The following is an 898,199-nucleotide window of genomic DNA, read 5'->3' as shown; positions in this document are numbered from 1 at the left end:
ACGATCGACGGCGATACCTTTCTCGCTCGCGTGCACCAGCGCGACGGACGCGTTCTCGTTGCGCGCGTTCGCCTGCGCGGTATCGATGCGCCGGAGATGAAAGCATCCTGCCAGGATGAATTGGACAAGGCTCAAGCGGCGACCGGCGCGCTGCGCGATCTGCTCGGCCAGGGCGGCGTGACGATCGCCAATCTCGGCCCCGACAAATACGGCCGTGTTCTCGCCAACGTTGCAACAAGGCGAACTGCGGACGTATCTGCCGCGTTGCTCGCCGGCGGTTACGCGCGGAGCTACAACGGCGGCCATCGCGACGGCTGGTGCGCGCGCGGCTGGCGCTTCTGGTAACAAAAAGCCGCGTCGAAAGACGCGGCTCTTGCTTGCCTGATCCCGGCGATCAGCGCGTCACGACCACCGTCGTGCCGACCGAGACGCGGCCGTAGAGATCGGTGATGTCGTCGTTGAGCATGCGGATGCAGCCATAGGAGACGAAGCCGCCGACCGAGCCCGGCACGTTGGTGCCGTGGATGGCGTATTCGCCGCCGGCCAGCGTCATCGCCGCAACGCCCATCGGGTTGCGCGGCGAGCCGCCCGGAATGACGTCCGGGATGCTGGGCTTGTCGCGCTTCACTTCCGCAGGCGGCGACCAAGCCGGGTTGATATATTTGCCGTCGATGCGGGTGGTGCCGGCCCATTGCTTGCCGGACTTGCCGACACCGACCGGATAGCGCACGGCGTGGCCGTTATCGAGGATGAGATAGAGCCGCCGCTCGTTGGTTTTGACCACGATGGTGCCCGGCGAATAGTCGGCCAGGTGCGTCCCCACCATTTCCGGCCGCGCCTCTGCGGCCGTCGACGTCAAGACCCCTGCCCCGATGGTGGCGGCGAGCGCCACAGCAATCCTTACCGACATCAATTTTTCCTCTGCCCCGAACGGATCGTCCAAAACTACGCAGCACCGGCAATTGCCCGCTTGCCCGGATATTCTTAACCGCGCCTGTTAACCGGATGGTTTCCACGCGCGGCCGCCAAGGGCCCGCCAGCACGCGGAACAAAGAAAATGTTCGAAATAAAGTAAATGACAAGAAAACAACACTTGGCTGGAAAGACGCGGGCGCGCCGCCGCGGGCCCTGACAAGTGCGTGAGGGTGTGAACGGCTGTTATTTCGGGGGGCTCTGTGTCCCGGACGCGCTGCAGCGCCTTGGCGCTGCTGCGCAGAGCCGGGACCCGGGAGGCCACACGCTCTGCCATTGGATCGGCCCCGGCTCTGCAGCGCACCGCTGAAGAAGCGCTGCGCCGCGTCCGGGGCACGAGAGCGTGCCTTACGCCGACTTCTTGTTCTGCCGGTTCTTCACGAGGTCGTCGACCACCGCCGGATCGGCGAGCGTCGAGGTATCGCCGAGGCTGCCCGGCTCGTCCTCGGCGATCTTGCGCAGGATGCGGCGCATGATCTTGCCCGAGCGGGTCTTGGGCAGACCGGGCGAGAACTGGATCTGGTCGGGCGCGGCGATCGGGCCGATCTCCTTGCGCACCCAGGTGACGAGTTCCTTGCGCAATTCTTCGCTCGGCTCGACGCCGGCCATCAGCGTCACATAAGCATAGATGCCCTGGCCCTTGATGTCGTGCGGGTAACCGACCACGGCGGCCTCCGACACCTTCTCATGCGCGACCAGCGCGCTCTCGACTTCCGCGGTGCCCATGCGGTGGCCGGAGACGTTGATGACGTCGTCGACGCGGCCGGTGATCCAGTAATAGCCGTCGGCATCGCGCCGGCAGCCGTCGCCGGTGAAGTACTTGCCCTTGTAGGTCGAGAAATAGGTCTGCTCGAAGCGGGCGTGATCGCCATAGACCGTGCGCATCTGGCCCGGCCATGACCGCGTCAGGCAGAGATTGCCTGATGTCTCGCCGTCCAGCACCTTGCCGTCGGCATCGACGATCTCAGGCACGACGCCGAAGAACGGCTGCGTCGCCGAGCCCGGCTTCAGCTTGGTCGCGCCCGGCAGCGGCGTGATCAGGATGCCGCCGGTCTCGGTCTGCCACCAGGTGTCGACGATCGGGCAGCGGTCGTCGCCGACGACGCGGTGATACCACTCCCAGGCTTCGGGATTGATCGGCTCGCCGACCGAGCCAAGCAGCCGGAGGCTTGCACGCGACGTCTTCTTCACGGGCTCGTCGCCGCTCTGCATCAGTGCGCGGATCGCGGTCGGCGCGGTGTAGAAGATGTTGACCTTGTGCTTGTCGATGACGTTCCAGAAACGGGAATTGTCCGGATAATTCGGCACGCCTTCGAACATCAGCGTGGTCGCGCCGTTCGCCAGCGGCCCATAAAGGATGTAGCTGTGTCCGGTGACCCAGCCGACGTCGGCGGTGCACCAGTAGATGTCGCCGTCGTGATAGTCGAAGACGTATTGATGCGTCATCGCGGCGAACACGAGATAGCCGCCGGAGGTGTGCAGCACGCCCTTGGGCTGGCCGGTCGAGCCCGACGTATAGAGGATGAACAGCGGATCCTCGGCGTGCATGTGCTCGGCCCGGCATTCCGTCGTCACCATCTTGGCGGCGTCGTGATACCAGAGATCGCGCGACGGATTCATCTCGACCGTGCCGCCGGTGCGCTTGACAACGACGACCCAGTCGACGCCGTCGGCCTTGGCGAGCGCCGCGTCGACATTGGCCTTCAGCGGCACCTTCTTGCCGCCGCGCAGGCCCTCGTCCGCGGTGATGATCACCTTGGATTGGCAGTCGTTGATGCGCTGGGCGAGGCTGTCGGGCGAGAAGCCGGCGAACACCACGGAGTGGATCGCGCCGATCCGCGCGCAGGCCAGCATCGCGTAGGCCGCTTCCGGAATCATCGGCAGGTAGATGGTGACGCGGTCGCCCTTCTTGACGTTGCGGGTGCGCAGGATGTTGGCCATCCGGCAGACCTCGTCGTGCAGCTCCTTGTAGGTGATGTGTCTGGATTGCGAGGGATCGTCACCTTCCCAGATGATCGCGGTCTGGTTGGCGCGCGTGTGAAGATGCCGGTCGATGCAGTTCCAGGCGACGTTGAGGATTCCGTCCTCGAACCATTTGATCGAGATGTTGCCGGGTGCGAAGGAAACGTTCTCGATCTTCGTCGGCGCGTGCATCCAGTCGATACGCTTGGCCTGCTCGGCCCAGAACGCGTTCGGGTCGGAGATCGAGCGGGCGTACATGTCCTTGTACTTGGCTTGGTCGATCCAGGCACGCTTGGCCCATTCCGCGGGGACGTCGTAGGTCTTCTCGGACATGCTTCCCTCCAGATACGGCAAGCCGAGCCCAGGCGACTGGCGAGCCGACGTCATCGTTGAACCGATTATGCGTCCGCCTAACCGGACCCGACAAGGAGCACAAGCTGGACCTTCGGCGAGCGGCCAGCCATGCGGAAGATCAACGCCGCCTGGCGCGACTGTCGCAGATCTGAAACAGGCCGGCGCTGCTTTCCAGGCCTTTACCAAGACGCCGGAATAGGCCTGTGCAGGGCGCCCATGCGCCGCAGGAGGTATTTAGAAACCGTCTGTCACTGATTCGGGACTCGCAATGCGGTTCGGAACACCCTAAATGGCCAACCCGGGTCCAACGAGACCGTCCAAGAGACCCTTGGAACAAAAATCAGAACAGCGGCATTGACCGATAACAGACAGGGCTAAGGCTTAAGACTATGATGGATCAGCAGAATCTCGGGACGATGCGGCTCGCTTCGGCCGATCCTGCTGCTGTCGCGCTGGCCAAAGCCCTCGGACAATGGCGGAAACCGGCCGGTTCCGCCCGTCTCAGCCCGAAAAAGGTCTTCGACACCGCGCCTGCGACCTCGGTTGAGGCGATCGCCAAGGAGCTGGGCCTGCGGCTCGGCGACCAGAACGAGCTGACCATCCGGCGCATCAAGCGCGGCAAGGGCTATTCCTTCGTTCGTCCCAACGGCGCGCATATCCGCGACGCCCGCACTATCCGCCGGCTGCACGCCATGGCGGTGCCGCCGGCCTATCGCCAGGTGCGCTACTCGGCCGATCCGAGCTCGCATCTCCAGGCGGTGGGACGCGATGCCGCGGGCCGGCTGCAGTACCGCTACCACGCCGATTGGGAAAAGGTCCGCGAGCACCGCAAGGCGCACCGGCTGGAAAAGCTCGTCGGCGCGCTGCCAAAGATCCGGCGCAAGGTCTCCGCGTTCCTGTCGGGTGACGAGCCGACGCGTGAATTCGCACTCTCGGCCGTGATCGAGCTGATCGCGCGCACCGCGATCCGTCCCGGCAACGAATCCTATGCCCGCCTCAACGGCACCCGCGGTGCCACCACGATGCTGAAGTCGAACGTTACGCTCGAGGACGATTCCTTCGTGCTGACCTTCAAGGCGAAGGGCGGCAAGGCGGTGCGCAAGGAGTGCGACGCGGCCAAGCTGGTGCGCGCCATCGGCATCCTGAACGGCGTTCCCGGCAAGCGCATGTTCCAGTATCGCGACGCCTACGGCATCGTGCGCGCGGTCAGCACCACGCAGGTGAACGCGTTTCTGCGCGAGATCGCCGGCATCAAGATTTCGCTGAAGGATTTTCGCACCCTGATGGCGTCCGCAGTCGTGGTGGAATCGCTGTCGCGGATCACGCCGGCGACCAGCCAGCGCGGCCGCAAGAAGCAGGTGCTGGACGCCATCCGCGCCGCAGCCGACAAGCTCTCCAACACGCCGGCGATCTGCCGCAAGAGCTACGTCCACGACACCATCGTCACCGCCTTCGAGGACGGTATCCTCGAACGCTTCGCTGCGACCATGAAGGGCCAGCGTTCGCAGGCCAGGCGCGAGCAACTTTTGCAGCAGGTGGTTGCGACCGCGGCGGTCTGATCCGCCCGACGTCGCTACATTTTATCGGATACACCCTTATCCGGACCGGGATCGCTGCCCGCGGCTGCGCTCGTGAGCCGGCCCAGATAATGCGCCCATCCTTTCGCGTGCGCGGCGGCCTGTTCCTCGGTCGGGAGCCCGCTATGGGTCATGCGCAGCAGCGTGCCGCCGTCGCGCTCGATCAGGTCGATCTCGATCAGGCTCGAGCCGGGCGGCACTTCCTGACCGCCCTCCCAGCCGAATGTGTAGGCCATACGATGCACCGGCACGACCTCGCGGAAGGTGCCGCGGCCGACGCCGCCACGCGGTCCGATGCCCTTGAGGAGAAAGAGCCCGCCGGGGTGCGGCTCCGTGGTCGCGTCGGAGCCCATCCAGCTCAGGATTTTCTCTGGATCGGTCAAATAGGCGAAGACGGTGGCGCGGGGGGCCGCGATCTGGGTTTCCCGTCGCACTACGAACGGCTCGGTCATCGGCGATCATCCCTGGGCTGACACTGGCCACATGGCGGCGGTGGAGCGGTGCGTCAAGGATTGCCCGTGACAAAGATGGCCGACCTTCGCCATCATCGGGCCATGCAACTCTCCCGGACCCTCGCCTGGCTCGTCGATGCCGCCTCGGATTGCCCCGGGGCCGACCGTCTGCTCGCGGAACTCGGCGCTCATCTGGTCGCCGACGGTGTCCCGCTTGCGGCAGGCAGCCTGACGTTGGAGGTGCCGCATCCGCTGATCGCGAAGCGGACCTGGCTGTGGCGCGCGGAGAACGGCCGGGTCATCGAGGCGCTCGGCTTCGCACCAAGCGGGCTGGCGCCCGACCCGCCCAATGATGCCGGTCGCCGCTGGCTGCGCGACATCGCGCGCGGCGAGGTGCACGAAGAGGTGGTCGGACGACAAGATGGGCCGCAGCTCGGCTGGATCGGGCCGCGTCCGTTCACCGCAGACGAGATCGAGCAATTGCGCCAGGCTGCGCGCTTCGCCGCGACGCCGCTGGCCGTGCTCGCTGCGCGCGCCACGTTGCGCGCGACGCTCGATGCCTATCTCGGCAAGCGCAGCGCGGAGCGCGTGCTGGCGGCGCCGCTGCGGCGTGATCTCGGCGAGACCATTCAAGCCGCGCTGCTCTATGCGGATCTGCGCAACTTCACGACCTTGTCGGAGACCACACCGCCGGCCGACGTCATCGCAGCGCTCGACGCCTGGTTCGATCGCATCGCCGGTGCTGTTCATGCCTTCGGCGGCGAGGTGCTGAAATTCATCGGCGACGGCGTGCTCGCGATCTTCCCGGTGGTCGAGGCCTCACCGCGCCGCGCCTGCGACGCCGCGCTGCGTGCCGCAGGCGCAGCCGAAGCCGGCATGGCGTATCTCAACGGGGAGCGCGGCGCTCAAGGACTGCCGCCGCTTGCGTTCGGCGCGGCCCTTCATCTCGGCGAAATACTCTGGGGCAATATCGGCGCCGCCAACAGGCTCGATTTCACGGCGATCGGTCCCGCCGTGAATCTCGCCAGCCGGCTCGAGGGATTGTGCAAGCCCCTGGAACGGACCGTGCTGGTATCGGGGGCGCTGGCCGCGGAGACGGACACGCCTCTCGTCGCGCTCGGATCGCATCCGCTGCGCGGCATCGCTTCGCCATGCGAGGTGTTTACGCTGCCGGAGACGCAAGCCCGGATATCGTAGCCCCGACGGAGCGAAGCGCAGTGCGCTCTTGCGCGCCGTGCCCACCATTTAACGGCAAGCTCCGGTCTCGATTGGTGGGCACGCTACGCTTTGCCCACCCTGCCGTTCACGTCGATTACATCCCGCCCATCTTGCAGACGAGCTTCCACTCTTCCGCCGTCACCGGCTGCACCGACAGGCGCGAATATTTCACCAGCGCCATGTCGGCGAGTTTCTTCTCGGCCTTGATCGCGGCCATCGTGACCGGCGTCTTCAAGGGCTTGTCGGCTTTGATATCGACGCAGACGAATTTCTCGGTCTTGTCGGTCGGGTCGGGGTAGGCCTCCTTGATGATCTCGGCGATGCCGACGATCTCCTTGCCCTCGTTGGAATGATAGAAGAACGCCTTGTCGCCCTTCTTCATGTTCACGAGGTTTATGCGCGCGGTGTAATTGCGCACGCCGGTCCAGGCCTCGCCCTTGGCGCCTTTCGCCACCTGCTGGTCCCAGGACCATACCGACGGTTCGGATTTCACCAGCCAGTAGTTCATCGCGCGTCCTATCCGTTCGTCATGGCCGGGCTTGTCCCGGCCATCCACGTCTCTGCCACCAATTCAATATCAAGACGTGGATGCCCGCGACAAGCGCGGGCATGACGAGAAAGACGTCATTCCTCTGCCTTGAAGGGGCGCGTCAACAGCCCCGAGATCGCAGCGTCGATCGTGCTCCGGCCGCTCAGGATCGAAGCGACCGCTTCTGACACCGGCATCTCGATGTTGTGCGAAGCTGCGAGTTCGATCAACACAGGTGCGGTGAACTCGCCTTCGGCAAGCTTGCCCGCGGGCGGCTGCTCGCCGCGGCCCAGCGCAAGGCCGTGCGCGAGATTGCGCGATTGCGGGCTCGAGCAGGTCAGGATCAGATCGCCGAGGCCGGACAGGCCCGTGAGCGTCTCGCCGCGCGCGCCGAGGGCACGGCCGAGGCGCGTGAGCTCGGCAAAGCCGCGGGTCGTCAGCGCAGCCTGGGCGGAGGCGCCGAGCTTGCGCCCGACCGCGATGCCAACCGCGATCGCCAGCACGTTCTTGGCCGCACCGCCGATCTCGACGCCGCGGACATCTGTCGTGTGATAGGGCCGGAAGGTCGCCGAGCCCAGCGCCTGCACCAGCGCGCTCGCCAGCGCTTCATCCTTCGCCGCCAGCGTCACCGCGGTCGGCAAGCCGCGCGCGACGTCGTCGGCAAAGCTCGGGCCCGACAGGATCGCCGGCTGCGCGTGAGGTGCGGCTTCCGCGATGACGTCGGTCATGAATTTATGGGTGCCGTGCTCGATGCCTTTGGCGCAGGCGACGATCGGCACCGGCCTTGCCAGATGCGAGGCCAGCATGTTGACCGCGCCGCGCAAATGCTGCGCGGGCGTCGCGATCAGCACCATGTCCGCGCGCGCGGCCTCCGCAAGCTCGTGCGTCACGACGATCTCCGGCGCCAGCCGCACGCCGGGCAGCCGCGGATTGTCGCGGGTCGAGGCGATTCGTGCGGCATGTTCGCTGTTGCGCGCCCAGAGCGTCACGTTCCGTCCGGCGCGCGCCGCGACCGTCGCCAGTGCCGTGCCCCATGCGCCCGCACCAATCACCGCGACGGACCGGAACGCCGTCATAGCTAGAATCCCGCCCGCGTGTTGCCGTAACCGGCCGGCGCCGTGGCGTTGGCATCGAGCAGCCAGCGTGCGCGGGGTTGGGCTTCCATCGTGTCGATCATGCCGAGCGCCAGGCGCTCGGCGCCGGCCCAGGCGATCATCGCGCCGTTGTCGGTGCAGAGCGCGGGCGGCGGCATGATCAGTTGCGTCCCGGCCTGCCGCGCGACGTCATGCAGGGCGCCGCGGATCGCCTGATTGGCCGCGACGCCGCCGGCGGCGACGAGGGCATGCGGCGCGCCGAACTGCTCGCGGAAAAGCCTCAGGCCGACGCTCAGCCGGTCGGCCGTCGAGTCGAGCACGGCGGCTTGAAAACTCGCGCAGAGATCGCTGATATCCTGCGGCGCGATTTCGGTTAACCGGCTCGCCTCGTTGCGCACCGCCGTCTTCAATCCCGAGAGCGAGAAATTGGCATCGGGCCGTCCCTGCATCGGGCGCGGGAAGGCGAAGCGCGTGGCATCGCCGGTTGCCGCGGCGCGTTCGACCTGCGGCCCGCCCGGATAGGGCAGGCCCAGCATCTTCGCGACCTTGTCGAAGGCTTCGCCCATCGCGTCGTCGACGGTGGTGCCGAGCCGCACATATTGGCCGACACCGGTGACGGCGACGATCTGGGTATGCCCGCCCGAGGCGAGGAACAGGCAGTAGGGAAATTCAATTCCGTCGGTGAGGCGCGGCGTCAGTGCATGCGCCTCGAGGTGGTTGACCGCGACCAGCGGCGTGTCGTGCACCATCGCGATCGCCTTGGCGGTGGTGAGGCCGACGATGACGCCGCCGATCAGCCCCGGCCCCGCCGCGGCTGCGACACCGTTGAGCTGCGCATAGTCGATGCCGGCCTCGTGCATGGCCCGGTCGATGATGCCGTCGAGGACGTCGACATGCGCGCGCGCGGCGATCTCCGGCACCACGCCGCCGAAGCGGGCATGCTCCTCGATCTGGGACCGCACGATGTTGGACAGGATCTTGCCGCTGCCGTCGGGCGCGCGCTCGATCACGGCCGCGGCGGTCTCGTCGCAGGTGGTTTCGATGCCCAGTACCAGCATTGGCGAATTGTTATCCAATTTGCGCCCTTGCGCTCATCCGTAAAGCAGAGTTCTGGTACGTCCGGTAGCATTCCGGGGTCCACTTGCGCAATCGTCACGCGCAGCCGCCTTCGTGAATGCGTCACCGCCACGTGGTTCGGGAACACAAGCGATGTCCATTCTTGTCACACGGCCGCATCCCGACAATGAGGCGACGGCGGAAAATTTGCGGGTGCGGGGTCATGTGGTGCTGCTCGCCCCGATGCTCAAGTTCGAGCCGGTCGCCTTCCATGACGAGAGTGAGGCCGACTACGGCGCCATCATCGTCACGTCGGCCAATGCGATCCGCGCCGTCGCGCCGCAATTGCAAGATCTTGGCTTAAAGAATCTTGGCCTCCTGGAGCTGCCGCTGTTTGCGGTCGGGGAGCACACGGCTGCCGCGGCGCGCGACGCCGGCTTCGCCGAGGTGATCGTCGCCGGCGGCGATGCCGCGGCCTTGCGCGACAAGGTGATGCAGAGCGCGCGCGACAAACTGCTGAAGAAGAAAAGCACGCTGCTCTATCTCGCGGGCGCGGATCTGTCGCGCGATCTCGGCGGCGAGCTCGGCGCAGAGGGCTTCAGCGTGGTGACGCAGACCACCTATCGTATGACTCCTGTCAAGATCCTGCCGCGCGATGTCTGCGATGGCTTTGCCGCGCATGGGATCGAGGCGGTGCTGCACTACTCCCGTCGCAGCGCGCGGGCCTTCCTGGATGCGGCACGGGACGAAGGCGTCGAAATCTCGGCGCTGGCGATCCCGCAATGCTGCCTGTCCGAGACGGTCGCCAGCGTGCTGCGCGATGCCGGCGCGTCGCAGGTTCTGGGGGCCGCGACGCCGGACGAAAATGCCCTATTTGATACCTTGGAGCGTGCTTTGCGGACCCGTTTGGCGTAAGAGGTCGGGCCGAATCCGACGCGATCGGGTCCGTTCAGGGCATTTGAGTGTGAGGAACCGTCACGATGGCCGACGACAAGCCTGAAGACGCAGGATTGGCTCCCGAGTCAGGCCGTGCCAAGCGCACCCCGCCCACCATCGACCTTGAGGCAACCGAAGTTTCGACCCAGCCGCAGCCAACGGCGGCCGCCGAGCCGGAGGTTCAGCCGGCGCCGGAGCAGGCCACGCCAGAGCAGGCCACGGTCGAAGAGTCCAAATCCGAAGAGGCCAGGCCTGACCCGGAGCCCGCGCACGCGGAGGCCGCGGTTGCTTCCGCTCCCGCGTCGGCGCCGGTTTCGCCCTGGGTCATTGCACCGTTCTCCGGCGCGGTCGCAGCCGCAATCGTGATTGCCGTCGGCTGGATGCTGGGCTGGCCCGCCGTGGAGGCGCCGCCGGCCGCGCCGCAGGTCACGAGCGCGACGGTCGACGCGCTCAGCGGACGTGTCGCCGCGGTCGAAGCCAAGGCGGGCAATCCCGCTGCCGATCCGGCCGTGGTGGCGCGGATCGATGCACTGGAGAAATCTGCAAGTGCCTTGCGCAGTGACATCGCCAATCTGCGCGCACAGTCCGACAAGACCGCCAACGACGTGAAATCGGCACCGCGCGCTGCAGCGCCTGATCTTGCCGCTCTCAGCGACCGCATTGCGCAGCTGGAGCGTGCCAGCAAGACGGAGCGCGCCGAGCTCGCACAGCAGAGCGAGAAGATTGCCGACAACAAGGCGACGAATGACAAGCCGCTGCGCCATGTCGTGGCGGCGGCTCTGCTCGACGTCGCGGTTCGGCATGGCGATCCTTACGAATCGCAATTGGCCACGGCGCGGTCGCTCGCGGCCAAGCCCGATATGCTGAAGCCGCTCGACACCTTTGCGTCGTCAGGCATTCCGACGCCGGTCGCGCTGAGCCGCGAATTGCTCAACATCGTGCCCAAGCTCTCGCCGCCGGCGGAAGCCCCGGCCGCCGGTGCCGGCATCGTCGAGCGCCTCCAGGCGGGGGCCTCGAAACTCGTTCGTATCGAGCGCACCGACGGCGTCGGCAATGATCGCGGCGCCATCGTCGCACGGGTGACGGCGGCGGCGCTCCGCAACGATTTCGTCGAGGCGCGGCGCGAGCTGAAGACGCTGCCCGAGGCCGATCGTGCACCGGCGCAGGCCTGGCTCGACAAGGCCGATGCGCGCGACGCCGCGCTCGGTGCCTCCCGCAAATTCGCCGACGATGCCATGGCGGATCTCGCCAAGCCCGATCTGGTCAAGCCTGCTCAGTAAAGGTTCGCGCAATAATCAGCGCGTAATAGGGATCGCCATGCTCCGCATCGTCCTCTTCCTCGTCCTGATCGCGCTGGCGGCGGCCGGCGCGGCTTGGGTTGCCGATCAGCCCGGCGATCTCGTCCTGACCGCGGGCAGTTTCCGCGCGTCAACGACGCTTCCGAGGTTCGTGTTTCTGCTCGGCGTCTTTGCAGCGGCGGTCGTGCTGGTCTGGAGCATCGTGACGATGATCTGGCGCGCGCCGGGACGCCTGCGCCGCCGCCGTCATGAGAAACGCCATGCGCGCGGCCGCCATGCCATCACCCACGGCCTGCTCGCGATCGGTCATGGCGATACCGCCCTCGCCCGCCGTCACGCCGATACGGCGCGGCGGCTGGCCGCGAACGATCCGCTCGCACTGCTGCTGCACGCGCAGTCGGCCCAGCTCGAAGGCAATCGCGACGAGGCCCAGCGCGTCTTCCGCGTCATGGCCGAGCGCGAGGATACCCGGCTGCTCGGCCTGCGCGGCCTGTTCATCGAGGCGCAGCGCGCCGACGATGCGGTCGGCGCCGTGATGATCGCGGAGGAAGCGATCAAGCTGTCGCCGTCCTCGACCTGGGCCTCGCACGCGGTGCTCGGCTTCCGCTGCGCGCGCGGCGACTGGAGCGGCGCGCTCGCGATCCTGGATTCGAATCTGTCCGCGGGTCTGATCGACAAGGCGGCCTATCGCCGCCAGCGCGGCGTGCTGCTCACGGCCCGCGCGCTGGAATTGGAAACCATGGACCGCGACGTGGCGCGCGAGAGCGTGATGGAGGCCATCAAGCTCGCGCCGACGCTGGTGCCGGCCGCGGTGCTTGCGGCCAAGTTCGAGAGCGAAGCGCATCAGGTGCGCCGCTCCATGAAGCTGGTCGAGGCCGCGTGGCTCGCCAATCCGCATCCGGATCTCGCCGACGCCTATGCGCACGTGAAGCTCGGCGATTCAGCGCGGCAGCGCTTGCAGCGGGTCGAGACGCTCGCAGCCAAGACGCCCGCCGACAAGGCGGGCCATGTCGAGGGCCAGCTTGCGATCGCGCGCGCGGCGATCGATGCCTCCGAGTTCGCGCGTGCGCGCGCGGTGCTGGCGCCTTACGTCAATGATCCGACCCAGCGCGTCGCGCTGCTGATGGCCGAGCTCGAGCGTACCGAGCACGGCGACGGCGGCCGTGCCCGCGCCTGGACCTTGCGCGCGGTCCGCGCCCGCCACGATCCGGCCTGGACCGCGGACGGCTATGTCAGCGACCGCTGGCGTCCGGTCTCGCCGGTCACCGGCCGTCTCGATGCCTTCCAGTGGCAAACGCCGGTCGCGAGCCTGCCCTCCGACAAGGGCGCCACGATCGAATCCTCAGCCTTCGAGGAAGCCATGCTGGCCGCCCCGCCGCCGAAGCGGGTGACGGCAGCCCCAAGCGAAGCCCCGGTGGAACCGCCCGTGGCTGCACCGGATCCGGTCCCCGCCGCACAGGACAATTCGCCCCCAGAGGCCAAGGAGACGGCTGGGGAAGCCGCCAAGGAAGAGCCTGCGGTCACGCCGGCCGCCGAGTCGGTCAATCCCGCTCCTGAGGCGGCCGAATCATCGCCGGAGGCGGCAACGCCGGTGTTCCGGACCCGCGCCGACCTCGGCAGGCCTGCGCCGGCCCCGATCCAGGCCGTCATCCCGATCGTCCGCGCCCCCGATGATCCCGGGATCGATGACGAGGGTCCGAGCGATGAATTTGCGGAACAAATCGGCACGCCCAGAACCCATGCAAAGGCCCAGGCCGGCGGCTGGCGCGGATTCTGGTCCCGCTGGGGCGCGTGAGGCACATTTCGAAGCCCGCTCCACCTTGCCAATTCGGGCCATGCCCGATATCAGGAGCGCGCGTATCCGGACCTGCATTGCGCGGGTTCCGGTAGGGTTCGCCGCAATAGCTCAGTTGGTAGAGCACGTCATTCGTAATGACGGGGTCGGGGGTTCGAATCCCTCTTGCGGCACCAGCTTTCTTGCAAAAAATGTGGGCGAGGCTCCTTCGGGGTAACACCAGGGAAGCGCGCGCCTACTGTGTGAGGTCCCTCGTAGAAGTCGTCCGCCGGTCGGGGGCCAAATCAGGCGTTGACGATACGGCGTCGGTTCGGCCTGGGAGCAGCAGCGCGCCCGGCACGGATCCGGTCGAGCAGAGCGCTGGCCGGCTCGTCATTCGGATCTTGCGCTACCAGCTCACCGCGAAATGCCTTAGCGAGGATGGCGGACTCGAGTCGGTCAACTAGCGCGCGTGCGCGTGCTGTTTCTGTTTCGAGACGATCGGCGCGTGCGAAAGCCTTACTTAAGCGCGCAAGCAATTCGCTTTGTTGGCTCTCGGGCGGCTCGGGAACGATGAACTTTACGAGTCCTGCCTTGCCTATATGAATGATGTTTACGCCTTTGGTATTCGCAACAAACTGCCCGCTAAGCGCTAGGTATAGGAGGCAATACCGCAACAGATCCGGATTGTATTTTTTAGGTCTGATGCGGAGCAGCGTGTTCTGGAAGCAAGCGTTGGCGATTTCACCTCGCCACACGGCCGGTTTGCCCACTTCCTTGGCGCTTCCCGATCCTTCATTGAGAAGAACGTCGCCCGGTCTTAATCGGAAAGTTTGAAATTCCGCTGGCGAAAAGTTCATCTCCTTCACGTCGGACAAGTCCCAACCATTCCAAGTAATATTCGCGGCTCTGAGATAGGGCCTCATATTGGGGCCGGAGTGATCCTTGGGCGATCGCTGGCGACCGAGCTGTACATCCGCAATTTGATCAATTCGTTTTTGAGACCAACCTGCAGGCATGGTTTTCGCATCAAACTGGAAGACAGAGCGAAGTGCGCTCAAGCGGATGTCAGCAGCAAGGCTGTTTGCCCGACTTATTTCCGCTCGCGCTCGAACGATGCGCGCGGTCAGGGCGTCTAGTTTCTCGACGATGCGGCGTTGCTCGGCAAGTGGTGGTAGGGCGATTTCTAGGCGCCTGACATCAGCAATATTGAGTCTCGGAACGGCAGTTCCAAGACGCTTCGCTCCGAATTGGTTCGTTGCTGCTTTGGACCTTAGAAAATACTGAACGAATCTGAATTGAAACAATGAAGTATCCACTCGGATTCGACATGATGATTGCGTGATGTTTCCGCCTTCAAGTTCAGGCGGGGTAGCGGCTACCTTCCCGATCGTGCCAACGATCGACAGGATCAAATCATTCACCCTCAGGATGGATCGCGTGTATTGCTTATTTATTTGGGGGGATGTCCGGCGCACCTCGGCGAGTTGAATCTTGCCATCGGAAATCTCCGTTGGCCGGACATACAGAACGCCGCCCTCATACTGAGGGCCTGGTTGCAGGATTCCGTAAATGATCGGTGCTTCAGGGGGCGTGATTTCCTGAAATTGAAGCCTGACCCATCCCGTTGGCAAGCTCACTCGGCAGCCTCCCCCAACGCTGAATCGGATGCTTCGCTTCCAAGTTCTTCCGTAAGAGATCGAATCTCATCCAGCGCGGCCCCTAGATGTATTTCAATTGCAGAAGCGATATCTTCTGGCGTCTCCAGTCCGTCCTCGGCGTGATCACTTTCGGCTTTCAGCCAGGTGATATCGAGATTATCGCCCCGGGCCGCGATCTCTGCGCGAGCAAAGCGACGGAAGCGCCCAGCCTCGCCTTGATCTTTCCGCTTCGCCTTGCCGAGCGGATCAGCGCCGAATGCGTGCACAAAATCGTCGAAATCAGCAGGTTTGAGCGTATTGGTCTTGCCATAGGCCGGCGCGCCCGACCGCATGTCGTAGATCCAAACCGCCTCAGTCGCATCTTTCGTCGGTGCTTCTTCGTCAGCGCGCGTAAAGAACAACACGTTGGTCTTGACACCCTGTGCATAGAAGATCCCCGTCGGCAGTCGCAGGATGGTGTGCAGGTCGCACCAGCTCATCAGCCGCTGCCGCAGCAACTTGCCGCGGCCATCGTCGAACAGCACGTTGTCGGGCACCACCACAGCGGCGCGGCCGCCGAGCTTGAGCGCACGAACGCAGTGCTCGACGAACGGCAGTTGATACGACGAAACGCGATCAGTGATGGTTAGGTCGTCGCGCGTCGGCGGCCCGCCAGCGGGGCCAAATGGCGGGTTGGTCAGGATCAAGTCAGCATTTTTGAATTTGGTCTGTGCGCCCGCTGGCGAAAGACTGTCGTTGAGATCGAGATTGTCAGGATCGATCTTGTGCAGATGCAGGTTCATCAACAGCAGCCGGAACGTATCCTGAACGTTTTCGAGGCCGCGTAGTGCCGATTGAAGTTGAAAGGTCTGCCGCTTTGGTGACAAGGCGAAGTAGTCGTCTGATTCGGCGCGCATAAACCGGTCAGCCGCAATCAGGAAACCACCGGTACCGGCGGCCGGATCCTGGATCACTTCTCCCGGCTGGGGGTGCATGAGCCGCACCATCACGTCGATCAGCACGCGCGGCGTGAAATATTGCCCCGCGCCGCGCTTGGTCTCCTCGGCCATCTTTTGCAGAAGACCTTCATAGGTGTCGCCGAAAGCGTCGCGCTCCTCGCTGAACCAGTGTAAGCCATCGATAGTGTCGATCAATTTGCGGAGGTTTGCCGGCTCGCGGACAATCGTCGCTGCATTCTGAAAAATAGCAACGATCGACCGATCCGCAACCTTTGTGCCGTCACCAAGATCGATCAGCGCCTGTCGATAGCGTTGTAAAACATCGGTCTCGCTCGCGGCTTTGAGCGCACCCCAGCGGTATTTTTCAGGAATGCGGCTCTCGTCCTTCTGCTCCGAGGCCATCTTGAGGAACAACAGATAGGTCAGCTCGGTGACGTATTGCTGATAGGTAACGCCATCCTTGCGCAGCAGCGCACACAGCCGCCACAGGCGATTCACGAGATCGGAAGACGGGTTCATGGTGGCCTTCGGTTCAGGCGACATGGCTATCCCATATCGCGACATTCATGTCCTTGAGGACGTCACTTAGCCCATGATCGAACTCCCGGTCGACCGTGTCGAAGCCGCCCGCCTGTGCAAAAAGCGGATCGGCCAGCAGTTCGGGATCGCCAACTGGCTGTTCCTTCAAGGCGCGGCCGATGCGAACGATCCACTGTCGCTGTTTCGCGGTCCAGTCGCGACTGGCAATGATTCTCTGAACCCCGTTCTCGACACGCGTCTCATAGGGAACCAGCGGGTCGCCGATCGCGGCCTGCCGGACGAAGCCAATAATGTGGGCGGCGATGTCGGCGTTTCTGGCCCGACCATAGGCCTGGCGCAAATTGGCTTCGGAGAAGCCATTCTCATCCAGAAGGATGGCCAGAGCCTTGAGTTCTTTCCGAGTCAATTCGCGGGGCCGCTGCGTCGCAGCGATAAGTGCGGGCAAAGCATTCATGTTAGCTCTAACAAACGTCTCGAAGCTCTCGATATAGTCGCCGGGACTGGCCCTGTCGCCGAAATCGTCCTCGACGGAGACAAGTTCATCCTCGTGTTCGGAGATATAAATGCCGTCGCGCTTCAGAGCTGGATTCGCGGTATCGAGGATCTTGGCAAGCAACGGGTGCTGCTGAAAGAGAGTCAGCGTCTCAACTGCGGGCGCAGCCTTCAGCCGCTCAACAAGGTCATTCAGCGGTCCAAGAATGGTTTCAAGTGCCTCGCGGCGATCATCAGCGATGTGTTTGATGCGTTGTCTCAGCTTCACGACGATCTGATCACGCACATAGAGCCGATCTTCGTCTGATTCGGCACGGGCGAGATCGCTAATAAGCGTTGAGAACGAAAGTGATGGGTCAACCACCACCGGCCGCATATCCGTGACGTCCTGTAGATTGGCGTAAATATCGACCGCATCGAAGATGCGGAAATATTCTTTCCCGATCTCGTCACAGCGCCGAGTCGCGCGGCCGATCATCTGGTCGTAAAGGATGCGGCTGTTGACCCGCCGCACAAAAACAAGGTTGGTGATCGCCGGCACGTCGATGCCGGTGCTAAGCAGGTCAACCGTAACCACATATTTAGGACGAGGATCGTTCTTGAACGCCTTGATCCGATCTAGAGGCTTGTCGACAGAGCCTGTGATCTTCTCGACAATGTCGTGCGGCTGCGGGCCATATTCCTCAATGAGAGCCTCGCGAAGCTGTTGTACCAGAATATCAGCATGATCATCGCGGGCCGCGAACAGAAGAGTTTTGCCCGGTGCCAAGGGCGGACACTCACGTGCAATTGCCTCGGCTACGGCACGATTGAAGGGCCGCGTGTAAACCTTTTTGTTGAACTCGGCGACCTCAAAATTGACCTGATCATCCAGGCTGAACAGATCGACCTGACCGGTGCGAGGATCGACAATGTTGACCTCCTCGCCCTGATCAAAGCTTATTCCTGTCTGGCTCAGCGCCGTGGTAATACGGCGCGGTGGGCGATGGTCGATCAGATAGCCGTCGATCACAGCCTTTCGATAGCCATAGTGAAATACAGCTGGGCCGAAGATCTCTCGTGTGTGTAGTGCCGGCGTTGCGGTCAGCGCAATCTGCGTAGCATCGAAATAATCGAGAACGCGACGATAGGCCGACAGGTAGTCGTCCAGATTACGAAAGCCGAGATCCTCTTCTCGAAGCTCGGCGTCGAGCGTATAGCCCCGATGGGCTTCGTCCACAATGACCAGGTCGTAAGTGCCGGGCGTCGGGCGCGTACCCTCGGGGTCGTCGAATACCCGCCGGATCATGGCCTGGACCGTCGCAACCTGCACGCGGTCCGTTGCCTCTGGAAACTTGCGTGCGAGATCCGCGATAGGAAAGACCTGATCGAATTTCAAGAATCCGCTGGTATCGGTCGTGCTCATGGCGTCGAGTGTCTGACGGCCCAGCGCATTGCGGTCGACCAGGAAAAGGATGCGTCTGAAGCGCTTGCGGCGGAGCAGCTCGTACATCAGCGCGATAGCCAAACGGGTCTTTCCGGTACCCGTCGCCATGGCCAACAGGATGTGGCGCTGCCCCGCAGTAATAGCAGCTTCGACAGCGGCGATGGCCTCGTCCTGATAGGGACGCAGGCCAGTTACGCCGATCTCCCGTTCGGCAAGCTCGGTGAGATCGTCTGTGACCTGCTCCAGACGCTCCGTTAGGTCGCGCGGTGCGAACCATTCAGGCAACGCCCTAGGTTCTCCGCCAGAGGGACGGGCATCCCAGAACCAGATCCCTGACTTTGTCGCGAGCTGCTTCACAAAAGGTCGCCCGTTTGTCACGAACAGGAATGGTGCTCGGAACTGTTCGGGTCCGTGAGACCAAGGGCTTCCAAAGTTGGCTTGATCCGGCGTGAGTTGGATGTCGCGAGCGTAACGCTTGGCCTGACCCAACCGGCCCGGCACGTCCTTGAAGCCACGTTTGGCCTCGATGACTCCAACGCAGCGCCCCTCGATGAAGAGTGCATAATCCACCGGGCCGCTGTCCGTCGGCCACTCGGAGATGGCAATCGATTCACCCGGCTGGGGGCGGACGTCCGCAGAATATCGCAACAAGACGCTATCGACCGTCCAGCCCGCAGCCCGGAGCTGGTCATCGATCAGGACCCGCGTCGTAGCCTCATCAAGATCGACCTTCTCGGCTTGCTTGCTAGCCAGCTGAGCCAGACGATCGAGCTGTGCCGGAGGAGCTACTTCGGCCGCAGCCTGCGCTGCCTTGAGGGCAACTTCGGTCTCCCGCAGACCTGCTTCGGTTTCCGCTGCGTATTTTTCCCAGAACTCACGCTCGGTTTGCTGTGTCTGAGCTGCCTTCACAGCTTCAAGTCTGGCTGCTTGGGCCTCCTGAAGGGCCAGGCGCGCCTTGGCTTGATCGTCCGAGCTGCGGCGAATGCGCTCGCGTGCCTCCTCCAGCTCGGCTTTCAGCGTAGCCGTTGCGTCGGTTGGCGCTGTTGGCGGGATAAATGGTCCGGCCTTGAAAGAAGGTGCTCCACCATAGCTCTGATGAAACCAGATGGCCGCCGCACGAGCGACCTTCAATGCCGAAAGAGCCTGCGCGGTCGTGCCGACGTTCTCGTGCACCGCAACATTTCCAACCTGCTTCAGGTGGAAGAACAGCTCCGCGATCTCTCGTGGCAGGACCGATTGGATTCTTAGCGAGCGCAAGACTTCGTCGAACGTCGCGGATTGCTTTGGGAGAAGGCTATGTCGCGCAGCGACTTCTTTGGCTAGGAACTCAGCAAGCTGGCGGAGCTTGATCAGCGTCGATGGCGCGTCGTCAAAGAAATAGCGCTCCGCCAACGCACCCAATCGCGCGAAGCGCTCATCCTCGCTTGCTAAGAAATCGAAGTTACTGGATACCCCCATCGCCCTAAATTAAATAATTCCCGAACAAACTCAAGTAGTGGTTGCAGCCCTCAAAATTTCTCCACCACGTCTTCCAAGCTTTGGAGCCATGTCACAATGTCCTGAGCTTCAGGAGGCAGGCGCTTATAGTTATGAGCAACGTCGTTTCTCACGGTGTAATTCTCGTCAAGCTTGCTTCTAAGTTTGGGGTCAGAGTGGAAGATAATGTCTAACTGCGCGCGAAGGCTCACGCCGTTTATATTTTGTTTCAGATGTCGCCAAGCGTGCCCATCTGCAGTTCTCAATGCGGCGTGCTCACTCACTACTTCCTTAGATTTCGACTTCACCAAAAATTCAAACTGCGCGAAACCCAATAAATAGAACGCGGCTTGCAGCGTTTCGCGAAAACGGGCGAGTTCTTTGGCTTGATTGCCACCTTTGCGTATTTCTTGGTTCAGAAGCTCTTCAACCAGTGCGAATGCGCGACGCGTTTCGATCAATTTGCTCATGCGTCACCAAGGATTTCTAAGAACCCTTTGTGATCGAAACGAGTTGTTTTGCGCCTGTCTTCGACCCCAGCCAGCTGCCAGTCGGTCTGTTCTCTGCCGAGGTTTATGAGCGCTCGCGTTCCGCGCCGAGTAATGATGTCTACCCATCCGTGCGCACCTAGTAACCAGAGTCCACGAGGTACGAAGCTAGCGATCGGCTCTGCTCCACGTACAATGTCTAGGACGGCCAGCTCTCGATCGGCTACCGAAAACTTCTGCATCAACTCTTCAGACATCTCGACGCTTCGAGTTCGAGATATCACAGCGCCCTCGATATCCTTTGTCCATTCGCTGATCTGAGAGTAAAGCTCATCAAGGCGCTTTACCCAAACCTCAACTTCAGTAACGACACGCTTTCGCTCAAATGCGCTCCCATCTCCTCCATATTCCCATACGTTGACAGGCGCGAACTCGACATGCTGTGGAAATTTGTCATCGCGGTAGTAAGTGTGGAGCTTGAGGCGTTCTATATTAAACACCCAGATCTCCCGAGGTAGTTCGTCATCTCGAGGAAACGTCCCAAGCCGCTTGAAGATTGCGTCATAGTCCTTTCTGTTAGGCTCATGCTCCAGCACTTTGATTTCGACAAGAATTTCGCGGCCGTTGTTGGTGCGGATTTTCAAGTCAAAGCCTGAGTTTTCTTCGCCTCGTATTACTTCGGCGTCGCTCACCTTCAATGTCTCGTATATCCGGCGTTCTGCTACGTCGCTCTCGTCAGCAACCCGCTTTAGCGAAGCCCCATCAGTCGGCGTAAACTTCGGGTCACCTGGTAACGTGAGATTTGTGGCCAATACGGCCCAGCGATTGCCCAAATTAACGAGTATCTGTCGCTGCGTTAGTTCGTTCATAGAATTGACCATATTGGCTTTCCAAAGCGTGGCGCCTACTAACTTCCGCTACACGTAAATAAGCGATGTATAGATATCATTATTAGGGTCAATCGTCGATCAACCAACGGCCTGCTCGAATAACACACTCACATCGGCGTCGCTGACCGGCGGCGCCAGCATGTTGCGCGACAGCGCTCGCTTGTTGTTGAGAAGCTTGTCGAGATTGATGTCGAACGATCGATCGCCAAGAGCGGCGTGCACTGCCATTGGGACATGGACCGTCACCGGCTTGGTCTGTCCAATTCGATACACGCGATCGTTGCATTGATCCTCGACGGCTGGATTCCACCAACGGCTGAGATGAATCACATGGTTCGCCGCAGTGATGGTCAGACCCACACCAGCTGCCTTGGGCGACAGAATCAAAACGTCGAAGCCTTTCGGCCCGCTTTGGAAGCGGTCGACAATATCTTGCCGCTTCGACCCCGGCGTGGTTCCGTTGATGATTGCAGGCTGCTTTCGCAATCCAAGTAGCGAGGTTGCCGCCGCCGCGAACGTCGCCTGCACGTCACGATGCTCTACAAAAACCAGAGCTTTCTCTCCGGTCTTCTCTAAGCTGTTCAAGATCGAGAAGACCTGTTTCATGCGAGCAGACTGCTCGATCCAGTTCATCGCAGTCTTATGATCATAAGCGTCGATCTTGGCCCCGCCATCAGGGTGCAGCGAGATGGATCTAAGTGCGTGAATGACGGCCAGCATCGCGCCCGGCGTTCGCTCACCTGATTGAGCCGCCCTGACGGCCTTTGCATAGGCCTCACTCTGAACCGGCGGCATATCGACGCGATAAGGCTCGATCGTCTTTTTAGGCAGCCCGATAAGGATCTGCTCTTTCATTCGGCGCAGCATAACCGCAGGTCGCTGACCTTGCGGCTCATCGAGCTTTGCCTTGAGTTGCGTTAGAGCCTCGGGCGAATCTTCGGTATGGGTAGCCGAAAATGTCTTCAAGTCCCCGAGATATCCCGGTGCAACGCGATCCATGATGCACCAAAGATCCTCAAGGCGATTCTCGATGGGCGTCCCTGTCAAGCCGAGGACAAAGTCAGCATTCATGGCTTTGGCGGCATGCGTATTGATCGTTCCCGGAGACTTCACTTTCTGCATTTCGTCAAATACGGCCAAGGAACAGGGCACTCTTGCGAAAGCGCGATGATTGTCTGCGAGTGTCTCGTAGGTTGTCAGGATCCAGTCGGCTTGCCTCAGCTGCTCGACATCGATCGAATCTTCCGGCGTCCAATCCTGTCCTTTGGCTCTTTTGATGCGCTTCAAATTGGGGCCAAACGCATCCAAGCGGTCACCTAGCGCGCCGGGCGCAAGGTGCACAGCCTCCGCAATCCAGTTGCGCAAGAGAGCGGTTGGAGCGACGATAAGGATCGGGCCGCCTGCTGGTGCCTGTTTGCCAAGCGGCGACTTTCCGTTCTTGTTCGCACGTATCCAGGCCATGAAAGCGAGGGTCTGGAATGTTTTGCCAAGACCCATATCGTCGGCAAGCAGAACGCCGGGCCAACCGGCCTCCCATGCATCGACGAGCCATTTGAAGCCATCGGCTTGATGAGGCTTGGGGCGAGACTGCGATAAGAGCTGCTCTGGCATCGCTCGGCTGACTCGCGGCGGCCGCCGTGGATGGCTGAGCTGATGCTCGACGCCATCAATGTTTTGTTTAATCAGAAGAACATTATCATCTTGAACCAAAGTATCTTCGGGTTGCTGTGACGGCTGATCGTGGTCGCCGTCTTGCTCGCGAGCTCCCGTCTGGAGGCCTGAGATTGCCGCCTCAACTTCCGAAATTGGATACTCGTCGCGCTCGACTTGAATATGGTCGCGGCCATCGCGCCTGGCAGTCGCCAGCTGTTCGACCACTGCGGTGATTTGGTCGGGGGTAAATTCGAACGTTTCCCCGCGCAGGACCACCGGAAATGTCTCCGGTGCCCACTGCTCGCTCTTTCTCTTGATCCAAGGCAGTTTCGGCGGGTCCCAGATCCCCAAGCCGAGCACTCGGTCGGAGTACTGCTTGGTTTCGACGAACAGGCTGACCGCCGCGGCATCCGCATCGTCTCGTCCAAGCGCTTCGGCGATTATAGGCCTCGGATTGCGGATAAATGAACGGCGAGCCTCAATCGGGGCGCGACGCATCCGTCTCACCACGTCAAGCCCAACCTTCAGATCTGGATCAAGAACTACGTATGTGTTGCGGCCGAGAACATAAGCGTCGCGAGTATTGGCTGAGGTAGAAAATCGCTCATCGGCGAAGAGCTTCTGGAGTTCGGGTGGAAGCAAAGCATCTGCTTCTCCGTCACGAAGGTTGCTGGGTCCGACGTTGCCGCCGTCATCATCGTCCTCAGCTGGGGCATTGTCGTCCAGCGACGCTCCCTTATGCCGACTCATGAGAATTGGGACAAAATCCGGCCCGCTGACAGTCTCCCGCGTATCAAGCGCGAAACTACCGGCTTGATAGATCGTCAACGAACCGAGAAATCCGTCGGTCTTGACCTGGGAGCCGGTAACATCGCTCAGCGCATCTTGAACGGGCTGCCACTTGGAAATCCTCTGTTCCACAGGAAGACCGGCGCTCTCATTGAACACATCGACCGCTTCTAGAAGACGTAAGAAGGGAAATGTCAGTCGAGATGTCTCATCAGCGGCGGTAATGAAAGCGCCGGTTCTCGTAATGACAACCGATCGTGTCCGCTCATCATACCAGCGGGCGCGGATCGAACCGTCTGGGGTATCGATCCTCCCCTCAAACGTTAAGGTAACAGACAGCCGCGAGAGCGGCGGCAGATTGATCTTTTCTGCAATTGATCCGGGAAGACGAGCGACGGTTCCATGATCGATAAATACGGAGTAGTCGTCAGTGCGGGCGCCGTCGCTGAGCAAAACGCGGATCACGGCGTGATCCCTCGCAGCATTGCGCATCCAGTCCTCGACGGGCAGAGTAACGGTACTGATCAAGCTGCGACGTCGCGCTTGAATGCGAACGCCATCGGCTAGCACGTAACACGAAAATTTCATGGCTACGAGATCACCTGATACTGACTTTGATTAATGCGCACACCGGTCATTTGGTGCAGCTTCTGGGCGACTCTCGTCTGCCAGTGGTAGTTTTCAGGGTTGCTATGCGTAATCGCAAATACCGCGCTGTCTAAGTCTGGCGAAGCATCGCTGGGGGCGCGTAGAGACGCCGGGCGATAGTTGCGCGCATGAAGCCTCGGAGCTCCTTGTGCATCGGCATCATGCCAAATGATGCATCGACCCGAATGGCTCCATTCAGCAACGAGCCCCCTGCCTACGCGTAGTAGCAAAACGGCATGGCCTTGGTCGCCACTGCTGCCGTCGAATGTCGCAAACGAAATCTCTTTACCGAATGCCCGGCGTGCCGCTTCTGCACCTTGCTGACCAAAAACTACCCAAGCATCGGAAATCAATTCCCGATCATACACTGCACCCCAGAACGCCCGTCTGTGCTTCCACATCCGATCGACGGCCGTTTGATCGACCACTTCCAGGAACTGACGGAGCGACTGCTTCGTCAACCATCTCCTGACGATTGCCGCAGCCCTTTGCATTCGTACCCATCGCCCGGGGTACAGTCGTGGATCGCCGAACAGGCGCAGCAATAGATCTAAGAACTTGTCCGAAATGGCTTCGGGGGGAGTGACCTCGCCGAATGGCAAGAGTAGCGCATCGGCAACTAGCGGACCTTGCTCCTCGAACAGCAAATCACGCTCATTCCGCAGTGCGAACGACTTAACCCAATCAAGCCGATCTTCATGGTCTAGCGACCTGTGGTCGCGCATTTGCTGAAGCGCATCGGCGATACAGTATTTGACCAGCCCAGACTGTGAGTTGAGAGCACCAAGGCCGTAGGAGTGGAGAACCTGAGTCGGAGAAGCTCCGCGCTCGACAGCAGCGCTGGCGAGGACACTGGGACCCCTGGCCGGGTGGAATAGGTTCAGTTCTTCCTGCAATTCCTTCCACGGATTGCCCATACGTCCCGCCAGCTGCATCAGCAACAGTCCTATCTGATCAATGCCGCTTCGGTCAGGCGCATAGCTGGCGAGGTACGACGAAGCCAGAGCCCGGAATGGCTGCATTCTCTGGGATTCTTCTGCGGCCCGAATGACAGCGGTCATGACCGGACCGTGCGACGACAATGCTGGCGAGGTCTCCCACAAGCACCACGCAGCATCCCTCGCTTCTCTCCGGCTTAGTTCACCGGTTCTGGTCGCCCGATCCAGAATGGTAGCGGCAACGAGGTTGTAGTTCTTGGTAGGTTTAGGAGACTCGGACCCGGATACAGAATTGCTGAATTTTTCGGCCAAACGAGCAATTCGGGGAGCGCTCGGAATCCGAAGTGGTGGATTTCGTCGCCTTCGTAGAGCTTGAAGCGATGGTCTTAGGCCTGTCACCGGCGGCTCCCGCTGGCGGTGACGAGACGATCGATCTCGAACTTCATCGCGTCTGTGAGGTTCATAATTTGTTTCAGTCGCTGCCGCGAATCGACCTCCATCACGAAGCGCAAATCGATCCGGCGGTTCTTGGCCCAGGCCTCACGATTCTCGTTTGCATCGATAGGTCGTGTCGATGCGTAGCCAGAGACCGAGATGATCTCTTCGTTTCGCGTATTGCGTAGGGAGCGAAGACTAGGCGCGGCTGTCACCATCTCACGATACGTATTCACCGACCTTTCCACCGAAAGCTGCCAGTTGTACCGGTCATCCGAGCCCCGAGCGCCTGTCGAGTCAGTGTGCCCTTCAATAAAGATAGTCTCGATATTCGAGTCCTGTTGTTTCCGACAACCATTCTGTTGAGCAACTGTCCGACAGGCGACATATGCAGGAATAACGCGATTCAGCACCAAGGCAATTTTGTCGACATTGAGCCGGGCTCGCTCAAGGAGAACGGACTGACCAACGTCAAACCGGACCGCATCCTCGGTAAGTCGCAAGACGCCGTTCGCCTCGTCAATCTTTACATCCATGCCGTCTGCCTCAAGCTCCGTCTTTAACGTTGCAAGCAGCTTGCGGCGTGTCTGCTGGCTCCGATCCATAGACGAAATTTCGGCCTGTACATCTCTTTGCAGGTCTTCGAGTTTGCGAGCAACTTCGCGTGCAACGTCGATTGCGTTGTCCTGGACGTCCGTTTTGGTTCGGAAATCCAGCGCGAAAACCATGAGCATTATTATGAATACGAAGAGCACGCCTACCATCATGTCCGTCATAGACACAAAGTAGTTGTCCCCCTCATCGGCCGTGGCCGCGCCTTCATCCGCGATCATTGGTCAACCTCATTCGGCTGCCTGCGGCAGGAGCACAATCTTTAATTCAGAGACGGCGTCGCCTAGATCATCCGTGTTGCTTTTCAAATCCTCAAGGAATGGATTGAGATTTGAAATTGCCCTGGCGAAGCCTTCATCGACTTGGGATGCAAAACTGGCGAGCTGCTGCCCTTGTGTAGTTACGGCCTCTCCAAGATGTTCAATCGCCGCGCCGAGGTCTTCGTCCACGCGCTCAAATTTCTCGGAATAAGTCGCCCAAATTGTTGCAAGCTGGTCGATATGACCTCGGATCGAGGCAACTATCTCGGCTGCGGCCTGCTGTCCGCCTTCGAAGCTAACCATAGATCTGGAGACCGACTCTGCGAGTCGCGCGTTAGAATCGACGATGGAGCTCGAAATGCGCTCCGACGCATTGGTGACGGCTGAACTCATCCCAAGCGTCGCGTTCGCAATCTTCTCTCCGGAATGCAACAGAGGAGCTGTTGCAGATCGCACATCCTGCGCGGTTCCACCGAAGGCATCTGCCGCGCGACGCGTTTGGTCGGTGGCGTCCCTGAGTGCGCCGACCTGCGCGGAGATGGCAATCTCGACGTTGCGAATGGCATCCGCAAACCCGTCGAAATCAGCGCGCATGGAATGCATCGCGCCTGCGAGCCCCGTTCGCAGGGCGTTCGCGGCTTCGGTAGATGCTGTGGTAACGGCATCGATTGCGACTTTATGCGCTAGCGAAACCTGAGAGTTGGTTTCGGTGAGTTGGCGCGTCATCCCCTCATGGAATGACCCTAAACCATCGCGGAACTGTCCGACCTGGGCTTCTAGCTTTGCCATGACGCGCGACATGGCCTCCTCGATCTTGCCGGACGCACCCATCGCCGATTCGTTGAGTTGTCGTTCGATCCCCTGATTTGCCCGCTCGAAAGTTTCCCGCAGCGCGCTGACGACCTCCGTGAGACCGTTCCGACTTAGCTCCGAGCTTTCGTCCATACGGCGCCCCGCTTCGGAAACCATTCGATTCAGATTCTCGGCGGCCTCGGACATGCGACGACCGAAATCTTCTCCGGTTCTACCAATTCCGCCCTGTGTCTCCGCGAGGGCGTCTCGCATGCCCTGGAGTGTGATTGTCAGCTCGCGCAATTCGGCGCCAGCACCCACATGAAGATTTTCTGTAAACTGGTTGACGAGGTCTTCGACGCCTGTCTGGCTCGATTGGGCAAGACGCGATACCGCTTCATCGATACTCCTCGTGACCGGAGCCATAGCGCTCGTGAATGCCGTTTGGATCTGCGGGGATATCTTTTCGCCCATTCGCGCGAAGAAGTCGGAACTATTGATCTGCTTAAGCTCCGTGAGTTGGGCTGCGAGGGATTCGTGCATGTTCCAGGCGATCGACTGGGATGACACGAACCGCAGACGATCTTCTAGTGCGTGATTGAATCGATCGAATGCTGACTCAATCCAAACGGTGTAAATTCGGAAGAAGATTGACAGCACAATCGACGATCCAAGTCCTGCTATCGATGTCGCAAATTTGAATGTCGCAACCTTCAGAAGTTGTCTGGTAGCAGCTTGCATTCCTTCAGCATCGCTACTGCCTACGGCAGCTGATGCTTGCTGGAGCGCGAGCACGAGACCGATGAATGTAAGAAAGAGTCCAACGCCGACAAAATAGCCCGGAACGCTTCCCATCATCTTGAGGCCGGTCAGGCGCTCTCGCGCATTGCCAATGTTGATCAAGGTGCCGGGACGAACCGTCGTCTGGATCTGCTCCGAGTCGGTTTTACGGAATGTCGTTTGGTCGAAAGCGCGCCAAGCCCGGCCGATCAGCGGGTGGCGCGACAGACGCTTATCAACGGTATCGAAGCGTTCAGCGAACTCGACGCCCGTTCGTTGTCGAGTGATCTGCCTGCGCGCGTCGGCGATCGCCAGCCAGACGAGTACGACATGCATCAGAAAATAGGTAACGACAAAGCCGAGTGCCGTCGTCGCAATGAGGGTAGCAAGCGCGAATGCGAATGCCTGGGAACTCAAGCCTTCGAGTTGCCCCTTGGCCGCAAGGTCGATAGTTTGAACGATAAGGGCGAAGTTCAAAAACGGCAGCGCCAGCGAAGCAGCATAGACCACTCCGGAAAGCATAAGCCAAAAGACAAACAAGCGAACTATGCCGTTCCAAAGAACGCGCGATGAAAAGAGCCCCATTAGATTGCCCCAGTAATATAACGCTCAGCCGGAACAATTTGTAGTTTCTAGCGCTACTGTTCGCAATAGTGGTGGGCTGACCTGACCGAGATTGGTCAATAGCTTACGGCGGTCGCCCTACGCGTTAAACTCGCTCAGATTCTGTCCAACGGCTCAATTTGTGAAGGGGTCGACATCACCTTCACGGACTCGCGCGTTCCTGCTGTTGCAACTGGGAGACAATAGGCACCAATTGGGCGGTCATACCTTAGTCGTAGCGGGCCCCGACCTTGCGGAGGTCTGCTCTCTCTCCTTTGATCGACGTTGCTTCATGCTGAGGGTCATCAAACGCATCATGGAAGGCGGAGAAGCGGCGTTCAATCTTAGGCGGGAGAAGTACGGTTTCTAACGGCCGTCAACCGGCTCAACGTATTGTTGGTTTCAAAGCTGCTGGACACGGCCGGGCGCAAAGAGCCCGGGACGTGCCGGCTAGGTGCCGTTTAGGGATCTTGAGAGGCGAAGCCTGTCGCTGCGTTGGCAGTGCGCGCCATTCTAGGTTTTCACTATGGGGCTTGCGGGGTAGCGGTGAACCATAGACCTGCTGCGCTAGTCGAAATTTGGTAGCGGACGCCATCCGCCGTGGCTTCACTTTCGGACTTTTCCTTCAAGCCCACGAATATCTGCGACACGAACCCGTTGTCTTTCTGACGCTTGATTGATGGCGACAGCATCCTGGCAACAACCATGAATGACGACAAAGCTTTGGTCACCTCGGTCGGATCGCCATTAGGGACAAGTATTATCGTTACGCCTGTGGCGCGCGGATTGTCGTTGTCTGAGCCGACGATGACGCCAGTGCGCTCGTTGATCTTAAACTGACACACAGTCCGCACGGCGGAACTGCAGCCGTTTTGTGAGGCACGCAGATCGAATCCCATCGAAGCGGATACATCGTTAAACTCGCGGCTAAAGTCCGTAGCAATCAGACCTAGAGTCGGGGTTGCTTCCATCTTTGCTGCCCGTTGAGCAGACGTTGCAGTTGCGTCCCCCGATTGAGATTTCCCCTCCTTCTGCTCGACTGATTCACTCTTCCGACGTATGTCTGCCAAGCGCTGCTCCGCTGCTGCACGAGCTTGCTTTGCTACTTCAGCCTCTTTTGCGATTTCGGCGGTTTTCCGTTCTTCTGCCTCAACCTGCTTCAACAAATCTTCGGTGGCGCGTCGGTCTTGCTCGGCTTGCTCTCGCAGTCGCTGCCTTGCGCGCTCTGCTCGCTCGGCGGAGCGTCGCGAAGCCTCTTCGGCATTTCCGCGTTCTTCCTGAGCTACCTTTTCCCGTTGCTGTTCCTCGCGGGCTTCCTTTTCTTCAGCCAGCTGGCGCGTTGCTGCGGCTTTAACTGCCTGCGCATGGGCATCGCCTCGTGCAGGTTCTATGATGTTGTGGAGCAACTGCGAAACGACTTTCTCGACGTGTGCATCCATCTGCGCTGGGGATGCGTTAAGCGATACATTAACTGCTGGGTACCGTTTTGTGCACGCGGAATAGACTCGTCGAAACTCGTCGATATCCCCGTCCGTCCAATCTTCCGCTTTCTTTTCTAGGAACTGTGCCCGCCCGCGCAGCGGGTTGTTCATGAGCATCAGTGGGCCGGGACTGCAGCCACCTCTGGAGTCTAGCCACGATTGTACATGCCCCGCGTTGGCGGCACCGGGGATCAAAATGAAAGTCAAGGCGGTAGCCCACAGATTTAACGAAGCGCGAATGGTCAATTTATTTCCCCAGCTGGAATCAGCGCAGCAAGTAAAGCGGGTTCTTGCAGAATGTCACTTAAGAGGCAGTGAACCCGCTTAAAGCGTCAGAAGAAGAGAAGGTGGTTGCGTCGTGTCTACCGACGGGTATTGCTCCATTCAACATGGAATCTTCCGCTCAACGGCAACGAAACACCAAGACTACATTCTATCCAAAGCCGCATCGCAAAGAGAGAAGGGTCTGAGGGATAATTCTTGCCTGTCGCCAGCGCGCTACGCGTCGGACGGTTCAAGGTGGCGAATCACACGGTGCCGTGCACCGAAAACACTTTGGAGAGCGACAAGATCAGGCGTTCGGGACTGGCGCTGTTTGAAGTTCACGGTGACATCGAATGATGTCACCGAAAGCCTGTCACGCCGAGCCCCGTCCATCTCGACGGGGAACTCTCCAGCGCGATTTCTGCAGACACACGCATATTACACTCGCGGCCAGATGCAGTCCTCTCCGGAGAACGCAGGCGGCAGCCGCACCGATGACAGCGGTGCCTCGCTCAGGCCGGGTCGGGACGACGTGCGTTCGACGACGATTTCACGGGTTTCCAACTTGGGCTGGATAACAAGCTCGCGGCCATAATAGTCGTGCCGAGCCGGGAGGGCAGGAATCGGCTTGCCGTCGTCGCCAATGGTCGCAGGGCGCACTTCCTCCTGGGGCTCTTCATGTAAGTATTTCGCCTTGTCCGTGTCGCGCGGCGAGCCGGGATAACGGTAAACCCAGCACAATCGAGGCTCGGTGACTGCCGACGCGGGGCGATCAGGACTCTTTCGATGGATTGCGGCGTATCCGGTGACAGGTTCGGCAACGGGATTCGTGCGCAAGGCGGCGTTCACGGCCGTCGTTTCGATGTCGAGCGCTTCGAGCTTCGCGATTACTTCGGCAACCCGAGCAGCGTGGACGGCGTAGTCCGCGAGCAGCTTTGCGGCTTCCTTGGTGTTCGCCTTCCGCGCGGCTTCTGCACGCTGGCGCAATGCGTCGTCGGCGGCAACGTTCGCGGCGGCTTCTTCGGCGGCGATCACGTTCGGAAGCTCGGCGGTCAGATGATTGGCTCGCGCTTCAAGTCGCATGATTGCACGCTTGATCGCTGTGGCGTCGGCCTCAGCTTGCGCGTGCTGGCTATCATTCATGACAGCAATGCCGGCAAGCATGCCCTCAAGTTGGGCGCTGTGTGCAGTGATTTCAGATTCGGCCCGTTCGATTTCGTCGCGGATCGTTGCGGAAGTGATAGCAGTCTTGGGGGCGAAGAACTTGGAGATCATATTCATTGGATTAGCCTCGATAATTCTGAAGAGCGTCGCTCGCGCGGAGCCATTCCGAGTAGGCGCGCGCCTCAAGATTGCAGGTGCCAAAGACATCGGCGCCCGTGCCGAGCGCGGCCATCTTGCGCGCGTAGGTATGACGCTCCTTTGCGGCGGCGTAGGTCGCCGTGGCGTCTTGCACGGCGCGCATAAGTTCCTCGCGACGGGTCATGCGGCATCTCCACCGCTTGCGAGCCAGACTTGAAGCTGATCGGCCGGATAAGCAGGCCGGTCACCGATCAACAGAAACGGGGGGCCGTCGCCACGCTTGGCCAGGTTGCGGAGGGTCTTCGCGCATCGGCCAATCTGCTTTGCGGCCTGGGTGCGCGAGAGATAAACGCTAGACATGGGCATCCATTTAAAAAATGGCCGGTGCATCTGGCAACCAAACGCACCGGCCAAGGCTGACGACCGGCGTTACTTGGTGTGGAGGAGAACCAAGCAACGGGCGCAGTATGGGAAAATCATAGGTGACTGTCGGGACTGTTTCGGTATCCCTTAAGCCGCTTTGGGGAGGCGTTTCCGATTGTCATTGGCGGGGATGCCAGCGAGGCGCGATGCATGCTCTGCCAAAATGGCGGCGCGCTCGTCTGCTCGCATGCGGAGAAGCTTCTGCTCAACGCAGATGTCGATCAGAGCAGCCCAGGTCTGCGGGATACTCATTCGCATCTTGAGGGCAAGCGCGGTGAGTTCGCCCGCGAGTTTAAAGTCCAGCACCTCAAGTGCGGCGACGGGGACAAGGCCGAATCCGAGCGTTGCAAGGGCCGCCTCAATGCTCTCCAGGCCGGGGCGATTCTTCTTTCTCCACGCTTTCAGCGTAGCCCTGCGCACGCCGCTACGCTCTTCCAGCGAATCGTAAGTCACTCGCTGGCGGGCCATCTCGGCGAAGACAAGTCTCACGAACGGGCCGACACGCTCGGGCATCGAGACGGTGCGCGGATTTTTGCGTCGCTTCCGGGCGCGCGATGAAAGTGGCGCAGCACGGAAATCAGGCGGATACAGCGGAGAAGTATCGGGCATCGAGTCATCCTGAAGACGATTGAACAGCCTTCAGGTTCGGACAATGGGCTATTCAGATACAGCCCAATTCAGTAGCCGCTGTGCATGCCCTTAGTTCGAGAGGCAGAATCACATCCAAAAACAACAAGTGAGTTTTGAAATTTTATATCTAGCGGAATTGAGCGATCGCGCGTCACCCGCGTGGGGGAGGGCCTGGAAGGACCCATTTTGACCTCGACCTGAAGGCATTCGTCGTATCGTCGTAGCTTGCTCGAGCTAGCGCGCGAGGGCAAAAATCAGAGAAGCTGGTGAGGATTTGACGACGAATACGACGATATCGGTCTGTTTAGATAAGTCATTGCAATCATTTATCAATTTCGATCTCGCGATCGTCGTGCGCCGATTGATGGTTTGGGCGACGCTACGACGAACTACAGTGTAGGACAGGCCTCGGCTACGACGATACGATGTTCAAAGATCATGAGAACGACGGAAATCACCCAGCAAATACCCAGCGGCTGATGAGACCCTTCTTGGTCTGCACAGGCTTGAAGACAATCCGTCCGCTTGCTTGCAAATCATCCAAGATTTCGAGGCGCCGACGCTTGTCAATCGAGCGCGTCCGGTCGGGGATAGCGCTCGGTTTCAGGCCGTTCTCGCCTGCCTGCTTGATCAGCTTGAGCACGCGATTGTAGTCGGCTTCGCGCTGATTATCGGTGACCCTGTCACGCGTTTCGGCGATCAGCGTGCAGGTAGAGTACCAAGCCAATTCACACGCCCAGTCCATAATTTCCCGAGTGATGACGGGATTCTCTGCGCTCACCCCGACCGCTACCACCACAGCCATCTTTACGGCGTGTTCGATCGCACGGTTTACAATCACCCGCGCGGTCGCGTCGACCTGCGCCTCAACACGAAAAGTCCGCTCGCGGAAATTTCCAAGCACAGACGTTGCGCCGTCGCCATATACCACGACGTCTGCGTTACGCGGCGTGTTGCCGTCCAGCTCGATATTACCCTTGACGATGCTCTTACATGCCGCGATCAAATCGGAAGGGACTTCCCTCAGCGAAGCCTCCGGGACGCGAAACTGGGGCTTCGGGCCTTCAATGTTGAGAAGGATCACGCGCGGCAGGAAGCCACTAGTGATGCTCTGCGAGCCAGCAGAGGCCCAGAATGCGTCTGGAGTGGTCGTTCCATAGATACACAAGTTCGGATTCTGAATGTCCGCGGCCTTAGTTGCCGCGTACTCGGCGCCAGCAAAATACGTGTTTGCGCTTGCAAAAAGCTCCAATAGGTCACCCGCGAGAAGTTGCGAAAAGGAACTGCGTCGATCCGTGATCATTGCCATCGTCGTGTGGAACTCGTCGATCATCATAAGCTGCGCCGGCTGACTCATGACCGAGTTGCGGAGCGCGGTCGTAGACATAACGCGCCCGGCGCCGAGAAACCTCTTCAAGTCCGATGCAATCGCCAAGCGCTTGACCGCCTGGCGCGCATGATCCTTTCCAAAACCAGATTCTGCCAAGAGAAGGATGTACAGATTAGTGCGCAAATCGGTAGGACTAGCGAATCGACGTCCGGCAAGGGCAGCCACGAATCCGAGAGCTGCGCCAAGAGCCGCGGGCCGAGACGGCCGCTCCGAGGTCTTTTCGCACCAATCAATGATCGAGCCCACGAGGCCCGGGGGATAGGTAAGCTCTTCGAGCTTGCGCGCAGCCAGTTGCGACTTGATGCATTGCTCCTCCAGATCCTCATGGAGCGGAGAGCTGGGAACGAATTGCTGGCGGGTGATGAGCGCATCTGCGCGATCAGGCAAAATCATTCTAAGCCACCGCAATCAATACGTCGTTGCCATCGCCCTCGATGATCGGCAACACGGTGTTCACTTCATTTCCGGCTGCAAGCCAACGATCGCAACAAGCCGCCATCGCGTTTGCGCTCGCCTCATCGGTCTCCATAAGAATCGTCAGCGAACCGATTCCGGCCAAAGCGGGAAAACGGTCGATTGCGCCAGCGCTGCCGAGCGCCCAGACCGGCTCAAAGCCCAAGCGCATCCACGACATGCAAGTTTCGATACCTTCACCAATGTGCAGCCCGCTGGTGACATGCTCATCCGCACTAAGCTTCATCGCGGCGTCCTTGGCGCGGCCGAGCATCTTCTTGTCGAGCTTTGCACCGTCAGACGTGAGGAAAGTTCGATGGATCCCGCACGGTTCATTGTTGCGAAGATCGCGCATCAGGGCGACCATACCGGGCACCATGCATCCTTCGCGCTGTAACGCTCCGTGGAAGCGAAGCACAGAACCGGCGATATTTCCGGGGATCGGCAACTTGCGGCTAGCGAGATAGGTCTCGACTACCGTGCCGCGAGGATCGGAGGCCTCGCACCAGATCCTCTCAGCAAATTCCTTCCGGTTGTCATTGGCCGCCACGAGCATCGTTGCGGGCTGAACCACGGCGGTAGACCCAACAGTGCCAAGAACGAAGCGACCCGCCCAGTCCTTTGCCTGAGGAAAGCTCAGGCCAAGACGCAAAGAGATCAGATCGAATGCATCGCCCCCCCTGCCTGCCTCATGATCGAACCAGATACCCGCCTTGGGACCTGCGATGACGATCGACAGGCTACCGTGCGAGCCGAACCGCCACTCAAGGCGACTCGACATGCGCCGATTAGGATCACCGCAGAGCAAGCGGGACCAAGCCTGCACCGTCTTACGCAGAGCGGACCGGATGGCATCGGTTTCCGTCTTGGGATTGGGCATAGTTTCGGTCAGAGTTTGCAAATTCAACTTCGCCATTTCGTCACCTGCACGTAGTTAAGAGTGGCGAAAAGTGACGAAAGAAGAGGCGTGCGGGCCATATTCCGACGTCGACTGACGGCGGCGACCGTCCAGCCAGGAGTTGAGATCGGCCAGATCATAGGCGACGCGCCGCCCGAGCTTATAGAAGCGAGGACCGCCCCCATAAACGCGCAGCTTGTTCAGCGTAGATGCGGAAAGCGCAATGTGCTTGGCGGCACCGTGAGTATCGACAAGGTTCTTGAGGTGGTTCGTGGTCATCTTCTGTCTTGCTCCAACACTGCGAAATGCAGTGAACGAGCAGAAAGGTGCCGGACTCTGCCGGCAATGAAGAGACCAGTTCGATCGCCTTAAGACGCGCAACGCCGCGCTCTGACACATCGCGACCACCCGCGCACATCGCCCGCGCATGCACAGAATACTGCCGGAAAGTAGCGGCAAACCGGGGGGGCTTCTCGGTTCCACCCCCGCCCGCGCCACGCCCGCGGTGTTGTCAGAGCAGCATCTTAAGGGGCCCCGATCTCACGCTTTCGCTTCGAGTTCAGAGCCGCATTAATGCTCTGACCAATCTGCTGGGTCGCCCGACGTACCGGGTCATTGTCCAGATGGGCGTATCGCGATGTCGTTGCGGCTTGTTTATGTCCCAATAGCCGCCCGACGATTGGAAGACCCAGGCCGATGCCTGCTCCGATGCTCGCAAACGTGTGTCGAAGATCATGAATCCTCACACTATCCAAACCAGCCCGAGACGAAACCGCCGCCCATAGCCGCTTAAGATCGTGGCGAGGCCGCGCCACATCCTCTCCGGGAACAACGTAGGTGCCGCTTTTTGGGAGGCCGGCAAGTACGCTCAACGCAGCTTCGTTGAGAATGACAGCTTTTTTCCCTGTCTTTGAATCCGGAAGGAAGAGCATTCCTCGCTCAAAATCGACGTGCTCCCATTGCAGATGCAAGATCTCGCGCAGCCGGCAACCCGTAAGCAGAAGCAGCCGTAGTGCCGCCACCGCCAACGGGTCGAATTTTGTCTTCTGATTTTCGGGGCGCGCCAAGTGTTTCGAGACAGGCTTTGAAGCATCGATATCCCACGGCAATCCGTCTGTTTCGGCCTCAAGAAGCGCGTCGCCGAGGCTGCTCAATTCCTTGGCCGTCAGAAACCTCTCCCGTTGTACTTCAGGATATTTCTCAATCTTTGTCGCAGGGTTGAACCCATCGGGGACAAGACCGTGGCGCTGAGCGAAGCCATACATGCTGCTTATGACCGCAAGCATCTTGTTTGCGACTGCTGGACTCCCTTTCAATCGGAGATGGATCGTAGAGACGGCGGTGCGAGTCAGCCGATTTGCTTTTGCGGAGCCCAGCTCAGGCAACACATGCAAACGTAGGATCCGTTCATAGTCGGAGGCTGTACTATTCTTCCGCTTCGTCTTCGTATGCTGTTCGATGAATGTTTCGGCTAGCTCCTTCAATGTCAGCGCGGCGCGTTCCTCGGCCTTCTTTCCGGCGGGATCCAATCCTTGAGCGGCGGCACTAAGGGACTGCCTGGCGAGCGCGCGCGCTTCCTCCGGGGTGAATCTGGAAACCTCTCCCAACGTATGCCTGCGAACGGGGGCTTTGCGGCCGTGCCCCGCTCTAAAGACAAAAACGTAGGATCTTGCGCCGCTCGGGCGAACGCGCACGCCGAAGCCCGGAATGTCCGTGTCCCACACGGTGAACTCTTTTCCTGTCGGCTCGATCGAGTCGACAACACGCTTTGAAATGCGCAGGTGAGACATGATTGCTCTTGGATTTAGGGAAACCCGGGGGAAGCACGTGCCGGGAAACACGAGGATTGCCGAGAAATCTATGTCTACGAAATCTTGTTGAAATGCAATAGCATGTGACAGGTCAGGCATTTCAGGGAAACACCCGATAATCCAGATCCCCTCATTCGTAATGACGGGGTCGGGGGTTCGAATCCCTCTTGCGGCACCATTTATCGCTCTGATTTTTCGTTGTTTTCCGCGCCGTTGTTTCATCCTCCGATGCAGCCTCGCCGCGAGACGGCATGCCATCGCCTCAGACTTTGCGCAGGCTTTCGATTTCCCACAGCGCCAGTTGCCGCCGGTCGAACGGTGGGACGTAATCGTCCAGCACCTTGATCGGCGGGGGGAAGTTGTAGGGCGGAGCACTCAGATCGATGGAGAAGAAGTCACCCGTGCGGATCGCACGATTTCGGCCAGCCGGGTAAGTGGTCGTCAGGAGATACTTGATGTTGGATCGACGAATGTTGTTGATTGCTTGAAAAATCATCTCTTCGGAAAGATGAATGAAGCAATCGCGGCAGAGCAGCAGGTCAGCTTCCGGGAGCGGATCGTTGCAGAGATCGATCCGGAGGAACGTGCGATCTGGGCGACTGTATTGGTCACCCGTTCGCGCAATCAGTTCCGGAACGATGTCTCCTCCAATGTAGCGAGAAATTGGAAGTTCGATCTTCGACAGCCAATGAAAATCACCACAGGGCAAATCGAGCAGGGTACGGATCTCGAGGTCGCCAACCAGACCAGGAAGGCTTTCCCGCACCCTTTGGGTATTGTGCAGCGTGGATCCGCCGCCGGAAGCGGTTTCCTTGTAACCCCAGACGTTGCGACGATAGATCTCGCCGAACACTTCGCCAGGCGTTCCACGGAGATTGCGCACCATCTGCGTACGCAACCAGATCAGCGCGGGCTCTGGTAACGTCTGGCGCGCGATGTCGATAGCGGTCGAGAAAAAGGCCGTCTGACGTAACCAGTCTGCAAACTTGTCGAACACATCGCCCCCATATTGTCGCAAGCTAGACGCGCGCGAACCTGAATTGTTGCGTGCCGCGCTCGGTGGGATCCGGGCTCCGCTCAGTGATGCGAAATCCCTCGTGAGCCTGGATGAATGCTTGCTCGGAGATCCAATTGCGCTCGTATCTGACGAGCTTCTCCCTGGAGGCGAGCAACGACCCTGGACCGTTGTCGCTCAGGTACGAGGTCTGCACCTCTCGCCGGGTCTCTTCGCTGATCGGAACGCGGTACCATGCCAACGTTGCCGGCCGAACCGAGCACAGCGTTCTGACGGTCTCCAATGCATCCGGGACGTACTGTATGGCCCCATTCGAGTGGAGGAGATCGACACTGCCGAGCCAGTCGGCGGCCTGGTCGATGCGTTCGAAAAACATCAGCCTATCGGTGCCAAGCTGCTTGGCGCGCCGCACCATTGCAGGCGTCTCAACCACCGCCCATCGAATGTCCGGGCATTGCCGGCGCGCCACCTTGTAATGCAGGCCAGCGCCTCCGCCGAAATCCAGAACCGTGTTCATGCCCGCGACCAGCGGCCAGTCGCTGTCCGGGTTGTAGTTGATTGTCTTTAGGAAAATCGTTTCGACCAGTTCCGGATTCTCGTACCCCTGAACAACCTCTCGCGGCGGCAGCAGCTTACGCTTCACTCGCTTGATGAAGGTCATAACGGGCGGACTCGGCACGCCTTGTGATACGTGTCGAGCGTCTACCACAATCAGAAACATTTGGAAACAATCGCGAAACGCGACATGACGTTGCGGGTCGATCGCCGCGAATGCTGATCGCGGGTTCAAGACCGAGCGCGCAGTCAACGTGATGACAGTCACATAATGCAGATCCCATCTCCCCTAGTCTCCTGGTCACGCAAACACGGGGAGATTTCACATGCGCAAGATCATTCTCGTCGCCGCCATGGTCCTGGCTTCTGCATCTGCCCATGCTGGCGACCGCAGCCTGTCGCTGGCCATGGCGACGGCCGCTCCGCAAGCCACCACGACCACCGCTCCGACGACGCAAGTCAGCGAAGTCGCGCCAGCCGCGGAAGCGCCGAAATACGTCGATCGTCCGCCGGCAGTCTCGGCCCCTGCTCCCGCCGTGGCGACGGCTCCTGCCGTGGCCGCGACAACGACGACCTCAGCGCCAGCGGAGACGAGCAAGCCCGCCACGAAGACCGCAAAGGCGGGCAAGCCGAAGCACAAGCGCAGCTGGACCGAAGGCCGCATCATCAGCGAGCTGCACCGCCACGGCATCTACTGGTAAGGCTGCTGCTCCCACCAAAAGCAAATGGCCGGGCAAGAGCCCGGCCATGCGCGTATTGAGGAAGCGGTTCGGGCTTACTGCGACACCGTCTGCACCACGCTCGTTATCGGACGCGCGCTCGAGGTCGGCACCTTCAGGTCCTTCAGCAGCGCCTCGTCATATTCCGGCAGCGTCTGGAGCGTTGCCTTGGCCTTCATCTGCACGACCTTGTAGCCGCCAGCCTTCAGCCGCGCGAGCAGCGCCGGCATCGCTTCGCCGGTGTGCTTCTGGAAGTCGTGCATCAGGATGATGCCCTTGCCGAGCTTGTCGAGCTTGGTCATCACGTTGTCGACGATCTTCTCCGGCGTGGCACCCTTCCTGAAGTCGAAGGAGTCGATGTCGGTCGAGAACATCGCGACATTGCGGGTGCCGAAATAGCTCACCATCGCCGGATTGTGCTGAAGCTGCGGGAAGCGGAAGAACGGTGCCGGGTTGGTGCCGAGCGCGAACTTCACCGCGCTGAAGCCCTTCTCGACCTCGTCCTTGACCTGTTGCTCCGTCATCTTCTTGCTGTTCAGGTTGACGTGCGACCAGGTGTGCGTGCCGACCGTGTGACCCTGGGCCAGCACCTGGCGCAGGATTTCCGGATGATAGGTCGCGTGCTTGCCGACCGAGAAGAACAAGCCCTTGGTGCATTCATCCGCAAGCGCCTTCAGCACCGCGGGCGTGTTGACCGGCCACGGACCGTCGTCGAAGGTCAGCACGACCTCCTTGTCGGTGAGGAAGTCGAACTGCTTGAAATGCTCGAAGCCGAAGCCGGGTCCGCCGGTGGTGTCGATCTCGACCACGCGGGCAACGCCCAGCGCGTTCGGATTGGCGCAGGCCTGCTTCGGCTGCACCGGCATGGCTGGAGCGGGCGCAGGCGCCGCTGCCTGAGCAACTGCCGTCGGCCTGGCCGCGATCGCCGCGGTGGTCTCGACGTCATCCTTGGCGGCGAGCTTCGCCTGTGCCGGCAATTGATCGGCGGCACGGGCGGCCGTTGTTTTGGGGGCGCCCTGATCGGCGCGCGCGGAATAATAAAACCAACCGCCGACGGCGATCACGACCGCCGCAACTACACTGGCCAGCATCAGGCCCAACGCATTACGCATCGCTATTCTTTCCAATTACGCAACCAACCCTGCGGAATCTCCCGCGCGACGAGCCATTAATGCGAAGGAACAGTTAACGTGACACCAACACGACGGCGTTTGCGCCGGATTTTCAGCGAGGTGCGCCATGTGACGGAGGTCACAGATGGGCGGCCACCCGTGACCGTCATCACAGTGGAAACTGTTTTGCCGGAGCATCGTAGTTCCCACCAACAACGGGCCCCGCTTCCAGCGGCGCCCATGGGAGCTTCAAATGACCAAGTCTTTTTCTGCCAAATCGCTGACGAGTAGGATCCGCGACACCAGCCTGGCTCTGGGCTTTGCCGCCATCGTCTCGATCGTCGCGACGACCTCGAGCTTCGCCTTCTCGGCCGAGGCGCAGCAGCAGTGCACCGGCGATGCCTTCCGTCTGTGCTCCTCGGAAATCCCCAACATCCCGAAGATCACGGCGTGCATGATGAAGCATCGTTCCGACCTGAGCGCCGGCTGCCGCGCGGTGATGGACAAGGACCCCGCAAAGGGCGCCTCACGCAAGGTCGCTGACGCCCAGGACAAGCAGTAGGAAAACGCGCAACGGCGATCGTTGTTGGCTCCCCTCGCGATGTGCTCCCGGCGTCAGGCCGGGGCCACGCGCGCCAGTCCCGCTCGGTAATAAAGCCGTTGCGGCCTCGGGATCGTCGCACTAGCTTCGCCCGCACTTCCTTGGGGTAAGAGGCATTACGCGATGACCAGATTTCTTTTCATTGTTTCTTTGATTCTGTGCGCATCGAGCGCCTCAGCGCAACAGCAGCCCGGCCACGATGCCTGCGCGCGCGATGTGACGCGCTTCTGCCGTGCCGTGATGAACAATGGCGATGGCGCCGTGCTCGCTTGCCTCAAGCAGAACCGCACCCGCCTCAGCAAAGCCTGCGACAAGGTGCTGACGGATCACGGGCAGTAAGAAGTGCCGTCGCAGCCCGGATGAGCGAAATCCGGGGTCTGCCCGCGCGGTGAGATCGTCCCGGATTGCGCTTCGCGCCATCCGGGCTACAGGCCAAAACCTACGTGCTGCTTCCCGCCGCGCTCGCGACCACCGGCAGCACCTCGGCGCCGGCACGATCCGGCGTCTCTTCCTTCCAGCGCACCGAGCCGAACGGACGCTCCAGCATGCGGCGGATCCGCACCGGATCGGGGCCGATGTGGAAATCGATCGCCTGCTGATGCAACGCGCGCTCGGACTGCGTCGAGCGGTTGCGCTGGCGCAAGTAATCGAGCCAGGTCGGACAGTGGTAGCGCTCGGTCCACAATTCGGGATCGGCTATGTCGCGCGCGATCGACCAGCCATAGGCGCCGTTGCGCTGCCGGGAGAGCTGCACGTCCTGCATCACATTGTGGAAGGCGCGCGCGTTCTCCTGAGACACCCTGTATTCGATCTCGACCACTAGCGGCCCGCTGCGCGCCGTGAGCGACAGTTTGACTTCGGGATCGGCGAGCACGTCCGCGTCCTCGTTGCGAGCGCCGACGCGCGGCATCGCCAGCCAAATGCCCAGCACCGGCGAGATCAGCATCAGGCTGGCGGCCGTCAGCAGCGCGACCTCGACGCCGGCATAATCGGTGAGATGGCCCCAGCCCCAGGCGCCGATCGCGATGCCGCCGGATATCGAGGCCTGGAACGCCGCGAGCGAACGGCCCGCGACCCAGCGCGGCGCCGAGAGCTGCACGCCGATGTTGAACAGCGCGACGGCCGCCATCCAGACCGCACCGGCGAGCACAAGCGCCGCCGCCGTCAGCACCGGCTCCGTGCTCACGGCAAGCGCGGCCATCGCAAATGCCATCGAGATGGTGCAGGCGCGGATCGCGGCCTCGCCGCTCATGCGCTTGCGCAATTCATGGATGTTGAGCGCACCGACGACGGCGCCCATGCCGAAGGCACCCAGCATGATGCCGTAGGTCTGCGCGCCGCCATGCAGCAGGTCGCGCGCGATCAGCGGCATCAGGGCCATGATGGCGCCGCCAATCAGGCCCATCACCAATGTGCGCAACAGCACGATCTTGATCGGCGGCGAATTGGTGATGTAGCGGAAGCCCGAGACCATCGCGCGGTTGAGCTTCTCCCGCGGCAGGCGCGAGGGCTCGGTGTTGCGCCGCCAGAGCAGCAGCACCACCAGCAGCGGCAGATAGAGGATCGCGTTGCAGGCAAACGCGGCCACCGCGCCGAGCGAGGCGACGATGACGCCGCCGACCGCGGGACCGAAGCTGCGTGCAATATTGTAGCTGATGCCGTTCAGTGCGACGGCTGACGGCAGTGATTCGGGCGGGACCTGCTCGCTGACCGAGGATTGCCACGCCGGCCCGAACAGCGCATTGCCGCTGCCCACCACGAAGCAGAACACGAGCAGCGTTTCCGGGGTGATCAGCTTGAGCCAGGCCAGCACCGTCAGCGCAGTCGCGCCGATCAGCGCGATCGCGAGCGAAATCAAGGTCACGATGCGGCGGTCATACATGTCGGCGATGGCGCCGGCCGGCATCGAGATCAGCATGATCGGCAGCATCAGCGCGGTCTGCACCAGCGCCACCTTGTCGGCTGATGCCGCCATCTGCGTCATCGCCCAGGCCGCGCCCACGCCCTGGATCAAGAGGCCAAGATTGGAGAGCAGGCTGGCGAGCCAGATGCGCCGGAACACGGTGTACCGCAGGGGTGCGGCGATGCCGTCGCCGGCGAATTTCTGACGGTTCGGCTGCTCGGTCATATCCCCTTCCATATGGGCTGGCAGAAGTGGTCTTGGAATGGTCTTTGGGTGATTCCGGCAGGTTCAGTGATGCCTGCGAAAGTCCTTCGCTGTCCAGTGGTTAGGCCGCTATAAGCGGCACAAAGACATGGTTTTTCCGGAGAAACATATGAAGCTGTCGCGACGGTCGATCCTGCTGGGGGCAGGCAGCTTGCCTTTCGCGGTTGCGAGCTTGCGGACAGGCGCGCTGGCCCAGACCGCGCCCACGGCTCAGAATGCCGAGGTGCCGCCGATCCTGTTCGTCCACGGCAATGGCGAGTACGACGCGCTCTGGATGACGACCTTGTGGCGAATGGAATCCAACGGCGTCGCGCGCGATCGCATGATGGCGATCAACTTCACCGATCCCAATGCGCGGAGCGACGACAAGGTCGAGCAAGCGGGGCGCTCCTCGACCGAGGACCAGCGCCGCGAACTCGCGGCGGCCATCGCGGAATTGAAGCGCCGCGCCGGCGCGGCCCGCGTGGCGCTGGTCGGCAGCTCGCGCGGTGGCTATGCGATTCGCAACGTCATCAGGAACGGCGGTGCCGGCGATGTCAGCCATGCTGTGCTGTGCGGCACACCCAATCACGGCGTGTTCGCGACCGATGACCAGCCGAACAACGAGTTCAACGGCCGCGGCACATTTCTGCGCGGTCTCAACGAGGGCGAGAGCGAGGTGACGCCGGGTGTTGCCTTCCTTACGCTGCGCAGCGACGGCATGGACAAATACGCCCAGGCGGATGGCCGCTTCATCGGCAAGCCCGGCACGCCGACCGGTGTTACCGTCGAAGGGCCGGAGTTGAAGGGCGCCACCAATCTCGTGCTCGGCGCGCTCGACCATCGCGAAGTGGCGTTTCACCCGCGCGCCTTCCGCGAGATCTACAAATTCATTGCCGGCCGCGAGCCCGCGCGCATCGCGATTGTGCCGGAGCAGAGCGTCAGTTTGAGCGGCCTTGTGACCGGTACGCCAGGCGGCGTGTCGACCAATCGCCCGGTGGCAGGTGCAACCGTCGATGTCTTCCGCGTCGATCCTGATACCGGCGAGCGCAAAGGCGGCGCGGTGCACAGCGCGAAGACCGGCGCCGACGGCCGCTGGGGTCCGGCGCAGGTCGAGCCTTCCTGGTTCCTCGAATTCGTCCTGACATCGCCGGACGCGCCGACGACGCATATCTACCGCACGCCCTTCCCGCGCTCGTCCGATGTCGTGCATCTGCGTGCCGCGCGCCCGCTCGGGCCGGCGGACAAGGATGCCGGCGCCGTCGTGATCATGTCGCGACCGCGCGGCTATCTCGGCCTGCCGCGGGACGTGGTGCTGCTCGACGGCAAGGAGCCGGCCGACGTCAAGCCGGGTGTGCCCACGGATTCGGCAGCAACCTTGCGGCTCCCGGCCGCGGAGGCCGGGCGTAACATCGTGGCCCAGTTCGCCGAAGAACGAATTGTGGCGCGCGCCTGGCCCGCCTCCGAGAACAGGATTGCGATTGCCGAGCTGACTTACTAGCTATTGGCCTGGGTTATATCTGCGGGAGAGAGCCATGAACATCGCCAGTGTGCGTCGGCCCATCATCCCTCCGACCCCGCCGCGTGCGCCCGACGACATGTCGTTTTTCGGCCGGGTCGCGGTCCTCAAGCAGAACATGATCGCGACCTGGGGCCAGCGTGCCTACGAAGAAGAGGTCATCAAGGGCCGCTTTTTCCTCCACAACAGCTTCATTCTGAATCAGCCGAATGCAATTCGGCATGTCCTGCTCAGCAATTATGAAAACTACACGCGCACGCCGGCGGGGATCCGCATGCTGCGTCCGGTGCTCGGCGAAGGAGTTCTGATCGCGGAAGGCCACGCCTGGGCGCATCAGCGCCGTACGCTCGCGCCGGCCTTCACGCCGCGTGCGACCGCAAATCTCGTCCCGCATATGACCGCGGTGCTCGACGAGACCATCACAAAGCTCGATGCGCGAACAAGCGAGCCGGTCGATCTGCGCGAGACGATGCAGCGTATGACGCTGGAGATCGCCGGGCGCACGATGTTCTCGTTCGGCATGGACCGTCACGGCCCGACCTTGCGCAACTTCGTCATGGAATACGGCGCGCGGCTGGGACGGCCCTATTTCCTCGACATGCTGCTGCCGGTGTCCTGGCCGACCCCGATGGATTTTGCCCGCGCCCGCTTCCGCAAGCGCTGGACCGAATTCGTCGCGATGCTGATCGCCGAGCGGCGCACGATGGGCAAGAAGGACGGCGCGCCGCCGCGCGACCTGTTCGATCTCATGGACGCGGCGCGCGATCCTGAGACCGGCAAGGGCTTTTCGGATGCGCAACTCGTCGACGAGGTCGCGACCATGATCCTGGCGGGTCACGAGACCACGGCGACGGCGCTGTTCTGGGCGCTCTATCTGCTCGCGCTCGATCCGGAGACGCAGGAGGAAGTTGCCTCCGAGACCCACGGCGAGCATCTCGACAGCATGGCCGACATCGATCGCCAGAAGTTCACCCGCGCGGTGATCGAGGAGACCATGCGGCTCTATCCGCCGGCCTTCCTGGTCGCGCGTGCCGCGCGCGAGAAGGACAATGCGGCCGGCGTCGAGATCGGCAAGGGCGACATCATCATGATCGCGCCCTGGCTGCTGCACCGGCATGAGAAGCTGTGGGATCAGCCGAACGCCTTCATCCCAAAACGCTTCATGTCGAACGAGGCGCCCGACCGTTTCGCTTACCTGCCGTTCGGCGCGGGTCCGCGCGTCTGCATCGGCGCGCCGTTCGCGCAAGCCGAATCCGTGCTGGCGCTGGCCCGGTTGATCGGCGCGTTCCGTATCGAGCTTGCCGACAGGGTTCCGGTGATCCCGCTCGGCGTCGTGACGACCCAGCCGGACCACTCACCTTTGTTCCGCATCACGCGTCGGTGACAGACATTCGTCTGCCCGATGGCGCGATCCACCCCAGATAGAGCCTCCGCCATGAGCGACATCCAGGCCCAGTTTTCCGTTCTGAAGCAGACCGCCGATGCCAAGGTGGTCGACGCGATCGCGCACCTGATCGAGAACGGCGAGGATCACGAGCTCAACCGCGTCAATGTCCTCGATTTCTCCAGGCAGCATGGCCTCGACGAAGAGCACACGATCTCCACCTTCCTGCATTCGGCGCGGCTCGGACTGTTCGATCTCGGCTGGAACGTGCTCTGTCCGGGCTGCGGCGGCGTGCTGGGCGCCCATTCGACGCTGAAGGCGCTCAAGCCGGACGATTATCACTGCGCGCTCTGCGCCTGCGGCTACAAGGCGTCGGTCGACGATCAGGTCGAGGTCTCCTTCACCGTCAATCCGCGCGTGCGGCGCATCGCAGCGCACGATCCCGATACGCTTCCGGTGTGGGAATATTTCAAGCAGGTATTCTGGAGTTCCGGCGTCGACTTCAACAAGGAATCCTTCGCGACGCTCGCCAACGAGGTGACGCTCGATACACTCGAGCTTCCGGCGGGCGAGAAAGCGACCATGTCGCTGCAACTGCCGGGCGACTTCATCATCATCTTCGAGCCGGTGACGCACGCCGCCCATTTCATCGACGTCCAGGGCGAGCCGACCAAGGAGCGTCAGCAGTTCGCGATCATGTACAACAAGGTGCAGGCTCCGACGGGAACGACGACCATGCGGCCGGGGCCGCTGCGGCTGTCGCTGGAGAACCAGGCCGGCGTGCGCGTGTTGCCGTCGGTGTTCATCGCGGCCGAGGCGCTCCATCATCTCATCGGCAAGCGCAAGCCGTTCCTCACCGCCAAGCGCATGCTGTCGAACCAGACGTTTCGCGATGTCTTCAAGGCGGACAATCTCAGCCTCGACCAGCGGCTCCAGATCACGTCGCTGACATTCCTGTTCACCGATTTGAAGGGCTCGACCGCGCTCTACGAGCGCGTCGGCGATCTCGCCGCCTTCGATCTCGTGCGCGCGCATTTCCATGCGCTGCTCGAGATCATCTCCTCCGAGAAGGGCGCGGTGGTGAAGACGATCGGCGACGCCGTGATGGCGACCTTCGTCCGCCCCGAGCACGCCATCGTCGCGGGCCTGCGGATGCGGGCCGCGATGGACGAGCTCAACAGGCAGCGCGGCACCGACGATCTCATCGTCAAGATCGGCATCCATGAAGGCCCGTGTCTTGCGGTGATGCTCAACGAACGCCAGGATTATTTCGGCCAGACCGTCAACATCGCCGCTCGCGTCCAGAGCCTGTCGACGGCGCGGGAGATCCACATCACGGGCCCCGTGCTCGATGCGCCCGCAGTCGCCGAGGTGCTCGAGCAGCGCGCGATCAAGCCGATCCAGAAGCAGGCGGCCCTGCGCGGCATCGCCGACAAGATGGTGGTGTACGAGATACCGTGACAGATTGCAGAAAGGTAATGCCCGCGCGGAGCTGACGCACGTTGCGGCGGTTGAGTTTCCTGCTCATATAATGCTGGTGGCGGCCGCACCCCCGCGGCTTCATCGTTTTCGGTAGGATCCTATGCTCGACGGCCTGCGCCAATTCATCGCCGACATTGTGGCCCCTCATGCCGGGGATCGCGCATTCGGCGATGGCGATTACCGGCTTGCGGCCACCGCGCTGCTGGTTCACGTGGTCTCGCTGGACGGTCAGCCGACGGCGACCGAGCAGCGCAAGCTGCACAGCGTGATCGAAAACCATTTCGGGCTGGATCGCGGTACCGCCGACCGCCTGATCGCGGACGCCACCCAGGTCGAGGGCGAGGCCGTCGACCTCTATCACTTCACCAGCGTCATCATGCGCTCGCTCGACGAAGAGGGCCGCAAGCGCATTGTCCAGATGATGTGGGAGCTGGTCTATGCCGATGGCCAGGTGTCCGAGTTCGAGGATAACGTCGTTTGGCGCGCGTCCGACCTGCTCGGGATCGCCCAGCGCGACCGGATCGACCTCAAGCATGCGGTCGCAAATCGCGCCGGTGGTCAGGTCAAGGACGGCGCCGTCGGGGGTTGAGCCGTCTCGACGCGGTATTATCGGCGGTTGTGCTGACCACATGACGAAACTTTAATATACCCCCGTCGGCCAGCCCGGCCCCGGATTTCCCCGTAAAATCCGTGGTTTTCCTGCTTCCCTGTTGCCCGCTCAAGCAGCCATGCTGCCGGTGACGCTTGCCTGTCGCGCTCGGCCTATGCTCTCGTTCCGCCATTGCGGGGCCAAAAAACTTCAATTCAAGAGACTTCGATCGTGACTGAGCGGGTAACATTGATCACCGGTGCCTCGGCGGGCATCGGCACGGAGCTGGCGCGTGTGTTCGCCGCCAACGGGCATCGCCTCGCGCTGACGGCGCGACGCGCGGACCGGCTGGAGGCGCTTGCGAACGAGCTCGCCGCCAAGGGTGGCAAGAAGCCGATCGTGATCGCCTGCGACCTGCAGGAGGCGGATGCGGGTGACAAGATCGCCGCCGCGCTTGCCGCCGAAGGCGTCGAGCTCGACCATCTCGTCAACAATGCCGGCTTCGGCGTGTTCGGCGATGCGATCGAGCGCGACCGCGTCGAACAGGTCGGCATCGTCGATGTCAACGTCCGGGCTCTGACGGATCTGTCGCTGCGCTTTGCCGATCAGCTGATCAGGAACAAGGGCGGTCTTCTCAATGTCGGATCGGTCGCGGGCTTTCTGCCCGGCCCCGGCATGGCCGTGTACTACGCGTCCAAGGCCTATGTGATTTCCCTCACCGAGGCCCTGCGGGCGGAGCTCGCGCCGCGCGGCGTTCGCGTCACCGTACTTTGCCCGGGTCCGGTGCCCACCGAATTCCAGGCGCGCGCCGGCGTCGGGTCCGGGCATGACACAACTCTTCTCAACGTGTCTGCCGCCGATGTCGCGCAGCAAGCCTATCGTGGCCTGATGGCCAACAAACGGGCAGTGCTGCCTGGTCTCGGCATCAAGATCGTGCCGTTCGCGCTGCGTTTCTTCCCGCGCGGCTTCATCCTGTCCGCCACCAGCCGGTTCCAGAGGCAGCGGCACTGATTTCTTGTTTTGACGCGTTTTCTTTACGCGAACCGGTATCCACTTCGCTCGAAAACGCTTTGAAGAAAGCTCAAAGCTCCGTAGTGGCCCGGAGCTTGCTTCAATATCGGGACGCGTGTGCGCGAACTCACACGATGTTAACTACCGCTTAGCTATGCTAGCGGTCTGAACCGATAGCACTCGCAGAGGCCATGTCGTTCCGGACGGACAGGTTTGGTGGCGCAGAATTGGTGCCCTTCCCCAGAAGGACGCCGAGCGCCGCCGCCTCCGAAGCCCGGTTGCCGGTTCTGATCATCCTGCATCAGGAATCCTCGACACCCGGCCGCGTCGGCAATGCGCTGCGCGCGCTCGGCCATCGCCTCGACATTCGCCGTCCCCGCTTCGGCGATCCCCTGCCCGATACGCTCGATCAGCATGCCGGCGCTGTTTTTTTCGGCGGTCCGATGAGCGCCAACGATCCCGACGACTACATCCGTCGCGAGATCGACTGGATCGAAATTCCGCTCCGCGAACAGCGACCGTTCCTCGGCATCTGCCTCGGCGCGCAGATGCTGGCGATGCAGTTGGGGGCCCGCGTCGCGCCGCATGCGGAGGCGCTGACCCAGATCGGCTACTATCCGATCCGCCCGACCGCCGCGGGCCACGCGCTCTGCCCGAATTGGCCGGCGCAGGTCTATCACTGGCATCGCGAAGGATTTGAACTGCCCGTCGGCGCTGAGCTGCTTGCGGAAGGCGATGATTTTCCGATCCAGGCGTTCCGCACCGGCAATGCTTTCGGGGTGCAGTTTCATCCTGACGTGACCTGCGCGATGATGCATTGCTGGACCACGCGCGGCTATGACGGCCTCAGCGCGCCTGGCGCGCGCGAGCGGCATCATCATTTCGCGGACCGTGCCGTCTACGACGTTGCGGAGCGGGCTTGGCTCGATCATTTCATCGACGGCTGGCTGGCGCGCCGGCGGGTGCTGGCGCAAGCCGCCGAGTGATCGCGCCTCTGCGCAAGGCCTTCGCGCAAGGCCTTGGCGCAAGCTCTTGCCTCACCGTTGGATATGCTAGGCTCGTTCCTAACGAGCGCGCGCGAACGCGTGCCGGCAGACACAGGGAGAGCGTCATGGCCTATGAACACATTTTGTATGAGGTGAGCGACAAGGTCGCGACCATCACGCTCAATCGCCCTGATCGCATGAATGCGTGGACGCCGACGATGGAGCGCGACGTGCGCCATGCGATGGAAGCATCGAGCGCCGATGACAATGTCCGCGTCATCGTGCTCACCGGCGCGGGCCGCGCCTTCTGCGCCGGCGCCGACATGGATGCGCTGAAGGGGCTCGACCCCAACGACGTCAGGCGTGCCTCGAACCTGCCGCCCTTCGACATGAACCGCCGGCCGGACTGGCAGACGCGCTATGGCTTCTATCCGTCGATCGGAAAGCCCGTCATCGCCATGCTCAACGGCGCGACCGCCGGCATCGGCCTCGTCCACGCGCTTTATTGCGACCTCCGCTTTGCCGCCGACAATACCGTCTTCACCACGGCCTTCGCGCGGCGTGGCCTGATCGCGGAGCACGGCATCAGCTGGATGCTGCCGCGCATCGTCGGCCACGCCAATGCGATGGATCTCCTGCTCTCGGCCCGGCGCGTGTCGAGCGAGGAGGCGTTGCGGATCGGCTTGGTGAACCGGCTCTGCTCACCCGAGAAGCTGCGCGAGGAGACCTATGCCTATGCGCGCGACCTCGCCGACATGGTTTCCCCGAGCGCGATGGCCGTGATCAAGCGCCAGCTCTACGAGGTTCCGTTCCAGACGCTGGCGGAGGCCACGATCGAGGCCAACCGCGAGATGATGGTCGCGCTGAACGGCAGCGATTTCCGGGAGGGGGTCGCGAGCTTCATGGAGAAGCGGCCGCCGAGGTTTACGGGGAAGTAGGGGGAGAGATTTTCGGATGAAGCCCGCCGTCGCCCTGCGGGCTATGGCGTGGCAGCCTTCGCTACGAGAGGGCTTGCCGAGCCGAAGCAGGCGCAGCCTGCGAAGGCTGGTGGAGCCAGGCGGGATCGAACCGCCGACCTCGTCATTGCGAACGACGCGCTCTCCCAGCTGAGCTATGGCCCCGTTTGGCGGCCGCTCTGGTGAATGCGGCCGACAACCGGGCGCCATTTAAGTCCCCGCCAAGGTCAAGTCAAGGACGGGTGTGACCCGGTTTTAACCATCCCCGGCACCGACTTCCCTTGTTTGGGCCGGGGGGAACCGATATCTAGCAAAAAGCGTCAATCCCGACCGAAAGCCAGAGTCTTCAATGCGTGCCGTTCTCGACATCGTCATCATCGTGCTCGACCTCTACGTCTGGCTGCTGATCGCCTCCGCGATCCTGTCCTGGCTGATCGCTTTCAACGTCGTGAACACCCGCAACCAGTTCGTATCGGCGGTGGCGGAGTTCCTGTACCGGATCACCGAGCCGGTGCTGGCGCCGATTCGCAATTTCCTGCCCAGCCTCGGCGGCCTCGATATCTCGCCGATCATCCTGATCCTGCTCATCATGTTCATCGAGCGGGTGATCCTGTATTACATCTACCCGAACGTGATCTAAGCAGGCGGGAGCGCCTTGGTTGCGAAACAGGCCTTCAAGGAACCCTGGCGCTATTCGGCCGCAGGAATCAGCATCGCGCTGCGGGTGACGCCGCGCGGCGGCCGCGACGACATCGACGGGATCGAGCAATTGGCCGATGGCCGCAGCGTGCTCAAGGTGCGGGTGCGCGCGATCGCCGATGGCGGCGAGGCCAACAAGGCCGTTCTGGTGCTATTGGCGAAATCGCTCGGCGTCCCCAAGGCCAGTGTAAAGCTGCTATCCGGTGCCACCTCGCGGCTGAAGCAGATCGCGGTCGACGGCGATCCGACGCGGCTCGGCGAAGCCCTCCGCAAGCTCGCCCAAGCCAGATCGGCAGACGCCAAACCGACAGACCAGGGGAACTGACATGACGGCCAAGATCATCGATGGAAAAGTCATCGCTGCGGAACTCCGCGCGCGCGTCGCTGACGAGGTTGCCCGCGTCAAGCGCGAGCACAATCTGGTGCCGGGCCTCGCGGTGGTTCTGGTCGGCAACGACCCCGCCAGCGAGGTCTATGTCCGCTCCAAGCACACCCAGACCCAGGCGGCCGGAATGGCCTCGTTCGAGCACAAGCTGCCGGCCGACGTGTCGCAGGCCGATCTGCTGGCCGTCGTCGCAAAACTCAACCGCGATCCGGCCGTGCACGGCATTCTGGTGCAGCTGCCGCTGCCGAAGGGCCTGAACACCGAGGCCGTCATCAACGCCATCGATCCCCGCAAGGATGTCGACGGCCTGCATCCGAACAATGCCGGCCGGCTCGCCGGCGGCTTTGAAGCGCTGTCGCCTTGCACGCCGCTCGGCTCGATCATCCTGACCAAGAGCGTCCACGCCTCGCTCGAAGGCATGAATGCCATCGTGATCGGGCGCTCCAATCTGGTCGGCCGTCCGCTGGTGCAATTGCTGCTCAACGAGAATGCCACGGTGACCATCGCGCATTCGCGCTCGCGCGATCTGCCCGGGCTCGTGAAGCGCGCCGACCTCGTCTATGCCGCGGTCGGCAAGCCCGAGATGGTGCGCGGCGACTGGTTGAAGCCGGGCGCGACCGTGATCGACATCGGCATCAACCGCATCCCCAAGGACGAAGGCAAGACGCGCCTCGTCGGCGATGTCGCCTATCAGGAAGCACTCGCCGTTGCCGGCGCGATCACGCCGGTCCCGGGCGGCGTTGGCCAGATGACGGTCGCCTGCCTGCTGGTGAATACGCTGCGCGCGGCGTGCGCGATCGCAGGGCTGCCGAAGCCGGCGGTTTAACTCCAGGTCTCGCGCCCCGGACGCTGCGCGGCGCATCACTTCGTGATGCACCGCGTCCGGGACACGCAATCTTACGCCTTTTTCTTCTTCTCGCGCTCGATGCCTTCGAGGATCAGCTTCTGCGCGTCTTCCGGGCCGCCCCACCGCAAAATCTTCACCCACTTGCCCTTCTCGAGATCCTTGTAGTGCTCGAAGAAGTGCTGGATCTGCTGCAGCGTGATGTCGGGCAGGTCGGAGTACGACTTCACCTTGTCGTAGCGCTGCGTCAGCTTCGACGACGGCACCGCGAGAATCTTCTCGTCGCCGCCGGCTTCGTCTTCCATGAACAGCACGCCGACCGGGCGCACGCTCATGACGGCGCCGGGGATGATGGCGCGGGTGTTGATGATCAGCACGTCGCAGGGATCGCCGTCATCGGACAGCGTGTGCGGGATGAAGCCGTAGTTACCGGGGTAACGCATCGGCGTGTAGAGGAAGCGGTCGACAACGAGCGTGCCGGCTTCCTTGTCCATCTCGTATTTGATCGGTTCGCCGCCCACGGGGACTTCGATGATGACGTTGACGTCGTGGGGTACGTTTTTTCCGATCGAGACCGCATCGATACGCATTCAAGGCTCCGTTGTTGCCGAGGTTAAATCGCGCCCGGCAGCGATTTTGGCGCTGTCATACGCGGGCTTGGCGCGCCAATCCATCGTGTTTTTGTGAAATAATGAATCCAGCGACTACCGGCTCAAAAGGCAACGGTATCGACGGATGGGAAGCGCTGCCGGCTAGACTTTCAGCAGCTCAATTGGTCCAAGCGAAGGCAACCTTGTCGAGCGACTTCGGCCCGAAACGCTCGGAGGAGCGCGCCACCATGCGGCCGCCCAAGGCGCGGTAGAACTCGGTCGCCGGATCGTTGTCCGAGAGCGCCCACACGACCATGCTCTTCAGGCCGCTCTGCATCAGGTCGCGGCGGGCTGCGGTGAACAGGCGGCGGCCGAAGCCGAGACCCTGGAATTCCGGACGCAGATAGAGCTCGTAGATCTCGCCGTCGAAGTGCAGGCTGCGGGCGCGGTTGCGGCCGTAATTGGCATAGCCGGCGATCTTGTCGCCGAACACGAGCACGCTGACGCGGCTGCCTTTGCGAATCGCACTGTCCCACCACTGCGGACCGCGGCGGTTGATCAGCTTTTCCAGTTCGCCGCCGGGAATGATGCCCTGATAGGCGGAGCGCCAGGCTTCGTCATGGGTGGACGCCACCGCAGTTGCATCTGCAGCTTTGGCCGGCCGGACCTCGATCAGGGTTGTGCTCATGGACACGATCAAACCAAGTCGCCGCGCCGGCGGCAAGACCTATCGTTAATTATCGGTTAACGTGTGGATTTTGTGCATCAGTATTTTAACCATGTTGTACCGAAAGAAGACAAGACGCCATTTCGAACGGCACCGGCCTGCCATTGCCGGTGCAAAACTGCCCTGCGGTAACCAATGAACCGCGATGGCAACGCAAAAAGCCCGCCGAAAATGATTCGTTCCTGCAGATCCGTCGCTGTCCGTGTTCGCCTGCGGCGATTCATGCGCCTCTTCAACATCTTCGCCGTCCTGCCTCTGCTGCCCTTGCTGCTGGCGTCGCCTCTGTGCGCACAGGTCACGTTTGGGTCATCGGGTGAGGAGGGCGAGCCGTTTCGCCGGCAACAATGGCGCGTGCCATCGCCGGATACCGACATTGCCGCGCATGCGCTGCTGTTTCGCCCCGTCGGCGCCGGTCCGTTCCGGCTTGCGGTGATCGCACATGCCTCGACGCAGAATGTGCTGCGCCGGGCGCAAATGCCGCAGCCTGAATACCGCGCGCTGGTCGCGTTTCTCGTCGCGCACGGCTTCGCCGTGCTGGTGCCGGAGCGGCTCGGCCATGGTGCGACCGGCGGCCGCTATGTCGAGGACCAGGGCGGCTGCGACGAGGCGGATTACGCGCGTTCCGGTCGCGCGACGGCCGCCGAAATTTCGCTCGCGCTGGATTTTTTGCGAAAGCAGGATTTCGTTCGCCAAGACTCGGCGGTCGTGCTCGGCCATTCCGCCGGCGGTTGGGGGGCGTTGGCGCTCGCGAATGCCGATCCGAACGCGATCTCCGCGATCATCGCGCTTGCGCCGGGGCGCGGTGGCCACGCCAATGACGAACCGAACCGGATCTGCGCGCCGCAGACGCTTCTCGCCGCGGCGGCCGGGTTCGGCAAGGCGGCGCGTATTCCCGTGACATGGCTCGTGGCGACCAATGACAGCTACTTCGCGCCGGCGTTCTCGCGGCAGTTGGCCGATGCGTTTCGCGGTGGAGGCGGCAAGGTGGACTTCCGCACATTGCCGGCCGTCGGCAGCGAGGGGCATTGGATGATCGAGAGCGAAGCCGGCGTCAAAGCCGCCAGCCGCGAGCTCGGGCTTGCGCTGAACCAGTCCAAACCGGCGGCGGCCAAGAAGCCATGACGCTGTATCTCCTGGTCAAATACCTCCATGTGCTGGGCGCCATCGTCATTCTCGGCACCGGCACCGGCATCGCCTTCTTCATGCTGATGGCGCATCGCACGAACGACGCCGAATTCATCGCGCGCACCGCTTCGGTGGTGGTGATTGCGGACGCGATCTTCACGCTGTCGGCCGTGATCCTCCAGCCGGTGACGGGCGGCGTGCTGATGATGCTTTCGGCCATGCCGATCACGGAACGCTGGCTGCTGGCCTCGCTTGGGCTCTACGTCTTTGCGGGCCTGTTCTGGGTCCCCGTCGTCTTCATGCAGATCGAGATGCGAGATCTCGCGCGCAAGGCGGCCGAGCAGCGCAGCGCGCTCCCGGAGCGCTACTTCTTGCTCTACCGCCGCTGGTTCGCGTTCGGTTTCCCCGGCTTCGGCGCGACGATGTTGATCCTGTGGCTGATGATCGCGAAACCGTTTTGAGAGATGCGATGACCCAGCAAACCGTTTTGGTGCTCGGCGCCTCCGGCCTGATCGGGCGCTTCGTCACCGACGATCTGCGTGTGCGGGGATTTCGCGTGGTCGGCGTCGCACGCAGCCTGTCGCCCGCGCAGAAGATGAGCGCGCTGGACATCGAGCGGCCGATCCTGTCGCTCGATGTAGCCGCGCTGATGCGCCTCTTCCGCGAGCACGCCGTCGACGTCGTCGTGAACTGTCTCGGCGTGCTCCAGGATGGTCCCGGCAGCGACACCGGTGCGGTGCATCGCGATTTCGTCGCGCGCCTGCTTCAGGCGATCGCCGACAGCGGCTGCGCGATCCGGCTGGTGCACATCTCGATCCCCGGGACCGCGGAGGCGGATCGTACCGCCTTCGCGACGACCAAGCGCGAGGCCGAACGCCTGATTGCAGCCTCCGGCAATCCCCACGCGATCCTGCGGCCAGGCTTCGTCGTCGCGCCATCAGCCTATGGCGGCAGCGCCATGCTGCGTGCGCTCGCCGCCTTCCCGCTCGACCTGCCGCAGAAGGCGATGTCGACGCCATTCCAGTCCGTCGCAGTCGAGGACATTTCGGCCACCATCGCCTGGCTCGCCGCGCGCGATATCGACGACGCCTCAGTCAAAGCCGTGACGTGGGACCTGATGCAGGCCGAGCCGCTCAGCATGGCCGGCGTGATCAAACAGTTCCGCCACGCCTTCGGTACGGCCAGCTGGCCGCGCCTCGTGGTGCCATCCTTCATGCTCGATCTCGGCGCGAAGATCGGCGATCTCGCCAATTATCTCGGCTGGATGCCGCCGATGCGCTCCACCGCCATCGCCGAGCTGCGCCGCGGCGTGACCGGCGATCCCTCCGCCTGGATCGCCGCCACGGGCATCGTGCCGAAGACGTTGACTGATACGATCGGGCGCCATCCCGCCACCATCCAGGACAAATGGTTCGCGCGACTATTCCTGATCAAGGCGCTGATCTTCGCCGGCCTCATTGCGTTCTGGCTCGTCTCCGGCTTCATCGCGCTGTTCGTCTCCTACCGCGCCGCCGCCGGCATCCTGACCGCGCACAATTTTTCGCCCGCGCTGGTCGATCCCATCACCATCGGCACCAGCCTGATGGACATGAGCATCGGCATGCTGATCGCCTTCCGCCGCACCGCGGCGATCGGTTTGATCGCAGGCATCGTCGCTTCGCTCGGCTATATGGTCGGCGCGGCGGTCCTCACGCCCGACCTCTGGGTCGAGCCGCTCGGCGCGCTGGTGAAGACAGGGCCGGCCATCGTGCTGATGCTGGTCGCGCTGCTGATGCTGGATAATCGATAGCGTTTTCGAGCGAAGTGGATCCCGGTTCGCGTGAAGAAAACGCGTAAGATAGAGAGACTGATGCCCAAATGGCCCGACGACGACGTGATCCTGTTCGACGGCGTCTGCATCTTCTGCTCGCGCTGGGTCCGCTTCGTCGCCAAGCGCGACACGGCGAGGCGGTTTCGCTTCACGCCGATCCAGTCGGATTATGGGGCGCGGCTTGCACGTACGTTTGGCATCGATCCTGACGATCCCGACACCAATGCCGTGGTTCACGGCGGAGTGGTCTTTATGAAGTCCGACGCCGCGCTGACCGTGCTGTCGCATCTGCCGGGATGGCGTTGGGTGCGGATGTTGTTCGCCGTGCCAAAACTGCTGCGAGGCCCCGTGTACAGCCTCATCGCGCGCAACCGCTACCGCATCTTCGGGAAGTATGATGCGTGCTTCGTTCCCGATGCGGATTTGCGGGCGCGGGTGATTGAGTGACGTAGCCGGCGCTTACGGCTTGCCTGAAGCCGCCAGCACTTCCTTCGCCGCGCGCTCTCCGCTGTCCCTGGCCCCGTGCGCCGTCGTGAAGAAGCTTGGCGACGTCGCTTCCCCCGCGAAGAACAGCCGCCCATCCACTGGCGCAGCCAGCACGGCCCGGTCACCAGCGTGCCCCGGCAGGGCATGCGAGTAGGAGCCTCTTGCGAAGGGATCGTGGGCCCAGCGCGACTCGTAGAGCGGCTTGAGCTTTCGCCTGATGTCGTTGCCGAGGAAGCCTGCGATCTCGTCGATGCTGTGCGCGGCGATGGCGCCGTCGCCGGCGTCTTCCAGCTCGCGGGCGAAGCTGCCGCCGAAAAAGCCCTCGATGCAGGGCTGGCCGAACGGGCGGATGTGGTAGGTGCCCATCTCGGTGCGCATGGTGGCACCCCGCAGATTGCCCTCTTTCGGGAAGGCTTCTGCATCGTCGAGCGCCAGCGTCACCTTGTCGTCGACGCCGAGCGGCAGGCCGGCTGCGGCGCTCACCTTGGCCGGGAGCGGCGGAGAGAAGCGGATGGCTTCGTCCGCGATCAGATTGGTCGGCACGGTGACGATCACCTTGTCGGCGGTCAGCGTGCCCTGCGACGTCTCGATGCGGAGGCGCTGGCCGGAATGATCGATCAGCGTGACATTGCAGCCCAGGGCCACCGGGCAGGGGGCGCCATAGGCCGCGACCAGCGCGCCATAGCCACGGCGGACGCGCCAGTTGAGGTCGCTGTCCTCGTAGGCGTCCCAGTCCAGTGTCGACATATCCTTCAGTTCGCAGCCATTGATGTAGGTCGAGACCGCATCGATCATGGGATTCCAGCGATTGCCCGGATCGAGGCTCAGGCTCGCGGGCTCGTCCTTGCCCTTTTGCGCGGCCTGCCACAGCCGCTCGTAGAATGCGTCCATCGCGCGCATGAAATCGTCGCGCTCGGCCTGTGGAAACGCGTTGCCGAAGGCGCGCTCGCGCCAGGGCGGCAGGTCCTTGTTGACCTCGAAGCCGAGCTGCTTGGCGATTCCGACGAAGGAGTTCTTGTCGGCCGAGTGCAGCCAGCCGCAGCCGACGTCGAAGGTGACCTCAGGCGAGGCCTGCACGGTCCAGGCACGTCCGCCAATCCGGTCGCGCGCCTCCAGCACGATCACGGAGAGGCCGGAGCCATGCAGCGCATGCGCCGCGCCGAGGCCGGCTGCGCCGGCGCCGATGATCACGACGTTGACGGAGGAGGGCAGGGAGGTCATGGGCGGGCTCTAGCACGTTCGCTGGGTGTGCTGAAGTCGCCACGCGCACAGCTGTCATCACCCGCGGAAGCGGGTGATCCAGTATTCCAGAGACATTTGTGGTTGAACCGATAAGCCGCGGCGTACTGGATGCCCCGGTCAAGCCGGGGCATGACAGCGTTGAGAACGGCGGCCTTACGCCACCGCTTCCTTGGACTTTTCCGCGCGCTTGCGCTCGTTCGGGTCGAGGTGCTTCTTGCGCAGGCGGATCGACTTCGGGGTGACCTCGACGAGCTCGTCGTCCTCGATATAGGCGAGCGCCTTTTCCAACGTCATGCGGATCGGCGGGGTCAGGCGCACCGCTTCGTCCTTGGACGTGGTGCGGATGTTGGTGAGCTGCTTGCCCTTGAGCACGTTGATCTCGAGATCGTTGTCGCGGGTGTGCTCGCCGACGATCATGCCCTTGTAGACCTTCCAGCCCGGCTCGATCATCATCGGGCCGCGGTCTTCCAGCTTGAACATGGCGTAGGCCACCGCTTCGCCCTGGTCGTTGGAGATCAGCACGCCGTTGCGGCGGCCCTGAATCTCGCCCTTGTACGGGGCGTAGCCGTGGAACAGGCGGTTCATGATCGCGGTGCCGCGGGTGTCGGTGAGCAGTTCGCCCTGATAGCCGATCAGGCCGCGGGTCGGCGCGTAGAACACCAGGCGCAGGCGGTTGCCGCCGGACGGCTTCATCTCGACCAGCTCGGACTTGCGCTCGCTCATCTTCTGCACGACGACGCCCGAATGCTCCTCGTCGACGTCGATCACGACTTCCTCGATCGGCTCCATGGTGGCGCCGGTCGCTTCGTCCTTCTGGTATACGACGCGTGGGCGCGACACCGAGAGCTCAAACCCTTCGCGGCGCATGGTCTCGATCAGGATCGCGAGCTGCAATTCGCCGCGGCCGGACACTTCCATCGCATCCTTGTCGGTGGCCTCGACAACGCGCAACGCGACGTTACCCTCGGCTTCGCGCAGCAGACGGTCGCGGATCATGCGGCTCGTCACCTTGTCGCCTTCAGTGCCGGCGAGCGGGGAGTTGTTGACGATGAACGACATCGACACGGTCGGCGGGTCGATCGGCTGCGCCGGCAGCGGCACCTCGACGGTCGGATCGCAGAAGGTGTCGGCGACGGTGCCCTTGGTCAGGCCGGCAATGGCGACGATGTCGCCGGCTTCGGCTTCATCGAGCGGCGTGCGCTCGAGACCGCGGAATGCCAGGATCTTGGTGATGCGCCCGGACTCGACCAGCTTGCCATCAGCATGCAGCACCTTGACCTGCTGGTTCGGCTTGAGCACGCCGGACGAGATGCGGCCGGTGATGATGCGGCCGAGATAGGGGTTGGCCTCCAGGATGGTACCGATCATCCTGAACGGGCCTTCCTCGACCGTCGGCGGCGCGACGTGGCGCAGGATCAGGTCGAACAGCGGCTCCATGCCCTTGTCCTGCGGACCCTCGGGGCTTTCGGCCATCCAACCCTGCTTAGCCGACCCGTACAGGATCGGGAAGTCGAGCTGCTCCTCGCTGGCGTCGAGCGCCGCGAACAGGTCGAACACCTCGTTGATGACTTCGGTCGGGCGCGCGTCGGGGCGGTCGACCTTGTTGATGACGACGATCGGCTTCAGGCCGACCTTGAGCGCCTTGGAGACCACGAACTTCGTCTGCGGCAGCGGGCCTTCGGCGGCGTCGACCAGCACCAGGGCGCCGTCCACCATGTTCAGGATGCGCTCGACCTCACCGCCGAAATCGGCGTGGCCGGGGGTGTCGACGATGTTGACGCGGGTGTCCTTCCACTGCACCGAGGCCGCCTTGGCCAAGATGGTGATGCCGCGCTCACGCTCCAGATCGTTGGAGTCCATGGCGCGATCCGTCACCTTCTGGTTCTCGCGGAACGTACCGGATTGCTGGAGGAGTTTGTCGACCAGGGTCGTCTTGCCGTGGTCGACGTGGGCGATGATGGCGACGTTACGGAGGTTCATGAGTGAGCTTCTTTGCGGTCGGACAATGGGTTAAGCGCGATCTCGCCGGTCGGACCGGGACCTCTTCTCGAAACAACGCTGGAAGACTGGAAACGGGCGCTTTCCGCCCAAAAAGGGCCGCCCGGCCATCTCGACCAGGCACCCTACGCGTTGCGGCGCAATATATGCAAAAACCGCCAAAAAACAATGTGTTCTTTGCTGGTTGGTTGACTGAATTTTGTCCGGGAATCTCCGGGGGTTAGGGTAAATCCAGCACCAAACCGGCCTTTGCTCGGGGACGGGGCCTCGATCAGCCCTGCGCCGAGCCGGGGCTGGTCTCCTCAGTCGGATAGACCCCGCGCAGCACCTCCTCGAAGTGCATCTTCACCGCGTCGTTGCACAGGCAGGCGCGCAGGCGCAAGCCGTCGAGATTGCGGACCAGGATCGCGCCGCGTCTTGTATCGAGCACGCCCTCGGCCTTGAACGACTGGAGCACGCGGCTCGCATAGCTGCGGCCGACCCCGAGCAGCGTCGCGAGCTGCTCATGCGTCAGCGGCACGCTGCTCTCGTCGCCGGTCCGCTCCATCGCCGCAATGATCCACTTCGCCGTACGCTGCTCGATGGAGTGGATGGCGTTGCAGGCGGTGGACTGGAACATCTGCGCCAGCATGCAGTCGGCATAGCGGGCGAAGATGTTGCGCAGCGAGGCCGAGCGCATCTTGGCAGCGTCCAGCTTGGCGACGTGAATGCGCGCGAATGGTCCGCCGAATTTCACGCAGATGCGGGTATAGGCCGGCAAAAATCCCTCGCTGACGATGCCGCCCACTGCGCCTTCGCGGCCGACCAGGATGGTCTCGACGTCGCGGCCGTCCTCATTGGGAACGAGAAATGTCGCGAGCGACGGCCCGCAGGGAAAGTGCACGACCTGGACATCGTCGCCGGGACTGTAGAGCAGCTCGTTGGGCCCGGCGGTGTCCAGGGTGACGTGCGGTGCCAGCAGCGCGTAGTCAGCCGGACTCAAGCGCCGCAGCAGATTGTTGGCCGGCCGGCTACCGACTTCGGTTGTCTTGCTGATACGCGCGTCCATCGTAAATCCCCTGCTCTCCTTTCAACACTAGCGAGGTCCGATCATGGGCTGTGTGCACAAGTGGACAGACGTGAAAACTGTTCTGTGGTGAGTTTCGTTCCGGGAACCCTCCGATGCGCTGGGCGCAGGCGTCGGGATGAGGCTGTCCTCGATCGGTAAGAACATGCAGCCCTCGATATCCACCATCATGATACCTGCTCCCCCGGACGGCTCGACCGGCATGCCCGCCGATGTTCTGATCGTTGAGGACGATCCGATCATTGCGATCGATTTCGAGGATCGCCTGCTCGGATTTGGCGTGAGGAGCGTGCGCACCGTGGGGTCGGTGGCGCAGGCGCTGGCGGCGATCGCAGCGCGCGCGCCGGATTTCGCGCTACTCGACGTCGAGCTCGGCCGCGAGAAAAGCTTTGCCGTCGCCGACCGGCTGGCGGCTGCGCAGATTCCCTTCGTCTTCGTGACGGGCTACGGCGCCGAGGATCGGATCGCTCCCGAATTCAAGACGCGGCCGCGGTTGCAAAAGCCGTGCTCGAGCGAAGCGCTGGAGGCCGCGCTGCGCTCGCGCGGCGCCTGAACGCCCGTCGGCGTTCTCCCGGCTTCAGGCAAATTTCGGATCGAGCGTGGTCGACCACAGCGCGACGTCGGCGCGGTCGCGCAAGGTCACCGTCATCTGGCCGGATGCGCCGTCGATCTTGACGTGACCGAAGAACTGCATGCCCGCAGACGGCGGCAGGTTCTGGTTGTCCTTGCCCGGCGCTTTGACGAAGCGCACCTCGGGCCCAAAGGTGTTGTCGAGGGCGTTCGGACCGAAGGTGCCCGCATGTAGCGGGCCGGAGACGAATTCCCAGAACGGCTCGAACTCCTGGAATTGCGCCTTGTTCGGATCGTAATAATGCGCGGCGGCGTAGTGCACGTCCGCGGTCAGCCATACCGTGTTGCTGATCGGCGCCATCTTGATGAAGCGCAGGATGTCGGCGATCTCGAACTCGCGGCCGCGTACCGGGCCGTCGCCCTGCGCAATGGCTTCAGATCCGCCCTTCGGCGTGTCCGATACGACGAGACTGATAGGCATGTCGGAGGCGATCACCTTCCAAGTCGCACGCGAATTCAGAAGGCCGCGCTTGAGCCAGGCGATCTGGTCCGGGCCGAGGAAATAGCTGGCGGGCCCGTAAGCGGTTTCGAGATTGGCGCCGTTCGGGCCGCGATAGCTGCGCTCGTCGAGCATGAACACGTCGAGATGCGGGCCGTACGAGATCTGGCGATAGACGCGGCCCGGCTCAACGATGCTCTCCCGCATCGGATACATCTCGTGAAAGGCGCGGCCGGCGCGGGCTGCCAGCAGAGAGATGTCGCGCACCTTGTAGGACGCCGGCAACTCCTTCGACAGCGACCAGTTGTTGGTCACTTCATGGTCGTCCCACTGCACGAAGATCGGCACTTCGGCATTGAAGGCGCGGACGTTGTCGTCGGTGAGATTGTATTTGTGCGCGGCGCGGTACTCGTCCAGCGTCTCCGCGACCTTGGCCTTCTCGGGGATGGTGACGTTCTTCCAGGTCTTGCCGTCGGCGAGCTTCACCTCGGATTCGATCGGACCGTCGGCATAGATCGTGTCGCCGGAATGCAGGAAGAAATCCGGACGATGCTTGCGCATCGCGGAGAAGGTGAACATGCCGCCATCATCGGGATTGATGCCCCAGCCTTGCCCTGCGACGTCGCCGCCCCAGACGAAGCTGACGTCGCGACGGTCGGCCGGCGCGGTGCGGAAGCGGCCGATCACCGGCTCGCCCTCGATCGCGGGATGCGAGAGATCGCGAAAGCGGACGCGATAGAAGATGTCCTGTCCGCCCGGCAGGTTCTCGATCAGCATCTTCGCGGTGAAGTCGCTCTCCGGCAGCGCCGCGATCGGCGGCAGCACGCGGGCATCCCTGAAGGACTCGGTCGTGGCCACCTCGACCAGCATCTGCGATGGCCGGTCAGTGCGCGCCCAGACCACGCCACCGTCGACCGTGACGTCGCCGGACTGCACACCATGCGTAACCGCCGGCCGGTCGGCCGCGCGCGAGAGATGGGGCATCGCGATCGCGCCGAGTGCGCCGGCGCTGGTGGTGAGGAAGCGGCGGCGGGAGAATTTGATGTTCATGGCGGCTTCGCTTTTTGTCTCGTACGCATCTCGCGCCGTCATTCCGGGACGGTCCGAACGACCGGACCCGGAATCTCGAGATTCCGGACTCGCGCTGCGCGCGCTCCGGAATGACAGCGAAAGCTATACTGAGACAGTATGACGCAGCAATAACGCGGCAAGCGTTTACGCGTTGCCGGCGGCCCTGAATTGCGCGCCTGCGCGCTGCAGGCTTTGCGGCATGGCAAACAGCACGGCCTTGCGGTCGGCGACGGCGGCGTGGAACTGATCGAGCACGATGTTGATGGCGGTGAGCCCGCCCTCTTCGATCGCGCCGTGATCGAAGCAGCGCAGCGTGTCGCGCAGGATTTCGTCAGCCTCGGTTTGCATCTGGTCGAGCTCGTCGGTCGTCTCGCTCTTGCGCGCCGCCGCGATCAGGTCGAACAGGCGGTCGCGCAAATGGCTGTTGTTGTCGCGCTCGTCCTTCTTGAGGTAGCCCGCGAACCAGGCGCCGATCGAGCCCATCGCCGAGAGCGCCATCAGGGTCCACCAGATGTAATCGCTGTATTTGTCGAGGAAGGTCTTTTCCTCGCCGTCGACGAAGGCGGCGGCGCCCGGATGCACGGGGATCACCGCATCCTTGTCGGTGTCGGGCGTCTCGATCTTCGCCGCCATCGGGAATTCCGCCACCAGTTGCTGGCGCACGGCGAAGAGCTGGCGCGTGAACGCCGCGATGGTGGTATCGGACACACCTTTGCGCGCCACGATGTGGTGCGAGAAGCTGATGGTCTTGACCTCGTCATCGGGGCGATCGGGCGAGCCGCCATAGGTGCCGGCGGGAATCTCCGATGCTTCGTAGACGGGATGGTTTTGCGCGATCGCGTCCGCGGAATCGATCGCGAGGAACGTCGGCGTGCCGCTGTCCTTGGCGGAAGCCGCGATCGCATCCGACGTGATCTTGCTGTTGACGGGGCCGGCTGCGAGATAGGCATCGGCCTTCTGGGCCTTGATCGCCTCGGCGGCTTCATTGGCCGGGAATTGTATGACCTCGACCTTGGCGGGATCGACGCCGTATTGCTGGAGGATCACCTTGAGCAAATTGACGTTGGCCTGGGTTCGGCCGATCACCCCGACGCGATGGCCGGCGAGCTGCGCGATCTTGGTGATCTTCGCGCCCTTCTTCTTGCCCTTGCCGGGCACGGACCACAGCACCACGACGTTCTTGCGCAGGGTCGCGACGGCTTGCGCGTTCTTCGGCACGTCGACGTCGCCGCGCACGATGGCGAGATCGACCTTGTTTTCCGCGAGCGCATCGGCGCTGGCGGTGGCGCCGTCGGTCTGGATCGGGCGTAGCCGCACAAAGCTCTTGTGCTGCGCGAAAGCCTGCGTCAGCGCCTGCACCACCTTGAGGTCGTCGCTATTGGCCGGACCGACCGCGATCTTCAACGTCACCGGCCGCATCGCGAAGTAGTATCCGCCGACGAGCGCGCCGATGATCGCAAGCACCAGCGCCAGAGACACGAGCGCCGTCTTCCGCGCCGCTGATCGCGGCGAAGGCGGGGTGGGCGCTTCGGCCAGGTCCAATCCCCCGGTCATCGATCTCCCAAACAGGCGCTTGAGGCTCAGTTTCATCTTGGCCGGCGATTTACACCTGTAATCATAGCAAATTTCTTGTCCCGCGGGGTTACATCTCCGTCATGGTTAGCGGATGGACGAAATCCGGTCTGAACCAGGGCCATATGCACGGTGTTAGGGTAAAGTTCCCCTGAAAATGGAGGCGATCATGGCAGAGCGGCTGACGCCGGAAGCACGCAAGCAGGCACTGGGCGCCATACCGGGCTGGACCGAGGTTCAGGGCCGCGACGCCATCGGGAAGACCTTTGTCTTCAAGGATTTCAACGAGGCGTTCGGGTTCATGACCCGCGCGGCACTGGTTGCCGAGAAAATGGATCACCACCCCGAATGGCGCAACGTCTACAAGACGGTGGAGGTGGTGCTGTCGACCCATGACGCCGGCGGCGTCACCAAGCTCGACATCGAGCTCGCCAGGACGATGAACACGATCGCCAAGCTGACAGCTACCTGACACCTTGCGAGGATCGGCTGCATCCCCATGTTGTGATCAGCAGGAGATGCGGCCATCTGCCGCCCCTGGCTGAACGGGGAGTTTGTCGAACATGGCTGCCGAACACAGCGTCGGCTTCGAGCCGGCCGATCGGCTCGCGGAGGATCATGAGAGCGTGCGCCGCCGTTTCTGGCGCAAGCTGAAGCGTGTCGCCGTGCAATTGCCGTTCGCGGAAGACCTGCTCGCGGCTTATTACTGTGCGTTTGACCGGCAGACGCCGCGCCATGTCCAGGCGTCGCTGCTCGGAGCGATCGCCTATTTCATCCTGCCGTTCGATTTCGTCCCCGACGTGATGCCGATCCTCGGCTTCACCGATGACGCCGCCGTGCTCGCCACCGCCATCCGCGTGGTCGCCAGCCACATCACGACGGAGCACCGCGAAGCCGCCCGCGCCGTGCTGAAGCGCGGGGTGGATGGTGCGGAGGCGGCGCAGTAGGCGTTGTTGGCGACACGCCGTGGCCACGTCCACCGCTGTCATTCCCCGCGACCCGGCTACGCCAAGGCTTCGCCGGGGTTGCGGTCCAGGGCAGCCGAAGCTTTAGCGTAGGCGGCAGGCGGGGAATCCAGTACGCCGCGGCCTCTCGATTCAATCACTGACGTCACGGAGTACTGGATCGCCCGGTCAAGCCGGGCGATGACAGCGAGTGTGTGAGTGCCGCTTGCGACACCATCGGCCGCAATGCCGCTCGTTACTTCTTCTCCGCCCGCGCGTTCCCCGCGTCCCACGCCTGGAATTGCTTGAACAGCGCTTCCCTGTCTGCGTCGGACACCTTCTGGGCCGCGGGGTTCTGCTTGAGGAACGCCTCGAAGCGCTCCCGGGTCACCGGTTCGACGCCGTGCTTGTCGAGCCATTGCTGCGCCACCGGCAATCTGTTCCAGCCCGTCAGAGGTGCCGGGAGCGAGACTTCCTTCCACTTGGGATGGAAAGGCGGGTTCTGCAGGGTCGGGAATTTCGTGAAGAACGCATCCACGAACAGCGCAAGCTTACGGTAACGGTCGGTGTTGGGCGCCCAGTTGTAGGCCGCGAGCACCGCCGGCACCGCGATGGTGTCCACGCTCTCGCCTTCCTTGATCAGGTTCGGATAGTCTTTGGCGGTCAGCGTCGCCGGCAGATAGTCGCTCTGGAGCGGCTTTGCATAGTCGACCCCCGCGAGGTGGAAGCGGCCGTCATTGCTGAAGGTCGACACTGACTTGTACGGCTTGCCGCCGACCACGATGACGGCGTCGATCTCGCCGGCTTTCAGCTTCTCCATCGCGATGCGCTGCTCGACATAGACGAAGTTCGCCTTGATCCCGAGCCGTTCGAACACCGTCAGCGCGGTGACGAAGGTCCCGCCATTGGGCAGATCGACGCTGACCTTCTTGCCCTCGAGATCCTTCAGCGTCGCGACCGATTTCGGCGCGATCACCTGCATCTCTTCATTGTAGAGCTTGGTCACATAGGTGAACTGCTTCTTGATGTCCTTGGCAAAGCCCTTGCGCTCGAGATAGTCGAGCGTGTCCGCCCGCACGATGCCGAGATCGACGCCTTGCAGGAACAGAATGTCGGCGACGCTCTGCACCGAGCCGCGGCCGACGATCGGTAGCACGCGGATCTTGTTGCCGTCGTCGAGCACGGAGGCGAGGTCGGCGCCGAACTGCACGTAGGTGCCGCCGATCGTGCCGGTGATCAGCGTGACCGTATTGGCGTTCAGCGACTGCTTGGTCGAGGTCGAGCCGAACTGGAAGATGGCCTTCAGGCCGTCCGAGACCTTGGCCGGATCGTACTCGGTCTGCTCGGCGCGTGCCGCGAAGGCGCAAATCGTCATGATGGCGGCAACCGCCATTCCCAAAGCGTTACGCATGATACCCTCTGAAAAGTTCTAGTTCTGAAGCTGAGCGAGGCGCTGCCGCGCCTCCGCCGATCCGAGTGCCGCGGCCTTCTGGTACCAGTCACGCGCGACGGTCGCGTCGCCGGCGATGCTCCGCGCGTCGCTGGTGCCCAGCACGGCCGGGTCATAGGTCTGCGCCAGCAGAAACGCGGCCGTTGCATCCTGTGCATTGGCCGCGCGCTCGAGCAGCAGGCGGGCTGCAACAATATCGCCGATCCTCAACAAGCTCTTCGCGCGTGTCATCAGCCCGGCCAGCGTGTCGGCATCGAGCGTCTTGGCTAGCGTCTTGGCGGGCGGAGTGGGCGCCGGCGGCGCCGTGACGGGTGCGGGCGCAGGTATGGGTGCCTGGGCTTGCAGCGCCGTCTGATAGGCGGTCGCGATCGCTTCGCGGCTCGGCGTTGACGGTGCAGGGAGAACCTGCGTGTCGGCGCTCGCCAGCGTCGTGTTGGTCGCGCGGTCCGAATCCTTCAGCGAGCTCTGCGTCATGGCCGGCGTGTTGGCCGACGCCATGGCTTGCTCCGGCGCGATGCCCATCCAGCTAACGGCATTGGCGGGGAAGAGGCCGCGAAAGTCGGACTGATACAGTGTGACCAGAATTGCCAGGGTGGATGCCGTCAGAACGGCCGCGAGAACGCGCGGGACAATTCTGGAGCGCACCTCAATGGGCGCATATTCGCCTGGGTCCGGCGCACCGAGCGGATCGGACAGGAAGAGTGGAATTGGATCGTCCTGCGAAAGATCGGCCCGCGCGGCGCGCGCACGGATAAAGGACGCGGTCGGCGGATGTGATGTGGCTCGATCGGAGTCGAACGCCTTCGACTCCTTCGACGGGCGATGTGCCGTCGTCTCCATGGTCATGCTCCCCATTACCAACGCAACGCAGGGGCAATTCGGCTTAAGTCTTCTTGCTTTTGTCCAAAGTGTCCCGCAAATGGAACCGGTAAAACGCAGTTGGAATCAGCCCAAAAAACGACGACGGTTTGCGCGAATTAGGAAATATTTGGGTTTGATTGAGGCGGAGCGGAGGAATGCACCACGATTTTGGCGGTGATGGTTGAGGAAGGTTTTCCTAGACTCCGCTGACTTTGACCCCGGGGCATCCAGTGGGCCGCGGCGTCTCGGCTGAAATCTCTGGCGTCTCTGAAATCTGGACCGCCCGCCTCAGTACGCAATTGCGCAGAAGGCGGGCGACGACGGTCGCATATGTGGCGAGTGCGTGTGGCAGGCAAGCGCTGCGGCTCACACCATCACGGATGCAGGATCACCTTGCCCATGGCCTGGCGTCCCGCCAGAACCTTCAGTGCGTCGGCGGTTTGTGCCAGCGGGAAGGTGCGGTCGACATGCGAGGAAATCTTTCCTTCCGCGGTCCACTTCACGAGCTTCTCGAGATTGGCGCGGTTCTTGGCCGGGTTGAGCCGGGTCCATGCACCCCAGAACACGCCGCGGATGTCGCAGCCCTTCAGTAGCGCGAGGTTCAGCGGCATCTTCGGAATGTCGCCGGCGGCAAAACCGATCACCAGGAAGCGGCCTTCCCAGGCGATCGAGCGCAGTGCCTGCTCGGCATAGGCGCCACCAACCGGATCGAAGATGATGTCGACGCCCTTGCCGCCGGTGAGTTTTCGCAGGCCTTCTTTCAGATCTTCCTTGCCGTAGTTGAGCGTCAGCTCGGCGCCATGCGCTTTCGCGAATTCGAGCTTCTCGTCCGACGAGGCGCAGGCGATCACCTTCAGGCCCATCAGCTTGCCGAGCTCGCAGGCAGCCAAGCCGGTGCCGCCGGCTGCGCCCAGCACCGCGAGCGTCTCGCCCGGCTTCGGGCTCGCGCGGTCTTCCAGCGCATGCAGCGCGGTGCCGTAGATGATGATGATGCCGGCCGCGCGGTCATAGTCGAGATTGTCGGGAATCTTCACGATCGATGCCGCCGGCAGCGCGATCTTTTCGCGCGCGCCGTTGTGGCCGCAAGACGCAACGACGCGATCGCCGACCTTCAGATCAGTCACGCCGGGACCGATGCTCTCGATCACGCCGGCGACTTCGGCGGCGGGCGAGAACGGGAACGGCGGCTTGATCTGGTACTTGCCCTGAATCATCAGGATGTCGAAAAAGTTCAGCGCCGCCGCCTTGATCGCGATCACCGCTTCGCCGGGACCTGCCACCGGATCCGGCACGTCGGCAAGCACGAGATCATCGGGCTGGCAATATTGCGAGCAGAGGATGGCTTTCATGGCGGCACCTTCTTGAGAATACTGGGCGTTTCGAGACGGAATTATAGTTGGTCCGTTTCTGCCGGATTTAGTACGGTCCGACAATCCGGTTTCTTTGCGCAAGAGCATGCGCAGGCCTATCCTCGCGTCATTGCGTGCGCAGCGAAGCAATCCAGAATCCGTCCTGCGGAAATAGTCTGGATTGCTTCGCTGCGCTCGCGATGACGAAACAAGAAGAAAAAGAGGATTCAAACGATGTTTGAAACAGGTCTGCTCAGGGACAAGCGCATCCTCGTCACCGGCGGCGGCTCCGGCCTCGGCGCCGCGATGGGACACCGCTTTCTCGCGCTCGGCGCCGAGCTGGTGATCTGTGGTCGCAAGCTCGACCGGCTGGAAGCAACGGCGAGCGAGATGCGCGCGCAGACCGGCGGCAAGGTCACTACGATCGCCTGCGATATCCGTGACGGTGGCGCCGTCGACGATATGATGGACGCGATCTGGCGCGAGGCGCCGCTCGATATTCTCGTCAACAACGCTGCCGCAACCTTCATCGCGCAGAGCGAGCATCTGTCGTTTCGCGCCGCGGACGCGATCCTCGCGCCGACGCTGCATGGTGCGATGTATTGCACGCTCGCCGCCGGCAAGCGCTGGATCGACGGCAAGCATGGCGGTGTCGTGCTCTCGATCCTTTCGACCTCGACCATCACCGGCCGCGCCTTCACGGTTCCCTCGGCGATGGCGAAGTCGGCGGTGCTGGCGATGACCAGGAGTCTCGCGGTCGAGTGGGGCCCGAAGGGCGTCCGCACCGTCGCGATCGCCCCGGGCCCGTTCCCGACCGCGGGCGCCTCGGGGCAGCTCCGTCCTGAGGGCCGCGACGAAGGCTGGACCGCCCGGAACCCGGTGGGGCGTACCGGCGAGCATAGCGAGCTTGCCGACCTCGCCAGCTTCCTGGTCTCGGACCGTGCCGGCTACATCAATGGCGAGATGGTCGTGATCGACGGTGGCGCGCATTTGCGCAGCTCCGGCGCCGAGGATTTGTTGCGCTGGACCGACGCGCAATGGGCCGAGCAGCGAGCTGCGCGATCCAAAGGCTAAGCCGCTAACTGCCTTCCCAAATTGGACTTTCCCGGTTATCCCTGCCGGGGGACAAAGCGCGGCCGGGCCATCTTCCAGTCACAATATTGAGGGAACCACTCCAGCATGTGGCGGGTGCTGATTTTAGCCTTGATGACGGGCGTTATGGCCGTGGGAATCACCGATTCCGCGCGGGCGCAGACGGCGCAACCGGCGCCCAAAGCCGCGCCAAAGGCGGCTGCACCGGCGGCCAATCCGGCTGCAAAGACAGTAGCAAAGCCCGAGAGCAAGCCGGTGGCTCCAGCCACCGCAGTTGCGGGCGGCGCGGAGCCGACCCTGATCGGCCAGTTCGGCACTTGGGGCGCCTATTCGGCCACACCGAACGGCAAGAAGGTCTGCTTCGCGCTGGCCAAGCCGTCGTCGTCGAAGACCAACCCGCCGAACCGCCCGCGCGATCCCGCCTATGCCTTCGTTTCGACCCGGCCGGCGGAAAAGGTGAACAACGAAGTCTCGGTCATGATCGGCTATGCGCTGAAGCCGGGCTCGGAATCCTCGGTCGAGGTCGGCGGCGCCGCTTTCGCGATGTACACGCAGGGCGACGGCCTCTGGATCAAGAACGCGGCCGAGGAAGAGCGGATGGTCGAGGCCATGCGCAAATCCGCCGATCTCGTGGTCAAGGGCGTCTCGGCCAAGGGAACGGAGACAACCGATACCTTCTCGTTGAAGGGCCTCGCCCAGGCGCTGGACCGGATTTCCCAGGATTGCAGGCGGTAAACCAGCCGCGTTAAGGCTGCGGTCGGTATCACGGTCGCAATCGGCGGTTCCGGTTGCTATATTGGGGTATCCCAAAGGTGCAGCCGTCATGGCCGGGCTAAAGCGCGAAGCGCGTCTTCGCACCAGATGTCCCGGCCATCCACGCGCTAGCAACGGGCGGAACAGAACGTGGATGCCCGGGACAAGCCCGGGCATGACGAGAGATATCAGGCAACCAATGCAACCGACGACCGAGCCGCACAACGCAATACTGGTGGAGAAGACTCCGCTCGAAACCTATGTGCCGCCGGCCAGGCCCTCGCTGATCGGCCTGTCGCGCAGCGAGCTTGCCGACCGCCTCGGCGAGATCGGCGTCGCGCCCGCGCAGCGCAAGATGCGCGTCCAGCAGCTGTGGCACTGGCTCTATTTCCGCGGCGCCCAAAGCTTCGACGATATGACGTCGATCTCGAAGGGCATTCGCGCCGAGCTCGCGCAGCATTTTACGGTCGACCGTCCCGAAGTCGTGGCCGAGCAGATCTCCAACGACGGCACCCGCAAATGGCTGCTGCGGCTGCCGAGCGGCGACAACGTCGAGCGCGCGCACGAAGTCGAGTGCGTCTACATCCCCGAGACCGATCGCGGCACGCTTTGCGTCTCCTCCCAGGTCGGCTGCACGCTGAACTGCTCCTTCTGTCACACCGGCACGCAGCGGCTGGTGCGCAATCTCACCGCCGGCGAGATCGTCGGACAGGTGATGGTTGCGCGCGACCGCCTCAATGACTGGGCCGATCGCGAGGACGGCACGCGCCGCGTCACCAACATCGTGATGATGGGCATGGGCGAGCCGCTCTACAATTTCGACGCGGTGCGCGACGCGCTGCTCATCGTCGGCGACAATGAAGGCATCGGCATCTCCCGTCGCCGCATCACGCTGTCGACCTCGGGCGTCGTGCCGAACATCGTGCGCGCGGGCGACGAGATCGGCGTGATGCTCGCGATCTCGCTGCATGCGGTGCGCGACGAGCTGCGCAACGAGCTCGTGCCGCTCAACCGCAAATATCCGATCAGGGAGCTGCTGCAGGCCTGCCGCGACTATCCCGGCGCCTCGAATGCACGCCGCATCACCTTCGAATATGTGATGCTCAAGGGCGTCAACGATTCGCTCGACGATGCCAAGCTGCTGGTAAAGATGCTCAAGGGCATTCACGCCAAGATCAACCTGATTCCGTTCAATCCCTGGCCCGGCACCGCCTATGAATGTTCGGACTGGGACCAGATTGAAAAATTCTCCGAATACATCTTCAACGCCGGCTATTCCTCGCCGGTACGCACCCCGCGCGGCCGCGACATCCTCGCCGCCTGCGGCCAGCTCAAGTCAGAGACCGAGAAGCTCTCGGCTCGCGAACGTCAGGCGCTGCGCGCCATGGCGATGACGGATTGAGGATGCGTGCCCGCGCTCTCGCATCCCCGTCATTGCGAGCGCAGCGAAGCAATCCAGATTCCCTCCGCGGAGACAGTCTGGATTGCTCCGTCGTGGAGCCTGTCATCCGGCCCGCCGAAGGCGGGACCGGGTGGCTCCTCGCAATGACGGCGAGGTGAGCTTTCCCGTCATGTCCCTGATCGGCCGCCTCATCGTCATCTTCATCGGCTTCCTCGCCGCCTGCTTCGTCGGCGGCATGATCGTCGTCGTCGCGCTGCTGTTTCCGGAGTTTGCCGATCTCGGCGCCGGTCCGGTCGACCAGGGCGCGATCGACATCCTGCTCGGCTTCGGCTTCATCTTCGTCTCGGGCTTTGCGCTGGTTCCAGCGGCGGTGATCGTCGCGATCACCGAAGCGCTCTATATCCGCAGCGCGCTCGCTTATGCCGTGGGTGGCGGCGTAGTTGGCCTAGCCTGCTATCTCGGCCTCATCCCCTTCCACTCCGATACACTCCAGTTCGAAGGCATCGTGCGGCGGCATCTGGAGATCATGACGGGCGCGGGCATCGTCTCCGGCGTGGTCTACTGGCTGATTGCCGGCCGCAATGCCGGCGCCTGGCGCAATCCGCCGCCCCCGCACAAGCCGCCTCCGCCGCTGCCGTCGAATTCGCGGCCGGATGCGCGATGAGTCGCGCCGCTTCCGGGGTTTTCATCTCCTCCCCACTCCGCTAAACCGCGCGCCATGAACCGGACTGGACTCTTCATCGCCCTGGCGCTGTGGCTTGTGATCGGCGTCGTTTTCGGCCTCTATCCCGAGCTCGATCTCAAGCTCGCCGCACTGTTCTTCGACCCCGAGACGAAGACGTTTCCGCTCAAGCTGAATGAGTGGGCGGGCGTCGCGCGCGACGCCGCCATGTGGGTCGCCTGGGCATTCGTGCTGCCACCGCTGGTCGCGCTTGTGGTCAAGATGATCCGACCCGACCGGCCGCTGATGGTATCGGGGCGCGCGATCGTATTCCTGCTGGTCACCATCATCATGTCGGCAGGCATCCTCACCAATCTCACCTTCAAGACCTATTGGGGCCGGCCGCGTCCGGTGGTGGTGACTGAGTTTGCCGGCGACCAGCAATTCGTGCCGTGGTGGGATCCGCGCGGCGATTGCGCGCGCAACTGCTCGTTCTTCTCGGGCGAGGGCGCGACCGCGTTCTGGACGCTGGCGCCGGCTGCGCTGGCGCCGCCGGCATGGCGGCCGCTCGCCTATGCCGGTGCAGTTGTGTTTGGCATGGTCACCAGCGGGCTGCGGATGGCCTTCGGCGGCCACTTCTTCACCGATGTCTCGATCGCCGGCCTCGTCACCTTCGTCGTGATCTGGTTCGCCTACGCGCTGATTTACCGCTGGCCGCGGACCCGGTTCTCGGACGAGGCGGTCGATGCCGCCCTGACCCGGCTGAACATGCCCGCCTACCGGCTCCGCCAGCGCCTGTTCGGCCGCAAGACAGGCCCCGAGCCGTCGATTTGAGCCATTAAAAGCGTGCCGAGGCGTGCGAAATTTGATATTCGCGCGGTCAACCCACAAACGCCATCAGCCCCTTGAGACCCGATTGGAAGCCCCATGACCACGATCCTGAAAAGCCTGCCCAAGGGTGAGAAAGTCGGCATCGCGTTTTCAGGCGGTCTCGACACCAGCGCGGCGCTGCTCTGGATGAAGCAGAAGGGCGCGCGCTGCTACGCCTACACGGCCAATCTCGGCCAGCCCGATGAAGCCGACTACAACGAGATCCCGCGCAAGGCGGAAGCGTTCGGCGCCGAGAAGGCCGTGCTCGTCGACTGCCGCACGCAGCTGGTCCACGAAGGCATCGCCGCGATCCAGTCGGGCGCCTTCCACATCTCGACCGGCGGCATCACCTATTTCAACACCACGCCGCTCGGGCGCGCCGTCACCGGCACGATGCTGGTCGCGGCGATGAAGGAGGACGGCGTCAACATCTGGGGCGACGGCTCGACCTTCAAGGGCAACGACATCGAGCGCTTCTACCGCTACGGCCTGCTGACCAATCCATCCTTGCGCATCTACAAGCCCTGGCTCGACCAGCAGTTCATCGACGAGCTCGGCGGCCGCGCCGAAATGTCGGCGTTCATGACCGCGCAGGGCTTTGCCTACAAGATGAGCGCCGAGAAGGCGTACTCGACCGACAGCAACCTGCTCGGTGCCACGCACGAAGCGAAGGATCTCGAGAGCCTCGACAGCGGCATCAAGATCGTCAACCCGATCATGGGCGTGCCGTTCTGGCGCGACGATTGCGCCGTGAAGGCCGAGAAGGTCGTGGTGCGTTTCGAGGAAGGCCAGCCCACGGCGCTGAATGGCCAGACCTTCAGCGATCCTGTCGCGTTGTTCCTCGAAGCCAATGCGATCGGCGGCCGTCACGGCCTCGGCATGAGCGATCAGATCGAGAACCGCATCATCGAGGCGAAGAGCCGCGGCATCTACGAGGCGCCCGGCATGGCGCTGCTGCACATCGCCTATGAGCGCCTCGTCACCGGCATCCACAACGAGGACACCATCGAGCAGTACCGCATCAGCGGCATGCGCTTGGGACGCCTGCTGTATCAGGGGCGCTGGTTCGATTCGCAGGCCCTGATGCTGCGCGAGACCGCGCAGCGCTGGGTCGCACGCGCCGTCACCGGCGAGGTGACGCTGGAGCTGCGCCGCGGCAACGATTATTCGATCCTCAACACCGAGAGCCCCAACCTGACCTATGCGCCGGAACGGCTCAGCATGGAGAAGGTGGAAGACGCCGCATTCACGCCGGCCGACCGTATCGGCCAGCTCACCATGCGCAACCTGGACATCGCCGACACCCGCACCAAGCTGAAACTCTACACCGACACCGGCCTGTTGTCGGGCAGCGAAGGATCGCAGATCTTCCGGCTCGAGAGCGACAAGGGCTGAGGCCTTTTGCCGCCCGACCGGGCGACGCGCGATTTAATGACGGTGTCATTCTCGATCGCTACGCTAGCCGTTTCTGTCGGAAACGGGATTGCGGAGCATCGAGCATGGTCAAGGGATCGGCACTCGCCTCACTCATCGTCCTCTGTTGGACAACGTCGCTGTCGGCGCAGACGATCTATCCGATCGATCGTGCCGAGATCCTGGCCGGCGCCCAGTTCGACTTCAAGGTCGAGTTTGCCGGGCCGGTCGATCCGGCCAGGCTGAAGGTGACCGTGAACGGCGCGGACTATGCTGCCGCGTTCGGACGTAGCGGGACCTTCATCGATCGCGAGGACGGCAAGGACCAGTCGGCGCTGATTTTGCGCGACGTCACGCTGGCCAAGCCCGGCACCGTCACGGTGGATGTCAGCGATGGCACGCAGCAGCGCAGCATCGCATGGACGGTCTACGACACGGGGCCACGCAAGGCGAAGAACGTCATCCTGTTCATCGGCGACGGCATGTCGCCGGCGCATCGGGTCGCGGCGCGAATCCTGTCGAAGGGGATTGCGGAAGGCAAGAGCCGCGGCAAGCTCGCGATCGACGACATGCCCCACATGGCGCTGGTGGCGACCGCGGGCTCGGACTCGATCATTACGGACTCCGCGAACTCGGCGAGCGCCTATGCGACCGGCCACAAGAGCGCCGTCAACGCCCTGGGTGTTTACGCGGACCGTACCGCGAGTCCGTTCGACGATCCCCGGGTCGAAACCATCACCAGCCTTGTCAGGCGGCGGCACGGCATGGCGATCGGCATCGTCACCAACACCGAGATCGAAGACGCCACGCCCGCCGCGATGGTCGCGCACACGCGCCGTCGCGCCGCCTATGACGAGATCGTCGAGCAGTTTCTCGCGGCGAAGCCGGATGTGCTGATGGGCGGCGGCAGCGCGAATTTCCTGCCGAAGTCCGCGACCGGCTCCAAACGCAAGGACGAGACCGACTACATCGCGAAGTTCCGCGACGCAGGCTATCAGGTTGCGACGACTGCGAGCGAGCTCGGAGCCTCGGCCGCAAAGCCGGAGACAAGCAAGCTGCTCGGCCTGTTTGCGACCGGCAACATGGATGGCGTGCTCGACCGCAAATTCCTCAAGGGCGGCGGCGTCAAGAAATTCCCTGAACAGCCTGATCTGACCGATCAGGTGCAGGCAGCGCTGAACATCCTCTCCAAGAACGAGACCGGCTTCTTCCTGATGGTCGAATCCGGACTGATCGACAAGTATGCGCATGTCCTCGACATGGAGCGCGCCGTCTACGATACGATCATGCTCGACAACGCAGTGCGCCAGACGCGCGAATGGGCACGGGCGCGCGGCGACGACACCCTCATCCTGGTCTTGGCGGACCACAATCATCCCAACAGCCTTGTCGGCACGGTGAACGACGACATGGGCACCACGCCCAACGTGCCGCTGCGCGAGCGCGTCGGCGTCTACGAGCAGGCCGGATTTCCCAATTATCCGGCGCCGGATGCCGAGGGCTATCCGTCACGCATCGATGTGAGCCGCCGGCTCGCCATCTTCTCGGCCAGCCTGCCCGATCACTACGAGACGTTCCGGCCGAAGCTCGACAATCCCAACGAGCCGACCGTCAAAGCGGGCGACGACGGGACCTTCAAGGCCAACGACAAATACAAGGACGTCCCCGGCGCGGTGCTGCGCCCGGGCAATCTGTCGGCGATGATCGGTGCCAGCGTGCATTCGGGCGAGGACGTCATCCTGACGGCCACTGGCCCGGGCAGCGAGCGCGTGCACGGCTCGATGGACAACACCGAGGTGTTTCGCGTGATGGTCGATGCACTTGGACTCGCCGCAGCGCAGTAGGAGCAGTCGCGTGCCGCGCGACATTATGCGGCACCACCTCGCATGAGACCGGAAGGAGGTTGAAACGACCGAATGAGTGGGGCCTCGCAGCGACGGAGCGACCAATGGCGAAGTACAGAGACAATCTGCCTCAGCGCCACGGCGGCATCTTCCTGACCGACGGCGGCATGGAGACCACCCTGATCTTTCACAAAGGTCTGGAACTTCCTCACTTCGCTGCCTTCGTGTTGCTCGAGAGCGAGGCCGGCCGCTCGCATCTGAGGCAGTATTACGAAGCTTATCTTGCGATCGCGCGTCAGCATGGGCTCGGCTTCGTGCTCGACAGCCCGACCTGGCGCGCCAATCCTGATTGGGGTGCCAAGCTCGGCTACGATGCGGACGCGCTCAAGGCCATCAACATGCGCGCAGTTCGCTTTCTCGAGGAATTGCGCGGCACATGGGAGACCTCCGGCCTGCCCTGCGTGATCAACGGTGCGATCGGTCCGCGGGGCGACGGCTACAAGGCCGGCAACATGGATGCGATGGAGGCGATGGACTATCATTCGTCCCAGATCGCCTCCTTCGCCGAGGCAGGCGCCGACATGGTCACCGCGTTCACGCTGAACAGCGTCAATGAAGCCATCGGCGTGGTGCGTGCTGCAAAGATGCACGCGATCCCGGTTGCCATCTCCTTCACGGTCGAAACTGACGGTTGCCTGGTCAGGGGAGAGACCCTGCGGGAAGCGATCGAAATCGTCGATCGTGCAACGGAACGTGCTTGCGAATATTTCCTGATCAACTGCGCTCATCCGACCCATTTCGAGAGTGCCCTCCAAGCCGGCGAGCCATGGGTCGAACGCATTCATGGCGTGAGGGCCAATGCGTCGGCCAAGAGTCATGCCGAGCTCGATGAGTCCGAGGTGCTCGACAGCGGCGATCCCGCCGATCTTGGCCGCCGTTATGTGGCGCTCAGGCGGGCATTCCCGCGCATGCAACTGCTCGGCGGCTGCTGCGGCACCGATCACAGGCATGCCGCAGCCATCTGCGCTGCCTGCGTGCCGCTTCAGGCAGCGGGCGCCTGATCCAAACAAAAATGGCCGGGATTGCTCCCGGCCATTTTGCATTTGTGCTTCGCCTCAGCGCGGCGGCGCGGTGCCGGGCGGGGGCGGCGGCAGCGAGGCCTGGCCACCGTTGAGCAGCGGCGTGATGTTGCGGACGGTGACGCGCCGGTTGATCAGGCTCGGTCCTTGCGTCTGCTCCTTCAGATACTGCTCGCCATAGCCCTGCGAGGTCAGGTTCTCGGCGGGCACCCCGAACTGCTGGGTCAGCAATTCGGCCGCGGACTGCGCACGGCGATCCGACAATGACAGATTGTCGACCTCGTTGCCGACCGCGTCGGTGTGTCCCTCGATCAGGAACACCGCACGCGGGTTGCGCTGGATCGCACGGTTGAGACCGTCGGCGATCCCCTGCAGCCGGGCCGCCTGGTCCGGCGGGATGGTCCACGAGCCCGTCTCGAAGGTGATCGTGTTGACGTCGATGCTCGGCATCTGCATGCGAACATTGGGGCTGTAGCGGATCTCGTCGAGCGTGTAACGCCGATCGATCCGCTGTACCGGCGGTGCCTCCATGGTCTGGTAGATCAGGTCCGGCGATGCTTCCTCGGCGTCGACGATGTAGCGATCGTAGGGAATGTTCACGACCGGCGGCGGCGCATCGACATAGAAGCCGCCGACCGACCGCGGATCGCGGTAGCTGTTGTCGATGATGATGATCTCGCGCCCGCCGGGGTCCCTGCGGATTCGCCGCAGCAACGAACCGTCGGGACCGACCACGGTGATGACCTCGCTGCCATCAGGACGGATCACGACCGTGCGGGTTTCGCCGCCGACGGTGTCGGTGCGGATGTCGCGGGCGCCATAGCGGAAGCGATAGAGGTCGTTGCCGCGGACGTAGGCCTGCCCGCCCGGATCGCGGATGATGATGCGATCCGGTTCGGTGTAGACGGTGCGGCCGCCTTCGATGGCCTCGCGTCGCTGGTTGTGCAGGTCGGCAATGGTGGCTCCGATCACGGCACCGGCCACCACGCCCGCACCGATCGCGAGCGGTGTCAGGTCACGCTGCGGCGGGCGCGGCGGAGGTGGCAGCGGTGCGACGACTGTCGGCCTTGCCTGGAAGGCAGGCGTAACCGTCGGCGGAGCGAATTGCGCCCGGTTGGGCGGCGGCGTTGCGGCCGCCGAGCCCGGGACTGTGCTCGGAGCTGCGGCACCGGCGGGCGCCGCGGGCCGCGGCGGGAGGCCGCCGGCCTGGGGCGGCGCAGCCGGAGTTCCGGCTGCGGGCGCGCCCGCGGGAGGCGTTCCACCCTGTTGACCAGGGGTCGGCGTCGCTGCCGGGGCTGCGCCGGGGGCGGGCGTCGGTCCTGCGCCGGGACGGCCGGGCAGCGGCGTCGGAGCGCCACCGGGGGCCGGCGTGGCCGTTGGAGTGGGCGCGGCACCGGGGGCCGGTGTCGGTGATCCTGCAGCCGGAGGCGTGCCGGGACGTCCGCCGGGCGGCGGGGTGCCCGGGCGTCCAGTCGGCGGTGCGCCGGGCGTGGCGCCCGGTGCCGGCGTTGCTGTCGGCGCAGGTGTTGCCGTCGGAGTAGGCGTGGCGGTCGGTGCAGCCGCGCCAGGGCGGGCGGCAGGCGCGGCCGGTGAAGGCGACGGCGTAGCCGCAGGTGCCGGTGCCGGACGTGCGGGAGCTGCTGCGGGCGGCGTTGCTGCTGCCGGCGGAGTCGGAGCGGGACGCGCGGCAGGCGGAGCTGCGGCGGGAGGCGGCGTCGGCGTGTGCGGCTGCGCGGCCGGGGGCGGCGGAGTTGGCGCAGGCGCATGCTGCTGGGGTGCCGCAGCCGGAGGCGGCGACGGCTGCTTGGGACCTGCCGGCGGTGGGGGTGGCGGCGGAGGCGGAGGTGCCGGACGTGCCGCAGGCGGAGGAGGCGGTGGTGGAGTCGGGCGCGACGGCGCGGCGGCCGGCGGCGGCGGAGCGGGAGGATGCGGAGGTGCAGCCGCGGGCGGCGGCGCCGTGGGGCGCGCAGGAGCTGCGGGCGGTGCCGCGGCCGGAGGAGGTGGTGCTGCAGGACGTGCGCCAGGCGGCGGTCCCTTCGGTGCTTCCTTCGGAGGCTGCTTCGATTTGTCGGTCTCTGGTGGTGGTGTCTGCGCCTGCGCGACCACGAGCGGTGGCGCGCTTTGCGCATGCGATGCGGAGCTTGCGAATTGCATCGCGGTCAGAGCCGTCGTTGCAAGCAGCACGAAACGAAGGTTGGTCATGATGGTGAACTTCCCCGGAAGGTTCTTTGACGAAGTGTCGGGATGAACGGCTACGCGTTAGGCCGGAATGTGGCGGGCGAAGAGGTCGCGGCCCGATTTATTTCTGCACGCAAATCACCTCACTATGGTGACGTTCATTGCGCATTCAGACGCAGGTTGCAATTGCCTCATATGTGATGCTTCGCCTCACATATGATCGCGCAGCGAACTTGCATCCGTCGCGGGATTCGGCGTCAGCGGTCCGTTCTGTCCGCGCGATGGAATCTCTTCCGGCACGTGGCCCGGCAATTCGTCGGGCCGCGGTGATTCGCCGGGCTCGCGCACGGGCGGCGCGATTTCAGGCTGCGGATTGCCCGGCGGAATTCCAGGCGGCGGCTCGGTGGGAGTGCCGGGCGTCGACGGTGGAATCTCGGGCGGTTCGATCGGCATCGGCATCATCGAGGTCAGTTGTCTGGAGAATGACAACGATGATGCCGCGCCGATGTTCCTTGTCGTGTCGTGCCTGAACGCGCGCTATTCCGGCGCGTGGCAGACGGCCTCGATGTTGTGTCCGTCAGGGTCGAGCACGAACGCGCCGTAGTAGTTCGCATGATAATGCGGGCGGATGCCGGGCGCGCCGTTGTCGCGGCCGCCGGCGGCAATCGCTGCCTTGTAGAAGGCATCGACCGTGGCGCGATCCTTGGCGAGAATCGCGATATGCACCGGCTTATTCATCGCGCCTTCCGCACCGAACCAGAGGTCCGGCTTGCCGTTGGCGCCGAAGCCGGCGGCTGCGGCGTGGCCGGTCTGCTCCGCCGTTACCTCCATGATCAGGCTGTAATCGAGCGGTGCCAGCGCCTTGGCGTAGAACGCTTTCGCGCGCTCATAGTCGGAGACCGAAAAACCCAAATGGTCGATCATCGCAAATCTCCCTTGCTCACGGTTAGCGCGACAGGAACGTATTGCTCCGTGTCTTGCGCGCGATCGCAAAGCCGCGCGCGACCATGTCAGCGATACAATCCTGCTGCCATTCGTTTTGTGACAGATGCTCGATCACCACCGCGCGCGGCCACAGCGATTGCGGCGCGTCGCGGAAGAAGCCGATCAGCACGCGGTCCTCGAAGCCCTCGACGTCGATCTTGAGCGAATCGACTTGGCCGACGCCGGCCTCGTCCAGAATGCGCGTCAGCCGCAGCGACGGCACCTTGATGGCCTCCGCGCTGGCCGTGCCGGTGACGACGTGCGTGGCGCCGAGATTGCCGCCGCCGCTCTCGATCATGAGCTCGCCGTCGCTGTCACCGGCGGCAGCCTGCACCAGGCGCACCTGCGTCGTCTTCGACGCGGCGTGGTTGAACGAGAGCCGTCCAAACGTCATCGGATGCGGTTCGATCGCGACCACCTTGCCATTGGCGCCGACCTGCTGCGCCATCACCAGGGCAAAGGTGCCGACATTGGCGCCGACGTCGACGAACACGCCGCCTGCCGGGGTGTGTCGGCGCAGGAAGTCGAGCTCGTCGAGATTGTAGTCGGGATTGAACAGCGCGCCGCGCTCGGTCGCGCTGCCCTGGTGATAGAAGCGGAACGAGGCGCCCTGGTACTGCACATCGATCGGCCCGCCGCGCATCAGGTTGACCAGCCGCGACATCCACGGGCGGAACGCACCGCGCTTCAGCCCCGACTGTTGCGCAAGGCGGATGATCGCAGCCTGCGCCGCGTTCGGCGCAAACGCGCCGAACGGCGCGGATGAAGGGGCGTTGTCGGGCGTCAAGCAGGCGATCCTCGTTGCAAGCGGCGCATGCATAGCCGGTTTTGCGGGGGACTCCAACGCTCCATCACAGGTGTCGTCCCGGGGCGCGAAGCGAGCCCGGGACCCATAACCCCAGGGAAGAGTTGTGACATGGGACTGGCAACTACGGGGCCTCGCCAAACTCAATCCTGTGGCTATGGGTCCCGGGCTCGCGCTTCGCGCGCCCCGGGACGACAGAGCCTCTTACGCCGCCTTTTTCGGCGCCGCCTTGCGCTGCCTCAGGAATCGCCCAAGCAGCTTGCGCTTGCCCTTGCGCGGGATCAGGTCGATATCGCTGACGAGTTTTGCGCCGCCCTTGCGGCGTTCCAGCACGATCTTGCGGCTGTGGAAGGCTTCCAGCTCGACGCGATGGGCGACGCTGACGATGGTCGCCTTCGGCAGCTCGTCGGTGACCATCTGCATCATCTTGTCCTGGCTCTTCTCGTCGAGCGCGGAGGTCGCTTCATCGAGCACGACGATGTCGGGATTGTGCAGCAGCAGCCGCGCGAAGGCGAGGCGCTGCTTCTCGCCGCCTGACAGCGTCTGGTCCCACGGTCCCTCTTCCTCGATCCTCTCCTTGAGGTGGTCGAGGCCGACCTTGTGCAGGGCCTCGCCGATCTCCTCAACGCTCCAGTCGTCCTCGGCGCCGGGATAGGCGACGGCGCGGCGCAGGCTGCCGGACGGCACGTAAGGCCGCTGCGGCAGCATGAACAGGCGCCGGTCGGGATGGAAATTGACGCTGCCGCCGCCCCATGGCCAGAGCCCCGCGATGGCGCGCACCAGCGTGCTCTTGCCGGTGCCGGATTCACCGGCGACGAGCAGCCGCTCACCCGGCTCGATCACCACCTCGGTTTCGCCGACGACGGCGGTGCCGTCATCTAACGTGACGGAGAGATCCTTCATCTCCAGCATGGCGTCGTTGCCGGTCTCGCCGCGCTTGATGCGGCCGAGGCCGTCGCCCTGCTCGGCGCGCTCCAGGCCGTCGAGCGACATCATCAGCGAGGCGATGCGGCGCGCGCAGGCGTTCCAGTCGGCGAGCCTGGGATAATTGTCGACCAGCCAGCCGAACGCGCTCTGCACGATGGTGAAGGCGGAGGCCGCCTGCATCACCTGTCCGAGCGTCATGCTGCCGTCGAGGAATTTTGGCGCGCAGAGCAGGAGAGGGACCACGGGAGCGACAAGGCTCGAGCCTTGGGAGACCAGCGTTGTGCGCATGTGCTGGCCGGCCAAACGCGCCCACTGCCGCAGCACGTTGGTGAAATTGCGGTCGATGCCGCCGCGCTCCTCCTCCTCGCCGCCGAGCAGAGCAATGCTCTCGCCGTTCTCGCGCACGCGCGTCAGCGTGTAGCGGAAATCCGCCTCGGCTTGGTTCTTGTCCTCGGAGACCTGCACGAAGCGCCGGCCGATCACCAGGATCGAACCGGAGGCGATCGCGGCGTAAAGGATCGCGGCGATGACGAGGAAGCCGGGGATGGTGATGGCAGAGCCGCCGAGCGTGACCGTGAGCGCGCCGCCGATGGTCCAGAGCACGATGATGAAGGTCGCAGCCGACAACAGCGCCGACGTGACGCCGGCGAGGAAATCGACCGGCGAATCGGTCGCGATGCGCAGATCCTCGGCGATCCGGTATTCCGGGTTCTTGTGGTCGCCGCCGACCAGGTTGAGCTGATAATAGCGCCCATTGGCCAGCCAGCGCGTCAACACGCTTGCCGTGAGCCAGGCGCGCCAGCGGCGCTGAATTCCCATGCGCGCGAACACCTGCGCGACGCCAAGCACGATGCTGCCGATCGCGAGCGGGAAGAACACCGCCGTGAGATGGAAGACGGTGGCCGCCTCGCGCTTCTCGATGGCGTCGAAGATCGCGCGATTCCAGACATTGATGCCGTATTGAAAGCCGACGGTGAGGACGATCAGCACGACGAGGCCGATCGAGTAGAGCCACGCCAGCCGGTCGCCGTTGCGGCCCCAGAAGCCGCGGGCGCTGATCCAGAAGCGCGTCAGCAGATAGTCCTTGCGAACCTGCTCGGCCTCCTCGGGCGAGAGTGCAGGATCGGGCTCAATAACCTCCGGCGGCGGCGGCGTGACCTCGTCGCCGTTCTCGCCCTTGATCTCGACAATGGGGGGCTTCCTGCCCTGTTCGCGCTTTGCGGCCGGCTTGTGCATGAGCGGATAACGCGAACCAAATCAATCGGTTCCCGTTGGTTCCGCGCCAGCCTCACTCGGCTGCGCCGTCGCGGACCGGCCGGAGCCGCGCGGCCCGATGGAGAACGCGCGACAATTCCTCGATCGAATAGGGCTTTTGCACGAGATCGAAGCCGGCGGCGCCATCTTGTGAGAGGGCCTGACTGTAGCCGGTGGTCAGCACGATCGGCACGCGAATGCCGCGGTCGCGGATCGCCTGCGCCAGATCGAGCCCGGTCATCCCGGGCATCACCACGTCGGAGAACACGACGTCGAAGCGCTCTGCGTCCACGGTGAGCTCGGCGAGCGCGTCGGTGGCGTTGTCCACCAAAGTGATGCTGTAACCGAGCTCGGTGAGGCCGTCGGCCGCGAAATTGGCGAGCTCGATATTGTCCTCGACCAACAGCACCGACATGCCACTGCCGGCCACCGCCGGTGCGGTGTTGGGCGCCTGCCGCTGCGGCAGCAGGTCTGCCGGCACGCGCGGCAGATAGAGTGAGAAGGTGCTGCCCTGGCCGACCTCGCTCTCGACGGTCACCTCGCCGCCGGATTGCCGGGCGAAGCCGAACACCTGCGACAGGCCGAGACCGGTGCCCTGGCCGACCTGCTTGGTGGTGAAGAACGGCTCGAAGATGCGCTCCAATCGTGCGGCGGGAATGCCGATGCCGGTGTCGCTGACGGCGACACTGACGAAGCCATCGCTGCCTGCAAGATCATGGCTGCCCGAGGCGTGCACCAATGTATCGGGTACGGTCGCCGCCGCCTGCACGGCGAAGGTGATCCTGCCTTTGCCCTGCATGGCGTCGCGCGCATTAGTCGCCATGTTGATCAGAGCCGTCTCGAACTGGCCGGCATCGGCCTTGACGAGACAGGGCTCGGTCGGCAGCCGGATTCCGATCTCGATCGCCGGCCCGAGTAGCGTGGCGAGCATGTCGTGCAGCGACTGCATCCGCTCCCCGACGTCGAACACTTCCGGTTTCAGGGTCTGGCGCCGCGCGAACGCCAGCAGCTGCGAGGTCAGTTTGGCGGCGCGCGCGACCGCGTCCGCGATGGCATTGATGTAGCGCTGCCGCCGCTCCTCGCTCAGCTGCGGCCGGTTCAACAGGTCGACCGAGGCGCGGATCACGGTGAGGAGATTGTTGAAGTCGTGCGCGACACCGCCGGTGAGCTGGCCGAGCGCTTCCAGCCGCTGGCTGTGCTTGAGCGCCTCCTCGGCCTCGCGTCGCGCCGTGGCCTCGGCGTGGAGATGCTGGGTGCGCCGGAACGCGAGCGCAAGCAGCAGAAACAGCAGCGCCGTGGCGGGAATGCCGAACACCAGATGCTGGCCCATGGTGGCGAGCCAGCGCGCGCGGATCGCCGAGGTCTCGAGCCCGGCGCTGACATAGATCGGATATTCGGCGACGCGTCTGTAGCCGACGCGCCGCTCGATTCCGTCCGACGGCCAGGCGATGGTGATGAGGCCGTGCTCGGGGTGAGCGGCGATCTGCTGCCCGACCGGCCCAGTCGGATCGAGCCGGAAGTCGCGGTCGAGCCGGGGAAAATGGGTGAGCACCACGCCGTCCGTGCGTCCCATGGCGAAGAAGCTGCCGCGATCAGAGCCGATCCTGGCATAAAAGCTCTCGAAATATTCCGGCAGGACGGAGGCCTGGATGACGCCGATGAAGCTGCCATCGTCGGCTTCGCGGCGCCGGCTCATGCCGAAGAAGCGTGCTCCCTGATAGGGCGGACGCGGCGTCAGGGCCGCGCCGACGAACGTGCCAATGTTCTGGTCGACGTGGGCGTAGAAGTAATCGCGGTCCGCAAAACTCAGATCCTGCGGTGGCGAGGCGAGGCTGTTGACCAGCGATTTCCCGTTCGCGTCGAAGATCCAGGCCGATTTGAGCTGCGGCAGCGCATCGGTCAGCCGTTTCAGGCGCCGGTGCAGCGCCGGTTCACGCGAGCGGATGACCTCGTCGGGGAGGCTGCGCACGACCTCGTTGAGCTCGGCAAGGCTGCGGTCGATGGTCTCGAACACCTTGAGCGCGTGCTCATGGGCGACATCGAGCGTGCGCTCGATCTCGCGGTCGGCGATGTCCTTTGTCGACGTGTAGGAGATCGTGGAAGTGAAGACGAACAGTGCAATCGGCAGCGCCAGGGATGCCGCCATCATCCACTGCAGCAGTCTCAGCGAGTTGCGTTGCGCGCCCTGCACAGTCGCTCCGGTCCGTGACCGGAGAGCTTACTTGAAATTCCCGCTGGGAAGGAAGCGGCTTGTCGATGGAACCGGAGGTTGCAATCCGGAAGTTCGCGCGTGGCGCGGGCCGGGAGAACAATCTCCTTGAATTCGCGGCGGCCGTAGAATCCCCCGGCCGTCCCGGCCGGGGGATCAAGGCGACAAAGGCGGGCTAAATCTGGCGCTCGACCATCTTGAGCTTGAGCTCGGCGATGGCTTCGGCCGGGTTGAGACCCTTCGGGCAGGCCTTGGCGCAGTTCATGATGGTATGGCAGCGGTAGAGGCGGAACGGGTCCTCGAGATTGTCGAGCCGCTCGCCGGTCGCCTCGTCGCGGGAGTCGGACACCCAGCGGTTGGCCTGGAGCAGGGCGGCGGGGCCGAGATAGCGGTCGCTGTTCCACCAATAGCTCGGGCACGAGGTCGAGCAGCAGGCGCAGAGGATGCACTCGTAGAGACCGTCGAGCTTCTCGCGATCCTCGTGGCTCTGGCGCCACTCCTTCTGCGGCGTCGGCGAGGTCGTCTTCAGCCACGGCTCGACGGAGGCATACTGCGCATAGAAATTGGTGAGGTCGGGAACGAGGTCCTTCACGACCGGCTGGTGCGGCAGCGGATTGATCTTGACCGCGCCGTCCTTGACGTCGTGCATCGAGCGGGTGCAGGCCAGCGTGTTCTGGCCGTCGATGTTCATCGCGCAGGAGCCGCAGACGCCTTCACGGCAGGAGCGGCGGAAGGTCAGCGACGGGTCGATGTTGTTCTTGATCCAGATCAGGCCGTCCAACACCATCGGACCGCAATCATGGGTGTCGACGTAATAAGTGTCGACGCTCGGATTCTTGCCGTCGTCCGGATTCCAGCGATAGACGCGGAATTCGCGAACGTCTGTCGCGCCCGCCGGCTTCGGCCAGGTCTTGCCGCCGGTGATCTTGGAGTTCTTCGGAAGTGCGAATTCAACCATTTCGATAAAGCTTTCGCTGTTCGTTCAGTACACGCGCGACGTTTAGTAAACGCGAGCTTTGGGCGGAATGTACTGCACGTCGTTGGTCATGGTGTAGTCGTGAACGGGGCGGTACTCGATCTTGACCTTGCCGGCATCGTCGAGCCAGGCCAGCGTGTGCTTCATCCAGTTCTTGTCGTCGCGCGCGGAGAAGTCCTCGCGGGCGTGGGCGCCGCGGCTCTCGGTGCGGTTGGCGGCGGAGTCCATCGTCACCACCGCCTGCGAGATCAAATTGTCGAACTCGAGCGTCTCGATCAGGTCGGAATTCCACACCAGCGAGCGGTCGGACACGGCGATGTCGGTGATGCCGCTGTGGACCTTCTCGATCAGGTTCTGGCCTTCGCTCAGGATGTCGCCGGTGCGGAACACCGCGCAATTGTTCTGCATCACGTGCTGCATGCCCTCGCGCAGCTTCGCGGTCGGCGTGCCGCCGGAGGCGTAGCGGTAATGGTCGAGGCGGCCGAGGGCGAGATCGGACGAGTTCGCCGGCAGCTCCGGCTGCTTGGCGTTGGGCGTGAGCTTTTCGGCAAGACGCAAAGCGGCGGCGCGGCCGAACACGACGAGGTCGATCAGCGAGTTGGAGCCGAGGCGGTTGGCGCCGTGCACGGAGACGCAGGCGGCTTCGCCGATGGCCATCAGGCCGGGGATGATGGCGTTGTCGTCGCCATCCCGCTTGGTCAGCACTTCGCCATGATAGTTCGTGGGGATGCCGCCCATGTTGTAGTGGACGGTCGGCACGATCGGGATCGGCTCGCGCGTCACGTCGACATTGGCGAAGATTTTTGCGGATTCGGAGATGCCCGGCAGGCGCTCGGCCAGTACCGCGGGATCGAGATGGTCGAGATGCAGGAAGATGTGGTCCTTCTTCTTGCCGACGCCGCGGCCTTCGCGGATCTCGATGGTCATCGCGCGCGAAACGACGTCGCGCGAGGCGAGGTCCTTCGCGGACGGCGCATAGCGCTCCATGAAGCGCTCGCCCTCGGAATTGACGAGATAGCCGCCTTCGCCGCGCGCGCCTTCGGTGACGAGACAGCCCGAGCCGTAAATGCCGGTCGGGTGGAACTGCACGAACTCCATGTCCTGCATCGGCAGGCCGGCGCGCAGCACCATGCCGCCGCCGTCGCCGGTGCACGTGTGTGCCGAGGTGCAGGACGCGTAGGCGCGGCCGTAGCCGCCGGTGGCCAGGATCACGGTCTGGGCGCGGAAGCGGTGCAGCGTGCCGTCATCCAACTTGAGCGCGATGACGCCGCGGCAGGTGCCCTGGTCGTCCATGATCAGGTCGATGGCGAAGAACTCGATGAAGAACTCGGCCGCGTGGCGCAGCGACTGACCGTACATCGTGTGCAACATGGCGTGGCCGGTGCGGTCGGCGGCGGCGCAGGTGCGCTGCGCCTGGCCCTTGCCGTAGTCCATAGTCATGCCGCCGAACGGGCGCTGGTAAATCTTGCCGTCCTCGGTGCGCGAGAACGGCACGCCCCAATGTTCGAGCTCGTAGACGGCCTCGGGCGCGTTGCGCACCATGTACTCGATCGCGTCCTGGTCACCCAGCCAGTCCGACCCCTTCACGGTGTCGTACATGTGCCAGCGCCAATCGTCCTTGTGCATGTTGCCGAGTGAGGCCGAGATGCCGCCCTGCGCCGCAACCGTGTGCGAGCGGGTCGGAAACACCTTGGTGATGCAGGCGGTGCGCAGACCAGCTTCACTGCAGCCGACCACGGCGCGCAGGCCCGCGCCGCCGGCGCCGACCACGACGGCGTCATAGGTGTGGTCTTCGATCGGATAGGCTTTGCCGTTGGTGGCGGGAGCGCCGTTGCCCTTGCCATTCGTCGCTGTGGCCATGGGTTACACTCCGGATGAAAGCTTGAGGATCGCGTAGGTCGAGGCGAGCGCGACGGCGATCGAGAAGAAATTGTTGAGCATGATCGAGATGAGCTTCAGCTTCTCGTTATGGACGTAGTCCTCGATCACGACCTGCATGCCGATCTTCATGTGCCAGGCGCTGGCGGCGATGAAGAGCAGCAGGATCACCGCGATCGGCAGCGAGCCGAGGATCTGCGCGGCGCCGGCCTGATTGCGGCCGAGCAGCATCATGATGATCACGAGCACCGGAATCATCAGCAGCGTCATGGCGACGGCGGTGATGCGCTGGCGCCAGAAATCGGACGTACCCGAATGCGCCGCGCCGAGATTGCGGACGCGGCCGAGCGGGGTGCGCATGCTGCGCTTGGGCGTATCGGTCGCGCTCATCGTCCGCCTCCGATCGCATAGGCGATGATCCAGATCAGGACCGTGAGCACGATGCCGCCGATCAGCGCGCCCCAGGTCAGGGCCTCGCGCTCATTGGGCTTGAAGCCGTAGCCGAGGTCCCACACGAAGTGCCGGATACCGCTCAGCATATGGTGCATCAGCGCCCAAGTGTAGCCGAACACGATCAGCCGGCCGATGATGCTGCCGGTGAAGGCCTGGACGTGGGAATAGGCGGCGGGGCCGGAAGCCGCCGCGATCAGCCACCAGGCCAGCAGCAGGGTTCCGACGTAGAGCGCGATACCGGTGGCGCGATGGACGATGGACAGCGCCATCGTTAGCGTCCAGCGGTAGACTTGCATGTGGGGGGAAAGCGGTCGTTCGATCCGTGCGGTCATGGGCTTTTGATGTTTATTGCGGCCCAGCAGGGGGCACGCGGGGATCGCGAAAGGTCGGCTCTATTTACGGAGTCGATTTCGCCTGCGCAATCACCAAATCGCCATAAATCGAACCGCGGTTCAGCTCTAGAGCGTTGATGATGCAAGGCCAATCAGTGGCTTGGTATACCAGCACTTCTGTCCGCCAACGAAAAAAAGAATATATATTCATTTGTTCTGAAGGGACCGATGCGCGTTGAAATTGCTATTGGAACGCCTCTAAACGGACCATGCCGTCCAAACCTGCCCGGCGCCGGTCTTTTGGGCCGCTAACGCCATTCGGACGGCACCAAACAGCTCCCACTCCGGCCCGGTTTGACCCCTGTCCGGATATGCGCACCTTGCATTCCACCCCAGCCGCAAGACGTGGCGTGTCGACCGCGAGAATCAGATCGCCTAAAGCTCCGCACGCAACTTTCCGAACCCATGTTCCGGAGAAGTTGCGACCAGTCGCCGGGGCAGGTCAGGGGTGATTGCAGGTCTTGATACCAAGGAGATCGTCGAGCTCGCGCTGTTGCTGATCGCAACCGGCGCGCTCTCGGGATTCTTGGCCGGCGTGTTCGGCATTGGCGGCGGCGCGATTCTCGTGCCGGTGTTCTACGAATGCTTCCGCATCGCCGGCGTGCCGCTCGAAGTGCGCATGCCGCTCTGCATCGGCACCTCGCTCGCCGTGATCATCCCGACCTCGATCCGCTCGTTCCAGGCGCACTACAAGCGCGGCGCCGTCGACATGACGATCCTGCGCGTGTGGTGGCTGCCGATCGTGATCGGCGTCGTCGCCGGCAGCGTCATCGCGCGTTACGCGCCGGAGCGGCTGTTCAAGGTCGTGTTCGTCTGCGTCGCCTATTCCGCGTCGGCGCGTCTCATCTTCGCGCGCGAGGGTTGGAAGTTCGGCGACGATCTGCCTAAAGGCCCGCTGATGCGCGTCTACGGCTTCTGCGTCGGTATCCTCTCGACGCTGATGGGCATCGGCGGCGGCCTGTTCTCGAACCTGCTGATGACGTTTTACGGCCGGCCCATCCACCAGGCAGTGGCGACCTCGTCGGCACTCGCGGTCCTCATCTCGATCCCCGGCGCGCTCGGTTACATCTATGCCGGCTGGCCGGCGGCTGCGACCTATCCGGCCGTCGCAGCGCTGCAAATCCCGTTCGCGCTGGGTTACGTCTCGCTGATCGGCGCCGTGCTGGTGATGCCGATGAGCCTTGTGACAGCGCCACTCGGTGTGAGGGCCGCGCATGCGATGTCGAAGCGAACGCTGGAGGTGGCGTTCGGGTGCTATCTGTTTATCGTCGGCAGCCGGTTCGTGATGAGCTTGGTGGGCGGGCAGTGAACGGCTTCGGCTGAACTCCGCGCCACATCCTCCGCTGTCATCGCCCGCGAAGGCGGGCGATCCAGTATTCCACCAGCGCCGGTGATTGATCCCAGAGGCCGCGGCGTACTGGATGCCCCGCCTTCGCGGGGCATGACAGCGTACCGGGTAGAGGCTCCTCGCAAGGACGGCGAGAGAGCAGAGCTCCCCCACTCACTTCTTCGCGTAAATATCCTTGTACGTATCGCGCAGCACGTTCTTCTGTACCTTGCCCATGGTGTTGCGCGGCAGCTCGTCCACGACGAAGACGCGCTTGGGCATCTTGAACTTTGCCAGCCTTCCGTCGAGTGCCTTCAGCACCGCGGCTTCGGTGACGTCGGCGCCCTTGTTGCAGACCAGAACCGCCGTGACCCCTTCGCCGAAATCGGCATGCGGCACGCCGATCACGGCGGACTCGACCACGCCGGGCATGGCGTCGAGCTCACTCTCGATTTCCTTGGGGTAGACGTTGAAGCCGCCGGAGATCACGAGATCCTTGCCGCGGCCGAGAATGTGGACGTAGCCCTTGTCGTCGATCTTGCCGAGGTCGCCGGTGATGAAGAAGCCGTCGGGCCGGAATTCCGACTTGGTCTTCTCCGGCATGCGCCAATAACCCCTAAAGACATTCGGGCCCTTCACCTCGATCATGCCGATTTCGTCGCGCGGCAGCTCCTTGCCGGTCTCGGGCTCGGTCACGCGCACGGAGACGCCGGGGAGAGGAAAGCCGACCGCGCCGGGCACGCGCTCGCCGTCATACGGGTTCGACGTGTTCATATTGGTCTCGGTCATGCCGTAGCGCTCGAGCACCGCGTGTCCCGTGCGCGCCGACCATTCGCGATGGGTTTCGGCGAGCAGCGGCGCGGAGCCCGAGATGAACAGTCGCATGTGCCTTGTGGTGTCGCGCGACAGCGCGGAGCTCTGGAGCAGCCGCGTGTAGAAGGTCGGCACGCCCATCAGCACCGTGGCGCGCGCCATCAGCTTGATGATGAGATCAGGGTCGAGCTTCGGCAGGAAGATCATCGACGCCCGCGAAAACAGCGTCACGTTGGTCGCCACGAACAAGCCGTGCGTATGGTAGATCGGCAGCGCGTGGATCAGCACGTCCTTGTCGGTGAAGCGCCAGTAGCCGACGAGCGAGAGCGAGTTCGACGCGAGATTGTCGTGCGTCAGCATCGCGCCCTTGGAGCGGCCGGTGGTGCCCGACGTGTAGAGGATCGCGGCGAGATCGTCGTTTGCCCGTGAGACGGTTACGAATTCGCTGCTGGCCTTGTCGGCTGCTTCCGTCAGCGAGCCCTTGCCGTCGGGCCCGAGCGTCTCGACCTTGGCCTTCACCTTGGCGGCGATCGGGGCGAGGCCTTCCGCCTTGGAGGGATCGCAGACCACCAGCGACGGCTCGGCATCGCCGATGAAGTAATCGAGCTCGTTCAGCGTATAGGCCGTGTTCAGCGGCAAATAGACCGCGCCGGCCCGCACGGTGGCGAGATACAGCACGATATTGGCGACCGATTTCTCCACCTGCACCGCGACGCGGTCGCCGGGCTTCACGCCGCGCGCGACCAGCACGTTCGCCATCTGCCCGGCCCGCGCGATCAGATCGCCATAGCTGATACGGCCGCCGTCCTGCGTCTCGACCGCGAGGCGTTTGGGATCGTCCAGACCGTCGAACAGGCGGGAAAACAGGTTGGCGTTGGCAGCTTGGTTCATGCAAGATTTCCTCGACCGCAAGGCAAACAAGGCCGGTCAAAACCGAGGGCTGGATTAGCAAAAACCGCCCCAATGAAGCAACGGAGACAGTTTGCATGACCAAAAACGGGAAACGCGTGGCCTGGGTGACGGGCGGCGGCAGCGGGATCGGGGAGGCCGGCGCCGAGGCGCTCGCGGCCGACGGCTGGATAGTCGTGGTCTCGGGCCGCCGCAAGGACGCCCTGGATACCGTGGTTGCCAGGATTGCCAAGGCAGGCGGGGCGGCCGAGGCCATTGCGCTCGATGTGTCCAACGCCGCCGAAGCCCAGAAGGCGGCCGATCAAATCGTCGCGAAGCACGGCCGCATCGACCTGCTCGTGAACAACGCCGGTATCAATGTCCCCAAGCGGAGCTGGAAGGACATGGAACTGGAGGGCTGGGACAAGCTCGTCCAGGTCAACCTCAACGGCGTGCTGTATTGCATGCGCGCAGTGTTGCCCACGATGCGCAAGCAGCAGGATGGCTCGATCATCAACGTCTCGTCCTGGGCCGGCCGCCACGTCTCGAAGATGCCGGGCCCGGCCTACACCACCACCAAGCATGCGGTGCTGGCGCTGACTCATTCCTTCAACATGGACGAATGCGTTAACGGCCTGCGCGCCTGCTGCCTGATGCCGGGCGAGGTGGCTACTCCCATCCTGAAACTGCGCCCGGTGGTGCCGAGCGAGGAGGAGCAGGCCAAGATGCTGCAATCGGAAGATCTGGGGCGCACCATCGCGTTCATCGCATCGATGCCGCCGCGCGTCTGCATCAACGAGCTCCTGATCAGCCCGACGCATAATCGCGGATTCATTCAGACGCCGAACAACAGGGATTGAAACGGGCGCACTGCCGTAGGGTGGGCAAAGGCGCGAAGCGCCGTGCCCACCATCTACCCTCGATCGCGAATGAAGTTGGTGGGCACGCTTCCGCCTTCGCTCTTCGAGCTATGGCGGACAAGTCGCTTTGCCCACCCTACGGCACCGGGTGCTGAGCCCGGGCTCATACACGGATGCGCCGCTACATAGTTTCACGCATCACAATAAATTATTTCCCGAAACCCCATCGCGAACCCTCCCGTAGTTCGGTCCAACGACGGCACTGCTGCTTCACGCCAAAAGGTCACAGGCGCCGTTGTTGCCCCAACGCAAACGCCGGCCATTGCCGGTCACAATTCAATCGGGAGACCCTCCATGTCGAAGCGTATTGCCTATCTCGCTGCCGCCGCCTTCAGCGCTCTGGCCATCACCGCGACCGTCGTCGCGCCTGTCCGCGCCGAGGAGAAGACCGTCATGGTCGGTGGCGCCGCGATGTTCCCGTCCAAGAACATCGTCCAGAACGCCGTCAACTCGAAGGATCACACCACGCTGGTGGCGGCGGTGAAGGCGGCCGGCCTGGTGCCGACGCTGGAAAGCAAGGGCCCGTTCACGGTGTTCGCGCCCACCAACGCCGCCTTCGGCAAGCTGCCGGCCGGCACCGTCGACAATCTGGTCAAGCCCGAGAACAAGGCGACCTTGACCAAGATCCTCACCTACCATGTCGTGCCCGGCAAGCTCGAGGCCTCCGACCTCACCGACGGCAAGAAGATGAAGACCGCCGAAGGCGAGGAACTGACCGTGAAGAAGCAGGACGGCAAGGTCTGGATCGTCGATGCCAAGGGCGGCACCTCGATGGTGACGATCTCCAACGTCAACCAGTCGAACGGCGTGATCCATGTGGTCGATACCGTGCTGATGCCGGCGACGTAACACCGCCCACCCCTGTTTCATCCCCCGAACAGGATGCTTTGAGACGGCGAGCCGGGGGCACCCGGCTCGCTTTATTGTGACCACGGTCGCCCGCAGACTCGATTCGCCGTCGTGCGGGGGCGTAACGAAAGCGGAAGTATCGGCGTATATTCGGTGTCAGACGACCTTCAGGACGGAACCATCATGTCGAGCCTCACAGTCAGCGACGAGCAGGTCAGCGCCACCCCCGCCAAAGTGATCCAGCCGGCCTGGGTCCGCGTCATGCACTGGACCAACGCGGTCGCCATGATCCTGATGATCCTGTCGGGCTGGCAGATCTACAACGCCTCGCCGCTGTTCGGCTTCAGTTTTCCGCGCGAATATACGCTTGGCGGCTGGCTCGGCGGCGGCCTGCTCTGGCACTTTGCGGCGATGTGGCTGCTGATGGTCAACGGCCTCGCCTATCTCGTCACTGGCTTCGCCACCGGCCGATTCCGCAAGAAACTGCTGCCGATCACGCCATCCGGCGTGCTCCACGACGTCAGGGCTGCCCTGACCTTCAAGCTCGGCCATGACGATCTCACCGTCTACAATTACGTGCAGCGCCTGCTCTATGCCGGCATCATCGTGGTCGGCGTGCTGATCGTGCTGTCGGGCCTGTCGATGTGGAAACCGGTGCAGCTCTATTATCTCGTGATGCTGTTCGGCGACTATCCGACCGCGCGCTACGTCCATTTCTTCTGCATGGCCGCGATCTGCGCCTTCCTCGTCATTCACGTCTTGCTCGCGCTGCTGGTGCCGAAGAGCCTGCGCGCGATGATCATTGGCCGCTGATTAGGAGACCCGTTATGGCCAAGCGCTCATTCCTCATCCCCGGCGTCGACAAGCGGCTGCTGATCAAGGACTCCATCAAGTCCATGCCGGACTTCACCCGCCGCCGCTTCATCGCCGGCGGCGCCAGCCTCGGCGCGCTGACGCTGCTCACCGGCTGCGACGTCGTCGATTCCTCGTCGGCCGACACCCTGCTGGCGAAGGTCTCGAAATTCAACGACGCCGTGCAGGCCTGGATGTTCAATCCGGATGCGCTGGCGCCGACCTTCCCCGAGAGCGCGATTACAAAGCCGTTCCCGTTCAACGCCTATTACGATCTCGACGATGCGCCTGATGTCGACGGCGCCGACTGGAAGCTCGAGGTGCGCGGTCTCGTCGACAACAAGAAGTCCTGGACGCTGGACGAGCTCTACAAGCTGCCGCAGGTCACGCAGATCACCCGCCACATCTGTGTCGAGGGCTGGAGCGCGATCGGAAGCTGGACCGGCACGCCGCTCCGCGATTTCCTCAAGCTGATCGGCGCCGACACGCGCGCAAAGTATGTCTGGTTCCAGTGCGCCGACAAGGACGGCTACAACTCGCCCCTGGACATGCGCAGTGCGCTGCATCCGCAAACCCAGATGTCGTTCAAATACGCGAACGAGATTTTGCCGCGGGCCTACGGCTTCCCGATGAAGATCCGCGTGCCGACGAAACTCGGATTCAAGAACCCGAAATACGTGGTCTCGATGGAAGTCACCAACGACTACAAGGGCGGCTATTGGGAAGACCAGGGGTACAATTCGTTCAGCGGGAGCTAGCTCCGCTGCAGTAGGGTGGGCAAAGCGACTTGTCCGCCATAGCTCGAAGAGCGAAGGCGGAAGCGTGCCCACCGATGCTGTATCCGCGACAACGGTCATGGTGGGCACGGCGCTTTGCGCCTTTGCCCACCCTACGGCACCGGTTCTCTGGCCGGCCCCACCTTGCGCTGGCACAACGCGGCCACCGCCCCCAATGCCAGCAGCGCCGCCGACACATTCATCGCGTAACTCAGACTCCCCAGCGCATCCGTGATCGCGCCGACCACGATCGGGCCGAGCGTCTGCCCGACGCCGAACGAGATCGTCATCGCCGCGATCGCGGTGGGCCACGCCTGGGGCGGGTAGTTGAAGCGGACGAAGGCCGTGGTCGAGCCGACCACGGCGAAGAAGGCCACGCCGAACACGACCGCCGAAACCGCGAGCCACGCCGGCGAATGCCCGAGCATCGGCAACGCCGCGCCGAGCGCGTTGGTGCCGAGGATGATGGCGGTGGCAAGTCCACCGCGGTCGAGCGCCAGCACGCCGCGCCAGACCCAGGGCGTGACGAAGGCGCTGAGGCCGATCAGGCTCCAGAACGCGGCCTGCGCAGCGGCGCCGCCGCCGCCGTCGCGCACATACGCGATCATGAAGGTCATGTAGGCGATGTAGCCGGCGCCAAACAGGAAGTAGCCGGCGAGATAGATCAGCACGGGCAGAATCGCGAAGGCGGCGTGGCTGCCTTCCGAGAAGCGCACCCCACTCTCGATGCGGATCAGGAACAGCGGCACGGTCATCACGACGGACAGCAGCGTCAGCGCCCACCACACCAGCCACCACGAGCCCGGCCCGAAATATTGCAGCGTGAACGGGGCGATCAACCCCGAGGCGAGAATCCCGATGCCGGGCCCGGCATAGAACAGGCTGAGCAGGAAATTGGCCCGTTCCGGGCGCGACTGCGCGATGGCCGCGGCCAGCGCACCGCCGGCGACGAAGCCGGCCGCGGCCCCTAAGCCCAGCACGAGGCGTGCGAGGCTCAGCGCAACGAAATTGCCTGTCAGCGCGCAGGTGGCGAGCGCGGCGACGCAGGCGAGGGTTCCGCCGCGGATCGCCGCCGACCAGCCGACGCGCTGGATCAGCCGGGACGCGACAAGCGCGCCCACGAGGTAGCCGACGGCGTTGATGGTGTTCATGAAACCGGCCGCCGAGTAGGACCAGCCGAGGTCCTCCCGCATATCGGGCAGCACCAGCGCATAAGCAAAGCGGCCGATGCCGAGCCCGACCGTCGCCGCCAGCGACAGGGTCAGGATCAGCCGCGCGGGATGTGCGTCGGGCGGGGGACGATCAGGGGCGCGCAAGGGATACTCCGGCGCGCCCAGTGTGGCAGGCCCTGCGGGCCTTGCACAGCCGCGAGGCGGCAATGGTGTCTTGCCAAGCGCGCAACGCCGCTCTAGCACTCCGGCCGAATTCGATCTCAGAGGAAACGACCATGGCGACCCACAAATTGCTGCTGCTCCCCGGCGACGGTATCGGCCCCGAGGTGATGGGCGAGGTGAAGCGGCTGATCGACTGGCTCAATTCGGCAGGGATCGCCAAATTCGAGACCGATACCGGCCTGGTCGGCGGCTCCGCCTACGACGCCCACAAGGTGTCGATCTCCGAGGGCGACATGGCCAAGGCGCTGGCCGCCGACGCCATCATCTTCGGCGCGGTCGGCGGCCCGAAGTGGGATGCCGTTCCTTACGAGGTGCGCCCCGAAGCCGGCCTGCTCCGCCTGCGCAAGGATCTCGCCCTGTTCGCCAACCTCCGCCCCGCCGTCTGCTATCCGGCGCTCGCCGATGCCTCGAGCCTGAAGCGTGAGGCGGTCGAGGGCCTCGACATCGTCATCGTGCGCGAGCTCACCGGCGGCGTCTATTTCGGCGAGCCCAAGACCATCACCGATCTCGGCAACGGCCAGAAGCGCGCCGTCGATACCCAGGTCTACGACACCTATGAGATCGAGCGTATCGGCCGCGTCGCCTTCGAGCTTGCGAGGAAGCGCAAGAACAAGGTGACGTCGATGGAGAAGCGCAACGTCATGAAGTCGGGCGTGCTCTGGAACGAGGTCATGACGGCGGTCCACAAGCGCGAATATCCTGACGTGACGCTCGAGCATCAGCTCGCCGATTCCGGCGGCATGATGCTGGTGAAGGCGCCGAAGCAGTTCGACGTCATCGTCACCGACAATCTGTTCGGCGACATGCTCTCCGACATCGCGGCAATGCTCACCGGCTCGCTCGGCATGCTGCCCTCGGCCTCGCTCGGCGAAGTCGATGGAAAGAGCAAGAAGCGCAAGGCGCTGTACGAGCCCGTGCACGGTTCGGCGCCCGACATCGCAGGCCAAGGCCTCGCGAATCCCATCGCGATGATCTCGTCCTTCGGCATGGCGCTGCGCTATTCCTTCGACATGGGCGATCTCGCCGACAAGGTCGATGCCGCGATCGCCGCGGTGCTGGCGAGCGGCCTGCGCACCGCCGACATCAAGTCGGAAGGCACCACGGCCGCCTCGACCACGCAGATGGGCGAAGCGATCCTGAAGGAATTGCAGAAGCTGCACGCGTAGCCACAAACACCGCAATCGTAGGGTGGGCAAAGCGATCGCGTGCCCACCATTTCGATCGCGATTGCCGCGAGATGGTGGGCACGACGCTTCGCGCCTTTGCCCACCCTTACGGCTCTGCCGACGACCTCAGGGAAGCCACCTCATGGATGCCTCGCCCCGCCCCAAGATCGCGGAAACCATCATCCATGAAACGGTCCGCCAGCGCGAAGCGCAGATCGGTCGCCGCTGCGAAATCCTCGCCGACACCCGCATCGAATATGCCTCGCTCGGCGACTACTCCTATCTCGGCGAGAACTGCGAGGTCGCCGACGCGGTGATCGGAAAATTCACCGCCATCGCCAATTCGGTGCGCATCGGCGCGCCCAACCATCCGATGGGCCGTCCGTCCCAGCATCGCTTCACCTATGTCCCGGAATATTACGAGGCGAGTGCGACGCGTGACCGCGACTTCTTTGCGGATCGTCGCGGAGATCGCGTCATCGTCGGCAACGATGTCTGGATCGGGCACGCCGCCATCCTGCTGCCGGGCGTCACGGTCGGCGACGGGGCGGTGATTGCCGCGGGCGCGGTCGTTAGCCGCGATGTCGAGCCCTACACGATCGCCGGTGGCGTTCCCGCGCGTGCCATCCGCAAACGCTTTGACGATTCGGTCGCGGCAAGCCTGCGCCGCATCGCCTGGTGGGATTGGCCGGACGAACTCATCTTCGAGCGCCTGGGCGATTTCCGCTCCGAGGCGATCGAAGAATTTTGCAGGCGCTACGACCCGGCAGCCGACGCCTGAAGCGGACGCATCTCTCACAAACAAAAATGGCCGGGCGCGAGCCCGGCCATTTTGATTCGGTCGATCATTCCGCTCAGTACAGCGGGAAATTCCGCGGATAACCGCCGACGTCGGCCGGCGTGCTCAGCGGCTGGCGATCGATCGGGCGGTTGTTGTTCTCGCGGGCGAAGGTCGGATAGCCGATCGCCGGCGGGAAAGCGTAGTCGGAGAACTTGCGGTCGCCAGGATTGACCTCAGTGCCGCCGTCAAGCCAGGAGCGCTTGCTCACATAGAGGCGGGTGCGGCCCTGCTGATAGACAGCGTTGGGGCCACTCGGACCGTAATAGGGCCGGCTGTTGTCGTAACGTTGCTTCTTGGTGTCGGCCGAGGCGGGTGTCGCGAGGGCTGAGGACATGACAACCGCGGCGCCGGCCGCAAGCCACATCGCCAGTTTGTTCGCGGCGGAGAAATTCGAGCTCATCACGTCCCCTTCAGGCGGCAAGCCGCCAATCGATTTCATCCCCATACTAGCCCGGCAAGGGTGGCCGCAACTAGGTCTATTGGGTCACACCAGCTCGGAATAATCGTGCGCGCTGGCAAAAGTTGCATCAATACCAGCCACTTGAGCTTGATGCGGATCAAAGCGCCCCGCGCAATTGCGCGTTCGCCGCGCCCAGCAGCCAGTCCGACGAACCCTGGGGAGCGCAGGAGCGGCGCTTCAGCTCCGCATGGGCAAACAATTCCGCCAACTTCGGCTCGTTACCCGAGGTCAGGAGCGTGAGCCGATTCAGCGTGCAGGCGATCGCCGCGCGTCGGGCGGGGAGGGTGTCGCCCTGGCAGGAGAAGCCGGAGATCTGGAGCGCCGGCTCCTCGCTGCGCTTGAGGTAGCCGAGGCACGCCCGCGCGGCCTCCGCCGCGCCGGTGGGCCGGAACAGGGCGACGGGACCGAATTTCGTGTCGATCAGGCCGGCCTGCTCGAGCGGAGTTGCTTCACCCAGGCCCATGTGGACCGCCAGGTCCGCTGTCGCCGGGCGGGCCACGTCGAATTCGCCGCCTTCGCAGTAGATCTCGAGCTCCGCCACGGGCTTGTCCGCCTCGCCGGTCCAGCGCATCACGTCCCTGCGGCCGCCTTCGGGATGCCTGAGAATGACGTAAGAGGCTGTTTTTTCTGATGAATCGAGCCGGCTGAGGGCGAAGGCCGGTTGCGAGCGGTCGGCCACGCTCCACCCCGGCTTCTCGGCGGGCTCATCGTCGCGCAGGCTGGGCAGCTGGTCGAACGCCGCCAGCGCGAGGATGGCAAACAGGACCAGCGTCCCCACATAGGCGAACAGGCGCGCCAGCGTGCCGACGATTTCGTCGGCGAGGGCTGCGAGCGCCAGATGGATCTGGGTAGGGGTTGCGGCCGTGCTGGCCTCTGGCGACTGCATCCACGGCCTTCAGGCATGGTCCAACGTTGTCTTGAGGCGGGTTCTCGCATAGAAGCGCTGCTCTTCCTGTTTAAGCGTCAGCTTCAGGAACGGGCTTTTTCATCGGAGAGTGAACGATGGGTTACAAAGTCGCAGTCGTCGGCGCGACCGGCAATGTCGGACGGGAAATGCTCAACATCCTCGATGAGCGCAAATTCCCCGCGGACGAGGTCGTGGCCCTGGCGTCACGCCGCAGCGTCGGCGTCGAGGTCTCCTATGGCGACCGCACCCTGAAGGTCAAAGCGCTCGAGCACTACGACTTCTCCGATGTCGATATCTGCCTGATGTCGGCGGGCGGCTCGGTGTCGAAGGAATGGTCGCCGAAGATCGGCGCCGCCGGCACGGTCGTGATCGACAACTCGTCCGCCTGGCGCATGGATCCGGACGTGCCGCTGATCGTGCCCGAGGTGAACGCGGATGCGACGGCCGGCTTCAAGAAGAAGAACATCATCGCCAACCCGAACTGCTCGACCGCGCAGCTCGTGGTCGCGCTGAAGCCGCTGCACGACAAGGCGACGATCAAGCGCGTCGTTGTCTCGACCTATCAATCGGTCTCGGGCGCCGGCAAGGATGCGATGGACGAATTGTTCTCGCAGACCAAGGCCGTCTACACCAACAGCGAGCTGATCGCGAAGAAATTCCCCAAGCGCATCGCCTTCAACGTCATCCCCCAGATCGACGTCTTCATGGAGGACGGCTACACCAAGGAAGAGTGGAAGATGATGGCGGAGACCAAGAAGATCCTTGATCCCAAGATCAAGCTCTCCGCGACCTGCGTGCGCGTGCCGGTGTTCGTCGGCCACTCCGAGGCCGTCAACATCGAGTTCGAGAATCCGATCACGGCGGACGAGGCACGCGACATCCTGCGCAAGGCGCCGGGCTGCCTCGTCATCGACAAGCAGGAGCCCGGCGGCTACGCCACGCCGTATGAAGCCGCCGGCGAGGACGCCACCTATATCAGCCGCATCCGCGAGGACGCGACGGTGGAGAACGGCCTCGTGCTGTGGTGCGTGTCCGACAATCTGCGCAAGGGCGCGGCGCTCAACGCCATCCAGATCGCGGAAGTGCTGATCAACCGCAAGCTGATCAGCGCGAAGAAGAAGGCGGCGTAACGAGCGGAATCTCGTAGGGTGGGCAAAGCGAAGCGTGCCCACCAAGGTCTCAATCGGGAAAGATGGTGGGCACGGCGCGTTGCGCCTTTGCCCACCCTACGAATTCAAGCCGCGTTACGCACGCTCCTGAATTCCTTCGCGACCTTGTCCAGCACGAACAGCGACCCCTCTGCCACGCCGAAATAGGCGCCATGGGTCTGCATCTGGCCTGAGTCCACCGCCTTCTGCACGAACGGAAACGTCATCAGGTTTTCCAGGCTGCGGAACACCGCGGCCTTCTCGATGCGCTCGACGAACTGTGCCATGGTCTCGTGGTCGCGCTGCTCGACCACTTCGCCCGGCTTGATGAACATCTGCATCCATTTGCCGATGAAGTCGCCCGGCGTGAGCGGCTCGATCTTGTCGACGAAGGCGCGGATGCCGCCGCACTGCGCGTGCCCGAGCACGACGATGTGCTTCACCTTCAGGACCGTCACGGCATATTCCAGCGCTGCGGAGACGCCGTGCGCATTGCCGTCGGGCTGATACACCGGCACCAGATTGGCGATGTTGCGGACGACGAACAGTTCACCCGGGCCGACGTCGAAGATCACCTCGGGCGAGACGCGGCTGTCGCAGCAGCCGATCACCATCACTTCCGGGAACTGCCCCTTCACCGACAGCTCGCGATAGCGGCTCTGCTCGGTCGGCAGCCGCTGGGTGGCGAAGGCCTTGTAGCCTTCCAGCAAATGCTTCGGGAATGTGATCATGGCCTATGCCTAACCATAGACCAGAGGGGCGAACAAGCCTTTCGAATAGGCAGGCCAGATGCTATCGGCTTGGCTTGTTGTTCGAGCATGATCCTTTCGGAAAACCGCCGCACACTTTTCCGGGATCATGCTTCAGAATAGACCTGAGGAAACTGGAAGGAATGCTCGCATGACCCGCCCGCGCCGCAGCCATCTGTTCATGCCCGGCTCCAACCCCCGCGCGCTGGAAAAAGCGCGAAATCTCGCCGCTGACGGCTTGATCCTCGATCTGGAAGATTCCGTCGCCCCCGACCTCAAGGGGGTGGCGCGTGACGGCATAGCCGCTGCGATCGCGGACAAGGGGTTCGGCAAGCGCGAGATTTTGATCCGGACCAACGGCCTCGACACGCCCTGGTGGGCCGATGACGTCGCGATGGCCGCCAAGGCCTCGCCTGATGGCATTCTGGTTCCAAAAGTTTCAAGCATCGAGGATCTCCAGGCGATCGGCGCTCGCCTTGCCGAGCTCGGCGCCGCGCCGACGGTGAAGGTCTGGGCGATGATCGAGACCGCGCGCGCCGTGCTTCATGCCGAGGAGCTGGCCGCCGCGGGCCGCGATCCCAAGACGCGCCTCTCCGGTTTCGTGTTCGGCCCGAACGACATCTCGCGCGAGACGCGCATCAAGATGCTGCCGGGCCGCGCGGCGATGATCCCGATGATCACCCATTGCATCCTGGCGACGCGTGCCCATGGCCTCGAGATCCTCGACGGCCCCTATAGCGACATTGCCAATTCCGACGGTTTTGCCACCGAATGCGCACAGGGCCGCGACCTCGGCTTCGACGGCAAGACGCTGATCCATCCGTCGCAGATCGAGGCTTGCAACGCGATCTTCACGCCGCCCGAAGAGGAAGTCGCGCGCGCGCGAAAGATCATCGCGGCATTCGAGCTGCCCGAGAACGTCTCGCGCGGCGCGATCCGGCTCGATGGCGCAATGGTGGAGCGTCTGCACGCCGACATGGCGCGGCGTACGATCGAGATCGCGGACGCGATCGCAGCGATGAGCAAGGGCTGAGGCGTCAACTCGAAGAAGCGATGTCCGCTTTTCCCCGCCAGGCGGACATCTTCTCGACGTCAAGAGGACTGCCGCTTGTGACCCATGCGGTCATCGCGGCGGTCAGTCCCAATCGCCTATTTTCCCGCCCGCGAAGCGGCTCTGGATTCGTCACCCGCGACGATGGCGCTTTCGCGGGACGGTGCATCGACAGGCTGCGGCGCCGCCAATTCCTGGCAATACATCTGATCGATCTTGCGCTGCATGAGCGCATAGCAATCGCATGCGACCTTCTCGAGCCGCGCCCGATGGATCTCGACAAACCCGCGCCGGTCGGACGGGACGGCGCCGGCTTCGCGCAGCTTGCTCATCGTCAGGGTCACTGTCGTCCGTCGCACCCCAAGCAATTGCGCAAGCGCCTCGTGCGTCACCGGAAGCCGGTCATCGGGAACGCGGTCGTGAAGCTGCAGGAGCCATCGCGCCATGCGGCCATCCACCCGGTGCAGCGCGTTGCAGGCGGCGACGTGCTGGAGCTGCAACAACAACGCGCGGGCGTGGACTTGCACGACGTTCCTGATGGCGGCGCTTTGCGCAAAGGCCGCGCGAAACTTGGCGGCGGAAATCAGCGATGCTGTGCCGGCGATCCGAGCAATCGCGGTCACGGATGACAGCGACGGGCCGAGCACGGAGAACGAGGCCAAGGCGCCTTCCCGTCCCATCAAGGTGGTTGCGACCGTTTGCCCGTCCGGCATATCGATCATGAAGGCGATGGCGCCGCTATGGGGAAAATAAACCGGGTCGAGCTCATCGCCCGACCGCACCAGGATGGCATCGGGTTCGAACGAGACCTTCTGGAAGTAGGGCGTGAGCAAACCGAGATCCGCCGGCGGCAACGCCGCCAATAGTCGATTCCCGATGCCCGTGCGGTGGACAGTCATGGCGCTTTCCTGTGAACGAGCACCCAACGAACGACGGTAACCATCTATTTCGTTTGCCATGATTATCCGGAATACGAATTGCCGAAGGGGAACCATCCAAACAGAGCCATTCGTCGAGATCAAGCACGGACAATTGCGGAGACCTTGCCGGCATCCTCGCCGCGCAAACAGGGCCTTGCATACATCATACTATTGACGCTCTTTGCCACTCGGTGAGGTGACACATGTGCTGATTGACCAGTGATGGTTGTGGCAGCGCGGGAGTCTGCCCCTGGCCCGGGCGCCTCCGCGCCGATGCCGAACTGTACCAGCATCTTCGGCCGCTCGTCGTCGGCGCGTCCCGACAACGGCCGTTTCGCCGAAGTCCACGATCTCGGCTTTTCCCGTTGCGGTTGTGAACAGGGGTGCTACCCTCGAAGCCATTGGTGGGTTCGGGCAATCTATTGATGCGTTTTTTTGGGGCAGCTGTCTTTCTCGTCACATCGCTTTTGTCTGCTCAGCCCGCCCTTGCGCAGGCGCGGGTTGCGCTTGTCATCGGCAATGGCGCCTACGAGAAGGTGCCCGAGCTGCCGAACCCGACTCGCGATGCGGCCGACATCGGCCGCGCGCTGGAGCGGCTGGATTTCAAGGTCACTCAAGTCAGGAACGCCGCCGCGCAAGAGATGAGGAAGGCCGTCGTTGAGTTCGGCCGATCCGCCGAAATGTCCGACATCGCCGTCGTGTTCTACGCCGGGCACGGCATGGAAGTCGGCGGCGAGAATTGGCTGATCCCAATCAGTGCCGAGCTGCGCAGCGATACCGACGCCGAAAGCGAGGCGATCAGCCTGCGTTCGGTGAGCCTTCAGGTTTCGAAGGCACGGAAGTTGGGCCTCGTGATCCTTGACGCGTGCCGCAACAACCCTTTTGCCGCGAAGATGAAGCGCTCGTTCAGCACCCGGGCCGTGGCTCGCGGGCTCGCGCCGACGGAGCCGTCCGACAACGTCCTGATCGCGTATGCCGCCCGGGACGGCACCACGGCAAGCGACGGCGATGGCCGGAATAGCCCCTTCACGACGTCGCTGCTTCGCCACATCGAAACACCCGGCCTGGAGATATCGTTTCTGTTTCGCCGGGTTCGTGACGACGTGATGGCGGCAACCAGGCGCGAACAGCAGCCTTTCGTGTATGGCTCCTTGTCGAAGGAAGAGATTTACCTCAAGGCCCCTGCCGTCGCCGCTCAGGCGCCAGCTGCATCAACTCCGGCGCCTGCTGCTCCTGCGGAAGACGAGAAATTCTGGCAGGCTGTCCGGACGTCGACGGTGGCAGCTCTCTTTGAGCAATTTCTCGCCAGATACCCCCGCAGCGACCACGCCGTCGAGGCCCGCCAGCGAATCAAGGATCTCAAGGCCAGCGAGGTTGCGGCGCTATCATCTCCGGCTGCTGCTCCGAAATCCGATGCGAGCGGACGCCAGGAGGCTGATGCCAAGCGCGTCGTGCGAAATCCATTTACGCCCGACGACAACAAAAAAATCTCTGTCATCGCGGCAGCTCAGCACCTCGAATTGCCGAGCTTCGCCATCTCGTCCGATCAGAACGATCCACTCAACGCCAATTCCAGGTTTGTCGGCGTGTGGTCCAACAAGCGCGGGTGGACCAATGGCAAGGGACGCTACGCCATGCTGATCATCACGGAGGTCTCCGCGACGGGCTTGGCCAAAGGATACTACCTCTGGGGGCCGCCCACGAAACAATCATGGGCGAAGGATGTGGCGGGATACAAATCGTTCGCCGAGTTCATTTCGAACGATAAATTCTCCATCAATGGAACGCCTGTCACGGTCAAGCTGGACAAGAACGTCCTTGCCCTGACTTCCATCAATAAGGAGAATCCGTCGGAGACCGCGACTATCGAGCTTCGTCCAGTCTGGCAGCTTGTGCCGGTGCCCGAGGATGCCGAACCTCCGACCAAACGCGATAAAACGTCGCGAGCTCATGCAGTCAAGAAAGAGAGCGCGGCCGAACCTGGCCCTCCGGGTCATGCCGGCGGAGCGAGTATGGAAGAGCGCTATCGAGCGTGCAGAAAGCTCGTGAAAGGATTTGCCCAGCGCGACGCATGCGCGCGTAACGGCACGATCTGATCTTTTCGATCCCGACGACGCGTCAGCGCGGGGCGACGTCGGCCCGATCGAGCGACTCCAGCGTCGATGCATTGCCACAATAGCCGTGGTAGTTCTCCGCGGCGGTGCCCTCGGCGAGATCGCGGTCGCATCGTCCCTTCTGATTGCAGAGCGAGCAGACGCGCTCCATGTCGCGGAGCAGCAGCGGCTGCGCACGACCGAGCCTGTCTGCGCTGATGCCGAGCTGCTCGAGCATTTTCGGCAGCTCGTCGGCAGCGTGCTTGCCGTGACGGACCAGCTCCTCCAGATCGTCAGGCGCGATCCTGAGATCTTGCGCGATCCGGTCGAAATCGGCGCGATCGAGCTGCCGCATCTCGTTCATCTCGCGGCGATGCTTCAGCCAGGCGGCAAAGGACTCGATGAGGTCCTGAACGATGGGATAAGGCCTGCTTGCGGTGCTCATGGAAAGCTCCATTCGGGCGGCGGAATTGGAGCGAGATTAGGCACAATGGTGCAGAGGCGCGTTGCGCTGGATCAAATTTGGAAGCGTTGGAGTGTGGCGCGTTGGTGGTTGGTTTCGTGTTCCGGACGCGGTGCGGCGCGAAGTGCCGCTCCGCAGAGCCGGGACCCATCTCGCCGCATCTCTGGGCCCCGGCTCAGCAGCGCATCACCATAGCGCGTCGAAGACGCGCGTGAACGCGCTTATGGTGCTGCGCTACGTCCGGGGCAGGAGAGCGCCGCGTAGCGGACTGAGTTACGCGAACCGCTCCGTCGCCCACGCATACAGGCTGCCCGGGATCGGCTTTTCGCCGCCGCGGCCCTTGGGGGAGATGTGCAGGCCGATGATCTCGGGGTCGGTGACGAGGCCGAGATAGCTTGAGGGATCGAAGAACAGCTTTGGCTCGGCATGCACGGCGTAGAACGATTGCTTCGGCAGTGCGTTCTGTATTTCACCGGTGCGGCGCGCGAGCGCGGTGAGCGCCGCCGGTCCGAAGATTGCGACGCGAATGTCCGAGAGACGGTTCGAGCCCCCGCGCAGGCGACGCATCATGAAGGTGATGCGATGGCGCACCGACAGCCAGTTCGGCGTCAGCTCCTCCTGCTCCATCAGCTCCTCGAAGGCGGAAACGATGCCGTGCTCCGCCGGCAGATAGATCACGGAATTGCCGAGCTGGCGCGGCCGTTCCCAGGCGAAGTAGGGTTTTGCCGGATCGATCTCGACGGGTTTCAGCAGCAGCACGTCGGCATCGAGCCAGAGGCCGAGGTTCTTCGCCATCAGCTTCATGCGGAAGAAGTCGCTGAACTGCAGCGTGGTCCAGTCGCGCCAGCTTCCGTCCGGCTGCGGCGGTCGCAATCGTTCGGAGAACGCGTGCGGCAGGATCGCCTCGGCGTCCGCGTTCCCGATGCCCGCGGGCAGGCCGGGAATGGTGTCAAAACTGTAGACCGTGACCTTGTGGCCGGCCGCGAGCTGCGAGCGCAGACAGGTCTGGCGCAGTGCGTCCATCGGGCCGTGCCAGAAGGTGACGATGTCGGGCAGCATGCGCGTCAGTCTAGGGGTTAATCAGGACAAAGAAAAAGCCCCGGCGCTCGTCGCACCGGGGCTCGAACTGGAGCTCGATCTCAGGCCCAGGCGCGTTCGCGCTTGAGCTTTTCCTCGTAGGTGTCGATCGAGGCCTTCTTCTCCATCGTCAGGCCGATGTCGTCGAGGCCGTTGATCAGGCAGTGCTTGCGGAACGGGTCGATCTCGAACTTGACCTTGCCGCCGTCGGGGCCGCGGATCTCCTGATTCGGCAGGTCGATCGTCAGCGTCGCATTGGCGCCGCGCTCGGCGTCGTCGAACAGCTTGTCGAGGTCTTCCTGCGAGACGCGGATCGGCAGAATGCCGTTCTTGAAGCAGTTGTTGTAGAAGATGTCGCCGAACGAGGTCGAGATCACGCAGCGGATGCCGAAGTCGAGCAGCGCCCAGGGCGCGTGCTCGCGGCTCGAGCCGCAGCCGAAATTGTCGCCGGCGACCAGCACCTTCGAATTGCGATAAGCGGGCTGGTTGAGGACGAAATCCGGATTCTCGCTGCCATCGTCCTTGTAGCGCTGCTCGGAGAAGAGCCCCTTGCCGAGGCCGGTGCGCTTGATGGTCTTGAGGTACTGCTTCGGAATGATCATGTCGGTGTCGACATTGATGATCTTCAGCGGCGCCGCGACGCCTTCCAGCGTGGTGAACTTGTCCATTTCAGGCTTCCCGGTTTGAAGTCAGGGGAGGGCTATTTAGCCCGGTTGGCACACAAATCCTAGGCCGGATTCGGCAGGCCTAAGGGGCGTAAATCGAGGTTCGTCTTCAGCCTGGCGGAGCCATGCTGTCAGGGGCAAAGCCGGTTGGCAGGCCGTCGATGCTCTTCATGTTCTTCAGACCCCAGTATTTTCGCAAATTGTTGACACCCTGCGCCGTCCAGTAGCGCACGAGGCTGCCGCGTTCTTGTCTGTAGTCGAACAGCGGCACGCCCATACCGCATGACGTCTGCACGAGGTCGACCGAGAGGCGCACGATTTGGCGGGCGCCTGCCATGTCCTCGAAGTCAGGAACGAGATCGGAATATTCCGGCGTGCCGCGCATGAGCGATCGAGCGTGGCCATAGAGCCGCAGGATCATCGGGGCGCCGTCGAAGGCGCAAAACATGATGGTCAGCCGCTTGTCGTCGGAGGCGGTCAGATGCGCACGGGTCTCGCTGCCGCTGCCGGTGCAATCGAGGTAGGCGACGTCGCTCTCTCCCAGCACCCGGAATGACGACAGGCCCTTGGGAGACACGTTGATGCGTCCCTTCGGCGGGGCGCTCGCGACGAAGAAGATCTTCTGCCGTTCGATGAAAGCCCGGTGCTCGGGTTCGATCCTTGCGAATTGCCTGCCCATACCCGCTCGTCCTTTCCGCAGCGACGCTGCAGCGGCAAAGAATTAGCATGCCGATTATACCCGTTTAAGAATGTTCTTTATGCTGGTATAAAAACCACCATGAAGGGACCAGACTCGATCGCTCCAGCTCTCTCGCTCAGCGCGTTCCTGCGCGCGCTCCGGGAGCGCCAGTCTCCGGCAGAATTCGGCCTCGCCGCCGGAGCACGGCGGCGCACGCCCGGCCTCCGGCGCGAGGAGGTCGCTCAGCTCTGCGGATTGAGCGTCACCTGGTACACGTGGATCGAGCAGGGTCGCGATGTCTCCGTCTCGGCTTCGACACTTGCGCGCCTCGCACGCGGATTGCGCCTGTCACGAGCGGAGCGCAGCTATCTGTTCGAAGTTGGGGGCAAGCGCGATCCCGAGCGTCCCGGCCACAGCGATGATCCGCCTGAGGAGGTGCTGGCCTGCGTCGATGCGATCGATGGGCCGGCCTACATTCTCGATCGCACATGGGGCGCGCGTCGTTGGAATGCGAAAGCGTCCCGGTTGTTTGCCGGATGGCTCGATGCTGACGGCGAAAAAAATCTTCTGCGCTACATCTTCCTCAGGCCCGAGGCGCGAACACTGATCCTCGACTGGACCTCACGCGCGCAACGCGTCGTCGCAGAATTCCGCGCCGCTGTTACAGCCTATTCCGACGATCCGGACATTCGCCGGCTCGTCGAGGAACTGAGAGTTGGAAGCCCCGACTTCGAACGCTGCTGGGAGACGCAGGGGGTTCTGGCACGCGAAGGCGGCGAGCGTGCGTTCGATCATCCGACCATGGGACTGCTGCACTATCAGCAGGTGTCGCTGTCTCTCGCGGGCTGGTCCGACTATCGACTGACGATGCTTCTCGCTGCGCCAACCATACGCAACCGATGACGTCCTACTCCGCCTGAGCCTCAATCGCCGCCATATCGTCGTCCGAGAGGCCGAAATGGTGGCCGATCTCGTGGATCAGGACGTGGCGGACGATGTGGCCGAGGCTCTCGTCGTGCTCGGCCCAGTAATCCAGGATCGGCCGGCGGTAGAGCCAGACCATGTTGGGCAGCCGCGCCACATCGCCCAGGCTCTGCTGGGGCAGGCCGACGCCCTGGAACAGGCCGAGCAGGTCGAACTCGCTCTCGCATTCCATCTCGTCCATCACTTCCTCGGTCGGGAAGTCGTCGACACGGAGGATCACGCCCTCACAGAGGCCGCGAAATTCCGCCGGCAGGCGCTCGAAGATGTCGTGCGCCGTCGCTTCCATCTCAGCCAGCGAGGGTGCTTTCAATTCCGTCCACATGGGCTTTTCTTAGCGCGGGTTCCGTGGCGATGCATCCGGCTTTATAGAAGGCTACGAAGAGTTGACGCCGCGCGCGAAAACGGGGAGCGTACGGCGCCTCAAGGGGATAGCTCAGGTGGGTGGTGGTGCGATGCGGGCGGGAACAGCAATACTGGTTCTACTTTGCATGGGGTTGTTTTCGCAATTTTGCGTCGGTGCGGAAGCCCAGACGGCCGGCGCCGGTGTCAGGCTGGCCCAGGCGGCCTCGCCAGACGACGTTCCTCCGCCGCGCAGGCGCCCGCCCGCCCGGCTGCGCGTCACGCCCTACTACGCTCCGGACGGCGTCTATCCGCGCTACTATCCGGGTCCCGATGCGGTCCGCGAGTGCAACGCCACCTATGTGCAGGAATATCGGCCGAGCGGCACGGTGATCGTGCCGCATATGAGCTGCTACTGGCGGCGGGGCTGACGCGCCTCAACGGCCGCGTGATGCCCGCATCTTGAGGGCGGAGTTCGTCATGACGAGATGGATTGCATTGGCCGTAGTCGCCGGGCTCGCAGCGGGTCTGCCTCGCGCTTCAACCGCGCAGAGTGTGACGAAGTCGGATGCCTCGGCCGGGACAGCGATTTTCGATGCGAGACGGCACGCAAGACACCATGACGTTGGGCGGCGCTCCGCGCCCCATGATCCGCATTATTATGCGCGGCCCATCTACTATCGTCCCTATCCCTACGGCGTGCCGGCACCCTTCGTGTTCGGCTACGGGCCGTGGTGGTGACGCGCCGCGTTAGCCCGCCGGCGCAAATCCCCTGACCAGCAGCACGGTTGCCTGCGCGCCCGCCTTGCGATCGCGCGAGATCTCTTCGTAGTCCGGCGAATTCGAGAAGGCGAGGAACGCCGCCTCGTCGGGAAATGACATCATGACGAGCTTGTCGAACGGCCACGGGCCCTCAAGCACGCGCGGCTGCTCGTCGGCGGCGAGCAGCCGTCCATTGTACTTTCTGAACACGTCGAAGAACCGCGCCTGATAGCGGTCATTGGCCGCGCGGTCCGTCATCTTCAATTGCGCGATCGCGTAGACGGTCATCTTTCGAATTCCTTTTGTCGTGGCACGGCGCCTCGGCAGGAAGCTTGTTCATTCACAAGGCGTTCACGTCGCTGTCCCTAATTTAATCTTGGGAGCGACTGCAATTGAACAGCGATGCGAGCGACGCTGCGCCGCAATGCTGCCGTTCAGATTCAGGGAGAATTCCATGCTGAGGGTCTTGGATGCTCGGACAAGCTCGATACGCTTGCTCGGGCTTGCGGCCGTTGCCACGCTGATGCTGTCGGCCGGGACTGCACAACGTGCCGAAGCGATGACTCCGATCAATCCGACGCCGTTGCCGGCGGCGAAGGCTGCAAGCGACGACATGATCACCCAGGTTCGCCACGGTGGCGGCGGTGGTGGACATGGTGGCGGCTTCCACGGCGGCGGCGGTTTTCGTGGCGGTGGTTTCCACGGCGGCGGAGGACATATCGGCGGTTTCCGCGGCGGTGGCTTTCGGGGCGGCCATATCGGCGGCTTCCGCGCCGCACCGGCCTTTCATGGTGGCGGCTATCGCTACGGCGGATTTCGCCACTATGGCGGTTTTCATCGCTACGGGATCTATCGCCCGCATTACGGCTATCGTCACTTCCACCGGCGCTATTATTACGGCGGCTACTATCCCTACTACCACTATCCGCGCCGCTGTCGGGTGATCTGGACCTATTACGGTCCGCGCCGCGTCTGCCGGTGGCATCGCTGGCACTATCCGTACCGCTATTGGTAATCGCGATCGAAATGAAAAGGGCGCCGCGACGGCGCCCCTTGTTCGTGTGGCCTAGAGCCAATCCTTCAGCTTCCACGACGCCGGCTTCCACCGCGTCAGGTTCTCGAGCTTCCACTGCTTGATCATCGCCGGCGGCCAGCGGCTGAGCTTCGAGGTCTCCTCGACCTCGGGCCTGGCGACGATGGGCAAGGGCGTTGCGCGTCGCCGGTGCTGGCGCGTCGCCTCGCCGATCAGATCGACATATTCAGGCTTGTTGGCCATGCGCTGTGTCCTCGCGAAACCGTCGCGAGGACACAGTGTCGGCGATGCCGATTAACGGCCGTTTGCCGCTTTAGCTCAAATTGCAGGGAGCGGCTTACCGCCACTCCCTGACGTCGACGAAGTGACCCGCGATCGCGGCGGCTGCCGCCATCGCCGGCGACACCAGATGCGTGCGGCCCTTGAAACCCTGGCGGCCCTCGAAGTTGCGGTTCGAGGTTGAGGCGCAGCGCTCTTCCGGGGCCAGCTTGTCCGGGTTCATCGCGAGGCACATCGAGCAACCGGGCTCGCGCCATTCGAAGCCGGCCTTGATGAAGATCTTGTCCAGACCCTCAGCCTCGGCCTGCTCCTTCACGAGGCCCGAGCCCGGCACGACCATGGCGTTGACATGCGCTGAAACGGTCTTGCCTTCGGCAATCTTCGCCGCCGCGCGCAGATCCTCGATGCGGCCGTTGGTGCAGGAGCCGATGAAGATGCGGTCGAGCTTGATGTCGGTGATCTTCGTGCCCGCCGTCAGGCCCATGTATTTCAGCGCGCGGTGCTTGGAGAGACGCTTGGCCTCGTCCGCGATCTGATCCGGATCGGGCACGATGCCGGTCACCGAGATGACGTCCTCGGGCGAGGTGCCCCAGGTCACGATCGGCGGCAGCTTGGCAGCGTCGAGGCGCAGCTCGTGGTCGAAATGCGCGCCGTCGTCGGAGCGCAGCTTCTCCCAGTAGCGCATCGCCGCGTCCCAGTCCGCGCCCTTCGGCGCCTTCGGGCGGCCGCGCAGGAAATCGAACGCCTTCTGGTCGGGCGCAACCAGGCCGGCGCGCGCGCCGCCCTCGATCGACATGTTGCAGACCGTCATGCGGCCTTCCATCGACAACGCGCGGATCGCATCGCCGGCGTATTCCAGCACGTAGCCGGTGCCGCCGGCAGTGCCGATCTCGCCGATGATGGCGAGGATGATGTCCTTGCCCGTCACGCCTTCAGGCAATTTGCCGTCGACGGTCACGCGCATGTTCTTCGCCTTCTTCTGGATCAGCGTCTGCGTCGCCAGCACGTGCTCGACCTCGGAGGTGCCGATGCCGTGTGCGAGCGCGCCGAACGCGCCATGCGTCGAGGTGTGGCTGTCACCGCAGACGATGGTGGTGCCGGGCAGGGTAAAGCCCTGCTCGGGCCCGATGACGTGGACGACGCCCTGGCGCTTGTCGAACTCGTCGTAATATTCGATGCCGAATTGCTTGGCGTTCTCGGCCAGCGCCTTGATCTGCTCGATACTCTCCGGATCGGGATTCGGCTTGGTGCGATCGGTGGTCGGCACGTTGTGGTCGACGACGGCGAGCGTCTTTTCCGGCGAGTGCACCTTGCGGCCGGTGGCGCGCAGACCCTCGAACGCCTGCGGCGAGGTCACTTCGTGCACCAGATGGCGGTCGATATAGAGCAGGCAGGTGCCGTCGTCGGCTTCGTGCACCAGATGGTCGTTCCAGATCTTGTCGTACAATGTGGTCGGCTTGGACATGAGCTTCAGCTCCAGGAATGTTGTGGTGCGGATATGCGCGGTCACGCGCGGGCAACAAAATCGTCAGCGCAGCTTTTAGGCTGCGCGCGTAAGCTCTGACGTTGCCGAGGTCGCGAAGCGTCCGAAGAACCGGCCAGGCAGCCGCGAGCGATCGTCGATGACGATGCGCGTGACGGGGGCGAGGCTGGTCTGATCTGGAAACATTCCAAGAATATATAGCAGGCCGATTTGGAAGCGCGAGTGCTTTGACGCGCACGGCTGACGCAACAAAAAAGCGCGGGGTTTTGCCCCGCGCTCTCTAGAACTCGTCTGTAAACGGAGCTTACTCGTTGACGGCCTTGGCGTGCTCAGTCTTCTCGACGATGCGGGCCGACTTGCCGCGAAGGTTGCGGAGGTAATAGAGCTTGGCACGACGCACCTTGCCGCGGCGCACCACCTTGATCGAGTCGATCATCGGGGAGAGCAGCGGGAACACGCGCTCGACACCCTCGCCATAGGAGATCTTGCGGACGGTGAAGCTCTCGTTGAGGCCGCCGCCGGAACGGCCGATGCAGACGCCTTCATAGGCCTGCACGCGGGTACGGTCGCCTTCGACGACCTTCACGTTGACGATCACGGTGTCACCGGGACCGAATTCCGGAATCTCCTTGCTGGCGGAGAGCTTGTCGAATTGCTCTTTTTCGAGCTGTTGGATCAGGTTCATGGGTATCTCCATCGGCGCGCCCAGCCGCAGGACGGGGGCTGCGCGAAATTCGTTGATCCAGCTATTGCGGATGTGGCCGCTCCTATAAGGCAAGCCGGAGCGTTTGTCACCCGTCTGTCTTGTTTTTTGGCGTTTTTTGGCGTCTGGCTCGATTCGGGGCTTTAGCCGGGATTTTGGCCCACAAATCAGGCCGCCGGGCCGCGGTCAGGGCCTCGGATTGTGCCCGCCGCCAGGCTGCAACCTTGGCGTGGTCGCCGGAGGTCAGGGTCTCCGGGATCGGAGCCCCCTCGAACAGCTGCGGGCGGGTGTATTGGGGGTACTCGAGGAGGCCCTCCGAGAAGCTTTCCTCGGTTCCCGAGGCCTCCTTGCCCATCACGCCGGGCAACAGCCGGACGCAGGCGTCGATCAGGGCTAGAGCGGCGATTTCGCCCCCGGACAGCACGTAGTCGCCGATCGAGACCTCCTCCAGGCCCCGTCCGTCGATCACCCGCTGGTCCACGCCCTCGAACCGTCCGCAAACGATCAGGGGACCCGGACCCTCGGCCAGTTCCATCACCCGGGCCTGGGTCAATGGCCGACCCCTCGGGCTCATCAGCAGTTTCGGCCGGTCCGGGCTGATCTCGACGGCATCGATCGCTGCCGCCAGAACATCGGCCCGCAGCACCATGCCGGGTCCGCCGCCGGCCGGGGTGTCATCGACGCTCCGATGCCGGTCGGTGGCCGAGGCCCGGATGTCCCGCGCCTCGAGCTCCCAGAGCCCGCCAGCCAGCGCCCGGCCGGCCAGGCTCACGCCGAGCGGCCCCGGAAACATCTCCGGAAACAGCGTCAGCACCGTCGCGCGCCAGGGTGAGGAGGTCGTCATTGCTTCCCGATCTCGTCGTCCCGGGGCGCGCGGAGCGCGAGCCCGGGACCCATAACCATCGCACTTCGTTTTGCGATGATCGAGGCTACCAGCTTAGCCAAAAAACCACGGCCTGCGATTATGGGTCCCCGCCTTCGCGGGGACGGCCCGTGGATAGGGCTTCGTCCTTGTCCTCACCCTCGATCTCCTGCGGCAGCGCGATCACGACGCGTCCGCCTGTGAGATCGACTTCCGGCACCACCGCGTTTGTAAACGGCAGCAGCATCGTCGTGCCCTTTGCAGATCCTTTGGGGGGAGCGATCTCGATGATGTCGCCGGCGCCGAAATTGTGGATCGCGAGCACGCGGCCGAGCGCGTCGCCGTCGGTGGTGACGGCGGCGAGCCCGATCAGGTCGGTGTGGTAATATTCGTCCGCATCGGTCGCGGGCAGCTTTTCGCGCGCGACGTAGAGCTCGATGCCGTTGAGGCGCTCGGCCTCATCGCGGGTCGTGACGCCCTTGAACGTCGCGACCAGATGATCCCTGGCCTCGCGCGCCTGCGCGACCTCGAACTGGCGCTTGCCGTCCTTGGCGAGAAGCGGACCGTAGCGTTTGATGGCAAAGGGATCTTCCGTGAAGGTCCACAGCTTGACCGCACCGCGCACACCATGGGCGGCGCCGATCCGCGCGACGCAGACCAGCGCCGACATGATCTGACCTTAACCCTTCGCGGCGGCTTCGGCCTGCGCCTTGCGCTCCTTGCGCGGCACGGCCTTCTCAGGGTTGTTGCGCGCTTCGCGCTTCTTGACGCCGGCGGCGTCGAGGAAACGCGCCACGCGGTCCGACGGCTGCGCACCCTTGGCGACCCAGGCCTTCACCTTGTCCATGTCGAGCTTGAGGCGGGCCTCGTTGTCCTTCGGCAGCAGCGGGTTGAAATAACCGAGACGCTCGATGAAGCGGCCATCGCGGGGAAAGCGCGAATCGGCGACGACGACGTGATAGACGGGGCGCTTCTTGGTGCCTGCACGAGCGAGGCGGATAACGACGGACATCTGGTTCTCCTTCAAAGTACAGTTTGTTCGGTTGATTGGTATTCCGCGTCGCGCGAGATGCTTAGGATCCCTCGCGACGAATTCCTCATTTCTTCTTGCCCGGAAATCCGCCGAGGCCCGGCAGCGTCGGCTTGCCGCTCAGCCCGGTCAGTCCGGGAACGTTGGGCAGGCCGGTGCGCAGACCAGCGGGCAAATCCTTCGGCAGGCTGGGCAGACCTTGTCCGCCGCCTTGCATCTTCTCCTGCAACGCCTTCATCTCTTCCGGTGAGGGCGGCTTCATGCCGCCGCCAAAGCCCATCGCCTGCGCAATGCCGGCGAGCGGGCCACGCTTGCCCGAGCCCATGGCCTTCATCACGTCGGCCATGTTCCGGTGCATCTTGAGCAGCTTGTTGACCTGCTCGACGCTCTGGCCGCTTCCTGCGGCGATGCGCTTCTTGCGGCTGGCCTTGAGCAGGTCGGGATGACGGCGCTCGTCGCGCGTCATGGAATCGATCACCGCGACCTGGCGCTTCAGGATCTTGTCGTCGATGCCGGCGGCCGCGATCTGGTTCTTCATCTTGGCGATGCCGGGCATCATGCCCATCAGCCCGCTGATGCCGCCCATGTTCGCCATCTGCAGCAGCTGCTCGCGCATGTCGTTGAGGTCGAACTGACCCTTGCGCATGCGCTCGGCGGTGCGCACGGCCTTTTCGGCGTCGATGTTGGCGGCAGCACGTTCGACCAGCGAGACCACGTCGCCCATGCCGAGGATGCGGCCGGCGATACGGTCGGGATGGAAATCTTCCAGCGCATCGGTCTTTTCACCGGTGCCGATCAGCTTGATCGGCTTGCCGGTGACGGCGCGCATCGACAGCGCGGCGCCGCCGCGGCCGTCGCCGTCGACGCGTGTTAGCACGATGCCGGTGAGGCCGACGCGCTGGTCGAACGCGCGCGCAAGATTCACGGCGTCCTGGCCGGTGAGGCTGTCGGCGACCAGCAGCACTTCATGCGGATTGGCGGCGGCTTTGATCGCCGCTGCTTCCGCCATCATGTCTTCGTCGAGCGTGGTGCGGCCGGCGGTATCGAGCAGCACGACATCGTAGCCGCCAAGCTTGCCGGCCTCCAGCGCGCGCTTCGCGATCTGAGCCGGCTGCTGACCGGCGACGATCGGCAGCGTCGGAATGTCGAGATCGCGCCCGAGCACGGCCAGCTGCTCCATCGCCGCCGGGCGATAGATGTCGAGCGAAGCCATCAGCACCTTGCGCTTGTCGCGCTGGACCATGCGGCGGGCGAGCTTGGCGGTGGTGGTGGTCTTACCGGAGCCTTGCAGGCCGACCATCATGATCGGAACCGGCGGCACGGAATTGATGTCGATGGTCTGGCTTTCGGCGCCGAGCGTGTTGATCAGCTCGTCATGGACGATCTTGACCACCATCTGGCCGGGCGTGACCGACTTGACGACGGTGGCGCCGATCGCCTGCTCGCGGACGCGCTCGGTGAAGCTGCGGACCACTTCGAGCGCGACGTCGGCCTCCAGCAGCGCGCGGCGCACCTCGCGCATCGCGGCGTCGACGTCCTTTTCGGTCAGCGCACCGCGCCCCGTCAGACGATCGAGAATGCCACCAAGCCGTTCCGACAGATTGTCGAACAATGCCGTTGTCCCTTGTCCTGCTCGCGCAGGGTTGCCGCGTTCACCACTGTCATGCCCCGGCTTGACCGGGGCACCTAGTACGCCGCGGCACCTCGGTTCAGCCGAGCTGCCTCTGGGATACTGGATCGCCCGATCAAGTCGGGCGATGACCACTTCCTAAGCAAGCGATCTTCCAAACACCTTTGCGCCCGAGGGCGCACAGCGCTGTCGGGCGTTGGCCTCTGGCCTCCAGGGCCAGTGGGCGGGTCGAAAAGAAAGCCTTTCCGAGAAAGTGGCGGGGTTAAACGCCGCTCCCGCCCAAAAGTCAAGGAAAGTTAGGGGGCCGGGGTGCCTTTGCCAGGGCAAGGCCCTGAGAATACGGAACTTTTGGCGGCCGGTTCCTTTTGCCTGGGCTCCGCCCATATAGAAGATGATGACTTACCTCCGTTACCATCCCTGAAGCCCGCTTGTGCCGATCACCCGCCGCCGCGTTTTCGGACTGCTCGCCGGTGGCGCCGCGCTGGTCGGTGTTCCGCCCCTCTGGATGTCCCGCATGAAAACCTATGACGGCCCGGTCTCCGACCATTTTGACGGCCTGACCTTCTTCGATCCCGACGGGGCGCCGCCGAGATCGCTCGGCGAGGTGCTGCGGTGGCAATTAGGTGGCCGGGGGCAGCGCGCGGACTGGCCCGACTGGGTGCCCAACCCCCATGCCGACACGCCGCCGCAGCGCGTCGAGGGCGACAAGGTGCGGCTCTCCTTCGTCGGCCACGTCAGCTGGCTGGTCCAGGCCGGCGGCCTCAACATCCTCGTCGATCCCGTCTGGTCCTCGCGGGTCTCGCCCGTCAGCTTTGCCGGACCGAAGCGGCACAACGACCCCGGCATTGCGTTCGAGAAGCTCCCGAAGATCGACGTCGTGTTGGTCTCGCACGGTCATTACGATCATCTGGATATTGCGACGCTGTCGCGGCTCGCGAAGAATTTTGCGCCGCGCGTGGTGACGCCACTCGGCAATGACGTGACGATGCGCAGCGCCGACTCGTCGATCAAGGCGGAGGCGTTCGATTGGCACGACCGCGTCGAGCTCGGCGGCGGCATCGCCGTGACGCTGGTGCCGACCCGGCACTGGTCGGCGCGCGGCATGTTCGATCGCAACAAGGCGCTGTGGGCGAGTTTCGTGCTGGAGACGCCTGCGGGAAAAATCTACGTCGTCTGCGATTCCGGCTATGGCGACGGCGGGCATTTCCGCCGCGTCGCGGAGAAGCACGGGCCGCTGCGTCTGGCGATCCTCCCGATCGGCGCCTACGAACCGCGCTGGTTCATGCGCGACCAGCACATGAATCCGGAAGACGCCGTGAAAGCGCTGGCCGATTGCGGCGCGCAAGCCGCGCTCGGGCATCATCACGGCACGTTCCAGCTGACCGATGAAGCGATCGACGCGCCGGCCAAGGCGCTGGTCGAAGCGTTGGATGCCGCGAAGCTTCCGCAGGAGCAGTTTGTGGCGATGCAGCCGGGGCAGGTGGTGGAGATCTGACTCCATCCACGTACACAACTGTGCCCCGGACGCAGCGCAGCGTCTCTTCGACGGTGCGCTGCAGAGCCGGGGCCCATGCAGCAGCACGTGCCGTTGGCTTTCTGGGTCCCGGCTCTGCGCAGCAGCGTTTCACGCTGCAGCGCGTCCGGGACACGAGACTTACTTGCCCTCAGGGCGAATAATCGCCCAGCTCACATTCACCGTCACCGACAGCGTTTCCTCGCCCGGCGCGACTGCCGCGGGCGCCGCCATCGGCGCTGTTGCCATTCTTGCCTTGAACAGCGGCACCGGAGCGCCGCCCTCGGATACGCTGAGTGGCGAGCCGAGCGTGACGCCGGTGGCCTTGGCGTAGATCTCGGCCTTGCGGCGGGCGTCCACGACCGCCTGTTCGCGGGCGTCGTCGAGCAGCTTTGAGGCCTGCGTCACCTCGAAGGAGATGTTGCCGATGTCGTTGGCGCCGGCGCCGACCAGCGTGTCGATGATGCCAGCGACCTTGGTCACGTCGCGGATCTTCACGGTAACGCGGTTAGAGGCGCGGAACCCGACCACGGGCGAAGCGCCGGTGGATTTGTTCTGGCAGTATTGCGGCTGCAAGGACAGGCGCGAGGTCTGATAGTCCTTCTCGGCGATGCCAGCGCCCTTCAGCGCCAGCAGTACCTTGCCCATCGCGGCGTTGTTGGCGTCGGAGGCTTCCTTCGCCGACTTGGCGTCGTTGGCGACGCCGGCGTCGATCTGCGCGAGATCGGGCGCCGCGGAGATCGTGGCTTCGCCGCTCACCGAGATCGCGGAGGGAAAATCGTCCGCGCGTGCGGGCGTCGCCAGCAGCGTGGCGGCGAAAGCGGCGGCAAGGGACGTAAAAAGGACGGCAGGCTTCTTCATCTCTCTCACTTCAATGGCACGAACACGTTGATCACGAGCTTGTCCTCCGCCGTCTTCAGGGGATCGGTGAGGTACTCCTCGATAAAGGTGTCCTTGGCTTCCAGCTTCTTGTCGTCGAGGTGATTGGTGATCGCCTCATAGGTGTTGTCCATGTTGTCGTAGGAGCCGCGATGGACGAATTTCAACGCCTTGCCTTCCGGCGATTTGCCGATGCTCATGTCCTTGGGCAGGTTCTTCGGGTCCTGCTCGACCGGGATCTCGGCCAGGAAGGTGAAGCCGGTGTCGTCGGTCGAGGTGTAGACGATCATCGAATTGCCGGCGGGCTTGATGCCCTGCTTGTCCAGCAGCGTGTTCAGCGCCTTGAAAGCGTCGATCAGCGTGTCGAAGGCCGAATCCCAATTGGCAGTGCCCTTGACCATCACGACCTTCTTCGGCTCGAGCGTGGTCTCCAGGCCAAAGGGATCGGCGGTCTGCACCGGGGCGGGCGTCGCGGCCGCAGCGGGCGGCGGGGCCGCCGGAGCGGGTGAGGGCGAAGCGCTGGCCGCAGGCGATGGCGCCGCCGCGGGCGCAGGCGCGGCACTTGCGGCCGGGGAGGGCGAGGCCGACGGAGCCGGCGAGGGGCTGGCCGACGCGGCGGGCGCCGGGCTCGGGGTCTGCGCCAGAGCGCCGGGCACGCCAAACGACATGGTCGCTGCCGGGATCAGCGCGAGCAGTGCGAGGCGACAAAAACGATTCATTCTATTCTCCCCAAGGGCTTATGCGCCAAGGCCTTACGTCCCCAAGGCCTTGAGCCGGCCGCGCGTCCCGGATTGCGCGAACCGTGCCGTTCTAACACGCGAGTGCCGAATTCGTCCCATGACAGATGCGTCATGGCTATGGCGGCAAATCACTGGCCAAGCCGCCAAGGATCGCCATATAAGGCAGGCGAAATTCGGGACATTTCATGAGCGCTCTGGCCAACCACGCATTTGCCAAGATGAACGGCATCGGCAACGAGATCGTCGTTGTCGACATGCGTGATTCCGCCGCGCCGGTGACGCCGGACGACGCCCGCGCGGTCGCGTCCGCGCCGGGCGGCGTGCCCTACGACCAGCTCATGGTGCTCCGGAAGCCGCGGTTTGACGGGACCGAGGCCTTCATCAGCATCTACAACAATGACGGCTCCGAGGCCGGCGCCTGCGGCAACGGCATGCGCTGCGTGGTGCGGCGCATCTTCGAGAAGACCGGGCAGACCACGGCAACGTTCGAGACCGCCGCGGGCCTGCTCAATTGCTGGCAGGGCCCGGCACCCGATCTCTACACCGTCGATATGGGCGCGCCAAAATTCGGCTGGCAGGACATTCCGCTGGCGGAAGAGTTTCGCGACACCCGCTACATCGAATTGCAGATCGGGCCGATCGACAATCCGATCCTGCATTCGCCCTCGGTGGTGAGCATGGGCAATCCGCATGCGATCTTCTGGGTCGAGGACGTCAACGCCTACGATCTCGAGCGTTTTGGTCCGCTGCTGGAAAATCATCCGATCTTCCCCGAACGTGCCAACATCACGCTCGCCCATATCGTCGATCCCCAGCACATCACGATCCGCACCTGGGAGCGTGGCGCGGGCCTGACCAGAGCTTGCGGTTCGGCGGCCTGCGCGACCGCGGTCGCTGCCGCGCGGCTGAAGCGCACCGAGCGCAATGTCGAGATCACGCTGCCCGGCGGCAAGCTCGGGATCGAATGGCGTGAAAACGACGACCACGTGCTGATGACGGGCCCCGCGACCTTCGAATATGAGGGCTCCTTCGATCCGGCGCTGTTCGCGCCGGTCGGCTGATGGCCGTCGACGTCGTCACCTTCGGCTGCCGCCTCAACGCCTTCGAGGCCGAATTGATCCGCCGCGAGGCCGAGGGCGCGGGCCTTTCCGATACCATCGTCATCAACAGCTGCGCCGTCACCAACGAAGCGGTGGCGCAGGCGCGCCAGTCGATCCGTAAATTGAAGCGCGAACGGCCGGGCGCGCGCATCGTCGTCACCGGCTGTGCGGCGCAGACGCAGAGCCAGATGTTCGCAGACATGGCCGAGGTCGATCGCGTCCTCGGCAATGACGACAAGATGCGCGCTTCCTCGTGGCAGGAGACGCGCAACGCTTTCGATATTGGCGCCAGCGAAAAGATCGCCGTCAGCGACATCATGGCGGTGAAGGAGATGGCGCCGCATCTGATCGACGGCTTTGCGAGCGGCCTGCCGCGCGTGTTCGTGCAGGTGCAGAACGGCTGCGACCATCGCTGCACGTTCTGCATCATCCCCTACGGCCGCGGCAATTCACGCTCGGTGCCAATGGGCGCGGTGGTCGATCAGGTGCGGGCGCTGGTTGCGCGCGGCCATGCCGAGATCGTGCTGACCGGTGTGGATCTCACCAGCTATGGCGCCGACCTGCCGGGTGCACCGAGACTCGGCATGCTGACCAAGCAGATCTTGCGGCATGTGCCGGAGCTGAAGCGCCTGCGCATCTCCTCGATCGATTCGATCGAGGCCGATGCCGATCTGCTGGATGCCATCGGCGACGATGCGCGCCTGATGCCGCATCTGCACCTGTCGCTGCAATCCGGCGACGACATGATTTTGAAGCGCATGAAACGGCGGCATTCGCGCAACGACGCGATCGCGTTCTGCGATCAGGTCCGCCGTCTGCGCCCGGACATCGCCTTCGGCGCCGACATCATTGCGGGCTTTCCGACCGAGACCGAGGAGATGTTTTCGCGCTCGCTAGATATCGTGGAGGAGTGCGGCCTGACGTTCCTGCACGTCTTCCCGTATTCGCCACGCCCCGGCACGCCGGCCGCGCGGATGCCGCAGGTCGCGGGCGGTGCGATCAAGGAGCGTGCGAAGCGGCTGCGTGCGGCGGGCGAAGTGGCATTACGACGGCGGCTGCAAGAGGAAGTGGGTACGACGCGCGATGTGCTGATCGAGAGCGACAGCCAGGGCCGCACGGAGCATTATCTGCCGGTGGCGATCGCGGGTGAACGTATTGGCCGTGTGGTGCCGCTGCTGATTGCCGGCAGCGATGGCGAGCGGTTGACCACGTAAGCAGTGCTTGCTTCCTTCTCCCCTTGTGGGAGAAGGTGGCGCGAAGCGCCGGATGAGGGGTTGCGTCCGCAAGCGCGGAGTTGAGTTTGCGGAGAGAGACCCCTCACCCGCCTCGCTTCGCGATGCACCCTCTCCCACAAGGGGAGAGGGGAAGAGCCTACAACGCCCGCACCTGCCAGAATCGCAGCGTCCGCCGCGCGTTCTCCGACGTCATTCGCGCGTAATTGCTTTTCGCCCTCGCGATATCAGCGGGTTTCATCGCGCCGGTGGCAAAGCGACTCTCGAGCACGGCGGCTGTGGTTTCCCAGCTGAGCTGGGCCGCCTTGCACGGCACCAGCAGGCCGTCCTCGCGCAGGCTCTGCATCAGCGGGCGAATCACCTCAATGGTCGATCCGGACAGGGCCGCCAGGGCAGCCACGGCTTCCTCGTAGCGCCGCTGTGTGGCGAAGCCGAGCAGCGTCGCTTCGGTCAGCTGGCCCGTCGCCTTGAGATTTGCGATGGCCCGCTTGGCGCCTTCGAAATCGCGCACGACCGACATCTCGCGCTCGACACCGACGGTCACGGCGGCGATCGCGCCCTGGATCTCCTCGAACAGATGCGGCGGTGCGCGCGACAGCAGCCGGGTGCGCACGGCATCCGTCGCAGAACGCAGCAACCGGCGGCGCAAATCGGACGGCAGGTCGACGCGGACGCCGACGCTCACGGCGAGCTCGGGATCGGCCTCCGCCTGCCCGACGATGACGGCAAATCCGTTTCCGGAAACGCGCGCGCCGGGATTGGCGGCAAGCCGCCGGCTGACGCTGGGATAGCGCCGCGCCAGCAGCGCGTCGGTGACGATCTCCTTGAGCCACCAGCGACCGGCGACCGCGAGCAGATGCGATTCGCCCTTGCTGGAGGCGATCTTCACCAGCTCGCCATCGTCGAGGCGCGCGGATTCCTGGAGCACGGGGCCGGCGATGCGAATTTCGTCATTATTGGCGAGGCGGCGGATCACGGAGGGCGGCGCCTGCGCGATCGGCGCAAGCTGCGCGCTGATCTCGGCCAGCGCAACGCGTGCGCCCATGTCGGCGATGGCGCGCAGCTCGATGGTGCCGATCAGGCGCTCGAGCACGTCGTCGAACAGCGCGATCTGCTCGTTGCCAAAACTTCCGGCGGAGGAGAGGAACAGGTCGGTGACGCGGCGGGCCGTTTCCAGGCCCTTTTCCGCCGAGCCGAGCCGAATCGCGGATTCGACTTCATCGATGATCGAAAACTCGGCCGTGGACATGACGCGTTGCTCGTCCTGAGCGAATGACGGAAGCTTGTTCTAAGCAATCGCTATCAATAGAGACGAGCACTGAACGTTTCGTAAACCACGGCCCATGACCCTCATCCTGAGGAGCCCGCGAAGCGGGCGTCTCGAAGGATCGAGGCCCGGCTGCAACCAGCGGGCCTTTCATGGTTCGAGACGGCCGCTATGCGGCCTCCTCACCATGAGGGTCTGGCAACGTTATTCCCCGTTCCACCCGCAGGCGCGGAGCTTCTCGTGCATGTGGGGCGGGGCCGGCGCGACCACGCGGATCGGCTCCTTGTTCCGGGAGATCGGCACCACGATCTCGCGGGAATGCAGGTGCAGCCGCGGCTCGCCGAAGCGCGGGCCGTTGCCGTAAATGTTATCGCCGAAGATCGGCCAGCCGGTCGACGCCGAATGCACCCGCAATTGATGGGTTCGGCCGGTCACCGGTTCCATGGCGAGCCAGGTCAGCCCGTCGCCCCGGCCCATCACCTTCCAGTTGGTGATCGCCTTCTGGCCCTCGGGATCGGGTTTCTGCCACCAGCCGCGCTCGGCATTGAGCCGGCCGAGTGGCATGTCGATGGTGCCTTCGTCCTCGGCAGGGCCGCCCTCGGCCACGGTCCAGTAGGTCTTGCCGATCTTGCCGTGCTTGAAGAGGAGGCCGAGCGAGGCCGTCGCCTTGCGATGGCGGCCGAGCACGAGGCACCCGGAGGTGTCCTTGTCCAGCCGGTGGGCCAGCACCGGCGGCCGCGGCAGGCCGAAACGAAGCGCGTCGAACGACGTTTCCAGATTGGCCCCGCCCTTGGGGCCGCGATGCACCGGCAGGCCGGCGGGCTTGTCGATGACCAGCATCAGCCCGTCGCGATGGAGCACGCGCGCCAGGATCTCGTCGGCGGTCAATTCGGGAACATCGAGCAATTGCAAGACTTTCGGTCAACACTTTCGTTTGGGAGCCGGAACGGCTAACACACCGCCACCATGAACGATACCACGTCAGATCCCCCCAAGCTGAGCTGGTGGCGCCGCCTGTCCAACGGGCTGAAGCGCACCTCGTCCTCGCTCGGGACCGCGGTCGCCGACCTCGTCACCAAGCGCAAGCTCGACCGCGCCATGCTCGACGACATCGAGGACGTGCTGCTGCGCGCCGACCTCGGCACGTCGGTCGCGGTGCGGATCGCGGACGCCGTCGGCACGGGGCGCTATGACAAGGCGATCTCGGCGGACGAGGTCAAGGACGTCGTCGCCACCGAGGTCGAGAAGGTGCTGGCGCCGGTGGCGAAGCCGCTCGAGATCGACGCGGGCAGGAAGCCGTTCGTCATCCTCGTCGTCGGCGTCAACGGCTCCGGCAAGACCACAACCATCGGAAAGCTCTCGCAGAAATTCGCATCCGAAGGCCGCAAGGTGATGCTGGCCGCCGGCGATACGTTTCGCGCGGCAGCGATCGAGCAGCTCAAGGTCTGGGGCGAGCGCACCAGGACGCCGGTCATCGCCGGCACGCAGGGCTCGGATTCGGCAAGCCTAGCCTTCAACGCGCTGACGGCAGCGAAGGAGCAGGCCATCGACGTGCTCCTGATCGACACCGCCGGCCGCCTGCAGAACAAGGCCGAGCTGATGAACGAGCTCGAAAAGGTCGTGCGCGTGATCCGCAAGGTGGACGACACTGCGCCGCATGCCGTCTTGCTGGTGCTTGATGCTACGGTCGGCCAGAACGCGCTGTCGCAGGTCGAGGCCTTCCATCGCACGGCGGGGGTCACCGGCCTCGTGATGACGAAGCTCGACGGCACCGCGCGCGGCGGCATTCTGGTGGCGCTCGCGGAGAAATTCAAACTGCCGGTGCACTTCATCGGCGTCGGCGAAGGCGTCGACGATCTCGCGCCGTTCACCGCGCGCGATTTCGCCCGTGCGATCGCCGGAATCGAATAGCGTCATCCTTCGAGACGCCGCTTGCGCGGCTCCTCAGGATGAGGTCGTGCCACACATGAGGTCCTCATCCTGAGGAGACCGCGAAGCGGTCGTCTCGAAGGGTGGGAGAGACGGAAGAGAGAATGGACAAGACCCAGCCGCATCCGCTGTTCAAGCTCGCGACCGAGCTCGGTCCGCTGCTCGTGTTCTTCTTCGTGAATGCGAAGTTCAATCTGTTCGCCGCGACCGGCGCCTTCATGGTCGCGATCGTGGCGGCGATGATCGCGTCCTATGTGGTGACGCGCCATATCCCGATCATGGCGATCGTGACAGGCGTGATCGTGCTGGTGTTCGGCACGCTGACGCTGGTGCTGCACGACGAGACCTTCATCAAGGTCAAGCCGACCATCATCTACGGCCTGTTCGCGGCGATCCTCGGCGGCGGGCTGTTGTTCGGCCGCTCCTTCATCGCCGTGATGTTCGACCAGATGTTCAACCTGACCCCGCAGGGCTGGCGCATCCTCACGCTGCGCTGGGCGCTGTTCTTCGCCGGCATGGCCATCCTGAACGAGATCGTCTGGCGCACCCAGAGCACGGATTTCTGGGTGAACTTCAAGGTGTTCGGCGTCACGCCGATCACGATGATCTTCGCCATCGCCCAGATGCCGCTGACCAAGCGCTACGGGATCGAGCCGGCGTCGCTGGAGGCGAGCGAGGCCGACGCGGGGGATGTGCGGAAGGGGTAGCGTCAGCGCTTGCCGCGCGCCTTTCGTCCCGAAGATGTCTTGCGTCCCGAAGACGTCTTGCGCGCCACCTTCGGAAGATCCTTGTCCGGGCTCACACCTTCCAGCCGGTGATCGGCAGAGAGTTGAACGGACAGCGCCGGTTGCGTGCCGGCAATGACGGTTCCGAGTGCAGTGATCGAAGGGACGAAGAAGTAGCCTCCGCCGGACGCCGTCACGAATTCTCCGTCGGCCTCGACCCGCGCCTGCTGCAATCCCTTGCCGAAAATGCCGCACCTGCGCACGCCGTCCGCCGCCGCCGCGTTTTGCCCGACGATCATGTCATGGCCGCTCGGTGCCTTGGGTCGCGATTCGTCGTTGATCCATCGCGCCTGGAGGAATTCGAATTGCTCCTCGATCGAGCTTTGAATGCTCAGGAACAACAATCCGCGCTCCGGTTCGCCCTCCACCTTCCTGGCGTAGCGATTTTTGAGTGACGGGCCGAAGGGGACGCCGACGCGCAGGAGTCTCCGCTCGTAGGTGGAGCTGCGTCCGCCCATATCCGAGGGCGCATCTCGCGTGTTCACCTTGCGGATGTGTGCGGCAAGCGGGCACGTCCGTCCGACCGGATCCGCCTCGGCCTGCGGAAACGGGTCCTTGCCGCCGATGAGCTTCAAGGCATGCGTGTTGGAATCAAAGCGGAAGTGATTGTTGGCGAACGAGTTCTCACCCAGGTCCTCGTCGTCGCCCTCGGGCACCCGGTTGACGGGCGCTCCGCTCGGCCAACGTCCGACCAGCCGGGACGCAAGCGTTTTCTCGTCCATCTTGTCGAAGCCGGGAAGGGTAGAGAGACGCTCCGCTTCATCGCGCATCGTTCGCCAGAACAGGCCGACATCCTGCAACAGGCGGCGATAGACCAGATAGGACCCGTTTCGCATCCACCACGGTGATGGTTCGAGGACAGGGCCCGGTATCAGCGGGTCCGGGCCTGTTTGCGGATAACCGATGACGAATTCACCCGGCCAAACCAGGTCTTGTCCCGGATAGCCATAGAGCGCGGCCGCCGGAAATTGTGAGCGGTCCACATATCTGTCGGTGATGAAGTCGTCATCTGCGCCGGACGCTCGTCCGCGGACGCCAGGTTGCGACACACCATCGTCGAAGCCGAAGTGCTCGTGACCGACCTGGCCCTCGACGTCGTCCCGGACATTGCCGACCTGCTCGTTGACCTTGGCGCCGGTGGCCACGAAGGCCTTCACGATCTCGTCCGCCCGCAGCCGGACAGATTTCCGGTCGTCGCCGGCGACGACCACGAGAATGTCGAGTTCCTCACTGGGCTTGCCGACGCTCCATGTCGTCGGATTGCCGGGCGTGCCCGGCGTCGTCGAGTCACCCAGCAAGGCGGAGCGCGCGACCATCCCGTTCTTGTACGCTACGCTCGGGATCAGCGCGGCGCCGACCGCGAGATCGAACAGTCCCTGGTAGCCGAAGCCGATCGCCACCAGGGGCGGGAACACCGTCTTCTGCTTCTGGTCGGAGGACTTGGAGCTGGGCGATTTGGCCAACTGCCGGTGTTCGCGGCGATCGCGCAAGGTGTCGGCCGCGGTCGAGATATCGGGCGTCAGCTTCGCCAGAAGCGTTCTGAGGCTCGCCATGTCGGCCTCTTTGCGCTGATAGCGAATGCCCAGCAGAATTTGATGCGGCTTCAGGAAGCCGGGCACCGCGATCCCCTGGATGTCGTCCATGTCGAGGACAGGCTCGAGCGGCCAAGGCATGTTACCGGCGCTGCTCATCGGACCCCCCTGACGGGCCGCGCGCTTGCAAGTGCTGCGCGGGTCACCCGCTGCTCCAGTTCTCCGCTTTCATGGACGAAGGCCGGGATAGTCCCGTTGGGCACCCCCATTCGCGAGCGCACGAAAACTTCGCGGGCGCCGACGGGATCGACATTTCCGACGGTCGGCATCGGCAGCGACGGATTGTTCGTCGAGCCAAGCGCCCCCGCCGCGCCGACGAGCTTGACCGTGATGCATTCGGCGATGTGCCCGCCGAACGCGATGGGAACGCCGCCGATCGTGATGTCGGACACCGTGAACTCGCCGCCGGGCACTTCCACGACCAAGCGCTCGATGAGATGAGGCTGCCCGCGCACGACATGGACGCAATCGTTCCTGCTCATGCCGCCGGGAAACTCCCAGCCTGCGAGGTCGATGTGATCCATGTAGAGCCCGACGGGGTTTGCCAGCGTGACCATGGCCCCCGCTCTGGCGAGCGCGTTCACGGTAGCGGCTATCGTCGGATCGCTGTTGCGGTTCGGCCCGCCCATGCCCGTGCCCGCGATGAATGCGTCGGGATCGACCACCGGATTGCCATGCGCATTATGATAGAGCTGGGTGGCGTCGGCGCCGAGCTGGATCTCGGCGGTCAGCGCGTTGGGCGGTGCGGTCAGGTGCACGATGCCGTGCGTCGTATTCCACTTGTTGTGGGGGTTGTAGTCGCCGGGATTCAAATTGCCGAAGGGCGAATTGATCGGCGTCTGCGCCTGGAGGTCCTTCATCTCGACCTTGGGGCTGACGAGCTTGCGATAGAGCTCCAGCACCAGATCCTTGGACCCCGGGAAGGGGACACTCGATCCAGGCACCGTGCCGCCATACATCGCGAACCAATATTCCGGTGGCTCGGACGTGAAGCACACGCGGCGGATTCGGCCCGAATCCGGATCGCGGTCGACGTGCCATTCACAATATTCGACCAAAGGCCGGTAGAAGATGTCGTCGGGAAAGTCGACGCCCGGCGCGCCGGCGCCGGTACGCGCCGGTACGTCCGGGTTGTAGCGCCAATCATATCGATATGCCGACATCGGCCACAGCTGGTCGGCCTCGATCAGCGCGCGCCTCCGGCCGAAACGACGCAGCAACTCCTTGGGAAACGCATTCCAGAGAACCGCCTGCTCGATCGTCGGGCCGGGGTCGAACCGTACGGCGGAGAAGAAAGCGGAGCGCGCCGTCGCACCCTTTGCAACTTTCTGCAAGGCAGCTTCTTCTACGCCGATCGAGGAATCAAAAGCCTCGAGAACAAACTTGTGCCAGGCCTCGCGCTGTCCCTCGATGAGGTCGAAATCCGTCATCCGCGCGGGAGGGTCGTAGGCTTCGAGCAGCGCCATGCGCAATTCCTCGCTCACAAGCAATCGTCATAAAAATTCAAAAATGAAATCGATGACTGGAATGGCCGGTCACTGGTGGCGAGCCTAGCTCTCACCCTTTGGTTGTCAAGCAGGGTTGGTGAGAATTTCGCGAAGCAATGAGGGATGCCGGCAGGCCTCCACGTCTCTACTTCAACGCCTTCTCCATCTGCGGCAACAACACGGTCCGCAGATTGTCCGGCGTGATCGGTCCCACCAGCTTGTAGACGATGGTGCCTTCGCGCCCGACCACGAACGTCTCCGGCACGCCATAGACGCCCCATTCGATCGAGGCGCGGCCGTTGGCGTCCACACCGACGCGGCCGAACGGGTTGCCGTAGCGGCCGAGGAAACGGCGCGCGTTGTCGGCCGCGTCCTTGTAGTTGATGCCGACGAGCTGGAAGCGTTTGTCCTTGGCGAGCTCGGTCAGGAGCGGCGCTTCGTCATGGCAGGGCACGCACCAGGACGCCCAGACATTGACGAGGCTGACCTTCCCTTTGAACGCGGCGGGATCGAGGCCCGGCACCTGCGAATTGTCGGCCTGCAATCCCTCGAGCGCCGGCAGCGCGGTCTGCGGCGCCGGCCGGCCGATCAGCGCGGACGGAATCCGCGAGGGATCGCCGCTGCCGAGCCGGAACCAGAACAGCAGCGCCAGGGCGATGAAGGCGATCAGCGGCAGCACCATCAGGAAGGTGCGGCGCTGCGGCGGAGCGGAAGTCGGTTGATCGCTCATGATTGATCGCTCATGGCGTGTCCGTTGCGCTGCGTCCGGAGCGACGGGTGACGCCGCTGCGGTCGAGCTCGCGCAGGCGCTCCGTCTGGCTGCGATAGTCGAGCACGATCCAGCCGATCAGGATCACGACCACGAGCGCCGCCGCGGCATAGGACGTCACGATGAAGGACGCGTAGGGACCAAGTGACATCGTCATGCGGCCTTCTGGCTCGCTTGCATCATCTGCAAGGAGCGGACGCGGCGGCGCAGGATCTCGTTGCGCATCGCCGCCAGGTGCAACGTGACGAACAGCAGCGTGAACGCGATGGCCATCAGCAGCAGCGGGATCAGGAACGATTTGTCGAGCGTCGAGCCGCCCATGCGCATCACCGACGCCGGCTGGTGCAGCGTGTTCCACCAGTCGACCGAGAACTTGATGATCGGCAGGTTGATCGCGCCGACCAGCGTCAGCACCGCGGCGGCGCGCGCCGCGCGCGAGGGATCCTCGACCGCGCGCCACAGCGCCATCAGGCCGAGATACATCAGGAAGAGGATCAGCACCGAGGTCAGCCGCGCATCCCATTCCCAATAGGTGCCCCACATCGGCCGGCCCCACAGCGATCCCGTGAGCAGCGCGAGGAAGGTGAAGGCGGCGCCGATCGGCGCGGCGGCTTTGGCGGCGACGTCGGCGAGCGGATGCCGCCACACCAGCGTGCCCAATGAGGCGATGCTCATCACGCCCCAGACGAACATCGACAGCCAGGCGTTGGGCACGTGGATGAACATGATCTTCACCGTCGCGCCCTGCTGGTAGTCGTCGGGCGCGAGAGCGGACTGGTAGAGGCCGATGGTGAGCAGGAAGACGGTCGCGGCCGCAAGCCACGGCAGCACCCGCGCCGTCAGCGCGAGGAACCGTGTCGGATTGGCGAGATCGATCAGCGTCATGGTATTCTGATAATCACAGGTCAGCACTCACGCAATCAGCATAAAAGCGCGCAGCGAAAGTTGATCGGGGTCAAGGGCAATCCGGCCCATTTCAATCGAGACCATGGCGCAGGCTCGCCGCCGCCGCGAAAGGGCCGATGACGAGGCTGACCAGCGACAGCGCGCACAGGATCGAGAACGGTGCGCCGAACGTCATCGGACCGACGATCACGGCCTGCGAGGCCGCGACGCCGAAAATCAGCACCGGGATCGACAGCGGCAGCACCAGCACGGCCATCAGCAGTCCGCCCCGGTGCAGCGTCACCGCCAGCGCCGCGCCGATCATGCCGGTGAAGGTCAGCGCCGGCGTACCGGCCAGGAGCGTCAGCGCCACCGCCCCGGTCGCGACCATGTCGAGGTTGAGCAGCAGGCCGAGCACCGGGGTTGCGACAATCAGTGGCAGGCCCGCGGCCAGCCAATGCGCCAGCGCCTTGGCGGCGCAGGCGAGTTCCAGCGGCGTCCGGCTCATCGTGATCAGGTCGAGCGAGCCGTCCTCGTGGTCGGCCATGAACAGCCGGTCCAGGGTGAGCAGGCTTGCCAGCAGCGCGCCGAGCCACAGGATCGCCGGCCCCAGCCGCGACAGCAGCGCCAGATCCGGCCCCACCGCGAACGGCATCAGCACGACGACGGTCAGGAAGAACAGCACCCCGATCAATGCCCCGCCGCCGACACGGAGCGCGATCCGGATGTCCCGGCGGATGAGGGCGGACAGGGCGGTCATGGGGTGGCCTCGATGGGCACGGCTGCACTCCCTCCCCCCTTGCGGGGGAGGGTCGGGGAGGGGGGTAGCCCCGGGAGAGATGTCTGTTTCGGGCAGATTGTCCGCAACAGAGCAGCCGCTTCCCAACTGCTTGAGCCGATAGAGCGCGCCGTGTGGCACCCCTCTCCCTGACCCTCCCCCGCATCCGCCTTCGCCAAGGCTTCGGCGGACAGGAGGGGGGAGGGAACGGAGAGGGCGGAGCCCAGCCGCTTAGAAAGCTGAGGGTCCGTCGGAATCATGTCATTTCCCCAATCCTCAGCTCCCGCGAATCGATGCCGAGCGGCGCATGGGTCGCAGCGATGATCAGGCCGCCGCGGCCGAGATGCTCCCGCATCAGGCCCTCGAACATGCCCTGGCCGGCCACGTCCAGCGCCGTGGTCGGCTCGTCCAGCAGCCAGACCGGGCGGCGCACCGTCAGCAGCCGGGCCAGCGACAGGCGGCGGCGCTGGCCGGCGGACAGGAAGGCCGCGGGCAGGTGAGTGGCGTGATCGAGCCCGACGATGGCGAGGCTCTTGGCCGCATCACTGCGCTCGCCGCCCAGAAAATCAGCCCAGAATGACAGGTTTTCCGCCACGCTCAGTGCCGGCTTCAGGGCGTCGCGATGGCCGAGATAGTGGCACTGCTCCGGCAGCGTCAGCTCGGCATCGCCGCCATCGAGCGCGATTGTCCCGCCGGCCGGAATCAGCAGGCCCGCGATCAGCCGCAGCAGCGAGGTCTTGCCCGAGCCGTTCCGGCCCACGACCGCCACGGCTTCGCCCGAGACCGCCTCGAAATCGAGCCCGGAAAACACCTCGCGCCCGCCGCGCACGCAAACGACCCCGCGTCCGGACAGCTGCATCTTGCCTTGGTTCAATCCGCTCAAAGCCTGGCCTCAGGAAATCTTGGGGTAGCGCATGGGAATTTTTGGCTCGCGGATTGCTGCGGCACGTTTGTGGCTGTGGCGGCGCGGTTAGAAAGCTTCTATAAGCCCGGAACTACTTGATGCAGCAACTCAACCTGCCCCTGCAAGCGACCCAGCCGGACTCGCTGACGGTGTTAAAATACCCCTTGCCGGGTATAACTAACAATTGGGATTTCCTACATGACCTCGCTCGACAGCTTCAAATGCAAAAAGACCCTCAAGGTCGGCGCCAAGACCTATGTCTATTACAGCCTGCCCACGGCCGAGAAGAATGGTCTGAAGGGAATTTCGAAACTCCCCTATTCGATGAAGGTTCTGCTCGAGAACCTCCTGCGCAACGAGGACGGCCGCACGGTCAAGAAGGAAGACATCGTGGCGGTGTCGAAGTGGCTGCGCAAGAAGTCGCTGGAGCATGAGATCGCATTCCGCCCGGCCCGCGTGCTGATGCAGGATTTCACCGGCGTGCCGGCCGTGGTCGATCTCGCCGCGATGCGCAACGCGATGCAGAAGCTCGGCGGCGATGCCGAGAAGATCAACCCGCTGGTTCCGGTCGACCTCGTCATCGACCACTCCGTGATCGTGAACTTCTTCGGCGACAACAAGGCCTTCGGCAAGAACGTCACCGAGGAATACAAGCAGAACCAGGAGCGCTACGAGTTCCTGAAGTGGGGCCAGAAGGCGTTCTCGAACTTCTCGGTCGTGCCGCCCGGCACCGGCATCTGCCATCAGGTCAATCTCGAATATCTCTCCCAGACGGTCTGGACCAAGAAGGAGAAGATGACGGTCGGCAAGAAGACCGGCACCTTCGAGGTCGCCTATCCCGACTCGCTGGTCGGCACCGACTCCCACACCACCATGGTCAACGGTCTCGCCGTGCTCGGCTGGGGCGTCGGCGGCATCGAGGCGGAAGCCTGCATGCTCGGCCAGCCGCTGTCGATGCTGCTGCCTACCGTCGTCGGCTTCAAGCTGAAGGGCGCGATGAAGGAAGGCGTCACCGCGACCGACCTCGTGCTGACCGTGACGCAGATGCTGCGCAAGCTCGGCGTGGTCGGCAAGTTCGTCGAGTTCTTCGGTCCCGGCCTTGATCACCTGTCCGTCGCCGACAAGGCGACCATCGCCAACATGGCGCCGGAATATGGCGCGACCTGCGGCTTCTTCCCGGTCGACGCTGCTGCGCTCGATTACCTCAAGACCTCCGGCCGCGCTCCGGCGCGCGTCGCGCTGGTGCAGGCCTATGCCAAGGCGCAGGGCCTGTTCCGCACCGCCAAGTCGGCCGATCCGGTGTTCACGGAAACGCTGACCCTCGACCTCGGCGACGTCGTTCCCTCGATGGCCGGTCCGAAGCGTCCCGAAGGCCGCATCGCGCTGCCGTCGGTCGCCGAAGGCTTTTCGCTCGCGCTCGGCACCGAGTACAAGAAGACCGACGAGCCCGGGAAGCGCTTTGCCGTCGACGGCAAGAACTTCGAGATCGGTCATGGCGACGTCGTGATCGCCGCCATCACCTCCTGCACCAACACCTCGAATCCGAGCGTCTTGATCGGCGCCGGCCTGCTTGCGCGCAACGCTGCCGCCAAGGGCCTCAAGGCAAAACCGTGGGTGAAGACGTCACTCGCGCCGGGCAGCCAGGTGGTCGCGGCCTATCTCGCCGATTCCGGTCTGCAGGCTGATCTCGACAAGGTCGGCTTCAACCTGGTCGGCTTCGGCTGCACCACCTGCATCGGGAATTCCGGTCCGCTGCCCGAGGAGATCTCGAAGTCGATCAACGACAACGGCATCGTCGCGGCCGCCGTGCTCTCCGGCAACCGCAACTTCGAAGGCCGCGTCTCGCCGGACGTGCAGGCGAATTATCTCGCTTCGCCGCCGCTGGTCGTCGCCCACGCGCTCGCGGGCAGCGTCACCAAGAACCTCGCCGTCGAGCCGCTCGGTGAAGGCAAGGACGGCAAGCCGGTGTACCTCAAGGACATCTGGCCGACGACGAAGGAGATCAACGCCTTCATGAAGAAGTTCGTGACCGCGTCGATCTTCAAGAAGAAGTATGCCGACGTGTTCAAGGGCGACACCAACTGGCGCAAGATCAAGACGGTCGAGAGCGAGACCTATCGCTGGAACATGAGCTCGACCTATGTGCAGAACCCGCCCTATTTCGACGGCATGAAGAAGGAGCCGGAGCCGGTCACCGACATCATCGAGGCGCGCATCCTCGCCATGTTCGGCGACAAGATCACCACCGACCACATCTCGCCGGCCGGTTCGATCAAGCTCACCTCGCCCGCCGGCAAATATCTCAGCGAACACCAGGTGCGTCCGGCCGACTTCAACCAGTACGGCACGCGTCGCGGCAACCATGAAGTGATGATGCGCGGCACCTTCGCCAACATCCGCATCAAGAACTTCATGCTGAAGGGCGCTGACGGAAATATCCCGGAAGGCGGTCTCACCAAGCACTGGCCCGACGGCGAGCAGATGTCGATCTACGACGCCGCGATGAAGTACCAGCAGGAGCAGGTGCCGCTGGTGGTGTTCGCCGGCGCCGAATACGGCAACGGTTCCTCGCGCGACTGGGCTGCGAAGGGCACGCGCCTGCTCGGCGTCCGCGCCGTGATCTGCCAGAGCTTCGAGCGCATCCACCGCTCCAACCTGGTCGGCATGGGCGTGCTGCCGCTGACCTTCGAAGAGGGCACCTCCTGGTCGTCGCTCGGCCTGAAGGGCGACGAGAAGGTCACGCTGCGCGGCCTGGTCGGCGACCTGAAGCCGCGTCAGAAGCTGACCGCGGAGATCGTCTCCGGCGACGGTTCGTTGCAGCGGGTTTCGCTGCTTTGCCGCATCGATACGCTGGATGAGCTCGATTACTACCGGAACGGCGGCATTCTGCACTACGTGCTGCGCAAGCTCGCGGCCTAAGCGCGAATTTGTGAACGGTGGCTCACCGCGACGTGAGTAGAAGGTTAAACGAGGGCGGCCTATCACAAGGCCGCCTTCGTGCGTTAGAACACGCGTCCGATGGTCCCGCCCGGCGGAAAACCTCGCCCCGGACGGTTGAATGTACGATGCCCGTAAGACTACGGTGACCATCAGGCGATAGGATCTTCCCCCACGCGTGCGAGGTGTGACGTTCAAAATGACTGCAATGATGGCTTCTAATCTGGTTTCGCGCTGGTCCGGTGCACTCTGGTCGGGAGCACTTGGTATCTGCGCCATCGTCGCCGTCATCCGTCCCGCCGAGGCTGATCCTCGCGCCGTAGTCGAGCTCTTCACATCGCAGGGCTGCTCCTCCTGCCCGCCCGCCGACCAGGTCATCGGCGATCTCTCCAACGACCCGTCGATCATCGCGCTGAGCATGCCGATCGACTATTGGGATTATCTCGGCTGGAAGGACACGCTTGCGGATTCGCGCTTCTCGGCGCGGCAGCGCGCCTATTCGCGCATGCGCGGCGACCGCGAGGTCTATACGCCGCAAGTCGTGGTCAACGGTTCGACGCATGTCATCGGCAGCGATCGCGCCGGCATCGAGAGCGCGATCGGCAAGACCGACAACGGCGCAGGCGTAATGAGCGTGCCGGTGACGATGTCGCTTGCAGGCAAGCAGATCAACGTGTCGGTGGCGGCGAGCAAGGAGTCGGCGGTCTCGCACGGTGAGGTCTGGATCTGCTCGATCACGAAATCGGTGCCGATCGCAATCAGCCGCGGCGAAAATCGCGGACAGCAGATCACCTATCACAACGTCGTGCGCAACCTGCTCAAGGTCGGCGACTGGAACGGGCGTCCGGAAAGCTGGACGGTGCCGTTGGAAAATCTCACGCGCGACGGCGTCGACGGCGCTGTGGTCTATGTCCAGGACGGCAGCCGTGAGAAGCCGGGTGCGATGCTCGGCGCAGCTTACACGTCGCTGCACTAGATCAGATTTCTCTCGCCAGCGTCGTACTCGCTCTCACGCCTCATGGTGAGGAGCGCCCTTGCGCGCGAGGCGGACGATGCTACGCGTCGCCGCGAGAACTATGCAGGCGCGGCTGATGCAGCGGCCTTCCATCCTGCGAGACGCCGCCTCGCGGCTCCCCAGGATGAGGGGAGAGAGTCGTCTTCGCGTCAATCAGAGGGAAGTTGGTCGTGCCGGAAACATCTCGGCACAAACCAAAAAGGACCAACTTGCGTTGGCCCTCCTTGTCGCGCGTACAGACCCGATCCTGACGGCCCCGGGGGGCTGGGGGCTGAGGAATCCGGAACCGAAAGGACCGGGTCAACGCACACAGGTCTTTTCGCAATGCAGGGCGGCAGGCGCTTGGCGGAAAAGCGGCGATATCAAGATTCCTTCTAACGATCCCGTGACGGTTTGCCGCGATAGAATTCCACTCCTGCGTGTGCTCCGATTCGCCCCCGATTCAATCAGTTGAGTGAAGAGCCCCTTGCGGCGGGGAACAGTTGGCGCGATCATGCAACTGTCATGATCCGCGGTTCCGGGGACGGTCCTTCGCGGATGCGATCATGCCGCGAGATGAGGAGGCGCTCGATGAGTCTGACGCCGGAGGATGCCGATCCGAGCGAGCAGCGCGCAGTGGCGCGCCCCACCGCTGCGAATGCCCAACCCAACCGGGTGACATTCAACCGGCTGGAACTGAACCGCATCCTCAACCTCTACGGCCGCATGGTCGCCGACGGCGAGTGGCGCGACTATGCCATCGACTTCCTGAAGGACCGCGCGGTGTTCTCGGTCTTCCGCCGCGCCTCGGAAGTGCCGATCTATCGCATCGAGAAGGACCCGCGGCTGGCGCGCAAGCAGGGCATGTACAGTGTGATTACGGCGACCGGCCTGATCCTGCGCCGCGGCCACGAGCTCGAGCGCGTGCTGCTGGTGATCGATCGCAAGCTGGCGGTGGTTTAGCCTTACGGACGGTGCCGTAGTGTGGGCAAAGGCGCACCGCGCCGTGCCCACCATCTTTCCTCAATCGCCGGGCATCTGGGCACGCTTCCGCCTTACGCTCTCCGAGCTACGGCGGACAAGTCGCTTTGCCCACCCTACGAGACCGAGGTTATTTCGGCACCGTGCTCGCGCCCTCGCCCAGATCCCGCTGCATCATCACCGTGTCGAGCCAGCGGCCGAATTTCAGGCCAACATTGGGATGCGTGCCGATCATCTTGAAACCGCCGCGCGTGTGCACGCCGATCGAGCCGGCATTGGCGGAATCGCCGATCACCGCGATCATCTGGCGGAAGCCGCGCGCCTCGCATTCGGCGATCAGCCGGTCCAGCAGCAACGAGCCGATGCCGCGGCGGTGGAACGTGGGATCGAGATAGATCGAGTTCTCGACCGTGAAGCGGTAGGCCGGCCGCGGCCGGTAGGCGCCGGCATAGGCATAGCCGGCGACGCTACGATCGAGGATGGCGACGAAATAGGGGTAGCCGCCGTCGATCAGCGCGCGGTAGCGGCGCGTCATCTCGGCCAGATCCGGCGGCGCCAGCTCGAATGTCGCGGTGCCCTCGCGGACGGCCTGCTTGTAGATGGCGGTGATGGCGGGAAGGTCGGCCTCAATGGCGGGCCTGATCTCAGGTGCGGACATGGCGGCGAGATTAGAGCCTTCCCGCGGTCACTGGAAGGGGCAACACCGCTTCCCCATGCTCCGTCATCGCCAGCGCAGCAGCCCTCCAATCTTCTCCGCTGTCATACCCCGCGCAGGCGGGGCATCCAGTACTCCGAGACAGCGCGGCTAGAACCGAGCCGCTGCGGCGTACTGGATCGCCCGCCCCAGTGCGCAATTGCGCACAAGGCGGGCGATGACAGCGGGGGGGCGTCGCGCATCCCGGCCCAAACAAAAACCCCGGCCTCTCGGCCGGGGTTCGTATCCGTTCCCTCGTCGAAGCGCTTAGTCGCGCTGGCCGAGGAGCTGCAGGAGCAGCGTGAACAGGTTGATGAAGTTCAGGTACAGCGACAGCGCGCCGGTGATGGCCGCACGCTCTGCGATGTCACCGCCGGCCGAGGCGTAGCCGTAGATGTAGTCGTTCTTCAGCCGCTGGGTATCCCAGGCGGTGAGGCCCGCGAACACCAGCACGCCCACCACCGAGACGATGAACTGCAGCATCGTGCTCGCCAGGAACAGGTTGACCAGGCTCGCGATGATGATGCCGATCAGGCCCATGAACAGGAACGAGCCCATCCCGGTCAGATCACGCTTGGTGGTGTAGCCGTAGAGGCTCAGTGCGCCAAACGTGGCCGCGGTGATAAAGAACACCCGCACGATCGAGGTGTGCGTGAACACCAGGAAGATCGAGGACAGCGAGATGCCCATCAGCGCCGCGAACACCCAGAACAGGATCTGCGCGGTCGAGGGGGCGAGACGGTTGATGCCCGCCGAGATCACGAACACCATCGCGAGCGGCGCGAGCATGAACAGCCACTTCAGGGGGCTGACGAACATCGCGTAGCCGAACGGCGTCAGGAACAGCTTGCCGACGCGGACGGCTTCCGGGGTCGGAACGTCGGTCACGGCGGCCATATAGACGCCGAGCGCGGCCAGGCCGGTGATGGCGAGGCCGATGCTCATGTAATTGTAGATGCGCAGCATATAGGCGCGCAGGCCGGCATCGACCGTCGCGGCGTCAACACGCCCGGCGGCCCTGCCGAAAGGAGAAGCGTAGTTACGGTCTAGGTCCGACATGGTCGAATTCCCGTTGGTTAGCCCGGTCCGGCATGAGGGTCGCCATGCCGCCGGTTCGTCAAATTCTATCTCGGATACCGATCTGTGCCGACTAAATTCTGGCTCATAATCGGGGGTCCGAACCCATTGGATATGTGGGAAACTAACACATTCGCTGCAACCGTCCACGCGCGGCTGAATGTCGCCCTCGCCCGCAATCCTGGCGAGCAGACGTGGTTAATCGCTGGAATCGTGCGATTCCGACATCGCGGGGTCGCCCGCTACCATTTGTCACAAATTCCGCAACACCGTGGCGGGCTTTTTGTTCAATGCCAGCAGCGTCCCGGCGAGCCCAAGTCCGACCGTGACGACCAGGGCCGCCGCGACCACGCCGGCCGCGCTGCCGGCCTGCCAGACGAAACTCAGCGTCATCAGCCGCGTCACGATCATCCAGGCCGCGACGCTGCCGGCGATCACGCCGAACACCGCGGTGGCAAGTCCGATCAGCAGGTATTCGAGGGCATAGGCGCCGAGCAGCCGCAGCCGGGTCGCGCCGAGGGTCTTGAGGATCACCGCATCATAGACCCGGTGGCGGTGGCCGGCGGCGAGCGCGCCGCCCAGCACCAGGATCGCCGAGATCAGGGTCACCGCGCTGGCGCCGCGGATCGCGAGCGCCAGATTGGTCACGACCGAGCCGACCGTCTCCATCACCTCGCGCACGCGCACGCTCGTCACCATCGGATAGGTGTCGGCGACTTGCCTGATGATCTTGCCGTCGCCGGCCGCAGTGCCGCCGGCCTCGGTGAGCGTCGCGATATGGGTATGCGGCGCACCCTTGAAGGCGTTGGGCGAGAACACCAGCACGAAATTGATGCCCATGCCCTGCCAGTCGATGGTGCGCAGATTGCCGATTTTGGCCGGGATGTCGCGGCCGAGCACGTTGACCACGATCTCGTCGCCGAGCTTGAGGCCGAGCCCGTCGGCGATCTTCTTCTCCATCGAGACCAGCAGCGGGCCGGAATAGTCGGCGCTCCACCATTCGCCCTCGACCACCTTGGAACCCTTTGGCAATTCGGCGGTATAGGTCAGGCCGCGGTCGCTTTGCAGCACCCATTCGGAATCGGTGGTGGGCTTGAGGTCCTCGGCACGGACCCCGCGCGCGGCAACGATGCGCCCGCGCAGCATCGGCACGTCCTCGACCTTTGCGCCCGGCGCGATCCCGCGCAGATAGCCGTCGAACTGCTCGGCCTGCGTGCTCGGGATGTCGATGAAGAAGAACGACGGCGCGTGCTCGGGGAGGGCCGCAAGGAACTGCCGGCGCAGATTGCCGTCGATCTGGGTGATGGTGACGAGCACGGCGAGCCCGAGCCCGAGCGACAGCACGACGGAGGGCGTCAGCGCGCCGGGCCGGTGGATGTTGGCGATCGCCAGCCGCAGCATCGGCAGGCGCGTGCGCGGCAGCCGGCGCGCGATCGTCATCAGCAGGGCGGCGATGCCGCGGAGCAGGGCGAACACGACGACGGAGGAGGCCACGAACACCGCGGCGATGCGCTTGTCGAAGGACAATCCAATCACGACCGCGATCAGCAGCGCGATCACGACGGCCATGAACACGACATAACTCCAGCGCGGCCGGTGCCATTCGGAGCTGATGGTGTCGCGGAACAGCGCGGCGACCGGCACGTCGTGCACGCGCCCGAGCGGCCACAGGCCGAAGGCGAGCGCCGTGAGCAGGCCATAGACGAAGGACAGCGCGAGCTCGTCGGCATGCACGGCCGGCACCACCGGCAGCGGCAGCAGTTTTCCGAACAGGCCGACGATGGCGAACGGCATGGCGGCGCCGAGCGCAAGGCCGATCACCGAGCCAATTCCCGCCAGCAGGAGGACCTGCGCCAGATAGATACCGAACACGTCGCGGCCGGTGGCGCCGACCGCCTTGAAGGCCGCGATGACCTCGAGCCGGCGGTCGATATGGCTCTTGACGGCATTGGCGACGCCGACGCCGCCGACCAGGAGCGCGGCGAGGCCGACCAGCGTCAAGAATTGCGTGAAGCGGTTGATGTTGCGCTCGAGCTGCGGCGAGGCATTGGAGCGGCTGCGGATCTCCCAGCCGGCCTGCGGCGCAGCGTTGCGCGCGTCCGCGATGAAGGTGTCGGTGGCGCGCTCGCTGTTGCCGGTATCATGCAGCTTCACCCGGTAGACCCAGCGCACCAGGCTGCCGGGCTGGATCAGGCCGGTGGCGCGCAGGCCCGCCTCGCTGATCAGGAAGCGCGGCCCGAAACCGATGCCGCCGGCGAGCTTGTCGGGCTCGGCTTCGACGGTGCTGCGGATCTGGAACGTTGCGCTCCCGATGGTGACGCGGTCGCCGGTTTTCAGCGACAGCCGCGCCAGCAGCGTCGGATCGGCGGCGGCACCGAACGCGCCGTCGCGCTCCGCGAGCAGGTCGGACATCGGCAGCGGCGGCGCCAGCGTCAGCTGACCCAGCATCGGATAGGTGTCGTCGACCGCCTTCATCTCGACCAGCGCGAGCTGGCCGTCGGCGGAGCGCGCCATGCCGCGCAAGGTGGCGGCGCTGGACACGGTGCCGCGCGAGCGCAGGAAGGAGACTTCCTCGGGCTTCGCCTCGCGCTGGAACAGCACGAAGGAGACGTCGCCGCCGAGCAGCGTGCGGCCCTCGCGCGCGAGACCGTCGCTCAGGCTCGCCGAGACCGAGCCGACGCCCGCGATGGCCATCACGCCGAGCGCGATGCAGGCGATGAAGACATAGAAGCCGCGCAGGCCTCCGCGCAATTCGCGCAGCGCGTAGCGCAGCGACAGCGCGACGCCGTTGGGTTTCGCGAACGGTTCGGCCGCGATGCTCATGCTGGTGCAGACTGGGTGTCGATGCGGCCGGAGCGCAGCCGGATCACGCGATCGCAGCGCTGCGCGAGCGAGGAATCGTGCGTGACCAGCACCAGCGTCATGCCGCGCTCGGCATGTTTGTTGAACAGAAGATCGACGATCTGCTTTCCCGTCGCCTCGTCGAGATTGCCGGTCGGCTCGTCCGCGACGAGGATGGCGGGATCGGGCGCCAGCGCGCGGGCGAGCGCGACGCGCTGCTGCTCGCCGCCGGACAGCTGCGTCGGATAGTGATGCAGGCGATCGCCGAGCCCGACCGATTGCAGCTCCTGCGCCGCGCGTCTTGCAGCGTCAGGGTTGCCGGCGAGTTCGAGCGGCACGGCGACGTTCTCGAGCGCCGTCATGGTCGGGATCAGATGGAAGGACTGGAAGACGATGCCGACCTGGCGGCCGCGGAAGCGGGCGAGCGCGTCCTCGTCGAGGGCATTGAAAGGCGTGCCTGACACCACCACCTCTCCGCTATCAGGACGCTCCAGCCCCGCCATCACCATCAGCAGCGTGGATTTGCCCGAGCCTGACGGGCCGATCAGGCCGATCGTCTCGCCCGAGGCGACCCGCAGGCTGATATCCTTGAGGATGTGAACGCGTGCCGCGCCCGTACCCAATGAAAGATTGACGTTGGAGATGGCGATGGTGTCCGGCGCGGTGCCGGCGAGCGAAGAGGTTTCGATGCGACTATCCATGGTCCGGTCATATGGCAACTCCGCATACGCGGTCGAGAGGCGTTACGGATTCTTCATGCACATAGCCGTGTTGATGATCGCTTTGATGACGGCGGTTGATCCGGCATGGGCCGAAGCGGCAAAACCGGTCAAGCTGGTCGTTCTCGGCGATTCCCTGAGCGCCGGCCTCGGCCTCCCGGCCCAGGACGCATTCCCCACAAGACTTCAAAAAGCCTTGCAGGCCAAAGGCATAGCGGTCGAGATGACCAATGCCGGCGTGTCCGGCGACACCTCGTCCGGCGGCCGTGAGCGGCTCGACTGGTCGGTCCCGGACGGAACCGACGGCGTGATCGTCGAGCTCGGCGCCAACGACGCGCTGCGCGGCATCGACCCCGATTTGACGCGTACCGCGTTGACCGACATTGTCCAGCGATTGAAGGCACGCAAGATCGCGGTGATGCTGTGCGGCATGCTGGCGCCGCCGAATTACGGCGCGGAATACGCCGCGCGCTTCAATTCGATTTATCCGGATCTTGCGAAAAAATTCGACGTGCCGCTCTATCCGTTCTTCCTCGACGGCGTCGCGGCCGACGCCAAGCTCAACCAGGCCGACGGCATTCATCCGACCGCGGCCGGCGTCGACATCATCGTTAACAACATCATGCCCAGCGTGGAGGCATTTTTGCGCAACATAAGCGAGCAGCGCCGCTGAAAAGCGGGCAGCGCTAACCGTAATTCCCAGGGTTTTACCGGGGTGAGGCGCGCGATGCTTCGCAGAGTCACACAACTGCGATAGGAATCAGGGTACCGGTGATTCGTCGCCGGCTCTACAATTTGGATATGATCCTTCCCAGGGATCATGCCCAAGCATCGGGAGTGCGAAACGATGCCGCGTTTGTTCACTGGTCTGGAAATTCCGGCCGAGATCGGCCAGACGCTTTCCAATTTACGGGGCGGCCTTCCCGGCGCCCGCTGGGTCGATCCCGAAAATTATCATGTTACCCTGCGCTTCATCGGCGATATCGACGGCATGTCCGCCAACGAGATCGCATCGATGCTGTTTCGCGTTGATCGCAAGCCCTTCGAGGTGAAGGTGCAGGGGCTCACGAGCTTCGGCGGCCGCAAGCCGCGCGCGGTGGTCGCGACCATCGCGCCGAGCAAGCCGCTGATGGAATTGCAGGCCGAGCTCGAACGCATGATGCAGCGGATCGGCCTCGATCCCGAAGGCCGCAAGTTCACCCCGCATGTCACGCTGGCCCGGCTGCACGACGCGTCCGACCGCGACGTCGCCGACTATCTCTCGCTGCGCGGTTACTTCCCGAGCAAGGCGTTCATGGCCGAACGTTTTGTCTTGTTCTCGTCCCGCGCATCGACCGGCGGCGGCCCCTATGTGGTCGAGGACGCCTACGAGCTGTGTGAGTGAGCTAGCTCTCGTGCCCCGGACGCGGCGCAGCGCCATCAGCGCGTTTACGCGCGTCTTCGACACGCTAGGGCGGTGCGCTGCTGAGCCGGGGCCCATCGCTCCACGATGGATGTACGAAATAGTGGGTCCCCGCTCTGCGCAGCGTCACTGCTTCCCGTAGCGCGTCCGGGACGCGGAACGCATACCCCGCCCACCAATTCACGGCTTGCAATTTCCGCGCATCTCTGGCGGTAAAGAGCCATGCTCTCCACCCCCAGTTCCTCATTCCGCGAGGCATACCAGGCCCAGATCGCGTCCGGCGCGATCGAGCCCGATGCTGCGCAGGCCGAAATCGCCGAAGCCTATGCGGCGCTCGACCAGCGGCTCGCGAACTACAAGCCGCAGCGCAAGCAGGGCCTGCTCAGTCGTCTGTTCAGCGGCGACAAGGACGAGGCGCCGCACGGGCTCTACGTCCATGGCGAGGTCGGCCGCGGCAAGACCATGCTGATGGACCTGTTCTTCCAGCACAGCACCGTCGAGCACAAGCGCCGCGCGCATTTCCACGAGTTCATGGCGGAAGCGCATGAGCGCATCTACGATTATCGCCAGGGCATCTCGCGCGGCGAGATCGCCGATGGCGACGTCATCGCGCTGACTGCGAACGCGATCTTCGAGGAGAGCTGGCTGCTCTGCTTCGACGAATTCCACGTCACCGACATCGCGGACGCAATGATCCTCGGCCGCCTGTTCGCAAAGCTGTTCGAGCTCGGCACCGTGGTGGTCGCGACCTCCAACGTCGCGCCCGACGATCTCTACAAGGGCGGCCTGAACCGTTCGCTGTTCCTGCCCTTCATCAAGCAGATCACCGACCACATGGACGTGTTGCGGCTCGATGCGCGCACGGATTTCCGCCTGGAAAAGCTTCAGGGCGTGCCAATGTGGCTGACGCCGGCCGACGGCGACGCCGGCGCGGCCCTCGACCGCGCCTGGTCGAAGATGACTGGCGGCGCCAAATGCAAGTCGCGCGATATTTCGTTCAAGGGCCGCATCCTGCACGTGCCGTGCTCGGCCCATGGCGTGGCGCGGTTCGGATTTGCGGATCTCTGCGAAAAACCGCTCGGCGCGTCCGACTACCTCCGCCTCGCGCACGACTATCACACCATCCTGGTCGACCATATTCCAGTGATGGATTTTTCCCAGCGCAACGCCGCCAAGCGTTTCATCACGCTGATCGATACGCTCTATGACAATGCCGTGAAGCTGATGGCCTCGGCCGATGCCAATCCGATCTCGCTCTACCTCGCCCACGAGGGCAACGAGGCCATGGAGTTCAAGCGGACGGCGTCGCGCCTGATCGAGATGAGCTCGGAATCCTATCTGGCGCTGCCTCACGGCCGCAAGGATTCCACCGCCAGCGGCTCCACCAAGGGTCTGGTAGAGACTTAAGTCCTATTTGCCAGCGCTGTCATTCCGGGGCGTCGCGAAGCGACGAGCCCGGAATCCAGACTCCCGCTGGTGGTTATGGATTCTCAGATGCGCAATTGCGCATCGTAGCTCGCGACTTTCGTCGCGCCCCGGAATGACAGGGATGCGCTTCAATGTTCGCCAAGCCCGACAATTGGGCATCCACCGACTTGAACGGGGGGAGCGAAAGGGATAACCACCCGTCTCAGTTTTCCCCTCCTTAACGTGTCTAAAGGACAGGTTCACATGGCGCGCGACAAGATTGCTTTGATTGGCTCCGGTCAGATCGGCGGAACGCTGGCTCATCTCATCGGCCTGAAAGAACTGGGCGACGTGGTGATGTTCGACATCGCCGAGGGCGTGCCGCAGGGCAAGGCGCTCGACATCGCCCAGTCCTCGCCGGTCGACGGTTTTGACGCGCACTACACCGGCGCCAATTCGTACGAAGCCCTCGACAACGCCAAAGTCTGCATCGTCACCGCCGGCGTGCCGCGCAAGCCCGGCATGAGCCGCGACGATCTCCTCTCCATCAACCTGAAGGTCATGGAGCAGGTCGGCGCCGGCATCAAGAAATACGCCCCCGACGCCTTCGTCATCTGCATCACCAACCCGCTCGACGCGATGGTGTGGGCGCTGCAGAAGGCTTCGGGCCTGCCGCACAAGAAGGTCGTCGGCATGGCCGGCGTGCTGGATTCCTCGCGCTTCCGTTACTTCCTGGCCGACGAGTTCAACGTCTCGGTCGAGGACGTCACCGCCTTCGTGCTCGGCGGTCATGGCGACACCATGGTGCCGCTGGTGAAGTACTCCACCGTCGCCGGCATTCCGCTGCCCGACCTCGTCAAGATGGGCTGGACCTCGCAGGCGCGCCTCGACGAGATCGTCGACCGCACCCGCAACGGCGGCGCCGAGATCGTCAATCTGCTCAAGACCGGCTCGGCCTTCTACGCGCCCGCCGCTTCCGCGATCGCGATGGCCGAGAGCTATCTGCGTGACAAGAAGCGCGTGCTGGCCAGCGCCGCCTACCTCAACGGCGAATACGGCGTGAAGGACATGTATGTCGGCGTGCCCGTCGTGATCGGCGCCAAGGGCGTCGAGCGCGTCGTCGAGATCGAGCTCACCGGCAAGGACCGCGAGGCGTTCGACAAGTCGGTCGGCGCCGTACAGGGCCTGGTCGATGCCTGCAAGAAGATCGCACCCGATCTTCTCGGCCGCTAAGCGAGAGCAATCCCCGCCGAAGATCGAAAAACCGGTCTTCGGCGGTTTCATTTCCGGGCCCCGCGTCGGGCGGGTTCCGGGTCCGCAGTCCAGAGATCTCGATGTCAAAGAATCCGGGTTGCAGTTCCTGTGGTATATGGTATGCCAGCCACAAGACTGAGGTGGGCCCTAGAGGTCACCGCCCGCGGGTTCAGGGAGCGACCATATGAATATCCATGAATATCAGGCCAAAGCGCTGCTGAACGAGTTCGGCGTCGCGATCTCAAAGGGCGTCCCCGTCCTGAAGCCCGCGGACGCGGAAGCCGCCGCCAAGGCCCTCCCGGGCCCGGTCTGGGTGGTGAAGAGCCAGATCCACGCCGGCGGCCGCGGCAAGGGCAAGTTCAAGGAAGCCTCGGCCGGCGACAAGGGCGGCGTCCGCATCGCCAAGTCGGCCGCGGAGGTCACCGAATTTGCCAAGCAGATGCTGGGCGCGACCCTCGTGACGATCCAGACCGGCCCCGCTGGCAAGCAGGTCAACCGCCTCTACATCGAGGACGGCTCGGACATCGACAAGGAGTTCTACCTCTCGCTCCTGGTCGACCGCGAAACCTCGCGCGTCTCCTTCGTCGTCTCGACCGAAGGCGGCGTCAACATCGAGGACGTCGCGCACAACACCCCTGAGAAGATCGTCACCTTCTCGGTCGATCCCGCGACCGGCATCATGGGCCATCACGGCCGCACCGTCGCCAACGCGCTGAAGCTCTCCGGCGATCTCGCCAAGCAGGCCGAGAAGCTCACCGCGCAGCTCTACACCGCCTTCGTCGCCAAGGACATGTCGATGCTGGAGATCAACCCGCTGGTCGTGACCAAGCAGGGCCAGCTCCGCGTGCTCGACGCCAAGGTGTCGTTCGACGACAATGCGCTGTTCCGTCACCCCGAGGTGCTCGCGCTGCGCGACGAGACCGAGGAAGACGCCAAGGAAATCGAGGCGTCGAAATACGACCTCAACTACGTCACCCTCGACGGCAATATCGGCTGCATGGTCAACGGCGCCGGCCTCGCCATGGCGACGATGGACATCATCAAGCTCTACGGCATGGCGCCGGCGAACTTCCTCGACGTCGGCGGCAGCGCCAGCAAGGAGAAGGTCGCGGCCGCATTCAAGATCATCACCGCCGATCCCAACGTGAAGGGCATCCTGGTCAACATCTTCGGTGGCATCATGAAGTGCGACGTGATCGCCGAAGGCGTCACGGCCGCCGTGCGCGAGGTCGGCCTCAGCGTGCCGCTGGTGGTTCGCCTCGAAGGCACCAATGTCGAGCTCGGCAAGAAGATCATCCGTGAATCCGGCCTGAACGTGGTGCCGGCCGACAATCTCGACGACGCCGCGCAGAAGATCGTGAAGGCCGTCAAGGGAGGCTGAGGCCATGACCCAGGACCATCTCGCCGCATCATCTCCGCTTGCAGAGCACACGCGCCTCGCCGCGTTCGCCGGCGAATGGAATGGCGAAGAGGTGGTCTTCCCGTCGCGCTGGACGGAGGGTGGGCCGGCAACTTCGCATGTCGTCGCACGCATGGACCTGAACGGATTTTACCTGATCCAGGATGCTGTCCAGATCCGCGACGGCAAGCAGGTCTTCGCCACCCACGGCCTCTTCACCTACGATCGTGAGGACCGGACCTACAAATTGTTCTGGTACGACTCGCTCGGCTACACGCCGCCCTCGCCCGCCTCCGGCGGCTGGGTCGGCAAGACCCTGACGCTGGTGCGCGGCTCGCTCCGCGGCAATGCGCGCCACGTCTACGAAATCATCGACGACAATTCCTACTCGTTGAAGATCCAGTTCTCGCCGGACGCGGAAGGCTGGGCCGACGTGCTCACCGGCATCTACCGCCGCATCCACTGACCTCTCACTCGTTAGTTCGCGAAAGCAGACCTCATGTCCATCCTGATCGACAAGAACACCAAGGTCATCTGCCAGGGCTTCACCGGCAAGAACGGAACCTTCCACTCGGAGGCCGCGCTCGCCTACGGCACCAAGATGGTCGGCGGCACCTCGCCGGGCAAAGGCGGCGCCACCCATCTGGGCCTGCCGGTGTTCGACACGGTGCGCGAGGCGCGTGAGAAGACCGGTGCCGATGCGTCGGTGATCTACGTGCCGCCGCCGGGCGCGGCCGATGCGATCTGCGAAGCCATCGACGCGGAGATCCCGCTGATCGTCTGCATCACGGAAGGCATTCCTGTTATCGACATGGTGCGCGTGAAGCGCTCGCTGGCCGGTTCCAAGTCGCGCCTGATCGGGCCGAACTGCCCGGGCGTCATGACTGCCGGCGAGTGCAAGATCGGCATTATGCCCGCCAACATCTTCAAGACCGGTAGCGTCGGCATCGTCTCCCGCTCCGGCACGCTGACCTATGAAGCCGTGTTCCAGACCTCGCAGGAAGGCCTCGGCCAGACCACCGCGGTCGGCATCGGCGGCGACCCGGTCAAGGGCACCGAGTTCATCGACGTGCTGGAAATGCTGCTCGCGGACCCCAAGACCGAATCGATCATCATGATCGGCGAGATCGGCGGTTCCGCCGAGGAGGACGCCGCCCAGTTCCTCAAGGACGAGGCCAAGCGCGGCCGCACGAAGCCGATGGTCGGTTTCATTGCCGGCGTCACCGCGCCTCCCGGCCGCCGCATGGGCCATGCCGGCGCGATCATCTCCGGCGGCAAGGGCGACGCCGGTTCCAAGACCGATGCGATGAAATCGGCTGGGATTACAGTGTCTCCGTCTCCCGCCCGCCTCGGCCACACGCTTGCCGAAAAGTTGAAAGGCTAATTCACTTCTTCGTACTTTTCCGGGCGAAGTTTCGTAGCAAATAGGATAAATGGTGCCTGTCGCGCTGGGCCTCTGCCGGGGAGCTCAGCGCCAGCGCCGTTTGTTATGCGCGAACCGAAATCGCCAGGAACTCAAGCATGTCTCGCCAGGACGCGAACGCAGCCTTTGCCCTCTCTTCCTTTTTGCAGGGCACCAACGCCACCTACATCGACGAAATCTACGCCCGCTACGAGAAGGACCCGTCCTCGGTCGACGCCGAGTGGCAGGAGTTCTTCAAGAGCCTCAACGACCAGCCCGGCGATATCAGCAAGAACGCCGAAGGCCCGTCCTGGGAGCGCGCCAACTGGCCGCTGACCCCGCAGGACGACCTCACCTCCGCCCTCGACGGCAACTGGGCCCAGGTCGAGAAGGCGGTCGGTGGCAAGATCGCCGCCAAGGCGCAGGCCCAGGCAGGCAACAAGGGCGCTGATTTCTCGTCCGCCGACGTGCTCCAGGCCACGCGCGACTCGGTCCGCGCGCTGATGCTGATCCGCTCCTACCGCATGCGCGGCCACTTCCACGCCAAGCTCGATCCGCTCGGCATCGAAGCCCCGCGCAACCGCGAAGAGCTCGACCCGCGCACCTACGGCTTCAGCGAAGCCGATTTCGACCGCAAGATCTTCCTCGATCACGTGCTCGGTCTCGAATACGCCACGCTGCGCGAGATCACCGCGATCTGCGAGCGCACCTACTGCCAGACGCTCGGCGTCGAGTTCATGCACATCAGCAACGCCGCGCAGAAGGCGTGGATCCAGGAGCGCATCGAGGGCCCGGACAAGGAAATCTCGTTCACCCGCGAAGGCCGGCGCGCCATCCTGACGAAGCTGGTCGAAGCCGAGGGCTTCGAGAAGTTCTGCGACACCAAGTTCACCGGCACCAAGCGCTTCGGCCTCGACGGCGGTGAATCGCTGATTCCCGCGCTCGAGCAGATCATCAAGCGCGGCGGCAATCTCGGCGTAAAGGAAGTCGTGCTCGGCATGCCGCATCGCGGCCGCCTCAACGTGCTGACCCAGGTGATGGGCAAGGCGCACCGCGCCCTGTTCCATGAATTCAAGGGCGGCTCGGCCAACCCCGATGCGGTCGAAGGCTCCGGCGACGTCAAATATCACCTCGGCGCCTCCTCGGACCGCGAGTTCGACGGTAACCGCATCCATCTGTCGCTGACCGCCAACCCCTCGCATCTCGAGATCGTCGATCCTGTGGTGCTCGGCAAGGTTCGCGCCAAGCAGGACCAGCACGGCGATCCGCCGGACCAGCGCATCTCGGTGATGCCGCTCCTGATGCATGGCGACGCCGCGTTCGCCGGCCAGGGCGTGGTCGCGGAATGCTTCGGCCTGTCTGACCTGAAGGGCTACCGCACCGGCGGCTCCGTGCACTTCATCGTCAACAACCAGATCGGCTTCACCACCTATCCGCGCTACTCGCGCTCCTCGCCCTATCCGTCTGACGTGGCGAAGATGATCGACGCGCCGATCTTCCATGTGAACGGTGACGATCCGGAAGCAGTGGTTTTCGCGGCCAAGGTCGCGACCGAGTTCCGGCAGAAATTCCACAAGCCCGTCGTCATCGACATGTTCTGCTACCGCAGGCATGGCCATAACGAGGGCGACGAGCCGGCGTTCACCCAGCCGGTGATGTACAAGAGGATCGCGGCCCATCCGTCGACGCTCGAGCTCTACGCCCGCCGCCTGATCAGCGAAGGCGTGATGACCGAGGGCGAGGTCGACAAGGCCAAGGCCGACTGGCGCGCACGGCTCGATGCCGAGTTCGAGGCCGGCACCTCCTACAAGCCGAACAAGGCCGACTGGCTCGACGGCAAGTGGTCCGGCTTCAAGATCGCCGATCAGGAAGAGGATGCGCGCCGCGGCGTCACTGGCGTCGACACCGCCGAGCTGAAGGAAATCGGCCGCAAGATCACCAAGGTGCCGGATGGCTTCCGCGTCCACCGCACCATCCAGCGCTTCCTCGACAACCGCGCCAAGGCAATCGACACCGGCGCCGGCATCGATTGGGCGACCGGCGAGGCACTGGCGTTCTGCACGCTGCTCAACGAGAACCACCATGTCCGCCTGTCGGGCCAGGATTCCGAGCGCGGCACCTTCTCGCAGCGCCATTCGGTCCTGATCGACCAGGAAGACGAGAGCCGCTACACGCCGTTCAACCATCTCGGCCACGAGCAGGGCCATTACGAGGTCATCAACTCGCTGCTGTCGGAAGAAGCCGTGCTCGGCTTCGAATACGGCTATTCGCTCGCCGAGCCGAACACGCTGACCCTGTGGGAAGCCCAGTTCGGCGACTTCGCCAACGGTGCGCAGGTCGTGTTCGACCAGTTCATCTCCTCGGGCGAGCGCAAATGGCTGCGTATGTCCGGCCTCGTCTGCCTCTTGCCGCACGGCTATGAGGGCCAGGGGCCGGAGCACTCCTCGGCGCGTCTGGAGCGTTATCTGCAGATGTGCGCCGAAGACAACATGCAGGTGGTCTACCCGACCACGCCGGCGAACTACTTCCACGTGCTGCGCCGCCAGCTTCATCGCGAGATCCGCAAGCCGCTGATCCTGATGACGCCGAAGTCGCTGCTGCGTCACAAGCGGGCGGTGTCGCGTCTCGAGGAGCTCGCGAAGGGAACGACCTTCCACCGCATCCTCTATGATGACGCCCAGATGCTGCCGAACGAGGCGATCAAGCTCGTCCCCGACGAGAAGGTCCGCCGCATCGTGCTCTGCTCCGGCAAGGTCTATTACGACCTCTACGAGGAGCGCGAGAAGCGCGGCATCGACGACATCTACCTGATGCGCGTCGAGCAACTTTATCCGGTGCCGCTGAAGGCGCTGGTGGCCGAGCTGTCGCGCTTCAAGAAGGCTGAAGTGGTGTGGTGCCAGGAAGAGCCCCGCAACATGGGTGCCTGGCACTTCATCGAGCCCTATCTGGAATGGGTGCTGAACCAGGTGCACGGTGTGAGCCGGCGTCCGCGTTATGTCGGCCGCGCCGCTTCCGCCGCGACCGCCACTGGTCTGATGTCCAAGCATCAGGCGCAGTTGAAGGCGTTCCTGGACGAAGCACTGAGCTGATCTTTCTGAACTGCGTCATGCCCCGCCTCGTGCGCAATCGCGCACTGGAGCGGGGCACCAGTACGCCGCGACGTCCGTGCAGAATACGAACGTCCGGCTTGCTGGATGGCTTGCCTTTCGCGGGCCGATGACGACCGAATTTTTGACCGCACCGGCGATCCCTTAAGGAAAAGACCATGACTGAAATTCGTGTGCCGACGCTCGGCGAATCCGTCACCGAGGCCACCATCGGCCGCTGGTTCAAGAAGGCCGGCGATCCCGTCGCCGTCGACGAGCCCTTGGTGGAGCTCGAGACCGACAAGGTCACCATCGAGGTCCCGGCGCCCTCCGCCGGCACGCTGAGCGAGATCGTCGCTGCCGATGGCGCAACCGTTGCGGTCGGTGCGCTGCTCGGCCAGATCACCGACGGTGCCGGCGCTGCGAAGCCCGCCGCCGCTCCCGCGAAGCCCGCCGCCGCTGCTGCTCCGGCCGCCGTGGCTGCTGCGCCGGCTCCGGCCGCGAAGGCGCCGCCGGCCGATGCGCCGCTCGCCCCGTCCGTCCGCAAGCTCTCCGCCGAGACCGGCATCGACGCCTCGACCGTTCCGGGCTCCGGCAAGGACGGCCGCGTCACCAAGGGCGACATGCTCGCTGCGATCGAGCGCGCGGCCTCGGCGCCGACCCCGGTCAACCAGCCCGCCGCCGCCGTCCAGGTCCGTGCGCCGTCGCCGGCCGATGACGCCGCCCGCGAAGAGCGCGTCAAGATGACCCGACTGCGCCAGACCATCGCGCGCCGTCTCAAGGACGTGCAGAACACCGCGGCCATGCTGACGACCTTCAACGAGGTCGACATGACCAACGTGATGGCGCTGCGCGCCCACTACAAGGATGCGTTCGAGAAGAAGCACGGCTCGAAGCTCGGCTTCATGGGCTTCTTCACCAAGGCCGTCGTGCAGGCGCTGAAGGACATCCCGGCCGTCAACGCCGAGATCGACGGCACCGATCTGATCTACAAGAACTATTACCACATCGGCGTCGCCGTCGGCACCGACAAGGGTCTGGTCGTGCCCGTGGTGCGCGACTGCGACAACAAGTCGATCGCCGACATCGAGAAGGGTATCGCCGATTTCGGTCGCCGCGCCCGTGACGGCCAGCTCAAGATCGACGAGATGCAGGGCGGCACCTTCACCATCACCAATGGCGGCATCTACGGCTCGCTGATGTCGACCCCGATCCTGAACGCGCCGCAGTCCGGCATCCTCGGCATGCACAAGATCCAGGAGCGGCCGATGGTCGTCGCCGGCAAGATCGAGGTCCGCCCGATGATGTACCTGGCACTGTCCTACGATCACCGCGTCATCGACGGCAAGGAAGCCGTCACCTTCCTGGTCCGCGTCAAGGAGAGCCTGGAAGATCCGGCGCGCCTGGTGCTCGATCTCTGATCCCTGAAGCTCTGCGAGCGCCGTCGCCTTGTCATGCGACGGCGCGGGTCGAACCATGGAGGCGCGCGTGACGGATAAGGTCGTTGTCATCACCGGCGGCAGCCGCGGCATCGGGCGGGCGACCGCGATTGCGGCGGCCGCGCGCGGCTTCCGTGTCGTCGTCGGCTACGCCAGCAACAAAACGGCTGCTGACGAGGTCGTCGCCCAGATCGCGGCCAGCAACGGCAAGGCCATCGCGGTGAAATGCGATGTCGCCGAGGAAAGCGACATCATTGAGCTGTTCAAGGCTGCCGACAAGTTCGGCACGCTCGGTGCACTCGTCAACAATGGCGGCATCGTCGGCCAGAGCGGCGTGCGCGTCGACGAGATGTCGGCGGAGCGCATCCGGCGCGTGATGGCGGTCAACGTCACCGGCTCGATCCTCTGCGCGCGCGAAGCGGTGAAGCGGATGTCGACCAAGCACGGCGGCCAGGGCGGCGTCATCGTCAATCTGTCATCGGTCGCTGCCAGACTTGGTGCGCCGAATACCTATGTCGACTATGCCGCGTCCAAGGGCGCGATCGATTCCTTCACCGTCGGTCTCGGCTATGAGGTCGCAGGCGAAGGCATTCGTGTCGCAGGCATCCGCCCCGGCCTGATCGACACCGAAATCCACGCCGCCGGCGGCGAGCCCGACCGCGCCCATCGTCTGGCCCATATGGTGCCGATGAAGCGCGTCGGTACCGCCGACGAAATCGCCAACGCCATCGTCTGGCTGATGTCGGACGAAGCCTCCTACGTCACCTCGGCCATTCTCGATGTGTCCGGCGGACGCTGACACATCCTCATCACGCTAAACTCACGGGACTTTCTCTCATGGCTACCTACGATCTCGTCGTCATCGGCACCGGACCGGGCGGTTATGTCTGCGCGGTGCGCGCAGCCCAGCTCGGCATGAAAGTCGCCGTGGTCGAAAAGGACGCCACGCTCGGCGGCACCTGCCTGAACGTCGGCTGCATGCCGTCGAAGGCGCTGCTGCACGCGTCCGAAATGTTCGAGGAAGCCGCGCACTCCTTCGCCAAGATGGGCGTTTCCGTTTCCGCGCCGAAGCTCGAGCTTCCGGCGATGATGAACTTCAAGCAGCAGGGCATCGACGGCAACGTCAAGGGCGTCGAGTTCCTGATGAAGAAGAACAAGATCGACGTGCTCAAGGGCACCGGCAAGATCCTGGGCACCGGCAAGGTGGAAGTGTCCGCCGATGGCAAGTCGCAAGTGGTCGAGACCAAGAACATCGTCATCGCGACCGGCTCCGACATCGCGCGCCTCAAGGGCATCGAGATCGACGAGAAGCGCATCGTGTCGTCCACCGGCGCGCTGTCGCTGGACAAGGTCCCCGGCAAGCTCTTGATCGTCGGCGCCGGCGTGATCGGCCTCGAGCTCGGCTCGGTGTGGAAGCGGCTCGGCGCTGAAGTCGTCGTCGTCGAATTCCTCGATCGCATCCTGCCCGGCATGGACGGCGAAATCGCCAAGCAATTCCAGCGCATCCTGGAAAAGCAGGGTTTTGCATTCAAGCTCGGCGCCAAGGTCACGGCCGTCGACACCTCCGGCAAGTCGCTGAAGGCGACCATCGAGCCCGCCGCCGGCGGCGCCGCGGAGTCGATCGAAGCCGACGTCGTTCTCGTTTGCATCGGCCGCGTGCCGTACACCGATGGGCTCGGCCTGAAGGAAGCCGGTGTGGCGCTGGACAATCGCGGCCGCGTGCAGATCGATCCGCATTTCGCCACCAGCGTGAAGGGCGTCTATGCGATCGGCGACGTCGTCGCGGGCCCGATGCTCGCGCACAAGGCCGAGGATGAAGGCGTAGCCGTTGCGGAGATCATCGCAGGGCAGGCCGGCCACGTGAACTACGACGTTATCCCAGGCGTCGTGTATACCACGCCGGAAGTATCCTCCGTCGGCAAGACCGAGGAAGAGCTGAAGCAGGCGGGTCAGGCGTATACCGTCGGGAAGTTTCCCTTTACCGCCAACGGCCGCTCCAAGGTCAACCAGACCACCGACGGCTTCGTGAAGATTCTCGCAGATGCGAAGACCGATCGCGTGCTCGGCGTGCACATTATCGGCCGTGAAGCCGGCGAAATGATCCATGAAGCCTGCGTTCTCATGGAGTTTGGCGGCAGCGCGGAAGATCTCGCCCGCACCTGCCACGCGCATCCGACCCGCTCGGAGGCCATCAAGGAAGCCGCGCTTGCGGTGGGCAAGCGGGCCATCCATATGTAGGCGACGCGCCTAGCGTCGAATCGGGCGGGAAACATATGCTGCGCCGCCTACTTCAACCGGTCTGGGTCCTGCTGGCGATCATCTTCCTGATCGAAGCCTGGCTGTGGGACCATCTCGAGCCGATCGTCGCGCGGGTTGTCGCAGCCATCCCGCTCGCACGTTTCAAGCAATGGTTGACCGAGCGCGTCGACGCGCTGCCGCCGGCGATGACGCTGATCGTGTTCGCGGTGCCAATCATCCCGCTGTTTCCGCTCAAGCTGATGGGCCTGTATCTGCTCACGCATGAATACTGGCTGAGCGGCGTATCCACGTTTCTGTTCGCAAAGCTGCTCGGCGTCGGCGTCACCGCCTTCGTGTTCGACGTGACGCGCGACAAGCTGATGGAGATGCGCTGGTTCGAGCGGCTCTACGATCTCGTGATGAAGCTGCGCGCCAAGGCCGCCGAGCTGGTTGACCCGATCAAGCAGCGCATCCGCGAGCTGATCGCCGGCAACGGCGAAGGCTGGTCCTCCCGTACGCTCCGCCTGATCCAGCGCTTTCGCAAGAGCGTGCACCAGGCGCGGTGATCTGCCCGCTATAGACTCACTGTCATTGCCACACACTCGATGTCATCGCCCGGCTTGACCGGGCGATCCAGTATTCCAGAGACGTCAATCGAATACGGAGAAGCCGCGGCGTACTGGATGCCCCGGTCAAGCCGGGGCATGACACCGTCGATGTTGTTGGCCTTATGCGCCCCGCATCAGCGCCCTCAATGCAAATGCACCAGATGCGGCCACCACAGGCCGAGCGCGGTCATGAGGAGGCCGGCCAGGGTCAGGACGCCGGCGACATAAGCGAGCGCGATCATGCCGGTGATGATGGTGGCCGAGGCCAGAACGATGCCGATCTGGAAGGCGGCGGAGGCCAGCTCGAAGTGATGATATTTCGCGGTCGCCTCGTCGCGCTCGTGCTCGGCGTGCTTGGCCTTCTCGGCGAGCTGCTCGGTGCCTTCGCCGGTCTCGGGCTCGGAGCGGTAGCGCTGCGCGGTCTTGGTCCAGTCGTCGACCTGCTTCTGCACCGCCGGCTTCTGAGCCTCGTCGGCGGCGGCGAGCGTGAGCTTGCCCTGCTCGGATGCGGTCAGCACCACGGTGCGGCGGATGGTCTTGGCCTGGAAGAACGCCCAGAGATTGGCGGACTCGACGTTCTTGCTGATCGATTCAGTCTGGGCGCCCTTGCCGAGCGTCTCGGAGATCGCCAGGAACAGCGCCAGCACGGCGATCAGAAGAGCGATCTTCTTGTTCGATCCGGACGCGTGCTCGGCGTGTTCGGCATGCTCCATGCTTTCGTGTGCGCTCATGATTCCCTCCAGTCGCGGTTCCCCACGATTGACCGAACCGCGGGCGGCGCGCAAGAGGCACGCGCGCTATGACAGCTTCATGTCAGGTTCATCGCCGCGGATGCGTGCTCGCATAGACTTCGAGCAGCCGCTCCGAATCGATGCCGGTGTAGATCTGCGTGGTCGAGAGCGAGGAGTGACCCAGCAGCTCCTGGATTGCGCGCAAATCCCCGCCACGCGAGAGCAGATGCGTGGCGAAGGAATGGCGGAGCGCGTGAGGCGTCGCGCTGTCGGGCAGGCCGAGCGCGCCGCGCAGCCGCTCCATCGCGAGCTGGATGATGCGCGGGCTCAAGGGCCCGCCGCGCGCGCCGAGGAAGATCGGGCCTTCCGCCGGCAGCGGATAGGGGCACATCGCAACGTATTCCTGCACGAGCGCGAGCACGTTCTGGAGCACCGGCACCATGCGGGTCTTGTTGCCTTTGCCTGTCACGATCAGCACGTCGCCTTCGCCGGGACGCGGCACCTCGCGGCGCTTCAACCCCAACGCTTCGGAGATGCGCAGACCCGAGCCATACAGCAGCGCCATCACCGCGGCGTCGCGGGCCAGAATCCAGGTCTCGCGATCCTCGCCGGCGCGCTCGTCGGCGTCGGCAAGACGCTTTGCGGACGCCATCGGCAGCGGCTTCGGCAAAGTCTTGGCCACCTTGGGCGCGCGGATCGCCGAGAGTGCGCCGACCTTGCCCTTGCCTTCGCGCTCGAGGAAGCGGCCGAACGAGCGCAGGCCCGCCAGCGCGCGCATCAGCGAGCGGCCGGCAATGTCGTCGGCGCGGCGCATCGCCATGAAGGCGCGGATGTCGGTGGCTTCCAGCGCGGCAAAGCGCGCCAGCGTCACGCGCTCGCCCCAATGGGCGCAAAGGAAATCCAGGCATTGCCGCAGGTCGCGGCCATAGGCCTCCAACGTCTTCGGCGACAGCCGCCGCTCGGCGCCGAGATGCGACAGCCAGCGCGCCATCTCCTGCGCGATCGAGGGATCGGCGCTGGCGAGCTCGATTGGGGGGGCGGCCGCTTTGCTCATGCGCTCTGGACGTAATGATTCCACTCAGTATATCGCATCACACCCGTTTACTGTTCGCTAAGGCCGCCCCTGGGCGCTAGCCTCAAGGCCCCAAGGTTCCGATTCTCCCTCCAAAGATCTTTGATGGATCATTCGTCGCGCAGCACGACCACCCCCGCCAACGCGACCCGCATGGTCGACGTGCTGGTGCCGGTCGCGCTCGACCAGACCTATTCCTACAAGGTGCCGCGCGGGATGGAGCTGAAGGCGGGCGATCTCGTCGGCGTGCCGCTCGGCCCGCGCGAGGTGCTGGCCGTGGTCTGGGCGGAGAACGCCAATCCCGACCCGCGCCTGCACAACCGGCTCAAGGAGGTCAGCGAAAAGCTCGATCTTCCTCCGCTGAAGCCTGAGCTGCGCTCGGTCGTCGACTGGGTCGCCAATTACACGCTGAGCCCGCGCGGCATGGTGCTGCGGATGTGCCTGCGCATGGGCGAGAATCTCGGCCCGGAGCGGGTGCGCGCCGGTGTGCGCCTGGTCGGCGATCCGCCGCGACGGCTGACGCCGGCGCGGCAGCGCGTGATCGAGCTGCTGTCGGATCGCCTGCTGCACGGCAAGTCCGAGGCCGCCAAGGAAGCAGGGGTCTCGGCCGGCGTGATCGACGGCCTCGTCGACGAAGGCACGCTCACGGTCGAGCCGATGCCGCCGCCTCCGCCGCCGCCGGCACCCGATCCGGATTTTGGCCAGCCGGATTTTTCACCGCTCCAGCGCGCCGGGGTGGATGCAATGCGCGCGCTCGCCGCCAACGGCACCTTTCACGTTGCGCTGCTCGACGGCGTCACCGGCTCGGGCAAAACCGAGGTCTATTTCGAGGCGATTGCGGAGACCATCCGCCGCGGCAAGCAGACTCTGATCCTGATGCCGGAGATCGCGCTGACCGGCCAGTTCCTCGACCGCTTCGCGCAGCGCTTTGGCGTGCGTCCGATCGAATGGCACTCCGAGCTGACGCCGCGCACCCGCGCGCGCAATTGGGCGGCGATCTCCGAAGGCAGTGCGCCGGTCGTGGTCGGCGCGCGCTCGGCGCTGTTTCTGCCTTACGCCAATCTCGGCCTCATCGTGGTCGATGAAGAGCACGACCAGGCCTACAAGCAGGACGAGGGCGTGCATTATCACGCCCGCGACATGGCGGTGGTCCGCGCGCATATCGCAAAGATCCCGATCGTGCTGGCCTCCGCCACGCCGTCGGTCGAATCCGAGGTCAATGCGCGCAAGAGCCGCTATCAGCGCATCGCGCTGCCCTCGCGCTTCGGCGGCCAGCACATGCCGCATATCGAGGCCATCGACATGCGCCGCGAGCCGCCGGCGCGCGGCCGCTTCATCTCGCCGCGGCTCGCTTCCGAGATCAGAAAAGCGATTGAAAAGCGCGAGCAGGCGCTGCTGTTCCTCAATCGCCGCGGCTATGCGCCGCTGACCCTGTGCCGTGCCTGCGGCCATCGCTTCGCCTGCACCATCTGCGATGCCTGGCTGGTCGATCACCGCTTCCGCCAGCGGCTGGTCTGTCACCATTGCGGCTTCTCGATGCCGCGCCCGCAGATCTGCCCGCATTGCGCGGCCGAGGAATCGCTGGTCGCGGTCGGGCCGGGCGTCGAGCGCTTGCAGGAGGAGGCGGCCGCGCTGTTCCCCGAGGCGCGCACCATGGTGCTGTCGAGCGATCTCATCACCTCGATCGAGACGATGCGCTCCGAGCTTACCGAGATCGCGGAGGGTCGGGTCGACATCATCATCGGCACGCAGCTCGTCGCCAAGGGCCACAACTTTCCGCGGCTCAATCTCGTCGGCGTGGTCGATGCGGATCTGGGTCTGTCCAACGGCGATCCGCGCGCGTCGGAACGCACCTGGCAGTTGCTCAACCAGGTGATCGGCCGTGCCGGGCGCGAGCAGGGCCGCGGCGTCGGCTATCTCCAGACCCACCAGCCCGATCATCCCGTGATGAAGGCGCTGATCGCCTGCGACCGCGAGGCCTTCTACGACAGCGAGATCGATCTGCGCGAGCGCACGCTCTATCCGCCGTTCGGCCGGCTCGCGAGCCTGATCATTTCGGCAGGCGACCGTCCGAGCGCCGAAGGTTTGGGCCGCCGCCTCGTTGCGCTCGCACCGCGCGACGAGCGCGTCGTGGTGCTGGGACCGGCGGAGGCCCCGCTCGCCGTGATCAAGGGCCGCTACCGTTTCCGCATCCTGGTGAAATCGGCGCGCGGTTTCGATCTGTCGGACTATTTGCGCAACTGGCTGGCCGTCTGCCCGAAGCCGAAGGGCAATCAAAAGCTCGAAGTCGACGTCGACCCGCAGAGCTTTTTGTAGTTCCCCCGTCATTCCGGGGCACGCGAAGCGTGAACCCGGAATCCATTCATCCACCAACTCTACGGCCTGATGGATTCCGGGCTCGATGCTACGCATCGCCCCGGAATGACGGGGCAAACAAAAAGCCCGCCGTCCCCCAAGACGGCGGGCTTGTTTCGCCCGAACTGGTCTCGCCGCTCACACGTCCGCGGACGATGGCGAGATTTGCGCTTTGTCGGTGAGGCGCTGGTGGCGCCTTAGGAGACGACTTCCGCGGTGACGCGGCCGACGCCGGCGCCGGTGAGGCCGATGGCGCGGGCAGCGCCCGTGGAGAGGTCGAGGACACGGCCGCGAATGAACGGGCCACGGTCATTGATGGTGACGATGACGCTCGAGCCGCCATGGGTGACGCGCAGCTTGGTGCCGAACGGCAGCGAACGGTGAGCCGCGGTCATGGCATTCTGGTTGAAGCGCTGGCCCGACGCAGTCCGGCTGCCGGACTCGTTGCCATAATAGGAGGCCATGCCGGAGAAGCTGCGGCCCGTGCCCGACGACGGCGTCATCGACGCGTTGGCGTTGCGCCAATCGGAGGTCGTGTTGGCATCGCTCTGGGCGTGGTGGCGGTGATGATGGTGAGAGTACCGGTGGTGATGCCGGGATTTGGCAGAAGCTTCGGTGGCGGTTCCACCGACGAGGAGAGTGGCGGCAACGAAAGCGATCGCCGTGCGCGGCCGGGGCACGGAGCCCAGCGTCTTCAAAGACAGCATTTAGTGGTCCCTAATCTAGTATTGCCACATATGTGGCAAGTGGAGCCCCCGTAAGTCTGTGAGCGGGATCGCGTTTCGATTCCTAATGAGGCGTGAATTGGGCAGTAAATCCATTCTGTGTCGTCATGAAATATTCTGTGATTGGCATCAATGTTGCAGCCAATGTTCTGGAATCTTTCGCTTTAACAATTCTTTAACTATTTTATTACTCACTAATACTGTAAAACGAGGTCATTATACTTCATGTTTAGAATTAGGAAAGTATTCAGGGGAGGCCGCTCGTCACGTCCGACTCACGCCTCAGCGATCCGTGTTCATGGCCGCTATGCGCTGATGGCAGGAACGAATGGGCGCGATGCCGCCGAGGGGGGGCGCGTCATTCCGCGACGTGGCAGGCCGCTATCGCGGCGCCGTCGGCTGCGACGAACTGGCGACAGAAGGTCGTGCCTTTAATTTGGCGTCATGTTGCACGTGCGCGCCTGCTATGTTAGCAAAGCCGCGATTTTAACGGACCCGGCACCTCCCGTGTCGGCCGAAAATCGAAGTCCCGCTTGAATTCCAAGGGCTTGGATCGCTTGGCGCCGCTTTGTGGCGACGGTTTTTCCCTTGCGAGTTTGACAGCAAAAAGAGCGCGTCTGTGGCTGCAGAAGATACGTCCGTTTCCGGTGTGTCGGGCCGTTATGCAACGGCCTTGTTTGAACTGGCCCGCGACCAGAATGTGGTCGACGAGGTCAAAGCCGATCTCGACAAATTCGAGGGTTTGCTAAGCGAAAGCGCCGATCTGACGCGCCTCGTCCGCAGCCCGGTGTTTGCGGCCGATACCCAGTCCAGGGCCCTCTCGGCCGTGCTGGACAAGGCGGGTATCGCCGGCATCTCCGCCAATTTCCTGAAAGTCCTGACCGCCAACCGCCGCCTGTTCGCGGTGGCTGACGTCATTCGCGCCTATCGCGCCCTCGTCGCCAGGTTCAAGGGCGAGACGACGGCCGACGTTACCGTGGCGGAGGCGCTTTCGGACAAGAATCTCGACGCCCTCAAGGTTGCCCTGAAGTCGGTGACCGGCAAGGACGTCGCGCTCAACGTGAAGGTCGATCCCTCGATCATCGGTGGCCTCGTGGTCAAGCTTGGCAGCCGCATGATCGATAGTTCGCTTCGCACCAAACTCAATTCGATCAAGCACGCGATGAAAGAGGCAGGCTGATGGACATCCGCGCCGCGGAAATTTCCGCGATCCTCAAGGACCAGATCAAGAATTTCGGCCAGGAAGCTGAAGTCTCCGAAGTCGGACAGGTGCTGTCCGTCGGCGACGGTATTGCCCGCGTCTATGGTCTGGACAACGTCCAGGCCGGCGAAATGGTCGAGTTCGAGAACGGCACCCGCGGCATGGCGCTGAACCTCGAAACCGACAACGTCGGTATCGTTATTTTCGGCGCCGACCGCGAGATCAAGGAAGGCCAGACCGTCAAGCGCACCCGCGCCATCGTGGACGCGCCGGTCGGCAAGGGCCTGCTCGGCCGCGTCGTCGACGCGCTCGGCAACCCGATCGACGGCAAGGGCCCGATCCAGGCCGACAAGCGCATGCGCGTCGACGTCAAGGCGCCCGGCATCATTCCGCGCAAGTCGGTGAGCGAGCCGATGGCGACCGGCCTCAAGGCGATCGACGCCCTGATCCCGATCGGCCGTGGCCAGCGCGAGCTGATCATCGGCGACCGTCAGACCGGCAAGACCGCGATCGCGCTCGACACCATCCTGAACCAGAAGCCGCTCAACGCGCAGCCGGACGAGAACATCAAGCTGTATTGCGTCTATGTCGCGATCGGCCAGAAGCGTTCGACCGTCGCCCAGTTCGTGAAGGTGCTGGAAGAGCAGGGCGCGCTCGAATACTCGATCATCGTCGCCGCCACCGCTTCGGATCCGGCGCCGATGCAGTACATCGCGCCGTTCACCGGCTGCACCATGGGCGAGTACTTCCGCGACAACGGCATGCACGCCGTCATCATCTATGACGATCTGTCCAAGCAGGCCGTCGCCTACCGCCAGATGTCGCTGCTGCTGCGCCGCCCGCCGGGCCGCGAAGCCTATCCGGGCGACGTGTTCTATCTGCACTCCCGCCTGCTCGAGCGCGCGGCGAAGCTGAACAAGGACCAGGGCTCGGGCTCGCTGACGGCGCTGCCGGTCATCGAAACCCAGGCCAACGACGTGTCGGCCTACATTCCGACCAACGTCATCTCGATCACCGACGGCCAGATCTTCCTGGAAACCGACCTGTTCTTCCAGGGCATCCGTCCCGCGGTGAACGTCGGTCTGTCGGTGTCGCGCGTCGGTTCGTCCGCGCAGACCAAGGCCACCAAGAAGGTCGCCGGCAAGATCAAGGGCGAGCTCGCGCAGTACCGCGAAATGGCGGCGTTCGCGCAGTTTGGCTCCGATCTCGACGCCTCGACCCAGCGCCTGCTCAACCGCGGTTCGCGCCTGACCGAGCTGCTCAAGCAGCCGCAGTTCGCGCCGCTGAAGATGGAAGAGCAGGTCTGTGTGATCTGGGCCGGCACCAACGGCTATCTCGATCCGCTCCCGCTCAACAAGGTGCGCGCGTTCGAGGACGGTCTGCTGTCGCTGCTGCGCGGCAAGAACGCCGAGATCCTCAACGCGATCCGCGACAGCCGCGATCTCTCCGACGACACCGCCGCCAAGCTGAAGTCGGTGGTCGAAGGCTTCGCGAAGAGCTTCGCGTAAACGCCGTCATGGCCGGGCTTGTCCCGGCCATCCACGTCTAACGGCGTGTGAGGCACCGCGTGGATGCCCGGGGCGAGCCCGGGCATGACGACTGGATAGGTTTGCGATCAGGCCAAAGGGTCGGATCGTCGGGGACGAAGAATGGCGTCACTTAAAGACATGCGCGTCCGCATCGCCTCCACCAAGGCGACGCAGAAGATCACCAAGGCGATGCAGATGGTCGCGGCGTCGAGGTTGCGCCGTGCCCAGCAAGCGGCCGAGGCGGCGCGGCCCTATGCCGACAAGATGAGCGCGGTGATCTCCAACATCGCCAGCGCCGCTGCGGGTTCGCCCGGCGCGCCGGCGCTGCTGGCCGGCACCGGCAGGGACCAGGTCCACCTGCTGCTGGTCTGCACCGGCGAGCGCGGTCTGTCCGGCGCCTTCAACTCCTCGATCGTGCGCCTCGCCCGCGAGCGCGCCCAGGCGCTGATCGCGCAGGGCAAGGAAGTGAAATTCTTCTGTGTCGGCCGCAAGGGCTATGAGCAGCTCCGCCGCCTGTTCGACAAGCAGATCGTCGAGCACCTCGACCTGCGTAGCGTTCGTCAGCTCGGCTTCGTCAACGCCGAGGACATCGCCAAGAAGGTGCTGGCCCGTTTCGACAACGGTGAGTTCGACGTCTGCACGCTGTTCTACGCGCAGTTCAAGTCGGTGATCGCCCAGATCCCGACCGCGCAGCAGATCATCCCGCTGGTCGTCGAGGAAAAGGCGGCGAACGCGCCGACGACGTCCTACGATTACGAGCCGGAGGAGGACGAACTGCTGTCCGGCCTGTTGCCGCGCAACATCGCGGTGCAGATCTTCCGCGCGCTGCTGGAAAACAACGCTTCGTTCTATGGCGCGCAGATGAGTTCGATGGACAACGCCACCCGCAATGCCGGCGAAATGATCCGCAAGCAAACCCAGATCTACAACCGAACCCGTCAAGCCCAGATCACCAAGGAGCTGATCGAGATCATCTCCGGCGCCGAGGCGGTCTGACGCACGAACCAAACGACGGTCGTTCAAGTCCAGAATTTCGAAGGAGAGCTATTCATGGCTACAGCAGCTAACCAGGTCGGTCGCGTCACCCAGGTCATGGGCGCCGTCGTCGACGTGCAGTTCGAGGGCCACCTGCCCGCCATTCTCAATTCGCTGGAAACCCGGAACGGCAACATCCGCCTCGTGCTGGAAGTTGCGCAGCATCTCGGTGAGTCCACCGTCCGCACGATCGCGATGGACGTGACCGAAGGTCTGGTGCGCGGCCAGGAAGTGACCGACACCGGCCAGCCGATCGCGGTTCCGGTGGGTGACGGCACGCTCGGCCGCATCATGAACGTCATCGGCGAGCCGATCGACGAAGCCGGCCCGATCAAGTCCGAAGGTCTCCGCGCCATCCACCAGGAAGCGCCGAGCTACACCGACCAGTCGACCGAAGCTGAAATTCTCGTCACCGGCATCAAGGTCGTCGATCTTCTTGCTCCGTATGCGAAGGGCGGCAAGATCGGCCTGTTCGGCGGCGCCGGCGTCGGCAAGACCGTGCTGATTCAGGAGCTGATCAACAACGTCGCGAAGGCGCACGGTGGTTACTCCGTGTTCGCCGGCGTCGGCGAGCGTACCCGCGAAGGCAACGACCTCTATCACGAGTTCATCGAGTCCAAGGTCAACGCCGATCCGCACAATCCGGATCCGAGCGTGAAATCCAAGTGCGCGCTGGTGTTCGGCCAGATGAACGAGCCGCCGGGCGCCCGCGCCCGCGTCGGCCTCACCGGTCTCACCGTCGCCGAGCACTTCCGCGACCAGGGCCAGGACGTGCTGTTCTTCGTCGACAACATCTTCCGCTTCACCCAGGCCGGCTCGGAAGTGTCGGCGCTGCTCGGCCGTATTCCTTCGGCGGTGGGTTATCAGCCGACGCTCGCCACCGACATGGGCGCGCTGCAGGAGCGCATCACCACCACGCAGAAGGGCTCGATCACCTCGGTGCAGGCCATCTACGTTCCGGCCGACGACTTGACCGACCCGGCGCCCGCGACCTCGTTCGCGCATCTGGACGCGACCACGGTGTTGAACCGCGCGATCTCGGAAAAGGGCATCTACCCCGCGGTGGACCCGCTCGACTCGACCTCGCGCATGCTCTCGCCGCTCGTCGTCGGTCAGGAGCACTACGACACCGCGCGTCAGGTCCAGCAGGTGCTGCAGCGCTACAAGTCGCTCCAGGACATCATCGCCATTCTCGGCATGGACGAGCTTTCGGAAGAGGACAAGCTGACGGTGGCCCGCGCCCGCAAGATCGAGCGCTTCCTGTCGCAGCCGTTCCACGTCGCCGAAATCTTCACCGGCTCGCCCGGCAAGTTCGTCGACCTCGCGGACACCATCAAGGGCTTCCGCGGCCTCTGCGAAGGCAAGTATGACCACCTGCCGGAAGCCGCCTTCTACATGGTCGGCACCATCGAAGAGGCAGTCGAGAAGGGCAAGAAGCTGGCGGCGGAAGCCGCCTAAGCTGGCGAATAGCGAATAGGGAGTGGCGAGTAGAATCTATTCGCCATTCGCTGCTCGCCACTCGCGCGTTCGCTACTCACCATTCGCAGGTTTCCAATGGCCACCATCCACTTCGATCTCGTCTCGCCGGAAAAGCTCGCATTCTCGGGCCAGGTCGATCAGGTCGACATCCCCGGCGTCGAGGGTGACTTCGGCGTGCTGGCGGGACATGCGCCGGTCGTGGCTGCGATCCGGCCCGGCATCCTCACCGTGACCACGGGCGGCAGGCACGTGAAGATCATCGTGCTCGGCGGTATCGCCGAAGTCTCCGAGAAGGGCCTTACCGTGCTCGCCGACGTCGCGACGTCGCTCGACGAACTCGACCGTGCCCAGTTCGCCGCGACCATCTCCGAGATGGAAGACGGCCTGAAGGAGCACGAAGGCGGCGAGCTTGATCAGGCCATCGAGCGGCTCGACCACTTCAAGAGCATCCAGCAGCAGCTCAACAGTACGGCTATGCACTAAGCCCCGGTGCACTGCTCCGGGGCTCAAGCTACAAGTTCCTGAACAGGTTCAGCGCTCGTCACGGAAGTGGCGGGCGCTGAAACTTTGTTGCACCGCGCCGCCGATAGCGGCATTCTGCGCCCGCGAATTTGTTTCGGGGCTGGCAGCAGATGAAACGCAAGATCGCAGCGATTTTCGCAGCCGATATTGCCGGTTACTCAAGACTGGTCGCGGAAGACGAAGAGGAGACGCTGCGGCGTCTCGCCTCCTATCGCGAGGTCGTCGACGACTTCATCGCGAAAGCCAACGGCCGCATCTTCAACACGGCGGGCGACGCGGTGCTCGCGGAATTTCCGAGCGCGGTCGATGCGGTGCGCTGCGCGATCGACATCCAGGAATCCCTGCGAACCCGCAACATGGCCTATCCGCCGAGCCGGCAGATGTCGTTCCGCATCGGCATCACCATCGGTGACGTGGTCGAGCGCAACGGCGATCTGCTCGGTGACGGCGTCAATATCGCCGCCCGGCTCGAAGGCCTCGCCGAGGTCGGCGGCATCTGCGTCTCCCGCGCCGTGCACGAGCAGGTCGCCAACAAGCTGTCGGTGCAGTTCGCCGACATCGGCGCGCAGGAGGTCAAGAACATCCCGACGCCGGTGCACGCCTACATGGTGGCGATGCGGCGCGAGGACGGCACTTACGCCACGCCGAAAGTGAAGAAGCCCGCCTCCAAGCTGGCCGCGGCACCGGTGTGGATGTGGCCGCTGGTGGTCGCCGTCGTCTCGGTCGTCGCCATCCTTGTCACCGGCTTCCTCTACAACACCAAGCTCAAGCAGACGGTTACCGCCGCGGCCGCGCCGGCCGCGACGCCGAGCGCAGCGCCAGCGGCAGATGCCGTGGCGCCGAGCCCGATGCCGACCCAGATGGCAAAGGCGCCGATGGCTCCGATGAGTCCAACCGGCGCTGCGATGGCGCCGATGCCCGCGCCCTCACCATCCGCCGCGCCGCTATCGGGCAAGCTGGCCGCCGATAGCGTGCCCTTCATCAACGAGCGCATCCGCAACTATCTGGCCGGCGACTATTCCGCCTCCGGCGACTACAAGGCCTTCGCGCTCAATATCGGCGGCTTCACAGGCGCGGCGTTGAACCAGCCGACCGAGGAAGCCGCGCGCAACATGGCGCTGGAGCAGTGCCAGAAGCGCGCCGATGCCGCGCAATCGCCGCGGCGCTGCGAGCTCTATGCGGTCGGCAACGACGTCGTCTACACCCACGGCAAGCCGCCGATGCCGCCGCAGCCCTGGGTGCGCCACGACGCCATGACCGAGCGGGCCTTCGTGCCGAAAGATTTTCCGATGGTGCGCGATCCGGCAAAAGTCCGGCTCGAGAACATGTTCGTGCCGGCGGCGAAATCCCGCGCGATCGCGCTCGGCCCGGGCGGTCAATATTTCATGGTGCTGGGCGCGTCATCCGTCGACGATTCGGCGCGGCGTTCGCTGGAATCGTGCGGCGCCATCGCCGGCGTGGCCTGTCTGATCGTCGTGGTCGACGACAATTTCGTCGTGCCGATCCCGACCCTGCTCAGGATCACCGGCTTCTTCCATGCCGCTTCCAACGCCTCGATCGCCGCCGACGCGCGCGCCGAGGTCGTGCGCAAGCTCGCCGATGGCATGGGCTGGAACGCAGTCGCGGTCGGGACCGCGGGCCGGCCGGGCCTCGGCCTGAAGGCCGCGGACGAGCAGACCGCCGTCAATTCCGCGCTCGCCGACTGCGCCAAGCGCGACAGCGATTGCCACGTCATCGCGATCGGCCCGTTCACGGTCGGACCGACCAATTAGAGCCTGCTGGACATAGGCCGCCACGACGATTGCGCCGCGCGGCCGATTCTATCCGACGCTTCAAAAACTTCGCAACGACTACCGCGCATCGCGCCGGCAATCGCCGGCTACTGTGCATGGGGTTGTTTTCGCGGTTTTAGTTTGCGAAGGGCGCAAACTGCTGCGCGACCGCGCGGTAGACCTCGCGGCGGAATGGCACGACGAGTTCGGCGACGCGGTCGAGCCGCTCCCAACGCCAGGCGTCGAACTCCGCGGGCTGTTCGTTGCGCGGCGTCAGCGGATCGATCTCGTCGTCGCGACCGGTGAAGCGCAGCGCGAACCATTTCTGGCGCTGCCCGCGGAATTTCGCCAGCCGGTGCGTCTGCGGCCCGTCGTAGGGAGGGAACTCGTAAGTCAGCCAGTCTGTCTCGCCGAGATAGTCCGCACTCTTGACGCTGGTCTCTTCCCAAAGTTCGCGCAGCGCCGCATCGCGCAGGTTCTCGCCCTCATCGACACCACCTTGCGGCATCTGCCAGTCGAGGCCCGGCAGGATGATTTCGGGGCCGTCGCCCTTGAAGCGGTGGCCGATCAACACGCGGCCATCGGCATTGAAGAGGGCGATCCCCACATTGGGACGGTAGGGTTTTTGATTGGTCACGCGCGCGTCTTTCATCGTCATTCCGGCGATGCATTAGCACCGAACCCGGGATGACGATTTGATTTATTCATCCGCCAGCGCGGAAAATTCCTTCACCACGCGCTCATAGACCGGGCGCTTGAACGGGATGATCAGCCCGGTCAGGTTCTTCATCGGCTCCCAGCGCCAGCTCACGAACTCGGCCTTGTGGCCGCCGCCGGGTTTCTCGACATTGATCTCGCTGTCCTTGCCGGTGAACCGGACCGCGAACCATTTCTGGCGCTGGCCGCGATAGCGGCCCTTCCAGGCGCGCCCCGCAACCGTGCGCGGGATGTCGTAGACGAGCCAGTCCGGAACCTCGCCGAGCCGCTCGACCGAGCGCACGCTGGTCTCCTCATAGAGCTCGCGCTTGGCGGCATCCCAGGTGTCCTCACCGGGATCGACGCCGCCCTGCGGCATCTGCCAGACATGGGCGTCGTCGACATGCTCGATGCCGCCGGCGCGTCGGCCGATGAACACCAGACCCCTCTTGTTGATCAGCATCACACCGACGCAGGTACGGTAGGGCAGATCCTCGTAACGTGCCATTCCGCCAGACCTCTCGCGTGCTTTTGGTGGGTATGCCGGTCCCGAGGGTCCGTACCGTACCAATCCGTTGATTTAGCTAGATTTTGATTTCAGCATCGCGGTTGTCAACGGCACCAAAAGGATACCACGGTCGCTCAATGTCTTGGTCCAGCTGCTGATGCGCTCGATCGAGACCGGCAGGGCGGAGGCGGTGCCGATTGCGACGCCGCGCTCGCGCGCCATTGATTCGAGCTTGTTCAGGGCGCGGTCGATCTCCGCCGGGGTCGGCACCACGTCGATCGCGATATCGCCCTTGCCGAACGGCATCGCCAGGCTGCCCGCGGCCTGGGGCGCGATGCTGCGCGGCGAGGAGCCGTCGTCGAAGAAGCCGAGGCCGCGCTTGGCCGCCTCGCGGATGATCGGCTGCATCGCGGCGTCGGTCGCCACGAAGCGGGCGCCCATGAAATTGGTGAGGCCGGCATAGCCCTGCATCCGGCTCAGGTGCCAGTACAGGCGGTCGATGTTCTGATCGGTGGTGAGCGAGGTCAGCAGCGTCTGCGGGCCCGGGTCGTTGTCCGGGAAGTCGTAGGGCTCCATCGGGATCTGGAGGAAGATCTCGTGCCGCTGGGCGCGGGCGCGCTCGGCGAGCTTGCCGGGGTCGGCGCCATAGGGTGTGAAGGCCAGCGTCACCGCCGGCGGCAGCCGCATGATCGCGTCGGTGGTCTTGGCCGCACCGACGCCGAGGCCGCCGATCAGGATCGCGACCACAGGCATCTTTGCCGCCTTGGCGCGGTCGGCATCCGCCGCGTAGACGTTGAACGGCTTCGCGCCCTCGGCCGTCACGGGGATCATGCCGTAGCGCGATTTTTCCAGCAGTTTCGGGTCGATCCCGGCCATGACGGGCGGAGGGGCGGAGGCGGCCGCCGCGTCGCCCTTGTCGGCGGCATCGCCGCCACCGATCACCACGTCGTGGCGCGTGCCGGTGGAACCGTCGATCATGGTGACGGTCTTCTGCTCGCCCGCCTGCTTCGGCGCTTCCTTGGCCTCGTGCTTGTTCTCTGGCTTGCTCTCCTGGCCAGGGCTCGCGGCGGCCGGCTTCTCGTCGGTGGCCCTGGGCACGCGGATCGCAATCCGCGTCATCGGCTCGCCGCCGAGCGGATCCTTGTTGAAGATGGCGAAGCCGGCGAAGGCGACCAGGAACAGGCCGAGCATGACCGCGAGGGCCTGCATGGCTGTGAACGGCAGCCGCAGCCGCCGTTTCCGGCGCGGCTTGTCCTGTCCGAGCGGGGCGCTCAGATCATCGGCCGTTTCAGTCATGCGAGATCCCGAATCACTCCCGCCGACGATACCACGCCGAGGTCAAGCGGCGTCAGGCCGGGATAGGCCGGGGGTAGCAGGAGCCCCAAGCAAAAAGGGCGGCTCCCGGAGCCGCCCTTTTCGAGAGATGAGGTGACGCGCCGACTTAGTTCGCCGCTTTGGGCTTGTCGGTCGTGGCCTTGTTGTCGCCCGGCGTCGGCGCCGCGGAGGCGCTGTTCTTGATGCCGTGGAGCAGGTCGTCCGCGAGCTTGAGCGCCTTGTCGTCCTTGGCGTCCGGCGGGACGTAGGACTGCGAGCCGGTCTTCTCGTCGCCGTCGTTCTTGAGATGGCCGCGCAGCGAAGCCTCGCCCTTGGTGTCGGTGCGCGACTTCAGCTCGTCCGGCACGTCCTGGAGCACTTCGATGTCGGGCACGATGCCCTTGGCCTGGATCGACTTGCCCGACGGCGTGTAGTAGCGCGCCGTGGTCAGACGCAGCGCGCCGTTGCCCGAGCCGAGCGGAATGATGGTCTGCACCGAGCCCTTGCCGAACGAGCGCGTGCCGACGATGGTCGCGCGCTTGTGGTCCTGTAGCGCGCCGGCGACGATTTCCGACGCCGAGGCGGAACCGCCATTGACCAGCACGATAACAGGCTTGCCCTTGGTGAGGTCGCCCGCATGCGCGGTGCGGCGCTGGGTCTCCTCGGCATTGCGGCCACGGGTCGAGACGATCTCGCCCTTCTCCAGGAACGAGTCGGAGACTGTCACGGCTTCCTCGAGCAGGCCGCCCGGGTTGTTGCGGAGGTCGATGATGTAGCCCTTGAGCTTGTCGCCGATCTGATTCGAGAGGTTGGCGACCTCGCGCTTCAGGCCTTCGGTGGTCTGCTCGTTGAAGGTGGTGATGCGGATATAGGCGATGTCGTCGGCCTCGATGCGCGCGCGCACCGAGCGGACGCGAATGTTGTCGCGCACCAGGGTGACGTCGATCGGATTGTCCTGGCCCTTGCGGATGATCTTGAGCTTGATCTTGGTGTTGACCGGACCGCGCATCTTCTCGACCGCCTGGTTCAGGGTAAGGCCCTGCACGGCTTCGTCGTCGAGATTGGTGATGATGTCGTTGGCCATGACGCCGGCGCGCGAAGCGGGGGTGTCGTCGATCGGCGAGACCACCTTGATCAGGCCGTCCTCCATCGTGACTTCGATGCCGAGACCGCCGAACTCACCGCGGGTCTGCACCTGCATGTCGCGGAAGCTCTTGGCGTCCATGTAGCTCGAATGCGGATCGAGGCCGGTGAGCATGCCGCTGATGGCGGATTCGATCAGCTTCGTGTCATCGGGCTTCTCGACATAGTCCGAGCGCACGCGCTCGAACACATCGCCGAACAGATTGAGCTGGCGATAGGTGTCTGCAGTTGCGGCTCGCGCGCTGGAGCCCATGAAGACCGCGCGCGGCTGGGTCACGAACAGCGTCAGCGCAGCACCGGTGGCCGCGCTGAGGAGGATAACTGAAGTCTTGCGCATCATCCGCGAACCTTCTCGCCTTCATTTGCGGCCCACCATGGGCCTGGATCGATTGGAGTGCCGTCCTTACGGAACTCGACATACAGCACAGGTTGACTCGCGTTCGTGGCGAGAATGGAGGCGACTTGAGAGGTCGATCCCATGGTCGCGACCGGTTCCCCCGTGAGCACAAACTGACCGATGTTAACCGAAATGCGCTCCATCCCGGCGATCAGGACATGATACCCGCCCCCGGCGTTGAGGATCAAGAGTTGTCCATAGCTGCGGAACGGGCCGGAATAGACAACCCAGCCATCACACGGCGTCGTGACCTGGGAGCCGGGCCTGGTTGCCAGCGAAATGCCCTTCTGGACACCGCCGACCCCATCGGAACCGCCAAAATCCCTGATCTTGTTACCGTTAACCGGGAGAGGCAGGAGCCCCTTGGCCGCGGCGAAGGCGATCGCCGGGGTGGTCCGGGACCGGTCCTTGAAAGTGCCCGGACCGGGCTTGGCGCTGGCGGCCGCCTTGGCCTCGGCCTGCTTGGCGGCCTCGGCCGCCTTCTCGGCGGCCTTGGCGGCGCTCTGCAGATCCTGCTCCATCTTGGTGATCAGCCCCTGGAGATCGCCGACCTGCCTGGAGAGCGCGATGGCGCGCGAGTTCTCGGCGTCGAGGTCTTTTTCACGCGACGCCTGCTGACGCTGCCGCTCGTCGACCAGGGCGGTGAGCCGGGTCTGGTCGTTGCGGACCTTGTCGCGGTCGGTGGCAAGCTGGTCGCGTTCGGCGGCGATGTTCTTGCGCAAGGCCACGAGCTCGCCGAGGTCGCCGGCGAGCTTCTCGGCGCGGCCGCGCAATTCCGGCACCACGGCGCCGAGCAGCATGGCGGTGCGCAGTGATTGCAGCGCATCTTCTGGCCGCACCAACAGCGCCGGCGGCGTGCGCCGGCCGGCGCGCTGCAGGGCCGCCAGCACCTCGACGATGTCGGCGCGGCGCGACTCCAGCGAGGTGCGCATCTGCTGCTCGCGGCCGCTGAGCGAGCGCAGCCGCGCTTCGGCTTCGTCGATCTTGGTCTCGACGGCCCGCACATTGGCTGCGGTGTCGATCAGCTGCTGATTGAGCTGGGTGCGGTCCTGGCCGAGCGAGGTGATTTCGGCCTTGAGCTTGGCCTGCGCTTCCTCGGCGCTCTTCTGCCTCGCGCGGGCGGCCTCGAGCTCCTGCTCGCGCTGCTTGATCGCATCGGGCGAGACGGCCGCCGTCTGTGGCGCGGGCGCAATTGTCTGACCTTGCGTCTGAGCTTGCGCGAGGCTTGCGCCCGTAACGCCGGCGATCAGCAGCAGGTTGAGGATCGGCGCTCGCATCGCTTTACGCAAAGGTGCTCGTTGTGCGCGCATCACGCGCGGTGATAGGGGTGGCCGGCCAGAATGGTGGCGGCCCGATAAAGCTGTTCCAGAAGCATGACGCGGACCATTTGGTGCGGCCAGGTCGCAGAGCCGAACGCGATCGCGAGCTTGGCCTTACGGCGCAATTCGGGCGAAAGTCCGTCCGCCCCTCCGATCACGAAGATAGTATGTCCGGCACCCTCGTCGCGCCAGCGCCCGAGGTGCCGTGCGAATACGGTGGAGTCGAGATTCTGGCCGCGCTCGTCCAGCGCCACCAGGATCGATTTTTCCGGGATGTGCGCGCCGATCGCCGCGGCCTCTTCGGCCATCCGTGTCGCGGTGTCGCGCGCGCGGCTTTCGGGGATTTCGTGGATGGTGAGCTCGCGGAATCCGAGCTTGCGGCCGGCTTCGTCGAACCGCTCGAAATAGCGGTCGGCAAGCTCCCGTTCGGGGCCCTGCTTCAGCCGGCCCACCGCAATGACAGCAACGCGCATGATATCTTCAGGTCGTGTTTCAAGACCGCGCGCAATATGCGCGCGCACGACGCTAGCATGCGCGTCAGCCGATTCGAAATCGGCTCGATGAGCCTAGATCGCCTTCGCCGCCCCTGGGCCCTGGGTGTACAATCTCTCGAGATTGTAGAACTCGCGGACCTCGGGTCTGAACACGTGCACGATCACATCGCCGGAATCGATCAGCACCCAGTCGCAATTGGGCAAGCCCTCGACGTGGATGTTCCTGATGCCGTTTTCCTTGAGGCCCTTGGCGACGTTGTCCGCGATCGCGCCGACGTGCCGGTTCACCCGGCCGGTGGTGACGATCATGTAGTCGGAGTACGCCGATTTGCCGCGAAGGTCGATGGTGACCGTCTCTTCCGCCTTCATGTCGTCGAGGCGGGAGAGGATCAGGCTCAGCGTCTTGTCGGCGTCGGGTTGCGCCTTCAAGGCCGCAGCTTTGGTCGATGTTTTACGCGCCGGTTTCGCTACCTTGGGTAAAACAGACTTGGACAATACAGATGTGGTCAGGGACCATTCCTTTCACTGTATCGCGAACGCCGAATCCGACGCTCACTGGTTACACTACATCATGTGGGGTTAAGGGTTTCAATATGCCAGAGAGTCTGAAATCCCCACAACGTCCACACACTCCGTCTCACTTCGGACCTTTCCAGCTCCCGTCCGGGTTCCGCAAGCCGGTCGAGGACAGGTTCAGTTTCAACCCCGTCAGAAAGACCCAGGCCGGCGCCGGCCGATCCGGCAGCAATGCCGCGTCCGTCTCGGGCACGCGGTAGCGTGCAAGGGCCTGGGCAGCGGGCGAGGCGAGGGCGCGAAAACTCTGCGGCGGGCGATCGATGACCGCAATCGGCACCTGGTCGGCGATGCGCCGCCAGTGTTGCCAACGATGGAATTGAGCGAGATTGTCAGCGCCCATGATCCAGACAAAGCGCATGCCCGAGAGACGGCGGCGCAAGGTGTTGATCGTGTCGATAGTATAGCGGGTACGAATGACGGATTCGAGACAGGTCACCTCTATCCTGGGATCGTCGGCGACGTCACGCGCGGCCTGCATGCGCGCGCCGAGCTCATGCAGCGTGCCGTTCTCCTTGAGCGGATTGCCCGGCGTCACGAGCCACCACACGCGGTCGAGTCGGAGGCGTTTCAGCGCGAACTGGCTGATGGCACGATGGGCCTCGTGCGGCGGATTGAACGAGCCGCCGAGCAGGCCGATGCGCATGCCTTCGGTGTAGGGCGGAATGGCCTGCGCGAAGAAACGTGGCGCGACGAAATTGTTATTCAATGCCCCACGCCTCGCGACATGACTTACGGCCGCGTCTGACCTGTGCCGTGGACGCGATATTTGAAGCTCGTGAGCTGCTCGGCGCCAACAGGACCACGGGCGTGGAATCGGCCGGTGGCGATGCCGATCTCGGCGCCGAAACCGAACTCGCCGCCATCGGCGAACTGCGTCGAGGCATTGTGCAGCACGATCGCGGAATCGACCTCGCTCAGGAATTTCCTCGCGGCAGCCTCGTCCGCGCTCACGATCGCGTCGGTGTGGTGCGAGCCGTGGTTCTGGATATGCGCGATCGCGCCGTCGACACCGTCCACCACCTTCGCTGCGATGATCGCGTCGAGATATTCGGTGTCCCAATCGTCTTCGCTGGCAGGCTTGACGCGCGCATCGGTCTTCTGCACGGCGTCGTCGCCGCGCACTTCGCAGCCGGCCTCGATCAGCATCTCGACCAGCGGCTTCAGGTTTTTGGCGGCAGCGGCGCGATCGACCAGCAGCGTCTCGGCCGCGCCGCAGACGCCGGTGCGGCGCATCTTGGCGTTGAGCACGATCGACTTCGCCATGGCGAGGTCGGCGCTGGCATCGATATAGACGTGGTTGACGCCTTCGAGATGCGCGAACACGGGCACGCGGGCTTCCTGCTCGACGCGCGCGACGAGGCTCTTGCCTCCGCGCGGAACGATCACGTCGATGGCGCCGTTCAACCCTGACAGCATCATGCCGACCGCCGCGCGGTCGCGCGTCGGCACCAGCGTGATCGCCGCTTCGGGGAGCCCGGCGTCACGCAGGCCCTGGACGAGACATTCATGGATCGCGCGGCACGAACGAAAACTGTCGGAGCCGCCGCGCAGGATCACGGCATTGCCGGATTTCAGGCACAGCACGCCGGCATCCGCCGCAACGTTCGGCCGGCTCTCGAAGATCACGCCGACGACGCCGAGCGGAACGCGCACGCGCTCGATGGTCATGCCGTTCGGCCGCTGCCAGCTCTCGGTGACGATGCCGATCGGATCGGCGATGCCGCGCACGATACCGATGCCCTCGGCCATCGACTCGACGCGCGCAGGTGTCAGTGTCAGGCGGTCGATGAAGGAGGCGATCATGGTGCCCGAGGCGCGGGCCTCCGCGACGTCCTCGGCATTGGCGGCAAGGATCGCGGCAGAGTTCGCGCGGATCGCCCGCTCCATGGCCTCGAGCGCCCGGTTCTTCTGCTCCGGCGGCGCCAGCGCCAGCACGCGCGCGGCAGCGCGGGCACGGGCGGCGAGATCGGACATCAGCGCCTGGAGATCGGCATTGCCGTCGACGGCTTTGAGGGGGGCGGCCATTGGAGCTTCAACCTTCTGCTAAGGCGGTGTCCTAGCATGGAAATCCCGCGTCTGCGAAGGGTCGGGAGGGTATGGCTGGTCTCTCCGGCGAGGCGCCGGCTGGGTCATTGGCCCAGCAAATTCGGTGAAAAGGGCCGTCGCGGCCCTTACCCGCCCACCACCAGATCGTCGCGGTGGATCATCTCGGACCTCCCGCTGATGCCGAGGATCGCCATCACGTCCGGGGACGAGCGGCCCTTGATCCGCTCGGCGACCTCGGCATCGTAGGCGATCAGGCCGCGGCCGACCTCGCTGGTATCAGGACCGCGCACGATCACCGCATCGCCGCGGGCGAACTGGCCTTCCACCTTGATCACGCCGGCCGGCAGCAGGCTGGCGCCGGCACGCAGCGCCGTCACCGCGCCGGCATCGATGGTCAGCGTGCCTTTCGGCTCCAGCGTGCCCGCGATCCACCGTTTGCGCGAGGTGATGGGGTTGGCCGGCGTCAGGAACCAAGTGCAGCGGCCGCCGTCGGCGATCGCCTGCAGGGGATGCTCGATCTTGCCCGAGGCGATCAGCATATGCGTGCCGCCGGTCGTGGCGATCTTCGCGGCCTCGACCTTGGTGCGCATGCCGCCGCGCGACAGCTCGGACTCGGCGTCGCCTGCCACGGCCTCGATCTCGGAGGAGATGCTGTCGACCACGGGAATGAGTTTTGCGTTCGGATTGTTCTTCGGCGGGGCGTCGTAGAGCCCGTCGATATCGGACAGCAGCACCAGCAAATCGGCGCTCGCCATGGTGGCGACGCGCGCGGCGAGGCGGTCATTGTCGCCGTAGCGGATCTCGTTGGTGGCGACCGTGTCGTTCTCGTTGATGACGGGGATCGCGCGCCATTCCAGCAGCTTGCCGATGGTGGAGCGCGCGTTGAGATAGCGGCGGCGCTCCTCGGTGTCCTGGAGCGTGACCAGGATCTGCCCCGCGCCGATGCCGTGGGCGCCGAGCACCTCCGACCAGATCCGCGCCAGCGCGATCTGGCCGACGGCGGCGGCCGCCTGGCTCTCCTCCAGCTTCAGCGGGCCACGCGGCAATTTCAGCCGGCTGCGGCCGAGCGCGATCGACCCGGAGGAGACGACGAGCACGTCGCGGCCCTCGCGATGCAGCTTGGCCATGTCGTCGGCGAGCGCGGCGAGCCAGGAGGCGCGCACCTCGCCCTTGTCGGAATCGACCAGCAGGGCGGAGCCGACCTTGACGACGATGCGGCGGAATTGACTGAGTTCGGGGCTGGCCATGTGTGTATGCGTTGGCGCGTGTGACGGATTGCTCTGCATCGGAAACGGCGGAGCGACAGGCGGCGCCGGTTAAGGCCTGCTTTTGCAGCAGGACGATGGCCGGCGCAAGGCGGCTAAAATGGTAAACGGCGCTTGTCCGGGACACGCGCCTGGCTCTAATTGTCGCCAACCATAATGGGCTCAAAGAGGAAACCGATGGATCGTCGCAACTTCATCGCCGGATGTCTCGGGTTGCCGCTGTTGGCGCAGGCGGGCGGATCGCAAGCGCAGGCCGGGCTGACAAAGATGATCTTCCCGTTCGCGGCGGGAGCGGGCGGCGACACGCTGTGCCGGCTGATCGCGCAGGAGATGGCGCCGGCGCTGCAGCGGACCATCGTGGTCGAGAACCGTACCGGCGGCGACGGCCTGATCGGCATCAAGGCGGTGAAGGGCGCGAGTGCCGACGGCAGCATGGTGCTGGTGACGACCGGGCCGACCATGTACCTGCTGCCGATGGTGGAGACGACACCGAGCTTCGACACGGCCAAGGATTTTATGCCGGTGTCGCTGCTGGCGCGGTTCGAATTCGCGCTCGTGATCAGCCCGGCGGTCGACGCCACGGATTTCAAGTCATTCGTGGCATGGCTGAAGGCGCATCCGGACAAGACGTCGTTCGGCGTGCCGAGCAACGGCACCATTCCGCATTTCGCCGGCTCGAAACTGGAGAAAGATCTCGGCATTCCCCTGAGCCGCGTGCCCTATCGCGGGAGCGCGCCTATCCTCAACGATCTCATCGGCGGCCATCTGTCGTTCGGCATCGTGACATTGGCCGATGCGCTGCCGCAGCACCGCGCCAAGGGCGTGAAGATCATCGCGGTCGCGAGCGCGGAACGTTCGCCGTTCGCACCTGAGGTTCCGACGCTGAAGGAGAGCGGCATCGATCTCGTCGCGGATGCCTGGTACGGCATGTGGCTTCCCGCCGGCAGCCCGCCGGACTTCGCCAGCAAGCTCGGCGCCGCCGCGAGTGCCGCGCTCGCGAAGCCCGAGGTGAAGGAGAAGCTCACCGCGATCGGCCTGATCCCGGTCGGCAGCAGCGCGGGTGAGTTGACGAAGGAGCTCGCCGCCAACACAGCGTTCTGGCAGCCGATCGTGAAGGCGACGGGGTACAAGATCGAGAATTGAATGCCGCGCGCTACTCTATCCCCTCATCCTGAGGAGCCGCGGAGCGGCGTCTCGAAGGATGAAAGGCCCGGCTGTAGCAGCGGGGGCCTGCATGGTTCGAGACGGCGCTTCGCGCCTCCTCACCATGAGGGTTTTAGAGCTTCGCGCGTTGCGCGATCCCGTCCTTGATCGACGCAAGCTCCGCCTCATCCCAGACGCCGATCAAAATGCCGCCCTTCACCTGGAGCTGGTTGTCGGCATAGTTCGCGATCTTCTCGCGCGGCGTGGTGATGTGGTCGTTGGGATGCAGGGCCCAGTCGAACAGCTCGGCCTGTAGCCTCGCGATGATCGCGGCGCATTCCGGATCGTCGCCGCGATCGACGTATTCCTCCGGATCGGTTTCGAGATCATACAGCATCGGGCGGAAGCCGGAGGCGTGGATGTATTTCCAGCGGCCGTCGAACACCATGAACAGGCGGCAGCGTTCGATCGGCTGGTTCAGCTTCAGCCGCACATCCTGCATGGCGTAGTCGTATTCAGAGAATGCGACCTTGCGCCAGTCGGACGGCCTCTCGCCGCGCAGCAGCGGCAGCAGCGAGCGTCCTTCGAGGATGTGGCCCGGCACCTTGCCGCCGAAATAATCGACGAAGGTCGGCGCGAGATCGATGCCTTCCACCAGCGCGTCGCTGCGCGTGCCACGCGTGGCGTCGGCTTCCTTCGACGGATCGATGATGATCAACGGAATCTTCGCTGACTGTTCGTGGAACAGATCCTTCTCGCCCATCCAGTGATCGCCGAGATAATCGCCATGATCGGAGGTGAAGACGATCATGGTGCTGTCCAGCAGGCCGCGCGCCTCCAAAAACTTCATCAGCACGCCCATCTGGTCGTCGATCTGGGTGATCAGGCCCATATAGGTCGGGATCACCTTCTCGCGAGCCTCGTCGCGCGCCATGTTGCGGGAGTAGCGCATGTCCATGTAGGCGCCGAACACCGGATGCGGATTCTGGCGTTCGCGCTCGGAGCGGATCGCCGGGATCATGTCGTCCGCCGAATACATGCTCGCATAGGGCTCTGGCGCGATATAGGGCCAGTGCGGCTTGATGTAGGACAGATGCAGGCACCACGGCCTGCCGTCGGTCTCGGCCTCGCTGATGAAGTCCATCGCGCGCCGCGTCATGTAGGGCGTCTCAGAGTGTTCGTCCGGCACGCGCGCGGCCTTGTCGGCATGCACCAGGAGCCAGCCGTTCTGCAGGGAGCCGTCGTCCGCTGCGCCTGAATTCGCCCAATGCTCCCAGGGATTGGTCGCTTCAAAACCTTGCTGGCGCAGGTACTCATCGTATTTCGGGCGCGGCCGTCCCGTCGGATGCAGGCCGTCGTCACGCTCATAAGGCTCGAACCCGCATTCGGCGACGTGCACGCCGATCATCGATTCCGGCGGGATGCCGAGCGCCTTCATGCCCTCGAGATCGGGCGCCATGTGGGTCTTGCCGACCAGTACGTTGCGCACGCCGATCTTCTTGAGGTGATCGCCGAGCGTGGGCTCGCCGACGCGCAGCGGCCAGCCGTTCCAGTGCGAGCCGTGCGAGCGCATGTAGCGCCCGGTGTAGAACGACATCCGCGACGGGCCGCAGATCGGCGACTGCACATACGCCTTGCTGAACAGCACGCCACGCTTGGCCATGGCGTCGATGTTGGGCGTTTTCAGCGTGGGATGGCCGGTGCAGCCGAGATAGTCGTAGCGAAGCTGGTCGCACATGATCCAGAGAACGTTCTTCGCGCGCGCCATGCTTCGCCCCTGCCGTTTCTTGATTTTTTAATGCTGCGCTATCGCGGTCGTGATGACAAGCCGCGATGCGGGTGCCCGCGGCCGCGCACTCCGCTGTCGTCCCTGCGAAAGCAGGGACCCATAACCCCAAGACGTAGTTTTGCGAAGGCTCGTTGTTCGGTACTACAACCATCCGCAATCGAAAGATCACGCGGTATGGGTCCCCGCTCCCCGTGCGCAATTGCGCACTAGGCGGGGACGACCGTGGGGAGAGAGATCAGGCCGACCACGGCTCCGCTTCGGCCGCGCTCTTCGCCTTGGCCGATACCGGGGCCTCGCCGATCACTTCGACAAGCGCGCGCAACGCTTCCTTCACGCCGTCGCCGGTGATGCCGGAGAGCAGCAGCGGTGTCTTCTTGGCGGCGCGTTTCAGCCGGTCCTTCTGCTTCTTCAACTCGTCCGGCCCGACCGCGTCGATCTTGTTCAGCGCGACGATCTCGATCTTGTCGGTGAGCAGCCCGCCATAGGCGTTGAGCTCATTGCGCACCGTCTTGTAGGCCTTGCCCGCGTGCTCGCAGGTCGCATCGACGAGATGCAGCAGCACGCGGCAGCGCTCGACATGGCCGAGGAAGCGGTCGCCGAGGCCGGCGCCTTCATGCGCGCCTTCGATCAGACCGGGAATGTCCGCCAGCACGAATTCGCGGCCGTCGGAATTCACGACGCCGAGCTGCGGATGCAGCGTGGTGAAGGGATAATCGGCGATCTTCGGCTTGGCCGCGCTGACCTTGGAGAGGAAAGTCGACTTGCCGGCATTGGGCAGACCGACCAGGCCGGCATCCGCGATCAGTTTCAGCCGCAGCCAGATCCAGCGCTCCTCGCCGGGCTGGCCGGGATTGGCGTTGCGCGGCGCGCGGTTGGTCGAGGACTTGAAATGCGCATTCCCGAAGCCGCCATTGCCGCCCTCGGCCAGCACGAACTTCTCGCCGACATCAGTGAAGTCGTGGATCAGGGTCTCGCGATCCTCGTCGAAGATCTGCGTGCCCACGGGGACCTTCAGCACGATCGCCTTGCCGTTGGCGCCGTGACGGTCCGAGCCCGAACCGTTCTCGCCCTTCTGGGCCTTGAAATGCTGCTGGTAGCGGTAGTCGATCAGCGTGTTGAGGCCGTCGGCGACCTCGATGACCACGTTGCCGCCGCGGCCGCCATTGCCGCCGGAAGGACCGCCGAATTCGATGAACTTCTCGCGGCGGAACGCCACGCAGCCGTTCCCGCCGTCACCGGAGCGGATATAGACCTTTGCTTCGTCGAGGAATTTCATGGGCCATAGGTAGGGCAGGCGGTCCCGCGCGGCAACCCGGACTTATCCCTGAATCGGCCGAATTTCCGCGAATTTGGCCCCGTGCTTAACCTGCAGGCCGTCTCCGGATCAGGAATTTCTGCGTCCCCTCCAGCACCAGCTCCTTGCGCTGGTTGAATACGGTGCTTTTGAGCGTCACCGCGCCGGTCGTGCGACCCGGCACCAGCTCCGTGACCTCGAGCGCCGGATAGATGGTGTCGTCGGCGAACACCGGTTTGAGGAACCGGCTCGATTGTTCGAGGAAGCCGACCAGGGAGTCCTCGACCATGAACGGAAACAGGCCTGCGCCGGGCGCCGTGTGGATCAAGGTCTGGAAGCCGTGGGCGAGCAGGTGCGGCATGCCGCGGCTGCGGCAATATTCCACGTCGTAATGCACGGGATGGGTGTCGCCGCTCGCGGTCTGGAAGGCGGCGAACACCGCCGAGGTCTGGGTGCGGCTCGGCAGTACGAAGCGCTCGCCGACCACGAAATCCTCAAACCAGCGTTGCGCGGGGATCATGCGATGCCGGGTCGGGTCGAAGTCGGTCATGTCCATGCTCTCTAGTTGGGGAGGCATCTATCGCTATCGCGCCGCGAAGAGTGCGACAATCCGTTCAATCGGCAGATGCGGGCTTGTCCGGCGCGCCCACGTGATTAAAACGGCGCCAATGCCCTTCTTCAAGAATCTCTCCGCCTATGATGACCGCTCCGCACGCCTGGCCGGCATTGCGCTGATGGTGCTGTCGATCTTCATGTTCTCGTTCGGCGACGCCATGGGCAAGTTCCTGGTCGGGACCTATTCGGTGGGGCAGCTCTTGTTCCTGCGCGCCTGCGCGGCGCTGCTGCTGCTGTCGCCGCTGGTCTGGCGGCAGCGTCACCAGTTCCTGCATCTGGAGCGGCCGCGCCTGCAGCTGTTTCGCGTCGTGCTGTCGACGCTGGAAGTGGCCGCCTTCTTCCTCGCGACGGTCTATCTGCCGCTCGCCGACGTCATCACCTATTATCTCGCCGGCCCCATCTTCGTCACCGCGATGTCGGCGATCTTTCTGGGCGAGAAGGTCGGCTGGCGGCGCTGGACGGCGATCCTGATCGGCTTCTGCGGCGTGCTGATCGCGTTGCGGCCGTCGGCGCAGACGGTCAGCCTGCCGGCGCTGATCGCGCTCGGCGGCAGCCTGTCGTTCGCGACCCTGATGCTGATCACGCGCAGCCTGCGCAAGACGCCCGACATCGTGATGGCGTCGTCGCAATTCATCGGCACGTTCTCGCTGGGTGCCGTGCTGTCGGCATTCCACTGGGTGCCGCCGACACCGGGCAGCCTCGCGATCTTCGCGCTGGCGGGTTGCGTCTCGGTGACGGCGCTGTTCTGCGTCAACCGCTCGCTCAAGCTGGCACCGGCGAGCGTCGTGGTGCCCTATCAATATTCGATGATCGTCTGGGCCGTGATCTTCGGCTTCGTCGTGTTCGGCGACGTGCCGTCGATTGCCACCATCATCGGCGCCGCCATCATCATCGGCGCCGGGTTCTACATTTACTTGCGCGAACGCGATCTCGGCCGCCCGAGCAACGAGGTGAATCCGCCGGCGTAGGCAACAACCACGCTGTCGTCCCGGGCTCGCGACTTTGTCGCGCCCCGGGACGACAGCAGTGTATGTGGCCGCGCGCCCTACCTCATCCGTCTCGCACTGCTCCAGCTCTTCAGCGACGACCACACGCCGCGTGACAGGCGGAAGCAATCGACCGGCGTGGACGAGCCCAGCGCGAGGAAGCGATGAAGCTGGACGCCGCTCCACTGGAAGCCGCACTTCTCCAGCACGTTGCGCGAGGCCGGATTGGTGACGCGCGCACCCGCATAGAGATGATCGTCCTCGAACTCCTCGAAGAAGAAGTCGATCGCGCCGCGCGCGGCCTCGGTGGCAAAGCCCTGGCCCCAATGCTCGACGCCGAGCCAGTAGCCGAGCTCGGCATTGTCGAGCGTGGAGCGGTCGATGCCGACCATGCCGACGGGCCCGGTGTCGTGCTCGATCAGGAACACGGTCTCGCTGCCGAGCGCGGCGGTGGCGCGGACGAATTCGACGGCGTCGTCCTGCGAATAGGGATGTGGAAGGCGACGGGTGTTTTCCGCGACACGGCGGTCGTTGGCGAGGTGGGCGATGGTCCTGACGTCGGCGAGAGTCGGGCGCCGCAACGTCAGCCGCTCGGTGGCGACGACGCTCGGTCTCGCCTCCCGCAAGGTCACGCTCGAGAAATCCTGCAACATGTCCGGCTCCGTCAAAGTCACTAAGTGAAAAGTGAGCAAGTCAAACGAAAGGGGAGGCCGGTTTCCCTGCCTCCCCTGGAGCCGTCTCGTGGACTCCGCCGGTTCGGTCAAGGACCCGGCGGACTCCAAATTTGGTCCACCGTCTATTCAGCCGCCTCGGCGATCGGGAGTACCGATACGAATGTGCGGCCGTTGGCTTTGGCTTGGAACGTGACGCGACCCTCGATCTTGGCGAACAGAGTGTGGTCCGTGCCCATGCCGACATTAAGGCCGGGATGCCAGGTGGTGCCGCGCTGACGCGCAATGATGTTGCCGGGAATCACGACTTCGCCGCCGAACGCCTTGATGCCGAGGCGCTTGCCCTTCGAATCGCGACCGTTGCGCGATGATCCGCCTGCTTTTTTGTGAGCCATGGCTCGTCTCCAAAATCCTGCGTATTTCTAGATCAATTCCTTGACGGAATCATTTCACAATTTCTCACGCATCAATTCGTGATTGCGCGTGATCAAATTATGCGGCGGCTTCTTCCTTCGCCTCTTCCTTGGCGACCTTCTCCCGCTTCGGACGCGGGCCCTTGGTGGGCTTGGCGCCGTCCGTCAGGATCTCGGAGATACGGAGGACCGTGATCTCGTCGCGATAGCCGCGCTTGCGGCGCGAATTCTTGCGGCGGCGCTTCTTGAACGCGATGACCTTGGGCCCGCGCTTGTGGTCGAGCACCTCGACCGCAACGGACGCGCCTGCGACCGTCGGGACGCCCAGGACCGGCGTATCACCGCCGAGCACCAGCACTTCATTCAGCTGTATGATCGAGCCGACTTCGCCTTCGATCTTGCCTACTTCGAGAACATCATCCGGCACGACGCGGTATTGCTTGCCGCCGGTTTTGATGACTGCGAACATCGTTTTTTCTCCGTGTTCAAATCCCGGCCTCGCGACGAGAATCGTCCGGGCCGGCTTTTTGTCAGTCGCTATGGGTTTATGTGCGTTTTGTGCGGGTGGGAGTTATCCCTTTGAAAACCCACGCAAAAACAAGCGGCGCGAGAAACGCCCCGCGCCGGTTGTGGGACTTATAGCCGCCGGACGCCGCAAGTCAAGGAAAACCACCGGAAACGGCCCGGATTTGAAGGATTTGGGCCGTCGGCCGGCCCCGAATCGAATCTCGGTCGGCGCTGCAACCAACGGGTTCCCGCGCCGTTGTCCCGGCCGGAACAGGTAACCGGGCAGGGCTTTCATGGCAACGGACGAACTGGTCAAGACGACGACGGGCATCGCCGCCCACGGCGCGGCGCGGCTGCCGTCGGTGGACATCGACAGCTTCAACATCGAGATGAAGGACGAGGACGGTTTCCTCGGCGACCGCGCCAGCAAGGGCGCGTTCCGCGAAATCCTCGAGCGCTGGCGCAAGCCGCTGCGCAAGAGCGGCGAAGACCCGTTCGGCAAGGAGCCATCGGATGAGATCAGCAAGAAGACGCTGGACGCCATCCTGATCGGCGATGACACCGAGGCCTGGGCTGTGGTGCATAGCGCCATCGAGGACTTTGCCCAGGAGCTCGCTTACGTCACCCGTCGCTTCCTCAAGAGCAAGGCCTGGGCGAAGACCGAGCGCATCGTCGTCGGCGGCGGCTTCCGCGATTCACGGCTCGGCGAGCTCGCGATCGCGCGCACCGGGATCATCCTCAAGGCCGAGGATTTCAAGATCGACATGGTGCCGATCCGCGCCCATCCCGATGAAGCGGGCCTGATAGGCGCGCTGCATCTGGCGCCGTCATGGATTTTCGAGGCCCATGACAGCATCCTCGCCGTCGACATCGGCGGCACCAACATCCGCTGCGGCCTGGTGGAGACCGGCTGGAAGAAGGCCAAGGACCTCTCGAAGGCCAAGGTCGTGAAATCCGAGCTGTGGCGTCATGCCGACGACGAGCCGACCCGCGAGGGTGCGGTGAAGCGGCTCATCAAGATGCTGAAGGGGCTGATCACCGAGGCCGAGAAAGACGGCTACAAGCTCGCGCCCTTCATCGGCATCGCCTGTCCCGGCGTGATCAACGCGGACGGCTCGATCGAAAAGGGCGCGCAGAACCTGCCGGGCAATTGGGAGAGCAGCAAGTTCAACCTGCCGGCGAGCCTGATCGAGGGCATCCCCGCGATCGGCGAGCACGACACCGCGATCCTGATGCACAATGACGGCGTGGTTCAGGGCCTCTCCGAGGTGCCGTTCATGCAGGACGTCGATCGCTGGGGCGTGCTCACCATCGGCACCGGGCTCGGCAATGCCCGCTTCACCAACCGCCGCAAGGAGAACGGCAACGGAAAAGACCGGGATTTGACTGAGAACGGCAAGAAAAAGAGTAAGGCGGACAAGGAGTAACCTTGACTGGTTAGGTTAAGGGACGGATTGCGTTGCGGCGCACAGGACACTCGCTAGGGTCGAATCGTCGCCTCACCCTGGCCGGCGAAGCCGCCCTTCCCAGCCAGTATTTCAATGAGCGGCACGGGACCGCCAGTGTTTACCGCGTCTGGCGGTCCCACCCCTGTCTTCAGCTCCAGCCGATCCGCTGAAAGAACGCCGCGATCTCCGCGGCCGCGCGATCCGGATCTTCCCGATGCGGGAAGTGGCCGACGCCAGGAAACATCGCAAGATCGAGATCGCCAAACGTCGCGCCCAGCCGGTCGGTCCAGGCATAGGGAAACAGCGGGTCGTGCTCGGCCCAGCGCACGCAGGTCGGCACGTTGATCGGTGCCAGCTGCGGGGCTTCGCCCTTCATCATCGCGACCCGCCCGGCATGCGAGGCGCGATAATGCGCAAACCCGCCGGCGAGATTGCCTTCCCTGAAGAAGTTGTCGGCGAAGGCGTCGAGGACGTCATCGAAGGCGTTCTTCCGATGCGCCCAACCTTTGAGGAAGTGACCGATATAGAGCCGGCAGCTCTCGCGGCTTGCGCCGACCAGCGCCGGCGCAATCTCCATCTGGTGGAAGGACTGGTACCAGATGTGGTTGAGTCTATCCGGCGCCGCCATGCGCGGCCCGATCCCGGGATAGACGAAATCGAAGAAGAACAGCCCCGCGAGCCGCTCGGGCGCCTTCCGGGCCAAAGGCTGCATCACGGCGCCGCCGACATCGTGGCCGACCACGGCGAATCGGTCGATGCCGAGCCCGTCCATCAGCGCCAGCATGTCGTCCGCATGGCCATCCGGCCCAAAAGGCCCGTCCGGCTTGTCGCTGTCGCCGAAGCCGCGCAGATCGGGCGCGATCAGCATGAACCGGTCCGAAAGCCTGGATATCACCGGCTCCCAGGTCAGCCAGAATTCCGGCCAACCATGCAGCAAAAGCAGCGGTTTGCCCTGTCCAGCGCGAACCAGGTGGAAATCGGCGCCATTGGCCTTGATCGTCAGGTGCTCCACGGCAGTTCCTCCCGGCGGTGAGAGCGTTTTCGAGCGAAGTGGGCACCGGTTCGCGTCAAGAAAACGGGTCAAAACAAGAATCTAGGGCCCCGTTCCGATTCATCGGACCGGAAACAGCTCCAGGGCAGCGGCTGAAAGAGGCAGCGGATTTTCCCCTTTCGCGCCTTGTCTGGCCCGCCATCCTCGCCTATTAACGCCCCCAACCACAGGGGCCCTGCTCCTACCATGGCGCCTTCAGGAGAGGTGGCAGAGTGGTTGAATGCACCGCACTCGAAATGCGGCATAGGTGCAAGCCTATCGGGGGTTCGAATCCCTCCCTCTCCGCCATAATTTGACGATGACCGGACGAAGTGACGGTCCGTCTCGCCAAGTTGTCAAAGTAGATAAGCTCGTTATGGGGGCGGCTTACGAGGGGGAGCTTTCGCCCCTGCTAAGCAACCCGCGGCAGTTCCTTTGCCATCCAAAAGCTGATCAGCTAGCTACGAAACGGGATCAATTTACCTTGCCATTTCCCGTCGTCTTCAAAGAAGAACCCAATAAAGTCGTTGCGCGCGAATTGCCGGTGTCTCCCGATGCCGTGGTTGGTTCCTAAGCCTCCATCTTTTTCGACCCACACCCGCCAAACAACCTTGAAACTGTGGTTCCTGGCAAACTCTTCGATGAGGTCCTGCCGGATAACCGTAACGCCTGCGAGGAGCGATGGATTGTCAGAAAACGCCGGTTCTCCGTTAACGGTCACAAAGAACTTGGACCATCCATTCTTCGGACCAAGCTTCAATTCTGCGAGCAGCGCTGGATGTGGCGTGGAGAACTCCGACTCGTCTGAGACGCCGCTTCGATCGTACTCACTATATTTGGGAGAGCATCGCTCAACTATGCGCGCAAATTTAAAATCAGCTGCGCGGTACGGCAGAGAAAGAGCCGACACTAGGGCACCATGCCGAAAGCTCCTCTGGCCAAAGAGGGCGGGCGAGGACCAACTGTTCTCGAACACATCGTGATGGTCTTGATCGATCTTCTCTGTTGTCAGGTTTCGCAACTTCTCCAACTCCGCCAGATCGACGAGAATGAGTTCAATTCCATACTGAGCGCTTCTGAATGGATCGGTTGACTCGAAGCCATTCATGTAATCTGTGCTTCTGCAAAAGCTGTGTTGCAAACACCACTGGTACCCGTCTGCGCCAGATTGAATGAGAAATTGCGCGGGATCCGGAATATCATCCAACGTTCTTGTCCAGGCCAAGTTGCTTTCGGGACTGTCCGGAATAAAGGTCATTTCGGGTACGCGTATTGCTCCCGGAGAATACGTGTCAGCGGGCTTGCTAAATGCGCCGCTCAGATACGTCGCATCGATATCGGCACGTTCGAAATCCTCAAGGCAGGTTAAGATGGCGGGATACTTGTCCCAATCCACATACCAATGATGATCGGCGAGATAGCCGATTAGCTCGCCGAACGCGATGTGCTGGTACTTTTTGCCAATTCTTTCGACCTGGTGGCTGTGCCTGTCATGAGAATAATGCAGGCGCTTTCTCTCGATTTCCTCGTGCAGCGATTGCTGCCATCCGAGCTCCAACGTTCTATTAAATACCCAACATTGGCCTTTCAGAAGCGGAAACATCGGGATGCCATCCTCCCGAAACCTGTCTAGCGGTCGAAGGCGCTTGTATTCTTCTTTCATTTCATTGGGTAACAATGCCAAGAGCGATCTTGTAGCTTCCGAACAAAGCTCTTCGAGTGCTTCCTCAGTAATTTCTTCATCGGTATCTATGTCTGTCGAGCGACTATCGCGTCTACGGATAGATTCTGTGAGTTTGGAGAGCCTGACGCTTCTCTGCAACTGAGCTATTCGGTTGAGCTCGACAAGGCTGTCTTGGGCATCTGTGCCGAGCGCTACAACCTTGCTCCAAAGTTTTTGTATTTCGTCCTTACGAGATGATGGAGGTCGTTCACCGCGAACAACCTCGGAAAAGCGGTCAATCCCGCCCATGGTATAGCGGCCGAAGTCCCCGGCCATCATGGGCGCTTTCCCATCAAAGTTCTCACCGATGAATCCGACGACGGAGCTGAAGATCGAGCTCGCGTTTTCTCGGTGGGGTGCGATTTGTTCCAAAGTCGGCCAATCGGATATGAACTCCGACGAATAAGGCGGAGCGGACCGCAATATCAGTTCGTCATCAATGCCAACTTTGTTAAAGGCGGCGTGATTGACGATGATTTGTGCGTAGCGTCTCGTCCAAGCATGGCGCTCCACGGGACGTTTCGCGAAAACCATTCTGTCGGCCGCGAGAGCGGCAGCTTTCAGAACACCAATGTCATCGCAGTAGATGACGCCGGTTGCCGCGGCAGCCAAGACGCGCTCGCGGACATAGGGATCGTCCCATTCGGCAAACTCGTCTATCGCTAGCGAGATCTCATAAGGAAATTTAACGAGTAGGCTGGCTAAAGCCTTGGTCGCGCAGTCTCGAAGTTCTCTATCCATGGTCGAGGTCATCAGAGCAAGCGCGATCGCCACCTGATGAATCTTCTCCGCCTCGATCTCGGATTTTGGTGCAACCCAGGCCCAGTCAATCAGTTGCTGTATGGTAGACCAGTCGTCATCGTACGTCTCGGTTTTCCCAACCAAATAGACCGACCATTTGGCGTCCCGTTCTCCGAGTGGCAATGATGCAAGGTCCTTTTTCAAATAGGACGCGTTAAGCAAGCAGTTGGAAAGTGGGGCCAATTCTAGGAGTAGGTCAAACCAGCTGGAATCATCGATCAGCGGACCGTCTTTTCTTTCCCTTCGACGCTGTCGCTCTAATAGTTCTACTGTTTGCTCTGAAATGTCTTGGCTTTGTCGCCACAAAAGAGATGAGGTAAACTCGTCAACTGAGACGCGAATACTCTCAAAGAAATTTTCTTCGAGCAACGGCAGCTCTTGCCCGAGTCGGGCGGGGGTAAGTGCGAGAAGGGCAACGCGTGGCCCAGCGAACTCACGGTATCGGTCCGTAGAGAATAGGTAAGCGTATTTCCCTTCGCTTTTGAGCTCATTGGCAAGAACTGCAGGAGTTCTGCAATCGCGAATGATTGCGTCGGAGATGAAATAATCACTGAATTTCTGAAATCCAAACGATACGCGCTTCCCGGTATCTGAATCGTTAGAAGGAAAATCTAGCAGCAGCCCTTCATCTATAAGGCGTGGCAAAAGCCGATCGCTCTGCTTTGCTGGAGGTGCGAGGTCGACTACTTCTTCGCAAATCTTGTGGGCGAACTCAAACGCAACGTATTCGCTCCCGGTAGTCGACATTTCTGATGATAGCCTTCGCATTATTTGCGGAATTTTTTCGTCGTTCAGCGAGATGCGGTCAAACCCCTTCGTAATCAGATTTTGTTCAACTGCACCAAGCCAGAACGATATTAATGTCGCAATGGAGTCCATGCCGCGCGGGAACGACACTTGACCCGTCGCCTTCATAAAATCTACCGCCGTCGACAGAAACAGCGGATTATAAAGAATTTCATTCAAGCCAAATATGGGAGCCGATGGGCGCTCGATACCATTCCTATCGAGATATTCCTTTGCCGCCTCACCCAAGTGACCTCTAAATCCATGATGTGAAATCTGCGCTATATTTAGCCCAGGCCGGATGCAGAGTTCTCGGTAGGAAGAGCGAATAGAAACACAGAGTGCGATACGGTTGAATTTCTTGATCTGTGTAATGAGGCTCGGTAGCCCGCTTTCCCATCCTCGGGCAAACAAGCTCTCATTTATGCCGTCGATGACAAAGAGGGCCGAACTGCCGCTCGCCAGTGCGGCGGCATGCAGTGCAGCTAAGAATGTCTCGAATCTGAGATCGCCGATGTCTAGGTATTGTAACAAATCCTGTTCGGGTCTGTCACCGTGATCGAGAACCCGCGCGGGTACGAACAACGCGGGATTGCCATTTCCTATGTGGGTTTCCACTTCGTTGGCTAGGAGGTGGGATTTTCCAACACCTGCGTCTCCAGCCACAAGCAGGATGGGACACTTTAGCAGTTCAATTTCAGACGGCGAGAATTCAGAGGCGGCTTCCTCAATCTTCTCGGCGATTTCCTTTATTTCACTTCGGATATCTCTAGAATGTACATTTGTCGAAATCTTCTTGCCCGTCTCCTGATCTGTTTTCTCGGTTCGCTCCCATTGCGCGCCGATCACGGATCGATATGACGGGTCTTCATTTTTGATCGCTTTGAGTGTTTTCAAAGTTTCCGTAAGTCGGTGGGCATATAGGTCCTCGTAGTCGCAATCGGCAAAAGCGCCGTGAAGTTCCTTAAGGCGCTCCAATAGGCTGCCGCAATTCTGCTTGAGAGTACCAATGTCACCGGCCGTTCTTACGAGCGACTGAAGTATGGTTATCGCGTCAGCCACTTTTCGCGAGACATCCCGGAAGCGCTTTTCGGAGTTCGCCTCTCGCTTCAGGACACGGATTGTGTCGGCTATCCCAACTTCCACGTGATCGTCAGGACGGTACCGTCTGCCGATATAAGCAAATGATCTAGCTAGGCGTTGTCCAAACCACTCAATATCTAGAGCCTGGTTGTCAAACCAATAAAGGCGCATACCAGCATAGATCGCATCATGGCGTTGTAGCCTGTTTACGAAATAGGTCTCATCCCAGAGTTCAATTGAAACGGATCGACCGAGCTTAGCAGCTTCAGCGCCGCACCATTTCTTAAAGCCGCCCCAGTTTTTAGTTTGAGTATCTTTGTCCCCCTCGGCATGCCCGGAAAAATTTCGGGGAACGGCAACATAATAGCGGTCCAATTCGGGGAAATTCGCCAACGCTGCGCTGAACGATTTTTTGAGCTGGGCGACCTCAGAAGCTCCAAATGAATCGGGGAAATATTTGCTTTGCCAACCCCAGAGACGCCCATCGGGAAATCGAACCAGCAATTCGACCCCACCATCGGCTCCAGGCCCGCGATTTTCGATCGACGCATAGTTTTGGGGGGGCTCTGCAAGCACCAATTGGCGGGTAAGCTCCTCAAATCCATCGTTTTGGGAGCTCCGGTGCTTGCGGATATTACGAAAATTGATGTCGGGAATGGTCAAAGCTTGGTGCTTCCGGTTTGGATCGACGCGAGGAATCATCCCGATTCTCTCGGGGCAAGCAACCTTAGCAAAACCAAGACGTATTCTCCGTTTCTCGTCGGGCCACCTCAGGATGCCACGCTCGGACTATCTGCCAGCATTCGTTGGGTAGCTGCGCCGTCGGCGATATAGTTCGCGAGCACCTGTGCTTACGGGATTGTGACGCCGGTTTCCGAATATTCGACCGATCTGAATACAAAGCGCGGCAACATCCAGGCGGTCTGATCAGATACCGCGGAGCTCGCATCTGTGGCATATAAACCCATCGAGCGGGACGAGCCCCCGCAGCGTTCGCTTCAATCGGCTGGGCAGCGTTCCTGTTGATGACGCGATTTGCAATGATGGCATCATGCCGGTGTTTTGCCCGACGGGTCAAATGACGCGCGACGTCGTCCGAAACTCGCCGACGCTATAATCGCCGCTAACCTCCCGACCTCCGGAAGCCAAGTGACGGTGTCGGCAATTACGTGCTCCAGCGTCGATTCAGACCCATCACCACCCGGCGTGCGTCGTTCTCCGAATTTTGCCCGTCGCATCAGATGCTTCCTTGGCCGCAGCGGAGGCCGCGCCGGCAGTCGCCGGCTACTGTGCATGGGGTTGTTTTCGACATTTTTGTTGTCCGGCTACGAAAGCCGCGCGCGGAGCGGGGCCACCGGTCGCTGCTGCGATCCGAAAAGCAGCTATACTGCCCCCTCGTGACGACCGGCCCGAGGACCCGACGGATGACCGCCAAAATCGACCTCCTCACGCTGCAGCTCTTCGTGGCGATCGTCGAGGAGCAGAGTATCGCGAAGGCGGCGGAGAAGAAGAACATCGCCGCGTCCGCGGTCAGCCGCCGCGTCTCGGATATCGAGGATTTGTTCCAGGTCGAGCTGCTGCATCGCCATTCGAAAGGGATCGAGCCGACACCTGCCGGCTTCGCCCTGCTCGAGCATGCCCGCATCATCCTGGGAAACCTGAGCAAGCTCGAGAGCGAGCTGACGGGATACCGGCAGGGCAAGCGCGGGTTGATCCGGATCTGTGCCAACAAGTCCGCGATCCTCGAAGCGCTCGCCGACGAGCTCAGCCTGTTCCTGGAACGGCATCCGCTGGTCCACATCGACATCGAGGAGGATCTCAGCCCCGCGATCGTGCGCGCGGTGGTGGAGAACCGGGCCGACATCGGCATTTTCGGCGGCAACATCGACGGACAGGATCTGGAGTTGCTGTCCTATCGCAGCGACAGCCTGGTCGCGCTGGTCACGCGCGACCACCCGCTGGCGGGCCGCAACAGCGTTCGCTTCCGCGAGCTGGTCGATTTCGATTTCGTCAGCCTGGAGAAGGGCAGTTCGATCGAGACGCTGTGTGTCCGGGCCGCCGCGGCTCTCGGGCAGCACCTCAAGGTGCGCATCCGCGTCAGCAGCTTCGATGCGCTGTTTCGCGTCGTCGATGCCAGGATGGGGGTCGGCATCGTGCCGCTGGAGATCGTTCGCGACCGCTACGGCGTCGACAGTCTTGTCACCGTCCCGCTCGACGAGTCCTGGGCGCGCCGCGACCTGGTCATCGGCGTGCGCGATTACAAGTCGCTGCCTTCGGTGACGAAGCTGCTGGTGGAGCATTTGCGGACCCATGATGATGCGCGTCTCACCACAGGCGGTGTCTCCGACCGGCTGACGGTCGTGCGCGGCAGAAGCTAGCATCGCTCGTGCGAGAGGCCAGCCATCGCCGGCCGCGATGGCACCCTGCTCAACCGTCACTGCACATTTCCGCGACGGACTTCTATCCTGCTTCTCAAGCCCGCTGCCGGTCGGCATGATCGGCGGCAACACGGCACATCAGATGCCGAACAGGGGAGGACGGATCGTGGACAAGCGTGGCCGCACGCTGCTGGCCAAAATCTGGGACCAGCATGTCATCGCCCATGTCAGCGATGACACCGATCTGCTTCACGTGGATCGCCATCTGCTGCATGACCTCGGCGGCTCCGCCGGCCTGATTAATCTCAAAAGCCGCAACATTCCGGTCCACAATCCCGAACTGACCTTCGCCACGCCGGATCATGCGATTTCGACGGCGTCCGGGCGTGCCGGCACGATCAAGACCGGGTGGGAGCTGTTGGCGGCGTTGCGGACCGAGACATCCGCCAGCGGCATCCGGCTGTTCGACCTCGACCAGCCGGGGCAGGGCATCGTCCATGTCATCGGGCCGGAGCTCGGTCTCAGCCTGCCCGGCTGCCTGATCGTTTGCGGCGACAGCCATACCTGCACCCATGGCGGGCTCGGCGCGCTCGCCTTCGGCATAGGCTCCAGCGAGCTTACGCATGTGCTGGCGACCCAGACCATCATCCAGCGCCGGCCGAAAACCATGCGCGTGACGTTCGACGGCCGGTTGCCGTTCGGCGTGACGGCGAAGGATCTCATCCTCGCGTTGATCGGCCATGTCGGCGCCGCCGGCGGCACCGGCTACGCCGTCGAATACGCCGGCAGTGCGATCAGGGACATGCCGATCGAAGGGCGGCTCACCATCTGCAATCTGTCGGTCGAGCTCGGCGCCAAGATGGGGCTGATCGCGCCGGATGAAACGACGTTCGATTATATCCGCGGCCGTCCCTATGCGCCGCAAGGCGAGATGTGGGAGCGCGCCGTCGCGGCGTGGCGGACGCTGCAGAGCGACAGCGACGCAATGTTCGATCGCGAGGTGTCGATCGACGTCGGAACCATCATCCCCCAGATCACCTGGGGCACCAGTCCCGAACACGTCCTCGGTGTCGACGGCCGCATCCCGGATCCCGCAGACATCGCCGATCCCGCGCGCCGCGGCGCGATCGAGATCGCGCTCGACTATATGGGCCTGAAGCCCGGTGCGCCGATCGCCGGCACGCTGGTGGATTGGGTCTTCATCGGCTCCTGCACCAACAGCCGCCTCAGCGATCTGCGCGCCGCAGCCGAAGTCGCGCGCGGCCGCAAGGTTGCGCCAGGCGTGCGCGCCTGGGTCGTGCCGGGGTCGGAGACCGTCAGGCGCGATGCGATGGCCGAGGGGCTCGACAAGATCTTCATCGACGCGGGCTTTGAATGGCGCGAGCCCGGATGCTCGATGTGCCTTGCAGCAAATGGCGAAACCGTGCCGCCCGGCCAGCGCTCGGTGTCGACGTCGAACCGGAATTTCATCGGCCGGCAGGGGCCGCGTGCCCGCACCCATCTGGCAAGCCCGGCCATGGCCGTGGCGGCGGCGGTGTCCGGCGCCATCGCCGACGTCCGAACGATGGAGCGCTAGATGCCGCAAGCTTTCACCAAACTGACCGCGACGGCCGCGCCGATCATGCGCACCAATGTCGATACGGACGTCATCATCAGCATCAACCGCATGATCGGAAATTCCGTCCGCGGCAGTCTCGGCAAATGGGCGTTCGGTTCGCTCCGCTATTTGCCCGATGGCTCGGACAATCCGGAGTTCATCCTCAATCGCGAGCCTTATCGCGCGGCGGAAATCCTGGTCACAGGTCCGAATTTCGGCTGCGGCTCGTCGCGGGAGGCGGCGGTGTGGTCGCTGCAGGAAATGGGCATCCGCGCCATCATCGGATCCGGCTTCGGCGACATCTTCTTCGCCAACTGTTTTCAGAACGGCATTCTACCGGTCGTGCTGGACAAGGCCGTCATCGACGGCCTCGCCGCGGAGATCGAAGCGAGCCAGGGCGCGGGACGTGTCAGTGTCGACCTGCAGGAGCAGACGGTCACCTCGCCATCGGGCGTGCGGCACGTCTTCGAGATCGATCCGCGCCGGCGCGCGGGTCTGCTCGAAGGCTTAGATGAGATTTCGCTGACGTTGCGGCGCGACCACGAGATCCGCGCATTCCAGGCATCCGACCGAGACGCGCGGCCGTGGATTCACTTTGCAGGACATCAGGCAGGACAATTGGCATGAACACGCTCTCGAACATGATCAAGGTCGCCGTGGTCGGCGGTGAAGGCATCGGTCCTGAAGTGACCGACCAGTCTCACCGCATTCTCAAATGGTTTTCGGCGAGGCGCGGCATTCCCGTGGCGCTGCGCGAAGCGCAATACGGTCTCATCCCCTATCTCGCGACGGGCAAGGTGTTGCCGGACGACACCGTCGAGGCGATGGAGGAGGCCGACGCCATACTCTGGGGCGCGACCGGCGGCCCGGAAACCACGGAGGTTCCGCCCGCAGCGCGCAAGGCCGGAAGCCTGCTGTCGCTGCGCAGCAAATACGACCTCTATGCCAATCTCCGACCCATCGTCGCCAATCCCGCGCTGGCGGACTCCGCGCCGCTCAAGGCCGCGGTGCTGAAGGATGTCGACTTCATCATCATTCGCGAGCTCACCAGCGGCATCTATTTCGGCGAGCCGCGCGGCATCGAGACGCTGCCCGATGGCCAGCGCCGCGGTTTCAACACCCAGCAATACACCACCAGCCAGATTCGCCGGGTGGCGCGAACCGCGTTCGAACTGGCGCGGACCCGCAAAGGCCGGGTCTGCTCCGTCGACAAGGCCAACGTGTTGGAAACCAGCGTGCTGTGGCGCGAGGAGGTCACCGCGCTGCATCAAGCGGAATTCTCCGATGTAGAGCTGACGCACCTCTATGTCGACAACGCCGCCATGCAGATCGTGCGCGCGCCGTCGCAATTCGACGTCATGGTGACCTGCAATATCTTCGGAGACATCCTCTCCGATTGCGCCGCGATGGCATCGGGCTCGCTGGGCATGCTGCCGTCGGTCTCGCTCGGGCCGCCGGACCGGCTGGGCCGCCGCAAGGCGCTCTATGAACCGGTTCACGGTAGCGCGCCTGACATTGCGGGCAAGGGCATCGCCAATCCGCTCGGCTCGATCCTCAGCGTCGCGATGATGTTGCGCATCACCCTCAATCGGCCCGATGATGCCACGCTGCTGGAGAAGGCCGTGGATACGGCCCTGGCTGCCGGCGCGAGAACGGCCGATATCGCCGAACCTGGCGCAAAAAGACTTTCGACCCAGGAGATGGGCGATGCGGTTCTGAACGCGCTCGACAAGGTGGTCGGCAAGGAGAGGGAGCACGCGTGATGAGGACTCGGGTCACCAGACGGGCCGCGTTGACGATCGTCGCCGGCGCCGGTGCGTCCATGGCGGCAGGGCGGGCATGGGCGGATACCCCGTCGGGCCGCGTGATCTATCCGGTGGCCATTCCGGTCTATCAGTCTCAATTCGTCGCCGACCGGGCCGGATTCTTCAAGGAGGCCGGCCTCGACTGCAAGCTGATCCAGGGCGGCAGCGGGGTGAAGACGCGCGAGATCATTGCGTCGTCCCAGGGCGATATCGGTATCGGCGACATCACCCACCCGATGCAGCTCAGCAATCACGGCCGCAGCGCGCGCGTCCTGATGCCGGTCGATACAAGAAGCAACGCGGCGATCTTCATCATCCGCAAGGATCTGTTCGATCAGGGCATCACCACCCTGGAGGCGCTGGCGAAGTGGAAGCGGCCTGACGGACGAAAGCCGATCGTTTCGGTGTCGTCGCTGGGCGGCACCAACCATGTCTGGGCCTCCTATTACATGGAAACCATGGGGCTGGACGACAAGGTGACCTGGATCGGCACCGGCAATGTCGACACCATGATGGGCACGTTGAAGACGAAGCAGGTCGATGTTCTCATCAACTCGCCATCGATCCTGAAGGATTCGGTCGAGCAGGGCTGGGGCGCACTGTTGTTCGATGGAACGGACGAGGCGGTCTGGGCCAAGTATATCGGCGGCAAGGTCCCGGTGACGTCTCATTTCACGCTGCAGGCGACCATCGACAAGGACCCGCAGAAGATGCAGGCGTTCGTCACGGCGCTGTGGCGCGCCACCCTGTGGATCAAGGGGCACTCTCCCGAAGAGATCTACGATATGATCGAGCCTTACGTCGGAAGCACGTCGCGCGATGCGAATATCTTCGACAGCGGCGTCATGAAGAAGGTCACCGATTACGAAGGCATCATCGATGCCGCCAGCTTCGCGCGCGGTCAGAAGGTCTGGTTCCGTGAAATGACCGGCATCAAGCCGCTCGCGATGGCCGACGTTGTCAACACCAGCTTCATCGAAGCGGCACGCAAGGCCTATCCGGCTTGACGATCCAGGCTTTACACACGCCGCACGTCGATGCGCCGCCTGAGACGCGGCGCATCGACGTGCGCGGTTTGTGCAAGACCTTCCAGCTGGCGGGTACGGCCATCGAGGCCGTGCGCGACGTCTCCTTCAATGTCCGGCGCGGCGAATTCGTCGCCCTGCTGGGGCCATCCGGCTCGGGCAAGAGCACCGTCCTCAACATGATCGCAACCCTGGTCAAGCCGACCAGCGGTCAGATCCTGATTGATGGTACGCCCGTCGTCCCCGGACAGGCGACGCCCAATGTCGGCTATGTGTTCCAGCGCGACACCCTGTTTCCCTGGCGCACTGTCGCAGACAACATCGGTTACGGCCTCGAACTGGCGGGTGTCCCGGCGGCGGAGCGAAAGGATCGGGTCCGTGCATGCCTGGCGCAAGCCGGGCTGCAGGATTTCGACAATGCCTATCCCTCGGCGCTCTCGGGCGGCATGCGCCAGCGCGCCGCCTTGATGCGAACGCTGGTCGTCGAGCCGCAGGTTCTGCTGATGGACGAGCCGTTCGGCGCGCTCGACACCCACACCAAGATCGACATGCACGATGTACTGCTTCGCATCTGGGAACGCGAGCAGCAGACCGTGCTGTTCGTGACCCACGATCTCGGCGAGGCCCTCACGCTGGCGGACCGCATCATTCTGTTTTCGGCGCGGCCGGGCCGGATCAAGGAGAGTTTCGAGGTGGATTTCGCCCGCCCGCGCAACGCCGTGAAGATCCGGGAGACGCCGCGTTATGCCGAGCTGTTTCAGCTGATCTGGCACTCGCTCGGCGAGGAATTCATCAAGGGCCGCAAGCCATGAGGCGAGCGCGCCGCCCCGGCAGAACCCTGGCCTGGCAGATGCTGATCTGCGTCGGCTTCCTGTCGATCTGGCAGTGGGGGTACGATCTGCACGGCCGTCTTCCCTGGCTGGTGCCGGATCTGCTCGACCCCTATTTCGTGTCCAAGCCGTCCGACATCTTCGAGCACTTCCTGATCCTGAGCTGCCTCAAGTCCAAGCTCGGCGTGTTCAACGGCTGGTTCAATGGTGAATTCGCCCGCTGCATGGCGCGATCCGAGAACAATCTCTGGATCGCGACCGCCGTCACCCTGAAGAACACGTTCTTCGGCTTCGTCACCGGCGTCAGCAGCGGCTTTGCCGCGGGCCTCGTGCTCGGCCGTTCGGATCGGCTGAGTGCGATCTTCCAGCCGTTCATCACCGCGGTGAATTCGATCCCCCGCATCGCGCTGGCACCGATCATCGTGCTGGCCTTCGGCATCGGCGATACCTCGAAGATCGTCACGTCGTGGATCGTGGTCGTCTTCCTGGTGTTCTTCAACACGTTCGAAGGGGCGCGCTCGATCGACGAGGGCTTTGTCAACGCGGCGCGGCTGCTCGGCGCCAGCGAGTGGCAGATCACCCGCACCGTGGTCATCCCCTCGACCATGGCCTGGGTCTTCGCCTCGCTGACGCCTGCGATCTCCTTCGCCCTGATCGGCGTGATCGTCGGCGAGTTCATCGGTGCGGAACGGGGAATCGGGCGCCTGATCATCGAATCCGAGGCGCGCGCGGAGGCATCGGGAATGATGGTCGCCGTCGTTGTGCTGATGCTGGTCGGTGTTGCGCTGTCCGCGTTGATCTGGCGATTGCAGGCCTATCTGTTGCGCTGGCAGCAGCATAATCTCGCGGAGTAGCCCGCGCAGCGGCCTGCGGCGTCGATCATGGCCCCGCCAGCACCGTCCGCGCCGTCGCCACAAACGCCTGCGCCGCCGGCGACAGCGTGCGTCCCTGACGCTGCAGCAGCGACACCGGGCGGGTGATCGCCGGGCGTATCAGCGGTCTTGCGATCAGCGTCGGGAACTGGTCGGCGGGCAGCATCGTTGCGGGGAGGATGGCGAGGCCGAGCCCCTGGGCTGTCATGGCGAGCGCGGTGTTGATCAGCGTGACTTCATAGGTTGGAGAAAGGTGCTTGCCCTGCGCGCCGAGGGCCTGGTCGATCTGCATGCGGATTCGCGTCTCGCGCCGCATCGCGATGGTCGGAAGCTGCGCCAGCTCATCCCATGTCAGCGCGCGCCGCGCGGCGAAGTCGGCGGTGCGACGGCCGATCGCGCTCAGCCGGCCGCGGGTCAGCGTCTCGATCGTCATCTCCGCGAACTCACCCTCGACGCTGCCGATCGCGAATTCGGCATCGGTTGCGATCAGGCGCGGAACGAGATCGTCGGCGGCGACGTCGCGCATGTCGATGTCGATCTCGGGATGGCCTGCGCGGAATTTCGCGAGAACCTGCGGCAGCAGTGCCGAAGCGGCACCCGCCGACGCGACGAACGCGACGCGGCCGGCGCGCGCCTGCGCGAGGTCATGCATGCGCCGTGACAGGCCCAGCGCATCGCTCAACATGCGCTCGGCGGCGTGAAAGGCCTCGTCGGCGGCCAGCGTCGGCTGCACCGACCGCGTGGAGCGATCGAACAGTTTGACGCCGAGCTGCACTTCGAGCTGCTGGATCAGGAGGCTTGCGGCCGATTGCGTGATGCCCAGCTCGCGCGCGGCCCGCGTGATGCTGCGCGTGCGATACACGCCAGTGAAGGCTCGCAATTGTCGCAAGGTGACATTCATCGGAAAAGCTCATGAATTGATGAGTTCTTTCCGACTTATCGCATAAGATAGCCTGCAATAAAATGCATGCTGCGCGGGCAACGAATCCGCGATGATGCAAGGGGATGGAAACGAGCATGAGGACACAGGTGCTGGTCGTGGGCGCCGGGCCCGTGGGACTGACCGCGGCCATGGATCTGGCCTCGCGCGGGATCGACGTCGTCGTTGCGGAGATCCGCCACGCCGGCGATCCGCCCAGCGTCAAATGCAATCACGTCTCGGCGCGCTCGATGGAAATCTTTCGCAGGCTCGGCGTCGCCGCAAAGCTCCGCGACGCAGGCCTGCCCGCGGACTTCCCGAACGATTGCTCCTACCGGACCACGGCGACCGGCATCGAGCTCTGCCGTATCGACATTCCCTCGCGCGCGCGCCGCTACAGCGCCACCGGCGGCCCCGACACCTGGTGGCCGACGCCCGAGCCGCCGCACCGGATCAACCAGGCCTATCTTGAGCCGATCCTGTTCGGCCACGCTGCCGCTCAGCCGCGCATCACCATTTTGGCGCGCACGGAAATCACCGATATCGAGCAGGACGACGATCGTGTGGTCGCGCTAGGTCGCGACCTCGACAGTGGAAGCGCGCTCCGCATCGAAGCCGACTTCGTGGTCGGCTGCGACGGCAGCCGCTCCCTCGTCCGCAAATCGATCGGCGCCAGCCTGTCCGGCACGCCGGTGATCCAGCGCGTGCAATCAACCTTCATCGAGGCGCCGCAACTGAAGGAGTTGATGGGCGCGCACAAGCCGGCCTGGATGGTGCTCTCGCTCAACCCGCGCCGTTCGGGCACCACCGTTGCAATCGACGGCCACGACCGCTGGCTGATCCACAATCACCTCAAGCCCGATGAGCCCGAATTCGACTCGGTCGATCGCGACTGGTCGATCCGCGCCATCCTCGGCGTCGACGAGCGGTTCGAGTACGAAATCCTCAGCAAGGAGGATTGGGTCGGGCGCCGGCTGGTGGCCGATCGCTTCCGCGACCGCAGGGTCTTCATCTGCGGCGATGCCGCGCATCTGTGGATGCCCTATGCGGGTTACGGCATGAATGCGGGCATTGCTGATGCCGTCGATCTCTGCTGGCAATTGGCGGCGCATCTGAACGGATGGGCGCCGGCTGCGATCCTTGATGCCTATGAGGCGGAGCGCCAGCCCATCACCGACCAGGTGTCGCGCTTTGCCATGGATCATGCGATGAAGATGATGGCGCAGCGCGGCGGCGTGTCCGCGGAGATCGAGGACGACACGCCGCGCGGCCACGCGGCGCGTGCTTCGCTTGCGAGAGCAGCCTACGATCTCAACGTGCAGCAATATTGCTGCGCAGGACTCAACTTCGGCTACTACTACGATGCCTCGCCGATCATCGCCTATGACGGCGAAACCCCGCCGGCCTACGCGATGGGAAGCTTTACGCCCTCCACCGTGCCGGGCGCCCGCGCGCCGCATGTCTTCTTGCGCGACGGACGATCGCTCTACGATGCTTTCGGAGCGGGCTACACGTTACTCCGGCTCGACCCGACGATCGATGTGGCGCGGCTGCTCTCTGCCGCAGAACAGCGCGGCATGCCGCTTGCGCTGGTCGACATCGCGTCGGATGAGGCGAATGGGGCCTATGCCGAGAAGCTCGTGTTGGCACGACCCGACCAGCACATCGCCTGGCGCGGGCAGGCCGCTCCCGAAAATCCAGAAGGCCTGCTTGCGCGCATCACTGGTGCTGCGGCGTGATCGAATAGCAGGCTGCCTGCCGACGGCACGGCAGCCTGGTCGTGCCTACAAACAAGAATACGTAATGGGGGAGGAGAAATTGTTTCACGTTGCAAGGCGCCGCATTCTGGCCGCGCTGACGGCCGCGGCTTTCGCCGTGTTGCCGCTGGAAGCCGGCCGCGCGGCCTATCCGGAGCAATTGATCAAGATCATCGTGACCTTCCCGCCCGGCGGCAGCGCCGACACCGTCATCCGTGCGCTCGAGCCGCTGGTCACCGCGGAGCTCAAGCAGAGCCTGGTGATCGAGAACCGCGCCGGGGCAGGGGGCAATATCGGCATGGCCGCGGTGGCCCAGGCCAGGCCCGACGGCTACACGCTCGGCGTCGCGCCGGCGGGCGCGCTGACGGTGAACCCGCACCTCAATTCGTCGATGCCGTTCGACCCCAAGGATCTCGCGCCGATCACCCTGCTGGCGGAAATTCCCTTTGTGCTGGTCGCGTCCGCGGACGTGCCCGCGCACAATGCCGCAGAGACGATCGCGCTCGCCAAGGCGAAGCCGGGCGCGCTCTCGATCGGGCATGGCGGCAATTCGACCGCGATGCATCTGACGGCCGCGCTGTTCACGCAGAAGGCCGGAATCAGCATGGAGCTCGTTCCGTATCGCGGGACGGCGCCGGCGGCGGTTGATGTCCTTGCGGGACATGTCCCCTTCGCGGTGCTGGATATCCCCGCATCGAGGCAATTGATCCTCGAAGGCAAGCTCAACGCCGTCGGCGTTTCGTCGGCGCGCCGGCTTCCATCCCTGCCCGATGTGCCGACCCTTGCCGAGAGTGGTATCGCGGGCTTCGAATCCGTGGGCTGGTTCGGGCTCGTTGCTCCCTCAGGCACGCCCGCGGACATCGTCGCCAGGCTGAACGACGCCTTCGTGAAGGCTCTGAAAGACCCGGTGGTGGCGGAGAAGATCCGGACCCTCGGCGCAGAGCCCGCCCCGACCTCGCCGGAGCAGTTCGGCCGCTTCATTCAGAGCGAGAGCACAAAATGGGGCAAGCTCATCAGCGAGGCCGGCATCAAGGCGAACTAGGCCGTGTACCTATAAACCCGTTGCGACATGTGACTGGTGGCTTCGTCCGCTTTGCTCCTATAACCGAAACCACCATGATCGCGGCGTGCTGATCGAACCTCGTGGTGCCAAACGGAGGCCGTATGAGTCAGTTGAGGTCCATGTACCCACCCATCGAGCCCTATAGCGCTGGCACCCTCGACGTTGGAGAAGGTCACCGGGTTTATTACGAACGGGTGGGGACGCCGGGCGCGAAGCCGGCGGTCTTCCTGCACGGCGGACCGGGCGGAGGTTTGTCTCCTGAACATAGGCGTCTGTTTGATCCCAATCGATATGATGTCATGCTCTTCGATCAGCGAGGATGTGGGCAATCAACTCCGTATGCGGGGCTCGAAGCGAATACGACTTGGCATTTGGTATCGGACATCGAGCGCTTGCGTGCACTTGCAGGCGTCGACAAATGGCTCGTGTTCGGTGGCTCGTGGGGATCGACTCTCGCGTTAGCCTATGCAGAAACGCATCCCGACCGCGTCAGCGAGCTTGTTCTCCGTGGCGTCTACACCGTCACCAAGGCGGAGCTGCAATGGTACTATCAGTTCGGCGTTTCAGAGATCTTTCCGGAGAAGTGGGAAAAGTTCCAGGCACCGATACCCCTGAGCGAGCGAGGCGACATGATTGCGGCGTATCGCAGCCGGCTGATAGGCGACGATCGAGCCACCCAGCTCGAGGCAGCCAAGGCTTGGGCTATTTGGGAGGGCGAAACGATCACGCTGCTGCCTAATCCAGCATTCTCGACATCGTTTGGCGACGACCAATTTGCGCTCGCGTTTGCGCGATTGGAGAACCACTATTTCGTTCACGATTGCTGGCTGGAGGATGGGCAACTTCTGCGCAACGCTCACCGCCTCCGCGGCATCCCGGGAGCCATTGTTCACGGCCGCTACGACATGCCCTGTCCAGCCCGATATGCGTACGCGCTGCATAGGGCGTGGCCTGATGCCGCATTCCATCTGGTCGAGGGTGCGGGTCATGCCTGGTCGGAGCCAGGTATCCTCGATCAACTGGTGCGCGCCACCGATCGCTTCGCGACAGCACTATGAAGAGGGCAACGACGAAGTCGGAATAAATCCGGGCGCAGAAGAGGAGAATCATCCGTTAGCGGCGGGCTGGTCTCTGGGGCCGCATCATCGACACGCTGGGTGCTTGCTACTCCACGTAAGAAGAGCGTCTGCGACACGTCGATTGTCCGCGTGCATCAGCACTGAGCGCTTCTTCAACAGGATCAAGCAATGCCGTCGTGTGGCGACGCGTTATGACAAGCTTGCCGCCAACTATCTCGCCTTCGTCCAACTCGCTTCAATCAGGCTATGGCTCGGCGCGCTAATGAGTCCACGTCCTAGGCCTTCCTCTCCGCCGCTCAAGCTGGCTTGTTCTGACGGAGCCGTGACGGCCAGCCGATCCTGACCAGGGTCTCGTCCGGGTCCGACAGCGCAAACTCGTACATTCCCCTCGGCGTGTCCTCCGGCCCCTGTCCGTTGGCCAACTCGCCCGAAAACTCTCGCGCGAGTTCGTCGACGGCCTCGGTGTAGAGATAGAGACCGAACGGGTTGCGGCCTCTGATCAGCCAGCCTTCGACGGCATCGGTGAGATGGAGATGGCCACCCTTTCCATCGGAGAGGATGCGATAGCTGTCCTCTCCGTCCTCCGGCTTGTCGCCGTCCGCGCGCGCAAAACCGAGCCGGGCGTAGAATTTCTCCGAGGCGTCGAGGTCGTTGCAGGGAAGGATGGACGTCAGTGCGTGAGTTGGAGGCATGCGAATCCCTTTGCGTTAGACCGCCGATACGTGGGGACGGAAGGTTCAAAGTCGTCACGGCCCGCCGTCCCGACCAGCTTGCGTCCTTTTGAAGACGACCTTATAACCTCGCGCAGGTGCCGAAGGGGCGCCTTCCCGCACAAGAGGCTCTCACCCTTCGAGAGGTTGTCCGTTTTCTTCCGGCGATACGATCCTTCGATCGGCATCCGGGAAGGCTAACGATGACGAGCCCTTTGTTCGGCAATAGCGGGAGTGTCGGACGCCTCGCTGGGGTTGTCATGAACACCGTATTCTCGTCGGGCGCTGCGATGCTCGAATTCCCAAGCACGTGCGTTGAATTGTTGCGTGAAATCAAAATTCGCGCGCGGCTACGCTTGAACGATCTGACCAATGAATCGCCGGATGTCATATTCTACGCACGCTGGATATCGAGGCGGCGACGCTGGGCGTGGCCCGCGAAATGGAAGTTGACCCACGCCCTCAACATAGTCTGCACGGAGCTCGGTTTCCAGGATTGGGAACATGCACGTCATGTGCTTGGCGGGCAGGCCAAGCCAACGGATGACATGGGCGGGCTGTGGTACGATTTCCGTTGCCAGCTTCTGCTGAACAACTGGTTTGCGAGCTACGCCGAAGCTCGTGCCTTCTGCAAGCATGGGGCGACCCGCTTTCTGTTTCCTTACGCCAGGCAGGTCGTCGTGGGCGACGAGAATTTCGTGCGCATGCTGGGGCTCGACCCTGAATCGTCGCTGTGGGAGGAAACCCGGCGCGATCTCCTCGCAAGCTATGGCACGCCCGCCTGGCGCACCCTCTGCCATCTGCGGCTGACAGCGACCCGTGGTCGCCTTCCGATCGGTCGCAGGCCGGCAGCGCGGAATCTCTAGCACCATCGACGTCCCCTCAACGATCGCGCCCGCGGAATGAATCCGCGCGCCGCTTTCGCGTCAATTCTTTCAGAAAGCCATCGACAGATGACAAGTCTCTTCGCAATATCCAGCGACGGCAGCCGCATTGCCTATGAACGCGCCGGTTCCGGACCCGCGATCGTGCTCCTCCACGGCGGCATGCAGTCGCGTCAGGTCTGGCACGCGGCCGGCTACATCAGCGAGCTCCAGTCCGACTTCACCGTACTGGCCATCGACATTCGAGGTCACGGCGACAGCGAAAGGCCGCGGGATCCAATCGCCTACTCCGTCGATCGGCACTGCGACGATATTCTCGCGGTCGTCGATCACGCTTGTATCGAACGGTTTATGCTCTGGGGATACTCCTACGGAGCGAACATAGCGCGTTATCTTGCCGCTCGATCCCAGCGCGTGCTTCGGTTCGTCATGGTGGGCATACCGTTTGGCCCAGGCGCCGTCGGTGAATTTCGCAGCACCATTACCGGCGTCCGCGATCGATGGGCGCCAATCCTCAAGGCTCAAGAGGAAGGCAGTCTCGATGTCGAAGCGTTGACGCCCCCCGAGCGGGCTTATCTTCAAAGTGGTCTCGCCGGCCCTGAGGTGGCTTGGCTCGCGGCGATGCTGGATTGGGAAGATATCGATCCAGGGCGTCTTCTTTGCCCGACACTTTGGATCGTTGGCCGGGAAAACCCGGCCGCGCTCGGGAACGCGCAGACCATCGGGACTGCGTTGCTGTCGACCAAAGTACAGCTCGTGATCCTGGACGGCTTGACCCATGAAGCCGAACTGAGTGCGGTCGATCTCGTCCTGCCTCGAGTTCGTCAGTTTCTGCATGGCGGGTCATCATCATGACGGCCGGTTACTTACTCGGTTCGACCGTGAACGCGAAGCCGCTGTCGCGCGGGGGCGCGCGCCGGGTGCCCCCGCGACCAGAGCGGTGACAGGTTGAACCTGCTACCGTCACGGCCCGACCAACAGCATCCCGCCAACCGGCAGGGAGCGAGGTGTTTCACGACCATGTTCGACAAAACCTACCGGCAGCGCCTCGAGGCTGATCTTTCGCAGTGGGAAGCCGACGGCGTGATCGCGCCGGCGGCTGCCACCTCCATCCGCAGCGCGCTGCCGCCGCTCTCGCCCGGCATCAACATCGCCGTCGTCGTTGCCATCGTCGGTGGCCTCTTGATCGCAGCCGCCTTCCTCGCCTTCGTCGCGGCGCACTGGACGGAGATCGCGCGGCTGCTGCGGTTCGCGATCCTGATCGCCGGCATGGTCGTCGCCGGCGGCCTCGGAGCGTGGTTCGCCGCGACGGGCCGCACGGTTCTCGCCGATCTCTGCGCGAGCATCGGGGCGATCATCTTCGGCGCGGGCATCGCGCTGGTCGGCCAGATGTATCATCTCGGCGAGGATTTCGCCGGCGGCATGCTGCTGTGGTCGATCGGAGCATTTGCCGCCGCACTGCTGACCGGATCGCGCGGCGCGCTTGCGGTCGCGCTCGCCGCCGCCTGCATCTGGACCTGCATGCGCAACTATGATGCGCCTGATGTCCTGCATCTTCCGTTCGTGGCGGTCTGGCTGATCGCCGCCGCGCTCGCGCTTGCATGGAATTCCCGCGTGGCGGCCCATCTCGTCGCGGTAGCGCTGCTTCCGTGGTGGATCGCGACGTCGCTCCGCTTCGAGCTCGACGGTGCCCAGCCGTCGTTCGTGCTCGCGAACGGCGCCGCCCTGCTGTTCGGCGCCGGGCTTGCGATCGCCGCTGTGCCGTCGCCGAGGGCGCGGCGCCTCGGAATCGTCCTGTCGATCTACGGAGCGTTTTCGCTGGCCGCCGTCGCTTGCCTGGAGGTGACAACGGTCGACGACATCATCCGCTTCCGGAACAGCACGGTGCCGGCCCAGCCGCTTTGGGCGATCCTTTGCGGGGCCGCGGGCGTGATCCTCGCGCTTGCGTCCGCCGGCATCACCAGGCGTGCAGGTGAAATCCTTGCGGCATGTTCGATCGGGCTGGTCCTGCTCGCGGCGCCGATCTGGCCGGCATCCACGGCCGGCGAGCCCTGGTTCGCCTATGCCGCGCTGCTCTGCGCCATGCTGTGCCTCGTCGTCTCCGGTGTGCTCGATGATGTGCGTCCGCGAATCGTCGCCGGCTGGCTCGGGATCGCCGGCGTCATCGCGGGCATCACCTGGGCGGTGAAGGGCTCGCTGCTGCGCCGCTCGGCCTTCCTTGCCGCGGCCGGTGTGATTGCCGTCGTATTTGCCACCGCGCTCAATCGCGCGCTGCCGAGGGCCCAGCGATGATGGAGTTGACCGCGTCCGTGACAAAACTCTGGCAACGCATCCCGAAAGCCGTGCTGTTCGGTGTCGCCGTCCTGCTTCAATGCGTGCTGCTGGTGCTGATGGTCGCCGATCGCATGCAGATCCTGCGCGAAGGCCGTGAGGTGACGTTGCAGACGCAGCCGGTCGATCCCCGCGATCTCCTGCGCGGCGACTATGTCGTGCTCCGCTACGACATCTCGCAACTGCCGGCGGGCACGCTCGCCGGCCAGCCGGCGGCCGAGCGCAAGCCCGTCGTGTTCGTCAAGCTCGCGCCGAATGCCAATGGTCTCTACGAGGCCGTCTCGGTGCATGCCGAGCCCGTCACGGTCACGGCTCCCGAAGTGCTGATCCGCGGCCGTGTCTCCTATTACGGCGGAACCTGCGGCTCGGGCCCGCACGTCTTCTGCGAGAAACTGGCGATCAAATACGGTCTCGAAAGCTATTTCGTGCCCGAAGGCGAGGGCAAGAAGCTCGAGCAAGCCCGCAACCAGCAGAAACTCCGGGTTGTCGCCGCCGTACTCCCCTCAGGCCGCGCCGCCATCAAGCGCCTGCTGCTCGACGGCGAGCCGGTCTATGAGGAGCCGTTGTACTAGCGGTCGATCATTTGGCTTTCAGCGCCCGCCGCAGCACGTCCCACATCCGCGGATCGCTCATATGCGCCACGTTGAAGCGCAGGAAGTCCGAGGCCGTTTGCGACACGCTGAAGACGTTGCCCGGCGCGAGCACCACATCCTCCTCGAGCGCGGCGCGCGCGACGGCGGTGGCATCCTGCCTGCCGGCGAGGCGGCACCAGAGGAAGAAGCCGCCGCGCGGCATCAGCCAGGGCTCGATACCCAGCGCCTGAAGTTTTCGCGCGACGTCGCGGCGCGTCCGCGTGAGCTTCTGCCTGAGCTCGTCCATGTGCTTGCGATAGCTGCCGCCGGCCAGGACCTTGGCGATGATCTCGGTCGCCACCGGGCTCGGGCCGCCAAAACTGGTCGCGACCTGGAGGTCGACGAGGTGCTCGATCCAGTCGGCTCGCCCTGCGATGTAGCCGCAGCGCACCGAGGCCGACAACGTCTTGGAGAAGCTGCCGATGCGGATCACGCGGTTCAAGCCGTCGAGCGCGGCAAGGCGCGGCGAGCGCTCCGGCTCGAAGTCGCCGAAGATGTCGTCCTCGACGATGGTGAGGTCGTGCGCCGCGGCTGCGGTCAACAGCCGGTGCGCGGTCTGGAGCGATATCGTCGCGCCGGTCGGATTGTGCAGCGCTGAATTGGTGATGTAGAGCCGCGGCCGCTCAGCCGCGAGGATCTGCTCGAAGCGCGCGATATCGGGGCCCGACGGCGTAAAGGGCACGCTGACGATCTTCGCCTGATGCGCGCGCAGCAGGGCGCGAAAATTGAAGTAGCAGGGATCGTCGACCAGCACGGTGTCGCCGGGACGAAGCAGGAAGCGGCAGATCAGGTCGGTTGCCTGCGTGCCTGAACCGGTCAACATCAACTGGTTGATCGATGCCTCGATCGCGTCTTCGGCGAGGCGCGCGAGCAGCAGCCGGCGCAGGGCAGGGGAGCCGCTCGTGCTGCCGTAATTGGTCAAAACGCTCGCGTCGGTGCGGGCAAGCGCACGGGTGGCGCGGCGCAACGCCGCCTCCGGCATCCACTCCGGCGGCAGCCAGCCGCAGCCGGGTTTTGGCACGGCATCGTCCGTGTCGAGCGATTGTCGGGAAACCCAGAAGGGATCAACTTCCCGGTCGCGGCGGGGCTCGACTTCGGTCAGCGCCAGCGGCGGGGTGACGGCCGATGAGACATAGAAGCCCGAGCCGCGGCGGGCGCGGATCAGGCCGTCGGCGGCCAGCCGATCATAGGCTTCGACGACGGTGGACGGCGAAACACCCATTGTCGCGGCAAGGCTGCGGATCGACGGCAGGCGGTCGCCGGCACCGAGTGCGCGGGCGGCGACCTTGGCGCGGATCGCGCCCATCACGTCGCTGGTCCGCGTCCCGCCCCGCCCCTTCGTTTGTGCCTCGCCGCCCAAGGTGTATTACCTTCCATATCCATACAGTTCTGCCAGATTGTACTGGAGTGTTGCTGGTTTCGCCACCGGCGACGGCCGATGATCGTGACCCAAAAAGCGAGACGGACATGCAATCTGCAGGCAGTGGCTGGGGCAACGGGCTTCTCGGCGTCATCATCTTCAGCGGCTCGTTGCCGGCGACGCGCGTGGCGGTCGGCGGCTTCTCCGCGCTGTTTCTGACGTCCGCCCGCGCGGTCATCGCGGCCCTGATCGGTGTGGCCGTGCTCTTCCTGCTCCGCCAGGCGCGGCCGCAGCGGAAGGATCTCGTCTCGCTCGCCATCGTCTCCGTCGGCGTCGTGGTCGGCTTCCCCCTGCTCACGGCGCTCGCACTCCAGCACATCACCTCCGCGCATTCGATCGTCTTCATCGGGCTCTTGCCGCTGTCGACGGCGATCTTCGCGGTGCTGCGCGGGGGCGAGCGACCGCAGCCGCTGTTCTGGCTGTTCGCTGTGCTGGGCAGCGCCACGGTCGCGGGCTTTGCCCTGTCGAACGACGGCTCGGCCTCGCTCACCGGCGATCTCCTGATGGTCGCGGCCATCGTGCTGTGCGGGCTCGGCTATGCCGAAGGCGCCGCGCTGTCGCGCCGCCTCGGCGGCTGGCAGGTGATCTCCTGGGCGCTGCTGCTCGCGCTGCCGCTGATGGTGCCGGTCGCGATCGTGACATGGCCGTCGACGTGGAGCGGCGTCGGTGTGCCCGCCTGGATCGGGCTCGCCTACGTCTCCGTCTTCAGCATGTTCGTCGGCTTCATCTTCTGGTACCGGGGCCTTGCGGTCGGCGGCATTGCCCGGGTCGGTCAGTTGCAGCAGCTCCAGCCGTTCTTCGGTCTCGCGCTCGCCGGCTTCCTGCTGCACGAGCCGGTCGCATGGAACATGATCGCCGCGACCGCGCTCGTGGTCGTCTGCGTCTTCTTCGCGCGGCGATATGCCTGAGGCGATGTATCGCAGTTCCCGACCAGGGTTGGTGACCTTGATCGAACGCGCTTCCATCTGGTCATTGGCTCGCGACCATCACCTGGCGCGGTAGTCATGCGACCGTCAACGTTGATCTAGATCAACGTCTGTTCTTGCACGCAGTGTCCCACTGGATGGGAGAGTTATCTCCTCGGTGCATCGCGTGCCCTGTTTCGCGATCACAGTGACAGCATCCGCTTGGCTGGTCTGCCCGTTTCGCGGATGGGACGGTGATCGGCATCCTCACGCGACTGACAGAAATCCGCAAGAACTTTGGCCAAGGGACGGAGGACGTCATGCGACACGGAACAAAGTTTTGGTTAGCTGGCGCCGTCATTGCCTGCGCAGTCATGGGCTCGGTGCAGTGGTCGGAGGAGGATGGTCTTTCATTCTCGGTTCAGAGCGCACAGGCCCGCGTAGGGCGACCAGCGACCCCAGTGAGTGTCGCCGGCGTCGCGCGGCGAACGACGCGCCGCGCCGTAGTCGGTGGAGCGGCCGTAGGCGCCGCTGTCGCGGCACCAACGTGCGCCCGCGTGCTGGTCAATGGCGCCTGGGTCTGTCGCTAGGAAAGCTCTGTCCTTCATGGGGTGATCGCAGCGATCGCGCTCGTGGTCGTGCGCGTCTTCTTCTTCGCGCGGCGGTTGGCGTGAGGCCTGTGCCTCACGCCTGCCCCATCACCGTCCGCGTCAGCGCGCTCCTTGCAAACTTCTTCAGCGGCATCGGCTTGCCGAACAGAAAACCCTGCACGAGGTCGAAGCCGAGCTCGTTGGCGGCGACGAGGTCGGCGCGGCTCTCGACGCCTTCGGCCACGGTGCGCGCACCGTAGGCGTGGGCGAGCTCGACGATGTGACGGCACACCGTGCGCTTCAGCCGATCGCTGCCGCTGCCGGTGACGAAGTGCCGGTCGGCCTTCAGCTTGATGAAGGGAATCTTGTCCAGATCCATCAGTGACGGCCAGTTGGCGCCGAGATTGTCGATCGACAGGCCGATATTGTGCAGGCGCACCTCGCGGGCGACCTCGACGAGGAATTCGAGATCGCGGATCGCCTCCTCGCTGTCGATCTCGATCGTCAGCCCGCCGAAGGCCGGATGCGTCGGCATGCGGCGGCAGAGATCGCGCACCGCCAGCGGCTCCTTCAGATATGACGTCGGCAGGTTGATCGAGAGATCGACCGGGCTCTGCTGCTCCAGGAGATAGTGCCAGTCCTGCAAGGCGCGCTCGATCACGAACTCCGAGAGTTCGCGCAAATGCGGATCGTGCTCTTCGGGGATGAAGTAGGCGGGCGGCACCACGCCCCAGGTCGGATGCCGCATCCGCACCAGCGCCTCGGCGCCGCTGCGGACCAGGGTGCGCGCGTCGATCTTGGGCTGGTACCAGAGCTCGAGCCAGCCGGCATGAAGCGCCTCGCCGACATACACGGCCGGGCTCGGCGCCGGCTCGTCCGGCAGCAGCATCGCGACGCGCTCGCGCAGCGTCTCGGCGGCAAAGGGCGTGGTCAGTGGCGGCAGCATCGCGAGGCCATACTCCTCGCCGACCTGCTGCACGGCCCTGACGATGATGGACTCGCGGGCGCCGACGGCGAGAACCTTGCCGTCGAAGGCCTCGCGCACCAGCGTCTCCAGAAACGTGCCGGGCTCGATGCCGTCGGCGGCGATGCCGAGCAGGATCAGGTCCGGCAACTCGCGGGTCAGCACGGTCTGCAGCTCGTCCGCGCTGGCGCATTCGCTGGTGACGAAACCAAGATCCTCCAGCACCTCGGCGAGGAATGCGCGCAGATGGCGCTTGCCGTCTGCGACGCATGCGCGCGGCGTTACCTTTCGCCGTCCGAAGGTTTTGGGCCTCCGTCCGGCGAGCTCAACAAGTTCATCGTTCATCGCAAACCACTCCCGTTCCGCGACAGGTGTTAGCGATGGGAGCAGTTTCAAATATGGAGAGCTTCAGTCGATTGTTGAATTATCTGGGTAACGTTAAAGCCCGCATCACGTCTAAAATTGTCTGGATCTTCTTCCAGAAGTTTTTACGTCTGCCCGCGCGTCGCGCGCGGGCGTGCGGCAATCCCGCGCAATTTTTGCAAGACGCGGCTTGGCTGCGGACACGCGCGCTGTCCTGTAATCGGACGAGGTCGCGCGCACTTCGCCCAATTGAATAATGGACGCCTCAATTGCCTGTGGCCGTGGCGTGCTGGGTCATGCAGTACCAGCTCGCGACCGCGACTCAGGACGGGAAACGCCTTGTAGAATCCGTGCTTGTCGAGCTGCGCATTCAGCTCGTTCAACGCGCTACGAACCGCTCGCGTTTCGCCCGGCGCTGGCGCGCGCGTGCAATGCCGCCATCGTCGATGTCCGCCGGTTCGATCTCATCGCAACCTCCGTCCCGTCGCTCTTGCGGTGCATCGCAGGATCGACGCGATGGCAGCGATGGGAGAGTTCATTTTCACGCGATGCGCGCATGTTTCATGGTTTACGCGTGACAGTTCTGCGACAACGCGGCCGGCTGCGGCGGCGCAAATGTGAAGCACATCACATGTGTCTTGCTGCACCTGCGCTATTGCTGTGCGTAGCCGGTGGTGGGCTGTCGAGGATTACAGCAATGACGACACGGCGATTGATGTATTGGTGGTTCAGATTCGTTCTGTCAGGGCGATTTACCGATCGCTTCCTGTGCCTGCCGCGGGCGGAGTAGCCGCGCCGCAGTATCAGGTCTGCCCGATCAATTTGCGAAACGCCGCCGCGCCGTCCTGCACGGCGTCGCGTCCCTTCCAGGCCAGATAGGACAGCTTGCCGCCGAGCGTGTCGTGGCTGCGCAGCCGGCGCGAGCCGAGAATGTGGCCGACATTGGAGGGGAAACGGCTCACCTCGGCGGACACCAGCGCCGCGATCGCATCCATCAATTGCTGGAGCCGGACGCCCCATTCGTAACCCTCAATGCCGTCGATGCGGACCTTGAGCGCATATTCGGTGTCGTAGATGTCGGCGAGCAGGTCGCGCGCGACCAGCACGCGGTTGTGCTTGAGCGCGACCCGCAGGGCGAGCCGCTTGTCGTCGAGCCGGTCGAGCACCATGGGAACGACGCAGGCATAGGGCGTGGCGGCGACGTCGGCCACGCTCTTGCTCGCGGCGGTCCTGGTGGCAAGGCGCATCAGTTCCCAGGACGTCTTCAGGCGCCTTGCCACCAGCGCCAGCGCAAAGTGCAGCGCGTCCGGGTGGGACTTCCTGAAGACATCGAGTTGCGCGGTGATCTGGGCAACCTGGCCGTCGTCGAATTTCGCGATCTTCTCAGGCAGCTTTTCGTTGAACTTCGGCAGCGCGTCGCCGGCGCGCAGCACCTGCTGCATTTTCCTCACGTCGTCGAAGGCGGTGCGCGAGGCCGTGTATTGCGTGAGCTTGGCGCGTGCGAACTCGGTGCTCTCCGCCGATGCGAGGGTGTTCTCGAGGACCTTGAGGACCTTGGTCTGGAAGATCGACGCGGTTTTCAGCACTTCCTTCGGGTTGTTGGCGGTGACCTGGTCGTTGATCGCCTTGATGTAGTCGCGCGCCATGGTCGGCAGCAGGTCGCGGCAGATCCACTCCCAGATCGGCGTGAGCGTGTTGCGTGAAATCCGCCCCGCATTGGCATGCTCGGGTGCGCCGTCGATCAGGAGCAGTTCGAGCGGCGCGAAGAAATAGCGCGAGGGACTGGTGGCGCGTGCCTGGGTCGATCCGTCCTTGCGGAACTCGGCGCGCAACTTCGCCTGAATGTCGGACGAGCCCGGCATGTCGATGCCGCACAGTTCGAGCCGCTCGAGCTCGCTGAGCAGACAGCTGCGCGAGAGCGGCGTCAGCCTCTGCAAGAACTCGGACAGCCGATCGATCTCGTTCATGGCACGCAATCTTCCGCAGCGTTTCCCGCAGGCCTACCGGCCTCATGCGTGGAGGCATTTGCGCGCTCTCAATCGTGACTAAGAGAAGCAAGTCATTGTTAATTTATCCGTAAAAACCGGGCGGCGCGGGCGCCCGCTGGGGAGCGTTGGTTAAGGAGGCATTTCGTCGCCTGCTCAAGTTTTGGGCGAAAGCCTCAACCTACGCGTGGTCGATTGCGTGGGTACTCAAGCATAAATTGTGCCTGCGCCGGTATTTCAGCACAAAACTGCCAAAATTACCGTAGTCTTACGGAGCAAAAAGTTAACCACAGACCGGCCCCGGTTCCGCTAAACGAGTCACATGGGGTCACAGAACGATACGGCCACCGATTCGCGGCCGTCGGAATGGTTCGAAAGCAGCTCTGCTCCGACCGAAGAGCTCGATTTCGCCCGCCTGAACGCGGTCCGCGCCAAGGCCGCCGACGAGATGGCCAGCGCCATCGCCCGCGAGCTCAATGGCCCCCTGACCGCGCTCCTGCTCTACATGGGCGAGATCAAGCACCACAGCGACCAGCTCGCGCCGGTTACGGCCGATCGGGCTTATTTGCAGCGCGTGGTGGAGAATGCACTGGCGCAGACCGAACGCGTTTGCGGCGTGGTCAAGCAGCTTGCCGGCCCTCATAGGGATGCCCTGCCGATCCAGTCCAGGACCGAGGGCGCCGAATTGAACGCCGCCCGCGCACAGCAAGCGCAGCGTGTGCCGAGCACCGAGTTGCTGGGCCTGTCGGGCCAGAAGCGGCTGACCAAGCGCGAACGCGAGGTGCTGAGGCTGATCAGCGAGGGCTACTCGAACAAGCAGGGCGCGCTGCGGATGCAGATCAGCCCGCGCACGTTCGAGAGCCATCGCGCCGAGGCGATGCGCAAGCTCGGCGCGCGCAACACCGCGGACCTCGTCCGTGCGGCGCTGCTGCATTCGATCGATTGAGGTTCTGTCCTGCGCCGCCAGGCGGGCGATCAAGCCTGAGAATGGCCTGGGGACCCGATGGGTTCAGAGATAATCCTCGGCGAAAGGGCGTACCCGCGACGGCGGCCGCAGCGACTTGGGCTCTTCCTTCGGTGTGCTCGGAATGATCGTGATGGTCCAGCGCGGCGGCATGCTCGATTCCTGCTCCAGCACCGAGCGAACGAAACCAGTCACCGTCGCCTCGCCAGCCTTCACCGTCGCCGTCCTGCCGTTGAACTGTGCGATGCGGAAGCGACGGACCTCTTTCTGATCCGCAGTCTCATAGGTGAACATGGAAACCCTCCTGGTTTCCGGCGACTATCGCCACCTATGATTAGCCATCTGTGAAAATCCCAAACCGTAGAAGTACGGCGGGCTTGGCGCGGTTTTGGTCAGAGCGTTTTCGAGCGAAGTGGATAGGGTTTGCGCAAGCCCCGCTCCGATTCCATCGAAACAAAAATGGCTCTAGCCCTGCGGCTCCTGCGCGCGCGCGGCGGCGTAGGCGGCATCCATCAGGTCGAGGAGACCGTGGAATTCGGCCTCACCAAGCGTCTCCGCGGTCTGCTCCAGCCGCAGCGCCAGCGCCGCAAGCCTGACATAGCCGAACGTTCCTGCCGCGCTCTTCAGCGAATGCGCTTCGCGGATGATCCTGGCAAGCTGCTGCGCGAGCGAGAGCGTGCGGAACAGTTGCAGGCGCGCGCAGGTCTCGCTCCAGAACACGTCACGGACTTCACAGGCCCCGTCCTCGCCGATCTCCCGCACCAGCGCTTCGTAGGCACCCGGCTCGCGCGCGGGCGCGGCATCGAGCGCTTTTGGCGTCGGCGCGGCGGTCACTTCAAACATGGCTTTGGCCTGTCCTGGTCACGATTCGTCTGCCGCGCGGCCTGTACGGCGCGAGGCATGCCCCGTGTCTAGGGCATCCGAATTTCAGTTCCGGTAGCAGGACGATCCGTGTTTGCAGGCCGGCGTTAGCCGCCGGTTTACCAAGGCGCCGGTCAGCGCGGGCCGAGCAGCCGGTCGTACTGCGCCTTCACGGTGGCATAGCATTCGCACGCCGTCTGGCGCAGGCCGTCCAGGTTGAGGATCTGGATGTGTCCGCGGCTGTAGTGGATGAAATTGGCGTGCTGCAACGTATTGGCGACCAGCGACACGCTGTTGCGGCGCGCCCCGATCATCTGCGCCATCGCCTCCTGGGTCAGCAGCAGCCGGTAATCGCCCGACAGGTCATGGGTGTGCAGCAGGCAACGCGACAGCCGTGACTCCACCGGATGGGCGGCGTTGCAGCCCGCGGTCTGCTGGACCTGTGCGTAGACGGCCAGCCCGTGACGGGTGAGCAGCGTCCGCAAGGTGCTGCTCTGGTCGGCCGCGTCGCGCAGCCGGTCGAGGTCCATCACGGAGGCGGCACCGGGGACCAGCACGATTGCCGTGTTCAGCGCGCAGGCATCGCCCATGGTCGAGAGCGTTCCGAGCAGGCTGTCGCGGCCGACCATGGCGACCTGCACATGCTCGCCCTTGGCGAGTTTCACCACCAGCGAGATGACGCCGCGGTGGGGGAAGTAGGCGCGCTTGAGCGTTTCGCCGGTCTCCACCAGGATCGCTTCGTGCGGCAGATCGATCATGCGCAAATGCGGGCGGATTAATTCGTAATCCTCCGCCGACAGTGCGGACAGGAAACCGTTGGATGGGCGCGCCATCGTTTCCAAGACTGCCTCCGTCTCGTCAGCCCCCGAACTCGAAGCGAACGGGCTGCTCGCTGCACGGATAAGTTTGATCATGTTCTCGTCGGGATATATTGGCAATTGGGACAAGATGTCCGGTTGCGATGGCGCCCCCGCTGCACTGTGTGCACACCGGCATGCAGCAGGCCGGTTGCGCCGGGCTATCTTCACCGCGGGGCTCCCAGCAGGCGGGCGTGGCAGCCCTTCACCGCCGCATAGCAGTCGCAGGACTTCGTTTCCAATGCGCGCTCGTCGACGATCTCGATCTGGCCGCGGGTGTAGTGGATGATGCCGGCGCGCTGGAGCGCATTTGCGACGAGGGAAATCGCGTTGCGCCGTACGCCCATCATCTGCGCCAGCGTCTCCTGTGTCAGCGGAAGGAACTTGCTGTCGGACAGGTCACGGGCACGCAGGAGCCAGCGCGCCAGTCGCGCTTCGACCGGGTGCACCGTATTGCACAGCACGGATTGCTGCGCATGCGCGAGCAGCGCCTGCTCGTGGCGGATCATCAGGCCGCGAAACTGCGCGCTTGCGGTCGCCACCGCCCGGAAGGCCGCGATTTCGAGCACAGACGCAATCCCGGGGAAGAGCACGGCGGCATCCGTCGGTGCGATGCCGTCGGCAAGCGCCGCGCCGGCGCCGACGGCGCTGTCGCGGCCCAGCATCGCGACCTCGATCATCTGTCCCTCGGAGAGACCCACCGTGATCGAAACGGATCCGCCGTGCGGGAAGTAGACATGTCGCAGCGCGGCGCCTGCCTCGGCCAAGACAGATTCCCTGACCATTTCGACTGTCGCGAGATGGGGGCGCAGCAGATCGAAATCCGCCACGCCGAGCATTTGCAGCAACTGGTTGGACGGGTGGCCGCTCGCGGTCATGCAGGTCAATCCGGCGCGTTCGATGGTACGATCGGGCGCCGCGCCCTGTGCGTCATCCAGTTGCACGGCGACCAAAACATATTGTAAAGGTTGTGTGGCCGTCCATATACCCGTTGGGGGGCAGACAGGCTGCGGCATTTGCGGCGGAAATTGAGAAACGCACGCTGATTCGCGCGTTAATTAGGGGCGTCCGTCTTGCGCCGGGCGGCAGGAAAAAGCGGCAAGGGGGCCATCATGAGCCGCTAGCATCGCATCTGCGCCGTCATCGGACCCCGACCGGCACCTGCGGCTTCCCCTCAAGCGCGCATTCTCGCCATCCGGGACTGGTCTGCGCGACTTCGCGACGCCGCGACTGTCGCACCACTTGCCCCTGATTTCCCGACAGGACCGTTGACGCTTGCATCAATGTTTCGACCAGCCAGAGGAGAACGGCGTCCCCACGGTTTGACGTTTGAATCGCCGAAATGGGAAACTCAAACGGGGACGGCAGACCTGCACCATATTCTCGTCGACGACGACCCGATGGTGTGCATGGCCATCGAGATCTATCTGCAGCGGAATCATTTCCGGGTGACGATTGCCGACGGAGGAGAAGCCGGCCTCCGCGCTCTCGAGAACGAACAGGTCGATCTGATGATGATCGACATCTTCATGCCGCATATGCGCGGGTTCGAGTCGATCCGGATCTTCCACGAGCACGCGCTGGCTATTCCGCTGATCGCGATGTCCGGCTACGCGTTCGCAAATTTGAACGCGCCCGCACCCGACTTCCTCCGGATGGCGCTGGAGCTCGGCGCTGCGCGTTGCCTTCGCAAGCCGTTTACACCGGATGCGTTACTCGCTGCCATCAAGGATTGCCTCGCGGCGCATCGTGCTGTCTTCGCAATTGGGTTAGCGCGGTAGCAATCGCGGCGGCCGCGAAATAAGCGTCCGTTTACCGCAAGCGCAGCTGTTGCAGATTGAGCAGGCGAGCAGCGGGCGGCCGCGTGAGCGATTCTGATTGCGCGTGATTTGATTCAATTCGCGCGGCCCGTGCATATCGTCCTTCGCCGGCGGGATTTTTTTCGCACGTCGCAGTGTTGTTATCGGAGCGTTTACCTATCGCGCCTGTCGCGTGAGATGCGGCGCCGCTTTTGTCGCAAGACGCTATCGCAGGCCTCGAAGCGCAAACTTGTCTTCAATATCCGTATTAGCACGGAGGCTGAAATTAACGGGACCGTGAAAGGGGTTGTCTAACGATCCAGGCGCGGACCTCCGCCGAACTCCAGGTGCGGCCCAGGCGTCGAAGTCCGGCTCAGTAAGGCGTAGCTCATGGATGATCTGTTGCGGGAGTTTTTGACGGAGACCAGCGAGAGCCTGGACACCGTCGACAATCAGTTGGTGAAGTTCGAGCAGGAGCCGAACAACGCCAAGATCCTGGATAACATCTTCCGCCTGGTCCACACCATCAAGGGCACGTGCGGCTTCCTCGGTCTGCCGCGGCTCGAAGCGCTGGCGCATGCCGGCGAGACCCTGATGAGCAAATTCCGCGACGGCATGCCGGTGACGGCCGGCGCGGTGACGGTGATCCTGTCCTCGATCGACCGCATCAAGGAGATCCTCGCCGGGCTGGAGGCGACCGAAGCCGAGCCCGAGGGCACCGACCGCGATCTCATCGACAAGCTGGAAGCGATGGTCGAGCAGGGCATGGCGGCTATGGCCGCAGGTGCTGTTGCTGATGCACCGCCGCTCGTGCCGGAAGCTCCCACTCCCGTCGAAGCAAAGGTTGCACCGTCGAAAGAAAAAGAAATGACCGAGGGCACGCTGATCGACCAGACCCTGGAGCGCCCCTTACGTCCGGGCGAAGTCTCGCTCGACGAGCTCGAGCGCGCCTTCCGCGAGACCGCGATCGAAGCGCCGCCCCCTGTCGCCAAGGCCGAGCCCGCGCCGGCTGCTGAAGCTCCCGCGCCCGCCGCCAAGGAAGCTGCGAAGCCCGCCAAGGAAAAGGCCGCGCCGAAGAAGTCGATGGCCGACGAGGGCGCCGCCGAAGGCGACCGCATCGCCAACCAGTCGATCCGCGTCAACGTGGATACGCTGGAGCATCTGATGACCATGGTCTCCGAGCTGGTCTTGACCCGCAACCAGCTGCTGGAGATCTCCCGCCGCAACGAGGACACCGAGTTCAAGGTGCCGTTGCAGCGCCTGTCCAACGTCACCGCCGAGCTGCAGGAAGGCGTCATGAAGACGCGCATGCAGCCGATCGGCAATGCCTGGCAGAAGCTGCCCCGCATCGTCCGCGATCTGTCGAGCGAACTCGGCAAGCAGATCGAGCTGGAGATGCACGGCGCCGACACCGAGCTCGACCGCCAGGTGCTCGACCTGATCAAGGACCCGCTCACCCACATGGTGCGCAACTCCGCCGACCATGGCCTGGAGACCCCCGCCGAGCGGCTCGCTAGCGGCAAGGGCGAGCAGGGCACCATCCGCCTGTCCGCCTATCACGAGGGCGGCCACATCATCATCTGCATCGCCGACAACGGCCGCGGCCTCAACACCGAGAGGATCAAGGCCAAGGCGATCTCCTCCGGTCTCGTCACCGAGGCCGAGCTCGAGAAGATGAGCGAAGCCCAGATCCACAAGTTCATCTTCGCGCCCGGCTTCTCCACCGCGGCCGCCATCACCTCGGTCTCGGGCCGCGGCGTCGGCATGGACGTGGTGCGCACCAATATCGACCAGATCGGCGGCACCATCGACATCAAGAGCGTCGCCGGCGAGGGCTCCTCCGTCACCATCAAGATCCCGCTGACCTTGGCGATCGTCTCGGCCCTGATCGTCGAGGCCGCCGGCGACCGTTTTGCAATCCCGCAGCTCTCGGTCGTCGAGCTCGTCCGTGCCCGCGCCAACAGCGAGCACCGCATCGAGCGCATCAAGGACACCGCTGTCCTCAGGTTGCGCAACAAGCTCTTGCCGCTGATCCACCTCAAGAAGCTGCTCAAGATCGACGACGGCGCGGCCAGCGATCCCGAGAACGGTTTTATCGTGGTGACCCAGGTCGGCAGCCAGACCTTTGGCATCGTCGTCGACGGCGTCTTCCACACCGAAGAGATCGTGGTGAAGCCGATGTCGACAAAACTGCGTCACATCGACATGTTCTCCGGCAACACCATTCTGGGCGATGGCGCTGTCATCATGATCATCGATCCCAACGGCATTGCCAAAGCGCTCGGCGCCGCCGGCTCCTCGGCCCATGACATGGGCGACGAGAACGGCGCGCATCACATCGGATCGGGCGAGCAGACCACCTCGCTCCTTGTCTTCCGCGCCGGCTCCAGCCAGCCCAAGGCGGTCCCGCTCGGGCTCGTCACCCGCCTGGAAGAGCTCCCGGCCGACAAGATCGAGTTCTCCAACGGCCGCTACATGGTGCAGTACCGCGAGCAGCTGATGCCGCTCGTCGCCATGGAGAGCGTCACCATCGCCAGCCAGGGCGCCCAGCCGATCCTGGTGTTTGCGGACGACGGCCGCTCCATGGGCCTCGTCGTCGACGAGATCATCGACATCGTCGAGGAACGGCTCAACATCGAGGTCGGCGGCTCCGCCTCCGGCATTCTCGGCTCGGCCGTGATCAAGGGCCAGGCCACCGAGGTGATCGACGTCGGCCACTTCCTGCCGATGGCGTTCGCCGACTGGTTCACCCGCAAGGAGATGAAGCCGTCGCAGCACTCGCAGTCGGTGCTGCTGGTCGATGACTCGGCCTTCTTCCGCAACATGCTGGCCCCGGTGCTGAAGGCGGCCGGCTACCGCGTCCGCACCGCGCCGACCGCGCAGGAGGGCCTGGCTGCGCTGCGTGCGCAGAGCTTCGACGTGGTCCTGACCGACATCGAGATGCCCGACATGAACGGGTTCGAGTTCGCCGAGGTGATCCGCTCCGACACCAATCTGGGCGCGATGCCGATCATCGGCCTGTCCGCGCTGGTGTCGCCGGCGGCGATCGAGCGCGGCCGTCAGGCCGGCTTCCACGACTATGTTGCCAAGTTCGACCGTCCCGGTCTGATCGCGGCGCTGAAGGAGCAGACCGCGGGTGCCGCCGGCGCCTCCGAGCTGAGCCGGGCAGCGGCGTAACGGCACTGGGGATCAGGAGATACCGCTATGAGCAACAAGAAGACGCAGATCGGCGAAGGCGCCATGGTCGAATACGTCACCGCGATGATCGGCGGCCAGCTGTTCGGCCTGCCGATCTCCCGCGTCCAGGACGTGTTCATGCCCGAGCGCGTCACCCGCGTTCCGCTGTCCTCGCGCGAGATCGCGGGGGTGCTGAACCTGCGCGGCCGCATCGTCACCGTGGTCGACATGCGCGCCCGGCTCGGCCTGCCCAAGCCCGAGGACGGCAAGGCCCCGATGGCGGTCGGCGTCGACCTGCGCGGTGAATCCTACGGCCTCCTGATCGACCAGATCGGCGAGGTGCTGCGGCTTGCCGAGGCCGGCATGGAAGAGAACCCCGTCAACCTCGATCCCCGCATGGCCAAGCTCGCCGGCGGCGTCCACCGCCTCGACGGGCAGCTCATGGTCGTCCTCGACGTCGATCGCGTCCTCGAGCTTAAAACCGAAGTGCAAATGGCAGCCTGAGCTAACCGAAACATCGAAGCCGGAGAACCAAAATGAAGACATGTTTGGTGGTCGATGATTCCAGCGTCGTGCGAAAGATCGCGCGCCGGATCCTGGAAGGCCTGGAATTCGAAGTTACCGAGGCCGAGGACGGCTCGAAGGCGCTGGAGATCTGCCAGCGGCAGTTGCCCGATGCGGTGCTGCTCGACTGGAACATGCCGGTGATGGACGGCTTCGAGTTCATGGGCCACATGCGCCGCCTGCCCGGCGGCGACCAGCCGAAGGTGGTGTTCTGCACCACCGAGAACAACGTGGCTCATATCGCCCAGGCGCTCAGCGGCGGCGCCAACGAGTACATTATGAAGCCCTTCGATAAAGACATCATCGCCGACAAATTCGCTGAAGTCGGCTTGATCCCGGTCGGACAAGCCATGGTCTGAGTATCTGGCCCGAGCGTTTGAGCCAGAGTGTCCCCAGTACAGCTTCCGAGAGGCTATCCGTGACCCCGACCGAGTATGAGTATCTGCGTAAGTTCCTGAGGGATCATTCCGGGCTCGACCTGTCCGCAGACAAGCAATATCTGATCGAAAGCCGGTTGTTGCCGCTCGCCCGCAAGGCCGGGCTCTCCGGGATCGGCGAGCTCGTGCAGAAGCTGCAGGGCGGCTCGAGCGCGCTCGTCACCAGCGTGGTCGAAGCCATGACCACCAACGAGACCTTCTTCTTCCGCGACAAGGTCCCGTTCGATCATTTCCGCGACACCATCATGCCTGAGGTCATCAAGGCGCGCGCCGGCCGCCGGAGCGTGCGCATCTGGTGCGCCGCCGGCTCGACCGGGCAGGAGCCCTATTCGCTGGCGATGTGCTTGAAGGAGATGGGCGCGGCCCTGACCGGCTGGCGCGTCGAGATCATCGCGACCGACCTGTCGCAGGAGGTGCTCGAGAAGGCCAAGGCCGGCATCTACAGCCAGTTCGAGGTGCAGCGCGGCCTGCCGATCCAGATGCTGATGAAATATTTCAAGCAGACCGGCGAGACGTGGCAGATCAATCCCGAGCTGCGCGCGATGATCCAGCACCGGCAGCTCAACCTGCTGCATGATTTTGCCCAGCTCGGCACCTTCGACGTCATCTTCTGCCGCAACGTGCTGATCTATTTCGACCAGGACACCAAGATCAACATCTTCAACCGCCTGGCCCGCCAGATCGAGGGAGACGGCTTCCTGGTGCTGGGTGCAGCCGAAACCGTGGTCGGACTGACCGACACGTTCAGGCCGATCCCGGATCGTCGCGGCCTCTACAAGCCGAACGACCCGCGTGCAGCGGCAGCCAAACCGGCTCTCGCCGGCGCCGCGCCGCCGCGCATGGCGGTGTTGGCAGGACGATAGGCATGGCAGAGGATGGCAAGGGCGCGGAGCGCGTCACGTTCAGTCGTGGCTATGATGTCTGCATCATGGCGATCGACGGCACGTGGCGGCGCGACTGCAAGCTCAATGCGATTTCCGACACCGACGCCATCCTTACGGTGGACGGCTCGATCCAGGGATTGAACCTGAAGGAATTCTTCCTGCTGCTGTCGTCGACCGGGCTCGCCTATCGCCGTTGCGAGCTGGTGCGCGTCAACGGTGCCGAAATGGACATCCAGTTCCTGCGCGGCAAGAACCGGAAGAAGCGCGGCGCCGCCGGCGGCCGTGACGAGGCAGCATGATCACCAGATAGGCCTCGTCCCGCGCGCCCCGTCGCCGCTTTCCGCGACGTTGGTTCATATTTGCTAAAACATCCGGACGAATTCGCCGCACCGGCTTTACGTGGCCTAAGCGCGAGCCGTGTAGAAATTGCCCGTCTCAATCTCAGGATACGGCAATGCCCCGAAGTTCCCTCTCCCCCATCCCGTCAAATCTGCCCGACGTCGCCGAGCGGCGTGCGCTTCAGCTCCTGGTGGTCGACGACGACGCCACGCAGCGCAGCCTGATCACGGTCGCCGCCAAGCAGGCCGGCCATGAAGTCACGGTGGCGCCGTCCGTCGCCGAGGCGATCGAGAAGCTCCGCGCCGCCCGCTTCGACTGCGTGACGCTCGATCTCGTGCTGGAGGATGGCGACGGCATCGACGTGCTGCGCGAGATGGCGGCGGCGAAATTCGCAGGCCACGTGATCGTCATCAGCGGTATGGACGGCAAGCGCCGCAGCGCCGCCCGCAGCTTCGCTCGTTCCGTCGGGATCCAGCTCCAGGGCCTGCCGAAGCCGCTCGATCTCGCCGCGCTGCGGATCAGCCTCGCCAATCTCGGCAAGACCGCAATGGGGCTGCCGGCGATCCACACCTGGGGTGGCGTCGCTACCGACGCGATCGTGGAACGGCACCGCGCCTGAGGCGCGGAGCTGCCATGCGATCGGACGCGGGCACTGCGCCGCGCCGGTCGCAATTCAAGCCGGATTGCCGGATTCAGACAGGTATTGCAGGGCGTGGCCGAGGCCTGCCCGGCAGGCGTTGAGAGCGGCGTTCGCGGTGGCATAACGCGGCGTGACGTCGTCGAGTATGAAGACGTCGGCGGAACCTTCCGGATCGTTGCTGTGTTCTTGATCCATGGCTGCGGCGATCCGGCGCATACTGGTCTCGATCTGCGCGATCAGCAAGCGAAGGTCGGCGGCGATCAATCGTTGGCTGTCGGCCTCGGATATTGCGACCAGCGGCAGCGTATCGGCCAAATTTAGCATGGATATTCTCCGTCTCCTGCAATTAGGCGCAATGCCGCTACTTGTGCGTTAAGTCTATGTCCCGTACAAATACGGGTGGGCCGAATCCGCGCCGAACGCCATAACGGTTGGCGCGGACGCGAGTCCGTAATGCCAACTGGATGTGGCACATGGCCGAGCAAACCTCTCGTGGTGAAATCTTCGTGGTCGACGACGACCCTGCGGTTCGCGACACCTTGTCGATGGTGTTGAAGGCGGCGGGTTATGAGGTGATCTGTTTTGCGGACGGCGCAGCGCTGCTCTCCGTCGCGCGGAACCGTACGCCGGCTGCGATCCTGCTCGACGTGCACATTCCCGGAAAGTCGGGCCTCGACATTCTGAAGGAACTGCAGGGCGAAGATTATCCGGCGCCGATCTTCATGATCTCCGGGCAGGGCGACATCTCGATGGCGGTGGGCGCCATCAAGAGCGGCGCGCTCGATTTCATCGAAAAGCCGTTCCGCGGCAGCGAGATCGTCGGCCGGTTGGACGAGGCGATCGGAGCCTATGCACGCAGGCAGGCAGAGAGCGTGTCGCCGAAATTCTCTTCGCTGCACTTCCCCGGACGCGAGCCGTTGACGCGGCGTGAACGCGAGGTGCTCGAGCAGTTCGCTTCCGGTGCGTCCAACAAGGAAGCCGGCCGCACGCTCGGCATCAGCCCACGCACCATCGAGGACCATCGCGCCAACATCATGAAGAAGCTCGGGGCGCGCAACGCCGCCGATCTGATCCGCATCGTGATGACCGCGGCCCAGCGCGCGTCGTAACGCGACTGGCCATCTCTCTCGTGCCCCGGCTCTGCGCCGCAGCGTTGCACGCTGCGCCTTGTCCGGGACACGGTTCCTCAACTGCTCAGCGCCTTGCGGATGATCCGCGCCAGATCGGATTTGCGATACGGCTTCGCCAGCAGCAGCACGCCTAAATCCAGCCGGCCGTGATGGATGATCGCGTTCTCCGTATAGCCTGAGGTGTAGACCACCCTGAGGTCCGGACGCGTCTTCGACACCTCGTCGGCAAGCTGCCGTCCGTTCAACTTGCCGGGCATGATGACGTCGGTGAACAGCAGGTCGAACGGCTTGCCGGTGGCGACGATCGTGAGCGCCTCCGCGGCGTTCGCGGCCTGCAAGGTGACGTAGCCGAGCGAATGCAGCTGCGCCAGCACGTAGTCGCGCACCAGCCGGTCGTCCTCGACCACGAGGATCGTCTCGTGTCCGCCCTCGATCGTCGACGGCGTCACGCCTTCGCCCACGGCCGCGGCCGTCTTGCCGGGCGGCAGATACATCTTGATCGTGGTGCCGTGGCCTTCCTCGCTGTAGATCTTGATGTGGCCCGTGGACTGCTTGATGAAGCCGTAGACCATCGAAAGCCCGAGCCCGGTGCCCTTGCCCGGTCCCTTCGAGGTGAAGAACGGATCGAACACCCGGGCCAGCATGTGCGCAGGAATGCCCGTGCCGGTGTCGCTCACGGCGATCAGCACATAGTGTCCGGGCCTGACGTCGTTGACGCTGGCATAGACCTCGTCGAGATAGGCGGCGCCGGTCTCCACGATCAGCTTGCCGCCGCCGGGCATGGCGTCGCGGGCATTGAGCGCGAGGTTGAGGATCGCGGTGGTGAGCTGGTTGGGGTCGACGATCGCGACGCAGCTCTCGTCCTCGAACACCGATTCGATCTGGATCTGCTCGCCCAGCGTCGGGCGCAACAGCTTTGCGGTGTCGATGATCAGCGCGTTGATGTCGACCTCGCGCGGCTGCAGCGGCTGCTTGCGCGCGAAGGCGAGCAGGTGCTGGGTCAGCTCGGCGCCGCGCCCTGCGGCCTCGTCGATCATCTTCGTGATCGCCGCAAGCTCCGGCTCCTTCGCCACCGCGTCGGCCAGGATCTCGATCGTCCCGGTGATGACGGTGAGGATGTTGTTGAAGTCATGCGCCACGCCGCCGGTGAGCTGGCCGACCGCCTCCATCTTGTCGGCGTGGCGGATGCGCTCCTCGGACGCGATCTTGTCGGTGAGGTCGCGGTAGAACACGTTGAACAGAATGCCTTCGCGGCGTCTCAGCGCCGTGACGCTCAGCTCAGCCCTGAATTCCTTGCCGTCGCGACGGCGAACCGTGAGCTCGCGGCGGCGGTTGAGCGTCTGGCCGTCCTGGGACTCGAGGAAGCGCGCGAGGCCGGCCTTGACCCGCTCCCGCTCGCTCTCGGCGACGATGAGGTCGACCCCATTCCTGCCCAGCGCTTCGTCGCGCCGCCAGCCGAACAGCTCCTCGGCCCGCGAGCTCCAGTTCAGGATGGTGCTGCGCTCGTCGGTCTGGACGAAGGCGTCGAGCGCGGTCTCGACGATATTGCGCGCGAGCAGCTCGCTTTCGCGCAAGGACTCTTCCGCGCGCCTCGCCTCGGTCATGTCGCGTCCGACGAAGAAGAAGCGTTTGGCCTGATCTGACCAGTTGCCGAGCCAGGACAGCCAGACCTCGCGTCCGTCCTTGTGGATGCAGCGGGTGTCGGCGAGCCTGGGGTGCCCGCCGCGCCGGAGCGCGCGCATCTCCTCGCGGGATTGCTCGAGATGCGCGGGATGGATGAAATCGACGCCGCTGCGGCCGATCATCTCGTCCGGCGGGTAGCCGAGCACGGCCTGGCTGCTCGGGCTGACCTGCACGATATGGCCCCGCGAATCCATGATCATGATCAGATCCTCTGAGGCGTCGAACAGCTGCCGCCGTTCCTCGATCTGCTGTTGCAGCGCGCGCTCGGTCCGTCGCGCATCGGTCAGGCGGCGCGCCGTGCCGGACGCGCCGATGATCTCGCCCGAATCGTCCCTGATCGGTGACAGGCTCACCGAGATTTCGACCGGACTGCCGTCCTTGCGCAGGCGCACCGTTTCGAAATGCTCGATCCGCTCGCCCGTCGCAATCCGCCGCAGATAGTCCTTGCCCTCTTCGCGGCGATCGGGTGGCAGGAGGATCAAGGTCGGCTGTCCGACCGCTTCCTCGGCCGTATAGCCGTAGAGGCGCTCGGCCGCCGCATTCCAGCCGATGATGATGCCGTCGAGCGTCTGCATGACGATCGAATCGTCGGAGGATTCGACCGCCGCGCTGAACAGGCGTTCGCGGACGGCGAGCTGGTCGCGCGCGGCCTCGGTGCGCCGCCGCTCCTCGACCTCATGCTCCAGCGCTGCCGTCTTCGCCCGCATTTCATCGATCAAACGGGCAAATGCCCGCGCCAGCACACCGGTCTCGCCGGGGGCGTCGGTTGGAATTCTGATGGAATTGTCCCGACCGAGCCACTCGACCGCCGCAGTGAGTTGCCCGATCGGCCGGGTCAACGACCGCGCCAGCAGCACGGCCAGTATGGCGGCGACCAGCACCGCGATGAGGCCGATCGTGATGGTCGATTTCTCGATGGTGACGGCCGGCGCCATGAAGACGGCGTTGGGCACGACGCGGATGACACCGACCCACTGATCCTCGGCCAGGATTGCGGGTGCGATCGCGGTGCCGCTCGGCTTGCCGTCACTGCCCGGCACGACCTGGGTCGCACCCAGCGTCGATCCGGTGATGGCAGCGAAATAGGGGAAGTCGTCCTGCCAGCGTGTTGGTGTCCCCAGTTGCGAACCGAACTCGCGGGTGCGATCCGGATGCACGAGATAATCGCCGTTGCGGCCGACCACATAGACCGCTTCACCGTTCCGGATCGATATCCTGATACGGTCGAACACCTGGCGCATGTCGACATTGACGACGACGATGCCGAACAGCCGGTGATCGGACCCAAACAGGGGCGCCGCGACGCGCAAGGTCGGAACATAGGGCATCTGAACCACGCCGTCGTCGACGTCCAGTTCGACCGGGGAGACGCTGACCTGGTCTTCTGCCAGCTTGATCGCCGCCTGGAAGAATGAGCGCTCGCCCTTGTTCTGCAAGGCATCGTCGGGAACTGCTCGCACCGCTCCGTTCGGGCCGGAGCGGTCGACGCGCAGATACTCGACGCCGTCGGCACCGATGATGCGGAATTTTGCGTAGGCCGGGTTGGCGCCGACGTCGGCCACGAGGCGCGTCAGCAAGCGGTCGCGCCAGGTCTTCTCCGAGAGGTGGTCGACCGGATCGACCCCGTCGTTGAAATGGGCATCGATCATGCCGCGCGCGGCGGCACGGGAGCGGAACGTCGCAACGTCGGCGCGGGCGCCGTTCACATGCGCTTCGAGCTGCGAGGCCAGCAGCCGCGAGTGGCCCTCGATTCGGTCGAGCACGCGCGGCAGGAAGGCTTGCTCCAGGCTGTAATGGCTCAGCCATCCGACAGCGGCGACCGCAGCCGCGACCAGCAGGATCATTGCGATGGCCAGCCGGGTCGCGAGGGTCATATCGGCCTTCGCGCCGCGTCGCGAGCGGTCCCGAATGTCCTGCTACGCTGCAACATGGATCGCCCCGTCATCGGCTGCCGGAGGCGGCATTGGCTTGTGGCGCGGATGTGAGGCAGCCGTCGACAGCGGCGAGCAGGGCGTCCGGCCGGAACGGCTTCTGCAGACTTGCGACCGCGCCGAGCTTGGTCGCCATCTTCAGAAAGTCCGGCTCGGCATAGGCGTCCGGCGTGACGGCGCGGCCGGAAATGACGATGATCGGAAGGGCCGACTGCAGCACCCGGATGTGGCGCATGGTCTCCAGTCCGTCCATGCCGGGCATGAATATGTCGAGGAACAGGAGGTCGAACCGGCTCGCCTCGAACAGCGCAAGCCCCGTGTGGCCGTCGCCGGCGGCGGTGACGTGATGGCCGGCCCTCTCCAGGATCAGCCGGATCGTGATCTGCACGGCCGGGTCGTCATCCACAATCAGGATGTTGGCCACGTCTGAAACCCTCCGGGCCGGATGGGACGTTCCAGCGACCCCAAATCAAAGCATCAAATGCGAAATTGTTGCGCGGTTTCCGTCCGGCCTGCAAGCACTTCGCGGCCGACACCTTGTCCGCCTCGCGCGATTCCGGCGAGGTCGGCCATATGCATGCTTACGTGCACATGCGGTCCCTGACGCACGCCGGGATCGTGTCGCGGGCCTAATCGGTCAGGTATTCGGGATGGTGGCTCCGGATCTTGTCGAGCTCGCTGAGCGTGCCCGACAGGTGCTTGCGCAGATGCTGTTGCGCGGCGTCAGCGTCTCCGGCCTCGATCGCGCGCGTGATCAGCTTGTGGTGGCGGACGATGTTCTGGGCCTTGCCGGGCGAGGGCAGATGCAGCCGGCGCAGCCGGTCGATATGCCCGCTGCGGCTGCGCACCAGCGTCCACAGGTCTTGCTTTCCGGCGGCGGCGTAGAGCTGCGCGTGAAAATCATTGTCGCCGGCGATGAAGCTCTCGAAGTCCCCGGCCTTGGCGAATTGCTGCTGGAGCGCGATCGCGTGGTCAAGGCGGATGACCAGGGCCTGGTCATGCTGTTCCGCGAGCATCCGGACGATTTCGAGCTCCAGCGCCTGGCGCAGGAAATGGGCCTGCTCGGCGCGGCCGACGTCGACTCGGCTGACCACGGTCGCGTGCTGCGGAAACACGTCGACGAGCCCTTCCTCCTCCAGCCGCATCAGCGCATCGCGCACCGGTGTCGAGCTGACGCCGAACTGGCCGGCAAGCTCGGCGCGTGACAGGGGCGCGCCCGGCGGCAGTTCCAGGGCGATGATCGCATTGCGCAGCCGCTCGAACACCTGCGGCGCGGCCTGGCGGGCGCGATCGAGCCTTGAAACGGCTTTTGCGGGTCGTGCCGCGCGCGGCGCGGTATCGGTTGCTTCCATGGCGGGTCCCGCGGGCTTGCCTTTGATGCACTAATATATTAGTGCATCAGCAGGGTCAACGCAGCTCGACGCTGGCCGGAGGAAACACACAACAATGATCAAGCATCTTCGTAGCAAGCTTGCGGCTGCCGCCCTGATCGCCGCAACCGTCCTGCCGGTATCCGCGGCGCGTGCGCAGCAGAAATCCGAGATCTCGCTGTCGCGCCAGCCCGGCATTTTCTACATGCCGAGCCACATCATGGAAAAGCAGAAGCTGATCGAGAAGCACGCAGCTTCGCTCGGCGTACCCGGCGTCACCACCAAATGGGTGACCTTTTCCGGCGGCGGCGCGCAGACCGATGCGCTGCTCGCCGGCGGCGTCGACATCCTCAACACCGGCACCGGCAATCTTCTCTTGCTGTGGGACCGCACCCGCGGCGGCGTGAAGGGCATCGTCGCGACCTCGGCGCAGCCGATGACGCTGATCAGCCGCGACGCCAACATCAAGTCGATCAAGGATTTTGGTCCGAGCGACAAGATCGCGGTGCCGACGGTGAAGGTTTCGACGCAGGCGATCGTGCTCCAGATCGCGGCCGCGGAGGCCTTCGGCGCCGACCAATGGTCGAAGCTCGACGTCAACACCGTGCAGCTCGGCCATCCCGACGCCTATGCGGCGCTGTCCAATCCCAAGCACGAGGTGCACACCCACTTCTCGATCCCGCCTTTCACTTTCCTGGAGCTGAAGAACGTGCCGGGCGCGCATGTCGTGCTGAATTCGCCTGACGTGATGGGCGGTCCGCTGAGCCAGGCGCAGTTCTTCACCACGACGAAATTCGCCGACGCCAATCCGAAGATCATCCAGGCGGTGCGCGATGCCACCAAGGAAGCGCAGGATCTGATCCGCAGCGACACCAAGCAGGCGGTCGAGATCTACAAGGAGATCACCGGCGACAAGACCTCGGTGGATGAGCTGCTCGATCTCCTGAAGGAGCCCGGCATGATGGAGTGGAATCTCGAGCCGCAGGGCACGATGAAATTCGCAGCCCATCTATTCAAGACCGGCACGCTGAAGAACCAGCCCAAGGCCTGGACGGACTATTATCTCCCCGTCGCGCACGACCTGAAGGGCAACTGATGGCGCTGCTCGACGTCAGCTCTGTGACGCTGCGCTACAAAACCTCCAGCGCCGTCGTTACCGCCACCGAAAGGGTCAGCTTCACGGTCGACAGGTCCGACCGCTTCGTGCTGCTCGGGCCGTCCGGCTGCGGCAAGTCGACCCTGCTCAAGGCCGTCGGCGGCTACATGACGCCGAGCGAGGGCCGCATGACCATCAACGATCGCGAGATTCATGGTCCGGGCGCGGACCGCATGATGATCTTTCAGGAGTTCGACCAGCTCCTGCCCTGGAAGAGCGTGCTCGCCAACGTGATGTTCCCGTTGCTGACCGCGCGAAAATTGTCGCGCAAGGACGCCGAGGCCCGCGCGCGGGCCTATATCGAGAAGGTCGGACTCACCCGCGTCGTCGATGCCTATCCGCACACGCTGTCCGGGGGCATGAAGCAGCGCGTTGCGATCGCGCGCGGCATGGCGATGGAGCCGGACATCCTGCTGATGGACGAGCCGTTCGCCGCGCTCGACGCGCTGACGCGGCGCACCTGCCAGGACGAGCTGCTTCAGCTCTGGAACGAGACAAAATTCACGGTGCTGTTCGTGACGCATTCCATCGCGGAAGCGATCCGCATCGGCAACCGCATCCTGCTGCTGTCGCCGCATCCCGGCCGCGTCAAGGCCGAGGTCGTCGACGTCGACAAGGTCTCGAATGGAGACGGCGGCGCCGGCCGGCTGGAGAAGGAGATCCACGATCTCCTGTTCGCGGCCGAAGCTGTGGCGCATTGAGGGGGGCCTGTCATGGGCGAAGCGAGAATATTGTTGCGTGACGCGTCGGTCGCCGCGACCGGCGGTGCGGGCGAGGTCGAGCGCAAGCTGAGCGTGCCGGAGCTGTTGTGGAACGACGGTTTTGTCCGCAAGACCGTCATCATCCTGTTCCTGGCGGCGGTCTGGGAAGCCTATGGCGTCGCCCTCGACAATCCGCTGCTGTTTCCGACGTTGCACGACACCATCGCGACGCTGTACGACCGGGTCAAGGACGGCACCATTCCGATGCGGGCATGGACCTCGCTGAAGGTGCTGTTCATGGGCTATTCGGCCGGCATCGTGTTGGCCGCGATCTTCACTGTGCTCGCCATCTCGACGCGGATCGGCACCGACTTCCTCGAGACTGTTACGGCGATGTTCAATCCGTTGCCGGCGATCGCGCTGTTGCCGCTGGCCTTGATCTGGTTCGGCCTCGGCAACGGCAGTCTTGTTTTCGTGCTGATCCATTCGGTGCTGTGGCCGGTCGCGCTCAACACCCATTCCGGCTTCAAGAGCGTGTCCAACACGCTGCGCATGGTCGGCCGCAATTACGGCCTGCGCGGGCTGCCCTACGTCGCAAAAATCCTCATCCCCGCCGCGTTCGGCTCGATTCTCACCGGCCTCAAGATCGGCTGGGCCTTTGCATGGCGTACCCTGATCGCGGCCGAGCTGGTGTTCGGCGTGTCTTCGGGCCAGGGCGGGCTTGGCTGGTTCATCTTCGAGAACCGCAACCTCCTCGACATACCCGCAGTGTTTGCGGGCCTCTTGACGGTGATTATCATCGGGCTTTTTGTCGAGAACCTGATCTTCCGCGCCATCGAGCGGAACACCGTCCAGAAATGGGGCACCCAATCATGACCAAGAAGAAAATCACGCCCGACCAGCTCCGCAGCGCGCGCTGGTTCGCGCCCGACGACCTCCGCTCGTTCGGCCACCGCTCCCGCACGATGCAGATGGGCTACGCCCCGGAGGAATGGAAGGACCGCCCGATCATCGCGATCCTCAACACCTGGTCGGACGCGCAGCCCTGCCACATGCACTTCAAGTCGCGCGTCGACGACGTCAAGCGCGGCATCCTGATGGCGGGCGGCTTGCCGATCGAGTTGCCGGCATTGTCGCTGTCGGAATCGCTCTTGAAGCCGACCACGATGCTCTATCGCAATCTTCTGGCGATGGACGCCGAGGAGCTGTTGCGCAGCCATCCCGTCGACGGCGTGGTGCTGATGGGCGGCTGCGACAAGACCACTCCGGCGCTGCTGCTGGGTGCGACCTCGATGAACATCCCGGCGATCTATCTGCCGGCGGGACCGATGCTGCGCGGCAATTGGAAGGGCAAGACGCTCGGCTCCGGCTCCGACGGCTGGAAATACTGGGACGAGCGGCGCGCCGGCAAGATTTCCGACAAAGACTGGCTCGATATCGAAGCCGGCATTGCGCGGAGCTACGGCACCTGCATGACCATGGGCACGGCCTCGACCATGACCGCGATTGCCGAGGCGATCGGCATGACGCTGCCGGGCGCCTCCTCGATTCCGGCCGCCGACGCCAACCACATCCGTATGGCGTCGGAATGCGGCCGCCGTATCGTCGAGATGGTGTGGGAGGATTTGACGCCGAAGACGATCCAGACCCGCAAGGCGTTCGAGAATGCGATTGCGGTCGCGATGGCGATGGGCTGCTCGACCAACGCGATCATCCATCTGATCGCACAGGCCCGTCGCGCCGGCCTCGACATCGGCCTCGACGATTTCGAGATCGCGAGCCGCAAGGTGCCGGTCATTGCCAACGTCCGGCCGAGCGGCGACGCCTATCTGATGGAGGACTTCTTCTATGCGGGCGGCCTGCCGGCGCTGATGGGGCAGATCAAGCCGCATCTGCATCTCGACTGCATCACCGTGACCGGTCAGACTGTCGGCGAAAACATCGAAGGCGCCGAAGTGCACAATGCCGATGTCATCCGCGGCGTCGATAACCCCATCTACAAGGAGGGCGCGCTCGCCGTGCTCAAGGGCAATCTCGCGCCCGACGGCTGCGTCATCAAGCCGAGCGCCTGTGCGCCGCGCTTCCTCAAGCACACCGGGCCTGCGCTGGTGTTCGACGACTATCCGTCGATGAAGAAGGCGGTCGACGATCCCAACCTGGACGTCACCGAGGATCACATCCTCATCCTGCGCAATGCAGGGCCGCAGGGCGGGCCGGGCATGCCGGAGTGGGGCATGCTGCCGATCCCGACCAAGCTCGTGAAGCAGGGCGTGCGCGACATGGTGCGGATCTCGGACGCGCGCATGAGCGGCACCAGCTATGGCGCCTGCATTTTGCACGTTGCGCCCGAATCCTATGTCGGCGGCCCGCTGGCGCTGGTGCGGAATGGCGACCGCATCACGCTCGACGTCGCAGCGCGCACCATCAATCTCGATGTGAGCGAAGCCGAGCTCGAAAAGCGTCGCGCCGCCTGGAAGCAGCCCGAGCGCCGCTTCGAGCGCGGCTATGGCTGGATGTTCACCAAGCACATCAAGCAGGCCAATGACGGCTGCGACTTCGACTTCCTGGAGACCGATTTCGGCGCGCCGATCGGCGAGCCGTCAATCTACTAGCAACCTGTCATTCCGGGGCGCCGCGAAGCGGCGAGCCCGGAATCCATAACCACGATCGTGAGTATGGATTCCGGGCCTGCGCCGTTCCGGCGCATCCCGGAATGACGAAGATGAGAGAGTACGAGATGTCCAAACTCAGCGAAGCCACACGCAACAAGCTCAAATCCGTCTCCACCGCCACCGTCGCCACCGCGCTGTTCAAGCGCGGCCTGCGCATCCAGATGATCCAGGATGTGCACCCGCTCGGCGCCGACCAGCCGACCATGGTCGGCGAGGCCTTCACGCTGCGCTACATGCCGGCGCGCGAGGACCTCAACACCATCGACGTCTTCAGGGATCGCTCGCATCCGCAGCGCAAGGCGATCGAGGATTGTCCGCCCGGCAGCGTGCTGGTGATGGACAGCCGCAAGGACGCGCGCGCGGCCTCGGCCGGCGCGATCCTGGTGACGCGATTGATGAAGCGCGGCGTCGCCGGCGTCGTCACCGATGGCGGCTTTCGCGATTCCGCCGAGATCGCGAAGCTAGGCATTCCCGCCTACCATCATCGTCCCTCGGCGCCGACGAACCTCACGCTGCACCAGGCGATCGAGATCAACGTGCCGATCGGTTGCGGCGATGCGCCGGTTTTCCCGGGCGACGTCATTCTCGGCGACAGCGACGGCGTCATCGTGATCCCCGCGCATCTCGCCGACGAGATCGCGAATGAAACCTTCGAAATGACCGCGTTCGAAGACTTCGTCACCGAGGAAGTAGGCCGAGGCCGCGGCATCTTCGGTCTCTATCCCGCCACCGATCCGCAGACGCTCACTGACTTTGCGGAATGGCGGAAGAAGAACGGCCGCTAGGCCGAAGCGAAGTCACGTCAAGAAACGAGCCGGCGCATCAAGCGCCGGCCTTTTATCGAGCAGGGAGGATACTTATGAATTTCACGCGACGTAGTCTCATGGCTGGCGCCGGTGCGGCGGCGGCGTCCGCACTTCTCGCCCGCACCGCCGGTGCCCAGTCGTTTCCGTTCACGCCCAACCAGCGCTACCCCGATCCCGCCGTCCAGATCCTCGATCCGAGCTTTGGAAAATACCGGCTCTATTCCTCGACGGTCGAGCAGGTCGCAACCGGCATGCGCTGGGCCGAAGGTCCCGCCTATTTCCCCGAGGGCGGTTATCTGCTGTTCTCCGACATTCCCAACAACCGGATCATGAAGTTCGACGAGAAGACCGGGCAGACCAGCGTGTTCCGCGCCAACGCCAATTACGCTAACGGCAATGCGCGCGACCGCCAGGGCCGCCTCGTCACCTGCGAGCACTCCGTGACCCGCCGCATCACCCGCACCGAGAAGGACGGCAAGATCACGGTTCTTGCCGACAAGTTCGAGGGCAAACGGCTGAACGCGCCGAACGACATCGTGGTGAAGTCCGACGACAGCATCTGGTTCACCGATCCCTTGTTCGGCATCAACGGCGAGTGGGAAGGCAACAAGGAGAAGTCCGAGCAGGCCACCACCAACGTCTATCGCATCGCCAAGGACGGCAAGATCAGCGCCGTCCTCACCGACCTCGTCAATCCCAACGGCCTCGCCTTCTCGTCGGACGAGAAGAAGCTCTACATCGTCGAATGGAAGGGCACGCCCAACCGCAGCATCTGGAGCTACAATGTCGGCGACGACGGCAGCTTGAGCGGCAAGACCAAGCTGATCGATGCCGCCGACCAGGCCTCGCTCGATGGTTTTCGCGTCGATCGCGACGGCAATCTCTGGTGCGGCTGGGGCTCCAACGGCGCGCTGCAATCCGAACCCACCGACATCGGCGGCCGCAAGGTCTTTCAGCTCAGGGGCAAGTCGGAAGATCTCGACGGCGTGATGGTGTTCAACGCCGACGGCAAGCCGCTCGCCTTCATCAAGCTGCCCGAACGCTGCGCCAACCTCTGCTTCGGCGGCCCGAAGAACAACCGGCTTTATATGGCGAGCAGCCACTCGGTGTATGCGCTTTACGTGGAGGCGCATGGGGCGGTGTGAGGCGATGCCTTGTGGGATGGTAAATCGTCCCACAATCTCCCCTGTCGTCCCTGCGAACGCAGGGGACCCATAACCCCAGGGAGCAGTTTGGCGAAGACCGCAGTCAAGAAGTCTTCGTCGGTACTGCTCCCGCCCTCTTCCGATAAATCACGCGGTATGGGTCCCTGCGTTCGCAGGGACGACGGCGGTAGGTGTCGCTACACCCCGGCCTCCGCCATCCCCGCCGCCCACAGAGCAAACGCGTACACGATTGCGACTTCATCCAGCCGGTCAAAGCGCCCCGATGCGCCGCCGTGGCCGGCGCCCATGTTGGTGCGGAGTAACACTGGGCCGCCGCCGCTCATGGTCGCGCGCAGGCGCGCGATCCATTTGGCCGGCTCCCAATAGGTCACGCGCGGATCGGTCAGGCCGCCCATCGCCAGGATCGCCGGATAGTCCTTCGCCGCGACATTGTCGTACGGCGAGTAGGACAGGATGGTGCGAAAATCCTTCTCACTCTCGATCGGGTTGCCCCACTCTGGCCATTCCGGCGGCGTCAGCGGCAGCGTGTCGTCGAGCATGGTGTTGAGCACGTCGACGAACGGCACCTCGGCGACAATGCCCGCGAACAGCTCGCCGGCGCGGTTTGCCACCGCGCCCATCAGCATGCCGCCGGCCGAGCCGCCATGGCCGACGATGCGTTTTGCGCTGGTGTATTTCGCATCGATCAGTGCGCGGGCGCTGGCTGAGAAATCGTCGAACGAGTTGATCTTCTTCTCGCGCTTGCCGTCGAGATACCAGCCCCAGCCCTTGTCGGCGCCGCCGCGGATATGGGCGATGGCGTACACAAAACCGCGGTCGACCAGCGACAGCCGGTTGGCGTTGAACGAGGCCGGCATCGCCATGCCGTAGGAGCCGTAGCCGTAGAGCAGCAGCGGCGCCGAGCCATCGAGCTTCAGCCCGCGGCGATAGAGGATCGACACCGGCACCTCGGCACCGTCATGCGCCTTGGCCATGATGCGCGTCGTGACATAGTCGGCCGCATCGTGGCCCGACGGGATCTCCTGGCGCTTGCGTAAGGTCCGCGTGCGCTTGACCATATCGTAGTCATAGACTTCCGACGGCGTCGTCATCGACGAATAGGCGAAGCGCAAGTTGGTCGTCTCGAATTCGTAGGAGCCCATCGTGTCCAGCGAATAGGCGGCCTCGTCGAAGGCGATGGCGTGCTCGTCCCTGGTCGCGAGATCGCGGATCACGACCGACGGCAGCGCATTGGCGCGCTCCAGCCGCACCAGATGGCCGGCATAGAGATCGAGGTCGATGATGTAGACGCCGGGACGATACGGGATCAGGTCGCGCCAGTTCTTGCGCTCGGGTGCCCCAAGCGGCGCGGTGACGATCTTGAAATCGATGGCGTCATCGGCATTGGTGAGGATGAAGAGCTCGTCGCCGCGGTCGGCCAGCGAATATTGCACGCCGTCCTCGCGCGCTGCGACCAGGCGCGGCGGCGCTTCGGGGTGGGCGAGATCGATCAGCCGTTGCTCCGAGGTCTCGTGATCGCCGCCCGCGATCACGCAGAAGCGGCCGCTGGTGCTCTCATGCAGATGGGTGAACCAGCCGGAATCCTGCTCCTCGTAGACGAGCGTGTCGTCGGCCTGCCCGGTGCCGAGCTTGTGCAGCCACACCTGCATCGGGCGATGGTTGTCGTCGAGCTTCACGTAGAAGAAGCTCTTGCAATCCTTGCTCCAGACGATGCCGCCGTCGGTTTCCTCGACCAAATCGTCAAGATCCTTGCCCGTGGCCCAGTCGCGGACGCGGATGGAAAAATATTCCGAGCCCTTGGTGTCGGCGCTCCAGGCCTGCAGCTTGTGGTCGTTCGAGTGGCGGCTGCCGCCGAACTTGAAGTATTTGTGGTGCTTCGCGAGCGCATCGCCGTCGAGCACGATATGGCCCTCGCCACCGTCGCGCGGCATGCGGCCGAACAATTCGTGCTGCCCACCCTCGCGAAACCTGCGGAAATAGGCGAACGGGCCGTCGGGCGAGGGCACGCTGGAATCGTCCTCCTTGATCCGCCCGCGCATTTCGCGCACCAGCGTCTTCTGTAGGGTCGAGGTGTGACCGAGCAGGCTCTCGGTGTAGCCGTTCTCTTCATCGAGATATTTGCGGATGTCGGGATCGAGCACGGCGGGATCACGCAGCACCTCCTGCCATTTCTCGTCCTTCAGCCAGGCATAGTCGTCGGTCACGGTGATCCCGTGCCGCGTGAAGGAATGCGGCCGGCGCGGGGCGACGGGGGGCTGGGAAGGTGTCTTGGCTTGTGTCACTCGGTCCTCATTCGTATCCGTGCGTCGCCGTTCTTCACCTCTCCCCGCTTGCGGGGAGAGGTCGGATTGCATCGAAGATGCAATCCGGGTGAGGGGGGTACAGGTCCCTCGGCAATCTCATCCGCGGAGAGAGGCCCCTCACCCCAACCCTCTCCCCGTAAGATCGGGGAGAGGGAGAAGAAAGGCGCGCCGCATCGCTCGCCGTGTTCCACCTTATATCGTCCCGATTCCGCGAATTGCCAGCGCCGCTGCGCCAAGGACTGCGCCAAGTCGCCGGGTTGTTGATCGCCCCCTTGTATGCTTTAGGGGCGATATTCCCGCCTCCGGTCCAGCCTGATGCTGTTCAATTCCTACTCGTTCATCCTGCTGTTCCTGCCGGCCGTGCTGGCCGGCTATTTCTGGCTCGGGCGGCGCAGCAATCTGGCGCCGGTGATCTGGCTGGCGCTGGCCTCGCTCGCCTTCTACGCCATCGGCAGCTGGCAGTTCGTGGGCCTGCTGCTGATCTCGATCGCCTTCAACTACGGCGTCGGCTATCTCCTGATCGCGGCGAAGCTCGCCCCAATGCAACGAAAGGCGGCGCTCGCGCTCGGCGTCGTCGGCGACCTCCTCGTGCTCGGCATCTTCAAATATGCCGGCTTCGTCGCCGAGAACATCAATGCGCTGGCCGGCACGCATGTTGCGGTCCACATCCTGCTGCCGGTCGGCATCTCCTTCTACACTTTCACCCAGATCGCGTTCCTGGTGGATGCGTATCGTGGCCAGGTCGCGCGTTACGCCTTGCCGCACTATGCGCTGTTCGTGACCTACTTTCCGCATCTGATCGCGGGGCCGATCCTCCACCACAAGGACATGATCCCGCAATTCGAGCGGAAGGAGACCAAGTATCCGGACGCGCACCTGATCATGTGCGGAATCGTCATCTTCGCGATCGGCCTGTTCAAGAAGACCTGCCTTGCCGACGGCATCCAGCCGCTGGTGGCGCTCGCCTTCGAGGCGCGCTCGCCGAGCTTTGATCAGGCCTGGTGTGGTGCGCTCGCCTACACGTTCCAGCTCTATTTCGACTTCTCCGGCTATTCCGACATGGCGATCGGGATATCGCTGATGTTCGGCATCTTCCTGCCGGTGAATTTCAACTCACCCTACAAGGCCACCAGCATCGTCGAGTTCTGGCGCCGCTGGCACATGACCTTGTCGCAGTTCCTGCGCGACTATCTCTACATCTCGCTCGGCGGCAATCGCCGCGGCCGCGTGCTGCGCTACGTCAATCTGATGATCACGATGCTGCTCGGCGGGCTCTGGCACGGCGCGGCCTGGACTTTTGTCGCCTGGGGCGCGCTGCATGGCGCTTATCTCTGCGTCAATCATGCCTTCAACGCGCTGGTGCCCAACGTCCCGGCGTTGCTCGTGCGCCCGGCCCGCATTGTCGGAGCCATGCTGACGTTCCTCGCCGTCGTCGTGGCCTGGGTTTTCTTCCGCGCCGAGAGCGTTACCTGGGCGCTGCGCGTCCTCCACGCGATGGCCGATCCGTCGAATATCGTCCTCGGCCGCGAGGAGATCGCCGCATTGGTTCTGGTGTCGATCTACGCCGCACTGGTGTGGCTGGCGCCGAACACGCAAGGAATCATGGGATACGATCACGACAATCGCAGGGTCGGCGAGGTCCTGCCGGCAGGGCGGATACGGCCGCTGTTTCTCTACGGCGCGTCGCTGGTGCTCGCTCTCGGGATTCTCGGCATCCAGAGCCACAGCGAATTCATCTATTTTCGGTTCTGATGCGAGGCAATTTCACACATCTGAGACGTCTTCTGCTCGCCAGCATCGCCTGCGTGCTGGGCGCGGCGGTGCTCACCTATCTCGTCGATCCCCTGCAACTGTTTCGCCCCTCGCGTCTCACCGCCTTCTATTCCGACGACACGCGCGTGCAGAATGCCGGGTTGATCCGCAGCCAGTCGTTCGACACCGCCTTCATGGGCACATCGCTCGCGATCCATTTCCGCCAGAGCGACATCGATCGCGCGCTCGGCGTCCACTCGCTCAAGCTGGCGATGACCGGGTCCAATTCGCGCCAGCAGGGCTTTGTGCTGGAGCGGGCGATCGAGCGCGGCGCCCGGCGCGTGATCTGGGCGATGGACGATTTCATCTTTGTCGATGCGGCGGATATCGAGGCCGATCCCTTTCTGTCCGTCGATCTCTATCGCCAGACAACGAAGGGCATCGCGTCCTATCTGTTCAGCGCCGCGATGGCGAAGGAATCCCTGTTCGCGCTGCTGCGGTCGATCCCGCCGCTGCAGCAGAAGCTGACCCAGGCGGCGCCGTTTCTCCCCGTCAAGTTCGCGCTGTCCGACGTCGACGACATCCACGCGCTGCCGCGCGATTTCGACGTCGCGCGTGACTACAATGCGAAGAAGACGCTTGCCTCGTTCGCCTACATCACGAGCCCCGTGCGCAGCCGCTTCCTCGGCGAAGGCTATGGCTACGACGCCATGCTCCGGCATTTCGAGCGCGACGCCGCCGGGTTGATCACGCGTCATCCGGACGTGACCTTCGACATCTACTTGCCGCCCTATTCGGTCCTGCAGTTCGTCGCGATGCGCGATGCCTCGCCTGCGACGCTGAAGATCGTCACCGACCTCACCGCGCGAATCGCCGAGCGGCTGACGCAGCTTCCGAATGTGCGTCTATACGATTTCCGCGCGATCAGGGACGTGACGCACGATCTCGATAACTACAGCGACGTCATCCACCATTCGCCGGCGGTGGACGCGATGGTGCTGAATTGGCTGGCGCGTGGAGAGTATCGCGTCGATCCTGAGGCGCCGCTAGCGTCGCTGGATGCGCTGAAGGCGCAGATCGAGGCGTATCGCGTGGAGCGCTGACCTTTCCCCCTCTCCCCCTGTGGGAGAGGGTGGCTCGCCGCGTAGCGGCGAGACGGGTGAGGGGTATCTATCCGCGCGTACAACTCTCGCAGTGAAGTTTGCGGAGAGAAACCCCTCATCCGGCGCCATAGCCGAAGCTTCGCTTCGGCGTTCCTAAGAACGGCGGCCGAAGGCCGCCTACGCCACCTTCTCCCACAAGGGGAGAAGGAAGAGATTACACCGCCACCTGCTCGCCGAGATACGCGACTGCGGCTTCCAGCCCACCCTTGCCGTGCGGGATCTTCAGCGCATTCAGGCCGATCTCGACCACCCCCAACGTGCCGAGCAGCATCGGCGCATTGACGTGGCCCATATGGGCGATACGGAAGGCTTGTCCCGAGAGATCGCCGATGCCGGTGCCGAGCACGACGCCGCACTTGTCCTTGCAATAGCGTTGCAGCAGCGCCGGATCGTGGCCATTGCTCATGGTCACCGTGGTCACGGTGTTGGAGCGCTCGCTCGCCTCCGCGACGTTGAAGCCGAGCACCTGGCCTTCCGACCAGGCGGAGACGGCGCGGCGCGCGGCTTCGCCGAGCAGGCTGTGGCGGCGGAACGCGTTTTCGAGCCCTTCCTCGTGCAGCAGGTCGATCGCCTTGCGCAGCGCGAACAACAGATGCACCGGCGCGGTGCCGGCATATTTGCGATAATTCTCGCTGCCCTCGCGCTCGCTCCAGCTCCAATAGGGCGTCGACATGTTGGCCTTCTTCTGCACCTCGAGTGCGCGCGCGTTCGCCGCGACGAAGCCGAGGCCGGGCGGCGTCATCAGGCCCTTCTGCGAGCCGGACATCGCGACGTCGATGCCCCATTTGTCCATCTCGAACGGCATGCAGCCGAGCGAGGCGACAGTGTCCACCATATACAGCGCGGGATGGCCGCTGGCCTTGATCGCCTTGCCGATCGCCTCGATGTCGTTCTGCACGCCCGATGCCGTGTCGACCTGGACGACGACGACGGCCTTGATGGTGTGCTCCTTGTCGCGGCGCAGGCGCTCTTCGACCTCGTGCGGCCGCACAGCGCGGCGCCAGTCGCCCTTGAGCACCTCGACCTCGGCGCCCATCAGGGCTGCGGCGTTGCCCCAACCGATCGCGAAGCGCCCACTCTCCAGCACCAGCACCTTGTCACCGCGCGACAGCACGTTGCTCAGCGCGGCTTCCCAGGCGCCATGGCCGTTGGCGATGTAGATGTAGGACTTGCCCTTGGTCGCGAACAGCTTCGAGATGTCTGCGAGAAGTGTATCGGTCAGCTCGTGCATCTCTTTGGAGTAGATGTCGATCGCCGGACGATGCATCGCCTGCAGCACCTCGTCGGGCATCGTGGTGGGCCCGGGGATGGCCAGAAATTCCCGGCCCGCGCGAACGGTCATTGCTGTTGGTCCTTGTTGCTTGAGAACAGGCTGGTGGGTCGCTGACTCACGTTCTACGCGCCGTGGAAGCCCAAGAAAAGCACGCAAAACGCAGGTCTGGGGTGGTTTTTGTTTCGAGCATGGTCTTGTCGGAAAACCGCCTCACACTTTTCCGGACCATGCACTTATCTCTTGGTCTCGCGGCAGCCGGCGGCTTCGGCCTCTTCCACCGAGCAGAACCAGCGGGTGCCCTTGCTGATCTTCATCTTGATCTGGGTGTACCAGCGGCTGGTCGGCTGGTGATAGATGCACTCGCCGGCGGTGTTGACGTTGCCCTTGATGGTGCAGTCCGGCGAGGGCGCGACCGGCCCGGAGGCCGAGGCGAGCAGCACCGCATGCGCGCCCTCGGGCGGCTTGGTCGCGCCCAGGATGGTGGTCTTCTTGTTGCGGACGCGCCAGTCCCACGGCGCGATGAAGGCGCCCTGCCACATGCCGGCCTTTGCCTCGCGCGCGGCCGCCTCATCGGGTTCGTAGTCGTGAGAGACGCGGGTGTAGGCGAGTGCCCAGCCGCTGCGCACCAGCCATTTCTGGATGTCCTCGCCGCCGACCTCGCAGCGCGCCACGGTGCGGCCGCGCCGGTCGATCGCGCGGGCGTGGCAGACCCAGCTCTTGCCTTCGGTGTATTTGGCGAGCTCGTCGCGCGCCGCGATGCCGCAGGTCCAGCGTTCGGTTTTTGTGTTGAGGCAGAGCTGGTCGACCGCGGGCGCGTCGATGCCGCCGAGCCGGACCCGCGTGTTCCCGATCAGGACGGAATCGCCGGAGCGGACCTTTGCGGTGCCGGTGATGTCGGCGGCCTGGGCCAGCGAGGGGATGGCGAGCAAAGACAGCGCAATCAGGAATTTTCGCAACATGCCGGTCCGCGTGTGAGGAAAATCTCGATAGACGTCGCAATTGTGGTCGGCTTTTGGCCGCCCGGCCAGCGCCTGCCTAACGATTGAGCTTTCAACTTCCCGTCATTGTGGCAGGGCTTGCTGACCCTCCCCTGGAGGGGGAGGGTCAGCACGCGATCGAGCGAAGCGAGATTGCGTGACGGGGTGGGGTGATCTCTCCACTCGGGCACTGTTCGTCGCGGAGAGACCGTCACCCCACCCCGCTCGCGCTGCGCGCAATCGACCCTCCCCCTCCAGGGGAGGGTAAGAGGACTCCTCACCCCCGCGCCATCGCCCGCTTCGCCACCGCCAGCCCCATCAGCACGAAGGCCGACGTCACCTCGGGACCACCCACCAGAATCCGCGTCGGCGTCTTCATCTTGTTCCATTCATAGGCGCGGAACGGGCCGCGGCGGCCGCCTTCGCCGAGGCTCGCGACGATCACGTTCAGCGCCGGCGCGAAGGCGCGCGGGTCGGCGCCGAGATGGCCGAGCGCGATCAGCGCCAGCGCCGCGTCGAACACGTTCATCTCCGCGGCCATCAGCTCGCCCTTGACGTAGGAGAGCACGCGATGGCGGATGAAATCGAAATCGCCGTCGGGGTCGATCGCGGCCTGTGCTGCCAGCGGCAGTGCGAGGAAGGCCGCATAGCAGCGGCCGAAATAGGCGCTGTAGAGCTCGGGCAGATAGTAGATGTGCGAGCGCGGATTGGCGAAGGCGCCGCTGGCGGCGAGTCGCTTCTGGAAGCCGATGATGCGATGAACGGTCGCCAGCCGCGCCGGCGTCTCAAGAATCTTCCAGCGCGCGAGGTTGCGGAAGCTGACCTCGAGAATGTCGAGATTGAGCGTCGGATCGAGATCGTTGCCGTAGGGCCGCTCGCCTTTGAGATTGTCGATCCAGGTCGCGACGCCGCCCTCGTAGTCGATGTTGTCGTTGAGCGGCACGGTCACGCGCGGCTCGTTGACGCCGGCAAGCACCTGATAGCCCGAATAGAAGTCAAGCAGCGGCTGGTCGATGATCGGATCGGTGCAGCCGGCTTGGGTCGCTGCCGAGATCGAGCACGCCGTGGTGTCGCAATCCGGCACGTAGACGCCGAAGCCGAGGTCCTGTTTGATCTGGGCGAAGAAGCGGGAGAAGCGCGGATGCGGCGCCGGCGCGAGCGCGGTGATGACGTTGAAGCGTGTGCCGTCGATACCCTCGACCTCTTCGCGGCTGATGTTGACGCAGAAATCGACCATGTCGGCGATCGCACGCTCGGATGCAATCTTGTCGGCCGGCGAGGCGAGCCCGGTCTCGACATAGCTCAGCAGCGCCTCGATGAAGAACGCGTCGTAATAGGCCGAGCGGTGTCGGATCTGCACCGGCTCCCACATCGGCTCGGCAATGCCGCTCCAGGGCGGATTGACGACGGCCGCTGCCTGTGAGCGCGCGATGAAGACGCGGGCGAGGTTGAACAGCAGCGAGGAGTTCTTGTAGCCGCGCGCGTTCAGCCCCGTCAGCGCCATGATCAGCTCGCGCCCACGGACATCGGGGTCGCCGATCAGGTTGAAGGCGGCATAGGTCGGCAGGAAGCCGTTCTTGCGGTACGAGCCGAGCAGATGCTGCGCGCAGTCGCGGATCACGCCGTCGATCTGCGCCTGTTGCGGCGCTAGGCCGGTGAATATCGCCGGCGGCGGTTTCGGATGGTCGAGCGCGATGCTGTCGACGAGATCGGCGACGGGCTGGCCGACCGCCGCCCAGTCGGGCTCGGCGTCGTCGCGCGCCCGCACCAGCGCCGTGCGAAGCCGGGTCAGCTTCGCCTCGTCGCGCAACTCGGGCAGCCCGGCGCGGCGGAGCAGGATCCGCAATGCGGGATTGCCGAGCGCGGTCTTGTAGAACTTGGCCAGATGCGGATCGCCGCTGGCTGGGCCCGACAATACGGGATCGCAGACGTCGTAAAGCGAGGGGCCGTCTTTTCGCGCCGTCAGCGCCCGGCAGGCGGCGCCGGCAAAATAATGAAAGCTCATGAAATACCTGGTCGCGGGGCTTTGGCCGGGGGCCGGCCGGCGCGCTCCCATCTGCGCGCCACCCCCTCCAAGTCTTTGAAAAAGCTACCCGGATTCGCGGGAAATTCAAATGTGATGGCGGTCACGGAAAAATCCGGCACGGGAGCTGCATGATTGAGGCCGTTACAAGGGGCTCGCGACGAAAAAACGTGCAAATCCCGCTCGGAGGATTAACCAATATCTTCAGTCACTTAGCTCAAATTTTGGGCGATCTATTGCCGGGGAGGAGATATCCGGTTAAGGCTTTGTTTGGTGCGGCGCCGCAAATTGCGCGCAGTTCGGGGGCACATCCCCGGCCAATCCCTCAAACCTGAAGCCACCATCGCGCTACTCAAACATTGTGCGCGCGCTTGGCTGGTCTTTGGCACAGGAACGAACCGAGATGAATGTAAGGCAGCTCGAGCTTTCCAGACGCACGATCGCGGTGGCCGCAGCCCTCATCGGCACGGTGTCGCTCGTGATCGGCGCCCATGCTGCCCTCAACATGCGCGCGATCGATGCCGCCAAGGCCGTGTCGACCGACGAGGTCACTGGCTCGATCGGCCAGTCGTCCCGCCTCGCCCTCGTCATCGGCAATGGACATTATCCCGACGCCAGCGCGCCGCTGACGCAGTCGATCAACGACGCCCGCGCGCTGTCCTCGTCGCTCCGCAAGAACGGCTTTGACGTCGATATGGTGGAAGACGCGACCAAGGACGACATGGTCCGCGCCGTCAACCGCCTGAAGTCCCGGATCAAGCGCGACACCGTCGTCATGCTGTTCTTCGGCGGCTACGGCGTGCAGGCCGGCCGCGAGAGCTACATGCTGCCGGTCGATGCCGTGATCTGGAAGGAAAGCGACGTCCGCCGCCAGGGTGTCTCCATCGACGGCGTGCTCGACATGATGAAGGAGCAGGGCGCGAAGGCCAAGCTCGTCGTCGTCGACGCCTCCCGCCGTAACCCCTACGAGCGCCGCTTCCGCTCCTACAGCCATGGTCTTGCACCGATCAGCGCGACGGACAACGCGTTGATCCTTTCCTCGGCTTCGCCCGGCAAGGTCGTCGACGACGGCAAGGGCGAGTACAGCGTGCTGGTCGGCGAGTTCCTCACCAACCTCAATGCGCAGGGCAGCGCCGAAAGCGTCTTCAACAAGACCCGCGTCGCCATCTCCCGCGCCTCCGAAGGCGACCAGGTCCCGACCATCTCCTCCTCGCTGCTCGAGGACGTCCATTTCGGCGAAGCCGCCGGCGGCTAGCCGTAAATTGTAGGATGGGCAAAGGCGCAAAGCGCCGTGCCCACCATCTTTCCGAGATTTCGACAGAAGACGTGGGCACGCTTCCGCCTTCGCTCGCCGAGCTACGGCGGACAAGTCGCTTTGCCCGCCCTACGGTATGCGTGTGTAACGGACCTCTGCCCCCACATCGTCATTGCGAGCGCAGCGAAGCAATCCAGGGTCTCTCCGCAGAAAGATTCTGGATTGCTCGCTTCGCTCGCAATGACGGTTGAGGCGAGACTTACTTCGCGGCTTCCGTGGCCATCACCGGACGCACCGGATCGCCTTCGCGCAGGATCGCGCCGGCGCGGGCGACGACGATATCGCCTTCGTTGAGGCCATCGCGAACCTCGATATTTCCGCCCGACATCAGCCCGATCTCGACCCGCTTGGTCTCGACGCGGTTGCGGCGGATCACCTGCACCACGGTGCCGGCGGTGGAATACTGCACCGAGGTCAGCGGCACCGCGACGTTGCAGCTCTGCCCGGTCTTGATCAGCGCGCGCCCGCTCGCGTTCAGCAGCAGCCGCTTCTGCGAGGAGATGCCGATATAGACCATTCCCTGCTGGATGTTCGGCTCGACGGTCGGTCCGATGCGGCGCACCTTGCCGTCGAGATCGCCCGCGCCGGCAATGCGCACCGTCGCCTGCTGGCCGACCGCGAGCTTCCGGATATCGGTGGTCGCGACCAGGCCGACGAGATCATATTCGCTGCGCGCCACGATCGTGAACAGCGCCTCGCCCTTGGCCGAGGCGAGGTTGCCGATCTGCGCGGTCGACGTCGCGATCACGCCCGCCACGGGGGCGGTGACCTGAAGCGTGCCGCCTTCGGGCAGCGCCAGCCGCGCCAACACCTGGCCGGCCGTGGTGGTGTCGCCGGCTTCCGCCAGCACGTCCGTGACCTTCAGGCCGGGACGTTCCGGCCGCACGGAGGTCTCCTCGCGCGCGATGATCGTGCCGGTGGCCTCGACGATGTCGGAGAAGCAGGATTTTGCGACCTTCAGCACCGTGACCGCGGGCCCCTTGGGCGCGTCGTCATCGGCGGCGCGCGCGGGCTGGGCGGACAGCAGAACCAGTCCGGCGAGAGCAACGAGTCTTTTAGGAAAGGAACGCGCAGGCAATCGACGCATCGGTCATTCCGGTTGGGGCCTTGACGGCCTCATCGTTAGCAGAAGCAACCGCGGCGGACCATGGGCCGGCCGGATGAGAATGCCGCAGCGCAGGCGGCGCGATGCCGCTTGGTAGATTAGTCGTGGCAAGGACGACGAGGTTCGCCGGTGGTTGCCGCCCGACACACTCGTCATGCCCGGGCTTGTCCCGGGCATCCACGTTCTTCGCACCGCGGGCAAGGCGTGGATGGCCGGGTCAAGCCCGGCCATGACGCTGTGGAGGCACTGGATCCCTCACGGCAGCGTCAAGAACTCCACCCAGTTCGGCTTCTTGCCGGTGGGATAGGATTTCAGCTTGGCGAGCGCGCCGCTGCTCTGGTCGATCGCATAGACCGTCATGCTGTCGGAGAGCTCGCCGACCGCGGCGAGGTAGCGCCCCGTCGGATCGATGTGGAAGCCGCGCGGCTGCTTCTCCGTCGGCACGCTGCCGATCGTGGTCAGCTTGCCGCTTGTTGCGTCGACCTTGTAGCCGGCGAGCGTGTTGGTGGTGCGCTCGGAGGCGTAGAGGAAACGGCCGTCCGGAGTGATGTGGATGTCGGCGGCCCAGGGCTTGCCAGTAAAGCCTTCTGGCAGCGCGGTGGTGCGCTGGATCTCGTCCCATGCGCCGCTCTTGGCCTCATAGCTGAACGCCGCGACGTCGCCGTTCAGTTCATGGATGAGATAGACGAACTTGCCGTTGGGATGGAACACGAAGTGCCGCGGTCCCGATTTCTCCGGCACCTTGGTCACCGGCGGATCGCTCGGCGCCAGCGTGCCCGCGACTGCATCGAACGCGAAGGTCAGCACCTGATCCGAACCGAGATTGGTCGCGAACACGAAGCGGTTGTCGGGCGAGGGCAGGAAGGCGTGCGCATTCAGCCCGGTCGGAATCACCTGCTTCGGCTCGCCGGCGACGCCGTTGGCGAGCAGCGGATTGAGCGCGACCTTGTTGCCGCCATAGGAGGCGCTGAACAGGAATTTGCCAGTGCTGTCGACGGCGATGTTCGCCATGCTGTCGGCAAGCGGTCCGTTGCCGATAGGGCTGAGCTGGCCCGTTTTGGGATCGATCGCAAAGCTCACCGCGAGGAATGGTTGCGAGCGCACGCCGGCAATCAGCACGCGGTGGTCGGGCGTGATCGCGAGCGGTGTCGACGAGCCGGGCTTGTCGACGCCGGTGAAGGCGGCGGTCTGCACCGGTGTCATCTCGCCGCTCTCGGCCAGCTTGAACACGCTGATGTCGTTGCTGTCGGCGTTGCCGACATAGGCGAAGGTCTCGGCCATGCCGGGGCGGACTCCAGAAACGAGGGTGAGGAAGGCGAGGGTGGTGGCGATCGCAGCGCGTGGCGCGATGCGGCGTGTCGGTTTCGGCATGGGGCTCCTCCTTACAGCGTTACGGCCTTGTCGTTTTGTCCGGAGGATAGCGGGAGCCGTGCCGCCGTACCAAGTTCCGGTTGAAGATCGATCGATGCCGAAATTGTATCGGTCGCGCGGGTGGCTACCGCACTGCGGCCGTCTGGCTGCGGGACGGCAGATGCGGGCCGGACGCAGTGTTGGGTGCCCCGAGCAGGCCCCACACGGCCACCGCCAGCAGCGCGCAGGTCAAAATGGTCCAGGCGACCAATCGTTTCCGCATCAAGCCAAGTCCATCCGTTTGAAACCCCGGGGCCCGCACATGATCGTGCACTGCAAACGGCGACGATCCTATGAACTCGTTCACAGGCACAACATCGCATCGGCATTGCGAACCAATGCCGCGGAAGTGCATTGACCCATATGCCCCGTGAAAATGACCTCGAAGGCAAGCCCGACATGGGCGGCAAGCATGGCGGCCAGAAAGGCCAGCCCAAGCCGCCGCCGCGCCCGCGCGAGGGTCCGCGCGATGAGGACGTCGTGGCAAAGCGCCACACCGGCCAAACCGATCGCACGCCGCCGCCGACCAAACAAAAATAGCGCTGTATTTCGCGCCGGGAACATCAGCCTCGCCTTGCCGTTATGCTGATCCCGCAAGCGGACGAGGTCGAACCGGAGGCTGGCACGTGTTTTGGATTTATTGGAACACCGCTTGGTCGCTCATCATCAGCGGCATCATGTTCACCACCATCGTCACCCATCCCGACGCCGAGTTCGCCGAGATCCGGGCGGCAAAGCAGGCGAAGTGAGCCCGCGCGCCTGAGGCCCGATCTCCGGGGCTATGAACCGTTCGCGGGTAGCGATGGCTGCTCCGTCGCCGGCGTCGAAGACGGCTTTCGCGCCGCTCTGCTTGCGCGCTTCCTGACCGTGGGCGCCGGCAAGGCGGCCTGAAGGGCTGCGTCGGCCGCTTGCTTGGCCTCGCGCGCCTCTCGAAGCCGCGCCATGTTCTTGCGAATTTCGATGGACTGCCTTTCGACGTCTGCCAGTGCAAGCGCTCCCTCCTCGGCGGCGAGGCGCCTGCGATTGGAGCGCGCGATGCTTTCGGGCGACAGCTCAGCGGATTTCCTGGCGCTCATGCTTCACTCCGTTGTGCAACCGGCAAAACCCGCTCAATCCGGGGATCGAACGGGCTGGCGCGCGACAATCGCGCGAGCACTTTGAACTCCGTCGATGTCTTTGGAAAAGGTGCCCGCAGGCGCATTCAACAAGGCACAGCGGCTGATCGAACGCCCTCGATATATGTTCCGTTCAATTTTCTGCAAGGACGGCAAGGCCGATTTGGTTCAGCCAGGCAGCTCCGGCGCCTCGATCGAGAGGCTTCACGCGATCCGGTCGACGTGCAGCCAAGGCTTTATCGATTGACAGGGCTGCACTGGAGTGGTCACGTGCCAGCGCGAAGTTGCATCGCTGTGACAAGCGCATCGACTTGTCCGAAGCTGGCGACGAATGTCGCAGCGCTATCCTCAAAATTCGCAATGAAGCTCCTGCGCAATTGGCTGCCATGCAGGGCGTATCGCATTTGCAGCCCCAAGCGAGGAGGAGGATCGATTGCAGGTACTCGTCAGAGACAACAATATCGAGCAGGCACTCCGTGTTCTCAAGAAGAAGATGCAACGCGAGGGCGTCTTCCGGGAAATGAAACAGCGGCGTTCCTACGAAAAGCCCTCGGAGAGAAAGACTCGCGAGAAATCCGAGGCCGTTCGACGCGCCCGCAAGCTCGCGCGAAAGCAGGCAATCCGCGAAGGATTGCTGCCCGCGCCGCCGAAGAAGAAGCCTTTTGAGCGCAAGCCGCCCCTGCCGGATGTCAAGGCTCGGGTCCCTATAGCCTGAAGTCGATGCCTCGCAGCACGATGCCGGGCGGCGTGCCTTCGAACTCCGTCGCGCGATATTTGCTCGCCGCGCGTGCTTCGATGCGATCCCGCAGGCGAGTGAACTGGGCTTCACGTTGCTCGGGCCTGACCTGCGGGCTGGGCTCGAGGTAGTCCATCGCCGAGGTCGAGATTGCGCAAGGAATCTCCCTGGCGCCGTCATGCATCGAGAACCGGACGATCATCCGATCGTATTCGTGGCCGATAAAGCGGCCGCTGGTCAATGTCATGGCTTACTCCGTCACCTGATTGCTTCTTGGCATGATTGTCCCTCAAATCATCGCCGCCCGATTCCCGGTTGGCCGGAGCATGGCGCGCGTCGAGACTGCAGGCGGTCGTCGTTTGCCTCAGTCATCACCCGACAGCCGGACGAAATCGTCCAGCAGCGCAGCCACCAGCGCGCGGTGGCGTGTGTCCTCGGTGGGCAGGCTCGCAGCATAGAGGTTGAGCAGATGGCGCGCTTTCACCGCCGCCTCCGGCCAGGATGTGGCGGGCACTGTCATCATGCGGTTCTCGAGATCGGCCTCGCGCTCGCGCAGCTCCCTGACATTGGCCTCGACCTCCGCCAGCGCGCGGCGCAGGTCGGTCGCCTTCTGCGCAGCCATGCCGCGGTGCTTGTCGAGATCGACGGTGCGGTCAGTCATTCGCCACGCTCGCGTCTGCGGCCTGCGCGTTCGCAAGATCAACCGAGCCGATCGATAGCATCTCCATGGTTCCGCGGGGGCCTTCGGCGGGCACAGTGATCATCGTGGCAACCCGGCGATAGGCCGCGAAGGTCAGGCCCTCGATCGCCTCCTCGTCAGTGACGACCTCATAGGCGCCGGCCGGCAACATGCGCTCGACGCCGCGGATGCGGAACGGATGCCTGAAGGTGACGGTTTCACGCCGCGAGCGGATGGTCATGCACGCCTGCCTTTCGCAAGTGAAGCCCCAACCGGTGCCGGCTATCACGACCATGCGCGCTCGCCGCGGCAATAGCCAGTACTATCGTCGCCGGGCCGGCAAGCGACGATGTCACAGCAGCCATTGTTTCCGCAGCATTTTAACCCTCGCTATTGGCTCGGTGCGGGCGTAGGGTCGCTGCCATCACCGCACGTCTCAACGGCTTCGACCGGTGACTGAGGGGCACGTGTGCTCCCGCCGAAGGCTTCGCAGGAGCGTTCGATGGCGTGCGTTCGCATCGCGGATAGGATCGTGCCGCCGGTGATGGTTCCGCGGTTTCTTCTGCTTCTCGTCGGCGCGGCCGCCATCTTCAATGGCTAGGGCAGCACGTGTGCCGTATCTGGTCAGCGGGACCAACGAATACGGCAGCTCCAATCTCGGTCGCGGCAAGGAGACGTTCGCGCTGCGCCTCGCTCGAAAACTGCTGCGCGAAGGCTATATGGACGTCACGGTCTGCACCCCTCGTGGACGGCTGCTGCAATCGGATGAGCTCGACGAGCTCGAACCAACGGAGAGCGACATGGCAAAGGGTCAGCAACGCGGTAATCGCGAAACCAAGAAGCCGAAGAAGGAAAAATCCAAGGTGATCGCCGCGGCCCCGAGCCGCAAGGAAGCCGCCTGGCAACCGGATTTCGGACCGGCGAAGAAGAAGTAGCGAGGCGCCGCGCCCCGGCAGGTCATGCGAGAGTCCGAGGCGACGTAGACGCGTTGAGTCGACCCTCCCGGCTGGCGGCCTCCGATGTCGCCGGTGCTCGCTTGTTGAAAACATGCGGACATCGCTGATCGCGGGACGGCGCTAAGCTGCCACCGCCTGCGCCGACAACAGCTGCCTCAGCTTCGCCGCCGGCACGGCGGGGCTGAACAGCCAGCCCTGCATCTGGCTGCATCCGAGCTGCCGCAGCACCTCGCGCTGGGCTTCGGTCTCGACGCCTTCTGCCGTCGTCGCCATGTGGCGGGCGGCCGCCATGTGCACCACCGCCTGCACGATCGGGGAGGAATCCTCGGACTGGCCGATGTCGCTGATGAAGCTGCGGTCGATCTTGATCTTGTCGAACGGGAAGCGGTGCAGATAGCTCAGCGACGAATAGCCGGTGCCGAAATCGTCGAGCGCGATGCGCACGCCGAGCTCGCGCAGCTGCTGGAGGATCGTCAGCGCCTCCTCGTCGTCGCGGATGAGCACGGTCTCGGTGACCTCGAGCTCGAGCCGTCCGGGCGCAAGTCCTGACTCCGCGAGCGCGGCTGCAACCTTGAGCGCCAGCGTCCTGGCGCGGAACTGCACCGGCGAGACGTTGACCGCGACATGGATATCGCCGGGCCAGCTCGCCGCCTCGGTGCAGGCCTGCTTCAGCACCCATTCGCCGATCTCGCCGATCAGCCCGGTCTCTTCGGCGACCGGAATGAAATCGGCGGGCGAGATCATGCCGCGCTCGGGATGGCGCCAGCGCAGCAGCGCCTCGCAGCCGTTGACCACATTGGCCGCGAGATCGACCAGCGGCTGGTAATGCACCTCGAACTCGCCGCGGGCGAGGGCCTGGCGCAGGTCGAGCTCGAGCTGGCGGCGCAGCCGCGCCTTGGCGTCGTATTCGGGCACGAAGAGGCGGAAGGTGCGGCGGCCCTCGGACTTCGCTGCATACATCGCGAGATCGGCGCGCTTGAGCAGGTCGTCGAGATTGTCGCCGTGATCGGGCGCGATCGCGATGCCGATGCTGGCATCGGTCGGGATCTCCTGGCCCTTGCAGTCCACGGGCGTACGCAGCGCTTTCAGGATATTTTCCGCCAGCGCCGTCAGCTCGGCCCGGTCGCTGGTGCCGGCCTTGACGATGGCGAATTCGTCACCGCCCAGGCGCGCAACGAGGTCGTTGCCGCTGACGCAGGCGCGCAGGCGGTTGGCGACCTGGCGAAGCAGCTCGTCGCCGACCTCGTGGCCGAGCGAATCGTTGACGCCCTTGAACTCGTCGACGTCGATGTAGAGGATCGCGAACGGCTGGCCCTGGGCAAGCTCCGCGATGCGGCGCTCCAGATGGCCGCGCATCAGCACGCGGTTGGGCAGGTCGGTCAGCGCGTCGTAATGCGCCATATGCGCGATGCGCTCGTCGGCGCGGATGCGCTCGGTGACGTCGTCGTGGGTCGCGAGCCAGCCGCCGGCGGCACCGGGCTGGTTCTTGATCTCGATCAGGCGGCCGTCCGCGGTCTCGACGACGGCGCTCTGGGTTCGCCCGGTATTGCTCAGAATGTCGTCGCAATAGGACGCGACGTCACCGTGGAACGAGCCGGTGTCATGGCGATGCTGGATCACGTCGCGGAAATAGGCGCCGGGCTTCACCACGTCGGCCGACAGTCCGTACATCTCGATGTAGCGCCGGTTGCAGACGATCAGCCGCTCGTCCTGGTCGAACATCAACAGGCCTTGCGTCATGGTGTTCATCGCGGTGTCGAGCTGCTGCTTCTCCGCGGCGAGCCTGCGCGTCATCTGGCGGAAGATCAGGAACAGCGTGAGCACGAGCAGGCCGATCGACAGCACGGCGACGGCGACGAAGAATTTTGTCTGCGTCCGCCAGGTCGCCAGCGTCGCGTCCAGCGATTTGGTCGCGACCACGACCAGCGGCTCGCCGGTCAGGAGGCGCGCGGCGACGATGCGGTCCTTGCCGTCGATCGGGCTGGCGAGCTGCGTCGTGACGAAGGTGCGCTCGAACACCGCCATCTGCTCGCGCGTGCCGTTGCGAAAATTCTGTCCGATCATCGCGTCGACATGCGGAACGCGCGCGAGCAGCTGGCCATTCTGGTGGTGCATCGCGATCGAGGATTCCTCGCCGAGCCCGGCCGAGGCGAAGAAGGATTCGAGCTGCTCCGGCGAAATGGCCCGCGACACCATGCCGAGGAATTCGCCGTGGGGACCGGAGACGCGCCGCGCGAACACGATCGCAGCTCCGTTGCCGAGCCGGCCGGGCACGACTTCGATCTCTTCCTGCGAGGCCGGATCGTTCCTGAGGCGATTGAAGTAGCCGCGGTCGGCGACCGAAATATCGGCGACCGGCCAGCGCCGCGACGAATTGATCAGCACGCCGTTGGAATCGAACACGTTGGCGCCGGCAACGTCGGACCAGCCGCTGGCCTTTGCGCGCAGCACCTCGTGCATGGCCAGCGTGGCCATCTCGCTGCGGAAGAGATCGGCGGATGCGATGCCGTGGCTTTCGAGCTCGGCGATGACGCTCTTCTGGAGCACCGCAAAGTCGGCGAATTCGCGGTCGAAATGCCGGGCGAGCATGCGCACGGAGTTTTCCAGGCTGTCGCGGCCGCTCTCGATTGCATTTTGCCGGAAACGATCGACGGTGAGCGCGGTGCCGATGGCCATCGCGACCATCAGCACGAAGCCGCCGGCGATCAGCCACGTCAGCGGCGCGCCCTGCCAACGGCGGAGCAACGCGCGCATGCGCGTGGTCCATCGGATTGATGTGCCCATCCAGCCCTCCCGTGGGATGCAAGATGCAGCAAAACCGACAAGAGCCCGTTACCAGTAAGGGTTAGGGAAACGTGAATCGGAACGGAATCAGAGGGTTGGTTTCCCTCGATCGGCCAGAGTTCCGCAGGCTGGATTTACGCTGACGCGATGCCGGTGGATCACCGGCGGATTTCCCACCTCAAGGCTTCCGCATTCTTCTTGGCGAACGTCTCGGGCACGTCGAACTTTCCGGTCTCGAGATCATAGCGGCAATGCCAGCCGCCCAGTCCCTTCATGGCGACGTTCTTGGGATGATTGTCATATTCGCCCGACAGCGAGATCACGAGGTAGCGGTTGTTGGGCCAGTCCATGCCGAGCGAGCGATAGGCCTCTTCCGTACCCTCCATGAGATTGGCCGAGATGTGGAAGTCAAGCTTGGCGAACCTCTTCGTCTCCGGCCGGCCGTAGAAATAGGCCCAGGCGAGATTGCTGAGCGGCTTCTTCGTCGCGCTCGCGAAGGCGCCCTTCTCGACATGGTAGAGATAGAGGTCCTGCTCGCCCGAGCCGGTCTTCTGCATCCGCACCAGCCATTGCGAGTCGCTGGTGAAGCGGAAGCCGGCCCCGTAGCCCTGCTCGGGCTTCAGCTCCGTCATCTGCTCGCCGCGGCGAGCCCAGGCCTGCCATTTGACGTCCCAATCCCCGCCGTCCTTCATGTACTGCTCGATCCTGGTGGCACCATCGGGCGAGGTGAAGGCGAGGCCGGCATTGGCGGTGAGGATGTAGTCCGGCGGCGGGCCGGATGCGGCGAGCGCCGGCGAGGCGGCGAGCGTCAGGGCAAGCGCCAGCCATGGTGCGGGACGGCAAAATGCGGTCACGGAAAAAAATCCTCAAGAAATGACCGCGATGCGGCCTCGGTGATTTGACGCCGTCGGTGCCCCGCCGGTTCACGCCGGGCGTGCCGGAACGAAAGGTGCATCATCCCAATGATCGACTTGCTGACGCAGCCAAATCGGCGCAATTTGCCGGCTTCGGTTGATTTGCGATCCAAGGGTTCATTGTCTGATGATCACCGCTTCCAAGGCCTTCATTGCATTCTGCCTGCTCGCGGTGGGCGGCACCCTGCTGGTGATCGGTCCCACCGAGCTGCGCCGCCTGCTGCCGGGCGGCGCGCAGACCGAGATCGCCGTCGCCGCCAAGCCGGAGGCAAAGCCCGAAGCCAGAGCGGAGACCAAGGCCGAGATTAAGGCCGAGACCAAGCAAGAGCCGAAGCTGGACGAGCCAAAGCTCGCCGCCGCGCCGCCTGCGCCCCCGGCCTCCGCTCCGAAGGTGGATGCGCTGACCGAGACGCAGAAGCAGGCCACGGCGCTGGCCGATCTCGTGCCGGCCAAGCCGCCAGCGGCCACGACCGATGCCGGCCCGCGGTTCGACGTCGCGCGCGTCGACGATCACGGCGAGGCGGCGGTGATCGCGGGTCGGGCCGCGCCGGGTGCACAGGTCGAGCTGCTGCGCGACGGCAAGCCGCTCGATACGGTTGTCGCCGATGCCTCGGGCCAGTTCGTGATGACCCCGCCGCAGCTTCCCGCCGGCTCCTATGAGCTGACCCTGCGGGCGAAAGCGCCTGACGGTACCGTGACGCAGTCGGGCCGCAGCATGCCGGTGACCATCGCCGAAGCCGCGCCGCCGCCCGCGCGCCCGGCACCGGCCGCGAAGCAGGAGCTGAAGCAGGCCGAGAAGTCCGACGACAAGTCTGATGTCGTGGCATCCCTGCCGTCGGCATCGGCGCGCCAGGCATCGGCGCATGACAGGCCCACGGTTCAGCCGAGATTTATCGGTGCACCGAAACCCAGGGTGATGGCGCGAGCGCCCGCGGCCACGACCGTTGCATCGGCGTCGCCGGCGGACGCCATCAGCGGCGCACCGGCCGAAGCAGGCGGCAACCGGGTCATCTCCCGCGGCGACAGCCTGTGGGCGCTCAGCAAGCTCGCTTACGGTGACGGCGCCCACTACGCGGTGATCTTCAACGCTAACCGGGGCAAGATCCACAACCCCAACCTGATCTATCCCGGCCAGACTTTTGTGGTGCCGCGGAAGGCGGATTGAGGTCGCATCGGCAACGCCGGTGCGCGTTGCGACGCTTTGCCCTCCGTCTCTCCGGAACATTCGGTTCCCCAGCGCGTCATTGTGATGCGACCCACTGCGCGCTTGGCGCTGGGAGGAGGCCGAGGTGGTCAGGTCCGCTTTCATGTCCGGACGCATGGGACTGGTGCTGGCGGGCGCTGCTCTCATGATTGCGGCAGTGCTGCTGCCGAATAAAGCCGAGGCGCAGTTCGGATTGCGCGGCGGCCCGCTCGGTGTCGCGCGCTTTGCCGTCGGCCACGTGATCGGCATGACACGCCTGCGCCATGCGCGCATGGCGGTACGGGGCGGCCGATACCGCTCCGCCGCGCTGAGGTCGCAGGATCCTCGCGGCGCCGAACGCGGCCAGCCGGCCAACCCCTACATCCTGCGTGCGGCGCTCACGGCGCAAGCTGCGCTGTCGGGCTGGCACGGTGGCCGCCGCCCGCAGGGCTGGTGGCGCCACCCCGATGGCAGCTATGGCTGGGCGGGCCCGGTGTTCTGGCCGTTCGCGCATGACGACCTCACCACCGCAATCATCCTGGGCGATACGACCAGTCTCTCGCTCTATGGCTATGGCGACATCTACGCCGCGATCTTCGCGCCCTATGCGGCCACGGAGTTCGCCGCCTACACAGCGCCGCAAGGCAGGCGCGCGCGAAAGGTCCCTTCGGTCGAGGCCGTTTGCGATGCCAGCGACACCGGCGGCCTGCCGGTCGACCGTATCGTCGCCCTGGTGCAGCCGAACGAATTGCAGCGCACAGCGCTCGATGAGCTCGCGACCGCATGGCTGGCTGCGCGCGCCACCATTCGCACGGCCTGCCCGACGCAGGCCCCCGCGACCGCCGCGGAGCGCCTCGGCCTGATGCAGACGCGCCTCGCGGCCATGATCAAGGCGACGGATGCAATCGCGCCGCCGCTCGCAAAGTTCGTCGATCTCCTCGATGCCGGCCAGAAGGCAAAGCTCGACGCGCTGGCCAATGAGCGCCGTGCCGCGCTTGCGGCCGGCCAGCGCAAGGACGCGCAGACGCCAGCCGCGTGCGAGGCCGGCTACGATCCCCGCTATGAAGTGCAGGCGCAGCGGCAATACGAGCAGCTCGTGCAGCAGCAATGGCCCGCCGGCGAGATCGGGTCCACGCTCAGGCTTGACGATACCGCCCGCGCCCGGTTTGAGGTGCTCCAGGACACTATGCTGCGCACCATGGAGACGCTGATTGCGTGCCCGTCCAAGGCTGAGCCCACGCCGCAGGCCCGCCTCACGGCCGTGAAGGCGCGGCTGGAGACGATGCTGCAGGCGGTGAAGGGCGTCGGCGACGCGCTCGACGATTTCGAGGCAGACTTGAGCGACGAGCAGAAGGCCGGCTTCGAGGCGATCGGGCCGAAGCGCGGGGCGTGATCAGCCGCACGCCCAGTCGAACTTCATGTCCTTGAAGTCGAGCTGCGCGTTGCCGCCGCCGAAATTGTAGCCGCCGAAATACTCCTCGAACTCGATGTAGAACGGGCTCATCTCCGGCACGGCTTGGCACGGCCGCATGGTGCCGCCGAGATGGTTGTGCGCGTGATCCTTGCCCCAGTCGTGCAGGCGGAAATTGTCGCGGCTCGGCACGCCGCCGACATAGTAATAGTAGGGCCGATAACCGGTCGGCGGGTTCTGCCTTGTGTGCTCGTCCTGCGGGCCCTTGCCGGCATTGGGATCGGTCGCGCGCGGCACAAGCGCGATCGCGCGGGTCTCGCTGAGATCGGCGCGCGGCTGCGCGGCAAACATCTTTTTTGCATAAGGCGCGGCGGCCTCGAAGAAGGCACTGGCGCCGCCGACGTCGAGCCAGCGCGGCCGATCGGCTGTCGCAAGCGGAAGCGGTGCCGGCGGCGCCGCGAATGCGCCCTCATATTCGGCCTTGGTCAGCAGCAACGCTGCATATTCGTAGTCGAGAATATCGGTCATGCGCGAAAGCCGCGGATGCGCTGGTCGCGCCGCCACGGCCTCGCGAATCTCGGGATCATCGGGCGCCCCGCCGTCATTGTGGTCGGGCGCGGTGGCGAAGAACGAGACCGCAACGATGTCCTCGCCATGCACGCGATAGTCATCCGGCAGCCGAAGCGTAAAACCATGCATCAGCGGAAAGCCGGTGACGGGATCGAGCGGCCATTGCTCGCTGCTGATGCCCGGCGGCAGGCCATAGACCCAACCGTGATCGCGCGCACGATCAGCGGGACGGTCCAGCATCTGCAAATCATACGCGCGCGAAGGCAAGGCAAACGCCACGATCGTCTCCATCCGAAATCGAGCCTCGACGCCGAGGCGATGGTTAGTCGCGGGGAGGACGGATGTGGTTCGTCGGAGCGGTGTGGGAGATGATACCATCCTGCCGGTGTTTTGCCCGACGTGTCAAACCAAGCGGCACCCGCGTAAGTCATTGATCTTACGGACCCCGCCTACTGTGCATGGGGTTGTTTTCGACATTTTTGTTGGCGGCTACCCTCGGCGCCGCGCCGCCGCGGCATCCACCACGTTCTCCACTTCCTCGCGCCAGGACAAAATCTCCATCGCCAGTACCGGGTGATTGAACCCCTTGAGCACGAGGTCGTCGAGCGCGCGGGCTTCGACCCAGGGCTCGACGATGCCGTAGACGCGGCGGCTGACCACGATCTGGTTGGCCTTGGCTTCGTCGCAGAGACGCGAGGCGAGATTGGTGACGCTGCCGATCGCGGCATATTCCAGCCGCTGCTCGAAGCCGACCTGGCCGAGCGTGGCATAGCCGAGCGCGATGCCGATGCCGAAGCCTAGCGTGTGCCCGCGGTTGCGCCACTTCTCGGTCAGCGGGCCGATCGTGTCGCGCATCTCCACTGCCATCTGGACCGCGCGCCGCGTGTGGTCCTCGAACTGGATCGGCGCGTTGAACAGGATCATCACGCCGTCGCCGGCATATTTGTCGAGCGTGCCCTCGTATTTGAAGATCAGCTTGCCGAGCGCGGCGTGATATTCGCGCAGCACGTTCATCGCCTCTTCCGGCTCGGTCGCCTCGGTGAAGGCGGTGAAGCCGCGCAAATCGCAGAACAGCACGGTGACCTCGCGGCGATGGCTGTCGAGCAGCGAGTCATGACCATCCGACGAAGCGATGAGCTGGGCGACCTGCGGCGCGAGAAATCGTTCGAGCCGCTTGATGCGGCTGATCTCGCCGAGCTGCTTCTCGACGCGCTCTTCCAGTGAGCGGTTCCAGTTGCGAAGCTGCTCGGTCTGCTCCTGGAGCTTTGCCGCCTGCTGCTGCACGGTGTTATGGGCCGCGGCGAGCTCGCGGCCCTTGTGATCGACCTCGGTGAACAGCCGCGCGTTGCGCATCGCCAGTACGGCCTGGTTGGCAAAGGTGCGCATCAGGCCGGTGAGGCTTCCGCCGAACTCGCCACCGGCCCGGCGCAGCACCACCAGCGAGCCGAGCGTGCCCTGCTGGTCCACCAGCGGCACCACCAGCACCGAGTGGAAGCCGGCATCGATCGCGACGTCGCGCAGCGGCTGCTCGGAGGCCCGGTCGAGATCGGCAATCGCGATCGGTTCGCCGCTGTCGGCGGCATCGCTCAGGATGTTCGCGCCTTGCTGGATCGTGACATGCGCGCCGTCGGCCGATTTGTCGATGCCGTTGGATTCGATCAGGTTGAAGCTGCGCGTCCCGGCATCGAAGCCGTAGATCAGCACCGCATCAGCATGGGTGATCTCGATCGCGCGCGCCGCGATGGTCGGCAGCACGGCGTTGAGGTCGAGCGAGGAGGCGACAGCACGGCCGACCTCTTCCAGCGCCTTGAGCTCGTTGATCGACTGCGCGAGATCGCGGGTGCGCTCCTCGACCTTGGTCTCCAGGTCCGAATAGGTTTCCTGGAGCTGGCCGGCCATGCGGTTGAACTGGCCGGCGAGGTCTTCCAGTTCGTCGGAGGTGTGGACGTCGATGCGGTGGCTGAAATCGCCTTCGCCGAGCTTGTGCGCGCCGTCGCGCAGCGCCGTGATCGGGATGATCATGCGGCGGGCGAGCAGCGTACCGGCGAGGATCGCGACCATCAGGCCCATGCCGATCAACAGCGCGATGCGCACGAGCTGGTCGCGGATCGGCATCAACGCCTGCGTCGTCGGCTGCTCGAACATCACGTTCCAGCCGAGCTTCGGCACGGTGCTGGCGGCGCTCATCACCGCATGGCCGTTGAAGTCGGTGCCCGAGGTGTCGGGCTCGCGGCCGGGCGCAATCGCCGCCGCCACCTGCGGCAGCTTCGACAGGTCCTTGCCGACATCGGGCCCTTTCGACGACGTCGCCAGCACGCGGCCGCGCGGATCGACCACATAGGCGAACGCGGCCTTGCCGACCTGGGCGTCGGACAGGAAGTCGGAGAGGAAGCTGAGATCGATCTCGGCCACTGTGACGCCGGCATTGAAGCCGGAATGCGCCACCGAGATCGACATCATCGGCGTCCGGTCGGAGAACCAGGCCGGCGCGTAGCTGACGCCGCGGGCAACCGTATCGGTGAAGCGCATGTCGCGGGAGAGGTCGGCATTGCCGCCGGTCGTGGTCGACTGGCGCGAGACGCGCAGCACCTCGCGTCCCTCGCCGTTGAGCTGGAACAGCTGATTGACGACCGAGACCTGGTGCAGGAGCGATGCGTAGTCGGCACGGCGCTTCTCGAGCGTGTCCTGGCTTGCCCGCGTCACCCAGCTGATCTGGCGCTCGAGCTCGGAGATCGACTGCTCGATCCGCCGGGCGGCTCCTTGCGCCTTGTCGTCGAGCCCGTCGGTCAGCTGGGTCTTGGTGGCGCGATAGGAGATCCAGGTCTCCATCGCGCCGTTGACGGCGAGGACAAACACGACGAGGCCGACGAGGGAGACGACGTATTTGGCGAACAGGCCCTCGCGCAGAAACCGTGTCTTGTCTTTCGCTCCCGCCATCCAGATCCTCTCGCGCCGTCATCGACGCCGGCGCTACGGGCCGTACCGGTCCAGGCGCCCTTCTACCACAATTCGGGCCAGGAGACCTTCCTGCGACCGGTCGACCGGCCAGCGTGGTTACCCGATGTCGGACGCCGGGCTGGGCCGGAAGGGTCGTGAATTGTCGCGGCCTCATCCCTTTGGATGAAGCGGCGGACGGGGAGGCCGATGTAGGGATTGGCGTGGAGTCCAGTGCGTTGGTCGGCCAATCATCGATTAAAGAGCTGTCGCAGCACGTCGTTCATCGGCTGGCTGTCCTGCTGCACCACCGCCGGGTCGTCCTGGGCCGGGGGCGCGGGAGAGGCTTGCGGAGCGGGGGTGGACGGTGTTGCCGGCAGGCCGCGGCTGCGGCCGGTGCCAGTGCTGGTCCCCGCGCCGCTGGAAAGCCCCTGCTGGATCAAATTGCCGATCGCCTCGCCCAGCGGACCGCCGAGCGGGTTGTTCTGTCCCGGCTGCTGGGTTTGCGGATTGGCGTTGCCGCCCGGCGCGGCGGTGCCGCCCAAGCCGAGGCTGCCCAGGATATTGCCGAGCCCGGCGCCGTCAGGGCCGAACAGGCCCTTGCCCATCTCGCGCAGCTTGGCATAGGCGGCGTCCGGATTGTCCAGCATGCCGGCCATGTCAGGGTAGATCCGCGGCTGCGACCAGCTGCCCTGGATCATCACGGGAATGCCGAAGCCGACCGGCTCCGACGCGCGGCCCTGGCCTTCGGTGGTCATCACGAGCTTCGGCTCGACGCGAAAACCCATCATCTTGGTGTCGAGCGCGATGGTGCCGGCGCCGGTCACGCGCACCAGCGGTCCGATCAGATTGAGATCGTTCGTCACCGCCTGACCCTTGTCGATGCGGAAGGACGCCGAGAGCTGCGACAGATCCGTGCTCTGGGCCTCACTGTCCTGCCAGCCGGACAGCGTGCCCGATGTCAGCGAGCGGATCATCTGCGCGATATTGATGCCGCGGATGGCGCCGTCCTGGAAATTGACGAAGGCTGTGCCCTGCATGTTTGCCATCAGCGCGCGCTGGCTGGCGCCGGCGCTGCGCAGCGCGAGCTTGGCCTGCAGCTTGCCGTCGATCCGGTCGAACTCGGCAAGGCCCTGGAGCAGCGGCAATGCGCGCACGCCGACGAGATCGGAATGCATGGCAAAGCTCGGCGCACCGCTTGTGGCATCCAGGATCACCTCGCCCGAGACCTGGCCGTCATAGGCGCCGAGATTGGCGGTGCCGGCCTTCAGCACGCCGCCGGCGAGCTTCGCATCGAGCGCCAGCGGCGCCAGGCGCGCATCGCCGATCACGGCCTCGTTCGCGGAGATCCTGATTTGTGCGTCGACATAATTGAGCCCGGACACGTCGATCGGTGCATTGCTCCAGGGCTGTCCCGATGTGCCCTCCGGCGATTTCGCCACCGGAATCGCGAGCCGCTGGAAGTCGAGATCGACCTTGACCAGGGGCTTGCTCGCAATATCGACCGAGGCCCAGCCGTTGAAGGCGCCGTCGCCGAGCCTGCCGTTCACGCCGTTGATCATCACGACATCGCCGCTGAGCCGCATCTCGGCATGACCGGTGAGCTGGGACTTCAGCACATCAGGCATGTCGATGGCGAAATCCACCGGAATGGTCGGCCGGTCGGCCGGCGGCGCCGGCGTCGACGCCTTGATGTCGAACTTGGTCGGGTGATCGCCGACCCGCGCGGTGCCGGCGATGTCGACCTTGCGGTCGCGGCCAACGACGGCGTCGGCGTTGATGGCGCTGATGCGGCCCTCGACACGGTCGCGCACGCGCGCGAATGCGACTTCACCGTCGATGACCTTGACGCGGTCGATGGTCGCACCACCGGTGTCGAGCGCCAGCGGCTTCGACGCGGTGCCGGGATTCGGCAGTCGCTCACGCAGCAGCGGCTGGTGGAGCACGGGATGGGTGACGACGAGTTCGCTGATCTTCGGGCTGCCCGACCATACGCTCGAGAGCGACATGTCGGCCTGCACGCTGTCGACCGTCAGGCGCGTGATGCCGCTGCGGTCCTTCGGGTCCTGAAGCGTGAGATCGTTGAGCGTGACATTCAGCGTCGGCCACAGGCTGATCTTCGTGGTGCCGTCGATGGACAGGCGATAGCCGGTCGCGCTCTCGACCCGCGAGGCAATCGTCGTGGTCAGGAATCCCGAGGGGATCCCGACCACGAGGAGAAGCCCGATCACGATGATGACCGCGGCAATCGCCGCGCCGGCGAATTTCACTGCTCTCATGTCGACTTTCCAACGCCGGACAATCGGCGGCGAATCCCGCAGATGACCGTCCTATGCATCCGTCCTCTGCATCTGAGTTTATCCCCGGACGGGAAGCGGCTCCAAGCACGTAAAAATAGTCAGGGGGTGCTGCAAAGTTATGTGACTTATGACACACTTCCCCGGCGCGGTATTACGCGATCCTGATTTGATGGTTCCAAGCGATTTGCCAGGGAAACTGGCTAAGGAAATTCACAAGGACATTGAAATGAGCAAGCAGGCCGAATTTGCGGTCATCCTGAAGATGAACGCGATGTTCGCCGATCTCGGCGCAGACGAGCTCCAGCGGCTGTCGAATCTCTGCCACACCCAGCATTTGGGGAATGGCGAGGTGCTGTTCCAGAAGGGCGATGCGGGGGACGCGCTGTTCGGCGTGCGCCGGGGCCAGGTCCGCATCGAGACCGGCGTCTCCGACGGCAGCCGTCTGACCCTGAACTTCATGGGGCCGGGCGACCTGTTCGGCGAGGTCGCGGTGCTGGACGGCCAGAGCCGCACTGCGGATGCGACCGCAGGGGAAGCCAGTGAACTGTTCGTGCTGCGGCGCGAAGATTTTCTCAGTTTCCTCGAACGCGAGCCGAAGGTCGCGATCAAGATCATCGCGCTGCTGTGCCAACGCATCCGCTGGCAGAGCGAGCGCATGGAAGAATCCATGCTGCAACCGCTGCCGGTTCGCCTGGCGCGGCGGCTCTGCGCGCTCGCCGCCGATTTCGGCTCTGAGGTCCACATCTCGCAGGAGCAGCTCGGCATCTTCGTCGGCGCGGCCCGCGAGAGCGTCAACCGCCAGCTTCAGGCCTGGCGCAAGGAGGCGATTCTCGATCTCCAGCGCGGCCGCATCCTGCTGCGGAACATGACCAAGCTGACGGCGATCGCGCGGAACGAGTAGGGGATCGGCTAAACCGCTTCGTCGTTCGGACGGCGCGACCGGTGCGCTTGAACGCTTCGTAGCGGAGACGATCTCCTGCGACGCCGGGTTCGCTGACACCGCTCGCTGAACCAGCTTTCAGCTGTCGACGTCCGTATCACGGCTACTCCGCCGCTGGGTGTACGATGCCCTTTTTATCCGGCGCCGTGCCGTGATGATCGGCGGTGTCGGCATCCTCGCTGTGCACGATCAGGCGCTTTGCGAATCGCCAGATCAGGGCGCCGAGATCGTCCATCACCATGAACATCGCGGGCACGAACACCAGCGACAGGATGGTCGAGAAGATCAGGCCGCCGATCACCGCGAGCGCCATCGGCGAGCGGAACTCGCCGCCGGCGCCGACCGCGAGCGCGCTCGGCGTCATGCCCGCGGCCATCGCGATCGTGGTCATCACGATCGGGCGCGCGCGCTTCATGCCGGCGTCGATCATCGCTTCCTCGCGCGGCTTGCCGGCGCGGATCGCCTCGATGGCGAATTCCACCAGCATGATCGCGTTCTTGGTGACGATGCCCATCAGCATCAGGATGCCGATCCAGACCGGCGTGGTGAGCTGCTTACCGGTGATGAGCAGTGCGGCGATGGCGCCGCCGATCGAGAGCGGCAGCGAGAACAGGATGGTGATCGGCTGCAGGAAGGTGCCGAACAGCAGCACCAGCACGGCGTAGACCATCATCAGGCCCGCGGTGATCGCAGTGGCGAAGCCGTCGGACAGCTCGTTCAGGCTTTCGGCGTCGCCGGAGGGCGAGACCTTCACGCCCTTCGGTCGGCTCTTCATCACCGGCAGGTCGTAGATCTTCTTGGTCGCGTCGCCGAGCGCGGCGGAGCCGACGAGGTCGGCGGCGACGGTTGCCTGCCGCTCACGATCGTAGCGGTTGATGCTGGTCGGACCCTGGTCGAGCTTGACGTCGGCGATGACCGAGAGCGGCACGCCGCCCTTCTCGCCGCGCTCGCCGAGCGGCACGCGCAGCTGTTCGAGCGTCCTCAGATTGCCGCGCGCGGCGTCCTCGAGCTGGACGCGGATCGGCACCAGGCGGTCGCCGACGTCGAACTTGGCGAGCGCGGGCCCGACATCGCCGATGGTGGCGACGCGGATGGTCTGCGACAGGCTTTCCGTGGAGACGCCGAGGCGCGCGGCGAGATCTGCGCGCGGCTCGATGCGCAGCTCGGGCCGCTCGAGCGTGGTTTCCGAGATCACGTTGGAGATCGTCGGAATCCGCTTCATCTGCGTCGCGAGCTCGCTGGCGACGTTGTTGACGATGTTGGCGTCGACGCCGGTCACGACCAGCGAGATGGCGCGCAGGCCGTTCTCGTCGAGGAACCAGAAGCGGATGTCGGGAACGTTCTCCAGCTCCTGGCTGATCGAGAATTCGAGCTCGCGCTGGGTGATGTCGCGGCTGTCCTTGGGCGTGTAGTTGATGATCAAAGAGGCGCGCCGGACTTCCTGAGTGCCCGGCGGGACGCGCCCGCCATCGACGAAGATGCTCTTCACCTCCGGCCGCTTGCGCAGGCGTGCGACGATGTCCTCGGTGACCTTCTCGGTGTAGGCAAGCTGGGTGCCCGGCGGCAGCTCGAGCGCCAGCAGCGAGCGCGCGCTGTCCTGCGCCGGCAGGAAGCCCTGCGGCAGCAGCGTGATGCTCCAGATTGAGGCGGCGAACACCCCGAAGCCGATCAGCACGGTGATGAAATGGTGCTTCACCGACCAGGCCACGATCCTGTGATAGGCCCGCAGCACGCGGCCGGGCGGCGGCTCTTCGTGCGCATGGTGCTTGAGGAAGTAGGCGGCCAGCACAGGCGTGACGAAGCGCGCCGCGAGCAGCGAGAAGAACACTTGCACCGAGACGGTGATGCCGAACTGCTTGAAGAACTGTCCGGCGATGCCCGACATGAAGCTCGCGGGCGCGAAGATCGCAATGATCGTCAGCGAGATCGCGATCACCGCGAGGCCGATTTCGTCGGCGGCCTCGAGCGCGGCACGGTAGGGCGATTTGCCCATGTTCATGTGCCGGACGATGTTCTCGATCTCGACGATGGCGTCGTCGACGAGAATACCTGTCGACAGCGTGATGGCGAGGAAGCTGACGAGGTTCAGCGAGAAGCCGAGAAGGTCCATCGCCCAGAACGCCGGGAAGATCGACAGCGGGAGCGAGATCGCGGCAATGATGGTGGCGCGCAGGTCCCGCAGGAACAGGAGCACGATGATGACGGCAAGGATGGCGCCTTCGAACAGGGTCGAGATCGCCGCGTGGTAATTGCCGTTGGTATATTCGACCGAGGTGTCGATCACCTTCAGGTCGACGTCGGGATAGGCGGCCTTCAGCGCGTCGATGCGCTTCTGCACGGCCTCGGCTACCTTCACATCGCTGGCGCCCTTGGATCGCTTGATGCCGAGCGCGACCACCGGCTCGCCGTTGAAGCGGGCGAAGGTGCGGCGGTCCGCGATGGTGTCGGTGACGGTGCCGAGATCGTCGAGCCGGACCTCGCCTCCGCCGAACAGCGGGATCATGGTGCCGGCGAGATCGCCCAGCGTCTTGGCGCCGGCAAGCGTGCGGATCGCCTGGTCGTTCTTGCCGATCTCGGCGCGGCCGCCGGCGACGTCGACATTGGTGCCGCGCAGGCTTTGGCTGACATTGACCGCGGTCAGCCCCATTGCCTGCATCCGGTCCGGATCGAGCGAGACCAGGATCTCGCGCTCGACACCGCCGATGCGCTCGACCTGGGCAACGCCGCGCACGCCCTGCAGCGCGCGCTTGACGACGTCGTCGACGAAATAGGAGAGCTGCTCGGGCGTCTTGCCGGGCGAGATCGCGGCATAGGTGACGATCGGCAGGCCGATGACGTCGACGCGCTGGATCAGCGGTTCGGTGACGTTCTGCGGCAGGTTGGAGCGCACGCGCGTCACCGCGTCCTTGACGTCGTTGAGCGCGCGGTCGGTGTTGGTTTCCAGCGCGAACTGAATGGTGGTCACTGACACGCCGTCGGTGATCGAGGAGGTGATGTGCCTGACGCCCTCGACGCCGGAGACGGCGTCTTCAACCGTCTTGGTGACCTGGGATTCGAGCTCTGCGGGCGCGGCGCCGAATTGCGACACCACGACCGAGATCACGGGAATGTCGGCCGAAGGCAGCCGCGTCACCGCGAGCTTGGTGAAGGACACCCAGCCGAGGACCAGGAGGATGATCGAGAAGACGACCGACGGCAGCGGATTGCGGATCGACCAAGCCGAGATATTGAGAGCCATCAGCGTACCCGCGTGCGATCGAGTTCATCGGCGAACATGGTCTTGATCTGGTCGCCGTCATGGAGCGAAGAGCCGGCGTCGGCCACGACGATTTCGCCGACCTCGAGGCCTTCCAGGATTTCCGTCGCGCTGTCGGACGACAGCCCGACCCGTACCTTGCGCGTCTCGACAATATTGTTTTTGACGACCTGAATGGTGAGATGGTCGATCGCGGTCTTGGGGATCGAGACGCCGCAGCTTCGCTTGGCGTCGATCGAGGCGCGGGCAAACACACCGACCTTGAGCGATGGATTGTTGGTGACGCTGATGCGGACGCGGCCGAGCTGCGTGGTGCGGTCGATTTCGGGCGCGACCAGCCGGACCCGGCCGATCAAATCGGGCGCGTCATCGCGGCTGATGCGCACGGTCGCGCCGGGATTTAGCTTGGGCATGTGCACCGCCGGGACCTGGGCGTCGAGCTCGATCTCGTTGTTGACGGCGATGCGGAACATCGGGCCGGCCTGCGGCGAGGCGGGCGCGCCGACGATGGTACGCACTTCGGTGACGAGGCCCGGCGCGGGCGCCTTCAGCGAGATCGGGCCTTGCGGGCCGGGTCTTTGCGGCTGGCCGGGGATCTGCGGCGGCGCCGTCAGGCGCGCCAGCTCCTGATTGTCGGTGACCATGGCGCCTTCGGTGACGAAGAGGTCGGTGACCCTGGAGCCTTCCTGGTCGGCGACGACCACGGCCTCGCGGCGCGGCACGAAGAAGCCGGTCACCCGCACGAGGTCGGAGAAGCAGGCGTTGGTCGACTTCGTCACGATGACGAGCGCCTCGCTCGGCGTTTCCTTCGCCTCGGGGCGATGCCGATGCTCGAACAGATAATAGCCGACGCCGAGCGCAACGACGAACACCACGGTTCCGGCAGGCTTGAGATATTCGGAGGCGTTCATCGCCGGATTGTCCTGGCCTGGCTCACGGCCATCCGCACGAGGCCTGCTGAGAGCGTTTCCCTGAAATAAAGCGGCGTCCCACAAGGCTGCGGGACGCGCTTTAGAAGCAAGACTTTACACCACATCACGACTTGGCACTTCAAAGGATTTGGCACTTCAAAGGATTACGTCGTGCTCTCACTTCGATGCGGTGGTCTTGTTTTCCATTTTGACGACCTGCACGCGACGATTGACCTCCGCCATCGGCTGGGCCGGGTCCTTCAGCTTGCTCTTGCCATAGCCGACGGTGACGAGATCGGTCGCGGAGATGCTGTACTTGTCGACGAGGTAGCGCTTGATCGAATCCGCGCGGCGCTCCGACAGGTCCTGATTATAGCCCTCGCCGCCGGCGGCGTCGGTGTGGCCGGCCACCACGAAGGTCGAGCCCTTCAGGTCGGGGCTGGTCAGCGCGCGACCGAGCGCCTGTACCGAGGCGAGCGACTTGGCGCTGATATTGGCCGAGTTGTAGTCGAACGTGATTTCAAGATCGATATTCGGCTTGTCCTTGGCCACCGACGCGATCTCTTCGCGCTCGGTCGACGAAAGCGAGCGCGTCGAGCGGCCGCGCACGGACTGGATCAGCTTGGTTTCCGCCGCACTGGGTGCGGGATCGGCCTGCGGGGCGATCGAGAGGCCGCGGGTCAACGGCTTCTTCGGCGGCGGCGCCAGTGCGCGGACGATCTCGTCCTCGGTGACGTTCTTGCTGTTGCCGTCGTCGCCCGCGAATGCGAGCGGGGTCGTCAGCGACAGAGCGGCGCCGACCGCGATGATGGACAGGATCGCGGTAAATCCCTTTGCAGCCAATCTCATTGCCAGTCCCTCCTGCGCAGCTGACCGCGCGGTTCCAAAATTCCTGCAATGGCCCCCCCGGGAAAGGCCGCCTGCGGCATCCGTCCGTTAGTCTTCCCTGAGCCGCCGAGGGTTCGAGGCGTCTGCCGCCTCAACTCAAAAAAATACTAGCGTACTCCGTAGCTTGCGAACTCCTGAACAATGTTCGGGTCCATCGCCTTGGCATTGGCGATGTCGAGCGCGCCTTCCTGGGCCGAGCCATTGCGCTGCTTGGCAATCCCGCGGCCAAAGAGCGAGGAGGTCAGGCGCGGGTTGATCTTCAGGGCTGCGTCGAAATCGGCGATGGCGTTCTTGACCGCTCCCGATTTCAGATTGACGAGTCCCCGGCTGTCCAGCGCATCGACGAAATTCGGCCGCAGCCGCAGCGCCTCGTTGCAATCCTTCAGCGCGCCCTGGAGGTCGCCGACCACGGTGCGGGTCCAGCAGCGGTTGTTCAGCGCCTCGACGTCCTTCGCGTTGATCCGAAGCGTCTCGTCGAAATCCTTGATGGCCAAATTGTAGGCGCCCTTGCTGGCATAGACCTGACCGCGCCGGTACAGCGCGTTCACGTCATCAGGATTGGCGGCGATCTTGGCCGTCAGGCCCTTGATGGTCGGATCCTCCGCCAGCGCGGCCGCGCTCGGCCCGCTATCCATGCTCGGTGCGGGGGTGGTCTCGGCTGGTTTCACCGGCGGTGGCGCCGGCGGTAAGGCGGCCTCGACCTGCGGTTTCGGTGAGGGCGCCGGTGCCGGAGCAGGAGCAGGTGCTGGAGCAGGTGCCGCTGCCGTGTCCGCCGGCTTCGGCGGCGGAGGCGGTGCGGGCGGAGCCGGCGGCGGATTGTTGGCGACGACCGGCGGCGGCGATGGCGGCGGTGCCGTCATCGACGGACGCGATCCGCCGGCGCCTGGAATGAACGAAAAATCCTCGGCGAGCGACGAGGAGATCCACGGCACCTGCTCGCCGCGCGAGGCGCGGGTGACGCCCATCTTGGTGCGGTTCAGCGTCTCCTCGGCCATCAGGTCGGGGACGCGGATCTCCTTCAGGAGCTCCTGGACGAACAGGCTGTGATCGCCGCCCGCGTCCGAGACCACCGAGGCCAGTGCCGCCGAGTACATCACCAGCGTGCCGTTCGGCGCGATGACCGGCGTCAGGCCGGCCGAGAAGCTGCGGAACCGGCGCTCGAAGGGATTGCGCCTGGAGGCGTCGACCAGCGCGATCTTGACGCCCGCGCCGCGGGTATTGAGCTCGCCGAGCACGGTCTCCAGGCTGAAACCGTCGCGGCGGACGTCGGATTCGGTCCAGATCTGCGCGTCGATCGGCAGCATGTAGCTCTGGCGCGCCGACTGGATGCCGAAACCGCTGAAGAAGATCAGCGCCACCGAGCCCGGCTTGATCTTGCCATAGAGCTTGTCGAAGGCGCGGCGCATGCCGTCGCCGGTCAGGTTCTCGCCGATTTCAACGGAAAAGCCGTCGCGCTTGAGCTCGTCGGCGACGTCGCGCGCGTCGTTGAGCGGTTCCTTCAGCGGGGCGTCCGCGTCCGGATATTTGGCGTTGCCGATGACCAACGCATAACGGTCGCCGGCGGCCAGGGATGGCGCAACCGGGACGAGCGAAACGAGCAAGGGCAGAAGAAAAAGGAAGCGAATTTTCATAATCAGCGCGGTCCAGCCAAAAAGGCGCCGTTACCAGCTTGCGCCGCGGCGACCTTAACTTACGCAATGTGCATTATCAAACCGCGGAAGGGGGGCGTCAACCGCTTGGAGATTCGGCATTATCGCGACAATTGACCGCGATGCATGGGCGCGCCGGGAGGGGAATAAACGGACTGTCACGGTTGTGCTCGGCGCCATCTGGTTCGACTCTGCGGCAGGATGTTGGAGCAGCCGCGACAAAGAAGATGTGAGGGGTCTCACATAGCAGACTGGACGCTGTCGCAGCCCTCCGGTGTTTGACCTTTGCGGCCGACAATGGCTTGGTGCGCTCGATCGTCCCCGAAGGTCCAACTCAGAAAAGAAAACCATGGGAAACGCCTACGAAATCTACGCCCTGCGTTATGCGACGATGTCGCCACGCACCCCCAACATGAACTTCCTTCAGCCCGACCCGCATGACAGCGCGGCACAGGATCTCGACTATTTCGTCTGGCTGATCCGCGGCGGCGGCCGCGACATCCTGGTGGACACCGGCTTCAACGCCGAGGAGGCGAGCGCGCGGGCGCGCAAGCTGACGCTCAATCCGGTCGATGCGCTGGAGCGCTTTGGCGTCGCGGCGTCGAGCGTTCGCGACATTATCGTGACGCATCTGCATTACGACCACGCCGGCAATCTCGATCGCTTCCCGAACGCGCGCTTCCATCTCCAGGAGCGCGAGATGGCTTACGCGACGGGACGCTGCATGTGCAACGGACTGCTGCGACATCCGTTCTCGGTCGAGCACGTCACGCAGATGGTGCGCCATCTCTATGGCGAGCGCGTCAATTTCTATTCCGGCGATGGCGAGATCGCGCCCGGCGTCACCGTGCACCGTGTCGGCGGCCATTCCGACGGCTTGCAGGTGGTCAAGGTCGAGACCGCGCGCGGGCCGGTGGTGCTGGCGTCCGATGCCGCGCATTACTACGCCAATCTGCAGCGCAAGAGCCCGTTCCCCATCGTCTACAATATCGGCGACATGGCGCAGGGCTGGGAGACGATCGAACGCCTCGCCGGTCATCCTGACAGGTTCATTCCCGGCCACGATCCGATCGTGACGGAGATCTATCCGCGTGCCAGCGACAAGGTCGATGCCTGGGCGCTGCATTTGCCGCCGTCGCGGTCGTTTGCGAAGTGACGGAATCCGGGGCGTGTACTTGTAAGTCGCGGCTCAGATCAGGCTGGCCTGATGTCCGCTGTGCTCCGGAAAGCAGCACGCAAACGAGCATCACCGGAAGTCCGAGTCGGGGCAGAAGGAGACTGTCGTGATGGCAATGTCTGACGTAGAGCCACGCACTGCAGGAAAGCTGAGCCAAGCCGGAGCGTCGCACTGATGTTGAGAAGCGCTAGATCTCTGGCGATGCTGCTGGTCATGAGCGTCAGTCCTGCACTTGCAGAGGCGAAGAAATTTCCTTCGGGGCACTTTTACTATGTCTCCTGCGCCAAACTCGCTTTGTCGGCGGCAAAAGAGGACGCGCGTCCAGGGATAGACCGACTAAGTTTCGGTTTCTCTGATACTCAAGAATATCAGGTTGATCTAATTGTTGGTCCCGTACGGAGTGACGGGGAGCGAGTCGTTTTAAGTGATGTCGAGAACGCTCAGGGTGCAGGCTGGGGCGTGTCGCTTTCTCGCGTAACAGGTGTTTTGACCATCAGGGATAGGTCAGGATCAAAGGAAGCAATGTATCTCTGTGAAAATAGCCCATACGGAACGGCGTTTTAAATTCAAATGCCTGCCGGTCAAGTTGTAGCTGTTGCCATCGATTCACGTCATCGCCTCGCGACTGCTTCGGGTCAAAATCCCCAGTTTGAGTCTCAGCCGGCAACTTCCGGTCTGACCTCTTCTTCGGACGTATTCAGCCTTCGACGCGGGCGGCCGGCGAGGTATCAACGAGTGCCGGCAGGATCCCGGCAAGCAACGATATCGCGGGGAGATTTTCGAGCCGCTACCTCCGGCGGAGAGAATACCGCCAGGTATCCTCCGTCCCCTGCGAGCTTGTATGTGGCGACCTCGCGATAGCCGACGGCGGTCAATTCGCAGCGCAAGAGCTCAATTGGCGTGCCATGCTTCGACGTCGGAAGCTCAAGATCGACAATTCCGACCCGCGCATCCTGCTTTAGAGCGGCCGCGAGATTGTAGAGGAAGGCATAGGGTTGGGCTATCTCGTGATACATGTGCACGAGGATTGCAGCATCCAGCGAGGAAGCGGGCAGACGCGGGTCGTGTGGTTCGCCGAGGGCGAATTGCACGTTCGTCAACTTCAGACGTTCTGTTCGCGTGGCGAGCTCGATGAGGTAATCCCGCGTGACGTCCTGGGCAACGACAGAGCCGGCGGGGCCGACGAGGTGCGAGAGCCTGACCGTGTGGTAGCCGCTGCCTGCTCCAATGTCGCCCACTGTCATACCTGGTTTCAGTTCAAGAGCACGTGCGATTTGACCGGCCTCATTGAGGGCGTCTCGGCGCTCTTCGGCGGCGCGGCGCGGGCTGACGATCCGTGCAACAGGGCGCTGTGGTGAGGGAAACTCGTTTGCAGCGACTCCGGGGGAAGCCAGATAACCTATGTCAGCGGCGTATGCGCGAGTTGCGGCAAACGCCGCAAGTAGCGCCGTTATATAAGCCAGTGCCGTCACGGACCTGCCAAGCTTTCTCAATCGGCCTCCCAAAAGCCGACGTCTGCACCTCTATGAGTACGCGCCCTAATACGCCTCTTTCGCGTCGGCCTCTTCGCTGGTCTGGATCAGGTCGAGGCTCTGTTCGATCTTGCCGAGCAGGGCCGAGAGCTGCTTCCGCTCCTGCGCGGAGAGGCAGGCGAGGATCTCGTCTTCCCGTCGCAGCAATTGCGGGAACAGCTCTTCGTACAGCGCGCGACCTTTCTTCGTCAGTTGCAGGCGGAATTCGCGGCGGTCGGCTTCGTTCTCGACCCGCTCGATCAGCCCCTGGTGCAGCAGCGCGGTCACGGCGCGGCTGATGGTGGATTTGTGCGTGCGGGTGCATTGCGAGATGTACTGCGCGCTACAGGGATCGTTGCGGAAGCCGAGCGTGGCGATCACGCGCCAGGCCGGAATGTCGAGGCCGTGACGCTCCTGATATTCGACCGCAAGCGCGGAACTCACCTCGGCCGCCAGCCGGTTGAGGCGGAACGGCACGAATTTGAACAAATCGAGCCGCGCCTTCGGCCGCAATGAAGCCTCGTCGGCCTCACGTGCCTTCAGCGCGATGTCGCTGGATGTCCTCGCCAAGGAGAGCGCTCCGAATTCCAGTTGACGGCCGGCCGGCTCCGGTCCAAAATAGTTGCACGTGAGACTATCTAGCAGATCAGTCCTCTCTTGACCAGAGCCGAGGTTAGCGCATGGCGCAGGCCAATCCGCAGCAGGCCAAAACCCAGTTCGGCTATCGCCGCCACCCCGACCAGGATCGTCCCGGCCAGAGTGCGGCCGAGCATCCCGTGGTGGTCGTCGGCGCGGGGCCGGTGGGGCTGTCGCTTGCGATCGACCTTGCTCAGCGCGGCCAGCGCGTCGTCCTTCTGGATGATGCCGACCGGATCGGCGAAGGCTCGCGCGCGATCTGCTTCTCCAAGCGGTCGCTCGAATATTGGGACCGGCTCGGCGTCGGCGACCGCATGGTCGAGAAAGGCGTGGTGTGGAGCGTGGGCCGCATTTTTCATGGCGAGTCGCAGCTCTACCAGTTCAACCTGCTTCCGGAAGACGGTCACAAGCGGCCGGCCTTCATCAACCTCCAGCAATATTACGCCGAGGCCTATCTGGTCGATCGCATCAGTGATCTCCCTGAGATCGATCTGCGCTGGCGCAACAAGGTGACGGCGCTTGAACAGCGCAACGATTCCGTCGCGCTGACGATCGAGACGCCGGAGGGCGCCTATCGCCTGCACGCGCAATATGTCGTCGCCTGCGACGGCGCGCGCTCCTCGCTGAGGCAGATGGTCGGCGCCGAGTTCGCGGGACAGGTGTTCGAGGACCAGTTCCTGATCGCCGACGTCAAGATGACGGCGGAGTTCCCGACCGAGCGCTGGTTCTGGTTCGATCCGCCGTTTCATGCCGGGCGCTCCGCGCTGCTGCACCGGCAGCCCGACGACGTCTGGCGCATCGATCTCCAGCTCAATCGCTATGCCGATCCCGTCGTCGAGAAGAAGCCGGAGAACGTGCGGCCGCGGATCGCGCGCATGCTCGGTCACGATAAGTTCGAGTTCGAGTGGATCTCGCTCTACAAATTCCAGTGCCGGAGGATGGATCGCTTCCTCCACGGCCGGGTGATTTTTGCGGGCGATTCCGCGCATCAGGTCTCGCCCTTCGGCGCGCGCGGTGCCAATTCCGGGCTGGAGGACGCGGAGAATCTGTCCTGGAAGCTCGACCGAGTGCTGCGCGGCACCTCGCCCGCGGGCCTGCTCGAGAGCTACCATGTCGAGCGCAGCCTGGCTGCCGACGAGAACATCCGCGAATCCACCCGCTCGACGGATTTCATGGCGCCGAACTCGCATCAGGAAGCGCGGCTGCGCAAGGCGGTGCTGTCGCTGGCCAAGGAAACGGAGTTCGGCAAGCGGATGGTCAATGGCGGGCGGCTCTCGGTGCCGTGCAGCTACGACTCGCCGCTGTCATCGCCCGATGCTGAGGCGTGGCGCGGCGGACCGTTGCCCGGCGCTTCCATGCTCGACGCGCCCGTTGGCGAGCAGGCCTATCTGACCGACGCATTCCGCCGGGGTGGAACGGACTTCACCTTGCTGTCGTTCAGCAATGGCGCGGCGATCGATGCGCCCGATGGTGTGAAGGATATCCGCATCGGTGGCGAGGGCGGTCTTGCCGATCCCTCGGGCCTTGTCGCAAAGCGCTATGGCGCCGAGCCAGGTACTGCCTATCTGCTCAGGCCCGACGGCTACGTTGCGGCGCGCTTCCGCCATCCGACGCGTGCGGCGATCACGGTCGCGTTGTCGCGGGCCCAAGGCTTGAATTGAGGATTCGCATGCCGCTTTCAACCAGCTCCAACTTCGCGCGGCCCGACGATGCCTTTCGCGCCATCGTCGAGGCGCACCGCGGCTTCACCGACGAGCAGAGCGCCGATTTCGACGCGGCACTGGTCCTGATTCTCGCCAACCATATCGGCGACATCGACGTGTTGCGGGAAGCGATCGTGCTCGCGAAGCGGCGCATGACCGACGGACAGCAGCAACAACAGCAACAACAATAACCCAAAGACCTGAGGACGAATTGATGGCGAAGAACTTCGCATCCACCGGCGATCTCTCTGAAAAGAAGATCACCTTCTCCGAGATCGGCACCGATCTCTATGCCTTCACCGCGGAGGGCGATCCGAACACCGCGATCATCGTCGGTGACGACGGCTGCCTGGTGTTCGACGCGCAGTCGACGCCGGCGATGGCCAACAAGGTGATCGAGCGCGTCAAGACCGTCACCGACAAGCCGATCAAATATGTCGTGCTGTCGCACTATCACGCCGTGCGCGTGCTGGGCGCCTCCGCCTACAAGGCGCAGGGCATCGTGGCCTCGCAGGAGACCTATCGTCTGATCGAGGAGCGCGGCCAGCAGGATTGGGATTCCGAATATGGCCGCTTCCCGCGGCTGTTCCAGGATGCCGCGAGCATTCCCGGCCTGACCTGGCCGACGCTGACCTTCGAAGGCGAGATGTCGATCTATCTTGGTAAGCGCGAAGTACGCCTGATGCAGTTGGGCGCAGGCCACACCTCCGGCGACATCGTCGCCTGGGTGCCGGATGCCGAGGTCATGTTCTCCGGCGACCTCATCGAATATCACTCGGCCTGCTATTGCGGCGACGCGCATTTGCGCGAATGGCCGCCGACGCTGAACGAGATCCGCAACTTCAATCCCAAGGCGATCGCGCCGGGCCGTGGCGATGCGCTGAAGGGCACAGCCACGGTGCGCGAAGCCATCGCGATGACGCGCGACTTCGTCACCTCGCTCTATGGCGCGGCCGAGGTCTCCGTCGCCAAGGGGCGTACGCTGAAGGAATCGATGGCGGCGACGCGCGAAGTGATGGACCCGAAGTTCCACAGCTTCGCCATCTACGAGCACTGCCTGCCGTTCAACGTCTCGCGCGCCTATGACGAGGCGTCGGGAATCGACGACCCCGTGATCTGGACCGACAAGCGCGACCAGGAAATGTGGGCCGCCCTGCAAGGAGGAGGATAGTCATGAACGTCAACACCTCGCCTGATCAGATCATTCGCAGCTCGGCGCAGGTCACGCCGGGCTACATGTCCGGCTTCGGCAACAGCTTCGAGACCGAGGCGCTGCCGGGCGCGCTGCCGATCGGGCGCAACTCGCCGCAGCGCTGCGCTTACGGGCTCTACGCCGAGCAGCTTTCCGGCTCGCCATTCACCGCGCCGCGCGGCACCAATGAGCGCTCCTGGCTCTATCGCATCCGCCCCTCGGTGAAGCATTCCGGCCGCTTCGAGAAGGCCGATGCCGGCCTGTGGCGCTCGGCGCCCTGCCATGAATACGATTTGCCGATCGCGCAGCTGCGCTGGGACCCGGCGCCGATCCCGAAGGAGGACATGACCTTCCTTCAGGGCGTGCAGACCATGACGACCGCCGGCGACGTCAACACGCAGGCTGGCATGGCCGCGCATGTCTATCTCATCACCAAGTCGATGGTGGATCAGCATTTCTACAATGCCGACGGCGAACTGATGTTCGTGCTCCAGCAGGGCAATCTGCGCGTCGTCACCGAGTTCGGCCGTATCGATGCCGAGCCCGGCGAGATCGTGGTGATCCCGCGCGGCGTCAAATTCCGCGTCGAGATTCCGAACGGTCCTGCGCGCGGTTATCTCTGCGAAAATTACGGCGGCGCCTTCACGCTGCCGGAGCGCGGGCCGATCGGCGCCAATTGCCTCGCCAATGCGCGCGATTTCCTCACCCCGGTCGCGCATTACGAGGACAAGGACACGCCGACCGAACTTTACGTGAAATGGGGCGGATCGCTGTTCAAGACCACGTTGCCGCATTCGCCGATCGACGTCGTCGCTTGGCACGGCAATTACGCGCCCTACAAATACGATTTGCGCACCTTCTCTCCGGTAGGCGCGATCGGCTTCGATCATCCCGATCCTTCGATCTTCACGGTGCTGACCTCGCCGTCGGAGACCGCGGGCACCGCGAACATCGACTTCGTGATCTTCCCCGAGCGCTGGATGGTGGCCGACAACACCTTTCGCCCGCCCTGGTATCACATGAACATCATGAGCGAGTTCATGGGCCTGATCTACGGCGTCTACGATGCCAAGCCGCAGGGTTTTGTCCCGGGCGGTATCTCGCTCCACAATTGCATGCTGCCGCACGGCCCCGACCGCGATGCCTTCGAGCATGCCAGCAACGGCGAGCTGAAACCGGTGAAGCTGACCGGCACCATGGCCTTCATGTTCGAAACCCGCTACCCGCAGCGCGTGACAGCGCATGCCGCGAAGTCGTCGACGTTGCAGGACAATTACGCGGACTGCTGGACGGGCCTGGAGAAGCGGTTCGATCCGAACAAGCCGTGACGGTCTTCCCCTCTCCCCTTGTGGGAGAGGGTGGCATAGGCGGCCTCTGGCCGCCGTCTCTTAAGAACGCCGATGCTTTGCATCGGCTACGGCGTAGCGGCGAGACGGGTGAGGGGTCTGTCTCCACGGTTGAACCTCTCTCATTCGGACGCGCGGATAGAACCCCTCATCCGGCGCTTCGCGCCACCTTCTCCCACAAGGGGAGAAGGAAGAAAGGACCAGGCCGAAAGTGACAACCCATCCCAACGACCCCAGCCTCCGCTCCTTCATCGAGGTCGATCCCGCCTCCGACTTCCCGATCCAGAACCTGCCCTATGGCGTGTTCTCGACCTCGGCCAATCCGACGCCGCGCGTCGGTGTCGCGATCGGCAACTACGTGTTCGATCTCTGGGCGCTCGAGCAGGATTGCCGGCTTGATGTCGGGCCGCTCGGCGTGTTCTCCGGCCCCTCGCTCAATCCGTTCATGGCGCTCGGACCGAAGGTCTGGACGAAGACACGCGCGCGGATCAGCGAGCTGCTGCGTCACGATCATCCGGAACTGCGCGACAATGAGGAGCTGCGCAAGCAGGCCCTGGTGCCGATGCGCGATGCAAAATTGCATCTGCCGTTCGCGGTTTCCGGCTACACCGATTTCTATTCGTCGAAGGAGCACGCCACCAATGTCGGCGTGATGTTCCGCGGCAAGGACAATGCGCTGCAGCCGAACTGGCTGCACATGCCGATCGCCTATAATGGCCGCGCCTCGACCGTCGTGGTCTCCGGGACGAAGGTGAAGCGACCGCGCGGCCAGCTGAAGCCGCCGAATGTCGAGCTGCCCAGCTTCGGGCCGTGCAAGCGGCTCGATTTCGAGCTGGAGATGGGCGTCGTGGTCGGCCAGCCCTCTGCCATGGGCGGCATGCTGACCGAGCAACAGGCCGAGGAGATGATCTTCGGTTTCGTGCTGCTCAACGACTGGAGCGCGCGCGACATTCAGCAATGGGAATATGTGCCGCTCGGCCCGTTCCTGGCAAAAGCGTTCGCGACCTCGATCAGCCCGTGGGTGGTGACGCGCGAGGCGCTGGAGCCGTTCCGCCTGAAGGGACCGGAGCAGGAACCGGTGCCGCTGGATTATCTCAAGCAGGCGAAGCCGCAGAATTATGATCTCCAGCTCGACGTCTCCTTGCGCGCGGCCGGCGCCAATGCGCCCGCCGGCATCAGCCGCACCAATTTCAAATACATGTACTGGTCGTCGGTGCAGCAGCTCATGCACCACGCCTCCAGCGGTTGCGCGATGAATGTTGGCGATCTCCTTGGGTCCGGCACCATCTCCGGCCCGGAGAAGAACCAGCGCGGCAGCCTGTTGGAGATCAGCTGGAACGGCACCGAGCCGGTGGAATTGCCCGGCGGCATCAAGCGCTCATTTTTGGAAGACGGCGACAGCCTCGTCATGCGCGGCTGGTGCCAGGGCAGTAGTGGCTACCGGGTCGGGTTCGGGGAGGTCGAGGGGACGATTTTGGCGGCGGAGTGACTGCCGCACACTCGGTCTCGTAGGGTGGGCAAAGCGAAGCGTGCCCACCATGCCGATCAAAGTTGCGGAGACATGGTGGGCACGGCGCTAAGGCGCCTTTGCCCACCCTACGGGACCTACCGCCTCTCGGGCGCCACGTCCTTGATCCGCGCGCAATGCGCGGCGACATCCTCCGGGCTGTACTTCAAATGCACCCGCTTGTCGGACGGCACGTGTTTGGTGACGCACACCCCCGGCCGCCATTCCTGCGTCGGCCTGATCGGGCGCGGCGCAAAACCGCCGCCGCAATTCGGGCAGACATTGGAGAGTTTCGTCTCGACGCAATCCGCACAGAACGTGCATTCATAGGAGCAGATCCGCGCATCCGTTGCATCAGGCGGCAGGTCGCGGTCGCAATATTCGCAATTCGGTCGAAGCTGGAGGGCCATGGCTGAATCTCCGCAGATTGAGCTCATCATCGCAGACGGCGTGTGAAGCGCGAATGGCGTAGTTCCCTCGATTTCAGCCAGCCTTCAAATCCTTCAGCGGCAGGCGCGAGCTTTCCTTGAGCCTGTCGAGCACGATCGAGGAACGCACATGCGCCACGCTCTGGTGCGGCATCAGCACGTCGTTGACGAGATTGGAGAGACCCTTGAGATCGCGGAGAACCGCCTTCAGCACGTAGTCGGCGTCGCCGGTGAGTGAATAGGCCTCCTGGATCTCGTCGATCCGGTTGACCAAGGCGCGGAAGCGTTTCGAATTGTCCGGCGAGTGGGTCGCGAGCCCCACCTGGATAAAGGCGATCACACCGAAGCCCAGCGCTTCGCTGGAGAGATCGGCGTGATAGCCCGAGATCACCTTCTCCTCCTCCAGCCGCATCCGCCGCCGCGAGCATTGCGAGGCCGAGAGCCCCGCGAGATCGGCGAGCTCCTGGTTGGTGAGGCGGCCGTCATCCTGGAGCGCGCCCAGGATCTTGAGGTCGAATGCGTCTACGGAGATCATGCGTAATTTATCCATTTCATGCACGGACCGTGCATACGATAGCCAAAATGCGACCCGTTTGCACGCTCATTGCACGCCCGGTGAAGGATAGTTCATGGCAACAGCAATTGGAGAGCGCTATGGGTCCGTTTCCGCACGATGCACCGCCGGCCACCATCACCGCCGACAATCCGATGGGCACTGACGGGTTCGAGTTCGTCGAATACGCGCATCCCAATCCGGAAGAGCTACACGCGCTGTTCAAGCTGATGGGCTATGCGCCCGTCGCCCGCCACAGAAGCAAGAAGATCACCGTCTATCGCCAGGGCGACATCAACTATCTCGTCAACGAGGAGCCCGGCACCCACGGCTTCGACTTCGTCGCCGCGCACGGCCCCTGCGCGCCGTCGATGGCGTTTCGCGTGGTCGATGCGAAGGCGGCCTATGACCGTGCGATCGCGCTCGGCGCGGAGCCGGCCGACGTGTCATCGACGCAGAAGACGCTCGATGTGCTCGCGATCAAGGGCATCGGCGGCAGCCTGCTTTATTTCGTCGATCGCTACGGCGCCAAGGGCTCGGCTTATGATGCCGAGTTCGAGTGGCTGGGCGCACGCGATCCAAAGCCGGTCGGCGCCGGCCTGTTCTATCTCGATCACCTCACCCACAACGTCCATCGCGGCCGCATGGATGTGTGGACGGGCTTCTACCAAAAGCTGTTCAACTTCCGCCAGATCCGCTTCTTCGACATCGAGGGCCGCGCCTCCGGCTTGTTCTCGCGCGCGCTGACGAGCCCGGACGGCAAGATCCGGATTCCGATCAACGAGGACGCCGGCGAGTCCGGCCAGATCGAGGAATATCTCAATATCTATCGCGGCGAGGGCATCCAGCACATCGCCTGCGGCTGCCGCGATATCCACGCCACCATCGAAGGCCTGCGCGAAGCCGGCCTGCCCTTCATGCCGTCGCCGCCCGAGACCTATTTCGAGAAGATCGACGCGCGCCTGCCGAAGCACGGCGAGGACGTCGCGCGGCTCCAGACCAACGGCATCCTGATCGACGGCGAGGGCGTGGTCGACGGTGGCCAGACCAAGGTGCTGCTGCAGATCTTCTCCGCCAACGCGATCGGCCCGATCTTCTTCGAGTTCATCCAGCGCAAAGGCGACGACGGCTTTGGCGAGGGCAACTTCAAGGCCCTGTTCGAGTCGATCGAGGAGGATCAGATCCGGCGCGGCGTGTTGAAGGTGAATACGGCGGCTTAGGTCGCTGCGTTCGGGCACACTGCCGTAGGGTGGGCAAAGCGCAAGCGTGCCCACCACTTCTATCAGGATTCTGGAGAGATGGTGGGCACGGCGCTTCGCGCCTTTGCCCACCCTACGCGATCTTTGCCGGGGCTAGATCTACCTCTTCCACGCAGCCGTCACCGCACCAATCTCCGCGCCTTCCGGCTCGCGAACCGTCGACGGCGTACGCGAGAAGCGCGGCGCGGGCGCGGGCTGCTTTACGCCGTGGCGTTCGAGGAAGACGTTGCGGGCGACCATGTGCGGATGTTCGGTCGCTTCCGACATGGTCAACACCGGCGCGAAGCAGATGTCGGTGCCTTCCATGATCCTGCACCAGTCCTCGCGGGTCTTGCTCTTGAACACGGCCTTCAGCTTTTCTTTCAGCGCGGGCCAGGCCTTGGGGTTCATCTGCGCGTCGAAGTCGGCATCGGTCAGGCCCGCGTGCTCGCGCAGCAGCGCGTAGAACTGCGGCTCGATCGAGCCGATCGAGACGAAGTGACCGCAGGCACATTCATAGACGCCGTAGAAATGTGCACCGCCGTCGAGGAAGTTCTGGTTGCGCCCCTCGCTCCAGCGGCCGATCGTCTTCATGTCGAAGAAGAACGACATCAGCGAGGCCGCGCCGTCGCACATCGCGGCATCGACGACCTGACCCTTGCCGGATCTCTGCGCTTCCAAAAGGGCCGCGAGCACGCCGACGACGAGATAGAGCGCGCCGCCGCCGAAATCGCCGACCAAATTGAGCGGCGGCACCGGGGCTTCCTTGGTGCCGATCGCGGCGAGCGCGCCGGTGATCGAGATGTAATTGATGTCATGGCCGGCGGCGTTGGCGAGCGGGCCTTCCTGGCCCCAGCCGGTCATGCGGCCGTAGACGAGTTTGGGATTGCGCGCGAGCACGACGTCGGGGCCGAGCCCAAGCCGCTCCATCACGCCGGGACGAAAGCCCTCGACCAGCGCGTCGGCGCTGGCAAGCAGGTCGAGCACCTCTGCGATCGCCGCCTTGTCCTTGAGGTCGAGCTCGATCACCTTGCGGCCGCGGCCCGCGACCGACTTCATGCTCTTCTTCGCACCGACGCGATCGAGCGTGACGACATCGGCGCCCATGTCAGCCAGCATCATGCAGGCGAATGGGCCGGGTCCGATGCCGGCGAATTCGACGACACGGAAGCCCGAAAGCGGGCCGGAGGTGCGGACGGAGGAGGTGGGCGCTGGTTTATCGAGCACGTTGTTGTTTCCTCGGGTCGCCGGCGAATGCCGGTGGTCCGGCAATCGCCTTGGACGTTCCTCTTTGGGGCGAGTTAATTGGCTGATTAACTTTTCTCGCCTTCATGTCCGCGAGGCAAGCGGTTTTCATGCATGGGCGCATAATAAAAGCGGCGCGCATTGCTGCGCGCCGCGGAAGATTTGTGTTGAGGCGCTATCAGCCCGCTGCAGTCACGGCGCGCTGCGCCATCACCTTGATCAGATTGGCCCGGTACTCCGACGTGCCGTGAATGTCCGACAGCAAATTGCTCGCCGAAATGCTCACGCTGTCGATCGCCGCCGGCGACCAGTTGGCCTTCAGCGCGGCTTCGATCGCGGGCACTCGCATCACGCCGCTCTGTGACGCGCCCGTCGCAGCAACGCGGACGTCGCCCGACTTGGCCTTGGCAACGAACACGCCGGTCAGAGCGAAGCGCGAGGCCGGATGCGGGAATTTTGCGTAGCCCGCTTTGGCCGGAACCGGGAACGAGACGGCGGTGATGATCTCGCCGTCTTCAAGTGCCGTCGTGAACAGGCCCTTGAAGTAATCGTCCGCCGCAATCGAGCGCTTGTTGGTCTTGATCGTCGCGCCGAGTGCCAGCACTGCTGCTGGATAATCTGCGGCGGGGTCGTTGTTGGCGAGCGAGCCGCCGATCGTGCCGCGATAGCGCACGGCGGGATCGCCGATCAGCGACGCCAGATAGGCGAGCGCGGGGATCGCCTTCTTCGCGGCATCGCTGGTCGCGACGTCGTAATGCGGCGTCGCGGCCTTGATGGTCAGCGTGTCGCCGGAAGCCTCGACACCGATCAGCTCCTTGATCTTGCCGAGGTCGATCACGTCGGACGGGCTGGCGAGCCGCTGCTTCATGACCGGCAGCAACGTCTGGCCGCCGGCGAGGAATTTCGCCTCACTGCTCTTGCCGAACAGGGCGACGGCCTCGTCGACCGAGGAGGGGCGATGATAAGTGGTCTGGTACATCTTGTTGCTCCTCTCAGGCCGCGTGGATCGTGCGCCACACCCGGTCCGGGGTTGCGGGCATTTCCAGATTGTTCTTGCCGATCGCATCCGTGATCGCGTTGATCACGGCCGCAGAGGCGCCGATCGCGCCGGCCTCACCGCAGCCCTTGATGCCCAGGGGATTGCCCGGGCACAGCGTCGTGGTGTGGGAGAGGTTGAACGAGGGCAGGTCGTCGGCGCGCGGCATGGAGTAATCCATGAACGATGCCGTGACCGGCTGGCCGTTGGCATCGTAGATGGCGTGCTCGAGCAGCGCCTGCCCGATGCCCTGGGCGAGGCCGCCATGGACCTGTCCCTCGACGATCATCGGGTTGATCAGCCGGCCGAAATCGTCGGCCGCGACGAAGTTGACGAAAGAGGTCTTGCCGGTGCCGGGATCGACCTCAAGCTCGCAGATATAGGCGCCGGCCGGGAAGGTGAAGTTGGTCGGATCGTAGAAGGCGCTTTCCTTCAGGCCCGGCTCCATCCCGTCAGGCAGATTGTGCGCGGTGTAGGCCGCGAGCGCGACCATCGGGAAGGCGATCGCCTTGTCGGTACCGGCCACCTTGAACTCGCCGTTCTCGATGACGATGTCGCCCTCGGACGCTTCGAGCGCATGCGCTGCGATCTTCTTGGCCTTGGACTCCATCTTCTCCATGGCCTTCAGGATCGCGGTGAGACCGACGGCCGCGGAGCGCGAGCCGTAGGTGCCCATGCCGAACTGCACCTTGTCGGTGTCGCCATGGACGATCGAGACCTGGCTGATGGGAACGCCCAGGCGCTCCGCGACGAGCTGGCAGAACGTGGTCTCGTGACCCTGGCCGTGGCTGTGCGAGCCCGTCAGGATCTCGATGGTGCCGACCGGGTTGACCCGCACTTCGGCGGATTCCCATAAGCCGACGCCGGCGCCGAGGCTGCCGACCGCCTTCGACGGCGCGATGCCGCAGGCCTCGATGTAGCAGGACACACCGATGCCGCGCAGCTTGCCGTCCGCCTTCGCCTTGGCCTTGCGGGCTGCGAAGCCGGCATAGTCGATCGCCTTCATCGCCGCGTCGAGCGAGGCGTTAAAGTCGCCGGTGTCATAGGCCATGATCACGGGCGTCTGGTGCGGGAACTGGGTGATGAAGTTGCTCCGGCGCAGTGCTGCCGGATCGACCTTGAGCTGCCGCGCCGCCGTCTCCATGAGACGTTCGATCAGATAGCTCGCCTCGGGGCGGCCCGCGCCGCGATAGGCATCGACCGGCGTGGTGTTGGTGTAGACCCCGACCACCTCGGCATGGATCGCCGGGATGTTGTACTGGCCCGACAGCAGCGTCGCGTAGAGATAGGTCGGGACCGACGAGGAGAACAGCGACATGTAGGCGCCGAAATTGGCGTAGGTCTTCACCTTCAAGCCGATGATCTTGTTGTTGGCGTCGAACGCCATTTCGGCATGGGTGACGTGGTCGCGGCCATGCGCATCGGTGAGGAAGGCCTCGGTGCGGTCGCCGGTCCATTTTACCGGGCGGCCGACCTTCTTCGAGGCCCACAGCGCCACCATCTCCTCGGGATAGATGAAGATTTTTGAGCCGAAGCCGCCGCCGACGTCGGGGGCGATCACGCGCAGCTTGTGCTCGGGGGCGATATTGTAGAACGCCGAGAGCACGAGGCGGGCGACGTGCGGGTTCTGCGAGGTCGTATAGAGCGTGAAGTGCTCTTCCGCCGCGTCATAGTCGGCGATCGCCGCGCGCGGCTCCATTGCGTTCGGGGCGAGGCGGTTGTTGGTGACGTCGAGCTTCACCACATTGGCGGCCTTGGCGAAGGCGGCATCCGTCGCGCCCTCGTCGCCGATCACCCAGTCATAGACCTGGTTGCCGGGAGCTTCGGGGTGAAGCTGCGGCGCGCCGGCCTTGATCGCGGCGTGGACGTCGGCGACTGCCGGCAGTTCCTCGTACTCCACGACCACGGCTTCGGCGGCGTCGCGCGCCAGGTTCTTGCTGTCGGCGATCACGACCGCGACGGCCTGGCCGACGAAGCGCACCGTCTCGGGCGCCATCGCGGGCCATGCGCCCATCTTCATCGGGCTGCCGTCCTTGGAGGTGATGGCCCAGCCGCAGATGAGATTGCCGACCTTGTCGTCGACGATCTCCTGTCCGGTGAGGACTGCGACCACGCCGGGCATCTTCAGCGCGGCGGACGAATCGATCTTCTTCACCTTGGCGTGCGCATGCGGGCTTCTGATGAAATGGGCATGGGTCATGCCCTGCAATTTGATGTCGTCGACGTAACGGCCCTTGCCGGTAATGAAACGCTTGTCTTCCTTGCGCACGACTCGCGCGCCGATGCCTTCAACACCCATGTCTGGTCCTCCCGACCGGAATTGTCTTGACTGCGCTTTCCCTCGAAAGCAGCAGCGGTGGTTCTTTATTCGAGGCGCGCCGGTTTACTCGGCCGCCTGCGAGACCTTCATGCGCCCGGCTGCGTCCAGCACGGCTTTGACGATGTTGTGGTAGCCGGTGCAGCGGCAGATATTGCCTTCGAGCTCGTGGCGGACCGTGGGCTCGTCGAGCTCACCACCATGGCGGTGCACGATGTCGATCGCCGACATGATCATGCCCGGCGTGCAATAGCCGCATTGCAGGCCGTGATTGTCGCGGAAGGCGGCCTGCATCGGGTGCAGCTCATCGCCCTTGGCGATGCCTTCGATGGTGGTGACGCTGGCGCCGTCGGCCTGGCCGGCCAGCATGGTGCAGGATTTCACCGCCTTGCCGTCCACGTGTACGACGCAGGCGCCGCACTGGCTGGTGTCGCAGCCGACATGGGTCCCGGTGAGGTTGAGGTGATCGCGCAGGAGCTGGACCAGCAGCGTGCGGTCCTCGACGTCGACGGCAACGGCCTTGCCGTTCACCGTCAGTTTGACTGTAGACACGGAACATACCTCCCCGGATTGATTTTGATTGTTTCTAATTAGAGACCGCCGCCCCCGGACATTGCAACTAGGATTTTGGTCACGCCGGTCATGGAAAAGTCATCGATCCTGACGAGCGGGCAATGACTTGGGCCGGCGAAGCGGGTCGACCGCCGCAAAATGGTCGGCCCATGTGGGATGCCAGCCGTCATCCCATCCGGTCGGCTTTTGGCCGACAAAGCCGGAAATTGCGCAGGTGCGGCGAATTTACCGCCCTTTATCCATTCTGCCCTAGTTTTGCGCATCCGGGTCTGGAGGCGGGGCGCCTCCGGATCACGGCTGAATAGAAAATGGGGGTTGGAATGTCCGGGCGTATCGCGTCGCCGTCGAAGCGTACAATATTTCCGACCCTCCGGTTCCGCGCCAAGATTATCCTCGGCTTCGCCGCGGTGCTGGTGATCTCCGCCGGCAGCATGGCTTTCTCTTATTTCGGCTTCGAGCGGGTCTCGGCCGGGGTCGGGGCCTACCGCAGCAGCGTCACCGAGGCCGATCTCGCCCGCAACATCGACCGCGAGCTGCTCGCCTACCGCTCGGCAGTCCGTTATTTCGTCGTCACCGGCAAGGAGGACGATGCCAAGGCAGCGCTGGACGCCGAGACCGGCCTGAAGAGCGCCATCGATCAGGCGGTCAAGAGTGCCCAGAAGCCGGCGCGGCAGGAGGGCCTCAACAAGCTCGCCAAGGAATTCTCCAACTTCTCTGCGACCTTCGCAAAGGTCCTCCAGGCCAAGCGCGACAGCGCGCTGCTGGTGCAGAACCAGCTGACGCGCCAAGCCAATCTCCTGAAATACAAGCTTGACGATATCGGCAACAACGCCTCCGATTCCGAGGCGCAGTCGATCGAGTTCGGCACCAAGCAGGTCAACGCCCAGTTCCAGACCGCGAGCGCCGCAGCCACCAATTTCGTGCTGACCTCCGACCAGGCGATCGCGACCAGCGCGCTGGCGCGGCTGAAATTCGTCGAGAATTCGCTCGGCGCGGTCTATTCCATGGACGACAAGATCGTCGCCGGCCTGAAGGACGCCAAGACCATCCTCGTGGCCTATCGCGAAGCGCTGGAGAAGCTGATCGCCAACGCCAAGATGGTGGATGAGCTCGTGACCGAGATGAGCGGTTCGGCCGGCGCGATCCTGCAAGGCGCCACCGCCATGAAGGCGGACCTCGTCGCCGAACAGCAGCGGCTGGATTCGGAGTCGGAAGCGACCATCGGACGGACCGAGCAACTGGTGCTGATGCTGGCCGTCGGCGGCACGCTGCTCGGCGCGATCCTCGCTTTCCTGCTCGGCACCGGCATCTCGCGTCCGATGATCGCGATGTGCAAGGCGATGCGCGAGCTCGCGTCGGGCAATTTCGACGTCGTGCTGCCGGGCCTCGGCCGCAAGGACGAGATCGGCGAGATGGCCGGCGCGGTCGAGGAATTCAAGGTTCAGGCCGTGGCCAAGGCCGAGCGCGACGCCGCCGCCAGCGAAGCCCAGAACAAGGAACTGGCCACCGCACGCCGTTCCGAGCTGATTCGCTTCGCCGATGACTTTGAAAGCGCGGTCGGTGCTATCGTGTCGAACGTGTCGGCTTCCGCCGTGCAGCTCGAATCGGCGGCTTCCACGCTGACCCGAACCGCCGAAACCACGCAGACCCTGTCGAGCCAGGTTGCCGGCGTGTCCGAGCAGGCCTCCAGCAACATGCAGTCGGTCGCAACCGCGACCGAAGAGCTTTCGGCCTCCGTCGAGGAGATCGGCCGCCAGGTCCGCGATTCCAGCCGTATCGCGGAAGCTGCGGTGGTCCAGGCCAAGGAAACCGACGGCCGGATCGGCGAGCTGTCGCACGCCGCCCAGCAGATCGGCGAGGTGGTCAAGCTGATCACGGCGATCGCCGAGCAGACCAACCTTCTGGCGCTCAACGCCACCATCGAGGCGGCGCGCGCGGGCGAGGCCGGCCGCGGCTTTGCCGTGGTCGCCAGCGAAGTGAAGTCACTGGCCAGCCAGACCGCGAAGGCCACCGACGAGATTTCCTCGCACATCGCGGGCATGCAGGGTGCGACCGCCGAATCGGTCGCCGCGATCAAGGAGATCGGCGCCACCATCGGCAAGATTTCGTCGATCTCGACGTCGATCGCGAGCGCCGTGGAAGAGCAGGGCGCCGCGACGCAGGAGATTGCCCGCAGCGTCCAGACGGTCGCGCAGGGCACCCAGACCGCCGCCACCGACATCGGCCAGGTCAACCGTGGCGCCGCCGAAACCGGCTCGGCCTCGGAGGAGGTCCTGAATTCGGCCAAAACCCTGTCCAGCGAAAGCACCCGCCTGCGCGCCGAGCTCGATCGCTTCATGGGGAATATCCGGGCGGCGTAAGGGGCGCTGCGTCTGAGGCCCTCGTTGTCGCTCCACTCTCGGCTGTCGTCCCCGCGTTCGCGGGGACGACAGGCTCGGCCGCGTCACCTAACCGCAAGTTGCGACGCCATAAATTTACCGCCGCTTATCCTTTGCACTCTACCGTGCTCACGAGTCAGGAAGCGGGCTGCTTCCGGGCTGCGCCTGGTTTTCCGCGAATGGAATGGGGTGGGGAATGCCCGTCAAGTCGACGCCGAACACATCGAAGCTCTTCACCCTGCGTTTTCGTGCAAAAATCATCCTCGGCTTCGTGGCGGTGCTGGCCATCCTCGCCGTCAGCATGGCTTTCGCCTATTTCGGCTTCGAGCGGATCCAGGCCGCCGTCGCCTCCTACCGGGCCAGCGTGTCGGAAGCGGACCTCGCGCGGACCGTGGACCGCGAGCTGATCGCCTATCAGGGACTGGCGCGGGCCTATACGCTAACGGGCGCGACCGATGACGAGACCGCGGCCAAGGCCGCCGAAGAGAATCTGAAGGGCGCGATCGCCAAGTCGGTGGCGGCCACGACCGGCGCGGCGCGCCGCGAGCAGGTCGGCAAGCTCGAGGCCGAATTCCAGCGCTTCACCAAGGTGTTCGGTGAGATCATCACGCTGACGCGCGAGAACAACAAGATCGCCGCCGACGAGCTCAACAGCGTCGGCAACAAGATTCGCTTCAAGTTCGACGATCTCGCCGATACGGCCGCGCTGGCAGGGCTGAACTCGGTTCAGACCACGGCCAAGGACGTCACCTCGCAATATCTCGCGGTCTCGACCTCGGTCAGCGCCTTCGTCGCCAAGCCGGAGCCGAAGACCGCCGACGGCGTGATCGCCCGCATCAAGTTTTTGGAGACCCTGCTGGTCTCGATCTATGCCAATGACCAGAAGATCACCGACCGCGTCACCGAGATCGGCAACCTGCTGAAGCAGTACCGCACCTCTTTCTCGAAGCTGACCGAGAACGTGAAGATCATCGTCAAGTTGAACGGCGAGATGACCAAGACGGCGGCGGGCATTCTCAAGCTCTCGGCCGAGTTGCGGTCCGATCTGACCTCGGATCAGCAGCGCATCGAAGCGAGCGCCAACTCCACCATCACCGAGACCGAACGGCTGATGCTGATGATGGCGCTCGGCGGCCTCGCCATTGGCGCCGTGCTGGCCCTGATGCTCGGCAACGGCATCTCGCGTCCGATGATCGCGATGTGCAAGGCGATGCGCGAGCTCGCGTCCGGCAATTTCGACGTCGTGTTGCCGGGCCTGGGCCGCAAGGACGAGATCGGCGAAATGGCCGGTGCAGTCGAGGAATTCAAGGTTCAGGCTGTCGCGAAAGCCGAGCGCGATGCCGCCGCCAGCGAAGCCCAGAACCGGGAGCAGGCCGCAAGCCGCCGCTCCGAGCTGATTCGCTTTGCCGACGATTTCGAGAGCGCCGTCGGCGCCATCGTCTCCAACGTCTCGGCCTCCGCCGTGCAGCTCGAGTCGGCGGCCTCCACGCTGACCCGCACCGCCGAGACCACGCAGAGCCTGTCGAGCCAGGTCGCCGGTGTCTCCGAGCAGGCCTCCAGCAACATGCAGTCGGTTGCGACCGCGACGGAAGAGCTCTCGGCCTCGGTCGAGGAGATCGGCCGCCAGGTGCGCGATTCCAGCCGAATCGCAGAAAATGCCGTGGTGCAGGCGAAGGAAACCGACGGCCGCATCGGAAAACTCTCCCATGCCGCGCAGCAGATCGGCGAAGTCGTCAAGCTGATCACGGCGATTGCCGAGCAGACCAATCTTCTTGCGCTCAACGCCACCATCGAGGCGGCGCGCGCGGGCGAGGCCGGCCGCGGCTTCGCCGTGGTCGCCAGCGAAGTGAAGTCGCTGGCCAGCCAGACCGCGAAGGCGACCGACGAAATCTCCTCCCACATTACGGGGATGCAGGGCGCGACCGCCGAGTCGGTCGCCGCGATCAAGGAGATCGGCGCGACCATCGGCCAGATCTCGTCGATCTCGACGTCGATTGCGAGCGCCGTCGAGCAGCAGGGCGCCGCGACGCAGGAAATCGCCCGCAGCGTCCAGACCGTTGCGCAGGGCACACAGACCGCAGCCACCGACATCGGCCAGGTCAATCGCGGCGCCGCCGAAACCGGTTCGGCCTCGGAAGAGGTGCTGAACTCGGCCAAGACGTTGTCATCCGAAAGCACGCGCCTGCGCGCCGAGCTCGATCGCTTTATGGGCAATATCAGGGCCGCGTAAGGCTCGCCGCGCGTCAGGCGCTTGGCGCTTGAAGACCTCGCTATCGCCTCATGCTCCGCTGTCGTCCTGGACAAGCGCGCCCTTAGGCGCGCGCCGATCCGGGATCCATACTCCCAGCGGATAGTTGAGACGGACGGTGGTAACTCCAAGTCTTCGCCAAACCACTCCCTGTGGTTATGGTCCCGGATCTGCGCGTCGCTTGTCCGGGACGACGGGGGGTAAAGAGCGCGAGTCTCACTCCCTCCCGAACGTCCGCTTCAACTCCACCTTCGCGCGCTCCAGGTTTTGCGCGAATGTGTCGTCTTTCTGACGTGAGCCATGCGTCAACTCCCAGCGGCTCCATCGGAAACGGACGATCCCAAGCGCTGTTCCCGCGGGAACCCGCCTTTGCCGCAGGCGTTGTCGCAGGTGGCAGGCGGAATGCCGCACCTCCATGATCGGAACGCCCCCGTCCACACCATGTGAACCGGGGCCGCTTCCATTGGTTAGACCTCAGCAACGCGATGGAATTGCAGCAAAGCCCAGCGCTGAATTATGGACCTGCAGTCTCTGCGGCGGTCGCGGCTGACCGCATCATCGAGACCAGCATTCCCGCGCGGCTCGATGCGCTGCCGTGGAGCGGCTTTCATACCCGCGTCGTGCTGGCGCTCGGGATCACCTGGATCCTCGACGGGCTCGAGGTGACGCTGGCCGGCGCGCTCTCCGGCGCGTTGAAGCAGAGTCCGTCGCTGCAATTCTCCAATCTCGATCTCGGTATCGCCAATTCCGCGTATCTTGCCGGTGCGGTGCTCGGCGCGCTCGGCTTCGGCTGGCTCACCGACCGCATCGGCCGCAAGAAGCTGTTCTTCATCACACTGGCGCTTTATCTCTCCGCGACCGCCGCGACCGCCTTGTCGTGGAATGTCGCGAGTTACGCGCTGTTTCGTTTTCTCACCGGCGCCGGCATCGGCGGCGAATACACTGCGATCAACTCGACGATCCAGGAACTGGTGCCGGCGCGCTATCGCGGCTGGACCGACCTCGTCATCAACGGCAGTTTCTGGATCGGCGCGGCGATGGGCGCGGTGGCGGCCATCGTGCTGCTCGATCCCGCATTGATCGGTCCCGATCTCGGCTGGCGCCTCGCCTATCTCATCGGCGCGACCCTTGGCCTCATCGTGCTGTTGATGCGGATGTGGATTCCGGAGAGCCCGCGCTGGCTGATGATCCACGGCCGGCCCGACCAGGCCCACGCCATCGTGGACGAGATCGAGCGCTCTGTGATCGGGCATGACCGGCATGCGAGCGATGGCCGCTTCACGAAAATACGCCTGAAGATGCGCGACCACACTCCGATCAGGGAGGTCGTGCACACGCTGTTCTTCGTCTATCGTCAGCGCTCCCTGGTCGGCCTCGTGCTGATGAGCGCGCAGGCGTTCTTCTACAACGCGATCTTCTTCACCTTCGCGCTGGTGCTGACCGACTTCTACGGCATCAGCGCCGAGCATGTCGGCTGGTATCTCCTGCCGTTCGCCGCCGGCAACTTCCTCGGGCCGCTGCTGCTCGGCCGCCTGTTCGACACGCTCGGCCGCCGCGTCATGATCACGTTTACCTACGGCGTATCGGGCGTGCTGCTGGCGCTCTCGGGCTATCTGTTCTCGATCGGCGCGCTGAGCGCGCAGGGGCAGACCATTGCCTGGATGGTGATCTTCTTCTTTGCCTCGCCCGCCGCGAGCGCCGCCTACCTGACCGTCAGCGAGACGTTCCCTCTGGAAGTGCGCGCGCTGGCGATTGCGGTGTTCTACGCAATCGGCACCGGCATCGGCGGCGTGATCGGGCCCGCGCTGTTCGGCGCGCTGATCGACACGGGATCACGCACCAGCGTGTTCGCGGGCTATTTGCTGGGGGCCTTCCTGATGATCGTGGCTGCGATCGTGGCGTGGCGCTACGCCGTCGCCGCGGAACGCAAATCGCTCGAACAAATCGCGCGGCCGCTTGCCTTTATGGAGTAGACTATGAAATCGGAGCTCGCGGAATTGGATCAGAAGCGCCCCATGGTTGACGAAGAAGCGCCCGACGCGGTGCCGGTGCCGCATGCGCTCGTGCCGCATCTCGGCGAGACCGCGATCCTGCTCGACATCGACGGCACGCTGCTCGACCTGATGCCGACGCCGCGCGAGGTGTGGGTGCCGCCGGGCCTGTCGGAAACGCTGAACCTGTTGACCGAGCGCACGTCCGGCGCGCTGGCGATGGTCAGCGGCCGTTCGCTCAACGACATCGACCTGATCTTCGCACCCGACGTGTTTCGCGCGGTCGCCGGTCACGGCGCGGAAATGCGCCTGTCGGTGGGCAATGAGGCCGACGACGTGCATGCGCCGCCGATGGACAAGGAGCTGAAGCGTCGCCTGGCTGCGATTGCAAAGCTCAGCCCCGGCATTCTACTCGAGGACAAGGGCTATTCGCTGGCGCTGCATTATCGTCTCGCGCCGCATGCGGAGAAGGCGATCTTCGAAGCCGTCTCGCTGATCCGCGCCGATCTGCCCAATGCGCCGATCGAGGTGCTGCCCGGCAAGTTCGTTTGCGAGATCAAGCATTCCGGCTTCACCAAGGCCACCGGCGTGCGCGAATTGATGAAGCATGAGCCCTTCAAAGGGCGCCGTCCGATCTTCATTGGCGACGACGTTACCGATGAGACCGTGTTCGCGATCATGCCCGACATGAACGGGCTGTCCTTCTCGGTCGGTCGCCGCGCCATCGGCGTCAACGGCCATTTCGATGAGCCGAAGGATGTGCGCGCGTTCCTCGCGCGTCTGCTCGACGACACAAGGTTGGAATAAGGCACCGACACCTCGGGGCCACATTGTCGCTCGCGTCGTTCGCTTGCGCGCGCAATTCATGCTGGGCAACATAGTCACGAAAACTGACTTTGTTGAGCGAAACCGCCGGGTTCCCAGCAGAAAAACTGGTTCCAACGCATGTGCCTGATTTTGGTTTCATTTCGTACAAATGATAGACAGGAACCATATTGATGAACAGCAGTTAAACGGGTTGGAATGAAGGAGGGGACGACCTGTGAATTTAGTCGTCGTTTCAAATCGAGTTGCGCGCGGTAAACCCAACGAGCCGATGACGGGCGGCTTGGCTGCGGCATTGCTTCCCGTGGTGGAACATTCGGGTGCTATCTGGGTAGGTTCGTCGGGCCGTGTGCGCGACGGCCATCAGAAGGAACCGTTCGCCGAGATCGAAGCGCTTGGGTCGGGTGCGATAGCGACGCTGGATCTGCCGGCGGCGCATTACGGCGGCTATTACGAAGGTTTTGCCAATTCGGCGCTGTGGCCGGCGCTGCATTCGCGCAGCGATCTGATCCGCGTCTCGCGCGACGACTATGTCAGCTATCGCGAGGTCAACGCCTTCATGGCGCGCGCCTTGATGCGCTTCCGGAAAGCGAAAACGGCGTTCTGGGTGCAGGATTATCATTTCCTCGCGCTCGGCGCGGAGCTGCGCGATCTCGGCGTCGATGATCCGATCGGCTTCTTCCTGCACACGCCGTGGCCGGTCGTCGCGGTGATGCAGGGCGTGCCCAATCATCGCGAACTGATCACGGCGATGCTGGCCTACGATCTGCTCGGCTTCCAGACCAATGAGGATTGCCAGAATTTCCTCGGCTATGTCGCGAGTGAACTCGGTCTCGCCGTCGAAGACGGCGTCGCGATCTCGCAGCATGGCCGTACGCGTTGCGAGGTCTTTCCGATCGGCATCGATGCGGAAAAGTTCGCGGCTTACGCGGCGAAATCGGCCTCGCATCCCGACGTGTCGCGGCTGCGCCGCAGTCTCAACGGCGAGCGGCTCGCGATCGGCGTCGACCGGCTCGACTATTCCAAGGGTCTCGTCAATCGCATCAGCGCGTTCGACCGGCTCTGGACCGAGCATCCGCAGTTTGCGCGCAGCATCTCGCTGCTCCAGATCGCCAACCCCTCGCGCGGTGCGATCGAGGCCTATGGCAATCTCCAGAACGAGGTCGCGCGTCTCGTCAGCGACGTCAACGGCCGCCACGGCGAGGTCGACTGGACGCCGATCCGCTACCTGAACAAGGGTTTCAGCCAGGCCGTGCTTGCGGGTCTCTACCGCACCGCGCAGATCGGCGTGGTGACGCCGCTGCATGACGGCATGAACCTCGTCGCCAAGGAATATGTCGCCGCGCAGAACCCGGCCGATCCCGGCGTGCTGGTGCTGTCGAAGTTCGCCGGCGCCGCCAACGAGCTCGAAACGGCGCTGCTGGTCAATCCGCACGATATCGACGGCATGGCCCGCGCGATCGCGGTCGCGGCCGCGATGTCGCTCACCGAGCGCAAGATGCGCTGGGACGCGATGATGAAGACGCTGCGCGGCCACACCATCCAGCAGTGGTCCGCCGACTTCGTTGCCGAGCTGGAGAAGTGCCGGACCGAGAAGGCCGTCGTCGCGCCGCTCGAGACCCAGCCGCCGCAGGCGCTACGCTGGCTGAAGTCGGCGATATCAGGTGTAAGGTTGATTTAAGCTCTCTTGCTCTCCCCGTTCTCGCGGGGAGAGGTGCTCAATAGCAATACGACACCCCGTCCAAAATCGCGCATTGCCGCTTGTTCGGCGCGTTGGGATCGTCCAGCGGCACCATGCCCTTGCCCTGGCCGACGAACACGCCGGGTCCGACATGCACCGAGCTCTTGTTGCCGATGATCACGCTCGGATGCGGCGAGGCGTTCGAGCGCGTCCCGTCCGGCCAGATGATCGCATCGCCCGAAAGCACCCCGCGCCGCCCGTCGTCGCAACTCACGTCGACGCCCTGCCGGGTGCAGACCTGCGCGGCGGCCGACGCGGCAAAGGCGGAGCCAAGGGCCGAAATCAGGCCCAGCGCGACGATGGTCTTTTGGATGGTCATGGCGTCCCCGGTCGTGTTTGGCGGTCTTGAGTGAATCGTCGCGCCAAACCCGCTTCCGGTTCAGCCTTTGAGTGGTTCCGAAGCGCCAGCTGGCGCCAGATATTGTCTTTCAAATACAATATCTTACGGAAAATTCACCCGATTTACCCGCGATCCCTTGCAAAATCATCTGCTCCCCTTCAAGAGAGGGCGCTCCGGAGAGATGGCCGAGTGGCTTAAGGCGCACGCTTGGAAAGCGTGTGTGCGGGAAACCGTACCGTGGGTTCGAATCCCACTCTCTCCGCCAGATGCCTGTTCAGCCACGTTCAGCCAAATTCGTTTCAGTTCCGAAAATGCTTTGATATCAAGCGTTAACCAGACATTTCGGTTCAGGATCGTTCAGCGCGGTTCGCGCTTGTCAGGCAATTCCGGTAGGGCCAAAGGTAGGGCCAGATAGTCCCGGAGTTGCGAGAGTGGCCCGCGTTTTTGATCGCCTATCGCCTACCACCGTGAAGGCAAAAGACCTGGCGCCGGGCCGTTATCCCGACGGTGGCAACCTGTACCTGAACGTCGGCCGCGAGGGGCAGCGGCGCTGGACGTTTCTTTATAAAGATCGCGCCACAAGGGGCCCCCGTGAGATGGGGCTCGGCTCCGCTGGTAAAGCGGGTGTTTCCCTTGCTGATGCCCGCCGGAAGGCCGCGGCCGCGCGCGCATTGCTCGCCGATGGAATTGATCCGTTGACGGACAAGCGCAATCGTCGCGCCGCCGTTAGTGAGCCTTTCGGCACCTATGCCGACCGATACATCAAAAATGTGGTTGAGAAGGAAGCCAAGAACGCGAAGCACGTCGCACAGTGGCGCATGACGTTGGAAGAGTACGCCAGAAGCCTACGGCCCAAACCGCTGGATCAGATTAACACCGAGGATGTGATCGGATGCCTTCGCCCTATTTGGGATTCTAAACGCGAAACAGCATCGCGCCTTCGCGGCCGCATCGCCCGAATCCTGGACGCTGCCAAGGTAGACAAGCTGCGCAGCGGTGATAATCCCGCCGCTTGGGTCGGTCATCTGGACAACCTCCTTCCTAAGAATCGCGAGAAAGCCGCTAATCACAAGGCAATTCCCTATCCGAAGCTCCCAGCGTTTATGGCCGACCTGCGCAAACGCAACAGCATCTCAGCATCTGCCTTGGAGTTCACCATTCTTTGCGTTGCTCGCACAGGCGAGACCATCGGCGCCCGCTGGCAAGAATATGATCCGGACCGAAAGCTCTGGGTGGTGCCCGGCTCGCGCATGAAGGCAAAGAAGGAGCACCGCGTGCCACTTTGTGATAGGGCGATTGAGATTTTGGAGTCCCTCCGCACTGTCAATACGAAGCCAGCCGACTTTATTTTCCCCGGATCGAAGCGCGGAAAGCCGCTGAGCAACATGGCGATGCTGGAGCTTGTGCGCGGTATGTACGAAGGAGTCACCGTGCATGGATTCCGGTCCGGCTTTTCCGACTGGTGCGGGGAAACTACATCGTACGATGCAGAGACGCGCGAATTTTGTTTGGCGCATGTTGTCGGTGACAAGGCTGAGGCCGCCTACCGTCGTGGTGATGCGCTAGAGAAGCGTCGGGCCGCATTACGCGACTGGGCGGCCTATCTCCAAAGCTAGGATGGGCTTTACTTCGTACGATGCAAGGCCAGGTTTGTCGCCGGGCCTTTTGCTTTTCATTCGTTACATGACTTCGGCTCGCTCGCACGGCAGAATCACCCATATTTTGTGATTTGGGTTTTGCGTTTTGTCGGCCGATTGCGAGACATGGGAGCGCGCCATTACGGCGTGGAGGAAGGGGCGGCGCGTGCTGCTTACGGACCTTGTCATTCTGCGCGCTCCCGCGCCTTATCGCGAAGCCGTCCGTTTCTGTCTTGAAAATTCCAACCCGGTCAGGCCAGCGTCGTCCACGGTGGTGCGTCTTGCAGATGCAGTTGATGATTTCGACAAGCGATGCCGAGAGGGCGCGACGGTGAACGAAGCCTTCAAGGCTACGTGCAAGATTTGGGGTTTTGAGGGCAAAAAGCGAGAGTCCGTGCTGAGCAATGCTGCAATCGGTCGCTCTCGGAGCGACGTTAATGCTCTACTTAAGGAGCGACGGCGGACCGGCTCGCCGAGTTGGATGCTGAAATTGACGCCTTGGAGCGAGCTGAGGCCGCGTGCGTCGAACAAATTATTGCTGATGGCGGTGCCGCCTTCCACCGCCCCGATATTTCCATCCTCGCAGTCCTTTCGCTCCGCGTCGAATAGCGCGGCGCTCAGACAGTTTCACTACGATCACCGTTTTAGAGGAAGTCATCATGCCCAAAGAAATTGCGGACTTGTTTTCCGGCGACGCATTCCAGCTTGCTTCGCTCACCGCCGCCATCAACGACGTGGACCACATTCCCGGTCGCGCGGGCCAGCTGGTCTTTTCGGACAGCAACGTTTCAAAACCCATCTCAACCCTTACCATCGCAATTGAGCGCGTTGGTGAGTCTCTTGAGTTGATCCAGACGCAGCCGCGCGGAGCACCTGCCGAAAAGCTGGTAGGCGACAAGCGGACGCTTCAAAGCTTCAAGGTTCCTCACTTGCAGATCGAAGATACGATCTATGCTGAATCTGTACAGAGTGTTCGGCAGTTCGGTAGCCCGGACACACTTTTGACGGTGGAAACAAAATTGAAGGAAGTCCTGACGAAGATGTCGCGTCGGCTTGATTATACGCTCGAAAACCACCGGCTCGGTGCGCTCAAGGGTGTCACGACCGACGCGGACGGCTCGGTGCTGCTGGATTCGTATGAAGCGTTTGGCTTCCTGAATTCGGATGGCCTTGCGCAGCCGGAGACCTTCGACTTTGACCTTGATAGCCTTGCGACGGGATCAAGCGAGATTCGGGTCAAGTGCCAAGGGCTCACGCGTTACATGCGCCGGGTTGCCAAGACGCTGCTGACACAAGATGCGCTGGTGTGGGCGTTTGTAGGAGACCAATTCTTCGACAAGCTAGTGTCTCGGCAGGACGTGAAGGACGCTTGGATCGGGACCGAAGCAGCGGCATCTGTGCTCGGACGAAACTACGCTTATGGCGTGTTCGAATTCGGCGGGGTGCTGTGGGAGAACTACCGGGGCAGCGACAACGGGGAAATCTTCATTGACCCTGATGAAGCTCGCTTCTTCTTCGTCAATGCGCCGCAATTGTACGTGGAGGCGTTCGCGCCCGCCGACTACATCGAGACGGTGAACACGCCCGGCCTTCCGAAGTACGCCAAGAGCGCGCCGGATCGGATGGGCAAGTACATCGAGATTGAAGCGCAATCCAACCCGCTTCCGCTGTGTGTACAGCCCGCCACGCTGTGCCGCGCGGTCTCCGGTTCTTCGACATAACGGAGTTCGCCCGCCGCACCACAGTTAAGTTGCGTGTCGTTCGAAGTTCATGCGCGTAACTTTTCTCCTACCGGCGGACGGCAATAGGCCGATGGCGTTAGTGGTGGCGCTATCGGTCGATCCGGCCGGGGACGTTGTTGATCCTTCGAATGGCGTCTCCGGCCGGTCTTCCCATTCATTTCAGCACCAAGGAATTTTCCGATGCGTTGTTCAACTGATCGCCTAAAGGCTTCCGCCGCCTCCTACGCTGACGCGAATGGCCCCGATGCGCTGCGCGCGTTCCTGCTCGCGGTTGCTGGCGTCTCGCAAGTGGAAGACGTGCCAGAAGCTGAGCGCATGCGCGTCAACACTGAGTTGCGCCAGCGCGTGGGCGAAGACATCCCGACGGGCCCGATTGCATTGCAAGGCATCGCCCGGCGGGCGTTCGCGAAGATGGCGGTGCGCAAATGAAGCGGCGGCGCGACGGGCTCATTGGTTTCCCAGAAGTGGCGCGGAGGCTGAAGAAGAGCTTGGCGTACACCTATCAGCTTTCCAGCGCGGACGCGGCATTCCCGCCGGTGGAGAAGTTGGAAGATGGGCGCAAGTTCTTCTCCCTGCACGCAGTTGCGTATTACCAACGGTATTGCCGCCGCTGGTACCGCCGACGCAGCAAGGAGGTTCGGTGATGGCGGAACACTTCAGCTATTCGCGGCCCGCAACGAAGGCCGAACTGGCGACCCTTCAAGCGAGGCGGGCCAAACGTGCGGACGAATTGAAGCGGGCTATCGCGGCTGCGGCGGCGAAGGCGGTAGCTGCATTGCCGAAGCCGAAGAATGGCGCGCCGGGATGCTGCGGTAAGGATGGCGCGCCGGGCAGAGATGGCACCGACGGCGTGGCGGGCACCGACGGATGGAGCCCACTGTTTGCGTTGGCCGAACTCGGCGGGCGCTGTGTGCTGGAACTGTACGGCTGGACCGGCGGTGCTGGGCCTGCGCCCGACCTGTGCGGCTATATCGGCGAATTCGGAATCGTCGCTGATGCGGCCGACGCCATGGACCTATCCGGAGCGACCGGCACCAGTGGCAAAGACGGAGCCGAAGGCAAGGACGGCTCAGTGATCTTGACGGGGCCGCGCAACCCGAACGGCTCCGACGGTAAGGACGGAGATTTTTGGCTCAACATCAAGACGGCAGATTTCTTCGGCAAGCAAAACGGCACGTGGAGCCTCGTCATCAACCTACGCGGTACTTGCTGACCTGCGACACCTCCATCGAAGTGCTTCTGGCAATGATGGGCGCCAAGCGTGGTGGTAAGGGTACCATCACCAAGGTAATGCAGGCGCTAGTAGGCAAGCATCACCACGCTTCGGTGACGCTCAACGACCTTGGCAGCGACTTCGGCTTGGCTGGTTTGATGGACAAGCGTGCCGTCTTTATCCCTGATGCTCACGACGCGAAGCACCCGGCCGCCGCGATTGAGCGCATCAAGTCCATTACCGGCAATGACGAATTGTCGGTGAACCGGAAGAACCAAGCGATGTTGTCGGTCCGAATTCCGGCCAAGATCGTTTTGGTTGCCAACAAGCACCCCAAGTTCTTGGACGAGTCCGGCGCGCTGGCGGATCGCGAGTTAGTGCTGATCTTCGAGTCGTCTTTCGCAAAGGTGAAGGATACGGAGCTTGGCAACAAGCTGCGTGCGGAATGGTCCGGCATTGCCAATTGGGCGCTCGAAGGGCTCCAACGTCTCCGTGCGAACGGTAACCGCTTTACCGTAGGAGAGCGCGGACGGAAGGCCCAGCAAGAGCTTGCGGAGGCGCAGAGTCCCGCGCTGCGCTTCGCTACGGAATGCCTTGTGGTGACCGGCGACGAAGCGGACGCCGTACCACTCGCGGTGGTCTACCGGGCGTATGAGCATTGGGCGATCCACGAAGAGGGCATGTCCGGCCGCGAGCAGCGCAACAAGACCGACTTCAAGGCCGACTTAATCGCAGCACTAGGTGAGCGCGGCGTTCGCTTTGATTCAAAGCTGGCCCGTCGCTGGCGCGATCCGCGGGCCAAGGCCACGCACGGGAAGGGCGTCGTCATGCGCAGATGGTTCACGGGGGTCAAGATCAAGCCCGGGGCGCTTTGTGACTAGGAAGGTCTCCCATGCCCCCGGAAGCGGACATCAGGGGCACCGCAGCTATGCCCGCGAAGGGAAGCGGAAGCCGCCCCACGAACTCATCGGCACGCACAATCAATAATCGGCATGGTCACGTCAGACGGATAATGATCACTATTTCTAGCGGGTCCGCTCCCATCGGATGACCTCGTCGAGAGCTGAACGGCGGTCTCGCCAGGTCAAACAAGGACGTGCGCTTTTCGGGGTCGAAATCGGCATTCGCGATGGCAACAACAGAAAGCTCCCCCACGATGGCAAGGCCGTTGGCGACCTCGTGGTTCGGGGGCCCTGGATTGCCCGCGCCTATTACAAGATGCCGGAAAGCGAGCGTGCCGATGGCTGGTTTTTCACGGGTGATGTCGTCACGATCGACAGCGACGGTTATATGCAGGTTACGGATCGCTCGAAGGACGTCATCAAGTCCGGAGGCGAATGGATATCGTCAATCGAACTCGAAAACCTGGCGATGGCCCACCCCGAAATCGTCGAAGCGGCGGTGATTGGTATTGCGCATCCAAAATGGGACGAACGCCCGCTCGTGCTTGCGGTCCGACGCCAGGGATCGAGGCTCGAGGCGCAAGATCTCCTGGCCTTTTACGAGGGCAAGATCGCGAAGTGGTGGATGCCGGACGATGTTCTGTTCGTCGACGAGCTTCCGCACGGGGCGACCGGAAAAGTCCTGAAGACCAAATTGCGAGAGCTTTACGGAAACCGCGATTCCGCCGCGATCAGCCAGGCGGGCAACCCGCCCGCCGCCGAAGCCAACGGAGGTTCCTATGTCAGTCCGCAGCTCGCTTCTCGCAGCCGCCGCCACCTTCGCCTCACTCGGGGCCGCACACGCTAACGGCCTGCGGCCGATCGAGGGCCTGAGCATCAATCTCGGCGATGTATCCGGCGTCGCCTACTACACGGTCGAGCCCGATGGATTCCGCGTCGTCACGACTCTTGCACAGGGTGAAGCGGGGACGCCGATCCGCTTTGTGACAGTACTGGCGCCCGGTCAGCGCGTCGTTGTCTCAACGCCATACCAGGCACCCGCGCTCGAAGTCAGCCGAAAGGGCGATGAACTGCTCGTCCGCAGGGCGAGCACGTTCTCCAATTGACTGTCAATTGGCACGCAAGCGCCGACGTGAAGAAGCCAAAGATGTCCACGATTCATCTCCGCCAGCTATTTGGACGGCGCAGGCAGGATCGGCTTTCAGGTCGGGATCAAGCCTGATCCGCGATAGCTTTCGATCAGCACATCGAAGAGTTGCAGGTCGGCGCGGCTCCGCGCCATAAGCTGCGCGCCGGCAACGGCCGCGTAGATCGCGCGCGCCCTTGCTTCACGCTTGCTGGCGGGAATTGAAGCCGCAGCGAGCATCCTGGTCAGCCAGGCCACGTTGACATCGGCGAAGGCTTGCACCTCGGTTTTGACGGCGTCCGGCAGATCATCATATTCGGCCGCCATGAAGCTGCAGAGGCACATGCGATTGTCCTGCTCGAGCGATCGACGAAAAAGTCCCGGATAGGCGCGGAGCGCCTTTCTTGGATCTCCGTTCGCTTTTGAAAGAGCTTCGAGGTTCGCCGCCGTATCCTCCCAGTACCGTCTCGCCACCGCCGCACCCAGCTCGGCCTTGCCGGGGAAGTGATGATAGATGCTCGCAGCCTTGATGCCGACTTCAGCCCCGATGTCGCGGAAGTTCAACCCGCCATACCCGTGGGCCTGCGCTGTCCTGCGCGCTGCAGCCAGGATCGCTTCCTTCGCATTTTCGCTCATCGTGATCACCTCAACGTGTCCCTACCAAATGGCAGGTAGGGATTGAAGTCCATAAATGCGAGGGACATGTCCAGCCTACCAAATGGCAGGTAGGACAGATATGATGGATAACATCGTTAGAATGGACGCCACCCGCATCGCCCAGCTGATCGCTCAACGGGAGCTTTCGCCCGTCGAGGTCATGCAGGCGCATCTCGACCGCATCGCGGCGGTCAATCCCAAGCTGAATGCGATCGTGACGCTGGCCGACGGCGCGATCGAAGGCGCCAGGACGGCCGAAGCGGCGGTGATATCGGGCGCCCAGCTCGGCCCTCTCCATGGCGTTCCGTTCACGGTCAAGGATGGGATCGACACGGCGGGTGTGCTGACACAGCGCGGCTCGCCGATTTTCAGGGGGCGCGTGCCTGACGCTGATGCCACCGTCGTGGCCAGGCTGAAGGCCGCCGGCGCCATTCTTATCGCAAAGACGAACCCGCCCGAATTTTCCTATTCGATCGAAACCGACAATCTCCTGACGGGCCAAACCAACAACCCCTGGAACCTCGACTACACGCCGGGCGGATCGAGCGGCGGTGAATCCGCTGCCATCGCAGCGGGCATGTCGCCACTCGGTGTGGGCAGCGATCTCTCGATCTCTTTGCGCGGCCCGGCAGCGCATACCGGTGTCGTCGGATTCAAGGCCACTCACGGTCGAATGCCGATGACGGGCCACTGGCCCCGGGTGCCGCGCCGTTTCTGGCACATCGGTCCGATGGCGCGTTCGGTTCGCGATGTGGCGCTCGCTTATTCCTTGATGGCAGGACCTGACGGTGCCGACGGCTTCTCGGTCAGCTCGCCCAGCCTCGATACAGGGGTAGGTACGAAATCGACCCGTGAGCTTCGTGTGGGCTGGCTGGCCTCCCCGGGCTTCTTCGGACCAACCGATCCGGAGGTGGTCGCGACCGTGAAGGCAGCGGCGCATGCACTGAGGAATGCAGGCTGCCACGTTGAGGAGGTCCGGTTGCCGGTGCTGGAGCAGACCGATGCCAACAGCGTCCTCTGGCAGCTCCAGCAGATGGAATCCCGGCGCGAGTTCGAGAAGGTCACCGCCGGCCATGAGGCCGAGATCTTCAGGCACGCCAAACTGGTCCTTGATGCACCTGATACGCCGATCGTCGACTTCGTCGCCGCCGAGCAGGCCATAGAGCGCCTTCGCGACAGCTTCGCCGAATACTTCCAGCGGTACGATGTGCTGCTATGTCCGGTGACCCCGTTCCCGGCGACCAAACACGGTCTCAAGGACCTCGTGGTCGATGGCGTGACGGTTTCGTCCTTCCACGTGATGAGCGCGACATCACCGTTTAGCCTGACGGGAATGCCCGCGCTATCAATGCGGTTTGGAACGAGCCATGATGGCCTTCCGATCGGCGTGCAAATCGTCTCCTCCTGGTTGGCGGAATCGACGACGCTCAAGATCGCCTCGCTCCTCGAGGAGGTGAGCCCGGTTCGCGACCTTCATCCGACTATCTGACGATGAAAGGGCGGGATTCATCCCGCCCTCTCCCCTGAGAGCATCCACCATGAACGATGAGCTGACGATATCGCGGCTTGCTCAATCAACCGACGGTCACGTTCAATTGCGTCGCAAATCCTGGTGCGCTCCGGTCATTGTTCCCGTCCATAGGTTCGCTATCGGTTGCCGCTCCCTTCCCTTATGAAGTTCCCGCGCGCGCCGGACCATCACCGGAAGCAGGACGTCATGAAGGCACACAGCAGCGCTCTCGAAGAGGCCGAGAAGGATGATCAGAATGAACATTCAAGTCTCGCTCACACCGACGCGCAGCCGATCGACCTGAATTCCCTGCAGACATTCGTCGCTGTCGTGCGCGCCGGCGGATTTGCGGCGGCAGCCCGCGAAACCAACACGCCGAGGTCGTCCGTCAGCTTGCGCATCCGCAGCCTGGAGGCGGCGCTCGGTGCGCGGCTCTTCAAGAGGTCCACGCGCGCTTTTGCCCTTACGGCCGCAGGACGAGAACTCTACCAGAGTTCGGCTGGCGCGCTTGCCCTGCTTGTCAACGCGCTCCGGGGGGTAAGCGGTGCTGACGACCCATATGCCGGCGAAATCCGCATCACGCTGCCGGCCGACTTTCCGGTCAGGATCGTGGCAGCCGCGATCGGGGATTTCAGAAACGATCACCCCAATGTGCGCTTTGAGGTGTCGCTCACTAACGACGTGCTCGATCTCATCTCCCAGGATATTGATATTGCGCTCCGCATCGGAGCGGCCAATCCTCAGGAAGCCCTGATCAAGGGCGCAATCGACATGAAGTTTGGTCTTTATGCGAGCTCAGACTATGTGAGCCGTCACGGGATCCCCGTCGATATTCGCGACGCGTCGACCTTGATCGGGCCATCGAGGCCGGAATTGCTGCGCCTTCTATCCCGCTCCTTGCCGGGCGGGGCGACGTGGCCCGCCTTTCATGTCGCGGTCGACTCCTTCGCTCTTGCTCGTGAGCTTGTGCTGAATCACCAGGGGATTGGTCTGCTTCCGGAAGCCCTCTGCAGAGTGGAATACGCATTGGGGCTCGTCGTGCCGGTTTTGCCAGAGCAGTTCTCCGGGACGATCCGCCTGCATCTCACATATCCGTCGCGGGCCGATCTAAGCGCCAAGGTCGCGGATTTTAGCCGTGTGTTCGAGCGACACCTTGCAACTGCGGGGCGGTGATTTCCGTTGTTGTCGTTGTTCATGCCGACAGTTTGAGGTGGACCGTTCGGGCAGCAGAACTAGTCTTCGGGAAACTCCGATGCCAATTGGCCAGAACTACAGCCGCTGTGGCTTGCGGAAGGGGACTAATCCGCAGCCCTCCCGCATGCAATCTATGGAGCTCCGAAGTCAATGGAGCCTTGGCCAATGCAGAGCGTCATCACGACGAAGTTCGAAACGACCGAATTTGCCGGTCTCACGACGAAAATTATCAATCCGCAGGAAAGCCTGTTCACGGTGCTGGACATGACCATCAAGCCGGGCTTCGGCGCACCCGCCCACATCTCCGAGGAGGAGGACAAGCTGTTTGTCCTCCTGGAGGGCCAGGTGAAATACCTCGTGGGAGACCAGACCGAGGTCGCTGGACCCGGTTCGCGGATTCTCGTGCCGAGAGGAGTTGTTCACGGCTTCACCAATGAGGGGCCGGCCGACGCGAGACACATCCTCGTCTCCACGCCGCGTCGTCACGAGGAATTCTTCCGCGATCTGCACAGGATCCCCGAGCCGCGCGAGCAGCACATGGACATGCTGCCGAAGATCGCAGCGCGCAACGGCCAACGGATAGTTGGTCCGCTCCCATGACACGATGGGCAGCACCGAACGCACCTATCGCCGCGATTTCGACGTCCCTAGGCCAACTTCCATTTCCCATCCCCCGCCCGCTTCAGCGCGGGGTCGTTCACCCGCACATGCTCGGCCAGGAAATCGATGAACGCGCGCACGCGCGCGGGCAGGGGCGCGGTGTGGCCGACATAGACGGCGTGGATGTCTTCGCGGTCGCCGGGATTGTAGCTTTGCAGCACCGGGACGAGGCGGCCCGATTCGATGTCGGGGCCGATGTGAAAGAGGGCGAGGCGGGCGAGGCCGACGCCGCCGAGGGCGAGGCGGCGGGCGATCTCGCCGTCGCTGGCGCGCGCGGCCGGTGGCGGCATGGCTTCCTCGGTGCGGTCGCCGCGCCGGAATGGCCAGCCACCGCGGATGCGCGGAAAGGTCCAGCCGATGCCGCGGTGCTCGGTGAGATCCGCCGGCGTCTTCGGCGTGCCGAAGCGCGCCAGATAGTTTGGGGTGCCGACGACGACCATGCGGCTGGTGCCGAGCTTTCGCGCGACCAGGCGTGAAGCTTTCAGCGGCCCGACGCGGATGGCAATATCGGCCCGTTCCTGCATCAGGTCGATCAGCGTGTCGGTCAGCACGAGGTCGAGTGTGATCTCGGGATGCCGTTCGAGGAAGCGGGGAATCAGCGGTAGGACGTGCAGCATGCCGAAGGGAATGTTGCAGTTGACCGTGAGGCGGCCGCGCGGCGCGGCGCCTGAAGCCGCCTCGCGCTCGGCTTCCTCCATCTCTCCGAGGATGCGCACGGCGCGCTGGTAGAAGGCCTGGCCCTCCTCCGTCAGCGTCAGCTTGCGCGTGGTGCGGTTGATTAGCCGCGAGCCGAGGCGCGTCTCCAGCCGCGAGATCAGCTTGCTGACGCCCGACGGGGTCAGGCGCAGTTTTCGCGCGGCCTGGGTGAATCCGCCGAGATCGACGACGCGGACGAAAACCTCCATCTCGGCGGAGCGGTTGGTGTCGAAACGGGCCATGTTGAATTCACGTCACAAATGATTGGATTGCGGACATCCTAATGGTTTTGCCGCGCTGCGGCTATCTGCGTGGCTCGTCCCTCGCATTGGAGCCACGCATGCCTCCCGCCGTCCTCGCCCTCACCGCCGGTGCCTTCGGCATCGGCACCACCGAGTTCATCATCATGGGCCTGTTGCTCCAGGTCGCCGCCGACATGCACGTCTCCGTGCCGGTCGCGGGGCTGCTGATCTCCGGCTATGCGCTCGGCGTCTTCGTCGGCGCGCCTGTCCTGACGCTGGCGACGCGGCGGATGCCGCGGAAAACCGTCCTTCTCGCCCTGATGGCGATCTTCACGCTCGGCAACGCGGCTTGCGCGCTGGCGCCGAACTACGAATGGCTGATGGCGGCGCGGGTGCTGACCTCGCTCGCCCACGGCACCTTCTTCGGCGTCGGCTCGGTGGTCGCCACCAGCCTCGTCGCCGAGGACAAGCGCGCGTCGGCGATTGCGACCATGTTCATCGGCCTGACGGTCGCGACGCTCCTGGGCGTGCCCTTCGGCGCCTGGTTCGGCCTGATGCTCGGCTGGCGCGCGGCATTCTGGGCGGTGACGGTGATCGGCGTGATCGCCTTCGCAGTGGTGGCCACATTCGTGCCCGGCCATGTCGGCAATGGCGACAAGCCGATCTCGCTCTCCGAGGAGATCGCGGTGCTCGGCCGTCCGCAGGTGCTGCTCGGCCTCGCCATGACCGTGTTCGGCTTTGCCGGCCTGTTCGTCGTCTTTACCTATATCCAGCCGATCCTGACGCGCTTCACCGGTTTCCCGGAATCCGCGGTGTCGCCGATCCTGCTGGTGTTCGGTGCAGGTCTCGCGATCGGCAACGTCGCCGGCGGCAAGCTCGCCGATCGCGGCCTCGCGCGTGCCCTGATCGGCACGCTCGCGGCGCTCGCCATCGTGCTGCTTGGCCTTGCCGCCGTGCTGTCGGTCAAGATCGCAGCCATCGCGCTGATCCTGCTGCTCGGCATCGCGGCCTTTGCGACCGTCGCGCCACTCCAGCTTCGCGTGCTGGAAGCCGCCGGCCCCAGCGGCCGCACGCTCGCCTCCAGCCTCAACATCGCCGCCTTCAATCTCGGCAACGCGCTCGGCGCCTGGGCGGGCGGCGTCACCATCGATCGCGGGCTCGGTCTCTCCGCGCTGCCGCTGGTCGCGGCCGGCATCACGGCCGTCGGTCTCATGCTCGCGCTATGGAGCCTTCAGCTCGATCGAACGCAGTCCACAGTCGCGGCGTGCCCGGCGGAATAGGAGAATGATCATGGAATATCGCAATCTCGGCGCTTCCGGTCTCAGGGTACCCGTCCTCAGCTTCGGCACCGGCACGTTCGGTGGCCAAGGCCCGCTGTTCTCGGCCTGGGGCCGCAGCGGCGCCGAAGAAGCGCGCAGGCTGGTCGACATCTGTCTCGATGCCGGCGTCAACCTGTTCGACAGCGCCGATGTCTATTCGAACGGCGCGTCAGAGGAAATCCTCGGCGCCGCGATCAGGGGACGCCGCGACAAGGTGCTGATCTCCACCAAGATGAGCCTGCCGATGGGCGACGGTCCGCTCGATGCCGGCTCTTCGCGGTATCGTCTGGTCGCCTCGGTCGAAGCTGCGCTGCGCCGGCTCGGTACCGATTACCTTGATCTGCTCCAGCTTCACGCCTTCGATGCGTTCACGCCGATCGAGGAGGTCCTGTCCACCCTCGATACGCTCGTACGTGCCGGCAAGCTGCGCTATGTCGGTGTCTCCAATTTCGCCGGCTGGCAGCTGATGAAGTCGCTCTCAATTGCCGAACGGCACGGCTGGCCGCGCCATGTCGCGCATCAGGTTTATTATTCGCTGCTCGGCCGCGACTACGAATGGGAGCTGATGCCGCTCGCACGCGACCAGGGCGTCGGCGCGCTGGTCTGGAGCCCGCTCGGCTGGGGCCGGCTCACCGGCAAGATCCGGCGCGGAAAGCCGCTCCCCGCGAGCAGCCGTCTGCACGCCACCGCGCAGTTCGGCCCGCCCGTGGACGACGAGCGGCTCTATGCCATCGTCGACGTGCTTGATACGATCGCCGCGGAGACCGGCCGCACCGTGCCGCAAATCGCGATTGCCTGGCTGCTGTCGCGTCCCACCGTATCCTCGGTGATCGTCGGCGCCCGCGATGAAGCGCAGTTGCGCGACAATCTCGGCGCGGTTGGCTGGTCACTGAGCGCTGCGCAGATCGCGCGTCTCGACGAGGTCAGCGCCGTGATGCCGCCTTATCCCTACTACCCCTATCGCATCCAGGAAGGCTTTGCGCGCCTCAATCCGCCGCTGGTGTGATGGACAACTAGTAAAAGGCCGCGATCGCAGTCGCGATTCCCGCGGGAAGATTCGGCTCGTTCTTCAGCGTGTCCAGAAACGCGGGATCGCCTGATACCGTGAGGCTATCCAGCTTGATCGGGTGCAGCGGCTCGGCCGCTGCCGCCACCGCCGCCAAATCCGGACCGGTCCTGACGCCGTTATATTCCAGCCGCGGGCGGAGCTGGACATTGTTGCCGAACTGCTCGTCGAGCGCGAGGCGCCATCCAGTGCGTGACACCGCTCCGCGGGCGATCGCATCGCTCATGGCGAGGCTGTGCGGCTGCAAGGTGCCGAGATTGCCGAGCGCGGCACGGAGGCGGCTCGTCGCCTCCGCCAGCGTGATCCTCTCGATCCCGGGATCCTGGTCGGGCGAGGTGAAGTCGATCACCCGCGCGCTGCTGCCGATCCTGAGCGCCTCGCCGGTTCCGCCCGCCTTTTGCATGACCGTCTTCGTCCCATAACGGGCTCGTCCGCCGATGGTGACCAGAACGATGTCCTGCTCGCGCGATTTGATCAGATGAGCGTAGGGATCGCCGGTGACTCCCTTCACGACCAGAAGGTCGGCGAACTTGCCATTGGCGATCGTTCCCAGCTTCGCATCCCACTTCAGGATCGCGGCCGGATTGCGCGTCGCCATCGAGACGATGTCGTAGTCGCTGAAGCCGAGATTGAAATGCGCGGACACGACCTTGGCCGCCTTCAGCTCGCCGAGCAGGTTCTTGCTGCCGGATGGCGACCAGTCCGAGCCGAGCGCAACGGTGAGGCCGGCCGTGCGCGCGGCAACGACATTGGTCGTCTTTCCGTAGAGCAGCAGATTGCTCAGGGGCGACCAGACGACCTTGGCATGGTTTTCGGCCATCGTTCCGAAGTCGGTCGCATCGAGTGCCGTGCAATGAATGCCGGCCAGCGACGGCTCGATCGCCCAATCTCCCTCGGAATTGCGCAAGGCGAGGAAGTGGCTATGGGCCTTGGTGTCGATGCCTTCGCTGAGATGCAGCAGGAAGCACGATGACGATTTCAGCTCGTTGTCGAACTTCGCCCAATCCTCGGCATCTATGTCGGGAATCTTCGAGTGCGCCTTCGGCAGATCGGGAGGGCTGCCGATCTCGGCGGCGCGCAACGCGCCCTTGTAATATTTGTGGATCGTGCCGCTCCAGTTCGACAGCGTGATCCCCTGGCTCGTCGTGGTGCCCGCGACCATGCACTTGGCTTCGACATAGCGGACCAGGGCGGGCAGCAGCGAGCCGTCGTCGGCCAACGCGATCGCGCTCGTCGGGCCGGTCACCGACGTCTTGTACGATTTGGCATTCTGCCATTGGTCGCGATTGCCGTAGGGTTGCGGCACGCGCCAGAGCGGCAGGATGTTGTAGCTCAGGTGATTATGCAGCTCGATCAGGCCTGGATAGATGGTGCCGCCGGTCGCCACTGCAACGACGGCCTCGAAGCCTGCCGGGGCCGGCTGTCCCTTGGGTACGATCGCCGCGATGCGATTGTCCTCGATGAAGATCGTCCCGCTCTTGATGACGTCGCCCTCGCCGGTCATCGTCACGATCCGCCCGCTCAGGGCCCATCGTTTCGGGTTGGCAGCCGGGCTCATGGGATCACTCCGTCAGGGATGGTGATCGTGATCGTGCGCCGCTTGGTGGCCGCGTCGGCGCCCTGGCGCACGGCCCATGGCGTGTCTCCGCGCATCCACGCCGGCAGTCCGGCGGGAAGATCCTTTGCGATAATGTCGAAGAGCTCGGTCGGCTTGAAGGCGTCCCCATACGGCACGAGCGTCGTCGGCACGTCGGGATGTTGGACCTCAGGTGCGAGAGCCGCGAGCGCGGCGCTCCATTTGGTCAGCATGATCTTGGTGTTCGCGGCCCGCGTCGCGTTATCATGGGCCGAGCTTTCCGGCCAGGTCGGGTGGGTGATGTGCTGATAGGCGAGGGTCTTGTAGGCCGCGCCGTCGGATGTCTTGAGCCAGGCTTTCCAGGCCTCGTCGGCGAGGCCGCCGAGCGAGACAACGGCTTCGATATTGCCGGGCGCGAGTACGGCCTTGAACCATTTGTTGCGATACTCGACGATGCCCGGCTCGTTCTTGTGCTTGTTGCCGCCGCTCTGCCCGTAGACGCTGTACAGGAAGGTGTTCACCATCACGTAGCTCCGCGTGATGCCGAGCTTCGCCAGGAAACCTTGCGTCCGGCGGCCCGCGGTGCCGACCAGAATTCTGCGCACGATCGTCTCGTGCTGGGCGGGATCCTGACCGACGACGAGCACACGCGCCGATCCGTCGAGCCGGCCGCGGTGAAAGATCGGCCCCCATTCAATCCGGAAATCGTCGGGATCGTAGGTTTCAGCGCCCGGATAGTCGGCGCACAGATCTCGAAATGGTTGCTGGTCGTATCCGCTGTCGAATTCCACGAGCATGGCAAATGCTCCGATGCGTCGCTGTCAGAATAGCTACGTCAAAAACCTAATCGCCATGGCACAATCTTGATGGCACAATCTTGGCGGTGGTTTGTTCTACCATTCAACCAGTATATGGGTCAGGAGAGCGGGGCCAAAGGTTCATGCGCGTCTTTCGCGCCGGCCCGTGGCAGAGCGTCGCGGCGACGCGCCATGCAGAAACGCGCCTGTACACGCTCGCGTGATCTCCTTAACCTCCGCCGCGCAATTTTTTGGAGATGCGGCGTGGCGAAGAAGACGGCGACGAAGAAGAAAAGTGTTGCAAGGAAAGTAACGAAGACCTCGGTCAAGGCGAGCACCGCCCGCAAGATGGCCGTTGCGAAGGCGGTCAAGAAGACGGTCAAGAAGGCGCCACCGCGCAAGTCGGCGACGGCGCGCCGTCCGAAAGGTCCGGTCTGGCAATGGTCCGCGGTCGACACCGCAGCCGCGATCCGCAACGGCGCGATCTCCGCGGTCGAGACCGTCGAAGCGCATCTGGACCGGATGCGCGCCGTCAATCCGCGGCTGAACGCGGTTGTTGTCGATCTCAGCGAGGAAGCGCTGAAGGCAGCGCATACGGCCGACAAGCAGCGCGCCAAGGGCGGTGCGCTCGGCCTGCTGCACGGCGTGCCCATCACGATCAAGGAGAACGTCGATTACGAAGGCCGGCCGAATTTCAACGGCGTGCCCGCCAACAAGGATTTTGTCGCGCCGTCGGACTCGCCCGTGGTGCGCAATCTCAAGAAAGCCGGCGCGATCGTCATCGGCCTCACCAACACGCCGGAATTCTCCTTCCGCGGCTTCACCGACAATCCGCTGCACGGGCTGACGCTGAACCCCTGGGACCCGAACATCACCTGCGGCGGTTCCTCGGGCGGCGCGGGCTCGGCGGTCGCCGCCGGCATCGGCGCCATCGCCCATGGCAACGACATCGGCGGCTCGCTGCGCTGGCCGGCGCATTGCAATGGCGTTGCCACCATCAAGCCGACGCAGGGCCGGATCCCCGCCTTCAACGGAAGCGCAACGGCGGAGCGGCCGATGCTGGCGCATCTGATGTCGGCGCAGGGCCCGCTCGCCCGTCACGTCGGCGACGTCCGCCTCGCGCTCGATGTGATGAGCCAGCGCGATCCGCGCGATCCCTGGTGGGTGCCGGCGCCGCTGGTCGGACCGAAGCCGAAGGGGCCGATCAAGGTCGCACTGGCCAGGATTCCGGAGGATATGGACGTCGATCCCTCCGTGCGCACGGCCCTGCGCCAGGCCGCCGATCACCTCGAGCGTTCCGGCTATCGCGTGACCGAGGTCGATGTCCCCGACATCAACGGCGTCTGGCAGACCTGGTGCGACATCATCACCAATGAGACCGTGGTGATGCAGGAAGCCGGCATGCTGAAGGTGACGTCCGAGGACTTCCACAAGGCCTGGGGCGGCATGAAGACCAAGGCCAATGTGCTCGATCTCAAGGCCTGGATGCAGGCGACGGCCGCACGCAACGGCCATATCCGCGCCTGGCAATTGTTCTTCGAGGAGTATCCGGTCGTGCTGGCGCCGACCACGGTGAAGCCGACGCCGGGTCCGCGCGACGACACCGTCAGTGCCGATCGCGTGAAGGAGATCTTCTGGGGCGAGATCCGCTTCATCTCCGCCATCAACGTGCTGGGCCTGCCCGGCGCGGTGGTGCCGGTGACCCTGCATGACGGCAAGCCGATCGGCGTGCAGCTCATTGCGGGACGCTATCGCGAGGACCTCGCGCTCGATGCGGCGGCCACGATCGAGAAGCGTGCCGGTGTGCTCGCTCACCGGCTCTGGGAGACGATGGAGTAAGGTGTACTCTCACCCTCTCCCCTTCTTGTGGGAGAGGGTGGCATAGGCGGCCTTCGGCCGCCGTCCTTAGAACGCCGATGCTTTGCATCGGCTATGGCAAAGCGGCGAGACGGGTGAGAGGTTTCTCCCCACAGGCGAGCATTTGGCCGTATGGATAGATACCCCTCATCCGGCGCTTCGCGCCACCTTCTCCCGCAAGGGGAGAACGGAAGCACCGTCACTGCCGCGTTTGCTCGCAGCAATTCATTAATCCAATTCGATTCAAGTTTTAGCCAATTCACCAACAATCGTTAGGGTTACTTCCTCGATCTCTAGGCGAATTATTGTCCGCTTTACCACCCGCCTCTAACAGAGGAACGGCGGACAACGCACATGCCTCATACAGGCCAATAAGTGCGGCCCGCTCCACGCGGAGGTGGCACGATGCGCAACGAGACGATCGCTATTCACGCCGGCTACGAGCCCGAAGCCACCACGCATGCGGTTGCGGTGCCGATCTACCAGACCGCGGCCTATGCCTTCGACAGCGCCGATCACGGCGCCGCGCTCTTCAATCTCGAGGCCGAAGGGTTTCGCTACAGCCGCATCGCCAATCCGACCAGCGCGGTGCTGGAGAAGCGTATCGCCCAGCTCGAAGGTGGCGTCGGCGCGCTCGCGGTCGCGACCGGGCAGGCTGCGCTGCATTTCGCCTTCGTCAACGTCGCCGATCACGGCGGCAACATCGTTTCAGTGCCGCAGCTCTACGGTACCACGCACACGCTGCTCTCGCACATCCTGCCGCGGCAGGGCATCACCGGCCGCTTCGCCGAGAGCGACAAGCCGGATGCGATCGCAAGACTGATCGACGAGAACACGCGCGCCGTGTTCGCCGAGACCATCGGCAATCCCGCCGGCAATGTCTGCGACATCGAGGCTCTCGCCAAGATCGCGCATGCGCATGGCGTGCCGCTGATCGTGGACAACACCGTCGCGACCCCGATCCTGCTCAAGCCGTTCGATTACGGCGCCGACATCGCCGTGCATTCGCTGACCAAGTTTCTGGGCGGCCACGGCACCACGCTCGGTGGTGCGATCGTCGATTCCGGAAATTTCCCCTGGGCCAAGCACGCCGACCGCTTCCCCGGCTACAACAAGCCGGACGCCTCCTATCACGGCCTCGTCTATGCCGAGCGCTTCGGCCGGACCGCCTATATCGAGCGCGCGCGCAGCGTCTATCAGCGCACCATGGGCTCGGTGCTGTCGCCGTTCAACGCCTTCCTGCTGCTCCAGGGCATCGAGACCGTCGCGCTGCGCATGGAGCGCCATGTCGAGAACGCCCGCAAGGTCGCCGAATTCCTGCGCAAGGACTCGCGCGTTGCCTGGGTCAACTACACCGGCTTCCCGGACAGCCCCTATTACTCGCTCGTTCAGAAATACCTCGACGGTAATGCTTCCTCGCTGTTCACCTTCGGCATCAAGGGCGGCATGGAGGCCGGCAAGACCTTCTACGATGCGCTGAAGCTGATCACGCGCCTGGTCAATATCGGCGATGCCAAGTCGCTGGCATGCCATCCGGCCTCGACCACCCACCGGCAGATGTCGGCGGAGCAGCAGCGCGTCGCCGGCGTGCTGCCGGAGACGATCCGCCTCTCGATCGGCATCGAGCATTCCGCAGATATTATCGAGGACATCGACCAGGCGCTCGAGAAGGCCTGCCCGTCGGCACGCCTCCAGGCCGCGGAGTAGGCGACGGCGCCGATGACGATCTTGATCGACAGGGATCAAGGTATATCGAGTCCGGCACTGGTGCCGGCCGCGGGCGATCTCGCGCGCGATCACGGTTTCGCCGATCTCACGATCGGTCTGATCAACAACATGCCGGATCCGGCGCTGAAGGCGACCGAGCGGCAGTTCATGCGGCTGCTCCAGGCGGCTGCAGGTCCGCGCCGCATCCGCTTCCATTGTTTCTCGCTGCCCTCGGTGAAGCGGTCGCCCGAGGCGAAGTGGCATGTCGAAAGCGAATATTCGGAACTCAGCGAGCTCAGGCACCACAAGTTCGACGGGCTGATCGTGACCGGCGCCGAGCCGGTCGCGCCCGAGCTCGACCAGGAGCCGTATTGGCGCGACCTCACCGACCTGATCGACTGGGCCAAGGTCAACACGCGCTCGACGATCTGGTCGTGCCTCGCCGCGCATGCGGCGGTGCTGCATCTCGACGGCATCGCGCGGCGGCGGCTCCCGGCCAAATGTCACGGCATTTTCGACTGCGAAGCTGCGACGAACGATGCGCTGACGCGCGTTGCGCCTGCGCCCCTCAAGGTCTCGCATTCCCGCCTGAACGAGATCGCCGAGAGCGATCTCACGCAGGCCGGCTATCAGGTGCTGACGCGTTCGGCAAAGGCCGGCGTCGATATCTTCGTCAGGCAATATGCCAGCCGCTTCGTGTTCTTCCAGGGCCACCCGGAATACGATGCGCTGTCGCTCCAGCGCGAATATCTGCGCGATATCGGCCGCTATCTCGCGCGCGAGCGCGAGGCGTATCCGCACCTGCCCGTGAGTTATTTTGACGCAGCGACCGAAGAGAAGCTCACCCGCTTCGAGAAGAAGGCGACCCAACAGCGCCACCCCGCGCTCACCAACGAACTACCTGCGCTGAATCTGCGCGCCGATATCGCCGCCGGCAGCGCCGCGGCGGCGCTTTTCCGCAACTGGCTGCAATATCTCGGTGCGGAAGCCGATATTTCGGTCCTGGCACGCTAGACGAAGGGCGTTGGTTCCGCATTAGGATTACCCGGGCGTTAGGCTTGCCTCTACCAGCGCACGAATGTTTCAGTAGAGAAATAGGGAACCGCAGGAAACGCAGTCGTGTGGTCGGCACTCCAGGGACGCGTGAGCAATCGGCTGGCCCGGCATTTCCGTGCCGCGCCGCACCGGCTGCCTGCGCATGCGCCGATGGTGAGCTTCACGTTTGACGACGCGCCGGATAGCGCCGCAGGCGAGGGCGCCGCGCTTCTGGAGACGCATGGTGGCCGCGGCACGTTTTACCTCGCCGGCAGCCTGATCAATCGTCCGTCGGATCATTGGCACGGTCTGTCGAACGACGCGATCGTGCGGCTTCACCGGGCCGGTCACGAGATTGCCTGCCATACCTTTTCGCACCAGAGCTCGGCTGATCTCGACGAGGCCGCCATGGCGTGCGAGATCGAGCGTAACCGCAGCCATTTCCACGCCATCGATTCCTCGATCACGCTGGAGAACTTCGCCTACCCCTATGGAATCGCCTCGGTCTGGCGCAAGCCGCAGCTTGCAAAGGCCTTTCGCTCGGCGCGCGGCATCCTTCCCGGCGTCAATCGCGACGTCATCGACCTCCAGTTCCTGCGCGCCTCGCCTCTGGTCGATCGCGAGATCGATATTGCGGGCGTCGATCGCTATTTCGACGAGGCGGTCGCGAGCGGCGGATGGCTGATCTTCTACGGCCACGACGTCGCCGACGCGCCAAGCCCCTACGGCTGCACGCCGCACCTGATGCGCCATGCGCTGGAGGCGGCCGGGAAGCGCGACATGCCGATCGTGACGGTGGCGGAAGCGCTGCGACGGATCGGGGCGTAGCTTCTTCTTCCTTCTCCCCTTGCGGGAGAAGGTGGCATAGGCGGCCTTCGGCCGCCGTTCCTAGGAACGCCGAAGCAAAGCTTCGGCTATGGCGCCGGATGAGGGGTATGTCTCCGCAGAGCAAGCTTTACCGAATCCGTGGATAGATACCCCTCACCCGTCTCGCCGCTACGCGGCGATCCACCCTCTCCCGCAAGGGGAGAGGGGAAGAGTCCTGTCTGCCATCCAAACAGTCTTGCCACGCCCGCGCCGTCATGCGACTGGCCTTGTGACGAATCCTACGGCCTTGCACCGACGCGCCCATGTCCGCTCCTTCCACCGCCCCTCTGCCTGCGCCGGCCAACGGCCGCGACGCGCTGTCGGTGCTGCATTCGGTGTTCGGCCTGCCGGGGTTCCGTGGTGCGCAGGGCGAGATCATCCGGCATGTCACGGATGGCGGCAATTGCCTGGTCTTGATGCCGACCGGCGGCGGCAAGTCGCTGTGCTATCAATTGCCGTCACTGCTGCGCGAAGGTTGCGGTATCGTGGTGTCGCCGCTGATCGCGCTGATGCGCGACCAGGTCGCAGGCCTGCTCGAGGCCGGGGTCAACGCCGCCGCGCTGAACTCGTCGCTGACGCTGCAGGAAGCTTCCGACATCGAGCGCCGCCTGATCGCGGGCGATCTCGACCTGCTCTATGTCGCGCCGGAACGCCTGGTGACGCCGCGCTGCCTGTCGCTGCTGGCGCAAGCGAAGGTCGCGCTGTTCGCGATCGACGAGGCGCATTGCGTCTCGCAATGGGGCCATGACTTCCGCCCCGAATATGTCGGCCTCTCCATCATCGCCGAACGTTTTCCGAACGTTCCACGCATCGCGCTGACCGCGACCGCCGACGAGCTGACCCGCAAGGAGATCGTCGAGCGCCTCCGGCTCGCCGACAGCCCGCAATTCGTCTCCAGCTTCGACCGCCCGAATATCCGCTACGAGATCGTCGACAAGCGCAACGCCGTGTCGCAATTGAAAGAATTCATCCGGGAGCGGCATGCGGGCGACGCCGGCGTGGTCTATTGCCTGTCGCGCAATCGCGTCGAGGAGGTTGCCGCCGCGCTCGACGACGCCGGCATTGCGGCGCTGCCCTATCACGCCGGGCTCGACAGCGGCATACGCTCGCGCAACCAGGACCGGTTCCTCAACGAGGACGGCATCGTCATCGTCGCGACCATCGCCTTCGGCATGGGCATCGACAAGCCCGACGTCCGCTTCGTCGCCCATCTCGATCTGCCCAAGAGCATCGAGGCCTATTATCAGGAGACGGGGCGGGCGGGGCGCGACGGCAAGCCGTCGGCGGCCTGGATGGCCTATGGTCTCTCCGACATCGTGCAGCAGCGCCGCATGATCGACGAGTCCAGCGGTTCTGACGATTTCAAGCGGGTGTCGATCGGCAAGCTCGACGCACTGGTCGGCCTCGCCGAGACCGCGCAGTGCCGGCGCAAGCGGCTGCTCGCCTATTTCGGCGAGGCCGAGACGGCGAACAATTGCGGCAATTGCGACAACTGCCTGACGCCGCCCAAGATGCGCGACGGCAAGGTGCTGGCGCAGAAGCTGCTGTCCTGCGCCTATCGCACCGGGCAGCGTTTCGGTGCGATGCAGCTGATCGACGTCCTGATTGGTCGCCTCACCGAAAAGGTGACGCAGTTCGGCCACGACAAATTGTCCGTGTTCGGCATCGGGCGCGAGCTGAACGAGAAGCAGTGGCGCACGGTGCTGCGGCAGCTGGTGGCGATGGGGCATTTGTACAGCGACAGCGAGGCGTTCGGCGCGCTGAAGCTGACGGAGAGCGCGCGCGGTGTGCTACGCGGCGAGACCGAGGTGTGGCTGCGCGAGGAAGCACCGGGCACGCGTGTTCGCGCGAGCCGGACAAAATCGCGCCGTGGTGACCTCGCGCCTGCGGCCAACGCGCCGCAGGGCGATGTCGATCCCGAATTGCGTGCGCGGCTGAGGTCCTGGCGTTCGGACATCGCGCGCGAACGCGGCGTGCCGGCCTATGTCGTGCTGCACGATGCCACCATCGACGGCATCGTCCGGGCGTGGCCGACGACGCTGGACGAGCTCCGCAACGTGCCCGGCATCGGCGACAAGAAGCTCGAGCATTACGGCGACGAACTGCTCCAGATCGTCAAGACGCGGTAGGGCTTCTCGTCATCCCGGACAAGCGCAGCGAAGCGGAGTGCAGATCCGGGATCCATACCGCGTGATTTATCTTGGGGCACACGGGGAGACGTTCTTCACCAAACATCTCCCTGGGGTTATGGGTCCCGGGTCTGCGCTTACGCTTGCCCGGGACGACAGCGAGTGGAGGCGCGAGGTACGGCGCAGCCTCAGCCGTTCCGGAACGCGTACCCATACCCGTTGAGCGCCGGCGCGCCGCCGAGATGGGCGTAGAGAATCTTTGCGCCCTTCTCGAAATGGCCCTTCTGGGTCAGGTCGATCAGGCCTTGCATCGATTTGCCCTCATAGACGGGGTCGGTGATCATCGCCTCTAACCGTGCGGTGAGGCGGATCGCTTCCTTGGTCTCTTCCGACGGCACGCCATAGGCCGGATAGGCGTAGTCCTCGATCAGCACGACGTCGTCTTCGACGATGTCCTTGCCGAGTTCAACGAGCTTGGCGGTGTTCTGCGCGATCGTGAGCACCTGCGCTTTCGTTTGCGCCGGCGTGAACGAGGCGTCGATGCCGATCACCTTTCGCGCGCGGCCGTCGGCGGCGAAGCCGACCAGCATGCCGGCATGGGTGGAGCCAGTGACGGTGCAGACCACGATGTAGTCGAACTTGAAGCCGAGCTCGGCTTCCTGCTTGCGCACTTCCTCGGCGAAGCCGACATAGCCGAGGCCGCCGAATTTGTGCACGGAGGCACCGGCGGGGATCGCGTAAGGCTTGCCGCCCGCCGCCTTCACCTCCTCGATCGCCTGCTCCCAGCTCTTGCGGATGCCGATGTCGAAGCCGTCGTCCACCAGGCGCACGTCGGCGCCCATGATGCGCGACAGCATGATGTTGCCGACGCGGTCATAGACGGCGTCCTCGTGCGGCACCCAGGCTTCCTGCACCAGGCGGCACTTCATGCCGATCTTGGCTGCGACCGCCGCGATCATGCGGGTGTGGTTGGACTGCACGCCGCCGATCGAGACGAGCGTGTCCGCGTTCGAGGCGATCGCGTCGGGGATGATGTATTCGAGCTTGCGCAGCTTGTTGCCGCCATAGGCGAGGCCGGAATTGCAGTCCTCGCGCTTGGCATAGATCTCGACATTGCCGCCGAGGTGCTTCGACAGCCGTTCCAGCTTCTCGATGGGCGTCGGGCCGAAGGTCAGCGGATAGCGCGGAAATTTGTCCAGCATCATTGGGTCATCCCGATTGGCGTTGAATTGGCTCAAGCGCCTAGCACCGCCGTGAGCAAATGTGCTTTCAAATATTGCGCAGAAACTATCGCAAATCTTGCAGTCCCGCGTCCAATAGCTCTACTTTCTTCCGAACTATAGCCAAATATAGAAAGCTCCTTCCATGTCCGCCCGACTCGATCGCACTGACCTTAAGATGTTGAGATTGCTGCAAAATAATGGCCGGCTGAGCAACGCCGAGCTGGCCGAAACCGTCGCCATCAGCCCCGCCACCTGCCATCGCCGCACCCAGCGCCTGTTCGAGGACGGCTTCATTGCCGCGGTCCGCGCCATGGTCGCGCCGAAGAAGGTGGCGAAGGGCACGCTGGTGATGGTCGGTGTCGTGCTCGACCGCTCGACCCCGGAGAGTTTTGCCACCTTCGAGCAGGCGATCACCCGGCTGAAATGCGTGCTCGACTGCCACCTCGTCGCCGGCGACTTCGACTATTTCCTCAAGATCCGCGTCGGCGACATGGAGGATTTCAACCGCATCCACGGCGAACAGCTGATCGCGCTGCCCGGCGTGCGCCAGACCCGCACCTTCTTCGTGATGAAGGAGGTCGTCGACAACGCACCGCTGGAGTTTTGAGCCATAGCGTTTTCCAGCGAAGTGGAAACCGGTTCGCGTCATAAAACGCGTCAAAACAAAATCCAGTGCACTTGATGCGCGATCCGCATCATGGGAGATTCGTTCGATGCAGACATTCCCGTTCCGCCATCTCAATCCGGCCGGGCCGGCCTATCGGCGCGGTTGGGTGGACGAGGCCGTCGCCGCGATCGAGGCCGACCAGTGCCGCACGGCCGACACGCATCTGATCCGGCTGATCGTGCCGGCGCTATCAGGCATCGACATCTATCTCAAGGATGAGTCCACGCATCCGACCGGCAGCCTGAAGCACCGCCTTGCGCGCTCGCTGTTCCTCTACGCGCTCTGCAACGGCCACATCCGCGAAGGCACGCCCGTGGTCGAGGCCTCGTCGGGATCGACGGCGGTGTCGGAAGCCTATTTCGCGCAGATGATCGGCGTGCCCTTCTACGCCGTGATGCCGCGCACGACCTCGGCGGAGAAGATAGCCGCGATCGAGCATTATGGCGGCAACTGCCATCTGATCGACGACGGCCGCGCGCTCTACGCGGAAGCCGCTGCGCTCGCTACCCGGCTGAACGGCCACTACATGGACCAGTTCACCTTTGCCGAGCGCGCCACCGACTGGCGCGGCAACAACAACATCGCCGAATCCATCTTCACGCAATTGCAGGGCGAGCCGCGTCCGATTCCCGACTGGATCGTCATGGGTGCGGGCACCGGCGGCACCTCGGCCACCATCGGACGGTACTTGCGCTATCGCCAGTATCCGACACGGCTGTGCGTCGCCGACGTCGAGCATTCCGCCTTCTTCGACTGCTTCCGCACGCAGGACCGCTCTCACGTTTGCGAACGCCCATCGCTGATCGAGGGCGTCGGCCGGCCGCGCTGCGAACCCTCCTTCGTCCCCGGCGTGGTCGACCGCATGATGAAGATCCCGGATGCGGCAACGATCGCGGCGATGAACGTGCTGTCGCGCCGGCTTCGCCGCGCGGTCGGCGGCTCCACCGGCACCAACTTCCTGGCACTGTGCCGCCTCGCCTCGGAGATGCGACAGGCGAACGTATCAGGGTCGCTGGTGACGCTGATCTGTGATTCCGGCGAGCGCTACCGGCAGACCTATTACGAGCCCGAATGGCTGAAGGGGCGCGGCCTCGATCCTGCGCCGATCGAGGCGGCCCTGTCGTCGTTCCTCACGACGGGCGAGCCACTGACGCTCGATGTCGACGACGTCGGAAATCCGCAGATCGCACCAAGCCCCGAGGCATCCTAGCCGACGTTTCCCTGCCACTTCCAAAATGGCACGATCGTCACGGCAACTTCACTTGCCTTGCACGCACACGCGGGTGAACTTCGCCTCTTCTCAACGAGGAGATCATGCCGTGCGCCTTCCCATTCTCGATCCGAAAGATCTGACCGACGAACAGAAGCCGCTCTATGACGACATGCGAGCCGGCATCAAGGACCACTTCAAGGGCTTCGTGAACATGCGCGACGACGGCGCGCTGCTGGGGCCGTGGAATCCCTGGATCCGCGAGCCGCGCTTCGGCAAGCCGGTGTGGGAGCTGGTCAAGGCAATCGCGTCGAACCCGCTGCTGCCGGCGCCGGTGCGCGAGGTCGCGATCCTCGTCACCGGCTCGCATTTCCGCTCCGGCTACGAGCTCTATGCTCATGTGCTCGTTGCCGAGCAGCGCGGCCTCTCCGACGAGAAGCTCGCGACCATCGTCGCGGGCCAGCGGCCGGTCGATCTCACCAAGCAGGAGGCCGTCGCCTACGACGTTGCGTCCGCGTTGGTCAGCGGCGGCGTGCTGCCGGAATTGACCTGGCGCGCCGCGGTGAAGGAGTTCGGCGAGCACGGCGCGGCCGAGCTGTCCTATCTCGTCGGCGTCTACTGCATGGTCTCGGTCACGCTCAACACGTTTGACGTGCCGGTGCCAGAGTAGACGCTGCTCGACGATCACTCCGCCGCCTTGCTTACAGGCGGCGGGGGCGCCCAGGCGATGCAGCGATTGCGGCCTTCGGCCTTGGCCTGGTAGAGCGCATGATCGGCCGCGCCCATCGGCGCGTCGATGCCGGACATGCTGACGGTGGCTGCCGCCATGCCGATGCTCATGGTGAGGCCGAACTGAACCTTGTCGGCAAAGACCTGCGCGCTCATCACGCGCTTGCGGACGCCGCCGGCAAACCGCTCGGCAGCGTCCTGCCTCTGCGTACCGCCAGCGCTTCGAATGCGGCCGACAATGATGTGTTGCCGAAGCCGAGCCCGAGCGTGACGGCGGGGATGGTCGCATAGATCGTGCGAAGATCGAGGTAGATGTTGGGGACATCGGGCTTTGCCGGCGCGTCGTCCTCATCGTCGGCAGCGTAGGCAGTGCCTGCCGAGATCGTCAGACAAAGCAGTCCCATCGCGACAGCGCGCGAAGCCTGGCGATGCGATGGGTTGTGATGGGACACGTGACAATCCGACGCGTGGCGATTTGATGACGGAACCGTTGTTGGATGGAACGTGATCGCTCGGGTGGTCAAGCGGTATCCGTAAGCGATGGACGGCACGGATGTGCGCGGCTACCCTGCCGTAATCGCACCGACACACGCGCCGGCCGGAGTGCGGGCCGGACATTGGAAGGACACAGCCATGAACACGTCACGCCGCATCCTGCTCACTGGTCTGGCGGGCCTCGCTGTCGCTCCGACCGCGGCGGCGGCTAGCGTACCGTCGGCCGAGCCTGGCGACGTGACGGTCGCCGAAGAGCGATTCGCGCGCACGATTGCCGCCGCCCATGCCCCTGACGTCAGCTGCGCACGGCAGGCCGAACGCTATGCGGATGCGCATTGGCTGGAATATGTCGTGGCGGCGCGGGCCGTGCTCGGCGCGCGCGCGTGATGCTTTCTTCCCTTCTCCCCTTGCGGGAGAAGGTGGCGCGAAGCGCCGCTACGCGGCGATCCACCCTCTCCCACAGGGGGAGAGGGTAAGAAAGCGCCTCATTTCTCCACCGCCCGCCGAACCTGTTCGCCGATCTGCGACAGCACGAGCTGCGCCTGCGGCAGGATCGCGCCCATGGCATGGAAATTGTGGACCATGCCATCATGGCAGACATGCTCGACCGCGACGCCCGCGGCGAGCAGCTTGCGCGCATAGGCATTGCCCTCATCGCGCATCGGATCGAATTCGGCGGTGTGGATGATCGCGGTCGGAAGGCCTGCAAGACGCGTCGCGCGCAAGGGCGAGATGCGGGGGTCGGCGGTGTCGATGCCATCGGGCAGATAATCGGCGAGATCGACTTCGATGGTGGCGCGATCGATCAGATGGCCTTCGGCGAATGCCTCGCGTGAAGGCGATGTCTCCTCGAAATCCAGCACCGGGCAGATCAGGCATTGCGCGACGATCGAGAGGCCGGCGGTCTGCATCGCTTCCTGGCACACGATCGCAGCGAGCGTGGCGCCGGCGGAATCACCGCCGACCACCAGCCGTTCGGCGTCGATGCCCAGCGACGAAGCTTGCCGCGCGACCCACTCCGTGGCCGCGATCGCATCAATGACGGCAGCAGGAAATTTGTGCTCAGGCGCGAGCCGGTAATCGACCGAGACGAGGCGACAGCCGGTTACATGCGCCAGCGCCGCCGCGATGCGGTCATGCGTCGCAATGCTGCCGGCCACGAGCCCGCCGCCATGAAAGAACACGAAGCCCGGCGCGCGGTCGCCGGCAGAAGCAGGCGAATAAAGGCGATAGGGCAGCTCTCCACCGGGACCCGGAAGCGTGCCGTCGGCGGTGGTCACATCCGGCGCATCAGTGCGCGCAAACTGCATCAGCTTGGCCAGCGACTGCCGCCGCGCCTCCACGCTCGGCCGGCTCCGCCCCTGCGGGGCGGCCGCAGCCATCATGGTCAACAAACGCCTTGCAAGCGGATCGAGCGGCATGGATCCTTCTCCCCTCGTCGGAGAGGGTAACGCACCATATCCCAGCAGGGAATCATTTAGACATTGGGACAATAGTGCCCGGATATTTCCAAGGGAGGCCGGTCATGGCCGAGATCAAGAAACCGATCGAATATTCGCCGAGCTGGACCTTCTTCGAGGGCAAATGGCACGACGGTAACGTGCCGATCATGGGCCCGCGCACGCATGCGGCCTGGCTCGGCTCGGTCGTGTTCGACGGTGCGCGCGCGTTCGAGGGCGTCGCGCCCGACCTCGACCGTCACGTGGCCCGCGCCAATCAGTCCGCGATCAATTTTGGCCTGAAGCCGGTGGTCGACACCGGCACCTGGCTTTCGCTCGCACACGAAGGCATCGCGCGCTTCGCCGCGAATGCCGAGCTGTACGTCCGTCCGATGTACTGGGCGCAGAACGGTTCGGGCGGCGGCGTGCTGTTCGACCCCGAGACGACCAATTGGTGCCTGTGCATCTACGAGGCGCCGATGCCGAAACCCGTCGGCAACGCCATCACGCTGTCGCCGTTCCGTAGGCCCACCGCCGAATGCGCGCCGGTCGAGGCCAAGGCCGCCTGTCTCTATCCGAACAATTCGCGGGCGCTCGCGGAAGCGGCCGGACGCGGCTTCCAGAACGCGCTGATGCTCGACATGCTCGGCAATGTCGCGGAGTTCGGCAATTCCAACGTGTTCATGGCCAAGGACGGCGTGGTCTACACGCCGGTCCCGAACGGCACGTTCCTGAACGGCATCACGCGCCAGCGCGTCATCAGCCTGCTGCGCGGCGACGGCGTTACCGTGGTCGAGAAGACGCTGCGCTATGCCGACTTCCTCGCTGCCGACGAGATTTTCTCGACCGGCAATTTCGCCAAGGTCGCCCCCGTCATCCGCATCGACGATCGCGAGCTGAAGCCGGGCCCGCTCTACACCAAAGCGCGGAAGCTCTATTGGGACTTTGCGCATGCGGTGAAGCTGGCGGCGTAGGGCGCCGCACTTTCCTTCGTCCTAGCCGCGTCGCTTAAACCGGCTGAACTGAAACGCCTGGGTCGACTTCCACGGCGTGTGATGCGTCTCGCTCCGCGTCTCGATCAGCTCGAACTCCGGCCCAAGCTCCGCTGCAAGACTCGCGCTGTCGTGCCGCTGCACCGGCAGGCCGCTGCATTTCTCCGGGCCATCAAGCGCAAATGTCGCGATGATGACGTGGCCGCCGTGCGTAATCGCCGACCGCAGGCGCTCGACGTAAGCGGCCCTGTCGCGCGGATCGGTCAGGAAGTGAAATGCCGCGCGATCGTGCCAGACGTTGTAGCTGCGCCCCGGCCGCCATGTCGTGGCGTCGGCAACGATCCAGTCGACTGCTGAAGCGGCCCGGCCGATTCGTTTCTTCGCCGCTTCAAGCGCGTTGGCGGAGAGATCCAGCACGGCGAGGTCGCGGTATCCGTCCCGCAGGAGAGCGTCCACCAGCCGCGAAGCACCGCCGCCGATGTCGATGATGGCGGCGCCATGGTCAGGACAGGCCGAGCGGATCATATCGAGCGAGATCGCCGGGCTGTCCTGAAACCAGCTTACCTCGGCCTCGCCCTTGGTGGCGTAGACGTTGTCCCAGTGGGTGCTGCGGTCGGACATGGCGGCTCCGGCCTGGCCGGGACAACAGCGCGCAAGTCGCGCTGCTATGAACCGGCGGCCCGCGCGCCCGCCGCAGGTGGACGCGCCGGCGCGAACGAAATCCCTACTCGTCCTTCTTCGACATCCGCTCGAGGCGTTCCTGCATGTCCTTCATCTGCTGACGCAGGTCGTCGATGTTGCTGGTGTCCGTCGGCGCCGCAGCGCTTGCGTCGGCCTCCGGTTCGGGGCTGGTCGCCGGACGGCCCGCGTTGGGGGCAAACGGCTTGAACATCGAGAAGGTCTGCTGGAACAGCTCCATGTTGCGGCGGACCTGTTCTTCCAACGGAGCAAAAGGAGTGCCGGAGAGCGAGTTGGCGATCTGCTTGCGGAACTTCTCCTGCTCCTGGGTCAGCGTCGCGATCGACTGCTCCAGATATTTCGGCACCACCATCTGCATGCTGTCGCCGTAGAAGCGGATGAGCTGGCGCAGGAAGGTGGTCGGCAGCAGGTTCTGGCCGGCCTTGTTCTCCTGCTCGAAGATGATCTGGGCGAGCACGGAGCGGGTGATGTCGTCGCCGGTCTTGGCGTCGTAGACTAGGAAATCCTCTCCGTCCTTGACCATGGCGGCGAGGTCTTCGAGCGTCACGTAGGTGCTCGTTCCGGTGTTATAGAGCCGGCGGTTCGCGTATTTCTTGATGGTGGTGGGTTGGTCTGATTTCGCCATGGGCTCTCACTTGCAAGCGCGGAGAACGGGAACCCGGCGGATAATGCCGCAGGGCGGGAAGAGTACGCAACGCAACAAAATAAGCATTTTCAAAGGGGTCACGCTACCGTTTTGTGCGCCACGGTTAATCGGGCAGCAAAAACGTGCTTGCGAAAGCGCCAAGAACGCTATTTTGAATGCGTTGCGGCATGAATTCGGTCGCCGGCCGATTGACATGCCTCAACGACGTTAACAGGATGCCATTCGAGACTGGCGAGCCGTTTCCCCAGCCCCGCCTGCCCCCTTTCAACACCAGGAGATGCCCATGTCAGACGATGTCGTCATCGTCAGCGCCGCCCGCACCCCGGTCGGAAGCTTCAACGGAGCGTTCGCGACCCTTCCCGCCCATGACCTCGGCGCCATCGCCATCAAGGCCGCGCTGGAGCGTGGTGGCATCGAGCCCGGCCGGGTCTCCGAAGTCATCATGGGGCAGATCCTGACCGCGGCTCAGGGCCAGAACCCGGCCCGCCAGGCCTCGATTGCCGCCGGCATTCCGGTGGAGAGCCCGGCCTGGGGCGTCAACCAGCTTTGCGGCTCGGGCCTGCGCACCGTCGCGCTCGGCTACCAGGCGCTGCTCAACGGCGATTCCGAGATCGTGGTCGCCGGCGGCCAGGAATCCATGAGCATGGCTCCGCACGCCCAGTATCTGCGCGGCGGCGTCAAGATGGGCCCGGTCGAGTTCGTCGACACCATGATCAAGGACGGCCTGTGGGATGCCTTCAACGGCTATCACATGGGGAATACGGCCGAGAACGTCGCGCGCCAATGGCAGATTACCCGCGCCCAGCAGGACGAGTTCGCGGTCCACTCGCAGCAGAAGGCCGAGGCGGCGCAGAAGGCCGGCAAGTTCAACGACGAGATCGTTCCCGTCACCATCAAGACCCGCAAGGGCGACATCGTCGTCAGCGCCGACGAATATCCGCGTCATGGCGCAACACTCGACGGGATGGCGAAGCTCAAGCCCGCCTTCGAGAAGGAAGGCACGGTCACCGCGGGTTCGGCCTCCGGCATCAATGACGGCGCCGCTGCCGTTGTGCTGATGACGGCGAAGCAGGCCGCCAAGGAAGGCAAGAAGCCGCTTGCGCGCATCGTGTCCTGGGCGCAAGCCGGCGTCGATCCGAAGATCATGGGCTCGGGCCCGATCCCGGCCTCGCGCGCCGCGCTGAAGAAGGCCGGCTGGAGCGTCGGCGATCTCGACCTGATCGAGGCCAACGAGGCCTTCGCGGCGCAGGCCTGCGCCGTCAACAAGGATCTCGGCTGGGACACCTCGAAGGTCAACGTCAATGGCGGTGCGATCGCGATCGGCCATCCGGTCGGCGCTTCCGGCGCACGCGTGCTGGTGACGCTGCTGCACGAGATGCAGAAGCGCGATTCGAAGAAGGGCCTCGCCACGCTGTGCATCGGCGGCGGCATGGGTATCGCGATGTGCCTGGCGCGCGACTGAAGCTGACATCTAACTTACGTGTCACTTGCGCGTGCGCTGCACACATAGATGAGTGCATCGCACGCGACTAAAAAGGCGGCGGTTGCAAATCAAATATTCTTCGCAACAGCGCCAGCCTCGACTAAATACAAACGCCCGGCTCGACGCCGGGCGTTTTGTTCTTGATGTCCGCCAAACCAACCGCATAATCCGCATCTAAAACGATCACTCAGAAACGTCCGCAGAGTCCAAGGGAAGGAATACGATATGGCACGTGTTGCACTGGTGACGGGTGGTACGCGGGGCATCGGAGCTGCGATCAGCAAGGCGCTGAAAGCGGCCGGCTACAAGGTCGCGGCGAGCTATGCCGGCAATGATGCGGCGGCGGAGAAGTTCAAGGCCGAGACCGGCATCGCCGTCTACAAATGGGACGTCAGCAATTTCGATGCCTGCGCCGAAGGCGTGAAGAAGGTCGAGGCCGAGCTCGGCCCCGTCGACGTGCTCGTCAACAACGCCGGCATCACCCGGGACACCGCCTTCCACAAGATGACGCTCGAGCAGTGGAACGCCGTCATCAACACCAATCTCGGCTCGCTGTTCAACATGACGCGCCAGGTCATCGAGGGCATGCGCGCGCGCAAGTTCGGCCGCGTCATCTCGATCTCGTCGATCAACGGCCAGAAGGGGCAATTCGGCCAGGTCAACTATTCCGCAGCAAAGGCCGGCGACATCGGCTTCACCAAGGCGCTCGCGATCGAGAACGCCAAGGGCGGCATCACCGTCAACGCGATCGCACCGGGCTACATCAACACCGAGATGGTGCAGGCGGTGCCGAAGGACGTGCTGGAAAAGAACGTGATCCCGCAGATCCCGGTCAATCGTCTCGGCGAACCCGAGGAGATCGCGCGCGCCGTGGTGTTCCTCGCCGCCGACGAGGCCGGCTTCATCACCGGCTCGACGCTGACCATCAATGGCGGCCAGTATCACGCCTGATAGGGCGTCAAGCCTGTAGATTCAGGCGCGACAAGGCGATAGTGAAGACGAAATGCCCGGCCTCGTGCCGGGCATCATCGTCCTCAGGGCCTTTCGATTGATGACCCCGCGCACAGCCACACTGATCGGATTGACCGCGATCCTGATGTGGTCGCTGCTTTCCGTGATGACGGTGGCGACCGGAAAGATTCCGGCGTTCCAGCTCGCCGCCATGACGTTCGCGATCGGCGGTCTCGTTGGCCTCCTCACCTGGGTCGGCCGCGGCGATGCGGCGAGGAGCTTGCGTCAGCCGCTGGTCGTATGGGTCGTCGGCGTCGGTGGCCTGTTCGGCTATCACGCACTGTATTTCCTGGCGCTGCGCTTTGCCCCGCCGGCCGAAGCCGGTCTTTTGAACTACATGTGGCCGCTCCTGATCGTGCTGTTCTCGTCGTTCCTGCCGGGCGAGCGGCTTGCCGTGCATCACATCATTGGTGCCGTGCTCGGCCTCGTCGGCACCGTGCTGCTGTTCGCCGGGAGCACCTCCGGCTTCGCACCGGGCCAGCTGCCGGGATTGATCGCGGCGTTCATCGCGGCGTTCGTCTGGGCGACCTATTCGGTGCTGTCGCGGCGATTGAAAGCGGTGCCGACCGATGCGGTCGCGGGCTTCTGCCTAGCCACCGCGGTGCTCGCCGCGCTGATGCATGGTCTGCTTGAAACCACGGTGTGGCCGGAGACGACGCTGCAATGGCTCTCCGTGGCCGCCCTCGGCATCGGTCCCGTCGGCGCCGCGTTCTACGCCTGGGACATCGGCATGAAGCGCGGCGACATCCGCGTGCTCGGCGCCGCATCCTATGCGACGCCGCTGCTCTCGACCGGATTCCTCATCGCCGCCGGTTTTGCAAAAGCCAGCGCCAACATCGCTCTCGCCGCGATTCTGATCGCCGGCGGCGGCCTGATCGCGGCGAAGGATATGGTGCTGCGGAAGCGGTGACCGTCGTTCTCGGGTTCGCCGCCATGCGGCGCCAGGGAATGACAGTGCGCCTTACGGCTCCCAGCCCTTCGGCGCGAGCTCGAATTTTGCGAACTCGAATGCGGGCGCCACGCTGCAGCCGACCAGCGTCCACTCTCCCATGCTCTCCGCCATCTGCCAGGCATTCGCCGGCACGATTCCCTGCGGCCGTTCGCCGCTCACAAGATCCGTGCCGAGCCGCACCTCGTGTTGCGAGCAGCCTTCATGCGCGATGCGCAGCGTCAGCGGGCTGCCGGCGTAGTAGTGCCAGATCTCCACGGCGTCGATGCGATGCCAGTGCGAGCGTTCGCCGCGCGCGAGGAGGAAATAAATGAGGGTCGAGCGCGACCGGCCGTTGGTATCAGTGGTCTGGTCACGAAACGTCTCGCGGTAGTGACCGCCTTCGGGATGCGGTCGGAGTTCGAGGCGTGCGATGATCTCGGCTGCGGTCGGCATCGATCCCCGTCAGGATTTCTTCTTCAGGATTTGTTCTTGCGCTCGCGCAGTTCGCCAAACACCGCGGCAGCGTCCGCGCCCTTCATGTGTAGCCTGGTTGCGACCGACGGTTCATCAGCACGCAGGAACACGTTTGCTCGCTTCTCGTCACCAAGTAGTGAAGGAATGGTCGGCTTGTTCTCGGCCCGCAGCTTCGCCACCTCCGCCGCGCGTGCCTGGAGCGCCACATTGTCGGGGTCGATGGTGAGTGCGAACTTGACGTTGGACGCGGTGTATTCGTGCCCGCAATAGAGCTTGAAGTCGTCAGGCAGCGCCCGCAGCTTCAGGAGCGAGTCCCACATCATCGGGTAGTCGCCTTCGAACACGCGGCCGCAGCCGATCGAGAACAGCGTGTCGGCCGCGAACAGCGTCTTCTCGTTGTCGAACACGTAGGAGATGTGGTCGAGCGTGTGGCCCGGCGTCTCCAGTACGCGCCCCAGCAAGCTGCCGACCTTGACGATGTCGGCATTAGCGACGCGCAGGTCGACGTTGGCGATCTTCGTCGTCTTGTCATGCGGCGCGACGACGCGGCAATTGTATTTCTGCTTGAGTTCGGCGACCCCGCCGACATGATCGCCATGATGATGGGTGATCAGGATGTCGGTGAGCTGCCAGCCCTCGCGCTCAAGCGCCTTCAGGATGGGGCCGGCCTCCGGCGCGTCGATCGACGCCGTCGCCTTGGTTTCCACATCGTGGATCAGATAACCGAAATTGTCGTTTAAACAGGTGAAAGTACGAATTTCGGCGGCCATGTCATCTCCATCGCGCTCAGCCCCGCAGACAAATATGGCGTTAACGTTGCGCAGGCAATGCAATATTCCGGGCGCGGGAGCCGCCTCGTGCATGTTACATTGCCGTCATGACCATTGATGTCGTCGACCTCCGCGAGTTCTACTCCCGTCGCCTCGGGATTGTGGCGCGGCAAATGATCAATCGCGGCATCAGGGAGCGCTGGCCGACCGCCGCGGGCCAGCGTGTGCTCGGCATCGGCTATCCCACCCCCTATCTCGGCCTGTTCCGCGAGGACGCGGAGCGCTGCATCGCCTTCATGCCGTCGGCGCAGGGCGTCTTGAAATGGCCGACGGGCCGGCCGGCGCTGGCCTCGCTGGTCGATGAATTCTCGCTGCCGCTTCCTGACGCCGCGGTCGACCGGATCCTGCTGATTCATGCGCTGGAGATGTCGGACGACCCGGCCGCGCTCTTGCGCGAGGTGTGGCGGGTGCTGTCGCCCTCCGGCCGTGTGATCGCGGTGATCCCGAACCGGCGCGGGGTATGGACCCGCACCGACAGCACACCGTTCGGTCACGGCCGGCCCTATTCGCGCTCGCAGATCACCGACCTGTTGCGCCAGACCTGGTTCACGCCGACCGCCTGGGGCGAGGCGCTGTTCATGCCGCCCTATGCCGGCGGCTGGGTGCTGAAATCGGCGCAGGTGTGGGAGCGTGCGGGCGCGGCGCTGTCGTTGCCCTTTGCCGGCGTGCACATTGTCGAGGCGACCAAGCAGGTCTATCGCGCGATCCCCGCCAAGCGCGAGCGCGCGCGGCTGATTCCCTCGTTGAAGCCGGTGCTGGTGCCGTCCTCGACGGTGACGCGCACTTGAAAACAAATCGTCCCGGCGCGAGGCCGGGACGATTGCAGATCAGAACATCGGAAAAAGCTTACTCGCCGGAGGCGACTTCGTCGCTGGAGCCGGCCGGAGCCGCCTCGCGCTCGGGGCGCGGGCCATGCGGCCGGCGGCGCCGCCGCGGAAAGCGTTCGCCGCCACCGCCGCCTTCCACGCCACCAGGACCGCCATTCGCGGCACTATTCACTTGCGGCTGTGCGCCGGTGATGAAGGAGGGCAGGCGATCGACGCTGCCCGTGTCGGCAACGACGGGCTGCGGCTGGTTCAGCGGCAGCGGCTGCGGCTGATATTGCGGCGGCGCACGATGGTCGCGTTCGCGATGTTCGCGGGGCTGCTGGTTGTCGCGCTGATAGGGCTGCTGGCCGTCACGCGGCTGATGATCACGCTGGTGATCGCGCTGGCCGTCGCGGTCGCGCATGAAGGGCTGTTGCTGCTGCGGCGGCTGCGGGACGAAGCCCGGCTCCTGGCCGAAATTCGAGAAATTCTCGCCGTCGTCCTCGCTGTCGTCGCTGCTGTTGCTGACGGGCTCGTCGCCGCGCGGCTGCTGGTTCTGGCGGAACTGTTCCTGGGCTGCCGCGATCAGGCGGAAATAATGCTCGGCGTGCTGGTAGTAGTTCTCGGCGGCGACCGGGTCGCCGGAAGAGCGCGCATCGCGCGCGAGCTGAAGATATTTTTCGGCGATGTGCGAAGCCGTGCCGCGGATCTTGATGTCGGGTCCGTTCGATTCGTAAACCCGGGTCATCGGGTTCTGGCCGCGCCGGTTGTTGTTGTTGTTATTATTATTGTTATTGCGGTTGCGCATCCGCTGCTTGTTCTGACCGTTTCTCATGTCCTGCCTTTAATTCCAGCCCTAAAGGTTGCACGCGTTACTGATTGCTCGGAGTGACCTGATGACAGCGGTTCACATCTCTCGTGCGCACCGCGCGCAAGAGCGGCTTGAACCCTGCCGATGTCCGTCGACCGTCGCGTTCAACAAAGACGCGTTCCCCACCCGCCAGCATCCATTGCCAGCGAACCCATTCATATCGCCTGCCGAAACAAGCCCAGCTTTGTTGCGTAAGTCTTCAAGCGCAATATCAGGCTTTCGTTCACTTTGCGGTCGGAGAGCAGCGCAGCTCCAATGGCCATCGCGCTCAACAGGACCTGCGGCTTGGAACCTTTAAATCAGTAAAGCTCTCGCCCGAGAGCCCGGCTTTTGCCCGTAGGTCTACGGGGCCGGCACCGATGTGTTGACCGGAACGTAGTCGTTCCCAAGGGATATTCCAAGAGGTTTTTTGCAACCCAATCCGGCTTTTATGGGGGCATTTTTCGGGCCGAAACCGCCCGCGGGATGCCCGCCAAATCGGCCTTGGGCGGCCTGTCCACAGACAACGCGGCAGCCGTCATCAAGGTTTCAATATCGCGGGCCTGCCCTTGCCCCGCCTCGACGATCAACGCCCCGCCGGGGGCGAGCCGCTCGGCCGCCTGCGGGATCAGGGCGCGGTAGGCGTCATAGCCGTCATTGCCGCCGTCGAGCGCCAGATGCGGATCGTGCTCGCGCACGTCGAGGCTCAGTTTCGGAATTTCCCCTGAGGGAATATAGGGCGGATTCGACACGATGAGATCGAACGGGCCGCGCAGCGCCGCCGCATAGGAGCAAGCGACGAAGCCGGAACGGCCGGCGAGGCCCAGTGCTGCGGCATTGCTCCGCGCGGTGTCGAGCGCGGAGAGGCTGAGATCGGTTCCGACACCGAAGGCATCGGGAATTTCGTGCAGCAGCGCGAGCAGGATCGCGCCGGATCCGGTGCCGATATCAGCGATTCGCGGGCGCGGCCCCGATATCGTGGCCTCCCGAAAGATCTCCAGTGCCAGTTCGACGACGGTCTCGGTGTCCGGCCGCGGTACCAGCGTCGCTTCGGACAGTTGGAACGGCAGGCCCCAGAATTCGCGCGCGCCGAGAATGCGGGCGACCGGCTCATGCGCGAGCCGGCGCTGCGCATAGGCTTCGAGCCGCGCTGCCTCGTCGGGCGTGAGCTGCCGCGCCGCCTGCGTGACGATGCCGGTCAAATCAAGCCTCAGCGCGGCTCCGACGAGCAGGCGCGCGTCGAGGGCGGGCTCTTCGATGCCGGCCGATTGCAGCCGTGCCGCAAGCGCGCGCCGCGCACTCTCGATGCTGTGTCCGGAATCGAAACCTGTCGCCAATGGAGCCATCCTGCCTGGTATCGTGGATAGATCGGCGGCATTGCTTGCGTCAACGGAAAGGAGCGCGTCTGATCGCACCTCGCAGCGAGCGAGGGGTTCATGACGGCTTACGACGATCAGAACGTCTTCGCAAAGATCCTGCGCGGCGAGATTCCCTGCTTCGAGGTTTTCAGGGACGACCGCAGCCTCGCCTTCCTCGACATCATGCCGCGCTCGCCTGGACACACGCTGGTCATTCCCCGGGCGCCGGCGCGTGGCATCCTCGACATCGCGGATGACGATCTCGCCGCGGTCGCCCGAACCGGCAAGCGCATCGCGATTGCGGCGATGAAGGCGTTCGACGCCGAGGGTATCATCCTGCAGCAGTTCAGCGAACCGGCGAGCGGGCAGGTGGTCTTCCACCTGCACATGCACGTCATGCCGGTCAGGGCCGGAATCGAGCTGCTGCCGGCGCAGACGCGCAAGGAAGACATGGCCGTGCTCGCCGATCACGCCAAGCGGATGATTGCGGCACTTGGCAGTTGATCGAGATAGCGCTGCAGCAAGACCGTAGGACGGGTAGAGCTGTTGCGAAACCCATCATCGAGACAAACTCGAAATCGACTGGCGCAGCTTCGCTCCACCGAAACTGCGAGCCAGCGATCTTTCATCGAACCATCATCAGTTCCTGTTCAGCGGGCGGGGTCGAAGGGGAGAGCCAATCGGACATTCGAGCGCGGCACGATCCCAGCGTCCGACATCAGCTGCTGCCTGATAGGTGGTTTGCAGAAACGCCATGAGCGTGGCCTCTGGCTCGCTGGATTTTCGCACAAGGTCGTAGGGCAGGAGATATTCGCCAAGCTTCCGATCGAAGTATGCGCCCGCCGGCATGACCTGTCCGTCAGCAAAGCCATTCGGGGTGGGGTAGGCATAGGAGTAGAAGGCCGCAAAGTCTGTACCACCTCCGCCCGGCCAAAAGCCGGCGGACGAGACCTCATCGCTATAGGCCTCGCGTGTCACGACGTCCGGCAAACCCGGGACGCCACCCGGGTGAAGCGGAGCGGAACGCCCAGAGAAGCGCGTCACCGCGAGATCGAAGCTGCCCCAGAAGAGATGGACCGGACTGACCTTCCCGGTGAATCCCGTCCGAAACCGATAAAACACTCCGTTGATCGCGACGAGGGCGCGGAAGAACCGCGTCACGGCGTCTGCGTCATAGGGCCTGATTTGGCGGTCCTCCGTGAACGGGATCGGATCCGGGACCTCACTGGGCCGACCGTCAAATTCTGGTGTTCCGCCGAGATGTTCTACCAAATCACAGAACCGGGCGTGAAATTCGGCGACGGACATTCGCCCGAGCGGCATTTCCGCCCTGCGCCCATCAGCTGCTTCTCCGATCAGGACGTGACGGGAGAGATCGAAGACGATCTCGATACCTGATGCGTCTGGAATCAGCGAAGTCGTGAGCCCGCGTGCATTCACGTAAAAGGTCGCGTGCCAGGAATGGTTGACCCATGGCGTTCTCGCGAGCCGATACTTGCCGACAATCTGGCAATACAGATGAAGCGCGGAACAGGTTTCGCGCCATGCCTCGAAGGGAATCTCCGGCCAGATCGCGCTCATAGCGTCTCCTCCCTCAGGTTCGGTTCGGCTTGGCAAGACCTCACCTCGGCTAAAGGCGACCCTGTGTCCGCTTTGGGCGGTGGGCTCAATTGGTCAGCGCGACACTCTAATCTTTTAGCACAGATGGAGTGTGGACATGAAACGGCGAAGTCGCATTTATTACTCGGCAGCCCAGCGATCCGAAATCTGGGATCGCTGGCAGGCCGGCGAGCCGATGAGCTCGATCGGACGCCGATTTGACCGGAAGTCCTCGTCGGTCTTCTCAGTGATCTCGCCGACCGGCGGAATTCGTCCTCTAGATAGGCACCGTGCCAAACAGGCGCTCAGCCTGGCCGAACGAGAGGAGATCTCTCGATGGCTCAGCATGCGCTGCTCGTTGCGGTCGATCGCGCGCCACTTGGGACGATCTCCATCAACCATCAGCCGTGAAGTCCAGCGCAATGGCGGGCCAGAGCGCTATCGGGCTGCGGGGTCCGATCAGGCCGCGTGGGATCGGGCGCGGCGCCCCAAGCTTTGCAAGCTGGCTTGCCGTCCGTTCTTGAGGCGGACAGTATCGACCTTGCTTCAGCGGCAATGGTCACCGGAGCAAATTGCCGGCTGGCTCAAGCGCACCTATCCGGGGGAACCTCAAAAGCAGGTGTCACACGAGACGATCTATCGCAGCCTGTTCATTCAGGCGCGCGGCGTGCTGAAAAAGGAGCTTCTTGAGCACCTGAGGGCGAGGCGCACGGTCCGCCGATCGAGGCACGCCAGCATGAAACGAAACGGGCTCGGCCAGATCAAGAATGCCGTCTCCATCAGCGAGCGGCCGCCGTCAGTTGAAGATCGTGCGGTGCCCGGCCATTGGGAGGGCGATCTGATCGGCGGTTCGGGGAATAGTTATGTCGCAACGCTTGTCGAGCGCCATTCGCGCTACGTGATGCTGGTCAAGGTTGCGAACAAGGATACCGAAAGCGTTGTCTCGGCACTGATCAAGCAATCGCAGCGATTGCCCAGCGAACTTTACCGGTCGCTGACCTGGGACAGAGGCAAGGAGCTCGCAGACCATCAACGGCTGACATTGGCCACCGAAGTCGAGGTCTACTTTTGTGATCCTCGATCTCCCTGGCAGCGCGGGTCAAGCGAAAACACCAACAGATTACTGCGCCAATATCTTCCGCGCGGCACCGATCTGTCCTTGCACAGCCAGGCCAAGCTCAGTGCCATCGCAAGGCAGCTCAATGAAAGGCCGAGAAAGACCTTGCTCTATCAGACGCCGGCTGAGAAGTTCGCAGAATGTGTTGCAGCGGTCGGTTGAACTCGCCGCCCAAGGCGACATTCCGGGGGCGAGGCCGCATGCTGCGCCCTCGAAAGCAGATATCCCGGAGTTTAGGGGGACTCGACCTAGACGCCAAGGTATCGCTGCAGCAGCTCCGGCTGGGCCTTGAGCTCCTGCGCCGGCCCCTCGTGCACGATGTGGCCGTTGTTGATGATGTAGATCCGCGTCGCCAGCGCCAGCGTCGCCGCCAGATTCTGCTCGACCAGCACGATGGTCTGGCCGGCGGCCGCGAGCTCGCGGCAGGCCTTGACCAGATCGTGGACGATGACGGGCGCGAGCCCCTCGAACGGCTCGTCCAGCAGCACGATCTTGGGATCGCGCACCAGCGCCCGGGCGATCGCGAGCATCTGCTGTTCGCCGCCGGAGAGCTCGGTGCCGCGGTTGTTGCGCCGCTCCTTCAGCCGCGGAAACATCTCGTAGACGCGCTCGAGCGGCCAGCGCTTCGGTGCGGTGATCCCGGCGAGAACGATGTTCTCCTCCACCGACAAGCTGCCGAAGATCCGGCGCTCCTCGTGCACGAGCTGCATGCCGGCCTGCGCGATCCTGTGGCTCTTGCGTCCGGCGATATCGATGCCGTCGAACTTCACGCTGCCGCTGCGGGGCGTCACGACGCCCATCAGGCTCTTGAGCGTCGTGCTCTTGCCGGCGCCGTTCCGCCCGAGCAGCGCCACCACCTCGTGCCGCTCGACGCGCATGGCGACGTCGAACAGGATGTGGGAGTCCCCGTAATAGCTGTTCAGGCCATTGACCTCGATCAGGCTCATGCGGCGATCTCTCCGTGAACGCCGCCGAGATAGGCTTCCTGCACTGCGGCGTTGGTCCTGATTTCCTCCGGTGTGCCGTCCAGCAGCACCTTGCCCTCCTGGAGCACTGTCACGCGCTCGACCAGCTCGAACAGCGAATCCATGTCGTGGTCGATGATGATCATGGTGCGCCCGCGCGCGATCGATTTGAGCAGCTTGACGGTCTCGACCCGCTCGCGCGGGCTCATGCCCGCGAGCGGCTCGTCGAGCAGCAACAGGCGCGGCGAGGTGGCGAGCGCAAGCCCGATCTCCAGCCGGCGCTTCTCGCCATAGGCGAGCTCGGATACCGGCGTGTCGGCGCGGCGGGTCAAATTGACCAGCGCAAGCGTGTGCGCCACCTGCTCCGTCAGGCCCTTCACGCCCGAGAGCTTGCGGAACAGGTCGAGCCGGAATTTTCCGCGCAGCTCGGCGAGTGCTGCGATCGTCAGGTTCTGCCGCACCGTGAGGCCCGTGAAGAGCTGGTTGACCTGGTAGCTCTTGGTGAGCCCGAGCTGGCAGACCTCGGTGACCTTCAGTCCCGTGATGTCGCGGCCCTCGAACACGATCCGGCCGGAGGTCGGCGCGATCTCGCAGGTCAGCATCTTGAAGAAGGTCGATTTGCCGGCGCCGTTGGGGCCGATGATGCCGCGCAACTCGCCCTGATTGACGCTGAAATCGATGTCGCTGTTGGCGACGAGACCGCCATAGCGCTTGGTCAGGCCGGTGGCTTTCAGGATCGGCCCGGAATAGGCGGGATGCGCGACCTCCTTGGCCTGCATCGGCGCCGGCGGAGCTTGCTGTGGCGTCTCGATCTCGGCCTCCTCCTCCGTCTCCGCAGCCTTCCGCGCTCGCTTGCCGGACGCGAGGCCGTAGAGATCGACGAGGCCGCCCACAATGCCGCCGCGCAGGAAGCAGACCAGCACCACGAACACGACGCCCAGCACCAGCTTCCAGGCCGCTCCGAGGCCCAGCGCGGACTGGAGGAAATCCTGAAGGAAGAGCCAGACTGTTGCGCCGACCAGCGGTCCGAACAACGTACCCCTGCCGCCGATGGCAGTCTGCATCACGAGCTGGCCCGAGGTGTCGAAGGTGAAGGCATCGGGCGGCATGAAGGCCTGCAATACGCCGAGCAGGCCGCCGGCGAAGCCCGCATAGGCCGCAGCGATTACGAAGGCGGTCAACTTGTAGCCGTGGATGTTGTGGCCGACGGCGGTGGCGCGCAGCGGATTGTCGCGGATCGCGCTCAGAATCGCGCCAACAGGCGAGCGGACGATCCTGAGCGCGATGATGACGCCGATGAAGTAGCACAGCGCGATGAACTGATAGAGCGACCAGCCATTGGTGAAGTGGATGGTGGTAAAGCCGAGATTGAAGCTCGGCGTCGGCACGCCCGGCAGGCCGTTCTCGCCGCCGGTGAAATCCGAGAGCGGATTGAACTCGACGAAGAAGAACACCTCCGCGATCGCCACGGTGATCATGGCGAAATAGATGCCGGTGCGGCGCAGCGCGATCAGGCCGATCAGGTAGCCGGTCGCGGCCGCCGCGACCATGCCGATGATCAGTGCGCCCAGCACGTTGCCGAAACCCGCGCGGGTCAGGAGGTAGGCCGCGACAAAGCCGCCGGTGCCGTAGAAGGCGGACTGGCCGAACGACAGCAGGCCGGTGAATCCGAACAGGATGTCGAAGCCGAGACCGAACAGGCCCCAGACCAGGATCCGGTTCACGGTGTTCGGGGCGAAGCCGAGATGAGGCAGCACGAACGGGGCTGCGATCAAACCGATCGCGGTCAGGCTCTCGATCAGGAACGGGCGTTGCTTGAGCATCAGGAAATCGCTTACTCGCGGCCCTGGACGCCGAGCAGGCCATGCGGTCGCACCACGAGCACGAGCGTCATCGCCGCAAACAGCATCACATAGGCGTAGCCGGGGTTGAACATGGAGGTGACGCTGATGATCTCGCCGGCGATCAGGCCGCCGAGGATCGCGCCCGGAAACGAGCCGACGCCGCCGATGACCACCACCACGAAGGTCTGGACCAGGATGTCGTCACCGATGCCCGGTGTCAGCGACACCACCGGCGCGTTGACGATGCCGGCAAATCCGGCGGCCATCGCGCCGATGCCGAACACCACCATGAAGACGCGGTAGACGTTGATGCCGAGCGAATCGACCATCACCGAATCCTCGATGCCGGCGCGCACGATCATGCCGAGCCGGGTCCGGTAGAGGACGATGAACAGTGCGCCGAGGGCGACCGCGACGATGCCGACGACGGCGAGGCGGTAGGTTGGATAGAACATGAAGCCGAGATTGGTGATGCCCTGGAACAGGGCCGGCGGCGGCACCAGTTGCGACTGGCTCGAGAAGATCAGGCGCACGAGCTCGACGAAACAGATGCCGAGCCCGAAGGTCACGAGCAGCTGATCCTCGTGCGGGCGATGATAGAAATGGCGGATGATGACGCGTTCCATCGCGACGCCGAGCAGCATCACGAACAGCGAGCCCGCGATGACGGCGACGATGAAGGACTCCGTGTACTGGTAGGCGACGAAGCCGGCATAGCCGCCGATCATGAACATCGCGCCATGCGCGAGGTTGAGCACGCCGAGCGTGCCGTAGATGATGGTCAGGCCGGAGCTGATCAGCGCGAGCAGGGCGCCGAGCGCGAGCCCGTTGAAAAGCTGCGAAACGAGGTTGGGCCAACTGATCATGCGACAATCGCCGTTGCGACGCGCCATGGTGCGCGTCAGAAAAAGGTGACGCCGCAGGACCAGAGTGCAGCCCGCGGCGTCACAGGGGTTAGCGCGGGCTCAGCTGTAATCGCCGGGATGGCAGCCGAACGCGTCCGGCTTCTGCATCAGGCCTTCACCGGGGACGATCTCGACGACGTCGTACCAGTCTTCCTTGTTCTTCATGTCCTTCTGCTGCTTGCCCTTCACGATGATCACCGGGCGGACGCATTGGTGATCCTCGGGGCGGTAATGCACGTCGCCGACCAGGGAGGGGATCGTCTCGCCCTTCTCGTAGGCCTTGATCACGTCGGGCGGATTGAAGCTGCCGGCCTGCTCGCACATGTGGGCCCAGTGCGCGAAGCTGACATAGGCGTTCTCGGCGCCCCATTCGGGCTTGTAGCCGTACTTCTTCTCGAAGGCCTCGTTGAACATCTTGGCGAGCGGGAACTTGTCCTCGATCGTCCACCAATAGTCGGTGGCGGCGTAGACGCCCTGCATCAGGCCGCCGGTCTCGCGCGCGATGAAAGGCACCTGGTAGGGAACGACCAGCTTCATCTTGTCGAGCACGCCGAACTGCTTGGCCTGCTGGGTCGACAGCACCGCGTCGTGGCCCCAGTTGACGTTGATGAGCACGTCGGCGCCGGAATTCGCGACGTTCAGCAGATACGAGGAATAGTCGGGCGCGCCGAGCGGTGCGACCTGGTTGGTCACCGTCGTCCAGCCCGCGGTCGCGAGGAAGTCCTGCATCGACTTGGTGACGGTGTGGCCGTAGGTGTAATCGGGCGTCAGGTAGGCGGCCTTCTTGGTCTTGCCGAACTCCCTCACCATCACCGGGCCGATCGCCGCGGCGGCGGTCTGGCCGAAGAAATTCTGGCGGAAGCCGTAGCGAACGCAGTCCTTGCCGGTGGTGTCGTTCGAGCCGGAAATGCCGCACACGAACAGCACGTGTTCGCGCTGCGCGAGCTTGTTGAGCGCGACCGCAACGGCGCTCGACGTGCCGCCGGTGATCATGATCGCCTTGTTCTCGCTGATGAAGCGCTGCTGCGCCTGCACCGCCTCGTTCGGCTTGGCCGCGGAATCCGCGACGCCGAACTTCAGTTCCTTGCCGAGCACGCCCTTGCTGGTCTTCGGCGAAATCTTCTTGATCAGGTCGTGGCCGCTGTTGATGTGCTCGATCGCGAGCTGGTAGCCCTTGAGCTCGTCCTCGCCCTGCACGGCGTAGGTGCCGGTGCGCGGGACCGAGATTCCGATGAAGGCGGTGGAACCCGAAACGCCGGCGGGATACGAGCCGATCGCCGGCTTGTCCTCGGCAAAGACCGGCATCGCGGGCAACATCGAGCCGCCGATGAGGCTGGCTGTGGTCTGGAGCAGCCCACGGCGCGAGAGGCCGCGGCGGATGAGATCGTCAGTCATGGTCGTTTCCTCCGAACATCGTTCTTGTTTGCGGGCGCAAGCACGGCCTGTCCGGCCAGCCGACCTCGCTGGCCTGCTGCGCCGGGCACGTCACATCCGCGTGTAGCTCTTGGCCCTAAGCATTGCTTGTGAAGCCCTTCTGTCAATTTCGTCTTTGGTCGAACGACGAAAATTATCACGTGAAAACATATCGGATCACGATATATATTAGTCTTTGTGAGTACGAGGCTGGCGGGTCCGGCGAGAGAAATGGTGCGGCAGACGACAGTGGCGGGTGCCCGAAAGCGACGATCCTGGCCGCAGGAGGCGGAGCGGCCGGAGGCTGCGTGGCCCGCGGGGGAGGGCAGTGACCAGCGCGCGGCGCCGCAGTCGGGCGATGCCTCCCGCGTGTCCGAGCCGCGCAGCCGGTCAGCCGGCCGGCGCGGACCCGTCGTCGGCTCCGTCCAGGTCAAGCGGGCCCCCGGCCCGATGCAGAAGCTGAGCGTGCGCGCGCAGAATGTTCTGAAGGAGCTTGCGGTGGAGCTCACCGGCGAACAGCCGCCGAAGGGGAATTGGTTGCCATCGCGCGAGTTGCTGCTCGCGCTGACGGCCGAGCGCCTTGCGACCGCGCGCAACTGCGGACCTCACACGATGCGGGAGATCGTGGATTGGGCGCAGGGCTGCGGCGCGACCATCAAGCCGGTGATCCCGCCCGGCGGCTCGCTGTCGCAGATGTGGGCGGAGTTGATTGCCAATGCGTCGGCCGGGGCCTTGACCAGCGCCGAGATCGCCAGCGCGCTCCAGCGCTCGATCAGGCGAAAGAGCGTTCGCATCCCGATCGCGTTTCAGGTCATCCTGGTGAAGATCCTGCTCTCCAGTTTCGAATAGGCCCCGATATTTGTGCATCCGCGGCGCCGCTCGGTTGGTTCCGCCTGTCCTTCCTTGCTAGTCTCGGCAGCGCCCGTTCGCTTCACCGGCGGGCTCGACGTCGCAGGCAGGAATGACCCAATCGAAGCGGAAGACGACGCGCCCCGCATCCGCGGCGCCCTCAAAGGGTGGCGCGATGCGCGAGGCTGACTATGCGGCGCTCGCGCAGTTTCGCTATCAGCTCCGGACCTTCCTGGCGTTCAGCGAAGCCGCGGCCCAGAGTGCCGGGTTGACGCCGCAGCAGCATCAGGCGCTGCTGGCGATCAAGGGGCTGGCCGCCCCCGACGGCGCAAGCGTCGGCGACATCGCGCGCTTCCTCCTGATCCGGCACCATACCGCGGTGGAGCTGGTGGATCGCATGGCGAAGCTGAAGCTGATCGGCCGGGAAGCCGATCCCCAGGACGCAAGACGCGTCCTCGTCAGGCTGACGGCAAAGGGCGAGCAGAAGCTGCGATCGCTCTCGCGCATTCACCTGGACGAGCTGAGTGCCGCCGCGCCCGCCCTGGCCAAGATCCTGCGATCGTTCCGGGCCAAAGCGCGCTGAGGCGCGGTTCAGGCGGCTGCGCCTTGCGCGGCGAGCTGTGCGGCCTGATGCTCGGTGGTCAGCGCGTCGGTCAATTCGCCGAGCGCTTCGCCGGCGATCACCTGCGGCAGCTTGTAGAGCGTCAGGTTGATACGATGATCGGTGACGCGTCCTTGTGGGAAATTATAGGTGCGGATGCGTTCGCTGCGGTCGCCGGAGCCGACCTTCTCCTTGCGCTCGGCCGAGCGGGCGGCATCGACGCGCTGGCGCTCGGCGTCGTAGATGCGCGAACGCAGGATGTTCATGGCGGAGGCGCGGTTCTTGTGCTGCGAGCGGCTGTCCTGCATCATCACCACGATACCGGTCGGGATGTGGGTGATGCGGATCGCCGATTCCGTCTTGTTGACGTGCTGGCCGCCGGCGCCTTGCGCCCGCATGGTCTCGATCCGCAGATCGTCGTTCTTGATATCGACGTCGACCTCCTCGACCTCCGGCATCACGGCGACGGTAGCGGCGGAGGTGTGGATGCGTCCCTGCGTTTCGGTGTCCGGCACGCGCTGCACCCGGTGCACACCGGATTCGAATTTCAGCTTCGAGAACGCGCCGCGGCCCTGCACCTCCGCGATGATTTCCTTGTAGCCGCCGACCGTGCCTTCGCTGGCCGAGATCACCTCGACCTTCCAGCCCTGCAAGCTGGCGAAGCGCTCGTACATCCGGAACAGATCGCCGGCGAACAGCGAGGCCTCATCGCCGCCGGTGCCGGCGCGGATTTCCAGCACCACGTTGCGGTCGTCCATGGCGTCCTTGGGCAGCAGCGCGACGCGAATCTTCTGGACCAGCTCTTCGATTTTAGGCGTCAGCTCGTCGCGCTCGGCTTCCGCCATGCCGCGCATCTCGGCATCCGTCGCGGGATCGGCGATCAGCGCCTCGGTGTCGGCGAGCTCTTTCACGGCGGAGCGATAAGCCTTCACCGCCTCGATCAGCGGGGAGAGCTCGGCGAGCTCGCGGGTGATCTGCACATAGCGTTCGGAGGCGAGCTGGCCGAGCGATTCGGCCTCGAGCGAGGCGTGATGCGCGAGCAGGACGTCCAGTTTGGCTTCGGGGAGTGACGACATCGGTTTGGTCTCAAATGGCGGAAAAAGGCGAGGCGGCGGGAAGGGGCGACAGGCCCGCTACAACGCCAGACCTTCGGCCTCGGCAAATTCCGTCAGCTTCTGCCGGATCGAGACGCTGCCGGAGGGCGCGTCCAGCAGCGGGCCGAGCATCGCTTCGGCCTTCTTGGCATCGAGGTCGATCACCATCGCCTTGACCGGGCCGAGCGCGGTCGCCGAGAGCGACAGCGAACGATAGCCCATCGCGATCAGCGCCAGCGCGCCGATCGGCTTGGAGGCCATCTCGCCGCACAGCGATAACGACTTCTTCGCATCGTTCGACTTCCGCGCGATCTCGCGCAGCACGCGCAGGATCGGCGCCGACATGGTGTCGAAGCGCTCGGAGACTTTCGCATTGCCGCGGTCGACCGCGAACAGGAACTGGAACAGATCGTTGGAGCCGACCGAGATGAAGTCGACCTTCTTCAGGAGCTCGTCGAGCTGGTAGAGCAGGGCGGGCACCTCGACCATGGTGCCGATGTCGATGCGCTCCGGCAGGGTGTGGCCGTGCTGGCGGAGATAGGTCAGCTCGCGCTCGACCAGCGCCTTCGCCGAGTCGAACTCGGCGACCTCCGAGATCATCGGGAACATGATGCGCAGCGCGCGGCCGCCACCGGCGCGCAGCAGCGCGCGGATCTGGCCGCGCAGCAGGCCGGGGCGATCGAGGCCGAGCCGGATCGCGCGCCAGCCGAGTGCAGGATTCTCCTCAATCACCGCTTCCATATAGGGCAGTGCCTTGTCGCCGCCGATGTCGAGGGTGCGGAAGGTCACGGGCTTGGTGCCGGCGGCATCCAGCACCGTGCGATAGAGCGCGAGCTGGTCGCTGGTGCGCGGCAGGCTCTGTCCCACCATGAATTGCAGCTCGGTGCGGAACAGGCCGATGCCGGCGCTGCCGGTGTCCTCGATATGGGGCAGGTCGATCGCAAGACCTGCGTTGATCATCAGCTCGACCTTCTGCCCGTCCTTGGTGACGCAGGGACGGTCGCGCAGTGCAAGGTATTGCGCCTGGCGGCGGGCGCGGAAGCGCACGCGTTCGGCAAAGGCGGCTTCGACCTCCTGCGACGGACGCACATAGATCGAGCCCGAGGTGCCGTCGACGATGATGGCGTCGCCGGGATCGGCGATGCCGGGCGCGTTCGGGACTTCGCCGACTGCGGGGATGCCGAGCGCGCGGGCCACGATCGAGACGTGGGAGTTGGCGGTGCCTTCCTCCAGCACGATGCCGCGCAGGCGCTTGCGGTCGTAATCGAGCAGCGCCGCCGGGCCCATCGCGCGCGCGATGACGATGGCGTTGTCGGGCAATTGCTCGCGTGACGGCGCGTGGTCCTGGCCGACCAGCTGCCGCATCAGGCGGTAGCCGAGATCCTCGAGATCGTGCAGCCGGTCGCGCAAATAGGGATCGGTGGAGCGCAGCATGCGCGCGCGAGTGTCGGACTGCACGCGTTCGACGGCGGCTTCCGCCGTGAGACCGGTGGCGACCGCCTCATGCAGCTTGTGCGACCAGCCCTGGTCGTTGGCGAACATGCGATAGGCTTCCAGCACCTCGCGGTGCTCGCCGCCCTCGGCAACGTCGCCACGCTCCAGCATGCGGTCGAGATCGGCGCGCAGCTTGGCGAGCGCGGTGTCGAGCCGCTTGATCTCCTTCGGCAGATCCTCGGCGATGTAGTCCTTGATGACGACGCGCGGCTCGTGCAGCACGACATGGCCGAGCGCGATGCCTTCCGAGAGGATGGCGCCGACCTTCTGCGCCGAATGGCGCGCGGCCGGCTCCTGGCCCGGCTGGGCCAGCGCAGACAATTCGCCGGAGGCGATCAGCTCCGCCAGTACCATCGCGGTGGTCTGGAGCGCCTCGAGCTCCTCCTCGACATAATTGCGCTTGGCGCGGTTCTGCACCACCAGCACGCCGAGCGTGTTGCCGGCGCGCAGGATCGGCACGCCGAGGAAGGAGTGATAGATTTCTTCGCCGGTCTCCGGGCGGAACGAGAAGGCCGGGTGGCTTTGCGCGTCGCTGAGATTGAGCGGGGTCGCCTCGCTGGCGACGAGGCCGACCAGGCCCTCATGGGCGCTCAGCACGGTGTGGTGCACCGCCTCGCGGTTGAGGCCTTCGGTGGCGTAGAGCTCGAGCGTGTTGTCGATGCGCAGCACATAGACCGAGCACACCTCGGCCACCATATTGGCGGCGATCAGCACCACGATCTTGTCCAGCCGCTCCTGGGCCGAGACCTGCTCCGCCATGGTTTCGCGGAGCCGTCTCAACAAGACGCGGGGACCTCCCGACGCGCTCCGCATGAACCGTCAATCTCCTCCGTCTGCCTGGCCCGGCGGTATCGGCCGGCGGCTGGCCCAAAATTCCAGAAAAACAACCAAATTGTTCGTCCGGCGCAGGCGCAAACACAAATCTACTCAAGATTTAGCGCTTGCACCGAATCAGCGCCGCCTGAACTGGGACACAGTCTGCGGCAGCCCACCCTGTTCGCCGTATAGCGAATTGAGGCTTGTTTTGCCAAGCAAAACGCCTGCCAAACGCGAAGGTGTGTACACCTTCGCGTTTGCTGCGACCGCTAAGAGAAAATTCGTCTAAGCCTGATCGAGACCGTAGAGCGTGTGCAGGGTGCGCACCGCGAGCTCGGTATAGGCGGTGTCGATCAAAACCGAGAATTTGATCTCGGAGGTTGTAATGGCCCGGATGTTGATATTCCGTCCGGCGAGGGCCGAAAACGCCTGGGCGGCGACGCCGGCATGGCTGCGCATGCCGCTGCCGATTACCGATATCTTGGCGACGTCGGTGGCGGTATCGAGCCGGGCATAGCCGATCTTGCCCTTGGCGGCCGTGATCGTGTCCTTGGCACGGGTGTAGTCGGCCGCCGGCACCGTGAAGGTGAGATCGGTGGTCTTGCCGTCCTCGGAGACGTTCTGCACGATCATGTCGACGTTGATGTTGGCATCCGCCAGCGGGCCGAAGATCGACGCTGCCACGCCGGGCTTGTCCTCGATCTGGCGTACCGAGATCTGGGCCTCGTCCTTCGAAAAGGCGATGCCGGTGACGACGTGGCTTTCCATGATCTCCTCCTCGCTGCAGATCAGCGTGCCGGGCGGCTGGTTGGCATGCGGGTCGATATCCTCGGGCTTGTCGAAGCTCGAGCGGACGAAGATCGGCATGTTGTGGACCATGCCGAGTTCCACCGAGCGGACCTGGAGCACTTTTGCGCCCTGGGAGGCCAGTTCCAGCATGTCTTCGAACGCGATCTTGTCGAGGCGGCGGGCCTTCGGCACGATTCGCGGGTCGGTGGTGTAGACGCCGTCGACATCGGTGTAGATGTCGCAGCGGTCGGCCTTGACGGCGGCGGCGATCGCCACGGCCGAGGTATCGGAGCCGCCGCGGCCGAGCGTGGTGATGCGATTGGTCTCGGGATTGATACCCTGGAAGCCGGCGATGACCGCGACCTCCTTGCGCTCCCGGAAGCGCTTGATGATCTCGCTGCCGTCGATGTCCTCGATTCGGGCCGAGGCATGGGCGTCGCTGGTCTTGATCGGGATCTGCCAGCCCTGCCAGGAGCGGGCTTGGATGCCCATGCCCTGAAGCACGATGGCGAGCAGGCCCGACGTCACCTGTTCGCCGGAGGCGACAACGGCGTCGTATTCGCGCGCGTCGTGCATCGGCGAGGCCTCGGTGCACCAGGCCACCAGCTCGTTGGTTTTACCGGACATCGCCGAGACGACCACGGCCACTTCATGGCCGGCGTCGACCTCACGCTTCACATGGCGTGCGACGTTGCGGATACGTTCGATATTGGCGACGGACGTGCCGCCGAATTTCATCACGAGGCGGCTCATGACGACGCGTGCATTCCCTCATAAGGATCAGTATGGTGACCCGCACCGGACGGGTGCCGGCGGACACCGACCGCGCGTATACATAGCGGCGGGGCCGGGGGCAAGCGGGTTCCTGCGGGGGCAGGGTAAGGTCCGACCTAAGGTCTGGCTTGGGGGTATGGGTTAACCGAGATCATGGCGCGTTATATCGACGAGATCCTGCAACCGGGCGAGCGGGTGCTGTATTCGACCAATGCGCACTGGATCTTCTATTTTCCGGCCATCGTGGCCTGGATCGCGGCTCTCGCCTTTCTCGTCCTGATGCCGCAGGCCACGGCCGATGGCCTCTGGGTGCTGTGCCTCATAGCCGCTGGCGTCGTGGCTCTGGCCGCCCTTTACTGGACCATCAAGGGCTGGTTCCATCGCTTCACGACCGAGACCGACGTCACCAACTTGCGGGTTGTGCACAAGACGGGGTTCATCAAGCGCCGGACCTTTGAAATGGCGCTGGACAAGGTCGAGAGTGTCGACGTCGACCAGTCGATTCTTGGACGTATTCTCAACTACGGCGACGTGACGATTCGCGGCGTTGGCGAGGGGATCGAAAAGATCACGACCGTCGACTCGCCGCTCGCCTTCCGTAGTTCGATCACCACGCGGTAGGACCGCGCCTAACCATGAGCATGCAGCAAAATACTTCCGCAACCGCAAGCCCGCAGCCGGGCTCGACCGTCGACGCCGCCGAGATCGCGAAATTCTCGAAACTTTCGGCCGAGTGGTGGGACCCCAACGGCAAGATGGCCCCGCTGCACCGGATCAACCCGTTGCGGCTCGGCTATATCCGCGACGCCGCCTGCCGCAAGTTCGAGCGCAACGTGCGCAGCCTCAACTGCCTCGGCGGCCTGCGCGTGCTCGACATCGGCTGCGGCGCCGGCCTGTTGTGCGAGCCGCTGTCGCGCCTCGGTGCCCAGGTCATCGGCGTCGATCCCTCGGTCAGCAACATCGCCGCCGCGAAGCTGCATGCCGACAAGAGCCATCTGTCGATTGATTACCGCTGCACCACGGTCGAGGAGATCGACCCGCGCGAGCGCTTCGACATCGTGCTGGCAATGGAAGTGGTCGAGCACGTCGTCGATGTCGGCGTTTTCCTCAAGCGCTGCGCGGCGATGCTGAAGCCGAACGGGCTGATGGTGGTCTCGACGCTGAACCGGAACTGGAAGAGCTTTGCGCTCGCCATCGTCGGTGCCGAATACGTCCTGCGCTGGCTGCCGCGCGGCACCCACGAATGGAACAAGTTCGTCACCCCCGACGAGCTGACCAAATATCTCCTCGACAACCGCCTCGTCATCACCGAGCAGACCGGCGTCGTCTACTCACCCTTCGCCGACAAATGGACCCTCTCGTCGGATATGGACGTGAACTACATGGTCGTGGCGGAAGGGATGGTGTGAGGGGTACGCGAGGCGCGAGCATCGCACCCATGACGTGGGCGTGATTGACCTGCCTCGCCGCTAGCGGCAGGTTGGCCACGGCTTCCCCTCCTACCGCTCCACCCGCATGCTCACCATCGCCAGCCTCTGGATTCCCTTCACCGTCATTGCTGCGCTCGGCCAGGTCGCGCGCAACGCGATGCAGCGGTCGCTGACGAAGCCGCTGGGGACCTGGGGCGCGACCAATATCCGCTTCCTGTTCGGCTTCCCGTTCTCGCTGCTGTTTCTGGGCGTGGTGCTGGTCGCGACCGGTGATCACCTCGGCATGCCGCCGACCGTGTTCTGGCCCTGGCTGTTGCTCGGGGCGCTCAGCCAGATCGTTGCGACCGGGCTGATGCTGCTCGCGATGAACGATCGCTCCTTCGTGGTGACGACGGCCTACCTCAAGACCGAGGCGATCCAGACCGCGATTTTCGGCTTCGTCTTCCTCGGCGATCATCTCACCTGGCTCAAGGTGCTGGCGATCGTGATCGCGACTGTCGGCGTCGTCATCACGGCCCTGCGGCCCGGCGGCGAGAAGAGCTTTGCCGAGCTGAAGCCGACCATCACCGGTCTCGTCGCGGCTGCGGCGTTCGCGTTGTCAGCGGTCGGTTTTCGCGGCGCGATCATCAACGTGCCTGATGTCTCCTTCGTGACGGCGGCGTCGTTCACGCTGGTGCTCGGTCTGTTCGTGCAGACGCTGGTGCTGACGATCTATCTGCTCTGGCGCGCGCCAAAGGTGCTCCAGTCGATCCTGGGATTGTGGAAGCCGTCGCTGCTCGCAGGCTTCATGGGCGCCTTCGCCTCGCAGTTCTGGTTCCTGGCATTCGCGCTGACGGCCGCCGCCAATGTCCGCACGCTCGCTCTGATCGAGGTGCTGTTCGCGCAAGGCGTGGCATATTACTCGTTCAAGCAGCCGATCGCGCCGCGCGAGATCTTTGGCATCGTGCTGATCGTGGTCGGAGTCGCGTTGCTGGTGGGAGTCTGACGCGCTTCGCGCGTCAGTTCCGATCTTCCGGCAGCGTCGGCAGCGGCGACACCTCGATGCCTTCGTCGATCAGCGACTTTGCCTCGTCGGGCGAAGCCTCGCCATAGATCGGGCGGTGCTCCTTGTCGCCGTAATGCATCGCGCGGGCTTCGTTCGCAAAGCGCTCGCCGACATTGTCGGCGTGCTTGACGATGTGATCGCGCAGCTCCTTGAGCTTGGCGCGCAACTCGCGCTCCTGCGCCATCATCAGCGAGGTCGGTCCTGACGGCGCAGTTTCGGGCGCAGGCGTTGAAGCCGGCTCCGGCGGCGGCGTCGCCCGTCCGCGGCCCTTCTTGCCGATGATCCGTGGGGCCATGATCGCCTTCTCGACCTTGGCCGAGCCGCAGATCGGGCAAGTCACGAGCTTGCGCTTCACCTGCGAATCATAAGCCGACGAGCTCTGGAACCAGCTTTCGAATGCGTGGCTTTGGTCGCAGTGGAGCGCGTAGCGGATCATGCCGATCCCCGCACGAGGTGAAGATGGTCCGGCCCGGCCTTGGGATCGGCGACGCCGAAGCGGCGGCCGTGCTGAAGCGAGGGGATCGCGCGGCGGGCGGTCTCGACCTTGGCCGGGTCGATCTTGGCCATGATGATGCCGGGCTCGACATCGCCCTCGGCGAGGATCTCGCCCCAGGGATCGATGATCAGCGAGTGGCCATAGGTCTCGCGCTTGTTCTCGTGCAGGCCGGCCTGCGCCGCCGCGAAGATGAAGCAGCCGGTCTCGATCGCGCGCGAGCGCAGCAGGATGTGCCAGTGCGCCTCGCCGGTCTTGCGGGTGAAGGCCGACGGCACCGTGATGAAATACGCGCCGCTCTCGGCCAGCGCGCGGTAGAGCGCGGGGAAGCGCACGTCGTAGCAGATCGTCAGCCCGACGCGGCCCCAGGGCAGGTCGGAGATCACGGCGGTCTCGCCCGGCTGGTAATTGGCGGATTCGCGATAGCTCTCGCCGTCCGGCAATTCGATGTCGAACATGTGGATCTTGTCGTAGCTCGCGAGCACATTGCCCTCGGGGCCAATCAGGAAGGACCGATTGACCGCCTTCTCCGGCGAGAAGCGCAGCGCCAGCGATCCGACATGGATGTGGATATTCAGCTCGGCCGCGAGCGCGCGATAGGCCTTCAGCGAGGTGTCGTCCTCTTCGCTCTGGAGGTGCTCGAACAACGCCTTTCGGTTGAGCTGCATCATGTTGCTGACTTCGGGCGTCTGCACGTAGTCGGCGCCATCGGCCGCAGCCTGCCGGATCAGCCTGGTGGCCTGCGCGAGGCTCGGCTCGGGCATCAGGCCGGTGCGCATCTGGATCATCGCGGCGGTGAAGGTGCGATCCTCGCTCATGACACCGCCTTTACGCTTTCGAGCAGGCCGTCGAGCTTGCCCTCGCGGTCGAGCGCATACAGCTCGTCGCAACCGCCGACATGGGTTCCGCCGATCCAGATCTGCGGGAAAGTCGAGCCCCCGCCGGCGCGGTCGTACATCTCTTCGCGCCAGGACGGGTTCCTGGCGATGTCGAACTCCGTGAAGGTTGCCTTCTTGCGGGTCAGCAGCGATTTGGCGGCGGAACAATAGCCACAGCCCGGCCTGGTGTAGATTTCGACAGCGTCGGTCATGTCGTGTGGCGCTCTCATGTCATGAAGTCATTGAATTATATGGGACGGGGGCCGCTCTCGACAACCCGGGCGAACACCAGCACGTCCACCTGGGCCGCCTTGGCGCGGAGCAGGGCCCGCGCACAGGCATCCAGCGTCGCCCCCGAGGTCAGGACATCGTCGATCAGGACGATGCGGCGGCCCTGGATTTCCGCCTGGCGGTCGGGGGATACCTGGAATGCGCCCTGCACATTGGTGGCGCGCTGGGTCCGCGACAGGCCGATCTGCTGCTCGGTCGCGCGCACCCGGCGCAGCACTTCACCGCGCACCCTGACACCGCTCTGCCGCGCGATGATGCGCGCCAGCGCCCCGGACTGGTTGTAGCGGCGCCGCCACGCCCGGCGCCAATGCAGGGGCACCGGCACCAGCATGTCGGCTCCGGTGAGCAGTTCGGCGCCCGCGCGCGCCATCCAGCGACCCATGGCCGGCGCCAGATCGGTACGGTCCTGGTATTTCAGCGCATGCACCAGCGTGCGCGCGACGTCGTCATAGCGCACCGCCGCGCGTGCACGCTGGTAGGCCGGCGGGCTCGCGATCGCCTCCATCGACAGCATGTCGGGGCCGGGATCATAGACGAAGGGAATGCCGAGGCGCGGGCAATAGGGTCGTTCGATGAACGACAGCCGCGCCCAGCAGGCCGCGCAGACGCCTTCGCCATCGACCGGCTCCCGGCAGGACACGCACAATGTTGGCAGCGCAATGTCGAGCGCGAGCCGTGCGGCACGCGACAGCACGTGGCGGCCGGCCGTCCATGCGGCACGCAACGGCGCGGCGATGGAGCGGGTGGGGGCGGCGTCGGCTTCCATGAGGGGAGGCTAGCGTTATGGGAAGAGCCGCTCAAGCGACTGAATCGGTCTCGTGCCCCGGACGCAGCGCAGCGCTCCCGGCGATGCGAAGCATCGTCCGGTGCGGTGCGCTGCAGAGCCGGGGCCCATCTCGCCGCATCGTGCGGAGGTGCCTTCTGGGTCCCGGCTCTGCGCAGCAGCGCTAAGAGCGCCGCAGCGCGTCCGGGACACGAGAGAGGAGATTGCCATGGCGGTCGTGATCGGCGTAACCAGCGGCATGGCCCAGACCCCGCAAACGCCGCCCGCTCTGTTCGATCGCGCATTGCTGCATGCGCGGCAGCGGCGCGCACATGCGCAGGGCGAGGTGACATTCCTGCTCGATCGTGTTGCAGAGGACATGACCGACCGCCTGGCCGCCGTGATGCGGGAGTTTCACGCTGCGGCCGATCTCTGGACGCCCGGAGAGGGGCTCACGGGGCCGCCACCACTTCAGCGGATCGCGATCGACGAAGCGGGTGCGGAAAAACTGCCCTTTGCCCCGGAAAGTCTCGACCTCGTCGTCTCGGCGCTGGCGCTGCAATTCGTCAACGACCTGCCGGGGGTGCTCATGCAGGTGCGGCGTGCGCTGAAGCCGGACGGATTGCTGCTCGCAGCGATGATCGGCGGCGACAGCCTGACCGAGCTGCGGCAGGCCTTTGCGGCGGCGGAAGCCGAATGCGAGGGTGGCGTGTCGCCGCGTGTGGCCCCGTTCGCGGATTTGCGCGACATCGGCGCGCTATTGCAGCGGGCGGGCTTTGCGCTTCCGGTGACCGATGTCGACCGTGTCGTGGTGCGCTACGCCAATGCGTTTGCGCTGATGCAGGATCTCCGCCGCATGGGCGCGGCCAATGTGCTGATCGAACGGCGGCGCACGCCGACGCCCCGCGCGACGCTGCTGCGCATGGCCGAAATCTACGCCGAACGCTTTGCGGATGCCGACGGCCGCATCCGTGCGACATTCGACATCATCTGGCTCTCCGGCTGGGCCCCGCATGCAAGCCAGCAGCAGCCGCTGAAGCCGGGGTCGGCGAAAGCGAGCCTGGCGGAGGCGGTGAAGAAGGCGGGGAAGGAGTGATCCTCATGGTGAGGAGGCGCGTAAGGCGCGCTTAGCGGACGATGCTTCGCATCGCCGCGAGAACCATGCAGGCCCCGCTCTTGCCGTGTGGCCATCCTTCGAGACGCGCGTGCCGCGCTCCTCGGGATGAGGTCCGTACTCACATCAGCAAGTCGATCAGATGCGGGATCAGCGGGATGTCGGCGGGCGGCATCGGGTAGTCGCGCAGCTTGTTGGCGCGGACCCAGGCCAGGGTCTGGCCTTCGCGCGGGGTGACCAGCCCCTCCCAGCGCCGGCAGATGTAAAGCGGCATCAGCAGGTGAAAGGTCTCGTAGCCGTAGCTCGCAAAGGTCAGCGGCGCCAGGCACGGTTCGGCGACGGTGATGCCGAGCTCTTCGTGCAGCTCGCGGATCAGGCTCTGCTCCGGCCGCTCGCCGGGCTCACACTTGCCGCCGGGGAATTCCCAGAGGCCCGCAAGCGTCTTGCCCTCCGGGCGCTGCGCGATCAGGACGCGCTTGTCGGCGTCGACGAGCGCGCAGGCCACCACCAATGTCAGTTTGAGATCGGCCATCGGCGTTCGGTTTAAGATCTGTAATCCCCGTTGATCGCGACATACTCCTTCGTCAGGTCGCAGGTCAGCACGCGGTCGCGACCCTTGCCGAGGCCGAGCGAGACCTTGATGGCGATTTCCGGGGCCTTCATCGCTTCCGACACCTGCGCCTCGTCATAGGACGGATCGCGCGCGCCGCTCTTGGCGACGCGGATGCCGTTGAAGGAGATCGAGAGCTTGTCGCGATCGGCCGGCTCGCCGGCCTTGCCGACCGCCATCACCACGCGGCCCCAATTGGCGTCCTCGCCGGCGATTGCGGTCTTGACCAGCGGCGAGTTCGCAATCGACATCGCGATCTTGCGAGCCGACGCCTTGGTCTTGGCGCCTTCCACGGTGATCTCGACCAGCTTGCGCGCGCCCTCGCCGTCGCGGGCGACCTGCTCGGAGAGATTGGCGAGCACCTGGTTGAAGGCTTTCACGAAGGCCTTCAGGCGGGGGTCGCTCGCGCGGCTGATCTTCGGCGCGCCGTGCTCGGCGGCGGCGCCGGTGGCGAAGGCCAGCAGCGTGTCCGAGGTCGAGGTGTCGCCGTCGATCGTCACCGCGTTGAAGGTGTCCTCGACGCCGCTCTTGAGCAGGGCTTGCAGTGCACCGGGCGCGATCGGCGCGTCGGTGAAGATGAAGGACAGCATCGTCGCCATGTCGGGGGCGATCATGCCGGCGCCCTTGGCCATGCCGTTGATGGTGACCTTGGCCTTGCCGAGCTTGACGGTCGCGGTCGCGACCTTGGGGAAGGTATCGGTGGTCATGATCGCCTTGGCCGCGGCGAGATAGTCGCCGGGCTCGGCCGTCTCGGCCAGCCGGCCGAGCACACCGTCGAACTTGGTCGCGTCCAGCGGCTCGCCGATCACGCCGGTCGAGGCCAGGAAGATCTCACCCTCGCTGCATCCGACCGCCTTGGCCGCGATCTTCGCGGTCAGCGCGGTGGAGCTGCGTCCGGTCTTGCCGGTGAAGGCATTGGCGTTGCCGGAATTCACCACCAGCGCGCGCGCCTTGCCGCCCTTCAGCTTGGCGCGGCACCATTCCACCGGCGCGGAGGGGCATTTCGACTTGGTGAAGACGCCCGCGACCGCGGTGCCCTTGTCCATTACCGCCAGCAGCACGTCGGTGCGGTTCTTGTAGCGGATGCCGGCTTCGGCCGTCGCAAGGCGGACGCCCGCGATCACGGGCATGTCGGGGACAGTTTTGGGGGCGAGCGGGGAGACGGAGGAGGACATCGGGGCGCCTTGGTCAGGTCTGGATATGCAGATGGCCGGGCATTTGCCCGGCCATTGCGACGTTAGATACTATTGGCGTCCGCGAAGTGACAGCGAATTCTTACTTCTTCGCGGGGGGCGCCATCTTGCTGTCGGACGGCTTGGCAGGGTCGGCCGGCTTGGCATCCGGTTTGGCATCCGCTGCCGGCTGGTCCGTCCGCTCGACCTTGGCTTCCGCGCGGAGCTTGGCGACGTAGTCGGCCTGGGCCTTGCGGGTGACGTACTGCTCGATCTGGGCCTTGACCTGCTCGAAATCAGGCGCCTTGCGGTTGCGCTTTTCCTCGACCTTGATGATGTGCCAGCCGAACTGCGACTTCACGGGATCGGAGATCTTGCCCGGCTCCAGCGTGAAGGCCACGGCCGAGAACTCCGGCACCATCTGCTCCTTGGTGAAGAAGCCGAGGTCGCCGCCATCGGCGGAGCCCGGATCCTTGGACTTCTTCTTGGCGAGTTCGGCGAAATCGGCGCCCTTGTCGAGCTCGGCCTTCACCGCCTTGGCCTCGTCCTCGGTCTCGACCAGGATGTGGCGGGCGCGGACCTCCTGCTCGCCGGTGATCTGCTTGGAGGCCTCCTCATAGACCTTCTTCATGGCGTCGGGGGTGGTGGCGGCCTTGCCCTCGTTGGCGAGCAGGCTGTCCATCAGCAGGCGGTTCCGGGCGAACGCCAGGCGCTTCTTGAACTCGTCGCCGTCGGCGACCTTCTTGTCCTCGGCAGCCTTGCTGACGATCTTCATGTCGATCAGGAAGGACAGCACGTTCTCGTCCTTGGTCGCCGGGTCCATCTGGGCGAGGCTCGCCCCGAGTTCCTCCTCGGCCATGGCAACGTCGCTCTTCTTGATTTCCGCGCCATTGACCTTCGCCAGCACCGGATCGTCGGCAGCCCGGCCGGGACCCGCGATCAGCGCCAACGCAAGGCAGCCCACGAGGGCGGTGGCGAGGCCGAAGCGCAGGCCGGTTTTGGTTACCGGGAACGAGGTGGTCATGGAAAATCCTTTTGTTGAAGCAGGGGGCTGCTCTAGCGGGGCGGACACTCGCCCAATTCAGGGGGGCTTGGCAACGCGAAAAGTCTGTCAAAATGATGAATTAGCCGCAATGCGCCCGCCGTTGACAAGGCCCTGACCGGGCCATATCTCTGCCCGGTCGCGACCATGGCGATGGCGTTTATTTTGCTGCGTTTTTGGCCGTTGAACCCAGACTTGCCCAATTCCCACCCATATGGCGGATGACCCCCCGCAGTCCGGGCTCTGTCGCCATCAGGCGTCACGGTGAGTTGATAGGCAGGGGGGTGACAACTTCTTGGCTGCAACGCGGTTGAATCGCGAACACAGGAACTAGGCATGATCGGCGCGCTCGCCCGCAAGTTTTTCGGCTCCGCCAACGACCGGCGGGTGAAGGGATACCAGTCCCGCGTCAACGCGATCAACGCGCTGGAGCCGGAGGTTTCGAAACTCTCCGACGAGGCACTGAAGGCCCGCACCGTCGAGTTCAAGAAACAGCTCGCCGAGGGCAAGACGCTCGACGATCTGCTGGTGCCGGCCTTCGCCACCGTGCGCGAAGCCGCCAAGCGCACGCTCGGCCAGCGGCATTTCGACGTGCAGCTGATCGGCGGCATCGTGCTGCACGAGGGCGACATCGCGGAGATGAAGACCGGCGAAGGCAAGACGCTGGTCGCAACGCTCGCGGTCTATCTCAACGCGCTCGCCGGCAAGGGCATTCACGTCGTCACCGTCAACGACTACCTCGCCCGCCGCGACTCCGGCTGGATGGGCCAGATCTACGGCTTCCTCGGCCTGACCACCGGCGTGATCGTGCACGGCCTGGACGATGCCGAGCGCAAGGCCGCCTATGCCTGCGACATCACCTACGGCACCAACAACGAGTACGGCTTCGACTATCTGCGCGACAACATGAAGTACCGGCTCGAGGACATGGTCCAGCGGCCGCACTTCTACGCCATCGTCGACGAGGTCGACTCGATCCTGATCGACGAAGCGCGCACGCCGCTGATCATCTCCGGCCCGCTCGACGACCGTTCCGACTTCTACAACACCATCGACGGCTTCCTGCCCAAGCTCGACAAGAGCGACTACGACGTCGACGAGAAGCAGCGTACGGTGACGCTGACCGAAGGTGGCATGGAGAAGATCGAGACGTTGCTGCGCGACGCCGGCCAGCTCAAGGGCGAGTCGCTCTACGACGTCGAGAACGTTTCCGTCGTGCACCACATCAACCAGGCGCTGCGCGCCCACACGCTGTTCACGCGCGACAAGGACTACATCGTCCGCGACGACGAGGTCGTCATCATCGACGAGTTCACGGGACGCATGATGGCCGGCCGACGTTATTCGGAAGGCCTGCATCAGGCGCTTGAAGCCAAGGAGCATGTCCAGGTTCAGCCGGAAAACCAGACGCTGGCCTCGATCACCTTCCAGAACTATTTCCGGATGTACGAAAAGCTCGCCGGCATGACCGGCACGGCGCTGACCGAAGCCGACGAACTCTTCGACATCTACAAGCTCGAAGTCGTGGAGATCCCGACCAACGTGCCGGTCGGCCGCCTCGACGAGGACGACGAGGTCTATCGAACCCAGAACGAGAAATACGCCGCCATCCTGGCCGAGATCGAGCGCGCCAATGCGCGGCTGCAGCCGGTGCTGGTCGGCACCGCCTCGATCGAAAAATCGGAAGTGATCGCCGAATACCTCAAGAAGCACGGCTACCGGCAGATCGATTTCGGCAACGAAAATTCGATGCAGAAGCTGTACGCCGCGGCCCGCGCCGGCAAGCCGGCAAAACTGTTCGCGGTGCTGAACGCGCGCTTCCACGAGCAGGAAGCCTATATCGTCGCGGAAGCCGGCGTGCCCGGCGCGATCACGATCGCGACCAACATGGCCGGCCGCGGTACCGACATCAAGCTCGGCGGCTCGCTCGAGATGCGGATCCAGCAGGAGACCGCCGGCATCGAGGACGAGGCGGAGAAGGCGAAGAAGATCGAGCAGATCAAGGCCGACATCGAGCACTTCCGCGACATCGTGCTGAAGGCCGAGGAAGAGGTCGAGATCGAGCCGGCGAAGGGCTCGAAGCCCGCCAAGACCGTGAAGAAGCCCGGCGGCCTCTACATCATGGGATCCGAGCGTCACGAATCCCGTCGCATCGACAACCAGCTGCGCGGCCGTTCCGGCCGTCAGGGCGACCCCGGCCGCTCGAAGTTCTTCCTGTCGCTGGAAGACGATCTGATGCGCATCTTCGGTTCGGATCGCCTCGACAGCATGCTCCAGCGTCTCGGCCTGAAGGAAGGCGAGGCGATCATCCATCCCTGGATCAACAAGGCGCTCGAGAAGGCGCAGCAGAAGGTCGAGGCGCGCAACTTCGACATCCGCAAGAACCTGCTCAAGTTCGACAACGTCCAGAACGACCAGCGCAAGGTGATCTTCGACCAGCGCGTCGACCTGATGAAGGACGACAGCGTCGCCGAGACCGTCACCGACATGCGCCACGCCTTCATCGACGACCTCGTCGCCAAGCACGTGCCCGAGCATGCCTATGCCGAGCAGTGGGATGTCGCCGGCCTGAAGGACGAGCTGAAGCGCGTGCTCGATCTCGACCTGCCGGTCGACGACTGGGCCAAGGAAGAGGGCATCGCCGACGAGGAGCTGCTCACCCGCATCGAGACCAAAGCCGACGAGCACATGGCGGCCAAGGTCGGGCAATGGGGTCCCGACGTGATGCGTTACGTCGAGAAGACCATTCTGCTCCAGACGCTCGACCATCTCTGGCGCGAGCATCTGATCATGCTCGACCATCTGCGCCAGGTCATCGGCCTGCGTGGTTACGGCCAGCGCGATCCGTTGCAGGAGTACAAGACCGAGGCCTTCAATCTCTTCCAGGAGATGAGCGCGCATCTGCGCGAGGCCGTCACGGCGCAGCTGATGCGCGTCGAGATCGTCCCGCCGGAGCAGGAAGCTCCTGTCCTGCCGCCGATGGAAGCGCACAAGTTCGACCCCAACACCGGCGAGGACGAAATGGCGCTCGCCAGCGTCACGCTCGGTGCGCAGGCTTCCGACGCAGCTCTTCGCGATCCGAAGAACCCCGCAAGCTGGGGCAAGGTCGGCCGCAACGAGGATTGCCCCTGCGGCTCAGGCAAGAAGTACAAGCACTGCCACGGGCGGTACGCGTAGCGAATGAAATCAATGAGTTAGATATTTCGACTGTCCAGAACTACGTCGTTTTTGTCTAACTCTCGAAAGCATTTCGATCCGGGTGGTGCTTGCTGAACTTCAGGGGCACCACGGATGGACGGCGCTCGCTATCTTGAAGATGGCAAGCTCACGATTTTCCGCCGAGCCGGCACCTACTACGCCCGCCTGCGACTTTCACCGGGGAAATATGTAACTCGATCGTTGAAGACGACGATCGAGGAGAATGCTGTTCAAGCCGGTCGGCGGCTCCTATTCCAATTAGAACACAGAGCCGAACAAGGCCTTCCGCCAAAATCCAAATCATTCGCCGCCGTCATTGACGACTACATTGGCTCCCGTGAGCGGGATCATGCACACGGCAAGACCTCGTCTGGAATGCTGAGGCAGATCAGGCGGGTTTCGAAGTTCTGGCGGGAATACGCTGGGCACCTGCCAATCGAAGACATCAATGACAAGGCGATGCGGGAATTTATTCCGTGGCGCCGAGACTACTACGCTAACGTTGAAGTGTTGCCGAAGAACGCCAAGCGGCATCCGACTGACAAGACGCTTCAGTGGGACATGATGCTTGGCAAGGCCATTGTGAAGTGGGCCGCCGAGCAAGGGCTACGGGGCAAGCAGGCTTCGATAACCGTAACCTTCACGCCGAAGAAGAAGCGAGTGCGTCCGGCATTCGAGCTCTGGGAATTCCGTCGGCTATGGCGAACGCTTTGTAAGCGCATTAAGGCCGCCAGAGACAAGCGAACTCGCAATAGCCGAGAGCTATTGAGAACCTACGTTTTAGTGTTGGCCAATTCCGGCTTCAGGCCGGGCGAAGCACACAATGTGAGCGTGCGAGACGTCCACCCATTCAAAGACGAGAAGGGGCGCAGCAACTATCGTTTCGTTGTGAGAGGAAAAACGGGCGAGCGTGATGCGATTGTCAGGTCCGCAGCAAACAAGCGATTAGACAAATATTTGACAAAGCGAAGGAAGGAAGACCCCAACGGATTGCTGTTTGTCATGCCGGATGGATCGAAGATTACCACTCTCATTGACCAGCTGAATGCTGCTTTGGCAGCGGCTGGCATTCTAAAGAGCAGCTTCGGCGAGAAGTACACCATCTACAGTTTGCGTCACTTTTATGCGGTGCAAGCGTTGCGGAATGGAGTGGGTGTTTTCGAGGTCGCTCGCAACATGGGCACATCAGTCGAAATCATTCAAGAGTATTATGGGAAACAGGCCACGGCTGCAGTGTTTGCCACGAGACTAGGGGACTAAGGGAGCCCCAGGCTGAGTCAGAGGGCTGTTTGGTCGCAATTGAGTTTGACCTTCAGGCTCTTAGATAAACCATCCTTTATGATTTCAAGAACCTGGTTCTGAAACCAATCCATGTCAGACTGATCTCTGCCGTTGCCAATATCTCTGTAATCCATTCCCTTGTTGGACTGCTCGACGCTAATGAGCAAATTGAACAAGCCGTAGATCGTTACTCGACTGCTATCTGTGCCAGAGCGGGTGACAGTATATGCAGCGTACGAACGGTCAAAATAACCTGCATAAAACTTCGAAGGTGTGCCTACGTTTCGACCGACGAGACTATTGCACTGATTGCGCTGAGCCTTGCCGCTAGCATCAGCGGATCAACTAACACACAAGCAGATATTTCATTCCGTTATGAGCAACATCCGCAAAAAACCATTCCACTTCACAATGGCCTTGCCAAGCATCATGTCCCACTGAAGCGTCTTGTCAGTCGGATGCCGCTTGGCGTTCTTCGGCAACACTTCAACGTTAGCGTAGTAGTCTCGGCGCCACGGAATAAATTCCCGCATCGCCTTGTCATTGATGTCTTCGATTGGCAGGTGCCCAGCGTATTCCCGCCAGAACTTCGAAACCCGCCTGATCTGCCTCAGCACAAAAGATTGACAGCGCACTTTGAGGGGCTACAGGCTGTTGAAACGACTTCGAAATTTCACTTCCACTACAAGTACAAGCACTGCCACGGGCGGTACGCGTAGCCGTTAGCTTCGCTGTCGTGCGCGTGTGAAACGCTATACTCGCGCGTCATTCTCCACTGTCGTCGCCCGGCTCGACCGGGCGACCCAGTACGCCGCGGCCTCTCGGTTGAATCACTAGCGTCTCTGGAATACTGGATCGCCCGCTTTCGCGGGCGATGACGGCTGAGTGTGTGTGGCGATTTGCGCCATGCCCTCACGAGATGAAGTGTTGCGAGAGCGCGCCAAGCCAACGCTCAATTCGAGCTGTCGATCAAGCTCTCCAGCAGCCGCTTCAATTCGCTCGTCGACTTGTCGCCATAGCTCTCCAGGATGTGCTCCTCCTGGTCCACTGCGAGCGAGTTGAGCTTCTTGCACAGCACCTTGCCGCGGTCGGAGATGAACATCAAAACCTTGCGGCGATCATTCGGGTCCTGCACGCGATAGACCAGCGTGTCGGAGACCATGCGGTCGATCATCTTGGTCAGCGTCGGATGATTGAGCAGTACCGCGTCCGCGAGTTCGCCCATTGAGTGGCCATCGCCGTCCGACAACACCTTAAGGATGCGCCACTGCTCGACGGGAACGCCTTCCTTGCTGAGGCGCAGTTCCAGCTGCCGGTTGATCTCCCGGTTGGCTTGCGCGAGCAGGTAGGCGAGGTGTTCGGTGATCGGGGAGTTCGGTTTTGCCACGGCTAAGACTTCGTCTTGACCCAAATGAGTGAATGTCTTGCAATCAATGCTGCTTCTATATGCACTTCAATTGTTGAATATTCAATATTTTCAAAATAGGATGTTTGCCTAACAAAAGGGCGGATGCCGCGGCCGCCTGCTCATTGTGCTTTCAGGTCTGGTGCCAGACAGGAGTTGGCGTGCACGCGACGGTAAACTTCCCGGCTCACGGCAGTCCGGCGATGCCGCCGTCCTTGCTGCTGAGGAATCTGTCGTCGTCGGGAGCCGATAGCTCGCTGTCGCCGGGCGATCATGCTTTCCTCAGGCGGCGTGGCGCGAACAAGCTGCGCATCGGCGGCTTCATCTGCTGCACGGGATCGCCGGGTGTATGGGGCCCCTGCGCGACCAACAGCGCGCAGCTCGCCGTTGCCGAGATCAACAAGCGCGGCGGCATCCTCGGCCGCGAGATCGAGCTGTCGATCTACGACGCCGGCGGGCCGCTCGACGAAGTGCTGAACCGCGCCGAGCAGGCGATCGCATTCGACGAGGTCGATCTCATCGTCGGGCTGCATACCAGCGCGGTCCGCGTCGGCTTGCGCGACGTCACCACGCGTCACCGCATCCCCTACATCTATACACCGGTCTACGAAGGCGGCGAGCGTACGCCCGGCGTGATGGCGATCGGCGAGACGCCGCGCTGGCAGAGCCGGCCGTCGATCCACTGGCTTGCCGACGTCAAGAAGGCGTCGCGCTGGTATCTGATCGGCAGCGATTACGTCTGGCCCTGGCAATCGCACCGCGCCGTGAAGAACTACATCAGGGAAACCGGAGGCCACGTCGTCGGCGAGGAGTTCGTCCCCCTCGGCGAGGACAATCACGAGCCGCATCTGGCGCGCATCCGTGCCGCGCGGCCCGATGTCGTGCTGATCTCGCTGATCGGCACCGACAGCGTCACCTTCAATCGTGCTTTCGGCGAATGCGGCCTCGGCGCCACGACGCTGCGGCTGGCGGGAGCCATGGACGAGACGGTGCTGCTCGGCATCGGCGCCGACAACAGCGAGAACATGTTCTGCGCATCCGGCTATTTCTCCGGCATCGGCTCGCGGGCCAATGACGACTTCCAGATCCGCTATCGCGCGATGTTCGGGCCGAACGCCCCGCCGATCGGATCGCTCGGCCAGTCCAGCTATGAAGGCCTGCGTTTCCTCGAAGCCGTGGCGAAAAAGGCAGGTTCGCTGTCGATGGCGCCCATGCTCGCGGCGGGCCGCAACATCGTTTACGGCGGCGCGCGCGGCCCGGTCGTCGTTCGCAACGGCCACGCCCGCATGCAGATGTATCTCGCGGAGGCCGACGGCCTCGACTTCAAGCTGATCAAGCCGGTCTGAGCCTGCTGCGGCAATCCGGACAGCCCCATTTCAAAATAATACTTGAAAAGGAAAATATTTCCGCTTTGAATGTTTCAGCAGGGCCGCTGCGCGCGTCGCGCCAATCGCGGCCGCGCGCAGGGACCGTACCAAGAAACTTCAGGAGAGCGCCGTGACAGTTGTCCTTCCCACGCCTGCCCAACTTCTCGACGTCGCCAAGCAGTGCGGCCTTTCGCTGACCGATGCCGATGTCGCCTCGTTCCGCGGCCTGATGCAGGGCTCGATCGAAGCCTATAATCTCGTCGGCGCGATGCCGGACGAAGTGCCGGAGGTCAAATATCCCCGCACGCCGGGCTACCGGCCCTCGCCCGAGGAGAACCCGCGCAACGCCTGGTACCGCAAGTCGACCGTGAAGGGTGCGGCGAGCGGCAAGCTCAAGGGCAAGACCGTCGCGCTGAAGGACAACATCATGCTCGCCGGCGTGCCCATGATGAACGGTTCGGCGACGCTGGAAGGCTACGTCCCCGATTTCGACGCCACCATCGTCACGCGTATGCTCGATGCCGGCGCCGAGATCGCCGGCAAGGTGCATTGCGAATCCTTCTGCATGTCCGGCGGCAGCCACACCGGCGCGGTTGGTGCCGTGCATAATCCGCACAAGATGGGCTATTCGGCCGGCGGCTCGTCGTCCGGTTCCGGCGTCGTGGTCGCGCTCGGCGAGGTCGACATGGCGATCGGCGGCGACCAGGGCGGGTCGATCCGCATGCCGTCCTCGTTCTGCGGCACCTACGGCATGAAGCCGACCTGGGGCCTCGTCCCCTACACCGGCATCATGCCGATCGAGGTCTTCGTCGACCACACCGGTCCGATGACCGCGACCGTCGCCGACAATGCGCTGCTGCTCGAAGTGCTCGCCGGCGACGACGGCTACGATCCCCGCATCAAGGCGCCGAAGGTCGAAGAGTACACCAAGGCGCTCGGCCAGGGCGTCAAGGGCATGAAGATCGGCATCCTCAAGGAAGGCTTCGAGCAGGCGAACGCGGAGGCCGCCGTCAACGAAAGCGTGCGCGAGGCCGCCAAGCGCTTCAAGGACCTTGGCGCCACGGTCGAGATCGTCTCGATCCCGATGCATCTTGTCGGTCCCGCGATCTGGACGCCGATCGGCACGGAGGGCATGACCCAGACCATGATGTATGGCGATGGCTATGGCCTCAGCCGCTCTGACCTCTACTCGACCTCGCTGATGGACTTCCATCGCGGCTGGCGCCGGCAGGCGGATTCGCTGTCGGAGACAACAAAACTGTTCCTGATGCTCGGGACCTACATCAACAACAGCTTCGGTCCTCGTTATTACGGCAAGGCACTCAACATCTCGCGTCGCCTGACCGCGGCCTATGACAAGGCGCTCGGCGAATACGACCTGCTGCTGCTGCCGACCACGCCGATGAAGGCGACCAAGCTGCCTGAGCCGACCGCGAGCCGCGAAGACTACGTCGCCCGCGCGCTCGAGATGATCTCCAACACCGCTCCGTTCGACATCACCCATCATCCCGCGATGTCGCTGCCCTGCGGCATGGTCGACGGCCTGCCGGTCGGCCTGATGCTGGTCGGCCGCATGTTCGAGGAATCCACCATCTACCGCGCCGCCCATGCCTTCGAGCAGATCGGCGACTGGAAGAAGATGTGAGCGAGGCATTGATGCAGACGGACGGAGCAGAGCGTTTTCGAGCGAAGTGGATACCAGTTCGCGTCAAGAAAACGCGTCAAAACAAGAATCCAGCGCATGGCTAACGCGTTCGTCGCGGCGTTCGAGATCCTGAGCTTCGGCGCGATCATCGTCCTGATCGTGCTGGGGCTCGGAATCATCGCCAGCATGATGGGCATCTTCAACTTCGCCCAGGGAGAGTTCGTCCTGCTCGGGGCCTACATCACCTATCTCGCCTACGCCAAGGGCCTGCCGATCTGGGCCGGCATGGTCGCGGCGCCCTTCGTGGTCGGTGCGCTCGGCTTCGTGCTGGAGGCGCTGATCATCCGCCGCTTCTACGCCGCGCCGATCGTGGCGATGCTCGGCACCTATGCGCTCGGCCTGATCATCCGCGAATCCGTGCGCGGCCTGATCGGTGGCTTCTATCTGACCGTGCCCGAGCCGATCGGCGGTTCGATCGATATCGGCGCCATGCATATCTCGGCCTGGCGCTTCACCATCATCGTCATCACGCTCCTGGTGATGGCGGGCTGTTACCTCCTGCTGTCGCGCACGAGTTTTGGCCTGCGCATGCGCGCCACCCTGGAAAATCCCTCGCTGGCGCGGGCCTCAGGCATCTCCACGCCCCTGATGTACGGCGCCACGTTTGCGTTTGGCTCCGCGCTCGCCGGCCTTGCCGGTGCGCTGATCGTGCCGGTGTTCAGCCTGTACGCCGATCTCGGCCTGCGCTTCCTGATCCAGGGTTTTGTCGCGGTGATGGTCGGCGGCGTCGGCTCCTTCATCGGACCGGTGGCGGGCGCCGGCGTGATCGGCACCCTCAGTGCCGCGCTGCCATGGGTGATGGCGCCCGTCGTCGCCGACGTCCTCGTCTTCGTGCTCGCCATTGTCTTCATCAAATTTCGGCCACAGGGCCTCATCGCTGGAAAAGGGGTTTAGTCATGTTCGATCGTACTCAGCTTTCGCGTCGCCGCTTCCTCTCCAATCTTGCCTTTACCACCGGCGCGGTCGCGACCGGCGTCGGAAGCTGGGTGATCCCGGCGCCGTGGGCGAACGCGGCGGAAGGCCCGATCAAGGTCGGTATCGCGACCGATCTCACCGGCCCGATCGCCTATGCCGGCAATGCCGACGCCAATGTCGCCAAGATGGTGATCAAGGAGATCAATACGGCCGGTGGCCTGCTCGGCCGTCCGCTCGAGCTCTATATCGAGGACACTGCGTCGAACGAATCCGTCGCCGTCGGCAACGTCCGAAAACTGATCCAGCGCGACAAGGTCGACATGGTGCTGGGCGGCATCACCTCGTCGATGCGCAACGCGATCAAGGACCCGATCGTGGCGCGCGGCAAGACGCTCTACATTTATCCGCAGCTCTACGAAGGCAAGGAGTGCACACCCTATCTGTTCTGCACCGGGCCGACGCCGGCGCAGCAGTGTGACGAGTTCATCCCCTGGCTGATCAAGAACGGTGGCAAGAAGTTCGCGCTGCCGAGCGCCAACTATGTCTGGCCGCACACGCTCAACGTCTACGCCCGCAAGGTCATTGAGGCGAACGGCGGCGAGGTCGTGTTCGAGGAATATTACCCGCTCGACCAGATCGATTTCTCATCGACCGTCAACCGGATCATCTCCAACAAGGTCGACGTCGTCTTCAACACCGTCATTCCGCCGGGCGTCGGCCCGTTCTTCAAGCAGCTCTATGAAGCGGGCTTCCTCAAGAATGGCGGGCGCCTGGCCTGCGTCTACTATGACGAGAACACGCTCAACATCAACCAGGCCGCCGAGATCGAGGGGCTCGCAAGCTGCCTCGACTATTTCAAGGTGCTGACCAAGGAGAACCCGTTCGACGCCAAAATCCAGGCGGCGTATGAGAAGGACTTTCCGGGCAACTTCCTGTTCGCGGCCGGTAGTGCCGCGACCGGCACCTATCGCGGCCTCAAGCTTTGGGAAGCGGCCGTGAAGGAAGCCGGCAAGGTCGATCGCGACTCGGTTGCCGCCGCGCTCGATCACGCCAAGATCGCCGAAGGCCCGGGCGGACCGGCCGAGATGGTGCCGGGCAAGCGGCACTGCAAGATGAAGATGTACACCGCGGTCGCCAAGGGTGGGAACTACGAGATCGTCGGACGCAGCGACGGGCTCGTCGATCCCAAGGAATGCTGAGGCGGAATGCCGAAGTCGATGAGTGTGGTAAGAGAAGCCATCGCCGGCGACGAAGCGGACGATGCGATGGCTGAACGCGTGGCCGCGGAACAGGCCAAGGAACAGGTCAAGGCAGGACGAAAGGTCCTGCCGATCGTGGAGGGCGTCGTGCTCGTCGCGGCGCTGCTCGCGCCGCTGGTGCTGCAGGACTACCTCACGGTGTTCGCGACCCGCGTGATCATTCTCGCGCTGTTCGCGTTGTCGTTCGATCTGGTCTGGGGCTATGCCGGCATCATGAGCTTCGGCCAGGCCCTGTTCTTCGGCTCGGCCGGCTATGGCGTCGCGCTGCTCGCGCGCGACCTCGACATCACCAACATCTTCCTGGTGCTCCCCGCCGGCACGATCATCGGCCTCACCTTCGCGCTGCTGCTCGGCGGCTTCCTGCTGCTCGGACGGCATCCCTCCAGTGTCATCTTCGTGTCGCTGGGCACGCTGACCGGCTCCTACGCCGCCGATCGCCTCGCGCGCGGCTGGTACTATCTCGGCGGCCAGAATGGCATCCCCTCGATCGCGCCGATGTCGCTCGGCGGCTACGAATTTACTGAAGGCCCGGCTTTCTACTATCTCGTGCTCGGCATCCTCGTCGTGGTCTACCTGCTCTGCCGCTTCCTGGTGCGCTCGCAATTCGGGCTGGCGCTCGCAGGCCTGCGCGAGAACGAGCAGCGCATCGCCTTCTTCGGCTACAAGGCGCAGCATCTCAAGGCGATCATCTTCGCGATCGGCGGCGCCATCGCAGGTCTTGCCGGCAGCCTTTATGCCTTCCACGAAGGTTTCGTCTGGCCCAACATGGTCGGTGTCGTGGTCTCGACGCAGGTGGTGCTCTATGTTCTGTTCGGCGGCTCCGGCACGTTGATCGGCGCCGTCATCGGCGCCGTGATCGTCGAGGGCGTCAGCTTCTGGCTCTCTGACAATTATCGCGAGATCTGGCCGATCATCCTCGGTCTGCTGCTGCTGCTCGTGATCCTGTTCCGGCCGCTCGGCCTGATCAGTTTTGTGCTCGGCGAGCGCGAGCGGGTCGGCAGCTTTGGTGCCAAGCCCAAGGAGACTAAGAAGGAGAAGCGCAATGCCGCTCCTTGAGGCCGCCGGCATCAAGAAGATCTTTGGCAAGCTCACCGCGCTCGACGGCGCCGCGCTGACCGTCGGCGAGAACGAGTTTCACGGCCTGATCGGACCGAACGGCTCCGGCAAGAGCACGCTGATGAAGTGCATTGCGGGGGCCGAAGTGCCGACCCAAGGCAAAGTGAGTTTCATCAACACCGACATCACCGCGTTCACGCCGACCGAACGGGCCCGGGCCGGCATGAGCCTGAAATTCCAGATCACCAGCGTGCTGCCGACGCTGACGCTCTACGACAACATCCTGCTCGCGCTGCAGGCGCAGTCCTCGCTGTTCGATCTCGTATTCTCGCGCACGCGGGGCGCGCTGCACGACCAGGTCATGACCATGCTGACGCAGTTCCGCCTCGCCGATCGTGCCTTCGACGCGGCGGCGGCGCTGTCGCACGGCCAGCAGCAATGGCTGGAGATCGCGATGGCGCTCGCGGGCAAGCCGAAGCTGCTGCTGCTGGACGAGCCGACCGGCGGCATGAGCCTGGAGGAGCGCCGCGTCACCGGTGAGCTGCTTCAGCCGATCAAGAAACATTGCTCGCTCGTCATCGTCGAGCATGACCTCGATTTCATCCGCGACATCTGCGATCGGTTGACCGTGCTCGACCAGGGCAAGGTGCTGGCATCAGGCACCGTGTCGGAGATCCAGGCCAATAAATCCGTTCAGGAGATCTATCTGCGCCGTGCCTGAATTTTTGGACATCAAGCATCTCGACGCGGGCTATGGCCGCAGCCAGGTCCTGTTCGACGTCACCCTCGGCATTCCCTGGCGCGGCGGCGTCGCCGTGCTCGGCCGCAACGGTGCCGGCAAGACCACGCTGATGAAGACCATCGTCGGCGAGCTGCCGGCCTGGAAGGGCGAGGTCGCCTTCGACGGCCGCGACATCAGCCGCCGCGCGACCCAGGAGCGCGTGCGCGCCGGCATCGGCTACGTCCCGCAGGAGCATTCGGTGTTTGCGCGTCTGTCGGTGCGCGACAATCTCGCGGTCGGCTCGCTCGCCAGCAAGAAGGCCGACGCGGTCGACCAGGTGCTGACCATCTTCCCGAAACTCGGCCAGCGCCTCGACCAGCCCGCCGGCACCCTCTCCGGCGGCGAGCGCAAGATGCTCGCCATCGGCCGCGCGATGCTGGGCGATCCGAAGCTGTTGTTGCTGGACGAGCCGACCGAAGGCGTCTGGATCGGCGTGATCGAGGAGATCACCGAGCGCCTGATCGAGCTCGCGAAGAGCATCGCCGTCATCATCGTCGAGCAGCACCTCGACCTCGCGCTGCGCGTCGCGGACTATGCCTACGTGCTCGACCGCGGCAGGGTCGCGCTGCAAGGGCAGGCGAATGATGTGCGCGTCAATCCGGAGCTGATGCGGTATTTGGCGCCGTAGGTCGCGCTGCCAGTCTTTGAGTGAGGCGCAGCGCTCTCACTGTACCTCATCAAGGGGAATGACGGCGTCAGGCTGAGATGGATCGGAGAGATTAAGCGGAGCGCCGGCCTTACTTCACCGCCCCAAAGCGGCTGTCGAACGAGTTCGACGACACCACCGGCGCGGCGCCCATGATCTGCGTCGCTTCACTCGCGCCATCCGACACCGACGGCTTCAGCGCCGGCCGCGTCGCGGCGAGGCGCGTGTCCGGCTTCACCGGTTCGGCCGGCTTGGCGGCGGCGACGGCCGGCTTCGGCGCGTCCTTGGACGTATCGCGGCCAGGCACGAACCGGGTCACTGCGGCCTTCAGCCTCGACGTCGCGGTGGGTGGTGTTGCTGGCGCAGCGGTCGGGGCCACGGACGCGGTCGCCTGCGGCGGCGGCGTGGTCGCCGTCGTGTCGGCGGTGCCGAGGCCCATCTTGCGGCCGAGGTTGGAGAAGAAGCCGCCTGACGATTTCTCTTGGGATTTCTCGCTGGCCGGCGCGGCTGCGGCGACGCGGGTGGTGGCGGCGGGGGCGCTGACGGCGACGACCGGCTCCTGGTTCGCGGGAGCGGCGGCGGCCGCATCGAGATTGGGCTTGGGCGGATTGACGTGTCCGGGGATCGTGCCCGGCGCCTTCGCCATCGCCAGCATCTCCAGGGTCGAGCCTTCGGCATTCTCCGACAGTCCGGTCGATCCCTCCGGAATCTTCGAGGCAAAAATCTTGTTCATGCCGCCGTCGATGCCGGTGTTCATGCGCGCGATTGGCGTGCCCTTGGCGACGAGCTTGTTGTACTCGACCTGGTCGCGCGCATCCTTGTCGCGCACCGCGCTGGCGATGTTCTCGGGGATCACATAGGCCGGGCACTTCGCGGACGCGTCGAACACCGGATCGCGCTTCGCGTCAGGCGTCTTCGTTGCGTCGAACACGTATTTGCGCTCGCAGAAATCGACCTTCGGCTCCTGCCGCGTCACCTCGAAATGATCATAGCCTTCCTTGATCATCTTCCAGAACGGCATGTTCGGGTTGTTCCGGTGCTTGGCCATGTTCACCGGCGTCATCTTGAACGGATAGGCCTGCAGCTGGAACGCCTTCTGGCCGCCGAAGAACGACTCGCGGCCAAGCGAATAGATCTCCGCAATCTGCTCGTCGGTCATCGCGTAGCAGCCGCGCGACGAACAATCGCCGTGCACCATCAGCTGCGAGCCGGTGCGCCCCAGAGCCTTGTCGAACGCGTTCGGATAGCCCGTGTTGAACGAGAGATAGTAGGCCGACTGCGGATTCATCTGGCCCGGATTGATCGAGTAGAATCCCTCCGGCGCCTGGCGGTCGCCTTCGCGCACCTTCGGGCCGAGATCGCCCGACCAGCGGCAGATCGGATAGGTCTTGAGCAGCGCGAACTGGCCGTTGCGGGCCTGCTTCCAGACCTCGAGCTCGGCCTCCTGCTTGAACAGGCGGACCAGGATCGGCGATTGCAGGTCCATGTCCTTCTCGACCATCGCGGCGAGAAGCTTTGGCGGCACCGGCTGGTTGGCCTTGGCGTTGGTCGCGAGCGAAACCTGGTCGGTGTCGCAGCCGGCCAGCAGAACACTGGCCGTCAGCAGCGCAACCGAAGCCAAAAGCGCGCGAGCAAGCGAACGAGAAATCAAGATGGACCCCACACCGTGCCGGGCAGAGAGCGCGAACCCCAATCTCGAAGCATGATCCGACCGGAGATCCGGACCCGTCGTGACGGGCGTTTTCGAACCACGCTCCAGCGCTTGTGCCCTGAAGCCATTGATTAAAATTCTAACCTCTGGGTCATGTGGTCGCAACCCGAGCTGGGATCACGAGCCCGTTGGCCCAGTGGCATGGTCAACGAAGACTAAATGGACGCGACTTTGGGCCTTACTTGGGCTTTCCGGCCCAATTCGGACAGAGATCGCTGATTTGGGCAAAAAAAGGGTTAACGGGGAGTTACTGGAGGTCTCGTAGGGTGGGCAAAGCGAAGCGTGCCCACCATTCTCTGCCGTCCGACCGGCTGGTGGGCACGGCGCTTCGCGCCTTTGCCCACCCTACGGCACCGAAAACGCCCGAATCAGCCCAGTTTCCGGCCGATATCGAGGAATTTCTGCCGGCGCTGCTTGCGGATGGCGTCACCGTCCAGGCCGCGGAGCTCGTCAAAGGCCTTGGCGATGGCATCGCCTGTGGTGGCGATCATGGCGGTGGGGTCGCGGTGGGCGCCGCCGACCGGCTCCTTCAAGATGCTGTCGATCACCCCGAAGCGCAGCATGTCCTGCGCGGTGATCTTCATGTTGTTGGCGGCTTCCTGCGCCTTGGAGCCGTCGCGCCACAGGATCGAGGAGGCGGCCTCGGGCGAGATCACGCTGTAGATCGCGTGCTCCAGCATCAAGACCTTGTTGGCGGTGGTGATGGCGATGGCGCCGCCCGACATGCCCTCGCCGGTGATGATGGCGACGTTCGGCACGGTCAGCGCCATGCACGCATCGGTCGAGCGCGCGATCGCTTCGGCCTGGCCGCGCTCTTCGGCGCCGATGCCGGGATAGGCGCCGGCGGAATCGGCGAGCGACAGCACGGGCAGGCCGAACCGCTCGGCCATCTCCATCAGCCGCACGCATTTGCGATAGCCCTCGGGCCGCGCCATGCCGAAATTGTGCCGGATGCGACTCTCGGTGGAATCGCCCTTTTCCTGACCCATCACGCAGATGGCTTCACCGCGGAAGCGGCCGAAGCCGGCAACCAGCGCCTCGTCCTCGCCGAACTTGCGGTCGCCGGCGAGCGGAGTGAATTCGGTGATCAGGCCCTTGATGAAGTCGTTGAAATGCGGCCGCTGCGGATGCCGCGCGACCAGCGTCTTCTGCCACGGCGTCAAGTTCAGATAGAGGTCGGCCAGCGCCTGCGCCGCCTTGTCCTCGATCTTCCCGATTTCCTCGGAGATATCGGTGCCCGAGGCCGCAAGCGTCCGCAGCTCGTCAACCTTGGAGTCGAGCTCGGCGACCGGCTTTTCGAAGTCGAGATAGCTGCGCATGTGATCTGGCATCAACTCAATATAGCGAGGACGGGGCGGGGCGTCGAAGCAGGTTTGGACCGGCGGAAAGAAATGTAGCTTCTTCAATGAGTTGGCTTGTGTGCTCTAAGCAGCCCGCCAAATCATGCGTGAGGCCACGGCTCTTTCTGCGGAGATGTGGCCGAAGTCAAGGCGGTTTCATGGGTTGCCCCGGCAGGGCTCTCGTGTCCCGGACGCGCTGCAGCGCTTCTATGGCTCTGCGGCGCGTCGTTTCACGCTGCGCCGCGTCCGGGGCAAGAGACCTGTCTATTTCTCCGCCAGCGGGTGCAGGTCGCGCACCAGGCTCTTCAGGCGCTCCTCGACCACATGGGTGTAGATCTGGGTCGTGGAGATATCGGTGTGGCCGAGCAGGGTCTGCACGATGCGCAGATCCGCGCCGTTGTGCAGGAGGTGGCTGGCAAAGGCGTGGCGCAGCACGTGCGGGGAGACCAGCCGGGCCTGCAGCCCCGAGGCGACCGCGAGCTCTTTCAGGTCGCGGGCGAAATGCTGCCGCGTCAGATGCCCGCTCTCGCCGAACGATGGGAATAGCCATTTCGAGGCCGCCACGCTGTTCTTCTTGTCGGCTTTTGCCGCTTCCGTCGCCGCGAGATAATCGGCCATCGCCTGCCGTGAGGCCTCGTTGAGCGGCACCAGGCGTTCCTTGTTGCCCTTGCCGCGCACCACGATCATGCGAGCGTCGCGTTTGGCCGCGGAGCGCGGCAGCGCCACCAGCTCGGAGACGCGCAGGCCGGTGGCGTAGAGCACTTCGAGCAGGCAATAGAGCCGCAACGCGCGCAGCCGTTTCGAGGGCGAAGCGTCCTCCGCCTCGCTCAATTCCTTGGCGCGGCGGAGCATGCGGTCGACATCCGCGATCGACAGCACCTTCGGCAAGCCGCGGCCGCGCTTGGGGCCGGACAGGATCGCCGCGGGATCCTCGGTGCGGATGCGCTCGTTCAGGAGAAAGCGGTAGAGATGCCGCATCGCCGACAGCCGCCGCGCGACGCTGGTGGACTTGAAGCCGCGGCTGTCGAGATCGGCGAGATAATCGCGCAGGATCTGCGTCTCGGCGTCGGCAAAGCTGTGCCCGACGCGGCCCAAAAATTCCGAGAAATCGGTGAGGTCGCGGCGGTAGGCGTCGAGCGTATTGGGGCCGGCGCCCTGTTCCGCCGCGAGCATGTCGAGGAAAAGGCCGGTGAGCTTGCTGTCTGAGAGCTGTACGCGCATGCCCTGGAGGCTAGCTCCTATTTCTTGAGAAACTTATCCGGCGGGATCGTCACCGTCATTTCCCGCGACTTCGGGCTCACGAAGTTCGCCAGCGCGAAGACCACGCCGTAGACGATGCCGGCGATCACGGCGACGACCGTCAGGAAGCGGAACAGGCTGGGCATCGGGCAAGGTCTCGGGAGGGTCTCAGGCGTCCAAATTAACCAATGAAATCATCCAACATGTTCGCCGTTTCGTGGCAAGAGTCCTCTGGCGAGGGCCCCGAGGGGGTCGTATAGGTGGCCAAAGCATGCCGCCTCCGGCGGCAGATCGAGCGAGACCCATGCCCGACGCCGCGTTGCCGATACAAGCTGCCCCTGAGGCCGACATCCTGTCGGCGCTCGGGACGCGCTCGATCGTGCTCGTCGGCATGATGGGGGTGGGCAAATCCACCATCGGCCGCCGCATGGCGGCCCGGCTCAAGCTGCCCTTCGTTGACGCCGACACCGAGATCGAGGTCGCTCATGCCGGCATGACCATACCGGAGATTTTCGAGCGCCATGGCGAGCCGTATTTCCGGGATGGCGAGGCACGGGTGATCGCGCGCCTGCTCGACGGCGAGCCGATCGTGCTGGCGACGGGCGGCGGTGCCTTCATGCGCGAGGAGACACGCAACCGCATCGCGGCCAAGGCGGTCTCGATCTGGCTCAAGGCCGACCCTGACGTCATCATGCGCCGGGTGCGCCGCCGCGCCGACCGCCCGCTGCTCCAGACCGCCGATCCCGAAGGAACCGTGACGCGCCTGCTCACCGAGCGCGAGCCGATCTATGGCCATGCCGACCTCACCATCGCCTCGCGCGACGTGCCGCACGACAAGATCGTCGAGGAATGCATCGAGACGCTGCGCGCCCATCTCCGCGGCGAACAAGCCGCCCAATCACCTGCCGACGTTGCGAGTGCCGTACGATGACTGCGCCGTTGAAACATTCAGATCCTGTCAACGTCGATGTCGCACTCGGCGATCGCGCCTATGACATCGTCATCGGCCGCGGCGTGCTGGCTTCGCTCGGCGAACGGGTCGCGCGCTTGCGGCCCGGCGTGCGTACGGCAATCGTCACCGATCGCACCGTCGCAAAATACTGGCTCGAGCCGACCGAAGCGTCGCTCGCTTCTGTCGGCATTCCGACCTCGCGCATCGTGGTCGAGGAAGGCGAGATCTCCAAGACCTATGCCGGCCTCGAAAAGGTCAGCGAGGCCCTGATCGCCGCGAAGGTCGAGCGCAACGATCTCGTCATCGCGCTCGGCGGCGGCGTGGTCGGCGATCTCGCCGGCTTTGCGGCCGCGATCCTGCGCCGCGGCGTCGATTTCGTGCAGGTGCCGACCTCGCTGCTGGCGCAGGTCGATTCCTCCGTCGGCGGCAAGACCGGCATCAATTCGCCGCAGGGCAAGAATCTGCTCGGGGCCTTCCACCAGCCCGTGCTGGTCATCGCCGACACCGCCGTGCTCGACACGCTGTCGCCGCGGCAGTTCCGCGCCGGCTATGCCGAGGTCGCCAAATACGGCGTGCTCGGCGACGAAGCCTTTTTCACTTGGCTGGAGAAGAACCACTCCGACATTTTCAAGGGCGGCTCCGCGCGCGAGCACGCGATTGCGACCTCGTGCCGCGCCAAGGCCGGCGTCGTCTCGCGCGATGAGCGCGAGACCGGCGAGCGCGCGCTGCTCAATCTCGGCCATACCTTTGGTCACGCGCTGGAAGCCGCGACCGGTTTTTCCGATCGCCTCTTCCATGGCGAGGGCGTTTCGATCGGCATGACGCTGGCGGCGCAGTTCTCGGCGAAGCTTGGCATGATCGGCGAGGCCGATGCCGCGCGCGTCGAGCGTCACCTCATCGAGGCCGGCCTGCCGACGCGCCTGCAGGACATCGCCGGTTTCACGCAGGAAGGACTTGCCGACGCCGACGCGCTGATGGCGCTGATGGCGCAGGACAAGAAGGTCAAGCGCGGCAAGCTCACCTTCATCCTGCTGGAGGCGGTCGGGCGCGCCGTGATCGCGAAGGACGTCGAGCCGGCGCCGGTGCGCGATTTCCTCAAAGAGAAGCTCGCGCAGAAGGCATGACGCGCGGCTAACCGGTTTTTGAGTGGTGCATGGACTGGCTCGGATTCACCATCGTCATTCTCTGCCTGCTCGTCTCGGGCTTCTTCGCCGCGAGCGAGACCGCGCTGACCGGCGCTTCGCGCGCCAGCATGCTGCGGCTCTCCAAGCAGGGTAACCACGACGCCGATGTCGTCTCGCAGCTGCTCGACATGCGCGAGCGCCTGATCGGCGCGCTGCTGCTCGGCAACAACATCGCCAATATCAGCGCGTCCGCGCTCGCCACCAGCATCTTCACGGCCTGGTTCGGCGATGTCGGCGTGCTCTATGCCACCGGCGTGATGACGGCGCTGGTCGTGATCTTCGCGGAGGTGCTGCCGAAGACCATCGCGATCAACGCGCCCGACCGCATGGCGCTTGCGGTTGCCCGCCCGATGCGGCTGACGATGTATGTGCTGGGACCGTTGCTGCGGATCGTCGAGGTCATCGTTCGTCTGCTGATGCGCTTGTTTGGTTTGGCCGGCGAGCACCAGGCGATCCTGTCGCCGACCGAGCGCCTGCGCGGCGCGGTCGACCTGTTGCACCACGAGGGCAAGGTCGAGAAGCAGGACCGCGACATGCTCGGCGGCCTGCTCGATCTGCGCGAGCTGCAGGTCTCCGACGTCATGATCCATCGCACCGAGATGATGATGATCAATGCCGACCTGCCGCCGGAGGAACTGGTGCGCGAGGTGCTGGCGACCGAGTACACCCGCATTCCGCTGTGGCGCGAGAAACCGGAAAACATCATCGGCGTGCTTCACGCCAAGGATTTGTTGCGCGCGATCCGCGCCGCGGACGGCGATACCTCGCGCATTGACGTCTCCACCATCGCGCTGCCGCCCTGGTTCGTGCCGGAAATGCGCCCGGTCTCCGAGCAGCTCAAGGCGTTCCGGCGCCGAAAAACCCATTTCGCCCTGGTCGTCGACGAGTACGGCGAGGTCGAAGGTCTGGTGACGCTGGAAGACATTCTGGAAGAGATCGTCGGCGACATCTCCGACGAGCACGACGTCGTGGTCGCCGGCGTGCGCGCCCAGCCGGACGGCTCGGTCGTGGTCGACGGCTCGGTGCCGATCCGCGATCTCAACCGCGCCATGGACTGGCACCTGCCCGACGAGGAGGCAACGACGGTCGCCGGTCTGGTCATTCACGAGGCGCGCTCGATCCCCGACCGCGGCCAGAGTTTCACGTTCCACGGTTTCCGTTTCCGCGTCCTCCGCCGCGAGCGCAACCGCATCACCGCGCTCCGTATTTCACCGGTGCCGCGTGACGCGGAGATGGAGGAAGCCAAGCCCAGGCGGGCCGGGACGTCGTTTTGACGCACGGTCGGTGTCATCGCCCGCGCAGGCGGGGCATGACAGCGGAGTCTTACGTTCCGCCTTCCCCCGGTGCCTGCGCGTGGATCGCGAGCGCGTGCACGCTGCCGGCAAGTTCCGCGGCCAGCGCCGAATTTATCATGCGGTGGCGATCGACCCGGCTCTTCCCTTTGAAGGCCTGGGACACAATATAAACGCGAAAGTGTGTTTCGCCGCTCGGTCGATGGCCGGCGTGGCCCTCATGCAAATGTGACTCGTCGACGACCTGCAGGCTTTCCGGCGTGAAAGCTTCCCGCAACTTGTTGCTGATAGTGTCTTTCATAACCATGAGTGCCATTAAAGCGCGCAGCCGCACTCCGTCAATTGCATAGGCCGCCTGCGGCGGCCGTACCTCGAAGACGCCGGAGTGAAACTTCGGCTGCGGGTTCCCAGCTAATTGCAATGTCAAGACTTGAAGGTTTTTGCATTGCGTAGTCAAAGTCAGTCATGCCGATCGATTCATCAAAGTTCTTCGACTCCATCCGGGTCAAGCCGAAAGGCAAGCAGCCGGAAGTGAAGCCGCGCGACGCCGTGGTCAACTGCGAATGGGCCGGGTGTCAGAACAAGGGCGCGCACCGTGCGCCGAAGGGCCGCGAGAACCAGCGCGAGTACTGGCACTTCTGCTTGAACCACGTGCGCGAGTACAACCAGAACTACAATTTCTTCTCCGGCATGAATGCCGATGCCGTCGCGCGCTACCAGAAGGATGCGCTGACCGGTCACCGCCCGACCTGGAAGATGGGCGCCAATGGCGGCAAGAAGGGCGCGGAAGCCGAGATCGACATGGCGTCCGATCCGTTCAGCATGTTCAGTGAGATCAACGGCCGCGCGGGCTGGCGGAAGGGTCCGCAGGCCGAGCCCAAGGCCGAGACGCGCAAGGTGATGAACGCCGAGCGCAAGGCGCTCCAAGTCATGGGCCTCGGCCCCGATTCCACGCTCGCTGACGTCAAGAGCAAGTACAAGGCGCTGGTCAAGCAGCACCACCCCGACGCCAACGGCGGCGACCGGTCGACCGAAGACCGCCTGATCGAGATCATCAAGGCCTACAATTACCTGAAGACGGTGGTCCGCGAGGCCTAGGCTACGCCTCCGGGAAGGACAGTTCGCAAACCAGTCCTTCCGGCCTCCACTGCCGGGTAATGGTTCCGCGCAAGGTCCGGATGATGCCGTCGACCGCGCCGATTCCAAAACCCTTGCGCGTCGGCGCCTCGTTGACCCGAGGACCGCCGCTCTCCGACCAGTGCAGCACGAGAGGCTCCGCGCCATTGGTCTCCCAGCTGATCTCCAACCTGCCCGAAGAGCTCGACAGCGCGCCATACTTGGCGGCGTTGGTGGCCAGCTCATGCAGCGCGACGGCGATCGACTGGGCCAGCGTGGGCGGCAGGCGGACGTCGTCTCCCGCGATCCTGATCCGCTCGCCGTCCCGGCTTGCGTACGGCCGGAGTTCCTCTTCGACGATGGTCTTCAGATTCGCGCCGGTCCAACGCGAAGCCGAGAACAGCCTCTGCACGTTGGCAAGCGCGCTGAGCCGGCCTGCAAACACGGTCTGGAACTCTTCCGCGGTATCCGCCTTCGTCAGCCGCAGCATCGCCTGAGCCACTGCGAGCAGGTTGTTGGAACGGTGATCGACCTCGGAGGTGAGGAGCATCATCCTCTGCTCTGCCTCCTTGCGAGCCGTGATGTCGACCAGCATGTTCACCGCACCAACCAAACGCCCCCGTTCGTCGCGCAGCGGCGTCGGATATGGCATGAAGCAGATCCGGGAGCCGTCCGGCCGCTCGGCCACGGCCTCGACGTCGCGCACTGGCCGGTTCTGCTTGAGCGCGATTGCCATCGGGCATTCATCGTGGGGAAGCGCCGTGCCGTCGGGCAGATAGAGCTTCCAGGTCACGCACCACATCTCGCCGATCTTCGGCATGCGTCCGGCAAAATCGATGCAGGCGCGATTGAAGAAGGTGATGCAGCCTTCCGCGTCGGTTGTGTAGATCGCGGCCGGCAGAGCCTGCAGCAAGTCGCGGAATCGTCTTTCAGAATCCGTGTCGGCCTCGGTCCGGCTGGCGGCATAGCCTGCGGCGATCTCGCCGATCCTGGCCTCGTCCGCTTGTCCAAACAGGTCCAGCATTGGAATCTTGATCCGAGGGGGCTCACGGTTAAGTCCCCAGACCCAAAGATGTTCCAAATTCGTCGCCCGGACCGTGCGCGCGTTCCCGCAATTACGATCTCGCGCGACGGCTCTGCCGTGTCATCGTGCGTCCGAGCGAGGCACGACAGCGCAGTGAACGGCCCGGCTGTCGTGCCCTTGTGCTCTATTCGCCGGAAGCCTTCGGCATTTCACCCACATACGACGAGCTCGGCCGGATCAACCGCCCCGTCCGCTGTTGCTCGCGCGCATGGGCGGTCCATCCCGCTGCACGCGCCACGGCGAAGATCGGCGTGAAGGCCTGGCGCGGAATGGCGAGAGCATCGAGCAGAATCGCCGTGAAGAACTCCACGTTCGTCTCCAGCGGTCGGTCCGGATTCTTCTTGCGCAGCGCGCTGCGGATATAGGCCTCGACCTCGCCGGCAAAGGGCAAATCGGCGCCGTTGGACGCCAGTGCCTCGACTGCGGTCTTGAGCACATCGGCACGCGGATCGCGCACGCGATAGACGCGGTGGCCAAAGCCCATCATCCGCTCGCCGCGCGCCAGCGCCGCATCCACCCAGGGCTGGATGCGCTCGCGCGAGCCGATCGCGTCGAGCATTTCCAGCACCGGCTCGGGCGCGCCGCCATGCAATGGACCGGTGAGGGCGCAATAGCCGGCGGTGACGGCCGCGAACAGGTCAGCTTGCGTCGAAGCCACCACGCGCGCGGTGAAGGTTGACGCATTCATGCCGTGATCGCTGGCGGTGACGAGATAGGCGTCGAGCGCCGCGACCTCGCGCGGCTCCGGTGAGGCGCCGCGCAGCATCCGCAGCGTATCGGCGGCGTGGCTCGCATTCGGATCGGGCGCAACCGGCTCGAGCCCCTTGGCACGACGGACCAGCGCGCCTGCGATCACCGGAAACGTGCCGACGATCGTCGCCTCATGTTCCAGCCCGTTCTCCGCGCGCAGGCCCGCGACCGCCGCGCGGAACCCGTCGACGATGCCCATGCCGCGTGTCGCCGGCAACAGCTCCGGCAAACGCGCGAACGCACGCTCGCGCGCCGCGCCCAGGCTTGCCCGCACATTGGCTTCGCTCAGCGTGGTCTTGTTCGCGCCATTCCAGAGCCGGGCGGTGACGCCCTCGAAGCTCGACTGGCTTGCGAGGCTGCCGACATGCTCGCCGGCGATGATCAGTTCGCCGCGCTCGCCATCGACATGGCTCAGCACGGTCTCGGCCGCGGGAACGCCGTCCAGCCCGATCTGGCTTTTGGTGAGGTGGATGTTCATGACCCAATCTCCTTTGCACTGCACCAGGAGAAAATCAGGCCTCTCGACAGATTGATCAATCTTGATTACATAAATCAATATGAATAATTCCGAGGAACTCTATCTGTCGGCCCGGGAAGCCGCGGCCGAGCTCGGGATCTCGCCGGCCACGCTCTACGCCTATGTCAGCCGTGGCCTGATCCGCTCCGAGCCGACGCCGGATTCGCGCAAGAACCGCTATCGGGCCGAGGACGTCCGCGCCCTTAAGGAGCGCCGGGTGCCGTCGCCGGAGCCGCGCGGCCTGCGCAGCTTCGACGCTGACCTGCCGGTCATGGACACGGAGATCTCGACCATTACCGAGGAGGGCGCGATCTACCGCGGCGTCAATTGCGTCGATCTCGCTGAGAACGACACGCTGGAGCACACGGCGACGCTGCTGTGGGACGTCTCCGACGTCGATCCCTTCACGCCGGACAATCAGCCCCAGATCTCCGACGAGATGCGCGCGATCGCAGAGGCCGCGCGCCGCGCCGCGCCCATCGACCGCGCCATCGCAGTGCTGGCGCTCGCGACCAGCGCGGACGCGCGTGCCTTCACCCGCGCGCCCGATGGCCGCGCGATGGTCGGCGGGCGCATTGTCCGCCTCCTGGTTGCGACCATGCTGAACGCCGAGCCATCATCCGAGCCGCTGCACCAGCAGATCGCGAAGGCCTGGGCGCCCGACAACAAGCACGCGCCCGACCTCATCCGCCGCGCGCTGGTGCTGCTCGCCGATCACGAATTGAACGCCTCGACCTTCACCGCGCGCTGCGCGGCATCGACTGGCCTCAACCTCTATGACTCCGTGATCGCCGGCCTCGCCGCGTTGAAAGGGCCGAAGCATGGCGGCGCCGGCGTGCTGGCCTCGCAGCTCGTCAAGGCGCTGGTCGATCGCGATGTCGAGCCCATGGTCCGCGAGCGCGTCGCGCTCGGCGAGCGCTTTGCCGGCTTCGGCCACGGCGTCTACAAGCGCGGCGATCCCCGCGCGCAGTCGCTGCTGAACGCGCTGGCGCGTGCCGGCGCGCCGCGCAAATTCACGCGCGAAGTGCCGGAGCGGATCGTCGAGGCGACCGGCGAGCTCGTCAATATCGACTATGCGCTCGCCGTCCTCGTGCACGCGCTGCGCCTGCCCTTAGGCAGCGAGCTCGCGCTGTTCGCGATGGCCCGCAGCGTCGGCTGGATCGCGCACGCCAGCGAGCAATTGCAGTTCGGCAAGCTGATCCGTCCGCGGGCGCGCTATGTCGGACCGGCGCCGGGAAGAAGGGCTAGTTAGAATCTCTCTGCGAGCGCGTCGTCCTCCGCTGTCGTCCCTGCGCCCCGTGCGCAATTGCGCACTAGGCAGGGACGACGCCGGCGCACTAAGCCCGCGGCTTGGACGTCGCGACGAGGCCGTTCTGCCGGCGGCGGTAGTACCAGATGCCAAGGCCGCCGATGATCGCCACGGCCACCACCATCAAGATCCAGATGTGCTTGAACGGATGCCCATGGTGCGGCACGCCGAAATATTGGTGAAAGGCCGATACCGCCAGCACGCCCGGCAGCACATGCGCGGGAGCCCAGACCAGGATCGCCGGGATATTCACGGCATAAAACTTCGCGGGGGTCATCCCCAGCGCGCCGGCGGTGACGGGCACGAAGGCGCGGATCGGCGGCACGAAACGGGCGAAGAAAACGGCCCAGGTGCCGAAGCGGTGGAAGAAGCTTTCGCTCTCGGCAACCACGCGCGGATAGTTGGTCAGCGGCCAGGTGTTGAGGATTTCGCGCTGCCGCCGGTGCCCAATCCAGTAGGCGGAGCCGTCGCCCAGCACGGCGCCGACTGCCGCCGCCAGCAGCACCCATTGCAGCTTCAATTCCCCGCCTGGAACCAGCGCGCTCAGCGCCAGAATGATGGTCGAGCCGGGGATCACCGATCCCACCACCGGAACGGCTTCGAGCAGCGCCGCCAGGAACAGGGTCAGATAGGCCAGCCACACATGGGCTGAAACGAAGGATATGAGGGGATCGAGAAAGGACGTCACGTCGTCTTTCGTGGGGGGCTGGAGCACCGGGGTTCGGACCCTACATAAGTAGGTGCACGCGGTAAAAGTGCTATTCGCGTGGGCAGGCCACGCCTCCCGCCCGAAATTCGAGCGTGATTCGCAAGGCAGCCCTCCAAAAATCGCGTTCCTTGCCTATCTAAATGAAAAGACAATGGAACTTTGATTGGGGCGCGGGCTTCTGCCGGCACGTTGTCTCTGATAAGTTCGCAACCGCACCCAGCCGCAGCCAACGTGCAAATAACTGGTCTCGGGATCGCCCGGGGCCTCGGAGGATTGATGACGACCGCCGCTCTGTCCAAAGTTGAGGAAATTTCCGGTCTGCCCGACATGAAGGTGTCGGTGCGCCAGGTGTTCGGGATCGACAGCGATCTCGAAGTCCCGGCCTATTCCGAAGTCGATCCTCATGTGCCCGAAGTCGATTCCGACTACCGCTTCGATCGTGCCACCACGCTCGCCATTCTCGCCGGCTTTGCCCGCAATCGCCGCGTGATGGTGACCGGCTATCACGGCACCGGTAAATCCACCCATATCGAGCAGGTCGCCGCGCGCCTGAACTGGCCCTGCGTGCGCGTCAACCTCGACAGCCACATCAGCCGTATCGACCTCGTCGGCAAGGACTCCATCGTGGTCCGCGACGGCAAGCAGGTCACCGAATTCCGCGACGGCATTTTGCCCTGGGCGCTCCAGCACAACATCGCGCTGGTGTTCGACGAATACGACGCCGGCCGCCCCGACGTGATGTTCGTGATCCAGCGCGTGCTGGAAGTCTCCGGACGCCTGACGCTGCTCGACCAGAACAAGGTGATCAAGCCGCATCCGGCCTTCCGCATGTTCTCGACCGCCAACACGGTCGGCCTCGGCGACACCTCGGGCCTCTATCACGGCACCCAACAGATCAACCAGGGCCAGATGGACCGCTGGTCGATCGTCACCACGCTGAACTATCTCGCCCATGACGAGGAAGTGGAGATCGTGCTGGCCAAGGCCAAGCACTATCGCACCCAGGAAGGCCGCGACATCGTCAACAAGATGGTCCGCCTTGCCGATCTCACCCGTAACGCCTTCGCCAATGGCGATCTGTCGACGGTGATGAGCCCGCGCACGGTGATCACCTGGGCCGAGAACGCTGATATCTTCGGCGATATCGGCTTCGCGTTCCGGGTCACCTTCCTCAACAAGTGCGACGAGCTCGAGCGTCCCCTGGTCGCCGAGTTCTATCAGCGCTGCTTCAACGCGGAGCTGCCGGAATCGGCGGTCAACGTGGCGCTCAGCTAGACCATGCCAAACATCACCGTCGAGCGCACCATTGGGACCACCAAAAAGGCTGTGCTCGCCGGGCTCGGCGCCTATAACGACGAGCAGTTCGGGAAGCAGAAGGTCAGGAGCATCGCGGTCTCGCTGAAAGACCGCGGCAAGATCGTCGGCGGCATCGTCGGACACCTCTGGGCCACGGTTCTGTTCATCCAGTACTTCTGGATCGACCAGAAGCAGCGCGGCAAGGGTCTTGGCACGAAGCTGATCGCGGCGATCGAGGACGAGGCAAGACGGCAGGGCGCGATCCAGGCCCATGTCGACACGATGAGTTTCCAGGCGCCGGGCTTCTATCGTTCCTGCGGGTACGAGGAGTTCGGCACCCTCAAGGGCTATCCCGGCGGCGTGACGCGCCACTCGTTTACGAAGTCGCTATGAGCACATCATCATCCAACTCCAAATTCCGTAACACCAAGGAAGCCCCGACCGAGCCGTTCAAGCGCTCGGTGGCCTCCTGCCTGAAGGCGATCGCGAAGTCGCCGGAGCTCGAGGTCAGTTTTGCTGCCGAGCGCCCTGGTCTGGCGCCGGGCAAAGCGCGGCTGCCCGAGCCCGCGCGCAAGATGACCAAGCGTGACGCTGCGATCGTGCGCGGCCACGCCGACTCCATCGCGCTCAAGATCGCCTGTCACGATGCAAAGCTGCATCGCAAGCTGATGCCCGGCAATCCGCAGGCGCGCGGCGTGTTCGAGGCGGTGGAGCAGGCCCGCGTCGAGGCGATCGGCGCGCGCCGCATGGCGGGCGTTGCGAAAAACCTCAGCGCGATGCTTGACGACCATTTCCATCGCGGCAAGTTCGACGAAATCACCGATCGTGCCGATGCGCCGCTGGCGGATGCGCTGGCGATGCTGGTGCGCGAGCGCCTGACCGGCATGGCGCCGCCCACGGCGGCGAAGAAGATGGTCGATCTCTGGCGGCCCATTCTCGAGGACAAGATCGGCAAGCGGCTCGACCGGCTCGATGGCCTGGTCGAGGACCAGACCAGGTTCGGCGACGCCGTGCATGACCTGTTGACCGCGCTCGAGCTCGGCGACGAGCGCAGCGCCGACAGCGAAGACAACGATGACGACGAGGAGAACCGCGACGGCGACAACGACCAGTCCGGCGCCGAAGGCTCGCCCGATTCCGATGCCGCGCAGGAGATGAGCGCCGACCAGGCGCAGGCCTCCAGCGAGGAGATGAGCGAGAGCGCGATGGAAAGCGCGCAGGCCTCGACCTCCGACACGTTCGACGACGGCGAGCTCGGCGACGACGAGACGCCGGGCGAGGCGACGCGTCCGAACGCGCACGGCAAGAACGAGCCGCGCGGGCCGGAATATCACGCCTTCGCGCCGAAATTCGACGAGGTCATCGCGGCCGAGGACCTCTGCGACCATGACGAGCTGGAGCGCCTGCGCGCCTATCTCGACAAGCAGCTCGCGCATCTGCAGGGCATCGTCGCCCGCCTCGCCAACCGCCTTCAGAGACGCTTGATGGCGCAGCAGAACCGCGCCTGGGACTTCGACCTCGAAGAGGGCATTCTGGATCCGGCGCGGCTGTCGCGCGTGGTGACCGATCCCTATCACCCGCTCTCCTTCATGCACGAGAAGGAGGCGACGTTCCGCGACACCGTGGTGACGCTGCTGCTCGACAATTCCGGCTCGATGCGCGGCCGCCCGATCACGGTCGCCGCGACCTGCGCCGACATCCTGGCGCGCACGCTGGAGCGTTGCGGCGTCAAGGTCGAGATCCTCGGCTTCACCACGCGCGCCTGGAAGGGCGGGCAATCGCGCGAGGCGTGGCTTGCCGCCGGCAAGCCGGCCAATCCCGGCCGGCTCAACGATCTCCGCCACATCATCTACAAGTCCGCCGACGCCCCCTGGCGCCGCGCGCGGAAGAATCTCGGCCTGATGATGCGCGAGGGTCTGCTGAAGGAGAACATCGACGGCGAGGCGCTGGATTGGGCGCACAAGCGCCTGCTCGGCCGGCCCGAGCAGCGCAAGATCTTGATGATGATCTCCGACGGTGCGCCGGTCGACGATTCCACGCTGTCGGTCAATCCCGGCAACTATCTCGAGCGGCATCTGCGCCACATCATCGAGGAGATCGAGACCCGCTCGCCGGTCGAGCTGATCGCGATCGGCATCGGCCATGACGTGACGCGCTACTATCGCCGCGCGGTGACGATCGTGGATGCCGAAGAACTCGGCGGTGCCATCACCGAGAAGCTCGCCGAGCTGTTCAGCGAGACCAACACCGCGCCCACGCATCAGGCCGGTCGCCCGCGGCGCAAATTGCATTCGTGAGCACGCAATCGTCCCGCCGCAGCTTTCTTGGCCACGCGGCGGCGGGATTTTCCACTCTCGCACTCCCCCGACTGGCGCAGGCGCAGCCCACGACCGAGCCGCCGCCGCGCGCCGCGCAGATCGAGCACGCCGTCACCGAGCCGGTCAGCGTCGAGGTGAACGCGCGGCCGATTCCCAATTTCGAGCCGCGCGACCGCTCGCGCGTGCGCTTCGGTCAGCTGCAATATCGCAGCGGCCTGGTGCTGACCTCGCCCTATCGCGGCTTCGGCGGCCTGTCCGCCATCCGGCTCGATGCGAAGGGCGAGCGCTTCCTCGCGATCTCCGACCAGGGCGGCTGGTTCACCGGCAGCATCCGCTATTCCGGCGGCAAGATGATCGGGCTCGACGACGTCGAGGCGTCCCCGATGCTCAATTCCGAGGGCCGGCCGATCACGGAGAAGCGGTTCTGGTACGACACCGAGTCGCTCGCGCGCGACGGCAATGTCGTTTATGTCGGGCTCGAACGCGTCAACCAGATCCTGCGCTTCGATTTTGCCAAAGGCGGCACGCGCGCCCGCGGCGAGGTGTTGCCGACGCCGCCCGCCGTGCGCAAGCTGCCCTCCAACAAGGGGCTCGAAGCGATGGTCGTCGTGCCGAAAGGCCAGCCGCTGGCAGGCGCCCTGATCGCGTTCTCCGAGCGCGGGCTGGATGCCGACGGCAATCTGGTCGCGTTCCTGATCGGCGGTCCGTCGCCCGGCCAGTTCAGCGTCCGCCGCACCGAAAAATTCGACATCAGCGATGCCGTGCTGCTGCCGTCCGGCGAGCTTCTCATCCTCGAACGCAAATTCTCCTGGTTCACCGGCATCAACATCCGCATCCGGTCGATCCCCCTGAAATCCATCGCGCCCAATGCGCTGGTCGACGGCCCTGCGCTGTTCGCCGCCGATCTCGGCCACGAGGTCGACAACATGGAAGGTATCGACGCCCACGTCACGCCCGAGGGCGAGACCGTGCTGACGTTGGTGTCGGACGACAATTTCTCGATGCTCCAGCGCACGCTGCTGCTGCAGTTCACGCTGGTGGAGTGAACGTCTGCCGCCCGTGCGGCGACACAACATCATGCCCCTCCGCCGCGCCATCCTCGCCCTTGCCCTCACGCTCGCTGCATCCTCGCCGGCCTTCGCCACGGCCGAGCATCGGTATGGAAAGAACGAATACGCCATCATCCAGGGCGGCCGCGCGCCGAACGGGAAGCTGTCCGTCGCAGCCCATGGCGGCGGCGAGTCCGGAAGCGAAGGCTTTCGTATCTACCTGATGGCTGAGCCCGGCCATCGTCGGCTGATGACGCTCGACAATGTCGACGACGACAACATTCTGGACTCGGCGCCGGATGCCTTCCACGCCGCCTGGTCGCAGGACTCGCGCACCGTCGCGGTCTCGTTCCGCAGCGAGCGCCATATCGTCACGCTGAATCTCTACGCCATCGACGGCGGCCGCGCGCGGCTGGTCGCCGGGCCGGATCTGTTCCGCGACGTGACCGGCCGCAGCGTCGACATCAAGACCGACGGCGACATGCGCACATCCGTGCCCGCGCTGACATGGCAGGCGCCGCGCCGCTTTCACCTCACCGAGTACCGCGTGTTCGTGCTCGACGACACCGCGCTCGCCGACAAGCTCGGGCCGCTCGGCAAGGTCAGCAAGCGCGACGGCGGCGGCAACACGATCCAGTTCTCGGCCGAAGCCGACGGCGAGCTGTTGCCCGACGGCCGCATCCGCATGGGCAAGCCCGTGCCGGGCAGGTTCGAGGAGCTGGAGTAGGGGCCTCAAATTCGATCGTCGTCCCGGGGCGCGCGAAGCGCGAGCCCGGGACCTATAGCCACAGGGAGACGTTTGGCGAAGACCAGCTGTTGTCGATCTTCGTAAAACCCAATCCCGTGGTTATGGATCCCGGGCTCGCGCTTCGCGTGCCCCGGGATGACAGCGGAGTTCCTGGCAAGCGGCCGAGGGTTATCTCCGCCTTGTGATCATATGACGCGCGCAATGCATGGCGCCGCGGGCGGGCATGTCCGGCGCGCAGCTGGCAATTCGCCGTAGGGCTACTAAACTTCATGCAATCGCTTCCATTCCTCCATCCCCCGGAACTCCCCGCATGAGCGCCCTGTTTTCCCCGATCAAGCTGCGCGGCCTGACGCTGAAGAACCGCGTCGTCGTGTCGCCGATGTGCCAGTATTCGGCCGACGACGGCGTCGCCACCGACTGGCACTTCACCCACATCAACAACCTCGCGCTGTCGGGCGCGTCGATGTTCTGCATCGAGGCGACCCATGTGGAGGCGATCGGCCGCATCACGCCGGGCTGTCTCGGGCTCTACAGCGACGCCTGCGAGGCCGCGCTGAAGCAGATCCTCTCCTCCGTGCGCAAGCATTCCTCGACGGCCATCGCGATGCAGCTCGCCCATGCCGGCCGCAAGGCCTCCAGCGCGCGGCCCTGGGACGGCGGCCAGCTCATTCCGCAGAGTGAAGGCGGCTGGCAGACGGTGGCGCCGTCGGCGTTGCCGCACAAGGAAGGCGAGGCCGCGCCGCTGGCGCTCGATGCCGCGGGCCTGAAGCGCATCCGTGACGCCTTCGTCGACAGTGCCAAGCGCGCTGCCCGGCTCGGCATCGACGCGATCGAGCTGCACGGCGCGCACGGCTATCTCATGCATCAGTTCCTGTCGCCGATCTCGAACAGGCGCACCGACGAATATGGCGGTTCGCTCGAAAACCGCATGCGCTTTCCGCTGGAGATCTACGACGCGGTGCGCGCGGTGTTTCCGCACGACAAGCCGGTCGGCATGCGGGTGTCGTCGACCGACTGGGTCGAGGGCGGCTGGGATCTGGCGCAGACCATCACGTTCGCAAACGCGCTGAAGGCGCGCGGCGTCGACTGGATCGATGCCTCCTCCGGCGGCGTCTCGCCGCTGCAGAAGATCCCGCTCGGCCCCGGCTATCAGGTGCAGTTTGCCGAGGCCATCAAGCGCGAGACCGGATTGCCCACCATCGCCGTCGGCCTGATCACCGAAGCCAAACACGCCGAGGAGATCGTGGCATCCGGCAAGGCCGACATGGTCGCGCTCGGCCGCAGCTTGCTCTACGATCCCCGCTGGGGCTGGCACGCCGCGGCCGAACTCGGCGGCGAAGTCGAAGCCCCGCCGCAATACTGGCGCTCGCAGCCGTCGACGCAAAAGGCGCTGTTCGGCAAGACCACGTTCGGGGCGAGGTAGGGCGCGACGGGGGCGCTGCAATCACAACTGTCGTCCCTGCCTAGTGCGCAATTGCGCACGGGGCGCAGGGACCCATACCGCGTGATCTCACCATAATGCGCGGTATGAGTTGCCGCCGCACAACTTAAAGTCTTCGCCAAATCTCTCCCTGTGGTGATGGATCCCGGATCTGCGCTTCGCTTGTCCGCGACGACAGCGGTGGGGGCAGCGCGGGCCATCGTGCCCTCACTATCCCGCGCCCTCACGCATCCGTAACTCTCCTCACCTTCCACGCACCGTAAAACTGGCCTACCCTCCCGCGCACCCAACTCCTCAGGGAGGCCCGCCATGCGGTTTCGTGTTCGCAAGACTGCCCACGTTTTCGAGCGCGTGGGCCTCGCGATGGCAGGCGCGGCGTGCGGGCTGTTCGTCGGCGCCTATGTGGGATCTTCGATCGCCCCGCTCACCACGCAGGGCTTCCTGCTGCTGATGATGCTGCTCGGCTTCGTCGGCTTCTATCTCGGCATCGACACGCCGCAGCTGCCCTTCGACGACGCGCACAGCGCCATCGACGCCGCGGAATTCCTCAGCGCCGCCGGCACGCTCTGCGCCACGCTGACCGCGCTCGCCTCCGTCGGCGTCATCGTGCTCCGCCTCGAGCCGCACCTGGCGTGGACCTGGCTCGCTTTGTTCGGCTGGATCGCCGGCGTCGCCATGCAGATCGTCGCCGGCACGAAAGCCAGGATGCGGGCGTAGCTACGACAGCTGTTGGAAAAGGTCGCGCCACAAGCACACCGCGTTCCCTCCCCCCTTGCGGGGGAGGGCTAGAGAGAGGGGTAGCCACACGGCACGCGCCATCGAATGAAGCGAGCGTCACCTCGCACGCAGCCAAGACGTTTTGCTGGGCCACCCCTCTCCCCAACCCTCCCCCGCAAGGGGGGAGGGAGCAGAGCGGAATGCTCAGCGGGATTATTCAGTTGCGTTGAGCACCGCTAAAACACCACGCCGACCCGCGAGCCGCGCTTCCAGGCGATGCGGCAGCGCTTCTTGGTGTTGACGTGGAGCAGCTCGAACCTGTCGGGGATATTCACCTGCCCGCCGAGATCGACGCAGGCGCCGCCGGGCGAATAGTCGATCAGCGTGCAGGGGATCACCGGCGCGCGCGGGTCGGTGATGATCTTGGCCTGGCGGGATACCAGCCCGGACGGTTTCACGCGGGCATGTCGGCGCGGATGCATTGGCACTCTCCTCCAATTCCGCGGACGGCGCGGGTGGTCGTGAGCGGCATGATGGAAAAGAGTTGATGCGATCCGACTAAGGGCGGCCTGAGAATTTTAATGAAAAGTAGCAGCGAACGCAGAAAGCGCCGGTAGCGGGGTGGGGCCGCCTCCATCTCCGCTGTCGTCCCTGCCTAGTGCGCAATTGCGCACGGGGCGCAGGGACCCATACCGCGTGATCTGTGGGTTGTCGGCGGTGGGCGTACCGAGCCACTGGTCCGCGCCAAACGGCTCCTTGTGGTTATGGGTCCCTGCTTTCGCAGGGACGACAGCTGAACGTGTGGCGCGCTCCCGCCTCCCATGACGAGCTTCGGGCGGCACGTCACACTCGCTCCGTCTCCGGCGTCTCCGCGGCCTCCGCATGCGGCCTCACCGGCATCGGCACGGTCACATAATCCTTCGGCAGGTTCACCGGCCGGTAGCCCGGCTCCACCGCCATCCGCTTCAGCACGCTCTCGTGCACATGGGCGCCTGCGGGGATCACGCGCGGCTCGCAATCGGGGATGTAGAAGCCCAGAAAAACCTTCCGCTCCGGCCATTCCTTGTATTTCGCGCTCTTCGGCAGATATTCCAGCACGCGCCAGAGCGCCGTCATCGAATTGTGCAGCTCGCCCACCTTGCCGGTGTAGGCAGGCTCGACATATTGGAACGGCGAGTTCTTGCGCTGGATGCCCCAGGCGAGCTGGTTCACGGTGCGCGGGTTGAAGTTCAGCCCGGCCTTCGCGGCTTCCTCGATCATCCAGATCAGCGGATATTTGGACTCGCCGCTCTCGATTTCCGGATAGCCGCCGCCGACGTCGCAATGCACGCCGGCGAACCACACCTGCATGATGTCCTGCGGCACCTTCTTCTCGTCGGGCACGTAGCGGTTGCGCCAATATTCCTGCGGCTCCTTGTACGCCTTGAGGCGGAACATGCAGCGCCGCTCGTCGATCGCGATCGCCTGCCGGAAGATTTTGACGCTGGGATTGCGCAGCGTGAAGGCGAGCTCCTCCAGGCTGAACACGAAGAAGAAATTGTCGCGCCGCGGCACGATCACGCTCGCCACCGTGTCCCAGACGCCGATGAAGTGGATGGTCGGCCAGCGCGTCGAGGTGATTCGCGCGAACTGCGCCGCGAGGTCGAATTCGTCCTTCGGCAGCGGCCCGCTCTCGTCGAAGGCGACATCCTTGAGGTCCTCGATGTCGTTACCGCGCCCGGTGCCGGAATATTGCTTGTAGGCGACGAGGCCCGAGCCTGCGAGGTTCGCCTGCTCCGGCGAGATCAGGCCGATCTTGTGGATCAGCCCCGCCAGCACCCGCACGGTGTAGGCGCCGCGCGAGAAGCCGAACAGATAGATGCGGTCGCCCGGCGCGTAATGCTCGACCAGGAAGCAATAGGCTGACAGCACGTTGTCATCGAGCCCGTAGCCGGTGGCGAGCCCCAGCACCAGATTGACGTTGGCCTTGAGCCGGTGCCACGTCGAAGGCTCCGTCACCGTGCCGACGCCGGGATCGTAAAACACCATCTGCCGCGGCTGCGTCTTGTCGGTCTTACGCAGGCAGCGATACAGCTTCAGGACGTTGGAGATGTTCTCCGAGATCTCGTTGCCGGTGCCGTCACAGCAGATGACGAGGTTTTTCGGCTCGATTTTGGGTTTGTGCTGGTCGTCGTGCTCCACGGTATGCCCCTCCCGGTGATGCTACCGGGGCGAGTATAGCGAAAATGGATGGCAGCGAGGAGACGAAGTCGGCGGCGGTGGCATCGTGCCCCATTGCCCCATCATCTGTTGACATTAACCACCTGTTAACCATGTCGTCGCCTAATGAGGACGGTGGGGGTCACCATGTCGGCCCATATGACGCGACCGAAATTGATGCCTGTTTTGGCCGATCCAGCCTTTCATGCGCTGATCGGGCCGGCGGTTCGCGTCACGGCTGTCCTACGGAGCAAAGCCATGTTCGGGAAGGACGATCTAGTGGACAATCTCAGCCGCGATCTCGATCGTGCGCGCCTGCGCCGCGATGCACTCGCATCCGAAGCCACGACTCTCACGGCTCAGATCGCCGAAATCGAAGCCCGCCTTTCGGAAGAGAAGACCAGGCGGGAGCGTGATCGCGTCCTGGGCGAAATCGAAGCGATAAGAACGCGAATCAAGCAAGCCGCCGGCGCGTTCGCACCCGTCGTCGATGGTCTCTCCAGGGCGATCGAGTCGGCCTCGGCCGTTGTGCCCGAGGCTCGCGAGCTCAATAGTTTCATCGTGTCGGTGGCGACCGAAATCGACAGCGTGCTCGATCCCCTGATGCGCGAACTGGATCAGCGCGCGGATGCGGTGCGGGCAGGGCAGGCCGTGCTGGACCTCCCGCGTTCGGCCAATGAAGCACCGCCCATCGAGCCGCCAAAAGACGGCAACGATCGCCTGCTTCGCTTCCCGGCATGGCTGTCTCGCGACAAGGAGCCGGAAAAAAGGGAAACGGCGGAGACCCCGCGCAGCACGGCAGCGTGAACGATCGGCGCGCCGCGCAGATCGGAAGCTAGCCTGCGGCTATCCTTCGAGACGCCCGCCTTCGGCGGGCTCCTCAGGATGAGGACGGAGTGCGCGGCACTGGTTTCAACGGGTACCAATGCCGATTAGCCTCATCCTGAGGAGACCGCGGAGCGGTCGTCTCGAAGGACGAGGCGCGCGCTCAGGCCGTCCAGATTGTCATATGCGATAGCCCTCTCCCGCAAGCGGGAGAGGGAGCGCGCCTTCTTCACGGCGACCAGCCAAGCTTGATCTCATCGCGCTCTGGAGCCGCGTAGCAGCCGCCCGCTCAATTAGCGGAGCGGCGCAGGAAGGCTGGAATGTCGAGAAGGTCTTCGTCGGCTATATTGCGCGGAGAGGTGCGGCCGTACGGATCGAGCGGCTGAGGCGCCGCGCGGCGCGCATATTCCGGATCGGGCCTTGCCGGTTGCACTGCGGGTCGGCCGGCCGCCGGGCGGAGCGGCGGGCTTTCCACCTGCGGAAGCGGCGCACTGCGCTGCTCGATGCGATCCGCGATGCGGCGGCTGTCGTCGCGCAGCCTGCCGGCGAGCTGCGTGAGTGCGGTTTCCACCGGCGCCGCCAGCTGCGCCGGGTCGACATTGTCGATCCCGGTCGCCACCACCGAGACGCGGACGATGCCTTCGAGGCTTTCGTCGAACGAGGCGCCGACGATGATGTTGGCGTCCGGGTCGGCCTCGTCGCGAATGCGGGTCGCGGCTTCGTCGACTTCGTACAGCATGAGATCCTTGCCGCCGGTGATGGAGATGATGAGGCCGCTGGCGCGCTTGATCGAGGGGTTCTCGATCAACGGATTGGAAATGGCCGCCACGGCGGCGGCGAGCACGCGCTTCTCGCCGGAAGCCTCGCCCCGTCCCATCATGGCCTTGCCCTTCTCCCGCATCACGGAGAGAACGTCGGCAAAATCGAGATTGATCAGGCCTTCCTTGACGATGAGGTCGCTGATGCAGGCCACGCCCGAATAGAGCACCTGGTCGGCGAGGGCAAAGGCATCGGCGAATGTGGTCTTTGCGCTGGCCACCCGGAACAGGTTCTGGTTCGGGATGATCAGCAGGGTGTCGACCGTCTTCAGCAGCTCCTCGATGCCGGCTTCGGCAAAGCGCATGCGGCGCTGGCCCTCGAAATAGAATGGCTTGGTGACCACGCCGATCGTGAGGATGCCGAGCTCGCGCGCGGTCCTGGCGATGATGGGTGCGGCCCCGGTGCCGGTGCCGCCGCCCATGCCGGCCGTCACGAACACCATGTGCGCGCCGGTCAACTGATCGCGGATCGTATCGATGACCTCCTCGGCTGCGGCGCGTCCCAATTCGGGCTGCGAGCCGGCGCCGAGGCCTGCGGTCACCTGGGTGCCTAGCTGGATCAGGCGCGGCGCCTTCGACATGGCAAGCGCCTGCGCGTCGGTATTGGCGACGACGAAGTCGACCCCCTGCAGCCCGGATGTGATCATGTTGTTGACGGCATTGCCGCCGGCGCCGCCGACTCCGAACACGACAATGCGCGCCTTCATCTCGTGAATATCGGTCATGCCAGTCATTCTGTCCTCGCGATTGCTCCGGCAGGCCGGGATGGAGAAGGGTTCGAGTGCTATCTGCGAGCCGCGCGGTCTGCGCCCACGATGGCCGCGGCCAGATGTCCCAATCGACGTGCGGCTTGTCCCGCGGTCGCGCCGCCAGCCTGGCGACCGGTCCGTAAGTCCGCCACTTCGTCTTCCAGTCGTGCCGCCCACGCATTGGCTGCCGCCGTCTCGGCGGCCGCCTGCAGTAGCTCGACGGCCAGGCGATCGGCACGCTCGCGCTCGCGCTCGAACACGGCCCTGTAGGCGGCGGCGACGTCTTCGAGCCGCGCGATCTCCGCCTTGAATGCTTCGGTCTCCATAGCGTTTTCGAGCGAAGTGGGTACCGGTTCGCGCAAGGAAAACGCGTCAGAACAGGAATCTGGAGCCCCGTTCCGATCTCGTCGGAACGGAAATGGCTCCAATGTCTGGACTTTTGCCAGGGAGGCATCGAGGGGGTCCGCCCGGCGGGCCCGCCGCGGGCGGGGCGTGTAGCGGAGCTCGGAGAGATCGACGCTCACCAGGGCCTTGCCGTCCTCCGCCCGCGAGCGCGGCAAACGGCGACGTCTCGCCAAGGCACGAGCGGCCTCGCGCGAGATATTGAGGCGGGCACTGAGATCGGCATACGTCAACAACGCAACGCACATCGGCGCTTCTCCTGGAGCAAACCGGGAAGGCATTTCGAGCTAATGATGGCTGGACGATTGCCGCAGGCTAGGCTGCGTTGGTTAACGGACGGTTAACGGACGAGGGGTGTTGTTTACGGGGGCGGTCACTGTGCCGCCCCCGGAATCGTAGAGCGCGATATGCTGCGGCTGCGTCCTGTCGAGTTTGCGCAGGCAGAGATGGAGCTTCAGGACGTTGGAGATGTTTTCGGAGATCTCGTTGCCAGTGTCGTCACAGCGGACGACGAGGTTTTCGGCTCGGATTGGATGCGTGCTCCACTGGATGCGGCTCTGAGCGATGCCAGCGGCTCAGTATAGTTGCACTTAGATTACAAAGCACGCATTAGACGAACGTGGAATATTGGCCGGCGACTCTGTTAAGTAGGTTGGGGAAGCTGGTCCAACTATTAGTTGATCAAGACCTTATCTTGTTTCAGTGCGATTTCTTGATGCGTGGCACCTCACTTCGAATAGAAACTAATCCGCGGCTCTTGTTGGAGCATGTGTCCAGCATCCGTTCTCTAGCTGATCGAGAGAAGGAGGCGCTAGGGTTCTTGCCAGAGGCCGCCTACCGAGATGCGATTGCGCAGCGGCGGCTGTTCGCAATGTTCGCGAGAAGTGCGGATTCAATCGAGATCGCGGGCTTTATTTTATTCAGTGGCGTGTTTCCTAATGCGCGAGTGCAGCAGGTTGCAGTTGCGCCGTCTCATAGGCGCAATGGGATTGCATCGGCGCTTGTTAATGCACTCGTATCACATCTTGAGAACCGCGGGTATTTGAACGTTACCGCTGCAGTTGCTTCTGACTTGGACGAGGCGCAAGCGTTCTATGAGAAGAAGGGATTTGTCGCTAGACGAGTTCGAGATGGAGGTGCCGCACGGCAGCGTACCATAGTGCTGCGATCGAAAGAGTTGGATACAGCGAGCTTGTTCTCGTTGATGGCTCCGCCGACTGCCGGAGACGAATTAGTCGCGAACCTTAAGCTTCGGTCGCCCGGTGCTTTTGAAGCCCCGTTGTACGCGATTGACCTCAATGTTCTATTCGACCTTATAAAGCAACGCGCTCGTTCGGCTGTCGCCAATCGCCTATTTGGTGCTGCTTTGGCGCATCACGTGCGGCTTGCTGTGGCTCCGGAATTTATTGTGGAGTTAGAGCGGACTTCTCATGGAGAGGCCGTAGACAGTACCCTCCAGCTTGCTCGGCAACTACCTAGAATCCCATCCGCGCCGAAGCTCGAAGTAGATCGACTTGCTGCGATCATTCACAAGGCTGTTTTCGAAGAACCAGGTCTGTCGCAAGCCAATTCTAAGCAGGCACTGAGTGATGCTCGTCATTTGGCGGAGGCTGCGTTAGCACGAGCGTCGGGTTACATTACAAGCGATACCCATCTTCTCAACGCACGAGAGTCTCTGCTTGAGCTGGTCGGTCTCGACGTTGCTAGCTTGGACGAATTCGTCGAGTTGGTGCCGGTAGAGGACACTAAGCTTGAGAGAGGCATTCTTCGGGGGACGCAGTGCGAGACAACGTCGGCAACAGCTTCTGAGGCTCGAACATATCTAGTCTCTCAATCTCTAAACACGAGCCTTGTTGAGCAATTTCTGCCGACGAGGTCGACTGCTCGGAAAGTCAGAGTTCGTGCGGTACTTGAAAGCGAGGAGATCGTAGGAGCCAGCCTCTATTTGGCTCCGGTGGCTATCGACGCCGCCGCCAAGATGCTGGTGCATGTCCGGACGGATCATATTTCGTCCGAGACGTTTGCCGAACACTTGCTGGATGAGTCGATACGAGAAGCAAGCCTTGCGGGGCCAGTAACGATAGAGCTCCGAAGGATTGCCGGGCAAACAGTAGTAAATCAGGCCGCAAAGCTAAGGGGATTTCTACCGACCTCCGATCCTGATGTTCTGATTAAGGTGGCGTTAGGTCGTCCGCTTACAGCTAACACATGGTCTCCGCTTGCGCGTCAGATGAGGCGTAGGACGGGGCTATCGCTTCCAGACAATCTCCCGCACGAGACGGCCGTAGAGATTCAAGCCCCAGATGGCGCCTTCCTGTCGGTCAAGATGCCTGCGCTCGAAGCGGCCCTAAGCCCTACGATAATTGCGTGGCCGGGTCGTGACGGGGTGATTGTGCCAATCGCAAAATCGTTCGCCGACGATTTATTGGGCACGGCCGAGCAGCTTGCTTTGTTCGGCAGGCCATCGGCAGCATTCCTCGGGCTTCGTATCTATTTCAATAGCCCGAGAACGTCGCATCTTATGCGCCCAGGATTGCCAATTCTGTTCTACGAGTCCAAGCGAACCGGCGGGCGTGCAGCAATAGTCGCGGCTGCTCGCATAGTCGACACGACGATCTTGCCTAAAGTGCAAGTTTCAGGCGAACTCTTTCGACGAGCAGTAGTGGAAGATTTGGACGCTCTAACCACGTCGTCTGAGGTTTTGGCGACCTCCTTCGACAATTTGATAAGATTCCCGAATCTTGTAACACTCGAAGCCCTCCGGGCCGTTGGAGCTGAAGGCGCGTCCAATTTGCAAACCTCGACTGTCTTGCCGAGCATGCTGCTAGGAAAGATTTTGGATCTTGGATGGTCAAGTGACTGATGCAAGTGACGCAATCATTTCGATCCATCCCGAATATGCGACGGCGATCCTTGACGGAACGAAGACTATCGAACTAAGGCGCCGCATACCGTCGCTAGGCGAAGGCACTCGTTTATGGATTTACGCGACCCGTCCGACGGCTGCGGTTGTTGGCATGGCAACCATCGCAGGTGTTAGTCGTGCTCATCCGCGGACGATTTGGCAAAAGCATCGAAGCGAGACCGGCGTAGATTACGCCTCCTTCACGGAATACTTCGCCGGAGCCACGGAAGCCGTTGCAATTCTGCTGGCGGCTGTAAAACAGGTGCAACCGATAACTCTCGGGGAATTGAGAAGAGTTCGCGCGGGCTTTCACCCACCGCAAGTCCTTGTTCGTCTGACTTCCAAGGAAGCGGAGGCCTTGGAGAAACTCGCGAAATCCTGAATAGGCAAATTGGGGTTGCGCTTCATATCCTCAGTCTTCCCCAGAAACAAAAACGGCCGGATCTTTCGATCCGGCCGTAACGCAAAACTCTACTGGCTAAGACTACGCCACGCGACGCAACTTAGCCCCCGCCCGATTTCAAAATTGGATTAGCTGGCCTTCTTCGCCGGCGCGGCCGTCGGGCCGACCTTCTTCTGGATGGCGCGCTTCAGCTCGAGGGCGCGCGGCGACAGGACGTCGGCCTTGGCCTTGAGCAGGAAGGGGTCGAGGCCGCCATTGTGGTCGACGCTCTTGACCGCGTTGGTGGAGACGCGCAGGCGCACGTTGCGGCCGAGCGCTTCGCTGATGAACGTCACGTTGACGAGGTTCGGCAGGAAGCGGCGCTTGGTCTTGATGTTGGAGTGGCTGACCTTGTGGCCGACGAGGGGGCCCTTGGCCGTCAGTTCGCAGCGGCGAGACATGGTAGAAATCCTCTTCTGTCCCCCAAACGATTTGCGGCCGCCATTCTGGGCGCCACGGGGGCTAATTCTGTGTCCTTGCAGGGAGCGGGCGGACGTATAGGGGGGAAGGGACGGGACGTCAAGTTTTTGGGCGGGGATTCATGCTCCGCGGCATCCCCCACAACAGGTGTCATCGCCCGGCTTGACCGGGCGATCCAGTACTCCGCGGCGGGGCGGCTGGAGGCGAGGGGCTACGGCGTACTAGATGCCCCGGTCAAGCCGGGGCATGACGGCGGAATGGGCAGGGCGAGAGGTGCGCGTCCCTGACACACCCCCGATCACCAAAACGGCAATGATTGAAGTGCCTTACCATCACATAAAGGGCGTATTCACCCCCGAAGTATCAAATGGAGTTCCGCATGCCTCCGCGCCCGGACACATTGTTTGCCGCGGTTTTTGGCTTAAGTAACAACCGTTCGCGCCCCGATTGGATTGTTTCGTGCTCGCATCCCCCCGACTTTGGCTCCAAGGCTTGGTCAGTCACGGCTCAGTCAGTCCGCGCTCTGCCGGCCGGCTGGCCTTCGCGGCCCTTTGCGGGCTCGTCGTGGCGTGGGGCGCGGAGCCCGTGGCGGCGCAGGGCAAGCTCGAGGCGCAGTATGAGGCGACGCTGGCGGGCATTCCCGTCGGCAAGGGCGCCTGGAACATCGACATCGGGGACGACGTGTTCGCGGCCGCGGCAAGCGGCGGCACCACGGGGCTGTTGAAATCCTTCGCGGGCGGGTCCGGCACCGGCGCCTCGCAAGGCAGGGTGGTCAACGGCGCGCTGGTCGCGACCGGCTACCAGGCCTCCACCACCACCTCGAAGAAGACCGAAGAGATCCGCATCACGCTCGACAAGGGCAATGTGAAGGAGTTCGGCATCGTGCCGGAGCCGCCTGTTGATGCCGACCGCATCGTCGTCACCGATGCGCATCGCCGCGGCGTCTGGGACCCGATGACGGCCTCGCTGCTGCGCGTGCCCGGCACCGGCGACCCCGTGACGCCGGACGCCTGCCACAACGCCGCGCCCGTGTTCGACGGCCGCATGCGCTACGAGCTGAAACTCGATTTCAAGCGCATGGAGAGCGTGAAGGCGGAGAAGGGCTACAGGGGCCCGGTCGTGGTCTGCGCGCTCTATTTCGTGCCCGTGGCGGGCTACATTCCCGACCGTCCCGTGATCAAATACCTCGCCGCCCAGCGCAACATCGAGATCGCCTTCGCCCCCGTCGCGGGCACGCGCATCCTGGTCCCGTTCTGGCTGAAAGTGCCGACGCCGCTCGGCCCGGCCATGCTGGAAGCGACCAGCTTCATCACCTCAGCCCAGCCGCCAAAGGTCGCCAAGACGCAGTGATCTTACCCTCCCCTGGAGGGGGAGGGTCGATCGCGCGCAGCGCGAGCGGGGTGGGGTGATCTCTCCACATGGGCACTGTTCGAGGGGAGAGATCACCCCACCCGGCTGCGCATTTCGCTTCGCTCCATGCCCAGCGACCCACGAGCGAGCTTCGCTCGTCTCGGACCCCTCCAGGGGAGGGTAAGAAAGTGCGCCGCTCCAGACGGGCTGCGATCCGTCATTTTCGTGGTTTAAGAGGTCTAGTTATTTCAATGGTTTGGCTACTGTGCATGGGGTTGTTTTCGCGAAAATGAGTTTGGGGGTCGTGATCCCGGGAATCCATTTGACTCCTGCCCGATTCTGATTCGACTCCGCGTCGTCCCCAATTTTAAGGAACCGGTCATCGAAACGCTGCTTGTGCGGCAGGGTAAAACTCCATCTAGTGCACAATCAATAAGAGTCCCGCGACATGTGGCGTGAACGGAACAGGCTTCAGCGGGAGTCAGCGATTCGGCCGCGATTCGTTCTAGAGTCGTTCCGAAGCTTAAAGCCAACGGGAAAAGCGTCGCAAAGTGAGACAGTTGCGCGAGGTTTGGGGAGCGCGCTCCCACACGCTCGGTGTCATCGCCCGGCTTGACCGGGCGATCCAGTACGCCGAGGCCGTTGTGGTTGAGCGGACAGGCCGCGGCGTACTGGATGCCCCGGTCCCGGCTCCGCCAAGGCTACGCCGGGGCTCAGGGGGGTGCTCGGCCCGCCGAAGCCTTGGCGAAGGCGGCAGGCCGGGGCATGACAGCGGAATGCTTGGCTGCAGCGTAGCGTTCGGAGACATGGCCGACACCTCCCAGCCCTCAACACACCCCAAAGCAGCACTGACATTCGCCCAAATCGCCACTACCTAATCTCCAGACATGGCCTTCTCCTCCTCCCCCTTCGCCTCCGAGCGCGCACCCGGCGCGGGCGTCACTGCGGTGCTCGGGCCGACCAACACCGGCAAGACCCATCTCGCCATCGAGCGGATGCTCGCGCATCCCTCTGGCGTGATCGGGCTGCCGCTGCGGCTGCTCGCGCGCGAGGTCTATAACAAGATCGCCGCGCGGGTCGGCAGCGAGGCCGTCGCGCTGATCACGGGCGAGGAGAAGATCAAGCCGAAGAACCCGCGCTACTGGGTGTCGACCGTCGAGGCGATGCCGCGCGACCTCGACGTCTCCTTCCTCGCCGTCGACGAGGTCCAGATCGCCTCCGATCTCGAACGCGGCCACGTCTTCACCGACCGCATCCTCAACCGCCGCGGCCGCGACGAAACGCTGCTGTTGGGCGCGGCCACGATGCGCCCGATCATCGAGCGGCTGCTGCCCGGCGTGTCCATGATCACGCGGCCGCGCCTGTCACAGCTGGAATTCGCCGGCGACCGCAAGATCACGCGCCAGCCGCGCCGCACCGCCATCGTCGCGTTCTCCGCAGACGAGGTCTACGCCATCGCCGAGCTGATCCGCCGCCAGCATGGCGGCGCCGCCGTGGTGCTGGGATCGCTTAGCCCGCGCACGCGCAATGCGCAGGTGGAGATGTTCCAGAACGGCGACGTCGACTACCTCGTCGCCACCGACGCCGTCGGCATGGGCCTCAATCTCGACGTCGACCACGTCGCCTTCGCCTCCGACCGCAAGTTCGACGGCTACCAGTTCCGCCGCCTGACGCCGGCCGAATTCGCGCAGATCGCCGGCCGTGCGGGGCGCGCCACCCGCAACGGTACTTTCGGGACGACGGGCCGCTGCGGGCCGTTCGAGCCCGAGCTCGTCAACGCGCTGCAGAACCACACCTTCGACAACGTGAAGATGCTGCAATGGCGCAATGCGAAGCTGGATTTCGCCTCGCTCGGCGCGCTCCAGGTGTCGCTGAACCAGTCGCCCGGCCATGAGGCGCTGACGCGCGCGCCCATCGCCGAGGACATGCGCGTGCTCGACCACGCCGCCCGCGACGTCGAGGTGCGCGATATCGCGCATGGCAAGGCGGCCGTGGAACGGCTGTGGGAGGCCTGCCAGGTCCCCGATTACCGAAAACTGTCGCCGGCCGCCCACGCCGAGCTCGTGACCACGCTCTACGGCTTCCTGATGCAGAAGGGCTGCATCCCCGATTCCTGGTTCGCGGCCCAGGTCGACCAGGCCGACCGCATCGACGGCGACATCGACACGCTGTCGGCCCGGATCGCCCAGATCCGCACCTGGACCTTCGTCGCCAACCGCCCGGACTGGCTGAAAGACCCCGAACGCTGGCAGGGGATCGCCCGCGAGGTCGAAAATAAATTATCGGATGCGCTCCATGAACGCTTGACTGAGCGTTTCGTTGATCGCCGGACCAGTGTATTGATGCGCCGCCTGCGGGAGAACACGAGCTTGAATACTGAAATCGGCAAGACCGGCGAAGTCATCGTCGAAGGCCATGTCATCGGCCGCCTCGATGGCTTCACCTTTGCACCGGATGCGGCGGAAGCAGGCTCCGATGCGAAAGCCTTGCAGGCTGCAGCGCAAGCGGTGCTCGCCGGCGAGATCAATGCGCGCGCCGAAAAACTGGGCAATGCGCCGGACGATCAGTTCGTGCTGACCTCGGAAGGCACCATCCGCTGGACCGGCGATGCCGTGGCGCGCCTGTCTGCCGCGGAGGAGGCGCTGCATCCGCGCATCCGCATCATCTCCGACGAGCGCCTCACCGGTGCGCCGCGCGAGAAGGTGCAGGCCCGGCTCGAGCTCTGGCTCAAGACCCATATCGAAAAGCTGCTCGGGCCGATGTTCGAGCTGTCGAAGGCCGAGGACGTCACCGGCATTGCCCGCGGCATCGCCTATCAGCTGGTCGAGGCGCTCGGCGTGCTCGAGCGTCCCAAGATCGCCAACGAGCTGAAGGATCTCGACCAGCCCTCGCGCGCCGTGTTGCGCAAATACGGCGTCCGTTTCGGCGCCTATCACATCTATTTCCCCGGCCTGCTGAAGCCCGCCGGACGCGCGCTGGCCGCACTGCTGTGGGCGCTGAAGCAGGACAATGTCGATCTGTCCTCTCTCTCGGGCGCGCAGCATCTGGCATCTTCGGGCCGCACCTCGTTCCCGGTCGACAAGCAGCTGCCGCGCGATGCCTATCGCGTGCTCGGCTACAAGCAGGCCGGCGAGCGCGCCGTGCGCGTCGACATCCTGGAGCGGCTTGCCGATCTGATCCGCCCGGCGCTGGCCTGGCGCGAGAACTCGCCCGGCGAAAAGCCCGCCGGCGCGTTCGATGGCCGCAGCTTTGTGGTGACGCAGGCGATGACCTCGCTCACCGGCTCGGCCGGCGAGGATTTCGCCTCGGTGCTGCGCGCGCTCGGCTATCGCATGGAGAAGCGTGCGCCGCTGCCGCCGAAGCCGGTGGCTGCTGTCGCGGAGACGCCGGCGGCCGAAGCAAGCGCAGAGGCTCCGACTGGACCGGCTGCGACCGATGATGCCGCCGCGAGCGTGGACACCGCGATCGAAGCCGCCGCCGAGCCCGTCACCGTCGAGGACGCGCCCGGCATGGAGCAGCACGACGAGCCCGCGCATGACGAGCCGGCGCTCGAAGCATCGCCGGATGCCCCCGTCACGCCCGAGGATGCCCCCGGCATCGCGCCGCCGGCGGAAGAGGCTGCTGCGCCCAGCGAGGCGGTGGAAGCCGCTCCCGCCGAGGCCGCTGCAACGGAAGCCGCTGCATCCGCTGATGCCGCCGCGCCGGTCGAGGCTGCCACTGCGCCTGCCGAGCCCGAGCTCGTCGAGGTCTGGCGTCCCGGCGGCCGTCACGACGATCGCAAGCCGCGCCACGAGCGGCATCGCCATCAGCGTCACCACAATCAGCGCCCGCAGCAGGCCGGTGCCGAAGCTGGCGCCGCCCCTGCCGAAGGCGCGGCCGCGCCGTCAGCCGACGGCGAGAAGCGCAATGAGCGCCATCGTCACGGCGGTCATCGCAGAGATGGGGCAAAGGATTTCCGCAAGCCGCGCGAAGGCGGCGCCGAAGGCGCGCCGCGCCAAGAGGGGCGCGACGACAAGAACCGCCGCTTCGAGGGCAAGGATCGCGACAACAAGGATCGCGATCGCAACAAGGGCAAGTTCGGCGGCGATCGCGACAAGGGCCGCGACAATCGCGGCCGTGACCGCGACAAGGGCCGCGACCGTCAGGGCGGGCCGTCGCTGCGCCCCTACGCCTCGAGCGCGAACCCGCGCGAGCGCGATCGTCCGGCCGATCCGAACTCGCCCTTCGCAAAGCTCGCTGCGCTGAAAGAGCAGCTGTCCGGTCGCAAGGAGTGATCCCACGACCGAGCGGCAGCGCCTCGACAAATGGCTGTGGCACGCGCGGGTGGTGAAGGCGCGCACCTCCGCGGCCGAGCTCGTTGAGTCCGGCCACGTTCGTATCAACGGCACGCGCGAGAAGTCGCCGGGCCATGCGATCAAGATCGGCGACGTGATCACCATCGCGCTCGATCGCACCGTGCGCGTGCTGAAAGTAACCGCTTTCAACGAGCGCCGCGGCGATGCCGCCTCGGCCCGCGTGCTCTATGAGGAGCTGAGCGAAGCGAAGCGCAATTAATTGCGCTTTGAATTCATTTCTTGGTCGATCAAACGCGTAAAGCCGTCATGATCGGCCGTTCCCGACCTTGCGGCGCCGGGCCATCCGCGCTACGCAAGCCGCGACTTTTAAAAGAGCTTTTCGGAGCGTTGGATGACTTACGTCGTCACTGAAGCCTGCATCAAGTGCAAGTATACCGACTGCGTCGAGGTCTGCCCGGTCGACTGTTTCTACGAGGGCGAGAACATGCTCGTCATCCATCCTGACGAATGCATCGACTGCGGCGTGTGCGAGCCGGAATGCCCCGCCGACGCCATCAAGCCGGACACGGAACCGGGCCTGGAAAAGTGGCTCCAGGTCAATGCCGACTACGCCAAAAGCTGGCCGAACATCACCCAGAAGAAAGAATCACCCCCCGACGCGAAGGAATTCGACGGCCAGGACGGCAAGTTCGAGAAATATTTTTCTCCGAACCCGGGCTCGGGAGACTAATTCTCGCCCAAACTTAACCCTAATATCTTCGTCAGCGCCGAAAACCAGCCCTCAAGACCCCTAAATCATTGATTTTTGCGGGAAATGTGCTATATTGAGCACATTAAGCTGAACCCCGTCAGCCCAGTTGGCCCCGTTGGGTTCCCGTGAAACCAAATGTCGAACAGGGGCGTGGCAGTTTCCGCGCGCAGGCTGTGTCACAGAAAACGCGTAAAAAGAGTACTTCAGCGAGGGCTTCCCATAAGGAGGCCAAAAAAGTCGCCGCGGCCAGCCGTAGCGCATCCAAGGGTCGGACCGCGACTAAGGCACCGGCTGCAAAGTCCTCGAAGAACAAAAGAAGCGCAATGCCTCACAAGACTGCCAAACCGGCCGCGAAAGCGACCGTTGCCAAGCCTGCTGCTGCCAAGGCTTCCGCTGCCAAGCCCGTTGCTCCGAAGGCTCCTGTTGCTGCCGCCCCTGCCAAAGCCCCCGTTGCTGCTGCGAAGCCGGCCGTGAAGGCTGCTGCACCCGCGCCGAAGGTCGAGGAAAAGAAGGTCGTGACCCAGCGCCAGGGCTTCAAGGCCAACGAATTCGTCGTCTATCCCGCTCACGGCGTTGGCCAGATCCTGGCCATCGAGGAGCAGGAGATCGCCGGTGCGAAGCTCGAGCTGTTCGTCATCAATTTCATCAAGGACAAGATGACGCTGCGCGTGCCGACCGCCAAGGTTGCGAACGTCGGCATGCGCAAGCTGTCCGACCCCGCGCTGGTGAAGAAGGCGCTGGAGACGCTGAAGGGCCGCGCCCGCGTCAAGCGCACCATGTGGTCGCGCCGCGCCCAGGAATACGAAGCAAAGATCAATTCGGGCGACATCGTCGCGATCGCGGAAGTCGTGCGCGACCTCTACCGTTCCGAGTCGCAGCCCGAGCAGTCGTACTCTGAACGTCAGCTCTATGAAGCGGCGCTCGATCGTCTCTCCCGCGAGATCGCGGTTGTGCAGCACTCGACCGAGACCGAAGCGGTCAAGGAGATCGAGGCCCAGCTCGCCAAGAGCCCGCGCCGCACCAACGCCAAGGCGGAAGCCGCCGACGGCGAGGGCGAGGCGGATGCCGACGGCGATACCGATGGCGACGACACCGCCGTCGCCGACGAGGCCGCGTAAGCGTCTCGCGTCGATCGCAAGCAATCAAAAGCCCGGCCGGTTGGCCGGGCTTTTTTGTTTTGAGTGGATCAGACTTTGCGACGGTGCAACCCATGCGTTCGCACGGCCACGGGTGCTCAGGCCCCGTGTCGGGGGCATCGCGTCGAGGGAGAGTGTGACGAACTTGTCTCGAGTCACTTCCTGATCAGCGGAATCTGCAAATTGGTCGGCCGGTTCTGCTCGGTGTCAAAGCCACGGCCGTCGATGTTGCGGGCGCCCCAGAACAGGAGGTTGCCCCTGAGATAGACGAGATCATATTCCATGAAGTTCGTGGCCTCGGCGAGACCGAAGGGAGCGAAGGTCTTGCCGAAGATGCTCTGGGGCGCGCCTACGTCCCACGGTGCATATCCGACCGCGGCGACCTTGTTGAGCACATCGGCAAATCCCTGTGCCAGCGGCGTAACCTCGTAGGTCTCGTCGGCAACGAAGTCGACCTTCTGCGCGCCCGGAGCGATGGGATGCGCACCCTTCCACAGCATATGGCCGCCAATCCTGATCCGCGCGAGCGGCACGGCGCTGTAGGGATCGGCCGAGTTGACGATCTCGAGCTCGAAACGGTCGGAGGGGAGATATTTGAAGGCCCGCTTGAGATAGAAGGGCTTGAGCGTGCCGTCGGCGTTCTTCGCCGCGCTCGGGCGCACCTCCGGTGCGATGCTTTCCCAGTCGCCGAGCAACGCCTGCTTCAATCCTGTCACATCCAGTTCCATGCTGTTTGCCTTTGCCTGCGTGTTGGAGGATTGCGCAGCCACTTCGCCAGATCCCGCCAGCGCGAGGATCAGCAGCGACGTCTGAATGCTCTTGAGCATGTGAAGCTCGCTCCCGTGCGCCTCTGCCTGCCAGGCAGACCTCGTTCACGCCGGCTATACGGGCAGCTGGCCGCCTAGAAAAAGACTTTGTAAGCTGGCCCCATGCCTGCAAGATATGGGAGATCGCGATGGAGCTTCGGCATCTCCGCTATTTCGTCGCCGTTGCCGATGCAGGCAGTTTGACTGTTGCGGCCGAGCAGAAGCTGCACACGTCGCAGCCGTCGCTCAGCCGGCAAATCCGGGACCTCGAACGGGAGGTCGGCGTTCCCTTGATGAACCGCAGCGCCCAAGGCATCGCGCTGACGGCGGCCGGCAAGGCCTTTCTCGAGCACGCCAGAATGGCGCTGCTTCAGGCGGAGGCTGCCAAGGAAGCGGCGCTCCGTGCCGCGCAGCCCCCGCAGCCCGCTTTCTCGTTGGGCTTTCTGTCGGGCGCCGAAATCGACCTGCTGCCCGAGGTGGATCGCATTCTGCGCGACGCATTTCCCGGCATCGATATCCGCCTGTCGAGCGATTATTCGCCCTCGCTTGCCAAGGCCCTGATGCGGCGAAAGCTCGATGCTGCCTTCATCCGGCCGGAGGAGCACATGGAAGATCTGGTCTGCCGGCGCGTGCGCACCGATCCGCTGGTCTTCGTCTTTCCGAGCGACCATCGGCTGGCATCGCAAGCCGCGGTGGCGCCCGAGGAGATCAGGGACGAGACCTTCTACCTACCGTCCAAATCCGCTCCCGCGGTTCGTCGTATCGTTCTGGATTATTTCAGCCGGACCGGAATCGACCTCAAGCCAGACCGCGAAGTCCACAATGTCGTCCACGCGATCTCCATGATCGCCTCCACGCGCGGCGTCATGATGCTGCCGGCCTACACCAAGCGATATCTGCCGGAGACGATCACCACCCGGCCGGTGCGGGGAGAAGCACCCAAGCTTGATCTCGTTGTCGCCTATCACAAGGCGAATCAATCCCCGATCCTGAAGTTGCTTCTCTCCGAGGTCGGCAAGCTCGCGACGGCGTCGTCCTAGGCTCACTTCACCGGCCGCTTCTCGAGCTTTCTTGCCAGCGTGCGCCGGTGCATGCCCAATCGTCGCGCCGCTTCCGAGATGTTGAAATCGGTCTCGATCAGCGTCTGGTGGATGCGCTCCCATTCCAGCGTCTTGATCGAGGTCGGCCGTGCATCGAGGGCGACTTCGGCGTTGCCTTCGGCCTTGTTGAAGGCGGCTTCGATATCGTCGGTGTTCGACGGCTTTGCCAGGTAGTGGCAGGCGCCGAGCTTGATCGCCTCGACGGCGGTGGAGATGCTGGCAAAGCCGGTCAGCACCACGATCAGCATCTCCGGATCATGCGTGTGCAGCAGCTCGACGCAGGCGAGGCCCGAGGCGCCACCGAGCTTGAGATCGACCACCGCGTGTCCAAAGGATCGCTCCTCCAGCACCTTCCGCACCTCTTCGATCGAAGCTGCGAGGACAACGTCATAGCCGCGGCGCTCGAATGAGCGTTTCAGCGTGCGCGCGAAGCCGGCATCGTCCTCGACGACGATGAGCGAACGGTCAGGCGTCAAAATTTCCTCCGATCGCGAGCGTTGCGAGCGGCAGCGTCAGGCGGACGGTGGCGCCGCGCTTCCTGTGGTTCTCGGCGGTCACGCTGCCGCCGAGCTTGCGCACGACGTTCACCACCAGGAACAGGCCGAGCCCGCCGCCGGCGCGGCCCTTGCTCGAGTGATAGGGTTTTCCCAGCTGCGCCAGCATCTCCGGCGCAAAGCCCGGGCCGCGATCGCTGATCGACAGCACGAGATTGTCGCCCTCGCGCTCGGCCAGCAGCTCCACCCATTCGCGCGAGACCTCATAGGCATTGTCGAGCACGTTGAAGATCACCTGCTTTAGCGCGATGTCAGAGACGATCGCGACGTCCTCGCCGAACGTGTTGACGAAATAGAGCGTGCGGGCCGAGCGTGCGTCGCGCCACTCGTTCACCAGCGCGGTGACGAAGGCCGTCACCGTCGTCGGCGAGGAGCCTTCGCCGCGCGCTTCGCCCGCCGACACCAGGATGCCCGTCACGATGGTCTTGCAGCGTTGCAGAGAGGTTTCCATCTCCGCGAGATCCTCGGCAAGTTCCTGATCGGCGGCGAGATCGGGCATGCGGCGCCAGTCGCTGAGGATGACCGACAGCGAGGCGAGCGGTGTGCCGAGTTCATGCGCCGCGCCGGAGGCGAGCAGGCCCATGCGGACGATGTGGTCCTGCTCGGCCGCGTGCTGGCGCAGTGCCGCCAGATGCGCATCGCGCTCGCGTAAATTCCTGTTGATCCGGGTGACGAACACGACAAGCAGCACGGCGTTGAGGACGAAGCCCAGCAGCATGCCTGTTACGGTGAGACTGTAGGCCTCGCTGATCGGGTTCGGCGGCAGGTCGAGCGGCCGGTAGGCCATGGTCAGCCATATGAAACTCGCGCAGGTCAGTGCGACCAGCGACCAGGTCGAGCGGGCATTAAGCAGCACCGCGCCCAGCGTCACCTGGAGCAGGAACAGCGAGGTGAAGGGATTGGTGGCGCCGCCGCTGAGGTAGAGCTGCGCCGTCAGTGCGGCGACATCGAGCATCAAGGCGACCAGCAGCTCGTTGTTGGTGATCGCGGCGCGATGGCGCACCCAGACGAGGCTGGAGGCGTTGAGCAGCAGCAGCGCGCCGATCACCGCGCCCATCCGTTCCAATGGCAGGGGGATACCCAGGCCGAAATGCACGCCGCCGATGGTCACGATCTGGCCGACCACCGCGGTCCAGCGCAGCTGGATCAGCAGCGCCATGTTCTTGCGGTTGGTCTCGTCGTCGGTCGGCGCAACGCCGATCAGTTCGCTGCGCGCGTCCGCCTGCGATTGCAGCGTGACGGCGTCATGCGTCATTCCGTCGTCAGGTAGATTCGACGATCGTTCCAGCATCTGATCCCGTCCTGCGGGCGGTGGCATCGGAGCCGCCGGCCGGTTCGTGGACGAAGCGCTTGCGGCGGAACAGCCCGCCGCCGAATGTGACGAAAAGTTTACCGGCCAGCATGAAAGCCAGGGCAAACCACGTCAGCGCGTAGATCAGGTGGTTATTGGGAAAGCGGATCACGGTCAATCCGCCGATCGGCGCGCCGGTGGTTTGTGATCCGGCGTCAGCATCGATGAAGAACGGCGCGACATCGTGGAGGCCGCGCGCTGCCGCAATCGCGGCGACATCCCGCGAGTACCAGCGGTTGTGCTGGGGCACGTTGTTCCGCAAGAATCCGCCCTTCGGCTCCGTCATGCGGAGCAGGCCCGTGATCTCGACCTGGCCGTTCGGATTGCCGCTCTGGCGCGTCGATGCGTCGCGCCGCTCGGACGGCACGAAGCCGCGATTGACCAGCACCAGCGTGCCGTCGCCGCGCTGAAGCGGCGTCAGCACCCAATAGCCGGGGCCTTCCTCGGTGACCGCCTGAACCAGTGTCTCGCGGTCATGCAGGAAGCGGCCGGTGAGGCTGACGTGCCTGTATTCGTCGTTTGCGGTGGAGACGGCCGGCCAGGCCGCGGGCGACGGGATCGGCTGGGCCGGGGCATGGACGCGCTGCTCGACGCGGTCGATCAGCGCCAGCTTCCAGGTGCGCCGTTCGATCTGCCAGACGCCGAGTGCGATCAGAAGTGCAAAGGCCGCGAGCGAGAGAACCGTGAGCCACAGGCGCGGACGCGCAGCGTTGCGTCGCGCGCCCTTGTCCCTGCCCGTCACGGTCCAAGCCTTGCTCACTTCGGAGTCTCGCTTACTTCATTCCCGTCATCTGGTGCATCGGCATCATGTTGCTGTTGAGGTGGTTCATCACCCACAGCGAGCCGGACAGCGCGATCACCACCATGACGATGGTGAAGATCAGCGCCATCATGCTCCAGCCGTTCTCGGACTTGGTGTTCATGTGCAGGAAGTAGATCATGTGCACGACGATCTGCACGACAGCGAAGGCCATGATGACGAGCGCGGTGATCTGCTTGCTCGGCAGCGCGCCGCTCATCACCAGCCAGAACGGGATCGCGGTCAGCACGACCGAGAGCACGAAGCCGAGCATGTAGGTCGAGAACGTGCCGTGGGCGTGGTCGTCGCCGTGGTGATGGCCGTCCGCGTGGGCGGCGTGGGTATCGGTGTTCATCGCAGAACTCCCAGGAGATAGACGAAGGTGAAGACGCCGATCCAGACCACGTCCAGGAAGTGCCAGAACATCGACAGGCACATCAGGCGGCGGCGGTTGGCTTCGATCAGGCCGAACTTCCAGACCTGCACCATCAGGGTCACCAGCCAGATCAGGCCGCAGGAGACGTGCAGGCCGTGGGTGCCGACCAGCGTGAAGAAGGAGGACAGGAAGGCGCTGCGCTGCGGGGTCGCCCCTTCATGGATCATGTGGGCGAACTCGGAGAGCTCGATGCCGATGAAGGCGAGGCCGAACAGGCCGGTGATCGCCAGCCACATCTGGGTCTGGGCGATCTTGTTCTGCTGCATCGTCAGCATGGCAAAGCCATAGGTGATCGACGACAGCAGCAGCATCGAGGTGTTCACCGCGACCAGCGGCAGCTCGAACAGGTCCTTCGGGGCGGGGCCGGCGGCGTAGTTGGCGCCGAGCACGCCGAAGGTGGCGAACAGCATCGCAAAGATGAGGCAGTCGCTCATCAGGTAGATCCAGAAGCCGAGCGGGGTGCTGTAGCCTTCCGGATGCGGGTGTTCGTCGGCGAGGTAGAACATCGGCTCGCCGGTCTGGGCGGGATTGACAGCGACGGTCATTTACTTGGCTCCGGCGAGCAGTTTGGTACGCGCGTCCTCGGTCCGGATGACGTCGTCAGCCGGAATGTCGAAGTCGCGGTGATAGTTGAAGGTGTGACCGATCCCGACGGCGAGCATCGCGATGAAGCTCGCAGCCGCCAGCCACCAGATGTACCAGATCAGGCCGAATCCCATCGCGGTGGCGAGGCCGGCGAGGATGACACCGGTGCCGGTGCTGGAGGGCATGTGGATCGGCTTGAACCCGGTAAGCGGACGCTGGTAGCCGCGCTTCTTCATGTCCCACCACGCGTCATTGTCGTGAACGACGGGGGTGAAAGCGAAGTTGTAGTCCGGCGGCGGCGAGGAGGTCGCCCATTCCAGCGTGCGCGCGTCCCAGGGATCGCCGGTGACGTCCTTGAGCTGCTCGCGCTTGAGGAAGCTGACTGCGAATTGCATCAGCATGCAGAGGATGCCGAGGAAGACCAAGCCGGCGCCGATCGCGGCGATGACGAACCAGATCTGCAAGGACGGATCGTCGAACACGCGCAGGCGGCGGGTCACGCCCATCAGGCCGAGCACATAGAGCGGCATGAAGGCCATGTAGAAGCCGGTGACCCAGAACCAGAACGACAGCTTGCCCCAGAACACATCGAGCTTGAAGCCGAATGCCTTCGGGAACCAGTAGTTGATGCCGGCGAACGCGCCGAACACCACGCCGCCGATGATCACGTTGTGAAAGTGCGCGATCAGGAACAGGCTGTTGTGCAGGACGAAGTCGGCCGGCGGCACTGCGAGCAGCACGCCGGTCATGCCGCCGAGCACGAAGGTCAGCATGAAGGCGATCGTCCACAGCATCGGCAGCTCGAAGCGGATGCGGCCGCGATACATCGTGAACAACCAGTTGAACATCTTCGCGCCCGTCGGGATCGAGATGATCATCGTGGTGATGCCGAAGAACGAGTTGACGCTGGCGCCCGAGCCCATCGTGAAGAAGTGGTGCAGCCAGACCAGGTACGACAGGATGGTGATGACCACCGTGGCGTAGACCATCGAGGTGTAGCCGAACAGCCGCTTGCCGGAGAAGGTCGAGGTGACTTCCGAGAAGATGCCGAAGGCGGGGAGAACCAGAATGTAGACCTCGGGATGACCCCAGATCCAGATCAGGTTCACGTACATCATCGGGCTGCCGCCGAAATCGTTCGTGAAGAAGTTGGTGCCGACGTAGCGGTCAAGCGAGAGCAGCGCGAGCACGACGGTCAGGACGGGGAAGGAGGCCACGATCAGGATGTTGGTGCAGAGCGCGGTCCAGGTGAAGACCGGCATCTTCATCATGGTCATGCCGGGACAGCGCAGCTTGACGATGGTGCAGATCAGGTTGATGCCGGATAAGGTAGTGCCGACGCCCGCGACCTGCAGCGCCCAGATGTAATAGTCGACGCCGACGTCAGGACTGTAGCCGATGTTCGACAGCGGCGGATAGGCCAGCCAGCCGGTGCGGGCAAATTCGCCGATGAACAGCGAAGCCATCACCAGCACTGCGCCGCCGACCGTCATCCAGAAGCTGAAATTGTTCAGGAACGGGAACGACACGTCGCGCGCGCCGATCTGCAGCGGCACCACGTAGTTCATCAGGCCGGTGACCAGCGGCATCGCCACGAAGAAGATCATGATCACGCCGTGGGCGGTGAAGACCTGGTCGTAGTGATGGGCGGGAAGGAAGCCTTCGGAACCGTTGAACGCGAGCGCCTGCTGCGCGCGCATCATCAGCGCGTCGGCGAAGCCGCGCAGCAGCATCACGATGCCGAGGATCATGTACATGATGCCGATGCGCTTGTGGTCGACGGTGGTGAACCACTCGCGCCACAGATAGCCCCAGAGGCGGAAATAGGTGATGCCGGCGAACAGCGCGCCGCCGCCGAGCGCGACCATCACGAAGGTGCCGACCAGGATCGGCTCGTGCAGCGGGAGCGAATCGAGGCCGAGACGGCCGAAGATGAGCTTGAGAAGATCAGGAGACATGCGGGATCTCTTTAGGAGTCTGACTTCGGACGTAGTCCGAGGAAGAAGGACGAGGACTTCAGCGGCGTGAAGATCGGCCGCTTCAGGCCGGCGCCGAGCAGCGGCGCGGTGTCGGCGGGGGCCGTGATGGAGGCGGTGGTCCTGCCCTGCGGCGCATCGGGCGTGCAGGTGCCGGCGACGAAGGTCGGCTCCGGCCCGAGCGGGCTGCCGCGGCGGGCGTACTTGTCGTAGGCCAGCGGCAGTGTGTTGTTCAGGCCCTCATGGCCGTTGCCGCCCTTGGCGTCGATCGCCATCATCTCGCTCTGGCACATCTTGCCGGTCTCGACGCACATGTTGAGGATCAGGCGGTAGAGGTCGGAATCGACGGTGCCCCAGCGGCGCACCGGCTCGTTCTCGCTCGGCTTTTCGAGCTGGAGATATTCGGCGCGGCCGAGCGAGCCGCCGGCCGATTTGGCCTGCGCGATCCAGGCGTCAAAGCCCTTGTCGTCGAGGCCCTGGAAGTTGAAGTGCATGCCAGAGAAGCCGGCGCCGCTGTAGTTCGCCGAAAAACCCTTGTAGGTACCGGCGTGGTTGATCACGGCGTGGAGCGACGTCTCCATGCCCGGCATCGCGTAGATCTGACCGGCGAGTGCGGGGATGTAGAACGAGTTCATCACCGAGGAGGCGGTGATGTGGAAGTTGATCGGGCGGTCGACCGGCGCGGCGAGCTCGTTGACGGTGGCGATGCCGTAATCGGGGTAGATAAAGAGCCACTTCCAGTCGAGCGCGACGACATCGACGACGAGCGGAGCCTTGGACTGGTCCACGGCGCGTTCCGCATGGATGCGGCCGATGTTGCGATAGGGGTCGAGCAGATGCGTGCCCATCCAGGTCAGCGCGCCCAGGCAGATGATGATCAGCAGCGGCGCCGACCAGATCACCAGCTCGAGCTTGGTCGAGTGGTCCCAATCCGGCTCGTAGCGGGCCGAGGTGTTGGACTGGCGGTAGCGCCAGGCAAACAGCACCGTCAGCGCCATCACGGGGACGACGATCAGGAGCATCAGGACGGTGGAGATGATGACGAGGTCGCGCTGTTGCGCTGCGATATCGCCGGCAGGCGCCAGCACGACGTAGTTGCAGCCGCTGAGCGCAGCTGCCAGAGGTAGCAGCGCCAGGATCTTGAGACGGGACACGGGCCGAGCCTTATGAGAATGAGTTTCCTTTGCGGGCCCAAGGGGTAGCTGCGGCGCAGCAATCCGGACATTGGACAATTTGTCCAATGTTGCACTGCGGAATGTTGGGTCAGACAGGGGCAGATTGCCTGGCGCCCCGCCGGGCGGTCGGCTTTGGTTTTCAGGACGTTAAGGGCGCACGAATGGCGACGGCACAGACCCCCGCAATGGCAGACCTCCACTCGGGCGAGCACGGCCACGACCAGGCCAGTCCCGGCGAGATCGCCATCGGCGTCATCATCGGCCGCACCTCGGAATTCTTCGACTTCTTCGTCTACGCGATCGCCTCGGTGATCGTGTTTCCGCGCCTGGTGTTCCCGTTCACCAGCGAGCTGACCGGCACCCTCTATTCCTTCATGATCTTCGCGCTGGCCTTCGTGGCCCGGCCGATCGGAACCGTCATTTTCATGACGGTCGATCGCGAGTACGGCAAAACCGCCAAGCTGGTCTCGGCGCTGTTTCTGCTCGGCACCGCCACAGTCGCGCTCGCGTTCCTGCCCGGCTATCACGACATCGGCAGCGCCGCGATCTGGCTGCTGGCGCTGGCGCGTATCGCGCAGGGTCTGGCCTGGGGCGGCGCCTGGGACGGCATGGCTTCGCTGCTGGCGCTGAACGCGCCGCCCTCCAAGCGCGGCTGGTACGCGATGGTGCCGCAGCTCGGCGCCCCGCTCGGCCTGATCGTGGCGAGCGCGCTGTTCGCCTATTTCGCCGGTAACCTCTCGGCCGACGACTTCTTCGACTGGGGCTGGCGCTATCCGTTCTTCGTCGCCTTCGCCATCAACGTCGTGGCGCTGTTCGCGCGCCTGCGCATGGTGACGACGGAAGAATATGCTTCGTTGTTCGAGACCCGCGAATTGCAGCCCGCGCGTATCTCCGAGACCGTCGCGCGCGAAGGCCAGAACATCATGCTCGGTGCATTCGCGCCGCTCGCAAGCTTCGCGCTGTTCCACATGGTCACGGTGTTTCCGCTGTCCTGGGTGTTCCTGTTCACCCGCGAAAGCCCGGTGCGCTTCCTGATCATCGAGATCGTCGCCGCCGTGTTCGGCGTCGCGGCGATCGTGGCCTCCGGCGTCATCGCCGACCGCGTCGGCCGCAAATCGCTGCTGATGGGATCGGCGATTGCGATCGCGATCTACAGCGGTTTTGCTCCGCAGCTGCTCGATGCCGGCGCGTTCGGCGAGACCATCTACATGGTGATCGGTTTCATCCTGCTGGGTCTCTCCTTCGGCCAGTCCTCGGGCGCGATCGCCTCGAACTTCCGGCAGGCATACCGTTACACGGCTTCCGCGCTGACCTCAGATATGGCCTGGCTGTTCGGTGCCGGCTTCGCGCCGTTGGTGGCGCTTCTGCTCGCCACCAATCTCGGCGTCATCGCTTCAGGCGCCTATCTGCTGTCCGGCGCGTTCTGGACCCTGCTCGCACTCTGGCTCAGCGGCCAGCGCGAGGCGGGCGACATGGACGCGGGCGCCTAAGCCGCGTCCAGCGGACGGGAATAAAATTCAGGCCGGACGATCCTGTTTGCGGCGACGCAAGCAGGAGATTCCATGAACGTCCGGTCCAATCCCGTCCACCCGCAAAGTTTTGCAAGCCTAGTCCTTACCGTAAGCCTGGTCCTCACCATCGTCGCGATCGTTTTCTCGACCGGGCTTGCCCACGCCACCGGCAACGCCGCGCGCGGCCAAACGCTCTACAAGGGCTGCGCAGATTGTCACTCCATCAATGAGAACGCAGTCGGCCCGATGCACAAGGGCGTGGTCGGTCGCAAGGCGGGCAGCGTGCCCGGCTATGACTATTCGGCCGATCTGAAGAACTCAGGGATCGTCTGGACCGAGGACAATCTCGACAAATGGCTGGCCGGACCGCAGGCCATGGTGCCGGACACCAAGATGTTCTTCGACGTCCCGGACGCGCGGGATCGTGCTGACATCATCGCGTTTCTGAAGGAAAAGGCGCGGTAGCTCGGCAGAGCAGGTCTCGTAGGGTGGGCAAAGCGAAGCGTGCCCACCATCTGTCGCTATCATTGACGGATCGTGGGCACGGCGCTACGCGCCTTTGCCCACCCTATGGCACTGTCTTTGTCGCCCGAGATCCCGGGTTCGCGCTAAGCGCGCCCCGGGATGACGCGCGCTTAGCGCGCGTCAATCCGCCACGACCTTCACGCGATCCCGCACCTTCACCTGCGCGTTGCGATCGAGCCCGTTCAGCACGCGGAAGCGTTCGGCGGGATGATCGACGCCGGCCATGCGGTGGGAGAGCGATTCCACGGTGTCGCCGGGCTGCACGGTGATGACCTTGATGCGCAGGGGGCGCGCGGCCTGGATCTCGTCGAGCGTCAGGCGGCGGAATGAATTGACGGTCTCGCGCGCGTTGCGCTCGCTCTCGGTCGATTTCTGCCGTGCCGCGAAGATGAAGCGATAGACGTCGCTGCCGAAGCGCAACGCATAGACCTTGAACTGCCACTGATCGCCCTTGGCGGTGGCGGACGCAGCCGGAAAACCGTTGATGGTGATGTCTTCGGTGGAGGCCTTCTCGACGCCCTCCATCCAGCCGGAATTCAGGTAATCGCCGAGCGATTGCTCGGCCGGCACCCTCACGACATCGAAGCGCATCGCCTGCGAGCCGCCGTCGCGCACGCCGATCACCGCCTGCGCGGTGTTGTCGAGCGTGAAATTGTCCGGCGCCTGGAAGGTGAAGCCGAGTTTCGGGTGCAGGAAACGCCGGCCGCGCACAAAACCTTCGCTGGGATCTTCGCCATAGACGAGGTTGTCGATCGCGGCGAGGTAGGTCTCGCGGTCGCGCTCGGCGCCCTCGGGCGCTGCATATTGCCGTGCGATGGTCTGCGCATTCTGCACGCGCTCGGGGGTGGCCGGATGCGACGAGGTGAAATCCTGCGCGCGCGGATCGAGCGAGGTCTTGCCGACCTTGAGCTCGGCATTGCGCTCCATCGCAGAGAGGAAGCGGGCGGCACCATAGGGATCGAAATGTGCCTTGGCGGAAAGGCCGACGCCGATGCCGTCGGCCTCGAACTCCTGGTTGCGCGAAAAGCTCGCCATGGTGAGCTTGGTCTTGGCCAGCGCAAGCGCGGTGAGATCGGGATCGTTGCTCATGTCGGTGACGACGCGGGTGACGATCGCGGCCTGGCGCGCCTGGTCCTCGCGCATCGCGGCGTGCTTGGACAGCACATGCGCCATCTCGTGGCTGAGCACGGAGGACAATTCCGAGGTGTCGCTGGCGAGCGCGAGCAGGCCGCGGGTGACATAGAGCTGGCCGTTCGGCAGCGCGAACGCGTTCACCGCGCCAGAATTGAGGATGGTGACCTTGTAGCCCTGGTCGGGGCGATCGGACGCCGCGACGAGCCGGTCGACGGTCTTGCTGACGAGCGATTCGAGCCTGGGGTCGTCATAGGTGCCGCCGTAGCTCGCCAGGATGCGCTCGTGCTCTTTTTCGGTGGCGGGGGTCTGCGCGACGGCCGGTTTCGGCTTGGGCATCGCCACGGTCGGCGGGGCCGCCGCGGTCTGGAACCGGTTCATGTCGCCGCAACCGGCAAGGGCTGAGCCCAGCACGAGGCACAGCGCCGCCGGCGCAGCCCGCAGGCGGCGGCGTTCACTCAATACGTGCCGTTCTAGCACCCCATCCACGTCGCTTAACCCGTGCCTGGCCCTCTTTAGGGCCTTACCCCTGTCGGCTCGTTTGCACCCAGCAACTCGACCTGCCCCGCAAGGCGCACATCGATGCGCGGCCCTGAATTCCCCTCGACCCAGCCCCGGACGCGAATCCGTCTATTTTCCAGGGACTTAAGAGTAATCCCGGCGTTTTCGAGCGCGGGTTGCGTACGCTTTGAAATAGTCACGGCAAAGCCGCGTGTCCAGTTCCGTCCGAAGTTGAGGTAGGTCGTTGCCCCAGCTTGCCGGACCGACAGGACTTTGCCCTCGACCACCATAAAGCGCCCGATCCCCGCCAAAATATCGTCCGGACTTTCCGCGTTTTTTATGGCCGACGGGTCAGCCCAGTTGCCCTTTTTTTGGCGCCGTGCCTCGGTCTCCGCCGCCATCAGGGCCGCCGCGCAGTCCTTGTCCGCGATCTCGGCGGAGACGAGGGCGTCGCCCTGGGCGAGCAGCACGGCCTGGATGGGGGCCTCGCTTTCGCCGATGAAGATGAGTGCGCCCTGACGGCCGTAGCGGTCGGGCGTGTCGTCGGTGCCGCGCAGCGTGACGTCGCGTCCGGTGAGCAGCGACGTCAGCGCCTGCTTCGTCGTTGCGGTCGGCTCGATCCCGGCGAGGCGCACCTCGCGGCCGTCGTCGAGACGCACGCCACGCGCATCGACGATTGCGGCGACGCGGCCGTCGCCTTGGGACTCGAACTGGCACGGTGCGGCGAACGCGGTGTGACCGGCGACGAGAGGAAGTGCGACGATGAGATGAAGCAGTCGCGTCACGGTGCCCGGAAAGGTTGCGTTGTGCTCTAGTTCTAACGCAAACGTGGCGAACCGCGAAGGCTATCGTAGGGTGGGCAAAGCGAAACGTGCCCACGTCTTTGATTTGTCGCGCGGGCTCGTGGGCACGGCGCGAAGAGCGCGCCTTTGCCCACCCTACGGCAGTTCGCGTGACGCGTCGCCATTGCCTCACACTCGATCAGCGAATTAATGAACTTGCACAGCAATGACGGTGGAAACATTTCGCCGCAACATGCCATTCCGCTTTGCGGAAAACATGTGCGGCAATCATGCGCCCGCAACGCCCTCGCGCTTGCTGCGCACTTGCGCATGCGGCATGATTGCGGCAACAGCAATAACCAAGAGCAATAACCAAGCCGCCATCAGAGTACGGCGCGATAAGGGAGGTCTTTTTCGATGAAGCATATTTTGTCGGGCATTTTTGCCGCAGCGTTTGCGCTGAGTGCGAGCGCCGCCGCGCAGGCCCAGGACAAGCCGCCGCTGAAGATCGGTGGCATCCTCGACATGTCGAGCCTCTATGCCGACATCACCGGTCCCGGCAGCGAGACCGCGGCCAAGATGGCCGTCGAAGATTTTGGCGGCGAGGTGCTGGGACGCAAGATCCAGGTGCTGGCGGCCGACCATCTCAACAAGGCTGACCTGTCCGCCAACATCGCCCGCGATATGCTCGACAACCAGGGCGTCGAGATGATCTACGACGTCGCGGCCTCGGCCACTGCGCTCGCCGCCGGCGAGATCGCGAAAGCGCGCAACAAGATCATCATGTTCAACGGCCCGGGCTCGATTCGTCTCACCAACGAGGCCTGCGGTCCCTACACCATTCACTACGTGTTCGACACTTACGGCCAGGCCAACGTGACCGGTCTTGCCGCCGTGAAGTCCGGCCTCGACAGCTGGTTCTTCCTCACCGCCGACTACGCCTTCGGCCAGGACCTGGAGAAGGACACCAGCGCCGTCGTGACCAAGACCGGCGGCAAGGTGCTCGGCGCCGTGCGCCATCCGCTCAACACCTCGGATTTCTCGTCCTTCCTGCTCCAGGCTCAAGCGTCCAAAGCCAAGGTGATTGGCCTTGCCAACGCCGGCGGCGACACCGTCAACGCCATCAAGCAGGCGGCCGAGTTCGGCATCACCAAGGGCGGCCAGAAGGTCTCGCCGCTGCTCGCCTTTGTCACCGACATCGACTCGATCGGGCTGGAGACCGCGCAGGGCCTGCTGCTGGCGGAAGCCTTCTACTGGGACCTCAACGATGACACGCGCGCATTTTCGAAGCGATTCGCCGAACGCATGAAGCGGCCGCCGACCTCGGCGCAGGCCGGCGTTTATTCGTCCGTCACGCATTACCTGAAGGCTGTGAAGGCGGCGGGCACGACCGACTCGGCCGCGGTCATCAAGGTGATGAAGGAGACACCGATCAACGACTTCTTCGCCAAGAACGGCAAGATCCGCGAGGACGGCCGCATGATCCACGACATGTATCTGTTTGAGGTCAAGAAGCCGTCGGAGTCCAAGGGCCGCTGGGACGACTACAAGCTGCTCGCCACCGTGTCCGGCAACGAGGCGTTCCAGTCGCTGGAGCAGTCGCGCTGCCCTCTGGTGAAGAAATAGAGATCGTCATTGCGAGCGAAGCGAAGCAATCCAGAGATGTTTCCGCAGAGACGGTCTGGATTGCTTCGTCGCTTCGCTCCTCGCAATGACGGGTGTGGCTGAGGCCCGAGCAAAACAACAACAAGGGAGACGTCCCATGAATGACATGGTCCTGCAAAAGCTCGAAGGCGGGCTGCTCACCATCACGATGAATCGCCCGGAGCGGAAGAACGCGCTCAACCCCGACATGGTCGCAGGGCTGGTCGAGGCCGCGCGGCGCGCGGCTGACGATCCCGAGGTGCGTGCGGTGCTGTTCAAAGGCGCAGGCGGCTCGTTCTGCGTCGGCGGCGACGTCAAGTCGATGGCGGCAGGCCGCGCGCCGCTGCCGTTCGAAGTGAAAATGGCGAACCTGCGCCGCGGCATGGAGGTCTCGCGCATCCTGCACCAGATGCCGAAGCCCGTGGTGGCGCAGCTCGACGGCGCGGCAGCCGGCGCCGGCCTTTCCATGGCGCTGTCCTGCGACCTGCGCATCGCCAGCGAATCCTGCAAGATCACGACCGCCTTCGCCAAGGTCGGCTTCTCAGGCGACTACGGTGGCACCTATTTTTTGACGCAGCTGCTCGGCAGCGCGCGGGCGCGCGAGCTCTATCTGATGTCGCCGGTGCTCACGGCGAAGGAGGCGCATGCGATCGGGATGGTGACGAAAGTCGTTCCCGATGCCGAGATCGACGCGGCCGCGCACGAGCTCGCGCTGTCGCTGGCGCAGGGGCCATCGATCGCGCTCGGTTTCATCAAGCGCAACATCAACAACGCCGAGCATCTGGCGCTGGAAGATTGCTTCGACGGCGAGGCGATCCATCACACCCGTTGCAGCGACACCGAGGATCACAAGGAAGCCGCGAAGGCCTTTGTCGAAAAACGCAAGCCGACGTTCAAGGGCGCATGACGATGGCGCCCTATATGCGGCTCCGGCAGATCTGCCTCGTCGCGCCGCAGCTCGCGCCTGTGGTCTCCGACATCGCCGGGATCATGGGCCTCGACGTCTGCTACCGCGATGGCAATGTCGCCAAATACGGCCTGGAGAACGCATTGCTCCCGGTCGACACGATCCTGCTGGAAGTGGTCGCGCCGTTCAAGGGCGGCACCACCGCCGGCCGCTTCATCGAGAAGACCGGAGGCCGCGGCGGCTATATGGCGATCTTCTGCTGCAACGATCCGGACGAACGCGGCCGCAACGCCAATGCGATGGGCGTGCGCACCGCCAACGTGATCGACCACGCGCCCTATCACGGCGTCCAGCTCCACCCCCGCGACTGCCGCGCCGCCTTCATCGAGTTCAACCATACCAAAGGCAGCGACGATATTCTGGGGCCGTATCCGCCCGCGGGGCCGGACTGGCAAAAGTTCATCCGCAAGGATGTGACGCAGGCGCTGACGGGCGTGGAGATGCAGAGCCCGGATCCTCAGGGGCTCGCGGAACATTGGGGGAAGATCATCGGGGTCGTACCGAGTGGCGGCGCCGAATTGAAACTGCCCAATGCCACCTTCCATTTCGTGAAGGGCGCCAGCGAGATCATGAGCGCGCTGGAGTTTCAGGTGGCGGATGCCGCAAGCGTGCTGCATGCCGCGAAGGCGAAGGGACTCGCGGTTGCGGGGAACGAGTTTCTGCTCGGCGGGGTGACGTTCCGGCTTGCGGCGTGAGCGGTTGCCACACATACCGCCGTCGTCCCGGACAAGCGAAGCGCAGATCCGGGACCCATAACCACAGGGAGTGGTTTGATGCGGGATGATAACTCCGCGTCTCCGCCAAACCCGTTCCTGTGGTTATGGGTCCCTGCTTTCGCAGGGACGACAGGGAGATTATGGCGACGCTGGTGTGATACGGCGAGACGCCGCCGCCGTCACCTTCCCTTAAAATTGGCCGCGCGGCGCTCTTCGGTGGCCTTCACGCCCTCCTTGAAGTCTTCCGTCGCACGCAGCCGTGTCTGCTCGCCAAGTTCGTGGTTGGTCGCGGCCATCACGCGGTCGGCGAGGTTGGCGCGCATCGTGGCGCGGGTGGACAGGAGGCCGAGCGGGGAGCATTCGGCGATCTCGGCGGCGAGCTTCATCGCGCCCGCCTTCACCTGATCCTGCGGCACCAGCTCGTTGGCGAGGCCCCACTTCACCGCCTCTTCGCCGGTGACGCGGCGGCTGGTGTAGAACATCAGCTCGGCGTTGTTCTTGCCGATCAGCTCGGGCAGCGTCACGGTCAGGCCGAAGCCGGGATGGAAACCGAGCTTCGTGAAGTTGGCGGAGAAGCGCGCTTCCGGGCAGGTGACGCGGAAGTCGGCCGACACTGCGAGACCGAGCCCGCCGCCGATGGCCGCACCCTGCACGGCCGCGACGATCGGCTTCTTGGCGCGGAAGATACGCACGGCCTGGATGTAGAGATGGTTGATCGGGCCGAGGTTGTCAGCCGGGTCGCCCTTCTTCTCGGCCTCGCGCGCTTCCTGCGCCTGCCGCGCCGGATCGCCAAAATTGGCGCCGGCGCAGAATGCCTTGCCTTGTGCCGACAGCACGGATGCGCGGATCTCGATGTCGCGATCGAACTCGTCGAGCGCATCCGCGATCTGGTTGATCAGCGAGATGTCGAAGAAGTTCAGCGGCGGGCGGCGGATCTCGATGGTGCCGACGTGGCCAACTTTTTCGACGCCGATATCTTTATAGGTGCTCATGACGATCCTCGATTGAATTAGCGCAAACCAAGTCCGCGCGACTAGCGCAAACCCAGTCCGCGCGCGATGATGCCGCGCAGCACCTCGGTGGTGCCGCCCTGGATGGTGAGTTTCGGTGCGGTCTTGATGGCGAAGTCGAGTTGCCGCTCCAGCGTCTCGCGGTTGGTCGCGGTCTCCTCGACGAAGGCGGCGAGATCGCGCACGCGGTGCGGAAGCTGTTGCTCCCAGACCGTGCCGATGTCCTTGACGATGGAGGCCTCCACCACCGGCTCCTTGCCGGCCTGCAGCATGCCCGCAACCGAGACCGACATGCGCCGCATGGTGTGGAGCTGCGCCACGAGCCGGCCGATGCCTTCGGCGCTGCGCGTGTCCGGGTTGGGGCCGACCGCGCGCACCAGCTCGGTCAGCACGTAATAGGTCTCCAGAAAACGCTCGGGGCCCGAACGCTCATAGGCGAGCTCGCTCGTCGCCTGCTTCCAGGCGCCGTCGACTTCGCCGAGCACGTGATCATCGGGCACGAAGAAGTCGGTGAAGACGACCTCGTTGAACTCGTACTGGCCGGTGATCTGGCCGATCGGGTTCACCTGGATGCCCGGCTGCTTCATCTTGACCAGAAACTGCGTCAGGCCGTGACGGCGGTTTTCCTTGGTCGGCTGCGAGGTCCGGAAGATCGCGATCATGTAGTCGGCGATGTGCGCCGACGAGGTCCAGATCTTGGTGCCGTTGATGAGGTAGCCGCCGTCGGTCTTGGTCGCGCGCGTCTTGGCGGCGAACAGGTCGGAGCCGGAGTTCGGCTCGCTCATGCCGATGGCAAAGCAGATCTCGCCGCGGCAGATGCGCGGCAGGATATCCATCTTGATATGCTCGGGAGCGTATTTGATCAGCACCGGCCCGCTCTGGCGGTCGGCGACGAAGAAACGCCGCGTCGGCGCGTTGGCGACGCGCATTTCCTCGGTCACCACGTAGCGTTCGAGGAAGGAGCGCTCCTGGCCGCCATATTTCTTCGGCCAAGTCATGCCCAGCCAGCCCCTGGCGCCGACCCGGCGAGAAAATTCCGGCGCGTCGGTGTCCTCGCGGTTGGGCTTGTGCGGATCGAAGGTGCCGGCCGCGATTTCCTCGGCGAGAAAGGCGCGCACTTCCTTGCGCAATTGCTCGCACTTCTCGGGCAGGCGGATCGGATCGAAACGGAGGGCAGCGGTCATTGTTATCTCGTCCCCTGATCAGCGCGAAGCCACGAGCGGCCACAATTCGTCGGCGCCGCGGTTTGCCACCAGCTTGCCGAGCTCGACGGCCCAATGGCTCTCCGAGCCGAAATCGTCGCGCCAGGCCAGCGCCCGCAGCGAAAAGCGGTGCAGGATGTGCTCGCTGGTGAAGCCGATGGCGCCGTGCACCTGATGCGCGATGGCGCCGCCTTTCTCCGCGGCTTCCGCGCAGCGGATCTTGGCCGAGGCGGCTTCGAGGTAGACCGCGTCGTCGAATGACTTTGCGTTCGCGATGGCGTCGGCCGCGGACGTTGCGGCCGCAAGCGCGGCGGCGGATTCGCCGGCGAGGCGGGCGAGGTTGTGCTGCACGGCCTGAAACTTCGAGATCTTCTTCTCGAACGCGACGCGCTCGTTGGAATAGCGCACGGAGATGTCGAGCATCGCTTCCAGCGCGCCCGCGATTTGAAGGCTGCGCGCGACGCCGCCCATCAGCATGAGCGTGGTCTGGTCAAAGCCCTTCGCGGGCTTGACGGTGACGGGCTGGACCTTGTCGAGCGTCACGGTATCGCTGTGGTCGTAGCCGACATTGAGTCCGGATTCGATCCGGCCCTTGCTCGCATCGACCAAGGCAATCGAGATCCCATCCTTGCCGTGCGCCAGCACCGCAAAGTGCTTCGCCGCCTTGGCAAAGGGCACGCCGCGGGCGCGGCCGGAGAGCGCGCCGTCGGCATCGAGCGTGATGCGGTCCTTCGGCGAGGCCGGCAGCACCGTCATCTCACCTTCCGGTGAGGCGATTTTCGCCTGCGCGAGCAACCAGCCCGCCAGCATGGTCTCGGCCAGGGGAACCGCGACTGCGAAGCGGCCGGCGGCGTTCAGCAGCGCAAAACCGTCGGCAAGGCTGGCGCCGGAGCCGCCGAGATCGTCAGGCACCCAGGACAAGGGCAAGCCGGCTTCGCTCAGCGCCTGCCACAGCGGCGCCTGCCACGAACCCTTCTTGTCGTTGTTGATGGTCTGCGGATCGGCGAGATCGGCGAAGATTTTCTCCGCGGTCTCGACGACGATATTGTCACTCTCCGCCACAGCGTTCCCCGTGTTTTGCCATTGGCGCGTTCCGTCCGATCGGCGCGGCGCGCGGTCTCTTCTTGCGCCCGATGATCCGAAAAAGCCATGGCCCTGACAAGCGTTGACCGCAGGCCCATCTGCGGCTCCGGCATGGGCGCAAGAGCTGCTATGGACTAATTCCGCTTAGCGGAGTTTGCTCGATTTGCAGGGCGCGGCAAACTCGCTAAACAGGGCCAGCTGCTTAAGGCTTGCATTCAATCAAGGGGAAGGAAATCCGGATGGCAAAAGACGGCTTGTGCGCAATCGTGACGGGGTCCGCATCCGGACTTGGTGCTGCGACTGCGGAAATTCTCGCGCGGAGCGGCGCGCGGCTCGTCATCAACTATTCTTCGAGCCAGAAGGAAGCCGAGGCCACGGCCGAACTCTGCCGCAAGGCGGGGGCGGCGGAAGTCCTGGTCGTGAAGGGCGACGTTTCAAAAGATGACGATTGCCGCAAGATCGTTGCGGCAGCCAGCGGCTGGGGCCGGCTCGACGTGCTCGTCAACAATGCCGGCATCACCAAGCATGTTGCGCATGCCGATCTCGATGGATTGTCGGCTGAAGATTTCCAGCGCTTGTACGGCGTCAACACGATCGGCCCGTTCCAGATGGTGCGCGCGGCGCGCAGCCTGCTCGAGGCCGGCGCGAAGGCTTCGGAGCGGCCGTCCGCCGTGGTCAACGTGTCCTCGGTTGCCGGCATCAGCGGCGTCGGCTCGTCGATCGCTTATGCCGCGAGCAAGGGCGCGCTCAACACGATGACGTTGTCGCTGTCGCGCGCGCTGGCGCCGCTGATCCGCGTCAACACGGTGTGTCCCGGCTATATCGACACGCCCTGGTTCACCAAGGGCCGCGGCGAGGCCGGCGCCAAGCAGGTGCGCGACAGCGTGGTGGCGAAGGTGCCGCTGAAGGTCGCTTCATCCGCCAATGACATCGCGCAGCTCGTCTGCTTCCTGGCAACGCCGGCGTCGAGCAACATGACCGGCGAGGTCGTGCGGATGGATGCGGGGATGCATTTGATAACTTAATTCGTCATTGCGAGCGAAGCGAAGCAATCCAGAGAGCGTCCGCGCGGACAGTCTGGATTGCTTCGTCGCAAGGGCTCCTCGCAATGACGGAGTGCGAGGGCGGCGTCGTGCCCGACGTCCCGCACCACTATCCTTTGATCACGCCGCTCGCGACCAGCCGGTGCCAGATGAACAGCACCACCACCGCGCCGATCGTGGCCATGATGAAGCCGGCGCCCTGGTCGGGGCTATAGTGCCCGATCGCCTGTCCGATGAAGGTCGCAAGAAACGCACCCGCAATGCCCAGGATGGTGGTGAGGATAAAGCCGCTCGGGTTGTTCGGTCCCGGCGCCAGCCAGCGCGCGATGAGGCCGGCGATGAAGCCGACGACGATGATCCACAACAGGCCGCCCATGCTCATGTCAGTGCTCCCCTTCCCGAGAACGCGTAGATCAAGGTTCGATTAAAGTCTGCCCGAGAGTTCGTTCTCGGTCGGCAGCCGTCCATCCGGCGTCAGGTGGTCGATCACCTGTGGCAGATACTGGCTGAGGCCGGAGAGCAGCTCGTCGCGCGACAGGCCGCTCTGGGCGGACAGGCTTTGGATCTGGTCGGCGCCGAGGGCACTGGCGAGATCGCCGGGCGCGATCGCCTTGTTCTCGCCCTTGCCGACCCAGGTGCTCGCGGTCTCGCCGTGGCCACCCTGCTGGAGCTGGTTGAGGAGATCGCCGAGGCCGCCGCTGAGCACGCTGCCGGCCGCGCCGCCCGCGAGCAGGCCGCCGAGGCCACCCTTGAGCAGATCGCTGAGGCCGCCGCTACCACCGGGGCCGCCGGGAACAGCGCTGCTGCCCGTATTGACAGGCGTCGGAGGCGGCAGCGGCGAGCGCTGCTGCGGCGCCGGCGCCGCGTCGGGCTGGCCTGCCGTCAGATGCTTGAAGGCCTTCCAGGCGATCAGGCCGAGCAGCGCCATGGTCATTGGCGACATGCCGCCGGAGGATTGCTCAGAGCTGGGCGTGCTCGGGCCGCGGGGGCCGTTCTGCATGCCGTTGAGGACGTCGAGTAGACCCATGGTGCTCTCCTTTGGCGTTCTCGTCGGCGAGTTCTCGCCGGTGACAGCCCCCGGGGCAAAAACATATGAGGCTCTCATGACGGTTACAAGGCGAATGCACCGCAACCAATGGGCAGCCGGCATTGCCTCTGCTATCGAGGGCGGGTCATTCAAGGGAGCAAGGTCAGGTGGTTGCGGATCGACCGATCGTGGTGGCCGGCGCGGGCGCCATCGGCTGTTTCGTCGGAGGCCAGCTGGCGGCCGGAGGGCGCCGCGTCGCGCTGCTGGTGCGGCCGCGGGTCAAAACCGAGATCGAGCGGTTCGGCCTGCGGCTGACCGATTTCGACGGCTCCGAGCAGAAGCTCGGTGCGGGCCAGCTCGCGTTGTCGGACGATCCCGCGATCTTCCACAGCGCCGGCATCGTGCTGGTCACGGTGAAGAGCGCCGACACCGCAGATGTCGCGGACCAGATTGCCCGGCACGCGCCGCAGGACGCCGTCATCGTCTCCCTGCAAAACGGCGTCGGCAATGTCGCGGTTCTGCGCGAGCGCCTCGGCGGCCGGCGCGTGCTCGCCGGCATGGTGCCGTTCAACGTGATCGCGATGGGCGAGGGGCGCTTTCACCGCTCGACGTCCGGCGACATCCATGTCGGCGAGGATGAGGCGAATACGGCCGCAGCGCTGTCGGTGCCCGGCCTCACCGTGCGCGCAAGCCGTGACATCACCGGCGTGCAATGGGGCAAGCTGATCATCAATTTGAACAATGCGCTCAGCGCGCTGTCCGACATGCCGCTCGCCGCGCAACTGGCGAACCGCGACTGGCGAAAACTGTTCGCCGACCAGATGGCCGAAGGCGTGACTGCGATGAAGGCCGCCGGCATCGCGCCGGCCTCGGCGACGCCGATCCCGCTGAGGTGGGCGCCGACCCTGCTGAGGCTGCCCGATGTGATCTTCAATGCGATCCTGGGGCGCACGATGAAGATCGACCCCGAGGCGCGCTCCTCGATGTGGCAGGACCTGAAGCAGGGCCGCAAGACCGAGATCGACTATCTCCAGGGCGCAGTCATCGCACTCGCCGAGCAGAACAACGTCGACGTGCCGCTGATGCGCCGCATTGTTGCGCTGATCAAGCAGGCTGAGGCGGCAGGCAATGGTCCGCCGCGGCTGACGCCGCAGCAGATCCGCGGGGCGGCCTGAGTGCGAGCCGGGCGGCGGGAGGAGCAACGATGACGCGTTGTCTGATGATTGGGCTCGCGCTGGCCGCGCTCTGCGCCGCGTCGACGCTCGCCTACGCAAGGCCGCCAACGGTCGTGAACTCGCCCGGCTATGACAGGCGGTTGCAGGAGAGCAGGTCGCAGTTGGGCAATTCGCCGACGACAACAGAGCCCACCCGTGCGCCGGTGGTCAAACCGAAGCGCAGCAAGAAGAAGCAGCCGAACTGACGCCACACTCCCGCTGTCGTCCCGGATCAGCGCTCCGCTTGTCCGGGACGACAGCGGAGTTTGCTGCGCGAGGAGCTTACCCCTTCTTCGCCGGCTTGCTTGGCGCCGGGGTGAACAGCTTCTTCAGATCGCTCAAGCTTTCCGATAGCCGCGGCCATTCGCAGGAGAACGAGCCCTTGGTGCAGGGCGCGCCCTTCGGTCGCGGGCTCACGGACTGCTGCACCTTCGGCCGCTCGACCGGGACAGGCACGCGCGCGACCGGGACGGACACGCGCTCGACCTCGGTTCGCAGTGCGACCTGCTGCTGCCGCGCTTGTTCCTGCTGCTCGCGCTGCTGACGCGCGGCGGCTTGAGCGGCTTCATTGCTGCGGCGCTGATTGGCGAGGTAGGAGGTGTAGGATTCGTCGATCTTCTTCTGCTCCTCGGGCGTCGGATTGGGACCTGCGATGTCGAAGGTACGGTCCTGGAGGAAATCGTAGTAGGAATAGCCGCCGCCTGGCTTGCGGCGGCCGGCGAACTTGGCGTTGCAATCGGCAAGCGCAGCCGTCTTCTCGGTCTTGTTCGCGGCCTTCTCGGCGGCGTCGGCGCATTCCTCGAAATCGACGGGCGCGCGCTTCCACCATTGGGCGTGGGCATGCACCGGCGTCAGCAGAAAAAATCCTGCTGCGGCAACGACAAGCGCCGCACGACGCGATGCAACTACGTCCGACATTCTACGAGAGCATTCCTTGCAAAACTCAACCCGAACTGAGTCGGGTCCGATTTTTGCCCCTTTATCGCCGGCTTGTCACCCGTGGAACTCGGGAATTTCATGACTGCAATGCTGACATTTTTTGCTTGACGTGGCGCGGGAGTCACAGCCGCGCGGCACATGATCGGCTTAGACTTTATTGGTTTGAATTCGAAGGGGAATATCCGTCATGAGAGCGTTGGCCCGTCTCGCCGCAATCACATTGGCGCTCATTTCCAGCCATGCGTTCGCAGCGGACGAAGAGGCGCCCAACCGCAAGCCGGTGAGGGCGATTGCCGACGCTCGGCTCTCGGTCGGCGGCCAGGGAATGCTGCCGCTCTATCTCTCCAGCGACTGGTCGCTGCCGCTGCCGGCGATCTCGCGCGCCATCATCGTGCTGCACGGACGCCTGCGCAATGCCGACGAATATTACATGTCGGCCCATACTGCGCAGGTTGCGGCGGGCGACGACGGCAAGAGCGCGCTGATGATCGTCCCGCAGTTTCTGGCGGAGATCGATATCGACGCGCACAAGCTGCCCGCGGATACGCTGCGCTGGTCGCTGGAGGGATGGGAGGGCGGCGACGCCGCGCTGGCGCCGAATCCGGTCTCATCCTTCGATGCGCTCGATGCGATCCTCGTAAAACTCTCGGACCGGCGCATCTTCCCGAATCTGAAGCAGGTCGTCGTCGCCGGCCATTCCGGCGGTGGCCAGGTCGCGCAACGCTATGCCATTGCCGGCAAGGGCGAGGCGGCGCTGTCGCGCCAGCATATCGATGTCCGCTACGTCGTCGCCAATCCCTCCTCCTACGCTTATTTCAGCAACACGCGGCCCGTGCCGGCGATCGCCGCACCCTGCCCGGGCTACAACAATTGGAAATACGGCATGGACGGGCGTCCGCCCTATCTTGCGAACGCAACGCCGATAGCGCTGGAGCAGCGCTATGTCGAGCGCGAGGTGATCTATCTGCTCGGCACGCTCGACACCAATCCGAAGCATCCCGCGCTGGACAAGAGCTGCATGGCCGAGGCGCAAGGTCCCACGCGCTACGCCCGCGGCCACGCTTATGCGGATGCGATGGCCAAGCGCGACCGCGGCACGCCCAATCACCGGGTCTGGGACGTCGCCGGGGTCGGCCATGACGGCGACAAGATGCTGACCTCGAAATGCGGCCTCGCAGCGCTGTTCGATATTCCGGGCTGCGGGGCAGAGCGCTGACATCGACATCTTGAAGGCTTGGCTCCGGCTGTTACACTTCGTCTCGCGACGCCTCATCCTGAGACGACGCCAAGAAGACGAAGTGGAAACACCTGATGCTGCTGCCCCTGTCCGACGTGCCTCGCTGGTACGCTCAACGCAAACCGCAAGGCACGATCGCCGTCCGTCACGGGCAGGATACGCTGACATGGGACGAGCTCGAACGCGGCGCCAATCGGCGCGCACGGGCGTTCATGGCCAAGGGCGTCAAGCCCGGCGACTTTGTCGCAATCGGCTTGCCTAACGGCAACGCATTCTTTGAGACCTCGTTTGCGGTATGGAAGTGCGGAGCGACGCCGACGTCGCTGTCGTGGCGGCTGCCGCGCGGCGAAGCCGCTGCGGTGCTCGACATCCTGAAGCCGGCGCTAGTGGTCGGCGGCGAGGCCGACTGGAACGCGCCGAACCGCCTGCCGGCGGATTTCGTGCCGGACGGTTTTTCGGACGAGCCGCTCGATCCGCCGGTGGCTCGCTACTGGAAAGCCATGACCAGCGGCGGCTCGACCGGCCGGCCGAAAGTGATCCTCGATCATCAGCCGGCCGTGACCGACACGGTCGCCGCGCCGCCGCTCAACATTCCATTCGGGGTTTCGCTGCTCAATCCCGGTCCGCTCTACCACAATGCGCCGTTCATCGTGTCGCACTACGCGCTGTTCACCGGCGGCCAGCTTACCGGCCTCGTCAAGTTCGACGCCGAGGAGACGCTGCGGCAGATCGCGCGCGAGCGCGTGCAATGGGTCAATTTCGTGCCGACCATGATGCACCGAATCTGGGCGCTGCCGGAGAACGTGCGGAACTCTTACGACATGTCGAGCCTTCAGACCGTCTTCCACATGGCGGCTCCGATGCCGCCCTGGCTGAAGGAGAACTGGATCGCCTGGCTCGGCCCTGAGCGCGTCTGGGAGCTCTATGGCGGCACCGAGCGCCAGGGCTCCTGCATCATATCAGGCACGGAATGGCTGACGCACAAGGGCTCGGTCGGCAGGATCGGGGAGATGGCGCGCTTGCGCATCGTCGGCAAGGACGGCAACGACGTCGCGCCCGGCGAGACCGGCGAGATCTATTTCCTCAACAATGACGGCAGGGATGCCACCTATCATTATCTCGGCGCCGAGCCGAAGCGCCGCGCGGACGGCTGGGAGTCGCTCGGCGACATCGGCCGGCTGGACGCCGAAGGCTATCTCTATCTCGGCGACCGTCTCGCCGACATGGTGCTGCGCGGCGGCGCCAACATCTATCCAGCGGAGGTCGAGGCTGCGGTCTCTGAGAGCCCTGGCGTGCGCTCCTGCGTCGTCGTGGGATTGCCCGATCCCGAATTGGGCCAGCGCGTGCATGCCATCGTCGAGCCCGAATCTGGCGCGGATGGTCAGACCATCGCCGACGGCATGGCGGACTTCTTGAATGACCGGCTCAGCCGCTACAAGCACCCCGAGAGTTTCGAGATCGTCAGCGCGCAACCGCGCGATGATTCCGGAAAAGTTCGCCGTACCCTGTTGCGCGACGAGCGCGCGGCGTGGATGAAGGAAGGGCGCGCCTTCCGGATTCGGCCGGCGAAGGCGCGGGCGCACGCCGAATAAGAAGAATACAGAAGGATTGAGACATGACGATCACCATCGCAGCGAACAGCGTGCCGAAGCCGCCGGCCGAGATCATTGAGGGCTTCCGCGGTGCGCCAACCTCGGTCATTTCAGACAATCTCGCCCGGCTGCCGGGCGCGGTCGGGCTAAAACCCTATCATCGCGGTGGCAAGCTGGTAGGGACGGCCTTCACCGTGCGCACCCGCCCCGGCGACAATCTCGCCATCCACCGCGCACTTGAACTGGTCGGTCCCGGCGACGTCATCGTGGTCGACGGCGGCGGCGACGAGACCCGCGCGCTGGTCGGCGAGATCATGAAGAACATCGCGCAGTGGCGCAAAGCCGAGGGCTATGTCATCGACGGCGCGATCCGCGATGTCGCCGCCTTCGCGGCTGACGACTTTCCCTGCTACGCCCGCGCGGTGATCCATCGCGGCCCCTACAAGAACGGCCCCGGCGAAATCAACGTGCCCGTGACGATCGGCGGCAGCGTGATCTCGCCCGGCGACATCGTGGTCGGCGATGAGGACGGCGTGGTGTCGTTCCCCGCCGCCGGCGCCGCGGCGCTACTGGAAGCCGTCCGCGCCCAGGTCGCGCGCGAGGAGGAGACCATGAAAGCGATCCGCGAGGGCCGCTACCAGGGCTCCTATGGCAAATCCTGATGAGATCGGAATGAAGGGGAGGGCGGCGTGAGCCAGAAGGACGAATTTCACAACATTGACGATCCCAGCGACGGCCTCTTCCGCGAGCTCGCGGCGGGGGTGACCACGCGCATCTTCTCCGGCGAGCAGGCGATGCTGTCGGTGGTGACGCTGGCCCCGCATGCGCAAGGCACGCTGCATCATCATCCCGAGGAGCAATGGGGCGTGCTGCTCGACGGCTCCGCCATCCGCGTCCAGGGCGATGAGGAAATTCCGGTGAAGAAGGGCGATTTCTGGCGCACGCCCGGCAATGTGCCGCACACGATGCGCGCCGGCCCCGATGGGGCCCGCGTGCTGGACATTTTCAGTCCACCACGGCCAGAATACAAAAAAGCGGGGTCGGGCTTCGGCACGACCTAGGCGCCAAAGAGCAAAAGCCAGGCGCAAAACCAAAGGGGAGGGGACTATGACGATCACACGACGCACGCTGCTGGCAGCGCCCGCTATTCTCGCAATCGCGCCAGCGGTGGCGCAGGCCGGCAAGATTACGCTGGTGGTGCCGTTTCCGCCGGGCGGATCGACCGACGCGATGGCGCGGCTGTTGCAGGCCAATCTACAGACAAAACTCAACCGCATCGTCGTGGTCGAGAACAAGTCGGGTGCCGCCGGCGCGCTCGGCGCGGCGCAGGTTGCCAAGAGCCCGCCGGACGGCTCGACGTTCCTGGTCACCTTCGATTCCCACGCGGTGATCCCGTCCATCCTCGACAAGCCGCCGGTCGATGTCGAGCGCGAGCTGATGCCGGTGCTGCTGGTGGGCACCGCGCCCTACGTGATCGCCGCCGGCGCCGGCCGTCCCTACAAGAGCTTTGCCGACGTGGTCGCCGCCTGCAAGGCGACGCCCGGCGCGGTGAAATATGCCTCCGTCGGCATCGGCACGCTCGGCCATCTCGCCATGACGGTGCTCGGCACCAAGGCCGGCGTCGAGATCATGCACGTGCCCTATCGCGGCGGCGGCCCGGCGATGAACGACGTGCTCGGCGGCCATGTCGATCTGATCGCGGGATCGGCGGCGCTGGTCTCGGCCCAACTCGGCACCAACATGCTGCGGCCGATCCTGCAACTCGGCCGCGAGCGGCTGCCGGGCTTACCGGATACGCCGACCGCGATCGAGGCCGGCTTTCCAGACTTTGAGACGCTGGCGTGGTGGGGCGTTTTCGCGCCCGCGGGCACGCCGCCGGATATCGTCGCGGCCATGGCGACGGCGTCCAGGGAGATCCTGAGCGAGCCCGCGACCGCCGCCCAGCTCAAGGAGACCCAGCAGATGACGCTGCTGCTCCAGGACGGCGCCGCCTTCAAGAGCTTCTTCGACAAGCAGGTCGCCTATTGGGGCAAGGTGGTGCGCGAGAACAATATCAGGGCATGAGAGGCCCATTCCCGGGATTGCCATCCCGGGTCCGGTGCGCTCGCGCGGGCTTGAGCGTCAGAGCATCTTGCCGACGATCTTTGTCATATCTGCCGCCGAAAACGCGCGCAGCGTTTCGGTGCGGACATTGCCGAGTGCGCTGAGACTAAGGCTGAGCGACATCGCGGCAGCCTCATCTGGAGCCTCGAGAACGGTTACAACGTCATATCGTCCCTGCGTCCAGACGATCTCTTTCACGGTCACGCCGAACGTTTTGGCCATCTCCTTGAAGGCGTCGGCCCGCTTCGGCGAGTCCTTGACGTTGCGGACTCCCTGATCAGTGAAGTTCGCCAGCACGACATAGGTTACCATGGTCGTCCTCCCTGGTTAGAACCCAGATACAATTCTCGCTTGAGGCAACCGCGCCGAGCTTGCCACGGCGGCTGAGACAGCGCTACTTGCGCGTTGCGAACGTCAGCGGATGTGACTTATGCGGTCAGGACAACGGTCGCGCGAAACTGAGCTCATGGCCGTCGGGGTCGGTGAGATGGAAGTAGCGCTCACCCCATTCTGCATCGCGCGGCGTGGTCGACGGCTGCCATCCGGCGGCGCGTGCGCGCTCGTAGGTCCCGTCGACATCGGCGACGTAGAAGATTATGCGGCCCCACCAGGACCAGCGCTTGTCGTCCGGCTGCGCCGTCAGGTTGAGATAGCCGGTGCGGGCGCGAAAGCTGGTGAATGCGGCGGCTTCGCCGCCATACAGGAGCTCGAACCCCAGCGAACGGTAGAAGTGCACGGCGCGCCCCATGTCATGCGTGCCGAGCGTGATGGCGCTGATGCTTTCGATCATGTGAGCTGCTCTGCCGAGAGGGGCCTGGAAGCGATTGTATAGCCGCCCCGTTCAGGTTGACGATGGTCTGGCCCGCCTGACGGCTGGCGAACCGCATTTTGCTCTGCTATGACGGGATCGAACCCGTACCAGCGGGTTCCGCGGTCCCGTAGCTCAGCCGGATAGAGCGGCGGTTTCCTAAACCGTAGGTCGCATGTTCGAGTCATGCCGGGATCGCCAGCTTTTCGATGACTTAGCTTGATGCCGCCAGGGGCGGTGCGTGGTGGTTTCGTAACGCCACGCATCATGAGCTGATTGATCAGCAGCCTCCTAAAGACATTCGTCACAACCATATTGCTCTGGGGAGACTGGCAACAGCAACGCGCCGGCAATTCGGGCCGTGCGTCGTCAGCGATCTCAGGGATTCCCGAAGTGCCGGCGAGCACGGCTCGAAGACATCACCACATCGAGCTATGGGCAGGGGTGTCGCTTGCCATCGTAGCCGAGATACGTTCCCGAAGCCGGGTCGTACGACCGATATTTTTGTTCGCAATAGGACGAGCCATCAGCGGAGTCGTCGTAATCGCCGTAGTAGCCGTCGTCGTAGCCGCCATAGTAAGGCCAGCCCGAATAGGCGCCCAGCGCTAAGGCGCCGCCAAGGCCAAGACCCCCGCCGTAAGCAAATGCGTGGCGGTAGCGATGCCGGAATCCGGCATGATGGAATTGACCGCCATGGAAGCCGGCGCCGGCCGCGATGGGACGTCCGGCCTGATGGAGACCGCCCGGCGCATGGAAGCCGCCGGCGGCCCGGAAATGACCAACTCCGCCGTTGAAGCCTCCGCCGCCTCCGAAGTGCCCACCACCGTGAAATCCGCCGCCGCCTCCGAAATGTCCGCCACCGCCCCCATGTCCACCGCCCCCATGTCCGCCGCCGCGCGCAGAGGCAGCCGCTCCCGGCGCCAAGGTTGCGCAAAGAGCGATCACGCCAAGCAATTTCAGTCGTTCCATCTTTTTTCTCCAGCTACATGATATCGGCCACGTCTCAACCTTTGCCGGACACTCATTGGCCCGAGACCTGCCGACGCCTCCATGTTTGCCGGATGCGCGCTCGCCGTCTTTTCAATAGGCCGCGGATGTTTCAGCTTCGCACGTGAAGCCGGAATCCGAGCGAACAGGCCGCTGATATTGTTGACCTGAGAGCGGTTTCGTAAAACATGGGTTGAAAGTTCGAGTCTTCCCGGGATCGCCATTTTGTCATGGGCAACCGTCGCTGTTTGCCACGCTCGTCGGCGCAAAATTTGCTAGAAGCGAAAGGCTTCCTTCCTGGCCTTGCCGACGTGCCGGCCACGCCTCGCTACCCCATCCGGAGACAACAATGCCTTTCGATTTGATCCTGCGCGGCGGCCGTGTGGTCGACCCGTCCCAGAAGCTCGATGCCGTGACGGACATCGCCTTTGCCGGCGGCAAGGTCGCCGCCGTCGGGACCGGGCTCAAGGCGGATCCGGGCACCGATGTGCGCGACGTCTCGCGCTATATCGTGACGCCGGGGCTGATCGATCTGCACACCCATGTCTATTGGGGCGGCACCTCGCTCGGCATCGACGCCGAGGAATTCTGCCGCCTCTCCGGCGTCACCACGGCGGTCGATACCGGCAGCGCCGGTCCCGGCAATTTCGCGGGTTTCCGCAAGCACGTGATCGAGCCGAGCCAGGTTCGCATCCTCGCCTATCTGCATGTCTCGCATGCCGGCATCTTCGGCTTCTCGCACCGGATCATGGTCGGGGAGAGCGAGGAGTTGCGGCTGATGAACCCGATCGAGGCGGCCAAGGTGGCCGATGCCAACCGCGACCTCATCGTCGGCATCAAGGTGCGCGTGGGGCTGCACTCCTCGGGCACGTCGGGGATCGTGCCGCTCGACATCGCGCTCGAGGTCGCGAACGAGGTCGGCATGCCGCTGATGGCGCATATCGACCATCCGCCGCCGAGCTACGAGGAGGTGCTGGGCCGCCTGCGTCCGGGCGACGTGCTGACCCATGCGTTCCGCCCCTTCCCCAACACGCCGGCGACCGCGCAAGGCACAGTGAAGAGGGCGGTGCTGGACGCGCGCGAGCGCGGCGTGCTGTTCGATATCGGCCACGGCAAGGGCTCGTTCGCCTTCAAGACCGCGCGCGCGATGCTCGCCAACGGCTTCTATCCCGACACCATCTCTTCCGACATCCATCAGCTCTGCATCGACGGCCCGGCGTTCGACCAGGTCACGACCATGTCGAAATTCCTGTGCATGGGCATGGAGCTGTCGGACGTCGTCGCCGCCTCGACGGTGAACGCGGCGATGGCGCTGCGGCGTCCCGAGCTCGGCAGCCTCAAGCCCGGCTGCGTCGGCGACGCCACGCTTGTTACGGTCAGGCAGGGCCAGTTCGACTATGAGGACGTCGTCGGCGAGCACCTGATCGGGGATCGCAAGATCGTCTCCGAAGGCGTCGTGATCGGCGGCCGCTGGTGGCATCCGAATTAGGGCTTTGCCTCTTCCCGTGAGAACGGGGAGAGGGAGCTACTCGTTCTTGTCCACATTCCAGAACATCGGCGTCGCCGGGCCGTCGATCACGCCGGTGAGCGATTTGCGCCAGGCGCTCGGCGCCTGGAACTGACCGAGCGGGACGTAGATCACCTGGTCGTAGGCTTCCTTCTGCACCTCAAGCGCGATCTTCTTGCGCTCCTCGGGCGAGGTCGCGCGGGCAAAGGAATCGCGCAACTCCTCGAGCTTGGAGTCCTCGGACCAGCCGTACCAGCCGCCACTCGTGCCCTTGCCGACCATCGGGACGTTGACCAGCGGGTTCAAGGAGTCGGCAGCGCCCTGGTAGGTAAAGAACATGTTCCAGCCACCTTCCTTCGGCGGCTTCTGGATTGCCCGGCGGGTGACCACGGTCTGCCAGTCCATCGCCTGCAGATCGACCTTGAAGCCGGCGTCGCGCAACAGTTGTGCGACCACGACCGGCTGCGCCTTCAGCAGGATCTGATCGGTCGGCGCCAGGATCACCACGGGCGTGCCGTCATAACCGGCCTCGGCCAACGCCTTCCTGGCGTCCGCCATGCCGTTGCCCTTGATCAGGGTCTCGCCGCCGGCGTCGCTGGCGAGCGGCGTGTCGCAGATGAAGAACGCGCCGCACAGCTTGTAATATTTGGGATTGCCGATCTGCGCGTCGAGCTGTCCTTCTGGTTGATCGCCAGCATCGCGGCGCGGCGGATCTTCACATTGTCGAATGGCGGATGCAGAAAATTCATCCGGCCGAACGACTGGAAGCCGAACTTGTTCAGGATGGATACGTTGATGTCCGGATTGGACTCGAGCGCGGGCAGCATGTCGAACGGCGGCGTCTCGACGAAATCGACATCGCCTGACTGCAGCGCGTTGAGCGCGGTCTGCGCGTCCGGCATCGTGATCCACTCGACCCGGTCGACCTTGGCCAACTTGCCGCCCGAGGTCCATTCGGCCGGCTCCTTGCGCGGCACATAGTCGGTGTTCTTTTCGTAGACGGCCTTTACGCCGGGCTGGAATTCGGCCGCGACGAATTTGAACGGGCCGGAGCCGATCTGCTCGGGAATCTGCTTGGTGATCGGGGTCTCCGCAAGCCGCTTGGGCATCATGAAGGCGCAGACCGACGATGGCTTGGCGATCGTCTCCAGCACCAGGCCATAGGGCTCCTTCAGCTTGAAGACGATTGTTTTGGCGTCCGCGGCTTCGATACCGGCCGTGAAGTCCATCAGCTTGCGCGCCATGCCGTCGACGCTCGTACCCCAGCGCTTCAGCGAGGCCACGCAATCCTCCGCCGTCACCGGTGCGCCGTCATGCCACTTCAGGCCGTCGCGCAAGGTGAAAGTGTAGGTCAGCTTGTCCGCGGACACCGTCCAGTCGGCCATCTGCGGCTGCACCTTGAAGCTGGAATCGATGCCGAGCAGCGTATCGTAGACCATGTAGCCATGGTCGCGGGTGATGATGGCTGTCGTGAAGCCAGGGTCGGTGACGCGAAGGTCCGATTGCATCACCGCGCTCAGGGTCTTCTTTCCGGTCGCGGCAGATACAACCGACGTCCAGCCCAGAGGAAGTGCCGATGGCGCGACAGCCGCAAGCTGAAGCAGTTTCCGTCGCGAGACGTGAACCATTCGCTTCTCCTGACTTGACGCAAAACGAAACCAGATGGCGGTTGCCGAACACGGGCAGCGTATGGCGGGGAGCCACACGTGACAAGCAGGGGTTGCTTCTACCGATCTGGATTCGTCAGCGGACAAGCAAGGGCTGTGCCGCCGAAGCCGGCGGTAGGAGCAATCGTCGAAAGTCGTCGCGCTCTTGACGGACGCGGGTCAGTCGCGCCCCGCCTCCATGATCGCCTTGGCCAGCCGCGCCGGATCGGAGAAGCACAGCTCGTGGCTTCCCGGCACCTGCACCAGACGGAACAGGCCGAGCTTCTCCGAGAGCCGCGGATGCCAGGGATGGCTGTGCGGCATCGCGACGTCCTCGGTGCAGTTGATATAGGACTTTGCCAGCGGCATCTCCGCCGGATTGGTCTTGAGCGCGATCTTGTCGGTGAAAGTCGCGAACGGATGCGGGTTGAGCACGTCATAGGCGCGCTGCGCGGTCTCGAGATCAGCATCGTTGATGAAGGCTTCGCGCCAGATCGGGAAGGGCAACACCACGGAGCTGTCGCCGCGTTCGGCCGCGATCGCTTCGAACAGCCCGATAAAGTGCGGCGGCACCATATCGTTGAGGCATTCGCCGTTGTTGGGCACGAAGGCATTCCAATACACCAGGCGGCGAATGCGCTCGGGCGCGAGGTCGGCGACGCCGGTGATGATCATGCCGCCATAGGAATGGCCGAGCAGGACGATGTCCTTCAGATTGTTTTCGGCGAGATAGTCGGCGATCGACTGGATCGCGTCCTTCAGCCCGGTCGTCTTGGCATCGCCGGGGCGATTGCCCTTGATTGTCGGCGTATAGACCTTGTGGCCGGCGGCGCGGATCGGGGCCGCGACGGGTTCGAACTCGGCACCGGTGTGCCAGGCGCCATGGACGAGAACGTAGGTCGACATGTTGTAGCTGCTCCCGAGGGTGTGGTTAGATCGGCATGACGTGGGTCCTTTGCGGCGCTCGCGAGGCGCGGCGGACAATTCTTGTTGTGCGAAGTGTGAACCGGCCGGCCATTTTCCGCTTGGCTGGCGCTGAACCGGATTGGTCTCGGAGCGAACTGATGGAGCAGGTCACAAGCCGGCCGCGGCACGTCGTCTGGAACACCGCAGTGACCCGGCCGGACGAGCAGTTTTCCTATTACCGCGAGGCGATCTGCCAGGCATTCATGAACCTGACGCCGGAATCGGCGACGACGTCGCGCTTCCCGGCCAAGGTCGAGGCTATCAAGATCGGCACCGGCGCCATCAATCGCGTGGTCTTTCCCGAGCATACCGTGCATCGCTCGCGCGCCGATATCGCGGCGTCGACCGAGAGCTGCTTCTATCTCAACTTCAAGCTCGCCGGGCGCTGCCGCATGCTCCAGGGCGACAGCGAGGTCAGCCTGTCGCGCGGCCAGGTCGGCATCGTCGACAGCGACCGCGTGGTGACGCTGCTGCACGATCGCGGTCCGATGCTGGAGGTCGCTTCGTTCTGGGTGCCGTCGCGCGCCCTGCGCGACCGGCTGCCGCCGTCGTTCGATTTCAGGGCCGAGCGCGTCTCCGACGATCCCCATGTCGGTCACCTCATCGTCGAGACCGCGCGCTCCCTCAACGCCGGCGCATTGCGGATGGCGGAAGAGGACAGCATTCGGCTGTTCGACGTGCTGCTCGATCTCGTTGCGCTCAGCCTGTCGCGCCGCTCGCGGGCGCAGACGGCGGAAGCCGCAAGCTTTGCAGACGCGACCGTGCTGGCGCTGCGCCGCGCCATTCACGAGCGGCTGCGCGAGCCGGGACTGACGGTCGCGGCGGTCGCCGGCTCCGTCGGTATCAGCGAGCGCTACGTGCACAAGCTGTTCGAGCGCGCGGGCACCACATTCTCGGGCTACGTGATGGATCGCAGATTAGACGGCGCGGCACGGGACCTGAGCGATCCTGCGAAAGTGGACCAGGCAATTGGCTCAATCGCCTTCGACTGGGGCTTCTCCGATCTCTCCCACTTCGCGCGGCGCTTCAAGCAGCGCTTCGGCTGCCGCCCACGCGATTGGCGTGCGCGATGAACAGAGCTACAGCGACCTCGCGATCAGCAGCTTCATGATCTCGTTGGTGCCGCCATAGATCTTCTGGATGCGGGAATCGATGAAGATGCGGGAGATCGGGTATTCCTGCATGTAACCGTAGCCGCCGAACAGCTGGAGGCATTCGTCGGCGGTCTGGACCTGCTTGTCCGAGCACCAGTATTTCGCCATCGAGGCCGTGACGGTGTCGAGGTCCTTGGCGACGAGGCGCTCGATGCACCAGTCGACGAAGACGCGCGCGATCATCGCTTCGGTCTTGCGCTCGGCGAGCGTGAAGGCGGTGTTCTGGAAATCCATCAGCGGCTTGCCGAACGCCTTCCGCTCCTTGGTGTATTCGGTGGTGAGCTTGACCGCGCGCTCCATCGAGGCGACCGCGCCAACCGCAAGGGCGAGGCGCTCCTGCGGCAATTGCTGCATCAGCTGCACAAAACCCTGGCCTTCCTCCTTGCCGAGCAGGTTTTCCGGCGGCACCGTGACATTGTCGAAGAACAGTTCTGACGTGTCGGAGGCGTGCAGGCCGATCTTGTCGAGGTTGCGCCCGCGCTTGTAGCCCTCCGCGCCTGATGTCTCGACCACGATCAGCGAAATGCCCTTGGCACCCACATCGCCGGTGCGCGCGACCACGACGACGAGATCGGCAGCCTGGCCGTTGGTAATAAAAGTCTTCTGGCCGTTGATGACGTAGGAATTGCCCTGCTTTTTCGCGGTGGTCTTGACGGCCTGCAGGTCCGAGCCGGTGCCGGGCTCGGTCATGGCGATGGCACCGACCATCTCGCCGGAAGCCATCTTCGGCAGCCAGCGCTTCCTCTGCTCCTCCGAGCCGTAATTGAGGATGTAGTGCGCGACGATGGCGCTGTGCACGGAGACGCCGGTGGTCAGCTCCGGCACCGTGCTTTCGAGATCGTCGAGCACGGCGGCGTCATAGGCGAAGGTGGCGCCCAGGCCGCCATATTCCTCCGGCACGCTCGCCAGCAGCGCGCCCATCTCGCCGAGCCCGCGCCAGGCGAAGCGGTCGACCATCTTCTGCTCGCGCCATTTCTCGGCATGCGGCGCCAGATCCTTGGCCAGATATTTCCGGAACTGGTCGCGGAAGATTTCGAGCTCTTCGGTCATCCAGGAGGAGCGGTAGGACATGGTCACCTCGGTCAAGCGGCTTTCCGGCCTTGGTAGGCTGGTCGGCGGCGGCAATTATTGTGTTTTCAGGCTGCGCCTGTGACGCTACCAAGGCGGCCGGAAAACGCGTCTGTCGGGATGGCTGATTGTGGCGACCAAAACTCAAGAGCTCAAGCTCGACATCGAGCGCATCGGCACGGTCTCGGCGATCCTGACGCAGCCGGACAATGCGCGCGCCTGCTACGTCCTCGCGCACGGCGCCGGCGCAGGGATGCGCCATGCATCGATGGACAAGATTGCGGAGGGGCTCGCCGATCGTGGCATCGCAACGTTCCGCTTCAATTTTCCCTACATGGAAAACAAGCAGGGCCGTCCTGACCAGCCGGCGGTCGCCCACGCCACCATCCGCGCGGCAGTCGCGGACGCAGCGCGGCTCTGCCCCGGCTTGAAGCTCGTTGCCGGTGGAAAGTCGTTTGGCGGGCGCATGACCTCGCAGGCGCAGTCCAAGACGCCGCTGCCGGACGTCAAAGGGCTCGCCTTCCTCGGCTTTCCCCTGCACGCCGACAAAAAGCCGTCCACGGAGCGCGCCGAGCACCTGGCCCATGTCGAGATCCCGATGCTGTTCCTGCAAGGCACGCGCGACGGGCTTGCCGATCTGGGCCTCCTCAAGCCCGTGATCGCGCAGCTCGGCCCGAAGGCGACGCTGCACGAGGTCGCCGGCGGCGATCACTCCTTCGCGGTGCTGAAGAAGTCCGGCCGGACCAACGAAGAGGCGCTTACCGAGGTGCTCGATACGCTCGCGGCCTGGATCGATGAGCTCGCTTAAGGCTCAAGCGGAATAAAGCCCCTTGTCCCGCGCCTTCTGGATCGCGAGCGCGGCGATCAGGTCGAGCGTCGGCGTCGACAGGCCGGCGGTGCGGGCGAAGGCGGCGGGCGCCTTCACCAGCACGTCGATCTCCATGGCGCGGCCAAGCTCGTAATCCTGGAGCAGCGACGGCTTGTGGTTGGGGGCGGGGCCGCTGCGCGTCACGCGCTTGACCTCGGGGATGAAGTGCTGCGCGATGTCGTTGGCCTCGTTCAGCATGCGCGGAATGACCTCGGCAAAGGCCGGGTCGTCTCGCACGCCGCGCGCGGTCTGCCCGGTGAGCAGGCACAGCACCGACAGTGACATGTTGGTCAGGAGCTTTGACCAGATCGCCTCGCGGATCTCCGCCACCGGCGGCGATTCCAACCGTGCATCGTTGAGAACGCCGCGAAGCCTGGTAATGCGCTCGCAATTGCGGTCGTCGCATTCGCCGATCAGTAGGCGGTTGCGGTCCGGCGTCAGGTTCTGCACCACACCGGGCGCGGTCACCTCGTTGGAGGAGAAGACGACGCCGCCGACGATCCGCTCTTTCGGGATGCATGCGCGCAAGCGCCCGCCGGGGTCGAGGAAGGAAATGTCGGGCGGCGTCGGATGCCGCGGCGGCAGGCCGATGCCGTACCACCAGGGAATACCGTTCTGCGCAAAGACGATCGCGGTGTCGTCCTGGAGCAGCGGTTTTATGCTGGCGACCAGCCCCGTCAGCGCGGTCGCCTTGAGTGTGCTGATCACGACGTCCTGCGGGCCGAGCTGGGCCGCATCGCCGGAGGCGTTCACCTTGGCGGTGACCTCGGAATCGCCGACGCGCAGCTTCAGGCCATTGGCGCGGACCGCCTCCAGATGGGCGCCGCGCATCACGCACGAGACCTCGTGGCCGGCGCGGGCCAGCCTGACCGCAATATGGCTGCCGACGGCGCCCGCGCCGAAAATGCAGATGCGCATGGTGTGATGTCCCGTCCCTGATCCCTTGATGTCGCCCGGCAGCAGCATGACACAACCCGCCATGCGATGGACGCGGCTGCCCTACGCCGGAAAGATATGGATCGGGATGAGTTGCCTCAGCCATAGTGGGCGGCAAACAAGATGCCCGGAGGATCGCCGATGACTGCCAACCCCGTCCTGTGGACCCTCGATGAGCGTGGGGTTGCGACCGTCACGTTGAACCGGCCTGAAGTGAACAATGCCTATGACGGTGCATTGATCGCAGGCGTGCTCGCCGCCATGGACGATCTCGGCAGGAAGTCCAACCTGCGTGTCGTCGTGCTCCGGGGCAATGGCAAGCATTTCCAGGCCGGCGCCGACCTCAAATGGATCAACGGCGTGCGGCCGCAATCGCCTGAGGCGAACGAGGCGGCGTCGCGGGCGACCTTCGAGGCCGTGCAGCGGCTCAATACCCTGCCGATCCCGACCGTCGCGCTGGTGCAGGGCGGCTGTTTTGGCGGCGGCACCGGCGTGATTGCCGCCTGCGACGTCGTGATCGCGGCGGACAATGCGCTGTTCTCGATCACGGAGGTACGCTGGGGCCTGACCGCCGCGATCATCATCCCGCAGCTTTGCGATGCCATTAGTGTACGGCAAGTCCGCCGTTACGCGCTGACAGGCGAACGCTTCGGCGCCGAAGACGCCCGCCGCATCGGCCTCGTCCACGAGGTCGTCCCGCTCGCCGAGCTGGAGGCTGCCGGCGCCAAGGTGGTCGAGCAGCTCCTTGCCAACGGACCGGAGGCGATGGCCGAGACCAAGCGGCTCGCGCTGGAGAGCTCGTTCGGCGGGATGGCCGTGGACGATGCCGCGTACAAGCGGCTCGTGCGCCTGCATTCGGTCAAGCGTCAAAGTGCGGAGGCGGCGGAAGGGCTGGCGTCGTTCGCCGAGAAGCGGGCGGCGAATTGGGGTGGCGGCTAGGGGAAAGGGGGGCTCGCCTACCGTTTTGATCTCAGCAAGTGGCGAACTTTCATGAGCGCAAAACCCAGCAGATTCAGTCCGCGCCATTTGTGAGGCTCTCTTGCCCGCTTGTCGTCGGCAGCAAGACCGATGCCCCAAATCCTGTCGACAGGGCTGGCCTCCACAAGCACCGCATCGCCCGTCGCCAGCAGCCAGTCTTCAAGCTCGGCGTTTTGGCCGAACTTCGCAAAATTGCCGCGTACCGCCGTCTCGAAGCGATGTGCAATCCAACGCTCTTCATCAAAGCCGCGCACGGCCCGGCCAAGGCTCTTCGCCTCAGAGGGGCTGGACGAAGACAGAATGGCGGCGAGAGTCTCTTGATCCCCGAACAGCTCGGCCTTCCGGACCATCATGTAGTGTTCGGCGGTCGCGTATGTCCGAGCGTCAACGGAGAACGTTGCCGGCCACCACTGGCTGAGCACGTGCTTATCGATCCTTTGATCCTTCGGGGTATGCCCCCAAAATAGCAGAAATTCGGGAGCCCACCCGGAGTCGATTGCGCTCTTCAGGGCCCCAACGTCCTCAATTTGCATCGACGTTCCCTTCCGTCACTTCGGTCACAAGTCGCACCGTTCAGCAGCCGCGGCAGATGTTGTTGATGCTGCGATAGACGGCATCGTCGTCCTGCCGCATCTGGCGCATCGTTTCGAGCGTCTTGCTTTCCGCGCTGGGCTCCGGCTTGCGCTTGGCGGCCAGCGCGGCTTCCTGACGTTGGTAACACGCCTCGCGCTCCGGCTTGGCCTGGATGAACCGGCATTGCGCGACCTCGGCGCGGGCCGGGGCCGTACCGGCCATGATGCCGATCGCGATGGCGGCGGCCATTTGTATTCTTGATCCCATCGTCATTCCCTCGAACCACTCATTATCCCACAGCAATCCGATACCATCTGCATCTGTCCCAAATCTCGTCGGCGGCGGATCACAGCGAATCTCCGTAATTCCGCGGGGCCTTCCTTAAGGGTTCAATCATTCCCCGCCATTAGGGTTACGACAATTGTCACGTCATGGTGTCGAATGCACAGACAAGTTTTGGGACTTTGGAAAGCCGGATCGATTGTCGCCGCGGCGGCAGGGCTGCTGGTTCTGCAACCGGCTGCCGCTTCACCGCGATTGATCTCTCTGGCGTTCAATTCCCAGCTGGGGAGCCCGCAGCAAATCGGGGCCGATGAGTTTCGCCAGAAGCTGGTGGCATCGGCCGGCAAGCGCATCGTGATCGACGAGCGCGCCACCAACGCGCTCGGCAGCGAGAACGCCATCCTGGCGGCGACCCGGGCCGGCTCGGTCGATATGGCGGTGCTGTCGGGGTCTGTGGTCAGTTCGGTCGTCCCCGAACTTGGCGTGTTCGACATTCCCTTCCTGTTCCGCGACACAGCCCACGCGAAGGCCGTGGCGCAAGGTCCGGCCGGCGCGGCAATCGCCACTAAATTCGCCGACAAGGGGCTGACGCTGCTGGCGATCGGCCGACAGGGTTTCCGGAACGTCACGAATTCCAAACGGCCGGTTCGCACGCCCGAGGATATCAAGGGTCTCAAGATCCGCGTCATTCCGAACGAGATCTACCAGATGACGTTCAAGGCGCTCGGCGCCGAAGTGGTCCCGATGGAATTTCCGCTGGTCTACACCGCGCTGAAGGACGGCCGGCTCGATGGGCAGGAAAATCCGGTGCCGACCATCGCCGGCTCCCGGCTCTACGAAGTCCAGAAATACCTCACGCTGACCGGTCACTTCTTCGCGCCGATCGCGTTCGTCGCCAACCGTGCCATGTTCGAACAGCTTCCGCCGGCCGATCAGGCCATGCTGATCGCGCTGGCGAAGGAGGGAGCGGAGGCGACCTGGCAGGCGAAGCTCGATGCCGCGTCGCTCGAGCAAGTGCGTAGCGGCGGCATGGACGTCATCGAGACATTCGATCGCCAGCCGTTCGTCGACGCGGTCAAGCCGCTCGATCAGGAATTCGAGAAGCGGTTTGGCAAGGATCTGCTCGCCGCCATCCGTTCCACCCGTTGAAGAATTTCGGATTTGCCATGAAATTATCGCACATGATGTCCCGCGTCGGCGTTCGTCCGCGCGTGTTTGGCGGCTTCGCGCTGGTTCTCAGCTTTCTGGTCCTGCTCGCGGGCTTCGCCATGGTCCAGGTCGAGCGGATCGGCGGAACGGTCAATGAGCTCGTGACCAGCGCTGCCGGCGACGCCGGCATGTCACAGGCGCGGGCCGCGCTTCTGGAGGCGAACTCGGCGGTCGAGAAATTCATCCGAACCTGGAATGTCGGCGACAAGGATGCCGCGGCCAAGGCCATCGACGGCGTCGGCAAACTGGCCGATCAGGTCGACCGGCAGTTCGGCAAGCTGCAAGCGATCGCGGAAGGCATCGGCCCGGTCAAGACCGCGCTGGAAACCTATCGCTCGTCGTTCACCGCGGCAGCGGAGGCGGCGGATCGGCTGCGCGCCGCGACCACGAAAACCGACGCCCAGGGTGCAGCCGCCGGCCTCAATGTCAGCGGCATTCAAGTTGCGCTCGCCAACCGGTCCGAAGACGCGGAACGGCTGGTCAACCCGATGCGCCTGGCCGGCGTCGTTGACGCACTGCGGATCACCGTGATGCGCTATGGCTCCACTTTGTCGACGGGCGATGCCGACGACGCCAGGCAGGCGTTGTCCTATGCCCAGCTGGCGATCGCAGACACCGAGGCTGAGCTGGCGGGGGCGAACGACGCCAAACTGAAGGCGCTGGTCGCAGCGCTCAAGACTGCGATCACTGCCGACGCGGCCGCGCTGGACGAGGTCATCAAGGTGGCCGCCGATCTGCGCGCCAGGCAGGCCGAATTGAAGAAGGCCAGTGCGGCAATCGACGACCACGTCAACAAGATCAACGCGAAGCTCGGCACCGTGCGCGCCGAGCAGGGCGACAAGACCGCGGCAGCGGTCGATCAGACCAAGCAGACCGTCATCGCGACCGCGGCCGGCGCGCTGCTGCTGGGAGCGGTGCTGGCGTGGTTGATCGGCGCCAGCGTGTCCGGTCCGATTCGCAGCATGACCGACCGGATGCAATCGCTGGCGGCGGGCGAGCTCGATGAGCCGATCCCCGGCGGCGACTCGCGCGACGAAATCGGCCGCATGGCGCGCGCCGTCGAGGTGTTCCGCGAAAACGCGCTGGCGGTTCGCCGCATGGAAGGCGAGGCGACGGCACAGCGCGAAGCCAGCGAGGCCGACCGCGCCCGCATGATGTCGGATCTTGCCGGCCGCTTCGAGCAGGGCATGCAGGGAGTCATTTCCGGTGTCGGCGGTCGTGCCGACGACATGGGGCGCAGCGCCGAGGAGTTGGCAAAGGTCGCCGAACGCGGACGCGGGCTCGCCGAAGCGGTCGCAACCCGCGCCGAGCAGGCGTCGATGAATGTGCAGACCGTCGCCTCCGCCACCCAGCAACTCGCGGCCTCGATCCGTGAAATCTCGAGCCAGGTGCATCGCTCCGTCGCGGTCTCGAACAGGGCGACCGACGAGACCAACCGCACCTCCGAATTGATGCATGGGCTGTCGGATGCAGCTGAAAAGATCGGCACCATCATTCAGCTGATTCAGGCCATCGCCAGCCAGACCAATTTGCTGGCGCTGAACGCGACCATCGAAGCGGCGCGCGCCGGCGATGCCGGCCGGGGCTTCGCGATCGTCGCCAGCGAGGTCAAGAGTCTCGCCACCCAGACGGCGCAGGCGACCGAGCAGATCGCCAGCCAGATCGCGACCATCCAGAGTGCGACCGGCCAATCGGTTCAGGCGATCAGGCAGTTCGGCTCCACCGTCAAGGAAATGGCCGACATCGCCACTGCGATTGCCGCGGCGGTCGAAGAGCAGGGCGCGGCCACGGGCGAAATCGCGCGCAACGTCGAGGAGGCGGCCAACGGCACCACGGCGGTGACGCAGGAGATCGGTCAGGTGCGCGCCGTGGCGGGCGAGACCGACGCCGGCGCCGAAGCCGCCCTCACGGTCGCAGCCGCCCTCAAGCAGCAGGCGGATTCGATGAGGTCGAACGTCGACGATTTCCTCCACACCATCCGCTCGGCCGCCTGAACGCGGAGAAGCCGGCGACGTCACGGGGGCGAACGAGGCGGCCTTACAGCACCGGTAGCAGCGCGCTCTTCAATTCGCGCAAGAGAGCCTGCACCGCGGCGGCGTTGCGCCGCCGCTCGGGGATCGCGGCCTTGACCCACAGCTCGGGAATTGGAAAGTCGCGCAGCACCGGCTTGAGCGTACCGTCGCGCAGGGCATCCGCCACGAGATAATGAGAGATCAACGCGATGCCGTTGCCGGCGATCGCGCTGCGCGCCAGCACATGGCCCTCGTTGGAGGAGAGCAGCGGGCTGACCTGGATGCTGATGCGCCCCCGCGGGCCGTCGAAGATCCATTCCGGTCCCGTCGGCAGGAAGCTGAGGCAGCGATGGTCGACGAGGTCGCGCGGGTGCTTTGGCGTGCCGTGCTTCTTCAAATAGGCCGGTGAGGCGCAGAGCAGCCGTTTCAGCGGACACAGCGGCTCGTCGACCACACCGCCGAAGGAATGAGGGAAGGCGCCGATGGCGATGTCAAAGCCTTCGGTGACGGGATCGACCGGGCGGTCGATCAGCACGATCTCGAGTTTCAATCGCGGGTTCTGCGTCTGGAAGGCGCTGAAGGCGTCGGCAAGGCGCGCCACGGTGAGCGAGGTCGGCGCCTTGATGCGGAGGTGATCGACGAGATCGTGTCCCTTCTCGCCCATGCGCGAGAGCAGGTCGGTGGCATCGGCGACGACACTGCGGGCGCGATGCACATAGCGCTGGCCGGCTTCCGTCAGGCGCAATTGCCGGGTCGAGCGATGGAACAGCGGCGCGCCGATCCGCGCCTCCAGTTGCGTGACGCGCTTGGCCACGACCGAGGTCGAGACATTGAGCTTGCGCGCGGCGGCAGAGAATCCGGCCGTATCCGCCGTGGCGAGGAAAGCCTGAAGGTTCACCAGGGTGTCCATGTCGACCTTTCTCGATTTGAGAAAGCTGATCGCGTATTTTGGTGGATTGTAGCTCGCCCTGCGTTAATTCATAGTCGGCTTCAAGCAAGAGATTTTGGGAGCGGACGCGCATGCGGGCCATGATGATCGAAGAACCGGCACGCCAGGTGCCGCTCTACGGCGAATACGAAGTCGTCGTTCTCGGCGGCGGCCCCGCCGGCATCGTGGCGGCGGCGTCAGCGGCGCGCGCGGGACGAAAGGCGCTGCTGATCGAGCGCTACGGCTTCCTTGGCGGCATGGGCACGGCTGCCGGCGTCACCAATTTCTGCGGCCTGCATGGCAATGTCTACGGCCAGGCCCATCGGTTGGTGCAGGGCATGGCGTCCGATCTGCTGGCGCGGATCGATCATTTGAACGGCCTCAACGCGCCGCATTTGATCCTCGGCAAGGTTTTCGCCCAGGCCTATGACACCGCGGCCTACAAGATCGCGGCCGACGAGCTGCTCGCAAGCCACAAGGTGCACATCCTCTTCCATGCGCTCGGTGCCGGCGTCATGATGGGCGATAACAGCCGCATCGATGCGCTGATGGTCGAGACCAAGGCCGGACGGCAGGCCGTCCGCGCCGAGATCTTCATCGACTGCTCCGGCGACGGCGACCTCGCGGTCTGGGCCGGGGCGCCCTTCGAGCTCGGTGACGAGCACGGCCATCCGATGTACCCATCGATGATGCTCCGCCTCAACGGCATCGATCCCGAGAAGGCTGGCGATGCCTGGCGCACCATCCCGCAATTGATGGAGAAGGCGATCGCCGCCGGCACCCACACATTCCCGCGCAAGAGTGCGATCGTGCGGCCGCAGAAATCAGGCATCGAATGGCGGGTGAATTTCACGCAAGTGGCGCGCGAGGATGGCCACGCCATCAACGGCATCGAGCCCGACGACCTCACCCGCGGCGAGATCGAGGGCCGCAAGCAGGCGCTGGCCGCATTCGAGTTCCTGCGCAGCACCGTGCCGGGTTTTGAAAAATCCTACATCGTCGATTTGCCGCCGCAGCTCGGCATCCGCGAGACCCGTCGCATCAAGGGCGGCTACCAGCTCAGCGGCGAGGACGTGCTCGGCTGTGCCTCGTTCGCGGATTCCATCGGCGTCAATGGCTGGCCGATCGAGGCCCATGTTCCCGGCGACGTGGTCTTCACGTTCCCGCCAATCCCGGAATCGCGCGGCTACAACGAGCTGCCTTACCGGATGCTGGTGCCCGAAGGCGTCGACAATCTCCTCGTCGCCGGCCGCTGCGCCTCGATGACCCATGAGGGCCAGTCGGCGGCGCGGGTTTCCGGTGCCTGTTTCGTGATGGGGGAGGCCGCCGGTTCCGCCGCGGCGCTCGCGCTCGCAGGAAACCGCATCCCGCGCGACATCCCCATTGAAAAATTGCAGGAAACGTTGAAACAACAGGGCGCCTTCGTTGGGCGGGACCAGCCCGTGCCTGAAGGTTTGTGACGGTTGTAACATTACGACCGAGAGAACGACGACGGAGGACACGGGATGATCGGGATTGCGCGGCTCGCACTGGCTGGCCTGATGGCGATCACAGCGATGGGCACGGCCCGGGCCGAAGACGCGCTGAAGGCCAGGGTCGGCGTGCTCCGCCTGTCGTCGTCCGCGCCCGTCTTCATTGCGCAGGACAAGGGATATTTCCGCGAGGCCGGTCTCGACGTCGAGCTGAAGTTCTTCGATGCGGCGCAGCCGATCGCGGTGGCGACCACATCGGGCGACATCGATTTCGGCGTCACCGCCTTCACGGCGGGTCTCTACAATCTCGCCGGCAAAGGCACGCTGAAAGTGATCGGCGGCATGAGCCGCGAGAAGGCCGGTTATCCCCTGATCGGCTATTTTGCTAGCAACAACGCCTATGCCGCCGGGCTGAAGACGCCGAAGGACCTCGCGGGGAAGCGCGTAGCCGTGACGCAGGTTGGCTCGTCCTTTCACTATTCGCTGGGGCTGCTCGCCGACAAATACGGCTTCAAGCTCGTCGACGTGAAGATCGTGCCGCTGCAATCGCTGTCGAACGCGGCGGCCGCCCTGAAGGGCGAAACCGTGGATGCGGCGCTGCTGCCGATCTCCACCGCGCGAAGGCTGATGGACGAGGGCGGCGCGAAGTTTTTGGGTTGGGTCGGCGACGAGACGCCGTGGCAGCTCGGCGCGGTGTTCGCTTCGCCGAAGACGCTGACCAACAAGGTGCTGGTGACGAAATTTCTCGGCGTACTCGCGAAAGCCGATCGCGAATATCACGACGTCATCCTCGCCGCCATGAAGGACGGCGTCGCGCCCATCAACGACAAGACCAGGCCGCTGCTGGAGATCATCGCAAAATACACCAATTTGCCGGTCGAGCAGGTGGTCGGCAATTGCGCCTATATCGATCCCGACGGCAAGCTGGACGTCAAGAACGTCGACAACCAGATCAAATGGCTCCAGGAGCAGGGTTTTGCCGACAAGGGCTTTGATGTGAACACGATCATTGCCAAGGATTTTGTGAAGGCGGACTAAACCTTCGTCATTCCGGGGCTGGTCCTTCGGACCATCCCGGAACGACGGAACAGACGACAGAGATAGAATGGACCTGATCGCCAACCACATCAGCCATCGCTTCGGTGACCTCGCCGTGCTCGACGACGTTTCCTTCACCGTCGGTGCCGGCGAAGTGGTGGCGATCGTCGGGCCTTCGGGATGTGGCAAAAGCACGCTGCTGTCGATTCTCGGCGGGCTGTTGCAGCCGACCTCGGGCGCGCCGGAGCTGCGCGGGACTCCGCAGGCGGACAGCCTCAATCCGCTGACCTTCGTATTCCAGGATTTCGCGCTGCTGCCCTGGGCGACGGTGGAGGAGAATGTCGAATTCCCGCTGCTGCATACCCAGCTCTCGGCCGTGCAGCGCCGCGCGCTGGTCGACGACGCCTTGCGCCGCACCGGCTTGACCGATTTTCGCACAACCTATCCGAAGCAGCTTTCCGGCGGCATGCGCCAGCGCGTCGGCATTTCGCGCGCGCTTGCGGTCAAGCCCGCCATCCTGCTGATGGACGAGCCGCTCTCGGCGCTGGATTCGCAAACCCGCGAATTGCTGATGGAAGACTTCGTCCGCCTGCTCGCCGATGGCGGCATGGGCGCGGTCTATGTCACCCACAATCTCGAGGAAGCGGCGCGGCTCGCCGACCGCATCGTGGTGCTGTCGCGGCGGCCGGGCCGTATTCGCGAGGTCGTGACCGTACCGATGACGCGCACCGAGCGCGGCGAGATCGCTGCGCGTGAAAAGCTGCTGGCGCTTCAGAACCAGATCTGGTCGCTGATCCGCAACGAGGCGATCGACGCCGAGCGCGAGGTCCAGCATGCTTGATCGCGCGGGGATGTCTACTAAGGACGACACGACGCGGCGCGTCCGTTTTCGCGGCGCCGGCTTCGTGCCCGCCAGCAGCCGCTTCGGCGGCTGGATCGCGCTCGCCCTCGTCATCGCGATCTGGCAGGCGGCCGGCAGCGCCGGGCTGGTCAATCCGCTGTTCCTGCCGGCGCCGGCTGCGATCGCACGGGCGATCTACGAGCTCGCGATGTCAGGCGCGCTCTGGCAGCATCTGTCGGCCTCGATCCTGCGCATCGGCGTCGGCTGGGTGCTGGGAACGGCGGCCGGCGTCGCGGTCGGCTTCGCCATCGGCCTGTCGCGGCTTGCGCGCAGCGTCGGCATCACCTTCATCTCGGCGCTGTTCCCGATCCCGAAGATCGCACTGCTGCCGTTGCTCATTCTCTGGCTCGGCATCGGCGAAGAGCCGAAGATCGCGACCATTGCGCTCGGCGTGTTCTTCTCGACCGCAATCTCGGTCTATAGCGGCGTCGACGCGGTGCCGCGCAACCTCATCCGCATGGCGCAGAGTTTCAACGTCCCCTTCGCCACCATCGTGCGCAAGGTGATCTGGCCGGGCGCGCTACCCGCCATCCTCGCGGGCTTCCGCATCACCGCGTCCGTCGCGCTGCTGCTCGTCGTCAGTGCCGAGATGATCGGCGCCCAGTACGGCATCGGCGCCTTTGTGCTTCAGGCCGGCAATCTGATGCAGACGGACCAGCTGCTCGCGGGCGTGGTGATCCTGTCGGTGTTCGGGCTTGTGGTGGGGAAGGTGATCGGCTGGCTGGAGATCAAATTATTGCACTGGCGGTGAGGCATACTCTCGTCATTGCGAGGAGCGAAGCGACGAAGCAATCCAGACTGTCTCCGCAGAAAGATTCTGGATTGCTTCGCTTCGCTCGCAATGACGATGTGGCTAGCAGCGTCGCCTACGCGTTCCCGCGATCTTCCCGAAACAGATCCAGCTTCTGCTGCACCGGGCGATCCGAGAAGCTGAACAGCACGGCGTCGTCTTCGACCTCGTGGGTCACCCACTGCCAGCTCGGCACCACGAACAGATCGCGCGGGCCCCATTCGAAAACGGCATCGCCAATCCGACTGCGTCCCTTGCCCTCGATCGGACAGAACACCGTCGCATCGGTCGCGCGATAGCGTGCCGTCTTGAAACCCTTCGGCAGCAACTGGATGAAGGTGCCGATCGTCGGCATTGCGAAATCGCCGGTCTCGGGGTTGCTGAATTTCAGCTTCAATCCGTGACAGGCGTCCCACTCCTGGCTCGCGCGTGCCTTCTCCAGCGCCTCGCGGGTGTAGGCATAGGGATAGCTGAAGATCGGTGAGGTCTTGGACGATCGCTTCGCGTCGACCGGCAGCAAATTGTGGCCGTAGCGCGCAAAGCTGTCGCCGGCAGGCCTTGTGATCCTCTGCTGGTCTTCCTTGGAGCCTTCCGCAAAGGAGCAGTCGAAGAACTGCACCAGCGGGATGTCGAGGCCGTCGAGCCAGAACATCGGCTGGTCGGTCTCGTTGGAATGGTCGTGCCAGGTCATCGACGGCGTGATGATGAAATCGCCGGGCTCCATCGCGGTGCGCTCGCCGTCGACCGCGGTGTGGGCGCCCTTGCCTTCGAGCACGAAGCGCAGCGCCGACTGGCTGTGCCGGTGTGCGGGCGCGACGTCGCCGGGCACCACCATCTGCACGCCGGCATAGAGCGAGGTCGTGATTTTCGACTGGCCGCGCAGGCCGGGGTTCTCCAGCACCAGCACGCGCCGCTCGGCTTCCTTGGCCGTGATCAGCTTGCCTGCTTCCGTCATGTAGTCGCGGATGACGTCGAATTTCCACAGATGCGGGCGGCAGGCGCTCTTCGGCTCCGGCGTGATCAAATCGCTCATCACCGTCCACAGCGCGGTGAGGTTTTCGCCATCGATCTTCTTGTAGAAGGCCTCGCGTTCCGGCGTCTTGGTCACGGCTTCCATGGTGCGGCTCCCGTTCGTTTTGTTGATTGACAGTATACTGACGATCTAGGTAGCGTCAACGTAATGGACGACATACAAGGTCGTCATTCCGGGCTCTCGCTTCGCGAGCCCCGGAATGACGGAAAATAAAAGGGAGGGTTCCGATGAAGCTGCACGGCTATTTCCGCTCCAGCGCCGCCTATCGGGTGCGGATCGCGCTGAACCTCAAGGGCCTCGGCGCCCAGCACCTGCCGCATCATCTTCGCAAGGGCGAGCAATGTGCGCCCGCCTATCTCGCCATCAATCCGCAAGGGTTGGTGCCGACACTGGAGAACGATGCGGGAGCGGTACTGACCCAATCGGTCGCCATCATCGAATGGCTCGACGAGACGCATCCCAATCCGCCGCTGCTGCCGAAGGGTCCGCTGCCACGCGCCAAGGTGAGGGCGTTCGCGCTGGCGATCGCCTGCGACACCCACCCGGTGCAGAATTTGAAGGTGCTGGCGCGGCTGCGCGAGCTTGGGCTCGCCGAGGAGAAGGTCCAGGACTGGGCGGCGTGGGTCAACCGCGAGGGGCTGTCGGCCTGCGAGACGCTGATCAGGGACGAGGCGGGGCCGTTCTGCTTCGGCGATGTGCCGACGCTCGCCGATCTCTGCCTGGTGCCGCAGCTCGCCAATGCCCGCCGCTTCGGCGTCGATGTGTCGGCCTATCCGCGGCTGCTGAAGGCGGAGGCTGCGGCAAAGGCGCTGCCGGCCTTCGCAAACGCCGCGCCGGAGAAGCAGCCCGATGCCGAGTAAGCCCGCCCCTCCGATCACAATCGACGCGGTCTATGCCGCGCCGGGCTATCTGTTCCGGCGCATGCAGCAGATCGCAGTCTCGATCTTCATGGAGGAGTGCAAGGCGTTTGATCTCACGCCGGTGCAATATGCGGCGCTGATCGCGATTCACACCCATCCCGGCATCGACGCGACACGGCTGTCGGCGGTGATCGCCTTCGACCGCTCAACCCTTGGAAGCGTGATCGAGCGGCTGCAGGCCAAGGATTTTATCGAGCGCAAGCCGGCACCCGAAGACAAGCGGATCAAGCTGCTCTATCTGACGAAATCAGGCGCGGCGATTCTGCGCGAGATCATCCCCGCCGTCGAGCGGGCCCAGGCGCGCATACTGGAGCCGCTGAAACCCGCCGACCGCAAGGCGCTGATGGGGCTTTTGGTGCAGCTCGTCGACCTCAACAACGAGGCCTCGCGCGTGCCGCTGCGCGCGGAGGACGCGCTGGAGCATATGGGGAAGGCGGGGTGAGCGGGATGGTCGGCGGATGCGGTGACGCTGTCGCCTTTATCTCCGCTGTCATTCCCCGCGACCCGGCTACGCCAAGGCTTCGCCAGGGCTGCGGTCCAGGGGCGCCGAAGCTTTAGCGTAGGCGGCAAGCGGGGAATCCAGTACGCCGCGGCTTCTCGGTTCAATCACAACCGCCTCTGGAATACTGGATCGCCCGCCTTCGCGGGCGATGACAGCGAGTTTGGGATTGCTACATCCTCAACAACGCCTGCCGATCAATCTTCCCCGTACCCGTCTTCGGCAGCTCATCGATGAAGATCACCTCGCGCGGATATTTGTAAGGAAGCAGCTTGCCCTTGACGTAATCCTGTAGCCGCCGCGTCGCCTCATTCTGATCGGTCGCGCGGTTGTTCATCACCACCACGGCCTTCAGCGTCATGCGCCGGTCCGGCAGCTCGGCGGCGAACACCGCGCATTCGCGGATGTCGGGGTGGTCGGCGAGGCACAGCTCGACCTCGAGCGGATAGACCCATTGGCCGGAGATCTTGATGAGGTCGTCGGCGCGACCGCGGAAGAAGTGGAAGCCTTCGGCATCGCGGACGAAGCGGTCGCCGGTGTAGATCCAGCCGCCCTCGCGGATGGTCTCGGCGGATTTATCCGGCCGGTTCCAGTACAGCGGCGTGTTGGAATCGCCGCGCACCCACAGGATGCCTTCCTCGTCGTCGGCGACGTCGCGGCCGTCCTTGTCGCGCAGTGCGACCTCGTAGCCGGGCACGCGCAGGCCGGCGGCGCCGAGCTTCTTCTGCGCGGGGCGGTTGGAGAGGTAGATGTGCAGCACCTCGGTCGAGCCGAGGCCTTCGACGATTTCGAGGCCGGTGAGAGTCTTCCAGCCGTTGAAGACGTCCGCAGACAAGACCTCGGCCGCGGAAAGCGACATGCGCAGCGACGAGAAGTTGGTCTTGTCTGCTCCCTCCGCCTTGGTCAGTGAGGTGTACAGCGTCGGCAGGCCGAAGAAGACCGTCGGCTTGTATTGCTCGATCGCGGCAAAGATCGATGCAGGCTTCGGTTGGCCTGGCAGCAGCAGCGTCGCGGCACCCGCGGAGAACGGGAAGGTGACGGAGTTGCCGAAACCGTAGGCGAAGAAGATCTTCGGCACCGAGAAGCAGATGTCGCCGGGCATCAGCTTCAACACGTTCTGCGCAAAGGCGGCATTGCTGTAGGCCATGTCGTGCTGGAGATGCACGATGCCCTTGGGCCGGCCGGTCGAGCCGGAGGAGTACATCCAGAACGCCATCTCGTCGCGATGGGTGTCCGCTTCCGCGAGCTCGGCCGGGAACTGCGCGAGCCAGCCTGGCGCCGCGATCGCCGCCGGCGCGGCGTGGCCGCGCGCTTCGCCGTTGACGACGATCAGCGTGCACAGGCCAGTGTCCTTGCAGGCCTCCGCATCGAAGCGCGTCGCGAATTCGGCATCCGCCACCGCGACCGCCGCGCCGGAATCGGCGAGATAGAATTGCAGCAGGTCTGGCGGCGTCAGCGTGTTGATCAGGAGCGGCACGAAGCCGGCGCGCACCGCGCCGAAGAATGCGGCCGGATAGGCCGGGGTATCGTCGAGGAACAGCAGCACGCGGTCGCCGCGCTTCAGGCCGAGCGATGCGAAACCGTTGCCCCAGCGGCAAGCTTCCGCGCAAAGCTCGGCATAGCTGCGCGTCCCCGCGGGCCCGATCAGCGCGGGCTTGTCGCCGCGGCCCTTGGCGAGCTGGTCGAACAGCACGCGGCTGGCATTGTAGGTTTGCGGAATGGCAAAACCGATTTCGCGGGCGCCCGGGCTGTCGGCGGGCACCTGATCGCGGATCTCGCTGCTCATGCGGCATCTCCGCCGTTCTTCTCGGCCTCGTAGCGCGTCATGAAGGCGGGCGACATCGTGCGCAGCCGGGGGTCGTCGATGCGGCCGGAGCGGGTGATGTAGCTGTAGGCGAAGTCCATCAGGCCAAGCTGCATGTGCTGGGCGAAGTGCTCGTACCAGAAGGCCGAGGTGCGCGCGGCATTGACGAGCTTCTGCACCACCGGTTTTCGCGCGGCCTGGTAACGGTGCAGCGCGGTCGACAGATGCGCATCCGATTCCAGTGCCTTGACCAGCGCAATGGCGTCCTCGATCGCGAGCCGCGTCCCCGAGCCGATGGAGAAATGCGCCGAGTGCAGGGCATCGCCGAGCAGCACCATGTTCTTGAACGACCAGTGCTCGTTCCAGACCCAGGGAAAGTTGCGCCAGACCGACTTGTTGGAGACCAGGCAGTGGCCGCCCAGCGTGTCGGCAAAAACCTCCTCGCAGACGCCCTTGGACTGCTCGGCATCCTTGTAGGCGAAGCCATAGGCCTGCCATGTCGCGTGGTCGCATTCGACCAGGAAGGTGCTCATGGTCGGGGAGTAGCGATAGTGATGGGCATTGAAGGCGCCGCGGTCGGTCTTCACGAAGGTCTGCGATAGCGTGTCGAAGCGTTTCGAGGTCCCGTACCAGACGAACTTGTTGGAGGAGTAGGACAGCGACGTCCCGAAATCGCCCTCATAGGCACGGCGCACCAGCGAATTCAGCCCATCGGCGGCGACGATCAGGTCGTGGCCGTTGAGCTGGTCGATGGCGTGGATCTGCGTGTCGAAGCGCGGCGTGACGCCGGCGTCGAGCGCGCGCTGCTGGAGGAACTGCAGGAGCTCCAGCCTGCCGATCGAGGAGAAGCCGACGCCGTCGATGGCGACGCTGTCGCCGTGAAGGTTCAGCGTGATGTTCTCCCAGCTCTCCATATGCGGCGCGATCGCATCGACCGTTTCGGGGTCGTCGGCGCGCAGGAATTCCAGGGCCTGATCGGAGAACACGACGCCAAAGCCCCAGGTCGCGTCGGCCGGGTTCTGTTCGAACAGGTCGACTTGATCCTCGGGGTGACGCTTTTTCCAGAGATAGGCGAAGTAGAGCCCACCGGGCCCCCCGCCAATCACGGCGATCCGCAACGTCTGCCTCCCTAATTGACAGTATACTTACTATCTAGGGGTACACTAATGTGCTCCGGCCGTCCGCGCCAGCGGAATTATCGAAGGCGGGGCGCGTCGAAGCTTACTCCCGGACACGCGCCAGGCGCGTGTCCGGGGCAGTGACGTTGCGAACCATAGCCAAACCGCGCGAGCTTGGCCATCCGGGGTCAGACGCAGCGCTTCACGTAGACGCCGTTCACCAGCACCCTGGTACAGCGGACCGCGGGAACCGGCTTGCGCACCACGACGGCCGCATTCGGCCCGGCACAGCCGGCGCGGTAGACGCCGCGGGCGCACACCACCGCGTTGGCATCGGTAGACTCAAAGGTCATGCTCGCGCCGAAGGCGAGGAGCGCGGCAGCAATAAGCAAAAATGAACGCATGTTGTCCTCCCGGTCTTGTCGTGATCGAAATCGGTGACTTGCAAAGGGTTTGTCGCGGCAGGCGCGCGAAAATTCATTCGCGCGCGGCCGATCGTGGTCGCGCGCTTGGCGCGCAATTTCGCGCCGCTTATCGCGCCGCGAATGGCGCCAGCACTTCCTTGCAGGCGGGCGACAGTGACGCGGCATTGCTGGAGATGCATTGCACGATGCGGCCCCCGCCCGGCGCGACGCCGGCGCAGAGCGTGCGGATGTCGGCACCGCAGGCCGAGCGTACGATGAACAGCTCTTCGCGCGGCCGCAGCGGGCGCAGCGCGATCACGGCCGGCGCCGCCGCCGGTGCTGCTGCCGCAGGAGCTGCGCCCGCAGGTGCTGCCGTTGCAGCAGCGCCGCCGCCACCGGTTGCGGCGCTCACCGCCTTCTCACAGGCCGGCGAAACCTTGGCCTTGTTCTTCTCGAGACATTCGAGGGCGGGGGCGCCACCCGGCGGCACGCTGGCGCACACCTTGGGATAATCGGCGCGGCACGCGCTCTTGACCGCGGCAATCTGCGTGCTGCTCGGCTGCTTTGACGCCGCCGCTTTCGGAGCGGCTGCGGCGGCGGGGGCCGCTTCGGTCTTTGCCGGTTCGGACTTGGCGGGTGCAGCTTCAGTCTTCGGCGCCGCAGCGGGCTCGACCGCGCGAACCGCGGTCTGGCATCCCGATGACAGGCTGGACATGTTCTTCTGGAGACATTGATACGCCTCCACGCCGCCGGGCGTGACACTCGCGCAGTGCGCCATGAAGTCCGAGCGGCATGCGGAGCGGATGGCGCTCTTCTGAGCGTCGGTCGGCGTTTGCGCGAATGCGCCTGTTGCAGTTGCGAAGAGCGTTGCCGCCAGCAGCGCGCGACGCGTTGATGCATGTTTCAACGTGTTGAACATTTGGGTAAATTCCCTGCCCTGTCGGTCACGCCGACAATTTTTAAATGTAATGCAAGCAATCATTGCGGGTGATGCCGCGTGCAGCATCATTGGCTGCCTCGGCCTCTACCGCAAGTAGATTATACGGGCGCAATTGCGACGTAACTAGAGCATGATCCGGAAAAGTGCGCCGCGGCTTTCCCTCGCGACAAACGCGGAACGCGTTGGCGCGGAGATCATGCTCAAACAATACGGCGTCAGAGCTTGACCATGCGCTTGCCGCGGTTCTCTCCCGCCAGCAATCCGATCAGCGCCTTCGGCGTGTTCTCCAATCCGTCGATGATGTCTTCCTGCACCTTCAGCTTGCCGGATGCGACCCAGCCCTGGAGGTCGGCGAGCGCGCGCTGGCTCTCCTTCATGTAGTCCATCACGATGAAGCCCTGCATGACGAGCCGCTTCACCACGATCAGGCCGGGCACGCCGCGCGGGCCGTGCGCGGCAGGTGCGCCGTCATATTGCGAGATCGCGCCGCAGCAGGCGATGCGGCCGTAATTGTTCATCTGCGGCAGGCAGGCTTCCAGAATGTCGCCGCCGACATTGTCGAAATAGACGTCGATGCCTTTTGGCGCCGCCGCGCGCAGGGCCTTGAACACCGCGCCGTCCTTGTAGTCGACGGCGGCATCGAAGCCGAGCTCGGAGGTCAGCCAATTGCACTTGTCCGCGCCGCCGGCGATGCCGACCACGCGACATCCCCTGATCTTGGCGATCTGCCCGACGATCGAGCCGACGGAGCCGGCCGCCGCGGACACCACGACGGTCTCGCCCTCTTTGGGCTTGCCGATCTCCAGCAGGCCGAAATAGGCGGTGAGGCCGGCGATGCCGAACACGCTGAGCAGATGCGTCATCGGTTCGAGCTTCGGCATTTTCGTGAGATGCTTTGCCGGCACCGCGGCAAACTCCTGCCAGCCGGTGTCGCCGAACACGATGTCGCCGGCAGCCAGCCCCGGCGCCTTCGAGCTGACGACCTCGGCGATGCCGCCGCCGGCCATCACGCTGTTGGCCTCGACCGCGGAGCGATAGGTCGCGCCATGCATCCAGGCGCGGTTGGCCGCGTCGAGCGAGATGTAACGCACCTGCAGCAAGGCCTCGCCGTCCTTCGGCTCCGGCATCGCACCCTCGACCATCTTGAAGTGCTCGGCACCGAGCTTGCCGCTGGGCTTTTCGACCAGAAGAATCTGGCGATTGATGCTGCTGCTCATGGCGTTTCCTCTTCGTTTGCTTGACGATTATTGATGCAGCCGCCGCAAAGAAAACGTGCAAGCCGCATTCGTTGTGCGCTGCATGAAGGCTAGATCGCGCCGACCCGTTTCGCAACGGGAACATCAGGCCATCGCGCGAGCACGCCAAGCGTGTTGCGTCGTCGTCATATCTGCGACATCATGAAGCGCCGGTGTAGGTGGGGGTAAGCGATGTCGAACAAGTTTACGCAATACATTCTGGCCGCGATGGTGCTGGGCATCGTCATGGGGGCGGCGATCTTCAACTTCCTGCCTGACACCAGAGCCGAATGGGCTTCCTCCATCAACCTGATCGCCATGATGTTCCTGCGCCTGATCAAGATGATCATCGCGCCGCTGGTGTTTGCGACGCTGGTCGGTGGCATCGCGCATATGGGCAGCGGTTCGCGGCTCGGGCGCATCTTCGCCAAGACCATGGGCTGGTTCGTCAGCGCGTCCTTCGTGTCGCTGCTGCTCGGCCTCGTCATGGTCAATCTGCTCCAGCCCGGCGCGAACTTCCCCGGCACGCTGCCGCAGGCGGGGCAATCGACCGGCTTGCCGGTCTCGGCCTTCTCGATCGAAAAATTCCTGACCCATCTGATCCCGACCTCGATCGCCGACGCCATGGCGCAGAACGAGATCCTGCAGATCGTGATCTTCGCCGTGTTCTTCTCGGTGGCGATGGGCTCGATGCCCGAACGGTCGAAGCCGATCCTGGCAATGATCGACGACGTCGCTCACATCATGCTCAAGGTGACGAGCTATGTGATGCTGTTCGCCCCGCTCGCGGTATGGGCCGCCATCACGGCCACTGTCGCCAAGAACGGCCTCGGCGTGCTGTGGAAGCTCATCGTCTTCATGGGTGGCTTCTATCTCGCGCTTGGGATCCTGTGGGTCATCCTGATGATCGTCGGCTTTATGGTGATCGGGCCGCGATACAGCCATCTCTTGAAGCTGATCCGCGAACCCCTGATGATCGCGTTCTCCACCGCGAGCTCGGAAGCGGCCTATCCGAAGACGCTGGAGGGGCTGACTAAGTTCGGCGCGTCGTCGCGGATCTCGAGCTTCGTGCTGCCGCTCGGTTACTCCTTCAATCTCGACGGCACGATGATGTACTGCACCTTCGCGAGCATCTTCATCGCGCAGACCTACCACATCGAGATGTCGCTCGCGACGCAGCTGGCGATGCTCGCGACGTTGATGATCACCTCCAAGGGCGTTGCCGGCGTACCGCGCGCATCCCTCGTGGTGATCGCCTCGACGCTGTCGCAGTTCGGCATCCCCGAGGCAGGCCTGCTGATGATCATGGGCATTGACACGTTCCTCGACATGGGACGCAGCGCCACCAATGTCATCGGCAATTCGCTCGCGACCGCCGTGGTCGCGAAGTGGGAAGGTGAGCTCGGGCCCGAGCACGAGCTCGGACCCGGCGAAGCGACGACGCCGGACATGGTTCCGGGCGAACTGCCCGCGATGGCCGGCCATTGACGGGAGTGCATCATGCGCCTTTCAACGGCGATATCGGGTGGCCTGTTGCTGGCGGCGTGCCTGCTGGCAACCGCCGCCTCCGCCCAGACCGGCGGCAGCGAAGGGCTTAGCCCGACGCTGTCGGCCATCAAGAACAGGCACACCGTGCGGCTCGGCTATCGCGAGAGCTCGCCGCCGTTCTCCTTCCTCGACCAGTCAGGCCGCCCGATCGGCTACAGCCTCGAACTCTGCGAGGCCATCGTCGAGGAGATCGGCGTCGAGGTCGACGATCCCGATCTGAAGATCGACTACGTCAAGGTCACCTCGGACGACCGCATCGACGCCGTGCTCCAGAACAAGATCGACCTGGAATGCGGTTCGACCACCGCCAATGCCGAGCGGGGCAAGCGCGTCGCGTTCTCGCCTTTGATGTTCGTCGCCGGCACCAAGCTGATGGTGCCGAAGGCGTCAAAGGTCCAGTCGTTGACCGATCTGAAGGGCAAGACCGTGGTGGTGACGAAGGGCACCACCAACGAGCAGGCGATCCAGGCGGCCGACAAGAAGTCCTCGCTCGGCCTCAACATCGTCACCTCGCCGGATCACGAGCAGTCATACCAGATGCTCGTCGACGGCAAGGCCGATGCGTTCGCGACCGACGACATCCTGCTCTCCGGCCTGATCGCGCGCCACAAGGCGCAGGACAAGTTCCGCGTCACCGGCGACTATCTGTCCTACGATCCCTACGGCATCATGTTCAGGAAGGGCGAGCCGCAACTGTCGGCGGTGGTCGAGCGCACCTTCCGCAAGCTCGGCTCCAATCGCGATCTCGTTCCGCTCTACAACAAATGGTTCAACGCGCGGCTGCCCACCGGCGAACGCCTGAACGTGCCGATCTCCCTGCAGCTGGAGGAAGCCTTCAAGGCGATGGACGATTCCGCCAGCGCGAATAATTGAGCCGCAAGCTCGGTGCACCCTCTCCCCTTGCGGGAGAGGGTGGCTTCGCGAGAGCGAAGCCGGGTGAGGGGTATCTCTCCGCGAGTCCAACTCATATTGAATCTGGGGGAGAGATACCCCTCATCCGGCGCTTCGCGCCACCTTCTCCCGCAAGGGGAGAAGGGAAGACGGCGAGTGCTGAGCGCTCAGCCTTTATGCCCCAAACACCCGATCCAGCGCCGCGTCGTACGTCGCCTGCACTAGCTCCGGATGCGGCTTCGCCAGCGCTTCCATCATCACGCCGGAATTGATTTCCAGCACGCGCCAATCACGGTCGACGCGCACCACGTCAATTGACGCAAAGGCGATGCCGATGGCGCTCGCGGCATCGGTCGCGAGCTTGACACAGGCCGTACGATGCTTGTCGTCCTCCAGCAGCACCGGCTTTGCGCCGGCATCGAGATTGTGTCGCCAATCCGACCCACGCTGCTTGCTGTAGACGACGAGTGGCACATCATCGAGCAGGATCACGCGCACCTCTTGCTCGATCGCGACATAGGGCGAGATCACGAGTCCGGCGCTCATTGAAAAGACCTCGGCGGCCGCGTGGTCGAGTTCGGCCTCTGTCGTCACCTTGAACACCGAGCGCCCCGATGTCCCCTCGTTCGGCTTCACCACCACGCCTTGCGGATGGTCGTGAAGCAGCTCGAGCATTGCGTCTCGCCAATTGGGGCCAACAACGTTCTTGCCCAGCTTTGGGTTGAGGAAGAGGCGATGCGGAATGCATGGCACGCCCTCAAGCGCCAGCACCTCGGCAGTGGCCGATTTGTCGTTGGCGAGGCGGTGCGCGATGGCGCTGTTGAGGCCGATGTCGTAGCCGAACGCGAAGTGGCGCTTCGCGCGGCTGCGCATCGCGAGCAGCCAGCCGCCGGCGCGGACATCGAGCGCGATGCCATGGGTCGCGCAATAGCGCCTGATCGCCTGGACGAAGATCCGCTCGCCGCTTGCCATGTGTTCAGTCGTTCCTGTCGCCAAAAGCCGCAAAAATGCGGGAAACGGCGCCAAACCGGGGTGAAAGTCAGAGCTATTCTTAATGAAATTCTCGCGAGCGCGACGGAAATTAAGTGCTGCGATCAGGCCCTGAAGGGAAAAGAAATTACCCGCCGCGCATCCCCGGCAGCAGATTCATTAATGATGGGGCCATTTCCGCCGCAAATGCCGGTTTGAGCGGCATCAATTGCATCCGGAACGAGGTTGATTATTGGCCTCAATGGCGTAGATCACACACGCGAAATCCTCCGCCATGGCAATGGTGTCCGCCCCGCTTTCAGGGGCCGGGCAACGCTTTTGCCCTAAAACCGCAATTATTCGGAATATCGAAAATCATGAGCGCGTTTTACCGAGAGAAGGTTCTTTCCGTCCAGCACTGGACCGACACGCTGTTCAGCTTCCGCGCCACGCGCGACACCGGCTTCCGCTTCCAGAACGGCCAGTTCGCCATGATCGGCCTCGAGGTCGACGGCCGTCCGCTGCTGCGCGCCTACAGCATGGCGAGCGCCAACCACGAGGAAGAGCTCGAGTTCTTCTCGATCAAGGTTCAGGACGGTCCGCTGACCTCGCGCCTGCAGAAGATCAAGGAAGGCGACACCATCCTGGTCGGCCGCAAGGCGACCGGCACGCTGATCACCGACAACCTCATTCCCGGCAAGCGGCTGATGCTGCTCTCGACCGGCACCGGTCTCGCGCCCTTCGCCAGCCTGATCAAGGACCCCGAGGTCTACGACCAGTTCGACAGCATCGTGCTGGTGCATGGCTGCCGCCAGGTCTCCGAGCTTGCCTATGGCGAGAAGCTGGTTGCTTCCTTGCGCGAGGACGAGCTGTTCGGGGAGCTGCTGGCGGACAAGCTGATCTACTATCCGACCGTGACCCGCGAGCCGTTCAAGAACCGTGGCCGCATCACCGACCTCATCAACTCCGAGCAGATCTTCAACGATATCGGACAGGGCCCGCTCGACATCGAAACCGACCGCATCATGATGTGCGGCAGCCCGGCGATGCTGGAAGAGCTGAAGGTGATGTTCGAAGGCCGCGATTTCATCGAGGGAAGCGGCAACAAGCCCGGCCATTTTGTGATCGAGAAGGCGTTCGTCGAGCGGTAAGCGCCGTTCGGCTTTTGATTGGCGCTCCGTAGCCAAAACATCGGTGTCGTCCCGGGGCGCTCGACTTGTCCGCCGTAGCTCGAAGAGCGAAGGCGGAAGCGCCAGCCCGGGACCCATAACCACAGGAAGTGGTTTGGCGACGGCTAGTGGTTATCAGCTCGCGCCATAGCCTCTCCCTGTGGTTATGGGTCCCCGCATTCGCGGGGACGTCAGTTGAGCGTGGCTGCCATTTCGCCTCTCACACACTCGCCAGCCGTCCACGCCCCTCACCATCCTCCCCCGACTTTGTTATTGGCGCGTCTCGCGCGCCCCTTGTTATAAGCTCGCGCCAAAATCTCGCCGCGATGTTGCAATGCGAGAGCTGGGGAGCTGCGCAAATCTTGTCTGTGATCGACCATGGTTCGCCGAAACCGACCGCCTTCGTGCTGGCGGGCGGCGGCAGCTTCGGGGCGATCCAGGTCGGGATGATGCATTCGCTGGCGAGCCACGGGGTCGTCGCCGATCTCGTGGTCGGCTCCAGTGTCGGCGCGATCAACGGCGCCTATTATGCCGGCGATCCCTCGCTCAAGGGCGTGCTGGGGCTGGAAGCGGTCTGGCGCGGCCTGAAGCGTCATGATGTCTTCCCGGTCACCTGGAAGAGCCTCGCCGGATTCATGTGGCGGCGCGATTTCCTGATTCCCCATGACGGCATCCGCAAGCTGGTCGAGGACCACATCCCCTATCGCAACCTCGAGGATGCTGCGCTTCCGGTGCACATCGTCACCACCGATTTCGTCTCCGGAGAGAGCGTGGTGTTGTCGGAGGGGGCGACGGTGGACGCGATCCTGGCGTCCACTGCGATCCCCGGCGCGTTCTCGCCGGTCTACTACCGCAATCGGTTCCTCGCCGACGGTGCGATCTCCTCGAACACCCCGGTCCGGGTCGCGATCAGGAAAGGCGCAAAACGGCTGGTCGTGCTGCCGACCGGGCACGCCTGCGCGGTGAAGGATCCGCCGGTGGGCGCGGTTGCCAATGCCCTGCATGCGCTGACGCTGCTGATCGCCCGGCAATTGGTGGCGGAGCTCGAGGGGGTGGCGTCCGACATCGAATATGTCGTGGTGCCGCCGCTCTGTCCGCTGGTGGGATCGCCCTACGATTTTTCGCGGACCGACGACCATATTGAGCGTGCGGTCGCGAGCACCGATGCCTGGCTGGCGCGAGGCGGCCTCGAGCAGCACGGCGTCATTCCGCACGAGGCGCAGCCTCATGGTCACTGATTTGTCATTTCATTTGAATCTATTGCACTGCGAAGCCGACCGCGGGATGGATTGATTTGCGGCATCCGGATTCGGTAGCCTCAAGGCGGGGTCCGCGTCATAACCATGGACGTGGCGCGGGCGTATCATGCCCTGTCAGACTGACGAGAGGGATGTGGTCGTGGCCAACGATAACAAGACGCAAGCTTCGCCCGAAGGGCTGATGGAAACCCTGCTGCTGCCGTTCTCGCCGCGTTTCATCGTGCTGACCATCTGCGCGGTCGTCACCGCGCTGCTGATCGGCATCGGCCTCGCCGACGGCAAGATCTTCGACATCCTGCTGATCCCGATCGCGATCTTCGGCGCTCTCACGCTGCTCGGCGTCCGCGATCTCATGCAGAAGAGTCACGCGGTGCTGCGCAACTATCCGATCTCGGCGCATATCCGTTTTCTGCTCGAAGAGATACGCCCCGAGATGCGGCAGTACTTCTTCGAGAGCGAGAAGGACGGCATGCCGTTCTCGCGCGATACCCGCTCGCTGGTCTATCAGCGCGCCAAGATGGAGCTCGACAAGCGTCCGTTCGGCACCCAGGAGGACGTCTACCGCGAGGGCTACGAGTGGATGCATCACTCGGTCTCGCCGAAGACGCATGCCGAGGAGAAGTTTCGCGTCACCATCGGCGGCCCCGATTGCGCAAAGCCATATTCGGCATCGGTGTTCAACATCTCGGCGATGAGCTTCGGCGCGCTCAGCCCGAACGCCGTGCGCGCGCTTAATGCCGGTGCCAGGAAGGGCGGCTTCGCACATGACACCGGCGAGGGCGGCTTCAGCCCCTACCATCGCGAGATGGGCGGCGACATCATATGGGAGATCGGCTCCGGCTATTTCGGTTGCCGTCATCTCGACGGCACGTTCGATCCGGAGGCGTTCGCGCGCGTCGCGAGCCAGGACCAGATCAAGATGGTCGAGCTCAAGATCAGCCAGGGCGCCAAGCCCGGCCATGGCGGCGTGCTGCCCGCGGCGAAAGTCTCGGAGGAGATCTCAAAAATCCGCGGCGTCACGATGGGCGAGGACTGCATCTCGCCGGCCTCGCACCGCGCCTTCTCCACGCCAACAGGCATGATGCAGTTCATCGCCGAGATGCGGCGCTTGTCCGGCGGCAAGCCGGCCGGCTTCAAGCTGTGCATCGGTCATCCCTGGGAATTCCTGGCGATCTGCAAGGCGATGCTGGAGACCGGCATCTATCCGGATTTCATCGTCGTCGACGGCAACGAAGGCGGCACCGGCGCCGCGCCGCTGGAGTTCATGGACCATCTGGGCATGCCGATGCGCGAGGGCGTCAATTTCGTCCACAACGCACTGGTCGGCATCAATGCGCGCGACCGGATCAGGATCGGCGCATCCGGCAAGATCGCGACCGCCTTCGACATGGCGCGGGCGATGGCGATCGGCGCCGACTATTGCAACTCGGCGCGCGGCTTCATGTTCTCGCTCGGCTGCATCCAGTCGCTGAGCTGCCACACCGACCGCTGCCCGACCGGGGTTGCGACCCAGGACCCGACGCGTGCGCGTGCGCTCTACGTGCCGCTCAAGATCGACCGCGTGCATAATTATCACCACGCCACGCTGCACTCGCTCACCGAGCTGATCGCAGCGGCCGGTCTCGAACATCCGCAGCAGCTGCGCCCGATCCACTTCAGCCAGCGGACATCGACCACCCAGGTGCGATCCTTTGCGCAGCTCTATCCGTCGCTGCGTCCGGGCGAGCTGCTCGAAGGCACCGAAGATCCGCGCTTCCGTGAAGCCTGGCAGATGGCGCGGGCGGAGACGTTCCAGCCGGCGCCGTAGGGGCCACCGCATGATCCGCCGCATCCCGCGGCGGTAAAAATTCATCGGGGATTGTGGTTGTGTTTTAACGTCTGTGTCAGCTTGGGGTGTAGATTGGCCCCATGGACGAGCGACGCGACAAAGCCAGGCACCGCGTGCTGAAAGCCGGAACCATCGAGTTCGGCGGCGGCGCGATCGACTGCACCGTCCGCAATTTCTCCGACACGGGTGCCGCGCTCGATGTCACCAGTCCGGTCGGTATCCCCGAGCGCTTTACCCTGGTCATCCAGGCCGACGGAACGCATCTCGCCTGCACGGTCGTCTGGCGCAAGGAGAAGCGGATCGGGGTGCGGTTCGGGTGAGCGGTCTGCGTTGGATCGGCGCGCGCTTAGGGCGCGCTTGTCCGGGACGACGGGTGGAGGGTTGGGTGCGCGATCACCCCGTCTCGACCTCACTCAACCGGCCCGCCAGAATCTTGTCGATCCTGCGTCCGTCGAGATCGACCACCTCGATATGCCAGCCGGCGAAGTCGAAGGCATCGCCGACATTGGGCAGCACGTTGAACTGTTGCAGCACCAGGCCCGCCACCGTGTTGTAGCGGTGCGGCGGCAGCTCGACGCCGAGCAACTCGCCGAACTCGTCGACCGGCATCCAGCCGGAGACCAGCAGCGAGCCGTCATCGCGCCTGACATAGGCCGGCTCCGGCGGTCCCTCCTCGGAATGGAAGGCGCCGACGATCGATTCCAGAATGTCAGCCGTCGTCACGATACCCTCGAAGGCGCCGTATTCGTCGTAGACCAGGCCGACATGAACCGGAGCGGCTTTCAGGATCGCCAGCACGTCGCGGGCGTCGGCTGATGCCGGAATGCCGGGCGCCTCGCGCACCAGCGCTCGCAGATCCGGCGTGCGCTCGTTCATGTAGGCAACCAGCAGGTCCTTGGCCTGGAGCACGCCGATCGGCTTGTCGCGATCGCCGTCCGAGACAGGAAAGCGCGAATGCGGGCTCTTCGCGATGGTCGCTTGAATGGCCTCCGGCGCATCGTTCAGATCGATCTCGTTGACCTCCGTGCGCGGCGTCATGATCGCGCCGACCGGCCGGTCGCCGAGCCGCATGACGCCCGCGATCATCTCCTTTTCACCCGACTCCAGCACGCCCGCGTTCTCGGCTTCGCTGACGAGGTGATGGATCTCGTCCTCCGAGACCTTCTCCTCGGCCTTGCCGCCGCGGCCGAGCAGCGTGAGGATCAGCTTGCCGGAGAGATCGAGCAGGAAGACGAGCGGCAGCGAGATCCGCGCCAGAACGTGCATCGCGGGCGCGACCTTGACCGCGATGCTCTCGGGGTCGCGCAGCGCCACCTGCTTCGGCACCAGCTCGCCGACGATCAGGGTGGCGTAGGTGATCAGCGTGACGACGATGCCGACGCCGACGATGTCGGCGATCCCCGAGGACAGGCCGAGCTCGACCAGCCATTGCGTCAGCCGCTGTCCGAGCGTCGCACCGGAGAACGCGCCCGAGAGCACGCCGACCAGCGTGATGCCGATCTGCACCGTCGAGAGGAACTTTCCGGGATCGGCCGCCAGCGTCAGCGCCCGCTCGGCGCCGCGCACACCCTTGGCCGCGAGCAGCGACAGCCGGGCCGGGCGGGACGAGACCACGGCCAGCTCGGACATGGACAACAGGCCGTTAATGACGATCAGGACGACGACGATGATGAGTTCGACGGACAACATTGCGCGCAAGGAAAAGGGATACCTGACCCGGCGAACGCCGGACCAAGCCCCTTATATATGAACTCGATGCACAATTTGTCCGGTTCCAGCCAAATTGCCGCAGGCGGGATCAAGCGCTCTCGCCCGGGTTTTCGAGGCTGAACGTCTCCGACTGCTCGTCATATGCGAACAGCTCGCCATAACGTCCCCAGGACACCACGGTCCTGAGCGTCTCGTCCGCATAGTCCTCGGACATGTAGTCCTCGAGCTCGTTGCGGAACCGTGCCGCGGGGGCGGTATGGGAGGGACGTTCGTCGAGCACGCGGCGAATCAATCCCATCACCGGCACGTAAGTGACGAGATGTTCGGCGAACAGCTTCTTGCGTGCGTCGGTTTCGAGATGGGCAAAACGCTTGCCCGTGTCGGTGAGCATCAGGTCGCCTTCGCTCAGCTGGGCGAAGCGCAGCAGTTGCAGGGACTCACCGAGGTGGAGGATCTCGTCGGCCTCGAGCTGGAGCTGGCTTGCGAGCACGGGCAGGTCGGCGTGTCCATGATAGGGCGGCCCCGCCAGCGTCTCGATCAGGCCCGACAGCACGTTGGATGATACGTGGTGCAGGGTCATGCCGACACCGGAGCCCAGGATGCCTTCGACGGGGGGCGCCTTCGGTTCGGCGCGCTGGGTCATGCGCGCGTAGATGTTGTCGACGAGCTGCCGGAAATGGGGGTCGAGCCGGTTGCGCGGATGCGGCATGTCGACCTTGATCTCGGCGGCGACACGCCCTGGATTGGATGAGAACACCAGGATGCGATCGCACATCAGGACCGCCTCCTCGATATTGTGCGTCACCATCAGGATCGATTTGATCGGCAACCGGCCCTCGATCCAGAGGTCGATCAGGTCCGTGCGCAGCGTCTCGGCCGTGAGGACGTCGAGTGCCGAGAACGGCTCGTCCATCAGTAGGAGGTCGGGATGCACCACCAGCGCGCGGGCGAAGCCGACGCGCTGGCGCATGCCACCCGACAGTTCCTTCGGGAAGGCGGACTCAAACCCGTCAAGGCCGATCAGGTCGATCGCAGCCAGGGCGCGCTTGTGGCGCTCGATGGCATCGACGCCCAGCGCTTCGAGCCCGAGCTCGACGTTCTGGAGCACGGTCAGCCAGGGAAACAACGCGAATGACTGGAACACCATGGCGACGCCGTTCGGCGGCCCGACGATGGTCTCGCCGCGACAGGTCGCCTGTCCCGCAGACGGGCTGACCAGACCGGCGATGATCCGCAGCAAGGTGGACTTGCCGGAGCCGGAGCGGCCGAGCAGGCCGACGATCTCGCCCGAACGGATCGTCAGGTCGACCTTGTCCAGCACCAGGAGCTGTTCGCCGCTGCCTTTCGGGAAGGATCGGCAGACACCGCGGATGTCGATGAGCGCAGAGGGTTGATCGAGCATGATGGTCTCCTCGTCAGCCGAGCCGCAGGCGACGCTCGCCGAAGGCATAGAGCGGCCGCCAGACCAGACGATTGAACAACGTCACCAGAATGCACATCGTGGCAATTCCGAGCACGACGCGCGGGAAGTCACCGGCTTCCGTAGCGGAAGCAATATAGGCACCGAGCCCGGTGGCCTTCAGATGCGTGTCGCCCCAGCTTGCGACCTCCGCGACGATCGACGCATTCCAGGAGCCGCCGGACGCGGTGATCGCGCCGGTGATGTAATAAGGAAAGACGCCGGGCAGTATCACCTTGAACCACCATCGCCATCCCCGGAGATGGAAGCTGCCGGCGGCTTCGCGCAGATCGGTCGGAAAGGCGCTCGCGCCCGCGATCACGTTGAACAGGATGTACCACTGCGTGCCCAGGATCATCAGCGGGCTCAGCCAGATGTCTGGATTGAGCTTGAAGCTGACAATGGCGACGACAAAGACGGGGAAGGCGAGATTGGCCGGGAAGGCCGCCAGAAACTGGGCCAGCGGCTGGATTCGTTCGGCGAGCTTCGGGCGAAGCCCGATCCACACGCCAACCGGCACCCAGATCAGCGTGGCGAGGCTGATCAGGATGGCGACGCGCAACAACGTGATGAGCCCGTCCCTGATGACGACGAGAACGTCGGACATTCCGAGACTGGCCGAGAGATAGCGATAGGTCAGCCAGGCGGCATAGGCCGTGCCGGCGAGGATCAATGCGATCCAGACCGTATCGACGAGGCGTGACGTCTGGTCTTTACCTGGTGCCGCGGGCGGCAGCTTCGGCAGCGGAATGCGCAAGTTCGAGATCGCGCGGTTCAGCGCCGCGAAAGGAAGGGTCAGCGCACGCAGCGCGCGGGTCCGGCGGAACAGGTCGAGCATCCAGGAGGCCGGCGCCTCGCCCGAGGCGGTCTGTTCGAAGCGGAATTTGTCGGCCCAGGCGACGATGGGGCGGAACAGCAGCTGATCATAGGCGATGATCACGAACAGCATCGCCAGCATGGCGTAGAGGATCGCCGGCAAATCCTGCTGCTGAATGGCCATCGCGACATAGGAGCCGATGCCCGGCAGCGTCACCGTGGTGTTGCCGACCGTGATCGCCTCCGAGGCCACCACGAAGAACCAGCCGCCCGACATCGACATCATCGCGTTCCAGATCAGGCCGGGCATCGCGAAGGGGACGTCGAGGCGCCAGAAGCGCTGCCAGCCGGACAAATGGAAGCTTTGCGTGGCCTCTTCCAGATCCTTCGGAACGTTGCGGATCGACTGGTACAGGCTGAACGTCATGTTCCAGGCCTGGCTGGTGAAGATCGCGAACACCGAGGCGAGCTCGGCGCCGAGCACCTGCCCCGGAAACAAATTCATGAAGAAGACGACAGTGAAGGTGAGGAAGCCCAGGATCGGGACGGATTGCAAAATATCCAGCAGCGGGATCATCACCAATTCGGCTCGCCGGCTCTTGGCTGCGATCGCCGCGTAGATGAAGGTGAAGACCGTCGAACAGACGATGGCTAGAAGCATCCGTAAGACGGTACGCAAGGCGTAAAGCGGAAGGTTTGCCGGATCGAGCGTGACCGGTGCGCGCTCGAGCTCGGACAGCGGCACCGTGGTCTGCTCGCCGCCATAGACGATCAGGACCATGGCGCCGATCACGAGGATCAGCGCCGCGACGTCCCAGACATTGGGGAGTAGCGCCCGGCCGATCGCGGCCGTGCGGATATCTCTCGGCTTCATAGGCCCGCCCTTGGGCTGGAATTTTGGGCTAGAACTCTGCGTGCAGGCGGCCCGAGAAGATCGAGACCGGCCCGCGGTCGGCGTTATAGGCCGGGTTTGTGATCAATTGATAGTCCGCGGTCAGCGTGACGTTCTTGTTCACCGAATAGGCATAGTAGGCCTCAAGGATGCGCTCCTTGCGGTAGTTGAGAGCGCCGTCGCCGATGAGAACACCGAGGCCGCCGGCGGCCAGGAAGTCGCGATAATCCTGCGAGATGGCATTGACCGCGCCGCCGATGCCGACGACGTCGTCAGGCCGGCCCCATTTCGTGCCCTTGATCGACAGTCCGCCGGCTAGGCTGCTGTTGATGTCGGTGAAGGCGAGTGTTTCGGTCTTGCCGTCGTTCCAGCTCCAGCGGCCGAACAGCCCGATATCCTCTGTGATCGCCTGCTCGAGGTTGACGACGTAGCCGACCTTGAGGCGGCCGCGGCGGGTCTGCGCGATGTCGAGATTGAGCGCAGGATTGTCCAGCGTCTCGCGGAAGCTGCCCATGTTGGCGCTGTCGACCCAGCCCATGGTCCTGAGCTTGCCAGGTTGGCCGAGCAGCGAGAACCGCGTCTCCAGCTCGATCGCGTACTGACCGCGTTCCCCGACCCTGGTGTCGAAATGATTCGAATTGGACTCCGCGACCATCAGGAAATAGCCGCCGCGCAGCGCCCATTGCTTCTGGTTGAGCTCGGCGGTGACGCCATAGGTGAGACCGACCTTGTCGGCGGAATAGTCGAAGGCGCCCGGCGCCCACAGCGACCAGTTCATGAAATCCTTGCGGGTGTCCTTGGCAAAGGCATTGCCGTCGAACACGTCGATCACCGCGAACTTGCCGGCCTGCACTGTGAGCCGGGAAATGTCGACCTTCTGCGCAAGCTGCAATTGGCCGCTCGCGAGCTCTTCCTGCTCGCCGCCAAAGCCGAACGTCTGGCGCACGAACAGCCGCGAGGTGTTGTAATGCGGATAGGGGAAGTTCGACTTCTGCGCTTCGCCGTTGGGAAAGCCTGCCGCGCCCACCGTGTCGTTCAGTCCAAATCCCTGGAGCAGTTCGGGATTGTAATAGACCTCGCCGCCGTCCCACAGCCGCGCGTTCAGGAACAGGCTGTTGCTCCAGGTCGCCTTGGCCTGGGTTGAAGGCGAGAGCGAGTTTGTTCCGCTGTAGAGAGCGGGGAACGATGGATAGCCTTGCGGCAGGTAGGTGCTCTGGCCGTGAATCTCCCAGCGATCCGATTCCGTGTCGATCAAAGAGCTCTTCGGGTCGTAGCTCGGCATGCCCGGCCAATCGACCTTGCGGTTGAGCCCGAGCCTGACCGACTGGAAGTCGAGCGACGAGGAGGTGTATTGGGCCCCCGTGGAGAAGGCGACGTTGGCGCCGTCGAAGCGGCTATAGAGATATTCGAGCCGTGCGCTCCAATGCGGCGCGAAGCCGTATTCGATGCCGGCACCCGCGATCCAGCCGGGCCGCGTGTTCAGGATTTTCGGGACGTCGCCCGCGGCCGGCGTGTCGAAATAGCGCTCGCCCATCCACGCAAAGCCGCCGGTGGCATAGACGAGCCATGGACCGCTGGTGTAGCCGACGCGGCCGCGCAGGCTGGCGGTGTAGTCCCACTGCTGGATGACCGTGTTGGCAGGTGTCGCGAGGAAGGAAACGATCGAGTTGGAGGTGATGTAATTGGGAAACGAAAAATCGCCTTCGACGCCGACGAGCCAGCCGGAGTTGAGCCGGTAGTTGTAGCCGGCCTGCACGCCGCCGATCATGCCGCTGAAGACGCCGTTGCCGTTGATCGCGGTGCCGTCGTTCAGCGCGAAGCTGGACGAGCCACGGCTGTAGCCGGCATGCGCGCCGATATAGAGGCCGGTCCAGTCATAGACCGCTTTCAGCGCCGGCGCCTTCAGCGGCAGATCGGCCGCGTGTACGGCGGCGGGAAAAGCCAGCACGCCCGAGGCAATCGCCGCGGCCGTTCGCAAATACCGGTGTCGGTGACCTCTCAACTTCAAAACGCACGCCCCCAAACGCGAATGTGTCCCATTCGCCGCGATATCCCTGCAGATTCGCGGCGACCCTGTCACGAAGTCTTGGTTGTTCACGCGATCGGACCAGACCATCCCGATTCGACGCGATTTCTTCCCAAGCCCCTGTGCCTGTTGCGAACCTTATTGCGATTAATTCGCAATAGCAACTGACGCGGATTGCCGCAGCGGATGGTTCGCACTCTTGTGTGACGGAGCTGCAACAAATTCTCAGGTCCAAAATGAATGACCCGCCCGGGGGGACAGCCGGGCGGGTCGGGGGCACGACACGGGGTGGATGAGGCGCCCGTGTCGAACGCGGGATCCACGTGAGATCGGCCTCAGGTACTCAAATCAGTAGCAAGTACGAACGCGGCCGACGTACTGGCCGAAGGCGTTGTACTGGGCGACCCAGCCGCAGCGGTGATAGCCGTTGTAATAGGGGTCGTTGCTGGCGGCGATCGCGGAGCCGACGACGGCGGCGGTGGCGATGCCGGCACCCACACCCCAGACCCAGCCGGGCTGCTTGGCTTCGGCCGAGGAGGTGGTGGACACGATGCTGCCGGTGACGGCGAGGGCAGCGAGCGCGACGGCAGCAATCCTGGTCTTGATCGACATGTGAAACTCCATCCGGGTTGAGGCGGTCCGTTGTGGCCCGCGTGCCCAGTTGGACGGAGGCTTGCCGCGTCCGGTTCGAATCCCGCAAAAGCGGGTGTGCAGCCAGGATGTTTCCTGAATGATTCCAGTCGGATGCGAGCTAGCCGAGAGGCCCTTTGGCGAGCCTGTTCACGTCGAAGTTATCGACCTCGGCCAGCAGCTCGCAAAAGGCGCGCGCCCCCTGATCGACGAGCTGCTCACCCTTCTCGGGGACGGCCAGCGTCGCATTGCCGATCGCCCCGCTCGTGTGGAGATCCTGCGCCTGCCAGGCGAACGGCGCGGGCCGCTGCGTCGACAGCCAGCGATACTGCTTGTCCATGGCGATGCTGCTCGCGGGAAAATCCGCGATCGCATCCTTGCGCACCTGATCGGGATAGCGCGCCAGCATGATCGACGTCTCGACGGCGCCGCCGTGAATGCCGTGGCGCACTTCATCCGCCGGGAACAGTTTCTCCGCGCCCGACAGCCGCGACCACGACGTCGTCACCACAAAGAGCTTGTGATGCGCGCGAAGATCCTGCGCGACCAGCATCATTGCCGCGCTGTTGCCGCCATGGCTGGTGATGATGACGAGCTTCTTCACGCCGCGCCGCGCGATGTCCTCGCCGATTGCGGTCCATCGCTTCAGCGCCACCTCGGTCGGCAGCGTCTGCGTGCCCGGAAAGTCGATATGCTCGGTGGAAATCCCGACCGGTTCAACGGGCAGGAACGTCGCCGGAACATTTGCGGGCAACAGCTCGCGCACGCGCGCGAGATACGCGTCCGCGATCAGCACGTCGGTCTCGAGCGGCAGATGCGGGCCGTGCTGCTCGGTCGCCGCCAGCGGCAGCACCGCGATCCAGCGCGACACGTCGGCAAGGCTCCCATCGGCCCAGTTGATGTCGATCCAGTCGCGAGACGGCGTCATCGTGGTTTCTTTGCCCGAATTTGTCGCGTATTTTGGGGTTATCAGGGGACGCGGGCCTAGCCGGCTCGCGTCCTCGAACTTCATGCGGTTCTATCGCGTTGCCTTCACATCGGCCAGCCACGATCGACGGAGTGCCATCATGACCCCCTCTCATCTGCGGCGAGCGTTAACGGCGGGCTTGATGGCCGCTTTCGTCTCTCTCGCGCCGGTGCGTGCCGAGACGCTGGACAAGGTCACCTTCGGCACCAATTGGGTCGCCGAGGCCGAGCATGGCGGTTTCTTCCAGGCGGTCGCCGACGGCACCTACAAGAAATATGGGCTCGACGTCACCATCGTTCCCGGCGGACCGAACGAGAACAACCGGATGCTGCTGATCGCCGGCAAGATCGATTTCTTCATGGCCGCGAACACGCTGATGTCGTTCGACGCGGTGGCGAATAACGTCCCCGTCGTCACCATCGCAGCGGTCTTCCAGAAGGATCCGCAGGTGATGCTGACGCAGCCGGACGCCAAGGTCGCCAAGATCGAGGATCTCAAGCCGCTGACCTTGTTCGTCTCCAAGGAGGGCATGACCAGCTACTTCCAGTGGCTGAAGTCCGAATACGGCTTCAGCGAGAAGAACGTCCGTCCCTACAATTTCAATCCGCAGCCCTTCATCGCCAACCCCAAGAGCGCGATGCAGGGCTACGTCACCTCCGAGCCCTTCGCGGTCGAGAAGGCCGCCGGCTTCAAGCCGAATGTGCTGCTGCTTGCCGATTACGGCTTCAACACGTATTCGACCCTGATCGAGACCCGCCGCGACATGGTCGAGAAGAAGCCGGACCTGGTGCAGCGCTTCGTCGATGCCTCCATGGTCGGCTGGTACAATTACATCTACCGCGACAATTCCGCGGGCAATGCGATGATCAAGAAGCTCAACCCGGAGATGACTGACGAGCTGCTCGCCTATTCCGTCGCCAAGATGAAGGAATACGGCATCGTCGATTCCGGCGAGTCCTTGAAGAACGGCATCGGCGCGATGAGCGACGAGCGCTACACCTCCTTCTTCAACAAGATGGTGAAGGCCGGCGTCGTGAAGGCGGATCTCGACTTCCGCAAGTCCTATACGCTGCGCTTCGTCAACAAGGGCGTCGGCGTCGAGCTGCGCCCGAGCAAGCCGTAGCGCAAGGTCCATGTCATCCGTCAAAAGCTCGTCCGGGGTCGAGGCCGGCCTGACGGCTCTCGCCGTCAGCCTGCGCGGCGTGACGAAGGCGTATGACAATGGCGTCATGGCGCTCGGCCCGCTCGACCTTGCCGTTCGCAAGGGCGAGTTCATCTCGCTGCTGGGCCCGTCCGGTTGCGGCAAGTCCACTGCGCTGCGCCTGATCGCAGAGCTCAGCGCGCCATCGTCCGGCATCGTGCGGGTGGCGCGCCACGAGGGCGATGTGCTGCCGGGGCATGGCATCGGCTTCGTGTTCCAGGAGCCGACGCTGATGCCCTGGACCAGCGTGCGCGAGAATGTGCGGCTGCCCTTGAGGCTCGCAGGCGTTCCGAAGGCGGAGGCGCGCGCGCGGGCCGATGAGGCGTTGGCCAGCGTGGGTCTTGCCGATTTCGCCGATGCTTTCCCGCGCGAGCTCTCCGGCGGCATGAAGATGCGGGTGTCGCTGGCGCGTGCGCTCGTCACCGACCCTGATATCCTCCTGATGGATGAGCCGTTCGCCGCGCTCGACGAGATCACGCGCTTTCGCCTCAACAACGACCTGCTTGCGCTGTGGCGAGCCCTGGGCAAGACCGTCATCTTCGTCACCCATTCGGTGTTCGAATCCGTCTATCTGTCGCAGCGGGTCGTCGTCATGACCGCGCGGCCCGGCCGCATCCAGGCCGATATCCGCATCGAGACGGTCGAGCCGCGCGGTGAGGAGTTTCGGACCTCGGCCGCCTATTCCAATTATTGCCGGAAAGTGTCGGCCGCGCTGGCGCCGTCCTATTCGGGGCAATCGATGCTATGAACGCGCAAGCTACCGTCACCGCAAAACCATCCGGCGCGCAACGCGCGATGCGCTTCGTGCTTCCCGTCATCGTGTTCGCAGCCGGACTCGCGGCCTGGGAACTGGTCGTCCGCATCAAGGACATCCCGCCTTACGTTCTGCCAGCACCCTCCGTCATCTTCCTGACGTTGATCAAGGACTGGGCGGTGCTGTCACAATCGCTCGCGACCACGCTGCTGACCACGCTCGAAGGTTTTGTCGCCGCCAGCATCGGCGGCATCGCGCTGGCGCTGCTGTTCAACCAGTCGAAATGGGTGGAATATTCGCTATTCCCCTATGCAATCGTCCTCCAGGTGACTCCTGTCATCGCGATTGCACCGCTGCTCCTGATCTATCTGGAGCAGCAGACCGCGGTCGTCGTCTGCGCCTTCATCGTTGCCTTTTTCCCGGTGCTGTCCAACACCACGCTCGGGCTGAATTCGGTCGATCGCAACCTTGCCGGCCTGTTCCAGCTCTATGGCGCCTCGCCGCCGCAAACCCTGCGCTTCCTGAAGCTGCCAGCGGCGCTGCCCTATATCCTCGGGGGCCTGCGCATTGCCGGCGGCCTGTCGCTGATCGGCGCGGTTGTGGCCGAAATCGCGGCCGGCACCGCCGGCGCGGGCTCCGGGCTCGCCTACAGGATCGCCGAATCCGGCTATCGATTGAACATACCCCGCATGTTCGCAGCGCTGCTGCTGTTGTCGCTGGCCGGGATTGTCATCTATGGGGTGCTGGCGCTAGTTTCCCACCTCGTTTTACGGCGCTGGCACGAGAGCGCGCTTGGAAAGGAAAACTGATGACTACCGGTTCGATTTCGTCCGAAAAGATCGACCTTCTGATCTATGGGCCGGTGCGGCCAATTCTCGACAACGGTTTTTCCGATCATTTCGTCGTGCACAAGGCGGAGACACGGGGCGATCTCGAGCGGCTGACACCGGCGATCCGCGAAAAAATCCGCGGCGTGGCGGTGACCTATCACACGGTGCGTGCCGACAGGGACTCGCTGTCGCAATTGCCCAAGATCGAGATGGTGGCGAGCTTCGGCGTCGGCTACGACCACGTCGACGCCAAATACGCAGCCGAGCACAACATCATCGTCACCAACACGCCCGACGTGCTGACCGAGGAGGTCGCCGACGTCGCGATGGGTCTTCTGATCTCCACCGTGCGTGAGTTCATCAAGGCCGACCGCTACGTCCGCTCCGGTCTCTGGCAGACGCAGAACTATCCGCTCAGCGTCGGCTCGCTGCGCGACCGCAAGGTCGGCATCGTGGGCATGGGCAGGATCGGCCAGGCCATTGCGCGCCGCCTCGACGCCTCGCTGGTGCCGGTGGTCTACCACTCCCGCAATCCGTCGAAGGACGTCTCCTACAAGCACTATCCCGATCTGATCGAGATGGCGAAGACGGTGGACACGCTGATGGTGATCGTGCCCGGCGGCGCCTCGACCAACAAGATGATCAATGCCGAGGTGCTGAAGGCGCTCGGTCCGCGCGGCGTGCTGGTCAACGTGGCGCGCGGCTCGGTGGTCGACGAGGCGGCGCTAGTCCAGGCGCTGAAATCAGGCACCATCCTCGCCGCCGGCCTCGACGTGTTCGCGGCCGAGCCGAGCGTGCCGGACGAGCTCAAGACCATGCAGAACGTCGTGCTGCTGCCGCATATCGGCTCGGCGTCGGTGGTGACGCGCAACGCGATGGATCAGCTCGTGGTCGACAACCTCAGGTCCTGGTTCGCCGGCAAGGCGCCGTTGACGCCGGTTGCGGAAACGCCGTTCAAGGGGCGCTGATGAGAGGTCTTCGGGTCGTTGCATTCGCCGTCGCGGCCTTTGTGGCCGCGATCGGCATCGCGCATGCGCAGGATGCGACGACCCTGAAGAAGACGATGCCCGGGCAGTGGGAGCTCTCGACCACCGAGCGCAGCAAGACCTGCGTCGTCACGATGAAAGGCGATGCCGCGGCGCAGGGGTTCAAGCTGGAGCTGGAGCCGGCCTGCAAGACCACGCTGCCCTTTACGAAGGACATCGTCGCCTGGAGCGTCAGGGGCCTCGACATCGTTCGTTTGCAGGACGCGACCGGTGAAGCCGTGATCGACTTCACCGAGGTCGAGGCCGGCATCTTCGAAGGCCTGCGGCAGGGCGAGGGCGTCTACATCCTCCAGGACCTCGCCGCAGCCCGCTCGATGGCCAAGTCGATGGACCAGATGATCGGCGACTGGTCGATGGTGCGCGGCAACGGCCAGCCGGTGTGCGGGCTGACGCTGACCAACACGGAAGCCGGCCCGGACAATTTCCAGGTCTTCGTCAAGCCGAAATGCGATCCGGCGATTGCTCAGTTCAATCCGGCGCAATGGCGGCTCGAGCGCGGCCAGATCGTCCTGATGTCGAAATCAGGCGAGGCCTGGCAGTTCGAGGCCGATGACAACGCGCAATGGCGGCGCGTCCCCGATACCGCCGATCCCCTGATCATGCTGCGGCAATAAATCTTCCGGTCGATGTCGATTTAGCCAAGGCTCAATCGTCACATCCATAGCGAGCCGGTTTGCAGCCGGAGCGGTTGCTGCTCGCCAAGGGAGTTTTTCATGCGTTTCATGTACATCGTCACCTCCAGCCAGCCGATGGCTGCCCCGAGCCCGGCGCTGATGGAGGCCATGCAGAACATATCCGAGCGGGAGATCAAGGCCGGTCGAATGATCGACAATGGCGGCCTGATGCCGCTTGCGACCGGCGCACGGGTGCGAATCGTCGACGGCGAACTCAGCGTCATCGACGGCCCCTTCGTCGAGGCCAAGGAAGTGATCGGCGGCTATGCCATTTTCGAGCTGCGCGACAAGGCGGAAGCCGTGGCCATGGCGAAGGAATTCATGCAGCTGCACCTCGATCACATGCCGGGCTGGGAGGGTACCTGCGAATTACGGGCATTTGCCACGCCGGGCGTGGAGATCGCCTGCCAGGTCGACGCGCAGTCCAGCGTGGCTGCCCACGCCTGATGGACACCACCGCTCGTCCTGGAGCGTTTTCGAGCGAAGTGGATACCGGTTCGCGCAAAGAAAACGCGTCAAAACAAGAATCTAGAGCCCCGTTCCGATTCTATCGGAACGGAACGGGCTCTGGTCGGCGGCGATGACGACCGCCGACATCGATCGCGAGATCCGCGCCGCGATTCACGCAGCCTGGCGCGTCGCGCAGCCGCGGCTGATCGCCACGCTGTCGCGCATGCTGCGCGACGTGCCGCTGGCGGAGGAATTGACCCAGGACGCTCTGGTCGCAGCGCTGGAAGCGTGGCCGCACAGCGGGGTGCCGGACAATCCCGGCGCCTGGCTGGTTGCGACGGCCAAGCGCCGCGGGCTCGATCATCTGCGCCGGGCAAAAATGCTCACCCGCAAGCAGGACCTGCTGACGCACGAGCTGATGCAGGAGCAGGACGCGATGCCGGATTTCGACGTCGCCCTCGACGACGATATCGGTGACGAATGGTTGCGGCTGATCTTCACGGCCTGTCACCCTCTGCTGCCCCGGCAGGCCCGCGCGGCGCTGGCATTGCGCATGATCTGCGGCCTGACCACCGACGAGATCGCGCGCGCCTTCCTGGTCGCGGAGGCAACCGTCGCGCAGCGCATCGTCCGCGCCAAGCGCACGCTGTCGCGGTCGGGCCTGAGCTACGAGATCCCAAGCGGCGAGGCGCTTTCGGAGCGTCTCGCCTCGGTGCTCGAGGTCGTCTATCTCATCTTCAACGAGGGCTATTCGGCCTCAGGCGGCGAGGAGTGGCTGCGGCCGCAGCTCTGCGACGAGGCCCTGCGCATGGGGCGGGTGCTGGTCGGGCTCGCGCCACTCGAGCCCGAGGTCCACGGTCTCATGGCACTGATGGAGCTGAATGCCGCGCGGAAGCAGGCGCGGACCGGCATCGATGGCGAGCCCATCCTGCTCATGGACCAGGACCGCAGGCTGTGGGACCGGCGCCAGATTGGCGGCGGCCTTCGCGCGCTCGATCGCGCGCGCGAGCTTGGTGGTGCCGGCCGGTTCTACACGCTGCAGGCCGCGATCGTCGCGTGTCACGCGACGGCGGAGACGGCCGTTGCCACCGACTGGCGCCGCATCGCGGAGCTCTATGGCCAGCTTGCGGCGCTGGTGCGCTCGCCGGTGATCGAGCTCAACCGGGCTGTCGCGCTTGGCATGGCCGAAGGGCCGCAGGCCGGTCTCGATCTCGTGGACATGATCGCGGACGAACCGGCGCTCGGGGCCTACCACCATCTCCATTCTGTCCGCGGCGACCTCCTGGAGAAGCTCGGCCGCTTCGCCGAGGCGCGACGATCGTTCGAGACCGCAGCGCGTCTCACGAACAATGCGCGCGAGCGCGTGTTGATGGAGCGGCGAGCGGCAGCCATTGCCGATGCCGACGGCTGAAGACGCAAACGGCTTTACGTCGTCGGCTTCGGCGGCGGCGCGGTGCCTTGCGCCCACTTCTCGAACTTGCCGAGCACGCCCCAGGCCGTGAGCGCCAGCGAGATCGGCATCGCGAACTGGCCGAGGCCCGGCACCGCCGATACGATCGTTCCGAGCAGTCCGGCAATACCGCCTGCATTCGGGCTCGCGGTCACCGAAGAGAGCAGCGCAGTGAGCACCGAGCCGCCGATGCCGAGTGCCGTCTTCTTGCCGTCGAGCAGCTTGCCGATGGTCTCGCCGAGCGCGCCGTTGACCTGGCCGAGCACCGGCTTGCCGTCCTTGTTGAGCAGGGTGCTGAGCAGGTCGACGACCTGCTTCAACTGATCGACGGGGGCTGGATTGGTCGGGCTGACCGGTCCTGGCACGGGCGCCGTCTTGTTGATGAGGGAGAAGAGCCGTTCGAACAGGTTGATCGGATCGTTGGTGGCGGGCAGCGTGTTGCCCGGTGTCGTCGTTCCCGGTGTTACGCCGCCGGCTGACGGTCGCAGCAAGTGTGCGAGGTCCTCCAGCCGCTTCAGGATCTTGGACAGATCGCCGCTCGGCACGGAGCCTCCCGCCTGCGTTGCACGCGTGAGCGCCGCGACCGTGGCCCCGTCGAGAAGCCCGGTATCCCTCAGGCCGTTCTGCTGCTGAAATTGCGAGACCGCGGCCCCGGTCTTCGGTCCACTGATGCCGTCCTCGACGAGCGGCGGATTGGCGCCGAGCTTGTTGAGCGCCTGCTGCATCAGAACAATCGTCGACGCGGCATCGTCCTCGGGCTCGGTGCGGCCGGCGAATTGCGGGCTGCCGTCGAGGGTGATCGAGGAATCGAGCGACATCATCGCATGCAGGATCACCGCCGTGCCGAGCTGGGAATCGACGTGGTTCGAGTCGAACACATGGTCGCGGACGAATTTGCCGGCCCTCGCCTCGGGCGGGCCGTACAGTGTCGAACCGCCATAGAGGTAAGGTGAATTGCAGCCCTTCGAGTGATAGCCGAAGCCATTGAACGCCTCGAGCCGGAACAGCATCCGCGCGATGCCCCAGTCGTGGGCGCCGATGAAGTTCTCGATTCTGAACGCGTCCACGGCGCCGTCCACGAACGTGGTAAAGGGGCCGCGCCCCTTCGGAACGATGGTCGTCACGCGGTGAAGCGTTTCGCCGTTGCCGAGATAGGTGTCGAAATCGAAGTCGGATTCGCGGTAGTGGCAGAGCGCGGCAAAATACCAGGGGACTCCGGTCAACCGCTCGATCTGCTGATAGGTCGCCTTGCCGTTGATCGCCTTGCGCGCGACGCCATTCGCGTCGCCGAGGCGGGAAGGCCGGATCTCGAGATCGGCCCAATTCCGCTCGTACTCGCTTTTCAGACTCTCGAATGAGACCATCTTCCGCTCCCGAAAATTGATGAATTATCGAAATTTCGTGCAAGTCAGATATGGACCAGGTGCCGTGATCTGGTGTGACTCCAACGTGATCACCGGCAAATGTGGCAGGTTGCCGGCCCGGCGCATGTGAAATGGCTTACAGCCTGGGCGCGAAAATGCGCCGCAGGACGGGACCCGCGCCTTCGCCGGCAGCGCGACCCGCCAGCGGGGGAACCGGCATGGTCGTTCGTCCGTTAGCATTTTAGACGATGCGGTAGGGAGCCCTGCATGGCCAAGCGCGTCCTCGCGATCGGCATCGAACCCGGCAATGCGGATTACAGCGCATTTCCGCAACTCACGCCGGAGCTCGTGCGCCATCATATCGAAGCGCAATTGCTGCGCCTGCGTGATCTCGGCTACGAGGTCACGAGCTGCCTGATCGATCTCGACGCGACCGCCGAAGCCGGCGTCACGGCCGCACTGCGCGACGAGCGCTTCGACTGCATCGTGATCGGCGCGGGGCTGCGCGAGCCGAAAGAGCGCCTGCTGCTGTTCGAGAAGGTGCTCAACCTCGTCCATCAACTGGCGCCTGACGCCGCGATCTGCTTCAACTCCACGCCGGCCGACACCGCCGAGGCCGTGCAGCGCTGGATCGATCCCTGACGTCCGATCGGCCGGCCTGTGCATCGCTCGCGGCATGGTTCGAGCCGTCTTCGCGCTGTGCCTCCGACGCCATCGCGTAGGCGTCGTGAGCCGCGCCGCCGGCTATTTGTCTGGTCCGAATCCACTTCCGGCGCTATGACTGGCTCATCACAGGGAGGGCGAGCATGCTTCGAGGTCTTCGCATTGGAAGTTTTGGAATCGCGGCATGTCTGACGGTCGCGATGGCGATGCCGGCGCATGAGGCTGCAGCCCAGGATGCCATCGGCGGTGCGATCATCGGCGGTGTCGGCGGGGCGATCCTCGGTGGTGCGCTCGGCGGAGGCCGCGGCGCTGCAATCGGCGCCGTCGTCGGTGCCGGCACGGGCGCTGCGATCGCTTCCGAGGGCGAGCGCCGCCGCTCCGGTTACTACGCCTATCAGCGCGGCTGTTATGTGCAGCGTCCCGACGGCTATTACGTCCGGGTCAGCCAACGCTATTGCTATTGATCGATCAACCGCCGGCGCCCACAGGATTGACGGCGCCCGGCAGTAGATTGGACGCGGAGGGGTGAGTATCGGCCGGCGAGCCGCTCTCCCGAGCTGGTGGTTCGCATGAGCATCCGATCTCGCATATGCCGGTGGCTGATCGCCGCGATCGTGGCCGGCGATCTCGTCGGAGCCGAGGCTGCCCGGGCGCAGCAGATTCCAGCCGACGAACCCGCGTTTACGGCTTTCGTGGCCGAGCGTATCCGCGCCGAGATTCGTGACACCCCGGTCGTGATCAAGGGACCCCTGACGCTGTCGGTCGGCCCTCTGCAAACCAACCTCGACCGCATCTACGCCTTCTGCAAGGCCAATACGGGCGGCTGCGCCAGGGAGATCGGCGCCTATGTCAGCGGCGTCAAGGCAACGGTGAGCAGCCGGAACGATCCGCCGACCCGAGCAGCCCTTCGCGTGGTCGTGCGCTCGGCTGACTACATGCGGCAGGCGCTTCGGGAGGTCGATGCGCGCGGCCCGGCGCTGACGCGGCCCCTGGCGGAGGGGCTGGTGATCGTCCCGGTGCTGGACTCGCCGCGGGCGGTCAAGGTGTTCAACGACAAGGATCGTGCCGCGCTCGGCTTGACGCAGGACCAGGTCTTCGACATCGCCATCGCCAATCTGCGCAGCAGCGTGAAGCCGCTCACGACGGTCGCAAAAGCGGTCCCGTCAGGACAGTTCGGCACGCTGACGGGGGACTATTATCAGACCAGCCGGCTCGCGCTGATCGATAGCTGGGCGCCGCTCGCGCAGGCCCAGGGCGGTGTCCTGATCGTCGCGGCGCCGTCGGCCGATCTCGTACTCTATGCAAGCGAAGACGGCAGTGCTGCGATCGACGCGCTGCGGACGCTGGCCAGGAACATGATGGCGCGCGCACCAAAGCCGTTGTCCGGCACGCTGCTGCGCTGGACGCCGAAGGGGTGGCAGCTCGTCCGGTGAGATGCTCTCTCGCGGGGCAAGCCGCTCCGCTCAACTCTTGCCGGGGTCTGCCGGCATGATCTGGAGCAGCGGCTCCGGTTGGATCGAGATCTGGCCGGCGAACGGCCGGTCGTGCGCAGCGATGAGCAGCACGGAGGTGGCGACGCCGGTGGCGAACAGGCCCATCGCGATCGCCGATCCCAGCCGGTTGTCGCAATGAACAAGGCCGATCACCAATAGGGCGCAGGCCGCTTGGAGATACAGGCACCACCATTTGACCGGGTTCACCGCGGCGAGGCTGACGATGATCCGCTGCCGCCGCGCGTCCAGCGCCTGCTCCAGCGCGGCGATGAGCTCGCGCTGCACATTCGCCTGCCCCGGGCCTTGCGGCGTCATCGCGACGACGAACTGCAGGGCTTCGGCAAGTGCCGGCGGCGTGACCTTCAGCGACACCTCCTGATGCGCCATCATCGGCCATTCCACCGCGACGGCCTGGCCGACATAGTCGCGCACCAGGCCGCGCAGCTTCGTCTCCTGCTCCGCCGGCAGGCCGGCGGCCAGCAGCACGGCGCTGCGTAGCGCACTGGCCTCGCGGCTCACCGCGGCGCTGGCACGGTCGCTGTCGCCCCAGACCTGCGCGGCGATAAAGGCGACGAACAGGCCGAAGATGATGCCGAGTACCGGCAGCATGCCCGGCGAGATCGCCTTCAGCGACTTCGCGCGCTCCTCCGTCGCAGCCCTCGCGACGCCTGCGAAGATGGCCGCGGCGAGCAGGTACGTGAATCCAAAGATCACCAGCGCCATTGCAGGCACCGGCAGATTGTGCAGCCAGTCGCTCATTGTGTCCTTGTCATCTGATTTGAGGCTCTAGATCAACCGCATCCCGCGCAGCCTGGCATGCCTGCTCTCGCCGACGATGATGTGGTCGTGCACGGCGATGCCGAGCGGCTTTGCGATGTCGATGATGGCTTTCGTCATCTGGATGTCCGCCCGCGAGGGCGAGGGATCGTCCGAGGGGTGGTTGTGGATGAATCTATCGCTTCAAGTAATGCGTTGAACACACAATAGATTTTTTAGGTGGGGTAGTAGCAGGGGACGTAGACAGGGGACTGTAAGCAGTGATCGTTCGTGATGATCACGTTAACACGTGGAAGCGCCCTTATAAGCCATTTCACTCACCAGGGACCATCAGCGGACTTCAGCTCTCACCTCAGTGGCGGACATTCTGCTTCGGCGTCGTGAGGTCCGAGACGGGCCAGAAGCGGAAGTCGCCGTAAACAGATCAGCGCAAGTGATGCTTCAGTCCGACGCGCACGATGCAGCCCGGAATTGTCGTCATTTGAGCTGCGCGCAACAATTAGCACGGCGCGGCTGCGGCTTTATCCGGTGGCAATATAGCCGCGCGCGCCTCGTCGAGATGCAGAAACAGCTATTTCTGATCCAGACGAACAGCGCTGAAATCCCGGAAGCGGATGGCAACGTCAGCAGTTCTGACGGAGCTAGAGATCGGGTTAGTGGCTTAGGCGACTGGCAGCACGAAGACCGCCGCCCGAGGCCAAGCTGAACGGTCTCAGAGAGCCGCTCCAAAGAGAGCCCCGACCTTACCAGCCGGGGCTCCAGGCCAGATCCGCGCGGCCGGGAGAGCAAGCCGCGCAATTTCGGAGTATGCCTGAGTCCATGCTGCCTCCTGTGATGGAAGTGCGGCGGTCCACAGGAAAGGCTGCTCAAAGCAATCCGCTTGCCACGAACCTGCAACGAGTGGCCGCCACCGCGTAACAAGTGAGGTGAACTCCAGAACGCCACTACCGCGCCACCAAATCGCCTAACGACTCAACGACGCATGTTGCATCGGGCCGGGGCGATGCGCATGGGTGGTGTAGTGATGCGCAATTGGTCCAATGTTTATGTGACTGCGTCCGTGAGCGGGCTGATGGTCACGATGCTTTTGCTTGGCGCGATCCTCGCTCGAAATGTCGGACTGGCGGAGAAGAAAGGCGACCGGGTCATCGCTGTGTCAGCGCACAGCGAGGCCCGCACCCAGACGACTTCTAAGAACGGTGGCGGAGCCACGGTAGATTTTGGTGTCGCGGACCTTAGAGGGTCGCTGCCGTAAGGAAGTGATCATCGGCCCGCCCTGCCGAGCTCGCTGAGAGACCTTTCGGCTGGCCAGTCATCTTGCCTAAAGCGCGATGAGATTGGGATGAATCGTCATCGCGCTTTAGGTTGTTGTTTGAGCATGATCTCCGCGCAAACGCGCTCCGCGTTTGTCGCGAGGGAAAACCGCTGCGCGCTTTTCCGGATCATGCTTTAGCCGAGGCGATCGGCGCGTTGTAGGCTGCCAATCCGGGTCATTCGTGACCAAGCGAAGACGGCCGCATGGAAGCGGCCTGCCTTGTGCGCTGGCCACTTCCGGTCTTCCTCGGTTCGCGGACATTCTCAAGGTCGGTCGGCATGTCTCAAACAGGGCCGCATCCGGACATGCAGTTTATACGGCAGGCCGCGGAATGCGGGCCTCGCTGCGCGTAGAGATCGCAAGCAGCTTGATGGAACCCTATTCACCAGCTGTAGCGTATGCCCGCGGTGCCTTTGGCGCCTTGCGGGCCCGCGTTGACCGTGCTGCCGACGTCGAATTGATAACCGAATTGAGCATAGACGCTATAGCTCTTGTCGAGCTTGCCGGTGAAGCCGACGAAGGTTTCGACCGTCTGCATCTTCTGCAGCAGCAGCACTTGATCGATGCCAAAAGTGGTGTCCGCTCCCGCGCCCCAGCTGCGCCAGTAATTGACGCCTGCATAAGGCTGCCAGAGCATCCCGTTGCTGCTCGTGGTATTCCACTGCCCGCGCAGGCCGAGCCGTCCGATCGGACCCGACGTCGTGCCCAGCCCGACCGGGCCCAGACCGTCATTGGCTTCGTCGAACGAGACCCGTTGCCAGATGATCTGGGCCTGCGGCTCGAGCACGAAGCCTGGGCCAAGCGGCATCGGGATTGGATAGCCCGTCTCCAGCGAAGCAACGAAGCCGGCGCCCGTGAGCGGCAATTGCGTGAATTGCGTCGTCGCGTTGCCGCGATAGAGCGTCCCCTGCAGGATCGCGTCGAGGTACCAGCCGGTCGGACCGTAGTGTGTCCAGTAGCCGCCGGCCGAGTAAGCCCGGATGTCGTTGGTCCCGGTGTGGGTGAGAATGTAGCCAGTGGCCGCCGGGTTTGTGACCAGCCCGGTCACGTCGGCCCGCGCCTGGGTATAGGCGAAGTAAAGTCCAGCAGAGTCGCGGTGACCGGGGATGGTGCTGCCGCGCCAGAGATCGATTCCGCCTTGGAAGCCCGCCAGCCAGCCATCGGTGCGCGGGTCGGCGAAGGCCTGGTAGTGGCCGTTGATCTGCTGACCGAAAACGCGCGCCCAGTCTGACCGGCCCCAGCCATCAGGGTCGGTACCCGCATTCAACAATGTCATTGTGTCGCCGACTCGCTGGTTGAGCGTACCAAGCGTGGCGAGGCCGATTTGCCGGGCCATAGGTTGAACGGACCCGTAGGTTGCAAGTCCAGGCCCGATGATTGGGTAGGAGCCGGGCGGCAGCCCGTCCGGAGGCGGATCGGGCGGCAGGATCGGCGGCGGGATAATCGGCGGGTCCGGGGGTGTCGGCCCCGAATCGAAAGTCGAGCGCAGGAACCAATCCTGGGGCGCATTGCCGTTAATGCCGCCGCGAAACAGGAAGTAATCATAAGCGCCGCCGCGCACCTCGCCGGCGAGCGAGAAAGCGCCGGGCGCCGTGGTGGCGTTGTTGACGGTCTGCACCAAAAGGATGCCGTTCGCAACAGTCTGATCGCCGGGACCGGTCGTGTTCAATACTCTTAGCGTTGTCGAGCCCGTCGCTGCGCCGCCGTTAATGACCAGCCTGTCGGATGGCGAAGTGTCGTTGCCGAGAAAAGTATTGAGCGTGATCAAGCCGCCTGCGCCCCCATAGTTATTCGCAATCAGCGTCTTGTAGCTCGACAGTTGTGTGGGGTCCGCGGTCGGCGGGGTGAAGATGATCTCACTGCTGTTGTTGGTCAGGTTGGTTGCGTTCGAATTGCCCGTCATCGTCCAGACGGTATTCTGCGCAAGGGTGACTGTGCTGATGCCGCCGGCCGCCGTCGTGATCACCCCTCGCAAGGTCGATGCCTGTGCGTTGAACGTCGTGCTGGCTCCAGACACCGTTTCGAGCAGGGTGTTGTTATTTGTTGCTGCGACGGCATTACTAAGACTGATGTTGGCCGCGCCGCCCTGCACCGAGAAGGAGGCGGCGCTGGCCACGATGGTGGCGTTGCTGTACTGCAACGTGTTTCCGCTACCGTTGAACAGAAAGCCGAAGCCGCCATTTCCTGACGCGGTCACGTCGGTTCCGGTCATGGTTACGTTGCCGCCGTTCTGCAGCAGCCCGCCCGCGCCGTTGACGACGGACACCGAGCCACCACTCGTCGTAACGGTGCCGCCAGTCGTCGCATTCACTCCAGCGTTTCCACCGCCTCCCGTCACGCTGACGACCACATCGTTTGCGGTAACCAGGCTGTTCGCCCCCGTCGCCCGAAGTCCTATCTCCCCGCCGCCAATGCCCGGAACGGTAACGGAGCCGCGCGTCAACGTCACCTGGCCCCCGGACGCGGCGTTCACACCGACATCACCACCGCCATTACCTAACGACAAGCTCAGATCGGTCGCCGTGATCGAACTGTTGGTCCCTGTTGCCGATAAGCCGGTATTCCCGCCGCCTCCGGCGAACGTGATGCTGCTGCCGCTCGCAAGCTGGATACTCCCCCCGTTCTGCGCCGTAGCCGCGGTCATGCCGCCCGAAGCACCCATGTTCACGGAAAGACCATTGGCGATGATTTGGCTTGTCGCACCGTCGGCGGTCATCAACTTGCCGAAGCCACCGCTGAGATTGATCGACGAGCCAAGTGTGAATTGAATCAGACCTCCCGCCGTGGCCTGCACTACCCCGCCCACCCCGACCGCGGCGCCGCCGTTCCAATTCACGGTCGTGCTATTCGCGATGATCGTGCCGGTGGTGGCGATCATGGCCGCGCCGCCGCCGCCAGAATTCGCCAGGGTGATCGCATTAATGATGATCGTGCCGCCAGTGTTCGCAATCAGGCCAGTGCTGGCGGCGGTTACATTTGCGTTTGCGGTGACCGTGGCGTTGGTGGTGGCCTGGATTCCTGTTCCACCACCATTGGCCGTCACCGTGCCATTGGTCGTCACGTTTGCGCCGTTCAACGCGCTGACCGCGATGTTGAAACCGGTGCTCACCGGATTATTGGCTACGCAGGTTCCGCCGTTCTGAAGGATGCCGCCGTTGACAGGATCAGTTGTACATTGAGCGCGGGCCGCTTGCGGTGCGCCGATGATAATCACGCAAGGCAGAACAACGGAAAGCACCCGTGCTCGCAGAGGGTGCCGACGCGGCGCCTGACCGGCAAGTAATCGCAAAGGCTTGCGCAGTTCCATTTTGTTGCGCCCGATCACACGCGATCACGAAAGGCAACGAGCACCAGAATTGTTGTGCGAAGACGCCGCATCTGTGGCGATCGCGGCAGCAATCCATTATCCCGACCGCTGTCGCTTACGAGTCACGCATGGGACAACAATGCTGATCCAACGGATCCACGCCGTGCTCTCTGGACAACCTCGAGTTGCCAGCGAGACTGATGACTGCTCTGGGGCAATCGCGTCGTTTTGCGAGGTTCGCGGTAAGGTCCGCTTTAGCCCCCAAGAGGCGACGTCGTTTAGATCAGCTTCAGTCCCTTCAGACTGGCGTGACCTTGTTTGCCGACGATGATGTGGTCGTGCACGGCGATACCGAGCGGTTTTGCGATGTCGATGATGGCCTTGGTCATCTGGATGTCGGCCTGCGAGGGCGAGGGATCGCCTGAGGGGTGGTTGTGCACCAGGATCAACGCGGTCGCCGACAGCTCCAGCGCGCGCTTGATCACCTCGCGCGGATAGACCGGGGTGTGGTCGACGGTGCCGGTCTGCTGCACCTCGTCGGCGATGAGCTGGTTGCGCTTGTCGAGGAAGAGCAGGCGGAATTGCTCCTTGTCTGAAAACGCCATGCTGGAGCGGCAATAGTCGATCACTTCGTTCCAGGACGACAGCGCGTTGCGGCTGTTGACCTCGCCCTTGGCGACGCGATGCGTTGCCGCCGCGATCAGCTTGAGCTGGTGGATCGCGGCTTCGCCGATGCCGTCGACCTCGCGCAGCCGCGCCACCGGCGCGTGCACGACCTCGGCGAACGAGCCAAAGGTCTTGATCAGCGTCTTTGCCAGCGGCTTGGTGTCGCGCCGCGGCAGCGCCGGAAACAGCGCCATCTCCAACAGCTCGTAGTCGCTGAGCGCATCCGCGCCCGCGCTGTAGAAGCGCTCGCGCAGCCGCTCGCGATGGCCGTGATAGTGCGGCGCGTCCTCGGGCTTGGCCTTGTCGTGGTCGGTCTTGGCGGGCATCAGGCCTAACCATGCCGTACGGCGCGCGTTTTGCAACCGGGAAGTGTCCGGCCCCAGCGGCTCGCTCATTGGCGCGGCCACCGGGGGCTCGTCGTCCGCCTACGGCGAAAGCCCTCCCGGCGGGGTGCATACCTCGGTCAGGACATTGCCCGGCGCGGTGACATAGAAGTGCGGGACGCGCGCGCCGCCGCCACGGTCCATGAAGGCGATCCTGCTCGGGTTCAGGCCCGCGGCCGACAACTCGGTGTGCTTGGCTTCCACCTCGGCGGCCTCGTCGTAGTAGAAGCCGATATGGAAATTGGCGGGATAGTCGGCCGGCTCGCCCGTCCTGCCGCGCATCACGGTCAGGACGAAATCTTCCTTGTTGCGCAGGACGACGAGCGCTTCGCCGCGCGAGGCATAGGGTGCAAAGCCGAAGAAGCGCTCGAAGAAGGCGGCAAGCGCGGTGACGTCCGAGGTCACGAGGTTGAGATGTTGCAGTCGCATAGGTGCTCTCCGTTCAGGTGAAGGAACGGACGGAACGAGATTCCACACTGAGCGGCGGCCGAGTTGACACGACGACATGACCCGCCGAGCAGCGTGACGATCGCGTCACTCTGTCCGGCCGTGGGTCCTACCGTGGAGACGGTGGCAGAATTCCTGGCAAGTCAGGAACAGGCCGGGCTTACCAATCCGGCCATGCCTTTTTCGGCGCGCTCCGGGTAGCAGAGTTCGCGCACATCGGCAACGCCGGGAGCCGGTCAGGATGTTGCCGGCCCGGATTCCCGGCGCCGTCTACGCTCGGCGCGACTGAGCCGTCGGAAAAAAAATTCACACCAGCTGTCTTCGTTCTCCTGCCTCGTTCGTCTCAGCGCTGTTGGCCGGTCGAGTGGCCGGCCGATCTTCCGCAACAGGAGAATATCAATGTCCCGGACCAGACCTGAGCCGTCGCGTCGTGCCTTCGTTGCCACCGGCATCGGAGCCGGTGTCTTGCTCGCCGCGCAATCGGCGCCGTCCCGCGGCCAGAACAGGAGCTCGAAAATGGAAGCGACCATTCGCACCGGTAGCGACGTCACGACCCTCGTCAACGTCTTCACGGTCGAGCCGGACAACCAGCAAAAGCTGGTTCAGTTGCTGAAGGAGGGCACCGAGACCTTCTTCAGCAAGCAGCCCGGGTTCATCTCGTCCAGCGTCCACGCCAGCAAGGAGGGCCGGCGCGCGATCAACTACTCGCAATGGGCAAGCGCGGGGGACATCGAGAATTTTCGCCGGGATCCGCGATTTGCGCCGTACATCCAGAGCCTTGCGGCGCTGTCGAAGGCCGAGACGATCCTGTGCGAGGTCGTCGAGGTCAATCACGCCTGATCGGTAACGGCGGTTCGGGGGCGGTCCAAGAGACCGCCCCGCGGACGCTCTCACTGTTCGAGACCACGCTGCCGCGCCGGCAGGGGCATCGTGATGGCGATGACCCCGGCGAGAATGAGCGTCATGCCTGCAAGGGCCGACCAGGTGAAGCGTTCGCCAAGCCATGCCGTGCCGAGCGCCACCGCGAAGCCGGCGCGCAGATAGCTGCCGCTGGTCGTGCCGAGTGGGCCGAGCGTGCGGATCAGGCGGAAATAGATCACCATCGCGAGCGCCGTGCAGACCACCGCGAGGCTGACGACGGCCGCGACCGCGTGCGAAGTCGGTGCCAGTGTCCAGGGTCGCTCGAGGACGAGTGCGGCAGGGACCATGAGGATCGCGGCACAGCTCATGGCGCCGGCCGCCGTGACGGTGGCGGGAAAGCCGGAGAACCGCTGCCCCCATATCGGTGCGAGCGCGTAGCAGAGGCTTGCGCCGAGCACGGCGGCCTGCGCCAGCGGGGCCGTCGTGCCCAAGGCGGACAGCGCATCGATGCCGATCGTCACCGCGACGCCCGCAAGACCGAGCGCGACTCCGATGATCTTCCAGCTGCTGATCGCCCGCCGCCCTCGTCCGGTCATCATCGCGATCGCGAGCACGAACATCGGCGGGGTCGCATTGAGCACGCCGGCGAGACCGCTTGCGATATGCAGCTCGCCCCAGCTGATCAGGGTAAACGGCAGCGCGCTCTGTAGCAGCCCCTGCACGAAGAAAGCCGCCCACACCGGTCCCCGGGCGGGAAGAGCGTGCCCCTGAGCGCGAGCGATCGCGATCAGGAGAATGGCCGCGATCGTCACGCGCGCGGCGACCATCGTGAACGGCGGGATCGTCGGGATTGCGACCTTGATCAGCGTGAACGAGCTGCCCCAGATTAGTGAGAGGAGGAGCAGGAGCCCGATCTCGAACGTGAGCGTGGTTTGTCCTGACGTCGTTTGTTGCGCCTGCGTGTGCATTGCGAATCTGCTCCGGGATGGACCGGGACCATGATCCGGCGTGGTGGCGCAGGCTGGCTGGATTCGGACCTCATCGCCCGATCGAGTCCGATTCCAGCTACTCGGCGGGCTGCGATGAAACTATTCTTCCGCCATGGCAACAGGCTCGGCACATCGGCAAACGCTGCCGCCGCATCTCGACTGGGACACCTGCGATCGGGCGCGGCTGGCGCGGGCACGCGCGTTCGACGGGCTGTTCTTCTCCGGCGTTCGCTCGACGAGGATCTACTGCCGGCCGGTCTGCCCGGTTCGCCCCGCTCGCTCCGAGAACGTCACCTTTTATGCGACCGCCGCTGCCGCCGAGCGCGCCGGCTTTCGCCCGTGCCTGCGCTGCCGGCCGGAAACCGCGCCCGGATCGCCGGCCTGGATGGGAACGGCCACCACCGTCGCGCGCGGGATGCGCCTGATCAATGACGGATTCCTGGATCGCGCGTCGATGATGGACCTTGCGGAAGTCCTGGGAGTCGGGCCGCGCCATCTGCTCCGCCTGTTCATGCGCCACGCCGGTGCGAGCCCGAGCGAGATCGCCACGACCCGCCGTGTGCAGGAAGCCAAGCGTCTGATCGACCAGACCAGCATGACATTGGCGGAGATCGCCTTCGCCGCCGGTTTCGGCAGCGTTCGCCGCTTCAACGATGCCTTTGCTGCGACCTACAAGCGGCCGCCGTCGTCATTCCGGCGTCGCCACTAGGCCGCCGAGCCAGGCATCACCCGATCTGCTTCCCGCCATGTCGCGGGCAACGCCGCCGCATTTGATAATTGACTATTCGTTCCAGAATAACTATTGTCGTGTCATGGCAAGGACCAAGGAATTCGATCAGGACGAGGCGCTCGATGCCGCGATCGGTGCGTTTCGCGAGCACGGTTTCGAGGGAACCTCGACGCCGATGCTTGTTGACGCCATGGGGATCGGGCGCCAGAGCATCTACGATACGTTTGGCGACAAATGGCAACTCTATTGCGCCGCGGTGCGCCGCTACGCGGCCAGCGAGGTCGAAGCCCATCTTGCCGCGCTGCGGGCGCCGCCGCGCGCGATTGACGGCCTCAGGGCGATGATCGACCGCGTCGTTCGCGAGGCGAACGAGGCTTGCCTGGGCATCGGCTCGATCAGCGAGTTCGGCCGCTCGCGGGATGACCTCACCAGCATCCATGCGGCGTCAGGCCGCGCGCTCCAGGGCGCCGTTTCGAAACGCTTGCGCGAAGCGCAGGCCGACGGCGACGTGGCGCGGGATCTCGACGCCGACGACGCAGCCGAGTTTCTGCTGGCGAATGTTGCCGGTATTCGAATCGCCGCGCGCGGTGGCGCCAGGCCGCGCCAATTACGGGCGCTCGGCGCCATCGCATTGCGCGCCCTCGGGTAATTTTTTTTGGTCAAATCTGGAACGATCGTTCAAAATAAGGAGAGAGAAAATGAGCAGCAAAGTCGCGTTGGTGTTTGGTGGAGCGCGCGGCATTGGCGCCGCGATCGCGGTCCGTCTCGCACGGGACGGGTTCGATATCGCGCTAACCTACGTGTCGCGACCGGACAGCGCCGCCGAAATCGTGGCCGCGATCGAGAACGCTGGCCGCAAGGCCGTCGCGATCAAGGCCGATAGCGCCGATCCCGCCGCGATCCGCGCGGCCGTCGCCGAGACCGTGAGCCGGCTTGGGGTGCTTGATGCGGTCGTCGTCAACGCGGGCATTCTCCGCCTCGGTCCCGTCGAGCAGTTCAGCCTGGAAGACCTCGACCTCATTCTCGATGTGAATATCCGCGGCGTCTTTCTGGCCATCCAGGCGGCAGCCGGGCAGATGCGTGACGGCGGCCGCATCATCACGATCGGGAGCAACACGGCGATCCGGACAGGGACGCCGGGAGGCAGCGTCTATGCCATGACCAAGGCCGCCGTTGCCTCCTTGGTCCGCGGCGTTGCGCTCGACTTGGCGCCTCGCCGGATCACGGTCAACAACGTCCAGCCGGGCCCGACCGAGACCGACATGACGGCCACGATGGTGTCGCGGCTGAAAGAGATCGTTCCGTTGAAGCGCGTCGGTGAGCCCGGCGAGATCGCCGCGCTGGTGTCATATGTGGCGGGCCCGGAATCCGGCTATATGACCGGCGCCAGCCTCACCATCGATGGTGGCTACGTGCTGTAAGAGGTCCGCCTCTGACGACGGATCGTCGCCGGCGAACAGGATGGCAGGATCGCATCGCGGTCCTGCCGGGCCATCACCCGATCTGCTTCTCGCCGTGCTGCTTCGACAGCGTGAAGATCTCGACGCCCGTCGCGGTCACGCCGACGGAGTGTTCGAACTGCGCCGACAGCGAGCGGTCGCGGGTCACCGCGGTCCAGCCGTCGGAGAGGATCTTCACGTGCGGTTTGCCGAGATTGATCATCGGCTCGATGGTGAAGAACATGCCGGGCTTGAGCTGAACGCCTTCGCCGGGCCGGCCGATATGGATGATGTTCGGCTCGTCGTGGAACATGCGCCCGAGGCCATGGCCGCAGAAATCGCGCACCACGCTCATGCCCTGCGGCTCGACGAAGCTCTGGATGGCGTGGCCGATGTCGCCGGTGGTGGCCCCCGGCTTGACCGCGGCGATGCCGCGCATCATCGCCTCATACGTCACCTCGATCAGCCGCTCGGCCTTGCGGGCGATCGGGCCGACCGCATACATCCGGCTGGAATCGCCGTACCAGCCGTCGACGATGAAGGTGACGTCGATGTTGACGATGTCGCCTTCCTTCAATGGACGGTCACCGGGCATGCCGTGGCAGACCACGTGGTTGAGCGAGGTGCAGGTCGAGTAGCGGTAGCCGCGATACATCAGCGTCGCCGGATAGGCGCCGTGGCTGAAGGCGAAGTCGCGGACGAACTGGTCGATGCGCTCGGTCGGCACGCCGGGCCCGACGATGTCGGTGAGCTCGTCGAGGCACTTCGCCACCAGCGCGCCCGCCTTGTGCATGCCGGCAAAGGCGCTCGGCCCGTGCAGCTTGATCTGTCCGGTCTTGCGCAGGGAGGTATCGGAGGCTTCGACGTAGCTCATGCGGGGCTGGTCTCGATGTCGGCGGAAGGGCTTGATTTCAAGGCCATAATCTAATGATCACGGGCCTTCATGCAAGTCAGGCGTGGCTCTTGCGCCCGAAACAGGGCCTAATTCGGGACTTCTACGGTGGTTTCCACCGGCAGGGCGCCGCCCCGGACGCGAATCTCGCGGACGGGATAGGGAACCCGGATGCCCTCGCGCTTGAAGGCCTCCCACAGCGCCAGCATCACGTCGCTCTTGACGCCATCCATGCCGTCGGGGTCCGCGATCCAGAAGGTCAGCGAGAACTTCATCCCGGCTTCCGCGAACTCGGTCAGGATGCTGTTCGGCGGCTTGCCCTTCTGCGCGCGGGGATGGGCGGCCGCGGTCTCCGCGGCGAGCTTGCAGACCAGCCGCGGGTCGGCGTCGTAATTGGTGCCGAAGGCGATCTTCACCAGCGTGTTCTTGTCGGTATAGGTCCAGTTGACGACCTTCTGCGTCACCAGGTCCTCGTTCGGCACCAGGAATTCGCGGCCGTCGCCGGCGGCGACGGAAATATAGCGCGTCTTCATCGCGCTGATGCGCCCGGTATTGTCGCCGATGGTGACGAGGTCGCCCGGCTTCACCGACTTGTCCGCAAGCAGGATGATGCCCGAGATGAAGTTGGCGACGATCTTCTGTAGGCCGATACCGATGCCGACGCCGACCGCGCCGGAGAACACCGCGAGCGCCGAGAGATCGATACCGACCGCGCCGAGGGCAATGACGATTGCGATGGCCAGCAGCCCGATCCGGATGATCTTGACCAGCAGCACCTGCACCGACGGGGTCAGATCGGTGGTCGAGTTGATCCGGCTCTCGGCGAAATTGCTGGCGATGTTGGTGGCCCAGAGCGCGATGAGCAGGAGCGCGCCGGCCTTGATCACCAGCAGCGGCGTCAGCCGCAGGCCGCCGAGCACGATCGCAAAGGAATCGAGCAGGTCGACCGTCGTGTCGAGCTGTCCGATGATGGACAGCGCCGCGACGAACCACGCCGAGATCGACACCAGCTTGACGATGAAGGCGTTGCGCAGCACCGAGGTCACGAGCCGGATCGCAAGCCAGGCCAGTCCCAGCTTGGCGGCGACCATCAGGAGATAGCTGCGGCTCGGCCAGGTCGCGTGATACATCACCACGCGGGAGAGGATCACCATCAGGGTGAACACCGCCGTCGAGGCGCTCGAGACCATCACCCGGGCGAAGTGCCGGAGCGGCAGCGGCCAGTGTATCGCCAGCGTTGTCATGTCGATGCGGTTGCGAACCCCGGCTTCCGCGGCATAGGCGATGCCGGCCGCGGCCAGGATCAGGCCGAATTGCAGGTAGAACCAGGGCGAGGAGATTTCCGCCCCGACGCTGCGCGCGGTGGTCTGCACGAACTCCATGAAGTCTTTGAGGTCCATGTCCATCGGTCTCGTCGGCAAGCAGGCGGGAGGATTTGATTCGAGGGCGGCGCAGAATTCCACAAAGGGCGCCGCCGGGCCATCGATACACCGCTAAGTGAAGCGCGTTAAGGCCGCAAAATACGGGCAGATTGCCGCGAGTGGGAGAAAATGGGTTGGCGTGGGAGTCTGCCGACGATAAGGATGCAATTCCAGCGATTTGTACCCGGAAGGTGGATGGCTTCCCTCGACTCTGTCAGCCTCGCCATATTGCTCGGCGCCGTCCTCGTCATGGCCGGTATCCTGTCGAGCCTGCTTGCTCTGCGCTTCGGCGCGCCCCTGCTGCTCGTCTTCCTTGCCATCGGCATGCTCGCAGGCGATTCCGGTCCCGGGCAGCTTCAGTTCGACGATGTCCGCACCACCTATCTGGTCGGCTCGGTGGCGCTCGCCCTGATCCTGTTCGACGGCGGCCTGAAGACGCGCTTTGCCAGCATCCGCACCGTGCTCGCGCCCTCCGTCGTGCTCGCGACCGTCGGGGTGCTTCTGACCGCGCTGATCACGGCGCCGTTCGCCAAATACGCGCTCGACCTCAACTGGACGGAAGCGCTGCTGGTCGGTGCCGTCGTGGCCTCGACCGACGCGGCCGCGGTGTTCCTGCTGGTGCACACCCAGGGCCTGCGCCTGCGTCCGCGCGTCGGCGCGACGCTGGAGGCCGAATCCGGCACCAACGATCCCTTCGCGATCTTCCTCACCCTGATGCTGGTCGAATACATCTCGCTGGGATCGAGCTCGGCGGGCCATGTGGCGATGGAGTTCATCCAGGAGGCGGTGCTGGGCGCCGTCGTCGGCTTCCTCGGGGGTCGTCTCGTCGTCGTCGCGCTCAACCGGGTTGCGCTGCCGCAGGGATTGCATGCGCCGTTTGTCACGACCGCGGCGCTCGTGATCTTCGGCGGCTCGCAGATCATGCACGCCTCCGGATTCCTCGCGGTCTATCTCGCCGGCATCATCATCGGCAACCGCCCGACCCGCGCGCATAATTCGGTTGTGGCGTTCCTGGATGCCGCGACCTGGCTGGCGCAGATCGTGATGTTCGTGCTGCTGGGCCTGCTGGTTTCGCCGAGCCGGCTCGGCACGAGCGTGCTGCCGGCGGTCGGGGTTGCGTTCGTCCTGATGCTGGTCGCGCGGCCGATCGCGGTGTTCGTGTGCCTGGCGCCGTTCCGCTTCAACTGGCGCGAAAAGATCTTCATCGCCTGGACCGGCCTGCGCGGTGCCGTCGCGATCTTCCTGGCGTCGATCCCGATGCTGGTCGGCCTGTCGAAGGCCTATCTCTATTTCGACGTCGCCTTCGTCGTCGTCATCATCTCGCTGCTGCTGCAAGGCTGGACGCTGGCGCCGGCAGCGCGCAAGCTGCACGTGGCGCTGCCGCGCGCCGAGCGTGGTCCACGCCGCGTCGAGCTGGATCTGCCCGGCCAGCTCGAGCAGCAACTCGTCGGCTATCCGGTGCGGCCCAAGAGCCTGTATTTCCGCCGCGGTCTGATCCCGTCCTGGTCCAAGCCGACGCTGGTCATCCGCAATGAGAGCATTTTGACCCCGACAGAAGCCGATCCGATCGCGCCCGGCGACTACATCTATCTGCTGGCCCCGCCGGAAAAGGCCGAGTCGCTCGACCGCTTCTTCGTCGACATGCAGCCGAGTTCGGCGCCGGATCCGCATTTGCTCGGCGACTTCATGGTCTCCGGCGAGCACACGCTGGCCGAGCTTGCCGAGATCTACGGCGTCAAGGTCGGCGAGGATGACGGCAAGCTGACCCTCGCCGACTATTTCGACGTCCATCTCGACCGCGCGCCGAAGGAGGGCGCCGAGCTGCCGCTGGACGAGATCGTGCTGGTTGCGCGCAGCATCTCCGGCGGCCGCGTCAACGTCGTCGGCCTGCGTCTGCCGGAGGACGAGGAAACGCCCGCGCCGCTGACGCGCCGGCAGGCGCTGCGGCGCAAGCTCGCGGATTTGTGGACGTCGGTGGCGGGGGTTTAGCGCCGCGCTCTCCGTTTTCAGTTTGGCGGGACGGAGCGGCCGCAAGCTCGTCATTGCGAGCGCAGCGAAGCAATCCAGTCTGCCTCCGCGAAAAGACACTGGATTGCTTCGCTACGCTCGCAATGACGGGGAGGGGCCTCAACCCCTCACGTCAGCACCTTCACCCCGCCGAACGACGTCACCCGGCCCTGCTTCAGCATCACGATCTGCGTCGCGAGCTGGCGCAATTCTGCGACGTCGTGGCTGACATAGACCATGGGAACATTGGCTTCATCGCGCAGCCGCACCAGATACGGCAGGATCTCCAGCTTGCGGCCCTCGTCGAGCGCGCCGAGCGGTTCGTCGAGCAGCAGCAGGCGCGGCCTCGACAGCAGCGCGCGCCCGAGCGCGACGCGCTGGCGTTCGCCGCCGGAGAGTTTTCCCGGGCGGCGGTCGAGCAGCGCGCCGATGTCGAGCAGCTCGATGATGCGCTTGTGCTGGGCAGGATCGGGCGTGAGGCCGTTCATCCGCCTTCCATAGTCTAGATTCTGCGCGACGTTGAGATGCGGAAACAGCCGCGCGTCCTGGAATACATAGCCGATGCGGCGGCGATAGGTCGGCACATGGATGCCGGCCGCGGTGTCGTCGACGGTCTCGCCGTCGATCACGATGGTGCCGCGGTCGGGCCGCAGCAGGCCTGCGATCATGTTGACCAGCGAGCTCTTGCCGGCGCCCGACGCGCCGAACAGGCCGATGACGCGACCTTCGCTGGTGAAGGTTGCGGAGAGCGAGAATTCGCCGAGTTGTTTTTCGATGTCGACGCGCAGCATGGTCAGTTCCCGTGCAAACGCTGTGTGGCGCGGCGGGCGAACCATTCGGCGGCGATCAGCGCGCCGAGCGCGAGCACGATCGAGATGATCACGAGTCGTCCCGCAGCCGCGTCGCCATCGGGCGTCTGGATCAGCGAGTAGATCGCCGAGGAAATTGTCTGGGTTTCGCCGGGAATGTTGGAGACGAAGGTGATGGTCGCGCCGAACTCGCCGATCGCCTTGGCAAAGCCCAGCACCATGCCGGCGAGCACGCCGGGCAACGCCAGAGGCAGCGTCACCGTGAAGAACACTTTCCAGGGCGCCGCTCCGAGCGTCTCAGCCGCCTGCTCGAGCCGGCGATCGATCGCCTCGATCGACAGCCGCATTGGGCGCACCAGCAGCGGAAACGACATCAGGCCGCAGGCGAGCGCCGCCCCGGTCCAGCGAAACGCGAAGACGATACCGAGATAGTCGGCCAGAAATCCGCCGACGAGTCCCTTGCGACCGAAGGTGAGGAGCAGGAGATAGCCCGTAACGACAGGCGGCAGCACCAGCGGCAGATGCACGAGCGCATCGAGCACCGATTTGCCCCAGAAGTCATGGCGGGCAAGCAGCCATGCCAGCGCAATGCCGAACGGCGTTGCGACCAGCGTGGCGATGACGGCGACCCTGAGCGAGAGCAGGATCGCCGTCCATTCGGCGGGAGAGATCTCGAGCATCAAGTCGTAGATATCAAGTCGTCGGGCTGATCAGGAACTTGAAGCCGTATTTTTCCAGAATGGTCTTGGCTGTGGTCGAGCGCAGGAAGGCGAGATAGTCGTTGGTCTCGGCCTTTGCGGTGGTCGTTGCTGCAACCGGATAGATGATCGCGGGATGGGAGTCCGCCGGGAAGGTGCCGACGACCTTCACGCCGGGCTCGACCTTGGCGTCGGTCGAATAGACGATGCCGAGATTGGCCTCACCACGCGCCACCAGCGTCAGCGCGGCGCGCACGCTCTCCGCCATGGCGAATTTCGGCTCGGCCGCCTGCCAGGCGCCCAGCTTCTCGAGCGCCGCCTTGGCGTATTTGCCGACCGGCACCGACTTGACGTCGCCGGTCGCGATCTTGCCGTCACCGGCGAGCTTGGCGAGGTCGAAACCCTGCGCGATCGTGACGTTGTCGATCTTGGAGTCCTTCGGCGCGATCAGCACGATGCTGTTGCCGAGCAGATTGACGCGGGTCGGTTCGTTGATGGTCTTCTTCGAGATCGCGTAGTCCATCCAGTCGGTGTCGGCGGAGACGAACACGTCGGCCGGCGCGCCCTGCTCGATCTGCTTGGCAAGCACCGAGCTTGCGGCATAGCTGACGCTGAACTTGACGCCGGTCTTGGCGGTGTAGGCGGCGTCGATCTCGTCGAGCGCGTTCTTCATCGAGGCCGCGGCGAACACGGTGATGGTCTTGTCCTCGGCGGCGGCAGGCGAGAGGGCCGCGCCTGCGAGGAGGACGAAAGCGGTGAAAAGTCCGGCAATACGAATCATGGAATGCGCTCCGTGCGAGTTCGCGCGCGCGAATGCACGCGCAAATCTGGCGTTGGGTGGGTTGGCGTGCGACGGGCGGAAGCGCTGTTCCACGTGTCCCCGCAACGGCTTACGGCCGGCGGGGATATCGCACGTGCGAAGATAGCAGGCTAAGCCTTCAGGTCAAAGGCGGCCGTTTGTCCGACCAGGCGACTTATTGTGCCGGCAGGATCGCGATCGACAGCGAATTGTCCTTGGCGCCGCTGACCTGGAGCACGAAAGGTTGCGCCGACAGCTCGTATTTCATGGTCTTGCGGATGCCGTCGCAATCGGTCGCGCCGCTGAAGGCCACGGGCTTGAGGAAATGCCCGTCCTGGACCACGTCCACCCAGGCCCCGCTGGACAGGCTGACGGTGTAGAGCCCGGCCTTCGGCGCCTTGATGCTGGTGAAGCCCGCGAAGGTGCCGTCCTTCGGCGCCCTTTCCGGCGGTGTCGGCAGCTTCGCGTCCGCGGGGGCAACCAGCCCCAGCGTGATGGCCGACGACGGCAGCGCCGCCTGTTCGCTTCCCGTGGCGAGCCTGGCACGGTCCGGCGCGGTGAGCGCGGCGCGCTCACGCTCGATCGGCCATTTGAACTTGTCGCAGCCGCTGGGCTCTTCGGCAGCCAGAGCGGAGGTCGCGCTGAGCGAGAGCACGGCGAGGAAGGTGAGGACGCGCATGTCAAATCTCATCGTTGGCCACGCGAACGATGCGGGGCTTGCGGTCATTGCTGAAAGGCGGGATGCGCGTCCCGACAGGGCCGCTCGGCTTACGGCAGAGCGGCAAGGCGATCCTAGCGCATTTCAGAGGATGGGAGCCAGTCATGACTCTGTCATCCCGGACAAGCGCAGCGAAGCGGAGCGCAGATCCGGGATTCACAGCCCCAGGGAGGAATTTGACGAAGACTCGGAGTTACCGCTTCGCTCAACCACCGCTCCCTGTGGCTATGGGTCCCGGGCTCGCTTCGCGCCCCGGGACGACAGCGGTTGGCGAGACGGCAGCTTGCCCAGCCAGCCGCCTATTACTTCGCATCGCCTGCGTGCAGCACCGCCTTGCAGGCCGCCGGCATCTGCGCCAGCGTCATCGGCGGCTTTGGCTTCGGCGGCTCCGGCGGAGGCTTCGGATGCAGCACGGCGTCGCTGAACCAGTAGGCGAGGTCGGACGGCTTGCAGCCTTCGTCCTCGGATTGCGACGACTGGCCTTCGCATTCGCTCGAGCCCGCCGGGCAGCGCATGCGGATGTGGAAGTGATAGTCGTGGCCCCACCACGGCCGGATCTTCGACAGCCAGGAGCGGTCGCCCTTGGCCTCCCGGCACAGCGCCTTCTTGATCGCGGGATTGACGAAGATGCGCTGTACTGCCGGCTCCTGCGCTGCGTCGCGCAGCACCAGCACATGAGCAGGCGTGAACACCTTGGGGTCGATGTCGAGCCGGTCCTGGCGCACCATCATCACCGCCGACATGTCCTCGCGCTCCTCGCGTGACAAACGACGGTCCGGCATCGGCGTCAGCCAGATGTCGGCATCCAGGCCAATTTGATGGCTGGCATGGCCTGACAGTGCCGGCCCGCCGCGCGGCTGGGCGATGTCGCCGACCAGAATGCCCGGCCATCCCGCGTCCTTGTGCGCTCTGGCCGCGAGCCGTTTGATCAGCGCGATCATGTCGGGATGACCGTAATTGCGGTTACGCGACAGCCGCATCACCTGCCAATTGTCGCCGTTGAGCGGCATCTGCATGGCGCCGCCGATACAGCCCTTGGTGTAGGAGCCGATGACATGAGCCGTTCCCTTCGACGGCAGCAGCTTTCGCGCGAACAGCTCCTTGGCGCCGATGCTGGGATCGTTTGGGTTGGCGAGCGGCGGTAGCGGTTTTGAGTTGACGCTGCCCTTGTCCTGGGCCAGCGCGGCGCCGACGGTCAGGAACGTCATGACAAGGAGGAGAGGGGCGAGGCGGCGGGGACTCATGCTGTCATCCTTATAACGCAACGCTGCGTCAGGGTTAAGAAACAGTCCTTCGGCCGAAATATTGTCCGAAAGTCGCAGTTCCCTACGCGCGGCCGGCCGATTTTTAACGACGCGATAACCCTCTCGTGCATTGACCAAAATTCGTGCGTGGGAGGCGTGCTCCCAGCCCTCTGTATGCATTCGCGCGCGATCTCGGAAATGATTCAAGGCAGCGCGCAATTTTGCGCCATCGCGTTCTCCGATGACGACGATGTGATGGGCTTGGCACGCCCGGCGGCGCTGTCGCGCCGCGCAAAGCGGCAATGAGGGCTGCTTTTCTGCGGCCACCAGACTGTGCGACCGACCGACAAGCCACCCAAGATTACTTTTTTTTCAGACACTTGCCCCAAAACTTGCGGCCACTGGGCGCGACTGGGACGTATCAAGTTGAGTTTGGGGTTTCGAAAAGCAACAAAGCGAAAGGGAGGCGTGCTCGCCCGGGCTCGCCGACAGCCGCGCAAGCCGCGCTTCGCGCGCGCGCCTCAACCCGTTTCCGAACGCGACGAACTCCTGCGCCGCCGCGCCGAGGCGGAAGCCGCGATTGCCGAGGCCCGCAAATCCCATGAGCGCCTGCGCCAGGCCATCGACATCCTGCCGCAAGGCATCGTGTTTCTCGATGCCGAAGGCCGTTACGTGCTCTGGAACAGGAAATACGCCGAGATCTACAGCAAGACCGCCGATCTGTTCGAGGAAGGCGCGCGCCTCGAGGACACGCTGCGCATCGGCGTCGCGCGTGGCGACTATCCCGAGGCTGCCGGCCACGAGGACGAGTGGATCGCCGAGCGGCTGCAGAAACTCTATCAGCCCGGCGCGCGCCACGAGCAGATGCTCGCGGACGGCCGCGTCATCCTGATCGACGAGCGGCTGACCGACGACGGCGGCGTGGTCGGCCTGCGCGTCGACATCACCGAGTTGAAGCAGCGCGAGGCCTCGTTCCGCCTGCTGTTCGACGGCAATCCCGTCCCGATGATCGTCTGTGCGCTCGACGACGAGCGCATCCTCGGCGTCAACGATGCCGCGATTTCCCATTACGGCTATAGCCGCGCCGAGTTCGAGAAGCTGAAGATCCGCTCGTTGCAGGCTTTCGACAGCGAGCCGCCCTGGACCACCGATCGGTCCAGCGAGGAGCAGGCCGCGCGCACCTGGAAGCACGTCAAGGCCAACGGCGCGCTGATCGACCTTGCGATCTATTCGCGCGAATTGACCTATGCCGATCGGCCCGCGGTGCTGCTGGCGCTGATGGACATCACCGAGCGCAAGCGCGCCGAGGCGCGGCTCGCCTTCATGGCCCAGCATGACGGGCTGACCGGCTTGCCGAACCGCAACCTGCTGCGCCAGCAGGTGGACGAGATGCTGCTGCATATGCGGCGCAGCTCCGACAAGGTCGCGCTGCTGATGCTGGGGCTGGACAATTTCAAGGCGGTCAACGACACGCTGGGACACGCGGTCGGCGACAAGCTGCTGCGCGGCGTCGCCAAGCGGCTGCGCTCGACCTTGCGCGAGGAGGACGCGCTGGCGCGGCTGAACTCCGACGAGTTCGCGATCGTGCAGAGCGGGCTAACGCGTCCCGAGGATGCGGTGATGCTGGCCAAGCGCTTACTGGAAGCCATCGCCGATCCCTATCTGCTCGATGGCCATTCCGTGGTGATCGGCGCCTCCATCGGCATCGCGATGGCGCCCGGCGACGGCGATGATTCCGAAAAACTGCTCAAGAGCGCCGACATGGCACTGTCGCGCGCCAAAGCCGATGCCCGCGGCACCTTTGCGTTCTTCGAGGCCGCGCTCGACGCCAAGGCGCAGAGCCGCCGCAAGATCGAGGTTGAGCTGCGCGACGCGATCCAGAACGACGTGCTGCGCCCTTATTACCAGCCGCTGATCGACCTCTCGAGCGGCCGCATCACCGGCTTCGAGGCGCTGGTGCGCTGGCCGCATGCCGAGCGCGGCATGGTCTCGCCGGCCGAGTTCATTCCGGTCGCCGAGGAAACCGGGCTGATCAATCCGCTCGGCGGCCTGATGCTGCGCCGGGCGTGCCTGGATGCCGCGACCTGGCCGGACGATGTCCGCGTCGCCGTCAACCTGTCGCCGCTCCAGTTCCGCAGCGGCAATCTGCTCTCGGTGGTGACGGACGCGCTGAAACATTCCGGCCTGCCGGCGCGGCGGCTGGAGCTCGAGATTACCGAGACGCTGCTGCTCGAAAAGAGCGCGCAGGTGCTGGCGACGCTGCATGCGCTGCGCGCGCTCGGCGTCCGCATCTCGATGGACGATTTTGGCACCGGCTATTCCAGCCTCAGCTATCTGCGCAGCTTCCCCTTCGACAAGATCAAGATCGACCAGTCCTTCGTGCGCGATCTCGGCGCCAACCGCGAGGCCCAGGCGATCATCCGCTCCATCGTCAGCCTCGGCAAAGGCCTTGGCGTCACCATCACCGCCGAGGGCGTCGAGACCGAAGCCGAGCTGAGCTGCCTGCGGGCCGAGGGCTGCGACGAGGGCCAGGGCTTTCTGTTCAGCAAGGCCCGGCCCAACGCCGAGATCATCAGCCTGCTCGCCGCCCAGCGCGGCATCGATGGTGGCGAGAAGGCTGCGATGGTGGCGTAAGGCGCGCTGCCCCTTACCTCGCCCCGTTTGCGGGGAGAGGTCGGAATGCGCGCGTAGCGCGGATTCCGGGTGAGGGGGGACAGGTCCTTCAACGACCGCCCGTGTGGAGAGATGCCCCTCATCCCAACCCTCTCAGCGCGAGCGAAGCTCGTCGCGGCCCCGTAAGAACGGGGCGAGGGAGTGCAGCCTCATCGCGGCTGCTGCCCATCACCCCTCCGCCAAAATCGCCTTCCCCACATCCTCATAATGCGTATCCCGCGCCTGGATCTGCTGCGCGATCGCGTGCATGTCGCGAAAGCGCCGTTCGAACGGATTGCTGCGGAACACCGCAGTCGCGCCGGCCATGTGATAGGCGGCGTCGACCACCTTGGCCGATTGATGGATGGTCCAGGTCGCGGCGAGGCGAACGGCGCTGCGATGCGCCGGGCTGAATTGGCCGGTCGCGCAGAGGTCGCGCCACATCGCATTCGCCGTCGCATAGAGATAGGCGCGCGCAGCGCGTAAGTCGCCCTCGGTGCGGCCGATCAGGCCCTGGACCGCCTGGTTGTCGCGCATGGCGCTCGCTGCCAGCGACTGGTGCTTTGCCCGCGACAAAGCGATGGCGGCATCCAGCGTCGCGCGCGCGACGCCCAGCGAGACCGCGGCAAACCCGAGGCTGAAGGTCGATCCGGTGCCGATCCTGTAGAGCGGACCCGTCTCGCGCAGCGCGGACGGCACGTCGCGGAACGCGGTGAAGCGCTCGGGGATGAAGAGGTCGCTCACCTCATAGGAATCCGTGCCCGTGCCGGCGAGCCCGATCGCCTGCCAGACGTCATGCAGCACCGCGCTCGAAACCGGAAACAGGATGGTGCGAACCTCCGGCGAGCCGTCGGAATTTTTGCGCGGCGTCCCGTCGGCTCCGACGATGCGGACATGCGCCCCCAGCCAGCTCGCCTGCCGCGAGCCCGAGGCAAAATCCCAGCGCGCCGTGACGCGATAGCCACCCTCGACCGCACGCGCCTCATGCGCGATCGCGCCCCAGGCAAGGATGCCGGGCGGTGTGTCGAAGATCTCGTGCGCGGTGCCGGGATCGAGCGAAGCTGCGATCATCGCGCAGACGCTGCATTGGCCGAGGCACCAGGCCGTCGAGGCATCAGCCTTCGCGATCTCCTCCTGCATCTGCATGAAGGTTTCGATGGGGGCTTCCGCACCGCCGAGACTTTGTGGTAGCAGCGCGCGATAGAACCCGTTCTCGATCAGCGCGGAGACGACGGGTGCAGTGAGCTTGCGTCCCCGTTCGATGTCATCGGCCTCACGCGCAATCAGGGGTGCAATAGCTTGCGCCCGTTCGATCAGACCCAGGCAGGGAGTCACATTCATGCGCTTCCTCGCCGCTTTGTCGCAAGCGGTATGGAAGCCATGGTGGTCTATTCGATGATGAGGATCAAGCTTGTGAAGCGCCTCGCCCGGAGGACGCCTAGTCGCTGCTCGTTACTGCGGCGGGCGCTGGCGCTGCGGTGTCGTGAGACATTTGCTCGCGTTGCTGCTGCTGCTGAACGACCTCGTCGGGCCAACCATGCGAGCGCAAGCGATCGGCATCGATCTTCCCGAGGCTCGTTTCGGGATTATGCACGACCACATTGTTTGCGATCCGCATCTGGCAATCTCCGTCTAGAGGTTTGTTCTTACAGCGAAATCGCTAAATATCCTAGTCCAGCTGCGGCTCACCTTCAAGACTGGCCGTCCATCAGGGAACCGTGGGAACTACGGGATCGGCGTGGCCGCCCGCCTGTCCAATAATCTGAAGCATGTCGAAAACGCATTGTTGGGCCAGCTTTTGTGCCTCTTGCCCGATTTCCTCACCACTAGTGTCGTTTTCGTCGCTCTCATTGGGTTCGCAATCGCTGATATTTGATGCCTCGTTATCGGAGCCCAGCGTGATGACGCCGAGTACGGCCCCCGGCTCGGTATCGAGCTCGCCGCCCGTGGCATCGGGGCCCCCCTGGTGAAACACCGGCAGCGCAAGCACCCATTTCGAGTTGAGTGCGCCCGACGATGCCGGCCTGATCAGGGATTTGCTCTTCGGGTCGTTCTTCCAGGCGATGATTTGACGCTGCAGGAATGCGGCTCCGGCGACCCCGCCTCCGAGCGGCACGTCGTACGTTTTGTCGGCCGGTATGGGCCCGTTCGTGAGCGCGGGCCGCAGCCGGATCTGGTCTGAATCGTACAGCATCAGGAAAGCGGTCTGCCGCTCGCCCTGGTCGAAACCCACCTTGAAGCGCGCCATGAGAATTCGCGCCAGCTGGTCGAAGCGGCTCTGGCACTTTGTGACGATGTTTGGTTCGCAAGAGCCGTCGAGCAGGCGGGCGAGCATCTTTCGATAGGCGACGGTGCGTGCGCAAATCCTCTTGTGGGCGCGAGGATCGGGCACACTCCATTGCAGGCTGTAAGTGCATCCCGGGATCGGATGATCAATCTCCAGGACCCAGGTCCGGCTTTCCGTTTTATAGGTCAGCTCTCGGGCTTCTTCTTTCGCGAGATCGTTGTCGGGCACATACTGCACTGGAGGCTGTCTACGCCTCGCTCGGTGTTCCGGCAGGTACTCGAGTGGAAAATCCGGAATCGCAGGGTGCCGGCGACAGCGCGGCCTTGGCGTGATGCCGTCGAGTTGCGGCGGAAACGTCACCCGCATGGTCAATTTCTCGACGGGATAGCTGATGTGAGAGCCAACTTCTTCGAAGCCGTAGTCGGGATTGCTCAAACTGTAGCCCTGACCGCGCGACCGCTGCTCGACCTCCCACAGGCTCATTGCGATGCTGTTAGCGGCGGCCTCGCGAAGGGCAAAAGTAAGGGGCTGTGAGCCGTTGCGGAGCGGCTCCTGGAAGTTCACCCAATAGAAGCAGTCTGCCGGAAGATCGGGCGCGTCCAGGGCATAATTCGTCTTGTTGTCGTCGCGCCAGCACAGGCTGACGGCATCGCTGCCTTCCTCGACCTGGACGTCCAGCCGCGTATCGTGAGGCGCAAGAGTGACGTGCGAAACGATGCCCGGCAGGACCATGGCGTTGTCGAGCACCCTCAATTGCGAGGTCTTGTCGAGACTGCGCAGGTGACCCACCTCGTCGATCTCCAGTTCCGAGATCCACTCGTCCGCGGCAATCATCGTTCGTTCGACCGAGCGTGCAAAGGCACGGCGCTTGAGCATGTCGATCGGTTCGCGATACTTCCGATCGGGGTGCCTGACGCCCTCCAGAAACGTCTGTATCGTCAACCGGCCGTTGGGCTCGGTCTCGATGCTGCGAAGGGTGTTGTCGGACGGCGACTCGTCCTGCTTGGCGGTGCTGCCGCCGGCTAGGACGAGGACGGGATGGCCTTTCGCATCGTCGGCGCGCAGCTCGACGCGGGCAAATTGCTGAAGATGCTTGTGACCGTGCAGGATCAGGTCGAATCTCTGACGTTGCAGCTCGTGGATGAGGTCGCCGCCGTTCTTCAGGATCAGGAAAGGTTCGAGCTTTGCTTCCTTTCCCCGGCGAACCACCGACTTGTCGCGAAGAGCGATCGGCATCGGGTGATGATGCAGGACGGCGATTTTCAGCAGCTTGCCGCCATTGGCTGCCGGGCCATTCTCGCGCGCTCCGCAGCAGGGGCAGGCATCGAGGACGTCGGATGTGTCGATCCTGTCGATCTGACCTCCACCGATCGCTCCGGTCGCGAAGGTAAATTGGCGAAGCAGCGGGTTGTTGGAATCGAGGCATGTGATCAATGTCTGATCGTGAATGCTGCGAGTTGGCCATTGCCTGCGGGCGCGACGATAGTCGCAACTCTGGACGCGGCCGTCGCACTTGTCGGTCCAGGTCTCAACCCAGAGCCAGTTCCGTGGCCTCATTCGTCTGAGGCGCGGAAGCTTCGTCCAGCGCAGCGTTTCGTTGTTGAGCCCCAACCTGAAGGAGAGCCCCGACTGGAGCTTGCTCCGAAGGTTGGCTGTCTCGTGAAACATCACGCGGTCGAACCATTTCCGGCTGAAGGGGTGAATGATGTTGCCGAAGTCGAGCAGGTCGTGATTTCCCGGCACGACGAAGAATTCGGTGCCCGGACCGCACTCCTTGCAAAGATCCTCCAGTTCGCTCTTGGCGGCGAGCAGCAGCAGGGGGTCGGGGTGGTCGACAAAGTCGCCCGACGCAATGATGGTCTTGGGACCAAACCCGATGATTTCGGTGCGGATCCGCTTCCAGATATCGACGTCGAAGGTGCTTCCGAAATGAATGTCTGAAATATGGGCGATGCGGGCCATCTAAGGTTCCTCCCCGCCGGTCATCGTAACGCTGCCGACTATAGGCGGGGTTGCAAATACCCGTAAAGGTAGAATCTGCTGCTCGATCGTGTCGGTGTCACGTGCAATCGGCGCTGCGGGCGTTGCCTCGTCAGGCCGCAGCGCGGCCAAGGTCGAGCGCTTGCCTGCGCTTGGTCGGGAAGCTCAGCGCCACTGCTACGGCGGCAAGCCCGATCGCGAAGGAGCCGGCGTGCAGCCATGTGTAGCGCTGGAAATTGTCGAACACGAGCCCACCGGCCCACGGACCCAGCGCCATGCCGAGGCTGGCAAAGGCCGACACTGCGCCGAACACGGTGCCCATGATGCGCGCGCCGAAGTACTCGCGGACCAGCACCGCATAGAGCGGCATCACCCCGCCATAGGCGAGGCCGAACACGACCGAGAGCGCGTAGAATTCGCCGAGCTGCGCCACCGCGAGATAGGTCGCGATGCACATCGCCTGCACGAACAGGCCGCCGACCAGCACAGGCTTTGCGCCGATGCGATCGGCAGCCGTACCCAGCAGCAGGCGCCCGCCGAGCCCGGAGACGCCGGCGACGCCGTAGACCGTCACCGCCGTGAGCGGGGCGATGCCGCACACCATCGCATAGGACACCATGTGAAAGATCGGACCGGAATGCGCCGCGCAGCAGGCGAAATGCGCGGCTGCGAGCGCGATGAATTGCGGCGTGCGCAGCGCCTGCGCCGCGGTCAGCTCGATCTCCGGTGCCGCGTCGGTGCTTGCCGGGCCAGTCGTTTGCGGCGCCGGTCGCACCAGGAAGCAGGCCGGGATCAGCAGCGCCCACGCCGCACAGCCAATCACCAGCATCGCGGTGCGCCAGTCATAGGCCGAGATCAGCCAGCTTGCGGTCGGCGCAATCGTCACCGGCGACACGCCCATGCCGGCGGAGACCAGCGCCACCGCGAGGCTGCGGTTCTTCTCGATCCAGGCGCTCGCGAGCGCCATCATCGGCGCGTAGAAGCTGCCGGCAGCGACGCCGATCAGCACGCCGAAGAACAGCTGGAATTGCCACAGGCTGGTTGCCTGGCTCGCAGTCACGAGACCGAGACCCAGCAGCAGGCTTCCGGCGAGCACCACGATGCGCGTGCCAAACCGGTCCGACAGCGTGCCCCAGAAGAACGCGGCAACGCCCATGCCGAGGAAATCCAGCGTCGCCGCCGCCGACACGCCCGCGCGTGACCAGCCCATCGCTTCGGAGATCGGCTGCAGGAAGACCGCAAGCGACAGCATCGTGCCGAAGCCGACACAGGTCATCAGCGCTCCCGCGGCGACAACGACCCAGCCATAGTCGAACCCTGACGGCTTGCTCATGCGTTTCCTCGGCGCTTTTGCTCTTGTTGATGGCGCGCGCGGGGATGGTGGCCCATCTGTCGGCGGAGGGCAAGGTTACGCGCAATGCGCGGGTATCGAGCTCGTTACCTTGCAGCTGCCTTGAGCAGCGGCACGCGCCATGGGCCGCCGCAACGTCGATTTAGGAGGTGTTTTGTGCAGCAGTTTCGCTGCCCCCGCGTGCCTGTTGCATTTGCCCCGGCCACCCGTACGCCGAGATCAGGCTCATGTAGGCCTCAAAATCCGTGCCGGTCATATTGAGGGAGCGGCTGCACTGTTGGAGGGCTTCTTCATATTGACGGAGGTGCAAGTGTGCGACGCAGAGAAGCCGCGCTGCGATGGTATCCTGCAAGACGGCCAGGTTTGCGAGGTCGCCGTCGAACCGATCCGACCAGATGTCACGGGCGGTCTGAAGGTCGGTCAGAGATACGTTGACCCGCACCTGGTCTCCGTTGCGTCTCACCGCGCCCCGCACGGCCCAGCGGACGCGGAGATCCGTCCCGAGCTGCTGCAAATCGACCACCTTCTTCTTGTAGGTCAAGGCGGTGTCGCGTCCAACAACGAGAGTGGCGGGCGTTCGCGCGAGATCGGTGGTCAAGCCTGTCGAGATCAAGTCGGCAAAGGAGTCCTGCGCCGGACCGTCGTTGAGGCTGGCGAAGGGCAACACGACGAGAGAGAGGCGAGGCGCGATCTCGGGCCTGACTGTCGGTTGTGCCGGGATATTTTGAGCTTCCCGTTGTGCGTCGGTACGGACTGTCTTCCAGGCATTCCAGTATCCGGCAACGCCACCGGCAATTGCGCCGATGGCGGCGACCGACGCCAGCACGCTGCCGACGAGCTTCAAACGGCCCCTGAGGTCCTCCAGCCAGCCTGCGGATCGCCGTTCGCCAACAGCGTTTGCAGAGGCCACCGGGATCGCAACTGCTGCCGTGCTTCCTGGTTGCCGATCCTCATCGTGCACGGCGCCCACGAAACGAAAGCCCTTGCGTGGAAATGTCTTGATAAGACGTTGTTGCTGACCGGAGTCACCGATCGCGCGCCGGACGGCGTTCAGCCGGGTCGTGAGCGCCGCATCGGATACGATCCGGCCATTCCAAATCGCGTTGACGAGATCGTCCTTGCTGACGACGCGATCCCTGCTGCGGATCAGATGTTCGAGCAGATCGAGAACCTGGGGTGTCGTGGGCACCACATCGAGCCCGCGCCGCAATTCGCGCCGCTCGGTGTCCAACGCACAGTCCTCGAAGAAATAGCGCATGGCACCATTCTCCAAGCCTGCCCTCTATTCTCCGAGGGCGCGGGAGCAATAATCCGTGGAGAATAGGCCTTCGCTCCCGAAAATGTAAGCCGCGAACATTGGTCCACCCCGTCAGGGGGGGCCAACGTCGTGCTTTTCCGGAAGGCCCGCTTCGCAGAGACCCTTCTCGAAGATCGCGAAGTCATCTGCCCGGCGAAACGGTGCCAGATTCTCGAGATTGGCACGAAGATCTGGATTGCATTCAAGGGCTTGCAGGAGGGATCGTTGCGCTCGTTCACGCCGCCCGGCGAATGCGTTGCTGGCTGCGGCAATGCAGGTCACGAGCAGGAAACTCGTCTGACCACGCAATGCGGTCTCGGTGCATGATACTGCCGCGTCATAGCGGCCCGCCAGAAAATGCGCATACGCCATGGCTCCCTGCGCGTCGTAGTACATGGGCGGATCGAGCGGACTAAGTCTCACGGCATGTGCGGAGTGCTCGAGGGCGAGATCCGGCTCTCCCCTCCAAACTCTCAGCCAGGCACTGGTGGCCCAGGCTTGCGCGAAGTTAGGGTTGTCAGCCAAAGCTCGATCCACGAAAGCAGCCGCGTCGTCGAACTCGTGGGCTATGAAGGCGAGCGCATATCCACCCACGGACAGTGCAACCGGATCATTTGCCCCCAGTTCTACGGCCTTCCGGGCCAGCCGGGTGGCTTCCGCAATTTCGTTCGCGGGATCGCTGATCCAGCCGTTCGCCTTGCGCCGGGTATAGCACCAGGCGGCCATGGCATAGCCACAAGCCAGTCGAGGGTCGAGTTCGGTCGCCTTGCAAAAGAGCTGCAACGCCTCGGTGTTTGCGTTGTTGGACCAACGGGATTTCGCCAGCCCGCGCAGATAATGATCATACGCATCCAGATTTTCGGGTGGCTTCCGCCTTGCCCGCTTGATTTCCTCACGCTGCAGCCTCGGGGCGATTGCGCCTATGACACTGGACGTCAGATTGTCCTGCAGATCGAACATGTCCTCGATCGGGCCCTCAAAGCGGTCTGCCCAGAGATGCGTTCCAGTTTCGGCATCGATCAGCTGCCCCGCGATTCGAATGCGATTTCCGGCTTTGCGCACGCTACCTTCGAGGACATAGCGGACACCAAGCTCGCGGCCGACCTGCTTTACGTCAACGACCCGGCCCTTATACGCAAAGCTCGAATTGCGTGCGATCACGAACAGCCAGCGAAAATGAGCCAGAGCCATCGTGATTTCCTCCACGATGCCATCTGCGAAATACTCCTGTTCGGGATCGGAGCTGAGGCTGACGAAAGGGAGTACGGCAATCGAGGGCTTATCCGGTAGCGGGAGGGCCGCTCCTCTCGCTTCTGACCGGTGAGGGACGGTTGAAGGATCCGGCTCCCGTACTTCCCGAACGGCTCCGACGAAACGGAAGCCCTTGCGCGGGATCGTCTTGATCAGGCGCTGCGCTTCCCCGCAATCGCCGACTGCCGTGCGGACGCCATTGATGCGGGTCGCAAGCGCGGCCTCCGATACGATGCGCCCCTTCCAGATCGCGTTCATGAGGTCGTCTTTGCTGACGACACGCTCCCTGTTGCCGATCAGATAGTCGAGAATGTCGAAGACCTGTGGCGCAACGGAAACAGCATCGGCCCCGCGATGCAGCTCGCGCCGATCCGTGTCGAGCACGTATTCATCGAAGAGATAGCGCAAGTTGCCACTCCCGTCGTTGGATGAAGCCGCCTCTGCACCTGCTGGGGCGTAAAGTAAGGCGCCGGTCAGGAAAATGTAAGCTGCACGTCAAGCGTGCCCGGCGAAGTCCTGACATCCTGCCCTCGGTAAAGGTATCGCCAAGGGATATCGCCGATGAGTACCATCAACGGCGTTGCACAGGTGCGACGGACTGCCACACCCGTGCAGCAAGTGACCAGCCTTTTCCTGCGGGTCTGGAGCGCATGGCAGAAGCGCCGAAGACGACTGAAGGTACAAACCGCTCTCTGTGCCCTCAGCGATCGGGAGCTGATTGATCTCGGCGCGACGCGCGCCGAGATTGACTACATTGCCTTGCAGCAAGGCCGCGCAAGGCCCGATCGTCCGGCACCCTGGCGCATTGGCAGTGCGCTTGCGATCCTGTTGGTCGTCAACCTGTTCAGCTTGATTTCCGTAGATCGCGCCGAGGCTCAATGCACTGCGCAGGATGGTTTGCGAAGGCAGCTGGCGGTCAAGGTCGACCCGCCGGCTCGCAGATCGGAGATTCCGATCAGCTCGGCTGCAGATGTCCTGGCGTGGAAGACGATCCGGATAGGAACATTCACGGAGACGTTCGCTCTTCGCAGCGCGATGAGCGCAATGGGCTGCGGCGTCGGAAACGCGGCTGATGAGATACTCGCTCGACCGGCCTTTACCCTAAGTCGCAAGAAGGCGGAGGTTGAGCTTGTTGCCGTGTCGGTTGCCGAGCTCGGCCTTCAAGGCGAGGCTTCGCTGCGGGAAATCTATGCGCGTGCACAACAGCTCGGTCTTGCTCTGGCGCCCGCCGAAATCGCGCCGCAGCTGAGACTCCAGTATTTGGACCAGCCGATCGGTGAGTTTCTCACCATCGGGATGGAGCCTATCGGGACGTGGGCGGGTGAAGCGGTCGTCCTGACGGTGGCGAATGGCGGAGCAGGCCTCATCCTGATCGGCCAGGATGGCCGTGAGGACGCGCAGATATCTGCGATATCCCGTTTTGTGTTCGTGCGACCCGGCTCATCCATGGCTCCAGAGACCGCAGCGATGGCCAGGTAGCATGCTGCGATCTCATTTGGTCTGGGCTCGATCAGGGAAACGGGTGATGATCACGCGTCGTGATGTGTTGTCGGCGGCCGCCGCCGCGTTCGCCGCTGCGCATATTTCGCCGCGGGCGCTCGCACAGCCGATCGCGAGAACCGCGCATATCCTGACGGGCTTCACGCCCGGGCTGCAGGATGGGTTGGCGCGGCTCGTGGCCGGCCAGATGAGCGGCTATGCCGAAACCATCGTGGTCGAGACCCGGGCGGGCGCGGCCGGTCGCATCGCGGTGGAGGCGGTGAAGAGCGCCGACGCCGACGGATCGGTCATGCTGTTCGCGCCGCTCGGCTTCATGATGTTCTTTCCGCACGTCTACAAGACACTGAGATACCATCCGCGGGATTTCATACCTGTGTCGACCGTCGCCTCGACCCCGACATTGCTGACGGTCGGTCCCAGCGTGCCGGCCGACGTCAAGACGCTGGCGGACTTCGTGGCCTGGTGCCGCGCCAATCCGAAGCACGCCACCTTTGGTTCGCCGGGCGCCGGAACCTCGCTGCATTTTCTTGGCACGACGCTGGGCCGCACCGCTGGCTTCGATTTTCTTCACGTGCCCTATCAGGGCGGTGGTGCGATTCAGGATCTGGTCAAGGGCGTGATTGCCGCGACCGTCATGCCGATCGGCAGCTCGCTCGGACTCGTCCAATCCGGAGATCTTCGCGCGCTGGCGACCACCGGACCGCGCCGCAGCCTGTTTGTTCCGGCGGTACCGACGATGCGGGAGGCCGGATATCCGTCGCTCGAGGACCTCACATGGTTTGCGTTCTTCGTTCCGGCCAGGACGCCGGCGCCGATCGTCGATAAGCTCAACACCGCGATCCAGGCGGCCTTGCGCACCGACGAGGTCAAGGCCGGCATGGCAAAGCTGGCCGTCGAGCCCGACGCGATCGCCATGGAAGACTTCGCCCGGCTGATCGCATCCGAATCCGACCGGTGGAAGGCGATCGTTCAGGCAACGGGGTTCGTCCCGACCGATTGAACCTGCATTGACAGGAGGTAACACATGAGCGGGCCGGCATCCGTGCATGATCTCGTGCAGTCGCATCGCATCACCGCGGTGATTTATGCGGCGGCGAAGCTCAATCTCGCCGAGGCCATCGGCGATGAGGCGAAATCGGTGGCCGAGCTCGCCCGGCTGGTGTCCGCTGATGAAAGTGCGCTGCGCCGATTGCTCGTTGGCCTGACGACACTTGGCCTGTGCAGGCAGGCAGACCGCGACCGGTTTGCCATGACCGAGCTCGGCCGGCAGCTCGACGAGACCGCCGATCCCTCCTTCAAGGATTGGGTTCTCTTCGAGGGCGAGATGCTCGCGCAATCCTGGATCGGACTGGTCGAGTCGGTTCGCTCGGGTAAGAGCGCGGGCGAGCTGCGCGGCGATGGCGACGATCGCTATGCCGCGACGAGCAATGCGCCGGAATTCACCCGCCGCTTCAACGCCGCGATGGTCAGCCTGACGCGGAGCATCGTTCCAAGGATCGTTGCGGCCCACGACTTCGCGACCGCGCGCGTTGTCATGGATCTCGGTGGCGGCACCGGCGAATTGATCGGCGGCGTGCTCCAGCACAACCCGCATCTTGAGGGCATCGCCTTCGATCTCGCGCGCTGCGAGGCGGGAGCGCGGGCGCATTTTGACCGGCTTGGCATCGCCAATCGCTGCCGGTTCGTCGCCGGCAGTTTCTTCGAGAAGGTCCTGGGCGGCGCCGACACGATCCTGATGAAGAGCATTCTGCACAATTGGAGAGACGATCGTTGCGAGGTCATTCTGCGCAACTGCCGGGACGCGCTGCCGGCCAGCGGAACGTTGATCGTGATCGAACGGATCATGCCGGAGCCTGCGACGACCGAGATCCAGGACCGCTCCTGCGCGATGAGCGACCTCAATATGCTGAGGGGACCTGGCGGCCGCGAGCGGACGGAGGCCGAGTACCGCAGGCTCGGCGTCCTGGCCGGCTTCGCCTTCGTCGGCACCAGCGGTGTCGGCTCGTTCAGCCTGGTCGAATTCCGAAAGGTCGGACACTGACTGCCGTCCGTTGGGGCGGCAGTCGAGTCTCATTCCATCAGGCCTTGGCGCAGGATCGATCAGCAGCCCCGGCAGACGCCGGAGATCTTGCGATCGACGTCGGCATCCTCTTGGTCGAGGAAATCCAGCGATCCCGAACTTGCCGAGGGCACGTCGGAGGCGTGGGGCTGGCGGTGACCGACCGGGGCCGTCCACGGCCTGGTGGTCGTTTCCTTTCCGGGCAGCGACGGGTGGAAAGGTTTCGCCGAAGCTGCGCCCATCGTCGATACGATCGTGACCACAATCAGCATCTTTGAGGTAATCATAGGTGTCTCCAAATGCATCCCGCCCTGCATGTGCGGTTCAGACATTCAGATTTGCATCGAAGACCCGCTATTCCCTGTCATCGCGGAGGCGTGATACCGCCGTGGTCCGGCCTTCCGGAACGACGTTTGTCAGGCCGGCGCTTTCCTGCCGATCAGACCGAAGACGATCATGACGAGGCTGATGCCGCCGACAGCGCCCGAGACCTCTCCGACCGTGCGCATCAGGGCGGCAGGATCATTGGACCACGGCGTCATGTCCCGCATCGAGAGGAAGAACAGGACGGCGAGCACCAGCAGCACTGAGCCGACGGCAATCAATCGCCAGTTTCGCTTTCGCATGACAGACATTCCCCCGTATCGCCCACGGATGGGCGGGGCCGTTTAGGACGCAGGGAGATAGTGTCGTCGAGCCCGGGTCGGGTTCAATGGCCACGAGCCGTATCGGACAAATGTGACCCTCATCCCCAATTTGTTCGCGGCCGCTGGTGGGTGGCCAACAGACGTTTTGACATTTTTGTGTTTTCAACGCTTTGACGGCTCGACCCTGTCGGCTTGAACCAGTCTCGATCGTCCTTGGATGGACCCCGCACACGTCAGTGATGCCGTCACCTAGAAAATTGAACCAGGAGCTTATGTTCATGAGGATCACCGTCGAAACCACCGTAGCAGCCCCCATCGATCAGGTCTGGCGTGCCTATACGACACCTGCTGACATCATGGAGTGGAACGCCGCGTCCGACGATTGGCATACGACCAAGGCTACGGTCGACCTGCGGGAAGGCGGGGTCTTCTCGTCGCGCATGGAAGCCAAGGACGGCAGCATGGGCTTTGACTTCGCCGGGACTTACACGACGATCGTCGAACACAAGCTGATCGAATATTCATTCGGCGATCGCAAGGCCGAAGTCGAGTTCGTGCCCGGGACGAAGGGCGTCGTCGTCCGCGTTGTCTTCGATAGCGAACCGACACACTCGGTTGAGCAGCAGCAGGGCGGCTGGCAGGCCATCCTCGACAACTTCGCGCGACACGTGCAGGCGAAGCAGAAGACGTCGTGAAGCCGTGCGGGGGCAGGAGATCGACGTCCTTGACGGGCGTCGTCGGCTTTCCGCGCAGAGCACCTGACGGAAATTGATCAGTCGAGGAATAGCCGGCTTCGGGGTCAGTCGCGTCGGTTGACCCCTCAGCCGGCGACCTCCGGTTTGCGCCGGGCTCACCGGCGCGGTGGGCCAACAGGTGACGTCAAGCTGCTACGACGGCTCCACGCCCCCGGCGCGCGTCTCCGGGGGCGCGCCACGCCTCAGGGGAAGCGGCTGGTCGCCAAGCAACACCTTCACCACCACGTCACGCGCACTGCCGGGATCAAGCGAGTGCTTTGCGATCAGGTCGCTACAGTCGGCGACGATCTGGTCGGCGTCCTGCATGATCTTGAGCTCTTTGTAGCGATCGTGCCGATGCAGGCCCATGCTTTCGCCAACCACTTCAAGGATATTCATGATACGGAATGGCCAGTCGCGCTCGTGCGCGCACAGTTCGCGATGATCGGAATGATAGACCGCGACCAGTGCATCGACACCTGCATCGCGCGCCGCCTCAAGCTCCATAAGTTGCAATTCGCGCTTGTACTTTGGAAGCGCGCCGACATCCACGCTCTGCAAACCCACCGCCGGCTGGTTCAGATCGACGAGTTCGATACCGGGTACCGCCGTCAAGATCTCAGCGGCGGCTTCCACGACGCCGGCCACGCCGGGATGCTTGTGCAGCGCGACCCGCATTTCGACCCTGCGCTGAAGGTGCGGCTTGAGCTGCGCCGGCCGGTCGCCGAGAAAGCGCATGAACGGGTTCATCTCGAACGGGCGCGACCCGTGCTGTCGCTCCACCGTTGGCAGGATGGTCTCCGTGTACTGGACGTAGCACGACGGGCACCAGGAGATCACCTGCCCCGAGTTCGAATGCGACAGCTTTTCCATCGTACTCGATCCCATACGACCGGCCATCTCTGCGTCGCCAGACTTGAGCTGGAGAATGCCGCAGCAATGGCTCGGCCCGCCCATCACCTGGTAACTGACGCCGAGCGCGTCCATGATATCGAGGGCAAGCAATGCGATGTGCGGCGTCTTGAGCACATTGCAGCCAGTGTAAAACACGAAATCCGGCGTTTCAACGGGCGTGGCGACCGACGCCGATCTCTGACCCAGTCGTTCGAGCACGTCCGCATCGAGTTGCAGGCGCGAAAGCACGTTCACGCCACGACTGCCGTCGCGGTACCTCTCGACACCCCGCCGGCGCCGTTCGGCAAGCTCATTGTCCGACTTCGCGATGCCAAGCCGCGCCATGCTCAGCAGGAAACGCGGATTGACGCCATAGCTGCACGCCTTGATGCATGCCCCGCTCCGCATGCAGGACTGCGCCCATTTGCGCGACGCTTCCGGGCCGTTGCCGGTACGCACCAGCTCGAGAATGCCGCCGATGATGTCTTCGGACTTTGTCGTCCGCGAGATGCCGGCCGGCTCGACACTCGGACAGGCCTCGACGCATTTCCCGCATCGCGTACAGGCGTCGAGCATGTCTTCGGCATATTCGGCCAGGGACGTCTCGAAGGGGACCTCGTTCATCGGCGGCATGACCAACTCCCAGGCTTGCTGGCGGATCAGACACGTGCGGCACACGACAACGCCGGAACCTAACCCACAATTGGCGAGCTGTACACGAGCAGGCCGCAATGGGGATCTGTCGCCTTCGGGTCAATCGCGTCTGTTACGCGCTGGGTGAGCCCGCTGCCGGCGTGCCCTTACTACCGGACCACCCGTGACCGATCTGGACTTCGCATTCGGGCCAACAGGTGACGTTCGTTTGCCGGCACGGTGACCGTCAGAGAAAGGCCACTCTGCTGCCGGTCCCCGAAGGCCATCTCGGGAGATAGGAAGATTATTTCTACCTGCCCCGCGGTAGCCTTAAGGCCTTCGTTGGATGTTGACTCGCCTCTTGCGGCACGGACGATCCGGCACCAGCTTTCACAGGTCAAGTAGGGACCGGCGGACGATGATTTCTGTTGTTGTCGGGTCACGACAACATGCCGGTTGACCGACGATCTCTACGTTGGAGGGTCAACTATTTCGCCCCGCACGCCTCTGGCGCTTCTCATCATATCCCTGGGTGCGATCGCCGCGGTGTGGTGGTGGCTGGCCATACCGATCAACCTGGCGCGCGCGCCGATCGATCCGAATGCCAAACTGCAATGCATATCCTACGCGCCCTTCCGCAACAACCAAACGTCGGAGTCGCCGACACCAGTGCCGCGGGACCAGATCGCGGAAGATCTCGCCCAGCTTGCCAAAATAACCGACTGTATTCGTACCTATGCGACTGATCTTGGTCTCGATCAGATCCCCGAACTTGCGTCCAAGGTGGGGCTGAAAGTCATTCAGGGAATTTGGCTCGATAGGGACCGACGGAAGAGCGCGACGCAGATATCCACGGGCATACGCCTCGCCCGGCAATATCCGGAAACCATCACCGCACTCGTGGTCGGCAATGAGGTTCTGTTGCATCGGAAGATGACACCTTCCGATCTTGCTGCCTTGATCCGCTCGGTCAAGGCACAGGTGCCGGTCCCCGTCACCTATTCCGACGTCTGGGAGTACTGGCTGCGCTATCGGGAACTCGGTGACGCCGTCGATTTCGTCACCCTTCATATCCTGCCATATTGGGAAAATGTCCCGGTCGCGGCGAAATCTGCCGCTGCTCACGTCGACGCCGTCCGAAAGCAGGTGGCGTCGGCGTTTCCGGGCAAGGAAATCCTGATTGGAGAAACAGGTTGGCCGAGCGAAGGGCGGATGCGCGAGTCGGCGCTACCATCGCGCACCAATCAGGCGCGGGTGATCTCGGAGGTCCTCGATCTTGCCCGGCGCGAGAATTTCCGCGTCAACCTGTTCGAGGCGTATGATGAATTGTGGAAGCATGAGTTCGAGGGCACCGTCGGCGGATCGTGGGGCTTATTCGATTCCACGCAGCGCACGCTGAAATATCCGCCCGGCATCCCCGTCAGCAATTATCCGCTCTGGAAACTGCAAATGAGTAGCGGGATGGCGCTGGCGATCCTGGTGTTTGGCGCTGCATGGCTGACCTCGCGCCGGAAGCCCTCGCAGCCCCGGCTCATCTCATGGTTTGCGGTCGGAATATCGGCAACCACCGCCGGAGTCTTGTTTGGGGTGGCCGCTCAAAAGATGTTCTATGAAAGCTACGGCGCGGGCAGCTGGCTTCTGTGGGGCGCACTTCTGGCGGCGGCAACTGCCTCGCCGCTGTTCGGCGCCAACGCCCTGATGTCCGGGCGCGCACCGCCCACATTTCTGGAATTGCTGGGTCCGGAGCACTACCGGACCCCATCGGGACTGGCGATCATGCACGGATTGATCTTGATCGTAACCATCGTGATCGGCACGGAGACCGCGCTGGGCCTTATGTTTGATCCGCGCGAAAAGGATTTTCCCTTTCCGGCCCTCACTATGGCGGCGGTCCCTTTTGCGGCGATGACGCTGCTCAATCGCCCGAAGAAGGGAATCCGCCCCATGGCGGAAGCGATGTTTGCCGTCGTATTCCTGGTGGCAGCCATCTATGCGGCGCTTAGCGAAGGACCGGACAATTGGCAGTCGCTGTGGACTTGTGCTGCCTATATGCTGCTTGCGGTTACGCTGTGGCGGGCGCGCGCTTGAGTAAACCTGGCCAGCCGACTTCCGTTGTGGGTCAATCGCGTCACTATGGCCGCGTGCCGATCTCTTCCGGTCTACCTCTGTGAACGGAAATCGTCAGACTGCACCGGCACGTCTCACACGGGCCAGAAGCGGACCCACGACCTAATCCCGAAATCCTGCCCTCGATCGCTCGCCTTCATATGCAAGCCAATCAGAGGATAATCTGTCGTATTGAGGTTTACTTATTGGAAATGAAGCGAGCCGCTGAATGCCATCTCCCATAGAATAGATCGCCACCGTGTACTCTCGGCCCCGTTGATCCGGTGTGCGGGGAATGGCGATGTACCTTCGGTGTTCGCTACGCTGGCCTAGGAAAACATCGAGCACTTGGCCGACTTCAGCTTTGCCTTTGAGAGTCTCCGTGATTCTCAGACGGGCGAACCATACATCGTTGGTACAAAGCTCGCAGTGACGGCCACCCATCCATATTACGGGTTGCTGCAAGCGAACTCTCGCAACGACGACATCCCTAGCGTCGGGAGACAAATTGTTCAGTGCCTCTACGAGATTGTCTGGCGCGCCTTCTGAAAAATACGCAATGGGCTTCTTGTTCTCCATCGCCGAGGAACGCGGCGGACCGACAATGATTGCGCTCATCATCGCAGCGACAAGAGCTAGGCTTCGCTTGACCGATTTCATCTACAGCACTGCGCACCGAATGGCTGTAGTGGCACTATAATCCAATTTTGAGAAGTTGAACAGATTAGGTCTGCTTTGGGTCAAAATGCGAAGAACTCAGAGCGAGCAAAGTCAGCCCGCTCTACTCCGCCAAGCGGACCTCAATGAAAGGTGTCGCCACTTCGCTGATGGGCCAGCAGCAGACATGGATCAGAGACGAAAACCCAACTTCACCAACGTCGTTGGGGGGCGGACTGACTTCAGTATGCCGGAGCGCAAGCGTGAACTAGCCCACATTTGGTAGACCCGCGCGCGTGCTAAACTGCACTGTGCGCGCCAACTAACTTCGGTTCGACAAGAACTGGACGTTTCGCGGAGCAGGCCATGGACCAAGATCGTCGAAACGCACTTTCCACGGAATACGGCGAGGTCTGCAGCAACTTTCGGACGCTGACCGACATCCGGTTCAAGTTGCTGGGTCTGCTGCCGATCGCGACCGCCGTAGCCATTGCGCTCAAAGTCGACCACATTGATGGCCGGAGCTTTGTGTTCTCGTTGTTTGGCCTGATCGCAACGATCGGGCTCGTGACCTACAATACGAGAAATGACGAGCTGTATGATGAACTCGTGAGACGTGCCGCATACATTGAACGAAGCCTTGGTCTCGCGGATGGAGCATTTGCCAACCGCCCGCGCGCGTCGCTCAAGTTTCGTCTTTTCGGCATCCCATGGAAAGTCGACCACCGAGTAGGTGTCGGCACGATTTACCTTGCGTCCATCGCTGTTTGGCTTTTCCTGGTCTTGGCGTCGTTGTCGGCTTGGCTGGCTCCGGAGGCCTCGGTATTGGCTACGCTGGCTGCTTTTGGGCTCGCAGTCATTGCGACCTGGTGCGCGAGGACGTGGATCAAGCGTAAGAAGAAAGCGGTCGATGAGGAAAAGAGATCCTTGGCCATCGAGGCCGTTCAAAAGGCGTTCTCAACCGATTTGTCGCGAGGCACGGCGGACGGGGGGCTGATAGATTTGTGCTTCAAGCTCGCGGACGAGAAGGAGCGCGAAATCATCGCCAAACGGGCTCAGTTCTATGCCGGAATTGATCGCGACTCCTCAATCTATTACCCGCCGGGCGTCTCAAAGGAACAGGCTGCATGTCACTTGGTGGCGCTACTCACGGATTTGCCACCGCGGTGGCTGTTCGATTGCGCCACAAATCGAAGAGGAGACATGCCAGAGAAAAGTCCCGTATTGTTCCCGCCCCGCGCTGACGAGGTAAGGTGATAGCGCATTGATTTTCCGCTTTGGGTCAGAAGCACCAGCCTGGACCTTGGCCGACGACTTCCGGTCTAGCACCAGCTTCGGAAGTTCACTCGCGACGCGGAAAGTGGCGCGATGGCGCCAAGGGGCGACATTGTCCGCGAGCGGCTGGCGCCAGAACAAATGTGAGATAGTTCATATCGGGCGCGTCGCCGACGTGTTGCCATTCCGATGTTGCCGGCGAAACTTCATTTCTTTCGCCACCGTGGCCGGTGCGTATCGCGCTACGGTTCGGACTGTGCGGGAGGCGTTGAATGGTCAATATCAAAGTTCCTCTTAATCCAGTGCAGAAACGCGGCTTGTGGCCGCCCAAAGGCGGGCGCGAATATCCGGTCTTAGATACGGACGACTGGTGGAAAATTGCGGCGCGCGAGCACATAGATGCGTGGGCGTTAATCGAGTTCAATTTCCAAACGCACGTTCCTGAGGAGGTGAATTGGTATTTGCGAGAGCTCGTGGGTTGCCGCCACAGCCGTGACGGGGGGCGCAATTACGCGTTTATGGGGGCTGACCCGAAGCTGCGCAAAATCTATCTTCCCGCTGTGCCGCCTCCGCCCCCACCTGCACCCATACCCTGGCCCGACAAACTCAAGAAGCTCCAGTACGAGGTGGAGCATTCGAACGATCCACAAAAGGAACGATTCCTCTGCATGCTCAAGGCGATGGAGAACCGCCGTGATGATCGCGTGATCTTTTGGTCCACCATAGCCCCGGGCCCCGAGTGGGTTGCTCCGCTTGGCGTTGAGGGAAGAGGGATTGGGAAAGCGTTGATCGATTCGCAGTGGCTCTATAAAAATATAAAGACTGTGCGGGATGTGGACCTTCTTCCGTATGGCAACGGGTTACCGAGAAGCGATACTTTCGTGATCAGCTTCCACAAGTATCTGTTTGAAACGGCTTCGCCTTCCATCGGCATACTGCGCGCGGCGAACGCAGAAATTGTCAAGACGCATGTCATGTTGGATCGTTGGGCGAACCAAAGCTTGGGTGGAAGTGCGTCGATGCCGACGTGTTATCGCGCAATCAAAGAATTTATTCGCTTACAGGAGCAAAGTGATTACCCGTCTGTGATCAACTGCATCGTGACAACTGGCGCGTAACCAGTTCCCTGGGCGGATGACTGCACCAATCCCCACCGCTTCAACGATTGCAGAGTCATCTGCTTCGGCGGCGTTAAGTCCACCGACACGTACCTCGCACTCGCAATTCACCACTTCAACAAAGAGATCATCGGCTGGCTGGAACCGGCGGCAAACAGCATCTCACATTTAGTTTGATCACCTCGTCGGTGGGCCGCTGTAGATGCAACGACACGTCGAGGTCGAGCGCTTTATTGGGTCAAAATGCGAAGAACGCAGAGTGAGCAAAGTCAGTCCGCTCCACCCCACCAAGCGGGCCTCAATGAAAGGTGTCGCCACTTCGCTGATGGGCGAGAAGCGGACATTCCCGTTTGGAGCCTGAGTGTGCTAGCCTGAGGCACCATGCCCACACCTGCCGAAGCAGTAAGAACCTACATCTTGGCCAAGGACGGCAACCGACCGTTCTTGATGAGGCAGGCGTTCTCTGAAGACATTGCACTCGAAATGGTGGTCAAGACCGACGCCATTTCATTCCCCAACACGGCTTCCGGCTTGAACGCCGTGGAAGAAATTTTGGTGCGTCGTTTTGGTGTCGAATACGAGAACATCTACACGTTCTGCCTATCCCGGCCTTCCGAGACTGACCGAACGCGCTTTCAGTGCCATTGGTTGGTGGGGATGTCCGCTAAGGCCAGCGGGCAGCCACTGCGAGTTGGATGCGGACGTTACGACTGGCATTTCAATGAGCACGGAAAAGTGGTGAGGCTGGTGATCACCATTGAAGTCATGAAAGTCTTATCGGGCGCCGAACTCGATGGCGTGATGCGCTGGCTATCTTCGCTTCCCTATCCGTGGTGCAGTCCGTCTCAGGCTCTTCTGTCATTTCCTCCGCAGAATGACCTGCGCGAGGTTGAAGCCTACTTGAAGCAGGCTCAATAATCTCGAACTACGATTGGCCAATAGGGTTGACGTCCCGAAGTTGAAGCTCGCCGTGTGTCGCCTTCGGATCAATCGCGTCACGATGGCCGCGTGCCGCTCCCTTCCGGTCTGCCGCTGTGAACGGAAATCGTCGGACTGCGCGGGCATGTCACCTGCGGGCCATAACCGGACCTGTTCACTCGATGACCTTGTCGGCACTGGCCGAGAGTGCAGGAGAGACGGAAAGGCCCAGCTGCCTGGCCGTCTTCAAGTTGATGGACAGATCGAATTTGGTCACTTGGTAGAATGGAATATCGCCAGCTTTTGCTCCGCGGAAAAATGCGTCGATGTTGTTGGCCGCGCGCTTATACAATTCGACTAGATCAAAGGAGTAGGCCATTAGGCCCCCGGCTTCGACGGATTCGGTGAACGCGAAAATCGCCGGAAGTCTCGCGTCGGTCAGCAACTTGGCGATCAAAGCGCTGTTTTGAAAAGTTTCAGGGGAGTCGACCACCATGACTGCATTCGCGCCTTCGCCGGAAAGGCTCTCTACCGCTGCCCGCCAGTCATTTTCTTGAGCACCAACATCCAGTAGCGACACCGCGATAGGTAGGCCAGCCTCCTGGGCCGCTGCGGGGATAGGCGAATCCTTGACGAGCCCACTGTATTGGATGTGAAGAGCGAGCAAGCCAAGTTTTGATATTGAAGGAAAGATTTCGCGCAGCAGTGCAATCCGCTTTCCATGAATTGATGGACCGGCGTCGATGCTGGCTCCCGTAAAATTTCCGCCCGGGCGAGCCAGACTTTCGGCAATCCCCAGTCGAACGGGGTCGGCAGTTATCGTTACGATTGGAATACGCGATGTCAGTTTTTTGAAGATGAGTGCGCCAGGACCACCGAGGAGAATGACGTCCGGGTTGCTGCTAACGATTTCCGTCGCCAAGGCCTCGAGGCCGGACGTGTTTTGCTCTCGTCCATAACTTTCGACTTTGAGGTTTTGTCCCTCGATCTGTCCCAACCGTCGCAGCTCGGCGAAGAGGGCTCGAGGATATTGTTTCCCGCTAAGCTCGTGCCAGTCCGCGCTCGGCTCTGACGGGACGAAAATAGCAAGACGATTCTTCTTGGCGCTCTCCGCCGCCGCAGCCAGCCGCGGCAATGCTACCGCACCACAAACGGCACCGAGAAAAGCACGCCGCCTCATGTTCGCCCCCTAGCTAGAGTCTAGGTCAACGCATCTTAGCGTCTAAAAGGCCATACTGAAAATCAAAGGTAGCTCTGCGATGCCCGGGTTGGGTCAAAAGCGTCGGTTTGGTGCTCAGGGGCAAACTTCCGCTCTGCCGCCATCACCCGACATAGCTGCACCGCGTCAACGGAAGCGATGGGGCACGAGCGGAAGTGCCTAGCCGCTCCATATCGGCCGCCGTCGGTCATCCCTGAACGAACAGCTTACTTTTCTCTCGTCTCCGGCTATTCTTGGTGTCGTTCCGCGATGAGCGCGTTCGCGATGAAATGTGGTCTATCGGGCGGAGAAGACGGCGTTGCGCTATCTCTTCGAGGACTACGTATTGGACACGGACCCGCGCGAGCTGCGCTGCGGAGCCGAGCTGATTGCGACTGCGCCACAGACGTTTGACTTGCTCCTATACCTCATTCGCAACAGGGAACGGGTTGTCAGCAAGGACGATCTCCTCGGTGCGGTCTGGAGTGGTCGTATCGTCTCGGATGCCGCGCTCACGACGCGCATGAATGCAGCTCGCGGCGCAATTGGCGACACGGGCGAGAAACAGCGCCTGATCAAGACGATGCCCCGCAAGGGTTTCCGCTTTGTTGGCACAGTGCAGGAGGCGCAAAGGCCCACAGCCGTCCCCCTTGGCCATGTGGCGCAGAACGATGATGCAGCGCAGAGGTCGCTTTCACCACCTCGTCTTTCCATCGTCGTGTTGCCCTTCGCGAACCTCAGCAGCGCCCCCGAGCAGGACTACTTTGTCGATGGTGTGACCGGGAGCCTCACCACGGATTTATCGCGCATCAGCGGCTCATTTGTCATCGGCCAACACACCGCGTTCACCTACAAAGGCAAATCGGTCGATGTCAGGCAGATTGGTCGTGAGTTGAATGTTCGCTACGCGCTCGAAGGCTCGGTGCAGCGTTGCGACGATCGTCTCCGGGTGAATGTTCAATTGATCGACGCGACGACGGGCAATCATCTGTGGGCCGACCGCTTCGACAAGCCCTTCGCCGATCTGCTCGATATGCAGGACGAAATCGTAGCCAGGATTGCGCGGACTTTAGACAACCAGCTCATCGTGGCTGAGGCGCGTCGCGCGGCAAGAACGTTGAATCCCGATGCCATGGATCTCTATTTCCAGGGCCGCCATTCTTGCAATAGGGGAGCGACACTCGAGAATTTGACAGAAGCTCGTAGTTCTTTTGAACGGGCTCTGGCGACTGATCCGCAAAATGTCGACGCCATGAGCTGGAGCGCGTTGGTCGAGACAGCGCTTGTCGCGGCATTCCTGACCGACAATGGGCCTTCGTATCTGGCAGCGGCGGAGACCATGGTGCTAAAGGCGCTCCGCCTCGCTCCGGACCATGCCTGGGCTCATTTCACCTTGGCCATGGTGCTGATCTATACGAACCGGACGGCGCAAGGCGTGGCTGAGTGCGAGCGAGCCTTGGCCCTGGCCCTGGATCGCAATCTGGCTGACGCTCACGAGATGATGGGCCAGGCTAAGTTCTATATGGGTTGCGGTGCAGATACCGAGTTCCACGTCAACGAAGCACTGCGCCTTTCCCCCCGCGATATCTCCGCCTTCCGATGGATGAATACAGCGGGCTTTGCCAAGCTGCAGATCGCAGCAGACGCTGAAGCGGCCGCTTGGTGTGCGCGAGGAATCGAGGCCAACCGAAACTATCCGCTGCTGCATTTCGGGTATGCTGCAGCGCTCGCGCTTCTTGGGAGGCTGGACGAGGCGCAAGTGGCCGCCAAAACCGGACTTGCACTTGATCCGACATTTACAATCCGTCGCCTCAGAAACGTTCCAGTGCGCGGCGGCGGCGCGAATTTCGTTGCAGGAGCCAGGCGCTTGGTTAGGGGATTGTACATCGCCGGAGTACCGGAGGGGTGATGCCGGCGATCAGTCTATCGCGTCACTATGGCCGCGTGCCGCTCTCTTCCGGTTTACCCCTGTGAACGGAAATCGTCGGACTGCACCGCCATGTCTCACACGGGCCAGAAGCGGAAGTGCGGCTTGCCGGAATCATAGGTATTATCCTCATAGTATCACCGCCGATCGTCGGCATATAGCCAAGGTTTCGCAATGAGCCGAACGGTACATGCTCCCACTGGACTCTTTGATAGCCGGCACTACGGCTTTGCGCAGGTAGCAATCGTCCCAACGCGCCTCGGCGACGCCGTCCATGTGTCTGGCCAAGTGGCTTGGGACGCAGATCGAAACGTCGTTGGTGCCGGTGATATTCGGCTCCAACTCGAAAAAAGTCTGGAAAATCTTGCAGCCGCCTTGGCGTCCGTCGGTGCAAAACTATGCGACGTCGGTGCACTTCGGCTCTATATCAGGCAAAGTCATATGCATGAGAGCAGCGCCATCACCGGAGCTCTCAAGGCGGCCTTCGGCGACAATCCGCCTTGCGCAACTTGGATCGGGGTGTCGAGCCTCGCGAATGAGGCGTTCCTCATCGAGGTCGAGCCTTCGGTCGTTTTTATTGATCGAGAGTGACTTGATAGCCAGCGGCAGCCACGGGTCAAAAGCGGTCTTCGAGGAGCAGTGCTTGGCAGGTCGGCTGACGGGTCAGAAGCCGACGCAGGCCGTCACCGACGTGGCGCCTGGATATCGAATTCAGAGGTTGCCAATCGGTCGGCGGTCGAGATGGTGCGTTCTGATGGACGGTTGCTGCACACCCGCTGCCATGATGCCATCATGCCCCTGTTTTGCCCGACGGGTCAAATCGATTTCGTAAAATCGAAAAAACCCAATGCCGACAAGGGCGCGGCTACTGTGCATGGGGTTGTTTTCGCGAATTTTGTGTATCGGCCCCGATATCCGGGCCGGACCCCAATCTCGTCAGGTCCGGTGTGGCCCGAGCACTCGCCTCAGCTATCCACCTTCAGCGCGGCAATGAAAGCTTCCTGCGGGATGTCGACCTTGCCGAACTGCCGCATCTTCTTCTTGCCTTCCTTCTGCTTCTCCAGAAGTTTCCGCTTACGCGTGATGTCGCCGCCGTAGCACTTCGCGGTGACGTCCTTGCGCAGGGCGCGCACCGTCTCGCGCGCGATCACCTTGCCGCCGATCGCCGCCTGGATCGGGATCTGGAACATGTGCGGCGGGATCAGCTCCTTCATCTTCTCGACCATGGCGCGGCCGCGCCCCTCCGCGCGGGTGCGATGCACCAGCATCGACAGCGCGTCGACCGGCTCGTTGTTGACCAGGATCTGCATCTTGACGAGATCGGCCACCTTGTAGTCGGTCAGGTGATAGTCGAACGAGGCGTAGCCTTTCGAGACCGATTTCAGGCGGTCGTAGAAGTCGAACACGACTTCGTTGAGCGGCAGATCGTACTTCACCATGGCGCGGGAGCCGACATAGGTCAGCTCCTTCTGCGCGCCGCGGCGGTCCTGGCACAGCTTCAACACGCTGCCGAGATATTCGTCGGGAGTGAGGATGGTGGCCTCGATCCAGGGCTCCTCGATATCGGCGATCTTGACCACGTCGGGCATGTCGACGGGATTGTGGATCGAGATCTCCTGGCCGTCGGTCAGGTGCATCTTGTAGATCACGCTTGGCGCGGTCGCGATCAAATTGAGGTCGAACTCGCGCGACAGCCGCTCCTGGATGATCTCGAGGTGCAATAGCCCGAGGAAGCCGCAGCGGAAGCCGAAGCCCAGCGCAGCCGAGGTTTCCATCTCGTAGGAGAAGCTCGCGTCGTTGAGGCGCAGCTTGCCCATCGCCCCGCGCAGCGTTTCGAAGTCATTGGCGTCGGCCGGGAACAGGCCGCAGAACACCACCGGGATCGCCGGCTTGAAGCCCGGCAGCATTTCGGTGACCGGCTTCCTGTCGTCGGTGATGGTGTCGCCGACGCGGGTGTCGGCGACTTCCTTGATCGCCGCGGTGATGAAGCCGATCTCGCCGGGGCCGAGCTCGTCGACCTGCTCCATCTTCGGGGTGAAGAAGCCGACGCGCTCGACGTCATAGGCCGCGCCTGTGCCCATCATGCGGATGCGCTGGCTCTTCTTCATGACGCCGTCGACGACGCGGATCAGCACGACGACGCCGAGATAGACGTCGTACCAGCTGTCGACCAAGAGCGCCTTCAAGGTCGCGTCGCGGTCGCCCTTCGGCGGCGGCAGGCGGGTGACGATGGCTTCCAGCACGTCGGGGACGCCGAGGCCGGTCTTGGCCGAGATCATCACGGCGTCGGAGGCATCGATGCCGATGACGTCCTCGATCTGCTGCTTGATCTTCTCGGGTTCGGCCGCGGGAAGGTCGACCTTGTTCAGGACCGGGACGATCTCGTGATTGTTGTCGAGCGCCTGGTAGACGTTGGCGAGCGTCTGCGCTTCGACGCCCTGGCTGGCGTCGACCACCAGCAGGGAACCCTCGCAGGCCGCCAGCGACCGCGAGACTTCGTAGGCGAAGTCGACATGGCCGGGCGTGTCCATCAGGTTGAAGATGTAATCCTTGCCGTCCTTGGCGTGGTAGGCGAGGCGCACCGTCTGCGCCTTGATGGTGATGCCGCGCTCGCGCTCGATGTCCATGGAATCGAGCACCTGCTCCTTGCCCGCCATTTCGCGGTCGGTGAGGCCGCCGGTCATCTGGATCAGGCGGTCGGCCAGCGTCGACTTGCCATGGTCGATATGGGCGACGATGGAGAAGTTGCGGATGTTGGAAATGGGGACGGTCGTCATGGGCGCGGGATACCACTCACATCCCCGTGCGGCAACCATATTGCTGTATTTTCAGGGCCTTTCTTCACGCCAAGCTGATTCCACGAGGGCCCAAAACGCGCTACGCAACGGCCCATGTCCAGGCTCATGTCTACGACCTCGATCCCCTCCGCCCGAACACGCGTAAAAGCCCGGGTGAGCTTTAACCGCTTCCGGGCCTGGCTGGTCGCCTGCGCGATCCGGCCCGAGGCGCGGCTCTGGCTGGTGATCCAGCTCGCCATCCTGCATGCGGTGCTCTGGACCTTCATCCTGATCAATCTCAAGGCAGCGCAGGACGTTCACATGGACGTCGCAGAAGCCTATGGCTGGGGCCAGGAGTTCCTGTGGGGCTACGGCAAGCACCCGCCGCTGTCGGGCTGGGTCGCCGGCCTCTGGTTCAAGGTGTTCCCGGCGGCGGACTGGGCGACCTATGCGCTGGCGATGGCGACCGTCGGCGTCGGCATGGTGATCTGCTGGCTGCTGAGCTTGCGCGTCGTGGACGCGCGGCGTGCGTTCCTGGTCGTGGTGATGGTCGCGCTCTACCCGATCTTCAATTTCAAGGGTTTCAAGTACAACCCCGACCTGCTCCAGCTCGTCACGCTGCCGCTGCTCGTGCTCGCCTATCTCAACGCCTTCGAGAAGCGGACCTGGCAGTCCGGTATCTGGTTCGGGCTCGCCGGCGCGCTGGCGCTGATGACGAAATACTGGGTGCTGACCATGATCGGCGCCATCGGCCTTGCCGCGCTGATTCATCCCGATCGGCTGCGATTCCTGCTGTCGCCGGCGCCGTGGGTGGCGATCGTGACGATGGTGGTGGCGATGATCCCGCACCTCGTCTGGCTTGCGGGCGTGCATTTCGTGCCGCTGACCTATGCCGGCGATACCTACAGTCTCGATGACAGCCGGCAGGTCCATCAGCTCGTGGCTGGCTATGCCCTGCATAATTTGGCGCTGCTGGCGCTGCCGGTGGCGCTGGCCGCGCTCGCAATGGCGCTGGTGCCGCATTGGTTCACGCTGCTGCTGCGCGCACCGTTACGCATCGTCACGCGCGCCTGGGGGCGCGGTGCCAATCCCGGCGTCAATGTTGCGCAGGCGTTGAACGTCTGGATCATCCAGATCATCGTCGCGGTCGGCCCGCCGCTCGGCGCGCTGGCCTTCAGCATCTACATGAAGACCGATTGGGGCATCTCGCTGTTCTTCCTGGTGCCCTTGGCGCTGGTCGCGATCCCGGCGCTGCGGGTGCAGAGTGCGGCCCTGTTCAACATCGCCGCGATCTGGCTCGTGCTCAGCGTCGCCACGCTCGCCGCCTCGCCCTGGATCGCCGCGCGCGAGATGGCGGCCAATGCCGGTAACACGGCGACCTACGGCGCGCGCTCGGAGCTGGCACGCGAATTGACGCAGGCCTGGCACACCCGTTTCGGCTCGCGCTGGGCGGTCGTCGCCGGCACCATGGAGTCGATCCAGCCAATGGTGTTCTACAGCCCCGATCATCCGGCCGCGCTGATGCCGCTCGAAGCCTGGGATTCCGGGCTGACGTCGCGCGCGGATGCCAAGAAGTATGGCTTCATCGGCGTGTTCGATCCGACCGATGGCCGCCTCCCGGCGTTCGAGAAATGGGTCTCGGAGATCGCGCCGAACGCCGAGCGCATCGTGATGACGACGCGCCGCTTCACCCACGGCAAGGCCGGCCCGTCGATGAGCTGGAACATCTACATCGCGCCGCCGGCGAAGTGATTTCGGCGTTGTAGGTCTCGTAGGGTGGGCAAAGCGACTTGTCCGCCATAGCTCGAAGAGCGACGGCGGAAGCGTGCCCACCACTTCTGTGGCGATTGTCGCGAGATGGTGGGCACGGCGCTTCGCGCCTTTGCCCACCCTACGGCGCCGAGCGCGTGGCTCAGATCCCTTCCTCGTTGAACTTGCTTTCAACGAGCTCGGTAATCGCCGCAAGCGCAGCCTGGGCATCGTCACCGGCGGCGGCGACCGTGATCGTCGTGCCCGGTCCTGCGGCCAGCATCATCAGGCCCATGATCGAGGTGCCGCCGACGGTCTCGCCGCCGCGCGTCACCCACACCTGCGCGTTGAAGCGCTCCACCGCCTGGACGAATTTCGCCGAGGCGCGGGCGTGCAGGCCGCGCTTGTTGATGATCAGGAGGTCTTTGGAAATGGCTCCCGCCGGCACGCCTGTCCCGGCCTGGTTTCCGAGCGGCGCGTCGTCGCTCATTTGCCGGCGAGCACGCGGCTGGCAATGGTGACGTATTTACGGCCCGCTTCCTGGGCCATCGCGATCGCGTCGGGCAGCGGACGCTCCTCGCGCACCTTGGCAAGCTTCACCAGCATGGGAAGGTTGATGCCGGCGAGCACTTCGACCTTCGGCCGGCTCATGCAGGATATTGCAAGGTTCGACGGCGTGCCGCCGAACATGTCGGTGAGGATCGCAACGCCGTCGCCGGAATCGACGCGGTTGACCGCCTCGATGATGTCGCTTCGGCAGAGATCGGAATCATCTTCGGCACCGATCGTGATCGCTTCGATTTGCTTTTGTGGGCCCATGACATGCTCAAGCGCTGCCTTGAATTCGTCGGCAAGGCGCCCGTGGGTCACAAGTACTAGACCAATCATCGGAAAACTCCTCGCGGGCGCTTTTGGTGCACCGCACGAACGCGCCACTTTGACCATCCAGAGCCCCCGCGCAAGAGGGGATGTTGCGTATCTCCCTGAAACTAGACGGATGGATGAGGGGAGCTGCGCCGGTCTATTCGGTCGCGATAGTGGGGTTCATATGGTTACCATTTCCCTTCAAACAATCGCCTGAAGGGTTAACGGAAGATGAACTCTTGGTAGTGGTCAAGGCTGCAACAACCAAAGGGAGGGGCGAATAGTCGCGGCTAACAGGGATTCGCGGTATTTCGACACCGAAAATGCTTGTTTTCAGCGATTCCGCCTCAGGCAGGCGTTCCGCGTCGGCGGCGTCCAGATCGACCACGAGGCCGACGGTCGCATGCTCCACGAAGTCGCAGCGGCGGATTCCCAGTCCCCGAATCTCGATCAGGCCGGCCAGCAGCGGCGCGGGGCGGACTTCAATTTCATCGCCGACTGTCGCCAGATGGACACGGTCATCGCCGACCAGAACGGCCCTTTCGACCACGCCGGCGCGTCCCGCCATGATCAAATCGAAGGCAAGGCGCGACTTGCCGGAGCCTGAGGGCCCGCGGATCAGCACCGCCAGAGTCCCGACCTTGACTGCGGAGGCGTGAACGCTGGGGCCACCGCCGCTCATAGCGCCGGCAGCCTCACCACGAAACGCGCGCCGACAACCGTAGGCGCTCCGTCCTCGTCCGCCGGGCCCGGGCGGTTCTCGGCCCAGATGCGTCCGCCATGGGCATCGACGATCTGCTTGGAGATCGACAGGCCGAGGCCGGAGTTCTGGCCAAAGCCCTGGTGCGGACGGTCGGTGTAGAAGCGCTCGAAGATGCGCTCCAGCGCGTCGTCGCGGATGCCGGGCCCGTCGTCGTCGACCACGATCTCGATCTCGGAACGGACGCGGCGGCAGGTGAGGCGCACCTTGCTGCCGGGCTCGGAGAACGATTGCGCGTTGGAGAGCAGGTTGGAGACCACCTGCCCGAGCCGCGAATCGTGGCCGGTCACGGAGAACGCGTCGGTCGCGCTGCGGCCCTCGAAGCGCGTTTCGACCGCGACGTCATGGCCGAGCTTGGTTTCATTGGCGACCGACACGAGCGTCGTCAGCAGGCGGCGCAGGTCGACCCGGACCGCATCCTGGCGCTGCAATTCGGCGTCGAGGCGGCTGGCGTCGGAGATGTCGGAGATGAGGCGGTCGAGCCGCTTGACGTCATGCTCGATCACCTCGAGCAAGCGCGCGCGGCTGGTCTCGTTGCGCGCCAGCGGCAGCGTCTCGACCGCGGAGCGCAGCGAGGTCAGCGGGTTCTTCAGTTCATGCGCGACATCGGCGGCGAACATCTCGATCGCCTCGATGCGGCTGTAGAGCGCGCTGGTCATGTCGCGCAGCGCGCCGGACAGGTGACCGATTTCGTCGCGGCGCCGGGTGAAGTCGGGAATCTCGATGCGCGCCTTGATGCGGCGGCGGACGCGCTCGGCGCTGTCGGCGAGCCGGCGCACCGGGCCTGCGATCGTGCTGGCGAGCAGCAGCGACAGCATGATCATGACCGCGGCAGCGACGCCGCCGACCTTCAGGATCGCCAGGCGCTCGGCGGTGACCATCTGGTCGATGTCGTCGCCCTGCGTCGACAGCATCAGGGCGCCGTGGATGGCGCGCGAGCGCAGCACGGGGACTGCGACCGAGACGATCACCTCGCCGCGCGAATTGACCCGCACCATCGAACGCTTCTGGCCCTGGAGCGCGTCGCTTACTTCCGAATAGCCATTGCCGTTTTCGCGCCCGAGCTCGCGATATAGCGGCAGGTCACCGCGGTTGATCCAGAGGCGCACCGAGGTCAGGCCGCGCTCGATCACGCCGGGCTTCTGCGATGGCGGCGGCAACGGGAAGATCAGCACGTTCTCGAGGTCGCGGCTGTCGAGCAGCACCGTCCCGTTGGGGTCGAATATCCGCGCCCGCGTCTTGGTCGGCGAAATCAGCGTGCGCAGCACGGGGGCCACGCGCTCCGGGCTGATCGGGAAGTTCAGCGCCGAATAATCGTCGGATTCGCCGTAGCTGTCGCCGAGCTTCAGATCGAGCAGGCGGTCAGGATCGACCGTGATCGCGTTGGTCTGCACGGTCGCCGACGCTCCGATGGCACCGGCGATGATCTCGGCCTGCACCAGCAGGCTCTGCGCACGCGCGTCGATCAGGCCGGCGCGGAACTGCGAGAGATAGAGAATGCTCGCGACCAGCGCGACGAGGCCGGCGAGGTTGAGCGAGACGATGCGGCGGGTCAGGCTCGAGAAGGAGAGCGCGAAGAAATACTGACCGGCACGCGTCAGCCAGGAGAACGGCCGCCAACCTTGCGCGGCCGGCTTGTCGTCGGCGACGTGCTCCGGTACGCCGTCGGATGCGATATCCCCGGCATTCTGGTTCTCGTCAGGCTGCGTTCGGTCAAGCAATGCTTACGCCCGCGTTAGGACATCTCGTGCGAAGGGTCCCCGCATCCTAGAGCCATCCCGGTCCCGATGGAACGAGAACCGGCGATGCTCTCAGTCTTTCGTGAAGGCGCGTGAGCCTCAGGCTTCCTTGAAGCGGTAGCCGACGCCGTAGAGCGTCTCGATCATCTCGAACTCGTTGTCGGTCACCTTGAACTTCTTGCGCAGCCGCTTGATGTGGCTGTCGATGGTGCGGTCGTCGACATAGACCTGGTCGTCATAGGCGGCGTCCATCAGCGCGTTGCGGCTCTTCACCACGCCGGGCCGGGTTGCCAGCGCCTGGAGGATCAGGAATTCGGTGACGGTCAGCGTCACCGGCTCGTTCTTCCAGGTGCAGGTGTGCCGTTCGGGGTCCATGCGCAGCAGGCCGCGGTCGAGCGCCTTGGCATCGTTCTCCTTCGGCGCGACGGTCGGGTCCTTCGGCGCAGAGCGGCGCAGCACAGCCTTGACGCGCTCGACCAGCAGGCGCTGCGAGAAGGGTTTGCGGATGAAGTCGTCGGCGCCCATCTTGAGGCCGAACAGTTCGTCGATCTCTTCGTCCTTGGAGGTCAGGAAGATCACCGGCAGGTCGGATTTCTGCCGCAGCCGGCGCAGCGTTTCCATGCCGTCCATGCGCGGCATCTTGATGTCGAGGATGGCAAGATCGGGCTGGGTGGTGCGGAAGCCGTCGAGCGCGGAGGCGCCGTCGGTGTAAGTCATGATGCGATAGCCTTCGGCCTCCAGCGCGATCGAGACGGATGTGAGAATGTTGCGGTCGTCGTCGACCAAAGCGATTGTGGGCATGAGCCTCTGCTTTCTGCTTTCCGTTTGGGTCGTGGCTTGAAACGGCGAGCAATTCACTGATGCGCCGCATACACGGGTGCCGAATTCGGCGGTCGAACCTTGTCACCGAGCAATGCAAGCTGGGCTGAAGTGTGACCAAGTTCCACGAAGCGCGGCAGATTCGCCGCGTTTCGACCCATAACCTGACCCCCGTTTACCCGAAAAAAGACCTCTCTTGCAACCACCTGACCCGAGAAAGCCGATGCACCCGACCCCTGATTTCGACCCCGGAAAGCTCGCCAAATCGCTGCTCAGGCGCTCGCGCCAGGGCGCGCTGGCAACACTGATGGCCGGCAGCGGAGATCCCTATTGCTCCCTGGTCAATCTGGCGAGCCACCCCGACGGCTCGCCGATCCTTCTGATCTCGGGCCTGGCCGTGCACACCAGGAACATCCTGGCGGATCACCGGGTCTCCCTGATGCTGGACGAACGCGCGGCCGGCGATCCGCTGGAGGGCGCCCGAATCATGCTGTCCGGCCGAGCGGAACAGGCCGATGCCGACAAGGATCTGCTCCAGCGGCGGTATCTCAATGCCCATCCATCCGCCGAAGCGTTTGTTTCGTTTAAGGATTTCTCGTTCTTCAGAATTCGGCCCACGGGAACCCATCTGGTCGCTGGCTTCGGCCGCATCGTCGATCTCAAGCCCGAGCAGTTCCTGACGGACCTTACCGGCGCCGAGGATCTGCTGGCGGCGGAGGAGGGGGCGGTCGCGCACATGAATGCCGACCATCGCGACGCCATGGGCCTCTATGCAACAAAACTCCTCGGCGCGGCGGAGGGCGACTGGCGCTGCACCGGCTGCGACCCCGAAGGCCTCGACATGCAGGATGGCCAGACTGCGCTGCGGCTGGACTTCCCGGAGCGGGTGACCGACGGCACGGCGCTGCGCAAGATGCTGGTCCGTCTCGCTGGCGAAGCGCGCGCGAAGGTGGACTAGCGCGCAACAATTTGAACGCTGTCCCCCATCGCTGCGACCCAAGACCGTAATGGTTCGAAGTCGGCAGCGAGAGGGTTCATGATACGCCGTCGTTTGACGCTGGTTGCGGGTTTGGCGCTCGCGATCACCGCATCGCTTGCCACGCCCGGCTTTGCCCAGAAAGGTCTCGCCGCGGAGAGCGCGCGGATCAACGCACTCCGAAGCGCCGGCAAATATTCGGAGGCGCTGCCGCTGGCGCAGGCCATGGTGGCGTCTCTCGAGAAGACCACCAACAATCGTGATCTCGCGGGCGCGCTCAACAACCTTGCGCAGATCTACGCCGACCAGGGTCACGACGACCTGGCCGAGCCGCTCTACAAGGGCGCCATTGCACTGATGGAGAAGGGGACCGGTCTCGACAGTGTCGAGATCGCACCGGTGCTGAACAACCTCGCCGCGCTCTATCAGAGGCAGAGCCGCTTTGCAGAGGCCGAGCCGCTGTTCAAACGTGCGCTCGCCGTTCGCGAGAAGGCGCTGTCGCGCGAGCATCCCGACGTCGGTCAGTCCCTCAACAATCTCGCCACATACTATGTGAAGCAGCAGCGTCAGGCCGAAGCCGAGCCGTTGTTTCAGCGCGCGCTCGCGATCTACCAGAAGGCCGGTGGCCCCGAGCATCCGGCGGTCGCGACGCTCCTGAACAATCTCGGCCAGCTCGATCGCGACCTCAACCGCGATGCGGATGCCGAGGCGCCGATCAGGCGCTCGCTCGCGATCCGCGAAAAGGTGCTGGGACCGGACCATCCCGACGTCGCGCGCTCGCTGAACAATCTCGCCGGTCTCTACGAGCACCAGCAGCGCTATGCCGATGCGGAGCCGCTCTATCGCCGTGCGCTGTCGATCCGCGAACGTGCGCTCGGTCCCGATCATCCGGACGTCACGACCTCGACCAGCAATCTCGCTTATTTCCTCTACGTCTCCGGCCGGAACGCCGACGCGCTGCCGCTCGCGGAAAAGACGCTTGCGACCAATCGCGCGCAGTTGCGCGTCGTGCTGCCGGTCCTGTTCGCCGCGCGACAGCAATATCTGCTGCCCGACGACAGGGCGCTGGACGAGGCGCTTGCCGCGATTCAGCGCGGCACGCAATCCTCCGCTGCCTCCGCCGTGAACAAGCTGGCCGTGCGCCTTGCCGCCGGCAGCGACCGGCTCGCCGAACTCGTGCGCCGGGACCAGGATCTTGCGGCCGAGTCCGAGGCGCTCGACAAGGCGATCATCACCGCGGTGTCGAAGCAATCGGCCCAGCGCGACGTCGCGGCCGAGCAGCGCAGCCGGGCGCGGATCGCGGCGATAGCGAACGAGCGCGTGGGTTTGCAGAAGACGCTCGCGGTCGAGTTTCCCGAGTACGCGTCGCTCTCCAATCCCCTGCCGCTGGCGGTCAAGGATATCCAGCTCTTGCTGTCGCCCGAAGAGGCGATGGTGCTCTACTCCGTGGTCGACAAGCAGAGTTACGTCGTCGCGATCACGCGCGAAGGCGTCGAATGGAGGGAGATTCCGCTCGGCGCGGACGCGCTGACGCAGAAGGTGACTGCCTTCCGCAAGGGGCTCGATGTCGGCAAGGCGCGCGATGCCTCCGGCAAATCAGGGTTGTTCGACCTCGGGCTCGCCAACGAGCTTTATGTCGCGCTGCTCGGCCCGGTCGAAGCGCTGACGAAGGACAAGCGCAACCTGCTGGTGGTGCCGTCGGCCGCGCTGACGGCGTTGCCGTTTCATCTGCTCGTCACGGAGACGCCGCAAGCTGCGATCCCGGATACGCTCGAAGGCTATCGCAGCGCCGCCTGGTTGTTGCGGCGCCAGGCGGTGTCGGTGCTGCCCTCGGTGGTCAGCCTGAAATCGTTGCGTGCCGTCGCGCGCCGGGAGCAGGGCGCGAAGCCGATGACTGGCTTTGGCGATCCCGTGTTCAATCCTGCGCTGGAAGGGCCGGCCGACCGTCGCGCTGCAAGCGGCAAGGTCGCTGCACGCAACATTGCAACAATTGCCTATAGCGATTTTTGGTGCGGTGCCGGCGTCGATCGCGCGCGGCTTGCGCAGGCGCTGCCGCAATTGCCGGATACCGCGGACGAGTTGAACGCTGTGGCCAAGGATGTCGGCGCGGCGGAGGCCGACATCCATCTCGGCCGCGATGCCAGCGAAACGACGCTGAAGCGTGCAGCGCTTGCTCAATACAGCATCATCTACTTTGCCACCCACGGTCTCGTGGCCGGCGATATCAAGGGATTGGGCGAGCCCTCGCTTGCGCTCTCCATTCCCGATCGGCCAACGGAGCTGGATGACGGCTTGCTCACGGCAAGTGAAGTCGCTCAGCTCAAGCTCAACGCGGATTGGGTTGTGCTGTCGGCCTGCAACACCATCGCCGGCGACAAGCCCGGCGCCGAGGCCCTGTCGGGGCTGGCGCGCTCGTTCTTCTACGCGGGTGCACGTGCGCTGCTGGTGTCGCATTGGGCAGTGGATTCGGAAGCTGCCACCCGCTTGACCACGTCGACTTTCGAACTGCTCAAGAACGAACCAAAAATCGGCCGTGCCGAAGCTTTGCGCCGCGCGATGTTGACGTACGTTGATGACACCTCGTCACCGCGCAACGCCTATCCCGCGATGTGGGGGCCGTTCGCGCTCATCGGCGAAGGCGAGGTACGATAGGACGGTCCGGGATTGTGCGTCGCAATAACCACAGGAAACGCCGAATTGCGCATTTGGTTGCGCGATCATTCGCGATTTTTTGATGCGCCTGCTCAGGGCTGACATGCGCGGCATTTGGCGCGGTCCTTGAATAAACCAAATCCTGCGAGATCGGCTTGGCAACGCCAGCGTTCACCATTATTACGTCGTTCAACCGAGGCCGGACGGCCTATAATTCACGGTGACCGCGATGGCGCCAAAGCTTGGTCGCGCTGAGTGTCGCGGGTTCTAGGAGGATTTTTCGTGCAAGAGACGGGCGTGCGCAACGGTGCCTTCGGTGCCGGCAAATTCGGCTTAAAGAATCTCAAACGGGTTCACTGGAACCTCGGCGCGCCGCAACTCTATCAATACTCGCTTTCCGCGGGCGAGGCGGTGCTGTCGGCTGACGGTTCGCTTTGCGCCGACACCGGTGAGTTCACCGGTCGCAGCCCGAAGGACAAGTTCACGGTGCGTGACGCCACCACCGACAAGAAGATGTGGTGGGCGGGCAACCAGTCGATCACCGCAGAGCAGTTCGAGACGCTCTACCAGGACTTCCTCAAGCACGCTGAAGGCAAGAGCCTGTTCGCGCAGGACCTCTATGGCGGCGCCGATCCGGCGTACCGGATCAAGACCCGCGTCTTCACCGAGCTCGCCTGGCACTCGCTGTTCATCCGTACGCTGCTGATCCGCCCCGAGGCGGTCGAGCTGCCGAGCTTCACGCCGGAGCTCACCATCATCGACATGCCGAGCTTCCGCGCCGATCCGAAACGCCACGGCTGCAAGTCGGAGAATGTCGTCGCGATCGATTTCGCCCGCAAGATCGTCCTGATCGGCGGGTCTTATTATGCCGGCGAGATGAAGAAGTCCGTCTTCACCACGCTGAACTACTATCTGCCCGAGCGCGGCGTGATGCCGATGCATTGCTCGGCCAATGTCGGCGCCAATGGCGACACCGCGATCTTCTTCGGGCTATCAGGCACTGGCAAGACCACGCTGTCCGCCGATCCGAACCGCACGCTGATCGGCGACGACGAGCACGGCTGGGGCCCGAACGGCGTGTTCAACTTCGAAGGCGGCTGCTATGCCAAGTGCATCAAGCTGTCGCAGGAGGCCGAGCCTCAGATCTACGCCGCCTCGACCCGCTTCGGCGCGGTGCTCGAAAACTGCGTGCTCGACGAAGACACCCGCGTTGTCGATTTCGACGACGGCTCCAAGACCGAGAACACGCGCTCGGCCTATCCGCTCGACTTCATCCCGAACGCTTCGCGCACCGGCCGCGCGCCGCAGCCGAAGAACGTGGTGATGCTCGCCGCCGATGCCTTCGGTGTGCTGCCGCCGATCGCAAAGCTCTCGCCCGCGCAGGCGATGTATCACTTCCTGTCCGGCTACACCGCGAAGGTCGCCGGCACCGAGCGCGGTCTCGGCAACGAGCCGCAGCCGGAATTCTCGACCTGCTTCGGCTCGCCCTTCCTGCCGCTCGACCCCAGCGTCTATGGCAACATGCTGCGCGACCTCATCGCCCAGCACAATGTCGATTGCTGGCTGGTCAACACCGGCTGGACCGGTGGCAAGTATGGCACCGGCTCGCGCATGCCGATCAAGGTGACGCGCGCGCTGCTCACCGCCGCGCTCGACGGCTCGCTTCGCAACGTCGAATTCCGCACTGACAAGTATTTCGGCTTCGCGGTCCCGACCGCCCTGCCGGGCGTGCCGGCCGAGATCCTCAACCCGGTCAACACCTGGAAGGACAAGGACGAGTTCGACAAGACCGCCCGCGCGCTGGTCGGCATGTTTCAGAAGAACTTTGCCAAGTTCGAAGCCCAGGTCGACGCCGAAGTGCGCGCGGCCGCGCCGGACGTGAAGCTCGCGGCGGAGTAATCTCTCGCTCTGTCTTCAATGCAAAAGGGCGGCCGCGAGGCCGCCCTTTTTGTTTCTTCCTTCTCCCCTTGTGGGAGAAGGTGGCGCGAAGCGCCGGATGAGGGGTTGTATCCGCGCGTTCAACTGCAAGAGAAGCGCTCGCGGAGAGAGACCCGTCACCCGTCTCGTCGCTTCGCGACGAGCCACCCTCTCCCACAAGGGGCCTGTTGCGTAATTCGTCAATTGTGATTCCCTAGGGCAAAGCCTTGGAGGGTAGCGATGGCGGTCAAGCGGACGGGACAGCCGAGCTTTGTGGAAGCGCTGATGCCGAAGGGGGCCGGCGCCAATGCGGCGCTGGATCGGCTGGCGGGCCTGGTCAAGTGGTACCGGTTCGAGAAGCTGATCGGCCATTTGCGGGATGAAGGGAGCCCCGGTCGACCAGGCTATCCGGTGCTGGTGCTGTTTCGTGCTGTGCTGTTGCAGTCGCTGTATGGTCTTTCGGAGCGCGAACTCGAGGAAGCGCTGGGCGACCGGTTGTCGTTCAAGCGCTTCGTCGGTTTGAGCCTCGAGGATGCGACGCCCGACCATACGGTCCTGAACCGCTTTCGGAACCAGCTTGTCGAACAAGGCCTGCTGGAGAAGCTGTTTGGTGAGCTGGATCGTCAGCTTGAAAATGCCGGCGTCATCCTCAAGCGCGGCACGATGCTGGATGCGACCTTGATCCAGGCGGTGTCGGCTCCTCCGAAGGAGGATCGCCCCTCAAACGATCCCGACGCCCGCTTCACCAAGCGGCAAGGCAAGAGCGGCACGACGTTCGGTTACAAGGCCCATGTCGGTGTCGACGAAGGATCCGGCTTGATCCGCACGGTACTGACCACACCGGCCAACATCAACGACACGACACCGGCGGACGCTTTGATCCGCGGCGATGAAGCTGCGGTGTGGGCCGATGCGGCTTACGACACCCATGCCCGACGGGCCCGGCTGAAGGCGGAGGGCAAGAAACCCCGCATTGCTCGTCGGCCCAACCGGCATCACCCGGAGTTGCCGCCGAGGCTCAAACGCTACAACCTCCTCATCGCGCGCCGCCGAGCCCAGGTCGAGACCACCTTCGCTACTCTCAAACGCCGCATGCGGCTGACCTGCATCCGCTACGTCGGTCTGATCAAGGCGACCGGGCAAGTTCTGCTCGCCTCAATCGCCTTCAACATGAGGCGGTGGGCCACGATCGCCGCGTGAGCTGCCCGCTGAGGGCAACAACTACAGATCTTCGCAGGCATTGCCAGGACCAAGGCCTTCTCTCCTGACGTCTTCAGCCTCAAAAGCCGATAACGCAACAGGCCCACAAGGGGAGAGGGGAAGAGCACCTACGCCTTGAAATACGCAATCTGCGTCGTGGTCGCGAGCAGCCTGCCGTTCGGCGACCACAGCTCGGCGTTCTGATCGGCGTAGCTCTTGTGCATGATCTTCGAATCGGCCGTCGCGAGCACGCGCGTGATGTCCTCGGCGGCGAGCTCTTCGCTGTCGGTGTGAAAATACGTCGTCAACGACACCGTGCCGAACGGCACCAGCTCGCGCCTGGCGTGGAAGATGCGGCCGAAGAAGGCGTCCGACATCGACATCAGCGACAGCATGTCGAGCTTGCGCGGCGTGCGGTCGCCGATCCAGAGCTTGGAATAGGTGCCAGCGAGCTCGGCCTGCGGCGGGCCGATCCGCATCTCGCCCTCGACGAAGCGGAATTCATACTGGTTGGCCCAGGACGCCGAGATCTTTGGGAATGGCAGCGTCGCCTCGAACGCCGTGGCATCCGGATATTGCGCCACCCTGTGCTCCCAGGAGGGCCGCCTCTCGGCGAACACGGCGGTGGCGAGCGTTGCGACCTCGCCGCCGCCCTGCGACAGTTCGACGCTCCAATGCTGGCTGGAGCGATTGGCCTTCACCAGCCGCACGTCGAGATCGAACGGCCCTTTCGCGATCGGCGCGCAATAATTGACAGTCAGCGCCAGCGGATCGCCGGCGCGCTGCGGATGGTCGATCAGCGCACGCAGGATCGTCGCGGCCGTGGCGCCGCCGAACGGGCCGACAAAGGCCCAGTAGTCGTCGCTGGTGTGCCCCTGCCAGCTGCTGTCACCGGCGGTGATGCGGGTGGCGTCGTCGAACGGGTGCGGGAGCTTGGCGTGCATGGGATTAGACCTCTACTGAGCTTCCGTCCCAACGACGAAACTCCATCGTCTCATCACCAGGGCCATATTGCTGCGAACTCAAAACATCGTCTGCCGGATCATCTGTGACCCAGGCATCCGCGACGGAGCCTCCTATGCGCTTCAGCGCAATGATACTCTTGCCGCTGATCAGATCGGCGACGAAGTCGCCGATGGCAGCTTCCTCGTCCTTGCCTGAAAGACTGGCAAGGATGCTGCCGTGCGTGTGCCAGGAGAATCCGTCGAACCCCAGCGTCCAGTCCCCGTCGGGACATATGACCAGCAATCGAAGCTGCCCATCCGGGCTCGTATACTCGCCGACAGGCACGATCGACTCCGGCCAGAAAAAGCTCAAGCCGTAATATGATGCCTATCCTGCCAAATCAATAACCTCGCAGGTAACGCCGATTTCACGTTGCGGAAAATCAGCCTGCGACGTCGCGCAGATCTGGCAGCAGCGGCGTGGTCGGATTGACCGGCACGTTCCAGATCTCCTCGGCATATTCGCGGATGGTGCGGTCCGAGGAGAACCAGGCCATGCGCGCGACATTGAGGATGGAGGCGCGCGTCCAAGCCGGCGCCACCTGCCAGCGTGCGTCGACACTGCGTTGCGCCTCGTAATACGAATCGAAATCGGCGCTGACCATGTAATGGTCGAGATAGCGCAGCGCGTGCGCGATCGATTCGAATCGGCCGGGATCGCCGGGCGAGAACTCGCCGGTGCCGATCGCATTGATGGCGCGCTGGAGCTTTGGCGAATTGCGGATCACGTCGGAGGCATCCAGCCCCTGCTTGCGGCGGATCATCACGTCGCCGGCCTCCATGCCGAAGATCGCGATATTCTCCGCGCCGACATGGTCGCGGATCTCGATGTTGGCGCCGTCGAGCGTGCCGATGGTGAGGGCGCCGTTCAGTGACAGCTTCATGTTGCCGGTGCCGGAGGCCTCCATGCCGGCGGTCGAGATCTGCTCGGACAGGTCGGCCGCGGGAATGATCACCTCCGCAAGGCTGACATTGTAGTCGGGCAGGAAGACGACCTTGAGCTTGCCGCCGATCGCGGGATCGTTGTTGACGACGTCCGCGACGTCGTTGACCAGCTTGATGATCAATTTTGCGTAGCGGTAGCTCGCCGCCGCCTTGCCGGCGAAGACCTTCACCCGCGGCACCCAGTTGCCGTTGGGATCGTCCTTCATCGCCTGGTACAGCGCCACCGTCTCGATGATGTTGAGGAGCTGGCGCTTGTATTCGTGAATGCGCTTGATCTGCACGTCGAACAGCGCGGTCGGATCGACCTTGATGCCGAGCCGCTCGCCGATCAGGCGCGCCAGCGCGGTCTTGTTGTGAAGCTTGACGCTGCGGAACTTCTTCTGGAATTCGACGTCGCTGGCGCGGGCTTCGATCAGGCTGAGCTGGGTTGGATCGTCGAGCACGGCTTCGCCGCAGGTCTCGCGCAGCAGGTCGGTCAGCTTTGGATTCGCCAGCATCAGCCAGCGGCGGAAGGTGATGCCGTTGGTCTTGTTGGTGATGCGACCGGGATAGAGATGGTTGAGATCGTGGAACACGGTTTCGCGCATCAGGTCCGAATGCATCGCCGAGACGCCGTTGATGCGGTGCGAGCCGACGAAGGCGAGCTGGCCCATGCGCACGCGGCGTCCGCTCCTCTCGTCGATCAGCGAAACCGAGGCACGGAAATCGATGTCGCCGGGCGCGCGCGCTTCGGCCAGCGCGAGATGCTGCACGTTGATGCGGTAGATGATCTCGAGATGGCGCGGCAACAGCTGCTCGAACAGTTCGACGGGCCAGGTCTCCAGCGCCTCGGGCAACAGCGTGTGGTTGGTGTAGGACAGCGTTGCGACCGTGATCTTCCAGGCCTCGTCCCAGCGGAAATTGTGCAGGTCGACCAGGATGCGCATCAGCTCGGTGACGGCGAGGCTCGGATGCGTGTCGTTGAGCTGGACCGCGACCTTCATCGCGAGGCTGCGAAGCTGGCCGTCGGAGGTCAGATGGCGATTGACCAGGTCCTGCAGCGAGGCGGAGACGAAGAAATACTCCTGTCGCAGCCGCAGTTCGCGGCCCGCCGGGCTTTCGTCGTTCGGATAGAGGAATTTGCAGATCGCTTCCGCGCGCGACTGCTCGGCGCTGGCGCTGACATAGTCGCCCTTGTTGAAGGCGTCGAGCTTCAACGGATCGGGCGAGCGTGCCGACCACAGGCGGAGCGCGTTGACGTGCTGGCCGCGCCAGCCGACGATCGGCGTGTCATAGGCGATCGCCTGCACGGTCTCGGCCGGATGCCAGATCGCGCGGTCGCGGCCCTTGTCGTCGACATGCTCGACGCCACCGCCGAAATGGACGTGATAGATCACCTCGGGCCGCTGCAATTCCCAGGGATTGCCGAAGCTCAGCCATTCGTCCGGATATTCCTGCTGCCAGCCCTGATTGATGATCTGGCGGAACAGGCCGTAATCGTAGCGGATGCCGTAGCCGATCGCGGGGATCGAGAGCGTGGCCATGCTCTCCATGAAGCAGGCGGCGAGCCGCCCCAGGCCGCCATTGCCGAGCGCGGCATCCGGCTCGCATTTGCGGAGCTCAGGCAGCGACACGCCGAGATCGCCGAGCGCGACCTCGAAGATCTTGAGCAGCCCCATGTTGTTCAGCGCGTCGGTGAAGAGACGGCCGATCAGGAATTCGAGCGAGAGATAATAGACGCGCTTGCGTCCCGCATCGTAGCTGTGCTTCTCGGCCGTGAGCCAGCGATGCACGATGCGGTCGCGCAGCGCGAGCGCTGCGGCCTGGTACCAGTCGTGCTTGGTGGCCATGCCAGCATCCTTGCCGATGGCAAGGCGCAGCTTCGCCAGGATCGCGCCCTTGACGTCAGCCAGCGCGAGTTCGTCGATGGGCTGGCCGGAGGCCGGCAAACTTGGCTGGAACGATTGATCTTGCAAGGCCGTCACTTCCTGGTCGCGAGAACACCACTAACTCTACGCGTCTTGCCCCTGCACCGGAACCATCCCTGGCGCGGCCGTGCACTGCGCTGGCGTAAATTTATGCAAGGAACGGGCCGATTTGGGAACCCGGAAGCGTACGGAGAGATGCGGATTTGGTGCTAGATTGAGGGCAGATTCAGCCATCAGTGTGGAGGAAACGTCCATGAGACTGCTGATCGAAATCGCCGCCGCGGCCTTCCTCGTCGTCTGCATCACCGCCTCCAGCGCCGCCTTCGCCGCCGGCAAGACCGGTCGCAGTGCCGACGGCCTGAGCTGCGGCTTCAGCGTTCCGGAAAATGCGTCTCCCGCGGTGCGCTGCGCCGCCATCAAGCGCCAATGCGGCGGCAAGTTCTACGCGAATGCGTGCGGGGACAGGCTGGTCTCGGCGGCGAATTGAGAGCGGGTCGCCGGATTCGCAGCGCGCTATCTGACCACGCCCGACGTGAAGCCCGCCTTGCGGCGCGGCGGCTTGATTTCCTTTTTCAGGAAGCAGCGCGCTTCACGCCCGGTGTAGCCGGGACGGGCATAGGTGAAGGCGCGGCACTTGTTGTCGGCGATGCAGGCGGCCTTGCAGGCCTCTTCGCCTTCGCCGTCCTTGATCTCGAAATTGCGCAAGTCGCCGCCGGGGCGGTCGATCGACGTTTCAACGCCTTCGATCCGCGGCTCGATCACGCCGGCGCCACGCACACCGGAGATGCAGCAGCTGCCCGGGACACGCGGCGGCACCGTGTTCTTGAGCCAGCACACAGCCGAGCCGCCTTCGACGTCGGGATAGTTGAAGCTCCAGGAGCGGCAGCGGCGATCACGCTCACACTGCAGCGCGCAATCCTCGGGGTCACCCGACGTCACCGGCGAGCTGAAATAGTCGCCGCCGGGCCGGTCGAACGCCGTCTGGGCGCGCGCAGGCGCGCTCGCCAACACGAGCGCAAGCAACGTGGCGCAGGCCACGACGCTTGCCATGACGGCCCCACGCAGGCGGCCCTTCCCCATCGGAACAGCTTTCGAGTTATTGACGGCGCTCAGGTTTTTTTCAGCCGGTCATTTGATCGCCGCAAACCTGTATGGGCGATGAACGGCTCAGATCCCGGTCGTCGGCCTCTGGCCTAGAACGCGTATTCCGCGTAGGCCGGTTCCACGGAGCCGTTCCAGGCGCCGTTGAACTTCTCCAGCATCTCCTCGGCCGGGGTCCGGCCGGAATCGATGATGCGATCGAGCGGCTCCAGATGCCGGGTTTCGTCGCGGCCGAGCTGGTCGATCTGGCCGCGGCGGCGCAGGCCGGCATGGGCCAGAACGAGGCATTCCTTGGCGATCTCGAACAGATAGCGGTCCTTGATCCGTGCCTTGAAGCCGAACCGCGGCACGTCGTCGCGCAGGGCCTGGCGCTCATGCGCGGCCCAGTGCTTCACGAGGTCCCAGGCGGCATCGAGCGACACATCGTCGTAGAGCAGCCCGGCCCAGAACGCCGATAGCGCCGGCAGGCGGCCCCACGGACCACCATCGGAGCCGCGCATCTCGAGGTAGCGCTTGAGGCGCACCTCCGGGAAGATCGTCGAAAGATGGTTGGCCCAGTCCGACAGCGTCGGGCGTTCGCCGGGCAAATTGTTGTTGCGGCCGTCGAAGAAGGCGCGGAACGAGGAGCCCGAGACGTCGATGTAATCCTCGTCGCGCTTGACGAAATACATGGGCACGTCGAGCGCGTAGTCGACATAGCGCTCGAAACCCATGCCGTCCTCGAATGCCCACGGCATCATGCCCGAACGCGCATTGTCGGTGTCGCGCCAGATCTCGGAGCGGAACGACAGGAAGCCGTTCGGCTTGCCCTCGGTGAACGGCGAATTGGCAAACAGCGCGGTCGCGACCGGCTGCAGCGCGAGCGAGACGCGCAGCTTCTTGACCATGTCGGCTTCGGAGGAGAAGTCGAGATTGGTCTGCACCGTGCAGGTCCGGTACATCATGTCGAGGCCGTATTGGCCGACCTTCGGCATGTAATTGGTCATGATCTTGTAGCGGCCCTTGGGCATCACCGGGATGTCGGCGCGCGACCAGGACGGCGTCATGCCGAGCCCGAGGAAGCCGATGCCGAGCGGGGTCGCGATCTCACGCACCTGCGCCAGATGCGCCATCAGCTCGCTCTGGGTCTGGTGCACGTTCTCGACCGGCGCGCCGGAGAGCTCGAACTGTCCGCCGGGCTCGAGCGAGATCGCGCCGCCGCCGGTGACGTCGTAGAGGCCGATGATGTTGCCCTTCTCCATGATCGGCTCCCAGCCGAGGAGGAGCTTCATGCCTTCGAGCAGCGCGCCGATGCCCCGCGCACCCTCGTAAGGCACCGGACGGTGGCCTTCGAGCGTGAACGGCGTCTTCTCGTGCTCGGTGCCCATGCGGAATTCGGACGGGTCCTTGCAGCCGGCCTCGAACCACGCGACGAGCTCGTCGCGCGACTGCAGCGGCGTCATATCGATCTGGTCTCGCGCCATATCAAACTCTAATCAAAAAGGGCGCTTCGATCGAAGGCGCGCGGGTGACGGGGTGGTCCGCGAACCCAGGGGGTGCACGGACGAGCTGGTGTGCCGCAAGATCATCGCGACGGCGTGGTTTCGTTGACGTGGACGGGCGGCAGTTTCATCTCGCCACACGAGCAGCCGAGGCGATCGAGCAGACCGCTGAGCTTGACGGCATCCGCATCGGACAGTTTCGAGCCAACATACTTTTCGATCGCGGCCGAATAGGCGCCCCACATCCGCTTCTGCAACTCGCGGCCGGCTTCCGTGATCTCCACGAACTGGCCGCGCTTGTCGATCTTGCATTCGCGCCGGGAGGCGAGCCCCTCGTCGACCAGGCGGTCGATCAGGCGCGACGTGGAGTATTGCGGGATCAGCATTTGCCGCTCGAGTTCCACCGGCCGCAGCTCACCCGAGGGCGCTCGCGACAATTCGAGCAGCGCGTCGTACCAGGCCAGCGGCGGGAACCCCGCCTTCTTCAAGTCCTGCTCGACGCAATCGAGCACGCGGCTCTGCACCCGCATCAGGCGGATCCAGGCCGAAGTTGCCTCGGTCGATGGTTTGCGTTTCATGGTCCCGCTCAAGCTCGTCGTTCCGTCTCTTACCTCACTCAATGCACCTGCATCAATCTTGACTATTGGATGCAAATGCATGTAGGCGTTCCTTCGCCCCAACCAAGCGTCAAGAGAAAGAAATTCCATGAAACTCTATTACTCGCCCGGCGCCTGCTCCTTGTCCCCCCACATCGCGCTCCTGGAAGCCGGCCTGCCCTATGAGCTGGTCAAGGTCGATATCCGGGCCAAGAAGCTCGAAAATGGTGAGGATTATCTGAAGCTGAACCCGAAGGGCCAGGTCCCTGCGCTGGGCCTCGACAGCGGCGAGATCGTGACCGAAGGCCCGGTCATTGTCCAGATGATCGCCGATCAGGCCTCCGCCAAGGCGCTGGCACCGGCCCATGGCAGCACCGAGCGCTACAAGCTGCTCGAATGGCTGAACTTCCTCACCTCGGAGGTGCACAAGAGCTTCGGACCGCTGTTCGCGCCGGCGCTGAACGACGAGGCCAAGGCCTTCTTCAAGGACCGCGTCATGGGCAAGCTGACATACATCGACAGCCAGCTCGCCGGCCGCGACTACCTCATGGGAAAGCAGTTTACGGTGGCCGACGGCTATCTCTTCACGATGCTGACCTGGGGCGATCGGATGAAGTTCGACCTCTCGGCCATGCCGAACCTGACCGCCTACAAGGCTCGCGTCGCAGCGCGGCCGCAGGTGCAGGAGGCGCTGAAGAAGGAAGGCCTTGCGCAGGCGAAGTAAGCGCATCGCAAGATGCAACAATCGAAAGGCCGGATCGACGATCCGGCCTTTTTCGTTGTGAACCATTCGATCGGCGGCCACGTCGAAATCGCGGAGCGCCTCCATGAGACAGCCGCCGCGATGAGCATGATCGTCCTTATGACCGTCGCGGGCGCGCCGCTCGCGATGCTTGGCTTGTCGACGCCGGACCTGCCGCAGCGCAATTGCATCTTCATGGTCCATCCGCAGGTCACCTCGGCCGTGTTCGAGAGCAAGGAAGGAAAAATCGTCTTTCCCGATCGGCCGACCGAATATCCGTGCAGCTATGCCAGGAAGAAGGGCGTAGCGGACATCGCCTTCACCAACCAGAATGGCTGGCGCTTCGAGGTTCCCATTGGCCGCGGCGATGAAGGCAGCTGGAGAGCGAGTCTTGCCGACGATGCGGTCTTGGGCCGGGCGTTCTCGCCGCTCGGAGACCGCAAATAAAACGGGCCGGATCGTCGATCCGGCCCGTTTTATTTGCCCTGGGGCGGGCTGGGCGCGAACCCATCTCGCCGGATCATCGTACCTATCATTAGACTTATGAACTACTGTTCGCCGAATGTAAGTAGTGCTGTCTTGTCAGTACCCGTAAAGCGCGCGAGCTTGGCGAAATTGTTAGAGGATTATTTCATCGGAGTTGAACTTGACGATTGCCTTGGTCCTGATCGTCGCAAGTGCATTGGTGGGAATAGCGACAGGTTATGTTTTCAGGATCTGGGCGCTGATATTGATTGCGCCGGCGATCGCGGTTTTCTCGGCAATCATTCTTCGCGTTTACGAATTCGGCATGATGGCGGGTGTGACCGTCATCGCCATCTGTCTTGCCGCCTGCCAGCTCGCCTACTTCGCGGCGGCCTACCTGTTGCACGCGCGGGGGGTCTCAGCCCATGACGAAGTCGACGGCGAGCCAGGCGAGGGAAGCCAGCATAAAGTCCGCCGCCAGCACAAGTAGCGCCAAAGCGGCCCAAAGCATCGGCCCCTTGCGGCGCAGGCGCGCCGGCTTCTGTTGCGGCGAGAGGCGGCGAGTGGCGGGTCCAACAGCATATTTCGCGGTGAGATCGCGACCGAGCGCGGTCTTCCGCAGCACCAAAGAGTTCATCAAGGATACTTTCTTATTTTGTCTTCAACCTGCCGATGGCTCGGCAAGTGTCCCAACCGGATTCGGAACCCTGACCCGGAGCAAGACTAGTGCCAGGGCCGAGCAAAAGAACGGCGCCGCTTCGACACGCCTATGACAATTGCGCGACACCACGGCAGCGGGGGACTCTGACACGGGTCCTACGCGAATTCTGTGATTGGTTCCACAAGCCGGGAACAAATCTGACGCAACCGTGATGACGTCTCCCCAAACAAAAAGGCCGGATCGACGATCCGGCCTTCTTTCTCAAATGATCTTGGGTGATCAGGCCGCGGCCTTCTTCGGCGCGAAGCGGCCGTAGAAGGTTTCTCCCTTCGCGGCCATCTCCTCGAGAAGCTTCGGCGGAGTGAAGCGCGAGCCGTACTTCGCCTCCAGCTTGTGGCAGAGCTCGACGAATTTCTTCGTTCCCATGAAGTCGATGTAGGACAGCGTGCCGCCGGTGAACGGCGCGAAGCCGAAGCCGAGGATCGAGCCGACATCCGCCTCGCGCGGGTCGGTGATGACGTGGTCTTCGACCGTGCGCGCGGCTTCCACCGCCTGCACCACCAGGAAACGCTGCTTCAGCTCCTCGATGTCGAGCGTGTCAGGGTCGAGCTGCTTCGGCTGCAGCGCCGAGAGGCCCGGCCACAGGCTCTTCTGACCCTTGCCCTTCTCGGGGTAGTCGTAGAAGCCCTTGCTGTTCTTGCGGCCGAGACGGCCCTGTTTCTCGACCATCTCCACCATCAGCTTCTTCTGATCGGGGTTGATGGCGTTCGGGCCGAGATCGGCTTCCGTCGCCTTCATGATCTTGAGCCCGAGGTCGAGTGCGACTTCGTCCGAGAGCGAGAGCGGGCCGACCGGCATGCCGGCCATCTTGGCGCAGTTCTCGATCATCGCCGGCGGCACGCCTTCCAGGAACATCTCGTTGCCCTCGGCGACGTAGCGGCCGACGCAGCGATTGGCGAAGAAGCCGCGGCTGTCGTTGACGACGATCGGCGTCTTGCCGATCTGCCGGACGTAGTCGAGCGCGGTCGCCAGAGCGAGATCGCCGGTGTTCTTGCCCTTGATGATCTCGACCAGCATCATCTTCTCGACCGGCGAGAAGAAGTGGATGCCGACGAACTTGCCCTGGTCCTTGAAGCCCTCGGCCAGCGAGGTGATCGGCAGCGTCGAGGTGTTCGACGCGAAGATCACGTCCGGCTTCATATGCTCCTGCGCCTTCGCGAAGGTATCAGCCTTGACCTTGCGATCCTCGAACACGGCCTCGATGACGAGGTCGACGTCCTTGAGTGCAGCATAATCAGCAGTCGGCGTAATGCGCGCGAGCAGCGCGTCGGCGTCACCGGGCTTGGCGCGGCCCTTCTTGATCTGCTCCTCGATCACCTTCTGAGCATGCGCCTTGCCCTTGTCGGCACTCTCCTGGTCGCGGTCGATCAGGACGACGTCGAGGCCGGCACGGGCCGAGACGTAGCCGACGCTCGCACCCATGAAGCCGGCGCCGATCACCGCGATCTTCTTCACCTTGGTCGGGGCTACGTCCTTCGGGCGGCGCGCGCCCTTGTTCAGCTCCTGCATCGACAGGAACAGGCTGCGGATCATCGCGGCCGCTTCCTTCGAGCGCAGAACCGAGGTGAAGTAGCGCGACTCCACGCGCAGCGCAGCGTCGATCGGCAGCTGCAGGCCTTCATAGACGCAGCTCATGATCGCGCGCGCGGCCGGATAATTGTCGTAGGTCTCGCGGCGATAGATCGCGTTGCCCGCCGGGAACATCATCATGCCGGCCTTGGAGAACACCGGACCGCCCGGCAGCTTGAAGCCCTTCTCGTCCCAGGGCGCGACCGCCTTGCCGCCGCCCTTGATCCAGTCCTTCGCTGCCTTGATGAGGTCGGCGGCCGGAACGATGGCGTGAATCAGATTAAGCGCCTTGGCCTTCTCGACCGTGACCGGATCGCCCTTGAGCAAAATGGTCATCGCGTCCTGCGGCGGCACCAGGCGCGGCACGCGCTGCGTGCCGCCGGCGCCGGGGAACAGGCCGACCTTGACCTCGGGCAGGCCGAGGCGCGTCTTGGGATTTTCCGCCGCGACGCGATAGTGGCAGCACAGCGTGATCTCGAAACCGCCGCCGAGCGCGAGGCCGTTGATCGCGGCCGCCCACGGCTTGCCGGAGGTCTCGATCGAACGCAGCACCTGCGAGAAGCGCCGGCTCTGGTCGAACAGCATCTGGTTTGCGGCGGTCTCGTCCTGCTCCTTCAAGACCTTGGCGTAGGCCTGGTTCATGCCCTCGAGCATCGACAGGTCGGCGCCAGCGCAGAACGCTTCCTTCGCGGAGGTGATGACAACGCCCTTCACCGCGGCGTCGGCCGTGGTTTCCTTGACGATCGCATCGAGCTCGCTGGTCGAGGTCTCGTCGAGCACGTTCATCGAACGGCCCGGGATGTCCCAGGTGACGAGCGCGATACCGTCGGAATCGGTCTCAACCTTGAAGTTCTTGTAAGCCATGTTGGTTGCTCCTCGGTGCCGCAGCCGATCTCAGGCGCAGCGGTTGACTTAAGATCTCGTAGGGTGGGCAAAGGCGCTCTTGCGCCGTGCCCACCATCCTTCGCGGAGACAGCAATGGTGGGCACGCTTCGCTTTGCCCACCCTACGGCAGCTCGTTACACGCGCTCGATGATGGTCGCGGTGCCCATGCCGCCGCCGATGCACAACGTCACCAGGGCGGTCGCCTTGTTGGTGCGCTCGAGCTCGTCGAGCACGGTGCCCAAAATCATCGCGCCGGTGGCGCCAAGCGGATGGCCGAGCGCGATCGCGCCGCCATTGACGTTGATCTTGGCATTGTCGATGTCGAAGGCCTGGATGTAGCGCAGCACGACCGAGGCAAAGGCCTCGTTGAGCTCGAACAGGTCGATGTCCGACTTCTTCATGCCCGAACGCGCGAACAGCTTCTCGGTGACGTCGACCGGACCGGTCAGCATCATCGCCGGCTCGGAGCCGACATTCGCAAACGCGCGGATCTTTGCGCGCGGCTTCAGGCCGTACTTGCTACCCGCTTCCTTGCTGCCGAGCAGCACGGCGCCGGCGCCGTCGACGATGCCCGACGAGTTGCCGGCGTGGTGCACGTAATTGACGCGCTCGATTTCCGGGTGCGACTGCACCGCGACGCCGTCAAAGCCGCCCATCTGCGCCATCATCGTGAACGACGGCTGGAGCTGTGCCAGCGACTGCATCGTCGTCGAGGGACGCATGTGCTCGTCCTTGGCGAGGATGGTGAGGCCGTTGATGTCCTTCACGGGCACGATGGACTTGTTGAACCGGCCCTCGTCCCAGGCCTTGCCGGCGCGCTGCTGGCTCTGCACGGCATAGGCGTCGACGTCGTCGCGCGAGAAGCCGTACTTCGTGGCGATCAGATCGGCCGAGACGCCCTGCGGCATGAAGTAGGCCGGCACCGCCATCGACGGGTCCATCGGCCAGGCGCCACCGGAGGCGCCGATGCCGACGCGGCTCATGGATTCGGCGCCGCCACCGATCACCAACTCATGCTGGCCGCTCATCACCTGGGCTGCGGCAAAATTCACGGCGTCGAGGCCGGAAGCACAGAAGCGGCTGATCTGCACGCCGGGCACGGCTTCGCCGAGGCCGGCCTTGAGCGCCGCGAAGCGCGCGATGTCGCTGCCGGCTTCGCCGACGGGGTCGACCACGCCGAGCACGACGTCGTCCACCGAATCCTCCGGCAAATTGTTGCGGTCCTTCAGCGCCTTCAGCGGCACGGTGGCGAGCGCGAGCGCGGTGACCTCGTGCAGCGCGCCGTCTGCCTTGCCGCGGCCGCGCGGGGTTCGGACGTGGTCGTAAATATAGGCATCTGCCATGGGAGCCTCCTGATTGCAGTTATTGGTTACGACCGCGGCGCGGTCGGGATCATTGGCGAAGCGGGAAGCCTCAGAAAGCTTCCGCCGGCAGTTCCATGATGGTGGCGCAGCCGGCCTGGATGCGGGCGAGATTGGCGGCGGTCTCCGGCAGCATGCGCTCCATGAAGAAGCGGCCGGTGACGAGCTTGGTCGAGAGATAGGGCGTCGCTCCGCTCGCGGCAATCTTCGCCTGCGTCACCTTGGCCATCTTCGCCCACATGTAGCCGAGCGTGACGAAGCCGAAGAGATGCAGGTAATCGGTTGCGGCAGCACCCGCATTGTCGGGCTTTGCCATCGCGTTCTGCATCAGCCAGGTCGTGGCCTGCTGGAGATGGCCGAGCGAGGCCGAGAGCGGGGTGATGAATGGCTTGAGCGCCTCGTCGCCGCCGTTCTCCTTGGCGAAGGCCATGACCTCGCCGAAGAAGGCCATGATGGCGCGGCCGCCGTCGCGCGGCAGCTTGCGGCCGACGAGGTCGAGCGCCTGGATGCCGTTGGCGCCTTCATAGATCATGGCGATGCGGGCATCGCGCACGAACTGCTCCATGCCCTGCTCGGCGATGTAGCCGTGGCCGCCATACATCTGCTGCGCCTGCACCGCGTTGGCAAAGCCGTAATCGGTGAGGAAGCCCTTCAGCACGGGCGTCATCAGGCCCATGTGGTCGTCGGCGGCCTGACGGTCCTTGGGATCCTCGGAGCGATGCGCGACGTCGCTCTTCAGTGCGGTCCACATCACGAAGGCGCGCGCCGCCTCGTTGAAGGCGCGGATCGAGAGCAGTGTGCGGCGCACGTCGGGATGCACGATGATCGGGTCGGCCTGCTTGTCAGGCGCCTTGACGCCGGTCAGCGAGCGGCCCTGGATGCGCTCGCGGGCATAGGCGACGGCGTTCTGATAGGCGACCTCGGACTGCGCGAGACCTTGAACGGCGACGCCGAGGCGGGCCTCGTTCATCATCACGAACATGCCCTGCATGCCCTTGTTCTCTTCGCCGATCAGCCAGCCGGTGGCGCTGTCGTAGTTCATCACGCAGGTGGAATTGCCGTGAATGCCCATCTTGTGCTCGATCGAGCCACACACCACGCCGTTGCGTGCGCCGACCGAACCATCGGCATTGACCAGGAATTTCGGCACCACGAACAGCGACACGCCCTTGATGCCGGCCGGTGCGCCCTCGATGCGGGCGAGCACGAGGTGGATGATGTTGGGGGCGAGGTCATGCTCACCGGCCGAGATGAAGATCTTCGTGCCCGTGATCTTGAAGCTGCCGTCGGGCTGGCGGATCGCCTTGGTGCGGAGCATGCCGAGATCGGTGCCGCAATGCGGCTCGGTCAGGTTCATGGTGCCGGTCCACTCACCCGCCACCATCTTCGGCACGTAGGTCTGCTTCTGCTCGGGCGAGCCGTGCACGATCAGCGCCGCGGTCGCGCCCATGGTGAGGCCGCCATACATCGAGAACGCCATGTTGGCGGAGATCTGGAATTCGTTGACCGCCTGGCTCAGCGTCACCGGCAGGCCCTGGCCGCCGAACTCGGTCGGTGCCGACAGGCCAAGCCAGCCGCCCTCTGCCACTTGCTTGAAAGCGTCCTTGAAGCCCTTCGGCGTGGTGACGCTGCCGTCATCGGCGCGCTTGCAGCCTTCGAGATCGCCGACGCGGTTGAGCGGCTGCAGCACCTCTTCGGCGAGCTTGGCGGCTTCGCCGAGAATGGCTTCGCGCACGTCGCTCGACGCGTCGGAGAAGCCGGCGAGATTGTCGTAGCGATCGATCTGGAAGACGTCGTTGAGCAGGAAGTTCACGTCTTCGACGGGGGCTTTGTAGATCGGCATGATGGTCTCCCGGCAGGCGGTCTGAAGTGATGATGTTGACTTATGATTGAGCGGCGGCCAACTGCTCCGCCATCAGGCGGTGCAGCATGTTGATCGCCTTGAGCGGACGCACCATCACCTTGAAATTGGTGATGCGTCCCTCGGCATCGAAGGTGATGATGTCGACACCGTTGATCTCGATGCCGTCGATGACATTCTTGAATTCGAGCACCGCGCCATTGGCGCTTTTCCACTCGCCGACATAGGTGAAGCCGGGACCGCCGAGCACCTTCTCGGCACTGGCGAGATATTTGAAGGTGATGTCGCGTCCACGCTGCGGCGAATGCACCACGGGGCTTTCGAACACGGCGTCAGGATGGAGCAGGTCCCAGAGCGCGGCGCGGTCGTGGGACTTCATAAAGGCGTACCAGGAATCGAGGCCGGTCATTCTCAGGTGCCTCCCTTAGTCAAAGGCCTTCTTGATCAAAGGCCTTGGCAAAAACGCGAAAACAACCCCATGCACAGTAGCGCGATGGCCGATAAGGGCGGGTCTGAAGCCCGCCTCATATGCACATTGACGCATATGCACCGATGCGCATAAAGTCAAGTCAATTGGTCGGGACCTCGAAATGGAGCTGGTGCCATGGCGCTCGGCGACGCAATCCTCGCATGCCTGACGGAACGTCCGATGACGGGCTACGAGCTCGCCAAGACATTCGATTCCTCGATCGGCTTCTTCTGGAAAGCCGACCACCAGCAAATCTACCGCGAGCTCTCGAAGCTGCGCGACCGCGGCTACATCCAGGGCCGCGAGGTCGTGCAATCGGGCAAGCCCAACAAACTGATTTATACGCTGACTCCCGAGGGCCGAACAGCGCTGCGGCACTGGGCCGCGCGGCCGAGCACACCGCCCTCGATCAAGGACGACCTGCTGGTGCGGCTGCACGCGCTCGACAGCATCGACATCGAGCCCATGCGCACCGATCTGATGGCCCGGCTGGAGCACCACCGCGACCGGCACGAGAATTACGAGCGGATCCTCAAGAAGCGATTTCCCGAGGGCTCGGCGTCGGGCGTGCTCGACCTCGGCAATCTGCTGCTGCTTCAGCTCGGTGCCCGCCACGAGCAGATGGTGGCCGATTTCTGCGAAGAGGCGCTCCAGGCGCTATCGGCGATGAGCGGCAAGGGCGCGGTCGTGCCGCTGGAGGACGGCAAGCGCGAGGGGAAAGGCTAGCTCTTCAGCGCCCTTAGTACTTCGTGACAACAGGCCTATCCCAGTTGAACCGGACATTGACGCCGGCGCGGACGATGTCGTCCGTCAGCCTGACGTCGCGCGTGACGGCGCCGCTGATCGGCGGATCGACATATCGTTTGCTGCCAAAATCGACGTGCACATATTCGAGCTTGAGGGTCACGGCGCCCCAGGTATCGACATAGGCCGCCCATTCACCACCGAGCCCGGCCGCCAGGCCGGTGCGGGTATGGGAGCTGGTGACCTGCACCACTTGGTTGGACACGGTGACCTCGGTACCGGCGAAGGCGATACCGGCCGTGCCATAGATCAGAAACTGATCGAGCGCGTAACCGACACGGCCGCGGAACATATCGATCCATTTTTCCCGCGTGCCGCTCGTCACCCCGACGTTGAAGGGCGGCAGATCCTGCACCTTGCCGTGCTGGTTGGTCCATGACGCGTCGTTCTCGAAGCCGAGCACGGTCTTTTCGATCTGGAAATCGCAGCCGAAGACGCCGCCCGCGACGGCAGCACCGCTGAGATTGAAAGTCCCTGTGATCGTTGGCCCAGAGTCGTCGCCGGCGCGCCGGACATGCTCGCTCTTGCCCCAGTTGCCGCCGCCCTGGATGCCGACATAGCAGCTGGTCCAATTGTATCCCGCGGGCGCCGGTGCCTTCACCGCAGGCGCTGCCGCCGGGGCATCGGCGGCAACAGCATGCGATGCCAGTCCGGCCGCCATCGCGGCCACGAGCAACCTTTTCATGTCAGCCAACAATCCAGTCAGGCAAGAACCCGCCCGTGGATCGGGCCGCTCTCTATCCATTGAGACGTGCGGACCGGGCGCGTGGCGAAATCTTTGTCGGGACGCAGCTTTGGGGCGGGGCCAGCGGCGGCAATCGGGTTCCCGGCGCCCAACTTTAAGACACCGGCAACGCGTTCCTTAACCCGTTATTTACCGTAACAGGAAAAAGTCGGTTTTCGAGGCAGACGACCCGCGCCAAATCCGATTGTCTTCACAACCGGCACGCGTGGGGAGGCTGGAGGCGCCGGGTGGGGCGCCGGAGTCGGAACCGGACAGAGTCATGAATTCGCGCGTATCGTGGAGTGTTGACGGCATCGATCCATCCGTCAGGGAGCGGGCCGAAGCTGCTGCGCGTCGTGCCGGCATGTCACTCAACGATTGGCTGAACTCCACGCTCGGCGAGACGGCCCCGCCGAATTTTCGCGGACCTTACGATCAACGCCAAGAACAACGTCAAGACCAGCGTCAAGAGCAGCGCCAGGATCAGCGCCCGCAACAGATGCCGAGCCAGGAGAGCCGCGACGTCGCCGATATCCACCAGCGGCTCGACGCGATCACCCAGCAGATCGAACGGATTTCAAAGCCCGCGCCGCGCCAAGATGCTTCACGACAGGACGCGTCGCGACCAGACGTCTCGCGCGAGCAGGGCGTCGCGCGCCAGCTCAACGACGCGATCTCGCGGCTCGATGCGCGGCTGTCGCAAATCTCAAAGCCGCAGCAGCCTCAGCGGCCGGCACCGGCTCCGTCACCTGTCGAGACGCGCCAGCGCCAGGCCGATATGGTCGAGCGCGCGGCCGCACAGGTCTATCGCAATTCACCTCCCTTGAGCCCCGCGTCGTTCGACGTTGCCGTCGCCGAGATCACGGCCCGGCAGAGCGAGCTCGACGGCTTTACGCCGCGGCAGATACCGCCACGCGCAGCGCCCTCGATTGCACCGACGGCAGCTCCTTTCGCGCCCCCGATGGCGCCGCCCGCGCCTGCCTATGCACCGCCGCCCCCGCAGCCGGGGCCGGATTTCTCGTCGCTCGAGCGCCATTTGCTCAAGATCACGAGCCAGATCGAGTCGCTCCAGCGCCCTGACAACACCGAGCAGGCGATCAACGCCTTCCGCAGCGAGCTTGCCGAGATCCGCCACGCCATCACCGAGGCGATGCCGCGCCGCGCGATCGAATCGATCGAGAACGAGATCCGCTCGCTGCATCGTCGCATCGACGAGACCCGCTCGTCCGGGACGGACGGCCAGGTCCTGTCGGGCATCGAGCACGCGCTGTCCGAGATCAAGCAGGTGCTGCGCACGCTGACGCCGGCCGAGCAGCTCACCGGCTACGACGAGGCGATCCGCAATCTCGGCGCCAAGCTCGATCTGATCCTGCGCGCCAATGACGACCCCTCGACGGTGCGCCAGCTCGAAGGCGCGATCTCGGCGCTGCGCGGCATCGTCTCCAACGTCGCCTCCAACGAAGCCCTGGCGCGTCTTTCCGACGACGTGCAGTTGCTGTCCTCCAAGGTCGACCAGGTCACCCGCTCGTCCGGCCCCAGCGACAGCTTTGCGGTACTGGAGCAGCGCATCGCGGCGCTCACCGCCGCGCTGGAAACGCGCGAGCGGCCGCAGCCCACCGAGAGCAGCGAGCATCTCGAAGCCGCGATCCGCGCGCTGTCGGACCGTTTCGACCGCATGCAGGTCGGCAACGATTCCGCGTCGACCTTTGCGCATCTCGAACAGCGGGTCTCGTATCTGCTGGAGCGGATCGAAGCCGCCTCCGATCCGCGCAACGGCAATCTAAGCCGCGTCGAGGACGGGCTGCACGACATCCTGCGGCATCTGGAGCGGCAGCAGGCGACCTATTCCGCCCTCGCCGAAAGCCGCAATTCGGCGCCGTCTGCCGATTCCGGCATGGTCGATCTGGTCAAGCGCGAGCTCTCCGACATCCGCTTCAGCCAGGCCGAGACCAACCGCAGCACCCAGGATTCGCTCGAGGCCGTGCACAGCGCGCTCGGCCATGTCGTCGATCGCCTCTCGATGATCGAGGGTGATCTGCGCGCGGTGCGCACGGCGCCGCCGGCACCCGCGCCGCAGCCGATGCCCAGTTCGACGTCCATGTCGATGCCGATGGACGCGCCCATGGAGCCCCCGCCCGTCGCGCGCGAGCCGTGGCAGCAGCCGCAGCAGCAGCCGAAATACGATCCGAAGCCGGAGCTGCAGAACCCGGCCGCCGCGCAACAGCCGCCACAGGGCGCCTTCGTCGCCGCGCCGCGCGAATTCCATGCCGCCGCACCGGCCGCGCCGCCGCCGGTGCCAACCGCACCGCCCGTTCCGCCGCGTGCGATCAGCGAGATCCTCGAGCCGCACACGGCGCCCGCGCGCGCCGCGCTCGCACCGGAATTGCCGCCGGACCATCCGCTCGAGCCGGGCACACGGCCGGGCGGCCGCGTCGCCACGCCCTCGGAGCGCATTGCCGCGTCCGAAAGCGCGATCAGCGAAATCCCCGCCGCGCCGAAAGAGCCGGTGTCGTCGTCGAGCTTTATCGCGGCCGCACGCCGCGCCGCGCAGGCCGCCGCCGCGCAGCCGGAAAAGCCGGCCCGCGGTGCCAAGGCAAGTGCAAAGGCAGCTGCCAAGGCGGCCATCGCAGGCCGCACCAAGGACAAGGGCCAGGAAGGCGGCTCGACCATCACCTCGAAGATCCGCTCGCTGCTGGTCGGCGCCAGCGTGGTCGTGATCGTGCTCGGCACCTTCAAGATGGCGATGAACCTGCTCGATGGCGGCAGCCCGCCACCGTCACCGCAGGCGATGGAGAATTCGTCGAGCGCGCCCGCGCCGCAGGCTCCGCCGCCGCCGGTCGAGACCAGGCCTGCCACGCCCGAGCAGGTCACGCCGTCGATGACCTCGCCGACGCCGATCGGGAAGCAGTCGCTGAATAATCCCGCGCCGGCTCCTATGGCAGGGTCGGGCAGCTCGGCTTCGGTCGAAATCCCGCCGGTCCCCGCGACGCCACCACCGCCTGCGGCGAGCAACGACGTCACCGGCGCGCTGTCGGGCGCGAGCCGCGCGAGGCTCGGCATGATCCAGGTGCCGCCGAGCGAGAAGCTCCCTGACGGCATCGGCGGTCCGGTGCTGCGCACCGCCGCGATGAAGGGCGATGCGACCGCGGCCTACGAGATCGGCGTGCGCTTTGCCGAGGGCAAGGGCGTCGCTGCGAATTACGATGAAGCCGCCAAATGGTACGACCGCGCGGCGCAGGCCGGCGTGGTGCCCGCGACCTTCCGCCTCGGCACGCTCTATGAGAAGGGCCTCGGGGTGAAGAAGGACGCCGACATCGCCCGCCGCTACTACACGCAAGCCGCCGAGCGCGGCAACGCCAAGGCGATGCACAATCTCGCGGTGCTCGACGCCGACGGCGGCGGACGCGGCGCCAATTACAAGAGCGCGGCGCAGTGGTTCCGCAAGGCCGCCGATCGCGGCGTCGCCGACAGCCAGTTCAACCTCGGCATCCTCTATGCCCGCGGCATCGGCGTGGAGCAGAACCTCGCCGAATCCTACAAATGGTTCACTCTCGCAGCCGCCCAGGGTGACGCGGATGCGTCGGGCAAGCGCGACGACGTCGCCAAGCGGCTCGATCCGCAGTCGCTCGCCGCCGCCAAGCTCGCGATCCAGACTTTCAGCGCCGAGCCGCAGCCCGACGACGCGGTCAATGTTCCCGCCCCGAACGGCGGCTGGGACAGCGCGCCGCAGGCGAACGCAAAGCCTGCGCCGAAGCCGGTCGCGACCAAGCGCTCGGCCTCGGCGGCGCACTAGAGCGCACTCTCACTCCTCATGGTGAGGAGCGCGCCCTGGCGTGCGTAGCGGACGATGCTTCGCATCGCCGCGAGAACCATGCAGGCCCCCACCACCGATCCGGGCCTCGCCCTTCGAGACGCCTGCTGCGCAGGCTCCTCAGGGTGAGGGGAGACAGCTCGCGCGCCGCATTCACCACGCCCTAAATTCATGGTCCCGCCCGACAACGAATTCCGCTATTGAGGGGCGCGGCAATCGTTCCGACCGTCCGGCGAGCATTCCCGCGCAATCGATCCATTTCGCCGGAGTGTGGTCCTTCGATGCAGCTCTATCTCCCGATCGCCGATCTGCCGGTCAACATCTTCCTGGTGCTGGCGATGGGCGCGGCGGTTGGCTTCGTCTCCGGCATGTTCGGGATCGGCGGCGGCTTCCTGATGACGCCGCTTCTGATCTTCATCGGGATCACGCCGGCGGTCGCGGTCGCCTCCGTTGCGAGCCACATCGCGGCCTCCTCGTTTTCCGGTGCGTTGTCCTACTGGCGGCGGCGTGCGATCGATCCGGCGCTGGCGAGTGTGTTGTTATGCGGCGGCGTCACCGGCACGGCGCTCGGGGTGTGGACCTTCACGCAGCTTCGCGCGCTCGGCCAGCTCGATCTGATGATCGCCTTGTCCTACGTGGTGCTGCTCACCACGGTCGGCAGCCTGATGTTCTCCGAGGGCCTGCGCGCCCTGATGCGGACCCGTCGCGGCGCGGTGCCGCCACGGCGCACGCACAGCTGGATCCACGGCCTGCCGCTGAAAATGCGGTTCAAGCGCTCGAAGATCTACCTCTCGGTTATTCCTGTCGTGATCGTCGGCATCGTGATCGGCTTCATCGGCGCCATCATGGGCATCGGCGGCGGCTTCATCCTGGTGCCGATCATGATCTATCTGCTGCGGGTGCCGACTTCGACCGTGATCGGGACCTCGATGGTCCTGACGCTGGTCACGATGCTGTTCGCGACCTTGCTGCACGCGGTGACCAATCACCTCGTCGACGCGGTGCTGGCGCTGATCCTGATGGTCGGCGGCGTCACCGGCGCGCAGTTCGGCGCCCGCGCCGGCCAGAAGATCCGCGGCGAGCAGCTGCGGCTGTTGCTGGGCCTGCTGATCCTTTCGGTCGGCGTCCGCTTCGCCATCGAGCTGGTGATCCGGCCCGAGGATCTCTTCACCATCCGTGAATTGGGAGTGAGCGGATGATGCGCGCAGCTCTCGCAGTCCTTCTCCTCCTGCTGCTCGGCCCAGCCGCGCGTGCCGAGCGACTGATCGTGTCGGTCTCCAACCATCGCGTCACGGTGACGCCGAACTATTCCGGCGAGGAACTGGTGCTGTTCGGCTCGGTCGAGAAGGACACCTCCACGCCCGCGGACCGCAAGAGCTACGATCTCGTCGTCACCGTGATGGGCCCGCGCGCCGACATGGTGACCCGGCGCAAGGAGCGCACCTTCGGGATCTGGATCAACACCGACTACCGGCAGTTCCTGGCGGTGCCGAGCTATCTCGCGCTGTTCGCCAACCGCCCCTTCGATGTCATCACCTCACCCGAGATCGCGCGGCGGCAGCAGATCGGGCTGAACAATGTGCTGCTGACCCAACGGGTCAGCGGCGACTATGCCGACGTGGTGCCGAACGACGCGTTCCGCTCGGCCTTCATCCGCCTGCGAACCCAGAAAGGTCTCTATCGCGAGGACCCGAGCGCGGTGACGTTCCTGACACCGACGCTGTTCCGTACCGGCATTCCACTACCGGAGGAGGTGCCGATCGGCACCTATGAGGTGGAAATCAAACTGTTCGCGAACGGCGCGTTGGTCACCAAGACCGAGACCGCGTTCGAGATCGTCAAGGTCGGCTTCGAGCAGTTCGTCGCGACCAGTGCGCGGCAGCACGGGCTGATCTACGGCCTCGCGACGGCCGCGATGGCGCTGATGACGGGCTGGATGGCGTCGATCGTGTTTCGGAAGGATTGAGTTACCCGCGCGAGCCACTCACTCGCCGTCATGCCCGGGCTTGTCCCGGGCATCCACGTTCTCAAGTGCGGCGACAAAGACGTGGATGGCCGGGTCAAGCCCGGCCATGACGAAGAGAAGCGCGCGACAGCTTAACTCACGGCGCCTCAACCACCGTCGGCAGGCCCGGCTCCAGCAATCGCAACCGGGTCCCGAAGCCGAGCACATCAAAGGTCTTGCGCAGATCCTCGCCGTCCTGGCGGAAATGCGCCCAGCCCTCGGTATGCAGCGGCACGATCATCGCATCGGGAAAGGCGCGCGCCGTCTCGATGGTGTCGTTGGTGTCCATGGTGAGGTGGAACGGCCCGCGCGTTTGCGCCGCGCCCGCAAACGGCAGCACCACGCCGCATTTGAAGCGGCGCGCGACCTCGGCGACGCCGTCGAACCAGGTGGTGTCGCCGCTGATGTAGACGTCGCTCGTGTCCGTCCGGCTCGAGGACACCACGAAGCCGATGACGTCGCCCGACAGCGGCTCGATGCCGGCCGGGCCGTGGCGCGCCGGCGTCGCGGTGATCGTCAGCGTGTTGCCGTCACGGTCCTTCAGATGCGAGGTCGCCCAGGGCGCGAGGCCCTCGACATGGCCGGCCAGGCGTTTTGCGCCGGCCTCGGTCGTCAGCACGCGCTTTGCGTGTTTGAGAAACGCGCGGCCGGAATTGTCGAGATTATCCGAGTGTTGGTCGTGGCTGAGCAGGACGGCATCGATCGGGCCGATCGCATCGGCCTTCATCGCCGGCCCGATCGTCTTTTCCAGCGTCACATGCGGCAGCTGATAGGCGCCCGGCGCATCGAAGGTCGGATCGGTGAGCAGGCGGAAGCCGTCGATCTCGATCAGCGCGGTGGGGCCGCCGATCAGGGTGATGGAAATGGGCATCAGAAAGCTCCTCTTACGCAACGGGCTTTGCGGGGCGCGTCACCAGGTAAATGCCGAGCGCGACCGGAATGATGCCGAGCAGGTCGCGGGCCTCGACATGCTCGCCGAGCACGATGTAGGCGAACAGCATGCCGAGCGGCGGCATCAGGAAATGATAGGCGCTCGCAGCCGTTGCGCCACACACTTTCAGGAGATGAAACCAGAGCCAGTAGGCGAGGATCGAGCCGCCGAGCACGAGGAACGCGAAGGCGCTGACCAGGCCCGGGGTGAAATCGATTGCGTGGACGTCGGCGAAGGTGAACGCGACCGGCGTCAGCACGATGCCGGCGGCGAGGTTCTGCACGCCGTTGCCGATCCACAGGCTTCCCTTCGGCGCGAGCAGCTTGAACAGAATCGTGCCGGCGACGATGGAGGCGAGCGAGGCCAGGGTGAAGACGATGCCGTGCAGGGAGTCCGTGCCGACCGACAGGCGATGCCAGACGATCAGGGTCACGCCGATGATGCCGAGCAGGAGACCGCCCGCCTTGCGGCAGGTCATGCCTTCGCCAAGCAGCAACGCGGCGAGCGCCGCCGTGAAGACCGGATTTGCCGAGACGATCAGGCCGCCGAGGCCTGCGGAGACCGATTGCAGGCCGGTGTAGCCGAGCCCGAGATAGAGCGCGTTGTTGGCGATGCCGAGCACGGCGAAGATCGCGACATCGCGCCAGGACAAGGACCAGCCATCACCGCGGACCAGCGTCGCACCGAGGATCAAAATGCCGGCGAGCGAGAAGCGCGCGGCGAGCAGGATCAGCGGCGGGCAATGGGTGACGCCGATCTTGCCGGCGACGAAGGCATAGCTCCAGAGCAGGCAAAACAGTCCGATGGCGAGCGGTAGCGTGTTGAACCGGCTGGGGGCTGCGGGAAGCGAGGTGGCGAGCGACATGAGGGCATTCTCCTGAGCCCTCGATCTAGGGAGACGGCTTGTCATTTGGAAATTAAATGATTAACTTCCGATCAGTGGATTTTCGAATGGAGAGCAGCCATGCTCGACCTGGAGCTCCTGCGCAGCTTCGTCTCGGTGGTCGAGGCCGGCGGCTTCACCCGCGCCGGCGAGCGCGTCCACCGCACGCAATCGACCGTCAGCCAGCAGATCAAGCGGCTGGAGGAGGACGTCGGCCAGGTGCTGTTGCACCGTGACGGCAAGGACGTGCGCCCCACCGAGGCCGGCGAGCGGTTGCTGTCCTATGCGCGGCGGCTGCTCACGCTCGCCGAGGAGGCGCGCGACGTGCTGCGCGAGCCCGACAGCGAGGGCGCGATCCGGCTCGGCATCCCCGAGGATTTTGCGGCCTATCGTCTCGCGAAGTTGCTCGGCGCTTTCTCGCGCTCACATCCGGGTCTGCGAATGGATGTGCGCGCCGACCAGAGCAAGAACCTGTCCCGCGACCTCGAACGCGGCGAGCTTGACCTGGCGCTGTTCAAGCGCGAGGCCGGCGCGAAAGGCGCCATCGCGGTGTGGCCGGAGCGGGTGCACTGGGTCACCAGCAAGAGCCATCCGGTCGACGTCAACGCCTCGTCGGTGCCGCTGATCGGCTTTCCGCTCGGCTGCCTCTACCGCGCCGGCGCCATCCACGCGCTGGAAAGCGCGGGCCGCGCCTGGCACATGTCTTACTCGTCATCGAGTCTCGCGGGCATCCAGGCTGCGGTCGCAGCCGGCATGGGCTTAAGCATCCTGTCGGAGATGTCGATCCAGTCCGACCACCGCGTGCTGACCGCCAAGGACGGATTTGAGCCGATCAACCGCACCGAAGTGGCGCTGATGGCCTCGCCCGGTGCCAGCCCCGCAACGCTGCGGCTTGCGGATCGGCTCGCGGAGTTCTGCGACAACGTCCAGGCCAAGGCGGCGTGATCACTCCGCGGCAATCACCGTGAGCTCCGGCCACAACGCCTTCCATCGCGCGGCCTTCACCGCGTAACTCGCCGCAGAGAAGTTCGGGCCCGGATTGGGCCGCGCGATCAATCCGGTTATGTCGTCGAAGCCGTGCGGCGCGTAGACCTCAAAGCTGTCGCCAGCGCGCCTCACACCGACTTGCGTGTTCTGGGTGAGGAAACGGTCGATGCCGTCGGTCGAGCAGGTTAGAGGCGGATAGGGCAGGCCGTGCTTGCCGGGATACCAAAGGTGCACGCGCGCCTGGTTGCGGGTCTCGATCCTGACGCCGAGATGCGAGAGCCGCGCGTGCAGCGTGCGGATCACCGTGTCCTCCGCCTCCCATGAGGTGTCAGGATCGAAATAGAACACGTCGTAATCGGCGATGCCATGATCGACCGCGCGGTCCGTGAGTACGTTCCACGCCGTCTGCACCAGGCACCCCGACACAAGCCACGCATCGGGAAGCGCGAGCGAGGCGAGCTCGCCGATGATTGCAACATTGACCGGGTTCTTCAGCGCCAGTGCTAGGAAGCGGTCGCGATCCATCGCGGCCATCATTCACGCGCTGGCATCGAACGCGGCGCGCGCCGTCTTCGAGGCGAGGCCACGCCAGCGCCGCCGCAGGAACGGCTCGACGATCGCGCGCTTCGCCTTGGACAGGCGGATCAGCACGATCGGATAGTCGGCGTAGTGATCGGTGAAATAGAAGATTCTTGGCTGGCTCTCGACCAGCATGGCGCGCTCGTCGATGGGAACGTCGGGCACGACGAGACTGTCGCCGTCCTCCTTCAGCCGCGCCAGCATCTTCTTGCGCACTTTCAGCGCCGGCGTGCCGTAGGAGGTGCCGTCCTCGACCTCCGGCCACGTCAGCGCAAATTTTCTGACGTCGTCGAAGGTCATTTGATCAAGACCTTGGGATCAGCTCAGTGCACGGCGGTGAAGAACCGCGCGAGCCGGAAGCCGGAGAGCCAGGTCCACACCGGCTGGCCGCGCATGCCGAGATCCCAGGAGCCGAGCACGGCATCCGCGCGTCCGACCAGATTGTCGATCGGCAGCAGGCCGACGCCGCCGGAGCGCAGGGGCACGCGGCTGTCGGCGGAATTGTCGCGGTTATCGCCGAGCACGAAGAGGTGGCCGGGCGGCACCGTCACTTCAGGCGTGTTGTCGAGCGGACCGTTGTCGCGCATCTTGAAGATCAGATGCGACACGCCGTTCGGCAGGGTCTCGATGTAGCGGTAGGCAGGCTCGCTGCCGCCATTGTCGTCCTCGGCGGCGCCGACACCATCCGGCTTCAGCTCGGCGGGACGGTCGTTGATGAAGAGCTGGCCCTGCCGCATCTGGATGCGGTCGCCGGGCAGACCCACGACGCGCTTGACCCAGGCCTGCGAGCGATCGCCGGGCCAGCGGAACACGACGACGTCGCCCTGCTTCGGCGTCTCCGCGAAGACCCGGCCGCTTTCGGGCAGGTTGATCTGGATCGGCAGCGACGAGGTGCCGTAGCCATAGGGGAATTTCGAGGCGAGCAGCGCATCGCCGATTAGGAGCGTCGGCTCCATCGAACCCGACGGCACGTAGAACGGCTCGGCGAGCGCGCCCTTGGCGATGAACACGGCGGCGACGATGCCGGCGAGTTGCATCAGCTGACCAGCCCAGCCGCTGCTCTTCCGCTTGGCGGTGACAGTTACCTTCTCAACGCTCATGCGCCCGTTCCACCTACAGTAATACGTTCCATCAGAAGCGACGGCTGGCCGACGCCGACGGGCACGCCCTGACCGTTCTTGCCGCAAGTGCCGATGCCGGTATCCAGCGCGAGATCGTTGCCGATCATGCGGATGCGATGCAAATCGGTCGGCCCGTTGCCGATCAGCATGGCGCCCTTCAGCGGCGCGCCAATCTTGCCGTTCTCGATCTTGTAGGCCTCGGTGCACTGGAACACGTATTTGCCCGAGGTGATGTCGACCTGGCCGCCGCCGAAATTCGCGGCGAAGACGCCGTTCTTCACTGAGGCGAGGATCTCGGCCGGATCGCGGTCGCCCGCGAGCATGTAGGTGTTGGTCATGCGCGGCATCGGCACATGGGCGTAGCCCTGGCGGCGGCCGTTGCCGGTCGGCTTCATGTTCATCAGGCGCGCGTTCTGGCGGTCCTGCATGTAGCCGACCAGAATGCCGTCCTCGATCAGCACGGTGCGGTTGGTCGGCGTGCCCTCGTCGTCGATCGACAGCGAGCCGCGGCGCGAGGCAATGGTGCCGTCGTCGACCACGGTGACGCCCTTGGCTGCGACCTGCTGGCCCATCAGGCCGGCGAACGCCGACGTCTTCTTGCGGTTGAAATCGCCTTCGAGGCCATGGCCGACCGCTTCATGCAGCATCACGCCGGGCCAGCCGGCACCGAGCACGACGTCCATTTCGCCGGCGGGGGCGGGGATCGATTCCAGATTGACCAGGGCTTCGCGCAGCGCGCCGTCGGCGGCATCGCGCCAGGACTTCGTCTCGATGAATTCGGCATAGCCGGCGCGGCCGCCATAGCCCTTGCTGCCGCTCTCCTGGCGGTCGCCCTGACCGGCAACGACGGAGACGTTGACGCGCACCAGCGGGCGGATGTCGCGATAGCTCTCGCCGTCGGGCCGCAGGATTTCGACGACCTGCCAGGTCGCCCCCAGGCTGACGCTGACCTGCCGCACCCGCGGATCCTTGTCGCGCAAGTAAGCGTCGATCTCGGCGAGCAGCTTCACCTTGGTCTCGAAGCCCGGCGCATCCAACGGATTGTCGTCGCTATAAAGCCGCACGTTGGTATGCGCCGGCGGGGCCGCGAAGCTGCCCGAATAGCCGCCGCGCACGGCAGCGACCGCGTCGGCGGCGCGAATCAGCGCCGGCAGCGACACGTCGGAGGAATGGGCATAGCCGACCGCGTCGTCCTTGACGGCGCGCAGGCCAAAGCCCTGCGAGGTGTCATAGGTCGCCTGCTTCAGCCGCCCATTGTCGAACATCAGCGCTTCGGTCTGGCTGTATTCCAGGAACAATTCGCCGTCGTCGGCACCGGCAAGCCCGCGTGCGACCTCGTTGCGGACCTGATCACGGTCGAGATTGGCGCGGTCGAGCAGGGAGGTTGTGGCTGGATTGGTCATGCGTCCGTCCATTATCGGAAGATGTAGGGCAAGATAATGGTTTCCCGGCGGTTCCGCGAGGGTGCCAGGTGCCACATTACGAAACGATAGGATTCGCCGCGCGCGGACGCGCCTGCTGCCCTACGGCAGCTTGTCATAGCCCTCGCCGAGCCCGTTCAGGCTGAGCGGGAAGCCGATGCCTTCTTCCGGGGTCTCGAAGATGATGAAGGTCGCGGTCTTGGCGGTGCGGAGCTGGCCGAGCAGCTTGTCGTCCATGACGACCTCGGCGACGCAGCCATTGGGCAGGCAGCGGACGAAGCCGGCGCGGCCGACGTCCTGGTTGTCGAGCTTCAGCCCGAGGCCGGAGGGCAGCAGCACGCCGAGCGGGGCGACCACCCGCATCAGCCGGCTCTTCTGGTCGGCGGTCTTGAGCACGATCACGGTGAGGCCGGCATTGGAGCGGTCTTCGGCCACCACGCTCTGGATCAGGGCGCATTGCTCGGTCTGGGCGCCGGGCGGGGTGTCGCAGCGGATCTGCCAGTCGCCATGGACGGAGCGCACCGCGCCCTGCGCATGGGCGAGGCCCGGCAGCACCATGACAACGACCACCGCCAGCAGGGCCGCCAGCATCGTGAGGCCGCTCGCCTGCCTTGCCATGCTTCTCGAAAACCCCATCGGGTCGGTCCCTCTGCTCGCCTGGGTCGCTCGTGCCTGGCGGACTGATACGGGAATGACGGCGTCTTGAAGGCGATTCGCAAGCAAATTCCGCGCCGCCCACACCGCCATCGCCCGCACGAATCAGGTTCCTGCGCGGCTGTCTGCCAGTGCCTACCGCGGGCAATGCCGCTGTCAAGCCGCGGCATCCCGGGAAACGGTATTTTTCTCTGATGTTACTAGGAAATATCTTGCGGGTGATGGCTGACAGACGGGGCTCAAGACTGCATTGCGATAGATCAAGAATTATGGTTTGAGAGGCTTGATTTCGGCGTTCTAGCGATCTGGCCCCAATTCCTCTTAGAGGTATTCTTGCGCGGCGGTTTGTCAGACGGGCGGATCGAATAAGCGTTTCCCGGAAATAGGGGGATGCACTTGGGGTGATTTCGTTAGGGGAGCGCGAACGGCATGAGGATGTCGATGGGCCATGTGGGCCGGCACTTGCTGGGATTGGCCGTGGCGGGTCTGACGCTGGCGACGGGCGGTGCGGCATACGCCGAGCTCGGGCAGCCGGCACCGTGGGAATGGACGCTCCAGCAATCCGCCTCGCCGGTGATGGACAATATCGTCTGGTTCCACAACTTTCTGTTCGTGCTGATCACGCTGATCACGCTGTTCGTTCTGGCGTTGCTGGTGATCGTGGTCATGAAGTTCAACGCGAAGGCCAATCCGGTGCCGTCGCGGACCACGCACAACACGCTGATCGAGGTGGCATGGACGCTCGTTCCGGTGCTGATCCTGGTCGGTATCTCGGTGCCGTCGTTCCGCCTGCTGTTCCTCGAGCTCGACGTGCCGAAGGCGGATTTGACCATCAAGGCGACCGGCAAACAGTGGTACTGGTCCTATGCCTATCCTGATAACGGCAAGTTCGAGTTCGACTCGCTGATGGCCCAGGACAAGCAGCCCCGCCTGCTCGGCGTCGACAACGAGATGGTGGTGCCGGTCAACAAGGTGATTCGTGTCCAGGTCACCGGCGCGGACGTCATCCACGCCTTCGCGCTGCCGGCTTTCGGCGTCAAGATCGACGCCATTCCGGGGCGGTTGAACGAGACCTGGTTCAAGGCCACCAAGACCGGCATGTTCTACGGCCAGTGCTCGGAGCTCTGCGGCAAGGACCACGCCTTCATGCCGATCGCGATTCGCGTCGTGGAGGACAAGGACTTCGCCTCCTGGGTCGAAACGGCAAAGAAGAAATATGCGAGCGGCGGCACCAGCACTTTCGCCTCCGCGGCCGGCCCGACGCAGTAAGCGCCGGGCGAAGGCTCGAGGGACAGAAAGCGACATAAAGGGCGGGACCGCAGAAGGTCCGAACGGGACGCAAGGCAGGATTTGAAAATGGCAACGAGCGCAGCGGCACACGGCGATCACGCGCAAGACCACGGACATGACGAGCACGCCCATCCGACCGGATGGCGGCGCTACGTCTATTCGACCAACCACAAGGACATCGGTACGATGTACCTGATCTTCGCGGTCATCGCCGGCGTCATCGGTGCCGCGATGTCGATCGCGATCCGTGCCGAGCTGATGTATCCGGGCGTGCAGATCTTCCACGAGACGCACACCTATAATGTGTTCGTGACCTCTCACGGCCTGATCATGATCTTCTTCATGGTCATGCCCGCGATGATCGGCGGCTTCGGCAACTGGTTCGTGCCGCTGATGATCGGCGCGCCCGACATGGCGTTCCCGCGCATGAACAACATCTCGTTCTGGCTGCTGCCGGCCTCCTTCGCGCTGCTGCTGATGTCGACCTTCGTCGAGGGCGAGCCGGGTGCCAACGGCGTCGGCGCCGGCTGGACCATGTATGTGCCGCTGTCGAGCTCCGGCCATCCGGGCCCGGCCGTCGACTTCGCGATCCTGTCGCTGCATCTGGCGGGCGCCTCGTCGATCCTCGGCGCCATCAACTTCATCACCACGATCTTCAACATGCGCGCGCCGGGCATGACCCTGCACAAGATGCCGCTGTTCGTGTGGTCGATCCTGGTGACGGTGTTCCTGCTGCTGTTGTCGCTGCCGGTGCTCGCCGGTGCGATCACCATGCTGCTCACCGACCGCAATTTCGGCACGACGTTCTTCGCGCCCGACGGCGGCGGCGATCCCGTGCTGTTCCAGCATCTGTTCTGGTTCTTCGGTCACCCTGAAGTGTACATCCTGATCCTGCCCGCCTTCGGCATGGTCAGCCAGATCGTCTCGACCTTCTCGCGCAAACCCGTGTTCGGCTATCTCGGCATGGCCTACGCCATGGTGGCGATCGGCGGCATCGGCTTCGTGGTGTGGGCGCACCACATGTACACGGTCGGCATGTCCTCGGCGACGCAGGCCTATTTCGTCGCCGCGACCATGGTCATCGCGGTTCCGACCGGCGTGAAGATCTTCTCGTGGATCGCCACGATGTGGGGCGGCTCGATCGAGTTCCGTGCCCCGATGATCTGGGCGGTCGGCTTCATCTTCCTGTTCACTGTCGGCGGTGTCACCGGCGTCGTGCTGGCGAATGCCGGCGTCGACCGCGTGCTCCAGGAGACCTACTACGTCGTCGCGCACTTCCACTACGTGCTGTCGCTTGGTGCGGTGTTCGGGATCTTTGCCGGCTGGTACTACTGGTTCCCGAAGATGTCGGGCTACATGTACAACGAGGGGCTGGCCAAGGCGCATTTCTGGGTCACCTTCATCGGCGTGAACCTTGTGTTCTTCCCGCAGCACTTCCTCGGCCTGTCGGGCATGCCGCGCCGCTACGTCGACTATCCCGACGCGTTCGCCGGCTGGAACCTGGTCTCCTCGGTCGGCTCCTACATCTCCGGCTTCGGCGTGCTGATCTTCCTCTACTGCGTGTTCGACGCCTTCGCGAAGAAGGTGCCGGCTGGCGACAATCCGTGGGGTGCGGGCGCGACCACGCTGGAATGGACGCTGCCTTCGCCGCCGCCCTTCCATCAGTTCGAAGTGCTGCCCCGCGTGCAGTAGGCCAACGCTCGCGGCGCCCGTGACGGGCGCCGCGGCTCTTTAGCGAAGCGAGTCAAAACTAGTGTCCGTCCTCGACCACAACGCCATCGACATCGATCCCCGCATCTCCGAAGCGGAGGTGGGCGACTACATTGCGCTGCTCAAGCCGCGGGTGATGTCGCTGGTGATCTTCACCGCACTGGTCGGACTGGCGATGGCGCCCGGGCATTTCCACCCGGTGCTGGCCATCACCTCGCTGCTCTGCATCGCGGTCGGTGCCGGCGCTTCCGGGGCGCTCAACATGGCGCTCGAAGGCGATATCGACGCCAAGATGTCGCGCACGGCAAACCGGCCGATTCCGCGCGGCCGCATCACCCGTCCCGAGGCGATGGCGTTCGGCATGACGCTCGCCTTCTTCTCGGTGATGACGCTCGGCATCCTCGTCAACTGGATCGCGGGCGCGCTGCTCGCCTTCACCATCTTCTTCTACGTCGTGATCTACACGATGATCCTGAAGCGCCGGACCGCACAGAACATCGTGATCGGCGGCGCCGCCGGTGCGCTGCCGCCGGTGGTGGCGTGGGCCGCGGTCACGGGCACGGTCGACGTCGAGCCGCTGCTGCTGTTCGCCATCATCTTCTTCTGGACCCCGCCGCACTTCTGGGCGCTGGCGCTGTTCCGCTCCGACGACTACGCCCGTGCCGGCATTCCGATGCTGCCCAACGTCGCCGGTCCCGACGCGACGCGGCTTCAGATCCTGCTCTACACCATCGTGCTGATCGCGGTGGCCGCCGCCCCGTGGGCGCTCGGCTATTTCGACGCCATCTACGGCATCGTCTCGCTGATCCTCGGCGCCGGCATGCTTGTGCTCGCGATCAACGTCTATATCCGCCGCGAGCGCAGCCAATCGCTGCGCGCGACCCGCAAGCTGTTCGCCTTCTCCATCCTCTATCTGTTCGCGCTGTTTGCGACCCTGCTGGCCGAAGTCGTGTTCCGGGCACTTGCTCCGATGGTAGGGGGCGCATGATCGCTGGAATGGCCGACAAACCTGAGATGAATGGAATCGTCCTCACGGAGGCGCAGAAGAAGAGCCGCCGCCAGCGCTCGATCGCGATTGCGCTCGCGCTCGGCGTGCTCGTGGTGCTGTTCTTCGCCGTCACCATCGTCAAGGGACCGGCCGTGCTCGTCCGGCCGATGTAGGAAGCATGGATCGAGAGCCCACCATATCGCGGGATCAGAGCCGGACAGCCACCAAGGGGCGGGGGCCTTCCAAGGGTCTTGGCCGCGACGTGCTGGTCGCCTCGATCTGCGGCGGCGTGGTGGCGCTGATGGTCGGTGCCTCCTACGCGGCGGTGCCGTTCTACAACTGGTTCTGCCGCGCCACCGGCTTCAACGGCACGACGCAGGTTGCGACCTCGGCACCGGCCACGGGGCCGATCGCGCGCAAGATCGCGGTGCGCTTCGATTCCAACGTCGCGCCCGGCCTGCCCTGGAAGTTCGAGCCGGAGCAGAGCGAGATCGAGGTCAATATCGGCCAGGTCGTGACGGTCTTTTACACCGTGACCAACCAGGCCGCGCGGACCACCGCGGGCCAGGCGGCCTACAACGTCGCCCCGCTGACGGTCGGCTCCTACTTCCAGAAGATCAACTGCTTCTGCTTCACCGAACAGACCATGGCGCCCGGCGAGAAGCGCGAGATGCCGGTCGTGTTCTACGTCGATCCGTCGATCGCCGACGATCACGAGAACGACGGGCTGAACACGATCACGTTGTCCTACACGTTCTATCCGGTGCGCGATCCCGTGGTGAAGCCGCTGGCGTCGGGCGAAGACGACAAACGCAAGGGAAATCTCTGACCGCCGGGCTCATGTCGCGGGGGTCGGACACAAGGGGATAAGTGCCGGACAGGCACGGGATTGAGGAGAGAGACCGCAAATGGCAACGGCGCACACCAAGCATCACGACTACCACCTGGTGGATCCCTCCCCGTGGCCCGTCGTCGGCTCCATCTCGGCCTTCATCATGGCGGTCGGTGCGATCACCTGGATGCACCACATGTTCTCGGCCGCGCCGATCATCTTCGGTGCCGGCACCATCGGCGTGATCTACACTATGGCGAGCTGGTGGGGCGATGTGATCAGGGAAGCCCAGTACAAGGGCGATCACACCCGCGTCGTGCAGCTGCATCACCGCTACGGCATGATCCTGTTCATCGCCTCCGAGGTGATGTTCTTCGTCGCCTGGTTCTGGGCCTATTTCAACGCGGCGCTGTTCCCGGCCGACGCCGTCCACGCCACGCGCGACGCCGTGTTCGGCTGCGGTCTCGGCACCGCGGCCGGCGCCTGCGCCGTCCCCGGCACCTGGCCGCCGCATGGCATCGAGACCTTCGATCCCTGGCATCTGCCGCTCCTGAACACGCTGATACTGCTCACCTCCGGCACCACGGTGACCTGGGCGCACCACGCGCTGCTGGAAGGCGACCGCAGGGGTCTGAAGTACGGCCTGATCCTCACCGTCGTGCTCGGCGCGCTCTTCACCTGCGTGCAGGCCTATGAGTACAGCCACGCGGCGTTCTCGTTCGGCGGCAACGTCTATGGCGCGACCTTCTTCATGGCGACCGGCTTCCACGGTTTCCACGTGCTGGTCGGCACCATCTTCCTGCTGGTCTGCCTGTTCCGCGCCTATGCCGGCCACTTCACGCCGACACAGCACCTCGGCTTCGAGTTCGCCGCCTGGTACTGGCACTTCGTCGACGTGGTCTGGCTGTTCCTGTTCCTCTGCATCTATGTGTGGGGACACGGCGCCGAGACCATGGCCCACGGCGCGCACTGAGCCGCGTTGGACCGATCAGAAAGGGCGGCCGCAGGGCCGCCCTTTCGCTTTTGGGCCGACGCAAGCTTCGGCGGAAACTGTGATCGAGCGTTTTCGAGCGAAGTGGATACCGGTTCGCGTGAAGAAAACGCGTCAAAACAAGAATCTAGAGCTTCGGTTCTGATTCAATCAGAACCGACAATGCTCTAGAGTCCGTCATCATGAACGATACCGCCGGCCCATCCGAGCCCGAGACGACCGTCCTGCAAAGCGCGCTGCGCGGCCTTGCCTGCAAATGCCCGCGCTGCGGCCAGGGCAAGCTCTATGCGGGTTTCCTGACGCTCGCGCCCAGCTGCGACCGCTGCGGCCTCGACTATGCCTTCATCGACACCGGCGACGGTCCTGCGATCTTCATCATCATGCTGGCCGGCGGGATCGTCGTTGCGTGCGCGCTGATCGTCGAGGTCAAATACCAGCCGCCGTACTGGCTGCATGCCGCGCTGTGGCTGCCGCTGATCCTCGCGACCACGCTCCTGCCGCTGCGCGCGATGAAGTCGCTGCTGATCGCGCTGCAATTCCACCACAAGGCGGCGCCGGGCCGGCTGGTCGACCGCGCGAAATGAACGAGACCGCGCGCAAGCCCCGCGTGGCCGGCTTCGCGCTGTTCACGCTTTTCCTGGCCGCCGTCTTGGTCGCGCTCGGCGTCTGGCAATTGCAGCGCCGCGTCGCGAAACATCAGTTGATCGCCGCATTGACCGAGCGTCTCGCGGCGGCACCTGTTGCGTTGCCGCCGCCGTCGCAATGGAGCACGCTGACGCCGGAGCGGGACGAATTCCGTCGGGTCACATTTACGGCGACCTACGAGTCCCGTCTGGATGCGATGGTCTACAGTTCCGGCTCCGCCATCCGCTCCGACATTTCCGGCCCCGGCACCTGGGCTTTCCTTCCCGCACGGCTGCCTGGCGGCGATATGGTCGCGGTCAACGCGGGCTTCGTGCCGAACACCCAACAGGACCGCGCCCTGCAGGATCGGGCGGTCGCGCGACTCATTACCAACAAGCCGGCGATGTTGACCGGCTACGTCCGTTTCCCCGAAACAGCCAGCGTGCTGATGCCTGACGCTGAGCGTGACAAACGGCTGTGGTTCACCCGCGATCATCTCGCCATGTCCCGGGCGCTCGGCTGGGGCACGGTCGCGCCGTTCTACATCGACCTGGAGCGGCCGGTGCCGGAGAACGGCATTCCGCGTCCCGGCCCGCTCGACGTGCATCTGAAGGACGATCATCTGCAATACGCCATCACCTGGTTCGCGCTCGCCGGCGCGGTGCTGATCGCATTCGGGGTCTGGGCGAGGGGACGGCGTCCAGCCTGAAAATTTCCGTAGGTTCCCGGAGGAACCCGGTATCGCCCGGGGTTTATTATTCAGGACATATTCACGAGGGTGGTCCTAAGCCGCACGCAAATTTTTCGCGGCAGACAGGATTTTGGTGTGAGCGATTTCGACCAGATGGGAATCGTCGTCGACTGGGTGGACGCCTGCCGGAAGGGCGACCTCGCGACGCTCCTCGATCTCTATGCGGACGACGCCCGGGTCGAATGCATGTGCAACGGCAAGCGACATTATCGCGGGCGGCGCGAGCTCGAAACCTATTGGGGACCGCGGCTCAGCACCTTCTCGTCGGCAGGCTTCGGTCTTGAGGAGATCAATCCAGTGCCGCATGGCATCGATCTCGAATATTCCGTCGCGGGCTCGCTGCGTATCCACGCCTCGTTTCGCTTCAGTCCCGAAGGCAAGATCTACAGCACCCTGTGCGAGCCGGCGCGGCAGTCCCCGCATGCCGATGGTGTGTGCTAGCCGGCCGCCGGCGCGTCTCGCGCCGTCTCGACCGGCAGGCGACAGCGCACATAGGTTCGCTCGTCGGCGCGCAGCAGTGACAGCGATCCGCTGAGCGCGCGCACGCGCTCGTGCATGCCCGTCAGGCCGCGGCCGAAGACGTTGTCGGCGGGGAAGCCGCCGCCGTCGTCGGAGATCTCAATCGTGAGCACCTCGCCGGCCATGGTCGCCAGCACATGGGCATTGTTCGCCCCGGCGTGGCGCAGCACGTTGGTCAGCGCCTCCTGGATCAGGCGATAGACGGTCTGGGCCAGCGGTCGGTCGATCTCGTTCAGACCAGGATCGATCGTGGCCGTCAGGCTGATATGCGGCGCCTGTCTGCGAAAGTTCTGGAGCAGCGTCTGCACGCTGGTCTCGAGCCCCAATTCCTCGATGTAGAGCGGCCGCAGCCGGTCGAGGATGCGTCGGTTGGTCTGCTGGAGCGCCTCGACCGATCGCATCACCTCCTGCGCCGGGTTGCCGAGATTTCCCGAGGTCTCGCTCAGCGCGATCGTGCTGGCGCGGATGCCGAACAATAGTGGTCCGAGCTCGTCGTGCAGCTCGCGCGCGAGATCGCGCCGCTCGTCGTCCTGGAGCGACACCAGGCGGTGCAACAGGTCGCGATTATCCTGACTCAATTGCGCGAGCGTCATCGCCAGCGCATTGGCTTCCTCGCAGCTCTGCCGGATCTCCTGCGGTCCTGCGACCGGGATAGGCGTTGCATAATCGCCGCGCCGGATTCGTGTGAGGCCTGCGCCGAGATCTTGCAGGGGACGCAGCACCGATCCCGCAAAGAGATAGGCAATGGTCCCGGTCAGCATCATCAGCACGGCGATGAGGCTCGTCAGCGCCAGGAAGCCGATCCATTTCTCGAACAGATCGGCTGACAGGTCCGGCATGAACACGATGTCGCCGACACGCCTGCCGTCGATGATGACGGGAGATGCGACGTCCATCTCCGGGATGGCGATCAGGTCCACGAACCAATGCGGCACACCATGCAGATCACGCAGGCTGTCCTTTGGAGAGGGGGCGGGACCTGCTTCCACTGAACGGAATTGAATATCCGAGGAGTTGTCCAAAGAATGGACAAATGCATCGAGTATCTTCCGCGGGTCGTCCGAGGCCCTCAGGGTGTTGTTGAGCGCCTCAGCGATCGTCCGGGTCGAGCGTCGGCCCGGCTCATTCTCGTCGGCAAGCTGCCCCGTCGCGAAGCTCTGGAGCAGCACGCCGCCCATGACCAGCGCGGCAAGGAAGCTCAAGCCGAGCGGAAGAAACAATTGTGTTCTGAATGAGAGCCGCTGCCACATTAGGTCAATTCTAACGCGCATTGGCGGGATTTGCTCTTTCCATTTGTTCCCGTCGGTCTATGAGTCGAAAAACAAGAGAGCGCGCGATGCAAGATACCGCCAAACCGGCGACCCGAGTTCTGATCGTCGACGACCATCCCGTGGTGCTGTCAGGATGCCGCACCCTTTTCGCGTCCGACCACTCGATCCGTATCGACGAGGCGACCGACGCCAAATCCGGGCATCGCGCCTATATCAGCAAGCGGCCCGACGTCACTGTCATCGACATCAGCCTGCCCGACGTCTCCGGCTTCGAGCTGATGCGGCGGATCCGCAAGGACGACCCTGATGCCAAGATCATCATGTTCAGCATGAACGACGATCCGGCCTTCGTGGTACGGGCGGTCGAGCTTGGCGCGCAGGGGTATGTCTCCAAGGGCGACGATCCCCGGATTCTGCTCAAGGCGGTGCGCAAGGTGGTCGCCGGCGACAATTTCATCTCGCCGCAGCTCGCGGAGGCGGTCACGTTCTCCGGTGCGGCGATCAAGGCCAATCCGGCCTCGCAGATGACGCCGCGGGAGCTCGAGATTCTCCGCCTGCTCGGCCGTGGCGACAAGATCGTCGAGGTCGCCGAGGCGCTCGGCATCTCCTACAAGACGGTCGCCAACACCACGTCCCTGCTCAAGCAGAAGCTCGGCGCCAAGAACCATTCCGACCTGATCAGGATCGCGGTGGAAATCGGGATGAGCTGATGCGCGGGGCACTGGCGGCCCGGCACCGAACCGGCTGCTCCAGGATGCAGCCGGTCCGGCCGGGCGGATCGGGTCTCGACGCTTAGCCGGGCAATGCATGGACAGCGCCGACACCATCCGCCGACACAATGGGCCGGCGTGCTATTCGTTCCTGAATCACCCGAAATTTCGGGAAAAAGCAGCAATGGTACGCGAGCGCTCGCAGGGATGCCTTTGCGAAACGCGAACCGCGCCGGGAAAAATAGGAACATTTTCTTGCCCCCGCCGTTTTGGCTCTTGACGATTTCGTGACGGGCGCCGAGAACTTGGCCGACAGTTTTGGCGGGCCGGCAACCCGCACGAGGCAAACCGGTCTGCACATATCAACGACAGACCTTCCAAGAGAGGGGCTGCGGCATCGCCGCAGCCCTTTTTCGTTGAGCGGGGCACAGGCGGGAAGCGGTTTCCCGATGCCGCAAAACACTTTATGGTGGCCCGACGCCTCTGGCCGTTAACAAGTAGTTTCATGAAATCAAAGGCTTATGGATCTGGCTCAAGGCCGGCCGGCCTTTGGAGGGCAGTTTGACTCGCTATATCTCGACCCGGGGCGAGGCCCCAGAACTCGGCTTCTGCGACGTGATGCTGACTGGGCTTGCCCGTGACGGCGGCCTGTATGTGCCGGTGACCTGGCCGCAGCTCTCGACCGAGGCCATCGCTGGCTTCTTCGGCCGCCCCTATTGGGAGGTCGCAGTCGACGTGATCCGTCCGTTCGCCGGCGGCGAGATTTCGGATGCCGAACTCGGCCGCATGGCGAACGAGGCCTATGCCACCTTCCGCCATCCGGCGGTGGTGCCGCTGCGCCAGATGACGCCGCATCAATTCGTGCTGGAGCTGTTCCACGGTCCGACGCTCGCCTTCAAGGACGTGGCGATGCAGCTGATCTCGCGGCTGATGGACCACGTGCTCGCCAAGCGCGGCCAGCGCACCACCATCGTGGTCGCGACCTCCGGCGACACCGGTGGCGCCGCGGTCGACGCGTTCGCGGGCCTGGAGAATGTCGATCTCATCGTGCTGTTCCCGCACGGGCGCATCTCCGAAGTGCAGCAGCGGATGATGACGACCACGGGCGCGGCCAACGTCCATGCACTCGCCATCGAGGGCAATTTCGACGACTGCCAGGCGCTCGTGAAGGGGATGTTCAACAACCATCGCTTCCGCGATGCGACCTCGCTCTCCGGCGTCAACTCCATCAACTGGGCGCGTATCGTCGCGCAGGTGGTCTACTACTTCACCTCCGCCGTCGCCGCCGGCGCGCCGGCGCGCACGGTGGATTTCGTCGTGCCGACCGGAAATTTCGGCGACATCTTTGCCGGTTATGTCGCCAAGCGCATGGGGCTGCCGGTGCGCACGCTGCGCATCGCCGCCAACGTCAACGACATCTTGGCTCGCACGCTCAAGACCGGGATCTACGAGGTGCGCGAGGTGCACGCCACCGCGTCGCCATCGATGGACATCCAGATCTCCTCGAATTTCGAGCGGCTGCTGTTCGAGGCCGGCCGGCGCGATGCGGCCGGCGTGCGCCGTCTGATGGACTCGCTCAAGCAGTCGGGGCGCTTCGTGTTGCCTGACGCGACGCTGGCCGCGATCCGTGAAGAATTCGACGCCGGCCGGGCCGACGAGACCGAAACCGCGGCCGCGATCCGCGCCGCCTGGCGCGAGGCGGGCGAGCTGGTCGATCCCCATACCGCGGTCGCGCTCGCGGTCGCCGACCGCGACACCACCGATACGACGGTGCCGAGCATCGTGCTCTCCACCGCCCATCCGGCCAAATTCCCCGATGCGGTCGAGGCAGCCTGCGGCCAGCGGCCGCAATTGCCCGCCTGGCTCGACGGTCTCATGACCAAATCCGAACACATGAAGGTGATGAAGAACGATCAGGCTGAGGTCGAGCGGTTCGTGCTGTCGGTCAGCCGGGCCGCAAAACAGGGAGTTGCCGGATGAGTGTCGAGATGTCCAAGCTTGCCTCCGGCCTGACCGTCGTCACCGACGAGATGCCCCATCTCGAGACCGCGGCGCTCGGCGTCTGGGCCGGCGTTGGCGGGCGCGACGAGAAGCCGAACGAGCACGGCATCTCGCATCTGCTCGAGCACATGGCGTTCAAGGGCACGACCAAGCGCTCCTCGCGCGAGATCGTCGAGGAGATCGAGGCGGTCGGCGGCGACCTCAATGCCGGCACCTCGACCGAGACCACGTCCTATTATGCGCGGGTGCTGAAGGCCGACGTGCCGCTCGCGCTCGACGTGCTCGCCGACATCCTCGCCAATCCTGCTTTCGAGCCGGACGAGCTCGAGCGCGAGAAGAACGTCATCGTGCAGGAGATCGGTGCCGCGCAGGACACGCCCGACGACGTCGTGTTCGAGCATCTCAACGAGCTCTGCTATCCCGACCAGCCGATGGGCCGCTCGCTTCTCGGCACCGCCAAGACCCTGCGCGCCTTCAACCGCGACATGCTGCGCGGCTATCTGTCGACGCATTATCGCGGCCCCGACATGGTGGTGGCGGCAGCAGGCGCGGTCAATCACAAGCAGGTCGTCGCCGAGGTCGAGAAGCGCTTTGCGAGTTTCGAGGGAACGCCGGGTCCGAAGCCGCAAGCCGCCCAGTTCGGCAAGGGCGGCGCCAAGGTGGTGCATCGCGAGCTCGAGCAGGCGCATCTGACGCTGGCGCTGGAAGGCGTGCCGCAGAGCGATCTGTCGTTATTCTCGCTCCAGGTCTTCACCAACATCCTCGGCGGCGGGATGTCGTCGCGGCTGTTCCAGGAGGTGCGCGAGAAGCGCGGCCTCTGCTACTCCATCTACTCGTTCCACGCGCCCTACACCGACACGGGCTTCTTCGGCCTCTACACCGGCACCGATCCGGCCGACGCGCCGGAGATGATGGAGGTCGTGGTCGACATCATGAATGATTCGGTGGAGACGCTGACCGAGGCCGAGATCGCGCGGGCCAAGGCGCAGATGAAGGCGGGCCTCCTGATGGCGCTGGAGAGCTGCTCGTCCCGCGCCGAGCAGCTGGCCCGCCATGTGCTGGCCTATGGCCGGCCGCAGACGGTCGAGGAACTGGTGGCCCGGATCGACGCCGTCAGCGTCGAATCGACCCGGGATGCCGCGCGTGCGCTGCTTTCGCGGAGCCGCCCTGCAGTTGTCGCATTAGGCAGTGGCAGGGGTCTGGACACGGCGGTATCTTTTGCGGAAGGATTGACCCGGGCACGTGCCAAGGCGCGGCTGCATTAGGAGCCGCGCACGGGCTGATCTGCCCCGGGAAGCATCACCATGGCCCTGTTTCGCCTGCCATCCAGTGGACCCGCCGCCCTCGCGCCGCGCGGCAACGGCCTGTTGCTGCGCGCGCCGCAGATGTCGGACTTCCTGCAGTGGGCGCATTTGCGCGAGTCCAGCCGCGACTATCTCACGCCCTGGGAGCCGATCTGGCCGTCGGATGACCTGACCCGGTCCGGCTTCCGCCGCCGCCTGCGGCGCTATTCCGAGGACATCGCCGCGGACCGCTCCTATCCCTTCCTGATCTTCCGTGAGCTCGATGGCGCCATGGTTGGCGGCATCACGCTCGCCAATGTCCGCCGCGGCATCGTCCAGGCCGGCACCATCGGCTATTGGGTCGGCAAGCCTCATGCCCATCGCGGCTACATGACGGCGGCGCTGCGGGTGTTGCTGCCGACGCTGTTCGGCGAGCTCAATCTGCATCGGGTCGAGGCCGCCTGCATCCCGACCAATGCGCCGTCGATCCGGGTGCTGGAGAAGTGCGGCTTCTCCCGCGAGGGCCTGGCGCGCCGCTATCTCTGCATCAACGGGGTCTGGCAGGACCACCTGCTATTCGGCCTGCTGCACGAGGATTTCCGCGGCTGAACTGCCGCTCGTGCTGCCAAAGTCTCCTTGTTTGCTGCCTTGGGTTCGCCGATTTTGGCGATATAAACCGCTGGCCGGCCGGCGATCGGCTGGAGGATGGTCATGGAGTATGGGCGTTGATGGTGAAGAAGCTTCGGTCATCGCGGAATGCGTTGCGGCGGGGTACGGGGATCGCGCTGGCGTTGTCGGTTGCGCTCGCCGCCGTCTCGCCGGTGGCGGCCCAGTCGCTCACCGACCGCTTCAAGAGCCTGTTCGGCGGCAAGTCCGACGAGCCGGCCCAGCCCGCGCCGGCGCCGGCGCCGGCACCCGGCCAGCCGGCGGCCGACGACGTCGATTGTCCGCAGGTCACGGTGCGCGCCGGGGCCTCGACCTACGCGGTCGGCGCCGCCGGCAAGCCGGCCGTCGGCAATGAGATCCGCTTCCAGGCCACGATCACCAAGATGGCGCGTGAATGTACCCGGAATGGCGGCGATATCACGGCCCGGATCGGCATCCAGGGCCGTGTCATCGCCGGTCCCGCCGGTGCGCCTGCGACCGTCGAGGTGCCCTTGCGCATTGCCGTGGTGCAGGGCGGCGTCGGCGAGAAGGTGATCGCCTCGAAGGCGTACCGGACCACGGTCGAGATGTCGGAGGGCGGCAGCGTGCCCTTCACCTTCATCGCCGAGGATCTGGCCTATCCGGTGCCCTCGGCCAAGATCGCCGATTCCTACATCTTCTATGTCGGCTTCGACCCGCAGGCGCTCTCGCCCGAGCCGAAGGCAAGGCCGAAGAAGAAATAGGTAACCACAAGCTTCGCTGTCGCGCCCCGCGAAGGCGGGGCATCCAGTACGCCGCGGCTTCTCCGTATCCCATTGCTGTCTCTGGAATACTGGATCACCCGCCTTCGCGGGTGATGACACCTGATTTGCGGCTACAGGCCTGCCCAACAAAAAAGCCGGCGCTCGCGCGCCGGCTTTTTGATTGGTGAGGCGAAACCCCTCAGTTCAGCTTCTGCCGAACCTCGTTGATGCCCTTGGCGAGCAGGTCGTCGGCGACCTGGCCCTTGACGGACTGCGACAGGATCGTGGAGGCGGCCTGGACGGCGGCTTCCGCGGCTGCGGCGCGGACATCGGCCACCGCTTGGGCCTCGGCGAGCGCGATCTTGCTCTCCGCGGTCTTGGTGCGGCGGGCGACGAAGTCTTCCATCTTCGCCTTGGCCTCGGTCGCGATGCGCTCGGCTTCGGACTTGGCGTTGGCGATGATGTCGGCAGCCTCGCGCTCGGCCGTGGCACTGCGCGCCTTGTAGTCGGCGAGCACCTTGGCCGCTTCCTGCTTGAGGCGCGTCGCATCGTCGAGCTCGGCCTTGATGCGGTCGGCGCGGTGGTCGAGCGCAGTCGTCACCTTCTTGAAGACCCCGAGATAGCCGAACAGGACCATCAGGATCACGAAGGCGATGGCGACCCAGGTTTCAGGATCGAAGAACATATCGACTAACCCTTCAAGGACGCGTCAACGGCAGTGCCGACCGAGGCTGCGTCCGGAACGATACCGGTGAGCTGCTGCACGATCTGGCCTGCCGCATCGGCCGCGATGCCGCGGACGTTGCTCATGGCCGTCGTGCGGGTCGAGGCGATGGTCTTTTCCGCCTCGGCGAGCTTGACCGCCAGTTGCTCTTCAAGCGCCTTGCGCTCGGCTTCCGCCTGCGCATTCGCCTTGTCGCGGGATTCGTTGCCGATCGCCTGCGCGCGCGAACGTGCCGAAGCAAGCTCACCCTCATAGGCCTTCAGCGCCGCGTCGGACTGGTCCTTCAGCTTCTGCGCTTCGGCGAGGTCACCCTCGATCTTGTTTTGACGTGCCTCGATCGCACCGCCGACGCGCGGCAGAGCGAGCTTGGACACGATCACGTAAAGCGCGACGAAGAAGATCGCGAGTGACACCAGCTGTGAAGCATAGGTGCCGCTCTCGAAAGGCGGAAAACCGCCACCGTGACCGCCTTCGGACTCGGTGTGGGCGCCCGCCGCCGGACTTTTCGCCCCGCCATGACTCTCAGCCATGGATTACTCCTGTTGCCGTCATGCGCGCCGCTTCGGTCGAAGCGGCGCGAAACATCGTCCTCAGAGCGGAACGAACAGCAGCAGCAGCGCGATCAGCAGCGAGAAAATGCCAAGCGCTTCGGTCACGGCGAAGCCGAAGATCAGGTTGCCGAACTGGCCCTGAGCGGCCGACGGATTGCGAACGGCTGCGGCAAGGTAGTTGCCGAAGATCACGCCCACGCCGACGCCCGCGCCGCCCATGCCGATGCATGCGATGCCCGCGCCGATAAGTTTTGCTGCTGCCGGATCCATTTTAGACTCCTTGGAAGAAAGATTGGGTTGTGGGTGGAAATTCCCCGGACCGCTCAGTGTCCCGGATGAATGGCGTCGTTCAGGTAGATGCAGGTCAGGATCGCAAACACATAGGCCTGCAGGAACGCGACCAGAATCTCGAGAGCGTACAGCGCGACCGTGAGCGCCAGCGGCAGCACGCCGCCGACCCAGCCGAGCGCGCCGAGCGAGAAGCCGAGCATGGCGACGAAGCCCGCGAAAACCTTGAGCGCGATGTGGCCGGCCAGCATGTTGGCGAACAGACGGACGCTGTGGGAGACCGGCCGCAGGAAGAACGACAGGATCTCGATGAACATCACCAGCGGCAGGATGTAGCCGGGGACGCCGTGAGGTACGAAGATCGAGAAGAATTTCAGGCCGTTCTTGGCAACGCCGTAGATCAGCACGGTGAAGAAGACCAAAAGCGCGAGCGCGGCCGTCACGATCAGATGGCTCGAGATCGTGAAGGTATAGGGGATGATGCCGACCAGGTTCGAGACGCAGATGAACATGAACAGCGAGAAGATCAGCGGGAAGAACTTCATGCCTTCCGCGCCGGCCGTCGAACGGATGGTCGAGGCGACGAATTCGTAGGAGATCTCGGCGACCGACTGGAGGCGCCCGGGAACCAGCTGCGTGCCACTGGCAAGCATCAGGAACGAGATGATCGCCACCGCCACCAGCATGTAGAGCGACGAATTGGTGAAGGCGATCGTGTGATTGCCGATATGGCCCAGGGTGAAGAGAGGCTCGATGTTGAACTGGTGGATCGGGTCGATTTTCATCAGCGCGGCATCTCTTGGTCTGCCGGACAATGCCGGCGGGTCTCGGTCTGCCGGCCGGGCCGGCCCGTACCGGCATTGCCGGCACGATCATTCCTCTGTTGGTGCGGATCGCTTAAGAACCACCGCGCCTGTTTTGACCCGCGCCTGCCGTTCTCACCACATTCACCACGCCGGCCACGAAGCCCAGCAGCAGGAACACGATAAATCCGAAAGGCGACGTCGACAGCAAGCGGTCGAAACCCCAGCCAATCCCCGCTCCGACAACGACCCCGGCGACCAACTCGGAGGATAACCGGAAACCAAGCGCCATCGCCGAAGCTCTGGCCGCTCTGTCTTCACCGTCACCTGCGGGTTGCTCGGTCTTGATTCGTCGGTCCCGGAATTCGGACAACCGCTGATCAAGATTTCCGAGCCGTTCGGAAAGCGCAGCTTCCTCGGACGATTTATCGCGATCCCCATTCTCGCCGTGTCCCGTGCCCTGTGTCATGCAACGAAGACCCGAAACGCCACGGCTGAATGGAAATTACGCCCGCCACCCTCAAAAGCCGCGCGGACCATACTGATGGCCCATAATCAAGTCAAGCCAAGTCACGATTGCGTCGCGTTCTATTATCTATCTGATTTACTTGATGATATTGGCACGCGCGGCAACGCTGCACACAGCGTGACGCCGCACCGCAGCAGCTCTCGTCATGATCGGCGAATGCGACCACCATTTCGTCCTGCTGGCGGGATCAAAGGGATTGCCGCGATCGTTGATATCGGTGGCGCGTTTTGGGCGGCAGATCGCCTCGCCGGGGTGTAGAATTGAAGAGAAGCCACAGAAGCGCCATGGCGGAGAGCGCGATGAGACCAGCAAATTCATCCACAGCATCATGGCTTGCAGCGGCGGTATTCGCCGCGATGATGACCATCGGCGGCGGCCTCGTTGCCGCACAGTCCGCGCCCGACAGCGAAAACGGCCGCTACAGCATGACGCCCATCCCCGAGGGCGTGCTGCGGCTCGACACCCGCACCGGCACGGTATCGACCTGCACCAAGAACGGCGCGGGCTGGGCCTGCTACGCGGTGCCCGACGAACGCACCGCGCTCGACGCCGAGATCGGCCGGCTCCAGGCCGAAGTCGAGAAGCTGAAGGGGCAGATCGCGGCGGGGCCGACCGTGTCCGGCAAGATCGACGAGGCGCTGCCGAAATCCGATCCGCTCAAGAAGGACCCGAAGGTCGCCGAGGGGGACCGCAAGATCGAGATTCCGCTGCCCAGCGACCAGGATGTCGATCGGGTGATGTCGTTCCTGGAAAAGGCCTGGCGCCGGCTGATCGACATGGCCAACCGCGTGCAGAAGGACGTCTCGGGGAAGATTTGAGGACCCCTTCGCGTTATCCATGCGTTGAGCTGCCGTAGGGTGGGCAAAGGCGTTCTTGCGCCGTCCCCACCACGTTTCCACCGTGACGTAAGAAGACGTGGGCACGTCGCTACGCGCCTTTGCCCACCCTACGGCAGTGTTCGATCAATCGAGACATATCATGACATCAGGCAAATCCGTCACGCGCTCGGCGCCATCGTCGGTGCAAGCCACCACCGTCGCATCGTCACTGCTGACCGTGCAGACGCCCGGCCGCGGCTTCACGGATCTCACCAGCGAAGCCGCGAAGTTCATCAATGAGGTTCAGGCGCGCGATGGCGCGCTGACGCTGTTCATCCGGCACACCTCGGCTTCGCTGACGATCCAGGAGAACGCCGATCCGTCCGTGCTCGTCGATCTCACCACGGCACTGTCGCGGCTCGCGCCCGAGAACGCCGGCTGGACCCACGACACCGAGGGACCGGACGACATGCCGGCGCACGTCAAGACCATGCTGACGCAGACTTCGCTTCAGGTCCCGGTCCTGAACGGCAAGCTCGCGCTCGGCACCTGGCAGGCGATCTACCTGATCGAGCACCGCAAGCGCCCGCACCGGCGCGAGGTGGTGCTGCAATTCATCGGCAGCAATCACTGATCCCAAAACAAAACCGGCCGCGGAGACCGCGGCCGGTTCGTGTGTCGATCGGTGCTGTCGATCAGGTCGCCTTGATGTCGACGTCCTTGGTCTCGGGCAGGAAGAAGAAGCCGATCACGACGGTAATCGATGCGAAGATGACCGGATACCAGAGACCCGCATAGATATCGCCTGTGGAAGCCACGATGGCGAAGGCGGTCGCGGGCAGCAGGCCGCCGAACCAGCCGTTACCAATGTGGTAGGGCAGCGACATCGAGGTGTAGCGGATGCGGGTCGGGAACAGTTCAACCAGCATCGCGGCGATCGGGCCGTACACCATGGTGACGAAGATCACCAGGATGAACAGCAGCCCGACGGTCGCGGCCACCTGCGGACGGAAGATGTCGAACGGATGCGACATCTTCACGATGCCCGCATCGCCCGGCTTCGGATAGCCGGCTGCCTGCACTGCGGCGAGCAGCGCGGGATTGCCGTCCTTGGCGTTGGCGTAGGCGATGTCCTTGCCGTTGACCACCACCTTCACGCCGGAGCCGGCCGGGCCGGAAGAGGTCGAGTACTTGACCGACGCGCCCGACAGGTAGGCGCGTGCGGTGTCGCAGGGCGCGCTGAAGACGCGGGTGCCGACCGGGTTGAACAGGTCGCCGCAACCCGCGGGATCCGCCACCACGTCGACCTTGACCGACTCGATCGCCTTTTCCAGCGCCGGGTTGGCGTTGGTGGTGATCATCTTGAAGATCGGGAAGAAGGTCAGCGCCGCGATCAGACAGCCGCCGAGGATAATCGGCTTGCGGCCGATCTTGTCGGAGAGCACGCCGAACACGATGAAGAAGCCGGTGCCGAGCAGCAGCGACCAGGCGATCAGGAGGTTGGCGGTATAGCCGTCGACCTTCAGGATCGATTGCAGGAAGAACAGCGCGTAGAACTGGCCGGTGTACCAGACCACGCCCTGGCCCATCACGCCGCCGAGTAGCGCGAGCAGAACGAGCTTGCCGTTCTGCCAGTTGCCGAAGGCTTCCGTCAGCGGCGCCTTCGAGCTCTTCCCCTCGTCCTTCATCTTCTGGAAGATCGGGGATTCGCTGAGGCGGAGCCGGATCCAGACCGAGATGCCGAGCAGCAGCACCGAGACCAGGAACGGGATGCGCCAGCCCCAGGCCGCGAAATCGGCCTCGCCGATCGCGCTGCGGGTGAACAGGATCACCAGCAGCGACAGGAACAGGCCGAGCGTGGCCGTCGTCTGAATGAACGAGGTGTAGTAGCCGCGCTTGCCGTTCGGCGCGTGCTCCGCGACATAGGTCGCCGCACCGCCATATTCACCGCCGAGCGCCAGGCCCTGGGCGAGGCGCAGCGCGATCAGGATGATCGGGGCCGCGATGCCGATGGTCGCCGCATTGGGCAGCAGGCCGACGATGAAGGTCGACAGACCCATGATCAGGATGGTGACGAGGAAGGTGTATTTGCGGCCGACGATGTCGCCGACGCGCCCGAACACGATGGCGCCGAACGGACGGACGAGGAAGCCCGCGGCGAAGGCCAGCAGCGCGAAGATGTCGCGGGTTGCCGGCGGATAGGCCGAGAAGAACTGCGCGCCGATGATGCCGGCCAGCGAACCGTAGAGGTAGAAGTCGTACCACTCGAAGACGGTACCGAGCGAGGAGGCGAGAATGACGAACCGTTCGTCCTTCGTCATTCCTCCCGCGCCCGCTTGAGACACAGCCATTGTCGACATGTTGAGTCGCTCCCCGAAATGCGTTTCCTCGCGCCCCGGATATCCGGTCATGCCGGATCAACCCAGGTCTTGGCTCCAAGGTAACATCGGCGTGAAACCCGCCCCAATACGACTTTCGGCCTTGCGCACTGACGCGCACCTGACGCCGCGGACCTTTCAATCCGGCACGATCGCGCTCGACCATGGGTTAACCCCGTTCCCGCAAAGGGATAATGCCCACTTGCATGCCACGGCCGGTCGGGAAAGAATTGACCAAGGCCCCGGGCCGGCCTACTGGCCCGGTGTGAATGCCAGCAAGAGAACGATGAGCGCTCCTTCGACCCATCTCGTCATTGCCGATGACCATCCCCTGTTCCGCGACGCGTTGCGGCAAGCGGTGGCGGGCGTCCTGACCTCGGCCAGGATCGACGAGGCCGGATCGTTCGAGGATCTCACCAAGCTGCTGGAACAGACATCCGACGTCGATCTGGTCCTGCTCGACCTTTCGATGCCCGGGATCTCCGGCTTTTCCGGGCTGATCTATCTGCGCGCGCAGTACCCGGCCATCCCGGTGGTGATCGTCTCGGCCTCCGACGACAGCGCCACGATTCGCCGCTCGCTCGATTTCGGCGCCTCCGGCTTCATCCCGAAGCGATTCGGCGTCGAGACCTTGCGCGACGCGATCCTCAAGGTGATGGAGGGGGACGTCTGGGTTCCCACGGACACCGATCTATCGGCCGCCGCCGATCCCGACATGACGCGCCTGCGCGACCGCCTGGTGACGCTGACGCCGCAACAGGTCCGGGTCTTGATGATGTTGTCGGAAGGGCTCCTCAACAAGCAGATCGCCTACGAGCTCGGCGTCTCCGAAGCCACCATCAAGGCGCATGTCTCGGCGATCCTGCAAAAGCTCGGCGTCGAGAGCCGCACGCAGGCGGTGATTGCCGCGGCGAAGATCGCCGGCGGCCAGTGGAAGCAGGGCACCCCGACGGGGTGAGCCGTCGTCGGTGCGCACTGCCGACCTGGGTCACCCCAGGAGCCTTTTGGCGGCCTTGATATCCGCAGTCTCGGAGCCCTCGGCAAAGCCCTCGAGCGCCGACTGCAGCAACCGCTTCGCTTCCTCACGCCGGCCACGTTCAGCAAGGAACTCGGCGAGATCGATCGCAGCCCGCAGCTCCCAGGCTTTTGCGCCGTTGCGACGGCCCAGCTCCAACGACTGCATCAGGTGGTTTTCGGCATCTCCACGGTTCGGCTGCGGCAGTGACAGCAACACCTTGCCCTTCATGCGCAGCAGCTCGGGCATGTAGAGATGATCGCCGCCTTGCTCGACGAGGCCGATCGCGTCGTCGATCAAGCGCGCGCTCCGCTCGATCTGCCCGAGCGCCAGCAAGCCATGCACGAGTGCGATGTTGAAGGTCGTGGTGAGCAGCTCGTAGCCGGCGTCGTGGAGCTCGCGCAGACAGGCCCGTATCGTCTCGACGCCGCCAGCGGCGTCGCCGCGCCGGATCGCCAGCTCGCCTTTGACGCCGCGGCCGACCGCGAGATAAGGGCCCATCGAGCGCGTTTCGGCATGTGCGATGAAGCGGTCGATGTTCTCTTCCGCGCCGTCGAGATCCCCGCTCCAGAGATCGATCGAGACCGCCCAGATCAGCGCGATGCAGAGCGTGATCGGATGATCCATCTGCGCGGCCTCGGTGACCGTCTGCCGCGCCAGTTGCCGCGCATCCGCCGGCCGGCCCTGCAACCAAAGCTCGCGCGCGAGCGAGATGCCGGCCCGGTTGCGGTGATCGAAGCCGTTGACCGTGCTGATCCGCTCCGTGCCCGGCCCGTGCCAGGCGGCCTCCAGCATGCCCAGGGCGTCGCGATGCTCGCCGGCCAGATGCAAGGAGACACCCAGCAACGAATGGGCGAGGGCGATGGCGGCGGCATCGCCGAGCGTCTCGGCGACCGTGAGGCTCTGCTGCGCATAACCGAGCGCGGCGTCGAACTGCCCCATCCGCTCGTGGAAGATATGCATGCGGCCGAGCAGCTGGAGCTGGTTCGCCGCGTCGCCGCGCGCCTCGGCGATCGCCAGGCTCCTGCTCAGGGCGCCACGCGCAGCTTCGCTGCCGCCGCGCGTGAACATCAAGGTCAATCCGAGGGCGGCCTGGATGTGCATCTCCTCGGCGCTGCCGCGCGAGGGCGGATCGATCGCGAGCAGCGCCCGTTCCGACCAGCGCCGGCATTCGATCAGCAGCGACATCGCGAGAAAGATCGGAGCTGCCGCGGCGGCGAGCGCAATGCCGATGCCGACATCGACGCCCGTGCCGAAGCACCAGTCCAGTGCGGCGCGCACGTTGTGAAGCGCGGAGAAATGGATCGCGCGTTCGTCGGCGCTCGGCACCGTCGCCCATGTCGTGCCGGCCTGCTCCAGCCATCGCCGGTAGTAGGTTGCATGGCGGGCGGCGAGCGCGGTCTCGTTCGGCTCGATCTCGAGCAGATAGGCGCGCGTCGCGTCGAGCAGACGGTAGCGCATCATGGCGCCGATCGGTCGCGGCGCGACCATCGACTTGGCGACAAGGCTGTCGATGGCATCGAACAGGCGCGAGCGGTCGACGCGCTTGTCCGGCACGATTTCGAGCGCGGCGTCGATGGTGAAGTGACCGGCGAAGACGGCAAGCCGGCGCAGCACGAGGCGCTCAGTGTCGGACAGGAGCCCGTAGCTCCAGTCCAGCGTCGCTTGCAACGTCTTCTGCCGCGGCGGCGCGGTGCGCTGGCCCTGCCAGAGCAGATTGAGGCGTTCGTCGAGCAGTGCGGCCGTCTGCTCCAGGCCGTAGGCTTCGACCCGGCCGGCGGCGAGCTCGATCGCCAGCGCCATGCCGTCGAGCTTGCGGCAGATCCCCGCGACGATCGCGGCATTGGCATCGTCGAGCGCGATCTGCGCGCCGCCGGCCATGGCACGTTCGAGGAAGAGCTGAAGCGCGGGATAGGTCTGTGCGGCAGCCGCGGTCAGCCCGGGATTGTCAGGGGGAACGGCGAGCGGGGCCAACCGGTAGACTTGCTCGCCCTCGACGCGCAGGGCTTCGCGGCTCGTGGCGAGGATATGGACATGAGGTGCGGCGTGAAAGATTTCGGCTGCCAGCGGCGCCGCGGCGGCGATGACATGCTCGCAATTGTCCAGGATCAGCAGCATCCGCTTGTCGCCGAGATGCGCGAGCAGTGCTGGCAGGGGATCGTCGGTCTGCGCCGGCAAGCCCAGCATCAGCAGGATCGAGGTGATCACGAGATCGGGATCGCTGAGCGCGGCAAGATCGACGAAATGCGCGGCGTCGGAGAAAGTCTCGAGCAGGTCGTGGGCGATCGCCACCGCAACGGCGGTCTTGCCGACGCCGCCCGGGCCGACGATCGTGACGAAGCGCGAGCCGATGAGCTTGTCGGAGACGGCGCCGACCGCATCGTCGCGCCCGACCATCCGTTGCAGCCGGTTCGGCAGCTTGACGGGCGGTAGTTCCGTTCGCTGCGCGGGGCGTCGCTCGGCCGCGATTTCCGCCTTGGAGATCGGCGCCACGAAGCAATAGCCGCGGCCGGAGAGCGTGGTGATGTAGCGGGCGCCGTCCTTGCCGTCGCCGAGCGCCTTGCGCAGGGCTGCGACGTGAAAGCGCAGATTGGCTTCTTCGACGGTCAGCCCGGGCCACACCAGCGCCATCAGGTCCCACTTGCCGACGACCTCGTTTGGCCGCGACATCAGCGCGATCAGCGTGTCGAAGGCCTTCGCGCCGAGCGGCAGCGCGACGCCGTCGCGCATCACGAGCCTTTCGTGCGATGTCACGGTGAATGGTCCGAACGATAGGGTTCCCGTTGCGGTGCCGGCCGGCTCGGTCATGGCGAAATCTTGGTCCTTTCAAACCGACCGGATAGCCAGATGATCGCAATCCGGCAAGGCCGCACCTGCATCGGCATCAGACCGCTGATGCAGGCCTCGTGGCGGGACTGCGCGCCGGGGCCTCACAACTTCTCACAAGTCCAAACGGGTGTCCTGCCGCCGCCGCTGCTAGTCAAATGCGCGACGGCAAGGAGACCTTCATGACGCAAGCGGCAAAACTGCTTTACACGGGCAAGACCCACACCAGCGGTGGACGACAGGACGGCATATCGCGCAGCTCCGACGGCCGCCTCGACGTCAAATTGTCGCCACCGGGCGGCGCGGGCATCGGCACCAATCCCGAGCAATTGTTCGCGGCCGGCTGGTCGGCCTGCTTCGAAGGCGCCATGGAGATGGCCGCGCGCAAGCGGAAAATCGTGCTTCCGAGAAACAGCGCGATCGATGCGGAAATCGACCTTCTTCTCGATGAGGGCACTTACGCCCTCAGCGCACGCCTCAACGTCAGCCTGCCGGGTCTCGATCGCGAGATCGCGCGCGGCATCGTCGAAGAGGCGCACCAGACCTGCCCCTATTCCAAGGCCGTCCGCGGCAATATCGACGTCACGGTCGCGCTGATCTGACGGACATCACCAACCATCAACAAGGTAGCACCACCATGAAACAGATCATCGACCAGCACCGCCGCAAATTCTTCGGCGTCGCCGCGGGAACCGTCGCCGTCGGTCTCGGCGTGATCGACCTCGCCCGTGCCGAAACGGACGCGCCGAAGTCGTCCGCATCGAATGCGTCGTTCGGTCCGATCAAGCAGATCGACGCCGGCGTCCTCAATGTCGGCTATGCGGAGGCAGGTCCCTCGAACGGTCCCGTGGCGATCCTGCTGCACGGCTGGCCTTACGACATTCACGCCTTCGTCGATGTCGCGCCGATCCTGGCGAAGGCCGGCTATCGCGTGATCATCCCCTATCTGCGCGGCTATGGCACCACGCACTTCCTCTCCAGCGAGACGCCGCGCAACGGCGAGCCCGCCGCCATGGCCGTCGACGTCATCGCGCTGATGGACAAGCTCGACATCAAGAAGGCTGTCATCGCCGGCTTCGACTGGGGGGCGCGCACCGCCGATATCATCGCTGCGTTGTGGCCGGATCGCTGCCGTGCGCTAGTGTCGGTCAGCGGCTATCTGATCTCCAGCCAGGCCGCAGGCAACGCGCCGCTGCCGCCATCGGCCGAGCTGCAATGGTGGTACCAGTTCTATTTCGCGACCGAGCGCGGCCGCGCCGGATACGAGAAGTACACGCATGATTTCGCCAAGCTGATCTGGAAGCTGGCCTCGCCGCAATGGAAGTTCGACGACGCGACCTTTAACCGGAGTGCGGCCGCGCTGGACAACAAGGATCATGTCGCGATCACGATCCACAATTACCGCTGGCGGCTCGGGCTCGCCCAGGGCGAAGCCAAATACGAGGAGCTCGAAAAGAAGCTCGCAGCGGCTCCGGTGATCGGCGTCCCGACGATCACGATGGAGGGCGACGCCAACGGTGCGCCGCATCCCGACCCCAGCGCCTATGCCAAGAGGTTCTCAGGCCGGTACGACTTCCGCCTGATCACCGGCGGCGTCGGCCACAATCTGCCGCAGGAAGCGCCGCAAGCCTTCGCCAAGGCCGTCATCGACGCCGACGGCGCCTGAGCGTTCATTCGATGCCTCGGTCCAGCGCGGCTGGACCGAGGCTATGCCGCGCTCCCAGCATGAAGGAACGTCATGACGTCCATCGAACCCGAAAAGAAAAAGCGCTCATATGCGACGGCTCTCACGCTTGCCGCGCTCCTTCTCGTCGTTCTCCTGACTTGCGTGCCCTACCTGGTCTCGATCGCTCTCGCCGAGGGGCCGGCACAAGGCAATACGGCAGACGCCTCGCCGATCTTCGGCGTCACGATTCCTGCGGGTTACAAGCAGTGGGAGCTGATCGCGCCCGCCGAAGAGGCGGCACCGCTCGATGAGCTTCGCGCCGTTGTCGGCAACCAGACCGCGATCGATGCTTATCAGGCCGGAAAACTTCCGTTCCCCGATGGCACCATTCTGGTCAAGCGCGCCTGGAAACGGAAACAGTCGCCGGAATTCGCATCCGCGACGATCCCCGGCGCGGCCACCACGGTGCAGGTGATGGTCAAGGATTCCAGGAAATATGCGTCCACCGGCGGCTGGGGGTTCGGCCGCTTCATCAATGGCAAGCCGGTCGACGAGGCCCAGCACCGCACCTGCTTCACCTGCCACGACGCCCGCGCCAAGAGCCACGACTACGTCTTCACCCGGCTTGCGCCTTGAGCGGTCAGGAGCCCACCGTGTCAAAGATCTGGTTCATCAGCGGCAGCTCGCGCGGGCTCGGACGCGCCATCACGGAAGCCGCGCTTGCGGCGGGCGACCGGGTGGTTGCCACTGCCAGGAATCTCGGTCCGCTCGAACCGCTGCGGGAACGCTTCGGTGAAAGACTGCGGCTCGCAACGCTCGACGTGACCGACGAGGCGGCCGCGCAAGCGGCCATCGGCCTCGCCGGGGAGGCGTTCGGCGGCGTCGATGTGGTCGTGAACAATGCCGGCTATGGCGATCTCGGATCGGTCGAGGACACGAGCCTGGCCTCGTTCCGTCAGCAGATCGAGGTCAATCTGCTCGGCACCATCATCGTCACCAAGGCGGCGATCCCCGTGCTGCGTCGGCAGCACCGCGGGCATATCGTGCAGTTCTCGTCCGTCGGCGGACGGATCGGAGCTCCCGCACGCGCGGCCTATTCTGCCGCGAAATGGGGTATCGAGGGCTTTTCGGAATCGCTGGCGCGCGAGATGGCGTTGATCGGCGTGCACGTGACGATCGTCGAGCCCGGCGGCTTCCGCACGGGTTTTGCGCAGTCAGCGCATGCGACCGGCGAAGGGCGGGCGGAGTACGATGCCGTCGTTGGAGCGGCGGTCAGGATGCAGCGCGATTACGATGGCCGCCAGCCAGGCGACCCGGCGAAGGCCGCCGCCGTCGTGCTAGAGCTCGTCGAGATGGACAGCCCGCCGCTGCGGATCGCGCTCGGCAGCGACGCCGTGAGCGCCATCGCGGCGACGGACCGGCAACGCCTCGACGAGCTGGAGAAGTGGCGCGCGCTCAGCGTCTCGACCGACTACTGACGGCGTCTCACTCCGCCGCCACCATCTGCTGTGTGCGCCACTGTCCCAGCAGGGCGCGGAGCGAGGCCGGCTTCACCGGCTTGTTGAGCACCGCGACATTTTCCTCGCGCGCGGCGACCTGCACCGCGGGGCTACGGTCGGCAGTGATCAGGATCGCAGGGATGCCGTCGCCGAAGCGGCGGCGAATGTCGCGGATGGCGGCAATGCCGTTGCCGCGGTCGAGGTGATAATCGACCAGCAGGCCGGTGACGCGGCGGCCCGCGCCTTCGATCGCGGCGATCGCGCCCTCGGGGTCGGCGACCGCGATCACCTCGGCGTCCCAGGCCTTCAGCAGCGTGCGCATGCCGTCGAGGATCGCTGCGTCGTTCTCGATGCAGACGATGAGGGCGCCCGAGATCGGCCTACGCGCCAGCGGCGTCGCGCTGGTGACGGCAGCGGTATGGGTGATCGCCTTGGCTGTCGGCACTGTCACGGAGAAGACCGAGCCGCCGCTCTTGTTGCCGTCGATGGCGATGCCGTGCTTGAGCACGCGTGCAAGACGCTCGACGATCGAGAGGCCGAGTCCAAGGCCGCGGGCGATCCGCGCGCCCTGTTCGAGGCGGTGGAACTCCTTGAAGATCTCGCCGCGCTTGACCGGCGGGATGCCGACGCCGGTGTCGTAGACGCAGATTTTCAGCGAAGGGCCCTGGCGGCGGCAGCCGACCAGCACGCGTCCGCGCGGGGTGTATTTGATCGCGTTGGAGATCAGGTTCTGGAGCAGGCGCCGCAGCAACAGCCGATCGGACTCGACCGGCAGCGAGCAGGGCACGAAGGCGAGCTCGAGGTTCTTGGCGCGCGCGATCGGCGCAAACTCGATCTCGAGCGAGCGCATCAAATCGGCCATCTTGAAGCTCGAAATCGAGGTCGTCATCGCGCCGGCGTCCAGCCGCGATATGTCGAGCAGTGCGCCGAGGATCTCCTCGATCGCCTGGAGCGATTCGTCGATGTTCTCGACCAGCCGCGTCTCCTCGCCGCTGTGCTGGCGTTCGACCAGGCTGGTGACATAGAGCCGCGCCGCGTTCAGCGGCTGGAGGATGTCGTGGCTGGCCGCCGCCAGGAAGCGCGTCTTGGAGATGCTGGCGTCCTCGGCCGCGCTCTTGGCCAGTGCCAGCTCGGAATTCAGCCGGGTCAGCTCCTCGGTGCGGTCGCGCACGCGCTTTTCGAGCGTCGCGTTGGCGCGCTCCAGCGCTTCGGCGGCCTCGAACGTCGGCGTGACGTCGGTGAAGGTGATGACGAAGCCGCCGCCGGGCATGCGGTTGGTCAAGATCTCGATCACCATGTGGCGGTCGGGCAGGCGCTCGAGATAGGGCTCGCTGTCGGTGGTGTAAGCCGCGAGTCGCCGCTCCAGCATGGCTTCGCGCTCGACCGGATTGTCCGGTTCGCTCACACCCATGAATTCCAGGATTTCACGCAATGGCGTGCCGAACTGGATGAAATGCGGCGGCACGTTCAGGAGGTCGCCGAACTGCCGGTTGGAGCAGATCAGCTGCAGGTCGGCGTCGAACACGGCGATGCCCTGGCGGACATGGTTGAGCGCGGTCTGGAGGATCTCGCGATTGAAATGCAGCGCGGCGTGGGAATCGTCGAGCAGTTTCAGCGCCGCTTTCGCCGAGACCGTCCGCTTGCGCAGCAGCAGCGACATCACGAGCCGCGACGAGGCCGCGCCGATCGAAGAGGCGATCAGGTGCTCGGCGTGCTGCAGCAGCTCGAAATCGGCGGGCGCCCCGGATTCCAGGCGAACATTGCGCCGTACCGAAAATGCCTCGAACGAATGCCGGGCGCGGTCGGGTCCGAGATATTGCGCGACGGTGGTCTGGATGTCCTGCACCGTGACGGTGGTGCGCCAGCGGCGGAAGTTCGGGGAGATCGGCGCGAGCGTGTTGGGTACGAACAGATCGGCTTGCACCAGCTCGATCGAGGACGGCCGCCGCGCCAGCGACAGCAGCACATAGGTCAGGATGTTGAGCGACAGCGACCAGATCACGCCGTGCATCAGCGGCGGCAGGTCGGCTCCGAACAGCGCCTGCGGCCGCAGCGCCTCGATCCCGAACGGGCCGTGCTGGAGCAGCAGGATGCCGGCCGTCGAGGAATCCATGAAGCTCGGGATGAACAGCGTGTAGAGCCACACCGCGAAGCCGACCAGCATGCCGCCGATGGCGCCGCGCGCGGTGGCGCGCCGCCACAGCAGCCCACCGAAGAAGCTTGGCGCGAGCTGGGCGATGGCGGCAAAGGAGAGCAGGCCGATCGCCGCAAGCTGGGTGTTGCCGAGCGCGCGGTAGTAGAAATAGGCCATCACCATGATGGCGAAGATCGCAAGCCGCCGCGAGCGCAGCAGGAAGTCGCTGAAATCGGCGCCGCCGGTGCGCCCCTCCGGCCGCCGCTGCAGCACCAATGGCACCACGAGGTCGTTCGAGACCATGATGGAGAGCGCGACGCATTCGACGATCACCATCGCGGTCGCCGCCGACAGCCCCCCGACGAAGACGGCGACGCTGAGAAGTCCCGCGCCGCCCTCCATCGGCAGCGCCAGCACATACATGTCTGGTTCGACCGCGCCGAACGGAAAGGTGACGAGGCCGGCGAGCGCGATCGGGATCACGAACAAATTGATGGCGACGAGATAGAACGGGAACAGCCAGCGCGCGCGGCTGACCTCGGCATCCGAGGAGTTTTCGACCACGCTGACGTGGAACTGGCGGGGCAGCAGCATGATCGCGCAGAGCGACAGCAGCGTCATGGTGAGGAAGTTGCCGATCGACGGCGAATAGTTGATGGCGCGCACCGCCTCCGGCGTCCTCATCGCGCGCTCGATCAATTCGTGCGGCGAGAACATCCAGAAGGTGACGAAGATGCCTGCGGCGAGGAAGGCGATCAGCTTGATGATGGATTCGGTTGCGACCGCCAGCATCAGGCCGTGCTGATGCTCGGTGGCGTCGGTCTGCCGCGTGCCGAACAGCACGGCAAAGGCGGCCATCGCCAGCGTCACCATCAGCGCCATGTCGCCGAGGATCGGGATGTGGGAGAACGCCTGGTCCTCGCTCAGGATCGTTTCGAGCGAGGAGGCGACCGCCTTGAGCTGGAGTGCGATGTAGGGCACCGAGCCGATGATCGCGATCAGCGCCACCGTTGCCGCCACCGCCTGGCTCTTGCCGTAGCGCGCGCCGATGAAGTCGGCGATCGAGGTGATGTTGTGCGCCTTCGCGAGCTGGATCACGCGGCGCAGGACGCCGGCGCCGAGCCCGATCATCAGGATCGGGCCGACATAGATGGCGAGGAAGTCGGTCGAGGCGCGGGTGGCGAAGCCGACCGAGCCGAAGAAGGTCCAGGAGGTGCAATAGATCGCGAGCGACAGCGGATAGATCAGCCCGGACGCGCGGCCGCGCCCGGCCGGCGAGCGGCGGTCGCCGTGGCTCGCCACCAGGAACAGGAAGCCGATATAGCCGAAGGCGGCAGCGATCACGCCCCAGTCGTGCAGCATGGCGAGCGCGCTTCTCCCTGGGCGCGAGGGCGCCCGAACTCATTTTCCCTGCAAATCTAGCGCGTTGGGCGGGCGCAAGCGACAGCGAAATGCCCTACCGGGGCGGGAATTGGGGTTGTCGTTAAGGTGCGGGCGGACGCGGATCCCGCTTACCCTCCCCTGGAGGGGGAGGGTCGATCGCGCGAAGCGCGAGCGGGGTGGGGTGATCTTTCCACACGAGCAGCGTCAGAGGTGGAGAGACTGTCACCCCACCCCGTCTCCCATTTTCGCTGCGCTCAATGTGAGCCGCCCCTCCCCCTTCAGGGGAGGGTGCAAGCAGGCCTACTCCGCCGCCAGCGACTTTTGCTTGAGCGGCAGACCCAGGCGGTCCCATACCTGCAAGAGCGCTTCGGCGAGCTGATCGATCAAGCCGTCGTCGTGATAGGGCGAGGGCGTGATGCGCAGGCGTTCGGTGCCCTTGGCCACCGTCGGATAGTTGATCGGCTGAATGTAGATGCCGTGCTGTTCCAGCAGCAGGTCGGACGCCTGCTTGCACTTCTCGGCATCGCCGATGAACAGCGGCACGATATGGGTGTCGCTCGACATCACAGGCAGGCCGGCAGCATTGAGGATCGCCTTGACGCGGGCGGCGCGGTCCTGGTGGCGCTCGCGCTCCCAGTTCGAGGTCTTCAGATGCTTGATCGCGGCGGTCGCGGCCGAGCAGATCGCCGGCGGCAGCGCGGTGGTGAAGATGAAGCCCGGCGCGTAGGAGCGCACGGCGTCGATGATCTGGCCGTTGGCGGCGATGTAGCCGCCGAGGCAGCCGAATGCCTTGGCCAGCGTGCCTTCGAGAATGTCGATGCGATGCATGACGCCGTCACGCTCGGCGATGCCGCCGCCGCGCGGGCCGTACATGCCGACGGCATGGACCTCGTCGACATAGGTCATCGCGCCATATTTCTCGGCGAGATCGCAGATCTTGGCGAGCGGAGCAACGTCGCCGTCCATCGAATAGAGGCTCTCGCAGGCGATCAGCTTCGGCCGGTTCGGACCTGCGGCCTTCAGCTTCTCTTCGAGGTCGGCGAGGTCGTTGTGGCGGAACACGACGCGCTCGCAGCCGGACTGGCGGATGCCCTCGATCATCGAATTGTGGTTGAGCTCGTCCGACAGGATCAAGCAGTTCGGAATGAGCTTCGCGATGGTCGCGATGCCGGTCTGGTTCGAGACATAGCCCGAGGTGAACAGCAGCGACGCTTCCTTGCCGTGGAGATCGGCGAGCTCGGCCTCGAGTTGCACCAGCGGATGATGCGTGCCGGCGATGTTGCGGGTGCCGCCTGCGCCGGTGCCGACGCGGGTCGCGGTTTCGACCATGGCGCCGACCACCTTCGGGTGCTGGCCCATGCCGAGATAATCGTTGGAGCACCAGATCACGACGTCGCGTTTGCCCTTCGGCGAGTGCCAGAGCGCATGCGGGAACCGACCGGCGATGCGTTCGAGATCGGCGAACACGCGGTAGCGCCGCTCGGTGTGGAGACGATCGAGGGCGGTATTGAAGAACTGGGCGTAATCCATCGGCAAAACCTAAGACGGAACTGACCAAAAAGGGCGCATCTTCTTAGAGCTTTTCCAGCTCTAGAGTCTATGCGCTATCCCACATTTGGGCATGGGGAGCATTTGGGCAAAATGCCCTATCGTGCGATTTGAAACTTGATCCCGATCAAGTTCGCGCGAGAGGCAATGTTGCTTTGCACCATCGGCGGCGCTGCGGGTCTACCCGGCCTTGGCCTTCTTGCGCGGCTCGCTCCGCGCGTCCTTGACGGCGGCCACCGGCTTTAACCAATCCGAATTGCGCAAGGCATGCGCCACGCAATCATGGATGTGGGTGTGCAGCACCTTGTTCGCGCCCTTGGCGTCGCGCTTCAGCGCCAGCTCTTTCAGCTCGCGATGCTCGGAAGCAGCCATCTCGCCGCGGAACACCACGGCGATCATCTGGTAGCGCAGATAGCGGTCATAGACCGCGGCATGCGCATCGAGCAGCACCTTCGAGCCGCAGGCCGCGACGAGCGCGCGATGAAACTGGAAATCGCACTGTTTCCAGCTTTCCGCATCGGACCGCTCGCCTGACAGCAGCATCCGCTCCATCGCCGCGAGCTTGTGATGCGCCGAGACGATGTGCGCCTCCCAGTCGAGATCGCCGGCCGCAAACGACTTCTCGATCATGTGGCTCTCGAGCAGCTCGCGCAGCTCCGCGATCTCCTGGAATTCGGTCGCCGAGATCGGCGCGACCTCGAAGCCGCGCTGGCCTTCGGCGACGACAAAACCTTCCGAGCACAGCCGGTTCAGCGTCTCGCGCAGCGTCGAGATGCTGGTGCCATAGGCGCCGCTCATCCGCTCGAGCTTCAGCTTCTGCCCCGGCGTCAGCTTGCCGAAGATCAGGTCGGTGCGGATGCGGCGGTAGGCGCTGTCGCCCACCGTCTCGGCTGTCGTGTCGGGAAGGGTGTCCATGCCTCATTCTAGCGCGTTGGACGTGCGTTTTGCCAGATTTCGAAACTTTATCAAGTGTTTCATGTAATATCATACAAAACCAAAAATATAGGTTGATTTATAATTCGTCATATAAGACGTTCCTGTCCCTAAGAACGAGATCAACAGGGGAGGGAGCGATGCCCGTTCGGTTCAAAGGTCTGGCTTTGGTGGCGGCGATCGGCGCGGTCGCCTTGGGCGCGATGGGGCCGGCCTCGGCGCAGGCCATTCAGGAGCGCACCATCCGCTGGGGGCACCTCAACAACACCGACCATCCCGTCAGCAAAGGCGTGCAGAAATTCGCCGAGATCGTCGCGGCCAAGAGCGGCGGCAAGCTCAAGGTGCGCGAATATCCGGCCAACCAGCTGGGCAGCGAGATGCAGCAGCAATCGCCGCTGCGCGCCGGCACCCAGGAGATGCAGTCGCCGGCGACGACGTCGCTGGTCGGCATCGTCAAGGATTACGGCCTGATCGATTTCCCCTTCATCGTCTCGACGCCGCAGCAGGCCGACGCCCTGCTCGATGGTCCGCTCGGCGCAGCGCTGCTGGCAAAGCTGCCCGAGAAGGGGCTGGTCGGTCTCGCTTATTGGGATCTCGGCTTCCGCAACGTCACCAACAGCAAGCGTGCCATTACCAGGGGCGAGGACCTCGGTGGCATCAAGATCCGCGTGATCCCGAACCCGGTCTATCTGGAGACCTTCAAGGCCTTCAACGCCAACCCGGTGCCGATGAGTTTCTCGGAGCTCTATAGCGCGCTGGAGACAGGCACCGTCGACGGCCAGGAGAATCCGTTCTCGGTGATCCTGTCGAACAAGTTCTTCGAGGTGCAAAAGTATCTCAGCGTCACCAACCACACCTATTCGACCAACATCATCCTGATCAGCAAGAAATTCTGGGACGGTCTTTCGCCTGACGAGCAGAAGATTTTGCAGGACGCGGCGATCGAGGCGCGCGACTACCAGCGCAAGGTCAGCCGCGAGCAGGCCACGGCCGCGATCGACGAGCTCAAGGCCAAGGGCATGGCCGTCAACGAGATCGCGCCCGGCGAGCTCGATCGCATGCGCGAGAAGACCAGGCCGATCGCGGAAAAATTCTCGGCCGACTACGACCCCGCCATCGTCAAGCTATTCAACAGCGAGCTCGACCGCGTGCATGCGCTCAAGCCGTAAGCCGACGCGCAGCAGGCCGGACATGATGAAAACGATGGTCAACGCCTACTTCTGGCTGCTCCGCGCGGTGATCGCGGTGCTGCTTGCCGCCATGGTGGTGCTGGTGTTCGGCAACGTCGTGCTGCGCTACGGCTTCAATTCCGGGATTGCGATCTCGGAAGAGCTGTCGCGCTGGCTGTTCGTGTGGATGGTGTTTCTGGGCGCGATCATCGGCCTGAAGGAGCATGCCCATCTCGGCGTCGACAGCCTCGTCAAGGTGCTGTCGCCGTTCGGCCGCAAGGTCTGCTACGGCCTCAGCCACGCGCTGATGCTCTATGCCTCCGTGCTGCTGACGGAAGGCTCCTGGAAGCAGACGGTGTTGAACTGGGACACGGTGGCGCCCGCCTCGGGGCTCTCGGTCGGCCTGTTCTACGCCGCCGGGATCGTGTTCGGCGCCTCCTCCTGCGTGATCATCGTGCACGAGCTCTATCGGCTCGTGACCGGGCAGGTCGCCGATGCCGATCTGATCGCCATCAGCGAGTCCGAGGAACTCCCGCATTCTCCTGGCGACGCGAGCGGAAAGCAGCAGGCATGACTGTCGCCGTCTTCACCTTCTCGCTGCTGGGCGCCATGGCGATCGGCATGCCGATCGCGTTTGCGCTGATCATCTGCGGCATCGCGCTGATGACCTATCTCGCGATGTTCGACTCCCAGATCATCGCGCAGAACGTTATCAACGGCGTCGATTCCTTCCCGCTGATGGCGGTGCCGTTCTTCATCCTCGCCGGCGAGGTCATGAACACCGGTGGCCTTGCGCGCCGCATCCTCAACTTCGCGATCGCGCTGGTCGGCCATTTCCGCGGTGGGCTCGGCTATGTCGCGATCCTCACGTCATGCATCCTGGCCTCGCTCTCGGGCTCGGCGGTCGCGGACGCCGCGGCGCTCGGTGCGCTCCTGGTGCCGATGATGGCCGCCGCCGGCCACAATCGCGCCAGCGCGGCTGGCCTCGTCGCGGCCGGCGGGATCATCGCGCCCGTCATTCCTCCATCGATCGGTTTCGTCATTTTCGGCGTCGCCGCCAATGTCTCGATCTCGAAGCTGTTCCTGGCCGGCATCGTGCCGGGCCTGCTGCTTGGCGTCGGCCTGTGCTTTGCCTGGTGGTGGGTGGTGCGCAAGGAGAACCCGGCGCGCCTCCCACGCAAGAGCCTTGCAGAGATCTGGCGCGCGCTGATCGACGGTTTCTGGGCCCTGATGCTGCCGATGATCATCATTTTCGGCCTGCGCTTCGGCATCTTCACGCCGACGGAAGCGGCCGTCGTCGTCGCGGTCTATTCGCTGGTGGTGGCGATGGGCGTCTATCGCGAGCTCAGGCCGGCACAACTGCCGGCACTGTTGGTGAGCACCGCGCAGACCACGGCTGTCGTGATGTTCCTCGTCGCCGCGGCGCTGGTATCGTCCTGGCTGATCACGGTTGCCGAGATCTCCGACCAGATCGTGGCGCTCGTGCAACCGTTCGCGGGCAACAAGACCCTCCTCACCTTCGTGCTGATGATCATCGTCGTCATCGTCGGCACCGCGCTGGACATGACGCCGACGATCCTGATCCTGACGCCGATCCTGATGCCGATCGTCAAGCAGGCCGGCATCGACCCCGTCTATTTCGGCGTGCTCTTCATCATCAACAACGCGATCGGCCTGATCACGCCGCCGGTCGGCGTCGTGCTCAACGTCGTCTGTGGCGTTGCCCGCGTCTCGATGGATGATCTGATCCGCGGCGTCTGGCCCTTCATGATCGCGCAGCTCGTCGTGCTAGCCTTGCTGACGCTGTTTCCCGCTCTCGTCACCGGCCCGGCCAAGTGGTTCGGTGGCTAACTTCTAGAAGGACCTGTCCATGAAGCGCGTGATGATCCTCAACGGTCCCAACCTCAACATGCTCGGCATCCGCGAGCCGCACATCTACGGCACGACCACGCTCGCGGAGGTCAATGTGAGTTGCGAGGAAGCGGCTGCCAAGCTCGGGCTCAAGTTGGCCTTCCACCAGTCCAACCATGAAGGCGTGCTGGTCGATCTGATCCAGTCGGCGCGGCAGGATGCCAATGCGATCGTCATCAATCCGGCCGGCTTCTCCTTCACCTCGGTCTCGATCATGGACGCGATCAAGACATTCGAAGGCCCGGTGCTGGAGGTCCACATCTCCAACATCCACGCCCGCGACGAATATCACCGGCACTCCAAGATCTCGTTCGTGGCGACCGGTGTGATCTGCGGGCTGGGCCCGTTCGGCTACGTCGCGGCGCTGCACGCGATCGCGAATATGAAGTGAGCTGGTAGCCGCGGCGGAGGTCTGCTCCCTCTCCCCGCAGGCGGGGAGAGGCGAAAAGCTCACGTCGTCCGGAACTGCAGCACGCCGTCTTTCGTCTCCGCCGTCAGCCGGCCCTCGACGATCATGTAATTGACGTGGGCAACGAGTTCGCCCGCGGCAAAACCCATCTGGTGTTCGTCCAGCACGTGCTTGTTGAACACGACAGGCACCAATGCGCGCGAGGTCTGCGGCACCTCGCTGCAGGCTTCCGCGATCAGGCGGCAGCGCTCCTCGTGGTGATCGGCGAGCTGCTTGATGCGGGTCTTCAGCCCATAGAACGGCACGCCGTGGCCGGGCAGCACCAGCAGATCGTAGGGCAGGGTGGTGGTGAGGCTCGCGAGCGAGGCCAGATATTCGCCGAGCGAGTTCTGGTCGGGCTCGACCGCCCAGACGCTGACATTGGGCGAGATCTTGCTCAGCACCTGGTCGGCGGAGAGGAACAGCTTGTCGTCGGCGCAATACAGCATCACCTGGTCGAGCGCGTGCCCGCCGCCGGTGATCACCTTGAAGCGGCGCGTGCCGATCACGACCTCGTCGCCATGCGAGATGCGGCGGTAGGACGGCGGCAGCACCGAGACGCGCTTGAGATAATCCTGGCCGCGGCCGAGCAGCTTTTCGGTGAGCGACTCGTCCATGCCGTGGCGGCGGAAGAACAGCCGCTGAGCTTCGCGCCGCTCCTCGGTGCCGCGGTTCTGGTGGTAGACCGATTGCAGATATTCGACCTGCGTCATCACCAGCGGGCAGTTGAACCGCTCGACGATCCAGCCCGCGAGGCCGACGTGATCGGGGTGCGAATGCGTGACGATCAGGCGCGTGATGTTGACGCCCTTCAGCGGCCCCTCGAACAGTCTGGTCCAGGCCTCGATCGTCTCCTCGTTGCCGAAGCCGGCATCGACCATGGCATAGCCGTCGCCGTCGGCGAGCAGGTAGATGTTCACGTGGTTGAGGCGGAACGGCAGTTTCAGCCGCGCCCACAACACGCCGGGACGCACCTCGACGATCTCTTCGGGGCCGGGATGCTGTTCCCAGGGATAGCGCAGGGCCTCAGCCGAGGACTGCACGGTGTCGGTTTTCGGGTTCATGCTACCGGCTTAAACCCGCCGGGCGCGGGGCGCCAGCCGAAAAAGGCCGGGCCGTGGTCTCCGCATGGCGGTCATACCAGCAGTTTTCCGTAACCCGGATTACGCCGCGCTCCATCCGGGCCACGGGCCGGCGGCTTACGCCGCCCGCATGTTGTTGAGGAATGCGTCGATCTCTCCGCGCAGCATGTCGGCTTCGCGGCGGAGTGCGTCGGAGGCGCCCAGCACTTCGCTCGCCGCCGCGCCGGCTTCCGCGGACGCCGTGGAGACGCCGATGATGTTGCTGGAGACCTCGCTGGTGCCCCCGGCGGCATGCTGGATGTTGCGGGCGATTTCGCGGGTGGCTGCGCCCTGTTCCTCGACCGCGGCGGCGATCGTCGTCGTCACGTCGTTGATCTCGCCAATGATCCGGCCGATGCCCTGGATGGCGCCGACCGCGGAGGTCGTAACCGACTGCATGCTGGCGATCTGGGTGCGGATCTCTTCCGTCGCCTTGGCGGTCTGGCTCGCGAGGCTCTTCACCTCGGAGGCGACCACTGCGAAGCCGCGGCCGGCTTCGCCCGCGCGCGCCGCCTCGATGGTGGCGTTGAGCGCGAGCAGGTTGGTTTGCGAGGCGATGGTCTGGATCAGGTCAACCACGACGCTGATGCGGCTCGCACTGTCGGCAAGGCTCTGCACCGTGGTGTCGGTGGCGCCGGCCTCGTCGACCGCCTTCCTGGCGATCGCGGCCGAGGTGACGACCTGCTTGCTGATCTCCTCGATCGAGGACGACAGCTGCTCGGTGCCTGATGACACGGTCTGCACGTTGACCGAGGTCTCCTCCGCGGCGGAGGCGACCGCGTTCACCAGCGCGTTGGACTGGTCGGCGGTGTTCGACATGCTCTGCGCGGTGGACTGCATCGAATTGGCCGACTGCGCGAGATTGTCGAGCGCGTTGCGTACCGCGCCCTCGAACTCGGCGATCTTCGCTTCCATGCGCGCGGCACGCTCGGCCTTGGCGACACGGTCCTTGTCCTGCTCGCTCGACATCGCGCGGGCCCCGATCATGCTCTCGCGGAACACCTGCAGCGTGTTCGCCATCACCGAGATTTCGTCGTTGTGGTGCTTCGAGCGGTAGATCTCCGTCTCGAGGTCGCCGTTCGCGAGCAGCTGCATCGACTGATGCAGCGCGCCGATCCGCCGCAGGATGTTGCGGCCGACATAGAGCCAGACGAACAGCGCCGAGCCGACCAGCATCAGCGCGCCCAGCGCCAGCATCGCGGTGGTGGCGAGCGAGATCTCCTGGCGCGCCTGGAAGGTCGACGCGTTGGTCTCCTTCTGCACGCCGTCGACGAGCTGCTGCACGCTGATGCCGAGACCGACATTGAGCTTGCGGGTCTCGTCCAGAATGGTCTGGCCGTAGTCGATGGCGTCGAGCCCCTTCTGGCGGATCTTGAACACGCCGGTCTTGCCCTCGCCGAAGGCGAACAGCTTCTGCACGGCGTCGCGCACCGTCTGCATCGAGGGCATATTCGGGAGGTCCTCGAGGTTCGACTTGACGCGGTCGCGCGTCGCCTTGAACTCCTTCTCGATCGCCTCCAGCGTGTCGCTGTTGTTGGCCGACAGCGCCGCCATCATGTCGGCGGCCATCAGATTGCCGTTGGCGGAGATTGTCGCGACCTGGGAGACGGTGCGGGCAGCCTCAGTCGCATCATCGGCGGAAACTTCCGCCGCGCCGAGGATCGCGTTCAGGCGCGTCTGTGCGTCCAGCATCGCAGGACCGGCCGCGCCGACGAAGGTGAGCTGGGCCTTGCGCAGCGCCTCATACTGCTTGTCATGCAGCGCGCCGGTCTCGAGCCGCTCGCGCGCGGCCGACACCAGGCTCTGGGTCGCCTCGTCGATGCTCTTGGCGGTGTCGCGCAGCGCCGTTGCGATCTGCTTGTCGGCGCCGAGCTCGATGATCTCGCCGAGCTTGGCCATGGCGAGCTGCTGGATGTCCTTCACGCTCTTGGTGCGTTCCTTCAGCGCCTCGTCGGAGGGCGATGCCAGCAGGCCCGGGCCTTGCGCGGCGAGCGTCGCGCTCTGCGAGGCAAGCTGCAGGCTGGCGGAGAGGCGCGGGATGTCGCGGCCGCTCAGATCCATCATGGTCGCGCCGAGGTGATTGAACACGAAGCCGGCGCCGGCTGCGATCACGAGGCCCATGCCCGCGATCAATGCGAAGGCGGCGAACAGGCTGCCGCGCACGCCCCACCTTGGCATCTTGAAACGAGGCTTGAGACGGCCAAGGACACGGCCAGCACCCAGACGGATCGCCATCGAAATTCCCCCACGCGTGATCTTTATATTTTCGCCGCGGAGTATCCCTGGGTCGGGTTAAAAAATCGCAAGTTGCACAATCGGTTGCGCCTGTTCCGCACAGCGAAAAAAGAAAGGGCCGGCAGAATTGCCGGCCCTTGATGATGAAGAGATTTTTGAGGCGCGATCAGTAGCGCGCGACCGACGAGTTGGCCCAGTTGAAGCGGTAGTTGACGCCCGCCTTGATGGTGTGGTCGTCGGTGGTGAAGCTGCCGGTGCCCGCCAGCGGACCGCCGGTGAAGCTCGCGTCGCCGAAATTGTAGTACTGGTACTCGGCCTTGGCCGACCAGTTCGGGGCGAACATGTATTCGAGGCCCGCGCCGACGGTGTAGCCGTTGCGGTGATCGCCGGTGATGAGGAAGGCGGTCGGCACGCCGCCGACGGTCACCTTCTCGTTGTTGTCGGAATAGGCGTAGCCGCCCTTCACGTAGAGCAGGCCCGGACCCCAGGTGTAACCGATGCGGCCGGTGATCGAACCGAGGCCACGCTGGTCGTTGCTGTAGGCGATGCCGCCCGGAAACACAGCGCCGACGCTGCCGGAGAGCCAGGAATACTGGCCTTCGACGCCGACCACGAAGTTCGGGTTGAACTGCCAGTCCGCACCGACCTGCACGCCGCCGAGGAAACGGCCGTTGCCGTTGTTGCCGGTGGAGAGGCCGTTGAAATTGTTGTCGCTGGAGAACGCGCCGCCGACATGGCCGCCGACATAGAAGCCCGTCCAGTTGTAGATCGGCGCGGCATAGGCCGGCGCGGGCGCCTTGTAGTAGTTGCGGTTGCCGAGATCGGCGCCGACGGCCGGCGCGGCAGCGCCCACCACGAGCAGCGCAACGGTCGCAAACAAAATCTTCTTCATCGTCTTGAACTCCAGCACTTTGGTCCCCGGCAGGCGCGCTGTCCGCGCCGTCGTTGGTTTTGCAGATAGCTCGCTTTTGACGAAAATGCTGTCACATCCGTGGCACAGCGACAGCCAACCTAACTTATTGGGCTGTAAAAGATTTTCGTGCTTAATGCCGGCTTAAGAAGTGGTGAAGGAAGGCTTAACGTCGCAAGTCTCGGGTAACTTGCGCGCGTCTCTCGTTAACCAAGACGCCGCCGCGCCTCATCGCGCATCTGCTGGCGGAAGGCCGCGCGCCTTGCAGGCCGGTCTTCCTCGCGTACGTCGTGGCGATCGAAGACGTCGAACTTCTCCATGATCGGATAGCGCTCGCTCGCCATCGCCAGCACGCGCAGCACCTTGGTTGCGGACGGCGTCGGGCCACTGACCTCCCAGCGCCGGATGGTATCGGCGCCGCCCTTCTCCGGCAGTCCGCAAAGCTTGGCCATGTCGGCCGCGGTGAGCTTGCGCTCGAGGGCATCGGAAAGGTCGTTGCGGAGCTGCTTCAGTTCGGGGCCGGTCATGCTGCTTGCGTCCAGGGAAGTCACTGAAGGCGATGCACTAGCGCTGATTCGGGTCCATCCGAAGGCGGGTGGTCGTGATAGTGTGTCCATGCCGGTCGAGCATCAGCGAGGCGAAATCGCATGCCTGTGTTCAAGCTGCCCCTGTCGGGGGATGTCGTCCAGTCCATTTATCCGTCGTTCTTCAGTCCCACCGGCGGCCAGTTCGGCCTCGTCAACATCACGGTGGGGCAATCCTCGGCGCCAGATGTCGAGAAGGACGTGCTGTCGGATGTCGCTGGTTACGGCAAGCAGATCGGACAGATCGCGGACGCGCTGCTGGCCGTGGTCGAGCATCTGGAGTCGCGGCCCGACCACGCGCTCGCTGACGACCCGGCGATCGTCGCCTTCAAGGCGCTGATGCACTCTGTCGCGACAGTTAAGGAGCGACATGGCCGCAAGGCGTGTCGCCCGAAGCGACGATGACCACGGCAGCGGTGTCTGGGTCAGGCACATTCGGGCGTGCACGAAGTTATGAACGGATGCCTATGGAAATCTTGCGTTGAATGAACACATCGCACACTGGGCTCGCAGCCAATGAAGGGAACCGCCATGACAAGCATCAAACCCGCCATTGCCGCACTCATCACTGTCGGACTGCTTGCCGCGCCCTTCGCAGCCGAAGCGAAGAAGGCCCGGCCGAGCCGGCATCACTACAGCACGGGCGTGGTCGCCCCGACCTATGGCGCCGCCGCATTGCCGGTCGCGCAGCCCAGGACCTCCTACGGGTCGTCCGGACAGACGGTCGGGACGGTCACGGCGCCCTCGATCGGCTCGTACAATTGGCCGTCGGTCGGCGTGACCAATTCGGTGCCGACCTGGAGCAACACCACGAGATAGAGGGCATGTCGCCAAGGCGCGCCGATGACCGTCAACGCGTGCCGGGCGCGAGGCCGGAGAGCAGGTAGAGCGCGACCAGCAATGTCGCGACGGACAGCATCGTCGTGACCGAGACGGTGGCCGCGACCAGCTTCTCCTCGACCTTGTGCTCGTGCGCCAGCACATAGACGGTCTTCGCCGTCGGCACGGCCGCGCATATGACGGCGGCAACCGTGTAGAGCGGATTGAGGCCGGTGACCACGCAAAGTCCGTAGACGATCAGCGGCATCACCACCAGCTTCACGGTCGCGAGCGCGAACGATGCTTTCAGGTTGGATCGCAGGCCGTCGACCGACAGGCCAAGCCCGATGGCAAACAGCGCGCAGGGCGTGAGCGCGGCGGCAATGATGTTCAGATAGGCCGCGACCGGCGCCGGAATCGGCAAGCCCGTGATCGCCCAGACGAGACCGATCAGCGTCGACAGCACCATCGGATTGAGCAGGATCTGCTTCACCAGCCCGGCGGAATGCGCAGGGCTGCGCACGTCCCTTTCCAGCAGGATGACCGTGAGCGGAAACATCACGCCGGCGACGAACACCGTCGCCACCGCGGCAGGCAAGACGGCGGGCTGGCCGTAGATCGCGTGCAGGATCGGGAGCGCCACGAAGCCGGTATTGGTCATGGCTGCCGCCATGCCATGGATCGTGCTGCTGGCGAGATCGTGCTTGCCGCCCGCGCGGACCGCCAGGAACACCAGCGCGAAGCAGAGGAGCGAGCCGCCTCCGAATGCAAGAAGGAAGCGCCATTCCAGCAGATTGCGCGCCGGCTCCTGGGCGATCGTGACGATCAGCAGCGCCGGCATTGCCACGTTGTAGGCAAAATGCACCAGCGCGTCCGCAAGCGAGCGGGAGAGATAACCGAGTTCGCCGGCAAGCCAGCCGGTGACGATGATTGCGAACACGGGAAGAACGAGGCTGGCGACCTCCATCCGGCGTCCCCCTCTGCCAAACAGCGTCGCCATTCTAGCCTGGCGATGCATGCTCGTCACGGTTCAACTGGATGGCGCCGTCCTTGACCAGACGGCCTGTGGCCTCAGGCGCCCCTGCCGGTCTGTTGACCGAACACGCAGCGCCATCCAGCCAGGCGTTCGGCCGGATGCTCGTTCATCCATTCGGCGAGCTGCGGCGCGCCCATCAGGCAGGACTGCATCGAGACGTTGGCGAAGTCCGAGGTGGTGACGATCTGCTCGTGACAATTTGCCGGAGAGGAGAGGCTGCACAGCACCGCGATGATCTTGATCACGCCAGATTTCCTGCGTCGCCGTTGGCCGCGCGGCCTATCGTCGCCTTGCCCTGCGGCTCGCCGCTCGGATCAGCCGGCGGAAAAATGCTGTCGTAGATCGCGCGTGCCTCCTGAATGAGGCGAACGCGCTCGCGCTCGGATTTCGAGACAAACTGAATAACCTGGCCCATATCGGCTCCAATGGATCGGAAATCCATCATCAGATGATGGAAATCATTCCATGCGAATCTGGGGTGTCGGCCTCTGTTTCGCATCTGTGCGGGCGGTCACGAGGGATAAAAAGCCCGTGAGTGTTCCGTCGCCCGAAGAGGAGCGGAATACCTTAGCCATGAGCTGGCCTGACGTTGCCGGCGCGCGCTGCTTGCGTCCCGGCACCGCTGCGCGGCGGCGAGCCAAGGCGCCGGGAGTGCGCACCTGTTCGGCTGGAGCTGCTCGCGCGCCATCGTGATGCAGCGTCAGGTCCTGCAGTGTGATCGTCTTGCGGCACATTTTCGCGCGCGTGGAGTTGTAAGATTGCTCAGTGCAGGAGTGGTTCGACGAGCGAACGGCCGACGCGACTGAGAGACCGCACCCGAAAGGATTAGCCATGACAAGAACGAGACGCTCGATAGCGGTACTTATCGCGGTCGGATTTGCGGCATCGCCATTCGCGGCAGGCGCGCAGACGTCTGCGGCGGGCACCCAAAGCAACACGGGCGGTGGCTCCGGAGCGCCAGCAACGCAAGGCACAACTTATGGAAGCTCCGGACAGACCGTCGGGACCGTCACTGCGCCGTCGATCGGAACGTCCAATCAACCATCGGTCGGCGTGACCAACTCAGTCCCCACCTGGAGGAACACCAACCCTCCGGCCAAGTAGCAACCACGATCGGCCGACTTACGCCGCCGGCGCGCGCTCCTTGCGTCCTGGGACCGCCGCAAGCAGCTCGCGCGTATAGGCGTGCTCTGGCGCGGCGAACAGTTGCGCGGTCGGCTTCAACTCGACGATGGCGCCGCGCTGCATCACCGCGATGCGGTCGCAGATTTGCGCCGCGACGCGCAGATCGTGGGTGATGAACAGCATCGAGAGGCCGAGGCGCGCCTTGAGGTCTTCGAGCAGTCGCAACACCTGCGCCTGCACGGAGACGTCGAGCGCGGAGACGGCTTCGTCGGCGACGATGATTTCCGGTTCGAGCGCGAGCGCGCGCGCGATGCCGATGCGCTGACGCTGGCCGCCGGAGAATTCATGCGGGTAGCGGTCGAGCGCTCCGGCGTCCAGCCCGACCATCCTGAGGAGATCGCGGGCGCGGTCGAACGCCAGTTTCGGATCGATGCCGGCTGCGATCGGACCGTCGGCGATGATGTGCCCGACCTTGCGGCGCGGATTGAGCGAGGCGAACGGGTCCTGAAAGATCATCTGGATGCGATGGCGCTCGGCGCGGAGCGCCTTGCCCGAGAGCTGCGTGAGATCGGTCTCGCCGATCCGCACCGTGCCGCGGTCGGCTTCGATCAGTCGCATCACCAGCCGCGCCACCGACGATTTGCCGGAGCCGGATTCGCCGACGAGGCCGAGCGTCTCGCCCTTGAGAATGTTGAAGTTGACCTCGCGCGCGGCATCGACGCGGCGGTCCTCGCGAAACCAGCCGCCTGAGGTGACATAGGTCTTGTCCAGCCCGATCACCTCGACGGCCCTGGCCTGGTCGTCGAGCGGCTCACGCGCCGGCGGGTCCATCGACGGCACGGCGGCGAGCAGCGCCTTGGTGTAGTCGTGCTGCGGATTGTTGAAGACGGAGCTAGCGGGGCCTTCCTCGACGACCTTGCCATGCCTGAGCACCACGACCTGGTCGGCGATGTCGGCGACCACGCCGAAATCATGGGTGATGAACATCACCGCCATGTTGCGGTTGCGCTGGAGGTTGCGGATCAGTTTCAGGATCTGCGCCTGCGTGGTGACGTCGAGTGCGGTGGTGGGCTCGTCCGCGACGAGCACCGCAGGCTCGAGCGCGAGCGCCATCGCGATCATGGCGCGCTGGCGCTGGCCGCCGGAGAGCTGGTGCGGATAGGCGCGGACAATGCGCTCGGGGTCGGGTAGGCCGACCTCGCGCGCCAGCGACAGCGCCTTGGCGCGCCGCTCCTTTGGCGTCAGCAAGCCGTGGGCCTCGAACATCTCCGCCATCTGGTCGCCGATCCGCATCAACGGATTGAGCGCGGTCATCGGCTCCTGAAAAATCATCGCGAGCCGGCGGCCGCGCAAATCGCGCCAGCCGTCGTCGTCGAGCTTGAGCAGGTCGCGGCCTTCGAACTGGATCTCACCGGAGGTGACGGCGACCGTATCAGGCAGCAGGCCCATCAGCGCATGTGCGCACATCGACTTGCCGGAGCCGGATTCGCCGACGACGCAGACGATCTTGCCGGGCCGAAGATCCAGCGAGACGCCGTCGACCGCGAACGGACGCTCGGCGCCCTTGGGCAGCGCGATCCGCAGATTCTTGATCGAGACGGCGGGCGGCGCGGTCATCATCAGCGGCCCTCCCGCGACAGGCGCGGATTGAGCGCGTCGTTGAGGCCTTCGCCGATCAGGTTCAGCCCGAGCACCGAGATCAGAATGGCGACGCCGGGAAACACCGTGATCCACCATGCCTGGCGGATCACGGTGCGGCCGGCGCCGACCATGTAGCCCCAGGAGATCAGATTGGGATCGCCGAGCCCGAGGAATGCCAGCGAGGATTCCAGCAGGATGGCGGTCGCCACCATCAGCGAAGCCAGCACGATCACCGGCGACAGCGCGTTCGGCAGGATCTCGCGCAGGATGATCCAGGTGTTGCTCTGGCCGGTGACGACGGCGGCCTGGACATATTCGCGCGTGCGCAGCGACAGCACCTCGCCACGCACGAGGCGGGCGACCGGCGGCCAGCTCACCACCGCGATCGAGGCCACGATCGAGTAGATCGAGGGCTGGAGGATCGCGACCAGCACGATCGCGAGCGCGAAGCTCGGAATGGTCTGGAAGAACTCGGTGAAGCGCATCAGGGCGTCGTCGACCTTGCCGCCGAAATAGCCGGCCATGGCGCCAATGGGAACGCCGACGACCAGCGCGACCAGCGTGGAGACGAGACCCACCAGCAGCGAGACGCGCGCGCCAAAGATCATGCCGGCGAACACGTCGCGGCCGAGCGCGTCGGTGCCGAGCGGCACGGTCGAGAGCGTGAAGGGCGGCAGGAACGGCCGCTGCACCATGCGCCAGGGTGAATTCGGGAACAGCAACGGCCCGAACACCGCGATCGAGATCGCAAGGACAAGGATGACGAGCCCGACGACGCCACTCGGGCTCTTCAGCATCGATTTCCAGAACTGTTTCATGAGGCGAATTCGATGCGCGGGTCGACCAGTCGGTAGACGAGGTCGGTGATGAGGTTGAAGATCAGCACCATGGCGGAGCAGATCACGAAGACGCCGAGCAGGAGGTTGTAGTCGCGCTGGAGCAGCGCGTCGTACATCAGACGCCCGATGCCGGGCCATGCGAACACGGTCTCGGTGATGACGGCGCCGCCGATCAGCGTGCCGGAATGCACACCGGCCAGCGTCACGACCGGCAGCAGCGCGTTGCGCAGCACGTGGCGGCGCTGGATCACGGCGTCGGAGAGGCCCTTTGCGCGCGCGGTCTTGACGAAGTCGAGGCGTTTCACTTCCAGCATCGAAGCGCGCGTCATGCGGGTGTAGGTCGCCATGAAGAACAGGCCAAGCGTCATCGCCGGCATGATCAGGTGCTTTGCGACGTCGACTGCGTGGGCAAGGCCGGTGAGGTTGGCGCCGACCGTCTCGTAACCGAAGCTCGGCAGCCAATCCATGGTGACCGAGAACAGGAGGATTCCCATCAGCGCCACCCAGAAGATCGGCATGGCGTAGAAGATCAGCGCGAACACGGTGATGGCCGTGTCGAGGAAGGTTCCGGCAAAGCGCGCGGCGAAGGTGCCGAAGAGAACGCCGAGCATGAGCGAGATCGCGAATGCGGTCAGTGTCAGCAGCAGCGTCGCCGGCAGCCGCTCGCCGATCAGCTTCACGACCGGCGCCTGCTGGCGGAAGGAGAAGCCGAGGTCGAGCGTGACGACGCCCTTGACGTAGATGAAGAGCTGCTCGGGCAGCGGCTTGTCGAGGCCGAACTTTTCCCGGAGCTGCTTGACGAAGACCTGGTCACTGGCGCCGGCCTCGCCCGCCATCACGACCGCGGGGTCGCCGGGCGCAAGCCGGATCAGGAAGAAATTGAGGACGACGATCGCGAGCAGGACGATCACGCCCTTCAGGACACGCTGAGCGACGAAGGAGAGCATATTAGAGAGTCATCTCTTGTAGCGTGACCTGGAGCCACGGAGACAGTGGGCTCCCTCGCCCCGCTCTTGTCCGCCGAAGCCTCGGCGAAGGCGGATGCGGGGAGAGGGTTGGGGTGAGGGGGACTCTCCGCGGGGACCGTGATAGTTGAGCTCGCGGAGACTCCCCCTCACCCGAATGTGCGCTATGCGCACATTCGACCTCTCCCCGCGAGCGGGAGAGGTGAAGAGGGCAGCCATTACTTGTCCAGCCATGCGTCCTTGAAGCCGTCATTGACCCCGATGCCCGTGGTGATCAGGTTCTTGACCTTGCAGCGGGTGATGGTCGGGAATTGCAATTCCAGCATCCAGGCCACCGGCACGTCCTCGACCAGGATTTTTTGCGCCTTCTCGTAGATCTCCTTGCGCTTCGAGTCCGGCGTCGCGGTCGCGCCGTCGGCGAAGAGCTTGTCGATCTCCGGGTTGGAGTAGCCCTCGACGTTGTTGAAGACCTGCCCCTTGGCGATGTTGCTGGAGATATAATTGCGGCCGACGCCGAGCGCGGGATCGCCATACTGGTAGAGATATGTGAAGGCGATGTCGTAGTCCCAGTCGCCGATCTTCTGGTTGCCGCCGGCAACGTCGGTGGCGATCGTCTCGATGTTCATGCCGACGTCCTGGAGGTTCTGCTTCACGGCTTCACCCCAGCGCTGCCAGGTCTCGCCATAGGCGAGCGGCAGCAGGCGGATCTTCTCGCCCTTGTAGCCGGCTTCCTTCAGCAGCGCCTTGGCCTTGGCCGGATCGTAAGGGTATTTCGGCACGTCGTCGGTGTAGTACTTGATGGTCGAGGCGGACGGGCCGGTCGCGACCTTGCCGAGCCCGTTCCAGATCACGTCCTTGGCGAAGTCGCGGTCGATCGCGAACATGATCGCCTGCCGCACCCGCTTGTCGGCGAGCGGACCCTGGCGGTTGTTGAGCCACAGCCAGGCCAGCGGCGAGAAGAACTCCCAGCCGGCGCCGGTGACGCAGGTGTCCTTCAGCTTGGACAGCCGCGGCACGTCGAAATTCTCGACCGAGCCGCCGGGCAGCACGTCGACCTTGCCGGTCTCGTACGCCACCGAGCGCGCGGCGGCGTCGGGAATGATCTGCCAGTAGATCTCGTCGAGATAGGGCTTGCCCTTTTCGTGGTAGTTCGGGTTCTTGACCAGGCGGATGAACGAGCCCTTCTGCCACTCCTTGAACATGAAGGGGCCGGTGCCGACCGGCGCGTTGTTGTAGGGGTTGGTCTTCCAGTCGGTGCCTTCATAGAGATGCTTCGGCACCATCGGCATCGAGCCGACCTCGAAGATGCCGAGGAACGGTCCGAACGGCTGCTTCAGCGTGAACACCACCGTATAGTCGTCCGGCGTCTCGATCTTGTCGACCTGCGCCAGATTGGTGCGGGCACGCGCATGCGTCTGCTTCAGCATCTCCATCGAGAACAGGACGTCGGCGGCGGTGAAGGGCTTGCCGTCATGCCAGGTCACGCCCTTCTTGAGCTTGAAGGTGTAGGTCTTGGCGTCCTCGCTGACGCTCCAGCTTTCGGCAAGCTCCGGCAGCGGCTCGAGCTTGGGGCTGTAGCGCAGCAGGCCCTCGAAGATGTTGCCCGAGACCATTTGAGTCGGGCCGTTCTGGACCTGCGCAAGCATCAGGCCGGGCGGCTCGGGCTGGATCACGGCGTTGATCACGCCCCCCGTCCTCGGCTCTTGCGCCAGCGCCGAGGCCGTGAGGCCGCAAGCCAGGAGGGCACCAAGCAACACTCGTTTTGGCATGTCGTATCTTTCTCAAGCGAGACCGGCCGAGAACGCTTCGCACGTCATGGCGCGCAAAGCTCCGGCCGGCCCATCCCAGTCCCCATCCGGTATCGAGGCTCACACAGTCTCATTCGGGGCCGCAAGATGAAAGTCTCGACAGTGTTCGCACAAAAAATGTACAGCGCGTCCTGTTTTCACTTGATTCATTGTCTTGTCACGGAGACAAGTCGGCCATGGACAATGCCAGCCGCTCCGAACGATCCCGTAACGCCGCACTCGAAGCGGCCATCGCGATCATCGCGCGCGACGGGCCGGGCCGGCTGACGCTGGATGCGATCGCGCGCGAGAGCGGACTCAGCAAGGGCGGCGTGATGCATCAGTTCCGCACCAAGGAAGCGGTGCTGAAGGCGTTGCTCGACCGGCAGATGGCGCATTTCGAGGAGTTCGCCACCAGCACCATGGCAAAGGTGAGCGCGACCTCCGCGAATCCCAATCTGGCGACCCAGCTCGCGACCGTGCGCGAAGCGGCCACCTCGCCGAATTCTGCCGCGCTGGCGCTGGTTGCGGCCATGGTCGAGAATCCCAGCCTGATGGCGCTGCCGCGCGAGCGCGAGATGGAGAGGATGGCGGCGATCAGGGAAGAGGCCACTGATCCTGATCTCGCGATGCTGCGCTGGGCCGGCGCGATGGGACTGCTGCTGAGCTCGTTGTTCGGCATGTCACCGCTCAGCAAGGACGAGCACCAGCGGCTGTTCGCGCGTCTGCTCGACGACGCGCAGTGGACCGGCCTCGAGCGGCCGGCCGCCAAGCGCACCGCCAAATCCGGCGGGCACTCGGCGGCGAAAGCCGCAACGCCGCGCAAGCGCGCCTGATTCATCGTCAGCAATTTCCCGCCGATCACTGCCCAAAGCCGCGCCTGCGGCCAAATGTGTCAGACCCCCGTTTTTGAACTTTACAAACCGTCTAGTCGGTTTTATAAATCGACACACTGAGACGACCCAAGGCTTCCGAGATGGCCCCGGACGAAGCCTCGGGTTGGCACCGGTGAGCGCCGCAGCCGCGTCTGGTCCCGTACGCGGCTGCGGTCGCCATTGCCTTGGCAGCAAGCCGCTAGAGGAGTCTGGAATGAATCGCTCGATCGCCCTGCGCGGTCTGGGAACGCTGCTGCTCGGCGCAGCCGTCGCGGGCTGCGCCACCGTCGCGCCCGTGCCGTATTCGGGGATGGCGTCCTCAGCCTACATGGCTCCGGACAAGTCGGACGCCTCCGGCCGCGTGCCCTACCGCTATTCCACGCCGGTCGACTGGCGCGCTTACAATAGAGTCATCCTCGAACCGGTCGTGGTGTATCGCGGCAGGGATCACCAGTTCGGCGACATGTCCGACAAGGACAAGGCGACGCTTGCCGCCTACATGCAGGCCCGTTTCGCCGAGGGTCTGCGCGGCCGCTTCGCGCTGGTGCGCGAGCGTGGGCCGGAGACGCTGCGGATCAGGCTGACACTCACCGGCGCCGTCGCCAACACGCCGGTGCTCGGCACGCTCTCCCGCTTCGACGTCGCCGGCGCCGTCTACAACGGCGTGCAGGCCGCGCGCGACGGCGAGGGCACCATGACCGGCTCGGTCATCTACGGCGTCGAGATCTTCGATGCCGCCACTGCGCGCCTGCTCTCCGCCTACGTCACCAAGCAATACCCGGCTGCCTACGACATCAAGGCCACCGCCGGCGCGCTCGCCGCCGCCACCGCCGGCCTCGACAAGGGCGCCGACGCGCTGATGGCGCAATTGAACTGACGCCGCGACCCATCCAACGAAAGGTGCCGCAGATGAACATTGTCCTTCGCTTCGTGCTGCGCGTTGCGATCACGATCCTGATGATGGTGTTTGGCGGCCGCGCCGGCGCCGCGGCGCCGCCCGACCCCAGCGGCACCTGGCTCGTCCAGGACGGCCGCGCGCGCATCAGGCTCGAGCGCTGCGGGCCGTCGCGCGACCGCATCTGCGGCTTCATCGTCTGGATGAAGGAACCGGCCGACAAGCGCGGCCAGCCTTATCGCGACAAGGAGAATCCCGATCCCGACAAACGCGCCCGCGCGCTGCTCGGCCATCAGCTCATCATGGGTTTGCAGGCGACGCCGGAGGGACAGTTTGCCGGCGAGATCTACAATGCCGAGGACGGCAAATCCTATTCGGTCTCGCTGTGGCGCGACTCCGCCGATCGCCTCAAGCTCAGGGGTTGCCTGATCAAGTTCCTGTGCCAGACCCAGACCTGGCAGCAGACCCTCGACGTGCTGCCCGGCCAGCTCGTCGGCCTCACCGGCGATCTCAACGGCCCCCGCGCCGACAAGGAATGGGCCGCCGTGCCGGCACCGAAGCCGATACAGGCCAAAGCCAGGTAGCGGATTGCTTCTCTAACCATTCACGTGGTTTCCGGTACGCCGACGGCTGCACTCGCAATGACGACGTGATGACGGTCGCATATTGCGCGCCTTCGAGATTTGACCGGTTGTTCGCCAAAAGCTATCCTTCCGTCCCGCTGGGTCGTCCAATCTGAATTTGCACGCGCGAATTCCTCGTTCCGGGGGCGCACCTATGGAATGGTCAGCCAAGCCATCTCGCGCCGATCAGCCCTTCGGCAGTTGGGCCGACGATCTCGCTGCGGCCTTTGTCCGGCTCGAGCCGCGTAAAATCGCCGACCGTCCCTTCGAAGGTTCGATCGCGCGTACCGACGCTGCGTCGGTCCAGATTTCGCTGGTGAAAGCCACAGGGCACTGCGTTCTCCGGCTGCGGCCCCATATTGCGCGAAGCACGGATGATCTCTGCTTCGTCAATCTCCAGCTCGAGGGTCTGGGCCGCACGACGCAGCGGGGACACGAGCAGGTCTGTGCGCCCGGCGACCTCGCGGTCGCCGATACGACCGAGCCGTTCGAGATTGCCAACGGCCGCGACTTCCGCCTCTTTTGCTTTGCCGTGCCGCGGCGGCACCTGCCAAAGAGCTTTGCGGATTCTCCGCGGCTTGCGTTGTCGAGGACGGAAAATGGCCGCGCGTTGTCGCGCACGCTCGCAGGCTATGCCGAGCTTTGCCTGGCAGCACCCGCCGTTGCGGCAAGCAGCGGCACGCATGTGGTCGAGCTGATCGCGCATGCACCGGAGATGCTGGGTGAAATGCCGGTTGCGCGTGTGAATGCGCCCGTGCTGCTGTCGATGATGCTCGACCATATCGACCGCCACAGCGACGATCCCGGTCTCGATGCCGAATTGCTTGCCCGGAAGTTCCGCTGCTCGGAGCGCTATGTGCACCGGTTGTTCGTCGCGACCGGCCGCTCCGTCGGCGAGCATGTCAGCGAACGGCGGATCCTGATCTGCGCCCGCGACCTGCTCGACGCACAGCATCGTCACAAGACCATCTCCACGATCGCGTATGAGGCCGGCTTTTCCGACATCTCGCACTTCAACCGCCTCTTCAAGCGCAGCCACGGCCTCGCCCCGCGCGAATTTCGCAGGACGAAGGGGAAGGGCGAGTAGTTCACCTCCAGCCAAGAATTAGGTCGCTGCCGACCAAGATTTTCCGCCCTCGCTCGGCTCACCCTGGTGACCTGCCGGAGCAAGGGAGATGTTCGATGGCGATTGATTTCACGCTTTCACCTGCGCAGCGCGCGTTGCAGCTTCAATCGCGAAAATTCGCGGCGGAGGTCTTGGCCGGCGCCGGCAAGGCGGAGTTGCTGGCGACGCCGGAAGAGCGCTTCCTCGCGACGAAGCCGACCTATGAGGCGATGGTCGCTGCCGGTTATCTGCGCAAATGCATTCCGGCGCCGGCGGGCGGCGACAATGCCGGACTCATCGACATGGCGATCTTGGCGGAAGAATTCTACGCCGTGAATCCGAGCGTGACGCTGACCATGCTCGGCACGGTGCTCGGTCTGCTGCCAATTCTGCTTGGTGGCACCGCGGAGCAATGCGCCCGCCTGCTTGCACCGTTCCTGGAGACGAGCGGCGCTCCGCTTGCGGGCTTCTGCTCCTCGGAACCCGGCGGCAGCGCCAATGCTGCCGCACCGCCGCCGGGCGAGGGCGTGCGCACCACCGCAAAACGCGAGCTCGGCAATTGGATCATCAACGGCCGCAAGAAATGGGTGTCGTCCGCCACCGGGTGGGATCGCAATGGCGCCGACGTGTTGTGCGTGGTGTGCCGGACCAATCCCGCCGCGCCACCAGAGCAGGGTGTCTCCATCATTGCGGTCGAAGGCCCGGTGCATGGCATCGTGTTCGAACGCGCTATTGATTCGATCGGCCACCGCGCTCACCTCGTGCCGGAATTCAGCCTGCGTGCCGTCACCGCGCCGCACGGCAATCTGCTCGGGCAGGAGGGGGGCGGCTTGATGCTGGCGTCCGCCGCCTTCACCGGCACGGCGGCGCTGGTCGGCATCTTCGGTGTCGCCCTGATGCGGGCCGCCTTCGACTTCGCATTGCATTTTGCCCGCACCGAGAAACGCGGCGGGGTACAGGCGATCATCGAGCATCAGGCGGTCGGCTATGCACTCGCCGATGCCAAGACCACTATCGAAGCCGCGCGCTACCTGAGCTGGCGGGCCTGCCATGCGCTCGATACGCAATCACCGGGCGCCGACGAGCTCGCGGTCCAGGCCAAGATCTTCGGCTCCGAAGCCGCGGTGCGGGTCATCACCGACCTGATGCGCGTGGTCGGCATCGACAGCTATGATCACGCGGCGCCGTTCGGCCGCTTGTTGCAGGACGCGTTGGCGCTGCCGATCTTCGACGGTGGCAACATGGGCGTTCGGCGGCGCCAGCTCCACGCGATGCTGATGCGGCCCGATTACGATCCACTGACCGCGTGCGGAGGAACCTGAGACGACGCGTCGTATCTGCATCCGCCCTTTGCCCATTTGCGGGGAGAGGGAGTTCTCTACCCCAACCCCGCACGCCGGAACCCCTCCAGATAGTGCTCGCGATCGGCGTCACTGGCCCAGGGCAGCTGCGTCGCGATCCAGTGCAGCGAGATGTTGGGCTGGGTACGGCGGAGTTCGCCCAGCGCCATCTCGGCCAGCGCGCAGTCGCCGGTCATGCCGGCGGACACCGCGAGCACGCGGTAGGCGCCGGTGAGGTCGCCGCGATGGCGGATCGCCTCGCGCGCCAGCGCGATCGCCTCGTCGTAATGCCGTTCGGTGAAGCGCGCATAGCCGGCAATGCCGTAATAGATCGCCAGCGACGGATCGCGCGGCGAGAGCCGGATCGCCCTCTGCGCCGCATCGAACGATTCCCCGGAACGACCGGCGTAGGACAGCGCCAGGGCGTAATAGCCCTGCGCCAGCGAGAAGTTCGGGTTGAGCGCGAGCGCCTGCTCGAACTCGGACAGCGCGTCGGAAAGCCTGCGCGTCGAGAAGAAGACGCTGCCGAGCGCGGCATGCGCCCAGGCATCCTCGTGGTCATGGCGCACCGCGGCGAGCGCGGCGGCCTCCGCGATCGGCACCGTCGTGGCAAGCTCCGCCCAGCCGAGATGGACGCCGAACATGTGGCTTGCCGCGAGCACCGACAGCGCCTGGCCGTAGTTCGAGTCGATCGAAATGGCGCGTTCGAGCAATGCCTGCGCAGCCTTGTGGTCCTGCTGCGTCACCCGCCAATAATGCGACAGCGCGCGCATCAGCAGGTCCCAGGCATCGAGGCTCGCGGGCGGCTTGCGGTCGGCGCGAAAATTCTCGGCCGCATGGATCTGCGGCTCGATCGCCGCGACGATCGCGTTGGTGATGTCGTCCTGCACGGCGAAGACGTCGACAAGCTCGCGGTCGTAGCGCTCGGCCCAGAGATGGCTGCCGGTGGTGGCGTCGTTGAGCTGCGCGGTGATGCGCACACGGTTGTCGACCTTGCGCACGCTGCCTTCGACGATGTAGCGGACGCCGAGCTCCTCGGCGATCTGCCTGATATGAACCGAGCGCCCCTTGTAGGTGAAGGACGAATTGCGGGCGATCACCATGAACCAGCGCTGCTTCGACAGCGCGGTGAGAATGTCCTCGCTGATCCCGTCGCCGAAATATTCCTGCGCGGGATCGCCGCTCATATTCTCGAAGGCGAGCACCGCGATCGCCGGGCGATCCGTCACGGCGCGCACCGGGGCAGGGCCGGGTTCCACCGGCGCAAGCGTCGCTGCCACATCTTCCCGGACTTCGCCGACGAAGCGAAAGCCCTTGCGCGGGATCGTCTTGATCAGCCGCTGCGTCGCGCCGTCGTCGCCAAGCGCCTTGCGCGCGGCATTGATTCGGCTGTTCAGGGCGGAATCCGAGACGATCCTGTCGCTCCAGATCTGGCTGATCAGGTCATCCTTGCTGACCACACGGGCGCGTTGCGCGACCAGATAAAGCAGCAGATCGAACACCTGCGGCTGCAGCGGCACGGCTGCGCCGCTGCACGTCAGTTCCCGCAGGTCGCCGTCGAGCACGTTGTTTTCAAAGAGAAATCGCACGTTTCTGTCGTCTCAAGCAAAAATCAAAGTGGTCTCAGGCGAAAATCAACCGTCCGTGAAAGTCAGGGGGTGTCCGATCCGGCATGGTGCGAACACTAAACAGTGCCGATGCCTCGGCACAACGGAGCGTTCTATGACCCAACTTGATCACCAGCTTCATTCCATCGGCCCGGAGGTTGCGGGCTCACGCATTTTCAAATTCATCGGCTTTCTGTACGGAATTGCGGCATATCTCGTGTTTTTCGTCACCATTCTCTACGCCATCGGCTTCGTCATGGGGCTGGTGGTGCCGAAGACCATCGACACCGGAACCGACACGCCGACGGCCGAAGCCGTCATCATCAATCTACTGCTGATGACGCTGTTCGCCGTTCAGCACAGCGTGATGGCGCGCAAGCAGTTCAAGGCGTGGTGGACGCAGTTCGTCCCCAAGCCGGTCGAGCGCTCGACCTACGTGCTGTTCGCGAGCCTGTCATTGCTGCTCCTGTTCTGGCAGTGGCGTCCGATGCCTGCGGTCGTATGGGATGTCGGAAACCCGGATCTCGCCGTGACGCTGGTCACGCTGTCCCTCGCGGGCTGGGTGCTGGTGTTCGCCTCGACCTTCATCATCAATCACTTCGAATTGTTCGGGTTGCACCAGGTGACCAACCATCTCGTGGGCAATGAGGCGGCACCGCCGCGCTTCAAGACGCCGTTGTTCTACAAGTTCGTTCGTCATCCGATCTATCTCGGCTTCATCATCGCGTTCTGGGCGGCGCCGGTCATGACAGCCGGCCATCTGCTGTTCGCGGCCGTGACCACGCTCTACATCTTCGTCGGCATCGCGCTGGAGGAGCACGACCTCGTCGATCTCTTCGGAGACGAATACCGGCAGTACAAACAACGGGTGTCGATGCTTATTCCCTGGCGCAGATCGGTATAGCCGTAGCATCTTTCCGCCGCGTCCACCGAAAGGAGGACGCGCGGCGGAACCGAAGCGCGTAACGGACGTTGCCGGCCTCCAGCCTTCAACGTCCCTCGGGGTGTTCCCTCCGCTCCGACGCCTCTCCCCGCATCCGCCTTTGCCGGTTTATCGGCGAGCCGGAGCGGGGAGAGGAATTTCAATCTTCATCCAACGGAGACGACCCAATGAAACATGTCGGAAACTGCTTCTGTGGCGCGGTCACGATCGAGGTCACGGGCGAGCCGGCGGCGATGGGCTATTGCCATTGCCGCTCCTGCCGCTCGTGGTCGGGCGGCCCGGTGAATGCCTTCAGCCTGTGGAAGCCGGAAGCCGTGCGCATCACCGAAGGCGCCCAGAACGTCGAGACCTTTGCCAAGACGCCGCTCAGCCAGCGCAAATATTGCAAGAAGTGCGGCGGTCATCTCATGACCAACCACCCGCCGCTCGACCTGATCGACGTCTTCACCGCCACCATCCCCACGCTCGGATTCACGCCCGGCGTCCACGTCAACTACGCCGAGACGGTGCTGCCGATGCGCGACGGCCTGCCGAAACTGAAGGACTTTCCGGCGGAGTTCGGCGGCAGCGGCGAGATGATGCAGGAGTAGAGGCGCTCTTACCCTCCCCTGGAGGGGGAGGGTCGATCGCGCGAAGCGCGAGCGGGGTGGGGTGATCTCTCACACAGGCAGTCTTCGTTGTGGAGAGACCGTCACCCCACCCCGTCTCTCACCTTCGCAGCGCTCAGATACGAGCCGACCCACGGGCGAGCTACGCTCGTCCCTCCCCCTCCAGGAGGGTGAGCAGGGTCTACCTCATCCCCGCGCGCCGAAACCCCTGCAGATAGTGCTCGCGATCCTCTGCCCGCCGCATCGGCAGCTCGCGCGTGAGCCAGGCCAGCGAGATGCCGGGCTGGGTGCGTTGCAGGCCCCGCAGCGCGTACGCCGCGAGCTGAGGATCGCCCAACATGCCGGCGGCGGCCGTCAGCACGCGATGGGCGCCGACGAAATCGGCGCGCTGCCGCATCGATTCCCGCGCCATCTGCACGGCGCCCTCATAGTTGCGGCCGATGAACTGGGCATAGGCGGCTACGCCGCAATAGATCGCCGCGAGCGGATCGCGCGGGCTCAGCCGCAGCGCGCGGCGTGCGGCGGCATCGCCGTCTCGCCATCTCCCCGCGTAGCACAGCGTCACGCCGTAGAAAGCGTGCGCCATCGCAAAATTCGGATTGAGTTGCAGCGTCAGCTCGAACTCAGCCAGCGCGTCGTCGAAGCGGCGGCGGAACAAATAAGTGTAAGCCAGACCGTGATGGGCCCAGGCGTCCTCGCGATCGGCTTCCACCGCCGCGAGCGCCGCGCGTTCGGCGACCGGCACGGTCATGGCCATGTCGGCCCAGCCCATATGCGCGCCGAAGATATGGCTGGTCGCGAGCAGGCCCAGCGCCTTGCCATAGGCGGGATCGATCGCGGTCGCCTGTTCCAGCAGTCCTTGCGCGGCGGCGTTGTCCTCGCGCGTGATGCGCCAGTAATGCGACAGCGCACGCATCACGAGGTCCCAGGCGTCGAGGCTGCCCGGTGGCTTCTGCTGGGCACGAAAGCTTTCGGCGGTATAGAGCTGCGGCTCGATCGCGGCGACGATCGCCTCGGTGATCTCGTCCTGCACGGCGAAGATGTCGGCAAGCTCGCGGTCGTAACGCTCGGCCCAGAGATGGCTGCCGGTCGAGACGTCGTTGAGCTGCGCCGAGATGCGCAGGCGATCGCCGCTGCGCCGCACGCTGCCTTCGAGCACATAGCGTACGCCGAGCTCGCGCGCGACTTCGTGCATGTGAACGGCGCGGCCCTTGTAGACGAAGGAAGAGTTGCGGGCGACGACGAAGAACCAGCGCAGCTTCGACAGCGCCGTGATGATGTCCTCGCTGATGCCGTCGGAGAAATAGTCCTGCTCGCGGTCGCCGCTCATATTGGTGAAGGGCAGCACGGCGATCGCGGGACGGTCGGGCAGCGCGAGCGCCGCCTGCGGCGCCTGGGCGACACGGCCCGGCTCCGGCAAGGCCGCGCCGCGCTGCGTCTGGACGGCGCCGACGAAACGAAAGCCCTTGCGCGCGATGGTGCGGATCAGCGCCTGGTTGGCTCCGCTGTCGCCGATCGCCTTGCGCGCCGCGTTGATCCGGCTGGTCAGGGTGGATTCGGAGACGCTGCGCCCGTGCCAGATCTTGTCGATCAGCTCATCCTTGCTGACCACCCGGTCGCGGTTCTCCATGAGGTGGACGACGAGGTCGAAGACCTGCGGCTCCACGGCCACGGGAACCTGCTCGCGGCTCAGCTCGCGCCGGTCGGTGTCGAGAAGGTGGTCCCGGAACATAAACTGCACGTCGAAAACTCAACCCTCGCAATGACATCAGGCAATGATGAAATCAGAATGGATTTCGACTCTAAGACTGTGAGTCCGCTGAGCGGCCTGCCGGGTTCACCACGATCGCGTGATGGCTGCTATGCCGTTTTCGGATAGGAATGCAACTTGAATGAGAATGTGGCGGGTCTGGTGGACTGTCGCGGGCTGCGCACATAGCCCGATCTTGCCGCGCGCACAATTTATCCCCGTTCCCCTGAAGTGGCCGCCTTGTCACGGCCGTCGAAGGGCGACGGCCCGGCTGCATCGCGGCCGCTCATCATTTCGAGGCGCTTCGTGCGCCGCCGCGCGTCGCACGCTTCGCATCTCAGGATGGCGGGGGTGATGGAGCGATGCGCCGTCGTAATGTCGTCGTACGGCATCGAATGGGTGGCGAGCCATGAATGTCCATTGCCGAACAGCGCGGCCCGCGTAAGCTGCTCTCACACAAACGCAAACCATAAAGAAACGCCCATGCCCGCTTTTCCCGCCTCGACGACCGTGCTCGATTCCATGCTGTTCCGCGACGCCTTCGGCACGCCCGAGATGCGCGAGGTGTTTTCCGATGTCGCGCTGGTGGCGCGCTATGCCGAGGTCGAGGTGGCGCTGGCGAAGGCGGAGGCGAAGTGCGGCGTGATCCCGCAGGAAGCCGCCGACCAGATCGCGGCGCTGACCGACGTCGCCGCATTCGATTTCGATCTGCTGCGACAGGAGACCGACATCGTCGGCTATCCGATCCTGCCGCTGGTTCATCAGATGGTGAAGCAGTGCGGCGAGGCCGGCCGCTATGTGCATTGGGGCGCGACCACGCAGGACATCATGGATACCGCGGTGGTGCTGCAATTGCGCGCCGCGCTCGGGATCGTCGAGCGCGACATCGCCGAGCTGCGAAACATCCTCGCGGACCTCTCGAAGCGCTACCGCGACACGCCGATGGCCGGGCGTACCCATCTCCAGCAGGCGCTGCCGGTGACGTTCGGCTACAAGACCGCGATCTGGCTCGCGATGTTCGACCGCCACGCCGAGCGGCTCGTGCAATTGAAGCCGCGCGTGCTGGTCGGACAGTTCGCCGGCGCCGCCGGAACGCTGGCCTCGCTCGGCGGCAAGGGGTTCGAGGTGCAGGAGGCGCTCTGCGCCGAGCTCGGGCTCGGCGTTCCCGCCTCGACCTGGCACGTCGCGCGCGACGGCTTTGCCGAGGCCGTGAACTTCCTCGCGCTCGTCACAGGCTCACTCGGCAAGATCGCGCTCGACATCATGATCATGGCCTCGACCGAGTTCGCCGAGGTCTACGAGCCTTTCGTCAAGGGCCGCGGCGCCTCCTCGACCATGCCGCAGAAGCGCAACCCGATTTCCTCGGAGCTGATGCTCGCGGCGTCCAAGGCGGTGCGCCAGCATGCCAGTCTGATGCTGGATGCGATGGTGCAGGATTTCGAGCGCGCCACCGGGCCCTGGCATGCCGAATGGATGGCGATCCCGGAAAGCTTCGTGCTGACCGCCGGCGCGCTGCACCAGGCGAAGTTTGCGCTAGCAGGCCTCATCGTCGATGAAAGGAAGATGAACGACAATCTCGCCATCAGCCGCGGCCTGATCGTGGCCGAAGCGGTCATGATGGGGCTGGCGCCGCAGATCGGGCGGCAGGAGGCGCATGACGTGGTCTATGATGCCTGCCGGCTCGCCAATGAGAAGGGTCTGACATTGGCGGACGCGCTCTCGTCCGACGCCCGCGTCTCCGTCAGGATCGACCGTGCCACGATCGAAGCGCTGACTTCACCGAAAAATTACCTCGGCCTTGCGCCTGCCATGGTCGACCGGGTGCTGAAATCGGCAACGCGTTGAAAACCAAAATGCGCGAAACTCCGTATCTCTCCGTGTCGCAAGGCGCTCGCGCACTTGCGCCTTGCGATGCTAGACTTAGATTGAACGAGAGAGCTTCGGCAGAGGACCCCGCATGATTAATCACCGCAATTCCGCCGTTCCCATCGATCCCGTGAAACTCGACCGGCTGGCCGAGGTGGCGGTGAAGGTGGGTCTGGGCTTGCGGCCGGGACAGGATCTGCTCTTGACGGCGCCCGCGATCGCGCTGCCGCTGGTGCGGCGGATCGCCGTGCACGCCTACAAGGCCGGCGCCGGTATCGTGACGCCGATCCTGTCGGATGAGGAGATGACGCTGGCGCGCTACCGCCACGGCCAGGACAACAGCTTCGATCGTGCCGCCAACTGGCTCTATGAGGGCATGGCCAAGGCGTTCTCCGACAACACCGCGCGGCTCGCCATCGTCGGCGATAATCCGATGCTGCTGTCCAGCGAAGATCCTTCCAAGGTGGCGCGCGCCAGCAAGGCCAATTCGATAGCCTATCAGCCGGCGCTGGAAAAAATCGTCAATTTCGACACCAACTGGAACATCATCGCCTATCCGAGCCCGTCATGGGCCAAGCAGGTCTTCCCTGATGATCCCGAGGACGTTGCGATCGGCAAGCTGGCAGACGCGATCTTCGCGGCGTCCCGAGTCGACCGCGAGGATGCGATGGGCAATTGGGCGAGCCACAATGCGGTTCTGCGCGAGCGCACCAACTGGCTCAACGGCCAGCGTTTTCGCGCGCTGCAATATTCAGGTCCCGGGATCGACCTCTCCATCGGGCTTGCCGACGGACATGAATGGGAGGGCGGCGCCTCGCTGTCCAAGAACGGCATCAGTTGCAACGCCAATATCCCGACCGAAGAGGTTTTCACCACGCCGCATTGCCGGCGCGTCTTTGGCCATGTCGTGAGCTCGAAGCCGCTGTCCTACCAGGGCACGCTGATCGACAACATCGCGGTGCGCTTCGAGGACGGCAGGATCGTCGACGCAAAGGCCTCGCGCGGCGCGGAGGTGCTGAACAAGGTGCTCGACACCGACGAAGGCGCGCGGCGTCTCGGCGAGGTGGCGCTGGTGCCGCATTCCTCACCGATCTCGCAGAGCGGGCTGTTGTTCTACAACACGCTGTTCGACGAGAACGCGGCCTCGCACATCGCGCTCGGCCAGTGCTATTCGAAATGCTTCGTCAACGGCGCGCAACTGACGCCGCAGCAGATCGCCGCGCAAGGCGGCAACCAGAGCCTGATCCATATCGACTGGATGATCGGTTCTGCCGAGACCGACATCGACGGCATTCTCGCCGACGGCAGCAAGGTGCCGGTGTTCCGCAAGGGCGAGTGGGCGAAGTAGTCCGTTCGTGCTCTCACGCCGCCGCGTTCCGCAGCATCCGGTTGTTGTCGATGCTGAAGCGGTTGAACAGCGTCGTGAACGGGCTGCCGTCGGTGGCCCGCACGATGGCGTCGGACGTGGCGACCGCCTCGTAAAGCGCACCGATGGGATCGTCCGCGTCGGGCAGGTCGAGGGCGCCGCGAATTTCCTCGCGGGCCGCGTTGACGTCGTCCTCCTGGTCGAGTGTCGCCTCCAGCGCATCCGCCGCGCGCCGCATCTCCGCGAGGTCGCCGCCGGCGGAGAATTTGAGGATGTCCAGCCAGTAGGGGTGGGCGACAACGAGCTGGATGAAGGCCTCGAACGTGCCGGCGATGATTCCTGCGCGGCCCTCCGATGAGACGTAGAGCACATTCCGCGACGGCAGCAGCACGAAGGTGCCGCCGCAGCCGTCGCTGCCGATCTGCCGGGGGTTTTCGACGCCATCGATGGTGAACCAGGGCTCCTCTTCGGCTGCGAAGGAAACATCGAGGCTGCCGAGCCAGGCGACGACCTCGCCTTGGGCTGTCAGAACCTCCGGGGTGAGGGGCATCGGTGCGGACTCCTTCGATGGTCACTTTCGCGCACTTTGTCGCACCCCGGAAAAGATGGGTTCATGTGCGCGAATTTGCAGGCAAATTCCGACGTTAACCTCGTCGCACCTGCAACTTGCGGCTGATTGTCGGCGCCTGCGTAAGAAAGAATTAAAAACCGGCTACTAGCGTTCCAACATCTTTGGAAACAATCCGGGCCCAGACCCGGTCATACATATTTTATTCCCTGGGGAAGCAGATGTCGCCGTCATTAATTGAAATCAGTAGTTGCAATGTGGATCTCGAGCTGCGGCCGATCGAGCCGTCCTGGATTATCGAAGGCAATCCGGTGTCGCGCTCGCACATCCTGTCAACCAGCGCCGACGGCACCGCCTCGACCATCATCTGGCACTGCACCGAAGGGCGCTTCAACTGGTATTACGACATCGACGAGACGATCATGATCATGGAAGGATCGATCGTGCTCGAAAGCGACGGCATGCCGCCGAAGCGCTACGGCCCGGGCGACGTCATTTTCTTTCGCGACGGCGCGCATGCCAAATGGCATGTCGAAGGCCATGTCAAGAAGATCGCCTTCTGCCGCAAGACCAATCCCGTGATGATCGGATTCCTGATCCGCGTCGTCAACAAGCTCAAGCGGATGTTCGTCTCCGCCGGCGAGCGCCGCCCCGCCTCGCTGTTGGGGGCTGGCTAGAGTTCAACCATTTTCAAGGACGCTTCCCAGCGGCCACGACGGAAGAGGGGCCGGGACCAACATCCCGGCCCCTCTTCTCGTCATGACGGCAGTTCGAGCCGGTAGACATCGCTCGCCGTCTGCGAGAACAGCGCCGTCTTCTCGGCCTCGCTCAGGGGCGCGGCGATACGCTTGAACGCGTTGAAGATCACCTGGTAGCTGCACTGGCCCTTGTCCGGCGGGAAATTGCTCTCGAACATCGCGCGCTTGGGGCCGAACGCCTCGATGCAGGTCTCGACATAGGGCCGCCAGGCCGCGGCAAGCTCCTCCGATGACGGGGGCTTCGCGCGCAGATGGAAGTCATAGCCGAGCAGGCACATCGCGAGCCCGCCGAGTTTCACCGAGACGTTCTCGCACTTCGCGATCTCCTGGATCGAGGCGCGCCATTGCGGAAACACCTCTTCGCGCCGCCCGGCAAAGCGACCGACGCCGGCCGGGCCGCCGCAATGGTCGAGCACGATTTTGGTGTCGGGAAAGGCGCGCGCGAGTTCGGTCAGTTCGCCGATCTGCGGGTGAAACAGCCAGGCATCGAAGCTCAGATTCAGCGGTGCGAGGCAGGCAAAGCCTTTGCGGAAAGTCGGATCCCGCAACAACCCCTTCGGCCGGTTGGCATACATGCCGGCGACGACAGGGTCTTCGTCCCAGGCCGAGGAATGCCTGATGCCGCGGAAGCGGCCGTTGCCCGCCGCGATCTCGGCTTCCAGCACCGGCTTGGCGGCATCGCCCAGCAGCAGGTTCACGTGGCTGACGATGCCGGCGCAGATCGCGGCCGTGCCGTAGCCGCCGCTTGCGCTCATGGCGGCGACGCCGTTGGCGAACTCGACTTCGCCGACCGGCCGGAATGCCTCGGGCCCGTGCGCGCGATACATCGAACGGCAGTCGACATAGACGGTGGCGATGATGTTGTGCCCGGATGCGATATCGGCCGCCATCTCCTCGATCAGATAGCGCTGCCCGCGATTCCAGAGATGGTGATGAGGATCGACGATCGGCCGCAAGGGATCGATGATCTCCTCCTGATATTGCGCGAGCCAGTCCTCGCGCGGCTCGACGAATAGCCCGCTCGTGTTGGCGGGCACACCGCTTGCAGCCATCGGCATTCGCTCCCTTATGTTTTTTGTGGGGGGAGCCTAGCACCTCGTCTTCGCATCCAGCTGCGCGTGCTGCGCAACCGCACCCGTCATCGCAAGCACAGCGGCGCCGTCGCTAGCCCTTGCGCCGCTTCGCTCTCACATCGACCACAAGCCGCCAATCGGCGGCTGCCGGCTTCACTTCGCCGAGCCAATGGAAGGAATCATCGGTAATCTCTGTGAAACTCCAGCGTGTCAGGTCGCCCGCATCGGTCGTGCCTTCCTGCACGATGTCCGCGCCGCGCGGACGACCGATCTGCTGGCGGAACACGCTACGACCGGGATCGAACCAGGAAATCCGCCATGCGGAAATGGAGGGGTCGTAAACGCGCAATGTCGTGCCGTACCAATTGCCGGCGATCGGAAATGCCGGCGCAGCCGCTGGGCGAGGGATGATCCAGACATCCTGAACGGCGCGTCCTTCCAGCACCCAGCCGAAATGGATTTCGCCGGGCGCCGTGTGCTTGGTTCCATCGGGGCTATGAGCGGTGATCCCGGCATCCCAGTCACCGACGAAGCGGCCGTAGAGCTGGAGCGCCGCCGCGTGCTCGGGGTTCGGTCCGTCCGCGTGCAAAAGTCTGGCAAAGTCGGTCATGTCGATCTCCTGTCGCGAGGAGATCAGCACGACCGAACGGCAATCGACTTGGAGAAAATTGCGCGTCAGACGCCGTCGAGGATGATCACTGTCGGCGTCGTCGGCAGCGCGTCCCGCGACATCCGGAAGGAGCGCTCGCTGCGCCGGTCGATCTCGAACTGCCGGCCGATGAGGTGCATGAACTCGTCGAGCGGGGTGGCGAAGCGATGCATCGGCAGCACCACAGAGGCGCGCAGCCGCTTGGTGATCTCGGAGACGCCGTCGAGCGACATGGTGTAGGTGCCGTCGATCGGCACCATTACGATGTCGAGCCGCCCGATCTGGGCGAAATGGGTTTCGTCGAGCTTGTGGTGGAGATGGCCGAGATGGCCGATGCAGAGGCCGGCGACCTCGAAGATGAAGATCGAATTGCCGTCGCGGATCATATCGGTGCCGGAATCGTCACCGAAATAGCGGCGGATGTCGGTTGTGACGTTGCGGATGAAGGTGTCGCCGATGCGCTCCGACACGACGGCCGGCTTGCCGTCCTCGCCCCAGCCATGCAGCACATGGGGAATGCGCTTGTCGGGAAGTAAAGAGTAGTGGGTGCTGTGCGCCCGGTTCATGGTGACGACATCGGGCAGACGTCCGACCTGGTAGGCGCCGCTGTAGTCGGTCGCGATGCGCAGGCCGCCGGGCGTGTCGATGAAATAGGTGGAATGGCCGGCATAGGTGATCTGGACTTCAGCCGAGCCTGCGGCCTGCCGGAATGCGGCCGGCATTGCGCGGGGCATGGCGTTTGCCATCGCCAGGCATTCGCTCCGCTGAGGTGGCTGCTGAGCGAGAGCAGGAGAGAGGAATGCGCCGAACAGCGCCAGAGCCGCTGAAACCAGTCGCCGCATGAATCCGTCCCCGATGACTTCGGAAGAAGTCTAGCGTGCAATGCAGCGCGTGGCCAATAGGCCGCGATCAACAGCGCGTCAGTGTCGCAGCCCTACTCACGGCGTTTAGTTGCGCCTTGGGCTGAACTTCCAGGTGATGGCGATGAGGCTGGCGGTGATCAGGCCGCTGATGAGGCCGGCGATGGGAAGGGCGAGCAGCAGCGCCGCGCTGGCGGCCCAGCCGATCGAGGAGAAGGCTTCGGCGAAGGTCGCGAGCCGCGACGAGGTCTGGCGGCGGCGGAATTGGCTGCGCCGGGCCTGCACCCGGAACCAGAGCTGGATCGCAGTCGCGGACGCCGCGCTGATGATGACAGCGCCGGCACTGACCGCGGCTTGGAACGGCGAGGCGAAGGCGAGTGCTGCGACCAGCGGGCAGAAGATGGCGGCGATGGCGATCAGCACCACCTCGATCTTGGCGCGGATGACGCTGGACGGCGTCAGCGGCGCGGTCGCGACCAGGTCGGGCGCGTCCTCGCCCGAGATCGTCAGCCAGGCGAGCCCGCCCGCGAGCTGTCCCGCCGCCATCACGATGACGGGTGTGATCAGCGTCAGCGCCGCGGAGCTGTCGGCAAAGTTGCGCCAGAGCAGCAGCGCCGGCGGCACCAAATAGAGCAGCTGCATCAGCGTCTGCGAGATCAGCCAGGGATCGCGCCAGAGCAGCGAAAATTCCTTGCGCCGCAGCGCCTGTTGCCGCGATCCGCCGCGGAACGGGCGCTGCTTCGCGGCCTTGCTGCCGGAGGCGCCGTAAGCGGCGGCATCGATTGCGGTATCGGCAAAGCGGTGCGAGAAGACCGCCATCACGCTGCCGAGCAGCACGAGCCCGAGCGCGAGGAGCAGCAGCAGCGCCTCGCTGTCGCCCATGGCCGCCCGCGCCGGCCACCACCAGATGCTGTCGACGTCGGGCGCGTAGGCGGCGAAGCTGCCCGAGGTCAGGATGGTGAAGCGCGACAGCGTGCCATAGGACATGATCGCGGCGACCTGGAGCGCGATCACGAAGCCGGCGCCGATCATCGCGGCGAGGACCTGGGCGACGAAGCGCGTGCGCGCCGGGCCGATCAGGCGGAACAGCAGGATAGTGATGGCGATCGCAATCGCCGCGGCCGAGAGGCCCATGGCGACGACGACGCCGAACGCCGCAAGCCAGCGCGCGCCGCCGCCGATCACCAGCACGTCGATGAACGGCGTCGAGAACAGCAGCGCCATCACGGTGACGGCCAGTGCGATCGCGGCGATGCGCACCGAGAACAGATTGGCCAGCATCGCGGGCGAGGACATGATCAGGTCGAGATCGGCGCGGGCGTAAAACACCCGCGTCACCGATTCGATCGCCTGCGACAGCATCAGCGTCCAGGCGAGAAAGATCGTCGCCGAGATCACGATCAGCGAGGATTTGTCGAGCGGCAGCTGCAGGTCGGCGAAGCGGCCGATCACCGCCCAGGCCGGCACGTGCAGCAGTGCCGCGAAGAACAGCAGGCCGATCATCGCGGCGCGCGCCCGCTTGCGCCGCCCGCCGGTCATCATGGCGAACCATTCGCGCCAGGCGAGCCGGAGCTCGTGGCGGGCAAACCAGGAGAGCGCGGTTGCCGAGCTCATGCGGCTTCCGGAAGCGTCACCAGCGCGATGAAGAGATCTTCCAGGCTGGTGTCGGCATGGCCGTTCTGCTGGCGCAGCTCGGTCAGCGTGCCCTCGGCGACCAGACGGCCCGAGGCGATCACGCCGATGCGGTCGGCCATGCGTTCGGCCACCTCGAGAATATGCGTGGTCATGATGACCGTGCAGCCGGCGCGGACGCGCTCGCTCAGCAGCCCCTTCACGTGGCGGGCGGAAACGGCGTCGAGGCCGGTCAGCGGTTCGTCGAGGATGATGAGGCGGGGATCGTGCACCAGCGCGCCGGCGAGAGCGACCTTCTGGCGCATGCCCTTGGAAAAGCCTTCGCAGCGTTCGTGCCGGTGCGGCTCGAGCCCGAGCGAGGTCAGGAGGTCCTGCGCGACCGGTTCCGAGACCGACGGCGCGATGCCCCAGAGCCCGGCGACGAATTCGAGGTACTCAAGCGGCGTCAGCTTGTCGTAGATCATGGGCTCATCGGACACCCACGCCATCACCTGCTTGGCGGCGACGGGATTTGCGAGCGCATCGATGCCGAAGATCGTGACCGCGCCGGCATCGGGCCGCAACAGGCCCGCAACCATGCGCAAAGTGGTGGTCTTGCCGGCGCCGTTGGGGCCGACCAGCGCATAGAATTCGCCGGCGTGAATAGTGAGATCGAGGCTGTCGACCGCCAGACGGTCAAAACGCTTCGTTAACCCCAGGACTTCCAGCGCCGATCTGTCCGGCTTCATGACGGCCATACCATCCGGTTTTGCATCGCTCGCGACCATGATCCCAAGATGTTTCGGCACCGTGAATCTACGGCCCACAAATTCCGCCATCCGGTTGCTACTAATGGCAAGTCACCGTTTGTTGACAGCGCTGGACGGTTCAGGCTGAATTGGCGTCGGGACAAATGGCGCTAACGCGGCGAAACGACCGCGTAGCGACTGGACACAAGATGCAGCAAGGCGGTCGCGAAGAGCCGCCGGTTGTATCGGGAGGAAGCGCGGCGATGCTGGATTTCGTTCAGCAGCTGGTCAGCGGTGTTGCGCTCGGCTGCGTCTACGGCCTGATCGCGCTCGGCTTCGTGCTCGTCTACAAGGCCACCGAGGTCGTCAATTTCGCCCAGGGCGATTTGATGATGCTGGGCGGCTTCTTCGCCTTCACCTTCATCGGCATGATGGGACTGAACTACTGGATCGGCTTTGCCGGTGCGGTGGCTGCCATGGCGTTGTTCGGCATGCTGGCAGAGCGCGTGGTGGTGCGGCCGATCCTCGGCTATCCGCAATTCTCCATCATCATGGCCACCATCGGCCTCGGCTATTTCTTGCGCTCGGTCGCCGGGATGATCTGGGGCACCGACGATCTGAAGATCGAGACGCCGTTCAGCCATGGCGTGCTGCGCGTCGGCTCGCTGGTGCTGGCCTATGACAAGCTCTCGGTGATCGCCGCGACGATGATCCTGTGCGCGCTGCTCTGGCTGTTCTTCAACAGGACCACGCTCGGCACCGCGATGCGCGCCAGTTCCGAGAATATGCTGGCGGCCTATTACATGGGCATCCCGGTCAAGCGCGTAGTGTCGGTGGTCTGGGCGATCAGCGCGGCGGTCGCGACCTGCGCCGGCGTGCTGCTGGCGCCGATCACGTTCATCCATTCCAATGTCGGCCTCGTGCTCGGCCTCAAGGCGTTTCCCGCCGCAGTCCTCGGCGGCTTCGGCTCGATCCCCGGCGCGGTCGTCGGCGGCGTGCTGATCGGCGTGATCGAGAGCATGGCCGGCTTCTATCTGGCGGAGGGCTGGAAGGACGTCGCGCCCTATCTCGTGCTGCTCGCCGTGCTCTTGCTCAAGCCTGAAGGCCTGTTCGGCCTTCACGTCCGCAAGAAGGTCTGAACGCCATGCGCTTCCTGTTCAAGACCGACTATGAGGACGACATCAAGCTGTTCCCGCATTCGGGCTACGTCGTCTCCTACGGCATCCTGCTCACGCTGCTGCTGATCGCGCCCTATGTGCTCTCCAGCTATTTGATGAGCCAGCTCGTCTTCGTCTGCATCTACGCGACGGTCGGCGTCGGCCTCCTGATCCTGACCGGCTTTACCGGGCAAGCCTCGCTGGGCCACGCCGCGTTCCTCGCGATCGGCGCTTACACGGCGGCATACTTGCAGAAATACAACGTGCCGTTCCCGGTCTATTTCCTCGCTGCCGGTGCCCTGACCGGGTTGATCGGCGCGATGGTCGGCTTTCCCGCCCTGCGCCTGACCGGCATCTACCTCGTCATCGCCACCATCTCCTTTGCCCTGATCGTCGAGGAGATCCTGGCGCGCTGGGAGAGCGTCACTAACGGCAACGAGGGCATGCGGGTCAAGACCCTGTCGCTGCTCGGCGTCACCGTCCCGCGCGACAGCCCGACCTTCTATTTCCTCTGCCTTGCCGTGCTGGTGTTGACCATCGTCGGCACGCTCAATCTGCTGCGCTCGCCGACGGGGCGCGCCTTCGTCGCGATCCGCGACAGCGAGACCGCGGCGCGCAGCATGGGCGTCAACGTCGCGCTGTACAAGGTGAAGTCCTTTGCGATCTCGGCGGCGATCACCGGCTTTGCCGGCGTGCTGTTCGCGCACAAGCTCTCCTTCATCTCGCCGGAGATGTTCACGCTCCAGCTCTCGATCGAGTTCATCATCGTGATCCTGATCGGCGGCACCTTCAGCCTGCACGGCGCGGTGTTGGGCGCGATCTTCATCGTGATGATCGACCCGTTCCTGACCTATCTGAAGGACGACTTGCCCGGCATCATCGCCGGCATCGCCGCGACGTTCGGGGCGGGCCCGGCGACTGCGGGCAATATCCAGTCCAAGGTCGCGGCATTCGCCTCGCTCAACGGATTGAAGGGCGCGATCTACGGCATCATCATCGTGCTGTTCGTGCTGTTCGAGCCGCTCGGGCTCTACGGCCGCTGGCTCAAGATCAAGCTCTTCTTCCAGCTGTTTCCGCTCTACAAGCGCGCCACCTTCAAGCGGCAGAAGATCTACGTGAAGTCGGAGCGCAACCGATGAGCTATTTTCGCGCGGAGAACCTGTCGCTGCATTTCGGAGGGCTGAAGGCGGTCGATGCGGTATCCTTCGCGGTCGAGAAGGGCGAGATCCTCTCGATCATCGGGCCGAACGGTGCCGGCAAGAGCTCGATCTTCAACCTGATCTCGCGGATCTACCGGCCGACCACGGGCCGCATCTTCTTCGAAGACCAGGACATCACCGAGCAGCCGCCCTACGACATCGCCAGGCTCGGCATCGCCCGCACCTTCCAGAACATCGAGCTGTTCGAGAACGCGACCGTGCTCTCCAACCTCCTGGTCGGCCGCCACCGTCACTCGACCACCCAGCTCTGGCAGGAACTGCTGTTCCTGCCCAGCGTGCGGGCGAACGAGAAGGTGCATCGCCGCAGGGTCGAGCAGGTGATCGAGTTCCTCGATCTCGAGCCCTATCGCGACAAACTGATCTCCGGCCTGCCCTACGGCGTGCGCAAGGTGATCGAGCTGGCGCGCGCACTTTGCTCGGAGCCGAAACTGATCCTGCTCGACGAGCCGTCCTCCGGCCTCAACGTCGAAGAGACCGGCGACATGTCTTTCTGGATCCGCGACATGAAGAACGAACTCGGCGTCACCGTGCTGATGGTCGAACACGACATGTCGCTGGTCAACCGCGTCTCCGATCGCGTCATCGCGCTGAACTATGGCCGGGTGCTGGCGATGGGCTCGCCCGCCGAGGTGCAGCAGCATCCCGATGTCGTCGCCGCGTATCTGGGAGCCTGACGCATGGATGCCGCCGTCACGCCCGACATCATCCTGAAACTCTCCAACATCGAGAGCTATTACGGGCCGATCATGGCGATCCGCGGCATCTCGCTGGAGGTGCCGCGCGGCCGCATCGTCACCCTGCTCGGCGCCAACGGCGCCGGCAAGACCACGGTGCTGAAGACGATCTCGGGCATTCTGGATCCGCAGAAGGGCACGATCGAATTCATGGGCAAGTCGATCCAGCGCATGGAGGCGGACCGGATCGTGCGGCTCGGCCTCAGTCATGTGCCGGAGGGGCGCGAGGTGTTCCCGTTCCTCTCCGTGCGCGAGAACCTGATGATGGGGGCGTATCCGCGCCGGGATCGTGATGGCGTCGCGGAGGATCTGGAGCGCGTCTACGGCTATTTCCCGCGTCTGAAGGAGCGCATCAACCAGCCGGCCGGCCAGCTTTCCGGCGGCGAGCAGCAGATGCTCGCGATCGGGCGTGCGCTGATGAACCGGCCGACTTTGCTGCTGCTCGACGAGCCCTCGCTCGGCCTGTCGCCGCTGCTGGTGAAGGAGATTTTCACCATCATCCGCCGCGTCAACGAGGAGCAGGGCATGTCGATCCTGCTGGTCGAGCAGAACGCCAGGGTGGCGCTGGAGACGGCGCATTATGGCTACGTGCTGGAGATCGGCCGCGTCGTGATGAACGACACCTGCGACCGCTTGATGCATTCCCAGGACATCCAGGAATTCTACCTTGGCGCCAAGGAGGCGGGAGCGCGAGGCGAGCGGCGCTGGAAAAAGAAGAAGACCTGGCGCTGAAGATTTGGCGCTGAAGACCTGGCGCTAGGCGAAGGCGTTAAATGGATTGGCCCATCCGCAACAACAGACCGCCGGCAAGGCAGGCAGCGGAGGGGAGAGCGACAAGGAGGAGACGCGCATGGCCCGACCGGCGGTGCTGACGATCGCTGATACGATCGCGAAGAGCTTCTTGCGCGCCGCCGAGACGCGGGGCGACAGGCCGGCTATTCGCGAGAAGAAATTCGGCATCTGGCAGCCGACCAGCTGGCGCGAGTGGCTGGAGATCTCGAAGGAGATCGCCTACGCGCTTCGCGCCTCCGGCTTTCTGCCCGGCGACGTCGCCTCCGTCATCGCCAATGCCGTGCCGGAATGGGTTCATGCCGACATGGGGATTTTGTGCGCCGGCGGCGTTTCCTCTGGAATCTATCCGACCGACGCATCGTCCCAGGTCGAATACCTGGTCAACGATTCCCGGACCAAGGTGATCTTCGCCGAGGACGAGGAGCAGCTCGACAAGGTGCTCGCCTGCCGCGCGCGCTGTCCGTCCCTGCAAAAGATCATCGTGTTCGACATGGAGGGCCTCAGCGGCTTCTTCGACGACATGGTGATGTCGCTCGACGAGTTCCGCGCGCTCGGCCGCAACCACATGGTCGGCCGCGAGGCGCTGTGGCAGGAGATGATCGACAGCCGCAGCGCGGACGACCTTGTCATCCTCGTCTACACCTCGGGCACCACCGGCCCGCCCAAGGGCGCGATGCACGCGAACCGCAGCGTCACGCACCAGATGCGGCACGCCAACGATTTCATCTCGGCGCGGGAGGACGAAGACCGGCTGATCTTCCTTCCGCTCTGCCACGTCGCCGAGCGGGTCGCCGGCTACTACATCTCGGTCGCACTCGGTTCGGTGATGAATTTCGCCGAGAGCCCGGAGACGGTGCCGGACAATCTGCGCGAGGTGCAGCCGACCGTCTTCTTTGCGGTGCCTCGCATCTGGGAGAAGTTCTATTCCGCGATCACCATCGCGCTGAAGGACGCGACGCCGCTGCAGCAATGGGTCTATCGCCGCGCCATCAAGGTCGGCTATCGCATGGTCGATTGCCGGATCGAGGGCAGGGCGCCGCCGCTCTCGCTGCGCATCGCCAACGGCATCGCCTACCGGCTCGCGTTCCGCAACATCCGCCGCATGATCGGGCTCGACCGCTGCCGCATCGCGTTCACCGGCGCTGCGCCGATCGCGCCGGAGCTGATCCGCTGGTATCTCGCGCTCGGCATCGACGTGCACGAGGTCTATGGCCAGACCGAGAATTGCGGCGTCGCGACCATGATGCCGGCGGATCGCATCAAGCTCGGCTCGGTCGGCACCGCCGTGTCCTGGGGCGAGGTGGCGCTGTCGCCCGATGGCGAGATCCTGATCAAGGGCGACTTCCTGTTCATGGGCTATCTGAATCAGCCCGAGAAGACCGCCGAGACCATAGACCATCGCGGCTGGCTGCACACCGGCGACGTCGGCACCATCGACAACGAAGGTTTTGTCCGCATCACCGACCGGATGAAGGACATCATCATCACCTCTGGCGGAAAGAACGTCACGCCGTCCGAGATCGAGAACCAGCTCAAATTCTCGCCCTACATCTCGGATGCCGTGGTGATCGGCGACAAGCGGCCTTATCTCACCTGCCTCGTGATGATCGACCAGGAGAATGTCGAGAAATTCGCCCAGGACCACGACATCCCCTTCACCAATTATGTGAGCCTGTGCCGCGCGGCGGAGATCCGGGACCTGATCTGGCGCGAGATCGAAGGCGTCAACGGCAATTTCGCCCGCGTCGAGACCATCAAGAGATTTTACCTGATCGAGCGCCAGCTGACCCCGGAGGACGAGGAGCTGACGCCGACCATGAAGCTGAAGCGCGGCTTCGTGAACAAGCGTTACGCTGCCGAGATCGAGGCGATGTATCGCCAGCGCGCGGTGGCGTGACGAGCCTGCCAGTTCGAGAAAGCGAAGGAGCTGTGGCCCCCGCCCTTCGCACCATACGGGCCCAAAGGAGAGGAGACGTCAATGTCGAAATCGTTCAGCACGCTCGGCCTTGCTGTGAGCGCCGTGGTGCTCACCTGTCTGCCGGCCGCGGCGCAAACCAAGGTCACCAACGATGGCATCTCGGCATCCGAGGTCGTCATCGGCACCCACCAGGACCTGTCGGGGCCGATCAAGGGCTGGGGCGTCCCGGTCTCCAACGGCATGAAGATGGCAGTCGAGGAGATCAACGCGGCGGGCGGTGTCCAGGGCCGCAAGATCAAGCTGGTCGTCGAGGACTCGGGCTACGATCCGAAGAAAGCGGTGCTGGCTTCGCAAAAGCTGATCGAGCGCGACAAGATTTTCGCGATGGTGGGACCAATGGGATCGCCGACCGTGCTCGCTGCGCAGGATATCTTGCTCGACGCCGGCGTGCTTCAGCTCTTCCCGCTGACGGCGGCCGAGTTCACCTTCAAGTTCGATCCGGCCAAGCCGCAGGAGCGGCTGAAGTTCAACAACCTCCTGCCTTATGTCGAGAGCACGCGCGCAGCGCTCAAATACATGATAGAGGCAAAGAATTTCAAGAAGCCGTGCATCCTGCATCAGGACGACGAGTACGGCAAAAACGTGCTCGACGGCTTCAACCAGCAGCTCACCGCCATGAAGCTGCAGCCGGCCTCGATCACGAGCTACAAGCGCGGCGCCTCCGATTTCAGCGCGCAGGTCGCCAAGATGAAGTCCGACGGTTGCGACCTCGTCGTGCTCGGCGCGGTCCTCCGTGAGCCGATCGGCACGATGGGTGAAGCGAAGAAGCTCGGATGGGACGTCACCTTCCTCGGCGCCACGCCCGTTAACGTGCTCGAAGTGCCGGCGCTCGGCAAGGAAGTGGTGGAAGGCTTGTATTCCGCCTCGAACTTCGAAATTCCCTACGAAGACACCGCGAAGGGAAAGGTGAAGGACTGGCTCGTCAATTACAAGAAGATGTTCAACGCCGACGCCAACACCCAGGCGATCATCGGCTACAATGCGGTGATGACGTTCGCGCATTATGCCAACAAGGCCGGCAAGGATCTCACTGGCCCGAAGATGCTCGACGCGCTGGAGTCCGGCGACAAGTTCCAGGATATCTTTAATTCGCCGCCGACGGTGTTCTCGAAGACCAACCATCTCGCCACCACCGTCACCCAGGTGCAGCAGGTGAAGAACGGCCGCTGGGTGCTGGTGAAGGACAATCTGATGTTTTGATCTCTCCGCTTTCACCCTCCCCCTCCAGGGGAGGGTAAGAGCCCCTACGATCCCCCGCCCGCCGTCCCCGAATTCACCGGCGCGAGCTCGTCTTCCCGGCAGCGCCAGCCGTCGGCGGCTTTCACGAAAGCAAACGTCCGCTGGATTCTCAGGCGGCGCGTGACGTTGAAGGCCTCGCCGGATCGCTCCTTGTTGCCGACGCCGGGCTGCGGACGGCCCGTCCTGGGGTCCCAGCAGGTGCCGGTGCAGGTGGAAGCGACCTTGCTGCACATGGTGAAGGGCGCCAGCACGACCATCTCGATCTCGCCCGTGACCTGCGCCTCCTGGTCGGTCACCTGGCTGTCGAGCGCGTAGACGCGGTTGATGCGGAGGAAATTGCCGCATGAATTGGCGGCGTGAATCCGCGCGGCGCAGAAATCGACGGCGTCGGTGTCGGGCGAGCGCGCCGCGACCTGCCGGCCGAACACTTTCTTCGGATCGCCCTTGGCGGCGGCGATCTCCTCGGTCTTGCGCTTCAGATGCTCGGCGAGACAATCTTCCGCGGACGCAAGCTCGGCAAGCGGCACGTTCTCCTTGCCGACGAGATTGCACTTGCGATCGCGCTCCCTCGTCCATCGGCCGTATTCGGCGAAGGCAAAGCGGGCCGCGGTCGGGTCCAGCCTGCCGATCAGGCCCAGCACCTGGCTGTTGAGCTCGGTTTCGGTGAGCGCCAGCGACGGGTCCGCGCAGATCAGCGCGCCCGCGGCCGTGTTGGCCGCGAGACAATCGAAATCCGGATCACGCACGATTGCGGCGCGCTCTTCGGTGACCTTGAGAAGGCACGCCTTCACGCGGTCGAAATCGTCGGCGCGGATCGCGGTCTGGCCGACGATGCCGCAGCCGAGGTTGCGCTGTCGGATCCAGATCGCATTTTCCTCGATCGCGGGCAGGCGATCGGGCAGGCGGGCGAGCCGCGCCTCGATCGCCGTGCCGAGCTTCTCGGCGGCGGCGGCCAGCTCGGCGTCACCGCAGAACAATTGATTGCCGGGATCGCGGATCTGCTGGCAGTTGTTTCGGGCAAATAGCGGCAGCCTGTCGGCGATGGAGCGGTCGGATGGGCCCGATTGCGCGGAGCCTGGTGCCGCCGGCAATACCAGCAGCGCAAGCACAGACAGCACGATGAACCGCATTCCAGTCGCCCCCGCAAAGGCGCCATGCTAGCGCCCCGGATCGCGCGGCGAAACGGCTTTGTGGCGTGACGGTTTACGCGAGACCCGTAGCCCGGATGGAGCCAACGGGTCGGCGCAAAGCGCCGCCCGATGACAGGCTCCGCGTAATCCGGGGCCGGTGCTAGTGGTTAGGGTGCGTACTCATAAAGTCGGTTGCTGCGAGTCGGCCACCTGATGTCTGCCTCTCCCCCAACGGCGGCGCGGGAGCGGACATCGCGGCACTTCGCCTTCGGGCGGAAGAACATAAACCAGCTGGTCATTGGCCGAGCTGCCGCGGAACCTGCGAAACCTTGCCCTGCGGCACCATGGTCCCGCACTATCCGAGAATGCAGGTCGATCTGAACGCGCGTTTCGTCTAAACTTGCAGCAGGGTCACTTTGGGAAGAGACCCCAGATCCGTATTCCTGAGAACGCCTCGAACGCTCAAACCAGACCCTCTCAACGGCGAGAACAGGTCCATGAGCAAACCTCGCTTGCGAGATATTTCGCAGAATCCAGACACTTCCCAGTTGCCGATCGGCGAGTGTCCCGATGCGGAAATGACGCGCGTACTCAAGACGAAGCCCGTTCAAATGGCATCATCGTCCTGCGGCGCGATCACATTTCGGAAGCATGATCCGCTGCACGACGTCGTCAAGCCCATGGACGATCACGTCATCATGACGTTCCCCGCCGGGTCGGTGCGGTTCGAGCGCCGTAACGGGAAAGCATTTGTGAATGGAATGACGCGTCCCGGGACCGTGACGGTCATTCCGGCCGGTTCGAGCTCACGATGGGACATTTACCAACCTCTGAATGTCGTTCAGCTCTACCTGCCGCACGCAACGCTCCAGCGCGTTGCCCACGAAGCCGACGCGGCCGCTCCTGGTGATCTCGTGGAGCGAACGGTCCATCCCGACCCCGTTACATCCCGATTGCTCCTGAGTGCTGCGGATGTGCTGGAAGGCAGCGCGGCCTTGGATGCCCTGTTCAGGCATCAGATGACTGATCTTCTGGCGACGCGCCTGCTGGTTGCCCACGCAGGTTCGCCTGTAACGGTCCAGCCGGTCACCGGCGGGTTGTCGCCCAAGGTGCTGTGTCGCGCCATCGAACGCTTGCGTTCGGACAGCAATGCGGACGTCTCGCTCGCGGCGCTGGCATCCGATGCCGGCCTTTCGCGCTTCCATTTCTGCCGCGCCTTCAAGGGAAGCACCGGGCTGTCGCCGTATGCCTGGCTACGCCAGCACCAGCTCGAGCAGGCCATGAACATGCTGCGCGACACCGACGACTCGATCGTGTCGATCGCAGCCGCGCTTGGTTATTCCTCGCAGACCGCCTTCGCTGCGGCATTCAGGAAGCTGACCGGCGAGACCCCGAGCGGTTGGCGGCGACGCACGCGGTGAACATCTTCTTCGTCAGTGCGCCTCGGGCGCGGCCATCGACAACCGCACGGGTTCGTCGACATATTTCATCACGGCGGACTGGTAGAGCACGAACAGCGGCTGGTAGGTCTGCGCCGCGTCGTCCTCGACCATCGCCATGCGGCGGTTGTCGAGCATCAGCCAGTGGCCGTCGAGCCTTGCTGCGGCGACCGCATGCTCTTCGCCGGCCCTGACGTCACGCACCACGACGATGCGGAGGTCCTCATTGGCAACGCCGGCAAGCCGCAGCGCGGCCAGCTTGGCGATGGCATAGTCTTCGCAATCGCCAGCGCCCCGCGCGAAGGTCGCGAGCGGCGAGCTCCAGACATCGTCGGCGCCGTCATTGGCGGCCCGGATGGCAAGATTGATGGCGCGATTGGTCTCGCCCAGCTTCGCGCGGCCGTCACGGCTGCGGGCCTGGTCGACGATGGTGATCAGTTTGAGCGCCGCCGGCGATGCGCAATTGTCCCGGTCGCCGTCGCACAGCGCGAGCTGCACCATGTCGTCGTCGAGCTTCTGCTTCAGCGCGAACCATTTCTGCTGGAGGCTGCCGGACGAGATGGCGAAGGCGAACACGCCGAACGGCTCGGCGGATTTGCGCACGAGGACGCCGGCTCCAGGCGACAGCAGCGTGCCGGCGCGGAGCTCGGCGGCCGATCCAAGCAGGATCAATCCGCACAGCACAAGGACAGCGCGCCAGGCGCGCGAGCGAGCAGCGGTCTCCATCTAACATCCCCTTCCGGCTTCGCCAGGTCCCCCTCGACCTGTACGTGCCGGGCTTTGTTGCTTTCGCGGAGATAGTGCGAGACGGGCCGTTTTGTTCTGCTTAACGCGCCCGGCAGGGGTCCCAAAACCGTGGGACAGGCTGAAACGGGCCTGTGCAAATTGCGTAAAATTTTACGATTCGCCGGCTAGGAGGGCTCCGTCGCCGCGAAATGGAACCAATTGCAGGGAGAAGTTGCGGGAGGGCTGATTCTACCGCTTATGGCTAACAGCCCGCTATTTCACGGGTTCTGTTAGTTGGGTCACAGATTTTGACCCGTATTTGCCGCAGGATGCTGCGGGGAACTACGAACAAAAGATGACACAAGTATCCGTCGTTCGATATGGGCGACTGATTACTTTGGATGACTGGGAATGCGTGAAAATAAGCCGAAAATCGACCTCGGAATATTTGAAGAATTACTTCGGCTTCTCTGTGAAGGCGCCGCTATTGGGGACTCCTCCAGCCAAGTGATGGGAATCACACAAGCAATAGATGGTTTCGCTAAGGACTTGGTAATGCTATTCAAGCTTAGGCGGTCGTTACTTACTTAGATTTTAACTCTTTTTGCGGTGCCCCCCGGTTGAATTACGCTGGCAAATTTGACGCCACGATTCCCCTTGATGGCGAGGGTTCCCGCTCGGCCGCGGACGTTCATATCGATTCCTTTACGGCCAAGACTTTTATCGCCAAGCCTTTTGTCGCGAAGGCGCACGGTCACGTGCCCGACGGCACGTTCGTTGTTCCCGATGCTAACCTGATCTTCAATGGCGAGTTCAAGCGCGCAGGTCTCGACCTCGTGCTGTCCCACGAGGGGCATGAGTTCGTCGTTCACGATTATTTCAAGGGCGACAAGCGCGCAGCGATCGCCTCGCCCGATGGCGCCCATCTCACCGGCGACGTCGTCAACGCGCTCACGGGCCATGTGCAGGTTGCGCAGGCCGCGCCCGGCATCGCCGCCGCGCAGGTCATCGGCCACGTCACAAAACTCTCCGGCAGCGCGACCGCGGTTCGCAACGGCGTCTCAGTCACGCTGAACAACGGCGATAACGTCGAGAAGGGCGATGTGGTCTCGACCGGCGCGGATTCGACGCTCGGCATCACCTTCATCGACGGCACCGTGTTCGGCCTGTCCTCCAATGCGCGGATGGTGCTGAACGAGATGGTCTACGACCCCAACGGGTCGAGCAATTCCTCGCTGCTGAGCCTGGTTGCGGGCACCATCACCTTCGTCGCCGGCGAGACCGCCAAGCACGGCGACATGAAGATCGACACGCCGGTTGCCACCATGGGCATCCGCGGCACGGCGGTGCTGACCCAGATCAACTTCGTCGTTCCCGCCGGCGGCGGCGATCCGCAGCCGCAGGCGAGCTTCCAGGTGCTGGTCGAGCCGAATGGCACGACCGGCTCCTACATCCTGTTCGACAAGGTCACGCTGCTGCCGATCGCGACGGTCAACCAGGCCGGCCAGATGATCCAGATCAGCGGCGGCAACGTCTCGATCACCAACGGGCTGCTGTCGCCGGACGTCCAGAAGCTGATCACGGACGTGTTCACGCTGAAGTTCACCGACAACAACACCAACACCAAGCTGACCACGAACTTCACCGACACGATCACGCAGACCAGCGACGGCCTGGTGATCAAGACTCCGGCCGGCTACATCGCGACCGCGCTCTTCACCAACCTCGGTCAGCAGGGACCGCAGGGGCCCAGCGATCACACGACGCCTTTCAACCGTTACCCCGGCAAGCCTCTGTCTCAAAGCCTTGATCTCAACGGCAATGTGAAGACGGCGTTCGCGCTGACCGAGCGCGCGGGCACGACCGGCGACACGACGCATTCCGACACGATCTCCGGCCGCATCACCTTCATCGACCAGAACCTGGGCGACAGGCCCACGGTGAGCGTGAACCTCGCCGAAGCGCCGAACTACGTCTACAAGAGCGCCGGCCAGGATGTCACCGGCACGCTCTCTGCACTTCAGAAGCAGGACATCGCGGCGACGCAGATCCAGATCAGCGTCGTCGCTGACGGCGCCAACAACAACAACGGCTCGGCGGTCTGGACCTACACGATCCCCGACCATGTCTTCGACTTCCTTGCGGCCGGCGAAACGCTGACGCTGACCTACATGGTCCGCGTCGACAACAATTTCTCGGTCAGCCCCGAGACCACCGTCATCCCGATCACGATCACGATCACCGGCACCAACGACAAGCCGGTGATCACCACCAGCGTTCCGGTCATCATCTTTGAAGGCGGCACCAGCGTGCCGGGTGGCCCGCTCACCAGCGATGTGCCGACGACGGGCACGCTGAACTTCGACGACGTCGATCTCACCGACAAGCATACGGTGTCGGTGGCGCTGACCAGCGCGACCCTGCCTGATGGCACCGTTCCGCCGGGCCCGCTCGCGGCGTTCCAGAGCGCGATGTCGGTCGCGATCGCGGCGGGCGCCGACAGCACCGGGGACGGCACCGGCACCATCAACTGGTCGCTGGCCGATCTGCCGGTCTATCTCGCCGACTTCATCCCGAAGGGTGAGGTGCTGACGCTGGTCTACACCGTGACGCTGACGGATTCGCACGGCGCGACCTCGCAGCAGACCATCACCGTCACCATCACCGGCACCGACGCGCCCGCGGTGGTGTGGATCGCGACCGACAAGGCCGGCGCTCCCTCCGGCGGCTTCTGGAAGGACGCGGCGAACTGGGCAACCGGCACGGTCCCGACCATCAATGACGATGTCATCGTCATCACCGATCAGCTGCACGGCCTGACGCCGTCCTATCCGGTGACGATCGACACCGCGGCCTATGCCAAGTCGCTGACGATGAACGATTTCGGTGGCCCGCCGCCGAAGGTGATCGTCCAGAGCTCGCTGACGATATCAGGCGCGCTCAACATGGGTGCCGATTCGATCCTCACGACCGCCGCGACCGGGACGATGTCGGTCGGCGGCAAGGCCGAGATTCTGGGCACGAGCGTGCTCACCAATGCCGGCTATCTGACGCTCGCGGGTGGCGGCGATTTCGCCAGCGGCACGAAGATCACCAATTCCGGCACGATCGAGCTGTCCGGCGGCACGCTGAAGACGCTCGCCACGATCCACAATGCCGGCGGCTTGCTGAAGGCCGATGCCGGCTCGAAGCTGATCGTCGATACCGCGACGGTCGATGGCGGCACCGTCAGCATTTTGGGCACGCTGGAGCTCGACGGCACCAGCCTGATCGAGAACGGCACGCTGAACAATTCCGGCACAGTCAACGTCAAGGGCACGGTCGAGTTCGCCCACGAGACCGTGTCCAACACCGCGACCGGTGTGATCGAGGTGCTGGCCAACGGCTGGCTGACGATCCATCAGGGCTCCAGCGTTATCAATGCCGGCCAGATCACGGTCGACGCCAGCGGCAAGCTGATCGTCAGCAATGCGACCATCGGAGGAGCTGGTGCGGTGATCGACACCGGTGGCGGTGATGACGAGGGAGGCCCCGTCCTCAACGCCGGCATTCGCGGCGCCGGCACGATTACCAACAACGGTGAGATTGATCTGACCGGCGATGCCGTCCTGAGCGGCGGCATTCTGAAAAACAATACCGTCTTCAAGGTGAGCGGTGCGCGCAATGCGCTCAGCGATGAGACCGTCACCAATGCCGGCATCATCGAAGTGCTCGCCAACGGCGCGCTCGCGATCGAGCAGGGCTCGACCGTCGACAATTCGAGCGGCGACGTCATCGTCGACGGCAGTGCCGCACTGACGCTGGACTATGCCACGATCAGCGGCGGCGCCATCAAGGGCGCCGGCACGATCGACGTCACCGGCGCCAGCAAGATCGATAACGCCGCCACGCTCAGCGTCAGCGCGGTGACGGTCGAGAGCGGCGCCACGCTGACGCTGGACGACGCGACCGTTTCGGGCACCGCGATCGTCAATCACGGCACCGTCAATGTCGATGCGAACAAGACGCTGACGTTGAACGGTGCGAGCCTGGCCGGTGGCACGCTCACCATCGCCGGCACGCTGGAATCGACCGGCGCGAGCGCCATCGACAACGCCGACGTCGGCAACACCGGCACGATCTCGGTCACCAGCGGCGCGCTGACGATCGATCCCGGCATCCTTCACGCCATCACCAATCACGGTCTGATCGAGGCAGTGACAGGCGGCACGCTGAAGCTCACGACCGCCACCATCGCCAACGCTGGCGGCATGATCTCGGTCGACGGCGCGTCAAAACTCTATCTGACCGACGTTTCGATCAATGGCGGCAGCCTGAGCAACGCCGGCAATCTCTACAGCGTCGCCGGCCTCAATACGATCACGGGCGGCGTCACCAATACCGGCACCATCGAGGTTCAGAGCGGCACGCTCAACCTGTCCGGCGGCATCACCGGCACGGGCACGCTGATCATCGACGATGACACGACGCTGGAGCTCGGTGGTGCGGACGCGCAGACCGTCACCTTCGCCGGCGGCACCAATACGCTCGATCTCGACAAGACGAGCCATGCCTTTACCGGCACCATCACCGGTCAGGCCTCGACCGGCGGTACTTTCACGGTCACCGGCGATGCCGACATCAAGTCGGGCAAGGGCGATGCGCTCGATTTCACCGCTTCGGGCGGGACGATCGGCCATCGCGGCAACATCGTACTGACCCCGAGCGGTACGCTGACCGGCGCGACCAACGGTATCGTCGTCACTCAGAATGGCATCGGCGACATCTCGCTGACGACATCAGGCGCCATCACCGGCCAGACCGGCAACGGCATCGTGCTGCATGACGGCGCGAACGGCGCAGGCGATATCACGGCGACCATCGGCGGCGGCGTTTCCGGCGCGGTCGGTCTCGACATCGTCTCCCATGGCAACGGCGCAGTCACCGTCACCAACAACGGACACATCACCGGCACGACCTCGTCCGGCATCAATGTCGACCAGGACGATGCGGGCGCGGCCGGCTCGACGCACATCACCAACACCGGCTCCGTGGTCGGCGCCGACGGTTTTGCTGCGATCTCCATCCAGGAGAACGGCACCGGCACTGCGACGATCATCAACTCCGGCACCATCGGGCCAGCCGATGCCGGCAGCGTGACCTCATCGACCTACGCGATCGTCGAGACTGGCGGCGAGATCACGATCAACAACACCGGCCACATCAACGGCAACATCTCGGTCGCCACCGCCACGTTCAATAACAACGCAGGCGGCACCTGGACGGTCGCCGGCAGCGGCGTGTTCGGCGATGCGTCGTCGATCGTCAACCACGGCGACATCGATCTGCACGGGGCCTCCATTTCCGGGGCCGATCTGACCATCGAAAATTATGGCGACATCGACAGCTGGGGCACTGCGTCGATCACGGGCGACATCACCAACACCGGCGCCGGCTCGATCGAGGTTCACACCGGGACGCTGACGCTGTTTGGCTCGCTGTCGGGCTCGGCCACGGGCGCGGTCGTCGTCGATGCCGGCGCGACGCTCGAGGTCAAGGGTGCGGTATCGCAAACGATCACGCTTGCCGGTGACGGCGCCGAGTTGGAGATCGATACGAAGGATTTCGGCGGTTCGATCGCGGAGCTGTCCGCGAACGACAAGATCGACCTGACGATGATCAAGTGGGGCCTCGGCACCAGCGCGGTCTATGTCCCCGATGCCGATCATCCCGCGAGCGGCGGCGTGCTGACGGTCACCGGCGACGATGGCAAGAGCATCAGCCTGACCCTGGTCGGAGACTATCGCGACGCGCATTTCGCGGGTAGCGATGAGGGCGGCCACACGCTGATCACGATCCATGCGGACGACGATGCGCCGACATTCACCACCACGGATGTGGCGCAGCTGACCGCAAGCTTCTCCGAGCAGCCTGATACCACCGGTTCGTCCTCGACGATCGACCCGTCGCCGGCCGCGACCGGCTCGATCGACTTCGAGGACATCGACCTGACCGACCGTCCGACGGTGACGAAGGTCGACCAGGACGTGACCTGGCTCGACGGCGCCACCGACCTCACCGCGTCGCTCACGCCCGACGAGACCGCCGCGTTGAAGAACGCGCTGACGTATCAGCTGACCGGCAAGAACAACGGTACCGTCACCTGGCACTATTCGATCGCCGACAACGCGCTCGATTTCCTCGGCCAGGACCAGACGGCGAAGGTCGTGTCCACCATCACGCTCGATGATGGCCGGGGCGAGACCACCACGACCGACGTCACCATCACGATCACCGGCAAGAACGACGCGCCGACGCTCGACAGCGCGACGCTGGCCGCCGTCGCCGGCAACGACAGCGATCCGGCTGGCAGCAAGATCCGCGATCTCTTCACGAACAAGTTCCATGACGTCGACACTGGCGCGACCTTCAAGGCCATCGCGGTGACGTCGGACGCCGCGACCGCCGACCAGGGCGTCTGGCAGTACAAGGTTGGCGGCTGCTGGGTCGATGTCGACTCGGTCGGTGATGCGAATGCGCTCGTGCTGAGCTCCGCTACGCTGATCCGGTTTGTGCCTGCCGACGGATTCAGCGGCGAGCCTGGCGCGCTGGGCGTCCACGCTCTCGACGACACCTATACAGGCGCCATCACCACCGCTGGCTCGACGGCGACGATCGATCTCACGGCGACGGGCACCGGCGGCACCGCGTCGATCTCGCACGACATCACCACCATCGGCACGAGCGTGACGCCTGCCATCGGCCCAGTCATCAATACCGAGAGCTTCCACGTCGAGCACATCCGCGAGAACAGCAACGATATCATCACCGATCTGGTGGTCACCGATACCGATTCTGGCGCGGCGACGGACATTTTCACCGTCACGGTGTCGACCTCGCATCCGGATACCAGCAGCGTCAGTGCATATACGACGACGGGCTCGCTCGAGCAGATCAACACCGGCCTCGCAGAAGGTGCCGGCATCACCTACGACCCGACAGGCGCCAGCACCGAGCAGTATCCGCAGCCGCCCGTGACGGACAAGATCACGGTGACCGTTGCCGACTCGACCGGCCATTCCGACACCGTGAACTTCATCTTCGTCGAGGGCGCCAACAGCCAGGGCATCCGCCTGGAGGGCACCGACGGCAAGGACGTGATCTTCGCCACCGAGTCGAGCGACACGCTTATCGGCGGCGGCGCCAAGGACCAGTTCGTGTTCGCGCCGACGTCGTCGCAGTCCACGGTCCAGCACAGCGTCGACGATTTCGAGGTCGGCCTCGACAAGATCGACCTGCGGCAGTTCGGCAGCATCAGCTCGCTGGACGACGTCAATATCGCTCCGCAATCGGGCGGCGCCCAGATCACGCTGGACAACCACGAGACGATCCTGCTGAAGAACGTGATCGCGGCAAATCTGAAGGCCAGCGATTTCATCTTCCACATCACCTGATCGCCGCCCGGGCCTCCTGGCGGCCGGCTCGTAGCTTGACCGCGGCAAAAAATCCATAATCCTCAACCGCCGGGGAATAGCCAATCGCCCGCGGACGCTCCATGATCGGTGCGCCGGGCGCGATGCAGGTCAGGAAGTCCGACTGAAATGAAGCGTCTCAAGATCCTGCGGCGGTGGTTTGCGCGGAAGCTCGGCTTCGCGCGGCTGATGTGCCTTGCGCTGCTGGTCGTCTTTGCCGGCGCTCGTGTCTGGGATCCGCCGCCGATCCAGGAATTGCGGCTGCGCACCTTCGACATGTTCCAGCTGATCGATCCCCGCCACAAGGCGGCGCGGCCGGTCACCATCGTCGACATCGACGACAAGAGCCTCGCCAAGCTCGGCCAGTGGCCATGGCCGCGCACGCGGATCGCGGACCTGATCCAGAACCTCACCGGTAACGGCGCGGTGACGATCGGCTTCGACATGGTGTTCTCCGAAGCCGACCGGCTCAACCCGGATCTGGTCGCGAGCCAGATGCGCGATCTCGACGACGCCACCCGCGCCAGGCTGCGCGAGCTCCCGACCAACGACCAGATCCTCGCCGACGCGATCAAGCGCTCGCACGTGGTGCTGGGCGAAACCGGGCAGCCGGCGATCTCGTCCGAGATCGACAAGTCGTTGCCCTTCACCGGCGTCGCGACGGTCGGCGAAGCGGATGCCGAACGTTTCCTGTTCGAATTCCCCGGCCTGTTGCGTAACGTGTCCGTCATCGAGAAGGTCGCCGCCGGCCGCGGCCTGTTCTCGATCAAGACCGAGCGCGACGGCCTGATCCGCCGCGTGCCGTTGATCATGCGCGCCCAGGGCAACATCATGCCCTCGCTCAGCCTCGAGATTTTACGCGTCGTCACGGCAACGCCGACGCTGCTGGTCCGGACCGACAAGACCGGCATCAGGGCCGTGCGCCTCAAGGGCGTGGAGATTCCGACCGACAAGAACGGCCAGCTCTGGGTGCACTACGCCCGCCAGGATCCCTCGATCTACATCTCGGCGGCCGACGTGCTCGACAACACCGCGCCGCCGAACAAGATCGCCGGCAAGCTGGTGCTGGTCGGCACCTCGGCGGTCGGGCTGAACGACATCAAGACCACGCCGGTGTCATCGACCATGCCGGGTGTCGAGATCCATGCCCAGGTGCTGGAGAGTGTGCTCAGCGGCGCGGTGATCTCCCAGCCGAACTATGCGCTCGGCGTCGAGCTGATCGCCGCGCTCGTGATCGGCTTGCTCGTCATCATCTTCACGCCGAATCTCGGCCCGGTGCGCCTCGGGCTCGCGGGTGCCATGTTCGCCGCCATCCTGGTCGGCGTATCCTGGTTCTTCTACGCGCAGTACCGCTACCTCATCGACTTCACCTATCCGCTGCTCTCGACCACCGCGATCTATCTGACACTGATCTTCGCCAGCTTCGTGCGCGAGCAGCGTCAGCGCGTGCAGATTCGCGGCATGTTCGCGCAATACATGTCGCCCGTCCTGGTCGAGCAGCTCGCGCAGTCGCCCGAAAAGCTCGTGCTCGGCGGCGAGGAGCGCGAGATGACGATCATGTTCTCCGACGTGCGCGGCTTCACCACGATCTCGGAGAGCTACAAGCAAGATCCGCAAGGCCTGATCGCGCTGATGAACCGCTTCCTGACGCCGCTGACCGACGTCATCATCGATCAGAAGGGCTACATCGACAAGTACATGGGCGACGCCATCATGGCGTTCTGGAACGCGCCGCTCGACGATGCCGAGCACGAGGTCAACGCCTGCGAGGCCGCGATCCAGATGCTGGAGCAGATCGACGCGGTCAACAAGGAGCGCGAGCAGGAGGCCGCCGATGGCGGTCATGTCTACATCCCGCTCAATGTCGGCATCGGCCTCAACACCGGCATCGGCGTCGTCGGCAACATGGGCTCCGACCTGAAGAAGAACTATTCGGTGCTCGGCGACAGTGTGAACCTCGCCTCGCGCCTGGAGGGACAATCGAAGGAATACGGTTTCCCGATCATCGTCGGCTCCAGGACCGCGCTCGCCGCCAAGGACAAGTTCGCGATCCTCGAGCTCGACTTCATCATGGTCAAGGGCAAGACCGAGCCCGAGGTGATCTACGCCATCGCCGGCCGCGAGGACGTGATGCATTCGGGCGCCTTCCAGCGCCTGCGCAACGTCACCATCGAGATGCTCGGCTGCTACCGCGGCCGCGACTGGCAGGGCGCGCTGGACGCGATCGAGCGCGGCCGCCGCAGCGAGGACGCCGACACGCTGGATAAGCTGTTCAAGCTGTACGAGGCGCGGATCAAGGAATTCCAGATCAATCCGCCGGCGGAGGGATGGACCGGGGCGTATGCGCTGCTGACGAAGTAGCTGTAAGAGTGCGTGGGGCATCGCTGGTGCCGCACTGAAAGTGTCGTCCCCGCGTACGCGGGGACCCATACCCCCAGGGAGATGTTTATCGCGCGAGCCGGCAACTCCGAGTCTTCGCCAAACCACTCCCTGTGGTTATGGGTCCCGGGCTCGCGACTACGTCGCGCCCCGGGACGACAGCAGTGTTTGGCGCGCGAGCGTCCGTCTCCTCTTCGCCACCAGCATCAACTCCCGTAGGGTGGGCAAAGGCGCGCAAGCGCGGTGCCCACCATCTTACTCCGCGTGTAGAAGTGGTGGGCACGCTTCCGCTTTGCCCACCCTACGGCATCTGCGTTTGCCGCCCCCTCACTCCGTCCCGATCGTCGTCAGATCCTGGAACCAGTGCTGCGCCTGCACGAATTGCTTGATCTTCGGCGACAGCGCGTGCGGGTTGGTGTCGTGGACGACCCAGACCAGCACGGCGTCGTCGACGATCAGCGCGTGCGCCTGGGCGATCAGATCGTCCTGCTTGGCGGTGTCGAACGTCTGCTTGGCCTCGCTGATCAGCGCGTCAACCTTCGGGTTCTTGTAGCCGCCCCAGTTGACGCCGACCGGCGCGATCTGGTCGGAGGCGAAGAAGCGGACGATCGCGTAGAGCGGGTCGGAGGTGACATAGGCGATGTTGTTGGCGGTGATGCCGGCGTTCATCTCGTCGGCCGCGCCCTTGCGCCAATGCGTATATAATGTCTCGAGCTCGACCACCTTGAAGTCGATGTCGATGCCGATCTCCTTGAAACTCTGCTGCAGGAATTCGTTCATCGGCAGCGACAGCATCTGGCCGGTGCCGCCCTGCGCGATGATGAAGGTGGCCTTCAGCGGCTTTGCCTTGGAGTAGCCGGCCTCTTCGACCAGCTTCTTGGCCGCAGCCAGATCATATTTCAGCTCGAAGCTCGGTTTGCCGAACCACGGGCTCGACGGGTCGACCTGGCCCTTGGCCGGTTTTGCGAGGCCATTCATCAGGCCGACGACTTCGTCACGATTGATCGCGAGGTTCAGCGCCTTGCGCAGGCGGATGTCGGTCCAGGGCGAGCCCGGCAGCACGCTGAGGTGATAGTTCCAGACATGCGGCGTGACGTTGTCGACGATCTTCATGCCGGCGGCTTTCAGCTGCGGCACGGCGTCCGGCGCCGGCGTCTCGATCAGGTCCACTTGCCCTGCGAGCAGCGCATTGGTGCGCGTCAGCGCTTCCGGCATCGGCACCAGCACGATCTTGTCGGCCTTCGGAATGCGCTTCTTGTTCCAGTAATCCGGATTCTTCGTGAGTTCGGCGAGCTCGCGCGGCACGAGCTTGGTCAATTTGAACGGACCGGTGCCCGAGGGCTGGCTCGCGAACTTGTCCCAATCCTTGCCGAGCTTCTCGTACTGCGCCGGGCTCGAGACCAGGAACCACAGCATCTGATAGGGAAAGAAGGAATCGACCGTCTTGGTCGTGATCTCCACCGTGAAATCGTCGATCTTGGCGTAGCTCGCGACCGAAGGCAGGCGGGTCTTCACCTGCGCGCTCTGCCGCTTGTCGAATTGCGGCGCCTTGTCATTGAGCACCTTGTCCAGATTCCAGATCACTGCATCGGCGTTGAACTCGCTGCCGTCGTGAAACTTCACGCCGTTGCGCAGCGTGAAGCGCCATTTGGTCTTGTCGGTGTCATCCACCTTCCATTCGGTGGCGAGCCCGGGCACCAGCTTGCCGGGGCGGTCGGCGACGTCCATCTCCCAGGCGACCAGCGGATCGTAGATGGTGTACGCCGTGAACTGATAGGCGCCGGCGCCCCGATCGGGCTGGCCCGTCGTCAGCGGGATGTCCGCCATCGAGATGCCGTAGCGCACCACCGTTTCGGCGCGCGCCGTGATCGCGGATAACGCCAGCGCAAGCACGGCGAGGCAGGTCGATAGTCGGATACGCATGGCCCAAGGCTCCCAGGAGATTTCAAGGCCAAACTTGCAATCTTGATGCCAGAATAGGCAGGACGGTGTCTTTGCCGACACGTGATCACACAGACTTGTCGTCGCAGGGGCAATTTGCAGAAAAAGTTTCCCCATTGGCATAGCCATTGCATACGTTTGCATCAAAATTAGTCATTGAAAGCCGGAAGAGGACTGAAACGATGCTTATGAAGACAACCACCCGCGCGGCGCTGATTGCTGCGCTGGCTCTGACGACTGCGGCCGTGTGGCCGCGCGTGGCAAGCGCCGAAACCGTGCTGCGCATCGGCATGACCGCTGCCGATATTCCGCGCACATTGGGCCAGCCCGATCAGGGTTTTGAAGGCAACCGCTTCACCGGCCTCACCATGTACGACGCGCTCACGGGCTGGGACCTGTCCTCGGCCGACAAGGCGAGCGTGGTAATCCCGGGCCTTGCGACCGAGTGGAAGGTCGACGATGCCGACAAGACCAAGTGGATCTTCAAGCTGCGCCCCGGCGTCACCTTCCATGACGGCTCGCCGTTCAATGCCGATGCCGTGGTGTGGAACGTCGAGAAGGTGCTGAAGCAGGATGCACCGCAGTTCGACGCCAGCCAGGTCGGCGTCACCGCGTCACGCATGCCGACGCTGGCCTCCGCGAAGAAGATCGACGACATGACGGTCGAGCTCACCACCAAGGAGCCCGACAGCTTCCTGCCGATCAACCTCACCAACCTGTTCATGGCGAGCCCGGCGAAGTGGCAGCATTTCTACGACAAGGCGGAAGGCGCCGACGCCAAGGCGAAGTCGCAGGCTGCGTGGACTGCGTTCGCCAAGGACGCCGCGGGCACCGGCCCGTGGAAGATGACGAGCTTCACCCCGCGCGAGCGGCTCGAGCTGGTGAAGAATGCGGCCTATTGGGACAAGGCGCGCGTGCCCAAGGTCGACAAGATGGTGCTCCTGCCGATGCCGGAAGCAAACGCGCGCACCGCGGCGCTGCTCTCGGGGCAGGTCGATTGGGTCGAGGCGCCGGCGCCCGACGCGTTGCCCGAGCTCAAGCAGCGCGGTTTCAAGCTCTACGCCAACGAGCAGCCGCATGTCTGGCCGTGGCAGTTCTCGCGCGTCGAGGGCTCGCCCTGGAACGACATCCGGGTCCGCAAGGCCGCCAATCTCTGCGTCGATCGCGAGGGTCTCAAGGACGGCCTGCTCGCGGGCCTGATGGTGCCGGCGACCGGCACCTTCGAGCCCGGCCATCCCTGGCGCGGCAAGCCGAGCTTCGAGATCAAGTATGACAAGGCCGCTGCGCAAAAGCTGATGCAGGAGGCCGGCTTCGGTCCGTCAAAGAAGCTGACGGTGAAGATCCAGACCTCGGCCTCCGGCTCCGGTCAGATGCAGCCGCTGCCGATGAACGAATATCTCCAGCAAGCGCTCGCCGAGTGCTATTTCGATGTGAAGCTTGACGTCATCGAGTGGAACACGCTGTTCACCAACTGGCGCCGCGGCGCCAAGGATCCCAGCGCCAACGGCTCGAACGCGACCAACGTCACCTATGCGGCGATGGACCCGTTCTTCGCGCTGGTGCGCTTCCTCCAGTCGGGCATGGCGCCGCCGGTCTCGAACAATTGGGGCTTCATCCACGAGCCCAAGTTCGACGAGCTGGTGAAGAAGGCACGGCAGACGTTTGATCCAGCCGCACGCGACGCTGCGCTCGCCGAGCTGCACGCGGCCTCCGTCGACGATGCCGCCTTCCTCTACGTCGCCCACGACGTCGGCCCCCGCGCCATCAGCCCGAAGGTGACCGGCGTCGTGCAGCCGAAGAGCTGGTTCATCGACTTCTCGCTGGTGTCGATGCAGTAGTTCGCGCCACACGCTCAGTGCACCCTCTCCCCCTTGTGGGAGAGGGTGGCTTCGCGGCAGCGAAGCCGGGTGAGGGGTCTCTCTCCGCGAGCGACCCTCTCTCTCATTCGATAACGCTGTATCTGCGGATAGATACCCCTCATCCGGCGCCGTAGCCGAAGCTTCGCTTCGGCGTCGTACTTAGAAACGGCCGCCGAAGGCGGCCTATGCCACCTTCTCCCACAAGGGGAGAAGGAAGAAAGAAGACCAGTGCTCGCCTATATCGCTCGCCGCATCGTCTATGTCATTCCGATCGTCATCAGCGTGGCGCTGGTGTGCTTCCTGCTCGTGCACATCACGCCGGGCGATCCGCTGGTTGCCGTGTTGCCGGCCGACGCCTCGCAGGAGCTCGCGGCGCAGCTCCGCGCCGCTTATGGTTTCGACCGTCCGCTGCCGGTGCAGTTCGGCCTGTGGCTGCTGCGCGCCCTTCACGGCGATCTCGGCAATTCCATCGCGACGGGGCGCCCGGTGCTCGCCGAGGTCATGCGCGCGGTCAGCAACACCGTCACGCTCGCGATTGCGGCCGCCATCATCGGCTTCACGATGGGCATCCTGCTCGGCCTGATCGCCGGCTATTTCCGCGAGACCTGGATCGACAAAGTCGCGACCTCCTTCGCCATCGCCGGCGTCTCGGTGCCGCATTACTGGCTGGGCATGGTGCTCGTCATCATCTTCTCGGTCCAGCTGAACTGGCTGCCCGCGGTCGGCGCCGGGCCGAATGGCTCCAACTCCTGGGCCTGGGACTGGGCGCATCTGAAATACCTGGTGCTGCCGGCGATCACGACATCGGTGATCCCGATGGGCATCGTCACCCGCACCGTGCGCGCGCTGACCGGCGACATCCTCTCGCAGGATTTCGTCGAGGCGCTGCGTGCAAAAGGCCTGCACGAAACCGGCGTGTTCCGCCACGTCATCAAGAATGCCGCGCCCACCGCGCTCGCGGTGATGGGGCTTCAACTCGGCTACATGCTCGGTGGCTCGATCCTGATCGAGACCGTGTTCTCCTGGCCGGGCTCGGGCTTCCTGCTCAACTCGGCAATTTTCCAGCGCGACCTGCCGCTGCTGCAGGGCACGATCCTGATCCTGGCGCTGTTCTTCGTCTTCCTCAATCTGCTGGTCGACATCGCGCAGGCCGCGATCGACCCGCGCATCAAGCGGGGCTAGGCGATGAGCGAGCTTCCGTTGTCCGCCACCGCCGACGCCGCGCTCCAGGCCGCGCCCGCCACCAAGGCGCGCGGCTATTGGGCGACCGTCGGCCGCCGCATCGCCCGCGACAAGGTCAGCATGGCCTGCGCACTGGTGCTGCTGCTGATCTTCCTGTCCGCGGTGCTCGCGCCATGGCTCGGCCTCGAAGATCCCTACAAGGGCTCGATGATCCGCCGTCTTCGCCACATAGGCACGGTTGGCTACCCGCTCGGCACCGACGAGCTCGGCCGCGACATGCTGGCGCGGTTGATCTATGGCGGGCGGCTGTCACTCGTTATCGGCATCCTGCCCGTGATCCTCGCCTTCTGCATCGGCACGTCGCTCGGCCTCGTCGCTGGCTATGTCGGCGGCAAGCTCAACACCGCGATCATGCGCACGATCGACGTCTTCTACGCCTTTCCCTCCGTGCTGCTCGCCATCGCGATCTCCGGCGCGCTCGGCGCCGGTATCCTCAACTCCATCGTGTCGCTGACCGTCGTGTTCGTGCCGCAGATCACCCGCGTTGCCGAGAGCGTCACCACCGGCGTGCGCAACATGGACTTCGTCGAAGCGGCGCGTGCCTCCGGCGCGGGGCCCTTCACCATCATGCGCGTGCACATCCTCGGCAACGTCTTGGGTGCGATCTTCGTTTATGCGACCAGTCTCATTTCGGTCTCGATGATCCTGGCCGCTGGTCTCTCCTTCCTTGGCCTCGGCACCAAACCGCCGGAGCCGGAATGGGGACTGATGCTGAACACGCTCCGCACCGCGATCTACGTCAATCCCTGGGTCGCGGCATTGCCGGGCGCGATGATCTTCGCGGTCTCGATCTGCTTCAACCTGCTCTCGGACGGCCTGCGCAGCGCCATGGACATCAGGAACTAGGCCATGAGCGAGAGCAACACATCCGTTGAAATGCTGGAGCCGGTCGAGGACGTTGGCGGCGTCGCGCAGCCGCTGCTCCAGGTCAACGGCCTGACCAAGCATTTCCCCGTGCGCGGCGGGCTGTTCGCCGCGAAACGCACCGTGCGCGCGGTGGACAATGTCTCCTTCTCGGTCGCGAAGGGGGAGACGGTCGGCATCGTCGGCGAATCCGGCTGCGGCAAGTCGACCACCGCGCGGCTGCTGATGCATCTGATGCCGCGCGATACCGGCGACATCATCTATGACGGCATGGCAGTCGGGCAGGCGCTGTCGTTGCGCGAGCTGCGCCGCGGCATGCAGATGGTGTTCCAGGATTCCTATGCCTCGCTCAATCCGCGCCTGACGATCGAGGAATCGATCGCGTTCGGCCCGAAGGTGCACGGCATGGCCGATGGAACGGCCCGTGCGCTCGCGCGCGAGCTGCTCGGCAAGGTGGGCTTGCGGCCGGAAAACTTCGCCAACCGCTATCCGCACGAGATCTCCGGCGGCCAGCGCCAGCGCGTCAACATCGCGCGTGCGCTGGCGCTGTCGCCACGACTGGTGATTTTGGACGAAGCCGTTTCGGCGCTCGACAAGTCCGTCGAGGCGCAGGTGCTCAATTTGCTCGCCGACCTCAAGCGCGAGTTCGGCCTGACCTATCTCTTCATCAGCCACGACCTCAACGTGGTCCGCTACATCTCGGACCGCGTGCTGGTGATGTATCTCGGCGAGGTCGTCGAGCTCGGCCCGGTCGACCAGGTCTGGGACAATCCTGCGCATCCCTACACGCGCGCGCTGCTTGCCGCGATGCCGTCATCGGACCCGGATCGTCGCACCGAGAAGCCGCCGATCACCGGCGATCCGCCCAATCCGATCGATCCGCCCCCGGGTTGCCGCTTCCACACCCGCTGCGCGTTTGCGGAGCCGCTCTGCGCAAATGCAGCACCAAAGCTGACCGCGCTCGATACAATGGGCCACGAAGCCGCGTGCTACATGGCGATACCCGGATCAGGCCATAGCCGCGCGCCCGCAGAGGAAACAGCATGACAAGACCGACACCGAAAGAGATCAAGCCGATCGCGCAAGTCGCGGGCGTTCCTGTCGATGACGAGATCGCAACGCGTATCTCCAATTCCATCGGGCCGGCCTTCGAAGGCTTTGCGGCCATCGCCGGCACGCTGCCATTCGATCTCGAGCCCGCGCTCTATCCGATCGCGCAGACGCAGAAGGTGTCGAAATGAGCCGTGAGCCTGCATTGATGACGCTCACCGAGGTCGCGCGCGCGATCGCGATGAAGCAGGTGTCCTCGCATGAGGTGACGTGCGCGCTGCTGCACCGCATCGCGCAGTGGCAGCCGCATCTGAACGCTTTCATGTCGGTTGAAGCCGAATCCGCGTTGAAGGCTGCCGCGGCCGCCGATGCCGAACTCGCCAAGGGCAATGTCCGCGGTCCGCTGCACGGCGTGCCGCTCGCGCACAAGGACATGTACTACGACGCAGGCCACGTCTCGACCTGCGGTTCGCTGATCCGCCGCGATTTCGTACCGACCGTCACGTCGACGGCCTTGCAGCGGCTGAAGGATGCCGGGCAGGTCCGCCTCGGCACGCTGCATCTGGCCGAATTCGCCTATGGCCCGACCGGCCACAACGCGCATTACGGTCCGGTGCGCAATCCCTGGAACGTCGCGCACATCACCGGCGGCTCCTCGTCCGGCTCCGGCTCGTCGGTCGCGGCGCGCCTGACGTTCGCGGCGCTCGGCTCCGACACCGGCGGTTCGATCCGCATGCCCGCGCATTTCTGCGGCGTCACGGGCCTCAAGACCACCGTCGGCCGCGTCAGCCGCGCCGGCGCGATGCCGCTGTCGCAATCGCTCGACACCGTCGGTCCGCTCGCCCGCACCGCGGAAGATTGCGCGCTGCTGCTGGCGCTGATGGCCGGTCCCGATCCCGCGGATTCGACCTGCAGCCACGAGCCGCTGTCCGACTATGTCGGCGCTACCAAGGGCTCGCTCAAGGGCCTCAAAATCGGCGTGCCCGCGTCCTTCTATGTCGACGATCTCGACGGCGAGGTCGCGCGCGTGCTGGACGAGACCATCGCGGTGCTCAAGCGCGAGGGCGCCGACATCGTCACAGTCGAGCTGCCGGACCAGCGGCAATTGTCTGCGGCAAGCCAGCTCGTGCTCGCGGCCGAAGCGGCCGCCTTCCACAAGCGCTGGATGATCGAGCGTCCGCAGGACTACGGCCCGCAGGTCCTGATGCGGCTTCAGAACGGTCTCGCCGTTCCCGCCATCACTTATCTGGAGGCCATGCGTTGGCGCGGTCCGGCGCTCGCCGCCCACAATGCGGCCACCGCTGGTGTTGACGCGATCATCGCGCCGGCATCGCCGGTGCCGGCACCGACGATCGAGGAGAGCGACGTCGGCGGCGGCCCGAACGCGCCGGCCATGGTGCAGCGGCTGACACTGTTCACCCGCCCGGTGAATTTTCTCGGCCTGCCGTCGCTCACCATTCCCTCCGGCTTCACCAAAAGCGGCCTGCCGGTTGGCATGCAGCTGATCGGCCGCTCCTTCGATGAAGCGACCTTGCTCACCATCGGCGCCGCCTTCCAGCGCGTCACCGACTACCACGACCGGGTACCCAAACTGCCGTCATGACAAAGCTCGTCGACATCTCAGGCCTCAACATCCGCTTCACCGGGGAGCGCACGGTCTATGCCGTGAACGATCTCAGTCTCTCGCTCGGTGACGGCGAGGTGCTAGGCCTGCTCGGCGAGTCCGGTTCCGGCAAGAGTGTGACCCTGCGCGCGCTGATGCGGCTGCTGCCGAAGAAGCGCACGCAGATTTCGGGCAAGGTCAACGTGATGGGCCGCGACGTGCTCGCCATGAACGACGAGGAGCTGTCGTCGTTCCGCGGCCAGACCGTGTCGATGATCTTCCAGGAGCCCGCGCTCGCGCTCGATCCGGTCTACACCATCGGCGCGCAGATCGCCGAAAGCGTCGTGCGTCACGAAGGCAAGAGCTATGCGGAAGGGCGGGCGAGGGCGCTCGAAATGCTCGAGGTCGTGCGCATTCCCTCGGCCAGGCGGCGGCTGGATGCCTATCCGCACGAGATGTCCGGCGGCATGCGCCAGCGCGCGATGATCGCGCTGGCGCTGGCCTGCCGTCCCAAGATCTTGCTCGCGGATGAGCCGACCACCGCGCTCGATGCCACCGTGCAGATCCAGATCCTGCTGTTGCTGCGCGAGCTTCAGCGCGAGTTCGGCATGTCCGTCATCTTCGTCACCCACGACATTGGTGTTGCGATCGAGATCTGCGACCGTGTCGCGGTGATGTATGCTGGCCAGATCGTGGAGCAGGGGACGCTCCGCGACATCGTCCGCACGCCGGTGCACCCCTACGCCAAGGGCTTGCTCGCCTCCACCATCCACGGCGCCAAGCGCGGCGCGCGGCTGGAGACCATCCCCGGCACCCCGCCCTCGCTGGCCGAAAAGCCGAACAACTGCTCCTTCGCCCCCCGCTGCACGGTCGCCCAGCCGCGATGCTTGGAGCAACTGCCTGCGAATGTGGAGGTAGGGCCGGGTAGGGCGGCTAGGTGCGTGTTGGCGGAGCCGGTGGGAGCGACGTAACCGGTGGGCTCCCTCGCCCCGCTCTTGCGGGGAGAGGGCTGCGGTGAGGGGCCTCTTTCCGCGGATGAGATTGTCGAGGGACCTGTATACCCCCTGACCCGGATCGCAAGGGCGATCCGACCTCTCCCCGCAGGCGGGGAGAGGTGGAGACCCCGCGCGCTTCTTCAGAATCCCTCTACGACAACACCGACTTGTCACAGTTCACCTCGCACCGCCGGCCAACTGTACTCCTACTGTGCATGGGGTTGTTTTCGACATTTTTATCCGAACCGACCATTCAGACCCCATTCATCCCGGTTCCGGTTCCATGCCCCCGTTCATGGAGAGGGACTTCAACTTATGTACATTTCTGGCCAAGGCCTCATCGTCATCCTGTTCGTCGGCCTCGTCGCCGGCTGGCTCGCCGGCAAGGTGGTGCGCGGCAGCGGGTTCGGCATCATTGGCGACATCGTGATCGGCATCGCCGGCGCGTTTGTCGCAAGCTTCCTGTTCCCGAAGCTCGGCATCCATCTCGGCACCGGGCTCGTGTCCGAGATCATCTATTCCGCCATCGGCGCCATCATCCTGCTCCTGGTGGTGCGGCTGGTGCGCGGCGGCGGCCGGCTCTAGCGTCACATTGGCTCGGTGAGCCAGAACTTTCGCCTCTCCCCCGCTGGGGAGAGGCCGCGATGTCTGCTATAAAAAGCCGCAAAGACTGTGAAATACCGGACTTGCGTGCGAGGCCGTCAGGGGTAGAGGTGGCCTATCAGGGACCTGGATTAATTCGACCGCGTTCGTCGCGGGGGAATACGATGTTAATCCAGGTCGCGTACCCCTGAACGACCTAGGAAATCAGGGGCGTCGCCCCTTACCCGAAAGAGATCAGACTGATGGCAGCCGTACCTGGCGTCCGCCGTTCAGAGCTCGGTGACGCCCTGCGTGCTTGTCGCACGGCGTTCGTCGGCGTCGGCTTGATGAGCTGCATGATCAACCTGCTCTATCTGACCGGGTCGATCTTCATGCTGGAGGTCTACGACCGGGTTCTGCCGAGCCGCAGCGTTCCGACTCTCGTCGGCCTGATCATCATCGCCAGCTTCCTCTATATGGCGCAGGGCATGCTCGACATGATCCGAAACCGGATCCTGGGGCGGATCGGTACGGCGCTCGATGAAGCCCTCAACAAACGCGTGTTCGACACCGTCGTGCGCCTGCCGCTCCTGGTCGGCAGCCGCAACGAGGGCCTGCAGCCGCTGCGCGACCTCGACAATGTCCGCTCCTTCCTCGGCGGCATGGGCCCGAGCGCGTTCTTCGACCTGCCCTGGCTGCCGCTGTACCTGGCCATCTGCTTCGCCTTCCACGTCATGATCGGCCTCACCGCTCTGGTCGGCGCCATCATCCTGGTCGGGCTGACGCTGGTCACCGAATTCATGTCCCGCCAGCCGGCGAAGGACGCGATGGGCCTCGCCGCCCAGCGCAACGATCTCGCCGCCTCCAGCCGGCGCAACGCCGAAGTCATGGTCTCGATGGGCATGACCGGCCGGATGAACCAGCGCTGGGGCGAAGCCAACGAAAAATACCTCGACGGCAATCAGCGTGCGAGCGACGTCGCCGGCGGTCTCGGCGCGGTCGCAAAAGTGCTGCGCATGATGCTGCAATCGGCCGTGCTCGCGGTCGGTGCCTATCTCGTCATCCACCAGGAAGCGACCGCAGGCATCATCATTGCCGGCTCGATCCTCTCCGCCCGCGCGCTCGCGCCGGTCGATCTCGCCATCGCGCACTGGAAATCCTTTGTCGCGGCACGTCAGAGCTGGCAGCGCCTCACGCGCCTGCTGGAGCAGATGCCGCCGCAGACGATGCCGACCCAGTTGCAGGCGCCCACCAGTCGTCTGTCGGTCGAGGGCATCGCCATGGTGCCGCCGGGCGATCAGCGCCTCATCGTGCAGGACGTCACCTTCGCGCTCACCGCCGGCAATGGCCTCGGCGTGATCGGGCCGAGCGGCTCCGGCAAATCGTCGCTGATCCGCGCGCTGGTCGGCGTCTGGCATCCGGTCCGTGGCAAGGTGCGGCTCGACGGCGCGGCGCTCGACCAGTGGGCCTCCGACATGCTCGGCCGCCACATCGGCTATCTGCCGCAGGACGTCGAATTGTTCGGCGGCACCATCGCGCAGAACATCAGCCGTTTCGATCCCGAGGCCACCTCTGACGGCATCATTTCCGCGGCGAAGGAAGCCGGCGTGCACGAGATGATCATCAAGATGCGCGAGGGCTACAACACGCAGGTCGGCGAGCAGGGCACCGCGCTCTCCGCGGGCCAGGCGCAGCGCGTGGCGCTGGCGCGCGCGCTCTACGGCAGCCCGTTCCTGATCGTGCTCGACGAGCCAAATTCCAATCTCGACACCGAAGGCGACGAGGCGCTGACCCGCGCCATTCGCTCCGCGCGCGAGCGCGGCGCCATCGTCATCGTGGTGGCGCATCGCCCGATCGGCGTCGAGGCGGTCGACCAGATCCTGGTGCTGCGCGACGGCCGCATGCAGGCGTTCGGGCCGAAGGAGCAGGTGCTTGCCCAGGTGCTCCAGCCGCGCGTGACGCCGCCGGCACCGATCAAGATCGTCAGCGAAGGCGGAGTGCCCAAGTCATGAGCACGATGGCTATCGGCGGCGGAAAGCCCGCCGCGAAGAGGACCGTGCGGGATTCCATCAGGTTTCACCTGATGCTCGGGCTCGCCATCGTGGTGGCCCTCGTCGTCGGCCTCGGCGGCTGGGCCTCGACGGTGCAGATCTCGGGGGCCCTGATCGCGCCGGGCCAGGTCGTGGTCGAATCCAACGTCAAGAAGGTGCAGCATCCGACCGGCGGCGTGGTCGGCGAGCTGCGCGCCCGCGACGGCGACGTGGTCAAGGCCGGCGATATCGTGGTGCGGCTCGACGACACGGTCACCAAGGCGAACCTCGCCATCGTCACCAAGAATCTCGACGCCGCGCTGGCGCGCACGGCGCGGCTCCAGGCCGAGCAGCGCGGTGTCGACAAGATCGAGTTTCCGCAATCGCTGCTCGATCGCGGCAACGATCCCGACGTCAAGAACCTGCTCTCCGCCGAAACCAAGCTGTTCGACGTCCGCGTCAACGGCCGCGCCGGGCAGAAGGCGCAGCTCCGCGAGCGTGTCCAGCAGCTCAACGAGGAGATCGAAGGACTCTCCGCGCAGGAAAAGGCCAAGGACAGGGAGATCGTCCTGGTGCAGCAGGAGCTGGTCGGTGTCCGCGATCTCTACGAGAAGCACCTGGTGCAGATCTCTCGCCTGACCACGCTCGAGCGCGACAGCGCCCGCCTCAACGGCGAGCGTGCGCAATACATCGCCTCGCGCGCGCAGGCCAAGGGCAAGATCACCGAGACCGAGCTCCAGATCATCCAGGTCGACAAGGACATGGTGAGCGAGGTCTCCAAGGATCTGCGCGAGACCAACGACAAGATCGGTGAAATGATCGAGCGCAAGGTCGCCGCCGAAGACCAGCTCCGCCGCGTCGATATCCGTGCGCCGCAGGACGGCATGGTGCTGCAATCGACGGTGCATACCGTCGGCGGCGTCGTCACCGCCGGCGATGCCCTCATGCTGATCGTGCCGCAGGCGGACGATCTCCAGGTCGAGGCCAAGGTCAATCCTGTCGATATCGACAAGCTCCAGATCGGCCAGAAGACGCTGCTGCGTCTGTCCGCGTTCAACCAGCGCACCACGCCCGAGCTCAACGGCGTCGTCAGCCGCGTTTCGCCCGACGTCACCACCGACCAGCGCACCGGCCAGAGCTACTACACCATCCGCGTGTCGATGTCCCCGGAAGAGGTCGCCAAGCTCGGCGACTCCAAGCTGATCCCCGGCATGCCGGCGGAAGCCTTCGTCCAGACCGGCGACCGCACCATGCTGTCCTATCTGATGAAGCCGCTGCACGACCAGCTGATGCGGGCATTCCGCGAGAAGTGACGCGCGAAAGCGCGTCATCCCGGAGCGCGCTTAGCGCGCATCCGGGATCTCGGGCGACATACGCGATTTCGTAGGGTGGGCAAAGGCGCAGCGCGCCGTGCCCACCGCTCTTCGTGCGATGATCAAGATGGTGGGCACGCTCCGCTTTGCCCACCCTACGGGACCGCCTTCTTTGCTATAGTTCGACTCAAGCCCAGCAACCCGGCGGTCGAACCATGCAATCCCCACCCTCCATCGCCACCAAATCCTTCACCGACGCCGCCCTCGCCGTCGCCCGCCTCGAGGAAATCTACGAGCGCAACACGAAATTCCTGCGCGACCGGTTCGAAGCCTATGTCAACGGCGAGGCGATCACGACGCGGGTGCGGGCCTATTATCCCTTCGTCCGCGTCACCACCGCGACGTATGCGCGGCTGGACTCGCGTCTCGCCTACGGCTTCGTCGCCGGCCCCGGCGTGCACGAGACCAGCGTTACGCGGCCGGATCTATTCCGCGCCTATCTCACCGAGCAGATCGGGCTGTTGATCCAGAACCACGGCGTTCCCGTCGAGATCGGCGAATCCGCCGAGCCGATCCCGATCCACTTTGCCTATCGCCGCGACATCAACATCGAAGCCGCCATCACCACCAGCGAGAATTCCCTTGTGACGCGATCGCTGCGCGATGCGTTCGACGTGCCTGATCTCGCCACCATGGACGATTCGATCGCCGACGGCACCTTCGAGCTCCAGCCGGGCGCGCCCGAGCCGTTGTCATTGTTTCGCGCCGCCCGTGTCGATTATTCGTTGCGGCGGCTCTATCACTACACCGGCACCGATCCGGAGCATTTCCAGAATTTCGTGATCTTCACCAACTACCAGTTCTATGTCGATGCCTTCGCGCAGCTCTGCCAGCAGCGGCTGCAGTCCGGTGAAGCCGGCCTCGAAGCCTTCGTCGCGCCCGGCAATGTGATCACGGGCAGCGGCGGCGCAACGAGCGGGGTGGCGCCCGCTCGCGCGCCGCAGATGCCGGCTTTCCATCTGGTCGCGCCTGGCTATCGCGGCATCACCCTGATCAACATCGGCACCGGCCCGTCGAACGCGCGCAACGTCACGGATCACGTCGCAGTGCTGCGCCCACATGCCTGGCTGATGCTCGGCCATTGCGCAGGCCTGCGCAACACGCAGCGGCTCGGCGACTACGTGCTCGCCCACGGCTATGTACGCGAGGACCACGTGCTCGACCGCGAGCTGCCGCTCTGGGTGCCGATCCCGGCACTGGCCGAGATGCAGGTCGCGCTCGAACAGGCGGTCGAGGACGTCACCGGCCTCGAAGGTTTCGAGCTGAAGCGCCTGATGCGCACGGGCACCGTCGCGAGCGTCGACAACCGCAACTGGGAGATCTCGGGGCCCGAGGTGATCCGCCGCATGTCGCAGTCGCGCGCGGTCGCGCTCGACATGGAATCGGCCGCGATCGCCGCCAACGGCTACCGCTTCCGCGTTCCCTACGGCACGCTGCTCTGCGTCTCCGACAAGCCGCTGCATGGCGAGATCAAGCTCGCGGGCATGGCCAGCGAATTCTACCGCCGCCGCGTCGGCCAGCATCTCGAGATCGGCCTGAAGGCGCTGGAGCGGCTCAAGCAGCAGGAATCGGAACGGCTGCATTCGCGAAAGCTGCGAAGCTTCGCCGAGGTCGCGTTCCAGTAAAGGACAACGTGACTGTCGTACGAACGCTGACGTCTCTGTGAGCGCAGCGTCCTGGAATATCGCTGCCGATGCAGGGTTATCACGTCGTCCGGGGCCGCTTGAACAGGACAGGAGGCAGACATGATTACAGCGATGATCAGGCTCGTCACGCTCGGTACATTTGCGGCAGTACTGTTGAGCTCGCCGGCCTTTGCCGCCGGCGGCGGCGGTGGTGGTGGCGGGGGCGGCATCAGCTCCACTGATCCCTATGCCGGAGCCTATGCGGATCAGAGGCTGCAGCCGCAGCCAGTCTACCCGAAGCGCTGGGGCACCAAGGCAACACACAAAGGCAGGAAGCCGAACAACCAGTCCAGTATCGGCGATCCCGCTTTCGCGGCCGGCTACCGCGTGGCTTATGACACCATCTACGAGCGCAACGACTATGCGACCGCGATCGCGGAATTAAAATCGCTCGGCCATGACGACCATCCGAACGTCGCCAACCTCATCGGCTATTCCTACCGCAAGCTCGGCGACTACGAGCAGTCGCAGGTCTGGTACGAGCGCGCGTTGAAGGCAGATCCGAACCACGTATTGACGTGGCAGTATTACGGGTTGTGGCAGCTCGAGCGGGGTAACCGCGAGCAGGCGCTCTATCATCTCAGCCGGATCGCTGCCATCTGCGGGACGGATTGTGAGGAGTATCGATCGCTGGCCGCGGCACTCGACAAGCCGACCGGCACGGCGCTCGCCTACTGACGTTGGAGCCGGGCCGACCGACGGAAGCTCGCTGTTGATGAACATCGCATGACAGCGATGCCTCCTGGCGCGGATGGTGACAAAGCGCCAGATTTTCAGCATTGTCCCGTTCGGGGGCGCGAACGGGACAATTGAATGCCGCTGTCGCGCGACAGGATCATCGGCCACGACCTCGAACGGTTGGCCTTTCGCTTCACGATGATGCGTGAGGATGAGGTCGTGCATTGCCAGATCAGCGATGCCGCGATGGACGAGCTCGCGGGCATGCAGGGCACCGAGAGCAGCGCGCGCCAGGCGCAGTTCCTATCCCTGCGTGAGACCATCGAGCGGCTCGCGTCGGATATCTACGACGAAGCGCCGCGGGTCCAGGGATATGTGGTGCGGATCTTCATGCGGCATCTGGCAAGATAGCAGGGCATCCGCGCAACTCGCCACGGCTGCGAAAGGATTCATTAAGGGCAGCCTGTAGTTGCAATGGATGGCGGTGACCCGGCGTGAGATGATCTCTCGCGGTAACCCACACCAAAACTCTCACATGACCAGAAGATCAATCCTGCTGCTCGTCGTCGTCGCCCTGCTGGCCGGAAACTTGGCATATGCGAGCCTCTCCGGGCCGAGCGCGTTTGCGCGCGATTTCGATCAGAACATCGCGCGCTTCCCTTTGGCCGCGTCGATTGCCCGCAGCGATCCCGCGCTCAGGGCGGTCTTCCTTCGGGAGACCGAAGAGGCCTTCAACGAGGGCGGATGGTCCGCCGCCAATGGTGCACTCAACATGATCCTGGCGAGCGAGATGGAAGTCTATGCCGACGACGAGCACATCAATGCCCTGGACCGGGCGGAACTGGCGACCCTCCTGAAGCTCGCGAGCAACCCGTTGGCTTGCAAGTCCTATCTGTTGGCCGGTTCCCAGCGCGGTGAGTTTACGGACGCAGCGCAAGAGGTTGCGGATCTTGGTGCGGCACATGGGGCGGCGATCGCAAACGGCTTCGAACGCAGGATGAAGGGTGTTGCCCGGACGCAGGCGAGCGACGCTGAAATCGCAGCGGTCGAAACGCAATTGCGTCTGGGGCCATTCGCGGAGCTCACCCGGCAGGAGCTTGGCGCCCAGTCGAGATACCTCGGCGGCAACGCTGCTCTGATGTGCAGCGCGGCGACCAAGAAGCAGCTCAATCTGCTTTCGATGGACAGTGCCGACTCGGCCTCCGCCTCGCGCAAGCGGAGAGCCGGGAAGTACGATATCGATATCGTAGAGGTTCGCGCGAAGCTCTGCCGCGAGCCCGGCAACGGCTTGTCCTGCTCTTAGGCCGGCGCGGCGCCGGGCCGAGGGCCGCGTCACGGCTTGGCGCTTTCGGCGAAATGCTTGCGAAAGAACGCAACGACATCGACGTGAAGCCGTCGGTGGAAATCGACGCGATCGAAATCCGGCGCATCGGTGCAGACGGCGGGGGCCTCCCGGGCGTCCTTTGGGGTGCAGGTCGCGAGGAAGGAAAAATGCCGGGCATTGTCCACGAAATGGTAGTCCGGCTTGATCGGAAGCCTTTGATTGATGGCTGCCGCACAGCATCCGGATAGACCATCGGCATTCTGCGCGGGGTCAGAACTCCACAATTGAACCGGCACTGCTATTGCTTTCAGATTCTCCTCCGGGAAGACGAACACCGGATAGGGATCGATGATGACCGCGGCCTTGACGCGCTTATCATGGGTCGTCGGCTGATCAGGAAGCTCGCCGCTCTCGAGTTGTTTGCACGCCTTCAAGCTCGACGTCTCGCAATTCGGCAATCCCTTGCGCAGATCGGGATCGCCGCCGATGACGACAAGGCCGGTGTAGCCGCCAAACGAAAACCCGTAGAGCCCGATGCGCTGAGGATCGATGCGGGATGCGTCCGGCCACCCCTCCAGCATATAGTCGATCAGCCGGCTCATATCCGTGGGGCGCTCGACGAGAACCGAAAGACTGTCGGTGCGGCTGGTGTCACGCATGGTGTCGCCGGGATGATTGAGCGCCGCCACGACGAACCCGGCATCGGCCAAAGCCGCGGCGGTGTCATGGTGACCGCCGAACCATCCTCGGCGGCCGTGCGACATCACGATGAGTGGAAGCTTTTCTCCGATGACTGGACATGCGGGCACGGCGAAGAAGGTGGCGCCACGCGCATCCATCTCGCGAGGTGACTCAGCACACGGAGTCCAGACCAGCAGTCGGATTGCCGGTCCCGCCGGACCGGCAGGAATGTCGAAGTTTCTGACCCCGGCGGCTTGCGCCGTCGTTATCCCAAGGACGAGCAGGGTCGCGAAGACGAACGCAGGAAGTCGCATCATTGCTCCTATCGCGCCTGGGCGGTGACGCGCTCGCTCATGCTTCGGCACGACGGTCGGTCCGGCTGGAGATCGGGAGCGCGTGCGGTTCCCATGTGAGGGCGTTCACCCCTCCAGCTTCCGCAGCAACAGCTTCAGCGCCGTGGCCGCAAACACCTGCATGTTCGCAAACCGGTCGTTGTTGCCCGTCTCCAGCGTGATCACCTCTGCCGTAGGTCCCGAAACCGCCATGCAACTGTGCCCGGCGGCGTCGCCATAGCGGTTGCCGGTGGGGCCGGCGGCGCCGGTTTCGGACAGGCCCCAGTCGCAGCCGAAGCGGCTGCGCATCTGTTCGGCGAGGAGTCTCGCATATGGCTCCGACGAGGAACGAAAGCCCTTCATTCCTTCGTCCGAAATATCCATCAGCACACGCCTGGCATCGCGGGTGTAGACCACGGCGCCGCCGAGGAAATAGGCGGAGGCGCCGGGCACCGCGAGCAGGCTGGCCGAGATCAGGCCGCCGGTCGAGGATTCAGCCACTGCAATGGTCTGTTTGCGCGCGATTAGTCGGGCCGCAACCTGTTCCGCAATGCCGACGAGCTCTTTCATCCCTTTAACCTCTCAGTCCTCGCAACGGAGCTGTGCCTTCCTAGCATATGACAGCGGCCTTGGCCGAGTTGCGGGCGACGGGCAGGCCTGCTTGAATGGTGGACAAGACAAAACGTGACGAGGAAACGTGAAGGAGACGTGATGGCGTCCCTGATCGCCGGCGGGGTGGATTGCGACGTGCATCCCGCCGTGCCGCATCTGACCAGCCTGCTGCCGTACCTGAATGACTATTGGCGCGATCAGGTGACGACGCGCGGCATGGTCGACCTTGTCTCGCAATCCTATCCGCAGAACTCGCCGATCGTGGCGCGTCCCGATTGGCGGCCGGAAACCGGCAAGCCCGGCGCAAGCTTGGAGGACATGCAGCGCCATCTGCTCGATCCCTTCCAGCTCACATACGCCATCTGCAATCCACTCTACGGCGTGCAGATGGTGTTTTCGGAAGATTTGCAGGCCGCCTTCTGCCGCGCGTTGAACGAGTGGCTCGTGAAGGAATGGCTCGATCGCGATTCACGGCTGCGTGGTTCGATCGTGATCCCCACGCAAAGTGTCGAGAAAGCCGTCGCCGAGATCGAGCGCTGCGCACAGGACCGCCGCTTCGTGCAGGTGCTGATGCTGGTCATGGGCGACACGCCGCTCGGCAAGCGCGCGGTGTGGCCGATCTACGAGGCGGCGGAACGGCTCCAGCTGCCCATCGGGATTCACGCCGGTTCCGCCTATCACAATCCGCCGACTGCCGTGGGCTGGGGTTCCTATCACATCGAGGATTATGTCGGTCAGGCCCAGGCGTTCCAGACTCAGATCACCAGTCTGATCGTCGAGGGCGTGTTCGCCAAATATCCGCGGCTGAAAATGGTCATGCTTGAATCCGGCGTCTCCTGGATCTCCCCTTTTCTCTGGCGCCTGCACAAGTTCTGGCGCGGGGTGCGAATGGAGACGCCATGGGTCGATCGCGCGCCGCTCGACATTGTGCGCAGCAACATCCGGTTCTCTTTACAGCCATTTGATGCGCCGCCGGAACCTGAGACATTAATTCGCCTGTTTGATCATATGCAGTCCGACGAATTGGTTCTATTCTCCACGGACTATCCGCACTGGCAATTCGACGGCCAGGACGCGCTGCCCGAGGGCCTCACCCCCGATCTCGTGCGCAAGATCATGATCGAAAATCCGCATGCGACCTATCCCCGCCTGACTTAGCCCGCTGCCAAAGGAGGCAAGGCGATGAATGTCCAATTCCGCGAGAGCACCGAAGCCGCTTCCCCACTGACCGTCAAAACCGCAATCGCGGACTGCGACATCCATCCGGCACGCGCCACCCGCACCGAGCTCTATCCTTATCTGGCGAAACGCTGGCAGCATCATCTCGAAGTCTACGGCGTCCATGCCTATCAGGGCATGATGGAAGGCCCGCCCTATCCGAAGGCCCAGCCCAACGCATCGCGTCGCGACGCCTATCCGCCGGAAGGCGGGCCGCAGGGCTCTTCGTTGTCCTTCATGCAGAAGCAGCTGCTCGATCCCAACAACGTGGAACTCGGCGTGCTCAATCCGCTCAACACCGGGCAGGGCATCCGCAATCACGAGCTCTCGGCGGCGCTGTGCTCGGCGATCAACGACTGGCAGATCGACAAATGGACCAGCAAGGACAAGCGTCTGAAGGCGTCCATCGTCGTCGGCAATGAGGACGGCCTGTCGGCCGCCGCCGAAATCCGCGAGCGCGCCGGCGACAAGAATTTCGTGCAGGTGCTGCTGCTCAGCCGCAATGTCGAGCCGCTCGGTCAACGCCGTTACTGGCCGATCTATCAGGCCGCGGAAGAGGCGGGGCTTCCCGTCGGCGTGCACGCTTTCGGCTTCGGCGGCAATCCGATCACGCCGTCCGGCTGGCCTTCCTATTACATCGAGGAGATGGTGGGCCACTCGCAGTGCCAGCAATCGGCGCTGGCGAGCCTTGTCTTGGAAGGTGTGTTCGAGCGCTTTCCGAAGCTGAAGATGGTGATGATCGAGGCCGGCTTCGGCTGGGCTCCGTCGCTTGCCTGGCGGCTCGACAAGGTCTGGCACCGGCTGCGCAGCGAAGTGCCGCACGTGAAGCGGCCGCCGTCTGAATATATCCGCGAGCAGGTGTGGTGGACCACGCAGCCGATGGAGGACCCGGAGCGGCGCGAGGACCTGTTCGACGTCATCAAATGGATCGGCTGGGACCGACTGCTGTTCGCGACCGACTATCCGCATTGGGACTATGACGAGCCGTCGCGCGTGCTGCCGGCGGGCGTCAGCGACGCCAACCGCGAAGCGTTCTATCTCGGCAATGCGCGCATGCTCTATGGGATTGCTTGATGGCGCGGCACGTGATTGCGGCGGTGGATGAGCTTCCGCCGGGCACGCGAAAATTTCTGGAGATCGACGGACGGCCGATCGCGGTCTTCAACATCAAGGGCGAGTATTTCGGCCTGATGAACCGCTGCCCGCATCAGGGCGCGGCGCTGTGCGAGGGCCCGCTGATCGGGCTCGCGCAATCAAAGGAACCCGGCGAGATCGAATACACCAAGCTCGGCGAGATCATCCGCTGCCCCTGGCACGGTTGGGAGTTCGACATCCGCACCGGCCAGTCCTATTGCGACCCCCGTCGCTTCCGCGTGAAGGCCTATCCGGCGCATGTCGAGCCGGGTGCGAGCGTGGTGAAGGGCCCGTATGTCGCCGAGACCATCCCGGTGAAGGTCGAGAGCGATTACGTGGTGGTGGAGCTTTAGGTTACTGTCATTCCGGGGAGATGCGAAGCATCGAGCCCGGAATCCATCGTGCCGCAAGAATGTTGGGAGAAATGGATTCCGGGTTCGCCTCTTCGAGGCGCCCCGGAATGACCATCAGTGGCTCACCGCCGGCGCCGCTTCACCGGTCGCATCGTACGTCGTCACCGCTTGGCGGCCACCGCGATAGACGATCGATGCGGCAATGATGCCAAGCGCAGCGGCGAACATCAGCCAGAAGCCGGGTGAGGCTTTGTTGCCGGTGTAGTCGATCAGCAAGGTCGAGGCGAATGGCGTGAACGTGCCGAACAGCGCAGCGGCGAGCGCGAAGGCCAGCGAGAAGCAGGTGGTGCGGACATGCGCCGGCACGATCTCGACGAGAGCACCGAGCATGGTGCCGCTGTACATGCCGAAATAGAACGAGAACAACATCTCGACCGCGAGCAGTTTGCCGAAAGTCGGCGCGGCGACCAGCCAGGACAGTGCCGGGTAGGCGGTGACGAGCGCCAGGCCGGCGATGGCGAGCAGTACCGGCTTGCGGCCGATGCGATCGGACAGCGCGCCGCCGACGGGATTCCAGAAGAAGTTGGTCACGGCGACGAGCAGCGTCACGAGCAGTGCGTCCTGCGTCGAGAGCTTCAGCACCGTCTTGCCGAAGGTCGGCGTGTACACGGTGACGAAGTAGAATGTCGTCGTGGTCAGGACCGCGATCATCATGCCGAGGATGACGATGCGCCAGTTGGCGAGCGCGGAGGCGAACACCTCGTTTGCCGTCGGGTGCTTCTTCATGGCGAGGAAGGCCGGCGTTTCCTCGAGCGTCCGCCGCAGCATGAAGATCAGGGGAATGATGAGGCAACCGACGAAGAAGGGAATGCGCCAGCCCCAGGCGGTCACGACGTCCGCCGGCATCACCTCGGACAGGATGAAGCCGAGGATCGAGGCCACGAAGATCGCGACCTGCTGGCTCGACGACTGGAACGAGGTGTAGAAGCCGCGATTGCCGGGCGTGGAGATTTCCGCGAGATAGACCGAGACGCCGCCGAGCTCGACGCCGGCGGAGAAGCCCTGCAGCAGGCGGCCGATCAGCACGATGACGGGCGCCGCGATGCCGATGGTCGCATAGCTCGGGCAGAATGCGATCACGACGGTGCCGATCGCCATGATGCCGAGCGTGACGATCAGGCCCTGGCGGCGGCCGATGCGGTCGATGTAGGCGCCGAGCACGATCGCGCCGACGGGGCGCATCAGCGCGCCGAGCCAGAACACGCCAAAAGTGTTGAGCAGCGAGGCTGTCTCGTTACTGGAGGGAAAGAACGCCTTGCCGATGGCGGCGGCATAGAAGCCGAACAGGAAGAAATCGAACTGCTCGAGAAAATTGCCGGAGGTGGCGCGGAGGATCGCGCCGATGCGCGACTTGATCTCGGGCGGATTGGTTGCTGGTCCAGCCATGACGTTTCTCCCCTGGAAGGCGCGGCCGGACCGGAACTCATTTCACGGCAAGGCATCAGATTGTCGGTTGCGACAATCTGTCCTACCCCTCTCGCGCGGGGCGCGGCGAGTCAATCGATTTCACCGGGGAAGCTGATGATTTTTCACGCTTTATTCTGCGTTGCAGCGATCATCCACTCGCGGAACGCGGCCAGCTTCGGCGCCTCGCGCCGGCCCTCCGGCGCGACCAGGTAGAAGCCGGCATCGGCCGGCAGCGCGATCTTGAAGGGCACCACGAGCCGGCCCTTGGCGATGTCGTCCTGGACGTAGGAGGTTCGCCCCATTGCCACGCCGATGCCGTCGATTGCGGCCTGGATGGTCATGAAGATCATGTCGAAGGTGATGCCGGGCTGCCTGGCGATGTCGCCCGGAAGGCCGGCCGCCGTCAGCCACAGCCGCCAGTCATCGCTGTTGGCATTGGAGGTGTGCAGCAGCGGATAGCCTTTGAGATCCTCAGGCTGGCGCAGCGGCTTGTCGCCGCGCAGCAGCGACGGACTGCACACCGGAAACAGCTCGTCGGCCATCAGCCAGTCGGCGCGCAGGCCCGGCCATTGACCGCGGCCATAGCGAATCGCGGCATCGACATTGTCGCGCTGGAAATCGACGAGGCTGGTCGAGGTGGTGATGCGGACGTCGATGCCGGGGTGCTGCTCCTGGAAATCGGTCAGCCGCGGCAGCAGCCATTTCGCGGCGAGCGATGCCAGCGTCGAGACGGTCAGCACCTTGTCGTCGTCCTTGCGCAGCAGCCGGTCGGTCGCAAGGCGGAGGTCGTTGAAGGCGGCGCGGACGCCCGGCAAATAGTCGCGCGCTTCCGGCGTCAGCGCCAGCGCGCGGTTCTGCCGGACGAACAGGCGGATGCCGAGCTCCTCCTCGAGCCGCCGGATCTGATGGCTGATCGCGGTCTGGGTCACGTTCAGCTCGGACGCGGCCAGCGTGAAGCTGAGATGGCGCGCGGCGGCCTCAAAGGCCCGCAATCCGTTCAGGGAGGGCAATCTGGCAGTCATTTGGCAGCAGGATGCATGACGTTATTTCATGCGAAGGGGTACAAATTGTCGTTTGTCGCAGCGCGGTAGCAAGCAGATATTAGCGGTCAAGTTAGCTCAAGGAGCTGAAAATGTCTACTTTGACCCACAATTCGATGACAAATCATCATGCACCCGGCCTCATCCAGCAGATCGGCGAGACGCTTCACGTCTGGCACGAGCGCTACCGGACCCGCCGCGAACTGACCCATTGGACGGCCCGCGATCTCCACGACGTCGGCCTGTCCTGGACCGACATCGCCTACGAGGCTGACAAACCCTTCTGGCGGGCCTGATTGGCCGCCAGGCCGGCGCCGCCTGATCACAGGGGCGCCGGCGGTCCCTCTTTCCGCAGGGCTCGTGTCATGAGCACTCTTCGCCTGGAAGATCTGAAGCAATATTCGGACGTGCTGCGCACCCGGCAGGGTGAGGCGATCAACATCCGCTTCGTCGAGCCGCGCGACACCGAGGAGCTTCAGCACTATTTTCGATCGCTCTCGACCCGCTCCCGCTACAACCGCTTCTTCGGTGCGATCAGCGAATTGCCGAAGAGCCTGCTGAGCGAGTTCCTCGATGTCGGCGCGCGCGAGCGCTTTTCCGTTGTCGCGACGAAGATGGTCGACGGCTTCGAGACCATCATCGCCGAAGCGCGCTACGCCTTCCATGCCGAGACCTCGACACTCGAGTTCGGCCTGTCGGTCGACGACCGTTGGCAGGGCCACGGCATCGCCACCGCGCTGATGAAGAATCTCGAATGCCGCGCGGCAGCTCTTGGTGCCGAGCACATGTTCGGCGACACGCTGCGCTCCAACGAGACCATGATCTCGCTCGCCCGCAAATCCGGTTTCGCTTTCGTCAATCATCCCGATGACTGGAAGCTGGTGCGCTTCGACAAGGAGATCGCCGTCGCACCGAAAGACATTCCCTGCGCGAGCAGGCGCCTCGCCGCCCTTTCCCGTCAGGCCGACAGCCCCTCAGCCTCGGCCTGACACCACTCCGAGCCCGGCCTGGTCATCCAGAGCCGGGCTTTTTTTTGTTCGTCGTAGCCCGGATTTCGCTGCGCTCCATCTGGGCTGCGATCGTCAAACCGCGGGTTACTTTCCCGTGAACACCGCTTTCCGCTTCTCGATGAAGGCCTGCACGGCTTCCTTGTGATCAGCAGTCGTGGTCAGGCGGATCAGCCGTCCGGCTTCGTGGTCGCGGGCGGTCTCGAAATCGAACAGCAGCGCCTCGTCGAGATTGTCCTTCATGTAGCGCAGCGCCTGACGCGGGCCTTCGGCGAGCGATTTGGCCAGCGCAAAGGCCTCGTCTTGCAGCCTGTCGTCGGGCACGACGCGGTTGACGAGGCCGATTGTCTCGGCGCGCGCGGCGTCGACGCGATCGCCGGTGAACAGCAACTCGCGGGCTCGCGCGGTGCCGACCAGCCGGGTGAGCAGCCAGGCGATGCCGTAGTCGCCGCTCAGCGCGATGCGGGCGTAGCCGGTGGAGACGAAGGCCGATTGCGCGGCGATGCGGATGTCGCAGGCCATGGCGATGGCGAGTCCGGCGCCGACCGCGGGGCCGGGCAGGGCGGCGATGGTCGGCTTGCGTACCGACACCAGCGCGCCGGTGAGCAGCCGCTGCCGTTCCTGGAGATCGGCGACCTTGTCGTCAAACGACATCTCGAGCTTCTTCGGGTCGCGATGCGCGCCCATGCCCTTGACGTTGCCGCCGGCACAGAAGGCCGCGCCCGCGCCGGTGATCAGCAGCGCGCCGACTTCGGGGCTCTCGCCGCAGGTGCGGATCATCGTCCGCAGCGCCGGCGTCAAGATGTCCGACAGCGCGTTGCGCGCCTCCGGCCGGTTCAGCGTGATCACTGCGACGCGGTCGCGGATGACGCAGAGGAGTTCGTTGGTGCCGGTATCGATGGTGGTTTCCGTGGTCATGTCGCTCCCTACCCTTGTAGGGTGGGCAAAGCGCGCGTGCCCACCATTTGTTGTTTCGTCGTGATGGTGGGCACGGCGCTGCGCGCCTTTGCCCACGCTACGGCAGCGCGTCTAAAACTTCTCCACCCACGGCCGCAGCTCCAGCTCCCAGCTCCAGGCGCTGCGCGGCTGTTGCAGCACGTTCCAGTAGCTCTGCGCGATCGCGTCGGGATCGAGCATCGAATCCGGCTTGTCGGCGGGTTCGGCCCGCGCCGCGCTGCGGATGCCGCCGTCGATCACGAAATGCGCGATGTGGATGCCCTGCGGCGAGAGCTCGCGCGCCAGGCTCTGCGCCAGCCCGCGCAACGCGAACTTGCCCATCGCGAAGGAGGCCGACTGCGCATAGCCCTTGACGCTCGCCGAGGCGCCGGTGAACAGGATCGCGCCGTGCTTGTTCGGCAGCATGCGCTTGGCCGCCTGCTGCGCCACCAGGAAGCCGCCATAGGCGCTGATCGCGATCGCCTGCGCGACATCCGCCGGAACGAGATCGACGAACGGCCCGCGCGTGCGGCCGCTGGCGTTGTAGACGACGAGGTCGGGCGTGCCGATCTCGCGTTCGACCAGGCCGAACAGCCGCTCGACCTCCTCAGGCTCGGTGGCGTTGCAGGCATAGGCCTTGGCGCCGGTCTCGCGACAGAGCGCGCCCAATTTCTCGATCTTGCGCGCGGCCAGCGCGACGCGGATGCCTTGCGCGGACAGCAGACGCGCCAACGAGGCGCTCAGGCCTTCGCCGGCGCCAACGATGAGGGCGATCTTGTATTTCGGATGTTCCATGGCGTGATCTCTCGGAGACGGGAAGCCGCTGATCTATGCATCCGCCGTGCGGACAACCAGCCGGGTCGATCATAATTCCGCAGAGCGAATTGCTCCTTCACGGCGATCATGCCTCCCTGACAATTTGCGGCTTTATCCGCCTTTGCGACTGGAGCATGATCGACATCATCCCAAGCGGCAAGCGATAAGAATTGCCGTCGGGCGGGAACGAAGAGGACGATCATGCACAAGCCGGTCACAGGTGAGCCAAAAAGTGTCGCGGCCGCACCATCCGGTCTGCTGGCGCCTGATACATCAGGCGTGAATTTCTATCGCGCCGATCCGGCGCTGACGGATCTGTTGCGTATCCATCTGCCGGACCCGCTGTTCCGCCACATCGAGCCGCATCTCGATCGCCTCGGCGAACTCGCCGGTGGCCATCTCGACGATTGCGCGCGGCTCGCCGACCGGCACACGCCGGTGCTGCACCAGCGCGACAAGTTCGGCCGCGACGTGCAGTGGATCGAATATCACCCGGCCTATCGCGAACTGGAGAGCGCGGCCTTCGGCGAGTTCGGCATCCATGCGTTGTCGATCCGCAAGGGCATCATGGGCTGGCCGGACAAATATCCTGTCGTGGCCAAGCACGCCTTCACCTTCCTGTTCAACCAGACCGAATTCGGCATGGGCTGCCCGATCAACGTCACCGACGGCTGCGCAAAGCTCTTGGCGAATTTCGGCAGCGAGGCGCTGAAGGCGAAATATCTCGACGGCCTGACCCAGACCGACATGAGCAAGCTGACCCAGGGCGGCCAGTTCATGACCGAGAAGGAGGGCGGCTCCGATGTCGGTACGCTGACCACGCGTGCCGTGCAGGAGGGCGACCATTGGCGCCTCCATGGCGAGAAATGGTTCTGCTCGAACGCCGATGCCAAGGTCGTGATGCTGCTGGCGCGTCCCGAAGGCGCCGGCCCCGGCACGCGCGGCGTCGGCCTGTTCCTGATGCCGCGCTTCCTCGACGACGGTTCGCAGAACCACTATCGGATCGTGCGCCTCAAGGACAAGCTCGGCACCCGCTCGATGGCCTCGGGCGAGATCAAGCTCGAAGGCGCGATCGCCTATGCGGTCGGCAAGCTCGACCGCGGCTTCGTGCAGATGGCCGAGATGGTCAATTCGTCGCGGCTCTCCAACGGCGTCAAATCCACCGCGCTGATGCGCCGCGCCTATCATGATGCGATGACGGTGGCGAAGAACCGCGTGGTGTTCGGCAAGCGCATCATCGACCTGCCGCTGGGACGGCGGCAGATGTTGAAGATCATGCTGCCGGTCGAGCAGGCGCTGTCGATGAGTTTTCTGACCGCCGACGCGCTCGACCGCGCCGAGGCCGGCAGCCAGGATGCAGCCGCGCTGCTGCGCATCCTGACGCCGACCCTGAAATTCCGTGCGACGCGCGATGCGCGAAAAGTCTGCGGCGATGCGCTCGAGATGCGCGGCGGCATTGGCTATATCGAGGAATTCGCCACGCCCCGCCTGCTGCGCGATGCGCATCTCGGCTCGGTCTGGGAGGGCACCGGCAACATCGTCGCGATCGATGCGCTCCGGCGCGCGGTCGGCCGCCACGGCGCCGAATCCGCGCTATCAGCCGATCTGCATGCGCGGCTCGATGATAGCGTGTCGGTCCCGCAGGCCTGGCGCGACAATTTGCGCGGTCTGGTCGATCGCGCCGTCGGCTTCGCGCGCGAGGTCGCGGGCAATTCCGAGAACGAGGCCGATGCGCGCCGCGCGACCAGCCTGCTCTATCACGTCGCAAGCGCGGTCGCGCTCGCCTGGGAAGCGCATCGCATCCACGAGATGCGCGGCGATGCGCGCCGGCTGCTGCTGTCGCGGCTGGTGATCGACCATCGCGTGGCGCCGAGCGATCCGTTCCGGCTGACGGAAAATGCCGCGCAAGCGAAGATCGCAGCGCTGCTGCTCGGGGATCGCGACGCCGGCATGAGCGAGGTTGGCGAACTGGTTCTGGCAGCGTAGGCTGCACGCCACGCTCAAACCAAAAGAAGCGATAGGGAGTGCTCGATGAAGGCCGCCGTCCTTTATGAAGTCAATCAGCCGCTGGTCATCGAGGATGTCAGCCTGCCGAAGCCGGGCCCACGCGAGGTTTTGATCCGCACGGCGGTCGCCGGCCTCTGTCACTCCGATCTGCACTTCATGGAAGGCCTGTATCCGCATCCGCTGCCCGCGGTGCTCGGGCACGAGTCCGCCGGCATCGTCGAGCAGGTCGGCTCCGACGTCACCTATGTGAAGCCGGGCGATCACGTCGTGACGTGCCTGTCGGTGTTCTGCGGCACCTGCGACAATTGCACCACCGGCCGCACCGTGCTCTGCACCGACACCACCGTAAAGCTGCTGCCGGGCGCCTCGAACCGGATGCAATGGTCGAAGTCCGAGAAGCTGCATCAGTTCCTCAACCTCTCGTCCTTCGCCGAGCAGATGCTGGTGCACGAGAATGCGATCGTCAAAATCCGGAAGGAGATGCCGCTCGATCTCGCCGCGCTGATCGGCTGCGGCGTCATCACCGGCTACGGCGCGGTCGTGAACACGGCGAAGGTGACGGCCGGCGAGACCGTGGCCGTGATCGGCTGTGGCGGTGTCGGCATGGCCGCGATCAACGGCGCGCAGATCGCCGGCGCCGGGCGCATCATCGCCATCGACACCAATCCGGCAAAGCTGCAGCTTGCGACCAAGCTGGGCGCGACCGACATCATCAATCCCACCGACGGCGACGTCGTGAAGCAGGTGCGCGACCTCACCAATGGCGGCGTGCATCATTCCTTCGAGGTGCTCGGCCGCAAGGAAACCGCCGAACAGGCCTTCGGCATGCTCGCCTCCGGCGGCACGGCCACCATCGTCGGCATGATCCCGTTCGGCCAGAAGATCGAGCTGCACGGCTTTGACTTCCTGCGCGAGCGCAGGATCCAGGGCTCATCGATGGGCTCCAATCATTTTCGCGTGGACATGCCGCGGCTGGTCGATTTCTACCTGCGCGGACGCCTGCACCTCGAGGACTGGATCTCGGCCAAGCTGAAACTGCCGGAGATCAACGAGGGTTTTGCCAACATGAAAGCCGGCAAGACGCTGCGCAGCGTGATTGTGTTTGATAGCTAGCAACCGCAATGACAGTGTCATCGCCCGCGAAAGCGGGCGATCCAGTACTCCGCGGCGGAAGCTGTGTGAACCGACTATTGCCGCGGCGTACTGGATGCCCCGGTCAAGCCGGGGCATGACAGCGGAGTGTGAGGATGGCTTGCCTACCTCACCGCGACACGTGCGCTGATACCGCGAGCCACGTCCCGTTCTTCTTCGTCCAGCAATCGGTGTACCGCCCCGTCGCCTGCTGGCCGTCGGCGGTGGTGTAGCTGGTGGCTGCGTGAATGATGGCAAAATCGCCCATGATGCGGATGATGACATCATGCGCATGCAGATTGCGGATCGCGATCGGCCGTGCCGTCTGCTCCAGGAAGGCGGCGCGGTCGACCAATGTCTTGTCGGGATTGGAGCAAAAGAACTCCGGCGCCAGGATTTCGTCGAAGCGTTTGACGTCGCAGTTCTGTACGGAGGCGACATAGTCGTGGTTGAGCGCGGTGAGCTGGTCGAGGTCTTGGCTCATGACGTTTCTCTCCCTCTATGTTATTTTACTCCGTCATTGCGAGCGTAGCGAAGCAATCCAGAAATGTCTCCGCGGATGCAGTCTGGATTGCTTCGTCGCAAGGGCTCCTCGCAATGACGGGAGGCACTAGTCATTGAACAAAGGGGGCGGCACGAACCCGCCGAATTCGCGCTCGATCAGCTCGGCGAGCTTGAGCGGCGTGCGGTCTTCCAGCCACGGGCCGACGATCTGCACGCCGATGGGCAGTCCATCAGGCGCAAAGCCCGTCGGAATCGCGGTCGAGGGCAGACCGGGGAGCGTCGCGATGCCCGGCCAGGCGAGCTGGTCCGGATAGACGTGCTCCTTGCCGTCGATCTTGATCCGCCGCTGCTCCTGCTCCGGCGAATGATCGTGCGGATAGGCCGCCGTCGGCATCACCGGGCAGATCACGGCGTCGTACGTCTTGAACAGCTCGCGCCATTGCGCGCGCAGGCGGGTGCGCCCGCCGTTGGCCGCCTGCCAGTCGCGATGGTTGAGCGCGATACCGCGCAGCCGTTCCGCAGCCAAGCTGTTGTCGCCCTCTGGCAACGCCGCTGCGGCTGCCTTGGCGCCGGCGTAGACATCCGGCGCGAAGGTCGAGCCGAGAAACGACATCAGCATGCGCATATAGAGCCGCGAGGAGGCCGCGAAATCCGGCAGCAGCGGGCTGCTGCGCTCGATCTTGACGCCAGCCTTGGCGAGATTGTCGGCCAGCCGGTTGATCGTGCCGCGCACGGCGGTGTCGGTCGGCAGCACCGGATCGGTATCGATCACCAGCACGCGGAAATCCTTGAATGCCGTGTGGCGCGCCGCCGGCAGCTCGAGCCGGTAGGCGAGGCCAGCGTCGATCGGATCGGGCCCGGCCATCACGTCGAGCACAAGCGAAAGATCGGCGGCGCTGCGCGCCATCGGGCCGATCACCGAGAGATCGCGCTCGAACGGCAAAGGCGGCAGCGGCGGCGGCGTGTGGCCGCGCATGGCGACGAGACTGAAGGTCGGCTTGTGCGCATAGATGCCGCAATGGAAGGCGGGCACGCGCAGCGAGCCGCCGATGTCGGAGCCGATCGACAGCGGGCCATAGCCCGCGGCGAGCGCGGCAGACGAGCCGCCGGACGAGCCGCCCGGCGTGCGGCCGAGATCGTAGGGGTTGTTGGTGGTGCCGTAGATGTCGTTGTAGCTTTGCCAGTCGCCGAGCCCGAGCGGCACGTTGGTCTTGCCGACGATGACGGTGCCGGCGTCCTTCACCCGCGTGACTGGCAGTGCGTCTTCCTTTGCGACAAAATCCTTCTGCGCGGGAATGCCCCAGGTCGTGGGCAGGCCGGCGACGTTGTAGGATTCCTTCACGGTGATTGGGAGGCCGAGCAGCGGCTTCCGCTCGCCGCGCGCCCGCGCCGCGTCCGCGTCCCGCGCGGCGCTAAGCGCACGGTCGAAATCCCGGACGCAGATCGCGTTGACCTTGCCGTCGTGACGTTCGATGCGATCGATCGCATCCTGCGTGAGCTCGACCGCGGAGACCTTCTTTGCGGTCAACGCGGCCGACAGCTCGACCGCGCTCTTGTAACTCCATTCCGATTTCGCCACGACATGCTCCTGCGCTTCCCTGATGGGATGATGCGCAGTTTGACCGAATGCCGCAACCGCCGTTTGATCGCGATTGATATGCCGGTAGGACGGAACGAGGACAGCCAAGCACAAGGTCGGTGTCATCGCCCGGCTTGACCGGGCGATCCAGTATTCCGAGACGGCTGTGATTGATCGGATAGGCCGCGGCGTACTGGATGCCCCGCTTTCGCGGGGCATGACACCGAGGTAGCTACGCCGCCCCGATCAAGATCCCCACCGCCAGCACGATCGCGCCGCCGAGCACGATCTGGAACACGGCCTGGAGGAACGGGGTGTCCATGTAGCGCGCGCGGATGAAGGCGATCGCCCACAATTCGAAGAACACGACGACGCCGGCGATTCCCGTCGCGATCCAGAATGCGTTCGGCCAGCTGTCTGGGACGAGATAAGGCAGGGTGTGGCCGAGCCCGCCGAGCGTCGTCATTGCGCCGCAGGTGATGCCGCGCAGCCATGGCGAACCGCGCCCGGTGAGCGAGCCGTCGTCGGACAGCGCCTCGGCAAAGCCCATGCTGATGCCGGCGCCGATCGAGGCGGCGAGGCCGACCAGAAACGTCTGCCAGTTCTGGTGGGTGGCGAAAGCTGCGGCGAACAGCGGCGCCAGCGTCGAGACCGATCCGTCCATCAGGCCGGCGAGGCCCGGCTGCACATATTGCAGCACGAACATCCGCCGTCGCGTGCGATCTTCCTCGGCGCGCACGTCCGGCTTCAGGATTTCGTCGGTCAGCGCGACGGCGCGGTTCTCGTGATGCTTTTCCTCCTCGGCGAGATCGCCGAGCAGGCGGCGCACGCCGACATCCTCGGCCTGCTCGGCGGCTCGCGCGTAGAAGCGCTCGGCCTCGAGCTCCATGGTCTCGACCTCTTTCCGGATGGTGTCGAGCGGCAGGTTTTTCGTCAGCCAGATCGGCCGCCGGCGCAGAAAGCCTTTGACGTTCTCGCGGCGGATCGGCGGCAGGTGCTGGCCGAAGCGTTCCTCATAGAGTTTCAGCAGCCGATGCCGGTGGCCGCGTTCCTCCTCGGCCATCTCCTCGAAAATCTTCGACGTGTCCGGGTAACGCTCGCGCAAGTCCTCGGCGAAGGTCATGTAGATGCGGCTGTCCTCCTCCTCGGAGGAGATCGCGACCGCAAGCACCTCGCGCTCGGTCAGTTCGGCAAAAGTCTTCACAGCGGCCCTGTTTGATAGTTTAGAATTATTCTAAACTATATAAGGCCCGGGGTTCCCGGGTCAAATCAGGCGGCTTTTGCGAGGAACTCGAGCAGCAAGCGGCTCACCTCGGCCGGCTGTTCCTGCTGCACCCAATGGCCGGCGCCGTCGACGAGGTGACAGCTGAGCATCTTCGTGCAGCCGCGCCCCTGCATCGCTTCGAACACGCCGGGGCGCTGATAGGTGCCCCAATCCTGCTTGCCCGAGATGAAGCAGGAGGGCACGTCGATGCTGCGGCCCGCAAACAGCTGCATCTCGCTGTTGAGCATGCCCGAGGTGCCGTAGCGGTACCATTGCAAGCCCCCCTGGAATCCGGTGCGGCCGTATTCGGCGCTGTAATAGGCGAGGTCGCTGTCCGGCAGCCATTGGTTGGCGGCGATCGCGGCCGGCGAGGGCATCTCCTTCGCAACCGTCTCCGCCATCGTCTTGCCGGCGTCCATCACGTAGTAGGTCGGCAGCTTGGCGAGTTCGCCCGCGGACCACGACTTCAGCGAATATGGCTTGTTGTCGGTCCAGTCCGCACTCTTGTGGTGGTAGTAGGCGCGCAGGAAATCGTGCACGCCCTGCGGCGCGTGCTGCATGTCGGCGTTGGCCGGGCGCGTCGCGTAATACCATTGATAGTGTTTGCGCGGGCGTGGCAGCGCGGCGAGCTCGCGATGCACGGGGTCTTCGACTGCAGGCTTTGCCGGCACATCGACCGTGCCAAACGGCATCGGTGGCGCTCCGCCGAAGGGCGCGCTCATCAGCGTCACCGAGCGAAACACGTCGGGCCGGATCAGGGCGCACCAGGCCGCGACCGGGCTGCCGAAATCATGCCCGGCGAGATCGACCTGCCTGTAGCCGAACGCCGACACCAGGGCGAGCGCGTCGCGGACGAGGTTGAGGAGCGAGAACGGCGTGAGATCGCCGTCGTAATCCGCGGTCCATCCCGTGGTGCGGCCATAGCCGCGCTGGTCCGGCGCGATCACGTGATAGCCGGCCGCGGCCAGCACCGGCATCACCTTGCGCCAGGAGAAGGCGAGCTCGGGAAAGCCGTGCAGCAGCAGGATGCAGGGCCGGCCCGCGGTCTCGAAGCCTGCCTCGAGCACATGCATGCGCAAGCCGTTGATGCCGTCGACGTAACGCGAGCGGATGCCGGCGGGGAGAGGGATGTCGGGGAGGTCGGCCATTTTTTGTTTCCTCGTCATGGCCGGGCTTGTCCCGGCCATCCACGTTCTTGTTGCCGTTGATTGTAAGAACGTGGATGCCCGGGACAAGCCCGGGCATGACGGAAGCCGGGCGATTGCCGCGCGCTAAACCGCCGCACACACGAACGCGCTGCCCTTGCGCCTGATCTTCCCGACCGACGGCGAGGGGAAATGCGCGGTGCAGCACAGCGTGTCGGTGTCGCAATAGCGCTCCAGAAAGCTGCGGCGCGTTTTCGCCGCTGCGGCCGGGTCGACGTCGAACTTGATCGACAGCTCCGGATAGAGCGTCTGCAGCGGTGAATGCATGAGGTCGCCGGAGAACACGGCGTCGTCCTTGCCGCGGCCCATCGTGATGGCGATATGGCCGGGCGTATGTCCCGGCGTCGGCAGGATGCGGACGTGATCACCGATCTGGTGATCGTTGCCGACCAGCTCGTGACGCCTGGCCTCGACCACCGGCAGCACGCTGTCGGCGAAGGGCGGAATCTCCGCCTTTGCATTCTCCGCGAACCAATGGTCGTATTCCTGCTTCGCAAAGAGATAGCGCGCCTTCGGGAAGGTCGGCACCCAGCGGCCGTTCTCCAGTCGCGTGTTCCAGCCGACGTGATCGACATGCAGATGCGTGCACATCACGAAATCGATGTCGTCGACCGCAAACCCGGCTGCGTTGAGTCCGCGCAAGTACGTGTCGTCGGTCTTCATGTTCCATTTCGGCCGCTGCGGGCGCGGCTTGTCGTTGCCGATGCAGCTGTCGATCAGGATGGTGTGGTGCGGCGTCTTCACCACATAGGACTGGAAGCACAGGAGCAGTACGTCCTGCTCGTCCAGCGCCTTGGCCTGCCGCATCCATGCCCGGTTCTCGGCCAGCACCTCGGCCGTCAATCCCGGCAGCATTTCCAGTGCCGGGACGAACGAGGTTTCCTGCTCGATGACGCGATGGATGGTGAGATCGCCGACCGCGTATTTCAGGCTCATGAGAACTCCCGCTGTACAGCATGATCCGGAAAAGTGTGCAGCGGTTTTCCGACAAGATCATGCTCAAACAACAATCCTAAGGCGCGATGATGTTCGTCGCGCTTTAGGCGGCTGGAGGCACCGAGATCTTGACCGAGGGGCGCTCCAGCATCTTCTGGTGGAAGGCGTCGAGTTTCGGATAGGCCTTGCGCCAGCCGCAATCGGCGAAGCGGAAGTCGGCATAGCCGAGCACGCACACGAGGCCGATCTGCGAGATATCGAACGGGCCGTTCAAAACTTCGGGCATGTTCTCGAAGCGCGCCATGCCGGTCCAGGCCCGGTTCCAGTGGTCGTCCGACCATGCCTGCCATTGCAGGCCCTGCGGCCGCACCATCTTCTCGTAGCGGCACAGCAGCATGGAATCGAGCATGCCGTTGATCAGGGAGTGATTGGTCTTGGCCTTCCAGCGCCGCGGGCCGTAATCGGGGATCAGGCTGCCGCCGGCCATCTCGTTGAGATATTCGACGATCACATAGGAATCCAGAATGACGTCGCCGTCATTGGTGATCAGCACCGGCAGCTTCTTCAGCGGCGTGATGCGCGAATAATCCTCATTGACCGTGCCCGGCGCGACGGTCGCGGGCGTCAGCTCGATCTTGTCGATCAGCCCGAGCTCGATCGCGGCGATGCGCACCTTGCGGGCGAAGGGCGAGGCGGCGGAGAAGGAGAGTTTCATGGGGAAATAACCTCTATCCAGACAGACGGTCCGCATCCTGAGGAGCGCGCAGCCTGGCGCGCGTCTCGAAGGATGGACAACGGGAGGTGTTCTTGCATCACCCGGCGCGAACGTCGGGTGACTGTACTCTTGGCGCATCCTTCGAGACGCGCGCCTTGCGCGCTCCTCAGGATGAGGGCGGAGGCTTACGCCGCCACGATCTCCTGGCGCTGCTCGCCGAGGCCTTCGATGCCGAGCGTGACGACGTCGCCGACATTGAGGAAGGTCGGCGGCTTCATGCCGAGACCGACGCCGGGCGGGGTGCCGGTGGTGATGATGTCGCCCGGCAGCAAGGTCATGAACTGCGACACGTAGGAGACGCATTTGGCCATGGAGAAGATCATGGTCTGGGTCGAGCCGGTCTGGCGGCGCTGGCCGTTGACGTCGAGCCACATCGACAGGTTCTGCACGTCCTTGATCTCGTCCTTGGTCGCGAGCCACGGGCCGACCGGGCCGAAGGTGTCGTGCGACTTGCCCTTGGTCCACTGGCCCAGGCGCTCGGTCTGGAAGGCGCGCTCGGAGACGTCGTTGCAGACGCAATAGCCGGCGACGTAGTTCAGCGCATCGGCTTCCGAGACATACTTGGCGCGGGTGCCGATGATGGCGGCGATCTCGACTTCCCAGTCGAGCTTGGTCGAGCCGCGCGGCTTCTCGACCGCATCGTTCGGACCGGACAGCGAGGTGTTGGCCTTCATGAAGATGATCGGCTCGGTCGGGATCGCGGCGCCGGTTTCCTTGGCGTGGTCGCTGTAGTTGAGGCCGATGGCGACGAATTTCGAGATGCCGGTGACGGGCGCGCCGAAGCGCGGCTTGCCGGAGACGGCGGGCAGGGAGGCCGGGTCAAGGCCCGCCAGCTTCTTCAGGGATTCCGGCGAATAGGCCTCGCCGGTCAGGTCCTTCACATGCGCCGACAGGTCGCGCAATTGGCCGGATTTGTCGATCAGGCCGGGCTTTTCCGCACCCTTTTCGCCATAACGAACAAGCTTCATTCTCGTTTCTCCCTGGAGATGGACCGATCGGTTAAATAGCTTCATGGAACAGGGCGGCGGGAAATTCAACCGCTCAAAGTGGGGCGCATTGCAGCCCTTCCTTTGTAGGGTGGGCAAAGGCGCGGAGCGCCGTGCCCACCAATTCTTTTTGGTGGCCCGGTATGGTGGGCACGCGGAGCCTGTCATCGGGCGCGCATTCGCGCGCCCCGGTGGCTTTGCCCACCCTACGATTGCAGCGCCACAAATTTGAACGCATCCCCGTCCCGCTTGATGTGCCCGGCCGAGAAATGCCCGCCGATCACCAGCGTCGGGGTATCGGCAAAGCGCGAGAACACCTTGTGCCGCGACGCGGCCGATTGGGCGGTGTCGGTGTCGACGACCGAGCACCAGTCGAGATGCGCCATCTGGCAGGGGTGATGGGCGACGTCGCCGCTGAGCAACCCTTGTTCGCCGCCGGACTCGATCAGGACGCTCATATGCCCGGGGCTGTGGCCGGGGGTCGGGATCACGCTGATCTCCTCGCAGAGCCGGTGGTCGCTCGGGATCAACTCGACCCGGCCCGCATCGACGACCGGCTTCACGGAATCGTTGAACACCGCGACCTTGTCCGGCTCGGCCGTATAGTCGCGCCAATATTCATACTCGGTCTTGCCGAACAGGTAGCGCGCCCTGGGGAAAGTCGGCACCCATTTGCCATCGACGAGCTTTGTATTCCAGCCGACATGGTCGACATGAAGATGCGTGCACAGCACGGTGTCGATGCTGTCAGGGGGAAAGCCCGCTTCCGTCATGGTCTCCAGAAACGGCGTGCTGCGGTTATTCCAGACCGGGACACCGCGGCCCTGCTTGTCGTTGCCAAGGCCAGTGTCGACCACGATGCGGCGCGTCGGCGTCTCCACCACCAGCGAGTGGATCGACATTTTCAGCCGGCCCTCCTCGGTGGCGAAATGCGGGATCAGCCAGGGCAGCTTCTGGATCTCGTCACTGGTCGCGGCCGGCAGGATGAAGCGGGTCGAGCCGACCGTCTCCATTTCCACGATCTTGGTGATTTTGACCTTGCCCACGGTCCACGGCATGCGGCGATCCCAATTTTCTTGCTTTCGCGAAAGATGCGGCCTTCCGCCGTCGAACGCAATGGATCATCTGTCGCGATGTTGCGTTATCGGGGGAACCCCGAGACAGCCAGAGAGAGCGACGATGCCAGAGCTTGCCATTTCCGCCGAGAAGGTCGCCTTCATCATCGAGAAGGCCCGCGAATTCGACGTCAAGGAGGCGGCGTCCGACCCTGACTCGGGCTCCAATCCCTCTGATGATGACGAGATCGACGTGCTCGAGGACACGAATTCCGACCCGGTCGCAGCCGAGCTCTCCGGTTTCATCCGCGCGCTGAACGAGGACGAGCAGCTCGATCTCGTCACGATGATGTGGCTCGGCCGCGGCGATGGCGAAGTGGAGGAGTGGGACGATCTGCGTGCCCGCGCCGCCGAGGCGCGCGCTGAATACAAGAACCCGCGTCGCGAAACGGTGCAATATCTGCTGGGCGAGCCGATGCTGGGCGATCTGCTCGCCGACGGCATGGATGAGCTCGGCATCGACTGGACCGACGAGCGGACCACGCCGGTATCCTAAGTCGTTATCGCGCGCAATCCACGATCACGGTGCCGAGCTTGTCACCCTTCTCGATCGCGAGATGGGCTTGCGCTGTGTCCGACAGCGCGAACTGCGCCGCGACGTTGTGAATGCGCGGCCCTGCCGCCAGCCATTTCGTGATGTCGGCCTGCGCCGCCGCGAGCAACGCCGGCGGCAGCGCGAACAGCACCAGCGTGCGAAGCGTGATGCACTTCTCCATCAGTTCGCGCATCGGTACCGTGGGTGTGCGGTTGCCGTTGGTGGCGTAGACGGCGATCGTCGAATTGAGCGCCATCAGCTTCAACGTCGTCGCGATGTTGCCGCCGAAATCGACATCGACCACGCGATCGACACCTCGTCCGCCGGTGAACGCCATCGCCTTGGCGACGACGTCCTCGTCCCTGTAGTTGACCACGAGATCGGCGCCCGCGCGCCGGGCCTGCTCCCCCTTCATCGCCGAGCTGACTGTCGCGATCACCTGCGCGCCGCCCCATTTGGCGAGCTGCACGGCATAATGGCCAACCGCGCCGGCGCCGCCGGTGACGAGCACGGTCTTGCCGACGATCGGCCCATCCGCAAACAGGCCGCACCATGCTGTCATCGCGGGGATGCCGAGCGTTGCGCCTTCCGCAAAGGAAAGATGATCCGGCAGCGGCGTCACCAGCTGCTCGGCGAGCGCGATATATTCGGCCGCCGTGCCGAAGGCGCGGCCGTTGCGCTGGCCGTTGAACAGCCAGACCCGGTCGCCGACCCTGAAGCGCGTTACGCCGTCGCCGATCTGGTCGACGAAACCCGCGCCGTCGCTGTTCGGAATGACGCGCGAAAATTCCATCGCGCGATAGCTGCCGCCGCGCCGGCCGACATCGGCCGGATTGACGCCGGAGGCCTCCAGGCGAATGCGAACTTCGCCTGGGCCAGCGACCGGCGTCGCCATCTCACGATAGGTGAGGACATCCGCCGCCGGTCCTGTTTGCTCGTACCAGACCGCTCTCACAGCGTTCCGGGGAAGGCGCCGCCGTCGAGCAAGATGTTCTGGCCCGTGATGAAGCCGGCCTTGGCGCCGCAGAGGAAGGCGCAGGCATAGCCGAACTCGTCGGGCTGGCCGAAGCGGCCGGCCGGGTTGAGTTTTGCTCGCTCGGCCAGGATCTGCTCCGGCGTCGTGCCGCGCTTGTCGGCCTCGGCCTTTGCGGTGCCGGTCAGGCGATCGGTCTCGAACGGACCCGGCAACAGGCCGTTGATGGTGACATTGTTGATCACGGTCTTGCGCGACAGGCCGGCGATGAAGCCGGTCAGGCCGGCGCGCGCGCCGTTGGAGAGGCCGAGGATGTCGATCGGCGCCTTCACCGCCGCCGAGGTGATGTTGACGATGCGGCCGAACTTGCGCGCCATCATGCCGTCGACGGTCGACTTGATCAGCTCGATCGGGGTGAGCATGTTGGCGTCGATCGCCTTGATCCAGTCGTCGCGGGTCCAGTTGCGGAAATCGCCGGGCGGCGGGCCGCCGGCATTGTTGATCAAAATGTCCGGCTCGGGGCAGGCCTTCAGCACGGCCTCGCGGCCGGCAGGCGTCGTGATGTCGCCGACGATCTCGGTGACCTTCACGCCCGGATAGGCTTTGCGGATGTCGTCGGCCGTCTTCTTCAGGGCTTCGGCGCCGCGCGCGGTCAGCGTGACGTCAACGCCGGCTTCCGCCAGCGAGATGGCGCAGGCGCGGCCGAGGCCCTTGCTGGATGCGCAGACGATGGCGCGGCGACCTTTGATCCCAAGATCCACTGTTTCACTCCCGTAATGTCAGGCAGGTTTTAGACGGGCCGCACTCTAGCCAATCGTGGCGCCGCTGATAAGGGAGGGGGCCGCGTCAAAATGCATGGCGCGGTCGCGCGGCGATGCAAATGTGCGGGCATGATCCGGAAAAGTGTGCAGCGGTTTTCCGAAAAGATCATGCCCAGACAATAAGCTAGATGCGCCGTTCCTGCTTGAGGCGGTCGATCGCCGCGGCGGCCTCCGGCGGCAATGTCTTGAAGCCCATCTTGCCGGCCGCCGAGAACAGCGGCCGCAGATGCGAACCGGCGAGGAACGGCGGCTGCCGGTTGGCCGGCACGATCTGGTCGAACACCAGCACCAGCGTGGTGGCGACGAGGCCGACCCTGACGGCGCCGAGTGCGGCGCCGGCGAGCCGGTCGCCGATCCCGGCTTCGCGTATCGTGTCGTTCAGCGCGAGGCGACCGATATATCCAAGGAGCATGCCGACGACCACGAAGATGCCGAAGAACCAGATCCAGTTTTGCAGCAGCGGCGCGTTCGGATTGCTCGCGACCTGCGGCACGATCAGCGGCATCAGTCCGACGGCGATGGGAGCGGCCAGGAGATAGGCGAGGATGGTCATGGCGCTGCCGAGCAGGCCAGTCCTGAAACCGAAGCCGATCGCGACGGCGAGTGCCGCATAGACCGCGAGATCGAAACTGTTCATGAGCGTCAGGCCTGCCTCGATGGAACGCTTGCGTCGATGGAACGAATGAACGCCGGACCGATCATTCCGGTTTCAGATCGTTAAAATCGTCTGTATTGGTGGCTCCAAAGCTCAGGGAAAACACTCAAGGCAAGCGTCATGTCAGACTTATTCGACGTCAGTCAAGAAACCATCCTAGTGACGGGCGCGAGCCAGGGGCTGGGGCGGCAATTTGCCCGGGTTCTGGCGGACCATGGCGCGGCCGTCGCGCTCGCCGCGCGGCAGACCGACAAGCTGAAGAGCCTGGAGGAGGAGATCCGCGGCAAGGGCGGCCGCGCTGCCGCGGTCGCGCTCGACGTCACTGACATGTCATCGATCGCCAAGGCCGTGGATGCCACGGAAGCCGCGCTCGGTCCGATCACGGTGCTGATCAACAATGCCGGCATCGCCATCGAGAAGCTCGCGACCGAGCAGACCGAAGCCGATTGGGACGCCGTGATCGGCGCCAATCTGAAAGGCGCTTATTTCCTCGCGACCGAAGTCGCGCGCCGCATGATCGCGCGCAAGCAGGAAGGCAACATCGTCAACATCGCTTCCGTGCTCGGCACCGGCGTGCTGAAGGCGGTGTCGCCCTATGCGATCTCCAAGGCCGGCATCCTCCAGGCGACCAGGGCGATGGCGCTGGAGCTCGCAGGCCAGAACATCCGCATCAACGCGCTGGCGCCCGGCTATATCGACACGGAAATGAATCACGCCTTCTGGTCCACTCCGCCGGGCGAACGCCTGACCAAGCGCATCCCGCAGCGCCGCGTCGGCGCCGAGTCCGATCTCGACGGCGCGATCCTGCTGCTGGCCTCGAAGGCGTCGCGGTACATGACGGGGAGTGTGGTGACGGTGGATGGCGGGTTCTTGTTGAATTGACTTTCTTCGCCTCTCCCCGGCTGCGGGGAGAGGCCGGATTTGCGCGCAGCGTAAAGCCGGGTGAGGGGGAGTCTCCGCGAGTCCAACTCTCACCGTTTTTGCCGAGATAGCCCCTCACCCCAACCCTCTCCCCGTAAGAACGGGGAGAGGGAGAAGAGCTACCGCATTATCTTGTTTCAGCGCTCCTAGCCGAGGGCGTCAGCAGGATAGCCACGATCTCGACGATCAGTAGCCCGCCGGTGATACCGGCAAGGCGCTCGATGCCGGGAATGATGCTGGACGGCGGCCCTGATCCCTGCACCATCGTCATGATGAAGACGACCGCGCCCTGTGTGCCGACATAGCCGATATCGCGCGCGCTCGCCTGGACATGCGCACCGACCCAGACCCCGATGGCAAGCGCGGCAAGCCAGGGCAGGAAGTTTTCGAACGAGGCGATCAGCACCGCGAGGCCGGCGAGGCCGCCGATCAGGCAGCCGAGGATGCGATGCGTGCCACGGGCCGCGATCTTCTCGCGATTCGCAGCATCGTCGTCGGATATTGCCGGCACGGCCATCACGGCCGCGACCGTGATCGCGGCCTGCGAGAAGCTCGGCAATTGCAGCCAGCTCCATGCCAGCGGCACCAGCATCACACCAAGGCCCGCGCGCATTGCGTGCTGGGTCGAGGCCCATTGCGCGCCGAGAAGGTCGGACCAGCCCGGCGCCCGCGCACGTGGTGGCGCATGATCCTCGCGCGGCGACAGCAGGTGCGAGACCAGAATGGCGGCGAGAGTGCCGATCGTCACCTCGGCAGTACGGTTGCAGGCGACTGACAGCGCCGAGGTCGGATCGTCGAGCGTTGCGAGCAGCACCATGTCGGCTGTGACGGCGCCGAGCAGCCAGGCATAGCCGTGGCGACTGACTTGCAGGCCGAGCACGCCGATGCTGCTTGCGACGAATAGTGCGAGGCTCAGTGCAACCTGGTCCTCGATCAGCCACGGGCTCAAGAGCAGGCCTGCAGCGGCACCGATCGCCGTACCGACGATGCGCAGGGCGCCGCGACGCAAGGAAGAGGGCGCCGTCACCTGCGTCGAGACGAAGGCACTGATCGCCGCCCACCATGGTGCGTCCACCCGCAGCACAAGCGCCACGATCACGGCCAGCGCGACGGACAGTGCAACGCGGCTGCAATGATGGCCGCGTGGGCCGGCCAGATCGATCTCCAGCAACTCCCGCCGCAATGCAGAGATCGCTCTCGTCGCGGCCCCGCTCATGGCAGCACGACCACCCTGGCGTCGGCACCCATATAGAGTCTCAGGTCGGGTGGCGGATCGACCAGCGTCAGCGTCACCGGAAAGCGGCGCTTGAGGCGGATCCAGTCAGTGGTCGGCGCCACGTAGTTGAGGAGGCGATTGGGCACGGGTTCGCGGCTGACGCCACGAGCAATGCCGGTCACCTTGGCACCGTAGATGCCAGGGATTTGAGTCCAGCGACACCCAGGCCGTGCTGCCGACGGCAAAGCCGCGGATGTAGCTTTCCTTGAAGTTGGCGACGATGCGCCAGGCGCGGGCATCGACGATGCCGATCAGCGGCACATCGGCCTGTGCAGTGTCGCCCACGCGCAGGCTGAGCGACGTCACCGTGCCGCTGGTTGGTGCGACCAGCTTGGTGCGGGCGAGCTGCCATTCTGCGAGTGCCAGCGCCGAATTGGCGCGGGTTTCGCTCGCCCGATGCATGGATAGCGTGGCCTCCGTCGCGGCGACCGACTCCTGTGCGGCGTCGCGTGCCGCATTCGCGCGCCGCAGCGTATCGCTCGCCTGGTCGAGCGCGACGCGGGAGACATCCTGGGCCGAGGCGAGCGTCGTCAGGCGCTTTTCGTTTTCGCTCGCAAAATCCGCGGCCGAGCTCGCCGCCGCCAACGCGTCCCGTGCCGATGCGATCCGGTGCTGGTCGGAGGCGATCTGCGCGCGGGCCTCGGCAAGATCGGCACGCCGCTGATCCAGGGCCAACTGGAAAGGTACGGGATCGATGCTCGCAAGCAGGTCGCCCTGGGCCACATCCTGATTGTCGGCGACATGTACGGCAATGATGCGCCCAGTCACCTGAGGCGCGAGCGCGACCAGATCGGACTGAACATAGGCGTCGTCGGTGAAGGCGACGAACGACGATATCACCTCATAGGCAACGAAAAGCGCCAGCGCGATCGCTGCCGCAAGTCCGACCCGTCGTCCACGCGTCATGTCAGGCAAAACTCCGAGGCAGCGGCGGGCATCAACTTCTCCGGGCTAGATGAGCAGTCTATCCTGGCCGGTTGCAGCTCGAAAAGTCCCGTTCGTGCCGCACCGCTAGTTTGTCCGCATCTCCCCCCTGATCATATCCGCCGCCTTCTCGCCAATCATGATGGTCGGTGCATTGGTATTGCCGCCGATCAGCGTCGGCATGATCGAGGCGTCGACGACGCGCAAGCCCTCGATGCCGTGCACCTTCAGCTTCGGATCGACCACCGACATCGGATCGGTGCCCATCTTGCAGGTGCCGACGGGGTGATAGACGGTGTCGACGCGATTGCGCAGGATGGCGCGGATGTCGTCGTCCGTTCTCACATCCGACGTGAACATGTCCTTCTTCTGCAACGCGCGCAGCGCGGGCGTCTCCATCAGCTGCCGCGTGGTCTTGAAGCCCGCGACCATCGACTCGAGATCTTCCGCCTCGCCCAGAAAGTTCGGATCGATCATCGGTGCAGCGAGCGGATCGGCGCTCTTCAGCCATACGCTGCCGCGGCTCTTCGGTCTGAGCAGGCAGACATGGCACGAGAAGCCCGCCTCTTTGTGCTTCTTGCGGCCGTGGTCGTCGAGCATCGCGATGACGAAGTGCAGCTGGATGTCTGGCACCGCGAGGTCGGGCCTGGTCTTCAGGAAGCCGCCACACTCGGCGAAATTGGTGGTCATCAGGCCGCGTCGCTCCCGGCGGTACCGCTGGATGGCGCGGAGCAGGGATGGCAACCGGCCGAGCGATGAATGAACGAAGTGCGGATAGTCGGAGGCGTAGACGAACACGAAATCCGGATGGTCCTGCAGATTGCGCCCGACGCCCGGCAAGTGATGCACGACGCCAATGCCGTGTGCGCGAAGCGCATCGCCATCGCCGATGCCCGACAGCATCAATAGCTGCGGTGACTGGAAGGCGCCGCCGGCGAGGATCACCTCGCGGCGGGCGCGCAGCTGCTTGGTCTGCTTGCCCTGCACATATTCGATGCCGACCGCGCGCCGGCCCTCGAACAGGATTTTCGTCGCCTGTGCCTGGGTCTCGACGCGCAGATTCGCGCGCTTGTCCATGTGAGGATTCAGATAGGCGCGTGCCGCGCTCCAGCGCTCGCCATGGTGCTGCGTCACCTGGTAGCTGCCGAGCCCTTCATGGTCTTCGGCGTTGAAGTCCTCGCGGATGCGGAACTGCGCCTCGCGCGCGGCCTGGTGGAAGACGTCATGGATCGGATTGTCCGAGCGCAGTCTGTTGACATGCAGCGGGCCGCCCTTGCCATGATACTCGCCGTCGAAATCGGAATTGTTCTCCGAATGCTTGAAATAGGGCAGCACGTCGGCATACGACCAGCCGGCATTGCCGAGCGAGGCCCAGTGGTCGTAATCCCACTTGTGGCCGCGGATGTAGACCATGGCGTTGATCGCCGACGAGCCGCCGAGGCCTTTGCCGCGCGGTTGATAGCCGATGCGGCCGTTCAATCCCTTCTGCGGCACGGTATCGAAGGCCCAGTTGGCCGCGCTATATGGCAAAGCGAGCCCGAATGGCGTGGTGATCCGCCAATTGTCGTTCCGTCCGCCAGCATCGAGCAGCGCCACGGACGTCGCCGGATCCTCCGACAGCCGCCCGGCCACCGCGCAGCCGCCGGAGCCCGCGCCCACGACGACGAAGTCGAATGTGTCAGTCACTGATGTTCCCCCCTCTGCATTTTCTTCTCGTCATTGCGAGCGAAGCGAAGCAATCCAGACTGTCTCCGCGGCGGGATTCTGGATTGCTTCGCTTCGCTCGCAATGACTGAAAGCTACGACATGAACCGCATCAACTTCTCCAGCCGCGCGATCTTGCCGCCGTAGGGCGGATAGAGGTCGGCGAGGCGGTTGAACTTGGAGCGATAAAACACCGGCTTCAGTTTGCTGAACGTGCGAAAGCCCCATTCGCCGTGATAGGCGCCGGTGCCGGATGCGCCGACGCCGCCCATCGGCTGGTTGGCTTGCGCGAAGTGGAACAGGCAGTCGTTGACGGTGACGCCGCCGGAGATCGTGCGCGACAGCACCTCGTCGCGGGCGGCGCGATCCTTGCCGAACCAGTAGAGCGCGAGCGGCCGGTCGCGGGCGTTGACGAAAGCGATCGCCTCCGCCGGATCGCGATAGCCCAGCACCGGCAGAATGGGGCCGAAAATCTCCTCCTGCATCGCCGCCATCGCCTCGGTCGCGCCGACGATCAGCGTCGGCGGGAATTTGCGGTGTGCTTTCCAGTTCGGATCGTCCGCCTTCGCCGGTTGCAGGATCTTTGCGCCGCGCTGGGCGGCATCCGCGACGAGATTTTCCAGCCGCGCATAGTGCCGGTCGGAGATGACGGAGGTGTAGTCCTTGTTGGCGGGATCGGTGCCGAACATGCGCCGCATCTGCGCGCGTACTTTTTCGGCGAAGGCCTGCAACGAGCGCTCGGGCACCAGCACATAGTCCGGCGCGATGCAGGTCTGCCCGGCGTTGAGCAGCTTTCCGTAGGCGATGCGCTCGGCCGCCTCCTCGAGATCGGCGGAGGCGTCGATGATCGCCGGCGACTTGCCGCCAAGCTCGAGCGTCACGGGCGTGAGATTGCGCCCGGCTGCCTCCGCGACCAGCCGGCCGACCCGGGTCGAGCCGGTGAACACCAGATGATCGAAGGGGAGGTGTGCGAAGCCTTTTGCGATTTCGTCCTCGACGCCTGTCACCAGTAGTTCGGTGGCATCGAATTTCGCGGCCACCGTCTCCTTCAGCAGCACTGAGAAGTGCGGCGAGAGTTCGCTCGGCTTGATGATGACCCGGTTGCCGGCGGCGATCGCGCCGATCGCGGGCGCAAGTGTGAGCTGGAGCGGATAATTCCAGGGCGCGATGATGCCGACGACGCCGAGCGGCTGCGGGATCAGGCGGTTGCGCGCGGGCAAAAATTGCAGCGCGGTGGCCACGCGCTGCGGCGCCATCCAGCTCTTCAGGTGCTTGGTCGCATGCCGGATCTCGGAGAACACCAGCATCGTCTCGGCGATGGTGGTCTCGACGGCCGAGCGGTGGCCGAAATCGGCCGAGATCGCCTGCCGGAAACGTTCCTCGTTGTCGGCGACCACAGTGCGCAGCCGCGCCAGCCGGTCGAGCCGCTCGGCCAGGTCGGGCGCCGGCTCGGCGCGCGCCCGCGCGACCATGGCCTCGAAGGCATCCTTCAGCGCCGGGAGTGGCGCGCTCGCCAAGGGGTGGTCCAAGGTATGGTCCATGGGTGGTCTCCCCTGAAAATGGCGTTTGCCCCCGGTTTTATTGCCCGCAAGCTGGGCCTTTGTGGAACTTCTGGCAAGAGCGCACCAAACGGGCCGAAAATCGACCCAACTCACTGTCATAAAGTCGAAAAAAACGTCCCCGCGGCCCTTTCCAAAGGCAGCCCGGGTTGGTACATACGCCTCGCACCCGAGGGGCTTTGCCCCGGGGTTGCCTTCCAAGGAAGCCTTTGGGACGGACGAAGCAAGCCACGCGAACAGCGCCGGCCACTTCATCCACCGTCCCCGGCATCTCGGCCAAGGCAAAGCGACGGTTTAACGCGGGGTGGAGCAGCCCGGTAGCTCGTCAGGCTCATAACCTGAAGGTCATAGGTTCAAATCCTATCCCCGCAACCAAGTTCGGACTTTTACCGGTTCCGATACGAAAATGGCCCGCATCACGCGGGCCATTTTTGTTTGGCGGGTCGGGCACCTACCGTCTCAGGTCACGACGAGTCCCTCGGTCAGTGCGGCCTTCCTCAGATAGGTAAGCGAACCACGCCGAACTTCGCTGGTTGGGCGGGGCGTCGCGGCAATTGCGATCTCTATTCACCACTCAATTGAGTGCGCCATCACCAGAATTCTCATCAGCGCCTTCCAAGGGACCGGCCGCGAACGGAATGAGCAACAGTCCGAGCAGCGCCACGCAAGCGAGGAGGGCCCAGGCTTCGTTGGCGCTGAGCGCGAACGCGGCCTTTTCGACCATGGGACGCAGATAGGCTTCAACCGTGGCATCGGAGACCTGCGGAGGGCGGTGGGTAAACAGCGTGACGTCAAGCCCGATCGCCTGAGCCGCAGTCACATCGCCCGCAATCAGGCGCTCGCGCAAAGCGTCGGCGTGCCCGCCGGTGCGTCCGTAAAGGATCGTATCGATCAGCGCGATGCCGATTGCGCCCCCGAGGTTTCGCATCAGGTTGAACAGGCCGCTTGCGTCGGGTACCCGTGGTGCGGTCAGCGAACCCAGCGCCAGCCGGGTCGGAGGCAGCAGGCAAAACATGATAGCAACGCCGCGCAAGACTTGCGGCCAGAACATTTCTTGGAAGTCGGCGACACGGCTCTCGAATGCACTGCAACCCAGCCCGATCGCGAACAGACCAAACCCCGCCGCCGACAACCAGCGGGGATCAAACCTGCTTTCCAGCAGGCCCGCAATCGGCGCGGTGGCAAGCTGCGCAACGCCGGTGACGAGCATGATCGTGCCGATTTCAAATGCGTCATGATGTCGAACATAGGCGAGGAAGACCGGCATGAGATAGACCGAGCCGAACAATCCAACTCCGAGGAAGAAGCTCAATGCGCAACCGATCGCAAACGAGCGCGATCTAAATGTCGACAGTTCGACCACCGGATGCGCGGCCCTGAGTGTTCGGATGGCGAAGACGGTTGCCGCGGCAGCACTCAAGACGATCAGGATGGAGCAGAATGGAGAAAGCCACCCGCGTTGCGGGCCTTCCTTCAGGCCGATCTCCAGGCATGCAAGCGAAACCGCAAGAAGTCCGAGAGACGGCACGTCGAGTGTAGCCAGATCAGAAAGCCGGGGTCGTTCGCGCGGCAGCAGCATTGGCGTGGCGAGTGCGGCGACCACCCCGGGAGCGACATTGATCAGAAACAGCCAATGCCAGGACCAGGTGTCGGTGATCCAGCCACCGACCACCGGTCCGACCGTGGGCGCCAGCACGGCCATAATGCCGGCCATGGTGGTGGCAACGGGATGCAAACGGATCGGAAACAGCAGAAAGACAGCGGAAAAAACCGCCGGAATCAGCACGCCGCCAGCGAAACCCTGAAGCACGCGGAAGCTGACAAGCATCGTAAAACTGCTGCTGAACGCGCAGCCGATGGAGGCAAGGGTAAAGACGCTGATCGCAATAACGAACAGCCATCGCAGCGTCAGAACGCGCGTAAGCCACCCGGTCAGTGGAATGGCGATGATCTCGGCGATCAGATACGCGGTTTGAATCCAGCTCATCGCCTCTCGCGATATGGCGAGTGTACTCTGGATCGTGGGTAGCGAAGTGGCGACGACCTGAATGTCGAGGATCGCCATGAACATGCCGAGGCACATCAGGACGAAGCCAAGCCACGTAGCTGCACTCGGCTCGGTAACCCGTTCAGTCATCATGCGCCACGCACAATGTCTCACGGGATGCGGCGAGGGCGAGGTTTTCGGCCCGTATGCGGATCGCGAGAACCGCAGCGTTGAGGATGGTGAAGACGATGGCCAGCAGCGGCAGACCCAGAACCAAAGGGAGCACGGCGATCTCGCCGGCAACCACGGCATAGTTGGGATGCGACAGAAATCGATAGGGTCCCGCTGACACGAGCGGCTGTTCGGGCAGAACAATAATCCGCGTCGTCCATCGTGAGCCGAGCGTCCAGATGACCCAGAAGCGAAGGCACTGAAGGATAAGATAGCCGGCCAGGGCAACGACATTCACCGGTTGGTCGCGGCCGAACACCCACAGCGACAACAGCCAGGCGGCATGAACCGTGATGATCAACGGATAATGCCGGGGTGCCACCTCGACGGCGCCGCGGGCCAGGAGCTTTCGAGTGTTAGCGCGCGAAATGACGAGCTCGCCGACGCGCTGCAGCGTGATGGCGCCGAGAATGAGTTCAGCAAACGTCACGAAGTGTGCCGTAGCGTGACACAGCTCGCGGTGAAGCCGGGTCCGAGCGCCGTCAACAGTGAGCGCGCCGGCAGCCCTTTCGCGCGAGCCTGCTCAAGCACGAACAATACAGTGGGTGACGACATGTTACCAAAGTCGGCGATAATCTGTCGTTCATGGGAAAGCGTTCCTTGGTCGAGCGCGAGCGCGCCTTCCAATGCACAGATAACCTTCGCGCCGCCGGGATGGCAGATGAACCGGTCAATGTCTTCCACCGAAAGACGCATTCTGGAGAGAATTTCGGTCACGGCGGAGTTGAAATGCCTCGTGACGAAGTCAGGTATGGTGCGGCGAAAGATGACGCCGAATCCTTCCGGATCGACACTCCATCCCATGATGCCAAGCGTATCCGGCCAAAGGTGTTCGCCGGCAGCCTCGATCTGCGTCGCACCGCCATCGCCCGCGCGCAACACGATTGCAGCAGCACCGTCGCCAAACAGGCTGACGGCGACGATGTTGGCTTTCGTAAGTTCGTCCAGGCGAAGTGCGAGTGAGCAGAGCTCGATCGTGACCAGCAGCACGTTGGTGCCAGGGCGCGCTTGGGCGAGGCGCGACGCAATCGATAGACCCGAAACCCCGCCCGCACAGCCAAGACCAAACACCGGTACACGCATCGCGTCGGACCGGAAGCCCATCCGGCGAGCAACGCGCGCCTCGAGACTTGGTGTCGCGATTCCCGTGGAAGAGACGGTCACGACAGTGTCGACATCGCCGCCAGCAAGTTGCGCGCTCGCCAGCGCCTTCTCGGCGACATCGACAAATAGCGCTTCAGCTCCCTCGAGAAAGGCCTCGGTGCGTTCGGGCCAGCCTCGTCGTTCGAGATACCAGTCGAACGGCTTGACGCCGTGACGCTTGACTATGCCGGTATTCGAGAAAATGCTTGAGAACCGTTCGAATTCGGGAAAGCGGGCGCCGAAGACATCCCATGCCGCCGTTAGCACGTCCTCTTGCAAAAACACGTGGGGAGGCACCGACGTCGCCAGGGAGACCAGCGCAGCCGGGGGCATCGGGGATCCTGGTGTTGCTGTCATCAGCATAAGAAACATCGGCGCGGTGCAAATATTTCGACGCTTGTAAGAAATGATCTAGCCGGACATGTCACTAAAACTTGAATAGCGTTACGACTTCCCAGGTTTGGATTCGACATGCAGAGGTTGTCGCTTCCGCCCAGCGAGGCATTCGAGCGCCATCAGAATCTGACCATGGTCCATCAAACTGTTGCCAACGCGATCGTCGACGCCGTCGCGCACTCCATGAAGTGAGCTGTCCAATGACCGAGATCGACCTTGTCAACGTGTTCACCCACACGGGGCGCGGCGGCAACCCCTGTCCAATTGTCATCGATGCATCGAACCTGACTGCTGCGGGGATGCAGTCGGTGGCCCGGCACTTCGGGCATGAGTCGGGCTTCGTCCTGCCGGCACCGGGACTCGACTCTGACTACGTCTTCCGGTTCTGGGTTCCGCGACACGAGATGGAGATGTGCGGTCACGCGACCATCGGCGCGCTCTGGGTCCTCGCGACCAAGGGGCGCTTGCCGGGCGAACAGGTCCGCATCGAGACACGCAGCGGATCGGTGACAGGCTATGTCGATCGTGTGGACTCGGGCGAACCGTCCGTCGAGATCAGCCAGCCTGTCGGCAAGGTCGTCGATCTCTCGCGTGCCGAAGAGGAGGACGTTCTGTCGACGCTCAAGCTGTCGCGCCGTGATCTGCTTGATATGCCAGTGCAGAACGCCGTCACGTCGCGCGTGAAGACGCTCATCCCGATCAAGGGCGTCCGCGAGCTCAACGAGCTGGTGCCGGACCCGGCGCAGATCGAGGCGTGCTGCGGGCGGATCGGGTCCACCGGACTGTACCCCTACGCCATCGAACATCAGGGCGAACGGCGCTTCGAGGCGCGACAGTTTCCGAAGTCATCAGGCTACCCGGAAGATGCTGCCACCGGCATTGCCGCCGCGGCGCTCGCGTTCGGACTGCTCAAGAACGGCCTGGTCGAGCGCAACAGCGCGCGGATCACCATCATGCAGGGCCGGGCGATGGGGTCGTTGTCCGAGATTCGGGTGCGGCTCGGCTTCGCTGACAGCCGGCCCGTAGGTTGCCTGCTTGGAGGCTCCGTCACGCGCACGGAGCAACATGTCTTGCAGCCCTAGCAGGTCGGCGCAGAGACGGCGCGCTAGACCTGGGCCTTCAGCGCTGTAGCCAGAAGATCGATCATGGCGCAAACGCCGGGCAGCACGCGGCGCCAGGACGGAAGCGCGGGCCATTTTTGTTTTGGGATACGCCCGGTGGCAACATCAGCCGATCCCTTGCGCACTCCACAAATCAGTCGTGCGCGAATGCCCTCAGTCTGGAAAGCTCAGGATCATCTTGAGCAGTTTCGGAAACCGCGCGTTGATGTCCTCTTCGCGCAAAACGTTGCGGTGCTGGACGCCTTGCTTTGACGTCCGGATCAGGCCGGCCTCCCGCAGGATCCGAAAATGGTTCGACAGGGTCGACTTCGCCATGTCAGGGCAAGGCGCCGCCTCGGTGCACGACATGCAGTCGTTTTGCGCGGCCAGGCTTTTGACGATGCGCAGCCGCATCGGATCCGCGAGAGCTCCAAGCACCCCGGCGAGTGTAATCTCGTCCCGCGATGGGTGAACGAACTGCACCATGCCCAAAATATAGCACGTCCCTTGAACTCATTCAATAGTTCACTAGTATTGAACTATTGAATATCGGCATCCCGCCGAACAACGGAAGACATGCGATGACCAAGAGACTCGAAGGCAAAGTTGCGCTCGTGACCGGCGCATCCAAAGGCATTGGCGCCGAAATCTCCGCCCGGCTTGCGGCTGAGGGTGCGGCGGTTGCCGTCAATTACAGCGCCAGCAAAGAGGCCGCCGACCGCGTGGTCGCCGCCATCATCGCCAAGGGTGGCAAAGCCGTCGCCGTGCACGGCAACCTGGCCGATGCCAAAAACGTGAAAAGCGTCGTCGCGGAGACCGTGAAGGCGTTCGGTGCGATCGACATCCTCGTCAACAACGCGGGCATTTACGAGTTCGCCGCGCTCGAAGCCATCACGCCTGAGCATTTCCACAAGCATTTCGACCTCAATGTGCTCGGGCTTCTGTTGATCTCGGGGGAAGCGGTGCAGCACTTCAATCCCAATGGGGGAAGCATCATCAACATCAGCTCCGGCGTGTCGACCATCGCGCCGGCGAACACCGCCGTTTACACTGCGACCAAAGCCTCGGTGGATGCGATCTCCTCCGTGCTGTCGAAGGAGCTTGCGCCGCGCAAGATTCGCGTCAACGCCGTCAATCCAGGCATGATCGCCACCGAAGGCGTCGTATCCGCCGGCCTGCACGAGGGCGACATGCGCAACTGGATCGAATCCACCACCCCGCTTGGCCGCATCGGCAAGGTCGAGGAGATCGCTGCCGCGGTGGCCTTCTTCGCTTCGGACGAAGCGTCCTACGTCACGGGCGAAACACTTCACGTCACCGGCGGCCTTCGCTGACGCGTGACTTGCCCCGGCGGCCCGAGATCGCTGAAGGGCGTCGTCCCGGCATGGTCGTGGTAGTGTATCCCGCAGCCACGTTCGGACTTTACCGGTCCCGATGAGAAAATGGCTCGCATCAAGCGAGCCATTTTTATTCTGCGGGTGAGAGTCCTGATGTCACCGCGAGCCTCGCAGTGAGGCATCGGCACCGTCGGATCCGAGCTTTACGGCTCGTCGTCGGCCTCTTCGCTTTCCGAAAGCGCGCGATAGCGCACGAGATCGGGATCACCATCCATGTAGAGCCCAATGAAGCCCCGATAGCCGAAGTCGTCGCGCAGAAGCACGAGCAGCCGATCCAGATCCTTGTAGGTACGATCTTCCTTGTCGCCCCAGGTTCGCAGCGGCAGGAACTCGCGTCGCCAGCTCGGCCGAACATAGGCCAGGTGCTCCGCCATACCCTCGATCGTCTTGGTGATGATGAGGATATTGCGCAGGTGCCCGCCATTTTGCAGCTCCTGCTTGATTTCCCCTTCCTGTAACCCTTTCGCCAAGGGTCGCTCCCGCAAATTGATCGCCCAAGGGGCGAAGACCACAACGGGGGCAGACTTCCTTGCACCGACCAATCCGCAGTCGCTTTCCGACTTGCGATCCGGAAGATTCGGAGCGAGTCGAACCGCTCCATGGCGAAAGCTGCCTCCGATCCTGTGTCTATCAGCGAAAGGGGTTGCCTTGCGAGCCGACAATGAGGTGACGCACACAGCAAACGCTTCGATCGCTGCTGCGTTCACACGTCGGCGGCATCGACGTTCTCCCGGCGATGCAAAGGAAAATCGACGTAATATCAGCTACATCGATAGAGTTGAGAACACGGCGAGATGCTCCAGGTTCGCGGTCGATTCCGATGCGTGTTCCCCTAGGCCAATCCGCCGCCCGGCTCTTGCAGGTGGCGGAAGGCGGCGGGCACGTTGACGGAGTTGTGCGCCCAATCGAACAGGCTGTACTCACCGTAGTGCGCCATGGCGACCGCCTCGAGCGTGGCCTCGATCGATCGACCTTCTGCGATCGCCGTGCGCACGGCGCTGTCGAGCTCGCGAAGATAGCGAAGCGGGAATTCGATGTCCGCGGGACGCATCGGCCGGCCGTGGCCTGGAATGATGGTTGCGTCTTCCGGCAGGAAGTCGCGCACGCGCGCAAGGGTCGTAATCGTCTCCTTGTGCCGCCCTTCGAGGAGCCACGGAAGCGCCGGAGACGGTGCTTGGATCATGTTACCGACCCAAAGCACCTTCGCGTCTGGCGCCCATATGACCAAATCGCCTGGCGTCTGCGCGAACCCAAAGTGACGGACCTCGACGATGCGGCTGCCCAGATCGACGCTGATCATGTCGGGGACGGTGATGTCAGCGGCGCGTGCCTGCACGCGTTCGATGCCCTTCCCCTTACCCATGAGGCTGATCATGAAACGGCGATCGTCCTCGAAGCTTTCTTCCATGTAGCGCTTGGTCGCCGGATGCTGAATCACGACAGTGCTGTCGGGAAACAGGTAATTCCCGTAGGCGTGGTCGCCATGATAGCTGGTGTTGACGAGGAAGCGGATCGGCTTCGACGTCACTTGCCGTACGAGCCCGATAAGCTGCGAGGCGAGATCGCCATTCAGCATTGACTCGACGACGAGTACGCTGCGTTCGCCGATCACGAAGCCGGCCGTGGTGGCGACGTGGTCTTTCTCGAACACGTCGTCAGGCATGACCGCGAAAACGCCGGGGGCCAGTTCGTTCGATGTGAGGTTCACCCGAGCCGCATCCCAGGGCGGCGCTGCTTCTTGCTCACCGTCCTGCGTCATCGGATGGGCCTCCTGTTTGAATGATGCCAGACAACCGCCCTTTGCGGACGCCGTTACTTCGCTGCTGCGCGGGCGGCCTGTTCGATTGCGTCGGCCACGACTTCAGGGTTGGAGACGGGGACGGCGTGCGAAGCGTTCACCTCGATGACGGTGGAGTGGGCGCGATCGGCTTCGAACTTGTATTCATCGACCGGAATGGCGCGATCCTGCAGCGGCCTGACTTGCCAGCTCGGCTTGCTCGTCCATGCCGCGGATGTCAGCGGTTCGGTCAGGGCCGCCAGGTTCATGGGGCGTTGGCCGGCGAGCATCAGGGCGGCCACGCTCGCGGGCACGTCGGCGGCAACGTTGCTGTGAAACTTGTCGGGCTGGTAGAGGAGATACGTGCCGCTGGTACCGTCGGGCAGGGTGTAAGTGGTCGGCTCGACGGACGTGGGGAATGTGCTGCCGGGGTACCGTTCGAGCAAATGGGTTGCGGCCTCTCCGACCGCGGGCATGATGGAGGCCGCGTAGACAAGGCCCTTGACCTTGGGGTCGTCCCCGGCCTGCGTGATGACGGCCCCGCCATAGGAGTGGGCCGCCAGGATCACGGGCCCCTGGATCTTGTCCAACAGGCTGCGCAGGTACGCGGTGTCGATTGCCGGGCCCAGCAGCGGATTGCCGAAGGCGACGACCGGGTAGCCGTCGCGCTGCAGCCTCTCAATCACTCCATTCCAGATCGACGCGTCTTCGAAGGCCCCGTGCACAAGGACGACAGTGGGCTTGGGCGATTCCTGGTTCATCGTGAGTCCTTTTTCAGGAGAATTAGGGGGAGGTCGCTTCGCTGAAGTGTTCGTTAAGTCGCGTCGCCCAAGCTCATCATCTGCCTTGCAACGAAGAGCCTCGGTAAGACGCTCTATTTCTGGGCGATGACGTGAAGCCGGTGCACCTTGGGAGCTTCGGAAAACAGCTCGCCTGCCTTCGCGAACAGCGCCTTTGCAAGTTCGCCGTTCAAATGCGCGTCTCGTCCAACTTCGTCATTGAACGTGTCGATGATTCCGTAGCGTCCCGGCTCCTCTTCCTTGAGCCCGTACCACGCCGCTATTCCGGCCTCTGCCTTCGCCATCGCGGCGCCCTGCTTCAGGAAAGCTTCGACTTCCGCTTCCTTGCCCCGATTGGCTTTCAACTCGACGAAGAAGGCGAACTTGGCCATGCCATTGATCCTTTCGGTTGCATCCGACTATTGTGCGTCTCTATATAAAATGCGTTTTTATAAAAACACATCAAAGAACGCGTGGGATTGGTTCGCTTTGTCGTGATCGAAGAAAATAATATAGCTGCGTGATTTCAGATACTTGGTGAAAGTCATATCTTCGATAGCGAGTCGTCATCCAGAATGAATTTGAAAATTCATAAGAACTGTATCAGAAGTCTTTTTATAAAATCACCGGTGGTCTCGACCATCACGGCCTTGCCGTCTTCACGGGTCGTGCGGTGAGATGAGCGGTGCCGAAACGATGATGAGATCGTTGCGGTCACACCCCCGACGACGACTTAGGACCTGCTCGGAGCCTTACCGAGAGGTGGAAGCAACTGTTGCGCGGTGTGAGGCGATAGCTCCTCGATGGCCGCTCGAAGGTGGGCCGCAGCCTTCGAATGCTCGGGCCCATCGAGCATGCGCAATGCTTCCAGCATGAGCGACCTCGCCACCGAGGCATCGGAGATCGCGTCCGTCATGATCGTTCCTTTCGATGCGTGCACGATCTTCAGTGCATCGGCCCTCGGCATCGACGTCGCGGGACGCGCTCACATCATCAGTTCGGTGTCCTTGATGTCGGCGATGGGGCCGAGGATCGCAGGGTCAAATTCATCCAGAGAGCTGCGGTCCAACAGACGCTTGGGCAGGTCGGGGTTCGCCAAGGCCCCGCGGCCTATCGTGACGACATCGGCGCCATCGTCGAGCGCAGCCACCGCCTGCTCGATGTTGTGCAGGCTGCCATTGGCGAAAATCGTCGCTTTGGGGGCGTAGCGCTTGGCGAGGCGCATCAATGACGGGCCGTCCTCGGCGAAAGCAGGCTTCCACGCCTCAAACTCGGTCACATGGACGAAGTCGGCGCCGGCATCGTCGAGGCTGCCGAAGATGATTTCGGCGTCACGCTCCGCACCCGCCCATTTGTGATGATAGTCGTTCACCTTGCCTTGCGAGATGCGGACGCCGACCGGCATCGCGCTCCCGACCTTCGCGCGCACTGCCTTGAAGGTTTCCACGATTAACCGCACGCGGTTCTCCGTGGCGCCGCCCCAGCGATCGGTTCTGCTGTTGGCGTAATCGGTCAGGAACTGGTCGAGCAAGTAGCCGTTGGCGCCGTGAATCTCGATGGCGTCGAACCCGGCGACCTGGATCGCTCGCGCGGCCGAGCCCGCGAAGCCAGCAATGGCGTCGGCGATCTGCTCTTCCGTGATGGCTGCCGGCAGCACGTAGCGGTCCTTTCCGTGATAGAATGTCATCTGCTCGCCCTTGGGCTGAATGGCAGACGGCCCCACCGTGCTGTCGCGAAAGCGATTGCCTTGACTGATCGCTCCGGCATGCATCATCTGGGCGATGGCCACCGCTCCGTGCGACTTGATGCCGTTGACGACCGGCTTCCAGGCCATGGCCTGCACTTCGTCGGTCATGCCGGGTTGATGGACGTAGCCCTGCGAGAACGCCTGGTCTGTGTAGATGCCTTCGGTGATGACCGTTCCAAACCCCCCTCGCGCGAACCGCTCGTAGTATCGCGTCATGGTTTCGGTGGCCCGGCCGTCCTGGGTCGCCGTGATGCGCGTCATTGGCGCAACAGCAAGACGGTTCTTCGCGGTACAGCCGTTTATATCGATCGGCGTGAAAAGCGTCTTCGCTTCGCTGTCCATCATTTGAATCTCCAGGGGTTTTACCTTCGGGAGTGCCTCCCTTGCTGGAGATCGATTTAAAGCTCGTCGTGAGCCGACAGAAGCCCGGCTGGAAGCTAAGCACTTTATCGATTATCGTTATAAAATGGATTTTGCAGATGTGGCCCTGTTTCGCAGCATCGTGACCGCCGGCAGCCTGTCCGCTGCGGCGCGAGAGATGGGCACGACGCCAATGTTGGTCAGTCGAAGGCTCGCAGCGCTTGAAGCTGAGCTCGGCGCGCGCCTGTTTCATCGGACCACGCGCTCGCTGTCGCTCACCCCTGAGGGCGAGGCCTTCTTGCCTCACGCCGCCGCCCTGATAGCCGCCCGCGATTCAGCATTCGAGTCCGTGTCGTCCGCCGGCTCGGGCCTCTCAGGTGTGCTCAAGGTCACCGCGCCGAACGTCATCGGCCATGCGGTCATCGTACCCGTCGTGGCCAAGCTGATCGCGGACAACCCGGCGCTTCGGGTCAATCTTGTCCTGAGCGACGATCGCGTCGACATCGCTTCGATGGGTCTCGACGTCGCGATCCGCGTTGCGCCGATGAAGCCTTCCGACATGATCGCGACAAGGCTCGCCGACAATCCTTACATCCTCTGCGCATCGCCAGCCTATATCGCTCGCTTCGGCGAACCGGCAACGCTGGGCGATCTGGTGAGCCACCCCTGCATCAAGCTTCATGCGATGGAGACCTGGCCGTTCGTACGTGGAGGCGAATTGGAGCAGATCCGGATCGCCGGCCCGCTGTCAGCCAGCACGGTCGACGCTGTTCGAGCGGCTTGTCTTGCGGGCGTGGGGGTCGCCATGATGACCTATTGGGATGTGTACGAGCAGATTGAACGCGGAGAGTTGAAGCGCATCGTTCTGGCGGATGCCGCGCCGGTTGAGCTTGGGATATGGGCGGTTTTCCTGACTCGCGCGCAAATGCCGGTCCGGGTAAGAGCGTTCATTGATGCTCTGCGAAAACGGCTGCTTGCGGGCACACTGCCGTGATCGTCGCGACGTGCCATCGCCGGCGAGCGGGAAAGCTCGCCGACGACACGTCGCTGGGCAGAGTGCCATCCGTCACCGCGTCAGGCGAACCAGATCCTGCCTCAGCAGATAGAAGGAGACTGCGAGCAGCACGACGTCCTTCATCAGGAAGGGCACGTTGCCCGTCATCGCGGGGAAGCCTCCCGCGGCGAGGTCCCAGCCCTCCGGCATGAAGGGAATGATGGTGACGGTCGCGATGAAGGTGCCGGTCGAGCCGAGGGCGCCGAGCACGCCAAGCCGGTGGCTCCAGAAGCCCGCGAGCAGCAGCGCGCCGAAGGTCCATTCGGAGACGCCGAGGAAATAGCTGGCGCCGGCATGGCCGAATACGGGATAGAGCCACCAGATCAATGGGCCGTTGCTGATGAACGGGACCAGCCGTTCGAACTCGTACGGAAACCACTTCTGGTAACCGAAGAAGAAGAACATGATCACCATCGAGGCGCGGACGACATGGTAGTCGAGATCTTCCGCGAGCAGGCCGGATCCCTGCAGGGCGCGGACGAGAGGATTTTGGGCGGTGTGGGTGTTGGCAAGCGTGGTCATGGTCGTGATCCCTGATGTGTGATGATCGACGTGGCGGCCGTCGCGTTAGGCGACCGCCGGGAAGTCGATCTCGGTGTCGTTGATGCGGTTGAAGACGTTGGTGAACACGGTGGTGGCAAAGGCGAGGCTGATGTCGACGAGCTGCGCGTCGCTGTAGCCGGCCGCTTTGATCGCGACGAAATCCTTGTGGCTGACGGTGCCGCTGGTGCGCGCAAGCTTGTCGACGAAAGCGACCAGCGCATCGCGCTGGGCATCACCGGTGGGCCGGCCTTCGCGGATCTGCTTCAGGACCTCCGGCGCAAGGCCGACGAGCTTTGCGAGATGGCTGTGCGCGGCGACACAATAGTCACAGCCGGCGGCTTCGCTGATGACGAGCTTGATGATCTCCTTGTCGGATTTGGTCAGTCCGCTGGAGGCGAGCACAGTGTCGGCAGCGAGCACGGCCTTGAGCGCAGCGGGGCCATGGGCGGCGATGGCCGCAAAGGTGTTCGGCACGCTGCCGATGGCCTTCTTGATCTGGGCATAGACCTGGCCGGAGGGGCCGGCGTCAGTTTCGAGGTTCGGGACGGAAAGACGGGACATGATGGCACTCCGTGTTGGGGTGGTGAACGATTGCGGAGTGACAGTAGGGTCGCGATCTGAGATGTTGAATGCTTGATCGGCTTGTATATATGCTCAATCGTCTCAAGTGGCGTACCGAGAGAGGAATACGATGGATTGGCTGAGCCGGCTGTTCGAGATGATGCCGGTGCGCGGCCGTCTGGACCTGCGCTGCTCCTACGGCGCGCCCTGGCGGATCGAGCAGGGGCCGGGCGAGGTCAACGAGATCCCGTACCATGCGGTGCTCGCAGGCTCGGCGATGCTGGACGATCCGGCGGGAGGCCGGCCGTTGCTACTGGAGGCCGGCGACATTCTGCTGCTGCCGCGCAACCCCCGGCACGTCATGCACGACGGCAGCGGAGCTGCGCCGCTGAAGGCCCGCAACCGCGCGTCACTCAACTTCACGATCAGCGAGAATCCCGGCTCGGACGCCCGGCTCGATCTGCTGTGCGGACATTTTTCGATCGCCCCGCCGCACGACCGGCTGCTGCGCGACTATCTGCCGCCGGTGCTGATCGTAAGGGCCGGCGCGCAGGCCGGAGAGCGGGATACGGCGGGGCAGCTCGCGGGCCTCGTTGCCTTGATGCGCGGCGAGACCGCAGACGATCAGCTGGGCGGCCGCGCGATGCTGAACGCGTTGTCGACGGCGATGTTCGCGCTGGTGCTGCGCCTCGCCAGCGAGACCGGGGACGCGCCACGCGGGCTGCTTGCGCTCGCAGGCCACCCACGCCTCGCGCCGGTCGTCGCGGCCATGTTCAATGCGCCCGCGCGCGCATGGACGCTGCCCGAGCTCGCGCAGCTCGCCAACATGTCGCGTGCGACACTCGCTCGTCAATTCCAGGAGAAGGTCGGACGTTCGCCCAGCGAACTGCTGACCGACATCCGAATGACGCTGGCAACGAACGAACTGAGGAAATCCTCGCTCTCGACCGGAGCAGTGGCCGAAGCGGTCGGATATCTGTCCGAGGCGGCGTTCCAGCGGGCGTTCAAGAGCCACATGGGCATCACCCCCGCGCAATGGCGAAAGTCTGCGCAGACGCCTGCGACGATTGACGATCTGGAGCTGGCGAAGAGTGCAGAGGCGGCATCGGCTGGCGAGAATGCCTAGGCAGGCGAGCGTGAGGTGGCCGGGCTAGCTCAGCATCCGCGGCAGATGATGAGCTTGCGATCCAGCATCTGATCGCGCTGCTGCTGCTCACGCTCCCAGGCCGACAGAGAATCCGATTGAGGCGCATCGGCCCGGCTCGGCTGACGGTGGCCGACCGGAGCGAGCCAGGGCAGGCGCGACGTCGGCTCGGCCGAGGCGAGACGCGTGGCGGCCCGCGACGGCAGATCGGGGAGGACGTCGAGAGAGCTGTTCCGGTCGGAGGCATGTGCGGGCGACAGCAAGCCGATCAGGAGAAGGCCCGCAAAAGCGGAGCGGATCGAGCGTGTCTGGTTCGAACGATGGGACATTGTGGCGCTCCCGTAGCGGAGGCTCGGGATGAGCGGCTCCGTTAAGGGCCACAATAGTCGTGGACGCGAAAGGCTGAATGCTGCGCGATCTCGAAGATATGCTCGTTCGTCTCACAGGCGTCGATGGAGGGGACTGGTTGCAGCTTCAGCGGGGCCGGCCACCAGGCGTTGGCTCGGCGACCACCTCGGCGATGTCGAGATTGCGATCGGGGCCGTGTGGAACCACCAATTGGCCGGGTTCGAGACGCAGCTGCGTGCCATCGAGATGGACCGTCACGATGTCCGGCTCGAACGATACAAAATTGGAGATGCGGCGGACTTCGGGATAGGCGTCGGGATACGACCATGCCGCCTGGCGCGCGTCTCCGATGGAGTAATAGCTGCAGAGGCCCTTGTACGGGCAGAAGGTCTGGAGCTTTACCGGAGTGAGGGCTGACTCATCGATGTCGGCACGTGGAACATACCAACGCGGTGCAAAGCCGGACTCGTAAAGGACCAGCGGCCGCTTTGTATCGGCGATGACCCGGCCCTGGTGGTTGACCACCAAGTTACGAGAGGTCTGGCGGATGTCGATGCGGTGATAGGGATCGGCGGCATGGCCCACGATGCGTTCGTCTTCCTCGTAGAAGGCATCCATGGCCCGCCAGGCAAAAGCGATCAGACCCTGCAAATCGCCTGCATGGGCGGGCAGGTTGGTGTGCCGCCACGCTCCTCGCGCCGCGATGTGTTGCTCGTCGACCCGAACGCTGTACCAGGACGTCGGCCCAAGATCGGCGTGTTGAGTGATGTGCTCGGTAGGTTCCAGCACATGTGGGGAAACATCGGCCTCCGGGAAATAGGCCACGGGATAACGGCCCGGTTCGAAAAGCAGGAGCACGCGTTCGCTATCGGCGATCCAGCTTCCCCCAAACCGCACGCGGAGGCGGCGGCGTAACGGTTCGACGTACAGGAGTCGCTTGGGCAGCGGCTCGGGGACGAGAAAGCGCCCGATTGCTCCCGTTGAAAGCGGGCCTTGTTGCCAGGACAGTCCCAACTGATCTCTCCCTGCAGCGCACCGTCAGTCGGTGGCGGACCTGTTCCGGCCCGTGCTTGGCTTCGCCGGCGCGATCCGATGCCTATATTTCGTCCGCGGCCCGGCCTTGGTTACAGGTCATCCCACCAATTTTGCGGTGTGATGACGCCAGCCGAGATGATTCAACCAACCGTAAAGCCGTCATCGATCGGAACAGTGAACTGGAAGACGGCTCCGCGCGGTTCGTTTGCAGTCGCCCAGAGCCTGCCGCCATGCGCAACGATGATCGAACGGCATATCGACAGTCCGACACCCAGGCCGCCCGATTTGGTCGTGTAGAAGGGTTCGAACAGCCGCGCGAGGCTCTCCGCCGACAAGCCCGGTCCCGAATCCGTGATCGATACGCGTATGCTCTCGGCATCTGCTCTTGCGGTCTGGATCAACAGCTCGCGCTTGCCCTCCGTTGTCTCGCTCATCGCCTCGATGGCGTTCAGGATCAGGTTGAGCGTGACCTGCTGCAGCTCGACGCGATCCCCGATGACCTTGGGCAGACGATCGGCGAATACCGTCCGGATCGCGACATCGTTCCGTGCCGCCTCAGCCTGCGTGAGTTCGATGACTTGGCCGATGACGTTGTTGATCGCCAGGGAATCCCGTTTGGGCGGTGATTTTTTGACGAGATCCCGGATTCGCTCAATGACCTCGCTGGAGCGGATGCCGTTTTCGATGGCGCGTGTCAGCGCTCTGCGCGTCTGCTCCAGCGCCGGTGGTTGGTGATCGAGCCAGCTCAAGGCTGCTTGCGCACTGGCGATGACGGCGGTGTTCGGCTGATTGACCTCGTGGGCGATCGACGCCGTCAGCTGTCCCATCACCGCCACGCGGTTGGCGTGGGCCAGCTCCATCTGGGCCTCGCGGTAACGCTGCTCGTTCTCGCGTGCCTCGGTTTCAGCGCGCTTGCGCTCGCTGAGATCCAGCACGAAGGCAACGCCTTGCTCCTGCTCGTCGTCGAACAAGGCTCCGCCGGTCAGCACCGGCACCCGGCTGCCGTCCTTGCGGAAGAACGCCTTTTCGAACGGGTGGACAACCCGCGTCGCCTTCAATTCGGCCCGGGCGCGGTCGGTGCGCTCCTGCCATTCGGGCGGCGTCAGATCTGCCCAGCGCAACCGGCCTGCGGCAAGATCCTCGCGATCATATCCCATGGTCTTCAGGAACGCGTCGTTGGCATCGAGAATGTCGGGGGTGTGATCGAAGATGAAGATCCCGATGATGTTGGCCTCGACCAGCCGGCGGATCCTCGACTCCCGCTCCTGAAGCTCCCGGTACAGACGGGCATTGTCGAGCGAGGTCGCAGCCTCGGATGCGAGAAATTTGAGAATCGCGATCCGGGCGGGCGTGAACACGCGCGAGGCGAGATTGTTCTCGAGATACAGAAATGCCACCGCCCTGCCTTGCTTGACGAGCGGCACGCACAAGGCTGATCGGACGTGCTTCTTCTGGATGTACTCGTCGCCGCCGAACGCGCTGCTCGTCGAGGCATCGTCGAGCACGACGCTTTCCTGGGTGCGAGCCGTGTAAAGTACGATCGACATCGGCACTTCAGCGGCGGAGATCGGTGAATCGGCGAGATCGAGAGCGATCGAACCGCCGCCAGTCACGGCGTCCGCCCGAATTCTCAGCTCGGAACCCCTCGGCAAAATCAGCACGCCGCGTTCCGCACCCGCGTGCTCGATGGCCGAACGAAGCAGGGTCTCCGTGAGCTTCTCCAGCACGATCTCGCCTGAAACAGCCTCCGACACCTTGAGAACCGTCGCCAGGTCCAGCTGCTCGACAGGTGCTCCGATCGTCCCCGCGGCGCTGAGCGCGGATCCTCGCTCCCGCAGGTTCGGATGGAGTTTCTCGAGCTGGCCCACCTTCGCCTCGGCGCCCCAGCGCGCGTAGCAATCGCGCGCTTTTGTCAGGTAGGACAGGACGACCGTTCGAATGCCGCGCGCCTCGTAGAACCCTGCCGCACGTTCCGCAGCGATCGCCTCGATCTGCGCGAAGCCGGATTCTTGCGCCAATCGGATCGATTCCTCGTAGAGCTGTTCCGCCTCGAGTTCGCGGCCTTCGATGCGCGCAAGTTCCGCCGCGACGAGCTTCTGCCGGGCAGCGTAATTCGCGGGGCAGCGGTTGGACCAGAGTGTCAGCTTGCGGTGGTGTTCGCGGAGGTCGTTGAGGCGTCGCTCGCGATCCTCGGGGCGTGATGCGTGATAAGCCCCGGCATGAGCGAGCGCCGTGTAGAACCGGTACTCGGTGAAATCCGAATAAGAGCGGACGCACCATGAGAGCGCTTCTGCGCGTGCGGCGAGGGCAATCGCGACATCGTCACGTCCGGCAATGACTTCGATCTGAATTTGCGTCGCGTAGTAGAAGAAGGCGCCTAGCGGTTCGCTCGCGTCCAAGGGCTGAAGCGCCCCGGGGCTCTCGAAGTCATTCCGGCCATCGCGCCCCATGAGGTTCAGCGCCAGATCCCGTTGCCTGATGAGGCCCACCGCAGCCAATCGGACGCCCAGACCCTCGGCGAATGCCAGGGACTGCTCGGCGTTCGAGCAGACGTCCATGAGCGAATCGCCGCAGAAGAGATCCACCGATATCAGTCCGCGATGCGAATACGCCGCGAATGCCAGATCTCCAGTCGTCAAGCAGATTGCTAGAGCGCGCCGAATGAACGGCCGTCCCGATCGGATCGGGAGAATCCATGGGGTCACGTGAAGGCCGAATACCAAAAGCGCCCGACCGCTCAGCCCTGTCTGCGGTTGCCTGTCAGCAAGGGCTGCGCCAAATTGCGATAGCCGGAATCCAAGTTCGGCATCGGTTGAATTGCTCGCGAGCACGCCGAATATGGCGGTCAGCGGGTAGCACGCTTCAGGGCTGGTCCCGTGCGCGAGCGTCAGTCGAGTGGCCTCCATGAGCATGGTGTCGGAGAGGTTGCGATCGGTCAGAAACGCAGGTGTGAGGAGGTCGGCCAGGACGCCCATGGTCGCACGATGATCCGGATCGGTCATCGGCGGTAGCGCGTGAAGCTGGTCGTCTGACAGTTTTTCGGTCAAACTCCGCAAGCGTCGCCGATCCTCGTCCACCTCGCTGCGGCCGGGATGAGGAGACCAGTCAATCCCGGTCCTGCGCAAAAATGCGAGGCAAACGTCGACCGCGCGCTCGAGCTGTCCCGCGGTGGTGTATAGCTGCGCCTGGAGTCTGGCGACCTCGGCGCTCGCCTGAATGTCTGAACAGCTCTGCGACAGGACCGTCAATTCCGCTTCCGCCGTGTTCAGCTCGCCGAGCAGGAATTTGCATTCGGCGTGGAGCAGGCCGATCGCGAAGGCGTCCCGGCTGCACCGCGGATGCCCTTCCTCCCCGAGCAGTTCGCGGGCGATTTCAAGGTAGGTTGCCGCCGCGTGGTAGGCCGTTGCATTTCGCGCGCGCCGGCCCGCGGCGAGATTGACGGCAATGACCTGTTCGCGTTCAGCGCCGTTCGTCAGAGCGGCGATGCCGCGGTTCAGCTGGTTGGCAACGATATAGACGCGTTCGTTGGTTTCGTCGGGCGTCAGCTGCGCTGCCAGGACCAGACCGATCCCAAGGTGCAGGGCCGTTCGCCTGTCCTGGTCCGGTTGAAGCGCATAAGCGGCCTCTTGCACGCGATCGTGCACGAACGCATAGGAGCTCTTGAGGCGTCGAATTAGTTCGAGACGCGTCGCGTCTTTCAAATCCGCGTGCAGCGTCTGCTCCGATGCTCCGTGCACGAGGCAGAGCATTGCTATCTCGGCGCTGTTGCCCAGGCAGGCCAGCTCCAGCAGGGCCTGACGTGTCTCGTCGCGCAAACCGCTCAGCTTGCCGACCATGAGACGAGCGACGTTTTCGGCGTAGCTTTTTTCCTTGATGCGTTCGAGATCCCAGTGCCACTGTCGCTTGTCATGATCGAAGGCCAGTAGTTCTTCTTCGGCCAGTGCCCGCAGAAACTGCGTGAGAAAGAACGGATTCCCGTTCGTCTTCTCGTATATCAGTTGCGCCAGGGGCATGGCGTATGCCGGCTCACAGTGAAGTGCATCCGCGGTGAATTCCTCGACGGCAGCGCGGGTGAGGGGTGCCAGGTCGATTTCCCGCACCCGTTTACGGGAGGCCCGAATTTCGACGAGCCGTTGTGCCAGCGGATGTTTGACGTCGACATCCTTGCGTCGATAGGCGGCGATGAGAAGCAGATTTTGGAGGTCGGATCTGTTCAGAAGAAACGCGATCAGATCAAGTGTGGCCACGTCGAGCCACTGCAGGTCGTCGAAGAAAAGCACGAGCGGATGGTGAGGTTTGGCGAAGATGCCAATGAAGCGTCGAACGACGAGTTGGAAGCGTCGCTGTGCGTCTTGCGGGGGAGCCTCCGGGACAGGCGGTTGATCCCCGATCACGAGCCGCAGCTCCGGTACGAGATCCACCATCAGTTGACCGAGCTGGCCCAGCGCGTCGTGCAGTGCGCTACGCCAGGGTGCCAGATCGGCATCGCTCTTGGCGAGGAGGCCTCGGATAAGGCCTTGAAGCGCATGCGCGAGCGTCGCGTAAGGCATATCGCGCTTGTGCTGATCGAACTTGCCGGAGGCGAAGAATCCTCCCAACGGGACCAAGGCCTTCTGCATTTCGTCGACGAAAGCGGACTTGCCGATACCGGAGGGGCCGGACACGAGGATCAACTCGGGCGTGCCGCTCCGGGTGACGCGATCGAACGAGGTGAGCAACGCCTCGATCTCGTGCTCCCTGCCGTAGAGCCGTTCGGGAATCAGCAGGCGGTCCGGTGTATCGGCTTGGGCCAGGACGAAATCATCGATCCGTCCCTGCGCTTCCCATTCGGCGAGTGACCGTTCGAGGTCGCTCTTGAGACCGGCGGCGGTCTGGTAGCGGTCCTCGGCCGTCTTGGCGAGGAGCTTCATGATGATCGCCGACACGGCGTAAGGCACGCCACTGACTCGTTCGGCGGGCGGAACGGCACGTCTCGCGATGTGGCTGTGCACCCACTCCATCGGACTGGACGCGGTGAACGGCAGTGCGCCCGTCAGCATCCGGTAGAACGTCACGCCGAGTGCGTACAGATCGCTGCGGGAATCGACGGACCGGTTCATGCGGCCGGTCTGCTCGGGCGCCATGTAGGCCAGCGTGCCCGCCATGGTCTCCGGTGGTTCGAGCTGCTGTCGCTCGCGCGGCAGGCGAGAGGCGAGGCCAAATCCGGTGATCCTGACCTCGTCTGCCCCGGTCACCAGAAGATTGGCCGGCTTCAAATCCTTGTGGACCAGGCCCTGCCGATGCAGCTGGTCGACGGCGGTGGTGATGCCGAGAGCCAATCGCAAGAAATGGTCCAGCTTCATCGGCGCGCCGAGCAACTGCTCGAGCGGCTCGCTGCCGGGATCTTCCAATATCAGCAAGGTTCGACCACCGTCGCGAATCAGCTCCAGCGGCCGTACGGCCCAGGTCCCATCGAGCTCGTCGCGCAAGGCGTATTCATGGGCGAGCCGGTCGAGGACCGCGGCCGGCGGATGTTCCGCAGCCGCCCTTACGGTCAGGACACTGTTGACATCGCCATCGGCGCCCCGGCGCCATTCGCGACAAAAGACGCGCTCGCCGTCGTCCCATGACGCTTTGAGACCGGCATTGCCATTCGTGGATACCCGCGAGGATACGTGCATCTGCCGGACTCCGGAACTAGCCGGCCAGTCGATTGAAAAGGAGGGAAAGGTGTTCACCTGTCCCGTCCGGGAACGTACTCCCAACGCCAATCCCCAACAATAGCCGGGATCGGAGCCATGGCATGAGCCACATTCGGATTTCGGGGCGTGGCTCAACCAACCGCAAAGCCGTCATCGATCGGCACGGTGAACTGGAAGACGGCTCCGCGCTGCTGGCTTCAGGCTGTTCACTCTGCGAATAACCTGGCTGAAGTTCAGACCCTCCAGCTTTGAGCGTGGGGGAATTGCGGGATTCTTCGAAAGGTCATTCAGCGAGGACAGTGTCAAGATCTGTAAGCCGTCGCCGCAAACCTACGCCCAAATGGAGAATGAACTTGGCGTCCCCTCGCAGCTCTGCATGATCGCCTGCCACGCCTGGGATACGCGCAGCGCCGTGGCGGCCGGCTGGGAAGCTGCGTTCATCAGGCGGCCCGGCACGCTGATCCTGCTCTTCCAGTGCCAACCGGCACTATTGCATCGCTTCCTGTCGAACAATCCCGTTCTGAGCCGGCGACACGTCGGCTGCTGCCCGGAGGAGGTCACGCTTGAGCAGATAGACGGAAGCCGCAAGCAGTACGACATCCTTTATGAGGAAGAGGAACGGCAACGTGGCCGCAGGAAATCCGCCGGCCGGCGCGGCCCAGGCATCGGGGAAAAACGGAATGATCGTCACGGTGGCGACATAGGTCGCGCATGAACCCAGCGACCCCAGGACCGCCAGTCTTCTGTTCCAGAAGCCGAGCAGCAGAAGCAATCCAAACAGCAATTCCGCTGAACCCAGGAAGTAGGCCGCGCCGCGCACGCCAAACACCGGATACAGCCAGAAGATCAGCGGACCATTGCTGATGAACGGAATCAACGCGTGCGCTTCGTAGTCGAACCATTTCTGGCAGCTGAAGACGAAGAAGACGACGATCATCGCCACACGCGTGGCATGGTAGTCAAAATCGCCTCTGACCAGATCGAGCTCGGACAGTTTCTTTATGAGATGGTCCATCGGATGTCGTCTCATCCTCGAGGTCGCGGATTGGCGCCAAGGGCGGCGTCGACGTCTGTCGTGATCTGAACGGTAGCCGAGCTTCGAAGGACGCGCTGTGCGCGGGTTATCGTGCATTTTTCAAACTTGCGCTGTTCGGCCGCAGGCGGCCGGGATCGGCGTGGCCTGACATCGCGTCGCCCTCGGTGGCTCGCCCTTGGCGATGCAAACCCATACCAAAGTATGGGTCTGTGCATCACAATCGCGAGATTGTCGGAGGCACCCACCGAACGCATGCTCGAGGCCGACATGCGCAACCGATCCTGGCGCAGCTACTGGATTTTCCTCAGTTGGGGAGACCGAACATGTGCCTCTCGCGAACAAGCATCGAACGTTACGACAGCCGCCGCCTGGTCAACTGGAGAGCGGCTTGCGCTTCAATCGCCCGTGTTGCGATCGCGTTTCGATGATGATCGCGTCTTGCGAGGGTAAGTCAGGTGAAGGTCCCTTACGTAGGAGTCGTCGATGACGACGAGGCCCTGTGCCTGTCTTTGGTGGATCTGATGCGATCGATCGGCTACCGCTCGGAGCCGTTTGACAGGGCCGAAGCGCTGCTGAGCTACGCCGGCCGGTTCAGCTTCGACTGCATCATTGCCGACGTTCACATGCCAGGAATGGGCGGGCTGAACCTCGTTCGCGAGCTCCAGCAGCAGAAGGTCGGAGCGCCGGTGATTCTCATTACCGCGCTTCCTCACAAGCAGCTGGACGCCGAAGCGGCTTCGATCGGCGCATTCTGCCTTCTCAGAAAGCCGTTCGAAACGAGCGCGCTGCTTGAGTGTCTCGACAGGAGCCTTCGAAGATGAAAGCGCTCTCGGGTGACGAGATCACGTCCTCTATGGCGACGCAATCGTCTGCCGGCGACGAGCCCGGGCGTGCACGACCCCGGCGGGATACGGATTCGCCGCGACATGATCGCCGAAAGGCGGCCCGTTGGGAGAGATGGAACGATTGTTCCGAGCGATGGGGCCGGCTCTTGCTTGCGGCGCGAGCAGGGGATGGAGACGCATATGAGCGATTGCTGCGGGAGTTGGATCTGTGGCTTCGGGCCTACTACGCGCGTCGGCTTCCCTATCCCGCCGCCGACGATGCGAGGCAGGAGGTGCTCCTGGCCATTCACGCGAAACGCCACACGTTTGCGGCCTCGAAGCCCTTCGGCGCCTGGGTCACGGCGATTGCCCGCTATAAATGGGTCGATCGTGTGCGCGATGCGTCTCGCTACAGCGCGCTCGCGCTCGACGAAGACATCGCAATCGAGGATCACGAAGGTGCCGCGATCAGCGCTGCCGCGCTGGACCAGCTGCTTGGGCGGTTGAAGCCTGCGCAAGAGAGAGTGATCCGCCTCGTGAAGCTCAATGGTCTGAGCATCGCGCGAGCGGCCGGTGCGACCGGACAGTCGGCGGCCCTGGTCAAGATCAATATCCATCGCGGCCTGAAGAAATTGTCCACATTGGTCTCCTGACGTCATTGCGGCCGCGGGCCGGGCCGACCGAGACTTCGTGCGAAGGAAAGCCGAAATTGCTTCAACTCCAGAACGAAATGCGATCTACAGTGGCCGACCTGACGGCGGCGTTCCGCTATGACATCATGGAAGGGCTGAGCCTCGCGCCAAAGGCAATTCCGGCGAGATGGCTTTATGACCGCCGCGGATCGGCTCTGTTTGAAGCCATCACGCTGCTGCCCGAATACTACCCGACACGAACCGAGCGATCGATCCTTGCGTCCGCAGCATCGGAAATCGCCGCGCTCGCGGGGCCGGGCCGCGCAGTCATAGAATTCGGCTCAGGCTCGTCGGCAAAGACGCGACTGTTGCTGGCAGAGACGGAGCCTTCTGCCTATGTGCCGATCGACATCTCGGGCGAATTCCTCCGGGAGGTTGCGGCAGGCTTGTCGCATGCATTCCCGGGACTGCCGATCTATCCAACCGAGGCCGATTTCACCTATCCCTTTGCGCTGCCGGACGAGATCGCCTCGACCGCGCGCCTTGGCTTCTTTCCGGGGTCGACGATCGGAAACCTCACTGTGCCTGCGGCGGTCGACCTGTTGCGGGCGATGGCGGTGACCCTGGGTGCCGGATCGATGCTGCTGATCGGCATCGACCGTATCAAGGATCAGGCTGTTCTCCTGCCAGCATATGACGACGCGCAAGGGCTGACGGCCGCATTCAATCTCAACCTCTTGCACCGGATCAACCGCGAGCTGGGCGGCTCGATTCCTCTGGGCGCGTTTCGCCATTTGGCGCGGTGGAATGATGCGGAGGCGCGTATCGAGATGCATCTGGAAGCCACGCGTGACGTCCGCTTCGAGGTCGATGGTCGCGTCTTCTCGTTGTCGAACGGCGAGACCATCCACACGGAGAACAGCCTCAAATACGGGCGGAGGGATGCCTTCGTCCTGCTGCAGGCCGGCGGATGGAATCCCGTCGCCGATTGGACTGACGACAGCGGGCTCTTCTCAGTCATTCTCGCGGAACAAAGGCCCGCGCCGGCGGCACCCTAGGATGAATCGGGGCGCAGACGGAATCATTTCCAACAATATCGCCTCAATCGGCGCAATCCACGAACAGCGAGGCCCGTACATATGCTGCACAATGTGCGGGCCACCATGGCAATCAACTGCGTTGAGGCGCGACCATGCAACTCCGTTCATCCCTCATCCTGAGCTTCGCCGCCATCCCTCTAACCGCCCTGGCAGATCCGCTCCCGGCGCCGTCGCCGAAAGCGCCGAGCCCGGCTGAGACGGTCCAGGTGCAGCCGCGCGGCAATGAATTCATGCCGAATTCAGTCGCCGAGGATGCGTTGCAGAAGCGCATTACCGACTTCAACCGGAAACTGGAAGGTCTGGACGCAGATCTCGACAAGAAGCTGAAAATCTGCCGCGGGTGTTGATCGAAATCCGGTTCAGAAAACAGCGATAGGTCTGCACATGAGGCGCACTGTCACCGGTTCGTTCCACGACGGCGGAAGCGGGTGCGCGCACTTTGAGCGGATCGCCCCGATCCGGGATGACGAGTTCGAGCTTGTCGTCAGGGAATTGCAGCATCGCATGCGCAATATCCTCAGCATCGTTCTGTGCTTCGTGAACAACACCGATGCGAATACGACCGCCGATTTTCGCGAGGCGCTCTCGGCACGGATCGCGACCCTGTCCGATGCCTACAGGATGATCGAATCCGCGGGAGAGCAGCGAGTGTCTCTCGCGGCGATGCTGGAGCGAACGCTCAAGCCGCACGCGATGTTTCACAGGGGCCGCATTCTGCTCGCGGGGCCGGACCTCACGCTGGAGCCGCACATCGCCTTGGCATTGCACGTCATCATTCACGAACTGGCTACCAACGCGAGCAAGTACGGCGCGCTGACCTCGACCGCAGGAGCCGTCGAGGTGATCTGGGAGAGTCCGCCCTATCTCGGCAGACAAGGTCTTGCGATCCAGTGGCGCGAGCGCGGCGGACCGATTGTGACCAAGCCCGAACGCAGAGGCTTTGGCACGCAACTGATCGCAAGGGCCCTGCCGGGCGCGCAGGTCGATCTCGACTTCGCACCCGACGGTCTTGTCTGCCGGCTTCTGATCGATCTCGGTCAGACGCTGACCACGCAAGGGCCTGTCAGTTAGGATCAGGAGGATCGACACCATGAGTACATTGGCGAGAGCCCCGCGCAAATCATTCGCAAGCAGGCTGCCGATATCGGGGCTGCTTGCGGGAGACCTGGATTACCACATCGTCCGGGCGTCGATGGTGATCCTGTTCTTCTTCTTCGGTTACCAGAAATGGTGGGCGTACGAGGCGGATCGCCTGGACCCCTTCATCAGCAACGGTCCGCTGATCTGGTGGCTCTATCCCGCTTTCGGCCATCAAGGCGCCAGCTGGTTCCTCGGCGTCGCCGAATGGACCTTTGGTGCCTTGATATTCGCGGGCTTCTGGAGCAAGCGGCTCGGCATTCTGGGCGCCCTTGGATCGACCGGTACCTTCATCGCAACAGTCACGATCATTCCGTTTATGCCGGACGGTTGGGACGCTGCTGCAGGCGGCTTTCCGGCGATGACTGGCAACGTTCCGTTCCTGATGAAGGATGTCGTGCTGCTTGCGGTATCGTTGTATCTGCTGAAGCAAGATGCCGCGCGTGTCCTGCGACTTGAGGCTTGAGATACACTGCAAGGCAGATGCAGATCATGGCCAGCGCGAACATGGGATAGTGCAACGAGACGGCCGCTGCGGCGAGGAAGCCGAGCAGGGTGGTCAAGGATCGCATGCGCATCATCATGCGCGCTTGGCCCGGGATCGCCTCGATCGCCGGCCGGTCGACGGCTTCCCAGCACAGCAGATAGGTCGCGTTCACCAGGGCGAATACGCCGGCATAGACGGTGACGGGCAGTGGCGCCAGCTTTGAGCTCGCGATCCAGGCTGTCGAGAACGGCAGAAGCGATATGGAAAACAGATGAGCGAAGTTTCCCCAGATCAGTCGGGGCGTCGCCGCGCTTGCATAGTGCAGAAGGTGGTGATGGTTCACCCAGACGATGGCGATGAAGAGATAGCTGACCGCGTAGCCGATGACGGTCGGCCAGAGTTCGAACAGAGCATCGAGGCTCGGAGCGTGTGGCGGGCGCAGGTCCAGGGCGAGAATTGTAATAACGACTGCAAAAACAGCATCCGAGAGGGCATTCAGGCGTTCCGTCTTCGGAGAGTCCGCGGTCATCATTCCCGTCCTTTGCCGATGCAGGCTTGCCCGCCGGTGTCTCGACGCCCCGATTGGGCCTGAACAGCAAGCGAGTCATGCCGACGGCCAGCGGGGCGCAATGCCGCTGCTCCGCACTTTCGTAGACATTCGGAGCAAGCGTCGCATCGGTTACACCTGCTTCGAAAAAAATCGGGGCAATGCGCAACGGCGTGCATGGCGCGGGCTCGTGAACCGCAGCTCTCGCGACCGAACTTGGCAACGTTCGCAAGTCCCGTTACATGTTGCGGCGTACTGACGCGCTCTCGTCCCACCCCTCGATACGCAAGCGGCGGGGTGATGCGTCGAGACGTCTGGAAATGATTTTCACGACGAGACATCTCGGTATGAGGCTTGATAACGAGACGCACGAACTGGATCTGGTCGCAAAGGCGTTTCAGATTATCTCGAGAGAAATCAGCTATCAGGGATTGGCCAAGGCTCTCCTCATGGAGGCGCTGAGTTATTCCGGGGCCAGTCGGGGGGCGATCCTGCTCAGCGGGCAAAGAGAGCTGCTTGCCAAGGCCGATGCGAGCTTCCCGCGCGAGAGGGCGAACTTCCTTGCCTCCTTCCCGCCGCACGCCGAATTCCGCCTGCCGAGCGACCTTGCCGAACAAGTGCTCGATCGAAAGCAAACGGTCGTGAGGCAAGCCGGCGCGGAGAGCTCGGCACTGATCGATCCCGCAAACCCGCCGTCTGGAAAGATAGCGCAGCTGTGCCTGCCGTTGATTCACCAGCACTGGGCGATCGGCGTTCTCTATCTCGAAGCGGATGGAGATGCGGAGATCTTCACGCCGCGATGCGTCTGGGTGACATCCATGATGGCCAATCAGGCCGCCGTCTCATTCGAATCCGTCCGCCTGTTCGAGGCGCTGCGCGAGACCAATATGTGGATGGTCAGAGGTCAGCAGATCGGCGGGATGGGCAGCTATCGCTGGAACACGCGGACCCTGCTCTCCCGCGGATCGCGCGAATGTTACCGCATCCTGGATATCGACCTGGACGTAAACCCCGTCCCATTCGAGGTGTTCAGGAGCCGGGTCCATCCCGAGGATTATCCCGCGCTGGAGCAGGACCTCACCGAGGCGATCAGCACGAAGTCGCCCTTCACGCACGAGTACCGCGTGGTCCACCGGGACGGCAAGACGTTGCATGTCGTGGCCGTCGGACAATTCGATGAGGGGCCCACGGGAGACCTCGAGCTGGAAGGCATCATCACGGATGTCTCGCAACGGAAGGCGGCGGAGCAGGCTCTCGCCGACGCGCGAAACGAGCTCGCGCGGGCGACGGGTCTGACGTCCCTTGGCGAGCTCGCCGGCTCGATCATTCACGAGATCGATCAGCCGCTGACGGGCATGATCATGAGCGCGGAAGCTTGCCTCCGGTGGCTCGCCCGGGATCCCGTTCAAGCCGGGGAGGCCCGGAAATCGGTCGCGCGCATCATCAGGCAGGCACGTCGAGCTGCGGAGGTTGTGACCGGGGTCCGCTCTCTCGTGCGGGGCACGCAGGTCCATTTTGCCGAGTTCGATATCAACGATGCTGTTGCGGAGGTTCTGCTTCTGTCGAACAGGGAAATCGAGCGAGCCGGGGTCATCGTCCGTACCGACTTCGATCGATCATCGCCTCGTGTCGAAGCAGACCGTGTTCAGGTCCAGCAGGTCGCGCTCAATCTCGTGCGCAATGCGATCGAGGCCATGACCGGGGTCGAGGACGGGAACCGCATTTTGGCCCTCTCTTCGGGGGTCGCCGATGGTATGATTTCCGTGGCAGTCGCGGATACGGGGGGCGGCATCAGCCCGGCTGATAGAGAGCGGGTCTTCGAGACGCTCTATACGACGAAGGGAGCGGGACTCGGTCTGGGACTGTCGATCTGCCGCAAGATAGTGAAACTCCACGGAGGACAGCTATGGGTGGAAGAAAACGGGAGGTGCGGAGCGAAGTTCACCTTCGCTCTCCCGCTTCGCCAGGCGGTTCAGACGTCGGAAAGCCGGTAGACATGCCTCCTTCCGGCGTTGTGCATATTGTCGACGATGACCGCGCGGTTCGCGAGTCCCTTGGCGACCTGCTCGAGTCCCTGCACTACAAAGTCGCCTTGTACGGATCTGCTTCGGATTTCCTCAAGGTCGAACTGTCGGATGCCCCTGCGTGTCTGGTGCTCGATGTCAGATTGCCCGGCACGAGTGGCTTGGAGCTGCAGGAGTATCTGACGAAAATCAATGTCGGAATCCCGGTGATTCTGATGACCGCCTTTGGCGACATTCCCATGTCCGTAAGAGGCATGAAGCTGGGGGCGGTCGATTTTCTCACCAAGCCGATACGGGATCAGGATCTTCTCGATGCGATCACGGCCGCGATCCGAAAGGACATCGATCGGCGCGACGACAGCGCGCACCTGGCGCAGTTGCAGGAGAAGTTTGCACTCCTGACCACGCGCGAGCGGCAAGTGATGACGCTGGTGGCATCCGGTCTGATGAACAAGCAGGTCGCCAGCGAGCTCTCGATCAGCGAAGCGACGGTCAAGATGCATCGTGGCAGCGTGATGCGGAAGCTCGGGGCAAAGACCGCGGCAATGCTCGTTCGAATGGCCGAAGCGCTCCAACTCCAGGGCTGAAGCTTCGCGACTGGCATCTCCTGCTGAATCATCTCGACGCCGTCCCTGCACGCGACCCATACCTAAGTATGGGCCGGAACAGCACAAGCGTGAGATTGCTCGGCACGGCGATGAAAAGCATGTTGTCCCTGTGCGGTGCTGTCAGCCGGCGTTGGCAGCGCGCCTTGACCGGAGAGGTAACGCCACGTGCAGCTTGCGGCTTCAACGCCCGTATCCAGGCGACCAGGGCATCTCCTCCGTGCAGAAATTCGTTGACGATTGGACGCGGCCATCCGGAGCACAGAATAGGGCGACGACGATGGGGATGTACGTATCAAATTCGAGTGAGAGCACGCCACGGATGGCGGTCTCCGCTTCGCCAATCCGGCCGGTGGACGAGACGCTGTCGTCCAGGCCGTCCGACGCGGCGCTTCATCCGACGGTCAGCATAACGCCTTCCGAGCCGGTGAAGCGCCTTGGGATAGGCTGGCGCTGGTGGTTTTCGGAGAGCGTTCACCTCCCGGTCGGCAACAGGATTGAATTTCGCTTTCAGGGATCGAGACATCTCCTGGCGTTGTACAACGAGGGAGCACGGAAGAGCGGTGAGACCTCCATCGATGGCCTCTGTTCGTCGAAGCTGCGAGGCTCCGAGCACAGGCTGACCTTTGTCCCGGCGGGACGCGCCTATCGGGAATGGCATGAGACTGCCTCGTCCGCGCAGGTGACCTTCCTCTACTTCGATCCCGCCGCGCTTCACAAGTCCGACGACGGCGCGGCCGGGCTCGCGCCGAGAATATACTTCGAGGATCCGCTGGTTTGGGAAACCGCCTCCAAATTGAAGAAGGCGATCGAGAGCGCCGAGACGAATTGCGCGCCCTACCTCGAGGCGCTCTGCGGCGTGCTCGCCCACGAGCTGTCCAGGTCTGATCACGATGTTGTTCGCGAGCCGGCAGCGGTCAGTCGTGGAGGTCTGGCAGGTTGGCAGAAGCGTATCGTGGTCGAGTACGTCGAGGGGCATCTGGGAGAACAGGTCTGCCTCCTGAAGCTCGCCGAGCTCGCCAGGCTCAGCGTTCACCACTTCTGCCGTGCATTCAAGAAGTCGTTCGGAATCCCGGCCTACCAGTATCAGGTGCAGCGACGCATGGAGTTCGCCAAGCTGCGGCTGGCGGATCGCGCGGCATCGATTACGGACATCGCACTCAGCCTGGGCTATGCGCAAACGAGCTCCTTCAGCTCCGCCTTTCGCAAAGCGACGGGTTGGACTCCTACGGACTATCGCAGGGAGTTCGAATGAATGGATCCGAGGCACGATAGATCGGGCAGGGCAGGCGACAGGCAGTCTCGTACGGGCAGAAATCCCCGGGGAACCTGTAACCGGATCGCCCCGAGCCACGAAATGTCCGGGTGAGACCGCCTCGGATCGGCTGCCATCGGAACATCGATTTCACCGGGCGCAACAGGTGTCGAGGGAGGGACCGCAGATGACGAGCAGTCGATACCGCAAGGCGGACGTGGACGGACTGAGCGTATTTTACCGGGAGGCTGGACGGGCTGACGCGCCCGCCTTGCTGCTGCTGCACGGATTTCCGACGGCCGGCCACATGTTCCGCGAGCTGATCCCGGCGCTCTCGGATCGCTTCCGACTGGTGGCGCCGGATTTGCCCGGGTTCGGCCAGTCCGACATGCCGGCTCGCGAAAGCTTTGCCTATACGTTTGCCGCGTTGGCGCAGGTGATCGAACGGTTCACAGAAGTCATCGGACTTCCTCGCTTCTCGCTCTACGTCTTCGACTATGGCGCGCCGACGGGCTTTCGGATGGCTCTTCGGCATCCCGAGCGCGTCGTTTCCATCATCTCGCAGAATGGCAACGCCTATGAGGAGGGATTGAGCGAAGGCTGGAGCCCGATCCGGGCCTACTGGCAAGATGCATCGCAAGCGAACCGGGCGGTGCTGCGATCATTCCTTTCGCCGGAGACGACGGTCTGGCAATACACCCACGGGGTGCCTGACGTCTCCCTGGTCTCCCCCGACGGATACACGCTGGACAACCATTATCTCGAGCGCCCTGGCGCGGACGAGATCCAGCTCGATCTTTTCGGCGACTACAGGACCAACGTCGCCATGTATCCGGAATTCCAGGCCTACTTCCGCAAGCACAAGCCGCCCTTCCTGGCAGTGTGGGGCAAGAACGATCCCTTTTTCCTGCCGGCGGGCGCGAAGGCGTTTCAGCGTGACATGCCGGGCGCCGAAGTGCGCTTCTTCGACACGGGGCACTTTGCGCTCGAGACTCATGCGCGGGAGATCGCAGCGGCGATCAGTGATTTTCTTGCCCGGCCGAACTCAAATGGGTAACCGCCGCTTCCCTCGCCGCGGAAGACGTCAGGAGAGCCATCATGCGCGCCATCGTTCTTGAAAAATTCGGCGGTCTGGACAGCCTCGTCTATCGGGACGTTCCGGAGCCCGAGCCGCAGCCCGGTCATGCCGTCATCGAGGTCAAGGGATTCGGCATCAATCATGCGGAAATGCACATGCGCCGGGGCGAATGGGCCGAAGCGGCGCCGATCAGCGGCATCGAATGCGTCGGTCTCGTCAAGTCGTGCCCGGGCGGAGAGTTTCCGGTGGGCGCCAAGGTGGCCGCATTGATGGGCGGTCTCGGCCGAACCATCAATGGCAGCTACGCCGAATACACGCGTGCGCCGGTGTCGAATGTCGCATCGATCGATGCGGATTTGCCCTGGGCCGAGCTTGCAGCGATACCCGAAACCTTCGCGACGGCATGGACCTGTCTCTTCCGAAATCTCGATCTCGAGGAAGGTCAGCTTCTCGTCATTCGCGGAGCGACGTCCTCGTTCGGTCAGGCCGCACTCAAGCTTGCGGTCAATGCCGGCGCGCGGGTCATTGCGACGACGCGCAGCCGGGAGCGCTTTGCCATGCTGGAGAAGCTCGGAGCCGCGCGGTGCGAAATTGAACGGCGCGATCTCTCAAGCCATCTGCCCGAGGCGAAGCAGATCGATGCCGTCCTGGACCTCGTCGGCAACAGTGTCGTGCTCGACTCCCTCGCCATGCTTCGCCGCGGCGGCCGCTCCTGTCTTGCCGGGTGGCTCGGCGGACTTGATCCGATTCCGGATTTCAATCCGCTGCTGCAGATGCCGAGTGGCGTCTATCTGACCTTCTTCGGCAGCTTCGTGTTCGGCACGCCCGGGTTCCCGCTCTCCGACGTGCCGCTGCGGGAAATCGCCGCCGACGCCGCGGCCGGCCGGCTGGACGTCAAGCCGGCGCGGATCTTTCGCTTCGACGAGATTCGCGAGGCGCATCGCGTCATGGAGGCGAACGAGGCGGTCGGAAAGATGGTCGTCGTTCGCGACTGATATTTGCAAGCTTGGCATTCGGGAGAGTTCATATGTCGAAATCAGTCGCCATCGTGACGGGGGCGAGCCAGGGAATCGGCCGGGCGACTGCGGTGCGCCTGGCGCGCGATTTCTCGGCGCTTGCCCTGGTCGCGCGAAACCGCGCCAATCTCGAGGATACCGCAAGGGCGGTCCGGGCCGCCGGCGCCGGGGTGCTGGTGATCGATGCCGATCTGGCCGAACCTCGTGCCGCTCAATCTGTCGTCGACCAGACCATGGCGGCGTTCGGCCGGATCGATGCCCTGCTCAATATCGCAGGGGCGGTACCCCAGGTCGATCTGTTCGAGACGACGGAGGCACAGTGGGACGCCGGACTGGCGTTGAAGCTGCATGGCGCCCGGCGGCTCACGATCGCCGCCTGGCCGTCGCTCATGGCCGCGAAGGGGGCGGTGGTGTTGATGTCGGGAAACTCGGCCTCTTTCCCCAAGGCGCCCTATGCCGCGGTCGGCACCATCAACGCTGCAATCGTCGCCCTGGCAAAGGCGTTCTCCGACAAGGGAATCAGCGATGGCGTCCAGGTCAACAGCGTCCTGCCGGGGCCGGTGATGACGGGCCGCCGGCGCTCCTACCTGGAGCACTGGGCGCCCCTGCACAACATGACCGTCGAGGAAGCTACTGCGAAATTTCCCAAGGACGCCGGGATCGCGCGTTACGGCGAGCCGGAAGAGATCGCCGAGTTGATGGCGTTCCTCGTATCGCCCGGCGCGCGCTGGATGACCGGCTCGGCATTGCGGATGGACGGCGGCGAGGTGAAATCGATATAATCGGTTTGCACCCGAAGGGCGTCCGCGTAAGTGGACCACTTGCAAAAGCGTTCGATGCGCGCAAGCATGGAGTAAGGGCTCTTTCGCTCTTCGCGAGCGCTGAGGAATAGCGACAAAACCGTCATGCAGTTTGACACCAAGATCGCGGTCGTGGTCCGCACCGACCTTGAGCCGTGGCAGAAGCTGAATGTGGCCTCTTTCCTCGCCGGCGGGATCGCGGCGGCTTTCCCGGCCTGCATCGGCGACCCCTACGAAGACGGCTCCGGGACGAAATATCTGCCGTTGATCGGCCAGCCCATCCTGATCTATGGCGCCGACCGCGCGGCGCTATCACGCGCGCTCGATCGCGCACTGACGCGCGGAGTGACGCCGGGGCTCTATACCGAGGACATGTTCAGGACCGCTCACGACGCCGCCAACCGCGAGGTCGTGAAGGCCGTTTCCCGCACAGACCTGAATCTGGTTGGGATTTCCATGCGCGCCGAGCGTAAGGTGATCGACAAGATCGTCGACGGGTTGAAATTTCACGGCTGACGCCTCCCGATCTGCCCCGGCCGTCCTTTTCAGTCTTCGCCAGATCTGGCTCTGAGGAGCTCGTCGCGGCGCCTGATCAGAATCTCGAGCCGTGCGGCCTGATCGTCAATTCGCTGGCCGACGAGCTCTTCGCTCATCGCGGCGACATGTGAGGCCGACTGTTCAATCAGCTCGCGAAGCTTCGCCGCCGTGGCGGCAATCTGGCGCTCGATTTCAGCGAGGTGGACGTCTTCACCGTGCATGTCGGGTCTTTGATTCGGAGTTTGGCGGGCGATCGGGCGCGGTCTTCAGAAGTACAGGTGACGGGCACCGTGCATTTCAAGGACACATCCCCTCTGAGTGCGCGTCGCCCTCATCAGATCGCTTCCGCAATCGGCGCACCTGACCAGCGCCTCCACGGGCCCGCCGTCGACAGCGAGAGCGCCAAGGCAGGACACGGTGTTGCATGCCGCACACCGGATCTTCGTCAGGGTGATGTCAAAGGCAAAGGCTTCTTGAAGCAAATGTGTGCCGGGATCACCGCCAAGGATGAGGTCGGCGATGTTGTCTGCCATGGCGATCATGCTCCTGTTGGCCCGAAACGCTCGGTTCTTATGGCGAGCGGGTCGAAGCCGAGCTTCACGAGCATGCTCGAGATGCCTTCGACAAACCCGGTAGGACCGCAAATGAAGAACGTGGGATTCTGCTCGCGCGTAAAGCTGTTCTCTGCGAGCAGAGCCTCGTTGACCCGCCCCCGATGTCCGTTCCAGTCGCTCGGATGCTCGCGGGTGAGCGCATAGACCAGGCGCAGGTCGCGATCGCCGTGAGCCATCGTATCGAGTTCATTCCGGTACACGACGTCGGCAAGGCTGCGTGCCGAATAGATCAACGATGCCGGTATGGGTGCGAGCGACCTCCTGCGGTGGCGCAACATGGCCATCAGCGGCGTAATCCCGGTGCCGCCCGCGACCAGGCAAATCGGTCCACCGCGCGCTTGGCTCCAGATGAAATGCCGCCCAATGGGTCCCCGAAATTCGAGAGCGTCACCAACCCGCAGTACGTCGAGGAGATAGGGGGACACCTCGCCGTCCTCGACCCGCTCCACGGTGAGAGTGAGCAGTTTCTCTTCGGGAGGCGATGCGATCGAGTAGCTTCGTTCGGCCTGATAGCCGTCATCGGCGGTGAGACGGATGTCGACGTGCTGGCCGGGCCAGTGCCCGGACCAGTTGGCCGGCTGCAGGATGATGCTCTTCACCCGGCTTGTTTCAGCCACGATGGCCTGCACGCGACCGGTCTGCCACGCGATCCTGGGCTGCTGCAGAGGCGCATCAATCGCCGTCATAACGTTGCTCCCGCCAGGGATCGCCATAGTTGTGATAACCACGCGATTCCCAGAACCCGGGCTCGTCCTTGGGCATGAAGCGAAGCCTTCGCAGCCATTTTGCGCTCTTCCAGAAGTAAAGATGCGGCACCAGAAGTCGCGCGGGGCCACCGTGCGCCGGGGCAAGCGGCAGACCCTCATAGCGGGTCGCGATCATCGCCTTTCCCGCGACCAGGTCGGCCACCGGAAGGTTCGTGGTGTATCCGCCGTCGCAATGCGCCATGACATAGGCGTCCGGCGGCTCGCTCAGCCCGGCCACCTTGAGAAGATCGTCGAAGCTGACGCCCTGCCAGACCGTGCCGAGCTTCGTCCATTTGGTGACGCAGTGAATGTCGACCGTGATCGTGGTCTGGGGCAGTGCCTCGAATTCGTCCCAGGTCCATTTCCCCAGCAACGATCCGCCGAGTTGAAGCGCAATCTTCCAGTCGGCCACACGGACCTCCGGCGTAGGTCCGGCGGACAGCACCGGGAAGTCGGTCGTCAGATACTGACCCGGCGGCAGCCGGGCGGCTTCGGGTGTCTGTCGCTTGGATTTGAAGCCGCGAGAAACGGGAGGTCGATCCATGGAAGCGTGCCCTTGTGCAGTGACGCGCAGGATGTCCCAACGCGCGTCGGCGTAACCTGCAGCCCACGTCAGCGCACATGAACCCTGATCGATGCCTTGTCGATGGCCGTCGCGGTGAATGCATCAAGATTGCGAAAGACGAAGCAATCACGGCTGCGCAGGCAAGAACTGTTTCAATGTCAAATGCGGCTTCGTCCTGAAGTGGTTCAGAAGGAGGAGACGATGTCGAGCGTGAGCCAGCCCTTGCATTCCGACGAACTCGCTTACCTCACCGCGCACGAACTGGCGGCTCGCATCCGGCGGCGTGAGCTGTCGCCGGTTGACGTGGTCGATGCGTTCATCCGGCGCATCGAAGCGCGCAACCCGAGCCTGAATGCGCTGGTCTATCTCGATTTCGACGGCGCCCGCACGAGAGCGAAAGAGGCCGAGCGCGCATTGGTCGCCGGCGAGTCGTGGGGGCCGCTGCACGGCATCCCGTCTGCGCTCAAGGATCTGTTCGACTTCAAGCCGGGCTGGCCTGCGAGCCTGGGCGGCATCCGCGCGCTCAAGCATCACGTCGTGAACGGTTACTGCGTGTTCTGCGAACGCATGGAGAAGCGCGGCGGCGCCGTGTTCCTCGGCAAGACCAACAGCCCCCTCATGGGATTCCGAGGCACCTGCGACAACTACCTGTTTGGTCCCACGCGCAACCCGTTCAATCTTGCCAAGAACACGGGCGGCTCATCCGGAGGAAGCGCTGCGGCGGTCGCCGATGGACTGCTACCCATTGCAGAAGGTACGGACGCCGGCGGCTCGATACGAATCCCTTCCGCCTGGTGTGGGGTCTATGGCTACAAGGCGTCATTCGGACGCGTGCCGTTCCTCGTGCGTCCCAACGCGTTCGGCGTGGCCGACTCTCCGTTCCTGTTCGAAGGGCCCATCACGCGGACGGTCGAAGATGCCGCCATCGCGTTGAACGTACTCGCCGGCCCTGATCCGCGAGATCCCTTCAGCCTGATCGAGCCGCCCGTCGACTTCACCGCGGCGACCCGTCGTTCGATCCGTGGCCTCAAGATTGCCTATAGTCCGGATCTGGACGTCTTTCCGGTCGACGGAAAAGTCGCGGCGACGGTCCGCCGCGCGGTACAGGCGTTCGAGGAAGCCGGCGCTCACGTGGAGGAAGTGAAGCTCGGCATCGTCCGCTCGCAACGGGAGCTGAGCGACGTCTGGTCGCGTCTCTACATGCTCCTGAACCTGCAGGCGATCGAGAACATGAAGCGCGACGGCATCGATTTGTTCGGCGAGCATCGCGACGACTTTCCGCCTGAATACATGGATTGGGTCGAGAAGACCAATCGCATGTCGGGGCTTGATTTCTTCCGCGATCAGGCCGTCCGGTCGGAGGTCTATGATGCCTTCCAGAACGTCCTTGAAAGATTCGATCTGTTGGTCACGCCGACCGTCGCGTGCCCGCCGGTCGACAACGCCAGCGACGGCAACACGGCTGGACCGAAGTCGATCAATGGTGTCGAGATAGATCCTCTGATCGGATGGGCCCTGACCTACTTCGTCAATTTCACCGGTCATCCGGCAGCCTCGATTCCGGCGGGTCTGTCGGATGGACTTCCGGTCGGGATGCAAATCATAGGTCGGCGAAACGCCGACTTCGACGTGCTGGCCGCGAGCGCGGCCTTCGAGCGGCTTCGCCCCTGGCAGGACAATTACCGGATCTGCCGCGAGCGCCCCCTGAGAGCGGCCCCGCTTTCAGACCTCACCCGCTGACCTTGCACCCTCTCGGTCGTTTCCATGGCCGTCCGCGCCGCGATCGCGGTGCCGATTGGGCTGTGCGTCTTGCTTCCGAAGCGTGAACCCCTTCACCGATCGCAGGTTCGGCACGGAATGCATCAAGATGGCCAAAGCGGAAGCAATCCCCAGCGCGCAGGATCTTCCGCGACTGGCTAAGTCATCTCTCGACAGGTCAATCGTGCCGGCGCCTCGCGCGTTCGGCCGCAGTCGCGGGAGAAGACAATGCGCGTGAGAGTCCAGGCAGCAGCGGCGGTCATCGTAGGCAGTGCGGTCGCAACGATCCTGTTCTTCGGATCGCTCAAGGATAGCAATGCCCAGAGCAATACGCGCTATCTGCCGGAATACACCGCGGACGGGCAGTTGCTCCTGCCGAAGAATTTCCACGAGTGGGTCTATGTCGGCTCGCCGCTGACGCCAAATGCCCTCAACGGCGGGCAGGCGAACTTCCCGGAATTCCACAACGTCTATATCGAGCCGGGCTCGTACGCGATCTACAAGAAGACCGGCGAATTCCCCGAAGGGACGATCCTGTTCAAGGAGCTGCAGCTGACATTGCCGCAGGAGAACGCCGACGGCTCGCGAACGGAAGCGTCGGGGCGGGGCTACTTCCCGGGCAAGTGGAACGGCGCCGACGTGACCGTCAAGGACTCGAAGCGCTTCGCCGACACCAACGGGTGGGGCTATTTCAACTTCAATCACCACGAACCGAAGGCGTCGATGGCCAAGGTGAAGTCGAAGGACGAGTGCGCCTACTGCCATATCGCCAACGCCAAGAAGGATGAGGTCTGGACCCAGTTCTATCCGCTGCTGGACAACAAGGACGCGCGGTGACCGCGTAATCGGCGGAAGATCGGCATGAAAATCCTCAAAGCCGCTTGTGTCGCCTTCGTCGTGATCCTTGGGATCGCGGCCGCGGTCAGGCAGTCACAGTTGCGGGCGAACGCGGCGGATGGCGTTTCGACCGGCGCGAGTGTCGCCGACCGCGACGGGCATCTGCACGTGCCCGATGATTATCGTACGACCTATCAAATCCTCGGAAGCTGGGCGATTGCGGCAGACGACACTCACGGCTCGAAGGAGCTTCACGTCGTGTACGCCTCGCCCGGAGTGATCGACGCCTATCGGAAGGACAAGCGCTTCCCGGACGGAGCGGTGCTGGTCAAGGAGGTGTTCAAGGCGGCGACCTCTGAAATGACAACCGGTACCGTCAGCCGCGCCGATGCTTTGAAGGGGTGGTTCGTCATGGTGAAGGACTCCGCGAACCGTCACCCGGAGAGCGCGTTGTGGGGCGACGGCTGGGGATGGTCCTGGTTCGACGCGGGCGATCGCTCGAAAACGACGACGACGAATTACAGGGCCCAATGCCAGGCGTGCCATGTGCCCGTGCGGACGTCCGACTGGGTTTACGTCGGTGGATACCCTCCGTTGAAGCCATAGCGATGGTGCAGGTCACCGAAAGTCATTCGATTTACCAAAGCCAATCATCAGAGGAGCGAGAGATGGCTAAAGAGGCGACGACGAGCGAGATGGGAATGTCGAAGGGGCAGACTGGCCATCTCTATATCCAGACCAATGAGATCGACAACGCCATTATCCACTACACGCGGCAGGCGGACGGCAAGCTGGCCGAGGTCGCGCGTATCAAGACGGGCGGCGCCGGCTCCGGTGAATTCAAGCCGATCAGCGGCCAGGACAGCGCGCCCAACTCTTACGAGGGTGCGGGAAGCGTCATCATTACATCCGATCGGCGCTTTTTGTTTGCGACCAATGGCGGAGACAATTCCGTTTCGAGCTTCCGCCTGGAGAGCGACGGTCGTCTCACGCTGCTCGACGTGAAGTCGACCGGCAACCCGGTCGAGGGCAGGAGTGGCACGGCCAAATCGCTGGCTTTCGCTCCGTCGACGCGCACCCTCTTCGTTCTGCACGCGTTCGGACCGGATCATCTTCGGCTGATGTCGGTCGATGCCGAAGGCATGCTCAAGACGCGGCCCGAGCGATACACGGTGAACACGTACAGCAAGCGGAACCGCGTCTCCACCATGGTCGTGGTCTCGCCCAACGAGGAGCTTGTACTTGTCGGCACCACTTTCGATGAGCCGATCGCGCTCACCGGCTTGTATCCCGACGGCTCGCCGATTCTCTGGGTCCAGCGCGCCGGCGGCGCGTTGCACTCGATCGCGTCGAATGCACCGGATCCGGACGGCCTCGCCGTGTTCGCCCTGCAAAAGGACGGCTCGCTCGGCACGGCCAGGTTCTACGATGCGAAGGGCGGTTCTCCGTTCTACATCGCGTTCCTGAATCAGCGTCCGAATACGTTCGTGATCGGCTATGCCGTCGGTGACGGATGCTCCATCTGCACCATCGAGAAGAACGGCTCGATCGAGATCGGCCCGCTCGTCAAGATCGATACCAGCGCGGGCCTGCCGTCCGAGCTGTGCTGGCTGGCCGTCGCGCCCGATGATCGCACGATCTACGCGACGAACTTCGGCTACAGCAACATCAGCAGCTACCGCATCAATGGTAGCGGCCTGGAGATTGCGTGCGATCCGGCGTGTCCGAAGGTCCCCGGCGACGGCACCGCGAGGGGATTGAACGGAACCGTGACGAGCGGTCCCAGCGATAGCTGGATCTCGCCCGACGGCGCCTATCTCTATCAGATCTACGGCAACGCCTCGAAGCTGGTCAGCTACAGCACCCAGCCGGACGGTTCGCTGAAGGAGATCGGCAGCGTCAAGATCCCGTACAACGGCTCCCAGGGTCTTGCGGGTTTCTGATCCCGGTTTCGCGACACGAGGTCCGGGCGTGGCCGGCATTGCCGTTCCGCGCCCGGCCTCTCCCTCGCCGATATGCGAGACACACACAGTCAATCATGAGCCCCGAGACGGATGTTTGAAGCAATTCATGAGCGCTCTCGCGGGACATCCGCGGCTCATCCCGGCCATCCGGGAGAAGGGCAGAGCGCCACGGAAAAATTCGATCTGCAGCGCGCTGTCGGGGAAGCTCGCGTGGTGTTCTCCGGCGCCGCAAACGGCACGGAGATCATCGACGTCTATCAGAAGTTTCCGATGGCCGTTGCCTTCCCGAATGTCGACGATCGTCGGCGCAAGGAGGCGGTCCTCATCAATACCTCGGGCGGTGTCGCAGGCGGCGACGAGATCAGGATCGAGGTGGTCGCTCAAGGGAATGCGTCGGTCGCGGTGACCACGCAGGCCGCGGAGAAGGTCTATCGGGCGCTGGATCGGCCTGCGCGAATCCGGACGCGGTTAAGGGCTGAGGGAAATGCCCGGCTTGCGTGGCTTCCGCAAGAGACGATCGTCTTCAACCAGGCGCGCATCGCGCGACAGACCGAGATCGATGTGAGCTCGGGCACCGAATTGATTGCCCTCGAGTGGCTGGTTCTTGGCCGCATCGAAAGCGGCGAGGAAGTTCTTGCCGGACATATCCTGGACAGTTGGCGCGTCAGGGTCGACGGCCGTCTGGTGTGGGCAGATGGCTTCCTCGCCTCCGACCAGGCGCTCCTGCAGCTTCGGAAGACGGCGCTGCTCTCGAACTGGAAGGCGATCGCGACAATGATCTATTTCGGTCCGGGTCTCGAGGCCCGGCTCGAGAGATTGCGCGAGATCGGTGCGTCCCTGGAATGCGCGTGCGGCGTCACGATCGTGGGCGCGATCATCGTCGTCCGGGTCGCCGCGATTGCAAGCGTGGATCTCAGGCGAGGTCTGCGCCGCTTCCTCGATCAACTCGATCATGAACTCGGATCCGGTCCCTTCGGAGTGCCGAAGATGTGGTCCTGTTAGCAGCGCGGCCAAGTGGGAGGAGCATCTTGAATCTGACGCCACGGGAACGAGACAAGCTGATGATCGCCCTCGCCGCGATCGTTGCGCGCGGCCGGCTCGCGCGCGGCGTCAAGCTGAATTATCCCGAAAGCATCGCATTGATTTCGGATGCCATCATGGAAGGCGCCCGCGACGGACGATCGGTCGCGGACCTGATGTCCGAAGGCGGCCGGCTGCTGCGGCGCGACCAGGTCATGGAGGGCATCCCGGAAATGATCCGCGAGATCCAAGTGGAGGCAACTTTTCCGGACGGGACCAAGCTTGTCCCGGTGCACAACCCGATCCGATAGGAGCTGATGATGCGTATCATCCCGATTTGCGTCGCCGCGTTGAGCCTGCTTGCCGCGCCGGCCTTCGCTCATCCTGTCCCAGGAGCGGGCAGTTCGTTCGACGCCGGTCTCGTCCATCCGTTCAGCGGCGCGGATCATCTGATTGCGATCACCTTGGTGGGAACGTGGAGCGCGCTTGTGGACGGATCCGCGAGAGCGGTGTGGCCGCTGACCTTTCTGATCGCGATGCTGGGCGGCTTCGCCGCGGCAAGCGCGGGACTTGAGCTGGGCTTTGTGGAGGCGGCGATCAGCCTCTCGGTGGTGGCGCTGGGTGCGTTCGTTGCGTTCGAATTCAGGATGCCCGTCATGCTGGGCGCGGCGGCGGTCGGCCTGTTCGCGTTCTTCCATGGTCACGCTCACGGAACTGAAGCCGCCTCGATGCTTGTTCCCTACGTGATCGGCTTCACGACGGCGACCGCCGCTCTTCTCCTGACCGGCATGGTCATCGGGTTCTCAGGAGGAAACGCGGCCAGACGAAGCTTGCTTCGCGCGGCGGGCGTATGCGCCGGGCTTGTCGGGCTGCTGCTGCTTGGAGGCGTGGCATGATTCCCGGGGAGGTCATTCCGGCTGACGGCGACATCGTCCTGAACGGGGACAGGACGGCACTGTCGATTACCGTAGCCAACACCGGCGACCGGCCGGTCCAGGTGGGCAGCCATTATCACTTCGCCGAAGTGAACGCCGCACTCGCGTTCGATCGATCAACCGCTCGTGGATGCCGCCTCGATATCCCGGCCGGGACGGCCGTGCGGTTCGAGCCGGGTCAGTCGCGCGAGGTCTCATTGATTCCGTTTGCCGGAGCGCGGCGCATCTACGGCTTCAGCGGCGGCGTGATGGGACCTCTGGAATCGGGGACCGATGCGTCCGGCGCCAACGAATAAGGTGAGGAAGACATGTCCCACACGATGAGCCGCGCGGCCTATGCGCAGATGTTCGGCCCCACGGTCGGCGACAGGGTGCGCCTGGCGGACACTGACCTGTTCATCGCGCCCGAGAGGGACCTCACGATCTATGGCGAGGAGGTCAAGTTCGGCGGCGGCAAGGTCATTCGCGACGGCATGGGACAATCGCAGCTCACGCGCGCGCAGGGCGCGGTCGATACGGTCATTACCAACGCGCTGATCCTCGATCACTGGGGAATCGTCAAGGCCGACATCGCGATCAGGGACGGGCTCATTGCCGCCATCGGCAAGGCGGGCAACCCCGACATTCAGCCGGGCATCTCGATCATCATTGGGCCGGGGACGGAAATCATCGCGGGCGAGGGCAAGATCATCACCGCCGGCGGAATGGATACGCACATTCATTTCATCTGCCCCCAGCAGATCGACGAGGCGCTCTTCTCGGGCGTCACGACCATGATGGGTGGTGGGACCGGACCCGCCGCAGGGACGACGGCGACGACCTGTACGCCGGGGCCATGGCACATCCATCGGATGCTCGAGGCGCTGGATGGCTTCCCGATGAACTTCGGCATTTTCGGCAAGGGCAATGCGAGCCTACCCGCGGGCCTTGTCGAGCAGATCGAAGCCGGCGCGTGCGGCCTGAAGCTGCACGAAGACTGGGGCGCAACGCCCGCATCGATCGACTGCTGCCTCTCTGTCGCCGACGACATGGACGTGCAGGTCATGATCCACACCGATTCCCTGAACGAAGGCGGGTTCGTCGAGCGCACGATCGCCGCGTTCAAGGGCAGGACGATCCATGCGGCCCATACGGAAGGGGCCGGCGGCGGGCACGCGCCTGATATCATCAAGGTCTGCGGCGAGAGCAACGTCATTCCGGCCTCGACAAATCCCACGCGCCCCTACACCGCGAACACGCTCGACGAAGCACTCGACATGCTGATGGTGACCCACCATCTGGACCGCCGCATTCCGGAGGATGTCGCCTTCGCGGAGAGCCGCATCCGAAAGGAGACGATCGCCGCCGAGGACATCCTGCACGACCTCGGCGCATTCTCGATCGTGTCGTCGGATAGCCAGGCGATGGGGCGCGTCGGCGAGGTGATCACCCGGACGTGGCAAACCGCCGACAAGATGAAGAAGCAGTTCGGGCGGTTGCCGGAGGAGACGGGGCAGAACGACAATTTCAGGGCGCGGCGCTACGTCGCGAAATACACGATCAACCCGGCCATCGTGCAGGGAATGTCACGCCATGTCGGTTCGGTCGAGGTCGGAAAGCTCGCGGACATCGTGGTCTGGGATCCGGCGTTCTTCGGCATCAAGCCCGACATGGTCTTGAAATCCGGCATGATCGTCGCCGCGATCATGGGCGACCCCAATGCGTCGATACCGACGCCTCAGCCGGAATATTACCGGCCGATGTTCGGCGCCTTTGGCCGTTCTCCCGGCAGAAATTCCGTGACCTTCGTCAGTCAGGCCTCGCTCGAAACGACGAGACAGCTGGGCCTGGCAAAGCAACTCCTGCCGGTCTCGAACACGCGGTCGATCGGCAAGCATTCCATGATTCTCAACGACGCGCTGCCCCTCATGGAGGTCGATCCCGAGACCTACGAGGTGCGAGCCGACGGACGGCTGCTCACGTGTCCGCCGGTGAATGTGGTCCCGATGGCGCAGCGCTATTTCATGTACTGACGCGTTGCCGGCATGGTGGTGCGATGACAGACCAGAGTTATGGACAGCAGGCGCTGGCGTTCCTGAGGCTGCAGAGCTGGCTCTCGCCGTCGTTCCCGAACGGGGCCTACAGCTACTCGCACGGACTGGAATGGGCGGTGGAGGCCGGCTATGTCTCCGATCGGCGCAGCCTGATCGATTGGCTCGAGGCCGACCTTTGCTATGGCTCCGGCCGAAACGAAGCCATCTTCTTCAGCGAAGCCTACCGATGCGTGGCCGAGGGTGCCGAGGACCAGCTCCCGGAGCTGGCCGAACTCGCCGCCGCTTCCCGCGGCACATCCGAATTCGTGCTCGAATCCGCCCAGCAATCGTCTGCGTGCCTTTCAACCCTTCGCAGTGTCTGGCCGGATCGAATTCTGGACATGTTCTCCGACCCGAAATGTCCGCCGGTGCTGGCTGTCCTGCTCGGAGCGCGAGCCGCGCGCGAACGGATTGCCGTCGAAATCGCGCTGCCGGCATTCCTGCACAGCTATGTCGCCAATCTGGTGAGCGCGGGCGTGCGATTGGTGCCTCTCGGTCAGACCGATGGTCAGCTCGCCATCGCGGCGCTCGAGCTACCGATCCTGTCGCGCAGTGAAATCGCAAGCCGTGAGACGGTCGACGATCTCGGTTCGGCGGGCCTGATGGTTGAGCTCGCGTCCATCGCACACGAGCTCCAGTATACGAGGTTGTTTCGGTCATGAAGACGATTGAACGCGAGAGCAGGTCTCTCCGCACACCCGGCATTGCGGCAACCAACGGGCCGCTGCGCGTCGGCATCGGCGGTCCGGTCGGTTCCGGAAAGACGGCGCTGGTCGAGGCGCTGTGCAAGCACCTGCGCGATTTCTACGAGATCTACGTCATCACCAACGACATCTACACCAAGGAGGATCAGCTCATTCTGACCCGCGCGCAGGCATTGGCGGCAGAGCGCATCATGGGGGTGGAGACGGGTGGCTGTCCGCATACGGCCATACGGGAGGACGCCTCGATGAACCTGGCGGCAATCCACGACATGAACCTGAAGTTTCCGGACGCGGAGCTTTGCTTCGTCGAGTCGGGCGGCGACAATCTCGCCGCCACCTTCAGCCCAGAGCTTGCGGACCTGACCGTCTACGTCATCGACGTCGCCGCCGGAGAGAAGATCCCGCGCAAGGGAGGGCCGGGGATCATGCGATCCGATCTGCTGGTGATCAACAAGATCGACCTGGCTCCCATGGTGGGCGCGAATCTGGAGATCATGGAAGCGGACGCGCGGCGGATGCGAGGCGCGCGACCGTTCATCTTCTCCAATCTGAAGAGTGGCCAAGGTGTCGACGAGATCGCGGGCTTCATTCTGCAGAAGGGCGGGTTGTCCGCCGCGGCGCTGCCTGGAGGTGCCGATCGATGACGGATGATGACCAGGAGTTTGCCGGCGATCTCGCCAGGCTGCGCCGCAGCATCGACAATCTGGATGCGGCGATGGTGCACCTGCTCGCAGAACGCTTTCGCTGCACGGATGCGATCGGAGAGCTCAAGGCCAGGCATGGACTGGAATCCCGGGATCCCAGACGTGAAGCGGCGCAATTGAAACGGCTTCGCATCCTTGCCGCACAGAGCGGGCTCGATCCGGATTTTACCCGGAAGCTGCATGCCCTGGTCGTTCGAGAGGTCATCACCAATCATGAGGCGGTGAAGTTCGAGTCGGGAGCCGGCTAGAGCCTCAATCCCTGGGAGCCACATTTGTCGAATGATCTGCGCAGCTGCGCTGCCGCTCTGGCGATCGTGGCAAGCTTCTGGACGCACCCCGCGATCGCGGACGAACCCGGAAATGCCGACTATGCGGCGCTGAACAAGGCGATCGTCGACGGCAAGGAATTTCGCATGCTCGTCGACCTTTCAGCCTGTCAAGTTCACGGCACGGGCGCGGCGGGGCCTCCGGTCAAGGCGAGCATGCGGTTTGACGGATACATGATCCAGCCTGACGGGACGATCGCTTTTGCAACGACCCATTTCACGGTGAGACCGGACAAGGCGGTCAGGGAATTCCTGTCGTTCAGGGTGCACCCAAATGGCAGGATCGAGGCGCGCACGATGGTCCTGGATGCCGTCAATGACGCCGTTCTCAAGGATACGGCATTCGATTGCGAGATTGGAAAAGGCGCGACATTCCACTGGTGATGCGCGGTCGTTACGCGGACTGGTCGACCAGGCTGCCGGGCTGCTGGCCCTTCTTCTCCAGCTCCTTTTCGATGGCGTCCCGGATCTTCTGCTCCACCGCCGCTTTCTGGTCCGGGGTCATGTTGGCGAGGTCGGCCTCGCTGAGATTCATGCTCTTCAGAATGGCAGCCCGCATACGGTCGAAGGGATTCATCTTCGCGTATTTCAGGAACTCCTGCACGACGCTGCTGTCGCCCGATGCGCCATCTTCGCTTGCTTGCGAGGGCCCACTATTGTCGGTCACCGACGGCTTCGATGCACCGGTCGATGAGCCGGCTTTCGCAGGCTGGTAGCCGAAGATTGAAGCTCCTGGCGTGACTTGCATGTTCGGCCCCTCGAGACGATCGCGAAGGGCAAGCAACGTACGTGCCAAATCTTTTCGTTCGATTTCCCGATGTTTCCGGGCACGCGCTCATCGGCAGCTTGAAAAAATTGCCGGTGCGGCGGTGTCGCCGGCAAAGTTTGCCCGGTCGCCTACGGGAATCGCGTCGTCGCGCGTGCCGTCGGCACCGATCAGGTTGCCTTCACTCCGGCGCTCTCCGAGCGTCGCCAAAGGCCAAGCCTGAACCATAGCAGCCTGGCAGCGGTCGATGGCCATCGCACCTCCCAGGCCGGGCGCCGCGGTTTGTCCAGGCGCTCGGCGATCAAGAATGCACTGGTCGCGGCCATCGCCGCCAAATGCCCGCCTTGCGTCACCAACGGAACGAGCATCAGCGCCCAGCAGGCTCCGCAACACCAGATACCCTGGGTGACGCCATATCCGAGAGCAGCCAGATCGGCCCTGATCCCATACGCCGCCAGCGGCGGCTGGTCGTGGCAGTGGTTCAGGCAGATCTGTTTCCCGGGGGAGAATTGCCAGACCAGGACGAGCGATCCCGCCAATGCGATCGTGACGATCGATGATGATTGCATCAGTTGCAGCGCCAGCGCGGCCAGCACGATGGGAACGCCACAGGCAACCCAGATGGCGCAATATCCGATCACGAAGAGCGCCATCGACCGCATGCGTCGGCGCGGCAGGCTTCGCGCACGCACGTGCCCAAGAGCGCCCGCGAGCATCGGCGTCATCATCGCCGCGACCATCAGCATCCATTCGCCGGCGAGTGTTGTCGGCGAATAGAACGTCATGGCAAGGGTGAGCTGATCGAGCGACAGTGCCGGCCAGACATCGCTGTTGCAGAAGGCGACGAGCCTGCGCTGGTCCGACAACGCCACGACGGCCGCCCACGCGGCGGCTGCCGCGACGGTGAGCGGAATACGGATTTGCAGACGCTCGTAGGCCGCGGGCGTCATGAGCTGCCGTCAATCGCCCTGTCGGACGATGCTGATGCGGCCGACACTCACGTCGGCCGACTGCTGCACCGGCGCGACGGCCTGGAGGCGAACGCCGACCTTTGCGGGATCGGCATTGCCCGAACCGGCGAACTCCGAATAGGGCTTGGTAATGTTCAGCGCATACGACAAGCCGTCTCCCGCGTGCCCGGTATCGCTCTCCGTCGCCTTGGTGATGCCGAACAGCCCGATGCTCCCGACCTGCCGCTCGAAGGACGGCGCGCCGTCCTTCCCCGCAAACTGCAGATACACCTGCAGCACGGTGGCGTCGGAATATCCGCGCACATTCTCCAGATTGAGAAAGACCTGCTCCGCGCGCGCCCCGGGCGCGGGGCCGGCAGCCAGCCTGGCGGCAACTTTCGTATGCGTACGCGCATCGAGTTGCACGGAGGTCTCGGCACCTTTCCCTGCGACGGGAAGCGATTGGGCATTGGCGCCAAGCACCTCAACTGTTGCTCCAGTCGATCTCGCCATCGCGACCGCTCCGGATGATGTCGCTGTCCTGCCGGCGACGGCCGCCAATGGCGCGCCTGCCGGCGAGAAATCGCTGTAAGTATAGCCCACCCCGGCAAAGTCCGACATCTGTTCCGGCGTGTACTCCCACGGCGAGCCGTCGGGGAGAGGAACGACAAATTTGTGCTGGCCGAGGCTGGCAGGTCCCTTCTTCCAACTGGCTTCTTCGGGATCCGTGTTTTGGGAATCGCTCTGCCTCCAGCTTTGCCACAGCCGATCGATATTCGCGTGGTGCAGCCAGAAGATGGGATCCAGACCGGCCGTCACCGGTGACGACATCAGTCCTGGCAATGGCCTCGTGCTCGCCTCCGGGAACATCTTCTCGCCGCCGACAAGGCCGTGAACCTGGTCGTGCGGTTGACTTTCGATGTCGCCATGCTTGGTGCCGCCGTGCTCGAAGCCGGTGTCGATGCCACCGAAGCCGCGGTCGCCGCCACTTGCCACACCGGTGAACTCGTGAACGTCCATCGCGTCCAGGTTCACGGCGTCGAGCGGGACGAAGACCTTGCCGGGCTGCGAGGGATCGCCGGGTCCCCACCGCTGTTCAATGAAGAGGGGATTGTTGCCTGTGCCGTCCGGCCAGTCCGGGCTGCCGAATGCCGGCGGCAAGCCATCCTGACCGGGTTTGAAGTAGTTCCAGTAGGGCAAGGTCCAGTCAGGCGGCCCGCCGAGCGTCACGACGGTCGAACGAATGAGCTTCTCAAATCCGATCAGATAGCCGCGGTGCCACGGCAGAAAATACCAGCTGCCGTGCTGACATTGCTGCCAGAACTCGTCGAAGTCGGCCTGGGCAGGAACTTGCTCGGCAGGCGCCTTGTAGCCGTAGAACTCCCACAGGCCCTGATGATAGCCGTGCATGCCGGCCCAGAAGCGCCAGCTGGTTCGATCGTTGAGCGGCTTCGGCCTCAATGCGCCAACCGCGCGCGCGTACCAGAGAATCGGATCCGCCCAGTCGCCGCCAAGCTCCCACACGTTCTGTCGAACCAGCATGCCGTTCTCCTTGTCGCTTGACTGCGGCGCCGGCCGGCCGAGAGAACGGGCAGGCGGCTCCGCCGGATTGATCTTCCGCTCATCCACCAGCTCGCCTTGAGAGCCGGCATCTTGGGTCACTCGGACTTCGACCGAGGACGCCCTGCAATCGCCGCGGCCAGGAAAATAGACGAAAAATCTATGGTTGTGTAGTAGCGAATTCTAACCGTTAGCGCGAGCAGCCTTTGATCGGCCAGGCTCGGCCGCCGGAAATGCCTGCAACGACAGGAGAATAGCGGCGCATGAACGTGCGAGCTCACGGCCGGCAACAATCTGCGACAAAACGCCGTTGATGCCGGTCGGCCGCGCACGTCCTCAGAACGTCGTGATCGGCTTGCCGTCCGCCCCCACGAGGCTCGACGGCGCCTCGCCGAACACCAGCCCCTCCGGCTGAAACTTGATCGTCTTGCCGCCTTCGACGAAGTCGGCGAAATTGCGCGGCGTGGCCGAGTGCACGCCGTTGGTCAGGAAGTCGTCGATCTCGTAGCAGGTGTCGGGCTTGCCGCCGGAGCCTTCGCCCAGAAATTTCTGGAAGGTCTGGCTCGTCACCTTCGCCTTCTTGCGCGCCGACCAGTTGGTGTAGCGGCGATAGAGCTTTGGCAGGATCACCGGACCCTTGTCGGTCGCGAGCACGTCGGTCTCGTTCTTCCTGGGTTCGCGCAGGTCGAAGTCGAAAGCGGGAATCGTCTTGGCGAGATGCTTCCAGACCGGCAGCTTCTGCGCGCGTGCGGGCTTCGCGAGCGCGAGGAAGGCCTTGATCTCGTCGTCGTTCATCGAAGAGTAGAAGGTTGGATAGGCAAAGCCCTGTTCGACCAGCCAGTGGTTGATGTCGATGGTCTTGCCGGCGACCGTCACCTCGATGTCGCCGACCAGCCGGCCATAGGTGTCGAACACCTCGTTCGGCGCATCGACATGGGTGAACACGCGGCAGGCGAGCGTCGGCCCGCCGGCGCTGCTGAGGAAGTCATGCAGCGCCTTGCTCGTCGTCGCGCCCAGAAACTGCCGGTAGGGGTGTGTGACCTCGTGATAGGCCTGCCGCTTGGCGTCGCTCAGGCCCTTCTTCTCGGCGGCCGAGAGCGGCGAGGGCTGATAATGCAGCTCGGGCGCGTCGATGCCCTGAAGGCGAATGGTGAGCTTGCCGTTCTTGATCGGCGCCGACGCGGTCCGGCCCTTGACCTTGGCGCCCTCGAAGACGTGGGTCGGCTGGAACGGCACCGAATCGTTCTTGCGGAAGCGGATCGCGTCTGGGGCGACATTCACCACGACCTTGGTGGTGTCGGCGTCCGACCGGCCCTCCGGCCAGAACTGGCTGACATCGATGGTGCCTACGACCTCCAGCAGTCCAACGGGCATCGGGCGCTCCTGTCAAACGAACGCGGCGGTCGCCTCAAGCAGGCGACTCGCACGCGCACTGGCAGGTAGCGGATCATCTTCGTGCGACAGGCCCGTGACGGGGCGCGGCCGCGAGACAGTGCAACGCGGCCTTCGAGCGGAGCGGGCGGGGCATGATTGGTCCGTCGTGCAACGCATGCTGTGGCGACGACGGACCATCTTAGATTGGTGCGGAAGCCTCCGCGCTGCTCCCGCTCGGAATCAGGGTCGGTACGGACAGACCATCGTCAGGTGGAGCAGCGTCGGCGCCTGGTCCTCGCCGTTGTCGTATTCCCACTCCAGCCGGATTTCGTGCCGGTCGGCATAGGCGTCGCTCGCCGCGTGGGTGATGATGTTCGTCTTCATCGGGATCGGCGGCTCGGAATTGAAGCACTTCCGCACGCAGGCATCGAGCAGCGCGCATCGCGTCAGCGGGATCACGCCGGGCTCGTCCTTGGACAGCGGGACCGTATTCAACTGCGTGGTGAGGTCGACGCGAGCCCGTCCCTTCTCCTTGTGCCAGTACGCCGCGCTCCCGTCCGGCCATTTGTCCGCTGGCGTCAGGATCAGATGGTACTGGCCGTACTCCAGGGTCGGCACGTGGATGTCCGACGACGCCTTGAGGATGTCCACGCTCCTCTGCATATTTTCCAGAGGGAAATAATTGTCGTTCATCAAATCTTTGAATGAAGCCCCGGTGTAAGTTCTCGACCCCATCGTCTTTTCCCTCAATATGTCCTTGGCTTTGTGAAAATACATACAGCTCCGCGACGCCGGTTAGTTTTGCCAACCCGGCTTCGCCGAATATATGCCCCATCTTTGCTGGGATTTGCATAGGCTACCACTCAGGACTGTGTTTCGTCCAGATCGCCAACCGCACCGTGCTCCGCTAACGGCGATGGGCAAGTCCGATTGCTAAGCGGTTCTTGATAGGTATTCTTACCACGAGTTGCTCGCGGGCGCTGGACGACAGCGACGCCGCGATCCTTGAAGGCGCAGGAATGCATTGCTTCGCGTGCCAGTCGGCGATTGATTCGGACGATAGCTGGTGCTCCAAGTGTGGGGCGGCGGTACGTCGGCGTGCTGATCCCGACAGCGAGCGGCGGTTTGTGACAATTCTCCGAGCCGACGTCATCGACTCCACAGGGCTTGTTGCCGAATTGGAGCCGGAGGAGGCCGTCTCACGCCTGGAGCCAGCGCTGGCGGCCATGAGGGGCGCGGTACGCCAGTTTGGCGGCATCGTCAGCAAGGAGTTGGGGGACGGCTTGGCCGCTGTCTTTGGTGCCCCGATCGCCGACGACAACCATGCTCCGCTGGCCTGCCATGCGGCCATCGAGCTTGTCCGGCGGGTCGGCAGTCTTGGCGATCCCGGACTTCAGGTTCGGGTCGGCCTCCATTCGGGGCACGTCGTCGCCTATATGGTCGCCAGCGAGTTTTCCAAGGTCTACGAGATCGGAGGAGCCGCTCAGCATCTTGCCGCGAGGCTGGAGGCCGCGGCCGAGGCCAATCAGATCTACGTGTCGGAGGCCTGCCAGAAACTCGCGGATGGACATGTCCGATTCGAAGCCTTGGGTCGCAAGGTGCTGCGCGGTTTCAACGAGCCGCTGCCGGTCTACCGTGTCGTCGGAGCGAGCGACCTTTCAAGCTGGCGGGTGCGACGAGCGCGGAGCGTTTCGCGGTTTGTCGATCGCACGACTGAGCGGGCCCTTTTGGCACGTGCCGCGGAGAGGTCCAGTGCAAGCCGGCAGACGGTCCTGCTGATCGGCGATGCAGGCATCGGAAAATCGCGGCTCGCGCATGAGTTCGCCCAGGAGCTCAAGGCCGATGGCTGGCGGCTGATTGACGCCGAGTGTAGTCCGAACCTTCAGGGCGTGCCGTTCAGCGCGCTCAAGCGCGCCATACTTTCGATCTTCGAAGTTGCCGCCAGAGATTCGGATAGTCTGGTCGACATCCGAAAGGAGTTGCCGGCAATCCATCAGCTCGCGATCGATTCCATATTGGATATTCCGGTCGCGGATCATCGCTGGAGTGAGCTGGAGCCTTACGCGCGCGCGCGTGCCATTTCCGATGCAAGTTGCGCCATCGTGCAAAGCCTGGCCTTTCAACAGCGTACGGTTCTTCTCATCGAGGACCTGCACTGGATCGACCGAGCCAGCGATGCGGTTGTTGCTGCAATCGCGTCGTTACAGAGTCCCAACCTGATAGTTTTTCTCACGAGCAGGCCGAACGGCATGCCCGAGTGGATCGCACGCTGCCATGCGGAAGTGATTGCAATGCGCCCCCTGGATGACGATTCGGGATTGGCCATGTTGGCCGATATGCTCGGACCGTCGGCGATGAACACCGATTTGAAGAACCGGATCATCTCTCATACTGCCAACGTTCCTCTATTTCTCGAGGAAGTCTGCCGTGGACTGAAAGATAGTGGCACGCTTCGCGGTCAGTGGGGTGACCTTGCGCTCGTTCGACCTATTGACGAGCTCGGCATCCCTACCAGCATTCAGGGGGTGATTGCGGCGCGGCTCGATCGTGTCTCAAGGCAGGAGCGCTCGGTTCTCCAAATAGCGGCGGCGCTGGGGCCGCGCTCAAGCGTGATGATGCTGAGGAACGTCGCCGCGCTGCCCGAAGACATTCTCCAGGATTGCCTCGGAGCGCTCGACCGAGCCGAGATCCTCGTCAGGATCGATAGTGAACTTGAGGACTCGATCGAGTTCCAGCACGAGATGGTCCGCCAAGTGACCTACGAGTCGATGGTCGAAAAGGTGCGCGAGAATATACATGGGCGAATACTTGCGGCCTTCGAAAGCGACGAGACATGGAGCGACGGTCCTGACACGCTTTGCTACCACGCGATGCGCGCGAAGGATTGGCTGAAAGCGTTCGGGTACGGGAGAGGTGCCGCGCAGAAATGTCTTGTGCGCTCGGCGTATGCCGATGCGGTCGACTATTTCGGGATCGCTATGAGTTCGCTCGACAAGATGCCGATGACTCTCTCGCGGGAGGCAGATGCAATTGACCTCCGGATGGAGGCGCGAATGGCATTCATCTGGTCCGGTCAGGTTGCCGAGTGGATCGATCTCGGAAAAGAGGCCGAACGCCGGGCTAGTGGAATTGACGACATCGGAAGAAAGGTCGCCGCCATGACCGTCATGGCGGGTGGACAGAATTTCTACGGAACGCCAACTGAAGCGGTTGCGCTCGGCCAGGAGGTCGTTGGCCTCGCCGAGAAGTCAGGCAACCCGGGTTGGCGCAACCTTGCACAATACAATCTGGGACAGGCCTATTTTCTCGCCGGTCGATATCGCGAAGCGGAGCAGATGTTGGCGCAAGGCCGCGCTAATCTCATGGGACCCGAAGCGAGCGCGCCGTTTGCCACTCCCCCAAAATACACACTCCTCCTCTGCTGCATGATGAAGAGCTTCACCCACACCGTCATGGGCGAACTCGACGCCGCCGAGCAGTTCCAGCAACAAGCTTCGGCGATCGCGGAAGAGACCAACCGCCCCTACGACCGCGTCGCCGCCGCCTATAGCGGCGGCTGGCTGATGCTCGGGCGCAACGAGCCGGCCGCGGCCGCTGCCATTCTCGAAGACGGTTTTGTGCTGGCGCAGAAGCACGGCATCCGGCTGTTCGTGCCGGTGCTCGCCTGTCACCTCGGCATCGCCTATCTGGAGCAGGGGCTGTTCGACCGGGCGCGCGGCATGCTGGCCGAGGCGCGCGAGGAGGCGAAGGCGGTCGGCTATACCTCGGCGGTGCTGCGCAGCTCGATCTACCTTGCGCTCGCAACCTTCCGCCTCGGCGACGTCCAGGCCGCGCAGAACATGCTGCGCGAGGCGCGCAACACCGCTCGCCAGCAGGGGTTTTCCGGCCTCGAGGCCGAGGCACTGCTCGGCGAGGCCGTGGTGACGCCGCCGACGGATGCGGCGAACAAGGCCGCGATCATCGTCGCCTTGCGCGCGGCCATCGCGATCGCCTCCGAGAGCGGCGCGCTGCCGCTCCAGCACAAGGCCGAGGCGATGCTGACCGAGATGCTTGCCCGGGGCGGCGAGCTGACCTGACCCTGCTCCCTCCCTGGCGTGCGATCGTACCGCCGGGCCGATTTTTTGCCCCACGGGCCGTTTGAGTTTCGCAGGCAAAGCAAGGACTTAAGAGACCGTCTCTACTGTGCATGGGGTTGTTTTCGACATTTTACAGGGAGGACCACCACCTCCAGCCGGCGCCGTTCAAGGTCTCATGACTTGCCGGACGCGGTCTGTGCGCCCCGATGACGAAGCCCCTTGCACGGACGCCAAGGTCGGCTACCGTCGGCACTAGCCGCAGGGCCAGGTGACTTTTGATTTACATTTTTTAGCATCCGATCTTTCGGCGCCGCGACGGCGCGACGCCCACCGGACGAGGCGGGGCCATGAGCACACGGGACCAGTCAGCTTTGTTGGCGCCGGTCGAGCGCGATTTGCGGCTCGATCTCTTCCGCGGCGTCGGGTTGTGGATGATCTTCCTCGATCACATCCCGCACGACGTCGTGGCCTGGCTGACCTTGCGCAACTACGGCTTCAGTGACGCCGCCGAGTTTTTCGTCTTCATCTCCGGCTATCTGGTCGGCTGGATCTACGGGCCGATCGTCGCCGGCGGATGGTTTCTCGCCGCGCTGAAGCGGCTGTGGCGGCGCGCGGGCGAGATGTACGTTGCCCACATCATGCTGTTCCTGCTGTTCACTGCGCAGATCGCGCGCACGGTCAGGAGGTTCGACAACCCGATGTATGCGGACGAGTTCAACGTTCACAATTTTCTCGACCATCCGGACATCCTGATAGGTCAGGCGCTTTCGCTGCGCTACAAGCCGGTCAATCTCGACGTGCTGCCGCTCTACATCACGCTGGTGCTCGCGGCGCCCTTCATCGTGTGGGGCCTGGTGCGCCGGCCGAACCTGACGCTGGCTGCCTCCGTGGTGTTGTATGTGTTGGCGCGCCGGTTCGACTGGAACATCGCCTCCTATCCGCCGGGCACGACCTGGTACTTCAACCCGTTCTGCTGGCAGCTGATGTTCGTGTTCGCCGCCTGGTGTGGCGTCGGCCAGATCGACAAGATCGCAACATGGGTGTGGTCGAAGGCGGCGATGACGCTGGCCGCGGCCTGGCTCGCCTTCGCATTCCTGATCGTGATGACCTGGCACATCCCTGCGCTCGAGGCGCTGATCCCGAAATGGATGATCAAGGCGATCTACCCGATCGACAAGACCGACCTCGACATGCTGCGCTTCACGCACTTTCTGGCGGTGGCGATCTGGATGACCTATTTCATCCCGCGTCACTGGAAGGCGTTGCATTCGAAATGGCTGCACCCGGTCATCCTCTGCGGCCAGCATTCGCTGCCGATCTTTTGCCTCAGCGTGTTCCTGTCGTTCTCGGCGCATTGGATCCTGATGCAATTCACCAGGGGCGTCTGGGAGCAACTCGCCGTCTCGTTCGCCGGCTTCGTCATCATGTTCGGGGCGGCGTGGCTGCTCGACCGCGCCGAGCGGGTGCCCAGCCTCTTCGTCAAGGTGACGGATGTCGACGACGAGCGGGAGGCCGCCGGCGAAGGCGTGCCGGTAACGGTCATCGGCGCGGCTCCGGCTCGCCGCTGAGAACACGTCGCGTCGCCGGGACGATTTTTCGGGAGAGATGCATGTCGAGATTTTTGTTGACGATTGCCGGCGCCCTCCTGCTCCTCGTCTGCAACGCGTCGGCGCAAGGGCCGTCGCCCGAGGCGATGGATGCTGCACGAAAACTCGTCGCCACGCTGAAGATCGCAGATCAGTATCGCGCGGCGCTCCCGCAGCTCCTGCTCAAGCTGAGACCCGTGGTCGCGCAGGACCGGCCTGAGATCGAGCGCGATTATGACGCAATGACGGCGCCGGGCTCCGACATCTACGCGCCGTTCTTTGCCTCGATGATCGACCAGATCGCCGCTCTCTATGCCCAAAACTTCACCGTCGACGAGCTGCGCCAGATCGAGGCGTTCTATGCCCAGCCTGCTGGCCGGAAGTTTATGGAAAAGTCCGATGCGCTGGCGCAGGCGAGCGCGCAGATCGGCCAGGACGTCAGCCAGAAGGCCGCAGATGAACTAAAGCTGCGTCTCATCGAGGCGCTGCGCCAGAAAGCGCACAAGCCGTAGACCGTCATGCTCAGTGAATCGCGGCGTACATGATCCTCTCCTCCGTCGCCTCCAATGCGGAGAATTCCTCCACGACCTTGCCCTGGCGCGAGACCAGGATGCGGTCGGAGAGCGCCATGATCTCGGGCAGGTAGGATGAGATGACCACGACCGCCTTGCCCTCGTCGGCGAGCTGGTTGATCAACTCGTGGATCTCGACGATGGCGCCGACGTCGACGCCGCGCGTGGGTTCGTCGAAGATGATCAGATCGGGCTCCTGAACCAGCGATTTGGCGATCACGACCTTCTGCTGATTGCCGCCGGAAAGCTCGACCACCTTGCCGTCGTTGCCGATCGCGCGAACCTTGAGCCGTTCGATCCAGGTCCTGCCGATCGCCTCGTTCTCTCGCCGCGACAGCATCATGCGGCCCTTGGGAAATTTCGACAGAAGGCCGAGATAGATGTTGCGTGCGATCGAGGACGTCTCGAAGAAACCTTCGACCTTGCGGTCTTCAGTCACATAGGCGATGCCGGCCTGCACCGCCGGCGCCGGCACCCGGTAGCGCACCGGCTTGTCGTGCAGCAGGATCTCACCGCCATGGAAGAAGTCGCGCTTCAGCACGCCGGAGACGATCTTGAACGTTTCGGTGCGGCCGGCCCCGACGAGGCCGAATACGCCCGTGATCTGCCCGGCGAACACCGACAGCGAATTGTTCTTCACCATCGGCGCCATCTTCAGGTTCTGCACGGTGAGCACGCGCGCGCCGGGCGGCCGCACGCTGCTCTTTCGCGCACCGTAGAGCGTGTTGGAGAGGTCGCGCCCGACCATGGCCTGCACGATCGCCGCGCGGTCGAAGTTGGTGGCCTCGTCGGTGACGACGTGCTTGCCGTCGCGCAGAACCGTGATGCGGTCGGCGAGCAGCAAAGCTTCTTCCAGGGCGTGTGAGATGAAGACGATCGAGACGCCGCGCTTCTTGAGATCGCGGACGAGGTCAAAGAAGTATTTCTTCTCTTCCGGCGTCAGCGACGCCGTCGGCTCGTCGAAGATGATGACCTTGGCGCGGTGCAAAACCGCGCGCGCGATCTCCACCATCTGCTTCTTGGCGGCGCCGAGGCCGCCGACGGTGGCGGTCGGCGTGACGTCGAAATTGAGCGATTGCAGGAACTGCTGCGCAGCGATGTAGATGCCGCGCAGGCGGTTATAGAATTTCTCCTGCCCAAGAAACAGATTCTGCGCGACAGTCATGGTCGGCACCAGGCTGTTTTCCTGGAACACCATGGCGATGCCGAGATTGCGCGCCTCCAGCGGTGTCCGTGGTGCGACGTCGGCGCCGTCGATCGTCATGGTGCCCGAGGTCAGTGTCACCACGCCGGCCATCACCTTGGTCAGCGTCGATTTGCCGGCGCCGTTCTCGCCGACCAGCGCGTGGATTTCGCCGCGGCGCAGATCGAAGTCGACCCCGTCGATGGCGGGCACGCCGGCGTAAAGTTTTGTGGCCTTGCGCAGCGAGAGTGCGATGTCGCTCATGAGCGGAACTCCTCGGCAAGACCGGACAGCGGCAGTCGCAGCACGCGACCCGGTCCCTTGGCGATCAGGACGAGATCGCCGGCCATCTCGATCGCCGCGACGATACCGTGATTGGCGCCGTCGACCCGGCTGTGCAGCGAATAGAGCGGCTGGCCATCTGCATCGAGTCGGATGACGAGGCCATAGGAGCGCGGCGGCGCCCACGGCTTGATCACGCCCATGGTCTTGATGTGTGCACCCTGCATCGGCTCCTTGAACGAGAAACCCGAGCGCAGGCGTGGGGCAACCCAATATGCTGGATCGATCTCCGCCATCATGCGGCGCCGGTAGGCCGGCTCGCGCAACACGAACTCGATCAGCTGGGTGCGCGCCGTGAAGGCGGTGAGCCAGTAGCCGCCGCCCGAGGCCTTTGACAGCCGCGACGGATAGACGGGGAGGTGAGCGAGCACGGTCCGCGGCGCTGCGCCCGGCGTCGCAAAGACAAGGCGATGGCGCCAGCTCTCGCTGATCAATACGCCATTGCCATGCGCGCAAGCGCCGAAGGCATGGCCCAGCCCTTGCGCGAGGGGCGTCACGCTCCTGCTGCCGGGATCCAGCTTGAACACCCGGCCGCTCCGATTGAGCTCCATCAAATCGCGTGCCCAGTCATCGACGCCGCATGTCGCCGAGCCGTCCGTCGCGATCAGCGTGTTGTCGCTCGCGAGCGTCAGTGCGTTGACGGCATTGAACGCGCTATCTGCAAACGTCACGCTTGGCTGCTCGGCCGAGGGGCTTGCGTAGAGCCGCACCTCGCGCCCTCCGAGCGCGACCGCAAGACCGCCGCCGGGGAGGGCACACAGTGCCGAGATCGGCCGCTCGAAGCTGCGCACCTCCGATGCCGTGCCGTCATTCAAAGACATCAGCTGCGGGCCCGCCGCGATGAAGAGGTTGCTTCCGTCGGTGGCGAGATCCTCCGGCGCCTCGCATGTCAGCAAGGTTTCGGCGGATTCCAGCTTCTGGTTGGGCTTCAATGCGCCGTCGAAGGACGGTACGGTGATGGTGGCGTCGCCGCGCCCGAGAAAGCGGTTGGCGAACTCCCTGACGGCCGCGATCACGATTGCTTCCCCCATCGCTTGTCGTACTGGACGAAGTTCGGATCGGCATTGTCGAGCTTGTAGCGGCCGATCCGGTTGTTGAGGATGCCGCCGAGATAGAGATAGCCGCGATGCTCGCGCATCGAGGTGATCATCGGATGGTTTTCGCCGCGCAGGTCCCAGAACGATTCGACGATCTTGCCCTGCTCGTTGAACTTGACCACGCAGCCGGTGTTGATGTTGGGGAATAGCCACTCATCGACCGGAACGCGCTTGCCCATGCGGCGGCGGAAGCCGGGCATCTTCCAGGCGAGGTCGAGCGAGGGGCTGCGCATGCCGACCAGCGCCAGCCAGTAATTGCCGTCGGAGGCGAGGTTGATGTTGTCGGGGTAGCCCGGCAGATTGTCCATGACGACCTCGACCTTGCCCTTCTTTGGCCCGGCGAAGTAGTAGCGCTTGATCGAGCAGCCGAAGGTTTCGGCGAATAGAATCGACTGGCCGTCGCTGGCGACGCAGATGCCGTTGGGGAATTTGAGGCCGCGCAGTTCGGTGCGCGTCACGCCGGTCTTGGTGTCGTAGGAGATGATGCGGCCATTGCCGCGCGCCTCGAGGCCGTCGATCGGCCACTCGTCCATTTCGTAACGCACGGTGGCTTCCGAGAAGAAGATCAGCCCGTCGTCGGTGATGTCGAGATCGTCGGCGAGCCGCAGGCGGCTGTCATCGTTGACCGAACGCATGCTGCGATTGGTCTCGTCGGTCGCCTTTTCCACCGTGCCGTCGGGCTTGATCCGGTAGAGCCCCATGCCGCCGATGCAGACGTAGAGATTGTCCTCGCGGTCGAAGGCCATGCCGAGCGGTTGGCCGCCGATATGGGCGAACACCTCCATCTTCTGATAGTCGGGTGCGAGAAAGCGCATGATGTCGCCATGGCGCGAACCCGCATAGAGATTGTCGTGGCGATCGAGGATGACGTCCTCCGGCGCCTCGATGCGGCCGAGGCCGATCGACTCGACGTTGCGCAGCTTGTCGTTCTGCTCGAACGGGCCGCCTTGCCCGATCTCGGTCGGCGGCGGTGGCGGCAGCGCGTGATAGGTGGGGGCCACGTAGACCTTACTGATGATGCGCGTCCGATTCTTCTGCCAGCGGATGTCGACCATGGCAGCAACGAGCAGGATGCCGGCAAGCGCCATCCGGTTGACGCCGCCACGTGCATTCATGGTCGTCAGGCCATTGGTGATCAGGAGCACGATCAGCACCCCGACCGCCGATTTGGCGACCGAGCCCTTGCCGCCGCCGAGCGTGATGCCGCCCAGCACCGTCGCGGTCAGAACGATCACCTCCAGGCCAACGCCGATGTCGCCACCGACGGTGCCGAGCCGGGACGCGAAGAACAGCGCACCGATGCTGGTGAGCACACCGCTTGCGACGTAGCAGAGCGCGATGGTGCGGCGGACGGGAATGCCGGAATTGTAAGCTGAACGACGCGAGCCGCCGATCGCGGTGATGTGCCAGCCCGGGCGCAGCCGGGTCATGAAGATATGGCCGAAGATGGCGATGACGATATAGACAAGCGCCACGGTCGGAATGCCGAAGATGCTGCCGCTGCCGATGAAATCCCAGGACGGAATGTCGGGGAAGGCCGACGCGATCGCGTTGGAGTAGCGCTGGATCAGGAGATCGTAGGCCGAGCGGTAGATGATCAGGGTGATCAGCGTGGTGATGAAGGCCCGCAGTCGCAAATATCCGATCAGGATGCCGTTGACGGCGCCGAGCAGCGCACCGCAAAGCAGGGTGGCCGCCACCACCGCCGGGACCGGCCAGCCCAGCACGTCGAGAAGATAGAGGGCACAGAAATCGGTCAGTGCGAAGATCGAACCGACGGAGAGGTCGATGCCGCCGACGATGACGACCAGCGCCAGCCCGAGCGCGATGAAGCCGATCTCTCCAGCCTGCCGCGCGGTGTCGGCGAGGCTCGCTGGCGACAGGAAATTGTCGATGGACCGGCTGAGCGCGAGGCCGACGATCAGGAGGAGGATGACCGGGATAGCCGTCTCGGTCCATCGCTTGGACAGGATTTCACCGAGGAGATGATCGGGCCAGTAGCGGTAACGCAGGCTTGTCAGAGTGTCGCGCATCGGAATTCCGGGACCTTGCAAGTTTCGAGACCACGTCCCGGACGTGAGATCGTCCGGGACGCCAGGGTCTTGCGTCGCGACAATTATTTCTTGAGGTCGCTGAGATTCCAGCAGGCCATCTGGCTATCGGCGTTCTCTTTGGTGATCGGAATCAGCGTGGTGTATTCCGAGCCCTTGACGGAGCCGGGCTTGACACCCGACGACAGCAGCCATTTGATGGTGCCGGCCATCTGCGCGGCCTGGGTCGGCACGTCGTAGCTCATGTTGAGATCGAATGCGCCCGACTTCACCAGTTCGCACGCGCCCTTGCGCTCGCCGCCGCCCGAGGTTGCCACGAACACCTTGCCGGTGAGGCCGGCTTCCTTGACCGCCGCCGCGGTGCCGATGTCCATGCCATCCCAGAAGCCGACGATGCCGCAGAGATCGGGATTCTGCTTCAGCACCGTTTGGGTGATCGCCTTGGCCTTGGCGGCGTCCCAATCGGCGGCTTGGCTCGACACCACCTTGATTTCAGGATGCTTGGCGAGCACGTTCTCGACGCCCTTCAGCGTATAGGCGCTCGCGGCGGCCGACAGCGCACCCTGGATGATCGCGATCTTGTTGGACTTGCCCTCGCAGGCCTTGACCACGCCTTCGGTCTGGCGTTCGCCGATCTCGACCCAATTGGCACCGACGAAGGCCGAGCTGCGATAGGCAGAACCCATGTTGATCTGGATGACGTAGATGCCTTCGTTCTCGGCGCGCTGCAGCAGCTTGGCGTAGGTCTGCACGTCCGGATTATGAACCACCATCACCGCCGGCTTTTCCGAGATCAGCGATGTCACGGCCTGCGCGCCGGCATTGGTGTTCCAGTTGGCGTCGCGGATCACGAACTTGACGCCGAACGGCTCGAGCTCCTTCTTCAGTCCGGCATACCAGCCCTCCGTGAGGTCGAAGTTCATGGCGACCGGCACATAGGCCACGGTCTTGCCGGCCAGCGCCTCCTTGAACGGCTTCTGGAACGGCTCGTCCAGACCCTGCTGGGCGAGGGCCGGCGCGGTCATTGCCGCGAGACCCAGTGCGGCCACAAGTGCCTTTGTCGGGTTGCCGAAATGCTTCATTGCTTCCTCCTTCGTTGTGGTTGTCGTTATTGTTGGATCGCTCAGATGTCGCCCTGTTGTGCCGTTTCCTCGTTGCGCGGATTCAGGAAGGAATCCGTGATCACGGCGAGCAGCAGCACCACGCCCTTGATGAGATTCTGCCCGGCGTAGGAGATGTCCATGATGGTCATGCCGTTGAGCATCGTTCCGATCACGAGCGTGCCGATGACGACGTTGAGCACGCCGCCACGGCCGCCCGAAAGCCCGATGCCGCCAAGCACGACGACCAGGATGACGTCATAGATGAGCGTCGAGTTGAAGATGCGGGTCGGCATCGAGTTGACGGATGCCGCCATCACGAGGCCGGCAAAGCAGCCGATCAGGGCGGTGATCACATATTGCAGGACGATGATCGGGCGTGAGGGAATGCCGGTGACACGCGCGGCGTAGGGGTTGTCGCCGATCGCATAGATATAGGCGCCCCAGCGCGTCTGGCGCAGCAGGAACGCGACCACGATGCAGGCGATTGCGAACATCCAGATCGACGTCGGAATGCCGAGAATGGTGCCCTGTCCGAGCCGCTCGAAGCCGTCCATGCCCGGGCTCCATTGCACGACGTCGAGCTGGAACAGCGCGGTCTGCCCGAGCCCGGCCAGCAACAGGCCCGTTGCCAGCGTCGCAAACAGCGAAGGGACTTCGGCATAGGCGATCAGCCAGCCGTTGACGAGGCCAAAGGCAATCGTGAGCAGGACGGCGGTCAGCAGCGAGGCCGGTAGCGAATGACCGTTCTGCACCATCTGGAGCACCAGTCCCGGCGGCACCGCGAGAGCTGCGATCAGCGAGATGTCGATGCCGCGTCCGATCACGACGATTGCCATGGCAAGGCCGAGGATGCCGAGCACTGCCACGTTCTGGAGCAGCGTCAGCATGTTGTCCGCCGTCAGAAAGCCGCGCAGGAAGATCGAAAACACAAGGAACAGCAGCGCAAAGACTGCGAAGACGATCTCTTGCTGATTGAAACGAAAGCGCTTCATCCCCGTCTTGCCTTTCTTCGACCCGGCTGTTGCGCGACCGTCAGGACGATCGGTTCTCGATGCGATAGGTTTGTGGAAGCGTTGCAAGGCTTTCGACGAGCATCTTTGTTCGATCCAGATCACCGGAATGGACCGAGATGCTGACGACTGTGTTGAGCTTCTCGTCTTTCTCGACGAGGATATCTGCCGCGGTGTCGGGGCCGAAGATGCGATCGATCTCGGTCCTGACCTTTTCCCGGACGGCGAGATCGCGAAGCGTGGGCTTGAAGATCTTCCCGACGGCGGTAACCGGAAGAGCTTCGAGCAGGACGACGCGCTTTGGCCTCGCAGGAGGCTCATTGACGTTGTGTTCGAGATGCTCGCGCAATTGCGCCAGATCGATTGTCTGTCCGGGGGAGGGCACCACGAAGAGAACTGGAACCTCTCCCGCGTAGGCGTCGGGCATGCCGACGGCCGAGCTCATCTGGACACCGGGGAAGGTGTTCGCGACGTCCTCGATTGCGGCAGGGTCGATGTTGTGGCCGCTTCGTACGATGAGGTCCTTCTCGCGCCCCGTCAGCACGAGGCGTTGATCCGGGGTGAGATAGCCGACGTCGCCGGTGACGATCCAGTGGTCGTCGGTGAGTACGCCCTTGTCGTGCTGGGGATCGACGTATCCGGGAAACACCTGCGGTCCCCTCACGAGGACAAGACCGCTGGTGAGAGGCGGACACTCTGTCTTCAGTTCGGCATCGGCCAGCGCGACGATTTTGGCCTTTGCGAACGGCGCCCTGAAGCCGACGCTGCCTTGCACGGGCGTCCCGCGCCCAGGATTGAATGCGATCGCCGCTGCGGTTTCCGTCATGCCATAGGTCTCGAACAAGGTAATCCCGGTCCGCGCCTGAAACCTGTCGCTGACAGCCTTGGGAGCCACGGCCCCGCCGGTGAGCGCCATGCGAACGGTGCTGACATCGGAGGACCCGATCGGCACCTCGGCAAGAGCGGCAATCGAAGTCGGCACTCCGCTCACGATGGTCGCGCGAAACCGCTCCACGGTGTGCCAATAGTCGCGAATCGCTTCGGGACTTCTGAGGCTGTACGGCGAGGGAATGATCACATGACCGCCGGCAGCGAGGATCGACAGGCCGAGCGTCATGGTGCCGCCGACGTGAAACAGCGGAAAACCGTTCACGGCGGCGTCGGTTTCATCCAATCCGTGAACCTGGGCGAAACTCCAGGCGGCATGAATCTGGTTTCCATGCGTGAGGCGAACGAGCTTCGGCCGTCCGGTCGTTCCGCCGGTGTGGAAGAGGGCGCAGATCGCATTGCGATCGGTCGAAGGTGCGAAGTCCAGTGTGCCGCGCGCGCTCGCGGCCGTCTCATTGAAGTTTAGAAATCCTCCAGGCAGCGGACCGTTCGCGCCCATCACAAAAATGGTCTTCAGCGACGGCACGCGTTTCGCGACGTTGGCCGCCTTGGCCCAGATCGCGCGATCGGCCACTTCGGCCGGGATCACCAGCACCGTCGCATTCTGCGCCTCGAGCAGGTCGGCGATTGCGTCTTCGTTCAGGAGATAGTTGATCGAGCTGGCGACGCCCGCGACCTGGGCGCCGAGCAATGCGGGGAACAGTGGCGGCAGGATCGGACAGAGGAACGCGGCGGTCCCGCCGCTCTCGCCGATCCCGTGCGACCGGAACAGATTGGCCGCGCGGATGATCTCCGCAAGCAATTGACGGTGCGTCAGCGTCGCGTCACCCGGCTCGCGCGAGCCTTTGGTCAGCACCGTCAGTGCGGGCCGATCGGGATGCAGTTGCGCCGTGGCTTCGAAGAGATCGAGCAGATTGCGGGAAGGGACCAGCGAATCGTAAGGCCTCTGCTCCAACGCCTCGATATCGGCGATGGTTTTGACCGGCTGCGTGAACCGCGTTGTGATTTGCGATGACAAGGCCCTGCTCACGGGCATCGCCATTCGGGCGGCACGGCAAGCTGTGCAGCAGTTGACTGGACCTGACGCAAGCGAACGTTTCCCGCCTATTTTGTGGACTGCTTTTTGTTCTTCATAGGCCACATGCCGGAGCGCGGCTTGCTCCGGAGCGCAAAGCTTTTGCTTCTCCGCGCAAACGGTCTTGCGTGTAGGCGGCGGCCCTCTAGAATCTCGATGCGTGGCCAGCTTGTGCGATGCACAAACGACGTTCATCATGGCGGCGCAACGGATGGGCGGACGATGAACCTGGTGTTTTCGACAGACGATCTGGAGCCGTCCAAACGCTACGCCGCGTGGCAAGGCGCGATCTGCGACGTCTACGTCCATGTCGACGTGAACGCCGAGGAGCGGTCCGACTATCACGGCTTCATTCGCGAGGCGCGGTTCGGCGCCGTGACGATGACCGACGTCCTGCTGTCGGAGCAGCGCATCTCGCGCCGCGAACGGCATATCGCAAAGCTCGACAAGGATTGCTACTACGTCGAATTCGTCCAGCAGGGCCGGGTCAACGTGCTTCAGGCCGGCCAGACCCTGCTGTCGAATCCCGGCGTGAGCGCGATCTTCTCGGCCTCCGAGGCCTATGATCTCGAATGCGTCGGCAAGGTACGATCGCTCTATCTGGAAATCCCGCGCGCGGAATTTTCGGCGCGCTTCAGCGAGGGACGGCTGCCGGTCGTCACGACGATGGCGACGAGCCGCGGACTTGGCCGGATTGCCGCCGAGTTCTGCGCGACGCTCGCCGCGGAGGGCGCGCCGCTGGACGAGACCGCGAGAACGCGATTGGGCGGTGAGCTGATGGACGTGTTGGCGCTCGCGCTCGACATGGGCGAGCGGGACGAATTCTCCGAGGATGCGAGCGCTGCGCAGGCCCGCCTGCGCTCGGTCAAGGCCTGGATCGAGGCGCACCTCACCGATGCGGATCTGTCGCTGGAGAAGATTGCGAAGAGCAATGGCGTCTCGCTCAGGCATCTGCATTATCTCTTTCGGCTGACCGATGTCTCGGTGTCCGAATGGATTTTGGATCGCCGGCTGCAGCGCTGCTACGATGTGCTGACCCGTCCCGAGTTGCGCTCGCTGTCGATCACTGAAGTCGCCTATCAGCTGGGCTTCAGCAGTTCGTCCCATTTCAGCACGGTGTTCCGCAGGAAGTTCGGCCACAGCCCGTCCGACCTGCGACGGCGCTAGAGAACCTGCACCGCGCGCGGCGATGCAGGTCCGTCATCGTCAGCGTTACTTCACCAGCGGACAGCCGCCGTCCTTCAGCGGCCGGAAGGCCTGGTCGGCCGGCACTTCGGCGAGCAGCTTGTAATAGTCCCACGGGCCCTTGGATTCCTCGGGCTTCTTCACCTGGAACAGGAACATGCTGTGCACCATGCGGCCGTCCTCGCGGAGTGTGCCGTTGTCGGTGAAGGCATCCTTCACCGGCAGCTCGCGCATCTTGGCCATCACGGTCTTGGTGTCCTTGGTGCCGGCGGCCTGCACGGCCTTGAGGTAGTGCAGCGTGGCGCTGTAGGTCGCGGCCTGGTTCATCGTCGGCATGCGCTTGATGCGCTCCTGGAAACGCTTGCCGAAGGCGCGGGTCTTGTCATTGAGGTCCCAGTAATAGGCCTCGGTGATGATCAGGCCCTGCGCGAGCTTGAGCCCCAGGCTGTGCACGTCGGAGATGAACATCACGATCGCAGCCAGGTTCTGGCCGCCGGCGACGATGCCGAACTCGCCGGCCTGCTTGATCGCGTTGATGGTGTCGCCGCCGCCGTTGGCGAGCCCGATGATCTTGGCCTTGGAGGCCTGGGCCTGCAGCAGGAATGACGAGAAATCGGCCGTGTTGAGCGGATGCTTGACGCTGCCGAGCACCTTGCCGCCGGCTGCCTTTACCACATCGCCGGTGTCGCGCTCGATCGAATGACCGAACACGTAGTCCGCGGTGAGGAAGAACCAGCTGTCGCCGCCGTTCTTGACGATGGCGCTGCCGACGGTGTGGGCGTTGGAATAGGTGTCGTAGGTCCAGTGCGCGGTGTAGGGCGAGCAGGATTTTCCGGTGATGTCGGAGCTTGCCGCATCGGTCACGATCATCACCTTCTCGTACTGCTTGGACAGCTCCATCACCGCGAGCGCGGTGGCCGAGGTCGGCAGGTCGATGATCATGTCGACGCCCTCGGTCTCCCACCATTTGCGCGCGATGGTGGAGGCGACGTCGGGCTTGTTGAGCACGTCGGCCGCGACCATGTCGATTGGCTTGCCGAACATCTGGCCGCCAAAATCCTCGATCGCCATCTTGGTGGCCTCGACATTCCCCTGGCCGCCGATGTCGGAATAGACCGAGGAGAAGTCGGAGAGCACGCCGATCTTGAGCGGGGTCTGCTGGGCGGAGGCGGGGACGATCAGGGCAGCCGACAGCAAGCCGGCCGCAGACACGAGTGCTGCGATAGGTCTCATGGATACGTTTCCTCTTGTACGGGACTATTCTGTCCCTTTGTCCGACAAAGTTAGAGCGAGGTTCCCCAGGAGTCAATTTGCTGCATCTGCGGCATGAATGACGCAGTTTGACGCGTCTTCGCGGCGATCCTATAGTTTGTCGGACAATCGCCATTGGGGGCTATCGTGCCGGTTTCGCCGCTCTTCCGTCCGATCGATGTCGCGCCGGCCTATCAGAAAGTCGCCGACGCCATCGAGCGCGAAATCGTCAATGGGCGCATCAAGCCCGGCGATCCCATAGGCACCGAGCATGATCTGGTGCGCCAGTTCGGTGTCAACCGCTCGACCATTCGCGAAGGCATCCGCGTGCTGGAGGAGGGTGGCTTGATCAGCCGCGATTCCTCGCGCCGTCTGCACGCCTGCCTGCCGCGCTACACCAAGCTCGCCAGCCGCCTCAGCCGCGCACTGGTGCTGCACGAGGTGACGTTCCGCGAGCTCTACGAGGCCTCGATGACGCTAGAGGTGGCGAGCATCGAAGGCGCGGTGGAGCGCGCGACCGAAGAGAACCTCGCCGAGCTCACCAACAATCTCGTGCGCAGCGAGGCCGTGGTCGGCGATCCCGCCACACTTGCCGAATGCGATGCCGAATTCCACGTGCTGGTCGCCAAGGCCTCGCAGAACCGCGTGCTCCAGCTCGCACGCGAGCCGGCGGCGCAGCTGTTCTATCCGACCACAGAGATGATCGTGACCGGCGTTGCCGAAGGCGGCCCACGCCTCGTCGCCGCGCACCGCCATCTGATCGACGCGATCCGCCGCCGCGACCGCGAGGCGGGCGTGCTCTGGACGCGCCGGCACTTGCAGGACTGGCGGCGCGGTTTCGAGAAAATCGCCTCGCTCGATCGGTCGGTCGAGCACATGTACATGGAGCACGCCCAGGCGGCCCGGCGCAGATAGGCGCCTGAGGAAGACGCAAGATTTCAGCCAAGAAATCCGGCGAATAAAGACATCATACGGAGGAACACATGACCGGCGACATCGCGGCTACCATCTCGAAAGCGCGCGAGCACTCCATCGGCGACCTCTTGCGCCGTTCGGCGGGGCGCGAGCCGAACAAGCTTGCAGTGAGCTGCGGCGATGTGAACTGGACGTTCGCCGAGATGGACGCGATCTGCAACCGGCTCGGCCGCGGCCTGCTCGGGCTCGGCGTCAGCAAGGGCGATCGCGTTGCCGTGCTCTCGCGCAATTCGCATGCGTTTGCGGCGTTGCGCTTCGCGCTGGCGCGGATCGGTGCGGTGCTGGTGCCGATCAATTTCATGCTCAACCCGGATGAGATCAATTTCATCCTGAAAAGCTCCGGCGCGAAGCTGCTTGCGACCGGTCCCGATTTCGTCGAGCCGGCAAAGGCCGCAAGCGCCAGGGATTGCGCGGTCGAGAAGATGATCTGGCTGCCGGGCGAGGATCCGGCCACGTCGCCCGCGGACATCACCACTTTCGACGATCTCCTCAGCCCCGACGGGTCGTTCCTGGAGGCATCCGTCGACAGCCGCGATCTCGCACAGATCGTCTACACCAGCGGCACGGAATCGCTGCCCAAGGGCGCGATGCTGACCCATGAAGCCGTGATGTGGCAGTACGTCAGCTGCATCATCGACGGCGGCATGAGCGCGGACGACAAGTTCCTGCACGCGCTGCCGCTCTATCACTGCGCCCAGCTCGACGTCTTCCTGGGGCCGCAGATCTATCTCGGCGCCTCCGGCGTGATCACGGGCAAGCCGACCGCCGACAACATCCTGGCGCTGATCCAGGCCCACAAGATCACCTCGTTCTTCGCGCCGCCGACGATCTGGATCGCGATGCTGCGCTCGCCGAATTTCGACAAGACCGATTTGTCGACGCTTCAGAAGGGTTATTACGGCGCCTCGATCATGCCCGTGGAGGTGCTGCTCGAGCTGCAGCGCCGCTTGCCCAACGTCAAATTCTGGAATTTCTACGGCCAGACCGAGATCGCGCCGCTGGCGACCGTGCTGCGGCCGGAGGACCAGCTGCGCAAGGCCGGCTCGGCCGGCAAGCCCGTGCTCAATGTCGAGACGCGCGTGGTCAACACGGCAATGGATGATGTGAAGGTCGGCGAGGTCGGCGAGATCGTGCATCGCTCGCCGCATCTGCTCTCCGGCTATTACAATGACCCCGTGAAGACCGCGGCGGCATTCAGCGGCGGTTGGTTTCACTCCGGCGATCTCGCCACCGTCGATGAAGACGGCCACATCACCGTGGTCGACCGCGTCAAGGACATGATCAAGACCGGCGGCGAGAATGTCGCGAGCCGCGAGGTCGAGGAGATGGTCTACCGCATCCCCGCGGTGTCCGAGGTTGCCGTGGTCGGCCTGCCCGATCCGCGCTGGATCGAGGCGGTGACCGCGATCGTCGTGGTCAAGACCGGCGAGACGCTGGATGAGGACGCCGTCATCAAGCACTGCGCCGGCCAGATGGCGCATTTCAAGGTGCCCAAGCGCGTCATCTTCGTCGACAGCCTGCCGAAGAACCCGAGCGGCAAGCTGCTCAAGCGCGAATTGCGCCAGCGCTTCGTCGGCGGTGAGACGCTCGACAAGGCGATCCAGAAGAATTTTGGAACGTAAGCACGGAGCGGTCGCCATGAAAGCCTGGCAGATCGCGCGCGACTGGTCGATCGAGGGGCTGGAGCTGGTTGATCTGCCGGAACCGACGCCTGGCCCCGGCCAGGTCGCGGTGCGGATGAAGGCGGCATCGCTCAACTACCGTGATCTGCTCACGGTGCAGGGCAAGGGCGGCGTCTCACGATTGCCGCTGATCCCGTTCTCGGACGGTGCCGGCGAAGTCATCGCGGTCGGCGACGGCGTTACCCGCGTCGCGGTTGGCGATCGTGTCTGTCCGATGTTTTTCCAGTCCTGGATCGACGGGAAGGTGTCGGCATCCAGCCGCCGCTATGCGCTCGGCGGCACGCGGCCGGGCGTGTTGCAGGAGGTGATGCTGCTCGATGCCGAGGGCGTCAGCCGCATTCCATCGCACCTTTCATTCCTGGAAGCGGCGACGCTGCCCTGCGCCGGGCTCACGGCGTGGCGCGCGCTGTTCGAGGAGGCCAGGGTGAAACCCGGTGACACCGTGGTGGTGCAGGGCACCGGCGGTGTCTCGATCTTCGCGCTGCAATTCGCAAAACTCGCCGGCGCGAGCGTGATCGTGACGTCGTCGAGCGACGAGAAGCTCGAACGTGCCAGGGCGCTCGGCGCCGACCACACCATCAATTATCGTTCGGTGCCGGAATGGGGCAAGGCCGCGGCCGATTGGACCGGCGGCGGCGTCGACCACGTCGTCGAGGTCGGCGGCAAGGATACCTTTGCACAGTCGCTCGAGGCTATCAGGGTCGGTGGCAACATTCTGGTGATCGGCGTGCTCACCGGCGTCTCGCAGCAGATCGCGATACCGAGCCTGTTCTCCAAGAACCTGCACGTCATCGGCTTGTCAGTCGGCAGCCGTCGGATGTTCGAGGGGATGACTGCCGCGATCGGCCGCAATGGCATGAAGCCGGTCATCGACCGTGCGTTCGGCTTCGATGCCGTGCCGGACGCGTTGCGGCTGATGCAGCAGGGCGGTCACTTCGGCAAGATCGTGGTTGAGTTTCCTTAGCCCATCTCGCCGGAGAGCTTCCTGACGTCGTCGGGCGTCCGTCCGAAGCGGCGGCGGAATGCGCGATGGAAGTAGGAGACGTCGTGAAAGCCCGCGAGGTGCGCGATCTCGATGATCTTGCGCGTGCGCAGGTTTGGATTTCGAAGCAGCCGCTCGGCGCGTAGCAGCCGTTGCTCCAGCACGAAGCCGCTATAGGTGATGCCGGCCTGCTCGAACATCAACTGGATCGTGCGCGGGCTGATCCGGTGCGCGGCTGAAAGGACGGTGAGCGACAGCGCGGGGTTGTCGAGCTGCGCCAGGATGTCGGATTTGAGGGTTTCGAGACGTGCCGCCGAAAGGCCGCACATGCGAGCTTGCTCGGCGACATCGCCGCGCGCTCCGATCATCAGCACGGAGAGGTCGAACAAATGCTGCGAGACCGCATCGAGCTCCGCGGACGCGAGCTTGTCGGCATAAGTGTGCGCGAGGTCATAATATCGCAGGAACATCGACGTGATCGGATTGGCACCGGGGATCGACTGCGCGATCAGGTCCTCGGCATTCGGGCACGCGCGCAGCAGCGCCTTGCGCGGCAGTAGCGCGGTCTGGAAGTTGCCGTATGTCGTCTGGGTGATATGGGCGCCCTTGATCGAGGGGTCGCCGATCGTGACGTCGCCGGCGGCGACCTCCAGCGGACGTCGTCCCATGGCCCCGCTCAGCGCCGAATTCGGCGACATCGTGATCACCAATTCGTCGTTCGTCCCCAGCGACACGAAGGACATCGGCGTGCCGAACGAGGCCGAGAGTCGGAGGCGCGGAAGGATGGCCGGCGAAATGGTCCGGTGAACACGTCCTTCCCCGATCGGAACGAAATCGACGTCGGCGACCTGGCGGCAAAACTGCTCGCGCCATCTTTCATAGGCCTGGCCATTCGGGTCGCCATCGAATGAGAGTTGAGGCTGGATCATCGATCGGGAAGGGCAGGTTAGTTGGCGATTTACGGCAGGTTGTATCGTCAGGCCGGTGCTCCGCAACCGCAAAAGCGCCGGATTGCGTGATAAGCCACTCGCGATGACGCGCTGTGACCGCGACTTGGTGCCGCAGCCCGGCGTTGCCGAGATGAAACAGCGCGAGCGCCAACACGAGCAGCGCCCGGTGCTTGAGCAGCATGGTGAACGCGTCCGGCGCGCTGTTGGGGGCATCTTCGTTGCTGCCGCGCGCGGCGCGATCGTCGATCGCCTTTGCGGGGATCATCAGCACGCAGGCGATCGCGATGGCGCCGAACGCGGCCGCCAGCACGAACGCGGCGACACAGCCGAACTTGTAGCCGAGATAGCCCGACAGAGGCGGCGAGGAGAGCGCGATGCCATCGGGACGTTGAGCGACTGCCGGCGGAAATGGTCTTGCACAAGCAGGGCTGACAAGACGGGCTGACATGACCGGCCAACTGGCGCGGGGGCGGACCGGAAAGTAACATGTGCTGGCCGGGTTGGTTCTTCCGCACTTGCGATGGGAGGGCTGCGGCGTCATCTCGTGGGTGTCCCCTCCTTCTTCTGGATCATGGCCATGCCTCTCTGGACCTGCGAAACCTGCGGCGCCCAATTTCCAGAAAGCGGAAATCCGCCCGCATCCTGTCCGATCTGCGAGGACGAGCGGCAGTTCGTGAACTGGAAGGGCCAGACCTTCCTCACACGCGAAGCGTTGGCGGAACGGCACCGCCTTGCCTGGCGCGAGGATCTCGGCCTCACCGGTATCGCGCTCGAGCCGGGCTTTGCCATTGGCCAGCGTGCGCTGCTGGTTCCTGTCAGCGATGGCTGCGTGATGTGGGATTGCGTGCCGTTGGCAACGGCGGAGGCGATCGCGCATGTGCGCGCGCTCGGCGGACTGAAGGCGATCGCGATCTCGCATCCGCATTACTATGGCGCGCTTGCCGACTGGAGCGAGGCGTTCGGCGGTGCGCCGGTCTATCTGCATGCCGATGATCGCCAATGGGTGACGCGTCCGCATCCCTCGATCGTGCACTGGACCGGCGATCAGCAGCGCATCGCCGACGATGTGCTGCTGCTGCGCACCGGCGGTCATTTCGCGGGCGCCACCATGCTGCACTATGCGCGCGGTGCGGAGGGCAAGGGCGCGCTGCTCACCGGCGACATCGCGCAGGTGGCGATGGACCGCCGCTTCGTCAGCTTCATGTACTCCTATCCGAACTACATGCCGCTCAACGCCGCCGCGGTGCGGCGGATCGCAGCCGCTGTGGAGCCGCTCGCCTTTGACCGCATCTACGGCGCCTGGTGGGGCCGCAACATCGCCTCCGGCGCCAGGGCCGCATTCGCAGCGTCCGTGCAGCGATACATCGCGGCCATCGCCTGACGCGCGACGACCAAACCCCCTTGTTCTAATCTAATAACTGTACTATAAGTACAGATATTAAGCGCGACGCAACGATGCGTTTGCCGGTCCGGCACGAACAATGCATCGTTGTCTCGGCGGGCGCATGCTGCGGCCGCGTGAGCGGGAGTTGGACGCATGACCGGGCAGCGCGACTACGAGATCTTTGAGGCCGGCGACGTCACGCTTCAGTCCGGCGCCGTCTTCCCCGCGATGAAGCTCGCCTACAAGACCTACGGCACCCTCAGCCCCGCCAGGGACAACGTTATCCTCTACCCGACCTCGTTCAGCGCCCAACACTACGACACGGAATGGCTGATCGGGCCCGATGGCGTGCTCGACCCTACGCGCTACTTCATCATCATCCCGAACCTGTTCGGCAACGGCCTGTCGTCCTCGCCGTCGAATTTTGGCGACGGGCCATTCCCGCAAATCACCTATCACGACGCCATCGCGATCCAGCACCGGCTGCTGACCGAGCGCTTCGGCATCACAAAACTCGCGCTGGTCTATGGCTGGTCGATGGGCGGCATGCAGACCTATCACTGGGCGGCGCTGCATCCCGACATGGTCGCGCGGGCCGCGGTGGTCTGCGGCAGTGCGCGCTGCGCGCCCTACAATTTCGTCTTCCTCGAAAGTGTGAAGGCTGCGCTGACCGGTGATCCCGCCTTCCGTGACGGCCGCTTCGTCGAGAAGCCCGTTGCCGGCTATCGCGCCATGGGACGCGTCTATGCCGGCTGGGCGATGTCGCACGGCTTTTACCGCGACGAGCTCTGGCGCGAGGCGGGCTTCACCTCGCTCGAGGACTATCTGGTTCGGAACTGGGACGCGACCTTTGCCCGGCGTGATGCCAACGATCTCCTCGCGCAGGCCGGGATCTGGCAGCGCGGGGACATCAGTCGTTGCGCTTCGTTCGGCGGCGATCTCGATCGGGCGCTGGCCGCGATCAAGGCGCACATGCTGCTGATGCCGGGTGCGACCGACCGCTATTTCGACGTCCGCGACAATGAGGACGAGCTCGGCAGGCTGGTCAACGCAAGATCGGCGGTGCTGCATCCGATCCCGTCGCTGCACGGCCATCGCGCCGGCAACCCCGTCAACAATCCGCGCGATCAGGCCTTCCTCAAGGCCGAGGTCGCAGAGCTTCTCAGCAAATAGGGCGAGCCTTCGATCATGACTGACGCGACCGTTTCAGAGCCCGGCCATCGTCTGAAGCCGCTGAGCCCGGCCATGCTGCGCGAATTGTCGGTGCGCTCCAATCTCAGGGGGGCCGCGAAAAGTCTTAGCCATTACGGCCTGGTCGTGCTGGTCGGCGCGCTGGTCTGGAAGGTCTCTTCAGCCTGGGGCGTGCAATGGGCGCTGCCGCTGATGGCGGTGCAGGGCTATTTCGTCGCCTTCCTGTTCATGGCGCTGCACGAGACCGCGCACAAGACCGCGTTCAGGAGCCGTGGCCTCAACCTTGCGGTCGGCTATCCCTCGGCCTTCATCATCGGACAACCTTACGAATATTACTGCCTGTTTCACTGGGACCATCACCGCTACACCCAGGATCCGGACAAGGACCCGGAGCTGATCGTCGGCGTGAAGCCGACATCCGACACGCAGCTCGCGCTCGCCTATAGCGGCCTGCTTCAGGTCGCCGGCCGCCTCCGGTTGATGCTCGGCCACGCCGTCACCGGTAAGGTCACCGTGCCCTGGATTCCCGAAAACAAGCGCGCCGTCATCGTGCGCGAGGCGCGCGCCTATGCTGGGCTCTATGCGCTGCTGCTCGCGCTCTCGCTGTGGTTTTCCTCAGCGTTGCTGCTCTGGGTCTGGATCGTCCCGCTCGTGATCGGGCAGTTCTTCCTGCGGCCCTATCTCTATGCCGAGCACACCGGCTGCGACCGCACCCGCAGCGCCTTCCAGAACACCCGCACCACTTATACCGGCGCGATCGTCAAATGGTTCGCGTGGAATATGCCCTACCACGTCGAGCACCACGCCTATCCCTCGATCCCGTTTCACGCGCTGCCGAAGCTGAACGAGATCGTCGACGACGAGATCGTCCATCGCGGCCGCGGCTATATCAGGACGACGCGCGAGACCTGGGCCTGGTTTCGCCGGCATCGGCAGATTGGTTAACCCAATGCAAAACTCCGGCCGCGATGCGACCGGAGCTTTGTCGAGGACGTCAGATATCAGTAGATCCCGTAGGCGCAGACATTCACGACGCGGACGCGCAGACCATGGCGGGTCCGGACGACGCGCTCCTGGTAGCAGTTGCTGACGCCGGTGTTGACGTAGACGCCGCCAAAGCCCCAGCCGGGACCCCAGTGATGATGGAAGCCGTGGGCTGAAGCCGCGGTTGGCGCGAGAGCGGCAACACCAAGCGAACCAGCGGCGATCAGACCAAGAGCAAGCTTGCGAAACATTTTCATTCTCCAGTGTGGCGCTAAGGCCGTTGTTGTGTCCCTGCTTCTCCGTCGGGCTGAGACGCAAACGCGTTCAGGGCGCGAGGCAGGAATCGTGTTTCAGGAATGTTTCGTGGGCTTCGGTGAAATGCGCCGCTTTCAGGCTTTTCGCGCCGCTGCGCGATAGCGCGCAGCCATCGCCTGCGTCATCTCCGCCATCTTCTCGCGGAGATCGGCGGGCTCCAGCACTTCGGCTTCGGACCCCAGCCGCAACAATTCGGATGCCGCGTGCCATGACGTTTTGCCGGTCGGCACGCGCGCGATGCGCCAGCCGTCGGTATCCGTGGTCTCTTCAATCTGTGTGCGCGCCCTGACGAAAGGCTGGCTCAGCGCGTCGAGCAGTTTGACGCCTAACGGCGACAGCCGCACGATCGCGACATTGGGATGCATCTCGGCTTCGAGGCGAAGCGTCGCAGCCTGCCAATAGGCGGCGAGATCGAACGCGGCGGGACGATCGAAGCGATCGTCGAGCGCGGTGCAGTCCAGCACGCGCGCGATGCGATAGGTGCGCGTGCTGCCGTCGACGTGACCGGCGAGATACCAGCTGCCGCCCTTCAGCACGAGCCCGAGCGGAGCGACGCGGCGCTGCTTCTCCGCGCGCCAGCTCTGGTAGCGGATCTTGATCAGCGTCCCGCGCAGAGCCGCGCCGGCAATGGTGCGCAGATGTTTGGGCTCTTCCGTCTCGCCGAACCAGCCGGGTGCGTCCAGGTGAAAACGCTCCTGCATCCGCCCGGCGTCTTCGCGAAGGTTGGCGGGGAGTGCCGCCATCAGCTTGTTCTGCGCGGCGATCATCGCTGCGTCCAGCCCGAGCGCCGCGGCCGGTCCCGGCAGTCCCGCAAGGAACAGGGCCTCAGCCTCGTTCTGCGACAGGCCGTTCAAACGCACGCGATAACCGTCGAGCAGGCGATAGCCGCCCTCCGCGCCACGGTCGGCGTAAACAGGGACGCCGGACGCCGCGAGCGCGTCGATGTCGCGATAGATCGTGCGCACCGAGACCTCGCAGGCTTCCGCAAGCTCGGGCGCAGTGACCTGCCCCCTGGCCTGGAGGGTGGTGAGGATCGACAGCATTCTGCTCGCGCGCATGATCCCTTAAACCATACCTGACACAGGATGTCAGGTATGGTCCGCTACAAGCGCCATCGCCAGCCGGCCAGATGGAGACCTGTTATGACCGATCAAAACCGCATCACCCTGTATTATTCGCCGCAAAGCCGCGCCACCGGCACGCGGGTGCTGCTGGAGGAGCTGGGCGCGCCCTACGATCTCCACGTCCTCAACATGAAGGCCGGCGAGCAGCGCCAGGGCGCCTATCTCGCGATCAATCCGCTGGGCAAGGTGCCGTCGGTCCGCCACGGCGAGGCGCTGGTGACCGAGCAGGTCGCGATCACCATCTATCTCGCCGATCTGTTTCCGCAGGCGGGGCTGACGCCCGCACTGAACGATCCGCTGCGCGGTCCTTACCTGCGCTGGATCGCCTATTACGGCGCATCCTTCGAGCCGGCCCTGATCGACAAGTTCATGCAGCGCGAGCCGGCGCCGATCATGCAGTCGCCCTATGCCGATTACGACACCATGCTGGGCGCCCTCGAGACGCAATTGTCAAAGGGGCCGTATCTGCTCGGCGAGCGGATGACGGCTGCCGATATCTTGTGGGGTGTCGCGTTCAGCTGGACGATGATGTTCGGCATCGTGCCGAAAAAAGATGTATTCGTTCGTTATGCCGAACGGATGACGTCCCGGCCTGCGTTCCAGCGGATCAATGCCGCCGACGATGAGATGGCGGCGCAGCATGCCGCGGCTGCAGGTGGTTGAATGATCCAGGGTTGCAGATGACAAAGTCGATGCACACGACCAACTGCTTCAACACCTTCATCCGGGTCGCTGAAGACTGTCCCGCGCATACCGGCGAGGAGCCGCCGCTGCGTGCGGGAAAGCCGACGGTGGCATGCCTGCAATACGAGATGATCGCCAAGGCACCCTACAAGCACACGTCCGACGACGTGATCTTCGCGACGTCCGCGCCGGGACGCGAGATCGATGTGAAAGCGACGAAGACGGAGAAGCGCGCGGCCCGTGAAGCGTTCTTCTCCCGGGGGCAGGCGTGCATGAGGGCGTCGAGCCTGGGCAAGCGCTTCGGCTGGGGCGTTCATGCCGACAGTGAGGGCCGGATCGCGATTTACGCCGTCGACAGCAAACGCTACCAGGCGCTCGTCCGCGATCCCAAGCTCACGCAGGTGCGCGCGATGCGGTCGCAGCGGGCGTGATCAGAATTTTGGCGGCCGTTTCTCCCCAAACGCCTTGATACCTTCCTTGATCTCGTCGCCGCGCATGCTGTCGCGGTGGCGCTGATCGGCGGCCGCTTCGTCCAATTCGTCACGGGCGAATTCGTTGATGGCGCGCTTCATGCCGGCCATTGCCTGCGGCGCGTTGCCGGCGAGGATGTTGGCGAGCTTGTCGACCTCCTCGTCCAGGAGTTCCACCGGCACCATGGCGGTGAGATACCCGATGCGTAGCATCTCCGGCGCGCTGATCTTCTGCGCGGTGAGGAACAGCTTTTTCGCATTGTCGACGCCGAGCCGCGTCACGTAACGCTTGATGCCGTTTCTGTAGTAATGCAGCCCGAGCCGCGCCGCCGGCATGAACATCTCGGCGGTGTCGACGCCGATGCGGAAATCGCAGGCGAGCGCGAGGTCGGTCGACCCGCCATAGACGCCGCCATTGAGCCGGCAGATCGTCGGCACGCCGAGATCCTCCAGCCGGTTGACGACGACCTCGAACGCCGAGCCCGCACTCTGCTGCTCGTTGGCGCTGACCGCGCGCTCGGCAACCGAGTTGAGGTCATAGCCCGCCGAGAAGGCCCGCCCCGTGCCGGTCAGCACCAGCACGCGGATATCAGGATCGGCCTCGATCCGGTCGAAAAGTCTGACCAGCTCGCCGAGATCCTCGGCCTGGAGCCGGTTGAGATGTTTGGGCCGGTTGAGGCGGATGGTGGCGCGTGCGCCGTCGCGTTCGAGCACGGGGCCTGAGGCTGCGTCGGCTGTGTCCGACATTCTTGTCTCCATTTATTTGTTTTCGAGTGTGCGGCGCTTGGCTTCCGCATCGATGGTCTCGGCGAGATCGGGATGCCGCGCCATCAGCACGCGGAAATCGACGAGGTCGAGCACCAGCAGCCGCGACACCTTCGTGGTCGAGACATTGGCGCCGCGCTTGTTGTTGCCGAGCAGCGCCATCTCGCCGAAGAACGCGCCCTCGCCGAGCTGGACCTTCTTGCCGGGCAGGTCGACCTCGACCTCGCCGGCGGCGATGAAATACATGCAGTCGCCCTGCGTGCCCTTGCGGATGATCATGGTGCGCGCCGGCAGCTCCATGGTGCGCAGCATGTGGGTGACGTCGGCGATGGCGGCAGGGCCGAGCGCTGCGAAGAACGGCACCTTGCTGACGGATTCCCAGGTCTTGAGGAAATTGTCGCGCCTTGTCTCGGCGGCAAAGCCGGTCGCCAGGATACCAGTCCACAGCCCGAACACGCCGAGGCCCGAGATCATCACCATCGCCGCCACCACGCGCCCGAGCGGCGTCACCGGCACGACATCGCCATAGCCCGTCGTCGTCAGCGTGACGACAGCCCACCACAGCGCGGCGGGAACGCTGCCGAAGGTTTGGGGCTGCACGTCCCGTTCCAGGAAATATTCAGCGACGGAAGCGAGGAACACCACCATCAGGAAGATCACGAGCACGCTGACCAGCGGCCCCGATTCCAGCACCAGCACCCGGCGCAGCTGCCGCAGGCCCGGAATGCCCGGCACCACCTTCAATACCCAGAGCACGCTGAGCAGCCACGCCGTCTTCGGCTCGATGCCGATCAGGAGCGCGACCGGCACGGCCAGCGCGCCCAGAGCATCGACCACTCCGGCAGAGGAGGTCATGTAGAGCGACAGGCGCCCCGTTTGTGCCATGTGGCGCAGCCGGACCACCCATTCGAACACGAAATAGACGAGGCAGGCCCATAGCAGGGCATCGACCCAGCGGTGCGCCGTCTCATAGGCCGGGTTGACCGTCAGCAGCACCATGCTGAGCACGCCGAGCCCGACCGCCACATAGGCCGCCTTGGTCATGTTGCGGCCGGCCGTGGCGGCCACGAACTGGGCCAATGCGGGGATCAGCGGCTTGGACATGCGGGAAGGCGGGCTCGGTCGTGTCTCTTGCGGTCCCGGCTGGGACGCCACCGCCAAAGTGCCCGCCCAGGCAGGAGCCGTCAACGACGGGCAGGGGACTGCCCGCAGCATCGTCGGACAGGAGCGCGGAAAGCCCGGTGCCGCGGTGGATCCGGGTCGCTACCTGAAATGCGGCGGCTCGTCGTAGCCGCGGCGGCTGCTGAAAAAAAGCAGCATCATCAGGCCGATGCCGACGACGATGGCGAAACCCGCGCCCAGCGCCAACGCCACATAGCCTTCCGTAGGGATCGGCTCGCCCTCGATCGCCATTGCGGAATAGGCGAAATAGCCGGCCGCCACCAGCATGCCCAGAAGGATGATGACGAGGAGTGTACGCATGGCGCGTGCTCCGGTTGTATCCGGGAGCAAACGGTTGTGGATGGGGGCGGTTCGCGGATTCGGCCCGGCGATTCGCGGGAAATGTCGGCAAGGCGCTGCTGCGAGACCCGTCAGATCGACAGGTCAGGCACTCTGAGCTGTCTTCACCACGACGATCTTGCTCTCGTCCTGCTGGGGAGGGGCCGTATCCTGGGCGACCTTGTCGGCCTCGCCGCAGTGGCGTTTGAGATAGTCGCGGCGCATGCCGATCTCGTCGCGGACGAACTCGTAGCCGAGCTTGAAGGTGTCGAGCCCGTCGGTACTGATCGTGCCGTCCCTGAGACCTATGACCGCGCCGCGCAGAATGCCCTCCAGCTCATCCTGGAGACATTCGAGCTGGTCCAGCGAATGGGCGTGCTCGATGCGTTCGCCGATGTCGAGGACGGCGGTGGAAAGCTCGCCAGCCTTCTCAGGCGCGATCCGGGTGATCTTGGCGTAGATCGCTGCGAAGATCGAGCCGATCACGCTGAGCGCGGCGGCGCCCAGATACATCAGGTCGCTGTACTTATCCATGAACGACTTGGTGTCGTCGTTGATGTAGTCGGCCGCCCCCTGATGCGCCATCACGTAGGCATCCTTCTCGACGGAGGCCGGCTCGATTCGGCTGGCGAAGCCGTTGTCGAGCCCGAGCGCGGACTTGTTCTCATAGACGACGCGCGCGAGCTCGCCCGCCGTGCTCGCCGACATCCTGGATTGCGCGACCAGCAGCCATTCGAGCCCGATCGTGTCGAGGTCGTCGTCGGGAATTTCCGGCGATGCGGACAGCGTGCCCGCAGTCAGCGTTTCGCTGGAAATGCCGGGAATCTTGCGCGCGAGCGCCTTGGCCTCGTCGATCGCGTTCAGCGTGAAGCCGCCGCGCTTGGCGACCTGCTCATAGGCCTTGTCCCGCACCGCCCTGGAGGCATGGACGATGGCGATCACCGCGCCGAAGCCGCTCGCCGGCGCAAACAGCTTGTCGAGCGTTGCACCCTGCGGCGCCATCTGGATCCTGGCGGCATCCGGACCGTCGGGGATGTCGAGGATGCTACGGACGAAGGCGAGCGAGGATTCGTTCTCGGCGACGACGGCAACTTTCTTCTTCTTCAACTCGGCGAGCGATTTGATCTTCTTGTTGCCGGGACCGAGCAGCAGCACCAGATCGTGCTCAAGGATCGCGAGCGTGCGCGCCCGCAGCGGCACCTTGGTGTCGGTGCGAAGGACGGCGAGGTCGGCCTGCTTGCGGTCGAACTGTGCGAGCGCCTTGGCATTGTCTGCGTTGTTGACGATCTTGATCCGGAAGCGCGAGGCGTTGTTCTTCAGCAGCGTGGCGAGCTTGGCGGCGAACAGCGCCTCGTCGCTGTTGGGGGTGCCGACGGCAAAGGTCAGCGTCTCCGAATTGTGCAGCATGGCGCGGCCGCCCCAGACGGTGGCGAGCGACAGCAGCAGGGTCAGCACGACGTAGAGAAAGACCTGCTGCTGATTGGTTTTGATCACCTTGGGGCGCCGCGGCGGCGGTTCGGTCGGTGACGAGGTTGGGCCTTCAGTACTCATGGCAGCACTCCGGCCCTATTCCTGAGTGGCGGACGGCTCGCGAATGCGATCGCGGCGGGCGCCCTGCAATTCCTAAACGTCTGAAAAAAGAACGCTATTCTCTGCCGACAATGATAGCGCGCCGGTACCGGAATGCAAAATTCGAGCCGGAGGTAACCTTACTCGATCTGGCCGCGGCGATTGGTCATCCTATCACCAGTTAGCCACAGTTGGCGATTTTCCAGTTCCCCCCGGCTGCATTCCGTCGCGGGAGATGTCATAAATCACACGTCCCGGCGATTTGACCGGTCCAAAAAGAAGTTGCGCTAACGCTCCGATCTTTCTTGTCACGTCAATGAGGGCGTCAGCTTGTCGTTTCCACCCATGTCATCGGCGGTTCCGGTCGAAGCGCTCATTGGCTGGATGTTGCTGCTCACCTTCAAGCACATCATCGCCGATTTCGTGCTCCAGACCGCCTGGATGGCGCACGGCAAGGACCAGAAGCACGGCTGGGCTTTGCCGCTTCTGGTGCATTGCCTGATTCACCTCGCGGTTGCGCTGCCGCTGATCCTGATAGTGGCGCCGCGATTCTGGTTCGTCGCGTTCATCGACTTCGCGATCCACATCACCATCGACCGCGCCAAGGGGTTCGTCTCCGCCAATTTCGGTGTCGACCTGCAGCATCCCTGGTTCTGGACCCTGATCGGCGTCGACCAGGCCCTGCATCATTTGACCGGCTTCGGCCTTTCCATCTTCATGGCGGCGAACTGAGGCCGGCGGGCCTGCGGATAGTCGTCGATCGGCATTCACAAGAGGTCGTCATGCCCGGGCTTGTCCCGCCTGCGCGGCCGAAGCCGCTTCGGCGAGGCGAAGGCCCGGGCATCCACGTTCTTCGTGCCGCGTGGCCAGCCGTGGATGGCCGGGACAAAGGCGAGCGGAAGCGACGCCGTCCTTCGGACGGCTATGCCCGGCCATGACGCCGTGGAGGCATTGGCGTCCCGACTTATCGGCTCAGATGTGGTGGCCCGACCCCCATTCGGGCGCCTCCGATTCGCGACCAGGGCGCAAGGACCCCGGGTGACTACCGGGCGGCGTGGTTAACCTTTCATTAGAGAATTGCGCTGCATCTTCGGCAACGAGGAGAACCGCAATGTTTTCAAGCCGCGACGCATATGAAAGCGATTTCTGCCCGGTCCGCGACGAGCTCCTTGGCGAGATGTATCGCGCCAGCGAGAGTGGCCTGCCGAGGCTGGTTGAGAGTGTTTCCCCTGACGCGCGCGCCAGGCTGGCGCTGTTCTGCTATCGCCGCAGCCATCTGCATTCGCTGGCGGTCGCGATCGCAGCCAGCTGCAACGAGCGTGACCTGATCGACAATGGCGGCCGCGTCGGCTCGACGCTCTACGCGCTGTCGCGCGAAAGCACGGTCAAATCGTCGCCGTCGCTGTCGGGGGGCCGCAAGCCGATCACGCTGTCGACCAAGCCGCTCTCGGTGCTTGCACCGCTTGAGGACGGGTTCGACGACGAGGTCAGCGAAGCCGTTCCAGCGGTAGCCGTTCCAGCCTAAGCGACCTCGATTACCGGCAGTCCGAATTTCCGCCGCGCCATCGCGCATTCGGCGTCTCCCGGCATGCAGGTGCGGCACACCTCCGGCCGCACCTCGTAAATGCCGCAGGCCGTCTGCTTTCCGATCTCCCCCCGCAACGCCGAACAGCGATCGCCCTCGCAGCGCATGCCGGATTGGCGCGCGTTGACGAGCGTCTCGGGGATTGCGGCAAGCTCCTCGTCGCTCTCGATCGAGAAGCGCGGCCAGTTCTCCGAATAGCCACAGCAGGCGCCGCAGCTCTGGCACCAGCTCGACAGGTCGACGGGGGAGGTCTCTTCCATCGCGCTCACGTGTCCTTTGGCGGGCCCCAGACCAGGCTCTGCCGCCATCTTGCGCGCAGCACGTCGCGCCGCTCCGGATATTTATCGTCGAGATAGTTCGCATCCACGACGCGGTCGGTGCGGAAGCTGCGGAAGTCGCCGCGCAGCTCGCACCAGGCCGCAAGCAGGCGCACGGCTTCGAGATAGCCGACCGAGATCGGCCAGATCATGCGCTCGCTGGGGCGGCCCTGCTCGTCGCGATAGCGCAGCATGATCTTCCTGCCTTCGTGGATCTGGGTGCGCGTGCGCGCCATGTCGAGGCGGTCCGGCTCCCTGTTCCAGCTCGGCCGCGCGCGGCTTGCCGGCTCCAGCACGAAGGGACGCAAGCGCTCAGGCACGGTGTCGGCGATCTTGGCCATCAAATCTTCGGCCGCGCGTGCCAGTGCGGAATCGGCATGGCCCGCGACCCATTGCGCGCCCAGCACCGCCGCCTCGATCTCGTCGGGTGTCAGCATCAAGGGCGGCAGGTCGAAACCCTTCTCGAGGATGTAGCCCATGCCGGCTTCGCCGCGGATCGGCACCCGCTGGCCGATCAAGGTTGCGATGTCGCGATAGATGGTGCGCTTCGAGGTCTCGAGCTCGGCCGCGATCGCGTCCGCGGTCAGCGGCTTACGCGTGCGCCTCAGCACCTGGATGATCTGAAACAGCCGGTCGGCGCGTCTCATGGCAATTCTCTTATCGGGGGACGGATCAGAAAATGGCGCGCTGCTGCTGACAGGATGTTGGCAGCAGGGGGTGTCTATACCGGGACAACACATCGACTGAAGAGGATTTGTCCATGATCATTCCAACCCATTTTGGCCCGGCGATTCCGATGTTGCGGGCACAGGTCTGGTCCGCCTGGGCGCTCGGCCGCCTCGTTTCGCTCGATCTCATGGCCGTCGACCTCCGATTTGCTCTCGCAAGCGTGATGGCACGCTTGCTGACCCAGGCTGCGGACGCGCTGGCCCGCCATGTCATGGCCCGCGCCTGGCGGGGGGCCCGTTTCGCAGAAGATATCACGGCTGCTGCCACCATGGTGGCAGCAGCCGGTCACTAGGTTCCCTCAAAGTTTCGCAAGTCCAAATTTCGCAAGCCCAAATTTCGCAGGTCCAGGAGAGAGTTCGCATGATCACGCTTTATGGCTTTGGCGCCGGCTTCGGCCTGCCGGAAATCAGCCCCTTCGTCACCAAGACCGAGGTCCAGCTCAAGATGGCGGGACTGCCCTACCGGAAGGAGCGGGCGATGCCGCCGGCCTCGCCCAAGGGGCAGCTGCCGTTCATCGACGATGGCGGCGAGGCGGTGGCCGATTCCACCTTCATTCGCGCCCATATCGAGCGCCGCTATGGCTTCGATTTCGACGCGGGGCTGTCGCTCTCCGAGCGCGCGCAGGCCTGGGCGTTCGAGCGCATGATCGAGCATCACGTCTACTGGGCGCTGGTCGGGGCGCGCTGGGTCGATCCGGTCAACTTCGCCAAGGGGCCCTCGCATTTCTTCGACGGCGCGCCGGAGCACAATCGCGAAAAGTTGCGCGAGGATGCGCAATTTCGTGTCGCCGAGAACTATCTGCTCTCCGGCCTCGGCCGCCACGCGCCCGATGACGACGTCGATCTCGCGGTACGTTCGCTGTTCGCGCTTTCGGTGCAGCTCGGCGACAAGGCCTACCTGATGGGCAACAAGCCCTGCGGCGTCGATGCCACCGCCTTCGGCGCGCTCGCCGGAATCCTGACGCCCTTCTTCGAATCCGGCCTGCGTCAGCGCGCCGAGGGATTTGCGAACCTCACCGCCTATGTCGACCGCATGATGGACGATTATTATCCGGAGTTCGCCTGGACCCCGCTGCGGCAGGCGGCTTAGCGCTCACAAGACCGTAGTTCTCGAGGCGCTGAACTCTCCACACCGTCATGGCCGGGCTTGTCCCGGCCATCCACGCCTTGCGGTACGGTGCAAAGAACGTGGATGCCCGGGACAAGCCCGGGCATGACGACCTCGGTAGGCAATTCGCCCCAGAAGAAAAACAAAAGAGCCGGCCCAATGGGCCGGCTCTCGTCGTCTCGAAACTTTCGCCGCGCCTTATCTCACGAGCGTGTACTTGCCGTTCTTCACCGTGAGCAGGATGCGCGAGCGCTCGTCGAGGCCGTAGCGGTCCTTTTCGGTGAAGTTGTAGACGCCCTGGCTCGCTGCCAGCTCCTTCTCCGACAGCAGCGCCTGGCGGATCGCTTCGCGGAATTCCGGTGTGCCGGGCTTTGCGGTTTTCAGCGCCGTCGGAATGATGCGCTTGAGGATCTCGAACGCATCATAGGAGTGACCGGCGAACTGGCTGCGGCTGTTCGGGCCGTACTTGGCCTCATAGGCGGTGTTGAGCGCGAGGCCCGGCTTCTTGGTGGCGGCTTCGTCCGGCTGGTCCTCGGGGTCCATGACGGGACCGGAGGCCATCAGCACGCCTTCCGCTGCTTTGCCGGCGATGCGGATGAAGTCCATGCTGGCGGCGCCATGGGTCTGGTAGATCAGGCCCTGATAGCCGCGCTCGCGCAGCTCGGTCTGCGGCAGCGCAGCCGCGGTACCGGAAGCGCCGACCAGGATCGCGTCGGGGTTGGCGGCGACGAGCTTCAGCACCTGTCCGGTCACCGACGTATCAGGGCGGGCGAAGCGCTCCTCATCGGCGATGGTGATGCCCATCGGCACGGCCTGGGCCTTCAGGTCGTTGAACCAGAGGTCGCCATAGGAGTCGGAATAGCCGATATAGCCGACGGTCTTCACGCCCTTCGACTTCATGTGGTCGTACAGCACCTTGCCCACGATCGGGATCGGCTGCGGCATCGCCACCGACCACTTCATGCGCTCAGGCGTGATCGGGAACGGCGCCAGGCCGAAATGCGGAATGCCGGCCTCGTTGGCGACGTTGGAGACGGCGATGGTCGGCGGCGTCAGCGCCGAGCCCATGATGATGTCGGCCTTGGATTCGGTCACGAAGCGGCGGGCATTGGTGGTCGCCGTGGTGGGATCGCCGCCGTCGTCGAGCACGATCACCTTCAGCGGCACGCCGCCGATCTCCTTCGGCACGAATTCCAGCGCGTTGCGCTCGGGAATGCCGAGTGCGGCACCCGGGCCGGTCGTTGTGGTGGTGATGCCGATGGTGATTTCGCTGGTCTGGGCCAGCGCAGGCAGAGCCGGCAGGGCAAGCGTCGCCGCGGCGATGGCGGCGGTCAGGTAAAAGCGTTTCATCTATTCCTCCCTTGACGTGTTTCTTTGAAAGCAGAAATCGGGGGGTAATTCAGCCCCCTCTTTTGGTGATGCGGCGATTTAGCTCCAGACCTAACTTCCCGTGAATTTGGCTACCATTTCCGCCGGAAACGGTGCCGATTTCAGCTTGTCGGGGTTAACGGGATCGCGGCGGACCAGGACGCGGGTCTCAAAACCCTCGAGCGCCAGCGCCTCGCCCTTGTAGACGCTGTGCTTCACCTCGAAGCTCGAGCGCTTGATGCTCTCGATCCTCGTTTCGATGGTGATCCAGTCGCCATAGGTCGAGGGGATGTAGAACTTGGCCCGCGTATCGACCATGGGGATGCCCACCAGGCCGTATTTGCGGACCAGGTCCTGCTTGGAGAAGCCGGCGACCTCGAACAGGGTCGAGGTCGAATCGTCGAACATCGCGAAATAGCGCGGGTAATAGACGATGTTGGCGGGGTCGCAGTCGCCCCACTGGATCTGGACGTCGCGCCGGTTCACGAACATGCGATGGCCCTGCTTTCGTTGCGCCTTACTTTGGCGCCATGCGCAGCGAGCCGTCGAGGCGCACCACTTCGCCGTTCAGGTACGAGTTCTCGACCATGTGCAGCGCGAGCGCGGCGAACTCGTCGGCGTGGCCGAGCCGGCGCGGGAACGGGATCGCGGCGGCGAGCGAGTCCTGGGCTTCCTGCGGCAGGTTGGCGAGCAGCGGCGTCAGGAACAGGCCGGGCGCGATCGTCAGCACGCGGACGCCGAACTGCGCGAGCTCGCGCGCGATCGGCAGCGTCATGCCGACGATGCCGCCCTTGGAGGCCGAATAGGCCGACTGGCCGATCTGGCCGTCATAGGCGGCAACGGACGCCGTATTGATGATGACGCCGCGCTCGCCGGTCGCCTGCGGCTCGAGCTTGGACATCTCGGTCGCGGCGAGGCGCAGCATGTTGAAGGTGCCGATGAGGTTGACCTTGATCACCTTGTCGAAATCGGCAAGGGCCATCGGCCCGTCGCGGCCGACCACGCGCTTGGCGACGCCGATGCCGGCGCAGTTCACCAGCACGCGCGCGGGTCCATGCGCCTTGGTCGCCTGCGTGATCGCAGCCTCAGCCGAGGCGGCATCGGAGACGTCGCAGGTCACGGCGACGCCCTTGAGCTCGGCCGCGACGGTCTCCGCGAGCTTGGCATTGAGGTCGAACACCGCGACCTTGGCGCCCTGCGCCGCCAGCTTTCGCGCGGTCGCCGCGCCCAGTCCCGATGCACCGCCGGTAACGATGACTGCCTGATCCTTCAACAACATGGCGTTCTCCTTTGGCGATGGTTTCTTAGCCGACCGATATCACACGGTCCGATGGATTGGCAGCGTAGAGCTCCTCGATCAGCGCGTCGCGATGTTCCAGCACCGCGCGCTGGTTGATCGAGCCCTTGTCGGTGACCTCGCCCTTGTCGATCGAGAGCGGCGTATCCAGCAGGATCGCGCGCGTGATCCGCGTCGAGGAACCGGTGGCCGAAGACAGAAAGCGCGTCAGGCGCTCGCGGAAGGCCTCACGTACCAGCCGGTCGCGGGCCGTGACGGTGAGATCGTCGGCCGGCAGCGTCGGATTGATCAGCCGGCAGCCGTCGAGATCGAGCAGCACCAGCGCGGAGATTTCGTCGCGGTTGATGCCGGCGATGACGACGTCGCGCACCAGCGGCGCGCAGGCCGCGACGAAGCGCGCGCGCAGCGGGCCGACACTGACCCAGGTTCCGCTGCCGAGCTTGAAGTCCTCGCTGACGCGGCCGTCGAAATCGAAGCCGGCGTTGAGATCATCGGGATCGACGGGCTTGAGCGCGTCGCCCATCTTGTAGAATCCTTCCTCGTCGAAGGATTTTGCGGTGATGTCGGGCTGGCGCCAATAGCCGGGCATCACGTTCGGCCCCTTGGCACGCACTTCCATCTTGCCGTTGTTCGGCACCAGCTTGGCGTCATTGCCCGACACGGGCAGCCCGACATGGCCGGACCGGCTCGTGCGCGGATTGACCGACATGAAGAACGGCGCGGTCTCGGTGGCGCCAAGGCCCGTCAGCATCGGCACGCGGTAGCCCTTCTCCTTCACCGCGAGCTCGTCGAGGCTGTTCCAGACGAACGGCGACAGCGCGGCGCCCGAGAAGAACATCGCGTGCAGCCGGTCGAAGAACTTTGCGCGCAGGCCCTGGTCGTCGCGCAAATACGGCAGCAGCGATTCATAGCCCTTGGGGACGTTGAAATAGACCGTCGGCGAAATCTCCTGGAGATTGCGCACGGTCTCCTCGATGCCGCCCGGCACCGGCTTGCCGGCGTCGAGATACATCGAGCCGCCATTGTAGAGCGTCAGCCCGATATTGTGGTTGCCGCCAAAGGTGTGATTCCAGGGCAGCCAGTCGATGATGACCGGGGGCTCGTCCTTGAGGAAGGCGAGCGTCTCGCGCAGCATCACCTGGTTGGCGCAGATCATGCGCTGGGTGTTGATGACGGCCTTGGGATTGCCGGTCGAGCCCGACGTCAGCAAGAACTTTGCGATCGTGTCGGGGCCGATTTTGTCGTGTATCGCGTCGAGATCGCTGCGAAGCGGCGTCGCCATGAGGTCGGCGAGCAGGGTGACGTCGCGATCCGGCACGCTGCCCCAGGACGCGGCGATCTCGGTGCCGAGCGAGACATTGGCGGCGAGCGCGTCCGCGAACTTGCCCGCATCCTCGGCAAAGACGAGGCCGGGCGTCAGCAGCTTCATCAGGTAAGACAGCTTGCCGTAATCCTTCGACACCAGCGAATAGGCCGGCGACACCGGGCAGAACGGAATGCCGGCATAGAACGCGCCGAACGCCAGCAGCGCGTGGTCGATCGAATTGCCTGAGAGGATGACGACCGGCCGCTCCGCCGACAGGCCGCGCGCAATCAGGCCGGAGGCAATGTGCCGGCTCGCGGCGAGCAGCTCGGCGTAAGTGATCTTGCGCCAGCCGCGGCCGCCTTCGCGCTCGGCCATGAAGACGCGGTCCGGCGTCGTCTTGGCCCAATGATGCAGGCGGTCGGTGAGGCGGACCGGATAGTCGCCGAGCGGCTGTTTGGGCCGCAGATAAATCGTGCCGTCGTCGCGCCGCTCGATGTTGACGACGGGATCGCCGAACGAAATGGGCCGCAGCGGGGAAGTGCTCGCGCCGCGCTCCATGCTGGAAGAGGACGGCTGTCCGCTCATGACTTCGGCTTCACCTTTGCGGTCTTGTGTTCGAGGAATTCGCGGATCCTGCGTTTTGCCTCTTTGTCGCTCTGCGCAACTGTTGCCATCAGCGATTCCATCAACAGGCCGGCCTGCGGATTGGCCTCCGCGATCATCGGCAGCGCCTGGAGCACGGCGAAGTTCGTCAGCGGCGCGTTGGAGGCGACCTTGGTTGCAAGCTCCAGCGCCTTGCCGAGCCCGTTGCCGGCCTCCGTCACATATTGCGTAAAGCCGTAGGACGCGCCTTCGGTCGCGCTATAGACGCGGCCGGTCAGCATCATGTCCATCATCCTGGCAACGCCGATCAGCCGCGGCAGTCGCACCGAGCCGCCGCCGCCGACGAAGATGCCGCGCTGCCCTTCCGGCAGGGCGAAATAGGTCGAGGGCTCGGCGACGCGGATATGGGCGGCACAGGCCAGCTCCAGCCCGCCGCCGATCACCGCGCCCCGGAGCGCAGCGATCACGGGCACGCGGCTGTACTGGATGCGGTCGAACACCCGGTGCCACATCTGGGAATGCAGGAGGCCGCCGGTCGCGTCGTGGTCCTGGAGCTCGGAGAGGTCGAGACCGGAGGAGAAATGATCGCCGATGCCGTGGATGACGACCGCGCCGATATCCTCGGGCAGGGAGGCAAAGCACTCGCCGATTTCGAGGATAATGCCGTCATTGAGCGCATTGCGCTTGGCCGGCCGGTTCAGGCCCACGGTCAGAACCCGGTCCGCCCGCTCGATCCTCAAAAGCCCGGAGGCGCCCGCGTCAGCGGTCTCGGCGTTTCCCTGTGTCATTTGCGTCCTTGTCAGAATAGTTATGTTGTATAACGAATTCTGGGGGAGTCAAGGAGGGCGGGGAGGATATCCCCCCAGCGGGGATTGAATTGCCTGGATCTCATCCGGCGGTCAGGGGTCTCTACGGCCTTGTGATACGCTGCTGTTGCCGCATCCACCGTCATTGCGAGCGCAGCGAAGCAATCCAGAGTCTCTCCGCGGAAAGATCCTGGATTGCTTCGCTGCGCTCGCAATGACGAGGTGGCAGGCTTCTCACAGCACCTGATGCACGTCGATCACCACGCGGTCCGCATGGCGTGCGGCTGAGCCGACAAAGATGTGCTCCATCAGCCAGCGATATTTTTCGTGCCCCGTCTCGAATTGCGGGACCGTGCGAAAGTAAATCAGCTTCGGATCGACCGGCTCACCACGCTTGAGCTTTTGCAGCAGCTCGACCGGGCCGAAGCGCATGCCCTTGTTCTCGACATAGACGATGGCGCCGTCATCCGTTTCGAAGGCGTATTTGGCTTCGAGATCGATCAGCTCGTTGGGCCGGATGGTCTGGAAGTCGGCGCCGAACGGCAGCACCTTGCCGGTGATCGCGCCCGTCACCTCGCCGCCGATAATCGGGATGATGCGGCGGACGCCGATGCCGGTCTCGCCGGCCGTGATGACGTCGCCGATTTTTGCGGTGACGGTGAAGACGTATTTGGTCTCGAGCGCCGGTGTGGTCATCGCTTCTCTCCAATCTATTGCGCTAAGCGCAGTGATCTTCCTTCTCCCCTTGTGGGAGAAGGTGGCGCGAAGCGCCGGATGAGGGGTTGTCTCCGCAAACGCAAGTGTGCGGGCGGAGAGATACCCTGACCCGTCTCGCCGCTCCGCGGCGAGCCACCCTCTCCCACAAGGGGAGAGGGGACAACAGCGCGTCGCGCCGTAGGCGTTCACTAGTGCGCCATCATCCGTGTCGGCAGCCAGGTTGCCAGCAGCGGGAACGCGATCAAAATCACCAGCCGCACCAGATCCGTCGCCACGAACGGGATCACGCCCTTGAAGATCGTGGAGAAGGAAACGTCCTTCACCACGCTTTTTATGACGAAGACGTTCATCCCGACCGGCGGATGGATCAGGCCGAGCTCGACGGTCATCACGATGATGACGCCGAACCAGATCGGATCAAACCCGAGATGCGTGATCACGGGAAAAATGATCGGCACGGTGAGGATGATCATCGCCATGGCGTCCATCAGGCAGCCGAGCACGAGATACATCACCATGATCAGCGCCAGCACGCCGTAGGGGCCGAGGCCGAGACCGGTGAGGAATTCGGTGACCTTCTGCGGCGTCTGCGTCACCGTGAGGAAATAGCCGAAGATCAGCGCGCCGATCAGCACGGTGAACACGGCGGCCGCGGTGCGCGTCGCCTGCAGCAGCGAGGCCAAAATCTTCTCGCGGTCGAGCCGCCCGGTGACAACGCCGATGATGAAGGCGCCCGCGGCGCCGACGCCGCCGGCTTCGGTCGGCGTGAAGCGCGGCAGGAACGGCAGGCCGTAGAGGCCGCCGATGACGAAGACGAACAGCAAGACCGGCGCCCAGATGTCCTTCAGGCCCGCGAAGCGCTCGCGCCACGGCAGCACCTTGCCCTTGGGCAGGAAGTCCGGGCGGAAATGACCGATCAGGAAGATCGTGATCATGTACATGGTCATTGCCAGCAGGCCCGGAATGATGCCGGCGATGAAAAGCTTTCCGATGTCCTGCTCGGTGATGATGCCGTAGACCGCGAGCACGGTGGACGGCGGCAGCATCGCGCCCAGCGTGCCGCCGGCGGCGATCACGCCGGTGGCGAACGACTGCGGATAGCCGAAGCGGCGCATCTCGGGGTAGGCGACGGCGGAGAAGGTCGCGGCGGTCGCGACGGAGGAGCCGCAGATCGCGGCAAAGCCGCCGCAGGCGCCGACGGTGGCGATGCCGAGCCCGCCGCGCAGGTGCCCGACGAAGCCGTTGGCGGCGCGGAACAGCTCGCGGCTCATGCCGGAATTGCTGACGAAGGAGCCCATCAGCAGGAACATCGGGATGACGCCGAACGTGTAGTCGGTGACCGTGCGCATCGAGGTCTGGCCGACCAGCTTCAGCGCCGCCGTCCCGTTGACGAGATAGGCGAAGCCGGACACGCCGACGAGGCCCATGGCCATGCCGACGGGCACGCGCAGCAGCATCAGGACGAACAGGGAAACGAAGCCGATTAAGGCGACGGCATCGGTGCTCATGATTACTCCGTCGCCTTCAATTTGGGATCGTGCATGTCTTCGGGATGGAAGATCAGGCGGTAGGTGCGGATCGCGATCAGCAGCACCGCGGAGACGTCGCCGATCCAGGCGACCGCGAAGAACGGCCAGGTCGGCATGTGCATGTCGAAGGTCTGGACGTTGTCGTTGTAGGTGCCGCGCACCTTGTCGAACAGCGTCCAGGTCTGCACGGTGACGACGAACAGCAGCACCAGGGTCGCGAACACGTCGATCCAGCGCTGATAGCGCGGCCCGACATTGCCCCAGATGAGGTCGACCGTGATGTGGGTGCCGCGATAGGACGTCGCCGCGATGCCCCAGAAAATGAGAATGCCGAGCAGCATGCGACCGATATCGAACGAGTCGGGGATCGAGTAGTTCAGCGTGTTGCGCAGCAGCACCGACAGGAAGATGTCGAGCGCGACGATGCCGACGAAGCCGGCCGCGATCCATTCGATCGTGTCAATGATGCGGTCCATCCAGGAGCGCTTCATGGGGGGTGTCACGTCGTGTGCTGTCATTGTTTGATCTCGGTCTCGCCGCGCACTTCACCTCGCCCCGCTTGCGGGGAGAGGTCGAATTCGAGCGTCGCTCGAATTCGGGTGAGGGGGACTCTCCGCGAATCGAGCTGTCACCGTCTCTGCGGAAGCAGCCCCTCACCCCAACCCACTCCCCGTAAGAACGGGGAGAGGGGGAAGAAGAGAGCTGGCCGCGGCCGCAGCTTGGCGCTACTCCGCCAGCGCGTTGTACTTCTTCAGCGACGCCTTCAGCTCGCTAAGCGCCGCGTCCGGATCGGCGCCGGCCTTCTTGGCGCCGTCGCCCCAGGTCTTGACCAAGGGATCGGCGGCCTTCTTCCAGGCGGCGGTCTGCTCCGGCGTCAGCTTGTAGACCTCGTGGCCGGCTTCCGCCTTGACCTTGTCGACGCCGGCGTCCTCGAACTTGCCCCAGTGCTCGCCGACCACGCCGGCCATCTCGGTCGAGCAGTTCTTGTCGATCGCGGCCTTCTGCTTGTCGGACATCGCGTTGTACTTGTCCTTGTTGATCACGAACACGAAGGTCGTGGTGTAGAGCGGCGCCTCCATGTCGTACTTGGTCACCTTGTCGATGCCGAACAGCACCAGCGAGCCCCAGGGGAAGGTGACGCCGTCGGCGACGCCGCGCTCGATGATGTCGCGCACTTCGGGCGCGGAGGACTGCACATTGGTGCCGCCGAGCGAGGTGACGAAATTCGCCATGGTGGCGTGCGCGGGACGGATCTTCAGGCCCTTCACGTCCTCCGGCATCACGATCTTCTTCGTCTTGGAATGGAACGACGAAGGCGAGTGGACGAAGGCGAGGCAGTATTTGACGTCCTTCATCTCCTTCTCGGCATATTTGCGGTACCAGGCGTCCAGGCCCATCGAGCCGCCCTTGGCGTCCGAGATCAGGAACGGCAATTCGCCGGCGCCGACGATCGGGAAGCGGCCGGGCTGATAGCCGGGATTGACGTAGGTGACGTCGGCGATGCCGTCGCGCGCCATGTCGTAATGGTCGAATGCCTTGCCGAGTTGCTGGGCGGGAAACACCTTGCCCGTGATGGTGCCGCCGGAATCCTTATTCACCGCGGCCACCCAGTCTTCCAGGGACTTCTGCAGCGGGTGCGACGCCGGCACCCAGTGCGAAACCTTCAGGTCGAAGGTCTTGTCCTGCGCGAACGCGGGGCTCACGCTTGCTGCCAGCAGCAACGCCAGACAGGCTCTCCTCATCGGTCGTCTCTCCCTGTTTCGACGGCGGGCTTCGACGGCCCGGTCTCATTAATTAACATGTTATATAATTTGCCGGCGCGTTCAAGCCGGAACTGGCGCGGCGTGCCGCCGCGTCATCTACGTCAGCCATGTTGCATGGATTTGTCGCTGCTCGGGCGCACTCCCCTTTTGCCCAACGATTATATGATATAATTATCTTGCGCGGACCGACGCGACAAGCGAGCCGCGGCGAAAACCTACAGGATCGGGAGGAGCAAGTATTGCGGACAAAAGTCGCAATCATCGGGGCCGGGCCGGCCGGATTGTTGCTTGGGCAACTGCTGCACCAATACGGCATCGACAACGTGATTCTGGAGCGGCAGAGCCCGGACTACGTGCTCGGCCGCATCCGTGCCGGCCTCCTCGAGGAGGGAACCGTCGCGCTGCTCGACCAGATCGGCGCCAGCGCGCGGGCGCATGCCGAAGGCCTGGTGCATGAAGGCATCGAGCTCGCCTTTTCCGGCCGCCGTCACCGCATCGACATGAAGGCCGCGACCGGCAAGACGGTCATGATCTATGGCCAGACCGAGGTCACGCTCGACCTGATGAATGCGCGCAAGGCCGCGGGTCTCACCTCGGTCTACGAGGCCAAGGACGTTCAGCCGCACGATTTCGACGGCAGTCGGCCGCGCGTCACCTATGTCAAGGACGGGGTCACCCACACGATCGATTGCGACTTCATCGCCGGCTGCGATGGCTTTCACGGCGTCAGCCGCGCCAGCGTCCCGGCCACGGCGATCGAGGAATTCGAGCGGATCTACCCGTTCGGCTGGCTCGGCATCCTCTCGGAGACGCCCCCTGTCAGCCACGAGCTGATCTATTCCAACCACGCCCGCGGCTTCGCGCTCTGCACCATGCGCTCGACCAAGCGCAGCCGCTACTATGTGCAGTGCGCGCTCGACGACCATGTCGACCAATGGCCGGACGACCGATTCTGGGACGAATTGAAGCGCCGGCTTGATCAGGAGGCCGCCGACAGTCTCGTCACGGGGCCCTCGATCGAGAAGAGCATTGCGCCGCTGCGCAGCTTCGTCGCCGAGCCGATGCGGTTCGGCACGATGTTCCTGTGCGGCGACGCCGCCCACATCGTGCCGCCGACCGGCGCGAAGGGCCTGAACTTAGCTGCCAGCGATGCGCATTATCTGTCGAACGCACTCCGCGAATTCTACGACGAGAAATCCAACGCCGGCATCGACGCCTATTCCGCCACGGCGCTGGCGCGGGTCTGGAAAGCGGTGCGCTTCTCCTGGTGGATGACCTCGATGCTGCACAAATTCCCCGACACCGGCACCATCGGCGGGCGCATCCAGCTCGCCGAGCTCGACTACGTGACGCAGTCGCAGGCCGCGATGACGTCGCTGTCGGAGAACTATGTGGGGCTGCCGTTTTGACAACAGCTGTCATGCCCCGCGGAGGCGGGGCATCCAGTACGCCGCGGCTTCTCCGTATCACGTCACCGTCTCTGGGATACTGGATCACCCGATTTCGCGGGTGATGACAATCTTCGTGAGGCAACGCCGGAGGTCATTTCAAACACCCGCGCAAATTCCGTTTAAAACTTTGTAGGTGATGCGTCCGTCACGTCCATCGCGTTCAATGGCGCCAGCCAGCAACGCGAGACACGCTATGACCGACACCGACATCCCCGACGGCTTCGAGCCGCTTTCCCGCAAGAGTCCGCTCACCGAGCCGTGGGAGCCGCTCTACGCGAAGAAAACCGACAAGGCCGTGATCATCGGTCTGCGTCTCGCCAGGCCGCACACCAACGGCCGCGGCCTGATCCATGGCGGCCTCATCGCCGCACTCGCGGACAACGCCATGGGCTATAGCTGCGCGCAGATGACGAACTGGACCACCTCGTTCGTCACGATCTCGCTCACGGTCGATTTCGTCGGCTCCGCCGAGATCGGCCAGTGGCTTACGATCGAGAGCGACGTGATCCGGACCGGCAAGACGATCTGTTTCGCGCAGAGTCTCGCAAAGGCCGACGACGTCGTGATCGCACGCGCGAGCGGGACGTTCCGCGTGGTGCCGAAGAAGGGATGAGCCCCCGGCCTTTCCGTCGTCATGCCCGGGCTTGTCCCGGGCATCCACGTTCTGACTTTCCGCGTCAAAGAACGTGGATGGCCGGGACAAGCCCGGCCATGACGGAGAGGGAGACCTCACCCAAACCTCCACTCCGCCGTCTCCACCACGAGATCGATGAAGGCGCGCACCTTGGCCGAGAGCAGGCGCGAGTTCGGATAGACGATATGGATCGGCAGCGCCGGCTGCTCGTATTTCGCCAGCACGATTTTCAGCCGCCCGCGCTTCAACCCCTCCGCGGCCTGATAGGCCAGCACGCGCGTCATGCCGCCGCCGGCTTCTGCATATTGCAGGGCGGCGTCGGCGCTGTTGCTGGTAAAACGTGGCGTCGGCGTCCACTCGATATCGCGGCCGTCCTGCACGAATTGCCAATTGGCGTAGGGGCCGAACGCGATGGTCTGGTGCGCGAGCAATTCCTGTGGCGTCTTCGGCTCGCCGTGGCGCTTCAGGTAGCCCGGCGTCGCCACCGTGATCCGCCGCATCTCGCCGACCTGGCGTGCGACCAGCGAAGAATCGGCGAGATGGCCGATCCGCACCGCGGCATCGACTGCGTCCTCGACGAGATTGACGAGGTTGTCCGAGAGCCTGAGCTCGGCCGTGACCTCCGGATAGCGCTTGAGATAATCGGTCATGACCGGCGAGACATGCAGCCGCCCGAAGCCGAGGGGCGCCGACACCACCAGACGGCCGCTCGGCCGGTTGCGCTCCTCGCGCGCGGAGCCGTCGGCCTCCTCGACATCGGCGAGGATGCGCCGCGCGCGCTCCAGATAGCGCGTGCCGACATCGGTCAATCTCACCTGCCGGGTGGTGCGCTGCAGCAGCCGCGCGCCGAGATGCTCCTCCAACGCCGCGATCAGCCGCGTCACGGCCGATGGCGACAGCTGCAGCTTGCGCGCCGCCGGCGCAAAGCCGCGCAGATCGGCGACGGTGACGAAGACGTGCATGGCTTCGAGGCGGTCCATGGTATTATCGCATATATTGCAATGATGAAGTGTCAAGTGGCCAGATTGTTTTGCCCGCCGGAAGGTCCACCTTAGACAGCGAAAGACGCAGGGATGCGCCGGGATTTCAGGAGATGTTCCGATGACGGCAACTCACACCTACGCCAGCGACGTGGCGTTCACGCCGGCGGTGAAATCGATCCAGACACGAAAGGGATCACGCGAAGGCTATGCTCATGCCGAGCAGCGCGGATGGCGCACCGAGGTCGACGAGAACCTTGCGGCGTTCCTGGCTGACGCCAACAGCTTTTATTTCGCGACCGCGTCGGGCGATGGCCAGCCCTACATCCAGCACCGCGGCGGTCCCAAGGGGTTTTTGAAGGTGCTGGACAAGCAGACGCTGGCTTTCACGGACTACGCCGGCAACCGGCAATACATCACGCAGGGAAACCTGTCCGAGAATCCCAAGGCCTATATCTTCGTGATGGACTACGCCCATCGCCGCCGCGTCAAGATCTGGGGCGAGGCGCGCGTCGTCGAGGACGACGAGGCGCTGACGACGTCGCTGATGCCCAAGGGGTACCGCGCGCGCCCTGAGCAGGTGATCCTGTTCAAGATCGCAGCGTGGGACACCAACTGCCCGCAGCACATTCCGCAGAAGTTCGATGCGCCGGATGTCGCGGCAGCGCTGGCGGCGAGGGACCAGCGGATCGCGGAGCTGGAAGCGGAGGTCGCGGCGTTGAAGGGAAAAGCGAGTCTGCCTTCAAGCGAAAGCTAGCGCAGCTCGCACGGTACACCCTCTCCCCCTGCGGGAGAGGGTGGCTCGCGGCGTAGCCGCGAGACGGATGAGGGGTTTCTCTCCGCCTGCGATGGTCCCACGTCGCAATTCGCGGAGAGAACCTCTCATCCAGCGCCATAGCCGGTGCGAAGCATCGGCGTTCTTAAGAACGGCGGCCGAAGACCGCCTAAGCCGCCTCCTCCCGCAACGAGAGAAGGGAAGCGGAGCTAGCCAAGAAATCAGATCACGCTCGCGCCTTCGTGCTGGAAGCCGAGATAGCTGGCCGCGACGCGCTCGTTCGCCGCGACATCGCTGGCCTTGCCGCTGAGCACGAACTCGCCGAGCTCCATCACATAGGCCTGGTCCGCGATCTTCAGCGCAGCCTGTGCGTTCTGCTCGACCAGCAGCACGGAGACGCCGCTGGCGCGCAGCTCGGTGACGATGCGGAAGATGTCGGCGACGATGATCGGGGCGAGGCCGAGGCTCGGCTCGTCCAGCATCAAGAGCTTCGGCTCGCCCATCAGCGCACGGCCCATCGCGAGCATCTGCTGCTCGCCGCCGGAGAGGGTGCCCGCCAACTGCTTGCGCCGCTCCTTCAGCCGCGGAAACAGCGTGTAGACGCGCTCCATCGAGGTTTTCGCCTTGCTCCGCTCGATGCGGAAGGCCCCCAGCTCGAGATTGTCCTCGACATTCATGGTCACGAACAGCTCGCGGTGCTCGGGGACGAGGCCGAGCCCCATCGCGACGCGGTCCTCGATGTCGAGCCGTGACAGATCCTGCCCGGCGAAGGCGACGCGGCCCTTCAGCGGCAAGATGCCCATGATGGCGGAGAGCAGCGTGGTCTTGCCGGCGCCATTGGCGCCGACGATGGTGACGATCTGGTTGGCGCCGACCTCGAGCGAGACCGAGCGCACGGCCTCGACCTTGCCATAGGCGACATGGGCGTCGGCGACGGACAACAGCGCGCTCATGCCGCCACTCCGAGATAGGCCTTGATCACTTCGGGATTGGTCTTGATCGTGGCGGGCGTGCCTTCCGCGATCTTGGTGCCGAAATCGAGCACCACGATGCGGTCGGCGAGGTTCATCACGAAGCCCATGTCGTGCTCGACCAAGAGCACGCTCATGCCGCCGTCGCGCAGCTCGCGGAGCAGCGCGGCAAGGCGCTGCTTCTCCATGTGGCGCAGGCCGGCGGCCGGCTCGTCGAGCAGCAGCAGCATCGGATCGACGCACAGCGCACGCGCGATCTCGACGATGCGCTGCTGGCCGAGCGAGAGCGAGCCTGCGAGCTGATGCATCTGCTCGGCGAGGCCCACGCGCTCGATCTGGCGGGCGGCCTCCGCAAGCAGCCTCGCTTCGTCGGCGCGGTCGAGCCGCAGCATCGAGGAGATCGGTCCCGAATGGCCGCGCAGATGCGCGCCGATCGCGACATTCTCCAGCACGGACATATCAGGGACGAGCTTCACATGCTGGAAGGTGCGGGAGATGCCGAGCTTGACGATCTCCTGCGGTGGCGCCCTGTCGACCTTCTTGCCGAGCACCGAGATCGAGCCTGATGTCGCCGACAGCACGCCGGTGATCAGGTTGAATGTCGTGCTCTTGCCGGCGCCGTTCGGTCCGATCAACGCGACGATCTCGCGGGCCTGCACGTCGAAGGAGACGTTGTTGACCGCGATGACGCCGCCGAACTGTTTTCGCGCCTTCTCGACCTGGAGCAGGACGCCGGACTGGCCGGTCGGGCGGGTGCGCTGCTCCAGTTTCAGCGAGGTGTCCGGCTTCTTGCCGCTGGTTCGCTCGGGCAGGAACGACATCAGCCAGGGCCAGACGCCGCCGGGCGCAAGCTGGAGCAGCGCCACCAGCAGGATGCCGAAAACGATGGTCTCGACCTGCCCGGAGCCGGGCAGGATCAGCGGCAAATAGCTTTGCAGCACCTCCTTCAGGACCACGACGATCGCCGCGCCCAGCACGCCGCCCCAGACATAGCCGGCGCCGCCGACCACCGCGATGAAGAGATATTCGATGCCGGCCTGCGCGCCGAACGGCGTCGGGTTCACGGCGCGCTGGAGATGCGCGTAGAGCCAGCCGGAGAGGCCGGCGAGCACCGCGGCGTGGATGAATACCAGGAGCTTTGCGCGCGGCGTGTGCACGCCGAACGCTTCGGCTGCGACGTGTCCGCGGCGCAGCGCGCGGATGGCGCGGCCGGTGCGGGAATCCAGCAGGTTCATCGTGAGCAGGGCCGAGAGGATCACGGCAACCCAGATCGCGTAATAGATCGAGCCGGGCGAAAGCATCTTGAACGAGCCGATCGACAGCGGCGGGATCGCCGAGATGCCGTCGTTTCTCCCCAGGAATTCCAGTTTGCTGAAGAGATAGAACAGGCCCAGCCCCCAGGCGAGCGTGCCGAGCGGCAGATAGTGCCCGGAGAGACGGACGGTCACCAGCCCGAGCAGCACCGCCAACGATCCGCTGACCAACAGCGATAGCGGCAAGGTCAGCCACGGCGACAGGCCATAGGCCGTCGACAGCACCGCGGTGGTGTAGGCGCCGAAGCCGACGAAAGCCGCCTGGCCAAACGAGGTCAGGCCGCCGACGCCGGTGAGCAGCACGAGGCCCATCGCGACGAGGGCGGCAAGGCCGATATTGTCGAGCAGCACGATCCAGAACGGCGGCATGCCCGGGAGATGCGGGATCGCCGCCATGAGAAGCGCGAAGATGAGGATGGGAAGCCGGCTCTGCATGCGCGTCAGTCCTTCTCTTCCTCGACCGCGGGCGCGGCGAGCGAGCGCAGCAGCAGCACGGGGATCAGCAGCATGAAGACGATCACTTCCTTGTAGTTGGAGGCGTAGAAGGACGAGAACGCCTCGACGATGCCGACGACCAGCGCCGCGACGGCGGTGAGAGGATAGCTGACGAGGCCGCCGATGATCGCGGCAACGAAGCCCTTGAGGCCGATCAGGAAGCCGGAGTCGTAATAGAGCGTCGTGATCGGCACGATCATGATGCCCGACAGCGCGCCGATGACGGAGGCCAGCAGGAAGGCGATCTGGCCGGACAGCGTGGTGCGGATGCCGGCAAGGCGGGCGCCGAGCCGGTTCACGGCGGTCGCGCGCAGCGCCTTGCCGTAGAGCGTCAGCCCGAAGAACAGCCAGAGCCCGACGATGAAGGCGATGGTGATGCCGTAGACGGTGATGCTCTGGCCGGTGAAGCGCAGTGCGCCGGCGGTGAAGGAGCCGGACAGCACGGCAGGCCCGCGCTGGCCTTCGGCGCCGAAGAACAGCAGGCCGAGGCCCTGCAGCGCGAGGTGGACGCCCACTGATGCGATCAGCAGCACCAGCACGGAGGTGTGCGCCAGCGGCTGGAACGCGATGCGGTAGAGATAGAGGCCGATCATCGCCACGATCACCAGCGACAGCGCAATGCAGACCGCCACCGGCGGCTTCTGGGCGGCGAAGTAGATGGTCAGCGCCAGCACGATGGCCGGCAGCACGACGTTGGTGACGAGGCTGCGCGCGATCAGGCGGCCGTGCAGCGCCTTGCGCGCCACGAACAGGTCGAACACGAAAGCGCCGATGCCCAGCGCCAGCGCGAGCTTTGCCGTGCCCGGCATCTGGCCCGCGGCCAGCGAGGCATAGGTCAGCGCGCCGTAGGTGACGAATTCGCCCTGGGGAATGAGGATGACGCGCGTGACGGCGAACACCAGCACCAGCGCCAGGCCGAGCAGCGCATAGATCGCGCCATTGGTGATGCCGTCCTGTACCAGGAACAGCATGATGGTGGTATTCAAGACCGGACGCTCCCCCTCAAAGATCGGGACCGGGCTCCGCAATTGCGGTGGACGGTCCGCTCACAGCCATTGAAACGCTGACGATATTTGATATGGTCCATAACAATTATCAAATATAACTTCAAGGGTGGGGCGGACGACCCGCCCCGAATTTAGCGGGATCACGAGCACGAGGCGATGACCGTTTCCAAAACCGCTGAAAAGTCTTCTGAAAAGCCCGGCGACGCGGCCAAGGGCCGCAAGGACGCGGCCGAGGCCCAGCCTGAAGCCCTCCAGCTTGGCGAGCTCTCCGAGCAACTCGGCTACGTGCTGAAGCGGGCGCAGCTCAAGGTGTTCGAGAACTTTTTGCGCTGCATGGCCTCGCTCCAGCTCACGCCGGCGCAGTTCTCCGTGCTGCTGCTGGTCGAGAAGAATCCGGGCCGTAACCAGACCGAGATCGCCTCGACCCTCGGCATCCTGCGCCCGAACTTCGTGGCGATGCTCGACAATCTCGAAAGCCGCGACCTTTGCGCGCGGATCCGCTCCACCAACGACCGCCGCTCGCACATCCTGGTGCTGACCGACAAGGGCAAGGCCGTGCTGACCCGGGCGAAAAAGCTGGTCGCCACCAAGCACGAGTCCCGGCTGAACGAGCTGCTCGGGCAGTCCAACCGCGAAGCCCTGATCGGGATGCTCTCGAAGATCGCGAACGAGTTTTGAGGCCCGGCTGTCATCGCCCGGCTTGACCGGGCGATCCAGTACTCCGAGACGTTTGTGATCGAGCCGATAGGCCGCGGCGTACTGGATTCCCCGCCTTCGCGGGGAATGACAGCGAGACCTGGGCAGGCGCCTCAATCCACCAAGATCACCCTGATATCGTTCACGTTCGTCAGTGTCGGTCCCGGCATCAGCAGATCGCCGGTCGCCTCGAAGAACGTCGTCGCGTCGTTGTTGTCCAGATACGCCTGCGGCTGAAGCGCCAGCGCCTTCATCTTCGCGAACGTCGCAGCATCAATCAGCGCGCCGGCGGGATCGGTGGGGTGGCCGGCGCCGCCATCGGCGCCGTCGGTGTCGCCGGCGAGAGCGGATATGTCAGGCGTGTCCTTCAGCAGGCCGGCGAGCGCCAGCGCATATTCCTGGTTGGGGCCGCCGCGCCCATTGCCGCGCACGGTAACGGTGAGCTCGCCACCGGAGAGGATCGCAAGGCGCTTGCCCTGCGCGCGTGCTTCAAGCGCGAGCCTGGCGTGATCGGCGGCGACCTCGCGGGCCTCGCCTTCGAGATCGGCGCCGAGATCGATGGTCTCATAACCCGCTTCCTTGGCGAGCTTCACCGCGGCGTCGAGCGATTGCTTGGGCCGCGCGATCAGCTCGAAATGCGCGCGCGCGAAGGCGGCATCGCCCGGCTTGCAGCTTTCGTTGGCGGGGTCGTCGAGCGCGCGGCGGACGGCGTCGTCGATGGCGAGCTTGTACTTCGCGACGATCGCGCGCGCATCCGCCAGCGTGGTCGGATCGGGCACGGTGGGGCCGGAAGCAATGGCGGACGGATCGTCGTGCGGCACGTCGGAAATCGCGAGCGTCACGATCTCGGCGGCATTCTTGCCGGCGCGCGCCAACCGGCCGCCCTTGATCCGCGACAAATGTTTCCGGACCGTGTTCATCTCGCCGATCGGCGCGCCCGAGCGGAGCAGCGCCTTGTTGACCGCCTGCTTCTGCGCGAAGCTGATGCCGTCCACCGGCGCGATCCAGTTCGCCGAGCCGCCGCCGGTGAGCAGCACCAGCAGCAGATCGTCGGGCCCGGCCTCGCCAGCGAGCGCGAGCGTATCGGCGGCGCCCTTCAGGCCGGCCTCGTCGGGCACGGGGTGACCGGCCTCGACCACGCGGATGCGGCGCGTCGGCACGCCGTAGCCGTGGCGCGTGGTGGCGATGCCGACGAGGCGCTCCGGCGCGAGCTTGAGCGTGTCGAGATAGTGCCGCTCGGCGGCCGCGGCCATCGCAGCCGCGCCCTTGCCGGCGGCGAGGCAGATCACGCGCCCTTTAGGCGCCGGCCGCAGATGCGGCGCCAGAATCGTGCTGGGATGGGCGGCGGCAACGGCGGCGTCGTAGAGCGCGCGGAGCAGGGGACGTCGGTCGGTCATGACGAAGGCCTTCAGCGAACTGAAATGATGGCGACAAAATCGCCGGCTCCCTGCCTACCGCATCAGGCGCCAAAGCGTAAGCAGGCTTTACCATCATTCGATTGTGCAATCGCGTGATCATAATCGGCGCGCAAGCAAAAGCCCCCTGCGATGGCCGCGCAGGGGGCTCTCTGTCGTTTGGGGTTAGCCGCCGACGTCGGCGCTGATCACGTCTCCGAACAGCTCCCACTTCTCGCCCTTGAACTTCTCGAGTTGAAGCTGGCTGATCGGCGCGAAATCGGTCGGCGAGGTGTTGACCTTCACGCCCGGCAGCAGCGCCTCGGTGCGGAAGTCCTTCACGTTCGCCGCTTGCTTCATGATGTTCTCGCGCGTGAGATTGTCACCGCACTGCTTCAAGACCTGGACCAGTGTCTGCGCCACGGCATAGCCGACGATCGTGCCCTTATCGAGCTTGTCGCCCTCGGGGAAGTATTTGGTCATGAACGCCAGAAACTCCTTCATGCCGGGGTCGTTGTTCCACGCGGGATCCGACACGTCCTTGAGATAGTCGGCCGAGATGATGTCCTGGCCGTTCTCGAAGCCGGCGGGCTTCATCACGCTACCGACCGAAGCGGAGACGTTGTTGAGGAAGTGCAGCGGCTTCCAGCCGATCTCGGAATTCTTCTTGATCGCTTGCGCGGCGAATTTCGGCGTCGTGATGTTCATGAAGACGTCGGCACCGGTCGACTTCAGCTTGACGATGTGGTTGTCGATGGTCGGCTCGGAGGTCTCGTAGCTCTCTTCGATGACGATCATCGAGGCGGCTTTCGAGCCGAGGCCATCCTTGAGGCCCTTGAGGTAGTCCTTGCCGTAATCGTCGTTCTGGTAAAGCACCGCGATCTTGGCGTCCGGCTTGTTCTTCAGGAGCCACTTCGCATAGATCTGCGTCTCGCTCTGGTAATTGGGTTGCCAGCCCATCGTCCAGGGGAAGTTCTGCGGATCGTTCCACTTGGTGGCGCCGGTCGCGACGAACAGCTGCGGCACCTTCTTCGAGTTCATGTATTTGTGGATCGCCGAGTTCGGCGGCGTGCCGAGCGAGTTGAAGATGAACAGCACCTCGTCGCTCTCGACCAGCTTGCGGGCCTGCTCCACCGTCTTCGGCGGCGAGTAGGCGTCGTCATAGGAGATATAATTGATCTTGCGGCCGTTGATGCCGCCCTCGTCGTTGATCTTCTTGAAATAGGCGGCTTCGGTCCGCCCGATGATGCCGTAGGCGGAAGCCGGTCCGCTGTAGGGCATGATGTTGCCGATCTTGATTTCGGTGTCGGTCGCGCCGGTATCGTATTTCTTCTGGGCCGATGCAGTGGAGGCCGAGGCCGCAATGAGCGCAAGCGCCAGTGACGCGGCCGCAAGTTTGCCGGTGACAGCGGGCATTCCTATCTCCCTATTTTCTTGGTGTGTGTGCGTCCCTTTTCTTGGCTTGATGATTTTTGGCGGCGCGGAGGCAATTCAATACGATTTACCGGGAGCCTTCAACAGAAAGCCCCCGCGGCTGTGTCGCAGGGGCTGCTCCTTTAGTAGTCAAGGACCGGCGCGCGCTCGTGTGCGACTGCGAGACGGCCCCGCTGTCTTGAGTTGATTAATTAGTCGGAGGCGATTTTGAGTTGCGCGGCTTCAGTGGCCGAGCTCGCTCGAGATGATGTCGCCGAACAGCTCCCATTTCCTGCCCTTGAACCGCATCATCTGGAGCTGCTCGATCGGGGCGAAATTATCGGCGGAGGTGTTGATCTTGATGCCGGGCAGCAGCGTGTCGGGCTCGAAATCCTTCAAGGAAGCGGCCTGCTTCATGACGTTCTCATGGGTAAGGTCGTCGCCGCACATCTGCAGCACCTTCACCATGGTCTGGGCCGCGGCATAGCCGAACACCACGCCGGCATCGAGCTTGTTGGCCTTGGGGTCGTACTGCGCGAGGAAGTTATAGAACTTCTTCATGCCGTCATCGGCATTCCATTGCGGGTCGGAGCCGTCCTTGGTGTAGCTCGCCGACAGGATGCCTTGCGAGATCTCCAGGCCCGCGGGCTCGAGCACGCCGCCGACCGACGCCGAGACGTTGGAGATGATGTGGACCGGATGCCAGTTGATCTCGGCCGCCTTCTTGATCGCCTGCGCCGCGAATTTCGGCGTGGTGATGCTGAGGAAGACGTCGGCGCCCGAGGCCTTCAGCTTCACGACGTGCTCGTCGATCGCGGGCTCCGACGTGTCGTAGCCGTCTTCGAGCACGATCATCGACGCCTTGGCCCCTAAGCCGTCCTTCAGCCCTCTCAGATAGTCCTTGCCGAAATCGTCGTTCTGGTAGAGCACGCCGATCTTCGCGTCCGGCTTCTCCTTCATGATGTATTTGGCGTAGATGCGCGCCTCGCTGGCGTAGCTCGGCTGCCAGCCCATGGTCCACGGATATTGCTTCGGATCATTCCACTTGGAGGCGCCGCTCGCCACGAACAGCTGCGGCACCTTCTTCTCGTTCATGTATTTGCGGATGGCGCCGTTGGTGGAGGTGCCGAGCGAGCCGAAGATCAGCAGCACGCCGTCGCTCTCGACCAGCCTGCGCGCCTGCTCCACCGTCTTCGGCGGCGAATAGCCGTCGTCGTAGGAGATGAACTTGATCTTGCGGCCGTTGATGCCACCCTCGGCATTGATCTTGTTGAAATAGGCTTCCTCGGTCTTGCCGATCGCGGCATAGGCGGAGGCCGGCCCGCTATAGGGCATGATGTTGCCGATCTTGATCTCGGTATCGGAAGCGCCGCTGTCGTATTTCTTTTGCGCCAGTGCCGGGCTGCTCACCGCAGTGCACAACGCGAGCGCGGCCGAAACGGCCGCAACCTGAAATCGAACGACAGTCATCTTTCTCCACCCGGAATGGATCGGCGCCGCATTGAACAAGATTGACGCCTGACGTCAACAAAAAGCCCCCGCGGTCGCCCGCGGGGGCTTTGTCAGATTTGACTAGACTTGAACTGACCAGACTTGGACTATTGCGTCAGCGTCACTCGGAGGCGACGTCGCCGCTGATGATCTCGCCGAACAATTCCCACTTCTCGCCCTTGAAGCGCTGCATCTGGAGCTGCGAAATCGGGGCGAAGTCGGTGGCGCTGGTGTTGATCTTGACGCCGGGCAGCAGCGTGTCCGGTGCAAAATCCTTCAAGGAAGCGGCCTGCTTCATCAGGTTGGCGCGGGTGAGGTCGTCACCGCACATCTCCAGCGTCTTGACCAGGGTCGACGCCGCGCCATAGCCGTAGACCATGCCGGTGTCGGTCTTGTCGGCGCCGGGCATGTACTTGTCGACGAACTCGTTCCACTTCTTCATGCCGGGATCGTTGTTCCACTGCGGGTCGGTGGAATCCTTGGCATAGGCCGCCGACAGCACGTCCTGCGAGGCCTCGAAGCCGGCCGGCTTCATCACGCTGCCGACCGAGATCGACACGTTGGTGAGGATCTGGAGCGGCTTCCAGCTGAGCTCGGCGGTCTTCTTGATGGTCTGGGCCGCGAACTTCGGCGTCGCGTAGATCAGCAGCACGTCGGGATTGGCGGCCTTGATCTTGACGATGTGGCCATCGATCGACGGCTCGGAGATCTCGTAGCTCTCCTCCATGATGATCATGGACGCGCCCTTGGCGCCGAGACCGTCCTTGGTGCCCTTGAGGTAGTCTTTGCCGAAATCGTCGTTCTGGTAGAGGATCGCGACCTTGGCGTTCGGCCTTTCCTTCATCAGCCATTTCGCGTAGATCTGCGCTTCGCTCTGGTAGGAGGGCTGCCAGCCGATGGTCCAGGGGAAGTTCTTCGCGTCGTTCCACTTGGTGGCGCCGGTGGCGACGAACAGCTGCGGGATCTTCTTGGCGTTCAGGTACTTCTGGATCGCGGTGTTCGAGGGCGTGCCGAGCGGATTGTACACGGCCAGCACTTCGTCGCTCTCGACCAGCTTGCGGACCTGCTCGACGGCCTTCGGCGGCGAATAGGCGTCGTCATAGGTGACGAAGTTGATCTTGCGGCCGTTGATGCCGCCCTTGTCGTTGATCATCTTGAAATAGGCTTCTTCGGTCTTGCCGATGATGCCATAGGCCGACGCCGGACCGCTGTACGGCATGATGTTGCCGATCTTGATCTCGGTATCGGACGCGCCGGTGTCGTATTTCTTCTGGGCAAGTGCTGCGCCGGAGGTGAGGATCGCGACCGCCGTTACGAGTGCGGTGGTTCGCAGTATTCTTCCGAAAAGCAATTGGGTCTCCTTGGTTAAAACAACAGTCTGGATGGACGTTTCAGTTCTTCCTGAGCCGACCGGCGAGTTGCTGGCCCATGATCGCGACTTGCCTTGCGCCATGCGGCACGAGGTAGATGACGAGGAACAGGAGCACGCCGAACACCGCGCCGGAGAGGCCCTTGGAGATACCCTCCGCGATGTTCGGCACGAAGATGATGAAGGCGGCGCCGACGATCGAGCCGGGCAGCCAGCCGACGCCGCCGACGACCATGCCGAGGAACAGCGAGATTGCGAGCGTGATGGTGTAGCTGTCGGGCGCGACGAACTGCACCGCGATGGCGCCAAGCGAGCCGGCGATGCCGGTGATGGCGGCGGAGACGCCGAAGGCCAGCGTCTTGTACAGCGCGACGTCGACGCCCATCGCGGAGGCCGCGATCTCGTTGTCGCGGATCGCCATGAAAGCGCGGCCCGAGCGGGAGCGCAGCAGGTTCACCGAGAAGATGTAGATCGCAATCACGACCACGAGCGTGAAGTAATACAGCCACATGTCCTGCGACATCGGCAGGCCGAACGGCGCATCCGGCTTGGTGACGACGAGGCCCTGCACGCCGCCGGTCCAGTGCTCGAGGAAGTTCAGCTTGAGGAGCTGCGGCATGGCGGTGGCGAGCGCGAAGGTCGCAAGCGCGAGGTAGACGCCGGAGAGCCGCAGCGCCGGCTGCCCGAACAGGAAGCCGAAGCCGAAACAGACGACGCCGGCGATCGGCAGCGTCAGCGCGTAATTGACGTTGAAGTGCTCCATCAGCACCGCTGTCGTATAGGCACCGACCGCGTAGAACGCGCTCTGGCCGAGCGAGAACTGGCCGCTTCCGCCGGTCAGGATGTTCAGCGCCAGCACCGCGAGCCCGTAGATCAGGAGCATCGTCATCTGGAAGATGATGAAGTTCTTGACGAAAACGGGTGCGATCAGCAGTGCCGCGAGCACCACCAGCGAGGTGCCGGTGCCCAGCGTCATGGCCCGCTTCGGAACAGCCTCGACCGCCTCGTGGCCTTCTGCAACGACTTCTTCTGCAGCGCTCATGATCAAACTCGCTTGACGATGTGCCGGCCGAACAGGCCAGCGGGTTTGACGACCAGGACGGAGATGATCAGCGCGAGCGCGATCGGGAGCTTCAGCTCATTGCCGACGCCGGGGATGTAGGTGCCGGCGAGGTTCTCGAAGATCCCGACCAGGAAGCCGCCGACCACGGCGCCGAACGGGCTGGTGAGACCGCCAAGCACGGCGGCGGCAAAGCCGTAGATCAGCACGCCGCCCATCATGTTGGGCTCGAGGAACACGACAGGGGCGATCAGCATGCCGGCGATCGCGCCGATCGCTGTCGCCATGCCCCAGCCGAGCGCGATCATCCAGCTCGTATTGATGCCGACGAGGCGGGCCGATTCAGGCACCGAGGCGGCCGCGCGCATGGCCAGGCCGATGCGCGTGTACTGGAAGAAGAAGTAGAGGCCGAGCAGCAGCAGCACCGTGACGCCGATCATGCCGGCCTGGTGGGTCGAGATCAGCTGGCTGCCCAGGAACGGCGCGGAGCCGAACGGGGTCGGGTACTGCTTGATGGTGAAGTCCCAGATCAGGCCGGCCGAGGAGTTGATGATCGCAAACAGGGCGATGAAGCCGGCGACGTTGGTCAGCACCGGCGCTTTCGCCAGCGGCTTGAACAGAATGCGCTCGATCGCGATGCCGGCGACGAAGGAGAGCGCCAGCGTGAGGATGAAGGCGGCCCAGTAAGGCACGCCCCATTGCATCAGCTGCCAGGAGATGAAGGTCGAGAACATCGCCATCTCGCCCTGCGCGAAGTTGAGATGGTCGATCGCCTGGTAGATCATGACCACGGCGAGCGCCATGCAGGCGTAGATCGCGCCCGTGGCGATGCCGGCCAGCACTTGGTTGGTGAACAGCTCCATCGTGCCGGCTCCTCAGTAACCCAGATAGGATTTGCGGATTTCTTCGTTGTTCGCGATGTCCTTGGCATTGCCCGACATCACGATGCGTCCGGTCTCGATCACATAGGCCTGGTCGGCGAGCTCGAGCGCGAGCTGGGCGTTCTGCTCGACCACCAGGATCGACACCTTGTCCTCGCGGTTGATCTTGCCGAGGATGCCGAACAGGTCGCGCACGACCAGCGGCGCCAGTCCGAAGGACGGCTCGTCGAGCAGCATCAGGCGCGGTCGCAGCATCAGCGCGCGTGCGACCGCGAGCATCTGCTGCTCGCCGCCCGAGAGCGTGCCGGCCTGCTGGGTGTGGCGCTGCTTGAGCACCGGGAAATGCGCGTACATGCGCTCGATGTCGGAAACGATGCCGGCGCTGTCCTTGCGGGTGATGGCCCCGAGCTGGAGGTTCTCCTCGACCGTCATGGTCGTGAAGGTGCCGCGGCCCTGAGGTACGTGGGCGATGCCGAACCGCACGATGCTCTCGGTGGAGCGGTTGCTGAGCGGCTTGCCTTCGAACTCGATCGCGCCGGTGGAACGCACCATGTTGCAGATCGCGCGCAGGGTGGTGGTCTTGCCGGCGCCATTGGCGCCGAGCAGCGTCGTCAACGATCCTTCGTTGAGCGAGAAGGACAGGCCATGGAGCGCCTGAACCTGGCCGTAATAGGCGCGCAGGTCCTTGACGTTGAGCAGCGTCGTCATTGGTCCTTGCTCCCGAGATAGGCCTTGATGACGTCGGGGTCCGCCTGCACCTGGGCCGGCGTGCCTTCCGCGAGCTTCTTGCCGAAATTCAGCGCGACGACGTGGTCGGCGATCGACATCACGAGGCCCATGTGGTGCTCGACCAGCAGCACGGTCATGTGGCGGTCGTCGCGGATGCGGCGGATGAGGTCGCCGAGCAGATAGACTTCCTCGTGGTTGAGGCCGCCAGCCGGCTCGTCTAGCAGCAGGATCTTCGGGTCGGCCGCGAGCGCGCGCGCCAGCTCGACGCGTTTCTGCGTGCCGAAGGGCAGGCCGGACACGATGGTGTGGGCGACGTCCTCGAGCTTGAGATAGGCGAGGATCTCCTGCACCTTCTTGTTGACCTCGGTCTCGCTGCGCCGGACCCAGGCGAGCCGAAGCGAGTCGCTGATGATGTCGCTGGAGGTCTTCGAATGGGCGCCGACGCGGACGTTGTCCATCACCGAGAGGTTCGGAAACAGCGCCACGTTCTGGAAGGTGCGGCCGATGCCGATCTCGGCGATCCGGTGCGGAGGCCGCGACAGGATGCTCACGCCTTCCATCAGGATGTCGCCCGACGACGGCTGATAGAGCCGCGAGAGGCAATTGAAGAGCGTGGTCTTGCCGGCGCCGTTGGGGCCGATCAATCCGAGGATCTGGCCCTTGTGCATGTCAAAGGACACGCCGTTGAGCGCGATGATGCCGCCGAACACGACGCTGACGTCGCGAACCGCGAGCAGGGGCGATGTCCCCCGCGCGAGCTGTGCCTGCGTCATCTCGTCTCGCCCACACACGTCAGTGGGCGAAGGGGCGATGCGAACCGCTCCCGGTGATGACAAAGGCTATCTGAACCCCTCGGCCACACGCGCAACTTTTCCTCCTGATTTCAGCTTTTTGCTGACTTCTTTTTTGGATTGCGGCATCAGTCCCCCGAGTGCCGCTTCAATGTTCCTTACCATCGCCAGCAGACGCGGTCCAATGTCGTTGATCAAACGCTCTTCCGTGAAGCGGAATGCGGGCGCGCCGCAATTGAATGCGTAAGGTCCGGTTCCGTCGTTGAGCTTGAGCGCGACGCCGGCGGCGCCGATGTCGTCGTGCCAGTCGCCGACGGACATCGCGAAACCGTATTTCGCGACGGTCTCGCCGGAACGTTCCAGTCCGTCGCGCATCTTCGGCCAGCGGCTGCCGTAATGTTCGCGCAGGATGCGGGACACCTCGGCGCGGCCTTCTTCGTCGAGCGCCCAGAAATAGGCGCGGCCCATCGCGCTGGTTGCAATCGGCACGCGGGAGCCGACGTCCAGTTGAACGCCGACCGTCTCGCTGCCGCGACTTTGCCCGAAATAGATCATGCTGTGACGGTCGCGGCCGCCGATCGCGACGGCGCCGCCGGTCGCGCGCATCAATTCCTCGCGAAATGGCTCGGACAAATGCCGAACGCCGAGATTGGATAACGCCGCATAGCCGAGCGCCATCGCGGCAGGTGCGAGCTGATACTTCTCGAAACGGGGAACCGGTGTCAGATAACCGAGCTTCGTCAACGTGTAGGTCAGGCGCGAAACGGTCGGCTTGGGCAGGTTCGTCCGCGCGGCGATCTCCTGGTTGCCGAGAAGTCCGTCGCTGGGTTGGAATGCGCGCAAAACATCTAGTCCGCGGGAAAGCGCGACGACGAAATTCCGATCGGTCGCAGTCTTCTTGCCTGTACGCTTCATCCCTGATCTGCTTCTTGCGCGGAGTCGTTGACAACGTCCGTGCTTCAAAATAACCCTGCCGTCAAGATGCGGAATTAAATTCCGCACCGCGAAATCGAACAAAAGTAAATCCCCACCAAGGAGGGAAGCCGTGAGCGAAGTGGTCAAGCTTGAGCGTCATGACGAAGTCGGGATCGTCACGGTCGACAGTCCTCCGGTCAATGCGCTGAGTGCCGCAGTGCGTGGCGGTATTCTCGAATGCATCAAGGCCGCGATCGCCGATCCCGCGATCAAGGGCATCGTGCTGACCTGCGCCGGCCGCACCTTTATCGCCGGTGCCGACATCACCGAGTTCGGCAAGCCGCCGAAGCCGCCCGCCCTCAACGACGTCCTCGCCGAGATCGAGAACTCGCCCAAGCCGGTCGTTGCCGCGATCCATGGCACCGCGCTCGGCGGCGGCCTCGAGGTCGCGCTGGCCTGTCATTTCCGCGTGGCCGTGAATGAAGCCAAGCTCGGCCTGCCCGAGGTGAAGCTCGGCCTGCTGCCGGGTGCCGGCGGCACCCAGCGCCTGCCGCGCGCGGTCGGGCCGGAACTCGCGGTCAAGATGATCGTCGGCGGTGATCCGATCGGTGCTGCCGAAGCGCTCAAGAACGGCCTGATCGAGGAGATCGTCGAAGGTCCGGCCTCCGGCGGCGAGGCCTTCGTGCGCAAGCTGCTCGCCGAGAAGCGTCCGCTGCGGCGCCTGCGCGACGACGATTCCAAGCTCGCGGCGGCCAAGGCCGACCGCTCGATCTTCACCAATGCGGTCGCCGCCATGACCAAGAAGGCGCGCGGCCTGGAGGCGCCGTTTGCCGCCGCCGACGCCGTCGGCTACGCCATCGACCTGCCGTTCGACGAGGGGCTGAAGAAGGAGCGCGAGGGTTTCCTCAAGCTCGTCTCCAGCGACCAGTCCAAGGCGCAGCGTTATGCCTTCTTCGCCGAGCGCGAGGCCAGCAAGATCGCCGGCGTCCCTGAAGGCACCAAGTCGCGGCCCGTGAACCGCGTCGCCATCCTCGGCGCCGGCACCATGGGCGGCGGCATCGCGATGTCCTTTGCCAATGCCGGCGTGCCCGTCACCCTGATCGAGACCGGCGAGGAGCAGCTCAAGCGCGGCATGGGCATCATGCAGAAGAACTGGGAAGCGACCGCCGCGCGCGGCGGCATCCCGGCCGACGCGCCCGCCAAGCGCATGGCGCTGATCAACGGCGTCGTCGGCATCGAGAACGTCGGTGATGCTGACCTGGTGATCGAGGCCGTGTTCGAGACCATGGCGGTGAAGAAGGAAGTGTTCGGCAAGCTCGACCAATACGTCAAGCCCGGCGCCGTGCTCGCCTCCAACACCTCCTACCTCAACATCGACGAGATCGCGAAGTCGACCAAGCGGCCGCAGGACGTGCTCGGCATGCACTTCTTCTCGCCCGCCAACGTCATGAAGCTGTGCGAGATCGTGCGCGCCGACAAGACCGCGCCGGATGCGCTGGTCACCGCCGTGACCATCGCGCGAAAGATCGCGAAGGTGCCGGCCGTGGTCGGCGTCTGCGACGGCTTCGTCGGCAACCGCATGCTGGCGCAGCGTGGCAAGCAGTCGGAAAAGCTGCTGTTCGAAGGTGCCTTGCCGCAGCAGGTCGACGCCGTGGTCACCAAATTCGGCATGCCGATGGGACCGTTCGCGATGGGCGACCTCGCCGGCCTCGACATCGGCTGGCGCTCGCGCAAGGACCGCGGCATCAAGTCGGAGATCGCGGACGCACTCTGCGAAGCCGGCCGCTTCGGCCAGAAGACCGGCAAGGGCTACTACAAGTATGAAGCAGGAAGTCGCTCGGCGCTGCCCGATCCGGAGGTCGAAAAGCTGATCGACGAGACGCTGCTCCGTCTCGGCCGCAAGAAGCGCGTCGTCAGCGACGAGGAGATCCTCGAGCGCATGATGTACCCGATGATCAATGAGGGCGCGAAGATCCTCGAAGAGGGCATCGCGGCGCGTCCTTCCGACATCGACGTGGTCTGGCTCTACGGCTACGGCTGGCCGATCTACCGCGGCGGCCCGATGTTCTGGGCCGACACCGTCGGCCTCAAGCACATCGCCGATCGTCTCTCCTTCTACGCCAAGGAGACCAACGACCCGAGCCTCGAGCCCGCGCCGCTGCTGAAGAAGCTCGCGGCCGAAGGCAAGACGTTCGCGTCGCTGGCCGCGGCGTCGAAGGCGGCGTGATGGCCGCTTCATCTCAACCCTCGTCATTCCGGGATGCGCCGCAAGGCGCAGGCCCGGAATCCATAACCCCAGCTGGTGGTTATGGATTCCGGGCTCGCGACTTTGTCGCGCCCCGGAATGACGGTCTCTGTTAGTTGCTCGCTCAACCAATCAAGAATAATGACCCATCCCGGCGAACAGTTTTATCCCGAGGGCGTGCGTTGGGACGACACCATCGTCCAGGGCTCGCTGCCTGACCTGCTGTCGCAAGCCGCCGCCGATTACGGCCCGCGCACCGCGCTGGAATTCCGCGATCGTCCGATCAGCTATACCGAGCTCGCCGCCATGGCCGAGCGCGCGGCAGCGGCGTTCCTGCGTGCCGGCTGCGGCAAGAACAGCTCCGTGGCGCTGTTCCTCGGCAATACGCCGGACCATCCAGTCAATTTCTTCGGCGCGCTCAAGGCCGGTGCCCGCGTCGCGCATCTCTCCCCGCTCGACGGCGAGATCGCGCTGACGCACAAGGTCTCGGATTCCGGCTCGCGCCTGCTCGTCACCTCCAACCTCGCGGCGCTGCTGCCGACCGCGCTGAAGTTCCTGGAGAAGGGCCTGATCGATCGCCTCGTCGTCTGCGAGGACGACGATTGGGGCAAGGTCGGCACGCCGCAGGCGCCGATCCCCGATGATCCCCGCATCGTCACCTTCAAGAGCTTCGTCGAGGGCGCCACCGCGCCGGCGGAGTGGCCGCCCGTGACGGCGGACGACGTCGCGCTGCTGCAATATACCGGCGGGACCACCGGCCTGCCCAAGGGCGCGATGCTCACCCACGGCAATCTCACCTCCGCGGTGTCGATCTACGATGTCTGGGGCAAGCCGTCGCGCGCGGCGCGCGGCGACCTGATCGAGCGCGTGATCTGCGTGCTGCCGCTGTTCCACATCTATGCGCTCACCGTCGTGCTGCTGTCCTCGCTCAGCCGCGGTAATCTGATCTCGCTCCACCAGCGCTTCGATGTCGAGGCGGTGATGCGCGATATCGAAATCAAGCGCGCGACGTATTTCCCGGGCGTGCCGACGATGTGGATCGCGATCGCGGCACTGCCTGATCTCGACAAGCGCGACTTCTCCTCGCTCGCCGTCATCGGCTCCGGCGGCGCGCCGCTGCCGGTGGAGATCGCGAACTTCTTCGAGCGCAAGGTCGGCAAGAAGCTGCGCAGCGGCTGGGGCATGACCGAGACCTGCTCGCCCGGCACCGGCCACCCGCCGACGGGACCGGACAAGCCGGGGTCGATCGGCCTGATGCTGCCCGGCATCGAGATGGACGTGGTCTCGCTGGAGGACCCCACAAAAGTTCTGCCGCCGGGCGAAGTCGGCGAAATCCGCATCAAGGGCCCGAACGTCACCAAGGGTTACTGGAACAAGCCGAAGGAATCCGCGGAGTCCTTTTCGGACGGCCGCTTCCTCACCGGCGACATCGGCTATGTCGACACCGACGGCTATTTCTTCCTGGTCGACCGCAAGAAGGACATGATCATCTCCGGCGGCTTCAACGTCTATCCGCAGATGATCGAGCAGGCGATCTACACCATTCCGGGCGTGCACGAGGTGATCGTGCTCGGCATTCCCGACCAGTATCGCGGCGAGGCCGCCAAGGCCTTCATCAAGCTCAAGCCGGACGCAAAACCGTTCTCGCTCGACGAGCTGCGCGCGCAGCTCGCCGGCAAGGTCGGCAAGCACGAGCTGCCGGCAGCGGTCGAGTTCGTCGACGATCTGCCGCGCACGCCGGTCGGAAAATTGTCGCGCCACGAATTGCGCCAGCAGCAGAAACCATCACAATCCACCCAACACCCATCAGGAGGTCGCTCTTGACCGACGCCGTCATCGTTTCCACCGCCCGCACCCCGATCGGCAAGGCCTATCGCGGCATGCTCAACGCCACCGAGGGCGCAACGCTGCTCGGCCACGCCATCGGCGAGGCCGTCGCCCGCGCCAAGGTCGATCCGAAGGAGGTCGAGGACGTCGTGATGGGCGCGGCGCTGCAGCAGGGCGCGACCGGCGGCAACATCGCGCGCAAGGCGCTGCTCCGCGCAGGTCTCCCCGTGACCGTCGCCGGCACCACCATCGACCGGCAATGCGCCTCGGGCCTGCAGGCGATCGCGCTCGCCGCGCGCTCGGTGATCTTCGACGGCGTCGAGATCGCGGTCGGCGGCGGCGGCGAGTCGATCAGCCTGGTGCAGAACGACAAGATGAACGGCTTCCACGCCCAGGACCCGGCGCTGCTCAAGATCAAGGGCGAGGTCTACATGCCCATGATCGACACCGCCGAAGTCGTCGCCAAGCGCTACGGCATCTCGCGCGAGAAGCAGGATGAGTATTCGCTGGAGAGCCAGCGCCGCACCGCCGCTGCCCAGCAGGGCGGCAAGTTCAAGGACGAACTGGCGCCGATCACGACGCAGATGGCGGTCACCGACAAGGCGACCGGCGCCGTCTCGTTCAAGGAGGTGACCTTGTCGCAGGACGAAGGCCCGCGCCCCGAGACCACCGCTGAAGGCCTTGCCGGCCTCAAGCCCGTGCGCGGCGAAGGCTTTTCGATCACCGCCGGCAATGCCAGCCAGCTCTCCGACGGCGCCAGCGCCTCCGTCATCATGAGCGACAAGGAAGCCTCAAAGCGCGGCCTCAAGCCGCTCGGCATCTTCCGCGGCTTCGTCTCCGCCGGCTGCGAGCCGGACGAGATGGGCATCGGCCCGGTCTTCGCCGTGCCGCGCCTGCTCAAGCGCCACGGGCTGACGGTCGACGACATCGGCCTCTGGGAGCTCAACGAAGCCTTCGCGGTGCAGGTGCTGTATTGCCGCGACAAGCTCGGCATCGACCCCGAGAAGATCAACGTCGATGGCGGCGCGATCTCGGTCGGCCATCCCTATGGCATGTCGGGCGCGCGCCTCACCGGCCACGCCCTGATCGAAGGCCGCCGCCGCAAGGCGAAGTATGCGGTCGTCACTATGTGCGTCGGCGGCGGCATGGGCGCGGCCGGGCTGTTCGAGGTGTTGCAGTAATTTCACCGTCGTCCTGACGGCGACGAAACAAAGAAGCTCACAGGAGGATCCGATGGATCTCGCATTCACGAAGGAAGAGCAGGCGTTTCGCGAGGAAGTGCGTTCATTCTTCCGCGACAACGTGCCGCCGGATACGCGGCGCAAGCTGGTCGAGGGTCGTCACCTCTCGAAGGACGAGATGGTGACGTGGTGGCGCATCCTCAACAAGAAGGGCTGGGGCGTCAGCCACTGGCCGAAGCAGTATGGCGGCACCGGGTGGACCTCCGTGCAGCACTACATCTTCAACGAGGAGCTGCAGTCCTATCCGGCGCCGCAGCCGCTCGCCTTCGGCGTCAGCATGGTCGGTCCTGTGATCTACACCTTCGGCAACGAAGAGCAGAAGAAGCAGTATCTGCCGCGCATCGCCAATGTCGACGACTGGTGGTGCCAGGGTTTTTCGGAGCCCGGTTCGGGATCTGACCTTGCCTCGCTGAAGACGAAGGCCGAGCGCAAGGGTGACAAGTGGATCATCAACGGCCAGAAGACCTGGACCACGCTCGCCCAGCACGCCGACATGATCTTCTGCCTCTGCCGCACCGACCCCTCCGCCAAGAAGCAGATGGGCATCTCCTTCATCGTCTTCAGCATGAAGTCGAAGGGCGTCACCGTGCGCCCGATCCAGACCATCGACGGCGGCGTCGAGGTCAACGAGGTGTTCTTCGACGACGTCGAGGTGCCCATCGAGAACCTGATCGGCGAGGAGAACAAGGGCTGGGACTACGCCAAATTCCTGCTCGGCAATGAGCGCACCGGCATTGCCCGGGTCGGCGTCTCCAAGGAGCGGCTGCGCCGCATCCGCGATTTGGCCGGCAAGGTCGAATCCGGCGGCAAGCCGATCATCCAGGACGCCGCGTTCCGCGAGAAGCTGGCGGCCTGCGAGATCGAGCTGAAGGCGCTCGAGCTGACGCAGCTCCGCGTCGTCGCCGACGAGGGCAAGCACGGCAAGGGCAAGCCCAATCCGGCGTCCTCGGTGCTGAAGATCAAGGGTTCCGAGATCCAGCAGACCACCACTGAGCTCTTGATGGAAGTGATCGGCCCGTTCGCGGCACCCTACGACGTGCACGGCGACGACGGCTCGAACGAAGCCATGGAGTGGACCGCCCAGATCGCGCCGAGCTACTTCAACAACCGCAAGGTCTCGATCTACGGCGGCTCCAACGAGATCCAGCGCAACATCATCGCCAAGGCGGTGCTGGGGCTCTAGGCGTCATTCCGGGGCGCGCGCAGCGCGAGCCCGGAATCCATAGCCACGATCGGGAGTATGGATCCCGGGCTCGCGCGATGCGCGCCCCGGGATGACGAAGCCAGATAATTTCGGGTACGAGGAACCAAAGAAATGGATTTTGATCTGAACGAGGAGCAACGGCTTCTCAAGGACAGCATCGACGGCCTGCTGACCGATTCCTACGATTTCGAGAGCCGCAAGAAGTACATGAAGGAGAAGGGCGGCTGGAGCCAGGCCGTCTGGGGCAAGCTCGCCGAGCAGGGCCTGCTTGGCCTGCCGTTCGCGGAGGCCGATGGCGGCTTCGGCGGTGGCGGTGTCGAGACCATGATCGTGATGGAAGCGCTCGGCAAGGCGCTGGTGCTCGAGCCGTATCTGGCAACGGTTGTGATCGGCGGCGGCTTCCTGCGCCACGCCGGCTCCGATGCGCAGAAGGCCGCGCATGTGCCCGGGATCATCGACGGCAGCAAGACGCTGGCGTTCGCCCAGCTCGAGAAGAACTCGCGCTACGATCTCTTCGACGTCTCGACGACGGCGAAGAAGAAGGGTGACGGCTGGGTCATCGACGGCGAGAAGTTCGTCGTGCTCAACGGCGAGAACGCCGAGACCCTGATCGTCACCGCCCGCACCAAGGGCGACCGCCGCGACAAGGCTGGCATCGGCGTGTTCCTGGTGCCGGCGAATGCCAAGGGCGTGACCAAGAAGTCGTACCCGACCCAGGACGGCCTGCACGCCGCCGACATCACCTTCACCGGCGTCGAGGTCGGCGCGGATGCGGTGCTCGGCAATCCCGACGACTCGCTCGCGCTGATCGAGCGCGTCGTCGACGAAGCCCGCATCGCGCTCTGCGCCGAGGCCGTCGGCCTGATGGACGAATCGCTCAAGACCACGGTCGAGTACATCAAGACGCGCAAGCAGTTTGGCGTTGCGATCGGCTCGTTCCAGTCGTTGCAGCACCGCGCCTCCGACATGTTCGTCGCCGCCGAGCAGGCGCGATCGATGTCGATGTTCGCGACCATGGCCGGCGATTTCGAGGACGCCAAGGAGCGTTCCAACGCCATCGCCGCGGCCAAGGTGCAGATCGGCAAGTCGCTGAAGTTCGTCGGACAGCAGGCGATCCAGCTCCACGGCGGCATCGGCATGACCATGGAGGCGAAGATCGGCCACTACTTCAAGCGCCTCACCATGATCGAGAACAGCTTTGGTGACACCGACTACCACCAGCGCCGCGTCGCGGATGGGAGCGGGTTGATCTAGTCACCGTATCGCGAGACGGTAGCCGCACTGAGATCGTCATGCCCGGGCTTGTCCCGGGCATCCACGTCTTGGCGGCAAGGGAAGAACGTGGATGGCCGGGACAAGCCCGGCCATGACGGTGAGTTTGACGATGCAAAGAAGAGGGAACCACTAAAATGAAAAACACCCCGTTCGATCTCACCGGCAAGGTCGCAATCGTCACCGGCTCCAGCCGCGGCATCGGCCGCTCCTCGGCGGAACTGCTGGCAAAGCTCGGCGCCAAGGTCGTGGTGTCATCGCGGAAAGCGGAAGCCTGCAAGGAAGTCGCCGACGGCATCATCGCATCGCGGCCGGCGGCGATGCCACCGTCATTCCCTGCAACATCGCGCGCAAGGCCGAGGTCGAGGCGCTGATCTCGGGCACGATCAAGCACTACGGCAAGATCGACATCCTCGTCTGCAACGCCGCGGTGAACCCGTATTACGGCCCGCTGCTCGACATCACTGACGAGGCCTTCGACAAGATCATGGGCAGCAACGTCAAGAGCAACATCTGGCTCTCCGCGCTGGCGATCCCGCAAATGGCCGAGCGCGGCAACGGCTCCGTCGTCATCATCTCCTCGATCGGGGGCCTGCGCGGCTCGACCGTGATCGGCGCCTACGGCATCTCCAAGGCCGCCGATTTCGCGCTGTGCCGCTCGCTCGCCGGCGAATGGGGCCCGAAAGGCGTCCGCGTCAACTGCATCGCGCCCGGCCTGGTCAAGACCGATTTCGCCCGCGCGCTGTGGGAAGACGAAGCCAACCTCAAGCGCCGCACCGCCACCACACCCCTTCGCCGCATCGGCGAACCCGACGAAATCGCCGGCGCCGTCGCCTACCTCGCCTCCGACGCGTCCAGCTTCATGACCGGCCAGACCATCGTCATCGACGGCGGCGTGACGACGGCAGCGGTGTAGGGATTCTTCCCTCTCCCCTTGTGGGCCTGTTGCGTTATCGGCTTTTGAGGCTGAAGACGTCAGGAGAGAAGGCCTTGGTCCTGGCAATGCCTGCGAAGATCTGTAGTTGTTGCCCTCAGCGGGCAGCTCACGCGGCGATCGTGGCCCACCGCCTCATGTTGAAGGCGATTGAGGCGAGCAGAACTTGCCCGGTCGCCTTGATCAGACCGACGTAGCGGATGCAGGTCAGCCGCATGCGGCGTTTGAGAGTAGCGAAGGTGGTCTCGACCTGGGCTCGGCGGCGCGCGATGAGGAGGTTGTAGCGTTTGAGCCTCGGCGGCAACTCCGGGTGATGCCGGTTGGGCCGACGAGCAATGCGGGGTTTCTTGCCCTCCGCCTTCAGCCGGGCCCGTCGGGCATGGGTGTCGTAAGCCGCATCGGCCCACACCGCAGCTTCATCGCCGCGGATCAAAGCGTCCGCCGGTGTCGTGTCGTTGATGTTGGCCGGTGTGGTCAGTACCGTGCGGATCAAGCCGGATCCTTCGTCGACACCGACATGGGCCTTGTAACCGAACGTCGTGCCGCTCTTGCCTTGCCGCTTGGTGAAGCGGGCGTCGGGATCGTTTGAGGGGCGATCCTCCTTCGGAGGAGCCGACACCGCCTGGATCAAGGTCGCATCCAGCATCGTGCCGCGCTTGAGGATGACGCCGGCATTTTCAAGCTGACGATCCAGCTCACCAAACAGCTTCTCCAGCAGGCCTTGTTCGACAAGCTGGTTCCGAAAGCGGTTCAGGACCGTATGGTCGGGCGTCGCATCCTCGAGGCTCAAACCGACGAAGCGCTTGAACGACAACCGGTCGCCCAGCGCTTCCTCGAGTTCGCGCTCCGAAAGACCATACAGCGACTGCAACAGCACAGCACGAAACAGCACCAGCACCGGATAGCCTGGTCGACCGGGGCTCCCTTCATCCCGCAAATGGCCGATCAGCTTCTCGAACCGGTACCACTTGACCAGGCCCGCCAGCCGATCCAGCGCCGCATTGGCGCCGGCCCCCTTCGGCATCAGCGCTTCCACAAAGCTCGGCTGTCCCGTCCGCTTGACCGCCATCGCTACCCTCCAAGGCTTTGCCCTAGGGAATCACAATTGACGAATTACGCAACAGGCCCCTTGTGGGAGAGGGTGGCTCGCCGCATAGCGGCGAGACGGGTGAGGGGTTTCTCTCCATGTGCAACCCTCTTACCGCTGAATTCGCTGAAGCATACCCCTCATCCGGCGCTTCGCGCCACCTTCTCCCGCTAGGGGAGAAGGAAGGGGAGCCGCGCGCGTTGATCCAACCTTGACCTTCCCGCCCTAATCCGCTCCCTTTGACGCGACACAATGACCCCCTCTCAGGGAAACGCCAGGGTAAGCTCCCATGTCTTTCGTCCTCGCCATCGACCAGGGCACCACCTCGTCGCGCGCCATCGTTTTTCGCAGTGACATCTCGATCGCCGCCCGCGCGCAGCAGGAGTTTCCGCAGCATTTTCCGGCCTCGGGCTGGGTCGAGCACGAGCCGGAGGACATCTGGACCTCGACCGTGATGGTCTGCCGCGACGCGATCGAGCAGGCCGGCATCGGGCCTAAGGACATCGCCGCGATCGGCATCACCAACCAGCGCGAGACCACCGTGGTGTGGGACCGCGCCACCGGCCAGGCCGTGCACCGCGCCATCGTCTGGCAGGACCGTCGCACCGCCGACATCTGCGCGAAACTGAAGCACGACGGCCGCGAGCCCGTGATCTCGCAAAAGACCGGCCTGATCATCGATCCCTATTTCTCCGGCACTAAGGTCGCGTGGATCCTCGACCACGTCCCCGGCGCACGGGCGCGTGCCGCGCGCGGCGAGCTGATGTTCGGCACGGTCGATTGCTATCTGCTCTGGCGCCTCACCGGCGGCAAGGTGCACGCCACTGATGCCACCAACGCCTCGCGCACGCTGCTGTTCAACATCCACACCGGCCAGTGGGACGACGAGCTCTTGGAGATCATCGGCGTGCCGCGCTCAATGCTGCCCGAGGTGAAGGATTCTTCCGCCCGCTTCGGCGAGAGCACGCCGGACCTGTTCGGCGGCGCGATCGCGATCTCAGGCATTGCCGGCGACCAGCAGGCCGCGACCATCGGCCAGGCCTGCTTCCGCCCGGGCATGATGAAGTCGACCTACGGCACCGGCTGTTTTGCCCTGCTCAACACCGGGACTACGCCGGTGGTGTCGAAGAACAAGCTGCTCACCACCGTCGCCTATCAGCTCGAGGGAAAGCGCACCTACGCGCTCGAAGGCTCGATCTTCGTCGCCGGCTCGGCGGTGCAGTGGCTGCGCGACGGCCTCGGCATCATCAAGCACGCCGCCGAGACCGGCCCGCTCGCTGATCAGTCCGATTCCATGCAGAGCGTCTATCTGGTCCCGGCCTTCGTCGGCATGGGGGCGCCCTACTGGAATCCGCGCGTGCGCGGCGCGCTGTTCGGCCTCACCCGCAACACCGGCCCGGCTGAGCTCGCGCACGCCGCGCTGGAGAGCGTGTGTTACCAGACCTTCGACCTCTGGGCCGCGATGCGCGCGGACTGGCCGAGCTCGGAAGTCGCGAGCGTCGTGCTGCGCGTCGACGGCGGCATGACCGCCTCCGACTGGACCATGCAGCGCCTCGCCGATCTCTTGGACGCACCGGTCGATCGCCCCGTGATCCAGGAGACCACGGCGTTGGGCGCCGCCTATCTCGCCGGCCTTCAGGCGGGCGTCTATCCCGAGCCGACGAAGTTCGCCGACAATTGGCGGCTCGAGCACCGCTTCAAGCCGAACATGAGCCAGGCGACGCGCGAGCGGAAGCTCGCCGGCTGGGCGCGCGCGGTGAAGGGCGTGCTCGCGAGCGACGAGGGAGAGGGATAGGCGGATGTCGTAGCCCGGATGGAGCGAAGCGCAATCCGGGGTTTTCTCCACGAGTAAGATTCCCGGATTACGCTTCGCTCCATCCGGGCTACGGACTAAAATAACAACAACGGGAGAAGACAATGAACACGGATCTCAACCGGGTCATCCAAAAACTCTGCGGCGCAGCGATCTGCGCCGCGCTGCTGACCTCGACAGCCATCGCGCGCGACAAGCCGAATCCGCTCGGAAGCGCGCGGCAGCTCAAGACCGATGTCGCCGGCCTCGACGCTCCCGCCCAGATCCTGGTCGACGTCTGGGGCATCCCGCATATCTATGCCGGCAACGAGCACGACCTGTTCTTCCTGCAAGGCTTCAACGCCGCGCGCGACCGGCTCTGGCAGATTGATCTCTGGCGCAAGCGCGGCCTCGGCCTGCTCGCAAAGGATTTCGGCCCGGCCTATGCCGAGCAGGACAAGGCGCTGCGGCTGTTCCTTTATCGCGGCGACATGAACGCGGAGTGGGCGGCCTACGGTCCCAAGGCGAAGACCTATGCGGACGCGTTCGTCGCCGGCGTCAATGCCTATGTCGCCGATGTGCGCGCGGGAAAACGTCCGCTGCCGATCGAGTTCAGGATTGCCGGCACGATGCCTGATCCGTGGACGGCGGATGACGTCGTCCGCATTCGCAGCCACGGTCTGACGCGCAATGTCGCCTCCGAGGTCAAGCGCTCGCTGGTCGCCTGCGCCGCAGGCCTCGATGCCGATCGTTTCCGCGTCAAGCTCGAACCGGCATGGACCACGAAAGTCCCCGATGGTCTCGACCCCTGCAGCGTGCCGAAGGCCGTGCTCGCGGCTTACGATCTCGCGACGCGCCCGGTGGCCTTCGCGGCACCGAAGGACAAGCAGGCCGCACTCGCCCACGATCCCGACAAATACCTCACCGAGGCCGACCAGCAGCGCGACACCATCGGCTCCAACAATTGGGTGATCGCGGCCTCGCGCACCGCGACGGGCCGCCCGATCCTCGCCAACGATCCGCATCGCGAGCACAGCGTGCCCTCGCTGCGCTACATCGTCGGCCTCAATGCGCCCGGCCTCTCGGTGATCGGCGCCGGCGAGCCGGCGCTGCCCGGCATCTCGATCGGCCACAACGGCACCATTGCCTTCGGCCTCACCATCTTCAACGTCGACCAGGAAGACCTTTACGTCTACGAGCTCAATCCGCAAAACCCCAACCAGTACCGCTACGGCAATGGCTGGGAAGACATGCGCATCCTGCACGAGAAAGAGCAGGTGAAAGGCGAGGCCGATCGCGACGTCGAGCTGAAATTCACCCGCCACGGCCCCGTCATCTTCGTCGACGACGCGAACAAACGCGCCTTCGCGGTCCGCTCGATCTGGTTCGAGCCCGGTACCTCGGCCTATTTCGGCTCGTCCGACTACATGACCGCGAAGGACTGGAACGGCTTCCTCACCGCCATGCGCCGCTGGGGCGCGCCGTCGGAGAACCAGGTCTATGCCGACACCCGCGGCAATATCGGCTGGGTCGCCGCCGGCAAGACGCCGCGGCGCGCCAACTTCGACGGCCTGATGCCGGTGCCCGGCGACGGCCGCTACGAGTGGCAGGGCTTTCTCTCGCTCGACGAATTGCCGAAAGCCTATCAGCCCAAGCAGGGCTTTCTCGCCACCGCCAACCAGATGAACCTGCCGGCCGATTACCCGATCGCCGAACGCAAGGTCGGCTTCGAATGGTCCGACAGCGCGCGCTGGCAGCGCATCACCGAGGTGCTCTCGGCCAACAGCAAGGTGACGCTCGCCGACGCCATGGATTTGCAGAACGACGACACCGCGATGCTGGGGCGGCGCCTCGTCAAGCTGTTGCAGCCGCTCACCTCCGACGATCCCAATGTGAAGAAGGGTCTCGAGCTGCTCAAGCCATGGGACGCGCGCGATGCCGCCGACAGCGCGGCGGCTGCCGTGTTCGAGGTCTGGATCGCCAATCATCTTGGGCCGGTGCTGCTGAAGACCACGGCGCCCAAGGCCGCCGATCTGATCGCGCCGGAGGCGTCGAGCATTTCGGCGCTCGTCGCCTATCTGGAATCTCCTGATGCGTCATTCGGCGCCGACCCCGCTGCCGCGCGCGACCAGATCCTGCGCGACAGCGTCGGCGCCGCGGTGGCCGACGTCACGGGCAAGCTCGGGCCGGATGCCTCGACCTGGCGCTGGGGCCGGCTGCATGTCGCGAAGTTCGACCATGCCTTGATGCCGCTCGCCGACAAGGCCACCGCCGCGCAGCTCTCGGTCGGCCCGCTCGCCTATGGCGGTGCCGCCAACGTGCCGCGCGCGGCCACCTACCGCCGCGCCGACTACCAGCTGTTCGCCGGCGCATCGTTCCGCATGGTGCTCGACGTCGGCAATTGGGATGCGAGCCGCACCATCAACACGCCCGGCCAATCCGGCGATCCCTTCAGCGCCCATTACCGCGACCTCGCCCCGCTCTGGGCCACGGGCCAATACGTCCCGCTGCTCTACAGCCGCCCGGCCGTCGAAGCCGCGACCGCGGAAGCGATCATCTTGACGCCGCGATGAGCGACTTGTTGGCTGGAGAGTGCCGGAAGAGCGCGGCCTGCATGGTTCGAGACGCCCGCTTAGGTGGGCTCCTCACCATGAGGGTCTGATATCCCGCCGCGAAACGCGGCCTCATCCTGTGGGCCCGCCGTAAGCGGGCGTCTCGAAAGATGGGCCGCAAGCGAGCTGTTCGCCATGTCTTTCCGAGAGGCCCCATGATCATCCCCGACGGCTATTCCGACATCCCCGCCGGCAAGATCGCCGCGGTCGTCACCCATCTGGAGATGACCGCACCTCCCGCGCGCCGCGACGATCCTCCAGGCGCGTGGTCCTTGCGCAAGGTCGACGCGCCCGCGCTTCATTGGTATCGCGACCTCCATCGCCGTGTCGGCGAGGAGTGGCTGTGGTTCTCGCGTGCGCGCCTGAATGATGCGGAGCTCGCCGCGATCATCCACGCGCCGGGCATCGAGGTCCATGCCCTGGTCGTGGACGGCCGCGACGAAGGCCTGCTGGAGCTGGATTTCCGCGAGGCCAGCCAGTGCGAGCTGGTCTATTTCGGCGTCACCGCCGGATTGATCGGCACGGGCGCCGCGCGCTTCCTGATGAACCGCGCGCTGGAGACTGCCTGGTCGCGCGAGCTACGCCGCGTCTGGGTGCACACCTGCACCTTTGATCATCCGTCCGCCGTTGCGTTCTATCAGCGCTCGGGATTTCGTGCGTTCCGTCGCCAGATCGAGGTGGCCGATGATCCGCGCCTCGATGGAACGGCATCGCCGACGGCGGCGAGGCATGTGCCGATCATTGAGTAATGCCGGGCTACGCGCCCTCAATAATTATACCGCACGCCAAAGCTGAACCCCTGCGCAAGCAGGTTCGTCGTGTTGAGCACCGGCCCGGGCCGGTTCGGCCCGCCGCCGGCCGGCGGTGGCGTGAGGTTCGGATTGACGGTGGTGTCGATCAGCCCGCCGGCGCGCTGTACGCCGGTCCAGTACATCACGTCGTAGCCGGCGATCAGCCGCCAGCCGGGCGCAACCTGATATCCCGCCTTCAACGACAGCTCCGGCACCACGGCGAAGCGGGTCTGGTCGTAATGGCCTATATTGCTCGACAGCGCGAGGAAGCCGCCCGGGGCCGTCGTGGTGACGCCGGCCACGGTCGAGGCGGTCGAGCCCGAAATGTCGGCGCTGTTGAGATTGGCGCCGAGCGCCACCTTGCCGCGCCACTCCAGCGACCACGGGCCATTGCGCCAGTCGCCGGTGAGGCCGAGATCGAGGCCGTGGAAATTGCTCGACGCCTTGAAATTGTCGGTGGGGCTGAAGGTGCCGAAGGCAAGAATGGTCGCAGTATTGGAGATCGTCAGCGTGTCGGTCGACCGCAGATAGCGATAGCCAACCAGCGCGCTGACGCGCTGTCCGCTCCACGCGCCGAGATCCCAGCGATAGAGCGCGCCGGCGCCGAGCAGGCGCGAGGTTTCGCTCGCGCTGGCACCGCCGGTGGCCAGCCCCGGAAATCCCGCGATCAGCGCGTCGGGAAATCCCGTCAGCGCATTGGTGAAGGGCCGTGCCAGGATCGGATTGGCATTGGTGTCGGTCGCAAATCCGGTCGAGAGATTCTCCAGCCCGAAGAACGAGGCTTCGATGCCGCGGCTGCGCTGCGGATCGAACCAGTAGCCGGCGGTGATGCGCCCGCCCGAACGCCAGTCGTTGTTCACACTGGAATTGCCGAACAGCACGGTCGTCGTGGGCTGGCCGAGCACGCCGACAGCTCCCAGCGGCGTGCCGACCGGGCTCGTGGTCACCAGCGCCGGCAGCTTGTCGCCCGTCACGCTCCAGGCAAGGTAGTCGGCCTCGGCCCAGAACGGATTGAAGTCGGCAGGTTTGGGCGGCGCCTTCATCGGCAGATCGGCTGCTGACGTGACGTCGGGCACGATCGCCGTAAGAGCTAGGCCGACCGCTGCCGCTCTCAATGCCCGCCGATGCATTTGGCTTCCCTCTGGGTCCGCGGAATGAACCATGCGACAATTTGTTCGGCAAGCTGGAGTTGAGGCGGTGCCGAGACGAAAATGTGTAGCTGTTGCCGTTGGGCACCGTTCGCTCGCTGTGTCGTTCGATAATAGCCTTCTGAAGATGAATGGCCGGCTTCGAGCCCCGGCCCTGACTAGTGAGCGAGAACCATGTTCCTGATTGGCCAATACGATTCTCCCTTCGTCCGCCGTGTCGCGATCGCGCTGCGGCTCTACGGCCTCGCCTTTGAGCACCGGCCCTGGTCCACCTTCGGCGACGCCGACAAGATCGCGCCGTACAATCCGCTGCGGCGCGTGCCGACGCTGGTGCTCGACGATGGCGAGGCGCTGATCGAGAGCACGATCATCCTCGATTATCTCGATGAGCTCGTCGGGCCGGAGAAGGCGATGCTGCCGCGCGGCGGCGCCGAGCGACGAAAGCATTTGCGCATCTGCGCACTCGCCTCCGGTCTCGGCGACAAGGCGGTGAGCCTGCTCTATGAGCGCGTGCTGCGGAAGGAGCAGCTTGCGTTGTGGGTCGAGCGCTGCCAGGCGCAGATCGCCGACGTGCTGAAGGTGCTCGAAGCCGAACGCGCCGGGGTGACGACGCCGTATTGGCTGGCCGGCCGGATCGGCCACGCCGACATTGCGGTTGCCTGCGTCGTGCGCTTCACCCGTGAAGCGCATCCGCTTCTGTTCGAGCCATCGCGCTATCCGGCGCTGTCGGCACACGCCGAACGCTGCGAGGCGCTGGCGCCGTTCAAGGAGATCGTGCAGCCGCTGGCCCCGCCGAAGGGGTGAAAGCGCGGCGTCCTATCGCCTGTTGCAGGGCTTGATCTCACCCGCCGCGGACTTCAGGACGATCGGATTCGGCGACAGTCTTATGCCGAAGAACAATTGAGAGCCGGACACCTTGTCGTCCGATCCCTGGTGGGCGTCCAGCTCGAGCTTCGCCGCGATCTCGGATGTCAGCTTGGCCCGCTCCTCCATCGAAATCGTGTTGTGATATTTGATCTCGTAGACGACGTCGGCTTCCAGCACGGACCGCGTCTGGCAGACGACTCCGCCGCTCGAAAGGTTCAGGGCGATCGCGTCCTCGCATTCGGCCTTCAGCAATGCATTGCGGGTCGATATCAGCGACTCGTCGGAAATCAGGAGAATGTTGGCGTTCTCGAGCTTGAGGTGAATTGAATCAACTTGCTGCATTCCGGCGACCGCCGACAGCTTGTCCCTGACCTGCGCGGACACGTCGAGATTCTTCTCGAGCGACTGCTTCAGGTCCCGGTCCACCGTCGGTGATTTCCGGATCTTGTCGGCCAGCAGCGCGGGGTCGATATCGCAGGTCGGATGCAGCTCCAGCCGGCCATTGCTCAGATATTCGATCGTGTTGATGGTGCCGGGGCCGCCGAACGTGCTCGGCGGCACCACCTCGAAATATCCGGTCTCGGAGAGGATGGCCGTGATCGTCTGTTTCTTTCGCGGGAATCCGACCCAGGCTGCAACCATCACCAGACCGATCGCGACAAAGACGAGGCTACCAAGCCAAAGCCATTTGCGACTTGCTACTTTCGCGGGCAGCACAACTGGTTTCGTTCGCCGCATGGCACGTAGCCTTTCGGACAGTCAGCCGCGGCAATCGTGGGCAGCACGACAAGGGCGATCGCGGCGACGAACAGTGCAATGAACTGGTTCATATGCTCGATCCCAAGCAAACCATCGGTTTGAAGGTAGTAGACCGATAGAGTATCGAATCAAGGTTGAGCGGACAAGTGAACGAGTTCACACCGCCCGGTTCCTGCGCGAAATTGCCGGTGAGCCGAATTCCGGACCGCGACTCGTCCTGGTGGTGTGTCAGAAAGGAGCAGGCCGCTCTTTGCGTCGCGCACTGCCGGTTGTTGCGAGGCGCAGGCGCCGTCCAGGGAGATCGTGCAGCCGCCGGCGCCGCCGAAGGAGCGAGGTCTCTACCCTCCCCTGGAGGGGGAGGGTCGTTCGCGCGAAGCGCGAGCGGGGGGGGGGGGCGGGGGGGGGGGGGGGGGGGGGGCGGGGGGGGGGGGGGGGGGGGGGGGCCGGCCCGGGCTGGCGGGCCCCCGCCGGGCGCGCGCGTGGTGGGTGGTACACCCCCCCGGGGGGGGGGGGGTGGGGCGTCGCCCCCCCGGGGGGGGGGGGGGGGCCCACCTCTCAACACGGGTAGTGTTCAACGCGGAGAGACCGTCACGCCACCTCGGTCCGCATTCCGCTTCGCTGCATGCGAACCGATCCTCGCCCTCCAGGGGAGGATGGGGACCGCACGTGTGGCAACCATCGGCACGGCAGGCGATGATGGAATATTACCGGTGTTTTGCCCGACGGAGCAAGCCGTTTCGGCAAGACCGAAATTCCTCAAGACTTTCAACCCCACCTCTACTGTGCATGGGGTTGTTTTTCACTTTTTAGTCTTGGGAAGCGAAGGCGGGCTCGGAAGCGAAGGCGGGCCTACCCCGCCCCCGCGCGCTTCTTCTGCCAGACGAGATGCACCGCGCAGGTGCAGCCGGGCGGATGCGAGGCGAGGTCCTTCGACGTCTCGTCGTTCGCGGGTGTCGCCGCGAACGCCTTGTCGGTCTGCTGCGACGGGATGTAGTTCAGCACCGGCGCGAGCCAGCGCTCGGTTTCCGCCACCGTCATTCCCTTGCGTGCGGCATAGTCCTCGACCTGGTCGCGCTCGATCTTGCCGACGCCGAAATAATAGCTCTCGGGGTTCGCGAAATAGAGCCCGGACACGGAAGAGCCCGGCCACATCGCAAAGCTCTCGGTCAGCTTCACGCCGGCAGTCGCTTCCGCATCGAGCAGTTCGAACAGCGTCGCCTTCTCGGTGTGATCGGGCTGCGCGGGATAGCCGGGGGCGGGGCGGATGCCTTGGTATTTCTCCAGGATCAGATCGTCGCAGGAGAGCGCCTCGTCCGGCGCGTAGGCCCAGAACTCGCGGCGCACGCGGGCGTGCATGCGTTCCGCAAAGGCCTCGGCGAGGCGGTCGGCCAGCGCCTTGCACAGGATCGAGGAGTAGTCGTCATTGGCCATCTTGAAGCGGTCGGCGACCACGTCTTCGCCGATGCCGGCCGTGACGACGAAGCCGCCGACATAATCGGGGACGCCGGCGGGCGCGACGAAGTCGGCGAGCGCGGCGTTGAACCGGCCCTCGCGCTTCTCGAGCTGCTGGCGCAGCGTGTGCAGCGTCGCGATCTGCTTGGTCCGGCTTTCGTCGGCATAGAGCACGATGTCGTCGCCCTGCGCATTCGCCGGCCAGAAGCCGACGGTGGCGCGCGCCCGGAACCATTTTTCCCTGACGATCAGGTCGAGCATTTTCCGCGCATCCTCATAGAGCGAGCGCGCGACCTCGCCGACCTTGGAATCGTCGAGGATGGCGGGGAAGCGGCCTGCGAGCTCCCAGGTCTGGAAGAACGGCGTCCAGTCGATATAGGGCACGAGCTCGGCGAGATCGTATTCGTCAAAGCTGCGGGTGCCGAGGAAGGTCGGCTTCACCGGCTTGTTCTTGGCAAAGTCGACCGGCACGCGGTTGGCGCGCGCGGCCGCGAGCTTCAGGCGCTTCTTGTCGGCCTGCGCGCGCAGATGCGCGTCCGAGATTTTGGCGTATTCGGCGCGCACCTCGGCGGCGTAGGCCTCGCGCTTCTCAGGGCTCAGCAGCGAGGAGGCGACGCCGACGGCGCGGCTGGCGTCATTCACATGCACGACGGGACCGGCGCGATAGCTCGGGTCGATCTTGACCGCCGTGTGCACGCGGCTCGTGGTGGCGCCGCCGATCAAGAGCGGCAGCTTCAAACCTTCGCGCTGCAATTCGCCGGCGAAGAACGCCATCTCGTCGAGCGAGGGCGTGATCAGGCCTGATAGCCCGACGATGTCGGCCTTCTCCGCCTTCACCGTCTCGACGATTTTTGCGGCCGGCACCATCACGCCGAGGTCGATGACCTCGAAATTGTTGCACTGGAGCACGATGCCGACGATGTTCTTGCCGATGTCGTGGACGTCGCCCTTGACGGTCGCGAGCACGATCTTGCCGGCGGACGAGGAGCCTTCGGTGCCGATGCCGTTGGCGAGGTTGCGCGCCTTCTCTTCCTCCATGAACGGCATCAGCCACGCCACGGCCTGCTTCATCACGCGCGCGGACTTCACCACCTGCGGCAGGAACATCTTGCCATCGCCGAAGAGGTCGCCGACCACGTTCATGCCGGCCATCAGCGGTCCCTCGATCACGTCGAGCGGACGCTTGGATGCCTTACGGGCCTCCTCGGTGTCCAATTCGATGAACTCGGTGATCCCATGCACCAGCGAATGCGACAGCCGCTTCGCCACCGGCCATTCGCGCCAGGCGAGGTCGGCTTCCTTGGTCTGAGTCTTGTTGCCGCGGAATTTTTCGGCGAGTGCCAGCAGGCGCTCGGACGCGCCGGGGTCGCGATTGAGGATGACGTCCTCGCACACCTGGCGCAGCTCGGCATCGATGTCGTCATAGACGATCATCTGTCCGGCATTGACGATGCCCATGTCCATGCCCGCCTTGATGGCGTGATACAGGAACACCGAATGCATCGCCTCGCGCACCGGCTCGTTGCCGCGGAACGAGAACGACAGATTGGAGACGCCGCCGGAAATATGCGCGTGCGGCAGGTTCTGGCGGATCCAGCGCGTCGCTTCGATGAAGTCGACGCCGTAATTGTTGTGCTCCTCGATGCCGGTCGCGATCGCGAAAATATTCGGATCGAAGATGATGTCTTCCGGCGGGAAGCCGACGCGGTCCACCAGGATGTCGTAGGCGCGCTTGCAGATCTCGGTCTTGCGCGCGAACGTATCGGCCTGGCCGACCTCGTCGAACGCCATCACCACCACGGCTGCGCCATGGCGCCGGGCGATCTTCGCCTCGTGAATGAACTTTTCTTCGCCTTCCTTCATCGAGATCGAGTTGACGACCGGCTTGCCCTGCACGCATTTCAGGCCGGCCTCGATCACCGAGAATTTCGAGGAATCGACCATCACGGGGACGCGGGCGATGTCGGGCTCGGCGGCGACGAGGTTGAGGAAGGTCACCATCGCGGCTTCCGAGTCCAGAAGTCCTTCGTCCATGTTGACGTCGATGATCTGCGCACCGTTCTCGACCTGGTCGCGGGCGACCTGCAGCGCGGCGGTGTAGTCGCCGGCCGTGATCAGCTTGCGGAAGCGGGCGGAGCCGGTGACGTTGGTGCGCTCGCCGACGTTCACGAACGGGATGGCGTCCGTCAGGATGAACGGCTCGAGGCCGGAGAGCCTTAAGCGAGGTTCGATTTCCGGCACGATGCGGGGCTTGTGCGGGGCGACGGCCGCCGCGATCGCCGCGATATGGTCCGGCGTGGTGCCGCAGCAGCCGCCGACGATGTTGACGAGGCCATCGCGCGCAAACTCGCCGACCAGGCGCGCCATGTATTCCGGGGTCTCGTCGTACTGGCCGAATTCGTTGGGCAGGCCGGCGTTCGGATAGGCACACACCAGCGTGTCGGCGACGCGGCCGATATCGGCGATATGCGCGCGCAGATCTTCCGCGCCGAGCGCGCAGTTGAAGCCGATGGTGACGGGTTTTGCGTGTCGCACCGAATTCCAGAACGCTTCCGGCATCTGGCCCGACAACAGGCGGCCGGATTTGTCGGTGATGGTGCCCGACACCATCACGGGCACGTCGATGCCGCGCTCTTCGGTGATTTCGGCGATCGCATAGAGCGCCGCCTTGGCGTTCAGCGTGTCGAAGATGGTCTCGACCAGCAGCAGATCGACACCGCCGTCGAGCATGCCGTTGATCTGCTCGCCATAGGATTTGCGCAAATCGTCGAACGTGACGGCCCGGTAGCCGGGATTGGAAACGTCGGGCGAGATCGAGGCGGTGCGGTTGGTCGGGCCGATGGCACCGGCAACGAAGCGCGGCTTGCCGTCCTCGGCCTCGACGCGACGAGCGGCATTGCCGGCGAGGCGGGCGCCTTCGCGCGCCATCTCGTAGACGATGTCGGTGAGGTCGTAATCGGCCTGCGCGATCGAGGTCGTCGAGAAGGTGTTGGTCGCGACGATGTCGGCGCCGGCGCGCAAATAGGCGGCGTGGATGTCCTCGATCGCCTGCGGCTGGGTCAGGATCAACAGATCGTTGTTGCCGCGGAGGTCGCGATGGAAATCCTTGAAGCGCTCGCCGCGGAAGGCGGCCTCGTCGAACTGCAGGTTCTGGATCATCGTGCCCATGGCGCCGTCGAGCACGAGGATGCGCTCGCGCGCGGCAGTGAGCAGGGCAGTTCGCTTGGGAGAGGTGGATACGGTCATTGTCTTCTTACGCCGCCTTCTGCGCGCTCTTGGCGCGGATGCCGAGCAAATGGCTGATCGCGAACACGAGATCGGCGCGGTTCATGGTGTAGAAATGGAAGGTGTCGACGCCGCGCTTCGCCAGCTTCTGCACCTGGCCGGCCGCAATCGTCGCGGCCACCAGCTTGCGGGTCTCGGCGTCGTCGTCGAGGCCGTCGAATTTCTCTGCCAGCCAATCCGGCACGGAGGTGCCGGCGCGGGTGACGAAATTGCGGGCCTGCTTGAAATTGTGCATGGGCATGATGCCGGGCACGATCGGGATGTCGATGCCTCGGGCACGGACGCGGTCGAGATAGCGGAAGTAGAGGTCGTTATCGAAGAACACCTGGGTGATCGCGCGCGTCGCACCCGCATCGACCTTGGCCTTCAGCGTGTCGATGTCGGCGTCGAAGTCGCGCGCTTCAGGGTGCTTCTCGGGATAGGCGGACACGGATACTTCGATGTCGCTGTGCCGCTTCTTGATGCCCGCAACGAGGTCAGCAGAACTCTGGTAGCCGTCGGGATGGCTGGAATAGGGCGTGCCGATGCCGCCGGCGGGATCGCCGCGCAGGCCGACGATGTGGCGGACGCCGACCTCGTGATAGCGGTCGACGATCTCGTCGATCTCCCCGCGCGAGGCGCCGACGCAGGTCAAATGCGCGGCCGGCAGCAGCGCGGTTTCCCTGAGGATGCGGGTGATGGTCGAATGGGTGCGCTCGCGGGTCGAGCCGCCGGCCCCGTAGGTCACGGACACGAATTTCGGGTCGAGCGGGGCGAGCCGGTTGATGGTCTCCCAGAGATTGCGCTCCATCTCCTCCGTCTTGGGCGGAAAGAACTCGAAGGAGATCGCAGGCCGCTTCGAGGAGAGGTGCCCGTTTTGGAGGTGGCCGTCTTGCCCTTCGGCTCGGGCAGGCGTCGTCAGATCAGTCATGGCACCACTCACTCCAGGGGCTCGTCCGGCTTTCGGTGGCCGGCAGTCAGGTCTCGATTGGATGTGGGCAAGATAAGCCAAAGCGGTCGCACTCGACAGCCCATCGGTGATGGGAAGTGGCCCACTTTCACCGGTAAAGGTGGAAATATTGAACGGATGAGGGTGTGAGTGGGAAGTGCGTAGATACGAAAAAATGTTATATAAATCAACAAATTGCAACGGTTTTGGCGGCAGGCAGGAGCAAATAAGGGGTGTGGGCAGTTTGAAGATGCTGTTGCCGCGACAAATCTTGTCCCATCGCCTCAACTGGCGCTGCCGTGCGGGCTCGCTGCCTGCACACGCCAGACCTGCGCAGTCTGCCCATTGCCGCCGCGCCGGCCTTCACTACCTTAGCGCGCCATGATCCCGCTCTCAGTCCTCGACCTCTCCGTCGTCACCACAGGTACAAAACCCGCCGCGGCGCTGCGCAACAGCATCGATCTGGCGCGCCATGTCGATGGGCTTGGCTATGTCCGCTACTGGCTCGCCGAGCATCACAACCTCGCCTCGGTGGCGAGCCCGGCGCCCGACGTGATGATCGGGCAGATCGCGGCGGTGACGAGGCACATCCGCGTCGGCTCCGGCGGGGTGATGCTGCCCAACCACGCCCCGCTCGTGGTGGCCGAGCGCTTCAAGATGCTGGAGGCGCTGTTTCCCGGCCGCATCGATCTCGGTCTCGGCCGCGCCCCCGGCACCGACGGCGCCACCGCCTACGCCCTGCGCAGCCGTCTCGACCGCCGCGAGGGCGACGACTTCCTGGAGCGGCTGCACGAACTGATTCTGTGGGAGACCCGCGAATTTCCCGCAGGGCATCCCTACCACAACGTGGTCGCGATGCCCGACGACACCAAGCTGCCGCCGATCTGGCTGCTCGGCTCCAGCGATTATTCCTCGGAGCTCGCCGCGCAAGTCGGCATGGGTTTCGCCTTCGCCCATCATTTCGCATCCCATGACGCGATCGATGCGATGGTGCATTACCGCAACCGTTTCCAGCCCTCGGCCTGGAGTGCGAGTCCGCGCGCGATCCTCGCCGTCGCCGTCATCACGGCCGACACGGATGAGGAGGCCGAAAAGCTCGCCACCTCGTTCGATCTCAACCGCCTGCGCCGCGACCGCGGGCAATATCTGCCGCTGCCGAGTGTCGAGGAGGCGCTGGCCTATCCCTATACGGACGCCGAGCGCATTTCGATCTCGCGCAACCGTTCGCGCCTCTTCGTCGGCAATCCGGCGACGGTGCAGAAGAAACTGCAGCCGTTGATCGATGCGAGCAAACCGGACGAGTTGATGGTGATTACGGCCGTATACGATCACGACGCGCGTAAGAAGTCGTATTCGCTGCTGGCCGAGGCGTTCGGGCTGAAAGCGGCCGCGTAAAGCTCTCGTGCCCCGGACGCGGCGCAGCGCGAAGCGGTGCGCTGCAGAGCCGGGGCCCATCGCGCTCCGGGTATCGCCGCCCTTGTGTCCCGGCTCGCGCTTCGCGCGTCCGGGACACGCAATCAATCCTGCTGCGTCTCGCTGAACGTCGCGCGGAACGGGTGCCCCGGATACACGCCGACGATGCGGAATTCGCGCGAGAAGAATTTCAGCTCCTCGATCGCGAAGGCGAGCCCCTTGTCATCAGGATGGCCGTCGACGTCGGCATAAAACTGCGTGGCGAAGAAATTGCCGTCGACCATGTAGCTTTCGAGCTTGGTCATGTTGACGCCGTTGGTGGCGAAGCCACCGAGCGCCTTGTAGAGCGCGGCGGGCAAGTTGCGCACGCGAAATACAAAAGTCGTGACCAGCGGCCCCGAGCCCTGCGCCGCCCATTTCGGCTCGCGCGCCAGCACCACGAAGCGCGTGGTGTTGTGCGCCTCGTCCTCGATGTCCTCGGCCAGGATGTCGAGGCCGTAGATCTTTGCCGCAAGCCGCGAGGCGATCGCGGCGACGGCCTTGTCGTTGCGCTCGGAGATGTCGCGGGCGCTGCCGGCGGTGTCGGCGTGCACGATCGGCTTGATGCCGAGCTTGCGGATGATGCGCCGGCACTGGCCGAGCGCATGCACGTGGCTCTCGACGCTCTTGATGTCCTCGAGCTTCGTCCCCTTCACCGCCATCAGCTGATGGCGGACCGGCAGAAACCATTCGCCGATGATGAAAAGGCCGGAGGCCGGCAGCAGATGATGGATATCGGCGACGCGGCCCGCGACCGAATTCTCGATCGGGATCATGCCGAGATCGGCCTCGCCCGACGAGATCGCCGACAGCGCGTCCTCGAAGGTGGCGCAGGGCATCGGCTCGGCGTCGGGATAGGCCTCGACGATGGCGATGTGGGAGTTGGCCCCAGGCTCGCCCTGGAATGCGATTTTCAGCTTGCTCATGATCGGCCTTGTAACAGCGGCTCAGGATTTGGAAAGGATGCTGCGGGCGGTCTCCAGGTCCGCCGGCGTGTCGACCCCGCGGGGCACGGTGTCGACGATGGTGAAGTCGATCCGCATCCCGGCCTCCAGCGCCCGGAGCTGCTCGAGCTTCTCCTGCAATTCCAGCGGGGACGGCGGCAGCGAGACGTAGCGCTCCAGCGCGGCGCGGCGATAGGCGTAGAGGCCGATATGGTGGTAGCGCGGTCCGTCGCCGGTCGGCGCAGTCGCGCGAGTGAAATAAAGTGCGCGCATGCGTTTCCCGCCCAGCGAGGTTCCGATCGCCTTTACGACGCTCGGCGCGAGGTCCTCCTCCTCGGTATGGATCTGCGAGGCCAGCGTCGCGATGTCCACGGCCGGATCTTGCAGCGGCGGCAGCACCTCGCGGATGTTGTCGATCGTGATGGTCGGGAAATCGCCCTGGAGATTGACCACGATCTCGGCCTTGCCTGAGGGATCGAGCTTCTGCATCGCCTCGTGGATGCGGTCCGAGCCAGAGGGGTGCTCCGGGCGGGTCATCACGGCTTCGCCGCCATGGGCGGTGACCACGGAGGCGATCTCGTCCGTATCGGTTGCGACCGCGACCCGGCCGATGCCGGCGGCCTCTGCCCGCCGCATCACATGCACGATCATCGGCAGGCCCGCGATGTCGGCGAGCGGCTTGCCGGGCAGGCGGGTGGCGGCCATGCGGGCCGGGATCAGCACCAGGATGCGGGGATCGATCATCGGGTCAAGGGCCTGGAAACGAGAGGTTTTCCGCGTCGAGAAATGGGGTGGGGACGGGCTGAAAGCCGGGTCGCTTATACGGGTTGCCAGACCCCGGGCAAACCGATATCTCAATGGCAAAACTCGGGGAAACAATAAGGACCGTTTGATTCTCCCGAGGCTCGTCCTGGCGGCCGCTCGGCCGCTATTTCCTTACTGTGGTGTGGGGCCTGGCCGGAAATGGACTCTTTCGAACTGAACAAGATCCTCGGTGCCGTGCTTGGCACCTGTCTCATTCTGCTTGTGACGAGCTTTGCCGCCCAGGCGCTGTTCACACCGAAGCCGCTGGCGAAGCCTGGTTTCGAGATCGCCGTGAAGGAAGATGCTGGCCACGGCAAGGAAGGTGGCGCCGCTGCTGCGCCCTCCGAGCCGATCGAAAAGCTGCTCCAGACCGCTTCCGTCGAAAAGGGCGCTTCGGCTGCCAAGAAGTGCGGCGCCTGCCACACCTTCGAGAAGGGCGGCCCGAATCGCGTCGGTCCGAACCTCTATGGCGTCGTCGGCGAAGCCAGGGGCGAGGGCCGCAACGGCTTCAACTTCTCGGCCGCCATGAAGGCCAAGGGCGGCACCTGGTCGTTCGACGACCTCAACAAGTTCATTGCCAATCCGAAGGGCTTCATCCCGGGCACCGCGATGGGCTTCGCCGGCATCCCGAAGGACTCCGAGCGCGCCGACGTCATCGCCTATCTGAATTCGCTGTCAGAGCATCCTCAGCCGATCCCGACGGCGTCGAAGTAAGGCTGTCAAAAACCGATTTTGAATGTGCGGCCAGGCTGAAAAGCCTGGCCGTTCGCTTATCCGGGCCTCGCGGTGAGTTTATCGGGGCGTTTGGCCGCATCCGACAGGCCGCCGGGGCTTCCAACATGAGGAAAAAGCAACATATTCCGTCGAAACCTCGCCTATATTGAGCACTTAAAGGGGTAACCTCCTTCAAGACCAGGAATGTTGATTTGGCCATTACCCGACGCGATCTCCTGCTCACCGGCACTGCCGCCGTAGCGCTCCCCGCCCTCGGTTCCGTAGGGGGCCTTCCCGTCATCAGCACGGCCGCGGCGCAATCCGCCAGTGAGGCGCCCTGGCGGCACGCGCTGTCGCTGTTCGGACAGGTCAAATATCCCGCCGACTTCAAGCGCTTCGATTACGTCAATCCGGAAGCGCCCAAAGGCGGTGTCGCGCGCCAGATCGCCGTCGGCACTTTCGATAATTTCAATATCGTAGTGGCGGGAGTGAAGGGACAGGTCGCCGGTGCCGTCGCGTTCATCTACGAATCCCTCACGACGCCCTCGCTCGACGAAGTCTCGACCGAATACGGCGCGCTGGCCGAGGCCGTCAGCCACCCGGCCGACTTTTCCTTCGTCACCTATCGTTTGCGGCCGCAGGCCAAATGGCATGACGGCAAGCCGGTCACTGCGGACGACGTGATCTTCTCGCTGGATGCCTTCAAGAAGCATCACCCGATGTACTCGGCCTATTACAGCCATGTGGTGAAGGCCGAGAAGGTCGGTGAGCGCGAGGTGAAGTTCGTGTTCGACGCACCGGGCAACCGCGAGCTGCCGCAGATCGTCGGGCAGCTCACGGTTTTGCCGAAGCATTGGTGGGAGGGGACCGACGCGCAGGGCCGCAAGCGCGATGTCTCCGCGACCACGCTCGAAATACCGCTCGGTTCCGGCCCCTACAAGGTCAAGGAATTCGTGGCGGGACGGTCGATCGCGCTGGAGCGCGTCAAGGATTATTGGGGGCGCGATTTCGCCACCAATGTGGGCCGCAACAATTTCGACGAGATGCGCTACGAGTATTTCCGCGATGCCACCGTGGCGATCGAGGCTTTCAAGGCCGATCAGGTGGACTGGCGCACCGAGAACAGTGCGAAGAACTGGGCGACAGCCTACGACTTCCCGGCCGTGACCGAAAAGCGGGTGATCCTCGAGGAATTCGCCAATCGCAGCTCGGGTGTGATGCAGGCTTTCGTGCCGAACCTGCGCCGCGCCAAATTCAAAGATCCTCGTGTCCGTCGCGCGCTCAACTATGCGTTCGACTTCGAGGAGATGAACAAGCAGATCTTCTACGGTCAGTACAAGCGCGTCAGCAGCTATTTCGATGGTATCGACGAGCTCATGGCGACCGGGTTGCCGCAGGGGAAAGAGCTCGAGATCCTCGAGACCGTCCGCGCCGAGGTCCCGCCGGAAGTGTTCACGACGGCCTACACCAATCCGGTCGGCGGCAGTCCGGAAGCCGTGCGCGACAATCTTCGCGAGGCGCTGCGCCTGTTCAAGGAGGCCGGCTACGAGGTGCGCGACCGCAAGCTGGTCGACGTCAAGACCGGTGCGCAGTTCACCCTGGAGCTGCTGAATCAGGATCCGAGCTTCGAGCGGGTCACGCTGTTCTACAAGCCGTCGCTGGAACGACTCGGCATCGCGGTCAGCGTGCGCACGGTCGACCCGACTCAATACGAGAACAGGACGCGGGACTGGGATTTCGACGTCGTCACCAACTCATGGGGCGAGTCGCAGTCGCCCGGCAACGAGCAGCGCGAGTTCTGGTCGTCCAAGACGGCCGACATCGCGGGTTCGCGCAATATTGCCGGCATCAAGAATCCGGCGGTCGACAAGCTGATCGAGCGGCTGATCTACGCCACGGGTCGCGACGATCTCGTCGCGGCAACCAAAGCGCTCGACCGCGTGCTGCTGTGGAATAACTACGTCGTTCCGCAATGGACCTATTCGAAGATCCGCACCGCGCGCTGGGATCGCTTCGGCCGACCGGCGGAATTGCCCAAATACGGTCAGTCCGGCTTCCCGTTCATCTGGTGGTACGACGCAGACAAGGCGGCACGGATCGCAAAGAAGTCGTGAAGGATACTCTCTGCATGGCGCAGCTTTCACGCCGGCACGTGCTGGCCCTGGGTGCCGGCGCCTTGAGCGCGCCGCTGTTGCGCGGTGCGCGGGCGTCGGAGGCGGTTGCCGAGACCCACGGCATGTCGGCCTTCGGCGATCTCAAATATGCCGCCGATTTCCACCATTTCGGCTACGTCAATGTCGACGCGCCGAAGGGCGGCGCGTTCTCGCTCATTCCTTCGGTGCGGGCCTACAACCAGTCCTACTTCACGTTCTCTTCGCTCAACGCTTACATCCTGAAGGGCGAAGGTGCGCAGGGTATGGACATGACCTTCGCGCCGTTGATGGCGCGGGCCAATGACGAGCCCGACGCGATGTACGGGCTTGCGGCGAAATCGGTGCGAATCTCGCCGGACAAGCTGACCTACACCTTCACGATACGGCCCGAGGCCCGCTTCCACGACGGCTCCAGGCTCACCGCGCATGACGTCGCCTTCTCGCTCAACACGCTGAAGGAGAAGGGCCATCCGCTGATCGTCGTGCAGCTCCGCGATTTCGTGAAGGCCGAGGCGCTGGACGACGCCACCGTGGCCGTCACCTTCGCGCCGAACCGCGCGCGCGACGTGCCGCTCTATGTCGCAAGCCTGCCGATCTTCTCGAAGGCCTATTATGCCACGCGCGCCTTCGATGAATCGACGCTCGATACGCCGCTGGGCTCCGGCCCGTACAAGGTCGGCAGGTTCGAGGTGAACCGCTATGTCGAATATGAGCGCGTCAAGGACTGGTGGGGCGCCGACCTGCCGGTCTGCCGCGGCAGCTACAATTTCGACACGGTGCGCTACGAATTCTACCGCGACCGCGACGTTGCCTTCGAAGGCTTCACCGGCAAGAACTATCTGTTCCGCGAGGAGCTCACCTCGCGCATCTGGGCCACACGCTATGATTTCCCGGCGATCAAGGACGGCCGGGTCAAGCGCGAGCAGCTGCCGGACGAGACCCCGTCGGGTGCGCAGGGCTGGTTCATCAACATCCGCCGCGACAAGTTCAGGGATCCGCGCGTGCGGGAGGCGCTGACCTACGCCTTCGACTTCGAATGGACCAACAAGTCGATCATGTACGGCGCCTATGCGCGCACGCACTCGCCATTCCAGAACTCCGACATGATGGTATCAGGCCCGCCTTCGCCCGAAGAGCTCGCGCTGCTCGAGCCCTTCCGCGGCAAGGTGCCTGACGAAGTGTTCGGCCAGCCTTTCGTGCCGCCGGTGTCGGACGGATCGGGACAGGACCGCAGCCTGCTGCGCAAGGCGGGCGAGCTGCTCAACGAGGCGGGCTACGCCGTCAAGGATCGCAAGCGGGTGCTGCCCAATGGCGAGCCTTTCACGATCGAGTTCCTGAACGACGAGCAGTCGATCCAGCCCCATCACGGGCCGTACCTGAAGAACCTCGCAACGCTCGGCATCGACGCCACGTTTCGCCTGGTCGATGCCGTGCAGTACCGCGCGCGGCTCGAGGATTTCGATTTCGACATGACGATCCAACGCTTCTCGATGTCGGCGACGCCCGGCGACGCCATGCGGGCGTTCTTCTCCTCCCAGGCGGCCAAGACCAAAGGCTCCTACAATCTCGCCGGCATCTCCGATCCGATCATCGACGCGCTGATCGAGAAGATCATTGCCGCCCAGACCAGGGCGGAGCTGACCACGGCCTGCCGCGCCTTCGATCGCGTGTTCCGGGCCGGGCGCTACTGGGTGCCTCAGTGGTACGCAAACTTTCATCGCGTGGCCTATTGGGACCAGTTCAGCCATCCCGACAAGCCGGCGAAATATGCGCAAGGCGTCGGTGCGCCGGAGAACTGGTGGTTCGATGCCGCCAAAGCAGCCAAGCTCGAGCAGGCGAAATAATCATGAGCGCCTATATCGCCCGCCGCATCCTCCTGATGATCCCGACCCTGCTCGGGATCCTCTTCGTCTCCTTCGTCGTCGTGCAATTCGCGCCGGGCGGTCCAGTCGAGCGCGTCATCGCGCAGCTCTCGGGCGCCGACACCGGCGGCAGCTCGCGCATCTCGGGCGGCGGTGATTTCGCTCAGCGCGCGCCCGGTCAGCTGGGCGCTGGTGGCGATGCCATCAATTCGAAATATCGCGGCGCGCAGGGCCTGGACCCTGATTTCATCAAGAAGCTGGAGAAGCAATTCGGCTTCGACAAGCCGGCCCCCGAACGCTTCGCGCTGATGGTGTGGAATTTCGCCCGCTTCGATTTCGGCAACAGCTATTTTCGCGATGTCAGCGTGCTCCAGCTGATCAAGGAAAAGCTGCCGGTCTCGATCTCGCTTGGCATCTGGCTGACGCTGCTAACCTACCTGATCTCGATTCCGCTCGGCATCCGGAAGGCAGTCAAGGACGGAACGCGCTTCGATACCTGGACGTCGAGCGTGCTCGTGCTCGGCTACGCGATTCCCGGCTTCCTGTTCGCGATCCTCCTGATCATCCTGTTCGCCGGGGGCTCGTTCTTCAACTGGTTCCCATTGCGCGGACTGACGTCAGACGGCTGGTCGCAATTTCCCTGGTACTGGAAGATCATCGATTACTTCTGGCATTTGACGCTGCCGCTGATCGCCATGGGGCTCGGCGCGTTCACCACCATGACGTTCCTGACCAAGAACTCGTTTCTGGACGAGATCCGCAAGCAATACGTGATGACTGCGCGCGCAAAGGGCTGCAGCGAGAATCGGGTGCTCTATGGCCACGTCTTCCGCAACGCGATGCTCATCGTGATCGCGGGCTTTCCCAGCACCTTCATTCACGCTTTCTTCTCGGGCTCGCTTCTGATCGAGACCATCTTCTCACTGGATGGGCTCGGACTGCTCAGTTTCGAGAGCGTTCTCAACCGCGACTATCCCGTGGTGTTCGGCACGCTCTTCATCTTTTCGCTCGTCGGCCTCGTGATCAACCTCATCTCTGACCTGACCTACATGTGGATCGATCCGCGGATCGATTTCGAGGCACGGGAGGTCTGATGACACTGACCGCCCCGACCCCGATCGAAACCACCGCAAAGTCGCCGCTCGGCGATGCCGTGCCGATCACGCGCAAGCCATTCGTGCCATCGCCGCTCAACCGGCGGCGCTGGCAGAATTTTAGGGCGAACCGGCGCGGTTACTGGTCGTTCTGGATCTTCATGATCCTGTTCGTGGTGTCGCTGTTTGCCGAGCTGATCGCCAATGACCGGCCGTTCCTGATCAAGTACGACGGCCATCTCTACTGGCCGGCCTTCGTCACCTATTCCGAGACGACCTTCGGTGGCGACTTCGAGACGGCGGCCGACTACCGCGATCCCTATTTGCAGAAGCTGATCAAGGACAAGGGCGGCAGCATCGTCTGGCCGCTGATCCGCTATTCCTACGACACCCACAATCTCGACCTGCCGACGCCGGCGCCGTCGCCGCCGACCTGGATGTTGACCGAGGCGCAGTGCAAGCCTGTCGTCGAGAAGAAGGGCCTCAAGAGCTGCCGCGACCTTGAATACAACTGGCTCGGCACCGACGATCAGGGCCGCGACGTGGTTGCGCGCCTGATCTACGGGTTCCGCATCTCGGTGCTGTTCGGCCTGTGCCTGACCATTGTCTCCTCCGTCGTCGGCATCGCCGCCGGCGCGGTGCAGGGCTATTTCGGCGGCTGGGTCGATCTGTTGTTCCAGCGTTTCATCGAGATATGGACTGCGATCCCTTCGCTCTACCTCTTGCTGATCCTCTCGTCGGTGCTCGTGCCCGGCTTCTTCGTGCTGCTCGGCATTCTGCTCCTGTTTTCCTGGGTGTCGCTGGTCGGGCTCGTGCGCGCGGAATTCCTGCGCGGGCGCAATTTCGAGTACATCCAGGCCGCGCGTGCCCTCGGGGTGTCGAACGCCGTGATCATGTTCAAGCATTTGCTGCCGAACGCGATGGTCGCGACGATGACGTTCCTTCCGTTCATCGTCTCCTCGTCGGTCATGACGCTCACGGCCCTCGATTTCCTTGGCTTCGGGCTGCCGCCCGGCTCGCCGTCGCTCGGCGAACTGCTGTCGCAGGGCAAGTCCAACGTGCAGGCGCCCTGGCTCGGTTTCTCCGGCTTCTTCTCGGTCGCGATCATGCTGTCGCTCCTGATCTTCATCGGCGAAGCCGTGCGCGACGCCTTCGATCCGCGCAAGACGTTCAAGTGAGGGCGTGATGGACGCGATCAACCAGCCCCTCCTTGCTGTCCGCGACCTCTCGGTGGCCTTCCACCAGGGCGGCGCCACGACGCTCGCGGTCGACAAGGTCTCGTTCCAGATCAAGCGCGGCGAATGCGTCGCGCTGGTCGGCGAGTCCGGTTCCGGCAAGTCTGTCAGCGCGCTCTCGATCCTGAAGCTCCTGCCTTATCCGAATGCCTCGCATCCCTCGGGCAGCATCCGCTTCAAGGGGCGCGAGCTGATCGACCAGTCTGAGCAGCAGATGCGAGAGATTCGCGGCAGCGATATCTCCATCATCTTCCAGGAGCCGATGACCTCGCTCAATCCGCTGCACACGATCGAGGCGCAGATCGGCGAGATCATCCAGCTCCACAATCCGACCAGCAATGCCGAGGCGCGCAAGCGGACGCTGGAACTGCTGACGCAAGTCGGCATCCCCGAGCCCGAAACGCGGCTCAACAGCTATCCGCACCAGCTCTCCGGTGGCCAGCGTCAGCGCGTCATGATCGCGATGGCGCTCGCCAACGAGCCGGACCTCTTGATCGCGGACGAGCCGACCACGGCGCTCGACGTCACCGTGCAGGCGCAGATCCTGACGCTGCTCGCCGAGATCCGCTCCCGGCTCGGCATGAGCCTGCTCTTCATCACCCACGATCTCGGCATCGTGCGCCGCATCGCCGACCATGTCTGTGTCATGAAGGGCGGTGAGATCGTCGAGCAGGGGCCGGTCGAGCAGGTCTTCAGGACCCCGAACCATCCCTATACGCGCGACCTGCTCGCGGCGGAGCCGAAGCCCGATCCGGCGCCGCCGCAGCCGAATGCACCGGTGGTGATGTCCGCCGATGATTTGAAGGTCTGGTTTCCGATCAAGCGCGGCCTGATGCGCAAGACGGTCGGCCATATCAAGGCGGTCGACGGCGTCAGCATTGCCGTGCGCAAGGGCGAGACGCTCGGCGTCGTCGGCGAATCCGGCTCGGGCAAGACCACGCTCGGGCTCGCCCTGATGCGGCTGATTTCCTCGAACGGACGCATCGTGTTCCTCGGCAAGGATATCCAGGGCCTGCGTTTCAAGGAGATGCGCCCGTTCCGGCGCGATATGCAGATCGTGTTCCAGGATCCGTTCGGCTCGCTCAGTCCGCGCATGTCGGTCGCCGACATCATCGCCGAGGGGCTCACCGTGCACCAGCCAAAGCTGTCGCGCGAGGAGCGTGAGGAGCGCGTCGTCAAGGCGCTCGAGGACGTCGGGCTGAAGGCGGACACCCGCTATCGCTATCCGCATGAGTTCTCCGGCGGCCAGCGCCAGCGCATCAGCATCGCGCGGGCGGTGGTGCTGGAGCCGGATTTCGTCGTGCTGGACGAGCCGACCAGCGCACTCGACATGCTGATTCAAGCGCAGATGGTCGACCTCTTGCGGGAGCTCCAGCGCAGGCGCGATCTCACCTATATGTTCATCTCGCACGATTTGCGCGTCGTCGCCTCGCTCGCCAGCCATCTCATCGTGATGCGCGGCGGCAAGGTGGTCGAGGAGGGACAGGCCGCCGAGCTGTTCAAGAACCCGAAGACGGATTACACGCGTGCGCTGTTCGCGGCGGCGTTCCGGCTGGAGACGGCGGGGAACGGGGCGGTGGCGACGTAGTCTTCAGTCGGATGGGTAGAGCGAAGCGAAACCCATCGCATCGCGGCGCGTGGTGAGAATGATGGGTTTCGCTGCGCTCTACCCATCCCACGAAGTCGCCCTAGAGCCGCTTGATCGCGACGATTTCGCTGCCTGCCGCCTTGATCCGCGCGATCGCCGGTTCGGTCGCCTCGATCACAGTTGCCATGTGATGCGCGTTGGCGTGAACTATGGTGCCGCCATCGCGGACGATGGCGACATGGCCCTTCCAGAAGATCAGATCGCCGCGTTGCAGCTTGGTCCGCTCATGCGGCTCCAGCGCGCGGCCGAGCCCTGCCTGCTGCATGTCGCTGTCGCGCGGGCAGCCGATGCCCGCTGCTGTCAGTGAAACCTGCACGAGGCCGGAGCAGTCGATGCCGAGGCTGCTCTTGCCGCCCCAGAGATAGGGCGTGCCGACGAAGCGTTCGGCGACCGCGACGAAGTCCGGCTCGCGGTGATCGAGCGGGGCGAGATGGGCCTTCGGCAGATATTGTCCGTCGCGCGTCACGGCGAAGCTGCCGTCCTCGCGCACCACCGCAATCTTCGAGCCCAGCGCGAGCGTGCCGGCCGGCGGCAGCTTGATCGAGGGACCGGGGAAGGCGAATGTCCGGAGCGCGCTCACCTTGTGGGTCGGCGCGGCGGCCGGCTTCATCAGGGCTGCGTCGGGGAGCCAGCCGACATAACCATCGCCGCCAAGCTGGCTCCAGGCCCAGCCCTCGCCGCTGCGATCGTAGACCGTGACGCGTTCACCGCGTAGCGCCTCCGTCATCAGCATCGCGTTCGACGACGGCTGCTCGCGCACGGGCGCGATCGCCTCGAAGACCTCGAATTCCTCGCCCGTGACGAAGCGGTCGGCTTCCACCTTGCCTTCGAGATATTTCGCGGCGAGGTCGCCGCGCGCCGGTGTCAGCCTTGGATCGTGTCCTGGATCATGCATAGCGCTCGCTCAGCAATGTGTAGATGGCGCGCGCGGCCTGGCATTCGCCGCCTTCGGGCCGCGCCGGCTTGGCCGATGGGGTCCAGCCGTAGATGTCGACATGCAGCCAGCTCTTCGCCTGCTCGACGAACCGTTGCAAGAACAGCGCGCAGGTGATCGAGCCGGCAAAGCCGCCGGACGGTGCGTTGGTGATGGTAGCGGTCTTGGAGTCCAGCCACGCATCGTAAGGCGGCCACAGCGGCATGCGCCACAACGGATCGTTCTCCTTCGCCGCGCACCGCGCAACGTCGGCGGCCAGCGTCTCATCATTGGTGTAAAAGGGCGGTAAATCCGGCCCCAGCGCGACGCGCGCCGCGCCAGTCAGCGTGCCCAAATCGATCAGAAGGTCCGGCTTTTCCTCGTCGGCCAGCGCCAGCGCGTCGGCGAGCACGAGCCGGCCCTCCGCGTCGGTGTTGCCGATCTCAACCGTGATGCCCTTGCGCGAGGTGAAGATGTCGAGCGGCCGGAAGGCGTTGCTGGAGACGGCATTTTCGACCGCCGGAATCAGCACGCGCAGGCGGACCTTGAGCTTCGCATCCATCACCATGCGCGCGAGCGCCAGCACGTTGGCGGCGCCGCCCATGTCCTTCTTCATGATCAGCATGCCGCTCGACGGCTTGAGGTCGAGCCCGCCGGTGTCGAAGCAGACGCCCTTGCCGACCAGCGTCACCTTGGGATGATCAGGATCGCCCCAGCCGATGTCGATCAGCCGCGGCGCGCGATCCGAGGCCATGCCGACGGCGTGGATCAGTGGAAAATTCGTCTTCAGATCCTCGCCGACGGTGCAGGCAAAGCTCGCACCGAATTCCGTGGCGAGCGCTTGCGCGGCCGCAGCGAGCTCTGCCGGGCCCATGTCGTTGGACGGCGTGTTGATGAGGTCGCGCGCCAGCATCGCGGCGTCCGCCACGCGATTGATCTCGGCCGCGTCGACGCCATCGGGCGGTACCAGCCGGACGGCGGGGCGGTCAGCCTTGCGGTAGCGGGCGAAGCGATAGCACCCCAGTGCAAAGGCAAGCGACGCCAGCCGCGCATCGTGGGGGGCATTGGCAAAGCGATAGATGCCTGGCGGCAGCAGGCCGGGCAGGGCGCCCGGCCGGAACAGGTCGCGTGATCTCGCGCCCTCGTCCTCCAGTCCGAACAGCACTTGCGCGATCGCGCCGTCGGGTGCGGGCAACGCGAGATAGCCGCCCGGCTTGGCGGCAAAGGCGCTCGCGGTGGCGAACTGGCGCTGCACCGGCGGCAATTTCTCGGCGACCTGATCCCAGCTCGACTTGGTGACGAAGGTGATCGGGATGGCGGTGGGCGACGTCTCGAAGACAGAAGGCATTGGCGGGTCCGGATCGTCAGATCAAGCAGGTCATGCGAACGGACGAGACTTCGCAGAGTTTCGCCGCGGCTGCAATCGGCTTTGCTGTCACCGTTCAGCGACCCGCTACTCGCCGCAAGGGGCCCATGCTAGGTTCCGGCAACGGCCGCCGGATCGACTGGGAAAAGTGTGCAGGAGATGACCGGCGGCCGAAGACGAGGCCTGCCGGGAGGAAACTGCAATGGAATTTGTGTGGAGCGTGGTCACATTCATCGGCCAGGTCGTCGAGGCGATTTTTGGTTATGTCGAGCATCATCACTGGATCTTCGCATTCCTTGCCGGCGGCTACGTCTTCTATCTCCACGACCGCTCCGTCCACGCGCGGTTCGATGCGCTCGACAAGCGCATCGACGAAATCCGCAAGCGGCTGGCCATCGAATATTGATCGGGTGAGCGAAACCATCGCCGGGCGGATTTCGTATCACAGGCTGAGAACTGCCGTTCACGAGAGCGCGGCCGCGGGGCTTTACTAGCGCCGCGGTTGTGGCATTATTGACGGATATTTTAGATTGTGCCGTGCGGTTCTGCTGGCATCTTGCGCAGCAACGCGGCGGGCCGGCTTGATATCCGGCCAAACCTGTTCGTCGAAAGCATTCTTCTCATCGTTTGGGCGGCGCAGCATTCGCAAATGAGCGGCGCAAAATGGATAGAGCGTTCGTTATTGCGCAGATTTCCGACCTGCATCTGGACGGGTCAGGCCGGCTGCTGGCGACGACCGAGGCGCTCGGTGCCGCAATCCGCGAGGCGATGGCGGACTTCGCGGACGTTCCCGATCGCATTCTGCTGATCACGGGTGATCTCGTGGACGACCCGACGCCGCGCGCGCTGGACGAAGCGCTCGCCGTCATCGCGTCCTTCCGGCAGACCGGACTGTTCACCGACATCCAGGCGGTCGCGGGCAATCACGACGTCAAGCGCCCGAGCCAGCGCGCGGGCCGCCACGACGTCTATGATTATTTGCATCTGCCGCGGAGCTCGAAGAGCGTCTATTACCGCCAGGCTGGGCTCGATCTGGTACTGCTGGACTCCAATCGCGCGAGCCTCTCAACGCTCGCGAGCGGCCATATCGACGAGAGCGCCTACAGCGCGCTTGTCGCGGATTCCGCCCGGCTGAGCGTCGAGCTCGCGGGCAGCATGGGATCCGTGGGGCGCGCCGACTATGCCGAGCCGGCGGAAAATCTGGTGCGCGTGCTGGCGTTGCATCATCATCCGCTGCCGCAGGCGACCGGCGAAGGAAAGCGGTTTCTCGGCGTGCCCGACGAACCGCTGATGTATCTCGCAGCGCCCGCAACGTTCCTCGAAGCGGCGACCTCGCTCAACGTCAATCTGGTCCTGCACGGACACCGGCATGTCGAGGGGCTCACCCGCTATTCGATCCCGGATCCGCGTGCCACGCGCAGCGCGAGCGGCGAAGCCTTCTGGCGTACGATCTACGTGCTCTCCTGTCCGTCCTCGACCGGGCAGGCCGGTGATGATGCCGGCTTCAACATCATTCATTTTGGCGCATCGTCCCAGGCCGGTCGCACGGAGCATCAGTTCGCGATCACGCGCTATTCGCGGCCACGCAACGATGGCACCTTCGGGCTGCTCGACTCGAACCTGCCGGACGGCGTCATCAGGTTGCCGGCAGGACGGGATTTTTCCCGTGATCCTGCCGTCCAGTCGGCCATCGAGATCGCCTCATGTGCGATGTTGAAGCGTGATCAAGTTGTCGTACAGGCCCGCCGGCTGCTGATGCGCCGCGCTTTCTATGCCGACGGCGAGGTGGACTGGCCGAGCGCGCTCCACGCCTATCTCGTCACCTCATGGGTCTGGGCCGATATCGGGGGCAAGTTCGCGAGATCGGAGCGTAGAGATGACGCCGAGGCGCTGGCCGCGGTGAAGTTGTTGCTGCGCCGCTTGATCGAGCACTGCGCCGACGTGCTCGGCATTGACGATGTTCAGCTCGACGAGCTGCTTGCGAAGCGGCTGGTCAACCGCGACGACTTCCGGCGCGAATGGCCCGGGATGCCGAGCGCGGGCGTCGATGTTGCTCAGTCGCGGCGGCGGCTGCAATTGCTGCTGCACGACCTGAACGAGCCGGTGAGGGTGCTCGGTCTCGATCTGGCACTCGGTGGCGAGCCGCCGCCGCAGACACCGCCGTGAGGGGCAGCCAGGCTGACGTTAACCCGCCGTTAGGGTTAACAGTCTATTGCTGGCGCGTTCGGCTCGATCAATCGGCTCGTGAGTCAAAAGCGTCATGCGTCAACGGTTCAGTCTTGCCCGGCTTCTCGCGTCCACTTCGCTGGTGGCGGCAGTGGCCATGGGCCTCGGCGGCTGCACGGCCATGTCGAAACTCTCCGACGTCACAGGCTCTGTCGGGCCGCGGACGGAAGCCGCCCCCGCCGATCCCGCGCGCGCCGTCGACGTCTATGGCGAGCGCTACCGTGCCAATCCCAAGGACGCCGACGCGGCGCTCGGCTACGGCCAGGCCTTGCGCGCCAACGGCCAGCGCGCCCAGGCCGCCGCCGTGCTTGAGCAGGCGACCATCGCCAATCCCGGCAACAAGGCGCTGCTCGCGCAGTATGGCCGCGCGCTCGCCGACAACGGCAATTTTCAGCAAGCCTTCGATGTGCTGTCGAAGGCGCACTCGCCCGACAATCCGGACTGGCGCCTGCTCTCGGTGCAGGGCACCGCGCTCGATCAGATGGGCCGCCACGACGAGGCGCGTTCCTATTATGCGAGCGCGCTGAGGATCGCACCGGGCGATCCCGGCGTGCTCTCCAATCTCGGCCTGTCCTACATGTTGTCGAAGGACCTGCCGAAGGCCGAAGAGGCGTTGCGGCAGGCCTACGCCTCGCCGCGTGCCAGTACCCGGGTGCGGCAGAATCTCGGCCTCGTCGTCGGTCTCCAGGGCCGCTTCGCCGAAGCCGAGACGATCGTGAAGGCCGACCTGCCGCCGGACCAGGCCGCGGCCAATGTCGCTTACCTGAAGGAAATGCTGAGCCGCAGCGACGCTCCGCGTGGCGCACCGAAGCGGACGCCGGTCGCTTCGCTCAGCCAGTCTGACTGATCAGAGCCTGATCTCGCAATCCTGAAGCTGCCGGCGGACCGCGCGCGGTCCGCGTCTCGACGTCAGTGCAGCTCGCTGATCTTGATGCCGGTTGGTCCGAGAATGACGACGAACAGCACCGGCAGGAAGAACAGGATCATCGGCACCGTCAACTTCGGCGGCAGCGCGGCGGCCTTCTTCTCGGCCTCGTTCATGCGCATGTCGCGGTTTTCCTGCGCCATGACGCGCAAGGAATGCCCGAGCGGGGTGCCGTAGCGCTCCGCCTGCTGAAGCGCGAGACACACCGACTTGACGCCCTCGAGCCCGGTGCGCCGCGCCAGGTTCTCATAGGCGACCTTGCGATCCTGCAAATAGGACAGCTCGGCCGTGGTCAGCGTGAACTCCTCGGACAGCGCGATCGACTGGCCCACGATTTCGGTAGCGACCTTCCGGAACGCCATTTCGACCGACATGCCGGATTCGATGCAGATCAGGAGCAGGTCGAGCGCATCGGGGAAGGCGCGCTTGATCGATAGCTGGCGCTTGGAGATCGCATTCTTGAGGAACAGCATGGGCGCCTGAAGGCCGAGATAGGCCGCGCCGATGCAGATGCCGATCTTGATCGGCATCGACTGCTGCATATGCGCGATCAGGAACACGTAGATGATCGAGCCGACGAACAGCACGAGCGGAGCCACCATGCGGGCGAAGAGGAAGGTGATGTAGGGCGCCTGGCCGCGATAGCCCGCCATGATCAGCTTGTCGCGCGCGGCTTCCTGCGCGAGCCATTTGGTGAGGTTGAAGTCCTCGACGACCCGGGAGACGACCTGCTTCGGCGTTTGGCGCAGCGAGACCTTCTCGCTCTTGTTGAGGCGCTCGCGCTCGCGCTGGCGGATGCGCTCGCGCTCGCTCGCCACCGCCTTCATGCGCTTGGCGAGGCCTTCGCCGGCGAAAAGCGGCATCACCAGCGTATAGACGGTGGCGCTGGCGGCGATGGCCGCCAGCAGCATTGTCATGAAGCGGACATCATGCAGTTTCGAAACGAGGAATTCGACCATACGGCACCGTCAGAAATCGAAATTGATCATCTTCTTCATCACCATGATGCCGATCGACATCCAGACGACGCAGCCGACCAGCATGAGCTGGCCGGTCGGATGGGTCCAAAGCAGCGAGATGTAGTGCGGAGTCGTGAGATAGACGAGGAACATCACGATCGGCGGCAGCGAACCGATGATGCCGGCCGAGGCCTTGGCCTCCATCGACATCGCCTGGATCTTTTCCTTCATCTTCTTGCGGTCGCGCAGCACCTTGGAGAGGTTGCCGAGCGCTTCGGAGAGGTTGCCGCCGGATTTTTGCTGGATCGAGATGACGATGCCGAAGAAGTTGGCTTCCGGCAGCGGCATGCGCTCGTAGAGACGCGAGCAGGCCTCGCCGAGCGGCATGCCGATCGCCTGGGTCTCGATGATGGCCAGGAACTCGCTGCGCAGCGGCTCAGGCGAGTCGGCAGCGACGACCTTGATCGATTCGAACAGCGGCAGGCCCGCCTTGATGCCGCGAACGATCACGTCGACCGCATCGGGCAGCGCCGCCAGGAATTTGTTTTCGCGTCGCTTCTTCAGGAAGCCCAGCGCCCAGCGCGGCAGGCCGAAGCCGCCGGCAAAGGCAAGGCCGGCGGCGCCAAGCAGGCCGCCGCCAACGAACATGGCGGCCGCGAAAAGCACTCCCGCCACGACGGCGGACACGATCCAGAATTTCTGTGGCGTCCAGTCGAGCCCCGCCTGCGACAGGCGAACACCGAGCGGAACGCTCTTCTCCTGCTGGCGCCGCGCCTCGAGATCCTTGAGCGACGTCTCGACCTGCTCGCGGCGCGACCGCTGGCTCTTTTCGGTCTGCTTGGCCGCGGGCGCATCGGCGCGCGCGATCGAGGCACGGCGGTTTTCCGCCTTCCGTTCTCCGGACAGGAGCGGATAAAGGAACACCCAGGCGATGCCGCCGACGGCGGCAGTGGCGAGGAAGGCGAGGGCAAGGACCTGCATGTTCATGGCTGCGCCGATCTGCTCATGTCTTCGGCGCGACTTCCGCCGCATCGAGCGCAGCGGCAAGGCGCTTCTCGTCGCCGTAATACCGCGCACGCTCCCAGAATTTCGGGCGGCCGATGCCGGTCGAGCGGTGCCGGCCGATGATCTTGCCGTTGGCGTCCTCGCCGACCATGTCGTAGAGGAAGATGTCCTGGGTGATGATGGTGTCGCCTTCCATGCCCATCACCTCGGTGATGTGCGTGATGCGGCGCGAGCCGTCGCGCAGGCGCGCGGCCTGGACGATGACGTCGATCGAAGCGCAGATCATCTCGCGGATGGTGCGCGAGGGCAGTGAGAAGCCGCCCATCGTGATCATGGATTCGCAGCGCGAGAGTGCTTCGCGCGGATTGTTGGCGTGGAGCGTGCCCATCGAGCCGTCGTGGCCGGTGTTCATGGCCTGGAGCAGGTCGAACGCCTCGGGTCCGCGGACTTCGCCGACGATGATGCGTTCGGGGCGCATACGCAGGCAGTTGCGCACCAATTCGCGCATGGTGACCTGGCCTTCGCCCTCGATGTTGGGCGGACGGGTTTCCAGTCGCACCACGTGCGGCTGCTGGAGCTGGAGCTCGGCCGCGTCTTCGCAGGTGATGATGCGCTCGTCGTGCTCGATGTAGTTGGTCAAGCAGTTGAGCAGCGTGGTCTTGCCGGAGCCGGTGCCGCCGGAGATCAGCACGTTGCAGCGGACGCGGCCGATGATCTGGAGGATTTCCGCGCCCTCCGGCGAGATCGCGCCGAACCTGACCAGCTGATCCAGCGTCAGCTTGTCCTTCCTGAATTTTCGAATGGTGAGCGTGGGCCCGTCGATCGACAGCGGCGGCACGATGGCGTTGACGCGGGAGCCGTCGGCGAGGCGCGCGTCGCAGATCGGCGAGGATTCGTCGACGCGCCGGCCGACCTGGCTGACGATGCGCTGGCAGATGTTGAGGAGCTGCTGGTTGTCGCGGAAGCGGATGCCGGTGCGCTGGATCTTGCCGGCGACTTCGATGTAAACGGTGTCGGCGCCGTTGACCATGATGTCGGCAATGTCGTCGCGCGACAGCAGAGGCTCCAGCGGGCCGTAGCCGAGAACGTCGTTGCAGATATCGTCGAGCAGCTCTTCCTGCTCGGCGATCGACATCACGATGTTCTTGATCGCGATGATCTCGTTGACGATGTCGCGGATTTCCTCGCGCGCGGACTCGGAGTCGAGCTTGGCGAGCTGGGCGAGGTCGATGGCCTCGATCAGCGCACCGAAGATCGTCGCCTTGACCTCGTAGTAATTGTCCGAGCGGCGGGATTCCATGGCCGGCGCCGGCCGGGCGGGGGCGAGCGGCGGCGAGGCGACGGCCGGCGGGGGCGGCGCGCGCGACGCCGCGGGCGCCGGAGCCTGGGCAGGCTCTGGCGACACGGCGCCGGGCTTGGGAGCCCGAGTATCGGTGTCTGTTCCGCTACGCTTACCGAACACTTAACAACTCCATGCGGCGGCTTATTTTCCCCGCAACTTGTCAATCAGCGGTGAAAGCAAGGAAGACTTTTGCTTCTTCGTCTCGCTGCGGCCGGTCAGGCGCTGGGCGATCTGAAGGAACATCTCGATCGACTTGTGGTTGGCGGAGATCTCCGCGATCATCTGGCCGTTGTTGGCGGCCGAGCCGAAGATCTGCGGCTCGAACGGGATCGAGACGACCGGCTGGCTCTCGATCGCCTTGGCGAACTCGGCGGCGGCAATTTCGGGCCGTTTCGGGACGCCGACCTGGTTCAGGCAGTAGAGCGGGGGCCGATCGTTGGGCCGCGAGGCCTTCAGCAGATCGAACAGGTTCTTGGTGTTGCGCAGATTGGCGAGATCAGGCGCTGCCACAATCAGGATGTCGTCCGCCCCGATCAGGGCGCGCTTGGTCCAGCCCGACCATTGATGCGGAACGTCGAGCACGATGCACGGCATGGTGGAGCGCAGCGTGTCGAACACGGCGTCGAAGGCGTCGGTGCCGAAATCATAGACTCGGTCGAGCGTCGCCGGCGCCGCCAGCAGGCTGAGATGGTCGGTGCATTTCGACAGCAGGCGGTCGATGAAGGCGGTGTCGACGCGATCCGGCGAGAACACGGCATCTGCGATACCTTGCGGCGGGTCCTGGTTGTAGTCGAGCCCGGCGGTGCCGAAGGCGAGGTCGAGATCGGCGACGACCGAGTCCATTGCGAGGTCGCGCGCGATCGCCCAGGCGACGTTGTGGGAGATGGTGGACGCGCCGACGCCGCCCTTGGCGCCGACCACGGCAATGATGCGGCCGACCGCCTTGGCTTCGGGCGCCGAGAACAGGTTGCAGATCGAGCGCACGACGTCGATCGCGCCGACCGGCGCGAGCACGTAGTCGCTGACGCCGCGGCGCACCAGCTCGCGGTAGAGCGTGACGTCGTTGATGCGGCCGATCACGACCACGCGGGTGCCGGCGTCGCAGACCGTGGCGAGATGGTCGAGGCCGGTCAGAAGATCGTTGCGGCCGTCGCTCTCGAGCACGATCACGTTCGGCGTCGGCGCCGAGCGGTAGGCTTCGATCGCGGCCGCCATGCCGCCCATCTGGATCTTCAGATGGGCCTTGCCGAGACGACGGTCTTCGCCGGCCGACTGCACCGCGGCAGCGGTCTCGACGGTCTCGCAGAAAGCCTGGACCGACACGCGCGGTGAGGGAGCAATATGCTCCTCGACCGGCGTCGGCGCCTCGGACTGCTCTTGTTGAGTCTGGCGAGCGTAGCTGATCATTTGCCGGTGTCGCTGAGTTTGGCCTTTTCGGCCTCAGGATAGGTGGTCGCTGTCGTCGTTCCCTTGCGATACTTCTCGAAGGCCGTGGTGCGACGCGCCGTATAGGACGGCGTTTCAGGCCGCGGCTGCTCGAGGTCCGACGGATTGTCGATCATCGCCGCCATGTTGCGCTGATAGGCGCAGCCGTAATTGTAATAGTCCTTGTTCTCGAACCAGCTCTTGTTTTTCATCGAGGGGCCGATGTCGTCCGGCCACAGGCCACAGGGACCGGCGATCGCGGCGATCTTGGAATAGGTGAGCCGGATCGGCGGCAGGAAGCGCCTGTCTTCCGGCTGGTAGGGGCGAATGTTGACGCCCCGCGGCGGAACGCCCGCGCCCGCCAGCATCGCCTGGATCTCGCGCATCGTGTCCGCGACCGGACGCGCGTTGGGCGTACCGGACGGCACGTCGATGCGGATGGCGCCGGTGCCTTCGTGCAGCCAAGCCGAGGCGACGCCCATCACGTCGGCGCGCTGGGCGGCGGTCAATCCGCCGCGGGCGTGGCCGACGAAGACGACGATCGAGCGGTTCTGCTCCTCGATCGCGATCGGATGGCGCTGCTTGTAATCGTCGGGGATGGAGGCCGTGACCGCTTCGTTGTGCTGGCAGCCGCCGAGGGCGAGCGCCATGCCGACGAGCGCGCCACCGAAACGGATGGCGCGTTTGCGAATCTGGGGTGGTGCTGTGATCATCGTGAAATCCCCGTTCCGCCTCAGTCGGTAATGAAGCCGTAGGTGCCGCGGTAGTTCTTGGCCGGTTCGGTCCGGCCGGGCACGCCGTAGATGCGGTTGATATTGCCGAGCAGCTCGGCCTGCGGGTCTGCAGGTGCGGCGAAGCCGTCATCCGGCCGCGACAGGTCCTTTGGCGACGCGGCGCGAACGACATAAGGTGTCACGATCACCACCAGCTCGGTCGCGTTGTTGACGAAGTCACGGCTGCGGAACAGCGTGCCGAGGATCGGGAGCTGCATCAGTCCCGGCAACCCGCTGACTGCCTGCTTGGTCTGCTGCTGGATCAGGCCGGCCATGGCCATCGCGCCGCCGGAGGGAATTTCGAGCGAGGTTTCGGCGCGGCGGGTCTTGATCGAGGGCACCGTCAGCGAGTTCACCGAGTTCGAGGTCACGGCCTGCGACAGCGTGATCGAATTTTCGTTCGACAGTTCCGAGACCTCGGTCATCACGCGCAGGCTGATCTTGCCCTCGCTCAGCACGATGGGGGTGAAGTTGAGCGAGATACCGAACTTCTTGAAGCTGATCTGGGTCGTACAGACATGCGTGGTGGGATCGCACGCATAGCCCGCCGGTACCGGGAATTCGCCGCCGGCGATGAAGGTCGCGGACTCACCGGAGATCGCGGTCAGGTTCGGCTCGGCCAGCGTCCGGATCACGCCGGCGCTCTCCATCGCGCGCAGGGTCGCCTGCACCGACGGCGTCGCGCCGAACTTCGTGGTCAGGGCGTTGCCGTCCACCAGATTCTTGCCAAGAGCCGTGAAGGGGTTGGAGTTGGTGAAGCTCACCACCGAGGTGCCGTAGTTCAGGTTCGCGGTGAGATCGATGCCAAGTTGCTTGATGATGGTGCGCGCGACTTCGGCGACGGTCACCTTCAGCATGACCTGGTCGCGGCCGCGGACCACGATCGAGTTCACCACCTTTTCGGCGCCGCCGGCGAGGCGCGCGGCGAGATCATTGGCCTGCTGCGCTTCCAGCGGGTTCGCCGCCGAGCCGGTCAGGACGACACCGTCGCCGAGGCCGTCGATCTGGATGTCGGAATTGGGCAGGACCTGCTTGAGCGCGGCGCGCAGGCCGTTGAGGTCGCGCTTGACCGCGATGTCATAGGCCGCGATCTGCTGGCCGGCGGAATCGAAGAACACGATGTTGGTCTGGCCGACCGAGGCGCCGATGATGTAGGCGCGCTGCGACGAGCGGACCACCGCATTGGCGATCTTGGGATCGGCGACGAGCACGTCCTTGATGTCGCGCGGCAGGTCGATCACGATTGACTTGCCGACGCCGAGCGAGAGGAAGCGTGCGTTCATCTGACCGTCGGCCGCGACCTGCGCCACGGGTCGGTAGTCGGCGGCGATCGCCGGGGTGAGCACCGGGTTGAGCGTCAGCGCGAAGGCGGCCGAAAACGACAGGGCGCGGACCATTGGGGCTCGCATCGTCGCCAAATCTGCCCTGCATTTCATATCGACAGTCCTCATCGTGCCTTCGCCGTCGCGCTTGGGATGCCGTAGCGAATGATCGAAACGCCATCGCGCTTCGCGGAATCATCGAGCGTGATCTCGCTCATCTTGACGTCGGCGATGCTGCGCAGCGCCAGCGACAGCGTGCCGCTCTGCCGGGCCGCGGAGAGCGTCGCCGTCTGCGCGGGATTGAGCTCGAGCGTGACGGTCTTGCCGACCACGGCGTTCTGGCCGTCCTTTTCCTTCGGCGCCTGGTCGATGGCCAGCACGCGGACGTTGGCCAGGATGATCTCGGACGTGACGATGTCCTGGGCGCCGGCGCCCTGGTCGGCGTTCTTGAGGCGGCGCGTCAGAAGCACGTCGACGCGGTCGTTGGGCAGGATGAAGCCGCCCGCGCCGGTCTCCGGCGAGATCTCGGTCGAGATCGCGCGCATGCCGGTCGGCAGGATCGCCGCCATGAAGCCGGAGCCTTCGGCCCTGACCAGCTTCTGGTCGCGGATCGGCTCACCCTGGATGAAGGGCGCGCGGGCGATCGAGCCGATGACCTGGGTTGCGCCCTCGGGGCGCTCGTTGCGGCGGATGAAGGTGGAGCTCGCGGTCGCAGCCGGCCAGGTCTGCCATTGCACGTCTTCCGGCTTCACGGTCTGGCCGAGGCCGATGTCGTTCTTGGCGACCAGGACGTCGACGGTCGGAAGCTGTGCGACCGGAGCCGCCGGTGGCGGCGCAGAGTCCGAGCCGCTCGCCAGGTACGCGGCGACACCGCCGGCGCAGATGGCGACCGTCAGGACGACAATGCGTGCCCTATTCATACGCTTCACTTTCCACAAAACGCCGCGACGCAGCCGCCGCCGTAATCGGCAGTTGACCAGCTATTCGTCAAAGCATGGTTAATGAGGCGTATCTAAATCGGCTTAACGCTGGGTTTACCCGGCGTGCTCAGCGCAGTGCGAGGTGAGCGAGGTCGATCGCCTTCACCCATTCGGTCTCCGGATAGACCATCAGCGCGCCGAGCGTGAGCGCGATGCCGTAAGGAATGCCGCTCTCCTTGTCGTGCAGCCGTGCCAGCCAGGCCTGACCCGCCAGCCCGTAAGGCAATGGCCATTGCCGGAACTGGAGCAGGAGCAGCGTCAGCGCTCCGCCGAACAGCGAGGCGTAGAGCAGGAAATCCATCAATTGCGCGAAGCCGAACCAGAGCGCGACCGAAGCCGCGACCTTGGCGTCGCCGCCGCCCATCCAGCCCATCGCAAAGCAGCCGAAGGCCACGACGAGGAGCAGTGCGCCGGCGCCGACATGGCTCAGCATCTCGTAAGGTGCCATGCCACCGGCGAACGCGAGCACGAAGAAGCCCGCGATCAGCGCCAGCGACACGCGGTTCGAGATGGTCATCGTGAAGAGATCGCTCGCGGCGGCGAAGGCCATCAGGGCCGGGAAGAGCAGAAGGCGCGCAAGGTCGAGGATCATGGGCGGCGTCTTGAGCTTGGGTTCATCGCGGGATCGGGGTGTCGCCGCATGCTAGCCGGTAGTGCTAAACAAACCGACAACGGCGGCAGCGGCGCCACGAGCAGGAATCTGCCGGAGGCGCACTCACCAGATGCTGGCAATGCGCGCGGCGAGGACGGCCGTCGCGAGCAGCAGCGCAAGGCAAACCCAGTACGCCGGCGAAGAGGTCTCGGCCGCCTCCGCCTCGCTCGCCGCAACCGCGGCTTTCGTTCTGTACTCGCGTAACGCCACTGGAACTCGCCGCATTCAGAAAAACAAAGGCCCCGGAGGTCCGGGGCTTTTGCCGTCGTTGATCGGTTGCTTACTTCAGCGAGGAGCTGATCGAGCCGAACTTGGTGTTCAGCGAGCTGCCAAGGTTGTTGACGACGGTGATGATGGCCAGTGCGATGCCGGCGGCAATCAGGCCGTATTCGATGGCGGTGGCGCCGGATTCATCCTTCGCGAAACGCGCAATCAGGTTCTTCATGAACTAAACTCCGTCTGGGGTGTGATCGCCTCGTTCGGCGCTGTGCTTGACGCGATAAACATGAGATCCGAGCTCTTTCGGTAGAGTTAATTCGATCGGGCAAACCCGCTTCCAGCCCGATGCTTTTGCCCAGAGTGAATTTGGCCTTAAGGACGCAATCGAAATTCTTCCTGTTCCAAATGCGCCCCAAGCGCGCGGTGGACTTCACCCTCCCTTAAATTTCGGGGAGTAGGCCTAAGCGGGATCAGAAGTTTGGAAGAGAGGCGACGATGTCGAGCCTGCCCATGCAAGTTGCCTTGATGCTCGGCGAGACCATCCAGAAGATGGTCCCCGTCACCTTCGTGCTCGCGGCGGTCTTCACCGTGCTCGAGCATTTCTGGGCCTGCAATCCCGGCGCGCCGTGGTGGCGCAAGCGCGAGATCCTCACCGACATCTGCTACTGGTTCTTCGTTCCGGTGTTCGCCCGCACCATGCGGATCGGACTATTGATCGTCGGTGCCGGTGCCGTCTTCAACATCCACGATGCCGACGACCTGATCGCCTTCTACGACAACGGCCATGGCCCGCTGGCGCAGTTGCCGCTGTGGGTACAGGGCATACTGTTCCTGGTGCTGTCTGACTTCATGCTGTACTGGCTGCACCGGCTGTTCCACGACGGCGGATTCTGGAAGTACCACGCCATCCATCATTCGTCGGAGGAGATCGGGTGGATTTCCGCGGCCCGCTTTCATCCCGTCAATCTCATGCTCGGGACGATCGGCGTCGACGTCGTGCTGCTGATGGCCGGCATCTCCCCGAACGTCATGATCTGGCTCGGTCCGTTCACCACCTTCCATTCGGCCTTCGTGCACGCCAACCTGAACTGGACCTTCGGGCCGTTCAAATATGTGCTGGCGACGCCGGTGTTCCACCGCTGGCACCACACCACACTCGAAGAGGGCGGTGACACCAATTTTGCCGGGACGTTTCCGATCTGGGACGTGCTGTTCGGCACCTTCCGCATGCCGGAGGGGAAACTGCCGCAGGACTACGGCAAGGACGAAGCGACCATGCCGAAGGAGATCGGGGGCCAGCTCGCCTATCCGTTCCGCCAGTAAGGGATCTTCTGAGGCAGCAAAGCGCCAGTCCGTTCAAACAATAGTCGGCGAGTTTGCGGAACGTTCACGAATTAAGGGCAGGTTAGCCGGGTCGGGCACCGGCTCCGCTGTGTATCGAATCGCTTCTGCCGGTTTGTGACGTCCCGGGGGTAAGAGTATGCGTAAAGAGTTGCTGCGCCGTCATGCGCGCGTTTGTCTTCTGGTTGCGGCTGCGGTGCTGGCATCGCCGGCCGCCAGCCTTGCCGAGGCGACCGCCGACACCATCGCCGTCAATGTCGACCAGGCCAAGCTGGTCCGGCTGCCCGGCAAGGTGGCGACCATCGTGGTCGGCAATCCCCTGATCGCCGACGTCACGCTCCAGCCCGGCGGCATGATCGTCGTGACCGGGAAGGGCTACGGTGCCACCAATTTCATCGCACTCGACCGGGGCGGTGAGATCCTGGTCGACCGTCAGATCCAGGTCGAAGGTCCGAGCGACCGGCTCGTCACGGTCTATCGCGGGGTCGAGCGCGAGTCCTACAGCTGCATGCCGCTGTGCCAGCGCCGCGTGACGCTCGGCGACAGCGACAACTACTTCAACAACACGATGAGCCAGGCCGGTTCGTTGAGCAACAACGCCAGCGGCAATGCCGGCGCGGCCGCCAAAACGAACTAGCAGGACGAACTCGCAAGACGAACTGGCAAGACGAACTGGCAAGACCGACGC

Annotated in this window: 827 protein-coding genes, 6 tRNA genes and 6 pseudogenes (1 of these 839 running past the window's edge); 422 read left to right on the top strand and 417 right to left on the bottom strand. The window is 64.1% G+C overall.

What is annotated here, in order from left to right:
- Positions 1-345, top strand: partial view of a thermonuclease family protein gene (locus AB7535_RS35870; protein ID WP_354113534.1) — the 3' portion only. 243 nt of this gene lie to the left of the window's left edge; the window shows 345 of its 588 coding nt (coding positions 244-588); its start codon lies beyond the left edge, outside the window; the stop codon is at positions 343-345.
- 49 nt (positions 346-394) lie between these two features.
- On the opposite strand, the gene AB7535_RS35865 is transcribed toward AB7535_RS35870, so the two are convergent.
- Positions 395-910 (bottom strand): L,D-transpeptidase, encoded by a 516-nt coding sequence (locus tag AB7535_RS35865; protein WP_071917016.1) that lies wholly within the window; start codon positions 908-910, stop codon positions 395-397.
- 410 nt (positions 911-1,320) lie between these two features.
- Positions 1,321-3,267, bottom strand: a complete 1,947-nt coding sequence (acs, locus tag AB7535_RS35860; protein ID WP_354113533.1) for an acetate--CoA ligase — start codon at positions 3,265-3,267, stop codon at positions 1,321-1,323.
- 410 nt (positions 3,268-3,677) lie between these two features.
- Here acs and AB7535_RS35855 point away from each other — a divergent pair, with 410 nt between their 5' ends.
- Positions 3,678-4,847 carry a DNA topoisomerase IB gene (locus AB7535_RS35855; protein ID WP_354113532.1) on the top strand — a complete coding sequence of 390 codons (1,170 nt, stop codon included), beginning with the start codon at positions 3,678-3,680 and terminating at the stop codon, positions 4,845-4,847.
- Positions 4,848-4,861: 14 nt separating this feature from the next.
- On the opposite strand, the gene AB7535_RS35850 is transcribed toward AB7535_RS35855, so the two are convergent.
- Positions 4,862-5,317 (bottom strand): SRPBCC family protein, encoded by a 456-nt coding sequence (locus AB7535_RS35850; protein WP_439037518.1) that lies wholly within the window; start codon positions 5,315-5,317, stop codon positions 4,862-4,864.
- A 102-nt stretch (positions 5,318-5,419) separates the two neighbouring features.
- On the opposite strand from AB7535_RS35850, the gene AB7535_RS35845 reads away from it, so the two are divergent.
- The gene (locus AB7535_RS35845) at positions 5,420-6,514 is read left to right on the top strand and encodes an adenylate/guanylate cyclase domain-containing protein (protein ID WP_354113574.1); all 1,095 of its coding nucleotides are present in this window, start codon (positions 5,420-5,422) and stop codon (positions 6,512-6,514) included.
- Between the two features lie 115 nt (positions 6,515-6,629).
- Here the strand turns inward: AB7535_RS35845 and AB7535_RS35840 are convergent, their stop codons facing one another.
- The 3 genes from AB7535_RS35840 to tsaD all read right to left on the bottom strand — a co-directional run bounded on the left by AB7535_RS35840 (position 6,630) and on the right by tsaD (position 9,216).
- Positions 6,630-7,043, bottom strand: a complete 414-nt coding sequence (locus AB7535_RS35840) for an EVE domain-containing protein (RefSeq protein WP_166353523.1) — start codon at positions 7,041-7,043, stop codon at positions 6,630-6,632.
- A 116-nt stretch (positions 7,044-7,159) separates the two neighbouring features.
- Positions 7,160-8,140, bottom strand: a complete 981-nt coding sequence (locus tag AB7535_RS35835) for an NAD(P)H-dependent glycerol-3-phosphate dehydrogenase (RefSeq protein WP_354113530.1) — start codon at positions 8,138-8,140, stop codon at positions 7,160-7,162.
- A gap of 2 nt (positions 8,141-8,142) precedes the next feature.
- Entirely contained in the window at positions 8,143-9,216 is a 1,074-nt protein-coding gene (gene tsaD / locus AB7535_RS35830) for a tRNA (adenosine(37)-N6)-threonylcarbamoyltransferase complex transferase subunit TsaD (protein ID WP_135213926.1), read from the bottom strand.
- 151 nt (positions 9,217-9,367) lie between these two features.
- Between tsaD and AB7535_RS35825 the strand changes: the two genes are divergently transcribed.
- The 4 genes from AB7535_RS35825 to AB7535_RS35810 all read left to right on the top strand — a co-directional run bounded on the left by AB7535_RS35825 (position 9,368) and on the right by AB7535_RS35810 (position 13,419).
- Positions 9,368-10,129 carry a uroporphyrinogen-III synthase gene (locus AB7535_RS35825; RefSeq protein WP_354113529.1) on the top strand — a complete coding sequence of 254 codons (762 nt, stop codon included), beginning with the start codon at positions 9,368-9,370 and terminating at the stop codon, positions 10,127-10,129.
- Between the two features lie 65 nt (positions 10,130-10,194).
- Entirely contained in the window at positions 10,195-11,430 is a 1,236-nt protein-coding gene (locus AB7535_RS35820; RefSeq protein ID WP_354113528.1) for a hypothetical protein, read from the top strand.
- A gap of 37 nt (positions 11,431-11,467) precedes the next feature.
- A complete protein-coding gene (locus AB7535_RS35815) occupies positions 11,468-13,243 on the top strand; it encodes a heme biosynthesis protein HemY (RefSeq protein ID WP_354113527.1) in 1,776 nt (591 codons plus the stop codon).
- 100 nt (positions 13,244-13,343) lie between these two features.
- Positions 13,344-13,419: transfer RNA gene (locus AB7535_RS35810), tRNA-Thr, on the top strand.
- 108 nt (positions 13,420-13,527) lie between these two features.
- Here the strand turns inward: AB7535_RS35810 and AB7535_RS35805 are convergent.
- The 12 genes from AB7535_RS35805 to AB7535_RS35750 all read right to left on the bottom strand — a co-directional run bounded on the left by AB7535_RS35805 (position 13,528) and on the right by AB7535_RS35750 (position 31,874).
- The gene (locus AB7535_RS35805; RefSeq protein WP_439037517.1) at positions 13,528-14,862 is read right to left on the bottom strand and encodes a restriction endonuclease subunit S; all 1,335 of its coding nucleotides are present in this window, start codon (positions 14,860-14,862) and stop codon (positions 13,528-13,530) included.
- Entirely contained in the window at positions 14,859-16,364 is a 1,506-nt protein-coding gene (locus tag AB7535_RS35800) for an N-6 DNA methylase (RefSeq protein WP_439037516.1), read from the bottom strand. Before AB7535_RS35800 ends, AB7535_RS35805 begins: the two co-directional genes overlap by 4 nt.
- Entirely contained in the window at positions 16,354-19,737 is a 3,384-nt protein-coding gene (gene hsdR, locus AB7535_RS35795; protein WP_439037515.1) for a type I restriction-modification system endonuclease, read from the bottom strand. Before hsdR ends, AB7535_RS35800 begins: the two co-directional genes overlap by 11 nt.
- Positions 19,738-19,787: 50 nt before the next feature.
- Positions 19,788-20,225: a hypothetical protein gene (locus tag AB7535_RS35790; protein WP_439037514.1), complete on the bottom strand. Its 438-nt coding sequence runs from the start codon at positions 20,223-20,225 to the stop codon at positions 19,788-19,790.
- Positions 20,222-21,124 (bottom strand): hypothetical protein, encoded by a 903-nt coding sequence (locus tag AB7535_RS35785; RefSeq protein ID WP_439037513.1) that lies wholly within the window; start codon positions 21,122-21,124, stop codon positions 20,222-20,224. The genes AB7535_RS35790 and AB7535_RS35785 overlap by 4 nt, the downstream gene beginning before the upstream one ends.
- Before the next feature lie 87 nt (positions 21,125-21,211).
- Entirely contained in the window at positions 21,212-24,103 is a 2,892-nt protein-coding gene (locus AB7535_RS35780; protein ID WP_439037512.1) for a DEAD/DEAH box helicase, read from the bottom strand.
- Positions 24,104-24,165: 62 nt separating this feature from the next.
- Positions 24,166-25,560, bottom strand: coding sequence for an EH signature domain-containing protein (locus tag AB7535_RS35775; RefSeq protein ID WP_439037511.1), 1,395 nt, complete (start codon positions 25,558-25,560; stop codon positions 24,166-24,168).
- Positions 25,557-26,429: an OmpA/MotB family protein gene (locus AB7535_RS35770; protein ID WP_439037510.1), complete on the bottom strand. Its 873-nt coding sequence runs from the start codon at positions 26,427-26,429 to the stop codon at positions 25,557-25,559. Before AB7535_RS35770 ends, AB7535_RS35775 begins: the two co-directional genes overlap by 4 nt.
- Before the next feature lie 9 nt (positions 26,430-26,438).
- Positions 26,439-28,580, bottom strand: coding sequence for an anti-phage ZorAB system protein ZorA (zorA, locus tag AB7535_RS35765; RefSeq protein WP_441279805.1), 2,142 nt, complete (start codon positions 28,578-28,580; stop codon positions 26,439-26,441).
- A 587-nt stretch (positions 28,581-29,167) separates the two neighbouring features.
- Positions 29,168-30,235: a hypothetical protein gene (locus tag AB7535_RS35760; RefSeq protein WP_441279804.1), complete on the bottom strand. Its 1,068-nt coding sequence runs from the start codon at positions 30,233-30,235 to the stop codon at positions 29,168-29,170.
- 591 nt (positions 30,236-30,826) lie between these two features.
- On the bottom strand, positions 30,827-31,669 hold the full coding sequence (locus tag AB7535_RS35755; RefSeq protein WP_439037507.1) for a hypothetical protein: 843 nt from the start codon (positions 31,667-31,669) through the stop codon (positions 30,827-30,829).
- 4 nt (positions 31,670-31,673) lie between these two features.
- Positions 31,674-31,874: a hypothetical protein gene (locus tag AB7535_RS35750; protein ID WP_439037506.1), complete on the bottom strand. Its 201-nt coding sequence runs from the start codon at positions 31,872-31,874 to the stop codon at positions 31,674-31,676.
- 29 nt (positions 31,875-31,903) lie between these two features.
- Between AB7535_RS35750 and AB7535_RS35745 the strand changes: the two genes are divergently transcribed.
- Positions 31,904-32,110, top strand: a complete 207-nt coding sequence (locus tag AB7535_RS35745) for a hypothetical protein (protein ID WP_439037505.1) — start codon at positions 31,904-31,906, stop codon at positions 32,108-32,110.
- Positions 32,111-32,200: 90 nt separating this feature from the next.
- Here the strand turns inward: AB7535_RS35745 and AB7535_RS35740 are convergent, their stop codons facing one another.
- The 7 genes from AB7535_RS35740 to AB7535_RS35710 form a co-directional block, all read right to left on the bottom strand.
- Positions 32,201-32,722 carry a hypothetical protein gene (locus AB7535_RS35740; RefSeq protein WP_439037504.1) on the bottom strand — a complete coding sequence of 174 codons (522 nt, stop codon included), beginning with the start codon at positions 32,720-32,722 and terminating at the stop codon, positions 32,201-32,203.
- Positions 32,723-33,197: 475 nt separating this feature from the next.
- Positions 33,198-34,526: a hypothetical protein gene (locus tag AB7535_RS35735; protein ID WP_439037503.1), complete on the bottom strand. Its 1,329-nt coding sequence runs from the start codon at positions 34,524-34,526 to the stop codon at positions 33,198-33,200.
- A gap of 1 nt (position 34,527) precedes the next feature.
- Entirely contained in the window at positions 34,528-35,502 is a 975-nt protein-coding gene (locus AB7535_RS35730) for a DUF7146 domain-containing protein (protein WP_439037502.1), read from the bottom strand.
- Between the two features lie 18 nt (positions 35,503-35,520).
- Positions 35,521-35,763, bottom strand: a complete 243-nt coding sequence (locus tag AB7535_RS35725) for a helix-turn-helix transcriptional regulator (protein ID WP_439037501.1) — start codon at positions 35,761-35,763, stop codon at positions 35,521-35,523.
- Positions 35,764-36,008: 245 nt separating this feature from the next.
- Positions 36,009-37,274, bottom strand: coding sequence for a tyrosine-type recombinase/integrase (locus tag AB7535_RS35720; protein ID WP_439037500.1), 1,266 nt, complete (start codon positions 37,272-37,274; stop codon positions 36,009-36,011).
- 283 nt (positions 37,275-37,557) lie between these two features.
- Positions 37,558-38,292: a class I SAM-dependent methyltransferase gene (locus AB7535_RS35715; protein ID WP_354113526.1), complete on the bottom strand. Its 735-nt coding sequence runs from the start codon at positions 38,290-38,292 to the stop codon at positions 37,558-37,560.
- Between the two features lie 22 nt (positions 38,293-38,314).
- Complete coding sequence (locus AB7535_RS35710) at positions 38,315-38,971, bottom strand: hypothetical protein (protein ID WP_354113525.1); 657 nt, start codon at positions 38,969-38,971, stop codon at positions 38,315-38,317.
- Between the two features lie 220 nt (positions 38,972-39,191).
- Here AB7535_RS35710 and AB7535_RS35705 point away from each other — a divergent pair, with 220 nt between their 5' ends.
- Complete coding sequence (locus AB7535_RS35705; RefSeq protein WP_354113524.1) at positions 39,192-39,566, top strand: hypothetical protein; 375 nt, start codon at positions 39,192-39,194, stop codon at positions 39,564-39,566.
- Positions 39,567-39,640: 74 nt separating this feature from the next.
- Here the strand turns inward: AB7535_RS35705 and AB7535_RS35700 are convergent, their stop codons facing one another.
- Entirely contained in the window at positions 39,641-40,696 is a 1,056-nt protein-coding gene (locus tag AB7535_RS35700; RefSeq protein ID WP_354113523.1) for a polysaccharide deacetylase family protein, read from the bottom strand.
- A gap of 253 nt (positions 40,697-40,949) precedes the next feature.
- Here AB7535_RS35700 and AB7535_RS35695 point away from each other — a divergent pair, with 253 nt between their 5' ends.
- Together AB7535_RS35695 and AB7535_RS35690 are read left to right on the top strand one after the other, a co-directional pair.
- A complete protein-coding gene (locus AB7535_RS35695) occupies positions 40,950-41,258 on the top strand; it encodes a hypothetical protein (RefSeq protein WP_354113522.1) in 309 nt (102 codons plus the stop codon).
- Between the two features lie 162 nt (positions 41,259-41,420).
- The gene (locus tag AB7535_RS35690) at positions 41,421-41,636 is read left to right on the top strand and encodes a hypothetical protein (protein WP_063980334.1); all 216 of its coding nucleotides are present in this window, start codon (positions 41,421-41,423) and stop codon (positions 41,634-41,636) included.
- Positions 41,637-41,736: 100 nt separating this feature from the next.
- On the opposite strand, the gene AB7535_RS35685 is transcribed toward AB7535_RS35690, so the two are convergent.
- Entirely contained in the window at positions 41,737-43,425 is a 1,689-nt protein-coding gene (locus AB7535_RS35685) for an MFS transporter (protein WP_063980335.1), read from the bottom strand.
- Positions 43,426-43,573: 148 nt separating this feature from the next.
- Between AB7535_RS35685 and AB7535_RS35680 the strand changes: the two genes are divergently transcribed.
- From AB7535_RS35680 to AB7535_RS35650, 7 genes are all read left to right on the top strand, one after another.
- On the top strand, positions 43,574-44,944 hold the full coding sequence (locus tag AB7535_RS35680) for a hydrolase (RefSeq protein WP_354113520.1): 1,371 nt from the start codon (positions 43,574-43,576) through the stop codon (positions 44,942-44,944).
- 34 nt (positions 44,945-44,978) lie between these two features.
- A complete protein-coding gene (locus AB7535_RS35675) occupies positions 44,979-46,346 on the top strand; it encodes a cytochrome P450 (protein ID WP_354113519.1) in 1,368 nt (455 codons plus the stop codon).
- Positions 46,347-46,397: 51 nt separating this feature from the next.
- On the top strand, positions 46,398-47,807 hold the full coding sequence (locus AB7535_RS35670) for an adenylate/guanylate cyclase domain-containing protein (RefSeq protein ID WP_071908711.1): 1,410 nt from the start codon (positions 46,398-46,400) through the stop codon (positions 47,805-47,807).
- Positions 47,808-47,928: 121 nt separating this feature from the next.
- The gene (locus tag AB7535_RS35665) at positions 47,929-48,417 is read left to right on the top strand and encodes a TerB family tellurite resistance protein (RefSeq protein WP_354113518.1); all 489 of its coding nucleotides are present in this window, start codon (positions 47,929-47,931) and stop codon (positions 48,415-48,417) included.
- 231 nt (positions 48,418-48,648) lie between these two features.
- A complete protein-coding gene (locus tag AB7535_RS35660) occupies positions 48,649-49,428 on the top strand; it encodes an SDR family NAD(P)-dependent oxidoreductase (RefSeq protein WP_208083868.1) in 780 nt (259 codons plus the stop codon).
- Between the two features lie 191 nt (positions 49,429-49,619).
- Complete coding sequence (locus tag AB7535_RS35655; RefSeq protein ID WP_354113517.1) at positions 49,620-50,414, top strand: glutamine amidotransferase; 795 nt, start codon at positions 49,620-49,622, stop codon at positions 50,412-50,414.
- A 125-nt stretch (positions 50,415-50,539) separates the two neighbouring features.
- Complete coding sequence (locus tag AB7535_RS35650) at positions 50,540-51,352, top strand: enoyl-CoA hydratase (RefSeq protein ID WP_354113516.1); 813 nt, start codon at positions 50,540-50,542, stop codon at positions 51,350-51,352.
- A 107-nt stretch (positions 51,353-51,459) separates the two neighbouring features.
- Here AB7535_RS35650 and AB7535_RS35645 read toward each other — a convergent pair.
- A tRNA-Ala gene (locus tag AB7535_RS35645) sits at positions 51,460-51,535 on the bottom strand.
- Between the two features lie 184 nt (positions 51,536-51,719).
- Between AB7535_RS35645 and AB7535_RS35640 the strand changes: the two genes are divergently transcribed.
- The 3 genes from AB7535_RS35640 to folD are packed head-to-tail and all read left to right on the top strand — an operon-like array spanning position 51,720 to position 53,280.
- Positions 51,720-52,010 carry a YggT family protein gene (locus AB7535_RS35640; RefSeq protein WP_007598721.1) on the top strand — a complete coding sequence of 97 codons (291 nt, stop codon included), beginning with the start codon at positions 51,720-51,722 and terminating at the stop codon, positions 52,008-52,010.
- Between the two features lie 15 nt (positions 52,011-52,025).
- Positions 52,026-52,394, top strand: a complete 369-nt coding sequence (locus AB7535_RS35635) for a DUF167 domain-containing protein (RefSeq protein WP_354113515.1) — start codon at positions 52,026-52,028, stop codon at positions 52,392-52,394.
- A gap of 1 nt (position 52,395) precedes the next feature.
- The gene (folD, locus tag AB7535_RS35630; RefSeq protein WP_354113514.1) at positions 52,396-53,280 is read left to right on the top strand and encodes a bifunctional methylenetetrahydrofolate dehydrogenase/methenyltetrahydrofolate cyclohydrolase FolD; all 885 of its coding nucleotides are present in this window, start codon (positions 52,396-52,398) and stop codon (positions 53,278-53,280) included.
- A 71-nt stretch (positions 53,281-53,351) separates the two neighbouring features.
- On the opposite strand, the gene ppa is transcribed toward folD, so the two are convergent.
- Together ppa and AB7535_RS35620 are read right to left on the bottom strand one after the other, a co-directional pair.
- Positions 53,352-53,888 carry an inorganic diphosphatase gene (gene ppa, locus AB7535_RS35625; RefSeq protein WP_014490715.1) on the bottom strand — a complete coding sequence of 179 codons (537 nt, stop codon included), beginning with the start codon at positions 53,886-53,888 and terminating at the stop codon, positions 53,352-53,354.
- A gap of 178 nt (positions 53,889-54,066) precedes the next feature.
- Positions 54,067-54,576 carry a GNAT family N-acetyltransferase gene (locus AB7535_RS35620; RefSeq protein ID WP_014490714.1) on the bottom strand — a complete coding sequence of 170 codons (510 nt, stop codon included), beginning with the start codon at positions 54,574-54,576 and terminating at the stop codon, positions 54,067-54,069.
- A gap of 261 nt (positions 54,577-54,837) precedes the next feature.
- On the opposite strand from AB7535_RS35620, the gene AB7535_RS35615 reads away from it, so the two are divergent.
- Genes AB7535_RS35615 through AB7535_RS35600 form a run of 4 tightly spaced genes read left to right on the top strand, consistent with a single transcriptional unit; the run spans position 54,838 to position 57,997 of the window.
- The gene (locus tag AB7535_RS35615; RefSeq protein ID WP_354113513.1) at positions 54,838-55,737 is read left to right on the top strand and encodes an alpha/beta hydrolase family protein; all 900 of its coding nucleotides are present in this window, start codon (positions 54,838-54,840) and stop codon (positions 55,735-55,737) included.
- Positions 55,734-56,201, top strand: a complete 468-nt coding sequence (locus AB7535_RS35610; protein WP_354113512.1) for a DUF2269 family protein — start codon at positions 55,734-55,736, stop codon at positions 56,199-56,201. Before AB7535_RS35615 ends, AB7535_RS35610 begins: the two co-directional genes overlap by 4 nt.
- Before the next feature lie 8 nt (positions 56,202-56,209).
- Positions 56,210-57,529 (top strand): SDR family oxidoreductase, encoded by a 1,320-nt coding sequence (locus AB7535_RS35605; protein ID WP_354113511.1) that lies wholly within the window; start codon positions 56,210-56,212, stop codon positions 57,527-57,529.
- A 60-nt stretch (positions 57,530-57,589) separates the two neighbouring features.
- A complete protein-coding gene (locus AB7535_RS35600) occupies positions 57,590-57,997 on the top strand; it encodes a thiol-disulfide oxidoreductase DCC family protein (RefSeq protein WP_354113510.1) in 408 nt (135 codons plus the stop codon).
- A 12-nt stretch (positions 57,998-58,009) separates the two neighbouring features.
- On the opposite strand, the gene AB7535_RS35595 is transcribed toward AB7535_RS35600, so the two are convergent.
- From AB7535_RS35595 to AB7535_RS35585, 3 genes are all read right to left on the bottom strand, one after another.
- A complete protein-coding gene (locus AB7535_RS35595; protein WP_354113509.1) occupies positions 58,010-59,257 on the bottom strand; it encodes a flavin monoamine oxidase family protein in 1,248 nt (415 codons plus the stop codon).
- A 174-nt stretch (positions 59,258-59,431) separates the two neighbouring features.
- Positions 59,432-61,258: a translational GTPase TypA gene (gene typA, locus AB7535_RS35590; protein ID WP_135213907.1), complete on the bottom strand. Its 1,827-nt coding sequence runs from the start codon at positions 61,256-61,258 to the stop codon at positions 59,432-59,434.
- A gap of 289 nt (positions 61,259-61,547) precedes the next feature.
- Positions 61,548-62,324, bottom strand: a complete 777-nt coding sequence (locus AB7535_RS35585) for a Crp/Fnr family transcriptional regulator (protein WP_166105102.1) — start codon at positions 62,322-62,324, stop codon at positions 61,548-61,550.
- A gap of 136 nt (positions 62,325-62,460) precedes the next feature.
- Between AB7535_RS35585 and AB7535_RS35580 the strand changes: the two genes are divergently transcribed.
- Positions 62,461-62,895: a response regulator gene (locus AB7535_RS35580; protein ID WP_354113508.1), complete on the top strand. Its 435-nt coding sequence runs from the start codon at positions 62,461-62,463 to the stop codon at positions 62,893-62,895.
- A 24-nt stretch (positions 62,896-62,919) separates the two neighbouring features.
- Here AB7535_RS35580 and AB7535_RS35575 read toward each other — a convergent pair whose 3' ends face one another.
- Together AB7535_RS35575 and AB7535_RS35570 are read right to left on the bottom strand one after the other, a co-directional pair.
- Positions 62,920-64,461 (bottom strand): alkaline phosphatase D family protein, encoded by a 1,542-nt coding sequence (locus AB7535_RS35575; protein ID WP_354113507.1) that lies wholly within the window; start codon positions 64,459-64,461, stop codon positions 62,920-62,922.
- 165 nt (positions 64,462-64,626) lie between these two features.
- Complete coding sequence (locus AB7535_RS35570; RefSeq protein ID WP_085402976.1) at positions 64,627-66,072, bottom strand: TAXI family TRAP transporter solute-binding subunit; 1,446 nt, start codon at positions 66,070-66,072, stop codon at positions 64,627-64,629.
- A 151-nt stretch (positions 66,073-66,223) separates the two neighbouring features.
- On the opposite strand from AB7535_RS35570, the gene AB7535_RS35565 reads away from it, so the two are divergent.
- Complete coding sequence (locus AB7535_RS35565; RefSeq protein WP_028152804.1) at positions 66,224-66,526, top strand: 4a-hydroxytetrahydrobiopterin dehydratase; 303 nt, start codon at positions 66,224-66,226, stop codon at positions 66,524-66,526.
- 91 nt (positions 66,527-66,617) lie between these two features.
- Positions 66,618-67,001 (top strand): YkvA family protein, encoded by a 384-nt coding sequence (locus AB7535_RS35560; RefSeq protein ID WP_354113506.1) that lies wholly within the window; start codon positions 66,618-66,620, stop codon positions 66,999-67,001.
- A 253-nt stretch (positions 67,002-67,254) separates the two neighbouring features.
- Here AB7535_RS35560 and AB7535_RS35555 read toward each other — a convergent pair whose 3' ends face one another.
- The 3 genes from AB7535_RS35555 to AB7535_RS35545 all read right to left on the bottom strand — a co-directional run bounded on the left by AB7535_RS35555 (position 67,255) and on the right by AB7535_RS35545 (position 70,658).
- Positions 67,255-68,409, bottom strand: a complete 1,155-nt coding sequence (locus tag AB7535_RS35555) for a TAXI family TRAP transporter solute-binding subunit (RefSeq protein WP_354113505.1) — start codon at positions 68,407-68,409, stop codon at positions 67,255-67,257.
- A gap of 18 nt (positions 68,410-68,427) precedes the next feature.
- Complete coding sequence (locus AB7535_RS35550; protein WP_354113504.1) at positions 68,428-69,288, bottom strand: hypothetical protein; 861 nt, start codon at positions 69,286-69,288, stop codon at positions 68,428-68,430.
- A gap of 395 nt (positions 69,289-69,683) precedes the next feature.
- Positions 69,684-70,658 carry an NADPH:quinone oxidoreductase family protein gene (locus AB7535_RS35545; protein ID WP_014490699.1) on the bottom strand — a complete coding sequence of 325 codons (975 nt, stop codon included), beginning with the start codon at positions 70,656-70,658 and terminating at the stop codon, positions 69,684-69,686.
- 234 nt (positions 70,659-70,892) lie between these two features.
- Between AB7535_RS35545 and AB7535_RS35540 the strand changes: the two genes are divergently transcribed.
- The 8 genes from AB7535_RS35540 to AB7535_RS35505 all read left to right on the top strand — a co-directional run bounded on the left by AB7535_RS35540 (position 70,893) and on the right by AB7535_RS35505 (position 79,754).
- Positions 70,893-71,732 carry an SDR family oxidoreductase gene (locus AB7535_RS35540; RefSeq protein ID WP_166105118.1) on the top strand — a complete coding sequence of 280 codons (840 nt, stop codon included), beginning with the start codon at positions 70,893-70,895 and terminating at the stop codon, positions 71,730-71,732.
- A gap of 105 nt (positions 71,733-71,837) precedes the next feature.
- Positions 71,838-72,485 carry an invasion associated locus B family protein gene (locus AB7535_RS35535; RefSeq protein WP_063980355.1) on the top strand — a complete coding sequence of 216 codons (648 nt, stop codon included), beginning with the start codon at positions 71,838-71,840 and terminating at the stop codon, positions 72,483-72,485.
- Positions 72,486-72,702: 217 nt separating this feature from the next.
- A complete protein-coding gene (rlmN, locus tag AB7535_RS35530; RefSeq protein ID WP_135213899.1) occupies positions 72,703-73,905 on the top strand; it encodes a 23S rRNA (adenine(2503)-C(2))-methyltransferase RlmN in 1,203 nt (400 codons plus the stop codon).
- Between the two features lie 169 nt (positions 73,906-74,074).
- Positions 74,075-74,569: a hypothetical protein gene (locus tag AB7535_RS35525; RefSeq protein WP_063980357.1), complete on the top strand. Its 495-nt coding sequence runs from the start codon at positions 74,075-74,077 to the stop codon at positions 74,567-74,569.
- A gap of 54 nt (positions 74,570-74,623) precedes the next feature.
- A complete protein-coding gene (locus AB7535_RS35520) occupies positions 74,624-75,400 on the top strand; it encodes a phosphatase PAP2 family protein (RefSeq protein WP_085402964.1) in 777 nt (258 codons plus the stop codon).
- A 93-nt stretch (positions 75,401-75,493) separates the two neighbouring features.
- On the top strand, positions 75,494-76,831 hold the full coding sequence (argG, locus tag AB7535_RS35515) for an argininosuccinate synthase (RefSeq protein WP_354113502.1): 1,338 nt from the start codon (positions 75,494-75,496) through the stop codon (positions 76,829-76,831).
- Positions 76,832-76,935: 104 nt separating this feature from the next.
- Positions 76,936-78,693 carry an alkaline phosphatase gene (locus AB7535_RS35510; protein ID WP_354113501.1) on the top strand — a complete coding sequence of 586 codons (1,758 nt, stop codon included), beginning with the start codon at positions 76,936-76,938 and terminating at the stop codon, positions 78,691-78,693.
- Between the two features lie 104 nt (positions 78,694-78,797).
- Positions 78,798-79,754, top strand: coding sequence for a homocysteine S-methyltransferase family protein (locus tag AB7535_RS35505; RefSeq protein WP_071908688.1), 957 nt, complete (start codon positions 78,798-78,800; stop codon positions 79,752-79,754).
- Between the two features lie 54 nt (positions 79,755-79,808).
- On the opposite strand, the gene AB7535_RS35500 is transcribed toward AB7535_RS35505, so the two are convergent.
- The 10 genes from AB7535_RS35500 to sdhC all read right to left on the bottom strand — a co-directional run bounded on the left by AB7535_RS35500 (position 79,809) and on the right by sdhC (position 91,768).
- Positions 79,809-81,974 carry an OmpA family protein gene (locus AB7535_RS35500; RefSeq protein ID WP_439037499.1) on the bottom strand — a complete coding sequence of 722 codons (2,166 nt, stop codon included), beginning with the start codon at positions 81,972-81,974 and terminating at the stop codon, positions 79,809-79,811.
- A 186-nt stretch (positions 81,975-82,160) separates the two neighbouring features.
- Positions 82,161-82,403 carry a hypothetical protein gene (locus AB7535_RS35495; protein WP_063980365.1) on the bottom strand — a complete coding sequence of 81 codons (243 nt, stop codon included), beginning with the start codon at positions 82,401-82,403 and terminating at the stop codon, positions 82,161-82,163.
- A gap of 84 nt (positions 82,404-82,487) precedes the next feature.
- On the bottom strand, positions 82,488-82,874 hold the full coding sequence (locus tag AB7535_RS35490; RefSeq protein WP_028158603.1) for a VOC family protein: 387 nt from the start codon (positions 82,872-82,874) through the stop codon (positions 82,488-82,490).
- Between the two features lie 22 nt (positions 82,875-82,896).
- Positions 82,897-83,721: an FkbM family methyltransferase gene (locus AB7535_RS35485; RefSeq protein WP_167767930.1), complete on the bottom strand. Its 825-nt coding sequence runs from the start codon at positions 83,719-83,721 to the stop codon at positions 82,897-82,899.
- 222 nt (positions 83,722-83,943) lie between these two features.
- On the bottom strand, positions 83,944-85,902 hold the full coding sequence (locus AB7535_RS35480; protein ID WP_135213894.1) for an ABC transporter ATP-binding protein/permease: 1,959 nt from the start codon (positions 85,900-85,902) through the stop codon (positions 83,944-83,946).
- A gap of 52 nt (positions 85,903-85,954) precedes the next feature.
- Positions 85,955-88,111: an ATP-binding protein gene (locus AB7535_RS35475; RefSeq protein ID WP_354113498.1), complete on the bottom strand. Its 2,157-nt coding sequence runs from the start codon at positions 88,109-88,111 to the stop codon at positions 85,955-85,957.
- Between the two features lie 193 nt (positions 88,112-88,304).
- On the bottom strand, positions 88,305-89,087 hold the full coding sequence (locus AB7535_RS35470; protein WP_028151918.1) for a succinate dehydrogenase iron-sulfur subunit: 783 nt from the start codon (positions 89,085-89,087) through the stop codon (positions 88,305-88,307).
- 42 nt (positions 89,088-89,129) lie between these two features.
- Complete coding sequence (gene sdhA / locus AB7535_RS35465; RefSeq protein WP_354113497.1) at positions 89,130-90,965, bottom strand: succinate dehydrogenase flavoprotein subunit; 1,836 nt, start codon at positions 90,963-90,965, stop codon at positions 89,130-89,132.
- A 3-nt stretch (positions 90,966-90,968) separates the two neighbouring features.
- Positions 90,969-91,373: a succinate dehydrogenase, hydrophobic membrane anchor protein gene (gene sdhD, locus AB7535_RS35460; protein ID WP_028151915.1), complete on the bottom strand. Its 405-nt coding sequence runs from the start codon at positions 91,371-91,373 to the stop codon at positions 90,969-90,971.
- Positions 91,370-91,768 carry a succinate dehydrogenase, cytochrome b556 subunit gene (gene sdhC / locus AB7535_RS35455; RefSeq protein ID WP_028151914.1) on the bottom strand — a complete coding sequence of 133 codons (399 nt, stop codon included), beginning with the start codon at positions 91,766-91,768 and terminating at the stop codon, positions 91,370-91,372. The genes sdhD and sdhC overlap by 4 nt, the downstream gene beginning before the upstream one ends.
- 508 nt (positions 91,769-92,276) lie before the next feature.
- Between sdhC and AB7535_RS35450 the strand changes: the two genes are divergently transcribed.
- A complete protein-coding gene (locus AB7535_RS35450) occupies positions 92,277-93,137 on the top strand; it encodes a sulfite exporter TauE/SafE family protein (protein WP_166105158.1) in 861 nt (286 codons plus the stop codon).
- A gap of 192 nt (positions 93,138-93,329) precedes the next feature.
- Here AB7535_RS35450 and AB7535_RS35445 read toward each other — a convergent pair whose 3' ends face one another.
- Positions 93,330-94,859, bottom strand: coding sequence for a malonate--CoA ligase (locus AB7535_RS35445; protein WP_135213891.1), 1,530 nt, complete (start codon positions 94,857-94,859; stop codon positions 93,330-93,332).
- Between the two features lie 95 nt (positions 94,860-94,954).
- Between AB7535_RS35445 and AB7535_RS35440 the strand changes: the two genes are divergently transcribed.
- From AB7535_RS35440 to AB7535_RS35425, 4 genes are all read left to right on the top strand, one after another.
- Positions 94,955-95,716, top strand: a complete 762-nt coding sequence (locus tag AB7535_RS35440; RefSeq protein ID WP_135213890.1) for an SDR family oxidoreductase — start codon at positions 94,955-94,957, stop codon at positions 95,714-95,716.
- 354 nt (positions 95,717-96,070) lie between these two features.
- Positions 96,071-96,625 (top strand): fasciclin domain-containing protein, encoded by a 555-nt coding sequence (locus AB7535_RS35435; RefSeq protein WP_014490676.1) that lies wholly within the window; start codon positions 96,071-96,073, stop codon positions 96,623-96,625.
- A gap of 183 nt (positions 96,626-96,808) precedes the next feature.
- Positions 96,809-97,438, top strand: coding sequence for a cytochrome b/b6 domain-containing protein (locus tag AB7535_RS35430; protein WP_014490675.1), 630 nt, complete (start codon positions 96,809-96,811; stop codon positions 97,436-97,438).
- A gap of 14 nt (positions 97,439-97,452) precedes the next feature.
- Positions 97,453-98,235 carry a molybdopterin-binding protein gene (locus AB7535_RS35425; protein ID WP_354113496.1) on the top strand — a complete coding sequence of 261 codons (783 nt, stop codon included), beginning with the start codon at positions 97,453-97,455 and terminating at the stop codon, positions 98,233-98,235.
- 131 nt (positions 98,236-98,366) lie between these two features.
- Here the strand turns inward: AB7535_RS35425 and AB7535_RS35420 are convergent, their stop codons facing one another.
- Positions 98,367-99,569, bottom strand: coding sequence for a YbfB/YjiJ family MFS transporter (locus AB7535_RS35420; RefSeq protein ID WP_439037498.1), 1,203 nt, complete (start codon positions 99,567-99,569; stop codon positions 98,367-98,369).
- A 131-nt stretch (positions 99,570-99,700) separates the two neighbouring features.
- On the opposite strand from AB7535_RS35420, the gene leuB (AB7535_RS35415) reads away from it, so the two are divergent.
- Positions 99,701-100,813: a 3-isopropylmalate dehydrogenase gene (gene leuB, locus AB7535_RS35415; RefSeq protein ID WP_354113494.1), complete on the top strand. Its 1,113-nt coding sequence runs from the start codon at positions 99,701-99,703 to the stop codon at positions 100,811-100,813.
- A gap of 142 nt (positions 100,814-100,955) precedes the next feature.
- On the top strand, positions 100,956-101,594 hold the full coding sequence (locus tag AB7535_RS35410) for a DapH/DapD/GlmU-related protein (protein WP_166105187.1): 639 nt from the start codon (positions 100,956-100,958) through the stop codon (positions 101,592-101,594).
- Between the two features lie 73 nt (positions 101,595-101,667).
- Here the strand turns inward: AB7535_RS35410 and AB7535_RS35405 are convergent, their stop codons facing one another.
- On the bottom strand, positions 101,668-102,054 hold the full coding sequence (locus tag AB7535_RS35405; protein ID WP_175618176.1) for a hypothetical protein: 387 nt from the start codon (positions 102,052-102,054) through the stop codon (positions 101,668-101,670).
- Positions 102,055-102,211: 157 nt separating this feature from the next.
- Entirely contained in the window at positions 102,212-103,000 is a 789-nt protein-coding gene (locus tag AB7535_RS35400; protein ID WP_439037497.1) for a hypothetical protein, read from the bottom strand.
- 116 nt (positions 103,001-103,116) lie between these two features.
- Between AB7535_RS35400 and AB7535_RS35395 the strand changes: the two genes are divergently transcribed.
- Entirely contained in the window at positions 103,117-104,151 is a 1,035-nt protein-coding gene (locus tag AB7535_RS35395) for an aspartate-semialdehyde dehydrogenase (RefSeq protein WP_063980378.1), read from the top strand.
- A gap of 104 nt (positions 104,152-104,255) precedes the next feature.
- Here the strand turns inward: AB7535_RS35395 and AB7535_RS35390 are convergent, their stop codons facing one another.
- Positions 104,256-104,900, bottom strand: coding sequence for a carbonic anhydrase (locus AB7535_RS35390; protein ID WP_071908674.1), 645 nt, complete (start codon positions 104,898-104,900; stop codon positions 104,256-104,258).
- A gap of 169 nt (positions 104,901-105,069) precedes the next feature.
- Here AB7535_RS35390 and AB7535_RS35385 point away from each other — a divergent pair, with 169 nt between their 5' ends.
- A complete protein-coding gene (locus tag AB7535_RS35385) occupies positions 105,070-105,951 on the top strand; it encodes an HpcH/HpaI aldolase/citrate lyase family protein (protein ID WP_071908673.1) in 882 nt (293 codons plus the stop codon).
- Positions 105,952-106,067: 116 nt separating this feature from the next.
- Here the strand turns inward: AB7535_RS35385 and AB7535_RS35380 are convergent, their stop codons facing one another.
- Positions 106,068-106,868 carry a Crp/Fnr family transcriptional regulator gene (locus tag AB7535_RS35380; RefSeq protein ID WP_166106232.1) on the bottom strand — a complete coding sequence of 267 codons (801 nt, stop codon included), beginning with the start codon at positions 106,866-106,868 and terminating at the stop codon, positions 106,068-106,070.
- A gap of 425 nt (positions 106,869-107,293) precedes the next feature.
- Between AB7535_RS35380 and AB7535_RS35375 the strand changes: the two genes are divergently transcribed.
- Positions 107,294-108,985, top strand: a complete 1,692-nt coding sequence (locus AB7535_RS35375) for a caspase family protein (RefSeq protein WP_166105203.1) — start codon at positions 107,294-107,296, stop codon at positions 108,983-108,985.
- 22 nt (positions 108,986-109,007) lie between these two features.
- Here the strand turns inward: AB7535_RS35375 and AB7535_RS35370 are convergent, their stop codons facing one another.
- From AB7535_RS35370 to AB7535_RS35355, 4 genes are all read right to left on the bottom strand, one after another.
- A complete protein-coding gene (locus AB7535_RS35370; RefSeq protein WP_354113493.1) occupies positions 109,008-109,427 on the bottom strand; it encodes a hypothetical protein in 420 nt (139 codons plus the stop codon).
- A 291-nt stretch (positions 109,428-109,718) separates the two neighbouring features.
- A complete protein-coding gene (locus AB7535_RS35365) occupies positions 109,719-110,504 on the bottom strand; it encodes a hypothetical protein (protein WP_354113492.1) in 786 nt (261 codons plus the stop codon).
- Between the two features lie 80 nt (positions 110,505-110,584).
- On the bottom strand, positions 110,585-111,190 hold the full coding sequence (leuD, locus tag AB7535_RS35360; protein WP_014490662.1) for a 3-isopropylmalate dehydratase small subunit: 606 nt from the start codon (positions 111,188-111,190) through the stop codon (positions 110,585-110,587).
- A 106-nt stretch (positions 111,191-111,296) separates the two neighbouring features.
- On the bottom strand, positions 111,297-111,866 hold the full coding sequence (locus tag AB7535_RS35355; protein ID WP_135213880.1) for a pyridoxamine 5'-phosphate oxidase family protein: 570 nt from the start codon (positions 111,864-111,866) through the stop codon (positions 111,297-111,299).
- A 99-nt stretch (positions 111,867-111,965) separates the two neighbouring features.
- Here AB7535_RS35355 and AB7535_RS35350 point away from each other — a divergent pair, with 99 nt between their 5' ends.
- Positions 111,966-112,769 (top strand): helix-turn-helix transcriptional regulator, encoded by an 804-nt coding sequence (locus AB7535_RS35350; protein WP_354113491.1) that lies wholly within the window; start codon positions 111,966-111,968, stop codon positions 112,767-112,769.
- Positions 112,770-112,773: 4 nt separating this feature from the next.
- Here the strand turns inward: AB7535_RS35350 and AB7535_RS35345 are convergent, their stop codons facing one another.
- A complete protein-coding gene (locus tag AB7535_RS35345) occupies positions 112,774-113,172 on the bottom strand; it encodes a metallopeptidase family protein (RefSeq protein WP_071908668.1) in 399 nt (132 codons plus the stop codon).
- 166 nt (positions 113,173-113,338) lie between these two features.
- On the opposite strand from AB7535_RS35345, the gene AB7535_RS35340 reads away from it, so the two are divergent.
- Positions 113,339-113,620 (top strand): hypothetical protein, encoded by a 282-nt coding sequence (locus AB7535_RS35340; RefSeq protein WP_063980388.1) that lies wholly within the window; start codon positions 113,339-113,341, stop codon positions 113,618-113,620.
- A 49-nt stretch (positions 113,621-113,669) separates the two neighbouring features.
- Entirely contained in the window at positions 113,670-113,930 is a 261-nt protein-coding gene (locus AB7535_RS35335) for a hypothetical protein (protein ID WP_135213878.1), read from the top strand.
- Positions 113,931-113,939: 9 nt separating this feature from the next.
- On the opposite strand, the gene AB7535_RS35330 is transcribed toward AB7535_RS35335, so the two are convergent.
- Positions 113,940-114,239 (bottom strand): DUF1330 domain-containing protein, encoded by a 300-nt coding sequence (locus AB7535_RS35330; RefSeq protein ID WP_135213877.1) that lies wholly within the window; start codon positions 114,237-114,239, stop codon positions 113,940-113,942.
- 166 nt (positions 114,240-114,405) lie between these two features.
- On the opposite strand from AB7535_RS35330, the gene AB7535_RS35325 reads away from it, so the two are divergent.
- Complete coding sequence (locus tag AB7535_RS35325; RefSeq protein ID WP_135213876.1) at positions 114,406-114,966, top strand: hypothetical protein; 561 nt, start codon at positions 114,406-114,408, stop codon at positions 114,964-114,966.
- 51 nt (positions 114,967-115,017) lie between these two features.
- Here the strand turns inward: AB7535_RS35325 and AB7535_RS35320 are convergent, their stop codons facing one another.
- From AB7535_RS35320 to ffh, 7 genes are all read right to left on the bottom strand, one after another.
- On the bottom strand, positions 115,018-115,227 hold the full coding sequence (locus AB7535_RS35320) for a hypothetical protein (protein WP_135217132.1): 210 nt from the start codon (positions 115,225-115,227) through the stop codon (positions 115,018-115,020).
- A gap of 94 nt (positions 115,228-115,321) precedes the next feature.
- Positions 115,322-116,728 carry a 3-isopropylmalate dehydratase large subunit gene (gene leuC, locus AB7535_RS35315; protein ID WP_063985988.1) on the bottom strand — a complete coding sequence of 469 codons (1,407 nt, stop codon included), beginning with the start codon at positions 116,726-116,728 and terminating at the stop codon, positions 115,322-115,324.
- A 322-nt stretch (positions 116,729-117,050) separates the two neighbouring features.
- Positions 117,051-117,431, bottom strand: a complete 381-nt coding sequence (gene rplS, locus AB7535_RS35310; protein ID WP_063980390.1) for a 50S ribosomal protein L19 — start codon at positions 117,429-117,431, stop codon at positions 117,051-117,053.
- Between the two features lie 106 nt (positions 117,432-117,537).
- The gene (gene trmD / locus AB7535_RS35305) at positions 117,538-118,293 is read right to left on the bottom strand and encodes a tRNA (guanosine(37)-N1)-methyltransferase TrmD (protein ID WP_135217131.1); all 756 of its coding nucleotides are present in this window, start codon (positions 118,291-118,293) and stop codon (positions 117,538-117,540) included.
- Positions 118,294-118,411: 118 nt separating this feature from the next.
- On the bottom strand, positions 118,412-118,981 hold the full coding sequence (rimM, locus tag AB7535_RS35300) for a ribosome maturation factor RimM (RefSeq protein WP_354113490.1): 570 nt from the start codon (positions 118,979-118,981) through the stop codon (positions 118,412-118,414).
- Positions 118,982-118,990: 9 nt separating this feature from the next.
- On the bottom strand, positions 118,991-119,323 hold the full coding sequence (rpsP, locus tag AB7535_RS35295; protein ID WP_063980395.1) for a 30S ribosomal protein S16: 333 nt from the start codon (positions 119,321-119,323) through the stop codon (positions 118,991-118,993).
- 85 nt (positions 119,324-119,408) lie between these two features.
- Positions 119,409-120,953 carry a signal recognition particle protein gene (gene ffh / locus AB7535_RS35290; RefSeq protein WP_354113489.1) on the bottom strand — a complete coding sequence of 515 codons (1,545 nt, stop codon included), beginning with the start codon at positions 120,951-120,953 and terminating at the stop codon, positions 119,409-119,411.
- Between the two features lie 448 nt (positions 120,954-121,401).
- Between ffh and AB7535_RS35285 the strand changes: the two genes are divergently transcribed.
- The gene (locus AB7535_RS35285) at positions 121,402-122,466 is read left to right on the top strand and encodes an MBL fold metallo-hydrolase (protein ID WP_354113488.1); all 1,065 of its coding nucleotides are present in this window, start codon (positions 121,402-121,404) and stop codon (positions 122,464-122,466) included.
- Positions 122,467-122,625: 159 nt separating this feature from the next.
- On the opposite strand, the gene AB7535_RS35280 is transcribed toward AB7535_RS35285, so the two are convergent.
- Positions 122,626-123,345 carry an SIMPL domain-containing protein gene (locus tag AB7535_RS35280; RefSeq protein ID WP_439037496.1) on the bottom strand — a complete coding sequence of 240 codons (720 nt, stop codon included), beginning with the start codon at positions 123,343-123,345 and terminating at the stop codon, positions 122,626-122,628.
- Between the two features lie 5 nt (positions 123,346-123,350).
- Positions 123,351-124,082, bottom strand: a complete 732-nt coding sequence (locus tag AB7535_RS35275; protein WP_135217126.1) for a GyrI-like domain-containing protein — start codon at positions 124,080-124,082, stop codon at positions 123,351-123,353.
- Positions 124,083-124,288: 206 nt separating this feature from the next.
- On the opposite strand from AB7535_RS35275, the gene dapF reads away from it, so the two are divergent.
- A complete protein-coding gene (gene dapF / locus AB7535_RS35270) occupies positions 124,289-125,164 on the top strand; it encodes a diaminopimelate epimerase (protein WP_208083917.1) in 876 nt (291 codons plus the stop codon).
- Positions 125,164-126,417, top strand: a complete 1,254-nt coding sequence (gene mtaB, locus AB7535_RS35265) for a tRNA (N(6)-L-threonylcarbamoyladenosine(37)-C(2))-methylthiotransferase MtaB (protein ID WP_354113487.1) — start codon at positions 125,164-125,166, stop codon at positions 126,415-126,417. Before dapF ends, mtaB begins: the two co-directional genes overlap by 1 nt.
- 157 nt (positions 126,418-126,574) lie before the next feature.
- Here mtaB and AB7535_RS35260 read toward each other — a convergent pair whose 3' ends face one another.
- Complete coding sequence (locus AB7535_RS35260) at positions 126,575-127,684, bottom strand: DUF2336 domain-containing protein (RefSeq protein WP_085398325.1); 1,110 nt, start codon at positions 127,682-127,684, stop codon at positions 126,575-126,577.
- Between the two features lie 222 nt (positions 127,685-127,906).
- Complete coding sequence (locus AB7535_RS35255; RefSeq protein WP_354113573.1) at positions 127,907-128,608, bottom strand: RluA family pseudouridine synthase; 702 nt, start codon at positions 128,606-128,608, stop codon at positions 127,907-127,909.
- Between the two features lie 60 nt (positions 128,609-128,668).
- On the opposite strand from AB7535_RS35255, the gene ftsY reads away from it, so the two are divergent.
- Positions 128,669-129,613, top strand: coding sequence for a signal recognition particle-docking protein FtsY (gene ftsY, locus AB7535_RS35250; protein WP_354113486.1), 945 nt, complete (start codon positions 128,669-128,671; stop codon positions 129,611-129,613).
- Positions 129,614-129,735: 122 nt separating this feature from the next.
- Positions 129,736-130,338 carry a septation protein A gene (locus AB7535_RS35245; RefSeq protein ID WP_135215834.1) on the top strand — a complete coding sequence of 201 codons (603 nt, stop codon included), beginning with the start codon at positions 129,736-129,738 and terminating at the stop codon, positions 130,336-130,338.
- A gap of 2 nt (positions 130,339-130,340) precedes the next feature.
- Here the strand turns inward: AB7535_RS35245 and AB7535_RS35240 are convergent, their stop codons facing one another.
- From AB7535_RS35240 to ccmA, 7 genes are all read right to left on the bottom strand, one after another.
- Positions 130,341-132,107 (bottom strand): Dyp-type peroxidase, encoded by a 1,767-nt coding sequence (locus tag AB7535_RS35240; RefSeq protein WP_354113485.1) that lies wholly within the window; start codon positions 132,105-132,107, stop codon positions 130,341-130,343.
- Positions 132,104-133,474 carry a hypothetical protein gene (locus AB7535_RS35235; protein ID WP_354113484.1) on the bottom strand — a complete coding sequence of 457 codons (1,371 nt, stop codon included), beginning with the start codon at positions 133,472-133,474 and terminating at the stop codon, positions 132,104-132,106. Before AB7535_RS35235 ends, AB7535_RS35240 begins: the two co-directional genes overlap by 4 nt.
- A gap of 166 nt (positions 133,475-133,640) precedes the next feature.
- On the bottom strand, positions 133,641-134,225 hold the full coding sequence (locus AB7535_RS35230) for a DsbE family thiol:disulfide interchange protein (RefSeq protein ID WP_085398328.1): 585 nt from the start codon (positions 134,223-134,225) through the stop codon (positions 133,641-133,643).
- A gap of 10 nt (positions 134,226-134,235) precedes the next feature.
- Complete coding sequence (gene ccmD, locus AB7535_RS35225) at positions 134,236-134,421, bottom strand: heme exporter protein CcmD (RefSeq protein WP_014490637.1); 186 nt, start codon at positions 134,419-134,421, stop codon at positions 134,236-134,238.
- Positions 134,418-135,149 (bottom strand): heme ABC transporter permease, encoded by a 732-nt coding sequence (locus tag AB7535_RS35220; RefSeq protein WP_354113572.1) that lies wholly within the window; start codon positions 135,147-135,149, stop codon positions 134,418-134,420. The genes ccmD and AB7535_RS35220 overlap by 4 nt, the downstream gene beginning before the upstream one ends.
- A gap of 91 nt (positions 135,150-135,240) precedes the next feature.
- Entirely contained in the window at positions 135,241-135,909 is a 669-nt protein-coding gene (ccmB, locus tag AB7535_RS35215; protein WP_028150494.1) for a heme exporter protein CcmB, read from the bottom strand.
- 274 nt (positions 135,910-136,183) lie between these two features.
- Complete coding sequence (gene ccmA, locus AB7535_RS35210) at positions 136,184-136,786, bottom strand: heme ABC exporter ATP-binding protein CcmA (RefSeq protein ID WP_135215836.1); 603 nt, start codon at positions 136,784-136,786, stop codon at positions 136,184-136,186.
- A 243-nt stretch (positions 136,787-137,029) separates the two neighbouring features.
- Between ccmA and acnA the strand changes: the two genes are divergently transcribed.
- The 3 genes from acnA to AB7535_RS35195 all read left to right on the top strand — a co-directional run bounded on the left by acnA (position 137,030) and on the right by AB7535_RS35195 (position 141,725).
- Complete coding sequence (gene acnA / locus AB7535_RS35205; protein ID WP_063980406.1) at positions 137,030-139,750, top strand: aconitate hydratase AcnA; 2,721 nt, start codon at positions 137,030-137,032, stop codon at positions 139,748-139,750.
- A 217-nt stretch (positions 139,751-139,967) separates the two neighbouring features.
- Complete coding sequence (locus AB7535_RS35200; RefSeq protein WP_135215832.1) at positions 139,968-140,744, top strand: DUF1223 domain-containing protein; 777 nt, start codon at positions 139,968-139,970, stop codon at positions 140,742-140,744.
- A 609-nt stretch (positions 140,745-141,353) separates the two neighbouring features.
- Positions 141,354-141,725 carry a DUF2794 domain-containing protein gene (locus AB7535_RS35195; RefSeq protein WP_354113483.1) on the top strand — a complete coding sequence of 124 codons (372 nt, stop codon included), beginning with the start codon at positions 141,354-141,356 and terminating at the stop codon, positions 141,723-141,725.
- Positions 141,726-141,873: 148 nt separating this feature from the next.
- On the opposite strand, the gene AB7535_RS35190 is transcribed toward AB7535_RS35195, so the two are convergent.
- From AB7535_RS35190 to AB7535_RS35175, 4 genes are all read right to left on the bottom strand, one after another.
- Positions 141,874-142,401, bottom strand: coding sequence for a GNAT family N-acetyltransferase (locus AB7535_RS35190; protein WP_354113482.1), 528 nt, complete (start codon positions 142,399-142,401; stop codon positions 141,874-141,876).
- A 303-nt stretch (positions 142,402-142,704) separates the two neighbouring features.
- The gene (locus tag AB7535_RS35185; RefSeq protein ID WP_014490629.1) at positions 142,705-143,496 is read right to left on the bottom strand and encodes a Bax inhibitor-1/YccA family protein; all 792 of its coding nucleotides are present in this window, start codon (positions 143,494-143,496) and stop codon (positions 142,705-142,707) included.
- A gap of 270 nt (positions 143,497-143,766) precedes the next feature.
- Positions 143,767-146,337: an ABC transporter permease gene (locus tag AB7535_RS35180; protein ID WP_354113481.1), complete on the bottom strand. Its 2,571-nt coding sequence runs from the start codon at positions 146,335-146,337 to the stop codon at positions 143,767-143,769.
- Complete coding sequence (locus tag AB7535_RS35175) at positions 146,334-147,056, bottom strand: ABC transporter ATP-binding protein (RefSeq protein WP_071908649.1); 723 nt, start codon at positions 147,054-147,056, stop codon at positions 146,334-146,336. Before AB7535_RS35175 ends, AB7535_RS35180 begins: the two co-directional genes overlap by 4 nt.
- 55 nt (positions 147,057-147,111) lie before the next feature.
- On the opposite strand from AB7535_RS35175, the gene AB7535_RS35170 reads away from it, so the two are divergent.
- The 12 genes from AB7535_RS35170 to AB7535_RS35115 all read left to right on the top strand — a co-directional run bounded on the left by AB7535_RS35170 (position 147,112) and on the right by AB7535_RS35115 (position 161,267).
- Entirely contained in the window at positions 147,112-147,747 is a 636-nt protein-coding gene (locus AB7535_RS35170) for an arylesterase (protein WP_167768188.1), read from the top strand.
- A 174-nt stretch (positions 147,748-147,921) separates the two neighbouring features.
- The gene (thpR, locus tag AB7535_RS35165; RefSeq protein ID WP_028150485.1) at positions 147,922-148,458 is read left to right on the top strand and encodes an RNA 2',3'-cyclic phosphodiesterase; all 537 of its coding nucleotides are present in this window, start codon (positions 147,922-147,924) and stop codon (positions 148,456-148,458) included.
- Positions 148,459-148,698: 240 nt separating this feature from the next.
- A complete protein-coding gene (zapE, locus tag AB7535_RS35160; protein ID WP_354113480.1) occupies positions 148,699-149,883 on the top strand; it encodes a cell division protein ZapE in 1,185 nt (394 codons plus the stop codon).
- 264 nt (positions 149,884-150,147) lie between these two features.
- Positions 150,148-151,116: a malate dehydrogenase gene (gene mdh, locus AB7535_RS35155; protein WP_063980412.1), complete on the top strand. Its 969-nt coding sequence runs from the start codon at positions 150,148-150,150 to the stop codon at positions 151,114-151,116.
- A 205-nt stretch (positions 151,117-151,321) separates the two neighbouring features.
- Complete coding sequence (gene sucC / locus AB7535_RS35150) at positions 151,322-152,518, top strand: ADP-forming succinate--CoA ligase subunit beta (RefSeq protein WP_135215827.1); 1,197 nt, start codon at positions 151,322-151,324, stop codon at positions 152,516-152,518.
- 4 nt (positions 152,519-152,522) lie between these two features.
- The gene (locus tag AB7535_RS35145) at positions 152,523-153,002 is read left to right on the top strand and encodes a DUF1579 family protein (protein ID WP_063980414.1); all 480 of its coding nucleotides are present in this window, start codon (positions 152,523-152,525) and stop codon (positions 153,000-153,002) included.
- A 33-nt stretch (positions 153,003-153,035) separates the two neighbouring features.
- Positions 153,036-153,920 carry a succinate--CoA ligase subunit alpha gene (gene sucD / locus AB7535_RS35140; RefSeq protein ID WP_354113479.1) on the top strand — a complete coding sequence of 295 codons (885 nt, stop codon included), beginning with the start codon at positions 153,036-153,038 and terminating at the stop codon, positions 153,918-153,920.
- A gap of 137 nt (positions 153,921-154,057) precedes the next feature.
- Complete coding sequence (locus tag AB7535_RS35135) at positions 154,058-157,027, top strand: 2-oxoglutarate dehydrogenase E1 component (protein WP_439037495.1); 2,970 nt, start codon at positions 154,058-154,060, stop codon at positions 157,025-157,027.
- Positions 157,028-157,203: 176 nt separating this feature from the next.
- Positions 157,204-158,445 carry a 2-oxoglutarate dehydrogenase complex dihydrolipoyllysine-residue succinyltransferase gene (gene odhB / locus AB7535_RS35130; RefSeq protein ID WP_354113478.1) on the top strand — a complete coding sequence of 414 codons (1,242 nt, stop codon included), beginning with the start codon at positions 157,204-157,206 and terminating at the stop codon, positions 158,443-158,445.
- A gap of 55 nt (positions 158,446-158,500) precedes the next feature.
- Positions 158,501-159,262, top strand: coding sequence for an SDR family oxidoreductase (locus AB7535_RS35125; protein ID WP_094183824.1), 762 nt, complete (start codon positions 158,501-158,503; stop codon positions 159,260-159,262).
- Between the two features lie 38 nt (positions 159,263-159,300).
- On the top strand, positions 159,301-160,701 hold the full coding sequence (lpdA, locus tag AB7535_RS35120) for a dihydrolipoyl dehydrogenase (RefSeq protein WP_354113477.1): 1,401 nt from the start codon (positions 159,301-159,303) through the stop codon (positions 160,699-160,701).
- Between the two features lie 35 nt (positions 160,702-160,736).
- Positions 160,737-161,267, top strand: coding sequence for a hypothetical protein (locus AB7535_RS35115; protein ID WP_166346747.1), 531 nt, complete (start codon positions 160,737-160,739; stop codon positions 161,265-161,267).
- Positions 161,268-161,452: 185 nt separating this feature from the next.
- Here the strand turns inward: AB7535_RS35115 and AB7535_RS35110 are convergent, their stop codons facing one another.
- Complete coding sequence (locus AB7535_RS35110; RefSeq protein WP_063980418.1) at positions 161,453-162,040, bottom strand: DUF4337 domain-containing protein; 588 nt, start codon at positions 162,038-162,040, stop codon at positions 161,453-161,455.
- Positions 162,041-162,128: 88 nt separating this feature from the next.
- Positions 162,129-163,094: a tyrosine recombinase XerC gene (locus AB7535_RS35105; protein ID WP_166053651.1), complete on the bottom strand. Its 966-nt coding sequence runs from the start codon at positions 163,092-163,094 to the stop codon at positions 162,129-162,131.
- Positions 163,095-163,217: 123 nt separating this feature from the next.
- On the opposite strand from AB7535_RS35105, the gene AB7535_RS35100 reads away from it, so the two are divergent.
- The gene (locus AB7535_RS35100) at positions 163,218-165,428 is read left to right on the top strand and encodes a primosomal protein N' (protein ID WP_135215822.1); all 2,211 of its coding nucleotides are present in this window, start codon (positions 163,218-163,220) and stop codon (positions 165,426-165,428) included.
- A 236-nt stretch (positions 165,429-165,664) separates the two neighbouring features.
- On the opposite strand, the gene AB7535_RS35095 is transcribed toward AB7535_RS35100, so the two are convergent.
- Positions 165,665-166,174, bottom strand: a complete 510-nt coding sequence (locus AB7535_RS35095; protein WP_028150468.1) for a septal ring lytic transglycosylase RlpA family protein — start codon at positions 166,172-166,174, stop codon at positions 165,665-165,667.
- Between the two features lie 637 nt (positions 166,175-166,811).
- On the opposite strand from AB7535_RS35095, the gene AB7535_RS35090 reads away from it, so the two are divergent.
- The 6 genes from AB7535_RS35090 to AB7535_RS35065 all read left to right on the top strand — a co-directional run bounded on the left by AB7535_RS35090 (position 166,812) and on the right by AB7535_RS35065 (position 173,730).
- Positions 166,812-167,372, top strand: coding sequence for a F0F1 ATP synthase subunit delta (locus tag AB7535_RS35090; RefSeq protein ID WP_063980421.1), 561 nt, complete (start codon positions 166,812-166,814; stop codon positions 167,370-167,372).
- Entirely contained in the window at positions 167,372-168,901 is a 1,530-nt protein-coding gene (gene atpA / locus AB7535_RS35085; protein ID WP_063980422.1) for a F0F1 ATP synthase subunit alpha, read from the top strand. Before AB7535_RS35090 ends, atpA begins: the two co-directional genes overlap by 1 nt.
- A 141-nt stretch (positions 168,902-169,042) precedes the next feature.
- The gene (locus AB7535_RS35080) at positions 169,043-169,918 is read left to right on the top strand and encodes a F0F1 ATP synthase subunit gamma (RefSeq protein ID WP_063980423.1); all 876 of its coding nucleotides are present in this window, start codon (positions 169,043-169,045) and stop codon (positions 169,916-169,918) included.
- Positions 169,919-169,972: 54 nt separating this feature from the next.
- Positions 169,973-171,415, top strand: a complete 1,443-nt coding sequence (gene atpD / locus AB7535_RS35075; protein ID WP_063980424.1) for a F0F1 ATP synthase subunit beta — start codon at positions 169,973-169,975, stop codon at positions 171,413-171,415.
- Between the two features lie 96 nt (positions 171,416-171,511).
- Positions 171,512-171,919 carry a F0F1 ATP synthase subunit epsilon gene (locus AB7535_RS35070; protein WP_071908637.1) on the top strand — a complete coding sequence of 136 codons (408 nt, stop codon included), beginning with the start codon at positions 171,512-171,514 and terminating at the stop codon, positions 171,917-171,919.
- A 149-nt stretch (positions 171,920-172,068) separates the two neighbouring features.
- Positions 172,069-173,730: an adenylate/guanylate cyclase domain-containing protein gene (locus AB7535_RS35065; protein ID WP_354113476.1), complete on the top strand. Its 1,662-nt coding sequence runs from the start codon at positions 172,069-172,071 to the stop codon at positions 173,728-173,730.
- Positions 173,731-173,866: 136 nt separating this feature from the next.
- On the opposite strand, the gene AB7535_RS35060 is transcribed toward AB7535_RS35065, so the two are convergent.
- From AB7535_RS35060 to proB, 10 genes are all read right to left on the bottom strand, one after another.
- Positions 173,867-174,367, bottom strand: a complete 501-nt coding sequence (locus AB7535_RS35060; protein ID WP_166105216.1) for an RNA pyrophosphohydrolase — start codon at positions 174,365-174,367, stop codon at positions 173,867-173,869.
- Positions 174,368-174,430: 63 nt separating this feature from the next.
- The gene (locus tag AB7535_RS35055; protein ID WP_166054038.1) at positions 174,431-174,934 is read right to left on the bottom strand and encodes an RNA pyrophosphohydrolase; all 504 of its coding nucleotides are present in this window, start codon (positions 174,932-174,934) and stop codon (positions 174,431-174,433) included.
- Between the two features lie 72 nt (positions 174,935-175,006).
- Positions 175,007-176,230 carry a divergent polysaccharide deacetylase family protein gene (locus AB7535_RS35050; protein WP_354113475.1) on the bottom strand — a complete coding sequence of 408 codons (1,224 nt, stop codon included), beginning with the start codon at positions 176,228-176,230 and terminating at the stop codon, positions 175,007-175,009.
- Between the two features lie 145 nt (positions 176,231-176,375).
- The gene (locus tag AB7535_RS35045) at positions 176,376-177,731 is read right to left on the bottom strand and encodes a S41 family peptidase (RefSeq protein ID WP_014490597.1); all 1,356 of its coding nucleotides are present in this window, start codon (positions 177,729-177,731) and stop codon (positions 176,376-176,378) included.
- Positions 177,728-179,065, bottom strand: coding sequence for a murein hydrolase activator EnvC family protein (locus tag AB7535_RS35040; RefSeq protein WP_166054073.1), 1,338 nt, complete (start codon positions 179,063-179,065; stop codon positions 177,728-177,730). Before AB7535_RS35040 ends, AB7535_RS35045 begins: the two co-directional genes overlap by 4 nt.
- A gap of 32 nt (positions 179,066-179,097) precedes the next feature.
- Complete coding sequence (gene rlmH, locus AB7535_RS35035; RefSeq protein WP_014490595.1) at positions 179,098-179,580, bottom strand: 23S rRNA (pseudouridine(1915)-N(3))-methyltransferase RlmH; 483 nt, start codon at positions 179,578-179,580, stop codon at positions 179,098-179,100.
- Between the two features lie 93 nt (positions 179,581-179,673).
- Positions 179,674-180,030 (bottom strand): ribosome silencing factor, encoded by a 357-nt coding sequence (gene rsfS / locus AB7535_RS35030; protein WP_014490594.1) that lies wholly within the window; start codon positions 180,028-180,030, stop codon positions 179,674-179,676.
- 208 nt (positions 180,031-180,238) lie between these two features.
- The gene (locus AB7535_RS35025) at positions 180,239-180,883 is read right to left on the bottom strand and encodes a nicotinate-nucleotide adenylyltransferase (protein ID WP_354113474.1); all 645 of its coding nucleotides are present in this window, start codon (positions 180,881-180,883) and stop codon (positions 180,239-180,241) included.
- Positions 180,884-180,906: 23 nt separating this feature from the next.
- Positions 180,907-182,202 (bottom strand): glutamate-5-semialdehyde dehydrogenase, encoded by a 1,296-nt coding sequence (locus AB7535_RS35020; protein ID WP_166054188.1) that lies wholly within the window; start codon positions 182,200-182,202, stop codon positions 180,907-180,909.
- A 146-nt stretch (positions 182,203-182,348) separates the two neighbouring features.
- Complete coding sequence (gene proB, locus AB7535_RS35015; protein WP_028149988.1) at positions 182,349-183,470, bottom strand: glutamate 5-kinase; 1,122 nt, start codon at positions 183,468-183,470, stop codon at positions 182,349-182,351.
- A gap of 195 nt (positions 183,471-183,665) precedes the next feature.
- Between proB and AB7535_RS35010 the strand changes: the two genes are divergently transcribed.
- Positions 183,666-184,631 (top strand): Bug family tripartite tricarboxylate transporter substrate binding protein, encoded by a 966-nt coding sequence (locus AB7535_RS35010; protein ID WP_354113473.1) that lies wholly within the window; start codon positions 183,666-183,668, stop codon positions 184,629-184,631.
- A gap of 133 nt (positions 184,632-184,764) precedes the next feature.
- On the opposite strand, the gene AB7535_RS35005 is transcribed toward AB7535_RS35010, so the two are convergent.
- The 3 genes from AB7535_RS35005 to AB7535_RS34995 form a co-directional block, all read right to left on the bottom strand.
- Positions 184,765-186,399, bottom strand: coding sequence for an alkaline phosphatase family protein (locus tag AB7535_RS35005; RefSeq protein WP_354113472.1), 1,635 nt, complete (start codon positions 186,397-186,399; stop codon positions 184,765-184,767).
- Between the two features lie 256 nt (positions 186,400-186,655).
- Positions 186,656-187,696, bottom strand: a complete 1,041-nt coding sequence (obgE, locus tag AB7535_RS35000) for a GTPase ObgE (RefSeq protein ID WP_063980437.1) — start codon at positions 187,694-187,696, stop codon at positions 186,656-186,658.
- Positions 187,697-187,781: 85 nt separating this feature from the next.
- Positions 187,782-188,264 carry a MaoC family dehydratase gene (locus tag AB7535_RS34995; protein WP_208083940.1) on the bottom strand — a complete coding sequence of 161 codons (483 nt, stop codon included), beginning with the start codon at positions 188,262-188,264 and terminating at the stop codon, positions 187,782-187,784.
- A 118-nt stretch (positions 188,265-188,382) separates the two neighbouring features.
- Here AB7535_RS34995 and AB7535_RS34990 point away from each other — a divergent pair, with 118 nt between their 5' ends.
- Positions 188,383-189,297, top strand: a complete 915-nt coding sequence (locus AB7535_RS34990; RefSeq protein WP_041960617.1) for a DMT family transporter — start codon at positions 188,383-188,385, stop codon at positions 189,295-189,297.
- A gap of 77 nt (positions 189,298-189,374) precedes the next feature.
- Here the strand turns inward: AB7535_RS34990 and AB7535_RS34985 are convergent, their stop codons facing one another.
- The 3 genes from AB7535_RS34985 to rplU all read right to left on the bottom strand — a co-directional run bounded on the left by AB7535_RS34985 (position 189,375) and on the right by rplU (position 190,868).
- A complete protein-coding gene (locus AB7535_RS34985; RefSeq protein ID WP_354113471.1) occupies positions 189,375-189,968 on the bottom strand; it encodes a GNAT family N-acetyltransferase in 594 nt (197 codons plus the stop codon).
- A 143-nt stretch (positions 189,969-190,111) separates the two neighbouring features.
- Positions 190,112-190,381 (bottom strand): 50S ribosomal protein L27, encoded by a 270-nt coding sequence (gene rpmA, locus AB7535_RS34980; RefSeq protein WP_011083253.1) that lies wholly within the window; start codon positions 190,379-190,381, stop codon positions 190,112-190,114.
- A gap of 97 nt (positions 190,382-190,478) precedes the next feature.
- Positions 190,479-190,868: a 50S ribosomal protein L21 gene (gene rplU / locus AB7535_RS34975; protein ID WP_028149982.1), complete on the bottom strand. Its 390-nt coding sequence runs from the start codon at positions 190,866-190,868 to the stop codon at positions 190,479-190,481.
- Between the two features lie 331 nt (positions 190,869-191,199).
- Between rplU and AB7535_RS34970 the strand changes: the two genes are divergently transcribed.
- Entirely contained in the window at positions 191,200-192,333 is a 1,134-nt protein-coding gene (locus AB7535_RS34970) for an ROK family protein (RefSeq protein ID WP_354113470.1), read from the top strand.
- Between the two features lie 169 nt (positions 192,334-192,502).
- Here AB7535_RS34970 and AB7535_RS34965 read toward each other — a convergent pair whose 3' ends face one another.
- Positions 192,503-193,366, bottom strand: a complete 864-nt coding sequence (locus AB7535_RS34965; protein ID WP_354113469.1) for an alpha/beta fold hydrolase — start codon at positions 193,364-193,366, stop codon at positions 192,503-192,505.
- Positions 193,367-193,603: 237 nt separating this feature from the next.
- Here AB7535_RS34965 and AB7535_RS34960 point away from each other — a divergent pair.
- Positions 193,604-193,693, top strand: a tRNA-Ser gene (locus AB7535_RS34960).
- A 148-nt stretch (positions 193,694-193,841) separates the two neighbouring features.
- Here the strand turns inward: AB7535_RS34960 and AB7535_RS34955 are convergent.
- Entirely contained in the window at positions 193,842-198,479 is a 4,638-nt protein-coding gene (locus AB7535_RS34955; RefSeq protein ID WP_354113468.1) for a hypothetical protein, read from the bottom strand.
- Positions 198,480-199,201: 722 nt separating this feature from the next.
- On the opposite strand from AB7535_RS34955, the gene AB7535_RS34950 reads away from it, so the two are divergent.
- The 7 genes from AB7535_RS34950 to AB7535_RS34920 all read left to right on the top strand — a co-directional run bounded on the left by AB7535_RS34950 (position 199,202) and on the right by AB7535_RS34920 (position 206,266).
- Positions 199,202-200,155, top strand: a complete 954-nt coding sequence (locus AB7535_RS34950) for a LysR family transcriptional regulator (protein ID WP_354113467.1) — start codon at positions 199,202-199,204, stop codon at positions 200,153-200,155.
- Between the two features lie 142 nt (positions 200,156-200,297).
- Positions 200,298-201,731, top strand: coding sequence for a 3-isopropylmalate dehydratase large subunit (leuC, locus tag AB7535_RS34945; protein WP_354113571.1), 1,434 nt, complete (start codon positions 200,298-200,300; stop codon positions 201,729-201,731).
- Complete coding sequence (gene leuD, locus AB7535_RS34940) at positions 201,732-202,379, top strand: 3-isopropylmalate dehydratase small subunit (RefSeq protein ID WP_014490573.1); 648 nt, start codon at positions 201,732-201,734, stop codon at positions 202,377-202,379.
- On the top strand, positions 202,376-203,515 hold the full coding sequence (leuB, locus tag AB7535_RS34935) for a 3-isopropylmalate dehydrogenase (protein ID WP_354113466.1): 1,140 nt from the start codon (positions 202,376-202,378) through the stop codon (positions 203,513-203,515). The genes leuD (AB7535_RS34940) and leuB (AB7535_RS34935) overlap by 4 nt, the downstream gene beginning before the upstream one ends.
- Entirely contained in the window at positions 203,515-204,564 is a 1,050-nt protein-coding gene (locus AB7535_RS34930) for an ABC transporter substrate-binding protein (RefSeq protein WP_063980446.1), read from the top strand. The genes leuB (AB7535_RS34935) and AB7535_RS34930 overlap by 1 nt, the downstream gene beginning before the upstream one ends.
- On the top strand, positions 204,561-205,394 hold the full coding sequence (locus AB7535_RS34925) for an ABC transporter ATP-binding protein (RefSeq protein ID WP_187387865.1): 834 nt from the start codon (positions 204,561-204,563) through the stop codon (positions 205,392-205,394). The genes AB7535_RS34930 and AB7535_RS34925 overlap by 4 nt, the downstream gene beginning before the upstream one ends.
- Complete coding sequence (locus AB7535_RS34920; protein ID WP_028158517.1) at positions 205,391-206,266, top strand: ABC transporter permease; 876 nt, start codon at positions 205,391-205,393, stop codon at positions 206,264-206,266. The genes AB7535_RS34925 and AB7535_RS34920 overlap by 4 nt, the downstream gene beginning before the upstream one ends.
- Before the next feature lie 25 nt (positions 206,267-206,291).
- Here the strand turns inward: AB7535_RS34920 and AB7535_RS34915 are convergent, their stop codons facing one another.
- Positions 206,292-207,185 carry a LysR family transcriptional regulator gene (locus AB7535_RS34915; RefSeq protein WP_166346602.1) on the bottom strand — a complete coding sequence of 298 codons (894 nt, stop codon included), beginning with the start codon at positions 207,183-207,185 and terminating at the stop codon, positions 206,292-206,294.
- 116 nt (positions 207,186-207,301) lie between these two features.
- On the opposite strand from AB7535_RS34915, the gene AB7535_RS34910 reads away from it, so the two are divergent.
- The 4 genes and pseudogenes from AB7535_RS34910 to AB7535_RS34895 all read left to right on the top strand — a co-directional run.
- Entirely contained in the window at positions 207,302-208,942 is a 1,641-nt protein-coding gene (locus tag AB7535_RS34910) for an FAD-dependent oxidoreductase (protein ID WP_354113465.1), read from the top strand.
- 79 nt (positions 208,943-209,021) lie between these two features.
- The gene (locus tag AB7535_RS34905; protein ID WP_354113464.1) at positions 209,022-210,002 is read left to right on the top strand and encodes a Bug family tripartite tricarboxylate transporter substrate binding protein; all 981 of its coding nucleotides are present in this window, start codon (positions 209,022-209,024) and stop codon (positions 210,000-210,002) included.
- 122 nt (positions 210,003-210,124) lie between these two features.
- Positions 210,125-211,081 carry a prolyl aminopeptidase gene (gene pip, locus AB7535_RS34900; RefSeq protein ID WP_439037494.1) on the top strand — a complete coding sequence of 319 codons (957 nt, stop codon included), beginning with the start codon at positions 210,125-210,127 and terminating at the stop codon, positions 211,079-211,081.
- 163 nt (positions 211,082-211,244) lie between these two features.
- A pseudogene (locus AB7535_RS34895) lies at positions 211,245-211,355 on the top strand (IS5/IS1182 family transposase); the annotation flags it as partial.
- A 43-nt stretch (positions 211,356-211,398) separates the two neighbouring features.
- Here AB7535_RS34895 and AB7535_RS34890 read toward each other — a convergent pair.
- On the bottom strand, positions 211,399-211,794 hold the full coding sequence (locus AB7535_RS34890; RefSeq protein ID WP_354113462.1) for a VOC family protein: 396 nt from the start codon (positions 211,792-211,794) through the stop codon (positions 211,399-211,401).
- A 278-nt stretch (positions 211,795-212,072) separates the two neighbouring features.
- On the opposite strand from AB7535_RS34890, the gene AB7535_RS34885 reads away from it, so the two are divergent.
- The 4 genes from AB7535_RS34885 (at position 212,073) to AB7535_RS34870 (ending at position 215,599) form a co-directional block, all read left to right on the top strand.
- Positions 212,073-212,678, top strand: a complete 606-nt coding sequence (locus AB7535_RS34885) for a hypothetical protein (RefSeq protein WP_354113461.1) — start codon at positions 212,073-212,075, stop codon at positions 212,676-212,678.
- 36 nt (positions 212,679-212,714) lie between these two features.
- On the top strand, positions 212,715-213,551 hold the full coding sequence (locus tag AB7535_RS34880; protein ID WP_354113460.1) for an alpha/beta fold hydrolase: 837 nt from the start codon (positions 212,715-212,717) through the stop codon (positions 213,549-213,551).
- A 165-nt stretch (positions 213,552-213,716) separates the two neighbouring features.
- Entirely contained in the window at positions 213,717-214,988 is a 1,272-nt protein-coding gene (locus AB7535_RS34875; protein WP_354113459.1) for a DUF2157 domain-containing protein, read from the top strand.
- A complete protein-coding gene (locus AB7535_RS34870) occupies positions 214,985-215,599 on the top strand; it encodes a GDYXXLXY domain-containing protein (protein WP_071908608.1) in 615 nt (204 codons plus the stop codon). Before AB7535_RS34875 ends, AB7535_RS34870 begins: the two co-directional genes overlap by 4 nt.
- Before the next feature lie 7 nt (positions 215,600-215,606).
- On the opposite strand, the gene AB7535_RS34865 is transcribed toward AB7535_RS34870, so the two are convergent.
- Positions 215,607-216,965 (bottom strand): aminotransferase-like domain-containing protein, encoded by a 1,359-nt coding sequence (locus AB7535_RS34865; protein ID WP_354113570.1) that lies wholly within the window; start codon positions 216,963-216,965, stop codon positions 215,607-215,609.
- Between the two features lie 161 nt (positions 216,966-217,126).
- Here AB7535_RS34865 and AB7535_RS34860 point away from each other — a divergent pair, with 161 nt between their 5' ends.
- Positions 217,127-217,987 carry a DMT family transporter gene (locus AB7535_RS34860; protein WP_354113458.1) on the top strand — a complete coding sequence of 287 codons (861 nt, stop codon included), beginning with the start codon at positions 217,127-217,129 and terminating at the stop codon, positions 217,985-217,987.
- Between the two features lie 681 nt (positions 217,988-218,668).
- Here AB7535_RS34860 and AB7535_RS34855 read toward each other — a convergent pair.
- Together AB7535_RS34855 and AB7535_RS34850 are read right to left on the bottom strand one after the other, a co-directional pair.
- The gene (locus AB7535_RS34855) at positions 218,669-219,883 is read right to left on the bottom strand and encodes an EAL domain-containing response regulator (protein ID WP_014490558.1); all 1,215 of its coding nucleotides are present in this window, start codon (positions 219,881-219,883) and stop codon (positions 218,669-218,671) included.
- A gap of 821 nt (positions 219,884-220,704) precedes the next feature.
- On the bottom strand, positions 220,705-221,868 hold the full coding sequence (locus AB7535_RS34850) for a hypothetical protein (RefSeq protein WP_354113457.1): 1,164 nt from the start codon (positions 221,866-221,868) through the stop codon (positions 220,705-220,707).
- A gap of 340 nt (positions 221,869-222,208) precedes the next feature.
- Between AB7535_RS34850 and AB7535_RS34845 the strand changes: the two genes are divergently transcribed.
- A complete protein-coding gene (locus tag AB7535_RS34845; protein ID WP_063980458.1) occupies positions 222,209-222,832 on the top strand; it encodes a helix-turn-helix domain-containing protein in 624 nt (207 codons plus the stop codon).
- A 63-nt stretch (positions 222,833-222,895) separates the two neighbouring features.
- Here the strand turns inward: AB7535_RS34845 and AB7535_RS34840 are convergent, their stop codons facing one another.
- From AB7535_RS34840 to AB7535_RS34825, 4 genes are all read right to left on the bottom strand, one after another.
- On the bottom strand, positions 222,896-223,144 hold the full coding sequence (locus AB7535_RS34840; protein WP_071908604.1) for a hypothetical protein: 249 nt from the start codon (positions 223,142-223,144) through the stop codon (positions 222,896-222,898).
- Between the two features lie 171 nt (positions 223,145-223,315).
- Positions 223,316-223,693 carry an Hpt domain-containing protein gene (locus AB7535_RS34835; protein WP_439037493.1) on the bottom strand — a complete coding sequence of 126 codons (378 nt, stop codon included), beginning with the start codon at positions 223,691-223,693 and terminating at the stop codon, positions 223,316-223,318.
- A 152-nt stretch (positions 223,694-223,845) separates the two neighbouring features.
- Entirely contained in the window at positions 223,846-224,544 is a 699-nt protein-coding gene (locus AB7535_RS34830) for a Crp/Fnr family transcriptional regulator (RefSeq protein WP_038943206.1), read from the bottom strand.
- A 191-nt stretch (positions 224,545-224,735) separates the two neighbouring features.
- Positions 224,736-225,446, bottom strand: a complete 711-nt coding sequence (locus AB7535_RS34825) for a Crp/Fnr family transcriptional regulator (RefSeq protein WP_354113569.1) — start codon at positions 225,444-225,446, stop codon at positions 224,736-224,738.
- A 405-nt stretch (positions 225,447-225,851) separates the two neighbouring features.
- Between AB7535_RS34825 and AB7535_RS34820 the strand changes: the two genes are divergently transcribed.
- From AB7535_RS34820 to AB7535_RS34790, 7 genes are all read left to right on the top strand, one after another.
- Positions 225,852-226,349 (top strand): response regulator, encoded by a 498-nt coding sequence (locus AB7535_RS34820; RefSeq protein WP_439037751.1) that lies wholly within the window; start codon positions 225,852-225,854, stop codon positions 226,347-226,349.
- Positions 226,350-226,757: 408 nt separating this feature from the next.
- On the top strand, positions 226,758-229,544 hold the full coding sequence (locus AB7535_RS34815) for a hybrid sensor histidine kinase/response regulator (RefSeq protein WP_439037492.1): 2,787 nt from the start codon (positions 226,758-226,760) through the stop codon (positions 229,542-229,544).
- A gap of 27 nt (positions 229,545-229,571) precedes the next feature.
- Entirely contained in the window at positions 229,572-230,048 is a 477-nt protein-coding gene (locus tag AB7535_RS34810) for a chemotaxis protein CheW (protein ID WP_071908600.1), read from the top strand.
- 32 nt (positions 230,049-230,080) lie between these two features.
- Positions 230,081-230,467 carry a response regulator gene (locus AB7535_RS34805; protein WP_018321619.1) on the top strand — a complete coding sequence of 129 codons (387 nt, stop codon included), beginning with the start codon at positions 230,081-230,083 and terminating at the stop codon, positions 230,465-230,467.
- 59 nt (positions 230,468-230,526) lie between these two features.
- On the top strand, positions 230,527-231,408 hold the full coding sequence (locus AB7535_RS34800; RefSeq protein WP_085398203.1) for a CheR family methyltransferase: 882 nt from the start codon (positions 230,527-230,529) through the stop codon (positions 231,406-231,408).
- Positions 231,409-231,410: 2 nt separating this feature from the next.
- Positions 231,411-231,728: a hypothetical protein gene (locus AB7535_RS34795; protein ID WP_014490546.1), complete on the top strand. Its 318-nt coding sequence runs from the start codon at positions 231,411-231,413 to the stop codon at positions 231,726-231,728.
- A gap of 155 nt (positions 231,729-231,883) precedes the next feature.
- The gene (locus AB7535_RS34790) at positions 231,884-232,387 is read left to right on the top strand and encodes a response regulator (protein WP_063980464.1); all 504 of its coding nucleotides are present in this window, start codon (positions 231,884-231,886) and stop codon (positions 232,385-232,387) included.
- Between the two features lie 54 nt (positions 232,388-232,441).
- Here AB7535_RS34790 and AB7535_RS34785 read toward each other — a convergent pair whose 3' ends face one another.
- Positions 232,442-232,732, bottom strand: coding sequence for a hypothetical protein (locus AB7535_RS34785; protein ID WP_354113715.1), 291 nt, complete (start codon positions 232,730-232,732; stop codon positions 232,442-232,444).
- 149 nt (positions 232,733-232,881) lie between these two features.
- Here AB7535_RS34785 and AB7535_RS34780 point away from each other — a divergent pair, with 149 nt between their 5' ends.
- Complete coding sequence (locus AB7535_RS34780) at positions 232,882-233,517, top strand: response regulator transcription factor (protein WP_071916993.1); 636 nt, start codon at positions 232,882-232,884, stop codon at positions 233,515-233,517.
- Positions 233,518-233,594: 77 nt separating this feature from the next.
- On the opposite strand, the gene AB7535_RS34775 is transcribed toward AB7535_RS34780, so the two are convergent.
- From AB7535_RS34775 to AB7535_RS34765, 3 genes are all read right to left on the bottom strand, one after another.
- Positions 233,595-237,095 (bottom strand): PAS domain S-box protein, encoded by a 3,501-nt coding sequence (locus tag AB7535_RS34775; RefSeq protein ID WP_354113716.1) that lies wholly within the window; start codon positions 237,093-237,095, stop codon positions 233,595-233,597.
- A gap of 67 nt (positions 237,096-237,162) precedes the next feature.
- Positions 237,163-237,576: a response regulator gene (locus AB7535_RS34770; RefSeq protein ID WP_354113717.1), complete on the bottom strand. Its 414-nt coding sequence runs from the start codon at positions 237,574-237,576 to the stop codon at positions 237,163-237,165.
- A gap of 205 nt (positions 237,577-237,781) precedes the next feature.
- Positions 237,782-238,504, bottom strand: coding sequence for a GntR family transcriptional regulator (locus tag AB7535_RS34765; protein WP_247313243.1), 723 nt, complete (start codon positions 238,502-238,504; stop codon positions 237,782-237,784).
- A gap of 94 nt (positions 238,505-238,598) precedes the next feature.
- On the opposite strand from AB7535_RS34765, the gene AB7535_RS34760 reads away from it, so the two are divergent.
- The 6 genes from AB7535_RS34760 to AB7535_RS34735 all read left to right on the top strand — a co-directional run bounded on the left by AB7535_RS34760 (position 238,599) and on the right by AB7535_RS34735 (position 245,002).
- Positions 238,599-239,618, top strand: coding sequence for an ABC transporter substrate-binding protein (locus AB7535_RS34760; RefSeq protein WP_354113718.1), 1,020 nt, complete (start codon positions 238,599-238,601; stop codon positions 239,616-239,618).
- Positions 239,618-240,379 carry an ABC transporter ATP-binding protein gene (locus AB7535_RS34755; RefSeq protein WP_354113719.1) on the top strand — a complete coding sequence of 254 codons (762 nt, stop codon included), beginning with the start codon at positions 239,618-239,620 and terminating at the stop codon, positions 240,377-240,379. Before AB7535_RS34760 ends, AB7535_RS34755 begins: the two co-directional genes overlap by 1 nt.
- Positions 240,380-240,391: 12 nt before the next feature.
- The gene (locus AB7535_RS34750; RefSeq protein ID WP_166058591.1) at positions 240,392-241,255 is read left to right on the top strand and encodes an ABC transporter permease; all 864 of its coding nucleotides are present in this window, start codon (positions 240,392-240,394) and stop codon (positions 241,253-241,255) included.
- The gene (gene araD / locus AB7535_RS34745) at positions 241,252-242,991 is read left to right on the top strand and encodes an L-arabinonate dehydratase (protein WP_354113720.1); all 1,740 of its coding nucleotides are present in this window, start codon (positions 241,252-241,254) and stop codon (positions 242,989-242,991) included. Before AB7535_RS34750 ends, araD begins: the two co-directional genes overlap by 4 nt.
- Positions 242,992-243,116: 125 nt before the next feature.
- Positions 243,117-243,836 (top strand): ribonuclease activity regulator RraA, encoded by a 720-nt coding sequence (locus tag AB7535_RS34740; protein ID WP_354113721.1) that lies wholly within the window; start codon positions 243,117-243,119, stop codon positions 243,834-243,836.
- Positions 243,837-243,910: 74 nt separating this feature from the next.
- Entirely contained in the window at positions 243,911-245,002 is a 1,092-nt protein-coding gene (locus AB7535_RS34735) for an SMP-30/gluconolactonase/LRE family protein (RefSeq protein ID WP_354113722.1), read from the top strand.
- Positions 245,003-245,199: 197 nt separating this feature from the next.
- Here AB7535_RS34735 and AB7535_RS34730 read toward each other — a convergent pair whose 3' ends face one another.
- Complete coding sequence (locus tag AB7535_RS34730) at positions 245,200-247,305, bottom strand: S9 family peptidase (RefSeq protein WP_354113723.1); 2,106 nt, start codon at positions 247,303-247,305, stop codon at positions 245,200-245,202.
- A gap of 336 nt (positions 247,306-247,641) precedes the next feature.
- On the opposite strand from AB7535_RS34730, the gene AB7535_RS34725 reads away from it, so the two are divergent.
- Both AB7535_RS34725 and AB7535_RS34720 read left to right on the top strand, forming a co-directional pair.
- Complete coding sequence (locus tag AB7535_RS34725) at positions 247,642-249,078, top strand: MBOAT family O-acyltransferase (protein WP_208067527.1); 1,437 nt, start codon at positions 247,642-247,644, stop codon at positions 249,076-249,078.
- Positions 249,078-250,181: a hypothetical protein gene (locus AB7535_RS34720; RefSeq protein WP_166058763.1), complete on the top strand. Its 1,104-nt coding sequence runs from the start codon at positions 249,078-249,080 to the stop codon at positions 250,179-250,181. Before AB7535_RS34725 ends, AB7535_RS34720 begins: the two co-directional genes overlap by 1 nt.
- 214 nt (positions 250,182-250,395) lie before the next feature.
- On the opposite strand, the gene AB7535_RS34715 is transcribed toward AB7535_RS34720, so the two are convergent.
- The 3 genes from AB7535_RS34715 to AB7535_RS34705 all read right to left on the bottom strand — a co-directional run bounded on the left by AB7535_RS34715 (position 250,396) and on the right by AB7535_RS34705 (position 254,496).
- The gene (locus AB7535_RS34715; RefSeq protein ID WP_063980480.1) at positions 250,396-251,583 is read right to left on the bottom strand and encodes a pyridoxal-phosphate-dependent aminotransferase family protein; all 1,188 of its coding nucleotides are present in this window, start codon (positions 251,581-251,583) and stop codon (positions 250,396-250,398) included.
- Between the two features lie 164 nt (positions 251,584-251,747).
- Positions 251,748-252,473, bottom strand: coding sequence for a thermonuclease family protein (locus tag AB7535_RS34710; RefSeq protein ID WP_063980481.1), 726 nt, complete (start codon positions 252,471-252,473; stop codon positions 251,748-251,750).
- Positions 252,474-252,768: 295 nt separating this feature from the next.
- Entirely contained in the window at positions 252,769-254,496 is a 1,728-nt protein-coding gene (locus AB7535_RS34705) for a hypothetical protein (protein ID WP_354113724.1), read from the bottom strand.
- 421 nt (positions 254,497-254,917) lie between these two features.
- Here AB7535_RS34705 and AB7535_RS34700 point away from each other — a divergent pair, with 421 nt between their 5' ends.
- Entirely contained in the window at positions 254,918-255,769 is an 852-nt protein-coding gene (locus AB7535_RS34700) for a caspase family protein (RefSeq protein ID WP_071916992.1), read from the top strand.
- A 259-nt stretch (positions 255,770-256,028) separates the two neighbouring features.
- Here AB7535_RS34700 and AB7535_RS34695 read toward each other — a convergent pair whose 3' ends face one another.
- The 4 genes from AB7535_RS34695 to AB7535_RS34680 all read right to left on the bottom strand — a co-directional run bounded on the left by AB7535_RS34695 (position 256,029) and on the right by AB7535_RS34680 (position 258,908).
- Positions 256,029-256,916, bottom strand: coding sequence for an efflux RND transporter periplasmic adaptor subunit (locus tag AB7535_RS34695; protein WP_354113725.1), 888 nt, complete (start codon positions 256,914-256,916; stop codon positions 256,029-256,031).
- A gap of 273 nt (positions 256,917-257,189) precedes the next feature.
- The gene (locus AB7535_RS34690) at positions 257,190-258,305 is read right to left on the bottom strand and encodes a lactonase family protein (protein ID WP_354113726.1); all 1,116 of its coding nucleotides are present in this window, start codon (positions 258,303-258,305) and stop codon (positions 257,190-257,192) included.
- A gap of 124 nt (positions 258,306-258,429) precedes the next feature.
- Positions 258,430-258,567, bottom strand: coding sequence for a hypothetical protein (locus tag AB7535_RS34685; protein WP_175627410.1), 138 nt, complete (start codon positions 258,565-258,567; stop codon positions 258,430-258,432).
- An 80-nt stretch (positions 258,568-258,647) separates the two neighbouring features.
- Positions 258,648-258,908 carry a hypothetical protein gene (locus tag AB7535_RS34680; RefSeq protein ID WP_354113727.1) on the bottom strand — a complete coding sequence of 87 codons (261 nt, stop codon included), beginning with the start codon at positions 258,906-258,908 and terminating at the stop codon, positions 258,648-258,650.
- 62 nt (positions 258,909-258,970) lie between these two features.
- Between AB7535_RS34680 and AB7535_RS34675 the strand changes: the two genes are divergently transcribed.
- A complete protein-coding gene (locus AB7535_RS34675; protein WP_256376446.1) occupies positions 258,971-259,093 on the top strand; it encodes a hypothetical protein in 123 nt (40 codons plus the stop codon).
- Between the two features lie 30 nt (positions 259,094-259,123).
- Here AB7535_RS34675 and AB7535_RS34670 read toward each other — a convergent pair whose 3' ends face one another.
- The gene (locus AB7535_RS34670) at positions 259,124-259,420 is read right to left on the bottom strand and encodes a transcriptional regulator (protein ID WP_354113728.1); all 297 of its coding nucleotides are present in this window, start codon (positions 259,418-259,420) and stop codon (positions 259,124-259,126) included.
- 94 nt (positions 259,421-259,514) lie between these two features.
- Between AB7535_RS34670 and AB7535_RS34665 the strand changes: the two genes are divergently transcribed.
- Together AB7535_RS34665 and rpsU are read left to right on the top strand one after the other, a co-directional pair.
- Positions 259,515-259,706, top strand: a complete 192-nt coding sequence (locus AB7535_RS34665; protein WP_354113729.1) for a hypothetical protein — start codon at positions 259,515-259,517, stop codon at positions 259,704-259,706.
- A 186-nt stretch (positions 259,707-259,892) separates the two neighbouring features.
- On the top strand, positions 259,893-260,174 hold the full coding sequence (gene rpsU, locus AB7535_RS34660; protein ID WP_063980487.1) for a 30S ribosomal protein S21: 282 nt from the start codon (positions 259,893-259,895) through the stop codon (positions 260,172-260,174).
- Here rpsU and AB7535_RS34655 read toward each other — a convergent pair.
- From AB7535_RS34655 to AB7535_RS34645, 3 genes are all read right to left on the bottom strand, one after another.
- Positions 260,164-260,442, bottom strand: coding sequence for a DUF1488 domain-containing protein (locus AB7535_RS34655; protein ID WP_028149308.1), 279 nt, complete (start codon positions 260,440-260,442; stop codon positions 260,164-260,166). The genes rpsU and AB7535_RS34655 overlap by 11 nt on opposite strands.
- A gap of 117 nt (positions 260,443-260,559) precedes the next feature.
- Positions 260,560-260,856, bottom strand: coding sequence for a hypothetical protein (locus tag AB7535_RS34650; protein WP_166058980.1), 297 nt, complete (start codon positions 260,854-260,856; stop codon positions 260,560-260,562).
- Positions 260,849-261,115 carry a hypothetical protein gene (locus tag AB7535_RS34645; protein ID WP_085403708.1) on the bottom strand — a complete coding sequence of 89 codons (267 nt, stop codon included), beginning with the start codon at positions 261,113-261,115 and terminating at the stop codon, positions 260,849-260,851. The genes AB7535_RS34650 and AB7535_RS34645 overlap by 8 nt, the downstream gene beginning before the upstream one ends.
- A gap of 352 nt (positions 261,116-261,467) precedes the next feature.
- On the opposite strand from AB7535_RS34645, the gene AB7535_RS34640 reads away from it, so the two are divergent.
- Positions 261,468-261,809: a hypothetical protein gene (locus AB7535_RS34640; RefSeq protein ID WP_354265335.1), complete on the top strand. Its 342-nt coding sequence runs from the start codon at positions 261,468-261,470 to the stop codon at positions 261,807-261,809.
- A gap of 141 nt (positions 261,810-261,950) precedes the next feature.
- Here AB7535_RS34640 and AB7535_RS34635 read toward each other — a convergent pair whose 3' ends face one another.
- Both AB7535_RS34635 and AB7535_RS34630 read right to left on the bottom strand, forming a co-directional pair.
- Positions 261,951-264,614: a bifunctional diguanylate cyclase/phosphodiesterase gene (locus AB7535_RS34635; protein ID WP_354113731.1), complete on the bottom strand. Its 2,664-nt coding sequence runs from the start codon at positions 264,612-264,614 to the stop codon at positions 261,951-261,953.
- Positions 264,615-264,772: 158 nt separating this feature from the next.
- A complete protein-coding gene (locus AB7535_RS34630; RefSeq protein WP_354113732.1) occupies positions 264,773-265,468 on the bottom strand; it encodes a hypothetical protein in 696 nt (231 codons plus the stop codon).
- A 187-nt stretch (positions 265,469-265,655) separates the two neighbouring features.
- Here AB7535_RS34630 and AB7535_RS34625 point away from each other — a divergent pair, with 187 nt between their 5' ends.
- On the top strand, positions 265,656-266,693 hold the full coding sequence (locus AB7535_RS34625) for a LysM peptidoglycan-binding domain-containing protein (RefSeq protein WP_439037491.1): 1,038 nt from the start codon (positions 265,656-265,658) through the stop codon (positions 266,691-266,693).
- Positions 266,694-266,835: 142 nt separating this feature from the next.
- Positions 266,836-268,104, top strand: a complete 1,269-nt coding sequence (locus tag AB7535_RS34620) for a Spy/CpxP family protein refolding chaperone (protein ID WP_354113821.1) — start codon at positions 266,836-266,838, stop codon at positions 268,102-268,104.
- Here AB7535_RS34620 and AB7535_RS34615 read toward each other — a convergent pair whose 3' ends face one another.
- From AB7535_RS34615 to AB7535_RS34605, 3 genes are all read right to left on the bottom strand, one after another.
- On the bottom strand, positions 268,105-268,971 hold the full coding sequence (locus tag AB7535_RS34615) for a hypothetical protein (RefSeq protein WP_354113734.1): 867 nt from the start codon (positions 268,969-268,971) through the stop codon (positions 268,105-268,107).
- A gap of 210 nt (positions 268,972-269,181) precedes the next feature.
- A complete protein-coding gene (locus tag AB7535_RS34610) occupies positions 269,182-271,629 on the bottom strand; it encodes an adenylate/guanylate cyclase domain-containing protein (RefSeq protein WP_354265336.1) in 2,448 nt (815 codons plus the stop codon).
- A gap of 248 nt (positions 271,630-271,877) precedes the next feature.
- Positions 271,878-273,905: an AsmA family protein gene (locus tag AB7535_RS34605; protein ID WP_354113736.1), complete on the bottom strand. Its 2,028-nt coding sequence runs from the start codon at positions 273,903-273,905 to the stop codon at positions 271,878-271,880.
- Between the two features lie 247 nt (positions 273,906-274,152).
- Between AB7535_RS34605 and AB7535_RS34600 the strand changes: the two genes are divergently transcribed.
- Positions 274,153-274,827: a Crp/Fnr family transcriptional regulator gene (locus AB7535_RS34600; protein ID WP_028149299.1), complete on the top strand. Its 675-nt coding sequence runs from the start codon at positions 274,153-274,155 to the stop codon at positions 274,825-274,827.
- Between the two features lie 142 nt (positions 274,828-274,969).
- On the opposite strand, the gene AB7535_RS34595 is transcribed toward AB7535_RS34600, so the two are convergent.
- The 4 genes from AB7535_RS34595 to AB7535_RS34580 form a co-directional block, all read right to left on the bottom strand.
- Positions 274,970-278,104 carry an efflux RND transporter permease subunit gene (locus tag AB7535_RS34595; protein WP_354113737.1) on the bottom strand — a complete coding sequence of 1,045 codons (3,135 nt, stop codon included), beginning with the start codon at positions 278,102-278,104 and terminating at the stop codon, positions 274,970-274,972.
- Entirely contained in the window at positions 278,104-279,033 is a 930-nt protein-coding gene (locus AB7535_RS34590; protein WP_071908567.1) for an efflux RND transporter periplasmic adaptor subunit, read from the bottom strand. Before AB7535_RS34590 ends, AB7535_RS34595 begins: the two co-directional genes overlap by 1 nt.
- A 177-nt stretch (positions 279,034-279,210) precedes the next feature.
- On the bottom strand, positions 279,211-279,882 hold the full coding sequence (locus tag AB7535_RS34585) for an OmpA family protein (protein WP_439037490.1): 672 nt from the start codon (positions 279,880-279,882) through the stop codon (positions 279,211-279,213).
- A 146-nt stretch (positions 279,883-280,028) separates the two neighbouring features.
- Complete coding sequence (locus AB7535_RS34580; RefSeq protein WP_354113739.1) at positions 280,029-281,552, bottom strand: caspase family protein; 1,524 nt, start codon at positions 281,550-281,552, stop codon at positions 280,029-280,031.
- A gap of 367 nt (positions 281,553-281,919) precedes the next feature.
- Between AB7535_RS34580 and AB7535_RS34575 the strand changes: the two genes are divergently transcribed.
- Together AB7535_RS34575 and AB7535_RS34570 are read left to right on the top strand one after the other, a co-directional pair.
- Positions 281,920-282,726, top strand: a complete 807-nt coding sequence (locus AB7535_RS34575; protein ID WP_354113740.1) for an N-acyl homoserine lactonase family protein — start codon at positions 281,920-281,922, stop codon at positions 282,724-282,726.
- A 222-nt stretch (positions 282,727-282,948) separates the two neighbouring features.
- Positions 282,949-283,311 (top strand): hypothetical protein, encoded by a 363-nt coding sequence (locus AB7535_RS34570; protein WP_354113741.1) that lies wholly within the window; start codon positions 282,949-282,951, stop codon positions 283,309-283,311.
- Positions 283,312-283,475: 164 nt separating this feature from the next.
- On the opposite strand, the gene AB7535_RS34565 is transcribed toward AB7535_RS34570, so the two are convergent.
- Together AB7535_RS34565 and AB7535_RS34560 are read right to left on the bottom strand one after the other, a co-directional pair.
- On the bottom strand, positions 283,476-284,240 hold the full coding sequence (locus tag AB7535_RS34565) for a class I SAM-dependent methyltransferase (RefSeq protein WP_354113742.1): 765 nt from the start codon (positions 284,238-284,240) through the stop codon (positions 283,476-283,478).
- Positions 284,241-284,285: 45 nt separating this feature from the next.
- On the bottom strand, positions 284,286-284,828 hold the full coding sequence (locus AB7535_RS34560; protein ID WP_166059311.1) for a MarR family winged helix-turn-helix transcriptional regulator: 543 nt from the start codon (positions 284,826-284,828) through the stop codon (positions 284,286-284,288).
- Positions 284,829-284,938: 110 nt separating this feature from the next.
- Here AB7535_RS34560 and AB7535_RS34555 point away from each other — a divergent pair, with 110 nt between their 5' ends.
- The 5 genes from AB7535_RS34555 (at position 284,939) to fahA (ending at position 290,624) form a co-directional block, all read left to right on the top strand.
- Positions 284,939-286,555: an FAD-dependent oxidoreductase gene (locus AB7535_RS34555; RefSeq protein ID WP_354113743.1), complete on the top strand. Its 1,617-nt coding sequence runs from the start codon at positions 284,939-284,941 to the stop codon at positions 286,553-286,555.
- 8 nt (positions 286,556-286,563) lie between these two features.
- Positions 286,564-286,788, top strand: a complete 225-nt coding sequence (locus AB7535_RS34550) for a DUF2783 domain-containing protein (RefSeq protein ID WP_014490505.1) — start codon at positions 286,564-286,566, stop codon at positions 286,786-286,788.
- 23 nt (positions 286,789-286,811) lie between these two features.
- Entirely contained in the window at positions 286,812-287,768 is a 957-nt protein-coding gene (locus AB7535_RS34545) for an MBL fold metallo-hydrolase (protein WP_354113744.1), read from the top strand.
- Between the two features lie 2 nt (positions 287,769-287,770).
- On the top strand, positions 287,771-289,117 hold the full coding sequence (gene hmgA / locus AB7535_RS34540) for a homogentisate 1,2-dioxygenase (RefSeq protein ID WP_038943436.1): 1,347 nt from the start codon (positions 287,771-287,773) through the stop codon (positions 289,115-289,117).
- Positions 289,118-289,346: 229 nt separating this feature from the next.
- On the top strand, positions 289,347-290,624 hold the full coding sequence (gene fahA, locus AB7535_RS34535; RefSeq protein WP_354113745.1) for a fumarylacetoacetase: 1,278 nt from the start codon (positions 289,347-289,349) through the stop codon (positions 290,622-290,624).
- 116 nt (positions 290,625-290,740) lie between these two features.
- Here fahA and AB7535_RS34530 read toward each other — a convergent pair whose 3' ends face one another.
- A complete protein-coding gene (locus AB7535_RS34530; protein WP_028149287.1) occupies positions 290,741-291,052 on the bottom strand; it encodes a DUF1272 domain-containing protein in 312 nt (103 codons plus the stop codon).
- Between the two features lie 73 nt (positions 291,053-291,125).
- A complete protein-coding gene (locus tag AB7535_RS34525; protein ID WP_038959069.1) occupies positions 291,126-291,605 on the bottom strand; it encodes an Lrp/AsnC family transcriptional regulator in 480 nt (159 codons plus the stop codon).
- A 119-nt stretch (positions 291,606-291,724) separates the two neighbouring features.
- On the opposite strand from AB7535_RS34525, the gene hppD reads away from it, so the two are divergent.
- On the top strand, positions 291,725-292,843 hold the full coding sequence (gene hppD / locus AB7535_RS34520; protein WP_354113746.1) for a 4-hydroxyphenylpyruvate dioxygenase: 1,119 nt from the start codon (positions 291,725-291,727) through the stop codon (positions 292,841-292,843).
- Positions 292,844-292,981: 138 nt separating this feature from the next.
- Here the strand turns inward: hppD and AB7535_RS34515 are convergent, their stop codons facing one another.
- The 4 genes from AB7535_RS34515 to AB7535_RS34500 all read right to left on the bottom strand — a co-directional run bounded on the left by AB7535_RS34515 (position 292,982) and on the right by AB7535_RS34500 (position 298,011).
- Entirely contained in the window at positions 292,982-294,088 is a 1,107-nt protein-coding gene (locus AB7535_RS34515; RefSeq protein ID WP_354113747.1) for a CaiB/BaiF CoA transferase family protein, read from the bottom strand.
- Between the two features lie 196 nt (positions 294,089-294,284).
- Entirely contained in the window at positions 294,285-295,085 is an 801-nt protein-coding gene (locus AB7535_RS34510; protein ID WP_354113748.1) for an FAD binding domain-containing protein, read from the bottom strand.
- A 13-nt stretch (positions 295,086-295,098) separates the two neighbouring features.
- Positions 295,099-297,441, bottom strand: a complete 2,343-nt coding sequence (locus AB7535_RS34505) for a xanthine dehydrogenase family protein molybdopterin-binding subunit (RefSeq protein WP_354113749.1) — start codon at positions 297,439-297,441, stop codon at positions 295,099-295,101.
- A gap of 84 nt (positions 297,442-297,525) precedes the next feature.
- Positions 297,526-298,011 (bottom strand): (2Fe-2S)-binding protein, encoded by a 486-nt coding sequence (locus AB7535_RS34500; protein WP_085403642.1) that lies wholly within the window; start codon positions 298,009-298,011, stop codon positions 297,526-297,528.
- A gap of 341 nt (positions 298,012-298,352) precedes the next feature.
- Between AB7535_RS34500 and AB7535_RS34495 the strand changes: the two genes are divergently transcribed.
- The 5 genes from AB7535_RS34495 to AB7535_RS34475 all read left to right on the top strand — a co-directional run bounded on the left by AB7535_RS34495 (position 298,353) and on the right by AB7535_RS34475 (position 307,155).
- The gene (locus AB7535_RS34495) at positions 298,353-300,392 is read left to right on the top strand and encodes a methyl-accepting chemotaxis protein (protein WP_354113750.1); all 2,040 of its coding nucleotides are present in this window, start codon (positions 298,353-298,355) and stop codon (positions 300,390-300,392) included.
- A gap of 214 nt (positions 300,393-300,606) precedes the next feature.
- Positions 300,607-302,640, top strand: coding sequence for a methyl-accepting chemotaxis protein (locus AB7535_RS34490; RefSeq protein WP_259259862.1), 2,034 nt, complete (start codon positions 300,607-300,609; stop codon positions 302,638-302,640).
- Between the two features lie 503 nt (positions 302,641-303,143).
- Positions 303,144-304,631, top strand: coding sequence for an MFS transporter (locus AB7535_RS34485; RefSeq protein ID WP_354113751.1), 1,488 nt, complete (start codon positions 303,144-303,146; stop codon positions 304,629-304,631).
- A 3-nt stretch (positions 304,632-304,634) separates the two neighbouring features.
- Positions 304,635-305,456, top strand: coding sequence for a trehalose-phosphatase (otsB, locus tag AB7535_RS34480; protein WP_063980508.1), 822 nt, complete (start codon positions 304,635-304,637; stop codon positions 305,454-305,456).
- Positions 305,457-305,691: 235 nt separating this feature from the next.
- Positions 305,692-307,155 carry a trehalose-6-phosphate synthase gene (locus tag AB7535_RS34475; protein WP_085403638.1) on the top strand — a complete coding sequence of 488 codons (1,464 nt, stop codon included), beginning with the start codon at positions 305,692-305,694 and terminating at the stop codon, positions 307,153-307,155.
- Between the two features lie 37 nt (positions 307,156-307,192).
- Here AB7535_RS34475 and AB7535_RS34470 read toward each other — a convergent pair whose 3' ends face one another.
- Positions 307,193-307,534: a hypothetical protein gene (locus AB7535_RS34470; protein ID WP_063980509.1), complete on the bottom strand. Its 342-nt coding sequence runs from the start codon at positions 307,532-307,534 to the stop codon at positions 307,193-307,195.
- 196 nt (positions 307,535-307,730) lie between these two features.
- Between AB7535_RS34470 and AB7535_RS34465 the strand changes: the two genes are divergently transcribed.
- The 9 genes from AB7535_RS34465 (at position 307,731) to AB7535_RS34425 (ending at position 314,155) form a co-directional block, all read left to right on the top strand.
- Positions 307,731-307,820, top strand: a tRNA-Ser gene (locus AB7535_RS34465).
- Between the two features lie 166 nt (positions 307,821-307,986).
- Positions 307,987-309,171, top strand: coding sequence for a tyrosine-type recombinase/integrase (locus AB7535_RS34460; protein ID WP_439037489.1), 1,185 nt, complete (start codon positions 307,987-307,989; stop codon positions 309,169-309,171).
- A gap of 680 nt (positions 309,172-309,851) precedes the next feature.
- Positions 309,852-310,913, top strand: coding sequence for a major capsid protein (locus AB7535_RS34455; RefSeq protein ID WP_439037488.1), 1,062 nt, complete (start codon positions 309,852-309,854; stop codon positions 310,911-310,913).
- Between the two features lie 201 nt (positions 310,914-311,114).
- Positions 311,115-311,363: a hypothetical protein gene (locus tag AB7535_RS34450; RefSeq protein ID WP_439037487.1), complete on the top strand. Its 249-nt coding sequence runs from the start codon at positions 311,115-311,117 to the stop codon at positions 311,361-311,363.
- Positions 311,360-311,578, top strand: a complete 219-nt coding sequence (locus AB7535_RS34445; RefSeq protein ID WP_439037486.1) for a hypothetical protein — start codon at positions 311,360-311,362, stop codon at positions 311,576-311,578. Before AB7535_RS34450 ends, AB7535_RS34445 begins: the two co-directional genes overlap by 4 nt.
- Positions 311,578-312,147 carry a hypothetical protein gene (locus AB7535_RS34440; RefSeq protein WP_439037485.1) on the top strand — a complete coding sequence of 190 codons (570 nt, stop codon included), beginning with the start codon at positions 311,578-311,580 and terminating at the stop codon, positions 312,145-312,147. Before AB7535_RS34445 ends, AB7535_RS34440 begins: the two co-directional genes overlap by 1 nt.
- Positions 312,141-313,028 (top strand): DNA primase family protein, encoded by an 888-nt coding sequence (locus AB7535_RS34435; RefSeq protein WP_439037484.1) that lies wholly within the window; start codon positions 312,141-312,143, stop codon positions 313,026-313,028. Before AB7535_RS34440 ends, AB7535_RS34435 begins: the two co-directional genes overlap by 7 nt.
- A gap of 166 nt (positions 313,029-313,194) precedes the next feature.
- Positions 313,195-313,896 carry an AMP-binding enzyme gene (locus AB7535_RS34430; RefSeq protein ID WP_439037483.1) on the top strand — a complete coding sequence of 234 codons (702 nt, stop codon included), beginning with the start codon at positions 313,195-313,197 and terminating at the stop codon, positions 313,894-313,896.
- Entirely contained in the window at positions 313,829-314,155 is a 327-nt protein-coding gene (locus tag AB7535_RS34425; protein ID WP_354113761.1) for a hypothetical protein, read from the top strand. Before AB7535_RS34430 ends, AB7535_RS34425 begins: the two co-directional genes overlap by 68 nt.
- A 95-nt stretch (positions 314,156-314,250) precedes the next feature.
- Here AB7535_RS34425 and AB7535_RS34420 read toward each other — a convergent pair whose 3' ends face one another.
- Positions 314,251-314,811 (bottom strand): TetR/AcrR family transcriptional regulator, encoded by a 561-nt coding sequence (locus AB7535_RS34420; RefSeq protein ID WP_354113762.1) that lies wholly within the window; start codon positions 314,809-314,811, stop codon positions 314,251-314,253.
- Between the two features lie 100 nt (positions 314,812-314,911).
- On the opposite strand from AB7535_RS34420, the gene AB7535_RS34415 reads away from it, so the two are divergent.
- The 3 genes from AB7535_RS34415 (at position 314,912) to AB7535_RS34405 (ending at position 318,136) form a co-directional block, all read left to right on the top strand.
- Positions 314,912-316,321, top strand: coding sequence for an amidase (locus tag AB7535_RS34415; RefSeq protein ID WP_354113763.1), 1,410 nt, complete (start codon positions 314,912-314,914; stop codon positions 316,319-316,321).
- A gap of 228 nt (positions 316,322-316,549) precedes the next feature.
- Complete coding sequence (locus AB7535_RS34410; protein WP_354113764.1) at positions 316,550-317,515, top strand: LysR family transcriptional regulator; 966 nt, start codon at positions 316,550-316,552, stop codon at positions 317,513-317,515.
- Positions 317,516-317,701: 186 nt separating this feature from the next.
- On the top strand, positions 317,702-318,136 hold the full coding sequence (locus AB7535_RS34405) for a cupin domain-containing protein (RefSeq protein WP_063980542.1): 435 nt from the start codon (positions 317,702-317,704) through the stop codon (positions 318,134-318,136).
- Positions 318,137-318,183: 47 nt separating this feature from the next.
- Here the strand turns inward: AB7535_RS34405 and AB7535_RS34400 are convergent, their stop codons facing one another.
- Complete coding sequence (locus AB7535_RS34400) at positions 318,184-319,134, bottom strand: LysR family transcriptional regulator (protein WP_354113767.1); 951 nt, start codon at positions 319,132-319,134, stop codon at positions 318,184-318,186.
- A gap of 98 nt (positions 319,135-319,232) precedes the next feature.
- On the opposite strand from AB7535_RS34400, the gene AB7535_RS34395 reads away from it, so the two are divergent.
- Together AB7535_RS34395 and AB7535_RS34390 are read left to right on the top strand one after the other, a co-directional pair.
- Positions 319,233-320,414 (top strand): MFS transporter, encoded by a 1,182-nt coding sequence (locus AB7535_RS34395; RefSeq protein ID WP_354113768.1) that lies wholly within the window; start codon positions 319,233-319,235, stop codon positions 320,412-320,414.
- Between the two features lie 10 nt (positions 320,415-320,424).
- Positions 320,425-321,459, top strand: coding sequence for an aldo/keto reductase (locus AB7535_RS34390; RefSeq protein ID WP_354113769.1), 1,035 nt, complete (start codon positions 320,425-320,427; stop codon positions 321,457-321,459).
- A gap of 7 nt (positions 321,460-321,466) precedes the next feature.
- Here AB7535_RS34390 and AB7535_RS34385 read toward each other — a convergent pair whose 3' ends face one another.
- Both AB7535_RS34385 and AB7535_RS34380 read right to left on the bottom strand, forming a co-directional pair.
- Complete coding sequence (locus AB7535_RS34385; protein ID WP_439037482.1) at positions 321,467-323,077, bottom strand: amidohydrolase family protein; 1,611 nt, start codon at positions 323,075-323,077, stop codon at positions 321,467-321,469.
- The gene (locus tag AB7535_RS34380) at positions 323,074-323,892 is read right to left on the bottom strand and encodes a uracil-DNA glycosylase (protein ID WP_354113771.1); all 819 of its coding nucleotides are present in this window, start codon (positions 323,890-323,892) and stop codon (positions 323,074-323,076) included. The genes AB7535_RS34385 and AB7535_RS34380 overlap by 4 nt, the downstream gene beginning before the upstream one ends.
- 264 nt (positions 323,893-324,156) lie before the next feature.
- Here AB7535_RS34380 and AB7535_RS34375 point away from each other — a divergent pair, with 264 nt between their 5' ends.
- The 5 genes from AB7535_RS34375 to recQ all read left to right on the top strand — a co-directional run bounded on the left by AB7535_RS34375 (position 324,157) and on the right by recQ (position 331,487).
- Positions 324,157-325,731, top strand: a complete 1,575-nt coding sequence (locus tag AB7535_RS34375) for an amidase family protein (RefSeq protein ID WP_354113772.1) — start codon at positions 324,157-324,159, stop codon at positions 325,729-325,731.
- A gap of 423 nt (positions 325,732-326,154) precedes the next feature.
- Positions 326,155-327,456 carry an O-acetylhomoserine aminocarboxypropyltransferase/cysteine synthase family protein gene (locus AB7535_RS34370; RefSeq protein WP_354113773.1) on the top strand — a complete coding sequence of 434 codons (1,302 nt, stop codon included), beginning with the start codon at positions 326,155-326,157 and terminating at the stop codon, positions 327,454-327,456.
- 12 nt (positions 327,457-327,468) lie between these two features.
- The gene (metA, locus tag AB7535_RS34365; protein WP_439037481.1) at positions 327,469-328,470 is read left to right on the top strand and encodes a homoserine O-succinyltransferase MetA; all 1,002 of its coding nucleotides are present in this window, start codon (positions 327,469-327,471) and stop codon (positions 328,468-328,470) included.
- Between the two features lie 105 nt (positions 328,471-328,575).
- Entirely contained in the window at positions 328,576-329,319 is a 744-nt protein-coding gene (locus tag AB7535_RS34360) for a polysaccharide deacetylase family protein (protein ID WP_354113775.1), read from the top strand.
- A gap of 302 nt (positions 329,320-329,621) precedes the next feature.
- A complete protein-coding gene (gene recQ, locus AB7535_RS34355) occupies positions 329,622-331,487 on the top strand; it encodes a DNA helicase RecQ (protein ID WP_354113776.1) in 1,866 nt (621 codons plus the stop codon).
- 188 nt (positions 331,488-331,675) lie between these two features.
- Here the strand turns inward: recQ and AB7535_RS34350 are convergent, their stop codons facing one another.
- Positions 331,676-332,689, bottom strand: coding sequence for a 1-aminocyclopropane-1-carboxylate deaminase (locus AB7535_RS34350; RefSeq protein ID WP_354113822.1), 1,014 nt, complete (start codon positions 332,687-332,689; stop codon positions 331,676-331,678).
- A gap of 163 nt (positions 332,690-332,852) precedes the next feature.
- On the opposite strand from AB7535_RS34350, the gene AB7535_RS34345 reads away from it, so the two are divergent.
- The 3 genes from AB7535_RS34345 (at position 332,853) to AB7535_RS34335 (ending at position 335,257) form a co-directional block, all read left to right on the top strand.
- Entirely contained in the window at positions 332,853-333,317 is a 465-nt protein-coding gene (locus AB7535_RS34345) for an Lrp/AsnC family transcriptional regulator (RefSeq protein ID WP_354113777.1), read from the top strand.
- 106 nt (positions 333,318-333,423) lie between these two features.
- On the top strand, positions 333,424-334,587 hold the full coding sequence (locus AB7535_RS34340; RefSeq protein WP_354265337.1) for a PLP-dependent cysteine synthase family protein: 1,164 nt from the start codon (positions 333,424-333,426) through the stop codon (positions 334,585-334,587).
- 109 nt (positions 334,588-334,696) lie between these two features.
- On the top strand, positions 334,697-335,257 hold the full coding sequence (locus tag AB7535_RS34335) for a carboxymuconolactone decarboxylase family protein (RefSeq protein WP_028149518.1): 561 nt from the start codon (positions 334,697-334,699) through the stop codon (positions 335,255-335,257).
- A gap of 14 nt (positions 335,258-335,271) precedes the next feature.
- Here AB7535_RS34335 and AB7535_RS34330 read toward each other — a convergent pair whose 3' ends face one another.
- Both AB7535_RS34330 and AB7535_RS34325 read right to left on the bottom strand, forming a co-directional pair.
- Complete coding sequence (locus AB7535_RS34330; protein ID WP_354113779.1) at positions 335,272-335,472, bottom strand: diguanylate cyclase domain-containing protein; 201 nt, start codon at positions 335,470-335,472, stop codon at positions 335,272-335,274.
- Positions 335,472-335,768, bottom strand: coding sequence for a hypothetical protein (locus AB7535_RS34325; RefSeq protein WP_354113780.1), 297 nt, complete (start codon positions 335,766-335,768; stop codon positions 335,472-335,474). Before AB7535_RS34325 ends, AB7535_RS34330 begins: the two co-directional genes overlap by 1 nt.
- Positions 335,769-335,949: 181 nt before the next feature.
- On the opposite strand from AB7535_RS34325, the gene AB7535_RS34320 reads away from it, so the two are divergent.
- Positions 335,950-336,198 carry a hypothetical protein gene (locus AB7535_RS34320; protein ID WP_063986016.1) on the top strand — a complete coding sequence of 83 codons (249 nt, stop codon included), beginning with the start codon at positions 335,950-335,952 and terminating at the stop codon, positions 336,196-336,198.
- A gap of 98 nt (positions 336,199-336,296) precedes the next feature.
- Here AB7535_RS34320 and AB7535_RS34315 read toward each other — a convergent pair whose 3' ends face one another.
- Positions 336,297-337,232 (bottom strand): alpha/beta hydrolase, encoded by a 936-nt coding sequence (locus AB7535_RS34315; protein ID WP_354113781.1) that lies wholly within the window; start codon positions 337,230-337,232, stop codon positions 336,297-336,299.
- A gap of 104 nt (positions 337,233-337,336) precedes the next feature.
- Between AB7535_RS34315 and AB7535_RS34310 the strand changes: the two genes are divergently transcribed.
- Entirely contained in the window at positions 337,337-338,224 is an 888-nt protein-coding gene (locus AB7535_RS34310) for a branched-chain amino acid aminotransferase (protein WP_028159599.1), read from the top strand.
- Between the two features lie 21 nt (positions 338,225-338,245).
- On the opposite strand, the gene AB7535_RS34305 is transcribed toward AB7535_RS34310, so the two are convergent.
- Positions 338,246-338,863, bottom strand: a complete 618-nt coding sequence (locus AB7535_RS34305) for a class I SAM-dependent methyltransferase (protein ID WP_354113782.1) — start codon at positions 338,861-338,863, stop codon at positions 338,246-338,248.
- Between the two features lie 103 nt (positions 338,864-338,966).
- Positions 338,967-339,566 (bottom strand): polyhydroxyalkanoate synthesis repressor PhaR, encoded by a 600-nt coding sequence (phaR, locus tag AB7535_RS34300; RefSeq protein WP_071908507.1) that lies wholly within the window; start codon positions 339,564-339,566, stop codon positions 338,967-338,969.
- Between the two features lie 304 nt (positions 339,567-339,870).
- Here phaR and AB7535_RS34295 point away from each other — a divergent pair, with 304 nt between their 5' ends.
- The 3 genes from AB7535_RS34295 to yddG all read left to right on the top strand — a co-directional run bounded on the left by AB7535_RS34295 (position 339,871) and on the right by yddG (position 342,991).
- Positions 339,871-341,049 (top strand): acetyl-CoA C-acetyltransferase, encoded by a 1,179-nt coding sequence (locus tag AB7535_RS34295; RefSeq protein ID WP_166346296.1) that lies wholly within the window; start codon positions 339,871-339,873, stop codon positions 341,047-341,049.
- Positions 341,050-341,295: 246 nt separating this feature from the next.
- Positions 341,296-342,021 carry an acetoacetyl-CoA reductase gene (gene phbB / locus AB7535_RS34290; RefSeq protein ID WP_028149509.1) on the top strand — a complete coding sequence of 242 codons (726 nt, stop codon included), beginning with the start codon at positions 341,296-341,298 and terminating at the stop codon, positions 342,019-342,021.
- Positions 342,022-342,121: 100 nt separating this feature from the next.
- Positions 342,122-342,991: an aromatic amino acid exporter YddG gene (gene yddG / locus AB7535_RS34285; protein ID WP_354113823.1), complete on the top strand. Its 870-nt coding sequence runs from the start codon at positions 342,122-342,124 to the stop codon at positions 342,989-342,991.
- A gap of 51 nt (positions 342,992-343,042) precedes the next feature.
- Here the strand turns inward: yddG and AB7535_RS34280 are convergent, their stop codons facing one another.
- Together AB7535_RS34280 and gloB are read right to left on the bottom strand one after the other, a co-directional pair.
- A complete protein-coding gene (locus AB7535_RS34280; RefSeq protein ID WP_208083507.1) occupies positions 343,043-343,465 on the bottom strand; it encodes a cupin domain-containing protein in 423 nt (140 codons plus the stop codon).
- Between the two features lie 23 nt (positions 343,466-343,488).
- The gene (gloB, locus tag AB7535_RS34275) at positions 343,489-344,256 is read right to left on the bottom strand and encodes a hydroxyacylglutathione hydrolase (RefSeq protein WP_247314682.1); all 768 of its coding nucleotides are present in this window, start codon (positions 344,254-344,256) and stop codon (positions 343,489-343,491) included.
- 107 nt (positions 344,257-344,363) lie between these two features.
- Here gloB and AB7535_RS34270 point away from each other — a divergent pair, with 107 nt between their 5' ends.
- Positions 344,364-345,104 carry a class I SAM-dependent methyltransferase gene (locus AB7535_RS34270; RefSeq protein WP_014490441.1) on the top strand — a complete coding sequence of 247 codons (741 nt, stop codon included), beginning with the start codon at positions 344,364-344,366 and terminating at the stop codon, positions 345,102-345,104.
- 58 nt (positions 345,105-345,162) lie between these two features.
- On the opposite strand, the gene AB7535_RS34265 is transcribed toward AB7535_RS34270, so the two are convergent.
- Positions 345,163-345,957 (bottom strand): DUF4167 domain-containing protein, encoded by a 795-nt coding sequence (locus tag AB7535_RS34265; RefSeq protein WP_354113784.1) that lies wholly within the window; start codon positions 345,955-345,957, stop codon positions 345,163-345,165.
- Between the two features lie 464 nt (positions 345,958-346,421).
- Positions 346,422-347,318: a peptide chain release factor N(5)-glutamine methyltransferase gene (gene prmC, locus AB7535_RS34260; protein WP_354113785.1), complete on the bottom strand. Its 897-nt coding sequence runs from the start codon at positions 347,316-347,318 to the stop codon at positions 346,422-346,424.
- A 90-nt stretch (positions 347,319-347,408) separates the two neighbouring features.
- Here prmC and AB7535_RS34255 point away from each other — a divergent pair, with 90 nt between their 5' ends.
- Positions 347,409-347,834 carry an HIT family protein gene (locus AB7535_RS34255; protein ID WP_166346284.1) on the top strand — a complete coding sequence of 142 codons (426 nt, stop codon included), beginning with the start codon at positions 347,409-347,411 and terminating at the stop codon, positions 347,832-347,834.
- Positions 347,835-347,969: 135 nt separating this feature from the next.
- Here AB7535_RS34255 and AB7535_RS34250 read toward each other — a convergent pair whose 3' ends face one another.
- Positions 347,970-348,911: a DUF5996 family protein gene (locus AB7535_RS34250; protein WP_354113786.1), complete on the bottom strand. Its 942-nt coding sequence runs from the start codon at positions 348,909-348,911 to the stop codon at positions 347,970-347,972.
- 136 nt (positions 348,912-349,047) lie between these two features.
- On the opposite strand from AB7535_RS34250, the gene AB7535_RS34245 reads away from it, so the two are divergent.
- Positions 349,048-350,208 carry an IS30 family transposase gene (locus AB7535_RS34245; protein WP_439037442.1) on the top strand — a complete coding sequence of 387 codons (1,161 nt, stop codon included), beginning with the start codon at positions 349,048-349,050 and terminating at the stop codon, positions 350,206-350,208.
- 86 nt (positions 350,209-350,294) lie between these two features.
- Here the strand turns inward: AB7535_RS34245 and AB7535_RS34240 are convergent, their stop codons facing one another.
- From AB7535_RS34240 to AB7535_RS34225, 4 genes are all read right to left on the bottom strand, one after another.
- Positions 350,295-350,993, bottom strand: coding sequence for an ABC transporter ATP-binding protein (locus AB7535_RS34240; protein ID WP_071908500.1), 699 nt, complete (start codon positions 350,991-350,993; stop codon positions 350,295-350,297).
- Entirely contained in the window at positions 350,990-352,834 is a 1,845-nt protein-coding gene (locus AB7535_RS34235; RefSeq protein ID WP_354113787.1) for a branched-chain amino acid ABC transporter ATP-binding protein/permease, read from the bottom strand. Before AB7535_RS34235 ends, AB7535_RS34240 begins: the two co-directional genes overlap by 4 nt.
- A gap of 11 nt (positions 352,835-352,845) precedes the next feature.
- Positions 352,846-353,721, bottom strand: a complete 876-nt coding sequence (locus AB7535_RS34230; protein ID WP_354113788.1) for a branched-chain amino acid ABC transporter permease — start codon at positions 353,719-353,721, stop codon at positions 352,846-352,848.
- Positions 353,722-353,820: 99 nt separating this feature from the next.
- Complete coding sequence (locus AB7535_RS34225) at positions 353,821-355,155, bottom strand: substrate-binding protein (RefSeq protein WP_354113789.1); 1,335 nt, start codon at positions 355,153-355,155, stop codon at positions 353,821-353,823.
- Between the two features lie 249 nt (positions 355,156-355,404).
- Here AB7535_RS34225 and AB7535_RS34220 point away from each other — a divergent pair, with 249 nt between their 5' ends.
- Positions 355,405-356,022 carry a hypothetical protein gene (locus AB7535_RS34220; RefSeq protein ID WP_175617951.1) on the top strand — a complete coding sequence of 206 codons (618 nt, stop codon included), beginning with the start codon at positions 355,405-355,407 and terminating at the stop codon, positions 356,020-356,022.
- Positions 356,023-356,134: 112 nt separating this feature from the next.
- On the top strand, positions 356,135-356,605 hold the full coding sequence (locus AB7535_RS34215) for a MarR family winged helix-turn-helix transcriptional regulator (RefSeq protein WP_354113791.1): 471 nt from the start codon (positions 356,135-356,137) through the stop codon (positions 356,603-356,605).
- 8 nt (positions 356,606-356,613) lie between these two features.
- Here AB7535_RS34215 and prfA read toward each other — a convergent pair whose 3' ends face one another.
- The 3 genes from prfA to AB7535_RS34200 form a co-directional block, all read right to left on the bottom strand.
- The gene (gene prfA / locus AB7535_RS34210) at positions 356,614-357,699 is read right to left on the bottom strand and encodes a peptide chain release factor 1 (protein ID WP_354113792.1); all 1,086 of its coding nucleotides are present in this window, start codon (positions 357,697-357,699) and stop codon (positions 356,614-356,616) included.
- 57 nt (positions 357,700-357,756) lie between these two features.
- Positions 357,757-360,024 (bottom strand): phosphoenolpyruvate--protein phosphotransferase, encoded by a 2,268-nt coding sequence (gene ptsP, locus AB7535_RS34205; RefSeq protein WP_063980570.1) that lies wholly within the window; start codon positions 360,022-360,024, stop codon positions 357,757-357,759.
- A 288-nt stretch (positions 360,025-360,312) separates the two neighbouring features.
- Positions 360,313-361,569 (bottom strand): aspartate kinase, encoded by a 1,257-nt coding sequence (locus AB7535_RS34200; RefSeq protein WP_063980571.1) that lies wholly within the window; start codon positions 361,567-361,569, stop codon positions 360,313-360,315.
- A gap of 174 nt (positions 361,570-361,743) precedes the next feature.
- Here AB7535_RS34200 and AB7535_RS34195 point away from each other — a divergent pair, with 174 nt between their 5' ends.
- From AB7535_RS34195 to AB7535_RS34185, 3 genes are all read left to right on the top strand, one after another.
- Positions 361,744-362,211 carry a PH domain-containing protein gene (locus AB7535_RS34195; protein ID WP_135215333.1) on the top strand — a complete coding sequence of 156 codons (468 nt, stop codon included), beginning with the start codon at positions 361,744-361,746 and terminating at the stop codon, positions 362,209-362,211.
- A 14-nt stretch (positions 362,212-362,225) separates the two neighbouring features.
- Positions 362,226-362,999 carry a bifunctional 2-polyprenyl-6-hydroxyphenol methylase/3-demethylubiquinol 3-O-methyltransferase UbiG gene (gene ubiG / locus AB7535_RS34190; RefSeq protein ID WP_028159583.1) on the top strand — a complete coding sequence of 258 codons (774 nt, stop codon included), beginning with the start codon at positions 362,226-362,228 and terminating at the stop codon, positions 362,997-362,999.
- Positions 363,000-363,105: 106 nt separating this feature from the next.
- Positions 363,106-364,005, top strand: a complete 900-nt coding sequence (locus AB7535_RS34185) for an EamA family transporter (RefSeq protein WP_354113794.1) — start codon at positions 363,106-363,108, stop codon at positions 364,003-364,005.
- A 13-nt stretch (positions 364,006-364,018) separates the two neighbouring features.
- Here the strand turns inward: AB7535_RS34185 and AB7535_RS34180 are convergent, their stop codons facing one another.
- From AB7535_RS34180 to AB7535_RS34165, 4 genes are read right to left on the bottom strand one after another with little or no spacing between them, the layout of a single operon-like run.
- Positions 364,019-364,501: a DUF1178 family protein gene (locus AB7535_RS34180; RefSeq protein ID WP_354113795.1), complete on the bottom strand. Its 483-nt coding sequence runs from the start codon at positions 364,499-364,501 to the stop codon at positions 364,019-364,021.
- Entirely contained in the window at positions 364,498-365,376 is an 879-nt protein-coding gene (locus AB7535_RS34175; RefSeq protein WP_354113796.1) for a carbon-nitrogen hydrolase family protein, read from the bottom strand. The genes AB7535_RS34180 and AB7535_RS34175 overlap by 4 nt, the downstream gene beginning before the upstream one ends.
- Complete coding sequence (gene grxC, locus AB7535_RS34170; protein WP_063980577.1) at positions 365,373-365,648, bottom strand: glutaredoxin 3; 276 nt, start codon at positions 365,646-365,648, stop codon at positions 365,373-365,375. The genes AB7535_RS34175 and grxC overlap by 4 nt, the downstream gene beginning before the upstream one ends.
- Before the next feature lie 35 nt (positions 365,649-365,683).
- Positions 365,684-366,493 carry a ComF family protein gene (locus AB7535_RS34165; protein WP_028149485.1) on the bottom strand — a complete coding sequence of 270 codons (810 nt, stop codon included), beginning with the start codon at positions 366,491-366,493 and terminating at the stop codon, positions 365,684-365,686.
- A 226-nt stretch (positions 366,494-366,719) separates the two neighbouring features.
- Between AB7535_RS34165 and AB7535_RS34160 the strand changes: the two genes are divergently transcribed.
- Positions 366,720-367,586: a methyltransferase domain-containing protein gene (locus AB7535_RS34160; protein WP_135215328.1), complete on the top strand. Its 867-nt coding sequence runs from the start codon at positions 366,720-366,722 to the stop codon at positions 367,584-367,586.
- 139 nt (positions 367,587-367,725) lie between these two features.
- Here AB7535_RS34160 and AB7535_RS34155 read toward each other — a convergent pair whose 3' ends face one another.
- From AB7535_RS34155 to AB7535_RS34145, 3 genes are all read right to left on the bottom strand, one after another.
- Entirely contained in the window at positions 367,726-368,136 is a 411-nt protein-coding gene (locus tag AB7535_RS34155) for a (deoxy)nucleoside triphosphate pyrophosphohydrolase (protein WP_028159577.1), read from the bottom strand.
- Positions 368,137-368,147: 11 nt separating this feature from the next.
- Positions 368,148-369,389, bottom strand: a complete 1,242-nt coding sequence (gene argJ / locus AB7535_RS34150) for a bifunctional glutamate N-acetyltransferase/amino-acid acetyltransferase ArgJ (protein ID WP_135215327.1) — start codon at positions 369,387-369,389, stop codon at positions 368,148-368,150.
- Between the two features lie 100 nt (positions 369,390-369,489).
- Positions 369,490-370,410 carry a peptidylprolyl isomerase gene (locus AB7535_RS34145; RefSeq protein WP_063980581.1) on the bottom strand — a complete coding sequence of 307 codons (921 nt, stop codon included), beginning with the start codon at positions 370,408-370,410 and terminating at the stop codon, positions 369,490-369,492.
- Between the two features lie 354 nt (positions 370,411-370,764).
- Here AB7535_RS34145 and secA point away from each other — a divergent pair, with 354 nt between their 5' ends.
- Together secA and AB7535_RS34135 are read left to right on the top strand one after the other, a co-directional pair.
- Positions 370,765-373,605: a preprotein translocase subunit SecA gene (secA, locus tag AB7535_RS34140; protein WP_354113799.1), complete on the top strand. Its 2,841-nt coding sequence runs from the start codon at positions 370,765-370,767 to the stop codon at positions 373,603-373,605.
- A gap of 114 nt (positions 373,606-373,719) precedes the next feature.
- Entirely contained in the window at positions 373,720-374,886 is a 1,167-nt protein-coding gene (locus tag AB7535_RS34135) for a tyrosine-type recombinase/integrase (protein ID WP_354113800.1), read from the top strand.
- Positions 374,887-375,272: 386 nt separating this feature from the next.
- Here AB7535_RS34135 and AB7535_RS34130 read toward each other — a convergent pair whose 3' ends face one another.
- Entirely contained in the window at positions 375,273-375,524 is a 252-nt protein-coding gene (locus AB7535_RS34130; RefSeq protein ID WP_439037480.1) for a hypothetical protein, read from the bottom strand.
- A 335-nt stretch (positions 375,525-375,859) separates the two neighbouring features.
- Entirely contained in the window at positions 375,860-376,294 is a 435-nt protein-coding gene (locus AB7535_RS34125; protein WP_014490415.1) for a MarR family winged helix-turn-helix transcriptional regulator, read from the bottom strand.
- A gap of 179 nt (positions 376,295-376,473) precedes the next feature.
- Between AB7535_RS34125 and AB7535_RS34120 the strand changes: the two genes are divergently transcribed.
- The 7 genes from AB7535_RS34120 (at position 376,474) to AB7535_RS34090 (ending at position 384,023) form a co-directional block, all read left to right on the top strand.
- Complete coding sequence (locus AB7535_RS34120) at positions 376,474-377,658, top strand: substrate-binding domain-containing protein (RefSeq protein WP_014490414.1); 1,185 nt, start codon at positions 376,474-376,476, stop codon at positions 377,656-377,658.
- A 151-nt stretch (positions 377,659-377,809) separates the two neighbouring features.
- The gene (locus tag AB7535_RS34115; RefSeq protein ID WP_354113805.1) at positions 377,810-379,324 is read left to right on the top strand and encodes an amidase; all 1,515 of its coding nucleotides are present in this window, start codon (positions 377,810-377,812) and stop codon (positions 379,322-379,324) included.
- A 96-nt stretch (positions 379,325-379,420) separates the two neighbouring features.
- Positions 379,421-380,278 carry a branched-chain amino acid ABC transporter permease gene (locus AB7535_RS34110; protein ID WP_063980618.1) on the top strand — a complete coding sequence of 286 codons (858 nt, stop codon included), beginning with the start codon at positions 379,421-379,423 and terminating at the stop codon, positions 380,276-380,278.
- Positions 380,279-380,280: 2 nt separating this feature from the next.
- On the top strand, positions 380,281-381,498 hold the full coding sequence (locus AB7535_RS34105) for a substrate-binding protein (RefSeq protein ID WP_085403593.1): 1,218 nt from the start codon (positions 380,281-380,283) through the stop codon (positions 381,496-381,498).
- A gap of 6 nt (positions 381,499-381,504) precedes the next feature.
- Positions 381,505-382,614: a branched-chain amino acid ABC transporter permease gene (locus AB7535_RS34100; protein ID WP_354113806.1), complete on the top strand. Its 1,110-nt coding sequence runs from the start codon at positions 381,505-381,507 to the stop codon at positions 382,612-382,614.
- On the top strand, positions 382,601-383,335 hold the full coding sequence (locus AB7535_RS34095) for an ABC transporter ATP-binding protein (RefSeq protein ID WP_028149473.1): 735 nt from the start codon (positions 382,601-382,603) through the stop codon (positions 383,333-383,335). The genes AB7535_RS34100 and AB7535_RS34095 overlap by 14 nt, the downstream gene beginning before the upstream one ends.
- On the top strand, positions 383,328-384,023 hold the full coding sequence (locus AB7535_RS34090) for a branched-chain amino acid ABC transporter ATP-binding protein (RefSeq protein ID WP_247316462.1): 696 nt from the start codon (positions 383,328-383,330) through the stop codon (positions 384,021-384,023). The genes AB7535_RS34095 and AB7535_RS34090 overlap by 8 nt, the downstream gene beginning before the upstream one ends.
- 109 nt (positions 384,024-384,132) lie before the next feature.
- On the opposite strand, the gene AB7535_RS34085 is transcribed toward AB7535_RS34090, so the two are convergent.
- The 4 genes from AB7535_RS34085 to AB7535_RS34070 all read right to left on the bottom strand — a co-directional run bounded on the left by AB7535_RS34085 (position 384,133) and on the right by AB7535_RS34070 (position 388,477).
- Positions 384,133-385,692, bottom strand: coding sequence for a murein L,D-transpeptidase family protein (locus AB7535_RS34085; protein WP_354113807.1), 1,560 nt, complete (start codon positions 385,690-385,692; stop codon positions 384,133-384,135).
- Positions 385,693-386,120: 428 nt separating this feature from the next.
- Complete coding sequence (locus AB7535_RS34080; protein WP_085403699.1) at positions 386,121-387,083, bottom strand: acetyl-CoA carboxylase carboxyltransferase subunit alpha; 963 nt, start codon at positions 387,081-387,083, stop codon at positions 386,121-386,123.
- A gap of 273 nt (positions 387,084-387,356) precedes the next feature.
- Complete coding sequence (gene xerD / locus AB7535_RS34075; RefSeq protein WP_354113808.1) at positions 387,357-388,313, bottom strand: site-specific tyrosine recombinase XerD; 957 nt, start codon at positions 388,311-388,313, stop codon at positions 387,357-387,359.
- Positions 388,314-388,330: 17 nt separating this feature from the next.
- Entirely contained in the window at positions 388,331-388,477 is a 147-nt protein-coding gene (locus AB7535_RS34070) for a hypothetical protein (RefSeq protein WP_014439243.1), read from the bottom strand.
- A gap of 158 nt (positions 388,478-388,635) precedes the next feature.
- On the opposite strand from AB7535_RS34070, the gene AB7535_RS34065 reads away from it, so the two are divergent.
- From AB7535_RS34065 to AB7535_RS34055, 3 genes are read left to right on the top strand one after another with little or no spacing between them, the layout of a single operon-like run.
- Positions 388,636-389,262 (top strand): shikimate kinase, encoded by a 627-nt coding sequence (locus AB7535_RS34065; RefSeq protein ID WP_028149469.1) that lies wholly within the window; start codon positions 388,636-388,638, stop codon positions 389,260-389,262.
- The gene (gene aroB / locus AB7535_RS34060; RefSeq protein WP_354113809.1) at positions 389,259-390,407 is read left to right on the top strand and encodes a 3-dehydroquinate synthase; all 1,149 of its coding nucleotides are present in this window, start codon (positions 389,259-389,261) and stop codon (positions 390,405-390,407) included. The genes AB7535_RS34065 and aroB overlap by 4 nt, the downstream gene beginning before the upstream one ends.
- Positions 390,408-390,436: 29 nt before the next feature.
- Entirely contained in the window at positions 390,437-391,741 is a 1,305-nt protein-coding gene (locus AB7535_RS34055; RefSeq protein ID WP_071908474.1) for an HlyC/CorC family transporter, read from the top strand.
- A gap of 49 nt (positions 391,742-391,790) precedes the next feature.
- Here the strand turns inward: AB7535_RS34055 and AB7535_RS34050 are convergent, their stop codons facing one another.
- Positions 391,791-392,066, bottom strand: coding sequence for a BolA family protein (locus tag AB7535_RS34050; protein ID WP_028149466.1), 276 nt, complete (start codon positions 392,064-392,066; stop codon positions 391,791-391,793).
- A gap of 158 nt (positions 392,067-392,224) precedes the next feature.
- Between AB7535_RS34050 and AB7535_RS34045 the strand changes: the two genes are divergently transcribed.
- Positions 392,225-392,857: a J domain-containing protein gene (locus AB7535_RS34045; RefSeq protein ID WP_014490400.1), complete on the top strand. Its 633-nt coding sequence runs from the start codon at positions 392,225-392,227 to the stop codon at positions 392,855-392,857.
- Between the two features lies 1 nt (position 392,858).
- Here AB7535_RS34045 and AB7535_RS34040 read toward each other — a convergent pair whose 3' ends face one another.
- Together AB7535_RS34040 and AB7535_RS34035 are read right to left on the bottom strand one after the other, a co-directional pair.
- Complete coding sequence (locus AB7535_RS34040; protein WP_354113810.1) at positions 392,859-393,899, bottom strand: sensor histidine kinase; 1,041 nt, start codon at positions 393,897-393,899, stop codon at positions 392,859-392,861.
- Positions 393,900-394,083: 184 nt separating this feature from the next.
- Positions 394,084-395,187: a citrate synthase/methylcitrate synthase gene (locus AB7535_RS34035; RefSeq protein WP_354113811.1), complete on the bottom strand. Its 1,104-nt coding sequence runs from the start codon at positions 395,185-395,187 to the stop codon at positions 394,084-394,086.
- Positions 395,188-395,266: 79 nt separating this feature from the next.
- On the opposite strand from AB7535_RS34035, the gene AB7535_RS34030 reads away from it, so the two are divergent.
- Positions 395,267-396,478, top strand: a complete 1,212-nt coding sequence (locus AB7535_RS34030; protein WP_439037479.1) for a citrate/2-methylcitrate synthase — start codon at positions 395,267-395,269, stop codon at positions 396,476-396,478.
- 85 nt (positions 396,479-396,563) lie between these two features.
- On the opposite strand, the gene AB7535_RS34025 is transcribed toward AB7535_RS34030, so the two are convergent.
- A complete protein-coding gene (locus AB7535_RS34025) occupies positions 396,564-397,223 on the bottom strand; it encodes a DedA family protein (protein ID WP_354113813.1) in 660 nt (219 codons plus the stop codon).
- A gap of 297 nt (positions 397,224-397,520) precedes the next feature.
- Here AB7535_RS34025 and cobS point away from each other — a divergent pair, with 297 nt between their 5' ends.
- The 7 genes from cobS (at position 397,521) to AB7535_RS33990 (ending at position 404,813) form a co-directional block, all read left to right on the top strand.
- Positions 397,521-398,519 (top strand): cobaltochelatase subunit CobS, encoded by a 999-nt coding sequence (cobS, locus tag AB7535_RS34020; RefSeq protein ID WP_063980631.1) that lies wholly within the window; start codon positions 397,521-397,523, stop codon positions 398,517-398,519.
- Positions 398,520-398,522: 3 nt separating this feature from the next.
- A complete protein-coding gene (locus tag AB7535_RS34015) occupies positions 398,523-398,933 on the top strand; it encodes a GNAT family N-acetyltransferase (RefSeq protein ID WP_028149462.1) in 411 nt (136 codons plus the stop codon).
- Positions 398,930-400,837 (top strand): cobaltochelatase subunit CobT, encoded by a 1,908-nt coding sequence (gene cobT / locus AB7535_RS34010; RefSeq protein ID WP_014490393.1) that lies wholly within the window; start codon positions 398,930-398,932, stop codon positions 400,835-400,837. The genes AB7535_RS34015 and cobT overlap by 4 nt, the downstream gene beginning before the upstream one ends.
- Positions 400,834-401,904 (top strand): esterase-like activity of phytase family protein, encoded by a 1,071-nt coding sequence (locus AB7535_RS34005; RefSeq protein WP_354113814.1) that lies wholly within the window; start codon positions 400,834-400,836, stop codon positions 401,902-401,904. Before cobT ends, AB7535_RS34005 begins: the two co-directional genes overlap by 4 nt.
- A gap of 31 nt (positions 401,905-401,935) precedes the next feature.
- Positions 401,936-402,634 carry a hypothetical protein gene (locus AB7535_RS34000; protein ID WP_354113815.1) on the top strand — a complete coding sequence of 233 codons (699 nt, stop codon included), beginning with the start codon at positions 401,936-401,938 and terminating at the stop codon, positions 402,632-402,634.
- A 331-nt stretch (positions 402,635-402,965) separates the two neighbouring features.
- A complete protein-coding gene (locus AB7535_RS33995) occupies positions 402,966-404,078 on the top strand; it encodes an NADH:flavin oxidoreductase/NADH oxidase (RefSeq protein WP_166346210.1) in 1,113 nt (370 codons plus the stop codon).
- 327 nt (positions 404,079-404,405) lie between these two features.
- Positions 404,406-404,813: a hypothetical protein gene (locus tag AB7535_RS33990; protein ID WP_063980635.1), complete on the top strand. Its 408-nt coding sequence runs from the start codon at positions 404,406-404,408 to the stop codon at positions 404,811-404,813.
- A 236-nt stretch (positions 404,814-405,049) separates the two neighbouring features.
- Here the strand turns inward: AB7535_RS33990 and AB7535_RS33985 are convergent, their stop codons facing one another.
- Positions 405,050-405,295 carry a PilZ domain-containing protein gene (locus AB7535_RS33985; RefSeq protein WP_014490387.1) on the bottom strand — a complete coding sequence of 82 codons (246 nt, stop codon included), beginning with the start codon at positions 405,293-405,295 and terminating at the stop codon, positions 405,050-405,052.
- A 361-nt stretch (positions 405,296-405,656) separates the two neighbouring features.
- Positions 405,657-406,994, bottom strand: coding sequence for a DUF2235 domain-containing protein (locus tag AB7535_RS33980; RefSeq protein WP_354113816.1), 1,338 nt, complete (start codon positions 406,992-406,994; stop codon positions 405,657-405,659).
- Positions 406,995-407,159: 165 nt separating this feature from the next.
- On the opposite strand from AB7535_RS33980, the gene AB7535_RS33975 reads away from it, so the two are divergent.
- Positions 407,160-407,819 carry a hypothetical protein gene (locus AB7535_RS33975; protein WP_441279803.1) on the top strand — a complete coding sequence of 220 codons (660 nt, stop codon included), beginning with the start codon at positions 407,160-407,162 and terminating at the stop codon, positions 407,817-407,819.
- A 307-nt stretch (positions 407,820-408,126) separates the two neighbouring features.
- Here the strand turns inward: AB7535_RS33975 and ftsZ are convergent, their stop codons facing one another.
- The 3 genes and pseudogenes from ftsZ to AB7535_RS33960 form a co-directional block, all read right to left on the bottom strand.
- Entirely contained in the window at positions 408,127-409,389 is a 1,263-nt protein-coding gene (ftsZ, locus tag AB7535_RS33970; protein ID WP_346016144.1) for a cell division protein FtsZ, read from the bottom strand.
- A gap of 50 nt (positions 409,390-409,439) precedes the next feature.
- Positions 409,440-410,054 (bottom strand): hypothetical protein, encoded by a 615-nt coding sequence (locus AB7535_RS33965; RefSeq protein WP_354113818.1) that lies wholly within the window; start codon positions 410,052-410,054, stop codon positions 409,440-409,442.
- Between the two features lie 117 nt (positions 410,055-410,171).
- Positions 410,172-410,357 (bottom strand): annotated as a pseudogene (locus AB7535_RS33960) (phospholipase effector Tle1 domain-containing protein); the annotation flags it as partial.
- 164 nt (positions 410,358-410,521) lie between these two features.
- Between AB7535_RS33960 and AB7535_RS33955 the strand changes: the two are divergent.
- Positions 410,522-412,669 (top strand): GNAT family N-acetyltransferase, encoded by a 2,148-nt coding sequence (locus AB7535_RS33955; protein WP_441279808.1) that lies wholly within the window; start codon positions 410,522-410,524, stop codon positions 412,667-412,669.
- A complete protein-coding gene (locus AB7535_RS33950; RefSeq protein ID WP_166346198.1) occupies positions 412,662-413,093 on the top strand; it encodes an ASCH domain-containing protein in 432 nt (143 codons plus the stop codon). Before AB7535_RS33955 ends, AB7535_RS33950 begins: the two co-directional genes overlap by 8 nt.
- Before the next feature lie 149 nt (positions 413,094-413,242).
- Here the strand turns inward: AB7535_RS33950 and rpmB are convergent, their stop codons facing one another.
- Positions 413,243-413,554, bottom strand: coding sequence for a 50S ribosomal protein L28 (rpmB, locus tag AB7535_RS33945; RefSeq protein ID WP_063980641.1), 312 nt, complete (start codon positions 413,552-413,554; stop codon positions 413,243-413,245).
- Positions 413,555-414,065: 511 nt separating this feature from the next.
- Here rpmB and AB7535_RS33940 point away from each other — a divergent pair.
- The 5 genes and pseudogenes from AB7535_RS33940 to AB7535_RS33920 all read left to right on the top strand — a co-directional run bounded on the left by AB7535_RS33940 (position 414,066) and on the right by AB7535_RS33920 (position 421,087).
- Entirely contained in the window at positions 414,066-414,923 is an 858-nt protein-coding gene (locus tag AB7535_RS33940; protein WP_354265338.1) for a DUF3108 domain-containing protein, read from the top strand.
- 887 nt (positions 414,924-415,810) lie between these two features.
- The gene (locus tag AB7535_RS33935) at positions 415,811-419,197 is read left to right on the top strand and encodes a helicase-related protein (protein WP_439037478.1); all 3,387 of its coding nucleotides are present in this window, start codon (positions 415,811-415,813) and stop codon (positions 419,195-419,197) included.
- 10 nt (positions 419,198-419,207) lie between these two features.
- Positions 419,208-419,477: pseudogene (locus AB7535_RS33930) on the top strand (RNA-binding S4 domain-containing protein); the annotation flags it as partial.
- 132 nt (positions 419,478-419,609) lie between these two features.
- Entirely contained in the window at positions 419,610-419,948 is a 339-nt protein-coding gene (gene fdxA, locus AB7535_RS33925) for a ferredoxin FdxA (protein WP_135216445.1), read from the top strand.
- Between the two features lie 344 nt (positions 419,949-420,292).
- Complete coding sequence (locus tag AB7535_RS33920; RefSeq protein WP_084794942.1) at positions 420,293-421,087, top strand: CarD family transcriptional regulator; 795 nt, start codon at positions 420,293-420,295, stop codon at positions 421,085-421,087.
- A 173-nt stretch (positions 421,088-421,260) separates the two neighbouring features.
- Here the strand turns inward: AB7535_RS33920 and AB7535_RS33915 are convergent, their stop codons facing one another.
- Positions 421,261-421,932, bottom strand: a complete 672-nt coding sequence (locus AB7535_RS33915) for a hypothetical protein (protein WP_354114169.1) — start codon at positions 421,930-421,932, stop codon at positions 421,261-421,263.
- A 128-nt stretch (positions 421,933-422,060) separates the two neighbouring features.
- Here AB7535_RS33915 and AB7535_RS33910 point away from each other — a divergent pair, with 128 nt between their 5' ends.
- Positions 422,061-422,951, top strand: coding sequence for a LysR substrate-binding domain-containing protein (locus AB7535_RS33910; protein ID WP_135216446.1), 891 nt, complete (start codon positions 422,061-422,063; stop codon positions 422,949-422,951).
- Positions 422,952-422,953: 2 nt separating this feature from the next.
- Here the strand turns inward: AB7535_RS33910 and AB7535_RS33905 are convergent, their stop codons facing one another.
- From AB7535_RS33905 to cyoA, 7 genes are read right to left on the bottom strand one after another with little or no spacing between them, the layout of a single operon-like run.
- The gene (locus AB7535_RS33905) at positions 422,954-423,487 is read right to left on the bottom strand and encodes a response regulator transcription factor (protein ID WP_014490373.1); all 534 of its coding nucleotides are present in this window, start codon (positions 423,485-423,487) and stop codon (positions 422,954-422,956) included.
- Complete coding sequence (locus AB7535_RS33900; protein ID WP_085399179.1) at positions 423,477-424,856, bottom strand: ATP-binding protein; 1,380 nt, start codon at positions 424,854-424,856, stop codon at positions 423,477-423,479. Before AB7535_RS33900 ends, AB7535_RS33905 begins: the two co-directional genes overlap by 11 nt.
- Positions 424,828-425,676: an SURF1 family protein gene (locus tag AB7535_RS33895; protein WP_354114170.1), complete on the bottom strand. Its 849-nt coding sequence runs from the start codon at positions 425,674-425,676 to the stop codon at positions 424,828-424,830. Before AB7535_RS33895 ends, AB7535_RS33900 begins: the two co-directional genes overlap by 29 nt.
- Positions 425,677-425,689: 13 nt before the next feature.
- Positions 425,690-426,070: a cytochrome o ubiquinol oxidase subunit IV gene (gene cyoD / locus AB7535_RS33890; protein ID WP_085399178.1), complete on the bottom strand. Its 381-nt coding sequence runs from the start codon at positions 426,068-426,070 to the stop codon at positions 425,690-425,692.
- The gene (gene cyoC, locus AB7535_RS33885) at positions 426,067-426,696 is read right to left on the bottom strand and encodes a cytochrome o ubiquinol oxidase subunit III (protein ID WP_063980647.1); all 630 of its coding nucleotides are present in this window, start codon (positions 426,694-426,696) and stop codon (positions 426,067-426,069) included. Before cyoC ends, cyoD begins: the two co-directional genes overlap by 4 nt.
- The gene (gene cyoB, locus AB7535_RS33880; protein ID WP_354114171.1) at positions 426,697-428,694 is read right to left on the bottom strand and encodes a cytochrome o ubiquinol oxidase subunit I; all 1,998 of its coding nucleotides are present in this window, start codon (positions 428,692-428,694) and stop codon (positions 426,697-426,699) included.
- 11 nt (positions 428,695-428,705) lie between these two features.
- Positions 428,706-429,866 carry a ubiquinol oxidase subunit II gene (gene cyoA / locus AB7535_RS33875; RefSeq protein ID WP_354114172.1) on the bottom strand — a complete coding sequence of 387 codons (1,161 nt, stop codon included), beginning with the start codon at positions 429,864-429,866 and terminating at the stop codon, positions 428,706-428,708.
- 182 nt (positions 429,867-430,048) lie between these two features.
- Between cyoA and AB7535_RS33870 the strand changes: the two genes are divergently transcribed.
- Together AB7535_RS33870 and AB7535_RS33865 are read left to right on the top strand one after the other, a co-directional pair.
- Positions 430,049-431,377 (top strand): MFS transporter, encoded by a 1,329-nt coding sequence (locus AB7535_RS33870; protein WP_166065056.1) that lies wholly within the window; start codon positions 430,049-430,051, stop codon positions 431,375-431,377.
- A gap of 72 nt (positions 431,378-431,449) precedes the next feature.
- Positions 431,450-431,863 carry a c-type cytochrome gene (locus AB7535_RS33865; protein WP_208067911.1) on the top strand — a complete coding sequence of 138 codons (414 nt, stop codon included), beginning with the start codon at positions 431,450-431,452 and terminating at the stop codon, positions 431,861-431,863.
- 180 nt (positions 431,864-432,043) lie between these two features.
- On the opposite strand, the gene AB7535_RS33860 is transcribed toward AB7535_RS33865, so the two are convergent.
- Entirely contained in the window at positions 432,044-433,435 is a 1,392-nt protein-coding gene (locus AB7535_RS33860) for a M48 family metalloprotease (protein ID WP_028151370.1), read from the bottom strand.
- Positions 433,436-433,569: 134 nt separating this feature from the next.
- Positions 433,570-434,340 (bottom strand): thermonuclease family protein, encoded by a 771-nt coding sequence (locus tag AB7535_RS33855; RefSeq protein WP_354114173.1) that lies wholly within the window; start codon positions 434,338-434,340, stop codon positions 433,570-433,572.
- Positions 434,341-434,754: 414 nt separating this feature from the next.
- On the opposite strand from AB7535_RS33855, the gene AB7535_RS33850 reads away from it, so the two are divergent.
- The 3 genes from AB7535_RS33850 to AB7535_RS33840 all read left to right on the top strand — a co-directional run bounded on the left by AB7535_RS33850 (position 434,755) and on the right by AB7535_RS33840 (position 437,643).
- Entirely contained in the window at positions 434,755-435,963 is a 1,209-nt protein-coding gene (locus AB7535_RS33850) for an ABC transporter substrate-binding protein (RefSeq protein ID WP_247316421.1), read from the top strand.
- A gap of 136 nt (positions 435,964-436,099) precedes the next feature.
- Positions 436,100-436,888, top strand: a complete 789-nt coding sequence (locus AB7535_RS33845; RefSeq protein WP_038943861.1) for an enoyl-CoA hydratase — start codon at positions 436,100-436,102, stop codon at positions 436,886-436,888.
- A gap of 2 nt (positions 436,889-436,890) precedes the next feature.
- Entirely contained in the window at positions 436,891-437,643 is a 753-nt protein-coding gene (locus AB7535_RS33840; RefSeq protein ID WP_259259659.1) for a hypothetical protein, read from the top strand.
- A 200-nt stretch (positions 437,644-437,843) separates the two neighbouring features.
- On the opposite strand, the gene AB7535_RS33835 is transcribed toward AB7535_RS33840, so the two are convergent.
- From AB7535_RS33835 to AB7535_RS33825, 3 genes are read right to left on the bottom strand one after another with little or no spacing between them, the layout of a single operon-like run.
- Positions 437,844-438,656, bottom strand: a complete 813-nt coding sequence (locus tag AB7535_RS33835; protein WP_354114174.1) for an enoyl-CoA hydratase/isomerase family protein — start codon at positions 438,654-438,656, stop codon at positions 437,844-437,846.
- 41 nt (positions 438,657-438,697) lie between these two features.
- Positions 438,698-439,858 carry an acyl-CoA dehydrogenase family protein gene (locus AB7535_RS33830; RefSeq protein ID WP_354114175.1) on the bottom strand — a complete coding sequence of 387 codons (1,161 nt, stop codon included), beginning with the start codon at positions 439,856-439,858 and terminating at the stop codon, positions 438,698-438,700.
- An 18-nt stretch (positions 439,859-439,876) separates the two neighbouring features.
- Positions 439,877-440,938 carry an acyl-CoA dehydrogenase family protein gene (locus AB7535_RS33825; protein ID WP_354114176.1) on the bottom strand — a complete coding sequence of 354 codons (1,062 nt, stop codon included), beginning with the start codon at positions 440,936-440,938 and terminating at the stop codon, positions 439,877-439,879.
- 260 nt (positions 440,939-441,198) lie between these two features.
- Here AB7535_RS33825 and AB7535_RS33820 point away from each other — a divergent pair, with 260 nt between their 5' ends.
- Positions 441,199-441,984 (top strand): SDR family NAD(P)-dependent oxidoreductase, encoded by a 786-nt coding sequence (locus AB7535_RS33820; RefSeq protein ID WP_354114177.1) that lies wholly within the window; start codon positions 441,199-441,201, stop codon positions 441,982-441,984.
- Between the two features lie 127 nt (positions 441,985-442,111).
- Here the strand turns inward: AB7535_RS33820 and AB7535_RS33815 are convergent, their stop codons facing one another.
- A complete protein-coding gene (locus AB7535_RS33815) occupies positions 442,112-442,384 on the bottom strand; it encodes a GlsB/YeaQ/YmgE family stress response membrane protein (RefSeq protein WP_080586664.1) in 273 nt (90 codons plus the stop codon).
- A 42-nt stretch (positions 442,385-442,426) separates the two neighbouring features.
- On the bottom strand, positions 442,427-443,029 hold the full coding sequence (locus tag AB7535_RS33810) for a YidB family protein (RefSeq protein ID WP_063980657.1): 603 nt from the start codon (positions 443,027-443,029) through the stop codon (positions 442,427-442,429).
- A 167-nt stretch (positions 443,030-443,196) separates the two neighbouring features.
- Between AB7535_RS33810 and AB7535_RS33805 the strand changes: the two genes are divergently transcribed.
- Both AB7535_RS33805 and AB7535_RS33800 read left to right on the top strand, forming a co-directional pair.
- The gene (locus AB7535_RS33805; RefSeq protein ID WP_439037477.1) at positions 443,197-444,204 is read left to right on the top strand and encodes a 2-dehydropantoate 2-reductase; all 1,008 of its coding nucleotides are present in this window, start codon (positions 443,197-443,199) and stop codon (positions 444,202-444,204) included.
- A gap of 29 nt (positions 444,205-444,233) precedes the next feature.
- Positions 444,234-444,449 (top strand): hypothetical protein, encoded by a 216-nt coding sequence (locus tag AB7535_RS33800; protein ID WP_354114179.1) that lies wholly within the window; start codon positions 444,234-444,236, stop codon positions 444,447-444,449.
- A gap of 76 nt (positions 444,450-444,525) precedes the next feature.
- On the opposite strand, the gene AB7535_RS33795 is transcribed toward AB7535_RS33800, so the two are convergent.
- Positions 444,526-445,161: a hypothetical protein gene (locus AB7535_RS33795; RefSeq protein WP_071908441.1), complete on the bottom strand. Its 636-nt coding sequence runs from the start codon at positions 445,159-445,161 to the stop codon at positions 444,526-444,528.
- A 208-nt stretch (positions 445,162-445,369) separates the two neighbouring features.
- Between AB7535_RS33795 and AB7535_RS33790 the strand changes: the two genes are divergently transcribed.
- From AB7535_RS33790 to AB7535_RS33770, 5 genes are all read left to right on the top strand, one after another.
- Positions 445,370-446,398: an alpha/beta hydrolase gene (locus AB7535_RS33790; protein ID WP_354114180.1), complete on the top strand. Its 1,029-nt coding sequence runs from the start codon at positions 445,370-445,372 to the stop codon at positions 446,396-446,398.
- Positions 446,399-446,493: 95 nt separating this feature from the next.
- Positions 446,494-448,011: an AMP-binding protein gene (locus AB7535_RS33785; protein ID WP_354114181.1), complete on the top strand. Its 1,518-nt coding sequence runs from the start codon at positions 446,494-446,496 to the stop codon at positions 448,009-448,011.
- Between the two features lie 23 nt (positions 448,012-448,034).
- Positions 448,035-448,673 (top strand): RraA family protein, encoded by a 639-nt coding sequence (locus tag AB7535_RS33780; protein WP_085399166.1) that lies wholly within the window; start codon positions 448,035-448,037, stop codon positions 448,671-448,673.
- A gap of 27 nt (positions 448,674-448,700) precedes the next feature.
- Positions 448,701-449,072 carry a dimethylsulfonioproprionate lyase family protein gene (locus AB7535_RS33775; RefSeq protein ID WP_028159929.1) on the top strand — a complete coding sequence of 124 codons (372 nt, stop codon included), beginning with the start codon at positions 448,701-448,703 and terminating at the stop codon, positions 449,070-449,072.
- Between the two features lie 46 nt (positions 449,073-449,118).
- Positions 449,119-450,075, top strand: a complete 957-nt coding sequence (locus AB7535_RS33770) for a tripartite tricarboxylate transporter substrate-binding protein (RefSeq protein ID WP_063980664.1) — start codon at positions 449,119-449,121, stop codon at positions 450,073-450,075.
- A 57-nt stretch (positions 450,076-450,132) separates the two neighbouring features.
- On the opposite strand, the gene AB7535_RS33765 is transcribed toward AB7535_RS33770, so the two are convergent.
- Both AB7535_RS33765 and AB7535_RS33760 read right to left on the bottom strand, forming a co-directional pair.
- Positions 450,133-450,426 carry a GYD domain-containing protein gene (locus AB7535_RS33765; protein ID WP_135215901.1) on the bottom strand — a complete coding sequence of 98 codons (294 nt, stop codon included), beginning with the start codon at positions 450,424-450,426 and terminating at the stop codon, positions 450,133-450,135.
- 124 nt (positions 450,427-450,550) lie between these two features.
- Positions 450,551-450,904, bottom strand: a complete 354-nt coding sequence (locus AB7535_RS33760; protein WP_354114182.1) for a VOC family protein — start codon at positions 450,902-450,904, stop codon at positions 450,551-450,553.
- Positions 450,905-451,046: 142 nt separating this feature from the next.
- Between AB7535_RS33760 and AB7535_RS33755 the strand changes: the two genes are divergently transcribed.
- Positions 451,047-451,123 (top strand) — tRNA-Arg (locus AB7535_RS33755).
- Positions 451,124-451,354: 231 nt separating this feature from the next.
- Here AB7535_RS33755 and AB7535_RS33750 read toward each other — a convergent pair.
- Complete coding sequence (locus tag AB7535_RS33750; protein ID WP_231145450.1) at positions 451,355-451,525, bottom strand: BA14K family protein; 171 nt, start codon at positions 451,523-451,525, stop codon at positions 451,355-451,357.
- A gap of 72 nt (positions 451,526-451,597) precedes the next feature.
- Here AB7535_RS33750 and AB7535_RS33745 point away from each other — a divergent pair, with 72 nt between their 5' ends.
- Together AB7535_RS33745 and AB7535_RS33740 are read left to right on the top strand one after the other, a co-directional pair.
- Complete coding sequence (locus AB7535_RS33745; protein WP_354114247.1) at positions 451,598-451,912, top strand: hypothetical protein; 315 nt, start codon at positions 451,598-451,600, stop codon at positions 451,910-451,912.
- A gap of 346 nt (positions 451,913-452,258) precedes the next feature.
- A complete protein-coding gene (locus AB7535_RS33740) occupies positions 452,259-453,398 on the top strand; it encodes an amidohydrolase/deacetylase family metallohydrolase (protein ID WP_354114183.1) in 1,140 nt (379 codons plus the stop codon).
- A 36-nt stretch (positions 453,399-453,434) separates the two neighbouring features.
- On the opposite strand, the pseudogene AB7535_RS33735 reads toward AB7535_RS33740, so the two are convergent.
- Together AB7535_RS33735 and AB7535_RS33730 are read right to left on the bottom strand one after the other, a co-directional pair.
- Positions 453,435-455,044: pseudogene (locus tag AB7535_RS33735) on the bottom strand (ABC transporter substrate-binding protein).
- A 198-nt stretch (positions 455,045-455,242) separates the two neighbouring features.
- Positions 455,243-455,968 carry an alpha/beta fold hydrolase gene (locus AB7535_RS33730; protein WP_063980670.1) on the bottom strand — a complete coding sequence of 242 codons (726 nt, stop codon included), beginning with the start codon at positions 455,966-455,968 and terminating at the stop codon, positions 455,243-455,245.
- Between the two features lie 158 nt (positions 455,969-456,126).
- Here AB7535_RS33730 and AB7535_RS33725 point away from each other — a divergent pair, with 158 nt between their 5' ends.
- Positions 456,127-457,101, top strand: coding sequence for a helix-turn-helix domain-containing protein (locus AB7535_RS33725; protein WP_354114185.1), 975 nt, complete (start codon positions 456,127-456,129; stop codon positions 457,099-457,101).
- A gap of 6 nt (positions 457,102-457,107) precedes the next feature.
- On the opposite strand, the gene AB7535_RS33720 is transcribed toward AB7535_RS33725, so the two are convergent.
- Entirely contained in the window at positions 457,108-458,253 is a 1,146-nt protein-coding gene (locus tag AB7535_RS33720; RefSeq protein WP_282520520.1) for an acyl-CoA dehydrogenase family protein, read from the bottom strand.
- 127 nt (positions 458,254-458,380) lie between these two features.
- Between AB7535_RS33720 and AB7535_RS33715 the strand changes: the two genes are divergently transcribed.
- Entirely contained in the window at positions 458,381-459,058 is a 678-nt protein-coding gene (locus AB7535_RS33715) for an alpha/beta hydrolase family protein (RefSeq protein WP_354114186.1), read from the top strand.
- 3 nt (positions 459,059-459,061) lie between these two features.
- Here AB7535_RS33715 and AB7535_RS33710 read toward each other — a convergent pair whose 3' ends face one another.
- Positions 459,062-460,036, bottom strand: coding sequence for a ketopantoate reductase family protein (locus tag AB7535_RS33710; RefSeq protein WP_166353464.1), 975 nt, complete (start codon positions 460,034-460,036; stop codon positions 459,062-459,064).
- 159 nt (positions 460,037-460,195) lie between these two features.
- Here AB7535_RS33710 and AB7535_RS33705 point away from each other — a divergent pair, with 159 nt between their 5' ends.
- Positions 460,196-460,993, top strand: coding sequence for an enoyl-CoA hydratase-related protein (locus AB7535_RS33705; protein ID WP_354114187.1), 798 nt, complete (start codon positions 460,196-460,198; stop codon positions 460,991-460,993).
- A 17-nt stretch (positions 460,994-461,010) separates the two neighbouring features.
- Here AB7535_RS33705 and AB7535_RS33700 read toward each other — a convergent pair whose 3' ends face one another.
- Positions 461,011-461,565, bottom strand: coding sequence for an NADAR family protein (locus tag AB7535_RS33700; RefSeq protein ID WP_354114188.1), 555 nt, complete (start codon positions 461,563-461,565; stop codon positions 461,011-461,013).
- A 40-nt stretch (positions 461,566-461,605) separates the two neighbouring features.
- Entirely contained in the window at positions 461,606-461,854 is a 249-nt protein-coding gene (locus AB7535_RS33695) for a hypothetical protein (protein WP_354114189.1), read from the bottom strand.
- A 192-nt stretch (positions 461,855-462,046) separates the two neighbouring features.
- Here AB7535_RS33695 and AB7535_RS33690 point away from each other — a divergent pair, with 192 nt between their 5' ends.
- Positions 462,047-463,036 carry a TRAP transporter substrate-binding protein gene (locus tag AB7535_RS33690; protein ID WP_085398813.1) on the top strand — a complete coding sequence of 330 codons (990 nt, stop codon included), beginning with the start codon at positions 462,047-462,049 and terminating at the stop codon, positions 463,034-463,036.
- Between the two features lie 17 nt (positions 463,037-463,053).
- On the top strand, positions 463,054-465,090 hold the full coding sequence (locus tag AB7535_RS33685; protein ID WP_354114190.1) for a methyl-accepting chemotaxis protein: 2,037 nt from the start codon (positions 463,054-463,056) through the stop codon (positions 465,088-465,090).
- Between the two features lie 43 nt (positions 465,091-465,133).
- Here AB7535_RS33685 and AB7535_RS33680 read toward each other — a convergent pair whose 3' ends face one another.
- Positions 465,134-466,018 (bottom strand): LysR family transcriptional regulator, encoded by an 885-nt coding sequence (locus AB7535_RS33680; RefSeq protein WP_439037476.1) that lies wholly within the window; start codon positions 466,016-466,018, stop codon positions 465,134-465,136.
- Between the two features lie 110 nt (positions 466,019-466,128).
- On the opposite strand from AB7535_RS33680, the gene AB7535_RS33675 reads away from it, so the two are divergent.
- From AB7535_RS33675 to AB7535_RS33660, 4 genes are all read left to right on the top strand, one after another.
- On the top strand, positions 466,129-467,496 hold the full coding sequence (locus tag AB7535_RS33675; RefSeq protein WP_354114192.1) for an FAD-dependent oxidoreductase: 1,368 nt from the start codon (positions 466,129-466,131) through the stop codon (positions 467,494-467,496).
- 45 nt (positions 467,497-467,541) lie between these two features.
- Positions 467,542-468,546, top strand: a complete 1,005-nt coding sequence (locus tag AB7535_RS33670; protein ID WP_354114193.1) for an ABC transporter substrate-binding protein — start codon at positions 467,542-467,544, stop codon at positions 468,544-468,546.
- Positions 468,547-468,613: 67 nt separating this feature from the next.
- Positions 468,614-469,387, top strand: coding sequence for an ABC transporter ATP-binding protein (locus tag AB7535_RS33665; RefSeq protein WP_354114194.1), 774 nt, complete (start codon positions 468,614-468,616; stop codon positions 469,385-469,387).
- Positions 469,380-470,198: an ABC transporter permease gene (locus AB7535_RS33660; RefSeq protein WP_354114195.1), complete on the top strand. Its 819-nt coding sequence runs from the start codon at positions 469,380-469,382 to the stop codon at positions 470,196-470,198. The genes AB7535_RS33665 and AB7535_RS33660 overlap by 8 nt, the downstream gene beginning before the upstream one ends.
- 115 nt (positions 470,199-470,313) lie before the next feature.
- Here AB7535_RS33660 and gtdA read toward each other — a convergent pair whose 3' ends face one another.
- A complete protein-coding gene (gene gtdA, locus AB7535_RS33655; protein ID WP_354114196.1) occupies positions 470,314-471,354 on the bottom strand; it encodes a gentisate 1,2-dioxygenase in 1,041 nt (346 codons plus the stop codon).
- A 143-nt stretch (positions 471,355-471,497) separates the two neighbouring features.
- Here gtdA and maiA point away from each other — a divergent pair, with 143 nt between their 5' ends.
- Both maiA and AB7535_RS33645 read left to right on the top strand, forming a co-directional pair.
- A complete protein-coding gene (gene maiA, locus AB7535_RS33650) occupies positions 471,498-472,130 on the top strand; it encodes a maleylacetoacetate isomerase (protein ID WP_354114197.1) in 633 nt (210 codons plus the stop codon).
- A complete protein-coding gene (locus tag AB7535_RS33645; RefSeq protein ID WP_354114198.1) occupies positions 472,120-472,632 on the top strand; it encodes a MarR family winged helix-turn-helix transcriptional regulator in 513 nt (170 codons plus the stop codon). Before maiA ends, AB7535_RS33645 begins: the two co-directional genes overlap by 11 nt.
- A 229-nt stretch (positions 472,633-472,861) precedes the next feature.
- Here AB7535_RS33645 and AB7535_RS33640 read toward each other — a convergent pair whose 3' ends face one another.
- The 5 genes from AB7535_RS33640 to AB7535_RS33620 form a co-directional block, all read right to left on the bottom strand.
- The gene (locus AB7535_RS33640; protein ID WP_354114199.1) at positions 472,862-474,475 is read right to left on the bottom strand and encodes a benzoate-CoA ligase family protein; all 1,614 of its coding nucleotides are present in this window, start codon (positions 474,473-474,475) and stop codon (positions 472,862-472,864) included.
- Positions 474,472-475,611: an FAD-dependent monooxygenase gene (locus tag AB7535_RS33635; protein ID WP_354114200.1), complete on the bottom strand. Its 1,140-nt coding sequence runs from the start codon at positions 475,609-475,611 to the stop codon at positions 474,472-474,474. The genes AB7535_RS33640 and AB7535_RS33635 overlap by 4 nt, the downstream gene beginning before the upstream one ends.
- 188 nt (positions 475,612-475,799) lie before the next feature.
- The gene (locus AB7535_RS33630; protein ID WP_028148322.1) at positions 475,800-476,015 is read right to left on the bottom strand and encodes a hypothetical protein; all 216 of its coding nucleotides are present in this window, start codon (positions 476,013-476,015) and stop codon (positions 475,800-475,802) included.
- Between the two features lie 127 nt (positions 476,016-476,142).
- Positions 476,143-476,934, bottom strand: a complete 792-nt coding sequence (locus AB7535_RS33625; protein ID WP_439037475.1) for a cysteine rich repeat-containing protein — start codon at positions 476,932-476,934, stop codon at positions 476,143-476,145.
- A 236-nt stretch (positions 476,935-477,170) separates the two neighbouring features.
- On the bottom strand, positions 477,171-478,172 hold the full coding sequence (locus tag AB7535_RS33620) for an NADP-dependent oxidoreductase (RefSeq protein WP_063980688.1): 1,002 nt from the start codon (positions 478,170-478,172) through the stop codon (positions 477,171-477,173).
- A 210-nt stretch (positions 478,173-478,382) separates the two neighbouring features.
- Between AB7535_RS33620 and AB7535_RS33615 the strand changes: the two genes are divergently transcribed.
- Entirely contained in the window at positions 478,383-479,678 is a 1,296-nt protein-coding gene (locus AB7535_RS33615) for a dicarboxylate/amino acid:cation symporter (protein ID WP_166074360.1), read from the top strand.
- Between the two features lie 12 nt (positions 479,679-479,690).
- Positions 479,691-480,611, top strand: coding sequence for an amino acid ABC transporter substrate-binding protein (locus AB7535_RS33610; protein WP_071908418.1), 921 nt, complete (start codon positions 479,691-479,693; stop codon positions 480,609-480,611).
- A 192-nt stretch (positions 480,612-480,803) separates the two neighbouring features.
- Here AB7535_RS33610 and AB7535_RS33605 read toward each other — a convergent pair whose 3' ends face one another.
- Positions 480,804-481,601, bottom strand: coding sequence for an ATP-grasp domain-containing protein (locus AB7535_RS33605; protein WP_354114202.1), 798 nt, complete (start codon positions 481,599-481,601; stop codon positions 480,804-480,806).
- A 374-nt stretch (positions 481,602-481,975) separates the two neighbouring features.
- On the opposite strand from AB7535_RS33605, the gene AB7535_RS33600 reads away from it, so the two are divergent.
- The 4 genes from AB7535_RS33600 (at position 481,976) to AB7535_RS33585 (ending at position 486,174) form a co-directional block, all read left to right on the top strand.
- Complete coding sequence (locus AB7535_RS33600; RefSeq protein ID WP_014490313.1) at positions 481,976-482,749, top strand: ferredoxin--NADP reductase; 774 nt, start codon at positions 481,976-481,978, stop codon at positions 482,747-482,749.
- Between the two features lie 344 nt (positions 482,750-483,093).
- The gene (locus tag AB7535_RS33595) at positions 483,094-484,005 is read left to right on the top strand and encodes a patatin-like phospholipase family protein (RefSeq protein ID WP_175617983.1); all 912 of its coding nucleotides are present in this window, start codon (positions 483,094-483,096) and stop codon (positions 484,003-484,005) included.
- A gap of 202 nt (positions 484,006-484,207) precedes the next feature.
- Complete coding sequence (locus AB7535_RS33590; RefSeq protein ID WP_166105402.1) at positions 484,208-485,833, top strand: FMN-binding glutamate synthase family protein; 1,626 nt, start codon at positions 484,208-484,210, stop codon at positions 485,831-485,833.
- Positions 485,834-485,934: 101 nt separating this feature from the next.
- Positions 485,935-486,174, top strand: coding sequence for a PilZ domain-containing protein (locus AB7535_RS33585; protein WP_028159962.1), 240 nt, complete (start codon positions 485,935-485,937; stop codon positions 486,172-486,174).
- Positions 486,175-486,247: 73 nt separating this feature from the next.
- Here AB7535_RS33585 and AB7535_RS33580 read toward each other — a convergent pair whose 3' ends face one another.
- The 6 genes from AB7535_RS33580 to AB7535_RS33555 all read right to left on the bottom strand — a co-directional run bounded on the left by AB7535_RS33580 (position 486,248) and on the right by AB7535_RS33555 (position 494,315).
- Complete coding sequence (locus AB7535_RS33580) at positions 486,248-487,543, bottom strand: hemolysin family protein (protein ID WP_166353460.1); 1,296 nt, start codon at positions 487,541-487,543, stop codon at positions 486,248-486,250.
- Positions 487,544-487,652: 109 nt separating this feature from the next.
- Complete coding sequence (locus AB7535_RS33575; RefSeq protein ID WP_354114203.1) at positions 487,653-488,966, bottom strand: ABC transporter ATP-binding protein; 1,314 nt, start codon at positions 488,964-488,966, stop codon at positions 487,653-487,655.
- Between the two features lie 13 nt (positions 488,967-488,979).
- Positions 488,980-490,713, bottom strand: coding sequence for an ABC transporter permease (locus AB7535_RS33570; protein WP_354114204.1), 1,734 nt, complete (start codon positions 490,711-490,713; stop codon positions 488,980-488,982).
- 28 nt (positions 490,714-490,741) lie between these two features.
- Positions 490,742-492,709, bottom strand: coding sequence for a carbohydrate porin (locus AB7535_RS33565; protein ID WP_354114205.1), 1,968 nt, complete (start codon positions 492,707-492,709; stop codon positions 490,742-490,744).
- Between the two features lie 396 nt (positions 492,710-493,105).
- Positions 493,106-493,369 carry a hypothetical protein gene (locus AB7535_RS33560; protein WP_208089142.1) on the bottom strand — a complete coding sequence of 88 codons (264 nt, stop codon included), beginning with the start codon at positions 493,367-493,369 and terminating at the stop codon, positions 493,106-493,108.
- Between the two features lie 139 nt (positions 493,370-493,508).
- Positions 493,509-494,315, bottom strand: a complete 807-nt coding sequence (locus AB7535_RS33555; RefSeq protein WP_354114206.1) for a creatininase family protein — start codon at positions 494,313-494,315, stop codon at positions 493,509-493,511.
- A gap of 139 nt (positions 494,316-494,454) precedes the next feature.
- Between AB7535_RS33555 and AB7535_RS33550 the strand changes: the two genes are divergently transcribed.
- The 7 genes from AB7535_RS33550 to AB7535_RS33520 all read left to right on the top strand — a co-directional run bounded on the left by AB7535_RS33550 (position 494,455) and on the right by AB7535_RS33520 (position 500,720).
- Entirely contained in the window at positions 494,455-495,477 is a 1,023-nt protein-coding gene (locus AB7535_RS33550) for an ABC transporter substrate-binding protein (protein WP_354114207.1), read from the top strand.
- Positions 495,478-495,487: 10 nt separating this feature from the next.
- The gene (locus AB7535_RS33545) at positions 495,488-496,303 is read left to right on the top strand and encodes an ABC transporter ATP-binding protein (protein ID WP_063980698.1); all 816 of its coding nucleotides are present in this window, start codon (positions 495,488-495,490) and stop codon (positions 496,301-496,303) included.
- On the top strand, positions 496,300-497,118 hold the full coding sequence (locus tag AB7535_RS33540) for an ABC transporter permease (RefSeq protein WP_085402677.1): 819 nt from the start codon (positions 496,300-496,302) through the stop codon (positions 497,116-497,118). The genes AB7535_RS33545 and AB7535_RS33540 overlap by 4 nt, the downstream gene beginning before the upstream one ends.
- On the top strand, positions 497,118-498,107 hold the full coding sequence (locus tag AB7535_RS33535) for a 2-hydroxyacid dehydrogenase (protein WP_354114208.1): 990 nt from the start codon (positions 497,118-497,120) through the stop codon (positions 498,105-498,107). Before AB7535_RS33540 ends, AB7535_RS33535 begins: the two co-directional genes overlap by 1 nt.
- Positions 498,107-498,799 (top strand): AprI/Inh family metalloprotease inhibitor, encoded by a 693-nt coding sequence (locus tag AB7535_RS33530; RefSeq protein WP_354114209.1) that lies wholly within the window; start codon positions 498,107-498,109, stop codon positions 498,797-498,799. Before AB7535_RS33535 ends, AB7535_RS33530 begins: the two co-directional genes overlap by 1 nt.
- 99 nt (positions 498,800-498,898) lie before the next feature.
- Positions 498,899-499,306, top strand: a complete 408-nt coding sequence (locus tag AB7535_RS33525; protein WP_354114210.1) for a YciI family protein — start codon at positions 498,899-498,901, stop codon at positions 499,304-499,306.
- A 133-nt stretch (positions 499,307-499,439) separates the two neighbouring features.
- Complete coding sequence (locus tag AB7535_RS33520; RefSeq protein ID WP_439037474.1) at positions 499,440-500,720, top strand: RNA polymerase sigma factor; 1,281 nt, start codon at positions 499,440-499,442, stop codon at positions 500,718-500,720.
- A gap of 14 nt (positions 500,721-500,734) precedes the next feature.
- On the opposite strand, the gene AB7535_RS33515 is transcribed toward AB7535_RS33520, so the two are convergent.
- Complete coding sequence (locus AB7535_RS33515) at positions 500,735-502,123, bottom strand: peptidoglycan-binding protein (RefSeq protein WP_354114212.1); 1,389 nt, start codon at positions 502,121-502,123, stop codon at positions 500,735-500,737.
- A gap of 267 nt (positions 502,124-502,390) precedes the next feature.
- Here AB7535_RS33515 and AB7535_RS33510 point away from each other — a divergent pair, with 267 nt between their 5' ends.
- The 3 genes from AB7535_RS33510 to AB7535_RS33500 all read left to right on the top strand — a co-directional run bounded on the left by AB7535_RS33510 (position 502,391) and on the right by AB7535_RS33500 (position 504,219).
- Positions 502,391-502,765 carry a hypothetical protein gene (locus AB7535_RS33510; protein ID WP_071908405.1) on the top strand — a complete coding sequence of 125 codons (375 nt, stop codon included), beginning with the start codon at positions 502,391-502,393 and terminating at the stop codon, positions 502,763-502,765.
- A 164-nt stretch (positions 502,766-502,929) separates the two neighbouring features.
- The gene (locus AB7535_RS33505) at positions 502,930-503,250 is read left to right on the top strand and encodes a hypothetical protein (RefSeq protein WP_063980706.1); all 321 of its coding nucleotides are present in this window, start codon (positions 502,930-502,932) and stop codon (positions 503,248-503,250) included.
- Between the two features lie 105 nt (positions 503,251-503,355).
- The gene (locus tag AB7535_RS33500; RefSeq protein WP_354114213.1) at positions 503,356-504,219 is read left to right on the top strand and encodes a hypothetical protein; all 864 of its coding nucleotides are present in this window, start codon (positions 503,356-503,358) and stop codon (positions 504,217-504,219) included.
- Positions 504,220-504,249: 30 nt separating this feature from the next.
- Here AB7535_RS33500 and AB7535_RS33495 read toward each other — a convergent pair whose 3' ends face one another.
- Both AB7535_RS33495 and AB7535_RS33490 read right to left on the bottom strand, forming a co-directional pair.
- On the bottom strand, positions 504,250-505,038 hold the full coding sequence (locus AB7535_RS33495; protein WP_354114214.1) for a hypothetical protein: 789 nt from the start codon (positions 505,036-505,038) through the stop codon (positions 504,250-504,252).
- Between the two features lie 27 nt (positions 505,039-505,065).
- Positions 505,066-505,227, bottom strand: a pseudogene (locus tag AB7535_RS33490) (JAB domain-containing protein); the annotation flags it as partial.
- A gap of 838 nt (positions 505,228-506,065) precedes the next feature.
- Here AB7535_RS33490 and AB7535_RS33485 point away from each other — a divergent pair.
- Positions 506,066-506,311, top strand: coding sequence for a hypothetical protein (locus AB7535_RS33485; protein WP_439037473.1), 246 nt, complete (start codon positions 506,066-506,068; stop codon positions 506,309-506,311).
- A gap of 442 nt (positions 506,312-506,753) precedes the next feature.
- On the opposite strand, the gene AB7535_RS33480 is transcribed toward AB7535_RS33485, so the two are convergent.
- From AB7535_RS33480 to AB7535_RS33470, 3 genes are all read right to left on the bottom strand, one after another.
- Positions 506,754-509,678, bottom strand: coding sequence for an autotransporter family protein (locus AB7535_RS33480; protein ID WP_439037472.1), 2,925 nt, complete (start codon positions 509,676-509,678; stop codon positions 506,754-506,756).
- Between the two features lie 278 nt (positions 509,679-509,956).
- Positions 509,957-510,670: a RadC family protein gene (radC, locus tag AB7535_RS33475; protein ID WP_439037471.1), complete on the bottom strand. Its 714-nt coding sequence runs from the start codon at positions 510,668-510,670 to the stop codon at positions 509,957-509,959.
- 99 nt (positions 510,671-510,769) lie between these two features.
- Positions 510,770-511,156, bottom strand: a complete 387-nt coding sequence (locus tag AB7535_RS33470) for a VOC family protein (protein ID WP_354265349.1) — start codon at positions 511,154-511,156, stop codon at positions 510,770-510,772.
- A gap of 417 nt (positions 511,157-511,573) precedes the next feature.
- Between AB7535_RS33470 and AB7535_RS33465 the strand changes: the two genes are divergently transcribed.
- Positions 511,574-512,014 carry an antibiotic biosynthesis monooxygenase family protein gene (locus AB7535_RS33465; RefSeq protein ID WP_354114217.1) on the top strand — a complete coding sequence of 147 codons (441 nt, stop codon included), beginning with the start codon at positions 511,574-511,576 and terminating at the stop codon, positions 512,012-512,014.
- Positions 512,015-512,064: 50 nt separating this feature from the next.
- Here AB7535_RS33465 and AB7535_RS33460 read toward each other — a convergent pair whose 3' ends face one another.
- Positions 512,065-513,003, bottom strand: a complete 939-nt coding sequence (locus AB7535_RS33460) for a DMT family transporter (RefSeq protein WP_354114218.1) — start codon at positions 513,001-513,003, stop codon at positions 512,065-512,067.
- A 133-nt stretch (positions 513,004-513,136) separates the two neighbouring features.
- Between AB7535_RS33460 and AB7535_RS33455 the strand changes: the two genes are divergently transcribed.
- The 3 genes from AB7535_RS33455 (at position 513,137) to AB7535_RS33445 (ending at position 515,175) form a co-directional block, all read left to right on the top strand.
- Positions 513,137-513,733, top strand: coding sequence for a bifunctional transcriptional activator/DNA repair enzyme AdaA (locus tag AB7535_RS33455; protein ID WP_354114219.1), 597 nt, complete (start codon positions 513,137-513,139; stop codon positions 513,731-513,733).
- Positions 513,734-513,836: 103 nt separating this feature from the next.
- Entirely contained in the window at positions 513,837-514,403 is a 567-nt protein-coding gene (locus AB7535_RS33450) for a TetR/AcrR family transcriptional regulator (protein ID WP_354114220.1), read from the top strand.
- A gap of 49 nt (positions 514,404-514,452) precedes the next feature.
- Entirely contained in the window at positions 514,453-515,175 is a 723-nt protein-coding gene (locus tag AB7535_RS33445; RefSeq protein ID WP_155795506.1) for a 3-oxoacyl-ACP reductase family protein, read from the top strand.
- A 73-nt stretch (positions 515,176-515,248) separates the two neighbouring features.
- On the opposite strand, the gene map is transcribed toward AB7535_RS33445, so the two are convergent.
- Together map and AB7535_RS33435 are read right to left on the bottom strand one after the other, a co-directional pair.
- Positions 515,249-516,067: a type I methionyl aminopeptidase gene (gene map, locus AB7535_RS33440; RefSeq protein WP_354114221.1), complete on the bottom strand. Its 819-nt coding sequence runs from the start codon at positions 516,065-516,067 to the stop codon at positions 515,249-515,251.
- A 107-nt stretch (positions 516,068-516,174) separates the two neighbouring features.
- Complete coding sequence (locus AB7535_RS33435) at positions 516,175-517,491, bottom strand: mechanosensitive ion channel family protein (protein ID WP_354180828.1); 1,317 nt, start codon at positions 517,489-517,491, stop codon at positions 516,175-516,177.
- 210 nt (positions 517,492-517,701) lie between these two features.
- On the opposite strand from AB7535_RS33435, the gene AB7535_RS33430 reads away from it, so the two are divergent.
- Positions 517,702-519,495 carry a potassium/proton antiporter gene (locus AB7535_RS33430; RefSeq protein WP_354114223.1) on the top strand — a complete coding sequence of 598 codons (1,794 nt, stop codon included), beginning with the start codon at positions 517,702-517,704 and terminating at the stop codon, positions 519,493-519,495.
- 146 nt (positions 519,496-519,641) lie between these two features.
- On the opposite strand, the gene modC is transcribed toward AB7535_RS33430, so the two are convergent.
- The 5 genes from modC to mepA all read right to left on the bottom strand — a co-directional run bounded on the left by modC (position 519,642) and on the right by mepA (position 523,781).
- Positions 519,642-520,304, bottom strand: a complete 663-nt coding sequence (modC, locus tag AB7535_RS33425) for a molybdenum ABC transporter ATP-binding protein (RefSeq protein ID WP_085402661.1) — start codon at positions 520,302-520,304, stop codon at positions 519,642-519,644.
- Positions 520,305-520,306: 2 nt separating this feature from the next.
- On the bottom strand, positions 520,307-521,002 hold the full coding sequence (modB, locus tag AB7535_RS33420) for a molybdate ABC transporter permease subunit (protein WP_028148288.1): 696 nt from the start codon (positions 521,000-521,002) through the stop codon (positions 520,307-520,309).
- Between the two features lie 13 nt (positions 521,003-521,015).
- The gene (gene modA, locus AB7535_RS33415; protein WP_354114224.1) at positions 521,016-521,801 is read right to left on the bottom strand and encodes a molybdate ABC transporter substrate-binding protein; all 786 of its coding nucleotides are present in this window, start codon (positions 521,799-521,801) and stop codon (positions 521,016-521,018) included.
- 193 nt (positions 521,802-521,994) lie between these two features.
- Positions 521,995-522,498 carry a hypothetical protein gene (locus tag AB7535_RS33410; RefSeq protein ID WP_354114225.1) on the bottom strand — a complete coding sequence of 168 codons (504 nt, stop codon included), beginning with the start codon at positions 522,496-522,498 and terminating at the stop codon, positions 521,995-521,997.
- A gap of 341 nt (positions 522,499-522,839) precedes the next feature.
- Positions 522,840-523,781 (bottom strand): penicillin-insensitive murein endopeptidase, encoded by a 942-nt coding sequence (mepA, locus tag AB7535_RS33405; RefSeq protein ID WP_354114226.1) that lies wholly within the window; start codon positions 523,779-523,781, stop codon positions 522,840-522,842.
- Between the two features lie 468 nt (positions 523,782-524,249).
- Here mepA and AB7535_RS33400 point away from each other — a divergent pair, with 468 nt between their 5' ends.
- Positions 524,250-526,415 (top strand): putative bifunctional diguanylate cyclase/phosphodiesterase, encoded by a 2,166-nt coding sequence (locus tag AB7535_RS33400; protein WP_354114227.1) that lies wholly within the window; start codon positions 524,250-524,252, stop codon positions 526,413-526,415.
- Positions 526,416-526,622: 207 nt separating this feature from the next.
- Here the strand turns inward: AB7535_RS33400 and AB7535_RS33395 are convergent, their stop codons facing one another.
- Positions 526,623-527,774 carry an acyl-CoA dehydrogenase family protein gene (locus tag AB7535_RS33395; protein WP_354114228.1) on the bottom strand — a complete coding sequence of 384 codons (1,152 nt, stop codon included), beginning with the start codon at positions 527,772-527,774 and terminating at the stop codon, positions 526,623-526,625.
- A gap of 160 nt (positions 527,775-527,934) precedes the next feature.
- Here AB7535_RS33395 and AB7535_RS33390 point away from each other — a divergent pair, with 160 nt between their 5' ends.
- Positions 527,935-528,069: a hypothetical protein gene (locus AB7535_RS33390; protein WP_256461611.1), complete on the top strand. Its 135-nt coding sequence runs from the start codon at positions 527,935-527,937 to the stop codon at positions 528,067-528,069.
- A gap of 72 nt (positions 528,070-528,141) precedes the next feature.
- Here AB7535_RS33390 and AB7535_RS33385 read toward each other — a convergent pair whose 3' ends face one another.
- The 4 genes from AB7535_RS33385 to AB7535_RS33370 form a co-directional block, all read right to left on the bottom strand.
- Positions 528,142-530,682: a metallophosphoesterase gene (locus AB7535_RS33385; RefSeq protein ID WP_354114229.1), complete on the bottom strand. Its 2,541-nt coding sequence runs from the start codon at positions 530,680-530,682 to the stop codon at positions 528,142-528,144.
- Positions 530,683-530,812: 130 nt separating this feature from the next.
- On the bottom strand, positions 530,813-532,033 hold the full coding sequence (locus AB7535_RS33380) for an MFS transporter (RefSeq protein WP_439037470.1): 1,221 nt from the start codon (positions 532,031-532,033) through the stop codon (positions 530,813-530,815).
- Positions 532,034-532,193: 160 nt separating this feature from the next.
- Positions 532,194-533,309, bottom strand: coding sequence for a winged helix-turn-helix domain-containing protein (locus tag AB7535_RS33375; protein ID WP_354114231.1), 1,116 nt, complete (start codon positions 533,307-533,309; stop codon positions 532,194-532,196).
- Positions 533,310-533,420: 111 nt separating this feature from the next.
- Positions 533,421-535,007 carry a winged helix-turn-helix domain-containing tetratricopeptide repeat protein gene (locus AB7535_RS33370; protein WP_439037469.1) on the bottom strand — a complete coding sequence of 529 codons (1,587 nt, stop codon included), beginning with the start codon at positions 535,005-535,007 and terminating at the stop codon, positions 533,421-533,423.
- Between the two features lie 153 nt (positions 535,008-535,160).
- Here AB7535_RS33370 and AB7535_RS33365 point away from each other — a divergent pair, with 153 nt between their 5' ends.
- The 3 genes from AB7535_RS33365 to AB7535_RS33355 are packed head-to-tail and all read left to right on the top strand — an operon-like array spanning position 535,161 to position 538,140.
- Positions 535,161-536,078, top strand: coding sequence for a DUF1127 domain-containing protein (locus AB7535_RS33365; protein WP_208067451.1), 918 nt, complete (start codon positions 535,161-535,163; stop codon positions 536,076-536,078).
- A 46-nt stretch (positions 536,079-536,124) separates the two neighbouring features.
- Complete coding sequence (locus tag AB7535_RS33360; protein ID WP_439037468.1) at positions 536,125-537,099, top strand: Bug family tripartite tricarboxylate transporter substrate binding protein; 975 nt, start codon at positions 536,125-536,127, stop codon at positions 537,097-537,099.
- Positions 537,100-537,123: 24 nt separating this feature from the next.
- Positions 537,124-538,140 (top strand): methyltransferase, encoded by a 1,017-nt coding sequence (locus tag AB7535_RS33355; protein WP_166076025.1) that lies wholly within the window; start codon positions 537,124-537,126, stop codon positions 538,138-538,140.
- Positions 538,141-538,199: 59 nt separating this feature from the next.
- Here AB7535_RS33355 and AB7535_RS33350 read toward each other — a convergent pair whose 3' ends face one another.
- Positions 538,200-538,490, bottom strand: coding sequence for a hypothetical protein (locus tag AB7535_RS33350; protein WP_224580589.1), 291 nt, complete (start codon positions 538,488-538,490; stop codon positions 538,200-538,202).
- A gap of 84 nt (positions 538,491-538,574) precedes the next feature.
- Positions 538,575-538,784 (bottom strand): hypothetical protein, encoded by a 210-nt coding sequence (locus tag AB7535_RS33345; protein WP_014498566.1) that lies wholly within the window; start codon positions 538,782-538,784, stop codon positions 538,575-538,577.
- 299 nt (positions 538,785-539,083) lie between these two features.
- On the opposite strand from AB7535_RS33345, the gene AB7535_RS33340 reads away from it, so the two are divergent.
- Positions 539,084-539,500 carry an SRPBCC family protein gene (locus tag AB7535_RS33340; protein ID WP_166076030.1) on the top strand — a complete coding sequence of 139 codons (417 nt, stop codon included), beginning with the start codon at positions 539,084-539,086 and terminating at the stop codon, positions 539,498-539,500.
- 192 nt (positions 539,501-539,692) lie between these two features.
- On the opposite strand, the gene AB7535_RS33335 is transcribed toward AB7535_RS33340, so the two are convergent.
- Entirely contained in the window at positions 539,693-541,066 is a 1,374-nt protein-coding gene (locus tag AB7535_RS33335) for a (Fe-S)-binding protein (RefSeq protein ID WP_354114232.1), read from the bottom strand.
- A 456-nt stretch (positions 541,067-541,522) separates the two neighbouring features.
- Here AB7535_RS33335 and AB7535_RS33330 point away from each other — a divergent pair, with 456 nt between their 5' ends.
- On the top strand, positions 541,523-543,154 hold the full coding sequence (locus AB7535_RS33330; protein ID WP_439037467.1) for a glycosyl hydrolase family 17 protein: 1,632 nt from the start codon (positions 541,523-541,525) through the stop codon (positions 543,152-543,154).
- Between the two features lie 141 nt (positions 543,155-543,295).
- Here AB7535_RS33330 and AB7535_RS33325 read toward each other — a convergent pair whose 3' ends face one another.
- Entirely contained in the window at positions 543,296-543,832 is a 537-nt protein-coding gene (locus tag AB7535_RS33325; protein WP_354114233.1) for a hypothetical protein, read from the bottom strand.
- A 363-nt stretch (positions 543,833-544,195) separates the two neighbouring features.
- On the opposite strand from AB7535_RS33325, the gene AB7535_RS33320 reads away from it, so the two are divergent.
- From AB7535_RS33320 to AB7535_RS33310, 3 genes are all read left to right on the top strand, one after another.
- Positions 544,196-545,086: a hypothetical protein gene (locus AB7535_RS33320; protein WP_354114234.1), complete on the top strand. Its 891-nt coding sequence runs from the start codon at positions 544,196-544,198 to the stop codon at positions 545,084-545,086.
- Between the two features lie 290 nt (positions 545,087-545,376).
- Positions 545,377-546,222 carry a hypothetical protein gene (locus tag AB7535_RS33315; RefSeq protein WP_354114235.1) on the top strand — a complete coding sequence of 282 codons (846 nt, stop codon included), beginning with the start codon at positions 545,377-545,379 and terminating at the stop codon, positions 546,220-546,222.
- A gap of 381 nt (positions 546,223-546,603) precedes the next feature.
- Positions 546,604-547,140 carry a hypothetical protein gene (locus AB7535_RS33310; protein ID WP_354114236.1) on the top strand — a complete coding sequence of 179 codons (537 nt, stop codon included), beginning with the start codon at positions 546,604-546,606 and terminating at the stop codon, positions 547,138-547,140.
- A gap of 175 nt (positions 547,141-547,315) precedes the next feature.
- Here the strand turns inward: AB7535_RS33310 and AB7535_RS33305 are convergent, their stop codons facing one another.
- Positions 547,316-548,320: an ABC transporter substrate-binding protein gene (locus AB7535_RS33305; protein ID WP_354114237.1), complete on the bottom strand. Its 1,005-nt coding sequence runs from the start codon at positions 548,318-548,320 to the stop codon at positions 547,316-547,318.
- A gap of 337 nt (positions 548,321-548,657) precedes the next feature.
- Here AB7535_RS33305 and AB7535_RS33300 point away from each other — a divergent pair, with 337 nt between their 5' ends.
- Positions 548,658-550,247 (top strand): winged helix-turn-helix domain-containing protein, encoded by a 1,590-nt coding sequence (locus AB7535_RS33300; RefSeq protein ID WP_439037466.1) that lies wholly within the window; start codon positions 548,658-548,660, stop codon positions 550,245-550,247.
- Positions 550,248-550,439: 192 nt separating this feature from the next.
- The gene (locus tag AB7535_RS33295; RefSeq protein ID WP_439037465.1) at positions 550,440-550,856 is read left to right on the top strand and encodes a RidA family protein; all 417 of its coding nucleotides are present in this window, start codon (positions 550,440-550,442) and stop codon (positions 550,854-550,856) included.
- Positions 550,857-551,230: 374 nt separating this feature from the next.
- Here the strand turns inward: AB7535_RS33295 and lepA are convergent, their stop codons facing one another.
- Entirely contained in the window at positions 551,231-553,042 is a 1,812-nt protein-coding gene (gene lepA / locus AB7535_RS33290) for a translation elongation factor 4 (protein ID WP_085402644.1), read from the bottom strand.
- A 126-nt stretch (positions 553,043-553,168) separates the two neighbouring features.
- Here lepA and AB7535_RS33285 point away from each other — a divergent pair, with 126 nt between their 5' ends.
- Positions 553,169-554,794, top strand: coding sequence for a glycosyltransferase family 39 protein (locus tag AB7535_RS33285; protein ID WP_354114246.1), 1,626 nt, complete (start codon positions 553,169-553,171; stop codon positions 554,792-554,794).
- 160 nt (positions 554,795-554,954) lie between these two features.
- Here the strand turns inward: AB7535_RS33285 and AB7535_RS33280 are convergent, their stop codons facing one another.
- From AB7535_RS33280 to AB7535_RS33260, 5 genes are all read right to left on the bottom strand, one after another.
- A complete protein-coding gene (locus tag AB7535_RS33280; RefSeq protein WP_063980739.1) occupies positions 554,955-555,281 on the bottom strand; it encodes an HPr family phosphocarrier protein in 327 nt (108 codons plus the stop codon).
- On the bottom strand, positions 555,278-555,679 hold the full coding sequence (locus AB7535_RS33275) for a PTS sugar transporter subunit IIA (protein WP_007597752.1): 402 nt from the start codon (positions 555,677-555,679) through the stop codon (positions 555,278-555,280). The genes AB7535_RS33280 and AB7535_RS33275 overlap by 4 nt, the downstream gene beginning before the upstream one ends.
- A 133-nt stretch (positions 555,680-555,812) precedes the next feature.
- The gene (locus AB7535_RS33270) at positions 555,813-556,337 is read right to left on the bottom strand and encodes an HPr kinase/phosphorylase (RefSeq protein WP_354114240.1); all 525 of its coding nucleotides are present in this window, start codon (positions 556,335-556,337) and stop codon (positions 555,813-555,815) included.
- Entirely contained in the window at positions 556,334-558,136 is a 1,803-nt protein-coding gene (locus AB7535_RS33265; protein WP_354114241.1) for a sensor histidine kinase, read from the bottom strand. Before AB7535_RS33265 ends, AB7535_RS33270 begins: the two co-directional genes overlap by 4 nt.
- 117 nt (positions 558,137-558,253) lie before the next feature.
- A complete protein-coding gene (locus AB7535_RS33260) occupies positions 558,254-558,955 on the bottom strand; it encodes a response regulator transcription factor (RefSeq protein WP_038952081.1) in 702 nt (233 codons plus the stop codon).
- 241 nt (positions 558,956-559,196) lie between these two features.
- On the opposite strand from AB7535_RS33260, the gene AB7535_RS33255 reads away from it, so the two are divergent.
- The 4 genes from AB7535_RS33255 to AB7535_RS33240 all read left to right on the top strand — a co-directional run bounded on the left by AB7535_RS33255 (position 559,197) and on the right by AB7535_RS33240 (position 565,718).
- Positions 559,197-559,931, top strand: a complete 735-nt coding sequence (locus tag AB7535_RS33255; protein ID WP_028151656.1) for a HugZ family pyridoxamine 5'-phosphate oxidase — start codon at positions 559,197-559,199, stop codon at positions 559,929-559,931.
- 78 nt (positions 559,932-560,009) lie between these two features.
- Positions 560,010-562,601 (top strand): tetratricopeptide repeat protein, encoded by a 2,592-nt coding sequence (locus tag AB7535_RS33250; RefSeq protein WP_439037464.1) that lies wholly within the window; start codon positions 560,010-560,012, stop codon positions 562,599-562,601.
- A 282-nt stretch (positions 562,602-562,883) separates the two neighbouring features.
- Entirely contained in the window at positions 562,884-564,500 is a 1,617-nt protein-coding gene (locus tag AB7535_RS33245) for a phosphoenolpyruvate carboxykinase (RefSeq protein WP_354114243.1), read from the top strand.
- Between the two features lie 258 nt (positions 564,501-564,758).
- The gene (locus AB7535_RS33240) at positions 564,759-565,718 is read left to right on the top strand and encodes an IS5 family transposase (protein WP_166348444.1); all 960 of its coding nucleotides are present in this window, start codon (positions 564,759-564,761) and stop codon (positions 565,716-565,718) included.
- A gap of 128 nt (positions 565,719-565,846) precedes the next feature.
- Here the strand turns inward: AB7535_RS33240 and AB7535_RS33235 are convergent, their stop codons facing one another.
- The 3 genes from AB7535_RS33235 to AB7535_RS33225 all read right to left on the bottom strand — a co-directional run bounded on the left by AB7535_RS33235 (position 565,847) and on the right by AB7535_RS33225 (position 569,622).
- The gene (locus AB7535_RS33235; RefSeq protein ID WP_028151653.1) at positions 565,847-566,662 is read right to left on the bottom strand and encodes an acyl-CoA thioesterase; all 816 of its coding nucleotides are present in this window, start codon (positions 566,660-566,662) and stop codon (positions 565,847-565,849) included.
- 4 nt (positions 566,663-566,666) lie between these two features.
- Positions 566,667-567,008: a hypothetical protein gene (locus AB7535_RS33230; RefSeq protein ID WP_063986045.1), complete on the bottom strand. Its 342-nt coding sequence runs from the start codon at positions 567,006-567,008 to the stop codon at positions 566,667-566,669.
- Between the two features lie 97 nt (positions 567,009-567,105).
- Positions 567,106-569,622: a glycogen/starch/alpha-glucan phosphorylase gene (locus AB7535_RS33225; RefSeq protein ID WP_354113369.1), complete on the bottom strand. Its 2,517-nt coding sequence runs from the start codon at positions 569,620-569,622 to the stop codon at positions 567,106-567,108.
- A 205-nt stretch (positions 569,623-569,827) separates the two neighbouring features.
- On the opposite strand from AB7535_RS33225, the gene AB7535_RS33220 reads away from it, so the two are divergent.
- Positions 569,828-570,061, top strand: coding sequence for a hypothetical protein (locus AB7535_RS33220; protein WP_354113370.1), 234 nt, complete (start codon positions 569,828-569,830; stop codon positions 570,059-570,061).
- 26 nt (positions 570,062-570,087) lie between these two features.
- Here the strand turns inward: AB7535_RS33220 and AB7535_RS33215 are convergent, their stop codons facing one another.
- From AB7535_RS33215 to AB7535_RS33205, 3 genes are all read right to left on the bottom strand, one after another.
- A complete protein-coding gene (locus AB7535_RS33215) occupies positions 570,088-570,654 on the bottom strand; it encodes a PAN domain-containing protein (protein ID WP_354113371.1) in 567 nt (188 codons plus the stop codon).
- A gap of 113 nt (positions 570,655-570,767) precedes the next feature.
- Positions 570,768-572,138 carry a glutamate--cysteine ligase gene (locus AB7535_RS33210; RefSeq protein WP_354113372.1) on the bottom strand — a complete coding sequence of 457 codons (1,371 nt, stop codon included), beginning with the start codon at positions 572,136-572,138 and terminating at the stop codon, positions 570,768-570,770.
- 101 nt (positions 572,139-572,239) lie between these two features.
- Positions 572,240-572,734 (bottom strand): MarR family winged helix-turn-helix transcriptional regulator, encoded by a 495-nt coding sequence (locus AB7535_RS33205; protein WP_014498535.1) that lies wholly within the window; start codon positions 572,732-572,734, stop codon positions 572,240-572,242.
- A gap of 127 nt (positions 572,735-572,861) precedes the next feature.
- On the opposite strand from AB7535_RS33205, the gene gstA reads away from it, so the two are divergent.
- The 3 genes from gstA to AB7535_RS33190 all read left to right on the top strand — a co-directional run bounded on the left by gstA (position 572,862) and on the right by AB7535_RS33190 (position 574,449).
- Positions 572,862-573,476, top strand: a complete 615-nt coding sequence (gstA, locus tag AB7535_RS33200) for a glutathione transferase GstA (RefSeq protein WP_166076325.1) — start codon at positions 572,862-572,864, stop codon at positions 573,474-573,476.
- A gap of 12 nt (positions 573,477-573,488) precedes the next feature.
- Positions 573,489-573,941: a hypothetical protein gene (locus tag AB7535_RS33195; RefSeq protein WP_354113373.1), complete on the top strand. Its 453-nt coding sequence runs from the start codon at positions 573,489-573,491 to the stop codon at positions 573,939-573,941.
- Positions 573,942-574,140: 199 nt separating this feature from the next.
- The gene (locus AB7535_RS33190) at positions 574,141-574,449 is read left to right on the top strand and encodes a hypothetical protein (protein ID WP_354113374.1); all 309 of its coding nucleotides are present in this window, start codon (positions 574,141-574,143) and stop codon (positions 574,447-574,449) included.
- A gap of 450 nt (positions 574,450-574,899) precedes the next feature.
- On the opposite strand, the gene AB7535_RS33185 is transcribed toward AB7535_RS33190, so the two are convergent.
- The 4 genes from AB7535_RS33185 to AB7535_RS33170 form a co-directional block, all read right to left on the bottom strand.
- A complete protein-coding gene (locus tag AB7535_RS33185; RefSeq protein WP_354113375.1) occupies positions 574,900-577,113 on the bottom strand; it encodes an FAD-dependent oxidoreductase in 2,214 nt (737 codons plus the stop codon).
- 155 nt (positions 577,114-577,268) lie between these two features.
- A complete protein-coding gene (locus AB7535_RS33180) occupies positions 577,269-578,477 on the bottom strand; it encodes an acetyl-CoA C-acetyltransferase (protein ID WP_354113376.1) in 1,209 nt (402 codons plus the stop codon).
- 70 nt (positions 578,478-578,547) lie between these two features.
- Entirely contained in the window at positions 578,548-580,338 is a 1,791-nt protein-coding gene (locus tag AB7535_RS33175) for an acyl-CoA dehydrogenase C-terminal domain-containing protein (RefSeq protein WP_354113377.1), read from the bottom strand.
- 40 nt (positions 580,339-580,378) lie between these two features.
- Positions 580,379-580,765, bottom strand: coding sequence for a nuclear transport factor 2 family protein (locus AB7535_RS33170; protein ID WP_063980754.1), 387 nt, complete (start codon positions 580,763-580,765; stop codon positions 580,379-580,381).
- 195 nt (positions 580,766-580,960) lie between these two features.
- On the opposite strand from AB7535_RS33170, the gene AB7535_RS33165 reads away from it, so the two are divergent.
- Positions 580,961-581,551, top strand: a complete 591-nt coding sequence (locus tag AB7535_RS33165) for a PadR family transcriptional regulator (RefSeq protein WP_063980755.1) — start codon at positions 580,961-580,963, stop codon at positions 581,549-581,551.
- Between the two features lie 13 nt (positions 581,552-581,564).
- On the opposite strand, the gene AB7535_RS33160 is transcribed toward AB7535_RS33165, so the two are convergent.
- Complete coding sequence (locus AB7535_RS33160; protein ID WP_063980756.1) at positions 581,565-582,314, bottom strand: outer membrane protein; 750 nt, start codon at positions 582,312-582,314, stop codon at positions 581,565-581,567.
- 319 nt (positions 582,315-582,633) lie between these two features.
- On the opposite strand from AB7535_RS33160, the gene AB7535_RS33155 reads away from it, so the two are divergent.
- The 3 genes from AB7535_RS33155 to AB7535_RS33145 all read left to right on the top strand — a co-directional run bounded on the left by AB7535_RS33155 (position 582,634) and on the right by AB7535_RS33145 (position 588,130).
- The gene (locus AB7535_RS33155; protein WP_354113378.1) at positions 582,634-586,146 is read left to right on the top strand and encodes a tetratricopeptide repeat protein; all 3,513 of its coding nucleotides are present in this window, start codon (positions 582,634-582,636) and stop codon (positions 586,144-586,146) included.
- A gap of 299 nt (positions 586,147-586,445) precedes the next feature.
- Positions 586,446-587,363, top strand: coding sequence for a sulfite exporter TauE/SafE family protein (locus AB7535_RS33150; protein ID WP_071916904.1), 918 nt, complete (start codon positions 586,446-586,448; stop codon positions 587,361-587,363).
- A complete protein-coding gene (locus AB7535_RS33145; protein ID WP_439037463.1) occupies positions 587,360-588,130 on the top strand; it encodes a TIGR02186 family protein in 771 nt (256 codons plus the stop codon). Before AB7535_RS33150 ends, AB7535_RS33145 begins: the two co-directional genes overlap by 4 nt.
- Before the next feature lie 136 nt (positions 588,131-588,266).
- Here AB7535_RS33145 and AB7535_RS33140 read toward each other — a convergent pair whose 3' ends face one another.
- Entirely contained in the window at positions 588,267-589,040 is a 774-nt protein-coding gene (locus tag AB7535_RS33140; protein WP_354113379.1) for an MBL fold metallo-hydrolase, read from the bottom strand.
- 13 nt (positions 589,041-589,053) lie between these two features.
- Positions 589,054-589,965, bottom strand: coding sequence for a DMT family transporter (locus AB7535_RS33135; RefSeq protein ID WP_439037462.1), 912 nt, complete (start codon positions 589,963-589,965; stop codon positions 589,054-589,056).
- Positions 589,966-590,064: 99 nt separating this feature from the next.
- Here AB7535_RS33135 and AB7535_RS33130 point away from each other — a divergent pair, with 99 nt between their 5' ends.
- Positions 590,065-590,928 (top strand): LysR family transcriptional regulator, encoded by an 864-nt coding sequence (locus AB7535_RS33130; protein ID WP_063986047.1) that lies wholly within the window; start codon positions 590,065-590,067, stop codon positions 590,926-590,928.
- Here the strand turns inward: AB7535_RS33130 and AB7535_RS33125 are convergent, their stop codons facing one another.
- The 5 genes from AB7535_RS33125 to AB7535_RS33105 form a co-directional block, all read right to left on the bottom strand.
- Entirely contained in the window at positions 590,929-591,495 is a 567-nt protein-coding gene (locus AB7535_RS33125) for a nucleotidyltransferase family protein (RefSeq protein ID WP_354113381.1), read from the bottom strand.
- A 12-nt stretch (positions 591,496-591,507) separates the two neighbouring features.
- On the bottom strand, positions 591,508-591,849 hold the full coding sequence (locus AB7535_RS33120; protein WP_354113382.1) for an MmcQ/YjbR family DNA-binding protein: 342 nt from the start codon (positions 591,847-591,849) through the stop codon (positions 591,508-591,510).
- Between the two features lie 23 nt (positions 591,850-591,872).
- Entirely contained in the window at positions 591,873-592,649 is a 777-nt protein-coding gene (gene lepB / locus AB7535_RS33115) for a signal peptidase I (RefSeq protein ID WP_063980763.1), read from the bottom strand.
- Positions 592,646-594,073 carry a metalloprotease TldD gene (gene tldD, locus AB7535_RS33110; RefSeq protein WP_014498515.1) on the bottom strand — a complete coding sequence of 476 codons (1,428 nt, stop codon included), beginning with the start codon at positions 594,071-594,073 and terminating at the stop codon, positions 592,646-592,648. The genes lepB and tldD overlap by 4 nt, the downstream gene beginning before the upstream one ends.
- Positions 594,074-594,193: 120 nt before the next feature.
- Positions 594,194-594,727: an invasion associated locus B family protein gene (locus tag AB7535_RS33105; protein WP_354113383.1), complete on the bottom strand. Its 534-nt coding sequence runs from the start codon at positions 594,725-594,727 to the stop codon at positions 594,194-594,196.
- Between the two features lie 447 nt (positions 594,728-595,174).
- On the opposite strand from AB7535_RS33105, the gene coxB reads away from it, so the two are divergent.
- From coxB to AB7535_RS33060, 9 genes are all read left to right on the top strand, one after another.
- Positions 595,175-596,014: a cytochrome c oxidase subunit II gene (coxB, locus tag AB7535_RS33100; protein ID WP_063980764.1), complete on the top strand. Its 840-nt coding sequence runs from the start codon at positions 595,175-595,177 to the stop codon at positions 596,012-596,014.
- Between the two features lie 87 nt (positions 596,015-596,101).
- Positions 596,102-597,727, top strand: coding sequence for a cytochrome c oxidase subunit I (ctaD, locus tag AB7535_RS33095; RefSeq protein ID WP_085402625.1), 1,626 nt, complete (start codon positions 596,102-596,104; stop codon positions 597,725-597,727).
- A gap of 61 nt (positions 597,728-597,788) precedes the next feature.
- Complete coding sequence (locus AB7535_RS33090) at positions 597,789-598,733, top strand: heme o synthase (protein ID WP_354113384.1); 945 nt, start codon at positions 597,789-597,791, stop codon at positions 598,731-598,733.
- Positions 598,730-598,906, top strand: a complete 177-nt coding sequence (locus tag AB7535_RS33085; protein WP_014498510.1) for a hypothetical protein — start codon at positions 598,730-598,732, stop codon at positions 598,904-598,906. Before AB7535_RS33090 ends, AB7535_RS33085 begins: the two co-directional genes overlap by 4 nt.
- Before the next feature lie 5 nt (positions 598,907-598,911).
- Positions 598,912-599,562, top strand: coding sequence for a cytochrome c oxidase assembly protein (locus AB7535_RS33080; RefSeq protein WP_354113385.1), 651 nt, complete (start codon positions 598,912-598,914; stop codon positions 599,560-599,562).
- A 79-nt stretch (positions 599,563-599,641) separates the two neighbouring features.
- Complete coding sequence (locus AB7535_RS33075; protein WP_354113386.1) at positions 599,642-600,538, top strand: cytochrome c oxidase subunit 3; 897 nt, start codon at positions 599,642-599,644, stop codon at positions 600,536-600,538.
- A gap of 200 nt (positions 600,539-600,738) precedes the next feature.
- Complete coding sequence (locus AB7535_RS33070; RefSeq protein WP_354113387.1) at positions 600,739-601,140, top strand: DUF983 domain-containing protein; 402 nt, start codon at positions 600,739-600,741, stop codon at positions 601,138-601,140.
- Positions 601,137-601,889 (top strand): SURF1 family protein, encoded by a 753-nt coding sequence (locus tag AB7535_RS33065; protein ID WP_028151623.1) that lies wholly within the window; start codon positions 601,137-601,139, stop codon positions 601,887-601,889. The genes AB7535_RS33070 and AB7535_RS33065 overlap by 4 nt, the downstream gene beginning before the upstream one ends.
- Positions 601,890-602,006: 117 nt before the next feature.
- Positions 602,007-602,372 carry a nuclear transport factor 2 family protein gene (locus AB7535_RS33060; protein ID WP_063980769.1) on the top strand — a complete coding sequence of 122 codons (366 nt, stop codon included), beginning with the start codon at positions 602,007-602,009 and terminating at the stop codon, positions 602,370-602,372.
- On the opposite strand, the gene AB7535_RS33055 is transcribed toward AB7535_RS33060, so the two are convergent.
- Positions 602,369-603,700 (bottom strand): histidine kinase, encoded by a 1,332-nt coding sequence (locus tag AB7535_RS33055; RefSeq protein ID WP_354113389.1) that lies wholly within the window; start codon positions 603,698-603,700, stop codon positions 602,369-602,371. The two genes, AB7535_RS33060 and AB7535_RS33055, sit on opposite strands and share 4 nt — an antisense overlap.
- Positions 603,701-603,786: 86 nt before the next feature.
- On the opposite strand from AB7535_RS33055, the gene AB7535_RS33050 reads away from it, so the two are divergent.
- From AB7535_RS33050 to AB7535_RS33030, 5 genes are all read left to right on the top strand, one after another.
- Entirely contained in the window at positions 603,787-604,431 is a 645-nt protein-coding gene (locus AB7535_RS33050) for a response regulator transcription factor (protein WP_014498503.1), read from the top strand.
- A gap of 561 nt (positions 604,432-604,992) precedes the next feature.
- Positions 604,993-606,411 carry a threonine synthase gene (thrC, locus tag AB7535_RS33045; RefSeq protein WP_354113390.1) on the top strand — a complete coding sequence of 473 codons (1,419 nt, stop codon included), beginning with the start codon at positions 604,993-604,995 and terminating at the stop codon, positions 606,409-606,411.
- Complete coding sequence (locus AB7535_RS33040; protein ID WP_028148714.1) at positions 606,408-607,697, top strand: M16 family metallopeptidase; 1,290 nt, start codon at positions 606,408-606,410, stop codon at positions 607,695-607,697. The genes thrC and AB7535_RS33040 overlap by 4 nt, the downstream gene beginning before the upstream one ends.
- 39 nt (positions 607,698-607,736) lie before the next feature.
- Positions 607,737-608,324 carry a GNAT family N-acetyltransferase gene (locus AB7535_RS33035; protein ID WP_008139934.1) on the top strand — a complete coding sequence of 196 codons (588 nt, stop codon included), beginning with the start codon at positions 607,737-607,739 and terminating at the stop codon, positions 608,322-608,324.
- Positions 608,325-608,443: 119 nt separating this feature from the next.
- Positions 608,444-609,103 carry a hypothetical protein gene (locus AB7535_RS33030; protein ID WP_354113391.1) on the top strand — a complete coding sequence of 220 codons (660 nt, stop codon included), beginning with the start codon at positions 608,444-608,446 and terminating at the stop codon, positions 609,101-609,103.
- Positions 609,104-609,302: 199 nt separating this feature from the next.
- On the opposite strand, the gene AB7535_RS33025 is transcribed toward AB7535_RS33030, so the two are convergent.
- The 5 genes from AB7535_RS33025 to AB7535_RS33005 all read right to left on the bottom strand — a co-directional run bounded on the left by AB7535_RS33025 (position 609,303) and on the right by AB7535_RS33005 (position 611,938).
- Positions 609,303-609,788: a F0F1 ATP synthase subunit B family protein gene (locus AB7535_RS33025; protein WP_085402617.1), complete on the bottom strand. Its 486-nt coding sequence runs from the start codon at positions 609,786-609,788 to the stop codon at positions 609,303-609,305.
- Between the two features lie 5 nt (positions 609,789-609,793).
- Positions 609,794-610,357 (bottom strand): F0F1 ATP synthase subunit B family protein, encoded by a 564-nt coding sequence (locus AB7535_RS33020; protein WP_354113392.1) that lies wholly within the window; start codon positions 610,355-610,357, stop codon positions 609,794-609,796.
- Positions 610,358-610,417: 60 nt separating this feature from the next.
- Entirely contained in the window at positions 610,418-610,648 is a 231-nt protein-coding gene (locus AB7535_RS33015) for a F0F1 ATP synthase subunit C (RefSeq protein ID WP_007599451.1), read from the bottom strand.
- A gap of 53 nt (positions 610,649-610,701) precedes the next feature.
- A complete protein-coding gene (locus AB7535_RS33010; protein WP_071916889.1) occupies positions 610,702-611,451 on the bottom strand; it encodes a F0F1 ATP synthase subunit A in 750 nt (249 codons plus the stop codon).
- A gap of 112 nt (positions 611,452-611,563) precedes the next feature.
- The gene (locus AB7535_RS33005) at positions 611,564-611,938 is read right to left on the bottom strand and encodes an AtpZ/AtpI family protein (RefSeq protein WP_071916888.1); all 375 of its coding nucleotides are present in this window, start codon (positions 611,936-611,938) and stop codon (positions 611,564-611,566) included.
- A 75-nt stretch (positions 611,939-612,013) separates the two neighbouring features.
- Here AB7535_RS33005 and AB7535_RS33000 point away from each other — a divergent pair, with 75 nt between their 5' ends.
- The 3 genes from AB7535_RS33000 to AB7535_RS32990 all read left to right on the top strand — a co-directional run bounded on the left by AB7535_RS33000 (position 612,014) and on the right by AB7535_RS32990 (position 613,450).
- Positions 612,014-612,256, top strand: a complete 243-nt coding sequence (locus AB7535_RS33000; RefSeq protein ID WP_354113393.1) for a hypothetical protein — start codon at positions 612,014-612,016, stop codon at positions 612,254-612,256.
- A gap of 41 nt (positions 612,257-612,297) precedes the next feature.
- On the top strand, positions 612,298-612,816 hold the full coding sequence (locus tag AB7535_RS32995) for a hypothetical protein (protein ID WP_354113394.1): 519 nt from the start codon (positions 612,298-612,300) through the stop codon (positions 612,814-612,816).
- A gap of 160 nt (positions 612,817-612,976) precedes the next feature.
- Complete coding sequence (locus AB7535_RS32990) at positions 612,977-613,450, top strand: secondary thiamine-phosphate synthase enzyme YjbQ (protein WP_354113395.1); 474 nt, start codon at positions 612,977-612,979, stop codon at positions 613,448-613,450.
- Between the two features lie 61 nt (positions 613,451-613,511).
- Here AB7535_RS32990 and AB7535_RS32985 read toward each other — a convergent pair whose 3' ends face one another.
- The gene (locus AB7535_RS32985; protein WP_175627402.1) at positions 613,512-615,137 is read right to left on the bottom strand and encodes an MFS transporter; all 1,626 of its coding nucleotides are present in this window, start codon (positions 615,135-615,137) and stop codon (positions 613,512-613,514) included.
- Positions 615,138-615,480: 343 nt separating this feature from the next.
- On the opposite strand from AB7535_RS32985, the gene AB7535_RS32980 reads away from it, so the two are divergent.
- Positions 615,481-616,152 (top strand): response regulator, encoded by a 672-nt coding sequence (locus AB7535_RS32980; RefSeq protein ID WP_071917775.1) that lies wholly within the window; start codon positions 615,481-615,483, stop codon positions 616,150-616,152.
- 30 nt (positions 616,153-616,182) lie between these two features.
- Here the strand turns inward: AB7535_RS32980 and AB7535_RS32975 are convergent, their stop codons facing one another.
- On the bottom strand, positions 616,183-619,017 hold the full coding sequence (locus AB7535_RS32975; protein WP_354113396.1) for an ATP-binding protein: 2,835 nt from the start codon (positions 619,015-619,017) through the stop codon (positions 616,183-616,185).
- Between the two features lie 200 nt (positions 619,018-619,217).
- Between AB7535_RS32975 and AB7535_RS32970 the strand changes: the two genes are divergently transcribed.
- The 4 genes from AB7535_RS32970 to AB7535_RS32955 all read left to right on the top strand — a co-directional run bounded on the left by AB7535_RS32970 (position 619,218) and on the right by AB7535_RS32955 (position 622,179).
- Entirely contained in the window at positions 619,218-619,637 is a 420-nt protein-coding gene (locus tag AB7535_RS32970; protein WP_354113397.1) for an organic hydroperoxide resistance protein, read from the top strand.
- Positions 619,638-619,672: 35 nt separating this feature from the next.
- Positions 619,673-620,701: an alpha/beta fold hydrolase gene (locus tag AB7535_RS32965; protein WP_439037461.1), complete on the top strand. Its 1,029-nt coding sequence runs from the start codon at positions 619,673-619,675 to the stop codon at positions 620,699-620,701.
- Between the two features lie 72 nt (positions 620,702-620,773).
- Positions 620,774-621,337, top strand: coding sequence for a cytochrome P460 family protein (locus AB7535_RS32960; protein WP_354113399.1), 564 nt, complete (start codon positions 620,774-620,776; stop codon positions 621,335-621,337).
- Positions 621,338-621,354: 17 nt separating this feature from the next.
- Entirely contained in the window at positions 621,355-622,179 is an 825-nt protein-coding gene (locus AB7535_RS32955; RefSeq protein WP_354113400.1) for an SDR family NAD(P)-dependent oxidoreductase, read from the top strand.
- 7 nt (positions 622,180-622,186) lie between these two features.
- Here AB7535_RS32955 and AB7535_RS32950 read toward each other — a convergent pair whose 3' ends face one another.
- The 3 genes from AB7535_RS32950 to AB7535_RS32940 form a co-directional block, all read right to left on the bottom strand.
- Positions 622,187-625,696, bottom strand: coding sequence for a PAS domain-containing hybrid sensor histidine kinase/response regulator (locus AB7535_RS32950; protein WP_247316305.1), 3,510 nt, complete (start codon positions 625,694-625,696; stop codon positions 622,187-622,189).
- A gap of 321 nt (positions 625,697-626,017) precedes the next feature.
- Positions 626,018-627,247, bottom strand: coding sequence for a 5-aminolevulinate synthase (gene hemA, locus AB7535_RS32945; RefSeq protein WP_028148697.1), 1,230 nt, complete (start codon positions 627,245-627,247; stop codon positions 626,018-626,020).
- A gap of 198 nt (positions 627,248-627,445) precedes the next feature.
- Positions 627,446-628,180: a GntR family transcriptional regulator gene (locus tag AB7535_RS32940; protein WP_085402607.1), complete on the bottom strand. Its 735-nt coding sequence runs from the start codon at positions 628,178-628,180 to the stop codon at positions 627,446-627,448.
- Positions 628,181-628,338: 158 nt separating this feature from the next.
- Between AB7535_RS32940 and AB7535_RS32935 the strand changes: the two genes are divergently transcribed.
- From AB7535_RS32935 to aroQ, 4 genes are read left to right on the top strand one after another with little or no spacing between them, the layout of a single operon-like run.
- On the top strand, positions 628,339-629,367 hold the full coding sequence (locus tag AB7535_RS32935) for a TRAP transporter substrate-binding protein (RefSeq protein WP_439037460.1): 1,029 nt from the start codon (positions 628,339-628,341) through the stop codon (positions 629,365-629,367).
- A 25-nt stretch (positions 629,368-629,392) separates the two neighbouring features.
- Entirely contained in the window at positions 629,393-629,941 is a 549-nt protein-coding gene (locus AB7535_RS32930) for a TRAP transporter small permease (RefSeq protein ID WP_166105443.1), read from the top strand.
- Complete coding sequence (locus AB7535_RS32925) at positions 629,938-631,218, top strand: TRAP transporter large permease (RefSeq protein WP_166076937.1); 1,281 nt, start codon at positions 629,938-629,940, stop codon at positions 631,216-631,218. Before AB7535_RS32930 ends, AB7535_RS32925 begins: the two co-directional genes overlap by 4 nt.
- 19 nt (positions 631,219-631,237) lie before the next feature.
- A complete protein-coding gene (aroQ, locus tag AB7535_RS32920; RefSeq protein WP_166076946.1) occupies positions 631,238-631,669 on the top strand; it encodes a type II 3-dehydroquinate dehydratase in 432 nt (143 codons plus the stop codon).
- Between the two features lie 59 nt (positions 631,670-631,728).
- On the opposite strand, the gene AB7535_RS32915 is transcribed toward aroQ, so the two are convergent.
- The 4 genes from AB7535_RS32915 to AB7535_RS32900 all read right to left on the bottom strand — a co-directional run bounded on the left by AB7535_RS32915 (position 631,729) and on the right by AB7535_RS32900 (position 636,519).
- On the bottom strand, positions 631,729-632,790 hold the full coding sequence (locus AB7535_RS32915) for an MBL fold metallo-hydrolase (protein ID WP_166076952.1): 1,062 nt from the start codon (positions 632,788-632,790) through the stop codon (positions 631,729-631,731).
- 135 nt (positions 632,791-632,925) lie between these two features.
- Positions 632,926-635,082 (bottom strand): methyl-accepting chemotaxis protein, encoded by a 2,157-nt coding sequence (locus AB7535_RS32910; RefSeq protein WP_354113401.1) that lies wholly within the window; start codon positions 635,080-635,082, stop codon positions 632,926-632,928.
- Positions 635,083-635,248: 166 nt separating this feature from the next.
- Complete coding sequence (locus AB7535_RS32905) at positions 635,249-635,974, bottom strand: outer membrane protein (RefSeq protein WP_354113402.1); 726 nt, start codon at positions 635,972-635,974, stop codon at positions 635,249-635,251.
- 224 nt (positions 635,975-636,198) lie between these two features.
- Positions 636,199-636,519, bottom strand: coding sequence for a hypothetical protein (locus AB7535_RS32900; protein ID WP_085402600.1), 321 nt, complete (start codon positions 636,517-636,519; stop codon positions 636,199-636,201).
- Between the two features lie 120 nt (positions 636,520-636,639).
- Here AB7535_RS32900 and AB7535_RS32895 point away from each other — a divergent pair, with 120 nt between their 5' ends.
- Both AB7535_RS32895 and AB7535_RS32890 read left to right on the top strand, forming a co-directional pair.
- Entirely contained in the window at positions 636,640-636,981 is a 342-nt protein-coding gene (locus AB7535_RS32895; protein ID WP_063980791.1) for a hypothetical protein, read from the top strand.
- A 126-nt stretch (positions 636,982-637,107) separates the two neighbouring features.
- Complete coding sequence (locus AB7535_RS32890) at positions 637,108-637,395, top strand: hypothetical protein (protein ID WP_071917770.1); 288 nt, start codon at positions 637,108-637,110, stop codon at positions 637,393-637,395.
- A gap of 31 nt (positions 637,396-637,426) precedes the next feature.
- Here the strand turns inward: AB7535_RS32890 and AB7535_RS32885 are convergent, their stop codons facing one another.
- From AB7535_RS32885 to AB7535_RS32875, 3 genes are all read right to left on the bottom strand, one after another.
- A complete protein-coding gene (locus AB7535_RS32885; RefSeq protein ID WP_354113403.1) occupies positions 637,427-638,362 on the bottom strand; it encodes an AEC family transporter in 936 nt (311 codons plus the stop codon).
- A 104-nt stretch (positions 638,363-638,466) separates the two neighbouring features.
- Positions 638,467-638,676, bottom strand: a complete 210-nt coding sequence (locus tag AB7535_RS32880; protein WP_354113404.1) for a hypothetical protein — start codon at positions 638,674-638,676, stop codon at positions 638,467-638,469.
- Positions 638,673-638,846, bottom strand: a complete 174-nt coding sequence (locus AB7535_RS32875; protein WP_167768152.1) for a hypothetical protein — start codon at positions 638,844-638,846, stop codon at positions 638,673-638,675. The genes AB7535_RS32880 and AB7535_RS32875 overlap by 4 nt, the downstream gene beginning before the upstream one ends.
- Before the next feature lie 416 nt (positions 638,847-639,262).
- On the opposite strand from AB7535_RS32875, the gene AB7535_RS32870 reads away from it, so the two are divergent.
- Positions 639,263-639,535, top strand: coding sequence for a hypothetical protein (locus tag AB7535_RS32870; RefSeq protein ID WP_354113405.1), 273 nt, complete (start codon positions 639,263-639,265; stop codon positions 639,533-639,535).
- Between the two features lie 18 nt (positions 639,536-639,553).
- Here AB7535_RS32870 and AB7535_RS32865 read toward each other — a convergent pair whose 3' ends face one another.
- From AB7535_RS32865 to AB7535_RS32850, 4 genes are all read right to left on the bottom strand, one after another.
- Positions 639,554-641,173 carry an ABC transporter ATP-binding protein gene (locus tag AB7535_RS32865; RefSeq protein WP_354113453.1) on the bottom strand — a complete coding sequence of 540 codons (1,620 nt, stop codon included), beginning with the start codon at positions 641,171-641,173 and terminating at the stop codon, positions 639,554-639,556.
- Between the two features lie 2 nt (positions 641,174-641,175).
- Positions 641,176-642,015: an ABC transporter permease gene (locus AB7535_RS32860; RefSeq protein ID WP_354113406.1), complete on the bottom strand. Its 840-nt coding sequence runs from the start codon at positions 642,013-642,015 to the stop codon at positions 641,176-641,178.
- Entirely contained in the window at positions 642,012-642,983 is a 972-nt protein-coding gene (locus AB7535_RS32855) for an ABC transporter permease (protein WP_085402596.1), read from the bottom strand. The genes AB7535_RS32860 and AB7535_RS32855 overlap by 4 nt, the downstream gene beginning before the upstream one ends.
- A 236-nt stretch (positions 642,984-643,219) precedes the next feature.
- A complete protein-coding gene (locus AB7535_RS32850) occupies positions 643,220-644,770 on the bottom strand; it encodes an ABC transporter substrate-binding protein (RefSeq protein WP_085398351.1) in 1,551 nt (516 codons plus the stop codon).
- A gap of 215 nt (positions 644,771-644,985) precedes the next feature.
- Between AB7535_RS32850 and AB7535_RS32845 the strand changes: the two genes are divergently transcribed.
- The 5 genes from AB7535_RS32845 to AB7535_RS32825 all read left to right on the top strand — a co-directional run bounded on the left by AB7535_RS32845 (position 644,986) and on the right by AB7535_RS32825 (position 649,608).
- Positions 644,986-645,624 carry a TetR/AcrR family transcriptional regulator gene (locus AB7535_RS32845; protein WP_166077115.1) on the top strand — a complete coding sequence of 213 codons (639 nt, stop codon included), beginning with the start codon at positions 644,986-644,988 and terminating at the stop codon, positions 645,622-645,624.
- A gap of 253 nt (positions 645,625-645,877) precedes the next feature.
- Complete coding sequence (locus AB7535_RS32840) at positions 645,878-646,540, top strand: DUF3313 domain-containing protein (RefSeq protein WP_354113407.1); 663 nt, start codon at positions 645,878-645,880, stop codon at positions 646,538-646,540.
- Between the two features lie 32 nt (positions 646,541-646,572).
- Positions 646,573-647,142, top strand: coding sequence for a DUF2147 domain-containing protein (locus tag AB7535_RS32835; protein ID WP_354113408.1), 570 nt, complete (start codon positions 646,573-646,575; stop codon positions 647,140-647,142).
- 193 nt (positions 647,143-647,335) lie between these two features.
- Entirely contained in the window at positions 647,336-648,268 is a 933-nt protein-coding gene (locus tag AB7535_RS32830; protein ID WP_208068628.1) for a helix-turn-helix domain-containing protein, read from the top strand.
- 95 nt (positions 648,269-648,363) lie between these two features.
- Positions 648,364-649,608 carry an acyl-CoA dehydrogenase family protein gene (locus AB7535_RS32825; RefSeq protein ID WP_225048409.1) on the top strand — a complete coding sequence of 415 codons (1,245 nt, stop codon included), beginning with the start codon at positions 648,364-648,366 and terminating at the stop codon, positions 649,606-649,608.
- A 56-nt stretch (positions 649,609-649,664) separates the two neighbouring features.
- On the opposite strand, the gene AB7535_RS32820 is transcribed toward AB7535_RS32825, so the two are convergent.
- Positions 649,665-651,215, bottom strand: a complete 1,551-nt coding sequence (locus AB7535_RS32820; RefSeq protein ID WP_354113409.1) for a winged helix-turn-helix domain-containing tetratricopeptide repeat protein — start codon at positions 651,213-651,215, stop codon at positions 649,665-649,667.
- A gap of 133 nt (positions 651,216-651,348) precedes the next feature.
- Between AB7535_RS32820 and mddA the strand changes: the two genes are divergently transcribed.
- Positions 651,349-652,137 (top strand): methanethiol S-methyltransferase, encoded by a 789-nt coding sequence (gene mddA, locus AB7535_RS32815; RefSeq protein WP_063980801.1) that lies wholly within the window; start codon positions 651,349-651,351, stop codon positions 652,135-652,137.
- A 206-nt stretch (positions 652,138-652,343) separates the two neighbouring features.
- Positions 652,344-652,766 carry a GFA family protein gene (locus AB7535_RS32810; RefSeq protein WP_354113410.1) on the top strand — a complete coding sequence of 141 codons (423 nt, stop codon included), beginning with the start codon at positions 652,344-652,346 and terminating at the stop codon, positions 652,764-652,766.
- Positions 652,767-652,965: 199 nt separating this feature from the next.
- Here AB7535_RS32810 and AB7535_RS32805 read toward each other — a convergent pair whose 3' ends face one another.
- Positions 652,966-654,525: a winged helix-turn-helix domain-containing protein gene (locus tag AB7535_RS32805; RefSeq protein ID WP_063980802.1), complete on the bottom strand. Its 1,560-nt coding sequence runs from the start codon at positions 654,523-654,525 to the stop codon at positions 652,966-652,968.
- A 492-nt stretch (positions 654,526-655,017) separates the two neighbouring features.
- Between AB7535_RS32805 and pcaB the strand changes: the two genes are divergently transcribed.
- Both pcaB and AB7535_RS32795 read left to right on the top strand, forming a co-directional pair.
- Complete coding sequence (gene pcaB, locus AB7535_RS32800) at positions 655,018-656,379, top strand: 3-carboxy-cis,cis-muconate cycloisomerase (RefSeq protein WP_354113411.1); 1,362 nt, start codon at positions 655,018-655,020, stop codon at positions 656,377-656,379.
- A gap of 112 nt (positions 656,380-656,491) precedes the next feature.
- Positions 656,492-657,748, top strand: a complete 1,257-nt coding sequence (locus AB7535_RS32795) for an aminopeptidase (protein ID WP_354113412.1) — start codon at positions 656,492-656,494, stop codon at positions 657,746-657,748.
- 13 nt (positions 657,749-657,761) lie between these two features.
- On the opposite strand, the gene AB7535_RS32790 is transcribed toward AB7535_RS32795, so the two are convergent.
- Positions 657,762-658,316, bottom strand: coding sequence for a hypothetical protein (locus AB7535_RS32790; protein ID WP_354113413.1), 555 nt, complete (start codon positions 658,314-658,316; stop codon positions 657,762-657,764).
- A gap of 239 nt (positions 658,317-658,555) precedes the next feature.
- Between AB7535_RS32790 and AB7535_RS32785 the strand changes: the two genes are divergently transcribed.
- Entirely contained in the window at positions 658,556-659,011 is a 456-nt protein-coding gene (locus AB7535_RS32785) for a cupin domain-containing protein (protein ID WP_063980806.1), read from the top strand.
- A gap of 80 nt (positions 659,012-659,091) precedes the next feature.
- Here AB7535_RS32785 and AB7535_RS32780 read toward each other — a convergent pair whose 3' ends face one another.
- The 5 genes from AB7535_RS32780 to AB7535_RS32760 all read right to left on the bottom strand — a co-directional run bounded on the left by AB7535_RS32780 (position 659,092) and on the right by AB7535_RS32760 (position 664,034).
- Positions 659,092-660,144 (bottom strand): amidohydrolase family protein, encoded by a 1,053-nt coding sequence (locus tag AB7535_RS32780; RefSeq protein WP_354113414.1) that lies wholly within the window; start codon positions 660,142-660,144, stop codon positions 659,092-659,094.
- Positions 660,145-660,256: 112 nt separating this feature from the next.
- Positions 660,257-660,775 (bottom strand): hypothetical protein, encoded by a 519-nt coding sequence (locus AB7535_RS32775; RefSeq protein WP_354113415.1) that lies wholly within the window; start codon positions 660,773-660,775, stop codon positions 660,257-660,259.
- Between the two features lie 65 nt (positions 660,776-660,840).
- Positions 660,841-661,656: an MBL fold metallo-hydrolase gene (locus AB7535_RS32770; protein WP_354113416.1), complete on the bottom strand. Its 816-nt coding sequence runs from the start codon at positions 661,654-661,656 to the stop codon at positions 660,841-660,843.
- 105 nt (positions 661,657-661,761) lie between these two features.
- Positions 661,762-663,288 carry a permease gene (locus tag AB7535_RS32765; protein WP_354113417.1) on the bottom strand — a complete coding sequence of 509 codons (1,527 nt, stop codon included), beginning with the start codon at positions 663,286-663,288 and terminating at the stop codon, positions 661,762-661,764.
- Entirely contained in the window at positions 663,285-664,034 is a 750-nt protein-coding gene (locus tag AB7535_RS32760) for an ABC transporter ATP-binding protein (protein ID WP_085398864.1), read from the bottom strand. The genes AB7535_RS32765 and AB7535_RS32760 overlap by 4 nt, the downstream gene beginning before the upstream one ends.
- A gap of 263 nt (positions 664,035-664,297) precedes the next feature.
- On the opposite strand from AB7535_RS32760, the gene AB7535_RS32755 reads away from it, so the two are divergent.
- The 6 genes from AB7535_RS32755 (at position 664,298) to AB7535_RS32730 (ending at position 671,115) form a co-directional block, all read left to right on the top strand.
- Complete coding sequence (locus AB7535_RS32755) at positions 664,298-665,173, top strand: branched-chain amino acid ABC transporter permease (protein WP_085398851.1); 876 nt, start codon at positions 664,298-664,300, stop codon at positions 665,171-665,173.
- Between the two features lie 5 nt (positions 665,174-665,178).
- Positions 665,179-666,330: a branched-chain amino acid ABC transporter permease gene (locus AB7535_RS32750; protein ID WP_354113418.1), complete on the top strand. Its 1,152-nt coding sequence runs from the start codon at positions 665,179-665,181 to the stop codon at positions 666,328-666,330.
- The gene (locus tag AB7535_RS32745; protein WP_071916857.1) at positions 666,327-667,085 is read left to right on the top strand and encodes an ABC transporter ATP-binding protein; all 759 of its coding nucleotides are present in this window, start codon (positions 666,327-666,329) and stop codon (positions 667,083-667,085) included. Before AB7535_RS32750 ends, AB7535_RS32745 begins: the two co-directional genes overlap by 4 nt.
- Before the next feature lie 3 nt (positions 667,086-667,088).
- Entirely contained in the window at positions 667,089-667,877 is a 789-nt protein-coding gene (locus AB7535_RS32740; protein ID WP_354113419.1) for an ABC transporter ATP-binding protein, read from the top strand.
- 118 nt (positions 667,878-667,995) lie between these two features.
- Positions 667,996-669,834 (top strand): AMP-dependent synthetase/ligase, encoded by a 1,839-nt coding sequence (locus AB7535_RS32735; RefSeq protein ID WP_439037459.1) that lies wholly within the window; start codon positions 667,996-667,998, stop codon positions 669,832-669,834.
- Positions 669,835-669,915: 81 nt separating this feature from the next.
- Positions 669,916-671,115, top strand: a complete 1,200-nt coding sequence (locus AB7535_RS32730) for an ABC transporter substrate-binding protein (RefSeq protein WP_354113421.1) — start codon at positions 669,916-669,918, stop codon at positions 671,113-671,115.
- 44 nt (positions 671,116-671,159) lie between these two features.
- Here the strand turns inward: AB7535_RS32730 and AB7535_RS32725 are convergent, their stop codons facing one another.
- The gene (locus tag AB7535_RS32725) at positions 671,160-672,284 is read right to left on the bottom strand and encodes a lysozyme inhibitor LprI family protein (RefSeq protein WP_354113422.1); all 1,125 of its coding nucleotides are present in this window, start codon (positions 672,282-672,284) and stop codon (positions 671,160-671,162) included.
- Positions 672,285-672,781: 497 nt separating this feature from the next.
- On the opposite strand from AB7535_RS32725, the gene AB7535_RS32720 reads away from it, so the two are divergent.
- Positions 672,782-673,705: a helix-turn-helix domain-containing protein gene (locus AB7535_RS32720; protein ID WP_439037458.1), complete on the top strand. Its 924-nt coding sequence runs from the start codon at positions 672,782-672,784 to the stop codon at positions 673,703-673,705.
- Positions 673,706-673,717: 12 nt separating this feature from the next.
- Here the strand turns inward: AB7535_RS32720 and AB7535_RS32715 are convergent, their stop codons facing one another.
- A complete protein-coding gene (locus AB7535_RS32715; protein ID WP_354113424.1) occupies positions 673,718-674,449 on the bottom strand; it encodes a transglutaminase-like cysteine peptidase in 732 nt (243 codons plus the stop codon).
- Between the two features lie 620 nt (positions 674,450-675,069).
- Here AB7535_RS32715 and AB7535_RS32710 point away from each other — a divergent pair.
- Positions 675,070-681,882 carry a VCBS domain-containing protein gene (locus tag AB7535_RS32710; RefSeq protein ID WP_354113425.1) on the top strand — a complete coding sequence of 2,271 codons (6,813 nt, stop codon included), beginning with the start codon at positions 675,070-675,072 and terminating at the stop codon, positions 681,880-681,882.
- 147 nt (positions 681,883-682,029) lie between these two features.
- Positions 682,030-684,261, top strand: coding sequence for a CHASE2 domain-containing protein (locus AB7535_RS32705; protein WP_354113426.1), 2,232 nt, complete (start codon positions 682,030-682,032; stop codon positions 684,259-684,261).
- 345 nt (positions 684,262-684,606) lie between these two features.
- Here the strand turns inward: AB7535_RS32705 and AB7535_RS32700 are convergent, their stop codons facing one another.
- Positions 684,607-686,202 carry an ABC transporter substrate-binding protein gene (locus AB7535_RS32700; RefSeq protein WP_354113427.1) on the bottom strand — a complete coding sequence of 532 codons (1,596 nt, stop codon included), beginning with the start codon at positions 686,200-686,202 and terminating at the stop codon, positions 684,607-684,609.
- Between the two features lie 200 nt (positions 686,203-686,402).
- Here AB7535_RS32700 and AB7535_RS32695 point away from each other — a divergent pair, with 200 nt between their 5' ends.
- From AB7535_RS32695 to AB7535_RS32630, 14 genes are all read left to right on the top strand, one after another.
- Entirely contained in the window at positions 686,403-688,058 is a 1,656-nt protein-coding gene (locus AB7535_RS32695; RefSeq protein WP_354113428.1) for an ABC transporter substrate-binding protein, read from the top strand.
- Positions 688,059-688,307: 249 nt separating this feature from the next.
- Positions 688,308-689,261, top strand: a complete 954-nt coding sequence (locus tag AB7535_RS32690; protein ID WP_014498430.1) for an ABC transporter permease — start codon at positions 688,308-688,310, stop codon at positions 689,259-689,261.
- A gap of 3 nt (positions 689,262-689,264) precedes the next feature.
- Positions 689,265-690,167 (top strand): ABC transporter permease, encoded by a 903-nt coding sequence (locus AB7535_RS32685; protein ID WP_028157231.1) that lies wholly within the window; start codon positions 689,265-689,267, stop codon positions 690,165-690,167.
- Between the two features lie 3 nt (positions 690,168-690,170).
- Positions 690,171-691,232, top strand: a complete 1,062-nt coding sequence (locus AB7535_RS32680; RefSeq protein ID WP_354113429.1) for an ABC transporter ATP-binding protein — start codon at positions 690,171-690,173, stop codon at positions 691,230-691,232.
- Positions 691,229-691,426: a hypothetical protein gene (locus AB7535_RS32675; RefSeq protein WP_071916846.1), complete on the top strand. Its 198-nt coding sequence runs from the start codon at positions 691,229-691,231 to the stop codon at positions 691,424-691,426. The genes AB7535_RS32680 and AB7535_RS32675 overlap by 4 nt, the downstream gene beginning before the upstream one ends.
- Positions 691,423-692,838: an amidase gene (locus AB7535_RS32670; RefSeq protein ID WP_354113430.1), complete on the top strand. Its 1,416-nt coding sequence runs from the start codon at positions 691,423-691,425 to the stop codon at positions 692,836-692,838. Before AB7535_RS32675 ends, AB7535_RS32670 begins: the two co-directional genes overlap by 4 nt.
- Entirely contained in the window at positions 692,835-693,809 is a 975-nt protein-coding gene (locus AB7535_RS32665; RefSeq protein WP_354113431.1) for an ABC transporter ATP-binding protein, read from the top strand. The genes AB7535_RS32670 and AB7535_RS32665 overlap by 4 nt, the downstream gene beginning before the upstream one ends.
- Positions 693,810-694,148: 339 nt before the next feature.
- On the top strand, positions 694,149-694,418 hold the full coding sequence (locus tag AB7535_RS32660) for a GlsB/YeaQ/YmgE family stress response membrane protein (RefSeq protein WP_063980822.1): 270 nt from the start codon (positions 694,149-694,151) through the stop codon (positions 694,416-694,418).
- A 260-nt stretch (positions 694,419-694,678) separates the two neighbouring features.
- Entirely contained in the window at positions 694,679-696,427 is a 1,749-nt protein-coding gene (locus AB7535_RS32655; RefSeq protein WP_354113432.1) for a type I secretion system permease/ATPase, read from the top strand.
- Entirely contained in the window at positions 696,424-697,758 is a 1,335-nt protein-coding gene (locus AB7535_RS32650; protein WP_354113433.1) for an HlyD family type I secretion periplasmic adaptor subunit, read from the top strand. Before AB7535_RS32655 ends, AB7535_RS32650 begins: the two co-directional genes overlap by 4 nt.
- 215 nt (positions 697,759-697,973) lie before the next feature.
- Positions 697,974-699,443, top strand: a complete 1,470-nt coding sequence (locus tag AB7535_RS32645; protein WP_208089042.1) for an AMP nucleosidase — start codon at positions 697,974-697,976, stop codon at positions 699,441-699,443.
- Positions 699,444-699,563: 120 nt separating this feature from the next.
- Positions 699,564-700,181: a tetratricopeptide repeat protein gene (locus AB7535_RS32640; protein WP_439037457.1), complete on the top strand. Its 618-nt coding sequence runs from the start codon at positions 699,564-699,566 to the stop codon at positions 700,179-700,181.
- Positions 700,182-700,316: 135 nt separating this feature from the next.
- On the top strand, positions 700,317-700,592 hold the full coding sequence (locus tag AB7535_RS32635; protein WP_063980827.1) for a DUF1488 family protein: 276 nt from the start codon (positions 700,317-700,319) through the stop codon (positions 700,590-700,592).
- 67 nt (positions 700,593-700,659) lie between these two features.
- Positions 700,660-701,484, top strand: coding sequence for a hypothetical protein (locus AB7535_RS32630; RefSeq protein WP_354113435.1), 825 nt, complete (start codon positions 700,660-700,662; stop codon positions 701,482-701,484).
- 29 nt (positions 701,485-701,513) lie between these two features.
- On the opposite strand, the gene AB7535_RS32625 is transcribed toward AB7535_RS32630, so the two are convergent.
- The gene (locus AB7535_RS32625; RefSeq protein ID WP_208068686.1) at positions 701,514-702,500 is read right to left on the bottom strand and encodes an alpha/beta hydrolase family protein; all 987 of its coding nucleotides are present in this window, start codon (positions 702,498-702,500) and stop codon (positions 701,514-701,516) included.
- Between the two features lie 105 nt (positions 702,501-702,605).
- A complete protein-coding gene (locus tag AB7535_RS32620) occupies positions 702,606-703,088 on the bottom strand; it encodes a CinA family protein (RefSeq protein ID WP_208068688.1) in 483 nt (160 codons plus the stop codon).
- A 141-nt stretch (positions 703,089-703,229) separates the two neighbouring features.
- Between AB7535_RS32620 and AB7535_RS32615 the strand changes: the two genes are divergently transcribed.
- Genes AB7535_RS32615 through AB7535_RS32605 form a run of 3 tightly spaced genes read left to right on the top strand, consistent with a single transcriptional unit; the run spans position 703,230 to position 705,835 of the window.
- A complete protein-coding gene (locus AB7535_RS32615) occupies positions 703,230-704,288 on the top strand; it encodes an amidohydrolase family protein (protein ID WP_208068690.1) in 1,059 nt (352 codons plus the stop codon).
- Positions 704,289-704,312: 24 nt separating this feature from the next.
- On the top strand, positions 704,313-705,422 hold the full coding sequence (locus tag AB7535_RS32610) for an amidohydrolase family protein (RefSeq protein WP_208068692.1): 1,110 nt from the start codon (positions 704,313-704,315) through the stop codon (positions 705,420-705,422).
- Positions 705,422-705,835 (top strand): Rieske (2Fe-2S) protein, encoded by a 414-nt coding sequence (locus tag AB7535_RS32605; protein ID WP_166077860.1) that lies wholly within the window; start codon positions 705,422-705,424, stop codon positions 705,833-705,835. Before AB7535_RS32610 ends, AB7535_RS32605 begins: the two co-directional genes overlap by 1 nt.
- 114 nt (positions 705,836-705,949) lie before the next feature.
- On the opposite strand, the gene AB7535_RS32600 is transcribed toward AB7535_RS32605, so the two are convergent.
- A complete protein-coding gene (locus AB7535_RS32600) occupies positions 705,950-707,281 on the bottom strand; it encodes an MFS transporter (protein WP_071916835.1) in 1,332 nt (443 codons plus the stop codon).
- Positions 707,282-707,424: 143 nt separating this feature from the next.
- A complete protein-coding gene (locus tag AB7535_RS32595) occupies positions 707,425-708,324 on the bottom strand; it encodes a transcriptional regulator GcvA (RefSeq protein WP_063980834.1) in 900 nt (299 codons plus the stop codon).
- Positions 708,325-708,434: 110 nt separating this feature from the next.
- Between AB7535_RS32595 and AB7535_RS32590 the strand changes: the two genes are divergently transcribed.
- A complete protein-coding gene (locus AB7535_RS32590) occupies positions 708,435-708,638 on the top strand; it encodes a DUF1127 domain-containing protein (protein WP_063980835.1) in 204 nt (67 codons plus the stop codon).
- A 69-nt stretch (positions 708,639-708,707) separates the two neighbouring features.
- Positions 708,708-709,331, top strand: a complete 624-nt coding sequence (locus AB7535_RS32585; RefSeq protein WP_354102356.1) for a GNAT family N-acetyltransferase — start codon at positions 708,708-708,710, stop codon at positions 709,329-709,331.
- Positions 709,332-709,436: 105 nt separating this feature from the next.
- Here AB7535_RS32585 and AB7535_RS32580 read toward each other — a convergent pair whose 3' ends face one another.
- Positions 709,437-710,267, bottom strand: a complete 831-nt coding sequence (locus tag AB7535_RS32580; RefSeq protein ID WP_166077921.1) for an enoyl-CoA hydratase — start codon at positions 710,265-710,267, stop codon at positions 709,437-709,439.
- A 111-nt stretch (positions 710,268-710,378) separates the two neighbouring features.
- On the bottom strand, positions 710,379-711,080 hold the full coding sequence (locus tag AB7535_RS32575; protein WP_028149253.1) for an SDR family NAD(P)-dependent oxidoreductase: 702 nt from the start codon (positions 711,078-711,080) through the stop codon (positions 710,379-710,381).
- A 222-nt stretch (positions 711,081-711,302) separates the two neighbouring features.
- Between AB7535_RS32575 and AB7535_RS32570 the strand changes: the two genes are divergently transcribed.
- Positions 711,303-713,087 (top strand): acyl-CoA dehydrogenase family protein, encoded by a 1,785-nt coding sequence (locus AB7535_RS32570; RefSeq protein ID WP_354102357.1) that lies wholly within the window; start codon positions 711,303-711,305, stop codon positions 713,085-713,087.
- A 45-nt stretch (positions 713,088-713,132) separates the two neighbouring features.
- The gene (locus AB7535_RS32565; RefSeq protein WP_354102358.1) at positions 713,133-714,221 is read left to right on the top strand and encodes a Zn-dependent alcohol dehydrogenase; all 1,089 of its coding nucleotides are present in this window, start codon (positions 713,133-713,135) and stop codon (positions 714,219-714,221) included.
- 148 nt (positions 714,222-714,369) lie between these two features.
- Here the strand turns inward: AB7535_RS32565 and AB7535_RS32560 are convergent, their stop codons facing one another.
- From AB7535_RS32560 to AB7535_RS32525, 8 genes are all read right to left on the bottom strand, one after another.
- Positions 714,370-714,723, bottom strand: coding sequence for a nuclear transport factor 2 family protein (locus AB7535_RS32560; protein ID WP_166077998.1), 354 nt, complete (start codon positions 714,721-714,723; stop codon positions 714,370-714,372).
- A 126-nt stretch (positions 714,724-714,849) separates the two neighbouring features.
- Complete coding sequence (locus tag AB7535_RS32555) at positions 714,850-716,322, bottom strand: amidase (RefSeq protein WP_354102359.1); 1,473 nt, start codon at positions 716,320-716,322, stop codon at positions 714,850-714,852.
- Positions 716,323-716,554: 232 nt separating this feature from the next.
- Positions 716,555-717,526 (bottom strand): iron exporter MbfA, encoded by a 972-nt coding sequence (gene mbfA, locus AB7535_RS32550; protein ID WP_085403465.1) that lies wholly within the window; start codon positions 717,524-717,526, stop codon positions 716,555-716,557.
- Positions 717,527-717,591: 65 nt separating this feature from the next.
- Positions 717,592-718,734, bottom strand: coding sequence for an alpha/beta hydrolase (locus AB7535_RS32545; RefSeq protein ID WP_354102360.1), 1,143 nt, complete (start codon positions 718,732-718,734; stop codon positions 717,592-717,594).
- Positions 718,735-718,857: 123 nt separating this feature from the next.
- Positions 718,858-719,727: an MBL fold metallo-hydrolase gene (locus AB7535_RS32540; protein WP_354102361.1), complete on the bottom strand. Its 870-nt coding sequence runs from the start codon at positions 719,725-719,727 to the stop codon at positions 718,858-718,860.
- A 103-nt stretch (positions 719,728-719,830) separates the two neighbouring features.
- Positions 719,831-720,442, bottom strand: coding sequence for a glutathione S-transferase family protein (locus tag AB7535_RS32535; protein WP_028157261.1), 612 nt, complete (start codon positions 720,440-720,442; stop codon positions 719,831-719,833).
- 185 nt (positions 720,443-720,627) lie between these two features.
- A complete protein-coding gene (locus tag AB7535_RS32530) occupies positions 720,628-721,470 on the bottom strand; it encodes a fumarylacetoacetate hydrolase family protein (protein WP_071916817.1) in 843 nt (280 codons plus the stop codon).
- A gap of 224 nt (positions 721,471-721,694) precedes the next feature.
- On the bottom strand, positions 721,695-722,546 hold the full coding sequence (locus AB7535_RS32525) for an MBL fold metallo-hydrolase (RefSeq protein ID WP_354113436.1): 852 nt from the start codon (positions 722,544-722,546) through the stop codon (positions 721,695-721,697).
- 121 nt (positions 722,547-722,667) lie between these two features.
- Here AB7535_RS32525 and AB7535_RS32520 point away from each other — a divergent pair, with 121 nt between their 5' ends.
- A complete protein-coding gene (locus tag AB7535_RS32520) occupies positions 722,668-723,099 on the top strand; it encodes a DUF3775 domain-containing protein (RefSeq protein WP_071916815.1) in 432 nt (143 codons plus the stop codon).
- 4 nt (positions 723,100-723,103) lie between these two features.
- Here the strand turns inward: AB7535_RS32520 and AB7535_RS32515 are convergent, their stop codons facing one another.
- The 3 genes from AB7535_RS32515 to AB7535_RS32505 all read right to left on the bottom strand — a co-directional run bounded on the left by AB7535_RS32515 (position 723,104) and on the right by AB7535_RS32505 (position 725,569).
- On the bottom strand, positions 723,104-724,093 hold the full coding sequence (locus AB7535_RS32515) for an NADPH:quinone reductase (RefSeq protein ID WP_354102363.1): 990 nt from the start codon (positions 724,091-724,093) through the stop codon (positions 723,104-723,106).
- On the bottom strand, positions 724,090-724,872 hold the full coding sequence (locus AB7535_RS32510; RefSeq protein ID WP_014498394.1) for an SDR family oxidoreductase: 783 nt from the start codon (positions 724,870-724,872) through the stop codon (positions 724,090-724,092). The genes AB7535_RS32515 and AB7535_RS32510 overlap by 4 nt, the downstream gene beginning before the upstream one ends.
- 184 nt (positions 724,873-725,056) lie before the next feature.
- Positions 725,057-725,569 carry a CvpA family protein gene (locus AB7535_RS32505; protein ID WP_354102364.1) on the bottom strand — a complete coding sequence of 171 codons (513 nt, stop codon included), beginning with the start codon at positions 725,567-725,569 and terminating at the stop codon, positions 725,057-725,059.
- Between the two features lie 138 nt (positions 725,570-725,707).
- On the opposite strand from AB7535_RS32505, the gene AB7535_RS32500 reads away from it, so the two are divergent.
- Entirely contained in the window at positions 725,708-726,469 is a 762-nt protein-coding gene (locus AB7535_RS32500) for an SDR family oxidoreductase (protein ID WP_354102365.1), read from the top strand.
- Positions 726,470-726,635: 166 nt separating this feature from the next.
- Here AB7535_RS32500 and AB7535_RS32495 read toward each other — a convergent pair whose 3' ends face one another.
- The 5 genes from AB7535_RS32495 to AB7535_RS32475 form a co-directional block, all read right to left on the bottom strand.
- Positions 726,636-727,724: an FUSC family protein gene (locus tag AB7535_RS32495; protein WP_354113437.1), complete on the bottom strand. Its 1,089-nt coding sequence runs from the start codon at positions 727,722-727,724 to the stop codon at positions 726,636-726,638.
- On the bottom strand, positions 727,721-727,870 hold the full coding sequence (locus AB7535_RS32490) for a hypothetical protein (RefSeq protein WP_439037456.1): 150 nt from the start codon (positions 727,868-727,870) through the stop codon (positions 727,721-727,723). The genes AB7535_RS32495 and AB7535_RS32490 overlap by 4 nt, the downstream gene beginning before the upstream one ends.
- Entirely contained in the window at positions 727,830-728,690 is an 861-nt protein-coding gene (locus AB7535_RS32485) for an HlyD family secretion protein (RefSeq protein ID WP_439037455.1), read from the bottom strand. The genes AB7535_RS32490 and AB7535_RS32485 overlap by 41 nt, the downstream gene beginning before the upstream one ends.
- 105 nt (positions 728,691-728,795) lie before the next feature.
- On the bottom strand, positions 728,796-730,394 hold the full coding sequence (locus tag AB7535_RS32480; RefSeq protein ID WP_354102368.1) for a GMC family oxidoreductase: 1,599 nt from the start codon (positions 730,392-730,394) through the stop codon (positions 728,796-728,798).
- Between the two features lie 113 nt (positions 730,395-730,507).
- Positions 730,508-731,953: a coniferyl aldehyde dehydrogenase gene (locus AB7535_RS32475; protein ID WP_354102369.1), complete on the bottom strand. Its 1,446-nt coding sequence runs from the start codon at positions 731,951-731,953 to the stop codon at positions 730,508-730,510.
- A 316-nt stretch (positions 731,954-732,269) separates the two neighbouring features.
- Here AB7535_RS32475 and AB7535_RS32470 point away from each other — a divergent pair.
- Positions 732,270-732,346: transfer RNA gene (locus tag AB7535_RS32470), tRNA-Met, on the top strand.
- 199 nt (positions 732,347-732,545) lie between these two features.
- Here the strand turns inward: AB7535_RS32470 and AB7535_RS32465 are convergent.
- Genes AB7535_RS32465 through AB7535_RS32455 form a run of 3 tightly spaced genes read right to left on the bottom strand, consistent with a single transcriptional unit; the run spans position 732,546 to position 735,665 of the window.
- Entirely contained in the window at positions 732,546-734,108 is a 1,563-nt protein-coding gene (locus AB7535_RS32465) for a DHA2 family efflux MFS transporter permease subunit (protein ID WP_439037749.1), read from the bottom strand.
- A complete protein-coding gene (locus tag AB7535_RS32460) occupies positions 734,101-734,619 on the bottom strand; it encodes an isoprenylcysteine carboxyl methyltransferase family protein (protein ID WP_354102371.1) in 519 nt (172 codons plus the stop codon). The genes AB7535_RS32465 and AB7535_RS32460 overlap by 8 nt, the downstream gene beginning before the upstream one ends.
- Positions 734,616-735,665 carry a type III polyketide synthase gene (locus AB7535_RS32455; RefSeq protein WP_354102372.1) on the bottom strand — a complete coding sequence of 350 codons (1,050 nt, stop codon included), beginning with the start codon at positions 735,663-735,665 and terminating at the stop codon, positions 734,616-734,618. The genes AB7535_RS32460 and AB7535_RS32455 overlap by 4 nt, the downstream gene beginning before the upstream one ends.
- Before the next feature lie 263 nt (positions 735,666-735,928).
- On the opposite strand from AB7535_RS32455, the gene AB7535_RS32450 reads away from it, so the two are divergent.
- Positions 735,929-736,810 (top strand): PhzF family phenazine biosynthesis protein, encoded by an 882-nt coding sequence (locus tag AB7535_RS32450; RefSeq protein ID WP_354102373.1) that lies wholly within the window; start codon positions 735,929-735,931, stop codon positions 736,808-736,810.
- Between the two features lie 192 nt (positions 736,811-737,002).
- Here AB7535_RS32450 and AB7535_RS32445 read toward each other — a convergent pair whose 3' ends face one another.
- Complete coding sequence (locus AB7535_RS32445) at positions 737,003-737,314, bottom strand: ArsR/SmtB family transcription factor (protein ID WP_028148917.1); 312 nt, start codon at positions 737,312-737,314, stop codon at positions 737,003-737,005.
- Between the two features lie 95 nt (positions 737,315-737,409).
- Here AB7535_RS32445 and AB7535_RS32440 point away from each other — a divergent pair, with 95 nt between their 5' ends.
- Complete coding sequence (locus AB7535_RS32440) at positions 737,410-738,162, top strand: SDR family NAD(P)-dependent oxidoreductase (protein ID WP_014498385.1); 753 nt, start codon at positions 737,410-737,412, stop codon at positions 738,160-738,162.
- A 206-nt stretch (positions 738,163-738,368) separates the two neighbouring features.
- Here the strand turns inward: AB7535_RS32440 and AB7535_RS32435 are convergent, their stop codons facing one another.
- The 5 genes from AB7535_RS32435 to AB7535_RS32415 form a co-directional block, all read right to left on the bottom strand.
- Complete coding sequence (locus AB7535_RS32435; protein WP_439037454.1) at positions 738,369-738,695, bottom strand: hypothetical protein; 327 nt, start codon at positions 738,693-738,695, stop codon at positions 738,369-738,371.
- Between the two features lie 362 nt (positions 738,696-739,057).
- Positions 739,058-739,984 carry an MBL fold metallo-hydrolase gene (locus AB7535_RS32430; RefSeq protein ID WP_354113439.1) on the bottom strand — a complete coding sequence of 309 codons (927 nt, stop codon included), beginning with the start codon at positions 739,982-739,984 and terminating at the stop codon, positions 739,058-739,060.
- A gap of 53 nt (positions 739,985-740,037) precedes the next feature.
- Positions 740,038-740,763, bottom strand: coding sequence for an alpha/beta fold hydrolase (locus AB7535_RS32425; protein WP_063980865.1), 726 nt, complete (start codon positions 740,761-740,763; stop codon positions 740,038-740,040).
- A gap of 113 nt (positions 740,764-740,876) precedes the next feature.
- On the bottom strand, positions 740,877-741,173 hold the full coding sequence (locus AB7535_RS32420; RefSeq protein ID WP_063980866.1) for a putative quinol monooxygenase: 297 nt from the start codon (positions 741,171-741,173) through the stop codon (positions 740,877-740,879).
- A 593-nt stretch (positions 741,174-741,766) separates the two neighbouring features.
- Positions 741,767-742,870: an NADH:flavin oxidoreductase gene (locus tag AB7535_RS32415; RefSeq protein WP_439037748.1), complete on the bottom strand. Its 1,104-nt coding sequence runs from the start codon at positions 742,868-742,870 to the stop codon at positions 741,767-741,769.
- 124 nt (positions 742,871-742,994) lie between these two features.
- Between AB7535_RS32415 and AB7535_RS32410 the strand changes: the two genes are divergently transcribed.
- On the top strand, positions 742,995-743,882 hold the full coding sequence (locus tag AB7535_RS32410) for a LysR family transcriptional regulator (protein ID WP_071916801.1): 888 nt from the start codon (positions 742,995-742,997) through the stop codon (positions 743,880-743,882).
- Positions 743,883-743,954: 72 nt separating this feature from the next.
- On the opposite strand, the gene AB7535_RS32405 is transcribed toward AB7535_RS32410, so the two are convergent.
- Entirely contained in the window at positions 743,955-744,464 is a 510-nt protein-coding gene (locus tag AB7535_RS32405) for a YkgB family protein (protein WP_354102378.1), read from the bottom strand.
- Positions 744,465-744,509: 45 nt separating this feature from the next.
- Positions 744,510-745,046, bottom strand: coding sequence for a carboxymuconolactone decarboxylase family protein (locus tag AB7535_RS32400; RefSeq protein ID WP_354102379.1), 537 nt, complete (start codon positions 745,044-745,046; stop codon positions 744,510-744,512).
- A gap of 130 nt (positions 745,047-745,176) precedes the next feature.
- On the opposite strand from AB7535_RS32400, the gene AB7535_RS32395 reads away from it, so the two are divergent.
- A complete protein-coding gene (locus AB7535_RS32395) occupies positions 745,177-746,172 on the top strand; it encodes an AraC family transcriptional regulator (RefSeq protein WP_354102380.1) in 996 nt (331 codons plus the stop codon).
- A 29-nt stretch (positions 746,173-746,201) separates the two neighbouring features.
- Here AB7535_RS32395 and AB7535_RS32390 read toward each other — a convergent pair whose 3' ends face one another.
- The 4 genes from AB7535_RS32390 to AB7535_RS32375 all read right to left on the bottom strand — a co-directional run bounded on the left by AB7535_RS32390 (position 746,202) and on the right by AB7535_RS32375 (position 754,269).
- Positions 746,202-746,519 carry a hypothetical protein gene (locus AB7535_RS32390; protein ID WP_354102381.1) on the bottom strand — a complete coding sequence of 106 codons (318 nt, stop codon included), beginning with the start codon at positions 746,517-746,519 and terminating at the stop codon, positions 746,202-746,204.
- 145 nt (positions 746,520-746,664) lie between these two features.
- Positions 746,665-747,552, bottom strand: a complete 888-nt coding sequence (locus AB7535_RS32385) for a DUF427 domain-containing protein (RefSeq protein ID WP_354102382.1) — start codon at positions 747,550-747,552, stop codon at positions 746,665-746,667.
- Between the two features lie 161 nt (positions 747,553-747,713).
- Complete coding sequence (locus tag AB7535_RS32380; protein ID WP_354102383.1) at positions 747,714-753,233, bottom strand: trifunctional serine/threonine-protein kinase/ATP-binding protein/sensor histidine kinase; 5,520 nt, start codon at positions 753,231-753,233, stop codon at positions 747,714-747,716.
- A 508-nt stretch (positions 753,234-753,741) separates the two neighbouring features.
- Complete coding sequence (locus tag AB7535_RS32375; RefSeq protein ID WP_354102384.1) at positions 753,742-754,269, bottom strand: YkgB family protein; 528 nt, start codon at positions 754,267-754,269, stop codon at positions 753,742-753,744.
- Positions 754,270-754,745: 476 nt separating this feature from the next.
- Between AB7535_RS32375 and AB7535_RS32370 the strand changes: the two genes are divergently transcribed.
- From AB7535_RS32370 to AB7535_RS32345, 6 genes and pseudogenes are all read left to right on the top strand, one after another.
- Entirely contained in the window at positions 754,746-755,111 is a 366-nt protein-coding gene (locus AB7535_RS32370; RefSeq protein ID WP_063980875.1) for a response regulator transcription factor, read from the top strand.
- A gap of 224 nt (positions 755,112-755,335) precedes the next feature.
- Positions 755,336-755,767 carry a sigma-70 family RNA polymerase sigma factor gene (locus AB7535_RS32365; RefSeq protein ID WP_354113441.1) on the top strand — a complete coding sequence of 144 codons (432 nt, stop codon included), beginning with the start codon at positions 755,336-755,338 and terminating at the stop codon, positions 755,765-755,767.
- Positions 755,768-755,844: 77 nt separating this feature from the next.
- Positions 755,845-756,804: an L-histidine N(alpha)-methyltransferase gene (egtD, locus tag AB7535_RS32360; RefSeq protein ID WP_354113442.1), complete on the top strand. Its 960-nt coding sequence runs from the start codon at positions 755,845-755,847 to the stop codon at positions 756,802-756,804.
- Between the two features lie 134 nt (positions 756,805-756,938).
- Complete coding sequence (locus AB7535_RS32355) at positions 756,939-757,193, top strand: hypothetical protein (protein ID WP_063980878.1); 255 nt, start codon at positions 756,939-756,941, stop codon at positions 757,191-757,193.
- A 37-nt stretch (positions 757,194-757,230) separates the two neighbouring features.
- On the top strand, positions 757,231-757,917 hold the full coding sequence (locus AB7535_RS32350) for a sensor histidine kinase (protein WP_354102387.1): 687 nt from the start codon (positions 757,231-757,233) through the stop codon (positions 757,915-757,917).
- A 19-nt stretch (positions 757,918-757,936) separates the two neighbouring features.
- A pseudogene (locus tag AB7535_RS32345) lies at positions 757,937-758,374 on the top strand (YkgB family protein); the annotation flags it as partial.
- Here AB7535_RS32345 and AB7535_RS32340 read toward each other — a convergent pair.
- Positions 758,301-759,002: a TMEM175 family protein gene (locus tag AB7535_RS32340; protein ID WP_439037453.1), complete on the bottom strand. Its 702-nt coding sequence runs from the start codon at positions 759,000-759,002 to the stop codon at positions 758,301-758,303. The pseudogene AB7535_RS32345 and the gene AB7535_RS32340 sit on opposite strands and share 74 nt — an antisense overlap.
- Before the next feature lie 362 nt (positions 759,003-759,364).
- Here AB7535_RS32340 and AB7535_RS32335 point away from each other — a divergent pair, with 362 nt between their 5' ends.
- From AB7535_RS32335 to AB7535_RS32305, 7 genes are all read left to right on the top strand, one after another.
- Positions 759,365-761,011, top strand: coding sequence for an ATP-binding protein (locus AB7535_RS32335; RefSeq protein ID WP_354102389.1), 1,647 nt, complete (start codon positions 759,365-759,367; stop codon positions 761,009-761,011).
- 2 nt (positions 761,012-761,013) lie between these two features.
- Positions 761,014-761,628: a response regulator transcription factor gene (locus tag AB7535_RS32330; RefSeq protein ID WP_166078228.1), complete on the top strand. Its 615-nt coding sequence runs from the start codon at positions 761,014-761,016 to the stop codon at positions 761,626-761,628.
- 340 nt (positions 761,629-761,968) lie between these two features.
- Entirely contained in the window at positions 761,969-762,901 is a 933-nt protein-coding gene (locus tag AB7535_RS32325; RefSeq protein ID WP_439037452.1) for a helix-turn-helix transcriptional regulator, read from the top strand.
- A 187-nt stretch (positions 762,902-763,088) separates the two neighbouring features.
- Positions 763,089-763,958, top strand: coding sequence for an alpha/beta fold hydrolase (locus AB7535_RS32320; RefSeq protein WP_354102391.1), 870 nt, complete (start codon positions 763,089-763,091; stop codon positions 763,956-763,958).
- 41 nt (positions 763,959-763,999) lie between these two features.
- Positions 764,000-764,974, top strand: a complete 975-nt coding sequence (locus AB7535_RS32315) for a zinc-binding alcohol dehydrogenase family protein (RefSeq protein ID WP_354102392.1) — start codon at positions 764,000-764,002, stop codon at positions 764,972-764,974.
- A 32-nt stretch (positions 764,975-765,006) separates the two neighbouring features.
- A complete protein-coding gene (locus tag AB7535_RS32310) occupies positions 765,007-765,777 on the top strand; it encodes an SDR family oxidoreductase (protein ID WP_208068721.1) in 771 nt (256 codons plus the stop codon).
- A gap of 123 nt (positions 765,778-765,900) precedes the next feature.
- Positions 765,901-766,311: a DUF2000 family protein gene (locus tag AB7535_RS32305; RefSeq protein ID WP_247316165.1), complete on the top strand. Its 411-nt coding sequence runs from the start codon at positions 765,901-765,903 to the stop codon at positions 766,309-766,311.
- A gap of 29 nt (positions 766,312-766,340) precedes the next feature.
- Here AB7535_RS32305 and AB7535_RS32300 read toward each other — a convergent pair whose 3' ends face one another.
- Genes AB7535_RS32300 through AB7535_RS32285 form a run of 4 tightly spaced genes read right to left on the bottom strand, consistent with a single transcriptional unit; the run spans position 766,341 to position 768,236 of the window.
- The gene (locus AB7535_RS32300; RefSeq protein WP_071916785.1) at positions 766,341-766,553 is read right to left on the bottom strand and encodes a hypothetical protein; all 213 of its coding nucleotides are present in this window, start codon (positions 766,551-766,553) and stop codon (positions 766,341-766,343) included.
- Between the two features lie 45 nt (positions 766,554-766,598).
- The gene (locus AB7535_RS32295) at positions 766,599-766,865 is read right to left on the bottom strand and encodes a DUF6510 family protein (protein ID WP_354113443.1); all 267 of its coding nucleotides are present in this window, start codon (positions 766,863-766,865) and stop codon (positions 766,599-766,601) included.
- 5 nt (positions 766,866-766,870) lie between these two features.
- Positions 766,871-767,632: a ferredoxin reductase gene (locus tag AB7535_RS32290; RefSeq protein WP_354102394.1), complete on the bottom strand. Its 762-nt coding sequence runs from the start codon at positions 767,630-767,632 to the stop codon at positions 766,871-766,873.
- Positions 767,619-768,236 (bottom strand): sulfite oxidase-like oxidoreductase, encoded by a 618-nt coding sequence (locus AB7535_RS32285; protein WP_354102395.1) that lies wholly within the window; start codon positions 768,234-768,236, stop codon positions 767,619-767,621. The genes AB7535_RS32290 and AB7535_RS32285 overlap by 14 nt, the downstream gene beginning before the upstream one ends.
- Before the next feature lie 222 nt (positions 768,237-768,458).
- Between AB7535_RS32285 and AB7535_RS32280 the strand changes: the two genes are divergently transcribed.
- The 13 genes from AB7535_RS32280 (at position 768,459) to AB7535_RS32220 (ending at position 778,961) form a co-directional block, all read left to right on the top strand.
- Positions 768,459-769,997, top strand: coding sequence for an amidase (locus tag AB7535_RS32280; protein ID WP_354102396.1), 1,539 nt, complete (start codon positions 768,459-768,461; stop codon positions 769,995-769,997).
- Between the two features lie 246 nt (positions 769,998-770,243).
- Positions 770,244-770,852, top strand: coding sequence for a cytochrome P460 family protein (locus AB7535_RS32275; protein ID WP_166078235.1), 609 nt, complete (start codon positions 770,244-770,246; stop codon positions 770,850-770,852).
- A gap of 24 nt (positions 770,853-770,876) precedes the next feature.
- A complete protein-coding gene (locus AB7535_RS32270) occupies positions 770,877-771,458 on the top strand; it encodes a cytochrome P460 family protein (RefSeq protein WP_354102397.1) in 582 nt (193 codons plus the stop codon).
- 62 nt (positions 771,459-771,520) lie between these two features.
- Positions 771,521-772,795, top strand: coding sequence for a beta-propeller fold lactonase family protein (locus AB7535_RS32265; protein ID WP_166345429.1), 1,275 nt, complete (start codon positions 771,521-771,523; stop codon positions 772,793-772,795).
- 231 nt (positions 772,796-773,026) lie between these two features.
- Positions 773,027-773,818, top strand: coding sequence for an urease accessory protein UreD (locus AB7535_RS32260; RefSeq protein ID WP_354102398.1), 792 nt, complete (start codon positions 773,027-773,029; stop codon positions 773,816-773,818).
- Between the two features lie 26 nt (positions 773,819-773,844).
- Positions 773,845-774,147, top strand: a complete 303-nt coding sequence (locus AB7535_RS32255) for an urease subunit gamma (protein WP_028148889.1) — start codon at positions 773,845-773,847, stop codon at positions 774,145-774,147.
- Between the two features lie 6 nt (positions 774,148-774,153).
- Positions 774,154-774,732, top strand: coding sequence for a HupE/UreJ family protein (locus AB7535_RS32250; protein WP_354102399.1), 579 nt, complete (start codon positions 774,154-774,156; stop codon positions 774,730-774,732).
- On the top strand, positions 774,729-775,067 hold the full coding sequence (locus AB7535_RS32245; RefSeq protein WP_354102400.1) for an urease subunit beta: 339 nt from the start codon (positions 774,729-774,731) through the stop codon (positions 775,065-775,067). The genes AB7535_RS32250 and AB7535_RS32245 overlap by 4 nt, the downstream gene beginning before the upstream one ends.
- Positions 775,068-775,079: 12 nt before the next feature.
- Positions 775,080-776,783: an urease subunit alpha gene (gene ureC, locus AB7535_RS32240; RefSeq protein WP_354113446.1), complete on the top strand. Its 1,704-nt coding sequence runs from the start codon at positions 775,080-775,082 to the stop codon at positions 776,781-776,783.
- Positions 776,732-777,505 (top strand): urease accessory protein UreF, encoded by a 774-nt coding sequence (locus tag AB7535_RS32235; RefSeq protein ID WP_354113447.1) that lies wholly within the window; start codon positions 776,732-776,734, stop codon positions 777,503-777,505. Before ureC ends, AB7535_RS32235 begins: the two co-directional genes overlap by 52 nt.
- Positions 777,502-778,191, top strand: coding sequence for an urease accessory protein UreG (ureG, locus tag AB7535_RS32230; protein WP_354113448.1), 690 nt, complete (start codon positions 777,502-777,504; stop codon positions 778,189-778,191). The genes AB7535_RS32235 and ureG overlap by 4 nt, the downstream gene beginning before the upstream one ends.
- Entirely contained in the window at positions 778,188-778,499 is a 312-nt protein-coding gene (locus tag AB7535_RS32225) for a chorismate mutase (protein ID WP_063980899.1), read from the top strand. The genes ureG and AB7535_RS32225 overlap by 4 nt, the downstream gene beginning before the upstream one ends.
- A 24-nt stretch (positions 778,500-778,523) precedes the next feature.
- Positions 778,524-778,961 carry a VirK family protein gene (locus tag AB7535_RS32220; protein ID WP_084794956.1) on the top strand — a complete coding sequence of 146 codons (438 nt, stop codon included), beginning with the start codon at positions 778,524-778,526 and terminating at the stop codon, positions 778,959-778,961.
- 10 nt (positions 778,962-778,971) lie between these two features.
- On the opposite strand, the gene AB7535_RS32215 is transcribed toward AB7535_RS32220, so the two are convergent.
- From AB7535_RS32215 to AB7535_RS32195, 5 genes are all read right to left on the bottom strand, one after another.
- Entirely contained in the window at positions 778,972-779,325 is a 354-nt protein-coding gene (locus tag AB7535_RS32215) for a hypothetical protein (RefSeq protein WP_231143848.1), read from the bottom strand.
- Positions 779,326-779,513: 188 nt separating this feature from the next.
- A complete protein-coding gene (locus AB7535_RS32210; protein ID WP_166345410.1) occupies positions 779,514-780,293 on the bottom strand; it encodes a DUF2182 domain-containing protein in 780 nt (259 codons plus the stop codon).
- A gap of 9 nt (positions 780,294-780,302) precedes the next feature.
- Positions 780,303-781,835 carry a tyrosinase family protein gene (locus tag AB7535_RS32205; RefSeq protein ID WP_231143850.1) on the bottom strand — a complete coding sequence of 511 codons (1,533 nt, stop codon included), beginning with the start codon at positions 781,833-781,835 and terminating at the stop codon, positions 780,303-780,305.
- Positions 781,836-782,189: 354 nt separating this feature from the next.
- Positions 782,190-783,227 (bottom strand): thermonuclease family protein, encoded by a 1,038-nt coding sequence (locus tag AB7535_RS32200; protein ID WP_166345404.1) that lies wholly within the window; start codon positions 783,225-783,227, stop codon positions 782,190-782,192.
- A 240-nt stretch (positions 783,228-783,467) separates the two neighbouring features.
- Positions 783,468-783,962, bottom strand: a complete 495-nt coding sequence (locus AB7535_RS32195; RefSeq protein ID WP_436856032.1) for a hypothetical protein — start codon at positions 783,960-783,962, stop codon at positions 783,468-783,470.
- A 284-nt stretch (positions 783,963-784,246) separates the two neighbouring features.
- On the opposite strand from AB7535_RS32195, the gene AB7535_RS32190 reads away from it, so the two are divergent.
- The 3 genes from AB7535_RS32190 to AB7535_RS32180 all read left to right on the top strand — a co-directional run bounded on the left by AB7535_RS32190 (position 784,247) and on the right by AB7535_RS32180 (position 789,401).
- The gene (locus AB7535_RS32190; RefSeq protein ID WP_231145477.1) at positions 784,247-787,303 is read left to right on the top strand and encodes an ATP-binding protein; all 3,057 of its coding nucleotides are present in this window, start codon (positions 784,247-784,249) and stop codon (positions 787,301-787,303) included.
- 347 nt (positions 787,304-787,650) lie between these two features.
- Entirely contained in the window at positions 787,651-788,871 is a 1,221-nt protein-coding gene (locus AB7535_RS32185; RefSeq protein WP_231143852.1) for an OpgC domain-containing protein, read from the top strand.
- Positions 788,872-788,912: 41 nt separating this feature from the next.
- Positions 788,913-789,401 (top strand): DUF2059 domain-containing protein, encoded by a 489-nt coding sequence (locus AB7535_RS32180; RefSeq protein ID WP_208088978.1) that lies wholly within the window; start codon positions 788,913-788,915, stop codon positions 789,399-789,401.
- 10 nt (positions 789,402-789,411) lie between these two features.
- Here the strand turns inward: AB7535_RS32180 and AB7535_RS32175 are convergent, their stop codons facing one another.
- The 6 genes from AB7535_RS32175 to AB7535_RS32150 all read right to left on the bottom strand — a co-directional run bounded on the left by AB7535_RS32175 (position 789,412) and on the right by AB7535_RS32150 (position 798,153).
- Complete coding sequence (locus AB7535_RS32175; protein ID WP_231143853.1) at positions 789,412-790,908, bottom strand: sugar ABC transporter ATP-binding protein; 1,497 nt, start codon at positions 790,906-790,908, stop codon at positions 789,412-789,414.
- Entirely contained in the window at positions 790,905-792,002 is a 1,098-nt protein-coding gene (locus AB7535_RS32170) for a strictosidine synthase family protein (protein WP_231145479.1), read from the bottom strand. Before AB7535_RS32170 ends, AB7535_RS32175 begins: the two co-directional genes overlap by 4 nt.
- The gene (locus AB7535_RS32165; RefSeq protein ID WP_231143854.1) at positions 791,999-794,116 is read right to left on the bottom strand and encodes an ABC transporter permease; all 2,118 of its coding nucleotides are present in this window, start codon (positions 794,114-794,116) and stop codon (positions 791,999-792,001) included. Before AB7535_RS32165 ends, AB7535_RS32170 begins: the two co-directional genes overlap by 4 nt.
- 83 nt (positions 794,117-794,199) lie before the next feature.
- Entirely contained in the window at positions 794,200-795,216 is a 1,017-nt protein-coding gene (locus tag AB7535_RS32160; protein ID WP_231143855.1) for a sugar ABC transporter substrate-binding protein, read from the bottom strand.
- A 41-nt stretch (positions 795,217-795,257) separates the two neighbouring features.
- A complete protein-coding gene (locus AB7535_RS32155) occupies positions 795,258-796,229 on the bottom strand; it encodes an ABC transporter permease (RefSeq protein ID WP_166078254.1) in 972 nt (323 codons plus the stop codon).
- A gap of 40 nt (positions 796,230-796,269) precedes the next feature.
- On the bottom strand, positions 796,270-798,153 hold the full coding sequence (locus AB7535_RS32150) for an AMP-binding protein (RefSeq protein ID WP_231143856.1): 1,884 nt from the start codon (positions 798,151-798,153) through the stop codon (positions 796,270-796,272).
- Between the two features lie 279 nt (positions 798,154-798,432).
- Between AB7535_RS32150 and AB7535_RS32145 the strand changes: the two genes are divergently transcribed.
- Complete coding sequence (locus AB7535_RS32145) at positions 798,433-799,377, top strand: helix-turn-helix domain-containing protein (protein ID WP_231143857.1); 945 nt, start codon at positions 798,433-798,435, stop codon at positions 799,375-799,377.
- Between the two features lie 45 nt (positions 799,378-799,422).
- Here AB7535_RS32145 and AB7535_RS32140 read toward each other — a convergent pair whose 3' ends face one another.
- Complete coding sequence (locus AB7535_RS32140; RefSeq protein ID WP_354113449.1) at positions 799,423-800,628, bottom strand: ABC transporter substrate-binding protein; 1,206 nt, start codon at positions 800,626-800,628, stop codon at positions 799,423-799,425.
- 165 nt (positions 800,629-800,793) lie between these two features.
- Here AB7535_RS32140 and AB7535_RS32135 point away from each other — a divergent pair, with 165 nt between their 5' ends.
- The 3 genes from AB7535_RS32135 to AB7535_RS32125 all read left to right on the top strand — a co-directional run bounded on the left by AB7535_RS32135 (position 800,794) and on the right by AB7535_RS32125 (position 804,267).
- Positions 800,794-801,561 (top strand): FadR/GntR family transcriptional regulator, encoded by a 768-nt coding sequence (locus tag AB7535_RS32135; protein ID WP_231143859.1) that lies wholly within the window; start codon positions 800,794-800,796, stop codon positions 801,559-801,561.
- Positions 801,562-801,629: 68 nt separating this feature from the next.
- Positions 801,630-803,243 (top strand): acyl-CoA synthetase, encoded by a 1,614-nt coding sequence (locus tag AB7535_RS32130; protein ID WP_231143860.1) that lies wholly within the window; start codon positions 801,630-801,632, stop codon positions 803,241-803,243.
- A gap of 16 nt (positions 803,244-803,259) precedes the next feature.
- Positions 803,260-804,267: a zinc-dependent alcohol dehydrogenase family protein gene (locus tag AB7535_RS32125; protein ID WP_231143861.1), complete on the top strand. Its 1,008-nt coding sequence runs from the start codon at positions 803,260-803,262 to the stop codon at positions 804,265-804,267.
- On the opposite strand, the gene AB7535_RS32120 is transcribed toward AB7535_RS32125, so the two are convergent.
- Positions 804,264-804,953 (bottom strand): helix-turn-helix domain-containing protein, encoded by a 690-nt coding sequence (locus AB7535_RS32120; RefSeq protein ID WP_231143862.1) that lies wholly within the window; start codon positions 804,951-804,953, stop codon positions 804,264-804,266. The genes AB7535_RS32125 and AB7535_RS32120 overlap by 4 nt on opposite strands.
- On the opposite strand from AB7535_RS32120, the gene AB7535_RS32115 reads away from it, so the two are divergent.
- The gene (locus tag AB7535_RS32115) at positions 804,952-805,092 is read left to right on the top strand and encodes a hypothetical protein (protein WP_231143863.1); all 141 of its coding nucleotides are present in this window, start codon (positions 804,952-804,954) and stop codon (positions 805,090-805,092) included. The genes AB7535_RS32120 and AB7535_RS32115 overlap by 2 nt on opposite strands.
- A 69-nt stretch (positions 805,093-805,161) precedes the next feature.
- On the opposite strand, the gene AB7535_RS32110 is transcribed toward AB7535_RS32115, so the two are convergent.
- Complete coding sequence (locus tag AB7535_RS32110) at positions 805,162-805,776, bottom strand: hypothetical protein (RefSeq protein WP_354113450.1); 615 nt, start codon at positions 805,774-805,776, stop codon at positions 805,162-805,164.
- Positions 805,777-805,812: 36 nt separating this feature from the next.
- On the opposite strand from AB7535_RS32110, the gene AB7535_RS32105 reads away from it, so the two are divergent.
- From AB7535_RS32105 to AB7535_RS32095, 3 genes are all read left to right on the top strand, one after another.
- On the top strand, positions 805,813-806,616 hold the full coding sequence (locus AB7535_RS32105; RefSeq protein ID WP_231143865.1) for an MBL fold metallo-hydrolase: 804 nt from the start codon (positions 805,813-805,815) through the stop codon (positions 806,614-806,616).
- A gap of 156 nt (positions 806,617-806,772) precedes the next feature.
- Complete coding sequence (locus AB7535_RS32100; protein WP_231143866.1) at positions 806,773-807,792, top strand: alpha/beta fold hydrolase; 1,020 nt, start codon at positions 806,773-806,775, stop codon at positions 807,790-807,792.
- 15 nt (positions 807,793-807,807) lie between these two features.
- Positions 807,808-808,755: a fatty acid desaturase gene (locus AB7535_RS32095; protein WP_231143867.1), complete on the top strand. Its 948-nt coding sequence runs from the start codon at positions 807,808-807,810 to the stop codon at positions 808,753-808,755.
- A gap of 56 nt (positions 808,756-808,811) precedes the next feature.
- Here the strand turns inward: AB7535_RS32095 and AB7535_RS32090 are convergent, their stop codons facing one another.
- Together AB7535_RS32090 and AB7535_RS32085 are read right to left on the bottom strand one after the other, a co-directional pair.
- Complete coding sequence (locus AB7535_RS32090; RefSeq protein WP_166078260.1) at positions 808,812-809,045, bottom strand: hypothetical protein; 234 nt, start codon at positions 809,043-809,045, stop codon at positions 808,812-808,814.
- Positions 809,046-809,183: 138 nt separating this feature from the next.
- Complete coding sequence (locus tag AB7535_RS32085; RefSeq protein WP_231143868.1) at positions 809,184-810,167, bottom strand: helix-turn-helix transcriptional regulator; 984 nt, start codon at positions 810,165-810,167, stop codon at positions 809,184-809,186.
- Between the two features lie 84 nt (positions 810,168-810,251).
- Here AB7535_RS32085 and AB7535_RS32080 point away from each other — a divergent pair, with 84 nt between their 5' ends.
- Positions 810,252-810,896, top strand: coding sequence for a glutathione S-transferase family protein (locus AB7535_RS32080; protein WP_231143869.1), 645 nt, complete (start codon positions 810,252-810,254; stop codon positions 810,894-810,896).
- A 17-nt stretch (positions 810,897-810,913) separates the two neighbouring features.
- Positions 810,914-811,348, top strand: coding sequence for a DUF6157 family protein (locus tag AB7535_RS32075; RefSeq protein ID WP_231143870.1), 435 nt, complete (start codon positions 810,914-810,916; stop codon positions 811,346-811,348).
- Here AB7535_RS32075 and AB7535_RS32070 read toward each other — a convergent pair whose 3' ends face one another.
- The 4 genes from AB7535_RS32070 to AB7535_RS32055 all read right to left on the bottom strand — a co-directional run bounded on the left by AB7535_RS32070 (position 811,349) and on the right by AB7535_RS32055 (position 815,203).
- Positions 811,349-812,134, bottom strand: coding sequence for an enoyl-CoA hydratase/isomerase family protein (locus AB7535_RS32070; protein WP_354113451.1), 786 nt, complete (start codon positions 812,132-812,134; stop codon positions 811,349-811,351).
- 12 nt (positions 812,135-812,146) lie between these two features.
- A complete protein-coding gene (locus AB7535_RS32065) occupies positions 812,147-813,256 on the bottom strand; it encodes a cyclic nucleotide-gated ion channel (protein WP_166078265.1) in 1,110 nt (369 codons plus the stop codon).
- 159 nt (positions 813,257-813,415) lie between these two features.
- Positions 813,416-813,634, bottom strand: a complete 219-nt coding sequence (locus AB7535_RS32060; RefSeq protein ID WP_135214674.1) for a hypothetical protein — start codon at positions 813,632-813,634, stop codon at positions 813,416-813,418.
- Between the two features lie 123 nt (positions 813,635-813,757).
- Positions 813,758-815,203, bottom strand: a complete 1,446-nt coding sequence (locus tag AB7535_RS32055; RefSeq protein ID WP_166078267.1) for a TAXI family TRAP transporter solute-binding subunit — start codon at positions 815,201-815,203, stop codon at positions 813,758-813,760.
- Between the two features lie 402 nt (positions 815,204-815,605).
- Here AB7535_RS32055 and AB7535_RS32050 point away from each other — a divergent pair, with 402 nt between their 5' ends.
- Both AB7535_RS32050 and AB7535_RS32045 read left to right on the top strand, forming a co-directional pair.
- Positions 815,606-815,953, top strand: coding sequence for a DUF3307 domain-containing protein (locus tag AB7535_RS32050; RefSeq protein ID WP_175618257.1), 348 nt, complete (start codon positions 815,606-815,608; stop codon positions 815,951-815,953).
- Between the two features lie 379 nt (positions 815,954-816,332).
- Positions 816,333-816,746, top strand: a complete 414-nt coding sequence (locus AB7535_RS32045) for a hypothetical protein (protein WP_028148857.1) — start codon at positions 816,333-816,335, stop codon at positions 816,744-816,746.
- On the opposite strand, the gene AB7535_RS32040 is transcribed toward AB7535_RS32045, so the two are convergent.
- Together AB7535_RS32040 and AB7535_RS32035 are read right to left on the bottom strand one after the other, a co-directional pair.
- A complete protein-coding gene (locus AB7535_RS32040) occupies positions 816,743-817,066 on the bottom strand; it encodes a YkgJ family cysteine cluster protein (protein ID WP_028148856.1) in 324 nt (107 codons plus the stop codon). The two genes, AB7535_RS32045 and AB7535_RS32040, sit on opposite strands and share 4 nt — an antisense overlap.
- Before the next feature lie 5 nt (positions 817,067-817,071).
- A complete protein-coding gene (locus tag AB7535_RS32035; RefSeq protein ID WP_063980922.1) occupies positions 817,072-817,770 on the bottom strand; it encodes a helix-turn-helix transcriptional regulator in 699 nt (232 codons plus the stop codon).
- Positions 817,771-817,883: 113 nt separating this feature from the next.
- On the opposite strand from AB7535_RS32035, the gene AB7535_RS32030 reads away from it, so the two are divergent.
- Positions 817,884-818,144, top strand: a complete 261-nt coding sequence (locus AB7535_RS32030) for a hypothetical protein (protein ID WP_038933544.1) — start codon at positions 817,884-817,886, stop codon at positions 818,142-818,144.
- A 68-nt stretch (positions 818,145-818,212) separates the two neighbouring features.
- Positions 818,213-818,941, top strand: a complete 729-nt coding sequence (locus AB7535_RS32025) for a glutathione S-transferase family protein (RefSeq protein WP_135214678.1) — start codon at positions 818,213-818,215, stop codon at positions 818,939-818,941.
- 216 nt (positions 818,942-819,157) lie between these two features.
- Here AB7535_RS32025 and AB7535_RS32020 read toward each other — a convergent pair whose 3' ends face one another.
- From AB7535_RS32020 to AB7535_RS31980, 9 genes are all read right to left on the bottom strand, one after another.
- Positions 819,158-820,309 carry an ABC transporter substrate-binding protein gene (locus tag AB7535_RS32020; protein WP_028151958.1) on the bottom strand — a complete coding sequence of 384 codons (1,152 nt, stop codon included), beginning with the start codon at positions 820,307-820,309 and terminating at the stop codon, positions 819,158-819,160.
- 90 nt (positions 820,310-820,399) lie between these two features.
- Positions 820,400-820,819 (bottom strand): acyl-CoA thioesterase, encoded by a 420-nt coding sequence (locus AB7535_RS32015; protein WP_231143871.1) that lies wholly within the window; start codon positions 820,817-820,819, stop codon positions 820,400-820,402.
- A gap of 25 nt (positions 820,820-820,844) precedes the next feature.
- Positions 820,845-821,606 carry a 3-hydroxyacyl-CoA dehydrogenase gene (locus AB7535_RS32010; RefSeq protein ID WP_038933541.1) on the bottom strand — a complete coding sequence of 254 codons (762 nt, stop codon included), beginning with the start codon at positions 821,604-821,606 and terminating at the stop codon, positions 820,845-820,847.
- A gap of 25 nt (positions 821,607-821,631) precedes the next feature.
- Positions 821,632-823,515, bottom strand: a complete 1,884-nt coding sequence (locus AB7535_RS32005; RefSeq protein ID WP_231143872.1) for a feruloyl-CoA synthase — start codon at positions 823,513-823,515, stop codon at positions 821,632-821,634.
- Entirely contained in the window at positions 823,512-824,321 is an 810-nt protein-coding gene (locus tag AB7535_RS32000; protein WP_063980927.1) for a crotonase/enoyl-CoA hydratase family protein, read from the bottom strand. Before AB7535_RS32000 ends, AB7535_RS32005 begins: the two co-directional genes overlap by 4 nt.
- 252 nt (positions 824,322-824,573) lie before the next feature.
- Complete coding sequence (locus AB7535_RS31995) at positions 824,574-825,035, bottom strand: DUF3237 domain-containing protein (RefSeq protein ID WP_231143873.1); 462 nt, start codon at positions 825,033-825,035, stop codon at positions 824,574-824,576.
- A 209-nt stretch (positions 825,036-825,244) separates the two neighbouring features.
- Positions 825,245-826,564 carry a TRAP transporter large permease gene (locus AB7535_RS31990; RefSeq protein ID WP_028151951.1) on the bottom strand — a complete coding sequence of 440 codons (1,320 nt, stop codon included), beginning with the start codon at positions 826,562-826,564 and terminating at the stop codon, positions 825,245-825,247.
- Positions 826,565-826,566: 2 nt separating this feature from the next.
- Complete coding sequence (locus AB7535_RS31985; RefSeq protein ID WP_231145481.1) at positions 826,567-827,076, bottom strand: TRAP transporter small permease; 510 nt, start codon at positions 827,074-827,076, stop codon at positions 826,567-826,569.
- A gap of 234 nt (positions 827,077-827,310) precedes the next feature.
- Positions 827,311-828,327: a TRAP transporter substrate-binding protein gene (locus AB7535_RS31980; protein WP_231143874.1), complete on the bottom strand. Its 1,017-nt coding sequence runs from the start codon at positions 828,325-828,327 to the stop codon at positions 827,311-827,313.
- 260 nt (positions 828,328-828,587) lie between these two features.
- On the opposite strand from AB7535_RS31980, the gene pobA reads away from it, so the two are divergent.
- Both pobA and AB7535_RS31970 read left to right on the top strand, forming a co-directional pair.
- Positions 828,588-829,757, top strand: coding sequence for a 4-hydroxybenzoate 3-monooxygenase (gene pobA / locus AB7535_RS31975; protein ID WP_231143875.1), 1,170 nt, complete (start codon positions 828,588-828,590; stop codon positions 829,755-829,757).
- A 235-nt stretch (positions 829,758-829,992) separates the two neighbouring features.
- A complete protein-coding gene (locus AB7535_RS31970; protein ID WP_231143876.1) occupies positions 829,993-830,412 on the top strand; it encodes a PaaI family thioesterase in 420 nt (139 codons plus the stop codon).
- Positions 830,413-830,528: 116 nt separating this feature from the next.
- On the opposite strand, the gene AB7535_RS31965 is transcribed toward AB7535_RS31970, so the two are convergent.
- Positions 830,529-831,413 (bottom strand): LysR family transcriptional regulator, encoded by an 885-nt coding sequence (locus tag AB7535_RS31965; protein WP_231143877.1) that lies wholly within the window; start codon positions 831,411-831,413, stop codon positions 830,529-830,531.
- A gap of 121 nt (positions 831,414-831,534) precedes the next feature.
- On the opposite strand from AB7535_RS31965, the gene AB7535_RS31960 reads away from it, so the two are divergent.
- Positions 831,535-832,170, top strand: a complete 636-nt coding sequence (locus AB7535_RS31960; protein ID WP_231143878.1) for a pyridoxamine 5'-phosphate oxidase family protein — start codon at positions 831,535-831,537, stop codon at positions 832,168-832,170.
- A 239-nt stretch (positions 832,171-832,409) separates the two neighbouring features.
- Here the strand turns inward: AB7535_RS31960 and AB7535_RS31955 are convergent, their stop codons facing one another.
- From AB7535_RS31955 to AB7535_RS31945, 3 genes are read right to left on the bottom strand one after another with little or no spacing between them, the layout of a single operon-like run.
- Positions 832,410-833,141 (bottom strand): ABC transporter ATP-binding protein, encoded by a 732-nt coding sequence (locus AB7535_RS31955; RefSeq protein WP_063980934.1) that lies wholly within the window; start codon positions 833,139-833,141, stop codon positions 832,410-832,412.
- Positions 833,138-834,907, bottom strand: a complete 1,770-nt coding sequence (locus AB7535_RS31950; protein ID WP_231143879.1) for a branched-chain amino acid ABC transporter ATP-binding protein/permease — start codon at positions 834,905-834,907, stop codon at positions 833,138-833,140. The genes AB7535_RS31955 and AB7535_RS31950 overlap by 4 nt, the downstream gene beginning before the upstream one ends.
- Before the next feature lie 5 nt (positions 834,908-834,912).
- Positions 834,913-835,953, bottom strand: coding sequence for a branched-chain amino acid ABC transporter permease (locus AB7535_RS31945; RefSeq protein ID WP_231143880.1), 1,041 nt, complete (start codon positions 835,951-835,953; stop codon positions 834,913-834,915).
- 177 nt (positions 835,954-836,130) lie between these two features.
- On the opposite strand from AB7535_RS31945, the gene AB7535_RS31940 reads away from it, so the two are divergent.
- Positions 836,131-836,652 (top strand): MarR family winged helix-turn-helix transcriptional regulator, encoded by a 522-nt coding sequence (locus tag AB7535_RS31940; RefSeq protein WP_038933532.1) that lies wholly within the window; start codon positions 836,131-836,133, stop codon positions 836,650-836,652.
- 131 nt (positions 836,653-836,783) lie between these two features.
- Here the strand turns inward: AB7535_RS31940 and AB7535_RS31935 are convergent, their stop codons facing one another.
- The 9 genes from AB7535_RS31935 to AB7535_RS31895 all read right to left on the bottom strand — a co-directional run bounded on the left by AB7535_RS31935 (position 836,784) and on the right by AB7535_RS31895 (position 846,713).
- Positions 836,784-838,067 carry a glycerate kinase type-2 family protein gene (locus tag AB7535_RS31935; protein WP_231143881.1) on the bottom strand — a complete coding sequence of 428 codons (1,284 nt, stop codon included), beginning with the start codon at positions 838,065-838,067 and terminating at the stop codon, positions 836,784-836,786.
- Positions 838,068-838,250: 183 nt separating this feature from the next.
- Positions 838,251-839,480, bottom strand: a complete 1,230-nt coding sequence (locus tag AB7535_RS31930; RefSeq protein WP_231143882.1) for an ABC transporter substrate-binding protein — start codon at positions 839,478-839,480, stop codon at positions 838,251-838,253.
- Between the two features lie 240 nt (positions 839,481-839,720).
- Entirely contained in the window at positions 839,721-840,947 is a 1,227-nt protein-coding gene (locus AB7535_RS31925) for an ABC transporter substrate-binding protein (RefSeq protein WP_231143883.1), read from the bottom strand.
- Between the two features lie 142 nt (positions 840,948-841,089).
- Positions 841,090-842,319: an ABC transporter substrate-binding protein gene (locus AB7535_RS31920; RefSeq protein WP_231143884.1), complete on the bottom strand. Its 1,230-nt coding sequence runs from the start codon at positions 842,317-842,319 to the stop codon at positions 841,090-841,092.
- Positions 842,320-842,359: 40 nt separating this feature from the next.
- Positions 842,360-843,379, bottom strand: coding sequence for a branched-chain amino acid ABC transporter permease (locus AB7535_RS31915; RefSeq protein WP_166345291.1), 1,020 nt, complete (start codon positions 843,377-843,379; stop codon positions 842,360-842,362).
- Between the two features lie 2 nt (positions 843,380-843,381).
- On the bottom strand, positions 843,382-844,260 hold the full coding sequence (locus AB7535_RS31910; protein WP_063980940.1) for a branched-chain amino acid ABC transporter permease: 879 nt from the start codon (positions 844,258-844,260) through the stop codon (positions 843,382-843,384).
- A 12-nt stretch (positions 844,261-844,272) separates the two neighbouring features.
- Positions 844,273-844,986: an ABC transporter ATP-binding protein gene (locus AB7535_RS31905; protein ID WP_014498266.1), complete on the bottom strand. Its 714-nt coding sequence runs from the start codon at positions 844,984-844,986 to the stop codon at positions 844,273-844,275.
- Positions 844,983-845,780 carry an ABC transporter ATP-binding protein gene (locus AB7535_RS31900; protein ID WP_166345288.1) on the bottom strand — a complete coding sequence of 266 codons (798 nt, stop codon included), beginning with the start codon at positions 845,778-845,780 and terminating at the stop codon, positions 844,983-844,985. The genes AB7535_RS31905 and AB7535_RS31900 overlap by 4 nt, the downstream gene beginning before the upstream one ends.
- Before the next feature lie 66 nt (positions 845,781-845,846).
- Positions 845,847-846,713 carry an IclR family transcriptional regulator gene (locus tag AB7535_RS31895; protein ID WP_028151937.1) on the bottom strand — a complete coding sequence of 289 codons (867 nt, stop codon included), beginning with the start codon at positions 846,711-846,713 and terminating at the stop codon, positions 845,847-845,849.
- Between the two features lie 130 nt (positions 846,714-846,843).
- Here AB7535_RS31895 and AB7535_RS31890 point away from each other — a divergent pair, with 130 nt between their 5' ends.
- From AB7535_RS31890 to AB7535_RS31860, 7 genes are all read left to right on the top strand, one after another.
- Positions 846,844-848,940: a 3-hydroxyacyl-CoA dehydrogenase NAD-binding domain-containing protein gene (locus tag AB7535_RS31890; RefSeq protein ID WP_231143885.1), complete on the top strand. Its 2,097-nt coding sequence runs from the start codon at positions 846,844-846,846 to the stop codon at positions 848,938-848,940.
- Positions 848,941-849,099: 159 nt separating this feature from the next.
- Entirely contained in the window at positions 849,100-850,782 is a 1,683-nt protein-coding gene (gene pimA / locus AB7535_RS31885) for a dicarboxylate--CoA ligase PimA (RefSeq protein ID WP_354102407.1), read from the top strand.
- A complete protein-coding gene (locus AB7535_RS31880; protein WP_014498261.1) occupies positions 850,779-851,966 on the top strand; it encodes an acetyl-CoA C-acyltransferase in 1,188 nt (395 codons plus the stop codon). The genes pimA and AB7535_RS31880 overlap by 4 nt, the downstream gene beginning before the upstream one ends.
- A gap of 52 nt (positions 851,967-852,018) precedes the next feature.
- The gene (gene pimC / locus AB7535_RS31875) at positions 852,019-853,209 is read left to right on the top strand and encodes a pimeloyl-CoA dehydrogenase large subunit (RefSeq protein WP_014498260.1); all 1,191 of its coding nucleotides are present in this window, start codon (positions 852,019-852,021) and stop codon (positions 853,207-853,209) included.
- A gap of 132 nt (positions 853,210-853,341) precedes the next feature.
- Positions 853,342-854,484: a pimeloyl-CoA dehydrogenase small subunit gene (gene pimD, locus AB7535_RS31870; protein WP_231143887.1), complete on the top strand. Its 1,143-nt coding sequence runs from the start codon at positions 853,342-853,344 to the stop codon at positions 854,482-854,484.
- A gap of 155 nt (positions 854,485-854,639) precedes the next feature.
- Entirely contained in the window at positions 854,640-854,876 is a 237-nt protein-coding gene (locus tag AB7535_RS31865) for an SDR family NAD(P)-dependent oxidoreductase (protein ID WP_439037451.1), read from the top strand.
- On the top strand, positions 854,777-855,418 hold the full coding sequence (locus AB7535_RS31860) for an SDR family NAD(P)-dependent oxidoreductase (RefSeq protein ID WP_439037747.1): 642 nt from the start codon (positions 854,777-854,779) through the stop codon (positions 855,416-855,418). The genes AB7535_RS31865 and AB7535_RS31860 overlap by 100 nt, the downstream gene beginning before the upstream one ends.
- 127 nt (positions 855,419-855,545) lie before the next feature.
- Here the strand turns inward: AB7535_RS31860 and AB7535_RS31855 are convergent, their stop codons facing one another.
- Positions 855,546-856,505: an IS5 family transposase gene (locus AB7535_RS31855; RefSeq protein ID WP_166348444.1), complete on the bottom strand. Its 960-nt coding sequence runs from the start codon at positions 856,503-856,505 to the stop codon at positions 855,546-855,548.
- Positions 856,506-856,812: 307 nt separating this feature from the next.
- Here AB7535_RS31855 and glpK point away from each other — a divergent pair, with 307 nt between their 5' ends.
- From glpK to AB7535_RS31840, 3 genes are all read left to right on the top strand, one after another.
- A complete protein-coding gene (gene glpK, locus AB7535_RS31850) occupies positions 856,813-858,318 on the top strand; it encodes a glycerol kinase GlpK (RefSeq protein WP_231143888.1) in 1,506 nt (501 codons plus the stop codon).
- A gap of 122 nt (positions 858,319-858,440) precedes the next feature.
- Positions 858,441-860,888: a penicillin acylase family protein gene (locus AB7535_RS31845; RefSeq protein ID WP_231143889.1), complete on the top strand. Its 2,448-nt coding sequence runs from the start codon at positions 858,441-858,443 to the stop codon at positions 860,886-860,888.
- Between the two features lie 194 nt (positions 860,889-861,082).
- Positions 861,083-861,676, top strand: coding sequence for a GNAT family N-acetyltransferase (locus tag AB7535_RS31840; RefSeq protein WP_208068791.1), 594 nt, complete (start codon positions 861,083-861,085; stop codon positions 861,674-861,676).
- Between the two features lie 17 nt (positions 861,677-861,693).
- Here the strand turns inward: AB7535_RS31840 and AB7535_RS31835 are convergent, their stop codons facing one another.
- Positions 861,694-862,848 (bottom strand): BBP7 family outer membrane beta-barrel protein, encoded by a 1,155-nt coding sequence (locus AB7535_RS31835; protein ID WP_166078364.1) that lies wholly within the window; start codon positions 862,846-862,848, stop codon positions 861,694-861,696.
- A 192-nt stretch (positions 862,849-863,040) separates the two neighbouring features.
- Between AB7535_RS31835 and AB7535_RS31830 the strand changes: the two genes are divergently transcribed.
- Positions 863,041-863,670: a glutathione S-transferase family protein gene (locus AB7535_RS31830; RefSeq protein ID WP_208068795.1), complete on the top strand. Its 630-nt coding sequence runs from the start codon at positions 863,041-863,043 to the stop codon at positions 863,668-863,670.
- A 12-nt stretch (positions 863,671-863,682) separates the two neighbouring features.
- Here AB7535_RS31830 and AB7535_RS31825 read toward each other — a convergent pair whose 3' ends face one another.
- The 4 genes from AB7535_RS31825 to metF form a co-directional block, all read right to left on the bottom strand.
- Positions 863,683-864,375 (bottom strand): hypothetical protein, encoded by a 693-nt coding sequence (locus tag AB7535_RS31825; RefSeq protein WP_225048376.1) that lies wholly within the window; start codon positions 864,373-864,375, stop codon positions 863,683-863,685.
- A gap of 56 nt (positions 864,376-864,431) precedes the next feature.
- Positions 864,432-864,563 (bottom strand): hypothetical protein, encoded by a 132-nt coding sequence (locus AB7535_RS31820; protein WP_256478428.1) that lies wholly within the window; start codon positions 864,561-864,563, stop codon positions 864,432-864,434.
- A gap of 778 nt (positions 864,564-865,341) precedes the next feature.
- Positions 865,342-869,190: a methionine synthase gene (gene metH, locus AB7535_RS31815; protein ID WP_231143890.1), complete on the bottom strand. Its 3,849-nt coding sequence runs from the start codon at positions 869,188-869,190 to the stop codon at positions 865,342-865,344.
- Between the two features lie 7 nt (positions 869,191-869,197).
- Positions 869,198-870,139: a methylenetetrahydrofolate reductase [NAD(P)H] gene (metF, locus tag AB7535_RS31810; protein WP_231143891.1), complete on the bottom strand. Its 942-nt coding sequence runs from the start codon at positions 870,137-870,139 to the stop codon at positions 869,198-869,200.
- A 399-nt stretch (positions 870,140-870,538) separates the two neighbouring features.
- On the opposite strand from metF, the gene AB7535_RS31805 reads away from it, so the two are divergent.
- On the top strand, positions 870,539-871,552 hold the full coding sequence (locus AB7535_RS31805) for an LLM class flavin-dependent oxidoreductase (protein WP_231143892.1): 1,014 nt from the start codon (positions 870,539-870,541) through the stop codon (positions 871,550-871,552).
- A 122-nt stretch (positions 871,553-871,674) separates the two neighbouring features.
- Here the strand turns inward: AB7535_RS31805 and AB7535_RS31800 are convergent, their stop codons facing one another.
- Both AB7535_RS31800 and AB7535_RS31795 read right to left on the bottom strand, forming a co-directional pair.
- Entirely contained in the window at positions 871,675-872,535 is an 861-nt protein-coding gene (locus tag AB7535_RS31800) for a prephenate dehydratase (protein WP_038933521.1), read from the bottom strand.
- A gap of 21 nt (positions 872,536-872,556) precedes the next feature.
- Entirely contained in the window at positions 872,557-873,297 is a 741-nt protein-coding gene (locus AB7535_RS31795) for a 3-deoxy-manno-octulosonate cytidylyltransferase (RefSeq protein ID WP_014498245.1), read from the bottom strand.
- Between the two features lie 219 nt (positions 873,298-873,516).
- Between AB7535_RS31795 and AB7535_RS31790 the strand changes: the two genes are divergently transcribed.
- From AB7535_RS31790 to AB7535_RS31765, 6 genes are all read left to right on the top strand, one after another.
- A complete protein-coding gene (locus tag AB7535_RS31790) occupies positions 873,517-874,071 on the top strand; it encodes a c-type cytochrome (protein WP_071916710.1) in 555 nt (184 codons plus the stop codon).
- A 212-nt stretch (positions 874,072-874,283) separates the two neighbouring features.
- Entirely contained in the window at positions 874,284-876,185 is a 1,902-nt protein-coding gene (locus AB7535_RS31785; protein ID WP_231143893.1) for an extracellular solute-binding protein, read from the top strand.
- A gap of 14 nt (positions 876,186-876,199) precedes the next feature.
- Complete coding sequence (locus AB7535_RS31780; protein WP_439037450.1) at positions 876,200-878,068, top strand: extracellular solute-binding protein; 1,869 nt, start codon at positions 876,200-876,202, stop codon at positions 878,066-878,068.
- A 2-nt stretch (positions 878,069-878,070) separates the two neighbouring features.
- Positions 878,071-879,180 carry a microcin C ABC transporter permease YejB gene (locus AB7535_RS31775; protein WP_028148358.1) on the top strand — a complete coding sequence of 370 codons (1,110 nt, stop codon included), beginning with the start codon at positions 878,071-878,073 and terminating at the stop codon, positions 879,178-879,180.
- On the top strand, positions 879,180-880,358 hold the full coding sequence (locus AB7535_RS31770; RefSeq protein WP_063980960.1) for an ABC transporter permease: 1,179 nt from the start codon (positions 879,180-879,182) through the stop codon (positions 880,356-880,358). The genes AB7535_RS31775 and AB7535_RS31770 overlap by 1 nt, the downstream gene beginning before the upstream one ends.
- Before the next feature lie 7 nt (positions 880,359-880,365).
- Positions 880,366-882,003: an ABC transporter ATP-binding protein gene (locus AB7535_RS31765; RefSeq protein WP_231143895.1), complete on the top strand. Its 1,638-nt coding sequence runs from the start codon at positions 880,366-880,368 to the stop codon at positions 882,001-882,003.
- Positions 882,004-882,103: 100 nt separating this feature from the next.
- Here AB7535_RS31765 and AB7535_RS31760 read toward each other — a convergent pair whose 3' ends face one another.
- Together AB7535_RS31760 and AB7535_RS31755 are read right to left on the bottom strand one after the other, a co-directional pair.
- Complete coding sequence (locus tag AB7535_RS31760; protein WP_231143896.1) at positions 882,104-882,958, bottom strand: C40 family peptidase; 855 nt, start codon at positions 882,956-882,958, stop codon at positions 882,104-882,106.
- Entirely contained in the window at positions 882,951-884,324 is a 1,374-nt protein-coding gene (locus AB7535_RS31755) for a leucyl aminopeptidase family protein (RefSeq protein WP_231143897.1), read from the bottom strand. Before AB7535_RS31755 ends, AB7535_RS31760 begins: the two co-directional genes overlap by 8 nt.
- A gap of 220 nt (positions 884,325-884,544) precedes the next feature.
- On the opposite strand from AB7535_RS31755, the gene AB7535_RS31750 reads away from it, so the two are divergent.
- From AB7535_RS31750 to AB7535_RS31740, 3 genes are all read left to right on the top strand, one after another.
- A complete protein-coding gene (locus tag AB7535_RS31750; protein ID WP_063980964.1) occupies positions 884,545-884,748 on the top strand; it encodes a hypothetical protein in 204 nt (67 codons plus the stop codon).
- Positions 884,749-885,005: 257 nt separating this feature from the next.
- On the top strand, positions 885,006-886,508 hold the full coding sequence (locus AB7535_RS31745) for a metallophosphoesterase family protein (protein ID WP_231143898.1): 1,503 nt from the start codon (positions 885,006-885,008) through the stop codon (positions 886,506-886,508).
- Positions 886,509-886,602: 94 nt separating this feature from the next.
- Positions 886,603-887,415 carry a tetratricopeptide repeat protein gene (locus AB7535_RS31740; RefSeq protein ID WP_231143899.1) on the top strand — a complete coding sequence of 271 codons (813 nt, stop codon included), beginning with the start codon at positions 886,603-886,605 and terminating at the stop codon, positions 887,413-887,415.
- A 62-nt stretch (positions 887,416-887,477) separates the two neighbouring features.
- On the opposite strand, the gene AB7535_RS31735 is transcribed toward AB7535_RS31740, so the two are convergent.
- The 10 genes from AB7535_RS31735 to AB7535_RS31690 all read right to left on the bottom strand — a co-directional run bounded on the left by AB7535_RS31735 (position 887,478) and on the right by AB7535_RS31690 (position 896,396).
- Positions 887,478-888,452 carry a type II secretion system F family protein gene (locus tag AB7535_RS31735; RefSeq protein WP_063980966.1) on the bottom strand — a complete coding sequence of 325 codons (975 nt, stop codon included), beginning with the start codon at positions 888,450-888,452 and terminating at the stop codon, positions 887,478-887,480.
- Between the two features lie 9 nt (positions 888,453-888,461).
- On the bottom strand, positions 888,462-889,439 hold the full coding sequence (locus tag AB7535_RS31730) for a type II secretion system F family protein (protein ID WP_063980967.1): 978 nt from the start codon (positions 889,437-889,439) through the stop codon (positions 888,462-888,464).
- A gap of 16 nt (positions 889,440-889,455) precedes the next feature.
- Positions 889,456-890,919 carry a CpaF family protein gene (locus tag AB7535_RS31725; protein ID WP_231143900.1) on the bottom strand — a complete coding sequence of 488 codons (1,464 nt, stop codon included), beginning with the start codon at positions 890,917-890,919 and terminating at the stop codon, positions 889,456-889,458.
- Between the two features lie 21 nt (positions 890,920-890,940).
- Entirely contained in the window at positions 890,941-892,206 is a 1,266-nt protein-coding gene (locus AB7535_RS31720; protein WP_063980969.1) for an AAA family ATPase, read from the bottom strand.
- Positions 892,203-892,937 carry a CpaD family pilus assembly protein gene (locus AB7535_RS31715; protein ID WP_231143901.1) on the bottom strand — a complete coding sequence of 245 codons (735 nt, stop codon included), beginning with the start codon at positions 892,935-892,937 and terminating at the stop codon, positions 892,203-892,205. The genes AB7535_RS31720 and AB7535_RS31715 overlap by 4 nt, the downstream gene beginning before the upstream one ends.
- A gap of 20 nt (positions 892,938-892,957) precedes the next feature.
- Entirely contained in the window at positions 892,958-894,433 is a 1,476-nt protein-coding gene (locus tag AB7535_RS31710; RefSeq protein ID WP_166078583.1) for a type II and III secretion system protein family protein, read from the bottom strand.
- Positions 894,434-894,444: 11 nt separating this feature from the next.
- Complete coding sequence (cpaB, locus tag AB7535_RS31705) at positions 894,445-895,239, bottom strand: Flp pilus assembly protein CpaB (RefSeq protein ID WP_063980971.1); 795 nt, start codon at positions 895,237-895,239, stop codon at positions 894,445-894,447.
- A gap of 127 nt (positions 895,240-895,366) precedes the next feature.
- Positions 895,367-895,891 carry an A24 family peptidase gene (locus AB7535_RS31700; RefSeq protein ID WP_014498226.1) on the bottom strand — a complete coding sequence of 175 codons (525 nt, stop codon included), beginning with the start codon at positions 895,889-895,891 and terminating at the stop codon, positions 895,367-895,369.
- A gap of 123 nt (positions 895,892-896,014) precedes the next feature.
- A complete protein-coding gene (locus tag AB7535_RS31695; RefSeq protein ID WP_166078596.1) occupies positions 896,015-896,161 on the bottom strand; it encodes a hypothetical protein in 147 nt (48 codons plus the stop codon).
- A gap of 70 nt (positions 896,162-896,231) precedes the next feature.
- On the bottom strand, positions 896,232-896,396 hold the full coding sequence (locus AB7535_RS31690; protein WP_014498224.1) for a Flp family type IVb pilin: 165 nt from the start codon (positions 896,394-896,396) through the stop codon (positions 896,232-896,234).
- Positions 896,397-896,665: 269 nt separating this feature from the next.
- Between AB7535_RS31690 and AB7535_RS31685 the strand changes: the two genes are divergently transcribed.
- Together AB7535_RS31685 and AB7535_RS31680 are read left to right on the top strand one after the other, a co-directional pair.
- Positions 896,666-897,493 carry a sterol desaturase family protein gene (locus AB7535_RS31685; protein ID WP_166078598.1) on the top strand — a complete coding sequence of 276 codons (828 nt, stop codon included), beginning with the start codon at positions 896,666-896,668 and terminating at the stop codon, positions 897,491-897,493.
- 157 nt (positions 897,494-897,650) lie between these two features.
- Positions 897,651-898,148, top strand: a complete 498-nt coding sequence (locus AB7535_RS31680) for a pilus assembly protein N-terminal domain-containing protein (protein ID WP_063980973.1) — start codon at positions 897,651-897,653, stop codon at positions 898,146-898,148.
- Positions 898,149-898,199: the final 51 nt, after the last annotated feature.

It is taken from the genome of Bradyrhizobium sp. 956_D2_N1_4, assembly GCF_052076025.1.
In the GTDB taxonomy this organism is placed as follows: Bacteria; Pseudomonadota; Alphaproteobacteria; order Rhizobiales; family Xanthobacteraceae; genus Bradyrhizobium; species Bradyrhizobium barranii.
This window is presented reverse-complemented; position numbering and strand designations above follow the sequence as displayed.

What these genes read in the sequence shown, in the direction of transcription:
- AB7535_RS35865 (WP_071917016.1), bottom strand. Translation starts at nt 910, where the DNA reads ATGTCGGTAAGGATTGCTGTGGCGCTCGCCGCCACCATCGGGGCAGGG.
- acs (WP_354113533.1), bottom strand. Translation starts at nt 3,267, where the DNA reads ATGTCCGAGAAGACCTACGACGTCCCCGCGGAATGGGCCAAGCGTGCC.
- AB7535_RS35855 (WP_354113532.1), top strand. Translation starts at nt 3,678, where the DNA reads ATGATGGATCAGCAGAATCTCGGGACGATGCGGCTCGCTTCGGCCGAT.
- AB7535_RS35850 (WP_439037518.1), bottom strand. Translation starts at nt 5,317, where the DNA reads ATGACCGAGCCGTTCGTAGTGCGACGGGAAACCCAGATCGCGGCCCCC.
- AB7535_RS35845 (WP_354113574.1), top strand. Translation starts at nt 5,420, where the DNA reads ATGCAACTCTCCCGGACCCTCGCCTGGCTCGTCGATGCCGCCTCGGAT.
- AB7535_RS35840 (WP_166353523.1), bottom strand. Translation starts at nt 7,043, where the DNA reads ATGAACTACTGGCTGGTGAAATCCGAACCGTCGGTATGGTCCTGGGAC.
- AB7535_RS35835 (WP_354113530.1), bottom strand. Translation starts at nt 8,140, where the DNA reads ATGACGGCGTTCCGGTCCGTCGCGGTGATTGGTGCGGGCGCATGGGGC.
- tsaD (WP_135213926.1), bottom strand. Translation starts at nt 9,216, where the DNA reads ATGCTGGTACTGGGCATCGAAACCACCTGCGACGAGACCGCCGCGGCC.
- AB7535_RS35825 (WP_354113529.1), top strand. Translation starts at nt 9,368, where the DNA reads ATGTCCATTCTTGTCACACGGCCGCATCCCGACAATGAGGCGACGGCG.
- AB7535_RS35820 (WP_354113528.1), top strand. Translation starts at nt 10,195, where the DNA reads ATGGCCGACGACAAGCCTGAAGACGCAGGATTGGCTCCCGAGTCAGGC.
- AB7535_RS35815 (WP_354113527.1), top strand. Translation starts at nt 11,468, where the DNA reads ATGCTCCGCATCGTCCTCTTCCTCGTCCTGATCGCGCTGGCGGCGGCC.
- AB7535_RS35800 (WP_439037516.1), bottom strand. Translation starts at nt 16,364, where the DNA reads ATGTCGCCTGAACCGAAGGCCACCATGAACCCGTCTTCCGATCTCGTG.
- hsdR (WP_439037515.1), bottom strand. Translation starts at nt 19,737, where the DNA reads ATGGGGGTATCCAGTAACTTCGATTTCTTAGCAAGCGAGGATGAGCGC.
- AB7535_RS35790 (WP_439037514.1), bottom strand. Translation starts at nt 20,225, where the DNA reads ATGAGCAAATTGATCGAAACGCGTCGCGCATTCGCACTGGTTGAAGAG.
- AB7535_RS35785 (WP_439037513.1), bottom strand. Translation starts at nt 21,124, where the DNA reads ATGGTCAATTCTATGAACGAACTAACGCAGCGACAGATACTCGTTAAT.
- AB7535_RS35770 (WP_439037510.1), bottom strand. Translation starts at nt 26,429, where the DNA reads ATGATCGCGGATGAAGGCGCGGCCACGGCCGATGAGGGGGACAACTAC.
- AB7535_RS35760 (WP_441279804.1), bottom strand. Translation starts at nt 30,235, where the DNA reads ATGAACAACCCGCTGCGCGGGCGGGCACAGTTCCTAGAAAAGAAAGCG.
- AB7535_RS35755 (WP_439037507.1), bottom strand. Translation starts at nt 31,669, where the DNA reads ATGAATATGATCTCCAAGTTCTTCGCCCCCAAGACTGCTATCACTTCC.
- AB7535_RS35750 (WP_439037506.1), bottom strand. Translation starts at nt 31,874, where the DNA reads ATGACCCGTCGCGAGGAACTTATGCGCGCCGTGCAAGACGCCACGGCG.
- AB7535_RS35740 (WP_439037504.1), bottom strand. Translation starts at nt 32,722, where the DNA reads ATGCCCGATACTTCTCCGCTGTATCCGCCTGATTTCCGTGCTGCGCCA.
- AB7535_RS35735 (WP_439037503.1), bottom strand. Translation starts at nt 34,526, where the DNA reads ATGATTTTGCCTGATCGCGCAGATGCGCTCATCACCCGCCAGCAATTC.
- AB7535_RS35730 (WP_439037502.1), bottom strand. Translation starts at nt 35,502, where the DNA reads ATGGCGAAGTTGAATTTGCAAACTCTGACCGAAACTATGCCCAATCCC.
- AB7535_RS35725 (WP_439037501.1), bottom strand. Translation starts at nt 35,763, where the DNA reads ATGACCACGAACCACCTCAAGAACCTTGTCGATACTCACGGTGCCGCC.
- AB7535_RS35720 (WP_439037500.1), bottom strand. Translation starts at nt 37,274, where the DNA reads ATGTCTCACCTGCGCATTTCAAAGCGTGTTGTCGACTCGATCGAGCCG.
- AB7535_RS35710 (WP_354113525.1), bottom strand. Translation starts at nt 38,971, where the DNA reads ATGACCTTCATCAAGCGAGTGAAGCGTAAGCTGCTGCCGCCGCGAGAG.
- AB7535_RS35705 (WP_354113524.1), top strand. Translation starts at nt 39,192, where the DNA reads ATGCGCAAGATCATTCTCGTCGCCGCCATGGTCCTGGCTTCTGCATCT.
- AB7535_RS35700 (WP_354113523.1), bottom strand. Translation starts at nt 40,696, where the DNA reads ATGCGTAATGCGTTGGGCCTGATGCTGGCCAGTGTAGTTGCGGCGGTC.
- AB7535_RS35695 (WP_354113522.1), top strand. Translation starts at nt 40,950, where the DNA reads ATGACCAAGTCTTTTTCTGCCAAATCGCTGACGAGTAGGATCCGCGAC.
- AB7535_RS35690 (WP_063980334.1), top strand. Translation starts at nt 41,421, where the DNA reads ATGACCAGATTTCTTTTCATTGTTTCTTTGATTCTGTGCGCATCGAGC.
- AB7535_RS35685 (WP_063980335.1), bottom strand. Translation starts at nt 43,425, where the DNA reads ATGACCGAGCAGCCGAACCGTCAGAAATTCGCCGGCGACGGCATCGCC.
- AB7535_RS35680 (WP_354113520.1), top strand. Translation starts at nt 43,574, where the DNA reads ATGAAGCTGTCGCGACGGTCGATCCTGCTGGGGGCAGGCAGCTTGCCT.
- AB7535_RS35675 (WP_354113519.1), top strand. Translation starts at nt 44,979, where the DNA reads ATGAACATCGCCAGTGTGCGTCGGCCCATCATCCCTCCGACCCCGCCG.
- AB7535_RS35670 (WP_071908711.1), top strand. Translation starts at nt 46,398, where the DNA reads ATGAGCGACATCCAGGCCCAGTTTTCCGTTCTGAAGCAGACCGCCGAT.
- AB7535_RS35665 (WP_354113518.1), top strand. Translation starts at nt 47,929, where the DNA reads ATGCTCGACGGCCTGCGCCAATTCATCGCCGACATTGTGGCCCCTCAT.
- AB7535_RS35655 (WP_354113517.1), top strand. Translation starts at nt 49,620, where the DNA reads ATGTCGTTCCGGACGGACAGGTTTGGTGGCGCAGAATTGGTGCCCTTC.
- AB7535_RS35650 (WP_354113516.1), top strand. Translation starts at nt 50,540, where the DNA reads ATGGCCTATGAACACATTTTGTATGAGGTGAGCGACAAGGTCGCGACC.
- AB7535_RS35640 (WP_007598721.1), top strand. Translation starts at nt 51,720, where the DNA reads ATGCGTGCCGTTCTCGACATCGTCATCATCGTGCTCGACCTCTACGTC.
- folD (WP_354113514.1), top strand. Translation starts at nt 52,396, where the DNA reads ATGACGGCCAAGATCATCGATGGAAAAGTCATCGCTGCGGAACTCCGC.
- ppa (WP_014490715.1), bottom strand. Translation starts at nt 53,888, where the DNA reads ATGCGTATCGATGCGGTCTCGATCGGAAAAAACGTACCCCACGACGTC.
- AB7535_RS35620 (WP_014490714.1), bottom strand. Translation starts at nt 54,576, where the DNA reads ATGAGCACAACCCTGATCGAGGTCCGGCCGGCCAAAGCTGCAGATGCA.
- AB7535_RS35615 (WP_354113513.1), top strand. Translation starts at nt 54,838, where the DNA reads ATGCGCCTCTTCAACATCTTCGCCGTCCTGCCTCTGCTGCCCTTGCTG.
- AB7535_RS35610 (WP_354113512.1), top strand. Translation starts at nt 55,734, where the DNA reads ATGACGCTGTATCTCCTGGTCAAATACCTCCATGTGCTGGGCGCCATC.
- AB7535_RS35605 (WP_354113511.1), top strand. Translation starts at nt 56,210, where the DNA reads ATGACCCAGCAAACCGTTTTGGTGCTCGGCGCCTCCGGCCTGATCGGG.
- AB7535_RS35600 (WP_354113510.1), top strand. Translation starts at nt 57,590, where the DNA reads ATGCCCAAATGGCCCGACGACGACGTGATCCTGTTCGACGGCGTCTGC.
- AB7535_RS35595 (WP_354113509.1), bottom strand. Translation starts at nt 59,257, where the DNA reads ATGACCTCCCTGCCCTCCTCCGTCAACGTCGTGATCATCGGCGCCGGC.
- typA (WP_135213907.1), bottom strand. Translation starts at nt 61,258, where the DNA reads ATGAACCTCCGTAACGTCGCCATCATCGCCCACGTCGACCACGGCAAG.
- AB7535_RS35585 (WP_166105102.1), bottom strand. Translation starts at nt 62,324, where the DNA reads ATGGACGCGCGTATCAGCAAGACAACCGAAGTCGGTAGCCGGCCGGCC.
- AB7535_RS35580 (WP_354113508.1), top strand. Translation starts at nt 62,461, where the DNA reads ATGAGGCTGTCCTCGATCGGTAAGAACATGCAGCCCTCGATATCCACC.
- AB7535_RS35575 (WP_354113507.1), bottom strand. Translation starts at nt 64,461, where the DNA reads ATGAACATCAAATTCTCCCGCCGCCGCTTCCTCACCACCAGCGCCGGC.
- AB7535_RS35570 (WP_085402976.1), bottom strand. Translation starts at nt 66,072, where the DNA reads ATGAAACTGAGCCTCAAGCGCCTGTTTGGGAGATCGATGACCGGGGGA.
- AB7535_RS35565 (WP_028152804.1), top strand. Translation starts at nt 66,224, where the DNA reads ATGGCAGAGCGGCTGACGCCGGAAGCACGCAAGCAGGCACTGGGCGCC.
- AB7535_RS35560 (WP_354113506.1), top strand. Translation starts at nt 66,618, where the DNA reads ATGGCTGCCGAACACAGCGTCGGCTTCGAGCCGGCCGATCGGCTCGCG.
- AB7535_RS35555 (WP_354113505.1), bottom strand. Translation starts at nt 68,409, where the DNA reads ATGCGTAACGCTTTGGGAATGGCGGTTGCCGCCATCATGACGATTTGC.
- AB7535_RS35550 (WP_354113504.1), bottom strand. Translation starts at nt 69,288, where the DNA reads ATGGAGACGACGGCACATCGCCCGTCGAAGGAGTCGAAGGCGTTCGAC.
- AB7535_RS35545 (WP_014490699.1), bottom strand. Translation starts at nt 70,658, where the DNA reads ATGAAAGCCATCCTCTGCTCGCAATATTGCCAGCCCGATGATCTCGTG.
- AB7535_RS35540 (WP_166105118.1), top strand. Translation starts at nt 70,893, where the DNA reads ATGTTTGAAACAGGTCTGCTCAGGGACAAGCGCATCCTCGTCACCGGC.
- AB7535_RS35535 (WP_063980355.1), top strand. Translation starts at nt 71,838, where the DNA reads ATGTGGCGGGTGCTGATTTTAGCCTTGATGACGGGCGTTATGGCCGTG.
- rlmN (WP_135213899.1), top strand. Translation starts at nt 72,703, where the DNA reads ATGCAACCGACGACCGAGCCGCACAACGCAATACTGGTGGAGAAGACT.
- AB7535_RS35525 (WP_063980357.1), top strand. Translation starts at nt 74,075, where the DNA reads ATGTCCCTGATCGGCCGCCTCATCGTCATCTTCATCGGCTTCCTCGCC.
- AB7535_RS35520 (WP_085402964.1), top strand. Translation starts at nt 74,624, where the DNA reads ATGAACCGGACTGGACTCTTCATCGCCCTGGCGCTGTGGCTTGTGATC.
- argG (WP_354113502.1), top strand. Translation starts at nt 75,494, where the DNA reads ATGACCACGATCCTGAAAAGCCTGCCCAAGGGTGAGAAAGTCGGCATC.
- AB7535_RS35510 (WP_354113501.1), top strand. Translation starts at nt 76,936, where the DNA reads ATGGTCAAGGGATCGGCACTCGCCTCACTCATCGTCCTCTGTTGGACA.
- AB7535_RS35505 (WP_071908688.1), top strand. Translation starts at nt 78,798, where the DNA reads ATGGCGAAGTACAGAGACAATCTGCCTCAGCGCCACGGCGGCATCTTC.
- AB7535_RS35500 (WP_439037499.1), bottom strand. Translation starts at nt 81,974, where the DNA reads ATGACCAACCTTCGTTTCGTGCTGCTTGCAACGACGGCTCTGACCGCG.
- AB7535_RS35495 (WP_063980365.1), bottom strand. Translation starts at nt 82,403, where the DNA reads ATGCCGATCGAACCGCCCGAGATTCCACCGTCGACGCCCGGCACTCCC.
- AB7535_RS35490 (WP_028158603.1), bottom strand. Translation starts at nt 82,874, where the DNA reads ATGATCGACCATTTGGGTTTTTCGGTCTCCGACTATGAGCGCGCGAAA.
- AB7535_RS35480 (WP_135213894.1), bottom strand. Translation starts at nt 85,902, where the DNA reads ATGCACAAGCCGGCCGCAAAGCGCGAACAGGGCAGGAAGCCCCCCATT.
- AB7535_RS35470 (WP_028151918.1), bottom strand. Translation starts at nt 89,087, where the DNA reads ATGGTTGAATTCGCACTTCCGAAGAACTCCAAGATCACCGGCGGCAAG.
- sdhA (WP_354113497.1), bottom strand. Translation starts at nt 90,965, where the DNA reads ATGGCCACAGCGACGAATGGCAAGGGCAACGGCGCTCCCGCCACCAAC.
- sdhD (WP_028151915.1), bottom strand. Translation starts at nt 91,373, where the DNA reads ATGAGCGCGACCGATACGCCCAAGCGCAGCATGCGCACCCCGCTCGGC.
- sdhC (WP_028151914.1), bottom strand. Translation starts at nt 91,768, where the DNA reads ATGACCGCACGGATCGAACGACCGCTTTCCCCCCACATGCAAGTCTAC.
- AB7535_RS35445 (WP_135213891.1), bottom strand. Translation starts at nt 94,859, where the DNA reads ATGAACCAAGCTGCCAACGCCAACCTGTTTTCCCGCCTGTTCGACGGT.
- AB7535_RS35440 (WP_135213890.1), top strand. Translation starts at nt 94,955, where the DNA reads ATGACCAAAAACGGGAAACGCGTGGCCTGGGTGACGGGCGGCGGCAGC.
- AB7535_RS35435 (WP_014490676.1), top strand. Translation starts at nt 96,071, where the DNA reads ATGTCGAAGCGTATTGCCTATCTCGCTGCCGCCGCCTTCAGCGCTCTG.
- AB7535_RS35430 (WP_014490675.1), top strand. Translation starts at nt 96,809, where the DNA reads ATGTCGAGCCTCACAGTCAGCGACGAGCAGGTCAGCGCCACCCCCGCC.
- AB7535_RS35425 (WP_354113496.1), top strand. Translation starts at nt 97,453, where the DNA reads ATGGCCAAGCGCTCATTCCTCATCCCCGGCGTCGACAAGCGGCTGCTG.
- leuB (WP_354113494.1), top strand. Translation starts at nt 99,701, where the DNA reads ATGGCGACCCACAAATTGCTGCTGCTCCCCGGCGACGGTATCGGCCCC.
- AB7535_RS35410 (WP_166105187.1), top strand. Translation starts at nt 100,956, where the DNA reads ATGGATGCCTCGCCCCGCCCCAAGATCGCGGAAACCATCATCCATGAA.
- AB7535_RS35405 (WP_175618176.1), bottom strand. Translation starts at nt 102,054, where the DNA reads ATGAGCTCGAATTTCTCCGCCGCGAACAAACTGGCGATGTGGCTTGCG.
- AB7535_RS35400 (WP_439037497.1), bottom strand. Translation starts at nt 103,000, where the DNA reads ATGCAGTCGCCAGAGGCCAGCACGGCCGCAACCCCTACCCAGATCCAT.
- AB7535_RS35395 (WP_063980378.1), top strand. Translation starts at nt 103,117, where the DNA reads ATGGGTTACAAAGTCGCAGTCGTCGGCGCGACCGGCAATGTCGGACGG.
- AB7535_RS35390 (WP_071908674.1), bottom strand. Translation starts at nt 104,900, where the DNA reads ATGATCACATTCCCGAAGCATTTGCTGGAAGGCTACAAGGCCTTCGCC.
- AB7535_RS35385 (WP_071908673.1), top strand. Translation starts at nt 105,070, where the DNA reads ATGACCCGCCCGCGCCGCAGCCATCTGTTCATGCCCGGCTCCAACCCC.
- AB7535_RS35380 (WP_166106232.1), bottom strand. Translation starts at nt 106,868, where the DNA reads ATGACTGTCCACCGCACGGGCATCGGGAATCGACTATTGGCGGCGTTG.
- AB7535_RS35370 (WP_354113493.1), bottom strand. Translation starts at nt 109,427, where the DNA reads ATGAGCACCGCAAGCAGGCCTTATCCCATCGTTCAGGACCTCATCGAG.
- AB7535_RS35365 (WP_354113492.1), bottom strand. Translation starts at nt 110,504, where the DNA reads ATGCTGCCCGACATCGTCACCTTCTGGCACGGCCCGATGGACGCACTG.
- leuD (WP_014490662.1), bottom strand. Translation starts at nt 111,190, where the DNA reads ATGGACAAGTTCACCACGCTGGAAGGCGTCGCGGCGCCGCTGAAGATC.
- AB7535_RS35355 (WP_135213880.1), bottom strand. Translation starts at nt 111,866, where the DNA reads ATGGGCAGGCAATTCGCAAGGATCGAACCCGAGCACCGGGCTTTCATC.
- AB7535_RS35350 (WP_354113491.1), top strand. Translation starts at nt 111,966, where the DNA reads ATGAAGGGACCAGACTCGATCGCTCCAGCTCTCTCGCTCAGCGCGTTC.
- AB7535_RS35345 (WP_071908668.1), bottom strand. Translation starts at nt 113,172, where the DNA reads ATGTGGACGGAATTGAAAGCACCCTCGCTGGCTGAGATGGAAGCGACG.
- AB7535_RS35340 (WP_063980388.1), top strand. Translation starts at nt 113,339, where the DNA reads ATGGGGTTGTTTTCGCAATTTTGCGTCGGTGCGGAAGCCCAGACGGCC.
- AB7535_RS35335 (WP_135213878.1), top strand. Translation starts at nt 113,670, where the DNA reads ATGACGAGATGGATTGCATTGGCCGTAGTCGCCGGGCTCGCAGCGGGT.
- AB7535_RS35330 (WP_135213877.1), bottom strand. Translation starts at nt 114,239, where the DNA reads ATGACCGTCTACGCGATCGCGCAATTGAAGATGACGGACCGCGCGGCC.
- AB7535_RS35325 (WP_135213876.1), top strand. Translation starts at nt 114,406, where the DNA reads ATGCTGAGGGTCTTGGATGCTCGGACAAGCTCGATACGCTTGCTCGGG.
- AB7535_RS35320 (WP_135217132.1), bottom strand. Translation starts at nt 115,227, where the DNA reads ATGGCCAACAAGCCTGAATATGTCGATCTGATCGGCGAGGCGACGCGC.
- leuC (WP_063985988.1), bottom strand. Translation starts at nt 116,728, where the DNA reads ATGTCCAAGCCGACCACATTGTACGACAAGATCTGGAACGACCATCTG.
- rplS (WP_063980390.1), bottom strand. Translation starts at nt 117,431, where the DNA reads ATGAACCTGATCCAACAGCTCGAAAAAGAGCAATTCGACAAGCTCTCC.
- trmD (WP_135217131.1), bottom strand. Translation starts at nt 118,293, where the DNA reads ATGACGACCTCCTCACCCTGGCGCGCGACGGTGCTGACGCTGTTTCCG.
- rimM (WP_354113490.1), bottom strand. Translation starts at nt 118,981, where the DNA reads ATGTCGGCGCTGGTCTGCGTCGCGCGGATCGGCGCCGCCCATGGTGTG.
- rpsP (WP_063980395.1), bottom strand. Translation starts at nt 119,323, where the DNA reads ATGTCCGTCGTTATCCGCCTCGCTCGTGCAGGCACCAAGAAGCGCCCC.
- AB7535_RS35280 (WP_439037496.1), bottom strand. Translation starts at nt 123,345, where the DNA reads ATGAAGAAGCCTGCCGTCCTTTTTACGTCCCTTGCCGCCGCTTTCGCC.
- AB7535_RS35275 (WP_135217126.1), bottom strand. Translation starts at nt 124,082, where the DNA reads ATGAATCGTTTTTGTCGCCTCGCACTGCTCGCGCTGATCCCGGCAGCG.
- dapF (WP_208083917.1), top strand. Translation starts at nt 124,289, where the DNA reads ATGAGCGCTCTGGCCAACCACGCATTTGCCAAGATGAACGGCATCGGC.
- mtaB (WP_354113487.1), top strand. Translation starts at nt 125,164, where the DNA reads ATGGCCGTCGACGTCGTCACCTTCGGCTGCCGCCTCAACGCCTTCGAG.
- AB7535_RS35260 (WP_085398325.1), bottom strand. Translation starts at nt 127,684, where the DNA reads ATGTCCACGGCCGAGTTTTCGATCATCGATGAAGTCGAATCCGCGATT.
- ftsY (WP_354113486.1), top strand. Translation starts at nt 128,669, where the DNA reads ATGAACGATACCACGTCAGATCCCCCCAAGCTGAGCTGGTGGCGCCGC.
- AB7535_RS35245 (WP_135215834.1), top strand. Translation starts at nt 129,736, where the DNA reads ATGGACAAGACCCAGCCGCATCCGCTGTTCAAGCTCGCGACCGAGCTC.
- AB7535_RS35240 (WP_354113485.1), bottom strand. Translation starts at nt 132,107, where the DNA reads ATGAGCAGCGCCGGTAACATGCCTTGGCCGCTCGAGCCTGTCCTCGAC.
- AB7535_RS35235 (WP_354113484.1), bottom strand. Translation starts at nt 133,474, where the DNA reads ATGGCGCTGCTCGAAGCCTACGACCCTCCCGCGCGGATGACGGATTTC.
- AB7535_RS35230 (WP_085398328.1), bottom strand. Translation starts at nt 134,225, where the DNA reads ATGAGCGATCAACCGACTTCCGCTCCGCCGCAGCGCCGCACCTTCCTG.
- ccmD (WP_014490637.1), bottom strand. Translation starts at nt 134,421, where the DNA reads ATGACGATGTCACTTGGTCCCTACGCGTCCTTCATCGTGACGTCCTAT.
- AB7535_RS35220 (WP_354113572.1), bottom strand. Translation starts at nt 135,149, where the DNA reads ATGACGCTGATCGATCTCGCCAATCCGACACGGTTCCTCGCGCTGACG.
- ccmB (WP_028150494.1), bottom strand. Translation starts at nt 135,909, where the DNA reads ATGACCGCCCTGTCCGCCCTCATCCGCCGGGACATCCGGATCGCGCTC.
- ccmA (WP_135215836.1), bottom strand. Translation starts at nt 136,786, where the DNA reads ATGCAGCTGTCCGGACGCGGGGTCGTTTGCGTGCGCGGCGGGCGCGAG.
- acnA (WP_063980406.1), top strand. Translation starts at nt 137,030, where the DNA reads ATGACCTCGCTCGACAGCTTCAAATGCAAAAAGACCCTCAAGGTCGGC.
- AB7535_RS35200 (WP_135215832.1), top strand. Translation starts at nt 139,968, where the DNA reads ATGACTGCAATGATGGCTTCTAATCTGGTTTCGCGCTGGTCCGGTGCA.
- AB7535_RS35195 (WP_354113483.1), top strand. Translation starts at nt 141,354, where the DNA reads ATGAGTCTGACGCCGGAGGATGCCGATCCGAGCGAGCAGCGCGCAGTG.
- AB7535_RS35190 (WP_354113482.1), bottom strand. Translation starts at nt 142,401, where the DNA reads ATGTCCGCACCTGAGATCAGGCCCGCCATTGAGGCCGACCTTCCCGCC.
- AB7535_RS35185 (WP_014490629.1), bottom strand. Translation starts at nt 143,496, where the DNA reads ATGTCGGACCTAGACCGTAACTACGCTTCTCCTTTCGGCAGGGCCGCC.
- AB7535_RS35180 (WP_354113481.1), bottom strand. Translation starts at nt 146,337, where the DNA reads ATGAGCATCGCGGCCGAACCGTTCGCGAAACCCAACGGCGTCGCGCTG.
- AB7535_RS35175 (WP_071908649.1), bottom strand. Translation starts at nt 147,056, where the DNA reads ATGGATAGTCGCATCGAAACCTCTTCGCTCGCCGGCACCGCGCCGGAC.
- AB7535_RS35170 (WP_167768188.1), top strand. Translation starts at nt 147,112, where the DNA reads ATGCACATAGCCGTGTTGATGATCGCTTTGATGACGGCGGTTGATCCG.
- thpR (WP_028150485.1), top strand. Translation starts at nt 147,922, where the DNA reads ATGCCGCGTTTGTTCACTGGTCTGGAAATTCCGGCCGAGATCGGCCAG.
- zapE (WP_354113480.1), top strand. Translation starts at nt 148,699, where the DNA reads ATGCTCTCCACCCCCAGTTCCTCATTCCGCGAGGCATACCAGGCCCAG.
- mdh (WP_063980412.1), top strand. Translation starts at nt 150,148, where the DNA reads ATGGCGCGCGACAAGATTGCTTTGATTGGCTCCGGTCAGATCGGCGGA.
- sucC (WP_135215827.1), top strand. Translation starts at nt 151,322, where the DNA reads ATGAATATCCATGAATATCAGGCCAAAGCGCTGCTGAACGAGTTCGGC.
- AB7535_RS35145 (WP_063980414.1), top strand. Translation starts at nt 152,523, where the DNA reads ATGACCCAGGACCATCTCGCCGCATCATCTCCGCTTGCAGAGCACACG.
- sucD (WP_354113479.1), top strand. Translation starts at nt 153,036, where the DNA reads ATGTCCATCCTGATCGACAAGAACACCAAGGTCATCTGCCAGGGCTTC.
- AB7535_RS35135 (WP_439037495.1), top strand. Translation starts at nt 154,058, where the DNA reads ATGTCTCGCCAGGACGCGAACGCAGCCTTTGCCCTCTCTTCCTTTTTG.
- odhB (WP_354113478.1), top strand. Translation starts at nt 157,204, where the DNA reads ATGACTGAAATTCGTGTGCCGACGCTCGGCGAATCCGTCACCGAGGCC.
- AB7535_RS35125 (WP_094183824.1), top strand. Translation starts at nt 158,501, where the DNA reads ATGGAGGCGCGCGTGACGGATAAGGTCGTTGTCATCACCGGCGGCAGC.
- lpdA (WP_354113477.1), top strand. Translation starts at nt 159,301, where the DNA reads ATGGCTACCTACGATCTCGTCGTCATCGGCACCGGACCGGGCGGTTAT.
- AB7535_RS35115 (WP_166346747.1), top strand. Translation starts at nt 160,737, where the DNA reads ATGCTGCGCCGCCTACTTCAACCGGTCTGGGTCCTGCTGGCGATCATC.
- AB7535_RS35110 (WP_063980418.1), bottom strand. Translation starts at nt 162,040, where the DNA reads ATGAGCGCACACGAAAGCATGGAGCATGCCGAACACGCCGAGCACGCG.
- AB7535_RS35105 (WP_166053651.1), bottom strand. Translation starts at nt 163,094, where the DNA reads ATGAGCAAAGCGGCCGCCCCCCCAATCGAGCTCGCCAGCGCCGATCCC.
- AB7535_RS35100 (WP_135215822.1), top strand. Translation starts at nt 163,218, where the DNA reads ATGGATCATTCGTCGCGCAGCACGACCACCCCCGCCAACGCGACCCGC.
- AB7535_RS35095 (WP_028150468.1), bottom strand. Translation starts at nt 166,174, where the DNA reads ATGCTGTCTTTGAAGACGCTGGGCTCCGTGCCCCGGCCGCGCACGGCG.
- atpA (WP_063980422.1), top strand. Translation starts at nt 167,372, where the DNA reads ATGGACATCCGCGCCGCGGAAATTTCCGCGATCCTCAAGGACCAGATC.
- AB7535_RS35080 (WP_063980423.1), top strand. Translation starts at nt 169,043, where the DNA reads ATGGCGTCACTTAAAGACATGCGCGTCCGCATCGCCTCCACCAAGGCG.
- atpD (WP_063980424.1), top strand. Translation starts at nt 169,973, where the DNA reads ATGGCTACAGCAGCTAACCAGGTCGGTCGCGTCACCCAGGTCATGGGC.
- AB7535_RS35070 (WP_071908637.1), top strand. Translation starts at nt 171,512, where the DNA reads ATGGCCACCATCCACTTCGATCTCGTCTCGCCGGAAAAGCTCGCATTC.
- AB7535_RS35065 (WP_354113476.1), top strand. Translation starts at nt 172,069, where the DNA reads ATGAAACGCAAGATCGCAGCGATTTTCGCAGCCGATATTGCCGGTTAC.
- AB7535_RS35055 (WP_166054038.1), bottom strand. Translation starts at nt 174,934, where the DNA reads ATGGCACGTTACGAGGATCTGCCCTACCGTACCTGCGTCGGTGTGATG.
- AB7535_RS35050 (WP_354113475.1), bottom strand. Translation starts at nt 176,230, where the DNA reads ATGACTGAAACGGCCGATGATCTGAGCGCCCCGCTCGGACAGGACAAG.
- AB7535_RS35045 (WP_014490597.1), bottom strand. Translation starts at nt 177,731, where the DNA reads ATGATGCGCAAGACTTCAGTTATCCTCCTCAGCGCGGCCACCGGTGCT.
- AB7535_RS35040 (WP_166054073.1), bottom strand. Translation starts at nt 179,065, where the DNA reads ATGCGAGCGCCGATCCTCAACCTGCTGCTGATCGCCGGCGTTACGGGC.
- rlmH (WP_014490595.1), bottom strand. Translation starts at nt 179,580, where the DNA reads ATGCGCGTTGCTGTCATTGCGGTGGGCCGGCTGAAGCAGGGCCCCGAA.
- AB7535_RS35020 (WP_166054188.1), bottom strand. Translation starts at nt 182,202, where the DNA reads ATGGCCGCCCCCCTCAAAGCCGTCGACGGCAATGCCGATCTCCAGGCG.
- proB (WP_028149988.1), bottom strand. Translation starts at nt 183,470, where the DNA reads ATGGCCAGCCCCGAACTCAGTCAATTCCGCCGCATCGTCGTCAAGGTC.
- AB7535_RS35010 (WP_354113473.1), top strand. Translation starts at nt 183,666, where the DNA reads ATGGATCGTCGCAACTTCATCGCCGGATGTCTCGGGTTGCCGCTGTTG.
- AB7535_RS35005 (WP_354113472.1), bottom strand. Translation starts at nt 186,399, where the DNA reads ATGGCGCGCGCGAAGAACGTTCTCTGGATCATGTGCGACCAGCTTCGC.
- obgE (WP_063980437.1), bottom strand. Translation starts at nt 187,696, where the DNA reads ATGAAATTCCTCGACGAAGCAAAGGTCTATATCCGCTCCGGTGACGGC.
- AB7535_RS34995 (WP_208083940.1), bottom strand. Translation starts at nt 188,264, where the DNA reads ATGACCGACTTCGACCCGACCCGGCATCGCATGATCCCCGCGCAACGC.
- AB7535_RS34990 (WP_041960617.1), top strand. Translation starts at nt 188,383, where the DNA reads ATGCCCTTCTTCAAGAATCTCTCCGCCTATGATGACCGCTCCGCACGC.
- AB7535_RS34985 (WP_354113471.1), bottom strand. Translation starts at nt 189,968, where the DNA reads ATGTTGCAGGATTTCTCGAGCGTGACCTTGCGGGAGGCGAGACCGAGC.
- rpmA (WP_011083253.1), bottom strand. Translation starts at nt 190,381, where the DNA reads ATGGCTCACAAAAAAGCAGGCGGATCATCGCGCAACGGTCGCGATTCG.
- rplU (WP_028149982.1), bottom strand. Translation starts at nt 190,868, where the DNA reads ATGTTCGCAGTCATCAAAACCGGCGGCAAGCAATACCGCGTCGTGCCG.
- AB7535_RS34970 (WP_354113470.1), top strand. Translation starts at nt 191,200, where the DNA reads ATGGCAACGGACGAACTGGTCAAGACGACGACGGGCATCGCCGCCCAC.
- AB7535_RS34955 (WP_354113468.1), bottom strand. Translation starts at nt 198,479, where the DNA reads ATGATTCCTCGCGTCGATCCAAACCGGAAGCACCAAGCTTTGACCATT.
- AB7535_RS34950 (WP_354113467.1), top strand. Translation starts at nt 199,202, where the DNA reads ATGACCGCCAAAATCGACCTCCTCACGCTGCAGCTCTTCGTGGCGATC.
- leuC (WP_354113571.1), top strand. Translation starts at nt 200,298, where the DNA reads ATGCCGAACAGGGGAGGACGGATCGTGGACAAGCGTGGCCGCACGCTG.
- leuD (WP_014490573.1), top strand. Translation starts at nt 201,732, where the DNA reads ATGCCGCAAGCTTTCACCAAACTGACCGCGACGGCCGCGCCGATCATG.
- leuB (WP_354113466.1), top strand. Translation starts at nt 202,376, where the DNA reads ATGAACACGCTCTCGAACATGATCAAGGTCGCCGTGGTCGGCGGTGAA.
- AB7535_RS34930 (WP_063980446.1), top strand. Translation starts at nt 203,515, where the DNA reads ATGAGGACTCGGGTCACCAGACGGGCCGCGTTGACGATCGTCGCCGGC.
- AB7535_RS34920 (WP_028158517.1), top strand. Translation starts at nt 205,391, where the DNA reads ATGAGGCGAGCGCGCCGCCCCGGCAGAACCCTGGCCTGGCAGATGCTG.
- AB7535_RS34915 (WP_166346602.1), bottom strand. Translation starts at nt 207,185, where the DNA reads ATGAATGTCACCTTGCGACAATTGCGAGCCTTCACTGGCGTGTATCGC.
- AB7535_RS34910 (WP_354113465.1), top strand. Translation starts at nt 207,302, where the DNA reads ATGAGGACACAGGTGCTGGTCGTGGGCGCCGGGCCCGTGGGACTGACC.
- pip (WP_439037494.1), top strand. Translation starts at nt 210,125, where the DNA reads ATGAGTCAGTTGAGGTCCATGTACCCACCCATCGAGCCCTATAGCGCT.
- AB7535_RS34890 (WP_354113462.1), bottom strand. Translation starts at nt 211,794, where the DNA reads ATGCCTCCAACTCACGCACTGACGTCCATCCTTCCCTGCAACGACCTC.
- AB7535_RS34885 (WP_354113461.1), top strand. Translation starts at nt 212,073, where the DNA reads ATGAACACCGTATTCTCGTCGGGCGCTGCGATGCTCGAATTCCCAAGC.
- AB7535_RS34880 (WP_354113460.1), top strand. Translation starts at nt 212,715, where the DNA reads ATGAATCCGCGCGCCGCTTTCGCGTCAATTCTTTCAGAAAGCCATCGA.
- AB7535_RS34875 (WP_354113459.1), top strand. Translation starts at nt 213,717, where the DNA reads ATGTTCGACAAAACCTACCGGCAGCGCCTCGAGGCTGATCTTTCGCAG.
- AB7535_RS34870 (WP_071908608.1), top strand. Translation starts at nt 214,985, where the DNA reads ATGATGGAGTTGACCGCGTCCGTGACAAAACTCTGGCAACGCATCCCG.
- AB7535_RS34865 (WP_354113570.1), bottom strand. Translation starts at nt 216,965, where the DNA reads ATGGGCGCGATCCGCGCCAAGGTCGCCGCCCGCGCACTCGGTGCCGGC.
- AB7535_RS34860 (WP_354113458.1), top strand. Translation starts at nt 217,127, where the DNA reads ATGCAATCTGCAGGCAGTGGCTGGGGCAACGGGCTTCTCGGCGTCATC.
- AB7535_RS34855 (WP_014490558.1), bottom strand. Translation starts at nt 219,883, where the DNA reads ATGAACGATGAACTTGTTGAGCTCGCCGGACGGAGGCCCAAAACCTTC.
- AB7535_RS34850 (WP_354113457.1), bottom strand. Translation starts at nt 221,868, where the DNA reads ATGAACGAGATCGATCGGCTGTCCGAGTTCTTGCAGAGGCTGACGCCG.
- AB7535_RS34845 (WP_063980458.1), top strand. Translation starts at nt 222,209, where the DNA reads ATGGGGTCACAGAACGATACGGCCACCGATTCGCGGCCGTCGGAATGG.
- AB7535_RS34840 (WP_071908604.1), bottom strand. Translation starts at nt 223,144, where the DNA reads ATGTTCACCTATGAGACTGCGGATCAGAAAGAGGTCCGTCGCTTCCGC.
- AB7535_RS34835 (WP_439037493.1), bottom strand. Translation starts at nt 223,693, where the DNA reads ATGTTTGAAGTGACCGCCGCGCCGACGCCAAAAGCGCTCGATGCCGCG.
- AB7535_RS34830 (WP_038943206.1), bottom strand. Translation starts at nt 224,544, where the DNA reads ATGGCGCGCCCATCCAACGGTTTCCTGTCCGCACTGTCGGCGGAGGAT.
- AB7535_RS34825 (WP_354113569.1), bottom strand. Translation starts at nt 225,446, where the DNA reads ATGACCGCGAGCGGCCACCCGTCCAACCAGTTGCTGCAAATGCTCGGC.
- AB7535_RS34820 (WP_439037751.1), top strand. Translation starts at nt 225,852, where the DNA reads ATGTTTCGACCAGCCAGAGGAGAACGGCGTCCCCACGGTTTGACGTTT.
- AB7535_RS34815 (WP_439037492.1), top strand. Translation starts at nt 226,758, where the DNA reads ATGGATGATCTGTTGCGGGAGTTTTTGACGGAGACCAGCGAGAGCCTG.
- AB7535_RS34810 (WP_071908600.1), top strand. Translation starts at nt 229,572, where the DNA reads ATGAGCAACAAGAAGACGCAGATCGGCGAAGGCGCCATGGTCGAATAC.
- AB7535_RS34805 (WP_018321619.1), top strand. Translation starts at nt 230,081, where the DNA reads ATGAAGACATGTTTGGTGGTCGATGATTCCAGCGTCGTGCGAAAGATC.
- AB7535_RS34795 (WP_014490546.1), top strand. Translation starts at nt 231,411, where the DNA reads ATGGCAGAGGATGGCAAGGGCGCGGAGCGCGTCACGTTCAGTCGTGGC.
- AB7535_RS34790 (WP_063980464.1), top strand. Translation starts at nt 231,884, where the DNA reads ATGCCCCGAAGTTCCCTCTCCCCCATCCCGTCAAATCTGCCCGACGTC.
- AB7535_RS34785 (WP_354113715.1), bottom strand. Translation starts at nt 232,732, where the DNA reads ATGCTAAATTTGGCCGATACGCTGCCGCTGGTCGCAATATCCGAGGCC.
- AB7535_RS34780 (WP_071916993.1), top strand. Translation starts at nt 232,882, where the DNA reads ATGGCCGAGCAAACCTCTCGTGGTGAAATCTTCGTGGTCGACGACGAC.
- AB7535_RS34775 (WP_354113716.1), bottom strand. Translation starts at nt 237,095, where the DNA reads ATGACCCTCGCGACCCGGCTGGCCATCGCAATGATCCTGCTGGTCGCG.
- AB7535_RS34765 (WP_247313243.1), bottom strand. Translation starts at nt 238,504, where the DNA reads ATGGAAGCAACCGATACCGCGCCGCGCGCGGCACGACCCGCAAAAGCC.
- AB7535_RS34760 (WP_354113718.1), top strand. Translation starts at nt 238,599, where the DNA reads ATGATCAAGCATCTTCGTAGCAAGCTTGCGGCTGCCGCCCTGATCGCC.
- AB7535_RS34755 (WP_354113719.1), top strand. Translation starts at nt 239,618, where the DNA reads ATGGCGCTGCTCGACGTCAGCTCTGTGACGCTGCGCTACAAAACCTCC.
- AB7535_RS34750 (WP_166058591.1), top strand. Translation starts at nt 240,392, where the DNA reads ATGGGCGAAGCGAGAATATTGTTGCGTGACGCGTCGGTCGCCGCGACC.
- araD (WP_354113720.1), top strand. Translation starts at nt 241,252, where the DNA reads ATGACCAAGAAGAAAATCACGCCCGACCAGCTCCGCAGCGCGCGCTGG.
- AB7535_RS34740 (WP_354113721.1), top strand. Translation starts at nt 243,117, where the DNA reads ATGTCCAAACTCAGCGAAGCCACACGCAACAAGCTCAAATCCGTCTCC.
- AB7535_RS34735 (WP_354113722.1), top strand. Translation starts at nt 243,911, where the DNA reads ATGAATTTCACGCGACGTAGTCTCATGGCTGGCGCCGGTGCGGCGGCG.
- AB7535_RS34725 (WP_208067527.1), top strand. Translation starts at nt 247,642, where the DNA reads ATGCTGTTCAATTCCTACTCGTTCATCCTGCTGTTCCTGCCGGCCGTG.
- AB7535_RS34720 (WP_166058763.1), top strand. Translation starts at nt 249,078, where the DNA reads ATGCGAGGCAATTTCACACATCTGAGACGTCTTCTGCTCGCCAGCATC.
- AB7535_RS34715 (WP_063980480.1), bottom strand. Translation starts at nt 251,583, where the DNA reads ATGACCGTTCGCGCGGGCCGGGAATTTCTGGCCATCCCCGGGCCCACC.
- AB7535_RS34710 (WP_063980481.1), bottom strand. Translation starts at nt 252,473, where the DNA reads ATGTTGCGAAAATTCCTGATTGCGCTGTCTTTGCTCGCCATCCCCTCG.
- AB7535_RS34705 (WP_354113724.1), bottom strand. Translation starts at nt 254,496, where the DNA reads ATGAGCTTTCATTATTTTGCCGGCGCCGCCTGCCGGGCGCTGACGGCG.
- AB7535_RS34700 (WP_071916992.1), top strand. Translation starts at nt 254,918, where the DNA reads ATGAATGTAAGGCAGCTCGAGCTTTCCAGACGCACGATCGCGGTGGCC.
- AB7535_RS34695 (WP_354113725.1), bottom strand. Translation starts at nt 256,916, where the DNA reads ATGCGTCGATTGCCTGCGCGTTCCTTTCCTAAAAGACTCGTTGCTCTC.
- AB7535_RS34690 (WP_354113726.1), bottom strand. Translation starts at nt 258,305, where the DNA reads ATGCCGAAACCGACACGCCGCATCGCGCCACGCGCTGCGATCGCCACC.
- AB7535_RS34685 (WP_175627410.1), bottom strand. Translation starts at nt 258,567, where the DNA reads ATGCGGAAACGATTGGTCGCCTGGACCATTTTGACCTGCGCGCTGCTG.
- AB7535_RS34680 (WP_354113727.1), bottom strand. Translation starts at nt 258,908, where the DNA reads ATGTTCCCGGCGCGAAATACAGCGCTATTTTTGTTTGGTCGGCGGCGG.
- AB7535_RS34670 (WP_354113728.1), bottom strand. Translation starts at nt 259,420, where the DNA reads ATGAGCGCCAGGAAATCCGCTGAGCTGTCGCCCGAAAGCATCGCGCGC.
- AB7535_RS34665 (WP_354113729.1), top strand. Translation starts at nt 259,515, where the DNA reads ATGTCTTTGGAAAAGGTGCCCGCAGGCGCATTCAACAAGGCACAGCGG.
- AB7535_RS34655 (WP_028149308.1), bottom strand. Translation starts at nt 260,442, where the DNA reads ATGACATTGACCAGCGGCCGCTTTATCGGCCACGAATACGATCGGATG.
- AB7535_RS34650 (WP_166058980.1), bottom strand. Translation starts at nt 260,856, where the DNA reads ATGACTGACCGCACCGTCGATCTCGACAAGCACCGCGGCATGGCTGCG.
- AB7535_RS34645 (WP_085403708.1), bottom strand. Translation starts at nt 261,115, where the DNA reads ATGACCATCCGCTCGCGGCGTGAAACCGTCACCTTCAGGCATCCGTTC.
- AB7535_RS34640 (WP_354265335.1), top strand. Translation starts at nt 261,468, where the DNA reads ATGGCTAGGGCAGCACGTGTGCCGTATCTGGTCAGCGGGACCAACGAA.
- AB7535_RS34635 (WP_354113731.1), bottom strand. Translation starts at nt 264,614, where the DNA reads ATGGGCACATCAATCCGATGGACCACGCGCATGCGCGCGTTGCTCCGC.
- AB7535_RS34625 (WP_439037491.1), top strand. Translation starts at nt 265,656, where the DNA reads ATGATCACCGCTTCCAAGGCCTTCATTGCATTCTGCCTGCTCGCGGTG.
- AB7535_RS34620 (WP_354113821.1), top strand. Translation starts at nt 266,836, where the DNA reads ATGTCCGGACGCATGGGACTGGTGCTGGCGGGCGCTGCTCTCATGATT.
- AB7535_RS34610 (WP_354265336.1), bottom strand. Translation starts at nt 271,629, where the DNA reads ATGGCGGGAGCGAAAGACAAGACACGGTTTCTGCGCGAGGGCCTGTTC.
- AB7535_RS34605 (WP_354113736.1), bottom strand. Translation starts at nt 273,905, where the DNA reads ATGAGAGCAGTGAAATTCGCCGGCGCGGCGATTGCCGCGGTCATCATC.
- AB7535_RS34600 (WP_028149299.1), top strand. Translation starts at nt 274,153, where the DNA reads ATGAGCAAGCAGGCCGAATTTGCGGTCATCCTGAAGATGAACGCGATG.
- AB7535_RS34595 (WP_354113737.1), bottom strand. Translation starts at nt 278,104, where the DNA reads ATGGCTCTCAATATCTCGGCTTGGTCGATCCGCAATCCGCTGCCGTCG.
- AB7535_RS34590 (WP_071908567.1), bottom strand. Translation starts at nt 279,033, where the DNA reads ATGAACGCCTCCGAATATCTCAAGCCTGCCGGAACCGTGGTGTTCGTC.
- AB7535_RS34585 (WP_439037490.1), bottom strand. Translation starts at nt 279,882, where the DNA reads ATGAGATTGGCTGCAAAGGGATTTACCGCGATCCTGTCCATCATCGCG.
- AB7535_RS34580 (WP_354113739.1), bottom strand. Translation starts at nt 281,552, where the DNA reads ATGAAAATTCGCTTCCTTTTTCTTCTGCCCTTGCTCGTTTCGCTCGTC.
- AB7535_RS34575 (WP_354113740.1), top strand. Translation starts at nt 281,920, where the DNA reads ATGGGAAACGCCTACGAAATCTACGCCCTGCGTTATGCGACGATGTCG.
- AB7535_RS34570 (WP_354113741.1), top strand. Translation starts at nt 282,949, where the DNA reads ATGCTGCTGGTCATGAGCGTCAGTCCTGCACTTGCAGAGGCGAAGAAA.
- AB7535_RS34555 (WP_354113743.1), top strand. Translation starts at nt 284,939, where the DNA reads ATGGCGCAGGCCAATCCGCAGCAGGCCAAAACCCAGTTCGGCTATCGC.
- AB7535_RS34550 (WP_014490505.1), top strand. Translation starts at nt 286,564, where the DNA reads ATGCCGCTTTCAACCAGCTCCAACTTCGCGCGGCCCGACGATGCCTTT.
- AB7535_RS34545 (WP_354113744.1), top strand. Translation starts at nt 286,812, where the DNA reads ATGGCGAAGAACTTCGCATCCACCGGCGATCTCTCTGAAAAGAAGATC.
- hmgA (WP_038943436.1), top strand. Translation starts at nt 287,771, where the DNA reads ATGAACGTCAACACCTCGCCTGATCAGATCATTCGCAGCTCGGCGCAG.
- AB7535_RS34530 (WP_028149287.1), bottom strand. Translation starts at nt 291,052, where the DNA reads ATGGCCCTCCAGCTTCGACCGAATTGCGAATATTGCGACCGCGACCTG.
- AB7535_RS34525 (WP_038959069.1), bottom strand. Translation starts at nt 291,605, where the DNA reads ATGATCTCCGTAGACGCATTCGACCTCAAGATCCTGGGCGCGCTCCAG.
- hppD (WP_354113746.1), top strand. Translation starts at nt 291,725, where the DNA reads ATGGGTCCGTTTCCGCACGATGCACCGCCGGCCACCATCACCGCCGAC.
- AB7535_RS34510 (WP_354113748.1), bottom strand. Translation starts at nt 295,085, where the DNA reads ATGTACCAGACCACTTATCATCGCCCCTCCTCGGTCGACGAGGCCGTC.
- AB7535_RS34505 (WP_354113749.1), bottom strand. Translation starts at nt 297,441, where the DNA reads ATGGGTGTTGAAGGCATCGGCGCGCGAGTCGTGCGCAAGGAAGACAAG.
- AB7535_RS34495 (WP_354113750.1), top strand. Translation starts at nt 298,353, where the DNA reads ATGTCCGGGCGTATCGCGTCGCCGTCGAAGCGTACAATATTTCCGACC.
- AB7535_RS34490 (WP_259259862.1), top strand. Translation starts at nt 300,607, where the DNA reads ATGCCCGTCAAGTCGACGCCGAACACATCGAAGCTCTTCACCCTGCGT.
- AB7535_RS34485 (WP_354113751.1), top strand. Translation starts at nt 303,144, where the DNA reads ATGGAATTGCAGCAAAGCCCAGCGCTGAATTATGGACCTGCAGTCTCT.
- otsB (WP_063980508.1), top strand. Translation starts at nt 304,635, where the DNA reads ATGAAATCGGAGCTCGCGGAATTGGATCAGAAGCGCCCCATGGTTGAC.
- AB7535_RS34470 (WP_063980509.1), bottom strand. Translation starts at nt 307,534, where the DNA reads ATGACCATCCAAAAGACCATCGTCGCGCTGGGCCTGATTTCGGCCCTT.
- AB7535_RS34455 (WP_439037488.1), top strand. Translation starts at nt 309,852, where the DNA reads ATGCCCAAAGAAATTGCGGACTTGTTTTCCGGCGACGCATTCCAGCTT.
- AB7535_RS34450 (WP_439037487.1), top strand. Translation starts at nt 311,115, where the DNA reads ATGCGTTGTTCAACTGATCGCCTAAAGGCTTCCGCCGCCTCCTACGCT.
- AB7535_RS34445 (WP_439037486.1), top strand. Translation starts at nt 311,360, where the DNA reads ATGAAGCGGCGGCGCGACGGGCTCATTGGTTTCCCAGAAGTGGCGCGG.
- AB7535_RS34440 (WP_439037485.1), top strand. Translation starts at nt 311,578, where the DNA reads ATGGCGGAACACTTCAGCTATTCGCGGCCCGCAACGAAGGCCGAACTG.
- AB7535_RS34430 (WP_439037483.1), top strand. Translation starts at nt 313,195, where the DNA reads ATGACCTCGTCGAGAGCTGAACGGCGGTCTCGCCAGGTCAAACAAGGA.
- AB7535_RS34425 (WP_354113761.1), top strand. Translation starts at nt 313,829, where the DNA reads ATGTCAGTCCGCAGCTCGCTTCTCGCAGCCGCCGCCACCTTCGCCTCA.
- AB7535_RS34420 (WP_354113762.1), bottom strand. Translation starts at nt 314,811, where the DNA reads ATGAGCGAAAATGCGAAGGAAGCGATCCTGGCTGCAGCGCGCAGGACA.
- AB7535_RS34415 (WP_354113763.1), top strand. Translation starts at nt 314,912, where the DNA reads ATGATGGATAACATCGTTAGAATGGACGCCACCCGCATCGCCCAGCTG.
- AB7535_RS34410 (WP_354113764.1), top strand. Translation starts at nt 316,550, where the DNA reads ATGAAGGCACACAGCAGCGCTCTCGAAGAGGCCGAGAAGGATGATCAG.
- AB7535_RS34405 (WP_063980542.1), top strand. Translation starts at nt 317,702, where the DNA reads ATGCAGAGCGTCATCACGACGAAGTTCGAAACGACCGAATTTGCCGGT.
- AB7535_RS34400 (WP_354113767.1), bottom strand. Translation starts at nt 319,134, where the DNA reads ATGGCCCGTTTCGACACCAACCGCTCCGCCGAGATGGAGGTTTTCGTC.
- AB7535_RS34395 (WP_354113768.1), top strand. Translation starts at nt 319,233, where the DNA reads ATGCCTCCCGCCGTCCTCGCCCTCACCGCCGGTGCCTTCGGCATCGGC.
- AB7535_RS34390 (WP_354113769.1), top strand. Translation starts at nt 320,425, where the DNA reads ATGGAATATCGCAATCTCGGCGCTTCCGGTCTCAGGGTACCCGTCCTC.
- AB7535_RS34385 (WP_439037482.1), bottom strand. Translation starts at nt 323,077, where the DNA reads ATGAGCCCGGCTGCCAACCCGAAACGATGGGCCCTGAGCGGGCGGATC.
- AB7535_RS34380 (WP_354113771.1), bottom strand. Translation starts at nt 323,892, where the DNA reads ATGCTCGTGGAATTCGACAGCGGATACGACCAGCAACCATTTCGAGAT.
- AB7535_RS34370 (WP_354113773.1), top strand. Translation starts at nt 326,155, where the DNA reads ATGCGCAACGAGACGATCGCTATTCACGCCGGCTACGAGCCCGAAGCC.
- metA (WP_439037481.1), top strand. Translation starts at nt 327,469, where the DNA reads ATGACGATCTTGATCGACAGGGATCAAGGTATATCGAGTCCGGCACTG.
- recQ (WP_354113776.1), top strand. Translation starts at nt 329,622, where the DNA reads ATGTCCGCTCCTTCCACCGCCCCTCTGCCTGCGCCGGCCAACGGCCGC.
- AB7535_RS34350 (WP_354113822.1), bottom strand. Translation starts at nt 332,689, where the DNA reads ATGCTGGACAAATTTCCGCGCTATCCGCTGACCTTCGGCCCGACGCCC.
- AB7535_RS34345 (WP_354113777.1), top strand. Translation starts at nt 332,853, where the DNA reads ATGTCCGCCCGACTCGATCGCACTGACCTTAAGATGTTGAGATTGCTG.
- AB7535_RS34340 (WP_354265337.1), top strand. Translation starts at nt 333,424, where the DNA reads ATGCAGACATTCCCGTTCCGCCATCTCAATCCGGCCGGGCCGGCCTAT.
- AB7535_RS34330 (WP_354113779.1), bottom strand. Translation starts at nt 335,472, where the DNA reads ATGAGCGCGCAGGTCTTTGCCGACAAGGTTCAGTTCGGCCTCACCATG.
- AB7535_RS34320 (WP_063986016.1), top strand. Translation starts at nt 335,950, where the DNA reads ATGAACACGTCACGCCGCATCCTGCTCACTGGTCTGGCGGGCCTCGCT.
- AB7535_RS34315 (WP_354113781.1), bottom strand. Translation starts at nt 337,232, where the DNA reads ATGCCGCTCGATCCGCTTGCAAGGCGTTTGTTGACCATGATGGCTGCG.
- AB7535_RS34310 (WP_028159599.1), top strand. Translation starts at nt 337,337, where the DNA reads ATGGCCGAGATCAAGAAACCGATCGAATATTCGCCGAGCTGGACCTTC.
- AB7535_RS34305 (WP_354113782.1), bottom strand. Translation starts at nt 338,863, where the DNA reads ATGTCCGACCGCAGCACCCACTGGGACAACGTCTACGCCACCAAGGGC.
- phaR (WP_071908507.1), bottom strand. Translation starts at nt 339,566, where the DNA reads ATGGCGAAATCAGACCAACCCACCACCATCAAGAAATACGCGAACCGC.
- AB7535_RS34295 (WP_166346296.1), top strand. Translation starts at nt 339,871, where the DNA reads ATGTCAGACGATGTCGTCATCGTCAGCGCCGCCCGCACCCCGGTCGGA.
- phbB (WP_028149509.1), top strand. Translation starts at nt 341,296, where the DNA reads ATGGCACGTGTTGCACTGGTGACGGGTGGTACGCGGGGCATCGGAGCT.
- yddG (WP_354113823.1), top strand. Translation starts at nt 342,122, where the DNA reads ATGACCCCGCGCACAGCCACACTGATCGGATTGACCGCGATCCTGATG.
- AB7535_RS34280 (WP_208083507.1), bottom strand. Translation starts at nt 343,465, where the DNA reads ATGCCGACCGCAGCCGAGATCATCGCACGCCTCGAACTCCGACCGCAT.
- gloB (WP_247314682.1), bottom strand. Translation starts at nt 344,256, where the DNA reads ATGGCCGCCGAAATTCGTACTTTCACCTGTTTAAACGACAATTTCGGT.
- AB7535_RS34270 (WP_014490441.1), top strand. Translation starts at nt 344,364, where the DNA reads ATGACCATTGATGTCGTCGACCTCCGCGAGTTCTACTCCCGTCGCCTC.
- AB7535_RS34265 (WP_354113784.1), bottom strand. Translation starts at nt 345,957, where the DNA reads ATGAGAAACGGTCAGAACAAGCAGCGGATGCGCAACCGCAATAACAAT.
- prmC (WP_354113785.1), bottom strand. Translation starts at nt 347,318, where the DNA reads ATGGCTCCATTGGCGACAGGTTTCGATTCCGGACACAGCATCGAGAGT.
- AB7535_RS34255 (WP_166346284.1), top strand. Translation starts at nt 347,409, where the DNA reads ATGACGGCTTACGACGATCAGAACGTCTTCGCAAAGATCCTGCGCGGC.
- AB7535_RS34250 (WP_354113786.1), bottom strand. Translation starts at nt 348,911, where the DNA reads ATGAGCGCGATCTGGCCGGAGATTCCCTTCGAGGCATGGCGCGAAACC.
- AB7535_RS34245 (WP_439037442.1), top strand. Translation starts at nt 349,048, where the DNA reads ATGAAACGGCGAAGTCGCATTTATTACTCGGCAGCCCAGCGATCCGAA.
- AB7535_RS34240 (WP_071908500.1), bottom strand. Translation starts at nt 350,993, where the DNA reads ATGAGCCTGATCGAGGTCAATGGCCTGAACAGCTATTACGGGGACTCC.
- AB7535_RS34235 (WP_354113787.1), bottom strand. Translation starts at nt 352,834, where the DNA reads ATGCTCAAGCAACGCCCGTTCCTGATCGAGAGCCTGACCGCGATCGGT.
- AB7535_RS34230 (WP_354113788.1), bottom strand. Translation starts at nt 353,721, where the DNA reads ATGATCAGTTGGCCCAACCTCGTTTCGCAGCTTTTCAACGGGCTCGCG.
- AB7535_RS34225 (WP_354113789.1), bottom strand. Translation starts at nt 355,155, where the DNA reads ATGACTGACGATCTCATCCGCCGCGGCCTCTCGCGCCGTGGGCTGCTC.
- AB7535_RS34220 (WP_175617951.1), top strand. Translation starts at nt 355,405, where the DNA reads ATGGTGCGGCAGACGACAGTGGCGGGTGCCCGAAAGCGACGATCCTGG.
- AB7535_RS34215 (WP_354113791.1), top strand. Translation starts at nt 356,135, where the DNA reads ATGACCCAATCGAAGCGGAAGACGACGCGCCCCGCATCCGCGGCGCCC.
- prfA (WP_354113792.1), bottom strand. Translation starts at nt 357,699, where the DNA reads ATGTCGTCACTCCCCGAAGCCAAACTGGACGTCCTGCTCGCGCATCAC.
- ptsP (WP_063980570.1), bottom strand. Translation starts at nt 360,024, where the DNA reads ATGCGGAGCGCGTCGGGAGGTCCCCGCGTCTTGTTGAGACGGCTCCGC.
- AB7535_RS34200 (WP_063980571.1), bottom strand. Translation starts at nt 361,569, where the DNA reads ATGAGCCGCCTCGTGATGAAATTCGGCGGCACGTCCGTCGCCAATATC.
- AB7535_RS34195 (WP_135215333.1), top strand. Translation starts at nt 361,744, where the DNA reads ATGGCGCGTTATATCGACGAGATCCTGCAACCGGGCGAGCGGGTGCTG.
- ubiG (WP_028159583.1), top strand. Translation starts at nt 362,226, where the DNA reads ATGAGCATGCAGCAAAATACTTCCGCAACCGCAAGCCCGCAGCCGGGC.
- AB7535_RS34185 (WP_354113794.1), top strand. Translation starts at nt 363,106, where the DNA reads ATGCTCACCATCGCCAGCCTCTGGATTCCCTTCACCGTCATTGCTGCG.
- AB7535_RS34180 (WP_354113795.1), bottom strand. Translation starts at nt 364,501, where the DNA reads ATGATCCGCTACGCGCTCCACTGCGACCAAAGCCACGCATTCGAAAGC.
- AB7535_RS34175 (WP_354113796.1), bottom strand. Translation starts at nt 365,376, where the DNA reads ATGAGCGAGGATCGCACCTTCACCGCCGCGATGATCCAGATGCGCACC.
- grxC (WP_063980577.1), bottom strand. Translation starts at nt 365,648, where the DNA reads ATGACCGACGCTGTCGAAATCTACACCAGGCCGGGCTGTGGCTATTGT.
- AB7535_RS34165 (WP_028149485.1), bottom strand. Translation starts at nt 366,493, where the DNA reads ATGGAAGCCGACGCCGCCCCCACCCGCTCCATCGCCGCGCCGTTGCGT.
- AB7535_RS34160 (WP_135215328.1), top strand. Translation starts at nt 366,720, where the DNA reads ATGGCGGTCGTGATCGGCGTAACCAGCGGCATGGCCCAGACCCCGCAA.
- AB7535_RS34155 (WP_028159577.1), bottom strand. Translation starts at nt 368,136, where the DNA reads ATGGCCGATCTCAAACTGACATTGGTGGTGGCCTGCGCGCTCGTCGAC.
- argJ (WP_135215327.1), bottom strand. Translation starts at nt 369,389, where the DNA reads ATGTCCTCCTCCGTCTCCCCGCTCGCCCCCAAAACTGTCCCCGACATG.
- AB7535_RS34145 (WP_063980581.1), bottom strand. Translation starts at nt 370,410, where the DNA reads ATGACCACCTCGTTCCCGGTAACCAAAACCGGCCTGCGCTTCGGCCTC.
- secA (WP_354113799.1), top strand. Translation starts at nt 370,765, where the DNA reads ATGATCGGCGCGCTCGCCCGCAAGTTTTTCGGCTCCGCCAACGACCGG.
- AB7535_RS34135 (WP_354113800.1), top strand. Translation starts at nt 373,720, where the DNA reads ATGGACGGCGCTCGCTATCTTGAAGATGGCAAGCTCACGATTTTCCGC.
- AB7535_RS34110 (WP_063980618.1), top strand. Translation starts at nt 379,421, where the DNA reads ATGGCTAACGCGTTCGTCGCGGCGTTCGAGATCCTGAGCTTCGGCGCG.
- AB7535_RS34105 (WP_085403593.1), top strand. Translation starts at nt 380,281, where the DNA reads ATGTTCGATCGTACTCAGCTTTCGCGTCGCCGCTTCCTCTCCAATCTT.
- AB7535_RS34100 (WP_354113806.1), top strand. Translation starts at nt 381,505, where the DNA reads ATGCCGAAGTCGATGAGTGTGGTAAGAGAAGCCATCGCCGGCGACGAA.
- AB7535_RS34095 (WP_028149473.1), top strand. Translation starts at nt 382,601, where the DNA reads ATGCCGCTCCTTGAGGCCGCCGGCATCAAGAAGATCTTTGGCAAGCTC.
- AB7535_RS34080 (WP_085403699.1), bottom strand. Translation starts at nt 387,083, where the DNA reads ATGCCAGATCACATGCGCAGCTATCTCGACTTCGAAAAGCCGGTCGCC.
- xerD (WP_354113808.1), bottom strand. Translation starts at nt 388,313, where the DNA reads ATGCGCGTACAGCTCTCAGACAGCAAGCTCACCGGCCTTTTCCTCGAC.
- AB7535_RS34070 (WP_014439243.1), bottom strand. Translation starts at nt 388,477, where the DNA reads ATGCCCAGCCTGTTCCGCTTCCTGACGGTCGTCGCCGTGATCGCCGGC.
- AB7535_RS34065 (WP_028149469.1), top strand. Translation starts at nt 388,636, where the DNA reads ATGCCCGACGCCGCGTTGCCGATACAAGCTGCCCCTGAGGCCGACATC.
- aroB (WP_354113809.1), top strand. Translation starts at nt 389,259, where the DNA reads ATGACTGCGCCGTTGAAACATTCAGATCCTGTCAACGTCGATGTCGCA.
- AB7535_RS34055 (WP_071908474.1), top strand. Translation starts at nt 390,437, where the DNA reads ATGGACTGGCTCGGATTCACCATCGTCATTCTCTGCCTGCTCGTCTCG.
- AB7535_RS34050 (WP_028149466.1), bottom strand. Translation starts at nt 392,066, where the DNA reads ATGGTTATGAAAGACACTATCAGCAACAAGTTGCGGGAAGCTTTCACG.
- AB7535_RS34045 (WP_014490400.1), top strand. Translation starts at nt 392,225, where the DNA reads ATGCCGATCGATTCATCAAAGTTCTTCGACTCCATCCGGGTCAAGCCG.
- AB7535_RS34040 (WP_354113810.1), bottom strand. Translation starts at nt 393,899, where the DNA reads ATGCTGGACCTGTTTGGACAAGCGGACGAGGCCAGGATCGGCGAGATC.
- AB7535_RS34035 (WP_354113811.1), bottom strand. Translation starts at nt 395,187, where the DNA reads ATGAACATCCACCTCACCAAAAGCCAGATCGGGCTGGACGGCGTTCCC.
- AB7535_RS34030 (WP_439037479.1), top strand. Translation starts at nt 395,267, where the DNA reads ATGAATAATTCCGAGGAACTCTATCTGTCGGCCCGGGAAGCCGCGGCC.
- cobS (WP_063980631.1), top strand. Translation starts at nt 397,521, where the DNA reads ATGACGACCGCCGCTCTGTCCAAAGTTGAGGAAATTTCCGGTCTGCCC.
- AB7535_RS34015 (WP_028149462.1), top strand. Translation starts at nt 398,523, where the DNA reads ATGCCAAACATCACCGTCGAGCGCACCATTGGGACCACCAAAAAGGCT.
- cobT (WP_014490393.1), top strand. Translation starts at nt 398,930, where the DNA reads ATGAGCACATCATCATCCAACTCCAAATTCCGTAACACCAAGGAAGCC.
- AB7535_RS34000 (WP_354113815.1), top strand. Translation starts at nt 401,936, where the DNA reads ATGCCCCTCCGCCGCGCCATCCTCGCCCTTGCCCTCACGCTCGCTGCA.
- AB7535_RS33995 (WP_166346210.1), top strand. Translation starts at nt 402,966, where the DNA reads ATGAGCGCCCTGTTTTCCCCGATCAAGCTGCGCGGCCTGACGCTGAAG.
- AB7535_RS33990 (WP_063980635.1), top strand. Translation starts at nt 404,406, where the DNA reads ATGCGGTTTCGTGTTCGCAAGACTGCCCACGTTTTCGAGCGCGTGGGC.
- AB7535_RS33985 (WP_014490387.1), bottom strand. Translation starts at nt 405,295, where the DNA reads ATGCATCCGCGCCGACATGCCCGCGTGAAACCGTCCGGGCTGGTATCC.
- AB7535_RS33975 (WP_441279803.1), top strand. Translation starts at nt 407,160, where the DNA reads ATGTCGGCCCATATGACGCGACCGAAATTGATGCCTGTTTTGGCCGAT.
- ftsZ (WP_346016144.1), bottom strand. Translation starts at nt 409,389, where the DNA reads ATGACTGGCATGACCGATATTCACGAGATGAAGGCGCGCATTGTCGTG.
- AB7535_RS33965 (WP_354113818.1), bottom strand. Translation starts at nt 410,054, where the DNA reads ATGTGCGTTGCGTTGTTGACGTATGCCGATCTCAGTGCCCGCCTCAAT.
- AB7535_RS33955 (WP_441279808.1), top strand. Translation starts at nt 410,522, where the DNA reads ATGCGTGGCACCTCACTTCGAATAGAAACTAATCCGCGGCTCTTGTTG.
- rpmB (WP_063980641.1), bottom strand. Translation starts at nt 413,554, where the DNA reads ATGTCTCGCCGCTGCGAACTGACGGCCAAGGGCCCCCTCGTCGGCCAC.
- AB7535_RS33935 (WP_439037478.1), top strand. Translation starts at nt 415,811, where the DNA reads ATGGCCTTCTCCTCCTCCCCCTTCGCCTCCGAGCGCGCACCCGGCGCG.
- fdxA (WP_135216445.1), top strand. Translation starts at nt 419,610, where the DNA reads ATGACTTACGTCGTCACTGAAGCCTGCATCAAGTGCAAGTATACCGAC.
- AB7535_RS33920 (WP_084794942.1), top strand. Translation starts at nt 420,293, where the DNA reads ATGCCTCACAAGACTGCCAAACCGGCCGCGAAAGCGACCGTTGCCAAG.
- AB7535_RS33915 (WP_354114169.1), bottom strand. Translation starts at nt 421,932, where the DNA reads ATGCTCAAGAGCATTCAGACGTCGCTGCTGATCCTCGCGCTGGCGGGA.
- AB7535_RS33910 (WP_135216446.1), top strand. Translation starts at nt 422,061, where the DNA reads ATGGAGCTTCGGCATCTCCGCTATTTCGTCGCCGTTGCCGATGCAGGC.
- AB7535_RS33900 (WP_085399179.1), bottom strand. Translation starts at nt 424,856, where the DNA reads ATGCTGGAACGATCGTCGAATCTACCTGACGACGGAATGACGCATGAC.
- cyoD (WP_085399178.1), bottom strand. Translation starts at nt 426,070, where the DNA reads ATGAACACCGATACCCACGCCGCCCACGCGGACGGCCATCACCACGGC.
- cyoC (WP_063980647.1), bottom strand. Translation starts at nt 426,696, where the DNA reads ATGACCGTCGCTGTCAATCCCGCCCAGACCGGCGAGCCGATGTTCTAC.
- cyoB (WP_354114171.1), bottom strand. Translation starts at nt 428,694, where the DNA reads ATGTCTCCTGATCTTCTCAAGCTCATCTTCGGCCGTCTCGGCCTCGAT.
- AB7535_RS33870 (WP_166065056.1), top strand. Translation starts at nt 430,049, where the DNA reads ATGGCGACGGCACAGACCCCCGCAATGGCAGACCTCCACTCGGGCGAG.
- AB7535_RS33865 (WP_208067911.1), top strand. Translation starts at nt 431,450, where the DNA reads ATGAACGTCCGGTCCAATCCCGTCCACCCGCAAAGTTTTGCAAGCCTA.
- AB7535_RS33860 (WP_028151370.1), bottom strand. Translation starts at nt 433,435, where the DNA reads ATGAACCGGTTCCAGACCGCGGCGGCCCCGCCGACCGTGGCGATGCCC.
- AB7535_RS33850 (WP_247316421.1), top strand. Translation starts at nt 434,755, where the DNA reads ATGAAGCATATTTTGTCGGGCATTTTTGCCGCAGCGTTTGCGCTGAGT.
- AB7535_RS33845 (WP_038943861.1), top strand. Translation starts at nt 436,100, where the DNA reads ATGAATGACATGGTCCTGCAAAAGCTCGAAGGCGGGCTGCTCACCATC.
- AB7535_RS33840 (WP_259259659.1), top strand. Translation starts at nt 436,891, where the DNA reads ATGGCGCCCTATATGCGGCTCCGGCAGATCTGCCTCGTCGCGCCGCAG.
- AB7535_RS33835 (WP_354114174.1), bottom strand. Translation starts at nt 438,656, where the DNA reads ATGAGCACCTATAAAGATATCGGCGTCGAAAAAGTTGGCCACGTCGGC.
- AB7535_RS33830 (WP_354114175.1), bottom strand. Translation starts at nt 439,858, where the DNA reads ATGACCGCTGCCCTCCGTTTCGATCCGATCCGCCTGCCCGAGAAGTGC.
- AB7535_RS33820 (WP_354114177.1), top strand. Translation starts at nt 441,199, where the DNA reads ATGGCAAAAGACGGCTTGTGCGCAATCGTGACGGGGTCCGCATCCGGA.
- AB7535_RS33815 (WP_080586664.1), bottom strand. Translation starts at nt 442,384, where the DNA reads ATGAGCATGGGCGGCCTGTTGTGGATCATCGTCGTCGGCTTCATCGCC.
- AB7535_RS33810 (WP_063980657.1), bottom strand. Translation starts at nt 443,029, where the DNA reads ATGGGTCTACTCGACGTCCTCAACGGCATGCAGAACGGCCCCCGCGGC.
- AB7535_RS33800 (WP_354114179.1), top strand. Translation starts at nt 444,234, where the DNA reads ATGACGCGTTGTCTGATGATTGGGCTCGCGCTGGCCGCGCTCTGCGCC.
- AB7535_RS33795 (WP_071908441.1), bottom strand. Translation starts at nt 445,161, where the DNA reads ATGTCGGACGTAGTTGCATCGCGTCGTGCGGCGCTTGTCGTTGCCGCA.
- AB7535_RS33790 (WP_354114180.1), top strand. Translation starts at nt 445,370, where the DNA reads ATGAGAGCGTTGGCCCGTCTCGCCGCAATCACATTGGCGCTCATTTCC.
- AB7535_RS33785 (WP_354114181.1), top strand. Translation starts at nt 446,494, where the DNA reads ATGCTGCTGCCCCTGTCCGACGTGCCTCGCTGGTACGCTCAACGCAAA.
- AB7535_RS33780 (WP_085399166.1), top strand. Translation starts at nt 448,035, where the DNA reads ATGACGATCACCATCGCAGCGAACAGCGTGCCGAAGCCGCCGGCCGAG.
- AB7535_RS33770 (WP_063980664.1), top strand. Translation starts at nt 449,119, where the DNA reads ATGACGATCACACGACGCACGCTGCTGGCAGCGCCCGCTATTCTCGCA.
- AB7535_RS33765 (WP_135215901.1), bottom strand. Translation starts at nt 450,426, where the DNA reads ATGGTAACCTATGTCGTGCTGGCGAACTTCACTGATCAGGGAGTCCGC.
- AB7535_RS33760 (WP_354114182.1), bottom strand. Translation starts at nt 450,904, where the DNA reads ATGATCGAAAGCATCAGCGCCATCACGCTCGGCACGCATGACATGGGG.
- AB7535_RS33745 (WP_354114247.1), top strand. Translation starts at nt 451,598, where the DNA reads ATGATGGAATTGACCGCCATGGAAGCCGGCGCCGGCCGCGATGGGACG.
- AB7535_RS33740 (WP_354114183.1), top strand. Translation starts at nt 452,259, where the DNA reads ATGCCTTTCGATTTGATCCTGCGCGGCGGCCGTGTGGTCGACCCGTCC.
- AB7535_RS33730 (WP_063980670.1), bottom strand. Translation starts at nt 455,968, where the DNA reads ATGTCGACCTACGTTCTCGTCCATGGCGCCTGGCACACCGGTGCCGAG.
- AB7535_RS33725 (WP_354114185.1), top strand. Translation starts at nt 456,127, where the DNA reads ATGGAGCAGGTCACAAGCCGGCCGCGGCACGTCGTCTGGAACACCGCA.
- AB7535_RS33720 (WP_282520520.1), bottom strand. Translation starts at nt 458,253, where the DNA reads ATGTCCTACCGCTCCTCCTGGATGACCGAAGAGCTCGAAATCTTCCGC.
- AB7535_RS33710 (WP_166353464.1), bottom strand. Translation starts at nt 460,036, where the DNA reads ATGCGCATCTGCATTTTCGGCGCGGGCGCCGTCGGCAGCCATATTGCG.
- AB7535_RS33705 (WP_354114187.1), top strand. Translation starts at nt 460,196, where the DNA reads ATGACTGCCAACCCCGTCCTGTGGACCCTCGATGAGCGTGGGGTTGCG.
- AB7535_RS33700 (WP_354114188.1), bottom strand. Translation starts at nt 461,565, where the DNA reads ATGCAAATTGAGGACGTTGGGGCCCTGAAGAGCGCAATCGACTCCGGG.
- AB7535_RS33695 (WP_354114189.1), bottom strand. Translation starts at nt 461,854, where the DNA reads ATGGCCGCCGCCATCGCGATCGGCATCATGGCCGGTACGGCCCCGGCC.
- AB7535_RS33690 (WP_085398813.1), top strand. Translation starts at nt 462,047, where the DNA reads ATGCACAGACAAGTTTTGGGACTTTGGAAAGCCGGATCGATTGTCGCC.
- AB7535_RS33685 (WP_354114190.1), top strand. Translation starts at nt 463,054, where the DNA reads ATGAAATTATCGCACATGATGTCCCGCGTCGGCGTTCGTCCGCGCGTG.
- AB7535_RS33680 (WP_439037476.1), bottom strand. Translation starts at nt 466,018, where the DNA reads ATGGACACCCTGGTGAACCTTCAGGCTTTCCTCGCCACGGCGGATACG.
- AB7535_RS33675 (WP_354114192.1), top strand. Translation starts at nt 466,129, where the DNA reads ATGCGGGCCATGATGATCGAAGAACCGGCACGCCAGGTGCCGCTCTAC.
- AB7535_RS33670 (WP_354114193.1), top strand. Translation starts at nt 467,542, where the DNA reads ATGATCGGGATTGCGCGGCTCGCACTGGCTGGCCTGATGGCGATCACA.
- AB7535_RS33665 (WP_354114194.1), top strand. Translation starts at nt 468,614, where the DNA reads ATGGACCTGATCGCCAACCACATCAGCCATCGCTTCGGTGACCTCGCC.
- AB7535_RS33660 (WP_354114195.1), top strand. Translation starts at nt 469,380, where the DNA reads ATGCTTGATCGCGCGGGGATGTCTACTAAGGACGACACGACGCGGCGC.
- gtdA (WP_354114196.1), bottom strand. Translation starts at nt 471,354, where the DNA reads ATGGAAGCCGTGACCAAGACGCCGGAACGCGAGGCCTTCTACAAGAAG.
- maiA (WP_354114197.1), top strand. Translation starts at nt 471,498, where the DNA reads ATGAAGCTGCACGGCTATTTCCGCTCCAGCGCCGCCTATCGGGTGCGG.
- AB7535_RS33645 (WP_354114198.1), top strand. Translation starts at nt 472,120, where the DNA reads ATGCCGAGTAAGCCCGCCCCTCCGATCACAATCGACGCGGTCTATGCC.
- AB7535_RS33640 (WP_354114199.1), bottom strand. Translation starts at nt 474,475, where the DNA reads ATGAGCAGCGAGATCCGCGATCAGGTGCCCGCCGACAGCCCGGGCGCC.
- AB7535_RS33630 (WP_028148322.1), bottom strand. Translation starts at nt 476,015, where the DNA reads ATGCGTTCATTTTTGCTTATTGCTGCCGCGCTCCTCGCCTTCGGCGCG.
- AB7535_RS33625 (WP_439037475.1), bottom strand. Translation starts at nt 476,934, where the DNA reads ATGTTCAACACGTTGAAACATGCATCAACGCGTCGCGCGCTGCTGGCG.
- AB7535_RS33620 (WP_063980688.1), bottom strand. Translation starts at nt 478,172, where the DNA reads ATGAGCAGCAGCATCAATCGCCAGATTCTTCTGGTCGAAAAGCCCAGC.
- AB7535_RS33615 (WP_166074360.1), top strand. Translation starts at nt 478,383, where the DNA reads ATGTCGAACAAGTTTACGCAATACATTCTGGCCGCGATGGTGCTGGGC.
- AB7535_RS33610 (WP_071908418.1), top strand. Translation starts at nt 479,691, where the DNA reads ATGCGCCTTTCAACGGCGATATCGGGTGGCCTGTTGCTGGCGGCGTGC.
- AB7535_RS33605 (WP_354114202.1), bottom strand. Translation starts at nt 481,601, where the DNA reads ATGGCAAGCGGCGAGCGGATCTTCGTCCAGGCGATCAGGCGCTATTGC.
- AB7535_RS33600 (WP_014490313.1), top strand. Translation starts at nt 481,976, where the DNA reads ATGAGCGCGTTTTACCGAGAGAAGGTTCTTTCCGTCCAGCACTGGACC.
- AB7535_RS33595 (WP_175617983.1), top strand. Translation starts at nt 483,094, where the DNA reads ATGTTGCAATGCGAGAGCTGGGGAGCTGCGCAAATCTTGTCTGTGATC.
- AB7535_RS33590 (WP_166105402.1), top strand. Translation starts at nt 484,208, where the DNA reads ATGGAAACCCTGCTGCTGCCGTTCTCGCCGCGTTTCATCGTGCTGACC.
- AB7535_RS33585 (WP_028159962.1), top strand. Translation starts at nt 485,935, where the DNA reads ATGGACGAGCGACGCGACAAAGCCAGGCACCGCGTGCTGAAAGCCGGA.
- AB7535_RS33580 (WP_166353460.1), bottom strand. Translation starts at nt 487,543, where the DNA reads ATGTTGTCCGTCGAACTCATCATCGTCGTCGTCCTGATCGTCATTAAC.
- AB7535_RS33575 (WP_354114203.1), bottom strand. Translation starts at nt 488,966, where the DNA reads ATGCTCGATCAACCCTCTGCGCTCATCGACATCCGCGGTGTCTGCCGA.
- AB7535_RS33570 (WP_354114204.1), bottom strand. Translation starts at nt 490,713, where the DNA reads ATGAAGCCGAGAGATATCCGCACGGCCGCGATCGGCCGGGCGCTACTC.
- AB7535_RS33560 (WP_208089142.1), bottom strand. Translation starts at nt 493,369, where the DNA reads ATGTCGATCAAGACCAGGATTGCTGCCGTCGCGCTCGCTGCCCTCGCC.
- AB7535_RS33555 (WP_354114206.1), bottom strand. Translation starts at nt 494,315, where the DNA reads ATGACGCCGTCTCGCGACTGGATCGACATCAACTGGGCCGATGGGAGC.
- AB7535_RS33550 (WP_354114207.1), top strand. Translation starts at nt 494,455, where the DNA reads ATGACCCCCTCTCATCTGCGGCGAGCGTTAACGGCGGGCTTGATGGCC.
- AB7535_RS33545 (WP_063980698.1), top strand. Translation starts at nt 495,488, where the DNA reads ATGTCATCCGTCAAAAGCTCGTCCGGGGTCGAGGCCGGCCTGACGGCT.
- AB7535_RS33540 (WP_085402677.1), top strand. Translation starts at nt 496,300, where the DNA reads ATGAACGCGCAAGCTACCGTCACCGCAAAACCATCCGGCGCGCAACGC.
- AB7535_RS33535 (WP_354114208.1), top strand. Translation starts at nt 497,118, where the DNA reads ATGACTACCGGTTCGATTTCGTCCGAAAAGATCGACCTTCTGATCTAT.
- AB7535_RS33530 (WP_354114209.1), top strand. Translation starts at nt 498,107, where the DNA reads ATGAGAGGTCTTCGGGTCGTTGCATTCGCCGTCGCGGCCTTTGTGGCC.
- AB7535_RS33525 (WP_354114210.1), top strand. Translation starts at nt 498,899, where the DNA reads ATGCGTTTCATGTACATCGTCACCTCCAGCCAGCCGATGGCTGCCCCG.
- AB7535_RS33520 (WP_439037474.1), top strand. Translation starts at nt 499,440, where the DNA reads ATGACGACCGCCGACATCGATCGCGAGATCCGCGCCGCGATTCACGCA.
- AB7535_RS33515 (WP_354114212.1), bottom strand. Translation starts at nt 502,123, where the DNA reads ATGGTCTCATTCGAGAGTCTGAAAAGCGAGTACGAGCGGAATTGGGCC.
- AB7535_RS33510 (WP_071908405.1), top strand. Translation starts at nt 502,391, where the DNA reads ATGGCCAAGCGCGTCCTCGCGATCGGCATCGAACCCGGCAATGCGGAT.
- AB7535_RS33505 (WP_063980706.1), top strand. Translation starts at nt 502,930, where the DNA reads ATGCTTCGAGGTCTTCGCATTGGAAGTTTTGGAATCGCGGCATGTCTG.
- AB7535_RS33500 (WP_354114213.1), top strand. Translation starts at nt 503,356, where the DNA reads ATGAGCATCCGATCTCGCATATGCCGGTGGCTGATCGCCGCGATCGTG.
- AB7535_RS33495 (WP_354114214.1), bottom strand. Translation starts at nt 505,038, where the DNA reads ATGAGCGACTGGCTGCACAATCTGCCGGTGCCTGCAATGGCGCTGGTG.
- AB7535_RS33485 (WP_439037473.1), top strand. Translation starts at nt 506,066, where the DNA reads ATGGGTGGTGTAGTGATGCGCAATTGGTCCAATGTTTATGTGACTGCG.
- AB7535_RS33480 (WP_439037472.1), bottom strand. Translation starts at nt 509,678, where the DNA reads ATGGAACTGCGCAAGCCTTTGCGATTACTTGCCGGTCAGGCGCCGCGT.
- radC (WP_439037471.1), bottom strand. Translation starts at nt 510,670, where the DNA reads ATGCCCGCCAAGACCGACCACGACAAGGCCAAGCCCGAGGACGCGCCG.
- AB7535_RS33470 (WP_354265349.1), bottom strand. Translation starts at nt 511,156, where the DNA reads ATGCGACTGCAACATCTCAACCTCGTGACCTCGGACGTCACCGCGCTT.
- AB7535_RS33465 (WP_354114217.1), top strand. Translation starts at nt 511,574, where the DNA reads ATGTCCCGGACCAGACCTGAGCCGTCGCGTCGTGCCTTCGTTGCCACC.
- AB7535_RS33460 (WP_354114218.1), bottom strand. Translation starts at nt 513,003, where the DNA reads ATGCACACGCAGGCGCAACAAACGACGTCAGGACAAACCACGCTCACG.
- AB7535_RS33455 (WP_354114219.1), top strand. Translation starts at nt 513,137, where the DNA reads ATGGCAACAGGCTCGGCACATCGGCAAACGCTGCCGCCGCATCTCGAC.
- AB7535_RS33450 (WP_354114220.1), top strand. Translation starts at nt 513,837, where the DNA reads ATGGCAAGGACCAAGGAATTCGATCAGGACGAGGCGCTCGATGCCGCG.
- AB7535_RS33445 (WP_155795506.1), top strand. Translation starts at nt 514,453, where the DNA reads ATGAGCAGCAAAGTCGCGTTGGTGTTTGGTGGAGCGCGCGGCATTGGC.
- map (WP_354114221.1), bottom strand. Translation starts at nt 516,067, where the DNA reads ATGAGCTACGTCGAAGCCTCCGATACCTCCCTGCGCAAGACCGGACAG.
- AB7535_RS33435 (WP_354180828.1), bottom strand. Translation starts at nt 517,491, where the DNA reads ATGGACATGGACCTCAAAGACTTCATGGAGTTCGTGCAGACCACCGCG.
- AB7535_RS33430 (WP_354114223.1), top strand. Translation starts at nt 517,702, where the DNA reads ATGGCTTCCCTCGACTCTGTCAGCCTCGCCATATTGCTCGGCGCCGTC.
- modC (WP_085402661.1), bottom strand. Translation starts at nt 520,304, where the DNA reads ATGCTGCGCGTCGACATCGAAAAACAACTCGGCGAATTCTCGCTCTCC.
- modB (WP_028148288.1), bottom strand. Translation starts at nt 521,002, where the DNA reads ATGCTCGAGATCTCTCCCGCCGAATGGACGGCGATCCTGCTCTCGCTC.
- modA (WP_354114224.1), bottom strand. Translation starts at nt 521,801, where the DNA reads ATGATTCGTATTGCCGGACTTTTCACCGCTTTCGTCCTCCTCGCAGGC.
- AB7535_RS33410 (WP_354114225.1), bottom strand. Translation starts at nt 522,498, where the DNA reads ATGCGCGTCCTCACCTTCCTCGCCGTGCTCTCGCTCAGCGCGACCTCC.
- mepA (WP_354114226.1), bottom strand. Translation starts at nt 523,781, where the DNA reads ATGAGTCCCCGCCGCCTCGCCCCTCTCCTCCTTGTCATGACGTTCCTG.
- AB7535_RS33395 (WP_354114228.1), bottom strand. Translation starts at nt 527,774, where the DNA reads ATGAATGTGACTCCCTGCCTGGGTCTGATCGAACGGGCGCAAGCTATT.
- AB7535_RS33385 (WP_354114229.1), bottom strand. Translation starts at nt 530,682, where the DNA reads ATGGCCCGCATCGCCCATATTTCAGACATTCATTTCGGAAGCACCTTC.
- AB7535_RS33380 (WP_439037470.1), bottom strand. Translation starts at nt 532,033, where the DNA reads ATGAGCAAGCCGTCAGGGTTCGACTATGGCTGGGTCGTTGTCGCCGCG.
- AB7535_RS33375 (WP_354114231.1), bottom strand. Translation starts at nt 533,309, where the DNA reads ATGCGCTATTTCTTCGAGGACTGTGCGTTGGACACCGAGCGGCGCGAA.
- AB7535_RS33365 (WP_208067451.1), top strand. Translation starts at nt 535,161, where the DNA reads ATGAGTACCATCAACGGCGTTGCACAGGTGCGACGGACTGCCACACCC.
- AB7535_RS33360 (WP_439037468.1), top strand. Translation starts at nt 536,125, where the DNA reads ATGATCACGCGTCGTGATGTGTTGTCGGCGGCCGCCGCCGCGTTCGCC.
- AB7535_RS33355 (WP_166076025.1), top strand. Translation starts at nt 537,124, where the DNA reads ATGAGCGGGCCGGCATCCGTGCATGATCTCGTGCAGTCGCATCGCATC.
- AB7535_RS33350 (WP_224580589.1), bottom strand. Translation starts at nt 538,490, where the DNA reads ATGTCTGAACCGCACATGCAGGGCGGGATGCATTTGGAGACACCTATG.
- AB7535_RS33345 (WP_014498566.1), bottom strand. Translation starts at nt 538,784, where the DNA reads ATGCGAAAGCGAAACTGGCGATTGATTGCCGTCGGCTCAGTGCTGCTG.
- AB7535_RS33340 (WP_166076030.1), top strand. Translation starts at nt 539,084, where the DNA reads ATGAGGATCACCGTCGAAACCACCGTAGCAGCCCCCATCGATCAGGTC.
- AB7535_RS33335 (WP_354114232.1), bottom strand. Translation starts at nt 541,066, where the DNA reads ATGCCGCCGATGAACGAGGTCCCCTTCGAGACGTCCCTGGCCGAATAT.
- AB7535_RS33325 (WP_354114233.1), bottom strand. Translation starts at nt 543,832, where the DNA reads ATGAAATCGGTCAAGCGAAGCCTAGCTCTTGTCGCTGCGATGATGAGC.
- AB7535_RS33320 (WP_354114234.1), top strand. Translation starts at nt 544,196, where the DNA reads ATGGACCAAGATCGTCGAAACGCACTTTCCACGGAATACGGCGAGGTC.
- AB7535_RS33315 (WP_354114235.1), top strand. Translation starts at nt 545,377, where the DNA reads ATGGTCAATATCAAAGTTCCTCTTAATCCAGTGCAGAAACGCGGCTTG.
- AB7535_RS33310 (WP_354114236.1), top strand. Translation starts at nt 546,604, where the DNA reads ATGCCCACACCTGCCGAAGCAGTAAGAACCTACATCTTGGCCAAGGAC.
- AB7535_RS33305 (WP_354114237.1), bottom strand. Translation starts at nt 548,320, where the DNA reads ATGAGGCGGCGTGCTTTTCTCGGTGCCGTTTGTGGTGCGGTAGCATTG.
- AB7535_RS33295 (WP_439037465.1), top strand. Translation starts at nt 550,440, where the DNA reads ATGAGCCGAACGGTACATGCTCCCACTGGACTCTTTGATAGCCGGCAC.
- lepA (WP_085402644.1), bottom strand. Translation starts at nt 553,042, where the DNA reads ATGACGACCGTCCCCATTTCCAACATCCGCAACTTCTCCATCGTCGCC.
- AB7535_RS33285 (WP_354114246.1), top strand. Translation starts at nt 553,169, where the DNA reads ATGTCTACGACCTCGATCCCCTCCGCCCGAACACGCGTAAAAGCCCGG.
- AB7535_RS33280 (WP_063980739.1), bottom strand. Translation starts at nt 555,281, where the DNA reads ATGAGCGACGACGCGCCGCTCGGAAACCAGGCCGGGACAGGCGTGCCG.
- AB7535_RS33275 (WP_007597752.1), bottom strand. Translation starts at nt 555,679, where the DNA reads ATGATTGGTCTAGTACTTGTGACCCACGGGCGCCTTGCCGACGAATTC.
- AB7535_RS33270 (WP_354114240.1), bottom strand. Translation starts at nt 556,337, where the DNA reads ATGAGCGGCGGTGGCCCCAGCGTTCACGCCTCCGCAGTCAAGGTCGGG.
- AB7535_RS33260 (WP_038952081.1), bottom strand. Translation starts at nt 558,955, where the DNA reads ATGCCCACAATCGCTTTGGTCGACGACGACCGCAACATTCTCACATCC.
- AB7535_RS33255 (WP_028151656.1), top strand. Translation starts at nt 559,197, where the DNA reads ATGCACCCGACCCCTGATTTCGACCCCGGAAAGCTCGCCAAATCGCTG.
- AB7535_RS33250 (WP_439037464.1), top strand. Translation starts at nt 560,010, where the DNA reads ATGATACGCCGTCGTTTGACGCTGGTTGCGGGTTTGGCGCTCGCGATC.
- AB7535_RS33240 (WP_166348444.1), top strand. Translation starts at nt 564,759, where the DNA reads ATGGCGGTCAAGCGGACGGGACAGCCGAGCTTTGTGGAAGCGCTGATG.
- AB7535_RS33235 (WP_028151653.1), bottom strand. Translation starts at nt 566,662, where the DNA reads ATGCACGCCAAGCTCCCGCACCCGTTCGACGACGCCACCCGCATCACC.
- AB7535_RS33220 (WP_354113370.1), top strand. Translation starts at nt 569,828, where the DNA reads ATGAGACTGCTGATCGAAATCGCCGCCGCGGCCTTCCTCGTCGTCTGC.
- AB7535_RS33215 (WP_354113371.1), bottom strand. Translation starts at nt 570,654, where the DNA reads ATGGGGAAGGGCCGCCTGCGTGGGGCCGTCATGGCAAGCGTCGTGGCC.
- AB7535_RS33210 (WP_354113372.1), bottom strand. Translation starts at nt 572,138, where the DNA reads ATGGCGCGAGACCAGATCGATATGACGCCGCTGCAGTCGCGCGACGAG.
- AB7535_RS33205 (WP_014498535.1), bottom strand. Translation starts at nt 572,734, where the DNA reads ATGAAACGCAAACCATCGACCGAGGCAACTTCGGCCTGGATCCGCCTG.
- gstA (WP_166076325.1), top strand. Translation starts at nt 572,862, where the DNA reads ATGAAACTCTATTACTCGCCCGGCGCCTGCTCCTTGTCCCCCCACATC.
- AB7535_RS33195 (WP_354113373.1), top strand. Translation starts at nt 573,489, where the DNA reads ATGCAACAATCGAAAGGCCGGATCGACGATCCGGCCTTTTTCGTTGTG.
- AB7535_RS33185 (WP_354113375.1), bottom strand. Translation starts at nt 577,113, where the DNA reads ATGGCTTACAAGAACTTCAAGGTTGAGACCGATTCCGACGGTATCGCG.
- AB7535_RS33180 (WP_354113376.1), bottom strand. Translation starts at nt 578,477, where the DNA reads ATGGCAGATGCCTATATTTACGACCACGTCCGAACCCCGCGCGGCCGC.
- AB7535_RS33175 (WP_354113377.1), bottom strand. Translation starts at nt 580,338, where the DNA reads ATGCCGATCTACAAAGCCCCCGTCGAAGACGTGAACTTCCTGCTCAAC.
- AB7535_RS33170 (WP_063980754.1), bottom strand. Translation starts at nt 580,765, where the DNA reads ATGACCGGCCTCGATTCCTGGTACGCCTTTATGAAGTCCCACGACCGC.
- AB7535_RS33165 (WP_063980755.1), top strand. Translation starts at nt 580,961, where the DNA reads ATGGCGCTCGGCGACGCAATCCTCGCATGCCTGACGGAACGTCCGATG.
- AB7535_RS33160 (WP_063980756.1), bottom strand. Translation starts at nt 582,314, where the DNA reads ATGAAAAGGTTGCTCGTGGCCGCGATGGCGGCCGGACTGGCATCGCAT.
- AB7535_RS33155 (WP_354113378.1), top strand. Translation starts at nt 582,634, where the DNA reads ATGAATTCGCGCGTATCGTGGAGTGTTGACGGCATCGATCCATCCGTC.
- AB7535_RS33150 (WP_071916904.1), top strand. Translation starts at nt 586,446, where the DNA reads ATGCAGCTCTATCTCCCGATCGCCGATCTGCCGGTCAACATCTTCCTG.
- AB7535_RS33145 (WP_439037463.1), top strand. Translation starts at nt 587,360, where the DNA reads ATGATGCGCGCAGCTCTCGCAGTCCTTCTCCTCCTGCTGCTCGGCCCA.
- AB7535_RS33140 (WP_354113379.1), bottom strand. Translation starts at nt 589,040, where the DNA reads ATGCCCATTTCCATCACCCTGATCGGCGGCCCCACCGCGCTGATCGAG.
- AB7535_RS33135 (WP_439037462.1), bottom strand. Translation starts at nt 589,965, where the DNA reads ATGTCGCTCGCCACCTCGCTTCCCGCAGCCCCCAGCCGGTTCAACACG.
- AB7535_RS33130 (WP_063986047.1), top strand. Translation starts at nt 590,065, where the DNA reads ATGCTCGACCTGGAGCTCCTGCGCAGCTTCGTCTCGGTGGTCGAGGCC.
- AB7535_RS33125 (WP_354113381.1), bottom strand. Translation starts at nt 591,495, where the DNA reads ATGGATCGCGACCGCTTCCTAGCACTGGCGCTGAAGAACCCGGTCAAT.
- AB7535_RS33120 (WP_354113382.1), bottom strand. Translation starts at nt 591,849, where the DNA reads ATGACCTTCGACGACGTCAGAAAATTTGCGCTGACGTGGCCGGAGGTC.
- lepB (WP_063980763.1), bottom strand. Translation starts at nt 592,649, where the DNA reads ATGAGCGTTGAGAAGGTAACTGTCACCGCCAAGCGGAAGAGCAGCGGC.
- tldD (WP_014498515.1), bottom strand. Translation starts at nt 594,073, where the DNA reads ATGACCAATCCAGCCACAACCTCCCTGCTCGACCGCGCCAATCTCGAC.
- AB7535_RS33105 (WP_354113383.1), bottom strand. Translation starts at nt 594,727, where the DNA reads ATGGGGTTTTCGAGAAGCATGGCAAGGCAGGCGAGCGGCCTCACGATG.
- coxB (WP_063980764.1), top strand. Translation starts at nt 595,175, where the DNA reads ATGAGGATGTCGATGGGCCATGTGGGCCGGCACTTGCTGGGATTGGCC.
- ctaD (WP_085402625.1), top strand. Translation starts at nt 596,102, where the DNA reads ATGGCAACGAGCGCAGCGGCACACGGCGATCACGCGCAAGACCACGGA.
- AB7535_RS33085 (WP_014498510.1), top strand. Translation starts at nt 598,730, where the DNA reads ATGATCGCTGGAATGGCCGACAAACCTGAGATGAATGGAATCGTCCTC.
- AB7535_RS33080 (WP_354113385.1), top strand. Translation starts at nt 598,912, where the DNA reads ATGGATCGAGAGCCCACCATATCGCGGGATCAGAGCCGGACAGCCACC.
- AB7535_RS33075 (WP_354113386.1), top strand. Translation starts at nt 599,642, where the DNA reads ATGGCAACGGCGCACACCAAGCATCACGACTACCACCTGGTGGATCCC.
- AB7535_RS33070 (WP_354113387.1), top strand. Translation starts at nt 600,739, where the DNA reads ATGAACGATACCGCCGGCCCATCCGAGCCCGAGACGACCGTCCTGCAA.
- AB7535_RS33065 (WP_028151623.1), top strand. Translation starts at nt 601,137, where the DNA reads ATGAACGAGACCGCGCGCAAGCCCCGCGTGGCCGGCTTCGCGCTGTTC.
- AB7535_RS33055 (WP_354113389.1), bottom strand. Translation starts at nt 603,700, where the DNA reads ATGTGGCAGCGGCTCTCATTCAGAACACAATTGTTTCTTCCGCTCGGC.
- AB7535_RS33050 (WP_014498503.1), top strand. Translation starts at nt 603,787, where the DNA reads ATGCAAGATACCGCCAAACCGGCGACCCGAGTTCTGATCGTCGACGAC.
- AB7535_RS33040 (WP_028148714.1), top strand. Translation starts at nt 606,408, where the DNA reads ATGAGTGTCGAGATGTCCAAGCTTGCCTCCGGCCTGACCGTCGTCACC.
- AB7535_RS33035 (WP_008139934.1), top strand. Translation starts at nt 607,737, where the DNA reads ATGGCCCTGTTTCGCCTGCCATCCAGTGGACCCGCCGCCCTCGCGCCG.
- AB7535_RS33030 (WP_354113391.1), top strand. Translation starts at nt 608,444, where the DNA reads ATGGTGAAGAAGCTTCGGTCATCGCGGAATGCGTTGCGGCGGGGTACG.
- AB7535_RS33025 (WP_085402617.1), bottom strand. Translation starts at nt 609,788, where the DNA reads ATGTTCTTCGATCCTGAAACCTGGGTCGCCATCGCCTTCGTGATCCTG.
- AB7535_RS33020 (WP_354113392.1), bottom strand. Translation starts at nt 610,357, where the DNA reads ATGGCTGAGAGTCATGGCGGGGCGAAAAGTCCGGCGGCGGGCGCCCAC.
- AB7535_RS33015 (WP_007599451.1), bottom strand. Translation starts at nt 610,648, where the DNA reads ATGGATCCGGCAGCAGCAAAACTTATCGGCGCGGGCATCGCATGCATC.
- AB7535_RS33010 (WP_071916889.1), bottom strand. Translation starts at nt 611,451, where the DNA reads ATGAAAATCGACCCGATCCACCAGTTCAACATCGAGCCTCTCTTCACC.
- AB7535_RS33005 (WP_071916888.1), bottom strand. Translation starts at nt 611,938, where the DNA reads ATGACACAGGGCACGGGACACGGCGAGAATGGGGATCGCGATAAATCG.
- AB7535_RS33000 (WP_354113393.1), top strand. Translation starts at nt 612,014, where the DNA reads ATGGCCCATAATCAAGTCAAGCCAAGTCACGATTGCGTCGCGTTCTAT.
- AB7535_RS32995 (WP_354113394.1), top strand. Translation starts at nt 612,298, where the DNA reads ATGAGACCAGCAAATTCATCCACAGCATCATGGCTTGCAGCGGCGGTA.
- AB7535_RS32990 (WP_354113395.1), top strand. Translation starts at nt 612,977, where the DNA reads ATGACATCAGGCAAATCCGTCACGCGCTCGGCGCCATCGTCGGTGCAA.
- AB7535_RS32985 (WP_175627402.1), bottom strand. Translation starts at nt 615,137, where the DNA reads ATGACGAAGGACGAACGGTTCGTCATTCTCGCCTCCTCGCTCGGTACC.
- AB7535_RS32980 (WP_071917775.1), top strand. Translation starts at nt 615,481, where the DNA reads ATGAGCGCTCCTTCGACCCATCTCGTCATTGCCGATGACCATCCCCTG.
- AB7535_RS32975 (WP_354113396.1), bottom strand. Translation starts at nt 619,017, where the DNA reads ATGACCGAGCCGGCCGGCACCGCAACGGGAACCCTATCGTTCGGACCA.
- AB7535_RS32970 (WP_354113397.1), top strand. Translation starts at nt 619,218, where the DNA reads ATGACGCAAGCGGCAAAACTGCTTTACACGGGCAAGACCCACACCAGC.
- AB7535_RS32965 (WP_439037461.1), top strand. Translation starts at nt 619,673, where the DNA reads ATGAAACAGATCATCGACCAGCACCGCCGCAAATTCTTCGGCGTCGCC.
- AB7535_RS32960 (WP_354113399.1), top strand. Translation starts at nt 620,774, where the DNA reads ATGACGTCCATCGAACCCGAAAAGAAAAAGCGCTCATATGCGACGGCT.
- AB7535_RS32950 (WP_247316305.1), bottom strand. Translation starts at nt 625,696, where the DNA reads ATGCTGCACGACTGGGGCGTGATCGCTGCCGCCTTCGGCTATATCGGC.
- hemA (WP_028148697.1), bottom strand. Translation starts at nt 627,247, where the DNA reads ATGGATTACGCCCAGTTCTTCAATACCGCCCTCGATCGTCTCCACACC.
- AB7535_RS32940 (WP_085402607.1), bottom strand. Translation starts at nt 628,180, where the DNA reads ATGGACACCCTTCCCGACACGACAGCCGAGACGGTGGGCGACAGCGCC.
- AB7535_RS32935 (WP_439037460.1), top strand. Translation starts at nt 628,339, where the DNA reads ATGCCCGTTCGGTTCAAAGGTCTGGCTTTGGTGGCGGCGATCGGCGCG.
- AB7535_RS32930 (WP_166105443.1), top strand. Translation starts at nt 629,393, where the DNA reads ATGAAAACGATGGTCAACGCCTACTTCTGGCTGCTCCGCGCGGTGATC.
- AB7535_RS32925 (WP_166076937.1), top strand. Translation starts at nt 629,938, where the DNA reads ATGACTGTCGCCGTCTTCACCTTCTCGCTGCTGGGCGCCATGGCGATC.
- aroQ (WP_166076946.1), top strand. Translation starts at nt 631,238, where the DNA reads ATGAAGCGCGTGATGATCCTCAACGGTCCCAACCTCAACATGCTCGGC.
- AB7535_RS32915 (WP_166076952.1), bottom strand. Translation starts at nt 632,790, where the DNA reads ATGAACCCGAAAACCGACACCGTGCAGTCCTCGGCTGAGGCCCTGCGC.
- AB7535_RS32910 (WP_354113401.1), bottom strand. Translation starts at nt 635,082, where the DNA reads ATGGCGATCCGTCTGGGTGCTGGCCGTGTCCTTGGCCGTCTCAAGCCT.
- AB7535_RS32905 (WP_354113402.1), bottom strand. Translation starts at nt 635,974, where the DNA reads ATGAAGAAGATTTTGTTTGCGACCGTTGCGCTGCTCGTGGTGGGCGCT.
- AB7535_RS32900 (WP_085402600.1), bottom strand. Translation starts at nt 636,519, where the DNA reads ATGACCGGCCCCGAACTGAAGCAGCTCCGCAACGACCTTTCCGATGCC.
- AB7535_RS32895 (WP_063980791.1), top strand. Translation starts at nt 636,640, where the DNA reads ATGCCTGTGTTCAAGCTGCCCCTGTCGGGGGATGTCGTCCAGTCCATT.
- AB7535_RS32890 (WP_071917770.1), top strand. Translation starts at nt 637,108, where the DNA reads ATGACAAGCATCAAACCCGCCATTGCCGCACTCATCACTGTCGGACTG.
- AB7535_RS32885 (WP_354113403.1), bottom strand. Translation starts at nt 638,362, where the DNA reads ATGGAGGTCGCCAGCCTCGTTCTTCCCGTGTTCGCAATCATCGTCACC.
- AB7535_RS32875 (WP_167768152.1), bottom strand. Translation starts at nt 638,846, where the DNA reads ATGGGCCAGGTTATTCAGTTTGTCTCGAAATCCGAGCGCGAGCGCGTT.
- AB7535_RS32870 (WP_354113405.1), top strand. Translation starts at nt 639,263, where the DNA reads ATGACAAGAACGAGACGCTCGATAGCGGTACTTATCGCGGTCGGATTT.
- AB7535_RS32865 (WP_354113453.1), bottom strand. Translation starts at nt 641,173, where the DNA reads ATGACCGCGCCGCCCGCCGTCTCGATCAAGAATCTGCGGATCGCGCTG.
- AB7535_RS32860 (WP_354113406.1), bottom strand. Translation starts at nt 642,015, where the DNA reads ATGAAACAGTTCTGGAAATCGATGCTGAAGAGCCCGAGTGGCGTCGTC.
- AB7535_RS32855 (WP_085402596.1), bottom strand. Translation starts at nt 642,983, where the DNA reads ATGCTCTCCTTCGTCGCTCAGCGTGTCCTGAAGGGCGTGATCGTCCTG.
- AB7535_RS32850 (WP_085398351.1), bottom strand. Translation starts at nt 644,770, where the DNA reads ATGCCAAAACGAGTGTTGCTTGGTGCCCTCCTGGCTTGCGGCCTCACG.
- AB7535_RS32845 (WP_166077115.1), top strand. Translation starts at nt 644,986, where the DNA reads ATGGACAATGCCAGCCGCTCCGAACGATCCCGTAACGCCGCACTCGAA.
- AB7535_RS32840 (WP_354113407.1), top strand. Translation starts at nt 645,878, where the DNA reads ATGAATCGCTCGATCGCCCTGCGCGGTCTGGGAACGCTGCTGCTCGGC.
- AB7535_RS32835 (WP_354113408.1), top strand. Translation starts at nt 646,573, where the DNA reads ATGAACATTGTCCTTCGCTTCGTGCTGCGCGTTGCGATCACGATCCTG.
- AB7535_RS32830 (WP_208068628.1), top strand. Translation starts at nt 647,336, where the DNA reads ATGGAATGGTCAGCCAAGCCATCTCGCGCCGATCAGCCCTTCGGCAGT.
- AB7535_RS32825 (WP_225048409.1), top strand. Translation starts at nt 648,364, where the DNA reads ATGGCGATTGATTTCACGCTTTCACCTGCGCAGCGCGCGTTGCAGCTT.
- mddA (WP_063980801.1), top strand. Translation starts at nt 651,349, where the DNA reads ATGACCCAACTTGATCACCAGCTTCATTCCATCGGCCCGGAGGTTGCG.
- AB7535_RS32810 (WP_354113410.1), top strand. Translation starts at nt 652,344, where the DNA reads ATGAAACATGTCGGAAACTGCTTCTGTGGCGCGGTCACGATCGAGGTC.
- pcaB (WP_354113411.1), top strand. Translation starts at nt 655,018, where the DNA reads ATGCCCGCTTTTCCCGCCTCGACGACCGTGCTCGATTCCATGCTGTTC.
- AB7535_RS32795 (WP_354113412.1), top strand. Translation starts at nt 656,492, where the DNA reads ATGATTAATCACCGCAATTCCGCCGTTCCCATCGATCCCGTGAAACTC.
- AB7535_RS32790 (WP_354113413.1), bottom strand. Translation starts at nt 658,316, where the DNA reads ATGCCCCTCACCCCGGAGGTTCTGACAGCCCAAGGCGAGGTCGTCGCC.
- AB7535_RS32785 (WP_063980806.1), top strand. Translation starts at nt 658,556, where the DNA reads ATGTCGCCGTCATTAATTGAAATCAGTAGTTGCAATGTGGATCTCGAG.
- AB7535_RS32780 (WP_354113414.1), bottom strand. Translation starts at nt 660,144, where the DNA reads ATGGCTGCAAGCGGTGTGCCCGCCAACACGAGCGGGCTATTCGTCGAG.
- AB7535_RS32775 (WP_354113415.1), bottom strand. Translation starts at nt 660,775, where the DNA reads ATGACCGACTTTGCCAGACTTTTGCACGCGGACGGACCGAACCCCGAG.
- AB7535_RS32770 (WP_354113416.1), bottom strand. Translation starts at nt 661,656, where the DNA reads ATGCGGCGACTGGTTTCAGCGGCTCTGGCGCTGTTCGGCGCATTCCTC.
- AB7535_RS32765 (WP_354113417.1), bottom strand. Translation starts at nt 663,288, where the DNA reads ATGAGCTCGGCAACCGCGCTCTCCTGGTTTGCCCGCCACGAGCTCCGG.
- AB7535_RS32760 (WP_085398864.1), bottom strand. Translation starts at nt 664,034, where the DNA reads ATGAAGCCGGACAGATCGGCGCTGGAAGTCCTGGGGTTAACGAAGCGT.
- AB7535_RS32755 (WP_085398851.1), top strand. Translation starts at nt 664,298, where the DNA reads ATGCTGGATTTCGTTCAGCAGCTGGTCAGCGGTGTTGCGCTCGGCTGC.
- AB7535_RS32750 (WP_354113418.1), top strand. Translation starts at nt 665,179, where the DNA reads ATGCGCTTCCTGTTCAAGACCGACTATGAGGACGACATCAAGCTGTTC.
- AB7535_RS32745 (WP_071916857.1), top strand. Translation starts at nt 666,327, where the DNA reads ATGAGCTATTTTCGCGCGGAGAACCTGTCGCTGCATTTCGGAGGGCTG.
- AB7535_RS32740 (WP_354113419.1), top strand. Translation starts at nt 667,089, where the DNA reads ATGGATGCCGCCGTCACGCCCGACATCATCCTGAAACTCTCCAACATC.
- AB7535_RS32735 (WP_439037459.1), top strand. Translation starts at nt 667,996, where the DNA reads ATGGCCCGACCGGCGGTGCTGACGATCGCTGATACGATCGCGAAGAGC.
- AB7535_RS32730 (WP_354113421.1), top strand. Translation starts at nt 669,916, where the DNA reads ATGTCGAAATCGTTCAGCACGCTCGGCCTTGCTGTGAGCGCCGTGGTG.
- AB7535_RS32725 (WP_354113422.1), bottom strand. Translation starts at nt 672,284, where the DNA reads ATGCGGTTCATCGTGCTGTCTGTGCTTGCGCTGCTGGTATTGCCGGCG.
- AB7535_RS32720 (WP_439037458.1), top strand. Translation starts at nt 672,782, where the DNA reads ATGAGCAAACCTCGCTTGCGAGATATTTCGCAGAATCCAGACACTTCC.
- AB7535_RS32715 (WP_354113424.1), bottom strand. Translation starts at nt 674,449, where the DNA reads ATGGAGACCGCTGCTCGCTCGCGCGCCTGGCGCGCTGTCCTTGTGCTG.
- AB7535_RS32705 (WP_354113426.1), top strand. Translation starts at nt 682,030, where the DNA reads ATGAAGCGTCTCAAGATCCTGCGGCGGTGGTTTGCGCGGAAGCTCGGC.
- AB7535_RS32700 (WP_354113427.1), bottom strand. Translation starts at nt 686,202, where the DNA reads ATGCGTATCCGACTATCGACCTGCCTCGCCGTGCTTGCGCTGGCGTTA.
- AB7535_RS32695 (WP_354113428.1), top strand. Translation starts at nt 686,403, where the DNA reads ATGCTTATGAAGACAACCACCCGCGCGGCGCTGATTGCTGCGCTGGCT.
- AB7535_RS32685 (WP_028157231.1), top strand. Translation starts at nt 689,265, where the DNA reads ATGAGCGAGCTTCCGTTGTCCGCCACCGCCGACGCCGCGCTCCAGGCC.
- AB7535_RS32680 (WP_354113429.1), top strand. Translation starts at nt 690,171, where the DNA reads ATGAGCGAGAGCAACACATCCGTTGAAATGCTGGAGCCGGTCGAGGAC.
- AB7535_RS32675 (WP_071916846.1), top strand. Translation starts at nt 691,229, where the DNA reads ATGACAAGACCGACACCGAAAGAGATCAAGCCGATCGCGCAAGTCGCG.
- AB7535_RS32670 (WP_354113430.1), top strand. Translation starts at nt 691,423, where the DNA reads ATGAGCCGTGAGCCTGCATTGATGACGCTCACCGAGGTCGCGCGCGCG.
- AB7535_RS32665 (WP_354113431.1), top strand. Translation starts at nt 692,835, where the DNA reads ATGACAAAGCTCGTCGACATCTCAGGCCTCAACATCCGCTTCACCGGG.
- AB7535_RS32660 (WP_063980822.1), top strand. Translation starts at nt 694,149, where the DNA reads ATGTACATTTCTGGCCAAGGCCTCATCGTCATCCTGTTCGTCGGCCTC.
- AB7535_RS32655 (WP_354113432.1), top strand. Translation starts at nt 694,679, where the DNA reads ATGGCAGCCGTACCTGGCGTCCGCCGTTCAGAGCTCGGTGACGCCCTG.
- AB7535_RS32650 (WP_354113433.1), top strand. Translation starts at nt 696,424, where the DNA reads ATGAGCACGATGGCTATCGGCGGCGGAAAGCCCGCCGCGAAGAGGACC.
- AB7535_RS32645 (WP_208089042.1), top strand. Translation starts at nt 697,974, where the DNA reads ATGCAATCCCCACCCTCCATCGCCACCAAATCCTTCACCGACGCCGCC.
- AB7535_RS32640 (WP_439037457.1), top strand. Translation starts at nt 699,564, where the DNA reads ATGATTACAGCGATGATCAGGCTCGTCACGCTCGGTACATTTGCGGCA.
- AB7535_RS32635 (WP_063980827.1), top strand. Translation starts at nt 700,317, where the DNA reads ATGCCGCTGTCGCGCGACAGGATCATCGGCCACGACCTCGAACGGTTG.
- AB7535_RS32630 (WP_354113435.1), top strand. Translation starts at nt 700,660, where the DNA reads ATGGCGGTGACCCGGCGTGAGATGATCTCTCGCGGTAACCCACACCAA.
- AB7535_RS32625 (WP_208068686.1), bottom strand. Translation starts at nt 702,500, where the DNA reads ATGCGACTTCCTGCGTTCGTCTTCGCGACCCTGCTCGTCCTTGGGATA.
- AB7535_RS32620 (WP_208068688.1), bottom strand. Translation starts at nt 703,088, where the DNA reads ATGAAAGAGCTCGTCGGCATTGCGGAACAGGTTGCGGCCCGACTAATC.
- AB7535_RS32615 (WP_208068690.1), top strand. Translation starts at nt 703,230, where the DNA reads ATGGCGTCCCTGATCGCCGGCGGGGTGGATTGCGACGTGCATCCCGCC.
- AB7535_RS32610 (WP_208068692.1), top strand. Translation starts at nt 704,313, where the DNA reads ATGAATGTCCAATTCCGCGAGAGCACCGAAGCCGCTTCCCCACTGACC.
- AB7535_RS32605 (WP_166077860.1), top strand. Translation starts at nt 705,422, where the DNA reads ATGGCGCGGCACGTGATTGCGGCGGTGGATGAGCTTCCGCCGGGCACG.
- AB7535_RS32600 (WP_071916835.1), bottom strand. Translation starts at nt 707,281, where the DNA reads ATGGCTGGACCAGCAACCAATCCGCCCGAGATCAAGTCGCGCATCGGC.
- AB7535_RS32595 (WP_063980834.1), bottom strand. Translation starts at nt 708,324, where the DNA reads ATGACTGCCAGATTGCCCTCCCTGAACGGATTGCGGGCCTTTGAGGCC.
- AB7535_RS32590 (WP_063980835.1), top strand. Translation starts at nt 708,435, where the DNA reads ATGTCTACTTTGACCCACAATTCGATGACAAATCATCATGCACCCGGC.
- AB7535_RS32585 (WP_354102356.1), top strand. Translation starts at nt 708,708, where the DNA reads ATGAGCACTCTTCGCCTGGAAGATCTGAAGCAATATTCGGACGTGCTG.
- AB7535_RS32580 (WP_166077921.1), bottom strand. Translation starts at nt 710,267, where the DNA reads ATGACCACGGAAACCACCATCGATACCGGCACCAACGAACTCCTCTGC.
- AB7535_RS32575 (WP_028149253.1), bottom strand. Translation starts at nt 711,080, where the DNA reads ATGGAACATCCGAAATACAAGATCGCCCTCATCGTTGGCGCCGGCGAA.
- AB7535_RS32570 (WP_354102357.1), top strand. Translation starts at nt 711,303, where the DNA reads ATGCACAAGCCGGTCACAGGTGAGCCAAAAAGTGTCGCGGCCGCACCA.
- AB7535_RS32565 (WP_354102358.1), top strand. Translation starts at nt 713,133, where the DNA reads ATGAAGGCCGCCGTCCTTTATGAAGTCAATCAGCCGCTGGTCATCGAG.
- AB7535_RS32560 (WP_166077998.1), bottom strand. Translation starts at nt 714,723, where the DNA reads ATGAGCCAAGACCTCGACCAGCTCACCGCGCTCAACCACGACTATGTC.
- AB7535_RS32545 (WP_354102360.1), bottom strand. Translation starts at nt 718,734, where the DNA reads ATGGCCGACCTCCCCGACATCCCTCTCCCCGCCGGCATCCGCTCGCGT.
- AB7535_RS32540 (WP_354102361.1), bottom strand. Translation starts at nt 719,727, where the DNA reads ATGAGCCTGAAATACGCGGTCGGCGATCTCACCATCCATCGCGTCATC.
- AB7535_RS32535 (WP_028157261.1), bottom strand. Translation starts at nt 720,442, where the DNA reads ATGAAACTCTCCTTCTCCGCCGCCTCGCCCTTCGCCCGCAAGGTGCGC.
- AB7535_RS32530 (WP_071916817.1), bottom strand. Translation starts at nt 721,470, where the DNA reads ATGAAGCTTGTTCGTTATGGCGAAAAGGGTGCGGAAAAGCCCGGCCTG.
- AB7535_RS32525 (WP_354113436.1), bottom strand. Translation starts at nt 722,546, where the DNA reads ATGCCGTGGACCGTGGGCAAGGTCAAAATCACCAAGATCGTGGAAATG.
- AB7535_RS32520 (WP_071916815.1), top strand. Translation starts at nt 722,668, where the DNA reads ATGCCAGAGCTTGCCATTTCCGCCGAGAAGGTCGCCTTCATCATCGAG.
- AB7535_RS32505 (WP_354102364.1), bottom strand. Translation starts at nt 725,569, where the DNA reads ATGAACAGTTTCGATCTCGCGGTCTATGCGGCACTCGCCGTCGCGATC.
- AB7535_RS32500 (WP_354102365.1), top strand. Translation starts at nt 725,708, where the DNA reads ATGTCAGACTTATTCGACGTCAGTCAAGAAACCATCCTAGTGACGGGC.
- AB7535_RS32495 (WP_354113437.1), bottom strand. Translation starts at nt 727,724, where the DNA reads ATGAGCGGGGCCGCGACGAGAGCGATCTCTGCATTGCGGCGGGAGTTG.
- AB7535_RS32485 (WP_439037455.1), bottom strand. Translation starts at nt 728,690, where the DNA reads ATGACGCGTGGACGACGGGTCGGACTTGCGGCAGCGATCGCGCTGGCG.
- AB7535_RS32475 (WP_354102369.1), bottom strand. Translation starts at nt 731,953, where the DNA reads ATGGACCATACCTTGGACCACCCCTTGGCGAGCGCGCCACTCCCGGCG.
- AB7535_RS32465 (WP_439037749.1), bottom strand. Translation starts at nt 734,108, where the DNA reads ATGACTGAACGGGTTACCGAGCCGAGTGCAGCTACGTGGCTTGGCTTC.
- AB7535_RS32455 (WP_354102372.1), bottom strand. Translation starts at nt 735,665, where the DNA reads ATGCCCCCGGCTGCGCTGGTCTCCCTGGCGACGTCGGTGCCTCCCCAC.
- AB7535_RS32450 (WP_354102373.1), top strand. Translation starts at nt 735,929, where the DNA reads ATGACCGAGATCGACCTTGTCAACGTGTTCACCCACACGGGGCGCGGC.
- AB7535_RS32445 (WP_028148917.1), bottom strand. Translation starts at nt 737,314, where the DNA reads ATGGTGCAGTTCGTTCACCCATCGCGGGACGAGATTACACTCGCCGGG.
- AB7535_RS32440 (WP_014498385.1), top strand. Translation starts at nt 737,410, where the DNA reads ATGACCAAGAGACTCGAAGGCAAAGTTGCGCTCGTGACCGGCGCATCC.
- AB7535_RS32430 (WP_354113439.1), bottom strand. Translation starts at nt 739,984, where the DNA reads ATGACGCAGGACGGTGAGCAAGAAGCAGCGCCGCCCTGGGATGCGGCT.
- AB7535_RS32425 (WP_063980865.1), bottom strand. Translation starts at nt 740,763, where the DNA reads ATGAACCAGGAATCGCCCAAGCCCACTGTCGTCCTTGTGCACGGGGCC.
- AB7535_RS32420 (WP_063980866.1), bottom strand. Translation starts at nt 741,173, where the DNA reads ATGGCCAAGTTCGCCTTCTTCGTCGAGTTGAAAGCCAATCGGGGCAAG.
- AB7535_RS32415 (WP_439037748.1), bottom strand. Translation starts at nt 742,870, where the DNA reads ATGGACAGCGAAGCGAAGACGCTTTTCACGCCGATCGATATAAACGGC.
- AB7535_RS32410 (WP_071916801.1), top strand. Translation starts at nt 742,995, where the DNA reads ATGGATTTTGCAGATGTGGCCCTGTTTCGCAGCATCGTGACCGCCGGC.
- AB7535_RS32405 (WP_354102378.1), bottom strand. Translation starts at nt 744,464, where the DNA reads ATGACCACGCTTGCCAACACCCACACCGCCCAAAATCCTCTCGTCCGC.
- AB7535_RS32400 (WP_354102379.1), bottom strand. Translation starts at nt 745,046, where the DNA reads ATGTCCCGTCTTTCCGTCCCGAACCTCGAAACTGACGCCGGCCCCTCC.
- AB7535_RS32395 (WP_354102380.1), top strand. Translation starts at nt 745,177, where the DNA reads ATGGATTGGCTGAGCCGGCTGTTCGAGATGATGCCGGTGCGCGGCCGT.
- AB7535_RS32390 (WP_354102381.1), bottom strand. Translation starts at nt 746,519, where the DNA reads ATGTCCCATCGTTCGAACCAGACACGCTCGATCCGCTCCGCTTTTGCG.
- AB7535_RS32380 (WP_354102383.1), bottom strand. Translation starts at nt 753,233, where the DNA reads ATGCACGTATCCTCGCGGGTATCCACGAATGGCAATGCCGGTCTCAAA.
- AB7535_RS32375 (WP_354102384.1), bottom strand. Translation starts at nt 754,269, where the DNA reads ATGGACCATCTCATAAAGAAACTGTCCGAGCTCGATCTGGTCAGAGGC.
- egtD (WP_354113442.1), top strand. Translation starts at nt 755,845, where the DNA reads ATGCGATCTACAGTGGCCGACCTGACGGCGGCGTTCCGCTATGACATC.
- AB7535_RS32355 (WP_063980878.1), top strand. Translation starts at nt 756,939, where the DNA reads ATGCAACTCCGTTCATCCCTCATCCTGAGCTTCGCCGCCATCCCTCTA.
- AB7535_RS32350 (WP_354102387.1), top strand. Translation starts at nt 757,231, where the DNA reads ATGAGGCGCACTGTCACCGGTTCGTTCCACGACGGCGGAAGCGGGTGC.
- AB7535_RS32340 (WP_439037453.1), bottom strand. Translation starts at nt 759,002, where the DNA reads ATGATGACCGCGGACTCTCCGAAGACGGAACGCCTGAATGCCCTCTCG.
- AB7535_RS32335 (WP_354102389.1), top strand. Translation starts at nt 759,365, where the DNA reads ATGAGGCTTGATAACGAGACGCACGAACTGGATCTGGTCGCAAAGGCG.
- AB7535_RS32330 (WP_166078228.1), top strand. Translation starts at nt 761,014, where the DNA reads ATGCCTCCTTCCGGCGTTGTGCATATTGTCGACGATGACCGCGCGGTT.
- AB7535_RS32325 (WP_439037452.1), top strand. Translation starts at nt 761,969, where the DNA reads ATGGCGGTCTCCGCTTCGCCAATCCGGCCGGTGGACGAGACGCTGTCG.
- AB7535_RS32320 (WP_354102391.1), top strand. Translation starts at nt 763,089, where the DNA reads ATGACGAGCAGTCGATACCGCAAGGCGGACGTGGACGGACTGAGCGTA.
- AB7535_RS32315 (WP_354102392.1), top strand. Translation starts at nt 764,000, where the DNA reads ATGCGCGCCATCGTTCTTGAAAAATTCGGCGGTCTGGACAGCCTCGTC.
- AB7535_RS32310 (WP_208068721.1), top strand. Translation starts at nt 765,007, where the DNA reads ATGTCGAAATCAGTCGCCATCGTGACGGGGGCGAGCCAGGGAATCGGC.
- AB7535_RS32305 (WP_247316165.1), top strand. Translation starts at nt 765,901, where the DNA reads ATGCAGTTTGACACCAAGATCGCGGTCGTGGTCCGCACCGACCTTGAG.
- AB7535_RS32300 (WP_071916785.1), bottom strand. Translation starts at nt 766,553, where the DNA reads ATGCACGGTGAAGACGTCCACCTCGCTGAAATCGAGCGCCAGATTGCC.
- AB7535_RS32295 (WP_354113443.1), bottom strand. Translation starts at nt 766,865, where the DNA reads ATGGCAGACAACATCGCCGACCTCATCCTTGGCGGTGATCCCGGCACA.
- AB7535_RS32290 (WP_354102394.1), bottom strand. Translation starts at nt 767,632, where the DNA reads ATGACGGCGATTGATGCGCCTCTGCAGCAGCCCAGGATCGCGTGGCAG.
- AB7535_RS32285 (WP_354102395.1), bottom strand. Translation starts at nt 768,236, where the DNA reads ATGGATCGACCTCCCGTTTCTCGCGGCTTCAAATCCAAGCGACAGACA.
- AB7535_RS32280 (WP_354102396.1), top strand. Translation starts at nt 768,459, where the DNA reads ATGTCGAGCGTGAGCCAGCCCTTGCATTCCGACGAACTCGCTTACCTC.
- AB7535_RS32275 (WP_166078235.1), top strand. Translation starts at nt 770,244, where the DNA reads ATGCGCGTGAGAGTCCAGGCAGCAGCGGCGGTCATCGTAGGCAGTGCG.
- AB7535_RS32270 (WP_354102397.1), top strand. Translation starts at nt 770,877, where the DNA reads ATGAAAATCCTCAAAGCCGCTTGTGTCGCCTTCGTCGTGATCCTTGGG.
- AB7535_RS32265 (WP_166345429.1), top strand. Translation starts at nt 771,521, where the DNA reads ATGGCTAAAGAGGCGACGACGAGCGAGATGGGAATGTCGAAGGGGCAG.
- AB7535_RS32250 (WP_354102399.1), top strand. Translation starts at nt 774,154, where the DNA reads ATGATGCGTATCATCCCGATTTGCGTCGCCGCGTTGAGCCTGCTTGCC.
- AB7535_RS32245 (WP_354102400.1), top strand. Translation starts at nt 774,729, where the DNA reads ATGATTCCCGGGGAGGTCATTCCGGCTGACGGCGACATCGTCCTGAAC.
- ureC (WP_354113446.1), top strand. Translation starts at nt 775,080, where the DNA reads ATGTCCCACACGATGAGCCGCGCGGCCTATGCGCAGATGTTCGGCCCC.
- ureG (WP_354113448.1), top strand. Translation starts at nt 777,502, where the DNA reads ATGAAGACGATTGAACGCGAGAGCAGGTCTCTCCGCACACCCGGCATT.
- AB7535_RS32225 (WP_063980899.1), top strand. Translation starts at nt 778,188, where the DNA reads ATGACGGATGATGACCAGGAGTTTGCCGGCGATCTCGCCAGGCTGCGC.
- AB7535_RS32215 (WP_231143848.1), bottom strand. Translation starts at nt 779,325, where the DNA reads ATGCAAGTCACGCCAGGAGCTTCAATCTTCGGCTACCAGCCTGCGAAA.
- AB7535_RS32210 (WP_166345410.1), bottom strand. Translation starts at nt 780,293, where the DNA reads ATGACGCCCGCGGCCTACGAGCGTCTGCAAATCCGTATTCCGCTCACC.
- AB7535_RS32205 (WP_231143850.1), bottom strand. Translation starts at nt 781,835, where the DNA reads ATGCTGGTTCGACAGAACGTGTGGGAGCTTGGCGGCGACTGGGCGGAT.
- AB7535_RS32200 (WP_166345404.1), bottom strand. Translation starts at nt 783,227, where the DNA reads ATGCCCGTTGGACTGCTGGAGGTCGTAGGCACCATCGATGTCAGCCAG.
- AB7535_RS32195 (WP_436856032.1), bottom strand. Translation starts at nt 783,962, where the DNA reads ATGGGGTCGAGAACTTACACCGGGGCTTCATTCAAAGATTTGATGAAC.
- AB7535_RS32190 (WP_231145477.1), top strand. Translation starts at nt 784,247, where the DNA reads ATGCATTGCTTCGCGTGCCAGTCGGCGATTGATTCGGACGATAGCTGG.
- AB7535_RS32185 (WP_231143852.1), top strand. Translation starts at nt 787,651, where the DNA reads ATGAGCACACGGGACCAGTCAGCTTTGTTGGCGCCGGTCGAGCGCGAT.
- AB7535_RS32180 (WP_208088978.1), top strand. Translation starts at nt 788,913, where the DNA reads ATGTCGAGATTTTTGTTGACGATTGCCGGCGCCCTCCTGCTCCTCGTC.
- AB7535_RS32175 (WP_231143853.1), bottom strand. Translation starts at nt 790,908, where the DNA reads ATGAGCGACATCGCACTCTCGCTGCGCAAGGCCACAAAACTTTACGCC.
- AB7535_RS32165 (WP_231143854.1), bottom strand. Translation starts at nt 794,116, where the DNA reads ATGCGCGACACTCTGACAAGCCTGCGTTACCGCTACTGGCCCGATCAT.
- AB7535_RS32160 (WP_231143855.1), bottom strand. Translation starts at nt 795,216, where the DNA reads ATGAAGCATTTCGGCAACCCGACAAAGGCACTTGTGGCCGCACTGGGT.
- AB7535_RS32155 (WP_166078254.1), bottom strand. Translation starts at nt 796,229, where the DNA reads ATGAAGCGCTTTCGTTTCAATCAGCAAGAGATCGTCTTCGCAGTCTTT.
- AB7535_RS32145 (WP_231143857.1), top strand. Translation starts at nt 798,433, where the DNA reads ATGAACCTGGTGTTTTCGACAGACGATCTGGAGCCGTCCAAACGCTAC.
- AB7535_RS32140 (WP_354113449.1), bottom strand. Translation starts at nt 800,628, where the DNA reads ATGAGACCTATCGCAGCACTCGTGTCTGCGGCCGGCTTGCTGTCGGCT.
- AB7535_RS32130 (WP_231143860.1), top strand. Translation starts at nt 801,630, where the DNA reads ATGACCGGCGACATCGCGGCTACCATCTCGAAAGCGCGCGAGCACTCC.
- AB7535_RS32125 (WP_231143861.1), top strand. Translation starts at nt 803,260, where the DNA reads ATGAAAGCCTGGCAGATCGCGCGCGACTGGTCGATCGAGGGGCTGGAG.
- AB7535_RS32115 (WP_231143863.1), top strand. Translation starts at nt 804,952, where the DNA reads ATGGCCCCGCTCAGCGCCGAATTCGGCGACATCGTGATCACCAATTCG.
- AB7535_RS32120 (WP_231143862.1), bottom strand. Translation starts at nt 804,953, where the DNA reads ATGGGACGACGTCCGCTGGAGGTCGCCGCCGGCGACGTCACGATCGGC.
- AB7535_RS32110 (WP_354113450.1), bottom strand. Translation starts at nt 805,776, where the DNA reads ATGACGCCGCAGCCCTCCCATCGCAAGTGCGGAAGAACCAACCCGGCC.
- AB7535_RS32105 (WP_231143865.1), top strand. Translation starts at nt 805,813, where the DNA reads ATGCCTCTCTGGACCTGCGAAACCTGCGGCGCCCAATTTCCAGAAAGC.
- AB7535_RS32100 (WP_231143866.1), top strand. Translation starts at nt 806,773, where the DNA reads ATGACCGGGCAGCGCGACTACGAGATCTTTGAGGCCGGCGACGTCACG.
- AB7535_RS32095 (WP_231143867.1), top strand. Translation starts at nt 807,808, where the DNA reads ATGACTGACGCGACCGTTTCAGAGCCCGGCCATCGTCTGAAGCCGCTG.
- AB7535_RS32090 (WP_166078260.1), bottom strand. Translation starts at nt 809,045, where the DNA reads ATGTTTCGCAAGCTTGCTCTTGGTCTGATCGCCGCTGGTTCGCTTGGT.
- AB7535_RS32085 (WP_231143868.1), bottom strand. Translation starts at nt 810,167, where the DNA reads ATGCGCGCGAGCAGAATGCTGTCGATCCTCACCACCCTCCAGGCCAGG.
- AB7535_RS32080 (WP_231143869.1), top strand. Translation starts at nt 810,252, where the DNA reads ATGACCGATCAAAACCGCATCACCCTGTATTATTCGCCGCAAAGCCGC.
- AB7535_RS32075 (WP_231143870.1), top strand. Translation starts at nt 810,914, where the DNA reads ATGACAAAGTCGATGCACACGACCAACTGCTTCAACACCTTCATCCGG.
- AB7535_RS32070 (WP_354113451.1), bottom strand. Translation starts at nt 812,134, where the DNA reads ATGTCGGACACAGCCGACGCAGCCTCAGGCCCCGTGCTCGAACGCGAC.
- AB7535_RS32065 (WP_166078265.1), bottom strand. Translation starts at nt 813,256, where the DNA reads ATGTCCAAGCCGCTGATCCCCGCATTGGCCCAGTTCGTGGCCGCCACG.
- AB7535_RS32060 (WP_135214674.1), bottom strand. Translation starts at nt 813,634, where the DNA reads ATGCGTACACTCCTCGTCATCATCCTTCTGGGCATGCTGGTGGCGGCC.
- AB7535_RS32055 (WP_166078267.1), bottom strand. Translation starts at nt 815,203, where the DNA reads ATGAGTACTGAAGGCCCAACCTCGTCACCGACCGAACCGCCGCCGCGG.
- AB7535_RS32050 (WP_175618257.1), top strand. Translation starts at nt 815,606, where the DNA reads ATGTTGCTGCTCACCTTCAAGCACATCATCGCCGATTTCGTGCTCCAG.
- AB7535_RS32045 (WP_028148857.1), top strand. Translation starts at nt 816,333, where the DNA reads ATGTTTTCAAGCCGCGACGCATATGAAAGCGATTTCTGCCCGGTCCGC.
- AB7535_RS32040 (WP_028148856.1), bottom strand. Translation starts at nt 817,066, where the DNA reads ATGGAAGAGACCTCCCCCGTCGACCTGTCGAGCTGGTGCCAGAGCTGC.
- AB7535_RS32035 (WP_063980922.1), bottom strand. Translation starts at nt 817,770, where the DNA reads ATGAGACGCGCCGACCGGCTGTTTCAGATCATCCAGGTGCTGAGGCGC.
- AB7535_RS32030 (WP_038933544.1), top strand. Translation starts at nt 817,884, where the DNA reads ATGATCATTCCAACCCATTTTGGCCCGGCGATTCCGATGTTGCGGGCA.
- AB7535_RS32025 (WP_135214678.1), top strand. Translation starts at nt 818,213, where the DNA reads ATGATCACGCTTTATGGCTTTGGCGCCGGCTTCGGCCTGCCGGAAATC.
- AB7535_RS32020 (WP_028151958.1), bottom strand. Translation starts at nt 820,309, where the DNA reads ATGAAACGCTTTTACCTGACCGCCGCCATCGCCGCGGCGACGCTTGCC.
- AB7535_RS32015 (WP_231143871.1), bottom strand. Translation starts at nt 820,819, where the DNA reads ATGTTCGTGAACCGGCGCGACGTCCAGATCCAGTGGGGCGACTGCGAC.
- AB7535_RS32010 (WP_038933541.1), bottom strand. Translation starts at nt 821,606, where the DNA reads ATGTTGTTGAAGGATCAGGCAGTCATCGTTACCGGCGGTGCATCGGGA.
- AB7535_RS32005 (WP_231143872.1), bottom strand. Translation starts at nt 823,515, where the DNA reads ATGAGCGGACAGCCGTCCTCTTCCAGCATGGAGCGCGGCGCGAGCACT.
- AB7535_RS32000 (WP_063980927.1), bottom strand. Translation starts at nt 824,321, where the DNA reads ATGACACAGGGAAACGCCGAGACCGCTGACGCGGGCGCCTCCGGGCTT.
- AB7535_RS31995 (WP_231143873.1), bottom strand. Translation starts at nt 825,035, where the DNA reads ATGACCACACCGGCGCTCGAGACCAAATACGTCTTCACCGTCACCGCA.
- AB7535_RS31990 (WP_028151951.1), bottom strand. Translation starts at nt 826,564, where the DNA reads ATGAGCACCGATGCCGTCGCCTTAATCGGCTTCGTTTCCCTGTTCGTC.
- AB7535_RS31985 (WP_231145481.1), bottom strand. Translation starts at nt 827,076, where the DNA reads ATGAAGCGCTCCTGGATGGACCGCATCATTGACACGATCGAATGGATC.
- AB7535_RS31980 (WP_231143874.1), bottom strand. Translation starts at nt 828,327, where the DNA reads ATGAGGAGAGCCTGTCTGGCGTTGCTGCTGGCAGCAAGCGTGAGCCCC.
- AB7535_RS31970 (WP_231143876.1), top strand. Translation starts at nt 829,993, where the DNA reads ATGACCGACACCGACATCCCCGACGGCTTCGAGCCGCTTTCCCGCAAG.
- AB7535_RS31965 (WP_231143877.1), bottom strand. Translation starts at nt 831,413, where the DNA reads ATGGACCGCCTCGAAGCCATGCACGTCTTCGTCACCGTCGCCGATCTG.
- AB7535_RS31960 (WP_231143878.1), top strand. Translation starts at nt 831,535, where the DNA reads ATGACGGCAACTCACACCTACGCCAGCGACGTGGCGTTCACGCCGGCG.
- AB7535_RS31955 (WP_063980934.1), bottom strand. Translation starts at nt 833,141, where the DNA reads ATGAGCGCGCTGTTGTCCGTCGCCGACGCCCATGTCGCCTATGGCAAG.
- AB7535_RS31950 (WP_231143879.1), bottom strand. Translation starts at nt 834,907, where the DNA reads ATGCAGAGCCGGCTTCCCATCCTCATCTTCGCGCTTCTCATGGCGGCG.
- AB7535_RS31940 (WP_038933532.1), top strand. Translation starts at nt 836,131, where the DNA reads ATGACCGTTTCCAAAACCGCTGAAAAGTCTTCTGAAAAGCCCGGCGAC.
- AB7535_RS31935 (WP_231143881.1), bottom strand. Translation starts at nt 838,067, where the DNA reads ATGACCGACCGACGTCCCCTGCTCCGCGCGCTCTACGACGCCGCCGTT.
- AB7535_RS31930 (WP_231143882.1), bottom strand. Translation starts at nt 839,480, where the DNA reads ATGCCCGCTGTCACCGGCAAACTTGCGGCCGCGTCACTGGCGCTTGCG.
- AB7535_RS31925 (WP_231143883.1), bottom strand. Translation starts at nt 840,947, where the DNA reads ATGACTGTCGTTCGATTTCAGGTTGCGGCCGTTTCGGCCGCGCTCGCG.
- AB7535_RS31915 (WP_166345291.1), bottom strand. Translation starts at nt 843,379, where the DNA reads ATGAGCGCTGCAGAAGAAGTCGTTGCAGAAGGCCACGAGGCGGTCGAG.
- AB7535_RS31910 (WP_063980940.1), bottom strand. Translation starts at nt 844,260, where the DNA reads ATGGAGCTGTTCACCAACCAAGTGCTGGCCGGCATCGCCACGGGCGCG.
- AB7535_RS31905 (WP_014498266.1), bottom strand. Translation starts at nt 844,986, where the DNA reads ATGACGACGCTGCTCAACGTCAAGGACCTGCGCGCCTATTACGGCCAG.
- AB7535_RS31900 (WP_166345288.1), bottom strand. Translation starts at nt 845,780, where the DNA reads ATGACGCAGGCACAGCTCGCGCGGGGGACATCGCCCCTGCTCGCGGTT.
- AB7535_RS31895 (WP_028151937.1), bottom strand. Translation starts at nt 846,713, where the DNA reads ATGAAGCGTACAGGCAAGAAGACTGCGACCGATCGGAATTTCGTCGTC.
- pimA (WP_354102407.1), top strand. Translation starts at nt 849,100, where the DNA reads ATGACCCATCCCGGCGAACAGTTTTATCCCGAGGGCGTGCGTTGGGAC.
- pimC (WP_014498260.1), top strand. Translation starts at nt 852,019, where the DNA reads ATGGATCTCGCATTCACGAAGGAAGAGCAGGCGTTTCGCGAGGAAGTG.
- pimD (WP_231143887.1), top strand. Translation starts at nt 853,342, where the DNA reads ATGGATTTTGATCTGAACGAGGAGCAACGGCTTCTCAAGGACAGCATC.
- AB7535_RS31865 (WP_439037451.1), top strand. Translation starts at nt 854,640, where the DNA reads ATGAAAAACACCCCGTTCGATCTCACCGGCAAGGTCGCAATCGTCACC.
- AB7535_RS31855 (WP_166348444.1), bottom strand. Translation starts at nt 856,505, where the DNA reads ATGGCGGTCAAGCGGACGGGACAGCCGAGCTTTGTGGAAGCGCTGATG.
- glpK (WP_231143888.1), top strand. Translation starts at nt 856,813, where the DNA reads ATGTCTTTCGTCCTCGCCATCGACCAGGGCACCACCTCGTCGCGCGCC.
- AB7535_RS31845 (WP_231143889.1), top strand. Translation starts at nt 858,441, where the DNA reads ATGAACACGGATCTCAACCGGGTCATCCAAAAACTCTGCGGCGCAGCG.
- AB7535_RS31840 (WP_208068791.1), top strand. Translation starts at nt 861,083, where the DNA reads ATGATCATCCCCGACGGCTATTCCGACATCCCCGCCGGCAAGATCGCC.
- AB7535_RS31835 (WP_166078364.1), bottom strand. Translation starts at nt 862,848, where the DNA reads ATGCATCGGCGGGCATTGAGAGCGGCAGCGGTCGGCCTAGCTCTTACG.
- AB7535_RS31830 (WP_208068795.1), top strand. Translation starts at nt 863,041, where the DNA reads ATGTTCCTGATTGGCCAATACGATTCTCCCTTCGTCCGCCGTGTCGCG.
- AB7535_RS31825 (WP_225048376.1), bottom strand. Translation starts at nt 864,375, where the DNA reads ATGGTTGCAGCCTGGGTCGGATTCCCGCGAAAGAAACAGACGATCACG.
- AB7535_RS31820 (WP_256478428.1), bottom strand. Translation starts at nt 864,563, where the DNA reads ATGAACCAGTTCATTGCACTGTTCGTCGCCGCGATCGCCCTTGTCGTG.
- metH (WP_231143890.1), bottom strand. Translation starts at nt 869,190, where the DNA reads ATGACCGTATCCACCTCTCCCAAGCGAACTGCCCTGCTCACTGCCGCG.
- metF (WP_231143891.1), bottom strand. Translation starts at nt 870,139, where the DNA reads ATGACTGATCTGACGACGCCTGCCCGAGCCGAAGGGCAAGACGGCCAC.
- AB7535_RS31805 (WP_231143892.1), top strand. Translation starts at nt 870,539, where the DNA reads ATGATCCCGCTCTCAGTCCTCGACCTCTCCGTCGTCACCACAGGTACA.
- AB7535_RS31800 (WP_038933521.1), bottom strand. Translation starts at nt 872,535, where the DNA reads ATGAGCAAGCTGAAAATCGCATTCCAGGGCGAGCCTGGGGCCAACTCC.
- AB7535_RS31795 (WP_014498245.1), bottom strand. Translation starts at nt 873,297, where the DNA reads ATGATCGATCCCCGCATCCTGGTGCTGATCCCGGCCCGCATGGCCGCC.
- AB7535_RS31790 (WP_071916710.1), top strand. Translation starts at nt 873,517, where the DNA reads ATGGACTCTTTCGAACTGAACAAGATCCTCGGTGCCGTGCTTGGCACC.
- AB7535_RS31780 (WP_439037450.1), top strand. Translation starts at nt 876,200, where the DNA reads ATGGCGCAGCTTTCACGCCGGCACGTGCTGGCCCTGGGTGCCGGCGCC.
- AB7535_RS31775 (WP_028148358.1), top strand. Translation starts at nt 878,071, where the DNA reads ATGAGCGCCTATATCGCCCGCCGCATCCTCCTGATGATCCCGACCCTG.
- AB7535_RS31770 (WP_063980960.1), top strand. Translation starts at nt 879,180, where the DNA reads ATGACACTGACCGCCCCGACCCCGATCGAAACCACCGCAAAGTCGCCG.
- AB7535_RS31765 (WP_231143895.1), top strand. Translation starts at nt 880,366, where the DNA reads ATGGACGCGATCAACCAGCCCCTCCTTGCTGTCCGCGACCTCTCGGTG.
- AB7535_RS31760 (WP_231143896.1), bottom strand. Translation starts at nt 882,958, where the DNA reads ATGCATGATCCAGGACACGATCCAAGGCTGACACCGGCGCGCGGCGAC.
- AB7535_RS31755 (WP_231143897.1), bottom strand. Translation starts at nt 884,324, where the DNA reads ATGCCTTCTGTCTTCGAGACGTCGCCCACCGCCATCCCGATCACCTTC.
- AB7535_RS31750 (WP_063980964.1), top strand. Translation starts at nt 884,545, where the DNA reads ATGGAATTTGTGTGGAGCGTGGTCACATTCATCGGCCAGGTCGTCGAG.
- AB7535_RS31745 (WP_231143898.1), top strand. Translation starts at nt 885,006, where the DNA reads ATGGATAGAGCGTTCGTTATTGCGCAGATTTCCGACCTGCATCTGGAC.
- AB7535_RS31740 (WP_231143899.1), top strand. Translation starts at nt 886,603, where the DNA reads ATGCGTCAACGGTTCAGTCTTGCCCGGCTTCTCGCGTCCACTTCGCTG.
- AB7535_RS31735 (WP_063980966.1), bottom strand. Translation starts at nt 888,452, where the DNA reads ATGGTCGAATTCCTCGTTTCGAAACTGCATGATGTCCGCTTCATGACA.
- AB7535_RS31730 (WP_063980967.1), bottom strand. Translation starts at nt 889,439, where the DNA reads ATGAACATGCAGGTCCTTGCCCTCGCCTTCCTCGCCACTGCCGCCGTC.
- AB7535_RS31720 (WP_063980969.1), bottom strand. Translation starts at nt 892,206, where the DNA reads ATGATCAGCTACGCTCGCCAGACTCAACAAGAGCAGTCCGAGGCGCCG.
- AB7535_RS31715 (WP_231143901.1), bottom strand. Translation starts at nt 892,937, where the DNA reads ATGATCACAGCACCACCCCAGATTCGCAAACGCGCCATCCGTTTCGGT.
- AB7535_RS31710 (WP_166078583.1), bottom strand. Translation starts at nt 894,433, where the DNA reads ATGAAATGCAGGGCAGATTTGGCGACGATGCGAGCCCCAATGGTCCGC.
- cpaB (WP_063980971.1), bottom strand. Translation starts at nt 895,239, where the DNA reads ATGAATAGGGCACGCATTGTCGTCCTGACGGTCGCCATCTGCGCCGGC.
- AB7535_RS31700 (WP_014498226.1), bottom strand. Translation starts at nt 895,891, where the DNA reads ATGATCCTCGACCTTGCGCGCCTTCTGCTCTTCCCGGCCCTGATGGCC.
- AB7535_RS31690 (WP_014498224.1), bottom strand. Translation starts at nt 896,396, where the DNA reads ATGAAGAACCTGATTGCGCGTTTCGCGAAGGATGAATCCGGCGCCACC.
- AB7535_RS31685 (WP_166078598.1), top strand. Translation starts at nt 896,666, where the DNA reads ATGTCGAGCCTGCCCATGCAAGTTGCCTTGATGCTCGGCGAGACCATC.
- AB7535_RS31680 (WP_063980973.1), top strand. Translation starts at nt 897,651, where the DNA reads ATGCGTAAAGAGTTGCTGCGCCGTCATGCGCGCGTTTGTCTTCTGGTT.